We start from the raw sequence: 711,381 nt of genomic DNA, 5'->3' as shown, positions 1-711,381 counted from the left end.
GACACATGTAGCGGACTAATACTAATAGCTCGAGGACTTATCCAAAGTAACTGAGAATACGAAGCGTGGTTAGTTTTTAAGTGACATTTGAAAGATATTCAATTTTGAGTATGTATGACTCAAAGTTAAGTGACGATAGCCTAGGAGATACACCTGTTCCCATGCCGAACACAGCAGTTAAGCCCTAGAACGCCGGAAGTAGTTGGGGGTTGCCCCCTGTGAGATATGGAAGTCGCTTAGCTCTAGGGAGTTTAGCTCAGCTGGGAGAGCATCTGCCTTACAAGCAGAGGGTCAGCGGTTCGATCCCGTTAACTCCCATTTTAGCGGGTGTAGTTTAGTGGTAAAACTACAGCCTTCCAAGCTGTTGTCGCGAGTTCGATTCTCGTCACCCGCTTTGAACTTTGTTCATTACCAAGTTTTTTAACTTGGGCGCGTAGCTCAGGTGGTTAGAGCGCACGCCTGATAAGCGTGAGGTCGGTGGTTCGAGTCCACTCGTGCCCATTTAAGAATATGGTCCGTTGGTCAAGGGGTTAAGACACCGCCTTTTCACGGCGGTAACACGGGTTCGAATCCCGTACGGACTATTATTGGAGGATTACCCAAGTCCGGCTGAAGGGAACGGTCTTGAAAACCGTCAGGCGTGTAAAAGCGTGCGTGGGTTCGAATCCCACATCCTCCTTTATTTATAATTAACGCGGGATGGAGCAGCTCGGTAGCTCGTCGGGCTCATAACCCGAAGGTCGTAGGTTCAAATCCTGCTCCCGCAATATTGGCTCGGTAGCTCAGTTGGTAGAGCAATGGATTGAAGCTCCATGTGTCGGCGGTTCGATTCCGTCTCGCGCCATTTATATTATTAAGGAAGGGTAGCGAAGAGGCTAAACGCGGCGGACTGTAAATCCGCTCCTTCGGGTTCGGGGGTTCGAATCCCTCCCCTTCCATAGTAACGGGCATAGTTTAAAGGTAGAACTAAGGTCTCCAAAACCTTCAGTGTGGGTTCAATTCCTACTGCCCGTGTTTCTTAAATTATGGCGGGTGTGGTGAAGTGGTTAACACATCAGATTGTGGCTCTGACATTCGGGGGTTCGATTCCCCTCACTCGCCTATTTATATTATTGGGGTATAGCCAAGCGGTAAGGCAAGGGACTTTGACTCCCTCATGCGTTGGTTCGAATCCAGCTACCCCAGTTATACTTTGCCGGCGTGGCGGAATTGGCAGACGCGCTGGACTCAAAATCCAGTGTCCGCAAGGACGTGCCGGTTCGACCCCGGCCGCCGGTATAGTATTACAGACAAGGATGTACCTTGTCTTTTTTTTTATAAATTTTTAACTTCAAATAGGTCTAGACCATTTACAAATTCTATAGAAAGGTTTATAATGTAATTGACATAATAAACGAAGTATAATTTTAAAAGGGGGTTAGTATTATGCCAAAGTATATTAAAGCAGATCAATTCTTTTATCCACATGGTATTCGCCGTGATGGCTATTTGGAGCTTATTGATGGAAAGTTTGGTAAACATGTTGAAGAGTTACCTGATGGCGTCGAAGTTATTGATTATACTGGATACAGTGTTGCTCCGGGTCTTGTAGATACTCATATTCACGGATTTGGTGGTGTTGATGTTATGGATAATAATATTGAAGGAACACTGCATACGATGAGTGAGGGCCTCTTAAGTACTGGTGTTACAAGCTTCTTACCAACTACACTTACTTCTTCTTACGAGCAATTACTTGCGGTGACTGAAAATATTGGGGAACGTTACCAAGAGGCCAGTGGAGCTAAGATTCGTGGAATCTATTTTGAAGGACCATATTTTACAGAAGAATTTAAAGGTGCTCAAAATCCTGCTTATATGAAAGATCCACGTATGGATGAGTTTCGAGCTTGGCAGAAGGCTGCTAATGGTCTTCTAAATAAAATTGCTTTGGCACCTGAACGTGAAGGAGTTGAGGACTTTGTTCGTACTGTAACTGGTGAAGGTGTAACTGTTGCTCTGGGGCACTCGAATGCCACTTTTGATGAGGCTAAGAAAGCCGTTGATGCGGGAGCAAGTGTTTGGGTTCATGCTTATAATGGGATGCGTGGTCTAACACATCGTGAATTGGGTATGGTTGGTGCCATGTATCAACTTCCTCATACTTATGCAGAGCTCATTTGTGACGGTCATCACGTTGATCCTAAGGCTTGTGAAATTCTACTCAAACAAAAAGGTACTGAAAATATTGCTCTGATTACTGACTGTATGACAGCTGGTGGTTTACAAGATGGCGATTACATGCTTGGAGAATTTCCGGTTGTAGTTGCAAACGGAACTGCTCGTTTGAAATCTTCCGGGAACTTGGCAGGTTCTATTCTTAAGTTGAAAGATGGTTTGAAGAATGTAGTTGAATGGGGAATTGCTAATCCACATGAAGCTGTTATGATGGCTAGCCTTAATCCAGCTAAGTCAGTAAATATCGATGATGTATGTGGACAAATTCGAGAAGGCTATGATGCTGACTTCATTGTTCTCGATAAAGATTTGGAATTGGTGGCAACCTACCTTGATGGTGAGAAACGTTATCAAGCATAAGAATAAGCAGAAACTGGTTTACAGTTTCTGTTTTTATTTTTTTAAAGAAAATAGAGAATCCTTTAACATTTTTTGCTTTTAAATACATGTATGTTTTTTTATTATGGAAATGTCAGACTATTCGTGAAAATAAGCAAATTTCTTTCATTGTTCTTAAAATTTCGCTATAATATACGATACAAAGGAAATGAAACTATGTATCGAGTTATAGAAATGTACGGGGATTTTGAACCTTGGTGGTTCATAGAAGGATGGGAAGAAGACGTCATTAGTAGTAAGAAATTTGAAAATTACTATGATGCCTTGAAGTATTATAAATCTTGCTGGTTTGAACTGGAAAAGAAAATTCCACTATATAAAAGTCGAGGAGACTTAATGACCATATTTTGGAATCCGGAGGATAAGCGTTGGTGTGAGGAATGTGATGAATTTCTGCAGCAATATCATTCCTTGGCTTTACTGGAAGATGGTCAAGTTATTCCGGATGAAAAATTTCGACCTGGATATGAAAAACAAACAGGTCTTGAAGCTCACAGAACTTGTCACATTAAAAAAGGATGAACAATTTTTTAAAGAAGTTGTTCTTTTTTTATATTTTCTTCGAATAATAAGAATGAGGAGGAAGATATGGTACAAGAACTTGCGCAAGAATTAATTACTCTTGCAAAGAAAAAAGGGGCCCAGGATATCTATTTCGTTCCCAAAGATAGGGTGTATGAGGTACATATGCGAATTGGTGATGAAAGGTGTTTGATTGACTCTTATGACTTTGATAAGCTAGGTGCTGTTATTAGTCATTTTAAATTTATTGCAGGTATGAATGTCGGAGAAAAACGCCGAAGTCAGCTCGGGTCCTGTGACTATCAGTATGGTGAGAAGGTAACTTCTCTTCGCTTATCAACAGTAGGTGATTATCGTGGGTATGAGAGCTTAGTAATCCGTCTCCTACATGATGATGAGCAAGACCTACGTTATTGGTTTCAGGATCTTAAGGAACTGGAAAAGGGCTTTAGGCAACGCGGCCTTTATCTATTTGCAGGACCTGTAGGAAGTGGTAAAACTACCTTAATGCATGAATTAGCTAAGTCATTGTTTAAGGAACAACAAGTCATGTCCATTGAGGACCCAGTCGAGATTAAGCAAGAAGAGATGCTGCAATTACAACTCAATGAAGCTATAGGACTGAGCTATGAAAACTTGATAAAACTTTCTTTGCGGCACCGCCCAGATCTTTTAATCATTGGAGAAATTCGGGATAGCGAAACAGCTCGTGCTGTTGTAAGAGCGAGCTTAACGGGAGCTACAGTGTTTTCGACCATACATGCAAAGAGTATTCGTGGTGTCTATGAGCGTCTTTTAGAACTCGGTGTCAGTGAGGATGAACTCGCAGTTGTTTTACAAGGTGTTTGCTACCAGAGACTAATAGGGGGAGGAGGGATTATTGATTTTGCAAACCAAAATTATTCAGAACACCAGGCAGACAAGTGGAATGAGCAAATTGATCAGCTTCTTAAAGACGGACATATCACTGCCCTTCAAGCTGAAACGGAGAAAATTAGCTACCAGTAAGCAGAAGAAAATTATCACCCTCTTTAACAATTTGTTTTCTAGTGGTTTTCACTTGGTAGAAATCATTTCTTTTCTTGATAGAAGTCTTTTGTTGGAGAAGGAATATGTTTCACAGATGCGCCTAGGACTATCGAAAGGAAAATCTTTCTCGGAAATGATGGGAAATTTAGGTTTTTCGAGTGCGATTGTCACTCAACTTTCATTGGCTGAAGTTCATGGAAATCTCCATTTGAGTTTGGGGAAAATTGAAGAATATTTGGATAATCTTGCTAAGATCAAGAAGAAGTTAATTGAAGTTGCGACCTACCCACTTATTTTGCTAGCTTTCTTACTGCTCATAATGTTGGGGTTGCGAAATTATCTCTTGCCCCAACTGGATAGTAGTAACATAGCTACTTTAGTGATTAGCAATCTACCACAGATTTTTCTTGGGCTTGTTCTATCGTTAGGTCTGCTATCTATAACAGGGCTGATTTTCTACAGGAAATCTAAGAAGATACAAGTCTTTTCTTATCTGTCTAGAATCCCTTTTTTAGGTGTATTTGTTCAGTATTATCTAACTGCCTATTATGCTCGGGAATGGGGAAATATGATTGGACAAGGTTTAGAGTTGGCACAGATTTTCCAGATGATGCAGGAGCAAGGAGATCCTCTTTTTAAGGAAATTGGATACGATTTAGATCAATCTTTGCAAAATGGGCAGGAATTTTCTAAGGTTGTTCAGACCTATCCCTTCTTTAGAAGGGAGTTGGGATTAATCATTGAATATGGAGAGGTTAAATCCAAGTTAGGAAGCGAATTGGAAATCTATGCGGAAAAAACCTGGGAATCCTTCTTTACCCGAGTCAATCGGGCCATGAACCTTGTTCAACCACTGGTCTTTATTTTTGTAGCTCTGCTAATCGTTTTATTGTACGCAGCCATGTTGCTGCCAATGTATCAAAATATGGAGGTAAATTTTTAGATGAAAAAAATGATGATGAAATTAAAAGAAACGAAGGCAAAAGCTTTTACACTGGTAGAAATGTTGGTGGTATTGCTTATCATTAGCGTCCTACTCTTGCTGTTTGTGCCAAATCTTACTAAGCAAAAGGATGCAGTCAATGATAAGGGGAAAGCAGCTGTCGTTAAGGTGGTAGAAAGCCAAGCAGAACTGTATAGTCTGGATAAAAATGAAGATGCTAGTCTAAGCAAATTACAGGCAGATGGACGTATCACTGCTGAGCAAGCAAAAGCCTATAAGGAATATCATGCAAAACAAAAGACAAGTCAAACAGTTTCGGATTAGGGCTTTTACTATGCTAGAAAGTTTATTGGTCTTAGGAATAGTCAGCCTGTTAGCCTTGGGTTTGTCAAGTTCAGTTCAATCAACTTTTGCAGCTGTGGAAGAACAGATTTTCTTTATGGAGTTTGAGGAACTTTATCGGGAAACCCAGAAGCGAAGTCTGGCTAGTCAGCAAAAGATGAACTTAATGCTAGAAGAGAGAAGTATTGGGAATGGCTATCAGAAATTGGCTATTCCTAAAGGAGTTCAACTGCAGTCTAATCAGTCAATTACCTTTGATAAGGCTGGAGGGAATTCGTCTTTGGCCAGCGTGAGATTTCAAACAAGGAAAGAAGTGGTTCGCTACCAACTATATCTAGGAAATGGAAAGATTAAACGTATTCAAGAAGCAAAAAATTAAGGCGGTTATTTTACTGGAAGCAGTGATTTCACTAGTCATTTTTGCCAGTATAGCAACCCTCTTGCTGGGACAAATTCAAGAAAGTAGAAAAAGGGAAGCAGAACTTCTAAAACAGGAAGAAGTCTTGCGAGTGGCTCGTATGGCTTTGCAGACTGGACAAAAGCAGTTGACTGTCAATGGCCTTACGGTTCATGTTGTTTCGAATGAGCGAGGTTTGGAGGTATACCATGGAACGGAGAAATTACTGGCGATTCAAGACAAGTAGGGTCAGAGCTTTTACACTTTTAGAATCCTTGGTTGCCCTCATCGTTATTAGTGGGAGCTTGCTTCTTTTTCAATCTATGAGCCAACTCTTGGTTTCAGAAGTTCGCTATCAGCAGAAAAATGAGCAAAAAGAATGGCTTTTATTTGTGGATCAGCTAGAAGCAGAGATGAATCGAGCCCAATTTGAAAAAGTGGAGAATGATAGGCTTTACCTCAAACAGGACGGCAAACCCATTTCTATGGGTAAATCAAAGTCAAATGATTTCCGGAAAACAGATGCTAGTGGACGTGGTTATCAACCCATGGTCTACGGTCTAAAATCAGCTCGAATTCAAGAAAAAGGGCAGGAGCTACACTTTCACTTTCAGTTTGAAAAGGGACTAGAGAGGGAATTTATCTATCGTGTTGAAAAAGAAAAAAGTTAGAGCAGGAGTTCTCCTATACGCTATCACTATTGCTGGAATTTTTAGTCTTTTGTTGCAGTTTTATCTAAATCGGCAAGTAGCACATCATCAGGATTATGCCTTAAATAAAGAAAAACTTCTTGCATTTGCTATGGCTAAGAGAACCTATGAAAAAGCTTCTTCTGAAAATGGAGAGCAGTCATTTAATGTAGGGAAGTCAACTTATCGAAATGACGAAAAATTCTTCACAACGACTATTGACACAGGAAAAAATCAGTTTGAATTTCACTTTTCTCCTTTAAAAAAGACCGGTCAAAAGTCTGAGAAAACAGAAAACAAGTCCAAAGAAGGAAATGAGGAGAAAACAGAAGAAGGGAGCAAAAAAGAGACTGCTAGGTCTTCCAAATTAGCACCTTCAAAGAAGGGCACAGAGTAGTTTGGACGAGGTTTTTACCTGAAATCATGCTATAATAGATACATATGGAGGACCAAAAATGGCAAGTGTAAAATTGTATCTTGTGCGTCATGGGAAAACAATGTTTAATACGATTGGGCGTGCTCAAGGCTGGAGTGATACTCCCTTAACGGCTGAAGGTGAACGAGGTATTCACGAACTGGGAATTGGCTTGCGTGAGTCAGGCTTAAAGTTTGAGCGTGCTTACTCGAGTGACTCAGGACGTACCATCCAGACTATGGGAATTATCCTTGAGGAACTAGGTCTGACAGGTCAAATTCCTTATCGTATGGATAAGAGAATCCGTGAGTGGTGCTTTGGTAGCTTTGATGGTGCTTATGATGGGGACCTATTTATGGGCATCATTCCTCGTATCTTTAATGTCGATCATGTGCATCGTTTGTCCTATGCGGAGCTAGCTGAAGGATTGGTAGAAGTGGATACAGCAGGCTGGGCTGAAGGCTGGGAAAAACTAAGTGGTCGTATTTGGGAAGGCTTTGAGGCTATCGCCAAGGAAATGGAAGCTAATGGGGGAGGGAATGCCCTCGTAGTCAGCCATGGAATGACTATTGGAACCATTGTTTATTTAATTAACGGCATGCATCCGCATGGTCTTGATAATGGAAGTGTGACGATCCTCGAGTATGAAGATGGTCAATTCTCAGTCCAGATTGTTGGGGATCGTAGTTACCGTGAAATTGGACAAACCAAGCTGGAAGAGCAAGATGGTTCAGAGCAATAAGATTTAGTACTAAATTAGAAAAATTTTTAAAGGATTAATAGAATGCTAATGTCGTGATGCACAAGCTTCTGATAGCTGAGTGTTTTGACAATAGCATTCTTTTTTGTTAGAATAGCATCAACATGAAAGCATAAGAAGGGACTGACAGAGCTGTCGTTCCCTTTTGTCTATCTTATAAGGGGGAAATATGCTGTTTCAGAAAGTAAAAGCCTATAAATGGCAGGCGCTAGCGTCCTTGGTCATGACAGGTCTAATGGTGACAAGTTCACTTTTGCAACCACGTTATTTGCAGGAAGTTTTAGAGGCTCTGCTAATAGGTGATCATGAAGCTATTTATACTATCGGTTTTTGGTTAATTCTTGTTGCCTTGATCGGTTTGGTCGCAGGCGGTATCAATGTTGTGTTAGCGGCCTACATTGCTCAAGGAGTTTCGTCTGACTTACGCGAAGATGCCTTTCGCAAGATTCAAACTTTTTCATACGCCAATATTGAGAAGTTTAATGCAGGGAACCTTGTCGTTCGTATGACCAACGATATCAATCAGATTCAAAACGTCGTTATGATGACCTTCCAAATCCTCTTTCGACTACCGATTTTATTTATTGGTTCCTTTATATTAGCCATTGTTACTCTGCCTTCGCTGTGGTGGGTGTTGGTTCTTATGGTCGTTTTGATCGTCGCCATGACAGGTCTTATGATGGGGATGATGGGACCGCGCTTTGCAAAATTCCAGACCTTATTGGAGCGTATCAATGCCATTGCCAAAGAAAATTTACGTGGTGTGCGCGTGGTTAAGTCTTTTGTTCGAGAAAAAGACCAGTTTGCTAAGTTTACGCAGGTATCAGATGAATTGCTGGGAGAAAACCTTTATATCGGCTACGCCTTTTCTATCGTTCAACCTGTAATGATGATGATTTCATACGGGGCTGTCTTTCTTTCAATCTGGCTTGTAGCAGGTATGGCAGAGTCAGATCCGTCAGTAGTTGGTTCCATTGCTTCCTTTGTAAACTACCTGAGTCAGATTATCTTTACCATCGTCATGGTTGGTTTTTTGGGGAACTCAGTTACTCGTGCCATGATTTCCCTTCGTCGTATTCGTGAAATCCTTGATACAGAACCAGCTATGACTTTCAATGATGTGGAAGATGAAGAATTGGAAGGAAGTCTCAGTTTTGAAAATGTTACCTTTACCTATCCAAATGATGAAGAACCTATCCTAAAAGATGTATCCTTCGATATCGCAGCTGGTGAAATGGTTGGGGTTGTCGGAGCAACTGGTGCAGGGAAATCAACCTTGGCTCAGTTGATTCCACGACTATTTGATCCTCAAGAAGGTTCTATTAAGATTGGTGGAAAGGACATTCGGACAGTTAGTGAAGGGACGCTTCGTAAGACAGTTTCTATCGTCCTACAAAGAGCCATTCTCTTTAGTGGAACCATCGCAGATAATCTCAGACAAGGTAAGGGTGATGCGACAGTTTCAGAAATGGAACGCGCAGCTCGCATCGCCCAGGCCAGTGAATTTATTAGTCGTATGGACTTGGCCTTTGAAAGTCCGGTTGAGGAACGTGGGAATAACTTTTCTGGTGGACAAAAACAACGAATGTCTATTGCGCGTGGAATTGTTAGCAATCCTAAAATTTTGATTTTTGATGATTCGACTTCGGCACTTGATGCTAAGTCAGAACGCTTGGTACAAGAAGCTCTTAATAGGGACTTGAAGGGAACAACTACTATTATTATCGCTCAGAAAATTAGTTCTGTTGTTCATGCGGATAAAATCTTAGTGCTTGACCAAGGGCGTTTGATTGGTCAAGGCAAACACGCTGACTTGGTTGCAACAAACGCAGTTTATCGAGAAATTTACGAAACGCAAAAAGGAAAGGAGGAGTAGGATGAAGACATTTCGATTTTTTTGGAACTATTTTAAAGTTTATAAGATATCCTTTATCGTTGTCATTGCTATGATTATCATTGCAACGGTAACACAAGCCCTCTTTCCAGTATTTGCAGGTCAAACAGTAACAGAACTGGCTAATCTGGTTATAGCCTATCAAAATGGAAACCCAGATATGGTTTGGCAAAGTCTATTAGGACTCTTAATCAATCTTGCCTATGTTTTGATTGTGCTCGTGGTGTCGAGTCTTATCTATATGGTTTTGATGAGCCGTATTATTGCCGAATCAACAAATGAGATGCGTAAGGGACTTTTTGGCAAGCTTTCTCGCTTGACTGTTTCCTTCTTTGACCGCCATCAAGATGGTGATATCCTGTCACGTTTCACCAGTGATTTGGATAACATACTACAGGCTTTCAACGAAAGTCTGGTGTCTGTTATGACCAATATTGCACTTTATATTGGTTTGTTGATTGTCATGTTCGCAAAAAATGTGACCTTGGCTTTGATTACGATTGCTAGCACTCCGATAGCTGTCATCATGTTGATTGTCATTTTGAAATTGGCAAGAAAATATACCAATCTCCAACAGAAAGAAGTTGGGAAGCTCAATGCTTATATGGATGAGAGTATTTCGGGTCAGAAAGCCGTTATTGTTCAAGGCATTCAAGAAGATGTGATTGCAGGTTTTGTTGAGCAAAATGAACGGGTTCGAAAGGCCACTTTCAAGGGCAGAATGTTTTCAGGAATTCTCTTTCCTGTCATGAACGGAATGAGTTTGGTCAATACAGCTATTGTTATTTTTGTCGGTTCAGCTGTCTTACTGAATGATAAGAACATTGAGACAGCAACTGCTCTGGGTTTGATTGTAATGTTTACCCAGTTTTCTCAACAGTATTATCAACCCATAATCCAATTGGCAGCTAGTTGGGGAAGTTTGCAACTTGCTTTTACTGGTGCTGACCGCATTCAAGAAATGTTTGATGCCGAAGAAGAAGTTCGCCCTCAAAATGCTCCAGATTTCACAGAATTACGAGAGGGTGTGGAGATTCGAAACGTAGACTTCTCATACGTTTCAGGTAAACCAATTCTAAAAGATGTCAGCATTTCAGCTCCAAAAGGGAAGATGATTGCAGTGGTTGGGCCAACAGGATCAGGAAAAACGACCATCATGAACTTAATCAATCGTTTTTATGATGTGGATGCAGGAAGTATCAGTTTTGATGGTAGAGATATCCGAGAATTTGATTTGGATAGCTTGCGAAGCAAGGTGGGAATTGTCTTGCAGGATTCAGTTTTATTTAGCGGAACCATCCGAGACAATATTCGCTTTGGTGTCCCTGATGCTAGTCAAGAAATGGTAGAAGCGGCAGCTAAGGCTACACACATCCATGACTACATCGAAAGCCTGCCAGATAAGTATGATACTTTGATTAATGATGACCAGAGCGTCTTCTCAACTGGCCAAAAACAGTTGATTTCCATTGCTCGAACCCTGATGACAGATCCCCAGGTCTTGATTTTGGATGAGGCAACTTCTAACGTGGACACTGTAACCGAAAGTAAGATCCAGCATGCTATGGAGGCGATTGTAGCAGGAAGAACTAGTTTTGTGATTGCCCATCGCTTGAAAACCATTCTCAATGCCGATCAGATTATCGTTCTCAAAGATGGTCAAGTCATTGAGCAAGGAAATCACCAGGAATTGCTTAGACTTGGTGGATTCTACGCAGAATTGTATCATAATCAATTTGTCTTTGAATAAAAAGAAGGTTGTCCTAAACTAGGGCAACTTTTTCTGATAAAAGAAACCTATCACAGTCTTTTAAAATACATATTAGACAGGAAGGAGTTGGAGTGATAAGATAGATTTATCAAAGGAAATTGAAAGGAAAACAGTATGGCAAGAACGGTTGTTGGAGTAGCTGCGAATCTATGTCCTGTAGACGCAGAAGGAAAAAACATTCATTCATCAGTCTCTTGTAAATTTGCTGAGAGTATTCGTCAGGTTGGCGGACTTCCTTTGGTCATTCCGGTTGGTGATGAGTCGGTGGTCCATGACTATGTAGAAATGATTGATAAGCTCATCTTGACTGGGGGACAAAATGTTCATCCTCAGTTTTATGGTGAGGAAAAAACAATTGATAGCGACGACTATAACCTAGCTCGTGATGAGTTTGAACTAGCTCTCTTGAAAGAGGCTCTTCGTCAGAATAAGCCAATTTTAGCCATCTGCCGTGGGGTTCAGCTTGTCAACGTCGCCTTTGGTGGCACTCTCAATCAGGAGATTGAAGGACACTGGCAAGGGCTTCCTTTTGGAACGTCACATTCCATTGAGACAGTTGAAGGAAGTCTTGTGTCGCAATTGTTTGGTAAAACTAGTCAGGTCAATTCAGTTCATCGTCAGAGTATTAAAGACTTGGCTCCAAATTTTCGCGTAACGGCAGTAGATCCTCGCGACCAAACCATTGAGGCAATCGAATCTATCGACGAACACCGTATTATTGGTCTTCAGTGGCATCCAGAGTTTCTAGTCAATGAAGAAGATGGCAATTTAGAATTATTTGAGTATTTATTAAATGAATTATAACGACTAGAATCCTAGTCGTTTTTTATTCGTAGGGTTTGATGCCTCAAGTTTTTTAATTTTGTAAGATTTTACGCAAACGTTTGAATTATGATAAAATTTGGGAAAATTCAGTATAAAAACTTGATAAAATCCCTGTAAAGCGATATCATAGAGAAGAAGAAATTTTGGAGGAATAACATGTCACATATTAAATTTGATTATTCAAAAGTTTTAGATAAATTTGTTGCACCACATGAAGTGGAATATATGCAAGCACAAGTAACAGCAGCAGACGAATTGATCCGTAAAGGAACTGGTGCTGGTAGCGACTTCTTGGGATGGTTGGACCTTCCTGAAAACTACGACCGCGAAGAATTTGACCGCATTTTGAAAGCTGCTGAGCAAATCAAAGCAGACAGCGATGTCTTGGTGGTGATCGGTATCGGTGGATCTTACCTTGGTGCTAAAGCTGCCATTGACTTTTTGAACCACCACTTTGCGAACTTGCAAACAAAAGAAGAACGTAAGGCACCACAAATCCTTTACGCTGGAAACTCAATCTCATCTACTTACCTTGCTGACTTGGTAGAGTACGTTTCAGATAAAGATTTTTCAGTAAACGTGATTTCTAAATCAGGTACAACAACTGAACCAGCGATCGCTTTCCGTGTCTTCAAAGAACTTTTGGTTAAGAAATACGGACAAGAAGAAGCTAACAAACGTATCTACGCAACAACTGACCGCCAAAAAGGTGCTGTTAAGGTTGAAGCAGATGCGAATGGTTGGGAAACATTTGTGGTTCCAGATGATATCGGTGGACGTTTCTCAGTATTGACAGCAGTTGGATTGCTTCCAATCGCTGCGTCAGGTGCAGACATCAAAGCCCTTATGGAAGGTGCTAACGCAGCTCGTAAAGACTATACTTCAGATAAAATATCTGAAAACGAAGCTTACCAATATGCAGCTGTTCGTAACATCCTTTACCGTAAAGGTTATGCAACTGAAATCTTGGTAAACTACGAGCCATCCCTTCAATACTTCTCAGAATGGTGGAAACAATTGGCTGGTGAGTCAGAAGGGAAAGACCAAAAAGGAATTTACCCAACCTCAGCTAACTTCTCAACAGACTTGCACTCATTGGGTCAATTTATCCAAGAAGGAACTCGTATCATGTTTGAAACAGTTGTCCGTGTTGACAAACCACGTAAGAACGTGATTATCCCTACTTTGGAAGAAGATCTTGATGGACTTGGATACCTTCAAGGAAAAGATGTTGACTTTGTAAATAAAAAAGCAACTGACGGTGTTCTTCTTGCCCACACAGATGGTGACGTACCAAATATGTACGTGACTCTTCCTGAGCAAGATGCCTTCACTCTTGGATACACTATCTACTTCTTCGAATTGGCAATCGCCCTTTCAGGTTACTTGAATGCCATCAACCCATTTGACCAACCAGGTGTTGAAGCATACAAACGCAACATGTTTGCCCTTCTTGGTAAACCAGGATTTGAAGAATTGAGCAAAGAATTGAACGCTCGTCTATAATAGAATTAAAAAAGGGTGGTTTTACCACTCTTTTTGCTTTTTCTCGAAAAGAGAAATTGGACTCTGGCAAGACTTGTGATATAATATAGAGAGCAAAAAGGCAGATGCCTAGAGACTTTATAGGAGAAGATATGTCAAAAGATATTCGTGTGCGTTATGCACCAAGTCCAACAGGGCTACTACACATCGGAAATGCCCGTACAGCATTGTTTAACTACTTGTATGCACGCCATCATGGTGGAACTTTTATTATCCGTATCGAAGATACTGACCGCAAACGTCATGTTGAAGACGGAGAGCGTTCACAGCTGGAAAATCTTCGTTGGTTAGGCATGGACTGGGATGAAAGTCCAGAGACTCATGAAAATTATCGCCAGTCTGAGCGTTTGGAACTCTATCAAAAATACATTGACCAACTCTTAGCTGAGGGAAAAGCCTACAAGTCTTATGTAACAGAAGAAGAATTAGCAGCGGAACGTGAACGTCAAGAAGCTGCTGGTGAGACACCTCGTTACATCAACGAATACCTTGGTATGAGCGAAGAAGAAAAAGCAGCTTATATCGCTGAACGTGAAGCGGCAGGCATCATCCCAACTGTTCGTTTGGCCGTTAATGAGTCAGGTATCTACAAGTGGCATGATATGGTCAAAGGCGATATCGAGTTTGAAGGTGGCAATATCGGTGGGGACTGGGTTATCCAAAAGAAAGATGGCTACCCAACTTACAACTTTGCTGTTGTCATTGATGACCACGATATGCAAATCTCTCACGTTATCCGTGGAGATGACCACATTGCCAATACACCAAAACAGCTTATGGTTTATGAAGCACTTGGATGGGAAGCACCTGAGTTTGGTCACATGACCTTGATTATCAACTCTGAAACTGGTAAGAAGTTATCTAAACGTGATACTAACACCCTTCAATTTATCGAAGATTACCGTAAGAAAGGGTACCTTCCAGAAGCAGTCTTTAACTTCATCGCCCTTCTTGGATGGAACCCTGGTGGCGAGGACGAAATTTTCTCTCGCGAAGAACTCATTAAACTCTTTGATGAAAACCGCCTCAGCAAGTCTCCAGCAGCCTTCGACCAGAAGAAACTAGACTGGATGAGTAATGACTACATCAAGAGAGCTGACTTGGCAACTATCTTTGAAATGGCCAAACCATTCCTTGAAGAAGCAGGACGATTGACTGATAAGGCTGAGAAATTAGTAGAACTCTACAAACCACAAATGAAGTCAGTGGACGAAATTGTTCCATTGACAGACCTTTTCTTCTCAGACTTCCCAGAATTGACAGAAGCTGAACGAGAAGTCATGGCTGGTGAAACAGTGCCGACTGTACTTGAAGCATTTAAAGCCAAACTTGAAGCTATGTCAGATGATGAATTTGTAGTAGAAAATATCTTCCCACAAATCAAAGCAGTTCAAAAAGAAACAGGTATCAAAGGGAAAAATCTCTTCATGCCAATCCGTATCGCTGTTTCAGGTGAAATGCATGGTCCAGAATTGCCAGATACCATCTATTTACTTGGACGTGAAAAATCCATCCAACACATCGAAAAAATGTTGGCTGAGATTGCAAAATAGTAGATAAAAAGAGCTCAAGTATTGAGTTCTTTTTATATGCTTGCTTATTTGAAAATGCAAAAATTTTAGTGTATAATGTTAAATATCAGAGCAGGGGAAGAAGCCAGAGATATGGGAAAATTCTTTACAATTAGACTCGAATTAGCCCAGACATCATTTATGTTGTTTGTTGAGTCAACTTATTTTTTCTTTGCGTTTTGCTGAGCACAGGAAGAGATTCCTGAGTTCCTGCAACTATCATCCATTACGAGGCCTTCCTTATCGATTCAAAGGAGTTTTTATGTATTCTTCAAATGCAGATTATCTATCTTTGGAGACTCATATTTACTCTAACTTCTCCTAATTTTAAGAAAAAGAATCGATCTTGCTCTGTTTACCTTGTGTTATGCAAGGTTTTTTTGTGGATTGAAACTCGGAAATTTACGATTTCAATATCTAGTGGTATAATATTAAGTATCCTGATGAATAGAGGAAGTCACATGAAAGAATTTAATAAATCCATCAAATTAGAGCACGTAGCATATGATATTCGTGGTCCAGTTCTCGAAGAGGCTATGCGTATGCGAGCAAACGGGGAAAAAATCCTTCGTTTAAATACAGGAAATCCTGCAGAGTTTGGTTTCACAGCTCCTGACGAAGTTATTCATGACTTGATTATGAATGCGCGTGATAGTGAAGGGTATTCTGATTCAAAAGGGATTTTCTCAGCTCGTAAGGCTATTATGCAGTACTGCCAATTGAAAAAAATTCCTAATGTTGGTATGGAAGATATTTATGTAGGAAATGGTGTCAGTGAGCTAATCGTTATGTCTATGCAAGGACTTTTGGATACTGGTGATGAAGTTTTAGTACCAATGCCTGACTATCCATTATGGACTGCAGCTGTCAGCTTGGCTGGAGGAAATGCTGTTCACTATATCTGTGATGAAGAAGCTGAATGGTATCCAGATCTGGACGATATTAAGTCTAAGATTAGTTCAAATACCAAGGCTATTGTCTTAATCAACCCAAATAATCCAACAGGAGCCCTATATCCTAAAGAGCTTTTACTAGACATTATCGAGATTGCTCGCCAAAATGACTTGATTATCTTTGCGGATGAAATCTACGATCGTATGGTTATGGATGGCCTTGTCCATATACCAGTTGCAAGTTTGGCTCCAGATCTTTTCTGTGTCAGCATGAATGGTCTTTCAAAATCTCACCGAATCGCAGGTTTCCGTGTAGGTTGGATGGTCTTGTCTGGACCTAAACATCATGTAAAAGGCTACATTGAGGGTCTCAACATGCTCTCTAACATGCGACTCTGTTCTAACGTTTTAGCTCAACAGGTTGTTCAAACTTCATTAGGTGGTCACCAGTCAGTGGATGAATTGCTTCTTCCTGGTGGTCGTATCTATGAGCAAAGAAACTTTATTTATAATGCCATTCAAGATATCCCTGGTTTATCAGCTGTTAAGCCAAAAGCTGGTCTCTATATCTTCCCTAAAATCGACCGAAATATGTACCGCATCGACGATGATGAACAGTTTGTCCTAGATTTCTTGAAACAAGAAAAGGTGCTCTTGGTGCATGGACGTGGCTTTAACTGGAAAGAACCAGACCACTTCCGTATTGTTTATCTCCCTCGTGTGGATGAATTGGCACAAATCCAAGAAAAGATGACTCGTTTCTTGAGACAGTATCGTAGATAAGGCTTTCATGGGAAAAAGCTGGAAACATTTGCTCCAGGCTATTGACAAATGAATCAGAATCATATAGAATAGTAAAGTATGTTTAGTAACTGATCACTTTATAGCCGGCTAAACGAATACAAAATCTATGAGGAGGTATTCATCGTGAAACGTACTTATCAACCAAGTAAACTACGTCGTGCGCGTAAACACGGATTCCGTAACCGTATGTCAACTAAAAACGGTCGTCGCGTATTGGCAGCTCGTCGTCGTAAAGGACGCAAAGTTTTGGCTGCATAATCCAAACGAATGAAACAAAGAAATCAGTAGGAACTCGAGCCTACTGATTTTTCTTTTATTTAAAAAGAGAGTTTTCTAAAGTTTTGATTGAGAATAAATATTTTAGAAGACGTCTTGAAAAAATCACATATAGAAAAAGCTCAAGATTCGAAGATAATTTTTCTGATCTTGAGCTTTTCCTTATTCTTTCAAATGATATGAATAGCTAGCAACGACGACATCTTCGTGCCATCTGAGAGCATATTTTAATTTGAGGCTCATTTGATTGTGGAGAATATTTTGCCAAGGTTTGTTAGGGATAAATTGGGGTACTAGAACTGTAACCGTGTAGTTCTTGTTCTTGGCTTCTTGAGAGATTTTTCGAACATATCGAACTGTAGGTGTGATAATATCGCGATAGCTGGTATTAATGTTTTTAAGAGTAATATTTGGGAAGTAGTCGGCAAATTCTTGGAGGATTTCTTGGTCTTTTTCCTCAGTTTCCTTGGTGGAAATGTGCATGGCTAAAACTTCATCTCCGATGCTTTGAGCGTAATTAATCGCTCCGACGCTGACTCGAGTAACATTTCCTACTAAGACAAGGACGACATTGCCATCGTAGCTTTGTTTTTGAATTCCTTCATAAAGTCGAAGTTGTTTGGCCACTTTTTGGTAATGACTGTGGATGGACAAAAATAGGAAGGTCAATACCAGGATGATTGGGAAGAATGGCCAGATATCCCCAAGCCTGAAGAGGAGTAGAATAAGGACGATAGCGTAACAAATGATAGCGCCGAGGATGTTAGCAAAGGCAGATTTTAAGAAATGGGAGCCTTTTTCTTTTTTCCAGTGGCGAATCATACCTGTTTGAGAAAGTGCAAAGGGGACGAAAACTCCGATAGTATAAAGAGGGATCAAGCGTTCTGTATTTCCATTGAAAATAAGCAGAAGGATTATAGCGCCAAAAGCTAAGGTTAAAATACCGTTTGAATAACCCAAGCGGTCTCCCTTTTCCATAAAGAGATGGGGCATGTACTTGTTCTTAGCCATATTGTAAGCCAACATTGGAAAGGCAGAAAAACCAGTATTTGCAGCAACGGCTAGGATTAGGGCAGTTGAGAATTGGAAGAGATAATAAACAATCTGACCGGGAGCTGAATTCCCTAAAATCCCCTTAGCCATTTGTGAAAGGATTGTTTCTCCGTGTTGAGGTGTAATTCCCATCCAGTAGCTTAAGAAGGTAATCCCTGCAAATAGAAATCCGAGAATCAGAGACATGATGGTCAGTGTCTGAGCAGCGTTCTTCTCTTTGGGAGTTTTGAAAAATGGAACGGCATTTGAGATGGCTTCAACCCCTGTTAGTGAAGCTGAACCGCTGGTGAAGGCTCTTAAAATTAGGACAATTGAGATGCTTGGGACGGTTTGACCAATTGCAGAAGTTGCATGATAACTGAGAGAACCTGTCAATAGTTGGAAGATACCAAACAATAAGAGGAAGACGGTACTAAAGATAAAGAGATAGACAGGGATCATCAGAGAGCTTGCGGATTCCCTTAGTCCTCTTAGATTTAAAAGCATGAGCAAACATACTAGAAAAATGGAGATGTGGAGGTTGTAAGGATGGAGGGCAGGAAGTGCAGCAGTGATAGCATCAGCGCCTGCTGCCACTGATACGGCTACTGTTAGCATATAGTCAACAAGCAGACTTCCCCCAGCAATCAAACCTAACTCAGGGGAGAGGTTTTCTCGAGTAACCATATAGGCACCTCCACCTTGAGGGTAGGCATGGATGATTTGTCGATAAGAAATGGTCAGGCTAGCTAATAGTAAGAGGACAAAAATGCCAATAGGGAGACTCCACCAGATAGCAAGCGGAGAAAGACTAGCCAAGACGAGGACGACCTGCTCAGGCCCGTACGCAATAGATGATAGAGCATCGCTTGATAGCATTGCGAGTGCCTGCGTTTTTCCAAGTAGTCCTCCCTCACCTTCAGTTAAGGACTTAAGGGGACGACCAATAAAGGTATATTTTAGTTTTGTAAACATTTTCTTTCCTTTTCTGAAATTTTCAACAAGAGTTATTATACTGCTATGAAAAAAAGCCGTCAAGAAAAAATGAATGATTTCAAAATATTTTTTCCTATAAGGATGAGATTAGTTTTTTGGTATAATAGAAGATAGAAAAACGAGGGAATATAAATGATTTTTGATACTCATACACATTTAAATATAGAAGATTTTACAGGAAGGGAAGATGAAGAATTAGCCTTGGCTGCTGAAATGGGCGTGACTCGGATGAATATCGTGGGTTTTGACAAGCCTACTATTGAGCGGGCCATAGAACTAGCAGATAAGTATGATCAACTTTATACGACTATTGGTTGGCATCCGACAGAGGCAGGGACCTATACAGAGGATGTTGAGAATTACTTGCTAGAAAAACTAAAACATCCTAAAGTTGTTGCCTTGGGTGAGATTGGTTTGGACTATCACTGGATGACGGCGCCTAAAGAAGTGCAGGAGCAAGTTTTCCGTCGTCAGGTTCAGCTATCTAAGGAACTGGACTTGCCTTTTGTGGTTCACACCCGTGATGCGCTAGAAGACACCTATGAGATTATCAAGAGTGAAGGAGTTGGTCCACGTGGTGGCATTATGCACTCATTCTCAGGTTCTTTAGAGTGGGCGGAGAAGTTTGTAGATCTTGGGATGATTATTTCATTTTCTGGAGTGGTGACTTTCAAGAAGGCAACAGATATTCAGGAAGCGGCCAAAGAGTTGCCTTTGGATAAGATTTTGGTAGAAACGGATGCACCTTATTTAGCCCCAGTACCCAAGCGTGGTCGTGAAAACAAGACAGCTTACACGCGCTATGTAGTAGACTTTATTGCGGACTTGCGTGGCATGACGACAGAAGAATTGGCAGCAGTGACAAGTGCTAATGCAGAAGGCATCTTTGGATTGGAAAGTAAATCATGAAAGAGAAAATTTCCCAAATCATCGTAGTCGAAGGGCGTGACGATACGGCTAATTTAAAACGCTACTTTGATGTTGAGACTTATGAGACTCGTGGTTCTGCTATCAATGAGCAGGACCTTGAGCGTATCCAACGCCTACACCAACGTCATGGGGTGATTGTCTTTACAGATCCTGATTTTAACGGGGAACGCATTCGTCGGATGATTATGACGGCCATTCCGACAGTTCAGCACGCCTTTCTCAAACGTGATGAGGCAGTGCCAAAATCTAAGACCAAGGGACGTTCTCTAGGAATCGAACATGCCAGCTACGAGGACCTGAAGACAGCACTAGAACAAGTAACTGAGCAGTTTGAAGTAGAAAGCGATTTTGATATTAGCCGTAGTGACTTGATTCGTCTTGGTTTTATAGCCGGAGCAGATAGCCGAAAACGCAGAGAATATCTAGGAGAAAGTCTTCGTATCGGTTATTCCAATGGGAAACAACTCCTCAAACGCTTGGAATTGTTTGGCATCAGTTTAGCTGAAGTTGAAGAAGCTATGAAATCATATGAGAATTGAGAAACTCCCCCAAAATGTGGAGGGAATGTGATACAATAGAAGTAATCATATACGGTTTAATCAGGCTTGGTAGCAAGCATTAGAAAAGTGACTCCATAGAATTTGTGCTGAGTGGAGATAATAAGGAGAATTTATGGGAATCTTTGACTATTTGAAAAAGACTGAAGCGGAAGAAGAGTCTAAAAACAATGCATGTGTGGGAGTTTTGGACTTTCTCCCAATGAAGGAAACGAATCAATTATTGATCGTTGGGAGTTTAGAAGGCAGTCTCAAGGTTGGGGATCAGTTGCAGTTTTGCAATCCTGACCAAGGAATGGAAAGTCTTGGTACTGTAGAGGTTAAAAAACTCAGCAGTCAAAACAAAGATGCAGATAGTCTAACGGATCAAGTTCTCGCCCATCTAGTGGTTGATAGGATTCCTTCTTTGGATAAACTGAAAAAAGGAAGTGTGCTCTTTAGTTCAGGTGTTGAGGAAGAGCAAAAATCATCTAGCTATTCAGATGCTCTTTATCGTGCTTTTGTAGCCATCCAAGATGGTCAGTTAACAAATGAAGACTATTTGGCAGCTACCCTTGATGACAGCGTAGAGATTTTACGTCTCTTTTTATGGAAATGCCGTCAAAATCAGGAAACTGAAAGTGAAGAAAGCTATCAAGCCAACACTCGCAAGTTGGAACGTCTAGCGGAAATCGTCAAAGACAAGTTGTTAGCAACAGATTCTGTTTATGCAGTGTATTCGGAAAAAACGGGCGAACCTTACCTCTTTTCAACTACTTATGACAGGGGCGAAGAGGGCTATTTATGTACTGATCCTATGATCATGCTTTTGACACCATCTTGGTATCGCCAATTCAAGGAAACCATTGACAGCCGACCAAACTCAGTCGTAAAACTGATTGAAAATACGGAAGATAAAAAAGGGATTGAGAATTTCCTTGGGACAGCCTTTTACTTAAACGGTGCCATGGGAGCAATCTTTAATTCCAAGGAAGTCAGCATCAGTGCCTCAGCCTTGGTTCAAAAACCAGATTTTTCTGATTTACCAAAAATACAAGTACCTGTCATGAATCCTGACTTGGTAAGATGGATGCTCTTGATGGGGCAGATGGACCAACCGACTACAGAAGAGCAAGAACTAGTTTATGGGCTTTACTACAAGTTCTTCTCTATGGCTATGCCTAAGGCAAAATTCTTGCTTCCATTAGATGCAACATCAGGATTCCCAGAGGATAATTCAGAAGGGAATTCCTTTGTTTTGGAAAAAGACGCTAACTTTAATATTCCCGTTAGAGAGGGAAAAGATGGACGAAATTCCGTCCCAGTCTTTACCGATTGGAAACGTCTGAGAATGGTCTTTGATGAAAAGTGGAATGGCATGATTGAAGAAGCTGGAGGCATGATTGAAGGCTTTGACTATGCCATAAACCCAACGGAATACTATGAAGCAGGTGCTTATGTTAGTCTAACAGCTTTTAAAGAAATGCAAGAGCTCAGTGACAAGCAAAGAGGAAGAGCTCAAGATTAGAAAGTTCTTTAAAATTAGAAAAGAGAATAAATGAGAATTGCAGATTATAGCGTGACCAAGGCAGTACTGGAGCGTCACGGTTTTACCTTTAAAAAATCCTTCGGGCAAAATTTCTTGACCGATACCAATATCCTTCAAAAAATTGTGAATACGGCTGAAATTGATGACCAGGTTAATGTTATTGAAATTGGTCCAGGTATTGGTGCCTTGACCGAATTTTTGGCGGAGCGTGCAGCAGAAGTTATGGCCTTTGAGATTGACCACCGTTTGGTACCAATTTTAGCAGATACCCTGCGTGATTTTGACAATGTGACCGTAGTCAACGAGGATATTCTCAAGGTCGATTTGGCGCAGCATATCCAGAATTTCAAAAATCCTGATTTGCCAATCAAGGTAGTAGCCAACTTGCCTTACTATATCACAACTCCTATTCTCATGCACTTGATTGAAAGTGGCATTCCTTTTAGCGAGTTTGTGGTCATGATGCAAAAAGAGGTGGCGGATCGTATCTCTGCTCAACCAAATACCAAGGCTTACGGGAGTTTGTCGATTGCTGTGCAGTATTACATGACAGCCAAGGTGGCCTTTATCGTGCCTCGGACGGTTTTTGTGCCAGCGCCAAATGTGGACTCAGCTATCCTGAAAATGGTACGTCGTCCAGAACCAGCGGTTGCGGTAGAAGACGAGAACTTTTTCTTTAAAGTTTCTAAGGCCAGCTTCACTCACCGCCGTAAGACCTTGTGGAACAACTTGACAGGTTACTTTGGGAAAACTGAGGAAATCAAGGACAAACTGACCAAGGCGTTGGATCAGGCTGGACTGGCACCGAGTGTACGTGGTGAAGCTCTCAGCTTGGCAGAATTTGCCAGTCTAGCAGACGCGCTTAAAGGACAAGGACTCTAAGATGCAGGGACAAATCATTAAAGCCTTGGCTGGCTTCTACTATGTGGAGAGTGATGATCAGATTTATCAGACACGCGCGCGTGGGAATTTTCGTAAAAAAGGCCATACACCCTATGTTGGAGATTGGGTAGATTTTTCTGCGGAAGAGAACTCAGAAGGTTATATTTTAGAAATTCATGAACGAAAAAATAGTCTGGTTCGTCCACCCATTGTCAATATTGACCAGGCCGTTGTCATTATGTCCGTTAAAGAACCTGACTTTAATAGCAATTTATTGGATCGCTTCTTGGTTCTCTTGGAACATAAGGGCATTCATCCAATCGTTTATATTTCTAAAATGGACCTCTTGTCAGACCGAGGAGAACTGGATTTTTACGAGCAAACCTATCGAGCAATCGGTTATGACTTTGTAACCAGTAAAGAGGAGCTCTTGCCACTATTGACAAAGAAGGTGACAGTTTTTATGGGGCAGACAGGTGTTGGTAAGTCAACCCTTCTTAATAAAATCGCACCGGATCTCAATCTAGAGACGGGAGAAATCTCTGATAGTCTGGGTCGTGGTCGCCATACTACTCGAGCTGTTAGTTTTTACAATCTCAATGGTGGGAAAATAGCAGACACGCCAGGATTTTCATCTCTGGATTATGAAGTATCAAGTGCTGAAGAGCTGAACCAGGCCTTTCCAGAGATTGCTAGTGTCAGTCGCGACTGTAAGTTCCGTACTTGTACGCATACTCATGAGCCTTCCTGTGCGGTTAAGCCAGCAGTAGAAGAAGGCATCATTGCGAACTTCCGTTTTGATAATTATTTGCAATTCCTCAGTGAGATTGAGAATCGCAGAGAAACCTATAAAAAAGTCAGCAAAAAAATTCCAAAATAAGGAGAAACCTATGTCTCAATACAAGATTGCTCCGTCAATTCTGGCAGCAGATTATGCCAACTTTGAACGTGAAATCAAACGCCTAGAAGCAACTGGGGCAGAATATGCCCATATCGATATCATGGATGGTCATTTTGTACCACAAATTAGCTTTGGTGCAGGTGTAGTCGAGGCTCTTCGCCCTCATAGCAAAATGGTCTTTGACTGCCACTTGATGGTATCAAATCCTGAACACCATTTAGAAGACTTTGCGCGTGCAGGAGCAGATATCATCAGCATTCACGTAGAGGCAACACCTCATATCCATGGAGCTCTTCAAAAGATTCGCTCTCTTGGTGTCAAACCTTCGGTCGTCATCAATCCTGGAACACCAGTTGAAGCTATTAAGCATGTGCTTCACCTAGTTGACCAAGTCTTAGTCATGACAGTGAACCCTGGATTTGGTGGGCAAGCCTTTCTACCTGAAACCATGGACAAGGTTCGTGAGTTGGTTGCCCTTCGTGAGGAAAAAGGTTTGAATTTTGAAATTGAAGTGGATGGTGGGATTGATGACCAGACCATTTCTCAGGCTAAAGAAGCTGGTGCAACAGTTTTTGTAGCGGGATCTTATGTCTTTAAGGGAGATGTCAATGAACGAGTGCAAACTCTCAGAAAAGAACTGGACTAGGGTTGCAGTTTTTGCTGGTGGAGACCGTGGACATTATCGGACAGATTTTGATTGTTTTGTCGGTGTTGATCGAGGCTCACTCTGGGTACTGGAGGAAAAACTTCCTCTTGCTCTAGCAGTTGGTGATTTTGATTCTGTGACTGTAGAAGAACGTCAGTTGATTCAAGAACGTTCGCAACATTTTGTCCAAGCCCACCCAGAAAAAGATGATACCGATCTGGAACTAGCACTTTTAACGATTTTTGAAAAAAATCCTCAAGCTCAGGTGACCATCTTTGGTGCCCTTGGTGGTCGCATCGATCATATGCTAGCCAATGTCTTTCTTCCAAGCAATCCCAAATTAGCACCTTACATGCGTCAGATAGAGATTGAGGATGGACAAAATTTGATTAGCTATTGCCCAGAAGGTACCAGTCAACTAGAGCCGCGTTCGGACTATGATTATCTTGCTTTTATGCCTGTGAGGGATAGTCAGTTGACTATTACCGGAGCCAAGTATGAATTGACTGAGGCGAATTTTTTCTTTAAGAAAGTTTATGCTTCTAACGAATATATAGATAGGGGAGTTTCGGTGACTTGCCCAGATGGCTATGTAGTCGTGCTGCATAGCAAGGACAGGAGATAGGATGGAGATTATATTACTACTGTTATTAATAGCTAACCTAGCCGGCCTCTTTCTCATTTGGCAAAGGCAGGATAGGCAGGAGAAATATCTGACCAAGAGTTTAGAAGACCAGGCAGATCATCTTTCAGACCAGCTAGATTATCGTTTTGAACAAGCGCGACAAGCAAGCCAGCTGGACCAAAAAAATCTAGAAGTGGCTGTTAGCGACCGTTTGCAGGAGGTGCGGATCGAATTGCACCAAGGCTTGACTCAGGTGCGCCAGGAGATGAATGAAAACCTTCTTCAAACCAGAGACAAGACCGACCAACGCCTCCAAGCCCTGCAGGAGTCAAATGAGCAACGTTTAGAGCAAATGCGTCAAACGGTTGAGGAAAAGTTAGAAAAAACCTTGCAGACACGCTTGCAAGCGTCTTTCGAGACAGTTTCAAAACAACTGGAATCTGTCAATCGCGGCCTTGGAGAAATGCAGACGGTTGCCCGTGATGTAGGCGCTCTTAATAAGGTCTTATCTGGTACAAAAACTAGAGGAATTCTAGGAGAATTACAACTGGGGCAGATTATCGAAGATATCATGACACCTGCTCAGTATGAACGAGAATTTGCAACGGTTGATAATTCTAGTGAACGAGTAGAATACGCCATCAAGTTGCCTGGGCAAGGTGACCAAGAACATGTCTATCTACCGATTGACTCCAAGTTTCCACTGGCGGATTATTACCGCTTAGAAGAGGCTTATGAAGCAGGTGATAAGGATGAGATTGAGCGTTGTCGTAAATCTCTCCTAGCAAGTGTTAAACGTTTTGCCAAAGATATCAAGAGCAAGTACATAGCACCGCCAAGGACGACCAATTTTGGTGTCTTGTTTGTACCAACAGAAGGACTCTATTCAGAAATCGTTCGTAATCCGATTTTCTTTGATGATTTGAGACGGGAGGAGCAGATTATTGTCGCAGGTCCAAGTACCTTGTCAGCCCTCCTTAATTCACTTTCAGTTGGCTTCAAGACTCTCAATATCCAAAAGAGTGCAGATCATATTAGTAAAACCCTAGCTAGTGTCAAGACTGAATTTGGAAAATTTGGTGGCATCTTAGTCAAGGCCCAAAAACATCTGCAACATGCCTCTGGCAATATTGATGATCTATTAAACCGTCGCACCACAGCTATCGAGCGAACTCTCCGACATATTGAATTGTCAGAAGGTGAGTCTATGCTTGATTTGCTCCAGTTCCAAGAAGATGAGGAAGAATATGAAGATTAGTCACATGAAGAAAGACGAGTACTTTGAAGGTTTTTACCTGATTAAGTCAGCTGATTTAAGGCAAACTCGTGCAGGAAAAAACTACCTTGCTTTTACCTTCCAGGATGATAGCGGCGAGATTGAAGGTAAGTTATGGGATGCTCAACCGCATAACGTTGCAGCCTTTACAGCAGGTAAAGTAGTCCATATGCAAGGACGAAGAGAAGTGTATAATAACACTCCACAAGTCAATCAAATTACACTGCGTTTGCCTCAGACTGGAGAGCCTAATGATCCAGCTGATTTTAAGATAAAATCTCCAGTAGACGTCAAGGAAATCCGTGATTACATGGCTCAGATGATTTTCAAGATTGAAAATCCTATCTGGCAACGTATCGTTAGGAGTCTTTATACTAAGTACGATAAGCAGTTTTATTCGTACCCAGCCGCTAAAACTAATCACCATGCCTTTGAAACAGGCTTGGCCTATCATACAGCTACAATGGTACGTTTGGCTGATGCAATAGGAGAAGTTTATCCTCAACTCAATAAAAGTCTATTATATGCAGGAATCATGCTCCATGATTTAGCTAAAGTCATCGAGTTAACGGGACCCGATCAGACTGAGTATACAGTGAGAGGAAATCTTTTAGGGCACATTGCTTTGATTGACAGTGAAATTACCAAGACAGTCTCAGAGCTTGGAATCGATGATACCAAAGAAGAGGTTGTCCTTCTTCGTCATGTCATTCTCAGTCACCATGGTCTCCTTGAGTACGGAAGCCCAGTCCGTCCACGCATTATGGAGGCAGAGATTATTCACATGATTGACAATCTGGACGCAAGTATGATGATGATGTCAACGGCTCTCGCTCTTGTTGATGAGGGAGAAATGACCAATAAGGTCTTTGCTATGGACAATCGTTCCTTCTACAAACCAAAATTAGACTAGAAACTAAAAAAATGAACTTTATTTTGATAATAAAGTTCGTTTTTTTACTGTATTATGTTATAATGAGAAAAAGACTAAATAAAAAGAACGGTGAATACGTAATGAAATTAAGAAGAAGTGACCGGATGGTTGTGATTTCTAATTATTTGATCAACAATCCTTATAAATTAACTAGCCTCAATACTTTTGCAGAAAAGTATGAATCAGCTAAATCTTCTATTTCAGAAGATATCGTCATCATCAAACGCGCTTTTGAAGAGATTGAAATTGGTCATATCCAAACAGTGACAGGTGCAGGTGGAGGAGTTATTTTTACACCATCTATTTCTACCCAAGATTCTAAAGATATTATTAATGAGTTACGTGAAAAACTCTCAGAAAGCGACCGTATCCTTCCAGGTGGCTACATTTATCTATCGGATCTGCTCAGCACACCGTCCATTTTGAAAAATATTGGTCGCATTATTGCTAAGAGCTTTATAGATCAAAAGATTGATGCAGTTATGACTGTGGCAACCAAAGGGGTTCCGCTTGCTAATGCAGTTGCTAATGTCCTCAATGTACCTTTTGTCATTGTCCGTCGAGACTTGAAAATCACAGAAGGTTCGACCGTAAGTGTCAACTACGTTTCAGGTTCTAGCGACCGTATTGAAAAAATGTTCCTTTCAAAACGTAGCCTCAAAGCGGGAAGTCGTGTTTTAATCGTCGATGACTTCTTGAAGGGTGGAGGAACTATTAACGGTATGATTAGCCTTTTAACAGAGTTTGATTCTGAGTTAGCTGGTGTAGCTGTCTTTGCTGATAATGCGCAGGAAGATCGTGAACAGCAGTTTGACTACAAATCACTCTTAAAAGTTACCAATATTGATGTGAAGAACCAACAAATTGAAGTTGAAGTTGGGAATATCTTTGACGCAGAAAAATAAGAGATAATAAGATACTTAAAGGTTGGAACTTTCGTCCCAGCCTTTCTTTGATAATGAATATGAAGGAGCCCTATGAAGACGCCATTTATTAAACGTGAAGACTTAGAAAAGATTGTTGAAGAGTTTCCAACTCCATTCCATATCTACGATGAAAAAGGTATTCGCGAGAAAGCACGCGTAGTAAACAAAGCCTTTTCATGGAATAAAGGTTTTAAAGAATACTTCGCTGTAAAAGCGACCCCAACACCAGCTATCTTGAAGATTTTGCAAGAAGAAGGATGTGGAGTTGATTGCTCTAGTTATGTAGAGCTCTTGATGAGCCATAAATTAGGTTTTTCTGGCTCAGATATCATGTTCTCGTCAAATAATACTCCTGACCAAGAGTATGCTTATGCTAAAAAATTGGGTGCCACAATCAATTTGGATGCCTTTGAAGATATTGAACATCTGAAGCGTGCAGTAGGGATTCCTCATATTATCTCCTGCCGTTACAATCCTGGTGGAGTATTTGAATTAGGAACGGATATTATGGATCATCCTGGTGAAGCTAAGTTCGGGATGACCAAGGATCAGCTCTTTGAAGCCTTTACCATCCTCAAAGAAAAAGGAGCTAAAACCTTTGGGATTCATTCCTTCCTAGCTTCTAATACTGTGACTCATCTCTATTATCCAGAATTGGCACGTCAGCTTTTTGAATTAGCTGTAGAAATAAAAGATAAATTAGGAATCTCCCTTGATTTCATCAATCTTTCTGGAGGAATCGGGGTCAACTACCGCCCAGAACAAGAGCCCAATGATATTGCTTTAATTGGTGAGGGTGTTCGTCAGGTGTATGAAGAGGTCCTCACACCCGCAGATCTTGGGGAAGTCAAGATTTTCACAGAACTAGGACGCTTTATGTTGGCACCTCATGGTGTCTTGGTTACAAAAGTAACTCATAAAAAGAAGACTTATCGGACTTATCTCGGAGTAGATGCATCTGCTGTCAATCTAATGAGACCAGCTATGTATGGCGCTTACCATCACATCACCAATATGATGAATCCTGATGGTCAGACTGAAATAGTCGATGTTGTGGGATCTCTCTGTGAAAACAACGATAAGTTTGCAGTTAATCGTGAACTGCCTCAGACAGAAATTGGAGATCTGTTGGTTATTCATGATACAGGAGCTCATGGATTTTCTATGGGCTATCAGTACAATGCTAAACTACGCTCAGCTGAAATCCTCTACACAGAAGATGGAAAGGCAAGAAAAATCCGCCGAGCTGAGCGACCGGAAGATTATTTTGCAACCTTATATGGCTTTGATTTTGACAAGGATGAATAGAGTTTTTGAAAATCGTGAAAGTTGAAAGAAAAAAATAGCTTGTTTTCTAAAAAGTAAACAAAAATCCTTGTTTTTCCTTTTAGTCGTGATATAATAAAGCTATAAACCGGTTTCAAGAAAGGGAACGACATGAGTGAAGAAACAATTGATTATGGACAAGTGACAGGGATGGTACACTCAACAGAGAGTTTTGGTTCTGTTGATGGACCGGGTATTCGTTTTATTGTGTTTCTTCAGGGATGTCAAATGCGTTGCCAGTACTGTCATAACCCAGATACATGGGCTATGGAAACTAATAAATCTCGTGAACGAACAGTGGACGATGTTTTAGAAGAAGCTCTTCGTTATCGTGGCTTCTGGGGCAAAAAGGGTGGTATTACAGTCAGCGGTGGAGAAGCTCTACTTCAAATTGATTTTTTGATTGCCCTCTTTACAAAGGCAAAAGAAAAAGGTATCCACTGTACCCTTGATACCTGTGCTCTTCCATTCCGTAATAAACCACGGTATCTTGAAAAATTCAATAAGCTTATGGATGTGACAGATTTGGTTCTTCTTGACATCAAGGAAATTAATGAGGAGCAACATAAGATCGTAACCAGTCAGACAAATAAAAACATCTTAGCTTGTGCTCAGTATCTATCAGATATTGGCAAGCCTGTTTGGATTCGTCACGTGCTAGTTCCTGGATTGACAGACCGTGATGAAGATTTGATTGAACTTGGTAAGTTCGTAAAAACTCTTAAAAATGTTGATAAGTTTGAAATCTTACCTTACCACACCATGGGAGAGTTCAAATGGCGCGAGCTTGGCATTCCGTATTCTCTTGAAGGAGTTAAACCTCCGACAGCAGAACGTGTGAAGAATGCTAAGGAATTGATGGATACAGAAAGCTATCAAGATTACATGAAACGTGTACATGGATAAAAAGAAGCCTGATGGGAACATCGGGCTTTTGTGATATTAAAAAAGCTTAGCTAGGATGCTAAGCCCTTTTTTTATCTAGAATGTTGTTTTCCAGAATTGCGTTTTTTATTTTTCTTCTTAGCAGAAGTTGAGATAATTGCGGCTGATTCAGGAGTTACATCTTTACGAGCAGCTGAAGTTTTACTTGCTTTTGGTGGGTTCTTGGCATATTCTTCACGTACTTTTTTACGAAGTTTTGGACGAACAATGTAGTTGATAATGAATTGTTGAAGAATCATCATGAAACCACCGACAACCCAGTAAAGAGTTACACTGGCTGGTGAGAAGATTGAGAACATGACGATCATCATCGGACTCATGTAAATCATCTTCTTGATTTGTTCTCTTTGAGTTTCGTCTTCAACCCCATGAAGAGAAAGAAGTGATTGTAGATAGTAGAGAACACCTGCGAAGGCCACTAAAATCCAACTTGGTGAGCCAAGTTCAATTCCTAGGAAGCTAGCTTCAGCAACTCCTTCTGTATGTTGAGCTGCAAAGTAGATAGCTGAGAAGAACGGCATTTGAAGCAAGAGTGGGAAACATCCTACTCCGCCAAACATGCTGATACCGTGCTCTTTTTGAGCGGCGAAGAGAGCTTGTTGTGCTTCGAGTTTTTCTTCTTGTGTTTCTGCTTCCTTGAGTCGAGTTTGGTGTGGTTCAAGGACATGTTTGAGAGCGTTCATCTTTTCAGAATGAAGCGTTGCTTTCCAAGATTGATAGATACCAAGCGGTAAAATAATCAAACGGACAATAATTGTCACGATGATGATTCCGAGACCAAAACCAAGTCCCTGGTCGTTAGCGAAGTACTTGATGGCTTCAGCCATAGGTGCTCCGATTGTATTCCAAATCAATCCTGTAGGCTGTCCTGTTGCTTTATCAACCTGAACACAACCTGTCAAGACTAATAGCATAGCCATTCCCATAGCTGAAATGGCAAAACGTTTTAATAATTTCACTATTTTTTATTCCTTATCTAAAAATTATACCTTTCTATTCTACTGTTTTTTTAGAAAATATACAATAGTTCTAGAGACCTAATTTGCGACTTTGAAATCCGGATAGGAAGGGAAGTTGCTCAGTTGCACATCTAGGTAGGTTACTTTTGAGAAGGGAGTTGGTCCTTTTCTGATTTCTTGGATAAACTTGGCCATAATAGCTGAAGACTCTGCTTGGGCAAGGATTTCAACAGTTCCATCATCGTTGTTCCATACACGACCAGTGATGCCACCTAGTTCGAGGGCAAGGGTGTAGACACCCCAGCGGAAACCAACTCCTTGGACACGACCTTGGGCAATCATTTTAACCTTTTGCATACCAAACCTCCTTGATTATGTTATAATATTTCTATGACTATTATAACCTCAAAAGCCAATTCTGTGGTAAAAAATGCCAAGAAATTACATCAAAAAAAATATCGAAAGTCTTCTTATTTAATTGAAGGATGGCATTTGTTTGAGGAGGCTATTCAAGCAGGTGCTACCATTGAAACAATATTTGCTTTGATTGAGCATGGTGAAAATTTAGAAACTTATCCTCAGACTGTGTTTGTGTCGGAAGAAATCTTACTTGATTTAGCAGATTCGCAGACTCCTCAGGGAATCGTTGCCATTGTAAAAAAGGAGGAGGAGCAAGTACCGGATTTAGCCTCAGGGAAATACCTCTTCTTAGAAGATGTTCAGGATCCGGGAAATGTTGGCACAATGATCCGGACGGCAGATGCAGCAGGATTTTCGGGAGTCATTGTCTCGAGTAAATCAGCCGATATTTATAACTTGAAAACACTTCGTTCCATGCAAGGAAGTCATTTTCATTTGCCGATTTATCGAATGGCTGTTGATGCATTTATTGAAGAGGCGAAAAAGACTGCCTTACCGATATTAGCAACTACCCTATCTCAAAATTCTAAAGATTATCGTGAACTTGTTCGGCTAGAAGATTTTGCCTTGGTTATGGGAAATGAAGGTCAAGGTATTAGTCCATTAATGACGGAGCAAGCTGACCAGCTAGTTCACATCAACATGAAAGGGCGAGCGGAAAGTCTCAATGTGGCTATTGCGGCAGGCATCCTCATGTTTTATTTAAGTTAAAATAGTTTATTTTTGTTATAATCAGTAAAAAGATTTTATAAGGAGAAGTAATATGAATCAAACAATTATTCAAGAACGTTCTGGTTTAAATCAGTTTTATGCAAAAGTTTATGCCTTTGTTGGTATAGGAATTGCCTTATCTGCTCTTGTTTCAGCTTTAATGCTAACAGCCTTCCAAGATGTTCTCGTACAGTTAATGTTGAATGCACGTATATGGTTAATCGTGACAGGTGTGGTGGAAGTTGCTCTTGTAATTGCAGCGAGTAATATGGCTTATAAAAATAGTCCAGCAGCTCTTCCTATTTTCCTCATTTATTCTGTAATAAATGGTTTTTCGCTTAGTTTTATTGTGTCGCTATACCTTCCTGGGACAGTATTGACAGCTTTTATTTCTAGTGCAGCCCTCTTCTTTGTAATGGCTATCGTTGGGGTTGTCATTAAAAAAGATTTGAGTGGTTTGGGTCGAGCTTTGATTGCAGCCTTAATTGGACTTATTCTTGCCATGATTGTTAATATCTTCTTGAATAGTGGTCTATTTGACTATATCATTAGTATTGTCATGGTTCTTGTCTTTTCAGGTTTGATTGCTTGGGATAACCAAAAGATTCGTTATGTCTATGAAGGGTCAGATGGTCAGGTAGCTACAGGTTGGGCAATCTCTTTAGCTCTTGCACTTTATCTTGATTTCATTAACCTCTTCCTCAGCTTCTTGCGTATCTTTGGAAGTGACGATTAATACTTTTAGAGCTCAAATGAGCTCTTTTTTATTTTTTGCTTTTATTTTTACTGTCAAAAGGGTATAATCATCTTATTATTCAAAAGGAGAGATGTATGAAGAAAAGTTTTATCCATCAGCAAGAAGAGATTTCATTTGTAAAAAATACCTTCACTCAGTATTTGAAAGATAAATTGGAAGTGGTTGAAGTACAAGGTCCAATCTTGAGTAAGGTTGGTGATGGGATGCAGGACAACCTTTCAGGTATTGAAAATCCAGTTTCAGTTAAGGTTTTGCAGATTCCTAATGAAACCTATGAGGTAGTTCACTCGCTTGCTAAATGGAAACGTCATACCTTGGCTCGTTTTGGTTTTGGCGAAGGAGAGGGTCTCTTTGTTCACATGAAGGCGCTTCGACCGGATGAAGATTCGCTAGATGCGACTCACTCAGTCTATGTCGACCAGTGGGACTGGGAAAAGGTTATTCCAAACGGGCAACGTAATCTTGCTTACCTTAAAGAGACTGTAGAGAAAATATATAAGGCTATTCGCCTGACGGAACTTGCTGTGGAAGCTCGTTATGATATTGAGTCAATCTTACCCAAACAGATTACCTTTATCCACACAGAAGAACTGGTAGAACGCTACCCAGATTTGACTCCAAAAGAACGTGAAAATGCTATTTGTAAAGAGTTTGGTGCGGTCTTCTTAATTGGTATCGGTGGTGTATTGTCAGATGGAAAACCTCATGACGGACGTGCACCAGACTATGATGACTGGACAACAGAATCTGAAAATGGCTATCATGGATTGAATGGAGATATCCTTGTTTGGAATGATAACTTGGGAGCAGCCTTTGAGTTATCTTCAATGGGAATTCGTGTTGATGAAGATACTCTTCGCCGTCAAGTTGCGATTACAGGTGATGAAGATCGCCTATCACTTGAATGGCATAAAGCACTTTTAAATGGGCTTTTCCCATTGACAATTGGTGGAGGGATCGGACAGTCACGTATGGCGATGTTCTTGCTTCGTAAAAAGCACATTGGTGAAGTCCAAACCAGTGTTTGGCCACAAGAAGTCAGAGATACTTACGAAAATATTCTTTAAAGAATCGAACCGATAGGTTCGATTTTCTTATTTCATCAGAATTTGGTATAATATACCTTATGAAAATTGTATCAGGAATCTACGGAGGACGTCCTCTAAAGACGCTTGAAGGTAAAACGACCAGACCTACTTCAGATAAGGTTAGGGGTGCTATTTTTAATATGATTGGTCCCTACTTTGAAGGGGGACGTGTATTAGATCTCTATGCAGGGAGTGGCGGTTTATCTATTGAGGCTGTTTCAAGAGGCATGTCAAGCGCAGTACTAGTGGAGAAAGATCGAAGAGCTCAAAGTATTGTGAAAGAAAACATTCAGATGACAAAAGAAAGTTCTAAGTTTCAGTTACTGAAAATGGAAGCTGAACGGGCATTGGAGCAAGTGGATGGTGTCTTTGATCTCATCTTTTTGGACCCTCCCTATGCAAAGGAACAAATCGTATCCGACATTGAAAAAATGGCGGAGAGAAATCTTTTTTCAGATGATGTCATGGTGGTTTGCGAGACCGATAAATCAGTAGAGCTTCCAGAAGAAATTGCCTGTTTGGGCATCTGGAAGGAAAAAATATATGGAATTAGTAAGGTGACGGTTTATGTCAGATAAAATCGGGCTATTTACAGGTTCTTTTGATCCAATTACCATTGGTCATTTGGACCTTATCGAGCGTGCAAGTAAGCTCTTTGATCAATTGTATGTGGGAATTTTTTATAATCCACACAAAAATGGGTTTTTACCGATAGAAAGTCGGTTAAAGACTGTTGAAAAAGCAGTGGCACATCTAAAAAATATTCAGGTCATATCCTCTCATGATGAATTAGTCGTAGATGTTGCCAGAAAACTAGGTGTAGAGGTTTTGGTGCGTGGCTTGCGTAACGCGACTGATCTTCAGTACGAAGCCAGTTTTGATTTTTACAACCATCAATTAGCAGGAGAAATTGAGACAATCTATCTCCATGCTCGACCAGAGCATATTTACATCAGCTCTTCAGCTGTGAGAGAACTATTGAAATTTGGTCAAGATATCAGCGAGTATGTACCAAATGCTGTCTTGGAGGAGTTAAATAATGAAGAAAAAAACTAGATGGCCCATATATCTAATCATCGGGCTTATTGTCACTTTTATCGCTTTTACGGTGCCTCTACCTTATTACATTGAGGTGCCAGGGACTTCAGAAGATATTCGAAAGGTTTTACAAGTCAATAACCAACCGGACCGAGAAGAAGGTTCTTATCAATTTGTGACGGTTGGAGTTAAACACGCCAGAATGGTGGACTTGGTTTATGCTTGGTTAACACCTTTTACAGACATTCGTAGTGCCAAAGAGATGACAGGTGGTTCTTCAGATGCAGAATTTATGCGAATCAACCAGTTTTACATGGAAACTTCGCAAAACATGGCCAAATATCAGGGTCTGAAGTCGGCGGGTAAGGAGATCGAACTCAAATACCTGGGAGTCTATGTTTTGACCGTAACAGATAATTCAACCTTCAAGGGTATTCTCAATATTGCTGACACTGTAACAGCTGTGAACGATAAGACTTTTGAAAGTTCCAAGGAGATGGTCGACTACGTCAACTCTCAAACGCTAGGTGACAAGGTTAAGGTTACTTATCAAGAGGACGGGAAAGTCAAAACTGCTGAAGGAGAAATCATTACTCTGGAAAATGGGAAAAATGGGATTGGAATCGGTTTGATTGACCGCACAGAAGTGTCAAGTGATGTTCCAATCAAGTTTTCAACGGCTGGTATTGGTGGTCCAAGTGCAGGAATGATGTTTAGTTTATCCATCTATACTCAAATTGCAGACCCAACTCTTCGAAACGGACGCATTATTGCTGGTACAGGAAGTATCGATAGAGATGGAAATGTTGGCGATATTGGTGGGATTGACAAAAAAGTTGTTGCTGCAGCTAAAAATGGAGCTACTGTATTCTTTGCTCCAAATAATCCAGTCAATGAAGAGACTAAAAAAGCTAATCCTTATGCTAAAAACAACTATGATACAGCTTTAGAAGCTGCTGAAATGATTAAGACAGATATGAAGATTGTTCCAGTAAAAACACTTCAGGATGCGATAGACTATCTGAAAAACAATCCTTAAAAAGATAGTTAGTCCATAAACTAGCATAGAGCAAAAGAAGATGGTATAATAAGCCGATGATTCAATTATTTTTTACCCTTAGTAGTCATATGTTCTTTATTTACCTCGTCTTTCAACTTTTGAAGGATTTAGTCAAATGGAATCAGATTTTGAAGGTAACAAAGGAAAACGCAGGGAAAGTTCGACTCTTAGTAGCATTGATTAGTTTAGGATTAGGCTATCTTATTAGCTCCTTTTTCCTAAGTCTATTCCAACTATGGCAAGAAGCTGTTCGAACACTACTCTAAAATTGTAAGCAAAGGAAAATATTTTATGGAAAAAATTGTAGTCCAAGGTGGGGATAATCGCTTGGTAGGAAGTGTCACCATTGAGGGTGCAAAAAATGCAGTCTTACCCTTACTTGCTGCAACTGTTTTAGCAAGTGAAGGAAAAACTGTCTTAAAAAATGTCCCTATCTTATCAGATGTGTTTACCATGAATCAGGTAGTTCGTGGCTTGCATGCTCAAGTTGATTTCGATCAGGATGCTCATATTATCGAAGTTGATGCGACAGGTGATATCACAGAAGAAGCGCCATATAAGTATGTGAGCAAGATGCGTGCCTCTATTGTAGTTTTAGGACCAATTTTAGCACGTGTGGGACATGCAAAGGTTTCTATGCCTGGTGGCTGTACGATTGGTAGTCGTCCGATCGACCTTCACCTAAAGGGATTAGAGGCAATGGGCGCTCAGATTACTCAAACTGCTGGTTATATCGAGGCTAAGGCAGAACGCTTGCAAGGGGCCCATATTTATATGGACTTCCCTAGTGTTGGGGCTACTCAAAACTTGATGATGGCTGCTACTCTTGCTAATGGTGTCACTGTCCTTGAAAATGCTGCGCGTGAGCCAGAGATTGTGGATTTGGCTGTTCTACTAAATAAAATGGGTGCGAAGGTTAAGGGTGCTGGTACAGAAACTATTACCATCACTGGTGTTGAGAAGCTACACGGTGCTATACATAATGTTGTACAGGATCGTATTGAAGCGGGAACCTTCATGGTTGCAGCTGCTATGACTGGTGGAGACGTCTTAATCCAAGATGCCATTTGGGAACATAACCGTCCCTTGATTGCCAAGTTATTGGAAATGGGTGTTGAAGTAATCGATGAAGATGAAGGGATTCGTATTCGTTCTCAACGTGAGAAACTGAAAGCAGTTCATGTTAAGACCTTGCCACATCCAGGATTTCCAACAGATATGCAAGCTCAATTTACTGCCTTGATGACAGTGGCTCAAGGGGAGTCTACCATGGTGGAGACTGTGTTTGAAAATCGATTCCAGCATTTAGAAGAGATGCGTCGGATGGGCTTACACTCGGAAATTATCCGTGATACAGCTCGTATTATTGGTGGCCAACGTCTCCAGGGAGCTGAAGTTCTATCAACAGACTTACGAGCTAGTGCAGCCTTGATTTTAACAGGCCTAGTCGCTGAAGGTGAAACTGTTGTTGGTAAACTTGTCCATTTGGATAGAGGTTACTATCGTTTCCATGAAAAATTGGCTCAGCTAGGGGCTAAGATTGAACGGGTAAGTGTGGAAGCAGATGAAGATGAATAAGCAAGTCACATATGTATTACATCGCTTTTTGTTGGTGATTATAGTACTTCTAATAGGTATTTTAGCGCTTGCTATTGGTTTAATGATTGGCTATGGTATCTTAGGCAAAGGACAAGACCCATGGGCTATTTTGGCACCAGCAAAATGGCAAGAACTCATAACAAAATTTACAGGAAAATAGGCTGGGAGACCAGTCTTTTTCTAGGAAATTAAGGAGACACAATGGAAAAAAATACAAGACAGGCTCTAGTTGGTTTACTAATATTTCTGCTCTTGTCTGCAGGAAGTTACTACATCAAAGAGATGCAGGATTCCAATTCTGCGCCCCAGACGCAAGTAAAACAGAAGTCACAATTGTCGGATGCCCCCAGTAGAGAACTAGCGGAAAGCGTTCTGACAGATTCGGTTAAGAAACAAATAAAAGGTTCAATTGAATGGAACGGAGCAGGGGCTTTTATCATCAATGGTAATAAAACGAATCTAGATGCAAAGGTCTCAAGTCAACCCTATGCTGATAACAAAACCAAGACTGTGGGTGGTGAGACAGTTCCAACAGTAGCTAATGCCCTAATGTCTAAGGCAACAAGGCAGTATAAGGACCGTGAAGAAACCGGAAATGGCTCGACCTCTTGGACACCAGCAGGATGGCATCAAGTCAAAAATCTAAAAGGAACTTACAATCACGCAGTAGATAGAGGACATTTATTAGGCTATGCCTTGATTGGTGGTTTAGATGGCTTTGATGCATCTACTAGCAATCCTAAAAATATCGCTGTACAAACAGCCTGGGCCAATCAGGCCCGTGCAGATGACTCGACAGGTCAAAACTATTACGAAAGTTTAGTCCGAAAGGCCTTGGATCAAAATAAACGGGTTCGTTACCGTGTTACCCTTCTCTATGCAACAGACAAGGACTTAGTTCCATCTGCATCACAGATTGAAGCCAAATCTTCAGACGGAGAATTAGAGTTTAATGTAGTTATCCCAAATGTACAGACAGGTATCAAACTAGATTATCGTACAGGTGAAGTTACAGTGACAAAGGCTAAATAGATGAATGCCCTCATCTGACAAGATGGGGGATTTATTGTTGAAATCATAAAATAATGTGTAGAAGAGGAAAAATATGGTATAATAGTGTCAATTATACTATTTAGGAGAAGGTAAAATGGAAGACCCGAGCAGTCAGGATTTGTTACTGCAATTTGTATTATTAGTTGTTTTGACCTTTTTAAATGCTTTTTTCTCAGCAACAGAGATGGCTATGGTTTCCCTTAGTCGCTCACGCGTTGAACAAAAGGCTGAAGAGGGGGATAAACGCTACATCCGTTTGCTAAAGGTACTTGAAAACCCCAATCACTTTTTATCAACCATTCAAGTTGGTATTACTTTAATTACAATCTTGTCAGGGGCTAGGTTAGCAGATTCTCTTGGAGAATTGATTGCATCTTGGATAGGAAATAGTGAGACTGCGCATGCAGTGGCTTCTTTCTTATCACTTGCTTTTTTGACCTATATTTCTATCGTTTTTGGTGAACTTTATCCTAAACGCATTGCTCTAAATTTAAAAGATGCCTTGGCAATCCGAACAGTACCATTTATTATCGCACTCGGTAAGATTGTGAGTCCCTTTGTTTGGATGTTATCCGCATCAACGAATCTTTTGAGTCGATTGACACCGATGACATTTGACGATGCAGACGAAAAAATGACTCGTGATGAGATTGAGTATATGCTCACTAATAGTGAGGAAACCTTGGATGCTGATGAAATCGAGATGTTACAGGGGATTTTCTCACTGGACGAGCTTATGGCGCGTGAAGTCATGGTTCCTCGAACAGATGCTTTCATGGTAGATATCCAAGATGACACTCAGACCATTATCGAAAGCATCTTAAAACAAAACTTTTCTCGAATTCCTGTTTATGACGGTGATAAGGACAATGTCATTGGTTTGATTCATACAAAGAGTCTCCTTAAAGAAGCCTTTGTCAGTGGGTTCGATAATATCGTCTGGAAGCGAATCTTGCAAGATCCACTCTTTGTGCCTGAAACCATTTTTGTGGACGATTTGTTAAAAGAACTAAGAAATTCACAAAGACAGATGGCTATTCTTCTTGATGAATACGGAGGAATGGCTGGTTTGGTAACACTTGAGGATCTCCTTGAAGAGATTGTTGGTGAGATTGATGATGAAACTGACCGTGCTGAAGTCTATGTTCATACTATCGGCGAGGACACTCATATTGTCCAAGGGACAATGAATTTGAACGATTTCAATGATTATTTTGATGTCGAGCTTGAAAGTGACAATGTAGATACCATTGCTGGTTATTATTTGACAGGTGTGGGAACTATTCCAACATCAGAAAAACTCAGTTATGAGTTAGATAGTGGCAACAAGCATATCACCTTGACAAATGACAAGGTCAAAAATGGTCGTGTCACCAAACTTAAGGTTCAAATTCAAGAACTTGAATCAGAAGAAGAAACTGAATAAAACAAAAGCTTTATCAGAGAATACTGATAAAGCTTTTTTGAGCGGTCTTTTTTTTATTTACCCTGAAAGCTTGGATTCTAAATCCAAGCTCTAAAAAACACTCTCGCCCCAAACTCGCCCCAAAAGTTTTTAAAGTTATCCTATTTTATACGAAAATAAAAATAAAAAAGCCCATAAAAACAGACTTTCTTTTCGGATAAATTCCTATAAAATAGTATAAAAAAGGCGGTAGACGGATTTGAACCGACGATCAAGCTTTTGCAGAGCCGTGCCTTACCACTTGGCTATACCGCCTTAACTTTTAATATTATACCTTGAAAACTTCCTTACGTCAATACTTTCTTTTCTGAAAATTGATTATTCAATGTTTCAAAAAAAATGCGACAAAATATTCTGAAAATTCGTTTACTTTTTTAAGAATCTGTGGTATAATAATCACTATCATATAATTTTTATCAAAGGAGTTAGATAATATGAAAAAAAGTCGGATTTTTGCTCTAGCAGGCGTTGCTTTAGTTGCAGCTGGAGTTCTTGCTGCATGTGGTTCATCAAAGTCATCTAATGATGCAGAGGCTCCAAAAGCTTACGGTTATACATATACCGCTGATCCAGAAACTTTGGATTATCTTATCTCAGGTAAACAAAGTACAAAAGTGGCTACTTCAAATGGTATTGATGGCCTATTTACAAATGATAAATATGGGAACCTTACACCAGCAGTCGCAGAGGACTGGTCTGTATCAAAAGATGGTTTAACTTATACTTACAAGATTCGTAAGGGAGTAAAATGGTTCACTTCTGATGGTGAAGAGTACGCAGAAGTAACTGCTAAAGACTTCGTAAATGGTTTAAAACACGCAGCTGATAAGAAATCAGCAGCAATGTATCTAGCAGAAAATTCAGTTAAAGGTCTAGCTGACTATGTAGCTGGAAACAATAAAGATTTTGCATCAGTTGGTGTCAAAGCAGTTGATGATTACACTCTTGAATATACTTTGAACAAACCTGAGCCATACTGGAATACTAAAATGGCTTACTCAATTTTCTGGCCTTTGAACGAGGAATTTGAAAAATCAAAAGGAGCTGACTTTGGTAAAGCAACTGACCCTACTTCATTGCTTTATAATGGTCCATTCTTGCTTAGAGGTTTGACTGCTAAGTCTTCTATTGAGTTTGTTAAGAATGAAAACTATTGGGATAAAGATAATGTTCATTTGGATACTGTAACCCTTGCATACTACGATGGTTCAGACCAAGAGTCACTTGAACGTAACTTTACAAGTGGAGCATACAGCTATGCTCGTCTTTTCCCAACTAGCTCAAACTTCTCAAAAGTTGAAGAAACATATAAAGACAATATTTACTACAATCCACAAGGTCCTGGTATCGCTGGTTTGGGTGTCAATATTGACCGTCAAAGCTACAAGTACACTTCAAAAACTACTGATGAAGAAAAGACTTCTACTAAGAAAGCTCTTCTTAACAAAGATTTCCGTCAAGCTTTGAACTTTGCATTTGACCGTACTGCATACTCTGCTCAACTTAATGGTGAAAAGGGAGCTCCTCTTGCTGTTCGTAACCTTTTTGTAAAACCAGAGTTTGTGTCTGCTAACGGTAAAACATTTGGTGATATGGTTACTGAAAAAGTTGCTACTTATGGTGATGAGTGGAAAAATGTAAACCTTGCTGATGGTCAAGATGGACTCTTCAATGCTGAAAAAGCTAAAGCTGAATTAGCTAAAGCGAAAACTGCTCTAGAAGCAGAAGGTGTGAAATTCCCTATCCATATTGACATTCCAGTAGACCAAACATCTAAAAATTACATTGCTCGTATCCAGTCATTCAAGCAATCAGTTGAAACTACACTTGGAACTGAAAATGTAGTGATTGATATCCAACAAATCACTACAGACGAACTACACAATATCACATACTACGCAGCTAACGCAGCTGCAGAGGATTGGGACCTTTCAGGTGCAGTTGGATGGAACCCTGACTATGAAGACCCATCAACTTACCTAGATATCTTGAAAACAACTAATAGCGAAACAACTAAGTCTTATATGGGATATGACAACCCATCTAGCCCAGCAGTTACTCAAGTTGGTTTGAAAGAATATGATAAATTAGTTGACGAAGCTGGAAATGAAACAAGCGACCTAGCAGTTCGTTATGAAAAATACGCAGCAGCTCAAGCTTGGTTGACAGATAGCTCACTCTTCCTTCCGGCTATGTCTTCAAGTGGTGCAGCACCAATTATTTCTCGTGTAGTACCATTCTCAGCATCTTACACTCAATCTGGTGATAAAGGTTCAGATGTTTACTTCAAGTACCTCAAGTTACAATCAAATACTGTAACAACTAAAGAATATCAAGAAGCTCGTGAGAAATGGCTTAAAGAAAAAGCAGAAGCAAATGAAAAAGCTCAAAAAGAATTAGCGAGCCATGTGAAATAAATAATGCTCATTAGAACTTTCTCTCCACAAGGAGAAGGTTCTTTTGGGATTTTAAAGGAAATAATATGAAAAAATATGTTTTTATGCGTATCTTGCGGTCGTTGGTCTCGATCTTTTTAGTGACGACCTTGATCTACACGATTATCTATACATTAGTTCCACGGAAGTTGATTTTTAAACAAGATACTAACTACAATAAAATTGCAACAACAGCTGATAAACGGGATAATTATGAAAACACTGTTTTTGAGCGTATGGGGTATATCGAATATTACGATACGAAAGAGTTGCAGGAAAAAGCTAGTAGCATTGACCCTTCTGTTACAGTAGATGCAAATGATACAAGTAAAGCTATCTATGAAAAATATATCCAACAACTTGGAAATGGTTGGACTTTGGGTGTATTCACAGAGAGCGGTCAATTCTATGCAACACGTGAAATTCCTATTTTTGAACGTGTCTTCCACTTCTATGCAAACCTGCTTGATATTGACCATACAAATAAAATTCAAGATCCAGAAAATCCAAACTTGGAGCGTTATTTACGTTTTGAAAATGATCCTGCTATCGGTTGGTCTCTAGTTGGATCAGGTACAAAACATAAGTACCTCTTGTATTTCAACAGCCAGTTTCCATTTGTTCACCAAAACTTTGTCAACTTGAACTTAGGAGATTCTTACCCAACTTATGCCAATACTCCTGTTCTTCAAGTTATCACACAAGGTCAAGGACAAACCAAGACTTCAGAAGTTCAATTCCCAACAGGTAAGAAAACTTCATCAGTTAACATTTACTCAAGAACATACAAATCTCCAAGTCAAGCAGATGCACGTGAAGTAGCAAACTATGGTAAGGATGATCCTTATACAGCTACTGAAAGCAATTATCAGTATCCTTCAATGATTACAAGCTCTGCTATTACAGGTTTAATTGGTCTTGTAATTTCATACTCTATTGCGATTCCGCTTGGTTCTGCAATGGCTCGATTCAAGAATACCTGGATTGATAGTTTCTCAACAGGAACTTTGACTTTCTTGCTTGCCCTTCCAACCATTGCCTTGGTTTACATCATTCGTTTGATTGGTTCATCTATCGGATTCCCTGATTCATTCCCAATTTTGGGTGCTGGAGATTGGCGTTCTTATGTCCTTCCTGCAGTGATTTTGGGCTTGTTGGGTGCACCTACTATGGCAATTTGGATTCGTCGTTACATGATCGACCTACAATCCCAAGACTTTGTTCGTTTTGCACGTGCAAAAGGTCTATCTGAGAAAGAAATTTCAAACAAACACATCTTTAAAAACGCCATGGTACCACTCGTTTCAGGAATTCCAGGTTCTATCATTGGAGTTATTGGTGGAGCAACTCTTACGGAAACAGTCTTCGCCTTTCCAGGTATGGGTAAAATGTTGATTGACTCTGTAAAAGCATCAAATAACAACATGGTAGTTGGTCTTGTCTTTATCTTCACTTGTATCTCAATCTTCTCAAACCTTATTGGGGATATTTGGATGACGATGATTGACCCACGTATTAAATTGACAGAGAAAGGAGGCAAATAATGTCTACAATTAGTAATGATAAATTTCAGTTCGTAAAACGTGATGACTATGCCTCTGAAGTAATTGACGCTCCTGCCTATTCATACTGGGGTTCTGTCTTTAGACAGTTTTTGAAGAAAAAATCAACAGTCATCATGCTCGGTATTTTGATTTCTATTGTCTTGATGAGTTTCATCTATCCAATATTTTCTGATTTTGACTTTAATGATGTAAGTAAAGTTAACGACTTTAGTGCTCGTTTCATTAAGCCCAATGCTGAGCATTGGTTCGGTACAGACAGTAACGGGAAATCACTCTTTGATGGTGTCTGGTTTGGAGCACGTAACTCAATCCTGATTTCGGTAATTGCAACTACTATCAACCTTGTTATTGGTGTTATTGTCGGCGGAATTTGGGGTATCTCAAAATCAGTTGACCGTATCATGATGGAAGTCTACAACGTTATCAACAATATTCCATCGCTTTTGATCGTTATCGTTTTGACTTACTCTATCGGAGCAGGTTTCTGGAACTTGATTTTTGCCATGAGTGTAACAACTTGGATTAATGTTGCTTTCTCAATTCGTATCCAAATGTTACGTTACCGTGATTTGGAGTACAACCTTGCTTCACGAACTTTGGGAACACCAAGTTACAAAATTATTGTGAAAAACATTATGCCACAATTGGTATCTGTTATTGTTACGAGTTTGACACAAATGCTTCCAGCATTTATCTCATATGAAGCTTTCCTTTCATTCTTTGGACTCGGATTGCCGATTACAGTTCCAAGTTTGGGACGTTTGATCTCAGATTATTCTCAGAACGTAACTACAAATGCTTACCTCTTCTGGATTCCATTGACAACTTTGGTCTTGGTTTCCTTATCACTTTTCATTGTTGGACAAAACTTAGCCGATGCTAGTGATCCACGTACACATAGATAGGAGTAGAAATGACAAAAGAAAAAAATGTAATTTTATCTGCTCAAGATATTGTCGTGGAATTTGACGTTCGTGACAAAGTATTGACAGCTATTCGAGGAGTTTCTCTTGAGTTGATTGAAGGAGAAGTTCTTGCTTTAGTGGGAGAATCTGGATCCGGTAAATCAGTTTTGACAAAAACATTTACAGGAATGTTGGAAGAAAATGGACGTATTGCTTTTGGTAACATTGATTACCGTGGTCAAGATCTAACAGCACTTTCTTCTCACAAGGATTGGGAACAGATTCGTGGGGCTAAGATTGCAACAATCTTCCAAGATCCTATGACTAGTTTGGACCCAATCAAAACAATCGGAAGCCAAATTACCGAGGTTATCATTAAACACCAAGGTAAAACAGCAAAAGAAGCAAAAGAATTGGCTATCGACTATATGAATAAGGTTGGTATTCCTGATGCTGAAAAGCGATTTGAAGAGTACCCATTCCAATATTCTGGAGGGATGCGTCAACGTATCGTTATCGCTATTGCTCTTGCATGTCGTCCTGATGTTCTTATCTGTGATGAGCCAACTACGGCCCTTGATGTTACCATTCAAGCTCAGATTATTGACTTGCTTAAGTCTCTTCAAAATGAATATCACTTTACAACTATCTTTATCACACACGACCTCGGTGTTGTAGCAAGTATTGCAGATAAAGTTGCAGTTATGTATGCTGGTGAGATTGTTGAGTACGGTACTGTTGAAGAAATCTTTTATGATCCTCGTCATCCCTATACTTGGAGCCTACTATCAAGTTTGCCACAGTTAGCTGATGATAAAGGAGAACTATATTCAATTCCAGGTACTCCTCCGTCACTATATACAGAATTAAAAGGTGATGCATTTGCTCTTCGTTCAGATTACGCAATGAAGATCGATTTTGAAGAAAAAGCACCTCAATTTGCTGTGTCAGATACTCATTGGGCTAAAACTTGGTTGCTTGATGAACGAGCTCCAAAAGTTGAAAAACCAGCAGTAATTTCAAATTTACATGACAAGATTCGTGAGAGAATGGGTCTTGTTCATCTAGAAAACTAGGAGGAAGGAAATGTCTGAAAAATTAGTAGAAATTAAAGACTTAGAGATTTCCTTCGGTGAAGGAAGCAAAAAGTTTGTAGCCGTTAAAAATGCTAACTTCTTTATCAACAAAGGTGAAACTTTCTCTCTAGTTGGTGAGTCAGGTAGTGGTAAAACAACGATTGGTCGTGCAATTATCGGTTTGAATAATACCAGTAAAGGGGATATCCTCTTCGAAGGTAAAAAGATCAACGGTAAAAAATCACGAGCTCAAGAAGCTGAAGTAATCCGTCGTATTCAAATGATTTTCCAAGACCCTGCTGCTAGTTTGAATGAGCGTGCAACGGTTGACTATATCATTTCTGAAGGTCTTTATAATTTCCATCTATTTAAGGATGAGGAAGAAAGACAAGAGAAAGTTAAAAAGATTATTAGTGAAGTTGGACTTTTGGCTGAACATTTGACACGTTATCCTCATGAGTTTTCAGGTGGACAACGTCAACGTATTGGTATCGCTCGTGCCTTGGTTATGCAACCTGACTTTGTTATCGCAGATGAGCCGATTTCAGCCTTGGACGTTTCAGTTCGTGCCCAAGTTTTGAACTTGCTCAAGAAATTCCAAAAAGAACTAGGCTTGACTTACCTCTTTATTGCCCATGACTTGTCAGTTGTTCGTTTCATCTCTGACCGTATTGCAGTTATTTACAAAGGGGTCATTGTTGAAGTCGCGGAAACGGAAGAATTGTTTAACAATCCAATCCATCCGTATACTCAAGCTCTCTTGTCTGCGGTACCGATTCCAGACCCAATTTTGGAACGTAAAAAAGTTTTGAAAGTCTATGATCCAGATCAACATGACTACGAAACTGATAAACCTTCCATGGTCGAAATTCGTCCAGGTCATTATGTTTGGGCTAACCAAGCAGAATTGGAACGCTATAAAAATGATTTGAAATAAGAAAAGGTTTTATAATTTTTGTAGATTCATTCTATGAAGATTATGAAACTTTTTTCTTTTAGTTATAAAACTTGATTATCTTTTACAATTTGATATACTGAATACAATAAAAAGTAAGCGATTATAAGTGTGATTAACCAAGGGAGAATCAAATGGATCATCAACCAAATTTGTTTACTGATCTTGCTAGAACTGTTGGAGCATGCCTTTGGGTAAAAGGGATGGAAGTTTTAACTGAAAAGAAGGAATCAGAGCCAGAAGTGTTAGGGTTGACTAGATTTATTCTAGCTTTAAAACTAAGTTCTTCCTTACCAGGAATTCTTGGGCTTCCTAGAAAGGAAGATAAGAAATGAAATTGATTTGGGATATTCTATTTTTTATCTTGATTAAACCAATTATAATTTTAATAGAAATTATTTGGTATATCATTTACTCTGTAGTATACAATTTTTTTATAGACTTAGGAGTATCAATTTTAGATTGGATTGTAAAATTACTTTAGTTTGTAAAATTACTTTAGTAATGAGGAATTTAGATGATAAAAAAGGATGGAAAATCTTCCATCCTTTTTAGTTTATGGCAATACTAGAGTTAAAGCTGGTGATAACTTCGTAGAGTTTTTATCATATAGATTATACTTGGTTTAGTTCAGAGGAAATAGGGTCAGGAAAGTGCTCAAAGGTAATTAGGTCGCCCTTTTGAGTAGCAAGCTGGATGCGATTGTCTTTGATGCGGCTTGCTTGCACTTCCTTACCGTTAACTTTGACGAGGCTAGCTTCGATATTTGGATAGTCTACGACTAAATCTCCACCAACATTAGAAACGAAAGATAGCGTTTCAAGATTTTTTTCTTTCCATTTCATACTGACTTCAAAGTTGCCACGAGCGACTAAACCTGAAATTTGCGCGTCTTTCCATGCTTCTGGAAGAGCTGGTAATGGGGTAATGTAGCCAGTGTGGGATTGAAGGAGCATTTCTGCCATCCCACTGGTTGCACCAAAGTTACCATCGATTTGGAACGGTGCGTGCGTATCCCAAAGGTTTTCAAGAGTTGAAGATTTGAGCTGTTCTGCCAACAAACGGTGGGCACGATTTCCATCAAGCAGGCGAGCCCAGAGGTTGATTTTATTGGCCTTAGACCAACCCGTTCCATCATCTCCACGGTGGTTTAAGGTTGCGCGTGCTGCCTCTAGGTATTCAGGCTGATCCTTGCCAAATAAAGTACCTGGGAAGAGACCAACCAGATGAGAAACGTGACGATGGTGGTTTTCAATTCCTTCATTCGTGAATTGAGGACTGTCTTCTTCGTACCATTCCTTGATGCGACCATCTTGGTTGATATGAAGTGGTTTGAGTTTGTCAAATTTAGCCTTCACTTCGGTAACCAAGTCTTGGTCGACATTGAGATGATTGGCTGCTTCCATATAGTCGTGGAATAGCTGCCAAACCAGAGATTGGTCGAAGGTATTTCCGATAGTGATGGTCCCATGCTCTGGTGAGTATGATGGAGAAGAAACCCAACGGTCACTAGCATGGTCGTAGTGCAGGAAGGAGTTCCAGAACTTGGCTGTTTCCTTAAGCATTGGATAGATCTTTTCTTTGAGATAGGTTTCATCCTTGGTGAATTTGTAGTAATCATAGACGTTCTGCATCATCCAAGCATTGGCAGCCGGAGACCAACCCCAATAGTAATTCCAGCCTGGAGTTGTCCAGCCAAATGGCGTCGCTTGAGTATGAACGAACCATCCGTTTTCTTGGCCGTTCTTGGATTCAATACCTGCATATTCTTTAGCAGCGATACGACCATAGTAGCGCATGTCATCGATATAATTGACCATCGGCTTAGCAGTTTCTGCAAGATTGTTCATGTAGGCAGGCCAGTAGTTCATCTGAAGGTTGACATTGAGGTGGTAGTCGGAGTTCCAAGGTGGATTGTCTACAGCATTCCAGACTCCTTGCAAGTTGGCAGGAAGGGCATCCGTCCGATCACGAGATGAACTGATGAGGAGGTAACGTCCGTATTGGAAGAAGAGCTCTTCTAGTTGTTGCCCTTTTTCTGGGTTGTAGGTATGTAGAGCTTCTTTTGTAGTTTGGCTAAATTTGTTACCCCCAAGATTTAGTTGAACACGATTGAAGAGACTTTGATAATCCTTGATGTGGTTATTTTTTAGGGTTTCATAATCTTTTGCCTTAGCAGCTTCTACGATAGATTTGACAGTGTTTTCTAGGTCAATATCCTTGCGATAATTGGTTTTTGGATTTTGAGCAAAGTTGGTCTTGGCACTGAGTAAAAGGGTCGCATATCTGGCGCCAGTGACGGTCAAATAGCTGTCTTGAGCAGTGACTTGTCCATCCGTCTTGACTCCAAGATAGGAAGCAAATTGAAGACTATTATCTTTGACACTGCCTTTGAGTAAAATACCGTTGGTATCGACATTAACACTTCCTTCTTTGAAATTTGATTCTTCCATAGAGTACTCTCCATTAGCAATCAAATCTTCTGTCAAGCTATTCCAAAGGGTAAAATCAAGTGTTTTATCCCCTTTTTTACTCAAGTGAGTCACGGTAACATCGTCAGGATAGCTAGAGAAGGTTTCGCGTTTAAAGTTTGTCCCGTCCTGGGTATAAGAAGTAGTCGAGATAGCTTCAGAAATATCTAAGCCACGATGATAGTCGGTAACATTTTCCAAGCCTTTCTTTTGGTTGTTAAAGACCATAAAGATATCACCAAAAGATAAGTAACGACCATACTGAGCATTGTTTGGTCCTACGAGGTTACGCTCAGCTAATTGTTTGGCTTTTTGGCGGTTTCCTTCTTCCAATGCTTTCCGAATTTCTGCTAAGACCTTATAACGACCTTGATAGTTTCCTCCGTTGTAGTCGGTGCTATCTGGTTGTGGGCCACCAGACCAAAGAGTTTTTTCGTTGTATTGGATTCTTTCTTCACCGATGAGTCCGAAAACCTTAGCTCCCATTTCCCCGTTTCCGACTGGGAGAGCTTGTTTTTCCCAACCATCATAAGAAGGAGTAGCTGGTTGGTCGTATAAAAGTTGATAGTTATTTTTATTTTTCATAGATTTTTTATTATTGGTGTAAGTAGTATAGTGAGTTCTATGATTTTACTATAGCAGACACATTAACTTATTGCAAGGTTTTAAAGGCTTCATTTGTTTATTTTAAGGACAGTATATATTCTAATTTTTATAATGGATAATAAGCAAGCCTTTTTATAGGTAAAGTGAATTAAAATGTTGCTAGTTGCTTTCTGAAAGCGCAAATCAAACTAGTCAGCAGTGGGACTTTATGATATAATATAGTAGACTTTAAAAGAAACAGGAGAAATATTATGGATCTTATTTTAGCGATTGTCTTGATTGTTTTAGCTTTTCTAGGAGGTGCTCTTGGAGGCATGTACTTGGTGCGTAAACAAATTGAAAAAGAATTTGCTGATAACCCACGTCTGAATGCAGAAGCAGTTCGTACTCTTTTGAGTGCTAATGGTCAAAAACCAAGCGAAGCTAAGGTACAACAAGTGTATCACCAAATTATTCGTCAACAAAAAGCAGCTCTTGCTAACAGCAAAAAGAAAAAATAAAAGCTTCTTGTCACTATAAATAGGAAAAGTCTGGGATGAAAGTTCCAGACTTCTCACTATGTTCACATTTATTGAAGTTTGAAGCATTTTGCTTGCATTCTATTGATATTTGATTATGATTAAGAGGGAGACAGTTGGAACTTTACCAAACTGTCAGAAATTTCAGTAAGAAATGTAATGATAATGAACTATCAATCAGAAACATAAGACTAGAAAGAAGACTATATGGATAATCGACCAATTGGTTTTTTGGATTCGGGTGTCGGAGGCTTGACGGTTGTACGTGAACTCATGCGCCAGCTTCCCCATGAAGAAATCGTCTATATTGGAGATTCAGCACGGGCACCTTATGGTCCTCGTCCTGCTGAGCAAATTCGTGAATACACTTGGCAACTGGTCAACTTTCTTTTGACCAAGGATGTCAAAATGATTGTCATTGCCTGCAATACTGCAACAGCAGTTGTTTGGGAAGAAGTCAAGGCTAGGTTGGATATCCCTGTCCTGGGTGTCATCTTACCGGGTGCGTCAGCGGCTATCAAATCCAGCCAAGGTGGTAAAATTGGTGTAATCGGAACACCTATGACTGTATCATCTGACATCTATCGTCAGAAAATCCATGATCTGGATCCGGATTTACAGGTGGAAAGCTTGGCCTGTCCCAAATTTGCTCCTTTGGTTGAGTCAGGTGCACTTTCAACCAGTGTGACCAAGAAAGTAGTCTACGAAACTCTACGTCCTTTGGTCGGAAAAGTGGACAGTTTGATTCTGGGTTGTACTCATTATCCGCTCCTAAGACCTATTATCCAAAATGTGATGGGACCAGAGGTAAAACTGATTGATAGTGGAGCAGAGTGCGTGCGGGATATCTCTGTCTTACTCAATTATTTCGAGATTAATCGTGGCCGCGATGCCGGACCTCTACAACACCGTTTTTACACGACTGCAAATAGCCATAGTTTTGCTCAGATTGGAGCGGAATGGCTTGAAAAAGAGATTCATGTGGAGCATGTAACATTATGACCAACAAAATTTATGAATACAAGGATGACCAGGACTGGTATGTAGGCTCTTATAGCGTTTTTGGCGGTATTCGGACCTTGACGGATGATGAGTTAGACTTTCCTATGTTCCAATTCGTCAAAATATTTGGAGATGAAGAACGAGGCTTCCCGCTTTCAGTCACTGTTTTACGCTATGGTTCCCTTTATCGCTTACTCTCCTTTGTTGTCGATATACTCAACCAAGAGGCAGATCGCAATTTAGAAGTCATTCAACGCCAAGGTGCCTTACTCTTAGTTGAAAATGGGCAACTCTTGCATGTGGAATTACCTAAAGAAGGAGTAGATGTTGAAGCCTTCTTTGAAACTAGCAAAGTCAGAGAAACCTTGCTCATAGCGACTCGTAATGAAGGGAAGACCAAGGAATTTCGTGCTATCTTTGACAAGCTTGGATATGATGTGGAGAATCTCAATGATTACCCAGATCTGCCTGAAGTTGCTGAGACTGGTATGACCTTTGAAGAAAATGCTCGCCTTAAGGCTGAGACCATCTCCAAATTGACAGGTAAGATGGTTCTGGCGGATGATTCTGGTCTTAAAGTAGATGTTCTTGGCGGATTGCCAGGGGTCTGGTCAGCTCGTTTCGCAGGAGTAGGGGCAAGTGATCAAGAAAACAATGCCAAACTCTTACACGAATTAGCTATGGTCTTTGACCTCAAGAACCGTTCAGCTCAATTCCACACAACCTTAGTTGTAGCTAGTCCAAATAAGGAAAGCTTGGTGGTCGAAGCTGATTGGCCAGGCTACATTAACTTTGAACCTAAGGGTGAAAATGGTTTTGGCTATGATCCTCTTTTCCTAGTAGGAGAAACAGGCAAGTCATCAGCTGAATTAACCCTTGAAGAAAAAAATAGTCAATCTCACCGTGCCTTAGCCGTTAAGAAACTTTTGGAGGTATTTCCATCATGGCAAAGCAAACCATCATTGTAATGAGCGACTCCCATGGAGATAGCTTGATTGTAGAAGAAATACGTGATCGCTATCTTGGGAAAGTTGATGCCATTTTTCACGATGGTGACTCGGAGCTTCGCCCAGATTCACCACTTTGGGAAGGGATTCAGGTAGTTAGAGGAAACATGGATTTCTATTCAGATTATCCAGAACGCTTAGTGACTCAACTGGGTCCTACCAAGATTATCCAGACTCACGGCCACTTATTTGACATTAACTTCAATTTCCAAAAACTAGATTTCTGGGCTCAAGAGGAAGATGCTGATATCTGTCTCTATGGTCACTTACATGTACCAAGTGCTTGGATGGAGGGAAAGACTCTCTTTCTAAATCCAGGGTCTATCAGTCAACCACGTGGAGCCATCAGAGAATGTCTTTACGCTCGTGTAGAGATTGATGACAGCTATTTTAAAGTGGATTTTTTGACACGTAATCATGAGGTATATCCAGGCTTGTCTACGGAGTTTGTTCGATGATTGCCAAGGAATTTGAACTATTTTTACTGGAGCAAGAGGAAACCTTTTTGACTCCTGCTGAAAATTTGGCTGTCTTAATCGATACCCACAATGCAGATCATGCAATCCTCTTGCTTAGTCAGATGACCTATAGTAGGGTTCCAGTAGTAACAGATAAGAGAAAATTTGTCGGAACAATTGGCCTAAGAGATATTTTAGCCTACCAAATGGAGAATGGCTTGAGTCAAGAAGCCATGGCCGATACAGACATTGTTCATATGACAAAAAAGAATGTTGCAGTTGTTGAGCCAGATTATCAGCTCACGGATGTATTGCACAAGCTAGTGGATGAGTCCTTCCTCCCTGTTGTAGATAAGGATGGTGTTTTCCAGGGAATTATCACACGTAAGTCTATCTTAAAGGCTGTTAATGCCCTCTTACATGACTTTAGTAAGGAATATGAGATTCGAAGTAAATGAGAGAATGGATTATAGCATTTTTAGATGAAAAACAAGATTTGTCCAGTAATTCCAAGCAGTCTTATAAATATGATTTAGAGCAATTTTTAGACATGATAGGAGAGCAAATTTCTGAGACTAGTCTCAAGATTTATCAGGCTCAACTGTCGGATTTAAAACCGAGTGCCCAGAAACGCAAAGTTTCAGCCTGCAACCAGTTTCTCTACTTTCTCTATCAAAAAGGGAAGCTTAATAGTTTTTACCGTTTGGAGTTAGCCAAACAGGCTGAGAAAAGGGAAGAAAAACCAGAATTATTAGACTTGAGTTCTTTCTGGCAGGAAAGTAATTTTCCAGAAGGCCGCTTACTGGCTTTGCTGATGTTGGAATTAGGACTGTTGCCAAGTGAAATTCTAGCCTTGAAAATTGCGGATATAAATCTGGACTTTCAAGTGTTGAGAATTACTAAGTCTTCCCAACAAAGAATTGTAGCTCTCCCAAGAGCCTTGCTAACAGAGTTGGAGCCCTTTATGGGGCAGACCTATCTCTTTGAAAAAGCTGGGAAACCATACTCCCGTCAATGGGCCTTTCGTCAGTTAGAAGCCTTTCTAAAGGAAAAAGGTTTTACTGAGTTATCGGCTCAAGGCTTGAGAGAACAGTTTATATTAAGACAAATTGAAGAGAAGGTTGACTTGTACGAAATTGCTAAAAAATTAGGATTAAAGACAGTCATGACCTTAGAAAAATATAGATAATGGATATTAAATTAAAAGATTTTGAAGGACCTTTGGATCTGCTCTTGCACTTGGTTTCAAAGTACCAGATGGATATCTATGATGTGCCTATTACAGAAGTTATCGAGCAATATCTAGCCTATGTATCAACCTTACAAGCCATGCGTTTAGAAGTGGCAGGTGAATATATGGTGATGGCTAGCCAACTGATGCTTATCAAAAGTCGTAAGCTCTTGCCAAAGGTTGCGGAAGTGTCTGATTTAGAGGATGACCTAGAGCAGGATCTTCTTTCTCAGATTGAAGAATACCGCAAGTTTAAACTTTTGGGAGAGCAGTTGGAAGTGAAACACCAAGATCGAGCCCAGTATTATTCTAAAGCACCGACAGAGTTGATTTACGAGGATGCTGAACTTGTGCATGATAAGACCACGATCGATCTTTTCTTAGCCTTTTCAACCTTACTGACCAAGAAAAAGGAAGAATTCTCGAAAAATCATACAACCATTTTACGAGATGAGTATAAGATTGAGGATATGATGGTCATTGTTCGGGAAGCCTTAGTAGAAGGGCAACAACTATGCCTGCAGGATTTGTTTAAAGAAACCAAGGATTTACAAGAGGTCATTACACTTTTTTTAGCAACCTTGGAGTTGATTAAAACCCAAGAAATTCTCTTGATTCAAAAAGAGAGTTTTGGAGATATCTATCTCATGAAAAAGAATGAGGAAAGTCAAGTAGAGCAAAGTCAGGCTTGATAGAGAGGAAGTATGAGTACTTTAGCAAAAATAGAAGCACTCCTGTTTGTTTCGGGTGAAGATGGGATTAGAGTCCGCCAGTTGGCTGAGCTTCTATCACTTCCACCAACAGGAATTCAGCAAAGCTTAGAAAAATTAGCCAAAAAGTATGAAAAAGACCAGGATTCTAGTTTGGCCCTGATTGAGACAGGAGGGGCCTACAGATTGGTGACCAAGCCTCAATTTGCTGATATTTTAAAAGAATATTCTAAGGCGCCAATCAACCAGAGTCTATCTCGGGCTGCGCTTGAAACCTTGTCCATTATTGCTTATAAGCAACCTATCACACGTATAGAAATCGACGCTATTCGTGGGGTTAATTCGAGTGGAGCTTTGGCAAAGTTACAGGCCTTTGACTTGATACGAGAAGACGGGAAAAAAGAGGTGCTTGGACGCCCTAACCTCTATGTAACGACGGATTATTTTCTGGATTACATGGGTATTAACCATTTGGAAGAATTGCCTGTGATTGACGAGCTTGAAATTCAAGCACAAGAAAGCCAATTATTTGGTGAAAGGATAGAAGAAGATGAGAATCAATAAATATATTGCCCACGCAGGTGTGGCCAGTAGGAGAAAAGCAGAGGAGTTGATCAAGCAAGGCTTGGTGACTGTTAACGGTCAGGTAGTACGCGAACTAGCGACAACCATTAAGTCTGGCGACAAGGTAGAAGTTGAAGGTCAACCAATCTACAACGAAGAGAAGGTTTACTATCTGCTCAATAAACCACGTGGAGTGATTTCTAGTGTGACAGATGACAAGGGACGTAAGACTGTTGTCGACCTCTTGCCGAATGTTAAAGAGCGCATCTACCCTGTGGGACGTTTGGACTGGGATACGTCAGGTGTATTGATTTTGACCAATGATGGTGACTTTACAGATGAGATGATTCACCCACGTAATGAAATCGATAAGGTTTATGTGGCGCGTGTTAAAGGAGTGGCTAATAAAGAAAATCTCCGCCCCTTAACTCGTGGTCTTGAGATTGATGGTAAGAAAACTAAGCCGGCCGTCTACGAAATTATCAAAGTAGATCCTGTTAAAAACCGTTCTGTAGTACAATTGACCATTCATGAAGGGCGTAACCACCAGGTTAAAAAGATGTTTGAAGCAGTTGGGCTTCCAGTGGATAAGTTGTCTCGGACACGTTTTGGACATTTAGATTTGACGGGGCTTCGTCCAGGAGAATCCCGTCGTCTTAACAAAAAAGAAATCAGCCAACTACATACTATGGCTGTAACTAAGAAATAATGAAAAGAATTTTAATTGCGCCTGTGCGCTTTTACCAACGTTTTATATCCCCAGCTTTTCCGCCTTCTTGTAGATTTGAGCCAAGTTGTTCAAACTACATGATTCAGGCTATTGAGAAGCATGGATTTAAGGGGGGTCTGATGGGATTGGCACGGATATTGCGATGTCATCCTTGGTCTGAAATAGGTAAGGACCCCGTACCAGATCACTTTTCTTTAAAGAGAAATTCAAAATAAAAAGAATCACAGTCGTGATTCTTTTTTTGTGTAGATAGATCGATAGATCGATAGATTGATGATTTTCACTACCCTTCTCCTATAAAAAGTGGTAAAATGGTTGAAAGAAAGAAGGGATAGAAATGACAACATTATTTTCTAAAATCAAAGAAGTAACAGAACTTTCTGCTATCTCAGGTCATGAAGCGCCTGTACGCTCTTATCTCCGTGAGAAAATAACTCCTCACGTGGATGAAGTAGTAACAGATGGCCTAGGTGGTATTTTTGGTATCAAACACTCAGAAGCAGTCGATGCACCTCGTGTTTTGGTAGCATCTCACATGGATGAAGTAGGCTTTATGGTTAGTGAAATCAAGCCAGATGGCACTTTCCGAGTAGTTGAAATTGGCGGTTGGAATCCTATGGTTGTCAGCAGCCAACGTTTCAAACTCTTTACTCGTGAGGGACGTGAAATTCCAGTTATCTCGGGCTCAGTACCTCCACATTTGACTCGTGGGACAGGCGGGCCAACTATGCCAGCTATTGCAGATATCGTTTTTGACGGAGGTTTTGCGGATAAGGCTGAGGCTGAAAGTTTTGGTATCCGTCCTGGAGATACCATCGTTCCAGATAGTAGCGCAATCCTAACAGCTAACGAAAAAAATATCATCTCAAAAGCTTGGGACAACCGCTACGGAGTTCTCATGGTGAGTGAATTAGCAGAAAACTTGTCCGGTCAAAAACTAGGCAATGAACTTTTTCTTGGGGCTAATGTCCAAGAAGAAGTCGGACTTCGTGGTGCTCATACATCAACAACCAAATTTGACCCAGAAGTATTCCTTGCTGTGGATTGCTCGCCAGCTGGTGATGTTTATGGTGGTCAAGGTAAGATTGGTGATGGAACCTTGATTCGTTTCTACGATCCAGGTCACTTGCTTCTCCCAGGTATGAAGGATTTCCTTTTGACGACAGCTGAAGAAGCTGGAATCAAGTATCAATACTACTGTGGAAAAGGTGGGACTGACGCCGGTGCAGCTCATCTGAAAAATGGTGGAGTACCATCAACAACAATCGGTGTTTGTGCCCGTTATATCCATTCTCACCAAACCCTTTATGCAATGGATGATTTCCTTGAAGCACAAGCTTTCTTACAAGCCTTGGTTAAAAAATTGGATCGTTCTACAGTAGATTTAATCAAAAATTATTAAACAGAAATGACGGAGGTAATAGGGATGGAAGAACCAAACCTAGAAACCTTGATACGGGATCTTTACAATAATGCCCGTCAAAACCTAAGTGAAGATCTAGTGGTTGCGCTCCTAGAAACTGCTAAGCAATTGCCCAGTACCAATGAGCGCTTGCTAGCAGTACGGCTATCGGGTCTGGTCACTATTGAACTTCTCAAGAATCCCAAGACCCCAGCGCCAGAGTTAGTCAATCTGGCCCGCTTTATCAAAAAGGAAGAAGCGAGATACAGGGGTGCAGCCGCATCTTCCTTTATGATTGGAGAGCTATTTAAAATGCTTTGATTCGAAAGAATCAAAGCATTTTTTTCGTTTTAAATTTGTTCTGCCAAAACCTTTTCAGCAAGGTTCATAGCGTGGTCTGATACACGAGTGTAGTGAGAAATGATATCGATAAAGTTGACACCTGCTTGGGTAGAACATTCTCCGTTATTAAGACGTTTAATATGAGTCTTACGAAGGACACGTTCCATGTTGTTGATGTCTTCATGTCGTTCGATAAGAGCTTGAGCTTTTTTGAAATCATTATTTTCAACACTCTCAAGAGCATCTTTAACGAATTCGCTAGTTTTATGATAAATCTCTGCTAGTTCCTCTAAGGCAGCCTCAGAGAATTGAACATTTTTACGTTGCAAGTAATCGTTAAGATTGATCAAAGCTTCAGCGTGGTCTCCGATACGTTCTAAGTCTCGTGAAGAGTCAAGGATATTTGTTAAGACTTCACTCTCTTTTTGGCTCAAAGCTTCACCAGATAAACTAATGAGGTAACGAGTCAATTTTTCATCAATAGTATTGATAGCTTCTTCAGTCTTATGTCCCTTTTCTGCAACTTTTTCATTAGAGTTGATGATATAGTCGTAAGAGAGGTCAAAGGCTTTCGCAGCATAATTACCCAAGTGTAGAAGTTCTTTTTTAGCATTTCCAAGAGCGATAGATGGAGCTTGTTTGATCAGTTGCTCATCAAGGTAAAGTGGCTCGTATTTGACAACTTCGTCTTCTCCAGGGATAAGTTTGGTTACCAAGAAGGCAAGAGCACCGATGAATGGAAACTGAATGATTGTATTGGTAATGTTGAAGGTTCCGTGGGCGAAGGCAATGGTCATTTCTGGAGCTAGATTTAAGAAGCTCTCAAACCATTGGATTAAGCCTGTAAATGGAACGAGGAAGATAATACAGATAACGGTTCCGATAACGTTAAAGGTCACATGGGCTGCCGCCACACGTTTGGCTGCAATATTAGCACCCAAGGAAGCGATAATAGCAGTGATAGTAGTTCCGATGTTATCTCCAAAGAGAACTGGTAGGGCACCCTGAAGGTCAATCAGATTGCTAGCGTAGAGATTTTGTAGGATCCCGATGGTCGCTGAGGAGGCTTGAATCAGAAGGGTTAAACCTGTTCCGACAAGAACACCCAAGATTGGATTTTTACTCAGTTCTATCATGTAGTCTTTAAAGACTTGTAAATCCTTAAGGGGTTCCATTGCACCACTCATTAGATTGAGGGCGAAGAAGATACCACCGACACCAAAGATGATTCGTCCGATGTTATTGATGGTTCTATTTTTTGTGAAGAAGAGACAGACTGCTCCGAGAAAGAGCATAGGTAATGCGTAGTCTCCCAATTTAAAACCAATGATAAAGGATGTGACGGTTGTTCCAATATTGGCTCCCATAACAATCCCAATAGCCTGACGCAGGGTCAATAGTCCGGCACTAACCAGACCAACTGTAATAACCGTAACACCTGAACTCGATTGAATCAGGGCAGTCATTCCAATTCCAACTAAAATTCCAAAGAAAGGATTGCTGGTATATTTGTCAATGTAAAATCGAAGACGATCTCCAGCTGCTTGTTGCAAACCGTCCCCCATGGTCTTGATACTATATAAGAATAGTCCCAGACCACCTAAAAAGTGAAATGCAATTTCCTGCCAATTAATGGACATTTTCTTTTTCCTCCGAAAACTAATCGCGGAATTTCTCCCATTCTATTTTAAAGGATTCTAAGCAATCTCACAAGTAGTAAATAGTAAATTTTAATAAAAATGTAATGAATCTTTTATTAAAAAGTATCATTTAGTTGGGCTATTATTATTCCAACTAGTAAGCATTTTATGATTTTTTGGATGAAAATTTAAAATTAGTGAGAGTTTCGATTATCTAAGAATCACTAGTTTTATACTCTTATTTTTAAAGTAACAGACTAATCGAGAATGAGAAAAGTTTAAGGTTTTTCTATCTCTTTTACTGATTTTGTGATATAATTAACACATAAAAAAAATAAGGAGTCTTTTCAAATGGCAAAATTGACTGTTAAAGATGTTGAGTTGAAAGGGAAAAAAGTTCTCGTTCGTGTTGACTTCAACGTTCCTGTAAAAGATGGCGTGATCACTAATGATAACCGTATCACTGCAGCTCTTCCAACTATCAAGTATATCCTTGAGCAAGGTGGACGTGCAATCCTCTTCTCTCACCTTGGACGTGTGAAAGAAGAAGCTGATAAAGAAGGTAAATCACTTGCTCCTGTAGCTGCTGACTTGGCTGCTAAATTGGGTCAAGACGTTACTTTCCTTCCAGGTGTTACTCGTGGTGCTGAATTGGAAGCAGCGATTAACGCTCTTGAAGATGGACAAGTTCTCTTGGTTGAAAACACTCGTTTTGAAGATGTTGACGGCAAGAAAGAATCTAAAAATGATCCTGAACTTGGTAAATACTGGGCATCACTTGGAGATGGTATCTTCGTAAACGATGCATTCGGTACAGCTCACCGTGCGCACGCATCTAACGTTGGTATCTCAGCAAACGTTGAAAAAGCTGTTGCTGGTTTCCTTCTTGAAAACGAAATTGCCTACATCCAAGAAGCAGTTGAAGCTCCAGAACGTCCATTCGTGGCTATCCTTGGTGGTTCAAAAGTTTCAGACAAGATCGGTGTTATCGAAAACTTGCTTGAAAAAGCTGATAAAGTCCTTATCGGTGGTGGGATGACTTACACATTCTACAAAGCTCAAGGTATCGAAATCGGTAACTCACTTGTAGAAGAAGACAAATTGGATGTTGCCAAAGCTCTTCTTGAAAAATCAAACGGCAAATTGATCTTGCCAGTTGACTCAAAAGAAGCAAACGCATTTGCTGACTACACTGAAGTGAAAGACACTGAAGGTGAAGCAGTAGATCCAGGATTCCTTGGTCTTGATATCGGTCCTAAATCAATCGCTAAATTCGACCAAGAATTGACTGGTGCGAAAACAGTTGTATGGAACGGTCCTATGGGTGTATTTGAAAACCCTGACTTCCAAGCTGGTACAATCGGTGTGATGGACGCTATCGTGAAACAACCAGGCGTTAAATCAATCATCGGTGGTGGTGACTCAGCAGCAGCTGCGATCAACCTTGGACGTGCGGACAAATTCTCATGGATCTCTACTGGTGGTGGAGCTTCAATGGAGCTTCTCGAAGGTAAAGTCCTTCCAGGACTTGCAGCTTTGACTGAAAAATAAGAATTTTAAAAAAGAGGCTGGGACAAAAGTTCTAGCCTCTCAATTGTCTTTGGATTGTCGAGCAGGACGCAGTGGTTGAGTGGGCTCTACTACGCTGATTTCATCAGTTCTTACAACCCTACTCAACTGTGCGGAGGTGGGACGACGAAATCGAATTCTAACGAATTACCGATTTCTATCCCACTCTCTTTTTTGCGCTCTTTTAAAGTTTGAGAGTCCCGAGGGATAATTGGACAGAATCCAAAAAAAACAGTAAAATAGAGGAATACCAATCTAAATGAAATTTGAGTGATAATCGTGGAAAAAAGAGACAATCATACAAAAACAGCTATTTGCGGTATTATCAATGTCACCCCAGATTCTTTCTCTGATGGGGGTCAATTTTTTGCTGTTGAGGAAGCCTTAAAACAGGCTAGAAAATTGATAGACGAAGGAGCCACTATCCTAGATATTGGTGGAGAATCCACTCGACCTGGAAGTAGCTATGTTGAGATTGAAGAGGAAATCCAACGTGTTATCCCAATCATTAAGGCTATCCGTCAAGAGAGTGATGTTCTGATTTCGGTCGACACATGGAAAAGTCAGGTTGCAGATGAAGCTCTAAAAGCTGGTGCCCATATAGTCAATGACATTACTGGTCTCATGGGTGATGAGAAGATGGCGGATGTGGTTGCTAAAGCTGGAGCTCAGGTAGTCATCATGTTTAATCCAGTAATGGCACGCCCTCAACACCCTAGTTCACTTATCTTCCCTCATTTTGGCTTTGGTGAGCCTTTTACAAAGGAAGACTTAGATGAGTTTGAAAAACTACCAGTAGAAAAACTGATGACAGCTTTCTTTGACCGTGCTCTAGTAAGAGCGGAAAAAGCAGGAATTTCGAAAGAAAACATCATGCTAGATCCTGGGATTGGCTTTGGCTTGACCAAAAAGGAAAATCTCATACTTCTACGTGACCTTGATAAATTACACGAGATGGGCTATCCTATCTTTTTAGGAGTCTCTCGCAAGCGCTTTGTCATCAATATTCTGGAAGAAAATGGTTTTGAAGTAAACCCGGAAACTGAAAAAGGCTTCCACAATCGTGATACGGCTTCAGCTCATGTGACCAGTATCGCCGCTAGACAGGGTGTAGAAGTTGTGCGTGTACACGATGTAGCCAGCCACAAGATGGCAGTTGAAATTGCATCAGCCATCCGTCTGGCAGATGATGCGGAAAATTTAAACTTGAAACAATATAAATAAGATGAATAAAAACGAAACGAATCAGTGGATAACCCACTATCGGACAGACCGACCAAACTTTGGTTTGGAGAGGATGTTGAAGCTATTAGTCCTACGAGGCAATCCTCATCTTAAGCTCAAGGTTATCCATATCGGAGGCACCAATGGCAAGGGTTCTACCATAGCTTTTTTGAAAAATATGTTGGAAAAGATGGGGCTAAGAGTTGGAGTCTTTAGCTCACCCTATCTGATTCATTATAGGGATCAGATTAGTATTAATGGTGAATCCATCTCAGAAGCGAGATTGGAAAGGCTGATGGCAGAATATCGCTCACTACTTGAAGGGGAGCATGCTCATGATTTGCAGGGAACGACAGAGTTTGAGATTATCACTGCTATAGCCTATGATTATTTTGCTTCTGAGCGAGTCGATGTGGCCATTATGGAAGTAGGTATGGGCGGACTTTTGGATAGCACCAATGTTTGCCAGCCTATCTTAACAGGTATTACGACCATTGGGTTGGACCATGTAGCTTTGCTGGGTGATACCCTTGAATCCATCGCAGAGCAGAAGGCTGGAATTATCAAACAAGGAGTTCCCCTGGTAACAGGAAATATTGTCCCAGAAGCCTTAGCAGTTATCAACCAAATCGCGAAAGCGAAAGAGGCTCCTAGGCTTGTTTATGGGGAAGATTATCAAGTCAGTCATCAAGGGAGTGTGAGGACGGGAGAAGTCTTTGACTATACAAGCCCGCATAGACAAGGTAGCTTTCAGACAGGATTGCTGGGTTTACACCAGATAGAGAATGCTGGGATGGCCATAACCCTGTTAGATACCTATTGCCAAGAGACTGGCCGAGAATTGGCAAGTAATGACATAGTGGCTCAGGCCTTGGCAGAGACAAGCTGGCCTGGACGATTGGAAGTTGTTTGTAGAGAACCCTTAATGATTTTGGATGGGGCCCATAATCCCCATGCAATCAAGGCTTTGGTAGAAACCTTGCAAGAACGCTTTGCCGACTACCAGAAGGAAATCCTCTTTACTTGTATCAAGACCAAGGCTTTAGAGGACATGCTAGACTTATTAAGTGCCTTGCCGAATACTGAACTGACACTCACTCACTTTGACGATAGTCGAGCAACTGACGAAGAGGTGTTAAAAGCGGTAGCCCGTTCTAGAAAGCTTAACTATCAAAGTTGGCAGGAATTTCTAGATCAAAAAATAACAGAAAATGAAGAGAAAAAAACAGTTAGGATAGTTACGGGCTCCTTGTATTTCTTGAGCCAGGTGAGAGCCTATCTAATGGAGAGGAAAAACTAGAGAATGAATACACAAAAGATTGAGACGGCTGTAAAAATGATTATCGAAGCGGTCGGTGAAGATGTTAATCGCGAAGGCTTACAGGAAACTCCTGCACGTGTAGCTCGCATGTATCAGGAGATTTTTTCAGGACTTGGTCAAACGGCGGAGGAACATCTATCAAAATCCTTTGAAATCATTGATGACAATATGGTAGTAGAAAAGGATATCTTTTTCCATACCATGTGTGAACACCACTTCTTACCCTTTTATGGGAAAGCTCATATCGCCTACATTCCAGATGGACGAGTAGCAGGTTTGTCTAAGCTTGCACGTACAGTTGAAGTTTATGCTAAAAAGCCACAGATTCAAGAACGCTTGAATATCGAAGTGGCAGATGCTTTGATGGAATATCTAGGTGCTAAGGGAGCCTTCGTTGTGATTGAAGCAGAGCATATGTGTATGAGTATGCGTGGTGTTCGAAAACCAGGAACTGCAACCTTGACAACAGTAGCTCGTGGAGTATTTGAGACAGACAAAGATCTTCGAGATCAAGCATACCGTCTCATGGGGTTATAAAAATCGATTCAAACGATTTTTTCTAGAAAGGACTAGTTATGGATCAATTGCGCATTAAGGATTTGGAAATTTTTGCCTATCATGGTCTTTTCCCAAGTGAGAAGGAACTGGGCCAAAAATTTATCATTGATGCAAGCTTATCCTACGATATGACCAAGGCTGCTACGGACTTAGATTTGGAAGCTTCTGTCCATTATGGCGAGCTCTGTCAGCAATGGACAACTTGGTTTCAGGAAACCACTGAAGACTTGATTGAAACAGTTGCCTACAAACTAGTAGAGCGCACTTTTGAAACCTATCCAATAGTTCAAGAAATTAAACTGGAACTCAAAAAACCATGGGCGCCTATTCATCTACCACTAGACACCTGTTCAGTAACCATCCATCGCCGCAAACAAAGAGCCTTTATTGCTCTAGGTAGCAATATGGGGGATAAGACGGCTAATCTTGAACTAGCTCTTGACAAGATGCGTACTCGTGGGATTCGTATTCTCAAAGAGTCTAGTGTGATTATAACTGAGCCATGGGGCGGTGTAGAGCAAGATAATTTTGCTAATCAGGTCATTGAAGTCGAAACTTGGCTGCCGGTTCCAATTTTATTAGAAAACTTATTAGCTATTGAGTCTGAAATGGGACGGGTCAGAGAAGTGCATTGGGGACCTCGTTTGATTGATTTGGACTTGCTTTTTATGGAGGATCAGGTCATTTATAACGATAGTCTCATCTTGCCGCATCCTTATGTTGCTGAGCGACTTTTTGTCTTAGAGTCGCTGCAGGAAATTGCACCTCATTTCATCCATCCAGTCCTAGGACAACCGATTCGTCACTTATATCAAGAATTGAAAAAATAAAAAAACCTAGTCTCCTAAACTAATTGTTAGGATGCTAGGTTTTTTAATAAAGTTCATTTTCTTCTGGGAGAAGGATTGTTTCCTTTCCATCCATATCTAAGACAATTACTTTAGGTGGATAGAGAGGATCAAAAGGGTGGGTGAAGTCAAAATCAATGATTGTAGGTAGATGTTGACTTGAAAATCGAAAGGTAATAGCTCCATTGCTATTTAAGAGTCGAAACTCTAGCTCATCTTCTAACTCAAAAACATGTTTTAGGAAATGGTCAATAATATACCAAATGGAGTCGATGACATCGTCTGGTAAGTTAGTTGCGATACCAAAACTTGCACAACGTCTATGAGAATCTGTAAAAGACATCCATACCTCCAACTCGTTTTCTTATTATCATACTGCAAAATGGTGTAAAAATCAAGAAAAGTTTGTTGTAAAAAACTGAAGGAAATAAGAATATTAAATAAAAATTTATTAAATGCTTGAAAATGCTTACAACAAGTGATAGAATGAAAATGGTACAAACATGAAAACAAAATTTTCAATAGAGAAAGGAACCGGAATGAACACAGATGATACAGTAACAATTTATGACGTTGCCCGTGAAGCAGGAGTTTCGATGGCGACAGTTAGTCGTGTTGTTAACGGAAATAAAAATGTTAAAGAAAACACTCGAAAGAAAGTCTTAGAGGTTATTGAACGTCTAGATTATCGTCCTAATGCAGTAGCTCGTGGCTTGGCAAGTAAGAAGACAACAACGGTTGGAGTTGTCATTCCAGATATTACAAATACATTTTTTGCGACTCTAGCAAAAGGAATTGATGATATTGCCGAAATGTATAAATACAATATTGTCCTTGCTAATAGTGATGAAGATGATGAAAAAGAAGTATCGGTGGTTAATACCCTCTTCTCAAAACAGGTTGATGGTGTCATCTTTATGGGCTATCACTTAACAGAAAAAATCCGTTCAGAATTCTCACGTTCACGAACGCCTGTAGTTTTGGCAGGAACTGTGGATGTAGAGCATCAACTTCCGAGCGTTAATATTGATTATAAGACTGCTACTGCAGATGCTGTTCGTCATTTGTTGAAGCGCAACAAAAAAATTGCCTTTATCAGTGGTCCATTAGTAGACGATATTAATGGGAAAGTGCGCTTGGTTGGATATAAGGATGCATTGAAAGAAGCGGGTATCAACTATAGTGAAGGTCTTGTCTTTGAGTCAAAATACCGCTATGATGATGGTTATGCTTTAGCAGAGCGTTTGATTTCTTCAAAAGCAACAGCAGCTATTGTTACAGGTGATGAATTGGCTGCAGGAGTCTTGAATGGATTGGCTGACCAAGGAATTTCTGTGCCAGAAGAATTTGAAATTATCACCAGTGATGATTCACAAATCGCACGCTATACAAGACCAAATCTAACGACTATTGCTCAACCTTTGTATGATTTAGGTGCAATCAGTATGCGTATGTTGACTAAGATTATGCACAAAGAAGAGTTGGAAGAAAGAGAAGTACTACTTCAACACGGCTTAACAGAGCGTCGATCAACTCGTAAAAAATAAAAAAATAAACTCAGGAAATTGTTAAGTTTCCTGAGTTTTTCTTATCCTTCCATATATTCTCTAAGTTCATCACCTTTGAGTCCAGCATTAATCGCGATAAGGAGTTTTAGGCGAGCTTTTTGAGCATTCAACTCTTTAACGAACAAGACACCTGATTTTCGCAAACAAACCCCTCCTCCGTCGTAGGCATAGACAGGTTCGGCGATACCATTAAAACAGCGAGAAACTAGAGCGATTGGTAGCCCTTCTTGAATGAGGGACTTCAATTTTTGCGCAGTTTCTTTTGGAACATTGCCAGCTCCAAAGGCTTGGACGATGAGCCCGTCTAGTTGGTCAATAGGAAGTAAATCGAGCAGTTCGTCGGTCATGCCTGCATAGACTGGAATGATAGGAACTAAACCTTTAATAGAATGAAGGTCAAAACGGACACGGGGTTCAGCAGTTTTGAAATAGAGAATTTCCTGTTTCATAATGAGTCCAAGGGGGCCATGAGTCGGCGTTTGGAAAGTCCCAACATTAGTAGTGTGGGTCTTGGTAACATACTTGGCGGCGTGAATTTCATCGTTCATAACGACCAACACACCCTTATCTGCAGCCTTGTCATCACTGGCCACTCGTAAGGCGCTAAGATAGTTGTAGACACCATCACTTCCCAGTTCATTGGAACTTCTCATAGCACCTGTCAGGACGATAGGCATATGAGGTACCTCCATGGTGTCGAGGAAATAAGCCGTTTCTTCTAGTGTATCTGTCCCATGTGTAATGACAACACCATCATAGGCCGATGCCTCTTGTTTGATTTTATGATAAAGGGCTAACATATGTTTAGGTGTAATGTGGGGACTGGGTAAGTTTAAAAAATCTAGGGAATGGACCTGGATACCTTCTAGGGGATTTGAGACATGATTCATAGGATTGTCCGAACTAGTTCTGACAGCACCTGATTCGTCTGCTTGCATAGAAATAGTGCCACCGGTGTGTAAAACGAGGATTTTCTTTGTCATGATTCGCTCACTTTTTCTGAAATATGGTATAATCATTGTATCATAAAAGAAAGGAATGAGACAGTCATGGAAGTCAAAGCAGTATTTTTTGATATAGATGGAACGCTGGTAAATGATCGTAAGAGTGTTTTGAAATCCACAAAAGAAGCCATTAAGATTGTAAAAGAACAGGGTGTCCTAGTTGGAGTAGCAACAGGACGAGGACCTTTTTTTGTTAAAGATCTGATGGATGATTTAGATTTAGATTTTGCAGTTACCTATAATGGCCAATATATCTTTAACAAAGACCGTGTTCTCTTTGCCAGTCCTATCGATAAGGGAAGTCTCAGACAAATCATCTCTTATGCAAAGGCAAATCAAAAAGAAATCGCTATGGGAACTAGACAAGCAGTTGTTGGTTCTCGAATCATGTCCTTTGGTCTCAGTCCTTTATCACAATTGGTCAGTCGATTTGTACCTAAGTTTTTGACTCGAACAATCAGTAGCTCATTCAACCGTATGGTTAGTAAAGCTGTCCCTCAAAAAGAAGAGGATTTGCTAGACTTAATCAATCAACCGGTCTATCAAGTTCTGATGTTGATGACTCCAGAAGAGTCTAATCAAGCAGCTACAGAATTAGACCATCTCAAATTCACTAGAAGTAATCCCTTTGCAGCGGACATTATCAATCAGGGGAATTCCAAGTTAGAAGGGATTCGCCGTGTCGGAAAAGAGTATGGTTTTGATCTTAATCAAGTCATGGCTTTTGGAGACTCTGATAATGACTTGGAAATGTTGGCTGGTGTTGGGATGTCTGTTGCTATGGGAAATGGTAGCAGTAGTGTTAAGGAAGTAGCAAAACACATCACAACAAGCAACCAAGAGGGAGGTATACACAAGGCCTTGGAGTACTTTGGTGTATTGTCTTCTGAAAAAGTATTTGTGAGTCGAGATTATCACTTTAATAAGGTTAAAGCCTTCCATCATTTGATGGATGAGAGAACTCAGGAAGAGCCTAAAGTTTGGGATGTAAAAGGAGCAACTCATCGAGCCGCATTCAAAGTTGAAGAGTTAGTTGAATTTGTCCGTGCTGCAAGCAATTCTGAAGAGGAATTTCAACAAGCTGTACAAGATTTGCACCAGGCACTTGATGTATCAGCAGATAAAGTTTCTCAAAAAATACCGGCTGAAAGTACTTTGGTTGGACAAGTCGATGCCTTGATTGATACTCTGTATTTTACTTATGGTAGTTTTGTATTGATGGGAGTGGATCCAGAGCGTATTTTTGAGATTGTCCATCAAGCCAATATGGCCAAGATTTTCCCAGATGGTAAGGCACAGTTTGATCCAGTGACTCACAAGATTCTCAAACCTGAAGGTTGGGAGGAGAAACATGCCCCAGAACCAGCTATTAAGAAGGAACTTGAACGTCAAATCAGGGCTTATGAACGCCATAAAGAAAGAGAAAATAAACAATAAAAAGGAGCGCATTGGCTCCTTTTTTAATTCTTTTTAAAAAGTTTTATCTGTGTCTCTAACAACCAGGAGATCGACACTGGCATGGCGTAAGATATATTCTGATGAAGAACCGACAAGTAGACGCTCGAAGGCATTAAGTCCAGTTGCTCCAACTAAAATCAAATCGACTTCTTCTTGTTCAGGAATGGTTTTAGCTAATAGAGTTTTAGGATTTCCCATTTCAATCACAATTCGGATGTCATTGAGCCCTACATCTTTTGCACGTTTTTCATATTCTGCCATCAAATTTTGAGCTTCAAGTTGTAATTCTTCATATACTTGAGCATCATATGTTGAAATACTTTGAAGAGCACGAGTGTCGATTACATGGGCAATGGTCAATTTAGCTTGATTTCGTAGTGCAATGTGAACACCTTTGACAAAGGCCAAATCAGCTTCTTTAGAACCATCAACAGCTACCATAATGTTTTCATAACGTTGTGTCATAGCAAAAACCTCCTTAGTTTTATCACCTTTATTGTAACCCTTTTCACTAAAAAAGTAAAGTAAAAAACAATAGGAAAAGACGTGGTTTTTGATTTTAAAAAGGGGTTTGGTATAATGAAATCAGAGAAAAATAAGAGGAAAAATCATGACAAAAATTGCGGTACTTTCGGACATCCATGGAAATACAACAGCTCTAAAAGCAGTCTTAGACGATGCTCGACGACTAGAAGTCGATGAGTACTGGCTATTAGGAGATATTCTCATGCCTGGTACAGGTCGAAAAAACATTCTAGAGCTATTATCAACATTACCGATTACTGCTCAGGTCTTGGGAAATTGGGAACATAGTCTATGGCGGGCTTGTCATCGAAAATTAGATGAAACTAAACCAAGTCTGCGTTATCTTTTACGCCAGTGTCAGTATATCATGGAGGAAGTTAGTGTAGAGGAGATTGAGGCTTTACAGGAATACCCTTTGCAAACTCATCGTCAATATGGAAATTTGACTGTTGGAATTAGCCACCATTTGCCGGATAAAAACTGGGGGCGCGAGTTGATTCATCTGGGTAAGCAAGAAGACTTTGATCGTTTAGTAGTCAATCCAGACTGTGATATAGCTGTATACGGTCATATTCACCAACAGTTTCTGCGCTATGCAAGTGGAGGTCAACTCATCTTAAATCCAGGCTCAATTGGACAGCCCTTCTTTTTATCAGACAAGCTCCGAAAGGATCTGCGTGCCCAATACATGATTTTAGACTTTGATGAACAAGGTTTGAAAGATGTGGACTTTAGACGTGTGGAATACGATGTTGAGAAAGAACTACAGTTGGCAAAGGATTTGAATTTACCCTATTATCAAGTCTATTATGAAAGTTTAGTTAATGGAATCCACCATACCCATAATCAAGAGTTTTTGCATGAGATTGCTCAAGATCAGGGACATGATGCAGAGCTTGATGATTGGCTTAGTAGTAACTATTGACATTACAACTAGATGGGCTATAATAAATAAAGAATATCAGCTCAATAGGAGGATAGAACATGCAAATTTCAAGTCGATTTACCATTGCAACCCATATGTTGATTATCATAGCTTTGAGAGGAAAAGAAAGTAAGGTGACTAGTGATTTTCTAGCAGCAAGTGTAGGAGTTAACCCTGTTATTATTCGAAAAACCTTATCCCAACTCAAAAAGGCAGAGTTAATCTCAGTCACGCGTGGAACTGGTGGAGCGGAGATTATCAAAGACCTAGAGGACATCAGTCTTTTAGATGTTTACCAAGCAGTTGAGTGTTTAGGGAAGAAAGGACAACTCTTTAGTTTCCATGATAATCCTAATCCTGACTGTCCAGTAGGAGCTAACATCCATGGAGTTTTAGATGAAAAGTTAGATAAAATTCAAGAAGCTATGGAAGAAGAATTAAGCCAAACTAGTCTGGCTCGAGTGGTGGCAGATGCAGAAGCAAGGATCTAAAGTTAAGCGGACCTAAGGTCCTCTTCTTTTATCCTATAAGGGAATACTATGATAATAAAAGTCCCTATTTTGGTTTTCTAATGAAAAAAAGCAAGAATTAAAAAGTTCTTGCTTTTTTTATTAATTTAGCTCTAAAGGTATTGAAGTAGACGGTTCTATTTTTCCTCTTTTTTCTTTAGGAAACTTCCAAGTCCTAGGAGAGTGAGGAGACCAATTCCTGCAAGAACAAGGGTAGATTGTTTTTCAGTACCTGTATTTGGCAGGACATTTTGTGAAGAATTGTGAGTTGAAGTGTCTTGGGCTATCATGTCTTGAACTACAATATCTTTAGTTTCAGATGTTGTTGGTTGATTTTGAGCTTGACCTTGACTTTGATTTTGATTTTGATTTTGATTTTGATTTTGATTTTGATTTTGATTTTGTTCTTTCATATGGTTCTGAAGGTTAAGTTCTGTTTTCTTTTCCACGCCTGTAGGAGTAGTAAAATAGATGTCTTTCTTTCGGTTGGAAAGGTTAAGCTCTGGTTTTTCTTCAGTTGAAGGAAGTATTGGAGACTCTTTAGTGATGTGCAAAACAGTAGCTGTAAGGGCATTTAACTTCAAACCATTTTCTGTCCATTTAAGCCCTTGAGGGTTGGCGATTCCAACTGTTCCAGCTTGGTTTTCATCTGCAAGGACTTGAGCATTTCTCAAGTGAGCAAAGTCTGTTCCTAGAGTGAATTCACGTTCTTTATCATCAGCATTGACAAAGACTGCGTAGATATCCCCATTTGGAGCAGTAATTTGGTAGCCGATGACCACGTCTTCTTTTTCAACACCATTTTGTCCTGGGACAGTAATGAGGCGGACACGCTCCTTGATATCTTGTAGACTCTTGAGTCGGAAGGCATCTGTAGATTGACGAAGAGCAATCAGTCCTTTCATGTAGTCGCGACTCTTAACATTTTCAGGATATGCTTTTTTATCTGTTGCCTTGGTCCAGTCAAACTTGTTGACAGCATCGCTAGAGTCATAAGAGTCATGGATGAAGTATGGATAGACAAATGGATTGCCGTCCTTATCACGCAACAAGTGAGATTTGTTTGGAACCTTATCCTCTGAAACAGGAGTTTTGTAGGCTGGATCCAGGAATTGTTTAGTACGTCCATACTCCTGACCAGAGTGGATAAACGGAGTTCCTTGAGAAGTCAAGACCATGAGGTTTCCAAGTCGTAAACGACGATGTATTTCAGCATGGTTTTCAGCCTTGCTTGGGTCTTTTTTGATAGATTGGGCGATGATGTCAAATAGAGTCAAGTTATCATGGGCTGCGATATACTGGATAACATCTCCAGGACTGTCTGCTTCAAAGTTGGTTGGTTGAGCAATGAGATTTTTAAAGATGGTATTGATATCGCGTTTTCCACCTGTGATAAAGGCAGGCTGCCCTTCGTTTGGATAGCCAGACTTGAGGTTGTTGCGGATGTCATCTGAAAAGACAGCGACAGTATCTGTTTTCTTCATCCAATCTTGGTCAGCAGGTTGTACAGGTGTATTTTCATCACCAGTGTAGGTTCTCCAGCCTTCACCTAACATGATAAGGTTTGGATTGAGGGCGCGTGCAGCCTTGTATGCTTCTTCAATCGAAGCTGCATCATGATCTCCCATCATATCGAAACGGAAACCATCCACTTTGTAGGTGTCAACCAGATATTTGATAGAATCTACCAAGACACGTTTAGACATATAATGGGTTGTTCCTAAACGACCACCACCAAAGCTAGTACGTGGCGAACCATCAGCATCCATGAAGTGATAGTAGTTTGGCTCAAGATCTTCAAAGATATCGACGTTGGCAGTATGGTTGTATACTACGTCTAAGATAGCACCCATGCCACGTTTATGGATCTCGTTGATGAGGTTTTTAAATTCTGCTATACGTTTTTCTGGGTCCTTAGGATCACTTGAGTACATACCAGTTAATGAGAAGTAGTTTTGAGGGTCATAACCCCAGTTGTAGTTACTGTTACTTGAAGCATAGGCAGATAAGCGTTCTTGATTCTTCAATTCATTGACATAGTAGTAAGATAAGACTGGGAGGAGCTGGATATGAGTAACCCCTAGGTCTTTGAGGTAGTCTAGTTTTTCGATAAAGGCTTCAAAGGTACCAAATGGTTTAGTCAAATCTTTTGCGATGGCAGGATCTGAAGTGAAGTCGCGAACATGTGCCTCGTAGATGACAGCATCCTCACGTGATTTGAAGTTGCGAATCTTACCATAAGTCAAGTCTTGTGGGCCTAGTTTTGATGGGTCTACAAAGGCAGCTTTAGCTACTTTATGGGCAGGGTCTGTTTTTGCTAGATCGCTATTCCAAGCTGCCAGTGATTTGGCATAAGGGTCAAGAACGAGGACAGTTTTACCTTGGCGTTCGATTTGGTAGTGGTAGTAGTAGCCAGTGTAGTTGCTGATACCAAGTCCTGAATTCTCATCCAGGGTTTGGTTCCAAGTTCCTTTTTCTCCCTTTTCAAGGGCGACGGTTCCAACAACTTTTTCAGGGTCCTTCTTGTCGTAGACGACAACGGAAACTTTATCAGCACTTGGAGACCAGAGGGTGAGATCAACACGCTTGCCATCTTCTTTAAGATTTGCACCGAGTGGGCCATCATAACTATAAGTCTCGTCTTTGAGACGCCAGCTAGAACGAGTTGTAAAGCGATCTGAATTATAGCTGACAGTGTAAGGGTTTTGAGTGTCAGAAAAGTCACCGATATAGGTCACTTTCTTTCCAGCTTCATCCACTACCACGTCTGTGATAGCTACTTTATTCCCTTGATAATCAGTGATGCCGGAGTGTTTGAGGATATCGTCTTTCTTGGCTCCAACTAGTGTAGAGAAACTACTTTCGATACGAGATTTAGCCACGTGTTGGGCACCAGTCATGCGGATATCGTGCACATAGTAGGGGTTGGTGTAGATGGTTTCGTCATCATCTTTGAGGAAAATCTGACTGTGATTTTTTAGATCAGTGAATTTATAATCTTCTTTTCTGATTTTCACATCATCGCCTTTCTTGCTTTCGTCTAGTAATAAAAATCCAAATTCTCTAGCAGCTTCATTGAGTGGGATATCAATGTAACGGCCATATTTTCCAGTTGCGGTAAAGTCTGTACCGTCAGGCCATTCTCCACTACTTGGATTCTTGACATCGCCCCAGTACCAGAGGGATTTTTTATCGTAATTTCCATCGGTGCGGAAATAGTTGACACGAACAGTTCCAGCTGGTTGAGGTTGATAGTTGTATACTTTGTAGCTTTCATCTAGCCAGGCTTCATTCATCTTTGGAGAGAGGCGCTCTACCGAACGGTCTCCAGTAAGGTTATCACCTTTGCTATTATTGATGAGGAAGCTGACTTTCTTGGCTTGTTCGTTTTTGAGTTTGACATCCAGGTAATAGCCATAGTCGTCTTGTTTGGCATCTTTGAAGGACTGGGCTCCATTTGGCCAATTTTCAGATGGTTTTTCGACATCGTCCCAGGTCCAAAGTCCTTGAGAATCCTTAGTTTCTTCTGGGAGTTTTTTTACATGGATACGGAAGTAGTTGTCTGCGATTGGAGTTTCAGAATTAGTTTCTACTTTTGTTTTTTCATCTGAAACTGGACTTGCAGCTACTTCAGTTTTTTTATCCTCTGAAGTTGTGGCTTGCTCGTCCTTCTTTTCTACTTGATCGCTAGAAGGATTGGTTGTAGCACCCTCAGCTTTAGCACTTTCAGTAGTTAAAGCTACTTCAGATTCTTTAGCCTTTTCTTCAGTTTTAAGGGAATCGTTTTCATTGTTTTGGCCAGAAACAGGAATTGGAGCTGGCATAGAGTCTGTATCTGTAGGGCCAACAGTAACAGCGTTTACATTTTCTCTAGTGCTTGATAGATTCTCATCTGCAGCAACCTGAGGAGTTGCAATAGCTAGTAGGATAAAGCTCGCTCCGATAAGGACTGATCCTGTTCCGTTTTTCAAAGAACGGATACTATAAACCATTTTTTTCTCGTGTTGAGGGAATATGTTCTTCATCAATAGTCTCCTATAAATTTATTTTAAAATTAGTATAACACGGGGTGAAAAATCATGCAAGCGTTTTCCTGAGCGCTTGTTTTATGGCAACAAGAAACTCTCCTTAATTTTTTAAGGAGAGTTTTTATAATAGAAATAGTTGGAAAGAAGTAGACAGAAAAGCTTGATAACTGAAGAAAAAATGAAGTAAAATTATTTCAATGCTTATTCTAAGAAGTGATTATCTTATCGCCGATGTGAGAAATAGTTGAGAAGGTTTATCAAGGAAAAGATGGTCGGAACTATAAAGTATTTGGGTCCGAATATCTGAGAAGCCATGATTTGTAAGAGTCTCTTCAAATTCCGAAATAATAAAACCATGGTTTTCTCCATCTGGTACGGTATAATCAGCGATAAATAGTTGTCCTCCGAGAGTCAAATGTTCCTTGAACATAGCTAGACTAGAATCAAGATGAGGCATGTGATGAAGAACACGACTAACGATAATGAGATCGAATGTTTGCTCTAATGGCTTAAGCACTAAGTCTTGTTGAATCAAGTGTAGATTTTCAAGTTTTTGGTTTTTAACCTTGATACGAGCTTGCTCCAGCATTTTTTCTGCGATGTCAACCAAGGTCACTGACTTGGCTTGTTTGGCTAGAGGAAGAGCGATAAGTCCAGTTCCTCCTCCAAAATCCAGGATTGATTTGGTAGATAGCTCAGAGACTTGTTGATTTATCTCTGCATTTACAAGGTCTGCTAGAAATTGATTTTTGGGAGAATCGAAAGATTCTGCTCGATGATTAAAATGATGTTCCATATCAATAGTGTAGCATAAAGAGAAGATGTTTTAAAATTTTGGCTACGTCTTGTTGGAAAGGGATAGAGTTATCGACTGGTGTTTAGCTTCTTTTTTAACCTTGATGAGAACAGGAATTTTTGGGGATTTTGATTGAAAGAGTTAAGGAAATAAAGAGGAGAAAAACTAAAAATCATGTTATAATAAAACGATAGAATCGTAAGAAAGAGTGGATGAATTTTGATTATTCCGACTTATAATTGGCAATTTGCACCTCAAGTTGAGGATGCGGATTTTACAAAAATCGCCAAGAAAGCTGGGCTAGGGCCTGAAGCTGCTCGTTTATTATTTAGCCGTGGGATTAAGGATGAAGATGATTTGTCTCGTTTTTTGGCACCAACTCTAGATGATCTGCATGATCCCTATCTTCTCCACGATATGGACAAGGCAGTAAATCGTATTCGTCGTGCTATTGAGCAGGGTGAATTGATTCTCGTTTATGGAGATTACGATGCAGATGGGATGACATCAGCTTCTATCCTTAAAGAAACATTCGAACAATTAGGAGCCGAGTGCTTAGTCTATCTTCCAAATCGTTTTACAGATGGTTATGGTCCGAATGCCAGTGTCTACAAGTACTTCATTGAGCAACAAGGGATATCCTTGATTGTAACCGTAGATAATGGAGTTGTAGGCCATGAGGCTATTGACTTAGCTCAATCTATGGGTGTGGATGTCGTTGTAACAGACCACCACTCCATGCCAGAGGTTTTACCAGATGCTTATGCAATAGTCCATCCTGAACACTCAGAAGCAGATTATCCTTTTAAACATTTAGCGGGTTGTGGAGTGGCTTTTAAACTAGCTTGTGCCCTCTTGGAGGAAGTACAGGTTGAGTTGCTTGATTTGGTTGCTATTGGGACGATTGCTGATATGGTCAGTCTGACAGATGAAAATCGGATCATGGTTCAGTATGGTCTAGAAGTTTTGCGCAATACCCAACGAATTGGGCTCCAAGAGTTATTTGAAATAGCAGGGATTTCTAGCGGTGATATTACAGAAGAAACGGTTGGTTTTCAGTTAGCGCCTCGATTAAATGCCCTAGGACGCTTGGATGATCCCAATCCAGCCATTGATTTACTGACTGGTTTTGATGATGAAGAGGTGCATGAGATTGCCCTCATGATTCAAGATAAAAATGAAGAACGTAAGGAAATCGTTCAAGCCATCTATGAAGAAGCTAAAAGCTTGGTAGATCCTAACAAAAGTGTTCAAATTTTAGCCAAGGAAGGTTGGAACCCAGGAGTGCTTGGAATTGTAGCTGGTCGCTTGTTGGAAGAATTAGGGCAGACAGTTATTGTTCTGAATATTGAAGATGGTCGTGCCAAGGGAAGTGCACGGAGTATTGAAGCCGTCGATATCTTTGAAGCCTTGGATCCGCATCGTGAACTTTTCATCGCCTTTGGTGGTCATGCAGGCGCCGCAGGTATGACGCTCAAGGATGAACAGTTAGATGCCTTGTCAGAAATTTTAGAAACCTATGTAAAAGATAAAGGAATAGATGCCAAGGGTAAGAGTACATTATATTTAGACGAAGAACTGGATTTGGAAAACCTGAGTTTAGATACGGTTAAAAGCTTTGAGCGGTTAGCTCCTTTTGGAATGGATAACCAAAAACCTGTTTTTTATATTCGAGATTTTCAAGTTGAAAATGCTCGTTCTATGGGAGCGAGCGATAGTCATTTGAAATTGAAGATTTCCAAAGGGACCGCGAGTTTTGAGGTAGTAGCTTTTGGTCAAGGATCAAAGGCTACAGAATTTTCTCAGGTAAAACAACTGGAATTGGCAGTTACCCTTTCTGTTAACCAATGGAATGGGCAAACAACCCTCCAGTTGATGATGGTAGATGCCCGTGTGGATGGAGTTCAGCTCTTTAATATTCGTAGTAAAAGCGCGCCCCTACCAGAGGGAGTACCTGTACTGGATTTTACAGGAGGATTGCCTGATCTTTCTTCAAGTCCAGCGGTTGTGGTCAAGAATCTTCCAGAGAATATCACTATTCTTAAAGACATTTTCCAGCAGTATGATTTCTCAGCTATTTACTTTAAAAATGATATCGATAAGCCCTACTATTTGACGGGCTATGGCACAAGAGAGCAATTCGCCAAACTCTATAAAACAATCTATCAGTTCCCAGAATTCGATATTCGCTATAAATTAAAAGATTTAGCAGCCTATCTCAAAATTGAGCAAATCTTATTAGTTAAGATGATTCAGATTTTTGAAGAGCTTGGATTTGTCACGATTGAGAATGGTGTGATGAAAGTGAATAAAGAAGCTCCAAAGAGGGACATTTCAGAAAGTCATATTTATCAACAACTAAAACAAACTGTTAAAGACCAGGAGATGATGGCACTAGGTACGGTGCAGGAAATTTATAATTTTTTAATGGAAAAGTAGAAGAAAGGAAGCTGAGATGAACAATCTCAGCTTTTTTAACCTTCCTTATCCCCCTTAAATTTCATGTATTAAAAATATAATTATTTGTAATATGACTAAAATATAACTCTAAAATATCTGACATGTAAATTAGGTATGATTTCCTTATAAACAACAAAAAATAAACAACAAAAACAAATAGGAATTATTAAAAAGGGAGAAATTCATTATGAAAAAAACAGTTGCTAAACTGACTCTTGGTTTGACATCTACTGCCATTTTGGCGACAGTTGGTGCCCAAACTGTTAGTGCAGACTCTTACGTTGTCCAAAATGGGGATTCATTTTTTGCTATTGCTACTGCACATGGTATGGATCCTTATGTGTTGGCCGCTAACAATGGGAAAACCATTTTTGATACTATCCACCCAGGTGATATTCTGGAAGTGAGCGGTTTATCTCAAGGTAGTCTTTCATATAATGCACCAGCTTATGAGGCAACTAGCGCTGCAGATGATGTGTCAGATGTAGAAGGTGTTGTCGAAAATACTCCGACAGACTATGGGAACTCTTACCCTATTGGTCAGTGTACATGGGGTGTGAAAGAAATGGCGCCTTGGGCTAGCAACTGGTGGGGTAATGCTAATACTTGGGCAATCTACGCAAGTGCTCAAGGCTATAGAATAGGGAATGTTCCAGTAGCAGGAGCGATTGCCGTTTGGGACGGTGGTGAATATGGCCATGTTGCTTATGTAACAGATGTACAAAGCGAAAATTCTATCCAGGTATTGGAAGCGAACTACAAGCGTCAAAAACAAATTGCTAATTATCGTGGCTACTTTAATCCCAATGAATTTTTAGGTAGAGTCACTTATATCTACCCAAACTAAAAATGACTAAAAAAGATTTAGAATTTCTAAATCTTTTTCTTTTTTGGCAATTCCTTATGCTGAGTATAGAACAAGTAAGAGATTACTGAATGTTTTAAGACTCTATAATGGACAGAAGCTTTGATCGTTTGAGAATTCAATCGTTCAATTATGTTTGATAGAGTACTTAAAGATATAAAAATCAATTCAATTTTTAGTGGTCAAGAATCTCTGGTTGAAATAAAATCTTCATTTTGAAAATCGGTAAAAAAATGGTATAATGAAAGGACATAATTCGGTAGAAAGTAGAAGATACTTTCAGAATAAGAGAGCTTTTAAAACTCTACAAACTAGTTATTGTAATACCTCGGAGGAAAAATGACCAATATTAAATTAACAACTTTAGGTGGTGTCCGTGAAAACGGGAAAAATATGTATATTGCGGAGATTAACAACTCAATCTTTGTTTTGGATGCAGGTTTAAAATATCCTGAAAACGAGCAGCTTGGAGTTGACGTTGTTATTCCAAATATGGAATATTTATTTGAAAATAGTGACCGAATTGCAGGTGTCTTTTTAACGCACGGACATGCGGATGCGATTGGTGCTCTACCTTATTTATTGACAGAAGCTAAGGTTCCGGTTTTCGGTTCGGAGTTGACTATTGAACTAGCTAAACTGTTTGTCAAGAGTAATGACAGTGTCAAGAAGTTTGATGATTTCCACGTCATTGATGAGAATACTGAAATTGACTTCGGTGGGACAGAGGTTTCCTTCTTCCGTACTACTCACTCTATTCCTGAGAGTTTGGGTGTCGTTTTAAAAACTTCAGAAGGAAATATTGTATATACTGGTGACTTTAAGTTTGACCAAACAGCCAGTGAGTCTTATGCAACAGATTTTGGCCGTTTGGCGGAAATTGGTCGTGAGGGAGTCTTGGCACTTCTAAGTGACTCTGCTAATGCGGACAGTAATATTCAAGTAGCAAGCGAAAGTGAAGTAGGTGATGAAATCACCCAAACAATTGCTGATTGGGATGGTCGTATTATCGTAGCTGCGGTAGCGAGTAACCTTTCCCGTATCCAACAAGTTTTTGATGCGGCTGCTGAGACAGGTCGTCGCGTTGTTTTAACTGGTTTTGATATTGAAAACATTGTGCGAACAGCTATCCGTTTGAAAAAGTTATCGCTTGCTAATGAAAGTTTATTGATTAAACCAAAAGATATGTCCCGTTTTGAAGATCATGAATTGATTATTCTTGAGACAGGACGTATGGGAGAGCCGATTAATGGACTTCGTAAGATGTCTATTGGGCGCCACCGCTATGTGGAAATCAAGGATGGTGATTTAGTGTACATCGTTACAACGCCATCAATTGCTAAAGAAGCTGTTATGGCTCGTGTAGAAAACATGATTTACCAAGCAGGTGGTATTGTTCGACTCATTACATCAAGCCTACGTGTATCAGGGCATGGAAATGCTCGTGATTTACAGTTGATGATCAATCTTTTGAGACCACAATATCTCTTCCCTATTCAAGGAGAGTATCGTGAATTGGATGCTCACGCTAGAGCAGCAATGGCAGTTGGCATGTTGCCAGAGCATATTTTCATTCCCAAAAAAGGAAGTACTATGTCCTATGAACATGGTGACTTTGTTCCGTCAGGTGCTATCACTGCGGGAGATATTCTGATTGATGGAAATGCTATTGGAGATGTCGGAAATGTTGTTCTTCGTGACCGTAAGGTCTTGTCGGAGGATGGGATTTTTATCGTTGCGATTACAGTTAACCGTCGTGAGAAGAAAATCATTGCCAAGGCACGAGTGCACACACGTGGATTTGTTTATCTCAAGAAGAGTCGTGACATCTTGCGTGAGAGTTCAGAGCTGATTAACCAAACAGTTGAAGACTATCTACAAGGTGAAGAATTTGAGTGGTCAGAACTCAAAGGTAAAGTTCGAGACAGTTTGTCCAAGTTCCTCTTTGATCAAACTAAGCGTCGTCCAGCAATCTTACCAGTAGTTATGGAAGCAAAATAATAGTTAAATAAAGATCTAGAAAAAGTCGAATTTCGGCTTTTTCTTATCTTAAACCTAAAAGGAGAAAATAATGGCAGTAATGAAGATTGAGTACTACTCAGAAGTTTTGGATATGGAATGGGGAGTCAATGTTCTGTACCCTGATGGCTCTAGGGTAACAGACCCGGATTGCACAGATATTCCTGTCCTCTATCTCTTACATGGGATGTCTGGAAACCATAATAGTTGGCTCAAACGTACCAATGTTGAGCGTTTGCTACGTGGTACTAATCTTATTGTTGTTATGCCTAATACTAGTAATGGATGGTATACCGACACCCAATATGGATTTAACTACTATACTGCCTTATCAGAAGAGTTACCTAAAGTCATGAAGCGCTTTTTCCCTAACATGACTAGTAAACGTGAAAAGACTTTTATTGCTGGACTATCTATGGGCGGTTATGGTTCCTTCAAATTAGCTCTGTCAACTAACCGTTTCTCCTATGCAGCTAGTTTTTCTGGTGCCCTTAGTTTTCAGGAGTTTTCTCCAGAAAGTCAAGATATAGGGAATCGGACATATTGGCAAGGTATTTTTGGTGAGATTAAAAATTGGGAGAGTAGTCCATATTCACTGGAAAGCCTAGCTGAAAAGTCTGATAAGAAGACAAAACTATGGATTTGGTGTGGCGAACAAGATTATCTTTATTCTGCTAATAATCTAGCAGTTAAAAATCTCAAAAATCTAGGTTTTAATGTGACCTATAGTCATAGTCCAGGTGCCCATGAATGGTATTACTGGGAAAAACAATTGGAACGATTTTTAGCTACTCTACCTATCAACTTTGTTTTGGAAGAGCGTCTTATATAAGCCTTAAAGTTCTGTTTAGGCATGAGAACATAAAGATTCTATGATTCTATAATTCTTTATTTTTTAACAAAAAAGTAGTAGAATAGGTATGTTATAAATTTATTAGGAAAAGGACCAGCCAATGTATCATTATCAAATAGGTATCTCACCTGAAATACATGATGAGTTTGTCAAAAAAAGTGATTTGGCAAATCTTTTACAAAGTAGTGCTTGGGCTAATGTAAAAAATCAATGGGATAACGAGATAGTTGGCTTTTTTAAAGACGACCAGCTAGTGGCTTCAGCAAGCTTGTTATATAGGTCTTTACCTTTTGGTTTTACCATGTGCTATGTTGCGAGAGGTCCAATTTTGGATTATAAAGATAAAGAGTTATTACAATTCGTTTTTACCTCTCTCAAAACGATCGCCAAAAGGAAAAAGTCACTATTCGTTAAATGTGATCCTAGTCTTGTTTTAAGTAAAACTGTAATACATAAGGATTGTACAACTTGTTCTAATCCGGAGACGAAAGAAATCATCCAGAGTTTACAAGCTATTGGGGTAATTTGGTCTGGATTATCAACAGACATGTCTCAAACTATTCAGCCAAGGATTCAGGCTAAGATCTATAAAGAAGGGTTTGAAGAAAACTTACCGAAGTCAACCAAACAAGCGATTCGTACAGCTTTAAACAAAGGAATCGAGATTAAGTATGGAAGAGAAGAGCTATTAGATGATTTTACGACTTTAATGAGAAAAACAGAAGTCAGAAAAGATATTCATCTGCGAAATGAGGAGTATTATCATAAATTATTAGCTGCGTATGAAAACTCTAGTTTTATTACAATGGCTTATTTAGATTTAGAAAAACGATTAGAAGAATTAGAGTCTAAATTAGCTATAAACAAGCTAGCTGCAGAAGCTTTCTCTCAAGAAACAAAACCAGGTAAAATTAAGAATAATGAAGAAGAGCGGGAACGCTTAGTTCAAGAAATTGCATTTTTGAATACTCACATTGAGTCTGGAGTGAAGGTGGCTCCGCTTTCGGGAACCTTAACAATAGAATTTGGTACTACTTCTGTCAATTTGTATGCGGGAATGGATGACACCTTTAAACAATATAATGCGCCTATTCTGACTTGGTATTCTACAGCTAAACAATCTTTTGACCGTGGAACGTTATGGCAGAATCTTGGAGGAGTTGAGGGAGATTTTAAAGGTGGTCTATATCTTTTTAAATCTAAATATTCTCCAACAATCGAAGAGTATATTGGGGAATTAACAATACCGATTCATCCTCTATATCCTTTAGGTGGACAAATTTATAAACTTAGAAAAAAATTAAGAAAAAAACATTAAAGAAAGCATTCATATGACACTGACATTACTCACTAAAGAAGAGTTTCAACGTTATTCGGAAAAGGTCCCTGGGTATTCTTTCATGCAGTCTATTCAGATGGGGGAACTGTTAGAAGCTAGAGGAGCTCAAGTGGTTTATCTTTCTTTGAAGAAAGAAGGAGAAATTCAAATTGCGGCTCTGGTTTATAGCTTGCCTATGCTAGGTGGCCTTCATATGGAGTTGAATTCTGGGCCTATTTATACCCAAAAATCTGCACTGTCAAAATTTTATCAATATTTAAAGGAATATGCCAAGCAGAGTGGTGCTTTAGAGTTGATTGTAAAACCTTTTGAGACCTATCAAACTTTTGACAGTGATGGCAACCCAATAGATGAAGAAGAGAAAAGCATTATACAAGAGTTGTGTAGTTTAGGATATCAATTTGATGGTCTTAAAACAGGGTATCCAAACGGAGAAATATTTTGGCACTACGTTAAAGATTTAAAAGGTTTCGATGAAGAATCTTTGTTGAAATCTTTTAATAAGAATAGTTCTAGAAACATTCAATCCTCACTTGATTATGGTGTTACCATTCGAAGTGCTGAAAGAGAGGAAATTCCACTATTCAAAAAAATTATCGAAGAAACTGGGCAAAGGCAAGGTTTTAAGGATAAGGATTTAGATTATTACTGTAAATTGTATGATATTTTTGAGGATAAGTCAGCTTTTCTAATTGCAGAGGTGAATCCTAAACAATCAATCGAAGCTCTTAATATGAAACAGGCTAGCCTTGATGAAAAGTCAAAGAATTTCAAGCAACAGTATCAAGCGATACAAAAGAAATTGGATTTTCTAAATTCTTTGCCTACTGATTCAGAAAGAATCCTATTAGCTTGCGCTCTGATAATATATACTAACTCGGAAGCAACATATTTGTTCGGAGGCTCTTATGCTGATCTTCAAAAGTTTTCTGCTCCATTTTTACTTCAATATTATGCTATGAAGCAGGCGTTACAAAAGAATATTCCTACATATAACTTTTTTGGTATCCAAGGCCTCTTTGATGGTAGCGATGGAGTTCTACGCTTTAAGCAGAATTTCAATGGCTATATTGTTCGTAAGCCAGGAACTTTCCGATATTATCCAAACCCGTTCAAGTTTAAGTGTTTACAAATTTTGAAAAAATTAATGGGGAGATAAGTAAAAGAAGTACTTTTAGATTTCTTTTAGTTTTCTCCAGTAAAATAGAGAACCTATCTTTAGAATGGCAATCCATTACTCAAAGATGGGTTCTTATTTTTTAGAAAGGCGGGAAATCATGGGCTGGATTATTCGTGTTTTATATCGATTTTTACTAGGAATTTTGCGTATGTTTTGGCGCCTTATGTGGACACTTATACTCTTAATTCTCATTACTTTTGGAATTCTCTGGTATGTGACAGGCGATTTATCAGGTGTCTTCAATCAAGTAAGCAATCTTGTTCAAGTCGGCCAATCAGGTTGGCACCAATGGCAAGAGACTGGTAAGTTACAAGACTTGTCTCAGATAGATCATCATCAGGGTTCAGGAGCGAAATGGTCAAAGGCGCAAGCAACTATCTATATTGATCCTCAAATGGATGCCACTTTCCAAAAGGCCTACCTTGAAGCTATTGCTAACTGGAACCAGACAGGGGCTTTTAATTTTGTAGTTGTGACAGAACCTAACCAAGCAACTATTTTCGCTACCGAAATGAATGATGGTTCGACAGCTGTAGCAGGTGAGGCGGAGAGTCAGACAAATCTCCTAACCAAACAATTCATTTCAGTGACCGTTCGCTTGAATCATTATTATTTATCCAATCCAAACTATGGCTATACCTATGATCGTATCATGCATACAGCAGAGCATGAACTAGGTCATGCGATTGGTTTGGAACACACCAATGAAGTTTCGGTTATGCAACCAGCAGGCTCCTATTATGGAATCCAAGCTCAAGATGTAAAAGAAGTTCAAGAACTATATGAGTCTGGAGAATAAGTGATTTTCTAAGGAAACTGGAGCTCTCTGATTTAAGCAATACAGGGGGCTTTTTGCTATAATGGAACTATGAATAACTTGATCAAATCAAAACTGGAGCTCTTGCCGACTAGCCCTGGTTGTTACATTCACAAAGATAAAAACGGCACTATCATTTATGTAGGAAAGGCTAAAAATCTGCGCAATCGGGTGCGGTCCTACTTCCGTGGGAGCCATGATACCAAGACAGAAGCCCTGGTGTCTGAAATTGTGGATTTTGAGTTTATTGTCACGGAGTCTAATATTGAAGCCCTCCTTCTGGAAATCAACCTCATCAAGGAAAACAAGCCTAAATACAATATTATGCTCAAGGACGATAAGTCCTATCCTTTCATCAAAATCACCAATGAGCGCTATCCTCGACTAATTATCACTCGTCAGGTCAAGAAGGATGGAGGATTATACTTTGGTCCCTATCCGGATGTGGGGGCAGCCAATGAAATCAAACGGCTATTGGATCGGATTTTTCCTTTTCGCAAGTGTACCAATCCTCCTTCCAAGGTTTGTTTTTATTACCATATCGGACAGTGTATGGCTCATACGGTTTGTCGAAAGGATGAAGCTTATTTTAAAGCTATGTCCCAAGAAGTCTCTGATTTTCTCAAGGGACAAGACGATAAAATCATTGATGAACTCAAGAGTAAGATGACTTTGGCAGCTCAGAATATGGAGTTTGAACGTGCAGCGGAATACCGTGATTTGATTCAGGCCATTGGCACACTTCGAACTAAGCAACGAGTCATGGCTAAAGACCTCCAAAACCGTGATGTATTTGGTTACTACGTGGATAAGGGTTGGATGTGTGTTCAGGTCTTCTTTGTCCGTCAGGGAAAATTAATTGAACGGGATGTCAATCTCTTTCCTTACTACAACGATCCTGATGAGGATTTCTTGACATATGTGGGGCAGTTTTACCAGGAGAAATCTCACCTGATCCCCAATGAAATCCTGATCCCTCAAGATATTGACGAAGAAGCTGTCAAGGCTCTAGTGGATACAAAGGTTCTCAAGCCCCAACGAGGGGAGAAGAAGCAACTGGTTAATCTGGCTATCAAAAACGCTCGTGTTAGTTTAGAGCAGAAGTTTAATCTGTTAGAGAAATCAGTTGAAAAGACTCAAGGAGCTATTGAAAATCTTGGCCGACTTCTACAAATTCCAACCCCAGTCCGTATCGAGTCTTTTGATAACTCTAATATTATGGGAACTAGTCCAGTCTCTGCCATGGTTGTTTTTATCAACGGAAAACCGAGCAAGAAGGATTACCGTAAGTATAAAATCAAGACTGTGGTCGGACCAGATGACTATGCAAGTATGCGAGAGGTCATTCGTAGACGTTATGGACGGGTCCAGCGTGACGGTTTGACACCGCCAGATCTAATCGTCATCGATGGTGGTCAGGGACAGGTTAACATTGCTAAGCAAGTTATTCAAGAAGAGTTGGGCTTAGACATTCCCATTGCAGGACTTCAAAAGAATGACAAACACCAAACTCATGAGTTGCTCTTTGGAGATCCTCTTGAAGTGGTAGAGTTGTCTCGCAATTCTCAGGAATTTTTCCTCCTCCAACGCATTCAAGATGAGGTGCACCGTTTTGCCATTACTTTTCACCGGCAACTCCGTTCTAAAAATTCCTTCTCCTCTCAATTGGATGGAATTGAAGGTTTGGGTCCCAAACGCAAGCAGAATTTAATGAAGTATTTTAAGTCACTAACAAAAATTAAGGAAGCCAGTGTGGATGAAATAGTGGAAGTTGGTATACCAAGAGCTGTTGCAGATGCTATTCATAGACAGTTAAATCCTAAGGACCATGTAAATTATGCTCAAGTTGCTGAGAAACTCGCCAACTACGAAGAATAACAAGCAAAAAAGGTTTGTAGTCTAGCGGGTGCAAGCTTGTCAGAATTATGGTAAAATAGATAAGATATGACTAAAGAATTTCATCATGTAACGGTTATGCTTTATGAAACAATTGATATGCTAGATGTAAAACCTGACGGTATTTATGTTGATGCGACTTTGGGTGGAGCGGGCCACAGCGAGTATTTATTAAGTAAACTAAGTGAGAAAGGGCATCTGTATGCCTTTGATCAGGACCAAAACGCTATTGACAATGCGCAAAAACGTCTAGCTCCTTATATCGAAAAAGGGATGGTCACTTTTATTAAGGACAATTTTCGTAACTTAAGGGTTAGATTGCATGAAGCTGGGGTCCAAGAAATAGATGGAATCTGTTATGATTTAGGAGTATCGAGTCCGCAACTAGATCAGCGTGAACGTGGCTTTTCATATAAGAAGGATGCGCCGCTGGATATGCGCATGAATCAGGAAGCTAGTTTGACTGCTTATGAAGTTGTCAATCATTATGACTATCATGAATTGGTTCGAATCTTTTTCAAATATGGAGAAGATAAGTTTTCTAAACAGATTGCGCGCAAAATTGAGCAAGCTCGTCAGGTGAAGCCGATTGAGACGACAACCGAATTGGCAGAGATTATCAAGTCGGCCAAGCCTGCGAAAGAGCTTAAGAAAAAAGGGCACCCAGCCAAGCAGATTTTCCAGGCTATTCGCATCGAAGTTAACGATGAGTTGGGAGCAGCTGACGAGTCTATCCAGCAAGCGATGGAGATGCTGGCTCTAGGTGGTAGAATATCAGTAATCACCTTCCATTCGCTGGAAGATCGTTTGACCAAGCAACTTTTTAAGGAAGCTTCGACAGTAGAAGTTCCGAAAGGCTTGCCTTTTATTCCAGATGAGCTCAATCCCAAAATGGAATTAGTAACTCGTAAACCAATCTTACCAAGCAAGGCAGAATTAGAAGCTAATAATCGTTCCCATTCAGCTAAGTTAAGAGTCGCTAGAAAAATTCACAAGTAAGAGGATAAAATGGTAGAAAAAAAAGAAACGACTAGCCAATTACTTCAGGCACGTATCAAGAGATTCTCGCGGGTTGAAAAGGCTTTTTACCTTTCAATTGCCATTACAGCCCTAGTCTTAGCTATCAGTGTTGTTTATATGCAAACAAAGCTATTGCAAGTCCAAAGTGAATTGACGAATGTGAATGCTCAGATTGAAGTGAAGAAGACCGAGTTGGACGAAGCTAAGCAAGAAGTCAATGAATTAATCCGGTCAGAACGCTTGACAGGTATTGCAGATTCGCAAGAGTTGCAATTATATAATGAAAATATTCGATCGGCGGAGTAGTAGATGAAAACTATGAAAGAAAGAATAATACGCTTTGCCATTAAGAATCGTAAATCTCCAATGGAAAATCGCAGACGAGTGGGAAAGAGTCTGAGCCTTTTGGCCGTCTTTCTCTTTGCTGTTTTTTTGGTTAATTTTGCGGTAATTATTGGTACAGGCTCTAAGTTTGGTGTTAACTTAGTTAAGGAAGCAGCTAAAGTTCACCAGACGACACGAACAGTTCCTGCAAAGAGGGGAACCATATACGACCGTAATGGAACACCTATAGCAGAAGATGCCACATCTTATAATGTTTATGCGGTAATTGACAAAGAATATAAATCTGCAAACGGTGAGATTCTTTATGTTGAAGAATCTCAGTATAACAAAGTCGCGGAAGTCTTTCATAAGTATTTAGATATGGAAGAATCTTATGTAAAGGAGCAACTTTCTCAGCCTAATCTAAAGCAGGTTTCTTTTGGTGCTAAAGGAAATGGCATTACTTATGCAAATATGATGTCTATTAAAAATGATCTGGAAGCTGCAAAGATAGAAGGTATTGACTTCACCACAAGTCCCAATCGAAGTTATCCAAATGGCCAGTTTGCTTCATCTTTTATAGGATTGGCTCAATTGCATGAGAATGAAGATGGCACAAAAGGACTCATCGGAACATCTGGAATGGAAAGTTCCTTAAATAGCATATTAGCTGGTACCGATGGTATTATTACATATGAGAAAGATCGTCTAGGAAATATAGTTCCAGGAACTGAAAAAATTACTCAGCAAACAATCAATGGAAAAGACGTTTATACAACCTTGTCTAGTCCACTACAATCCTTTTTAGAGAGTCAGATGAATATCTTTCAAGCTAAACTTAAAGGTAAGTATGTCAACGCTACTTTGGTGAGTGCTAAAACGGGAGAAATTCTTGCAACGACACAAAGGCCAACTTTTGATGCAGATACAAAAGAAGGGTTAGATGAAAACTTTGTTTGGCGTGATTTTCTGTATCAAAGTAACTATGAACCAGGATCAACCATGAAGGTAATGACTCTGGCGGCCGCTATTGACAATAAAACATTCCCTGGAGGGGAGTATTTTAATGCTTCCGAATTAAAAATTGCTGATGCGACTATCAAGGACTGGGATGTAAATGAAGGCTTGACGAGTGGTGGAATGATGACATACTCGCAAGGTTTTGCCCACTCTAGTAATGTAGGAATGACCTTGTTAGAGCAAAAAATGGGAGATGCAACTTGGTTGGATTATCTCAATCGTTTCAAATTTGGAATTCCAACAAGATTTGGGATGAGTAATGAGTATGGTGGACAATTGCCTGATGACAATATTGTCAATATTGCCATGAGTTCCTTCGGTCAGGGTATTTCTGTAACTCAAGCGCAAATGCTCAGAGCTTTTACAGCTATTGCTAATGATGGAGTTATGCTAGAGCCTAAATTTATCAGTGCTTTATATGATCCAAATGATGAGACGGTTCGTAAGTCGAAAAAAGAAGTAGTGGGGAATCCTGTTTCTAAGGAAGCGGCTAGCGTGACACGAGAGCATATGGTTACTGTGGGAACCGATCCCTATTATGGAACTATGTACAATCGTAGTACTGGAAAAGGAGTGATTACTCTTCCAAACCAAAATGTAGCAATGAAATCTGGGACTGCGCAGATTGCTGATGAGCAAAACGGAGGATACTTAGTTGGGGAAACAAATTATATCTTTTCTGTAGTAACCATGCATCCTTCTGAAAATCCTGATTTTATTCTCTATGTGACAGTTCAACAACCAGAACATTATTCTCAGGCTATGCTTGGTGAGTTTGCCAATCCTATACTTGAGAGAGCTTCGGCCATGAAAGAATTGCTCAATCTCCAATCAACTGCTAAGAATTTAGATCAAGTAACAACTACAACTAGCTACGCAATGCCTTCGACTAAAGACTATAGTCCTGGGGGATTGGCAGAAGAACTACGTCGTAACCTTGTACAACCGATTGTTGTCGGTTCAGGTACTAAAATTAAGGAAAGCTCAGTAGCAGAGGGGACCAATTTAGATGCTAATGAACAAATCTTACTTCTTTCTGATAAGGTAGAAGAAATGCCGGATTTGTATGGTTGGACGAAGCAAAATGTTGAAACATTAGCTAAGTGGCTAAATATTGAAGTTGAATTTGAAGGTAGTGGAGAAACTGTTAAAAAACAAAGTGTTCGAACCAATACAACTTTGAAAGATTTACAGAAAATAAAAATAACTTTAGGAGATTAGTATGATCATGTCTGTTCTTGCTGGAGTGTGCACCTTTATTCTAACGGTCATTGGAATTCCAGCCTTTATCCGTTTTTATCGTAAGGCACAAATCACTGGTCAGCAGATGCACGAGGATGTGAAACAGCATCAAGCAAAAGCTGGGACACCAACAATGGGTGGAATTGTTTTCCTTATAGTAGGTGTTTTAGTCAGCTTTATCTTTGCACTTTTAACAAATCAATTAACCAACAATGTAGGGATGATACTCTTCATCTTGCTACTATATGGTTTAGTAGGTTTTTTAGATGACTTTCTCAAGGTTTTTCGTAAAATTAATGAAGGGCTCAATCCTAAACAAAAGCTCTTGCTTCAATTAGTAGGAGGAGTTATCTTCTATCTCTTTTATGAAAGAGGAGGGGATGTCTTAAATGTCTTTGGGTATCCATTGCACCTAGGCGTTCTTTACATTTTCTTTGCTCTCTTCTGGTTAGTTGGTTTTTCAAATGCTGTTAACTTGACTGACGGAATTGATGGCTTGGCAAGTATCTCAGTAGTAATTAGCCTATCTGCCTATGGAGTCATTGCTTATGTACAAGACCAGTTGGATATTCTCCTGGTGATTCTTGCCATGATTGGTGGTCTTCTCGGTTTCTTTGTCTTTAACCATAAGCCTGCTAAAGTTTTTATGGGAGATGTCGGAAGTTTAGCACTTGGAGGAATGTTAGCGGCTATTTCCATGGCTCTTCACCAGGAATGGACCCTGCTCTTGATTGGTCTCGTTTATGTTTTTGAAACAACATCTGTCATGATGCAAGTTGCTTACTTTAAGTTGACCGGAGGAAAACGTATCTTTCGGATGACGCCCGTTCATCACCATTTTGAGTTGGGTGGATTTTCTGGTAAAGGTCAAGCCTGGAGTGAGTGGAAAGTCGATTTCTTCTTTTGGGGAGTTGGTTTACTTGCCAGTCTCCTAACTTTAGCTTTCATGTATTTGTTCTAAAAGAGAATATTGCAATAAAAAGAGAAGGACTTAGATCCTTCTCTTTTTAGTTCCTGTTATTTTCAATTGATGAATCCTTTTCTCAAAAAATTAAAATTATGGTAAAATGGAGAAAAGAAAGATGAGATTATGAGTTACTTTAAAAAATATACATTTGACAAATCTAAGTTTAAATTAGGCATGCGAACCTTCAAAACAGGAATTGCTGTTTTTTTGGTTCTCATGATTTTTGGTTTTTTTGGATGGAAAGGGCTTCAAATCGGAGCACTTACAGCTGTTTTTAGTTTAAGAGAAGACTTTGATAAGAGTGTTCACTTTGGGACATCACGTATTCTAGGAAATAGTATCGGTGGTTTTTATGCCCTGATTTTCTTCCTTTTAAATAATCTTTTTCACGGCGCCTTTTGGGTAACTCTCCTTGTGGTTCCGATATGTACCATGTTAACCATCATGACAAATGTTGCCATGAACAATAAGTCAGGGGTCATTGGGGGAGTTGCAGCCATGCTGATTATTACCCTATCAATTCCGAGCGGAGAGACTGTTTTGTACGTGTTTGCTCGAGTTTTTGAGACTTTTATGGGAGTTTTTGTAGCAATTCTAGTAAATTATGATATTGATCGCTTGCGGAGTCTCATACAGAAAAAATAAAATAATGTCACAAGATATGACATTAACAATTGACGATTGATTTTTTTTAGACTATAATAGACAGAAAGAAGAGGAAGTGCACATGAAGGAAAAAGAATTTCGTCGCAATATGGCAGTTTTCCCCATTGGTAGTGTTATGAAGCTGACCGATCTTTCGGCGCGTCAAATTCGTTATTATGAAGATCAAGAGTTGATAAAACCTGATCGAAACGAAGGCAATCGCCGGATGTATTCTTTAAATGATATGGATCGGTTGCTTGAGATTAAGGATTATATCTCTGAAGGTCTGAACATTGCTGCTATCAAGAAAAAATATGCCGAACGTGAGGCGAAAGCCAAGAAACCAGTCAGTCAAACTGAGGTGCGTCGGGCCCTTCGGAATGAAGTTCTTCAACAAAGTCGCTTTGCTTCTCAACAATCGCCTTTTGGTCGCGGTTAGGCAACCGCTAGTCGTCATATATAAGGAGAAAAACCATGCCAATCACAGCTGCAGATATTCGTCGTGAAGTTAAGGAAAAAAATGTAACCTTTATCCGTCTCATGTTTTCAGATATTTTGGGAACAATGAAAAACGTCGAAATTCCTGCCACAGATGAACAACTAGACAAGGTCTTGTCAAACAAGGCTATGTTTGATGGATCTTCTATTGAAGGGTTTGTTCGTATCAATGAATCAGATATGTACTTGTACCCTGACCTGGACACATGGACTGTCTTCCCTTGGGGAGATGAGAACGGTAGTGTCGCAGGATTGATCTGTGATGTCTATACAACGGAAGGAGAGCCATTTGCTGGAGATCCTCGAAGCAACCTTAAACGAGCTCTCCATCACATGGAGAAAGTTGGATTCAAATCTTTCAACCTTGGTCCGGAACCAGAGTTCTTCCTATTCAAGCTTGATGAAAATGGAGACCCAACTCTTGAGGTGAATGACAAGGGTGGTTACTTTGATTTGGCGCCTACAGACCTTGCCGATAATACCCGTCGTGAGATTGTAAATGTCTTGACTAAAATGGGATTTGAAGTAGAAGCCAGTCACCACGAAGTTGCCGTAGGTCAACATGAGATTGACTTTAAGTACGATGAAGTTCTTCGTGCATGTGACAAGATTCAAATCTTTAAACTTGTTGTAAAAACAATTGCGCGTAAACATGGTTTATATGCAACCTTTATGGCTAAACCTAAATTTGGTATCGCTGGTTCAGGAATGCACTGCAATATGTCCTTGTTTGATGCTGAAGGGAATAATGCCTTCTTTGATCCAAATGATCCAAAAGGAATGCAATTATCAGAAACGGCCTATTATTTCCTTGGTGGTTTGATCAAGCACGCCTACAACTACACAGCTATTATGAACCCAACAGTAAATTCATACAAACGTTTGGTTCCAGGATTCGAAGCTCCTGTCTACATTGCTTGGGCTGGTCGTAACCGTTCACCGTTGGTGCGCGTTCCTGCTACTCGTGGAATGGGAACTCGACTTGAGTTGCGCTCAGTAGACCCAATGGCAAATCCATATATCGCAATGGCTGTTCTTTTGGAAGTTGGTTTGCACGGTATTGAAAACAAAATCAAAGCACCAGCACCAATCGAAGAAAACATCTATATCATGACTGCAGAAGAGCGTAAAGAGGCTGGCATCACAGACCTTCCATCAACTCTTCACAACGCTTTGAAGGCTATGACAGAAGACGAAGTGGTTAAAGCAGCTCTAGGTGAACACATCTACACTAGCTTCCTTGAAGCCAAACGAATTGAATGGGCAAGCTATGCAACCTTCGTTTCACAATGGGAAATTGATAACTACCTAGATCTATACTAATGATAAATCAGAAAGATTGTCCTTACGGACAATCTTTTTTTCTTGCAATTTATATCGAGGTGTGATATGTTTTATATAACGAAGTGCGATATATCGAACTGAATAGGAGGTCTGATTAAATGGAATTAACAGATAAGATTAGGCGGGTTTACCTTCCCATGACTGAAACGGGTTTTTATATTCTATTCTGTCTGCAAAAGGAGAACCATGGCTATGGTATTACGCAAAAGGTTAAAGAGATGACAGATTCGCAAGTTTCGATTAGTCCTGGAACTATGTATGGAACCCTATCGAAGATGGAAAAGGATGGTTTGGTTTCCTTTGTCCTAGAAGAGGAAAAACGTAAAATCTATCAGATAACAGACTTGGGTCGAAAAGTTTTAGAGATTGAGTTGAAACGTATTGAGCGACTCTATAGAAACAGTCGGGAGGAACTTTGATGGAAAAGAAAGTTGTTTATAGAATTGCTACCATTGCGGATTATGATGAAGAGGCTCTCTATCTCGGAGAAATGCATGCTCAGGGTTGGAAACTTAAGGAAGTAAGTTATTCTAACTTAGTAGTTGCAGTTAAGTATTCTTTTGAAAAGTGCCAACCGGAGCAGGTGGTTTATCAGTTGGACTTTTATCCTATGAAAAAGTCAGAGAGAGCTTCCTATTTACAACTATTTAAAGATTGTGGGTGGGAGCATATTACAGACTTTAATGGTTTTTCCTACTTTAGAAAGCTTTATTCTGGAGTTGAGTCGGATGCCGAGTTTGAAATTTATAATGACGCAGCAGGGAAGTTAGCAATGGTCAAGAAGATTTTAACAATGCGGATGCTTCCTATTTTGCTTCTCTTTTTAGCGCTACTACCGGTTTTCTCAAAGTTTGTCAGTGGAGATAGTTCTTTCAGTTGGGGAATGTTTTTGATTGTTATCATAGACTGTACTTTATTGATAGTTTTCACGATTCAGATTTCTTATATTTTTTGGAAATTATTTCAAAAATGGAAAGAATTATCCGATATATAAAGCCATGTATGTGTTCTAATTTGGAGGTCAGACAATGAATAGCAAAGTACAATTTCGAATGTTTACCATTCTTGATTTGGACAAGGTAGAAGATTATTTGCGTAAGATGCATTTGAAAGGTTGGAGATTTAAAACGAATCGTTTTGGATTTTTCTGTTTTGAGCAATGCCAACCAGATGATGTGATTTACCGTGTGTGGAATACTAGCTACCTTAGAAAAAATGAGGTAGATTTACAAAGTATTAAGGATAGAGGATGGGAATTTGTGGAAAATTGTTCTTATACTGTTTTTCGAAAAGCAACTTGTGATGTAGATTTAAATGATCAATCTTTCATGGACAATCGTCTTAGATGGGAAGGTGTGAAATCAGGACTTCATTCATGTGTAGCTTCTATCTCTGGTGGTCTAGTTGTTTGTATGAGCCTATTTCGCGAAAATCTCTCTCAATCTTTCTTCCTTATTTTTGCCCTTTATGCTCTCATGATTTCTTATCTGATCTATAGTTTTTACAGACTTAAAAAGAAATACCTGAAGATTGTAAAATGATTTTCTAGGTCTTCAGACTGATTTTTAGCACTCTTGACAAAAGAGTGCTAATTTTTTGAGTTTTTCTCTTGACATTCTCTTTTAAGGGTGTATAATAGAATCATAAGTTAGCACTTGGATGCATCGAGTGCTAAAAAAGATCTATCAGAGAGGAGTGGCGAGATGGTTACGGAACGTCAGCAGAATATTTTAAATCTGATTATTGACATCTTTACCAAAACGCACGAACCTGTTGGATCCAAAGCCTTGCAAGAGTCTATCAACTCTAGTAGTGCTACCATTCGAAATGACATGGCAGCTTTAGAAAAGCAAGGTTTGCTTGAAAAGGCTCATACTTCCAGTGGTCGTATGCCGAGTGTGGCTGGTTTTCAATACTATGTCAAACATTCCCTATCCTTTGACCGTTTAGCTGAAAATCAAGTTTATGAGATTGTAAAAGCCTTTGATCAAGAATTCTTCAAGCTTGAGGATATTCTTCAAGAGGCGACGAAAATTTTGTCAGACTTGAGTGGTTGTACGGTTGTAGCGCTGGATGTAGAACCAAGTAGGCAGAAGCTAACAGCTTTTGATATTGTTGTCCTCGGGCAACATACAGCTCTTGCTGTTTTTACGCTTGATGAGTCTAGAACAGTTACCAGTCAGTTTTTGATTCCGAGAAATTTCTTGCAGGAGGATTTAAATCGCCTCAAGACCATGATTCAAGAACGTTTCCTGGGTCAGACTGTTTTGGATATTCACTACAAGATTCGGACAGAGATTCCGCAAATTATCCAACGTTACTTCACAACAACGGATAACGTTATGGATCTTATTGAGCATATCTTCAAAGAAATGTTCAATGAAAATATCGTAGTTTCAGGGAAAGTCAATCTTTTGAATTTCGCTAATTTAGCGGCCTATCAATTTTTTGATCAGCCACAAAAGGTAGCTTTGGAAATTCGAGAGAATCTGATTGGCGACCAGATGCAAAGTGTCCGAGTTGCTGATAGTCAAGAATCTTGTCTTGCTGACTTAGCAGTGATTAGCAGTAAGTTCCTGATTCCCTATCGTGGGTTTGGAATTCTTGCGATTATAGGTCCGGTCAATCTGGATTATCAACAATTGGTTAATCAACTCAACGTTGTCAATCGAGTTTTGACCATGAAGTTGACGGATTTTTACCGCTATCTCAGTAGCAATCACTATGAAGTGAATTAAGATTGAAATCATTAAAGGAGGCGAAAATGGCCCAAGATATAAAAAATAAAGAAGTAAAAGAAGAGGAAGTTGTTGAACCAGTAGAAGAAACAACTCCCGAGAAGTCGGAATTGGACTTAGCGAATGAACGTGCCGAGGAGTTTGAAAACAAATATCTTCGTGCCCATGCAGAAATGCAAAACATTCAGCGTCGTGCCAATGAAGAACGCCAACTCTTGCAACGCTATCGTAGCCAAGATTTGGCAAAAGCAATCTTGCCATCGCTTGATAATCTTGAACGCGCCCTTGCAGTTGAAGGTTTGACAGATGATGTGAAGAAGGGCTTAGAAATGGTCCAAGAAAGTTTGATTCACGCCCTGAAAGAAGAAGGGATTGAAGAAATCGCAGCAGACGGAGAATTTGACCATAACTACCACATGGCCATCCAAACAGTTCCTGCAGATGATGAACATCCAGCAGACACCATCGCACAAGTCTTCCAAAAAGGCTACAAACTCCATGACCGCATCCTACGCCCAGCCATGGTGGTTGTATATAACTAGGCTAGAGAACTTAAAAACCTTGTCCGAAACGACACTAAACTATGAAAGAAAGATAAACAATGGTTCAGCTTAACCAATAGTAAGCGAAGCGAACCAAAGGCGATACTCTTCGCCGTGGCGCTATTCGCGTAAACTTTGAGACCTTAGGCTCAAAGTTTAGTCAAAGAGATTGACGAAGTCAAGCTCTGACGGCGTCGCCACTTAAGAAGAGTATCAAAAAGAAAAATAGAATATAAAATTTAAGGAGAAAAACACATGTCTAAAATTATCGGTATTGACTTAGGTACAACAAACTCAGCAGTAGCAGTTCTTGAAGGAACTGAAAGCAAAATCATCGCAAACCCAGAAGGGAACCGTACAACACCATCTGTAGTTTCTTTCAAAAACGGTGAAATCATCGTTGGTGACGCTGCAAAACGTCAAGCAGTAACAAATCCAGATACAGTCATCTCTATCAAATCTAAGATGGGTACTTCTGAAAAAGTTTCTGCTAACGGTAAAGAATACACTCCACAAGAAATTTCAGCTATGATTCTTCAATACTTGAAAGGCTACGCTGAAGATTACCTTGGTGAAAAAGTAACGAAAGCAGTTATTACAGTTCCAGCTTACTTCAACGATGCTCAACGTCAAGCAACAAAAGACGCTGGTAAAATCGCTGGTCTTGAAGTAGAACGTATCGTCAACGAACCAACTGCAGCAGCTCTTGCTTACGGTTTGGACAAGACAGACAAAGAAGAAAAAATCTTGGTATTCGACCTTGGTGGTGGTACATTCGACGTATCTATTCTTGAATTGGGTGATGGTGTCTTTGATGTATTGGCAACTGCAGGGGATAACAAACTAGGTGGTGACGACTTTGACCAAAAAATCATCGACTACTTAGTAGCAGAATTCAAGAAAGAAAACGGCATCGACTTGTCAAACGACAAGATGGCTCTTCAACGTTTGAAAGACGCAGCTGAAAAAGCTAAGAAAGACCTTTCTGGAGTGACCTCAACTCAAATCAGCTTGCCATTTATCACTGCTGGTGAGGCTGGACCTCTTCACTTGGAAATGACCTTGACTCGTGCTAAATTCGATGATTTGACTCGTGACCTTGTAGAACGTACTAAAACTCCAGTTCGCCAAGCCCTTTCGGATGCAGGTTTGAGCTTGTCAGATATCGACGAAGTCATCCTTGTCGGTGGTTCAACTCGTATTCCTGCCGTTGTTGAAGCTGTTAAAGCTGAAACTGGTAAAGAACCAAACAAATCAGTGAACCCTGATGAAGTAGTTGCTATGGGTGCTGCGATCCAAGGTGGTGTCATCACTGGTGATGTGAAAGACGTTGTCCTTCTTGACGTAACACCATTGTCACTTGGTATCGAAACAATGGGTGGTGTCTTCACAAAACTCATCGACCGCAACACAACAATTCCAACATCTAAATCACAAGTCTTCTCAACTGCAGCAGATAACCAACCAGCCGTTGATATCCACGTTCTTCAAGGTGAACGCCCAATGGCAGCAGATAACAAGACACTTGGACGTTTCCAATTGACTGATATCCCAGCTGCACCTCGTGGTATCCCACAAATCGAAGTAACATTTGACATCGACAAGAACGGTATCGTATCTGTTAAAGCCAAAGACCTTGGAACTCAAAAAGAACAAACAATTGTTATCCAATCAAACTCAGGTTTGACAGACGAAGAAATCGACCGCATGATGAAAGATGCAGAAGCAAACGCTGAAGCAGATAAGAAACGTAAAGAAGAAGTTGACCTTCGTAACGAAGTAGACCAAGCAATCTTTGCGACTGAAAAGACTATCAAGGAAACTGAAGGTAAAGGCTTCGATGCAGAACGTGATGCTGCTCAAGCTGCCCTTGATGACCTTAAGAAAGCCCAAGAAGACAATAACTTGGAAGAAATGAAAGCAAAACTCGAAGCATTGAACGAAAAAGCTCAAGGACTTGCTGTTAAACTCTACGAACAAGCTGCAGCAGCCCAACAAGCTCAAGCAGGAGCAGAAGGCGCACAAGCAACAGGAAACGCAGGCGATGACGTCGTAGACGGAGAGTTTACTGAAAAGTAAGATGTTGAGGCGTTAAGAAAACGAAAGAAAAATAGGAAGCCATCGCCTTGTGCGATGCACAAAAGATGGCTTGTCTTTTTTCCGAAGTTTTTAGCCGAAACTCAATTAAGCCTAACTTGTTAAGAATGTCAGATCACTAAAGGAATTGTAATTCTACGGTGCTTTGCTTAAATGTTAATAATGATAGGAAGAAATCCAGAGGTTGCAACCCAGCCTCTGTTTTTCGGTAAAATAGAGGATGTTGCGTATGAAAAAAGTACTTTGTATCATTTATCCTAATTTTTCTCTTTATGAGATAACCACTTTAACGAGTACTTTAGCTCTATCTTTTGACATCACGATTGATTATGTAGCTTCAGATAATTCAATTGTTATTTCTGAGGATGGTTTGCCCTGTCAACCGACGAAAACATTGGATCAAATCCGTATAGAAGATTATTTTTGTGTGATTTTGCCAGGAATGGTTAACATTGGACCTGCTCTACAGGATGAGAAATTGATCTCATTTTTGAGAAGTCTTGATGAGCAAGATGTCTTAATTGCAGCCATTTCTTCAGCGCCACTTTTATTGGCGAAAGCAGGTTTGTTGAAGGACACGAAATTCACAGGTGGAATTTGGCAAAACTTCTTTGACTATTTTGAATTTCTTCCACGTGAAAATTTCCAACCGAAAGTCCTTGTGCAAGATAAACAGATTATAACGGCTATAGGATTCGCACATCAAGAGTTTGCAAGGAAAGTGATTCTAAGTCTAGGGTTGGCAGAGAATACGGACAACTATTTTAAAGAAAAAAACGAGTACGCTGAAGAGGATTTGATATTTACTCTATCGGATGAAGAGTTTGATCAAGTGAAGCAGAGTATAGAAAACACCCTCTAAAGATTTACATGAAAATTATAGAAAGGAACAGAGAGTGTTCGAGAAATTGAACTCGAGCTCTGAAGTTTCTTACTCAATATGAAAGAAAGGAACTGAACCCGACCTAAATTCTCGGAAAAAAGATAAATCTGTCTAGGAGCATCGCTCCTGCGTCAGATTTCCTATTTTTCAGTCGAATTTTACGGTCTTGGTATCTTAAATGAACAATACTGAATTTTATGACCGTTTGGGCGTTTCAAAGAATGCATCTCAAGATGAGATCAAGAAGGCCTATCGGAAATTATCGAAGAAATATCACCCAGATATCAACAAAGAGCCAGGTGCTGAGGAAAAGTACAAGGAAGTTCAAGAAGCTTATGAGACTTTAAGTGACGACCAAAAACGTGCAGCTTATGACCAATACGGTGCAGCTGGAGCCAACGGTGGCTTTGGTGGTGCAGGCGGTTTTGGTGGTTTCGACGGAGCAGGTGGTTTCGGTGGATTCGAAGATATCTTCTCAAGTTTTTTCGGCGGAGGCGGTTCTTCTCGCAATCCAAACGCTCCTCGTCAAGGTGATGACCTCCAGTATCGCGTCAATTTGACTTTTGAAGAAGCCATCTTTGGTACTGAAAAAGAAGTCAAATACAATCGTGAATCAAGCTGTCGTACTTGTAACGGATCAGGTGCTAAGCCTGGAACAAGTCCAGTTACTTGTGGACGCTGTCACGGTTCTGGTGTTATCAACGTCGATACTCAAACACCGCTTGGTATGATGCGTCGCCAAGTAACCTGTGATGTCTGTCATGGTCGCGGAAAAGAAATCAAAGATCCATGTACAACTTGTCATGGAACAGGTCATGAAAAACAAGCCCACAGTGTCCATGTGAAAATTCCAGCAGGTGTCGAAACTGGTCAACAAATTCGTCTAGCTGGTCAAGGGGAGGCAGGCTTTAACGGTGGTCCTTATGGAGACTTGTATGTAGTAGTTTCTGTAGAAGCAAGCGATAAATTTGAACGTGAAGGAACAACTATTTTCTACAAGTTAAATCTCAATATTGTCCAAGCAGCCCTTGGAGATACAGTAGATATTCCAACAGTTCATGGGGATGTTGAGTTAGTCATCCCAGAAGGAACGCAGACTGGTAAAAAATTCCGCCTACGTGGCAAGGGAGCTCCTAGTCTTCGTGGTGGTGTTGTCGGTGACCAGTATGTGACTGTCAATGTTGTGACTCCAACAGGTTTGAACGACCGTCAAAAAGCAGCCTTGAAAGAATTCGCAGCTGCAGGTGATTTGAAAGTCAATCCAAAGAAAAAAGGCTTCTTTGACCATATAAAAGATGCCTTTGAAGGAGAATAAAGCAAAAAGAGCCGATTGGCTCTTTTTGTGTTGTCTTGAGAAATTTAGCTTCAGAAAACCATTTTCCAGTTAGCCTACTATTTATACTTTTGAGTGAGCAAGCCAGCTGCATCCATCTCCTGGATCAGTTGCTTGATTTCTGCTTCTTTACCAGGCTTAATGGTAACGGTATCAATGCGTTTGATTTCTGAGTTATCCTGAATATCCACCAAAGTCAAAGCTTTTTCATAGAAGGCGATACCTTTTTTTATGCTTTCCTGATCTTGCCAAGATAGAATTGCGTAAGAAGGATTGAATTTTTTTCCATTTTCTTCGAAATACTTCTTGCTTTCTTTCTCTAAAAATTGCAATAAACCGTGATTGAACAAGTTATCCCCTACTTTATAGTAAGAAATATCTCCTGTCTGTAGGACATAGACTTTGAGTCGGTTTTTAGTGAGGTTTGGACTTTCTTTAAGGACGGGGTGGCTATTGATAACCTCGTCTGAGAAAGTCACATAAAAATCTAAGCCTCCTCCCTCATATTGATAACTTCCATTTGATTCTACTTTCTCAGGAGGCATGTCAAGGGAGATAAAGATTTGTTTTAAGGCTTCATTTCCTTCTCGGATGTCACTTGGTGAGGCCTTGAAAAGATTGGACAGTATTAGAAATGCTAGGGCGACAAGAAGACAGAGGCCGCCAGAAATAATCAGGACCACTCGCATCAGAACTTTTAAAAATTGTTTCAATTTTATTCCCTCCCTTTTCTGTTAGGAATTGGTAACCCAAAATGGATTTAAGAGGATATAAGGAAACTAGGAGACTTTCTTTGTCTTATTGATTTTCTTCCTGCATTTCTTTTAGTACAGTGAGTCTTGTTTGGATATCTTTTTCCAAGACTTTAAACTTGTAGGTCAAATCCTTTTGGTATTCCTTGATTTGTTCTTTTTGTTGGTTAATGACTTCAAGACTGTTTTGGATAATATCTAGGTCGTCTTTGATGGATTCGATTCGTGAACTAGTATCGCTAACTTCTTCGGTAATGGTTTCACGGTTCTTTGTAAGAAGGTAGCTGCCTAGAGCAGAACCGGCAAAAAGTAGTAAATTAGATAGTTTCATAGCAACTCCTTAAGCGTTTTTGATCGTTTCAGCGACTTGGGCAAGTTTGTCAAAGTCAGGTTCATGACCGATAAAGTCAAGTTTGAGGTCGTCGTCTGCCCCATAACGTGGCACTAGGTGCACATGGGTATGAAAGACCGTTTGACCAGCGACTTCTTCGCAGTTAGAAATGATGTTCATACCGGACGCTTTGGTAGCAACCATAATTTTTTTCGCTACGACTGGAGCTTGAGCGAAGAGGCAACTAGCACTATTTGGGTCCATTTCTAGGAGATTACGGTAGTGCTCTTTCGGAACAAGTAAGGTATGTCCGGGCGTTACTTGGGATATATCAAGAAAAGCAAGAACTTGATCATCTTCATAAACCTTAGATGCAGGGATTTCTCCAGCAATGATTTTACAAAAAATGCAATCTGACATAAAAAGCACCTCTACTGACTTAAATTTTGATATAATATAGCTACATTATACCAAATTCGGAGAAAATATGTTAGAAATAAAAAACCTGACAGGAGGCTATGTTCACGTCCCTGTCTTAAAGAATGTATCTTTTACAGTTGAAAGTGGGAAATTGGTTGGTTTGATTGGACTAAATGGTGCTGGTAAATCAACTACAATTAACGAAATTATTGGACTTTTGACACCTTATAGTGGGGAAATCAATATCGATGGCTGGACCTTACGAACTAATCCTCGTGAATACCGTCAGCAGATTGGTTATATCCCTGAAACTCCTAGTTTATATGAGGAATTGACTCTTAGAGAGCATATTGAGACGGTTGCTATGGCCTATGGTATCGAGCAAGAACAAGCTTTTGAACGAGTAGAACCTCTTTTGAAGATGTTTCGTTTGGATCAGAAATTAGATTGGTTCCCAGTTCATTTTTCTAAGGGAATGAAACAGAAGGTCATGATTATCTGTGCCTTTGTTGTAGATCCTAGTCTTTTTATAGTAGACGAGCCATTCCTAGGTCTAGATCCTTTGGCAATTTCGGATTTAATTCAGCTTTTAGACGAGGAAAAGAAAAAGGGGAAATCGATTCTCATGAGTACCCATGTTCTTGATTCTGCAGAAAAAATGTGTGACTCTTTTGTAATTTTACATAAGGGACAAGTAAGAGCTAAAGGAGATCTTCCTCAACTACGCCAAGCTTTTGATATGTCAGAAGCAAGTCTCAATGATATCTATTTGGCCTTAACCAAAGAGGAGGAACTATGAAAGACTTGTTTCTAAAGCGAAAGCAAATTTTTCGCAAGGAATGTATATGCTACCTTAGATATGTGCTCAATGATCATTTTGTTTTATTTTTACTGGTCTTATTAGGTTTTCTAGCTTTTCAGTACAACCAACTTCTCCAAAATTTTCCTGAGAATCACCTGCCAATTGTTTTTTTACTGGTGATTATTTCTGCTCTCATACTAGTATGGGGAGGAATTGCAACCTATCTAGAAGCACCTGATAAACTATTTCTCATCGTTGCTGAAGAAGAAGTGAAAGAACACATCAAAAAGCAAAGCTTGAGATCATTTGTTTTTTGGCTCAGTGTACAGAGCTTTCTTTTAATCTTATTAGCGCCATTATTCTTAGCGATGGGGGTTGGTTTACCAATTTTTGCACTCTATCTACTGATGATGGGGGTAGGGAAATACTGGCTTTTTCAAAGAAAAGCAAATTCTTTTTTTAGGGAAAATGGACTAGACTGGGATTTACTGATTCTTCAAGAAAACAAAAGAAAGCAATTTCTTCTTAGATTCTTTGCACTATTTACACAAGTTAAAGGAATTTCAAACAGTGTTAAACGTCGAGCTTATTTGGACTTTCTATTAAAAACTCTTGCTAAAGTCCCTGGAAAAATTTGGCAAAATCTCTATCTACGCTCTTATCTTCGTAATGGTGATCTATTTGCTCTAAGCATCCGCCTTCTACTTTTATCTATCTTGGCTTTAATTTTTATAGATCAGTCTTGGGTTGCTATTGCAATAGTTGCCTTGTTTAACTATCTTTTAATTTTCCAACTTCTTGCCCTTTACCATGCTTTTGATTATCAATATCTTACGCAGTTATTTCCATTAGAAAAGGGCGAAAAAGAAAAAGGATTAAAAGCAATTGTTTCAGCTATAGGAGTTCTTGTCTTATTGTTGGAAAGTTTAGTTGGAATTATCGTCATAGATGACAAGATGGCCCTTCTTGCTCTAGTTGGAATCAGTTTAGCCTTCAAGTATTTTTATATACCTTACCAACTTAGTAGATTGGTTGACGAATAGGTTAAAAACTAGTAGAATAGTAAGGAAATATGATACGGAGGGAAGAAATGGATTTGGGTGATATGGAGCTAACGCTGACCCCTATATCTGGGAAAAGTGGTAAGGCTTATATGGGAAGTTATCCCGACGGGAAGCGTATTTTTGTAAAAATGAATACATCTCCAATCCTATCTGGTTTAGCTAGAGAACAAATTGCTCCGCAGTTACTTTGGAGTCGTCGTTTATCAGATGGTCGTGATATGTGTGCTCAGGAGTGGTTGACAGGAAAAATCCTGACTCCAAGTGATATGAATCGTAAGCAAATTATTGATATTTTGACGCGTCTGCACCGTTCTCGTCCTTTAATGACACAGTTGACTCGTTTAGGTTATAAATTAGAAACACCTCTTGATTTAATTCAATCTTGGATTGAAAAAGCTCCAACTGCTCTGAAAAATAATCAGTATCTACAATTGGTACTAAAGGATATGCGAGAAAATCTTCCGTCTTTCAGAGAAGATTATGCGACAATTGTCCACGGGGATGTGCGTCATAGTAATTGGATCGAAACAGATAGTGGCTTAATTTATCTAGTCGATTGGGATTCGGTTCGTCTAACTGATCGCATGCTTGATGTTGCGCATATGCTTTGTCATTATATCCCAGAGCATCAATGGGTAGAGTGGTTAACCAACTACGGATATAAAAATAATCAAACGGTCATGAATAAATTGATTTGGTATGCTCAGTTATCGTTTTTAAATCAGATTACCAAATATTATGAAAACCTAGACTTAGATAATGTTAATCGGGAAATTTATGCCTTGCGTATTTTCCGAGACAAGTATGGAAAGAAAAAATGAGAGTAAGAAATCGTAAAGGGGCAACGGAGTTACTAGAGGCTAATCCTCAGTATGTTGTTCTAAATCCTGTGGAAGCCAAAGGGAAATGGAGAGAATTGTTTGGAAATAATCATCCCATTCATGTTGAAGTTGGTAGTGGGAAGGGTGCCTTTGTTTCAGGTATGGCTAAACAAAACCCTGATATTAACTATATCGGGATTGATATTCAGAAGTCTGTATTAAGCTATGCTTTGGATAAGGTCTTAGAAGTTGGAGTTCCTAACATTAAACTCTTATGGGTTGATGGTTCAGAGTTGACGGATTATTTTGAAGATGGTGAGATCGACCGCTTGTATTTGAATTTCTCGGATCCATGGCCTAAAAAACGTCATGAGAAGCGTCGTTTGACCTACAAGAGCTTCTTGGACACCTTCAAGCGAATCCTACCTGAACATGGTGAAATTCATTTCAAGACAGATAATCGTGGCTTGTTTGAATATAGCTTAGTGAGTTTTTCACAATATGGCATGAAGCTCAAAGGGGTTTGGTTAGATTTGCACGCCAGCGACTTTGAAGGAAATGTTATGACTGAATACGAGCAGAAATTCTCTAGCAAAGGTCAGGTTATCTATCGAGTCGAGGCAGAATTTTAAGAAAAAGCTTAAAATCAAGTAGTTTAAGTGCTTATACTTTACATAGGTCCTTAAACGTGCTATACTTATAGTAAGAATATGAGAAAGTGAGGCGGAGAAATATCTTCGCCTCTTGCTCATGAGGAGGTGTTGTCCTATCGCAACAATTGTTGAATTAGTAACAGAACTTATTGAACCGGCCATTCAAGCTCCATTTGAATTGGTGGATGTTGAATATGAAAAGGTTGTAGGAGATTATGTTCTAAGTATCTTTGTTGATAAACCAGGCGGTATTACTTTGAACGATACGGCAGATTTGACAGAAGTGATTAGTCCTCTGTTGGATCAGATTCAACCAGATCCATTCCCAGAACAGTACTTCCTAGAAGTGACTAGCCCTGGCTTGGAGCGTCCTTTGAAAACCAAGGAAGCTATAGCTGGAGCAGTTGGGAAATACATTCACATTGGTCTTTATAAGGCCATCGACAAGCAGAAAGTCTTTGAGGGAACCTTGTTGACCTTTGAAGACGATGAGTTGACTGTGGAATATATGGACAAGACACGTAAGAAAACAGTCCAAATTCCATACAGTTTGGTATCAAAAGCACGTTTGGCAGTAAAATTATAGTAAAAGAAAGGAAGCTTTTGAAGATTCAAAAGTGAATAGAAGATGAGTAAAGAAATGCTAGAGGCCTTCCGAATTTTGGAAGAAGACAAGGGAATCAAGAAGGAAGATATCATTGACGCAGTAGTAGAGTCGCTTCGTTCCGCTTATCGCAGACGCTATGGTCAATCAGACAGCGTAGCTATCGACTTCAACGAAAAGACAGGTGACTTTACAGTTTACACTGTCCGTGAAGTTGTTGATGAAGTATTTGATAGTCGTTTGGAAATCAGCTTGAAAGATGCTCTTGCCATTAATTCAGCCTATGAGCTTGGTGACAAAATCAAGTTTGAAGAGGCACCAGGAGAGTTTGGTCGTGTAGCAGCCCAGTCTGCTAAACAAACGATCATGGAAAAGATGCGCAAGCAAACACGTGCCATTACCTACAATACTTATAAAGAGCATGAACAAGAAATCATGTCAGGTACAGTAGAACGTTTTGACAACCGCTTCATTTATGTTAACCTTGGCAGCATTGAAGCCCAATTGTCTAAACAAGACCAAATTCCTGGAGAAGTTTTTGCTTCTCATGACCGTATTGAAGTCTATGTCTATAAAGTTGAAGACAATCCTCGTGGAGTAAACGTCTTTGTTAGCCGTAGTCATCCAGAGATGATCAAACGTTTGATGGAACAAGAGATTCCAGAAGTTTACGATGGAACCGTTGAAATCATGAGCGTAGCCCGTGAAGCAGGTGATCGTACGAAAGTTGCTGTTCGCAGTCACAATCCAAACGTGGATGCTATCGGAACAATCGTTGGACGTGGTGGAGCGAACATCAAGAAAATCACTAGCAAATTCCACCCGGCTCGTTACGATGCTAAGAGCGATCGCATGGTGCCAATAGAAGAAAATATCGATGTCATCGAGTGGGTAGCAGATCCAGCTGAGTTTATTTACAATGCTATTGCTCCTGCTGAAGTTGACCAAGTTATCTTTGATGAAAATGACAGCAAACGTGCTTTAGTCGTTGTTCCAGATAACAAACTATCTCTTGCTATTGGTCGCCGTGGACAAAACGTTCGTTTGGCAGCTCATTTGACAGGATATCGCATTGATATCAAGTCAGCTAGCGAGTTTGAAGCGATGGAAGAAGCTGGTCAAGTTGATTACGCAACAACAGAAGAGTATATTGAAGAATAAGATTGCTAGAGGAGGGAAAGATGAAAACAAAGAAAATCCCTTTGCGCAAGTCTGTTGTTTCTAACGAAGTGATTGATAAGCGAGATTTACTCCGTATTGTCAAGAACAAAGAAGGGCAGGTCTTTATTGACCCGACAGGCAAGGCTAATGGTCGTGGCGCTTATATCAAGCTAGACAATGCAGAAGCCTTAGAGGCAAAAAAGAAAAAAGTCTTTAACCGTAGTTTTAGTATGGAAGTCGATGAAAGCTTTTATGATGAATTAGTCGCTTATGTCGATCACAAAGTTAAAAGAAGAGAGTTAGGACTTGAATAAGCAAAAAGTATGCAATCTCTTGGGATTGGCTCAACGAGCAGGGAAAATTATCTCGGGTGAAGAAATGGTTGTCAAGGCCATTCAAGACCAGAAAGCTAAATTGGTTTTTCTAGCCCATGATGCTGGCCCAAATCTAACCAAGAAGATTCAGGATAAAAGTCATTATTATCAAGTAGAAGTTATTACCGTGTTTTCAACACTGGAATTAAGCAGAGCAGTCGGAAAATCAAGAAAAGTATTGGCTGTGACAGATGCTGGATTTACAAAGAAAATGAGGTCTCTTATGGAATAGAAGAGGAGGACATGATTTGTCTAAGAAAAGATTGTACGAAATCGCAAAAGAACTTGGAAAAGAAAGTAAGGAAGTTGTAGCGCGTGCAAAAGAGTTGGGCTTGGAAGTGAAAAGCCATGCATCAAGCGTAGAGGCGGCTGCTGCTGAAAAAATTATAGCCAGCTTTAAGCCTGCTATTCCAAAAACAGAAGCAAAATCTGTAGCACCAAAAGCAAGTGAAGCGAAGGTGGAAAGTAAACCAACTACGCCAGCAACTCCAAAGGAAGAAAAAGTTGTAGCAGCAAGACCACAGAGTCGAAACTTTAAGGCAGAACGTGAAGCGCGTGCCAAAGAGCAAGCGGAACGACGCAAGCAAAACAGAGGTAACAACCGCGAACAACAACAAAACGGTAACCGTCAAAAAAACGATAACCGTAATGGTGGGAAACCTGGTCAAGGGAACCGAGACAATCGCCGTTTTAACGACCAAGGGAAGAAATCACAAGGTCAAGGAAATCGTGGCAATGAACGCCGTCAACAAGAGGAAAAACGTCCAAAACAGGCTGGACCTCGTGTCGACTTCAAGGCTCGCGCAGCAGCCCTTAAAGCAGAACAAAATGCAGAGTATGCTCGTTCAAGTGAGGAGCGCTTTAAGCAATCTCAAGCAGCAAAAGAAGCTTTAGCTCAAGCCAACAAACGCAAGGAGCCAGAAGAAATCTTTGAAGAAGCCGCTAAAGTTGCTGAACAAGCTCCAAGAGTTGTTGAAGTAGCTCCTGTAGCTAAGGAAGCTGTAGTAGATACTCGTCGTAAAAAACAAGCTCGACCAGATAAAGAACGTGATGATTTCGATCACGAAGAAGATGGTCCAAGAAAACAACAAAAGAATCGAAGTAGTCAAAATCAAGTGAGAAATCAAAGAAATAGTAACTGGAACAATAATAAGAAAAATAAAAAGGGCAATAAGCAAAATAACCGTAATCAGGTTCAAAAACCTGTTACGGAGCGTAAGTTCCATGAATTGCCTACAGAATTTGAATATACAGATGGTATGACTGTTGCGGAAATCGCAAAACGTATCAAACGTGAGCCAGCTGAAATTGTTAAGAAACTCTTCATGATGGGCGTGATGGCGACACAAAACCAATCTTTGGATGGTGACACAATCGAACTCCTCATGGTAGATTATGGTATTGAAGCCAAACAAAAAGTTGAAGTAGACAATGCTGATATTGAACGTTTCTTTGCTGAAGATGGATATCTGAACGAAGACCAACTAGTGGAACGTCCACCAGTTGTTACCATCATGGGACACGTTGACCATGGTAAAACAACACTTTTGGATACCCTTCGTAATTCTCGTGTAGCAACAGGAGAAGCAGGGGGAATCACTCAGCATATCGGTGCCTACCAAATCGTAGAGGGTGGGAAGAAGATTACCTTCCTTGATACACCAGGACACGCGGCCTTTACATCTATGCGTGCGCGTGGTGCCTCAGTTACCGATATTACTATCTTGGTCGTAGCGGCAGATGACGGGGTTATGCCTCAGACTATTGAAGCCATCAACCACTCAAAAGCGGCTAATGTTCCAATCATCGTAGCTATCAACAAGATTGATAAACCAGGTGCCAACCCAGAGCGTGTAATCGGTGAATTGGCAGAGCATGGTATCATGTCAACAGCTTGGGGTGGAGATTCTGAATTTGTAGAAATCTCAGCTAAGTTTAATCAAAACATCGATGAGTTGTTGGAAACAGTCCTCCTTGTGGCTGAACTCCAAGAACTTAAGGCTGACCCAACAGTCCGTGCTATCGGTACTGTTATTGAAGCTCGTTTGGATAAAGGTAAAGGTGCGGTTGCAACCCTTCTTGTTCAACAAGGTACTTTGAATGTACAAGACCCTATCGTTGTCGGAAATACTTTCGGACGTGTCCGTGCTATGACCAATGACCTTGGCCGTCGTGTTAAGGTTGCTGGGCCATCTACACCGGTTTCCATCACTGGTTTGAACGAAGCGCCAATGGCTGGTGATCACTTTGCCGTTTACGAAGATGAAAAATCTGCTCGTGCAGCAGGTGAAGAACGTGCTAAACGTGCCCTTCTCAAACAACGTCAAACAACCCAACGCGTTAGTCTTGAAAACCTCTTTGATACTCTTAAAGCTGGGGAACTCAAGTCAGTTAACGTTATCATCAAGGCCGACGTGCAAGGTTCTGTTGAAGCTCTCTCTGCCTCACTTCAAAAGATTGATGTTGAAGGTGTGAAAGTTACCATTGTTCACTCAGCCGTTGGTGCCATCAACGAGTCAGACGTAACCCTTGCAGAAGCATCCAATGCATTTATCATTGGTTTCAACGTACGGCCTACTCCACAAGCTCGTCAACAAGCGGATGCTGACGATGTGGAAATCCGTCTCCACAGTATTATCTACAAGGTTATCGAAGAGATGGAAGAAGCCATGAAAGGTATGCTTGATCCAGAATTTGAAGAAAAAGTTATCGGTGAAGCGATTATCCGTGAAACCTTCAAAGTGTCTAAAGTCGGAACAATCGGTGGATTTATGGTTACTAGCGGTAAAGTTACCCGTGACTCTAAAGTCCGTGTTATTCGTGACGGTGTAGTTACTTACGACGGTGAACTAGCAAGTTTGAAACACTATAAAGATGACGTTAAAGAAGTTACAAATGGCCGTGAAGGTGGTTTGATGATTGAAGGCTACAATGATCTTAAGATGGATGATGTGATTGAAGCTTATATCATGGAAGAAATTAAGAGATAATTTTTTGCTACTTTCTTAGGTGGTGAGGGACGCAAGCAAACCCAAGGTTTCATTGCTTATTTTTGAGCCACATGTCTCAAAAATCCCCAGTGATTGAACTGAATTATCAGCCCAATTACTTTCACAACGGCGAAAGAAGCAGATGATTTCAAATTGAACTTCGTTTCAATTTGAATTGAAAATCAATAATTTTAAAAATAGCTAGGTCTGCTGGCCTAGCTTTTGGTTCATTATTTAAGAGAAAGGAAAAATTATGGCAAATCATTTCCGTACGGACCGTGTGGGCATGGAAATCAAGCGTGAAGTCAATGAGATTTTGCAAAAGAAAGTCCGTGATCCCCGTGTCCAAGGTGTGACCATTACAGATGTTCAGATGTTGGGTGATTTATCAATGGCTAAGGTTTACTACACTATTTTGAGTAATCTAGCATCAGATAATCAAAAGGCCCAAATTGGGCTTGAAAAAGCAACTGGAACTATCAAACGTGAACTTGGTCGCAATTTGACCTTATACAAAATTCCAGACTTAACTTTTGTCAAAGACGAATCCATCGAATATGGTAATAAGATTGACGAAATGTTACGCAATCTGGATAAAAACTAAGAAAAAGAGGGGAATCCCTCTTTTTTGTTTAGAAGAGTATAAAAGCAAAAAATATAACAAAATTTAAGATATTATATGAAATCGCTTTATTTCTTTTTTGTTATATTGTATAATATTTTATAATAAAAAATAAAGGGGATATTCTTATGAGTATTGTAAAAAAAGTTTGCCGTTTGGGCTTGATTTGTTTATCTGTGTCTACTTTAGTTGCATGTAGTGCGCTGATTGAAAAAACAAGTAATGCATCTAGTGATAATAAAACGGAAAATTCTGAGAAAAAAGGAATTTTAGATAAAGCAAAAGATAAATTTAGTTCAAGTGACTTTAATCCACAAGATGTCAGTGATGAGACAATTGAATCTATCCAGACCTATGAAGATTATATGACTATGTATGAGAAAATTGTTGATAATTACTATACCGAAGCGGATGAAGCTTTTAAGGGAACTGCTTTAGAAGACAGTGCTTCTATCCAAGAATTAAAAGATAGCACTAAAAAAGAAATGGAAGAACAGAAAAAACAATATGGTCCATTGAAGAAAGCACCTATTCAAGGCAAAGAGGAAATAATTAAGTATTTAAAGGAATATCGTGATTCTCTACATGAACAAGTAGAACAGTGGAAAGCTAGTCTTTAATAATAAGAATGGAGTTTGGGATGGACTATCAATTGTTACCTCATGAATACATGGTTATGAATAGTGACCATGTGAGTTTTGGGAAAAATGGTTTGTCTACAGATGAATTAATTTTAACAAATCTACATTTAATACATATCAAGAAAGGTTTTTGGGGAGGGAAAAAAGACCAAGTTACCATACCCATTAACCAGATTAAAATTTTTGAAGGGAAACCTCAAGTTTCAGTAACCAAAACCAATGGTATGAAACGGTTGGAAATTTATTATAACGGTGGACAAGCTATTTTCTCATTCTCTAATACTAAGGATACTGACAAGTGGGCTAGAAACATTATTAAATTGATATCAGGTGATACAAGTAATTTTGAAACCTTGGGGGATAGTAGCTTATTTGGAGCAGATGTTTTGGCAGAAACATTTAAGGATACATTTGACACTTTTAAAGCAGGACTTGGGATTAAGGATGCAGAGCCAGAGAAATTATCTACTAAATGCAGTTTTTGTGGAGCTCCTCTGTATGGAACCGTGAAACAAACTGTCAAATGTAGTTTTTGCGATATGGAACAGACTTTGTAGGAGATAAAATATGGGAATAATTAAAGCATTTACAGATTCAGTTAAATAATGATTTTATAAAAAGCCCGTCATATCAAGCGTTTAAGCTTGTGTGACAGGCTTTTTTTGTGTATAGGGGGCAAATAAGGGGCAAATTATAAAGAATCGAGCAAGTCCAGGATATTATCATCCATCTTTTTAGTGACGTGTGTATAAATTTTATTAGTCGTTCGAGAGTCGGAGTGACCAACTCTTGCCATGATTGCTTTTAGAGGTACATTGTTTTCTGCTAGTCTACTAACAAGAGTATGCCTGAAAATATGCGAGGTAAGATGTTTGTCGATTGGTTTTTTTAAACGTTTATTTGCTTTTTGGATTGCTAAGTTAAAAGAATTATTCTGAATTGGTATACCGTTTTTGGTAACAAAGATGAATCCAAGATCATTGAATGTTTTTCGAGTGTTTTTAGAAAGTTCATTTATTGAGATAAACTCTTTTAAAATTTCAATTTCTCTTTTTGATAAAGAAACAGTTCTGAAGCTTGCAGCAGTTTTAGTAGTTGTTTTAAATCCTTTTGAATACCCTACGGTTTTATCTAGAGTTCCATGGATTTTTACCGTCTTATTATCAAGATCAATATTTTCTAATTTAATAGCAATAGCTTCACCAATTCGACAACCATTGTATGACATGAATTCTGCAAGCAAACCTAGTCTATATGTGTTGTTTGTCCTGTATAATTCTTCTAATAATCTTTTTAGTTCATCCTCTTCCAAAAATTTCTTTTCTGTCTTTTCTAACTCTTCGATTGTTTTTATTTGTTTTGGAAGTTTTGCTCGTCTTGCAGGGTTGTCTTTGATGTATTCAAGATCAACTGCATAATCAAGTGATAGGTTTAAAATCATTTTATAGCGTTCTAGTTTTGAACGAGAAATATCTAGATCATTCAAAAATCGTTGAATATATTTAGTGTCTATATTCTTAACTTTAATTTCTGTATCGAATGCTTCTTTAAAATCGTTCACGCTACTAGTCAGAGAGCTGATAGAACTACCTTTGATTTCTTTCTGGTAAAATGTCCACCACTCATCCAAAACGTATTGGTAAGTCACATCTGTTGATTGTAAATTCTGTAAAGTTTCTTCTATGCGTTCATCCAGTAATTTTTGTGCTTCCTTTTTCGCTCTGGCTGTTCCAGAACTAAGCGTTACAGATACCCTCTTCAATTTTTCAGTGTAGGGGTCTTTATATCTCTCAAAAAATTTATACTTTCCATTGGGAAGTTCTTCCATCCACATTGCTTTTTCCCTCATTTCTTGATAAAATGGGTATAAGAAAACGACCTTTTGAATGGTTGTTTCCTATACAGTACATCCTCACACTCAAGATTGCCGTCGGAGAGTGTGGGGATTTTTTAATACTCAAATCCATCGACTAGAAATAGTGGTATTTCTTTTCCTTTATAGGTTTGTGTTCCATTTGCACGAACATAAAATTTAGATACTTTAGTTACATCAAATTTTTCCTTGTCTTCAACAAATAGTTTTAAAACAGCAGGTTTATCTATATCTCCGTTTAAATGTATTAAATATTTTGTAAATACGCTACTTGGATCAAGAACTTCAACCACACTATCATCGATTACCAATTTCGTATTATCAGGCCATGCGCCATATAAATTATTATCGGCTAACTTGTACTCACCAATTGGAGTATTACTGAAATTTTTCGCAGGCTGAATTTTAGCAGTTCCTTCTGATTTTTTGAGTTGACTGCTAGATGATGATGTTTTGGACACTTCATTAGTTGTTGTAGATGACTCACTACAAGCAACTAAAAATGTTGCTACTAATAAGGTTGTCGCTAATAACATTACCTTTTTCATTATTTTTACTCCTTTAATTTAATAACGCTTTATATTCTTCCTTAACCATCGTCTCATCAGTGATGGTTTTTAAATTGTAGTATTCCATGAATTTGAGATAATCAAAATCTTTCGGGTCGTCTAATTCTCCCAAAGCATCCACCAAAAGATGATGGATCATATTTCTGTTGGCTTCATTCTCACATCTAATAAGAGTATTCTTATATTCTTCTTTAGTATGCTCTATATGCCCTAATTCATGCAGAATGACTTGTTTTTGTTTTTCAGGCGCTAAGTCCTTGCTCACAAACACGACTTTGATTTCATCTATATAGATGCCGTTTCTATCCCACAGGTCCTTATCGAAGTATTCAATTCTTACTCCGTATTTTTTACAAATTTCATTGATACTCATTTTCTTCCTTTGAGATATATCTCAATAATATTTTGGATGGCATTAATATCTTCCTCATCCAACGGTTTACCGTCGAATGTTTTTGCATTTTCTGCCATTTTGCGTAGGTCGGATGAAGTAAATTCGGGTTCAGTTGGTTTTTCAATTCTCAAAATATCGTTAGTAGAAGTATTAAATACTTTTGCTAATGCGATCAATTTCTTACCAGTAGGCAAATTGATACCACGTTCCCATTTTGAAACTGTAGTTTGGGATTTATAGCCTAACATACTAGCTAATTCCCCTTGTTCAATATTTCTTGCTTCCCTTAATTCTTTAATTCTTTGTCCTATTTCTAGGTATCTTTCCTTGCTAACCATGATTTTTTCTCCTTACGTTCTATAAGTCTATTATATAGAAGAAATGATTTTAAATCAAGTGAAACGATAAAAAAGATAAAAAAATATGAAAAAAAATCAAAAAAGTAGTTGACAGATGATTTTAAATCATATATAATAAACTCATAAATCAAATAAATGATTTTAAATCATAAAAAGAAAGGAGAGGTATATGAGTAAGCCAACGATCACAATCGCAGAGTTGCGAGCAAGGCACGACAAGATGACGCAAGCACAACTCGCTGAACTTGTCGGAGTACGCCCCCAAACAATCAACGCTTGGGAGAAAGATATTTCTTCAATCAAGGCGCAACATCTTTTGAAACTTTGCGAAATTTTGGAAACAACGGCAAGCGACCTTTTAGGCGTTTAATTTTTTACAAAGCATATGATTTTAAATCATACGAGAAAGGAGCAAACATGAAAGAAATTGAAAAAAATGCCCTCAACGATGTTTTGAGGACAATTATACTTATAAACGTGAAGATTGAAGAAATTGCTGAAATTCAAAAGCAGCAGGAAATACTTATTTCTTATCTTCGAGGGATGATAGCAGGCTCTGAGCCTGAGTGATTCTATCTTGAGATTGTTGGACGAATGACTGATAGTCAATTTGTGGTGTTCTTAAATTAAAATCATGCGTATGTATGAGAGGAGAATAAGACTGTTGCTTTTCTAACAGATTAAGTATCTTGTTTAGCTTTTTAGTCAAATTGTCATTGAGATCCTCAAGTGTAAGATCTCTTTCGGCACGATTCTCAGGCATTTCAAAGTTTTCGAAACTTTTCATTTTAGCTTTCAGTTCCCTTTTTGATTGCCCGATTTTTCCAACAGAAAGGTTATAGAAAACAGTTCTTTGAGATATGACATCAAAAGGAAGTCCATTACCTGCTTGTATGATAGGAACCAAAGGGAGTTCTTTTGCTTGTCGAAATCCTAATTCATAAAATGCATTCGGATTGTGTCCTGTCATATCTGCTACAACCATAGGTGCAGTCTTAAGGTAGTTGATGATAGTTTCATTGATATTATCAACTGCATCTACTTGGTCAACTCGTACTGGTTTATATCCTAATTCCTCACAGACTGGGGCTATCAGGTAAGAAAAAACCTCATCTGCTCTATCTCTAGTTTCTGTTCCAGATTCACCAATAGCAGTTACGATAAAACAAATTTTTTCAGTCATATTTTTTCTCCAATCAATTTATTATCTTTATTATACCAAATTTAGAAAGGAATATTATGAACAATATAACATCATCAAACAACTTTAGTCCGATTGAACTTGAAATCAAACGATTTCTATCTGTTCCCTTAAAATTAAAGATTTTACGAGAGTGTTTGTTGTATTTGTTCTTCAAAATGACCAATAATACGTCAGATATAACAGTCGAGAAGTCAACTGTACATTCTAGTGATAGAACAAGCAAGATAGTCTATACCGTAACAGTATATAACTGAACAAAAAAGCACCCAACAGAAGTCAGGCGCTTACTAAAATAACTAACTGAATTATATCACAAAAAGAAAGGAAAATCCATGCCTAAAGCAGAAATCACTTACAAACCAGTAGGAATTAACGAAAAAGCGACTCATGGAGATTATACACACCTTTGTCAGATGTGGGAAGGTCTCACAGTTGGAACTGCTAAAGTCTGGGCTACTGAGATGAGAGAGCATCCTGACTTTAAACAGTTTATTGACAATCCAACTCACAAGCTAGTATTTATCAATTATGAAGGTTTTAGATTATTCGTTAAATGGAAAAGCAGAAATCGTTACCGTACTAAAAAAGAGACATTAGCAGAGATGATAGAAAATCTTAAAAAAGAAAAACAATTGGGAGTTTTAACATGAAACTATTAGACAGAATGACAAAATGGTTTTTCAACACAACAAAAATCGAAGTCAACACCGATTGGCGATTGGTTGCGTTGGACTTAAATCAAGAATTGATTGCAGCACAGGAAGAAAACCAAATACTTTATCAGCGCATCGCAGACCTTGAAAAATTATTGGAGGTGTAGAAATGTATATCATATCAATCTATGTCAAAAATATTGAAACAGGGGAAGATGAATTCAGTATTATTGGAAGAGATTTTTTACCTGTTGGTGAGCAAGATTATTCAGCTATTGTTTTTGACACAAAAGAAGAAGCTATCGCTTATTTAAAATCAGCTTCTTACGAAGCTTATGGAGTATACGGTAATGACTGGGAATTCCAAGACAAGACTTCGTCTGGAGTGAAATCCCGTTGTCGAATTTGGAAAGTAGAACATTAGAGGTATAAACAATGATAGAACCAAACATCGCAGAACAATTACTCGGAGTAGCAGTGATATTCATCATCTTATTTTCGATTATGGTATTGACTGCTAAAGAAGAACAGAAAGTCGAGGAAGTAGAGGAACAGGAAGATTTCTATACCATCGCACGTATGAACATTCGTAACTGTGACCGTCAATTTACTTATGACACACAAAAACCAGAAGGGTTAAGACCTGAACTACTTGCCCTACCACATCCAAAGGGGTGATTGTATGAGCCTATATATCTGGAAGTGTGGATGTAGAGATTGTGGAAACACATTCGAGTATGTCGATAGTTACCCAATCATTGAATGTCCGAAGTGTGGAAGTGTGGATTTAGTTAATGAATTTAAAGGAAGGGAGTATGACTAAATGACTCAAGCGGAACGAATTAGGGAATATTATAAAGACCACCCTACTGCCTCATATGATGAAGTAGCTGAGGTTGTCGGTACAACAAATAGCAATGTGAGGGCAAATTTAGCCAAAGACATCAAGGCAGGAAAATGTATCCGCTTGGAAGATAAGTCGTTTGACTATTCGCCTTACTTTAATCACACAAAAGCACTCACAGAGTTGGTTGATTGGAAAAACGATACTAGACGTGAGTGGGTGGAAATGCTGACTCGTGCAGCAGAAAAAGAAACAGATAGCAACGTTATGCGATTGCTAATCAAAGAAGCAAATAAACTAATGAAAGAGGTGACTAAATAATGGCAACACTTTATGAATTAACAGGTACTTTTAAGCGAATCAATGATATTGAGGGGTTAGATGAAGAAGCAAAACTTGACACTTTAGAATCGCTTGATTGGACTGATCAATTTGAAGAAAAAGTTGAAAACACAGTTAAGGTTATCAAAAATAAAGAATCTGATAAGAAAGCTCTTAAAGATGAAATTGACCGACTGACAGCAAGGTATAAATCAATTGATAATGACATAACCTGGCTTAAAACTTGTTTACAAAAAGCTTTTGAAATCACTGGATATGAAAAAGTTAAGGGATTACTCTTCACAGTATTTTTAGCGAAAAATCAACCTTCAGTAGTTGTAGATGAAGAGCAATTACCTAAGAAATATTTTGTAATTGCAAAAAAACCTGACAAAAATGCTATCAAGGAATTGCTGAATGCAGGTAAGAAAGTCAAGGGTGCTACCTTGCAAGAAAGTAGAAGTTTGAGGATTAAGTAATGGAATTGATGAATAAAACACGAGTAACAGATTCACTAGCAGTTGTGATTGGACCGGAATCAATTGAAGTACTTGTTACTGAAGATTTTCTATTTGATGTTGCGATTCGTTTTGTGAAAGTAGACGAAACAAATCTTGATCAGGGAAATGAAAAGCCGGTATTTACTCCAGAGTACAAGTTGATCACAGTTGCTAAATACAAAGAAAAACCTATCTTTGAATCGGAGGAAGATATCCGAAGATTCGAAAAACAAGCAAAAGAAATTAAGGCGCTATTTACCTTTGCAAAGGTAAATAAACAAAATTGGTTTAACACAGCCCTTTATCCAGGAGTGCTGACTGAGAAAGTTGGTGTTTGATGAAAATTTTAGCTATTGATCCATCAAGTAACAAAATTGAAACCAGTACAACAGGAGTTGTCTTGTTAGACAATGCGAGGTTAGTCGATAGCTGGGCAGTTTCTTATGGTATGAAGGGATTTGCTAAGTGGTTTCACGAAATCGGAAAAAGTCTTGAGTGCGATGTCGTTATTATCGAGGAATACAAAGTAAGGGATACCGACAAGTCAAAAGATAATAGCGTACTTGAAACCATCGCTTATATCCAGTTGTGTTATCCAGATGCCATTCTTCAATATAACGGTGGGTACAAGTCGGATATTCCAGACGACCTTTTAAAAATCTTAGGTTTGTGGAAATTTGAAAAAAGTCACCACCAAGACATACGAGCAGCAGCAAGACTTGGATTGTTCTGGGCGATGAGAAATGACATTGAAGAAGTCATTCAAGATATTGGGAAGGTGGTGAGTGAGTATCACGATAACTCTAAGAAAGTGGCAAGCTGAAGCAGTCAAGAGAAGTGACCACTTATCCAATGGTATATTCCTTGAAGCTTTAGGTGGACGTGGCAAAACTATATGCGCTCTTGCCATCGCTAAACATAAAAAAGCTAAAAAAATCATCATCACAAACAACCGACTAGCGATTCTGAACGGTTGGATAGATGCAGTCAAGTTTATGAATTTTGATAAAGATGTTGAGATTATCATTCAGACAGATAGGTATCTTCAAAATCAAGTCAAAAAGGGGCATAAATTAGCCTGTGATGTGCTAATAGTAGACGAATGGCAGAATATGTCGAGCGATAAACAAGTCGCCTTATATCGCAAAATAAAGCGTAAATACACGATAGGTCTTTCAGCAACACCAATTAGAAAAAAAGGTCAAAACTTCTATCCGCTTGAAAAAATCATTTTCGGATGGGCAACACCTAACAATAAATTTGATTGGCAAAAGACTCACGGAAAAATGGTCTATGATCCATTCAGTTATTCAAAAGAGAAGTGGGAAGATTTTAGAGATTATGAAAGTTATGTCTCAAACCTACCAAACTTCTTTAGATGGGAAGAAATCGAAGAAATCGAAAATGCAGTTGAGAATAACGGTTTTGAAATTAAATTCTATCAAAAGAGAGTTGCTCCTGGCAATCCAGAAAAACTTGCTAAGTTTAGAAAGTTAAACCTAGTCACAGTAAATGGAAAGACTGCCATGGCTAAACAATCTTTTGGGAGAAACACCTTTGAGCGCTACCTAAACCAAACTGGTGTAGATATTGATTTTCCAAAGTTAAAAGTAGTCAACCAAGACACGCCTTTGATGTTAGAACTTGACGGACTAATTGAACGAGCGCCACACGATATGTTGATTGTCAGCAAGTCCAAACAGATTGTAAATGTTATCCGTGAAAGGCATCCAAGCATTGGTATCTGGACTGGAGATATAAAAGACGGTATTGATAATCAAATAGTAGTCGCTACCAGTCAAGTCTTAGGTGTAGGTGTAGATGGCCTACAACACAAATACCAAACTATTGTCGTACTAGATCCAGTAGAAGAAGGTTCTGGAGAATATGACGACTATCGACAGTTGCTGTGGCGTATAACAGGAAGTCGTCAGCAGCATGATGTAAATGTAATTGAATTTTATTATAAAGGAGAATAAACCTTGTTTAAACTACCAGAAAACAAACCACAAATACCAAAAGACACCCCTCGCAATTATTTCATCTATGGTGAAACCATGAGTGGTAAGTCTTATCTAGCAAACGAATTTCCAAACCCTATTGTGTTAAATACAGATGGGAATGCTGAAGCTAATAGCGTACCAAGTATCCAGCTATTGAATGAAAAAGACACCTCTGGACGAATTACCAACTCGGTTATTAAACAGTTAGGAGAAATCCTATTGGCACTTCAAACACAAAAACATTCTTATGAAACAGTTGTAGTCGATGTAATCGATGATGTCATTGAAATGATTAAGATTGCAGTTTGTGACGAATTGACACCAGCAGGTAAACCTCGTTTGAAATCCTTGTCTGAAATTCCATACGGTAAAGGTTATGACTTCTTCAATCAAGCAGTTACCGAATTGGTGATTGACCTAAAAGCCTTACCGATGAATGTTATCTATATCAGTCGACAAATCTCTGAATATGATGACAATGGGAATGCTACTAAGGACAAACCAAGTTTGAAAGATAAGTATGTGAACCTTATCAATGGTAACTCTGACTTAATGATCCATACCGAAAAGATTGGAAGTAACTACAATCGTGAAGTTGACCGAAAACGTAAGTCTTACTACATGGACCAAGTGGATGACAAGAAAATCTTGAAAATTTTAACCACAATCCGTGGCGCACTTAGTCCAGCTAAGAATAAACCTGTAACTGAAGAAAAGCCAACAACTAAGCAAGAAAATAAAAAAGAAGTAGAAACTACTTCAGTAAATGAACTATTTTAAGAATTAAAGGAGAAAACACATGAGTTTATTAGATATCGCACAATCAATCAAAAAAGAAGGTTTTGATCCACGCAAAGACAGCACGAATGGCCCTGCACCAATCCCAGCTGGTGAATACCAAGCAATCCTAAAATCCGTTAAATTCAATATTTCAGACAAAGGCTGGGAAAGTCTCCAATACTGCTTTGAAATCCGTGGTGGTGACTATGATGGTCGAGTTGAATATGCATCATTTGGAACGCTAGACACTTGGAATGGAAAAGATATTTCTTGGTCAATTCAACGTACTATTAAATTCTTCCAAAAGGCCCTTGCATTTGCAGATGATGCGCCTTTAAAAGCAGACTTTGAAGACGGAAAAGCACTTGAAGAAGCGCTACAACGTAAAGCAGTTGGTTCTTACTTCAAGTTGATTATTATTGAAACAGAAAGCAAAGGTAAAACATACCGTAGCTATGATCTTGATGAAGCTGAAGGACTTCCAAGTGCAGAAGGTTTAGAAGTCAGTGATGATGATTTACCATTCTAAGAATAAAAAATAGGAGGAAATTGGAATGGCTAGTATGAAAGAGTACGCTCTAAAATATCAAAATTTAGGATTTTCAGTCATTCCAATCAATCCTAAAAACAAAATGCCATTAATTGAATTTGCTGATAAACCTGCCATGACTGCAAGTGAAATTGAAGCTTTTTGGGATGGTTATCCAAATGCTAACATCGCTCTCAAAACAACTAATTTCTTTGTTATTGATATTGACAAACACGGTAAATCAAATGGTTTTGAGTCTCTTAAAAATTGGAAATATTTAAAACTGATTGAACCAACTCTACAAGCTAAAACTGCAAGTGGTGGGAAGCACCTCTTTTATTTCAAAAGAGATGATGAACCTATCACACAGATGATTGGCTTCTTACCAGGTGTTGATATTAAGGCTCACGAAAATAACTATATTCTTGTAGCACCATCTGCAACAGATAAAGGGCAGTATGAATGGGATTTAGAAAAATCAAAGGAAGGTGGAACAATTGTAACACCTTCCAGAGATTTAATTCGAGCAATCAAGAAACAATACAAAGAAACTCATGGCCACACCTACGATGGCACAGATGGTTTAAGGAATTTAGCTAGAAGGTCTTACAACAGAGATAGAACTCAAACCACTGAACTATTTGAAACAATCGCCCTTGGTTTTGGTGATGAGGGTGGACGAAATGATAAACTGGCAAAATTCGTCGGTGGTCTATTATATCGAGCAGTTGATGATGAAGTAGTCATTCAACTAGCAAGATTAGCAAATACTAACAGTCAAAATCCTTTGTCAGAAAAGGAAGTGATGCGTACTGTTGAAAGTATGATTAAAAAAGATAGGAGGTGAGAACAATTGGTAATGTAGTTAGCATAAATTCACAAGATACAATGATACTGAATGATAAAGGAGGCATTAAATCTAACAGTCCAAATAATGTACTTCTTTCTTTTAAGGCTGATGATCAATTAAGTATTTACCTAAAACATAATGAATTTTCACAAGAGCATGAACTAACCAAAGATATCAGAATTGGAAATACTTTTTTTAAAAAAGGAGAGTTACCCTCTAATTTTGATTCAGTTGTAAAAGTTTATTTTGAAAGTGTATTAGGTGTTGCTTTCTCAAACCAAGCGATGCTGGATGGCATAGAAACCTTCTTCTCAGAAAGGTCATACAATCCAGTTATGGAATATATGGAACGTGCAGCAAGTAATTGGGATGGTCGTAAACGTATCAACCAAATGTTGCAAGTCTATCTCGGTGCAGAAGATATTGATTTAGTTTCTAAAATCGCAGAAATGTGGTTGGTTGGAGCAGTCGCCAAAGTATACGAGCCTTACGCTAAATTTGATTATGTTTTAGACCTCGTAGGTGGTCAAGGTGTTGGAAAAACCTCGCTCCTTCAAAAATTAGGTGGTGAGTGGTATACCGATGCTGTCACAGATTTTGCGAACAAAGATAACTACGACATCATGTTAAAAGCATTAATTATCAATGATGATGAAATGGTTGCTAGTAACCGAATGAGTTTCGCTGAAACAAAAGCTTTTATCTCAAAAACAAGCTTACGTTTTCGTAAACCTTACATGAAGCGTACTGAAGAATTTGCTAAAAACTTTGTCCTGGCACGTACAACAAATCAGAAGGAATACCTAAAAGACAAAACAGGTGAACGTAGATTCCTACCTGTACTCGCAAATATCGAAAAGCAAAAGAAACACCCTATGGAAATCGAACCTGAAACAGTAGAACAAATTTGGGGCGAGGCTGTCACAATCTATAAAGCTGGTGCTGATTTGATGTTTGATAAAGAAACTGAAGAACGATTGGAAATCTATCGTGAGAAATTCATGTACCGTGATGAAGTTGAATTACAGGTACTTGAATATCTGGAAATGCCTATTCCTGATAATTGGTCGAGCTGGTCTATTCAGCAACAACATCAGTATACAAGTAAGTATTTTGATAATAGTAGTGAGTTTGAAGCTGGTTCTAAAAAATTGGAAAAAGTCTCAACTCGTGAAATGATGTATAACCTCTTTATGAGAAATTCAAATGATAAAAAGTTATCAACTAAAATCAATATGATTATGGATAATCATCCTGGCTGGGAAAAAGGTCAGTTCAGAATCGGTGGAAAAAATACTAAAGGATTTAAGCGAATTAAAGAAAAATAGATCGGTTGCATTTTGAAATTCTATCGGTTGCATCGGTTGCACTTTTTAGGAAGAACGGTTGCATGCAACCGATATGCAACCGATAAATCGAAAGAACGGTTGCACCCTTAAACCCTTGATAATACTGACTTTTTTATACTATTTTTATATAATGCAACCGATTAACCGTTATTTTTTAAAAAAGTATTAATAAAAGTATTAATAATAGAGAAAGCCTATTAAATAAGGATTCTTAAATTTTATTTTTTAAATTTTGTTTTTTATCGGTTGCACGGTTGCATTTAATTTTTTGAACAATTTTAGGAGTTGAAAATGAAAGTTGACGTACAATGTCCGTTTTGTGGAGAGTGTTATATCAGAAAAGTGAAACCTGATACAATCTCTATTCGATGTTATGTCTGTAAGAAAGCATTATTTTTAAAATATGCGACAGACGAAAAGAACGGGGTAAACAGTAAAGGTATTGGACGGTTAGCCTATGAACCGTTTAACCACAATGAGGAAGTTGTGGAGTTGAGAGAGGTGTTTGAATGAGTATCAAACAACAAATGATTAAAACATTGAAACATTCAATCGAAAAGACGGAAGCTGATATTATCGAATACTCACAACCTTGTGAGAAGTCAGTAGCACAGAATAGGACTGCTCACAGAGAGTATTTGAAAAAGCAGTTGAAGAAGATGAAAAAACAGTTGAAGGAGTTGGAAGAATGATAGTATGGGCGTTGTTCGATAGTGGGAATGGCAGCTATACAAAAGGCGTGAAAGCCCTGAATAGTTCGGGGGGGGCAAACATTGACATCTATCCAATCGGAATAGACATAGAAAACAAGAACGATCATTTTATAAATTTGAACCTTGCTGACTACGGGCGCTTGTTTGGAGACAACACACTTTTTGACAAACTTGACAAATTGCCTAAGCCGGACTTAATCATAGCAAGTCCACCTTGTGAAAGCTGGAGTAATGCTAGTGCTATGTGCGAGGGTAACGCTTGCTGGAAACAAGAAGACCTCTCAGATAGCCTCTTTGCTCCACAAAGGGAGCCTAGCATGTTTACGATTAGGAACGCCTCTGACTATGAGAAAGCTTATATAAATTATCAGTATGATCGTCAATTTATGAAAAGGGTAAATGGGGAACTTTGTGCTTTTAATACCATTGAGATCATCAAGCGGTATAACCCTAAATATTTCATCATAGAGAACCCAGCAAGTGGGCGCTTGTGGAAATATATTGAGGATGTCATGGGTTTTAAACTCCCACATCTCAATCTCACACGCTACAACAATTATGACTACCCTTTGCAGAAACCTACAAAGTTTGCTAGTAATCTTGATTTAGGTCTTAAAAATGACATTATCAAACAAGAAATAGAGTGGGGAAAATTCTCTAAGTCATATAATGAACGGTCAAACATTCCACAAAAGCTAGTAATAGAGATTTTAAAAAAAGTTAAAAAGGAGTTGGAAGATGAATAAACAGGAATTGATTAAGAAGTATAAAGAGCTGGAGAATGGAACGTTTGATATTGCAGCGATTGTAGTTTGTCAGTCACTTTTAAAAGATTTAAAACAACTAGACGAACCCGAAAAAGTTACAATTCCGCAGTTTGTGGCGGATTGGTATGAGGAACACAAAGATGATTTTGAATTTAATATTTGGGATTGGGTTGCTTACAGTGATGAGTCTGAAAAATTAGAAAATAAAGAGTTTAATAGTTGGATAAATGATAGCGAAGGCAATCCTATTCAAACCCTCGTCAACATGCACCAATTCGGATACACAGTCAAGGAAGAGAAGCGGTATATGATCAAATTAAAAGGGGTACCAGATGAAGCAAGATTTCTTAAATATGGCAAAATTATTCAAGAATGGTATTTCGGAGCAAAAGAATATTCTAGCGATAGACAAATTAGACACACCCGCAAACAATTAGAAGAAGCTGGCTTCGGTTGGGTGTTTGATTGCCCCGGGATTGAGATCGAAGAGGTGGAGTGATGGAAGAAATGAAAAGAGATTTTGCAGGTAAGTTGTACAGAAAAGCTTGTGAAATTGCAGAATTTTATGAAGAACAAATGGATAGTGAAGACGATAACGAGGTCTTTGATATTGAGGAGTGTTTAGTGGAGTTATGTCAGCTAGTTTTTGATGAAATGATTTTTTGTCAAGCAGCAGTATTGAGAACATACTTCGCAACATTGCCAACAGACAATCCTTTTATTATGAGTGAAGCAAGAAAAGAATTGCCTTTTAAATCAAAGCAGGAGGTCACAGATTGAAACGTTTTTTAATTGGCTATGCCTTACTAACAACTTGCTTATTATTCATGCAACGTGAAGCACAAAAACCCTTGCTAGTCTATCATGCTGATAGTAAGTATCAGATTACTGGCAAGGTTACAGATAAGAAAAAAATTGGGAGTCTTTTCACTATCACAGTCAACGGTAACGTGTTTGTGGTTAGTGAGCAGAAATATAATGATACAGAAATTGGAAATGAGGTGATGTTATGACGTTCGTAGAACATAACAACCGTGAGAAAGCTAATAAATTTGCTGAGTATGTGACAGGGAAGCCGTTGCGTGAATACTTAGCTAAAAAAGTAAAGCAATACTGCGGTGAAAATATTTCTGTCTTTGATGGTGCTGCAGGTTCTGGACAGTTGGAGCAGTTTATCAGTATGACTGATTTTCATGCAGTAGAAGTTCAAAAGGAAAGTTGTGAAGCATTGAAAACCAATTTCCCTCATGCGATTGTGCATAATCAGAGTTTTTTCACTTACCAATCAGATATACAAGTAGATGCGATTGCTATGAATCCACCTTACTCTTTAAAATTGAAAGAGTTACCAGAAGAAGACCAACAGGCTATTAAAGAATTATACCCGTGGAAGAAATCAGGTGTTGTAGATGATATCTTTCTACTGAAGTCCATGAATTATACTAAGCGTTACGGATTTTATATCATGTTCCCTGGTATTGCTTATCGTCAATCTGAGAAAAAAATGAGAGAGCTAGTTGGTAATAATCTCGTTGAATTGAATGAGATTCAAAATGGATTTGAGGACACTCCTATCAATGTCATATTCTTAGTAATTGACAAAGAGAAGAATACTCCTGAAATTTCAAAAGAAATTTATGATTGTAAAACTAAAAAAGTTGAATATCAAGAATCTGACAAATTAAACTCAGATTTTAACTGGGTAATACCTAAGAAACCAGTAGAGAAAGAAGAAATAGACATTGATAAAGTGAATGCTGAATTAGATCAAATGGCAATTGACCACCTTGAAAAGCATTTAGCAAGTCAATTAGTCTTGATTCAATTCTTTAATGCAGATATTGATTTAAAATCATTCATCACAAAATGCCACAAGGTCTTAGATGATTATTTATTGGCTTATAATTTTGCAGTAGGATTAGAATGAAACCAGATAAGATAACAACGTACGGATTGCTAGAAGTTTGCGAGCTTATTTCAGGTGCTAAAACGAAAGAAACAGACGGACCTTATTTTATCTATGGCGCTGGCATGAACGCAAAAGGAACGACAGACAAGTTTAATTGTGAAAGTGATACAATCCGCTTGACTCGTAAGGGTACGGTTGGTGCTGTTTATTTCCATCGAGATCCATTTTGGATGGATAGTGATAGTTTAAAGGTTGAACCGAAAGAGATGATAGACAAGCGTTATCTATTTCATTGGCTACTGATGAACCGCAAAGAGATAGAACGGTGTGCTGATGGTAATAATCAACCAGGCTTGTCGGTTGCTAGATTATCAAAATTAACGATTGATGTACCTGACATGGAATACCAACTAAAAGCGGTCAAGTTATTGGATGAAATGAGTACAGGCTTAGAATTTTTTATAGACAATATCACACAAATTAAAAAGTTAGAGAGCAAGGTTTTGAGTTACTATAACGAGAAAATTGGAATAGCTTTAGAGAGAGGTGAGTTAAATGAGAAACTGGGAGAATGATTTCGCTTATTACCAAGGCGAAACATTCATAACTTTAGGTTCTTTGCAAGAAATACACGAGTATACAGGTATTCCTTTAGAAAGATTAAAGGAATATTCAAAAAAATCAAGAATCAAACGTTATCCATTTGGAAGGATGCTAATTGAAATAGATGAGGAGTTATCATGAACACACTAGAAAATGTAAAACAATGGTTTATTGATCGCGATTTAGAAAACGGTGGAAGATTAGACAAGCAGTCACTCAAGTTGAGTGAGGAATTCGGTGAACTATGCGCTGGCTATCTCAAGAAGAATGAAAAAGTCATGAAAGATAGCATCGGAGATTGTGCAGTCGTGATTGTCGGTCTAGCACTATTAATCAAAGAGGATGTTAATCAGATTTTTGAGGAATCTGGTAGTTTACGGAAGAAAGAAATTCCGGAAACATTAATCTCAATCAATACAAACATTAGTGAGTTTCAACTGTCTCAAGGATTCGCTAGTAAATTAATGTGCAGACACAATCTAGTACGCTGTATTGGTTATCTAAAAAATCTTGGATATGATTTCGATGAATGCTTTGAACTAGCATACCAGGAAATCAAAGACCGTAAAGGTCGCTGGATTGATGGTAGTTTCGTGAAATGGGAGGACTTGCCAGATGAACTACGAGCAAAGATTAAATGACAATCAACAAAAGCGATTTGCTTTTATGCTAAGGCAAAAGCGAAAAGATAATAAGTTGTCACAAGAGGAATTAGGTTATATCTTAGGATACGGTCAATCAGATATTTATAAATGGGAAGCATGCAAGACAAGACCTAACTTTTATCAAGTGGAAGATGTAGCAACGTACTTTAATCTTCCTATGAATGTTTTGATAGGGGAGGGATAGATTGACTGACATTGAAAAACGATTAAAGCAATTACCTTATACGAACATTAAAATCAAGTCATTACACAATGAAATTATTGGTCTTAGGTCTTCAAGTGTTAAGGGGCAGTCGTTTGATAATATGCCTAAGTCACCATCGAATAATAATCAAACTGAAGATATGAATATCCGTGTGATTGATAGGTCAGATGAACTCTATGAGGAAATTGCAGGGTTGTATCAGAAACAACAAGAAACAATCAAATGGATCGAGAATTTAGATGACCCTATAGAGAATATCGTCATGCGCTTACTCTATATCGATGGCCTATCTTGGAACGAGGTGCAGATACAACTTCGGTGTAGTCGGACGACTATTAAACGGGTGAGAAGAAACGCTATTAAAAAAATGGCACTAATGGCACTAAATGGCACTAATTAAGTGGTATTATGATAGTATCAGCAATAGGCTGATGACTCCTATTTATTTTTTAATTCGGTGTTAGGAAAGTATTCATTGTTGATTTTCCTTTGCGTTTTTAATTTTATAGTTTCATAGTACCTCCAAACATCCTAACACCGTTTTTATTTTTGGGAATACGAGTGGGTGCAAATCCCACTATTCTCATGAGAGGTCTTCATAAAGTCACGCAATGATTGTGTGGCTTTTTGTTTTTATAAGGAGAAGAGTGATGAAACCACAAAGGCTGACTATGTTAAACGGTCGGAGAACAGCAGTTGATTATGATAAACGTAATCAAGAATACACAGACTATAATCGTACTCGTTGGAAGTATGATAGAGAGGTTAAACAGTTCTATAACTCAACTATCTGGAAGAGAACGAGTCAACAAGTATTACTTGAAGCAAATTATATCTGTGCCATGTGTGGTGATGAAGCCACAATGACTGACCATATTATTAGTGTAAAACAAGATTGGTCGAAAAGATTAGATCGAAATAATCTTCAAGCAAGTTGTAAGAAATGTAATGATAAGAAAGCAATAAAAGAGAAATATTCTTTTTAAAATAATTTCAAAAAACCCAAAAACAAATGGAATATCGTTCGGTTATGCACTGACAAAATGTACGGAAATACCCCCTTTATTTTTAGACGGGGGTAGGTATCGTTCGGATATAAGAACGCTGCCCTCTTCTGTGCGAAAAATTCCGTTTTTGAAATCTTGAACCCCTATAAAATCAGAAAGGAGGTGGTCGATTTGGGGCGAAAAATGAAGATAGTGGAAAGTACTAAAAGCCATTTGACGAAAGAAGAGAAGATTGCAAGAAAAACCATACAAGAAAAGGCTTCTGATGGTTTGGAAGCATTGCAACTAACACCGCCAAAACATTTTGATCCAATCGCAAAAGCAGAATATAAGCGCGTGATTGAAGATTTGAGAAAGCTACCCCTCAGAAACCTAGATAGAGCAGTATTAGAAAGTTACTGCACCTGGTACGCAGTCTATAAAGAAATATCTCGTGGATTGCAAAAAGAAGGGTATGTTTATGAGACGGAAAAAGGTAAGGTTCTACCAAACAAGATGTTGTATAGTTTAGAGCGTGCGACTACTAACTTAACAAAAGCAGCATCACAACTTGGTCTTACCGTGGACAGTCGTATGAAATTATTTGTGCCACAAGTTGAAGAAAAGAAAGAGAGTATTTTTGATAAATTTGGTAGTTAGGAGGATAGTTGATGAAATATAGACCGCATTATTTGAAGAAGAAAAAACACTATGTGTTAAATGAATTTTCAATAAAGGGTGGACGAATCGCAATAAACGGAAAGCTATTAGATGGAGTAACGAGTTATAGTATTGATTGGAACTCTGGCGAGCTAACTAGATTGACGATAAATATGATTGGTAAAATGAAATGATTTTTATATCAGAGGGAATTTCCCTCTTTTTTTATTTAAGGCTGTTGGTGTAGAGGTAACATGACAAGCTCCAACCTTGTAGTCGTGGGTTCGATTCCTACACAGTCTGTATTTTGTTAGTTAGGAGGTGAAACAATGGAAGATATAGCTTATCAATATGCTTCAAAAGTCGTAAATGGAGAAATCATAGCCAGCGAGAAAGTTATAAAAGCTTGCAAGCGCCATTTAAGAGATTTAGAGCGTATGGATGATGAAGACTTTCCGTATGTTTACTTACCTGACAAAGCAAAAAATCCGATAGATTTTATCGAAATGCTCCCAGATGTCAAAACTGGAAAACCCTATCCACTGGCAGATTTTCAAAAATTTATTTTGAGCAGTCTATATGGCTGGCGAAAAAAGTCTGATACATCTATCAGGCGATTCAAAAAAGCTCTAATCAGCTTGGCCAGAAAGAATGGTAAGACTATTTTAGTAGCTGGTATTGCTTTATATGAGTTTTTGTTTGGTCGAAACCCTGCAATGAGTAGGCAATTGTTTTGTACAGCGAATGACCGTTCACAAGCACGCATTGCTTACGATATGATCCGTAAGCAGTTGGAAGCATTAAGAAGTAAAAATTCAGATATTAGAAAAGCTACGAAGATAGTCAGAGATGAACTCCGTAACCTAAATGATGAAAGTTACGTGCGTGCACTGAGTCGTGAAACTGGTGCAGTCGATGGTTTTGAACCGTATGTTGGTATCTTGGATGAATTTGCAGCATCTAAAACTAATGAGATGATTGAGCTTCTCGAATCTGGTCAAGGTCAGTTAGACAATCCATTGATTTTGATTATCTCAACTGCTGGATTTGATTTAAACGTACCAATGCACACTATCGAGTATGCGTATATCGAAAAACTTCTCGATGAAGAAGTTGAAAACGATGAATATTTTGCCTTCATTGCTGAACAAGATGATGAAGAGGAAATCAAAGATGAAAAGAACTGGATAAAATCAAATCCAATCCTTGAAGTCAAAGCACTACGTAAGAAGATGATGGACTACCTACGAAAACGTAGGAAGGTGGCACTTGAGACAGGAACAATAAATGAAATCCTAGTTAAAAATTACAACATGTGGCGACAATCATCAGAAGAATCTTATATGGATAAAGAAAGCTGGGCGAAAGCTAAGATAGATAAACCGAACACTAAAAAGCGCAGAGTTTGGTTAGGTGTCGATGTTGGTAGATCAAGTGACTTGTTTTCTATCTCTTCAATGGTTATGATGGATGATTATTGGTATGCTGATAGCTTTTCTTTTGTGGCTACTAAATACGGATTGATTGCAAAAGAAAAAAGAGATGGTGTTTCTTATACCAATTTGGAAAGAGCAGGTGAATGCGAAATTACCACGCTTGAAAGTGGTGTTATCGATGATGAACGTGTTCTTGAGAAGATTGAAGAAATGGTATATAGCAATGATTGGGAATTGCAAGGAATTTACTTTGACCCTTATCAATTCGGTTCATTATTGACCATGATTGAGAAACGACATCCAGAATGGCCACTAGTTCAGATACCACAAACCACTATGGTCTTGAATATGCCCACGAAACAATTCCGTGATGATGTTCGTCAAGGTAAAATCAAGCATAGCGGAAATCAGTTGCTGACAATGGCAATCAATAATGCCTACACTAAAGTTGATAACAACGGTATGAGGATTGATAAAAATAAAAATAGTAACAAAATCGACCCTCTGGATGCGTTATTGGATGCGTATGCTGCTTGTTATTTAGAGCCATTTGATGGAACTGGTTATTGGACAAACGAAAAAATCTTGGAAGGAGGTTCGCTATTTTGAAAATACTGGAACATATCCACACAATTTTGCTATTGATAGGCCTTGGATTTTTAATCTATGGCTTTTTCTTATTGAATCAAGTAGCAGGTTTCTTATGTAGTGGATCTATTTTAATCTTGTTAGCCTTGTATATCAGTAAAACAAGGGGGTGAATTAGAAAGGAGGTGAGAAAATAAATGACTTTTTTTCAATCTTTAGGGTCGTCAAAACTATCTTATGACGACTATATCTCTTCGGTAATCTCTGGTAATTCAAGTCCTGAATATACTGGTATATCTGCTTTGAAGAATAGTGATGTCTTAACAGCGGTATCTATCATAGCTGGTGATGTTGCTCGTTTTCCATTATTAAAAAAAGATTTAATGGGTAATATTGAACAAGATGAAGATATGAATTATCTTTTGAATGTTAAATCTACAAGCAATACATCAGCAAGACAATGGAAGTTTGCAATGACAGTCAATACAATTTTGACTGGTAATTCATTCTCTCGTATTCTACGTGATCCAATAAGTGGCAAGCCATTAGAATTTCAATTTTTTAGACCGTCTGAAACGACAGTAGAAGAAACCAATGACCATGAATTGATTTACACTTTTCGTGACCGTCTGAACGGTAAGAAAATTGTATGTAAAGCAGAAGATGTTATCCATTGGAAATTCTTTAGTCATGACACTATTCTTGGTAGGTCTCCACTACTTTCTCTTGGAAATGAAATCAGCCTACAAGATGGTGGATTGAACACCTTGATTAAATTCTTTAGAGATGGTTTCTCAAGTGGAATTATCAAACTTAAAGGCGCTCAATTAAACGGTGAAGCCCGTAAGAAAGCCCGTATGGACTTTGAAAAGATGCGTGAAGGTTCAACTGGTGGCAGTCCTTTAGTCTTTGATGACACACAAGAATATACCCCACTTGAAATTGATACGAATGTCTTGCAGTTGATTACATCTAATAACTTCTCTACTGCTCAAATTGCTAAAGCTTTACGAGTTCCTAGTTTTAAGTTAGGAGTTAATAGTCCTAACCAATCTGTCGCACAGTTGACCGAAGACTATGTAACCAACGACCTTCCATTCTACTTTGATGCAATCACAAGCGAACTTGCTTTGAAAGTGTTTAGTGATGATGAGCGTAGGAAGTATCGTGTTGATTTTGACACACGTAGCGTAACTGGTAGAAACGTAGATGAGATTGTAAAACTTGTGAACAATCAAATCTTAACACCTAACCAAGCTTTGATTGAACTTGGTAAGGAACGTTCTACTGATCCAAACATGGACCGTTACCAATCAAGTTTAAACTATGTCTTCTTGGATAAGAAAGAAGAATATCAATCAATGAAAGGAGGTGAGATAAGGGATGCCAAAGAGAATCAAGATGAAAGGTCCACTGATTCCAAATAATAGTCAAGAAGCGTATGATTACTTCGGTTTGGAAGCGGTCAGTGCAAAATCTATCACAGATGCTTTCCCAGAAGATAATAGTGACATCGTTTTGGAAGTTAATTCCAACGGTGGTCTTGTAACTGTTGGAAGCGAAATCTATACAGCATTAAAGAGTTATCCAGGGTATGTGACTGTGGAAGTAACAGGAATGGCAGCAAGTGCTGCTAGTGTTGCAATCATGGGCGCTGATAAAGTGCTTATCAGTCCAACAGCTCAGATAATGATTCACAAAGCGTTGTATGGTTTCGTATCTGGTAATAGCGATGATTTGGATAAAGCTTCAAATGCTCTTAAATCTAGTGACCAAGCTATTGTGAATGCGTATGTAGCTAAAACTGGATTGGAAGAATCAGTTATCATCGACATGATGAAGAACGAAACCTTCATGTCAGCTAGTGAAGCAGTTGAAAAAGGCTTTGCAGATGAAGTGATGACCTTTGATGATGTTGGTGCAGTTGCAAGTCTTGGAGATGGACTGTTGCCACAAGCTGTTATTGACGACTTTTACGCTAACCGTAGCAAGCGTAAGTCAGAAATCCAAAATATGCTACGAGAAATCGAAAAAGAAGAATTACTTAAAGGGCTATAAGCTCTTTTTTTAATGCCACAAGGAGAAGAAAGAAAATATGTTTAAAGAAAAAATGAAAGAACTTAAAGCACAGATTTTAAACATCGGTGCTGAAATTGTTACTAAGACAGATGAATTAAAATCTGTTTTAAATTCTGATGATCTTGAAAAAGCTCGTGAAATCCGTGCTGAAATCGACAACTTGAAATCACAAAAAGAAGAAGCAGAAAACAACTTGAAGACTTATGAAATCGCAGAAGAAGGAGCTGGAATGGTAGCGGCTATTGAAAAACATGAAGTAAAAGCAGACGGTAAAACTTACCGTGATTCTGTAAACGAATGGGTGCGCACTAAAGGTGCAGTTGCTGATTCAAACTTGAAACTTGAAGGAAAAGACCTTCTTATTCCTATGAATGCAGCAGTAAATCCAACACAAGACGGATTGAAGACGGTTGAAACTGGAAAAGTAACTAGCAAAGAAATTGTTACTACACCAATCCGTGAAGTTAAGACAGTTCTTGACCTTAAACAATTCGTGACAACTCACAAAGCATCTAAAGGCGAAGGATCATATCCTATTCTTAAACACGCTACATCTAAGATGGCAAGTGTAGAAGAATTGGAAAAGAACCCAGCTCTTGCTAAACCAGAATTTACAGATGTTCCTTGGAAAGTTAAAACTTACCGTGGCGCTATTCCACTTTCACAAGAAGCTATTGACGATGCAGACGTTGACCTTCTTTCTATCGTTGCAGAAGCAGCTAACCAAATTAAGGTTAATACTACTAACGATGCAATCGCTACTGTATTGAAAGATTTTGAAGCTAAAACCGCTGCTGACCTTGACGCTATCAAGGAAATCTTGAATGTAAATCTTGACCCAGCTTACAACGTTTCATTCGTAGTTTCACAAAGCTTCTACCAAAAACTTGACACTTTGAAAGACAAGAATGGTCGTTACTTGCTTCAAGACTCAATCGTCTCTGCTTCAGGTAAAGCCTTCCTTGGACATCCAGTATTTGTAGTTTCTGATGCAACTCTTGGAGCAACTGGTGAAGCTAAAGCCTTTATCGGTGATGTACAACGTGCTGTACTCTTTGCTGACCGTCAAGAATTAGGTCTACGTTGGACTGACAATGAAATCTACGGTCAATACTTGCAAGCAGTTGTACGCTTTGACGTTAAGAAAGCAGATGCTAAGGCTGGTTACTTTGTAACTATGCCCTAATACTCCCCCTATTAGTGGGGGTGTCTCACGGTCAGCAGTAGCACTACCAGTGCCAACCTCAAGTAGCACCAAGCAAGATATTATGTCTTATCTAGATAGCAAGGGAATTTCTTACACAGCCTCTCAAACAAAAGAGCAATTACTAGCCTTGATTGGAGGTTAGAAATATGGAAGCTAAAAAGAATGGTTTTCTCGAAGAGGTTAAGTTGTATTGTAAAATCGACTATGACTTTGAAGATGATTTACTAATTGAGCTTATTGAGTCTGCAAAAGAGCAGATTTGTTTTGCAATTGATAACGATTTAAGCCCAGATGATTTAGTAGATTATGCGAAATTCCGCCTAGCTGTCAAAAAGCAAGTCAAAGAAGAATATGAGCATCGTGGAATGTCAGCAGATACCATGCGCTATCCTTTAGCAAATGGTGTCTTAAACATCATTCACCAACTTAGAACACGGAAGGAGAGTTAATGCGGACACGTAAAATGAATGTTCGCATTACTTTTTTTCAAAGAGTTGGCGGACAAAATGAAGATGGAGAAGTATTAGACTTTGAAAGAAAAGACTTATATACTTGCTGGGCAGAAGTATCTAAAACGTCTATCAAGGATTTCCGTGAAAATGCGACAGTCACTAAAAGTGCAGGTTTGGCAGAACATAAAGATACTAAAACTTTCTTGATTAGACATCTTCCAAAATTGCCTTTTGATAATTCTTGCTTTGTAGAATTTGATGGTAATGAATATCAAATCATTGCCATTGATCGTGATTACGCAAGCAAGGAAATTGATTTAATCAAGGGAGTGATGTTGTCATGACAAGGGGATTGGATTTATGTCTTCAAAACCTTGCTAAACTTGAAGCTAAAGCTCCTAAGGTTGCTCGTGAAGCAGTCACAATGGTAGCTGAAGAGTTTGAAAAAGAACTTGAAGTAAATACTCCAGTTTCTGATGAGTTTACACCCACTCGTTTGAAAGAAGATATAAGAATCAGTAATTTCAAAGGTGGTGGAAATGCTCCTTCTAAAGATATTGGATTTGGTCGTACTACAGGTTGGCGTGCTAGATATCCCAACAGCGGGACAATCTATCAGAAAGCACAGGATTTCGAGGAAAAGACTATCAATGCAGTCACTCCTCGTGCTAAAGAAATTTACATAACAAAAATAAGGGAGGTGTTAAAATAAATGATTGCTGAAACTGAAGCTTATAAACTCTTGGTGGCAGATGGAAAGTTAAATCAACTGTTTAATGAGTTTAGAGGTAAAGAATTTCCAGGATATAAACAAGGTATTTTTACTTATGATATTCCTGAGAAGCCTACAAACTTAAAACAAAAAGAGCTTGCTCCGTTTGCAAGAATTTATTTAACCTACGAAGCACCTCACAAGTATGCAGATGATAAAATCATCTCAATGGAACAACGTATCACAATCAACTTTTGGTGTAAGAGCGCAAAGCAAGCTGACCAAATCGCCAAAAGAATGGATGTGGTCTTAGAAAGTAGTGGATTTGAACGCTACACAGCAAATGAGAAACCTCGATACATGGATGACGATATTGGACTGTTAATGAATGTCCGAAAATATCGTCTTTTTGATTGGAGTGATCTCGAAGAAATGAAAGGAAAATAATTAAATGTCTAAAGTTAAATTTGGTTTACGTGGTTTTGAATATGGGGTTTTGGACAATAAAAACATTGTCACAGGCGATACTAAAAAAATCCCTGGTTTGAAATCGGCAAAATTGGATATCACAAATGAATTGAACACTATCACAGCAGATGATGGACCATACGTAGTATTATCTTCTGGTATCACTGGAACAACTCTTGAAGTGTCATGGTTGGATTTGGGTAGTGAAGCTCGTAAAGACTTCTATGGTATCACTGTTGAAAATGGTGTTGAAAAATACAATAAGAAGATGACTCCAAACGACATCGCTTGCTTGTTCCGTACAACTGGTGATGATGGTAAAGGTATCTGGGTCGGTCTTCTTAAAGGTAAATTTTCTCTTCCAGGAATGGATTTGGAAACTAAAGACGGTTCACCAGAACCTAAGAATGATACTGTTTCTGGTAGCTTTGTAGCTCGTGGAGACGATGATGATGCTCTTGTAATCGTAGTTGGTCGTGAAGACAACCCACAATTCCAAGAAGATAAGTTCCGTGAATTAGTCTTCCCAAAGTCGTAAGTGGTGCTGCACCTGTGAGTGCAGTTGCCACAAGACAAGAGTAATTAGGTTAGGCTTGGTTTTCCCAAGCCTTTATTTTTTTAAGGAGTTAATAAAATGTTTGAAATTAAGTTTAAAAAAGCAGGTGTTTTGAAAGAATTTTCTAAAGACTATGTAAATGTTGAAGATAATTTACTAGCATTGGAACATCAAGTACGACAAACTGCCTTGTATGAAAATAAAGAGGATTTGTTAAATCCTATTAAACATCGTGAATTGAATGAAGCATATCTAGATATGTTTGTGAAAATGTACGGTGAACAGTTTGAAGTAAATGATATTAAATGTGCTAGCGTAGAAACACTTGAAACTTTGAACAACTTATACCTTGCTGCTCTCGGTGGGAAACAGGAAGAAAAAGAGACCACAGAGGGAAAAAAGAAGAAAAAGGGTTAAGCCCTAAAGAAGCTCAAAACAATTTATTAGTTTGGGTTCAATCACTAATGAGTCAAGGATATACAATCCATGATATTAAAAGTATGCGCTTATCAGATTTTGATTTGATGGTGCAGGCTTTAGAAACAAAAGAAAGCCAAGAGGAAGAAGAAACAACCCTTGACAAGGCCTTCCCATTCCTTTTTGGATAAAAAAAGAAAGGAGATTAAATGGCAAGTAACATTGGCGAATTAGTCGCCACAGCAACCTTAGATGTCGCTCCTTTTCAGTCAAATGTTGGGAGGTTGAAAACTTATTTAAAAGGTGTTGATAATTCCCTAAAGGCGATGGAAAACAATTTTAAGGGAGCTGGTAATAATGTCAGCAACTTAAAAGGTCTTTTATCCCAGACTGGTTCGGCCTTAAACTCATATCAAAAAGTATTGAGTTCACAAAGCGAACGATACAACCAATTAAAAGCAAGTATTGGAGATGTTTCGACCGCTACTGCAGAGCAAAAGCAGAAGTTAGTTGAAGCAAGTGCTAGTATGACAGCTACTGCTGCTAAAGTAGCTGAATTACAAAATCGCTATGAACAATTAGCTGGATCTATGAGACGAGCTTATATCGATGATAGTGCATTCACTAAATTTGGAAAAAGCGCACAGGAAGTCGGTAATAAAATCAGTCAAGTAGGTCAAACTGTTTCTGGTTTTGGTTCTGCTTTAACCCGTGGAGTTACTGCTCCAATCGTAGCGGGTGCTGGTCTTGTAGTAAAAGCAGCAATCGACTATGAATCTGCATTTGCTGGGGTTAAAAAGACAGTAGATGAAACTGCCACTGTATCTTATAAAAACTTGTCAGACGGTATCCGTCAAATGGCTAAAGAATTGCCAGCTAGTGCAGTTGAGATTGCAAACGTAGCAGAAGTAGCAGGTCAGCTTGGTATTAAGGCAGAAGATATCTTGTCATTCTCACGTACCATGATTGATATGGGAGAATCAACTAACCTAAGTGCTGAAGAAGCTGCAACTGCAATTGCTAAAGTAGCAAACATCATGGGCTTGACATCAAACGATTATTCAAGATTTGGTGCTTCAGTTGTTGACCTAGGTAACAACTTTGCTACAACTGAAAAAGATATTGTTGAGATGACCAACCGCTTAGCCGCAGGTGGTAAACTAGCAGGATTAAGCACACCAGATATTTTAGGTCTTGCAACTGCCATGAGTAGTGTAGGGATTGAAGCAGAAGCAGGTGGTACTGCCATGGTTCAAACCCTCACTGGTATTGGTAAGGCGGTATCTGGGGTTGGCAAAGGAGCTAAAGAGAAGTTAGAGCTGATAGCTCAAATTGCTGGTACTACATCAGAAAGTTTTTCTCAAGCTTGGAAAGAGAAACCAGCGGAAGCTTTACAATCATTCATTAAAGGTTTACAAAAAGCCCACGAAGAAGGCAAGAATATGGATGGAATTTTGTCAGACCTTGGAATGAAAGGTATCCGACAAGGAAACATGCTGAAATCATTAGCCCTTGCATCAGATAAAATGAGTGCGGCAGTAAATCGTTCTAATCAAGCTTGGAAAGAAAATACTGCCTTAACCAATGAAGCAAATAAACGTTATGAGACTACTGAGTCTCAATTAAAGATGTTTAGAAACCAACTTACAGATATTGCAATCGAGTTTGGAGGGCCATTGATTAAAGCCCTAAGAGAAGGGCTGAATGCGGCAAAACCATGGATTGAAAATTTATCAGAATTAGCTAAAAAATTTAGTTCATTATCGACAGAGCAACAACAAAATATCTTGAAATGGGGATTGTTTGCAGCAGCATTAGGCCCTGCTTTGAAGTTGTTAGGCGGTGGTATCTCAGTCATTGGTGGTTTTGTTAAAGCTATCGGTGGGTTATCAAAAGGTATTGGATTTCTAAGTGGTTCAGCTAAATATCTTGCAAATCTACCAGCTGGTTTAACTGCTTTATCAAGTTCAGCGGGAGCAGCTGAAACTGCAATGGCAGGTGTATCAACAAGTGCTGGGTCTTTATCTGGTGCATTTGGTGCTCTTGCAAATCCTTTAGGATTGATAGTTGGTAGTATAGCATTAGCAACTGCAGGTCTTGTCTATCTTGGAAATGAGAAAGATAAAGCGAGAATAAAGACTGAAGAATTTGGTTCACAATTAAGTGATACTGCAAGAGGAGAGTTAAGAAGCTTCCAAAAAACAGTTGATGAAACAGCTACTGCAGTCGCAAACTTTGGAACTCACGCTGGTGATGTTGAAAAAGTAAGTGGTGCTTTTAAAAAGCTTTATGATGAGGTAGCAGAGAGCGCAGAGAAATCCAACAAACGTATGGAAGAACTAGGTGCTAAATGGGGTCTTAGTGAAGAAGATATTGCTAGAGCTAGAGAAAAGAATGGTCAGGTTGTATCTAATACAGAAGCCATGATGAATCAAATTAATGAGATTTATCAACGCCACAATGGTGATGCGAGCAAGTTTTCTCAAGAAGAAAAAGAAATCATCTTGAATAACCAAAATGAGATGATTAAAGCTAAACTTTCTATGATGAGCTTATCTGCTGAGCAACAAAAAGCAGCATTGCAAGCGCTGAATGGAGAGGTTGCAAGTCTAAATGAAACTCAATTAAAACATACAAAAGATGTTCTTAAGCAAGCCTTGGATGAAGAAAAGAATCTTTACGAAACATCTAAGAGTGAGTTGAAAGAGTTGCTCGATGGAAAAGCTATTGATCAAGAGACTTACAACAAGAAAATGCAACAACTTGAAGCTAACCACACTCAAACAATGGAAGCTTTGGGTACTAAGTATTATCAAGTTATGAAAACTCTTGATGAAAAAGTTAAAGCCCGCACTGGTCAAAACTGGAACTATTGGGAAGAAGCTAAAAAAGCTTTGGAAGAATATGGTCTATCTTATGAAGCAATTGGCCAGAAGGCAGCAGAAGCATCTGAAAAGGCTGGAAATTCTCACAGTATTCTAGCTAAATATACCAGCGATATGAGTAAGGAAGTTAAAGAAGCAAATGATGCTTGGTCTTTGCTTGTTGGGAATATTGACAAGAATGGTAATTTTGAAATTAAATCAAATGTTAAGGAAGTTATTGGAGAAGCGGCTAAATCTGCAGAAGGTTGGGAGCAACTACAATTCATTGCTAAAACAGCCGATATTAACTCTAATGCTCGTGTGACAATTGCAGAAGCCCTTGTAGAATCTGGCAAGTGGTCAACTATGACCCTTGAAGAGAAACAACTAATTGTTCAAAATCAAGCTGGTTTACAAGCTATCTTTGATAGCGAAAAGAACCTCAAGATTTGGAATGATATGCCTGCTAATGTTAAAGAGCTTCTTTTAAAGAATACTGACATCATGAGTAAGGCAGATGAAGCAACAAAAGCACTTACTAATTATGATGCTTTAGCTCCAAAACAGAAAGAATTGCTTGCTAATGATGAAAACTTTAGAAATGCTGTTTCACGCTCAACCGATACCTTAACAACCTGGAATGCAACCACTCCAATTACAAAAGATTTGAAGGTCAATCCAAATAATGTTTTGTATGGCAGTCAGCTTTCAATTGATAAACTAATTGAGTGGAATTTAGCACCTGCTCAAACCAAGTCGTTGGATGCGGTTGATAACACAGCTGGTGCAGTAGCAAGTGCATCATTAAGTGTTAACTCTCCAAAACAAGAAACACCTATTGGAATTAATGCAACAGATTTAACAGGTCCAGAATCTGCATCTGCAAGTGCTGGAATCAATGCGATTAAGCAAAACTTTCCAATCGATATCAATGCTACAAATAAAACACAAGGTGAAGCAAACTCAGCAAGTCAATCAGTAAATGCTGTTAAGCAAAATAATCCTATCAGCATTAAAGCTCAAAACAACACCCAAAGTGCTATCAGTAGCGTGTTAGGAGGTTTGGCATCTTTACCAGCTGTTAAATTTATTGATATTATCACAAGAACATTCACACAGAAACACGCAAAAGGTACAAATAATCACCCAGGTGGTCTTGCAACGGTCAATGACCAAAGAGGATCACTTTATAAGGAAATGGTTACACTTCCTGATGGTACGTCATTCATTCCACATGGTCGAAATGTGACACTACCACTACCTCCAGGCACTAAAGTTATGCGTGCAGGTAAAACTCGTAGCTTAATGAACCGTTTAGGCATTCCGAATTATGAGAATGGTATTGGTTTTGAAGATACGAAGATTTCTCACCTAACTAGACGAATTCAGAGTATCAATACTAAAGGTAGCAACCGTGGATATCAGAATACTTCTTATACAATCGGTGGATATAGTGGTGGAGATAACCAAGCTGTTGTTTCAGAATTAGTTAGCTTGAAAGAAAGTTTAGAGAATTTATTAGGTCGCTTGTTGGATAAAGATACCAATACTTACCTTGATGGACGAGTGATTGCAGAAAGTTCTTACCAATATCAAGGGAATATCATGAGAAGGGAGGGCATTTAATGTCGAATTATTTAAAAATAAATGATTTCACAACATCTGGTTTAAGAAATTGTGTGGTTGTAGACTTTGGAACAATTCGTTCTGCCATCCCTCGTTTCTCAGAACAAATGAAGTTATACGGTACAAATGGTAGCTATAATCAAGTAGATGGCGCTTATGAGAACTACGAAAGAACTATTCGTATTTTCTTTGAGCGCTTTTCTGATTTAGCAACTTTGGTTGAAAAAATCAAAGCAGTTGGAAATCAGTTGGAATTTAGCTATCAGCCTGATTCATTATTCTATGCCGATTTGCTAGATACAGAAATTATCCCCAAAGGCATGTATGGTTGGGAATTATCTATCAAACTAGACATGCAACCGTTCAGGTATCCGAAAAATGTCGCACCAGTAGTTCTAACAAGTGCTGGAACAATTGAGAATATCGGTACGGTCTATTCAGAGCCTATCATCGAGATTGAAGGCAATGGAGATGTGTCGCTCACTATCGGACGTAAAACCATGCACTTGACGATTAATAATAAAGCTACGATTGATTGCAGACAAGGAAAACAAAACATCTTCAATGCCAGTGGGGCAGTGCAGAACACACTCAGAAAACGTGGTGGGTTCTTTGAAATCCCTGTTGGTCTTAACGGTGTGACTTATACAGGCGATGTACGTAAGGTGACTATTCGTCCTAATTGGAGGTATCTAGTATGATTTATTTAACAGAAGGGAATATCCCTCTTAATGCAGCATACGATGATAACATCACGCAAGAAGCAAATAGCACCTATCAATTAACGTTTAAATTTCCTACTAACAATGTGTTATGGCAACGATTAAGAGAAGAAACATTCTTGACTGCTGATGATCTACACGGTGAACAAGATTTTGTGATTTTTGAAATCGAGAAACAGCATGGATATATTCAGGTTTATGCCAATCAAGTCATGACCTTGTTAAATCACTATGTTGTCAATCCAATCGACCTTAACAGAGATACTGGTTCAACCGCTTTAAGTCGATTCGCTGGAAGCATCACTCGTGACAATCCGTTCTCGTTCTTCTCAGATATTGATGACAGACATACCTTTAATACTGACACTAAGAACGCTATGGAAGTCTTGACTAAGGATAAACACTCTATTCTTGGTCAATGGGGTGGTGATTTAGTCAGACATGGTTATCAGATACGGTTATTAAAAAATGGCGGTTCAGAAAATGAATCGCTTTTTATGTATAAGAAAAACCTATCTAGTTATCAGCATAAGACATCTACCAAATCTTTAAAGACACGAATTACTTTTAAAACGACTGTTAAAGGCGAGGGAGAAAACGCTGATGATAAGCATTATAAAGTAGTTGTCGATAGCCCTTTAATTAATAAATACAGTCAGATTTATGAGGATGTTGTAGAAGTTAACGACCAAGATGTCAAGGATGAAGCAAGCCTTGCAGAATATGGCAAGCAGTATTTCAGAACTAGCCTATGCGACCTCATGGAAGATAGCCTTGAAATTGATGTTGTGGGTAAAAGTGATGTACCAGTGCAGATGTTTGATGTTGTAGGTATCTACCATGAGACATTCGATTTGGATGTAAGGAAGAAAATCACTAAATATACCTACACACCAATGGCTAAAAAATTAAAGTCTATTGGTTTTGGAGAATTTAAATCTGGACTAGCTAATGCGATCGGGAATGTCGTAAGTGATGCTGTGAAGAACGAGACCTATATCTTTGAAGCAAAACTTGAAAAAGAAATCAAGAATGCTGACTTAGATTTTGACCGTAAAGTTCAAGGCATCAAGGATGAAATCACAGACGGTATCGAACAAGCTAAGGCACTTGCTGAAGAAAATAAACAAATCTTATTTAATAAGATTGACAATCAATTAAGCGAGTTTGACAGAAACTACCAATCCACTATAGAAGACCAGAGGGAGAGGATAGAGAAGATTCGTAAAAACGTTCAAGATTCTTTATCTACTGCAGCATATGGTCAAGCATTGGCAGAGAAAGCTAGTGCAGATGCACTAAGAGCTCTAGAAGATGCTGAAACTGCTGCAGTTTCAGCAGACGCTAGTTTATCGAAAATCATTAAAATCAAAGACACGATTGTAACCTTTGCTAAAAAATCAGAACTAGACCCAATCAACGACAGGTTATCTATTACTGAAAGCAAGGTTGAGTTTCAAGCAGGTCAGATAACTGAGAAATTGTCACGTACTGAAGTAGATAAGCTAGTCAATGACAAAGGCTTCCAGACTGCAACTCAGGTACAGAATACAGTCAAGAAATCAGTTGATGGTTTCCAACAGACAATTTCACGCATTGAAACCAAATTGAGAGACGTTATCCGCAATGACAACCTCTTGCAGAATTCTTCCATCATCACAGCAGGAAATGGTTTAGATGGAACGTGGAGGTTAAATCAATCAGGTGGTAGTGGTAAGACAGAAGTAGTATCACTCACAGATGCGCCACATACTGCTATTAAAAAGGGTATTCGGATTGTAAATAATACAAATGGTTGGAATAAAGATATCGCACAAGGTATTAACCTAATTGTTGGTGAGAAATATACCATGTCTTGTTGGGCTAGAGTTATCAAACCAAATGTAAATCTCTTAATGCGTTCATGGACTACTAACGATAATAATCGTAGTATGAATAAACCAATCACAAATACTGATTGGGTTCGATATCAATTCACATTCACAGCAGATGCAGTCGTTAATTCAATCCAATTTGGTCAAAGTGGAAGCGGCAGTATTGAAATCTGTGGGATGAAACTTGAACACTCTGACCGTATGACTGACTACGATGTTAACTCTTCTGAAATTGTTAGTATTGTAGAATTTAACGATGTACGTGATACCGTATCATCACATACTCAAACCTTACAACGACAAGACCAAGCTATTTCACAAGTTATTCAGACTGCTGATGGCTTAGTCAGTCGTGTATCTAATTTCTTGGATGATTTTAACCTAGTTTATGACCCTACTAATTTCAGTAAGTGGGAGAAGACTGCAGCAGAAGCAAATGTAATCGAAGTACAATCGAATACCAAACTCCTACGTATTACAAGCACAGGGAATACCTCTAATGTATACCGTGGGTTCAGAGTGCCTCTTAATACTTCCACGTTTACTAAAGACGAGAAAATCAGTTATCGAATGTTCGTTTGGGTCGATGTCGTTCCTGATGCTCCTCTTGTAATGGACTTGTGGTCAGCAGATGGAGGTCTTGCATCTACACCAATTACGCTCACACAAAAAGGTCAACAGGTCATCACTGGCACGTTCACGATTAAGAAGACTAGTAATAAAGGGAAAGAGTTCCCTCTTGAAATTATATTGGCTAAAAACGGTCAGGTCGCTATCGGTCAAATTTCCTTAATCCGTGGAGACAGTCCACCCAAGAAGTTCACTGACAATACTTCTACACAGGATGTTGTCACACAAACACAAGTAGCACAATTATCAGATTCGTATGCTATCCAAACCTTGACTAGTCCAGGTGCAGTTGCATCACAAATCAATTTAGCGCCAAAGGACATCTTAATTGAGGCAGAGAAAATCCGTCTAAAAGGTAAAACACTTGCTGATGAAATCACAGCTATTGACGGTTATTTTAAGCGTTTATTTGTCGGTGATGCACGTATTGGTACGCTAAATACAGACATTATCCAGTCTAATTCCATCACAGCTGATAAGGTTGTCATGGACTCAGCGATGGCTAAGAAGATTGTATCAAGTGATGTATTTACTGACCAGTTAGCTGCTAAGAATGCCTTTATTAATAAACTACGTTCGGTAGTAGTTTCAGCAACCTTGCTTGAAGGTTTCAAAGGTCGTATTGGTGGCTTTCAAATCGGTACACATGACAAAGACCCAAGCACATATTGGCTAACTGGTACTAACCAATTCGCAGTTGGCATGAGCAATGGTAGCACAAAATGGGGTCAAACAGCCCTGTGGGTCAATTGGGGAGATAACTGGAATGAACCAAAGGAATATGCTTGGTTCGTGAAGCGTACAGGAGAGATGTACTGTTATAACAGAGCACGATTCTGGAATACTCCAAAAGTCACCGGGGACTTGGAAGTTAGTGGGAATATCTTCTTTAGAATAAATTCTTACAAAAAAGGTTACTGGTTGTCATCTGGTAACTTCAAACGTATTGAAGAGTCCAATGGATATGCGTATTTGTATAGACCAGATGACTCATATATGTGGATTCCTTTAAATAAAGACGTTTCAGACCGTAGATATAAATATAATATCGAAGATAGTAAGGTATCAGCTCTGGAAGTTATCAACCGTCTTAAAACATACAGTTATCGCAAAGAATACGATGGGAAAATCGAAGATATCTCATGCGGTATCATGGCGCAAGACGTGCAGGAATATGCTCCAGAAGCATTCCTTAAAAATCCAGATGGCGCTTACTCATATAACACATTCGCACTTGTGCCTTATCTTATCAAGGCCATTCAAGAACTCAATTACAAATTGGAGGAAGTAAATGAAGGAAGAAATTAGTCAACTAATCATCCGAAATTTAAGCGATGATATTGGAATGAAAGCAAGTGATGCAGCGACTTATAAAGCGTTGTATGAAATCACGCAAAAACAACTCAATGAAATTTTAAATCTCATTGAGTCGAACGAAGAACTAAAAACAAAATTTGAAGAAGTGAAAGGACAAATGACAAATGGCAATTAATAACTACACACTCGCAACTAAACCTTATACTCGTGGTTTTGGAGACAAAACTACAACCGTTGTAGAAATCCGTTTACAAGACGGAAACCGCTACAGCACTAACCAACGTGAACTCGTTGGAGACCGCACTCAAGACAATGAAGAAACACTTATTCAAGCGGTTCTTGATGTTATTAAAGCTGAACTAGATCCTGGGTCAGCGATCGTCAAAGCTCAATCTAAAATCGAGCAAGCTGAACAGAAGCTCGCTCAAACTGAAAATAAACAGAACGAGCTGCTTGAAATCACTGAAAAAATCAATAAGGTAGTTCGTGTTATGGCTCAAGATTCAATCATGGGTGAGAAAATCGCTTACGGTACTACTTACAAAGAACTTGTAGAACTATTTCCACTTGTAAAAACTGGTGAGAGCTACGCTCCTGGTTCAATGTTTGCAATCGAAGACCCTGAACACACTGAATTAAACGGCGAGGGCAAACGTGTCTTGATTCAGACAAACCAACAATTCATCTATCAGGGCGAATCACTCAAACAACTTGAAGGCTCGCCGTCTCAAAATGGAATTCTTGCAGTGTGGAAATGGGAAGTACCAAAAGAACCAAAGAATGAAAAAACATCTAGCGAGCTAAACACTCAACCTGTTCAATAGGAGGTGTTTATGCAAGATTTAGCATTTCACGAACTAGCAGAACATTTAAAAAATCTATCATACAGTCCGTATATTCACTTTTTCTTTTGGTTGATGATTTTAGATATTGTGACTGGCTACATCAAGGCATTCAAGACTAAGCGATTTGATAGCAAGGTAGGTACAATGGGATTGATTAGACATTTCATTGTATTTGTCGTTATCTTACTTGTGGCCATGTATGCCCGTTCGCTTGGTTTCCGTAGCTTCGGGATTGCTTGGACAATGTTTTTCTCATTCAATTATCTGTTTTCAGTGATTGAAAATTGGGAAATTATCGGTCTTGCATTCCCTGAATTTTTGAAGCCTTACATTAACCAGCTAAAGAAAGATAACGCTCGTAAAATCGGGCAGTTATTGGTCAATATTGACCAAAAAGACAAAGTTGAAGTTGAAGTCGAAGTAAAGGAGAAAGACGATGCAACAAATTAATGAAATTTTAATCAATGGAGCAATTAGCATCCTAGTCATTTTGGTAGGTGTAGCAGTCAAAGCTGTCAAAGAGTACCTGGTTCAAAAAGGCGGAGAAAAAACAATCAAGATTGTTGAAATTCTTGCTAAGAATGCAGTTAATGCAGTAGAGCAAGTATCTGCTGAAACTGGCTACAAAGGCGAAGAAAAGCTGGAACAAGCACGAGTTAAAATTCGTGCTGAGCTTAACAAATACAACATCAACATGACTGACAGTGACCTCGATACATTCGTTGAGTCAGCAGTTAAGCAGATGAACGATGCGTGGATGAACCAATAGTATACGAGAACCCTTTTGGGTTCTCTTTCTTTTTAAAGAAAGGAGGTTAGCATTTGAAAAAGGTTATCGAAAGGAAAATAACCGTTCTATCCAGTAATCGTGGTATCGAGAAACTGTATAACGAGTTTTACAGCCACGATAAAAATAATGCTGAGTTTAAGTTCACAGTCGATGATTTGACTGCTACTAAGGTAATCTGTTTATTCTATTTCAAATCCACCAAACGATACAAAGAAGTTGAAGCAGTTATCGAAGGCAATTCGTTCACGGTTCAATTTGATACATCATTGATCACGACTGATGAATCTGTTATTGGCTACATCTATTTTGAAAAAGTAGAGCAGTCAGCGGATGTGTATAGCTTTATGTTTAATGTTCATGTAAGCGAGATTGATAAGGCAGTTAAGCAACCACTTATTGAACGTGAATCAGGGCGAATTGTTAACGTCAAGGATGTTGTGACCAAGCAAGAGTTGGATGCGCTTTTTGAAAAAATTAAAGCACAAGGCGGAACTTATGACGACAGCAACCTACGTACTGAAATAAGCCGTATCTCAGCCGATATTGAAGCCTTAAAGACCAAGCCTGACAATGACACCATCTATAATGACAAGCCACTTGTAGAGCGTGTAGAGGTCTTAGAGAGCAAGCCTAACATTGACACAAGTCAGTTTGCAACCAAGCTAGAGTTGCAGAACGTTGCTCTATCTCAAGGACCAAAGGGCGACAAAGGAGAGCTTGGTCCAAAGGGAGAACCTGGCGAACGTGGCCCGCAAGGTGCAACAGGCGAAACTGGACCAAGAGGGGCAGACGGTTTACAAGGCCCTCAAGGATTGCAAGGTATCCAAGGAGAACGTGGGCGAGATGGAGAGCCAGGACCTCGTGGAGAACGAGGGGAACAAGGACCCGCTGGTTTACCTGGACCAGTCGGACCTCAAGGACCTATTGGTTTAACTGGTCCTAAAGGCGAAAATGGTCGCGATGGTGTGGGAATCCCTCAGAGATTGAGCATCAACGGGAACATTGTAACATTATCCGATGGTGGTGGGAGTATTATCTTACCAGCTAATGCAGCATCAAACACACCCGCTGGACAAGTCAATCAGTACGAAATTCACGGTCAAGGCATGCCTAATGGTAAGGTTGTAGCACCAGTTGGGACAACTTACGTTGATACCGCTGTAACTAATGGCGCTTTGAAATGGATTAAACGCTCAGGAACTGACTCTCAGGGATGGGAGGTGCTAACAGGGGACACTGGTTGGCGTACTCTCACTATTGTTTCAAAGCTAGGCAATTCATATCTAAAAGTACGACGCAAAAACGATACCGTGATGTATCAGTTTGGAGGGCTAAGCTGGGGATGGTTTGGTATTGTCAGACGTGGCGGTGCAGGGTATCAAGTCCAACCTAGTGACCGAGAAAGAAACTGCTTCATTTTAGGTTTAGGCGGAGTACCAGTAGGCTTCCGCTCGGAGTTTAGCTTAATTGGCGGTATTTACAACGACAAGGGCACACCATACGGCACTTGGTATCTTGGAGGTGCTGGAGATAGCAATATGCTACGCTTCCAATTCACTGACCCAGTACCTACTGACCGTGATATCGGAGATATTCGTGTAAGTTCAATCTCTTACTTGACTAGTGAGCCGTGGCCTAATGTCTTACCATAAGAAAGGAATTTAAAAATGGATATTGATAAAAGTAGATTAAGAACTGGACTTCCTCAGGTCGGTGTACGTCCTTACAGACAAGTACATGCTCATTCAACGGGCAACCGTAACTCAACCGCACAAAACGAAGCAGATTACCACTATCGCAAAGACCCTGAACTTGGGTTCTTCTCTCACGTAGTCGGTAATGGTCGAGTGATGCAAGTAGGGCCAGTAAATAACGGAAGTTGGGACGTTGGTGGCGGTTGGAATGCTGAAAGTTATGCAGCAGTCGAGTTGATTGAGAGTCATTCGACTAAAGAAGAGTTCATGACAGATTATCGCCTTTACATCCAACTACTACGTGACCTTGCTGATGAGGCAGGTATTCCAAAAACACTTGATACTGATAGCTTAGCTGGTATCAAGTCGCATGAATACTGTACATATCATCAACCTAACAATAATTCAGATCACGTTGACCCGTATCCTTACCTTGCTAAGTGGGGTATTAGTCGCAGTCAATTCAAGAAAGATATTGAAGGTGGCACAAATACTGAAGCTGGATGGCGACAAGGTAAATATGGTTGGTGGTGGGAGGAGTCAGATGGCTCTTATCCAACTAATTGCTGGAAAGAAATCAAGGGGGAATGGTTCAGATTTGACGAGAAAGGTCTATGTCTAATCAACCGTTGGTTTTATGACGGAAAATATTGGTTCTATCTTGATAAACGTGGCGCAACCGTTACAGGTTGGCACTTCATTAACAACCGTTGGTATTACTTCAACAAAGATGGCTACATGATCACAGGTTGGGTGAAATACAACGAAACTTGGTATTATCTCTCTGAACAAAACGGAGAAATGTTATCTAAACAATTTGTAAAATCAGAAAAAGGTTGGTACTATCTCAAAGAAGATGGTTCACTTGCTGACAAGCCTGAGTTCACAGTTGAGCCTGATGGCTTAATCACAACAAAATAAAAAAATTCAAATAGAAAGAACAAATTAATTATACACACTAGACCGCTGGCTTATGCTAGCGGTCTTTTTGTTTGCTCTAAAAAGGGGCAAAAAAGGGGCAAAAGGTTAAAACTTTTATATTTTTATGGTAAAAATTATATGTAGTTTATTTCTTATTTATGCTTATTTTATAAGGTTTCTTTCTATTATATACTTATGAAGTATTGCTAGCCCTTAAAGAAGCAATTAGTGGCACTTTTTCCGATCAATGGAAGGAGATTATTACAGTTCAGGCTTTTGATGAACATACAGCTGTCAGTCCAGGTGTTCTACAAGTTAGTAATAATGGCAGAGGAGTGAATAGTCAGGGGTCTATTGGTGTCATTTCAAATGGGTCTAAGATTTTTATTCCTGAAAATACTGCTGCTGTTATTTTTAGTCAGTCTGGAATAGAAGAAATTATCACTGAACCAGGTGGATATGAATATCAAAGTGGGGAAAGTAGTGTTTTTAATGGTGACGGGTTAAAAAAATCACTGTTTGATAATGTTGCAAATCGTGTTGGATTTGGCGGACAAAGTGATCAGCAAAAACAGATTTGTTTTGTCAATTTGAGAGAAATTCGTGATATTAGGTTTGGTACTCGTGGTCCAGTTATGTATAACGACTTGTTTTATGGAACAGACTTAGAAGTACGCGCTTTTGGAACTTTCTCTATTCAAATTACGGACGCTATCAAGTTTGTAAAAAATTTCCTTCCTGCAAATGTGACCTACTATAGCTTTGATAGTGCTCAAGCAAGAGCTCAGATAGTCACGGAATTTCTTCAATCATTTACTGTTGCCCTCAATTCGTTATCAACAACTTATCGTATATCACAATTACCTTCGCAAGCAACAGTACTTGCAAAACAAGTATCGAGTGATGAGCAGTATGCCGGTACTTGGAAAGAACGTTTTGGGTTTGAAATTATAAAAGTTGCGATTGCAAATATAGAATTCTCGCCAGAATCTAAGGAATTGGTTAAGAAATTTTCATCAAACAAGATGAATTTAAAGGCTTTTGATGATGTATCGCAGAAAGCTTCTAACATTGCCGCGCAGCAAAAAGTCGCCTCAGGAATCGAACAACACGGGCTAGGAGATGGTGCGGGAATGATTTTTGGTATGAATATGGCACAACAGTTAGATGAAAAAGCAACTAAACCAAGTTTATCATTCGATGAACAAATTGAAGCTCTTACTAAACTCAAATCACTTTTAGATGTAGGCATATTATCTCAGGAAGAGTTTGATCGAAAGAAAAAAGAGATTATGGACTTATAAGATTGACGAGATGTTACGTAATTTGGATAAGAACTAAAAAAGAGGAGGAATCCTCTTTTTGTTTTTTAATAGTATACGATTTAATCGAAAAAATATTTTAGAAATAAAGTTTGAGAACGCTTTATATTTTGTTTGATGTGTGTTATTATATAGAATGAGTATAATACATTAAATGGAGATTTTAAATGGCTGAACAAGATATCGCTATGCAAGTATTGCAGCAAGTCGTGAAACTGCCGGTTGTTAAAGTTGATCGGTCAAAATTTTTAGTGGATAAATTTTCAAATGAATTGGATCCAAAGGATGTCCCTATATTATTAGAAGAGGGACCAACGGCCTTGTTGTCTCAGGAAATTTTAGATCGAGTAGCAAATGCATGTATTAGAGATAATGTCTTGTTAGCAAGTGGGACGTCTGTTTTAGCTGGCTTACCTGGTGGGCTTGCGATGGCGGTTACTATACCAGCAGACGTAGCTCAGTTTTATGCTTTTTCATTGAAACTAGCTCAAGAGTTAGGTTATATCTATGGATACAATGATCTTTGGGCTTCTCGTGACGAGTTGAGTGAAGATGCTCAAAATACACTGCTACTCTATCTCGGTGTAATGCTAGGAGTGAATGGTACTGCCGCTTTACTTCGTGCTGGTGGTGTTGCAATTGCCAAGCAAGTGATGAAAACTGTCCCTCAAAAAGCCTTGACAAAGACACTTTGGTATCCTATTTTGAAGAAAGTTTTGAAAATTTTTGGGGTAAATCTGACGAAGGGTGGCTTAGCCAAAGGAATGGGGAAATTCATTCCGATATTAGGAGGTGTCATCTCTGGAGGGTTAACGTTTGCGACCATGAAGCCGATGGGAGAAAGCTTGCAAAAGGAATTGTCTAAATTGGTTAATTATGATGAAGTACAATATCAGGAAGATATAGAAACCATTCGAAAAGAAGCAGAAATCATCGAAGTAGAATAATAGGAAGAAACTAGTAGTCTTGTACTGCTAGTTTTTTTATCCAAACCCTTGTGGTATAATAAAAAAAGAAAAATTAGTTTGAGAATGTATTGGAGGTTATGATGGATAATATTATTGATGTATCGATCCCTGTTGCAGAAGTAGTAGACAAGCATCCAGAAGTTTTAGATGTTTTGGTTGAGCTTGGTTTTAAACCTCTTGCAAATCCCTTGATGCGTAATACTGTAGGGCGAAAAGTTTCGCTCAAACAAGGCTCAAAACTTGAAGGGACTCCTATGGATAAGATCGTGCGTACGCTTGAAGCAAATGGTTACGAAGTGATCGGGTTAGACTAATGACAGATGAACGTATTCATATCCTGCGGGATATTTTATTAGAATTGCATAATGGAGCCTCTCCGGAGTCCGTTCAGGAACGATTTGATGCTACTTTTACAGGTGTATCTGCTATTGAGATTTCACTTATGGAGCACGAGTTGATGAACTCTGACTCAGGCGTTACCTTTGAAGATGTCATGGAACTTTGTGATGTGCATGCCAATCTCTTTAAAAATGCTGTTAAGGGCGTAGAAGTTGAGGATACCGAGCATCCTGGTCACCCTGTGCGAGTCTTTAAGGATGAAAATCTAGCTCTCCGTGCTGCTTTGATTCGGGTTCGTAGATTGTTAGACACTTATGAATCTGTGGACGATGAGGAAATGCTGGCGGAGATGCGCAAAGGCTTGGTACGTCAGATGGGGCTTGTTGGTCAATTTGACATTCACTACCAGCGCAAGGAAGAACTCTTCTTTCCCATCATGGAACGTTATGGACATGATTCACCTCCCAAAGTTATGTGGGGAGTGGATGACCAGATTAGGGAACTCTTTCAAACAGCTTTAGTGGCAACTAAGTCGCTCCCAGAAGTGCCGATTTCCACTGTAAAGGAAGCTTTTGAGGCCTTTGCGACAGAGTTTGAAAGTATGATTTTTAAGGAAGAATCTATCCTCCTTATGATATTGCTCGAATCTTTTAACCAGGATGACTGGATTCAGATTGCTGAGGAAAGTGATGCCTATGGATATGCTATTATCCGTCCGTCAGAAAAATGGATCCCAGAACGTCAAAGTTTTGTTGAGGAAAAAAGTGTAGAAGAACCAACTCAGCCAGAAACTGTAGATGGACAAGTTCAGCAAGTGATTGATACACCAGAAGGTCAGTTTACTATCACCTTTACACCAAAGGAAAAGGAAACGGTGCTAGATCGCAATAGTCAACAGGCGTTTGGCAATGGTTATCTATCAGTTGAGCAGGCAAATCTTATCCTTAATCATTTGCCGATGGAGATTACCTTTGTTAATAAGGATGATATCTTCCAGTATTATAATGACAATACTCCAGCGGATGAAATGATTTTCAAGCGGACACCGTCTCAAGTTGGACGGAATGTCGAACTATGTCATCCACCAAAATATTTGGAGAAAGTCAAAGCGATTATGCAAGGTCTTCGTGAGGGGAAAAAAGACAAGTACGAGATGTGGTTCAAGTCAGAATCACGTGGAAAGTTTGTCCATGTCACTTACGCTGCAGTACACGATGAGAACGGAGAATTTCAAGGCGTGCTAGAGTATGTTCAGGATATTCAACCCTATCGTGAAATTGATAGCGACTTTTTCCGTGGAATAGAATAAGGAGAAGCAATGAGTTACGAACAAGAATTTATGAAGGAATTTGAAGCCTGGGTTAATACCCAGATCATGATCAACGACATGGCTCTTAAGGAAAGTCAAAAGGTCTATGAAGAAGATCAAGATGAGCGTGCTAAAGATGCCATGATTCGCTACGAGAGTCGTTTGGATGCCTACCAATTCTTACTTGGTAAGTTTGAAAACTTTAAGGCAAGCAAGGGATTTCATGATTTGCCAGAAGGCTTGTTTGGTGAGAGAAATTATTAATGTTGAGAAATTAGAAAGGGGGAGTGGAACTCCCTTTTTCATTGTTCCTTGAGCCTTTTTGTGTTACAATGTTAGCATGAAAACGAAAAATATTATTAAAACAGGTTTGGTTGTGGCAGGACTTGGAGCCCTTGCCTTTGGTGCTAAGAAAGTAGCTGATGATCACAAACTCATGAAGACACAGGAAGAGTTAACGGCTATTGTGCGTGACTATTTCTCAGAAATGGGTGAGATTGGTACTCTCTATGTCCAAGTATACGAAAGTAGCTTAGAACGTCTTGTTGGTGGTGTCATTTTTGAAGATGGTCGTCACTATACCTTTGTCTATGAAGATGAAGATCTCATCTACGAGGAGGAAGTCTTATGATTTCTCCTAAAAATATAGAAGAATTAGCAAATCTAGTAGAGCAGGATGGCAAGAAAGTCTTCCTTTTTGTTGCGGATTGGTGTGGCGATTGCCGTTATATCTATCCTGCCTTGTCAGAGATTGAAGAGGCAAATCCAGAGTTCACTTTTATACGGGTAGACCGTGATGACTACATGGAATTTGCTAAACTTTGGGATGTATACGGGATTCCAAGTCTTGTTGTTTTAGATAAGGACAAGGAGATTGGACGTTTTGTCAATCGTGACCGTAAAACCAAGGGGCAAATCAATGACTTTTTAGCAAGTTTGAAATAGGAGAAAAGAATGATTTTTACATATAATAAAGAACATGTCGGCGATGTCCTTATGGTCATCGTGAAAAACAGTGGAGATGCCAAACTAGATGTTGAGCGTAAAGGTAATGTAGCGCGTGTTTTCCTAAAAGAAACTGGTGAAACTGTCGCATGGAACATTTTTGAAGTTTCTAGCATGTTTGAAATCGCTGAGCGCGGACAAGTCTTTTTAACTGACGACCAAGTAGCACGTTTGAACCAAGAATTGCAAGAAGAAGGATTTGCTGAAGAAATCATTAACGACAAGGAACCGAAATTTGTGGTTGGAGAAATTGTAGAGATGGTTGCTCATCCAGATAGCGACCACCTCAATATCTGTCAGGTTGCTGTTGGGAAGGACAAAACAGTACAAATTGTTGCAGGTGCTCCCAATGCGCGTGTCGGTTTGAAAACCATTGTAGCTCTTCCTGGAGCTATGATGCCAAAAGGGAATCTCATTTTTCCAGGTGAACTTCGTGGGGAACAGAGTTTTGGTATGATGTGTAGTCCTCGTGAACTTGCCTTGCCAAATGCTCCCCAAAAACGTGGGATCATTGAATTGTCAGACGACCAAGTTGTTGGAACGCCCTTTGATCCAGCTAAGCATTGGACTGCTTAAGAAGTTGCAAGTATCTGTCGTACTAGATGGAAGGAAATGATATGGCAAAAAATGTAGTCATTACAGGTGCAACATCAGGTATCGGTGAGGCAATTGCGCGTGCTTACCTAGAAAAAGGTGAAAATATCGTTCTTACAGGGCGTCGAACAGAAAGGCTCAAAACTCTAAAAACTGAGTTCGCAGAAGTCTTTCCAAATCAAAAAGTCTGGATCTTTCCCTTAGATGTTACAGATATGAACATGGTAAAGACTGTTTGTTCAGAAATTTTAGAGACAGTAGGTCAGGTTGATATCTTGGTCAATAATGCTGGACTGGCTCTCGGTTTAGCACCCTATCAGGACTATGAAGAGTTGGATATGTTGACCATGCTGGATACCAATGTCAAGGGTTTAATGGCGGTTACACGCTGTCTCTTGCCTTCCATGGTAGCAACTAATCAAGGGCATATTATCAATATGGGTTCTACTGCAGGGATTTATGCATATGCTGGTGCAGCAGTCTATTCAGCAACCAAGGCTGCAGTCAAAACTTTTTCAGATGGGATTCGGATTGACACCATTGCGACTGATATCAAAGTGACCACTATTCAACCTGGTATTGTAGAAACTGATTTTTCAAAAGTCCGTTTCCATGGAGATGAGGCACGGGCGGCAACAGTCTATCAGGGACTTGAAGCCTTGCAGGCGCAAGACATCGCAGATACTGTAGTTTATGTGACCAGTCAACCACGTCGTGTGCAAATCACAGATATGACCATCATGGCCAATCAACAAGCAACTGGATTTATGATTCATAGAGATTAATATTATTAAAAAAGTTACAAATCTTGTAACTTTTTTTCTTTTCCTTCGAATAGATAAGTAGGAGGATGAAAAATGTATAATAAAGTTATCATGATTGGACGCTTGACGTCTACACCAGAATTGCACAAAACTAATAACGACAAGTCAGTGGCTCGTGCGACGATTGCTATTAACCGTCGTTTCAAGGACCAAAATGGGGAACGTGAAGCTGACTTCATCAATATTGTTGTCTGGGGGAAACTTGCTGAAACTTTGGCTAGCTATGCAAGTAAAGGCAGTCTGATTTCTGTGGATGGGGAACTTCGTACCCGTAAGTTCGAGAAGAATGGTCAGATCAACTATGTGACCGAAGTTCTCGCTACAGGCTTCCAACTTTTAGAAAGTCGTGCCCAACGTGCTATGCGTGAAAATAATGCAGGCCAAGACTTAGCAGATCTTGTTTTGGAAGAGGAGGAACTTCCCTTCTAAAATGATAGGAGGCTGGGACAAAAGTCCTAGCCTCTCAATTGTCTTTGGATTGTCGAGCAAGACGCAGTGGTTGAGTGGGCTCTACTACGCTGATTTCATCAGCTTTTATAGCCCTACTCAACTGTGCGGAGGTGGGACGACGAAATCGAATTCTAACGAATTACCGATTTCTGTCCCACTCTCTTTTTTATGCTATAAATCAGACTTTTTCCTTGACTATTTTTGACCAAGTGATACAATAGAACTATGGTTTAGCACTCATGTGTAAAGAGTGCTAATAATATGATTGTATTATGGAGGAAGACAAATGTTGAAACCATTAGGCGACCGTGTGGTCTTGAAAATTGAAGAAAAAGAAGCAACTGTTGGGGGATTTGTCCTCGCAAAATCAGCCCAAGAAGAAACGAAAACAGCTACAGTAGTGGCTACTGGACAAGGTGTTCGTACCTTGAGTGGTGAACTAGTTGCTCCAAGTGTAAAAGTTGGAGATCAGGTTTTAGTTGAAGCTCATGCAGGTATTGATGTCAAAGATGGGGATGAAAAATACCTCATCGTAGGTGAAGCTAGTATCTTAGCAATCGTTGAAGAATAGAAGGAGAAAGTAAGTATGGCAAAAGACATTAAATTTTCATCAGATGCTCGTTCTGCTATGGTTCGTGGTGTTGATATCCTAGCAGACACTGTTAAAGTAACCTTGGGACCTAAAGGTCGTAATGTTGTTCTTGAAAAATCATTCGGTTCTCCATTGATTACCAATGATGGTGTAACAATCGCTAAAGAAATCGAATTGGAAGACCATTTTGAAAATATGGGTGCCAAACTGGTATCAGAAGTAGCTTCTAAAACCAACGATATCGCTGGTGATGGGACAACTACTGCAACAGTATTGACACAGGCTATCGTTCGCGAAGGAATCAAAAACGTTACTGCTGGTGCAAATCCAATTGGTATTCGTCGTGGAATTGAAGCGGCAGTTGCTGCAGCTGTTGAAGCCTTGAAAAACAATGCTATTCCAGTGATCAATAAAGAAGCTATCGCTCAGGTTGCTGCTGTTTCATCTCGTTCTGAAAAAGTTGGGGAATACATCTCTGAAGCCATGGAAAAAGTTGGTAAAGACGGAGTTATCACTATTGAAGAATCACGTGGTATGGAAACAGAACTTGAAGTCGTAGAAGGAATGCAGTTTGACCGTGGTTACCTCTCACAGTACATGGTGACTGATAATGAAAAAATGGTTGCAGACCTTGAAAATCCGTACATTTTAATCACAGACAAGAAGATTTCAAATATCCAAGAAATCTTGCCACTTCTAGAAAGTATTCTTCAAAGCAGTCGTCCGCTCTTGATTATTGCAGATGATGTTGATGGTGAAGCTCTGCCAACCCTTGTTTTGAACAAGATTCGTGGTACTTTCAACGTTGTTGCTGTTAAGGCTCCTGGTTTCGGTGACCGTCGTAAAGCTATGCTTGAAGATATCGCAATCTTGACAGGTGGTACCGTTATTACTGAAGACCTTGGACTTGAGTTGAAAGATGCTACCATCGAAGCTTTAGGGCAAGCAGCTAAAGTGTCTGTAGATAAAGATAGCACAGTCATTGTTGAAGGCGCAGGAAATCCTGAAGCGATTGCTAACCGTGTAGCTGTCATCAAGTCTCAAATCGAAACAACAACTTCAGAATTTGACCGTGAAAAACTCCAAGAGCGCTTGGCTAAATTATCAGGTGGGGTAGCAGTTATCAAGGTCGGAGCTGCAACCGAAACTGAATTGAAAGAGATGAAACTCCGTATCGAAGATGCTCTTAACGCTACTCGTGCGGCAGTAGAAGAAGGTATTGTTGCAGGTGGTGGTACTGCCCTTGTTAATGTTATTTCTGCTGTTGCAGCCTTGGAGTTAGAAGGGGATGAAGCAACAGGACGCAATATTGTTCTTCGTGCATTGGAAGAGCCAGTTCGCCAAATTGCCTACAATGCAGGCTATGAAGGTTCAATTGTGATTGATCGTTTGAAACATGCAGAACTTGGTACAGGCTTCAACGCTGCGACAGGTGAATGGGTTAACATGATTGAAGCAGGTATTATCGATCCTGTTAAAGTTAGCCGTTCTGCCCTTCAAAACGCAGCATCAGTTGCAAGTCTTATCTTGACAACAGAAGCCGTTGTGGCTAACAAGCCAGAACCGGTAGCACCAGCTCCAGCTATGGATCCTTCAATGATGGGTGGTTACTAATAAATAAAAACAGGTAGAAATCATAATTTCTACCTGTTTCTTTTGAATCACTTAAAAAGAGGGAGCTCAGCTTCCTCTTTTTTTATCTGAAAATGTTATGGTTTGATGACTTCAGCTCCACCCATGTATGGACGAAGAACTTCAGGAATAGTTACAGAGCCATCTTCATTTTGATAGTTTTCAAGAATAGCAGCGACGGTACGCCCAACGGCAAGTCCAGAACCATTCAAGGTGTGGAGAAGTTTAACCTTACCATCTGCTTCATCACGGTAACGGATTTGGGCACGACGTGCTTGGAAATCTTCTGTATTTGAACAGCTTGAGATTTCACGGTAGGTATTTTGTGCTGGGATCCAAACTTCCAAGTCGTAAGTCTTAGCAGCTGAGAATCCCATATCTCCTGTAGAAAGAGCAACTACACGGTATGGCAAGTTGAGTTTTTGAAGGATGTTTTCAGCGTTAGCTGTCATTTTCTCCAATTCTTCATATGACTCTTCAGGTTTAGCAAATTTAACCATTTCAACCTTGTGGAATTGGTGCAAACGGATCAAACCACGAGTATCACGACCAGCAGAACCAGCTTCAGAACGGAATGATGGACTCATAGCAGTAAAGTAGATTGGTAGTTCCTTACCATCAATGATTTCATCACGGTAGTAGTTAGTCAAAGGTACTTCAGCTGTAGGAATGAGGACATAGTTGGTATCACTGAGCTCAAAAGTATCTTCCTTGAATTTTGGATATTGTCCTGTACCAAACATAGAGTCATGGTTGACCATGTAAGGGGTGATGACTTCAGTATAACCTTCCTTACCATGTTCATCCAACATAAAGTTGTAGATGGCACGTTCTAAGCGAGCTCCGAGGCCTTTATAGAAGAGGAAACGAGCTCCAGTGACTTTTCCACCACGTTCCCAGTCAAGGATACCAAGGTCTTCACCAAGATCCCAGTGGGCTTTTGGCTCAAAGTCAAACTCACGAGGAGTGCCCCAACGGCGAACTTCTACGTTATCGTCTTCGTCTGCACCAATAGGAACACTGTCAGCTGGAATGTTTGGAAGAGTCGTAGTAAATTCTGTCAATTTGGCATCGATTTCCGCTAATTCAGCATCTAGTGCTTTGACTTCAGCAGATAGGGTTTGCATGGCAGCAATCTTATCATCGGCATCTTCCTTGTTGCGCTTAGCTTGAGCAATTTCAGCAGAGACCGTGTTACGCTCAGCTTTGAAGGTTTCGACCTTAACCAAGATGTCACGACGTTTAGCGTCGATTTCTTTCATCTCATTCAAGATAGCAGCGTCTACACCACGCGTAGCCAATTTTTCAGCGACAGCTTCAAAATCTGTACGAATTCGTTTGATATCTAACATAAGTTCTCCTTTATATGAAAAAAGCACACCTGACAAAGCGTTGGAGTGGCAGAGCCACGGTTCCATCCAACTTCACAGATGTGCACTTGATTGTGTATTTTATTTAAAACAACGGTAGAATTTCACTTATCCCCTCTATCTGCTCGCAGCACCCGCAGACTTTCTGAAAGAAGAGGATAACCTACTTATCCGTTGCTATGATTATACTAAACTTTCTATTTTTTTGCAAATAGATTTTTGATTTTATGACCGATGATTTGGAGTAAGGTTGGAAGCTTAACAACCTTTTCATTTCCGATTTTTTCCCGAGCAATTTTAAGAATTTTTCCGGAGTCTTTTGAGGCAAAGAGGAATTTTCCTTGGTCTGTAAAAACTTCAAAATGACGACTAACCTTACGGCCTGAAACATTGGCTCCGATTTGATTAACGCTAGACCATGGGATTTGAATATAATCCTCAATATTGCGATCCGAGTAAAACTCCAAGGCTTGGTCTCCTACCAGAAATTTTCCAACTTTTCCTTGTATAGAGAGGTAAGAAGTTCCAGTAGTTTGCATGTCAATGACCTTGTTAAGAGATTGTGCCATGTTTAATCTTCCTTACTTTCACCGAAAAAGGCATGGTATAGAGCCTTGATAGCAGCTTTCTCTTGGTCTTTTTGAACTACGAACATGATAGAAACTTCGCTCGATCCTTGAGACATCATTTGAATGTTGATCTTATTTTCAGATAAGGCACGAGTAGCTGTAGCAGTTACCCCGATATGGCGCTTCATTTTTTCGCCAACAATCATGATAATAGAGAGATCGTGTTCGATTTCAGCGTGGTCGACCTCTGCTTTTTGAACTAACTGGCGAAGGATTTCTTCTTCCTTGATAGGAGTTAATTCTCGTGAACGTAAAATGATAGATAGGTCATCGATACCAGTTGGCATATGTTCCCAACCAATATTCAGGTCTTCTAGAATTTGAAGTACTTTACGACCAAAACCAACTTCGCGGTTCATCAGGTATTTGGACATATTGATACTGACAAAACCAGAATCACCAGCAATCCCCACTACTGGGAATTCATCACTACTGTGTTTCAGGACGATGCGAGTACCTGGATGGGAAGGATTGTTAGTATTTTTGATAACCAAAGGAATTTTTCCGCGATAGGCAGGGAGAAGGGCTTCATCGTGAAGGACAGAAAAACCTGCATAGGCTAACTCACGCATCTCACGGTAGGTTAATTCTGGAATCGAGTGTGGTTGGTGGATGATACCAGGATGGGCAGCAAAGATTCCATCTACATCAGTAAAGTTTTCATAGAGGTCAGCCTTAACACCTGCGGCGATGATAGAACCAGTAATATCTGAACCACCACGAGAGAAGGTACAAATTTGATTTTCCTTAGTGACACCAAAGAAACCTGGGATAACAAGAACTTCTGGACTATTATTAAGTTCTTCAATTTTGTCATAACTTGAAGGAATGATACGAGCATTTCCAGGTTCGCTTGTTACAACAATACCAGCTTCTCGCGGATGAACATAGCGAGCCTCTAATCCATTTTGGTTAAAGTAAGCTGCAATGAGTTTGGCGTTATTATTTTCTCCCGCAGCCAAGAAAGTATCGTAAAGAAACTCATTGTCTTCAATCGGAAGGGTCGCAAGAGAACGGATACTTTTTGAGATTTTCTCTAGTACTGTTGGTTTGAGTTTTAATTCACTGACCATGTCAGCATAGCGTTCGATAATCCAGTTTTGACTTTTACTAATATCATTTCCAGAAACGTAATCACGGTAGTATTTAATTAAGGCATCTGTTACCTTTGTATCTTCAGCATCTCGTTTTCCTGGAGCAGAAACAACTACAAAACGTCGTTCAGGATCGCTCTTTACAATATTTAAAACTTTTTCTAACTGACTAGCAGAGGCAAGTGAACTTCCCCCAAATTTTACAACCTTCATAAGTACTCCTAAAGTAAGTATTTTATACGATTATAGCAGAAAGAGAACCTTTTTTCAATCGAGGATGTGGAAGGCAATCTCAATCTAAGATATTGTTGAGCGTTTATGAGTTGTCTATTAGGATTTGATAGATTAAATACAAAACAGCAAAAATCGGCTGATACACTTTTAATCATTTTTTCCTTGTGCAAAAATTTATAAAAAGATATAATTTGAAAATAAAATAATTTAAAAATCTTTGTAAACGAAAAGGAGTGGATATGAATCATATAATTTATCAAGTTCAAGATGATCTAGCAATCATTACCTTAAATCGTCCAGAAGTGGCAAATGGTTTCCATATCCCAATGTGTGAAGAAATCCTAGCAGCTTTGGACCTAGCTGAAAAGGATGGAGCAGTTTCTTACATATTGATTAATGCCTTAGGAAAAGTATTTTCTGTCGGAGGCGATTTGGTAGAAATGAAACGTGCTGTCGATGAGGATGATATCGGATCTTTAGGAAAAATTGCTGAGCTTGTTAATACTATTTCTTTTAAAATAAAGCAAATTCCTAAACCTATCATTATGGAAGTTGACGGAGCTGTGGCAGGTGCCGCGGCCAACATGGCCTTGGCTGTTGATTTCTGTATTGCAACTGATAAAGCAAAATTTATTCAAGCCTTTGTTGGTGTTGGATTAGCGCCGGATGCTGGTGGTTTGTTTTTGCTAACAAGAGCACTTGGAGTTACTCGAGCAACACAACTAGCTATGACAGGAGAAGCTTTTACAGCTGAGAAAGCCTTTGAAGCAGGAGCAGTTTATCGTGTTTGTACAAGTGATCAGTTAGAAAAAACAAGAAATCAATTGTTGAAGAAGTTGAAACGTGGATCATCCAACTCTTATGCGGCAATTAAAAAGCTAGTCTGGGAGAGTGAATTTAAACAGTGGCAAGATTATGCTAACCTGGAGTTGGAGTTACAGAAATCGTTGGCCTACACCGAAGACTTTAAAGAAGGAGTTCTGGCTCATTCGGAAAGACGACGTCCTAAGTTTTTAGGAAAATAAAAACTTGCATAATCCTTTAAAGTTTGATATACTTCCATTATCAAATGCTTTGATTATAAAAGTTTTTGTAAAGGAGGGGTGAGAATTGGATTATAAACTAATCAATGAATACTTAACATCTATTTTTAATAATGTACTAGTCATTGAAGAAGTGAGCTTGAGAGGGAGTCGTTTTAAAGATATCTCTATCAAAGAAATGCATACGGTTGATGTAATCGGCAATTTTTCTGATGTAACGCCAAGTTTTGTTTCTAAAGAATTAATGGTAACTCTTGGAACAGTAACAACTTGTTTGAATAACTTGGAGCGAAAAGGTTATATTGAAAGAATCCGATCAGACCAAGATCGTCGGGTTGTATATTTACATTTGACAAAGAAAGGTCGCTTGGTCCATCGTCTTCATAGACGTTTCCACAAAGCAATGGTGGAAAAAATTATCGATGGCATGAGTCCAGAAGAAATAAATGTTATGGGCAAAGGCTTGACTAATCTTTATCAATTTTTGGAGGATTTGAAATAATGGCTTTTGCAAAAATAAGCCAAGTAGCTCATTATGTTCCAGAGCAGGTAATCGTAAATGATGATTTAGCTCGGGTTATGGATACAAGTGATGAGTGGATTTCCAGTCGGACAGGTATAAAACAAAGGCATATTTCTAAAACAGAATCCACTAGTGATTTATCTGCAGAAGTTGCTAGACGTTTACTTAACCAAGCTGGACTTTTAGCAGAGCAACTAGATTTTATTATTGTTGCTACTGTAACACCAGATTCAATGGTGCCTTCAACGGCTGCGCTAGTTCAAGCTAAAATTGGGGCTACAAAAGCCTTTGCTTTCGACTTGACAGCAGCTTGCAGTGGATTTATCTTTGCGCTATCAACTGGAGAGAAATTGATATCTTCTGGTCGTTATCAAAAAGGTATTGTTATTGGTGCTGAAACTTTATCGAAATCAGTGGATTGGTCAGACCGGTCGACAGCTGTTCTCTTTGGAGATGGAGCTGGTGGTGTCTTGTTAGAATCAGCTAAAATCAATCATTTCCTAGCTGAGAGTTTGCATAGCGATGGTGCTAGAGGCGAGTGTTTGACTTACGGTGAAACACCTTTGACTTCACCCTTTTCCGTCCAAAAAGAAGCAAGTGCTTTCTTAAAAATGGATGGTAGGGCAGTATTTGACTTTGCTATTCGAGATGTTTCCAAATCAATAAAAGAGACAATTGAATTGAGTCCTGTATCGACAGATGAGTTGGGCTATCTCTTACTCCATCAGGCCAATGATCGTATCTTAGACAAAATGGCTAGAAAGATTGGGGTTAATCGTGATAAATTGCCCGCTAATATGACTAAGTATGGAAATACTAGTGCAGCAAGTATCCCGATTTTACTTTCTGAGTGTGTTGAAGAAGGCTTAATCCTTTTGGATGGAAGTCAAACGATTCTCATGGCAGGCTTCGGTGGAGGTTTGACATGGGGCACGCTCATTGTTACACTTTAGGTAATCATGTGGTGAACACATTTTTATAAAAAATATATATATTTAAAAGGAGTCTATCATGGCAGTATTTGAAAAAGTACAAGAAATTATCGTTGAGGAACTTGGAAAAGACGCATCAGAAGTAACACTTGAGTCTACTTTCGAGGATTTGGATGCAGATTCATTGGACTTGTTCCAAGTTATCTCAGAAATCGAAGATGCTTTTGACATCCAAATTGAAGCAGAAGATAGCTTAAAAACAGTAGGTGATTTGGTTGCTTACGTTGAAGAAAAAACCAAATAATTAACATAAACTAGGAAGGAGTAGGGGTAACCCACTCCCTCTTGTTTAGCTAATAGTTTGAATTTCAAAATATAGAACCTTCAAACTATTAGCTGAGCAATAAAATTGGAGGCAAAATGAAAACACGTATTACTGAACTATTGAATATTAAATATCCTATTTTTCAAGGTGGAATGGCTTGGGTTGCTGATGGTGACTTGGCTGGAGCTGTATCTAAGGCTGGTGGACTAGGAATTATCGGTGGTGGAAATGCACCTAAAGAAGTCGTTAAGGCAAATATCGATAAAATTAAATCACTGACAGACAAGCCCTTTGGTGTTAATATTATGCTCTTGTCTCCATTTGTTGAAGACATTGTAGACCTTGTGATTGAAGAAGATGTTAAGGTTGTAACTACAGGTGCAGGGAACCCAAGCAAATACATGGAACGTTTCCATGATGCAGGGATTACAGTTATTCCTGTTGTGCCTAGTGTGGCCCTGGCTAAACGTATGGAAAAGATTGGTGCAGATGCTGTTATTGCAGAAGGGATGGAAGCTGGAGGTCATATTGGTAAATTAACAACTATGACTTTAGTTCGCCAAGTTTCCGCAGCTGTGTCTATTCCAGTGATTGCTGCTGGTGGTATTGCAGATGGTGAAGGTGTTGCTGCTGGATTTATGTTAGGTGCAGAAGCTGTTCAAGTCGGAACACGTTTTGTTGTAGCTAAGGAATCGAATGCTCATCCAAATTATAAGGCTAAAATTTTAAAAGCTCGTGATATTGACACCACTGTTTCAGCACAGCACTTCGAGCATGCTGTCCGTGCTATCAAAAATCAATTAACTCGTGATTTTGAACAGGCTGAAAAGGATGCTTTTAAACAGGAAAATCCTGATTTGGAAGTGTTCGAACAGATGGGTGCTGGAGCGCTAGCTAAGGCTGTCGTTCATGGAGATGTAGATAGTGGTTCAGTAATGGCGGGACAAATTGCAGGTCTCGTATCTAAGGAAGAAACTGTTGAAGAAATTCTAAAAGATCTCTATTATGGTGCAGCCAAAAAAATTCAAGAAGAAGCCTCTCGTTGGATAGGAGTTACAAGAAATGACTAAAACAGCCTTTTTATTTGCAGGTCAAGGAGCCCAGTATCTTGGTATGGGAAAAGATCTTTATGATCTCTACCCTATTGTAAAGGAAACCATCGACAAGGCAAGCCAAGTTTTGGGTTATGATCTTCGTGAGCTCATTGACCAGGAAGAAAGTAAGTTGAATCAAACACGCTATACGCAACCTGCGATTCTAGCTACGTCGATTGCAATCTACCGTCTCCTACAAGAAAAAGGATATGAGCCTGATATGGTAGCAGGCTTATCTTTGGGTGAGTATTCTGCCCTTGTGGCTAGTGGAGCTTTAGATTTTGAAGCGGCTATTGCCTTAGTTGCCAAGCGTGGAACTTATATGGAAGAAGCTGCTCCTGCAGGTTCAGGCAAGATGGTTGCAGTCCTTAATACTCCAGTCGATGTGATTGAAGAAGCTTGTAAAAAAGCATCAGAATTTGGAGTAGTAACCCCAGCTAACTACAACACACCAAGCCAAATTGTTATTGGTGGTGAAGTTGTTGCTGTAGACCGAGCTGTAGAACTTTTAAAAGAAGCAGGAGCCAAACGCATCCTCCCACTTAATGTATCTGGACCTTTCCATACTGCTCTGCTAGAACCTGCTAGTCAGAAATTAGCTGAGGTATTAACAGAGGTTCAGTTTAATGATTTTAATTGTCCTTTAGTTGGCAATACAGAAGCCAAAATAATGGAAAAAGATAGAATAGCTGAACTTTTGACACGACAGGTGAAGGAACCGGTTCGTTTTTATGAGAGTATTGCTCTTATGAAAGAAGCTGGAGTGACGAGATTTATCGAAGTCGGCCCAGGAAAAGTCTTGTCAGGTTTTGTTAAAAAAATTGATAGAACCGCTGACTTAGCTAATGTGGAAGATCAAGCAAGTTTAGAAACACTTATTAATAACTAACTGAGATAGTTGAGGTTCTGAAAGGAGAAAAATGAAACTAGAAAATAAAAATGTCTTTATTACAGGCTCAAGCCGTGGAATTGGTCTTGCAATAGCTCATAAATTTGCCAGCTTGGGTGCCAATATAGTATTAAATAGCCGTGGTCAAATCTCCGAGGAGCTCTTAGCTAGTTTTAAATCATACGGTGTTAAGGTCCTTGCTATCTCTGGAGATGTATCAGACTATACCGATGCTAAGAGAATGGTTGACCAAGCGATTGAAGAATTAGGATCAGTCGATGTTTTGGTCAATAATGCAGGTATCACCCAAGATACAATCATGCTAAAGATGACAGAAGAGGACTTTGAACGAGTGTTAAAAGTTAACCTGACGGGAGCCTTCAATATGACCCAATCTGTTTTGAAACAGATGATTAAAGCTCGAGAAGGTGCCATCATCAACATGTCCAGTGTTGTTGGTCTAATGGGGAATGTTGGTCAAGCAAACTATGCCGCTTCTAAGGCAGGCCTAATTGGATTTACCAAGTCTGTAGCGCGTGAAGTTGCTGGACGTAATGTTCGGGTAAATGCCATTGCACCAGGTATGATTGAGTCAGATATGACAGCTGTTTTAAGCGATAAGGTCAAGGATGCAATGTTGGCACAAATTCCAATGAAACAGTTTGGTCAAGCAGAACAAGTTGCAGATGTGGCAGTCTTTCTTGCAAGTCAAGATTATCTAACAGGACAAGTCATTGCTATTGATGGTGGACTAACCATGCAATAATCGTTAAAGTAGAGGTGAAATAATGAAATTAAATAGAGTAGTAGTAACTGGTTACGGATTAACATCTCCGATTGGCAATACACCGGAAGAATTTTGGAATAATCTAAAAATTGGTAAGATCGGGATTGATAAGATTACCAAGTTTGATCACAGTGATTTTGACGTCCATAATGCAGCAGAGATTAATGATTTTCCTTTTGACAAATATTTTGTAAAAAAAGATACCAATCGCTTCGATGATTATTCTTTGTATGCCTTGTATGCTGCTCAAGAAGCAGTTGACCATGCTAATCTTGACGTAGAAGCACTTGATAAAGACCGCTTTGGTGTCATCGTTGCATCAGGTATCGGTGGAATCAGAGAAATCGAAGACCAAGTCCTTCGACTTCACGAAAAAGGGCCAAAACGTGTTAAACCATTAACACTTCCCAAAGCCTTGCCAAATATGGCTGCAGGAAATGTAGCTATGCGCTTTGGTGCCAATGGAATTTGTAAATCAATCAATACAGCCTGTGCTTCATCAAACGATGCAATTGGCGATGCCTTTCGTTCTATTAAATTTGGTTTCCAAGACATCATGTTGGTTGGAGGATCAGAAGCCTCTATTACTCCTTTTGCGATTGCTGGATTCCAAGTATTGACAGCTTTATCAACTACTGAAGATCCAACTCGTGCTTCTATCCCATTTGATAAGGATCGTAATGGATTTGTCATGGGTGAAGGTTCAGGTATGCTAGTATTAGAAAGTTTAGAACATGCTGAGAAGCGTGGAGCAACAATCTTGGCAGAAGTTGTTGGTTACGGGAATACCTGTGATGCTTATCATATGACAGCGCCTCATCCAGAAGGTAAGGGAGCTATCAAGGCTATCAAATTTGCCTTAGAAGAAGCAGGAATCAGTCCAGACCAGGTTGGCTATGTTAACGCTCATGGTACCTCAACTCCAGCTAATGAAAAAGGTGAAAGTGGCGCTATTGTAGCTGTTTTAGGAAAAGAAGTTCCAGTGTCTTCAACCAAATCATTTACAGGTCACTTGCTAGGAGCAGCTGGTGCTGTCGAAGCTATTGCTACGATTGAAGCGATGCGTAATAGTTATGTACCAATGACTGCAGGAACAACAGAATTATCTGACTATATTGAAGCAAATGTTATCTTTGGGCAAGGTTTGGAACGTGAGATTCCATATGCTATTTCAAATACTTTTGGATTTGGTGGACACAATGCAGTCCTTGCATTCAAACGTTGGGAGAATAAGTAAAGATGAATTTAAACGAAATCAAAGATTTGATGGCGCAGTTTAATCAATCAAGTCTGAGAGAATTATCTTATAAAAATGGGGCTGAGGAATTGATGTTTAGCAAAAATGAAACAAGAATTGTTTCAGAATTTGCGCAGCCAGTTCAAACAGTTCATTCCCATCAGCCGATTGAAGCGATTGCCAAAGAACAATCAATAGAATCTGTTGCTACTAATTCAACACCAATAGCAGAAGAAACTCAAATAGAATCAACAGTTGAGTATCAAGAAGCTGAAGGTGATCTTGTAGAGAGTCCCCTTGTTGGGGTAGCTTACTTGGCTGCTGGACCAGATAAACCATATTTTGTGAGTGTTGGAGATACTGTTAAAAAAGGCCAAACATTAGTAATCATTGAAGCCATGAAGGTCATGAATGAAATTCCAGCACCAAAGGATGGAATTGTAACTGAGATTCTTGTTACAAATGAAGAAATGGTAGAATTCGGGAAAGGCTTGGTACGTATCAAATGATTGATATTCAAGGAATAAAAGAAGCTTTGCCACACCGTTATCCCATGCTCTTAGTGGATCGTGTTTTAGAAGTCAGTGAAGACACCATTGTTGCTATCAAGAATGTGAGCATCAATGAGCCTTTCTTCAACGGACACTTCCCAGCTTACCCTGTGATGCCAGGGGTACTGATCATGGAAGCCTTGGCACAAACAGCAGGTGTTTTAGAACTATCAAAACCTGAGAACAAAGGGAAACTCGTCTTCTATGCGGGTATGGACAAGGTCAAATTTAAGAAGCAAGTTGTACCTGGTGATCAATTAGTCATGACCGCTACATTTGTCAAACGTCGTGGTACAATCGCCGTAGTAGAAGCGAAGGCAGAAGTAGATGGTAAGCTAGCAGCAAGTGGAACCCTAACCTTTGCAATTGGAAACTAGGAGGTTATCCATGTTTCGAAAGATTTTAATTGCTAATCGTGGAGAAATCGCAGTTCGAATTATTCGAGCGGCAAGAGAGCTGGGAATTGCAACAGTTGCTGTTTATTCGACTGCTGATAAAGAAGCTCTGCACACACTTTTGGCTGATGAGGCAATCTGTATCGGCCCTGGTAAGGCAACAGAGTCTTATCTAAATATTAATGCTATTTTATCTGCTGCAGTTTTAACTGAGGCAGAAGCTATTCACCCTGGATTTGGTTTTTTAAGTGAAAATTCCAAATTTGCAACTATGTGTGAAGAAGTCGGTATCAAATTTATTGGTCCTTCAGCTCGTGTAATGGATGTCATGGGGGATAAAATTAACGCCCGTGCTCAAATGATTAAGGCTAATGTGCCTGTCATTCCAGGATCAGATGGAGAAGTCCATACTGCAGAAGAAGCCTTGGCTATTGCAGAAAAAATTGGTTATCCTGTCATGCTGAAAGCTTCAGCTGGAGGTGGTGGTAAAGGAATTCGTAAGGTTGAAAAGGCAGACGATCTCGTATCAGCCTTTGAAACAGCCTCTAGTGAAGCCAAAGCAAACTTTGGTAATGGTGCGATGTACCTAGAGCGCGTGATTTATCCTGCCCGCCATATTGAAGTACAGATTCTTGCTGATCAAATGGGACATGTTATTCACCTAGGTGAGCGTGATTGTTCGCTTCAGCGGAATAACCAAAAGGTTTTAGAAGAAAGCCCTTCTATTGCGATTGGAAAGACACTCCGTAATGAAATAGGTGCTGCAGCAGTCCGTGCGGCGGAATCTGTTGGTTATGAAAATGCTGGTACCATTGAATTCTTATTAGATGAAGCAACTGGCAAATTCTACTTTATGGAGATGAATACTCGTATCCAAGTAGAACATCCTGTCACAGAATTTGTTTCAGGCGTCGATATAGTTAAGGAACAAATCCGCATCTCAGCTGGTCATCCCTTGACGTTAAAGCAAGAAGATATTGTTCTAAGAGGACATGCTATCGAGTGTCGAATCAATGCAGAAAATCCAGCTTTTAATTTTGCACCTAGTCCAGGTAAGATAAAAAATCTTTATCTTCCTAGTGGTGGTGTAGGCTTGAGAGTAGATTCGGCAGTTTATCCAGGCTATACTATTCCACCTTACTATGATAGTATGATTGCTAAAGTCATTGTTCATGGTGAAAATCGTTTTGATGCACTTATGAAAATGCAACGTGCTCTATGTGAGCTTGAAATTGAAGGTGTGGAGACTAATACTAATTTTCAATTGGATTTGATTTCAGATAGTCGTGTAATTGCAGGAGATTATGATACCTCCTTCTTGATGGAAACCTTCTTACCAAATTATCAAGCTAAAAAATAAGTATTCTAAAGTATGAGACTGAAAAGGGGGATGTATGGCTCTATTTAGTAAAAAAGATAAATATATTCGAATTACACCTAATCGTACGCAAAAAAAGCAAGCTAAACCAGTAGTGCCAGATGAACTGTTTTCTAAGTGTCCAGCTTGTAAACACACTATCTATCAAAAAGATTTGGGAAGTGAGCGTATCTGTCCCCACTGCAACTATACTTTCCGTATTTCTGCCCAAGAACGGTTGGATTTAACCGTTGAACCCAATAGTTTTGTAGAGATGTTTACTGGAATTGAAACTAAAGATCCTTTGAAATTCCCTGATTATCGTAAAAAATTAGCCCAAATTCGTCAGGAAACAGGTTTAGATGAGGCTGTTATAACAGGAACAGCTCTAATCAAGGGAGAAAAGGTAGCACTGGGAATTATGGATTCCAACTTTATTATGGCATCTATGGGAACAGTTGTTGGTGAAAAAATCACTCGTTTGTTTGAATTTGCAACTCTTGAGGAATTACCTGTCGTTCTTTTTACAGCATCTGGTGGAGCTCGTATGCAAGAAGGTATTATGAGCTTAATGCAGATGGCCAAGGTTTCTGCTGCTGTGAAACGTCATTCTAAGGCAGGTCTCTTTTATCTGACCATTCTTACAGATCCTACAACAGGAGGTGTAACGGCTTCTTTTGCCATGGAGGGAGATATCATCTTAGCAGAACCTCAAAGTTTAGTTGGTTTTGCTGGTCGCCGAGTTATTGAAAACACGGTGAGAGAAGATTTGCCAGAGGATTTCCAGAAGGCAGAATTTCTCCTGGAACATGGTTTTGTGGATGCGATTGTTAGACGAAGAGAACTACCAGATATGATCTCTCGATTAGTGAGACTACATGGGAGGAATCACAGATGAAGATTGCAAAAATTGTCAGAAAAGCACGTGAACAAAGTAGATTAACTGCTCTGGATTTTGCAGTGGGAATCTTCGATGACTTTATTGAATTACATGGGGATCGCTCTTTTAGAGACGATGGTGCTGTTATCGGTGGAATCGGTTGGTTAGGTCATCAAGCAGTGACTGTTGTTGGTATTCAAAAAGGTAAAAGTTTACAGGATAATCTCAACCGTAATTTTGGACAACCTCATCCTGAAGGTTATCGCAAGGCCTTACGTTTAATGAAACAAGCGGAAAAATTTGGTCGTCCAATTGTGACATTTATCAATACTGCGGGTGCCTATCCCGGAGTAGGAGCAGAAGAACGTGGACAAGGAGAAGCGATTGCTCGAAATCTCATGGAAATGAGTGATCTTAAGGTCCCTATCATCGCATTTATAATCGGTGAAGGTGGATCTGGTGGAGCTCTTGCACTTGCAGTAGCTGACCGTGTTTGGATGCTAGAAAATTCTATCTATGCAGTTCTTAGTCCCGAAGGCTTTGCCTCTATCCTTTGGAAGGATGGAAGCCGTGCCATGGAGGCAGCAGAACTGATGAAGATAACCTCTCATGAACTTCTAGAGATGGAAGTTGTAGATAAGGTTATTTCAGAAAGTGGTCTCACTAGTAAAGATTTGTTAGCTCATGTAAAAAATGAACTAGAGCTAGAAGTGGAGCGACTAAAATTAATGCCTTTAGAGAAGTTATTGGAAGAACGATACCAACGTTTTAGAAAATATTAAAAAGAAAGCTAGAACTAGAAAATAGTTCTAGCTTTTTGGCTTCTATAAAATACATTTCAGGATTAACAATTGACTGTTGAAGAAATAATTGCTAAAATAATCAAAAAAATATGTATACTGTTGAAATAAGTCAACAAAGCTTTTTGGGAGTGAGTATGAAAAAAATAGGACATTTGGGAATCTATACATTACTGGTATTCCTATTAATTTATCTACTAGATTTCAGTAGTCTTTATCTGGCTAAGGTGTTTGTCTGGGGTATGGATGGCTATTCTATTACTGTAGCAGTAGAGCAACTAGCTCTTTTAGGATTAGTTATCTATTGGCTTAAAAAGAAAAAAATGCTCTATATTTTTGAGAAAAAGGGCTCGAAGAAATCCAGATTCTTTTACCTTGTAGTTAGTCTAGTGGCTACTTATTTTGTCCGTCAGTTCTTAAGTGCTTTTTACTTAAAGTTTAGTCACTTCATTAATAATCACTATATCTTTGAAGACCTTCTTTCAGTCCTATCCTTCAGTGAGCAATCTACTATTTTAACGACTTGCTTCTCTTTTATCTCAGTTGTCATTTTGGGGCCTATATTGGAGGAGATTGTTCATAGAGGCTATTTTATGAATACCTTCTTCCCTAAGTCCAAGTATTACTTGGATGTTATCTTATCAGCTCTGATATTTGGGTTCAGTCATTTGGTATTGTCCCATCGTGACCCTATCAGTTTGATGGTTTATAGTTTTTCCGGTCTTTTCTTTGCCCTAGTCTACCGCTGGACAAAGAATCTAAAAATCACAATCCTGTGCCATATTTTTATTAACTTTCTCATTCATCCAGATTTCATCTGGTTGTTGCTTTCTAATTTAATCTATGATCGTTTTTTTAGATAGAGTGAAGCAAAGAAAAAGTGTTTGACATTCGTCAAACACTTTTTCTTGTATTTAATTTTTTTCTGTTACAAATTGACTAAGGAGTCCGTTGATAAAACGGGCAGATTTTTGATCTGAAAAACTCTTAGCAAGCTCTATAGCTTCATTAACGGCCACGAGTTGAGGAGTATCAAAGGAAGTGATTTCAAAAACTCCTAAACGTAGAATACTTTTTTCAACCAAGGTTAAACGATCAATTGTCCAACCTGTTTTCAAATGCTGAGTAATTTGTTTATCTAAATCCTCTTTTTGAGCTTGAACACCTGATACTAGATCTGTAAGAAAGTTAGGGAGTTTTAGCTCTTCATCTTCACGATCATGAGTGTAGGCAAAGCGACAAGCTGTCTCTAAATCAGAACCAAATTCAAGACTCATAAGTGCTTGGAAAGCACATTTACGTAGTTCGCGCCTAGATTCTAATAATGGACTAGTCATTGAGGAAGTCCTCATCAAACAAATCTTTTAATGCTGGTTTTGGAGTTTTATCAGGCACAATGCCAGCAACGTGAATGTTGACAGCAGAGATTTCGACATCTGCCATATTACGAACCGCATCCTTAACGGCTTTTTGGATAGCCATTGCTACCTTAGGTACCTTAACACCATACTCAAGGTATAGATAGATATCAGCTGTCAATTCTTCGTCAGATTCTTTTAGATATACACCGCGACCAAGTGAGAGTTTTGAAATAGTATCAGATACTGATTTATTTGAGAAAGAGTGGACTCCTTCTACTTTGGCAGTAGCAATAGCAATGATTTTTTCAAGTACACGTGGGGCGATAACGATTTCGCCAAATTGTTCTTCAATTCCCATAGAATGACCTCTTTCTAGAGATTAAGCGCGAGAAACGTAAGTTCCTTCGGCAGTGTTAATCACGAGTTTTTGTCCTGCTTCGATAAAGTCAGGAACGTTGACGACAAGACCAGTTTCCATAGTTGCTGGTTTACCAGAACCTGTAACAGTAGCACCTTTAATAGATGGTTGAGTCTCAGCAACTGTCAATTCAACAGTTGTAGGTACTGTTACTCCGATTACCTCAGTTCCGTAGAATTGGATTTTAACATCAGAGTTTTCAAGGATATAAAGCAATTCGTTTTCAACATTAGCAACAGGAATTTCATACTGGTCATATGTTTCAGTATTCATAAAGTAAGCTGTTTCATCCATTTTGTACAAGTATTGTGCTGGCACAGTTTCGATGATCGCTTGTTCAAATTTTTCCTCTGGACGGTAGCTTGTTTCAAAAGTAGAACCAGTGCGGACATCACGCAATTTCATACGCATGATCGTATTTCCTTTACCTGGTTTGTGGTGGCTAGCTTCCAAAACGCGGATTAATTTTCCATCAGCTGTTTCAAAGGTCATACCAGCCTTTAGTTTACTTGCTTCAATCATGTTTATACCTCTTTTATAAATAGTTTACTCTTTATTGTATCATAATAGCCTAAAATTCTCAAATATCAGAGAAGATGAACTAGTTGACGGGTACAATATCCCCATTTTCATTTCTAGTTACTAATACATATTTTCCATCTACTTCTATGTAAAAGTTTTTACTTGCGGTTTGTTCTGAATGAGTCGTTGGTTCAGGATTAGTTGTCTCTTCTGCTGGACTTGTGACTGTTGGATTAGTAGCTTGTTCAGGATTTACAGGTTGTACTGGGCTAGACACTTGCTCAGGATTCGGAGTTTGTCCTGGAGTCAAAGCTTGGTTTGGATCAGCAGGTTGTACTGGGGTATAGCTTTGATTTGGATTCAAAGGTTGAGCTTGCTGGTTAATTTGACCGCCAAGTGTTTGTCCTAGGTTCATCCCCATAATCATGTTCATTCCATTGCCATTACCTTCATTATTGGCAGCAGCAATGAGAGCTTCGTTACGAGCACGACGTTCTTCAATCTCAATCGTGTTGTATTTCATAGCAACTAGTTCGCTATCAAGCTTACGAACAATTTCAAGACTTTCTTTGTCGTAGCTCAAGTCTTCAAGAAGGATATTGGTTACTTCAATTCCGTAAAGACCAGTCCATACCTTGTTGACTTCTTGTTTAGCGATTTCATTGAAAGTATCTTGATTAGCATTTAGGCTATAGATATCAACACGGTACTCATTGGTGAATTTTGAAATCGCAATCGCAATTTTAGGAGAGATATTTTGACGTAAAGTACCTTGAGCGATATCTTGAAGTGTAAACGGTTTATGTTCGTCAATTTGTTGACTGATAGAGCTAACGTAGAAAAGTACTGGGTCAGAAATCTTGATATCGAACAAACCATAGAAACGGATATTGAGCAATTGTTGGTAACGCTCACTGAAGTATTCTACAGCATTTTGTGTACCAAATTTATTACCTGCAATCGGTTGGACACGGACAAAGATGATTTCTTGTTGGTTAACTACTTGACCAGCGAATGAAAAGCGGTGCTTGAAGTTTTCCCATGTCCCTCTTATTCCACCTTTTTCTAGAAGCCAAGCGTTGTCTCCAGAGCGCCATTCATGGATACCAGCTTCTAAAAGATCACCAAGGAAAGTACCGTTATTTACAAGGATAGCAACGTAACCTTGTGGCACAATTACCACAGAACCATCTGTTAAAAGTCCTGTATGTTGATTACCTTGTCTAGAAACTCCGTCAGGGTCTTTTGTAAGAAGGATTCCTTTGACAGCTAACGCATCTGATGATACGTGTTCTGGAAGTACAACGGCTTCCTTATATTTACTATCATTAATACTATTGATCCCTGCAGATTTGGCAACATCAATAACTCCCATAATTTGCTCTTTGGCCATACGAATAAATCCCATAATTTCCTCCTAATTATATAGTTCGTCTTCATCCACAACATCATAGGTGTCAAGAACCCATTGGTTTGGACTACGGGTGATATCAGATCCGCAATAGTCACATTTGCTGATAGCTGATATTTTCAGTGGAGCGCCACAGTTTGGACAGCGGTCGCTGACAGTTTCATCTTGGACAGAGCTTTCAGTTTGACTGCCATGTTTACGGATGAAGTTCATTTGATAAACTGTAAACAGATCTTTTCGAGGATCCCCCTCAATAACCTTACGAGTCTTGTCTTCGATGATATAGTCTCTCAAGGTAGATGACAAGATAACGACCAAAGTATCGTTTCCATCTGGATTACTAATGAAATCTTTGATTCTAACATTTTCAACATAAACACGCTCCAAAACATTAGTTGTTTGGGCTTGGATATGTTCGTCAAGTTGAGAACTGTGTTGTGAATAGAGACTAGTACTTTCAAGAGAACGAACCAAATTCCAATCCTTTTTTGTCCAAGCAGCCTGCAACTGGAGATAGACTTCCTTAACCCAGGAAGTGAAAACAGAGGCATCAAAGTTTGGATCATAATATCTAAGTCGATCAATAGCTTGGTTATTGTTTTCAACTCGACGATGGCTAGGTGGCACAGGGACATGTTTCACAGGTGTTGGCCTGCGATATGGCTTGTGATACGAGTCTTGACTATTAAAATATTTGATAAGAATTACTATGAGATAGATAATGATAATGATGATTATAACACCATTCATTCCAGGACCAAAGGAACTCGAACTATAGGAACTATCACTCGAACTATAACTGCTTCTGTAGGAAGAGCTACCACCTGATCGGCTACTACTACTTGAGCTCGATCGAGATCGAGAACTGGAGCTAGAGCTGGAACTGGAACTGCTTCGACTAGAGCTACCACTTCGAGAATGGCCAACACCAGCATCAATGGATTGCATGGGTGTCACAAATAGAAGTAGTAGGAAAGTAGCGATAAGAGTATATATCTTTTTCATATGTCTCCTAACTATGTGGTTGCAAAGCGTAAGACATTCATACTGTAAAATCTATAACAGCTTATGTCAGTTCTGTTTCGAAATAATTATTCGCTATCTTTTAACTTAGCCAATTCCTGGGCAAGCAGTTTAAGGGCGACTTGTGGGTTGGCTTGGCCTTTAGTTGCCTTCATAAGGAATCCTGTGAAGGCCTTGTCTGCGTTCCGTTTGCCTGACTTGAAGTCGGCAACGGCAGCTTCGTTATCCGCAAAGACTTGGTGAATGATCGGAATCAGAACATCTGGATCAGAGATTTGCACCAAGCCTGCTTTTTCCACGTATTCACGCGCACCACCGCCATTTTTAGCCAGGTGGACAAAGACTTTCTTGGCAATCTTAGATGAGATAGTTCCGTCTTCGATGATGGCGATCATTTCAACCAAGTTTTCTGGTGTCAATTCGATTTGTTCCAGTGTCTTGCCTTCGGCGTTCAAGAATTGAGCGACTTCACCTTGGAGCCAGTTAGAGACTTGCTTAGCATCGCCACCAAGGGAAACTGCTTTCTCAAAGAAGTCAGAAGTAACTTTATTAGCAGTCAACTGACTAGCATCGTAGTCTGACAAGCCAAGGTCAGATACGTAGCGCGCACGGCGTTCTTTTGGAAATTCTGGCAATTCTGTGCGCATTTCCTCAATCCACTCATCAGAGATTTCAAAGAGGGGTAGATCTGGTTCTGGGAAGTAGCGGTAGTCTGCAGCGCCTTCCTTGACACGCATAAGGATGGTTGCCTTGTTAGCTTCGTCGTAACGGCGAGTTTCTTGGCGGATTTGACCACCTGAGCGAAGAATTTCTGCCTGGCGTTGGACTTCGTATTCAAGACCCTTGCGAACATTAGAGAAGGAATTCAAGTTCTTCAACTCAGTCTTGGTACCGAATTTCTCTTGACCATAAGGACGAAGCGAGATATTGGCATCCACGCGCATAGAACCTTCTTCCATCTTAACGTCGGAAATGCCAGCGTACTGGATGACTTCCTTGAGGGCTGTCAGATAAGCGTAGGCTTCTTCAGGAGAACGCATGTCAGCTTCAGATACAATCTCAATCAATGGTACCCCTTGGCGGTTGAGGTCTACATAGGAGTAGCCATCTGTACCGTGGGTGTTTTTACCTGCGTCTTCTTCTAGGTGAGCACGTTCGATACCGATTTTCTTAGTTGTACCATCTTCTAGTTCCACTTCAATCCAGCCGTTGTATCCGATTGGTTCATCAAACTGAGAAATTTGGTAGGCTTTAGGATTATCAGGGTAGAAGTAGTTCTTGCGGTCAAAGTGCATCTTCTTATGGATGTCCATGTTAAGAGCGAGTGCAGCCTTGATACCAGCATCGACAACACCTTTATTGAGAACTGGTAGTACACCTGGGAAAGACCAGTCAATCACGTTAGTATTGGCATTTTGGTCGTTTCCAAAGTGGGCAGAAGTAGGTGAGAAGATTTTTGAATTGGTGTTAAGCTCTACGTGGACTTCAAGTCCAATGACTGTTTCAAAGTTCATTAGTTATCACCTCCAAAAATCACGGGTTGTTGTTTGTGGTAGTCTGTTGTTGCTTCAAAGGCAGCAGCAGCTTGGTAGATAGTTTCTTCTGAATACTTAGGACCAATCAATTGGAGTCCTACTGGTAGACCTTGAACAAATCCAGCAGGAATCGAAATCCCTGGTAGACCAGCCAAGTTGACAGGAATTGTTAAAAGGTCAGCCAAGTACATAGCAACTGGATCATGGTTGAGTGAATCCAAGTCGTAGGCAACGCTAGGAGCAGTTGGTCCCAAAATCAAGTCATAATCCGCAAAGACTTTTTCGAAATCTTGGATAATAAGGGTACGAACTTGTCCAGCCTTCTTGTAGTAGGCATCATAGTAACCTGATGAAAGACTGAAAGTACCTAGCATGATACGACGTTTAACTTCTTCACCGAAACCTTGACTGCGGCTGTTTACATAGATTTCATCAAGGTTAGTCGCATCTTCTGCACGGTAGCCATAACGGATACCGTCAAAGCGTTGCAAGTTTGATGAAGCTTCTGAAGAAGCGATGATGTAGTAAACGGCAACTCCGTATTTAGAGTGAGGAAGGCTAACTTCTTCAACGATAGCACCAAGTTTTTCAAAGTGCTTAGCGGCTTTGAGGATGGTTTCCTTAACTTCTGGATCAATCCCTTCACCAAGATATTCTTTAGGCAAAGCAATTTTCATCCCCTTGATGTCTTGACCGATTTTTGAAGTAAAGTCAGCAATGCGAATAGGGGCAGAAGTAGAGTCTTTGGCATCTTCGCTAGCAATAGCATTGAGCAATAGGGCATTTTCCTTAACAGTTGGTGCAAAAGGACCAATTTGGTCTAATGAGCTACCAAAAGCAATGAGACCGAAACGTGAAACTGTTCCGTAGGTTGGCTTGAGACCAACAATCCCGTTAAAGGCAGCAGGTTGGCGGATAGAACCACCAGTATCAGAACCAAGTGATAAGCGGACTTGGCCTGAAGCTACAGCTGCAGCAGAACCACTTGATGATCCACCAGGAACCTTGCTGTGGTCCCAAGCATTTTTGGTTGCACCGTAGTAAGAAGTCTCACCTGATCCACCCATGGCAAACTCATCCATGTTGGTTTTCCCAACGACAATCAGACCCTTAGTTTTTGCATTGGCAACAGCAGTTGCATCAAAGATTGGCTCGTAGTTATAGAGCATTTTTGAGGCAGCAGTTGTGAGGATACCATCTGTGGAGATATTATCTTTGACAGCTAGTGGAATTCCCGAAAGGACATTGTCAGCATCGATTCCAGCTTCATCAATAGCTTTAGCTTGAGTAAGAGCTTGATCTTCAGCGATTGTCACAAAAGCGTTGATAGCTTCCTCACGAGATTTGATATCTTCAAGCGTTGCTTGAGTTAGTTCAGTTGCTGAAATTTCCTTAGAAACAAGGAGATTGTGCAACTCTTCAATGGTTTTATTGTTAAAAGTCATTAGGCATCTCCTCCATCATCTAGGATAGCTGGCACCTTGATATAGTAGTTATCTTTTTCAGGTACATTTTTAAACAAGCGGTCACGGTCTGTTCCTTCTTCGGCCACATCAGGTCGGAGAACAGTTTTACAGTCAGCCATAGTTGTAGTTGGTGCGATACCAGTTGTATCGACTTCACTGAGCAATTCGACCATATCAACAATTTTTGAGAGTGTTGTTGCAAATGCAGCAGTGTCTTTTTCTGAGAATTTTAATTTTGAAAGATTGGCAACGTGAGTTACCTCTTCTTGCGTAATTTTCATCGGATATCCTTTCGTGAAATGATGATTCTTTATCTGTTCTATTTTACCATATTTTCCCCTAAATAAGACAAGTCAAGCTAAAAAGAAATAGAAATTGCCAAACCCTTTTTAATTCGATATAATGGTTGAAATTGGAAGAAAGAATAACAGTCGTTTTTAGTTGGCAAATAAGATTGATCAAATTAAAAAACATTAGGGGTGAAATATGACAATTTGGGAGTTGCTTTTTACCAGTAAAAAGACAGTTCCTCCTCATTTGGGAGCCTGGTACTTTTTATTACCTACTTCTTTGGTAATCATAGCTGTTTTATCGATTCGTTTCGCATCATCTAAAGGTTACAGAAACTTTTGGTATTGGGGACAATTGATTCAACTGCTGATTATCAACGCATGGTATATTTCAGCTCGTCTACAGCTATCTGAGGCCCTTCCCTTTTACCATAGTCGCATGGCTATGTGGATAATTCTTTTTGCCCCTAATAAGACCTTTTTTAAACAATATTTTGCCTTGGTTGGAGTTTTTGGTTCTATCATGGCCTTGGTTTATCCAGTCTTTTATCCTTTTCCTTTCCCTCATGTTTCGTCTGTGAACAATGTTTTCGGACACTGGGCCCTCTTGGCTAACTGCTTAATTTATCTTGTTAGATATTATAAAGTTGAAAAAGGGGATACTTGGAAAATATGCCAGATGACTCTTGGAGTCAATGCCATTATCTTGATAGCCAACCTCTTGACAGGAGGAAATTATGGCTTTATGAGCAAACCACCTGTGATTGGGGATCATGGTAGTTTGCTTAACTATTTGATAGTGACTAGTTTGATGACAAGTATTCTCATCCTTATCAATCAACTCGTTAAATATAAACATAAGAATAGTTAATCTACAACTGAATTCGTTACCTTAAGGAGACTTTATGCATCATTTTATTACAAGAACCCAAACGACGCCACCGCCTATTCCGATTTTTTGGTATGGAGTTATGATAGGCCTTCTTGCCTTGTCTATTTATGCTTCTCTTACTTACTACAAAAATCCCAAATTTGTTCGATTGTTTAAGTGGATTCAATTAGCGCAACTGCTAGCGCTCTATACTTGGTATGTTGGATTCGGCATTCCGTTTTCGAACAGCCTGCCTCTTTACCATTGTCGTCTGGCCATGTTCGCGGTTGTTTTCCTGCCAGATAAGTGGAAAATTAAGCAGTATTTTGCACTTTTGGGAGCCAGTGGAGCAGTATTTGCCTTGGGTTATCCAGTCTTTGATCCTTATGATTTCCCGCATATTACCAGCTTTTCATTCCTGATTGGCCATTATGCCCTCTTGGTCAATTCCCTGGTCTATCTCATGAATCACTACGATAAGACCTTGCTGAAAAAGTATCGAATTATCGCCTACACTTTTATTCTCAACATTTTCCTAGTTGGGGTCAATCAAGTGACAGGTGGAAATTACGGGCTTTTGAATACCACGCCTTTTATTCCAGATGCCCCTATATGGATAAAGTATCTTCTAGTTTCAATCATTCTTTCTTCAGCCTTAGTACTCTTTGATATTTTGTTTAAAAAACGTTGGGAAAAGAAAATTGCTCTAGAAAAAATTAAATTTTGAAGAGATTGTAACTAGCGATACAAAATAAATATTGCATAAAAGAACCTTATAAGCAGGTCTAGTATCTTGACCTGCTTTTCTTTTATAAGCAATTGAAAAACTCTCTAAAATCCGATATAATGGAGTGTTGAAAGGAATGTTAGGGTCCGATGTAATAAAGAGTGATTATAAATTGAAATAATTAAAAAAGTAGAAAGAAAGAGAACTTATGAGTATTCAAGAAGAAATTAAGAAACGACGTACCTTTGCCATCATCTCTCACCCGGACGCGGGGAAAACAACCATCACTGAGCAATTGCTCTACTTTGGGGGAGAGATTCGTGAGGCTGGTACTGTAAAAGGAAAGAAAACAGGGACTTTTGCCAAATCCGACTGGATGGATATCGAGAAACAACGTGGGATTTCGGTAACCTCATCTGTGATGCAGTTTGACTATGATGGCAAACGCGTAAACATCCTAGACACACCAGGGCACGAGGACTTCTCAGAGGATACCTATCGTACCTTGATGGCAGTGGATGCTGCGGTCATGGTAGTGGACTCTGCCAAGGGTATCGAGGCCCAAACCAAAAAGTTGTTTGAGGTTGTCAAACACCGCGGGATTCCAGTCTTTACCTTTATGAACAAGCTGGACCGTGACGGTCGTGAACCACTAGACCTCTTGCAAGAATTGGAAGAAGTCTTGGGCATAGCTAGCTACCCGATGAACTGGCCAATCGGGATGGGGAAGGCCTTTGAGGGGCTCTATGACCTCTATAACCAACGCTTGGAACTTTATAAAGGTGATGAACGTTTTGCTAGCCTAGAAGATGGCGATAAACTCTTTGCTAGCAACCCATTCTACGAACAAGTTAAAGATGATATTGAGCTTTTGAATGAAGCAGGAAATGAATTCTCAGAGGAAGCCATTCTTGCAGGTGATTTGACACCAGTCTTCTTTGGCTCGGCCTTGACTAATTTTGGGGTGCAGACCTTCCTTGAAACCTTCCTCAAGTTTGCTCCAGAACCTCATGGACACAAGAAAACAGACGGTGAACTTGTCGACCCTTATGAAAAGGACTTCTCAGGTTTTGTCTTTAAAATCCAAGCCAACATGGACCCTCGACACCGTGACCGTATCGCCTTTGTTCGTATTGTATCAGGTGAATTTGAGCGTGGCATGAGTGTTAATCTTCCTCGTACTGGTAAGGTAGCTAAGCTATCTAACGTCACCCAGTTTATGGCTGAAAGTCGTGAAAATGTCACTAATGCCGTGGCTGGAGATATTATCGGGGTTTATGATACAGGGACCTACCAGGTTGGAGATACTCTGACTGTTGGGAAAAACAAGTTTGAATTTGAGCCCCTGCCAACCTTTACTCCAGAGATTTTCATGAAGGTTTCTCCTAAGAACGTCATGAAACAGAAATCCTTCCACAAGGGAATGGAACAGTTGGTACAAGAAGGAGCTGTCCAGCTTTATAAGAATTACCAAACAGGTGAGTATATGTTGGGTGCCGTTGGACAACTCCAGTTTGAAGTGTTTAAACACCGTATGGAAGGTGAGTATAACGCTGAAGTGGTCATGACTCCAATGGGTAAAAAGACAGTACGTTGGATTAAACCTGAAGATTTAGATGAGCGTATGTCTTCAAGTCGAAACATCTTGGCAAAAGACCGCTTTGACCAACCTGTATTCCTTTTCGAAAACGACTTTGCTCTCCGTTGGTTTGCAGACAAGTATCCAGACGTGGAGTTGGAAGAGAAGATGTAGATTGCCAAAGTTACTTGATTGTGTAACAATCTAAGTAACTAACGCCAAGTTTCTATGGAACTTGGCTAGGCGCTCCACTAGTAAAGTTTTACGTCGTAACAGATAGAAAACCCATGAATAGTAATATTCATGGGTTTTTAAGTAGTTGTTTTAAGTTTTTTCCTGTCCTAGCTTACATGCCGATATATCTAGATAATAATACTACTAGGGTAAGCAAGATAAAGCTGACACTATTTAGGACCATATGAATGGCGATAGACATTTCTAATCGCCGTGTTGTGTAGGCGGTCCAGGTGAGGACAGCAGACATCCAACCGTAGATTAGAAATGACGGGAAATTTGAAGGAACGTGAGCTAGGAGAAAGAGTAGCCAACCTAGTACATAGCCCACTTTTTCATAGCCTTGGAAGAGTTTGGTTGGGATAATACCACGACAGATAATCTCTTCACAAATTGGCGCAATTAAAACTACAAGAAAGAACATAGCAATAAGTGAGCTTTCTGAGAAGAGATCATTGAGAATTTGTTGGTTGGAAGTTGTTGTTTGATTAAGTAATTGTAACATGATACCACCTATGAGATTTCCAACAAAGATAGCTAGGTAACTCAAGGCAATTCTAGGCAAATCGTTGATACTAAAGAGTTTTTTCTTAATCACTAAAAGCTTACTTTTATGAGCGCCATACAAAAAGATAGCTAAAACAAGTATAGAAACAAGGCTGATAATGATTCCAGACCAGATGGAAGGAATCTCAGTTTGGGCTAGCAAACCTAGAAGTGCCATTGGCGTCTGTGAAAGAACGATGGCTACCAGTAAAATACCAAACCATACAAGTCGTTTACGAAAATCTTTAAAAAAATTCATTGAAGTTCCTCCTGAAAATTTATTTTATTATAACATATTTGCAGGGAGTATTCTATCTAATACCACAAAATGAATGTATAAAAATCCTCTCGACTTTGAGAGGATTTTAGTTTCATTCTTCTTATCGTTTAGACCAAGTTCTTCTCATGAAGAGCAGTAAAATAGGATAAATCTCTAGTCGTCCAGCAATCATAGCGAAAGCAAGTAAAATCTTTGAGAAAGGGCTAAAGATAGAAAAACTTGCTGTTGTGCCAAGGATAGGCCCGATATTGTTAAAACAGCTAAATACAGCACTAGTAACTATCATCAGATTATTATTGTCTAAGCTGATGATAAAGATCAAGCTGATTAGAATCATAACATAAATCACAAAATATTTGAGAACCTTGTGCTGAGTATCCTTGTCAATAACCGCTTGATTTACATGGAGAGTGAGGACACGGTGAGGTGATAGAGTTGCTAACACCTGATTTTTAGCAATTTTTGCCATAATAAGTCCTCGAATAATCTTAAGACCACCAGCTGTTGAACCAGCAGAGCCTCCAATAGCCATCAATAAGAGAAGGATAAATTGAGAGAAGAGTGGCCAATTAGTAGTATTTCCATGACCAAAACCAGTGGTAGTAATGATGTTTGAAACTTGAAAGAGAGCCATCTCAAAGCTATCTGCAAGGCTTTGATAAAGATGGAGTGTGTTTAAAGTGATGAGACCAGTAGCAGTGATAACAATTAGGAAATATGCGCGTAGCTCTTCATCGAAAAAGAATTCCTTTACTCGACGTAGCATGAGATAGTAGTATAGGTTGAAATTGACGCCAAATACTAAGACCCCAAAACTTGTGAGATATGTAATTAAAGAACTTTGATAGTGAGCAATACCATCATTATAAACAGTGAAACCACCAGTACCAGCAGTCCCCATAGCAATAACGACACTGTCATAGAGTGGCATTCCTGCCATGTAATAAAGAATGATAAAGAGGACAAAGAGAGCTAGATAAAGTACATATAAAATTTGTGCGGTGTTCTTAAGTTTAGAGACTACTTTTCCAAAAATAGGTCCAGGAACCTCAGCTTTCATGACCTCCATATGACTGTTCTGAGCGTTATCCATAATTGCTAAGGCAAAGACAAGTACCCCCATTCCTCCAATGAGATGGGTAAAGCTTCTCCAGAATAATAGAGAACGACTTAGGACAGACACATCGTTTAAAATTGTTGCTCCCGTTGTTGTAAATCCAGAGCTGATTTCAAAGAATGCATCTATCAGGTTCGGAATTTGACCTGAAAATACAAAAGGTAAAGCACCAAAGAAGGACCAGAGAATCCAGCAGAGGGAAACAATTAAGACTCCCTCTTTTGCGTAAATGTGTTTCTCTTTTGGTTTAATGATAACCCCTGCTCCACCCAGTACTGTTAGAATACCAATAGTAGAAAAAAGGGCGATAAAGACCTGGTTTGATTCTTGGTAGTATAGAGCAATAGCCACTGGAACGAGCAGCAAAACTGCTTCAATTAAGAGAAGTTTTGCGAGAAGAAAGCGAATCATACTTCTATTCATGGCTTACCTTTCTAACAGATCGTAGATCTTAGTGATATTTGATAGTAAGGTAATGACAACCAATTTATCTCCCACTTCAAGAGTGTCTTCGCCCGTTGGGAAGATGGTTTTTCCGTTTCGGATAATAGCAGCAATCAAGATATCTTTCTTAAATTTGAGATTTGATAAAGGCTTGCCTGTCATTTTATTTTCTTCTTTGATAAGAAGTTGTATAGTTTCTACCTGACCGTTAGCGAGGTGGTGGATAGCTTGAAGGTCAGAATATTGGGCATTAGCTCGCCCGTGGATAAAGTGCATGATTGTATCAACAGCAATCGTCTTCGGCGTGATGATACTTGAAAAATCTGGAGTATTAATAATTTCTAAAAGACTAGTTCTATTAACTTTAGTGATGTTTTTTTGAACTCCAATACTATCTAAGAACATTGAGGTAATGATATTCTCCTCATCGACCCCAGTTAGAGTAGCGACAGCATCATAGTGTTGCGCGCTTTCTTCTAAGAGAACATCCTTGGTAGTTCCGTCTCCTTGAACGATGTATAGTTTAGGGAAATTTTCACTAAAAAAGGCTGCTCTTTCAGAATTGACTTCGATAACTTTTGTTTCGATACGACTGTCTTTCAAGATTTTCAAGAGATAGTAAGCAATTTTTCCAGCTCCAACAATCAGCAAGCTCTTAACAACTCGAGACTTGATGTAGTTATGGAAAAGCATCATGTCAACACGATCCCCTGTAACAAAGATTCGATCCTTGTCTTCGAGAATCATGTTACCACTTGGGATCATGAGTTTGTGATCACGTTCAATAGCACAAATAATGACATTGCCAAATTTTTTACGGAAATCAGCCATAGACATTTGGCAGATATTACTATCTTTTCGGACAATAAATTCCATTAGACTGACCAAGCCACCAGCAAAGCGTTCAACTGAAAGAGCATTAGGGAAGTCTATGATATTGGCAATAGCACGAGCTGCCAGTAATTCAGGATTAACAATCAAGGAGAATCCAAGAATATTTTTTTCTTTAAAATAAGGATTGGAATATTCAGGATTACGTACACGGACAATTGTTTCTTTTGCCCCCATTTTTTTAGCAAGAACAGCTGCAACCATATTGACTTCGTCGTACTGGGTCATGGCAATAAAAATATCACAATCTTGGACATTAGCTGCTTCTAGAATAGCGAAGTCAGCTCCGTTTCCTGCAAGTCCAATAATATCAAAACGTCTTGTCATGTAATTAAGGACTGTTTCATTTTGCTCAATTAAAACGACATCATGATCGTCTGCTACTAAAGAGCTACAGAGGGCAGAACCAACTTTTCCCCCTCCGACAAGAATAATCTTCATAGTTAGTTAACCTACTTTTTCAATATGTTTCTATCATACTCTTTTTTATAAAAAAATGCACTTAAGAACCGCTATTTTTATCTATTCCGAGACATTTCCTAATCTTAAAAGTCAAATCATAAAAATCTTTATTTCCTATAAATTTTCATTGTTTTTCAAGATATGGTATTCTGTGATATAACGATTTTAATAATTGTTAGAGTGTTTTCTGACTATGCAATTATGCTTGTAAAAAAAGTGAAAAATTCAAGACGTTTCTATTGACAATCAATCTGAAAGTGATATACTAAGAAAGTAGTTTCGCTGATTTACTTCAAACCTGTTGTGAGGTAAGTTAACGATGCCTTAACCACGCTGTTTGCTGAGCTTGACTCCGGGCAGTGTGGCTATTTTTTTGCAATGATAAAAGGAAGCAAGTTATGACAAACCACATTGTATTATTTGAACCACAGATTCCACAAAATACAGGAAATATTGCGCGTACCTGTGCAGCAACCAATAGTCCCCTTCATATTATCAAGCCCATGGGTTTTCCTATCGATGATCGCAAAATGAAGCGTGCGGGTCTGGATTATTGGGACAAGCTTGAAATCTATTTTTACGAGAATCTAGCTGACTTTGTGGACAAGATGGATGGTCAACTTTACTTGATTTCCAAGTTTGCAGAAAAGGTTTATTCGGATGCCGATTTTACAATGGAAGGGAACCACTATTTCCTTTTTGGAAGAGAAGATAAAGGCTTGCCTGAGGAATTTATGCGAGAACATCCAGAAAAGGCACTTCGAATACCTATGAATGATGAACATGTCCGCAGTCTCAATGTTTCGAATACTGTTTGCATGATTGTATACGAAGCTCTACGTCAACAGAATTTTGCTGGCTTGGACTTGGTTCATATCTATGAGACTGATAAGTTGAAATAATCATGAAAACGAATACTTAATGCTTGCACTTGCAAGCGTTTTTTGTTATGATAGAAGGGTCTTCAGGGCTGGGTGTAATTCCCGACCGGCGGTGACTTTAACTAGCTATTTCGGCATACTCGTCGTTGTCTTGTCTCGATATACTTTAGTATTATCTTCGACTGCAACGCCTAGATTAATCCCAAATATCTTAGTTAAAGAAGTCCGCGAGCGCAAGCTGATGTGGTGTGATTCCACAACCGACAGTATAGTCTGGATGGGAGAAGACGAAAGAATAATTTTATCTATTCCACTTAAATATATAGGAAGTTCTTTTGGTGTTTTTGACCAATAGATTGTTTTTGATATAGTTGAGTTGATAGATAGAGTGGGACTTTCCAACTTCTTCTGATTTTATAGAAAATTGGAGGAACCTGTTATGACAAACACACGTCGACTTTCGACCATTGCAATTTTATCAGCACTTTCATTTGTGTTGATGTACTTTGACTTTCCACTCTTGCCTGCGGCGTCCTTTTTGAGGATTGAGTTCAGCATCTTACCGGTTTTGGTAGGGTTAATAGTACTCGATTTACCTGCAGCTTTTGTGATAATTTTACTCCGTTCCTTGCTTAAGTTAATTCTAAACAATCAAGGAGTCAGCACCTATATCGGTTTGCCGATGAATATCGTGGCTTTAGGAGTTTTTGTTCTTGCATTTGGTTTGATTTGGAAAAAAGATCGGACGCCAATTCGTTTTGCTCTAGCTTCTCTTGCTGGTACGATTGGTTTGACTTTGGCTATGCTAGTTCTTAACTATGTTTATGCTGTCCCATTATATGCTAAATTTGCTAATTTTGATATTGAGAAAATACTAGGACTAAGTAACTATTTGTTGACAATGGTTTTACCTTTTAACTTAATTGAGGGTATTATCTTTGCACTAGCATTTTGGTTGATTTATGTCTTCCTAAAGGTAACTTTAAAACGTTATGAAAGATAAACAAACATATTTAACAAAGGGCTCTTTTGCCCTTTTACTATTTGTAATTCTGGGTTATGTCGTTAAGTTTTATCCAGAAAAATTGATACCATTCGATTCGTCTATCCAGACAGCAATCCGTGGAGATTTACCAGCTATATTGACAACTATCTTTCGTGGGATTACTCGCCTGATTGACTTGCCAATCGTTATTTCTTGGGCAATTCTATTGACTGCAATCTTTTATCTAAAAAAGTGGAAGTCCGAAAGTCTTTTAGTAGCTGGCAATCTTAGCTTGGCTGGAATTTTAATTGTGTCCTTAAAACACCTCTATCAACGTCCCCGACCAGATATTTTACATTTAGTGGAGGAAAAGGGTTTTTCTTTCCCAAGTGGTCACTCATTAGCAGTCACTCTTTTAATCGGTTCTCTAATTATCATTGTGGGTCAAAGAGTGAAAAATAGGACTGTAAAGCTTATCCTCCAGATTTCACTGGGAATCTACCTAGTAAGTGTAATCATTTCCAGAGTGTATCTTGGCGTCCACTATCCGTCTGATGTTCTTGCCAGTCTCTGTCTGGGTCTTGGAATTCTCTTCATTGAATTTCCATTTTATGACAAACTTCGCTTTCAATGGCGCTTCACAGGCAAACAAAAGTAGTTATTAACTCTTCTTGAGGAGAAAAAATGGAAGTCAAGATAAAAGATCTTCATCCGACTCAACTATACTTATCAGAAAAGAAGTTGCAAGAGATTCAGATACTTTATCAGTCGGTAGAAAAGCCAAGTTTTAATCCAATCAGTGTTCTTGCATTTGGAGATCGCTTGCTAATTACAGACGGGCATCACAGAGTTTACCAAGCTTTGTTGACAGGTCAAAATACGATTTCTGCTGAGTGGGATAAAGATGGTGGTAATGAACTATATCATCTCTATGCGCAAGTTTGTGAGGAAAGAAAGATTTACTCTATTTTAGATCTAAAAAATCGTATCTTACCTCAAGAAGAGTATGAAGCAAAATGGTACAACTGGTGTGATGGTTTTAATCAAGCAGCGGCTCTCTTATTGAAAAGGAAGTTAAAATGAAACAAATCATTCAAATAGATAGTTCTTTACGCTTGGTTCCTTATTTTTTAGCAGATCATCGTGATGTAGCTTTGACTTGGTATCAGGATGTGGACTTGGTTGAACTTGTAGATGGAGTCAGAAGCCCCTATAGTGTTAAAAAATTGAATGCTATGTACTCCTATTTAGAAAAACACGGGGATTTATTTTGGATTGAGTATAGAGAAAAGGGAGAGTGGCTTCCAATTGGTGATGTCACCTTATCTCTGGAGAATATTCCTATTGTGATTGGCAATCCAACTTACCAGCATCAAGGACTTGGATGTAAGGTTTTGAAGACTTTGATTGATTTAGCTCGACAAAGAGGATGGAAAGAATTAAAAGTTCAGGAAATCTATGATTTCAATTATGCCTCCAGACGATGTTTTGAGTCCCTTGGATTTGTAGAAAGTGGAAGTACTGAAAAAGGGACAAGTCTGCTCTTAAATCTGGACTCCTACAAAATTTAGTATCCCTTATAATCGCTCAAAACAGAGCGATTTTTTGTTTGTAGTTCAGGACTCTTTCACAAAAGAAATGATAGGTGAATTCAGTTATAAAATTCCTCTAAAAATAGAATTTTTCTCTTGCATTTGTTAAAAAATAGTGTATAATAGATGGGTATGTGTAAAACATACTTGTGGGAGGTAAAAATCTTACATTACCGCCAAAACCACAAAGGAGGATTTAAAAATGGCTAAAAAAGTCGAAAAACTTGTAAAATTGCAAATCCCTGCTGGTAAAGCTACACCAGCTCCACCGGTTGGACCTGCTCTTGGTCAAGCTGGTATCAACATCATGGGATTCACAAAAGAGTTCAACGCTCGTACAGCTGATCAAGCTGGAATGATCATTCCAGTTGTTATCTCAGTTTACGAAGATAAATCATTTACTTTCATCACTAAGACACCACCAGCTGCTGTTCTTTTGAAAAAAGCTGCAGGTGTTGAAAAAGGATCAGGTACACCTAACAAAACAAAAGTTGCTTCAGTTACTCGTGCGCAAGTACAAGAAATTGCAGAAACTAAGATGCCAGATTTGAACGCTGCAAACCTTGAGTCTGCAATGCGTATGATCGAAGGTACTGCTCGTTCTATGGGATTCAACGTTGTTGACTAATCAATAATATCCCAAGATAACCCGCAAGACTTCATCATTTCGAGAAGTGACGTGGGAGATGAAAATCGATTGAACCACTTACAAGGAGAATAGAAAATGGCTAAAAAAAGCAAACAACTTCGTGCTGCTCTTGAGAAAATCGACAGCACAAAAGCATACAGCGTAGAAGAAGCTGTAGCTCTTGCAAAAGAAACTAACTTTGCAAAATTTGACGCAACTGTAGAAGTTGCTTACAACTTGAACATCGACGTGAAAAAAGCTGACCAACAAATCCGTGGAGCAATGGTATTGCCAAACGGTACTGGTAAAACAGCTCGCGTTCTTGTATTTGCACGTGGTGCAAAAGCTGAAGAAGCTAAAGCTGCTGGTGCAGATTTCGTTGGTGAAGACGACCTTGTTGCTAAAATCAACGACGGTTGGTTGGACTTCGACGTAGTTATCGCTACACCTGATATGATGGCTCTTGTTGGACGTCTTGGACGTGTCCTTGGACCACGTAACTTGATGCCAAACCCTAAAACTGGTACTGTAACAATGGATGTTGCTAAAGCAGTTGAAGAGTCTAAAGGTGGTAAAATCACTTACCGTGCAGACCGTGCAGGTATCGTACAAGCTATCATCGGTAAAGTTTCATTTGAAGCTGACAAGTTGGTTGAAAACTTCAAAGCTTTCAACGAAACAATCCAAAAAGCTAAACCAGCTACTGCTAAAGGAACTTACGTAACAAGCTTGACAATCACAACTACTCAAGGTGTGGGTATCAAGGTTGACGTTAACTCACTTTAATAAGTATAAAATTTAAAACAAAAAGGTTGAAGGTAGATTTACCTCAACCTTTTTTGTCGTCATAATAAAATTTTACTAATTTAATTTGATATTGAAAATCGTCTAGATAGAAAATTCAGAAAATTGTTTCTTTTGTCTTGAAAATTTTTGAAAAAATGGTATCATAGAAACAAGTCATTTTAAGAGAAGAGAAAGGGGAAGAATGGAGAAAATCACTTTAGAAACTCCTAAGACAGGATCGGATTTAGTTTTAGAAACACTTCGTGACTTAGGGGTTGATACAATTTTTGGTTATCCAGGTGGGGCAGTTTTACCTCTATATGATGCGATATACAATTTTAAAGGTATTCGTCATATTCTTGGCCGTCATGAACAAGGCTGTCTTCATGAAGCTGAAGGATATGCTAAATCAACAGGGAAACTTGGTGTTGCGGTCGTCACAAGTGGACCAGGAGCAACAAATGCCATTACAGGTATTGCAGATGCTATGAGCGATAGCGTTCCACTCTTAGTTTTTACAGGTCAGGTAGCGCGTCCTGGTATTGGTAAGGATGCCTTCCAAGAAGCAGATATCGTTGGTATTACTATGCCAATCACTAAGTACAACTATCAAGTACGTGAAACTGCAGATATTCCAAGAATAGTAGCGGAGGCAATTCATATTGCAACTACAGGTCGTCCAGGACCAGTTGTTATTGACCTTCCCAAAGATGTCTCAGCTTTGGAAACAGATTTTATCTATTCACCTAAAGTCGTTCTTCCTAGTTATCAACCAACTCTTGAACCGAATGAGATGCAGATTAAAAAAATATTGAAGCACTTATCAAGAGCTAAAAAACCAGTTCTACTTGCTGGTGGTGGTATTAGTTATGCTGAAGCTTCTAAAGAATTAAATGAATTTGCAGAACGTTACCAAATTCCTGTTGTAACAACACTTTTGGGACAAGGGACTATTGCTACTAGTCACCCGCTTTTCTTAGGTATGGGTGGAATGCATGGTTCATTTGCAGCCAATATAGCAATGACCGAAGCTGATTTCATGATTAGCATTGGATGCCGTTTTGATGACCGTTTAACTGGGAATCCAAAAACTTTTGCCAAAAATGCCAAGGTTGCCCATATTGATATTGATGCAGCAGAGATTGGTAAGATAATTAGTGCGGATATACCAGTGGTTGGAGATGCAAAGAAAGCTTTAGAAATGCTCCTTGCAGAGCCTATTGTTCACAATGATACAACAAAATGGATTGATAAAGTAACCAAGGATAAAAACCGTGTTCGTTCTTATGATAAAAAAGAACGTGTCGTTCAACCGCAAGCAGTTATTGAACGAGTTGGTGAATTGACCAAAGGTGATGCCATTGTCGTAACGGACGTTGGGCAACACCAAATGTGGACAGCTCAGTATTATCCCTATCAAAATGAGCGTCAACTTGTAACGTCAGGTGGTTTAGGAACCATGGGATTTGGAGTACCAGCAGCTATTGGAGCAAAGATTGCAAATCCAGATAAGGAAGTAGTACTCTTTGTGGGAGATGGTGGCTTCCAGATGACCAACCAAGAGTTAGCTATTTTGAATATCTATAGAGTGCCAATTAAAGTTATTATGCTTAATAACCACTCATTAGGTATGGTTCGTCAGTGGCAAGAATCTTTCTATGAAGGAAGAACTTCGGAGTCTGTATTTGATACACTTCCTGATTTCCAGTTAATGGCTCAAGCATACGGTATAAAAAACTATAAGTTTGATAATCCAGAAACTCTTGAAAAGGATTTAGAGGTTATTCTAGAAGATGTGCCGATGTTTATCGAAGTCGATATTTCCCGCAAGGAACACGTTCTTCCAATGGTTCCTGCTGGTAAGAGTAATCATGAGATGTTGGGGGTGAAGTTTAATGCGTAGAATGTTAACAGCTAGACTCCAAAACCGCTCAGGAGTACTCAACCGTTTCACAGGTGTGCTTTCACGCCGTCAGGTAAATATTGAGAGTATTTCAGTCGGTGCGACTGAGGATCCAAATGTTTCGAGAATTACCATTATTATTGATGTAGCTTCACATGATGAAGTGGAGCAAATCATTAAACAACTCAACCGTCAAATTGATGTGATTCGTGTTCGCGACATTACAGACCATCCTCATTTAGAGCGTGAAGTTATCTTAGTAAAGGTTTCAGCACCAGCAGAAAAACGGGCAGAGATTTTGGCAATTATTCAACCTTTCCGTGCAACAGTAGTTGATGTTGCACCAAGCTCCATTACCATTCAAATGACTGGGAATGCGGAAAAAAGTGAAGCCTTGTTGCGAGTGATTCGACCATATGGAATAAGAAATATTGCTCGAACGGGTGCGACAGGATTTACTCGTGATTAAACAAAATTTATGTATGTAAAGACATAAGTGGCAAAAAGAAAGATATAGAAAAGAGAGAAAACAATGGCAGTACAAATGGAATACGAAAAAGATGTTAAAGTAGCAGCGCTTGATGGCAAAAAAATTGCCGTTATTGGATATGGTTCACAAGGACATGCTCACGCTCAAAATTTGCGTGATACAGGACATGATGTGATTATCGGTGTGCGTCCAGGTAAGTCTTTTGACAAAGCAAAAGAAGATGGATTTGACACTTACACAGTAGCAGAAGCTACTAAATTGGCAGACGTTATCATGATCTTGGCACCAGATGAAATCCAAGCAGACCTTTATGCAGAAGAAGTAGCTCCAAACTTGGAAGCTGGGAATGCACTTGGTTTCGCACATGGATTTAACATCCACTTTGAATTTATCAAAGCACCAGAAAGTGTTGACGTCTTCATGTGTGCGCCTAAAGGACCAGGTCACTTGGTACGTCGTACTTTCGAAGAAGGATTTGGAGTTCCAGCCCTCTATGCAGTTTATCAAGACGCAACAGGAAATGCTAAAGATATCGCTATGGACTGGGCTAAAGGTGTTGGTTCAGCACGCGTTGGACTTCTTGAAACAAGCTTTAAAGAAGAAACTGAAGAAGATTTGTTTGGTGAACAAGCCGTTCTTTGTGGTGGTTTGACTGCCTTGATGGAAGCAGGTTTTGAAGTCTTGACTGAAGCTGGTTATGCACCAGAATTGGCTTACTTTGAAGTCCTTCACGAAATGAAATTGATCGTTGACTTGATTTACGAAGGTGGATTCAAGAAAATGCGTCAATCAATTTCTAACACTGCCGAGTACGGGGACTATGTTTCAGGTCCACGTGTCATTACTGAACAAGTGAAAGAAAATATGAAGGCTGTTCTTGCCGATATCCAAAATGGTAAGTTTGCAAATGACTTCGTAAACGACTATAAAGCTGGTCGTCCAAAATTAACTGCCTACCGTGAACAAGCAGCTGACCTTGAGATTGAAAAAGTTGGTGTTGAATTACGTAAAGCAATGCCATTTGTCGGCAAAAATGACGATGATGCCTTTAAAATCTATAACTAATATGTAAACAAGAAGGCGAGTTGGTTGGACCAAGCTCGCTTTCACATTTAAAATACTCATTAGAAAGAAATCAAATGTTAAGAGCAAAAGATGTGGTGAAAGCCCATAAAGTTTTGAATGGTGTGGTTGCTGAGACACCGCTGGACTATGATCATTACCTATCAGAAAAATACGGTGCTAAGATTTATCTAAAAAAAGAAAATGCCCAACGAGTCCGTTCTTTCAAGATCCGTGGGGCCTACTATGCTATTTCTCAACTCAGTAATGATGAGCGAGAGCGTGGGGTAGTCTGTGCATCGGCGGGGAATCATGCCCAAGGCGTAGCCTACACCTGTAATGAGATGAAAATTCCTGCAACCATTTTTATGCCCATCACAACACCTCAACAAAAGATTGGGCAGGTACGATTCTTTGGGGGAGACTTCGTGACCATTAAATTGGTAGGCGATACCTTTGATGCTTCAGCCAAAGCAGCGCAGGAATATACAATAGCAGAAAATAGTACCTTTATAGATCCTTTTGATGATACGAATGTCCAAGCAGGTCAAGGTACTGTTGCCTATGAAATTTTAGAAGTTGCACGCAAGGAGACTATTGTTTTCGATGCTGTCCTAGTACCTGTTGGTGGGGGAGGTTTAATTGCTGGAGTTTCTACCTATATAAAGGAAACAAATCCAGAGATAGATGTCATCGGTGTTGAAGCAAATGGCGCTCGTTCTATGAAAGCTGCTTTTGAAGCAGGTGGTCCTGTCAAGTTAAAAGATATTGATAAGTTCGCTGATGGGATTGCAGTTCAAAAGGTTGGGGAATTGACCTATGAAGCGACACGTAAACATGTTGAAACCCTTATTGGTGTTGATGAAGGATTGATTTCTGAAACCTTAATTGACCTTTACTCTAAACAAGGAATTGTAGCAGAGCCGGCAGGAGCTGCTAGCATTGCTGCCTTGGAAGTTTTATCCGACTACATCAAGGGTAAGACCATTTGTTGTATTATTTCGGGTGGAAATAATGATATTAACCGGATGCCCGAGATGGAAGAGCGTGCTTTGATTTACGATGGGATTAAACACTACTTTGTCGTCAATTTCCCACAACGTCCTGGTGCTCTTAGAGAATTTGTAAATGATATCTTAGGTCCTAACGATGATATTACTCGTTTTGAATATATCAAGAGAGCTAGCAAGGGTACAGGGCCGGTTTTAATCGGTATTGCCTTATCAGATAAGCATGATTATGCAAGCTTGATTCGTCGCATGGAAAAATTTGACCCGGCTTATATTAATTTAAATGGTAATGAAACCCTATATAATATGCTTGTGTAATATACTACTAAATTTTTATCATAATATTTGCCTAACCTATTTATGAGTGCTATAATGTAAGTGAAGAAAGGGGGAGATTCCCATGGTTTTAAAAGTTTTACTTGTTCTATTAGTTCTAATGCTTATTGTAGGAGCTATTTTGGTAAGCTCTGTTTATGTCGTTCGTCAACAGTCTGTTGCAATTATCGAGCGATTTGGTAAGTATCAAAAGTTAAGTAATAGTGGTATTCATCTACGGGCACCATTTGGCATTGACAAAATTGCTGCTCGTGTGCAGCTACGCCTTTTACAGAGTGAGATCGTGGTTGAAACCAAGACCCAAGATAACGTTTTTGTGACCATGAATGTCGCAACTCAATACCGTGTAAATGAGCTAAATGTTACAGATGCTTACTATAAATTAATGAGACCTGAAGCTCAGATTAAATCATATATTGAAGATGCATTACGCTCGTCTGTTCCTAAGTTAACTTTGGATGAATTGTTTGAGAAAAAAGATGAAATTGCATTAGAAGTTCAAAAACAAGTAGCTGAAGAAATGTCAACGTATGGGTATATTATCGTTAAGACGCTCATTACCAAAGTAGAACCGGATGCAGAAGTTAAGCAGTCTATGAACGAAATTAATGCTGCTCAACGTAAGAGAGTAGCAGCCCAAGAATTGGCTGAAGCAGATAAAATTAAGATTGTTACAGCGGCTGAAGCAGAGGCAGAAAAAGATCGCCTACATGGTGTAGGGATTGCAGAACAGCGTAAAGCAATTGTTGATGGACTTGCTGATTCTATTATTGAGCTAAAAGGAGCAAACGTAGAATTAACAGAAGAACAAATCATGTCAATCCTATTAACCAACCAGTACTTAGACACATTGAATAATTTCGCCGACAAACAAGGCAATAATACAATATTCTTGCCAGCAAATCCTAATGGAGTTGAAGATATAAGAACCCATATATTATCAGCTTTAAAAGCGAAATAATTAGGATTTTAACCTTTTATTTTATTGATGAAGGCCTTTTCATTGACAAACACTATTAAAACGTTTACAATAAAAAATTGTAAAGAATAAAATAGGAGAAGAAATATGGCTAAATCTAACTTCGAAAAAGTAGAATCAGTTGTCAGCTGGGTTCGTGACAAGAAAATTACAGGGTATCGTATTTCTAAGGAAACGAATGCGCGTGAGATGTCTATCATTGCTTTAGCTCAAGGACGTGCAAAAGTGAAAAATATTTCCTTTGAAACTGCCCTTGGATTAATTGATTTCTATGATAAAAACCATGAAAAATTTGAAGATTAGTCTTTGGATACAGGCGGATTCTTAAAAAGAGTCTGCCTTTTAATTTTTATGGACAATAAAAAAAGCTGCTTTCTTGCAGCTTTTTCTTACCCAAGATAGCGTTGTAGAAACTCTCTTGTACGCTCTTCTTTAGGATTCGTAAATAGATCTTCAGGCTTTCCTTCTTCAGCAATAACACCCTTATCCATAAAGATGACGCGATTTGAAACGTCGCGGGCGAACTCCATTTCGTGAGTTACAACGATCATGGTCAAGCCTTCTTGAGCTAAATCTTGCATGATTTTAAGAACTTCTCCAACCATTTCAGGGTCAAGAGCAGATGTCGGTTCATCAAAAAGGATGGCATCAGGATTCATAGAAAGGGCGCGAGCGATAGCAACACGCTGCTTTTGCCCACCAGAAAGTTGTTTAGGTTTTGCTTGCCAGTAGCGCTCTCCCATACCAACTTTTTCAAGATTTTCTTTAGCAATTTTTTCTGCCTCTGCATACTCGCGCTTGAGAACAGTTGTTTGTGCAACGATAGTATTTTCAAGTACGTTGAGGTTTTCAAAGAGGTTAAAGGATTGGAAAACCATACCTAGTTTTTCTCGATAATGAGTAAGGTTATAGCCTTTTTCAAGTACATTTTCACCATGATAGAGGATTTCTCCCTCAGTCGGGGTTTCAAGTAAGTTGATCGAACGTAGGAAGGTTGATTTACCACTACCAGAACTACCGATAATAGAAATAACTTCTCCTTTATGGATAGTGAGAGAGATATCTTTTAGAACCTCGTTTTGTCCATAGGATTTTTTGAGGTGTTTGATTTCAAGGATTGGCTGCTTCATTATTTCAAATCCTCCGTTTGCATTTGGTTAGCACCTGTAGTATAGGTATCCATATCCATGCGACGTTCGATAAAGCGCAAGATACGAGTTACTGTAAAGGTGAGGACAAAGTAAATTACTGCAATGATTGTAAATGTTTGGAAGTATTGGTATGTTTGAGTTGCTACTGTGTTTCCTGAGAAATAGAGCTCCACAACAGAGATAACATTCAGTACGGAAGTATCCTTGATGTTAATAACAAACTCGTTACCAGTTGCAGGTAAAATATTGCGAACGACTTGAGGTAGAACTACCTTGCGCATGGTTTGATTGTGGGTCATACCAAGTGCTGTCGCAGCTTCAAATTGTCCCTTATCAACTGCCAGGATACCACCACGAACGATTTCTGTCATGTAGGCACCAGTGTTGATAGATACGATAAAGATAGCAGCGAGAGTACGGTCTAGGTTGATTCCGAAAGCCTGGGCGGTTCCATAGTAGATAACCATAGATTGAACGATCATCGGTGTTCCACGGAAAATTTCAATGTAGACGTTTAGCAACCAGCCAAGTACTTTCTGGAAGAATGCTACAGATTTTGTTTCTGATAGTGGAGCAGTACGGAACACACCAATACCAAGTCCGATGATTAGACCGACAACAGTACCGATGATTGAAATTAAGAGAGTGATGCCGGCTCCTCGTAAGAGTTGTTGCCAGTTCTCAGATAGGATTTTTGCAACTTGAGCAAAGAAACTACTGCTATTTTCTTCAGTAGTTGTAGCTTGAACAGGTTGCTCCTTAATCATACGATCCATTAGTGCAACTTGTTCATCCTTAGAAATGGTTTCGATGCTAACATTGATTTGGCTAATACGTTCATCATCTTTGCGAAGACCGATTGCGATAGCTGTGTCTTCTTCTCCAGTTTTAAAACCAGGTTCAGGCTGAATCATTTTGAACTTTGCATTTGCTGACTCAGCAGTTAGGGCTTCTGGTCGTTCAGAAACATAAGCGTCAATGACACCAGCTTCAAGAGCTTGACGCATTTGTGCGAAATCACCCATGGCAGTTTCTTTTTTAGCGCCTGGAATTTGAGAAATCAAGTCATAAAGGTAAACCCCTTGTTGAGAAGTGATTTTTGCATCTTTAAAATCATCTAGTGTTTTGGCGTTTGCATAGGCAGAATCTTTTTTGACTAAAAGTACTGGTTCACTGGTATAGTAACTGCTTGAAAAGGCAATTTCTTGCTTACGTTCAGCTGTTGGACTCATACCCGCGATAATCATATCGATTTTTCCAGAAGTTAGGGCTGGGACAAGACCTTCCCATTTTGTTTTCACAACCAGTGGTTCTTTCCCTAAATCTTTGGCAATTTTTTTAGCGATTTGCACATCGTAGCCATTAGCGTATTGGTTAGTTCCGTCAATTTTGACAGCTCCGTTGCTGTCATCGTCTTGTGTCCAGTTAAAAGGAGCATATGCAGCTTCCATTCCGATACGTAAATACTCATCTGCTTGGACAACATTTGTCAGACCTAGCATGAGAGCAAGACCTGCAAGAATTGATAAGATTAGTTTCTTCATTTTTTCTCCTATTATCGTCTAAAAGTGACTCCCTCTATTGTATCTAAAAATAGCGAGATTTTCAATACAAGTAAATCTTTACCTATAAAAAATGATATATTTTCGAAAATGATTGAGAAGGTTTTAAAAACATACCTCGCAATTAGAAAATGCAGAGATAGAAAGCATTATTTTCTAGGATCCTACCTGAGTCAGTTTAACTCTTTAGGGCTTACCAAGAGTGTTAGCAAGCTCATACAATTCGAGATATTTATCTTGAAAATTCTGATATGAATCTTTATGTTACAAGTGACTGGCATAAGCAGTTTCACAAGTCAACGGTACAGATAAGGCATAATGATTCAGTAGCAGATAAGGCGAGTAACTTCTCCGTATCCACTAGGAATAGTAGTTCTGGCAGAGAATTATTAGGCGGTAGCGGCGGTGGAAGTGTTGGTGCTTTCTAAAGAAAACTCAACACAGGCTTTAAAAGTATGATATAATGGAGGATAGAAAAAGGAGTAATCTATGTATTTTTTTGAAATTTTAAAATCAATCTTTTTTGGGATCGTTGAAGGAATTACGGAATGGTTGCCGATTTCAAGTACTGGCCACTTAATCCTAGCGGAAGAGTTTATCCAGTATAAAGATCAAAATGAAGCCTTCATGTCTATGTTCAATGTAGTCATTCAGCTGGGTGCAATCTTAGCCGTTATGGTTATCTACTTTAACAAGCTTAATCCATTCAAACCAGGTAAGGATAAAGTTCAAGTTCGTAGAACCTGGCAATTATGGTCCAAAGTTTTTGTTGCGACCCTACCTCTTCTCCTAGTCTTTAAGTTTGATGATTGGTTTGATACTCACTTCCATAATATGGTTTCAGTAGCCATCATGTTGATTGTTTATGGGGTTGCCTTTATCTATCTTGAAAAACGCAACAAAGCGCAAGCAATTGAGCCAACAGTTACTGAGTTAGATAAATTACCTTATAAAACAGCCCTCTATATTGGACTTTTCCAAGTCTTGGCCCTTTTACCAGGTACTAGTCGTTCAGGTGCCACAATCGTCGGTGGTTTGTTGAACGGCACTAGTCGTTCAGTGGTAACAGAATTTACCTTCTATCTAGGAATTCCAGTTATGTTTGGGGCCAGTGCTTTGAAGATTTTTAAATTTATCAAAGCAGGAGAAGTGTTGAGCTTTGGCCAATTCTTCTTGCTCTTGGTAGCAATGGTAGTGGCTTTTGCAGTCAGCATGGTTTCCATTCGTTTCTTGACCAGCTATGTCAAAAAACACGATTTTACAATGTTTGGTAAATACCGTATTGTCCTCGGTAGTGTGTTACTACTTTATAGCTTCGTTCGATTATTTGTATAAAAAAAACCTTGAGGGTAGAATCCTTCAAGGTTTTTAAAATCCAGTCACAGTAACTCCCAATAAGCGAACACCCTTGTCTTTGTCACTCAGAGTTTCGTAAAGTTGGATAATGCTTTGAGCAATTTGTTCAGAGTCTTGTGTTTGCTGCTCTAAAGTTTTTCGTTTTGTCAAAGTAGAAAAGTCAGCATAGCGGATTTTCAAAATGATGATCTTACCACTTTTTTCATATTTTTGAAGACTAAGAGCAACTTTTTCCGAAAGGAGAGTAAGCTCTTTTTTAATATCTTCATCTAGACTTAGAATTTTACTGTAAGTTTTTTCTTTACCAATAGACTTACGGATACGATTTGATTTGACGGGAGAGTTATCTATACCTCGAGCCTTACGATATAGATCAAAGCCGAGTCTTCCGAAACGATCAATGAGAGTGATTTCAGAAATCTCTAAAAGGTCAGTACCCGTATATACACCCATTTGATGGAGTTTTTCAACTGTTTTCTTGCCCACACCGTGTAATTTAGCGATATCCATTTGTTTGAGGAAATCTTCAGCTTCATCAGGAAGAATGACTGTCAAACCACGAGGCTTTTGATAGTCACTTGCCATTTTAGCTAAAAATTTATTGTATGATACACCAGCAGAAGCTGTTAATTGTAATTCATTCCAGATATCCTGCTGAATTAAACGAGCAATTTTAACAGCAGATTTGATACCAAGCTTGTTTTCAGTTACATCTAGATAGGCTTCGTCGATGCTCATAGGCTCAATTAAATCAGTATAGCGTAGAAAGATTTCTCGAATTTGCTGCCCGACTTTAAGATACTTTTCGTAATTTCCAGGAATAAAGACAGCTTGAGGGCAACGTTGGTATGCTTCTTTTGAACTCATGGCTGAATGGATACCAAAAACCCTTGCTTCGTAACTACAGGTTGCAACAACCCCACGTCCACCTGTTTTTCTTGGATCACTACCGATGATAACTGGTTTTCCTTTCAATCCTGGATTATCTCTGATTTCCACAGCAGCAAAAAAGGCATCCATATCGATGTGGATGATCTTTCGAGATGTGTCATTTAAAAGTGGGAAAATCAGCATGACAACTCCTATAGTAAGTATTTTTCTTTATTCATTATACCTCTTTTTCTGAAAAAATGTAAATGAGTGATTTTCCTTTCAAAAATATAATACAGTTTATATAATAATAGACGCTGTATTAGTAAAGAAACTTTTAAAAATAGTACTTTTCTCTTGTTGAAAACGATTACCATGTGGTATACTTAGCATATAAATGTAACAGATTCTTGTTACTAGAAAATGAGGATATATCATGGTTGTTAAGACTGTCGTTGAAGCACAAGACATTTTTGAAAAAGCTTGGGAAGGCTTCAAAGGTGTTGATTGGAAAGAAAAAGTAAGTGTGTCTCGTTTCGTTCAAGCAAACTACACACCATATGATGGAGATGAAAGTTTCCTTGCTGGACCAACAGAACGTTCACTTCACATTAAAAAAATCGTAGAAGAAACTAAAGCACACTACGAAGAAACTCGTTTCCCAATGGATACTCGTCCAACTTCTATTGCTGATATTCCTGCTGGATTTATCGACAAAGAAAACGAATTGATTTTCGGTATCCAAAATGATGAACTCTTCAAATTGAACTTCATGCCAAAAGGTGGTATCCGTATGGCTGAAACTACTTTGAGAGAAAACGGTTATGAGCCAGATCCAGCTGTTCACGAAATTTTCACTAAATACGTTACAACAGTAAACGATGGTATCTTCCGTGCATATACTTCTAACATTCTTCGTGCTCGTCACGCCCACACTGTAACTGGTCTTCCAGACTCATACTCACGTGGACGTATCATTGGTGTGTACGCACGTCTTGCTCTTTATGGAGCTGACTTCTTGATGCAAGAAAAATTGAATGATTGGAATGCTATCAAAGAAATCGATGAAGAAACAATCCGCCTTCGTGAAGAAATCAACCTTCAATACAAAGCATTACAAGAAGTTGTTCGTTTAGGTGACCTTTACGGAGTTGACGTTCGTAAACCAGCGATGAACGTTAAAGAAGCTATCCAATGGGTAAACATTGCCTTCATGGCTGTCTGCCGTGTTATCAACGGTGCAGCTACATCTCTAGGTCGTGTGCCAATCGTCTTGGATATCTTTGCTGAACGCGACCTTGCTCGTGGTACATTTACTGAATCAGAAATCCAAGAATTTGTTGACGATTTCGTTATGAAACTTCGTACAGTTAAATTCGGTCGTACAAAAGCTTATGACCAATTGTACTCAGGTGACCCAACCTTCATCACAACTTCTATGGCTGGTATGGGTAACGACGGTCGTCACCGTGTTACTAAGATGGACTACCGTTTCTTGAACACTTTGGACAACATCGGTAACTCTCCAGAGCCAAACTTGACAGTTCTTTGGACTGACCAATTGCCATATAGCTTCCGTCGCTACTGTATGCACATGAGTCACAAGCACTCTTCTATCCAATACGAAGGTGTAACAACAATGGCTAAAGATGGATACGGTGAAATGAGCTGTATCTCATGTTGTGTATCTCCACTTGACCCTGAAAACGAAGAACAACGTCACAATATCCAGTACTTCGGTGCTCGTGTTAACGTTCTTAAAGCTCTTCTTACTGGTTTGAACGGCGGATATGACGACGTACATAAAGACTACAAAGTATTTGACATCGATCCTATTCTTGACGATGTTCTTGAATTCGAATCAGTTAAAGCTAACTTTGAAAAATCTCTTGACTGGTTGACTGACACTTACGTAGATGCTTTGAATATCATCCACTACATGACTGACAAGTACAACTACGAAGCTGTTCAAATGGCCTTCTTGCCAACTAAACAACGTGCTAACATGGGATTCGGTATCTGTGGATTCGCAAACACTGTTGACACATTGTCAGCTATCAAGTACGCTACAGTTAAACCAATCCGTGACGAAAATGGTTACATCTACGATTACGAAACAATCGGTGAATACCCACGTTGGGGTGAAGATGACCCACGTTCAAACGAATTGGCAGAATGGTTGATCGAAGCTTACACAACTCGTCTACGTAGCCACAAACTTTACAAAGACGCAGAAGCTACTGTATCACTTTTGACAATCACATCTAACGTCGCTTACTCTAAACAAACTGGTAACTCACCAGTCCACAAAGGTGTATACCTCAACGAAGATGGTTCTGTTAACTTGTCTAAACTTGAATTCTTCTCACCAGGTGCGAACCCATCTAACAAAGCTAAAGGTGGATGGTTGCAAAACTTGAACTCACTTGCTAGCCTTGACTTTGGTTATGCAGCTGATGGTATCTCATTGACAACTCAAGTTTCACCACGTGCTCTTGGTAAAACTCGTGACGAACAAGTTGATAACTTGGTAACAATCCTTGATGGTTACTTCGAAAACGGTGGACAACACGTTAACTTGAACGTTATGGACTTGAACGATGTTTACGAAAAGATCATGTCAGGTGAAGACGTAATCGTACGTATCTCTGGATACTGTGTAAACACTAAATACCTCACTCCAGAACAAAAAACTGAATTGACACAACGTGTCTTCCACGAAGTTCTTTCTATGGATGATGCATTGCTTTAAGATTCAGCAATAATTAAAAGTTAAGCCAGTCATTATGACTGGCTTTTTTCTATAAAAATTTTTTTAAAAAAAATAGTCAAATTTGGTCAAATGTGTTGACTAAAACTGACTAAAGTGATATACTAAGAACATAAGGATAAGGAAAGTCCTTAAAAAACCTTGATTTTAAGATGATTGTATATACTATCTTAAAATCAAAGTATGGTTAAAACCTAGAAAAGAGGTAAAACCTATGTTTAACAGTAATATTTTTAAAAGTCTAATTGCAAAAATCGTAATAGATAAAGAAAAACCAGAAATTATACGTAGAGTAGCCAACAGCGAGTAGCTAACAGCTAGTCTAAATTTTTTAAAACAAAGGTCAGAGAAAGTCAAACTATTTTGACTAAGTAAATTTTTAATTAAACGAGGTATGAAATATGAATAACAATTTTAATAACTTTAACAATATGGATGATTTGTTTAACCAATTGATGGGTGGTATGCGTGGATACAGTTCAGAAAACCGTCGTTACTTGATTAACGGTCGTGAAGTAACACCTGAAGAATTTGCTATTTACCGTCAAACAGGTCAACTTCCAAGCGAAGGTAGTGAACAAGCTCAGTACATTCAAGGCAAAGCTATGAAACAAGATGGGATTCTTGCAAAACTTGGACGAAACTTAACAGCAGAAGCTCGTGAAGGTAAGTTGGATCCAGTTATTGGACGTAATAAAGAGATTCAAGAAACTTCTGAAATTCTTTCTCGCCGTACTAAGAACAATCCTGTTCTTGTTGGTGATGCTGGTGTTGGTAAAACTGCAGTAGTAGAAGGTTTGGCACAAGCTATCGTAAATGGTGATGTTCCTGCAGCTATCAAGAACAAAGAAATCATTTCTATAGATATTTCTGGACTTGAAGCTGGTACTCAATACCGTGGTAGCTTTGAAGAAAACATTCAAAACTTGGTAAACGAAGTCAAAGAAGCTGGAAATATTATCCTTTTCTTCGATGAAATCCACCAAATCCTAGGTGCAGGTAGCACAGGTGATGGTCAAGGATCTAAAGGTCTTGCGGACATCTTGAAACCAGCACTTTCACGTGGTGAATTGACTGTGATTGGTGCAACTACTCAGGATGAATACCGTAACACCATCTTGAAAAATGCTGCCCTTGCACGTCGTTTCAACGAAGTCAAGGTTAATGCTCCATCTGCTGAAGATACCTTCAAGATCCTCCAAGGGATTCGTGATCTTTATCAACAACACCACAATGTTGTCTTGCCAGATGAAGTATTGAAAGCAGCAGTAGATTATTCTGTTCAATACATTCCACAACGTAGCTTGCCTGATAAGGCGATTGACTTGGTCGATGTAACAGCTGCTCACTTGGCGGCTCAACATCCTGTGACAGATGTACATGCGGTTGAGCACGAAATTCAAGCGGAAAAAACCAAACAAGAAGCAGCAGCAGCTAAAGAAGACTATGAAGCAGCCCTTAATGCTAAGGTTCGTATTGAAGAACTTGAAAAGAAAATTGCCAACCATACTGAGGATCACAAGGTAACTGCAACAGTCAATGATGTAGCTGAGTCTGTAGAACGTATGACTGGCATTCCAGTTTCTCAAATGGGTGCAACCGATATTGAACGTTTGAAAGATATGGGTCACCGTTTGCAAACAAAAGTTATTGGTCAAGACAAGGCGGTTGAAGCAGTAGCAAAAGCGATTCGTCGGAACCGTGCCGGCTTTGACGAAGGGAACCGTCCAATCGGTAGCTTCCTCTTTGTAGGGCCTACTGGTGTTGGTAAGACTGAGTTGGCTAAACAATTGGCTCTTGATATGTTCGGTACTAAAGATGCCATCATCCGTTTGGACATGTCAGAATATAGCGATCGTACAGCCGTTTCTAAATTGATTGGTACAACTGCAGGTTATGTTGGTTACGATGACAACAATAATACATTAACTGAACGTGTTCGTCGTAATCCATACTCGATCGTACTTTTGGACGAGATTGAAAAGGCAGATCCTCAAGTGATTACTCTTCTCCTTCAAGTCTTGGATGATGGTCGTTTGACAGACGGTCAAGGGAATACAGTAAACTTCAAGAATACTGTGATTATCGCAACTTCAAACGCTGGCTTTGGTTATGAAGCTAACTTGACAGAAGATGCAGACAAACCAGAACTCATGGATCGTTTGAAACCTTACTTCCGTCCAGAATTCCTCAACCGCTTTAACGCAGTGATCGAGTTCTCACACTTGAGCAAGGAAGATCTTTCTAAGATTGTTGATTTGATGTTAATTGATGTCAATAAGACCCTTTCTAAGAAAGAAATTGACCTAGCAGTGAGCGATGCGGCTAAAGAATATATGACCGAAGAGGGTTATGATGAAGTGATGGGTGTTCGTCCACTCCGTCGTGTGGTTGAACAACAAATCCGTGACAAAGTGACAGACTTCCACTTGGATAATCTTGATGCTAAACACCTAGAAGCTGACATGGAAGATGGTGTTTTGGTCATTCGTGAAAAAGCCTAAATCAAGATTTAGAAAATAAAAAAAAGAACCAGTTCAAAAGCTGGTTTCTTTTTTTTTATTATTAGATGACATGACGTTCAAAGGCATCGTCTGAGATTCCTTGTTGGAGAATCAATTTTGCCCATTCCTTAGCAGAAAAGAGGCTGTGATCCTTGTAGTTGCCACAAGATTCAATGGTTGTTCCTGGGACATCTTCCCAAGTTGTTGTTTCAGCGATTTCTTTCAGGCAATCCTTGATGACAGCAGCGATTTCAGCGCTGGTATGACGTCCCCACATAATCATATGGAACCCTGTACGACAACCAAATGGTGAACAATCGATCATACCGTCGATGCGAGTACGGATTAGCTTAGCCAAGAGGTGCTCAATAGTATGAAGTCCAGCAGTAGGGATAGAGTCCTCATTTGGTTGAACCAAGCGAATATCAAAATTAGAGATGATATCTCCTTTCGGTCCAGTCTCTTCTCCAATCAAGCGGACATAAGGTGCCTTAACAATGGTGTGATCGAGTTCAAAACTCTCAACAATAATTTCTTTTGACATGGTAATTCCTTTCAAATTTCTTCCTTCATTATACCATAAAGACTTGTTTGGACAAATATTTCAAATCCTTTTATCAGTGGTCAAACTGATTCTTGAGTGGACTTTATTGTGTAAATTTTTAAAAAATTGTATTTTTAAAAAAATTCAGACAATTCTATTGACAGTTGTCGCAAAAGAGATTATAATGTATAAAAAGTCATAAAGGAGTTTATTATGAAATTTTCAAAAGTAATGGCCCTAGCAGGAGTGACTCTGTTAGCGTCAGGTGTTTTGGCAGCTTGTTCAGGTTCAGGCTCTAGTGCAAAAGGTGAGAAAACTTTTTCTTACGTTTATGAAACAGATCCAGACAGCCTCAACTATCTGACAACAGGTAAGGCTGCGGTTGCGAATATCACAAGTAATGTTGTTGACGGTTTGATGGAGAATGACCGTTACGGGAACTTCGTGCCATCTATGGCAGAAGACTGGTCAGTATCTCAAGATGGTTTGACTTACACATATACAATCCGTAAAGATGCTAAGTGGTATACTTCTGAAGGTGAAGAGTATGCACCTGTGAAAGCTCAAGACTTTGTAACAGGTCTTAAATATGCAGCTGATAATAAGTCAGAAGCCCTTTATCTTGTTCAAGAATCCATTAAAGGTCTTGACGCTTATGTCAAAGGTGAAGTAAAAGACTTCTCAGAAGTTGGAATCAAGGCAATTGATGATCAAACTGTTCAATACACTTTGAATAAACCAGAAAGCTTCTGGAACTCTAAGACAACCATGGGTATTCTTGCACCAGTCAATGAAGAATTCCTTACTTCTAAAGGAAGTGACTTTGCCAAAGCAACTGATCCAAGCAGTATTCTTTACAACGGTCCTTTCTTGTTGAAATCATTGGTAGCAAAATCTTCAGTAGAATTTGAAAAGAATCCAAACTACTGGGATAAGGACAATGTTCATATTGATAAAGTAAAACTATCATTCTGGGATGGTCAAGATACAGGCAAACTTGCAGACACCTTTAAGGATGGCGGCTTCTCAATGGCTCGTCTCTTCCCAACAAGTGCAGGATATCCTGAACTTGAAAAAGAGTTTAAGGATAACATCGTTTATACACCACAAGATTCTGCTACTTTCTTAGTTGGGACAAATATTGACCGTCAGTCTTACAAGTACACTTCTAAGACTACAGATGAGCAAAAGACATCAACTAAAAAAGCTCTCCTAAACAAAGACTTCCGTCAAGCCATCGCCTTTGGTTTTGATAGAACTGCTTATGCTTCTCAAGTAAATGGAGAAAGTGGAGCAAGCAAACTTCTTCGTAATTTGTTTGTACCACCAACATTTGTTCAAGCTGATGGTAAAAACTTTGGTGAATTAGTTAAAGAAAAATTGGTAACCTATGGTGATGAGTGGAAAGATGTCAATCTAGATGACGCTCAAGATGGTCTTTACAATCCTGAAAAAGCGAAAGCAGAATTTGCAAAGGCTAAGACAGCTCTTCAAGCAGAAGGTGTTCAATTCCCAATCCACTTGGATATGCCAGTCGACCAGACTAATACTACTAAAGTTCAACGTGTTCAATCATTGAAACAATCGCTTGAAGCAACATTAGGAACTGACAATGTTGTTATTGACATTCAACAACTTCAAAAAGATGAAGTTCTTAATGTTACCTACTTTGCTGAAACAGCTGCTGGAGAAGATTGGGATCTCTCAGATAACGTTGGATGGTCTCCAGACTACATTGACCCATCTACTTACCTTGATATCATCAAACCGTCTGTAGGTGAAAATACTAAGACTTATCTAGGATTTGATTCTGGTACAAACAACGCAGCTGCCAAACAAGTTGGTTTGGAAGATTACGAAAAGATGGTTGTTGAAGCTGACAATGAAGTCACAGATGTTTCAAAACGTTATGATAAATATGCCGCTGCCCAAGCTTGGTTGACAGATAGCGCTTTGATTATTCCAACAACTTCTCAAACTGGACGTCCAATGTTGTCTAAGATGGTGCCATATACTCTTCCGTTTGCTTACTCAGGTAACAAGGGAACAAGTGAAGCCCTCTTGTACAAGTACCTTGAACTTCAAGATAAACCAGTAAATACTGATGAATATCAAAAAGCTCAAGATAAATGGAAGAAAGAAAAAGAAGAATCTAATAAAAAAGCGCAAGAAGATCTTGCTAACCATGTAAAATAAAAAAATGGAGTTAGTTATCTAACTCCATTTTTTATATTCTAAAAGAATTTGGTTTATCGAGGATTTCTATTTATATTTGGCTCGTTAGTATTTGCATTAATTGCGTTGTTTGCATTATTTGCATTGCTTGTTGTTTCATGAGTCGTTTCTTGAGTTGTGTCTTCTGTAGAAACGATTGGGGCCTCAGTCACTATAGGTTGTTGGGTTGTTGGATTCGTCCAGTTATTGCGAGCGCCATTTTTAAAGACATATCCACCACTTCGATGAAGACCTTCAGGCATTGTCCAATCACCAGGGTGATCATTTTCAGCGAGATATTCCATCATTGAACGATAGATGCTACCAGCAACTCTAAATCCGTCACCAACAATTGGTGTCAAACGATTGGTGTAACCAGTCCATACTGCCATTGAGTATTTGCGTGTATAGCCAACAAACATTTCATCAGGAGCGACATACTGATCGGTTTTGATATGATTCTCAATTTCAGCATCAGTATAGTTTGATGTACCAGTTTTACCCGCTTGAGGTAACCAAGAAATGTAAGCACCAGTACCGGTTCCATAATATAGTACTGTTTTCATCATCTCGGTCATCATATAAGCTGTAGTTTCTTTCATAGCACGAGTACCAGGGTCGGAGAATTCCTTAGAACTTCCGTCACTGAATACTACTTTATTGATGTACATTGGCTTATAATAAGTACCACCATTCGCAAATGCGGCATAAGCTGCAGCCATTTTTTCACTGCTTGCTCCATACTGCTTACCTGTTTCAGTCGTATTACTTGAAATGGCGTTAACGTAAAGCATAGTTGGATAATCAATACCAAGACCATTTAAGAATGTTTTAGCTCTATCAAGGCCGACCTTTTCCAGTGTTTCAACGGCTGGAACATTTCGAGATTGTTGAATAGCGTATTGGAGAGTAATGTTTCCAAAGTAACTTCTATCCCAGTTGAGGACAGGATCATTAGTACCTGGGAAATTATAAGGAACATCCTTCAACATATAAGCAGTAGAATCATAAATTCCATATTCAAGTGCTGGAGCATAGTCTGTGATTGGTTTCATTGTAGAACCCCAGTCACGATTGGTTTCAACTGCTTGGTTGAGACCAAATGATACGTTACTAGCTTGGTGGCGTGAACCAAGCTGAGCAATAACTTTACCATTAGTGACATCTACAATAGTAGAAGCAGCTTGGAAGTCATCATCAGGATAATGAACGTATTCATCAGTATTATAAATATCCCATAGTTTCTTCTGAACATCTTGGTCGACGTTTGTATAGATATCCATACCTGTAGTTAAGAGGTTATATCCAGTTTCTTGTTCAACTTGCTCAATGACTTCTTTAAGGTAATTATCTAAGTACTGAGGATAGGTGTTGCTTCCTTTAAGACTTTGTAAACCATCAGTGATAGGTGTATTTATTGCTGTCTCGTATTGCTCTGATGAGAGATACCCTTGGTGTTGCATTTCTGACAATACAAGGTTTCGACGTTGTTGTGCTTCTTCAGGGTGCGAATAAGGGTCGTACTGGTTCGGTGCTTGAGGCATTCCAGCAAGAAGAGCTAATTGAGGGATGGACAAGTCTTTTAAATCTTTGCCGTAGTAATTTTGAGCTGCTGTTTGCATCCCATAGTTACCGTTTGACATGTAGACTTTATTAATGTAGTATGTTAAAATTTCTTGCTTGGTTGCAGTTCTTTCCAATTGAATAGCTAGCCAAGCTTCTTGAACCTTACGCGCAATAGTTTGATCAGCGGTTGAAGTTGAGAAATAAGTTAATTTAATCAACTGTTGAGTCAAGGTTGAACCACCCTGAAGACCATTGCTGCGAAGATTTCTTAAGAAAGCTCCGAAAATACGGATGCTGTCAATTCCTCTGTGGTTGAAGAAACGATGGTCCTCTATAGATACAATCGCATTAACCAAATCTGTAGGGATTTCATTGCTTTGAGCATTTACTCGACGTTCAGCACCTAAGTCAGCTACAAGTTCATTTTTACTGTCGTAAATTTTACTTGAAGTTGTTGCAACTAGCTTGGTTTCGGAAAGTTCAGGAGCTTGAACTGCGTAAAAGAGGAAGATACTTCCGCCGATTAGTACTATTGTGAGAAAGATTGTTAAAAACCCAATCCCTAAGTACTTAGCTATGCGCAAGAAAAATTGTTTGTTCATATTGTTTTACCACCTAGTAAATGTTGTTTGACGATATCGAGATAGGGAATCTGAGGAAAAGCGTGCTGTTCAATCGCATAACCGTACTCTCGAATATAATCAAGCGGCATTGATTTTTTCCCATTATCCTGCTGATAAAAGTGTATGAGATCAATGGCCGGTAATAAATACGTTTCTTGATAAGAAGAGAAATGAAGTAAAACAAAGCAAATCCCTTTTTGTTTAAGAACTTGTTCCATATGCTGAATCTGATGAGCATGGAAGTTCTTCATAGGGAGGGCAGTTTTTTGCCTCGTTTCTTTAGCTTCAAAATCGATGTAGAATCCTTCATAAACTCCTGAGTAGTCAGTTGTAGATGCTTGTCTAAAGTAAGCTTCAACAATTTTTGCTCGACTTCTCTGAGGGTAATCAACACGAACAATTTGGATGGGCGTTGGTTTTTTGTGTATTACGGCCACTCCATGGGTTAAGTAATAGTCGTTCGTTGAGTTAATCATCTTTTCAAAACTCATACCCCGATTTGCAAAATTTTTGGTCTTTGATGGGGTTAATTGTCTCTTAGTTGATGAAACTTTATGTGGATAGTTGACCATAGTTCTCCTTATTGGTACAATAACATCACTCTATTATACCATAAAAGTATTCGGAAAGGATGAAAAAATGCATACAGCCTTGATAATTGGCTATTCCGCCTTCGATTTAGGAATATTTAATGATAAGGATATTCGATTAAAAATAATCAAAAAAGCTATACGAAATGATTTAGAAAAACTTGCTGAGGAAGGTCTAAAATGGCTGGTTTTTACTGGAAGTCTAGGTTTTGAATCATGGGTCTTAGAAGTAGCTAAGGAAATTAAGGAAGACTATGGATTTCAGCTCGCAACTATCTTCGATTTTGAAACACATGGCACAAATTGGAACGAGGCTAATCAGATCAAACTTACTGCATTTAAACAGGTAGATTTTGTCAAATATGCATATCCTAATTATGAACATAAGGGACAACTTCGAGATTATCAGTTATTTTTGTTAGAAAATACGGATGGCGCCTATCTTTTTTATGATGAAGAAAACGAAACGAAACTCAAGTTTTTTTACGAATTGATGAACAAGAAAGACAGATATGTTACAAAAAGATTAACATTTGACATATTAAACGAAATAGCTGAAAATTTTTCCGAAAAATGAGCCTTTGACCTTGCTTTTTGATTGCCTTTTTTTATATAATAATACTAGTAACTGAGAATGGAGAGAGACATGTCGAGTATTGTTTTTACAGCAAAAGATATTTTTGAACAGGATTTTGGAAGAGAAGTAAGAGGCTATAGCAAGGTAGAAGTTGATGAATTTTTAGATGATGTTATTAAAGACTATGAAACTTATGCTGCTTTGGTCAAGTCTTTACGTTTAGAAATTGCTGAACTAAAAGAAGAATTGTTGAAAAAAAATCAAGTGGCGCCAACGCAATCAGATTCTCTTGAATTGGGTAGCACTACTTCAATGACAAACTTTGATATCTTAAAACGATTGAACCGTCTTGAAAAAGAGGTCTTCGGTAAACAAATAGTGGATAATTCAGAAGCTTAAGAATCATCCAGTTGTGCAATTTTTGGATAATCGCGTGGAGAGACTATATTTCCATGAGGAAAGTCCATGCTAGCACAGGCTGTGATGCCTGTAGTGTTTGTGCTAGGCGAAACAATAAGCCTAGGGACGAGAAATCGTTACGGCGAGTGAATAGACTAAGTTTTCGGATATGTTTTAGTAGCTCTGAAAGTGCCACAGTGACGAAGTCTTCTTGGAAACAGGAAGAGTGGAACGCGGTAAACCCCTCAAGCTAGCAACCCAAATTTTGGTCGGGGCATGGAGTACGCGGAAACGAACGTAGTACTTTGACTGCTATCTGTAGATACAGCTAGTGGTAGACAGATGATTATCGAAGGAAATGATCCTAGTCATTTCTGGAACAAAACATGGCTTATAGAAAATTGCATATAGGTTGGGGCTGAGAAATGTTTCTCAACCTCATTTTTTAAAGTGAACAAGAGAAAGGTCTTTAAAGACTGACATGAAACAAACATTTAATTTAGTTGCGACTGCAGCAGCAGGTTTAGAAGCTGTTGTGGGTCGTGAAGTACGAGAACTAGGCTATGATTGCCAAGTTGAAAATGGTCGAGTTCGCTTTGAAGGAGATGTAAAGGCAATTATTGATACCAATTTATGGCTGAGAGCTGCAGATAGGATTAAGATAATTGTTGGAACATTTCCGGCGAAAACCTTTGAAGAGCTCTTTCAAGGAGTTTTTGCACTCGACTGGGAAAACTATCTTCCACTTGGAGCGCGTTTTCCAATTTCAAAAGCAAAATGTGTCAAGTCAAAACTTCATAATGAACCCAGTGTACAAGCTATTTCTAAAAAAGCAGTTGTGAAGAAGTTGCAAAAACATTACGCTCGTCCAGAAGGTGTTCCCTTGATGGAGAATGGTTCAGAGTTTAAAATCGAGGTTTCAATTCTTAAGGATGTAGCGATGGTCATGATTGATACAACAGGCTCTAGTCTTTTCAAACGTGGTTACCGTACTGAAAAAGGTGGGGCTCCAATCAAAGAGAACATGGCAGCGGCGATTTTGCAATTATCCAATTGGTATCCTGATAAACCACTGATTGATCCAACCTGTGGTTCAGGTACTTTCTGTATTGAAGCAGCTATGATTGCTCGTAAGATAGCGCCAGGATTACGCCGTTCCTTTGCATTTGAAGAATGGAACTGGGTCAGTGATCGTTTGATTCAGGAAGTCCGTACAAAGGCAAGCAAAAAAATCAATCGCGAGATTGAACTTGATATCATGGGTTGTGACATTGATGGACGTATGGTTGAGATTGCTAAGGCAAATGCTCAGGCAGCAGGAGTATCTAATGATATTTTATTTAAGCAAATGCGTGTGCAGGACTTGCGAACGGACAAGATTAATGGGGTCATTATCTCCAATCCTCCATATGGAGAACGTTTATCCGATGATGTTGGAGTCACTAGACTCTATGCTGAAATGGGAGAGGTATTTGCTCCTCTGAAAACTTGGAGTAAATTTATTCTGACTAGTGATGAGGCTTTTGAAAGCAAGTATGGTAGTCAGGCAGATAAAAAACGGAAACTATATAACGGTACTCTTAAGGTTGATTTGTATCAATATTTTGGGCAACGCATGAAAAGACAAGACGTAGCAGCAGAAAGGGATTAAAATGAGTAAGAAAAAACATCATCACCATAAAAATGCAGATCGTGAATCACAACTCGATTTTGAAGAGGCAAAAGATTTAACAGTTGGTCAAGTTATTCGTAAAAAAGAAGAGGTAGAAGCTGGCGTAACTCCGGACGATACCATCTTGGACAAATATATTAAGCAACACCGTGAAGAAATCGAAGCCGACAAGTTCGAAAATCTACAAACGAAAAAAGACGAAGTTACACAAAGCCTGGATGAGATGATCCAGGAAGTGAGAGAAACTACTGATCCAGAAAATACATTAAATTCGGATGAGGAAGCAATTGCACTTGCGCTAGCTGCAGAGACAACTGAAATCATTGCTCAAGAAGCAGCAGAAGAGGAAACGAGAGTTCTCGAGCAACCTTTTAAGAATGAATTGGAAGCTGTTGAAATGGCTGAGGTTGCTAACTCCGAAACTGCAGTGGTTTCTGAGGGAAATGAAGATCAACTGCAACCCTTGTCTCGTTCTGCTCAAGCAGATGATCAACCACAAAATAAAAAGAAATGGGTGATTTTGAGTATTCTTGCCGGTCTATTCTTGCTCATTCTCGGAAGTGGCTACTATATCTACAAACAAATCGCACGCTCATCTCAGGAGATTCAATCTCAGTCTTCAAAAACTGGATTGGTAAGCAACCAAGCTGTTTTAGATCAGTTCAACACTCTATACGATACTTTCTATACTGACGAAAATAAAACTGCTTTAAAAAATAGCCAATTTAGCCAATTAAGTCAGCTGAAAGATCTCTTAGGGAAACTTGAAGGAGCAAGAGAATATTCTCTTGTAAAATCAAAATATGACAGCCTTGAAACTCAAATTAAAGCGATTGAAGATATAAATGCTCAGTTTGAAACACCAGTTATTACAGATGGAGTTTTGGACACAAACGCAAAAGTTAAATCTGACGCTAAATTCACTGAAGTCAAAACTGGAAATACAGAAATTGACAAACTATTAGACAAAGCTATTAGTTTAGGTAAGAGTCAACAAGCAAGCACAGAAACTACAACAGTTAGCGAAGCAAGTACAGCAAGTCAAACTGAATCAACTCCATCTACGGAAAGTAGTTCAACTACTCCAGCACGTGAAACAGCTCCTAGCAATAATGCTGCTAATAGCGGATTGTCAAGTGAAGGTGTGAACTTGCAGAGAAGTGTGAGCCGTGTTCCATTTAACCAATCTGCTATCAGTGATAGTGGTAATCCAGCTTGGGAGTTTAACGATGGTGTCCTTGAACAAATCCTTGCTACTTCACGAGCACGTGGCTATATTACTGGGAATCAATATATCCTAGAACGTGTTAATATTGTTAATGGTAATGGCTATTACAACCTATACAGACCTGACGGCACCTATCTCTTTACTCTTAACTGTAAAACAGGGTACTTTGTAGGAAATGGTTCTGGTCACGCTAACGACCTTGACTACTAGGAGACTAGTTATCAAATTCTTTCTTTTAGAATTGAAACATGATAAAATAAATAAATCAAACAATAGGAGAGTCACATGACAAAAGCAAACTTTGGTGTTGTTGGTATGGCCGTAATGGGTCGTAACCTTGCCCTTAATATTGAATCTCGTGGATACACAGTTGCTATCTATAACCGTAGTAAAGAAAAAACAGAAGATGTTGTTGCTTGCCATCCTGAAAAAAACTTTGTGCCAAGCTATGATATCGAAAGCTTCGTAAACTCAATTGAAAAACCACGTCGTATCATGCTCATGGTTCAAGCAGGACCTGGTACAGACGCAACCATCCAAGCCCTTCTTCCACACTTGGATAAAGGCGATATCTTGATTGACGGAGGAAACACGTTCTACAAAGATACTATCCGTCGTAACGAAGAATTGGCGAACTCTGGTATCAACTTCATTGGTACAGGTGTTTCTGGTGGTGAAAAAGGTGCCCTTGAAGGTCCTTCTATCATGCCTGGTGGACAAAAAGAAGCTTATGAATTGGTAGCAGATGTTCTTGAAGAAATCTCTGCAAAAGCACCAGAAGATGGTAAACCATGTGTGACTTACATCGGTCCTGATGGAGCTGGTCACTATGTGAAAATGGTCCACAATGGTATCGAGTACGGTGATATGCAATTGATTGCAGAAAGCTATGACTTGATGCAACACTTGCTTGGCCTCTCAGCTCAAGATATGGCTGAAATCTTTACTGAGTGGAACAAGGGCGAATTGGACAGCTACTTGATCGAAATCACTGCGGATATCCTTGGACGCAAAGACGACGAAGGTCAAGATGGTCCAATCGTAGACTACATCTTGGATGCTGCAGGAAACAAGGGAACAGGTAAATGGACTAGCCAATCAGCTCTTGACCTTGGTGTGCCATTGTCTCTTATCACTGAGTCAGTGTTTGCGCGTTACATCTCTACTTACAAAGAAGAACGTGTTCATGCTAGCAAGGTGCTTCCAAAACCAGCTGCTTTCAAATTTGAAGGAGACAGGGCTGAGTTGATTGAAAAGATCCGACAAGCCCTTTACTTCTCAAAAATCATCTCTTACGCACAAGGTTTTGCGCAATTGCGTGTAGCTTCTAAAGAAAACAATTGGGACTTGCCATTTGCAGACATCGCATCTATCTGGCGCGATGGCTGTATCATCCGTTCTCGTTTCTTGCAAAAGATCACTGATGCATACAACCGTGATGCAGATTTGGCTAACCTTCTTTTGGATGAGTACTTCTTGGATGTCACTGCTAAATACCAACAATCTGTTCGTGATATCGTAGCTCTTGCTGTTCAAGCTGGTGTACCAGTACCTACTTTCTCAGCAGCTATTACATACTTCGATAGTTACCGTTCAGCGGATCTTCCAGCAAACTTGATTCAAGCGCAACGTGACTACTTTGGTGCTCACACATACCAACGTAAAGATAAAGAAGGTACTTTCCACTATTCTTGGTACGACGAAAAATAAGTAGGCCAAACTATGGGGAAACGGATTTTATTACTTGAAAAAGAAAAAAGTCTAGCTCATTTTTTAAGTTTAGAACTCCAAAAAGAGCACTACCGAGTTGATCTGGCAGAAAAAGGGCAAAAAGCTCTTTCCATGGCTCTTCAGACAGATTATGATTTGATTTTATTAAATGTTAATCTGGGAGATATGACAGCGCAGGAATTTGCAGACAAATTAAGTCTAACAAAACCTGCATCTGTCATCATGGTTTTAGATCACTTAGAAGATTTGCAAGATGTGTTAGAAGTTGTTCAACGCTTTGCAGTTTCATACATTTATAAACCAGTGATTATTGAAAATTTGGTAGAGCGAATTTCAGCTATTTTCCGTGGCCGTGATTTTATCGACCAACATTGTGGTCAAATGAAGATACCCACCAGCTATCGAAATCTTAGGATAGATGTTGCCAATCATACAGTCTATCGTGGAGATGAGTTGATTGCTCTCACACGTCGAGAATATGATCTTCTGGCTACGCTTATGGGTAGTAAAAAAGTATTGACTCGTGAGCAATTACTGGAAAGTGTCTGGAAGTATGAAAGTGCCGCAGAAACCAATATTGTAGATGTTTATATCCGATATCTACGTAGTAAAATTGATGTGGAAGGTCAAAAAAGCTATATCAAAACAGTTCGTGGTGTAGGTTATACCATGCAGGATTAATAAGTAATATTTTATCAATTAAAGTTGAAGAGCACTTGCCTATAAGCAAGTGCTTTTTTGAAGCATTAATTGCCTCTTTTTTAAAGGTTAAGAAAATGATAAGTTTAATTTTTTATCTCAACGATAAGCGATTGTGAAAGGAAACAATCGCTTTTTTTGTGAAAATATAATAAAATAGAATGGAATAAAGTTCTAAAATTTTATCTAGAAACAGACGATTTTCGTCTGATAGTAGGATTAAATGACAAGAGAAGTTGGTGTCGGTCAGGCACATAGTAAAATTATTTTAATAGGAGAGCATGCAGTAGTTTATGGCTATCCAGCCATCTCTTTGCCTCTTTTAGAGGTTGAAGTGACCTGTCGGGTTGTACCGGCAACGACACCATGGCGCCTTTTTGAAGAGGACACCTTGTCCATGGCAGTTTATGCTTCTCTCGAGTATCTGAATATCAAAGATGCTTACATCCGTTGCCAAATTGACTCTGCTATTCCAGAAAAACGTGGAATGGGTTCTTCGGCAGCCATTAGCATTGCGGCTATTCGCGCGGTATTTGATTATTACCAAGCAGAACTTCCACATGATGTGTTAGAAATTCTGGTCAATCGCGCTGAGATGATTGCCCATATGAATCCTAGTGGATTGGATGCTAAGACCTGTCTTAGTGACCATCCTATTCGTTTTATCAAGAATGTTGGTTTTGAAGAACTAGCCATGGACTTGTCGGCTTATCTGGTCATTGCAGATACAGGAGTCTATGGACACACTCGTGAAGCTATTCAAGTTGTAGAGAGCAAGGGTAAGGAAGCTTTACCTTTCTTGTATGCACTTGGAGAGTTGACCCAGCAAGCAGAAGAAGCAATAAAGGCAAGAGATGCCGTGATACTGGGAGAGATTTTAACAAAAGCACATGGAAATCTAAAAGAAATAGGAGTTAGTAGCCTTGAGGCTGATGCCTTGGTTGAAACTGCTCTTCAAAATGGAGCTTTAGGTGCTAAGATGAGTGGTGGTGGTTTAGGTGGCTGTATCATAGCCTTAGTAGCTGACTATCACCAAGCTCAAGATTTAGCTGAAAGATTAGAAGAGAAAGGAGCTGTTCAGACATGGATCGAAAGCCTGTGACAGTACGTTCCTATGCCAATATTGCTATTATTAAATATTGGGGAAAGAAAGCAGAAAAAGAGATGGTTCCTGCGACTAGCAGTATCTCTCTGACTTTAGAAAATATGTATACGGAGACGACACTTTCTCCTTTACCATCAGATGCAAAGGCGGATTCCTTTTACATCAATGACCAGTTGCAAAATGAAGCTGAGCATGCCAAGATGAGTAAAATCATTGACCGCTACCGTCCTGAAGGAGCAGGGTTTGTTCGTATCGATACTAAGAACAATATGCCAACAGCAGCAGGCCTTTCTTCCAGTTCCAGTGGTTTATCTGCCTTGGTCAAAGCTTGTAACGCATATTTCCAACTTGGGCTGAATCGCAGAGAATTGGCCTTGGAAGCTAAGTTTGCATCGGGTTCTTCATCTCGTAGTTTTTATGGCCCCTTGGCAGCCTGGGACAAGGATAGTGGAGAGATTTATCCTGTTGAAACTGACTTGAAACTAGCTATGATTATGTTGGTCTTGGAAGACCAGAAAAAACCAATCTCCAGTCGAGATGGGATGAAGCTCTGCGTGGAGACTTCGACAACTTTTGATGAGTGGATTCGTCAATCCGAACAAGATTACAAGGATATGTTAGTCTACCTCAAGGAAAATGACTTTAAGAAAGTTGGAGAATTGACAGAGAAGAACGCGTTGGCTATGCATGCTACGACAAAAACAGCCACTCCATCCTTCTCTTATCTGACAGATGCTAGTTATGAGGCTATGGATTTTGTTCGTCAGCTTAGAGAACAAGGAGAATCTTGTTACTTCACCATGGATGCGGGCCCGAATGTCAAGGTTCTTTGCTTGGAAGAGGACTTGGAACATTTGTCAGAACTTTTAGGTCAACGCTATCGCTTAATCGTTTCAAAAACAAAGGATTTGAGCCAAGATGACGATTGTTAAAACTTGTGGGAAGCTCTATTGGGCTGGGGAGTATGCCATTTTAGAACCAGGACAGTTGGCGCTAATAAAGGCTATTCCCATCTATATGACGGCTGAGATTAAAGTCTCTAATAATTATCGACTCTACTCAGATATGTTTTCCTATAGTGTAGACTTGCGACCGGATTCTTCTTATACCTTGATTCAAGAAACAGTTGCCTTGGTGGAGGAGTATCTAACTACCCAAGGAGTTGAGCTGCAGCCTTTTTCTTTAGAGATTCGTGGGAAAATGGAGCGTGAGGGGAAGAAATTCGGCCTGGGTTCTAGTGGTAGTGTGGTTGTTTTGGTCATCAAAGCTATGCTAGCTTTTTATGAAAACCCAGCTAAAAGAGAACTCTTGTTTAAATTGGCGAGTGCTGTACTTCTTAAACGTGGGGACAACGGATCCATGGGGGACATTGCCTGTATCGTATCAGAAGACCTCGTCCTCTATCAGTCATTTGACCGTGAGAAAGTGGCAGATTGGCTAGAAAAAGAAGACTTTCAGGCTGTATTAGCACGTGATTGGGGCTTTTCGATTGAGAGCGTTGAACCAGGCTTGGAATTTGACTTTCTAGTTGGTTGGACCAAGGAAGTAGCTGTGTCTAGTCACATGGTTAAACAAATCAAGAATCATATGGATGCCAGCTTCTTGCAAGCTTCAAAAGAAACAGTAGCTAACTTGGTGAAAGCTTTGCAGACTGGTCACGAAGAAAAAGTGATTGAGCAACTAGAACAAGCTAGCCTGCTCTTAGAAGACTTGAGTTCAGATATTTACACACCTTCGCTCAGACAACTCAAAAATACCAGCAGAGACTTGAAAGCTGTTGCTAAGAGTAGTGGTGCTGGTGGTGGAGACTGTGGGATTGCCCTTAGCTTTGACCAAGATTCGACTACATTACTGAAAAAACGCTGGGCTGATCTAGGAATTGAGCTCTTGTATCAAGAAAGGATAGGACATGACGACAAATCGGAAGGATGAACACATCCGCTATGCCCTTGAACAAAAAAGTTCATATAATAGTTTTGATGAAGTTGAATTGATTCATTCTTCGCTACCTTTATATGACATAGAGGAAATTGACCTATCGACAGAATTTGCTGGTCGCAAATGGGATTTCCCCTTTTATATCAATGCTATGACAGGTGGGAGTGACAAGGGGAGAGAAATCAATCAAAAATTGGCTCAGGTGGCTGAAGCCTGTGGGATTTTATTTGTAACAGGTTCTTACAGTGCTGCTCTTAAGGATCCTTCAGATGACTCTTTTTCAGTCAAAACTAGTTACCCTGACCTCCTTCTTGGAACTAATATTGGCTTAGACAAACCTGTAGAACTAGGATTACAAACAGTAAAAGAGATGAATCCTCTCCTCTTGCAAGTTCATGTTAATGTTATGCAGGAATTACTTATGCCAGAGGGTGAACGTCAATTTAGATTATGGCAGCACAATCTGAAAGATTATGCTGAGCAAATCTCTGTGCCACTTGTTTTAAAAGAAGTCGGCTTTGGCATGGATGTGAAGACTATTGCTAAGGCATACGAGATAGGGATAAGAACAGTTGATTTGTCTGGTCGTGGGGGAACGAGCTTTGCCTATATCGAAAACCGTCGCGGTGGACAGCGTGATTACCTAAATGACTGGGGTCAATCGACCATGCAGGCTCTTCTGAATGCCCAAAACTGGAAAGACAAGATGGAACTTTTGGTGAGTGGAGGAGTTCGCAATCCACTAGATATCATCAAATGTTTGGTGTTTGGAGCCAAAGCAGTTGGTCTATCACGTACTATGTTAGAGCTGGTTGAAAATTACTCTGTTGATGTCGTTATTTCCATTGTTGAAAGCTGGAAGGAAGACCTACGGTTGATCATGTGTGCCCTTAATTGTAAAAAAATTGAGGATTTGCAAGAGGTCGACTATCTCCTATATGGAAAATTGAAAGAAGCAAAAGATCAAATGTAAAGAGATCGGGATTTTAGTTCCGGTCTCTTTATCATTCCTCAGACTGATGTGACTTTTGGGATTTGTGATACAATTAAATGGAGAGGACGGATACATGCGAAAATTTCAAATTTTTCTATTTATTGAAGCTTGTTTATTAACAGGAGCTCTGATTATGATGGTATCAGAGCATTTTTCCCGTTTTCTACTGATTTTGCTCTTGTTTTTACTGCTAATTCGATATTATACTGGAAAACAGGGAAATAACTTTATTTTAGTGGCGGTGAGCATCCTATTTTTCTTTATCATCATGCTCAATCCCTTTGTCATTTTAGCCATCCTTGTTGCCTTGATATACAGCCTGTTCCTGCTTTACCCTATGATGAACCAGGAAAGAGAAGATACCAATCTGGTTTTTGAAGAAGTTGTGACGGTAAAGAGGGAGAAAAATCGCTGGTTTGGAAATCTCCACCATTTTTCAAGTTATCAGACTTGTCGTTTTGATGATATCAATCTCTTTCGCCTTATGGGGAAGGATACCATTCATCTAGAGCACGTGATTTTGAGCAATCATGATAATGTCATCATCTTGAGAAAACTGGTTGGTACGACTAGAATTATCGTACCAGTGGATGTTGAAGTCAGTCTAAGCGTCAATTCTCTGTACGGAGATTTAACCTTTTTTGACCAGCCTAAACGTGCTTTGCGTAATGAGCAATTTCATCAAGAAACCAGAGATTATCTCAAGAGTCCCAAGAGTGTTAAGATTCTTTTGACAACTATGGTTGGAGATGTTGAGGTGGTGAGAGGATGAAAAAACAACCCTATATTTTAATTGGTCTCACCTCATTTCTCTTTGTTGCTTTTCTATTTCGAAGCATTTTTAAGGTCTTAGATTTGGAATGGACTTCTCTTTTCCAAGATTTAGAAAAGACAGAAAAAGTCCTATTTCTAGCTTTGATGTTTAGTCTTGCTCTAGCCTTTTTATTGGTCTTGTTTTGGACAATGGTTGACGAAATTTCAAGAAGAAGAATCCAAGCAAATCTTAATCGTCTGCTAGCTGGTAAAGATATTAAAAGCCTTGGAGATGCTGATTTAGACGCAAGTTTTAGAAATTTATCAGGCAAGCTTGGTTTATTGACAGAAGCCATTCAAAAAGCAGACAATCAGGTTTTAGTTAAAGAAGAAGAGATAGTTGAAAAGGAGCGCAAGCGAATCGCGCGTGACTTGCATGATACGGTTAGCCAAGAAATTTTTGCTGCCCATATGATTTTATCAGGACTCAGTCAACAAGCTTCCAGATTAGAGAAAGAGAAGGTGCAGACACAACTCCAGAGTGTAACAGCTATTTTGGAGACAGCCCAAAGAGATTTGCGTATTCTACTCTTGCATTTGCGTCCTATTGAACTGGAACAAAAGAGTCTGGTTGAGGGGATACAGTTGCTTCTCAAAGAATTGGAAGAAAAAAGTGAACTCAAAGTCAGTTTTAAATATCAGATAGACGAATTGCCTAAAAAGATTGAGGAGCATGTCTTTCGTATTGTCCAAGAACTGATTAGTAATACTCTCCGTCATGCCCAAGCTTCCTGTCTAGATGTTTATCTTTATCAGACTGAAACAGAATTACAGTTGAAAGTAGTGGACAATGGCAGAGGTTTCGAGCCGGCTGACGTAGATGATTTGAGCTATGGACTACGGAATATCAAAGAACGAGTGGAAGATATGGCAGGGAGTATACAACTATTAACAGCACCCAAGCAGGGTTTGGCAGTGGATATTCGCATACCCTTGCTTGATTGACTAACAAAAGGAAATAAAATGAAACTATTATTAGTAGATGACCACCAAATGGTGCGTCTTGGATTAAAAAGTTATTTTGAACTACAAGATGATGTAGAGGTTGTTGGAGAAGCAACTAATGGATCCGAAGGGATTTCCATGGCTTTGGCTCTTCGCCCAGATGTGATTGTGATGGATATTGTCATGCCTGAAATGAATGGAATTGACGCAACTCTAGCTATTCTTAAAGAATGGCCGGAGGCTAAAATTTTGATTGTGACTTCTTATCTAGACAATGAAAAAATTATGCCAGTCTTGAATGCTGGGGCTAAAGGCTATATGCTTAAGACATCAAGTGCTGATGAATTGTTTCATGCTGTTCAAAAGGTGGCAGCTGGAGAGCTAGCTATCGAACAAGAGGTGAGTAAGAAAGTAGAATACCACCGCAATCATATGGAACTTCACGAAGAATTAACTGCGCGAGAACGCGATGTCCTTCAACTGATTGCCAAGGGTTATGAGAATCAGCGCATTGCAGATGAGCTCTTTATCTCCCTTAAGACAGTCAAGACCCATGTCTCCAATATCCTAGCCAAACTTGAGGTCAGTGATCGTACCCAGGCAGCAGTTTATGCTTTTCAACATCATCTGGTGGGTTCTGATGAATTTTAGGGGACATAGGATGTAACTGAAGCATGGACGAAAAGCGCATCCATTACTTGAAAAAGTTCGCTACTATGTGGTATAATGGACTGTATTAAAAATTTTAAGGAGAAATGACAGAATGTCTGTATCATTTGAAAACAAAGAAACAAACCGTGGTGTCTTGACTTTCACTATCTCTCAAGACCAAATCAAACCAGAATTGGACCGTGTATTTAACTCAGTAAAGAAAACTCTTAACGTTCCAGGTTTCCGTAAAGGTCACCTTCCACGTCCTATCTTCGACCAAAAATTTGGTGAAGAAGCACTTTACCAAGATGCAATGAACGCTCTTTTGCCAGACGCTTATGAAGCAGCTGTTAAAGAAGCTGGTCTTGAAGTGGTTGCTCAACCAAAAATTGACGTAACTTCTATGGAAAAAGGTCAAGATTGGGTTATCACTGCTGAAGTTGTTACAAAACCTGAAGTAAAATTGGGTGAATACAAAAACCTTGAAGTATCAGTTGATGTAGATAAAGAAGTAACTGACGCTGATGTTGAAGAGCGTATCGAACGTGAACGCAACAACTTGGCTGAATTGGTGATCAAAGAAGGTGCTGCTGAAAACGGCGACACTGTTGTTATCGACTTTGTTGGTTCTATCGACGGTGTTGAATTTGACGGCGGAAAAGGTGAAAACTTCTCACTTGGACTTGGTTCAGGTCAATTCATCCCTGGTTTCGAAGACCAATTAGTTGGACATTCAGCTGGTGAAACTGTTGACGTTATCGTAACATTCCCAGAAGACTACCAAGCAGAAGACCTTGCTGGTAAAGAAGCTAAATTCGTAACAACTATCCACGAAGTTAAAGCGAAAGAAGTTCCAGCTCTTGACGATGAACTTGCAAAAGATATCGACGAAGAAGTTGAAACTCTTGACGAATTGAAAGAAAAATATCGTAAAGAATTGGCAGCTGCTAAAGAAGAAGCATATAAAGATGCTGTAGAAGGTGCTGCAATCGATAAGGCTGTTGAAAATGCTGAAATCGTAGAACTTCCAGAAGAAATGATTCACGAAGAAGTTCACCGTTCAGTAAATGAATTCCTTGGAAACTTGCAACGTCAAGGTATCAACCCTGACATGTACTTCCAAATCACTGGAACTACTCAAGAAGACCTTCACAAACAATACGAAGCAGAAGCTGAGTCACGCACTAAGACTAACCTTGTTATCGAAGCAGTTGCGAAAGCTGAAGGATTTGACGCTACTGAAGAAGAAATCCAAAAAGAAATCGAGCAATTGGCTGCAGATTACAACATGGAAGTTGCCCAAGTACAAAGCTTGCTTTCAGCAGATATGTTGAAACATGATATCACAATCAAGAAAGCTGTTGAATTGATCACAAGCACTGCAACAGTAAAATAATCTGAAAAGATAAAAAACCACCGGATTCGGTGGTTTTTTTGTGCTTTATTTTCCGAAAAACTCATCAAGGTCATCTTGGCTAATCCCAATCATGACTGGGATACTAGTCCAGTTATCTTCAGTTAGTCTGTAAGATTGATGAGGGTTAATCTGATTTGTGGGTTCGAGAATTGGCTCATTTAGTTCCTCAGAGCTTTCAGTTAAGTCGCTGAAACGTTCAATCAGATAGGTTTTTCGAGTTGTTCCGATATGTTTAGTCGCATAATCAAAGGCTTGAAGTTCACCGAGTAGGATGAGTTTGCTTTTAGCCCGAGTAATAGCAGTGTAGATAAGGTTACGCTCCAGCATGCGCTTGCTAGCACTGGTGATTGGAAGAAACACAACTGGGAATTCACTTCCTTGAGATTTATGGATACTCATGGCGTAGGCAAGACGAATCTTATACCATTCATTTCGAGGATAAGAGACCTCATTGCCGTCAAAATCAATGACAATCTCATCTTGTTTGGACTCGGTGTATTTGGCAGGAATGAGATCCGTAATGTAGCCTAAATCTCCGTTAAAAACGTTGACTTCCGCATCGTTAACCAAATGAATGACCTTATCTCCGCTACGATACTGAAACTGACTTGCTTCAAAACTAATCTGTCCCTTTTGAAGAGGATTGAGCAGTTCTTGCATGAGTTGATTGATGGCATCGATTCCTGCTGCTCCACGGTACATAGGAGCTAGAACTTGGATGTCTCGTGCAGGGATGCCACTTCTAATGGCAGCATCTAGGATTTTTTCAATGGTCGCTGGGATCTGGTTACTAGCGATTTCAAAGTAGGAACGGTCTGCCTTTTTCTGAGTGAAATCTGCAGGTAAAATTCCCTGACGAATCTGACTCGCAAGTGTGACAATAGTTGATTCTTCGCTCTGGCGGTAGATTCTTTCCAAGCGTGTTTGCGGAATACTTGAAATCTGGAGCAAGTCAGCCAGAACTTGACCTGGGCTAACCGATGGCAACTGATCACTATCTCCAACGATGAGAATTTTACTAGTAGAGGAGATATTGGAGAAGAGTTGGTTGGCTAGCCAGGTATCCACCATAGAGAACTCGTCTACGATGATAAAGTCAGCATCTAGATAATCTTCTAAATGACTTGTGTCGTCGTCACCAGTCATACCCAAGTGGCGGTGAATGGTTGCACTTGGCAAGCCTGTTAGTTCATTCATGCGACGAGCCGCACGACCAGTTGGAGCAGCAAGGAGAATCGGTAGATTACTTTTATTTCGAAGGTCCAGTCCTTCTAATAGAGCATAGACGGCAATAATCCCATTGATAACAGTGGTTTTACCTGTACCAGGTCCGCCGGTCAGGATAAAGACCTTGTTTTGGATAGCATCGCAGATTGCCTGTTTTTGAATGGCATCGTATTGGATGCCTAATTCTTCCTCGACAATTGCGATCTGCTCCTGGATGATTTCTGTTTCTTGTTTATCAGTTTCTTCTTTTTCAAGGATACGAATGAGGTGATTATGAATCCCTTCTTCTGCAAAAAAGAGACTGTTATCAAAAATTTTTGTGTCTATCTGCTGAACCTTGTCCTCTTCGATTAGATGAGACAATTCGAGGGCAACTTGATTGGGATCTAGTTCAACTGGTCGAGAGGATTCTAGAAGGTTTATGGTTTGTTCTAGTAAGTCCCTTGCTTCAACATAGGTATCGCCACTTTCCATACAGGAATTCAAAAGGCTGTGAATGATTCCAGCTCGAAAACGTTCAGGCGATTGACTTTCAATACCAAGTTCTTCTGCTAGTTGGTCGGCAATGGTAAAGCCCAATCCTTTGATATCCTCCACTAGTTGATAGGGATAATTTTCAACAACATCTAAGGCCTCTTCCTTATATTCATCTAGAATTTGAATAGCTAATTTATTAGGAATACCGTAATTAGCCAATTTAGCCAAGATCATTTCTGTACCGTAGTTGAGACGGAGTGTAGAAATAAAGGCTTCACGACTTTTAGCCGATAGTCCAGAAATGGACTGGAGTTTTTCAGGATGCTCTAGAATTTCATCGATGGTATTGTCTCCATAGAGTTCCACAATTTTTTGGGCAGTTTTAAGACCAATCCCTTTGAAATGGCTACTTGAGAAATATTTGACTAATCCTTTACTAGTTGGCTTTGCTCGTTCGTAACGAGTAATTTGGAGTTGTTCCCCGTATTTGGAGTGTTGGACAATCTGTCCCCAAAAAGTGTATTCCTCACCCTCAATAACATCAGCCATGGTGCCAGTTACGATAATTTCAAAATCATCAAAGTTTTCTGCATTGGTGTCTTCAATATCCAAGAGTAGGATGCGATAAAAATTGCTAATATTTTCAAAGATAATGCGCTCAATGGTGCCTGTAAAATATACTTCCATAGAAATCCTCAATAGAATAAGAAGAGGCTGAGATTGGTATGTCTCGGCCTCTTAGTGTTTTTAGAATGTTCCTATACGGTCTATTGGCCAGAAACGGAATTTAGCTTCTCCAACAATGTCTTTTGCTTTAAAGGTTCCAACATGACGACTGTCATTGGATACGAGGCGGTTGTCGCCCAGCAGGAGATATTCCCCTTCTGGAATAGTGAAGGTAAAACTAGTGTTAAAATTAGCATCTAGAGTAAAGGCATGAGATTTTTCAGCAATACTTCTAAAATACTCTCCTTTTTTACCATCCCAATTGCTACCTGTATAGGTAGATTGAAGCTTATCCTCTTTAAAGCGTTTGAGGTACTCTGCTAGATATGGCTCGTCTGTTTCTTGGTCATTGATGTAGAGCTTATCGTTTTCATAGCGAATCTTGTCTCCTGGTAAACCGATAACACGTTTGACAATATCCTTATTTTCAGCATCTTCGTGGGCAACCACAATATCATAGCGATCGATTGGAAGATGCTTAACAACAAAGAGAATCTCGTTGTCAGCTAGAGTTGGGTCCATTGAGTGTCCTTCAACTCGAACATTACTCCAAAGAAAGACTCGACTAAGACCAATAAGTGCGAGAATGAGGAAAAATCCTCCCCACTCTTTTAAAAATATTTTAAAATAATTCATACTTTTACCTTTCTAGCAGTTTTTTAGCTTTTTCAGTATTTTTAAAATGAAGTTTGGCACAAAAGTTAAGACCCTCTATACCATAGGCTTGTAAAATTTGACTAGCCACCTTATCAGAAGCTGCTCCAGCACCACTTGGAAGTTGATAACCAAGTTCCTGACTAAGATTTTCTAAGTTTTCAAGAAAAAGGTTACGCGCAATGATAGAACTAACGGCTACAGCCAAATATTTCCCCTCAGCTTTCTCCTCCAAGGTTACTGGATTTGAGAAGTGATTAGCCTCATTTTTCAGATATTTATCATAGTTCTGTGAGCTGGTAAAGGCGTCGATAACAATTTTCTCAGGCTCAACACCCTTTTGAAGAAGGAGAAAAATCGCCTGATTGTGTAAGGCAACCTTTACAGAAACAGCATTGTAGCGTTCGCCAATGACTTCATTATATTTACTCGGAGAAAGCAGTAGTGCTTGATGTTGAATTTTTTCCTTAAGAAGTGGAGCAATCTGACGAATCTTTTGATCTGTCAAAGTCTTAGAATCTCCTACACCTAGTTTTCTTAAGAAGTCATGCTGATCTGGCTTTACAAAGGATGCCACTACAGCTAATCCTCCAAAGTAGGAACCATTTCCAACCTCATCTGTTCCAATTAAAGGGAAATCTTGGCCACTAATTTCTTGATTGTTTTGATAACCAAAAAAGCTGGCATAATTTTCAGCAGATTCTCCCTGAAAGAGAACCTTTCCAGAAGTATAAATAGAAATGCTTACCTGAGGAAGCTTAAAAAAGTAACGTATATAAGGATTTTTACTAGGAGTTAGAGAACTTTGATAGTGTAATACAAAATTCTGGATTTCCTCTTCACTTGGTATTAGTGTTATACTTGCCATAGTCTCTATTGTACCATAAAAGCAGGAGAATTGGTAAAAACTGACAAACTTAGTGAAATTTGGTATAATATCGTGAGGTGAATTTTATGGCAAGTTTAAATCGATATAAATTTACATTTGGGAAAAAGACTTTAACTTTAACTACTGAGCATGATAACCTCTTTATGGAGGAAATAGCAAAGGTTGCTACAGAAAAATATGAAGCAATTAAAGAGCAAATGCCTGGAGCTGATGATGAGACTTTAGCTATTTTATTAGCAATCAATTGTTTATCAACACAGTTGAGTCGTGAGATTGAATTTGATGATAAGGAGCAGCAATTAGAAGCTCTCAGATATCAAGTTGTTGCGGCTAAACAAGAACAAAGTAAGATTGAGGATCACTTATGATTTCGTTTCTTCTCTTATTAATTCTTGCTTGGAGTTTTTATATCGGCTATCGCAGAGGCTTGGTCCTACAAGTTTATTATCTTGTGGCAACAATTGTCTCAGCTTATTTTGCTGGCAATTTTTACCAGTCTCTAGGGGAAAAATTTCATTTGTTAATTCCCTATGCAAATCCTAAGGAGGGAATTGGGACTTTCTTCTTTCCATCGGATCAGCTCTTTCAATTGGACAAAGTCTTTTATGCAGGTATCGGCTATTTGCTAGCTTTTACAGTTTTTTACAGTATCGGTCGTTTGCTTGGTCTCTTTGTAAATTTAATACCAAAAGATAAAATCGATGGTAAATACTTCCGTATTGGTGCAGGAGTTCTATCGGTTGGAGTGACCTTGTTTGTTCTCCAGATGATATTGACTATTCTTGCAACAGTTCCTTTGGAAGCCGTTCAAAATTCACTTGAAAAAAGTTTAGTAGCTAAACATATGATTCAAAGTATCCCAATTACTACTAACTTTATTAAACAAATATGGGTAACCAAATTAATCGGATAAAAAGGGCGGGAATTATTCCTAGCCTTTTGTTTACAATTCCATGAGTTTAATAGTCTTTTTAAAGAGGAAATCTAACTCTTACTAAACATTCTATCTACTCGTCTATTAAGGAAAGAACATGAATACAAAAATACTAGAAACACTAGAATTTAACAAGGTCAAAGCTTTATTTGAGCCCCATCTTTTGACAGAGCAGGGATTAGAGCAGTTAAAAGAGCTAGTCCCAACAGATAAAGGTGATAAAATTAGACAGGCTTTTGCTGAGATGGAAGAAATGCAAGAACTCTTTGTTGAGCATCCTCACTTTAGCATTCTGACTACAAAAGCAATTGCCTCAACTTGCAAGCGTTTGGAGATGGGGGCTGACCTCAACATTGAGGAATTTCTCCTTCTCAAACGTGTACTCTTAGCAAGTCGTGAATTAAAAAGTTTTTATGAAAATCTTGAAAATGTGCGCTTAGACCATCTGGCAAACTGGTTTGAGAAACTCCATGATTTACCACATTTACAGGGCAATCTTCAGGCCATCAATGAAGCTGGATTTATCGAGAATTTTGCTAGCGAAGACTTGACTCGAATCCGCCGTAAAATCCACGACAGTGAGAGCCAAGTCCGTGATGTCTTGCAGGAACTTCTCAAACAAAAGGCTCAGATGTTGACTGAAGGTATCATCGCTAGTAGAAATGGTCGCCAGGTTCTTCCTGTCAAAAACACCTATCGAAACAAGATTTCTGGTGTCGTTCATGATATTTCTGCCAGTGGGAACACTGTTTATATTGAACCGCGTGAAGTGGTCAAGCTGAGTGAGGAAATTGCTAGTCTTCGTGCAGACGAACGCTATGAGATGATGCGTATCCTTCAAGAGCTTTCTGAGCGAGTGCGACCTCATGCGGCTGAAATTGCCAATGATGCCTGGATTATCGGACATTTGGACTTGATTCGGGCTAAGGTCCGCTTTATCCAAGAGACAGGAGCAGTAGTTCCTCAAGTCTCTGAGGGACAGGAGATTCAACTCCTCCATGTTCGTCATCCCTTGGTGCAACATGCTGTTGCTAATGATGTACACTTTGGTAAAGATCTAACAGCCATCGTCATCACTGGTCCCAATACGGGTGGTAAGACCATTATGCTCAAAACCTTAGGTTTGACGCAATTGATGGCTCAGTCAGGTTTGCCAATTTTGGCGGATAAGGGAAGTCGTGTGGGAATTTTTGAGGAAGTCTTTGCGGATATCGGAGATGAACAATCCATCGAACAAAGTCTCTCAACCTTCTCTAGTCATATGACTAATATCGTAGATATTCTTGGTAAGGTTAACCAAAACTCGCTCCTGTTACTAGATGAGCTTGGAGCAGGTACAGATCCCCAGGAAGGAGCTGCTCTTGCCATGTCAATCTTAGAGGACTTGCGCTTGCGCCAGGTCAAGACGATGGCAACCACTCACTATCCTGAACTCAAGGCCTACGGGATTGAAACTGCCTATGTTCAAAATGCTAGCATGGAATTTGATACAGCTAGCCTGCGTCCAACCTATCGCTTTATGCAAGGAGTACCTGGTCGAAGCAACGCCTTTGAGATTGCTAAACGACTAGGATTGTCAGATGTCATTGTAGGTGATGCCAGCAAGCAGATCAACCAAGACAATGATGTCAATCGTATCATTGAGCAGTTGGAAGAGCAAACACTTGAAAGCCGTAAACGTCTTGAAAATATTCGCCAGGTCGAGCAAGAAAACCTCAAGATGAACCGTGCTCTTAAAAAACTTTACAATGAGCTTAATCGTGAGAAGGAAACAGAACTCAATAAGGCGCGTGAACAAGCTGCTGAGATTGTTGAATTGGCTCTGGCAGAAAGTGATGATATTCTTAAAAATCTTCACAGCAAATCTCAACTGAAACCACATGAAATTATTGAAGCCAAGGCTAAGCTCAAAAAATTAGCTCCTGAAAAAGTTGACCTCTCTAAAAACAAGGTTCTTCAAAAGGCCAAGAAGAAACGAGCTCCAAAAGTTGGGGATGATATTATCGTTTTAAGCTATGGTCAACGAGGGACCTTGACCAATCAGCTCAAGGATGGTCGTTGGGAAGCTCAAGTCGGTTTAATCAAGATGACGCTTGAAGAAAAAGAGTTTGACTTGGTTCAAGCTCAACAAGAAACTCCAGTCAAGAAGAAACAAGTCAACGTAGTCAAACGTGCAGGTGGCAAAGGGCCACAAGCTCGACTAGACCTTCGTGGCAAACGCTACGAAGAAGCTATGGAAGCCTTGGATGCCTTCATCGATCAAGCTCTGCTCAACAACATGGCTCAAGTCGATATTATCCATGGTATCGGTACAGGAGTTATCCGTGAAGGGGTAACCAAGTACCTACAAAGAAATAAGCAAGTCAAGAGCTTTGGCTATGCACCTCAAAATGCTGGAGGATCTGGAGCGACTATCGTTACTTTTAAAGGCTAACCAAGCTATAGAATGCAACATGAAAAAAGTACCTATCAAGTGATAGGTACTTTTTTTGATGAATCAATTTCAATTATTATTGTTAGTGAGTATTTTAAAAGGGAACAATCGTTTTATAGCCAAAAAAAATTGGTGAAGGCTTGTCTAACTGAGCTTTATTTATGCTATACTGATAATAACATGATTATTGGAGGTTGGTATGAAAAAACTCCCCTTAGCTTTTTCAGGTTGCTTATTGGGATTGGCTGGTGCAGGAAATCTCATCTTGGATGTTTTTCCACTCTTATCGCAGGTCTTCAGTTTGTCAGGCTTGATTTTATGGTTTTATTTTTTATACAGTCATCTTCGTGATTGGCAAGAAAGTAAGCAAGAGTTAAAGAAAGCTCCTGTTTTATCGGCAACGGCGCCCTTTCCTATGGCAGGGATGATTTTATCAACGTATTTATTACGAATCTTACCCCTGAACATGAGCATTCTTGCGCAGATTCTCTGGTGGTTTGCTTTTCTTCTAGATGTAGGTTTAATCATCTATTTCACTAAAAATTATGTTCAGGCCAAACCAAGAACGAGTGCAACGCCAAGCTGGACGGTTCTTTATGTGGGAATAGCAGTAGCAAGTTTGACCTACCCCGTGGTGGGCATTGTTGGAATTGCCTATGGAGCTTGGATTTTTGGTTTTATCTTAACCCTTATCCTTTACCCTCTAATTTATCAAGATTTGAAGAAAAATCCATTACCGCTCGCTTTGCTGGGGCAAGAAGGAATCTATTGTGCTCCATTTTCGCTCCTTTTGGCAGCATTAGTGAGAGTAGGAGGATACAGTCTTCCTAGTTGGATTTTACTAGTTATGATCCTTGCATCACAGACCTTCTTTTTCTTTGTCCTTAGTCGCTTACCAAGAATTTTAAAACAAGGTTTCCAACCAGCCTTCTCAGCCCTAACCTTTCCAACCATCATCACAGCAACTTCATTGAAAATGGCCCAAGGCATTCTGCAGTTTCCAGTCCTCAACCTCGTCGTTTGGTTAGAGATGATCATTTGTTTAACAATCCTCATCTACGTATTAGTAGAGTATATACGATATTTAAGGAACTAAAAGAACCCCTAGCACGGAGAAGTGTTAGGGGTTTATTCTATATTTAGTTTTAGAAGTATTTTGGAACCATTCGAAACAAGGCAGTTCTAAAACTAGGAAACATAATTCTATCAACTCCACGCATCCAACATAGACAGTTTCCCTTATCTTTTTTTGTATTCTTCAAAACTATATCTTATACAAATTATTTAATCTTTCTAACTCTAATACATTCATATATACTTCTACTCCAGTAACTACCCCCTTACTATGAATAATTCCACAAGAAAACACAATCCTCTCCTTACTCAAAATATTTGACAATACTACTAATGCTTCTAAAGCATAATCCTCTATGGTAATAAAACTATTGTTTTCATCTTTGAAAAACTTTATAAATCCAAAATCCTCACACCTATCGCCAAAATAAAACCTAAGTGATTTTAAAAAATAATCAATAAACACATCATTTTCCATAGAAAACCCTTTCATGTTTAAAATATTCTGTTATAATCATACAAAAAATAAAGGAGAAATGCTATGAAAAACTTATTTTATTTATAACTACCTCTCTAATTCTACTTTGTCTTACTGGCACAACATATGCCGAAACTCCAAAAAAACAATGCAGTTTCTTACTTCTCCTCATGTAGTGATAGAAAGCCGTAGACCATAGTCCCAAAGATTGCTCCAATACTAAGACCAAAGACAAGTAAGGGAATCATTATCTCTGTTTGGATGATTTTTTCAAAGAAAGTTGAAAGGGGCATCTGCTGAACGAAGAGTTTATGAAAGAGCAACAGAGCAAATAAACCAATCTCAATACTTATAAATACCAACCAACTACGAACTTTTATTTGGTGTTTGCTGTAGGTTTTGTAAATGATTTCTGATTTATCATCCTTTTCAAGATGAAGCTCTTTGACGGCTCTTTGGGCTTTTATACTCATGAACAAAATGAGTCCAAAATAGAGGTAGGGCATAACCGATCGAACAATTTCTATAAAGCGTCCGAACAAAATATAGAACAGGAAGAGAAAGAAGGAAGAGTAAAAGATTTGGACCATGGAACGGGCGCAAGCCTTATAGATAACCTCTTGTCGGCATTCATCAAAGGGACCTTGGATATGAAAGAAATTTCGAAGTAAGCGAGTTGTTAAGTCTTCTTTTTGCATGGATAATTTCTCCTAAATGAATGATGTTACTTTGTTTCTTTTACGAATTGATAGAGATAATAAAGATAAGTGATAGAAGAAAGGATAGCGATAGTGAACAGTAAATAATATTTCCAACCGCTTGAGATGAGCATCAGTTGTGGAAAAGATAGAATTATAAAGTATAGTGCTAAGTTGAGTATGCGCGTTTTTTGGGAGTCAATCTTTAGATAAGTCAGTCCTTTGTTAAGAGCTGGAATAAAGACTAGCACGAGGAATATCTCGCTGATTGGCAAGTTCCCTGAAACGATGATGAAGATGAACAGAGAACTGAACAAAAGATGATAGGTAAGTAAAGTTAGTAATGATTTCATAAGGTACCTCCTAATCCTCATCCGGATCTTTCTTAGTTTTTGCAATGCGACGGGAGATGAGGAACTGTATGCTCGCTCCGAAGAAAATAGAACCGAGAATACTTGATACACCATTTCTTATAGTGAGAAGAGACTGAAAATAGTTCTGACCTTCACCTATGAGTATACCGAGAAGAGGAGTTATAAAAAACATCCATAGACCAAAGAACAAACCTGCTTTAAGACCTGGGTAGCGTAGTTGCTTACTTTCTTTCTCGCTCAGCATATCTGGTTCAATAGTTGTAATCCCTGTTTTTTGCATTTGATAGGTGAGATATCCAGCAGCGATGAGGGCAATCACTAAAATTAGAGGAGGATAGACTAGAGCCACTAGCTGAGGATATTTATAGGCCAGAAGAAGTGGAATAAGATTTCCGAAAATCATCAGATAAAAGAGGATGATAAAGACTTGGTTGCCGATACGATCAGCCTCGCGCCGTTTGTATTCGTCAAGGGGATCAGAAATGCCGTATGTGCGTTTGATCAGTTTTTCAGTGAGGGTTTCTTTTTTCATTTTTCTTCTCCTTTTTAAAAATCATCCTCCCAAAAGAGACTGTTGAGGTCAGTTTGGAGGCTTCGAGCGAGATTGAGACAGAGTTCTAGGGTTGGATTGTACTTATCGTTTTCAATCATATTGATAGTCTGTCTCGAGACACCGATATCCTTGGCAAGTTCGAGTTGGGATTTTCCCAGTTCCTTGCGAAATTCTTTTACACGATTCATACTTCCTCCTTTTTATTTATGTCACATATATTTGACTATAGTATATTCTTTTGAAAATAAAATGTCAACTATTTTTGACATATTTTTAAAAGAATCTTGGTGATAATATTTCCATTATAAAATCTTCTAGCTATTTTATGCTATAATGAAGAAAAGTAAAAAATATAAGAGTGGATTGAATAAACCGAAAGCTATCCACTAAAGAAAGAGCAGAAAATGAACCATAAGATTGCAATTTTATCAGACATACATGGCAACACGACGGCCTTAGCTGGAGTACTTGAGGACGCTAAAAATTTGGGAGCGACTGAATATTGGCTTTTGGGAGATATTTTTCTTCCTGGGCCGGGAGCAAATGACTTGGTGGCTCTTTTGAAAGGCCTACCCATTACAGCATCCGTTCGAGGAAACTGGGATGATTGTGTGTTAGAGGCTTTAGATGGGCAATATGGTTTAGAGGATCCTCAAGAAATTCAGCTTCTCAGGATGACTCAGTATTTGATGGAGCGCCTAAACCCAGAGCAAATTGATTGGTTGAGGAATCTACCTATGGTAGCCAAGAAAGAAGTTGAAGGCTTGCGTTTTTCTCTTTCTCATAATTTACCTGAGAAAAATTACGGTGGTGATTTGCTGGTCGAAAATGGTACAGAAAAATTTGACCAGCTACTTGATGAAGCTACAGATGTAGCCGTCTATGGACATGTCCATAAACAGCTTTTGCGTTATGGTAGTCAAGGTCAACAAATCATCAATCCAGGTTCGATTGGTATGCCTTATTTTGACTGGAATGGGCTGAAAAATCACCGAGCTCAGTATGCCTTACTTGAGGTTGAAAATGGTGAATTAGTCAATATCCAATTTCGTAAGGTTGTTTATGACTATGAAGCAGAGTTAGAATTAGCCCAGACCAAATACCTTCCTTTCATCGAAATGTATGAAGAGTTACGACGTGAGGACAACTATCAAGGCCATAATAGAGATTTGTTAGCCAGCCTCAATGAAAAGCATGGCTATGTAGAGGATGTCAAGAATTATTTTGATTTTTTGTAAGAGTTGCTTTAACGAACAGATACTAAATAAAACGATTGGACTAGCCAATCGTTTTTAATATATCTTATTGTAATTGTGATTGATCTGGTAGGTAAGAACCACCGAGATAAGTTTTGCTGAGTTTTTCAAGGGTTCCATCTTGGTAGAGTTCTTTGAGAACCTTGTCAAATTGTTCTTTAAATTCTTTTTCGTCGCTTGAGAAGATGATGTAGTTATTTGGATTATCATTGCTTTCCAAGTCGACTAGGTTCAAGTCTAAACCTCGGTCTTGGATAATTTTTTGAACAGAGATTTTATCAAAGATTAGGAAATCAAATTCACCGTTGGCGAGGTCAGTCAGACGCTTAGCCACATCTTCGCCAGAATATTGGATGGTAGCAGGATTGTCGGAGTGGCTTTGATTCCAGTCTGCAACAACCTTGGCAGTAGAAGTTCCAGTGTCATCCTGAGTTGTTTTACCAGCGATATCTTTAAGAGAGGTAAGAGCCTTGTCTTTTCTGCTCACAAGAACCAAAGGATTTTTAGCGATAGGGAGTGAATAGAGATACTTGTCTGCTCTTTCTTTGGTATAGCTCAAGTTGTTAGCAGCAGCTTGGTAACGGCCGGCATCCACTCCAGGGAAGATACTCTCCCAAGCAGTTTTTTGAAATTCAATCTTGTATTGATCCAGTTTTTCATCGACCGCTTTTAAAACTTCAACATCATATCCAGTTAAATTACCATCTTTTTCAAAGTCAAAAGGAGGGATGTCTCCGGCAGTAGCTACGACAATGGTTTTAGGACTAGTAGTAGAAGTTGAAGCACTATCCTGTTTAGATTGTCCACAGGCGACCAACAAGGGACTAATGGCTAATAATAAGAATAATTTTTTCATGTGTGTCTCCTTTACTTCATGATACCTAGCTTACCAGACAATCAATTAGATATCCAATATATATTTTTTATGGAGGTGATAGAGAATGATTATGTTTTTCCTTATTAGTTTGTAGTATAAAAAAACAAAAATCCAGCATATATTTTTGACGTCAAGGGTATTAAATATTAAAATATAGGTTAGTAAATGGATTTTAAGGAGATGATTATGAAAAAAATTGTCACTATTGGACTAGCAGTTTTAATGGTTTCAACTTTGGTAGCTTGTTCTAAGAATAAACAATCAGAGACTGCTAGTAATGAGTCAACCACAGTAGTAACAACAATAGATTCATCAACAACTGAGATTACGCAAACTCAAACCTCTGAATTTTCGATTTTAACTGATGAAGAAATTAATAAGGCCAAGAAAATTGGTGAAATGAAGAAGCTCATGCCTAGACTGAATGAAGTCGCCTATAAAATTTCAGATAAAAGAATAGCTTCTCTACCAGAAGAGCAGCAAGAATTTGAGAGGTCGAAAGCCAAATTAGAAGCTATACAATTAGAAGCTTCAACAAAAAAGTACAATGAACATTTATCAACTTATGGACCTGATGATACATTTATGCCAGAACCAAATCGTACGTACTTACTTAAAGAAGTAATTTATTATCGTGACATCATAAAGAATCTGGCTCATAAATTTGGTCTGGATCAATAAAATATCGATAAAGTAGGCGCTGCATCGCCTGCTTTTTTTGGAAAATGATTTTTTAGAATAGAGTAGATTAAGAATCAGTCGTAGTTTAATGGCTGATAGATATTTGATACTCTGAATAATGAAAAATCTCTGCAAGCTCTTTCAGAATGTGGTAAAATGGAAGCAGTAGAAATAGAAAAGGAAATCAATTATGAAATTTCTTGAATTAAACAAAAAACGTCATGCGACAAAGCAATTTATTGATAAGCCTGTAGATCCTAAAGATGTTCGTACAGCTATTGAGATTGCTACTTTAGCACCAAGTGCTCACAATATCCAACCTTGGAAATTTGTTGTCGTTCGTGAGAAAAATAAAGAACTAGCCAAATTGGCTTATGGTACGAACTTTGACCAAGTTTCAGAAGCACCCGTAACGATCGCCTTATTTTCAGATACAGATTTGCCAAAACGTGCGCGTAAGATTGCACGCATTGGAGGAGCAAAGAATTTTTCTGAAGAGCAACTTCAATACTTCTTGAAAAATCTCCCAGCTGAGTATACTCGCTACAATGAACAACAAATCAGTGACTACCTTGCCCTCAATGCAGGTCTCGTTGCTATGAACCTTGTCTTGGCGCTTACAGACCAAGGAATTGGTTCAAATATTATTCTTGGTTTTGACAAATCAAAAGTTAATGAAGTTTTAGACATTGATGCACGTTTTCGCCCTGAACTTTTGATTACAGTAGGTTACACAGACAAAAAATTAGAACCAAGCTATCGCTTGCCAGTTGATGAAATTATCGAAAAAAGATAGGAAGAAAAAATGACAACAATTGATTTTACAGCAGAAGTAGAAAAACGCAAAGAAGACCTTTTGGCTGACTTGTTCAGCCTTTTGGAAATCAACTCAGAACGTGACGACAGCAAGGCTGATGCGCAGCATCCTTTTGGACCAGGGCCAGTAAAAGCCTTGGAAAAATTCCTTGAAATTGCAGACCGTGACGGCTATCCAACAAAAAATGTCGACAACTATGCAGGACATTTTGAGTTTGGTCAAGGGGAAGAAGTTCTTGGGATCTTTGCCCACATGGACGTGGTGCCAGCAGGTAGCGGTTGGGATACTGATCCATACACTCCAACTATCAAAGATGGCCGTCTCTATGCGCGTGGAGCGTCAGATGACAAGGGACCAACTACAGCATGTTACTATGGTTTGAAAATCATCAAGGAACTTGGCCTTCCAACTTCTAAAAAAGTTCGCTTTATTGTCGGTACTGATGAAGAATCAGGCTGGGCTGACATGGACTACTATTTTGACCATGTAGGACTAGCAAAACCAGACTTTGGTTTCTCTCCAGATGCTGAATTCCCTATCATCAATGGTGAAAAAGGGAATATCACAGAATATCTCCACTTTGCCGGTGAAAATACTGGTGCAGCTCGTCTTCACAGCTTTACTGGTGGCTTACGTGAAAACATGGTGCCTGAATCAGCAACGGCTGTTGTTTCAGGTGACTTGGCTGATTTGCAAGCTAAGCTAGACGACTTCGTTGCAGAACACAAGCTTAGAGGAGAAATCCAAGAAGAGAACGGCAAGTACAAGGTTACGATTATCGGTAAATCTGCCCATGGTGCTATGCCTGCATCAGGTATCAATGGTGCGACTTATCTTGCTCTCTTCCTCAGCCAGTTTGCCTTTGAAGGTCCTGCAAAAGACTACCTTAACATTGCTGGTAAGATTCTCTTGAATGACCATGAAGGTAAAAATTTGAAGGTTGCTCATGTAGATGAAAAGATGGGTGCCCTTTCTATGAATGCTGGTGTCTTCCGCTTTGATGAAGCAAATGCTGATAATACCATTGCCCTCAACTTCCGTTATCCAAAAGGAACAAGCCCAGAGCAAATCAAGTCAGTTCTTGAAAGCTTGCCTGTTACTTCAGTGAGCTTGTCTGAACATGGTCACACACCTCACTATGTACCAATGGAAGATCCGCTTGTTCAAACCTTGTTAAATGTTTATGAAACACAAACAGGTCTTCAAGGGCATGAACAAGTCATCGGTGGAGGAACTTTCGGACGTCTCTTAGAACGTGGTGTAGCCTATGGTGCTATGTTCCCAGATTCTATCGATACTATGCACCAAGCCAACGAATTTATCGCCTTGGACGATCTCTTCCGAGCAGCAGCCATCTACGCTGAAGCTATCTATGAATTGATCAAATAATGCTATAGAAGTCTTAGATTCACTCTTAGACTTCTTTTTGAAATTGCTAGAGAAAGAGAAGAATCCATGTCAGAAATTCAAAAAATCAAACAAGCCATCATGGAAGATCCACAAAACCAAAGCTATACAGAGGTGGGGATAGAGCCCCTCTTTGCTGCTCCCAAAACAGCCCGCATTAATATCATCGGTCAAGCACCTGGTCTCAAAACGCAAGAAGCTGGACTTTACTGGAAGGATAAAAGCGGGGATCGCTTGCGAGACTGGTTAGGTGTAGATGAGGATACTTTTTACAAGTCAGGTTATTTTGCAGTCATGCCCATGGATTTCTATTTTCCAGGACATGGAAAATCCGGTGACTTACCGCCTAGACCTGGTTTTGCAGAAAAGTGGCACCCTAAACTTTTGAAAGAATTACCAGATATTCAATTAACCCTCTTGATTGGGCAGTATGCTCAGGCCTATTATTTAAATGAGAAAGTTAGTGGTAAAGTAACAGAGCGGGTTCGTCACTATCAGGATTACTTACCGGATTTTTTCCCCTTGGTACACCCATCCCCACGTAATCAAATTTGGATGGCCAAAAATCCTTGGTTTGAGACCGAAGTTTTGCCTGAATTGAAAAAGAGAGTAAAGAAAATAATTGGAGAATAGAGATGAAAGAAGTCACTTTTCAGGATTTTTACCAACTATGTCAGAATGGCTGTTCGACCATTATCGATGTTAGAGAAGCAACAGAGTTTCATCAGGTGCACATTGAAGGTGCTCAAAACCTTCCTTTGAGTTCTTTAGCAGATACCTATGAGGTCTTGGATAAAAATCAAACCTACTATGTCATTTGTAAGTCTGGTATCCGTTCAGCTCATGCTTGTAAATTTTTAGAAGAAAAGGGTTATGATGTCATCAATGTTCCAGGCGGTATGGATGCTTTTGAATAAAAAATAAACTCCTTTGAGAAAGGAAATATAGTCTTTTCTCTAAGGAATTTTTTCTAACATAAAAAATCAGAAAATTGAAAACATTTTAAAGTTTTTTTGTGATAGGCTTTTCTTGCTTTTAATCATGTTATACTAAGAAAGTATTTTATTTTTTATATAAGGAGAGTTTATGGCTAAAAAAGGTGCTTTAACAGGGTTACTCCTGTTTGGAATATTTTTTGGTGCGGGTAACTTAATTTTCCCACCTACCCTAGGTGCACAATCTGGGGAACAATTTATCCCTGCCATTGCAGGTTTTGTAGTTTCGGGTGTCGGGATTGCCGTCTTAACCTTGATTATCGGGACCCTTAATCCAAAGGGGTATATCTATGAAATCTCTAAAAAGATTTCACCTTTGTTTGCGACGATTTATCTGGCAGCCTTGTACTTGTCGATTGGTCCATTCTTTGCCATTCCACGTACAGCGACCACGTCTTATGCAGTCGGGATTAGTCCCCTCTTGGCCGAAGCAGATAAGGGATTTGGCTTGATTGTCTTCACACTTATCTACTTTGTTGCTGCTTATCTAATCGCTCTTAATCCTTCAAAGATTTTGGATCGTATTGGTCGTATCTTGACTCCAGTATTTGCTCTTTTAATTATCATCTTGGTAATTTTAGGTGCCTTCAAATATGGAGCAAATGCACCACAAACGGCTACTGAAGCTTATCAAATTTCAGCCTTTGGTACAGGTTTCTTAGAAGGTTACAATACTCTTGACGCTCTTGCCTCAGTTGCCTTTAGTGTAATTGCGGTTCAAACTTTGAAACAACTTGGTTTTTCAAGTAAGAAAGAATACATCTCAACTATTTGGGTAGTGGGTATTGTTGTTGCCATTGGTTTTAGTGCTTTGTACATTGGATTGGGTTTCCTTGGAAATCACTTCCCAATGACAGAAGAAGCAATGAAGGGTGGAACCCCAGGGGTTTATATCCTGTCACAAGCGACTCAAGAAATCTTTGGTTCGACTGCTCAACTATTCCTTGCAGCCATGGTAACCGTTACTTGCTTTACAACGACTGTAGGTTTGATTGTATCGACTGCCGAGTTCTTTAATGGACGCTTCCCACAAATCAGCTATAAAGTTTATGCGACTGTATTTACTTTGATTGGATTTGCCATTGCCAACCTTGGTCTTGATGCAATCATCAAATACTCAGTTCCTATTCTTGTTATCTTGTACCCAATTACGATTACCATTGTCATGATTGTCATTGTTAACAAATTTGTAGCTCTTTCAAAACCAGGGATGCAATTGACTATGGGTCTTGTTACAGCTATTGCCGTAACTAGCGTATTAGCAAGTTCGTTTGAGATTGCAACTCTTACAAATCTAATCAATTCTTTACCATTTGCCAATGCTTCACTGCCTTGGCTGGTTCCAGCGATTATCGGTATCTTACTTTCTCTTGTTCTTCCAAACAAACAAGAAAGTGAAGCCTTTGAAATGGAATAATAAAAAACCTTGGCTTATGCCAAGGTTTTTTCAATTATTCTTAGTTAGTTTTTTCAGTATATCCAAGATTTTTTAACATTTTTTCAGAGGCGCTAAAGCTAACACTGTCACCAATACCAGAGTATTCATCTGGTAAGGCTTTTTTAAGTTCATCAAGACTTGCAACTGTGAAGTCAATTTCAGTATGTTGAACGACTTTTCCGTCTTTAATCTCAATGCTATGAGTAACACCTTTGAGGCCTTCATAGCCTTTATAAGCTTCTTCAACGGATGCTTTGAGAGTTTCTGCAGTAGTGCCGATAGCCTCTGGGTCATAGACGTTATGTCCTGAATGTTTCAATACGTTATCTCCATCTACAGTGTATGTTAAAGTAGAATTAAGATCACTATGAGTATCATTTACAAAGGTCACTGTTTTTACTTCAGATTTGTTTTCTGTAGTTTGTTGGCTAGTAGAGTCTACCTGTGTAGTTTCACTTTTTGCTGAGCTTGTCGATTGTTTTGAACATCCCAACAAGAAAGCTAATGGTAGAGCTAAGCAAAGTGCCATTTTAAAATATTTGTTCATGTCTTTACCTTTCATAATTAAGAACTGACTTCATTATATCACAGCTTACTTTTGCAATCAAATTATCTAAGTTTTTCATTTTTGCTCAACCTAAAAAGGGAAAAGTGATATAATATTAGGAAGAGGTGAAGAAATGAATCAAACTGTAGAATATATTAAAGAACTAACTGCTATCGCATCACCAACTGGTTTTACACGTGAGATTACGAATTATTTAGTTGAGACTCTTGAAAAACTAGGTTATCAACCAATCCGTACTGCCAAAGGTGGGGTGAATGTTACCATTACAGGGAAAAATAATGAGCAACAACGCTATGTGACCGCCCATGTGGATACCCTGGGAGCTATCGTTCGCGCTGTTAAACCAGATGGTCGTCTCAAAATGGACCGTATTGGTGGCTACCCTTGGAATATGATTGAAGGCGAAAACTGTACAGTTCATGTGGCTAGTACAGGTAAGACTATTTCAGGTACCATTTTGATCCACCAGACTTCTTGTCATGTCTACAAGGATGCTGGAACTGCTGAACGAACACAGGATAATATGGAAGTGCGTTTGGATGAGAAAGTGACTAACGAAAAAGAAACACGCGCACTCGGTATTGAGGTTGGTGACTTTATCAGCTTTGATCCAAGAACTGTCGTGACTGATTCAGGATTTATCAAATCGCGTCATTTGGATGATAAGGTCAGCGCGGCTATCCTCCTCAATCTTCTTAAAGTCTATAAAGAAGAGGGGGTTGAACTTCCTGTCACTACCCATTTTGCTTTTTCAGTCTTTGAAGAAGTGGGGCATGGTGCTAACTCAAGTATCCCAAGTCAAGTTGTCGAATATCTAGCAGTAGATATGGGAGCAATGGGAGATGACCAGCAGACGGATGAGTACACAGTTTCTATCTGTGTCAAAGATGCTTCAGGTCCTTATCACTATGAATTCCGTCAACATCTGGTTGCCTTGGCAAAAGAGCAGGACATACCATTTAAACTGGATATCTATCCATTTTACGGTTCGGATGCTTCTGCAGCCATGTCAGCTGGCGCAGAGGTCAAACACGCTCTCCTAGGAGCGGGTATCGAGTCTAGTCACTCTTACGAGCGAACTCATATCGATTCTGTAGTTGCTACTGAGTGTATGGTGAACGCTTATCTTAAGAGTGAGTTGGTGGACTAGGATGTGCCTAATTTGTCAACGAATTGAATTAATTAAGGCAGGGGAAAATCCCTACTTTGTAAAGGAACTAGAAACAGGATATGTCGTAATTGGTGACCACCAGTATTTTGAAGGCTATACTCTCTTCTTAGCCAAGGAACATGTTACAGAATTACATCATCTAAAACCAAGTATCAAACTTCGCTTTTTAGAGGAAATGAGTCTAGTCCAGGAAGCTGTCTCTATAGCTTTTTCAGCTCAAAAGATGAATGTAGAGTTGTTAGGAAATGGGGATGCACATGCTCACTGGCATATTTTTCCGAGACGAGAGGGTGATATGAAGGGACACGGGCTTAACGGTCGTGGCCCAGTTTGGTGGGTCCCATGGGAAGAAATGGTTGCTGAGGAATATCACGTTAAAGATCGGAGACTGGAAAACTTGATTGCGACATTATCAGAAACTTTAAACCAGATAGTAAAATGAAAGGATTAAAGATGAAGAAAAGATATCTTGTATTATCAGGATTATTAGCATTGACATTAGCAGCTTGTTCGCAAGAAAAACCAGCAAATTCAGAAACGACTGCTGCAATTGAAGAGAAAACAATCCAAGAAGGTACAGTCGGAAGTAAATCTCAGGAAGCTAGTCAGAAAAAGGCAGAAGTAGTCAATAAAGGGGGATACTACAGTATTCAAGGGAAATACGATGAGATTGTCATCGCTAATAAACACTATCCCTTGTCAAAAGACTACAATCCTGGTGAAAATCCAATAGCTAAAGAGGAGTTATTGAAACTGATTGCTGCTATGAAAGAAGCTGGTTTCCCAATTAGTGACCAATATAGTGGTTTCAGAAGTTATGAAACTCAAACTCAACTTTATCAGGACTATGTCAACCAAGACGGAAAGGCAGAGGCCGACCGCTATTCTGCACGACCTGGATATAGTGAACACCAAACTGGCCTTGCCTTTGACCTAATTGGAACAAATGGAGATTTGGTGACTGAAGAAAAGGCTGCTCAATGGCTATTGGATCATGCTGCAGACTATGGCTTCGTCGTTCGTTATCTAAAAGGTAAGGAAAAAGAAACGGGTTATATGGCTGAGGAATGGCACCTTCGCTATATTGGCAAAGAAGCCAAGGACATCGCTGCAAGTGGTCTCAGCTTGGAAGAGTATTACGGCTTTGAAGGTGGGGACTATGTTGATTAGTCGCAAAATATCTTGCAAGAATGCTTGAAATTTGATAAAATGAATAATAATTAAATAGGAATCTGCAAGACTAGTATCTCAGGGGAAGTATATCAGGGAGGAGAGCCGTGACTGAAAGCTCTCTATATGAAAGCTGGGTGAATTCACTTGCCTATGGATTCAGAAATAAAGGTCTGACTTGTCAGATAAAAACGGATGGTACCGCGTGTCAACGCTCCGAGTGTGGAGTTTTTGGCATGTGGTTTTCTTTTTATCTACGAGAGACTGATGGAGGAATTATGTCAACTATTGAAGAACAATTAAAAGCGCTTCGTGAAGAAACGCTAGCTAGCTTGAAGCAAATTACTGCTGAAAATGAAAAAGAGATGCAAGATTTGCGTGTCTCTGTCCTTGGTAAAAAAGGTTCCCTTACTGAAATCCTTAAAGGGATGAAAGACGTTTCTGCAGAAATGCGTCCAATTATCGGAAAACACGTTAACGAAGCTCGTGATGTTTTGACAGCTGCTTTTGAAGAATCAGCTAAACTCTTGGAAGAAAAGAAAGTGGAAGCTCAACTAGCAAGTGAGAGCATCGATGTTACGCTTCCAGGTCGTCCAGTTGCGACTGGTCACCGTCACGTCCTCACACAAACCAGTGAAGAAATCGAAGATATTTTCATCGGGATGGGTTACAAAGTCGTGGATGGATTTGAAGTTGAAAAAGATTATTATAACTTCGAGCGCATGAACCTTCCAAAAGACCACCCAGCTCGTGATATGCAGGACACTTTCTATATCACAGAAGAAATCTTGCTCCGTACTCACACGTCTCCAGTTCAGGCGCGTGCTATGGATGCCCATGATTTTTCTAAAGGTCCTTTGAAGATGATCTCACCAGGGCGTGTATTCCGTCGTGATACGGACGATGCGACTCACAGTCACCAGTTCCACCAAATCGAAGGTTTGGTTGTTGGGAAAAACATCTCTATGGCTGACCTTCAAGGAACCCTTCAGTTGATTGTGCAAAAAATGTTTGGTGAAGAGCGTCAAATCCGTTTGCGTCCATCATACTTCCCGTTCACAGAGCCTTCTGTTGAGGTGGATGTTTCATGCTTTAAGTGTGGAGGAGACGGCTGTAACGTATGTAAGAAAACTGGTTGGATCGAGATTATGGGTGCCGGTATGGTTCACCCACGTGTCCTTGAGATGAGTGGTATCGATGCAACTGTATACTCTGGCTTTGCCTTTGGTCTTGGTCAAGAGCGTGTAGCTATGCTCCGTTACGGAATCAACGATATTCGTGGATTCTACCAAGGAGATGTCCGCTTCTCAGAACAGTTTAAATAAGATTGAAACCTGAAACACAATCCTAAACAGTCGTTCTCGATTTCACATTGTCTAGAAATAGAAACGACTGAGTCGAAGAAAAAGAAAGGAATTGAAAAGGTCTCGCTTGCTGGGATCTTACGATCAGAATTATGTTAGTATCATACAAATGGTTAAAAGAATTGGTGGACATTGATGTGCCATCACAAGAGTTGGCTGAAAAAATGTCAACTACAGGGATTGAAGTGGAAGGTGTGGAATCACCTGCTGCTGGTCTCTCAAAAATTGTCGTTGGTGAAGTCTTGTCTTGCGAAGATGTGCCAGAAACTCACCTTCATGTTTGTCAGGTTAACGTTGGCGAAGAAGAAGCCCGTCAAATAGTCTGTGGTGCACCGAATGTGCGTGCTGGTATCAAGGTTATGGTGGCTCTTCCAGGAGCTCGCATCGCTGACAACTACAAAATCAAAAAAGGAAAAATCCGTGGCTTAGAGTCACTCGGAATGATCTGTTCACTTGGTGAATTGGGCATTTCTGATTCCGTTGTACCTAAGGAATTTGCAGATGGCATCCAAATCTTGCCGGATGATGCAGTACCAGGTGAGGAAGTATTCTCTTACCTAGACTTGGATGATGAAATCATTGAACTTTCCATCACTCCAAACCGTGCAGACGCTCTTTCTATGCGTGGGGTTGCGTACGAAGTAGCAGCCATCTATGACAAAGCAGTGACCTTTAAAGAATTTGCTCTTGCTGAAACGGATCAAGCCGCAGCAGATGCCCTTTCTGTCAGCATTGACACAGATAAGGCACCATATTATGCAGCCCGTATCTTGGACAATGTGACTATTGCACCAAGTCCACAATGGTTGCAAAACCTTCTCATGAACGAAGGCATTCGTCCTATTAACAATGTCGTCGACGTAACTAACTATATCTTGCTTTACTTTGGTCAGCCTATGCACGCCTTTGACTTGGATACCTTTGAAGGGACTGACATCCGTGTACGTGAAGCACGTGCTGGTGAGAAATTAGTGACCTTGGATGGGGAAGAGCGTGAACTTGCAGAAACTGACTTAGTCATTACTGTTACTGACAAACCAGTAGCCCTTGCAGGTGTCATGGGTGGACAAGCTACAGAAATCTCTGAAAAATCTACTCGTGTCGTCCTTGAAGCTGCTGTCTTCAATGGCAAATCTATCCGTAAGACAAGTGGTCGTCTCAACCTTCGTTCTGAATCATCTTCTCGCTTTGAAAAAGGCATCAATGTGGCGACCGTTAATGAAGCCCTTGATGCAGCAGCAAGCATGATTGCGGAATTGGCTGGTGCGACAGTGCGTAAGGGAATCGTTTCAGCAGGCCAGTTGGATACATCTGATGTAGAAGTTTCTTCTACTCTTGCAGACGTTAACCGTGTCCTTGGGACTGAGCTTTCCTACGCGGATGTAGAGGATGTTTTCCGTCGTCTTGGATTTGGCCTTTCTGGAAATGCAGAAGCCTTCACAGTCAGCGTTCCACGTCGCCGTTGGGATATCACTATCGAAGCGGACCTCTTTGAAGAAATCGCTCGGATTTATGGTTACGATCGCTTGCCAACCAGTCTTCCAAAAGATGATGGGACAGCCGGTGAATTAACAGCAACACAAAAATTGCGCCGTCAAGTTCGTTCCATTGCAGAAGGTGCTGGATTGACAGAAATCATCACCTACGCTCTGACAACTCCTGAAAAAGCCGTTGAATTTACGACTGCACCAAGTAACTTAACGGAGCTCATGTGGCCAATGACCGTGGATCGCTCAGTCCTCCGTCAAAATATGGTTTCAGGTATTTTGGATACCGTTGCTTACAACGTAGCGCGTAAGAATAAAGACTTGGCTCTTTATGAGATTGGAAAAGTCTTTGAACAAACAGGTAATCCAAAAGAAGACTTGCCAAATGAAATCAACAGCTTTGCTTTTGCATTGACTGGTTTAGTCGCTGAAAAAGACTTCCAAACAGCAGCGGTTCCAGTTGATTTCTTCTATGCCAAGGGAATCCTTGAAGCTCTCTTTGCTCGTTTGGGTCTTGAAGTGACTTATACAGCAACACAGGAAATCAAGAGTCTCCACCCAGGACGTACAGCCTTGATCTCACTCGGTGATCAAGTGATCGGTTTCCTCGGTCAAGTGCATCCGGTTACGGCTAAGGCTTATGATATTCCAGAGACTTATGTAGCTGAGCTTAACCTTTCAGCTATCGAAGCAGTCCTTCAACCAGCCGCTCCATTTGTGGAAATTACTAAGTTCCCAGCGGTGAGCCGTGATATCGCTCTTCTCTTGAAAGCAGAAGTCACTCACCAAGAGGTGGTCGATGCCATCCAAGCTGCGGGCGTGAAACGTTTGACAGCTATCAAACTCTTTGATGTCTTCTCAGGTGAAAAACTAGGACTTGGTATGAAGTCTATGGCTTATAGCTTGACCTTCCAAAATCCAGAAGATAGTTTGACCGACGAAGAAGTCGCACGCTACATGGAAAAAATTCAAGCTTCTCTCGAAGAAAAAGTCAATGCAGAAGTGCGTTAACAGTCTAAAATCCGTCCCTAGGGATGGATTTTTTTGTCTTTGTAAATGCCGAATATTGGAAAGAAAAATGAAGTTGAATCTTATTCGTTTTGATATAAAAAATGCCTAGTAAATTCTACTAATAAAAATGTACATAAATCCTTGTAATGGCCAAAAAAAGGAGTATAATGAAGGTAGAATTAATAGGAGGTGGATCATGTTAGAAATCCGCAATCTTAAAAAAAGTTTTGGTCCCAAACAAGTCTTGTATGGTGTTAACTTTCAAGCTCAACCTGGAAGAATTTTAGGTCTAGTTGGGAAAAATGGAGCTGGGAAGACAACTATTTTTCATAGTATATTAAAATTTTTGGATTATCAGGGAGAGATTAGGCTTAATGGGCAAGAAATTGGTCAGGAAACCTATGCTCAGATTGGTTATTTACCTGAAGAACGTAGTCTCATGCCTAAGTTGACAGTTCTAGAGCAGGTTCGTTACCTAGCCATGTTAAAAGGAATGAATGCTAAAGAAGTCAAAGAAAAATTGCCACAATGGATGGAAAAATTGGAAGTTAAGGGAAAACTGACAGATAAGATTAAAAGTCTCTCAAAAGGGAATCAACAGAAGATTCAGTTGATCATCACCTTAATGCATGAACCAGATTTGATTATCCTTGATGAGCCTTTTAGTGGTCTAGATCCAGTCAATACCGAACTACTCAAACGCGTTATCTTAAAAGAAAAAGAGCGTGGAGCGATTATCATTTTTTCAGATCATGTCATGACCAATGTTGAAGAGCTTTGTGATGATATTCTTATGATTCGAGATGGGCGTGTGGTTCTGCATGGACCAGTTCAAGATGTCCGCAATCAATACGGAAAAACGCGACTCTTCGTTGCAAGTGAAAAGAGTCAGGAAGAATTGGAAAGTCTTCCTCATGTTACTCATGCTAGCTTGACCAAGCAGGGAACTTGGAAGCTCATTCTAGATGATGAAAATGCTGGACAGGAGCTCTTTGCGATCTTAACCCAAGGACACTATATTGCGACCTTCGACCAGCAAGCTCCAACAATCGATGAAATCTTTAAACTAGAATCAGGGGTGGAAGTATGAAAAATATGTGGGTAGTTATTAAAGAAACTTATTTGCGACACGTCAAATCTTGGAGTTTCTTTTTCATGGTTATTTCGCCTTTCTTGTTCCTTGGACTTTCAGGAGGTATTGGGTATCTGCAAGGATCTTCTTTGGCTCAAAATAATAAAGTTGCAGTGATTAGTTCGGTTTCAGCAGTGACGGAAGGATTAAAGGGGACCAATGGAATCAATTTTGATTATAAGGATGAAGCCAGTGCTCAGGCAGCTATCAAAGATGAAGAAATCAAGGGTTATTTGATTATTGACAAGGAGGATAGTGTGCTTAAGGCAACCTATCATGGTGAGACTTCACTAGAAAGTGGTATTAAGTTAGCCGTGACAACTAAGTTGAATGAGATCCAATACCAACTTAACCGCTCGGAAGCAAATTTGTCTCAGGAACAGGAACAACGTTTGGCACAAACTGTTCAATTTACAGAGCAAATTGATGAAGCCAAAGAGAGCAAAAAGATGGTCCAAACGATTGCAGCAGCTGGTCTTGGATTCTTCCTTTATATGATTTTAATAACTTATGCCAGTGTCACTGCTCAAGAAGTGGCTAGTGAAAAAGGTACGAAAATCATGGAGGTAGTTTTCTCAAGCATTCGTGCTAGTCACTATTTTTACGCTCGTATGATTGCCTTACTTCTTGTCATTTTGACTCATATTGGTATTTATTTTGTAGGCGGACTTGGAGCAATCTTATTCTTTAAAGATATGCCTATCTTGGCTAATTCAGGTATTCTAAGTCATTTGGGAGAAGCCTTCTCAGTCAATACCTTGTTGTTTGTCTTGGTCAGTCTCTTTATGTATGTTGTCTTGGCAGCCTTCCTAGGTTCTATGGTTTCTCGCCCTGAAGATGCAGGAAAGGCCTTATCTCCGTTGATGATTTTGATAATAGCTGGTTTTGTTGGCGTTACTGCCCTAGGCGCTGCAGGAGACAATTTGATTTTGAAAATCGGTTCTTATATTCCTTTCATCTCGACCTTCTTTATGCCTTTCAGAGCTATTAATGGTTATGCAAATAGCATCGAGGCTTGGATTTCTCTTGCGATAACAGTTGTATTTGCCGTAACTGCAACCGCTTTTATCGGACGTATGTATGCCAGCCTAGTCCTCCAAACAGACGATTTAGGTATCTGGAAAACCTTTAAACGAGCTTTAAGCTATAAATAAAGTAACAGACCTGTGAGTGTATCTCCCAGGTCTTTCAATTAGCTGAAATATTTCACATTATTTCTTCTAAACCTTTGACTATTAGGCAAAATTATCGTACAATAAAGAGTACATGATAAAATGAGACCAGAGTTTATATGCTCTGGCGTTAGTAGTAAAAAAGAGGAGAAACGCTTTGGAATTAGAAGTATTTGCTGGGCAAGAAAAAAGTGAACTATCTATGATTGAGGTGGCTCGTGCCATCTTGGAACAACGTGGTCGCGATCACGAGATGCATTTTAGCGATTTAGTTAATGAAATCCAAAACTATCTTGGTACCTCTAATAGCGATATTCGCGAAGCTCTACCTTTGTTCTATACAGAGTTAAACTTTGACGGAAGCTTCATCTCTCTTGGAGATAACAAATGGGGACTGCGTTCTTGGTATGGAGTGGACGAAATTGATGAGGAAATCATTGCCCTTGAAGAAAGCGATGACGAAGAAGTAGCACCTAAGGCTAAGAAGAAACGTGTCAATGCCTTTATGGATGGTGATGCAGATGCCATTGATTATAGCGCAGACGATCCAGAAGATGAGGATGCCTACGAAGAAGATCCAGCACTTTCTTATGATGATGAAAATCCAGATGATGAGAAAAACGAAGTAGAAGCTTACGATGCTGAGATTAACGAAATCGCACCAGACGATCTTGGAGAAGATGTCGAACTCGTTGAAGAAGACGACGAAGATGCCGAAGATGAAGAAGAATAATACCAAACAACAAGGGAATTCCCTTGTTGTTTTTCTTTTCTGCAGTAGAACTATAAATCTAATAAAGAATGACATTTGACAAATGAGCCAAATTGAGGTAAGATATTGTTCGGGCACCTCTTTTTGAGGTCGGAGCTTCCTAGTTTTTAGGAAGCTATTTTTGTTTTTCTAGGAAAATTATCATACTGGATTGTAGTTGTCGATGAAGGTCTTGTTTTCTTAGTCCCCCTCTAGTGAACAAGATCTTGAGCATTTTAGAAAGAGGAATCTATGTCTACGAAATATATTTTTGTAACTGGTGGTGTGGTGTCGTCTATTGGGAAAGGGATCGTTGCGGCGAGCCTAGGACGGCTCTTGAAAAATCGTGGTTTGAAGGTAACCATCCAAAAATTTGACCCTTATATCAATATTGACCCAGGGACCATGAGCCCTTACCAGCACGGGGAAGTCTTTGTAACAGATGATGGGGCTGAGACAGATTTGGACTTGGGTCACTATGAACGTTTTATTGATATCAATCTCAATAAATACTCAAATGTGACAACTGGTAAAATCTACAGCGAAGTTCTGCGTAAAGAACGTCGTGGAGAGTACCTCGGTGCAACTGTCCAAGTCATTCCTCATATTACAGATGCTTTGAAAGAAAAAATCAAGCGTGCTGCTCTTACGACTGACTCTGATGTTATTATTACAGAGGTTGGTGGAACAGTTGGAGATATCGAGTCCCTTCCTTTCCTAGAAGCTCTTCGTCAGATGAAGACAGATGTTGGTGCGGATAATGTTATGTATATCCATACAACCTTGCTTCCTTACCTCAAGGTAGCTGGTGAAATGAAGACAAAACCAACTCAACACTCTGTAAAAGAATTGCGTGGTTTGGGAATCCAACCAAATATGTTGGTTATTCGTACTGAAAAGCCAGCAGGACAAGGGATTAAAAATAAACTAGCTCAGTTCTGTGATGTGGCACCAGAAGCAGTTATCGAGTCATTGGATGTCGATCATCTTTACCAAATCCCACTTAAACTGCAAGCACAAGGAATGGATCAAATTGTCTGTGATCATTTGAAAATTGATGTACCTGCAGCAGATATGACAGATTGGTCAGCTATGGTTGATAAGGTTATGAACCTCAAAAAACAAGTCAAGATTGCACTTGTTGGTAAATATGTCGAGTTACAAGATGCTTATATCTCTGTAGTTGAAGCTTTGAAACACTCTGGTTATGCCAATGATGCAGAAGTGAAGATTGATTGGATCAATGCTAACGATGTGACAGCTGACAATGTGGCGGAACTACTTTCTGATGCTGATGGGGTCATAGTGCCAGGTGGTTTTGGTCAACGTGGCACTGAGGGTAAGATCCAAGCGATTCGCTATGCTCGAGAAAATGATGTACCAATGTTGGGAGTCTGCCTGGGAATGCAATTGACTTGTATAGAGTTTGCCCGTCATGTTTTGGGATTTGAAGGGGCTAATTCAGCAGAGCTTGATCCTGATACAAGATATCCAATCATCGATATCATGCGTGATCAGATTGATGTTGAGGACATGGGGGGAACCCTTCGTTTGGGACTTTATCCTTCTAAGTTGAAACGTGGTTCTAAGGCAGCGGTAGCTTATCATAACAAAGAAGTGGTCCAACGTCGTCACCGCCACCGTTATGAATTTAACAATGCCTTCCGTGAACAGTTTGAAGGTGCAGGATTTGTCTTCTCAGGTGTTTCACCAGACAATCGCTTGGTCGAAATTGTTGAAATCCCAGAAAACAAATTCTTCGTGGCTTGTCAGTACCATCCAGAACTTTCAAGTCGTCCAAATCGTCCAGAAGAACTTTACACTGCTTTTGTAACAGCAGCTGTTGAAAATAGTAAATAGTAAAATAAACCTTTGAGAGCCATCTCAGAGGTTTTTATTTGTTTTCAGTATTATGAAAATCTGGAAAATCAGCTCTGAATTTGGTAAGATAAGATTATGGATTTTGAAAAAATTGAACAAGCATATACATACTTATTAGAGAACATTCAAATCATTCAAAATGATTTGGCAACAAATTTTTACGATGCCTTGATTGAGCAAAATAGCATCTATCTAGATGGGCAAACTAATCTTCAGGTTGTTAAGGACAATAACAAATCTTTAAAGAGATTGGCTCTGAGAAAAGAGGAGTGGCTTAGAACCTATCAGTTTCTCTTGATGAAAGCTGCTCAGACAGAACCTCTTCAAGCAAATCATCAGTTTACACCGGATACAGTAGCCCTATTGCTTATTTTTATAATTGAGGAACTATGGCCAGGCCAAGAATTAAATCTGTTAGAATTAGGATCTGGTATGGGGATATTGGGTGCAAGTTTTTTGACCTCGCTGGATAAAAAAGTTGATTATTTAGGAGTCGAAATTGATGATCTTTTAATTGATTTAGCTGCTAGTATTACAGAGGTAATCGGTCTTCCAGCTGTTTATGCTCAGGGGGATGCGGTGCGACCACAAATTTTAAAGGAAAGTGATATCATTGTTAGTGATTTACCTATCGGTTACTACCCAGATGATCAAGTTGCCTCACGTTATGAAGTTGCGGCATCAGACGAACATACTTACGCTCACCATTTATTGATGGAACAATCGCTTAAGTACCTAAAAAATGGAGGTTTTGCAATTTTTCTAGCTCCAAGCAATCTTCTGTCCAGTCCTCAAAGCGATCTTTTAAAATTGTGGTTGAAAAAGAATGCTCAACTTGTTGCCATGATTACCTTACCAGAAAATCTCTTTAGTCAAGGTAGTAATTCTAAGGCTATTTTTGTTCTGCAAAAGAAAGGCTCAACAGCTGTAGAACCTTTTGTGTATCCACTAAGTAATCTACGTGATTCTCAGGAATTGGCAGACTTTAAAGAAAAGTTTCAAATTTGGAGTCAATATTCATGAAATTTGAACTGAGATTTGATATAATAGTTGAAAACGCTTAAAAAGGGGAAAATTATGTCTAAAACAATTGCAATTAATGCTGGTAGCTCAAGTTTGAAATGGCAACTGTATCAAATGCCAGAAGAACAGGTTCTTGCTAAAGGTTTAATTGAACGCATAGGTTTGAAAGATTCTATCTCAACAGTTAAATTTGATGGTCGTGCTGAAAAAGAAATCACTGATATTGAAAATCACACTGTTGCGGTTAAAATTTTGCTTGATGACTTGATTCGTTTTAATATTATTAAATCATACGATGAAATCACTGGAGTTGGACACCGTGTTGTTGCTGGTGGTGAAGTCTTTACGGATTCTGTAGTGGTAGAAGGTGATGTATTGGCTCAAATCGAAGAGTTGGGTCTACTTGCACCATTGCACACTCCAGCTAACGTAGCCGGAATTCGCGCCTTTAAGGAATTGTTGCCAAACGTAACTAGTGTTGCTGTTTTTGATACATCATTCCACTCAACTATGCCTGAGAAAGCTTACCGCTATCCACTGCCAACTAAATATTACACAGAAAACAAAGTTCGTAAATATGGTGCTCACGGAACTAGCCACCAATTCGTAGCTCAAGAAGCAGCAAAACTTTTGGGACGTCCGCTAGAAGAATTAAAATTAATTACATGTCATATCGGTAATGGTGGTTCTATTACTGCGGTTAAGGGTGGAAAATCTGTTGATACATCTATGGGATTCACTCCACTTGCAGGTGTGATGATGGGAACAAGAACTGGTGATATTGATCCAGCTATTATTCCTTACCTTATGGAACATACAAATGATTTTAATACACCTGAAGACATGATCAATGTTTTGAACCGTGAGTCAGGTTTACAAGGTATTTTTGGTAAATCTAGTGATATGCGTGATGTAGAAGCTGGCGTTGAAGCTGGTGACAAAGATGCAATTCTAGCTCACGAAATGTATGTAGATCGCATTCAAAAACACATTGGTCAATACTTTGCAGTTCTTAATGGTGCAGATGCTATTATCTTTACTGCAGGAGTTGGTGAAAATTCTGCATTAGTACGTAAAGATGTTATCGAGGGACTCTCATGGTTTGGATGTGATGTAGATCCAGAGAAAAATGTCTTTGGTGTGACTGGAGATATCTCTACAGCTGCAGCTAAAGTCCGTGTACTTGTTATTCCGACTGATGAAGAACTTGTGATTGCACGCGATGTTGAACGTTTGAAATAAATAGATCAATGAAAAATCGACCTTATAAGAAGGTCGATTTTTTGTTTTTGAAAAACAATTTACCATTTGGTTAGGGAGATTTCTCCACTGTTAAGCCATATTTTTTTACCATTAGCTAGCTCTATCTGGAGTTCGCCTTTATCTGAGATATTAGTTGCTTTACCAGAGAGTATTTCTTCTCCTTGTTTAAAACGAACTTCTTTGCCAAGGACTAGAGAGTTAGTTTTATAGAGATGAAGTAGTTCATAGGAATTGGTTTCGTAGAAACATCTCCAGATTTCAGCAATCAGTTCATTTCGAGTAATTAGAGCTCCATTAGGAAATAAACTTCCTGCCTTTTCTCTTAATTCTTGTGGGAAATCCATGATAGAAAAGTTTAGCCCAACACCGATGATAATGTCGGTAACCAGCCCAGTTTCAATAGAAGTGACGGCTTCGGTCAAAATACCGGCAATCTTTTTCTGATTCAAATAAATATCATTTACCCATTTGATACTGACATCTATCATAGCTAGATTTTTAATTGCTTTGTAGATAGCTCCTGCAACTAGGAGTGTATAAGCAGGTAACTGATCATAGGGGAGATTGGGTTTGATATGGAGGGACATATAGATTCCTCCTTGAGGAGGAGAAAAGTAGGGGCGATGGAAACGACCGCGCCCAGCTGTTTGACTAGTTGAGAGGTAGAGAGTATCACCAGTGCTACCTGCTTCTACAGCTTCTTTAGCATCCGTTTGAGTTGATTTGGTAATGGGTTTAAACTGAACAGTAATTGGACTGTTGGCTTCTATTTCTTGTGGTAAGATAAGGTCACCCTGAAGAAGTTTATAACCACGGTTTTTAATGCTGTCAATTATTAGCCCCTCTTGTTGGAGACGTTGGATGGCTTTCCATACTGCAGTACGGGAAATATTTAATCTTTCAGCAATCTTTTCTCCACTTAAGTAATCTGTTTCGGTAACTAGTATATTGTAAACTTGTTGATAAGATTTCATGTTCAGCCCTTTCTTGAATACCTGCTTTTATTTTATCATATTTTCATAGTCGTATTAGAACTTTGGATGGAATATCTAGAAAACAAATTATTTTACCTATATTTTAGTTGTATGTCTCTAGAGTTAGTAGTTTTCAAATCATTTGAAAAGTGGTAAAATATTTAAATAGTTTATGTAAATCTGAGTTTTAGGATTCAGAGAGAAAGGATCTGTTGTGAAATCAATAGGTATTATCGAAAAGTTAAAGGGGTTCTCGAAGAGAGAATTAATCTTATTGGGAGTCATTCTCAGTATCTTTTTACCGTTTTACCTTTTCTTAATTATATTCATCTCTTATCTAATAGGTCTAGTTATTACTGGAGAGATGAAGGGAATTTTAAAGAATCTTTCCAATCATTTTGTATTACTCTTATTTATTGCGTATAGTGGAGGCGTTTCTCTATTAGCTCAAAACCTAATGGGAATGGTAGCAACCCTAGCAATGTTCCTCTTTGCTATATTCTTTTACTATTATCAGGCGCATCTCACACCAAAGTTTTTTAGGTTCATGTTGCAGGGAATCTTGTCGCTCAGCATGCTAGCATCAGTTTTTGCAGCCTTAGAGCACTTTCAGATTGTAAAGAAATTTGATTATACTTTCTTATCACCTAAGATGCAGGTCTGGCATCAGAACCGTGCAGAGGTAGCCTTCTTTAATCCTAATTATTATGGGATTATCTGTTGCTTCTGTATTATGATTGGATTTTACCTAATTAGTACGACTCGATTGAGATGGTTGAGAATTTTCTCTCTCATTGCGATCTTTGCAAATTTGTTTGGATTAAATTTCACCCAAAATAGAACAGCTTTTCCAGCTATTATCTTTGGTGCGATTATTTATCTTTTCACTACTATTAAAAACTGGCGTGCATTCTGGCTCAGTATCGGAGTCTTTGGTGTTGGTCTAGCCTTCCTCTTCTCGAGCGATTTGGGAGTTCGAATGGGAACGCTCGATTCGTCTATGGAAGAACGAGTGTCGATCTGGAATGCAGGTATGACCTTATTCAAACAAAATCCCTTTTGGGGTGAGGGTCCCCTAACCTATATGCACTCTTACCCTCGTATTTTTGCTCCTTATCACGAACATGCTCATAGTATTTATATCGATACGATTTTAAGTTACGGTGTTGTAGGAACGGTGTTATTAGGGATTGCTTCTTCAGACCCAATTCGAAAATTAATCGATATGAGTCAAGAGCCGAGCAAACGTCCGATTGTTGGTCTTTATCTATCTTTCCTAACAGTAGTAGCAATACATGGAATTTTTGACCTAGCAATCTTCTGGATTCAGTCTGCTTTCATCTTCCTTTTGGTAATGTGTAGTTTGCCATTAAAACATAGTATGATTGGAGAATTTGTTGAATAAACAAAAAGATAGTAGAAATGAGATTTTCTACTATCTTTTTTATTATTGAATAGCTTGAAGTAAATCTTCAGCTTGTTGTTTAAGAGAAGTAGCGACGCTATCTTCAAGAACTAGTTTACCATCTGCCCAGGCAGAATCATTAACACGGGCTGCGGTAAAATCACCAACAACCTGTGTACGGATAAATGGCAAGAGGTCTTTGTAAATCGCAAAGAGTTGCTCATGTCCAGCATTAGCTACAGATGATACTGTAACAATCTTATCTTGAAGAGCAGATGCTCCACGAGTGTCAGTCAAGTCAATGGCGCGTGAAAGCCAATCGAGTAAGTTTTTCACAGTTCCTGGAATTGAGAAATTGTAGACTGGAGAGAAGATCCAGATTGCATCTGCAGCTAGAACAGCTTCGCGAGCCGCTGCAACAGCTGGAAGTGTAGGAACTTCAAGGTCTTGGCTAAATAGAGGAATGGCTGAGTAATCAAGGTAACTTACCTCAGCTTTGCCAGTAAGAGCCTTTTCAGCTTCTAGTGCCATTTGGTGGTTGAATGAACCTTCACGAAGTGAACCAACGATAAACAATACTTTTTTAGACATAGGGAGTCTCCTTTTAATTTTAATCTTTTAATCAGAATCACTCTGTTGTTACAGTATATGTTACAACAGAATAAAATCATTTGCAAGGGATATGATCAGAAAATTTTAATTCAATAAAGTGTAAGATTCAATTTAAGAATTGAGAATGATGACAAATCTATAAAATAAAGGATGGAGGCTTAATATCACTATTTTAAGAATGTATCGAAGGCTAAGGATGACCTCCTTAATTCACTTGTAATTCACTAGGATAGATGGTAAAATAGACGAGTGAAAAAGAGACAGAAAAAAGAAAAAAATTCCCTATTATTTCAGTACATTATTGGTATAACCTTGTTAACTTTAGTCATCACTTCTTCCTTTCTTTACTTGGTATGGCTCAGCATGAAGCCCTATCGGACTGCTAAGATTGAAGGAGAAAAGCTTGCTAAACAGTATGCGAATCTAGAAACGGTAAACCAAGTTGATTTTTTTAATGGGCTGGAAAGTTATTATAGTGTTCTTGGTCAAGATAAAAATCAGAAACCAGTTGCTGTTTTAATAGAAAAAAGCAACAACAATATTTACGTATATCAACTAGAAAATGGTACTTCTCAAGAAAAAGCAGAAGCAGTTGTCAGAGAAAAAGGAGCAACTGAAATTGACAAGATTACCTTTGGACGGTACGCTGATAAGCCAGTCTGGGAAATCAAGTCTGGAGGAGACTATTATCTGGTAGATTTTGAATCTGGCGCCTTAGTCGAAAAGGAGAAACAATGAAATTATCCAAACGTGTCTTAGAAATGGAAGAAAGTGTCACTCTGGCTAGTGATGCAAGAGCAAAGAAGTTAAAGGCTGAAGGAAAGGATGTTCTTTTCTTGACTTTAGGTCAGCCCGATTTTCATACTCCTGAAAACATTCAGGATGCTGCTATTGCAGCCATTCGAGATGGACGTGCTTCTTTCTATACGGTGGCTTCAGGTTTGCCTGAATTGAAAGCTGCAGTCAATACCTATTTTGAGCGTTATTATGGTTATTCTGTGAAGCCTAATGAGGTCTCTTTTGCGACTGGTGCCAAGTTCTCCCTTTATACTTTCTTTATGGCTGTTATCAACCCTGGAGATGAGGTAATCATTCCTACTCCTTACTGGGTCAGCTATGGGGATCAGGTTAAGATGGCAGAAGGCCTTCCAGTATTTGTCCAAGCCAAGGAAGACAATCACTTTAAAGTAACTGTGGAGCAATTAGAAGCAGCTCGAACAGATAAGACTAAAGTCTTGGTACTAAACTCACCATCTAATCCGACTGGGATGATCTATTCTCGTGAAGAATTGTTATCCATTGGAAATTGGGCAGTTGAGCATGATATTCTTATCCTAGCAGATGATATTTATGGTCGTTTGGTCTATAACGGCAATGAGTTCGTTCCAATCTCTAGTCTGTCAGAAGCTATTCGCAAACAAACTATTGTCATCAATGGAGTGTCTAAGGCCTACGCTATGACTGGTTGGCGTGTTGGTTATGCAGTTGGTGATCTAGAAATTATTGCGGCTATGAGCAAATTGACTGGGCAAACGACTTCTAACCTGACTGCTGTATCTCAATACGCAACCATCGAAGCGCTAACTGGTTCCCAAGACTCTGTAGAAACCATGCGTCAGGCTTTCGAGGAACGTTTGAATGTCATCTATCCACTCTTGTGTCAAGTTCCTGGTTTTGAAGTCGTCAAACCGCAAGGAGCTTTCTATCTCTTCCCAAATGTAAAAAAAGCTATGGAGATGAAAGGCTATACAGATGTAACAGCATTTACAACGGCTATTCTTGAGGAAGTTGGTCTGGCCCTGATTACAGGAGCAGGATTTGGAGCACCAGAGAATGTCCGTCTCAGCTATGCGACAGACCTAGATACACTCAAAGAAGCTATTCGTCGCTTGCACCAATTTATGGAAAAATAAAAATAAGATCTTCGTCGTCTTGACGGAGATTTTTTTGGATAAAACCGGAGATTTTTCTCTGATAGAATCTAGCTATCAGGCATTATTTGTGGTACAATAGTGGGTAATAATGTCTTTAGACAAGTTAAACAAAAAAAGGAAGATAAAACATGACAAAACGTGTAACAATTATCGAAGTAAAAGACTACGTTGGTCAAGAAGTCACTATTGGTGCTTGGGTTGCTAACAAGTCAGGAAAAGGGAAAATTGCCTTCTTGCAATTGCGTGACGGAACTGCCTTTTTCCAAGGTGTGGCTTTCAAACCAAACTTTATCGAGAAATTTGGTGAAGAGGTAGGTCTTGAAAAATTTGAAACTATCAAACACTTGAGCCAAGAAACTTCTGTCTTTGTAACAGGGATTGTTAAAGAAGACGAGCGCTCAAAATTTGGTTATGAGTTGGATATTACAGACATCGAAGTGATCGGTGAATCTCAAGATTACCCAATTACTCCAAAAGAACACGGTACAGACTTCTTGATGGACAACCGCCACTTGTGGCTTCGTTCACGCAAACAAGTAGCAGTGATGCAAATTCGTAACGCTATTATCTATGCAACTTATGAGTTCTTTGATAAGAATGGTTTCATGAAATTTGATAGCCCAATCCTTTCAGGAAATGCTGCAGAAGATTCTACAGAACTGTTCGAAACAGACTACTTTGGAACACCAGCTTACTTGAGTCAATCTGGTCAGCTTTATCTTGAAGCAGGTGCTATGGCTCTAGGTCGCGTCTTTGACTTTGGTCCAGTATTCCGTGCGGAGAAATCAAAAACTCGCCGTCACTTGACTGAGTTCTGGATGATGGATGCGGAGTATTCATACTTGACACACGACGAGTCACTTGACTTGCAAGAAGCTTATGTTAAAGCGTTGCTTCAAGGTGTTTTAGATCGTGCTCCACAAGCCTTGGAAACCTTGGAACGTGATACAGAGCTCTTGAAACGCTACATTGCAGAGCCATTCAAACGCATTACTTACGATGAAGCTATTGACCTCTTGCAAGAGCATGAGAACGACGAAGACGCTGACTACGAGCATTTGGAGCATGGAGATGACTTTGGTTCCCCACACGAAACTTGGATTTCAAACCACTTTGGTGTCCCAACCTTCGTAATCAACTACCCAGCAGCTATCAAGGCCTTCTACATGAAACCAGTTCCTGGGAACCCAGATCGCGTGCTTTGTGCAGACTTGCTTGCACCAGAAGGTTACGGAGAAATCATCGGTGGTTCCATGCGTGAGGAAGACTACGATGCCCTTGTTGCTAAGATGGAATCACTTGGTATGGATCTTACAGAGTACGAATTCTACCTTGACCTTCGTAAATATGGTACAGTACCACATGGTGGATTTGGTATTGGTATCGAGCGTATGGTAACCTTCGCAGCAGGTACAAAACACATCCGTGAAGCCATTCCATTCCCACGTATGTTGCACCGTATCAAACCATAATAACTATGAGGCTGGGACAAAAGTCCTAGCCTCTCAATTGTCTTTGGATTATCGAGCAAGACGAAGTGGTTGAGTGGGCTCTACTACGCTGATTTCATCAGCTTTTACAACCCTACTCAACTGTGCGGATGTGGGACGACGAAATCGAATTCTAACGAATGACCGATTTCTGTCCCACTCTCACTTTAAATGAAAGAGGTGGAGAAAATGTAGGCAAATCTAGGTAAGTCTTTTAGAAACAATCAAATTACATATTGAAAGAGAGAAAACGATGTTTAAAAGAACTTACAAAGGCAATATTCCACTCCTAGCAGGTCTGGAATTTACATCTTATTTTGGAATTACTAGTTTTTGGATTTTATTCTTTATTCAAAATGGTCTTTCCTTACTTCAAATCGGTCTATTAGAGAGTATCTTTCATGGGACAAGTCTCTTATGTGAAATCCCATCTGGTATGTTGGCCGATCGATTTAGCTACAAGACCAATCTCTATTTGGCTCGCTTGGCCAGTATTGTGTCCTCTATCTTGATTTTGTTTGGTCAGGGGAATTTTTGGATCTATGCTCTTGCCATGATGGTCAGTGCCTGGTCCTATAATTTTGACTCGGGAACCAGCACCGCTTTCTTATATGATTCTGCGGTAGAAGCGGGTCAAAAGGACCGATATCTTCAGATTTCAAGCTTTTTGTCTGGTGTGGCAGAAGTCACCCGAACCCTAGGTACAGTTGTCGCAGGCTTCTTTATTCACGGAGCATTGACTTGGACCTATCTAATTGCTATTGGATTATCTTTTCTTTCTATAATCTTGATTTATTTTATGAAAGAACCAATGGCTAAGATAGGAACAAATGAAGTCTTAACCTTTAAAACGATTGTCCTGCAAGTTCGAAAAGAATGGCAGGAAAAACCAGTACTCTTTTACTGGATGATGACTTATCAGCTAGTCGGAACACTCATGTGCATGTTTTACTTTTACTATCAGCAGAAAATAAGTGACTTAGCAGGATGGCAGGTTTCACTGGTTATGCTGATTGGTAGTTTGCTAAATCTATTGGCGGTTTATGTAGCTAGTCAAATCGGTAAAAAATGGAATAGCAATCGAGTTTTTCCGATTCTTGTTGTACAAACGGGCTTGACCTTGTTATTTGTAGTTATTGGTACACCCTTGGCTTATCTATTGATCTATCTCTTGACTAATGGACTATATGCAGTTTATCAGCCTATCTATTTCAATGACTTACAAGGTTATTTACCTTCCAGTGTAAGAGCAACTATGCTTAGTATCAATTCCATGCTCTTTAGTCTTTCCATGATTGTCATTTTCCCATTGACAGGTTGGTTAATCGATCGTTGGGGTCTTGTAGCTGTCTTTTTAGTTCTAGGCCTTATCTTACTTTTAATTTATCCTATATTAATAATCAGTCTAAAAAGGATGGGCAAGCTATTAAATCAGGACTTAAAAACTGAATAAAGCACGAAATCCTATTTGCCCAAAGAGCCTTCTTGTGATAAAATAACAAGAAGAAAAGGAGAAGAGCATGATTGATGTAGAAGAAATTCTAAGTAAGATGAATCCCAATCAAAAGATCAACTATGACCGTGTCATGCAAAAGATGGTCCAAGTTTGGGAAAAAAATAAAGAAAGACCAACTATTCTCATGCACGTCTGTTGTGCTCCCTGCAGTACCTACACTTTAGAGTACTTGACTAAGTATGCCGATGTGACCATTTATTTTGCTAATTCCAATATCCATCCCAAGGCAGAATATCATAAGCGTGCTTATGTGACCCAAAAGTTTGTCAGTGATTTTAATGAGCGAACTGGCAATAACGTCCAATATCTAGAAGCACCTTATGAACCCAATGAATACCGTAAACTGGTTCGAGGTTTGGAAGAAGAACCGGAAGGTGGGGATCGCTGCAAGGTTTGTTTTGACTATCGCTTGGATAAGACAGCACAGGTAGCGATGGACTTAGGATTTGACTACTTTGGCTCGGCCCTGACGATCAGTCCTCACAAAAATTCACAAACTATCAATAGTATCGGGATTGATGTGCAGAAAATCTATACCACTCATTATCTTCCGAGTGATTTTAAGAAAAATCAAGGTTACAAGCGTTCTGTAGAAATGTGTGAAGAGTACGATATTTATCGCCAATGCTACTGTGGCTGTGTCTATGCCGCTCAAGCCCAAAATATTGATTTGGTACAGGTCAAGAAGGATGCAACAGCCTTTATGGTAGATAAGGATATTGAGAAAGATTATTCCCATATCAAATTCACCGTTACGAAATTAGATATTTAAAGAAAAACCTGCCGCAAGGCAGGTTTTTTCTTATAAAAAAGGTCAGGATTTTGTTCCTGACCTTTGACAACTTTACCGATTCTTTAGTTCTACGTAGCGTTTGTACCAAATGTTGACATAGGCTTCTGAGAAGGGGCCTCGTTCATTGTTAATCCAATCAACAAGAATCTTGACATGCTCTTTCAAAATATAGTCTAAGTCAGAAGAATACTTCATTTTTCGCTTATGTCGTTCATATTCCTCAACGTCCAAGAGGCGTTTCTCACCATCTGTAAAAACTTTAACATCCAAATCATAGTCAATGTATTTTAAAGCTTCTTCGTCTAGATAGTAAGGACTTGCCATATTGCAGTAGTAGGAAATACCATTATCACGAATCATAGCGATAATATTAAACCAATATTTCTTGTGAAAGTAAACAATAGCCGGTTCTCTAGTCACCCAACGACGACCATCACTCTCGGTAACGAGTGTATGGTCATTGACGCCGATAATAGCGTTCTCTGTTGTTTTTAGTACCATGGTGTCTCGCCAAGTGCGGTGAAGACTACCATCATGCTTATAACTCTGAATTGTAATAAAGTCGCCTTCTTTTGGAAGTTTCATAACTAACCAACTTTCTACAATTTATAAGTTTATCGTTTACTATTGTATCACATTTTTGTTTAAAGTTCTTAGTTTTTTTATGAAAAAATTAAAGATATTCTCTGAGTGCGCTGGCTATATCCGAAAAATCGTAGCCTTTTCGTGCTAAAACTTGGGTCAAACGCTGCTTGAGTTCGTATCCTTCATACTTTCGTGAATATTTCCGATATTGCTTGTCTAACTCTTTAAAAATTAGTTCCTGAACGGTTTCCTCTTCTATCTGGCTATCCAGTTGGTCAAAGGCTGTTTTAGCTTCCGAGTAGGAAAACCCTTTGTTGGTAAGATTTTGGATTATCTTATCTTGTAGAGCGCGAGCAGGTAATTTTCCCTGGTATTTTTTCAATAGTTTTTCAGCCGTACGCTCAGCGACTTCTGTCAGATCAAATTCTTGTAAGACTTCTTGGATGATAGACTTAGCAACTCCCTTTTGGGAAATCTTTTGTATGAGCATGTAGCTTCCCTTGTCACCAGATAGCTGATTGGAATTGATGATCGCATAGGCATACTGACGGTCATTGATCCAGTTGTCATCCTTGAGGGCTTGGATGACTTGTGGTATGATTTTCTCATCAATCTCATGTTTAACTAAATAGTCTCTGACCTCTTTTTCAGTACGATCCTTGAAGGATAAGTGGTAGAGGGCTAGATTCTTTCCGTAGGAGAATTGTGCAAAGGCCTGAATCTCTGTCAACTCTTCGGAACTAATTTCCTTGTCCTTGGTCAACATAAAGCGAACAATGGTATCCTCGGTAATATAGCAGGTTTGGTCACTATCAAATTCTAGCAGATAGAGACGTTTTTTCTTTTCTAGTTTTGTGATTTTCATGGTTTTCCTTTTATCCAAACGCTTCAAAGGCAGCAACGAGTCGAAAGTTTATTTACATCGACCTGTTCTCTCCCATAATAGTCAAGAAATAGTTCAGCGTATTTAGGGTCATGTAGGTTATAGTTGAGGGACCAAATTGCCCAAAAGAGATCGATATGTCGATCACTGAAATCAGCTAAGCCAAGGTCAATAAAGCAAGAGAATTGGTCAGCATCTTTGAGAATAAAGTTTGGTAGACAGGCGTCCCCGTGAATAAAGGCATCTGTCTTTAAAAGGTGCCCTTGTTCTCGAATGAGCTGGAAGGCCTCTTCGCGACTGTTGATTTGGAATTGGGGTAGGAGGGCCTTAGCATAGAACTCCCCTTTTTCATAGTTTTTAAAGGCTCTGTCTTTATAGGTCTGCAAATGATTTTCTGATGGAAAATTTTGCGGATAAAAACTGTGAAGTTTTTTAAGAGCCTCGGCTATGGTTCGGCAGATTTTTTCTGGTTGATCTAAAAAAGCGAGAGTATCATGACCAATAGCCTCTTTAGTCAGGAGGTAGTCTTTATCTTTAGATAGATAGTGGATGACTGGAGTTCCTATTCCCTCCTGTTCAAACAAACGCGCAATGCTAGCTTCTCGCTCTAATTTTCCCTTTTGATCTATTTTCAAATAGTAACCTGAATCAAGATAGAGAACCCTTGCGCCTGAATGAGAAGAGCTGTCAGAAAGAGTTGCTCCCTCTATATAAGTTCGTAATTGCTCAGGAAAATCCAATGGGGAAAAATGAGATATCTTTGTATTCATGGTTTTATTGTAACATATTCTTAACCATTGAGAAACTACGTGGTATAATAGACTTATGAGTCTTAAAGTCAAACAAAAAATTCCATTAAAAATTAAGCGTATGGGAATTAACGGGGAAGGTATCGGATTTTTCCAGAAAACCCTTGTTTTTGTTCCTGGAGCCCTCAAGGGAGAAGATATCTATTGTCAGGTGACTTCTGTTAAGCGTAACTACGTTGAGGCAAAACTCCTTGAGGTCAATAAAAAATCTAAGTTTCGAGTGGTACCAGACTGCACCATTTATAATGAGTGTGGAGGATGTCAAATCATGCATCTACATTATGATAAGCAGCTGGAGTTTAAAACGGACCTTCTCAATCAAGCTCTGAAAAAATTTGCACCCGCTGGTTACGAAAACTATGAAATCAGACCAACCATTGGCATGCAGGAACCCAAGTATTATCGAGCTAAACTACAATTCCAAACTCGAAAGTTTAAAGGCCAAGTTAAGGCGGGATTATATGCTCAAAATTCCCATTATTTGGTCGAGTTAAAAGACTGCCTAGTCCAAGACAAGGAAACGCAAGCTATTGCCAATCGCATTGCTGAACTCTTGACCTATCATCAAATTCCGATTACAGATGAACGGAAAATTCTGGGTGTTCGGACCATCATGGTTCGTCGCGCACGGAAAACTGGGCAAGTTCAGATTATCATTGTGACCAATCGTCAATTGAATCTGACTCAATTTGTAAAAGACCTAATCAAGGATTATCCTGAAGTGGTGACTGTGGCTGTCAATACCAATACTGCCAAAACTAGTGAGATTTATGGGGATAAGACAGAGATTATTTGGGGTCAAGATAGTATACGTGAAGGTGTATTAGACTACGAATTTTCTCTTTCTCCGCGAGCTTTTTACCAGCTCAATCCTGAACAGACTGAAGTCCTCTATAGTGAAGCCATTAAAGCCTTAGATGTGACTGAGGAAGACCATCTGATTGATGCCTATTGTGGTGTTGGAACTATTGGCTTTGCTTTTGCCAAAAAAGTTAAAAGTCTGAGAGGGATGGATATTATTCCAGAAGCCATTGAGGATGCCAAAGAAAATGCCCAGCGCATGGGTTATACCAATACTCACTATGAGGCTGGAACTGCCGAAGAAATTATTCCTAGATGGTACAAGGAAGGCTATCGTGCCGATGCTTTGATTGTAGATCCGCCTCGTACAGGTTTGGACGACAAGCTCTTGGATACCATTGTCAAATATGCTCCTGAAAAGATGGTCTATGTTTCCTGCAATGTATCTACCTTGGCACGTGATTTAGTCAGATTGATGGAGGTCTATGACCTGCATTATATCCAGTCAGTTGATATGTTTCCACACACCGCGCGGACGGAAGCAGTGGTTAAATTGACCAAGCGCGAATCATTTTCTAAATAGAATTAAGAGCACGAAAATTTTTGAAAATCAGCTTTCTGGTTACAGAGTAAGATTTGCAAGCTCCCTATAATTATGATAAAATAAATAGAAAATATAATGAAAAACGAGGTAAGTGAAATGTCACGTAAACCATTTATCGCTGGTAACTGGAAAATGAACAAAAACCCAGAAGAAGCAAAAGCATTTGTTGAAGCAGTTGCATCAAAACTTCCTTCATCAGACCTTGTTGAAGCTGGTATCGCAGTTCCTGCACTTGACTTGACAACTGTATTAGCCGCAGCTAAAGGAACTAATCTTAAAGTTGCAGCTCAAAACTGCTACTTTGAAAACGCTGGTGCTTTCACTGGTGAAACTAGCCCACAAGTTTTGAAAGAAATCGGTACTGACTACGTTGTTATCGGTCACTCAGAGCGTCGTGACTACTTCCATGAAACTGACGAAGATATCAACAAAAAAGCAAAAGCAATCTTTGCAAACGGTATGCTTCCAATTATCTGTTGTGGTGAGTCTCTTGAAACTTACGAAGCAGGAAAAGCTGCTGAATTCGTAGGTGCTCAAGTATCTGCTGCTCTTGCAGGATTGACAGCTGAGCAAGTTGCTGCATCAGTTATCGCTTACGAGCCAATCTGGGCTATCGGTACTGGTAAATCAGCTTCACAAGACGATGCACAAAAAATGTGTAAAGTTGTTCGTGACGTTGTAGCAGTTGACTTTGGTCAAGAAGTAGCTGATAAAGTACGTGTTCAATACGGTGGTTCAGTTAAACCTGAAAACGTTGCAGAATACATGGCTTGTCCAGACGTTGACGGAGCTCTTGTTGGTGGTGCATCACTTGAGCCTGCAAGCTTCTTGGCATTGCTTGACTTTGTAAAATAAGTTTCAAATATCTGAGACAGACAGTTCCCTCCCTAGAGGTTAAGACTGCCTGTCTTCTTTTTAGTAAAAAGGCGTGCGTAAGCACGCTCTTTTCTGCATTTTGAATGAAAAAGAAAGGAGAATTATGCTTTATATTTGGTCTTATCTCAAACGTTATCCCAAGTGGTTGATTTTAGACTTTCTCGGAGCAGTTTTCTTTGTCATTGTCAATCTAGGTCTACCGACTGTTCTGGCTCGTATGATTGACCAGGGGATTAATCAAGGTAATGAAGGAAAGCTCTATTTTTGGGCTGTTATTATGTTGGTCATTATCGTCTTGGGGACATTTGGACGGATTGTCCTGTCCTATGCTGCTAGTAAATTGACTACCAACATGGTTAAAGACATGCGCAATGATGTCTATGCTAAGCTACAAGAGTATTCTCATCACGAATATGAAAAGATTGGTGTATCTTCACTGGTTACTCGTATTACTAGTGATGCCTTTGTTCTTATGCAGTTTGCGGAACAAACCCTTAAATTAGGTGTCATCACTCCCATGATGATGCTCTCTAGTGTTCTCATGATTTTCTTGACTAGTCCTTCACTAGCTTGGATTGTAGCTTTTTCAGTACCTTTCTTAGCAGTCGTTGTTGTCTATGTAGCTGTAAAAACTCGACCTCTATCAGAAAAACAACAGAAAACACTGGATAAGATTAATCAATATGTCCGAGAGAATTTGATGGGCTTACGAGTGATTCGAGCCTTTGCTCGAGAAGAATTCCAAGAAGAACGCTTCGCAGAGCAAAATGCAATCTATGCTGATAATTCGAGTCGCTTGTTTAAATTGACAGGCTTGACCGAACCTCTTTTTGTACAAATCATTATCGCTATGATTGTGGCAATTGTTTGGTTTGCTCTAGATCCTCTCCAACAAGGAAGTTTGCAGATTGGGGATTTGGTAGCCTTTATCGAGTACAGCTTCCATGCCCTCTTGTCCTTCTTATTCTTGTCTAGCCTCTTTACCATGTACCCACGTACTGCCGTATCCAGTGAGCGCTTGAAGGAAATTATGGATATGCCCATTTCCATTGATCCAAATGAAAATGGCATTAGGGAGACAGAAACACATGGTTACCTAGAATTTGAAAATGTGACCTTTGCTTATCCTGGTGAGACAGAAAATCCTGTTCTTCATAATATTTCCTTTAGTGCTAAACCGGGTGAGACTATTGCCTTTATTGGTTCGACGGGTTCTGGGAAGTCTTCATTGGTTCAGTTGATTCCACGTTTTTATGATGTTACCTTAGGGAAAATCAAGGTTGATGGAGTTGATGTGCGGGAATACCGACTCAAGTCCCTTCGTCAAAAGATTGGTTTTATTCCTCAAAAAGCTTTGCTCTTTACTGGAACGATTGCTGAAAATCTGCGTTACGGGAAAGAGGATGCTAGTCGTGAAGAGTTGAATCAAGCAGCCGATGTTGCCCAAGCCAAAGACTTTATCGAAAGTCGTGAAGAAGGTTTTGGAACCCATCTAGCTGAAGGTGGAAGTAACCTGTCTGGTGGACAAAAGCAACGTTTATCGATTGCCAGAGCAGTTATCAAAGAGCCGGATATCTATATCTTTGACGATTCGTTCTCAGCCTTGGACTATCGTACGGATGCTATTTTACGTCGTCGTCTTAAGGAAGTCACTCAAAATGCAACGGTTTTAATTGTTGCCCAGCGGGTTGGAACCATTATGGATGCTGATCAGATTATCGTCCTTGATAAGGGAGAAATCGTTGGTCGTGGATGCCATGAGGAATTGATGGCAACCAATGACATCTATAGAGAAATTGCAGAGTCGCAACTAAAAAATGCGTCTCTAACAGAAGAGTAGGAGGTAAAGGATGAAAAAACAATCTAGTTTAGCTCGTCTATGGAGCTATTTAAAAGCCTACCGTTTCTCTATCTTTCTCGCAGTATTTCTTAAGATTCTGAGTACGGTTATGAGTGTTATTGAGCCTTTTGTCTTAGGGCTTGCCATTACAGAATTAACCTCTAATCTCCTTGACATGGCTAAAGGAGTTGCAGGCGCTGGACTTAATACTAGCTATATTGCAATCATTCTGGTCATCTACCTCTTACGAGGGGTCCTCTACGAATTAGGTTCATATTATTCTAATTATTTTATGACCAATGCTGTGCAGTCCATGATACAGGATTTGCGTAGAGAAATGAATAAAAAAATCAATCGTATTCCTGTATCTTACTTTGATAAGCATCAGTTTGGAGATTTACTGGGACGTTTTACCAGTGATGTAGAGACTGTGTCCAATGCTCTTCAGCAATCCTTCTTACAGATTGTCAATGCTGTATTTACGATCCTTCTAGTAATGGGAATGGTATTATACTTAAATCTTCAGTTAGCTATGATCGTTATTTTATCAATTCCAGTGACCTATTTTGGAGCTAAGACCATCATGAATCGTTCCCAGCCTTATTTTAAACAACAGGCGGCTATCTTGGGACGCATGAATGGTTTTGTGCAAGAAAACTTGACAGGTTTTAATGTTTTGAAGCTCTATGGACGTGAAGAAAATACGCAGCAGGAATTTGCAGATATTACCTATGAATTGCAACAGGTTGGCTTTAAGGCTAGCTTTATCTCAGGTTTGATGATGCCTGCTCTACATATCGTATCAGATTTGACTTATCTGATTGTTGCAGTTTTAGGAGGTATACAGGTTATTGCGGGGCGTTTGACGATTGGTAATATGCAGGCCTTTGTCCAATACGTCTGGCAAGTTAGCCAGCCTATCCAAAACATCACCCAGTTAGCAGGGCAAATGCAGAGCGCCAAGTCTTCCCTTGATCGTATTTTTGAAGTTTTGGATGAAACGGAGGAAGTTCAAGATCTTGAAGTGAAAGAACTATCACCTTTGACTGGGCAAGTTAGCTTTAGGAATGTTGATTTCCAATATGTAGAAAACAAACCGTTGATTCGTAATTTCAACTTAGATGTTGAACCTGGAGAGATGGTAGCCATTGTTGGTCCTACTGGAGCAGGAAAAACAACCTTGATTAACCTTCTCATGCGTTTTTATGATGTAACTGCTGGAGCTATTTTAGTGGACGGTCAAGATATTAGAGACTTATCTCGTCAGGACTATCGTCGCCAGTTTGGTATGGTCTTACAGGATGCTTGGCTCTATGAAGGTAGCATCAAGGAAAATCTTCGCTTTGGGAACCTTGAAGCAACAGATGAGGAAATCGTTGAAGCAGCTAAGGCTGCTAATGTAGACCACTTTATCCGCACTCTTCCTGGAGGCTATAACATGGAGATGAACCAAGAGTCAAGTAATATTTCTCTTGGTCAGAAACAGCTTTTAACCATTGCGCGTGCCCTCTTAGCAGATCCAAAAATTCTAATCCTTGATGAAGCGACATCATCAGTTGACACCCGTTTAGAACTCTTGATTCAAAAAGCTATGAAGCGTTTGATGAAGGGAAGAACAAGCTTTGTCATTGCTCACCGTCTTTCGACAATTCAGGAAGCTGATAAGATTTTGGTACTTAAAGATGGACAGATAATCGAACAGGGAAATCATGAAAGTCTTTTAGCTGCGAAAGGTTTCTATTATGATCTTTATCAAAGTCAATTTTCTAGTAAAAACAGAGAAAATAGCTAGGATAAATAGCCACTCATTTTCTTAAATTATCAGTCAATTACAACTTTTTTAATATGAGTTAATTTCCTTGCTTTTGTCTACTTGGAGTAGTATACTGAGGTAGTAATCAATAAATATGGTTACAAAAATAATTTTACGAGGTGAGAAAAATGGTTGAATTGAAAAAAGATGCATTAAAAGATGTAACAACATTATCTAAGACAGCTCCTGAAACGCTAGTAAAAACGAAGGAAGTCTTGAATCAAGCCGTGGCAGACTTGTACGTAGCGCATATCGCTCTTCATCAAGTACACTGGTACATGCGTGGACGTGGTTTTATGGTATGGCATCCTAAGATGGATGAATACATGGATAGCCTTGATGGTTACCTTGATGAAATCAGCGAACGCTTGATCACTCTTGGTGGCAAACCATACTCTACTTTGACAGAATTCCTTCAACACAGTGAAATCGAAGAAGAAGTTGGAGAGTTCCGTAACGTAGAAGAAAGCTTGGAACGTGTCCTTGAAATTTATCGTTACTTCATCACTCTTTTCCAAAAAGCATTGGATGTAACAGATGAAGAAGGTGATGATGTTACTAATGATATCTTCGTTGGTGCTAAGGCTGACCTTGAAAAAACAGTCTGGATGCTTGCGGCAGAATTAGGACAAGCACCTGGTTTGTAAAAAGCATTAGGTAAATAAAAAATCCGTAGATTATTTGCTACGGATTTTTTTCTCTCTCTGAAGGCATTCAAAAACAGTCTTTTTTAGAGATTTTTGATAAAATAGAACTATCAATGAAAAGGATGAAAGCATGACAAAGAAAATCGTAGCGATTTGGGCCCAAGACCAAAAGGGTGTAATCGGAAAAGAAGATCGTCTACCATGGCATTTGCCCGCCGAGTTAAAGCATTTCAAAGAGACAACATTGAATCACGCTATTTTAATGGGGCGTGTAACTTTTGATGGAATGGGACGACGTTTATTACCAGGCCGTGAAACCCTAATTTTAACACGAAATACACAGGAATCTATTGAGGGTGCTTTGGTTTTCCAAAATGTTGAGGATGTTTTAGACTGGTATCATCGTCAGGCTAAGAATCTCTATATCATTGGTGGCAAGCAGATTTTTCAGCTTTTTGAATCTTATCTAGATGAGATTATCGTGACACAAATTCATGCTCAAGTTGAGGGAGATACTTATTTCCCAGAGGATTTTGACTTGACTGCATTTGAAACGGTTGCTAGCAAGAGCTATGCTAAAGATGATAAGAATGATTATGATTTCACCATAGAATATAGAGAAAGAAAGGGAGTCTAATGGAGCGCAGTGTTTTTGGTTTTTTTACAGCTCTTTTGTGTGCTGTCTGCCTTATAGCTGGGGGACAAGCTTTTCGTAAAAAGAGATTTGGGCTTGCTGTTCTGCTATGGCTAAATGCTTTTACCAACTTGGTAAATAGTATTCATGCTTTTTATATGACCTTATTTTAGAGAGAATGAATGATTAGGACGGAAGGAAATCATGCCGACAAATAGAAAAAATGATATGATGGTTTATTGCTCGTTTTGTGGCAAGAGCCAAGATGAAGTACAAAAAATTATAGCAGGTAATAATGCTTTTATCTGTAATGAATGTGTGGAGCTAGCTCAGGAGATTATCCGTGAAGAGTTGGCGGAGGAAGTTTTAACAGATCTTTCAGAAGTTCCAAAACCAATTGAACTTCTCAACATTTTAAATAATTATGTCATCGGTCAAGATCGTGCTAAACGTGCCTTGGCTGTTGCGGTTTATAACCACTATAAACGAATCAACTTCCACGATAATCGTGAAGAATCAGAAGACGTTGACCTACAAAAGTCTAATATTTTGATGATTGGCCCAACTGGTTCAGGAAAGACTTTCTTAGCTCAAACCTTAGCTAAAAGCTTGAATGTACCTTTTGCTATCGCTGATGCAACAGCTTTAACGGAAGCTGGCTATGTAGGTGAAGACGTAGAGAATATACTTCTCAAACTCTTGCAGGCAGCTGACTTCAACATCGAGCGAGCTGAGCGTGGAATTATCTACGTTGATGAAATTGATAAGATTGCCAAGAAAGGTGAGAATGTTTCCATCACACGTGATGTTTCTGGTGAAGGTGTTCAACAAGCCCTTCTTAAGATTATCGAAGGTACAGTAGCAAGTGTGCCTCCTCAAGGTGGACGCAAGCATCCGCAACAAGAGATGATCCAAGTAGATACCAAAAATATTCTCTTCATTGTAGGTGGTGCCTTTGATGGGATCGAGGAAATTGTCAAACAGCGTTTGGGTGAAAAAGTCATTGGTTTCGGACAAAACAACAAGGCCATTGACGAAAAGAGTTCTTATATGCAAGAAATCATCGCCGAAGATATTCAAAAGTTTGGAATTATCCCTGAGTTGATTGGACGCTTGCCGGTATTTGCTGCTTTAGAGCAATTGACAGTGGATGATTTGGTTCGTATCTTGAAAGAGCCTAAGAATGCCTTGGTTAAACAGTATCAAACCTTGCTTTCTTATGATGATGTTGAGCTTGAATTTGATGATGAAGCACTACAAGAAATTGCTAATAAAGCTATTGAACGTAAGACGGGTGCCCGTGGTCTTCGCTCTATCATCGAAGAAACTATGTTAGACATCATGTTTGAAGTACCAAGTCAAGAAGATGTGAAAACAGTACGTATCACAAAAGAAGCAGTCGATGGAACGGATAAGCCGATCCTCGAAACAGCCTAGGGGTGGTTATGGAAATCAATACATACAATGCAGAGATTTTACTGAGTGCGGCAAATAAGTCACACTATCCACAGGATGAACTTCCAGAGATTGCACTAGCGGGTCGTTCGAATGTTGGGAAGTCCAGTTTTATCAATACTATGCTGAACCGTAAGAATTTAGCTCGGACATCAGGGAAACCTGGTAAAACTCAGTTGCTAAACTTCTTTAATATTGACGACAAAATGCGATTTGTAGACGTTCCTGGCTATGGTTATGCACGAGTTTCCAAAAAAGAACGTGAAAAATGGGGTCGCATGATTGAGGAATACTTGACTACTCGAGAAAATCTTCGTGCGGTAGTTAGTCTAGTAGACCTCCGACACGATCCTTCTGCTGATGATGTACAAATGTACGAGTTTCTCAAATATTATGAGATTCCAGTTATCATTGTGGCTACCAAAGCTGATAAGATTCCACGTGGCAAGTGGAATAAGCACGAATCAGCCATTAAAAAGAAATTGAACTTTGATCCTAGTGATGACTTTATCCTATTCTCTTCTGTAAGTAAGGAAGGAATGGAAAAAGCTTGGGATGCTATTTTAGAGAAAATATGAGGAAAATAAATGGCTAGAACAATCCATACAGATAAGGCTCCAAAGGCTATCGGACCGTATGTTCAAGGAAAAATTGTAGGTAATCTTTTATTTGCAAGTGGTCAAGTTCCTCTCTCTCCTGAAACTGGGGAGATTGTAGGGGAGACTATTCAAGAGCAGACGGAGCAGGTCTTGAAAAATATTGCTGCGATTTTGGCAGAAGCAGGAACTGATTTTGACCATGTTGTAAAAACAACCTGTTTCTTAAGTGATATGAATGACTTTGTCCCTTTTAATGAGGTCTACCAAACTGCTTTTAAAGAGGAGTTTCCAGCTCGCTCAGCTGTGGAAGTAGCGCGTCTGCCCCGCGATGTTAAGATTGAAATTGAAGTAATCGCAGAGATTAGATAAGCTATTTGAAGTTTGGTTCTTCCAAGCTTCTTTTGATATAAGGAGATTATGATGACAAAGAAACAACTTCACCTTGTAATTGTGACAGGGATGAGTGGTGCAGGGAAAACTGTAGCTATTCAATCCTTTGAAGATTTAGGGTATTTTACAATTGATAATATGCCGCCTGCTCTCTTACCAAAATTTATTCAGTTGGTAGAGACAAAAAATGACGACCACAAGTTAGCTTTGGTTGTGGATATGAGAAGTCGTTCTTTCTTTTCAGAGATTCAGTTGGTTCTTGATGAGATAGAAAAACAAGAAGGTTTAGACTTTAAGATTCTCTTTTTAGATGCTGCTGATAAGGAATTGGTTGCACGCTATAAGGAAACAAGAAGAAGTCATCCTCTTGCGGCAGACGGTCGTATCTTAGATGGGATTAAGTTAGAACGTGAATTATTGGCTCCACTAAAAAATATGAGCCAGAATGTTGTTGATACTACAGAATTGACTCCTCGTGAACTTCGTAAGACCATTGCGGAACAGTTTTCAGATCAGGAGCAAAGTCAGTCTTTTCGTATCGAGGTTATGTCCTTTGGATTTAAGTACGGAATTCCAATTGATGCCGATTTAGTATTTGATGTTCGCTTTTTACCAAATCCATACTATCTACCGGAACTCCGTAATCAAACAGGTGTAGATCAATCTGTTTATGACTATGTTATGAAACACGAAGAATCGGAATCCTTTTATAGCCACCTGTTAGCCCTGATTGAACCAATTCTACCAGGTTATAAAAAAGAAGGGAAGTCTGTTTTGACAATTGCTATTGGTTGTACTGGTGGTCAACACCGAAGTGTTGCCTTTACGAAACGATTAGCCAATGATTTAGCTAAAAAGTGGCCTGTAAACGAAAGTCATCGTGATAAAGATCGAAGAAAGGAAACGGTAAACCGTTCATGAGAAAACCAAAAATTACGGTGATTGGTGGGGGGACTGGTATTCCTGTTATCCTAAAAAGTTTACGGGAAAAAGATGTTGAGATTGCTGCTGTTGTAACAGTAGCAGATGATGGAGGTTCTTCAGGGGAACTTAGAAAAAATATCCAACAATTGACACCTCCTGGGGATCTTCGCAATGTCCTCGTAGCCATGTCTGATATGCCTAAGTTTTATGAGAAGGTATTTCAGTATCGCTTTTCTGATGAGGCAGGCGCTTTTGCTGGTCATCCACTGGGGAACATTATTATTGCAGGCTTATCAGAGATGCAAGGTTCAACCTATAATGCTATGCAATTACTGAGTAAGTTTTTCCATACGACAGGAAAGATTTATCCCTCTAGTGACCATCCTTTGACACTTCATGCTGTCTTTAAAGATGGGACAGAAGTAGCTGGTGAAAGTCATATCGCAGATCATCCTGGAATGATTGACTATGTCTATGTGTCAAATACATTTGATGATGAAAAACCTCAAGCTAGTCGACGGGTAGTCAATACGATTCTTGAAAGTGATATGATTGTTTTAGGACCGGGATCGCTCTTTACATCCATCTTACCAAATATTGTTATTGAAGAAATTGGACAGGCTCTTCTAGAGACTAAGGCAGAGGTTGCCTATGTCTGCAATATTATGACTCAACGTGGAGAAACAGAACGTTTTACAGATAGTGATCACGTTGAGGTCTTGCAGAGACATCTTGGTAGACCTTTTATTGATACTGTATTGGTCAATATTGAAAAAGTTCCAAGAGACTATATGGATACCAATCTTTTTGATGAATATTTAGTGCAGGTTGAACATGACTTTGCTGGTCTATGCAAGCAGGTGCCACGTGTGATTTCGTCTAATTTTCTTCGCTTAGAAAATGGTGGTGCTTTCCACGATGGTGACTTGATTGTTGATGAATTGATGCGAATTATACAGGTAAGAAAATGAGTTTTACAGTTGCAGTAAAAGAAGAAATTCTCCGTCGACACCATTTGAGTCGACATGAACTTTCAGCCATTATCAAGATGTCTGGGAGCATAGGTTTGTCTTCTTCAGGATTAACTTTATCGGTTATAACAGAGAATCCTAAATTAGCTCGCCATCTATATGAATCTTTTTTACACTTTTATGAAATTAAATCGGAGATTCGTCACCATCAAAGAAATAATCTCCGTAAGAATCGTGTTTATACTGTTTATACAGATGAGCGAGTGCAAGAGATATTGAGTGATTTGCATTTAGCTGATTCTTTCTTTGGGCTAGAAACAGGGATTGCTCCTGAAATACTAGCTGATGAGGAAGCAGGCCGTGCCTATCTCCGTGGTGCCTTTTTGGCAAACGGGAGTATTCGAGACCCAGAATCAGGAAAGTATCAGCTTGAAATCAGTTCTGTTTACTTAGATCATGCTCAAGGGATTGCTTCGCTGCTCCAGCATTTTTTGCTAGATGCCAAGGTAATTGAACGAAAAAAAGGGGCAGTGACCTATCTTCAGCGTGCGGAGGATATTATGGACTTTCTCATAGTCATTGGAGCTATGGAAGCGCGTGATACTTTCGAAGGCGTCAAAATCTTACGAGAAACTCGGAATGACCTTAATCGTGCCAATAATGCAGAGACAGCAAATATTGCTCGAACTATATCCGCCAGTATGAAGACTATTAACAACATTAGTAAAATCATCGATAGGCTAGGCTTGGATAACATCCCAGCCGATTTGCAGGAAGTTGCGCGTTTGCGTATTCAACACCCGGACTACTCTATCCAGCAGTTAGCAGATAGTCTAAGCAATCCAATGACCAAGAGTGGGGTCAATCATAAACTAAGAAAATTAAACAAACTAGCTGACGAATTATAAAACAACCACGAATCGTATGATCCGTGGTTTTTTTCTTATAAGCTTGTTGAGTGTTTTGGTTGTACCTTTTGTTCTGGGTCGATGTAGTTAATAGCATTGTTAACAGCAGTTGGTGCTTCCCCTAGACCAGTAGCGATTAAATCAATCTTACCTTCATAGTAGCAGCAGTCTCCAATTGCGTAAATTCCTGACTGGCTTGATTCTTGCTTGCTGTTAACGATAATCTTGTGGCGGTTAAGGTCTAATCCCCAATTTTTAAGATTACCGACAGAAGATTTAAAGCCATAGTTGACAAAGAGGTGATCGAGTTCAATAGTTTCAGTCTCATCGGATTTGACTTTTGTGATTTCAAGCTTGTCAAGAGTTTTTCCATCTCCAAGAAGTTGACTTGGCACAAATGGTGTTTTTATGCTAACAGATGATTCTTGGAGGGCTTGAACACTATGCTCAAGCGCACGGAAGTTGTCTCGACGGTGAACAAGTGTAGTTGGAGCAATCTTTTCAAAAGCTAAGGCCCAGTCCACAGCAGAGTCTCCTCCACCCAGGATGGTTACTTTCTTGCCAGCATACTGTTGAATGTTAGAAACGTGGTAATGGATATTTTCATAACTATCAACACCATCCAATTCAAGTGGACGCGGTTTAAAGGCACCTCCACCCATAGCGATAATGACAGCTTTACTACTATGAATACCTTTAGTAGTTGTTATCTTAAATACATCATTCTCTTTTTCAATCTCAAGAACAGTTTCATTGAGATGTGCTGGTGTATCAAAACCTTTTAGTTGTTCTAAGAGGCGATTAGTTAGTTCTTCACCAGTGAGATTTGGGAAACCTGGGACATCAAGAATTTGTTTTTCAGGGTAGAGAATAGCAGGTTGGCCACCTAGTTGTGGAAGAGAGTCGATAATTTGGACTTTGGCTTGGCGTAGGTGAGCATAGAATGCGGCAAACAGGCCTACAGGACCACCTCCAACGATGGTAATGTCATAGAGTTGAGACATGATTTCTCCTTTTTGTTTTCTATTTTCTTATTCTATCATATTTTCCGACAATGTAAAATAATGTAGGATGAAGAAAAATTTTACAGAAAATGATATAATGAAGAGAAGCTTTTTTAACGCGGAGGAGACCTTGGATGAATTTCCAACAATTATCTAATCCCCAATACTGGTCCAGTTTATTTTCCAGTCCCTGGAGTATAGTGATCAATCTGATAGATATTCTGATTGTTACATACATCTTATATCAATTTACAAAATCAATCGCAGGAACTAAAATCATGATTCTAGTTCGTGGGGTATTAGTCTTTATTTCAGCTCAAATATTAGCTAATTTTTTAGGTTTGACGACTATTTCTTGGTTGATTAACCAATTGATTACCTATGGGGTTATTGCAGCAGTTGTTATCTTTTCTCCTGAAATTCGAACTGGTCTGGAGCGATTGGGTCGTGCAACAGAATTCTTTTCTAGTACTCCAATTAGTTCAGAAGAACAAATGATCCGTGCTTTCGTTAAATCAGTTGAATATATGAGCCCTCGTAAAATAGGAGCCTTGGTAGCTGTTCAACGTGTCAGAACCTTACAAGAATATATTTCAACTGGGATTCCTCTTGATGCAAAAATATCAGCAGAACTTTTGATCAATATTTTCATTCCTAATACTCCTTTGCATGATGGTGCAGTAATTGTTAAAGGAGAACGGATCGCTGTAACCTCGGCCTATCTTCCTTTGACCGAAAATACAGGAATTTCAAAGGAATTTGGTACTCGTCACCGTGCTGCAATTGGTTTATCAGAAGTTTCTGATGCCCTAACCTTTGTTGTTTCAGAAGAAACTGGAGGCATTTCTATTACTCATAACGGTGTCTTTAAACACAATCTGACCATTGAAGAGTTTGAAGCAGAATTGCGAAGAATTCTTGTTCCAGTAGCTACAAAAGAAGCAAGCTTGATAGAGCGTGTGCTAGGAGGTTGGAAACATGAAAAGAAATAGTCTTTATATTATCTCCTCTTTCCTATTTGCATGTATTTTATTTGTATATGCGACGTCTATCAATTATCAAAATAATAGTAATGCTAGAACAACGAAAACAGAAACTTATACAAATACAGTTTTAAATGTACCTATTGATATTCAATATGATAGTGACCAGTATTTTATCAGTGGCTTTAGTTCAGAGGTAACGGTCTTCTTGACAGGTGCTAATCGAGTGGCTCTGGCTAGTGAGATGCAAGAAAGCACTCGTAAGTTTAAAGTAACAGCCGATTTGACTCAAGCGACAGAAGGAACTGTCGAAGTTCCTTTAACTATTGAGAATCTTCCTAGTGGACTAACTGCAGTAGCAACACCACAGAATATAACTGTGAAAATTGGGAAAAAAGTCACACGGGATAATGTCCCAGTCATTCCACAAATTGATTATAGTCAAATTGACGACAGCATCGTCGTTGATGGTGTCATTATTTCAAATGAACGAGTTTCAGTAACAAGTGATGCGGATACCTTGTCTAAAATCGATAAAATTGTTGCTATGTTACCGACTAGCGTGAGACTAACTGGAAACTATTCAGATTCCGTTCCTTTACAAGCTATAGATAAGAATGGAACGGTTCTCCCTGTTGTAATTACTCCGTATGAAACAACAATAAAAGTTGTAACAAAACCGGTTCGAAATACAAGCAGTTCGACCACTACAACAACTCATTCGTCTACAACGAATTCGGATGCAAATACAGATACAGCAAAAAAAGAACAATAAAAATTTCTTAGAAAAGGATAATAACCATGGGTAAATATTTTGGCACGGACGGTGTCCGTGGAGAAGCTAATGTAGAACTAACGCCAGAATTGGCTTTTAAACTAGGTCGCTTTGGAGGTTATGTCCTCAGTCAACACGCGACAGAGGCACCAAAAGTTTTTGTAGGGCGTGATACACGTATTTCAGGTGAAATGCTTGAATCAGCTTTAATTGCGGGTCTCCTCTCAGTGGGAATCCATGTATACAAACTTGGTGTTCTTGCAACTCCAGCAGTTGCCTACCTCGTTAAAACTGAAGGAGCTAGTGCAGGTGTTATGATTTCAGCCAGCCACAACCCAGCCCTTGATAACGGTATTAAATTCTTTGGTGGTGATGGCTTTAAGTTAGATGATGATAAGGAAGCAGAAATCGAAGCTTTGTTGGATGCGAGTGAAGATACTCTTCCACGTCCAAGTGCAGAAGGTTTAGGTTCTGTTGTGGATTATCCAGAAGGACTACGCAAGTATGAAGGATATCTAGTTTCAACAGGAACTCCACTTGAAGGAATGAAAGTGGCCTTGGATACTGCTAATGGTGCAGCTTCAACTAGTGCTCGTCAGATTTTTGCAGATTTGGGAGCTCAATTGACTATTATTGGGGAAACTCCAGATGGTCTTAATATCAACTTGAATGTTGGTTCTACACATCCTGAGGCTTTGCAAGAGCTCGTGAAAGAAAGTCAGTCAGCTATTGGTTTAGCTTTTGATGGGGATAGTGACCGTCTCATTGCGGTTGATGAAAATGGAGAGATTGTCGATGGTGATAAAATTATGTATATCATCGGGAAGTACCTTTCTGAAAAAGGTCAGTTGGCCCAAAACACAATTGTGACAACAGTCATGTCTAACCTTGGTTTCCATAAGGCCTTGGATCAAGAGGGGATTAACAAAGCTGTTACTGCAGTTGGAGATCGTTACGTAGTTGAAGAAATGAGAAAGTCTGGCTATAACCTTGGAGGTGAGCAGTCTGGTCACGTCATCCTGATGGATTTTAACACAACGGGAGATGGTCAATTATCAGCTGTTCAATTAACTAAAATCATGAAGGAAACTGGTAAGAACTTATCTCAATTGGCATCAGAAGTGACTATCTATCCTCAAAAGCTAGTTAATATTCGTGTAGAGAATGCTATGAAGGAAAAAGCCATGGAAGTACCAGCTATCAAGGCTATTATCTATAAGATGGAAGAAGAAATGGCAGGAAATGGCCGTATTCTTGTACGTCCAAGTGGAACAGAGCCACTTTTACGTGTGATGGCAGAAGCACCTACAACTGAAGCTGTAGATTACTATGTGGACACTATAGCTGCGGTCGTTAAAGATGAGATTGGAATCTAGATAATTCAGCAGAAAATTTGGAAATATGATACAATGTCAAAGTAAATTGTATCAATGGAGATAAATATGAATTTAAAACGTGAACAAGAATTTGTCAGTCAGTATCATTTTGATGCTCGTAATTTCGAATGGGAAAATGAAAATGGTGTCCCTGAAACCAAGGTTGATGTCAATTTCCAATTACTTCAACATGATCAAGAAAATCAAGTGACTTCTCTTATTGTTATTTTAAGCTTTATGATTGTTTTTGATAAATTTGTTATTAGTGGTACTATTTCTCAAGTTAACCATGTGGAAGATCGTATTGTGGATCAACCAAGCGAATTTAGTCAGGAAGAAGTTGAGATGCTTGCTCGTCCTTCTTTGGATATGCTCAATCGTTTGACTTATGAAGTAACGGAAATCGCCCTAGACTTACCAGGGATCAATTTGGAGTTTTAGTCATGAAATTAGCTGTCATTACAGATTCTTCAGCTTATTTAGAAGCGAAGATTTTGCAAAGAGAGAATCTATTTATTTTGGATATTCCTGTCAATATCGATGGACAGGAGTATATTGAAGGTGTAAATCTAACCGCTCAAGAATTTTATGAAAAAATGGCTCGTTCATCTGAACTACCTAAAACCAGTCAACCAAGTATTGCCAAATTGGATGAGATTCTAAGTTCCTTGAAAGAACAAGGTTACACTCATGCTTTAGGACTCTTCTTGTCGTCTGGTATTTCAGGCTTTCATCAAAATATCCAGTATATGAAGGATGAATTTGAAGGTTTAACAATTTCTTTTCCTGATACTCGCATTACAAGTGCTCCCCTAGGATTTATGGTGGAAAGTGTTTTTCAATGGGTAGAAAATGGTGACGATTTTAATACTATCTTAGAGAAACTAGATAAACAAATCACTAAAACATCTGCTTTTATCATGGTTGACGATCTTGACCATCTGGTGAAGGGAGGAAGATTATCCAATGGAGCAGCTATTTTAGGAAATCTTCTTAGTATCAAGCCTATTCTTTACTTTAATGACCAAGGTGTCATTGAAGTTTATGAAAAAGTTCGTACGGAAAAGAAGGCAACCAAACGTTTGGTAGAAATTATCAAAGAGTTGACAAAAGATGGAGACTACCGTATTACGGTCATTCATGGAAATGCTCCTGAAAAAGCAGAGGAATTGCGTCAGCAGTTACTTGAAAGTGGAGTAACAAGTAATATTGAAATAGCGACCATCGGTAGTGTGATTGGAACCCACCTTGGTGAAGGTAGTATCGCTCTGAGCTACACTCCAATTGTATAGTCTCGTAATGTGGGCAGATATCGCCCTTTGTATCTTAGAATTTGAACACGCCTGGAACTCTCTGTGAAAAATCGCTCTTCCAAGGGGAGAAACTCCTTGATTAGAACTCTTATTTTCACTTTGTATTCATACAGGCTTGATATCTTAGATAGGAGTTGAGATAGAGATGAGTATTCGTGTAATTATTGCAGGATTTAAGGGTAAGATGGGGCAAGCTGCTTGTCAAATGGTGCTAGCAGATCCGGACTTAGATTTAGTTGCAGTTATAGACCCTTCTGAGAAAGTAGATTCTTGGCAAGGTGTTCCTGTATACAATGATAAGGAAACCCTAATTGGTATTAGTGCAGATGTTTGGGTGGATTTTACAACACCAGCTGTTGCCTATGAAAATACACGTTTTGCTCTTGAAAATGGCTTTGCTCCAGTAGTTGGAACAACAGGCTTTACTAGTCAGGAAATCGAAGAATTAAAAGATTTTTCTCGTTCCAAAAACTTGGGTGGCTTGATTGCTCCCAACTTTGCCTTGGGTGCAGTCTTACTTATGCAATTTGCAGCACAGGCAGCTAAATACTTCCCAAATGTGGAGATTATTGAACTTCACCATGATAAGAAAAAAGATGCTCCGAGCGGGACAGCAATCAAAACAGCTGAGTTGATGGCTGAAGTTCGTGAGTCTATTCAACAAGGTGCTAGTGACGAGGAAGAACTCATTGCTGGTGCTCGTGGTGCTGACTATGATGGTATGCGAATCCATTCGGTTCGTTTACCAGGTTTGGTAGCTCATCAGGAAGTTATTTTTGGAAATCAGGGAGAAGGATTGACTTTACGTCACGACTCCTATGATCGTAGCTCCTTCATGACAGGGGTGAATTTGGGAATCAAAGAAGTTGTCAAGCGTCATGAGCTTGTCTATGGATTAGAACACTTACTATGAAATTAACAAAAATGCCTTCTGAATTTCAGAAGGCTTTACCAGTATTAGAAAAAATTAAAGAAGCAGGATTTGAGGCTTATTTTGTGGGTGGCTCTGTTAGGGATGCCCTACTCAATCGCTCCATCCATGATGTGGATATCGCGACTTCATCTTATCCTGAAGAGACTAAGCAGATTTTTCCACGCACAGCTGATATCGGCATTGAGCATGGGACCGTTTTGGTTTTAGATGGAGATGAAGAGTACGAAGTCACCACTTTTCGGACGGAAGATGTCTATGTAGATTATCGTAGACCAAGCGCGGTTTCTTTTGTGCGTTCGTTGGAAGAAGACCTCAAGCGTCGTGATTTTACAGTCAATGCCTTTGCCTTGGATGAGACAGGGGAAATCGTTGATTTATTTGACGGGCTCAAAGATTTAGAAAATCAAGTTTTGCGAGCAGTTGGAGTTGCCAGTGAACGTTTCAATGAAGACGCGCTACGCATCATGCGTGGTTTCCGCTTTCAGGCCAGTCTAGGTTTTGAACTTGAGCAAGCAACCTTTGAAGCGATGAAGACCTTAACGCCACTTTTAGAAAAAATCTCTGTGGAGCGCACCTTTGTCGAGTTTGATAAACTTTTACTGGCTCCCTATTGGCGAGTAGGTTTATCATCTATGATTGAGAGTCAAGCTTATGATTATCTTCCAGATATGGTAGGCAGTCAGGAGAAACTCCAGTCTTTGTTTGATTTAGAAAAAGATTTTACTTTTGAATCTTCTGAGCAAGCTTGGGCAGCACTTTTATGGGTTTTAGAAGTGGAAGATGCTCAACAATTTTTGAAACATTGGAAGACTTCACGCCAATTTGCCAAGCAGGTACAGGATTTGCTGTCTATTTTGGCTCTCCGAGAAGAAGGGGAACTCGGTAAACGTGATTGTTACCGTTTTAATTTGGACTTGCTTCTACAAGCTGAAAATCTTCGTCAGGCTCAAGGAAAAGAAGTCAACCCACAAGCAATCACAGAAACCTACGAGAGCTTGACTATTTATGATAAGAAAGAGATGCAAATTAATGGTGGCATTCTCATCAAGGAATATGGCTATCATCCAGGTCCAGAATTAGGAGATGTTTTAGAGGAAATTGAGTACGCTATTGTGGATGGTAATCTAGATAATGAAGTGGAAGCCATTCATGCATACTTAAGGGAGAGAAAATGAGTGATTTTATCGTTGAAAAACTAAGCAAATCAGTTGGTGACAAGACCGTTTTTAAGGATATTTCTTTTATCATCCACGACTTAGATCGCATAGGACTCATTGGTGTCAATGGAACAGGAAAGACAACCCTTCTAGATGTGCTTTCAGGTGTTTCAGGTTTTGATGGCGATATTAGCCCTTTTTCAGCAAAGAGTGATTACAAAATTGGTTATTTGACCCAGAATCCGGAATTTGATGATAGCAAGACTGTCTTGGATACTGTTTTATCCAGTAACCTCAAGGAAATCCAGTTGATTCGGGAGTATGAACTGCTTATGCTCAGCTACAGTGAGGACAAGCAGTCGCGTCTAGAACGGGTCATGGCGGAAATGGATTCTCTCCAAGCATGGGAAATCGAAAGTCAGGTCAAGACTGTTCTCAGTAAACTAGGCATTCAAGAATTATCAACTCCTGTTGGAGCTTTGTCGGGTGGTCTTCGTAGACGGGTTCAATTGGCACAAGTGCTTTTGGGTAACCATGATCTCTTGCTACTAGATGAGCCAACCAACCATCTGGATATTGCGACCATTGAGTGGTTGACCCTTTTCTTGAAAAATTCCAAGAAAACGGTTCTTTTTATCACCCATGACAGATATTTCTTAGATGCTCTTTCTACACGGATTTTTGAATTAGATAGAGGTGGATTAACAGAGTATCAAGGGAACTATCAAGATTATGTTCGCATCAAAGCTGAGCAGGATGAGCGTGATGCTGCCCTTCTCCACAAAAAGGAACAACTTTATAAGCAGGAATTGGCCTGGATGAGACGACAACCGCAAGCTCGTGCAACCAAGCAACAGGCTCGCATCAATCGTTTTCACGATTTGAAAAAGGAAGTTTCAGATACTAGCCTTGAGACAGACTTGAGCATGAATTTTGAAACTAGCCGTATCGGTAAAAAAGTTATCGAGTTTAAGGATGTTTCCTTTGCCTATGACGGTAAACCGATTCTGAAACATTTTAATCTTTTGGTACAAGCCAAAGATCGTATCGGAATCGTCGGGGACAATGGTGTTGGGAAGTCAACCCTTCTTAACCTTATTGCAGGAAGACTTGAAGCGACTGAAGGGCAAGTTATCATCGGTGAAACAGTACGCATTGCGTATTTCTCGCAACAAATCGAAGGATTGGATGAAAGCAAGCGAGTTATCAATTACTTGCAAGAAGTGGCAGAAGAAGTTAAGACGAGCAGTGGCTCTACGACATCAATTGCTGAGTTACTGGAACAATTTCTCTTCCCTCGTTCAACGCACGGTACCTTGATTGAGAAGCTGTCAGGTGGAGAGAAGAAGCGTCTTTACCTCCTCAAATTACTCCTTGAAAAACCCAATGTGCTTCTCTTGGATGAACCAACAAATGACCTAGACATTGCGACCTTAACAGTTCTAGAAAATTTCTTACAAGGTTTTGCAGGACCAGTCTTGACAGTTAGTCACGACCGCTATTTCCTTGATAAGGTAGCAACCAAGATTCTCGCTTTTGAGAATGGGACCATTCGTCCTTTCTATGGACACTACACTGACTATCTGGATGAAAAGGCCTTTGAAGCAGAAGCAGTAACGCAAAGTCAAAAGGCTGACAAGGAAAAAGTTGCCAAAGTCCGTGAAGAGAAGAAACGCATGACCTACCAAGAAAAGCAGGAATGGGCAAGCATTGAAGGCGATATTGAATCCTTGGAAAATCGTATCGCGGCTATTGAAGAAGAAATGCAGGCAAATGGCTCCGATTTTGGGAAACTAGCTACACTTCAGAAAGAATTAGATGAGAAGAATGAAGCTTTGCTTGAAAAATATGAACGCTATGAATATTTAAGTGAGCTAGTATAATGGAAGAAACGATTATTAAATGGAGTAGTAAAAAAATCGTTTTGAGCTTTGTTCTTTACCTACTAGAATTGGCTCTTCTACTTTGGATCCTTTCGTTTTTGCTGAGCTATCCCGAAGAAGCACCTGCGGGATTGGTGGCTTTAATTCTCTTTATTGGTTTCTTAATCATCATAGTTGGCTTCATTTTGTATCAACATTTGCGACGGCTTTTTTCTGATAAAGAGTATTTGAAATGTACGGCTCAAGGATTTTCCTATAAACCATATCCAAAGAAAGACTGGCAGTTTTATTCCTGGGGACAGGTAGAAAAGTTTGCTCTCACGAGAATTAAGGGTAGTAGAAATGCAAGGGATTTTTATATGATTGAGGTTCAGTTTTATGACAAGGAAGTTTTAAAATCCAACTTTTTCTGGTATCGTCTTCGAAGTAGATTTACAAGTTCAAAACATTCTAACGTTTTGAAAATCCCAATCTATTTGCTAGATGTTAGCTTACCAAAGAGAGTATTTGAAACCATGTCTTACTTTGAACGAGAGTGGCGCATCCAACAAAATCGCGAGCGAAATCAAAGCTCTAAAAGCAAAAAGAAGTAAAGATTTCATTGAGCGAGCGAATCTCCGAATTTTATGAAGGGCTGAGGGGCTTTGGAAGGATATTCCAAGGCTTCTTTCTATTTTGCTTTTCTAGGAATTATGGTATAATAGGGAGTAAAAACTTTAAAAGAAAGAAACGCTATGAACTTAAAAGATTACATTGCAAGTATTGAAAATTATCCACAAGAAGGAATTACTTTCCGTGATATTAGCCCATTGATGGCAGATGGAAATGCCTACAGCTACGCTGTTCGCGAAATTGTTCAATATGCTACTGACAAAAAGATTGATATGATCGTAGGACCAGAAGCACGTGGATTTATCGTTGGATGTCCAGTCGCTTTTGAGTTGGGAATTGGTTTTGCACCTGTACGTAAACCAGGGAAATTGCCACGCGAAGTGATTTCAGCTGACTACGAAAAAGAATATGGTGTTGATACTTTGACCATGCACGCAGATGCTATCAAACCAGGTCAACGTGTCCTTATTGTAGATGACCTCTTGGCAACAGGTGGTACTGTTAAAGCGACAATCGAAATGATTGAGAAATTAGGTGGTGTCGTAGCTGGTTGTGCCTTTTTGATTGAGCTTGATGAGCTAAAAGGTCGTGAGGCAATCGGAGATTACGATTATAAAGTTTTGATGCATTATTAATAAAAAACAGTCCTTGGGGCTGTTTTCTCGTCATTTGATATAAAATAAGGCTATATCTAGTTAGAGAAAAACTATAATTGAAAACTATACCTTCTTACAGTATAATAAAGGGAAAGAAAGTTGCCAATTAGAAAGTCTAATTGGTGATAACAGTTTAACACGTACCCAGTATTGATATTGTAAGGAGATTTCTATGCCGATTCGAATTGAAAAAAAATTACCAGCAGTTGAGATTTTACAAACAGAAAACATTTTCGTCATGGATGATCAACGGGCGGCTCATCAGGATATCCGACCCTTGAAAATTCTTATTTTAAATCTAATGCCGCAAAAAATTGTAACAGAGACTCAACTCTTAAGACATTTGGCTAATACTCCTCTGCAGTTAGATATTGACTTTTTATATATGGAGAGTCACCAATCAAAAACAACTCGCTCAGAGCATATGGAGACTTTTTATAAGACCTTCTCGGAAGTCAAAGACGATTATTTTGATGGCTTGATTATCACAGGAGCTCCAGTTGAGCACCTTCCATTTGAGGAGGTTGACTATTGGCAAGAGTTTACCCAAGTTATCGATTGGTCTAAGACTCATGTCTTTTCAACCTTGCATATTTGTTGGGGAGCACAGGCAGGTCTATACTATCGCTATGGCGTAGATAAATACCAGATGGACCAGAAGCTTTCTGGGATTTATCCTCAAGATGTTTTGAAAGAAGGTCATCTCCTATTGAGAGGTTTTGATGATTTATATGTATCCCCTCATTCTCGCCATACAGAAGTCCACAAAGAAGATATCCTGAATAAAACAAATCTAGAGATTTTAGCATCAGGAAAAGAGGTGGGAATCTCTATCCTTGCGAGTCGAGATTTGAGAGAAGTATATAGCTTTGGGCACTTAGAGTATGATCGTGATACTCTTGCTAAAGAATACTTTAGAGATTTAGATGCTGGTTTAAACCCCCATATACCGGAAAATTATTTTAAAAATGATGATATCCTTACTCGTCCATGTATGATGTGGAGTTCTTCAGCAGCTCTCTTTTTCAGTAACTGGGTAAATTATGCAGTTTACCAAGAAACACCGTTTGAGTGGAAGAGTGCGGAAGATGATGTGTCTCATTTTGGATATTTATAAGAGGAATTATGACATATTTAGATGCTTTCAAATCAGGAAACTTAGTGTTACCGAGTGACCTGCTCTTACATTACAATCAACTGTTCTCGTCAAGCGATGATTTCTTGGTTTGGCAATTCTTTTACCTACAGAATACAACGGCTTTAGGTGAATTGTCTCCAAGTCAGATTGCTGAAAAAATCGGCAAAAATGTCACTGAAGTCAATCAGGCTATTTCACGATTGACTGAGAAAGGGTTGCTTCAATACCGAACCATTGAACTTAATGGCGAAATAGAAGTAATCTTCGATGCAACTCTTGCCTTGGAGCGCCTAGACCAACTTTTTGAAAAACAAGCTCCAAACCAGGTGCAATCTGCTCCAAATGATTTAAAGAGCTTGGTAGATACTTTCCAACAGGAGCTAGGCCGTCTTTTGAGTCCTTTTGAAATTGAAGATTTAGAGAAAAGTTTAAAGGAAGATGGAACTAGTGCAGACTTGATAAAGGAAGCCTTGCGTGAAGCTGTTTTGAATGGGAAACCAAATTGGAAATACATCCAAGCAATTCTCCGCAACTGGCGTCATGAAGGGATTAAGAGTGTAGCTCAAGTAGAAGCTAAGCGCTTGGAAAGAGAAGCAAGCAATCCTCAAAATGTACAAGTCTCATCAGATTTCAAAAACGCTATGGATCTATGGAAAGACTAATAATGAATAATAAAAAAACTTGCCAATCAGGCAAGTTTTTTTGTTTTTAATTAGCAAGTCCCCCAAACGCTGAGAGAACGTTCAGCTACTGGGAAATCTCCGTATCCATCCGAATTAATAGTTACTTGATAAGAATGATTACCGAGTAAATCAACAAAGGTTTGGTCAGCCCATTCTTGGCCTACAAACATGGTTTTATCATTCTCTTGAGCATTTGAGATAAGAATGGCAAGAGGCGATTGGTTGTCAGCTCCAGAACGAACCCAACCGATACAATTAGGGTCATCAAAGTAGTCCGTCTGTTCTCCATAAGCCAGATCTTTTCGGATAGCTAAGAGACAGTCAAGGACTTCTTTAAAATCTTGCTGAGCATATTGACCAGAGATACCGTAGTAGTCTCCATAAAAGACACAAGGGAGACCCTGCTCTCGCAAAAGAATAAGAGCATAGGCTGCTGGTTTAAACCATTCTTCTACAGTAGATTCTAAAGCTTGTCCTCGTTGAGTATCATGGTTTTCGACAAAGGTTACAGCCTTATCTGCTTTGACTTGAACCAGACTATCATTAAAGATGGTACGCAAATCGTAGTCTGCCCCAGCTTGACTTGCTTCAAAGAGATTCATATGGAGTCGGACATCGACAAGGTCAAAGCGCTCTTCAATCTTTTCGAGATAGTCAAGGTTTGCATCCTTATCTGGATTCCAGAATTCTCCAAAGACATAGAAGTCTTTTCCATATTTCTCTTTGATGTCACGAATGAAATTACGCATAAAGAAAGAGTCGATATGCTTGACTGCATCTAAGCGGAAGCCTGTTACACCAGTCGTTTCCATGAACCAATCAGCCCAATCGTAGATATTTTGTATGACTTCTGGATGCTTGAAATCTAGGTCCGCATACATGAGATAGTCATAGTTACCATTTTCATTATCGACTAATTCCTCGTGGGCCCATCCCTTATTATCTCCCTGGATAAGGTAAATACCAGACTTCCGTCTTTTGGCATCATAGTCAGTTCCAGTAAAATGGTACCAGTGCCAGTGGAAATCATTGTAGGTGTTTTGTCTTCCATCAAAAGTAAAGTTTGTCCAACCATTGATGGTAAAAGGTTCTCCGAGTTCAATTGTGCGATCTTCTGGGTCGACTTCAATAACCTGGAAAGATTCCAAACGGTCTGCAGCTGCCTTGTGGTTTAAGACGACGTCAGCCATAGGTTGAATCCCGTGAGATTTAAGTGTTTGAATAGCTTGAAGATAGTCTTCTTTGAAACCGTACTTGGTACGCACAGTTCCTTTTTGGTCAAATTCACCGAGGTCAAAAAGATCATAGACACCATAACCGACATCTTTTTCGTTGGTAGCTTTAAAGGCAGGTGGCATCCAGACGTGGCTAATTCCTAGATTTGCAAGGTGCTCAGCATCATCTGTAAGTCGCGTCCAGTGTTGTCCATCGTGGGGAAGGTACCACTCAAAATATTGCATTAGGGTTTGATTTTTCATAGATAGTCCTCATACTTAACAATTTGAGAATCATTTTACCACAAAGCAAGCAAATGAGCAAACGTTTGCGCTACAAAAAATAGACCTCAGGATGTGAATGTCTATTTTTACGGTAATAGAATGAAATTTCTCTACACAAATGACCCTTCTTATTTAGAAATCAATCAAGCAGAAACAAAAAGCTTGTATAGTTCCTATGACATCAATGGAGAAATCATTTTCTATTTTGTGAATTGTCACAAAATTTGGTATAATAGTATCTATGAAAAAATTGTTGGTCAGCCGAAGTGTTGAAAAAAAAATACAAAAGGGGCAGGTTGTTTTGGAGAAAGAAGATTTTCCAGAACTATCTGAAACGGATATAGAAGTTGAGCTATATAACCAAGGAAAGCAATTTTTAGGAAAGGCTTATCTATCACCCCAAAATAAAGGAATTGGTTGGTTTGTAACCGATCAAAATATTTCCTTTGATCAATCTTTTTTTGAAACACTCTTTAAAAAAGCCAAAGATAAACGTGCATCTTATTATCAGGATGATTTGACGACTGCTTTTCGTTTATTTAACCAAGAAGGTGATGGCTTCGGTGGTTTGACATTGGATCTTTATGGGGATTACCTTGTTTTTTCATGGTATAACTCATATGTTTTTCAACTTCGTCAGCAGATAGTTGCTGCATCCTCTCAGGTTTTTCCAGAAGTTTTGGGTGCTTATGAGAAGATTCGATTTAAGGGATTAAACTATGAGTCGGATCATATTTATGGGAAAGAAGCACCGGAGAATTTTACAGTTCTTGAAAATGGAGTCCTTTACCAGGTCTTTATGAATGATGGATTGATGACAGGTATTTTCTTAGACCAACATGATGTTCGTGGAAGTTTGGTTGATGGTTTAGCTATGGGGAAATCCTTGCTTAATATGTTTTCCTATACAGCTGCTTTTTCAATTGCTGCAGCCATGGGAGGCGCGAGTGAAACAACCTCGGTTGACCTAGCCAAACGGTCGAAAGAGTTGTCAGTGGCTCATTTTGAAGCTAATGGCATTAGTCTTGAAAACCATCATTTTATCGTCATGGATGTCTTTGAGTATTTTAAATATGCTAAACGTAAAGGTTTGAGCTATGATGTGATCGTGCTAGACCCACCAAGCTTTGCTCGCAATAAAAAACAAACCTTCTCAGTAGTAAAGGATTATCACAAGTTGATTTCCCAAAGTCTCGATATTTTAAATCCGGGAGGCATCATCATTGCTAGTACCAATGCTGCCAATGTTTCCCGCAAGAAATTTACAGAACAAATTGATAAAGGATTTGCAGGAAGAACCTATCAGGTACTAAATAAATATGGACTTCCAGCAGACTTTGTTTTTAACAAAAAAGATGAAAGTAGTAATTACCTCAAGGTGATTAGTATGAAGGTAACTAAATGAAATTAGTCGTTTCTGTTATGCCAAAGAGTTTAGAAGAAGCGCAAGCAATTGATGCAAATCGTTATGTAGATGCAGATATTATCGAGTGGCGAGCTGATTTTCTACCAAAAGATGAAATCTTACAAGTTGCACCAGCAATTTTCGAGAAATTTGCTGGACGAGAATTACTTTTTACCTTGCGTACTCGTGCTGAGGGGGGTGAGATTGACTTGTCAGCTCAAGAGTATGTTCAAGTCATTAAGGATGTCACCCAGCTCTATCAACCTGAATATGTGGATTTTGAGTATTTTGGGAAAAAGGGTGTTTTTGATCAGATGTTAGATTTCCCAAATTTAGTTTTGAGTTATCATAACTTTCAAGAAACACCTGAAAATATGATGGAAATTTTATCAGAACTAACTAGCCTGAATCCAAAAGTAGTGAAAGTATCAGTTATGGCCCATACCGAACAAGATGTATTAGACCTGATGAACTTCACTAGAGGTTTTAAAACCCTTAATCCTGAACAAGAATATGTGACTATCTCTATGGGGAAAGTAGGTAAGGTTTCTCGTATTACTTCTGATGTTACGGGTTCCAGCTGGTCATTTGCAAGCTTAGATGTAGCTAGTGCTCCAGGACAGATTTCTCTGTCAAATATGAAAAAAATTCGGGAGATTTTGAATGAAGATTGATGGCTACACACGTCTAGTTGCTGTCGTTGCAAATCCTATCAAACATTCTATTTCTCCTTTCATTCATAATAGTGCTTTTCAGGCAACAGAGACTAACGGTGTTTATCTTGCTTGGGAAGTGGATGCGACTGAACTAGCAGAGACAGTTGCCAATATTCGCCGCTACCGGATGTTTGGAATCAATCTGTCCATGCCCTACAAGGAGCAAGTGATTCCTTATTTGGATCAGTTGAGTGAGGAAGCCCGTCTGATTGGTGCTGTGAATACAGTAGTGAATCAAGAAGGAACTTTAATTGGATATAATACAGATGGCAAGGGATTCTTTAAGAGCTTGCCTTCTTTTGAAATTTCCGGAAAAAGAATGACCTTGTTGGGAGCTGGTGGAGCTGCTAAATCTATTTTAACTCAGGCAATTTTAGACGGTGCTGATCAAATTTCTGTTTTTGTTCGCTCGTCTTCTATGGAAAAAACAAGAATATATCTTGAAAAATTACGGGTAGAAACAGATTTTAAAGTTGACTTATATGATTTAGAAAATGTTCAAATCTTACAAGAAATAATCCACCAGTCTGACTTACTGGTGAATGCTACTAGTTTAGGAATGGACGGAAAATCATCACCAGTTCCTACAAACCTTACTTTGCCTCCACAAGTCTTGGTGGCAGATATTATTTATCAGCCTTTCGAAACACCATTTCTACAATGGGCTAAAAGCCAAGGGAATGTAGCTGTTAACGGACTCGGTATGCTTTTATATCAAGCAGCAGAGGCTTTTAAACTATGGACAGATAAGGATATGCCAACAGATGAGATTTGGCAGTCCTTAACAGAAAAATATCACTAAAGAAAAGGAGCCACTAGAATGAAAATCAGAATTGACATTCCGCATCACCCTTATGAAATTCAGATTGAAAAAGGATGCCTATCTCAAGCAGGAAAATGGTTGAGAGAACTTTGGCAACCACAAAAAGTTGTTATCGTAACGGATAACCGTGTGGCTTCTCTCTATGCAGAAAAAGTAAAACTCAGTATTGAGGCTGCTGGTTTTCAAGTGGCGATTTTTGACTTCTTAGAAGGTGAAGAAAGAAAGAACCTAACAACTGTTCAGAAAGTCTACGAATTTTTAGTTAAACAAGGCTTAACTCGTAGTGATGGTATCGTTGCCCTCGGTGGTGGAGTTGTTGGAGATTTAGCTGGCTTCGTAGCCTCCACCTATATGAGAGGGATTCATTTCGTTCAAATTCCGACTAGTTTAACAGCCCAGGTTGATTCTTCTATTGGTGGTAAGACAGGAGTTAACACTTCCTTTGCAAAAAATATGGTGGGAACATTTGCCCAGCCAGATGGAGTCTTGATTGATCCACTTGTCCTTGAGACTTTGGGGAAAAGAGAATTGATTGAGGGAATGGGTGAGGTCATCAAGTATGGCTTGATCGAGGATATAGAACTATGGAATCTTCTGATAGAAATGGATGGTTCTGTGGAAAGCATTTTGGAAAATTCAGAGAGATTGATTGAGCATTCTTGCCAAGTGAAGCGCAAGATGGTAGTTGAAGATGAATTGGACAATGGCATTCGTCTCTATCTAAACTTTGGTCACACAATCGGACATGCTATTGAGGCAACTGCTGGCTATGGACATGTCATGCACGGTGAGGCAGTAGCTATGGGAATGGTTCAGGTCTCTAAGGTAGCAGAAGAAAAAGGACTTATGCCAGAGGGTATCACCCAGTCTATCCGAGAAATGTGTCTGAAGTTTGGATTGCCGATCGAGTATAAAAACTGGGACCTTGACAAGCTTTATCAGGCTTTGACTCATGACAAAAAAGCGCGTGGGAATACCATGAAGTTAGTTTTGGTACCTGAGCTTGGTTCAGCGACGATTCACTCAGTTTCTCTCGAAGAAATGAAAGAATACTTGGTAAAATAAGGAGAAGGTATGCGATATTTAACTGCAGGAGAATCACACGGACCGCGTCTAACAGCTATTATAGAAGGAGTTCCCGCTGGTCTTCCTTTAACTACAGAGGACATCAATGAGGATCTTAAGCGACGTCAAGGTGGCTACGGTCGCGGTGGACGCATGAAAATCGAGAGCGATCAGGTTGTCTTTACTTCTGGAGTTCGCCATGGTAAGACGACAGGTGCTCCTATTACCATGGATGTCATTAATAAAGACCACCAAAAATGGCTGGATATCATGTCTGCTGAGGATATCGAAGACCGACTTAAAAGCAAACGAAAAATCACTCATCCTCGCCCAGGTCACGCAGATTTAGTTGGTGGGATCAAATACCGTTTTGATGACCTAAGGAATTCTTTGGAACGCTCATCTGCCCGTGAAACAACTATGCGGGTAGCAGTTGGAGCAGTAGCCAAGCGCCTCTTGGCTGAGCTTGATATCGACATTGCTAATCATGTTGTTGTCTTTGGTGGTAAGGAAATTGATGTTCCAGAAAACTTAACAGTCGCAGAGATTAAGAAACTAGCTGCCCAGTCAGAAGTTTCTATCGTTAATCAAGAACGTGAGCAAGAAATCAAGGATTATATTGACCAAATCAAAAGAGATGGTGATACCATTGGTGGAGTTGTAGAAACAGTTGTCGGTGGTGTTCCAGTTGGTCTTGGTTCCTATGTTCAATGGGATCGAAAGTTAGATGCTAGACTAGCTCAAGCAGTTGTTTCTATCAATGCCTTTAAAGGCGTTGAGTTCGGACTTGGTTTTAAAGCAGGTTCTCTCAAGGGTAGCCAAGTTATGGATGAAATTATCTGGTCTAAAGAAGATGGTTATACACGTCGGACCAATAATCTCGGAGGTTTTGAAGGTGGCATGACTAATGGACAGCCCATTGTTGTCCGTGGGGTTATGAAACCAATCCCTACTCTCTATAAGCCCTTGATGAGTGTCGATATTGAAACTCACGAGCCTTATAAAGCAACAGTAGAGAGAAGTGACCCTACTGCTCTTCCTGCAGCTGGGGTAGTTATGGAAGCAGTAGTTGCAACTGTCTTAGCCCAGGAAATTCTAGAAAAATTCTCATCTGATAATCTAGAAGAGTTAAAAGAGGCAGTGGTTAAACACCGTGAATACACGAAGAACTTTTAAGGAGTTCCTATGTCAAAAACCATCTATATTGTAGGTCTTGGCTTGATAGGGGCCTCAATGGCTTTGGGAATTAAACGAGATCATCCCGATTATGAAATTTTAGGATACAATCGAAGCAAGCCTTCAAGAGATATTGCATTGGAGCGAGGAATGATTGACCGTGCGACTGATGACTTTGCCAGTTTCGCTCCCTTAGCGGATATCATCATTCTGACATTACCTATCAAACAAACCATTGCTTTTATCCAGGAGTTGGCAAGTTTGGGCTTGAAAGAAGGTGTTCTTATCTCGGACGCAGGCTCGACCAAGTCAGCTATTGTGAACGCAGCGGAGGAGAATTTTGCAGGGAAGTCTGTTAGATTTATCGGTGGGCATCCCATGGCAGGGAGCCATAAGACAGGTGCTGCCTCAGCCGATGTTAATCTCTTTGAAAATGCCTACTATATCTTTACTCCATCTAGTCTGACAACTTCAGATACGGTCGAGGAAATGAAGAGTCTACTTTCAGGTCTACATGTTCGTTTTATCGAGATTGACGCTGAGGAGCATGACAAGGTAACCTCTCAAGTAAGCCATTTTCCTCACATATTGGCCTCTGGTTTAATGGAGCAGACGGCCCTTTATGCTCGAGAACATGAGCTGGCTGGACGTTTTGCTGCGGGTGGTTTTAGAGATATGACTCGAATTGCTGAGAGTGAACCAGGTATGTGGACCTCTATTCTTTTGTCCAATAGAGAGACAATAATAGAGCGGATAGAGGATTTTAAGGGACGTTTGGATGAGATAGGTCAGGCAATCAAGGATGAAGACGAGGGCCAGATTTGGGATTTTTTCAATCAAGCGCGTGAACAACGACAGGCTATGGAAATTCACAAACGTGGAGGAGTTGATAGTTCTTATGATCTTTTTGTAGATATTCCCGATGAGGAAGATGTGATTTTACGCATCTTAGAATTACTTAGAGGAACTTCTCTGGTTAATATTCACATCAATGAAGAAAATCGTGAAGATATTCATGGGATTCTGCAGATTTCATTTAAAAATGCTCAGGACTTGGAACGAGCTGAGCGCTTAATTACAGAAAATACGGACTACACAGTCGTTATTAAATAAAGGAGGACAATTATGTCAAACATTTATGATAGTGCCAATGCACTTAGTCGCGGGTTACGTGAGTTGCCTGAATACAAGGCCGTTAAGGAAGCTAGAGATGCCATCCAAGCGGATGCAGAAGCTAATAAAATTTTCGAGGATTATATTGCCTTCCAACAAGAAATTCAAATGATGGCTCAAACGGGACAAATGCCAGATGCGTCTTTCCAAGGGAAAATGGATTCTATTAGTAAGCAGATTGAAGGGAACGAACTAGTTTCAAGTTTCTTTAACAAACAACAACAACTATCTATTTATCTATCAGATATTGAACGAATTGTTTTTGAACCGATTTCAGAATTACTAAAATAAAAAACTTATTTTGTTTATGATTTATCGGTATTTTCTCAATCGTATTTTTATTATCGATAACTACTATATAAGCTAGAATTATTAGCCTGGTCTGTTTAATAATGACTGTGGGAATGATTGTCTTTACTAATAATCAAAATGCAAAACAAATTTGAAGGTTTCTAACTATAGAGCTGAGTTAATTGGAACAGAGAAAGATGCAAAGTTTGTCCCTGAAATCAATTTAACTGATTAGTCTTGTGGGGGATCTCCTATGAAAAAGTTAATTTTACTCTTAATTATCCCTTTATTCTTTTTTATGCCGCTAGTGGCGGCTAATATGGTTGTTCCCGATCGGCCTTTAAATGGTATATACGATCCTAATGGTTATTTAACCACTAGTGTTGCAGAAACGTTAGAGAGTATGAATGCTGGAAGTGAAACCCAAGTAGGTATTTACATTGTAGATACCCTGAACGGTTCCAGTATCGAAGAGGTAGCCAACGAGGTTGCACGCAAATGGAAAATTGGGAAACAAGATTCCAACAGTGGAATTTTAATCGCTATTGCTATAAAGGATAGGAAGTTTCGTATTGAAACATCCAACAAAGCAGCAATTTGGCTTACTGACTCGAAGGCCAGTTCTTTACTAAATGATTCGAAGCCTTACATGAAAGAAGGGAAATACACTGATGCTCTTAACAGAATTCTAGTAGGTATCTCTAAAGCCGAATCTGGAAAAGCTGAAATCATAAACAAGAAAGAGAATAAGAATAATTGGCTTCCAAAAATCGATGAAAAATTATTAAAAAATAATGAAGGGCTTAGTAAGTATTTCGATTACATTCCGTTTCCGATATTGTTCTATCTAATGTTCTTTTTTTTACTAAGTTTAGTAACGTGGTTCAGGTACTTAAAAAGATGTCGCTTTTCTAAGTATGAGTACGAGGGAAAGGGGAAGCTGTATCCAGATTTTCCTGACTTTGTACCTAACGATACGTGGACTGAAGAACGTAAATCTTACTATAAAAAAAATAAGCGTTTAATTAGGTCTCAATATAACTACGCAGGCTATAACAAACTCTATCCAGACTCAAAAGGTTTTCTGCCTAATGATACTTGGACTACATTACTGATAGAAGCATACTACGCAGAAGTTAAAAGAAAGCAACTAGATAGGCTGAACCGCTCTCAATACTCTTATAATGGGAAGGGAAAACTCTATCCAAACGATAAAGATTTTGTGAAGAATGCTTCTTGGACTTCCGAGCTCAAAAAAAGCTACTATGCTTCACAAAGAGTACAGTCAAGTTCTTATGGTAAATTAGATTCTTCTACATCTAGATATGATACTGGTAGTTCTAGTTCATCTTGGTCTTCTGATGATTGGGATGGCGGAGGATTTGATGGTGGTGGCTCTTCAGATAGCTGGTAAATTGAAAATGAAAAAAATTGATATTAAAGATCTTTAGGTTGAAATAAATCAAAAAGGAAAAAGTTTATTAAAAAGTATTTTTAACTATCATAAAGTCAGGAAATTTTAAGGTATCTCTGGTTTATTTATGATAAAATAAGAAAAAATTCTTGCAAGTATGAGGTCTAGGATGAAACTACAAACAAACATTAACCAATTAAAGGGTTCTATCCGTGTCCCAGGGGATAAATCTATTAGCCATCGTTCGATTATTTTTGGAAGTTTGGCTGAGGGTCAGACCAAGGTTTATGATATTTTGCGAGGAGAAGATGTCCTTTCGACCATTCAAGTTTTCCGTGACCTTGGTGTTGAGATTGAGGATAAAGATGGTGTCATTACCATTCAGGGTGTTGGAATGGAGGGATTAAAAGCTCCTAAAAATGCTTTAGATATGGGGAATTCTGGCACCTCTATTCGTCTGATTTCGGGTGTTCTTGCTGGTGCAGAGTTTGAAGTGGAGATGTTTGGTGATGATAGTCTTTCAAAACGCCCTATGGACCGAGTAACCCTACCGTTGAAGAGAATGGGAGTTAGTATCTCGGGCCAAACGGAGCGAGATTTACCGCCTATACACTTGAGAGGTACTAAACATTTAACTCCAATCCACTATGAATTACCGATCGCCTCTGCCCAGGTCAAGTCAGCCTTGATTTTTGCAGCTTTGCAGTCTCAAGGGCAATCAGTCATTGTTGAAAAAGAATGCACACGTAATCACACAGAAGATATGCTGCGTCAATTTGGTGGTGACTTGACTGTAGATGGCAAGGAAATAACAATTAATGGCCCACAAACATTAACAGGTCAAACTATAGTGGTGCCAGGAGATATTTCTAGTGCAGCTTTTTGGTTGGTAGCAGGTTTGATTGTACCAAATTCTCGAGTGGAACTTAAGAACGTTGGCATCAACGAAACACGCACAGGGATTCTTGATGTTATTGGAGCTATGGGTGGAGGATTGGAGATTACTGAAATAGACCCAATTGCTAAATCAGCAACCTTAACTGTTGAAACCTCAGACTTGAAAGGAATAGAAATTAGCGGTTCCTTGATTCCACGCCTGATAGATGAATTACCTATTATTTCCCTCCTTGCAACGCAAGCAGAGGGAGTGACGATTATAAAAGATGCTGAAGAACTTAAAGTCAAAGAGACAGACCGTATTCAGGTTGTTGCAGATGCCTTAAACAGCATGGGTGCTGACATCACTCCTACAGAGGATGGAATGATTATCAAGGGGCAGTCTACTCTTCACGGAGCTAGAGTCAATACCTTTGGTGACCATCGTATCGGGATGATGACGGCTATTGCAGCTCTTTTAGTCCCAGATGGAGAAGTAGAACTTGACCGAGCAGAAGCTATCAATACCAGCTACCCAGGCTTTTTCAATGATTTGGAGACTCTGATTCATGGCTAAAGTATTGCTAGGATTTATGGGAGCAGGAAAATCTACTGTTGCTAGAGGACTGGATCCTGATTTTGTGGATATGGATGTTGTGATTGAGCAAGATATTGGAATGCCCATAGCCGATTTTTTTAAAGTAAAAGGGGAAGCAGCCTTCCGTAAGGTGGAGTCAGAAATTTTAGATGATTTGCTAAAAACAGATTTAGTCATTTCAACTGGTGGAGGAGTGGTTGTTTCTTCGAGAAATCGAGAATTGCTGAAGAAAAATGCCGATAATATCTACCTAAAAGCTGATTTTGAAACTCTTTATCAACGGATCGAGAGTGATAAGGAAAATCAACGCCCACTATTTTTAAATAATAGCAAGGAGGCTTTGGCTGCGATTTTTAAAGAAAGACAAGCTTGGTATGAAGAAGTGGCTAGTCAGGTTGTAGATGTAGCAACATTAAGTCCAGAAGAAATTATAGAGGAACTGAGATGAAAATTGCCTATCTAGGTCCCAAGGGATCTTTTTCGCACCATGTTGTGCAAACGGCTTTTCCCCACGAGGAACTAGAGCCATTTTCAAATATCACAGATGTCATCAAGGCTTACGAACAGGGCTTGGTTGATTATTCTGTTGTCCCAGTTGAAAATTCCATTGAAGGAAGTGTCCATGAGACCTTAGACTATCTCTATCATCAAGCGAAAATTCAGGCTGTTGCAGAGATAGTACAACCGATTCAACAACAGTTAATGGCTGTTTCTGGGCATTCAACCTTCGAAAAAATATTTTCTCATCCGCAGGCACTTGCACAAGGAAAAAAATATATCGACCAGCATTTTCCAAATGCTGAATTAGAAGTAACAGCAAGTACAGCTTATGCAGCTAGATTTGTCGCAGAACATCCAGATCAACCTTTTGCAGCTATTGCCCCGAGAAATTCTGCTGATGAATATGGTTTAGAATTGATTGCTGAAGATATCCAAGAGATGGAAGCTAATTTCACTCGTTTTTGGGTCTTAGGTGCACAATTACCGGAGCTGGCTTTGCAGTTCTCAACCGAAAAAATGAGTCTGGCAGTTACCTTACCAGACAATTTACCTGGCGCTCTTTATAAGGCGCTCTCTACCTTCGCTTGGCGAGGAATAGACTTGACAAAGATTGAGAGTCGCCCCCTTAAAACTGCTCTTGGTGAATACTTCTTTATTATCGATGTTGATTATAGAGATAAAGATTTAGTCCATTTTGCAAGAGAAGAATTAGAAGCTATTGGAATCCAATATAAAATTTTGGGAACTTACCCTATTTATACTATACAGGATAAAGGAAAGGAGAATCTATGACTAGAGAAAATCCTTTGACACATCATGAAAAACTGAGATATGACTATCTTTTGAAAAACATTCATTATTTGAATGAGAAAGAAAAGAGAGAATTTGCCTTTTTACAAGCCAAGTTAGAAGGTCAAAAAGATTCAGCAGAAGTTTTCAATCCAGAAGCCAAAGAACAACTTCTTTCAGACTCTGGTATCGACCTGCCAACCTATGCTAATCGTAGTCGTTCTAGTCGCCGTAGTAGTGGAGATCAACTGGAAACGAAGATTCCAAAAGCTAAGAAGCAAAAGAAAAAAAGAGGTTTTCGTTTTAAACGCTTATTTGCTTGGTTAGGGATGATATTGCTTTGTGTAGCAGTAGGAATGATCGTCATGTTCTTAAAAGGCTACCAATCGGCGAACCCTAATAGTTCAAGTGGGCCCAAAGATGCCAAAGCTGCTCAGGTTGAAGTCTTCAATGGACAAGATACGCGTGATGGGGTTAATATTCTGATTTTGGGTACGGATGGCCGTATTGGACAGAATAGTGCAGAAACACGGACAGATTCCATTATGGTTTTGAATGTAAGTGGCAAAGATAAAAAATTGAAGCTCGTTAGCTTTATGCGTGATAATTTGGTCTATATTGATGGGTATAGCCAAGTCATCAATGGTCAAAAACAGACCGACCATAAATTAAACTTGGCCTATGAATTAGGGGAACAAGAAGGTAAACAAGGAGCTGAAATGGTCCGTAAGGTGCTCAAGGATAATTTTGATCTAGACATAAAATATTATGCCCTTGTCGATTTCCAAGCCTTTGCGACAGCAATTGATACGCTTTTTCCTGATGGTGTTACTATTGATGCTCAGTTTTCAACCCTAAACGGTGTTCCTGTGACAGAAGCGACTGTAGGCGATGACTTGCATGCAACAGAAACTGAGTCACCGACTCAAACCATTCGAGTTGGAAAACAACAGATGAATGGTTCGACTCTTCTGAACTACGCACGTTTCCGTGATGATGATGAAGGGGATTATGGCCGTACTCGTAGACAACAACAGGTTATGACAGCTGTCTTGCAGCAGATTAAGGATCCTACAAAACTTTTCACAGGCTCAGAAGCACTCGGGAAAGTTTTCGCCATGACCTCTACAAACCTTCCATATACCTTCTTATTGACCAACGGTTTATCAGTCCTTGAAGGGGCGCAGAATGGTATTGAAAGATTGACAGTCCCAGAACTTGGAGACTGGGTAGACGACTTTGACGTATACGGCGGTCAATCCCTTCGAGTGGACCAAAAAGCTTACCAAAATAAATTGGCCCAAATGGGATTGAGATAAAAAATATAGTAAAATCAAAGCTAATGCATCTATTATGATAGGTGATTGGGCTTTGATTTTTCTTATGAACGGATAAGATAATAGGCACTTTTTATGGTATAATAGAATGATAACATTCTACAGAAGAGGATATGAAATAGATGAGTGATTTAAAGGCAATTCAGGCTCGTAGTCTGGAAATGGCTGAATATTTTGTCGAATTTTGTAAAGAACATGATTTACTCTGCTATTTGTGTGGTGGAGGTGCTATCGGAGCCTTGCGCAATAAGGGGTTTATTCCTTGGGATGATGATTTAGATTTTTTTATGCCACGTGAGGATTATGAAAAGTTAGCAGAGTTGTGGCCTATTTATGCTGATCAGCGTTATTTCCTATCAAAGAGTAGTAAAGATTACGTTGACCGCAATCTTTTCATTACCATTAGAGATAAGGAAACGACTTGTATCAAACCATATCAGAAAGATTTGGATTTACCTCACGGCTTGGCCTTGGATGTTCTTCCCTTGGATTACTACCCTAAAAATCCAGCAGAGCGTAAGAAACAGGTTCGTTGGGCTTTGATTTATTCTCTATTTTGTGCACAAACCATTCCAGAAAAGCATGGAGCTCTCATGAAGTGGGGTAGTACCATTTTACTAGGGTTGACTCCTAAATCACTTCGCTATCGTATCTGGAAAAAGGCTGAGAAAGAAATGACCAAGTATGGACCAGCTGAAAGTGATGGCATTACAGAATTATGTTCAGGCCCTGGCTATATGAAAAATAAATATCCAATTCAGGCTTTTGAAGACAACATTTTCCTACCATTCGAAGGAACAGAAATGCCTATTCCGGTTGGTTATGATGCTTATCTTAGCATTGCCTTTGGTGATTATATGACACCACCTCCGGCTGAAAAGCAAGTCCCTCACCACGATGCTGTCATAGCAGATATGGATAAGAGTTATAGAGAATATATGGGAGAATACAATGCAAGAAAAAATTAGTATCATTGTTCCAGTCTATAATGTGGAAGCTTATTTGGAACGCTGTGTAGAGTCGATTTTAAAGCAGACTTATACCAATTTTGAATTGCTACTTATAAATGATGGTTCAACAGATACTAGTGGATACTTGTGTGATCAGCTTGCTTCTAAAAATGAGAATATTAGAGTATTCCATATTGAAAATAGGGGTGTTTCAAACGCTAGAAATTTAGGAATTGAACGCTCAAGAGGAGAATGGATAACTTTTATTGATAGCGATGATTTTATTACCAATGATTACTTGGAAACTTTAATAAGTGCAGTAAAATCAGATGCTTCTGTTGGTTTCTCAGTTGCTCGATTACATCATGTAAAAAATGGCCTGGTTACAGATTTGCCAGAGTTTTCAGGTCAAGAGTCAATTTGGTCTGCTGAGCAAACGATGAAAGAATTATTGATGACTACTCGAACTTCTTTTTTTCCTGTTGCAAAATTATTTAATAAGCAATTGATTGAAAAATTTAGATTTAGTACAGATTATCATTTAGCAGAAGATGCTTTGTTCTTAACAGAAGTTATACTTGAAACAAAATGTACTAGTGTTTTTATAGACAAACCAATATACTATTATGATCATAGAGAGGGAAGCGCAACTACATCTGTGAATAGTCATGTTTTTGATACTATAGAAGTATATAAAATCATTATTCCTAAAGTTTATCAATGTTTTCCTCAATTAAAACCAGAATTAGTAAATAGAGAATCTTGGTCTTATATTACAGTGTACGATAAAATAATCTTCACAGATTCGACAGAATATAAAAAAGAGAAAACTCAATTGAGAAAGTGGATACTTAGTCATATCTCGGAAATATTGAGAGATCCTTATTTTACTAGTTTTCGAAAAATAGCCATTTTGTCCCTGAGAATTTCTCCATGGATTTATAGACAAATTGTGGGCTTGAATAAATAATGTCATTAAAGGAGTTGAAGATGAATTTTTCAAAAATGAATGAATGCTTTGAAAAATCAAAACTGTGGATTTCATATCTTTTTGTTTTCATTTCGATTTTAAGTATGAGTTCGTTAATTTATAAAGTAACTAATCCTATCTATAAAGGACTTTCAGCTATTGTTGTTCTTTCTATTTGTTTAACTTTATTTTTAAATTGGAAACGAACGGAGATAGATAAGAAGTTTCTTACCCTATTTGGTCTTTTAGTAGGCAGTCACTTTTTATCGGCACTCATTAATCGTTCTGGACACCTGCTCGGAAATATGGTTGAAATCTTCTTTATGCTGACTTATGTTTTATTATTTACCATGGTAAAACCTGATCAGCTAAGGAAGTTATTAGGTATGATTGCAGGAACCATACAGATTGTCTCATTTGCTTCGGCTATATTTGCTTTTGCTTTATTACTTTCAAGAGTTTTAATTCTATTTCAGATTGGAGAGAACTCTTATTATTACGGAGTAATGAATGGCCGATTATGGGGACTTGTTAACCCTAACGCCAGTGCGATTTTCTCATACATTAGTATCGTTTTTGCTATGTATTTAATTCATAAGGGAAGCAAATACTCTGTTTATCTTAAAATTAATAATGTCATTCAGTTAGTTTATTTTGCAACTATGCAGAGTAGAGGAGCTTTCTTATCTGTTATACTAATGCTCGGTATGTATTGTCTTTTTGTGACCAGAGGTAATCTTGTTAAAAAGTGGGTCACTTTTCTAGTAGCGTCCTTACTATTCACAGGTGCAAACATCGGAATAAGCTATGTCACTTCTGTTTATATTTCGGCTGCAAAAGCAACCGTAATTGATTTGGATAAAGGTGAATCTTATTCTGAAACTGATTCGGATGTTGCTAAGAAAAATGGGGAACTTCACTTGATTGAAACAACTCCAAGTGGACGTACATATATTTGGAAAAATGCAATCAAAATGGGAAGTGCAAAACCTCTATTTGGTTATGGTGTTCGAAACGTATCAGATTATTACACAAAATATTTTAGTAAATTTGAAATTGAAAACTCACTTATTGGAGGTAATTTCCACAATATCTTTGTTACGATTTTTGTGAGTTCCGGATTCTTGGGTCTTATTTCTTTCATACTCATCATTGCTCATGTAGGTTTCCGCTTTGTTTCTTACTTAGTTAAATCAAAGAAAAATAGTGAAAAACTGATTATGATTCTATTCTTTGGAATTTTATTTGGTCAGTTGTTTGAGAGCCAAATTATGTATTCGACCAACTTCATCAACATCATTTTTTGGTTAGTTGTAGGATATGGTCTAATGATTTGTGAGAAAGAAAAAAATATTCGTTACAAAGAAGTAACTGATATTTCTGAAATTCAACAAATGGAGTTAGGAATCATGGAGTATATCCATGAAGTGTGTCATAAAATTGGTGTCAAATACTTCTTGTCCTATGGTAGTTTAATTGGGGCCGTTCGTCATAAAGGCTTTATTCCTTGGGACGATGACATGGATATTTGTATGCTTCGTGATGATTATGAAAAGCTTCAAGATTATATGATTGCACATCCAGACGAGAGATATGAATTAATGTCTTATAAAAATAATGTCAATTATGTCTATCCATTTATGAAAGTTCAAGATAATCATACCTACTTGGTAGAAGAAGATGTTCGAATTGATTCAGATATGGGGATTTATATCGATATTTTCCCTGTAGATGGGTATGAAGATGATCAGGCATTTAAAGATAAAATGACCAAGATTATTAAAAAACGTCAATTAAGTTGTTACACATTCAAAGGAATTACGAATACTAAAAGTGTAGTAAATTCAATTATCCGCTATATTTCTGTAATCATCTTTTATTTCACTAACACAAATAAGTATGTTTCTCAGATTGATGAATTAGCAAAATCTAGAAAAGTAGAAGATTATGAACTTGTAGACTATGTTATCTATAAAGATATGAATAAACCAGTTTGGAAACGTGAGTGGGTAGAACAAGTTGAAAATGGTAGCTTTGAAGGTAAGGAATTTATGATTCCAAAACATTATCATGAAATTCTAACTTCAGATTATGGAGATTACATGCTGTTACCACCAGTTGAGCAACAAGTTTCGCATCATGACTTCAAATTGTGGAAGATTACTGAAAACCAATAGATTATTATTTAAACAAAGAAGTAAAGATTAGGAGTGACAAATAATGTCAGAAAAAATCTTAAGCCTTGAAGAAATTAAGCAAATTGAGCTTGGAATTCTAGAATACTTACACCAAGTTTGTGAAAAACATGATATCAAATATTTTATCGATTTTGGCACTTTATTAGGTGCAGTTCGTCATAAAGGTTTTATCCCTTGGGATGATGATACAGACATTTCTTTAGCTAGAGATGAATTTGAAAAGTTATATGAAGTTCTGAAAAATGATAACCATCCATACTATAAGCTGATTTCTTTTAGAGAAACCAAGGGATATCCATATAGTTATATGCGTGTTTACGATATTCGAACACGGAGAGATTCGAACCTTTTAGATCCAAGTGTTGTGCTTGGAACTTGTGTAGATGTCTTCCCGTATGATGGTCTTGTTACAGATGAGCAAGATCGTAAGAAAATGAAACTCTATAAACAATTAATTCGTCTATCATCTTTAAACTTTAAGGGGATCAAATACGAAAACGGAGGGATTAAAAATCTTCCTCGTTATATTGCGTCAGCAATATTCAGATTTACTTCTCCTCAATCCTGGAATCAAAAGCTAGAACAACTTGCCTTAAAATACAGTGTTGAAAACTCTACTGACTTAGTTTGTTCAACGTATGACTCATACTATCCAGCTGGTATTAAAAAAGAATGGTTGTATGATACAATTGATATGGCATATGAAAATCTAATCCTAAAGGTACCAAGAAGATACCATGAAGTTCTTGTCTATGAATTTGGTGAAGATTATATGACTCCACCCCCTGTTGACCAACAGACACCAGGGAATGAAAAGAATTATTGGATTGATAACTAAAGCATTTTAATAATAGTAATATAATTAAGAAAGATGTGCTTATTATGAAAAAGATAAAAAAGTCACTTTTATGTAGTAGTCTACTGTTAACCCTATTAGCAAACCAGTCTATACTGGTTAAGGCAGATACTATTTCAACTGGATCAGGAGATCGAATTCACTTTATCAATACTAAAGCTAAGTCAGGAAGTGATGCTATATTATTAGAAAGTAATGGCCATTACGCTCTGATTGATATGGGAGAAGATTACGATTTTCCTGATGGAACTGATACACGATACCCAAATCGCTGGGGAATTTCCATGAGAAATTATCAAGTATTGGAAGATCGTTTAATTCGTCACTTGAACCAAGTTGGAGTTAAAAAATTAGATTTCATCCTAGGAACTCATGTCCATAGCGACCATATTGGAGCTGCTGATGAAGTTCTTAGTCGCTATCAGGTGGATAGATTCTATCTGAAAAAATATGCTGATGAACGAATCACAAGTAGTTGGGGATTGTGGGATAATTTATTTAATTACGATAATGCCCTCCGTGCAGCACAGAATAAAGGTGTAACTCTTATTCAAGATATTAAGGATGAGGATAGCCATTTCAAGTTAGGAAACATGGATATCCAACTCTATAATTATAAAAATGAATATGGACCAGATGGGAAACTTAAAAAAGTTCTTGATGATAACTCCAATTCAATCGTTGCAGTTGTCACAGTTGCAGGGAAGAAGATTTATCTAGGAGGAGACTTAGATAACGCTGAAGGGGCTGAGGATAAGTTAGGTCCAGTTATTGGAAAAGTGGACATGATGAAATGGAATCACCACTATGATGCGAAAATATCAAATACTAAAGCTTTTATCGACAATCTCTCTCCAAGCATGATTATCCAAACTACTGGAGGAGATATCAACCTTGCTTCGACAAAGGATTATCTTCAAGAGAAAAATATCCAGGTTATCCGGGCTTCCAGCAAAACACAAGATGCAACAGTATTTGATATTAGTAATCAAGGCTTCACTAATGTTTCAAATTCTTTCCCTGATATTCCTAAAGTTGATGCGAATTGGTATCAGGAAGGAGGATATTGGAAATATCGTCTTTCAGATGGACAAATGGCTATTGGTTGGCAAGAAATCGACGGAGCAACATACTTCTTTAACGGAAAAGGACAAAAACAAACTAGCCGTTGGTTGCATTTAAAAGATAGCAGTGTAAATCTCGAAGGAAATTGGTACTACCTTAACGATGATGGTAAAATGCAGACAGGTGGATGGTTCAAACATGATGATGCATGGTATTATATCCAATCAGATGGTGCAAGACGCTATGATCAGCTAGCTGAAATAGGAGGCAAAAAGTACCTATTTGATAAAGATGGTAAAATGCTTACTGGCTCACAAGTCGTTAATGGTAAGAAAATGTTCTTTGCAAGTAGTGGAGCTTTAGAGACAGATGAGACAGGCTCTGGTTGGAAAAAAATTGAATCAAACTGGTACTACTTTGATGAAGAAGGAAAACAAATAGTTGGTAAAAAAGAAATCAATGGAGTAACCTACTACTTTGATAATAAGGGGGTTATGCAAACAGGTTGGGCCTTGATTGAAGGACATTGGAACTATTTTGCAAGTTCCGGAGCGATGAAAACAGGCTGGATCAAGGATAAAGATACTTGGTATTATTTAGATAAAGAAGGTATCATGCAAACCGGTCTAAAAGAAATCGAAGGTACTCGCTATTATCTAAATGCAAGTGGAGCTATGCAAACAGGCTGGAAGTGGTTCGATAATCATTATAGCTACTTCACAAGCAGTGGAGCGATGAAGATAGGCTGGCTCAAAGATAATGGGCTTTGGTACTATCTAGATAAAGAAGGTATCATGCAAACTGGCCTCCAAGAGATTGAAGGTACTCGCTATTATCTAAATGCAAGTGGATCCATGCAAACAGGCTGGAAGTGGTTCGATAATCATTATAGCTACTTCACAAGCAGTGGAGCTATGAAGACAGGTTGGCTTAAAGATAATGGGCTTTGGTACTATCTAGATAAAGAAGGTATCATGCAAACTGGCCTCCAAGAGATTGAAGGTACTCGCTATTATCTAAATGCAAGTGGAGCTATGCAAACAGGCTGGAAGTGGTTTGATGACTCATACAGATACTTTACAAATAGTGGAGCGATGAAGACAGGTTGGCTCAAAGAAAATGGACTTTGGTACTACCTTGATACCGAAACTGGTCAGATGGCTACAGGAATCCATAAAGTAAATGATGAAACTTACTATTTTGATGCTAATGGGGCGATGCAGACTGGCTGGAAACAACTTGATGGTAAATGGTATTACTTCCAAGCAGATGGTTCACTTCTAAGAAATAGCACAACACCTGATGGCTACAAGGTTAATGCAGAAGGAGTTTGGACAACAAGTAAATCTGATGAAACGACTAAAGAGACGAAAGTTGAACACAAACGGGATAAAGTCACTGAAACAACTCAGGTTGATACAAATGAGACCAATACCGAGACAAACTCTTCTGTCGTAAATGAAAAAGATCAGGCTATAGAGCCATTATCAGAAACAACTGAAGAAAAAAATTAGTTGGTTCTTATATATTATCTGATATTTAAAATAAAGAAAAACACCATTAAAGGTGTTTTTCTTTATGCTCTTTTAAGTTTGGCACGCACTAAATCGAGTGCATAATGAAGTGTTTTGTCTTTTAAAACAAAGAGTGTGAACCCGTAATAAATGCCACATGTTATTACTGTGCATAAAACCATACTGAGCATATTCACATTGACTGTGTAACTATGAACTTGGAAGATGGTTTTAAAAATATAATAAATAGGGATAAAACCTAGTGATACGATTGTATATCGAGTCAGAGTTGTAAAAATTTCTTTTAATTCCAATAATTTGTGTTTCTGAATAAAATAAATTTCAAGCAACACTACAATTGCTTCAGCAATAATTGTTGTACCTATGTAGTATTCTGGAGTAAAAATATTATTGAAAAGGAGAAGCGAGTTAAGAATTACATTAGCTCCACCTCCAATAAAGTAAAAGGCTGTTAAACGATTTTCGTGATCATTGATAAAAATAATCTGTTTTCCAAGGATTAATTCAATAGCCCAGATGATTGTTCGAAAGGCAAAGACACTTGTTACGATACCAGCTTCAATATATTTTTCTGAAGAGTAGATTACTGCAGCATAAGTTCCTAGAATCATAATTCCAATACTGGTTGGTATCATGAGGAAGTAGAATAGAGAAGCTCCTTGGTTAACAAGATATTTATATGATTGATAATCTTTTTTTCCTAGATAATAACCAAGTCTAGGGATACTAACGTTAATAGCTCCGCTTAGGACGCTAGCAATTAGCATAACAATACTTGAAGCAATGGTGTAGTAAGAAATATAATTCTCATCAGGTCCTTTAGTGATGAACATACGATCTAGCAAAGTATAGAGCATATTAGCATTTGCTAGAAGAAGCATGGTCAAAAGTGGTTTTGATGATTTGAGCAGGTCTATGAACTCAATTTTCACAAAGGAAACTTCTCGCTTAATCCAGAGGAAACTGAGCAGGTAGTTGATAATGGTTGTTGCACTCATGATTATGGCATAAGGAATAATATCATCAGGTGACTTAACGAAGGCAAAGATTGCAACTAACATTCCTATACGAATAACCAGTGTTTTATAAAGGATAAAAGAATAATTCTCATAGGCTTCATTCATCCACTCAATATTCAGAAATTGGAAGAGGGCTTGGATTCCTAGAATATAGTATAGGATTTTTAGATTAACAATACTGGTGTCAAAATGAATAAAGAGGAAGTAAATTGCAGTTGTCAGAATAGAAGTAATCAGGGAAATATAGAATAACTTAGAAAAAACGTAGTTAATCCTGTCTTTGTCATCCTTTACTTTACTGATAGCTCGAATACCGTAATTGTAGATTCCAAATGCAGCCAGGGGAATGATAAAACTCGCCCAAGTATTGGCAGTGTTGAAATAACCGTAATTCGACTTACTAAGAATCCGCGTCAGATAAGGATTCGTAATTAAGGGAAAAACAATATTTAAAATATTGACCAGTAAGCTAGCCAAAGCATTAACTTTTATATTTTTCATGAAAATTTCTTTCTTAAATTCAAAAATTGATACTAGTATTATATCACATTCCAACGTCATTCTTTTGAAAAAATCTTTAAAATCTAGTATAATAGATAGAACTGAAAGTATGAGGTTACTAGATATGAAAATGAAACAAATCAGTGATACCACACTAAAAATCACCATGTCTTTAGAAGATTTGATGGATAGGGGAATGGAAATTGCGGATTTTCTTGTTCCACAAGAAAAAACGGAAGAATTCTTTTATGCTATCTTGGATGAGTTAGAGATGCCAGACAGTTTCTTGGATACAGGGATGCTCAGTTTTCGAGTGACTCCTAAACCTGACAAAGTCGATGTCTTTGTGACCAAGTCTAAGATTGACCAAAATTTGGATTTTGAGGATTTGGCAGATCTTCCGGATATGGAAGAATTATCAAAAATGTCTCCAGATGAGTTTTTGAAAACTTTAGAAAAAACTCTTGCAGAGAAAACAAAAGATGATATTGAAGCTATTCAGTCTTTGGAACAGGTTGAAAAAGAAGAGGAAGAAAACGAAGAAGATGTAGAGGAGGCTTCAGATATCCATGAAGAGTCTACTAAAGAACCTTACATCTACTATATCCTCCAATTTGACAATTTAACAAGCTTAGTCTCTTTCTCAAAGACAGTAAATTTTGAGATGGAAACATCGGAACTCTATAAGATGAATAATCAGTATTACTTAACAATCTTAGTAGATATTGAAAATCATCCTAAACCATACCCTGCCTGGCTATTAGCCCGAATGAGAGAGTATGCTGATGACAGTGATTTAAGTCGTTCAGTATTGCAGGAGTATGGCCAAGTCTTAATTAACCATGATGCCGTGCAAGGACTACAAAAAATATAATAAGAATAAAGAAGCAGAGAATGACTGATCTCTGCTTTTTAATTTTCTCATATATTTTAGATATAATTAGAGCTGAAAAGTCTTTAAGAATTAAGGTGAAATGAGATAAAAATTGTCGTCAAAATACGCATACATTATAGGCTTTAGAAAGTTATCTTATTTGCATCACATATCTTGCTATAATGCTGAAAAAACGGTATGATAGAATGATGTAAGTGAGGTGAACTATGGACCAAGTAAGGATACAAAGAGAGGTAGAGGAAATCCTTGAGGATGTACTAGCTAAAGCTTGTCTGCATGAAGGCTCTATCTTCGTTTTAGGGCTTTCTTCTAGTGAAGTGATAGGAGGACATATTGGAAAAGCCTCCAGTCAAGAAATTGGGGAACTAATTGTCGAAAAGATTTTAAACATCCTATCATCTAAAGGGATCCACCTAGCAGTTCAGGGATGTGAACATGTCAATCGAGCCTTGGTTGTGGAACGAGAGGTTGCTATCAAACACAATCTCGAAATTGTGAGTGTACTACCTACATTACATGCCGGAGGTTCTGGACAATTGGCGGCCTTTCGGTATATGAAAGATCCAGTTGAAGTCGAATTTATAAAAGCAGATGCGGGTCTAGATATTGGTGACACTTCTATAGGCATGCATGTCAAACATGTTCAGGTGCCTATTCGACCAATTTTGAAAGAGATTGGTCAAGCTCATGTAACTGCACTTGCTAGTCGTCCCAAGCTTATTGGAGGAGCGCGTGCTCAATACCCACAAGATTATATTAGGAAATTGTAAAATGGAAAAGAAACATATTGAAAAGGTTATAAAATATTCTATTAGAAAGTTCTCTGTTGGAGTCGGTTCTGCTGTCATCGGAGCCGTTCTTTTTGGTGCTAACAACCTCTTGCTTGATCAAGTAGCAGCTAATGAAGTTTGTGAGCCAAATCAGGTACACTATCGTTATTTAACAGAGCAAGAACTGACAGAAGCTGAAAAAGGCCTTATTCATAAGGAACTTCCTTCTGATTTAAAACAAGATGATGTTGTTTATCTTGTCTATAGAAAAAAAGAAGTTCATACACAACATTTACCAAATACTGGAAGTAAAGAGCTAGGTCTTGTTGGTCTTGGTTTTGCAACAGCTTCATTAGCTGTACTAGTGTTCTCTAAGAAGCGACCTAATAAGATAGCAGGTATTCTTTTTATTGGTGCACTTGGAGGTAGCTACTTCATTCCTCAGACTATTCAAGCTTTTGAAAATCAAATTCTTTTATCTTATAACCAAACAATCTCTGCTTGTAGTCAAGAAGATTTAGCCAACGGAGTTATTCAAATTGATGGATATGACTACATTGGTTACTTCAAAGAAGCTGATTTGAAGGTTTCAATGCCTGAAAATAATCAAGACAATAACTTGATTACAGATAAAGTGATACAAGAAGCTCGTGAAGGCGAATCACTTGTTCAACCAGAGCTTCCAACCTACAGAGAAGAGACTACAACTACAGCAACACAGGGAGAAACTCAAGGAAGCGAATCTCTCGTTCAACCAGAACCTCCTGTTCATACAAGTGAAGAAACAACAGAGAGAACCCAAGAAGAAGCTCCTATTGGTGAATCCCCAGTCCAACCTGAATTACCAGCCCAACCAGAGAATAGTACAGCCAAGGGCACTCAAGAAGAAGGTCATGTCGGAGAGTCTCCAATTCAACCGGAATTACCAGCCTATACAGGAGAAGTAACAGCTAAGGGTACTCAAGAAGAAGGTCATGTAGGAGAATCCCTAATCCAACCTGAACTCCCAGCCTATACAGATGAAGTAACAGCTAAGGGCACCCAAGAAGAAGGCCATGAAGGAGAGTCTCCAATCCAACCGGAACTTCCAGCCTATACAGGAGAAGTAACAGCCAAGGGCACTCAGGAAGAGGGACACGAAGGTGAACCTCTCATTCAACCGAGCTTGCCAGAATACAATGTGACTGAGTCAACTGTGACTGAAACAGAGTCTGTTACAATTCCATACTCTACAGAATACCTATCGGATTCTAATCGTTATACAGACGAAGAAAGTGTTGTTCAAAAGGGTGAAGCTGGTAGTCAACTCATACATCGTGTCTACAAAACTGTAGATGGGGAGAAAGTTGGCGAAGCTATCAGCACTAGTACGGAAGTTGTTAAAGCTCCTATAGCTGAAAAAATCAGTCGCGGAACCAAACCAATTGAAGGTCAAACCGAAGAAGTTTCTGTTGAAGAAGTTCCTTTTAAAACGATAATGGAACAAGATTCTAGTCTACTCAAGGGAACAGAAACTGTTGCTCAGGTAGGTAAGAATGGTAAGAAGAAAATTACCAAAGTATACAAGACTATCAAGGGTGTGAAAACAGCAGATGCCCCTACTGTTTCAGAAGAAGTTCTTGAACAGGTACAAGACCATATTATCAAAAAAGGTACTAAGGAATTAGAAAAACCTACTTTAACATTAACTAAAGTTGATACAGAAGAATTGAATCGAAGTGCAAAAGCAACTTATAGCCTTAAAAAACCAGATGGAGTGACTATCAAGTCTATTCAAGCAGTGTTGAAAAAAGGCGATCAAGTTATTAAGACATTTGCTATTTCAGAGTCTAATCTTGCAACAGCTTTAGCTGATCTAGATTATTACAAGGATTATAAACTTGCGACGACTATGGTGTATGATCGTGGTAATGGTGACGAGGAAGAGGTTCTTAAGGAAGAACCATTGAGAATCGACCTTAAAAAAGTTGAAGTCAAAAATATTAAGGAAACAAGCTTAATCAGTGTTGATGACCAAGGTAATGAGACCGATAGTAGTCTCTTGTCCGAGAAACCATCGAATGTTAAGCCTTACTACTTAAAAGTTACGACTTACGATAACAAGGTTACGAAACTAGCTGTTGATAAAATCGAAGAAGTTACTGTAGATGGAAATAAACTTTACAAAGTAACTGCTAAAGCACCTGATTTGATTCAACGTACTGCAGAAAATCGTTTCACTGAAGAGTATGTACACTATTTACCTAAGCCAAAAGCTCATGAAGGTGATGTCTACTACGACTTTAATGAACTTGTGAAAGCTATGCAAGCAAATCCTACTGGTACCTTTAAGCTTGGTAGTAATATGAATGCTAATAATGTACCACCGGCTGGCAAATCTTATGTAACCAATGCCTTTAAAGGTTCATTAGGAAGTACTGATGGTAATAAATTTGCTATTCATAATATCACTAGACCATTATTTGGAAACATTGAAGGTGGTTCTGTTAAGGATCTCTTACTGGAAAATGTCAATATTGATATGCCTGGAGTTGATCGAGTAGCTCCAATCGCAGGTGTTATCAAAAACAATGCAACTATTGAAAATGTCAAAGTAACAGGAAGTGTTGTAGGTAACAATGATGTAGCTGGTATTATCAATAAGATTGATGGTAGTGGAAAAGTAAGTAATGTCGCCTTTATCGGTAAACTTCACGCTGCTGGCAATAGAGGAGGCTATTTAGCTGGTATTCTTGGTGAAAACTGGAAGGGTGTTGTTGAGAAAGCATACGTTGATGCTGAAATTACAGGTAATAAAGCAAAAGCTGCTGGACTAGTCTATTCATCTCAAAATGGTGCTAATAACTACACGGTCGGTAAAGAAGGGGTCCTAAGAAATTCAGTTGCTAAAGGTTCTATCGAATTGAAAGAAGCTGTTCAGTCTGGTGGATTGCTGGGTACCAACTGGGCCTTAGGTGCTATTGAAGACAACATCACTATGATGAAAGTCAAAACGGGTGAGATGGTGTTTGGTCACTCAGATATTGATGCTGATGACTACTTCACATATTCAAGAACCAAACGTAATTATAGTGTTGATGACGTGAGTGAAGGCAAAAAATCCTTTAACAATTCACGTAAAATCCCAAGTATCTCTCTGGCAGAAGCCGAGAAGAAAATTGAAGCAATGGGAATCACTGCTGATAAATTTACCAGCAGCAAACCGATTGAAGACAAGCTCAATAATAGTCTAAACAAAGATGATCAGTACAAAGCAATTGATAGTTATGATGCGACTCGTGAGCTAGCTTACCGTAATATTGCAAAACTTCAACCTTTCTATAATAAAGAGTGGATTGTAGACCAAGGTAATAAATTAGCTGCAGGAAGTCCTCTCTTGACTAAAGAAGTATTGTCTGTAACTGCTATGAAAGGTAATATCTTTGTGACGGAATTAGCTGATGCTGATCATATTATGATCCACTATGCAGATAAGACAAAAGATATCTTTACCATCTCACCTAAAGATTCAAAAGTGAAACAAGTGAAAGAGTACGGTATTGCAGAACTTGGTGAAGTTGTTTATACTCCGAATATGGTTGACAAGGACCGTAGTGATCTCATCAATGCTATTGTTGAAAAATTGAGTCCTGTGGAATTACAATCTGACCCAATCTACACGCACCTTGGTAGAACTGGTCCAAACAAAGTTAATGCTATTAAGAACCTTTATCTTGAAGAAGCCTTCAAAGAAGTTAAGGATAATCTTACTAAATTTGTGAAACAGTTGGTTGAAAATGAGGATCATCAATTAAACACAGATGAAGCTGCTAAACGTGCTTTAATCAAGAAAATTGATGATAACAAGGCAGCGGTTCTTCTTGGTTTGTCTTACCTTAACCGTTATTACGGAGTGAAGTTTGATGATTTCAATATCAAGCAACTCATGTTGTTCAAGCCAGACTTCTATGGTAAGAATGTAAGTGTATTAGACCGTTTGATTGAAATTGGTTCAAAAGAAGATTATGTCAAAGGAACTCGTACACACGATGCTTTCCGTGAAGTAGTTGCTAAAAATACTCTTTCTGGTAACCTAAATGACTTCCTGAAATATAACATGGAACTCTTCACAAAAGATACAGACTTGAATGATTGGTTTATAAAAGCAACTAAAGATAATGTCTATATCGTGGAACCAAAAACAACAAATCCTGATTTTGCTGATAAGAAACATAGAGCTTACGAAGGCTTAAATAACGATATGCATGGCAAGATGATTTTACCACTCTTGAACTTAAAAGATGCCCATATGTTCTTGATTTCAACATATAATACTATGGCCTACAGTTCATTTGAAAAATATGGTAAGAATACTGAAGCAGAGCGTAATGCCTTCAAAGCTGAAATTGATAAGGTTGCTAAAGGACAACAGAATTACCTAGATTTCTGGTCACGTTTATCTCTAGATAAAGTACGTAATCAGCTCTTGAAGAGCAATAATATGGTTCCAACACCTGTACTGGACAACCAGAATTATAAAGGCATCAGTACTGACCGTTATGGCCATACAAATAGTGGTAAAGATGTGGCGCCTATCCGTGAATTGTATGGACCTACAGACCGTTACCATGCGACTGATTGGCGTATGGGAGCTGTGGCTCGCGTTTATGCGAATCCATATAAGGATGATTCTGTCTTCTTTATGGTGACGGACATGATTAGTGATTTTGGGGTATCTGCCTTTACCCATGAAACAACTCACGTAAATGATCGAATGGTTTATCTAGGTGGCTCAAGACACCGTGAAGGAACAGATCTTGAAGCATTTGCTCAAGGAATGTTACAAACTCCGTCAGTATCAAATCCAAATGGTGAGTACAAAGCCCTAGGCCTCAACATGGCTTATGAACGTCCAAATGATGGAAATCAATGGTATAACACTAATCCAAATAACCTTAAATCACGTGACGAAATTGATCGTTACATGAAGGGCTATAATGACACTCTCATGCTTCTAGATTATCTTGAAGGAGAAGCTGTCCTCAATAAAGCAAGCCAAGATTTAAACAACGCTTGGTTCAAGAAAGTAGACAAACAGTACCGAGGAAACAATACAAAGAATCAATTCGATAAGGTTCGACCTTTAAGTGATGATGAAAAGACTATTCCTTTGCATACAGTAAATGACCTCATTACCAACAACTTTATGACTAATCGTGGACCTGGAAATGGAGTCTATAATCCATCCGACTTTGGTTCAGCCTATGTTACTGTACCGATGATGACGGGTATCTATGGTGGAAATACCAGTGAAGGTGCTCCTGGAGCTATGTCATTCAAACATAATACTTTTAGAATCTGGGGTTACTATGGCTACGAAAAAGGTTTCCTAAACTATGCTTCTAACATGCTAAAAGCTGAATCTAAAAAAGCTGGTAAAGATACTCTAGGTGATGACTTCATCATTAACAAGATTTCTGAAGGAAAATTCAACAATCTCGAAGATTGGAAGAAAGCTTACTTCGAAGAAGTAGTGAATAACGCTAAAAAAGGGATTCAGTCTATTGAAATCGATGGTAAAACATACAATAGTTATGAAGACTTGAAACGAGCATTTGCTGAAGCAGTTGATAAAGATAAGACCACTCTAAGTAACGGATCTGTCAAATTTGATAACACCGTATCACTTAAAGAAAAACTCTTTAAGAAACTTCTTCAACAAACAGATAGCTTTAAAACTTCTATCTTTAAATAATCAATTGACTCTCACCTGCATAGCAGGTGGGAGTTTTTTGTGTCACAAAAAATGCCTTATTTTCCAAACAGATTTCAAGTATTTTTAGGGTGATAGGTATATAATAGAGCTATAATACAATATCTATATTCATATGGTGAGTGAGAAAGGTGATGAAAATGAAAAAATGGCAAGCAACTGTATTGGTCTGTGCTAGTCTGGTCTGTCTATCGGCTTGTAACAACCAGACGACGAGAGAGGCTGATAAACAAAATGGAGACAAAAATGCGCAAGTTAGTTCTCAGGTAGCAAAAAAAGGAGAAGAAGTTCCAGACTTTGAGCTTACGGGAGTTGATGGTAAAACGTATCGCCTATCAGATTATAAAGGCAAAAAGGTCTATCTCAAATTTTGGGCTTCATGGTGCTCTATTTGTCTAGCTAGTCTGCCTGATACAGATGAACTGGCAAAAGAAGCTGGCGATGACTTTGTCGTTTTGACAGTTGTTTCTCCGGGTCAAAAAGGGGAGCAGTCAGAAGAAGCCTTTAAAAAATGGTATCAGGGTTTGGACTATAAAGCTTTACCAGTATTGCTAGACCCTTCGGGACAACTTTTAGCGAGTTACGGAGTTCGTTCTTATCCGACTCAGGCATTTATTGATAAAGAAGGCAAATTGGTGAAGACTCAACCAGGCTTTATGGACAAGGAAACTATTTTAGAGAATTTAAAGACTATGAATTAGAGGCTTATTATGAATGATAAATTAAAAACAATACTCTTAATTGGAGTGTTCATTTGCATCATCATCGGAATTTTATTTCTTTTGGAAAAAAGAAGCGCTAGCTACTCCGATACCTCTCAAATTGAGAAAGCAGCTGTTAGCCAAGGTCAAGGTGCTAAGAAAAAAACAGAGCCAGATAAAGATGCTGACCTACATGAAATCTATCTAGCGGGAGGCTGTTTCTGGGGAGTTGAAGAATATTTTTCTCGAGTAGCGGGTGTGACAGATGCTGTTTCTGGTTATGCGAATGGTAGAGGAGAAACAACCCAGTATGAATTGATTGGCCAAACGGGGCATGCTGAAACTGTTCATGTGACTTATGATGCCAATCAAATTTCTTTAAAAGAAATCCTGCTCCATTATTTCCGCATTATCAATCCAACTAGTAAAAACAAGCAAGGTAATGACGTAGGAACCCAATATCGCACGGGAGTCTACTATACAGATGATAAAGACCTAGAAGTCATCAATCAAGTCTTTGATCAAGTTTCTAAGAAGTATGACCAGCCTCTAGCGGTTGAAAAGGAAGCCTTAAGAAATTTTATCGTGGCTGAGGACTATCACCAAGATTATCTCCAGAAAAATCCTAATGGATATTGCCATATCAATGTCAATCAAGCAGCCTATCCTGTTATTGATGCGAGTAAATATCCAAAACCGAGTGACGATGAATTGAAAAAACTCCTCTCTCCTGAGGAGTATGCAGTGACTCAAAACGGTCAAACAGAACGCGCCTTTTCAAATCGTTACTGGGATAAATTTGAATCAGGAATTTATGTAGATGTAGCAACTGGAGAACCTCTCTTTTCTTCGAAAGATAAATTTGAATCGGGTTGTGGTTGGCCAAGTTTTACCCAGCCTATCAGTCCAGATGTTGCGGCCTACAAGGAAGACAAGTCTTATAATATGGTCAGAACAGAAGTCAGAAGCCGAACTGGTGATTCCCACTTAGGACATGTCTTTACAGATGGACCTCAGGACAAGGGAGGGCTACGCTATTGTATTAACAGCCTGTCTATCCGTTTTATTCCTAAGGATCAAATGGAAGAAAAGGGTTATGGTTACTTGTTAGATTATGTTGAGTAAGTTTTCTCAACCATATTAGTTAAAAAGCCAGATCTCCTGTTTGGGGTCTGGCTTTTATGGTATACTTAGAATATGCATAGAAAAACAGTGATTGATTTTAGAGCTTTGGGCGAGAGATACACCTTTACCCAGCCGATCAAAGAGTTAAAAACCAGAAATTTAGTAGAAGTGACGGACTTATTAGCTCAAGTGGAAAACTATCAAGAGCAAGGCTATTATGTAGTAGGTTACGTTAGTTATGAAGCAGCACCTGCTTTTGAGGAGAAGTTAGCGGTTCACGAGGGTCCCTTGTTAGGAGAGTATTTGCTTTACTTCACTGTTCATAACAGTGTTGAAACATCTAACATTCCTCTGACTTATGAGGAGGTGGAGTTGCCATCAAACTGGCAGGAAGTAACTTCTGCAGAGAACTATGAAAAGGCTATTACCCAAATTCACCATCATTTAAGACAAGGAGATACCTATCAGGTCAATTATACGGTCCAACTCAAGCAGGAGTTGTCTGCCAATCCTTTTGCTATCTACAATCGTATGGTGGTGGAGCAGGAGGCGGGCTACAATGCCTACGTAGAGCATGACGAGATGGCAGTAATTTCCATGAGTCCAGAACTCTTTTTTGAGCAGAATGGTCGTGAGTTGACGACTCGTCCTATGAAGGGCACAACTAAACGTGGTTTGAATAACGATGACGACTTGAAAGAGGCGGCTTGGTTGGAACAGGATCCCAAAAATCGTTCAGAAAACATGATGATAGTGGACCTCTTGCGAAATGACATGAATCGTATTTCTGAGGTTGGTAGTGAGCATGTGGAGCGTTTATGCCAAGTGGAGCAGTATTCTACGGTGTGGCAGATGACTTCGACTATCAAGAGTCAGTTACGACCGGATGTTGATCTAGTAGAAATCTTCCGTTCGCTCTTTCCATGTGGCTCCATCACAGGAGCTCCCAAGATAGCGACCATGGAAATTATCAAGAACTTGGAACTACAAGCGCGTGGAGTATACTGTGGAACTGTTGGCCTCTTACTGCCCAATGGACGACGGATTTTCAATGTGGCTATTCGAACCATTCAACTGCAGCAAGGGCAAGCCATCTATGGTGTCGGAGGTGGCATCACTTGGGATAGTACTTGGGAGTCAGAATACCGTGAAGTCCAGCACAAGGCGGCTATTCTTTACCGAAAACAACCTCGTTTTCAGCTGATTACGACAGGGAAAATCAGCCAGAAAAAATTGCTCTTTGAAAAGCAACATCTGGAAAGACTGCAAAAGGCTAGTCGTTATTTTGCTTTTCCATTTGACAAAGAAGTTTTGAGACAAAAGTTAGAGAAGGAGTGCCAGTCTTGTGACATCCATCAAGATTATCGGATACGAATCAGTCTCAGCAAATCTGGAGAGATTGAAATTGAACGACAAGTATTGACACCGCTTAGCTCTAGTTTTTGTCAGGCCAAGCTTTGTCAGCAAGAAGCTGATTTGGAGCAGGCCTTTACCTACTTTAAGACGACATACCGACCACATTTGACAGTGGGAGAGCAGGAAATCATCTATCACACTGCTGATGGAAAGTTGCTTGAAACCTCTATTGGTAATCTGGTCTTAAAAATGAATAGCAAGCTCTATACCCCACCTAGTACTCTTGGCATTTTACCAGGGATTTATCGCCAGTATTTACTTGAAATCGAGCAGGTAGAAGAGAAGGCCTTAACCATAGATGATTTGAAACAGGCAGAGGTCATTTATGCTTGTAATGCAGTAAGGGGCTTGTATGAGTTGTCAGTGAAGGAGAACTAAATGAAACTAATATTATTACATGGCCTAGGTCAGTCAGCAGATAGTTGGAAAGAAGTTCAGAATTTTCTTGCAGATTATCCTTCTGAAGCCCTAGAGTTATTTCCCTCCGGAGTTACTACCTACCAAGAAGCTAAGGAGCGCATTTATCAGCGCTTAACAGTGGAAACGGAACCTTTTGTCCTAATCGGTTTGTCCTTAGGTGCTGCCCTTGCACTGGAGCTTTCAAGTTCTGATATATCAAATCTTAAGGCCTTGGTTTTGTCAGGCTGTCCACTGAAACTAGCGGGTAACATTCCTTTTTATATTCAGTTGCTGATATTTAAATTGCTTCCCAAAAGGATATTTGAGAAACAGGGAGCAGATAAGGCTCTTATGGTTGGAGTTTCTGAGGAATTAAAAACACTTGATTTAAGAGAGATTGCACGAAATTGTCCATATCCAAGCTTGTTAATTTGTGGTAGTCAGGATAAGCCTAATCTCAGTTCAATGAAAGCTATTCAAGAACTGATGCCAAATTCCCAGTTCCAGATTATCCCTGACGGCCCTCATATTTTGAATAGGGCAAAACCAAAAGAGTTTGCAGAAATAACTAGAAGTTTTCTTGAATTGCAGAAATAAGTTTGATAAAATAATATGGAAGTTGATATTATAATTTTAGGAGAAAATCATGAACAAACGTCATTTATTAAAACTAGGCCTAGCTTCTTTACCTGCTCTAGCTTTGTTTTTACATCCAGTTGTGGCAGATGAAAGTATCCATTTTTCAAGCTGTAAGGAAGCTTGGGAGAATGGTTATGCAGATATTCATAAGGGAGAACCAGGTTATTCTGATGCTCTAGATAGGGATCATGATGGGATAGCCTGTGAATCTAAGAATGCACCAAAGGGAGTGCTAAAAGAGAAAAAGACGGGGGCATCTCAAGATAACAACAGTGTATCACCTGACAGCGTAGCACCAAATAGTGCAGAACCTACTCCTAGTGTAGCAGCTGAAAGTGGCTGGGTTCGTCAGAATGGATCTTGGTACTATTTTTCTGAAAATGGGAAACCAGTAACGAATACTTGGCAGGGTGCTTACTACCTCAAATCAGATGGAATAATGGCTGAGAATGAGTGGGTATATGATAACTATTACCAAGCTTGGTATTATCTCAAATCAGATGGTTCTTATGCACGCGATACTTGGCAAGGAAGTTACTATCTAAAATCAGATGGTAAGATGGCTCAGGGTGAATGGATTTATGATTCTTACTACAAAGCCTGGTATTATCTCAAATCAGATGGTTCTTATGCGCGTAATACTTGGCAAGGTGCATACTACCTCAAGTCAAATGGTAAGATGGCTAAGAGTGAGTGGGTTTATGATTCTTCTTACCAATCTTGGTACTACTTAAAATCAGATGGTTCTTATGCTCGTAATGCTTGGCAAGGAAACTACTATCTCAAATCAGACGGCAAAATGGCTAAGAATGAGCGAGTGGATGGTGGACGCTATTATGTAGATGCTTCTGGTTTGTGGAAACCATAGAATAGAAAAAAATCTGGAAAGTTAATGCAAACCTTTGCATAGATAGGCGGATTTTGGTATACTAGTACTGTAAGCATTTTCAATTTATAATAAAAGGAGAAAAAGATGAGTCAAAAGATTATCGGGATTGACCTTGGTGGGACATCTGTTAAGTTCGCAATTTTAACTCAAGAAGGAGAAATCCAAGAAAAATGGTCTATTAAGACCAACATTTTGGATGAAGGAAGCCATATTGTAGACGATATGATTGAATCTATTCAACATCGTTTTGAATTGCTTGGATTGTCTGCGACAGACTTCCGTGGAATCGGTATGGGTTCACCTGGTGTGGTTGATCGTGAAAAGGGAACTGTTATCGGAGCCTACAACCTCAACTGGAAAACTCTTCAACCAATCAAAGAAAAGATGGAAAAAGCCTTGGGTATTCCATTCTTTATCGACAATGATGCCAACGTAGCTGCTCTTGGTGAGCGTTGGATGGGTGCTGGTGAAAACCAACCAGACGTTGTCTTTATGACTCTGGGTACAGGTGTTGGTGGCGGTATCGTGGCAGAAGGTAAATTGCTTCACGGTGTTGCAGGTGCTGCCGGTGAGCTTGGCCATATCACAGTTGATTTTGACCAACCAATCGCATGTACTTGTGGTAAAAAAGGCTGTCTTGAGACAGTAGCCTCAGCAACAGGGATTGTTAACTTGACTCGTCGTTACGCAGATGAATACGAAGGCGATGCGACCTTGAAACGCTTGATTGACGACGGTGAAGAAGTAACTGCTAAAACTGTCTTTGATTTGGCAAAGGAAGGGGACGACCTTGCCTTGATTGTTTACCGTAACTTCTCACGTTACTTGGGTATTGCATGTGCCAACATCGGTTCTATCTTAAATCCATCAACAATCGTTATCGGTGGTGGTGTATCAGCTGCAGGAGAATTCCTTCTTCAAGGCGTGCAAAAGGTTTATGATGAAAATACTTTCCCACAAGTTCGCACAACAACTAAGCTAGCTCTTGCGACTCTAGGAAATGACGCTGGAGTTATCGGAGCAGCATCTCTTGTCTTGCAATAAAACATATGAATCAAGAGCTTGGTTATTGATCAAGCTCTTTTTGAGTTGAAGTTGTTAGAATAAAGTAATAACTCAATAATGATAGGAGGAATTTTGGATGAATACTGCAGAACAATCCATGGTTGATTTAGCCTTGTCTATTGCTAGGAAAGCTCATGAAGGGCAACTGGATAAGGCAGGAGTAGATTATATAGAACATCCAATCTATGTAGCAAGCCAAGTTGATACTGAAGAAGAAAAAGCAGTGGCTCTGCTACATGATGTTATAGAGGATAGTCCTGTTTCAGCTGAAGAACTATTACAAGCTGGTTTACCAGAAACAGTAGTTACTGCTGTTCAGGTTTTGACAAAGAAAAAGGAGCAAGATTATCAAACATATCTGGAAACTGTGAAGAAAAATCCTCTTGCAAGAGTAGTAAAATTAGCTGATCTAAAACATAATTCAGATTTATCGAGATTGTCTTCTATTACTGAAAAGGATAGGGAAAGATTGAAGAAATATAAAAAGGCTATTGATTTTCTGAGTATGTAGAAAAAATCTTTTTATGCTATACTAGTTAGGACAATAAATGAGGTGAGAGTAAATGACAAAAGCGGATAAGATTTTTAAAGAGAATATCGAGCGAATCCTGAATGATGGTGTCTTTTCAGAACAGGCTCGTCCCAAGTACAAGGACGGAACAGTTGCCAACTCTAAGTATGTAACTGGAGCTTTTGCAGAGTATGATTTGTCAAAGGGTGAATTTCCAATTACAACTTTGCGTCCAATTGCTATTAAATCAGCCATCAAGGAAGTTCTTTGGATTTATCAAGACCAGTCCAATAGCCTAGAGGTTCTTAATGACAAGTACAATGTTCACTACTGGAATGACTGGGAAGTGGGAGATACCGGGACAATTGGTGAGCGTTATGGGGCTGTGGTCAAGAAGCATGATATCATTAATAAGATTCTCAAACAGTTAGAAGCTAATCCTTGGAACCGTCGCAATATCATCTCTCTTTGGGATTATCAGGCATTTGAGGAAACAGACGGCTTGCTGCCGTGTGCCTTCCAGACCATGTTTGATGTTCGTCGAGTAGATGGGGAAATTTACCTGGATGCAACCTTGACTCAGCGTTCTAACGATATGCTGGTTGCTCATCACATCAATGCCATGCAGTATGTGGCTCTTCAAATGATGATTGCTAAACACTTTGGTTGGAAAGTTGGAAAATTCTTCTACTTTATCAATAACCTTCACATCTATGATAATCAATTTGAACAAGCTCAGGAATTGCTCCGTCGTGACCCTTCAAATTGCCAACCACGTTTGGTCTTGAATGTACCAGATAAGACAAACTTTTTTGATATTAAAGCAGAGGATTTTGAGTTGGTTGATTATGATCCTGTGAAACCGCAATTGAAGTTTGATTTGGCTATTTAATAACAAAAAAAGAAGTTGGATTTCCAACTTCTTTTTTTAATTATTAGCGTGATACACGACGGCGAGCTGCTTTTTTACGGTTTTCTTCGATGAAAGCTGCTTTTTGTTCTTCTGGTTCAATCACTTTCTTTTTAACTGCATAAACTGCACCAGCAACAGCAGCAACAGTTCCTGCGACACCTGTTACGAGACCTTTAGCAAAACCTTTAGCCATTAGTCTTCCTCCTTTAATTTATATATTAGGCAGAATTAGCTAGAAATATAGCATTTTTCTGACTGTGCTTTTTGTGATATAATAATATTAACGAAAAAATGGGAATTTTTCAAGGAAAAACGATGAAAAGCAAAATAATTGTGATTGTTGGCCCAACAGCTGTTGGAAAGACTGCCCTCGCTATTGAAGTTGCTCAGCGATTCAATGGAGAAGTAGTTAGTGGAGATAGCCAACAGGTCTACCGAGGACTAGACATTGGAACAGCCAAGGCTAGTCCGGAGGAGCAGGCAACTGTCCCTCATCATTTAATCGATGTTAGAGATGTAACCGAGTCTTACTCGGCTTTTGATTTTGTTTCCGAAGCCAAGGCAGCCATTGAGGATATTCAAAGTCGAGGTAAGCTTGCTATTATCGCCGGTGGGACAGGACTTTACATCCAGAGTCTGCTAGAGGGGTATCATCTAGGTGGCGAGACACCACACGAGGAGATTTTAGCTTATCGTGCTAGTTTAGAGAATTTTTCAGATGAGGTGTTAGCCCATCTGGTAGAGCAAGCAGGTCTTGAAATTCCCCAGTTTAACCGTCGTCGTGCTATGCGTGCCTTGGAAATTGCTCATTTTGGTCAAGTTTTGGAAAATCAAGACAGTTTATATGATCCGCTGATTATTTGCTTGGATGATGAGCGTAGTCAGCTTTATGAGCGTATCAATCACAGAGTGGACCTGATGTTTGAAGCTGGACTTCTAGACGAAGCCAAGTGGTTGTTTGACCATTATCCAGATGTTCAGGCTGCTAAAGGGATAGGTTACAAGGAACTCTTCCCATATTTTCGAGGAGAGCAGTCCTTGGAAGAAGTTAGTGATACCCTAAAACAAGCGACTCGTCGATTTGCCAAGCGCCAGCTAACCTGGTTTCGCAATCGCATGCAGGTGACCTTTTATCAGATAGGAGAATCTGGTGTAAAAGACCGTATTTTAAGCCAGATTGAGGAGTTTTTAAATGATTGAAACGGAGAAAAAAGAGGAACGAGTCCTGCTCATTGGTGTTGAACTCCAGGGCATGGATAATTTTGACCTCTCCATGGAAGAGTTGGCTAGTCTAGCTAAGACAGCTGGAGCAGTTGTGGTAGATAGCTACAGACAAAAACGAGAAAAATACGACTCTAAGACCTTTGTCGGTTCTGGTAAGTTGGAAGAAATTGCTCAAATGGTGGACGCAGAAGAAATCACGACTGTCATCGTCAATAACCGTCTGACACCTCGACAAAATGTCAATTTAGAGGAAGTCTTAGGTGTTAAAGTTATTGACCGTATGCAGCTGATTTTAGATATCTTTGCTATGAGAGCTCGAAGCCATGAAGGTAAGCTACAAGTTCATCTTGCACAACTCAAGTATCTCTTGCCTCGTTTGGTTGGTCAGGGGATTATGCTCAGCCGTCAGGCAGGGGGAATTGGTTCCCGTGGTCCAGGTGAAAGTCAGCTGGAGCTTAACCGTCGTAGCGTTCGCAACCAGATTACAGACATCGAACGTCAACTCAAGGTGGTTGAGAAAAATCGAGCGACAGTTCGAGAAAAACGTTTGGAGTCAAGTACCTTTAAGATTGGTTTGATTGGTTACACAAATGCTGGGAAGTCAACTATTATGAATACTTTGACCAGCAAGACCCAGTATGAAGCGGATGAGCTTTTTGCAACTCTAGATGCAACAACTAAAAGCATACATCTAGGGGGCAATCTACAGGTAACCTTAACAGATACCGTTGGATTTATCCAAGACCTACCGACAGAGTTGGTGTCAAGTTTCAAGTCTACCCTAGAAGAAAGCAAGCATGTTGATCTACTGGTCCATGTGATCGATGCCAGCAATCCTTATCATGAGGAACATGAAAAAACGGTCCTCTCCATTATGAAAGACTTGGACATGGAGGATATTCCTCGCTTAACCCTTTATAATAAAGCAGATTTGGTGGAAGACTTTACGCCTACTCAAACGCCATATGCACTGATTTCGGCAAAGTCTAAAGATAGTCGAGAACAGTTGCAGGCTTTATTGCTAGATAAGATTAAGGAAATTTTTGAACCCTTTACTCTGCGCGTGCCTTTTTCTAAATCTTACAAGATTCATGATTTAGAAAGTGTTGCGATTCTAGAAGAACGTGACTACCAAGATGACGGTGAAGTCATCAGAGGCTACATTGCAGAGAGAAACAAATGGAGATTAGAGGAATTTTATGACTGATATCAAAACGTTAGCCCTCAAGTATGGTGGCTATACAAGTCTAGATAAGGTCTATCTGGAACAACTTTTAGCTGGTAGGTCTGAAGAGGAGCAACTAGCTCTCATTACACCTCCACCCAGCGTAGTGAATGCCTACTTTGCCGAGCTCTACCAGAAAAAGAGTCCTCAAGCTGCGACAGATTATTTTGCAGAAGTTAGCCAAGAACTGAACCTCTATAATGCTGAGCCAAGTTTCGCTTTGGAAAGCAAGCCCTTTATTCGCCTCAATCTATCTGGTAAATCCTTTGGATTTTGCTACGAGAAAGAAGGACTAGGCCGCATTTTCTCTGAGCACGAGGAGGCAATTACGGATGAATTACTCTTTGAGATTGCGCCAATTTTTCCTCATCAGTTGGTCTTTGAAGAGTCTGGAAAGATTTACTTGAAGTCTGTCGGGGACGAGGAAGTTGTTAGCGTAAAAAGTCTCACAGCGTTAACAGATCTGGAAGATTTAGCAGATGGAAGACAGCGTCTCAAAGGATATAGCCAAGAGGATTTACTGCAAGAAGCTAGAGCTTTTTCTGGCAAGCTGTATTATCGCTCGGAAAACAGAATTGCTATGTTATATATTGATTAATTAGAAAGTATCAAATGGATATTCAATTTTTAGGAACGGGGGCTGGTCAGCCCTCTAAAGCTCGCAATGTTTCAAGTCTCGCCCTGAAACTTTTGGACGAGATTAACGAAGTCTGGCTTTTTGACTGTGGAGAAGGAACGCAAAATCGCATTCTGGAAACTACAATTCGACCACGAAAAGTCAGCAAAATCTTTATCACACACTTGCATGGAGATCATATCTTTGGTTTGCCAGGATTCCTTTCTAGCCGCGCTTTTCAGGCCAATGAAGAGCAGACAGATTTGGAAATCTATGGTCCCCAAGGCATCAAATCTTTTGTCTTGACCAGTCTACGAGTGTCAGGTTCACGCCTGCCCTATAAGATTCATTTCCATGAATTTGACCAAGCTTCTCTAGGGAAAATTCTTGAAACAGATAAATTTACAGTATATGCGGAAGAGTTGGATCACACTATTTTCTGTGTGGGCTACCGTGTCATGCAAAAGGACCTAGAAGGCACTCTGGATGCTGAAAAACTCAAGGCTGCCGGCGTACCATTTGGACCACTCTTTGGAAAAATCAAAAACGGTCAGGATGTCATCCTAGAAGACGGCACCGAGATTAAGGCAACAGACTATATCTCAGCCCCACGCCCAGGTAAGATTATCACTATCTTAGGTGACACTCGAAAAACGGATGCCAGTGTGCGTCTGGCTGTCAATGCGGATGTCCTTGTCCATGAGTCCACTTATGGTAAAGGTGATGAGAAAATTGCCCGCAATCATGGGCACTCAACCAATATGCAGGCTGCACAGGTTGCAGTAGAAGCGGGAGCTAAGCGACTCTTGCTCAACCATATCAGCGCCCGTTTCCTTTCAAAAGATATCAGCCAGCTTAAGAAAGATGCTGCAACGATTTTTGAAAACGTCCATGTGGTCAAAGACTTGGAAGAAGTGGAAATCTAGAAGATTGAGAAAGGAAAAGTATGTCTACTATTCTCATTACAGGTGCTAGCGGGGGTCTAGCCCAAGAAATGGTCAAACTCTTGCCTCAAGACCAACTCATTTTGCTAGGTAGAAATAAGGAAAAATTAGCTCAACTATACGGAACTCATCCTCAGGCAGAATTGATTGAAATTGATATTACCGAAGCTCAAGCCTTAGAAGAACTAGTTGCTGAACTCTATCAGCGTTATGGCAAGATTGATGTCTTAATTAACAACGCTGGTTACGGAATTTTTGAAGATTTTGACAAGATTTCTGATCAAGACATTCATCAAATGTTTGAAGTCAACACCTTTGCTCTCATGAATCTGTCTCGTTTGGTTGCTTCTGGTATGAAGGAGATTCGACAAGGGCATATCATCAATATCGTCAGCATGGCAGGATTGATTGCGACTGCTAAGTCTAGCCTTTACTCAGCGACTAAGTTTGCGGCTATCGGTTTTTCAAATGCTCTTCGCCTTGAGCTCATGCCCTATGGTGTCTATGTGACAACTGTTAATCCAGGACCTATCCGTACAGGATTTTTTGACCAGGCAGACCCAGATGGGACCTACCTCAAATCGGTTGACCGCTTCCTACTGGAGCCAGATGCTGTCGCGCAAAAAATTGTTAAGGCCATCGGAAAAAACAAACGCGAGATCAATCTCCCAGCCTTGTTAAATTTAGCTCATAAATTTTATACCCTCTTTCCCAAGTTAGCCGATAAATTGGCAGGAGAAACTTTTAATTATAAGTAAAAAAGCTATTCCTTTAAGGAATAGTTTTTTGATTTAATTTCTTGAAAGAAGAGTGTTTTAAAGTTAAAAATCAAGCTTATTCGTGCCTATTCATAGCTTTTAGGGTATAATACAAATAAAAGAGATCAAGAAGAAACTTAGAGTATAATCTAGGTACAAAAAGATAGAATCATGATTAAAGGAGAATAGGAATGGCAAAAAAGAAAAGAGTAACCTTACCGAAGGACTTTAATGAACTACTGACAGACGGCAATATTGACCAATTAAAGGCCGTGTATGACAAGTGTGAGTTAACTGCTCATGACGGGAGGTATAGCTTAAGAACAGCTCTTCATTTCGGTGGGGTTCCTGATGAGTTGGTTATCTGGCTTGTCGAAAAGGGGTTGGATATCAATATCCCTGATTATTATGGAGCAACACCTTTGTACTGTCAGGCAACCATGGGAAGAGATACTGTAAAACTCTTACTCGAATTGGGTGCAGACATTGAAAAAACCAATACTTATAGCAATACACCCTTGCATGTGGCAGCTCAGTTTTTTCATCCTAAGACCGTTGCACTTCTCATAGAAAAGGGAGCAAATGTTAACCCTAAAAATGATAGGGGACAGACTCCACTAGACTCCGTACTCACTGTCTGTCGAGGAATCTATATTGCCCAAACAGCTGAAATTGCCTCTATGCTGCTGGATGCAGGTGCTAAGAAAACATCTGCTATGAAAGAAAAGGTTGAAAATATTGGTAAGGATTTTGAATTTCATAGAGAAGGGATCAATCCAGACTATCTAGAAGCAGCAGATCAGGGTCTAGAAAAACTTTATGCTTTGTTTGATGTCAAGCCGGTAGCCAAACGAATAACCCACGATGGAGTTTCTCCGATTCTCGTAAAAGAAGGTAGCTGGGAGGAGCAATATGAGGAACTATGGTCTTTCTTGATTCCTTCAAGTGGAGCAGCCAAAACTGTTCAGGGAGAAGTTATCCGAATACCAGGTCGAGTTCGAGATGAACTGGATCGCAATGGTGGGGTCAACTGGGACAGGGACTATAGAAAAATGCTTCAAGCTCTTCCTCAATACTTGTCTCTAGGAAGCTCTCTTTCAGAACAAGAATTAGCAGAGACTAAAGAGCTTATTGCTCAAATTCATGGGAAAGATTTTGATGACGAGCCTCGCCTAGACCGCCTGTGTCAGTTAGCTCTTGCTTGGATTAAGCAAAATCCTGAACCCCTTCTCCTAGAAAAAACAAGTTATAAGCGGTAAAAGGAATTTGAAGCTAGTTAAAATAAAGAACTCAAGGTGAAATGATGCAACTAATTGACCAAGTTAAAAAAATAGAAACTTATATTTGTGAGTTTTTTGAAGACTGGGATTTGGATGATCCTGTAGAGGAAGGCTATCTGGAAGATTATCAGGACATTTCTGGTGCTTCTGAGGAAGAGCTTCAAGCCTTTGAGGAAAGACTTGGTATTCGTCTACCTAGTGACTTCAAAGAGCTTTATAGCTATAAAAATGGGAGTAAATACCTCTCTATTTTACCTTGTGTGATTGACCAGAGAGATTTGACTTTTTCTCTCATGAGTTTACAGGAAATTGAGACTTGTAAAAAGTACTTTCAAAATAGAGATGCTCTGTTAACCGATTTTCCCGACTATTTTTCTAGTCAAGACCTAGAAAACATGCATGATAGTAGAATTAAGCCTTATCTTTTTAATAAAAAATGGCTTCCTTTTGCTCAGTATTGTGACTCTTGTTATCTTATGCTGGATTTTGATCCAGACCAGGAGGGTCAGGAAGGACAGGTTATTTGCTACATCCATGATCCTGACCAGGTGATTTATGTGGCTAAAAGCCTTACAAATCTGATTGAAGGGATAATGGATGAGATCGTATGAACGAACAAATGTACCAAGTTCAAAATATAACAGATAACATTTGTTTAACCTTCCTGTACGACAGAGTATTAAAAGAACTTACACTTTGTCAGATTGATTAGACTGTGAGACTGAGTTTGGGATCTTTTTATTGATAGGTGCTATTCTAAAGTATCTATTTTGAGCTGTTTTCTTGTCAAATTTGACCAAGTATTGCAATTTAAGTCTTAAAATAGTATACTAGTTCTATTATTCATGAAAACGTTTGCGTTTTTATTGATTTTAGGAGACAAATGATGGAATTAACAGCCATTTATCATAGACCAGAATCAGAGTATGCTTATCTTTACAAAGAAGGTCAGCTACATATCCGAATTAGAACCAAGAAAAATGATGTCCAGCAGGTCATTTTGCACTATGGGGATCCCTTTATTTTCATTGAGGATAAGTATGAAGCTAAGAAAGAAATGACCAAAGTAACCTCAGATGCCCTATTTGACTATTGGCAGGTTACGGTATCGGTTGTTTTTGCACGGATTCAGTATCTCTTTGAGCTCCTTGATGAGAAAGGTCAGGGTATTTTTTACGGTGATAAGGGTTGCGTAGAACATACTCAAGAAAACTTGGATGCTGATGGAAACGGCTTTAAGCTTCCTTATATTCACGAAATCGACGGTTGTCAGGTTCCTGACTGGGTTTCAAATACCGTTTGGTATCAGATTTTCCCAGAACGATTTGCAAATGGAAGTCCTAATTTGACCCCAGATGGAGCTCGAGAGTGGGATGCTGCCATTGAACCTAATAGGGAAGATTTTTTTGGTGGAGATTTACAAGGGATTATTGACCATTTAGACTATCTTAAAGATTTGGGAATCACTGGGCTTTACCTATGTCCGATTTTTGAAGCAACGACCAATCACAAGTATGATACGACGGATTATTTTGAAATTGACCGTCACTTTGGGGATAAGGAAGTCTTTGCTAATCTAGTCAAGGAAGCTCACAAACGTGGCATCAAGATTATGCTAGATGCTGTTTTCAATCATATCGGCTACCAGTCTGCCCAATGGCAGGATGTTCTAAAGAGCGGAGAAAAGTCACCATATAAAGATTGGTTCCATATCCAAGAGTTTCCAGTTACTGAGGATAAACTTCAGAATCCAAGACAACTCCCTTATCATACCTTTGCCTTTGCTAGCTATATGCCTAAGTTGAATACAGCTAATCCGGAGGTTAGGGACTATCTTCTCAGTGTTGCAACTTACTGGATTGAAAATTTTGATATTGATGCTTGGCGCTTGGACGTTGCCAATGAAATTGATCATCAGTTCTGGAAAGATTTTAGAAAGGCAGTTCTCGCTAAAAAGCCTGATTTGTATATTTTAGGTGAAATCTGGCATACGTCTCAGCCTTGGCTACAAGGGGATGAGTTCCATGCGGTCATGAACTACCCACTCTCTGAAAGTATCAAGGATTATTTCTTGCGTCAGCGTAAAAAGACGGAGCAATTTATTTCAGAAATCAATGGCCAGTCTATGTACTACAAGCAACAAATCTCAGAGGTAATGTTTAACCTTTTAGATTCTCATGATACAGAGCGTATCCTCACAACTGCCAAAGGAAATATCCAGCATGTCAAGGCTGCTTTAACTTTCCTCTACCTTCAAAAAGGGAGCCCTTGTATCTATTACGGAACAGAGCTAGCACTAATTGGTGGACCAGACCCTGATTGCCGTCGTGTCATGCCTTGGGACCGTGTTTCTGAAGACAATGACATGCTGAATTTCATGAAGAAATTAATCAAGGTTCGTAAGGAAGTTGCAAGCATTATTCAGCATGGAAAATATCGCTTGGAAGAATTGAAACCAGATGTCCTTGCCTTGAGCTGGAACTACCAAGGAAAAGAAGTTCAAGCAATCTTTAATCAGTCTTCTGAGAAATATACTTTAGATAGAGATTCAGTTAATCTAGCGAGTCATTGCCAATTTGAAGATGCTCAGCAAGTCATCTTGCAAGATGGATTTGTTGTTTATATGCTAGACTAGCATGGTTCATTGGGATATTATGCCATATCATTGAAAAATAATTTAGAAGGTTGTTTCTTTATAGGAGCAACCTTTTATTTTGTATATGATTTAGTAATTCTACATAATGCCTCAATACAGTTTTTTATATCCAATATTTTCTACTAATTTTAGTAATCATAGTCTGAAGTTATGCTTTTTTCGAGAAACTATTGATGTATCTATTGTAATTGTATAAAATATGAATGAAGATGATGACTCATGAAAATAAAGAGCAAGGATGGGCGAACATATTGATTGATAGTCGAGTAAGAGAATTCAACCAAAACTGGCATTTCAAGCTCAATGCCAATGCTAAAGATGCGGTCAAGCCAGATGCCGATATTTCTAGTTGGAAAAAATTAGACCTTCCTCATGACTGGAGTATCTACAATGACTTTGACCATGACTCACCTGCCCAAAACGAAGGTGGACAACTAAATGGTGGTGACGCATGGTATCGTAAGACCTTTAAGCTAGACGAGGAAGACCTTAGTAAAAATGTACGTATCACTTTTGATGGTGTTTACATGGATTCTCAGGTTTATGTAAATGGTCAGCTAGTTGGTCACTATCCAAATGGTTACAACCAATTCTCATATGACATCACTGACTATCTCCATAAAGATGGTCGCGAAAATATCATAGGAGTGCGTGCAGTCAACAAACAACCAAGTAGCCGTTGGTACTCAGGAAGCGGGATTTACCGTGATGTTACCCTTCAAGTCACAGATAAGGTCCATACTGAGAAAAATGGAACAACTATCTTAACACCAGACCTTGAAAAACAACAGAATGGTAAGGTAGATACTCATGTAACAAGTAAGATCGTCAATACTGATGATAAAGATCATGAAATTCTTGCTGAGTATCAAATCATTGAACGTAATGGTCAAGCTGTAACGGACCTAGTTCGTACAGCTAGTCAAGTCTTGAAAGCTCATCAATCAGCCAGCTTGAATGCTATTTTACAAGTTGATAAACCAAAACTTTGGACAGTTAATAGCGACAAGCCTGCCCTTTACGAATTGGTGACACGTGTTTATCGTGATGGCCAGTTGGTAGATGCTAAGAAAGATTTGTTTGGTTATCGTTATTACAACTGGGTTCCAAACGAAGGCTTCTCTTTGAATGGTGAACGCATTAAATTCCATGGGGTTTCTCTTCACCATGACCATGGAGCTCTTGGAGCTGAAGAAAACTATAAAGCAGAATACCGTCGTCTGAAACAAATGAAGGATATGGGTGTGAACTCTATTCGTACAACCCACAACCCAGCTAGTGAGCAGACTTTGCAGATTGCTGCTGAGCTTGGTTTGTTGGTCCAAGAAGAAGCCTTCGATACTTGGTATGGTGGTAAGAAACAGTATGACTACGGTCGCTTCTTTGACAAAGATGCTACTCACCCAGACGCTAAAAAAGGTGAAAAATGGTCTGATTTTGACCTTCGTACCATGGTCGAAAGAGGTAAGAACAACCCAGCTATCGTTATGTGGTCTATCGGTAATGAAATCGGTGAAGCAGACGGAAAACCTCGTTCTTTAGCAACAGTTAAACGCTTGGTTCAAGTTATTAAGGCTGTTGATAAGACACGCTATGTCACTATGGGAGCAGATAAGTTCCGTTTTGGTGATGGTAGTGGTGACCATGAGAAGATTGCAAATGAACTTGATGCCGTTGGTTTTAACTACTCAGAAGATAACTACAAGAAACTTCGTGCAAAACATCCAAATTGGTTGATTTACGGTTCTGAAACTTCTTCAGCTACTCGTACACGTGGAAGTTATTTCCGACCAGAACGTGAATTGGTACACAGCAATCAGGATTATCGTCATTATGAGCAATCAGACTACGGAAATGACCGTGTTGGTTGGGGTAAAACAGCTACAGCATCTTGGACTTTTGACCGTGACAATGCAGGTTATGCAGGTCAATTCATCTGGACAGGTACGGACTATATTGGTGAACCTACTCCATGGCACAACCAAAACCACACACCAGTTAAGAGTTCTTACTTCGGTATCGTAGATACAGCTGGTATTCCAAAACATGACTACTACTTGTACCAAAGCCAATGGGTTTCTGCTGAGAAGAAACCAATGGTTCACTTGCTTCCTCACTGGAACTGGGGAAATCCTACTCTAAAAGAGAATGTAGCGGATGCAGATGGTAATATTCCAGTCCGTGCCTATTCTAATGCTGCAAGTGTAGAACTATTCTTGAATGGTAATACTCTAGGTAAGAAGACATTTACTAAAAAACAAACAAGTGATGGACGTACTTACCAAGAGGGTGCTAAACCTAATGAACTTTACCTTGAATGGAAGGTTGCTTTTGAAGCTGGTACTTTAGAAGCAGTAGCTCGTGACGAAGCTGGTAATATCGTTGCTCGTGATAAGATTGTGACTGCTGGAGAACCTGCAGGGGTTCGTTTGGTCAAAGAAGAAAATGCGATCGCAGCTGACGGGAAAGACCTTACTTATATCTACTACGAAATCGTTGATAGCAAGGGTAACGTAGTTCCAACTGCCAATAACCTAGTTCGCTTCCAGTTGCATGGACAAGGTCAGATTGTCGGTGTGGACAACGGGGAACAAGCTAGTCGTGAACGTTACAAAGAACAAGCAGATGGTTCATGGATTCGCAAAGCCTTTAATGGTAAAGGTGTTGTGATTGTCAAATCGACGGAGCAAGCAGGTAAATTCACCTTGACTGCCCACTCTGATTTCTTGAAATCTGGTCAAACAACGATCTTCACAGGTAAAAAAGACCAAGCAGAAAAAACAGTTTTAGGAACAGAAGTGCCTAAAGTACGTACCGTTATTGGTCAAGAAGCGAAAATGCCTTCAAAAGTAGCATTTATTTATAGTGATGATAGCCGTGAAAAACTTCCAGTAGAATGGTCAGCAGTTAATGTCAACGAACCTGGTATCTTTACTGTTAAAGGTGTGGCAAATGGTCGTGATGTAGAAGCGCGTGTTGAAGTCTTGGTACTCGAAGCAGAATTACCTGTAGTTAAGAGAATTGCACCGAGTACAGATCTAAGTTCGGTTGATCCATCTGTTACCTATGTATTGTCAGATGGTACTCTAGGAAGCTATGACGTTGATAGGTGGGAAGTTGCAGCTGAAGATCAAGCTAAATTAACTATCCCAGGCTCTCGTATCCAAGCTAAAAGAATTTCAGGTGATGATGAAATCGCTGCTACATTCGTAGTTGCCGAAGGTCAAGCGGCTTCACCAGTAGTACCGACTGTAACTGTTGCAGACCAGCCTGTAGAAGGGCTCTCAACTGATCAACAAGTTCTATACCATAAACTTGCTTATGGAGCTGCTTTGCCTGAAGTCAAAGCTTTAGCTGAAAATGCGCAAGTTACTGTTATTCAAGCTAACGAAGCAAATGGTATGCGTGCAAGTATTTATGTTCAACCAAATGATGGTGGAGCACTTCAGACTTATGCTATCCAATTCTTACAAGAAGCTCCGCAGATTGAACGTTTAAGCCTAGAAGTTGAAAATGCAGACGCACTGAAAGAAGACCAAACTGTTGGTATCAAAGTCTTGGCCCATTATCAAGATGGAACTCAGGCCGTATTGAAGGGGGACAAGGTAAGCTTCTCAACATCAGGTGAAGGAGACGTAGTTGTTCGTAAAGGTATGCTTGAATTGCATAAACCTGGTCAAGTAACTTTGAAAGCTCAATTTGAAGGAGCAGAAGGTCAGATTGACTTGAACATCCAAGCAAATACTGAAAATAAAGTTGTCCAGGCCATTCGTCCAGTAAGTGTCGTGACAGGTTTGAACCAAGAACCAAGTCTACCTTATACAGTAACGGTAGAGTACGATAAAGGATTTCCAAAAGTTCACAAGGTAACTTGGCAAGCAGTTGCTAAGGAAGACCTTGCCAAATACCATAGCTTTGATATTCTTGGAGAAGTAGAAGGAATTGAAAACGAAGCTCATGCTAAAGTTTCTGTAGAAGGTATCATTGCAGTCGAAGAAGTGACTACAACAACTCCAGTTTCAGAAGCTCCTCAATTACCAGAAAGTGTTCGTACTTACCACTCAAACGGCCAAGTATCTTCAGCTAAAGTGACTTGGGATGCTATTGACCCAAGCCAATATGCAACTGAAGATAGCTTTACCGTTACAGGACATGTGGAAGGGACTCAGTTACCAACGAAACTTCATGTCCGTGTTTCCGCTCAGACAGAAACTGGTGCAAACATTTCTGACCAGTGGACAGGTTCAGAGTTGCCACTTGCCTTTGCATCAGACTCAAATCCAAGTGACTCGGTAGCAAATGTTAATGATAAACTAATCTCATACAACAACCAACCAGCTAACCGTTGGACAAACTGGAACCGTACAAGTGAAGCGTCAGTGGGAATCCTCTTTGGTGATTCTGGTATCCTGTCTAAACGTTCGGTTGACAATCTCAATGTTGCCTTCCACGAAGACCACGGTGTTGGTGCACCTAAGTCTTATGTCATCGAATACTATGTAGGAAAAGCTGTTCCAACAGTTCCTAAAAATCCAAGCTTTGTAGCTAGTGAAGACCACGTCTTTAATGATGACAATAATTGGAAACAAGTGACAAATCTTAAAGCTCCAAATCAAGTGAAAGCTGGAGAAATGACTCACTTTAGCTTTGATAAAGTCAATACCTATGCGGTTCGTATCCGTATGGTTAGACCAGATGGTAAATGGGGGACTTCCATTACAGAAATTCAAATCTTCTCTAAACAAGTAGCTGCAGCTAAGAAGGCTCAAGCACAAATCCAAGTAGATGGAAAAGATTTGCCAAACTTTAACCCTGGCTTGACTGACTATTATTTAGAAGCAAGCGAAGGAAAAGTTCCAGCTGTAACAGCAATCGTAACTGAAAATGGTATTGCAACAATTGTACCAAGTGTAAGTGAAGGTGATCCAGTTCGTGTTGTTGTCAAGGCTGAGAATGGAGATATTCTAGGAGAATACCGTCTACACTTTACAAATATTTAAGACTTATCAGGCGCCCCTATGTCGTCAAAATATTCTCCCAGAAATAGCTACTAAGGAAAATATTACTCTTGCAAGAGCAGGTGTTATAGGAATGCTTTTAGCTTTGTTTGCAATGGGGAAAAAAGTCGAAGAATAAAATAATCTGACATTATTTAGAACATAGAGATTGGACAAACTAGTTGTAAAAATAAGAACCAGACCTTGTCCGCTTTTCTATGATTCTTTGAATCAAAACATAGTTAGTAAAAGATGTTAAAGTTGATTATTGAATTCCCATATCACAAAAAACAAATAAGAAAGCCCTTTGTGGCTTTTTTATTTTCATAAAAATGGTAAAATAGTAAGAGTAGAAATGGAGTTCTAGATATGAAACGAATTGATCAATTTGAAAATAAGAAAGTATTAGTCCTAGGTTTAGCCAAATCAGGTGAGTCTGCGGCTCGTCTCTTGGACAAGCTTGGTGCCATTGTCACCGTAAATGATGGCAAACCTTTTGAGGAAAATCCAGCAGCACAAAGTCTCTTGGAAGATGGTATCAAAGTTGTAACTGGTGGACATCCTTTGGAATTGTTGGATGAAGATTTTGCCCTCATGGTGAAAAACCCTGGTATTCCTTATAGCAATCCTATGATTGAAAAAGCTTTAGAAAAAGGCATTCCAGTTTTGACTGAGGTTGAGTTGGCTTACTTGATTTCTGATGCACCAATCGTCGGTATTACTGGTTCAAATGGTAAGACAACGACCACAACCATGATTGGTGAAGTTCTGACTGCTGCAGGACAAAATGGACTCTTATCAGGTAACATCGGTTATCCTGCTAGTCAGGTTGCTCAAACTGCGACAGATAAGGACACCCTTGTCATGGAACTTTCTTCTTTCCAATTAATGGGAATCCAAGAATTCCATCCTGAAATTGCTGTCATTACCAACTTGATTCCATCTCATATTGACTATCACGGTTCGTTTAATGACTATGTGGCAGCCAAGTGGAATATCCAAAGCAATATGACAGAAGATGACTACTTGGTATTAAACTTCAACCAGGAATTGGCTAAAGAACTTGCACCAAAAACAAATGCGACTGTAATACCATTCTCAACACTTGAAAAGGTTGACGGAGCTTATCTTGAAGATGGTCTTCTCTACTTCCGTGGTGAAAAAGTCATGGCAGCTGATGAGATCGGTGTTCCAGGTGGCCACAATGTGGAAAATGTTCTTGCAACCATTGCCGTTTGTAAACTGCGTGGCGTTGATAATGAAACCATCAAGGAAACCTTGTCAGCCTTTGGTGGAGTTAAACACCGTCTCCAGTTTGTAGACCAAATCAATGGCGTTAAATTCTACAACGATAGCAAGTCAACCAATATCTTGGCGACTCAAAAAGCCTTATCTGGATTTGACAATAGCAAGGTTATCTTGATTGCGGGTGGTTTAGACCGTGGTAATGAGTTTGACGAATTGGTTCCAGATATTACCGGACTGAAGAAAATGGTCATCCTCGGTCAGTCTGCAGAGCGTGTCAAACGTGCGGCAGATAAGGCCGGTGTGCCTTATGTCGACGCGTCAGATATTGCAGATGCAACCCGCAAGGCATATGAACTTGCAGAAGAGGGTGATGTAGTTCTACTCAGTCCTGCTAATGCAAGTTGGGATATGTATGCCAACTTTGAAGTTCGAGGGGATTTGTTCCTTGCTACAGTTGCGGAGTTAAAAGGATAATATGAAAAAAATAGTCTTTACAGGTGGAGGGACGGTAGGGCATGTTACCCTCAACCTATTATTGATACCCAAGTTCATCGAAGATGGCTGGGAAATCCACTATATTGGTGATAAACATGGGATCGAACATCAAGAAATCCTCAAGTCAGGTTTTGATGTAACCTTTCATTCTATTGCTACTGGGAAATTGCGTCGCTATTTCTCTTGGCAAAACATGTGGGATGTTTTTAAAGTTGCTTGGGGAATCGTCCAATCCTTCTTTATCATGCTCATGATTCGTCCCCAGGCCCTTTTTTCAAAGGGAGGATTTGTATCCGTACCTCCGGTTATTGCCGCCCGTTTATCTAGAGTTCCTGTCTTTATTCATGAGTCAGATTTATCAATGGGCTTGGCCAATAAAATAGCCTATAAGTTTGCAACCAAAATGTACTCTACTTTTGAACAACCTGCAAGTCTTACTAAGGTGGAACATGTAGGAGCTGTGACCAAGGTTTCTGGACCGGTTAAAGAAGAGCCGGAGGTGATGGTCGATATCCGGACTTGTTTTGACAGCAAACTACCAACTCTTCTATTTGTGGGGGGGTCTGCTGGAGCACGTGTCTTTAATCAGTTGGTTACAGACCATAAAAATGAGCTGACTAGTCGTTATAATATTATTAACCTTACTGGAGATTCTAGCTTGAATGAACTGAGCAAAAATCTCTATCGAGTTGATTATGTCACTAAACTCTATCAACCACTCATGAATATGGCAGATGTTGTCATTACTCGTGGTGGTGCCAATACGATTTTTGAGCTGTTAGCTATGGCTAAATTGCATGTTATTGTGCCACTTGGTCGCGAAGCCAGTCGTGGAGACCAGATTGAAAATGCAGCTTACTTTGTGAAAAAAGGATATGCAGAAGAGTTACAAGAAAGTGACTTGAATTTATCTAGCTTGGAAGAAAAAGTAACTCTACTTCTAAATAACAAAGAAATCTATCAAAACACGATGAGGAATTCTCATGAATTAAAATCTGTGGCGGATTTTTATGAGCTGCTTAAAAAAGATTTATCATAAGGAAAATTGATGTCAAAGGAAAAAAAGAAAAAACAAACTCCTGACAAGGAATTGTCAGAGTGGCAAAAACGAAATCAAGAGTATCTTCAAAAGAAAGCTGAAGAAGAGGCTAAACAAAAAGAAGTTGAAGCAAGCGCAGAGGAAAAAAAAGCACCATCTTCTTCTGAGGAGAGCGATCAAGAATTATCAGAATGGCAAAAGCAACATCAAGAGTATCTTCAAAAAAAGGCTGAAGAGGAAGCAAACAGCGCTGAAAATACAGCTGATACAGATTTGGATGAAGAAGCCGATGTTGATTCTGAACCAGAAAGCGATACGGAATCTGAAAAGGAAGAAGCTTCTGATACCAGTGATGTTCAAGAAAGACAAGAGGAACAGACTGATACAGAACAGACATCTTCAATAGATTCAAGTAGCAAAGATAAGAATAAAGAAAAAAGATCTAAAGTTAAGAAAGAAAAGAAGCCCAAAACTCCTAAACCTCCAATTCGGTCTGTTCATATTTGGCGTGCAGTTTCTATTTTAGTTCCGAGCTTTTTGATCTTGTTCTTATCAATCTACCTTCTGACTCCTTTTGCTACCCTTAAACAAATTGAGGTAACAGGTACAGTCCAAACGAATGCTGAACAGATAAAAGAGGCTTCAGGAATTCGTGACAGTGACTATACTATTAGTTTGATTCTAAATAAAGATAAGCATGCTGAATTGATCAAATCCAATTACTGGGTTGAATCAGCTTCCATTCAATACAAATTCCCTGCAAAATTTACAATTGAAGTTAAAGAATTTGGGATTGTAGCTTATTCTGTATCAGGAGAGAATTATTATCCAATTTTATCCAGTGGTGAAATTGAATCAACCGCTGTGAGTCCAAGTGATCTGCCTGAAACTTTTATTTCAGTTCTTTTTACGAACAAAGAACAAATCAAGACTTTGATTTCAGAGCTATCAAAAGTGAGCTCCGAAATTAAGGATTCAATTGATAAGATTGAATTGGCACCAAGTAAAGTCACTAGCGACCTCCTCAAAATCACCATGCGTGATACAGATGAGATACTGGTACCTTTATCAGAATTAGGTAAAAAATTACCCTATTATAGCAAGATAAAACCTCAATTAACCGTACCAAGTGGTATCGATATGGAGGTAGGTATCTATAGCTATAGTCTAGTGGATAAGGCTCTGGATGACGAAAGAGTCAAAGCCAAAGAAGAGGAAAAGAAGAAGCAGGAAGAAGAAAAGAAAAAACAAGCTGAGCAAGGAAATCAAGATCAAACAGCACAGACGACTCAAACAACACAGAGTCGCTGATTCGTTCAGTTACTTGTTTTTACTTGACAAGTCCCGCTTTAAATAATAGAATAATAAAAAACCTTTAAAGCAGTCCAGAGAGGCAGCTAAGGTTAGACGGTGAAAGGGTGGAGACTACCTATTTTTCGTGGAACCTTGCTGTAGCAGGTTCCTTTTTTGTATTATTTACCAAAGGAATTAACTGGATTTGAAATAAAGCAAAAGGAGAAAGATATGCGAGAAAGTCGCCCAGTCATTGCTCTGGATTTTCCAACTTTTAAAGAAGTTCAAGATTTTTTGGAACTCTTTCCTAGTGAGGAAAAACTGTATTTGAAAGTTGGAATGGAACTTTACTACTCAGCTGGTCCTGAGGTTGTACGATATCTGAAGAAATTGGGGCATAGTGTTTTTTTAGATTTAAAACTTCATGATATTCCTAACACAGTAAAATCGGCTATGAGAGTTTTATCTGATTTAGGAGTTGATATGACCAATGTTCATGCAGCAGGTGGCGTTGAGATGATGAAAGCTGCGCGTGAAGGACTTGGAAATCAGGCAAAGTTGATTGCTGTTACACAGTTGACTTCAACTTCTGAAGAGCAAATGAGAGACTTTCAAAATATCCAAACCAGTCTTCAAGAATCTGTCATTCATTATGCCAAAAAGACTGCTGAAGCAGGCTTGGATGGAGTTGTTTGTTCAGCTCAGGAAGTCAAACTCATCAAGGAAGTTACCAGTCAAGACTTTATCTGTTTGACACCTGGAATCCGTCCATCAGGAGCTGCTCTTGGAGACCAAAAACGTGTCATGACACCTGCTGATGCCTATCAAATAGGCAGTGACTTTATCGTTGTCGGACGCCCAATCACTCAAGCAACTAATCCAGTAGCTGCTTATCAAGCTATCAAGGATGAGTGGACACAAGATTGGAAATAAGAGTACATTTTAAAATACAAAGGAGAAACCCATGACACTTGCAAAAGACATTGCTAGCCATCTATTGAAAATTCAAGCCGTATACCTCAAACCAGAAGAGCCCTTCACTTGGGCATCAGGTATCAAGTCACCGATTTATACGGACAATCGTGTAACGCTTGCTTATCCAGAAACACGTACCTTGATTGAGAATGGTTTTGTGGAGGCTATCAAGGCAGAATTCCCTGAGGTAGAAGTGATTGCAGGAACAGCGACTGCAGGTATTCCTCATGGTGCCATTATAGCTGACAAGATGAACCTGCCATTTGCTTACATCCGTAGCAAACCAAAAGATCATGGCGCTGGAAACCAAATCGAAGGCCGTGTAGCCCAAGGTCAAAAAATGGTCGTTGTTGAAGATTTGATTTCAACAGGGGGATCAGTTCTCGAAGCCGTAGCTGCTGCCAAACGTGAAGGAGCTGATGTACTTGGTGTTGTAGCAATTTTCAGCTATCAATTACCAAAAGCAGATAAAAACTTTGCGGATGCTGGTGTCAAACTAGTGACTCTTTCAAACTACAGTGAGCTCATTCACCTAGCCCAAGAAGAAGGCTACATCACACCAGAAGGACTCGCTCTCCTCAAACGCTTTAAAGAAGACCAAGAAAATTGGCAAAATCTATAAATAGATAGACACTCAGGTATTCTTAGATCTACCTGAGTTTTTTATTTAATGGAAGGTTTATAACCATAGCCTCTGTTTACCTTTATGATGAAAAGTACAGACAAATTTTTTGAAAACATCATGAAAAAGTTTTAAACTATTCTAGTAAACAAAAGTAAACGTTTACGTTTAAGGAGGACTATTGATGTCATATAAAACAAGCAATGCAGAAGGACCTGTAGATTTTATAAATACCTATGATTTGGAGCCTATGGCCCAACAAGTTATTCCCAAAGCTTCTTTTGGGTATATTGCAAGTGGTGCAGAGGACACTTTTACTTTGAGAGAGAATATTCGAGCTTTTAACCACAAACTCATTGTTCCTCGGACCCTATGTGATGTGGAAAATCCAAGCACAGAGATTGAATTTGATGGTGAAAAACTATCTTCACCAATCATTATGGCACCTGTTGCCGCCCATAAACTAGCTAATGAGCAAGGAGAAGTTGCGACTGCGCGTGGAGTACACGAGTTCGGTTCACTCTATACAACTAGCTCCTACTCAACAGTTGACCTACCTGAAATTTCTCAAGCCCTTCAAGGAACACCTCATTAGTTCCAATTCTACTTTAGTAAAGATGATGGCATTAACCGTCACATCATGGATCGCGTCAAGGCAGAAGGCTATAAGGCTATTGTCTTGACTGCCGATGCGACAGTAGGAGGTAACCGTGAGGTAGATAAACGAAACGGTTTTGTGTTCCCAGTTGGCATGCCTATCGTAGAAGAATACCTACCTCAAGGTGCTGGTAAGTCAATGGATTATGTCTATAAATCAGCCAAACAACGCCTATCTCCACGAGATGTAGAGTTTATCGCAGAATACTCAGGACTTCCTGTTTATGTCAAAGGTCCACAATGCCGTGAAGACGTTGAACGCTCATTGGATGCAGGGGCTTCAGGTATTTGGGTAACCAACCACGGTGGTCGACAAATTGATGGTGGACCTGCTGCTTTTGACTCGCTACAAGAAGTGGCTGAAGCAGTAAATAAACGTGTGCCAATCGTTTTTGACTCTGGTGTTCGTCGTGGTCAACACGTCTTTAAAGCCTTGGCTTCAGGAGCTGACTTGGTAGCCATTGGACGACCTGTTATTTATGGTTTAGCCCTTGGTGGTAGTGTTGGTGTACGCCAAGTCTTTGAACATTTGAATGATGAATTGAAGACAGTTATGCAGTTATCTGGAACACAGACAATTGAAGATGTGAAACGATTCAAGCTTCGTCACAATCCATATGATCCAAGTTTCCCGGCTGATTCACATGATTTAAAATTGTATTAGTAGTAAAACAAACCTCCACTTCAAGTGGAGGTTTTTGAGTACTGTCTTTGTAAACATGAAAGAGAGTTTAAAAAGTGAACTTAGCGAGTATATAAGAAAAAATTTTAATACATTTTAAACTATTTTAAAATTTTTAGGAAATATAATTGACAAATGTAGATTTTGAGAGTATACTTATAATTGACAAATGTAGATTTTGGAGGAGATAAGAATGCAGATTTCGGATGCAGAATGGCAGGTCATGAAGATTATCTGGATGCAGGGGGAGCAGACTAGTACTGATCTCATAAAAGTATTAGAGAAAAGGTTTAGCTGGTCTAAGTCCACGATTCAGACACTCTTGGCCCGTCTGGTTGAGAAAGAATGTTTGACTCGGGAAAAGCAGGGCAAGTCCTTTGTCTATTCGGCCCTTTTAACTCTAGACGACAGTAGAGGTTTAATGGTTCAGGATATCAAAGACAAGCTTTGTTCCCGCAGGATGAAGCAGTTACTTGCCGATTTGATTAAAGAATGTGATTTTACCCTTGCTGATTTGGAAGGCTTGGAAGAAGTGATTTCAAAGAAAAAAGCGAGTGCTGTGGCAGAAGTAAGATGTAATTGTATGTAAAGGAGACGCGATGTTAAAACTATTTGTATCTATTGTTGTTTTAGGAATGATTGCTTTTATCCTCTTTTGGTTTTTCAAAAAACCGCAAGAAGATGCTAAGAAAGCTCAGCAAAAAAATGGCTATCAGGAGATTCGAGTGGAGGTCATGGGAGGATATACTCCAGAAACCATTATCCTTAAAAAATCGCAACCTGCTCGCATTATTTTCGATCGAAAAGATCCGTCACCTTGCTTGGATCAAATTGTTTTTCCAGACTTTGGAGTGCATGCTGATCTGCCTATGGGAGACCAATATGTGGTTGAAATCACTCCTGAAGAAGCAGGTGAGTATGGTTTCTCTTGTGGCATGAATATGATGCACGGTAAGATGATTGTGGAATAGGAGAAAGATATGACTGAAATTGTAAAAGCAAGTCTTGAAAATGGTGTGCAAAAAATCCGTATCACGGCAGAAAAAGGCTATCATCCAGCCCATATTCAACTACAAAAAGGAATTCCTGCTGAAATTACTTTTCACCGTGTGACACCATCAAACTGTTATAAAGAAATTCTCTTCGAAGAAGAAGGAATCCTAGAACCAATCGCTCAAGACGAGGAAAAAGTCATTCGCTTTACTCCTCAAGAATTGGGTGAGCACGAGTTTTCTTGTGGTATGAAGATGCAAAAGGGAACCTATACCGTTGTTGAAAAAACTAAAAAATCTCTAAGCCTTTTACAACGTTTTTGGATTACCAGCATTTTTACCCTACCATTAGTCCTCCTCATGCTTGGTATGCTGACTGGCAGTATTAGTCACCCAGTCATGCACTGGGGAACCTTCTTAGCTACGACACCTATTATGCTGGTAGCTGGACTTCCTTATATTAAAAGCGCATGGGCTAGCTTTAAAAAACATAATGCTAACATGGATACCTTGGTAGCTCTAGGAACCTTGGTAGCCTACGTCTATAGTCTATTTGCTCTCTTTGCGGGCTTACCAGTTTATTTTGAAAGTGCGGGATTCATCCTCTTCTTCGTTCTTTTAGGTGCAGTATTTGAAGAACGCATGCGCAAAAACGCTTCGCAAGCAGTCGAAAAATTATTAGACTTACAAGCTAAAACAGCAGAGGTGTTGAGAGATGGTGCTTATGTACAAATCCCTCTAGAACAGGTCAAGGTTGGCGATTTAATCCGTGTTCGACCAGGTGAAAAAATTGCCGTTGATGGTATTGTCTTAGAAGGTGAAACGAGTATTGATGAGTCAATGGTGACTGGGGAAAGTATTCCAGTAGACAAGTCTGCCGGTGATACTGTCATTGGTTCAACCATCAATAATAGTGGTACAATCATCTTTAGAGCTGAAAAAGTGGGTTCTGAAACTATGTTGGCTCAAATTGTGGACTTTGTGAAGAAAGCTCAAACGAGTCGTGCTCCTATTCAAGATTTGACAGACAAGATTTCTGGGATTTTCGTACCAGCAGTTGTCATTCTAGGACTTCTTACTTTTTGGATCTGGTTTGTTTTCCTTGGAGAAAGCTTTGTGACTTCACTTCTCTACGGAGTTGCTGTTTTGATAATTGCCTGTCCTTGTGCACTAGGACTCGCGACACCGACAGCACTCATGGTTGGAACAGGACGAAGTGCCAAGATGGGGATTCTTCTCAAAAATGGTACAGTTTTACAGGAAATCCAAAAAGTCCAAACGGTTGTTTTTGATAAGACAGGAACCTTGACCGAAGGGAAGCCAGTAGTGACAGATGTTATTGGTGATGAAAGAGAAGTGCTAAGTTTGGCTGCTTCACTGGAAGATGTATCTCAACACCCGCTAGCTCAAGCTATTGTTAATCGTGCATCTGAACTAGGAATTAGCCTTTACCCAGTGGAAAACTTCCAAGCCTTGCATGGAAAAGGTGTGACTGGGATTATTAATAGTAAACAAGTCTTGCTTGGGAATGCCAAACTCTTAGATGATCTTGCTATTCCACATGATTATCAAAAACGATTTGAATTGCTTGAGAAAGAAGCAAAAACAGTTGTCTTCCTATCCGTGGATGGTCAGTTAAAAGGCTTAATTGCCTTGCAGGATGTCCCTAAGGAAAATTCTCGAGAAGCTATTGCCAAATTGAAAAAACGTGGCCTTAGAACGGTCATGCTTACTGGAGATAATGCTGGAGTAGCCCATGCGATTGCAGAGCAAATTGGGATAGAAGAAGTGATTGCAAATGTCTTGCCAGAGGAAAAGGCACATGAAATTCACAAGCTTCAAAAGAATGGCAAATTGGCCTTTGTTGGAGATGGTATCAATGATGCACCGGCCCTCAGTGTAGCCGATGTCGGAATTGCCATGGGCTCTGGTACAGATATTGCTATCGAATCAGCAGATCTTGTCCTTACAAGCAACAATTTACTAGGATTGGCACGTGCTTTTGATATGAGTAAGAAGACCTTTAATCGTATTCTACTCAATCTTTTCTGGGCTTCTATCTATAACCTCATTGGTATTCCGATTGCAGCAGGAATCTTTTCAGGACTTGGTTTAGTGCTCAATCCAGAACTTGCAGGCTTAGCCATGGCCTTTAGTTCAGTCTCTGTTCTAATCAGCTCTCTCATGCTTAATTTTACTAAAGTCGATTAAAAAGGCGGTCTTAACCGCTTTTTTTGCTATTCTAAAACAGATTTTCAAAACGCTTTCAAACTGTACTGTAATAGAGAATGGAGTATTCTGAGCATATACTTAGAAATCTAAAATCAAATGTGATAAATTAGGATTGTAAATTTACATAATCGTTTTCAATTACTATATAAAAGCGTTTTTTGTAAATATATGAAATTATTTTGAAGGAGAGTTATCATTATGACTCAAGGGAAAATTACTGCATCTGCAGCAATGCTAAACGTATTGAAAACATGGGGCGTAGACACTATCTACGGTATCCCATCAGGAACACTCAGCTCATTGATGGACGCTTTGGCTGAAGACAAAGATATCCGTTTCTTGCAAGTTCGCCACGAAGAAACAGGTGCTCTTGCAGCGGTTATGCAGGCTAAATTTGGCGGCTCTATCGGTGTTGCAGTTGGTTCAGGTGGACCTGGTGCAACTCACTTGATCAACGGTGTTTACGATGCAGCGATGGATAACACTCCATTCCTTGCTATTCTTGGATCACGTCCAGTTAACGAATTGAACATGGATGCCTTCCAAGAGCTTAACCAAAACCCAATGTACAACGGTATCGCTGTTTACAACAAACGTGTAGCTTACGCAGAGCAATTGCCAAAAGTGATTGATGAAGCTTGCCGTGCTGCCGTTTCTAAAAAAGGTCCAGCTGTAGTTGAAATTCCAGTAAACTTTGGTTTCCAAGAAATCGACGAAAACTCATACTACGGTTCAGGTTCATACGAGCGTTCATTCATCGCTCCTGCTTTGAACGAAGTTGAAATCGATAAAGCGGTTGAAATCTTGAACAACGCTGAACGTCCAGTGATCTATGCTGGTTACGGTGGTGTGAAAGCTGGTGAAGTGATCACTGAATTGTCACGTAAAATCAAAGCACCAATCATCACAACTGGTAAAAACTTTGAAGCTTTCGAATGGAACTATGAAGGTTTGACCGGTTCTGCTTACCGTGTTGGTTGGAAACCAGCCAACGAAGTGGTCTTTGAAGCAGACACAGTTCTTTTCCTTGGTTCAAACTTCCCATTTGCTGAAGTTTACGAAGCATTCAAGAACACTGAAAAATTCATCCAAGTTGATATTGACCCTTACAAACTTGGTAAACGTCACGCCCTTGACGCTTCAATCCTTGGTGATGCAGGTCAAGCAGCTAAAGCTATCCTTGATAAAGTAAACCCAGTTGAGTCTACTCCATGGTGGCGTGCAAACGTGAAGAACAACCAAAACTGGCGCGATTACATGAATAAACTCGAAGGTAAAACTGAGGGTGCGCTTCAATTGTACCAAGTATACAACGCTATCAACAAATACGCTGATGAAGATGCAATCTACTCAATCGATGTCGGTAACTCTACTCAAACATCAACTCGTCACCTTCACATGACACCTAAGAACATGTGGCGTACATCTCCACTCTTTGCGACAATGGGAATCGCCCTTCCTGGTGGTATTGCTGCTAAGAAAGACAATCCAGATCGCCAAGTATGGAACATCATGGGTGACGGAGCCTTCAACATGTGCTACCCAGACGTGATTACTAACGTTCAATATAACCTTCCAGTAATCAACGTTGTCTTCTCAAATGATGAATATGCCTTCATCAAGAACAAATACGAAGACACAAACAAACACTTGTTTGGTGTAGACTTTACAAACGCTGACTACGCTAAAATTGCTGAAGCTCAAGGAGCTGTTGGATTTACAGTTAACCGTATCGAAGATATCGATTCAGTTGTTGCAGAAGCTGTGAAACTCAACAAAGAAGGTAAAACAGTTGTCATTGATGCTCGCATCACTCAACACCGTCCACTTCCAGTAGAAGTACTTGAGTTGGATCCAAAACAACACTCAGAAGAAGCAATCAAAGCCTTCAAGGAAAAATACGAAGCTGAAGAGCTTGTACCATTCCGCCTCTTCTTGGAAGAAGAAGGGTTGCAATCACGCGCAATCAAATAATTCCTCTCATCGAAAATCAAAAGTAAACATTGTAGATTTTATGCATTGATTTTCTTAGAGAGAAACTTAAAAGATCGGAGCAATCCGGTCTTTTTGTGGAGGACAGTAAATGAATTTAAATCAATTAGATATTATCGTGTCAGAAGTTCCCCAGGTCTGTGCTGAATTAGAGAGTATCTTGGATAAAAAGGCGGACTATGTTGATAACAGTTTTGCTCAGTTTACGATTGGCAGTCACTGTCTTATGTTATCCCAAAATCATTTGATTCCTTTGGAAAATTTTCAGTCAGGAATCATTCTACACATTGAGGTTGAGGATGTCGACCAGAACCAAAAGCGGTTAAAAGAGATTGGTGTCGAGATTTTACACGGTCCTTGTGAAACGGATTGGGGAACAGAGTCCTTATTAGTTAAAGGCCCTGCTGGTCTAGTGATTGATTTTTATCGTATGAAATAGGATGCTTAGTCATTTGAAGTTAACCTTAGCTATTTTTAAAACAGAAATTGAGAACATAAACTATTAAAAGATCGGAGTAATCCGGTCTTTTCTTTTATGTCTTTTCTGTTAAAATAGATTTATTAGGATATTTGAAGGAGGAAAATATGCCAACAAGTTTCTTTTTATTATTTGGTTTAATGGATTTAGGCTTTGCTGTCTTTACCTATTTTATGTTTGACTATTTTATCTTAAGTAATTATAGAAATGCCAAGAGATGCACCGAAAAAACGGAAGGAGTTATTATCCGATATTCCTATGCTCTTTATAACGGAATTAGCCTTCCAGTGGCTGAATACACTGTTGATGGGAACCGATATAAGGTCGTCGGGCCAAAATTTCGATCTGCTATTTCAAATACAATCAGTACTCCCTTAGGTTCAATCGTATCTGATGTCAAAATGGACAATTTTGAAGATGGGGAAATTCCTCAGGTTTTAAGATACAAGATTTATAGGAACAGTTTCATCTCCTTAACAAAATCACCTTTAATGGAACGATTTCCAATTGGAGGAAAGGTAACTGTTTATTATGATCCTAAAAAACCAAAACATTCCTATGTAGAAAGACCTTTAAAACCAGGTCGTTATGCATGGTTGACTAAATGTTTAGCTTATTTCCTTGTTTTTCTGATGGTTGCTCTAGCTTTCTTTACGGTGTTTATTCTTCCAAATCTTGTGAACTAATAGTTTCTGGTAGATTTTTCGAAAGTATGAAAACCATATCGTTACTATTTTTATAAAATCTTCTCCCTACTTTATAAGATATGAAAAAGAGTTCAACTGGAACTCTTTTTTTGCTATAATGAAGGGAGAAAAATCAGACAGGAGATCAAGATGTCAGAACCGTTATTTTTAAATTCTGTAATGCAAGAAAAAATCTGGGGAGGCACTAAACTTCGTGATGAGTTTGGTTACGACATCCCGAGTGAAAAAATCGGAGAATACTGGGCCATCTCAGCTCACCCAAATGGTGTTTCTAAGGTAGCCAATGGTCGTTATGAAGGAACAGACTTAGCTACTTTGTATGCGGAGCACCGTGAATTGTTTGGCAATCGTTCAGAGCCCGTATTTCCACTATTGACCAAAATTCTTGATGCCAATGACTGGCTCAGTGTTCAAGTTCACCCAGATGATGCTTATGGACTAGAGCATGAAGGCGAACTCGGTAAAACAGAATGTTGGTATATCATTGCAGCAGATGAAGGCTCAGAGATTATCTATGGTCACAATGCTAAGTCTAAAGAAGAACTTCGCCAACAAATCGAAGATAAAAACTGGGATGCCTTGTTGACCAAAGTACCTGTCAAGGCTGGAGATTTCTTCTATGTACCAAGTGGGACCATGCACGCTATTGGATCAGGTATCTTAATCCTTGAAACGCAACAGTCTAGTGATACAACCTACCGTGTCTATGACTTTGACCGTAAGGACGATAATGGCAACTTGCGTGAGCTTCACCTTGAAAAATCCATTGATGTTTTGAATATTGGTGAGCCTGCTAACAGCCGTCCTGTGACTGTCAAAGCAGATGATTTGCGTTCGACTTTACTAGTCTCAAATGATTTCTTTGCTGTTTACAAGTGGGAAATCACAGGAAAAGTTGAATTTGAGAAGACAGCTGATTACAGCTTGTTTAGTGTCTTGGCTGGTCAAGGGAAACTGACTGTAGACGGTCATGAATATCCAATCCAAAAAGGTAGCCACTTTATCTTACCAAGTGATGTTGAAGCTTGGACGCTTGAGGGACAAGATTTGGAATTGATTGTTAGTCATCCATAAAAAAGAAAGGGCCTGAGTTCACTACTCAAGTCCTTTTTGTATTTACATAAATTGGGTGATAAAGACCACGATGATGATAATTGGGATGATGTAACGAAGAAGGAAGAGCCAGACTTGGAAAAGACTTTGTTTCCATGGTGTTTCATCAAGATGCAGTTCCTCCATAGCCAGTGCCTTCTTGAAAATATAGCCAGTAAAGATAGACAAGCAGAGAGCACCGAATGGCATGAGGAGATTGGAAACCAAGAAATCCATAGCGTCAAAGAAGGTCTTTCCAAAGATTTGGATATCAGCCAAGACACCATAGGATAGGGCTGAAGGGATACCAAATATGAACGTTAAGACACCTAAAATCATACTCCACTTAGCACGCTTACGATTGTCCTGATTGGTGATATTCCCAACGTTGATTTCAAGCATCACGACTGAAGAAGTGATAGTCGCAAAGAGGAAGAGCAAGAGAAAGAGAATATAGAAAATGGTACCAAAAGGCATCTTGTCAAAGAGTTGGGGCAGGACGATAAAGAGCAGGCTCGGTCCACCTTCTGATTGGATGTTAAAGGCTGACATCGCAGGGAAAATCGCAAGTCCAGCCATGATCGATACGGAGATATTCAAGGCTACGATGGAAATTCCTGATTGGACCAGCTTAGTCTTCTTGTCTAGGTAGGAAGCGTAGGTCAGCATGGCTGTAACTCCAAGGGATAGAGCAAAGAAAGATTGACCCAGTGCATAGAGAAGTCCAGCACTTGTTAGTTTTGAAAAGTCAGGTTTGAGGAAGTAAACGACGCCTTCAATAGCATTTGGCAAGCTAAGAGAACGCCCGATAATAATGACAAAGATGATAAAAAGTAGGGGCATCATAACCTTTGATGCTCTTTCAATACCTTTTTGAACGCCGTGTGAAACAATGAAAATGTTCAAGAAGATAAAGGCTGCTTGGGCTCCTAAAGCAATAACTGGATTAGAAATGATGGACGAGAATTGCTGGGCATAATCTCCATTTCCGATTAGGTGGAATAATCTTCCAATCTCGATACCAAGGTATACCAGAATCCAACCCCCAATGACACTATAAAATGAGAGAAGGATGAAAAGAGCAAAGGCACCAATCCAACCAATAAAGTTGTACTTTTGAGTGTTTCCAAGCTTGCCAAAGGTTTTGATTGCTGATACGCCGGCACTTCGACCAAGGGCAAATTCCGCGAGTAAAAGCGGGAAACCAATTAGAATCGTCGAGATGAGAAAGACTAGCAAAAAGCCTCCCCCACCGTTGGCAGCAGTCATGTAAGGGAACTTCCAAACAGCTCCCAGACCAATAGCAGAACCAGCAGATGCAAGGATGAAGCCCAGTTTCGATCCCCATTGCGATTTTTCAGACATCGTTAAAACTCCGATCTATTTCTAAATAAGAAAAGGCTACTTGAGTTGTCAAATAGCCTTCTCTCAATGGCTCTTTTGAGCCTTTTCTTTGATTGATAGACTTGATTATCCTATCATGATTTTTAAAGACTGTCAAGAAAGCGGTTTTCATATTTTCATAGTTTTCTCAAAAAGTTAAAAAAATTTTCGCAAAAACACTTGACTCTGACCTAAGGGGAGGGTTTATACTATCAATGTAATACTCTTCGAAAATCTCTTCAAACCACGTTAGCGTCGCCTTACCGTACTCAAGTACAGCCTGCGGCTAGCTTCCTAGTTTGCTCTTTGATTTTCATTGAGTATAAGGAGGAAATCATGTACCATATCAAAGAAGCTGCGCAGCTTTCAGGTGTCTCTGTCAAGACCCTGCACCACTATGACAAGATAGGACTCTTGGTTCCCTTAAAGTCGGAAAACGGCTATCGAACTTACAGTCAAGAGGATTTGGAACGCCTTCAGGTCATTCTTTACTACAAATATCTAGGCTTTTCTTTAGAAACAATAGCAGAGCTGTTAAAGGAAGAAAGAATAGATTTATTGCCCCATTTGACTAGGCAGTTGGACTATCTAACTCGAGAAAGGCAACATCTGGATACCTTGATTTCCACCTTGCAAAAAACCATTCAAGAACAAAAAGGAGAAAGAAAAATGACCATTGAGGAAAAATTCACTGGATTTAGCTATCAAGATCATCAAAAATATCACCAAGAAGCGGTAGAGAAATATGGACAAGAAGTCATGGATCAAACTCTAGAGCGACAAAAGGGTCGCGAAGATGAGTCTACGGTCGCCTTTAACCAAGTCTTTCAAACCTTAGCACAAAATCTTCAAGCTGGTTTACCTGCAACAGCAACTGAAAACCAAGAGCAAGCAGGCAAGCTCTTGCAAGCCATTTGTACTTATGGATTTGACTGCTCTATTGAAGTCTTCGGATATATCGGTAAAGGATACGTCTATAACCCTGAGTTCAAGGAGAATATTGATAAATTTGGCCCTGGAACAGCCCAGTACACATCAGATGTGATTGCCCACTATGTTGAAAAACAGAGCAAATAAAATAATCGGCGGAGGACTCTCCGCCGATTATCTGCTATTTTAAATCATAAAGCCAGTCGTCACCGTCTTTATAGTAGAAGAATTCACTGAGATCATCTTCCAAAAAAACACGAAGCATATCAGACATATCATTGGTTGCAAGTTTTAGATGAGATAGATTTTCAAACTCTTCCCACCAGACCTTTCCTTCGTCTGAAGACTGGAGCTCACCAGTAAAGTGTTCGGTCTTGTAAAAAAGGACGACATAACGGTAATCCTCATCATCGTACCAGTCCTTGATGCTACAGAGTTGGGGTTTAGAAATGGTTAGACCCGTTTCTTCTCTCACTTCACGAATGACAGCATCGACAAAGGATTCGCCACGTTCAACATGTCCGCCAGGAAAAGTAATGCCAGGCCAGTCAGGACTAACTCGATCTTGAACTAGGACCTTATCCCCGTTTTTAATCATACACATGTTAACAAATTCGACTGATTCTCTTCTGTTCATTTTTTACAACCTTTGATATTTAATCATAATGTAGACTTCCTGCTACCCATCCGGTGCAGAGGGCAGAAGTGATGTTAAAGCCACCTGTGTGGGCATTGATATCTAGTACCTCGCCAGCAAAGTGAAGTCTGGGAACCAATTTACTTTCCAGTGTTTTAGGATTGATTTCCTTGAGACTAACACCTCCTTTGGTCACAAAGGATTTAGCCAAGGACATCTTACCAGTCACCGGGATTTTGAGGGCCTTGATAGACTGGACAAGTTGGTCGCGTTCCTTTTCAGTTAGCTGTTTAACTTTTTCAGGATAGCCTTGAACAAAGAATTCTGCCAAGCGTTCAGGTAGCATGGTTTTTAAAGCATTTTTCAAGGATTTTTCACGGTTTTCTTCAAGAAATGATAACAATTCACTTTCAGAAAGTTGTGGCAAAACATCTAGGGAGAGGATTTCGCCACCCTTGACAAAACTAGACATACGCAGAGCAGCAGGACCTGACAAACCAAAGTGGGTAAAGAGCAGATCATGAGTGATGACATGCTTGCCATAGCTTAGAGTTACATCGTCTAGTGAAATTCCCTGCAAGGCCTTATGCGGGAAATCCGTCAATAAAGGACTTTCAGCGGCCTCAAGCTCGGTAATAGTGTGTTTGAAATGACGAGCAATCTCGTGGCCAAAACCAGTAGATCCAGTAGAAGGATAGGATTTTCCACCAGTTGTGACAATGAGTTTATCACAAGTAAAGGTCTGATCTGCAGACTTAAGGATAAACTGGTCGTCTATCTTTTTAACCGAAACAATCTCTGTTTGAGTAGCAATTTGCCCACCTAGTTCCGTAATTTTCTTCTCCAGAGTCTCGATTATGGTACGAGATTTATCGCTGGCTGGAAAGACACGTCCGTGGTCTTCGACCTTCAGTTTGACTCCATTATCCGTAAAAAAGTTGATGATATCATGGTTGTCAAACTGGGAGAAAACACTGTATAGAAAGCGTCCATTTCCAGGGATGCCAGCTAGTAGGTCATCTAGAGTTCCGTTGTTAGTCACGTTGCAGCGACCACCACCTGTACCAGCTAATTTTTTTCCGAGTTTCCGATTTTTTTCGATGAGAAGGGTTTGCTGGCCATAAAAGCTACTAGAGATTGTAGCCATCATACCAGCAGGGCCTCCTCCGATGACAATAGTATCAAAATGTTTCATAAAAGTATTGTACCACAAAAAAACAAGAGATGATTAGACATCTCTTGTCAGATTTATTAGTTGATTTCGTATCCCATGAGGAGCCCACCTTCTTCCGCATAGAAACTGCAGAGTCCAGAAGTTGGGATGATTTTAATGTCAGCTTGTGGGTATTTTTCTCGTAAGAGCTCTAAAAGCTGTTGACAGAATTTTTCATTGCTGCGGTGAGCCATGACGATACGTCCACCAGCATAGCCAGCTTTGATTAACTCTTCATAGGCAGCTTGAAGAGATTTTTTAGCACCACGAGCCTTTTGGAGGAGTTCCAAGGTTCCAGTTTCACTTGCTTCCCCAACCATACGAATATTGAGGAGCCCGACAACTGTACCAATAAGCTTGCTTAAACGGCCGTTTTTAACCAGGTTATCAACCTTAGCAAGAACGAACAACAACTTCGTTTTTTCTTGGTAAGTAGTAATAACTTCAACCACTTCTTCAAAAGAAAGTCCTTGGTTAATCAAGTCATTGATCTTTTCGACGATTAGGTCAACTTCCCCACCAGCTGATAAGCTATCGATGACATGAATCTGAGTATTAGGGTGTTCTTCGAGATAGATATTCTTAGCTAATTGAGCACTATTGTGGCTACCAGAGAGAGTTCCAGTGATAGTCACTACAAAAATATGTTTGGCGCCTTCGAATGCTCGTAAGTAATCATCAGGACTAGGGCAGGCTGATTTTGAAGCTTCAGAAGTCGCATACATAGTTTCCATCATCTTATCGATATCCAAATTGGCATCATCGACAAAGACTTGATCTGCTACCTGAATTGTTAATGGAACACTGACAAATTCAGTATCAAAAGCAGGGTTTTCCAGTTGGCGATAATCACAACCAGAGTCAGCTACAATCTTCCAAGTCATAGAAATTCTCCATCTTTATCACTTATACATTGACAAAGGTTCTGTCTTTTTTTACAATTATATCATGAAAGCTCTTGAAACAAAAGTAATACCACTCTGTTGTTACAAGTATAAAGGAAGTGTTATGGCTGAACGTAAAATATCTGAAAAATCGCTTGAAAACCTAAGAAAATCAAATCAAGAATCTAATTTGCTAACCAGAGAAGCGATTGAAACAGCTCTTTTGCAACTCTTGGAGAAAAAAGAGCTGGCTAAGATTAGCATTTCTGAGTTAGTCAAGCGTGCTGGCGTTTCTCGTGCAGCTTTTTATCGAAACTATGATTCAAAAGAAGAGATTTTAGAAAGTGTCTTTAAACGTAGCGTCCATAACATCATGGAGCAATTGAGTCATTACGATGTTAAAACAGACCTTTATCTCGTATGGGTTCACCTCTTTAGAGAAGCCAAGAAAGAAGCCAAAATTATTCAGCTTGCCCTAGACTATCACTTAGAAAAAATCTTTGTGCAAGCCATGCAAGAATTTCTAGAAAAATACTATGGAAAGTCAAAAGGTGTCAGTTCTTATCTGCATTCATTTTGGAGTTCGGCCATCGTATCGGTCTTGCTTAAATGGATCAAGGATGGGATGAAAGTGCCCGCTGAAAAAATTGCAGATTTACGCCTACCATTCTTTAAAAAATAGACTATTAGGAGAGAAATGATGTCAGATAAAAGACTTGCTTGGGACGAATATTTTGCGGCACAAGCCCTATTGATTGCCAATCGATCAACCTGTAAACGCGCAAAAGTTGGAGTTGTTCTTGTAAAGGATAACAAAGTGATTTCAACAGGCTACAATGGATCTGTTTCAGGGACTGAACACTGTATTGATCATGCCTGCCTTGTAATAGAAGGGCATTGTGTTAGAACCCTACATGCAGAGGTGAATGCTATTTTACAAGGGGCTGAACGAGGTATTCCAAAGGGATTTACTGCCTATGTTACGCATTTTCCTTGTCTTAACTGTACAAAACAGCTACTTCAAGTAGGTTGTCAACGTGTTGTTTATATCAACCAATACCGTATGGATGATTATGCTCAATACCTTTATCAAGAAAAAAAGACGGAATTAACCCATCTACCACTTGAAACAGTTCAGTCAGCTATTAGGGAAGTAAATTTGATTTAGAATCAAAAAAAGAATGGTTTCAAAAGATTTTTGAACCATTTTTTGATATAATTAGAAGAATAAATTGAAAGAAGGAACTCACAAATGGGAAAACTTGAAGTTATTAATCATCCACTGATTCAACACAAATTATCAATCTTGCGTCGCACTGACACTTCTACAAAAGCTTTTCGTGAACTAGTAGATGAGATTGCAATGTTGATGGGATATGAAGTGCTTCGTGATCTTCCACTTGAAGATGTAGAAATTGAAACACCGATCACAAAAACAGTTCAAAAACAGTTGGCTGGTAAAAAATTGGCGATTGTCCCAATCTTGCGAGCAGGTATTGGTATGGTTGATGGACTATTGAGTTTGGTTCCAGCAGCAAAAGTTGGTCACATTGGTATGTACCGTGACGAAGAAACCCTTCAACCAGTAGAATACTTGGTAAAATTACCTGAAGATATTGACCAACGTCAAATTTTTGTAGTTGATCCTATGTTAGCTACAGGTGGTTCGGCTATCCTCGCTGTCGATTCCCTTAAAAAGCGTGGAGCTTCCAATATTAAATTTGTGTGTTTAGTTGCAGCTCCAGAAGGTGTGAAGGCACTTCAAGCAGCACACCCTGATGTAGAAATATTTACTGCAGCCTTGGATGAACGCTTGAATGAACATGGTTATATTGTTCCTGGCTTAGGTGATGCTGGGGACCGCTTGTTCGGAACTAAGTAGGACACTAAAAAAGGATTATACACATCAAAAAATTGACCTTTTTTGACTAACGAGGTATAATAACCTCATTGTCAGTAGACAACTACTAAATTTAAAAGATCAAAAGGAGAAATGAATGATTCCTGTAGTTATTGAACAAACAAGTCGTGGAGAACGTTCGTATGATATTTACTCACGACTTCTTAAGGACCGCATTATCATGTTGACTGGACCAGTCGAAGACAATATGGCAAACTCAGTCATTGCTCAATTGCTCTTCTTGGATGCTCAAGATAGTACAAAAGATATTTACCTTTATGTGAACACTCCTGGAGGTTCTGTATCAGCTGGTTTAGCGATTGTTGACACGATGAACTTTATCAAGGCTGATGTCCAGACTATTGTCATGGGGATGGCGGCGTCAATGGGAACTATCATTGCATCTAGTGGTGCTAAAGGTAAACGTTTCATGCTTCCAAATGCAGAGTATATGATTCACCAGCCAATGGGTGGAACTGGTGGTGGTACTCAGCAGACTGATATGGCTATTGCAGCTGAACACTTGCTTAAAACCCGTAAGACTTTGGAGCAAATTCTTGCTGATAATTCTGGTAAATCTGTTGAACAAATTCATAGAGATGCTGAACGTGATTACTGGATGAGCGCTCAAGAAACATTAGAATATGGTTTCATTGATGAGATTATGGCAAATAATTCTTTGAACTAATAAACCTTAAAAGCAAACTCGACTGAGTTTGCTTTTTTTGATATAATAAAAGGAAGATTTTTAAAAGGAAGATATATTATGTTTAAAAAAGAAAATCGTTCTGGTTTGATTGTCTATCTTTATTATAATCGTGACGTAAAAAAGCTCCAAAATTTTGGAGATATCTGTTATCATTCTAAAAAGCGTCGTTATATACAGCTTTATGTTCCAACAGAAGAAGTAGCAGAATTGGTAGAACGTTTAGAAAAAGAAAAATTTATTAAAAAAGTAAGAGTTTGCCACATTCAAGAACTAGAAACTCCTTTTGTTGGAAACCTTTATCGAAAGGAAGAAAACGTTATCATTTAAAAAATACAAAAAAAGTATTGACAATTTTCTGATAATTCGGTATATTCTTAACATCTTATTAAAAATGAACTTAAGAAGGAGACAAATTATGAAGAAAAAATTCGCATTATCGCTTGTTGCACTTGCAAGTGTAGCTGTTTTAACAGCTTGTGGTGAAGTGAAATCAGGAGCATCGAACGCAACTGGTAACCCAGTAGATGAAAAAGTTATTAAAATTGGTTTCAACTTTGAAGAGACTGGAGCAGTAGCTGCTTACGGTACATCTGAACAAAAGGGTGCTCAACTTGCAGTTGATCAAATCAATGCTGCTGGTGGTGTTGATGGAAAACAAATCGAAGTTGTAGATAAAGATAACAAATCTGAGACTGCTGAAGCAGCTTCTGTTTCTACAAACCTTGTTACTCAATCAAAAGTAGCAGCTATCGTAGGTCCTGCGACTTCTGGAGCAACTGCTGCTGCAGTGGCAAACGCTACTCAAGCTGGTGTACCATTAATCTCGCCAAGTGCTACTCAAGATGGTTTGACAAAAGGACAAGACTTCCTATTTATTGGAACATTCCAAGATAGCTACCAAGGTAAAATCATCTCAAACTATGTAGCTAATAAATTGAGTGCTAAGAAAGTTGTTTTGTATACTGATAACTCAAGTGACTATGCTAAAGGTATTGCAAAAGCTTTCCGTGAATCATTTAAAGGTGATATCGTAGCTGATGAAACATTTGTATCAGGAGATACAGACTTCCAAGCAGCTCTTACAAAAATCAAAGATAAAGAATTTGATGCAATCGTATTACCAGGTTACTACACTGAAGCAGGTAAAATTGTAAACCAAGCTCGTGGTATGGGTATTGACAAACCAATCATCGGTGGTGATGGTTTTAATGGTGAAGAGTTTGTTCAACAAGCAACAGCAGAAAGAGCATCAAGCATTTACTTCATCTCAGGTTTCTCATCAACAGTTGATGTTTCTGACAAGGCAAAAGCCTTCCTAGAAGCTTACCGTGCTAAATACAATGAAGAGCCTTCAACTTTTGCAGCACTTGCATATGACTCAGTTTACCTTGTAGCAAATGCAGCAAAAGGTGCTAAAACATCTGTAGAACTTAAAGATAATCTCGCTAAAACTAAAGACTTTGAGGGTGTAACAGGAAAAACAAGCTTCGATGCAGATCACAACACTGTTAAAACTGCATTCATGATGACTATGAATAATGGTAAAGTTGAAGCGGCAGAAGTCGTACAACCATAAATTAAAGATAACGAGAATGGGGAATGAGCTTTTTACTCACTCCCTGTTTCGGTATTTTAGAAGCAATTTATATCCTAAAAATTATTATTAGAAAGAGTGAACTATATGCTCCAACAACTTGTTAATGGTTTAATCCTGGGTAGTGTTTATGCATTATTAGCCCTTGGATATACCATGGTTTATGGAATTATCAAGCTCATCAACTTCGCCCACGGCGATATTTATATGATGGGAGCTTTTATGGGCTATTTCTTGATTAACTACCTACAATTAAATTTCTTTGTTGCCCTACTTCTATCTATGGTCGGTACAGCTATTCTGGGTGTTGTTATTGAGTTTCTAGCTTATAGACCTTTACGAAATTCAACTCGTATCTCAGTTCTGATTACAGCGATTGGGGTATCTTTCCTGCTTGAGTACGGGATGGTTTATTTCGTTGGTGCCAATACACGCGCCTTCCCTCAAGCAATCCAAACAGTTCGTTATGACTTGGGTCCAATTAGTCTAACAAATATTCAATTGTTGATTTTGACTGTTTCAATTGTTTTGATGATTCTTTTGCAACTCATCGTGCAAAAAACAAAAATGGGGAAAGCCATGCGTGCCGTATCTGTAGATAGTGATGCAGCTCAATTGATGGGGATCAACGTAAACCGTACAATCAGTTTCACCTTTGCCTTAGGTTCAGCTCTGGCTGGTGCAGCAGGTGTCTTGATTGCCCTTTACTACAACTCTCTTGAACCATTGATGGGAATGACTCCAGGTATTAAATCATTCGTGGCTGCCGTTTTAGGTGGTATCGGTATTATTCCTGGTGCAGCTCTTGGAGGTTTTGTAATCGGACTATTGGAAACTTTTGCAACAGCCTTCGGAATGTCAGATTTCCGTGATGCTATCGTGTACGGAATCTTGCTATTGATCTTGATTGTTCGTCCAGCAGGTATCCTTGGTAAGAATGTGAAAGAGAAGGTGTAAACAATGAAAGAAAATTTAAAAGTTAATATTCTCTGGTTGCTCCTTTTGTTGCTTGGATATGGTGTGATTAGTTTATTAGTTTCGTTTGGTATTTTAAACCTTTTCCATATTCAGATTCTAGAACAGATCGGTATCAATATTATCCTAGCAGTGGGACTTAACCTGATTGTTGGTTTCTCTGGGCAATTTTCACTAGGTCATGCTGGATTTATGGCTATTGGTGCCTATGCAGCAGCCATTATCGGTTCTAAATCCCCAACCTATGGAGCCTTCTTTGGTGCTATGCTTCTTGGAGCACTTATCTCAGGATTAGTAGCTTTAGTGGTTGGGATTCCAACTCTTCGCTTGAAGGGGGATTATCTAGCAGTTGCGACACTTGGTGTTGCTGAAATCATTCGTATCTTTATCGTCAACGGTGGAGATATTACTAATGGAGCAGCTGGTATTCTGGGTATTCCAAACTTTACAAATTGGCAAATGGTGTACTTCTTTGTGGTTATCACCACCATCGCAACTCTAAACTTCCTTCGAAGTCCGATTGGTCGTTCAACTCTAGCTGTTCGTGAAGATGAGATTGCAGCAGAATCAGTTGGAATCAATACAACAAAAATCAAAATAATCGCTTTTGTATTTGGCGCTATGACTGCAAGTATTGCGGGATCTCTTCAGGCAGGATTTATTGGCTCTGTTGTACCTAAGGATTATAGCTTTATTAACTCTATCAACGTCTTGATTATCGTTGTATTTGGTGGTTTAGGCTCTATTACAGGTGCTATTGTTTCAGCTATTGTATTGGGAATTATTAATATGATTCTCCAAGATGTAGCAAGTATTCGTATGATTATCTATGCCTTAGCTTTGGTGCTTGTAATGATTTTCAGACCAGGTGGCCTTCTTGGAACATGGGAATTAAGTCTATCTCGTTTCTTTAAAAAAACTAAGAAGGAGGAACAAAACTAATGGCATTACTTGAAGTAAAACAGTTAACCAAGCATTTTGGTGGTCTAACAGCTGTTGGAGATGTAACTCTAGAATTGAATGAAGGTGAACTTGTTGGTTTGATTGGACCAAACGGAGCTGGGAAAACAACTCTTTTCAACCTTTTAACAGGTGTTTATGAGCCAAGTGAAGGAACAATTACATTAGATGGTCACTTATTAAATGGCAAGCAACCCTATAAAATTGCCTCTCTTGGTCTAGGTCGTACTTTCCAAAATATTCGACTTTTTAAAGATTTAACTGTCTTAGACAATGTTCTCATTGCTTTTAGCAATCATCATAAAAAACATGTTTTTGCTAGTTTCTTACGCTTGCCGGCATTTTATAAAAATGAAGAAGCATTAAAATCCAAGGCTATCGATTTGCTTAAAATCTTTGACTTGGATAGGGATGCTGATACTTTAGCTAAAAACTTAGCTTATGGTCAACAACGCCGTTTAGAAATCGTTCGTGCCCTCGCTACAGAACCAAAAATCCTCTTTTTGGATGAGCCTGCAGCGGGTATGAATCCACAAGAAACAGCCGAATTGACAGACCTTATTCGTCGAATCAAAGAAGAATTCAAAATTACCATCATGCTTATCGAACATGATATGAACTTAGTAATGGACGTTACTGAACGTATCTATGTACTCGAGTATGGCCGCTTGATTGCTCATGGAACACCTAGTGAAATCAAGACCAATAAACGTGTTATCGAAGCTTATCTAGGAGGTGAGGCCTAATGTCTATGTTAAAAGTTGAAAATCTATCAGTGCATTATGGCATGATCCAAGCTGTTCGTGATGTGAGTTTTGAAGTAAACGAAGGAGAAGTAGTATCCCTTATCGGAGCAAATGGAGCTGGGAAAACAACCATTCTTCGTACCCTTTCAGGTTTAGTCCGTCCTAGCTCTGGTAGAATTGAGTTTTTAGGACAAGAAATTCAAAAGACACCAGCTCAGAAAATTGTTGCATCAGGACTTTCTCAGGTTCCAGAAGGCCGTCATGTCTTTTCAGGTTTGACTGTTATGGAAAACCTAGAAATGGGAGCTTTTCTTAAGAAAAATCGTGAAGAGAACCAAGCTAATCTGAAAAAAGTCTTTTCACGTTTTCCACGTTTAGAAGAACGTAAAAACCAAGATGCGGCAACTCTATCTGGTGGGGAACAGCAGATGCTTGCCATGGGTCGTGCACTCATGTCAACACCAAAACTCCTTCTTTTGGATGAACCATCAATGGGACTTGCTCCGATTTTTATCCAAGAAATTTTTGATATTATCCAAGATATTCAAAAACAAGGGACAACAGTTCTCTTGATTGAGCAAAATGCTAATAAAGCACTTGCTATTGCAGATAGAGGATATGTACTAGAAACAGGAAAGATTGTCCTATCAGGAACAGGAAAAGAACTGGCAGCATCAGATGAAGTCAGAAAAGCATATCTAGGTGGCTAAAACAATCCAGTGGATTGTTTTAGTCGGCGGATAGAGAATGCCTCTAATCCTCTATCTCACCAGAAAAAATTAAAAACGAATGAAGAGTTATTTCTTTCATTCATAGAGCTCATTTTAAGAGCTCTTTTTTGTAAGGTCATCAGAGTTTTCTGAATCTTGAAAAAGAATTGAAAGCGTTTGATTGCTTTCTTTAAAAGGTGTATAATAAAACTATAAATATAAAGGAGAAGTCCTATGGCAGTTAAAGATTTTATGACACGTAAGGTAGTCTATATCAGTCCAGATACAACAATAGCTCATGCGGCAGACTTAATGCGTGAACAAGGTTTGCACCGTCTTCCTGTTATTGAAAATGATAAATTAGTGGGATTGGTTACAGAAGGCACTATTGCTGAAGCTAGTCCATCTAAAGCTACAAGTCTTTCTATCTATGAGATGAACTACCTACTTAACAAAACAAAGGTAAAAGATGTCATGATTCGTGATGTTATAACTGTTTCAGGTTACGCTAGTCTAGAAGATGCAACCTATCTAATGCTTAAAAATAAAATTGGTATCCTTCCAGTTATGGATAATGGTCAGCTCTATGGTGTCATTACAGATCGCGATGTTTTTAGAGCTTTTCTAGAAGTTTCAGGTTATGGAGAAGAAGGAATTCGAGTTCGTTTCATTACTGAAAATGAGGTAGGAGTTCTAGGAAAGATTGTTTCTTTGATTGTTGAAGAAAATCTTAATATCTCACATACTATTAACGTACCCCGCAAGGACGGTAAAATTATTATTGAGGTGCAAATCGATGGAATGGTTGATCTTCCATTACTAAAAGAAAAATTTGAAGCAGAAAATATTCAAGTAGAGGAAATAGCTCGAACTTCTGCTAAAAAGCTTTAAAAAATGAATTAGAAACACCTTTTTTACTTGCTAAAAAAATTTTTTTCTAGTATAATAGTTTATTGTGAGCAAACCTCACTTACCCCTTGCCAAGTCTTGGGGTCATTAGACCAAAAGGAGGAACATATCAATGGCTAAATACGAAATTCTTTATATCATTCGTCCAAACATTGAAGAAGAAGCGAAAAACGCTTTGGTAGCACGTTTTGACTCTATCTTGACTGACAACGGTGCAACTGTTGTTGAATCAAAAGCATGGGAAAAACGTCGTCTTGCATACGAAATCCAAGATTTCCGTGAAGGACTTTACCACATCGTTAACGTTGAAGCAAACGACGATGCAGCTCTTAAAGAGTTTGACCGTCTTTCAAAAATCAACGCTGACATTCTTCGTCACATGATCGTCAAACTTGACGCGTAAGAAGGTAAATTATGATTAACAATGTTGTACTTGTAGGGCGTATGACACGTGACGCTGAGTTACGTTATACCCCATCAAATGTAGCAGTTGCGACTTTTACTCTTGCAGTAAACCGTACATTCAAGAGTCAAAATGGCGAACGTGAGGCTGATTTTATCAATGTCGTAATGTGGCGCCAACAGGCTGAAAATCTTGCTAACTGGGCTAAAAAAGGCTCTCTTGTTGGGATTACAGGCCGTATTCAGACTCGTAGTTACGATAACCAGCAAGGACAACGTGTCTATGTGACAGAAGTCGTAGCTGAGAATTTCCAAATGTTGGAAAGCCGTAGTGCTCGTGAAGGACAGACTGGTGGAGCTTATTCTGCACCAAGTGCTAGTCATGCAGCACCTACAAATTCAGTACCAGACTTTTCACGTAATGAGAATCCATTTGGAGCAACCAATCCTTTGGATATTTCGGATGATGATTTACCATTCTAATGGACAATTAATACTATAAAGGAGAAAAAACATGGCTCAACAACGTCGTGGCGGATTCAAACGCCGTAAAAAAGTTGATTACATCGCAGCAAACAAAATTGAATATGTTGATTACAAAGATACTGAGCTTCTTAGCCGTTTCGTTTCAGAACGTGGGAAAATCCTTCCTCGTCGTGTAACAGGAACTTCAGCTAAAAACCAACGTAAAGTAACAACAGCTATCAAACGCGCTCGCGTAATGGCTTTGATGCCTTTCGTAAACGAAGATTAAAGAAAAGACCCTTACGGGTCTTTTTTTCACGAGAATTGAAATTTGAGAGCGAGTTGAGGTCCAGTGGACCTCTTTTTTACAAGATGGATAGGATAGTAGGGAATTCCATCAGTTTATGGTATAATGGAAAGAGTGAATTGAAGGAGGTATTGTAATGGATGCCAAGTTAAGATACAAGGCTAAGAAGATTAAAATTATCTTTTTTGATATAGATGATACTTTACGAAATTCAAAGACAGGTTTTGTTCCAAGTACTATTCCAACGATTTTTAAACAATTACGCGAAAAAGGAATCTTGACAGGAATTGCAACTGGTCGAGGCATTTTTGGTATCGTCCCAGAGATTAAAGCCCTCAAACCTGATTTCTTTGTAACCTTGAATGGTGCTTATATTGAGGACAAAAAGGGCAATGTCATTTATAGTAACAAAATTGCTAAAGATAAGGTTGAAGAATATATTACTTGGACCAAAGAAGTTGGGATTGATTATGGTTTGGTGGGAAGTCATGCTGCTAAACTATCAAGGCGAACAGAGATGATTAGCCAGGCGATTGACCCGATTTATCCTGATTTAGAGGTGGACCCTGATTTTTACCAAAAAGAAGATATTTATCAGATGTGGACCTTTGAGGAGCAGGGTGATGATTTGATCTTGCCTGATACTTTAGCATCGACTTTGCGTATGGTACGCTGGCATGAACATTCATCAGATGTTGTGCCGATTTCCGGTTCAAAAGCAGCTGGAGTTGTTAAGGTAGTTGACCAATTAGGTTTAAAACCTGAAAATGTGATGGTTTTTGGGGACGGACTTAACGATTTAGAGCTCTTTGATTATGCAGGCATTAGTGTCGCTATGGGTGTTTCTCATGACAAAATCAAAGAAAAAGCAGATTATATTACAAAAACATTAGAAGAAGATGGCATCTTTGATGCCTTAGAAGGATTTGGTATGGTAGAAAAAGAATTACATTTTCCACAAGTAGACATTGAAGCAGTAGAAGGTCCTTTAGCGACCATTAAAACAAATCATGGGGATATGCGTGTCAAACTTTTCCCTGATCACGCACCAAAAACAGTAGCCAACTTTATTGCTTTATCAAAAGATGGTTACTATGACGGTGTGATTTTCCACCGTATTATTAAAGATTTTATGATTCAAGGTGGAGATCCAACTGGTACTGGTATGGGTGGTGAATCTATCTATGGTGAGTCATTTGAAGATGAGTTTTCAGAAGAACTTTACAATGTGCGTGGAGCCCTTTCTATGGCTAATGCTGGTCCAAATACAAATGGTAGCCAGTTCTTTATCGTGCAGAATCAACACTTGCCATATTCTAAGAAAGAAATTGCCCGTGGTGGTTGGCCAGAGCCAATTGCGGAGATTTATGCAGAACAAGGTGGAACTCCTCACCTAGATCGTCGTCACACTGTATTCGGTCAACTTGCAGATGAAGCATCTTATGAAGTATTAGATGCTATCGCAAGTGTAGAAACAGGTGCCATGGATAAGCCAGTTGAAGATGTCGTGATTCAAACGATTGAAATTGAGGACTAAAATGAAAATTGGTGATAAGTTAAAAGGGCGAATTACAGGAATTCAATCCTATGGTGCTTTTGTAGAATTAGAGAATGGTACTACAGGGTTAATTCATATATCTGAAATTCGAACTGGCTATATAGAAAACATTTATGATGTTTTAAAAATTGGTGATGAAGTCCAGGTACAGGTGGTAGATTTTGATGAATATACAGGGAAGGCTAGCCTTTCCATTCGTACCTTGGAAGAAGAAAAACATCAACTTCCTAGACGGAGACGTTTTTCAAGTGATCGAGTGAAATACGGATTTGCACCTTTAGCTCGTATGATGCCTATCTGGACTAGAGAAGCAATTTCCAATCTAAATAAAAAAGAGTCATAATGCACTTTTTATTCTCCTTACAATCTGCATAATATGGAAGAATTAATTTATATGGAAGAATTATTAAAACCAGGAGAGAGGATTAATCAACTTTTCTCAACAGATATAAAAATCATTCAAAATAGAGAGGTTTTTAGCTATTCAGTTGATAGTGTCCTCTTATCACGCTTCCCCCGATTTCCTAAAACAGGTTTGGTGGTGGATTTTTGTGCAGGTAATGGTGCTGTAGGTCTTTTTGCCAGTAGCCGAACTAAGGCAAAAATTCTATCTGTAGAGATTCAGGAACGGCTTTCTGATATGGCGGAACGGTCAGTACGTTTAAACGGTTTGGAAGAGCAGATACAGGTTATTTGTGATGATTTGAAAAATATGCCTAGCTATATTCAGGGGAGCAAGGTTGATTTAATATTATGCAATCCGCCTTATTTTAAAGTGGATCCAAATTCTAATCTGAACGAAAGTGAACATTATCTTTTAGCTCGGCATGAAATTACGACCAATCTTAAGGAAATCTGTCGTAGTGCTCAGAGTATTCTCAAATCAAATGGGCGTTTGGCTATGGTTCATCGTCCTGATCGATTATTAGATATCTTAGCTACTCTCCAACAGCATAATCTGGCTCCAAAACGTCTACAATTTGTTTACCCTAAGCGGGAGAAGGAAGCCAACATGCTTTTGATTGAGGCTATCAAGGATGGTTCGACTAGTGGCTTTAAGGTTTTACCACCACTCATTGTACATAATAGTGATGGCACTTATACACCAGAAATTCAAGAGATTTACTATGGATCATAAGGCTTATATGTATGTGGTAGAGTGCCGTGATGGCTCCTACTATACAGGCTATACAACAGATGTCAAGAAGCGAATTTCCGTTCACAATAGCGGTAAAGGAGCCAAATATACACGAGCTCGATTGCCAGTAAAACTCATCTTTGCAGAAGGTTTTGATAGTAAGGAAGAGGCCATGTCTGCTGAAGCTCTTTTCAAGCGCAAGACACGTATGCAAAAAGAAAATTATTTCAAAGAGAATCAAAATAGAAATTTAGTCGATTCTTTTGACTTGTAATGAGGAGTCCTTTGACTCCTCTTACTTTTGTCAAAAATTGAAAAAAATGCTACAATAAAGAGAATAAAGAAACGAGGTATTATCATGTCTAAGATTCTAGTATTTGGTCACCAAAATCCAGATTCAGATGCCATTGGGTCATCTGTAGCCTTTGCTTATCTTGCTAAGGAAGCTTATGGCTTGGATACAGAAGCAGTAGCTCTTGGGACTCCAAATGAAGAAACAGCCTATGTATTGAACTATTTTGGTGTTGAAGCACCGCGCGTGATTACATCTGCTAAAGCAGAAGGTGCAGAGCAAGTCATTTTGACTGACCACAATGAATTCCAACAATCAGTATCAGATATCGCTGAAGTAGAGGTTTACGGTGTTGTGGATCACCACCGTGTGGCTAACTTTGAAACTGCAAGCCCACTTTACATGCGTTTGGAACCAGTTGGATCAGCATCATCTATCGTTTACCGCATGTTCAAAGAGCATGGTGTAGCTGTTCCAAAAGAAATCGCAGGTTTGATGCTATCAGGTTTGATTTCAGATACTCTTCTTTTGAAATCTCCAACCACTCACCCATCAGATAAAGTCATTGCTCTTGAATTGGCTGAATTGGCTGGTGTGAACTTGGAAGAATACGGTCTTGCCATGCTCAAGGCTGGTACAAACTTGGCAAGCAAATCAGCAGAAGAATTGATTGATATTGATGCTAAGACATTTGAACTCAACGGAAACAATGTCCGTGTGGCTCAAGTGAATACAGTTGATATTGCTGAAGTATTGGAACGCCAAGCTGAAATCGAAGCAGCCATCCAAGCCGCAAATGCAGCTAACGGATACTCTGACTTTGTCTTGATGATTACAGACATCGTCAACTCAAACTCAGAAATTTTGGCCCTTGGTGCCAATATGGACAAGGTAGAAGCAGCATTCAACTTCAAACTTGAAAATAACCACGCTTTCCTTCCAGGTGCTGTTTCACGTAAGAAACAAGTTGTACCTCAACTGACAGAAAGCTTTAATGCTTAATTCTAAAATGAAAATGGGGATACCCATTGTAATAAAAAGGAGTTTCGACTCCTTTTTTGCTAGGAGAGAAGTATGTTAGAAAATGGCAACTTAATTTTTGTAAAAGATGATTCGGATATAGGACAGGCTATCCAGGCATCTACTGGAAAATATAGTCATGTAGCTATTTTTTTGGATAGCTTCGTCTATCATGCTAGTGGGGAAGTTGGCGTTATCTGTCAAAAACCAATAGACTTCTTCGAACCAGATTATCTGTATGATATCTATTACTATCCAAAGATAGATATTCAAAATGTAAAGAAAAGAGCAGACCAGCATCTGGGAGCTCCTTATAATTTTTCTTTTTATCCTGATGGGGAGGGTCTCTATTGTTCCCAATATATCGCAGACATTCTTCCTATTTTTGAGACCATTTCCATGAAGTTTGGGGATAATACACAGGAAATCAGTGATTTCTGGAGAGAATATTATCGAGAGTTGGGGCTTCCTGTGCCTCTGAACCTGCCGGGGACCAATCCCAGTCAGTTGGCAGCCTCTCCACTTTTAGTATGTAAAGAAAGGAATCTTCATGATTCAGATTTTTAATCCATCACGATTGACACGGCAGCCATTCTTTAGGGACTTGGTGGACTATCTTGATCAGCATGATGATGTTATTCTACGCGAAATTAAGGCTCAGTTTCCAGAGGTTCTAGTTGACAAGTATTTGGAGGAATATATTAAAGCGGGTATGATTTTGAGAGAAAACAAACGCTATTATCTCAATCTCCCATTTCTAGAATCTACAGAATCTCTTGAACTAGACCAAGAAGTCTTTGTAAGAGATGATAGTCCCATCTATCAAGAAATCTTGGAGAAACATTTTCAGACGGAATTACGCAATCAAACAAATGCAGCTATCCTAGAAGAGCACACCGATTTTGCCAGGGAAAAGATGACCTTATCTAATTACTTCTATAAGGTCAAGTTCCAGTATCCACTGACGGAAGAACAGCAGAGACTGTTTGAAATTTTAGGGGATGTCAATCCTGAGTATGCTCTCAAGTATATGACAACATTTTTACTCAAGTTCCTCAAAAAAGACCAGCTCATGCAGAAACGACGTGATATCTTTGTTGATAGTTTAGTCTTATTAGGTTACATCGTTCAAAACGAAGATGGGAAATATGAGTTGGCTGTAGAATTTGATAAAGAAAGATTCATCTTTAGAAAAAAATAGAAGAAGACTAGGAATGTTCCTAGCCTTCTTTAATATACTATAGATTACGTTCTGCAATAGCAGCATCACCTGGATAGTCTTCTTTCTTACCTTGAATGATTTGGTAACAATCAGCACCTTTACCAGCGATAATGACCGCATCCAGTTCTTGACTTGTAACTGACATCGCAGTCTTGATAGCTTGCTCACGGTCAGCAATCTTTTCAACAGGACGATGGATGTAGCTACTAATTTCATCTGCAATGGCCATTGGATCTTCGTAGTTTGGATCGTCAGCCGTTAGAAAGACTTGAATTTCAGGATGTTGATCGAGGAGAAGTCCAAAGTCCTTGCGACGGCTTTCTCCTTTGTTTCCTGTTGATCCGAGTACTAAAGCAATCTTTCCAGTCTGATGTGTTTCAACAACTGAGATTAGTTTTTTAAGACTGTCACCATTATGGGCGTAGTCGATGAAAACTTTTGCGCCATTTTTCTGAGTGAGAACTTCCATGCGGCCAGGAACGCGTGTTGCAGCAATCCCTTTTTTAATGTCATCCAGACTAGCACCTAAACGAAGGCAGGCAAGTCCAGCAGCCACGGCATTTTCTTGGTTAAAATGTCCAATCAACTGGATGTCATAATCACCAGCTAATTTACCAGTAGCTGAGAAGCTAAAGGCTTTGGAGTTTTCGATTTGGTTATCAGATTGGCTACCGTAGAAGTCGTGTTCTTGATGTTCTACTTGTTCTTTCAAGACTGAAAAATGGTCCATATCACTATTAATGACAACTGCTCGACTATTTTTCATCAAGAGACGCTTATGATAGAAGTAGTCTTCAAAGGTCGGATGTTCGATAGGTCCAATGTGGTCAGGACTGATATTGAGGAACACTCCTACATCGAAGGTTAGGCCGTAGACGCGCTTCACCAAATAGGCTTGACTGGAAACCTCCATAATAAGGTGGCTTCTTCCATTCTTAACAGCCTGGGCCATCATGTCAAAGAGATCGATGCTTTCAGGTGTTGTCAAAGCAGACTTGAAGAAAGTTTTACCGTCCAAGGTCGTATTCATGGTTGATAACATAGCTGGACGGTGTTGCTGATTTAAGATATTGTAGGCGAAGTAAGCCGCGGTTGTTTTTCCTTTAGTACCAGTGAAAGCAAGGAGTTTCAGTTTTTCCTGTGGATTCCCATAAAATTCCATGGCAATCAAACTCATGGCCTTCTTAATATCGCTAACAACAATAACAGGAATACTTACTTCATAGTCCTGCTCCGCTACATACCAACCGAGTCCATGTTCTATTGCTGAAAGAAGAAATTCCTTCTTAAAAGCAGCTCCCTTTACAAAAAAGAGGCTATTATCTTTTGCTTTTCGGCTATCGTAGCAGATGCTATCAAAAGTTACATCATTAAAATTATAGTGGTAATGTCCTTGGTCGATAATCTCACGGAAGAGATCGTCTTTCTTTAAAATATCTAATACGGTTTCAATCTTTATCATACTTTCTATTGTAAACTGAAAGTCTGAATTTTACAAGTAACAAGGAAAAGTTTATAATGGAAGATAAGGAACTTTTCCTAGTGATTAAAAATGAATGAGGAAGCTATGTCTAACGAAAATAATCATCAGCAAGCCCAGATGTTGCGAGGCACTGCTTGGCTAACGGCTAGTAATTTTATCAGCCGCCTGCTCGGGGCTATTTACATCATTCCATGGTATATTTGGATGGGGACATATGCCGCTAAGGCAAATGGGCTCTTCACCATGGGTTATAATATTTATGCATGGTTCTTATTGATCTCGACTGCGGGTATTCCTGTTGCAGTCGCAAAGCAGGTCGCTAAATACAATACCATGCATGAGGAAGAGCATAGTTTTGCCCTGATTCGAAGCTTCTTAGGCTTTATGACTGTATTGGGACTTGCCTTTGCTTTAATCTTATATCTCTTTGCACCTTGGTTGGCCGATCTTTCTGGTGTCGGAAAAGATTTGATTCCCATTATGCAGAGTCTAGCTTGGGCTGTCTTGATTTTCCCGTCTATGAGTGTTATCCGTGGATTTTTCCAAGGGATGAATAATCTAAAACCTTATGCCATGAGTCAAATTGCTGAGCAGGTTATCCGTGTGATTTGGATGCTCTTAGCAACCTTTATCATCATGAAGCTCGGTTCAAAAGATTATCTATCGGCAGTTACTCAATCTACTTTTGCTGCTTTTGTGGGAATGGTAGCTAGTTTTGCAGTCTTGCTTTATTTCCTTTATAAGGAAGGATTGCTCCAAAAAGTTTTTGAAACACGAGATAAGATTGATAGTAAGAGTCTTTTGGTTGATACGATTAAGGAAGCTATTCCTTTTATCTTGACTGGTTCTGCTATTCAGCTTTTCCAAATCTTGGACCAAATGACCTTTATCAATAGCATGAAGTGGTTTACCAACTATAGTAATGAAGACTTAGTTGTCATGTTTTCTTATTTCTCTGCCAATCCTAATAAAATCACTATGATTTTGATTTCGGTTGGAGTTTCGATTGGTAGCGTTGGTCTGCCTCTCTTGACGGAGAACTATGTCAAGGGGGATTTGCCAGCAGCTTCTCGTCTAGTTCAAGATAGTATCACCATGCTCTTCCTATTCCTCTTGCCTGCAACGGTTGGAGTAGTCATGGTAGGTGAACCACTCTATACAGTCTTTTACGGTAAGCCAGATGGATTGGCTATGGGCTTATTTATCTTTGCGGTATTGCAATCAACAATTCTAGGCTTGTACATGGTCTTGTCACCAATGCTTCAGGCAATGTTCCGTAACCGCAAGGCAGTCTTGTATTTTGTTTATGGCTCAATTGCAAAGATTGTTCTACAATTACCATCGATAGCTATTTTCCATAGTTATGGTCCTCTCATTTCAACGACTATCGGTCTTATCATCCCGAATGTCTTGATGTATCGTGATATCTGTCAGGTTACAGGTGCGCGTCGAAAGATTATTCTGAAGAGAACAATCTTAGTTACTATTTTGACTCTAGTTATGTTTATTCTAGTAGGACTCTTGCAATGGATTATTGGATTTGTCTTCCAACCAACTGGACGTTTCTGGAGTTTCCTATATGTAGCCTTAATTGGTACAATCGGTGGCGGGCTTTACGGAGTTATGTGTCTCTATACTCGTCTCTTGGATAAGGTTATTGGACAGGAAAAAGCAAGTCACTTACGAGCACGATTAAAATTATCATAACAGTTTATAAATAAAACGAACAATTTGAACTTTTTATGTAAAAAAGTCTAAATTGTTCTTTTTTTCTTGAAAAAATACAAAAAAAAATAAAAAATGTAGAAAAAAATAAAATTTTAAGCATAATTACTTGACTAAAAAAAACATTAGCTGTATAATGATACAAATATTTAAATTTGGAGGTTCTGTTTATGAAAAAGTCTAAGGCAAAATACCTGACGTTAGCAGGCGTCGTCTTAAGTGCTGGTTTGCTTCTGGGAGCTTGTGGTAATTCGACTAGCTCTTCTAAAGTATACAACTATGTATACGCAAGCGATCCTTCTAGTTTGAACTATCTCTTAGAAAACCGTGCAACTACTGGTGATGTTGCTACAAACTTAGTAGATGGTTTGATGGAAAATGACCAGTATGGAAATTATATTCCTTCATTGGCAGAAGATTGGACTGTATCCCAAGACGGTTTGACATATACTTATAAACTTCGTAAGGATGCTAAATGGTATACCTCTGAAGGTGAAGAGTATGCTCCTGTTACTGCACAAGATTTTGTGACAGGTTTAAAATATGCTGCGGATAAAAAATCTGAAGCCTTGTACCTCGTACAAGATTCTGTAGCAGGTTTGGATGATTATATCAACGGAAAAACAACAGACTTTTCAACAGTTGGAGTTAAGGCTATTGATGATCAAACAGTTCAATATACCTTGACAAAACCAGAACCTTATTGGAATTCAAAAACAACTGCGACCATTCTATTCCCAGTTAATGCTGATTTCTTGAATTCTCAGGGGGACGACTTTGGTAAAGTGGATCCAGCAAATCTTTTGTACAACGGTCCATTTATTCTCAAATCTTTCACTTCTAAATCTGTCATGGAATACAAGAAAAATCCGAATTACTGGGACGCTAAAAATGTATTCGTAGATGAAGTTAAATTGACCTACTATGATGGTAGTGATCAAGATTCTCTAGTTCGTAGCTTTAGTGAGGGTGTTTATAGCTTTGCTCGTCTCTATCCAAATAGCTCAAGCTTTTCAGGTGTGAAAGAGAAGTATAAAGATAACATCATTTATAGCATGCAAAATGCAACTTCTTTCTATTTTAACTTTAACTTAGATAGAAAATCATATAACCACACTTCAAAAACAAGTGATGCTGAAAAGACAGCTCAGCAAGAAGCAGTTTTGAATAAATCATTCCGTCAAGCTATCAACTTTGCCTATGACCGTACTGCCTATGGTGCCCAATCTCAAGGTGAAGATGGAGCAACTAAGATTATCAGAAACTTGCTCGTTCCACCATCATTTGTAACTCTTGAAGGAAAAGACTTTGGTGATGTAGTTGCTTCAAAAGTGGTTAACTACGGAAAAGTATGGGAAAATATGAACTTTGCTGACGCACAAGATGCCTACTACAATACTGATAAAGCTAAAGAAGTCTTTGCTCAGGCTAAAAAAGAACTCGAGGCTAAAGGAGTTCAATTCCCTATCCACCTAGATTTACCAGTTGATCAAACCTCCAAGAAAGGTGTCCAAGAGGCAAGCTCTTTCAAACAATCGATTGAATCTGTCCTAGGTGCAGAAAATGTGGTCATTGATATTCAAATGTTGACTAGTGAGGAAATGGATAGTATTGGTTATCTAGCGAATACGGCAGCGCAAAAAGATTATGACCTCTACAATGGTGGTTGGGGACCTGACTATCAAGATCCATCAACTTATCTTGATACTCTTAGCTTAACAAGTGGTGGTTCATTGCAAAACCTTGGTCTAGAACCAGGTGAAGCAAATGCCAAAGCAACAGCTGTTGGTTTGGATGTCTATACTAAGATGTTGGAAGAAGCTAATGCTGAACAAGATTTGAACAAACGTTATGATAAGTACGCTGAAGCACAAGCTTGGTTGGTTGACAGTGCGCTTGCTCTTCCAAACGTTTCACAAGGTGGAACTCCTGGATTGAGAAGAACTGTACCATTCTCATCTGCTTTCTCTCAAGCAGGTAATAAAGGTGTTGAATCCTACAAATACGTTAAGTTACAAGACAAGGTTGTCACAACGGCTGAGTATGAAGAAGCTAGACAAAAATGGCTGAAAGAAAAAGAAGAATCTAATAAAAAAGCCCAAGAAGAATTGGCAAAACACGTTAAATAATCAGCCTATTCAACAGGAAAAACGATAGTTTCTCAGGAAGCTATCGTTTTTGTATAGTTTGAAACTATAACTAGCTCTTGAAAACAAGAAAACGAAGGATCCAAAATAAGTGGTACAATAGTTACTATAGATTTGGAGGAAAAGTATGAGCAAATCATTTCACATCAACACAATTTTAGCACAAGCAGGAATCAAGTCAGATAAAGCAACAGGTGCTTTGGTTACACCAATCCACTTTTCAACGACTTATCAGCACCCAGAATTTGGTAAATCAACAGGATTTGACTATACACGTACTAAAAATCCAACTCGTAGTAAAGTGGAAGAAGTCTTAGCTGCTATAGAATCTGCAGATTATGCTTTGGCAACCAGTTCAGGTATGGCAGCTATTGTCTTGGCCTTTAGTGTCTTTCCGGTAGGCAGCAAAGTTTTGGCAGTCCGTGACCTTTACGGAGGTTCTTTCCGCTGGTTCAATCAAGTCGAGCAAGAAGGACGTTTCCGATTTACCTACGCTAATACAGAAGAAGAGTTGATTGCTGAGCTAGAAAAGGATGTGGATGTACTCTATATCGAAACACCAACCAATCCTTTGATGTTAGAATTTGATATTAAAAAATTGGCTCAATTAGCTCATGCTAAAGGGGCGACAGTTGTTGTGGATAATACCTTCTACAGCCCTATTTACCAACGCCCAATTGAAGATGGAGCAGATATTGTTCTTCATTCAGCAACCAAATACCTTGCAGGACATAATGATGTGCTAGCTGGTGTAGTTGTGACAGATAGTGCTGATTTATACGAAAAACTCTTTTACAATCTCAATACGACAGGGGCTGTTTTGTCACCATTTGATAGTTATCAATTGATTCGTGGTCTGAAGACCTTGTCGCTTCGTATGGAACGCTCAACAGCTAACGCTCAAGAAATCGTAGCATTTTTAGAAAAATCACCCGCAGTCAAAGAAGTCTTGTATACAGGACGCGGGGGAATGATTTCCTTTAAGGTAGCAGATGAGAATCGTATTCCTCATATCTTAAATACTTTGAAAGTATTCTCTTTTGCTGAAAGCTTAGGTGGTGTAGAAAGTCTGATTACCTATCCAACCACTCAAACCCATGCAGACATTCCTGCAGAAGTTCGTCATTCTTATGGACTGACAGATGACCTTTTGCGCTTGTCTATTGGGATTGAGGATGCTAGAGATTTGATTGAAGATTTGCGTCAAGCCTTGGAAGGATAAAACTATGGGAAAATATGATTTTACGACCTTGCCCAATCGTTTTGGACATCACACCTATAAATGGAAAGAAGCAGAGACTGACCGTCAAGTATTGCCAGCCTGGATTGCTGATATGGATTTTGAGGTTTTACCAGAGATTCGTCAGACAGTCCATGATTATGCAGAGCAATTAGTCTATGGCTATACCTATGCTAGTGATGGATTGATTGAAGCAGTTCAAAACTGGGAAGAAAAACACCATGGTTATCACTTTGATAAGGATGCTCTGGTCTTTATCGAAGGAGTAGTACCAGCCATTTCAACAGCCATTCAAGCCTTTACTAAAGAAGGTGAAGCAGTGCTCATTAACACACCGGTATACCCACCTTTTGCTCGAAGTATTAAGCTCAATAATCGTAGACTAATCACCAACTCTCTAGTAGAAAAAGCCGGACTTTTTGAGATTGACTTTGATCAATTGGAGAAAGACTTGGTGGAGAATGCTGTCAAACTCTATCTCCTTTGTAATCCTCATAATCCTGGTGGACGTGTTTGGGAAAAGGAAGTCTTAGAGAAGATTGGACAACTTTGCCAAAAACATGGAGTCTTGCTGGTATCTGATGAGATTCACCAAGATTTAGCTCTATTTGGAAACAAGCACCAGTCATTCAACACAGTAAATGAAGATTTTAAAGAATTTTCACTGATTTTAAGCAGTGCTACCAAGACTTTTAACATTGCTGGAACGAAAAATTCCTACGCCATTATCGAGAATCCTAAGTTGAGACTTGCTTTCCAAAAACGCCAACTTGCCAATAATCAACATGAAATCTCAGGTTTGGGATATTTGGCAACAGAAACTGCCTATCGCTATGGAGAGGATTGGTTGACAGAACTCAAAGAACTGATTGAGCAGCACATCAATTATGTAGTGGATTTGTTTGGCAAAGAAACTAAAATCAAGGTTATGAAACCTCAAGGAACTTATCTCATTTGGCTTGATTTTTCAGCCTATGATATTAACGACGACGAGCTAAGAAGGCTCTTAAGAGAAGAGGCCAAGGTCATCTTAAACCGAGGTTTGGACTTTGGTGAAGAAGGAGCCCTGCATGCTCGTCTCAATGTAGCCATGCCAACATCTATTTTGGAAGAAGTCTGCCAACGAATCATTGCCACTTTTTCAAATCTTTAAAAACTAGCCTTTTAGGAGAAAAGTCTTCCTAGAAGGCTATTTTCATGGGGAGAAATATGGTATAATAAAGAGATAAAGTAAAGGGGAAAATATGGCTAAATTGATTCCAGGGAAGATCCGTACTGAAGGAATACATCTCTATGAAACTGGAAAGGTTCAAATCATCAAAGAGAAAAATACTCGCCTGTTTGCTCGAGTAGATGAGGAAGAAATCCGCTATAGTTTAGACGATGATTTGGTTTTCTGTGGCTGTGACTTTTTTCAAAAAAGAGGTTATTGTGTTCACTTAGCGGCCTTGGAGCATTATCTTAAAAATGATGACAAGGGCCGTAAAATTTATATCAATTTAGAGAATGGACAGGAAAAACAAGAAGAAGTAGAGACTCAAGTGTCTTTTGGGAAACAGTTCTTGGATATGATCCAAACTCCTGATTTGCCTAAAATATATCAAATATCTGTAGATGGGCAGGTAGAAGCAGGGACCAATCGTATTATTTGGACTTTAAGAATTGGGATTTCTCCATTTGAAAAGTATTATGTCATACGTGACATTCCTTTATTTTTAAAGGTTATAGAGAATCATAAAGGATATATGATTGGTAAAACATATGAAGCTGCCATAGAAATTTCTCAGTTTGACAATAGTAGCCAAAATCTCTTGGTTTTTCTACAGGGATTAGTAGAAGATCAATCAGACGCTAGTCTTTTCTTCAAAAATCAAGGTCGCCATCTTTATTTTCCATTAACTTTTTTTGAGCAAGGTGTAAACCTATTAATGGAATTAGATGATTTTCAGTTTGTGCATCAGATTACGGCCTATCATCATATCCTGTTTCAAGATTTTGATGGAGAAGTAGGTTTTATCTCCTTTAACATTATGGAAAATCCAAATTATTATGAGATGGATATTACTGAAGAAAAGCGAAGTAATTCGTTTTATAGAGGGCAAGTTCTGTTTCATAAAGGTACTTTTTATCTTTTGTCAAAAGAGCAAGCTAGTTTATTTGATAAAATCATAAGATTACCTATGAATAATCAGGGTAGAAAAGTGCTTCAGTTTGATAAAAGTGATCGAGATTTATTTGCTGCTCAATTAGTTCAGCTTCGCAAAATAGGAAAAGTAGTAGCTCCAGAGAGTCTCCAAATTAGAACTTTTCAACCGTTCTTTTACTTTGATAGAGAAGAAGATGGTTCAATTCGATTGGATATGACATTTGACTATCAATCTTGTCTTGTAACATCTCGTAAGGAACTTGAAACCCTCCCCTTTGCAAGTGATATTCAATTCGCACAAAAGATTTTTCAACTAGCTCTATCTTCTGGTTTTGAGGCTGAATTTCAATCTTGGCGTCAAGGTCTTAAGTCTGAAGCTATCTATACTTTCTTTCATAAAGTTATCCCTGACTTTCAATCGCTTGGTGAAGTTTCTATTTCTGAAAAATTACAAGAACTTTATAAAGTTCGAAAACCTCAGATTCAGGTATCTTCACAAGGAAATCTATTAGATATTCATTTTGATTTTCAAGAAATTTCTAAAGAAGATATTGACTTGGCTATGAAAGCTTTGGCAAATCATCAAGATTTTTACATTAACTCATCTAATGAAGTGTTCTTTTTTGATGAGGAGACGAAAAAGGTTCGTCAGGAAATAGAAGACCTGGGTATTGATGAGATTGGAGATGGTTCATTTAGAGCACGCAAGTCTCTAGCTTATACCATCTCTCAGCTGTTTAAAAATCAAGAGCATATCTCTTTATCAGATGAATTTCGAAATCTAGCGCGTGATTTGACACACCCAGATGAATTTCCCATCCAAAAAATGGACATTAAAGCTCAATTAAGAGACTATCAGAAAAAGGGAGTTCAATGGCTTCAGATGCTCCATCACTATGGTTTTGGGGGGATTTTGGCAGATGATATGGGTTTAGGGAAGACCTTGCAGAGTATCGCATTTATTAGTAGCCAAATTAAGAAAGATAGTAGAATCTTAATTTTAGCTCCATCTGGTCTAATTTATAATTGGGCTGATGAATTCAAAAAATTTGCACCAGATTTAGATTTGGTCGTTGTCCACGGGCTCAAACCGAATCGAGAATCACTTTTGGCAGAAAAACATCAGATATATGTTACTAGTTATGCAACTTTCCGTCAGGATAGTGACATATACAAGCAGATGTCTTTTGATTTTCTATTTTTAGATGAAGCGCAAGTGATGAAGAACTCGCAAACTAAGATTGCTAAAACCTTAAGACAGTTTGTCGTACCCTCAATCATTGCTCTTTCAGGAACCCCAATTGAAAACCATCTTGGAGAACTGTGGTCCATTTTCCAAATCGTCTTGCCAGGATTACTACCAGCAAAAAATGATTTTATGAAATTATCCGCAGAGCAGGTATCTCAATTTATTAAGCCTTTTGTTATGCGACGCAAGAAGGAAGAGGTTCTATCAGAGTTACCTGACTTGATAGAAGTAGTCTATAAAAATGAACTTGAAGATCAACAAAAAGCCATATATCTAGCTCAATTACAACAAATGAAGGAACGCTTGGTCCAAGTAACTGAGACAGAATTTCAAAAAAACCGCGTAGATATTTTAACGGGTATTATGCGTCTACGTCAGATTTGTGATACACCAGCCTTGTTTATGGATGATTATGAAGGAGCAAGTGGCAAGCTAGATAGTTTGCGTGACCTGCTAATACAGATTTCCGAAAGTGGTCACAGGGTTTTAATTTTTTCTCAATTTAGAGGTATGTTGGATCTTATCGAGAAAGAGCTGCCTGGTTTAGGTTTATCATCTTTTAAAATAACAGGTTCTACACCTTCTAAGGAACGTCAAGAGATGACTAAGGAATTTAATCAAGGTGAGAAGGATGTCTTCTTAATTTCACTTAAAGCTGGAGGAGTAGGGCTTAATCTAACAGGAGCTGATACAGTTATATTAGTCGATTTATGGTGGAATCCTGCAGTCGAATCTCAGGCTATTGGTAGAGCACACAGAATGGGCCAAGAAAAGATTGTTGAGGTTTATAGATTGGTAACACGTGGCACTATCGAGGAAAAGATTCAAGAGCTACAAGAACAGAAAAAGAATCTAGTCTCAGAGGTCTTGGATGGAACTGAGTCACGTGCAAGTCTGACTCTTGATGAAATCAGGGAAATTTTGGGAATATCGTAAGACATGACTTGAAAAATCAGGACTTTACGCTATAATGGAGTATTGAAAGGAAATAAAAATGAATCAAAAACGGTTTCCAATAATATCAGATGATGAAATCATGCTATCAGAGATGCCAGCCATGAACTTATATGATGAATCAGACTTTATTAGTAATATCAAAGGAGACTACCAAGACAAGAATTACTTAGAGTGGTCACCAATTATTAAGGATAAACCTTCGAATCAACAACATAATAGGCAAGTTTCTGAAAAAACAGAAAAAAGCTATGCTGAATTGGCTCGCGAAGAAGCAAGAGCAGATTTGAAGAAAAAACGTTCAGCTAGTTATTTGACACAGGATATTACGCATGTAAGACGCCATAAAAATTCTAAGATTGTTAAACCATCGAAGCAGCCTACGGCTCCTTTCCAAAAGGAGAATCCAGGAGAATATACAAAATACAGTAAAAAATTGACTCAAAGTCATTACATTTTGGCAGATAATAGTGTTCAGTTACAAAAGTCTTCTGCAGAGAATAATCTAGGACCAAAGAAAAACAATTTTGATTTCTTGAAGAAAAGCCAAATATATAACAAAAAAGAAAATCAAACTGAAAAAGAACGAAAAGTTGCTCAAGAACTTAACTTGACAAATATAACAGAATAATAAAGGGGAATAAGATGGCAAAAACCTATCATTTTATCGGAATTAAAGGATCAGGGATGAGTGCTTTGGCCTTGATGTTACACCAAATGGGACATAAGGTTCAAGGGTCTGATGTTGATAAATACTATTTTACACAACGTGGATTGGAGCAAGCAGGGATTACCATTCTCCCTTTTGATGAGAAGAATTTGCAGGGAGATATAGAAATTATCGCTGGGAATGCCTTTCGTCCAGACAACAATGTTGAAATTGCTTATGCAGATAAGAACGGCCTAAGCTATAAACGTTACCATGAGTTTCTTGGAAGCTTTATGCGTGACTTTGTCAGCATGGGGGTAGCCGGAGCTCATGGTAAAACTTCTACTACAGGAATCCTGTCACATGTTTTATCACATATCACAGACACAAGTTATTTGATTGGAGATGGTACAGGTCGTGGTTCTGAAAATGCCAAGTATTTTGTCTTCGAATCGGACGAGTACGAGCGTCATTTCATGCCATATCACCCAGAATACTCTATTATTACTAATATCGACTTTGACCATCCTGACTATTTCACAAGCTTAGAGGATGTCTTCAACGCCTTCAATGATTATGCTAAACAAATCACCAAAGGTTTGTTTGTCTACGGTGAAGACGCTGAACTGCGTAAGATTACGGCAAATGCTCCAATCTATTATTACGGTTTTGAAGCAGACAACAATGACTTTGTAGCAAACGATTTGCTTCGTTCAACAACTGGTTCAACTTTCACAGTTCACTTCCGTGGTCAAGAATTGGGTCAATTCCACATTCCAACTTTTGGTCGCCACAACATCATGAATGCAACAGCAGTAATTGGTTTACTTTACACAGCTGGATTTGATTTGGATTTGGTACGTGAGCATTTGAATACCTTTGGTGGAGTTAAGCGTCGTTTCACAGAGAAGGTTGTTAATGACACTGTAATTATTGATGACTTTGCCCACCATCCAACTGAAATTATTGCGACTTTGGATGCTGCTCGCCAGAAATATCCAAGCAAGGAAATCGTTGCTATTTTCCAACCGCATACTTTTACTCGTACAATTGCTTTGTTGGATGATTTTGCACAGGCCTTGAATCAGGCTGATGCAGTTTACTTAGCACAAATCTATGGATCAGCTCGTGAAGTGGACCATGGTGATGTTAAGGTTGAGGATTTAGCAGCTAAGATTGATAAAAAACATCAAGTTATCACTGTTGAAAATGTGTCTCCTCTCTTAGACCATGACAATGCTGTTTATGTCTTTATGGGAGCTGGTGATATTCAAACTTATGAATACTCATTTGAACGTCTCTTGTCTAATTTAACAAGCAATGTTCAATAAGGAAAAACTATGGAATTTCCAATATCAATTCGGGAGGCTCAAGCATCTGATTTGGATCAAATCTACTTGATTATAGAAAAGAATGCTGACTCCTGCAGAAATATTAGTAAAGAAATGATAGAAAAACGTATCCGCAATCATGCGGGTACGTTTCTCTTAGCTAGCCTTGAGGAGCAGGTGATTGGTTTTATTATAGGAACTGATTTAACTGAAACAAGTTCGAAGGATTCAGCTTTTGATATAGACTTTATTCATTCTATTAGTAGAGTGCCTATAATCATTTTAAGTTTGATGATTCATCCTGATTATCAAGGGCAAGGATTTGGGACACTTTTACTAGCAGCTATGAAAGAGAGTATTCGTTTAACCAATAATTCCGGACTTTATCTTCCCTGTCCTGATGAAATGCTGTCTTATTTTGAGATGAATGCATTTATCGAACATGGCTTTGCTGAATCGGAAAACAGCAGTGATCCTTATTTTCATATGCATTGGGATAATCCCTATTATCAGGAGGAAATATGATAATCAGAAAAGCAAGATTCGCGGATCTTGATCGTATTCAAGAAATTGAGTTGGAAAACTTCTCTGTGGAAGAAGCGATTCCTCGTACTGTTTTTGAAGCACATTTAAGAGAAATTAAAACAAGCTTTTTGGTTGCTGAAAAAGACGGCCATATTTTAGGCTATATTGAGGGACCTGTAGTGCCACATAGACATTTGCAAGATAAATCTTTTACAGAAGAAATTGAAGACCACAGTCAACATTCTGGTGGCTACATTTCAATTACTTGTCTTTCTATTGCTAAGGAAGCTCAATCTTTAGGTCTTGGCCAAAAATTATTGACAGCTCTAAAGAAAGTTGCTCTGGAGCACGAGCGCCAAGGTATCAATCTGACTTGCCATGATTATCTTATCAACTACTATGAAAAGCATGGATTTATCAATGAAGGAAAATCTGAATCCAAGTTTGCAGGAGAAGAATGGTATAATATGGTCTGGCAGAATGAAAAAAAGTTTTAGACAGCCAACTATAGTTGCTTTTATTTGGTTTTTAAGATATAATATTATGGATTATCAACAAGGAGGTAATATCTTTGAGCGAAAATTCAAGAGAAGAAGAAAAGCTAAGTTTTAAAGAGCAAATTTTGCGAGATTTAGAACGACTAAAAAAAGAAGATAGGATTTCAGAACCTACAAGTGACCTATTTGAAACTTTAACAAATACTTATACATCAGAACAAGAAAAACCGGAAAGTAAAACAGCAGAAGAAGAATTAATTGCTAATTCTGTGTCTGCAGTGGATCAATTGATTGCTAATGCACCAAGCGTTCCACCTCGTTCGTTTGCTACCGAAGAAGACTCAGTTGAGTCTGTTGAACATAATCAACCAGATGTTGTGGAAGAGGAAATTCACTCAACACCTACTAGAGTTGCGGTGTCATACCAAACTCAGCTTGATTCACAACTTGAAAATGAAGAAGAAACTTTTGCGTCTAATGTTGACGAAGAAACTCTTGTGATTCCAGTTCAAGAAGATTCAAGTTCAGAGGAAGCAGAGGTTCCTCGACGCAGTCGTAGAGAATCTGTGAAACCAACTAAGAAAAAGAAGAAGTTTCGTTTTGTACGATTTTTAGTAACTTTACTTATTCTACTCGCTCTTCTTGGAGTAGGTGGTTTTTATGGATACCGCTATGCTGAATCAGCATTGCAACCTATCGACCCATCTTCTAAACAGTATGTAAAAGTTCAGATTCCAGAAGGGGCTAATAGTCAAGAAATTGGTTCAATACTTGAGAAATCAGGTTTGATTAAACATGGTCTACTTTTTACAGCGTATGTAAAATATAAAAACTATTCGGATTTAAAATCTGGTTATTATAATTTACAAAAAAGTATGAGCACTGAGGATTTGATTAAAGCTTTGCAAAAAGGTGGAACTCCAGAACCTCAAGAAGTTGTATATGCTAATTTGACAATTCCAGAAGGATTTACTCTTGAACAAATCGCACAGACCGTTGCTCAACTACAAGGTGACTTTAAAGAGCCTTTGACTGCTGAAGCTTTTATGGCTAAAGTTCAAGATGAAAACTTTATTGCTCAAGAGGTTGCTAAATATCCAAAACTTCTTGAAAGCTTACCTGCAAAAGATAGTGGTGTTCGTTATCGCTTAGAAGGTTATCTATTCCCAGCAACATATACAATTAAAGAGAGCACAACTATTGAAAGCTTGATTGATGAAATGCTTGCTACAATGGACAAAAACCTCTCTCCACATTATGCTACTATCAAGGAAAAGAACCTAACAGTAAATGAACTCTTGACTATTGCTTCACTTGTAGAGAAGGAAGGGGCAAAAACGGAAGATCGTAAGCTTATCGCTGGAGTCTTCTATAACCGTTTGAATCTAGGCATACCACTTCAAAGCAATATCGCTATTCTTTATGCAGAGGGTAAACTTGGTCAAAAAATCAGTCTTGCTGATGATGTAGCTATTGATACAGCTATTGATTCACCTTACAATGTTTATACGAATATTGGCCTAATGCCTGGTCCAGTTGATAGTCCAAGCTTGGATGCAATCGAATCAAGTATCAATCAAACTAAGAGTGATAATCTCTTCTTTGTTGCGAATGTTCAAGATGGGAAAGTCTACTTTGCAGCAACGAAAGAAGAGCATGATAAAAACGTTGAAGAGCACATCAACAGTAAATTAAAACAATCAAATAATGCAAACTAAAATTATGTGGTTTTCCACATAATTTTGCTTTAACGAATAAAATATGATAGATAAGTAAAAGAAAGTTGAGAAAAATGGTAGAAAAAACTTATCCAATGACATTGGAAGAAAAGGAAAAACTCGAAAAAGAATTAGAAGAATTAAAATTAGTACGTCGTCCAGAAGTCGTAGAACGTATCAAGATTGCTCGTTCATACGGTGATTTGTCAGAAAATAGTGAGTATGAAGCAGCTAAGGATGAACAAGCCTTTGTTGAAGGACAAATATCAAGCTTGGAAACAAAAATCCGTTATGCAGAAATCGTTAATAGCGATGCAGTCGCTCAAGATGAAGTTGCCATTGGAAAAACTGTAACCATCCAAGAAGTTGGAGAAGACGAAGAGGAAGTATACATTATCGTTGGTTCAGCTGGTGCAGACGCTTTTGCAGGTAAAGTATCAAATGAAAGCCCAATTGGTCAAGCCTTGATTGGTAAGAAAACAGGTGATATTGCTACAATCGAAACACCTGCTGGAAGCTATGATGTTAAGATTTTAAAAGTTGAAAAAACAGTTTAATAGGATAGAGAAGAAGGAGTAGATATAGGGAAAGTGCTTCCATCGCTCCTTTTCTTCATTCTAAAAACTTGAGGAGACTAGATGAATTCAGAAAATAAACATAAAAAGAAAAGTAAAATGGAGCGTGGATTAACAAACCGCCACGTTCAGGTTATGGCCATTGCGGGAACAATCGGGACTGGACTATTTTTGGGAGCTGGTCGGTCTATCAGTTTAACTGGACCTTCTATTGTCTTGGTATATATGATTACGGGTGGCTTTATGTATCTCATGATGCGTGCTATCGGAGAAATGTTGTACCAGGACCCAGAGCAACACACCTTTATCAATTTTATTACACGCTATCTTGGAAAGGGCTGGGGATATTTCTCGGTTTGGTCTTATTGGTTATCAGTAGTCTTTATTGGTATGGCTGAGATTACAGCAATCGCTCACTATGTTCAGTTTTGGTTTCCGTCTTGGCCATCTTGGTTGATTCAGGTTGTCTTTTTAACAATTTTAGGATTGGTCAATCTGATTGCAGTTAAAATATTTGGTGAAGTGGAATTTTGGTTTGCCATGATTAAAATCGTTGCTATTCTTGCCATGATTGCGACGGGTATTTTTATGGTCTTGACTGGCTTTGAAACTCCTTATGGATCAGCAAGTCTTGTCAATATCAGTGAGCAATTCTCCCTTTTCCCAAATGGAGGAATGAATTTTGTCATGGCCTTTCAAATGGTTTTCTTTGCTTACTTGATGATTGAATTTATCGGCGTTACAACATCTGAAACCAAAGATCCTCGAAAAGTCTTGCCTAAGGCTGTTAAGGAAATTCCTTTGCGAATTATCTTTTTCTACGGTGGAGCTCTCTTAGCCATCATGTCTATTATTCCTTGGCGTGAGCTTTCTGCGACAGATTCACCATTTGTAACGGTATTTGAACTTGTTGGTCTTAAGTGGGCGGCGGCCTTGATTAACTTTGTTGTCTTGACTTCCGCTGCGTCAGCCTTGAATTCAACTCTTTACTCAACAGGTCGTCACTTGTACCAAATTGCCCATGATTCACCAAATCGTTTCTTGAAAGCTATTAAGGCAGATACACTTTCACGCCACAATGTTCCTCAGAATGCTATCATTGCTTCTGCGGTATTGATTGGTCTTGCAGCCTTCATCAATGTACTTCCTGGCGTATCAGATGCCTTTGCTTTGATTACGGCTTCTTCATCAGGTGTTTATATCGCCATCTACATCTTAATCATGGTGGCCCATCTTAAGTATCGCAAGTCAAAAGACTTTATGGCAGATGGCTATCTCATGCCCCAATATCGCTTGCTAAATCCTCTGACTATGCTCTTCTTCATCTTTGTATTCGGAACTCTCTTTTTACAAGAATCAACTGTAATGGGAGCAAGAGGTTCAGCTATCTGGATTGTTGCTTTTGGTATTTATAGCCAATGGAAATTTAGAAAATAAGTTATAAACTCATCAACTCAGGTTGATGAGTTTTCTAGTTTGACAGCTCTTGGTAATAAGACTATAATCAAGATATAAAGTAGAGTCGAGGAGATTTAGATGCAGGTTAGATTGGAAAATATAGAGTCTCAGAAATCGCAAATAATAGGAGACTTGATTCGTTCCTATAATCGTTCCAAAAGAGAAGTTGCTGAAAGTGAGCCACTAAACCTTTATGTCGAAGATGAACATGGTGAAATCATGGCTGGTTTGGTAGCAGAGACTTTCGGGAATTGGTTAGAAATTGAGTATTTATTTGTGAAGGAGGACTTGCTAGGACAAGGAGTTGGTTCCCAACTATTGCAGCGAGCAGAGAGTGAAGCTAAAAAGAGAAACTGTCGCTTTGCTTTTGTGAATACCTATCAGTTTCAAGCGCCAGCCTTTTATGAAAAGCAGGGCTATAAGGAAATCTTTACCTTAAAAGATTATCCCTACACCGGACAAAGACACTATTATCAAAAAGATTTGTAAACATAGAACTCTCTATCATGTAAGTGGTAGAGTTTTTTTGTAAAAAAAATTGCACAAAATGACAGATATATATTGCATAATGTAAAATATATGATATAATAAAGTTGAAAAAAGAGCGCGACTTTTAAAATTAAGGAGGAGGTAACAAGTGGCTAAGAATTTAAAATTAAAGTTAGCTCGAGTGGAGCTTGACATGACACAAGGTGATTTGTCAGAAGCTGTGGGTGTAACTAGGCAGACTATAGGCTTGATAGAAGCAGGGAAATATAATCCTAGTCTTTCCCTTTGCCAGTCTATTTGCAGGTGCTTAGGGAAAACGCTAGATCAATTATTTTGGGAGGAAGAAGATGAAAAATAGATTATTTTATTATCAATTACTGGACGAAAGAGAAGAACAACTGATGAATAAAGCAGGAGCAGAAAGTTTCTATATATCTATAGCTTTCTTGCTTTTATCTTATATGATTGCAGTATTAGCACCAAGTCTTTTTAATCCGAGAATGATTCTCATCATTATCATTATTGGAACTTTTTACTTTTTCGGCCGTGCTCGAAGTCTAGGTGTGACCTACTATAGTCGTTTTCATTTTACAATTTTAGGATGCCTATTATTAACTCTAGTGATTACAGCTAGCTTGATGCTACAAAACTACCAGTTTAATATCGAAATTTATCAGCACAACCCTCTACATATTAAGTACATTTATGCATGGGTATTTACTTATATCTTTTATCTTCCTTGGGTCTTTATTGGTAATCTCGGCCTTAAGAGTTATGGTGAATGGGCCCAGAAAAAATATGAAGAAGATTTAGAACAGCTAGAAAGTGAGTAGACTTGAGTCAAACCTTATAAAATATGCTATAATGGTACTAATTTATAAAGAATCTGTTTCCTTTTTTAGAAACAGGAAAGAAGGGCTCATATGTACAAAGATGATAGTTTAACTTTACACACGGATTTGTATCAGATTAACATGATGCAGGTCTACTTTGACCAAGGCATTCATAATAAGAAAGCTGTTTTTGAGGTTTATTTCCGCCAACAACCGTTTAATAACGGCTATGCTGTTTTTGCAGGGTTAGAGAGAATAGTAAAATACCTAGAAAACTTACGCTTCTCAGACAGTGATATTGATTATCTAGAATCACTTGGTTACCATGGTGCATTTTTAGACTATCTCCGTAATCTCAAATTGGAGTTGACGGTTCGTTCTGCTCGGGAAGGTGATTTGGTTTTTGCCAATGAGCCAATCGTTCAGGTAGAAGGTCCATTGGCCCAATGTCAATTGGTTGAAACAGCCCTTTTGAATATCGTTAACTTTCAAACTTTGATAGCGACTAAGGCAGCACGCATTCGTTCTGTCATTGATGATGAACCTTTGATGGAGTTCGGAACACGTCGTGCACAAGAAATGGATGCGGCAATCTGGGGAACACGTGCGGCTGTAATTGGTGGTGCTAATGGAACTAGTAATGTCCGTGCAGGGAAACTCTTTGGCATCCCTGTTTTAGGAACACATGCCCATTCCTTGGTACAGGTATATGGGAATGACTATCAGGCTTTCAAAGCTTATGCCTCAACCCATCGTGATTGTGTCTTTCTAGTCGATACTTATGATACCCTTCGTATCGGTGTACCTGCAGCTATTAAGGTTGCTCGTGAACTTGGAGATGAGATTAACTTTAAAGGTGTTCGTATCGATTCAGGAGATATTGCTTATATTTCTAAGAAAGTTCGACATCAGTTGGATGAAGCTGGTTTCCCAGATGCCAAAATTTATGCATCCAATGACCTAGATGAAAATACTATCCTTAACCTCAAAATGCAAAAAGCTAAGATTGATGTTTGGGGTGTAGGAACTAAACTTATCACTGCCTATGACCAACCTGCTCTTGGTGCAGTTTATAAAATTGTGGCTATTGAAGATGAAAATGGTCAGATGCGCAACACCATCAAACTCTCTAGCAATGCTGAAAAAGTTTCAACTCCAGGTAAGAAACAAGTTTGGCGCATTACCAGTCGTGAAAAAGGAAAATCTGAAGGTGATTATATTACCTATGACGGCGTTGACGTGTCAAGTATGACTGAACTCAAGATGTTCCACCCAACCTATACTTACATCAAGAAAACTGTCCGCAATTTTGATGCAGTTCCTCTCTTGGTGGATATTTTCAGGGATGGAAAACTAATCTATGATTTACCGAGTCTACCTGAAATTCAAGCTTATGCTCGCAAGGAATTTGATAAACTCTGGGATGAATACAAACGTGTTCTTAACCCACAACATTATCCAGTAGACTTAGCGCATGATATTTGGCAAGATAAGATGGACTTGATTGACAAGATGCGTAAGGCAGCTCTAGGTGAAGGAGAAGAAGAATGAGTTTGCAAGAGACTATTATCCAGCAATTAGGGGTTAAACCTGTCATCGACCCTCAAGAAGAAATCCGTCGTTCCATTGACTTTCTAAAAAGATATTTGAAGAAACATCTCTTCCTTAAAAGTTTTGTATTAGGAATTTCTGGTGGTCAAGACTCGACTTTAGCTGGTCGCCTTGCCCAACTAGCTATGGAAGAAATGCGAGCTGAAACTGGTGATGATTCTTATAAATTTATAGCGGTTCGCCTGCCTTATGGCATTCAAGCCGATGAAGATGATGCTCAAAAAGCCTTAGCTTTTATTCAGCCAGATGTCAGCTTAGTAGTGAACATTAAAGAATCTGTCGATGCCATGGCAGTGGCTATAGAGGCTACTGGAAGTTCAATGACAGACTTCAATAAAGGGAATATTAAGGCTAGAAGCCGGATGATTGCCCAATATGCGCTTGCAGGAGCTCATAGTGGTGCAGTTATCGGGACTGACCATGCTGCTGAGAATGTCACAGGTTTCTTTACCAAGTTTGGTGATGGTGGTGCAGATATTCTCCCGCTTTATCGCCTCAATAAACGCCAAGGAAAACAACTCTTGAAGGAGCTCGGAGCTGATCCTGCTCTCTATGAAAAAGTACCGATTGCCGATCTAGAAGAAGAGAAACCAGGCTTGGCAGATGAAGTTGCACTCGGTGTAACCTATGCAGAGATTGATGACTATCTAGAAGGAAAACAAATCAGCCAAGAAGCCCAAGCAACCATTGAAAAATGGTGGCACAAAGGCCAACACAAACGCCACCTACCAATCACAGTGTTTGATACGTTTTGGGAGTGAGACAGAAATCGGTAACTCGAAGAGTTCGATTTCGTAGTCTCACCCCCGCAAGGATGACTAGGCTTGAAAAAGCTTGATAAAGCGTATTTCAAGCCAGACAGCTACTGCGTCATGAAATTAGAGGAAATTGTTGTTTTCTCAATGTTCATGAGTATAGTGTTTTTACCCCGAGCCTGACAATACAAAAGAGAAGAAGGTCCAGTGGACCTCTTTAGCTTGAACATTCAAATAGAAAGCGAGTTACGATTATGAAAGCACTTGGTACACAAACTATTGAGACAGAACGTTTGATTTTGAGGAGATTTGTGGAAACTGATGCTCAAGCCATGTTTGAGAATTGGGCTTCTCGTCTAGATAATCTAACCTATGTTACTTGGGATCCTCATCCAAATGTTGATTTCACAAAGAACTCAATTAGAACTTGGGTAGCATCTTATGACAATCCTAACTATTACAAATGGGCCATTTGTCTCAAAGAAAATCCAAATCACGTTATCGGAGATATTAGTTTGGTCAGTGTGGATGAAGAAAACTCTAGCTGTGAAGTCGGATATATCATAGGGATGGACTATTGGGGACGAGGAATCATGACAGAAGCATTGAAGGCTGTTTTATCATACTGTTTGGATGAGATTAGATTTAAAGAGGTTAATGCTTGCTATGCAAGCTTAAATCCCGCCTCTGGTCGTGTGATGGAAAAGGCGGGTATGACTTTTTGGAAGACAATTCCAAAGGCAGTTGAACGAGAAGGTTATATAGCTGATAAAATTTATTATCAAATCAAAAAGGCGGTGAGACAGAAATCGGTAGACGAAGTTACGATTTCGTAGTCCCACCCCCGCAAGGCTGACTAGGTTTGAAAAAGCTTGATAAAGCGTATTTCAAGCCAGACAGCTACTGCGTCAAAGCGTTAATGCCAGAAAAGGACGAGATTTTATATCCCGTCCTTTTTTATATTTTATATAATTCAGCTTAATCAAAATAAAGCAAATCTTTGCTGGTGCTTGTAAAGAGGTCAAAACCGTTTTTAGTTACAACACCACAGTCTTCGATACGAACACCGACTTTACCAGGGATATAGATACCAGGCTCAACTGAGAAGCACATTCCTTCTTCGATAACCATGTCGTTTCCTTCCATGATAGATGGGAATTCGTGGACATCCATACCGATACCATGGCCAAGACGGTGGTTGAAGTACTCACCGTAGCCAGCTTTTTCAATCACTTCACGAGCCGCACGGTCTACTTCATGAGTAGTCACACCAGGTTTGATAAAGTCAAGGGCAGCTTGTTGGGCTTCTAGAGTTAAGTTGTAAATATCTTTCTTGAACTGGTCAGGTTTACCAACAGCGACTGTACGAGTCATATCTGATGCATAACCATTCACCATCACACCGAGGTCAAAGAGGAGAAGGGCATTGTTTTCAACTTTGTTAGCTCCAGGAATACCATGCGGATTTGCAGCGTTATCTCCTGTCAAGACCATGGTATCAAAGCTCATTTCATAGCCTTCACGTTTCATAGCAAAATCGATTTGCGCAATGATATCAGTTTCCGTATTATCAAGAGAGATATTATCAAAACCAACTTTAACAGACTTGTCGGCGTAAACACCTGCAACCATCATCTTTTGCACTTCGTCTGCTGATTTGATGAGGCGCATGCGTTGGATCAATGGAGTCAAGTTCTCAAAGTCAGCACTTTCAAAGACAGTTTTCAAACCGTGATATTTAGTCAAGATGAGATTGTCAAACTCAACTGCTACACGTTTGAAATCAAGCTGTGACAAGGAGTTTTGGATTTTCTTCCAAGGGTTTTCAGAGTCCACATAGCCAACTACTGGGAATGATACGGTGCTAGTAGCACGCTCAACCTCAAGTGCTGGAACGAAGAGAAGCGGTTCCTGATCTGTAAGGACAAAAAGGAACATTTGGCGTTCGTGGGGATCACTGTAGAATCCAGTTAGATAATTGATAGTGACGGGGTCAGATACGACAGCGACGTCTAGTTTTTCTGTTTCAAGATATGTTAGGATTTGTTGTAATTTAGACATAAGCTACCTTCTTTCTACCCCTCTATTTTGGCAAAAAATAGGAGAAAAAGCAAGGGAGAAGGAGAAAAGGATACAAAAAAATTCCAAGAAAGCTATCTCCTTGGAATTAGGTTTTTAAGTAAAGTCAGCCTTGCTCTTAACATCGCCATATTCTTCAGCAACTTCTTGGCTAAGGATATCCTCATAAGCTGGAAGGTCGATATCCTGACCATATTTTTTCTTAAGAGCAGTAGTGACCAAGCGATAGGCAAGGTTGGCATTACGAGATAAGATAGGCCCGTGGAAATAAGAGCCGAAAACATTTTTATAGTGAACACCTTCACCGACCTTTTCTTCGTTGTTGCCATTTCCGTAGACAACCTGCCCCAGTGGTTTTTGGTCATCTGATAGGAAGGTGCGGCCTTGGTGATTTTCAAAACCATAGTAGGTTTCATCGAATTCTTCGTTATGAATTTTAATATCACCGATGAAGCGATTATTGGTTTGGTTGAGTGTGTAATGTCCCATGACACCTAGACCTTCTATGCGTCTTCCGGAAGCTTCAATATAGTATTGGCCTAATAGCTGGAAGCCACCACAGATAGCAAGGACAACCCCATCATTTTGGATAAAGTTGTCGATACTTTCTTTTTTAGCAGGCAAATCACCAGCAATGATACTTTGTTCAAAGTCTTGACCACCACCAAAGAAGGCAATATCATAGTAGTTCTCATCAAAATCATCATGGAGAGAAACGATGTCAACTGTTACATGGGCACCAAGTTTTTCAGCTACATACTTGAGCATGAGGATATTTCCATTATCTCCGTAAGTATTCATAAGGTTTCCATAGAGATGGGATATATTTAGTTGGTATGGATAGTTGCCGTCTTTTGAGGAAAGTGAAGTATAAACCATTAGTTCATCTCCTTTCTAACAATCTGACGATTAGCTAGTAATTCTCGAAATTCAAGCATAGCTGTGTATGTCGCAAGGATATAGGCATGCTTGCAGTCTTGATTTTCAATCGTTTTAAGAACTTGTTCCAAGCTGCTTGTTTCAGTGATTTTATCAGCTGGATAGCCAGTAACACGAAGGCGACGAGCGATTTCTGAATGACGTACTCCTCCGGCGTTAATTTCTGGAATATCCATGTCAGTTATCTGTTCAAAATCAGCATCCCAAATCCAACTAGTATCAATCCCGTCTGCATAGTTTGCATTGAGGAGAACAGATAGACTAAATGGATAAGGTGCTAGTTTGATCATTTCGATGGCCTGGGTAGCACCAACAGGATTTTTAATAAGAACCAGTGTACATTCCTTGTCACCAATATGGAAGGTTTCTTGGCGTCCGAAAACAGCACGACTCTTGTCAAAACCTTGCTTGATGAGTTTCGAATCTGCACCGAAGAAACGGGCGATAGCAACCGCAGCCAGAGCATTGTAGATGTTGTAGAGACCACCGATTTGAATACCATATTCCTGACCGTCAATAACAAATCGAGAGCGATTGTTGGTCAATTCAACCAATTCTGTTAGACGGTAGTCCAATTCAGGACGCTTGCATCCACAATTTTCACAGATATAAGCCCCTAAGTTAGCATAAGTATTAAGTTCATACTTGAGAATGCTATGGCAATTAGGACATAGGATACCCTCGGTATTGTAGTGTGTCAACTGAGCTGGCCCTTTTTCTAAGTCAAAGCCAAAATATTGAATAGGATTAGGAATAGCTGGCTTGTAGAAAAGTGGACTATCTCCATTAAGAAGAACCGTAGCAGTAGGAACCTTTCGGATAGCATCCAAAATCATCTTATAGGTAGTATAAATCTCACCGTAGCGATCCATCTGGTCACGGAAGATGTTAGTGATAACAAAGAGACTAGGTTGGATGTAGTCACAGATACGCGAGAGGCTGGCTTCGTCAATTTCTAGGACGGCTATATTTTTACCTGTTTTAGAAGATTTTGCAGTCAAAAAAGTAGTGGTGATTCCTGAAATCATGTTAGCGCCACTTGGATTGGTTAATACTTGGCCATAGACTTCTTTTAAAATCCCGACAGTAAGGGCTGTTGTCAAGGTTTTGCCATTCGTACCAGTTACCACGACAATCTCATAGTTTTTTGCTAGATGCTGTAAAATATCTTTATCAAATTGAAGGGCAAGTTTTCCTGGGAGCGTACTTCCACGTCCAAGACGACTTAAAATAAAGTGAGAAGAACGTCCAACTAGGAGCCCAAAAGTAGTTTCAAATTTCATGTTTCTATTATATCATAAAAGATGGAAAAGATAGATTTGATATTTCGCTTATGAAAAAACAGCCCAACGAGGGCTGTTTGATAATATTGTTTTTTAGTTTAAATCGCAAACAAGTCATTCAAGTTTTCAGCCAATGTTGGGTGAGTGAAGATTTGTTTTGTGAAGTAAGTGTATGGGATTTTGTTGTCCATAGCAACAGTAATGATGTTGATGATTTCTTGTGATCCTTCTGAGAAGATGCTTGCTCCGAGAATTTCTTTGGTTTCAGTGTTGACAACAGCTTTGAAAGCTCCACGAAGGTCACCATTTACATGACCTCGAGGCATAGCAGCAACAGGGATTTCCTTCACAGCGTATGGAAGTTTCAAATCAGCTGCTTGGCTTTCAGTTAAACCAATTTGTGAAAGTGGTGGTGTAATGAACATAGTGTTTGGCACATTAAGACGGTCTTCAAGTGTGTAGCTGCCATCTCCTGCAAGGTAGCTGTAGACGACACGGAAGTCATCAAGTGAAATGTAAGTAAATTGAAGTCCACCGTTGACATCTCCGACTGCAAAGACACCAGGAACGTTTGTTTGACAGTGTTTATCGACCTTGATTGCACCACGTTCAGTTAGTTCAATATCTGTATTTTTAAGTTGAAGAGGTTCCACATTTGGTTTACGTCCAGTTGCGTAGAGAAGGGCATCAAAACGGTATGTTTCATTCTCTGTCACGACAAGGACTTGGTCACCTTCGTTTTTAATTTCAGTAGTATGGATATTTTGAAGCAATTCAATACCATCTTCTTCCATATATTGTTTAGCAAGAGCAGCAATAGAAGGTTCTGCGCGAGGTAGGAAAGTATCTAAAGCATCTAAGACTGTTACCTTGCTTCCAAGTTTGTTGTAGAGACCTGCAAATTCAAGACCGATATTTCCACCACCAAGAATCCCAAGTTTTTCTGGTAATTTATCTAAGTTTTGGATACCTGTTGAGTCAAATACGTTCTTGCTTGTAGCAAGACCAGGGATTGGCAACACGTTTGAAACAGCACCAGTGTTGATGACAATTGTTTCAGCAGTTAGTTCTTGTTTTTCATCACCAGCTTGAATTTCAATTACTTTATTTGAAACAAAGTGGGCTTCAGCATCAATGATATCAACTCCAGTACCAGCAATCGTAGCATAGTTTTTACCATTAAGGCGTGTAGTAACAGTATTTTTAGTATCCATGACCTCGTCAAATGACAAGTCCTTTTCTGCGGCAACTAACAAGGTTTTAGTTGGAATACAACCGATGTTGATACAGGTTCCACCGTACATAGCTTTGCTACGTTCAACGAGGGCAACTTTTTTACCAGCTGAAGCCAGTTTCCCAGCCAGTGTTTTACCAGCTTTACCGAATCCGATAACGATTAAATCATAAGTTAACATTTTATATCCTCCTATTTGGTTTCATTCTAGCACAAGAAAAAGACTTTTGCACAATTCTGCTACGAAAAAGATAGAAAAAAATAAAAACTCTTTCCAGACAAAAAACTAGTAATTTTTCAACAATCTTGATAAACTAAAATCCTATCTATTTTTATATAAAATAGAATAAATGTTCGTAAATAGGAGATTTTATGAAATCGAATCGTTATATTATTGCCTTTTCTGGAGTTGTTTTGCACTTAATGTTGGGGTCCACTTATGCCTGGAGTGTTTATCGCAACCCTATTATTGAAAAAACGGGATGGGATCAGGCTTCTGTAGCCTTCGCCTTTAGTCTAGCAATCTTTTGTTTGGGATTATCTGCTGCATTTATGGGACGTTTGGTGGAAAAATTTGGTCCGAGAGTCATGGGGAGTCTATCTGCTTTTCTATACGCAGGTGGAAATATCTTAACAGGATTTGCAATATACCGTCAGGAACTGTGGTTGTTGTATCTAGCTTATGGCATTTTGGGTGGGCTTGGTTTGGGAGCAGGCTATATTACTCCTGTGTCAACGATTATAAAATGGTTTCCTGATAAACGTGGTCTCGCAACAGGTTTAGCGATTATGGGGTTTGGTTTTGCTTCTTTATTGACTAGTCCCATAGCGCAACATCTCATCGCAGGGGTAGGGCTTGTAGAAACTTTTTATATTTTAGGAGCAAGTTACTTTATTATCATGATTCTAGCTTCACAATTCATTAGGCGTCCAAAGGAGCAAGAACTTGCAATCCTATCTGCTTCAGGGAAAGAAAAAACAGCCTCTTTGACGCAAGGAATGACTGCAAATCAGGCTTTAAAAAGCAATCGGTTTTATATACTTTGGATTATTTTCTTTATCAACATAGCTTGTGGATTAGGTTTAATTTCAGCGGCATCGCCAATGGCACAGGAGATGGCTGGCTTGTCTACAAGTCATGCAGCAGTAATGGTGGGCGTTTTGGGGATTTTCAATGGATTTGGTCGCTTGCTCTGGGCGAGCTTATCTGACTATATCGGGCGTCCTCTAACCTTTAGTATATTACTGCTTGTCAATCTTTTCTTTTCTCTCTCACTTTTGCTCTTTACAGATTCCGTTTTATTTGTAGTTGCTATGTCTATTTTGATGACTTGCTATGGAGCTGGTTTTTCTTTGATTCCGGCTTATCTCAGTGATATTTTTGGAACCAAGGAATTGGCTGCTCTGCATGGTTATATTTTAACAGCTTGGGCAATGGCAGGTTTAGCAGGACCTATTTTATTAGCAGAGACCTATAAAATGGCTCACTCTTACACACAAACCTTGTTCGTTTTTCTCATTTTATATAGTATAGCCTTGGCTTTGTCTTATTATTTAGGTCGTTCAATCAAAAAGGAAATTCAAAAACCGCTTACATGATTTAATCAGAGGGTTAGACTATCTTTTGGCCCTCTCTTGTGTTATACTAGATGAGTTGCAAAGAAAGCAGTACTTTTCTTTAGTGGAAAAGAAGCAACACGATCTTTCATATAAAGATATGAAAAACCGTCATGAAAAGAAAAGTATAAACTAAGCGCTATAGGGTGGCTTCGCACCACCTTTAGAAAGAAGAAAAACGTGAAATTTAATGAATTTAACTTGTCTGCTGACCTTTTAGCAGAAGTTGATAAAGCAGGATTTGTAGAGGCAAGTCCTATCCAAGAGCAAACCATTCCTTTGGCTCTTGAGGGAAAAGATGTTATCGGTCAAGCACAGACTGGTACAGGGAAAACAGCGGCTTTTGGCTTGCCAACCCTTGAAAAAATTCGTACAGAAGAAGCGACTATCCAAGCTTTGGTGATTGCGCCAACTCGTGAACTTGCAGTTCAAAGCCAAGAAGAGCTTTTCCGCTTTGGTAGAAGCAAGGGTGTAAAAGTTCGTTCAGTCTATGGTGGTTCAAGCATTGAAAAACAAATCAAGGCTCTTAAATCAGGTGCTCACATCGTTGTAGGAACACCGGGACGTTTACTTGACCTCATTAAACGGAAGGCTTTGAAATTAGATGATATTGAAACCTTGATTTTAGATGAAGCAGATGAAATGCTGAACATGGGATTCCTTGAAGATATTGAAGATATCATCTCTCGTGTACCGGAAAATCGTCAAACCTTGCTCTTTTCAGCGACTATGCCAGATGCCATCAAACGTATTGGTGTTCAGTTCATGAAAGAGCCTGAGCATGTCAAGATTGCTGCTAAAGAATTGACAACAGAACTAGTTGACCAGTACTATATCCGTGTTAAGGAACAAGAAAAATTTGATACCATGACTCGCCTCATGGATGTAGAACAACCTGAACTTGCTATCGTATTTGGGCGTACTAAACGTCGTGTGGATGAGTTGACTCGTGGTCTGAAGATCCGCGGTTTCCGAGCAGAAGGGATTCATGGAGATTTGGACCAAAACAAACGTCTTCGTGTCCTTCGTGATTTTAAAAATGGCAACCTTGATGTCCTAGTTGCAACAGACGTGGCTGCTCGTGGTTTGGATATTTCTGGTGTGACTCATGTCTACAACTACGATATCCCACAAGACCCTGAGAGTTATGTTCACCGTATCGGTCGTACAGGGCGTGCAGGTAAGTCAGGTCAGTCTATTACCTTCGTTTCACCTAATGAAATGGGTTATCTACAAATCATTGAGAACTTAACTAAGAAACGCATGAAAGGTCTTAAACCTGCAAGTGCAGAAGAAGCCTTCCAAGCTAAGAAGCAAGTAGCTCTTAAGAAAATTGAACGTGATTTTGCGAATGAGGAGATTCGTAGCAACTTTGAGAAGTTTGGCAAGGATGCTCGTCATTTGGCCTCAGAATTCAGCCCAGAAGAATTGGCCATGTATATTCTCAGTCTAACTGTTCAAGACCCAGACAGTCTTCCTGAGGTTGAGATTGCACGTGAAAAACCTTTACCATTTAAACCATCAGGTGGTGGCTTCGGTGGCAAAGGCAAGGGTGGTCGAGGAGGCCGTCGTGGGGATGACCGTCGAGACCGTGATCGCCGTGGTAATGGACGTCGTGACGACTATCGTAAAGGTGGACGTTCAAAGGATCGCTTTGATAAAGAAAAGCGTTACCGCAAGGACACTAAAAAACCACGCAATACTTCAAGCGAGAAGAAAACAGGCTTTGTTATTCGTAACAAGGGTGATAAATAATAAAAAGCGGTTCACTTTGTGAATCGCTTTTTATATATAAGGAGACCTAAATTAAAGTAGAAAAAGTAATACTTGAAATTGTATTTATATATTTATTATCTTGTAATATTATATTATCAAAAAAATAAATGGATGTCAATTATAAATGTTAAAAAAACAGCAAAAAATTGCGAATATAAAAGAATTGTGATGCAATAAGCAATTTTCAGATAATTATTGAAATAAAGAATTTTCTATGTTATAATGGAGGCGATTATATGCGAGGTAAAAAATGGCACATTTATTAGAAAAAACAAGAAAAATCACATCAATTTTGAAGCGTTCGGAGGAGCAATTACAAGATGAGCTTCCTTATAATGCCATTACACGTCAATTAGCAGATATTATTGACTGTAACGCTTGTATTGTGAATAGCAAGGGTCGTTTATTGGGCTACTTTATGCGCTACAAAACGAATAATGACCGAGTAGAGCACTTCTTCCAATCAAAGACTTTCCCAGAAGATTATGTGCAAGGTGCAAACATGATTTACGATACGGAAGCCAATCTTCCTGTAGAGCATGATTTGACAATCTTCCCAACTGAGAGTCGTTCTGATTTCCCGGATGGTTTAACAACGATTGCTCCAATTCATGTCTCAGGGATTCGCTTAGGTTCATTGATCATTTGGCGTAATGATAAAAAGTTTGAAGATGAAGATTTAATTCTGGTTGAAATTGCAAGCACAGTAGTAGGAATTCAACTCTTGAACTTCCAACGTGAAGAAGATGAGAAAAATATTCGTCGTCGTACGGCTGTAACTATGGCGGTCAATACACTTTCTTACTCTGAACTTAGAGCAGTATCGGCTATTCTAGCTGAATTAAATGGCAATGAAGGCCAATTAACAGCTTCAGTCATTGCTGACCGTATCGGTATCACTCGTTCTGTAATTGTTAATGCTCTTCGTAAACTCGAATCGGCAGGGATTATTGAGAGTCGTTCTCTTGGTATGAAAGGAACCTATCTCAAAGTTCTAATTCCAGATATTTTTGAAGAAGTGAAAAAGAGGGACTATTAATGGCTAAGGCACTAATTTCTATTGACTATACAGAAGATTTCGTAGCGGATCATGGGAAACTGACTGCGGGCGCTCCAGCTCAAGCAATATCTGATGATATATATGGGGTGACCCAAAAGGCTTTTGAACGTGGAGATTATATCTTTTTTACCATCGATGCCCATGAAGAAAATGATGTTTTTCATCCTGAAAGTAAACTATTCCCACCACATAATATTATTGGGACTAGTGGACGAAATTTGTATGGCAAACTAGCTGAGTTCTATCAGGAATATGCTGATGATAGTCGTGTTTTCTGGATGGACAAACGTCACTATTCTGCTTTTTCTGGAACAGATTTGGATATCCGTCTCAGAGAGCGTAGGGTAGATACAGTCATTTTGACAGGAGTTCTTACAGATATCTGTGTCTTGCATACGGCGATTGATGCCTATAATCTTGGTTATCAAATAGAAGTGGTCAAACCAGCAGTTGCATCCATTTGGCCTGAAAATCATGCCTTTGCACTTGGACATTTTAAGAATACACTTGGTGCGAAATTGGTTGATGAAAATTTGCTTGAAATTGCAGAATAATACATTTCAAGATGAAAAAATCTGAAAAAAGTCTTGACAATTTTTTTCAAAGTTGATATACTAGTAAAGTAATCGACGCGGGGATGGCGGAATTGGCAGACGCGCAGGACTAAGGATCCTGTGACCGCTTTAGGTCGTGAGGGTTCAAGTCCCTCTCTCCGCATAGTAGTGAGCTAGCTTTGGCTAGCTTTTTATTTTTCATCAAAAAGAGCAAAAATATTTTTGCTCTTTTTTTGGTATTTCATAAACATTTCATATTTGAATATTATAATGGTTTTACAAATATGGAGGTGCTATATGAATCCCACTCAAAGAGCTTGGGCTTACGTCAGCAGAAAACGACTGAGAAGTCTCATATTATTCTTGATTCTATTTGTCTTATTGGCTGGAATATCGGCTTGTTTGACGCTCATGAAGTCTAACAAAACAGTAGAAAATAATCTCTATCGCTCATTGAATACATCTTTTTCTATTAAAAGAATAGAAGCAGATCAGACTTTTCAACTGTCTCAACTAGACGAGCTTAAAAAGATAAAAGGTCTTGAGAAGATTTCACCTGAGCTAGAAACAATAGCTAAGTTAACTGATAAAGAAGTCGTTACTGGAGAACAAAGTATTCAAAGGGATGATTTGACAGAGGCTGAAAAAAATCTCATCAGTTTGGTAGCTTTAGAAGATTCCTCTAAGGATGTCTCCTTTACTAGCTCTGCCTTTACCCTTAAAGAAGGAAGGCATTTAGAAAAAGGAGATAGCAAAAAAATCTTAATCCATGAAGATTTGGCCAAGAAAAACAATCTAAAAGTAGGAGATAAGATAAACTTAAGTCCTGGACAAGTAGAAGCTAGTAGTGGACAAAATCTAGATTATGAAATCGTAGGTATTTTCTCAGGTCAAAAACAAGAGAAATTTACCGGTCTATCATCAGACTTTAGTGAAAATACGGTCTATACAGACTACGAAAGTAGCCAAACTCTTCTTGGGAATAAGGAAGCTCAAGTCACTGCCGCTCGTTTCTATCTAGAAAATCCAAAAGAAATGGATAGCATCATTCAAGAGGTTGAAAAGTTATCTCTGGAAACTAAAGGATATCAAGTCGAAAAGGAAAATAAGGCTTTTGAACAAATCAAGGATTCAGTTTCGACCTTCCAAACCTTCTTACAAATTTTCCTCTATGGCATTATGATTGCTGGTGTAGGAGCGCTAATCTTGGTCTTGTCACTTTGGTTACGAGAGCGAGTCTACGAGGTTGGTATTTTATTGGCACTAGGTAAGGGAAAAGGAGCAATCTTTAGTCAATTCTGCCTGGAAGTCATCCTAGTTTCATTGGCATCTATTCTGCCTGCATTTGTGGCTGGGAATGCCATTACATCCTATCTCTTGAAGACTGTACTAGCAAGTGGCGACCAAGCTGCCCTACAGGATACGCTAGCAAAAGCAACGAATCTTTCAACAAGTCTTCTATCATTTGGAGAATCTTATATCTTCCTACTTATAATCAGCTGCTTGTCAGTTGCACTTTGTTTCCTATTTTTATTTAGAAAATCACCTAAGGAAATTTTATCATCTATTAGTTAATGAAGGAGAAATCATGACTTTACTACAATTACAAGATCTTACTTATCGTTATAAAAATACTGCAGAAGCAGTCTTATATAAAATCAATTACGATTTTGAACCTGGCAAGTTTTATAGTATTATTGGAGAATCAGGGGCTGGGAAGTCAACACTCTTATCTCTATTAGCTGGACTTGATAGCCCAGTCGAAGGAGCTATCTTATTCGAAGGCAAGGATATTCGTGAACAAGGTTATTCTTATCATCGCATGCACCATATCTCTTTGGTTTTCCAAAACTATAACTTGATTGATTATCTTTCTCCATTGGAAAATATCCGCTTGGTTAATAAAAAAGCTAGCAAGGATACCCTTCTTGAACTTGGTTTAGATGAAAGTCAAATCAAGCGGAATGTTCTCCAATTATCAGGTGGGCAGCAACAACGTGTCGCTATTGCTCGTAGCCTTGTATCGGAAGCACCAGTGATTTTAGCAGATGAACCAACAGGAAACTTGGATCCTAAGACTGCTGGAGATATCATCGATTTGCTCAAATCTCTTGCTGAGAAAACAGGCAAGTGTGTGATCGTTGTGACCCACAGTAAGGAAGTGGCACAGGCGTCAGATATTACACTTGAATTGAAGGATAAGAAACTGACTGAAAAGTAGAGTCTACTTCTTAAACTTTTGGAATTGCTTTAGTAAACTATTAAGTAATTATAAACGAAGTGATTCTTAAACAGTTATTTCCCGCTATAGTGGTATCCTAGATAATAACTTTGTTATTATCTAGGACGGGATTTTTGAGACAGATGGCTCAAAAATAAATCGTGAAATTCCTTGGATTTCTAAAATCATCCACTGGATAATTTTACCTCCCGTCCGCACTATTTAAGGGAAATAAAGAAATATAAAAACATATAAGCGAAGTAAATCTAGAAAGGAATCTTATGTTACACAACGCATTTGCCTATGTCACAAGAAAATTTTTCAAGTCTATTGTGATCTTTCTTATCATTCTCTTGATGGCTAGTTTGAGTTTGGTCGGCTTGTCTATCAAGGGAGCGACAGCCAAGGCTTCTCAGGAAACCTTTAAAAATATCACCAATAGTTTCTCCATGCAAATTAACCGCAGGGTCAATCAAGGAACTCCACGTGGTGCTGGGAATATCAAGGGTGAAGATATCAAAAAAATTACCGAGAATAAGGCCATTGAATCCTACATCAAACGGATTAATGCTATCGGTGATTTGACAGGCTATGAACTGATTGAAACGCCTGAAACCAAGAAAAATCTAACTGCAGATCGAGCTCAACGTTTTGGAAGTAGCTTGATGATAACAGGGGTCAATGACTCTTCTAAAGAAGACAAGTTTGTGTCAGGCTCTTACAAACTAGTCGAAGGTGAGCATTTAACCAATGACGACAAATACCAGATTCTCATGCACAAAGACTTGGCTGCTAAACATGGCTGGAAGGTAGGGGACAAGGTCAAACTGAACTCCAATATCTACGATGCAGATAATGAAAAAGGAGCCAAGGAAACAGTAGAAGTAACGATCAAAGGACTTTTTGATGGACACAACAAATCTGCTGTAACCTACTCACAAGAACTTTATGAGAATACAGCTATCACAGATATTCATACAGCTGCCCAACTCTATGGTTATACAGAAGATACAGCTATTTATGGAGATGCTACCTTCTTTGTAGCTGGAGATAAGAATCTAGATACTGTTATGCAAGAATTAGGATCGATCAACGGTATCAACTGGAAGATGTATAGCTTGATTAAGAGTTCATCTAACTATCCTGCCCTCGAACAATCTATCTCAGGCATGTACAAGATGGCTAATCTTCTCTTCTGGGGTAGCTTGAGCTTCTCTGTTCTTCTACTTGCTCTCTTACTGACACTATGGATTAACGCCCGTCGTAAAGAGGTTGGAATTCTCCTTTCAATTGGTCTAAAACAAGCAAGTATTCTAGGACAATTTATCACAGAAGCAGTTATGATTGCAATTCCAGCACTAATTTCAGCTTACTTCTTAGCTAACTATACTGCTCGTGCCATTGGAAATACTATTCTTGCAAATGTCACATCAGATGTGGCTAAACAGGCAAGTAAGGCAGCCCAAGCCTCTAATCTTGGTGGTGGTGCAGAAGTCGACGGCTTTAGCAAGACACTTTCAAGTCTGGATATTTCCATTCAACCTTCTGACTTTGCTATCATCTTTGTACTTGGTTTAGTTCTTGTAGTATTAGTTATGGCACTTGCTTCAAGCAATCTCCTCTTTAAACAACCAAAAGAACTCTTGTTGGATAGTGAATAAAAAACCTGCTACCTATTCTCACTCAAATGAGATATAATATAGGTAGCATTTTTGATAGAAAAGGATTTATATGAAAATTCTAATTGTAGAAGATGAAGACATGATCCGTGAGGGAATTAGTGATTATTTGACGGATTGTGGCTATGAAACCATTCAGGCAGCAGATGGACTTGAGGCCTTAGAGCAATTTTCCAATCACCAAGTTGCCTTGGTTCTCTTAGATATTCAAATGCCGAAACTCAATGGTTTAGAGGTTTTGTCAGAAATCCGTAAAAGTAGTCAAGTACCAGTCTTGATGTTGACAGCCTTTCAGGACGAAGAATATAAGATGAGTGCCTTTGCTGCATTAGCAGATGGTTATTTGGAAAAGCCTTTTTCTCTATCTTTGTTAAAAGTACGAGTGGATGCCATCTTTAAACGTTATTATGATACCGGTCGTATTTTTACCTATAAAGACACCGAGGTAGACTTTGACAGCTATAGCGCCAAAGTGGCTGGTCAAGAAGTTGCAGTGAATGCAAAAGAACTGGAAATTTTAGACTATCTGGTTAAAAATGAAGGCCGAGCCTTAACACGGTCGCAGATTATCGATGCTGTATGGAAGATGACAGATGAGGTTCCTTTTGACAGAGTGATCGATGTCTATATCAAGGAACTACGGAAAAAATTGGATTTAGACTGTATTCTTACCGTGCGCAATGTTGGTTATAAATTGGAGAAAAAATGAGACGTTCAGGTTTATTTAAAAAAATTTTTATCTATACCTTCTCGGTATTTTCTACCTTGGTCATTTGTTTGCATTTGGCCATCTATTTCCTCTTTCCTCCGACCTATCTAAGTCATCGTCAGGAGAGCATAGGGCAAAAGGCTACAGAAATTGCCCAGTCCCTCCAAGGAAAGGACAGTCAAGCTATTCAGGAAGTCCTTGAACTTTATTCTAAAAGCAGTGATATCAAGGGAGCTGTTAAGGGAGAGATGACTCAGGATAAGCTGGAAGTTAATGATAATCTTCCCATTGATAAACAACGACAGACGGCTTCCTTGGTTATTGAGGAAAGAGAAGTTCAAACTAAGGATGGTCAGACGATGACCTTGCAGTTTTTGGCTTCTATGGATTTGCAGAAAGAAGCAGAAGACATCAGTCTTCAATTTCTGCCTTATACTTTATTAGCTTCTTTCATTATTTCGCTCCTCATCGCTTTTATCTATGCTAGAACCATCGTTGCTCCTATTTTGGAAATCAAACGAGTGACTCGACGGATGATGGATTTGGATGCAGAAGTGAGGTTGCGCGTGGATTCTAAGGATGAAATTGGCGATCTCAAAGAACAAATCAACAGTCTTTATCAGCATCTCTTGACTGTGATTGCAGATTTGCATGAGAAAAACGAGGCCATTCTCAAGCTGGAAAAGATGAAGGTTGAGTTTTTGCGAGGTGCTTCCCACGAACTGAAAACACCTCTAGCTAGTCTAAAGATTCTTCTGGAGAATATGAAAGCCAATATTGGACGCTATAAAGACCGTGACCATTATCTGGGAGTTTCTCTAGGTATTGTGGATGATTTGAGTCACCATGTCCAGCAAATCTTATCTCTTTCTTCAGTGCAGGAATTGCGAGATAAGAAGGAAAAAATCAACCTTCTTGAAATGACAGATTTTCTCTTAAAGGATTATGATTTATTAGCCAAAGAGAGGGAAATCTCAGTTGTGAATCAACTGACTGACCAACAAACTGTTCTAAATCCTTCGGTACTCAAACTCATTCTTTCCAATCTTATCAGTAATGCTGTGAAACATTCTGTCCAAGGTGGTTTCCTAAAAATTGGAGAAAAAGATGGTTGGGTCTTTATTGAGAATACCTGTACACCTGAGGAGCAAGATAAATTTGAACAATCCTTCACATCCTCTAGTCGACAAAGCAAGGGGGCTGGTTTGGGACTCTTCGTCGTCAAAAGTTTATTGGAAAATGAAGAAATTGACTATCGATTTGAAAGATATGAAGATCACTTAGTATTTTATATGAATCTTCTTCAAAAGCCGGAATAAAGGGATTTAGAAAGAGTTTACATATTTTAAAATAGAAGAAATTCAGACGAAACTACGGGAAAAACTAGCTTTTTTTATCAAAAAGTGATAAAATGAACAATGTAATGGGATGTCCCAAAAAATATATAGGAGGCCTGACAAATGGCAATCGTTTCAGCAGAAAAATTTGTCCAAGCAGCTCGTGACAACGGTTATGCAGTTGGTGGATTTAACACAAACAACCTTGAGTGGACTCAAGCTATCTTGCGCGCAGCAGAAGCTAAAAAAGCTCCAGTTTTGATCCAAACTTCAATGGGTGCTGCTAAATACATGGGTGGTTACAAAGTTGCTCGCAACTTGATCGCTAACCTTGTTGAATCAATGGGTATCACTGTACCTGTAGCTATCCACCTTGACCACGGTCACTACGAAGATGCACTTGAGTGTATCGAAGTTGGTTACACTTCAATCATGTTTGACGGTTCACACCTTCCAGTTGAAGAAAACCTTAAATTGGCTAAAGACGTTGTTGAAAAAGCACACGCTAAAGGTATCTCAGTAGAAGCTGAAGTTGGTACTATCGGTGGTGAAGAAGACGGAATCATCGGTAAAGGAGAATTGGCTCCAATCGAAGACGCTAAAGCAATGGTTGCAACTGGTATCGACTTCTTGGCAGCTGGTATCGGTAACATCCACGGTCCTTACCCAGCAAACTGGGAAGGTCTTGACCTTGACCACTTGCAAAAATTGACAGAAGCTCTTCCAGGCTTCCCAATCGTATTGCACGGTGGATCAGGTATTCCTGATGACCAAATCCAAGCAGCTATCAAACTTGGTGTTGCTAAAGTTAACGTTAATACTGAATGCCAAATCGCATTCGCTAACGCAACTCGTAAATTTGCTCGTGACTACGAAGCAAACGAAGCAGAATACGACAAGAAAAAACTCTTCGACCCACGTAAATTCTTGGCTGACGGTGTAAAAGCTATCCAAGCATCAGTTGAAGAACGTATCGACGTATTCGGTTCAGAAGGTAAAGCTTAATCTAGCTGAACCATACAAAATGAAACCCGCCTGTGAAGGTGGGTTTTTTGTGTTGCTTTTATAGAGAATATACTTAAGACTACTATATACTAAGTTGCTAAAAGAGTCTAATTTGTGTACAATAATGCTATGAAAATACTGAAAAAATCAGCCTTTTTCCTTCTTAGTTTCATTCTTTTGTTTTTAGTGGCTACATTTATCTTTCACTGTATTAGTCTAGAAAAGGAACAAGCCTCCCTAACACCTATGGGTCAAAGAGTTCTTGTCAATGGGCATGAAATGAATGTGTATGTTGAGGGGGATGGTCCAGAAACTATAGTCGTTCTCTCAGGTGCTGGAATTGCCTCTCCAATCTTGGACTTTAAGAATGTGTCGGATTCCTTATCGAAAAGATACAAGGTAGTCATCGTGGAGCGAGCTGGCTATGGTTATAGTGATGATAGCAATCATTCAAGAGATGTGATGGAGGTTTTGTCTGAGACTCGTCAAGCTCTTTCTCAAGCTAATGTCACGGGGCCTTTTATTATTCTATCTCATTCTATGGCTAGTCTTGAGAGTCTGGCTTGGCAGGAAAAATATCCTGATGAAGTGAAAGCCTTGATTGGTCTGGATTGGGCACTACCATCAAGTTATGAGGATTTAAAGGATAATCAGGCCTTGCTTACTGTGGCCTATTGGAGTAGCCAGATTGGCTTGTTACGTTTTTTTCCCGAGTCCTTTTATATAAAAAATCCAACTCTGACAGAAAGTGAACGACAACAATATAAACTCCTAGCTTATAAGCAGTTGATGTCACGAGCCATGCTTCATGAATCTCGTATGGTAAAGGAAAATGCCAAGAAGGTTCCCTTGAGCATCAATCTCAAAATTCCTACCTTACTACTGGTTTCTAACGGACAAGGCACTAGCTTTAGTCAATTAGAGTGGAAGAACTATGCAGAGAGATTTGCTAGTGGACAGTCCAATGTGAAAGTCGTCTATATAGATGCGCCTCACGAACTTTATCATTATCAAAGTGATGCTATTGTTTCTAGCATTAAAGTATTTTCGGAGAATAATTGAGGGCTTAAAAATCCATTGAGACTGATGATAATAATTGAAAGGAATGACTTATGAATAATTCTTATATTTTACTTAGACATGCTCATTCAAGATTTTCAAGTGATGATTTTAATAGAACTTTGTCAGAAAAAGGATTTTCATCTCTTGACCAGTTAGAGTTTTTGAATTCTTTTAATATTGATTATTATTTTTCTAGTCCTTATAAACGAGCATTTGAAACGGTTAATAGCTCGCCAATTCAATTTGATAAAATAGTTCTTGATAATCGGTTACGAGAGCGAAAATTATCTTCAACCTTTATAAAAGATTCTGAGTTTGAAAACAGTATTAAATATTTATGGCAAAATCCCAGTAAATCTCTTTCAGAAGGGGAATCAAATCAAGATGCACTAGCTAGAGTACTAAATTTTTTAATGGAATTGGAAGAGAGATACTCAGAAAAAACGATTTTACTTAGTTCACACGGGAATTTGATAGGAATACTACTACATCATTTTGATTCCAGTTTTGATTATGAAAAATGGGAGCAGATGACCTTTCCAGATTGTTTTCTAATTGATAGAAATGGGATTGTGAAAAGAATTATGAAAGATTAGTTCTTTGATTAAATAGTGATTCCTATTAATCTAAATCGTTTGCTTTTTATAATTCGTAGCCCACCCGTGAGGGTGGGTTTTTTGGGTGTTTTAAGAGATGAATCTCTTATCTCATAATCTATAAGCAAGCGCTTGCATTCCTTTTTTTAATGAATTATAATAGGTTGGTATAAAGCTTTCTGTAATAATAAACATTTAGAAGATATAGTAAGTAAGGATATAGAATATTTGTAGTCAAAAATACAATGTTGCTATTCCTTACGATAGGGAGATAAATATGGCAATGATAGAAGTGCAACATCTTCAGAAAAATTTTGTGAAGACAGTCAAGGAACCGGGCTTGAAGGGAGCTTTGCGCTCCTTTGTTCATCCTGAAAAGCAGACCTTTGAAGCGGTCAAGGATTTGACCTTTGAGGTGCCCAAGGGACAGATTCTAGGTTTTATCGGGGCAAATGGTGCTGGGAAGTCAACTACCATTAAAATGCTGACTGGGATTTTAAAACCGACATCTGGTTTTTGTCGGATTAACGGCAAGATTCCACAGGACAATCGCCAAGATTATGTCAAGGATATTGGGGTCGTTTTCGGACAACGTACCCAGCTATGGTGGGATTTGGCACTGCAAGAGACTTACACGGTCTTGAAGGAGATTTACGATGTGCCAGACTCGCTTTTCCATAAACGCATGGACTTTTTGAATGAAGTTTTGGATTTGAAGGAATTTATCAAGGATCCTGTGAGGACTCTTTCACTAGGTCAACGGATGCGGGCGGATATTGCGGCTTCCTTGCTTCACAATCCCAAAGTTCTCTTTTTAGATGAACCGACAATTGGTTTGGATGTGTCGGTCAAGGACAACATTCGACGTGCTATCACCCAAATCAATCAGGAGGAAGAGACAACTATTCTCTTGACTACTCATGATTTGAGTGATATTGAGCAACTCTGTGATCGGATTTTTATGATTGATAAGGGGCAAGAGATTTTTGATGGAACGGTTAGCCAGCTCAAGGAGACCTTTGGCAAGATGAAGACTCTATCCTTTGAGCTGACGCCAGGTCAAAGTCATCTCGTCTCTCATTATGAAGGCTTGTCTGATATATCCATTGATAGACAAGGAAATAACCTGACTATTGAATTTGATAGTTCCCGCTATCAATCAGCTGATATTATCAAACAAACCCTGTCTGATTTTAAAATCCGTGATTTGAAGATGGTGGATACGGATATTGAGGATATTATCCGTCGCTTCTATCGAAAGGAGCTCTAAGATGGTCAAATTGTGGAGACGTTATAAACCCTTTATCAATGCAGGGATTCAGGAGTTGATCACCTATCGAGTCAACTTTATTCTCTATCGAATTGGCGATGTCATGGGTGCTTTTGTGGAATTTTATCTCTGGAAGGCGGTCTTTGATTCCTCGCAGGAGTCTTTGATTCAGGGATTCAGTATGGCGGATATCACCCTTTACATCATCATGAGTTTTGTGACTAATTTATTAACTGAGTCAGATAGCTCCTTTATGATCGGTGATGAGGTCAAGGAAGGTTCCATTATCATGCGTTTGTTGCGACCAGTGCATTTTGCGGCTTCTTACCTCTTTACCGAGCTTGGTTCCAAGTGGTTGATTTTCATCAGCGTTGGACTACCATTTTTAAGTGTCATCATTTTGGTGAAAATCTTGTCTGGGCAAGGTATTCTAGAAGTACTGGGATCGACGGTTCTATATCTCATTAGCTTAACGCTCGCCTATCTGATTAACTTTTTCTTTAATATCTGTTTTGGATTTTCAGCCTTTATATTTAAAAATCTATGGGGTTCTCAAGTATTTAAGGCTTCTCTAGTATCCTTTATGTCTGGAAGTCTGATTCCCTTGGCTTTCTTTCCAAAGGTGGTTGCAGATATTCTTTCCTTCTTGCCTTTTTCATCCTTGATTTACACTCCGGTTATGATTATTCTTGGGAAATACGATGCCAGTCAGATTCTTCAAGCACTTTTGCTTCAGCTTTTCTGGCTCTTAGTGATGGTGGGCTTGTCTCAGTTGATTTGGAAACGAGTCCAGTCATTCATCACCATTCAAGGAGGTTAGTATGAAAAAATATCAACGCATGCATCTGATTTTTATCAGACAATACATCAAGCAGATCATGGAATACAAGGTGGATTTTGTGGTAGGTGTCTTGGGAGTCTTTCTGACTCAAGGCCTGAACCTCTTGTTTCTCAATGTCATCTTTCAACATATCCCATCCTTAGAAGGATGGACTTTTCAAGAGATTGCCTTTATCTATGGATTTTCCTTAATTCCAAAGGGATTAGATCATCTCTTTTTTGACAATCTTTGGGCTTTAGGTCAACGGCTAGTTCGAAAAGGGGAGTTTGACAAGTATCTGACTCGTCCTATCAATCCTCTCTTTCACATCCTCGTTGAGACCTTTCAGATTGATGCCTTGGGTGAACTTTTGGTCGGTGGAATCTTACTAGCGACAACGGCGACTAGCATTGCTTGGACTCTTCCAAAATTCCTGATTTTTCTAGTTTGTATTCCTTTTGCAACCTTGATTTATACTTCCTTGAAAATTGCGACAGCCAGCATCGCTTTTTGGACCAAGCAGTCAGGTGCCATGATTTACATTTTCTATATGTTTAATGATTTTGCCAAGTACCCGATTTCTATTTACAATTCGCTCCTTCGTTGGTTAATTAGCTTTATTGTGCCTTTCGCCTTTACGGCCTACTATCCTGCTAGCTATTTCTTACAGGACAAGGATGTCTTCTTTAATATCGGTGGGTTGATTTTGATTTCCCTTGTTTTCTTTGTTATTTCTTTAAAACTCTGGGATAGGGGATTAGACGCTTACGAAAGTGCGGGTTCTTAAAAATAAATAAAGCCTTGTCTCAGGACAGGCTTCTTTTTTCCTTTTTATAAAATTCTGACCACATAGTCTGCGATGTCTACCAGATAGGCAAAACCTATTGTTTGCGATTTTTATTTTTGTTATAGTAGTAATTGTCAAGGGGGGATAAAGCTTCCTAACAAAATAGAAAATGAGGTTATATCATGAAAAAAGTAGTAGGTATCGGATTTTTAGTTCTTGCAGCAGCAGTTTTGTATTTTGGTTTAGTTGGATGGCCAAGTTTGGATGTTAACATCTGGGCACTCTTTCCAGTAGGTTTATTCTTATTCTTTACTCTTGAGAATTTGGTTAAAAAAGATTATAAGGCCAGTCTCATGAGCTTGATTATTGCCTTTATCATTGCAAATGCTATTTTTGACATCTTGCCACTTTCAAGTGGTTTAGTTATCGGTGCAGGGGTGCTGGCTTGCGTGGGAATTGGATTTCTATTTCAAGATAAAGATGTGAAAGTAGAATAAGTTTTCCAATATTTCAAACAAAATTTCACTAAAGTATATACATGAATTTTCCTAAACAAATTAGTTAAACAAATAGATTTTATCTAGTAAAAAGAAAAAAGAGAAAACCAAATCGGTTTTCTCTTTTTATTAACTTAGATTATTTATTGAATCCTGTACCAAAGCGAGTGTTGTTACCAAACTCACGAGTTGCATCATCCAAAGATTTTCCGTCAGTACCTGCAACTGGTTTAGCTGGATAAGTTTCAGCACCTGATACACTGTAAGCTTTGTCATATTGTTTTGAAACAGCATAACCAAAACGGTTGTTGTGGTTATTTGCAGCACCTGCTTCTGTAACAATTTCTGTAGTTGGACGTGTTACACCTGGAATTGCTTTTGGATCTGGAGTAGCTGGCTTAGCTGATTTAGCAGCGTTAAATCCTGCACCAAAACGATTGTTGTGTCCAAACTCACGAGTTGCATCATCCAAAGGTTTGCCATCAGTACCTGCAACTGGCTTAGCTGGATAAGTCTTAGCACCTGCAAAACTGAAAGCTTTCTTGTTTAATGGAGAAACAGCGAAACTAAAACGGTTGTTATGGTTATTAGCAGCATTTGCCTTTGTAACTGTTTCAGAAGTTGGAGCAGTTACTCCTGGGATAGAAGGAACTTCAGTAGCTGCATAAGAAACGCTAGCGATTGCTGATAATGCTAATGCACTTGTTAATAAAACTTTTTTCATTTAGAAATCTAATAAAGTTATGTGTTTGATGTGAAAAAGCCTCGAGTTATCTCGGGGCTTTTTGCTTTATTTACCAGCATAGTATTGTTGGATACCTTTGACGATACCTGTAACCAGTTTATTTTGATAAGCATCGCTACGGATGAGTTGATTTTCATTGAAGTTACTCATATAACCTAGTTCTAATAAAACAGCAGGTTTATTTGTTTCTCTGAGAACTGCAAAACTACTTTCTTTTAGGCCAGCATTTTTTGCACCTGTTTGGGCTAAAAGTGAGGAGTGTATTGACGATGCCAGCCGTTTGCTCTCACTGATACGGTCTGGATGATTATGCCATTTAGAATTAATTCTTGAAGGATAATCAGGGTTTTGTTCATAAGAATATGTTTGAATACCACTGACGTTCGAAGCAGAATTACTTGTAGCATTGAAGTGAATACTAATAAACATATCAGCATTGGTCTTATTGACCATTTTCGAACGCTCAGTTACAAAATCAACATAAACATCGCTCTCACGAGAAGTTAGAACAGTATATCCAAGTCCTTCCAGTTCTTTACGAAGTTTTTTGTAAATTTGCATGTTCAAGTCTTTTTCAGCAATGTTATAGTAAAATGCACCGGAGTCTCGACCACCATGACCTGGATCTAAGAAAATAACTTTGGTATACTTACCTTTTTCAAATGCTGGAGTTCCTGAAAGTTCCGCAATCCATTTTCCGTTACTTTGGAATTGGTGGGTTTTTCCATTGATTTTATGATTTCCAGTGACATAGACACCATCATCTTTTAGGTAGTACCATGCTTTATAAGAAGGATCATAAATCCACTCATTTTTAGCCATATAACCGCCAGATTTAAGATAGTATGATCCAATCCATTCATGTGAGGCATATGTTCCTGCAGATGTTATGTAGAACCAACTGTTGTAATTTTTATCGAAAATCCATTCTTTCTTTGCCATAGCACCACTTGCTTTAAGGAAGTAGTTGCCTTTCCATTGATTGCTGGCCATCGCACCATCAGCGTTAAAGAAGTACCAAGTATTTCCAATGTTTTCCCATTTTAGTTGGGTTGGTTTTCCAGATGCTTGAGCATAATACCATTGTTCATTAATTTTAACCCAAGAGTTTTCAGCCATTGCTCCACTATTTGAAAGGAGGTAGCCGTTGAAGAGTCGATTACTCAACATAGTTCCATCAGCATCAAAATAATACCAAGAACCACTGATTTTCTCCCACTTGGCTTGAGATATTTTTCCTGCAGAATTAACATAGAACCATTTATCTTCTATTTTTGTCCAACCTTGATTGACCATTGTCCCGTTATTAGATAAGACATAGCCATCAATGATTTGATTGGTCAGCATGAGACCATCTTTATTGAAATAGTACCAAGAATCTCCGATTTTCTCCCATTTTTGTCGAGCGATTTTACCAGACGGACTTGTATAGAAACGTTCATCGCCTATTTGAATCCAACCTCCACTAGCCATAACACCATCATTGTCAAATGCATAGCCATCAAAGGTAGTGTTGCTAAGGCGGTTACCATCTTTGTTGAAGTAGTACCATTTACCTTGGATTTGTTTCCATTTGGTGACGGGTTTATTATTTTCATAGAAGCGCCACTGATTATCTTCTTGTATCCAACCATCCTTTTTTGTCTCAGATACTTTAGCTTCCTCTTTAGGTTTGCTGGCAGGAGGAGTGTTTGTAGTTGTTGTTTGTTCCTTACTCGATGACAGTTCTATTTTTTCTTTAACTTCAGTTGCCTTATCCCTGATAGTAGTTTCTACTATTTTAGAATCTTCAGCAAAAGCAGGACTAGTCAATCCTAAAACTGAAAGTGTGATGGCACTTGCCACAATTGTTTTTTTCACTAAATTATTCTCCTATTTAATTTTTTTATAATAATCTTTAACATACTAAGTATATCAGAAAAGCACTTGTAAAGTAAGTGCTTTGTTTCTATTTTTTAAAATGAAATACATGAAATGAAGGTTTATGGCATCAAAAAGATTTGAACTATCATGATGATATAGATAAGAAAAGTAACCAAAAATCCGGCTCTCCAAAAGAATTTAATAAACTTTGGATAGTAAAAACTACGTTTTTTGATAAGAAAGAAAAATACTAAAATAATTGCTAGTATGGACAAAACTATCCCAAGTATAGGGAGGTAATTGTGGGTAAATGCCTTTGCAGTAATTAAATAATATTCAAAAATTAAAAATGGAAAGGCTAAATCAGCAAAATTAATACCTTTTTTCTTTAGTTTAAAAAATCTGCTAATAATAATAGCTAAAGCTATGGTTAAAACCAAAAGCAAAACGGAAGCAAGTTTTATTAAAATCATATCATTATTGTATCATAAAGTTTTGATAAAAGAAATCTTAGTCCTTTGATTAATTAACCTTTTAAATCCAATCTTTAAATAGTAGTTAAAAATGTTATTTATGTTCTTAGAAAACTAATGAATCTTATATCTCGGATCCTTAAGACTCAGCACACTGGCATTGATAACAGCTCCGAGGATGAGAATTTTGGCAATTAAAATAAACCAAAACATAATTACAACCACGATAATAGAACTGAAAAAACGGACATCGACAAGATGATTAACATATGTGTTTATAGATGTTGAGAAGATATTCAAAAATAGCATAAGTGTCACTAGTACAAAGATGCTACCAGGTAGAATGTATCGAATACTAGTTACCTTTACATTTGGTAAGAAGTAATAGAGCATGACCAAGATGGCAAACAGAAGTATGTAGATGATAGGACCTGTAAAATCCTGTAAATAATCAAACAAAATGCTATCAGATTGCCAATAGTTCTTAAGAAAGTTTAAGAGCATTTGGCCAAACATACTCAAGAACAATGCTAAAGCAAAGAGGACTTGTAATCCAAAACTAACGAGTAAGGACATAAGCTGATGACTGATAAGTCCTCGATTTTTTGCAACACCGTATGCCTTATTGAAAGCCTTTTGAAGGAAATCCATTGATTTTGAAAAAGTCCATAGAGCTGATAAAATTGAAAAACTAAGTAATCCCGTCGATGGTTGCGTAAGAACTTCACGAACAATTTTTTCAATCACTTCAAACATAGAATCGGGTAGAAATTCCTTAAGGGCAATTAAAAAATTGGAGATAGGGATTTGAAAATAGGGAAGGATGTTGACCGCTATCATGATTAGCGGAAAAATCGATATTAACCAGTAGTAAGCGACAGCTACACTAGTTAACTCACTATCTGACTCTTTATAAAAATGTAAAAAAGCTTTTATTAAGGGTCTTTCAGTTAGTTGTATCCACAACTTTTTCATTTTATACTCTCCAAAGTGTTTTATTTTTTAAGAAAAATCCTAATTTCTTCTTACCAACTCCATCATATCATAAGGCAATGTATTAGCAGATTCTTTAAGAGAATAGCTTTCAAGATTGTTGACATTTTGCCTTAATTTTTTTGCATATTGTGCTGAGATGAGTTTTTGTTCCTCAAACTCAAAGATACATTTTCGTTCAAGATAGTAACCTCTAAGCATTTCATCAATATTGTTTGGCTTTATCTTATTGATAACTCGTTCAACAAAAGCACCACTAGTGATATTACCAGTTTCACGTAGCCTTGATTCTTGCATGAAACTAATCAAGGTACTCTTATAGATTCCCTTAAGATTTTCAAGACTTTCAATAATGATTTCCGTATTGGCTAGATAAAGATCAGCAATTTGATCATAATCAATGGCCTGAAGTATAGGGTTGTTCTTATCTTTCCATGAACGGAAGGTTTTACCAAATGTTAATATCTCATGAATGATAAAACGAATAATCCGCAATGATACTAGGAAATAGTAAGTAATTCTGGAAGCAATGTTTCGATTGATTCCTTTTTCCATATTTTTTAAATAACGTTGATAGACACGATAGCCTCTCTCACCAATTTTGCCATCTTCAAAAGCTTGTTCCAAACTATCACTCTCAATACTAAGGATAAGAAGTTTAAGGGCTTCCCAGTCTTCTTGAATTTCTTTGTTCTCTAAACTCAAAATAAGATTTTCTATTCGACCATGGTAGTTATCGATAGCGGCATAAAGTGGAACTTTATTTTTTGTTTTATCCAAATCCTTCTCTAACTCAACTGCAACTGCGTTTAAAATTGCGATATGCATGAGTTGGTCAGTTGATGTCTTTTGTTCTTCAGATAAATGTGGAAGTACAACTAAGCCTGTTAAAAAACTGAGCAAGGTTACACCGGCGACTAAAAAGAGTAGTAGAGGATATTCTTGTTCTAAATCAGTAGGAATAAGCAAGATTGTTGCTATAGAAACTGTACCCTTTACACCAGAAAACGTCAACAGTAGCATATCTTTCATATACTTATGGAGACTTTTTTGGAGTTTTTTGATACGGAATACATAAAAACCGTAAATCATGACAAAGCGGATAGCAAAAAGCAGGAAGGTCAAGAGAAAAACACTGAGTAAGAGAAGTACTTTGCTGTAGAAAGCACTCTTAAGAATTGGTTCCGCAATCATTTCCAGTTCCATTCCAAGAATGACAAAGACTGAACCATTGAGCATAAAGGTTACAGTGTGCCAAACAGTCTCAGTAACTGTATCAACTTGCGCTTCAAGGAGATTTATTTTCTTGAAACGACTGGCTTTCAGAATCCCAGCAACAACAACGGCGATGATGCCTGAAACATGAATTTCTTCGGCTATGAAAAAAGTCAAGAGAGGTAAACTAAGTTCCAATAAGAGCTCACTTGCGATATCTGTTGCACGGACGCTGAGTAGAAAGGTATGAAGGAAGCGATTGATTAGGGCTGTAATAAATCCGACTGCAAAACCTCCAACGATGGAAATGGCTAATGAAGTTCCGGCTTGGGTAAGGGAGAATGTTCCTGTTGTCCAAGCGATGAGAGCCATTCGAAAAGCTACTAGTCCGGAAGCATCATTCAGAAGACCTTCCCCTTTTAGGATATTAGAGACCCGCTTTGGGAAGGAAAAGCGTTGAGAAAGGGATGCGAAGGCGACTAGGTCAGTAGGACCTAAAGCAGCACCAACTGCTACGCAGGCGGCCAATGGAAGGGTAGCCCAAAGGACATGGGCGACTCCCCCCATGCTCAGCGCTGAGATAAAGATAACTGGAAAAATCAAGTAGAGGACAATCCGCCAGTGTTTTAGGATAGAAGTAATGTCTGCTTCTTGAGCCTCTCGGAATAGTAGTGGGCCAATGACTAAAGCTAAGAATAACTCAGTATCTAAATGATATTGGTTGTTGGGTAAACAAAGACCAATTCCAATCCCTAACAAAATTTGAATCAGAGGCATAGGTAAAAAGGGCAGAAGCTTATTGGTCGTACTAGAAACAATAAGAACTAGTAAAAATACTAAGAGATAAAAAAGTAAACTCATTTTCCACCTCCCTATTTTTGTTTACGACAATTCTCAAAAAGTTCCTTTTGTTCCTGGATTTTTTGATCAATCTTTGAGCAGTCCTTATGCTCGATTTTCTTCTGACAACGCTCCATTTCAAGTGAAATCATTTTCTTCTTGATTTTCAGCATTTTTTTACTCATATGTGCTTCATCTAAAATACCAACTGCACGTTCATGTTGGGTTGACTCGACAAAGTTGTGACGAAGAGCTTCGATTTTATCTTTTAGGTATTGTTTATCCATGGCGATACCTTTCTAATTTTTCAATCATCACTAAAAACGGTGGATTATTAACTTGGTTGAGGGTGCGATAGATAGTAGCGGTATATTCTTGTTGCGGTAAGTGACTGACAAAATCCATGACTGCATTCCGTTCTAAATCTCCACCTTCATGCCCGTAATAAATCATAACAGCTATTCGTCCGCCTTTAACGAGTATCTGACAGAGCTTTTCAAGTGCCTCGATGGTTGTTTGAGGTTTAGTAATGATAGACTTATCAGCAGAAGGAAGATAACCTAAGTTAAAGATAGCTGCTTTTAGCACAGTTACAAACTGATCTACGGTTTCATGACCTTGTAGAAGTAACTCAACATTTGTTAAACCAGCTTCTTGTAGCCGTTGACTAGTCTGTTTCAAAGCTTGTTCCTGTATATCAAAAGCGTAGACTTGTTTCGCTAACTTAGCAAGAAAAAGAGTATCATGTCCATTTCCCATGGTCGCATCAACGACAATATCTTCTTGAGTGATGACTTGGGCAAGAAAATCATGTGCCATTTCAAGTGGTTTTTTCATTCATAAACTCCTGTTTTACAGCCTTGCATCCTTGGACACTACATCGACGTCTCATTTCAGCTTCTATGCTATTTAGAACTTCCCATTTATTGAGACTCCACATAGGACCAATCAGCATATCTCTTGGCGCATCACCCGTAATCCTATGGATGACCATATGTTTGGGAATAATTTCTAGTTGGTCACAGATAACTTTCACATAGTCATCTTGACTCATCAGTTGCAGTCTACCCTCGTGATAATCACGTTGCATCCGGGTATTTGTCATAAGGTGAAGTAGGTGAAGTTTAATCCCTTGAATATCATTATCAGTTACACAACGGCGGACATTTTCCACCATCATTTCATGGGTTTCCCCAGGCAAGCCATTGATGAGATGGGCTACAATTTCAATTTTAGGGAATTTTCTCAATCGTTTGACCGTCTCTACATATAATTCATAAGAATGAGCACGATTGATTAAGTCAGAAGTTTCTTCAAAAGTAGTCTGTAAACCCAATTCAACAGTCACATGCATTCGTTCTGACAGTTCTGCCAAGTATTCGATAGTCTCATCAGGCAGACAATCTGGTCGTGTACCAATATTGATTCCAACAACACCGGGTTCATTAATAGCTTGTTTATACCGTTCGCGAATGACTTCTAGTTTTTCATGGGTATTGGTAAAGTTTTGAAAATAAACCAGATATTTTCTAACGTCTGGCCATTTGTGGTGCATAAAGTCAATTTCTTTATAAAATTGCTCACGAATAGGAGCGTCAGGTGCAACGATAGCATCTCCAGATCCAGAAACAGTACAAAAAGTACAACCTCCATGAGCTACTGTACCATCACGATTGGGACAATCAAATCCGGCATCGATAGGAACTTTGAAAGTTTTTTCTCCAAATAAGTTTCGATAATAATCATTCAAGGTATTATAGGATTTCATAGCTAATATTATAACAGAAATCACTCACAAACTCAAAAACAGTTAGTATATAAAAGTTTTGAAAATCTCTTTGTATTAAAAAAATTCAATTTTTTTTTTATAAAAGCCTTTACAAAAAAATAAAAAGTGGTAAAATTAAAACATAAACATGCGCAAACGTTTTCGTAAAACGTTTGCCGAATAAATATAAAGGAGATTTGGATGATGAAAGATACATTCAAAAATGTCTTGTCTTTCGAATTTTGGCAAAAATTCGGTAAGGCTTTAATGGTGGTTATCGCTGTTATGCCAGCGGCTGGATTGATGATTTCAATCGGTAAGTCACTTGCATTGATTGACCCAAACCTTGCTCCCCTAGTTATTACTGGTGGCGTACTAGAGCAAATCGGTTGGGGAGTTATCGTTAACCTTCATATTTTATTTGCCTTAGCTATTGGAGGAAGCTGGGCTAAAGAACGTGCTGGTGGTGCTTTTGCTGCTGGTCTTGCATTTATCTTAATCAACCGTATCACTGGTACAATCTTTGGCGTATCAGGAGACATGCTGAAAGATCCAAATGCTATGGTTTCAACACTATTGGGTGGGTCAATCAAAGTTTCTGATTACTTTATCAGTGTTATGGAAGCTCCAGCACTTAACATGGGTGTCTTCGTAGGGATTATTTCTGGTTTTATTGGGGCAACTGCCTTTAACAAATACTACAACTTCCGTAAGCTTCCTGACGCACTTTCATTCTTTAACGGAAAACGTTTTGTACCATTCGTAGTTATTCTTCGTTCAGTAATTGCTGCAATTCTTCTTTCAATTTTCTGGCCACTTGTTCAAACAGGTATTAACAGCTTTGGTATCTGGATTGCTAACTCTCAAGAAACAGCTCCAGTTCTAGCACCATTCTTGTATGGTACTTTGGAACGCTTGCTCTTGCCATTTGGACTTCACCACATGTTGACTATCCCAATGAACTATACAGCTCTTGGTGGTACTTATGATGTCTTAACTGGTGCAGCAAAAGGTAGCCAAGTATTTGGTCAAGATCCACTTTGGCTTGCATGGGTAACTGACCTTGTAAACCTTAAAGGTACTGACGCAGGTCAATACCAACACTTGTTAGATACAGTACATCCAGCTCGTTTCAAAGTTGGACAAATGATTGGTTCGTTCGGTATTTTGATGGGTGTGGCTGCTGCTATTTACCGTAATGTTGAAGCAGACAAGAAACACCAATACAAAGGAATGATGATTGCGACAGCTCTTGCAACTTTCTTGACTGGTGTTACTGAGCCGATTGAATATATGTTCATGTTCGTTGCAACACCTCTTTACCTTGTCTACTCTGTGGTTCAAGGTGCTGCCTTTGCAATGGCTGATATTGTGAACCTTCGTGTGCACTCGTTCGGTTCAATCGAATTCTTGACTCGTACTCCACTGGCTGTTAACGCAGGTCTTGGAATGGATATCATTAACTTTGTTTGGGTAACTGTCCTCTTTGCAGTTATCATGTACTTCATTGCTAACTTCATGATTCAAAAATTCAACTATGCTACTCCAGGACGTAATGGAAATTACGAAACAGCTGAAGGTGCTACTGAAGAAGGATCTAACGGAGAAGGGCAAGTTGCTACAGCTTCTCAAGCTGTAAATATTATCAATCTTCTTGGTGGACGTGCTAATATCGTCGATGTTGACGCTTGTATGACTCGTCTACGTGTTACAGTAAAAGATGCTGAAAAAGTTGGTTCTGAAGCACAATGGAAAGCAGAAGGAGCTATGGGGCTTGTCATGAAAGGACAAGGTGTCCAAGCTATCTACGGACCAAAAGCTGACGTTCTTAAATCAGATATCCAAGATATTCTTGATTCAGGTCAAGTTATTCCAGAAACACTTCCACACCAAATGACTGAAGTTCAAAAAGCTGAAGTAGAATTCAAGGGTGTGACAGAAGAAGTATACTCTGTTGCCGATGGTCAAGTAATTGAATTAGAACAAGTTAAGGATCCTGTTTTCTCTCAAAAAATGATGGGTGACGGATTCGCAGTTGAACCATCTAATGGACATATCCTTTCTCCTGTAGCTGGTACTGTTTCAAGTGTTTTCCCAACTAAACACGCTCTTGGTATTACGACTAAATCTGGTCTTGAAGTTCTTGTTCACATCGGTCTTGATACTGTTAGCCTTGAAGGTAAACCATTTGAAGTAAAAGTTTCAGAAGGTCAAACAGTTGCTGCTGGAGACCTCTTGGTTGAAGCAGATCTAAATGCGATTCGTGAAGCTGGTCGTGAAACATCTACAATCGTTGTATTTACAAATGCAGATGCTATCAAGTCAGTTAAACTAGAACAAACAGGTTCACTTGCAGCTAAAACAGTAGTTGCCAAAGTTGAATTGTAAAATGACAGGGGTTGGAAATGTTTTTCCAACCTCTTGTTTATAGGAGAAAAGTATGAAATTTTTAACACTAAATACCCATAGTTGGATGGAAAAAGATCCCCAAGAAAAATTCCGACTTTTACTTCAAGATATTCTTGAACAAGACTACGATCTGATTTGTTTTCAAGAGATTAACCAAGAAATAAGTTCAATTCTTGCCGAAACAGATGAACTTTATCATCCCCTACCATCAGCTGAACCAATTCATCAAGATCATTATATCTATCTTTTGGTCCAAGAGTTGAAGAAAGCTGGTAGAGAATACTATTGGACTTGGGCCTACAACCATATTGGCTATGATCGATATCATGAAGGTGTTGGAATACTTTCTAAAAACCAAATCCAAGCACGAGAAATTTTAGTTTCAGATGTCGATGATCCTACAGACTATCATACTCGCAGAGTAGCCTTAGTAGAAACAACGGTAGATGGGAAAGATATTGCAGTTGCAAGTGTGCACCTATCATGGTGGGATAAAGGCTTCCAAGAGGAGTGGGCTCGATTTGAATCAGTCTTAACTAATTTAAATAAACCACTTTTACTAGCAGGTGATTTTAATAATCCAGCTGGGCAAGAAGGTTATCAGACCATTCTTGCAAGTCCCTTATCACTACAAGATGCCTATGAAGCTGCTCAAGAAAGAAGCGGTAGCTATACAGTCCCACCTGAAATCGATGGCTGGAAAGGGAATTCAGAACCACTTCGAATTGACTATGTGTTTACGACAAAGGATTTACAAGTTAAATACTTACATGTAGTCTTTGATGGACAAAATAGTCCACAAGTCAGTGACCATTATGGTCTAAAAACAGAACTTATTTGGAAAGATTAAAGTCCAAAATATCCTAAAAATAGATTAACTCCCCTTATTTTTTTGAGGGGAGTTTGCTTGTTAATGTTATTAATATAGGTAAAGTTTTTGGTTGTATAACTTGTAAAATAGGATAAAATCCTTTAAAATAAAAAGTGTTGGAGGAATTTATGAATGTAAATCAAACTGTGCGTATTATCCCAACGCTAAAAGTAAATAATCGAAATATAAATGAAGTGTTTTATGTAAAGACTTTAGGGATGAAACCTTTATTGGAAGAATCAGCTTTCCTATCGTTAGGGGACCAATCAGGTCTTGAAAAACTTGTTTTAGAAGAATCGCCAAGTATGAGAACCCGTAAGGTTCAAGGGATCAAAAAATTAGCTAGATTGATTGTAAAAGTAGCGAATCCATCCGAGGTTGAAGCACTGCTAGCTAGAATGGAAAAACTTCCTCAACTCTATAAAGGAAACAAGGGATATGCTTTTGAAATCCTATCACCAGAAGGAGATCTTGTCCTAATCCATGCGGAAGATGACATCAAAGATTTGAGAGAGTTTGATGAAACTGTTACCTTCCCAAAAGATGAGAAAGTGAAATATTTGACAGAATTTGAAATTTCAACAGAAATTCACTTGCCAAACCAAATTAAAAGTTTACTAGAAGATGTAGAAGTTGATAAGAAATTGATATTTAAACAAGGGCAGGGTGAGGATTTATTGGTTGAAAATTCTCTTACTTGGGATTTGTCTATGCTGAAGTTTCAAGTAGAAAAATTCGATATTCCAAGTCTTTGTCAGAAATTTGAGTCAGTAGGCTACTTTGTTCCAAAGTCTGAAAAGTTTTTCCTAACCAAGGATACCAACAATATTGAATTGTGGTTTGAAAAAGTATGAAGCAAGAAATCATTCAAAAAATAGAGCAACAAATTGAGGCAGGGATTTATCCTGGTGCCTCTTTTGCGTATTATCGGGATGGTGAATGGTCTGATTGCTACCTCGGAGAAGCAAATCCAGAAATTGGAGAGCAGACTTGTCAAGGTTTAGTCTATGATTTGGCAAGTGTCAGTAAGGTTGTGGGAGTAGGAACCGTCTTAACCTTCTTGTGGAAGCAAGGCAAGATTGAGCTTGATCAATCCATAAAGACCTATCTTCCAGAGGCGGATTATCCAGACATCACCATTCGTCAACTTCTCACACATTCTACGGACTTGGACCCGTTTATTATCAATAGAGACCAGTTGAATGCAGAAGAATTGAAAGAAGCTATGTTTCATTTGAATCGACGAGAGAAGAGGGATTTTCTATACTCGGATGTGCACTTTCTCTTGCTCGGTTTTCTCCTAGAGAACTACTTTGAAAAAGACTTAGATCAGATTTTACAAGAGCAAGTTTTCGATCCATGGAAGATGAAGGAAACTCAGTTTGGACCAGTTAGCAGTGCTGTTCCTACAGTTCGGGGACAGAAATCAGGAGTGGTGCATGATCCTAAGGCACGTTTACTAGGTAAACATGCTGGGAGTGCAGGCTTGTTTTCAACTATCAAAGATTTAAAAATCTTCCTAGAGCATTATTTACAGGATGATTTTGCTGACGGATTAAGTCAGAATTTTTCAGATTTGAGTGATAAAGAACGCTCATTAGCATGGAATCTTGAAGGTGATTGGCTAGACCATACAGGCTATACTGGAACCTTTATCATGTGGAATCGCAAGAAGCAGGAAGCTGCTATTTTCTTGTCCAATAGAACCTACGAAAAAGACGAGCGTGCCCAGTGGATCATAGACCGTAATCAGGTCATGGACCTAATTCGTGAAGCAGACTAGGGAGGAAGTATGTCAAAAGCTCTTAAAGGAACTCTTTTTACAGTGATTGCTGGTATTGCTTGGGGCTTGTCTGGGACCAGTGCTCAGTACCTAATGGTTCATGGGATATCGTCTCTAGTCCTAACCAATATCCGTTTGATTGTTGCTGGTTTGCTCTTAGTTCTTTTATCATATATAAAGTCTAAGGAACAATTTTTGGCTTTTCTAAAAGATAAATCAAGTCTGTTTTCTCTCTTACTATTTGCTTTATTTGGCCTCTTTCTGAATCAATTGGCTTATTTATCGGCTATTCAGGAGACAAATGCAGGTACAGCGACGGTGCTTCAGTATGTCTGTCCTGTTGGAATCTTGGCTTACACATGTATAAAGGATAAGGTAGCACCTACTATAGCCGAAATCCTTTCTATGATTTTAGCAATAGGTGGAACCTTTTTAATTGCGACTCATGGTCAGTTGGATCAGCTCTCTATGACACCAGCAGGTCTCTTTTGGGGTTTGTTCTCTGCTTTAACCTATGCTCTTTATATCATTTTACCCATTAAACTCATTCAAAAATGGGGGAGCATTCTGGTTATTGGTGTCGGTATGACCATCTCAGGTTTTGTAGCAGTGCCATTTACTGGGATTATCGGTGCTAGTCTACCTATGTCATTTGATATTTTCTTAGCATTTGCTGGAATTATTCTCATCGGGACTGTATTTGCTTACACGGCCTTTCTTAAGGGAGCCAGTATGGTTGGGCCAGTCAAATCTAGTCTCTTGGCCTCTATTGAGCCAATATCTGCTGTCTTCTTTGCTTTCATGATAATGGGAGATATTTTCTATCCTATCGATTTTGTTGGAATGGCAATGATTTTATTAGCGGTAACTATTATTTCATTGAAAGATTTAATGCTAGAAAAGAGAAAGAAATCAGCGTAGATGTTATGTTACCCTATCAAAAAGTTAGTATTGAATTTAAAAAATCCACTCAAGAGAGTGGATTTTATTTTTTTACATTAGTCTTTATTTTCGTATGGCAAGATCAAGTTCAAAAGGATACCTGTCATTGCTGATAGGGCAGTACCTGAAAGTGTAACTGGACCAAGTTTAAGGATTGCTCCACCAAGTCCAAGTACCAACATGGCACTTGCGATGATAAGGTTACGCATTTGTCCAAAGTCAACGCGCTCTTTAATCAAGACTTTCAAACCGTTGCTGGCGATAACCCCGTATAGAAGGATTGACATACCACCAAGTACGGCATTTGGAATTGTTGAAATCAAAGCAGTGAATTTACCAAGGAAGCTAAGGGCAATTGCGATAAGAGCCGCGTTACGGATAACTGAGACAGAAGCGATACGAGTCATACCGATCACCCCTGTATTTTCACCGTAGGTAGTATTAGCAGGACCACCAAGGAAGGCAGATACAGATGTTGCGATACCGTCACCAAGAAGGGTACGGTGAAGACCTGGGTCTTTCAAGAATTGGCGGCCACAGATTTGACTCAAGACCGTGTGGTCTCCGATATGTTCAGAAATTGTTACAATAGCGATTGGTAGGATTGCAATTGTTTCAGGACCGAAGTATAGGTTATATTCTTTGAAGGCACCACCTGTGCTAAATGGTAGGTAGAAACCAGGAACTTCAAACCAGTTAGCTTGAAGAACAGGTGTGAAGTCTACTAGACCAAGAAAGACTGCAAAGATATATCCACCGATAATGGCAAAGAGGAAAGGAATGATACGAAGAAATCCTTTTCCTTTTGTATTGATAAAAGCAGCGATGAGGAAGGTAACTACTGCTACAAGAGCATTTTTCCAGTTGCCATCAGCAACAAGACCAGCATTTGTTACAGCTGAGCCTGCAAGACCAAGACCGATAACGATAATCATAGGTCCGATAACGATTGGAGGCAAGAGCGTATCAATCCATTTTGTACCAGCAAAGCGGATGCTAGTTGAAACAAGAACGTAGATTAAACCAGTTAAGATAACCCCTGTTTGAGCGGCAGAAACATCGCCACCCATTTCCTTCATAGCAAGAGACATTGCAGTGATGAAGGCAAAAGAAGAACCGAGATAGACCGGAACTTTAAAGCCAGTACATACCATGTAAATCAGTGTTCCGACACCTGATGCAAAAAGGGCAACAGATACAGGCATTCCCAAAATCAGTGGCACCAAGATGGTAGCACCAAACATTGCAAACACGTGCTGGAAGCTGAGTAAAATTCCCTTACCAAAAGAAGGACGTTGGTCAACGTCGAGTAACAAATCAACAGTTGATTCTTGTTTCATAAATACCTCACTTTTTGGGCATCAAAAAAGAGCCCATTATTTTACAGCAATAGGCTCTCAGAGTAAGACTTCTTTAAAAAGAGGATTATCTCATTCTTAAAGAACTTCATATATTTCTGCGTCTTCGTCACCTCACAGGATGACATTAAAAACCTTTGCTTGTGATAGTATAGCAGAAAAAAATGATTTTGTAAATCATTTTTTCCCGAGCAAAGAAACAAAAAATCGAGGCATGATTTTGTAAATCATTTTTTCCCGAGCAAGGAAATAAAGACGCGAGGTATAATCTTGTGAGTATCTATTTAAAATATCCTAAAGTGGTCGTTTGTTGGGCATACCAGCCTTACGTGGATATTTGTTTGGAGTTTCTTTTTTCTTTTCTACAATGGTGATGTAGCGAGGGTCTCCATTAGGAAGTGTGTAGCTAAGGTTGTCCCCAACTTTGCTGAAGAGAAGATTGAGAGCATTTTTAGCTTCTGTTAATTCCTCAGGTGCATTACTTGCCTTAAGGGCCAAAAGTTTTCCACCAACTTTAAGGTAGGGAATGGTTAACTCAGAGAGAACCTGTAAGCGGGCAACTGCACGAGCTGTCACAATGTCAAACTGGGCACGGAAATTCTTGTCTTGGGCAAAGTCTTCTGCGCGTCCATGGTAGAAGTAGACTCCTTCTAAGCCAAGCTCCTCAGACAAAAGCTGGAGGAAGTTAATGCGTTTATTCAGAGAATCAATGATAGTGACTTCTAGCTGAGGAAAGAGAATTTTCATGGGAAGGCTAGGAAAACCTGCCCCAGCTCCAATATCCAAAAGTTTGATAGCTTGATTACTAATCAAGCCCTGTAGAATAGGAGCGATAGAATCATAAAAGTGCTTAAGATAAACCTCTTCCTTTTCGGTAATGGCAGTCAGGTTGATTTTTTCGTTCCACTCGACTAAGAGTTCGAAATAGCGCTCAAATTGAAATTTTTGCTGGTCAGTAAGATTAATATTCTGTTGGTCAAGTAATGTGTAAAATGTTTCTGGTTTCATAGTTCTGTCCTTCTTTTATGTCATCTTATTTTACCACAAAAATATGGAAATTTGATATACTGGTACTAATCTTAAATGAGAAAGGAATCCTACTATGTCTTGGATTATTTTTGGAATTTCTACTCTTCTTGTTTTCTTTGTGGTTATTAGTTATAACAGCCTAGTTAGAGGACGTATGCAAACAAAGGAAGCATGGAGTCAGATTGATGTTCAGTTGAAGCGTCGAAATGATCTTTTGCCTAACTTGATTGAAACGGTTAAAGGTTATGCGAAATATGAAAGTTCTACACTTGAAAAAGTGACTCAACTTCGAACACAAGTAGAGGCAGCAACTACACCTGCAGAAGCCATGAAAGCTAGTGATGCACTGACTCGTCAGATATCTGGTATCTTTGCGGTGGCTGAGAATTACCCTGACTTGAAAGCTAGTAGCAACTTTGCTAAATTACAAGAAGAATTGACTAACACAGAAAATAAAATATCTTACTCTCGTCAGCTATATAACAGTGTCGTTAGCAACTACAATGTTAAATTAGAAACCTTCCCAAGTAATTTGGTTGCTCTGATTTTTGGGTTTAAAGCTTCTGACTTTCTTCAAACACCTGAAGAAGAAAAATCGGTCCCTAAGGTTGATTTTAGTAGTCTAGGTGAGTAATATGCTGTATCAACAAATTGCAAGTAATAAACGTAAAACAGTGGTTCTACTAACTGTTTTCTTCCTTCTATTGACTTTATTAGGTTATGCAGTAGGCTATCTATTTATGAACTCCGGTTTTATGGGAATAATTTTAGCTATTCTTATCGGTCTTGTCTATGCAGTATCTATGATTTTCCAATCAACAGAGATTGTCATGAGCATGAATGGTGCGCGTGAAGTTGACAGGAATGAAGAACCAGTTCTCTATCATGTTGTGGAGGATATGGCTATGGTAGCCCAAATTCCTATGCCACGTGTTTATGTCATTGATGATGCTGGTTTAAATGCTTTTGCTACGGGTTCGAATCCTCAAAATGCTGCTGTAGCAGCAACTTCAGGACTGTTAGATATTATGAATCGTGAGGAGTTAGAAGCTGTAATCGGTCATGAAGTTAGTCATATACGTAATTACGATATTCGTATTTCAACCATTGCTGTTGCTCTTGCCAGTGCTATTACCCTTTTATCAAGTATGGCTGGTCGTATGATGTGGTGGGGAGGTGCTGGTCGTAGTCGTAGAAGTAATGATCGAGATAGTGGGGGACTTGAAGTGATTCTGTTAGTTATTTCTCTCCTAGCCATTGTTCTAGCACCTCTTGCAGCAACTCTAGTACAATTAGCTATTTCTCGCCAACGAGAATTTTTGGCGGATGCTTCAAGCGTAGAACTAACTCGTAATCCGCAAGGGATGATCAACGCTTTACAAAAATTAGACAATAGTCAACCCATGAGTCATCATGTGGATGATGCTAGTAGTGCCCTTTATATCAACGATCCTCAAAAAAGAGGTTTTCTTAAAAAACTATTCTACACTCATCCACCCATTTCAGAACGAATTGAGCGTTTGAAACATATGTAAAAAAACATCCAGAGGTTTTCCTTTGGATGTTTTATTTCTAAAAGTTAAAGATCTTGTAAATCAACTACTTCCAAACCATGCTCTGTCAGATTATAGATACTCGTACAGACTTTTTTTAAAAAACGTCGATCATGCGAAACAGTGACAAGACCACCAGAATAATTGGCAAAGAGTTTTCTGATTTCTGGTTGAGAAGTTGGAGAAAAATTTCGTGTTGGTTCATCCAGAAGGAGAAAGTTTGGTTTTCGCAGAACTAAATTCAAAAGAAGGAGTTTACCTTGTTGACCACCAGATAAGGAGTGGATTTGGTGGTGCATCTCTGGATAGCTGAAATTAAGACTGGCTAAGTGAGATTGGATTTTCTGTATTTCCTCTTTGTGTCCAGTTTGGCTGAGAAATTCTACTGGGGATAGATCCAATTGCAGTGTTTCTTGGTAATCTTGTGGCATAAAACCAAGCGAAATCTCTCTTTTGCCGCTTAGTAGTTGATATAACTTTGCTAAAAGAGTGGATTTGCCAACGCCATTGGAACCGATAATGCCGATTTTTTCTTGACCACGGACAGTTAATTGTAGCCCTTGAGCTAAAATTCGTTCACCAATGGATAAAGTCTCATTTTCCAGTCGAACTAAGACTTTTGAAGTCGCCAATGGCTCTATATCTGAAAAGAAGAGTTGGATTTGTTCCTCTTCAAGTGGCTTTTGGGTCATGGACTTGGCTGCCTTCTCAAAGCGTTTTTCTTGAGAGAGAACATTTTTCATTTTTTTAGCTAATAGGCGACCAGCAGTACTGTCTTTGGTAGCTCGAAGTGCAGTTTCTACATTTTGCTTGACTCGGCGATGCTTTTCCATGGTTTTTTCATAGACTCGTTGGTCGTTAGCAGCTTGCTGGCTTTGTCTGACAAAATTAGCCTTTCTCTGGTCACTATAGCGATCATAGTCTAAATGCTCTACTAGCGTTTCAGCTTCCTTTCGATGCTTGACCAGTCGTAAGTGGATTATGGTATCTGCCGTTTGAGAGAGAAAGTCTTCATCATGAGAAATGAAAATAACGGTTTGCCTAAGCTTCTGAATCTGACCTTTTAGCCAATCAATCGTCTCAATATCTAAGTCATTTGATGGTTCATCTAAAAATAGAATCTCAAAAGGTTTGGCTAACTCATGGATGAGCTGGATTTTCAAGGCTTCGCCCCCAGATAGACTGCCAATCTCTTGGTCGCTAGAAAAACGATCGCTATCAAAATGCAACTCCTCAGCCAAACGATAGAGGATACTGTAGTCCAAATCAGTAGACTCTAAAAAGAAGTAGTCGTGTAGAGTTCTATTTTTTAGTTCCTCAGGTAACTTTTGAGGAATGTAGGCTAGTGATTGAAGGTCAGACTGGATTTCTCCCCTGATAGAGAAATCAGCGAATATTTCTCCCATTAAAGTTTTAAGTAAGGTTGATTTTCCATTTCCTTCCTCACCAATAATAGCAACTTTTTCCCCATCTTGGATAGTCATACTTAAGTCAGATACAAGGTCTCGTAAATCTTTGTTTTGTGTGATGGTCAGATGATTGATTTTTATCATATTGTTGCCCTTTCTAGAATGTCGATAGTGCATAACAAAAAGCTCTACTTTACCTAGTAGAGCTAATCGTCTATGTCAAAAAAACTCTTTTAAAAGGGCTGAAAATCAAGCAGAAAAAAGAGCACACAAAAAAGAGACAGAAACAAGATCTACTAAATAAAGGTTCTTTATTTGATAGACTTAGTTGTTCATGTCTCCCTTACCTCCGAGTATTGTTGCAATCATCATACTCTTTTTGAGAAAATTTGTCAAGATTAAGCCAGAAAACCCTCTATTCTTAAAAACCAAAAACAGGTCCATAGAGTGTCAAAACGTGCTTAACTTGATCGTAGTGGAACTTGTCATAGTTTCGCCAAGCAGTGCGGGCTTGGTCATTTAATTTCAGTGAACCAAGTCCAATCAAAAGACTAGTCCGTTGGTAAAAAGATTCCAGTTCAATTAAGATGGCGTTGTCTACTTTCTCAGCTTTTTTAAGCGCTCTGAGAATTTCGTCTATATTTTGCTGTAAGCGTAGATCATCTGGTAATCCCTGTTTACAACTTTGTATTGTTTGGTTTAATTCTGAAACGAGCTGATAGGCTTCTGTTAAAAGAGCTTTGTCTTCCATATGAGCGTCCTCCTTTGCTCATGTATTGATGCCTATAGTATAGCACAAAAAACAAAATTATCATAATAAATATATCAAAAATACAGAAAGATGTTTTAAAAGTTTAGAGGCTTTACTTGACCTCCTTTCATGGTATAATCAAGGGAGTAAATCTTTATGGAGGAAGTATGAAATTAAATATTCAAGAAATCCGTAAGCAGCCTGAGGGTTTGTATTTTGAGCAACCTCTAAACTTGTCAGCTGACTTACGTGAGCGTAACCAAGAAATTTTAGACGTAAAAGGTATTCTAGCGGTTGGGAAAGTACAGTACGAAGACCGTATGTATTTCTTAGATTATCAACTATCTTACACCATCGTTCTTGCTTCTAGCCGTAGTATGGACCCTGTAGAATTGAAAGAGTCTTATCCAGTGACAGAAGTCTTTATGGAAGGTGCCACTAATCAACTGGACCAAGAAGTTCTTGATGATGACTTGGTTTTACCTATCGAAAATGGTGAAATCGATCTGGCTGAGAGTGTTTCAGATAATATTTTGCTCAATATTCCAATCAAGGTCTTAACGGCAGAAGAAGAAGCAGGTCAGGGATTTATTTCTGGAAATGACTGGCAAATCATGACTGAGGAAGAGTACCAAGCTCAACAAACAGTCAAGAAAGAAGAAAATAGTCCTTTTGCTGGCTTGCAAGGATTATTTAACGGAGATGAATAATGGTCTTGTCCAAAAAACGAGCACGCAAGGTGCTAGAAGAAATCATAGCTCTTTTTCCAGATGCAAAACCTAGTCTAGATTTTCGCAATCATTTTGAACTCTTAGTTGCAGTTATGTTGTCTGCTCAGACGACAGATGCGGCAGTAAACAAAGCGACTCCAGCTCTTTTTGAAGCCTTCCCTACGCCTCAAGCCATGGCGGATGCAAGTGAGAGTGACATTGCTAAACATATTTCTCGCTTAGGACTTTACCGTAACAAGGCCAAGTTCCTCAGGAAATGTGCGCAACAGTTATTAGAAGATTTTGATGGTCAAGTACCTCAGACACGTGAGGAATTAGAAAGCTTGGCAGGAGTTGGTCGTAAAACAGCTAATGTTGTGATGAGTGTAGGATTTGGGATTCCAGCTTTTGCAGTGGATACTCATGTGGAGCGCATTTGCAAACACCATGATATTGTTAAAAAATCAGCTACTCCCCTAGAGGTTGAAAAACGTGTCATGGATGTCTTGCCACCAGAAAAGTGGTTGGCGGCGCATCAGGCCATGATTTACTTTGGTCGTGCTATCTGTCATCCGAAAAATCCAGAATGCGAACACTATCCACAATTGTATGATTTTAGTTCATTATAAGGTCAAATGTTGAATGTTTTTACTTGCTTTGAACTGGGCTTTGTGATATAGTAAGAACAATAAAATATTCCTTTAAACCTGTCCCGTGAGGCAGGCAAGGAGCTCGATAAAGTAGAAGGGTAAGTCTATGCTGTTTCCAGTATGGCTCGCTTAATGATACATTCTCAAGTCTCCTTGTCTAAGGAGACTTTTCTTTTTGGAGGTTTGTCATGAAGACAAAAGAAGTTGTAGACGAATTAACCGTCAAGCGAGCAATTACGCGTATCACTTATGAAATTATTGAACGGAACAAAGATTTAAATAAAATCGTTTTAGCAGGGATTAAAACTAGAGGTGTGTTTATTGCTCGCCGTATTCAAGAACGCTTGGAACAATTGGAAAATCTATCAGTTCCTGTTGTAGAATTAGATACTAAGCCCTACCGAGACGATGTCAAAAGTGGTGAAGATACTTCCTTGATTTCTGTTGATGTGACAGATCGAGAAGTTGTTTTGGTTGATGATGTTCTCTACACTGGTCGTACCATTCGTGCTGCTATTGATAATATTGTCAGCAAGGGTCGCCCTGCTCGTGTAAGTTTAGCTGTGCTGGTTGACCGTGGCCACCGAGAGCTACCAATCCGTCCAGACTATGTAGGGAAAAATATCCCAACCAGTCGTTCTGAAGAAATCATCGTTGAGATGACAGAACTTGATGGCCAAGATAGAGTTTTGATTACTGAAGAAGCTTAAAAGCTAAAGGAGTAGCCATGTCGGAAAATCAACAAGCCTTGCAACATGTAGTGTCGATGGAAGAGTTGACGGTCGATCAAGTCATGAAACTCATTAAGAGAGGAATAGAGTTTAAAAATGGTGCTAGTAAGTCCTATACAGATAGACCTATAGTTGCCAATCTCTTTTTTGAGAGTTCAACTCGGACTCACAAATCTTTTGAAGTGGCAGAGATTAAACTTGGTCTAAATCTCTTGGATTTTGATGTAAAGACCAGTTCAGTTAACAAGGGTGAGACACTCTATGATACCATTTTGACACTGTCTGCCCTTGGTGTAGAAGCCTGTGTTATTCGTCATCCAGAGGTAGACTATTACAGAGAATTAATCGCGAGTCAAACTATCAAGACTTCTATTATTAATGGTGGGGATGGTTCGGGTCAACATCCGAGTCAGAGTTTACTCGACCTAATGACGATATATGAAGAGTTTGGGAACTTTCAAGGACTTAAAGTTGCCATTGCTGGTGATTTAGATCATTCGCGCGTAGCTAAGTCTAATATGCAAATTTTAAAACGTTTAGGTGCAGAACTTTACTTTGCAGGTCCTGAGGAATGGAGAAGCCAAGAATTTGCTGATTATGGTAAGTTTGTGACCATTGACGAAATTATTGATCAAGTAGATGTGATGATGCTGTTACGTGTTCAGCACGAGCGCCATGAAAGTGGAGTAGTTTTTTCAAAAGAGAGCTATCATTCTCAGCATGGTTTAAATCAAGCCCGTTATGAACGATTGAAAGAAAAAGCTATTATTATGCATCCTGCACCTGTTAATCGTGATGTAGAAATTGCTGACCATTTGGTTGAAGCACCAAAATCACGTATTGTTCAGCAGATGACCAACGGTGTATTTGTAAGAATGGCTATTTTAGAATCCGTATTGGCAAGTAGAAATATTAACTAACACAAGACGTTAAAAGACGCCTGAGAGCGTCCACGAGAGGTGAATTATGACAAAAAGACTTCTAGTATTAGAAGATGGAACAATCTTTGAAGGTAAAGGCTTTGGAGCTGATATCGATGTGACTGGTGAAATTGTCTTCAATACAGGGATGACAGGTTACCAAGAATCAATCACTGACCAGTCCTACAATGGACAGATTTTAACCTTCACTTATCCTTTGGTAGGAAATTATGGAATCAACCGTGATGATTATGAATCCATTAGTCCAACCTGTAAAGGAGTAGTGGTATTTGAAGAAGCTCGTAGAGCTAGTAACTGGCGCAACCAGATGACCCTTGACGAATTTTTGAAATCTAAAAAGATTCCTGGTATTTCTGGTATTGATACACGCGCCCTTACAAAAATTATTCGAAAGCATGGAACTATGAGAGCAACTATTACTCATGTCGGTGATAGTATTGATCATATTTCAGATCAACTTCAGGCAACGGTCTTACCAATTGATAATATTAAGCAGGTTTCTACTAAGACTTCTTATCCTGCACCAGGTGTTGGCTTAAGTGTTGTTCTTGTTGACTTTGGACTTAAGCATTCTATCTTAAGAGAACTATCTAAGAGAGATTGTAACGTAACGGTTGTTCCATACACAACAACAGCAGATGAAATTCTCCACCTTAATCCTGATGGGGTTATGTTGTCGAACGGACCAGGTAATCCTGAAGATGTTCCACAGGCACTTGACATGATACGTGGAATTCAAGGTAAAATTCCGATTTTTGGAATTTGCATGGGCCACCAACTCTTTGCCATGGCTAATGGGGCTAAGACCTATAAGATGAAGTTTGGTCACCGTGGTTTCAACCATGCTGTTCGCGAGATTGCAACAGGGCGCGTGGACTTCACTAGTCAAAACCATGGTTATGCCGTTAGTCGTGAGGATTTGCCAGACCATTTAATCATTACCCACGAAGAAATTAATGACAAGTCTGTTGAAGGTGTACGTCACAGGAACCAACCAGGTTTCTCTGTCCAATTCCACCCAGATGCAGCTCCTGGTCCACACGACGCAAGCTACCTATTTGACGAGTTTATTGAAATGATGGAAGCTTTTAAACAATCAAACTAAAGACGAGTGAGAAATCGTCGGAGAATTTATGGAATTGAACACGGACGGAAAGGTCGAAATTTAGATAAACCAACAAGGATAGAAAAACCTTCCTTGGTTTCCTAAAATTCAGTCGCTTTCTTATCGTCCTTTGTATCTTATTTAATGTCGCTCTGTGAGGCGACAAATAGAAAGGAGAAGGGTAGTTCGTATTTGCTGAACTGAATACGGGCTACGGACGGTGCTAAAAAGATAGTTATTCCTAGAACTAACAGTTCTTCGTCATAACTCCTATTTTAGCTTTGTCCGCTTGACGCCCTTAATATCTTATAAATGCCTAAACGTACTGATATTCAAAAAATTATGGTGATTGGTTCTGGTCCGATTATTATTGGTCAGGCTGCTGAGTTTGACTATGCTGGAACCCAGGCCTGCTTGTCTTTGAAAGAAGAAGGTTATGAGGTTGTCTTGGTAAACTCAAACCCTGCAACCATCATGACGGATAAAGAGATTGCAGACAAGGTCTATATCGAACCAATTACACTTGAGTTTGTGACTCGTATTCTCCGTAAGGAACTTCCAGATGCCTTGCTTCCAACTCTTGGAGGTCAAACAGGTCTTAATATGGCCATGGAATTGTCTAAGAATGGCATCTTGGATGAACTTGGAGTAGAACTTCTTGGGACAAAATTATCTGCCATCGACCAAGCGGAGGACCGCGATCTCTTTAAACAATTGATGGAAGAACTCAAGCAACCAATTCCAGAATCAGAAATTGTCAACACAGTAGAAGAAGCAGTTGCCTTTGCAGTCACTATTGGCTACCCAGTTATTGTCCGCCCAGCCTTTACTCTAGGTGGTACTGGTGGTGGTATGTGTGCCAACGAAGCAGAATTACGAGAAATTGCTGAAAATGGTTTGAAGTTGTCACCTGTTACCCAGTGTTTGATTGAACGTTCCATTGCTGGTTTCAAGGAAATCGAGTACGAAGTCATGCGTGACTCAGCTGATAATGCCCTTGTTGTTTGTAACATGGAAAACTTTGACCCTGTCGGAATTCACACAGGGGACTCTATCGTATTTGCCCCTGCGCAAACCATGTCCGACTATGAAAACCAAATGCTTCGTGATGCTAGTTTGAGCATTATCCGCGCTCTCAAGATTGAAGGCGGATGTAACGTTCAGCTTGCGCTTGATCCACACAGTTTTAAGTACTATGTCATCGAAGTAAATCCTCGTGTATCTCGTTCTTCAGCTCTTGCCTCTAAGGCAACAGGTTATCCAATCGCCAAATTGGCGGCTAAGATTGCTGTAGGGTTGACCTTGGATGAGGTTATTAATCCAGTTACAGGTTCAACCTATGCTATGTTTGAACCAGCCCTTGACTATGTGGTGGCTAAGATTCCACGTTTCCCATTTGACAAGTTTGAAAAGGGGGAACGTCGTCTTGGTACGCAGATGAAGGCAACTGGAGAAGTTATGGCCATCGGTCGGAACATCGAGGAATCTCTCCTTAAAGCTTGTCGCTCTTTAGAAATTGGTGTCCATCATAATGAAATGCCTGAGCTTGCAGATGTTTCAGATGATGCCTTGATTGAAAAAGTTGTCAAGGCTCAAGATGACCGTCTCTTCTACGTATCAGAAGCTATTCGTCGTGGTTATACACCAGAAGAGATTGCTGACTTGACTAAGATTGATATTTTCTACCTTGATAAACTCTTGCATATCTTTGAAATTGAACAAGAATTGGGCGCACATCCTCAGGATGTCGATGTCCTAAAAACAGCAAAACTCAATGGTTTCTCAGATCGTAAAATCGCAGAACTTTGGGAAACTACAGCTGATCAAGTTCGCCAACTTCGTTTAGAAAACAAGATTGTCCCAGTTTACAAGATGGTAGATACTTGTGCCGCAGAATTTGAATCAGAAACTCCGTACTTCTACTCAACATATGGATGGGAAAATGAGTCTATCAAGTCTGATAAGGAATCTGTACTTGTCCTAGGTTCTGGTCCAATCCGTATCGGTCAAGGGGTAGAGTTTGACTACGCAACAGTTCACTCTGTTAAGGCAATTCAGGCTGCTGGCTACGAAGCCATCATTATGAACTCAAACCCAGAGACAGTTTCAACAGACTTCTCTGTATCAGATAAACTTTACTTTGAACCATTAACGTTCGAAGATGTGATGAATGTTATCGACTTAGAGCAACCAAAAGGTGTTATCGTTCAATTTGGTGGTCAAACAGCTATCAACCTTGCGGAACCCTTAGCAAAAGCTGGGGTGACTATCCTTGGTACTCAAGTTGCGGACTTGGACCGTGCGGAAGACCGTGACCTCTTCGAACAAGCCCTCAAAGACTTGGATATTCCACAACCTCCTGGACAAACAGCAACCAATGAAGAAGAAGCAGTACTTGCCGCACGTAAAATTGGTTTCCCAGTTCTCGTTCGCCCTTCATATGTCTTGGGTGGACGTGCTATGGAAATCGTTGAGAATGAAGATGATCTTCGTTCTTACATGCGAACTGCTGTCAAGGCAAGTCCAGACCATCCTGTTCTTGTTGACTCTTATATCATCGGACAAGAGTGTGAAGTCGATGCCATTTCAGACGGACAAAATGTCCTCATCCCTGGTATCATGGAACATATCGAACGCGCTGGTGTCCACTCAGGTGACTCCATGGCGGTTTATCCTCCTCAAACCTTGTCGCAAAAAGTACAAGAAACGATTGCAGACTACACCAAACGTCTTGCAATTGGCCTCAACTGTCTTGGGATGATGAATATTCAGTTTGTTATCAAGGATGAGAAAGTCTACGTTATTGAAGTAAACCCTCGTGCCAGTCGTACTGTTCCATTCCTTTCAAAAGTAACCAATATCCCAATGGCTCAGGTAGCGACTAAGTTAATTCTTGGTCAAAGTCTCGAAGAGCTTGGTTATCAAGATGGACTTTACCCAGAAAGCAGTCACGTTCATATCAAGGCACCAGTCTTCTCCTTTACCAAGCTAGCTAAGGTAGACAGCCTTCTTGGCCCTGAAATGAAGTCAACAGGGGAAGTCATGGGTTCTGATACTACTCTTGAAAAAGCTCTCTACAAGGCCTTTGAAGCTTCTTATCTTCACTTGCCAACCTTTGGTAATGTTGTCTTCACTATCGCAGATGATGCAAAAGAAGAAGCACTAGATTTAGCTCGTCGCTTCCAAAATATTGGATACGGAATCCTTGCAACTGAGGGAACAGCAGACTTCTTTGCAAGTCATGGATTAAAAGCTCAACTCGTTGGAAAGATTGGTGATGATGAACACGATATCCCAAGCTACGTCCGCAAAGGAAAAATTCAAGCTATCATCAACACAGTTGGTACCAAACGGACAGCTGATGAAGATGGTGAACAAATCAGACGTTCAGCAATTGAACATGGGGTTCCTCTCTTTACAGCTCTAGACACAGCAGATGCGATGTTAAAAGTACTAGAAAGCAGAAGTTTCGTCACAGAAGCTATTTAATGGAAAAAGGTTCTCTTTTGAGAACCTTTTTATTTCAACAATATAAATTTAGTTATGAAAATCACATTCTCAAGTAAAAAAAGGATTACAAATATAAATTAGAAACACAAATATAATATAATTTGTTTTTTTAACGAAAAATAAATCCATTAAAATTAATAGTTTATACTTAAAACCATATAAAAAGATATTATAAAAATAAAAATTAATAGAAAAGAAAAAAGTAAACGTTTTCAATAACACATAATTCTTTGAACTATTTAAATTCTTATGATAAGATGAAGACGCTAAAGAAGTTAGAAGAAATTTGTATTTTAAAACCAAAAAAATTAAAATATCAAATTATTTCTGACGAATAGTAAGAATATAAAAAAGGAGAACTTATCAAGATGATAAGAAAAGAACAACAACGCTTCTCTTTGCGTAAATATAAGGTTGGTGTTGCATCAGTCTTTTTAGGAACAACTCTTAGCTTCATGATGGCTAATGGGGGTACAGCATTGGCTTCTGAGCTTCCAGCACAGCCCGTTACCGAAGCGAAAACAGAGTTGGTAAATACGCGTGATTCTAGTGTGGAATCATCAAATAAGGATGTGGAAACTACTGAAGTAGTAGTTGAAGCAAAGGAAGAAGTCGCTAAAGCTCAACCGACGGGAACTACTAATGTAGTAGAAACTCAAGCTGCTCCAGAAGTGAAAGAAGAAGTAAAGCTAGAAACTACTGAAGCTATAATATCAGAAAAACCTGCTATAGAAACTATCAAACCTTCTGAAACAAAGGAAGAAGTCAAACCAGCTGTTTCTGAAGGTAATAAACCAAAAGTACGTAGTCGTCGTGCAGCAGAAGACCATAACTATACACCGATTGCAACTGAAAATTATCTAAAAGATGGGGAAAAAGCTACACCAGAAATGTCAGACCCAAATGGGGCAACTGTTAATTCCCAAACAGTGCCAGCCGGCTATGAAAGAAAAGAAGGAGATTATTATACATACAGTATTGTCGAACTAACTGAGTTTAATAAACGTTACAATACAAATTACTACTCTCGTTCATACAAGAGATTTGATGATTCTACTGAAACAACTGTCGAATTAATTGATAAGAATACTGGTAACGTAGTTGAAACAAGAACTATTTCTGCTTCAAGTGGTATTCAAAGCTTTACGACTACTAAGACAGCCTCTAATGGAGAACTCACTTATCAGGTTGATTATAATAAAGGTAAAGCTACTAGTAAGGCTGAAACAGCTCAACCCTTCCTTCAATATGGTTTTGAAGTTGGAGCTAATATCAAGGCTCTTGTAGCAAGTGGGCACCAACTGACTACAGAGGAACAAAAATTATTCGATGCAGTTTATAAGGCTCGTACTTCAACAGATATTATTAATACTGTAGAACCAGCTTATAATGGACGTACCATTACAGATACAAACAGTAAAATCCCTAGCTTTGTTGAAAAAACAACCTACTATAAAGTAGTTGATAGAAGTAACCCAACATTCAACGCTAACAAAACAGATAAAACTGTTCAAGATTACAAAGAAAATGGTAATGAAGTAGATTTAGCTAAATATACGACTAAAGCTATGGAAGGCCAACATTTTACAGCTTCAGGTGAGCGCCAATTTGACGGTTATAAACTCTATCAAGCAGCAGATCCAGATACTACAACTGGCTATGTAAGTCGTCCTTATAAAGTTGGTACTAAGTTCATGGATGCTGAACGTGCAGGAATTAAACGTATTAAAGAAATTGTTGGAGAAGATGGTTCAGTAGTTGTTCGTGTGTACCTACTTGATCCAAAACAACAAAGCAAACGTTCTGATGGTACCTTGGAAACAGATGGCTACATGTTACTAGCAGAAACCAAACCGATTAAACCGGGAAAAGCAAATACCGAAGATTTGGTAGTTAAGAAGTCTCCACTTTATACTATTCCTTTCACAGATAGTAAAGGTGTAAACTATCCAAACGGTAAAGAAATTCCATTTGACTTCCAAAAAGCTGGTGGATATGTACCATATAAAACGGTATTCGTACCATTCTTAGGAGACAAAATCGGTCACCTTTCTCCAAATGCACAGTTGGAAAGAGCAAATTATGGTATTGGTACAAACGTTGACTTATTGAACTCTTTAACACCTTATAAACAACCGATTTACTACTATGTGAAACGCGAACCAGCTAAAGTTACACCTGAATTCGAGAAGGAACTTGATGGACGTGTATTAACAGATGGAGAGTTTAGATTCAAGTTAACAGAGGAAAAGAGTACTCCTGATAAACATGAAGAAACAGTCACAAACAAAAATGGTAAGGCTACATTTAGTGAATTGTCATTTAGTAATCCTGGTACCTATAAATATAAGATTACAGAGTTAAAAGGTTCTGATACGAACGTTGATTACGATGCGATGACAGTTACAATGACAGTTACGGTAACTGAAAAAAATGCAGTGGGTGATCTTGAAGCTACCGTTAAGTATAGTTCTGAAGGTGGATTTAGTGCAGACGCTAATGACAAAATCTTTAACAACTATGTAGTTTCACCAGTAGTTACTAAGTTTGATTTCACGAAGAAACTCGCAGGCCGTCAACTTAAGGAAGGGGAATTTAGCTTTGTTCTGAAGAATGCAGCAGGTGAAGAAGTTGAAACTGTTAAAAATAAAGAAGACGGTACTGTTACCTTCTCTGAACTATCATTTGATAATACAAAAGTTGGTAGACATACTTATACAGTAGAAGAGGTTATCCCAGCTGCTAAAGAATTAGGAATGACTTATGACACCATGAAAGCAACGCTTACTGTGGAAGTTGCAAAAAATGGACATACCCTAACAACTGTAACAAATGTCAGCTCAGCAGGTGGTGTGAATGAAAATGGAGAATCAACAGATGGAACGGAAGATAAAGAGTTTAACAATAAAATAACTCCTCCAGAAACACCAGAATTCCAACCTGAAAAATTTGTCCTCAGCAAAGAAAAATATGATCTCACTGGTGAGAAATTGCTAGATAATGATAATGAACTAACAGACGAATATGGTGAGACAAATGCTAATCCATATGCTGATACTGCTAAATACAATGAAGTAGAAAATATTAATACCAAGACTGTTGAACGTGGTTCAAAACTTGTTTATCAAGTTTGGTTGGATACAACTAAATTTACTGATAAAAACAATGTCCAATATGTAGGTGTTTCAGATAAATATGATGCTGACAAACTTACAGTTGAGTCTTCTTCAATTAAAGCTTACGATGGTAAAACTGGTGTTGATGTAACTGATAAATTTGATATTACAGTTGAAAATGGTACTATTAGTGCGACATCTAAGAAGAAATTTGTCAATGCTGATAATGTCATTAATACAACTGAATTTGAATTTGGAAGATACTACAAGTTTGATATCCCAGCTACAGTCAAAGAAAATGTTGCTGCAGGAGCTGATATCGAAAACACTGCCAACCAAATCGTTCACGTTTATAATCTAGTAAGTAAAACAGTTGAGAAACCAGAAAAACCTACTCAAAAACGTGTGAACAGTGTTCCTATCGAAGTAGAATTTAACTTCACTAAGAAACTAGAAGGACGTGAACTGCAAGCCAACGAATTTAGCTTTGTTCTGAAAGATTCAAAAGGGAAAGAAGTTGAAACTGTCAAGAACGATGCAGATGGTAAAGTAAAATTCAAAGCTCTTAAATTTGAAAAGAGCCAAGTTGGTGAACATAAATACACTGTTGAAGAAGTAGCAGGAGCAGATGCAACTATTACTTACGATACGATGAAGGCTGAAGTTAAAGTTACTGTTTCACATGATGGTACTGCAAAAGCTTTAATCGCAAATGTAACTGAACCAGCTGATAAAGAATTCAATAATACAGTTACACCACCAACTGAACCTAAGTTCCAACCAGAGAAGTACGTCTTGAATACTGAGAAATACTCTATTACAGACAACAAATTGTTGGATGACGATAAAGAGTTGGAAGATAAGTATAAAGATACGAATACCAACCCATATGTTGATCAAATTACTAACAACGAAGCTGAAAATATCAATACCAAGACTGTTAAACGTGGTGATAAACTAGTCTACCAAGTTTGGTTGGATACTACAAAATTCACAACTGATAACAAGGAAAAGGTACAGTCAGTTGGAATTACAGATGATTTTGATGAAACTAAGGTTGATGTTGATGGTACTAAGATAAAAGCCTACGATTCAGTATCAGGTGATGATGTAACAAATAAATTTGATATTACAGTTGAAAATGGAGTAATGACAGCGACGCTTAAAGCTGGCAATACTAAGTCACTTGGTGATGCTGAAAATACTCAAATTATCGATACAGCTAAATTTGAATTTGGACGTTACTATAAGTTCGATATCCCAGCAGTAGTCAAAAATGATGTTGATGGTGGAGTAGATATTGAAAATACTGCTACACAAGTAGTTAACTACTATAACTCAGTTTCCAAGAAAGTTGAAAAACCATCTAAACCAACTGAAAAACGTGTGAACAGTGTACCAATTTCAGTAGAATTTAATTTCACTAAGAAACTAGAAGGTCGTGAACTGCAAGCCAACGAATTTAGCTTTGTTCTGAAAGATTCAAAAGGTAATGAAGTTGAAACAGTTAAGAACGACGCAACTGGAAATGTTAAATTCTCAGCCCTAGAATACAAGAAGGGTGAAGAAGGTGTATATAACTACACTGTTGAGGAAGTTGTAGGAACAGACGCTACTGTAACATATGATACTATGAAAGCAGAAGTGACCGTGACAGTATCACATGATGGTACAGCTAAAGCTCTAATTGCAACTGTGACTAATCCTGCTGACAAAGAGTTCAACAACACTGTAACACCACCTGAAGAGCCTAAGTTCCAGCCAGAAAAATATGTTGTCGCTACAGAGAAATACGATATTACTGGTGACAAACTGCTTGATGACGATAAAGAATTAACAAACAAGTATACAGAAACAAATACTGATCCATATGTTGATAAAGATAACAACAATGAAGCAGAAAACTTAAATACTAAGACTGTTAAACGTGGTTCTAAATTGGTTTACCAAGTATGGTTAGATACAACTCAATTTGATGCTAATAACAGAGACAATATTCAAACAGTTGGAATTTCTGATAACTATGACGAAGGCAAATTAACTCTGAATGAAGCCGATATCAAAGCATATGATTCTGTAACAGGAGCTGAAGTAACAGATAAATTTGATATTGCGGTTAATAATGGAGTTATTACGGCAACACTCAAAGCTGGTAATACGAAGTCATTAGGTGATGCAGAAAATACTCAAATTATTGACACAACTAAATTTGAATTTGGACGTTACTACAAATTTGATATCCCAACAACAGTTAAGGAAGATGTAGCTGCTGGCACAGATATCGAAAATACTGCAGCTCAAGTAGTGAACTACTACAACCCAGTAAGCAAGACTGTTGAGAAACCAGAAAAACCAACTGAAAAACGTGTTAATAGTGTTCCGATTTCTGTAGAATTTAACTTCACTAAGAAGCTTGAAGGCCGTGAGTTGAAAGCTAATGAATTCAGCTTTACATTGACAGATAAAGATGGAAATCTTGTTGAAACAGTTAAGAATGATGCTTCTGGCAACGTTAAATTCTCAGCTATTGAGTACAAAAAAGGTCAAGAAGGAACTTACAAGTACACAATTGAGGAAGTCAAAGGATCTGACTCTACGGTTACTTACGATACTATGAAAGCTGAAGTAACTGTTGAAGTGAAGCACGATGGAACTGCTAAAGCACTTGTTAAGACAGTAACAGATGCTGAGGATAAAGAGTTCAACAACCGTGTGACACCTCCATCAACGCCAGAGTTTAACCCAGAGAAATACATTCTTAATGAAGAGAAATTCGATATCACTGGTAACAAACTTCTGGATGATGATAAAGAATTGACAGATAAGGTTGCTGATACGAATATAAATCCTTATGTTGATCAAGCTGATAATAACGAAGCTCAAAATATCAATACGAAGACACTTAAGAAGGGTGATAAGGTCGTTTACCAAGTATGGTTAGATACAACTAAATTCACTACAGCTCATCATATTCAATCTGTAGGTGTAACGGATAAATATGACAGTGAAAACTTAGATGTTAATGTAGCTGATATTAAAGCATACGACTCTGTAACAGGAGAAGATGTGACAGCTAAGTTTGATATTGCAATCGTAAATGGTGTTATCACTGCTACATCTAAAGCTGATTTAACGAAGTCACTTGGTGATAAGGAAGCTACTCAAGTAATTGACACTGCTAAGCTAGCATTTGGACGTTACTACAAGTTTGATATTCCAGCTCGTATCAAAGAGGTTGCCAAAGAAGGTGTAGATATTGAAAATACAGCTTCACAAATCGTACACCAATACGATCCAACTAAGAAAACAGTTGAAAAACCAGAGAAACCAACTGAAAAACGTGTTGTTAATATTCCGGTTAAAGTTGAGTTCAGTTTCACTAAGAAATTAGAAGGCCGTGAATTGAAGGATGGTGAATTTACTTTTGTACTGAAAGATAAAGATGGAAAAGTGATTGAAACTGTAAGCAATGATGCTGAAGGTAAAATCAAGTTCTCCGCCCTTGAATTCAAACGTGGTGAAGAGGGTACACACCTCTATCACGTAGAAGAAGTAAAAGGTACTGAGACTGGTATGGAATACGATGGTATGGTTGCTACTGTAAATGTTACAGTAACTAAGGATGGAAAAGTGTTGACCCTAACAACACAAATGCCAGAAGATACCGAGTTTAATAACAAGGTAACCCCACCGACCCCACCGGTAACGCCGCCGACCCCGCCGGTAACGCCGCCGACCCCGCCGGTAACCCCACCGGTGACCCCACCGGTGACCCCACCAACTCCACCGGTAACCCCACCGGTGACCCCACCAACCCCAGAAACACCTAAGGAAGGTGAATTACCAAATACTGGTGAAGAATCAACTACAGTTGTTGCGGCTATTGGTGCAGTTCTTGGACTATTTGGTCTTGGGTTGGTTACCAAGCGTAAAGAAGATGAAGTTTAAACGAATACCTTTTAAGATTGGTTAAGTTTCTGATTCTTATTCAAGAAAATGGAGAGGGCTTAATTGCTCTCTCTCTTTTTTGATTCAGCATTCTTTCTATTTCATTATGGATTCAAGTAAATATAATCTATTCTTAAAAAAATAAACCGTTTTCACTTGACAAAAATTGGTCTATACCATATAATGAAAGAAAGAAAAACGGAGGAATTGATTATGAAAGTTATTCAAGTGGATAATCCAATTGAAGGTGGGAAAGTTGCCTTTGATATTTTGAAAGAAAAATTAGAAAATGGTGCTAAAACACTGGGTCTTGCGACAGGAAGCAGCCCTCTCGAGTTTTATCAACAAATCGTTGAGAGTGACCTTGATTTTTCAAGCCTAACGAGTGTGAACTTAGATGAATATGTAGGACTTGATGGAGATAATCCTCAGTCTTACCGTTACTTCATGCAAGAAAATCTTTTCAACAAAAAACCATTTAAAGAAAGTTTCTTACCTCGTGGTGATAAAGACCATGCAGAAGAAGAGGTGGATCGTTACAATCAAATTCTTGCAGACCATCCTGTAGATTTGCAGATATTAGGAATTGGCCGTAATGGGCATATTGGATTTAATGAACCAGGTACACCGTTTGATAGCCAGACACACTTGGTTGATTTAGATCAGTCTACAATTGAAGCAAATGCTCGATTCTTTGATAAGATCGAAGATGTACCTACCCAAGCTATTTCAATGGGAATCAAAAACATCTTGGATGCCAAGTCTATTCTTCTCTTTGCCTACGGTCAGTCAAAAGCAGAAGCTATCGCTGGAACTGTCGAAGGACCAGTTACTGAAATCCTTCCAGCAAGTAGCCTTCAGAACCATGATGATGTTATTATTATCGCAGATGCTGAAGCACTTAGCTTATTGAAAAAATAGTGCTCGTATAAATGAAAACCATTCGAAAATTTTTTGAATGGTTTTTTGTAACTTTATGAAAATTTTTGTATATAAACAAATAAAATTATAAGAAATACGTATATTATGATTTAAAAATTTATAATCGTTAAGAAATAAAATAAATATATTTGAAATTAGTTAAAATTAAGGTTTTTGAGCCTCGATTTCATTGACTTTTAGATTAAATTATAGTACTATGATGGTGAGTTATTTAATAATTCAATATATTTAAAAAAATAGGGAAAGAAGGAAATATTTAATGGTGAAAAAGTTTAAGAAAAAGCCGTTTTTAATATTTTTTGTATCAGTTCTGACCTTCTTGAGCGCATTGTTCTTATCGACCAATGTCGCTTATGCAGATGGGAAAGAATTAACGGGTGTAGTAACTGATATAAGTGTCCTTAACATGTCGGATTCCAAATTGGAACCGAATGCTGATGGTACTTATCAGATTATTACCAATCGTACAAATCAGTTCTTTGTCCAATTTGACCTCAAGAAATATGATGGTAAATTGGCCAATGGGGATTACTTTGATGTAGATATTCCTACACCAGTAACCGTCTATAACGGAACTACTGAATTGTACGATAAGGAAACAAAAGTAAATATCGGTACAGTAGTTGTTACTGCTAATGGTGATAACCAGGGTGGTAAGGCGCGTGTTACTTTGAAAAACCTTGATGAGTTCCAAGCTAAAACAGGCGGGGACATCGTCAAGGGTGTGAAAGGTAATTATGCAATTACTTTCCTATTTAAGAGTGACCAAACAGCAACACCGATTACCTTTGAAAATAAAGGTGTTGGTAAGACCATCACACATACCTTTACATCTAAGACAGTTGACAGCGTGCAAGAAGGTTTCGAAAACTTTGCTAAGGTCGGTAACGATGTTGTAAGTAAAGAATGGACTTCAGAAAAGTTAGCGGCAATCGGATCAGTAGGTAAAGGAGATATATACTCTCCATGGAGAATTCGTGTCAATACAGGAAGACAAGACTATGGTAAGAACCTAGTATTGAATGACTTCCTTCCAAACACATCTGAGTTTGCTCCTATCCAGTATATCCCAGAGTCATTGGTAGTTTATTCTTCTGCTACATTGAACGATGGTACTTCTCAAGTTCCTTCTGATGCTAAGAAGATGGTAGAAGGTACAGACTATACTGTAGCTTGGAATGAGAACTATACTCAGTTCAAAATCATCTTTGCAGATGGATCTAAATCGTATTGGGTTGAGTACCACACAACAACACCAGGTGATGGAAGAAAAGTTCAAAACGTTATCCAGTTGACTACAGCAGATGGAACTGCACTTCCTTTCCGCAGTAATCGTACAAATCTTGATTTCAAATCTGAACGTGTATCTCTTGTAAAAGGACAAATTGAAGCTTCTACAGCCTTCAAGATTAAGATCAACAAGACAAATGCCTTCACATTGGTTCCAGTTGCAGGCGCTGTTTATACAGTTAAGTCAGAAGATGGAACTATCTCTACAGAATTGACTACAAATGAAAAAGGTGTGGCAATTTCTGATGAGTTTGATCAAAAATATGTCGGTAAGACATTCATCATCAAAGAGAAAACAGCTCCTGCTGGATATACTCTTGATGAAAAAGAATACAAGGTGACTCTTGGAGCTGAAGGTTCTAAGATTAACCTTCAAGACGAACCAATCGCAGCAGATTTCTCAATCACTGCTAAGAAAGTAATTGCTGGAAATCGTTCAGTAGCCTTGAAAGATGGTGAGTTCAAGTTTGATTTGTACAATGCAAATAACTTGACTACTCCAATTGCTTCAACAACAAACAAAGCAGATGGAAGCATCACATTTGAAGGTTTGAAAGCTAAAGGTCCTGGTACCTACAACTATGTCATCAAAGAAAATACTGAAACAAAAGTTCCAGGTATCACATTTGATGAAAACTCATACGAAGTTACAGTCGTTGTTAAAGCTGAAGGTGGAACACTTAAAGCTGAGGTTACAACTCAAGCTCCAACTTTAACAAACACATATGAGCCATCACCAGCTCGTGCTACATTCAAAGCAACTAAAGAATTGGTTGGTAAAAAACTTGCTAACGAACAATTTGAATTTGAATTGAGCGAAGGTGGTCAAGTCATTGCAACGTCTTCAAATGGTAAGACAGTCAATGGTGTTGAAGCATCAACAAATGAAGTAGTCTTCTCAGTTCTCTACACTGAAGCTGGAGACCACGAATATACAATTACAGAAAAAGCTGGTACAGCAGAAGGAGTTACATACTCTAAAGAAAGCTACACAGTTCATGTTAAAGTTGTAGATAACGGTGAAGGTAAACTCGTAGCTACTGTTACAGAAGCAGACGAAGCTCGTAAGTTTACAAACACATATAAAGCAACTCCAGCAGAAGCTGTTATCAAAGCAACTAAAGAATTAGTTGGTAAAGAACTTGCTAAAGAACAATTTGAGTTTGAATTGAGCGAAGGCGGAAACGTCATCGCAACATCATCAAACGGTAAAGAAGTTGAGGGTGTTGAAGTTGCAACAAACGAAGTAGCCTTCAAACTTTCATACACTGAAGTAGGCGAGCACGAATACGTGTTGAAAGAAAAAGCTGGATCAGAAGAAGGTATTGAATACTCAACAGAAAGCTACACAATCCATGTCTCAGTAGTAGACAACGGTGAAGGTAAACTTGTTGCAACTGTAACAGAACCAGACACTGATCGTAAGTTCACAAACACTTACACTACAACAACTGAGGCTCCAACAACAACTGAGGCTCCAACAACAACTGAGGCCCCAACAACAACTGAGGCCCCAACAACAACTGAGGCCCCAACAACAACTGAGGCCCCAACAACAACAACTGAGGCCCCAACAACAACAACTGAGGCTCCAACAACAACAACTGAGGCCCCAACAACAACAACTGAGGCCCCAACAACAACTGAAGCTCCAACAACAACTGAAGCTCCAACAACAACTGAAGCTCCAACAACAACTGAGGCTCCAACAACAACTGAAGCTCCAACAACAACTGAAGCTCCAACAACAACTGAAGCTCCAACAACAACTGAAGCTCCAACAACAACTGAAGCTCCAACAACAACTGAAGCTCCAACAACAACTGAGGCTCCAACAACAACTGAAGCTCCAACAACAACTGAAGCTCCAACAACAACTGAAGCTCCAACAACAACTGAGGCTCCAACAACAACTGAAGCTCCAACAACAACTGAGGCTCCAACAACAACTGAAGCTCCAACAACAACAACGACAACAGAGTCAACAACTGTAGCCCCAACTACAACTACAACCACTACAACAACTACAACCACTACAGAAAATCATAACCCACATGGTAGAGGTGGAGGTAGCAGTGATAATACAACCACTACAACCACTACAACTGAAGCTCCTTCAGAAGATACAACTACTACAACTGCTGAAGAACCAGGTCGTCCTACTACAACACCAGAACCAAGTCGTTCAACTACGACTCCAGAACCAGGTCGTTCTACAACAACAGAAGAAGGACCAACTCTTCCATTTACTGGTGAGGCTACAAGCCTAGTACTTGTATTGGCAGGTGTGGTAATCTTGTCAGGTACTGTAGTTATGAAACGTAAATTTTCTAAATAATCATTTTTAGAAAATCTACACAATCTTAAAGAGAGCCGAAAGGCTCTCTTTTCAATTTAATGAGTGTATATAAATCTCCCAACTTAATTAATTATTTTTTATAAAAAAGTGATAATATCAAGTTTGAAATTAATAGTGAAAATTCATGGAATAAAGAATTTTAGTCTTGACAAATAGTTCTTATCCATGTAAAATAGAATAGATCTTGAACTTGAAGGGAGTGAAAAAAATGTCTAAAACAGTAGTACGTAAGAATGAATCTCTTGACGATGCACTTCGTCGTTTCAAACGTGCGGTTACTAAAGCTGGTACTCTTCAAGAAACACGCAAACGTGAATTCTATGAAAAACCTTCTGTAAAACGTAAACGTAAATCAGAAGCAGCTCGTAAACGTAAAAAATTCTAATTGAAATGAAAGGCTAGACTTATCTAGTCTTTTTTCTTTTTCAAATAAATGGCTTAAATACAGTTAAAATCAGAAACTTCTGACGACAATTTGATATAATAGTAGGGAGAACTCGATTTAAGGAGGAAATTATGTCGGTTTTAGTAAGAGAAGTAATTGAAAAGCTCAGACTAGACATTGTTTACGGTGAAGGTGAATTGCTTGAAAAAGAAATCATCACTGCGGACATTACAAGACCTGGTCTTGAAATGACAGGCTATTTTGATTACTATACTCCAGAACGAATTCAACTTTTGGGGATGAAGGAGTGGTCCTATCTGGTCACAATGCCCTCCAAAAACCGTTATCAAGTTTTGAAGAAGATGTTTCTATCAGAAACACCTGCTGTCGTCGTTGCTCGTGGTTTGGTAGTCCCTGAAGAAATGTTAAAGGCTGCTAGAGAATGTGGAGTGGCAATTTTGACGAGTCGTACTTCAACCAGCCGTCTGTCAGGACAACTATCTAGTTATCTGGATTCTAGATTGGCTGAGAGAACTAGTGTACATGGTGTCTTAATGGATATCTATGGTATGGGAGTACTCATCCAAGGAGATAGCGGTATCGGTAAAAGTGAAACTGGTTTAGAGTTAGTTAAGAGAGGCCATCGACTAGTTGCCGATGACCGTGTTGATATCTATGCTAAGGATGAAATGACACTTTGGGGTGAGCCAGCTGAAGTCTTAAAACATTTGTTGGAAATCCGAGGAGTTGGTATTATCGATGTTATGAGTCTTTATGGCGCTAGTGCAGTTAAAGATTCTTCACAAGTTCAGCTTGCAGTTTACCTTGAAAATTACGGTACAGACAAGGAATTTGACAGATTGGGCAATAACCCTGAAGAACTAGAAGTTTCTGGTGTGACTGTTCCACGTATTCGCATTCCTGTTAAAACAGGACGTAATATCTCAGTAGTAATAGAAGCAGCTGCTATGAACTATCGCGCTAAGGAAATGGGCTTTGATGCAGTTCGTTTATTCGAAGAACGTTTAACCAATCTGATTGCTCAGAATGAGGTGCGAAATGATTGATCCAATAGCTTTTCAAATTGGCCCCTTTGCTGTTCGCTGGTATGCTATCTGCATTGTATCTGGATTAATGCTAGCAGTTCTTCTTGCAATGAGAGAAGCACCTAAAAAGAAAATTTTATCTGATGATATTATTGACTTTATACTAATAGCCTTTCCTCTGTCCATTATTGGTGCAAGACTCTACTATGTCATCTTTAAGTTTGACTATTATAGTCAACATATTGGAGAAATCTTTGCTATATGGAATGGTGGTCTTGCTATTTATGGTGGTTTAATTACAGGTGCTATTGTTCTATATATCTTTGCGGATCGCAAGCTGATTAATACCTGGGACTTCCTAGATATTGCAGCACCAAGTGTCTTGATTGCCCAGAGTCTTGGACGTTGGGGAAATTTCTTTAACCAAGAAGCTTATGGCGCAGTTGTAGAGAGTCTTGACTACTTGCCTAGTTTCATTAAAAATCAAATGTATATTGATGGCTCATATCGACAACCAACCTTCCTGTACGAATCTATTTGGAACCTTATTGGTTTTAGTTTAATTGTTATTTTTAGACGCCGATTAAATGGTAGTCGTCGTGGTCATATCACAGCTTTTTATCTGATTTGGTATGGATTTGGCCGTATGATTATTGAAGGTATGCGTACAGACAGTCTGATGTTCTTAGGAATTCGAGTATCTCAGTTGTTATCTGTCTTCTTAATTGGTCTTGGAATTTATATTATTATGTATCAAAACCGGAAAAAAGCACCATTTTATAATGTAAAAAAGGAGAATTAAAATGTTAGAAGTTGCTTATATTATTGTGGCTATCGCCTTGATTGTCTTTATAGTTTATTTGATTATTACGCTTCAAAAGGTTGGACGTGTAATCGATGAAACTGAAAATACTGTTAAAACGCTAACTTCAGATGTAAATGTTACTCTACATCACACAAACGAACTTCTTGCCAAGGTCAATGTTCTTGCTGATGATATCAATATCAAAGTTGCAACCATTGATCCACTTTTTACTGCAGTAGCTGATTTATCAGTATCTGTATCGGATTTAAATCAACAGGCACGTGTCTTAAGTAAAAAAGCATCATCTGCGGGTTCAAAAACGTTAAAGACTAGTGCTGGCCTATCAGCTATTCGTGTCGCAAGTAAGTTTTTCAAAAAATAATAAAGGAGTAAGCTCATGGGAAAATTATCATCAATCCTTTTAGGAACCGTTTCTGGTGTTGCAGTTGCCTTGTTCTTAACAAGTGACAAAGGTAAACAAGTTAAAAGCCAAGCGCAAGATTTTATTGACGATTTAAGAGAAGATCCAGAATATGCTAAGGAACAAGCTCTTGAAAAATTGACAGAAGTTAAAGAACAAACCAGAGATTTTGTTCTAAAGACAAAAGAACAAGTAGAATCAGGCGAAATTACCTTTGATTCAGTTCTTGAAAAATCTAAATCTTTAGCTCAACAAGCGACTGAAGCTTCAAAAGAGACCTTGAATAGTCTCAAGGAACAATTGGAAGAAAAAGTAGTTGTTGAAGACCCAGAAGACGGTCAAGAAATCATCATCGAAATCGAAGAAGATTAAAATAGAAATCACCATTTTTGATTCCCTTAGAGTCGGAGATGGTGATTTTTTTCTTGAGGCAAGTCTTTGTGGTATAATAAATACTATGCAGAAGAAACCAACATCAGCTTACGTGCACATTCCATTTTGCACACAAATCTGTTATTATTGTGACTTTTCTAAGGTCTTTATTAAAAATCAACCAGTAGATAGCTATCTAGAACATCTACTGCAAGAATTTCATTCTTATGACATTCAGAAATTGCGAACTCTTTATATTGGAGGAGGAACTCCTACAGCCTTGTCTGCGCCACAGTTAGAGGTGCTTCTGGATGGATTGACTAAAAACCTAGATTTGTCAGTCTTAGAAGAATTAACCATTGAGGCTAATCCTGGTGATTTGGATGAGGATAAGATTGCAGTTTTGAAAAATTCAGCAGTCAACCGTGTTTCATTGGGTGTCCAAACCTTTGATGACAAAATGCTGAAAAAAATTGGTCGAAGTCACTTGGAGAAGGATATCTACGAAAACATTGATCGTCTAAAGTTAGCAGGGTTTGATAATATTTCCATTGACCTGATTTACGCTCTTCCCGGTCAAACCATGGAACAAGTCAAGGATAATGTTGCCAAGGCCATCGCTTTGGACATTCCCCACATGAGTCTCTATAGCTTGATTTTGGAAAACCATACGGTCTTTATGAATCGTATGCGTCGGGGGAAATTACCTCTTCCTAAAGAAGAAGTAGAAGCTGAAATGTTTGAATATATCATTGCTGCATTAGAGCTTGCTGGTTTTGAGCATTACGAAATTTCAAATTTTTCAAAACCAGGTTTTGAAAGTCGTCATAATCTCATGTATTGGGATAATGCCGAGTATTATGGTATCGGTGCTGGTGCTTCGGGTTACGTCAATGGTGTTCGCTATAAAAATCATGGGCCTATCCGCCATTATTTGAAGGCAGTAGAAGAGGGAAATGCTCGCATCCATGAAGAACATCTGAGTCTAAGGGAACAAATGGAAGAAGAGATGTTTCTTGGACTTCGCAAGAAGACAGGAGTTTCAAAAGCAAGATTCGAAGAAAAATTTGGTACATCTTTTGAGAATATATATGGTCAAGTTGTAAGAGATTTGTGTCATCAAGATCTTTTACAAATAGAAGGTCAGCAAATACGAATGACAAAAAAAGGTCTCTTTTTAGGAGATACAGTAGCAGAAAGATTTATATTGGAGTAATATTATGGGCTTAACTTATCAAATGAAAACTAAAATCCCTTTTGATATGGCTGACATGAACGGTCATATCAAGCTACCAGATGTTATCTTGTTATCCCTACAAGTATCAGGAATGCAATCCATTAATCTAGGAGTGAGTGACAAGGATGTTTTAGAACAGTATAATCTAGTTTGGATTATCACTGATTATGATATCGATGTGATTAGACTTCCTCGTTTTGCTGAGGAAATTACCATCGAAACAGAGGCCTTGACCTACAATCGTCTATTTTGCTACCGCCGATTTACTATTTATGATGAAGATGGTCAAGAAATCATTCGCATGGTAGCTACCTTTGTCCTTATGGATCGTGATAGTCGGAAGGTTCATCCTGTAGAACCTGAAATTGTCGCACCTTATCAATCTGACTTTTCTAAGAAACTGATCCGTGGACCAAAATACACTGAGTTGGAAGAAGCGATTAGCAAGGACTATCATGTTCGTTTTTACGACTTGGATATGAATGGACATGTCAATAACAGCAAATACCTAGATTGGGTCTTTGAGGTCATGGGAGCAGATTTTCTGACCAACCATATCCCTAAAAAAATCAACCTCAAATATGTTAAGGAAGTTCGACCAGGTGGTATGATTACTTCTAGTTACGAATTGAATCAACTAGAAAGCAATCACCAAGTCACAAGTGATGGCGATATCAATGCTCAGGCAAAGATAACTTGGCAAAAAATTAACAAAGATTAGAAAGAAATGTATGACTTATAAAGGTTATTTAATCGATTTAGACGGAACGATTTACAAGGGTAAAGACCGCATCCCTGAAGGAGAAGCTTTTGTTCATGATTTGCAAAAGCATGGTATTCCCTACCTTTTTGTAACTAACAATACAACTCGCACACCTGAAAGTGTTCAGGAAATGTTGGCCAAGCAGTTTGATATTGATACTCCTGTGTCAACCATTTATACTGCAACACTTGCAACAATTGATTATATGAATGACCTAGGACTTGAAAAGAGTGTTTATGTAATCGGTGAAGAGGGTTTAAAAGAAGCTATTCAAGCAGCAGGCTATCTCGAAGACAAAGAAAATCCTGCCTATGTGGTTGTAGGTTTGGACTGGCAAGTAGACTACGAAAAGCTAGCTACTGCAACACTTGCCATTCAAAAAGGTGCACACTTTATTGGGACCAACCCTGATTTAAACATACCAACCGAGCGAGGACTATTACCAGGCGCTGGTTCAATCATTACTTTGTTAGAAGCCGCGACTCGAGTTAATCCTGTTTATATTGGTAAACCAAATGCTATTATTATGGAAAAAGCAGTTGAGCATTTAGGACTTGCACGTGAAGACTTGCTCATGGTAGGAGATAATTATCTGACAGATATTCGAGCTGGTATTGATAATGGAATTCCAACTTTGTTAGTAACGACTGGTTTTACAAAACCTGAAGAAGTGCCAAATCTACCAATCGCCCCAACCCATGTGCTTTCAAGTCTTGCGGAGTGGAATTTCGATGAGAACTAAACTAACTTTTGGAGCAAGCCTTCTTTTTCTATTGTCACTTGCTATTTTAGTAACTATTTATCTTGCTTGGATTTTATACTCTTTTGAGATTTCTTGGCTAAATCTAACAAATCGAGTTCATCTGAAATCAGACATTATTCAGTATAATTTTCATATCCTAATGGATTATTTAACCAATCCTTTCAATCCAGTATTGGAAATGCCAGATTTCCCTTCGTCTGAATCAGGTTTACATCATTTTGCGGTTGTTAAAGGTCTCTTTCATCTAACCCAAGGAGTAGCTCTTGTTACATTACCCTTTTTCTACATTTTCTGGAATCAGGTTGTTAGAAAAGGATTTCTGTCTCTTTATCGAAAAACCTTAGTATTTATGGTTGGACTTCCGGTGGGACTTGGTTTATTTGGAGTCTTCATAGGTTTTGAACGCTTTTTTACCCTATTCCATCAATTTCTTTTTATTGGAGACGATACCTGGCTATTTGATCCAGCTAAGGATCCAGTTATTCTAATTTTACCAGAGAATTTTTTCTTGCACTGTTTTCTACTCTTTTTTGTTACTTATGAAATTTTATTTGGACTTTTTTACTTTAAAAGTAGGAGAAAGTTATAAATTAATATATAAGTTTGTGATCAATGAAGGTTTCATTTTAAAATGTATGCGCTTAAATGAAGGAACAATCATAAAGAGTATATATCTATCAAGAGTGTCTATTTTTAAATAAAAATAGGCTTTTTTATGGAAATAACTAGTCAAGCGCTTAAATTTGTTGTATAATAGAATCAGAAAAGTATGCAAAGAAGAGAAAAGCATGATTACACTATTTTTATCACCGAGTTGTACATCATGCCGTAAGGCAAAGGCTTGGCTAAATAATCATAAGGTGCCTTTCCAAGAGCACAATATTATGACTAGTCCTTTAACAAGAAAAGAGTTACAACATATTCTTTCCTTGACCGAAAACGGTACTGATGACATTATTTCAACTCGTTCAAAGATTTTTCAAAAATTGAATATTGATGTAGATAGTATCTCAGTGTCGGAATTACTTCGTTTAATCGAACAGTACCCGAGTCTTTTGCGTCGTCCAATTATCATAGATGACAAACGGATGCAAATCGGTTTTAATGAGGATGAAATCCGAGCTTTTCTTTCAAGAAGTTATCGAAAACAAGAACTGAAGGAAGCTACCTTAAGAGCTGGTATAAATTAGATGAATAAACAATATAGTTACCCACTAGATTTTTCGTGGAGCACTGAAGAACTTGCTTCAGTGCTTTCTTTTTTTAATGATGTTGAAGTTGCTTATGAAGGAAAGATAGAAGCAAAAAAATTATTAGATTCTTATAAAGAATTTAAGATAGTAGTTCCAAGTAAGAGTGAAGAAAAACGTTTGGGACGGGAATTTGAAACAGCCAGTGGCTATTCTTTCTATCGAGCAGTTCAAATGGCTAAAGAAAAAGGGGAAGGGATGATTTCACTTGAAAAATAAATTTGCCTTTGCTAAAGAAATTGTTAGAGAGGCTGCAAGCTATATCCGAAGACATATGAAAGGCGACCTTCATATAGAGAGAAAATCTTCTCCGACCGATTTGGTGACCAGGTTGGACAAGGAAGTACAGACTCTCTTGATTGATAAGATTCGTTCGCGCTATCCACATGATTTGTTCTGTGCAGAAGAAGGAGACTTAAAAACTCCTGTTGATCAAGGTTCTGTTTGGGTCATTGATCCTATTGATGGAACCAATAATTTTGTTGCCCAAGCTGAAGATTTCGCTATCATGGTAGCTTATTTCGAAAATGGTCAAGGACAATTTGGCATTATTTACGATGTTATGAAAGATGTTTGTTACCATGGTGGAGGAGTCTTTCCAGCTTATTGTAATAATGAACTCTTGCCTCCTTTTAAAGCCAAACCTTTGAGTGATTTTCTAGTGGCCATTAATGCTGGGATGTTAGAAACGAATGCTTGGGGTGTGGCTGATTTAGGGAATGCTTCACTTGGAGTACGAGTTTATGGAAGTGCCGCTATCAGTTTCTCGAAAATCTTATCTGGTCAGCTATTGACCTATATTACCTATCTGAAACCTTGGGATTACGCAGCTGCAAGTATCTTGGGGGAAAATCTCGGGTATCAAGTTATAACTCTCTCTGGGGAAGAACCTGATTTTCAGACTTGCCAGCCTGTCATGATGATTCCAAGAGAAATGTTACCAGACATTCAATCCTATATTTACGAAAGGAAACCATAAATGAACTTTCCGGAAGGATTTGTAAAAAAATATGAAGAAATACTTGGAGATGAGGCAAGAGCTTTTCTTGCCTCTTTTGATGATGAGGCCATCTCAGCATTTCGCAGCAATCCTTTAAAAGAAGCTCAAGGCACTTTCTCTGACCCTATTCCTAACACACCTTGGGGCTACTATGGAAAAGTATCTGGGAAATCTCCTGAACATGTGACAGGCTTGGTTTATTCTCAGGAGCCAGCTGCTCAGATGGTAGCTCAGGTAGCCCAGCCAAGTTCTGGAATGAAGGTCTTAGATCTGGCAGCAGCGCCGGGCGGCAAATCAACTCAGCTAGCTGCTTATTTAGCAGGTGACGGTATTTTAGTTTCTAACGAAATTTCAAACAAGCGCGCCAAAATCCTAGTGGAAAATATGGAACGCTTTGGTGCGACTAATGTCGTTGTGACCAATGAATCTGCAGAACGTTTAGCCAAGGTCTTTAAAGGTTATTTTGACCTGATTGTTCTAGATGCTCCTTGCTCAGGTGAAGGAATGTTTCGTAAACAGCCCGATGCTATGGATTATTGGAGTGAGAATTATCCTAGACAATGCGCTAATCTACAACGTGAGATTTTAGAAGATGCTGTTACCATGTTGGCTGATGGCGGTCGACTTGTTTATTCTACTTGTACTTGGGCTCCAGAAGAAAATGAAGAAATCGTCCAATGGTTACTGGATAGCTATAATTTTGAATTGATTCCAATCCAACACATCAATGGAATGGTACCTGGAATTGATTTACCTGAAACAGCTAGAATGTACCCTCATCACTTTAAGGGAGAAGGTCAGTTCGTGGCCCATCTTCAGTTTAAGGGACAAAACAAGACTGGGAAGTTCAAACCTTCGAAGACGAATCTCAGTCGTGAACAGTTGATCTTGTGGCAAGATTTTGAAAAAAAACATCTCAATGGGGAGCTTACCGGTATCCTTCAGGTCTTTGGAGATCAGCTCTATCTCTTGCCAAGCGAGTTACCAGACTTAAGTAAGCTCAAAATCGCTCGTAATGGACTTCATCTAGGAACTTTCAAGAAGAAGCGATTTGAACCTAGCTTTTCTCTTGGCCTAGCAATGAAGCCCAGCCAAGTCAAACAAAGTCTTGAAATTAGTCAAGAAGACTTTCTAAAATACGTGGCTGGTGAAACGATTCAGCTGGGTGAAAGTCTACAAAATGGCTGGTATCAAGTCCTAGTTCAAGGAAATGGTTTAGGTTTCGCCAAAGTAACCGGGAATACCTTAAAAAACTATTTTCCAAAGGGCCTGCGATTTAGGTAAAAAACTAGTCAAAGCTAGTATTCTATGTTATAGTGGAAGTATGGATGATTTTGTAAAATACATGAAAATATTCAAATCTTCCAAGCTATTCACCATTATTTTCAAGGAGACAAATAGTGAAAAAATTTAAAAAACTCACCATCTCTCTTGCAACTCTTTTACTTGCTGGTTCGCTAGCAGGATGTGCAAGTTGGATTGATCGCGGGGAGTCTATGACTGCTGTTGGATCAACTGCCCTCCAACCTTTAGTTGAGGCTGCAGCAGATGAGTTTGCATCTGCCAATATTGGTAAGACAGTTAACGTTCAAGGAGGTGGGTCTGGTACAGGTCTGTCTCAAGTCCAGTCAGGAGCAGTAGATGTCGGGAACTCTGATGTATTTGCGGAGGAGAAAGATGGTATTGATGCTACTGCCTTAGTTGACCATAAGGTAGCTGTTGCGGGTATAGCTGTTATCATCAATAAAGAAGTAGATGTTGATAATCTTACGACTGAACAACTTCGCAAAATTTTCACAGGTGAAATTACCAACTGGAAAGAAGTTGGTGGTAAGGATTTAGCAATTTCTATTATCAACCGAGCTGCTAGCTCAGGTTCTCGTGCGACCTTTGACAGTGTGATTATGGATGGAAAATCAGCAGTACAAAGTCAGGAACAAGATTCAAACGGAATGGTTAAATCAATTGTTTCTCAAACACCGGGTGCTATTTCTTACCTAGCCTTCGCCTATGTTGATGATTCTGTTGGGACTATCAAACTCAATGGCTATGAGCCAATCTCAGAAAACGTTACAACTAACAATTGGCCTTTATGGTCTTATGAACACATGTATACCCTTGGTGAGCCAAATGAATTGGTTGCCGAATTCCTAAACTTTGTCCTTTCAGACGAAGCTCAGAATGGAATCGTTAAAGGAATGGGCTATATTTCTGTCAAGGAAATGAAGGTCGAAAAAGATGCTGCAGGTACTGTGACAGCGCTAGAAGGGAGCCAATAATGAATCAAGAAGAATTATCTAAAAAATTGCTCTCTCCTTCAAAAAATTCTCGTCTTGAGAAATTAGGAAAAGGGCTAACCTTTGCCTGTCTATCTTTGATTGTTATCATTGTTGCAATGATTTTGATATTCGTGGCTCAGAAAGGCTTATCGACCTTCTTTGTAAATGGTGTGAATATCTTTGATTTTCTTTTTGGTGCAACTTGGAATCCTTCTGGGAAACAGTTCGGTGCCCTTCCAATGATTTTAGGTTCCTTTATTGTTACCATTCTGTCAGCTCTGATTGCAACTCCATTTGCCATTGGTGCTGCAGTCTTTATGACAGAAGTGTCACCAAAAGGAGCCAAGATTTTGCAACCAGCTATCGAACTTCTAGTAGGGATTCCTTCGGTCGTTTACGGATTTATTGGTTTGCAGGTCGTCGTTCCATTTGTTCGTACTGTCTTTGGTGGAACAGGGTTTGGGATCTTGTCAGGGATTTTTGTTCTTTTTGTTATGATCTTACCAACTGTAACTTTCATGACTACAGATAGCCTACGTGCAGTGCCTCGTCATTATCGGGAAGCCAGTTTGGCTATGGGAGCAACTCGCTGGCAAACTATCTGGCGCGTAACCTTGAAGGCGGCCCGCTCAGGTATTTTTACGGCAGTAGTTTTCGGGATGGCGCGTGCTTTTGGTGAGGCTCTTGCGATTCAAATGGTCGTTGGTAACTCAGCTGTTATCCCAACTTCATTGACGACACCAGCTGCGACTTTGACTTCTGTATTGACCATGGGAATCGGAAATACCGTTATGGGAACTGTTGATAATAATGTTCTTTGGTCACTGGCCTTAGTATTGCTTTTGATGAGCTTGGCCTTTAACAGTGTCATTAAACTAATTACGAAAGAAAGAGGAAAGAAAAACTATGCACGCTAAGAAATTAGACAAACTTGCAACAGCTGTCCTCTACACCATCGCAGGAATCATTGTGACCATTCTAGCTTCCTTGATTCTTTATATCTTGGTTCGAGGTTTACCTCATGTTTCTTGGTCATTCTTGACAGGAAAATCATCCTCATATCAAGCAGGTGGTGGTATTGGAATTCAGCTCTATAATTCCTTTTTCCTTTTGGTGATTACCTTATTTATCTCAGTACCTCTTTCAATGGGAGCTGGAATTTTCCTAGCAGAGTATGCTAAAAAAGGTCGGATTACAAATTTTGTCCGTACCTGTATTGAAATCTTATCTTCTCTACCATCCGTAGTTGTGGGACTCTTTGGTTACCTCATCTTTGTAGTCCAGTTCGAGTATGGGTTTTCCATTATTTCTGGTGCCTTGGCCTTGACAGTCTTTAATCTTCCACAGATGACTCGTAACGTTGAAGACAGTTTGAAACACGTTCACCATACGCAACGTGAAGCTGGTTTGGCGCTTGGAATCTCTCGTTGGGAAACTGTCCTTCATGTTGTTATTCCTGAAGCTCTTCCCGGTATTGTAACGGGGATTGTGCTTGCATCAGGTCGTATCTTTGGAGAAGCTGCAGCCCTTATCTATACAGCAGGTCAATCTGCACCGGCTCTTGATTGGTCTAACTGGAATGTTCTCAGCGTAACCAGTCCAATCTCAATCTTCCGTCAAGCAGAAACCTTGGCTGTTCATATCTGGAAAGTCAACAGTGAAGGAACCATTCCTGATGGAACTTTGGTTTCAGCAGGTTCTGCAGCGGTGCTCCTCATCTTTATCCTGATCTTTAACTTTGGAGCACGTAAACTCGGAAGCTATCTACATAAGAAATTAACCGCAGCCTAAAGGAGAAGCCATGTCAAAATATAATTGGGATGAAAGGCATATCATTACTTTTCCAGAAGAAAAAGTGGCACTCTCTACGAAGGATTTACATGTTTACTACGGTAAAAATGAATCCATCAAGGGCGTGGATATGCAATTCGAAAAAAATAAAATTACTGCCTTGATTGGACCGTCAGGTTCTGGGAAATCAACCTACCTACGCAGTCTCAACCGTATGAATGATACTATTGATATTGCAAAGGTTACAGGACAAATTCTTTATCAAGGAATAGATGTCAACCGACCTGAAATCAATGTCTATGAAATGCGTAAGCACATTGGGATGGTTTTCCAACGTCCAAACCCATTTGCTAAATCAATTTACCGCAACATCACCTTTGCACATGAACGTGCAGGAGTGAAGGACAAGAAAGTTCTTGATGAAATTGTAGAAACCTCTCTTCGTCAGGCTGCCCTCTGGGATCAGGTTAAAGACGACCTTCATAAGTCAGCCTTGACGCTTTCAGGTGGTCAGCAGCAACGTCTCTGTATCGCGCGTGCTATTTCTGTAAAACCAGACATCCTCTTAATGGATGAGCCGGCATCAGCCTTGGATCCTATTGCGACAGCTCAGCTTGAGGAAACTATGTTGGAATTGAAGAAGGATTTTACCATCATCATCGTTACCCACAGTATGCAACAGGCTGCGCGTGCGAGTGACTATACTGGATTTTTCTACTTGGGCGATCTAATTGAGTATGATAAAACGTCAAATATTTTCCAAAATGCGAAGCTACAATCAACCAATGATTATGTAACTGGACACTTTGGTTAGAAAGGAAGCAGTATGACAGAACCGATTTTGCAGATTAAAGACCTGTCTGTTTATTACAACAAAAAGAAGGCTTTGAATAGTGTTTCCTTATCATTCCAACCCAAGGAAATTACAGCTCTTATAGGGCCATCAGGATCAGGAAAATCAACCCTGCTCAAGGCTATCAATCGTATGGGAGATTTAAATCCAGAGGTGACAACTACTGGTTCAGTGGTCTATAATGGTCACAATATTTATAGCCCTCGTACCGATACGGTTGAATTACGTAAGGAAATTGGAATGGTTTTCCAACAACCTAATCCATTCCCAATGTCTATCTACGAAAATGTTGTTTATGGACTAAGGATTAATGGAGAGAAAGACAAGCAAGTCTTGGATGAAGCTGTAGAAAAAGCCTTAACTCGTGCTTCAATCTGGGATGAGGTCAAGGACCGCTTGCATGATTCAGCTATTGGACTTTCTGGTGGACAGCAACAACGTGTTTGTGTAGCCCGTGTATTGGCAACTAGTCCAAAGATTATTCTTTTGGATGAGCCAACCTCAGCCTTGGACCCTATTTCAGCTGGAAAAATTGAAGAAACCCTATATAGTCTGAAGGACAAGTACACTATGCTTTTGGTCACTCGTTCTATGCAGCAAGCATCTCGAATCTCTGATAAGACAGGATTCTTCCTAAACGGAGATTTGATTGAATTTAACGATACCAAGGAAATGTTCCTTTATCCTCAACATAAGGAAACCGAGGACTACATTTCAGGTAAATTTGGATAAGGAGAGAAAAGATGTTACGATCTCAATTTGAAGAAGATTTAGAGAAATTGCACAACCAATTCTATGCTATGGGACAAGAGGTTCTTTCCCAAATCAATCGTACAGTACGTGCCTTTGTCACCCATGACCGTGACTTAGCAAAGGAAGTTATCGAAAAAGACGCAGATGTCAACGAATATGAATTGAAACTTGAAAAGAAATCATTTGAAATTATTGCCCTTCAACAGCCAGTTTCACAAGACCTGCGTACAGTTTTAACAGTTCTAAAGGCTGTTTCTGACTTGGAACGTATGGGAGATCACGCTGTATCTATCGCTGAAGCAACTATTCGTATGAAGGGTGAAGAACGTATCCCAGCAGTTGAAGAAGAAATTAAAAACATGGGACGTGATGTTAAGGATTTCGTTGAAACAACCCTAGAACTTTACCTCAATGGTTCTGTTGATAAGGCCTATGAAGTTGCTTCTTTGGATGAAAAAATTAACCAATATTTTGAGAACATCCGTGATCTAGCTACATCAGAAATCAAGAAAAACCCGGAAGCTATCGTCACAGGTCGTGATTACTTCCAAGTGATTTCATACTTGGAGCGCATCGGTGACTATGCTAAAAATATCTGTGAATGGGTTGTTTATTTTGAAACAGGTAAGATTGTAGAATTATAGATTTAAAGAAAAAGCTGATAAATGTTATCAGCTTTTTGTAATACAGTTTATTATTGGAAAATGCGGTAAAACTTGACAAAATTTAGTACATAAAGTATAATTATACAAATTAAAGTAAAATGGTGTTTATTTATGAATAAAAAGTGGTTTTTACTAATTTCGGCTTTGATAGCAAGTTTCTTCTTAGTTGCTTGTCAATCTTCTAGCTCCAACTCCCAATCTGCCCTCGAAACTATTAAGCAAAAAGGTAAATTAGTAGTAGCAACCAGCCCTGACTATGCTCCCTTTGAGTTTCAAGCCCTGTTAGACGGAAGAAACCAAGTTGTTGGGGCAGATATTGATATGGCTCAAGCAATTGCAGATGAACTTGGAGTAAAACTAGTAATCTCGACTATGAGTTTTGATAATGTCTTGACCAGTCTCCATACAGGTAAGGCTGATTTGGCGATTGCAGGTATTAGCGCTACCGATGAAAGAAAAGAAGTCTTTGATTTTTCAATTCCTTACTACGAAAATAAGGCAAGTTTTCTTATCAGAAAAGCAGATTTAGATAAATATAATGATTTGAATTCTTTAGCAAGTGCCAGTATTGCTGCCCAAAAAGGAACTGTTCCTGAATCTATGGTCAAAGAGCAACTTACACAGGCCAAACTAGTATCTTTAGGTAATATGGGTGAAGCAGTCAACGAACTCCAATCTGGAAAAGTCGATGCTGTTCACATGGATGAACCAGTAGCCCTTAGTTATGCGACAAAAAATTCAGACTTACAAGTGGCTAGTGTGTCTTTAACCATGAATGAGGGTGAGGCCAATGCAGTAGCGATAAGGAAAGGGAATGAAGACTTAAAACAGGTTGTCGATAAGGTCATCCAAAAATTAAAAGATGAGGGAACCTATCAAACTTATCTTGAAAAAGCTGCTAAGTTAACAGAAGTAGAACAATAAAAAAACAGAGTTGGACATTAGTCCAGCTCTGTTTTTAAATATTTAAGAGTTGCTTGAATCAATTCAAGCGGTACTTTTACGAATTGATAAGGACAGCTATCTAAATATGAGGACTCAAAGAAGTCAAGGTTTAGAGGACTATGTTTGAGGCTGGCAATTTTAGAATACTGTCTCAAATCAAGTAAGAGTCCATCGTGGAGAGGATAGCTTGGAAGGCTGATAGGATAGCTATTTACAAGTTTTTGAATCTGAGCTTGATTCTTTTCTTGAAGGACTATCCTAGCTAGTCTATTTTTTTCGAATAATTGACTATCAATATAGAGAGACAAGGCCTTTTGCATAATGAGATTGTTATCATAGTCAAGGATATTTTTATAGGACACAAAGTCTTTTTTGATAGCATTTGGAAGAATGAGGGCAGTTATCCGAAGAGCAGGAAAAAGGCTGGTAGAAAAGGATTTGATATAGATGACTAAATCATTTTGGTCAAGGTAATGAAAGGTTTGCCCCATTTTAGGATCTAGGTCTCCCAGGTAGTCATCTTCGACGATATAAATCTGATACTTGGCTGCTAAGTCAAGAATAGCTCGTTTTTCTTGTTCAGAATAGGAATGCCCTAAAGGATAGTGAAACCGTGGAATAGTGTAGAAAAATTTAATCTTACCTGTTTTAAAATGCTGCTCTAGTTCATTTAGATCAATCCCGTCAATTCGTCGTTCAATGGTTTGATAGGGGAGATTTTGAGCTAGCAAAAGCTGATTCATTCGATGGTAGGTTGGTTGCTCAACCAGAATTTCCTGTGCCTGACTTGGGAAATCTATTTGAGAGAGGATAAAGAGAGCCTGCTGGGTTCCTGATGTAAGAACCAATTGGTCTGGCTTACTGTAAATAGCTTGCTCAAAGAGTAGTTTTTGAACAGACTGGCGTAACTCTTCTAACCCTTCTTGGTGTTCATAGTAGTTGTAGAGGTAGTTTTCACGACCGATTAAAGTTTCATTGACACAAAGACGAAAGTCGTCATAAGCACCCAAGTGCTCATCATTGACTAGTATTTCCAAATCTTCATGACTGCTTTGTTGTTCCAAGACATAATAGCCACTTTGTGGTTTTGAGTAGATGTACTTTTCGTATCTTAGTTCCAAAAGAGCTCTTTGGACAGTGTCTTTACTACAATGGAAGTCTTGACTGATTGAACGGATTGAGGGCAGGCGACTGCCTGTGGGAAACCTTCCTGATTCGATCCCATCTTTTAGATAGTCAACAACTTGTTCATACTTACTTAGTTTCTTCATCCATGACCTCTCTTGATTTTGTTACATTGTACCTTTTTTTAGAACGTTTGGCAATGTTGAGAAACAGTCACCCATTCAAATCTAAGAGAATTTATGATATACTTAGAAAGTAAAAACATTGGAAAGAATGGGATACTAAGGTGAGTGAACCAGTAAAATTATTTCAATACAATACTTTAGGAGCACTGATGGCTGGACTTTATGGAGGAAGTCTGACAGTAGGTGAATTGCTTCAACATGGTGATTTAGGAATAGGTACTCTTGACTCTATAGATGGCGAGCTGATTGTCTTGGATGGAAAGGCTTATCAAGCCAAGGGATCAGGTGAAGAACCAGAGATTGTTGAAGTATCTCCTGATGCCTTGATTCCTTATGCGGCAGTTGTTCCCCATCAGGCTGAAGTCATTTTCCGCCAGCGCTTTGAAATGACTGATCAGGAATTAGAAGAAAGAATTGAGTCCTATTATGATGGGGAAAATCTATTTCGTTCTATCAAGATTCATGGGGATTTCAAGCATATGCATGTACGTATGATTCCCAAGTCAACATCTGAAAGAAAGTTTGCAGAGGTTGCGACTCATCAACCAGAGTATCGTCGTGAAAATGTGTCTGGAACTATTGTTGGCTTCTGGACCCCAGAAATTTTCCATGGGGTTAGTGTCGCAGGTTACCATTTGCATTTCATTTCCGATGACCTGACATTTGGTGGTCATGTGATGGACTTTGTCATCGAGGAAGGGATTGTAGAATTAGGAGCTGTTGATCAATTAGATCAACGTTTCCCAGTTCAAGATCGTAAGTATCTTTTTGCAAAGTTCGATGTAGATGAGATGAAAAGAGATATTGAACAGTCAGAGTAAAGGAAGAGGAAGAGAAATATGAATGGACATATTATAGCAACGATGATTGGTTTAATCATTTTTCTGATTGCAGCTATTTGGTTTGCGAGAAAGAAATACAAGATAAATCTATCAGTTTTAGGATTAGGAGCAATTGCCTTTTTCGTATCGGCACAGGTCTTGGAGAAGATTGTTCATCTTCTTGTTCTTCGCCCGCAAAAGGATGGAACAATTGCTCTCATGACAGAGCATCCATTTCTCTATGTAATTTATGGAATTGCAATGGCTGCTCTATTTGAAGAAACAGCTCGCTTTATCTTCTTCAAATGGTTGGAGAAGAAAAGAAAATTAGAAGTTTCGGATGCCCTTGCCTATGGTCTTGGTCACGGTGGATTAGAATTACTTTATGTTGGGATTGCTAGCCTAATAAATCTCTTTATCCTATTTTCAGCTGTCCAATCTCAAAACCCTAAGGTTTTAGAACTCTTGACAGAGAATATGCTGGAAACCATTCGGACTTTAGCTCCTTGGCAAGTTTACCTCTTGGGTCTTGAGAGAATCCTCGCTATGATGATCCAAGTTGGTTTGACTGTTTGGGTTTATCAAGCTGTTCGTCAAAAGAAATGGATTTATCTACTAGCAGCCTACGCTTTACATGCTTTATTTGATTTGGCTCCTGCACTATCGCAAGTTGGCTGGATTTCTAATCCACTTATTGTAGAAGGATTACTGGCAGTAGAAGTTGTAGGATTTATCTTCCTAACAAAATCAATCTTTTGCAAAAAACAATAGTGTCAAAGAGGCCCAGCCTCTTTTTTTTATGGCCTTTTGAAAAAGGCGACATAATCATCGAAAAATCATGCTAAAAATGGTATAATAGAATGGATTTTATAAAAGGATGAGAGATATGACAGTACTAGATAAATTAAAAGAAACCTTAGAAGGAATTGATATTCGATTCGATGAGCCATTGAAAACTTATACCTATACGAAAGTGGGAGGGAAGGCAGATTACTTAGCTTTTCCTCGCAATCATTATGAGATGGCCCGTGTGGTTAAGTTCGCTAATCAAGAAAATATCCCATGGATGGTTCTTGGAAATGCCAGTAATATTATCGTCCGAGAAGGCGGAATTCGTGGCTTTGTCATTATGTGTGACAAGCTCAACAATGTTTCAGTAGATGGTTATACCATTGAAGCAGAAGCGGGAGCTAACCTGATTGAGACCACTCGCATTGCTCTACGCCATAGTTTGACAGGATTTGAGTTTGCCTGTGGTATTCCCGGAAGCATCGGTGGTGCTGTCTTTATGAATGCTGGTGCCTACGGTGGAGAGATTTCTAATATTTTGCAGTCTTGCAAAGTATTGACCAAAGATGGGGAAATTGAAATCTTATCAGCTAAGGATCTAGCCTTTGGTTATCGTCATTCAGCTATTCAAGATTCTGGAGCAGTAGTCTTATCAGCTAAATTTGCACTATCTCCAGGGAATTATGAGACTATCAATCAAGAAATGGAACGTTTGACCCACCTTCGAGAACTCAAACAACCTTTGGAATATCCATCATGTGGTTCTGTCTTCAAGCGTCCAGTTGGGAATTTTGCAGGGCAATTAATCTCAGAAGCTGGTTTAAAAGGTTACCGTATCGGTGGCGTCGAAGTCTCAGAAAAGCATGCAGGCTTTATGATTAATGTAGCCGATGGGTCTGCTCGAGATTATGAAGACTTAATTGAGTCTGTCATTGAAAAAGTTAAAGAACATTCAGGTGTTACCTTAGAGCGAGAAGTTCGTATCTTAGGTGAACACGAATAACATTATTATTAAACATTATACAAAGATTGGGATTTTATCGCTAGATGGTTTGGTCAATTCCTTACAGTCATTGCTAGCATTTAACAAGGTCCCAATCTGTTAATTTACGAAGAAAAAGGAATTTAGAGGAATTGAAAAAACCAATTATCGAATTCAGAAACGTTTCTAAAGTTTTTGAAGATAGTGACACTAAGGTTCTCAAGGATATTAACTTTGAGTTGGAAGAAGGAAAATTTTATACACTGCTAGGAGCTTCTGGTTCAGGAAAATCAACCATTCTTAATATCATAGCAGGTTTGTTGGATGCAACGACGGGAGATATTTTGCTGGATGGCGTGCGAATCAATGATATCCCTACCAATAAGCGTGATGTTCACACAGTCTTCCAATCTTACGCCTTGTTCCCGCACATGAATGTCTTTGAAAATGTTGCCTTTCCATTGCGCTTGCGAAAGATCGATAAAAAGGAAATCGAAAAACGTGTCTTAGAAGTTCTCAAGATGGTACAGCTTGAAGGATATGAAAAGCGTTCAATCCGTAGGCTATCTGGAGGGCAACGCCAGCGTGTGGCTATTGCGCGTGCCATCATCAACCAACCTCGAGTAGTCTTACTAGATGAGCCCTTGTCAGCACTGGACTTAAAGTTGCGGACAGACATGCAATACGAACTCCGTGAACTCCAACAACGCTTGGGCATCACCTTTGTTTTTGTTACCCATGATCAGGAAGAAGCCCTGGCCATGAGTGACTGGATTTTCGTTATGAATGATGGTGAGATTGTTCAGTCAGGTACACCAGTTGATATCTACGATGAGCCTATCAACCACTTTGTAGCTACCTTTATCGGTGAATCAAATATCCTGCCAGGAACCATGATTGAGGACTACTTGGTTGAGTTCAATGGTAAACGATTTGAAGCGGTTGACGGTGGGATGAAGCCAAATGAACCAGTCGAAGTCGTCATTCGTCCAGAGGACTTGCGCATTACTCTTCCAGAAGAAGGAAAGCTTCAAGTTAAGGTCGACACGCAGCTCTTTCGTGGCGTGCACTATGAGATTATTGCCTATGATGAACTTGGTAACGAATGGATGATTCACTCGACTCGTAAGGCCATCGTTGGTGAGGAAATTGGTCTGGACTTTGAACCAGAAGACATCCACATCATGCGTCTCAATGAAACAGAAGAAGAGTTCGATGCTCGTATCGAAGAATACGTAGAAATCGAAGAGCAAGAAGCAGGTTTGATTAACGCTATTGAGGAGGAAAGAGATGAAGAAAACAACCTCTAAACTCTTTGTAGTGCCCTACATGCTTTGGATTGCACTTTTTGTCCTCGCACCCTTGGTCTTGATTTTTGGACAATCATTTTTCAACATTGAAGGCCAGTTTAGTTTAGAAAACTATAAATCCTATTTTGCGTCACAAAACTTAACCTATCTCAAAATGAGCTTCAACTCTGTTCTCTATGCAGGGATTGTGACTTTAGTGACGCTTCTGATCAGTTATCCAACAGCCCTCTTTTTGACTCGTCTCAAACACCGTCAACTATGGCTCATGCTAATCATTTTGCCAACCTGGATCAACCTTCTCCTTAAGGCCTATGCCTTCATCGGAATTTTTGGTCAAAATGGCTCTATTAATCAATTCCTAGAGTTTATCGGAATTGGTTCTCAGCAGTTGCTATTTACAGATTTCTCATTTATCTTTGTCGCAAGCTATATCGAGCTTCCATTTATGATTTTGCCCATCTTCAATGTTTTGGATGATATGGATCACAATCTCATTAATGCCAGCTATGATCTTGGTGCAACTAAGTGGGAAACCTTCCGCCATGTCATCTTCCCTCTTTCTATGAACGGGGTGCGAAGCGGAGTTCAATCTGTCTTTATCCCAAGTTTGAGTCTCTTCATGTTGACCCGTTTGATTGGGGGGAACCGAGTGATTACTTTGGGAACTGCCATCGAGCAGAACTTCTTGACCAATGACAACTATGGAATGGGTTCAACTATCGGTGTTGTTCTTATCCTGACTATGTTTATCACTATGTGGGTGACTAAGGAAAGGAGAGAACGATGAAAAAATTATCAAATCTATACCTAGCCTTTGTCTTTATCGTCCTTTATTTGCCAATCTTTTACCTGATCGGATATGCCTTCAATGCTGGGGATGATATGAATAGCTTTACAGGCTTTAGTTTGTCTCACTTTGAAACTATGTTTGGTGATGGAAGGCTCATGCTCATCTTGGTTCAGACCTTTTTACTAGCCTTTCTATCAGCCTTGATAGCAACAGTGATTGGGACTTTTGGGGCTGTCTATATTTACCAATCACGCAAAAAATACCAAGAAGCCTTTCTATCTCTCAATAACATTTTGATGGTTGCGCCAGACGTTATGATTGGTGCTAGCTTCTTGATTCTCTTTACCCAACTCAAGTTTTCACTTGGTTTTCTGACGGTTCTTTCCAGTCACGTAGCCTTCTCGATTCCTATCGTAGTGCTCATGGTCTTGCCACGATTGAAAGAGATGAATGGAGATATGATTCATGCAGCCTATGACCTTGGAGCTAGTCAGTTCCAGATGTTCAAGGAAATTATGCTTCCTTACCTAACTCCGTCTATCATTGCAGGCTACTTTATGGCTTTCACCTATTCCCTAGATGACTTTGCTGTGACCTTCTTTGTAACGGGAAATGGTTTTTCAACCTTGTCAGTTGAGATCTACTCTCGAGCTCGTAAGGGAATTTCGCTGGAAATCAATGCTCTTTCAGCCTTGGTCTTTCTCTTTAGTATTATCCTAGTTATCGGATATTACTTCATTTCACGTGAGAAGGAGGAACAAGCATGAAACAACTCTATTCATTTTTAGCAGGAATTTTAGCGATTATCCTCGTCTTGTGGGGGATTTCCTATCATCTTGATAGTAAAATCAATAGCCGTGATAGTCAAAAACTGGTTATCTACAACTGGGGAGATTATATCGACCCTGAACTTCTGGAGAAATTTACAGAAGAAACAGGAATCCAAGTTCAGTACGAAACCTTTGACTCTAACGAAGCTATGTACACCAAAATCAAGCAGGGTGGGACAACCTATGATATTGCTATCCCGAGTGAGTACATGATCAACAAGATGAAGGATGAAGACCTCTTGGTTCCATTAGATTATAGTAAGATTGAGGGAATTGAGAATATTGGTCCAGAGTTTCTCAACCAATCCTTTGACCCAAATAATGAATATTCTATACCATACTTCTGGGGAACTTTGGGAATTGTCTACAATGAAACCATGGTGGAAGAAGCACCTGAGCATTGGGACGACCTCTGGAAACCAGAATACAAGGATTCGATTATGCTCTTTGATGGGGCGCGTGAAGTACTTGGGTTAGGTCTTAACTCACTAGGCTATAGCCTCAACTCAAAAGATCCTCAACAACTATCACAAACGGTTGATAAACTGTATGAACTGACTCCTAATATTAAGGCTATTGTAGCCGATGAGATGAAGGGTTACATGATTCAGAACAATGCTGCTATTGGTGTGACCTTCTCAGGAGAAGCCAGCCAGATGTTGGAAAAGAATCCTAACCTCAAATACGTTGTACCGACAGAAGCAAGTAACCTCTGGTTTGACAACATGGTTATTCCTAAAACTGTCAAGAACCAAGATGCAGCCTATGCCTTTATCAACTTTATGTTGAAGCCTGAAAATGCTCTCAAGAATGCAGAGTATGTCGGCTATTCAACACCAAACAATGCTGCTAAGGAAATGCTCCCTGAGGAGATAAAAGAGGACAAGTCCTTCTATCCAGATGCAGATACTATGAAACACCTCGAAGTTTATGAGAAGTTTGATCATAAATGGACAGGAATCTACAGTGATCTCTTCTTACAATTTAAGATGTATCGGAAGTAGGAGATTATCTGCTATCGGAAATAATTTCAATCAGACAAAAAAATAAAACCTAGCCATAGAAAATTAACCATTTTATGGCTAGGTTATTTATTAAAATAGATTATGAATTAGTAGAAAAATATACTTAACTATGCTATAATTTCGATAGAGTTAAAGGCATTTTAATTTATGATTGAGGTAATAGCTATGATTAAAAAAGCTATTTTTAGAGGAATGATTCCTTTTGTCATTATGACCAGTTTGGCAATTTTTATGAGACTTCAAGGGACTGATATTTTTCAGGTTAAAAGTACATTTTTGGTTGGCATTATTGCTACCTCGATAGCATCAGCCTCGGTAATTTATGAAATTGAAAAATGGTCGCTATTTAAACAATCTATTATACATTTTATCATTATGCTATTTACTGTTCTTCCTTGTCTTCTATTTAGTGGATGGTATAAGTTGGTCTCAATTTTGGATTATCTCATTGTTTTAGGTCAATTCTTATTGGTTGGATGTTTCTTGTGGTCTATCGCCTATATAATATTTGGTAAACTGTTAAAAAAATGAGTTTTACTTCATGGTTATTAAGCTTGACGAACCTCTTCAAAAACGGTATAATACTAGAGTTGAGAATTGATTTTTAATTGTCTTAGTCCAGAGAAATGGCGGTGCTGCGAGCCATCTAAGATAGAAAATCATGCTACTCGATTGTAACAATTGCATAAGAATCAAGAATGACAAGTTCATTGAATGAAGGTGGTACCGCGGTTTTTCGCCCTTCGTGATATGGATTTGTCTTTTATTTTTGGAGGTACTTATGAGAAGATTTCTTGTCAAACAAAAATTTCGCCTAGGTGGTGAACGCTTTGATATCAAGGATGAAATGGGCAATGTCGCCTATCAGGTTGAAGGTTCATTTTTTAAGATTCCTAAGACCTTTACTATTTTTGATAATTCTGGTGAACAGATCAGTGAGATTAGTAAAGAAATGTTGACCTTCATGCCACGCTTTGAGATTCAACTCAGTAATGGAGATAGTTTTTATATCCGAAAGAAGTTGACTTTCTTTAGAGATAAGTATGAATTTGATAACATAGGTCTTCGCATTGAGGGAAATATCTGGGATTTAAACTTTAAGCTCCTCGATGACCGTGATCAAGTGATTGCGGAAATCGCCAAGGAACTCTTCCATTTAACCTCTACCTATACCGTAACCGTCTATGACGAATCTTATGCAGACCTAGTCATTTCCCTCTGTGTCGCTATCGACTATGTAGAAATGCTAGAAAGAGAATCAAATTAGTAAAAAGGAGATACAAATGAAACAATTATCTAGTGCACAAGTCCGCCAAATGTGGCTTGATTTCTGGGCCAGCAAAGGCCACTCTGTAGAACCATCTGTTAGCTTAGTTCCTGTCAATGACCCAACACTTTTGTGGATCAACTCTGGGGTAGCAACCCTCAAGAAATACTTTGACGGAACTATTATTCCTGAGAACCCACGTATTACCAATGCACAAAAGGCAATCCGTACCAACGATATTGAAAACGTAGGTAAGACTGCCCGTCACCATACTATGTTTGAAATGTTGGGAAACTTCTCTATCGGTGATTATTTCCGTGACGAAGCCATTACATGGGCTTATGAGCTCTTGACAAGTCCTGAATGGTTTGACTTCCCGAAAGAAAAACTCTATATGACCTACTACCCAGCAGATACAGATTCTTACAACCGCTGGATTGAAGTGGGAGTGGACCCAAGTCACTTGATCCCAATCGAAGACAACTTCTGGGAAATCGGTGCCGGACCTTCTGGACCAGATACAGAAATCTTCTTCGACCGTGGGGAAGCCTTTGACCCAGAAAACATTGGTATTCGCCTCCTTGCAGAAGATATCGAAAACGACCGTTACATCGAAATCTGGAACATTGTCTTGTCACAATTTAACGCAGACCCAACAGTTCCTCGTAGCGAGTACAAGGAATTGCCACACAAGAACATTGATACGGGCGCTGGTTTGGAGCGTTTGGTAGCCGTTATCCAAGGTGCTAAGACAAACTTTGAAACAGACCTCTTCATGCCTATCATTCGCGAAGTTGAGAAGTTGTCTGGTAAGGTCTACGACCAAGATGGCGACAACATGAGCTTCAAGGTTATTGCGGATCATATTCGTTCATTGTCATTTGCTATCGGTGATGGTGCCCTACCTGGAAATGAAGGTCGTGGTTATGTCCTTCGTCGTCTTCTCCGTCGTGCCTCTATGCATGGTCAAAAATTGGGTATCAACGAACCTTTCCTTTACAAACTGGTTCCAACTGTTGGTAAAATCATGGAAAGCTACTACCCAGAAGTGCTTGAAAAACGTGACTTTATTGAAAAAATCGTGAAGAGCGAGGAAGAGTCATTTGCGCGTACCCTTCACTCAGGTCAGCACTTTGCTCAAGGTATCGTAGCAGACTTGAAAGAAAAAGGCCAAACGGTTATCTCTGGTCAAGATGTCTTCAAACTCTACGATACATACGGATTTCCAGTAGAGCTGACAGAAGAGATCGCTGAAGAAGCTGGAATGACAGTAGACCGTGAAGGATTCGAAGCAGCCATGAAGGAACAACAAGAGCGTGCGCGTGCGTCAGCTGTTAAAGGCGGATCTATGGGGATGCAAAATGAAACCCTTCAAAACATTACAGTTGAGAGTGTCTTCAACTACAATGCTAGCCAATTGCCTTCTAAGTTGGTGGCTATCGTGGCGGACAATGCAGAAGTAGAAGCTGTATCTGAAGGAACTGCATCACTGATCTTTGCAGAAACACCATTCTATGCTGAAATGGGTGGACAGATAGCTGACCACGGTCAAATTTTGGATGCTGCAGGAAACCTAGTAGCGACTGTAACTGACGTACAAAAGGCGCCAAACGGCCAAGCTCTTCATACTGTTGAAGTCCTTGCACCGCTTGCTTTGAACCAAGAATACACTTTGGCCATCGATAGCAATCGTCGTCACCGTGTCATGAAGAACCACACTGCGACTCACTTGCTCCATGCGGCTCTTCACAATATTCTTGGCCACCACGCAACTCAAGCAGGATCTCTCAACGAAGTAGAATTCCTTCGCTTTGATTTCACCCACTTCCAAGCCGTAACTCCAGAAGAATTGCGTGCTATTGAACAGCAAGTCAATGAAAAAATCTGGGAAGCCATTGCAGTTAAGACTGTTGAGACAGACATTGACACAGCCAAAGAAATGGGAGCTATGGCCCTCTTTGGTGAGAAATACGGTAAGGAAGTTCGTGTTGTGACCATCGGTGACTACTCAGTTGAACTTTGTGGTGGTACTCACGTAGGTAATACTTCTGAGATTGGTCTCTTCAAGATTGTCAAGGAAGAAGGGATCGGATCAGGAACTCGTCGTATCTTGGCAGTGACTGGTAAGGAAGCCTTTGAAGCCTACCGTGAACAGGAAGATGCACTCAAGGCGGTCGCAGCAACTATTAAAGCACCTCAACTCAAGGAAGTACCTCATAAGGTGGAAGGACTTCAAGAACAACTCCGTCAATTGCAAAAAGAAAATGCTGAATTGAAGGAAAAAGCTGCAGCAGCAGCGGCAGGTGATGTCTTCAAGAATGTTCAAGAAGCAAACGGCCACCGTTACATTGCTAGCCAAGTTTCTGTTTCTGATGCGGGTGCTCTTCGTACCTTTGCAGATAACTGGAAACAAAAAGACTACTCAGACGTCCTTGTTCTTGTCGCAGCAATCGGTGACAAGGTCAACCTTCTTGTAGCAAGCAAGACAAAAGACATCCACGCAGGTAACTTGGTCAAAGAATTGGCTCCAATCGTTGATGGACGTGGTGGTGGTAAACCAGACATGGCCATGGCAGGAGGAAGCAACCAAGCGAAGATCCAAGAATTGTTGGATGCCGTAGCAGGTAAATTGTAATCACTAAATACCTATCCATTTGGATAGGTATTTTTTTGCATCAGAAAAACTCCCCACGAATAGTGAGGAGCTCATTTTTAGAATTAAACAATACCTTGGGCAATCATAGCATTTGCTACGTTTTCAAAGGCTGCAATATTTGCACCTGCAAGGTAGTCAGTACCAAGACCGTATGTTTCTGCAGTTGTTTTTGCAGTGTTGAAGATGTTTGTCATGATGTCTTTGAGACGTCCGTCAACTTCTTCACGTGTCCATGAAAGACGAAGACTATTTTGGCTCATCTCAAGAGCAGATACAGCTACACCACCAGCATTAGCAGCTTTGGCAGGTCCGTAAAGGATTCCATTTTCTTTGTAGACTTTGATAGCTTCAAGGTCGCTAGGCATGTTAGCACCTTCAGAGACACAGATAACGCCTTGAGCAACCAAGCGTTTCGCAGCTTCACCGTTGATTTCGTTTTGAGTCGCACATGGAAGAGCGATGTCGTAGTTATCAGTGTAAGTCCATACAGAACCTTCATAATAAGTAGCAGTAGGTTTTTCTGCAGCGTACTCAGTTAAACGAGCACGACGGTTATTTTTAACATCGGCTAAAAGGTCAAAGTCGATACCATTTTCATCTATGACATAACCATTTGAGTCAGATACAGAGATGACAGTTGCACCAAGTTCAGTAGCTTTTTGAAGGGCGAACTGAGCTACGTTACCAGAACCTGAGATAACCACCTTCTTACCAGCAAAACTGTTGCCGTTTGCTTTAAGCATTTCTTCAGTATAGTAAACCAAACCGTAACCAGTTGCTTCTGGACGAATCAAGCTACCACCAAAGCCAAGAGGTTTACCAGTCAAGACACCAGCATCAAATTGGTTGAGGCGTTTGTATTGTCCATAAAGGTAACCAATTTCACGTCCGCCGACACCGATATCACCAGCAGGTACGTCAAGAGAAGGTCCGATGTATTTTTGCAATTCAGTCATGAAGCTTTGGCAGAAGCGCATCACTTCAGCATCAGTTTTGCCTTTAGGATCGAAGTCTGATCCACCTTTACCTCCACCGATAGGAAGTCCGGTCAAGACGTTTTTAAAGATTTGTTCGAATCCGAGGAATTTCAAAATCCCTTGGTTTACAGTTGGGTGGAAACGAAGTCCGCCTTTATATGGTCCAACAGCCGAGTTAAATTGAACACGATAACCACGGTTGACTTGTACTTTGCCATCACGGTCAACCCATGGAACACGGAAGGAAATAATGCGCTCAGGTTCAGTGATACGTGCCAAGATGTTTTCTTCAATATACTCAGGGTGTTTTTCAAAGACAGGTTCCAAAGTACTGAAGAATTCTTCAACCGCCTGGAGAAATTCAGCCTCATGCCCGTTACGAGCTTTTACAGTTTCAAACACGCTTTGGATATATTCTTTAGCAGATGTCATATCGTTCTCCTTTTGTTTGTTGTCATATTTTATTACATGAGACATTATAGCAGAAAAAATTTTCAGTGTAAAGAAAAAAACATAAATTTTCTAAAAATTCTTTCAATTTGAATAAGCTATTTTTATAAGCTGTATCAGAAACTTTTTATAGGGTTAGTTTTATTAAAAGGCTCCTGCCAAAGTATGGTATAATAATAGAGAAATAATGGATTTTGGAGGAATAGAATCATGGTATCAACTAAAACACAGATTGCTGGTTTTGAGTTTGATAATTGCTTGATGAATGCAGCAGGTGTTGCTTGTATGACGATTGAAGAGTTAGAAGGAGTTAAAAACTCTGCGGCTGGAACTTTTGTAACCAAGACAGCTACCCTGGAGTTCCGTCAGGGAAATCCTGAACCACGCTATCAAGATGTTCCGCTCGGTTCCATTAACTCCATGGGCTTACCTAATAATGGTCTCGAATACTATTTAGACTATCTCTTAGATTTGCAGGAAAAAGAACCAAATAGGACTTTCTTCCTTTCTTTAGTGGGCATGTCTCCTGAAGAAACACATACCATCTTGAAAAAAGTACAAGCAAGTGACTATAAAGGTTTGACAGAACTCAATCTATCTTGTCCAAATGTACCAGGTAAACCTCAAATTGCCTATGACTTTGAAACAACTGATCGTATCTTATCAGAAGTCTTTGCCTACTTTACAAAACCTCTAGGAATTAAGCTTCCACCTTACTTTGACATTGTTCACTTTGACCAAGCAGCAGAGATTTTTAACAAGTATCCACTTAAGTTTGTTAACTGTGTAAACTCTGTTGGAAATGGTCTTTATATTGAGGATGAAACAGTGGTTATTCGCCCTAAAAATGGCTTTGGTGGTATTGGTGGAGAATATATTAAACCAACTGCTCTTGCTAATGTTCATGCCTTTTATCAACGCTTGAAACCAGAAATTCAGATTATCGGTACTGGTGGTGTCTTGACAGGGCGGGATGCCTTTGAACATATCCTTTGTGGAGCCAGCATGGTTCAGATTGGTACAACCTTGCATAAAGAAGGCGTTAGCGCTTTTGAACGTATCACAGCTGAACTAAAAGCAATCATGGAAGATAAAGGCTATGCATCCTTGGAAGACTTCCGTGGGAAATTGCACTATATTGACTAAATCTATTTTAAAAAAGAATTAAGGAGAAGAGATGCTCGCCATTGAAGAAAGTCAGCAGTTGACCTTAGATAACTTACCTGCACTAACTCTGTTTACTGGAAATGATCAGGGACAGTTTGAAGTCATGAAGGTTCAAGTGCTAGAGCAAATTGGTTATAATCCAGCTGATTTTAATTTCTCACATTTTGATATGAAGGAAGTTTCCTACAAGGATGTAGAGTTAGAATTGGTTAGCCTCCCTTTCTTTGCGGATGAAAAGATTGTGATCCTAGATCACTTTTTGGATATTACAACTGCTAAAAAACGTTATCTCTCGGATGATGAACTCAAGTCTTTTGAAGAATATCTAGAAAATCCATCTCCTACCAGTAAATTAGTTATTTTTGCAGAAGGTAAACTAGACAGCAAGAGACGTCTCGTTAAACTTCTCAAGAGAGATGCTAAGATATTTGAAGCTCTTGAGCCAAAAGAGCAGGAGATTCGTGCTTATTTTCAAAAATTGTCTCAAAAACAAGGCTTGGTATTTGATAACAAAGCTTTCGACCATCTACTTATCAAGTCTGGTTTTCAATTTAGTGAAATTCAAAAGAATCTTTTATTTTTAGAATCCTACAAGACTGATGGCCACATCACTGAAGAGGACATCGTTCAAGCTATCCCCAAAACCCTACAGGATAATATCTTTGACTTAACCCAGCTTATCCTAGCTAAGAAGATAGATCAAGCAAGAGATTTAGTCAAAGATTTGACCTTGCAAGGAGAAGATGAGATAAAACTGATTGCCATTATGCTGGGGCAGTTCAGACTCTATACGCAAGTAAAAATATTGCAAGAGTCTGGTCAGACAGAGTCTCAAATGGTCAGCAACTTAGGTCACTATCTGGGTCGTAATCCTAATCTCTATCAAATCAAGTTTGCCCTGCGTGACACGCGAGGATTGTCCTTACATTTCTTGCAGGATTCTATTCGTTATCTCATCCAAGCAGATTACCAAATTAAAACAGGTGTTTATGAGAAAGGCTACCTGTTTGAGAAGGCTTTATTGCAGATTGCAAGCCAGTTAAATTGAGCAAAAAACTTGAAAAAACAGGTTGTTTGCGTTATCATTTTTATATAAAAAGAAAAAGAGGTATTACAGATGGCTATTATCTTACCAGATCTTCCATACGCTTACGATGCTTTGGAACCATACATTGATGCTGAAACAATGCACTTGCACCATGACAAGCACCACCAAGCTTATGTCAACAATGCAAATGCAGCTCTTGAAAAACACCCTGAAATTGGTGAAGACCTTGAAGCTTTACTTGCTGACGTAGAATCTATCCCAGCTGATATCCGTCAAGCTCTTATCAACAACGGTGGTGGACACTTGAACCACGCTCTTTTCTGGGAATTGATGACTCCTGAAAAAACAGCTCCTTCAGCAGAACTTGCAGCAGCAATCGATGAAGCTTTTGATTCATTCGAAGAATTCCAAGCAGCCTTCACTGCAGCAGCTACAACACGCTTTGGTTCTGGATGGGCATGGTTGGTTGTTAACAAAGAAGGTAAGCTTGAAGTAACTTCAACAGCAAACCAAGACACACCAATCTCAGAAGGCAAAAAACCAATCTTGGGCTTGGACGTTTGGGAACATGCCTACTACGTGAAATACCGCAACGTGCGTCCTGACTACATCAAAGCTTTCTTCTCAGTGATCAACTGGAACAAAGTAGACGAGCTATACGCAGCAGCTAAATAATCGCATTTGATAACACCCCTTTTTAGTTGGATTTTGGGTCTAGCTTTAAAGGTGTTTTTTTGTTTCCTTTTTTAGAAGTAACTGTCTCATGATTTTCCTTTGTTGGATAGGCTTTATTTATGGTATAATGATAAGATAGAAAACGAAGGAGAAATCATGAATATTCAACAATTACGTTATGTTGTTGCTATTGCAAATAGTGGTACTTTTCGTGAAGCGGCTGAGAAAATGTACGTTAGCCAACCCAGTCTATCTATTTCTGTAAGAGATCTGGAGAAAGAGCTAGGATTCAAGATTTTCCGGAGAACTAGTTCGGGTACATTTCTTACTCGCCGTGGAATGGAATTTTATGAAAAAGCCCAAGAGTTGGTTAAAGGATTTGATATTTTCCAGAACCAGTATGCCAATCCTGAAGAGGAAAAGGATGAGTTTTCAATAGCCAGCCAGCACTATGATTTCTTACCTCCGACTATCACAACTTTTTCTCAACGGTACCCAGACTATAAAAATTTCCGTATTTTTGAATCTACAACTGTTCAGATTTTGGATGAAGTAGCCCAAGGTCATAGTGAAATTGGGATTATTTACCTCAACAATCAAAACCAAAAAGGTATCATGCAGCGGATTGAAAAATTAGGTCTTGAAGTGATTGAGTTGATTCCTTTCCAAACGCACATTTATTTACGTGAGGGCCATCCCTTGGCTAAGAAAAAAGAACTGGTCATGGATGATTTAGTTGATTTGCCAACAGTTCGTTTCACACAAGAGAAGGATGAATATCTCTATTACTCAGAAAACTTTGTGGACACAAGTGCCAGCTCTCAGATGTTTAACGTAACAGATCGCGCTACTTTAAATGGAATTCTTGAAAGAACAAATGCTTATGCGACTGGTTCTGGATTCTTAGATAGCGATAGCGTTAACGGGATCACCGTTATTCCACTAAATGATAATCTCAATAATCGCATGGTTTATGTCAAACGTGAAGAGGTAGAATTGAGCCAAGCGGGAACTTTATTCGTAGAGGTCATGCAAGAGTATTTTGATCAGAAGAGGAAAGCATGAAAAAAAGAGGAATAGTAGCAGGAATCATAGCAGCCTTAATCGTGTTAGATCAATTGGTAAAGTCTTATGTCGTTCAGAATATTGCTCTTGGTGAAATCAAATCATGGATCCCAAATCTAGTTAGTTTAACCTATCTGCAAAATAGGGGGGCAGCTTTTTCTATGCTACAAGATCAACAGTGGTTTTTTGCAGTTATAACGTTAGTCGTTATGGCTGGAGCTATCTGGTATTTGCATAAGCATATAGAGGATTCCCTCTGGACAGTCTTTGGATTGGTTCTGATTATTGCAGGTGGTCTGGGAAACTTCATTGATCGCATTAGCCAAGGATTTGTCGTGGATATGTTTCACTTAGACTTTGTCAATTTTGCCATATTCAATGTAGCTGATAGTTATCTGACAGTAGGGGTCGTTGTGTTATTGCTTGCAATGCTAAAAGAGGAAATGAATGGAAATTAAAATTGAAAGAGGCGGGGTACGTTTAGATAAGGCTTTGTCAGATCTGACAGAATTGTCTCGTAGTCTCGCTAATGAACAAATCAAGTCAGGTCAAGTCTTGGTCAACGGCCAGGTCAAGAAAGCCAAGTATACGGTCCAAGAGGGGGATGTCATCACCTATCAAGTTCCTGAACCAGAAGTTTTAGAGTATGTGGCTGAAGATATTCCTTTAGAAATTATTTACCAAGATGAGGATGTAGCAGTAGTCAACAAACCTCAAGGTATGGTTGTTCATCCAAGTGCTGGTCATACCAGTGGTACCTTGGTGAATGCCCTTATGTATCATATCAAGGACTTATCAGGAATCAATGGTGTATTGCGCCCTGGAATTGTCCACCGTATTGATAAGGACACATCTGGGCTTCTCATGGTTGCTAAAAATGATGAAGCGCATTTAGCACTTGCCCAAGAACTCAAGGACAAGAAATCTCTTCGAAAATATTGGGCTATTGTTCATGGGAATCTTCCCAATGACCGTGGAGTCATTGAGGCGCCGATTGGACGTAGTGAAAAAGACCGTAAGAAACAAGCTGTTACTGCCAAAGGGAAACCAGCAGTGACACGTTTCCAAGTCTTAGAACGCTTTGGTGACTATTCTTTATTAGAGTTGCAACTGGAAACAGGACGAACTCATCAGATTCGTGTGCACATGGCTTATATCGGCCATCCTGTAGCTGGTGATGAGGTATATGGCCCTCGTAAAACCTTGAAAGGACATGGGCAATTTCTCCATGCCAAGACTCTTGGATTTACCCATCCAAGAACAGGTGAAACTATGGAATTTACTTCCGATATTCCAGCTATCTTCAAAGAGACTTTGGAAAAACTTAGAAATAACTAAAAAAGAGGCTGGGACAAAAGTCCTAGCCTCTCAACTGTGCGGAGGTGGGACGACGAAATCGAATTCTAGTGAATTACTGATTTCTGTCCCACTCTCTTTTATGCAAAATCCGATCGCAATTATCTTTTGGTTGTTTAAAGTGATACACAAAAAAAGACCGAACCAGTAGAGTTCAGTCGTTGTTCGATTTCTATTAAAGTGATGTTAGGAAAGTCAATCCACCTAGGATGACACCTGCCGAATTCGGAATAATCAAAATCCAGTCTTTTTTAGGTTCCTTTGTCCAACCATATATGACCCAAATCAAGCAAGATATAGCTGCTGACAAGGGTTGGAAAGGTTGGGCCTTGGTTCCCTGTAAATTAGCAATAATTTGTGGAATGTAAGCAATGAAAACGATAATACCAATAAAGGCACCGATCGAACCAACGATTTTGTTTATTCATCTATTTCTACCTCTCCTTTTTATTTGCGTTTTTTCTTAGCTTTTTTCATTTTGTTAGCCATGCGTTTCATAGATTGCTTCATGGCAAATTCACCAATTTTACCCTTGAGTCCTCCGCCGAGCATCTGGCTCATATCAGGCATTCCAGCTCCTCCAAACGCTGACATATCAGGCATACCACCTTGTCCCATCATGCCTTCAAGGGCTGACATATCCATGCCACCAGGCATATTTTTAGGAAGATTGTTAGGGTTGATGCCCATTTGTTTCATCATCTTGTTCATGTCCCCAGACATGACACCTTGCATGAGTTGTTTGGCTTGGTTAAAGTCTTTGATGAACTTGTTGACTTCGATAAAGGTATTCCCAGAACCAGCTGCGATTCGACGACGGCGGCTTGGAGTGAGCAAATCTGGATTTTCACGTTCTTCGGGAGTCATAGATGAGACGATGGCACGTTTGCGAGCAATTTGTTTTTCATCCACCTTCATATTTTGAAGGGCAGGATTGTTGGCCATACCAGGAATCATCTTGAGCAAATCTTCCATTGGCCCCATATTTTGTACCTGATCCAACTGATCGATGAAATCATTGAAATCAAAGGTGTTTTCCCGCATCTTTTCAGCCATTTCAAGGGCTTTTTGCTCATCATACTCTTGGGAAGCTTTCTCAATCAGAGTCAGCATATCTCCCATACCGAGAATACGGCTGGCCATGCGGTCAGGGTGGAAGGTTTCAATGTCGGTAATCTTTTCACCAGTACCAGTGAACTTGATTGGTTTTCCTGTGATATGACGAACAGAAAGGGCTGCACCACCACGAGTGTCCCCATCAATCTTAGTAAGGATGACACCGGTAACTTCTAATTGAGCGTTAAATTCTCGCGCAACGTTAGCAGCTTCTTGACCAATCATGGCATCGATGACGAGAAGGATTTCATTTGGTTGAGCAAGAGTTTTAACATCACGGAGCTCGTTCATGAGAAGTTCGTCGATTTGTAAACGACCGGCCGTATCAATCAAGACATAATCGTTATGGTTGGCTTTAGCTTGCTCCAAACCTTGACGTACGATTTCTACTGCAGGAACTTCAGTTCCAAGAGCAAAGACAGGAACATCAATTTGTTGTCCGAGAGTTTTTAGCTGGTCAATAGCTGCAGGACGATAGATGTCGGCTGCAATCATCAGAGGACGAGCATCCTCTTCCTTTTTAAGTTTGTTAGCAAGTTTTCCAGCAAAGGTTGTTTTACCAGCACCCTGCAAACCGACCATCATGATGATTGTAGGAATCTTAGGAGACTTGATAATCTCAGCTGTATCAGAACCAAGAACTTCTGTTAACTCCTCATTAACAATCTTGATGATTTGTTGAGCTGGATTGAGGGTATCAATGACTTCATGCCCGACCGCACGTTCACGAATTTTTTTGATAAAATCCTTAACTACAGGTAAAGCAACGTCGGCTTCTAAAAGCGCCAGACGAATTTCCTTGGTTGCTTCTTGGATATCGCTCTCGGTAATTTTCCCTTTTTTACGTAGGTTTTTAAAAACGTTCTGCAAACGTTCTGTTAAATTTTCAAATGCCATATTTTTCTCCTATTTATTCAATTCAGTGGAAATCGTCCGAAATGTTGCAAACACTCTAGTTCTTCGGGTGTGATTTCTTTCATGATTTCATTTGGATATCCCCAACAGCTAAAACCTATTTGCATAGCTTTGGAGATATCATTGGACGAGATAATCTGTAGTCGAGTAGGAAATGATTCTTCTGCGGCTAATAGTTTGCAAGGTATTCCTTGATAAATAACTAGACTGTCCATGATTACTCCCGATTGTCAATACTTGTTAAAATCTCAATTTGCTCTTGGAGAAAAGCATCTTCTGGATAGCGCTCAATGATCTGATCAAAAATCTGACTGCGGACAATGTAGTCAGAGTACATATGAAGCTTCATCTCATAATCTTCCAGTATCTTTTCTGTGCGTTTGATATTATCATAAACAGCCTGACGACTAACTCCAAATTCTTCAGCAATTTCAGCTAAACTATAGTCATCTGCATAATAGAGTTCGATATAGTTCATTTGTTTATCAGTCAAAAGGGCTGCATAAAATTCAAACAGAGCATTCATTCGATTGGTTTTTTCAATTTCCATAAGATTTATTATACCAAAAAATAGCCTGATTCGCTAGCTAGGGATAGTTTTTAGATAGCAGTTGTAATTAAGTTTTTTTACTCTTATTTTCTGACGATAAGGTCTTTTTTTGATATAATGGATAGGATTATAATGATTTAGAAAGAGGTTAACATGAAAGCATTAGAATCAGTGTTAGAGCAACGTTTTGGGCTTGTTTTTTCAGATAAACATTTACTTGAAACAGCTTTTACTCACACTAGTTACGCCAATGAGCACCGCCTCTTAAAAATTTCACACAATGAACGCTTGGAATTTTTAGGAGACGCTGTTCTGCAATTATTGATTTCAGAATATCTGTACAAAAAATATCCTAAAAAACCAGAAGGTGACCTGTCTAAACTCCGTGCCATGATTGTACGTGAAGAGAGTTTAGCTGGTTTTGCCCGTGACTGCCAGTTTGACGAGTTTATCAAGCTAGGAAAGGGAGAGGAAAAATCTGGAGGCCGTAATCGAGATACCATCTTGGGAGATGCTTTCGAAGCCTTTTTGGGTGCCCTGCTTTTAGATAAGGATCTACTTACAGTAAAAGAGTTTATCTACCAGGTCATGATACCGAAGGTTGAGGCCGGTGACTTTGAAATGATTAAAGACTACAAGACCCACCTTCAAGAATTACTCCAAGTCAATGGTGATGTCGATATTCGTTATCAGGTGATTTCGGAAAATGGTCCTGCCCATGATAAGATGTTTGAGGTTGAAGTCCTTGTCGAGGGTCAAAGTTTAGGTAGGGGTCAAGGACGATCTAAAAAATTGGCCGAACAAGAAGCCGCTAAAAATGCAGTTGAGGAAGGACTGGATTCATGTATTTAAAGGAAATTGAGATTCAGGGGTTTAAGTCCTTTGCTGACAAAACCAAGGTTGTTTTTGACCAAGGAGTAACAGCAGTTGTAGGACCCAATGGTTCTGGAAAATCTAACATCACAGAAAGTTTACGCTGGGCTCTTGGGGAATCCAGTGTCAAAAGTCTTCGTGGTGGGAAGATGCCTGATGTTATCTTTGCAGGGACAGAAAGTAGAAAACCATTAAACTATGCTTCTGTAGTTGTTACTCTAGATAATCAGGACGGCTTTATCAAAGATGCAGGCCAGGAAATCAAGGTGGAGCGTCACATCTACCGTACAGGAGACAGTGAATACAAGATTGATGGAAAAAAAGTCCGTCTTCGTGATATTCATGATCTTTTCTTAGATACCGGACTTGGACGTGATTCCTTCTCCATTATTTCCCAAGGGAAGGTCGAAGAAATCTTTAACTCCAAACCTGAGGAACGTCGCGCTATTTTTGAAGAAGCGGCGGGAGTCTTGAAATATAAAACTCGTCGCAAAGAAACAGAAAGTAAGCTGCAACAAACTCAAGACAATTTAGATCGCTTGGAAGATATCATCTATGAGTTAGACAATCAAATCAAGCCCTTAGAAAAGCAAGCAGCAACAGCTCGCAAATTTATGGACTTGGACAGTCAGCGTAAAGGTATCTACTTGGATGTTTTGGTTGCACAAATTCAAGCCAATAAGGCTGAATTGGATGTAACAGAAGAAGAATTAAATCAAGTCCAAGAACTGTTGACTAGTTATTATCAAAAACACGAGTCACTAGAACTTGAAAATCAATCTCTCAAGAAGCAGAGACAAGATTTACAAGCAGAGATGGCTAAAGATCAAACTAGTTTGATGGATTTGACTGCTCTAATCAGTGATTTAGAACGGAAATTGGCCTTGTCTAAACTGGAGACAGAGCAGGTTGCTCTCAATCAACAAGAGGCTCAAGCTCGTTTAGCTAGTTTGGATGAAAAGAGAAATGCTCTTATTCAAGAGAAGGAAGAAAAAGAAGCGAATCTCAGTCAGTTAGAAGAAAATCTAGCTCTCAATACGAAAGAACTCAATCGTTTAGAAGCTGAGTTAGTAGCATTTTCTGATGATCCAGATCAGATGATTGAGCAACTGCGTGAGCGCTTTGTTGCTTTCTTGCAGGAAGAGGCGGATGTCTCTAATCAGTTGACACGGATTGAGAATGACCTTGAAAATAGTCGCCAACAGACTCAAAAGCAAGAAGAACAATTAGCATCCTTGAAGGAACAATTGGCTTCTGCCAAGTCTAAGGCTACTGATCAAGAGCTGGCCCTAAAAACAGCGAAAGAAGAAGTACAGACCTTACTTGCTGACTATCAGGCCAATGCTAAACAGGAAGAGGTACAAAAGCAGGCTTATCAAAGTCAGCAAAATCAACTCTTCGATCGCTTAGATAGTCTGAAAAACAAGCAGGCTAAAGCGCAAAGTTTGGAAAATATTCTAAAAAACCATAGTAATTTCTATGCGGGTGTTAAGAGTGTTTTACAAGAAAAGAGTCGCTTGGGTGGTATTGTCGGAGCGGTCAGTGAACATTTAACCTTTGATGTTCGTTATCAGACAGCCCTCGAAATTGCCCTCGGGACAAGTAGCCAACATATCATCGTTGAAGATGAAGAGGCTGCGACTAAGGCTATCGACTTCCTTAAACGAAATCGAGCTGGTCGTGCGACCTTCCTACCTTTGACAACTATTAAGGCTCGTAGCATTTCTAGTCAGAACCAAGATGTGATAGCTTCAAGTCCAGGTTTTCTTGGCATGGCAGATGAATTGGTCACTTTTGATAAGAAACATGAAGCCATCTTTAAAAATCTGTTAGCTACCACAGCTATCTTTGACACAGTTGAGCATGCGCGTGATGCGGCTCGCAAGGTACGTTATCAGGTTCGAATGGTAACGCTAGATGGTACAGAATTGCGAACAGGTGGTTCTTATGCTGGTGGTGCCAATCGTCAAAATAACAGTATTTTCATCAAGCCTGAATTGGAGCAGTTGCAAAAAGAGATTGCTCAAGAAGAAAAGCTTCTTCGTCAAGAGGAAGAAAATCTGAAATCAGTTCAAGAAGCCTTGAACGAACTTAGTCAAACTTTGGAGACTATTAAGTCCAAAGGGGAACAAGCTCGTATAGAAGAGCAAGGCTTGTATCTTGCTTATCAACAAACTTGCCAGCAGGTCGAAGAACTTGAGACACTCTTAAAACTTCAGGAGCAAGAATTAACTAATCTCAGAGGTGGAGATTGGCAAGCTGAAAAAGAAAAATGCCAAGAACGTCTCTCAATCATCGCAACTGAAAAGCAAAAGCTGGAGTCTGAGATTGAAGAAATCAAGTCCAATAAAAATGCTATCCAGGAACGTTACCAAAGCTTGCAGGATAAAATTTCTCAAGAACGTCTTCTCAAAACAGAAATGATAGGGCGAAAACGTTACGAAGTTGCGGATATTGAACGGATTAACAAAGAGCTTGAATACCTTGATATGGAGCAAGATGAAATCGAACGCCTTCTCCAAGAAAAGGTAGACAATCTTGAAAAAGTTGATACAGAACTTTTGGCCAAGCAGGAATCAGAAGCCAAGAGTCAGAAGGAAGACATTCAACAAGGGCTCATTCGTAAGCAGTTTGAACTGGACGATATTGAAGGTCAATTGGATGATATTGCTAGTCATTTAGAACAAGCTCGTCAGCAAAATGAAGAATGGATTCGTAAACAAACTCGAGCGGAAGCGACTAAAGAGAAGATTACGGACCGCCTTCGCTATCTTCAAGGCCAACTGACTGAAGAATACCAGATTAGTTATACGGAAGCCTTAGAACAAGCCAATCCATTAGAAGACTTGGCTGTCGCTGAACAAAAGGTCAAGGATTTGGAAAAATCCATTCGTTCACTTGGTCCAGTCAATTTGGACGCCATTGAACAGTTTGACGAAGTACACGAACGCTTGGAATTCTTGAATAGTCAGCGAGATGATATTCTTTCTGCTAAAAATCTTCTTCTTGAAACTATTACAGAGATGAACGATGAAGTGAAGGAACGATTTAAATCAACCTTTGAAGCTATTCGTGAGTCCTTTAAAGTGACCTTCAAGCAGATGTTTGGTGGTGGTCAAGCAGATCTAATCCTGACTGAGGGAGATCTATTGACAGCGGGTGTTGAAATTTCTGTTCAACCGCCAGGTAAGAAAATTCAATCTCTCAACCTCATGAGTGGTGGAGAGAAGGCCTTGTCAGCTTTGGCTCTGCTTTTCTCAATCATTCGTGTCAAGACCATCCCGTTTGTTATTTTGGATGAGGTAGAGGCCGCACTCGATGAGGCCAATGTTAAACGCTTTGGAGATTATCTTAATCGATTTGATAAGGATAGTCAGTTTATCGTCGTTACCCACCGTAAGGGAACTATGGCGGCAGCTGACTCAATCTATGGAGTTACCATGCAGGAATCTGGTATTTCTAAGATTGTTTCAGTCAAATTAAAAGATATTGATAATATGGATGCTTAGTTAAAATTCATTTAATCATATCTGAGAATAAGATTTCTAAGTGCCTTCAATATAGGAGAAGGCTAACTTATATCAACGAGGAGATTCTATGGATTTTGACTTATTTCTAATGGTTTGTAACTATATCGGTACGATAGCTTTTGCTGCTTCAGGTGCCATTAAAGGATTCGGTAAACGATTAGATATTTTTGGAATCAGTTTGTTAGCTATCGTGACTGCAGTCGGTGGAGGAATTATAAGAGATTCTATTATCAGTCGTTTTCCTGCTTCTCTAGCAGATCCTAGCCCGATTTATGTCTCTATTCTTGTGGCTGTTATTATGTATGCCTTTGTGACATCTAAACAAGCCCATGCTAGTCAAGAAAAAAAATTCTACAAGTGGCTGAGAGAAGCTTATCTCATTTTTGATTCAATTGGCTTAATCATCTTTTCCTTGATTGGAGCTACTGCCTTAGCTGATAGTAAATTGAACTTGATGTCTGCAGGGATTTTGGCCTGTTTAACAGGTGCTGGCGGTGGTATCATCCGAGACCTCTTGATCAATGAGGTCCCAAGTGTTCTAAAAGAGGACATCTATGCCCTTTTATCTTTTGTAATTGGCGTTGTTTATTACTGGTTGGCCTTTGTCCTTCACTTTCCAAGAATCACTGCTTTTATCATTCTCTCAATTGTCGGTTTTGTGATTCGACTCTGTATTATTAAGTTTAAGCTCTCTTTACCAAATATGGATAAAAAGACTTGGAATTGATTGATAGTAGGAAAGTTCAATCACTCGATTGATAAATATTTTATAAATTACAAGTTTAATCAAGCGTCTAATCTCGTATGGATTAGGCGCTATTTTATTTTTTGCAAATACGGGAAATATTTGATGAAATTAATATTTTTTGGTATTATATCTAAAATTTTAAATAAGATAGGAGCTACAATGAGTAATTTAAAGAATTCAGTCGATTTTATTAAAGAAATAGAGAAGTTAAAGTCAGTAACAAGATTTAATAGAACCCTTGATGGAAGATTTGAAAATAGTGCCGAGCATTCTTGGCAAGGTGCTATAGCTGCTATAGTTCTTCAAGATTATTATCCTGAAAAGTTGAAAATGGAAAAAGTTATTTCTATGTTATTGATTCATGATTTAGGTGAGATTTATGCCGGAGATACTTGGGTTTTTGATGATGAAAAAAAGGTTCATTCTCATGATAGAGAGTTAGAATCTATAGAAAAAACAATGAGCCTCCTTCCAGAAGAGAAATATTTGAATATGAAAAATTTGTGGTTGGAATTTGAAAAAGGACAGAGTGCTGAAGCAAGATATGCAAGAGTAATTGATGCATTAGTACCACTGATAAATCACTTAGAAGTGTCAGAATTAAATTATAACCCTGATAATATCAGTGCAGACATGGTATTAGAAAAGAAAAAGTTCATAAAAAGTGAATCAGAAGAATTATGGAAACTGACGGAAGATTTGATTAAGGAAAGTGTGGAAAGGGGCTTATATTTATAATAACAATTGGCTCTACGGATAGATTTATAGAATACAAGGACGTGTCAATCCTGCACGTCTTTTTTACTTTTTCTATGGTATAATAGAAGATAGATTTATAACTGGAGAATAGAAGTATTTATGATTAAACTAGTCGCAACTGATATGGACGGGACTTTTTTGGATGAAGCTGGCCAATTTGATATGGAGCGTTTAAAAAAGCTTCTCCATTCTTATAAAGAAAAAGGAATTTACTTTGCTGTAGCATCAGGACGTGGCCTTTTGTCTTTAGAGAAACATTTTGCGGATCTCAAAGATGAGATTATTTTTATCGCCGAAAATGGGAGTCTGGTTCGTTTTCATGGACAAGACCTTTATGAAGCGACCATGCCTAGAGATTTTTACTTATCAACATTTGAAAAGCTAAAGACTTCACCTTATTTTGATGAAAAGAAGATGCTCTTGACTGGTAAGAAAGCTTGTTATGTTCTAGATACGGTTGATGAAACCTATCTCATGTTTAGTCATCATTACAATGAAAACATCCAAAAAGTAGCTAGTCTAGAAGATATCACCGATGAAATTTTCAAATTCACGACGAACTTTACAGAAGAGACAGTAGAAGCTGGCGAAGCTTGGGTCAATGAACATGTTCCTGGTGTTAAGGCAATGACGACAGGTTTTGAATCCATTGATATTGTTCTTGATTATGTGGACAAGGGAGTTGCGATTGTCGAATTGGCTAAGAAGTTAAATCTAGATATGGACCAGGTGATGGCTTTTGGTGATAATCTTAATGATCTTCACATGATGCAAGTTGTAGGGCACCCAGTCGCACCTGAAAATGCCCGTCCAGAGATTTTGGAACTAGCTGAAACAGTTATCGGTCACCATAAGGACCAATCAGTTATAGCCTATATGGAGGGATTATAATGGCAGATATTAAATTAATTGCCCTAGACTTAGATGGAACCTTGCTGACGACAGACAAGAAATTGACGGATCGTACCAAGGCGACTTTGAAGGCTGTGCGTGAGCAGGGTGTCAAAGTAGTGCTGACAACTGGACGTCCCCTCAAGGCCATGGATTTCTTCCTGAAAGAGCTTGGTACAGATGGTCATGAGGATGAGTATACCATTACCTTTAATGGTGGCTTGGTTCAGAAAAATACAGGTGAAATCCTTGATAAGACAGTTTTTTCAATTGATGATGTGACACGTATTTATGAAGAAACTGAAAAGCTAGGAATCCCCTTAGATGCCATTTCAGAAGGAACAGTTTATCAGATTCAGTCTGACCAAGAAAGTTTATATGCCCAGTTTAACCCGGCTCTTACTTTTGTTCCAACTGCTTTTGAAGACTTGTCTAGTCAGGTGACATACAATAAGTGTGTGACTGCCTTTCCTCAGGAGCCTTTGGATGAAGCTATTCAAAAGATTTCACCAGAATTATACGACCAGTATGAGATTTTTAAATCTCGTGAACTCTTGCTAGAATGGTCACCAAAGAATGTCCATAAGGCGACTGGTTTAGCCAAACTGATTGAGCACCTAGGAATCGATCAAAGCCAGGTGATGGCCTGTGGAGATGAGGCCAATGACCTTTCTATGATTGAGTGGGCCGGTCTCGGTGTAGCCATGCAAAATGCAGTTCCAGCAGTTAAGGCTGTAGCAAATGTGGTAACACCAATGACCAATGACGAGGAAGCTGTTGCCTGGGCCATTGAAAAATACGTACTGAAGGAGAACTAAAGAATGGGATTATTTGACCGTTTATTTGGAAAAATAGAAGAACCAAAGATTGAGGATATTGTCAAAGAAGCTTTAGAAAACATTGATTTATCGGATGATAGTGAGCTAACAGAGATACCAGTAACTGAAGATATCCAAACTAAAGAGCCTGTAGAAGACAACTTACCAGAAGAAAATCAGGAAGAAATCGATAATGGATCATCTGAAACAGAGGTTGTAGAAGAACCTATTATTGAGTCAGTTGATGAAGTTGATGTTCCTCAAGAAGAGCTAAATCAAGTGGAAGTGGTAGAAAGTCCTCGAGAGGACTCGACTCATGTTGAAGAAATCCCTTCAAGTGATCGTAATGTTGAAGAGGTTTATCAAGCTCAATCAAACCAAACAGAAGTTGAAATCACTGAAGAACTTGAACCAGAGACTACCGAGGAAGTGGAAAAATATCTAGTGATCGAGGATAGCCATCAGGTTCAAGAAACTGTACAGGAAAAGTATGACCGCAGTCTAAAGAAAACTCGTACAGGATTCGGTGCCCGTTTGAATGCCTTCTTTGCTAATTTCCGCTCAGTTGATGAAGAGTTTTTCGAAGAACTAGAAGAGCTACTGATCATGAGTGACGTTGGTGTGCAGGTGGCTTCAAATCTTACAGAAGAATTGCGTTATGAAGCCAAGCTTGAGAATGCTAAGAAACCAGAAGCCCTTCGTCGTGTTATCATTGAGAAATTGGTGGAGCTCTACGAAAAAGATGGCAACTACAATGAAAGCATTAACTTCCAAGATGGTTTGACAGTCATGCTCTTTGTAGGTGTCAATGGTGTTGGGAAAACAACTTCTATCGGAAAATTGGCACACCGTTACAAACAAGCTGGTAAGAAAGTCATGCTGGTTGCAGCTGATACCTTCCGTGCTGGTGCGGTTGCTCAGTTAGCAGAATGGGGTCGTCGTGTAGATGTCCCTGTTGTAACTGGTCCTGAGAAAGCCGATCCAGCCAGCGTTGTCTTTGATGGGATGGAGCGAGCAGTAGCAGAAGGTATTGATATTCTCATGATTGATACAGCTGGCCGTCTGCAAAACAAAGAAAACTTAATGGCAGAATTGGAAAAGATTGGTCGTATCATCAAACGCGTAGTGCCAGAAGCACCTCATGAAACCTTCTTAGCTCTTGATGCGTCAACTGGGCAAAACGCTCTTGTACAAGCTAAAGAATTCTCAAAAATTACTCCTATTACAGGGATTGTCTTAACAAAAATTGACGGGACTGCCCGAGGTGGGGTTGTTCTTGCTATCCGTGAGGAACTCAATATCCCTGTTAAGCTAATTGGTTTTGGTGAAAAGATTGACGATATTGGTGAGTTCAACTCAGAAAACTTTATGAAGGGTCTTTTAGAAGGTCTACTATAAAAAAGAAAATCCTGCAAGAATTCTTGCAGGATTGTTTTTGATTATTCTAGTCGACCATTCTTACGATAGGCGATGTCAGGTTGCAGGTGCGATCGTAGCTGTAGCGGCGGTTGAACGCAATACAACAAAGATCGTCTGAAAGTTGGCTGAAATTGGTTGGGAATCAGACGGCCTGATAGGATATTGGAACAAAAAAACGCATGCATACCCTTCGCACCCAGTACACAGGTTACGGCCTGTTATTCACTATAGTTAATTGATTATATTTACGTAATTTGGCTGTATCTGTCCTTGTTTTTATCATTTCAATACAATTAAATTGTATTTTATATTCTTCTTCATAATACATATCAAGCTGTTCATAACCTGTTTCGTAATACATAATATCAATTGTTTCAATTACTTTATCACTACAATTTATAATAAAAATTAATTCATTATTATTTACGAAATCATATAGATATGATAATCCTATCATAGAATTTTGTGTAAATATAGCCACGTTATCTGAAAAATCCTCTGTGTCAGGAATAATTTCATTTAATATATTCAACGTTTTTTTAATCTTATCAGGAGAAATTTCTTTGTTTATACTAATATATAAAAACATTCTATCTAGCAACTCAGTACATAAGGAAAAATATGGTTCTTTAGTTACTCTTTTAATATGATTTTCTTCTAAAAACTTATCAAAATCTTCTATAAAATGTAAAATTCTATCGATGCAACATGCTCCAAAAAGTAATCTTTGTGTATTTGTTAAATTGTCTAATTCCTTTTTTACTTTTTCTTCATATTTTTCCATATTAGCACCTTTCTATGTTACGTCTTTTTCCGATACCAATCCGGCCACATTGCGGATGATGTGCGGGCAGCCCGGCACGCTCCAGCATTCGCCGAGCCAGCCTATCCCGTATTAGTCGGAATAAAAGCTGCGGCTCCATACTAGCCGAGGAGGAATGCATCAGCGATCTGGCAGATTTGGTGGCAGTGTGGGAAAGTATGCTTTTGTGGCTGGGCATGACTAGTTTGTCGCGGTTGGTACGGTTGGTTTTGTTTCAGACACTTTAAGCAGGAGCTCAATTCAATCTCTGCTTGCTGACAGTTTTATTTGAAAACAAATGATACATATAAATTTTGATTATTTTTAAAGTTATCTAGATATTCTCTAGTATTTATAATACTATCACTTTGAATATTTCCTTCATAATACCAATTATCATAGGTATGTTCAAATTTATTATTATTTTTTTTATATAAATCTCCTCCTAAAATAAAAAAATTTAAATTTTCTAAAACATCTATAATATCATTAGATAATTCTATAGGTATAATTACAGTATTTTCTCCTTGTTCAAATAAACTGACTCCATTATTAATATAAATGCTAATTAATTTATTCATTCATAAATATACTCCAGTGGTTATTAATTAGGTTTAAATCAACGGTGATTAATGTTGCCATTTGACTCTTATATATATTCAAAAACCCCTTCTTTTCCTTTATATCTTCCAGGTATTTCTAGTTTTTGTCGTGTTATTCCATCATCACCTTTAATTTTTGATACTTTACCATATCTTGAGAAACTATCAACAACCTTAGGGCAACTATGATAATCTCCTGATGAAGCCTGTTTTTAACTTTTTCTGTGTATCTTGTCCCTTTAAAGAAATTTTTTGCTTGACACTTGCCAACACATAATTTTGCAGCTTTGCCTAAAACAGGATCTGTTATCGCACCGATACCAGATCCAAGTGCCACACTTCCATAATCAATATCATTCCATTCTTTACCATTAATTACATTAGAAGCGACTTGCATACCTGCATCCGTTGCGGCACCTGGAAGTGCATCCACTCCCATCGCAATTAGAATCGGTATAAAAGCTATATTTACACTTGGATCTATCCAACTTTGAGTATTCGGCGCAAATCGGAAAAAGTTACATCCACCTCACAACCCAATCGGATCCTGATTGGTGAATCTTCCGTAGTCAAGCTCATAGTACCTGAAGAAGTTGTAGTGGTGCTCTGTCTCACGGTCAGCATATTGGTTTTGCAATCGGAAGGACTGGTATGCGTTATCCGTTACTCTGGTTTCTTCTTTCAGACGCCCCCAGGTGGTGTATTCGCCGTAAAATAAGAGATTGCCGTGGATGTCCGTTATCTCCCTCAGGATGCTGATTTGGTCGCACTGGAAGTAGTGGGTTTGTTGGTGGCTTTCTCCGTCTTCGTTGGTTCGGTTGTGTAACTGTGCCAAAGGTTCGTAGCTGTCGGGATCGGTGTAGATATAGATATACCTGCTGTTCGGGTGTACTTCCTGTAGCAAATGGCTGCCGTCCCAAACGAAGTGGGTTGGGGTTTCAAGATCGTCTGAAAAGGTTTAGGATAGTGTTTTCAGACGGCATGGTATTATTTTTGTTAGATTTTCTAAATAATAAATATTTTTTTCAATTGGTTATTCAAAATTTTTTAAATTTCCTCTAGTTTTTCTTTCATCAAGTTTTCTAGCCAGTTTTCAAATTTCTCAAATTCAGTATCCTCTTCCCACTCTTCAGGAGGAATATCAGGAAAAAAAACACCATAATTTTCATTTTCTTTTGTAAGAAGGAAACCAGCTTGATCGCCAGTTCTTGGAATGGAAATAGTAATTAAGATATTAGGGAATAAATTACAATCAGTTCCTTCAAAAACTTGTTGTGACCAATCATAAAGCTCGTTAGGAGCTAAAAAATCGAATCCAGGTAGTAACTCATCTTGAAACAAAGTACAAGATCCTACTGTTAGAAGAAATTCTCTATATATTCTAGGGAATGTGACTTTATATTTTTTTTCAAAATCATTTATCTCATCTAAAGAAACATCATATCTTTTTTTAAAAATAAAATTTGATTTTCCATAATTAATTAAGTTTCCATTACTAGATTTGATTAAATCTTGTATATCTACAAGAATTTTTTTGAAATTATCCATAAATTAATATCCTTCGTTCAATTTTTATATCTATTATCTAGAAACAATCTAGTTAATTATTCCTGTTGAGGGTGCTATATGGCAAATGTATTCGTAGGGCAGACCCAGCACCGTGTATAGTTCTAGTATGAGGTCGTCCTTACACAATTTAGATTCTAAATCGGGTTATCTTGTAGAAAGGAGTACCACATATCATCTATACCAGCACCATCAAATATATATTTATATCTACTTCCAAATATATATTCCTCAATAAATGAAGAGAACGGAATACTTTTTCTACTATCAACATTAAATGTTACTTGATCATTGAGCCTATTTAAAAAAATTGGTTCATATAAAACTTGTCCTATTTCATAAGTATAGTCTTGGAAATTTTTTGGTACTCTATATTGTCTATCCAATATCTCTTCTGTACTCCATAATTCTATATCTCCAAAAGAGCCCCCATTACATAATAATAAAAATTGTTTATGTTCAGGTGCCAAAAATTGCTCTAGCTGTTCACTTATCCTATCCGCACCTTGAGGAATATTTCCGTATAAAGGAGCATCAGGTAAGTCAGACAAACAATTTCTATAATGTTTAATTATTTGATATAAGTTCATAACAATCTCCAATCATAAATGTGATTAATATTCTACAGAATACGTATTTTTTATAGGAGTACCTACAGGTAAATACCTTATTTAAGGCCAAATTTGTATATTTGGCGCAAACTGATACCGATTACCTCCCCCCCATAACCCAATCGGATCCTGATTCACAAACCGACCTGTATCAGGCTTGTAATACCTGAAGAAGTTGTAATGCAGCTCGGTTTCTTCATCAGAATACTGATTTTGCAATCTGAACGGCTGATACGCATCCTTATAAATCCTCTCGTCCTTTTTCAGACGAGCCCAAAGAGAAGATTGAGGTCATCTAAACAGCAAAAACCGTGTGCGTGCGTACTGCACATACCCTACGTCAGGACTGAAAGTTTTGTGTGGGCTACGGCTTGCTTTATACAGAGCATAGATTACTAATATAATTTTTCAAGCAATTCTATAAAATTTTCTGCAATCACTCCGATCTCTTCATCAATAGAGTCGATATTATGATTAAAAAAACGAATTTTTCCATCTGAAGACAAAATGATACTATCACCAGAAGGAGTATTTGCAATAGGTAAACCATATTGCTGAAAATCGGAATATATATCAATTATAGAGTTAAGTTTATAATCAGACTTGAAAGACAAAAAATGATCAATAACTATCTTATTACCTTTTATTCTAACCTTTGATGGAACCCCTCCATTATTTCTAAGTAAAAAATCAACATAATCTGTATCAACTTTAAAACCTAATTTATCTTGAAATTCAATAATATCTTCGATACTAGGGTTGGTTGAATTATATGCTTTACTTAGACTTTGTAAAGTTCTCTTATCTGGCAAAATTCCATAATTTTTCATCTGTTGTATATCATCTGGGCTCAAACCAAATTTTTTAAACTTAATATTCACTTTAAATCACTCCTATTACTAACTTGGTTAATTTATTTAACACTTCCCTTTTCTTTTTCTCTTCCGTGTTTGATGTTGGACCGCACTGCCTGTATGTTTCACAGAGTTATGTATGTCTTCAGGCAGTAGTCTCATCACCCCTCCTGTATCATGATGCCAAACAAAACCTGGAGGAGCTTCTGCACCAAAAGGATTATTTTTTCCAAAAGCCAATATATTTGCCTTCTTAAAATCTTTATAATCACTAACAGGTTTACCAATATTAACGTTTTTCACAGAGTAACGACTAAAATCAGGTAATCCAAACATATTAAAGGGCACGTCATGAGGGTATCTCCCTTTCAGTTCTCCACTTACATGATACGTAGGGACTGAAAGTTTCATACGGGCTACGGCTTGCTTAATAAATTTATTGAATATTCCAATTAAAAATACTTAAATGGATAAACATTAAACAAATTATTACTAATACTATTTACTGAATTTATAAACTCAGCTTTTACATTATCCGTAAGTGTCTCTCCTTCATCTAATAGGTGTTCTAAATCTCGGTATAAGAAAGCCAACTGGATAAATTGTGAGAATTCTATCCCTAAATTTGTAAATCCAGATTTGGTATATTCTCCACTATCATGATTATAATGAAAAATGGTATTATCTATTTTATTTAAAAACCACCCATCTCCTTGTCCCGCTTGTCCAATACTCCAAAAACATCTTGATATTTCGGGATAATGACTCTCTAAGTATCTATTTTCATTTAAAGCCTCTTCATAATTAAAAAGAGAAATATCAGGTATTATCTCTACATCCTGATAGTTAGCAATAAATAACAAATAGTTGTTATCTAACTTGGGAAGTTTATCTAACTTTTTAATTTCTACTTTACGCTTAATACATAGATTAAAAAAATCCTCGGGAAATAATTTTAATTTGAACACAAAAGTATCCTCCATAAATTTTTTGATAGAAGCATATTTCCTTCAATACCATATCGTTAAGATTAGGGGGTTCATGCATGCTATAGCCCACCAAGATTGATTTATAATTTATTTTTTATTTACGTTTTTTAAAATTATTTAATAGTTTAACTATCTTCTCTTTATTTTCACTGGATGAGTTAATTGCAATTCTAACAGCATTTTCCCCAAATTCATTTTGTATATTTTTATCAGATCCATTATCAAGTAGTAATTTCATCATTTCTATATTTCCAAACATGCATGCATAATGTAGGGGGGTATATCCTAAGTCTCCTTTAAGATCGATCAATGCCCCATTTTGAAGAAATACAAGAGCATCATTTAAAGAATTATTTCTGGCTGCAATATGTAAAACTGTATCATCCATACCACCTACTTGATTTACATCTTCAATAGTGTCACCCAAAAAATCAGGATGCGTTTCATATTTTTTTAAAATACATAATAATTCTTTTTTCATTAACAATACCTATAGTTTTGAGCTGATAAATTTAATATCTGGATTTTATTTAATACTCGTGACACAATTTTCTTTATGCTCTTTTTTAGATTGTTTAATCTGTTTTTACGTTCTTGTATTTTTTGAGTATGACTGTCTTGGCCGTATTCGTAGGCGGTTTTGGCTTAGATTGTTAGGGAAGAAATATTTCAGACAACCCCAGGTGGTGTATTCGCCGTACCATAAGAGATTGCCGTGGATGTCCGTTATCTCCCTCAGGACGCCGATTTGGTCGTAGTGGAAGTAGTAGGTTTGTTGGCGGCTTTTTGATTTCGGCGCGGACGAGTTGGTTTTCGAAGTCGTATTGGTAGTACTGGTTTCGACATTGGGCAGCTGGCGGTGGATCAGGTTACCCAGTGCATCGTAGGTGTAGCTGTGGTTGAACGCAATACAACAAAGGTCGTCTGAAAAGCAAAAACCGCTTGCGTGCGTACCTCACATACCCTACGTCGGGATTGGAGGTTTCATGCGGGCTACTGCTTGATAATTTCTCTTAATCTAACTAGGTTCTTCTTAATTTCGTCCATAACAGCAGACTTATTCAATGACCCTGTTGCACCCAAAGCCAACACATATAAATATTCTATAAGTAAATTTACACGCCAAATATATTCCTCTTTAATTCCATCATCTATATATCTATCAAGTTCTTCTTGTGCGGACTGTACAACTTCACCATCAAGAATTTTTTGTATAAATTCTTGATGCTCATCATCATCATGCCACTTAGATTTAACATCTTCGCGTAACATCCTAGTAATTTCTTCTTTAACACTTTCATCGGTTGTTAAATAATACTTAAGACAATAGCTCGGCTGAATAAATGCCCACAAATTAAAATTACCATTAAATTTTAAACCAGTTAGGACTTTTAAGCATATATCCACCCCTTCACGCTGATCTGAGCAGAATAAGCTAAATAATAAATTATTTGCTTTTTCCAAGTCGGTTTTATTCGTTGAGCTAAATTTCTTACTTAAAGATATAGCTTTTGTTTGCTGTTCTTTGGATAAATTCTTCAATTCTAATAAATCAGAAAACATGATTTCTACCTTTCTATAATCTAAACTATTTCAAATTTAATTTTTGCATTATCTGGAATATTACTTAATGCATGTCCAATAGAGCTACCTGTCCATGTTCCATCTTTTGGTAAACGCCAGTTAGCGAACTTAGGGGTGCCTTTCTTCCAATAAATCCAGCCTAATGGATCTATTCAATTGCTTGCACTTGGAGCAAACCAATAAAGATTCTCCCCGCCCAACCTCTGGCTCGTAATACCTGAAGAAGTTGTAGTGCAGCCCTGTCTCACGGTCGGTGTACTGGTTTTGCAGGCGGAGCGGGTGGTGGCGACCAACAGAAATCGGGCACGGTAAAGACAACTCGGAGCTTGCTGCTTTTATGGGCGATTTTATTGACGGCCATGGGTTGCTCCTGTTGAAGAGATAGAGAGTGGAACAGAAATCGGTAATTCGTTAGAATTCGATTTCGTAGTCCCACCTCCGCACAGTTGAGTAGGGCTGTAAAAGCTGATGAAATCAGCGTAGTAGAGCCCACTCAACCACTGCGTCTTGCTCGACAATCCAAAGACAATTGAGAGGCCAGGACTTTTGTCCCATTCTCTTTTACATTTTACAGGAGTTATTGGAGTTTGATTCCGTCTGGGCTAGTTATACCATATGATTCTCCTTGTAGAGCCAAAAGTAACTTTGCTAATATTTTTGCCAATAATAATACTTTTGTCTAATTTCCCAGAATATTTTGATCCTGCTAGTTTCTGAAATAAAATAATATTTAATTCATTGTCATTGTAAATAGTAGTTTCCATACTTGATATTCCCATTGCACTATTACCAAGTAAACCTGTCAAATGAGCTTCTCTGTTTTCTTGAGCTTCAGTAATAGTAATTTTAAAATTCCAAATGTCGTTAATATCAATTTCATTATTAGTTAACGAACAACCAGATGATATTATACTCATAAGAAAAGGGATAATTGCTTTAATTTTCATAATGAACTTCCTGGTGAATTTGATGATGAAGAACCTGAAGATCTACCACTTGAACCAAAGGAGGCAATACTATTAAAGCAGTTGTTGCATTTGTTACTCCTCCATTAGCTTTTATGATAGATTCTTTAAGAGTGGTAGAATTGCTGAGGAGGCCCAACCCACCAACTCTATTAGAGTTAAGGTCTTCTTTAGTTCCCGCGTTCCATGCATCTCTAGCAAAGCTAGAACAAGGTCTGCCTAGGGTCCAAGTATCTTCTCCTTTCTTTTTATATTCATAATTTTTGTTTATTAGTCGTTTTTCTGCTACATCGTCAAGGTGCATTGAACGAGTTGCATATGCCTCTCTATCTCGCTCAAGATTGATAAATAATCCATTACCTTTCCTTGTTGGATTGTATACCCATGTGCCATAAGTAGTAGTTTTTCCACTTCCATCAGGAGTATAGCTAATCCATGCGCGCCCATCCCACTTCAAGATTGAAGGTTTCATGCGAGCTATGGCTTGTTACACCTACTATATATACGACGCTACGCCAGTTTATCAATCATCAGGATTTTCTTCTAAATAATTTAAAAACTCTTCAAATGATTTCGCAATAATAATTGAATTTCTTTTAAAATTAGCTTCTCTTGATATATTTTCACTCCATACGTCCCTTACATAATAAATAATTTGCCAACTATTTTTTTCTAAACAGAGGTAATTTCCTCCCCAATCAAAAGCAAAAGGAATCAGATTTATAGGTAACTCATTAACTTTCCATTCATTTATAGCTCTTCCTTCTAATGTAAAATCTGGATCATCCTCAAACTGCTTAGAATATTTCATTGGAATGAAGTCGCGAATTTCAATATAGTCATAATCGATATTATCATTGACAAAACATGAAAGATTGGGAGTACCTCCATTCCATTTGAAGTAATGTGACTTGAATGAAGCTGGAAAAGATACTTCTAATTTTTTTTCAACTTCATTGAAATCATTTTCGAATAAATTTTTATCGCAATCATAAAAACTAAGCATAACAACCTCCTTTAACAAGCAGCAGTTTTTTTCTTCACCCTTCACTTTTGGTGCGGTTTTCTTACCTCAATGTTATTTTTATAAATTTTGATTAGATTTCCCCTCTCATCATATTCATAAACAAAATCCATTACTTTGTTATCATTACTATATTTCTCAAATTTAATTAATTTTCCATCTTTATAAAACCCAATATAATAAGATATAGTCTCTTTGCTTTTTCGGATATTGTCTACCTTATCTAAATTGATTTCATCATACAATTTTGCAGGATGGTTATACTTAGGAAAAGTCATTCCTAAAAAGTATCTAACAGTCAAATCATTATATTGAGTATTTTTTTTAAGTGGTTGTGACATTTTTAAAGCTCCAGTCAAAAGCAAAATAGTTCCAATCAGTAACTTTTTCATTTTACTTGCTCCAATTTTAAACAGTATTTTACAAAGATATACTCTATAGTGTTTAAATTTTTATTAAATCAACGTTTCTAAAGGGGATATAGCTGTAAAATATTATATATATTCCGTATTGTTAAACCAAGACGGTGCTAAAAAGGTACCAAAAATTAAGGTTTCGGAGCTTATAAAATTAAGAAAGTTGTCTCAAGTATTTGGGCTTTTTTTATTGTCTTTTTGTAACAAAGTGACGTAGTCACTTTTAGTGTGGAATAGGTGAGATAAAAAAACAGTGTTTCGTTTTTGGTCAATGAAGTAAAGCAAAACATATTGGTCTATAATTTTTCCTCGTGTGGGATACTTGCTGTTAATCTTTACTCCGATTCTCTCATCAGCGTCAAAGCCTGCTTCGGGAAAAATTTCTAAATTTTTTAAGCTATCTAAGATTTTAGCCACAGTATTTTTGGCAGATTGAGGGGATAGAAGTACCGTAGCTATATAGTTGTGTATATTATCGATAGCTTCCTCGACCTCTTTTGAAGCAATCACTTTATAAGCCATAACGTACCCTCATATCGTCTAGGGAAGTTCCTTCGCCTGACTCGTATTCTCTCAAGGCACGCTCAGATTGGGCTTGTAATTCTTCAATCAACTGTTCTCTATGTAGATCTTCGGCCGTCTTAATAGGCAAATCTTGCTCTAGGACTATTTGCTCCACAAATAAAGAAATAGCATCTGTCATTGTCATTCCCTTTTCCTTGATAATGCTTCGAGCTTGCTCCATAGTGGCTTCATTCAGTTTAAAATTGTATTGTTTCGATAAAGTTATAGCCATGATATATCTCCAATCTATACGTTATAGATTGATTATATACTAGATATAGATTTTAATCAATAAAAAAAGTTCTGTTTGATGACAGAACTAAGTTATTTCAATAGATGTCGTAGTGCTTTAGTTGACTGACGTACTGAGCTGTCAAGAAAGCGTAATGCAGAAAATACAAGCATCCAACCCAAAAGTGTTTTTCTCATAGCATTACCTCATCACTAAATAGTATATAACAGCTTATTCTTTGCTGCGATTTCCTCGACGGTCTTCTTTTTGAAAAATTCGATTTTTTCAATCGGAGTCATATTGCGATATGTTTTGATAAAATCACGACAAATCAGATACTTTTTATCAGGATCAAGTAAGTTATGAAAGAGGTTAATAACTCCAGTTTTAAAGGCATCAATATCCTCAATAACAAGAATATAAGGCGATTTTTGTATAACGCCCTCTTGGGATGTGCGTTCTTATAAACCCTCTCATCTTTTTCAGACGACCCCAGACGGTGTATTCGCCGTACCATAAGAGATTATCATGGATATCGGTCATCTCGCGCGGGATGCCGATTTGGTCGCAGTGGAAGCAGTAGGTTTGCTGGTGGCTTTCTCCGTCTTCGTTGGTGTAGTTTAGACAGCTAAACCGCATTCGTGCGTACCGCACCCACGCTACGGCGGAATTGGAGGTTTCATTTAGGCTACGGCTTGCTAAATATAGATTTTAAAATTCAATGTAATCATCATTATCCATGTAATAATTTAGAGCATCAATAAATTGATCTTTTGTAAAATTTGGATACCGTTCATCTAAGTCATCGTAAACATCCATAAATACATCCCCACTACATAAAATATCAAATCCATTTTCGTTTACAAAAACAGGAAAAACTTCTTCTCCATCTATTATTCTTGGACCGTTATCCAAATAACAAACCGTCTCTAAATCAAGAATACTCTCATCTTCATCAGAAGAAATATATATGTATGGAAATTTGGCAAATTTATCAGTATCATCATCATTGAATAATCTAGCACATTCAATAACTTCTGATATACTAATTTTTCTTCTATAAAATTTATCTAAATTCATTTTTTGTTCCTTCTATGATTAAATTAACATTTACCTAATGGTTTGCTAGTGCGACCGTTTAATTTTCCTCTTCGTTTAATATATAAGAATTTTTAGACAGCCATTTCTTGAGTTCTTATTTCAAAAATAATAAAATTTAATTTTGAAATCTGTTTTTGAACGTAATGAACTTTTCATATGAATTCAATTGCTCAGCAGAATAATTTTCCATAATTTCAGCATTATCACTATCTACAATAGAAACAAAGAATATGACATTCTTTGTTTTTTTCTTATCTATATTTTCTATTGCTTTTTTAAATCCTTCTATAATTGAATCATATACTTCCGCCTGATATTGCTCAAAATTACCTTCTGATATTAATGTATTTGCATCATTAAGAATATTTTGAATCTCATTATTGAATACACTATCTATTTTCTCAGGAACCTCTCCAAGTCCTATTGCAAATTGAGGGTAATACCATTTAATAAAAGGCTGATCTTCTTTTGGGTAGTTTAGTTTTTCTATTTCGTAGTGAGAAATAGTGTTAGCAGCCCAACCCAGATATGAACAATAGTCATCAATATATAATGTATAGGCAAAAACTTCATTAGAATTATATCTTTCTAATACAAATTTAAATGTCTCTGTAACTCCTTTAGATACATTCTGGATTAAATCTTGAATTATATAATTACTTAAAATACTCATTTTTATTTTCCTTTTATAAATTTTTGTTATCAATCAGTTTCTATGCACATTTACTACGTGATCCGTATTTTCCAAAAACCTTACTACCAATTCTAGTTAATTGCTTGCTCATATATCTATCTGCTTGATCTTTGTTCATTAGACGTAATTTTATCCATCTTGTTACCCTCTTATCAGCCTTCTCCAACGGGAGAGGGAGTAGATGTTGGGATGGAAAAAGTATATCCAACACTTCTTTGATTTATATTAATCCCAAAAAAAGTCTGAATTATTTAATTCCTTCCACTCTTCTAAAGAATAAAGAAAAGGCAAAGAAAAGTTTTCCAATATTTTTTCTTTTAAATTTTCTGACACCATGAATGCTCCTGAATAATTATAATTGGTAGACAATAAAATATCCTTATCTGAATTAGTATATGCCTCCAGTGAAAAATTATCTTCATCTAATGCTAAATCTGGGTAAACAATTTCATCCTGAATTTCCCAATCAACTATTCTTACTAAATAATAAACTTCATTTGTCAATAACTCCCCTTTTGTATTGACAATAATTGCTTTACTCATACCAAAATCATGATCAAACCCATATTTTTTAATAAATTCCAAAAAACGCGCTGACATGATAAAGAAATCATTATATGGAAGAAAATCAAAAGTAACACCTCTTGCTTTCTTTAAGCAGACATAAACCTTTTCAGGCATTGGAGGAATTTCTTGTCCCTTTACGAACCAACTCCATAGAAAGTCAAAATCAGGATGCGTTTTTTTAGGGTTAAACTTCTCTGATATACCTAGAACACCACTACTTACACGTGGGAACCCCATTTTTGCTGCTTTATCCATGCTTTGTAGGGCATATCCCCATACTAGTAATTTTTTCATAATATCCTCCTAATCTAATCGTTTGGGCGAGTTGGTAGAAGTACATCCTCCAATAGATATGGACTTACTCAAACGTTTTTTTAACCTTTCTTGTAAATCTCGTACACGCCGTCGGGCTGGCTGTGTTCGACCATGATATGGTTGCGGTAGGCGAAACCGCTCAGTTTTTTGCTGTCACGTCCATAAACGGCGGTCAAATCGCCGTTTTCCAGAATCGACTTCGGCAAACAGCAGCAGTGCGCTGCCGTCGGGGGCGGCAATTTGGTAGAGGCCGTCTGAAAATTGAAAAACCGAGTGCGTGCATACCCCCTACGTCAGGACTGGAGGTTTTGTACACGCTAAGGCTTGCTAGAAGTTTCATGCAGGCTACAGCCTGCTACGGTTTTCCCATTTATAGAGACTGTATTATTTCTATATATCTGTCTAATTTTTTATCCCAAAAAATGTATAGATAAGTAGTATCATGCTTCAACTTCGTTATATCTAACTGCCCTAGAAACATTGCAGGAATATTGTCGACGATAGGCCAATCAGGCTCCTGTAACCATTTGGGATATTTATCCATACAAATGAAATGTTCCTTAATAATCTTTTTTAAAGTGGTCGCTGTCTTAGGTTTATACTTATCATACAAGGAATTTAAATAACCCATATCAGCTGGTATCCAGTTAGGAATAGCCTCCAAAATCAAATCAAATTTTTTTTCTGTTGTTGAATTCGAAGAGTACGGGATATGCTTGTAATCTAAAATTTCTCTGAAAATATCCATCAAATTTAACTTTGAATCAAGAGATGTCAAATCCTGATTAATTAAATATTCATAAGTGGAGTTACTATTCATATAAGGTTTAGCTTTAGTATTTTCCAACAGGGAAATTAATTCTTGATTGGAATACAACGCCATTTCCAATTCTTCAGTTGATAATTTTTCTTCCACAAAATTCTTTAAAATTTCTATTGCTTTCATAGCTAATCTCCTAGATTCCTATAAGGGTCAAGCGCTGCATGTCGTTCTCTAGTTACTTTTTTCAAATTAAAAGGACTATGCCTATCTGCACGACATAAGCGTTGTGGCACATGATGATGCAACTCCATGGGATTTCCATTTGCATTTAAAGGAACACATCCTCTTTTTATTCTACTTATATTTGCAGGAGAAAATTCTCCTGTATTTTTCGAGGCTAAATACCTATTTTTCCAGTATCTTGACCTAATAACATCCCAAGATGGCATATCACCGTCAGGTAATGGTTAATCAATACGCTCGCCTCTTTTCCAATGTTTGAATAAATTCTGTAACAGCGGTTTAGGTTTATTTGGTTTATTTTTGTTGGCCGGGCACAGTTCCCAAACATCAAGCCATTCCTGCGCATTTGGAGCAAACTGATACAGATTCTCTCCACCTAACAACCCAATCGGGTCCTGATTCACAAACCACCCGGCCTCAGGCTCGTAATAGCTCATCAGGTTGTAATGCAGCCCCGTCTTACGGTCGGCGTACTGGTTTTGAAATCGGAAGAGTTGGTGCGCAGTTCCCGTTACGTTCGTCTCGTTTTTCAGACGACCTCAAGCGGTGTATTCGCCGTACCATAAGAGATTGCCATGGATGTCGGTCTTCTCTCGCGGTATACTGACTTGATTTCAGTAGAAGTAGTGGGCTTGTTGGCCGATTTCTCCGTCTTCGTCGGTCCAATTGTGTACCAGTGCCAGGAGTTCGTAGCTGTCGGTAACGGTATAGAGATAGGTATACCTACCGTCCTAGGCGACCTCAAAGAAGATAGTGAGGTCGTCTGAAAATATCGAATCTTACTTTTTATTTTTTTTCTTAGGATTTAATTCTTCTTTACGTTGCTTATAAAATTGCCAATATTTTTTGTCTTCTATGCTAAATGGATAATACCCGGCATCATTATAAGCAATATCGAAATATTTATAAGCATCATCATATTTTTCAATATCATAATAAAAAAGACCGCCTAATAGGTATGTTCCTGCATTAGTTGTTCCTAAATCAGCAACACTTAAAGCAATAATCAGCCATTCTTCAGCCTGTTCATATTTCTGATTTTTATAATATAAGTCGAATAAGGCAATCGCAACCATTGTAGTTGGATGCGCCCATTGAGTTACTGGCTTGGGTATTAGCTCAAATGCTTCTTTTAGTAATTTTTCTTGTTCTAAAAAAGATTTATTATAAGCTTCGCAAACTAAATCATTAATTTTTGATTCTAATTCTGGGTTAACTGCTTCTAAATTCATAGCATACAACTCCTCAATAAAGTTAAACGATATTAAATGTAAATTTTCTATGTCAATCATGACCATAATCAGATTTCGGTCTAGATCCAATTGGTTTATCCCTATCATATCTACTTCGATTTTGTGCGCCACGGGAGCAATTTCCCCCGTTCCCTGCACCTTTTTCAAGCCGATAGCTATTTGAATCCCTCATCCATGATCTGACTTCAGGCGATTTTTCACCAAAAATTTTCTTCTTCTATTCCAATAATCCACAACATCTTCACCTACATGCCCCATATGGGCAGATCTAGTTTATTTAACAACATTCCTCAATAAATAGATATAAATAATTTATTAAATTTTCTAAAGTATCAAATTCCTTTCTTTCTAAACAAATTATCTTTTCTGTCTCATAATCAATCCACTCCTTCACCATACTCAAATCATTCCAAATAGTAAGCTCTCCAATCTTATCGGGTAAAGAACATATTAAAGTAATAGAAATCATCTCACTATTAAAATAATTCTTTTGTACACTAAAACGAGAATAATCTAATTTTAAAGCTTCCAAATTATCAATAACTATCTGTAGCATTTTGTTTCTTAACTCCCTATATTTAAAACCAAGATTGATGCTATCTTTATGTATCTACTCCATTGTTAATACACACCAACTTTCGCCCCGGTGAATTTAAACCCTTCAAATCCAAAGCACCATCTAGTTTTCTCCTTTTTACAGGGCTTTATTGAAAGCAGCTACTTCAGCATATTTCCAATGCCACCCTGGTACATTAGGAACACTAGATTCGATTTTATTTAAAGCTTTTTTATTCAGGATGCAATTTTTTAGGAGCTTTGCCACTTACTCCTTTATAAATGTGATCATTAACATAAAAAAAGAAACCGCTCCTGTATTCTGTTTTGCAGATACTATTGTAAGGAAATCTACTATGGATTCCAAGCCTAAAGAATCAATCCAACTTGTAATATTAGAAGCGAACCAGTATAGATTTTCTCCATCCCACAACCAATCGGCTCCTGATTCACAAACCGACCTGCATCAGGCTCATAATACCTGAAGAAGTTGTAATGCAGCCCCGTCTTTTCATCAAAGTATTGGTTCTGCACTCTGAACGGCTGATGGGTATCCTTGTAAACCCGCTCGTCCTTTTTCAGACGGCCCCAAGCGGTGTATTCACCGTACCACAGGAGATTGCCATGAATGTCGGTCATCTCTCTTGGGACGCCGATTTGGTCGCAGTGGAAGTAGTGGGTTTGTTGACGGTTTACTTTTTTCATTCAAAAGAAAACTTTAACATTTTTGATAACCGATTTATAAAATATAGAATTGCCAAATGTTCATCTTGGTAACAATATTCTTCGGTTCTCAATCCTCTTTCAGAATAGAATATATGCCATTTTTTATTTTCTTCAATAATACATAATGATTCATCATTTACTTCATTGATTGAGAAACTATCTTCAGGTACTCCTTTACTTTTAAGATATGAATTCAATTCATTAATTTTTAACATTTCCTATTTTCACCTCTTCTAGATGCTCAGCTTCTATATATGATTTAACAGATTTTGGCGATTCATACTGTTTCCCTAATCCAATCTCTCCGAACCACGGCATAATTTTACTTGCAGCTACATTGTCAATTGGTTTCAGTACCTTATACATGGTATAAGGCTTTTGATTAGAACCAGTAGGTAAGGCTCTCATAGGGTATGGTGTTCCTACTGGAGACACAAAAGTTCCTCCTGGATAACCATACCTATCAACAAGGGTGCCAACCGGAAGTGTAATGCTCCTCACTTCACCTAAAGCGCCTCTATTAGGAGGCCAATATGGTGTGGGCAGATTTTTATTTAAACCTAGGACATAAAGCCACTTATTTGTATTAGGCGCAAACGCATACAGATTCGCCCCACCTATCAACCCAATCGGATTCTGATTCACACACCCTACGGCATGCAGGCTACGCTTGCTACCCATGTAGGCTACGCTTGCTGTTGGGGGTGGGGTCGTCTGAAAGGTAGAACCCGTGTGTGTGCATACCGCACACCTTACGTCGGGATTGGAAGTTTCATGTGGTCTACGGCTTGCTTGGGCTACTTTACAGTTGATAATTAAATTTAGAAAATTATGTCTAATACTCTATTTTTTAAAATAAATTCTTTTTTTAAATGTTCTAAAATATTATCTAACTCTTCCTTGCTTAAAATTTGGTTGGTCTTAGTAAATTTTGCTGTTTTCGCATATAGGGAAAAGTGAAACTCATTATTTGGAAAGAACATTTCTCCTTCAAATGAAATTTCATGTCCATTTAAAGAAACAATTAACATACCTCTTGAAATTTTTTCAATTACGAAATCATCCATAGTAATTACCTTTGAAATATAACAGTTGAAATCTTTGTTTTAGGATCTATATTAGGATTGTTCTTCAAAGCGGGTAATTCTCTATTTTCCCATATATTTCCTGGTCGCATATCTTTGCCAATAACGCCTGTTACAGTACCAGAAGCGCATGTTGCATACTCTGATGAAATATCTTCCCATGCTTTAATGCTTGCTTGGTTATTTTGACCCCACGTAGGCATGATAATTTTTCTAGCTTCAATTAACATTTCTGATGTTGTTCCTCCATTAGATTTGGCAATATCGGCAGCAATATGTTCTCCACCAATACCATCTGTTCTACCTGACCCAAAAAATGCTGTGTTTGGTTCTGTTTTAACTTTGCTATTTTCACATCATTTATCCAAACCTAAAGGATCTAGCCAATCTTGCCCATTAGGCGCAAACCAATAAAGATTCTCTCCACCCATCAATCCAATAGGCTCCTGGTTTACAAACCGCCCCGCATCAGGCTTATAATACCTGAAGAAGTTGTAATGCACCCCTGTTTCAGAATCATAATACTGGTTTTGCAATCGGAAGGGGTGATATGCACTATTCGTTACCTTGGTTTCCTCTTTCAGTCGGCTCCAGACGGTGTAGTTGGCGAACCAAACCAGATTGTAGTTCTTATCGGCAATCTCTTTCGGGAAGCCGATTTTGGTCGCAGTGGAAGTTGTGGGTTTGTTGGTAACTACCCTATTTTATGCTTTATTATACATAATTTCCTATCTTTTTTCTTAAAAATAAAAATATTTTAATCCAAAAGGGTGTTGTTAATCCCCAAATTCCTCCGAATATCAATCCTTCAAGGAGCATAAAACTCTCACTTTCGATTTGTATAGCTAATCCCAGCAACATCCCAATTAACATTTGAATTATGGATAGATATTTAATATTTTTTCTTTCTAATTCCAAATGAAATAAAATAACTAGAAAGAAAGAGGTGATCGGAAACACGACCAACTTAACTATCGTGTTATCTCCATGATAAGCCATCCATAACCAAAAACAAATCCATGAAATTAGAATACTAATCCAATACTTTTGAATAAATTCTTTAAATTTAATTAACATGGAAGTCCTTTGGCTATGATGTTTACAGCATATTCTTGAGTTATATTTGTTCATATAAAGATAAATTCTTTTCTGTGCTTTTATATATGTCTGTATAGAAATAAATTCTATTACCTCTTATTTCTTTCAGATAAACCAAGTCTTCGATACCACCAATATACTCAATGGATAAATCATCTAAATTTAATATTGCAAGCCTAAATCCAACAACCCAAAATCGTCTTATGAAAACTGGAATATATATTTTTCTATTGAAATACAACAAAGGCCCTCCAAATCCCTGTTCTTTAATAATAACTTGACCGTTAATGGACAGACTTCCAACTAAGGGAGAACCTTGATTTACTTCCATCAAATCAAGGTAACTGACTTCCCATTTGTCAAACAAAAAATTTTCTTGAAAGTCTAAAGGAGTTTCATTCAAAATTTTTAACTTAGACATTTTTATATTTTTTCTTGTCAAAGAATTGAAATCTTCTTCTAATTCTACAAGGAGTTTACCAACCTCATTATTAAATGGCCAAGAATCAATTACTATCCGAGACAATAAAAATTCTTTTCCTTTTTTTTGTTGAAAAATACTTTCTGATTTTAGATAATTAATCATGTCATATAGTTCATTTTTTATAGAAATCAACTGCTGTTTATTTGTATAACTATATTCATCACAATTATTAATCATTTTATCAATTTCGACTAAAACTATATTAATCTTTTTTATAAATTGCTCCTGATTCATTGTCTTATTAACCTTTCTAAGTCATTAATATATTTTTGTGTTTGTCCACCAGGCAATCCCAAACCTTGAGATGTAGCTTTTTCTTCAATAATAGTTGTTCCTGGTTTCACTTTAAATTGAGCAATATTAGTCATGTGGTTTCATTTTGGTTTGACTGCGAGGCTACTTTTGGTAACAGGGAATATTTCAAATAAATAACGACCTAATCGGATTCTGATTTACAAATTGACCCACATCAGGTTCGTAATACCTGAAGAAGTTGTAATGCTCCATGTTTCATAGTCAGCGTTCTGGTTTTGCAAGTAGAAGGGCGGTATGTGCTATCTATAAATATGATTTTTGAATTTTGCTTAAATATTATTTTCTTCGCAAGACAAGAAGTAGTCAAAATGATTTGTGTCCAATTTCTTACTCCTCCTCCAGAAGTTATAGGTTTGTAACGATAATCTGCACAAACTTATTCATTAATTGATATTTATTAATATTTTTAATTCTTCTGGTAGTTTGGCACCATTTCTATGTGCCTTTTTAGCCCAAAATATGGCTTTTTCTTTATTGCCTTGTGTAAAAAATAAATCAGCTAAATTGGATTGGGCAATTGGATGTCCATTTTCTGCCGCGATCTCTATCCATTTAAATTCTAAATCCTGATCTAAAGATACAAACATATGATACTGATATAATTTGAATGCCGAGTTTTTATCTCCATTAGTGGCGTTTTCTTCGAGAATATGAATTTCTTCATCTGAAATCCAATAAGTACTACCTGTTGATATAAATTTAGTCATTTTTTATTTCTTTCTGGATGTTGTTTACATGATATTAAAGGTGTTGATTTCCCGTTACTTGATAACCAAAGAAATTCATTTGGTGCTTTAACTGTAGTATTTAATTCATTAGCAAGTTGTTGTCCAAGAGGGTTTGTTCCTTCTGTTTCAGGTTGCCTGAAAATGTATTTCAGACGACCCTGCAAGATTGTTAGATCTTTAACCAACCTACGCCTACTTTTCTAGAAACCTTGGCTTATGTATTCCGATTAACAAAATAATAAGTAGATTTAGGAATTATTTATTAACTTTCCGAGATATTCAATACTTCTGAATAAATAATGTTCACCTATTTGCTGTATCAAATTTGATGAGGCCCCAAATAATATGTTTTCTAAATACTTTTTAAGAATTATCAGCTCATCTTTTTTTAAGAGATTTAAAGCATGAATGATGTTTTCGGCGGTAGGTATATTTATAATAAATTCTTCTATATTTACTGGAATATCATCATTTCTAATGCCATTGCGGATGCTATCAATAATTTTAGGCATTAAATAATTTATTCCTTCGGGTGAAAAAAAGATGAATGGTACTAAATTATGTTCATCAATAATAATTTTCTCTATTGGGGTATATTCGTAATACTTAAATTCATCTTTAAATTCTTCCATTTTATAGATGTTTTCTCGATAAAGTTTTTTAAACAATCCTTCTTTAGGATAATCTCTATATTGAATTTTCAGGAAGGGCATATTTATCTCCATTATGTTAGATAACTTTTATATTTATAGTGATTGTTCCATGCGGTGTATTCGCCGAACCACAAGATGTTGGCATCTTTATCGGTCATCTCTCTTTGGATGCCGATTTGGTCGAAGTGGAAGTAGTGGGTTTGTTGGCGGTTTTCGCTGTCTTCGCTGATGTGGTTTAGACAGGCGAAACCGCCTGCGTGCGTACCACAATGCTCTACGTCGGGATTGGAGGTTTCGTACGGGCTATGGGATTGCTAATTTTGGTTCGATTCCTGATATTTTGTTATATCAGAAATAGTGATATCTTCATTATTAAACATATCATCCCAAATTTGCTTATAAAGTTCTTTTGCGGTCATTTGTTGAGGTATTTCAAAGGCTGCGTCGGTACTAGGAAATTGATCATGTAGTCGTTCTTCTGTCCAGAAATTTAATCCAAATCTCAAACTTTCTTTAATTCTGAATTGGGTTGATATTGTAAAATTTTGATACTCGGGGTACAGATATTCTTTGACTAATCTCTTTACACTATCTTGATTAACCAAATTCAGACCTGATAAGTCTTCAAGTTTGCTATCTATACCTTCGTGTAAAAGTCCAAGAAAAAGTCTGATATATTCAGGACTGACTTTATACTTTTTATTCATTTAAATTTCCCCCGAATTGAAACTAATTGACCAACTTTATTGAATATGGCTTGTACTTGAGATGTTTGGATTAATGATCCTCTTCGTCGGTCCGGTTATGTACCTGTGCCAAGGGTTCGCGCGCACCGTACACGCCCAACGTCAGGACTGAAGGTTTCATACTGGCTACGGCTTGCTTCAGATTATTACAAATTCTATATTTGTACAGAATTTAATTGTCTTTTTGCCGTTTTATTTCTTAAGATACTTTTCTATATATCTGTATTGCTCTTGTGTACATTTAACTGAAAAAAATATTTTTCCACTTATAATACTTTGAGCAGAAAAAATATCTTTATCATATTTGAATTTTATTTTACTTAACGGAATCATTCCTTTTCCATTTTCTTTCCCACAAAAAAGCTTATATTGTAACTCATTATTACTTATCCCTATATCTCCGCAAGTTTTTTGACTATTATATTCTGATACAACTATATTTAACCAGCCATGTTGAAAATCATAAGAGTAATGTGAAACATAAGGTAATTTAGAAGAAGAGGATACTATTAGAGATAAAATTGAATTTAAAATTGATTTCATAATTTATTTACCATTTAATTTATTAATTTTCTTAGCTAACGAAGCAGGAGTAACCCAACCAGACATTTTCATTTCCCAGCAACTCATACACTCATCGCAACAGAAAAATAACTTATTAGAGTTAATTTTTTTTTTAATAATTAATCTTCCTTGTCCATCACATATAGGATATTCTTTAAACCAAAAATAATCAGTTTTTTTCATATTGGGTCTCCTGTAACAGATGGTTGCCTTCACATAGTCTAAAAATTCCTAATACGTATACAATGCTAGATTTTTCTACATATTACGATATTTCGCAAGTTATAGCTTGCACAAATTATTGTGCTAAATACCCTGTGTCATAATCTAAATCGTCAGTTTCCACAAACTCATCTAAGAAAATATAGATTTCTTCTATATCTACTTGAATTGGTATGTTTATTGCATAGAAATTGACATTAAATGCTTCAAACTCACATCCAAGATCCTTTAGTTTCGTTAATATTTTATCTTTAAATTTCTGATGTTCATTAAAGAAAACAATTCGCAATGTACTATTTTTACTATGAATGATAGTTTTATCATATAATAAGTAATTTTCTTCCGTTTGTATGACACTAACAATATCACCAAAAGAGATTTCTTTGCTATAAAAAGGAATATTATTTATTTTAAGATAGCCTTCTTCAGTCACTTCTGCCCAAACGCTTTCCATAGATACTGGAGGATAACCATTAATTACTTCTAGATTTAAAAAAAGTTTTTTCATTTTAATTACCTTAAATAACCTTGCTACCTATTGTAGGATCTTGATGTAATAATTCGCACTTTCTTCAGTTAAACGTTAGTAATATTCTTTATAGAATCATACATTCATTCTTCCAAATAACGAATATTTTCATGGCAAATTTTTATTTCTTTGTCTTTGAAAAAAGAATATTCTCTCGAGTCAGATATGTCAACCATTCCTTTTTAACTCTCTCGATTTATAAATAACTCTAAACCTATTTTATCATTATCATAGCATATAAGAATATTTTACTTTAAAAGTAGGCCGAATACAATTTTTAAACCAGGTTGTTTTAAATAAAACTCTAAATCCGCTTTAAGAATTTCATCATTTGAAGCTTGTGTTTCTATTAATTTTGTAGAATGTTCAATGCGTATTCGATGTAAGTTGATAAAGGTTAAAGCCCCTTAACAACCTAATCGAGTCTTGGTCGGAATAATAGTTACGGCTCTATACCCCTTTGCGACCCGGAAGTTATAAATAAAGTTGAATAGTACTTGTTATTCTTTTTTGTGTTTCAACACTAATTTCCTGGTTAAAATTTTGGATTAATTTTAAAAAATCAATAATTAAGTTGATTTGACTAGTGTTAAATATCGTACTTTGGTTTCTTAGGGCAATATATAAAAAGTCAACAACGTAACCATATAAATAAAATTTAGATAAATTAGAAAAAATATATTTTAAACAGCAAGGAGTAAAATATAATAAAGCCTTATTAGTAAAAGCTTGCCACTCTAGTGATTCAAGTATTGAGAGAAAATCATCGTATGTTATCTCAATCCATGTTTTAGTAGATAGTTGCATTATAGAAAAAATATAAGAGTTGTCACTATCATCAAAACTTATGATGTTATTTTTATCAACTTTGAAAACTGGGAAAGTAGGCCTAATCTTTTCCTCTAGACAATTTCGTTCTTGTATATATTTTACCTCCATAAGAAATTTTTCAAATTCACAACATAGTCCTAAGTCTTTGACAAATTTGGAGATATATTCTAAAAAATCTTGAATTATATTGATTTCATTTTTGGTTAAAGATTGTAGCAAATTAAATAGTTCGCTTACTTCTCCTTGGGATAGGTTAGAATAATAGCTAAATAATTCTATGAAACAATCATTATCTATACTAGGATTTTCTATAGAGCTTAGTAAAAGTGTATTTAAATGTAAAGCATTTTCATTTTTTTGTTTATCTGACATTTGATTTTTAATTAATAAAATTAGATTGTTATTTTTCATGTCTTACTTTCTACCTTTTAAGGTATGGCAACATTTGCAGGAACACTTCCCTTAATTAACAATTCTGCATCTGACGCAGCGGCATTTCGTGCAAATGGAGTTCCCAAAGAAGCTGTTTTTTACAACGTGTTATTTAATCAAATTGATTTTCAAATCTCATAAAAAAACATCCTTTATATATATTTAAAGAAAGAATATTATCATTATTTTCAATAATATATATTTTTTCATATAGAAAATTTGGAAAATCAGCCAATACATCTGTAACAGCACTATCTATTGCTTCATACTCATCATCTGTCAGTGGTGAATCAATATATACATAAAGAGTAAATAATTCTTCGGTCATATCAAATGCAATAAGTCTGACTTTGTTACAAATTGCCCCAAGAAAAGCTCTTTGCATACTTAAAATAATTTCTTGTTTTTTCATAATTAATTTCTCAAATAAAATATAGAATTTATGTTATATCAGGCAATGCAGGAACAATATGGGCTCTTTTTTAGATGAATGAATTGTTCCCCAGTCTGTCGGAGTCTCATCTCACGCGGGATGCCGATTTGGTCGCAGTGGAAGCAGTGGGTTTGACGGCGGTTTGGGCATAGCCCGCCGCTACTTTGGTTTTGCCTTTACCACTTTCCATCAAATCATTTCAGACAACCATGTAGGTTAGAAATTTATTGTAACTATTTTTTCATGATTATTTTCTTCCCAGTATTGTTTGTAGAAAGATAATGCATCATGTATTAAATGATATAACTCACTATTTCTATCCTTTAGTTTATTAATATTATTAAAATTCAAAATAATTTCTTTCTCTTGAATCCAACTCAAATCTCTCATGCATTCGTCTAAAGCATCTAGATTTGACCCAAAATAGCTTGGAAAATTAAGTTCTTGATTTAATATATTTAAAAAATTTTGTTTTGTTTTAAATTTTAATAAATTTATATCTATGATTTTTTTATTGGTATTCATAATACAACCTCTCAATGCTCCCTGCTAAATAGGTTCAAATATTTGCAGAATTGGTACGATTTTTCCATTTTCCAAGGTAGTAGAATCCGTTATAAAGAAACATTGTGAAAAATTTTTGTCAAAAATATAAGAATACTCATAGAAACATAGAGAGTCTAAATCTTCTAAATCACTTAAAATTTGTGAGCTTGGTGCTAAAAATACAGGAGTTGTTTGATCTTTATAATTATAGTGTCGAAGTATATATAGTTCATCTACAGGAAATAAATCACATATTTTGATTGGTGTGCATAGGTTGCCTTCTCCAAGATGAAAAGGTCTTTTGAATATAAAGTAGGTTTTATCTTTTAGATTTCCATTTACCATTATTTTCTTTTTTCTAATGTTGCCTTTAAAAAAAGTATATATTAAACGTCGTACGATTCTTTTAGATTGTTTTTCATCCAAAAAATTTTCATAACAGAATTCTTTCATAAATTAATCCTCCTTCCTTCCTTTCTTTCTTTCTTTCTTCTTTCTTTCTTCTTTCTTCTTTCTTTCTGAAGAGCCGTTAGTGCATCTTTCAATCCTTGCATTCCTGGGCGGAGAGTCGATAGGTCAGTTGCACGTTGTACAGTCTGTCCCGTGATTCGATTGAATGGATTCAATCCAAGTGGATCAATCCACATTTGAGAGCTAGAAGCAAATTGATACAGATACTCCCCACAAAACAACCCAATCGGATCCTGATTGATAAATCTTCCGCAGACAGGTTCATAATACCTGAAGAAGTTGTAGTGCAGCTCGTCTTACAGTCAGAATACTGGTTTTGCAGGCGGAAAGGATGATTTGAGCTATCTGTTACCTTGGTTTCTTCTTTCAGGCAACCCCAGCCGGTATAGTTGCCGAACCACAGTAAATTACCGTCTTTGTCTGTCATCTCTCGCTGAATACCGATTTGGTCGCAGTGGAAGTAACGGGTTTGTTGACGGTGGTGCGGTTAGTCTTACTGGCTTTGAAGACGAAGGCAGGCTTGCGGTTGAGGCGGACGTCAAGAAACTATTTAAATTTTTCTAATAATTTTTTTCTCAATTCCGCAAATTCATCCGACAGATTATTTTTAAGTTCAGTATAAATTTCATCATCAATTTTACTTTGAGTGAATAGTGTCTTTTTAACATAAGGGATAACTTTTTTAGAATTAATTGAAATTAAAAATGCAATAATTTCATTGTAAATATAGGATTTTTCACTAAATTGGCTTAGTTTATGTATTAGTAAATTTTCAATTGATTCTGATTTATATTGTTTTTCTTTCAATCCATATAATATCCATGAGATAATTTTGTGATGTTTGCTGTTTAAATTTTTTATTAGATATTCTTTTATATAAGTTCTTTTTGGGAAATATGCGGAACTAAATGCAATAGAAATAATTATAGAATATCTATTCATATTCCAAATAGAACTAATATTATTTTCCACAGTACGAAATTCTTCTTCTCCTAGATTATATTTTCTAAATAGATGTCCTAAGGAAGATATTGCAGATGATTTTACTTTAATACTTTTATCATTTTGAATAGAGTGAATTAATATGGAGAAAATCTCTTTCAATTCCGTAGTGCTAAGTTTTTCTTGCATTTGTCCCAAGATAAAATTTGCAATTTCTCTATGTTTACTATATCGACTTGTTAAGAGAATATTTCTGATTATATCAATAATCTCTTTATACTGAAAAAATTGTAGCCTTTTTGCTGCTTCATATTGAATAGTAGTATTAGAATGTAGTAGTTTCTCCAATAAGTCATTGATTGATAGATCTTTACATTCTAAAAAAGCGTCAAAACTTGAAATTCTATCATTTACCATGTTATTTTTTCCTGTTACACCTATCTTTCGAATGTCGAGAATGGCGAAATTTCCAAGCTTATTGTCATGATTTATCTTTTGTCATTGAAAGCAGGAAGGGGTTTGTACTAATTAAACGTTTTACTAAATTAATTTCAGTAAAATTTAATTTCCAAATATATTTTTCATTTTGTATAGAATAACTTCCAATCCCTCTTTTTAAAAAACTTTTTAAATTAATATTTTCAGCTTGCTTATCATTTAGAATATTAAATTCGTAAATATCTTTAATGAAACCTTTTTCAGCTAATGAATCCTTTGTCAAAAGCATTTCATTCCATATTTTTTCTGAGAGTAATGGTATATTTCTGCTTGAAAATATTGTAGATTTAATTTGAGAGCCTTCAATCGTTTGGCTTTCTAGTAGACTCATGCCATAACCATAATCCCAGTTATCAAGATCAATATTTTTAGTAATGAAATCCAATAATACCTCCTTATATTCATATGGACACATAATTACAAATCTTGCTTCATATGTATTATTGTAATTTAACTCTTCCTGATTCAAAAAGGGATTATCGTATATAATTAAAACCCTATCTATTTTTTTCGTTTGTGCTTGAAAGAATGATAAATTTTGTTGTTTAATTTTATTTAAAGCATTTTCTATTGAACTAAAATGATATTTTCCAAAATTTATATCAATATCATCTAGTCTTAAATTAAATTTATTTAGATATAATTCATTAATTAAAATTATATTCTCCTGAAACCAATTGCTTATATTTAAATAACTATGAATGTCATTTCGTACTAAAAGAGTTATGGAGAAATATTTAAAATTTTGTCTATTTGGTAGTTTTTTAAAAAACATATTATTTCCTTCTTAATAGTTTATGTAACCGGACTGCAAGCATAGAAACTTTTGTATGTTTACGTTTTATTTTTCCTCTTTGGAAATTATCATTTCTTGCTTTTAATTTGTCACATTTATCTGTTTTTTTCATGTACTTTGAAAATACTCATTTATTTTTTCATAAACTTGATTAGCAACCCCAGTATCGACTTAATTTCCATTTGCTGCCATCATTACTGTATCAAGAGCTTTTTTCCCTTTTTAATAAATAATACCTATACCTAAAGTTACAAGCACAGCTTTACCTAACGCAATCAATTAAGAGGTATTGCAAAAACTGCCAAGCCTTTAGGGTCGATCCATTCCTGCACATTGGGCTAGAATAGATAAAAATTCTCATCTCCAAGTAACCCAATTGGATCCTGATTCACAAATTGACCCACATCAGGCTCGTAATACCTGAAGAAGTTGTAATGCAGCATCGGCATATCGGTTTTGCAGGCGGAACGGTTGGTATGCGTTTTCCGTTACCTTGGTTTCACTCTTCAGTTTGCCCTAACCTTAGTAATCCCCAAACCAGATTGCCTTCGCCATAGATTATCTCTCTTTGGATGCTGATTTTGCCGCAGTGGAAGTAGTGGATTTGTTGGCCGATTTCTCCTTCTTCGTTGGTCCAGTTGTGTACCTGTGCCAAGGATTCGCGCGTACCGCACACACCTTATGTCGGTATTGGAGGTTTCATACGTGCTAGGGCTTGCTAACTCAATCTAGTTCTATTTGTTGGTCATTTTTACTATTGTTATCCTTGTGGATCTCAATATTTTTTTTATGTGCGAATAATAAATCTAAAATTTTAGATATATCCTTTGAGTCAGAGAATTTTCTAGGATTTTTTATGTATACGAAATTATTAATTTCCAAGTTGTGTAAATGACTTATTATTAAAATTGTAGATAGTGGGTATTTATATGAGGAAGGATTTTTTAAAATATCCTCTATTGCTAAATTACTTCCAAAGTAATAATTTTTCATTGGTAATACATAATTATCGAATATAGCAATAATTATCTCATTTATTTCATTTTCGGATGTTTCTGGATATAAAGAGATAATGCCAAAATATTTAAAAATAGAATCAAATTTTCCAAGTTCTGAACCATGTACTTTAAAATTACTTGGTGTGTCATTCTCATCAAAAATATCGTTTATTTCAGGATAAAATTTTGGGATAGTTGTACTTAATTCTATAAATTTTTGGTCTAGAATATTTTTCTCATTTATATAAGAAACGATAGAAAATGAACATAGTGCCCCAATTTTTACATGCTTACCTTTTTTAAATTGGAAATTAATTTTTCCAAAAAAAATGTCATTAAAAAAAAGTGAAATAATACAATCGTGTTTTTTAAATGAAATATGGTTAGCTTCCAAATATGAGCAGAAGCTATTTAATATTTTTTTCTTCATTTTTTATACCTCTATAAAATAAATGTTATGTTTCTTCCATTTACATTAACAACTTTGGCTTTAGAAGTTAAAATAGTTCCTCCTCCTTTTGGTGTGTTGGGTCGGCAAACCGCCTTGGCCGTATTTGTAGGTGGTCTTGGCTTAGATTGTTATTGAAGAAATATTTCAGACGACCTCGAAAAAGGATTGAGGTCGTCTGAAAAGCAGAAACCGCGTGCGTGTAATCGCACATACCCTACGTCGGGATTGGAGGTTTCATGCGGGCTACGGCTTGCTATCTAAGTTCATTGAGTATTAATCATAGTCATAAAGGATAGCGTAACAATCATCTAAATTAATTATATTCTTTGTACTTAATATTAAATTATTGTTTCTAATAACCCCATATTGATATCCTTTTTCCTCAAAATGGTTTTTAATCTTTTGAAGAATCAATTCTTTATTTGAGTTACTTTTGAAAGATATTCCACAAAATTTTTCTCCATTAGGTAAAGTGATTTCACAGTTGGATGAAATCAAACAAAAATCTTCCGATTCCAATTCAGGAATACTAAAAATTTCATCAAATGAATCTTCAAAACTTTGTATATCATAATTAATATATAAAAACACTCTATCAGGATTTTGGTTGGGATGATTACCAACTATATCAACAGTGTTTTCTATTTGCTTTATTACATTAATTTTATGGCTCACTTTTTTCATTTAACAATTCCTATGCTTTCGTAATTATAAAAATAATATTTGTTAAACCTTCTTTTGCAAAAACTTTTGAGTAATGATCAACAAATTCCTTACTATTTGTATGATATATAACTTGGTCAAAGCATTTTGTATATCTTTTTGCTTGATCTATAAGTCTTTCTTCTTCTGTTCCATCTTTTTTAATACATTTAGAAAAGAAACTTTCCGGATTGTATGCAGAATTTTTCCATTTATTTATATATTTAGCTTCAATAGCTGTTTCTTTGACAATAACGTTAGCAATTCCATCTGCTACACCTTCACAATCACTCCCTTTATATTTTCTTTTACTACGTGTAGGATATAATTTTCGAATTTTTTCTTCATATTTGACCCAATCCTTTTCCCATCCCAAAGGATCAATCCAATTATGAATATTTGGTGCAAATAGATATAAGTTACTACCACCCATCAACCCAATCGGATCCTGATTCACAAACCTCCCGGCATCAGGCTCGTAATACCTGAAGAAGTTGTAATGCAGTCCCGTTTCACGGTCGGCGTACTGGTTCTGCAGGCGGAAAGGGTGATATGAGCTATCCGTTGCCTTGGTTTCCTCTTTCAGACGACCCCAAAGGTATATTCGCCGAACCAAACCAGATTGCCGTCTTTATCAGTCATCTCACGCGGGATGCCGATTTGGTCGAAGTGGAAGTAGTGGGTTTGTTGGTCGATTTCTCCGTCTTCGTTGGTCCAGTTTTGTACCTGTGTCAAGGATTTGCGCGTACCGCACATACTCTACGTCAGGATTGGAGGATTACAGTTTGCTAATTACTTGAATTTAGATATGTATAGAATGCCATTTCCCATCATAACTATCAAATTCTTTTACATTATCTAATTTCCAGAGACCTGTCTGTTTTTTGAATTTATAAAGTCTTTGTACTTCCATTCCAGCGTAAAGCACATCACTTTTTACAGTTATAGAGCTACCTTTTTCTTCTATTTCAATGATTTTCTCGTTATTTGGATTGAATGTTGGAGGGTAGTTAACAGTCATACATTCTAACTTTCCCATTTTTCTTGGTTTATCTGTTAGGTATTTATCGTATATTTCCTTTAATGCTTGTTTCAATATCTCATCAGGAATATCTGTGCCTGCATCAATATGCTTATTAGCATTGTCTTCCCATTTATACATTTCCATCAGAAAACTATTTAATACTGTTGTAATACTTTCATTCATAATTCAATCCTTTTTATTTTTGTTTAAGTTGTTTGTACGAAGAATAATCCACCAGATAGATCTCTATTTATAAAAATATATCCTATGTTCTCAGTTAGATAAAAAATTTCATTTACTTTTTCAGGTAGATCCATTCCTAAGATTTGACCTATGAAAATATATTTTTCTAGAAAATCGTCACTCTCTTGTTGTAAATATTCAGGTTGTCCTCCTAAAAAACTCATTTCATCTGAATTATCAATAGGATTAATTGGATAAAATTTATCTAGGTTAAACTTGAACTGATTTTTATCTCCGATGATAACTTTCGTGTATCCTTGAATAGCATCGTCAATTTCAGTAATGTAGTCAAGAAAATAATCTTCTTTATCGTAATAAGAAAAAACGTAAATAACTTTATCTTTATATTCCTTATCCTGAAAATCTATTTTAAATTGAGGTGCAATAGTCAATAAATTTTCAATTGGCATAAAAGCAACCAATGCTAACTCATGACCATCTGGCGCTATTACTTTATTTGAATAGTCTAAATCTAGCCCAACTAATATATTATTTATATTGGGTTTACTATCTAAAAAGTTAAAATTAATGTATCCATTTTTTTTCATTTAAATTCTCCTAAAAATTTAAGGGCATTTCTTACCTTCTTTTTTCAATTTTTTTAAGAAATTTCTTGGTTTCTTTTCTTAAACGTTTTCTTTGAGCTTTAGGAGTTCCTGTTTTTCTTAATCCTCCTTGAGCAATATCAATCTCTCGATGTATATCAGTGAGTAGGTTAGTAATAGACATCCCATTTTTTTGAGCAAGTAGAGCCCATTTTTCCGCTTCGTCTAATTTGTTTTTGTCTTTACTGTCTTGGTAATGATCAAAGAATATATAGGCCAAATCATATTGTGCTTGAGTATTACCTAATTCGGCTGATCGAATTAACCAAAATATAAATTTATCATTGTTAAATTCATAAAAAGCAAAATAATTAGCTAATTTTGATGCTGCTTGACTATTGCCAGAGGAAGCATCAATTTTTAACTTTTCCAGATCAGTTTTAGAAATATACATACTGTCATTTATTGAAATGTTGGCATTAGATTTCATGTCTCTATCCTTACTGTATGAGTTATTATAAGACGTTAGAAAAATACTTTAAAAAATAAATTTAAGGATTTTATGGCCTAAATGTAACATATTTACCTCCATTTAATACTTCTCCTGTAACTGCACTAACATTTTCTGTTGCACCACGTACAGGTGCTTTTAATTCATTAGCCAATTTTTGAGCAAATGAATTGTCCCCTTTCCCTGTTTGACAAGCAACTAATGTTACTGGTTTCCCTTTGCACAAGGTTTATGTCTACTCCAGTTTTTGAACAATTATTACATTTGTTCATTAGTCCTAATGGATCATTCCATTTCGTTATATTAGGTGCAAACAAATACAAATTATCCCCACCCAACAACCCGATCGGATCCTGATTCACAAACCGACCCGCATCAGGTTCATAATACCTGAAGAAGTTGTAATGCAGTCCTGTCTCACGGTCGGCATACTGGTTTTGCATGTGAAAGGGTTGATGCGCGTGGGTAGACCCGCTCTTCCTTTTTCAGACGACCTCAAGCGGTGTATTCGCCGTACCATAAGAGATTGCCGTGAATGTCGGTCATCTCGCGTGGTATATCAATTTAGTAGCAGTGGAAGTAGTGGGTTTGTTGGTGGCTTTCGTTGATGTGGTTTCGATAGGCGAAACCGCGTACGTGCGCTTACATCGGAGTTGGAAGTACTATTAGAACTACAGTTTGCTTATGGCTTGTGATTACCAGCTAGTAATAGGTCTATGCAAATTTGCCCAAAAGTTTAATAATGATTGTTCAAAGAAACGAAATTCAGACAGATCCTTTTCCACAACTAGACCTAATTCTTTGAAAAGATATTTGGATTTTGTTCTCTCAATAACATCATATTGACTTAATAGTTCAGCAAGCCCTTTTTTTGATGAGATCTCAATTCCATTATAGTATATTGCAAGCATTACCGCTTTATCATGAAAAATTGTAACCTCAGTTAACTTTTCATTATCAAATCTCAGTACAAAATTATTTATCTCTATGATATTTTTTGCTTTTGGAATAACATTTTCTGATATATCATATTTTTTTATAATATCTGTTAGAGAACAATTAAATTCAAAATCACCTAAAGCCTTATAAGGAATAAATATTAATTTATCATAAACTGAGGTTGGATCTTTAAGTTTACTTTTTTGAAAGTCTGAGTATTTTTTACCTGTATTTTCATATAAGTCTCTTATACTTTCATCGTAAATTAATACCTGCAAGAATAATTTTTCCTTAGGGTCAACATACAAAAGTAAATTATATTGTGGAAAAACATAAAAATAATCTTCTTCATCAGAAATTTCTATTAAAGGATCCTCTTCTTCTAAAAATTTTTCTAAATTGAAGAAGTTAATAATTTTTCCATCTAAACTGAATTCATTGCAACTTCCAGAGGATGATACAGTAATTAATTTAGAATCAGATTGTATCTTATGCTTTCTATCAAACTCAAATGAATAACTAGGATCATTTAAAGTAACATTATCAAAATCAGCCTTTTTTTGACCCAATACAATCCCATTTAACGAATTATTTAATATTATCAACATAATATATATCCTTTCCTGTATTTGTCTATGTCAATTAGTTCCTCAGCTATCAAGGAAAACAACCTCTTGATAGAATGTCATTGCTAATGGTAATGAGATTGTTAAAGAGCAAATGCTTCGGACGACCTCAAAGAAAGTATTGAGGTCGTCTGATAAACAGAAACCGCGTGCGTGCGATCCAAACGTACTATTTGTTGTGATCGAGGGTTTCATAAGGGCTACAACTGACTCATTCATCTTCATAAGCATCACCATAGCTTTGAAAAGAGGAATCTAACCAAAACCATTCTTTTTCATTGGAAACCAATTTCTCCAGTAGTTCTGTAAATGACTTAGCAATAATAGGAGACTCATCAGGTGTAGTATGAGTTTCTATAAAACTATCATAACAAAAACCAAATCTTTTTTTGTTTAAGTCTATACTGATAAATTGACTAAGCTCTTGAGAAGATGCAATCATGAACCAATCATTACTGATATCATCTGCCAATTCCTCCCAAATAACATCATCAGCTGGATATAGAATTTGGTTTGTTGGTTGCAATTCTGAAAGTGAACTGATTCTTATCTCACAAGAAGTATCAATATTGAGAATAGCATATTCATAATTTTCATAAAAGAATTCTAAATCTTTTGGCAAAGAAAAAGCAAATTCTGGTTTTGATACCGCTTTCAAGAATTGATGGCTATTTTTTTGTTCTAATTTTTCAATTAATTCTTTGATTTTCATAAGATACTCCTTAGGACTGAAAGTTTTTGTTCAGACTACAGCTTGCTGATTGTACTCACATCGGAATTGGAAGTTAAAGCAGTATTCCCGCTTGGTTCCACACAGATTTATTTTTAATTAGCAAACTATAACCTCACAATCGGATTCTCCAAAAATATATTCAATATATTCATTTAATCTTTTATCAGGTTGATAAGTAATAATTAGATTTTCAATACTATTTTGATAAATTTTTTGTTTTTCTTGAAAATAAATAACTAATTTATTGGAATAAATTTCTACCTTTTTGAAGCCACCTATTCCTGAATATTGCTGGCTGTTTATTTCATAATAATAGTATTCTAAGTCGTCAACTTCTCTTTGCAAGATTAAGTAATTATTAGGATTAGGTTTTTTACTATCTGCAAAAGCAATGGTAAGAATACCATCTTCTATCTTGTAATACGTGTTTTTTGAAATAATTTCCATAAATAATTCCTTATCACATTGTTTCTTAACATTTTCCAGGAGGAGGTTTTTGTCGTCTTTTCTCAGTTGGACGAGGTGCTTTACGAGTTCTTTTTTTACTTTTTCCTGCTTCCCATGGTTCTGGCCCCTGTTTTTTCATGTACTTTGTTCATACTCCCTTAACAACTAGGACATGCTGGGTACTCTCCTTTAATTCTAGTTGATGGGGTTTCGATAGGCGAAACTGCGTACGTGCATACCGCACACACGCCACGGTGGAATTTGAGGTTTCATGCGGGCTACGGCTTGCTATAATTAATCATACTTACCATAATTTTCATGAGTATAATCTTCTCCTAATATTTCTTTTCTTTGTTCTATTGTTAATGCATTCCAAAGAGTTTTGTAGTACAACTTATGGATAATAGGATAATATGTATCCCCAAATTTTTTAATGATATTAATATCTTCTGAACGACTTGGATCGTGAAAAATTTCATTTAGTTTATCCATTAACAGATAAATTTCCATAATATCTTCCTTATTCAGAACTTTCATATATTTTTTGCTTGTGTCTTTTTTCATAAAACCTCCAAAATAAATAATTTTTAATTAAAAATTGGATTTCTACCATCTAAGCTTAAATTTTCTTTATAAACATGTTCAATAAGTTTCGGATCGCGAGAGTTTTTTCTTGGAGTGAACCTCCCTGGACAAGGGGCATTACATTCTCCAACAGAAGATAAGCCCAGTGGATCGATTCACCTTTTAATATTCAGCGCAAACGCATACAGATTATCTCTACCCAACAACATAATCGGATTTTGGTTGATAAATCTTCCACATACTGGCTCATAATACCTGAAGAAGTTGTAATGCAGTGTCGGCATACTGGTTCTGCAGGAGGAAGGGTTGGTGCGAGTTCTTGTAAACCCGCTCGTCCTTTTTCAGATACCCTTGATATTTGGTGGAACTCGACCTAACCTATGATTAGTGTTTGTTAAGAGGAATTTATTGTCCTTGACCAAGAATTTCTTCTCCAATTATTGAATCTAACTCTATCCATGCATCTTCAAGTTGATTAACAATAGAAGATGTATTATTATTTGGATCGTCTTTTAAATTGAGATACCAAATATGTGTTAATTTCGGTATTTCATATAAAAGAGATGCTAGTCTTTTATCAATTAGATTATGATTATGAGTATAATACTTTATTTCATTTAAAATTTTTAATAATTATTGATAGTCCTTTACATCGAATTCAAGATCCATTCTGACCTTATAAATAAAATTATTATTTTCAAGTTTTTCTAGTAATTCTTTCATGGTAACCACCTTTAAGTTATACAAAGCCAAGGATTGCTTCTGCTGGAATAGTTTATTTATTTTTAAAATAGTTAAGCGTTCACTCCAATAGAAATAGATAATACATCTTCCTCATTGTCGAGTAGAGATATATCGATAACTTTATCTATTTTGTTACTAAATAATTTTAAACAATAAAAATTAGGTTTGTTTATTAATTCTAGCCAATTGCTAATATTTTTTATTTTGATAATAAACAAAGGGAATACTTCTATTGGTATTTCAGCCGAATCATTTATTCCTCCATAAAAGTATACATAAGCAATATCATTTTCCTCTGGTGCAAAAAAATTTAATATTTCATTTTTTATCGATAAACTAGAATTCTCTTTTGATAATTCTATATTTCTATAGGGGGTAAAAGTACGATTTATTATGTCACATGAGAGTGGATATGGAATAATTTTTTCAGAATCTGAAATTAAACTATTTAAAAAATGAATTTCTTTCATTTTTTTGATTAAATGATTCTGTTTTAAAGTAAAGATTTTATCTTCTAAAGTTGTCATGATCCTATTTCCTATGTTGTACGGTTGCATTATCTTTGTAGGACTTCCAAGAAAATATACCATTCCCATTATTTCTTTTTTGAATAAGAATTCTATCCATTTTGGCAGTAGCTACATGTAAGTGTGGACAAGGATATTTTGCAATCGGAAGGGTTGGTGCGCGGCATCCCGATTTGGTCGTAGTGGAAGTAGTGGGTTTGTTGGTGGCTTTCTCCTGTTGGGGATGGGTCGTCTGAAAGCTGGGTGAGTGAGGGTTTAGGGGTTCATAAAACCTTAATGTATGCGTTAGGAGGAGGCTAATTCTATTTACGCTTGTTTTAAATATCCTCCTTTTTTAATAAAAATATCCTAAAAATTTCATGGCCAAAACCGTCATCAAATTTAGAGTAAACAATGTTAAAAATGTCTTTATAATTAAAATCAGATGAATTTTCATGTAACCATGAGAAATTTTCTAAATTTAAGACTGGATAATTTTTAAATGTATTTTCATATTTCGATCTATAAATACAGATGTTAGGTATATAAAAACTATATAGATTATGTAATTCAGAACTTATATCCGGGTATGTTATACATATTGATAAATCGTTATCTATCAAAATATCTTTTGCCATTAAATTTATATTATTAATGTAAAATATTGCAGTATTTAAAAAGAACAAATTCAACTGTTTTGGGGATAGCATTTTCAAAAATGGTTTTTCTCTTCCAGTTCTAGTAATCAAAGGAATTTCCTCAAATTCAACAGGATGCTTAAGTAATTTAATTATTTCATCATACTGATATGATTTTTCAGTTTTTGCTAACTTTGTTAATAGTTTTAAGTATTCCATTATGTTTTCCATCCTTGGCAAAATAAGAAATCTCTATCATCTTTGAAGAATGGGAGGATTCTTCGATGCTTATCGTGAATAGTTCCATCTAGATTTAGTGCCGCATCATTATAAACTCGCTCATCCTTTTTCAAACGACCCCAAGCGGTGTATTCACCGTACCATAAGAGATTGCCGTGGATGTCGGTCATCTCGCGCGGTATACCGACTTGGTAGCAGTGAAAGTAGTGGGTTTTCTGGCAGTTCCCGCTTAAATCATGCGGGAATGACATTCCTGAAACTTCTCCATCTTTCAGAAAACCTTTGCCTATCCTTCTTTTCAAGGCGTCGTAGGTGTAGGCCCAAGTCTCTTTGCTGCCGTTTTTTTAAAGATTTGGGCTTTAACTAATTTGTTGAGGCTCGTCTCAATCTACAGCTTGCTAATTATTGATAATAGATTTTTTAGCTATATGTATTAGATCTTTATAATTCTCCATAAAAGGTTCTTCTAATGTGGATTCTAATAAGCATTCTAAGTCATATAGTATTCTTTGCTCAGCTTCATCAATAATTTCATTATTTTCAACGAACTTAACAAGCCATTCAAAAAAAACTAAGACTTCATGGTTGTTTAATTTAATAATATAGTCGTTAGACTCTTTTTTAATTTTCATAATATTATAATGCTCCTCGAGAAACTACATATTGTAACTGACTGGTAACGAGATTGTTAAAGAACCCATATTTCAGACGACCTTAAAGAGGATAGTGAGGTCGTCTGAAAAACAGAAGCTACGTTCATACCGCACATGCACTACGTCAGGATTGGAGGTTTCGTACTGGCTACGACTTGCTTTGAAATCTGTTTTTGAACGTAATGAACTTTTCATATGAATTCAATTGCTCAGCAGAATAATTTTCCATAATTTCAGCATTATCACTATCTACAATAGAAACAAAAAATATGACATTCTTTGTTTTTTTCTTATCTATATTTTCTATTGCTTTTTTAAATCCTTCTATAATTGAATCATATACTTCCGCCTGATATTGCTCAAAATTACCTTCTGATATTAATGTATTTGCATCATTAAGAATATTTTGAATCTCATTATTGAATACACTATCTATTTTCTCAGGAACCTCTCCAAGTCCTATTGCAAATTGAGGGTAATACCATTTAATAAAAGGCTGATCTTCTTTTGGGTAGTTTACTTTTTCTATTTCGTAGTGAGAAATAGTGTTAGCAGCCCAACCTAGATATGAGCAATAGTCATCAATATATAATGAGTAAGCAAAAACATCATTAGAATTATTTCTCTCTAATACATAGTTAAATGTCTCTGTAACTCCTTTATATACATTCTGAATTAAATCTTGAATTATAGAATTACTTAAAATATTCATTTTGATTTTCCTTTCATAGAAATTTTGATATCAATCATTCTCTATTAACATTAATGTTTTTAACATCATAGTTTAATGGGATATTATATTTATTTGCTATGCCTCTTGAACGAACAAATGTTGCGTTCATACTAGGAGAGTGTTCAAATGATCCTTTAAAAATAATATGGTGGCCATGTGCATTAATAATATGAGGTTTCTGAGTTACTCCATGATTTTTTGGAATATTCATCCAATACAATCCTAAAGGATCTATCCAATTATTTGCATTAGGTGCTAAGTGATATAGGTTATCTCCACCCAACAACCCAAGCAGCATATTCACCGTACCACAGGAGATTACCATGAATGTCGGTCATCTCTCTTGGGATACCAATTTGGTCGCAGTGGAAGTAGTGGGTTTGTTGGCGACTTTATCTGTCTTCGTTGATGGAGTTTCGATAGGCGAAACCGCGTGCGTGCGTACCGTAACACCCTGCGTCAGGACTGAAGGTTTTGTGCGGGCTACGGCTTGCTATAACTTACTTACAGAATATTTCATGTTAGAGGAAGAAATTCCATCTTCAAATTATTACTCACAACTAATTCTTTGAATTTATCAGAAAAAGCCCAAATTAAATCATCATTTATATCTTTTGCACAAAACTCGAATCCAGATATATTTTCAAAGAATACAGGTGGATAATCGATAAATTTCTCTCCATCTATTTCATAAAAATTTGATTTTTCCATATTTACCAATTCAGCAGATAATTTAATTTTTCCAAGGAAAAATCTAAATTCATCATTCTTGATTCTAAGTTTAGCTGGAAAAAAATCTAATTCATTTTTTAATGTATCAGCTAATTTATTAATGAAAGTTTCAGAGAACAATAACATCTTAGGAATTGTTTGAATATAATCTGTATTAGAAATATTTTTGGAGGTATATCCACTCTGAGCTATAAAAACTGCTTCACCTGTATAATTGCATTTATTGTAATTAATAAATTCCACAATTTTTCTATCATCCTGCTTTAAGTCCGCATAAGCATCTACATTATCAACAGCAGAGTATATTTGATAAAGAGTCATCATTTTTTTCCTTTTTTCCTTTTACTAGTACTTTTATAAATTGGTGCAGTACAAGTATATTTTTAAAATGTTTATTTAACGAACAAATAGTTCAGACGGCCTCAAAAGTAATATTGAGGCCGTCTGAAAATATAAAATTACTTGTTCGCAGCACGAATTTTTTTCAACCCATTCTCCAAAATAGTAACTTTCTCGGGAGGAGTTCCCCTATCCAAAGCATTCCACCAGTTATTTACTGGTTTAACAAATAATTGAAAACCTTCATCAGTTACATTAGACTTTCTAATAACGATATTTTCTTTAATAGAACCGTCCTCATTAAAAGGATCAATATCAACAAGTAAACCATTCTTTTTAAGAAATGTCATAAGTGCAATAGACATTCTGATAATATCTTCACGATAGTCTTCATCAGAGTTTGCCTCCCAAAATGTCCGAAAATTAAATAATGTCATATCCATGATAATCTCCTATGATAATCGGATAATTTCAAATAATTATTCTTCTTCTAAGACCATACGATTAAAACAGTCATACAAATCTTCTCCGACTAAATACATATTTTGCATCTTTACTTCTTCAGGCATTTGTACACCAAATTCATCCAAATAATCTTCTTCATCCCATTCATTTTCATGATCCCAATAGAAAATTTGCCCAATTCTTTCTCCGTGAGTACATAGACAAATCAAATCACCAAATTCATTACTTGATATTGGTAGAAAATTATCTGGTATTCTATTTTTGTATTTTTCAAGCCTTTCACTAATTTGGGAGTTTTTTTGGTAGTTTATATTTTCACCATAAAAAAAGCCTAAATCACCACCACTCCATTCGATATTACCACCTACAGGAATATCGTCATCAGGATAGCAATATTCAGGCAAATCACTATATGGGGTTAACTTAAATTCTTTTATAAATCCTGTCTCTCCACCAAATAATTCAAGATAATCCAAATAATCTGAAAATTCTTCTTTAGTAATATCTAAAAATTTAGACATTGATTTTCTAGATGTAGGAATCAGTGGTTCAAATGTAAACCTTTGAACTCCACCCATTTTCTCAACCAAACTCTTAATTTTCATTTTCATTACTCCTTTCAGTTATAATTTATCAAATAATCAACATTTCTTCTTAGGTCGTTTATTGTGTATCACACTGGCTGGACCTGTATGGCGAATACCATCTTGTAAAGATTCAGGGATCAATTGAGCCGTATTCCTACTATAATGATGTAAAATCAGATTATTTCATGGAGCGCAATATATAAGGTTGTCTGAAATACAAAACAGTATTCGTGCGTACCGCACATTCCCTGCGTCAGGATTGGAGGTTTTGTGTAGGCTGAGGCTTACTCTACATCGGAATTGGAAGTTTCATTGGCTACAGTTCGATTACACCTCGATAAAACATTCAAAAAAATCAAGGTGATTTTTATCGAATGCAATTAATAACTTGCCTTCAGGGATTTTTTTCCCTGTCATACCTCCTATACAAATTCCGAGATTCTTAAAAAGAATATATTTTTTTCCTTCGATAAATTCTGAATCGATGGCTTTAAGATCTTCGATTGAATTTTTAAATATATCAATATCTCCTAATATGGGATTAGAATCTTTTAAGCAATACCCATAAACCAATTTATTGTTTTCATAAACTAACTCACAAGCATTCCTATATTCCACCTTATTATTCATAATATTATCTTCAACCATTCTTGCTGGTTTTCCATATTTTTCTTGTATTTCCTCAAGAGAAGTACCAAATACAAAATCACCAATTGATTCAAATGGCTTAATTAAGTAGGTCATATTAACCCTTTCCAATATATTTACATTAATAAAATTAGGAACATTTACCAATAATTCTAGGCAATCTTGCTGCCTATTTCCTAGAATTAATCCCTACCGTTTAGTTTCCGAAATCATCCTCCTACATGATTTTATATACGCCTTTTAATCTATCTTCAAAGGCAGCAGTATGATATAAAAACCCTTTCGTGCGCATATTTTTGACGAAATAAGATGAAGGTCATCTGAAAAGCAGAAACTGTGTACCGCACATGCCCTGCGTCAGGATTGGAAATTTTATGTATGCTAAGGCTTACTCTACATATCTCATTAGGTAATTTGAACAAAAACATTACCTTCTGAACAATTTTCATTACAGAAAAAATAATAAAACTCATCTCCAAAATCTTGCTGGAACATATTATCTATCTCTCCTGCATATATTTGAAATTGAAATGACATATTTGATTTCTGAATAGGATCTTGTAGCCAGTATGGTACCTCATCACCAGACTCACTGATTGAAAGTTTTTTGCTAGGTTCGATACAGCTTACTTTTTTTACTTTTGAAGAACGAATATCACTTAAAATTACACAAGAACTTTTATTTGGCTCTGGATTTTTATCGCTCAAATCATATATATGTTGATCATCTTCATGATCGTAAGTAATAAAGATATTGCAATACAAGTTAATATCTAGCTTTTTATTTAATAAATTTGCTGGAAGACCTATAAAGAACAGCATAGGGTTTCCATTATAATCTACAGGCCAACTAACTTCTTTCTCTAAAAGAGCTGGGCCAAACATTCGAAAATCAAATTTATCCGCAAATTCATCTATGATTTTTAATTCACCTAACATTTTAGTAGCTCCTAAAATATAATACCTTAAAGATTTCAAATATCGCTGATTCTGTTTTCTCAGTATTCTAGCTCTTGCTGGACCATACCCAGCCATTCTTATAGCTCCCTGCCAAACATCCATTTGACGTTTACTTGGCATAATTCTACCTTGTTTTACGCCAGATCGTTTACAAACTGAAGTTTTAAATTGATTTTTTGATTTCAGTCCTAAATGTTTTTGTGCAAGCCTTTTCTCATTTTTATGGATAGAATTTGAATTATCCCGGCCTCAGGCTCGTAATAGACCGCATTAGGTTGTAATGTAGCCGGTCTCTTCATCGAAGTATTAGTTTTGCAGTCGAAACTGCTGTTGCAGGCTTCCTGAATGTGTCCGATTTTGTCGTAAACGTAATGGAGGACGCCGTTTCTTTGATTAGCGTTTTGGATCAGGTTGCCATGTCCATTGAGCTCCGTATTTTTCTAGCAAATCAAAGCTAGCTTGAGGTCCCATGCTACCAGCCTTGTAGTCATGAAGGGGAGCACCGTTTTCAGCCCAAAGCTTCTCAATACGGTCAATCAATTTCCATGATGCACTCACTTCATCCCAGTGGCTAAAGTTAGTTGAATCGTTATTCAATACATCGTAGATGAGCTTTTCATATGGGTCTGGTGAAGCCCCTGTTGCAGTTGCATCCGTTCTGTAATCAAGTGAATTAGGTGCAAGCTTGAACTCTTCTCCAACCTCTTTACCATTGAGACTAAGTGAGAATCCTTCTGTTGGTTGGATGTAGATTGTCAAAATATTAGGTGCTAGAGGTTGATCAAAGATTGAGTCCATTTGTTTGAAGACAATATTCACGTGTGTTCCCTTTTCAGTCATTCGTTTACCTGTACGGAAGAAGAATGGAACACCACGGAAGCGATCAGTATCTACAAAGAAGGTGCCTGAGGCGAAGGTTTCTGTCATTGATTCTGGGTTAACATTTGGTTCACTACGGTATGAAATATATTTCATGCCATCAACTTTACCAGAACGATATTGACCACGGATAAAGTGCTCTTTAAGTTCCTCGTCTGTAGGATGGTAAAGGTTCTTGAAGACCTTGATTTTCTCTGCGCGAATGTCATCCTTTGTAAAGCTTGCAGGCTTGTCCATAGCAAGGAGTGACAGAAGCTGAAGTGTGTGGTTTTGAACCATGTCTCGAAGGGCACCAGACTCATCATAGTAGCCTCCACGCTCTTCAACACCTAGACGCTCTGCAAATGTAATCTGAACATTATCGATGTGGTCACGATTCCAAACATTTTCAAAGATCATGTTGGCAAAACGAAGCGCAAAGATACTCTGGATCATCTCTTTTCCAAGATAATGGTCAATTCGATAGATTTGCTCTTCATTAAAAGTTGCTAGGAGATCTTCATTTAGTTTGCTTGCTGTCTTATAGTCAGTACCAAAAGGTTTCTCAACAATCAAGCGTTCAAAACCTTTACCATCAACGATTTGCTCTGACTTGAGATGTTTAGCAATCGTTCCAAAGAACTGAGGTGCCATAGAGAGGAAGAAGAGTTTATTGTGCTCAGTTTGGTATTTTTCACAGAGTTCTGCTTGTAGTTCACGCAAAGCAATGTAGTTATCCGTATCATTGACATCATGACTTTGATAGTAGAAGTGACTAGCGAACTCTTGAGCTTGCTCAGGACTATCTGCTAAATCAAGAATAGAGTCTACAACAACAGATTCAAAATATTCTTTACTCCACGGGCGACGAGCAGTTCCAATTACAGCAAAATGCTCTGAAAGATTGCCTGATTTATAGAGTCTAAAAAGTGAAGGGTAGAGCTTGCGATGAGCCAAGTCTCCACTAGCACCGAAGATTGTAACAATAACTTTTGATGACATCCAGCTACCTAATTTCTATTTTGTTTCCTAGTCAAACTAGGCATGAGGAATCCCTCATTTTCATACCCTCTATTTTATCATAATTTTCTAAAAAATCCAAAAATCCAATATAAGCAACAAAAAAGCTGCAAGGAAAACTTGCAGCTTTTTTAAGCATTGAGGACCTTGTCTAAGAATTCTTTTAGACGAGGGTGTTGTGGGTTATCAAAGATTTGATCAGGTGTACCATCTTCTAAGAATTCACCATCTGCTGTAAAGATAACACGATTGGCAACCTTACGGGCAAATCCCATTTCGTGGGTTACGATGATCATGGTCATACCTTGTTCAGCCAACTCTTTCATAACATTGAGAACATCGCCAACCATCTCAGGGTCAAGGGCAGAAGTTGGCTCGTCAAAGAGCATAATATCAGGGTTCATTGCTAAACCTCGAGCGATAGCCACACGTTGTTTTTGTCCACCGGATAGACTTTCAGGATTGGCATTGGCCTTGTCAGCCAGTCCAACTTTTTCAAGGAGTTCCATACCCAATTTTTCAGCTTCAGCCTTGGTCATCAACTTATGCTCTACAGGAGCAAAAGTGATATTTTCCAATACGGTCATATGTGGAAAGAGATTGAAGTGCTGAAACACCATTCCGATATTTTCACGAACGTGGTCTACATTGGTTGCTTTATCTGTTAAATCATAGCCATTAACTGTAATAGTTCCTTTTGTTCCTTCCTCAAGGAGATTTAAGCTACGCAAGAAAGTTGACTTACCTGAACCAGAAGGTCCAATGATACAAACAACATCTCCTTCATAGAATTTCACTGAAATTCCTTTAAGGACTTTGTTTTTACCATATTGTTTATGTAAGTTATGAACGTCAATTTTTAATTTTGCCATTATTGAATCCTCTTTTCTAAGCGTTTGGCTAATCTAGTTAGAAGAGTGATAATCACAAGATAGAAGACTGCGAGAATTGCATACATTTTGAAACTTTGATAGTTACGTGCAATGATGATTTTACCAGTTTGGAAGAGTTCGACCAAACCGATTGCAGAGACGATTGTTGTGTCTTTTAAGGCGATTACAAATTGGTTGACGAAGTTAGGAAGCATGAGCTTGGTTGCTTGTGGCAAGACAATCTTACGCATGGTTTTTCCATATGAAATACCAAGACTTCGACTGGCTTCCATTTGTCCAACAGGTACTGCCTTAATACCTCCCCGGACAATCTCAGCGATGTAGGCAGCTGAGTTTAGGGAAAGTGCGATAGTACCAGCGACAAAGTCGTTGATTGGACTTTGTTGACCTGTGAGGGATTCGATAAAGTTAGGAATTCCCCAGAAAATAAAAGCAGCGAGAATCATCAATGGAATACCACGGATAACGTCAACAAAGATTTCAGCAATAAGGTGAAGAGGTTTATAAGGACTCACGCTAAACATACCAAAGATAATACCAATAACAATAGCAATGGCAAAGGAAACAAGTGCTAATGCTAGAGTGATTCCAAGTCCGCTGAGAAGTTGTTTGTAGTTGTTTTTCAACAAGCCCCAGATAGTTGTTTCATCAGCGGTTGAACTTGTAGTAGAATCGCTAGCTAGATACTTATCAAGGATTTTTTTGAATTCTCCATTTGCCTTAAGGTTTGCAAGCCCTTTGTTAAACTTCTCTAGCAATTCTGGATTGCTTCCTTTTTTTACTGCAAAAGCAGTTTCACCAATTGGTGTACCTGCGATTGGTGTTTTTAACTTTTGTCCTTGACTGATAGAATATTTAATAACAGGTTCGTCGTCCATAACGGCATCAATTGAACCAGTGTTTAAGCTATCATACATAGATGCAGCATCGGAAAAAGTTTTGATCTTGTAACCGTACTTGCTTTGATTCTCTGTTAGGAAGGTTTGTGAAGCAGTACCATTCTTGACACCCACAGTCTTACCGTTCAAATCTTCATAAGAAGAAATTGTACTTGATTCTTTAACACCAAGAATAGTATTTGCTGTATAGTAAGAATCAGAGAAATCAAACGTTTCTTTACGGGCATCAGTTACAGACATTCCTGCAATGATACCGTCTGCTTGTCCAGATTGGACTGCGTTAATAGCAGCATCAAAACCTGGATTGGTAATCTCGATTTCAAAACCTTGGTCTTCAGCGATTGCCTTGATTAGATCCATATCGATACCAGTGTATTGATTGCTTGAGTCCTGGAAAACAAATGGCGCAAAAGATGAGTCACTGGCGATAACATACTTCGTTTTTTCTGTGTCAGCTTTTACTATTCCTAGTGAAAGAATAGGAAATAAAATTAGCAAACAAGCTAGAATTTTTTTCTTCATGTAATGTCTCCTTTCAAGATATTTTCAAATTATATCAAAAAAGTTAAAGAACGGCAAATATTTTATATTTTAATGTTACAAAATATAACATAGAGCAAAATTAGGTAGTCTGTTGAGAAACAGAAACTCTTTCCTTTTTATGGTAAAATAGAAGAATAGAATATATGTATGGGGCTTTTATGATTAATCGAATTACAGATAATAAATTTAAACTAGTATCAAAATATGAACCTTCAGGAGATCAACCCCAAGCGATTGAGCAGTTGGTTGATAATATCGAAGGTGGAGAAAAGGCACAAATCCTGATGGGAGCGACTGGTACAGGAAAGACCTACACCATGAGTCAAGTCATTGCTCAGGTCAATAAACCAACCCTGGTCATCGCTCATAATAAGACACTGGCTGGTCAGCTTTATGGAGAATTTAAGGAGTTTTTCCCTGAAAATGCTGTTGAGTACTTCGTATCCTACTATGATTATTACCAGCCCGAAGCTTATGTGCCTTCAAGCGATACCTACATCGAAAAAGATAGTTCCGTCAATGATGAGATTGATAAACTTCGTCACTCAGCAACGTCAGCGCTCTTGGAGCGTAATGACGTCATTGTAGTTGCGTCTGTTTCATGTATCTATGGGTTGGGTTCTCCCAAAGAATACTCGGATAGTGTGGTAAGTTTGCGTCCGGGTCTTGAGATTTCTCGTGATAAATTGCTTAATGATTTGGTTGACATTCAGTTTGAACGTAACGACATTGATTTTCAGCGGGGAAGATTCCGTGTCCGTGGGGATGTAGTGGAGATTTTCCCAGCCTCTCGTGATGAGCATGCTTTTCGTGTTGAGTTTTTCGGAGATGAGATTGATCGTATTCGTGAAGTTGAAGCTCTGACAGGTCAAGTTCTTGGTGAAGTGGATCATTTGGCTATTTTCCCAGCGACTCACTTTGTGACTAATGATGACCATATGGAAGTAGCTATTGCCAAGATTGAGGCCGAGTTGGAGGAGCAGTTAGCTATCTTTGAGAAGGAAGGTAAACTGCTGGAAGCTCAACGCTTGAAGCAACGAACAGAGTACGATATTGAGATGCTCCGTGAGATGGGCTATACAAACGGTGTTGAAAACTACTCACGTCATATGGATGGCCGAAGTGAAGGAGAGCCTCCGTACACACTTCTTGATTTCTTCCCTGATGATTTCTTGATTATGATTGATGAGAGCCACATGACCATGGGGCAAATCAAGGGCATGTACAATGGTGACCGTTCTCGGAAGGAAATGTTGGTGAATTATGGTTTCCGTCTACCGTCTGCCCTAGACAATCGTCCCCTTCGTCGTGAAGAGTTTGAAAGTCATGTTCATCAGATTGTCTACGTTTCAGCGACACCTGGTGATTATGAACACGAGCAGACTGACACCGTTATTGAGCAAATCATTCGTCCGACTGGTCTTTTGGATCCAGAAGTTGAAGTCCGCCCAACCATGGGACAGATTGATGATCTCTTAGGTGAAATCAATGCCCGTGTTGAAAAGAACCAACGTACCTTTATTACAACCTTGACTAAGAAAATGGCTGAAGACTTGACCGACTACTTCAAAGAAATGGGAATCAAGGTCAAATACATGCACTCGGATATCAAGACCTTAGAGCGGACAGAGATTATCCGTGACCTGCGCTTAGGAGTCTTTGATGTCTTGGTTGGGATTAACCTCCTTCGTGAAGGAATTGACGTGCCAGAAGTTAGTCTAGTTGCTATTCTCGATGCTGACAAGGAAGGCTTCCTCCGTAATGAACGGGGTCTTATCCAGACCATTGGTCGTGCTGCCCGTAATAGCGAGGGGCATGTCATCATGTATGCTGATACTATGACGCAGTCTATGCAACGTGCCATAGATGAGACGGCTCGCCGCCGTAAAATCCAGATGGCTTACAATGAAGAGCACGGTATTATTCCACAAACTATTAAGAAGGAAATCCGCGACCTGATTTCTGTCACCAAGGCAGTTGCCAAGGAAGAAGACAAGGAAGTCGATATCAATAGTCTCAATAAACAAGAACGTAAAGAACTGGTCAAGAAACTGGAAAAACAAATGCAAGAAGCCGTCGAAGTGCTTGACTTTGAACTCGCTGCCCAGATTCGTGATATGATGTTGGAAGTCAAGGCTTTGGATTAGAAAGGAGAGAGCTTATGAAAATTTTAGTCATCAATGGGCATCCGGATAAGGAAAGTTACTGTCAGGCTATTTTTCAAACCATTGTAGAAAATATTGACTCAGGTCGCCATGAACTTGAAGTTATCAACCTTAATGAAGAGGACTTTGATCCTGTTTTACGTTATGGCTATCGAAAACGTATGGAAGAAGATTCTTTTATCCTTCGTTCCCAAGAATTAATCCAGTGGGCAGAACATTTCATCTTTGTTTATCCCATCTGGTGGAGTAGTATGCCTAGCCTTATGAAGGGCTGGATCGATAGGGTCTTTACACCGGAGATTGCCTACTCGGCCAATGACCAAGGAAGCTTCATCTGGAATTACCTTAGAGGCAAGCAATTTAAGAAGTTGCTTAAAGGCAAAACAGCTAGTATCTATGCGACCTCCATGGCGCCTACTTGGTGGTACAAGATATTTTCAGGCCCTCTCAATATTCCTGATAGTTATGGTATCTCTGTTTTGAAAAATGCCGTCTTGAACCACTGTGGGATTAAAACCAAGCGCGTCTGCATTTTGGGTGAAGTCGGCCGGGATGTGAATACAGCAAGTATGCGTGAAGAGCATCTCCAAAAAGTAGCAGAAGAAGTTAAAAAACTACCATGAAACAAGATAATAAAAAAGAGAAAAAATCAAAAAAACACTATATGCCAAATCGAAAAATTAGTTGGCTAGATAAAGTAAAATTGTGGTTGTTACAGCATTCAAAAATAGCTTTTTTATTAGATAGTAGTATATTTTTTTTATCAGCTTTTGGGGTATTCTATTTGTTGTTTGGAACAACTCTTATTCCAAAAACCTATCAAAACTTCAATTATGTCTTTCCGCTCTTTCTGAATCTTATATTCTTAGTGAACATGCTTTATCAAGGTGTTTTTAGAGATAATTTCGATGGAATGCTGACAATACAAGATTTTGCAGATCCATTCTTGTACCTAAATGGAGTAGGTTTGTTGTTTCACTCATTTTTCGGAATAATGGGTAGAAATAGAAAGACTATTCCTCCCTTGCTAACCTTAGATCACCGCTATATTTGGTTTCCAATTCTTACTTATATAACCTTCTTCTTAGTGGCTGGTTTGATTATTTTAATATCCAAGCATATTGATAAGAAAAAGGGAAAAGAAGAAAATAGGGAAAATTCACTCGAATGAAAAAGAATAAAAGAAATTCAAATACAAAAAAGAATCTCTCAATGAAAGAAAGTTTTCATCTTTGGCTAGATTCTCATAAATTTTTAGGATTCTTCTTGATCCTCGGTCTTATCCTAGCAATAGGACTAAGTTTGAATCTAATTTTTGAAAGTCTTCCTATTCCTTTACCATACAGAGAAATCAACTATAGTTTTCCGCTATATATAAATCTTTTTTGTCTGGTATATCGATTATTTGACTATTGGTTCTTAGATTTGTCTGGGACAAGGATGACAATAAAAAGATTTGCAGATTTATTTATCTATCTTAATAGTATCGGTTTAATAGTCCATCTCTTTATTGGAATTAGCGGAAAAAACAGTAAAGGTATTTTGCCTTCTCTCTTATCCCTAGACCACCGCTACATCTGGTTTCCAATCCTTACTTATATAACCTTCTTCCTAGTGGCTACTTTGATCATTTTGATTTCCAAATATGTTAAAAAGAAAAGGAGTTAATCATGCTAAAACATCTAACTATATTTAGGATTCTTTACCTTATGTTTCTTGTATTTGTCCTGATTCATTTTATCTTAGGCTTGTTTGGTTTTGCTTTTACACCTATTGTGTGGAACATCTGGTTATTTAGTCTTTGCCTTACTTTATTTATTCATCCATGGACTATCTTCTATAAAACTAGAATCTTTCAATGGCATCATCTAATTTTTCAGACTCTCAGTGGCTTTTTCGCTCTTTTAATCTGGTTAGTGATATTCTTTTTCCTATCTTTTATTCCAGACTCATCCATGCCTATCAGTATAGACTATCAAGTCAATAGTAAAGACAAAGAGATAAGGATTAATAGGGGTTCTTTTCTTGATGATACTCGTGAATATCACGACTTGATTAATCCTTTGATTATGAAGTCTAAAGTTAAGTACATGATAGAAAATAACCCTTAGAAAGTGAATCCTATGTCTCGAGCACAATTAACGATTTTAACAAATATATGTTTGATTGAAGACCTTGAAAAGCAGCGCGTGGTTATGCAGTATCGTTCGCCCGAAACCAACCACTGGTCTGGTTATGCTTTCCCAGGAGGTCATATTGAAGATGGAGAGGCCTTTGCAGAGTCTGTTATTCGTGAAATCTATGAAGAAACAGGTCTAACTATCAGAAATCCTCAACTAGTTGGTATTAAAAATTGGCCACTGGATACAGGTGAGCGTTATATTGTCTTTTGTTATAAGGCTACTGAGTTCTCTGGTACCCTTCGTTCTTCAGACGAAGGAGAAGTTTCCTGGGTACAAAAAGACCAGATTCCAAATTTGGATCTGGCCTATGATATGTTATCTTTGATGGAGATGATGGAAGCTCCAGATAAGTCAGAATTTTTCTATCGTCATCGTACAGAAGATGGATGGGAAAAGAAAATATTCTAATCCTTTACTAAATAACCTAACTTGTCCAAGGCCTTCTCGATATAGAGGAGGTCTTGTTCGTTTTCAGCTTCGACTAGGTGATAATGGACGCCATCTGTTAATTCAGAAAGTGCTCTAAAGTCAGACCGTTCGACTTGCTCTAAAAAATGCTGAACGTCACGGCGACAAGAGAGTTTGAGCAAGGTTTCAATTTCCCCGTAGACAGGATGATCAATCAAGGTATTCTGAACACGTCCCCCATTATCGACGATAGCTAGAAGTTCTTGACCAATTTCTTCCATCTCGTGCTTTACTTTAAACAGCTTGTGAACATAAGGATTGGTTTTGCTTTCTTTATAAATATAGCCACGGTTGGTTGATAAGATAGGAGCACCGTCTGCACGAAGAACTGCAATGTCCTGAACGATAATCTGGCGAGTGACATGAAAATGTTCTGCTAAGCTTTTTCCGTTTATAGGTTTTTGAGCTTTTTCTAAGAGTTGTAGAAGTGCTTCTTTTCGATTTTTTGTCATATTCTTCTTTCTTAACCCTTAACGGCGTTTTTTCAATGCTTTATAAACAGCTAATGCTAAGTAATAGTCTACCATACTATGAATAATTGTACCGATACCAACCAGTACAAATAAGACATAGAACATATTTTCTACATTTGTTCCAGTTCCCGCATAAAAGATAATACAAGCAAAAACTTCTGCGATGGCATGAACCAAACCTAGTATAAAGTTAAAAATTAAAGAGGATTTTGGATTATCTAAGGTTTGAGGATGTTTTTGCAAATAGAAGGCTCCTAAAGTTCCGAAAAAGATATGGGAGAAAGCTCGAAGTACAATGACAATTGGATAACCAGCCATGAGGAATCCTAGGCTAGAAGCTATAACGACAAAGATTGTCATCCAAGGAGAAAGGAACATAGCAATAAAGATTGCAACGTGGCTTCCTAGAGTGTAAGAAGCGGGTGGAATAACAATCTTGAAGGGCATTATTAAGGGGATGAGGATTGCGATTGCAGTCAGCAGTGCTGTCAAAGTCATAAATTGTGTTTTCTTATGTGTATTCATAATAACTCCTTTTTAAGTGTATATACAGTTGTATAGTACAATAAATAAACAGACATGTCAAGTATAAAAACTCTTGTCACATGTACATTTCAATCTAAAATAAAAAAGAAATTTTTTTTTAAAAAACAGGAGAAAACTCTTGCTTTATATTCTCAAGTATGTTAAACTAATAAACGGTTTGAAAAAACTGCCTAAGACAGTAGGGGAGCAAGACTCATAAATATCCTACCGAGGACAAAACGTATCATGTAAAAAGAAGCGTATTGTACTTTCGTGTCTAGGTTTGGGCGCGTTTTTCTTTTGGAAAAATTCCCCAAGCAAAATAATTACGGAGGTGAACACACTAATGAGTGAAGCAATTATTGCTAAGAAAGCGGAACTAGTTGACGTAGTGGCTGAGAAAATGAAAGCTGCTGCATCTATCGTCGTTGTAGACGCTCGTGGTTTGACAGTTGAGCAAGATACAGTTCTTCGTCGTGAGCTTCGTGGAAGCGAAGTTGAGTATAAAGTTATTAAAAACTCAATCTTACGTCGTGCGGCTGAACAAGCTGGACTTGAAGATCTTGCATCTGTTTTTGTTGGACCATCTGCAGTAGCATTTTCTAACGAAGATGTTATCGCACCAGCGAAAATCTTGAACGACTTTGCTAAAAACGCTGAAGCACTTGAAATCAAGGGTGGTGCAATCGAAGGCGCTGTCGCATCAAAAGAAGAAATCGTTGCTCTTGCAACTCTTCCAAACCGCGAAGGACTTCTTTCTATGCTCCTTTCTGTACTTCAAGCGCCAGTGCGCAACGTTGCTCTTGCAGTCAAAGCGGTTGCAGACAACAAAGAAGACGCAGCTTAATTATAAGCTACGCAGCGTAGCCTAGCTACAAAAAAATAACAAAATTAAATTTAAACTTATTTGGAGGAAATAACAATGGCATTGAACATTGAAAACATTATTGCTGAAATTAAAGAAGCTTCAATCCTTGAATTGAACGACCTTGTAAAAGCTATCGAAGAAGAATTTGGTGTAACTGCAGCTGCTCCTGTAGCTGTTGCTGCAGCTGGTGCTGCTGACGCTGGTGCTGCTAAAGACTCATTTGACGTTGAATTGACAGCTGCTGGTGACAAGAAAGTCGGCGTTATCAAAGTTGTACGTGAAATCACTGGTCTTGGACTTAAAGAAGCTAAAGAACTTGTTGATGGTGCACCAGGTGTCATCAAAGAAGGCGTTCCAACTGCAGAAGCTGAAGAAATCAAAGCTAAATTGGAAGAAGCTGGAGCTTCAGTTACTCTTAAATAATAGAGCGACTACATTTGTAGCTTAAAAACATAATTAAACCGCTAGTCTTATGAGTAGCGGTTTTTCATTTTATTCGACAAGGGGCAAAAGTGAAACGATGTCGAATTGGTATGTCTATTTTATATCATTTAGAAAAGATTCCTTATGAAAAAAATTTACTTTTTAATTTCATTTTGTTATAATAGATAACAAGAAAGAATATCTTATCAGTAAATCCTAGCGAGCCTGAGATAGTGAGAGTCAGGTGGTTGAGAGATAAGTGTGGCGCTTTTGGTATTTTTTTAAAAATAATGAAGTAATAAATTAGGGTGGAACCGCGTTTCTGACGCCCCTAGGTCACACGACTTAGGAGCGAAGACACGGTTCTTTTTGTATTCTAGGTCGCAAGAAATTATAGAAAAAGGAGTAAAACATGTCTAAAAAATTGACTTTCCAGGAGATCATTCTTACTTTGCAACAATACTGGAATGACCAGGGTTGTATGCTGATGCAGGCTTATGATAATGAAAAGGGTGCAGGTACAATGAGTCCTTATACTTTTCTCCGTGCTATTGGTCCTGAGCCATGGAATGCGGCTTATGTAGAGCCATCTCGTCGTCCTGCTGACGGTCGTTACGGAGAAAACCCAAATCGTCTCTACCAACACCACCAATTCCAAGTGGTTATGAAGCCATCTCCATCAAATATCCAAGAGCTTTACCTTGAGTCTTTGGAAAAATTAGGTATCAATCCATTAGAACACGATATCCGTTTCGTTGAAGATAACTGGGAAAACCCATCAACTGGTTCTGCTGGTCTTGGTTGGGAAGTTTGGCTTGACGGTATGGAGATCACGCAGTTCACATACTTCCAACAAGTCGGTGGTTTAGCAACAGGTCCTGTTACTGCTGAGGTTACCTACGGATTGGAACGCTTAGCTTCTTATATCCAAGAAGTAGACTCAGTTTATGATATCGAATGGGCTCCAGGAGTTAAATACGGAGAAATCTTCCTTCAGCCAGAATATGAGCATTCAAAATACAGCTTTGAAGTCTCAGACCAAGATATGCTTCTTGAAAACTTCGAAAAATTTGAAAAAGAAGCAGGACGTGCGTTAGAGTTAGGCCTTGTTCACCCTGCTTATGACTATGTACTAAAATGTTCACACACCTTTAACTTGCTTGATGCTCGCGGAGCTGTGTCTGTTACAGAACGCGCCGGCTACATTGCCCGCATTCGTAACTTGGCCCGTGTCGTAGCTAAAACATTCGTCGCAGAACGCAAAAAACTCGGTTACCCACTTCTCGACGAAGCCACCCGCGCAAAACTCCTAGCAGAAGAGGAAGAATAGACAGAGTTACAAGAATGAAAAAAGGCGAACAATGTGAGCCTATATGGAACCCTATAGCAAGTCGAAGACTTACTATAGGGATAGGCACCGCCGTACTGCTTGACGGGGATTTTTGAAACCTTTGGTTCAAAAATCAGTTGACTAAATCCACTTTGATGAGACTGTTGGAAATTTATGTCAAGGAGACATAGGATTTCCCTACAGCCTCACAAAGTTAGTTAGCGACGTCCCCAGTACCTAAGATGCCTATCAAAAAGAAGAAGATGTAAAGGAAAAAACATGACAAAAAACTTATTAGTAGAACTAGGACTCGAAGAGTTACCAGCCTACGTTGTCACACCAAGTGAAAAACAACTGGGCGAAAAAATGGCAGCCTTCTTGGATGACAACCGCCTTTCATATGAAGGGATTCAAACATTTTCAACTCCTCGACGTTTAGCAGTCCGGGTACTTGGATTGGCAGACCAGCAGACTGATTTGACTGAAGATTTTAAAGGACCTTCTAAGAAAATTGCTTTGGATGCAGAAGGAAACTTTTCTAAAGCAGCAGAAGGGTTTGTTCGTGGAAAAGGATTGACTGTAGAAGATATCGAATTCCGTGAAATCAAAGGTGAAGAATACGTCTATGTAACTAAGTATGAAGCTGGAAAACCAGCAGAAGAAGTTCTGACTGGAATTCCAGAAGTCTTGGCTAGCTTAAGTTTCCCTGTTAGCATGCGTTGGGCAAACAATACTTTTGAATATATCCGTCCAGTCCACACTTTGACAGTGCTTTTGGATGATGAAGCTCTTGAACTAGATTTCTTAGATATTCATTCAGGCAGAGTCAGTCGAGGACATCGCTTCCTTGGACATGAAGTTGAAATCCGTCATGCCGATAGTTACGAAGAAGACTTACGCAAAGTCTATGTCATTGCAGATAGCACTGAGCGTGAAAATATGATTCGTGAGCAGATCAAGACTATTGAAGCAGAAGAAGGAGTTAAAGTTCAAATTGAGGAAGGACTTTTAAACGAAGTCTTAAACTTGGTCGAATATCCAACTGCTTTTATAGGTAATTTTGATCCTAAGTACTTAGAAGTTCCAGAAGAAGTTTTGGTTACTTCAATGGAAACTCATCAACGCTATTTTGTTGTCCGTGATCTTGATGGAAACCTGAGACCAAACTTCATTTCAGTTCGTAACGGAAATGCTGAATACTTGGAAAATGTTGTTCGAGGAAATGAGAAAGTCTTGGTTGCCCGTTTGGAAGATGGAGAATTCTTCTGGCGTGAAGACCAAAAACTCAAGATTGAAGATTTAGTTGCTAAACTTTCATACGTTACCTTCCATGAAAAGATTGGTTCTCTTCGTGAACACATGATTCGTACAGGGCAGATTGCTATCCTGCTAGCAGAAAAAGCTGGTTTATCAGTTGATGAATCTATTGATCTTGCTCGTGCTGCAGCCATTTATAAGTTTGACCTCTTGACTGGTATGGTCGGAGAGTTTGATGAATTGCAAGGAATCATGGGTGAGAAATATGCTCTTCTTGCAGGTGAAAATGCTGCAGTGGCGCAAGCTATTCGAGAGCACTATCTTCCAGATTCAGCTGACGGAGTTCTTCCTGAATCTAAAGTTGGAGCAATTCTTGCACTAGCTGATAAATTAGATACTCTCTTATCTTTCTTCTCTGTTGGTTTGATTCCATCTGGTTCAAACGACCCTTATGCCCTCCGTCGTGCAACACAAGGGATTGTTCGGATTTTAGAAGACTTCGGTTGGCATATTCCAATGGACGAATTGATTGCGAGTCTTTATGCTTTATCGTTTGATAGTTTAACTTACGATAACCAAGAAGAGGTACTTAACTTCATCAAAGCTCGTGTTGATAAGATGATGGGTTCTACTGCAAAAGATATTAAAGAAGCTGTTCTGGCAAGTTCAAACTTTGTTGTTTCTGATATGATTGCAGCCGCAGAAGCATTGACAAATGTATCTAAAAACAGTAGCTACAAATCAGCCGTTGAATCATTATCTCGTGCCTTTAACTTGGCAGAAAAAGCAAATAGTTTTGTAACAGTTGATGCAGGTCTCTTTGAAAATGACCAGGAAAAAGAATTAGCTCAAGCAGTAGAAAAACTTGAATTGAAAGGTTCAGCAAGTGATAAATTAGATCAACTATTTGGTCTTAGCCCAGTTATTGATGCTTTCTTTGATAACACTATGGTTATGGCTGAAGATCAGAAGGTTAAGAATAATCGTTTGGCTATTCTAGCTGAACTTGTCAATAAAGCAAAAACAGTGGCTGCTTTTAACCTTCTTAATACAAAATAGTAATTGAAAAGTAGATTGGAGATCCAAATATGACACCAGAAAAAATCGCTCGTATTAATGAACTTGCTAGAAAGAAAAAAACAGAAGGCTTGACTGCGGAAGAAAAAGTAGAACAAGCCAAACTTCGTGAAGAATACATCGAAGGCTATCGTCGTTCAGTACGTCACCACGTTGAAGGAATCAAAATCGTGGATGAGGAAGGAAATGACGTGACTCCTGAAAAGCTTCGTCAAGTGCAACGAGAAAAAGGTTTACACGGCCGTAGTCTTGATGATCCAAATTCATAGATTGAAAAACTCGGTTAGATTTATCTAACCGAGTTTTTATGTAAAGATGAAGCTAAATGTAGTTGACAATATAACTATTTGCTTGCTCCAGAAGTTGCGTCTGCACTATTATTAGAAGATTCAGCTCCGCTACCATGGTTTGTTGATGGGGGAACAGATCCGTTACCAGCGACTAGCCGTTGACCAGTTTCTTGTAGGTACCAGTCAAGCCATGGTTGGAAATTAAATACGATTTCGTTAATTCCTGCATATGATCCGTCAGGATAGTACATAGCTTGGTAGTTGTGAGTATTAATGACACCAGCTGGAGAACCTGGAACAATGGTACGTACGTATTCTTGGTTTCCATTGCGAAGTGTACCGATAACCCACTCTACATTTTTCATACGTGCGGGTGGTAATGAACCATGGATTGTTGACATTCGGCCACCTGATTGGGAAGGAACTCGCTTCGCAAACATAGTATTAGGGTCTTGATGAACATTGTTGTAGTAAAGGAATTGGTTGTTATCATCAGCATATGTCAATTCGAAAGGCATAGCTTTCAAGAACATATCAATTTGGTTTACTGTAAGAATACCATGGTCAAGTTTGACGTATGTATCACCTGAAACAGCACCTGTAATTTTTGCAACTTTTTCTACCCATTCTGGATCATCTGGATCAACTTCTGTAATAGTTGTGGCAATTGGTTTTCCACAATCCAAGTCTTCTGGTTCAATTGGTTTTGGTTTTTTCAATTTTGAAACGACTCCTACGTATTTGACAAAATTATCCAAGCAAGTTTCGAGGAATTTTACAGTTCCTTCGTTGGTGATGTTTCCATCGTTATCGAAAGCTTCTTTAGCTTTTCCAAGAAGGAATTCATTGCCTGGTAAAGTGTATGCATTTACTCCTGGTGCATCTAGAATCTTTCGTAGATGAACTTGGGCACGTGAAGTTCCTTGGTCGTAGTATGATGCTCCCACAATCATAACAGGTTTGTTTTCAAATGGATGAACTTCGTATGAAAGCCATTCAAGGACTGACTTAAGTGAAGCAGAAATAGTGTGGTTGTGCTCAGGAGTGGCGATGATGACACCATCAGCGCGTGTAATCTTGTTATACAAGAAACGCAATTGGAAACTTTCGTCCCATTTTTCGTCTTGGTTAAACATTGGAACTTCATCGATTTCCAAAACTTCTAGTTCAAATTTAAATTTAAACTGACGGCGGATGAACTCCAAGAGTTTGCGGTTATATGATTGATCGTAGTTTGATCCAACAAGTCCAACAAATTTCATTCTTTCGATCTCCTATCTTACAAATTTTCCCAATCAAAATCTTCAGCATCTTTACGAAGAAGCTCTTGTGCGTTACGCAATTTCTCAGTAACTTTAACAAAGATACGGAAGTCATCAAAGATGGCATCCAATTTCTTGATGACATCAAGATCTACCAAGTCACCGTTCTTATCAAATGCTTGAAGAGAATGTGAAAGCAAGAATTCATCTGGGAGAACATTTGCTTTGATTTCAGGAGCGTTAAGAATTTGACGAAGTTGCAATTGAGCACGTGATGAACCGAGTGTACCATATGAAGCACCTGTAATCATGACAGGTTTGTTCAAAAGCGGGAATACTCCGTAAGAAATCCAAGCTAGGGCGCTCATAAGAACAGCTGGAATTGAGTGGTCGTATTCTGGTGTACCGATGATAACACCATCAGCTGCTTCGATTTTAGCTACGATTTCCATAGCTTCAGCTGGAATTTGTTTGTCGGCTGGTTTGTTAAATACAGGTAGATCTTTAATTTCTACCAATTCGATTTCTGCTTTATCAGCAAAGTGTTTCTGCATATATTGAAGCAGTTGGCGGTTTGTGGAACGTTTTGAGTTAGTTCCTACAATAGCAATAAGTTTAAGCATGGGCTTTCCTTTCTCTTTTTGCATTATTAATTATTTATCGTTGGATACCAGATGAACAAGCTAGGTGTCCATCTTTGTCAATGAGGATGGCTTCGATACCTTCCATATTTTCGACTTGCCACATAATAGAAGCGCTACGTTCGCCAAATAATCGTGTGGTCCATATCTCCCCGTCAACTGAACGGTCAGATATTATGGATAAACTCGCTAAATCCGTTTCGATCGGATAGCCAGTTTCACTGTCGAAAATGTGATGATAATCCTCTCCATTAATTTCAAGGTGCCGTTCATAAATACCCGAAGTAACAACTGATTTTCCAGTAACTGATAAGGTCATCAGGTGAGTACCACGTGTATGAGTTGGATCTTGAATGCCGATTTGCCAAGGACGTCCATCTTTTGATTGGTTGTTCCCAATTGTGAGGATGTTTCCTCCAAGATTGATAAGAGCAGAAGTAACGCCATTCTCTTTCAAGAATGTGGCAACCTTATCCGCGCTATAGCCCTTTGCTAAACACCCTAAGTCAATTTTCATTCCCTTTTTTTCTAGGAAAACCGTAGAATTGACTGAATCGAGTTTAATAAAATGAGGGTCTATTAGTGGTAAGGCTGAAGCAATTTCTTCAGGGCTTGCAAGCTTTGCATCGGAAAAACCAATACGCCAGGTTTGAACCAAAGGCCCTATACTAATATTGAGATGACTTTTAGGTGCTAGACTGTGTTCTAGACCTAATGAAATCAGTTCAAACAAATCAGGATGGACTTTAACTGGCGCAATACCTGCCTGATAGTTAATTTCCATTAATTCAGATTCAGTACTGTTAGCGTTGAAGCGAAATTCAAGTTCCTTTAGCAAATCAAAAGCTTGATGGAGAAGATGATCCGCTTGTTCATGTACTAAGGAAATAGTAATTGTAGTTCCCATTAATCGCTCAGATGATGAACTAAAAGGCAAAAAACCAACTCCTTTCGAGTTAATTGGAAATGGTTGTAAATCTTGTCATGAAAGTAATTTTAAGATTTATATTTTATTTCCATATAAATAGAATATCATAAAGTCAGCGTTTTCACAAATTATTTTTTACAAAAAGTCAAGAAAAATGCTCAAAATAATAATTATTAAAAATTAGATAGTAAATAAGTTTTAATTATAATAGATTAATTTTTTATTTATAGTCAAAATTAAGTAATTTCAAACAAAAAACTTGTAAACGCTAACAGAAAGTGTTATAATATCAAGGAAAAAAAAATTAAAGGTAGGATTTATCTTATGAGTAAAATCGTAGTTGTGGGTGCTAACCACGCTGGAACTGCATGTATCAACACTATGTTGGACAATTTTGGAAACGAAAACGAAATCGTTGTATTTGACCAAAACTCAAATATCTCATTCCTTGGATGTGGAATGGCACTTTGGATTGGTGAACAAATCGACGGACCTGAAGGTTTGTTCTATTCTGACAAAGAAAAATTAGAAGCAAAAGGTGCTAAAGTTTACATGAACTCACCTGTACTTTCAATCGACTATGACAATAAAGTTGTTACTGCAGAAGTTGAAGGAAAAGAACACAAAGAATCATACGATAAGTTGATCTTCGCTACTGGTTCTACACCAATTTTGCCTCCAATTGAAGGTGTTGAAATTGTTAAAGGAAACCGTGAATTCAAGACTACTCTTGAAAACGTACAATTTGTTAAGTTGTACCAAAATGCTGAAGAAGTTATCAACAAACTTGCTGACAAGAGCAAACACCTTGAGCGTATCGCTGTTGTAGGTGGTGGTTACATCGGTGTTGAGCTTGCTGAAGCTTTCGAACGTCTTGGAAAAGAAGTTGTACTTGTTGATATCGTTGACACTGTATTGAACGGATACTACGACAAAGACTTCACACAAATGATGGCTAAAAACTTGGAAGACCACAACATCCGTTTGGCACTTGGTCAAACTGTTAAAGCTATCGAAGGTAACGGTAAAGTTGAACGCTTGGTAACTGACAAAGAAACATTTGACGTTGATATGGTTGTTCTTGCAGTTGGTTTCCGTCCAAACACTGCTCTTGCTGATGGTAAGATCGAACTCTTCCGCAACGGTGCCTTCCTTGTTGATAAGAAACAAGAAACATCTATCCCAGGTGTATACGCTGTTGGTGACTGTGCAACTGTTTATGACAACGCTCGTAAAGACACTAGCTACATCGCACTTGCTTCAAACGCTGTACGTACTGGTATCGTTGGTGCTTACAACGCTTGTGGACATGAACTTGAAGGAATCGGTGTTCAAGGCTCAAATGGTATCTCAATCTATGGTCTCCACATGGTTTCAACTGGTTTGACACTTGAAAAAGCTAAAGCTGCTGGTTACAATGCTACTGAAACTGGATTTAACGACCTTCAAAAACCAGAATTTATGAAACATGACAACTATGAAGTAGCTATCAAGATTGTCTTTGATAAAGACAGCCGTGAAATCCTTGGTGCTCAAATGGTATCTCGCGATTCAGCAATCGGTATGGCTATCCATATGTTCTCACTTGCTATCCAAGAACATGTTACAATTGATAAATTGGCATTGACTGACCTATTCTTCTTGCCACACTTCAACAAACCATACAACTACATCACAATGGCAGCATTGTCAGCTGAAAAATAATATCTATTAAAACAGAAGAGCATGCTCTTCTGTTTTTTTGTATATTGAAATAAAAAAGCAATCCTGTAATGGGATTGCTTTTCAGTTCAAATTGCTAGTTTACCTAGGATCAAATGTAAAACCTTCCCCTAGGATTTCATGGGCTTCAGTGATCGTAATAAAGGCCATAGGATCAATGCTGTGAATCATCTCTTTCATCTTAACCATCTCATTTCTAGCTACGATACAGTAGACAATCTTTAAATCGTTTTTACTGTAGTAACCTTGACCTGAAATAAAAGTAACACCACGTCCCAGCTCGTCATTAATTTTATCAGCTAATTCCATTGGCTTTTGAGTGATGATCATGAAGCCTTTACCAGCATAACCTCCTTCTCCAATCAAATCTATAACTCGAGATACGATAAAGTCAAATAGAAGAGTATAGGTTACTAGACGTAGATCTTGGAAGATAATTAAAATTAGCATAAGAATGAAGAAGTCTAAGCCAAATAGTAATTTTCCGACTGAAATATTGGTATATTTATTAAGGATTCGAGCAACGATGTCAGTTCCACCTGTAGTTCCACCAGCGTTGAAAATAATTCCTAATCCAACTCCTAAGAGTACTCCTGAGACTAAGGCTACGATAACTAAATCACCTTCAAGATTAAACTGAAGAGGAATCTTCTCAAAGATAGCCAGCCAGACGGATACTGAGATGGTTCCCAGGAGACTCGAATATAGAGTCTTTGCTCCAAAAATTTTCCAAGCGAGAATAAAGAGTGGGATGTTAATGATGATGTTCATCAATGAGATAGGGATATTAAAGAGATAGTAGGTAATCAAGGTAATCCCTGTGGCTCCACCTTCAAATAAATGATGTGGGACTACAAAATATGTAAGTCCGAAGGCAAATATAGCAGCACCTAGTATGATAGTCATGATGGACTTAATATGGTTATACATTCAGAGAAAGACCTCCTTTCTATAGTACTAAAAATTGTAGCATGGAAGCTTAGCTAAATTTCATGGATTGGATTTTATCTGGATTTGGCGTTACTCGGAGAGTTTTTTGTCCTGTATAAGTAACGAAACCAGGTTTTCCACCAGTTGGCTTATTTAGTTTTTTTACCTGAATCATATCAACTTGTACTAAATTAGATAAGCGACCTTTTGAGTAGTAGGCAGCAAGTTCAGCAGCGTCTGTCTTGACCTCGTCAGATGGGTCGAGATTTCCTGAGATGACGACATGACTTCCAGGAATGTCTTTAGCGTGGAACCAAAGCTCATCTTTTCGGGCCATTTTAAAGGTTAATTCATCATTCTGGAGGTTATTTCGACCAACATAGATGATAGTCTTACCATCACTAGCAAGATATTTTTCAGGTTTTTTTCGCTTATGAAGTTTCTCACGTTGGCGTCTTCTGATGAAGCCTGTTTCAATCAACTCCTCACGAATCTCAACGATTTCATCCAATCCAGCTTGATTAAGAACTGTCTCAACACTTTCCAGATAGAGAATGGTTGACTTGGTTTCTTTTATCAGTTCTGTCAAATATTTAACAGCTTCTTTGAGTTTCTGGTAGCGTTTGAAGTAGCGTTGGGCATTCTGGTTGGGAGTCAAAGCCTTATCAAGTGCTATTGTAATTGGCTGATTGGTGTAATAATTGTCTAAGACGACTTGGTTTTGGTCATTTGGAACTTGATGAAGAAAAGTCGTTAGTAACTCGCCTTTTTGTCGGAATTCCTCAGCATTTTCGGTAGCAAGCAGTTCTTTTTCTTGTTTCTTAAGCTTTTGACGATTTTTTTGCAGTTCATTTTCAACTCGGCGAATGAGTTCGCTAGCCTGTTGTTTGACACGGTCGCGTTCAGCCTTGTCCTTATAGTAGCTATCCAAGAGCTCTGAAAGGCTATTGAAAGATTCACCCACACGATTTGAGAAAGGTACAGAGCTAAATGATGTTTCCGTAAGATAAGGGTTTGTTTCTTGAGAGAAAAAGTTCCGGAAGGTATTTAGTTTATCATCAAGGAGTATTTTCTCCAATTCCATAGCTGTATCACGTCCCAATCCTTGGAAAAGATGTTGAAGATTCTTTGTAGTTAATTCTTGAGTTTGGAGAATTTCAAATAGTTTTTCATTCTTGATAGTAAAGGGATTAAAGGCATCGGTGCTTGGAGGAGCGATGTAAGTAGCTCCCGGTAATAAGGTCCGATAGCTATTTTGAGAAAAACCAATATGTTTGATAACTTCGAGGATTTTTTGCTCAGTTTTGTCTACCAAGAGAATATTACTATGTTTTCCCATAATCTCAATGATAAGAGTCGCCTGGATATGATCTCCAATTTCATTTTTGTTAGAAACTGTGATTTCCACGATACGATCATTGTCAATTTGTTGGATAGATTCAATAACAGCACCTTGAAGATACTTCCTTAAAACCATAATAAAGGTTGATGGCTGTGCAGGGTTTTCAAAAGTTGATTCAGTTAATTGAATACGACCAAAAACTGGATGGGCAGAAAGGAGCAAACGATGACTTTTACGATTGCTTCGAATTTGCAAGACTAATTCTTGATCAAAAGGTTGATTAATTTTCTGGATACGACCATTTACTAATTCTGTTCGTAATTCCTCAACCATGTGGTGTAAAAAAAATCCGTCAAATGACATGGTTCTCTCCTCGTGATTGTATTACATAGTATTATATCAAAAAGGTAGAATAAAATCATAGAAATATGGTATAATAAAGCCAAGTAAAGAGAATCGAGAAACACATGTTTATTGAAATAGTAGATGAAACTGGAAAAGTTTCAAACGAAATTCTACAACAAACTCAAGAAATTTTAGAGTTTGCTGCCAAAAAGTTAGGAAAAGAAGACAAGGAGATGGCAGTTACTTTTGTGACGAATGAGCGGAGTCATGAACTCAATTTAGAGTATCGAGATACAGATCGTCCAACGGATGTCATCAGTCTTGAATACAAGCCCGAGCTAGAGATTTCTTTTGATGAAGAAGATTTAGCCAATGATCCTGACTTGGCAGATATGTTGTCAGAATTTGATGCCTATATCGGTGAACTTTTTATCTCTATTGATAAAGCGCATGAGCAAGCTGAAGAATACGGTCATAGTTTTGAACGTGAGATGGGCTTCTTAGCAGTTCACGGCTTTTTACATATTAACGGTTATGATCACTACACTCCCGAAGAAGAAGCGGAGATGTTCGGTTTACAGGAAGAAATTTTGACTGCCTATGGACTCACAAGACAATAAGAGAAAATGGAAAAACCGTGACCTAATCACAAGTTTGGAATTTGCTTTTACAGGAATTTTGACTGCGATTAAGGAAGAACGAAATATGAGAAAACATGCGTCGACAGCTTTAATTGTCATTCTTGCAGGTTTTGTTTTTCGGGTATCACGAATCGAATGGCTTTTTCTTCTTTTAAGCATTTTCTTAGTAATAGCATTTGAGATTCTTAACTCAGCTATCGAAAATGTTGTGGATTTGGCTAGCCATTATCACTTCGACATGCTGGCAAAGAAGGCTAAGGACATGGCTGCAGGTGCAGTCCTTGTTGTTTCTGTTTTAGCAGCTTTGACCGGTTTACTAATCTTTATCCCTAGAATTTGGGATACACTATTTATGATAATGAGGAAATAATGACATTTAAATCAGGTTTTGTAGCTATTTTAGGACGTCCTAACGTTGGGAAGTCAACATTTTTGAATCACGTAATGGGGCAAAAAATTGCCATCATGAGTGATAAAGCGCAAACAACGCGTAATAAAATCATGGGAATTTATACCACTGATAAAGAACAAATTGTCTTTATCGATACTCCAGGGATTCACAAGCCTAAAACCGCCCTTGGAGATTTTATGGTAGAGTCAGCATATAGTACCCTACGTGAAGTGGATACCGTGCTTTTTATGGTTCCTGCAGATGAGCCACGTGGTAAGGGTGACGATATGATTATTGAACGTCTTAAAGCTGCAAAAGTTCCCGTTATTTTAGTAGTTAATAAAATTGATAAGGTTCATCCAGATCAGCTTTTGGCTCAAATTGATGATTTCCGAAATCAAATGGATTTCAAAGAGATTGTACCAATCTCAGCTCTTCAGGGAAATAATGTATCACATTTAATAGATATCTTGAGTGAAAACTTAGAAGAAGGTTTTCAATATTTCCCAGCTGATCAAATTACAGACCATCCAGAGCGCTTCTTGGTTTCAGAAATGATTCGTGAGAAAGTTCTTCATCTGACTCGTGAAGAGATTCCACATTCTGTCGCAGTGGTGGTTGACTCTATGAAGCGTGACGAAGAGACAGACAAGGTTCATATCCGCGCAACCATCATGGTTGAACGTGACAGCCAAAAGGGAATTATCATCGGTAAAGGTGGCGCCATGCTCAAGAAGATTGGAACCCTTGCGCGTAAGGATATCGAGCTCATGCTAGGGGACAAAGTCTTCTTAGAAACTTGGGTCAAGGTCAAGAAAAACTGGCGAGATAAAAAGTTAGATCTTGCTGACTTTGGCTATAATGAGAAAGAATATTAAGTAGAGGTGGGCTCATGCCTGCTTCTTGTTTTTACAGAAGGAGGATGTATGCCTGAATTACCTGAGGTCGAAACGGTTCGACGTGGTCTAGAAAAATTGATTCTTGGAAAAAAGATTTCTAGTATAGATCTCCGTTATCCCAAAATGATCAAGACCGACTTGGAAGAATTTCAAAAGGAGTTACCTGGTCAGATTATCCATTCGATAGGACGACGTGGCAAGTATCTACTTTTCTATTTATCCGACAAAGTTCTAATCTCTCACTTGAGAATGGAAGGCAAGTATTTTTATTATCCAGACCAAGTCCCTGAACGTAAGCATGCCCACGTCTTTATCTACTTTGAAGATGGCGGTACTCTGGTCTACGAAGATGTCAGAAAGTTTGGGACCATGGAGCTGTTAGCACCTGAGCTTTTGGAATCCTACTTTATTTCTAAAAAATTGGGTCCAGAACCTACCAAGAAAGACTTTGATTTACTAACTTTTCAAAAAGCTCTTAAGAAATCTAAAAAGCCCATTAAAACTCACTTGTTAGATCAAACTCTTGTTGTAGGTTTGGGAAATATTTATGTGGACGAGGTCCTTTGGAGAGCTAAAATTCACCCGGCTAAATCTTCACAAACAATAACAAAAAAAGAAGCAAGAGCTATTCACGAACAAACCATGAGCGTTTTGGAGCAAGCTGTTGACAAGGGTGGCTCTACCATTAGAAGTTATACCAATGCCTTTGGTGAGAATGGTACTATGCAAGAATTACACCAAGTTTATGATAAAGCCGGCTTAGCTTGTTCACGATGTGGAACTATTATAGAAAAAATTCAACTAGGTGGACGAGGAACTCATTTTTGCCCAAGGTGTCAAAGGAGAAGTTGATGGGAAAAATTATAGGGATCACAGGAGGCATTTCTTCTGGAAAATCAACTGTAACAAATTTTTTACGTCATAGAGGATTTCAAGTGGTTGATGCTGACGATCTAGTACATCAGCTTCAAGCTCCGGGTGGTAGACTCTATAATATTTTAGTGGAGCATTTTGGCAACCAGGTTCTTTTAAAAAATGGACAACTTAACCGCCCTCTACTAGCTAGTCTGATTTTTTCTAATCCTGAAGAACAAGAATGGTCCAAAGAAACTCAAGGTCAAGTTATTCTTGAAGAGTTGGCTGCTTTAAAAAATCAGTTGGCTCAGACTGAATCTATCTTTTTTATGGATATCCCCCTCTTATTTGAACAAGGTTATGAATCTTGGTTTGATGAAGTATGGTTAATCTATTTAGACAGAGAAACACAGATAGAAAGATTAATGAATAGAGATAAACTATCTCTAGAAGCTGCAGAATCTCGACTTGCTTCACAGTGGTCTTTGGACAAAAAGAAAAAACTTGCGACTCACATTATTGATAATAGAGGAAGTCTTGATCAACTATTGAGTCAAATCATTTCTCTACTAGAGAGAGGTGAGTTCCATGAAAGAGATTAATTGGAAAAACAATCTTCGCATAGCTTGGATTGGATGTTTCTTGACAGGGGCTTGTGTATCCTTGGTTCTACCTTTTATGCCAATTTTTGTTGAAGAATTAGGAGTTGAACCAAGTCAGGTCACTTTCTATTCAGGGATAGCTATTTCAATCTCTTCTGTTTCGGCTGCTTTTATATCGCCTATTTGGGGGATTTTAGCAGACAAATATGGCCGTAAACCTATGATGGTTAGAGCAGGGATTGCTATGACTATTACTATGGGAGGCTTGGCCTTTGTACCAAATATCTTTTGGCTTTTAGTCTTACGCTTTTTGAATGGAGTATTTACGGGATACGTACCAAATGCAACTGCCTTAATAGCTAGTCAAGTGCCAAAGGATAAGTCAGGTTATGCTCTGGGAACAATAACATCTGGAGTTTTGGCAGGAACACTTTCAGGTCCTTTTGTTGGAGGTTTGATTGCAGAAGTATTTGGAATTCGAAATGCCTTTTTAGTGGTTGGAGCTCTGGTATCTTTAGCTGCCATCTTGACTATATTCTTTATCAAGGAAGATTTTCAGCCTGTAACCAAAGAAACTGCAATTTCAACAAAATATTTATATGCTAGTCTGAAGTATCCTTATCTTTTATTTAACTTATTTGCAACAAGTTTTGTCATTCAATTTGCAGCTCAATCTATCGGACCTATTCTCGCTCTCTATGTTCGAGAACTAGGGCAGAAGGAGAATCTTCTCTTTGTCTCTGGTGTAATAGTTTCTAGCATGGGTTTATCGAGTATGATGAGTGCAGGTATTATGGGACGATTGGGAGATAAAGTTGGCAATCATCGTCTCTTAATCTTAGCCCAAGTCTATTCAGCTGTAATATATGTACTTTGTGGCAATGCTACAAGTCCAGTTGAACTTGGAATTTACCGCTTTCTTTTCGGTCTAGGAACAGGGGCCTTAGTTCCCGGTATCAATGCTATTCTTAGTAAAATGGCTCCAAAAGCTGCTATTTCGAGAGTATTTGCTTTCAACCAAGTATTTTTTTACCTAGGAGGGGTGATTGGTCCTCTAGCAGGTTCATTAGTAGCAAATCAATTTGGTTATAACTCTGTCTTTTACGCAACAGCAGCCTGTGTTGCTCTGAGTTGTATTTTTAACCTAATCCAATTTAGAACATTATTAAAAGTGAAGGAAATCTAGTGCGTGTCAAAATTAATCTGAAATGTTCCTCTTGTGGAAGCATGAATTATCTAACTAGTAAGAACTCAAAAACTCATCCAGATAAGATTGAAGTTCTAAAATATTGTCCAAAGGAAAGAAAAGTTACTTTACATCTTGAATCTAAGTAGAAATTATGATAAAATAATAAGGATTTTAAGGAGTTTGATATGTATAACCTATTATTAACCATTTTATTAGTATTATCCGTTGTGATTGTGATTGCAATCTTCATGCAACCAACTAAGAATCAATCTAGCAATGTATTTGATGCCAGTGCAGGTGACTTATTCGAACGCAGCAAGGCTCGTGGTTTTGAAGCCGTGATGCAGCGTTTGACAGGAATCTTAGTCTTTTTCTGGCTAGCCATTGCCTTAGCATTGACGGTATTATCAAGTAGATAAGAAAATAATGGGCGAGACTAGATCTTAGCCTATTTTTATTTTTACACTCTTCAAAAATCAAATTCAAACCACGTCAGCGTCGGCTTGTCGTATATGTGTTACTGACTCCGTAAGTCCTATCCACAACCTCAAAACGGTGTTTTGAGCAACCTGCGCCTAGCTTTCTAGTTTGTTCTTTGATTTTTATTGAGTATTAAATGATGTTTGAGAAGGTTTTACAGTAAAAGAAAATAAAAAAATCTAGAAAGAAAACATGAAAGATAGAATAAAAGAATATTTACAAGAAAAGGGACGAGTCAGAGTTAATGACTTGGCTCAGGCTCTCGGAAAGGATGGATCTAAGGATTTTCGTGAGCTTATAAAAACGTTGTCCCTGATGGAAAGAAAGCACCAGATTCGCTTTGAAGACGATGGTAGTCTAACCTTAGGCCAGAAGAAAAAGCACGAGATTACTCTTAAAGGAACGTTTCATGCCCATAAAAATGGATTTGGTTTTGTTAGTCTAGAAGGTGAGGAAGACGATCTTTTTGTAGGAAAAAATGATGTTAACTACGCTATTGATGGCGATACTGTAGAAATTGTTATCAAGAAGGTTGCAGACCGACAGAAAGGAACAGCTGCAGAAGCCAAGATTATTGATATTTTAGAACACAGTTTGACGACAGTTGTTGGTCAAATCGTTCTTGATAAGGAAAAACCCAAGTATGCAGGTTACATCCGTTCAAAAAATCAAAAGATTAGTCAACCTATCTACGTTAAGAAGCCAGCTATTCAGTTAGACGGTACAGAAGTTCTCAAGGTCTTTATTGATAAGTACCCAAGTAAGAAACACGATTTCTTTGTGGCTAGTGTCCTAGATGTGGTTGGACATTCAACAGATGCGGGGATTGACGTCCTCGAGGTCTTGGAGTCAATGGACATTGTATCCGAGTTTCCAGAAGCTGTTCTTAAAGAAGCAGAAAAGGTTCCTGATACTCCATCTGAAAAGGACATGGAAGGTCGACTGGATTTAAGAGACGAAATTACCTTTACCATTGATGGAGCCGATGCCAAGGACTTGGACGATGCTGTTCATATTAAACCATTGAAAAATGGTAATATCGAACTAGGTGTTCACATCGCAGATGTTTCTTACTACGTAACAGAGGGATCTGCGCTTGACAAGGAGGCCTTAAATCGTGCGACCTCTGTTTACGTGACAGATCGAGTAGTACCAATGCTGCCAGAACGTCTTTCAAATGGTATCTGTTCCCTCAACCCTCAAGTCGACCGCTTGACTCAGTCTGCTATTATGGAGATTGATAAACATGGTCGTGTTCGTAATTATACTATTACTCAGACTGTTATCAAAACAAGTTTTCGTATGACCTATAGTGATGTCAATGACATCCTAGCAGGTGATGAAGAGAAGAGACGAGAGTATCAGAAAATTGTTCCTAGTATAGAGTTAATGGCTAAGCTCCATGAGACTTTGGAAAGTATGCGAATGAAGCGTGGTGCTTTAAATTTTGATACCAATGAAGCTAAGATTTTGGTGGATAAAAAAGGCAAGCCAGTTGATATTGTCCTTCGTCATCGTGGGACTGCAGAACGGATGATTGAGTCCTTTATGTTGATTGCTAACGAAACAGTTGCGGAACACTATAGCAAGCTGGATCTTCCTTTTATCTATCGGATTCACGAGGAGCCCAAGGCTGAAAAAGTTCAGAAATTTATTGATTACGCTTCAAGTTTTGGATTACGTATCTACGGAACAGCCAGTGAGATTAGTCAAGAGGCGCTTCAAGACATCATGCGTGCCGTTGAAGGCGAGCCATATGCGGATGTATTATCCATGATGCTTCTGCGTTCCATGCAGCAGGCTCGTTATTCTGAGCATAATCACGGTCACTATGGATTAGCTGCAGACTACTACACTCACTTTACCAGCCCAATTCGTCGTTATCCTGACCTTCTTGTTCACCGGATGATTCGTGACTATGGACGTTCTAAGGATGTAGCAGATCATTTTGAACAAGTCATTCCAGAGATTGCTACCCAGTCTTCCAACCGTGAGCGCCGTGCTATCGAGGCAGAGCGTGAAGTCGAAGCTATGAAAAAAGCTGAGTACATGGAAGAGTATGTTGGTGAAGAGTATGATGCAGTTGTTTCAAGTATCGTTAAATTTGGTCTTTTTGTTGAATTGCCAAATACAGTCGAAGGCTTGATTCACATTACCAATCTACCTGAATTTTACCATTTTAATGAACGCGATTTAACCCTCCGTGGGGAGAAATCAGGTATTACCTTCCGAGTGGGACAGCAGATCCGTATTCGTGTCGAAAGGGCCGATAAGATGACTGGTGAGATCGATTTCTCCTTTATTCCAAGTGAATTTGATGTGATTGAAAAAGGTTTGAAAGACTCTGGTCGTAAGGTTAGAGGGCGTCGTTCAGATAAGAAAGAAGATAAGAGAAAAGCTGGTCGCTTAGGTGATAAGCGCAAGCATTCTCCAAAAGACAAAAAGAAAATAAGAAAGAAACCTTTTTACAAAGAAGTAGCAAAGAAAGGAGCCAAGCATGGCAAAGGGCGAGGGAAAGGTCGTCGCGCAAAATAAAAAGGCGCACCACGACTATACAATCGTAGATACGCTAGAAGCAGGAATGGTCCTGACAGGAACAGAAATCAAGAGTGTTCGAGCAGCCCGCATCAATCTGAAAGATGGGTTTGCCCAGGTTAAGAATGGGGAAGTTTGGCTGAGTAATGTCCATATCGCTCCTTATGAAGAGGGCAATATCTGGAACCAGGAGCCAGAACGCCGTCGTAAACTTCTCCTTCATAAAAAACAAATCCAGAAATTAGAGCAAGAAACCAAAGGGACAGGGATGACCTTGGTTCCTCTTAAAGTTTATATCAAAGATGGCTATGCCAAGTTACTTTTAGGACTTGCAAAAGGGAAACACGATTACGATAAACGTGAGTCTATCAAACGACGTGAGCAAGACCGTGATATTGCGCGTGTTATGAAAGCTGTTAACCACCGATAGAAAGAGTGAAGAATATGGAAAAACTAGTTGCCTACAAACGTATGCCTGTCTGGAATAAAGACACCATGCCAGAGGCTGTTCAAAGAAAACACAATACTAAGGTCGGAACCTGGGGCAAGATTACCGTATTAAAAGGGACTCTTAAGTTTATTGAGTTGACTGAAGACGGGGAAGTTATAGCCGAGCACTTTTTTGAAGCAGGTGCTGATAATCCTATGGCGCAACCTCAAGCATGGCATAGAGTAGAAGCTGCTACAGATGATGTGGAATGGTACTTGGAATTCTACTGTAAACTGGAGGATTACTTCCCTAAGAAATACAATACTAATCCAGTTCATTCGGAAGTTTTAGAAGCTATGCAGACGGTTAAACCATGTAAAGCACTAGACCTAGGATGTGGCCAAGGAAGAAATGCACTCTTTCTCGCGCAACATGGCTTTGATGTCACAGCAGTAGACCAAAATGAGCTTTCTCTTGAGATCTTACAAAGCATTGTAGAGCAAGAAGATTTAGAAATGCCTGTCGGTATCTACGATATCAATTCAGCTAGCATTGGACAAACTTATGATTTTATCGTATCAACGGTTGTTCTAATGTTTTTACAAGCAGATCGCATTCCAGCTATTATTCAAAACATGCAGGAACAAACCTCTATCGGTGGCTACAATTTGATTGTTTGTACTATGGATACAGATGATTATCCTTGTTCAGTTAATTTCCCATTTACTTTTAAAGAAGGAGAATTGGCAAATTACTACCAGGATTGGGAATTAATCAAGTACAACGAAAATCCTGGACATCTGCACCGTCGCGATGAGAATGGCAATCGTATCCAACTACGCTTTGCGACCATGTTGGCTAAAAAAGTAAAATAAATATTAAGCGAGTAGATAATAGATATTATCTACTCATTTTTCTTAATGTAAAGTTTGAGGTCTTATAATCCTATTTATGTTATACTAGATATATAGATAGCGCTTTCAATTAGATAAGGCATAAATATCTCATTAAGTTTCAGTAATTTCATTTTAAAAGTTCCTACAATTAGTAGTATGTTCTTGTTCAGGAGGAAAAAATGTTCCGTCTCTTAGTTAAAATTTTTAACCATCACACCATTGAGAAAAATGTCTATCCAGCCTTCCTAACTGAAAGTGATGCGATTCTTTTTTTATCCTTAAGTAAAATCAAGGATGAAGAGAAAATATCCTTAAAACATTTTTTGATGGAGCAGGTACCTCACATTAAACAAGTGACTTTTCGTCAAATAAGCCTTGAAAAATTTTCCGAAGAATTGGATCCTGTCTTAACAAATTATAAAAGGGTTGTCTTAGATGTTTTCGGTAACGATTCTTTACTTGCTATCAAGCTATATGAGTACGGAATGGAAAGAAAACTTTCTATTCATGCCATAGATGTCGAGGGAGAGAAACAATATGCCTGGGATAGTGGGAGATTAGTCGAAAGTAATTTAAACATTCCTTCTTTATCTATCCAGCAATTGATAGAATTGCGTGGTGGTAAACTCATCAAATCGAAACAACATAGGTATAGTCAGAAACAAATTGCTGCCATCAAAAAACTAGCAAACTATGCGATTTCAAACCCAGAACAATGGTTTCACGTTACTCAATTCTTCGCTTTAGCAAAAACTGGAGATTTTCACGCTGAAACAGGTAAAATTTTAATGAATAACGGGAAACGATATCCCTATCCAGCGGCATTGATTTCCCTATTGACCGAAGCGGGAATGCTACACATTGATGAGGACAAGACGGATAAAGTCATTTATACTTTTCCAAGTTCAGAAGCTCAATTAACTTGCCGAACAAAGGGGCATATTTTAGAATTATATCTTTACCTTTTAGCAAAAGAATCAAATTTTTTTGATGAATGTATGATAGGTGCTGAAATAGACTGGAATGGTATTTTTCCTGAGATAGATAACGTACAAAATGAGATTGATGTCGTACTTCGTAAAGGAAGATCCATTATTTTTATATCTTGTAAAATGACAGACTTATCAGTTGAAGCCATCAATGAACTGGAAGTTTATGCCAACCATTTTGCAGGAGAATCTTGTCTGAAATTAATCGTGTGTTCGGGAAAAATCAATCCTGTCTATGCGAATCGTTGTCATGAGTATGGCGTCTTAGTTATAAAGAATAACCAGATTTCAAATCTCATTCCAATGTTAGAAAAGAGATTAAAAAGAAAATGAAGATAAGAGGAAGTAAACCTAAAACTGTTTTATAGTTGCGTAAAGACTGGTCTTTCCAGTCTTTTTTTTATTTTTTTCGAATAGAAAAATATAGGAGGACTAAATGTTTTTAGCAAGAGATGAAAAAGGGAATTTAGTGAATTCTTTGGAAGATGATTTAGTTAAACAAGATTACACTTGTCCAGCATGTGGATCCATAGTACAACTAAGAAGAGGACAGAATAAGAGAGCACATTTTGCCCATCAATCTCTTAAGAACTGTCAGTTTTTCCATGAAAACGAAAGTCCTGAACATTTAGGAAACAAGCAGGCTCTTTTTTATTGGGTAAAAAAGGATGATGAGGTGTCTTTGGAATTTCTTATATCTCAATGTCAACAAATCGCAGACATTTTAGTAAGAGGAAACTTGGCTCTTGAAATTCAATGCAGTCCCATAAGGCAAAGTATTTTGGCTGAAAGAAGTAGGGGCTACCGTAGTCATGGTTTTCAAGTTCTTTGGCTATTAGGAGAAAAACTGTGGTTAAAAGAACGTTTGACGCAACTACAAAGAGGATTCCTTTACTTTAGTAATAATATGGGGTTCTATGTATGGGAATTGGATTTGAAGAAGGAATTGCTGCGACTTAAATACTTGCTTCATCAAGACTTACGTGGGAAATTACATTATCAGACCAAAGAGTTCCCCTATGGGAAAGGTAATCTTTTAGAAATATTGCGTATCCCTTATCAGAAACAAAGACTACAGTGCTTTACTGTGGAGCAGGATAGATATATCTGTTCTTACATTCGACAGCAACTCTACTATCAAAATTCTTACTGGATGAAAAAGCAATCACAAGCATATCTAGTGGGGAAGAATTTACTTAATCTAAACTTTCAAGATTGGTACCCTCAAGTAAGTCCTATTGAAAATGGGAATTTTTATCAAATTGACAAAGACATCAGTGATTATTATCTACATTTTAAATCTTACTATGAAAAAAATCCTCAATTGAAACATCAAAAGCTTTATCCGCCAGCCTTTTATCAACAGTATTTTCTGAAAAATGTGGTAAAATAGAAAGGATGGAGGAAATTTATGGTATTACAAAGAAATGAAATCAATGAAAAATATACTTGGGATCTATCTACTATCTTCGCAACTGACCAAGCTTGGGAAGAAGAGTTAGCACTTCTAAGCAAAGACACGAAAGAAGCTTCTAAATTTGAGGGAAGACTTTTGGAAAGTGCTGCTAGCTTATTAGAGATTACAGAACTTTATTTGGATTTAAATCGTCGTCTTGAAAAACTATATGTCTATGCTCATATGAAAAATGACCAAGATACGCGTGAAGCCAAGTACCAAGAATACTACGCAAAGGCTATGACACTATATAGTCAATTAGATCAAGTCTTTTCTTTCTATGAGCCTGAGTTTATGAAGATTACTGAAGAACAGTATCATGCTTTCTTAGAGGCAGAGCCAAAGCTTCAGATATATAAACATTTTTTTGATACATTATTGCAAAATAAGGATCATGTTCTTTCTCAACGTGAAGAAGAACTACTTGCTGGAGCCGGAGAAATTTTTGGTTCGGCTAGTGAGACTTTTGCAATCTTGGACAATGCTGATATTACCTTTCCTTATGTACTAGATGATGAAGGAAATGAAGTGCAACTATCACACGGGACCTACTCACGCTTAATGGAATCAAAAAATCGTGAGGTACGTCGTGGCGCTTATGAAGCTCTCTATTCAACTTATAAGCAGTTCCAACATACATATGCTAAAACACTTCAAACAAACGTAAAAGTACAAAACTATCGTGCTAAAGTGCGCAATTACCAAAGTGCACGTCAGGCAGCTCTTGCAGCTAACTTTGTACCTGAAAGTGTATATGATAATCTGGTGTCAGCTGTTCGTAAGCATTTGCCACTTTTGCAACGATATCTTGACCTTCGTTCAAAAATTTTGGGTATACCAGATCTCAAAATGTACGATGTTTACACACCACTTTCATCAGTTAAATACAGCTTTACGTATGAGGAGGCCTTGAAGAAGGCAGAGGAAGCTTTAGCTGTTCTTGGTGAGGATTACTTGAGTCGTGTTAAACGCGCCTTTAGCGAACGTTGGATTGATGTGTATGAAAATCAAGGCAAACGTTCAGGTGCATATTCAGGTGGTTCCTACGATACTAATGCCTTCATGCTTCTTAACTGGCAGGATAACCTAGACAATCTCTTTACTCTTGTACATGAGACAGGTCACAGTATGCATTCTAGCTACACGCGTGAAACACAACCTTATGTATACGGAGATTACTCAATCTTCTTGGCAGAAATTGCTTCAACAACCAATGAAAATATCTTAACTGAAAAATTATTGCAAGAAGTTCAAGATGACGCAACACGCTTCGCTATTCTAAACAACTTCTTGGATGGTTTCCGTGGAACAGTGTTCCGCCAAACTCAATTTGCTGAATTTGAACATGCTATTCACCAAGCCGATCAAAATGGAGAAGTCTTGACTAGTGAGTTCTTAAATGAACTTTATGCTGACTTGAATGAAACATATTATGGTTTGAAAAAAGAAGACAACCCTGAAATTCAATATGAATGGGCTCGTATTCCTCATTTCTACTATAACTATTATGTTTATCAATATTCAACAGGTTTTGCTGCTGCTTCAGCCCTAGCTGAAAAGATTGTTCACGGTAGTCAAGAAGATCGTGACCGCTATATTGATTACCTCAAGGCTGGTAAGTCTGATTATCCACTCAATGTTATGAGAAAAGCTGGCGTTGATATGGAAAAAGAAGACTACCTCAACGATGCTTTTGCAGTCTTTGAACGTCGCTTAAATGAGTTTGAAGCACTTATAGAAAAATTAGAATTGGCATAAGATCCATGGTAGAATCTTATAGTAAAAATGCCAATCACAACATGCGTAGACCTGTTGTCAAACAAGAAATCGTTGATTTTATGAGAAATCGTCAAATGCAGGTGACGGGGCCACTGAAAGAACTTGAGGATTTTGCTCGCAAAGAAAATATTCCAATTATTCCTCATGAAACAGTTGCTTATTTTCGTTTTTTGATGGAGACTATGCAACCTAAGAATATCTTGGAAATTGGGACTGCTATCGGTTTTTCTGCTCTCTTGATGGCTCAACATTCACCAGAATCTAAGATTACCACGATTGATCGTAATCCTGAAATGATTGGTTTTGCCAAGGAAAATTTCGCAAAGTTTGATAGTCGCCAGCAAATCACATTGCTTGAAGGTGACGCAGTAGATGTTTTATCCACTCTCACAGAATCTTATGATTTTGTATTTATGGATTCTGCTAAGTCTAAATACATCATCTTTCTTCCTGAAATTCTAAAGCATTTAGAAGTTGGTGGAGTAGTAGTCTTAGATGATATTTTTCAAGGTGGAGATGTGGCAAAGGATATTATGGAGGTTCGACGTGGTCAACGAACCATTTATCGTGGCTTACAACGGCTTTTTGAAGCGACTTTGGACAATCCGGGTTTGACAGCTAGCTTAGTTCCTCTTGGTGATGGTATACTTATGCTGAGAAAAAATAAAGCTGATGTTAAATTACCAGATTTTGAGTAATTTTTAGATATTTTTAAGACAATTTAGTAAAATAGTTAGGGTAATCGTTTTTCTAACATAAAGGAGTAAACATGAAGAAAAAATTTTTGGCTGGTGCCATTACATTATTGTCAGTAGCTACTTTAGCTGCATGTTCAACTAGTTCTCAAGGAGCTGACTTAATCAGTATGAAGGGTGATGTAATCACTGAACATCAATTCTTTGAAGAAGTTAAGAATAATCCAACTGCTCAACAAGTCTTGCTTAACATGACGATTCAAAAGGTTTTTGAAAAACAATATGGTTCAGAAGTTAGTGATAAAGACGTTGATGATGCAGTAGCTGAAGAACAAAAAAAATATGGAGACAGTTATCAAACTGTTCTTGCTCGTGCAGGTATGACTGCTGAAAGCCGTAAACAACAAATTCGTACAAGTAAGTTGGTAGAATATGCTGTGAAAAAGGCTGCTGAAGCAGAATTAACTGATGAAAACTACAAAAAAGCTTATGAAGAGTATACTCCAGAAGTAACTGCTCAAATCATCCGTCTTGATAGTGAAGAAAAGGCTAAGGAAGTACTTGCAAAAGCAAAAGAATCAGGAGCTGACTTTACTCAACTTGTAAAAGACAATACAACAGACGAGAAGGCAAAAGAAAACGGGGGCGAAATCACATTTGACTCTGCATCTACAGAATTGCCTGCGGCTGTTAAGAAAGCAGCTTTTGCACTAGATGTTGATGGAATCTCAGATGTGATTACAGCTCCAGGTACACAAGCTTATTCAAACAGCTTCTATATTGTAAAATTAATTAAGAAGACAGAAAAATCTTCTAACTGGGAAGATTATAAAGAAAAATTGAAGACAGTTATCCTGACTCAAAAACAAAATGATGCTACTTTTGTCCAAGGTGTCATTAGTAAAGAGTTGCAGGCAGCAAATATCAAGGTCAAAGACCCAGCCTTCCAGACTATCTTTACACAATATATTCAAGGTGAATCTTCAGGCGAAAATAACACAACTACAACATCTAACTAATTTTTAATAAAACTACCTTTCGTTTTCGAAAGGTAGTTTTTTGCTGACGATATTGTTGACTACAAACAGAACTAGAATATCTGATTGATTTTATTTGGTTAAATAGGTGCTTTAATGGGTAAGAGTTTTTTTCTAGCCTAAAAAATGGTATAATAACTAGTAAAACTAAAAATAATAAAAAATTGAATTTTATGATAGATGGTGAAGTATGAAAATTAGTAAACGGCACCTGTTGAATTATTCCATTTTAGTCCCTTATATACTTTTATCTGTATTGGGATTGATAGTAGTCTATTCAACAACCAGTGCATCTTTAATCCAAGAAGGTAAGAGTGCCTTTCAATTAGTTCGAAATCAAGGTTTGTTCTGGATTGTTAGTTTATTCTTGATTGCTTTAATTTATAAATTAAAATTAGGATTCTTAAAGAATGAACGCTTGCTCTTCATTGTTATGTTTGTTGAGCTAGTCTTATTGGCCTTAGCTCGTTTAGTTGGGATTCCCATCAATGGAGCTTATGGTTGGATTAAGGTTGGACCGGTTACGATTCAGCCTGCTGAGTACCTAAAGATTATTATTATTTGGTATCTTGCTCAACGTTTTTCTAAACAACAAGAAGAAATTGGCGTATATGATTTCCAAGTTTTGACACAAAATCAGTGGTTTCCGAGAGCTTTTAACGATTGGCGTTTTGTTCTTTTGGTAATGATTGGTAGTTTGGCTATTTTTCCAGACCTGGGAAATGCAACCATTTTACTATTGGTATCTATACTAATGTATACAATTAGTGGTATTGCCCATCGCTGGTTTGGAACTATCATAGGTTTGCTAATAGGAGCGTCTACCCTATCATTGACGGCTATTAAGATTATTGGTGTTGAGAAATTTTCTAAAATACCTGTGTTTGGTTATGTAGCAAAACGCTTTAGCGCCTTTTTCAATCCCTTTGATGATGTAGCTGGAGCTGGGCACCAATTGGCCAATTCCTATTATGCCATGGTTAATGGTGGATGGTTTGGTTTAGGTTTAGGAAATTCCATTGAAAAACGAGGTTATCTACCAGAAGCTCATACGGATTTTGTATTTTCGATTGTTATCGAAGAATTTGGATTTGTTGGAGCTAGTCTTATTTTAGCCCTTGTTTTCTTCTTGATTTTGCGTATTATTTTGGTTGGTATTAGAGCTAAGGATCCTTTTAATTCAATGATGGCAATTGGTATTGGTGGAATGATTTTAGTCCAGGTATTTGTTAATATTGGTGGGATCTCAGGTTTGATTCCATCTACTGGCGTTACCTTCCCCTTCCTATCCCAAGGGGGAAATAGTCTCTTGGTTCTTTCTGTAGCAATTGCTTTTGTACTGAATATTGATGCCAGTGAGAAACGTGCGGGGCTTTATAACGAAATAGAAACACAATTCTAAGATAACATAGGTAAGAAGGAGAAAATAAATGTCTCTTCAAAAATTAGAAAATTTTAGTAATAAAACTGTTGTTCAAGAAGAAGTGCAAATTTTAACGGATTTACTTGAAGAAATCACAAAAAATATGCTTGCACCTGAGACTTTTGATAAAATTATGCAGTTGAAAGAATTATCAACGTCTGAAGATTATCAAGGTCTCAACAAGATTGTAACCACTCTTTCAAATGAGGAGATGGTCTATATTTCTCGTTATTTTTCAATTTTACCTCTACTGATTAATATCTCAGAAGATGTTGACTTGGCTTACGAAATTAACCATTTAAATAATGTTGATCAAGATTATCTAGGTAAACTTTCTACAACCATTAAAATGGTCGCTGAAAAAGAAAATGCTACAGAGATTCTTGAGCAATTAAATGTTGTGCCAGTTCTAACTGCTCATCCAACTCAGGTACAACGTAAGAGTATGTTGGACTTAACAAATCATATCCATACACTATTACGTAAATACCGTGATGTAAGAATGGGCTTAATCAACAAGGACAAATGGCATAACGATCTTCGTCGTTACATTGAAATCATCATGCAAACTGACATGATTCGTGAGAAGAAACTAAAGGTAACTAATGAGATTACCAATGTCATGGAGTACTACAATAGCTCTTTCTTACAAGCTGTTCCTAATCTAATGCTAGAGTATAAACGTCTTGCAAAAGAGCAAGGAATTGATTTGAAACAGGCCAAGCCCATTACTATGGGTATGTGGATTGGTGGAGACCGAGATGGGAATCCATTTGTAACAGCTGAGACTCTCAAGCGATCAGCTACAATTCAAAGTGAAGTAATCCTAAACTACTATATCAGTAAAATTTCTACTCTCTATTTAAATTTCTCGCTATCAACTAATTTATCTAAAACGAGTAAAGCTGTTGAAGAGATGGCGGAACAATCAGGTGATACATCAGTCTTTCGTGAAAAAGAACCTTATCGTAGAGCTTTCCATTTGATTCAATCAAAATTAATTCAAACTTTATTGAATTTAAAAGAGTGGGCACTTGTTGGTTCATCAGTTGATGAACGCCACTCTATTGAGACTTTTCTTAGAGCGAATAGTCACCAACAGGGTGTGATCTCTGATTATATTGGAAATCGAATTACTGGAGCTATTCAGGAATTGGCTGAAGATCGACCTCCTTATTACAATACGGTTGAAGAATTTAAAAATGATCTATATATCATTCATGATTCCTTGATTGAGAATAAGGCAGAAGCCTTAATTACGGGTGAATTTGCAGAGCTTTTAGAAGCAGTAGAAGTCTTTGGTTTCTACTTGGCTTCTATCGATATGCGTCAAGATTCTAGTGTTCATGAAGCCTGTGTAGCTGAATTGCTTGCATCCGCTGGTATCAATGACCACTATAGCGACTTATCTGAAGATGAGAAATGTGACTTGCTCTTACATGAGCTGCTAGAGGATCCTCGCATTTTGTCTGCAACTCATGCGCAAAAATCAGAACTGCTTGAAAAAGAATTGGCTATCTTCCAAACTGCTCGTGAATTAAAAGACCGCTTAGGGGAAGATGTCATTCGTCAAACCATTATCTCTCACGCAACTAGTGTGTCTGATATGTTAGAACTTGCTATTATGCTCAAAGAAGTTGGCCTTGTGGATGCAGAAAAAGCGCGTGTTCAAATTGTTCCTCTATTTGAGACTATTGAAGACTTGGACCATTCTGAAGAAACCATGAGAAAATACTTCTCACTCCCATTAGCTAAAAAATGGATTGCTTCAAAAAATAATTATCAGGAAATCATGCTTGGCTACTCTGACAGTAACAAAGATGGTGGTTACCTATCTTCATGTTGGACCCTTTATAAGGCTCAACAACAACTAACAGCTATCGGTGATGAATTTGGTGTTAAAGTAACCTTCTTCCATGGACGTGGTGGGACTGTTGGCCGTGGTGGTGGACCAACATACGATGCCATTGCTTCTCAACCGCTCAAGTCAATTAAAGACCGTATCCGCCTTACTGAGCAAGGTGAAGTCATTGGCAATAAATACGGTAATAAAGACGCAGCCTACTATAACTTAGAAATGTTAGTATCAGCAGCCATCAATCGGATGATTACACAGAAGAAGAGTGACACCAATACTTCAAATCGTTATGAGGCCATTATGGACCAGGTAGTTAACCGTTCTTATGATATTTACCGTGATTTGGTATTTGGAAACGAACATTTCTATGACTACTTCTTTGAGTCAAGTCCAATCAAGAATATTTCAAGCTTTAATATTGGCTCTCGTCCAGCTGCTCGTAAAACCATTACTGAAATTGGTGGATTGCGTGCTATTCCATGGGTATTTTCTTGGTCACAAAGTCGTGTTATGTTTCCAGGTTGGTATGGCGTAGGTTCTAGTTTTAAGGAATTTATTGACCAAGATCCAAAAAATATTGAATACCTTCGAGATATGTATCAAAACTGGCCATTCTTCCAGTCACTACTTTCTAACGTAGACATGGTCTTATCAAAATCAAATATGAATATTGCATTTGAGTATGCTAAACTATGTGAAAGCGAAGAAGTACAAGCGATCTATTATACAATTTTGGACGAATGGCAATTAACTAAGAATGTGATTTTAGCAATCGAAGGACATGATGAGCTCTTAGCAGAAAACCCATATTTGAAGGCCAGTCTAAACTATCGTATGCCTTACTTCAATATTTTAAACTATATTCAGCTAGAGCTAATCAAACGTCAACGTCATGGACAACTATCTTCAAATGAAGAAAAATTAATCCATACGACTATTAACGGAATCGCTACAGGACTACGAAATTCAGGTTAATTTTAAGATATTTTTTTATAAAATCCGTAAGAATTTTACATATTAAAAAAAATAATTCATAAAATCACTTGACAAGCATTTTTAAAATGATATAATCGAATCATTCAGAAAGTAATCATTAAAATTTTTTAGAGAGTCTGTGGTTGGTGGAAACAGATAGATGGAGATGATGAAAATTGGGCTGAATGTTATAAAGAATTTGAAATCATAAGAATTCGGTGCGCACACCTTACAGTGCAACTCGTGAAGCGAGATTGAGAGATAGGGAGGATTCCCTATAATTGAGGTGGCACCGCGCATCGACGTCCTCACACAAGGTTTTTGTGTGAGGACTTTTTCTTTTGTTTAGGAGGTATATGATGGAATTCAAACGATGGCGACGCTTGGTAAAGTTATATTGAAAGTGAAATGAACATTACGAAGTTTAAGTGAAATAAGGAGAAATAAATATGAATAAACGTTTAATTGGTATTATCGCAGCACTAGCACTTGTAGTTGGAGGAAGCTTGGTCTACTCTAACTTAACAAAACAAGAAACTAAAACTGAGACAGTTAACAAGACAGCTAAGGTTGGTGTTCTACAGTTCGTCAGTCACCCATCGCTTGACTTGATTTACCAAGGGATTCAAGATGGACTTGCTGAAGAAGGCTATAAAGGTGATCAAGTTAAAATCGACTTTATGAACTCAGAAGGTGACCAAAGTAAGGTTGCGACAATGAGTAAACAATTGGTAGCAAACGGAAACGATGTTGTTGTCGGTATTGCAACTCCAGCAGCACAAGGGCTTGCGAGTGCAACAAAAGACCTTCCTGTTATCATGGCAGCTATTACAGACCCAGTTGGAGCTAACCTTGTACAAAACTTGGAAAAACCAGGTGGAAACATCACAGGGGTATCAGACCATAACCCTGCTGAACAACAGGTTGAATTGATTAAAACATTGACTCCTGATGTTAAAACAATCGGAGCCCTTTACTCAAGTAGCGAAGATAACTCTAAATCACAAGTTGAAGAGTTCAAGGCTTACGCTGAAAAAGCTGGTTTGAAGGTAGAAACTTTTGCAGTTCCGTCTACTAACGAAATTGCTTCTACAGTAAATGTCATGACTGGTAAAGTGGATGCAATCTGGGTTCCAATTGACAACACAATCGCATCTGCGTTCTCAACTGTAGTATCAAGTAATCAAACAGCTAAAAAACCAATCTACCCAAGTGCTACTGCCATGGTAGAAGCAGGTGGTTTGGCATCAGTCGTTGTAGACCAACACGATCTTGGTGTTGCTACCGGTAAGATGATTGCCAAAGTCTTGAAGGGTGAAAAACCTGCAGATACACCAGTTAATGTCTTCTCAACTGGTAAATCAGTTATCAATAAAAAAGTGGCTCAAGAACTTGGAATCGCTATACCTGAATCAGTTCTTAAAGAAGCTGGTCAAGTGATTGAATAATAATAAAGGAGGAGTTGGAGACATCTCCTCCAATTTTTAAAAGAAGGAAATGAATGTAACATGATAGTATCGATTATCTCTCAAGGATTCGTCTGGGCTATTCTAGGTTTGGGAATCTTTATGACCTTTCGAATCCTCAACTTTCCAGATATGACAACCGAGGGTTCCTTCCCACTAGGAGGAGCGGTAGCAGTAACTCTAATTACACAAGGTGTCAATCCTTTTCTTGCTACCTTAGTAGCTGTTGGAGCAGGCTGTCTTGCAGGTTTAGCGACTGGTCTTCTTTACACGAAAGGAAAGATTCCAACACTCTTGTCTGGTATTTTGGTGATGACTTCTTGCCATTCTATCATGCTCATGATTATGGGACGGGCAAACCTTGGGCTCCTAGGAACTAAACAAATCCAGGATGTTCTTCCTTTCTCATCTGAGGTTAATCAATTATTTACAGGTTTGATTTTTGTGACTTTGGTTATCCTTCTTATGCTTTTCTTCCTAGATACTAAATTGGGACAAGCTTATATCGCAACAGGAGATAATCCGGATATGGCTCGTAGTTTTGGTATCAATACGGGACGTATGGAACTTATGGGCTTGGTCTTGTCAAATGGTGTTATTGCCCTTGCTGGTGCCTTAATTGCCCAACAAGAAGGTTATGCGGATGTTTCTCGTGGTATCGGGGTTATCGTAGTTGGTCTTGCAAGCTTAATTATCGGTGAAGTACTCTTTAAGAGTCTTACATTAGCAGAACGCTTGGTTACTATTGTCGTTGGTTCTATTAGTTACCAATTCTTGGTATGGGGAGTCATTGCTCTTGGCTTTAATACTAGCTACCTCCGTCTATACAGTGCTCTTATCCTAGCAACTTGTCTAGTCATTCCAACACTTAAGGATAAATACTTGAAAGGAGTCAAGTTAAGCAAATGACAGCGATTGTAGAATTAAAAAATGCCACAAAAATTGTGAAAAACGGCTTTGACGAGGAGAAGATTATCCTCAACGATGTCTCGCTGGATATTTATGAACATGACTTCATCACAATCTTAGGTGGAAATGGAGCAGGGAAATCAACTCTCTTTAATAGCATTGCGGGAACTTTACCTTTAACCAGTGGTAGTATTCGCATCATGGGAGAGGATGTAACGAACTTTAGTCCTGAAAAACGTGCCAAGTACCTTTCTCGTGTCTTCCAGGATCCCAAGATGGGAACTGCACCACGTATGACTGTTGCAGAAAACCTTTTGATTGCTAAGTTTCGTGGAGAAAAACGTAGTCTATTTCCAAGAAGACTCTCAGCTTACAAGGAAGAATTTCAAGCAACCATTGAGAAAGTCGGAAATGGTCTAGAAAAACACTTGGATACACCGATTGAATTCTTGTCAGGTGGACAAAGACAAGCCTTGAGTCTCTTAATGGCGACCTTGAAGCGTCCAGAACTCCTTTTGTTGGATGAACATACGGCCGCCCTTGATCCTAAAACAAGTGTGGCCTTGATGGAATTGACAGATGACTTTGTCAACAAGGACCATCTGACAGCATTGATGATTACCCACCATATGGAAGACGCTCTCAAGTATGGAAATCGTCTCATTGTTATGAAAGATGGACGTATCATCCAAGATTTAAACAAGGATGAAAAAGCTAAGATGAAAATTTCTGATTACTATCAGTTATTTGAGTAAAGGATTGATTGCTAAAAACTTAGAAGTAGGTTGTCTGCTTCTAAGTTTTTTAATAGTTGAAAGTGTTAAAGAATCTGCTATTTTTGATAAATTCTAGAGATTTTAGTATTTTCATGAATACTTACTTAAGAAAATACCTTTTATCAATGAAATAGAAGCATGTAAGTGGTATGAAATGGTTTACTTTTTTTCTGAAATAAGCTATACTATATAAAGTAAACTGTGATAAAATGGAGGTATTGTCTATGGTTGACAAGAGAGTCATCGAAGAGATCAAAAACAATACCAATATTGTCGAAATCATAGGAGAAGTGATTTCTTTACAAAAATCTGGACGGAACTTTTTGGGGCTCTGTCCTTTTCATGGTGAAAAGACCCCTTCTTTTAACGTAGTTGAAGATAAGCAATTCTACCATTGTTTTGGATGTGGTCGATCTGGTGATGTTTTCAAGTTCATCGAGGAATACCAACAAGTCAATTTTTCTGATGCAGTAAGAATTCTAGGTGAACGTCTTGGGATAGAGATTGTTAGACCTATCGATAATCAAGTACAGCAAACTTCACCTCATCAAAATCTCTATGAGATGCATGACAAGGCTGCACGCTTTTATCATGCTATCCTTATGACGACAAAGATGGGTGAAGAGGCAAGAAACTATCTTTATAAACGCGGATTAACTGATGAGGTTCTAAAGCATTTTATGATTGGTTTGGCTCCTGCTGAACGTTCTTATCTTTATCAGCGTTTGTCAGATGACTACAGTGAAAAAGACTTATTGGATTCAGGTCTATTTTACCTGTCTGAGACTAATCAATTCTTTGATACTTTCCATAATCGTATTATGTTTCCACTGTCAAATGACCAAGGTAAGGTTATTGCTTTTTCTGGTCGTGTTTGGCAAGAAGCAGATTCTCAAACAGGAAAGTATAAAAATAGTCGTGCAACGGCAATTTTTAATAAGAGTTACGAATTATATCATCTGGATAGGGTAAAAAAAGGTTCTGGAAAAGCTCCTGAAATCTACCTGATGGAAGGATTTATGGACGTTATTGCTGCATACCGTGCTGGTATTGAAAATGCAGTAGCTTCCATGGGAACTGCTCTAACAAGTGAGCATGTCAATCATCTAAAACGATTTACCAAAAAGGTTATCATTACTTATGATGGAGATAGGGCAGGTCAAGCTGCGATAGCAAAAGCTCTCGAAGAACTTGGTGATTTACCTGTTCAGATCGTTCAGATTCCTGATGCTATGGACCCTGATGAATATTTGCAAAAGAATTCTCCAGAGGATCTGGCATATCTCTTAGCTAATACTAGAATAAGTCCGATTGAGTTTTATATTCATCATTATAAACCTAGTAATAATGAAAATCTACAAGCACAAATCGAGTTTATTGAGAAAATTGCTCCTCTTATCGTCAAAGAACCATCCATTACAGCTCAAAATACTTATATTCATTTACTGACGGATCATTTACCTTCTTTCGATTATCAGCAAGTTGAACACATTATTAATGAGAATCGTGTAAGACAAAGACAGGAAAGGGTTAAGCAGGTAACAAATCCTACGCCTATCACAATGTTAGTGACAAAACAGTTAACTGCTGTGATGCGAGCTGAGGCTCATATCCTCTATCGGATGATGGAGCACCCATTAGTTCTCAATGATTATCGACTAAGAGATGATTTTGTTTTTGAGACACCTGAGTTTCAAACCTTGTATGGACTTTTAATTGATAATGGGTCTATTTCCTCAGAAGATTTGTCACGTCAGACAAAAGAGGTTGAGAGTGCATGGTACCAAGTCTTATCTCTAGATTTGCCAGCAGAAATGTCGCCACAAGAGTTGGTGGAGGTTGAAGAATCTAGAAAACGTGCGCTAATAAATCAACAAAATTTGCAAATCAAAAAGAAAGTTCAGGAAGCTAGTCATGTAGGAGATACAGATACTGCTTTAGAAGAGCTTGAACGCTTAATTGCCCAAAAAAGAAGAATGGAGTAAGAATGGCAAAAAAACAAAAAGAAGTAACCACTTTTGATGTCCAAGTAGCAGAATTTATTCGTAATCATAAAAAAACGGGTACAGCTACAGATGATGAAATTAATAATGTCCTTGTAATTCCTTTTGCCTTGGACGTAGATGGTATTGAAAATCTTTTGCAACGAATTCAAGATGCTGGGATTTCTATCACGGATAACGAAGGAAATCCAAGTGAACGTGTCTTAAGTACAGAGGAAGAACCAGAACTTAGCGATGAAGACTTAATTGGTTCAACATCTGCCAAAGTCAATGACCCTGTACGCATGTACTTGAAAGAAATTGGGGTAGTTCCACTTTTGACTAACGAAGAGGAAAAGGAATTGGCCTTAGCCGTTGAAGCAGGAGACGTTGAAGCTAAACAACGTTTAGCAGAAGCCAATCTTCGTTTAGTAGTATCCATTGCAAAACGCTATGTTGGACGTGGTATGCAATTCCTTGACTTAATCCAAGAAGGAAATATGGGCTTGATGAAAGCTGTTGATAAGTTCGACTATTCAAAAGGATTCAAATTCTCAACTTATGCAACTTGGTGGATTCGTCAGGCTATTACACGTGCTATTGCTGACCAAGCTCGTACCATCCGCATTCCAGTTCACATGGTAGAAACAATCAACAAGCTTGTTCGTGAGCAGCGTAACCTTCTTCAAGAATTGGGACAAGATCCTACTCCTGAGCAAATTGCTGAACGTATGGATATGACACCTGACAAGGTTCGTGAAATCTTAAAGATTGCGCAAGAACCAGTTTCTCTTGAAACACCTATTGGTGAAGAGGACGATAGTCATCTTGGTGACTTTATCGAGGACGAAGTGATTGAAAATCCAGTGGACTACACCACTCGTATCGTCTTGCGTGAGCAGTTGGACGAAGTGCTAGACACCTTGACTGACCGTGAAGAAAATGTTTTGCGTCTTCGTTTCGGTCTTGATGATGGTAAAATGCGTACTCTAGAAGATGTGGGTAAAGTCTTCAATGTCACTCGTGAGCGTATCCGTCAAATTGAGGCTAAGGCCTTGAGAAAACTTCGCCAACCAAGTAGAAGCAAACCGCTTCGTGACTTTATCGAAGATTAAAATTGGAGGATTACACATGGCTTATACAGAAGAGCAAATTGAAACTATCAAAACGAAAATCTTATCTGCATTAGAAGAAGTTATCGACCCAGAATTAGGAATCGATATCGTCAACCTAGGTCTGATTTATGAGATTCGATTTGATGGTGATACCGGTGATACTGAGATTGATATGACCTTAACGACTATGGGATGTCCATTAGCAGACCTGTTGACCGATCAAATTTATGATGCTATGACAGATGTACCAGAGGTTACTAACGTTGAAGTAAAATTAGTTTGGTATCCAGCTTGGACGGTTGAAAAAATGAGTCGCTATGCACGTATCGCTTTAGGTATTAAATAGAATGATATAAAAAAAAGAAATAGTATAAGTGTTAGGAAATTCCCTAGCTTTTATGCTATCTCTTTTTTAATTTGCTGATTTTCTTTCAATAAAATGATATAATGGATAGTATGGAAAAAGAGAAATTACGCATCAACATGCTAAGTTCGAGTGAAAAGGTAGCAGGACAAGGAGTTTCTGGAGCTTACCGTGAACTTGTGCAACTTTTGAAACGTGATGCGAAAGACCAACTAATTGTAACGGAGAATCTTCCTGTGGAAGCTGATGTTACTCATTTTCATACAATCGACCTTCCCTATTATCTGTCAACTTTTCAAAAGAAGCGTTCAGGTCGTAGGATTGGTTATGTTCACTTCTTGCCTGACACCTTAGAAGGTAGTTTGAAAATTCCGTTCTTCTTAAAAGGGATTGTTAAACGCTACGTATTTTCTTTTTATGACCGTATGGAACACTTGGTTGTGGTTAATCCTACTTTTATCGAAGATTTGGTTGCAGCTGGTATTCCTCGTGAAAAGGTGACCTATATTCCTAACTTTGTTAACAAAGAAAAATGGCACCCACTTCCTGCAGAAAAAGTAAGTCAACTTCGACAAGATATGGGGTTGAGTGAAAATCAATTTGTAGTAGTAGGAGCTGGGCAGGTTCAGAAGCGTAAGGGAATCGATGATTTCATCACTCTTGCTGAGGAACTACCGAACATCACCTTTATTTGGGCGGGAGGCTTCTCATTTGGTGGGATTACAGATGGTTATGAACGCTATAAAAAAATCATGAATAATCCTCCAGAGAATCTGATTTTCCCTGGAATTGTTGAGCCAGAAAGAATGAAAGAACTGTATGCTTTGGCAGATTTATTCTTACTTCCTAGCTATAATGAGCTCTTTCCGATGACTATTCTAGAAGCTGCGAGTTGTGAAGCTCCCATTATGCTTCGGGACTTAGATCTTTATAAGGTTATTCTAGAAGGCAATTACAGACCAACCACCGGTGTGGAAGAGATGAAACAAGCTATTATGGAATATAGAGAGCATCCAGAAGCTTTGAAAGAGTTAAAAGAAAAGGCCAAGGCTATTTCAAGAGAATACTCAGAGGAGCATCTCCTTGAAATATGGCTAAAATTCTATCGGGAGCAAGCGGCTTTAGGAAAAAAATGAGGTAGTATATGCGAATTGGATTATTTACAGATACTTATTTCCCACAGGTTTCGGGTGTAGCAACCAGTATTCGAACCTTAAAAACAGAACTTGAAAAGCAAGGGCATGCAGTCTTTATCTTCACGACAACCGATAAGGATGTCAATCGTTATGAAGACTGGCAGATTATCCGTATTCCTAGTGTTCCTTTCTTTGCCTTTAAAGACCGTCGTTTCGCTTACCGTGGATTTACGAAAGCTCTTGAAATTGCTAAACAATACAAACTCGATATTATTCATACCCAAACTGAGTTTTCTCTTGGTTTATTGGGAATTTGGATTGCTCGAGAACTGAAAATCCCAGTCATTCATACCTATCATACGCAGTATGAAGATTATGTCCACTATATTGCTAAGGGGATGTTAATTCGTCCAGGTATGGTCAAGTATCTTGTTCGAGGTTTTTTGCATGACGTTGATGGAGTCATTTGTCCGAGTGAAATCGTACGCGATCTATTATCTGACTATAAGGTAAAAGTTGAAAAGCGTGTTATTCCTACTGGAATTGAACTTGCCAAATTTGAACGCCCTGAGATTGGTCCTGAACACATTAGTGACTTACGGGATAAACTGGGTATCCAAGAAGATGAAAAGATGCTTCTAAGTCTTTCTCGAGTTTCTTACGAGAAGAATATTCAAGCAGTTCTTAAAGCTTTACCAGATGTCCTAAAAGAAGAACCAAATGTTAAACTGGTTGTAGCTGGAGATGGACCTTATTTAGATAATCTTAAGGAGCAAGCAGAAGATTTAAAAATTAAAGATTCTGTTATCTTTACAGGTATGATTCCGCCAAATGAGACGGCACTCTATTATAAGGCAGCTGATTTCTTCATATCGGCTTCTACAAGTGAGACTCAGGGATTGACTTATCTGGAAAGTTTAGCTAGTAAGACACCTGTTATTGCCCATGGTAATCCTTATTTGGATAATCTCATCAATGATAAAATGTTTGGAACCCTTTATTATGAGGAAAGGGACTTGGCAGGAGCGATTCTTGAGGCTTTACTTGCTACACCGTCAATGGATGAAAAACACTTGGCTGAAAAATTATATGAAATTTCTGCTGAGAATTTTGGTAGAAGAGTCCATGAATTTTATCTAGACGTCATTATTTCAAATAATTTTGCCAAAGAAACAGGGGCTGACGAACCGGTTACAAAACGTATTTTAAAGACAGTCTTCTATATTCCGCAACAGGCTGTTACCATGCCAGTTAAAAGTTCGAAGCGTATGCTTAAGGCATCTAGAAAACAATTAAGAAATTTAAGAAAATATTTAAATGATTAATCAAATCAAAGAAAGGAAATAAAAATATGAAAAAGAAATTTATGAGAAGTGGTAGAGATCAAAAAATCGGTGGTGTATGCGCTGGTTTAGCTAATTATTTTGATATTGACCCTACAATCGTACGTGTTATTTGGGGAGTTTTGGCTTTCTGTTATGGTGCAGGACTTATTGCTTACTTGATCTTGTGGGCAATCGCTCCTGTATCTGATGAGTATTAATATTAGAGTATTAGAGTAAAGGAGAAAACATGGCATTCGGAGATAACGGTCAACGTAAAAAAACTTTTTTTGAAAAACTGACACTTTTTATTGTTATGATCATGTTGTTTGTTACCTTAGCAGGAATCTTTGCCACAGCATTAGGTGTATTGAGCAGATTCTAAAAGCTATATAAGGATTTATAGACTATAGTGGTCCCTGGGTTATCCCAGCCCTTTTTAAAGCGAGAAAAGAATATGAGTATGTTTTTAGATACAGCTAAGATCAAGGTCAAAGCTGGTAATGGTGGCGATGGCATGGTTGCCTTTCGTCGTGAAAAATATGTCCCTAACGGAGGACCTTGGGGCGGTGATGGAGGACGTGGTGGTAACGTTGTTTTCGTTGTAGACGAAGGTTTACGTACCCTTATGGACTTCCGTTACAATCGTCATTTCAAGGCCCAATCAGGTGAAAAAGGAATGACAAAAGGAATGCATGGTAGAGGCGCTGAGGATTTGATTGTCCGTGTACCTCAAGGGACAACCGTTCGTGATGCGGAGACTGGGAAAGTTCTTACTGATTTGATAGAGAACGGACAAGAGTTCATAGTGGCTCACGGTGGTCGTGGCGGTCGAGGAAATATTCGTTTTGCAACACCTAAAAATCCTGCTCCTGAAATCTCTGAAAACGGGGAACCAGGTCAGGAACGTGAATTACAGTTAGAACTAAAAATACTAGCAGACGTTGGTTTAGTTGGCTTCCCTTCTGTTGGGAAATCAACTTTACTAAGTGTCATCACATCTGCAAAACCTAAAATCGGTGCTTACCACTTTACAACAATCGTACCAAACCTTGGAATGGTTCGTACCCAATCAGGGGATTCATTTGCTGTAGCTGATCTTCCTGGTTTGATTGAGGGAGCTAGTCAAGGTGTCGGCCTAGGAACTCAGTTCTTGCGTCATATCGAGCGTACTCGCGTTATCTTGCACATTATCGATATGTCTGCTAGTGAAGGACGTGATCCTTATGAAGATTATTTAGCTATTAATAAAGAGTTAGAATCTTATAATCTTCGTTTGATGGAGCGTCCACAGATTATTGTTGCTAACAAGATGGATATGCCAGATAGCAAAGAGAACCTAGAAGAATTCAAGAAAAAATTTGCTGCAAATTATAATGAGTTTGAGGATTTACCGCCCATTTTCCCAATTTCAGGTTTGACTAAGCAAGGTCTAGCACCTCTACTAGATGCAACAGCAGAGCTTCTTGATAAGACTCCAGAATTCCTTCTTTATGACGAGTCAGAGATGGAAGAAGAAGTATACTATGGCTTTGATGAGGAAGAAAAAGCCTTTGAAATCAGTCGTGATGATGATGCTACTTGGGTACTTTCTGGTGACAAGCTTATGAAACTCTTTAATATGACCAATTTTGATCGCGATGAATCTGTTATGAAGTTTGCACGTCAGTTACGTGGAATGGGGGTTGATGAGGCTCTTCGTACTCGTGGTGCCAAAGATGGTGATCTAGTTAGAATCGGTAAGTTTGAATTTGAATTCGTGGACTAGGAGTAAATTATGGGAGATAAACCTATATCTTTCCGTGATGCTGATGGAAATTTTGTTTCTGCAGCAGACGTCTGGAATGAAAAAAAATTAGAAGAACTCTTTAATCGCCTCAATCCAAATAGAGCATTGAGACTTGCGAGAATGAAGAAAGAAACTAAAAGTAATAAATCAGAATAAATTAGAAACCCGTGATATAAAAAATCACGGGTTTTCATTTATTCATAAGTTGGTCAGCTTATTGACTAATACTACAGTTTTATTGAACTGGTACTTCCATTAAAGATTGTGATAAATCGACAGTAAGTTGATAGTCAGAATTATCACGAATTGTAATTTCAAAGTCTGTTGTATATAGAACTAGCCGTAGAGTATCACCTTGTTGAAGTTTATAAATTGTTGGTTGAAGTTCAAGTTGGAATTCCATCCATTCATTTGGTGTAACTTCCTTAATATCCAATAAGTCATCACGATTTTGAAGATTGAGATATCCTTTAGTGATTACTCGTTGAGCACTTTGACTATATGGTAACTCAAAGAGATTATCTAACATATGATATCGACCATTATCGAGAGTACGTACTGATAAGATTCCTGGATAAGGATGAAGATATTTCTTTTCCCCCAGTTCAAGGAGTTGAGCAGATAGCAAACCTTTATTGGTGCTTGATTTGAGTCGGAGGTTTAGTTTGATACGCCCATTAAGATGGATATTTTCTGTTACAGGTAGGTCGATAGTAAGTTGATTGACCTTACCTTGATAGAGTTCATTATTAAATGTTGGATAGCTTTTACCAAAACGTTCAAAATCAGAATCTTGATATCGGTTTTGAATGATAGCTTCTTCAGTACCTAAAGTGAAAGTTTTATGTTCAACTTGATTTCCAAAATCTTTAAGAGCCAACCAGGTTTGCTCAGCAGTATTGTCTTGCCAGATTACTGGAGGTAGTTGATATTCTGTTTTTTGTCCTAATAATCTTTGTGTCAAAAGGGCATTCATGGACTCACGGAAGTCTACAGACTGCCAGTTGTTGATGTATACATGGGCACCATTATGATAGAAGAGGTGTTTCTTAATGCTACTTGGAAGTGCATTAAACATTTGATAGACATGAAGTGGTTTCACATTCCAATCTTGTGAACCGTGTGTAAAAACTACCTCGGCTTTGACCTTGTGGGCATTGAGCAGATAGTTGCGTTCATGCCAGAATTGATTGTAATCACCAGTTTTGCGGTCTAGATTTTTCTTAAGTTCTTCTATGGAAGCTTTATGAGCATCGTTCCCACGAATATAGTCACCAGCTAAGAGATTACGTGAGTAGGTCAGTTCATCGAGTGAGTCCAGATCCTCACCTGGATAACCTCCAGGACTTGTGACAAGTCCATTCTCACGATAGTAGTTGTACCAAGAAGAAATTCCTGCTTCAGCAATGATGACTTCTAAGCCATCAACTGCAGTAGTCGCAAGACCGTTAGACATTGTACCAAGGTAAGAAAGACCAGTAGTCACAACTTTGCCATTTGACCAATCAGCCTTTACTTGGCGCTCACGACTATGGTCAGTAAAAGCACGACAGCGTCCATTGAGCCAATCAATGACATTTTTATAGGCTTCGATTTGTCGGTAATCACCATTAGGCATGAGTCCTTGAGAATCCTTGGTGCCAAGTCCTGATACATAAATATTAGCAAATCCTCTAGGAAGGAAGTAGTCGTTTAAAGTGTAACTGCTATTGATATGAGTGAGTTTTTCTTCTGCTTCAGTAACAAGTTCAGCTTGACCGACAGGATCAACCAAATCTAATGTAGGCTCCTCCAAGCTAATCTTGTGAGGTTTTTTAACTACTAATTCCCCCTCCATTTTATAGAGAGCCTTGTCACTTGCTTTATCATTAGTTCCCTGATGATAAGGACTAGCTGTCATAACTGTTGGGATTCTTCCTGAGAAAGTTGGACGAATAATGTTAACTTTGACCAAGTCAGGTAAGCCATCCTTATCTGAATCAATACGGCTTTCTACATAAACAACCTCACGAATAATATTGCAAGTTGAGAAAGTAGCTAGACTCTTTCCATTGAAGTAGTGGTAATGATTGTCTTCAGGAATAAATCCATCACTAACCAATTGATCGATGAGAGTATTTCCTTTTTTGGTACGTGTATTAAGAAGCCGATAGATATTATCAATCAAATCTCCATAGACGATAGGAAATGCTGTTTCTTTATGGAAAGCAAGAGCGTCTTTGAAGTCTGTTAGATAGCTAAATCCAAGTAATTGAAAAACTACAGTGTAGAAGATTTCAGCAGTCAACTCTATCTCAGAGTTAAAGAAAGTGAGTAGGTCTGTTTTCTTATCCACTGCTAAAATTGAAAGTGGATAATCCGTATTTTTGTAATTAAAAAAACAAGTCCTAACAAATGACTCAAACTGGTCTTTTTCAGAACTAGTAGGGTCAAGACTAAAACCAAGTTCAGTTAATTCTTTTAAAGCATCTTCATTTGAGACAGGAAAGTAGCTAAATTGATTATAGCGCATAATAATCTCCTTTGAGAATGAGGTTAAAAATATTATATCAAAAAACCAAATGAATAGATAGCTTGGTTAACTAGCTTTTGAGTATCTCTTAAGGTTATGCTATACTAGATATATGTTAGATTTGGAGAAATACGGCGTGACCATGTGGGAAGAGGAGAAAATTCTCTCTTTCCGTCAAAAACTTTTAGCATGGTATGATGAAAATAAGCGTGATTTACCTTGGAGAAGAAGTAAAAATCCATACCATATTTGGGTATCTGAAATTATGTTACAACAGACAAGAGTTGATACTGTTATTCCATATTACGAACGTTTTTTAGAATGGTTTCCGACTGTAGGAAGTTTGGCAAATGCACCTGAAGAACGCTTATTAAAGGCATGGGAAGGTCTTGGATATTATTCGCGTGTTCGTAATATGCAAGCAGCTGCTCAACAGATTATGAATGATTTTAATGGAGATTTTCCATCAACTTACGAAGGTATTTCAAGTTTGAAGGGGATTGGTCCCTATACAGCAGGTGCAATTTCGAGTATTGCTTTTAATCTTCCCCAACCTGCGGTTGATGGGAATGTCATGCGTGTTTTGGCTCGCTTATTTGAAGTGAATCACGATATAGGAAATCCCAGCAATCGTAAAATTTTTCAAGCTATGATGGAAATCTTAATTGATCCAGATCGTCCAGGAGATTTTAACCAGGCTTTAATGGATTTAGGTTCTGATATTGAAGCGCCTGTCAATCCTAGACCACAAGATAGTCCAGTGAAGGAATTTAGCGCAGCTTATCAGCACGGGACTATGGACCGCTATCCTATTAAAGCGCCAAAGAAAAAACCAATTCCAATATATCTAAATGCATTAGTGGTATCAAATGAAAAAGGGCAATTCTTATTGGAAAAGAATGAGAGCGAAAAACTATTAGCTGGTTTTTGGCATTTTCCCTTGATAGAAGTTGATGAATTTTCAAAAGTGGAAGACGAACTGAACCTTTTTAGTCAAGTATCTGAACCAATCATACAATTTGGACCATCTCCGCAAGCGAGTTTTGAACAGGATTACAATCTTGTTGTTGATTGGGATGACTACAAATTTGCAGAGGTTAAACATGTTTTTAGCCATCGTAAATGGCACATTCAAATCCTAGCAGGAAAGGTAGAAAAGTCTGTAGATTATTCCGATAGAGAAGTTCTTTGGCTAAGTCCAGAAGAGTTTGTACATTATCCCATTGCTAAACCACAACAAAAGATTTGGCAAGAGTATTTAAAAAGAGACCAATAACATTAGTGTATCGTGTCTTCTTTTTGATTTTTTGGTATAATGAGATAAGGAAAAGGTGAACAAAATGAAAAAAATATTGATTGTAGATGATGAAAAACCAATCTCGGATATTATTAAGTTTAATATGACCAAAGAAGGCTACGAAGTAGTAACTGCCTTTAATGGACGTGAAGCTATTGATTTATTTGAAGCTGAAAAACCAGATATTATTATTTTGGACTTAATGTTACCTGAGGTTGATGGGCTTGAAGTTGCCAAAACGATTCGTAAAACAAGTAGTGTGCCAATTATCATGCTTTCAGCAAAAGACAGTGAGTTTGATAAGGTTATTGGACTAGAGCTTGGGGCTGATGACTATGTGACCAAACCGTTTTCGAACCGTGAATTACAGGCCCGTGTTAAAGCTTTACTTCGTCGTACAGAGCTCTTGTCAGTAGATAACCAAGAAGTAGAAGCAAAACTACAAAGTATTCAAATTGGTGACTTAGAAATTCTTCCAGATGCTTATGTTGCGAAAAAATATGGAGAAGAATTAGAGTTGACTCACCGTGAATTTGAACTTTTATATCACTTAGCGACGCATATTGGACAGGTCATTACTCGTGAACATCTGCTTGAAACTGTTTGGGGTTATGATTATTTTGGCGATGTTCGTACTGTTGATGTAACCATTAGACGTTTGCGTGAAAAAATCGAAGACACACCAAGTAGACCAGATTACATTTTAACTCGTCGTGGTGTTGGATATTACATGAGAAATAATGATTGAAACAATTAGACAGACATTTTTAACCAGAGATTTCGTCTTTGGACTCATTTTAATCGGATTTATCATGCTTGTTACCTTTCTTTTACTAGAAAGTCGAAGAGATAATATCCGTCTTAAACAACTGAACCAAAAAGTCAAGGATTTGATTGCAGGAGATTATTCTCAAGTTTTGGATATGCAAGGAAGTTCAGAGATAACTAATATTACAAATAATCTTAATGACCTATCTGAAGTTATCCGGCTAACTCAAGAAAATCTTGAGCAAGAGAGTAAAAGATTGAATAGCATTCTCTCCTACATGACGGATGGAGTCCTTGCAACCAATCGTCGTGGTCAGATCATTATGATTAATGATATGGCTAAAAGACAACTTGGTGTTGAGAGAGATGAGGCTCTGAATCAGAATATTTTAGAATTGCTTAGAATTGATGATGAGTATGAGCTGAGGGACTTAATTACTCAAAGTCCGGAATTGATGATAGATTCTCAGGATGTGAATGGAGAATACATAAGTCTTCGTGTGCGTTTTGCTCTTGTTCGTAGAGAATCTGGCTTTATTTCAGGTCTTGTTGCTGTATTACACGATACAACTGAACAAGAGAAGGAAGAACGGGAGAGAAGGCTCTTCGTATCGAATGTTAGCCATGAACTGCGTACTCCTTTGACCAGTGTAAAATCTTATCTAGAGGCCTTGGATGAAGGTGCTTTATCAGAACCAGTTGCGCCTGATTTTATTAAAGTTTCACTAGACGAGACCAATCGAATGATGCGAATGGTAACAGATCTCTTACATCTATCGCGTATTGATAATGCTACTAGCAACTTAGATGTTGAATTAATTAATTTTACTGCATTCATTACCTTTATCCTGAATCGTTTTGATAAAATCAAAAGTCAAGATGAGAATCTGAAGTATGAATTAATTAGAGATTATCCAATTACCTCCGTATGGATTGAGATCGATACAGATAAGATGACTCAGGTGATTGATAATATTTTAAACAATGCTATCAAGTATTCCCCAGACGGTGGGAAAATCACTGTTTCTATGAAAACAACTGATGATCAAATGATTCTTTCTATATCCGATCAAGGATTGGGAATTCCAAAACAAGATTTACCTAAAATCTTTGACCGTTTCTATCGTGTGGATCGTGCTAGAAGCCGTGCTCAAGGTGGAACTGGTTTAGGATTAGCCATTGCTAAGGAAATCATCAAGCAACATAATGGATTTATCTGGGCCAAAAGTGAATATGGTAAAGGCTCAACCTTTACTATTGTGCTTCCTTATGATAAGGATGCTGTAAAAGATGAAATTTGGGAGGATGAACTAGAAGACTAGAATGAATGAAAAAGGATTTAAATATAGTATTTTAGCATCGGGTTCTAGTGGAAATTCGTTTTACTTAGAAACACCCAAAAAGAAGATTTTAGTTGATGCAGGTTTATCTGGGAAAAAGATCACGAGTCTTTTAGGTGAAATTAATCGGAAGCCTGAAGATTTGGATGCCATTCTGATAACTCATGAACACGCAGATCATATCCACGGTGTCGGAGTTTTAGCTCGTAAGTATGGTATGGATCTTTACGCCAATGAAAAAACTTGGCAAGCTATGGAAAATAGTAAGTACCTAGGAAAAGTGGATTCATCACAAAAACATATTTTTGAGATGGGAATAACTAAGACTTTTGGTGATATTGACATTGAAAGTTTTGGTGTTAGCCATGATGCTGTTGCTCCACAGTTTTACCGCTTTATGAAGGATGATAAGAGTTTTGTCATGCTGACGGATACAGGATATGTCAGTGACCGTATGGCAGGTATAGTCGAAAACGCCGATGGCTATCTAATTGAGTCAAACCATGATGTAGAAATACTTCGAGCAGGTTCTTACGCATGGCGACTCAAACAACGAATCCTATCCGACCTAGGCCATCTTTCTAACGAAGATGGAGCAGACGCCATGATTCGCACACTTGGTAATCGTACCAAGAAGATTTACCTAGGACATTTGTCTAAAGAGAATAATATTAAAGAACTAGCCCACATGACCATGGTCAATCAGTTAGCTCAAGCAGATCTAGGAGTAGGAGTGGATTTTCAAGTTTACGATACGTCTCCAGACACTGCAACACCACTAACAGATATATAAAAAGGAACACCAAGAGGTGTTCTTTTTACTAAAAATTAAATTTTTAATTTATGTTATAATAAATTCATAAGAATTATAATGGAGAAATATAAATTGAAAAAGACTTGGACATTTGCAGATTACTATGACACCACCATATTATTATTGGCATTGATTTCTGTGGTGCTGGTTATTTTTGGATTTATGGATGTTATAGATTTGGATAATCCTCCATACAATATTATTGATTTAATGATTTGGATAGTTTTTATAGTGGATTATCTATGGCGGTTCTTTACTAGTAAAAATAAATTTCGTTTCTTTATTGATAATGTTTTTGATTTATTAGCAATTCTTCCATTAAATGCTATTTTTACAGTTTTCCGTTTGGGACGTATTTTTCGTTTAGCAAAATTGACAAAATTAGTTAAACTTACAAGGTTATTAAGAATAATTGGTTTAAGTGGAAAATTAGAAAGAAAAGCTAGTAAATTATTGCGAACGAATGGCTTGCTTTATATCTTATATGTCAATGTATTTATTGTATTTGTTGGAAGCTCAATCTTATCAGTTGTAGAGGAGAAGTCTTTTTCAGATAGTCTTTGGTGGGCAGTTGTTACAGTAACAACTGTTGGATATGGTGATATAGTCCCAAGTTCGATATTTGGGAAATGGTTAGCAATAATCTTAATGCTAGTGGGTATAGGAACGATAGGGATGCTGACAAGCGCCTTAACTAATTTTTTTGTTAAAGAAAATTCAAATGAAGAATGCAAATTGGATGAAATACAAAATGAATTGGTTATGCAAAGACATTTAGTCGAGAAGCAGGCTGAAAGGATTGAAGAATTACATAAAATGGTCCAAGAATTACTCAACAAGTATTAAATTAGAAAAAAAAACCACTCAATCGAGTGGTTTTTATAACCCAGCAAATTCTTTGATTTCTTGAGATGACATAGAAGAATCACAACGGACCTTAATCTCACCATTTTCAACATGAACAAAACCTGGTACAGTTGGGATTTCGTAACGTGATCGAAAGTCTTGCAATGCATCTAGTTGACTTGGTTCTTCACTGTTGATGAAGTAGATGTGAGCTTTGGTTTCAGCTAACACACCAGCCAAAGTGCCAGCAAATTTACGGCAGTAAGGGCAAGTTTTGCGTCCAATAAAGAAGGTTGCTGTTTCTTTTTTGTCGATGGCTTCTTGTGCACGCGCAACAGTGGTTACTTCAAGATCTTTAATATCTGCTAAAAATTGTTCCATGAGATTACCTCGCTTTCTTATAAATCTAGTATGCCATAAAGGACGAAAAATTGCTGTATTTTGATACGAAAAAAGATGAGATTGTTTTATCTCATCTTTAATTGTTTATTTTACAAAGGCATTGATTTCAGCTTCGATATTAGCAATCTTAGCTTGTGAATCTTCGTTGCTTTCTCCAACAACGGCAATGTAGAACTTGATTTTTGGTTCAGTACCGGAAGGACGAACGGCAATCCATGAACCATCAGCAAGTGTGTATTTCAAGACATCACTTGGAGGAGTCGTCAAGGCTGTTACAGTACCATCAGCGGCAGTTGATGTTTGTGCTTTAAAGTCTTCTACGACTGTGATTTCTGTTGCGTTCCATTCTTTTGGACCATTTTCACGGAATTTCGCCATAATGGCTTTGATTTGCTCAGCACCGTCAACACCGGAAAGAGTAACAGAGATTGTCTTCTCAGCATAGTAGCCATACTCTTTGTAGATTTCTTCGATACCGTCTGCAAGTGTTAAACCACGTGAACGGTAGTAAGCTGCAAGTTCAGCAACTACAAGGACTGCTTGGATGGCATCTTTATCACGTACGAATGGCTTAATCAAGTAACCGAAGCTTTCTTCAAATCCCATCATGTAAGTGTGATTGTGTTTTTCTTCGAATTCTTGAATTTTTTCAGCAATAAATTTGAAACCAGTCAAGACGTTGAACATAGTTGCGCCGTAGCTTTCGGCAATCTTAGTTACTAAGTCAGTTGAAACGATAGATTTGCAGAGGGCTGCATTTTCAGGAAGAGTTCCAGCGTTTTTGTGTGCCTCCAAGATGTACTTGGCCATGATAGCACCGATTTGGTTACCTGAAAGGTTAAGGTAGCTACCGTCTTTTTGAAGGACTTCAACACCGACACGGTCTGCGTCAGGGTCAGTTGCAACAAGAACATCAGCGCCTACTTGGCGACCAAGATCTTCAGCTAGTGCAAAGGCTGCTTGACTTTCTGGGTTTGGCGATTTAACCGTTGAGAAGTCTGGGTCTGGAGTTGCTTGAGCTTCCACGACTTGTACAGAATCAAATCCTGCTTGAGCAAGAGCACGACGAGCCAACATTTCACCTGTACCGTGAAGTGGAGTATAGACAATCTTCATGTCTTTACCAAATTCTTCAATCAAGGCAGGGTTGATGTTGACATCTTTTACTTCTTTAAGGTATTCAGCATCAATAGCTTCACCGATGACTTCAATCAAACCAGATACTTTTTCAGCTTCAACATCAGCAACTTCAACAGCAAATGGATTTTCAATCGAACGGATGTAAGTTGTTAAAGCGTCTGCATCATGTGGAGGCATTTGGCCACCATCTTCACCGTAAACCTTGTATCCATTGAATGGAGCTGGGTTGTGGCTAGCAGTAATCATGATACCCGCAAAGCAGTTGAGGTGACGAACAGCAAATGAAAGTTCTGGAGTTGGACGGAGACTTTCAAAGACATATGATTTAATACCGTGTTTTGCAAGAACTGCTGCTGATTCAAAGGCAAATTCTGGAGAGAAGTGACGGCTATCGTAGGCGATGGCTACACCACGTTCTTTTTCATTTCCACCTTTAGATTCGATCAAACGAGCCAAACCTTCAGTTGCTTGGCGGACCACATAGATGTTAATACGGTTTGTACCCGCACCAATCAATCCGCGCATACCCGCAGTACCGAATTCAAGATTTGTGTAGAAGGCATCTTCTTTAGTTTTTTCATCCATGCTTTCCAAATCACGACGAAGGTAATCTGGTAGATAAGCAAAATCAGCCCATTTTTGGAAGTTTTCTTGATAAGTCATAGGAAATCTCCTTTAATATATAATCTAATCGCTTAAATTATACCACGATTTGAAGTTTTAGTAAAACGTTAGCATGAGTTTCTGAAAAAGTTATGAAATGTACCTAAACCACAAGTCTTGAACGGCTTATCGAAACATGCTATACTAACTGTATGATTATTTTACAAGCTAATAAAATTGAACGCTCTTTTGCAGGAGAAGTTTTATTTGAAAATATCAATCTCCAAGTAGATGAAAGAGATCGTATCGCTCTCGTTGGGAAAAATGGAGCAGGAAAGTCTACATTATTGAAAATATTGGTTGGAGAAGAAGAACCAACCAGTGGAGAGATAAATAAGAAAAAAGATATTTCTCTCTCTTATCTAGCACAGGATAGTCGATTTGAGTCAGAAAATACCATCTATGACGAAATGTTGCATGTCTTTGATGAGTTGCGTAGCATAGAAAAACAGCTTCGCCAAATAGAACTTGAGATGGGTGAAAAGACAGGTGCTGATTTAGAAAATTTGATGTCTAATTATGACCTCTTATCTGAGAATTTCCGTCAGGCTGGAGGTTTTACATACGAAGCTGATATTCGCTCTATTTTAAATGGTTTCAAGTTTGACGAGTCTATGTGGCAGATGAGAATCGCTGAGCTTTCTGGTGGGCAAAATACACGTTTAGCTCTGGCAAAAATGTTACTTGAGAAGCCTAATCTCTTGGTCTTGGACGAGCCGACTAACCACTTGGATATTGATACTATTGCTTGGTTAGAAAACTACCTGATAAACTATAGCGGTGCCCTCATTATCGTCAGTCATGACCGTTATTTCCTTGATAAAGTGACTACCATCACTTTGGACTTAACTAAGCATTCTCTAGATAGGTATGTGGGAAATTACTCCTCTTTTGTTGAGCAGAAAGAACAAAAATTAGCAACAGAAGCTAAAAATTACGAAAAGCAGCAAAAAGAAATAGTTGCCTTAGAAGACTTTGTTAATCGTAATTTAGTACGAGCTTCGACCACCAAACGTGCCCAGTCCCGTCGCAAACAACTGGAAAAGATGGAGCGTTTGGACAAGCCTGAAGCTGGTAAGAAATCGGCTAATATGACCTTCCATTCTGATAAAGTATCAGGAAATGTCGTTTTGGCGGTTGAAAATGCTGCTATAGGTTATGATGGGGAAATACTATCAGAGCCAATCAATCTCGACCTTCGTAAGATGAATGCTGTAGCAGTTGTCGGTCCCAATGGTATTGGGAAGACAACCTTTATCAAGTCTATTGTGAATCAGATTCCTTTTATCAAGGGAGAGAAGCGTTTTGGTGTCAATGTTGAGGTTGGCTACTATGACCAAACTCAAAGTAAGCTAACACCAAGTAATAGTGTTCTAGACGAACTCTGGAATGATTTTAAATTAAGACCAGAAGTTGAAATCCGTAATCGTCTAGGTTCCTTTCTTTTCTCAGGTGACGATGTTAAGAAATCTGTAGGGATGTTGTCGGGTGGAGAGAAAGCTCGCTTGTTACTGGCGAAGTTGTCTATGGAAAACAACAACTTCCTAATACTTGATGAGCCAACCAACCACTTGGACATTGATAGCAAGGAAGTTCTGGAAAATGCCCTGATTGACTTTGACGGAACTCTTCTCTTTGTCAGTCATGACCGTTACTTTATTAATCGAGTAGCCACTCATGTACTGGAATTATCTGAAAATGGTTCAACCCTTTATCTGGGAGATTATGACTATTATGTTGATAAAAAAGCAGAGTTAGCAACTTCTAAAGAAGTGGAATTAGAGACTATCAATCAAGAGAAGGAAAGTTCTTCTCTTAATGATTACCAAGTTCAGAAGGAGACACAAAAAGAGCTTCGTAAGCTAATGAAACAAATTGAAAATCTTGAGACAGAAATCGAAGAACTTGAAACTCAAGCTCAAGCTATCTCTGAGCAAATGCTGACTAGCAATGATGCCGATGAACTCATGCAATTACAAGCAGAACTTGATAAGATTAGTCAGCGTCAGGAAGAAGCTATGCTGGAGTGGGAAGAACTATCGGAGCAGGTATAGATATAAATAAAAAAGCAGTGATAATACACTGCTTTTTCAATTATTAATAATATTTTATCTATAATCCACCCTGAGGGAATCGAACCCCCATCTCAAGAACCGGAATCTTACGTGATATCCATTACACTAAGGGTGGAAACTCTCATCATTATATCAAAAAATATGGTGTAACTCAAGAGTCATCTGAAAGACGAAATTTAACAATAAAAAAAGGATTTAGATAAGATCTAAATCCTTTTAAATGTTTATTTTTTTTCAAGAAGTGCTTTGATTTCTTGAAGAACTTCCAATTCAGTTGGACCTGCTGGAGCTTCTTCAGCAGCTTCCTCTTTCTTACGAAGGTTTTGAGCTTTTTCGATTCCTTTAACAACAAAGAAAAGAACAGTACCTACAACAACAAAGTTGATAATAGCGCTCAAGAAACTTCCGTATGCAACACCATTCCATGAAAGTTCAGCGATACGATCAACTTTCGCAGCTTTCAAAGCTGGGTTCAATAGAAGTGGAGTGATGATATCGTTAACGAGTGAAGTTACGATAGCACCAAATGCAGTGGCAATGATCACACCGACAGCAAGGTCTACGACATTACCGCGGAGCAAAAATGCTTTAAGATCTTTTAACATTTTCTTTTTCCTTTCGAAATTTTTCACTTCTCATTATATCGTAAATTTATATTAATTGCAAGAAAACTGATTATTTCTTTTTAAATACAAAAAGCTTACTAAATACGTAGTTGAGAACAACCATCGTAACCTGTGCAATAAAGATTTCAACTGTATTAATTGTATTAATATCATTTCCAACAAAATAACCAATAATCTGTGGGAAGCTGGTTACAAAAATAAAAGTTAGTAGAAGATCTAATAAAAATGTTATTAGTCTTGCAGAGGTAAACTTAATCAATCGATTAAACCAATTTTTTCTTTGTTGCTTAAATACAAAAGTGTCATTTGTAAAAAAGGCAAATAGAATTCCAGCAATATTTCCCAAGGCAGTCGCAACTAACTCTTGTTGCGTTAGATAAAAGATGACGATGCGGACAAATATTGATACTACGGTAGTCGCTACTCCAAAAAATAAATAGGATAAAATCTCGTTATCAAAAAATTTTTTTATATATGTTTTCATAAGATTAGTATAGCACAAAGCTAATAAATGTGCTATACTTGTAAAGTTGACTTTTATCAACCCTTGGTGCTTAGCTTCTTTCACCAAGCATATTACACGCGGCATAGCCGCTAAAGGAGAAAACATGAAAAAACTTACCGTTCGTGATATGGCAGATATTGCCATTGTCGCCGCTATCTATGTGGTCTTAACGATCACGCCACCGCTTAATGCTATCAGTTATGGTGCCTACCAGTTCCGTATCTCTGAAATGATGAATTTCCTAGCTTTTTACAATCCTAAGTATATCATTGGTGTTACGATTGGATGTATGATTGCTAATTTCTTCAGTTTCGGACTTATTGATGTCGCTGTTGGTGGAGGCTCGACACTTGTATTTCTAAGTTTAGGAGTTTTGTTGTTTAGCAAATACAGCAAAGACTATCTTTTTAATGGATTGATTCGTAAAGATCATTTCTTCTTTTCAATTCTATTTTCAATTTCAATGGTAACAATTGCTGCTGAATTGCACATCGTAGCAGATGCACCATTCTTCTTTACATGGTTTACAACTGGTATTGGAGAATTCGCATCACTCATTGTCGGAGCAATTATTATTGGAAAAATTGGTCAACGAATTGATTTGACTAGATAAAGATATCTTATCAACCTTTCGTAAAAAGGGCTGAACTTTGTTCAGTCTTTTTCTTTGTCTATAAAATAGTTGCTCATTAAAAGTGGTATAATAAAGGAAAAAAGAAGGTATTCTATAAATGTTCGATTATTTTTGGAATGGTTTTAAAAAGATGTTGGAATCCTCTGCTTTCAACTTTAGTATTTACTTTTTAGGTTTTGTCCTTTTATTAGTTTTATGGCGTCGATTTAGTATTTCTAAGGAAAGTGGTGGAGATTTTCGGGCCCCATTTCATATCTCTAAAGGAAATTTTTATATTCATAATGCATTCGTTTTTAAAAATCGAAGGATCCCATTAAGCGAGATTAAAAGTATAGACATCAAATTTCTTCCAAGTGTTAAATTGAACGGAGCTAGATATTTTTTGTCTATCGAAGAAAAGAGCGGAAAATCTCTAGCCTTTTTCTTTGGCAAGTCCAAACAAAGTGATTTACTTGTCAAGAATCTAAAAACTCAAACACAAAAATACAATATCAGGATTCATTTTTCATATTAGCTTATTATATTTTAAAAAATAATAGAATTGGTTTTGGAAACCCTTTTCATAAAATCGATTTTATGTTATAATATTCACAAATAAAAGTTTTAGGAGTTCATATGGTCTCATCAGAATTTATTTCAAAAATTGAATTTGCTTGTAAGAAAAAGGAAAGTCTTTATAGTAAAAGTAAATTCAAATATGCAATTCGTTCAATGTTTGCGGGTGCTTTCTTAACGTTCAGTACAGCAGCTGGTGCAGTTGGAGCTGACTTGATTAATAAGATTGTTCCTGGTAGTGGACGCTTCCTTTTCCCCTTTGTTTTCGCTTGGGGATTGGCCTATATCGTGTTTCTGAATGCTGAGTTAGTAACATCAAACATGATGTTTTTGACAGCTGGTAGTTTTTTGAAAAAAATTAGCTGGAGGAAAACAGCTGAAATTCTTCTATATTGTACTTTCTTTAACTTAATCGGAGCTCTTATCGCTGGTTGGGGATTTGCTCATTCAGCGGCTTATGCTAATCTAACACATGATAGCTTTATTTCTGGAGTCGTGGAGATGAAGTTAGGGCGTTCTAATGAACTAGTATTGCTTGAAGCAATTTTGGCCAATGTCTTTGTAAACATCGCCATTCTTTCTTTCGTTTTAGTTAAAGATGGTGGAGCTAAACTTTGGTTGGTTCTTTCAGCCATTTATATGTTTGTATTCTTAACAAATGAACACATCGCCGCAAACTTTGCCTCATTTGCTATTGTTAAGTTCAGTGTTGCTGCTGATTCTATTTCAAACTTTGGTATTGGAAATATTCTTCGTCACTGGGGTGTAACCTTTATTGGTAACTTCATCGGTGGTGGTCTTCTGATTGGATTGCCTTACGCCTTCTTAAACAAGAACGAAGATACATACGTAGATTAAAAGTTGGATTGATTCCAACTTTTTCTTTTTGTTTATCCATGCTATAATGAATGTAGTAATGTTAAATACAGAGGAAAATCATGAACGAAATAAAATGTCCAAATTGTGGGGAAGTTTTTACAGTAAATGAAAGCCAGTATGCAGAACTCTTGTCGCAGGTACGAACAGCAGAGTTTGATAAGGAATTGCACGAGAGATTGGAGCAAGAGTTGACATTGGTGGAGCAAAAAGCCTTAAATGAACAACAGTCAAAACTTGCTCAAAAAGACCAAGAAATAGCCCAGCTTCAAAGTCAAATTAACAACTTTGACACCGAAAAAGAATTAGCTAAGAAAGAAGTAGAGCAAAGTGCGAGTCAAAGTTTACTAGAAAAAGAAAAAGAAGTTCAAGCACTGGAGAATCAATTAGCTACCTTGCGCTTGGAGCATGAGAACCAACTACAAAAGACTTTATCTGACCTAGAGAAAGAACGGGATCAGGTTAAAAATCAGCTCCTTTTACAAGAAAAAGAAAACGAGCTTTCTCTAACTTCAGTTAAACAAAACTATGAGGCCCAGCTTAAGGCGGCCAATGAGCAGGTCGAATTTTACAAGAATTTCAAGGCCCAACAATCAACCAAAGCTATTGGGGAAAGTCTGGAGCAGTATGCGGAGAGTGAGTTCAATAAGGTTCGCAGCTTTGCCTTCCCTAGTGCCTATTTCGAAAAGGACAACAAGGTCTCTGATCGTGGGTCTAAAGGGGACTTTATTTTCCGTGACTTTGATGAAAATGGGCTAGAATTCATTTCCATCATGTTCGAGATGAAAAATGAAGCGGATGGGACAGAGAAGAAGCACAAGAATGCCGATTTTTATAAGGAATTGGACAAGGACCGACGAGAAAAGAACTGTGAATATGCTGTTTTGGTATCTATGCTTGAAGCTGATAACGACTACTTCAACACAGGAATTGTAGATATTAGCCACGAGTATGAGAAGATGTATGTGGTCCGTCCTCAATTCTTTATCCAGTTGATTGGTCTCTTACGCAATGCTGCACTGAATTCTCTTAAATACAAGCAGGAACTAGCACTAATCCGTGAACAAAATATTGATATCACTCACTTCGAGGAAGACCTAGATGCATTCAAACTTGCCTTTGCCAAAAACTACAATTCGGCTTCTGTTAACTTTAGCAAGGCCATTGATGAAATCGACAAGGCCATCAGACGCATGGAAGAGGTCAAGAAATTCCTTACCACATCTGAAAACCAACTCCGCCTCGCAAACAACAAGTTGGATGATGTTTCAGTCAAAAAACTGACACGTAAAAATCCAACCATGAAGGCTAAGTTTGATGCCTTGAAGGGGGAATAGGAGGCTCTTATGCAGATACGAAAAGCAACCATGAAAGATGCTGAAGCCCTACTGTCTTTATACGAAGACTTGGGCTATCCAACGACCGCTTCTAAGCTGTCTGGACGTTTAGAAATGATTCTTTCTCAACCACATTATGGCTGTCTTCTAGCTGAAAGAAACGGAGAAATTTTAGGTTTCCTAGGTTATGCAAAGCTCTTCTTTTTTGAAGCAGATGGATCTTACTATCGTATTTTAGCTTTGTCAGTTGCAAAAGAAACAAGACGACAAGGAATTGCAAGTAGGCTAATCGATGAATTGAAAAAACGAGCGGTAGAAGAAGGAGTTAATGCACTGGCTCTAAATAGTGGATTAGCTGTTGAACGAAATGCTGCACATCAGTTTTATCAGGCGGTTGGATTTGAAAAAGTGACTGCTGGCTTTGCTCTGTATTTAAAAAGTCAACATGAATAAATATGATAAAATAGTAAGGAAAACGAAGTAATGTCTTCAACAAAAGGGAAAACCTTATATTTTAACAATAAGTGCATGGACTATGTAACATTTGGAAAAGGTAAGCAGCCATTAGTGATCATACCAGGATTGGGGGATGGGTTACAGACAGTTAAGGGCATGGCTCAAATGCTAGCTTTAACTTACCGAGAATTTGCTAAGGTTTATAAAGTTTATGTTTTTAGTCGCATCAATGAGTTGCCAGAAAACTATACAACACGAAATATGGCAGCAGATGTAGCAGAAGCAATGGAGGTATTGAATATTACCAGTGCCTATGTTATGGGGATTTCACAAGGTGGAATGATTGCCCAATGGCTAGCTGTAGATTTTCCAGAAAAGATTAAAAGTTTGATTTTGGCTGTTACAACTGCAAAACTAAGTGATATTGGCATGAACCGGATTAGTCGCTGGCTTGACCTGAGCCAAACAGAAAGTTATAAGGAATTAATGTTTGATATTGCTAGTCACTCTTACACAACTAAATCCTTCGGAAAATTCAAATACCTTTATCGAATAATGGGAATTTTTGGTCGCATTAAAGATAAACAACGTATTTCTATTCAGGCTGTATCTTGTTTAAAACATGATAGTCTGGCTGTTTTGGAAAAGATCAACTGTCCTACACTCATTATTGGAGCAGAAAAAGATAATGTTCTAGGCGTTGAAGCTTCGCTTGAATTGCATCAACATATCAAAGATAGCCAACTCACCATTTTACCAGAATGTGGGCATGCACTTTATGAGCAGAATAAGAATTTCCAAAATAGGGTTTTAGTATTTTTAGAAAGTTAATGAATGAACGGTATTATCAACTTAAAAAAAGAAGCAGGGATGACCTCGCATGATGCGGTTTTTAAATTGCGTAAGATTTTGGGAACCAAGAAGATTGGTCATGGTGGCACCTTAGATCCAGATGTAGTGGGTGTTTTACCAATTGCTGTTGGTAAGGCGACACGCATGGTAGAGTTTATGCAAGATGAGGGTAAGGTCTATGAGGGCGAAATTACCCTAGGTTATTCCACGACAACCGAGGATGCCAGTGGGGAAATCGTTGCAGAGTCACCTGTTTTGTCACCCTTGGATGAAAAAGTTGTTGATGAAGCAATAGCCTCTCTGACTGGACCTATCACACAGGTTCCGCCCATGTACTCCGCTGTCAAGGTCAATGGTCGCAAGCTTTATGAGTATGCGCGTGCTGGCCAGGAAGTTGAGCGTCCAGAGCGTCAGGTAACGATTTATAGTTTTGAAAGAACGAGTCCCATTTCTTATGAGGATAGACTTGCCAGATTTACCTTTCGCGTAAAATGCAGTAAAGGGACTTATATCCGTACTTTGTCTGTTGACCTTGGAGAGAAACTTGGTTATGCGGCTCATATGTCTCAGTTAACACGCACCAGTGCTGCAGGTTTGCAACTGGAGGACGCCCTAACTTTAGAAGAAATTTCAGAAAAAGTAGAGGCTGGACAACTCGATTTTCTACATCCGATTGAGATTGGGACAGGGGATTTAGTTAAGGTTTATCTTACTCCGGAACAAGCAGAAGAAGTGCGTTTTGGTCGCTTTATTGAGTTAGAACATAGCGAGAAAGAAGTCGCAGCCTTTGAAGGTGAGAAACTACTTGCTATATTAGAGAAGCGTGAAAATCTCTATAAACCAAGGAAGGTTTTCTCTTAAAATTTTATAACTTAAAAAACCATTGGAAATACAGTGTTATTTGACAGTTTAGCTTGCTTATGATAATATTTAATTTAAAGAAATGCTAGAAAAATCAGAGGATATTATGAGTATTGAGATGACTGTCAGTGAGATTGCTGAGGTCTTGGGTTTATCTCGCCAAGCAATCAATAACCGTGTCAAGGAATTACCAGAAGAAGACACAACAAAAAATGACAAAGGAGTTACTGTTGTTACTCGCAGTGGCTTGATTAAACTTGAAGAAATATACAAGAAAACGATTTTTGAAGATGAGCCAGTTAGTGATGAAGTCAAACAAAGAGAGTTGATGGAAATCCTAGTTGATGAGAAAAATTCTGAAATTATTCGTTTATATGAGCAGTTAAAAGCTAAAGATAAGCAACTCTCTGAAAAAGATGAGCAGATACGAGTGAAAGACCGTCAAATTGCTGAGAAAGATAAGCAATTGGATCAACAACAACAGCTAACGCTTCAAGCCATGAAAGATCAGGAAAATCTTCAGTTAGAGTTAGAACAAGCTAAGCAAGAAGTTCAAGCAACGAAGAAAGGCTTCTTTGCTCGCTTATTTGGAAAATAAGATAAAACTGCTTGGTTTTATATAAAAACCAGGTAGTTTCTTTTCTTTTATTAGTATAGAGTAGGAATATGTTGTATGGAAAAATTAAGAGAGTATATCTCCTTTGATTTAGAGTTTAATCAGCATGAAGGTGTAACACATTTGATACAGGTCTCGGCGGTACATTATAAAGAAGGTGAAGAAGTAGGAGTGTTTGACTCTTATGTATACACGGATGTTCCTTTGAAGAGTTTTATTAATGGTTTGACGGGAATTACAACCGAGACACTGAAAGACGCACCAAAGGTAGAAGAAGTACTCCAAAAATTTCAAGTTTTTGTTGGTGATTTACCCCTTATTGGTTATAATGCAGCAAAGAGTGACTTACCGATTTTACTAGAACATGGTTTGGACTATCGAGAACAATATTTAGTCGATCTCTATAATGAAGCACTGGAGCGACGTAGTTCTGATCTTCATGGAATTGCTAATCTTAAATTACAAACCGTTGCTAGTTTTCTGGGTTTTAAAGGCCAATCTCATAATAGTCTGGAAGATGCTCGAATGACTGCCCGTGTTTATGAAGCATTTTTGGAGTCAGATGAGAGTAGACTTTTACTAAATTCTCAGACTAGCCTCAATTCTAATCCATTTGGTGGTTTAGATTTATCTCAGCTGTTTGATTAGGAGTTCTTATGAAACCTGAAAAACCAAAAAAATTGGGTTTTAAAAAGATTTACCTAAATCTAGATAAAATCCTCTTTCTATTCTTTTTAATTTTTATGTTGGTTGACTATATCTGGATGCCACTAAACTCAGTGATAGCTGGATTTTTATTGAGTCAAACAGGATATTTGTTTATATCCTACAACAATATTTTTGAGATAATAAAAAATGCTCCCATTGTCAGTCTAGGCTTCGTAATCTTAATAGCCATCAATCTGCTGGTAGCCTATTTTCAACTCAGCCTTCTCTTTATAGGAGCGCGTCATCTCCTTTATCACGAAAAGAGAACTCTCATAGAATATAGTCGAAAAGTATTTCGTGAAAGCCTTGCTTTTATGAAGAAGATGACTATTTCAAAAGCTATGTTTATCTTTCTTTTCGTAGCCATGCTGTTTCCTTTTATCAGAAAGATATTTAAGATTTATTATTTCAATAAGATTGTGATTCCAGAGTTTATCCAAACCTATATGGAAGATAACTATTGGTTATGGTGGGTAGCTATTATTAGTCTATCACTCTTATTCTTTTATGTTTCTGTTCGATTAGTATTCACTTTACCAAAAATCTTTTATGATAAGATGACTGTGAAGGAAGCGGTTATTTATAGTTTGGATAGGACTAAGAATTTCTTTTGGTTTTATGCCTGGCATTTATTTTTAATTGTTGTAAAAACCAATCTATTCTTTTATCTTCCTCTCATCCCAATATTATTAACTCAGTACATAGTCGATAGCATTACTCAGAGAGAATCCCTGATCCTTGCTATTTTGAATTTTGTTCTGATTAAGAATTTTCACTATATGGCACTGACCTATTTCCTTGTCAAATTCACATCTTTTTTAACGGGAGAAGGACTTGATATTATGCCAAGACGCGAGAAGGACCATATCATGAGATGGGGTGTCATGGTGTGTGCATGTATCCTCTTTGCGATTGAAGGATATAATTATCTTGAAGCTCCAGTAGTCAATCCACCTCTTTTAATTTCACATCGTGGTGTATCAAATGGAAATGGTGTCCAAAATACAGTAGAATCTTTAGAAAAAACGGCGCAGTTAAAACCAGATTTAATCGAGATGGATATCCAGGAAACTAAAGATGGTCAATTTGTTATGATGCATGATGCTAATCTTAAAGGCTTAGCTGGTATTAATAAAACACCACAGGATTTGACCTTAGAAGAGTTAAAGCAGATTGACATTCATGAGAATGGTTATGAGACAAAGATTTCAAGTTTCGATGATTATCTGACTCGTGCAAATGAATTACATCAGAAACTTCTCATTGAAATTAAGACCAGCCATAAAGATAGTCCGCAGATGATGGAACATTTTCTAGAAAAATACGGTGCAAAAATTAAGGTTTATGGTCATCAAATGCAGTCCTTAGATTATAAGGTTGTTGAAAAAGTGAGAGTTTATGACATAGATATTCCTGTCTACTTTATTCTTCCCTATAATTCTGTTTTTCCTAGAACGGTTGCTACAGGCTACACAATGGAGTATTCTACTTTAGATGAATACTTTGTGACGAAACTATGGAATACTGAGCAAAAACTCTATGTATGGACAATCAATAGTTCGGAGTCATTTAATAAGTCTTTTCACCTAGGTGTTGACGGAATGATTACGGATAACTTGGAAAGAATAAAAGAAGAACTAGTAACTGCTCAGGAAGACCCTGAATATAGTGACTTATTGCTAAATAAAGCAACTGAGTTCTTTGTTTATTAACATAAATTAAAAGAGGCTGTAAACTAGCCTCTTTTTGAGAATATTATTAAAATGGCAACTTACCAGCAAATGCCCCAAGTTTCTTTTTAGTAGTTTCATCAATTTGTTCAAGAGCAGCATTGAGTGCTTGAACAGTCATATCTGAAAGTGTTTCAATATCTTCAGCATCCACAACTGCAGGATCGAAATCAATTTTTACGACTTTTTTATCACCTGTTAAGGTAGCAGTTACAAGGTTTTGAGCAGAAGTCCCAACAAATTCTGTGGCAGCCAATTCAGCTTGGCTTTGCTCCATTTGTTTTTGAAGTTTTTGAGCTTGACGCATCATGTTTTGCATATTCATCATGGCGGTATTTAGCTTCCTTTTCTTTTATTTTCCATTTTATTTTAACAATTTTAATTGGAAAAGTCTAATTAAAATTTCAGGATAGATATGTCACTAGTTTAAGATTTCTTTAAGCTTTCTATATTATTCTGAAGAACTCTATATTAACCGAGAGTTAAGAATGCAAGGTGTCATTTCTTAAACGCTGTAAGTATATAGAGCTCGCGTCATTAGTACTATATAGAGAGAACTATTATTTATTTCAAGATAGCGCTAGATTATGATATAATAGTAGCGAATGAGTTTTTTAAACAGACTAAAGGAGAATCGATATGATTTACGCTGGAATTTTAGCAGGTGGAACCGGCACGCGCATGGGTATTAGTAACCTACCCAAACAATTTCTTGAGTTAGGAGATCGCCCAATCCTAATCCATACAATTGAAAAATTTGTCTTAGAGCCAAGTATTGAAAAGATTGTAGTTGGAGTTCACGGAGACTGGGTGACACACGCAGAAGATTTAGTTGAAAAATTCCTTCCACTCCATAAAGATCGTATTATTATCACAAAAGGTGGGGCTGATCGTAATTCTAGTATTGAAAAGATCATTGAGGCTATTGATGCTTACCGTCCAATCACGGAAGATGATATCGTGGTCACTCATGACTCAGTTCGTCCCTTTGTCACACTTCGAATGATTCAAGATAATATTGCTCTTGCACAAAATCATGATGCTGTTGATACTGTAGTTGAAGCCGTGGATACCATTGTTGAAAGTACTAATGGGCAATTTATCACAGATATTCCAAATCGTGCTCATCTCTATCAAGGACAAACTCCTCAAACCTTCCGTTGTAAGGACTTTATAGATCTCTATGGTTCTTTATCAGCAGAAGAAAAAGAAATTTTGACAGATGCATGTAAAATCTTTGTCATTAAGGGGAAAGATGTAGCCTTAGCAAAAGGTGAGTACTCAAACCTTAAAATTACAACAGTTACAGACTTGAAGATTGCTAAAAGCATGATTGAGAAAGAATAGACATGATTAATCAAATTTATCAACTGACAAAACCAAAGTTTATCAATATTAAATATCAGGAAGAAGAAATTGATCAAGAGAATCATATCCTCATCCGACCAAATTACATGGCGGTTTGTCACGCGGACCAACGTTACTACCAAGGTAAACGTGATCCAAAAATTTTAGCGAAAAAACTACCAATGGCTATGATTCATGAGTCTTGTGGTACAGTCATTTCTGATCCAACCGGTACCTACAAAGTTGGTCAGAAGGTTGTTATGATTCCAAATCAACCACCTATGCAAAGTGATGAGGAATTCTACGAAAATTACATGACTGGAACATATTTCTTATCAAGTGGTTATGATGGGTTCATGCGAGAATTTGTTTCTCTGCCTAAGGATCGTGTGGTATCTTACGAAGATATCGAAGATACAGTTGCTGCCATTACAGAGTTTGTCAGTGTGGGTATGCATGCTATGAATCGTTTCATGACAGTTTCTCACAGTAGACGTCAACGAATTGCAGTCATTGGTGATGGAAGTTTAGCCTTTGTCATGGCCAATATTATCAACTACACTTTACCTGAAGCGGAAATTATTGTCATTGGCCGCCACTGGGAGAAATTGGAACTCTTTTCATTTGCGCATGAACGTTATATTACTGACAGTATTCCAGAGGATCTTAGTTTTGACCATGGTTTCGAATGCTGTGGTGGTGATGGATGTGGACCTGCTATTAATGACTTGATTCGCTACATTAAACCACAAGGTACCATTTTGATGATGGGGGTTAGTGAGTATAAAGTTAATATCAACACTCGGGATTCATTGGAAAAAGGTTTGCTACTAGTCGGCTCTTCTCGTTCTGGGCGAGTTGACTTTGAAAAAGCTATCCAAATGATGGAAATTAAAAAATTTGCCAATCGTTTGAAGAATATCATTTATCTAGAAGAACCAGTAAGAGAGATTAAAGATATTCATCGAGTTTTTGCAACAGACCTCAATACTGCCTTTAAGACAGTATTTAAGTGGGAAGTCTAATGGGGGAAGATTATGAAGGAAATCGTTAAAGAGAAGATTGCCTCTTTATTATCAGGTGATGAAGAAATTCAGAGCGTTGAACAGTTGGGTGGAATGACCAATCAAAACTACTTGGTTCAAACATCCTCAAATCAATATATCGTTAAGTTTTTCGGTAAAGGTACAGAAAAATTAATCGACCGCCAGAATGAAAAGTTCAATATTGAATTGTTGAAAGATTTAGAATTAGATGTAGAAAATTATCTTTTTGATATTGAAGCTGGTATCAAAGTCAATCAATACATTGAAAATGCTGAAACACTTAATTTAGATACCATTAAAACTAGATTTGAGAAGATTGCTCCAATTTTACAAACGATTCATGCTTCTGGTAAAGAATTAAAAGGAGAGTTTGCTCCTTTTGAGGAAATCATTAAATATGAATCCTTGATTCAAGGAGAGATTTTCTATCCAAACTATGAAGATGTCAGAAAATCGGTATTTTCTCTGAAAGAAGAGCTTGAACAAATCGGAATTGAGAAGAAATCATGTCATATTGATTTGGTTCCAGAAAACTTTATCGAAGCACCAGATGGTCATCTTTATCTTATTGATTGGGAATATTCATCCATGAACGATCCTATGTGGGACCTTGCGGCACTCTTTCTAGAGTCTGAATTCACTCCAGAAGAAGAGGAAAACTTTTTGGCTCATTACGAGAGTGAAAAGACTCCTGTTTCGAGAGAGAAAATTCGAATTTATAAAATTTTGCAAGATATTATTTGGAGCCTTTGGACTATTTATAAAGAAGAAAATGGTGCAGACTTTGGAGATTATGGAATCTCTCGTTACAATAGAGCAGTAAAAGAATTGGATTTTAAGGGAGGTTCTCATGAAAACTAAAAATGGAGTTTCTTTTGGTTTACTTTCAGGTGTATTCTGGGGATTAGGATTAACTATTAGTGCCTATATCTTTTCAATCTTTACAGAACTGTCACCTTTTGTAGTAGCAGCAGCACACGACTTTCTGAGTATATTTATCTTGCTAGGATATCTTCTCGTTAAAGAAGGAAAAGTTCGCTTTTCAATCTTCTTAAACATTCGAAATGTCAGTGTTATTATTGGAGCGTTACTAGCTGGTCCTATTGGTATGCAGGCCAATCTCTATGCGGTCAAATACATCGGTAGTTCCTTAGCATCGTCCGTTTCAGCTATTTATCCTGCAGTTTCTGTCCTTCTTGCCTTCTTTATTCTAAAGCATAAGGTTTCTAAGAATACAGTATTTGGAATTCTTCTAATCATTGCAGGAATTATTGCTCAGACCTACAAGGTTGAACAAGTCAATTCCTTTTATATCGGAATCCTTTGCGCATTAATTTGTGCGCTTGCTTGGGGGAGTGAAAGTGTTCTAAGCTCTTTTGCAATGGAAAGTGAACTCAGTGAACTCGAAGCCCTCTTGATTCGACAAGTAACTTCCTTCCTGTCCTATCTTGTGATTGTTCTCTTCTCGCATCATTCATTTGCAGAAGTGGCAAACGGACAATTGTTGGGACTTTTGATTATCTTTGCGGCATGTAATATGATTTCTTATCTAGCCTACTATATTGCTATTAATCGATTGCAACCAGCAAAAGCAACAGGTTTAAACGTGAGTTATGTTGTATGGACTGTATTATTTGCAGCAATGTTCTTGGGCTCACCCCTTAATTTACTAACCATCATTACTTCACTTATCGTAATGGCGGGTGTTTATATTATTATTAAAGAATAAAGGAGAAAACGCGTGAAAGCGATTATCTTAGCAGCGGGATTGGGAACTCGTTTGAGACCCATGACAGAAAATACTCCCAAAGCCTTGGTCAAGGTTAATGAAAAACCTTTAGTCGAATATCAAATTGAATTTTTAAAAGAACGTGGAATTGATGACATTATTATCGTTGTAGGTTATTTGAAAGAACAATTCGACTACCTTAAAGAAAAATACGGAGTTCGTTTGGTCTTCAATGATAAGTATGCTGATTACAATAACTTCTATTCTCTTTACTTGGTAAAAGAAGAGTTGGCCAACAGCTATGTTATTGATGCGGATAACTATCTTTTCAAAAATATGTTCCGTAATGATATCGACCGTTCAACTTATTTCAGTGTTTATCGTGAAGATTGTGATAACGAGTGGTTCCTAGTTTACGGTGATGATTACAAAGTTCAAGATATCATTGTTGATAGCAAAAATGGACGCATCTTGAGTGGTGTTTCATTTTGGGATGCTCCGACAGCTGAAAAGATTGTTGACTTTATCAATGAAGCCTATGCAAGTGGCGAGTTTGTGGATCTCTACTGGGACAATATGGTTAAAGATAATATCAAAGAACTAGATGTATATGTAGAAGAGTTGGAAGAAAACTCTATCTATGAAATCGATAGTGTCAAAGATTATCAAAAACTGGAAAAGATTCTCTCATCACAAAAATAAGCAACTTTTATGAACTGATACCTTAGCTATTTTTACTTGACTTTTTATGTTTGATACAGTATACTAGTGAAAATTTAACCTTTAAGGGCAGTCCAGAGAGACTCACAAGGTGTCAGAGAAAAGAAGCTACAATGGAAACAAGTAAGCAAGTGCTTATTTGCTACTTTTGTGTAAATATCTTAACTGAAACCTTGCAAGTGCAAGGTTTTTCTTTATCTGATCCCCTTAAAATTTAAGGAGGAAAAGTTATGAATCCAAATTGTAAAAAACGAATGGGTGCCATTCGCTTAGAAGTTATGAGAGTAGTATCTCAGGAGGAAATCGCGCCAGCAATCTTTGAACTCGTACTTCAAGGAGAAATGGTTGAAGATATGAAAGCTGGACAATTTCTTCATTTGCGTGTACCTGATGATGCTCACCTCTTGCGTCGTCCGATTTCAATCTCATCTATAGATAAGCCTAATAATCAATGCCATCTCATTTATCGAGTTGAGGGTTCTGGTACAGCAATCTTTTCAAGATTAAAAGCTGACGATTTTTTAGATGTCATGGGCCCTCAAGGAAATGGTTTCGATTTATCTGAGCTAGACGACTATTGCAAGGTTCTTCTAGTTGGTGGTGGAATAGGAGTTCCTCCATTACTTGAAGTAGCTAAACAATTACATGAGAGAGGTGTTGAAATTACGACTGTTCTAGGATTTTCTACAAAAGATGCTGTCATTTTAGATGATGAATTAGCCAAATATGGTCAAGTATATGTGACAACAGATGATGGCTCCCATGGTATTAAAGGAAATGTTTCTGTAGTGATTAATGAATTTGACACTAAATTTGATGCCATCTACTCTTGCGGTGCACCTGGTATGATGAAATATATCAATCAAACCTTCCATGACCATCCAAGAGCTTATCTATCTCTAGAATCTCGTATGGCCTGTGGCATGGGAGCTTGCTACGCTTGTGTCCTGAAAGTGCCAGATAGTGAAACTGTTAGTCAACGCGTCTGCGAAGATGGTCCTGTATTTAAAACAGGAACAGTGGTTTTATAAGGAGTGTGTCATGACAACAAATCGATTACAAGTTTCTCTACCAGGATTAGAGTTAAAGAATCCTATCATTCCTGCTTCAGGCTGTTTTGGTTTCGGACAAGAGTATGCCAAATACTATGATTTGGACCTTTTAGGATCTATCATGATTAAAGCTACTACCCTTGAACCACGTTTTGGTAATCCTACTCCACGAGTAGCAGAAACACCTGCTGGTATGCTCAATGCCATTGGTCTACAAAATCCAGGACTAGATGCCGTTCTCTCTGAAAAATTACCTTGGCTAGAAAAAGAGTATCCAAATCTTCCAATCATTGCTAACGTAGCTGGCTTTTCCAAATATGAATATGCTACAGTTTCTCATGGTATTTCTAAAGCTAGCAATGTAAAGGCAATAGAACTCAATATTTCTTGTCCGAACGTCGACCACGGTAATCACGGATTATTAATTGGTCAAGATCCAGATTTGGCTTATGATGTGGTAAAAGCAGCCGTAGAGGCATCAGATGTACCAGTTTACGTAAAATTAACACCAAGTGTAACTGATATAACTTCCGTTGCAAAAGCTGCAGAAGACGCAGGAGCTAGTGGGCTAACCATGATTAATACTCTTGTTGGTATGCGCTTTGATCTCAAAACTAGAAAACCAATCATTGCAAATGGGACAGGAGGAATGTCTGGACCTGCAGTATTTCCTGTAGCTCTAAAACTCATTCGGCAAGTTGCTCAAACAACTAATCTTCCGATTATTGGAATGGGAGGTGTTGATTCAGCTGAAGCTGCTATAGAAATGTATTTGGCAGGTGCCTCAGCTATTGGTGTTGGGACAGCAAACTTTACTAATCCATATGCCTGCCCTGATATTATTGAAAATTTGCCTAGTGTTATGGATAAGTACGGTATAGTAACTCTAGAACAATTAAGAAGTGAAGTTAAAAGCCAATTTTAAATCTTTCTAACTGAAGTTTTACATCCTTATTATTTTGAAAGCGTGTGTCTTTTTGGTATAATATGACTATGATTGTAACAATACCGATTAAAACAGAAAAAGATATCGCAACACCAGGCCCAACAGTCCTAGTATTAGGATACTTTGATGGTGTTCACGTGGGTCACCAAAAGCTCTTTGATATTGCGGGTGAGATAGCCTCAAGAAAGCATTTGAGTGTTGCCGTAATCACCTTTAATGAGTCACCTAAACTAACATTGCACCAATATAATCCAGAACAATTATTGCATATCCTTAATGCTGAAGAACGTGAACGTAAATTAAAACGTTCAGGTGTTGAAGCTTTGTATTTAATGGATTTTACAAGTCGGGTAGCAAATATGACTGCTCAAGAGTTTGTCAATACTTTTGTGAAAGAAGTGAAAGCAGATACGATTGTAGTAGGATTTGACTATAGTTTAGGATCTGATCGCAAATCAGCTGAAGATCTTAAAGAAATTTTTGATGGCGAAGTAGTCATAGTTCCACCAGTAGAAGATGAAAAGGGAAAAATCAGTTCTACACGAGTACGCCAATGTATTGTTGATGGGAATGTGAAGGAGGCTGCTCAGCTGCTTGGAGCTCCATTGCCCTCTAGAGGAGTTGTAGTTCACGGAAATGCGCGTGGTAGAACTATTGGCTATCCCACAGCAAATCTAGTGCTTTTAGATAGAACATATATGCCAGCGGATGGAGTTTATACTGTTGATATTGAAATTCAAAGAAAAATCTATCGAGGTATGGCCAGTGTTGGTAAGAATGTAACTTTTGATGGTGTTGAAGAGCGTTTTGAAGTTCATATTTTTGATTTTTCTGATGACATCTATGGTGAAAGAGTTACTGTTTATTGGCTTGATCGTATTCGAGATATGGTGAAGTTTAACAGTGTTGAACAACTAGTTGACCAGCTTGAAAGTGATGAGAAAATAGCTAGAAAATAACGATTATGAAAGTTTGGGATTTATCTCAAACTTTTTTATTTAGAAAGCTAGAATTTGAATGTAGACAGAGGGTTATAGTTATAGTAGTTTTAAGGTAAAAGTTGAAAAAATACTTTTATTTCGATATAATTTTAATATCAAACTAAAGGAGGTAATTATGTTTAAGGAAAAACGAAATAAAGGTTTTGTTTCTGGGCTAGTCCTTTCGGTCATTCTTCTTGCAGTTGGAGGTCTGATGGGGTTCCTTTGGAATTTACACCAAAACCCAACAACTGCCTTTGCTAGTAACAGTGAATCCGGTAAACAAGTTAAAATGACTGTTTATGACATTTATCCAGAAATCATTGGAGACGTTGATGGAAAAAATGTTATTTATCTTGTCCAATATAGTCAAGAGGGTGATGGTAAATACGCAGTTATTGAAGCAAAAGAAAATGATGCTGAAGTTAAGAAGTTAATCGAGCAGGCTACTGCCGAAACTTTAGCTGATAATCCAGGGACTTTGTTGGGAACACAATTACAACCACTAACTACAAATGTGAATACCTCACGTAATAACAGAATAGTAGATTTATCAGGTTTCTTGAAATCAGTTTTAGAACCTACGTCTACAGTTTATCAAAACATGAATACGAATGTTTACCTGAGCTTGACTGAACATTCACGTGATGGTTGGTATTATATCATTGGAGCAGCAATTTTCGGTGGCATGGGAGTATTTACAGCTATTACAGCCTTTATTCTTCGTAAAAAATCAATTGCATCTTATAATGAATTATATCAAACTTATCCAGAGCTGCAAGGTAATCTAGAAGGTATTGCCGACCAAGCTGACTATTATGATCAAGATCTAAAAGTAATCTTATATAAAAACCACTTGATTACATACTTTAAAGGGACTCAAACTGTTGACTTAAGAGAAGTTGATCAGATTTACCTTATTGAAAATAGTTACCATCGCTATGGTTTTACAAATAAAGTCTATCAACTGTGCTACATTCGTAAGGACAGTCCTAAGAAGCATAAGATGACTATTCAGACTACTAGAACAGTTCAAGAACAATTGGAAGAATTTTGGGAGTTACTAATGGAAAAATTCCCAGATATTCATCTAGGAGTTTAGTATTAAAGCACCGAAAATCGGTGCTTTTTTATTTATAAAAAATCTTATAAAATCGAGTCTATCACTTGACATCGTAAATTTTTTGGAGTAGAATGTTTACTAGTTAATTAAATGGTTAAATACTAGTTAAGGAGTTCTAGTGAAGAAGAAAATACTAATAGGTATGCTATCTTCGGTACTTGCTTTATTTTTAGGAGCTTGTAGTCAAGATAAGCAAAATGATGTCAAAGAATCTCATGGAATGAAAATAGTTACCAGTTTTTATCCTGTATATTCTATGGTAAAAGCAGTTTCTGGTGATCTTAATGATGTAAGAATGATTCAATCTAGTTCAGGCATTCATTCTTATGAACCGTCAGCAAATGATATTGCAGCTATCTACGATGCGGATGTATTTGTTTATCATTCTCATACCTTAGAGTCTTGGGCGGGTAGTCTAGATCCAAGTCTACAAAAGTCCAAGGTTAAGGTTCTAGAAGCATCTGAGGGTATGACCTTGGATAGAGTATCTGGCTTAGAAGATATAGAAGTAGGAAAAGGTGTGGATGAGAAAAGTCTTTATGATCCCCATACTTGGTTAGACCCTGAAAAGGTAGCTGAGGAAGCACAAATTATTGCTGATAAATTATCAGAATTAGATAGTGAGAATAAAGAAATATATCAGTCGAATGCGAAGAAGTTTATTGATCAAGCTCATGAGTTAACAAATAAATATAAACCTATCTTCGATAAAGTGGAGCAAAGAACCTTTGTAACTCAACACACTGCTTTTTCTTATTTGGCAAAGAGATTTGATTTGAATCAACTTGGTATTGCTGGTATTTCTCCTGATCAAGAACCAAGTCCAAGACAACTGACTGAAATCCAAGAATTTGTTAAGACCTATAAAGTTAAAACTATTTTTACAGAGAGCAATGCTTCGTCTAAAGTAGCTGAAACGCTTATCAAGTCAACAGGTGTGAGTCTTAAAACTCTCAATCCTTTAGAGTCAGACCCACAAAATGATAAGTCTTATTTAGATAATTTAGAAGAGGATATTGCAATACTAGCAGAAGAATTGAAATGAGGAAATTATGAATAAAACAAAGAAATATTTAGCTGGATCAGCAGTAGTTATTGCGCTTAGTGTTTGTGCTTATGTTTTAAATCAGCACCAAGAAGCAGAGAAGAAGGAAGATAATCGTGTATCTTATGTTGATGGGAAAAACAATGAGTCTAAAAAGAACGAAAATTTGACTCCTGATCAAGTTAGCAAAAAGGAAGGCATTGAGGCCGAACAAATTGTTGTGAAAATTACTGATCAGGGATATGTGACTTCTCACGGAGACCATTTCCATTACTATAATGGTAAAGTTCCTTTCGATGCGATCTTTAGTGAAGAACTAGTCATGAAAGATCCAAGTTATCAATTGCGTGATGAACACATCGTTAACGAAATTAAAGGTGGTTACATCATCAAAGTTGATGGAAAATATTATGTCTACCTAAAAAATGCTAGTCAAGCTGAAAATATTCGTACCAAAGAACAAATTGAAAAACAAAAACAAGGGCATACATCTGACCAAAAAAATGATTCTAAGGAAGTTGTGGCAGCTAGAGCTCAAGGACGTTATACAACTGATGACGGTTATGTTTTTAACGCTTCTGATATCATTGAAGATACAGGAGATGCTTATATCGTTCCCCACGGAGGACACTTCCATTATATTCCTAAGAGTGATCTGTCAGCGGGTGAATTAGCTGCCGCAAAGGCTTATTTATCTGGCAATAGTTCAGCTCTCAGTCAACCCTTGTCACTGACACCGAATAATGGTGTTTCTGCAGCAGATGATGGTTATGTCTTTAACCCTAATGATATTGTCAGAGATACTGGCGATGCTTATATCGTACGACATGGGGACCACTATCACTATATCCCTAAATCATCTCTTAACAATCATCAAGCACAATCTAACACTCCAAGCTTAGAAAGTCCTTCTAATTCTACACCAAATAATCCGTTACCACATGTTCACCATGAAGAAGAGGAACACGATCATGGTTTTGATGCAAATAGAATTATAAGTGAAGATTCAGAAGGTTTTGTTATGAGCCATGGCGATCACAATCATTACTTCTTTAAAAAAGATTTATCACCTGATCAAATTAAGGCCGCACAAGATCACTTGTACGGCAATAAACATTCAGAAACTATCCCAGATAATCATAGCAGTCATAAACAAGAAGAACACCATCATGATAACCATGGAAACCATCATGAGGAAGAACACAATCATGGCTTTGCAGCAGATCGAGTGATAAGTGAAGATGATAAAGGATTTGTCGTTTCTCATGGAGATCACAACCACTATTTCTTTAAAAAAGATTTAACAAAAGATCAGATTAAAGCTGCTCAAGAACATTTAAACAGTCATAAAACTGAGTCTGTTAAACCTCTTGCAAAAGATGTAGAAGCATTTTCTAGAGAGGCCAGTGACAAAGAAAAAATGGAGTATATTGCTAAGACCTACGGTGTACCGCTAGAAGCCATTCGTATCTCAAATGGATTCTTTGTATTTGGAAATCCTGATCAAGACTATGACCCAACACACATTCATCCTTATGCAATCCGTAAGGAACACGTCCGTATTCCTTTAGTTACCGGGGACCCTGAACTTGATTTCCTAAACGAGCTTTATACAACTGCTATACGTGATGGTGTTTCACCATATAGTTTGCAAGTTGAAAATGGAAGTTTCGTCATTCCTCACGGAGATCATAACCATTACATTAAAGTTCAAACAAAAGGTTACGAGGTCGCTCTTAAGAATAAGATTCCAGCGCTACAATCGTCTTATCAACCAGGCACATTTGATGAAAATACTGTAGAGCATAAGGTTGAACAGCTTTTGGCAGAGAGTCGAGAACTCTATAAAGACAAGCCAAGCGTACAGAGACAGATTGAACTTGCTTTGGGGCAATTTTCTGAGAATATGAAGAAGCTATCAACCAACTCTACTGCAGGTTATTTGGCAGCTCTTGATCAATTTGACAAACAGTATATTCATATTGATTCAACTGTGAAGCCTACTGAAGCTAGTCCATTAGATAAAAAATACCAAGCTCTGGTGGATAAGATTAATACCTTAAATACGGATGCTTATGGACTTCCTAAGAAGGATCTCTTGGTACAATTACAGGAAAGCAAACTAGCTCAAGATGAAGCAGGATTAGATGCTATAGATGCTAAATTACAAGCTTTACAAGACTTTAATGATCGTACAGGTGTCACAACAGTCGAGTACATTAAATATTTCTATCAACATCTATCTGATGGTAGATTAAACGATAAGCTTCGTAATAAAGTTGCTAACTTAACGTGGACTCTTTATCAGTCACAATCATTCCTAAAGGCAACAGATTTAAATAAACTCTTCCCAGAAATCTATCAAACAAAATTTGAAGTAGAAGAAGCTCTTAAAAATGAGCCCGCTGTAAGCAAGTCTTCAGAAACTATCCTAGATACCGAAAAAGTTGACGGTCAGAGTGCAAAAACTGCAGTTTATGAGTTCTTGAGAGGTTTGTTTGATGATATTAAACCTGAAGAAAAAACTAATCATGTCTTAAAAGGGCAGGTAGAAGAGTTACTAACCAAAGCTGAAGAATTGATTAGTAAAGTTAAGGAAGACGGTGTAAAAGTTTCTCTTGCTGATGAACTTAAGAATCTTAAGGTTGCTAGTGATAAAGATAATGCTGACCTTGATGAATTAAACACGCAAGTTCAAGATCTTCTAAAACGTATTACACAGACTATTCAGAAAGAAAGTCAGGAAGAGGCTCAAGATCCACAACTTTTGGCTCTCTATCAACAGCTTTATAACAGCGTCATTGCCCTCCATAGCTATTTGGAGATGAATAATGGTTCAGATGCTGACTTTGAAAAAGTAGATGCTCTGTTTGATAAACTAGCAGCAGCAAGTAAGGATAAGCAGGCTCTTCTAGCAGTTGCTCAAGAAATTCTCTTATTGAACCAAGAGCTTAGATCTAAAGCAACGTCAAGTCAAGAAACACCTGTTGAAACAAAACAAGAAACACCAGGTCAAGCAAGCACTGATGAGCAAGTAGAATCTAGCTCAGTGCAGACAACAACAGAGAATACTTCTGAAACAACAACTGAACTGAATCCTGAATCAACAGAAAAAGTCTCAGACTAAAAAAAAGACGAAGTAGCTTAGCTACCTCGTCTTTTTTTTTAGTCTTTATAAGCTACAATTCCAATAATAGTGTCAACTGCACGTTCCATTGTTTGAAGGCTAACGTATTCAAAACGGCCATGCATGTTTTCACCACCAGCAAAGATATTTGGCGTTGGAATTCCCATAAAGGAAATCTTAGAACCATCTGTACCACCACGAATTGGTTCGATAATAGGTGTGATACCAAGGTCTTCCATAACCGATTTGGCAATAGTTACTGGTGTCATATCCTTTTCAATGACTTCTTTCATGTTGTAGTACTGGTCAGTCAATGTTAAACTGACACGATTGCTACCAAGTTCTTGGTTCATCTTATCAGCTATAGCTTGCATAGCAGTTTTACGTGCTTCGAAGTTTTCTTTTTCAAAGTCACGAATGATATAGCTAGCACGCGATTCCTCTACACTACCAGATATATCCATGAGATGGTAGAAACCTTGGTAACCATCAGTCAATTCAGGTCGGTCGGTTGCAGGAAGTTGGTTGTGGAAATCGATTGCCAACTGAAGGGCGTTAACCATTTGTCCTTTGGCTGTTCCTGGGTGAACATTACGACCTTGGAAGTGAAGTTCTGCACCCGCAGCAGAGAAGGTTTCGTACTGAAGTTCACCTAGAGGTCCGCCGTCAACTGTATAAGCAAAGTCGACATCGAAATCTTCTGCATCAAATTTATTGGCACCAACACCGATTTCTTCATCAGGTCCAAAGCCGACACGAATTTCGCAGTGCTTAATTTCAGGATGAGCAGTCAAGTATTCGATGGCTGTCATGATTTCGGCGATACCTGATTTATCATCAGCACCGAGAAGGGTAGTCCCATCTGTAGTAATTAAAGTTTGTCCATGATATTTCTCTAAGCTCTTAAAATCTACAGGATCAAGCTTGAAACCAGATTTACCTAGTTCGATAAGGCCACCGTCGTAGTTTTCAACTACTTGTGGATTGACACCTTCAGCATTAAAATCAGCCGTATCCATGTGGGAGATAAAACCAATCTTGCGAGTTAAACTTGGATCGTTAGCTGGAAGTGTACCGATAGCAAAACCGTTTGGCAAATAATAGACATTTTGCAAACCGACACGTTTCATTTCTGGAATGAGGACATTAGTCGCAAAGTCTACCTGACTCTGAGTGCTTGGTGTAGTAGTAGAATTTTCGTCTGATCGTGTGTTAATCTTAACATAAGTTAAAAAACGCTCTAGTAATGTTGGATATTTCATCATAACTCCTTTTTATAATTTTTTATTTACCTAAACAGAATTGGCTAAATAATTTTGTGATAAGCTCATCTGGCGCTGCATCACCAGTAATTTCTCCAAGAATTTCCCAGGTACGGGTCAAATCAACCTGAAGCAGGTCGACTGGCATGCCCAATTCAAGACCTTCGTTAACAGCTTGTAAGCTTTCAACTGCCTTCTCAATCAAAGAAATGTGGCGAGCATTAGACAAGTAAGTAGCATCTTGCTCAACAAGTCCAGCATTTTCAAAGAATAGGTTGTTGATGCGTTCTTCAATCTTATCAATGTTTTGATTTTTAAGGACTGAAATGCGGATGATATCTTCAGGAAGTTTCTTTGTTTCAATAGCTTCTGGGAGGTCAGTTTTGTTGAGAAGAATGATTCGATTAGTATCTTGACTAACTTCAAGAAGTTGTCGGTCTTGAGCGGTTAGTGGTTCGCTAGCATTTAGAACCAATAGAACCAAGTCAGCTTCCTTGAGGGCTTTCTTGGAGCGTTCAACACCAATTTGTTCCACGACATCATCCGTTTCACGAATACCTGCAGTATCAATCAACTTCAGTGGGACACCGTTGATATTGACGTATTCTTCGATTACATCTCTAGTAGTACCAGCGATGTCAGTTACAATGGCCTTGTCTTCACGCAGGAGGTTGTTAAGAAGGCTGGATTTCCCAACGTTGGGACGACCAATGATGGCCGTTGAAATTCCTTCACGAAGAATTTTACCTCGACGGGCTGTCTTTAGAAGATTGGTCAAGAGTTGTTCAAACTCCATAGTTTTTTCACGGACAACAGCAGTAGTGGCTTCTTCTACATCGTCATACTCAGGGTAGTCGATATTAACCTCAACCTGAGCCAAGGTATTGAGAATTTCCTGACGAGTATTGTTAATGAGGTCAGACAGGGATCCATCAAGTTGTTTGACTGCTATATTCATAGCCTTGTCAGTCTTAGCACGAATGATATCCATTACAGCTTCAGCCTGAGTCAAGTCTACACGACCATTGAGGAAGGCACGCTTGGTAAATTCACCAGGTTCTGCCATGCGAGCCCCTTCACGGATAGCCAATTGCAGGATTTCATTGGTCACGGCAATCCCTCCGTGGGTGTTAATCTCGATAATATCCTCACGAGTAAAGGTCTTCGGAGACTTCATAGCCCCAACCATGACCTCGTCCATAACCTTACCAGTTATAGGGTCAACAATGTGGCCGTAGTTCAGTGTGTGGCTGGCGACCTGACTTAAGTCTTTGCCTTTAAAAATCCTCTGAGCAATGGCAAAACTGTCTGTTCCGCTCAAGCGGACAATACCAATGGCTCCTTCTCCGAGAGGTGTGGAGATTGCAGCAATGGTATCAAATTCACGTGTAATCATGTTAATTCCTTTTTAAAAATTGAAGCCTTTTATTTACTAATATCTCTTAAAATTGTAACAAAATAAAGTTTTTTATTCAACGAATGCCACTTATAAAGAAAAGCCTAAGCAGATTGCTTAAGCTTTACTTAGTGCGCATTTCCCCTTGCGGGAAGTAAGTTCCTTCTGGCATATCGTTAATAATAACGTGAACAGCAGATTGTGGTGCACCAGTGTTACGTACCACAGCTTCAGTTACTTCCTTAGCTAGGGCTTTTTTTTGCTCTAGCGTGCGACCTTCAAATAAATCGATGCGTACAAATGGCATGATTGTTTCCTCCACTCACTAAATGATTTCTTTTATTTTACCACATTTTGCCGTTTAAAGCTTTTGGAAAATATGGTATACTAGAATGTAGCAAAAAACTAGAAATGGACGTGAAATAGTAGGATGGCACAGTTGTATTATCGTTATGGGACTATGAATTCAGGAAAGACCATTGAGATTCTTAAAGTGGCCTATAACTATGAGGAGCAAGGCAAAAGTGTTGTCATCATGACTTCAGCTCTTGATACGAGAGATGGTGTTGGATATGTTTCAAGTCGGATTGGGATGAAAAGACCAGCAGTTGCTATTGATGATACTACGGATATTTTTGGATTTATTCGAGATTTACCTGAAAAGCCCTACTGTGTTCTTGTCGATGAAGCCCAATTTTTAAAGCGTCACCATGTTTACGACCTGGCGCGTGTTGTCGATGAGTTAGACATACCTGTTATGGCATTTGGTTTAAAGAACGACTTTCGTAATGAACTTTTTGAAGGATCTAGACATCTATTGTTACTAGCAGACAAGATTGATGAGATCAAAACCATCTGCCAGTATTGTAAGAAAAAGGCGACTATGGTACTACGAACGTTAGATGGGAAACCCACTTATGAAGGTGAACAAATCCAGATAGGTGGTAATGAAACCTATATCTCGGTTTGCCGTAAACATTATTTTGCCCCTGAAATCAATAAGGAGAATCAATAAGAATGAACATCTATGATCAACTACAAACTGTAGAAGACCGTTATGAAGAATTAGGAGAATTGCTGAGTGACCCAGATGTGGTCTCTGACACTAAGCGATTCATGGAGCTTTCAAAAGAAGAAGCTTCAACTCGTGACACAGTAACAGCCTACCGTGAATACAAACAAGTCCTTCAAAATATTGTCGACGCTGAGGAAATGATTAAAGAATCAGGCGGAGATGCGGACTTGGAAGAAATGGCCAAGCAGGAACTGAAAGACGCTAAGGCTGAAAAAGAAGAGTACGAAGAAAAACTAAAAATATTGCTTCTTCCAAAGGATCCAAACGATGACAAGAACATCATCCTTGAAATCCGTGGGGCAGCTGGTGGAGACGAAGCAGCACTTTTTGCTGGAGACCTTCTAACCATGTATCAAAAGTATGCTGAAGCTCAAGGCTGGCGCTTTGAAGTTATGGAAGCTTCTATGAACGGTGTCGGTGGTTTTAAAGAAGTGGTTGCCATGGTTTCTGGTCAGTCAGTTTATTCTAAACTCAAGTATGAGTCTGGTGCTCACCGTGTGCAACGTGTCCCTGTGACAGAAAGTCAAGGCCGTGTTCATACCTCAACAGCAACAGTTCTTGTCATGCCTGAGGTAGAAGAAGTAGAGTACGATATTGATCCAAAAGACCTACGTGTCGATATCTACCATGCATCAGGTGCTGGTGGACAGAACGTCAACAAGGTTGCGACTGCCGTTCGTATCGTTCATTTGCCAACCAATATCAAGGTTGAGATGCAGGAAGAACGTACCCAGCAGAAAAACCGTGAGAAGGCCATGAAGATTATTCGTGCGCGTGTGGCTGACCACTTTGCTCAGATTGCTCAAGATGAGCAAGACGCAGAGCGTAAGTCTACTATCGGTACTGGTGATCGTTCAGAACGTATCCGTACTTATAATTTCCCACAAAACCGTGTCACAGACCACCGTATTGGCTTAACCCTTCAAAAACTCGATACTATCTTGTCTGGTAAACTAGATGAAGTTGTAGATGCCTTGGTCCTTTACGACCAAACGCAAAAATTGGAAGATTTAAACAAATAATGAAACTAGCTCAAATGTTTAAAGATTTTGAGGAAAAGTTGATAGCTAAAGGAGAGGAAGCAGAAAGCCTCTCCTTTGTCTATCGTAGCCTAAAAAATCTATCTTTTACAGACTTCGTCTTTGCCCTCCAGAAAGAAGTAACTGAGGAAGAAAAAGAGTTTGTGGAGGAAATCTACAAAAAATTGGCAGCACATATACCTGCCCAGTACATCATCGGTCATGCTGAATTCTTTGGGATGCAGTTAAAGGTGGATGAGCGGGTCTTGATTCCCCGTCCAGAGACAGAAGAGTTGGTGGAGCTCATCCTAGCTGAGAATCCAAAGGAAAATCTCAAAGTATTGGATATTGGGACAGGAAGCGGAGCAATAGGCCTTGCTTTAGCGAAGAATAGGCCAGATTGGTCGGTCACAGCTGCTGACATTTCACAGGATGCCTTAGATATAGCAGAAGAAAATGCTAAACTGAATTCTGCAGATTTAATTCTTATAAAATCTGATTGTTTCTCCGAAATCTCATCAAAATGTGATATAATTGTATCCAATCCACCCTATATTTCTCGTAGTGATGAGTCAGAAGTTGGTTTGAATGTACTACATTCTGAACCCCATCTAGCACTTTTTGCTGACGAGGATGGTCTTGCTATCTACCGCAAAATTGCGGAGGAAGCCAAAGATTATTTAACTGATGGTGGTAAAATTTATCTTGAAATTGGCTACAAACAAGGACAAAGTGTCCCTGAACTTTTTAGGAAACATCTTCCTGAAAAAAGAATTCGAACACTCAAAGACCAATTTGGCCAAGATAGGATGGTTGTCATTGATGATAGATAGAATAAAGCATGAGTTGAAAAATAGTGGTGCAGTAGTCTTACCGACAGAGACAGTATATGGTCTTTTTGCAAAAGCGATAGATGAGAAGGCTGTTGATCATGTCTATCAGCTCAAAGGTCGTCCTAGAGATAAGGCACTCAATCTAAATGTTGCCACTCTAGAAGATATCTTTCGCTTTTCAAAACACCAACCAGTCTATCTAAAGAAACTTGTAGAAACATTTTTGCCAGGCCCTTTGACCATTATCTTAGAAGCGAATGAAAAGGTCCCATGTTGGGTTAATTCAGATCTGAATACAGTTGGATTTCGCATGCCGAGTCATCCTATCACCTTGGAATTGATTCGTGAGTGTGGCCCTCTAATTGGCCCCTCTGCCAATATTTCAGGTTGTAAGAGCGGAGTAAACTTTAAGCAAATTCTAGAAGATTTTGATCGAGAGGTCTTGGGAATAGAAGACGATGGTTTTTTAACAGGTCAAGATTCTACTATTCTAGATTTAACTGGTAAGAAGGTAAAAATTTTACGGCAAGGTTCCATCACCCAAGAAGACATTCTTACCAAGATTCCCGAAATTCCTTTTGAGGAGGTATAAGATGCTACGTGATTTAAAAGCAGCAGATGTTGAAGCGGTTTGTGTCATTAACAAAGAAGCTTTAGGTTATACTTTTAGACCAGAGGAAACGGCTAGTCAACTTGCTAAGTTGTCTAAAGACTCCCATCACTTCCTACTTGGTTATGAGGATGATACTAGTCATGAACTAGTTGGTTATATTCACGCTGAAGTTTATGAGTCTCTCTATTCTAAAGCAGGATTCAATATCCTAGCCTTGGCAGTACTGCCGCAAAGTCAGGGGAGAGGTTTTGGTAGAGATTTACTTGAAGGGTTGGAGAAAGAAACAAAAACACGGGGATATGAGTTTATCCGATTAAACTCTGCAGACCATCGTCTTGGTGCTCATGCATTTTATGAGAGAGTTGGTTATACTTGTGATAAAGTGCAAAAACGATTTATTAAATTATTAAAAGGAGAAGACCTATGATTTTTGACAAAGATGATTTTAAAGCTTATGACGCGGACCTTTGGAATGCCATTGCGAAAGAAGAGGAACGTCAACAAAACAATATTGAGTTGATTGCTTCCGAAAACGTTGTAACTAAGGCTGTAATGGCTGCGCAAGGGTCTATTTTAACCAATAAATATGCTGAAGGATACCCAGGACGTCGTTATTATGGTGGTACTGATGTAGTAGATGTTATCGAAACTTTAGCTATTGAACGTGCAAAAGAAATTTTTGGTGCTAAGTTTGCTAATGTACAACCCCACTCAGGAAGCCAAGCCAACTGTGCTGCCTATATGGCTTTGATTGAGCCAGGTGACACTGTCTTAGGGATGGATTTGGCAGCAGGTGGGCACTTAACTCACGGAGCTCCTGTTAGCTTCTCAGGTCAAACCTACAACTTTGTCTCTTACAGTGTCGATCCTGAGACAGAAATCTTGGATTTTGATGCTATCCTGAAACAAGCCCAGGAAGTTAAACCAAAACTAATTGTTGCTGGAGCTTCGGCTTATTCGCAAATTATCGATTTTTCAAAATTCCGTGAAATCGCAGATGCTGTTGGTGCAAAACTCATGGTTGATATGGCTCATATTGCTGGTTTGGTGGCAGCTGGTCTTCATCCAAGTCCAGTTCCATATGCACATATCACAACGACAACAACCCACAAAACACTTCGAGGACCACGTGGTGGCTTGATATTGACTAACGATGAAGAACTTGCTAAGAAAATTAACTCAGCTATTTTCCCTGGTATTCAAGGTGGACCATTAGAGCATGTTATCGCAGCAAAAGCTGTTTCATTCAAAGAAGTATTGGATCCTGCTTTTAAAGAATATGCTGCTAATGTCATCAAGAACAGCAAGGCTATGGCAGATGTCTTCTTGCAAGATCCTGATTTCCGTATTATTTCTGGCGGAACTGAAAACCATCTTTTCCTAGTTGATGTAACCAAGGTTGTAGAGAACGGAAAGGTTGCTCAAAACCTACTTGATGAGGTTAACATTACCCTAAATAAAAACTCTATCCCTTACGAAACCTTGTCTCCATTCAAGACAAGTGGAATTCGTATCGGAGCAGCCGCAATAACTGCACGTGGGTTTGGTGAAGAAGAAAGCCGAAAAGTGGCAGAGCTCATCATTAAAGCTCTTAAGAATGCAGATAATGAAGCTGTATTAGAAGAAGTAAGAAGTGCAGTCAAAGCTTTGACAGATGCCTTCCCATTATACGAGGACTAATACTTTTATGGACATTTATATTAAGAAAGCCATTATCCATCAATTCAGCCCTGATGACACGGAGTTGTTTCTAGCGGATAAGTTTCTCAATATTACTCCAAAAATCGAAGAATACCTACGCAAAAAGGTTGAGCGTGTGTATTCAGATGAAGCTAAGACTGGGATTTTCGAAGAAGAAAATCCCTTCTTCAATCACATCACAGACGATTTGTTGGAGACTTCAGTGACACTAGCCAATCTCTGGAAAGAAGAGTTCAGCATTTCTGAGAATCTCAAGACTAATGATTTAATTTTCGTTCAGTTCTCCAAAGATGGCGTAGAGCATTTTGCTTTTTTACGTATTGCTTTACGCGAGACTTTAACTCACCTTGGTGGAGAGGTCGATAATCCAATCAGGCTGACTCAGAATAACTTACCTGGTTTTGGAACAGGTGCTGATGAAGCTTTAGTCGTTAATCTACAGACTCGGAAATACCACCTCATTGAAAAGCGCATCAAGTACAACGGAGCCTTTCTCAATTATTTTTCAGAAAATCTCCTGGCTGTAAATCCTAAAATCTCTCCAAAGAAATCTATCAAGGAACTAGAAAAAACAGCTCAAAAGATTGCCGAAACTTTTAACTCAGATGATTTCCAATTTCAATCTAAGGTCAAGTCTGCAATTTTCAATCATCTAGAAGAAAATAATGAACTTTCTCCTGAAAAATTAGCTAACGATTTATTTTATAACAATCTGACGGCTCGTTTAAGCTTTGTTGATCAAGTGAAAGAAGCAGTACCGGAACCTGTGCAATTTGATGAAATAGATGCTAGTCGTCAACTGAAACGCTTTGAAAACCAAAAACTTTCTCTATCAAATGGGATTGAATTAATTGTGCCAAATAGTATTTATCAAGATGCTGAGTCGGTTGAATTTATTCAAAACGACAATGGAACATACTCTATCTTAATCAAAAATATCGAGGATATACAAAGTAAATAATGTTTAAATTTATACGAAGAATGCTGGTACTAGCAGTCTTCCTTTTCGCTGGATATAAAGCTTATCTGATTCGTCAGGATGTCAAACAAGTCATGACCTACCAACCTATGGTTCGCGAAATCTTGAATGAAGGAGATACCCCAGCAAACGAAGAGCTTGTGCTCGCCATGATTTATACAGAAACTAAGGGTAAAGAAGGAGACGTGATGCAGTCAAGTGAATCTGCTAGTGGCTCTACTGATACCATAAACGATAATGAAAGTAGTATTCGGCAAGGGGTTCAAACCTTGACAGAAAATCTCTATCTAGCTCAAGAAAAAGGAGTGGATGTCTGGACAGCCATTCAAGCTTATAACTTTGGACCTGCTTATATTGATTTTATCGCCCATAATGGGAAAAAGAATACTCTTGCACTAGCTAAGCAATACTCCAGAGATACAGTTGCGCCGATACTAGGGAATACAACAGGAAAAACCTATCGCTACATCACCCCCATTTCTATCTTTCAGGGTGGAGAACTATATGTAGATGGAGGAAACTATTATTACTCTAGACAGGTTCAACTAAATCTCTATATCATGAAAATTTTTAATCTGTTTTAAGAGAGTGGGACAGAAATCGGGAATTCGTTAAAATTCGATTTCGTTGTCCCACCTCCGCACAGTTGAGTAGGGCTGTAAAAGCTGATGAAATCAGCGTAGTAGAGCCCACTCAACCACTGCGTCTTGCTCGACAATCCAAAGACAATTGAGAGGCTAGGATTTTTGTCCCAGCCTCTTTTATAAGTTTTCTTTAAGGATACTTTAATATGCTAGAGTAGAAAAGGAGGAACGTCTCATGCGAAAGAAATTCTTTCTGACGAGCGCTGCTGTTCTTTTGGCGGTTGCAACACTGCAAAGCGTTCAAGCAGCAACTAATGTTCAAAAAGTCATTGATGAAACCTATGTTCAACCTGAGTATGTCTTAGGTTCTTCATTAACGGAAGATCAAAAAAATCAAACACTTAAAAAACTTGGCTACGATGCCTCTAAAGATACAAAACAGTTGAAAACTATGACACCGGATGTCTACTCAAAGATTATGAATGTAGCAAATGATTCAAGTCTTCAACTTTATTCATCAGCAAAAATTCAAAAATTAGGAGAAAAATCACCACTTGAGGTCAAGATTGAGACACCTGAAAATATCACTAAAGTGACGCAAGATATGTACCGTAATGCGGCTGTTACCTTGGGTGTGGAGCACGCGCGTATCACAGTTGCGGCACCAATTCCAGTTACTGGTGAAAGTGCCTTAGCAGGTATTTACTATTCCCTTGAATCTAATGGTGTTCAATTACCTCAAGAAAATAAAAACTTGGCTCAGGAGGAATTAAAAGCCTTGTCAGACATCAATGATGAAAACAAGGACAAATCTGGCTATGATGCCAATAAACTGAACGTAGCCCTTGCTGATATCAAGTCTGCTATTGCTAAAGCTAAAGAGTCTAAAGGTGAGCTCACAGAAGATGATGTTCGTAAGATTGTCGAAGATACATTAAAAAATTATAAACTAGATCAGGTTATAACAGGAAATCAGATCAATGTCATCATCAACTTTGCCTTCAATCTTTCAAAGAGCGATATTCTTAATAACGAAGACTTTACTAAGACGCTAAAAGATCTGAAACAAAGTATCGTTGCACAAGCAGGTGATAGTTTCAGCAATATCGACCTAAACTTTGATGCTAATAAAGCTATTCAAGACGGTGGAAATATCCTCAGCTCAATTTGGCAAGCTATCCTTGATTTCTTCAAGAGTTTTGGTGCTTAGGTCAATTCATGGTATAATAGATGGTAACAGGATTGTTGCCGTCTTTTTTTGTCGGCTCATAGAAAGAGAAAACTATGTTAAAGAAAAATGATATTGTAGAAGTAGAGATTGTTGATTTGACACATGAAGGAGCAGGTGTTGCCAAGGTAGATGGCTTGGTCTTTTTTGTAGAGAATGCTCTTCCGACTGAAAAAATCCTTATGCGTGTCCTTAAAGTCAACAAAAAGATTGGCTTTGGTAAGGTCGAGGAATATCTCACACAATCTCCACATCGTAATCAAGACTTAGATTTGGCTTACCTGCGTTCAGGCATTGCTGACTTAGGACATCTAGCTTATCCAGAGCAACTCAAGTTTAAAACCAAGCAAGTGAAAGACAGTCTTTATAAAATTGCTGGAATCATGGATATAGAGGTTTCAGATACTCTTGGCATGGAAAATCCCGTCAAGTATCGTAACAAGGCTCAGGTTCCTGTTCGTCGTGTCAATGGTGTTCTGGAGACTGGTTTCTTCCGTAAGAATTCTCATGATCTTATGCCTCTTGAAGATTTTTATATCCAAGATCCAGTCATTGACCAAGTTATTGTGGCTTTACGTGATTTGCTTCGTCGCTATGACTTAAAACCCTATGATGAAAAGGAACAGTCTGGCTTGATTCGTAACCTCGTTGTACGTCGTGGCCATCATTCAGGTCAAATCATGGTCATTTTGGTCACTACTCGTCCTAAAGTTTTCCGTGTGGACCAGTTGATTGAGCAGTTGATCAAGCAATTCCCAGCTATTAAATCCGTCATGCAAAATATCAACGACCAGAATACCAATGCTATTTTTGGGAAAGAATGGCGTACTCTCTATGGCCAGGATTACATTACTGACCAAATGTTGGGAAATAGCTTCCAAATCTCTGGACCAGCCTTTTACCAGGTCAATACAGAAATGGCAGAGAAGCTCTATCAGACAGCCATTGACTTTGCGGAGCTAAGAGAAGATGATGTCGTGATTGATGCCTACTCAGGAATCGGGACTATTGGATTATCTGTCGCTAAACATGTCAAGGAAGTCTACGGAGTGGAAGTTATCCCAGAAGCAGTAGAAAATAGCCAGAAGAATGCTAGCTTAAATGGCATCACCAATGCCCACTATGAATGTGATACAGCAGAAAATGCTATGAAGAATTGGCTCAAGGAAGGCATCCAACCAACCGCCATTCTGGTTGACCCACCACGCAAGGGCTTGACCGAAAGCTTTATCAAAGCAAGTGCCCAAACAGGAGCTGACCGTATCGCCTATATCTCCTGTAATGTCGCAACCATGGCGCGTGATATCAAACTCTATCAAGAGTTGGGCTACGAATTGAAGAAAGTACAGCCAGTTGATCTTTTTCCGCAGACGCACCACGTCGAGTGTGTTGCTCTGCTCGTAAGAGCCTAGAAACCTTGGAACGAAAGGGGTTAAGAAAAGCCTTATAGGTAAAGACTTTTCTCGTTTAGTGGGGAAGTATTAAAGTAACCTCTCATATTTTTTTCTAGGTTTGATAACTTATTTGAGATGAATTCTATTTCCATAAACACTGTGGGGATGTTTTTGTTACCAAAGATAAGAAGTTAATGGGAATAAATGCGTCCCTCCATCATTACTTTAATAAAATGGAGAAGATAATGTGGACTAAAAGAATACATTATTTAACAGAAGTAAGTGAACTTTCGGATTATTTAAAAAAGGTAAATAATTTTACTGACTATATCATTAGCTCTTTCAGTTTTAATAGTGACCAGCAATTTTTATATCTAACAATTGAAGAGGATAGAACCTCAAGTGATTTTACAAACTCTTCCTCACTAGTTTGGGATTTAAAGTGTGAAGGTGTTACTGATTTCCTCATGAAAGATATGGGTGGATTATCTAAATGGTGGCTTCATGCTCTATACCTTGAAGACAATTACCTTCATTTTCATCTTTTAGATGGCTATTTTTCATTTAAGATAACTGATTTTAAATTGGGTATTCCTTATAGCTCTAAAACTTCAATTGGGATTTATATTCAAAATTTACATATAGATTATCTACTTCAGGAATTTAAGGCTGGAAAGAATATAGACGAGACCTCTTTCTCGTTTGAAGGTGATCCTATAACAGAGTTTCGGTTTATTGGTTATTCAGAAAATGACCCCTTGCCATATTGGTCTGGTCTATGTGACTTACCTGATGGTGGAAGATTTCAGACTGCCGATGAACTTTTTGAAGCAAAGATATATGATGGTAAATCACTAAAAGAAAGGTGGGATGAAGTAACTATTTATAGTATCAATTCTTTACCACTTGATGATTGGTTGAGTTGTTTACCACATTCCGTTGAGACAACTGTTTATGAACCAGAAGATGATTATGCTCTGTATATCAATGGTGTTGAACTTGAGGGTTTTATTGATGAAGATTCTATATGTAAGACATGTGGTGCTAATCAATGCTATTTGGACGATTATGATGAGTATTTTTGCCCCTATTGTAATATATGGATGCATGAAGATTTTTGGGATAGAGACGAAATACAATATTTTAAAAAAAGACCCCTAGAACCAGACTTGTTATGGAAACCAAGTAAAGAATTGAATTTTTGTAATGTTCGATTCTTTCCAAATGACAAAGAATATGTGTATTATTGTCCTGATGAGTCAATAGAAAAATATGATTGGATAGAAGTTCCTGTTGGGGAAAAATCTCATCTAAAAGAAGCACAAGTCACTAAAGTTTTCAAAAGACAAGCCAATAAACCGCCATTTCCTCTTGAAAAAATAAAAAAAGTAGAACGAAAATTATCTACTAGAAACGAAAGGATAATAGAAACCAACAACAGTTTAATAAGTGAAGGAGTTATCTGTGATTTATCAGAAACTAACGACGTTATAAATTCTAAGCAAGCTTATGATATCCTAAAAACACCAATCGGAAACTTTTGGTTAGAGCTTAATGGTTCCCCCATAAAAATTTCCATTGGTTCACATTATCCAAATAATGATGATGAATATTATGTGGAGGCTTCTTATTACATAAAACCTCTCAATCCAGATTTTGAAAAGTTTAAATCGTTGACAATCTGCTCAGATATTGATTTAAGAAGTGCAAGATTAATAGATAATTTAGGAGGTGAACATAAAGAGGGTTATAATTGGCAAATAGATAATATTGATCTAGGTATTGTAGCTCATCCATATTCTTATCTAGAACAGGAAGTCTCTGAAACTCCCGTTGGACTTCCATATTATGTGGAATGGATTGAAGAATATAAAGAACTCTATGGATTTACAGTTGCTTGGAAGTATTTTGTATCTGATGACGATTTATCAGTTTGGTTTAATACATAAGATCTTTCCAGTCATTCAGTTCATTTTATAAAACAATTCTAAAAAAGCCTTATTATTCTAGGCTTTTTTATGTGTATTATCTAAATAAAAAATTTTATAAATTAGAAACATTTTTTAAGAATCCAATCATACTGAGATTCTCTGTATTATTTTGAGAAGAGATTAGAATTTTTAAAGAAAAAAGACCATTAAATGGTCTTAGTTTAACGAGGCATACAGGAGTCGAACCTGTGGCGTTAATCTTAGTGATTATATGTATTTACTTATTAGGCACTGCCCCATTTACGCCTGCCATCACCAAAATTTTAATAAATTCTATCATATTAGTACCTCCAATCCCATACAAACTAATTAATGTTTGAATGAATGTTAAAAAAAGAGTAAGGTCAAATGTAGAATTTGTAAGTAAGACGCATATAGTCACCAGAAAAAAATAAAAAAATTTTTTATCTTTTTTTAATAACTATAGCTTCATTATACTGGATCTTTTTTATAAATTCAAGTGCAGTATTATTTCGTTGTAAAATATCTTAACTAAGTTATTTAACTCTATTAAATATATTATCGTTTTTTTAAAATTATAGGAAGATAAACTAATAAGTTATAAACATATTTTTGAAATTAACATTATTAACTTTTAAATGATTAGAATATTATAAAATTATTTTGAGATTGTATTTTAATATTGAACTGAAAACGGAATACTTGTGGTAAAATAGTAATTAGAACTCTATAGAGGAGACTACTTTAAATAAAAACTAGTTATGATCCTCGTTGAATTATTTTAAGAGAAAATTATTATTGTTCCGAGTAATGAGAGTTTGTTAAATTAATTGCCGACGCTTATTCTAATAAAGTAAAAGAATAGTGAATCACAACGGATATTTTGTTAAAACTTCAGAGTTTCTGTCTTGTGAGGTAGTAGAGTTAAAAGAAAGTAGTAATTTAAAATGACAGTTGTAAAATTGTATAATGATGATTGTGTTCAAGCTTTAAAAGAAATTGAGGATAATTCAGTTGATTTAATTTTAACTGATCCTCCATACAATTTGGGAGCTTTTATGAAAAATAGAGATACTAATTTACACAAAATGCGAGAAAATTTTTTTGGAGCTGCAGGTTGGGATAACATGGAATATGATGTTTGGCTGTCTTCAATGGATAATTTTTTTAATGAAAGCTCAAGAATTATAAAGAATGGAGCAAGCATGGTTATGTTTATGTCATTAATAAAAATTGAGACTATTATACAATTAGCCGAAAAGTATGGTTTTTATTATAAAACAACAGGTATCTGGCATAAAACTAATCCTATGCCAAGAAATATGAATCTTCATTTTGTTAACTCAACTGAAGCATGGCTTTATTTTACATATAAAACTAGAACTGGAACTTTTAATAATGATGGTAAATTATTTCATGATTTCATTGAGACATCTTTAGTAACAAAAAATGAAAAAAATCATGGTAAGCATCCAACTCAAAAACCTATCCAATTAATAAGTCATTTTGTTGAATTACTTTCTAATAAAGGAGACACTATTGTTGATCCGTTTATGGGGAGCGGTACTACAGGTGTTGTTGCTAAAAGCTTAGGTCGGAATTTTATAGGAATTGAACTCAATCAAGATTACTTTAATATTGCATCTAAAAGAATTATGGAGCTAGATAATGAGTAATACTGTGATAGATTTATTCTCTGGTGTAGGCGGAATGTCATTAGGTTTTGAACAAGCAGGATTTCATACTGTTATTGCTAATGAATTTGATAAAAGTATTGCGAATGCTTACAAAAAAAATCATTTAGAAACAGAAATGATTATTGGTGATATAACATCCTTAGATTTAGAACATGAGTTTGGAAAATTCAAACACAAAATTGATGTAATTATAGGCGGTCCTCCTTGTCAAGGGTATTCTCAAAAAGGTAGTCGTAAAACAATTAATGATGAAAGAAATTTTTTATTTAAGTATTTTGTTAAAGTAGTAGAATTAGTTTCTCCTATATATTTCGTTATGGAGAATGTTCCTAATTTACTTACTTCAGAAAATGGTTATTTTCGAAAAGAATTAACAGATCTTTTCGAAAAGTTAGGATATAGTCTTGCTATGGATATTGTTGATGCATCAAATTATGGTGTTCCTCAGCGCAGACGTCGTGCTATAATTATTGGGAAAAAAGGGCCAAAACCAATTGATTTTATATTAGAAGACTCTGAAAAAGTAACAATCTGGGATGCTATTAGTGACTTAGCATTTTTAGAGTCAGGAGAGGGTTGTGATAAGCAAGAGTATTTGTTTCCAGCTGAGACAGAATATCAAGAAGAAATGCGACAAAATTCATTGAATTTGTTTAACCATAGGGCCACAAATCATTCAAAAATTGCTCTAGAGAGACTACGTCTAATACCCGAAAATTCTGGAAAAGATTCTCTACCAAAAGAACATTTAACTAAATCGATTTATAGCGGAACGTGGGAACGAATGAAACGTAACGAGCAGGCAGTAACAATCACTACTAGATTTGATACTCCATCTTCTGGTAAGTTCACTCATCCTTTTTTACATAGAGCTATAACTGTTAGAGAAGCAGCCCGATTACAGTCATTTCCTGATGATTTTATTTTTTATGGCACCAAAACTTCTCAAATGAAGCAGGTAGGAAATGCTGTACCACCAAAATTATCTAAAAAGATTGCAGAATTAATCCGAAAAGATATGGAGAAATAATATGGAAAAAGTATCAAATATAAAAAAATATACTCCAATAGATTTAAAGTTAGGAATAAAGTCTTCAATGCCAAAAGTAAAATCAACAATTTCTTTATTGTTATTGATGGTATTATCTAACGAAAATTGTTATTCTATCGACTATTCAACTGAAATTAACGATAGTATTGAAATTTCAGATGTAGAATTTAAAAAGATTTTGAATAAGTTATCTATTCTTGGAGATGATATTAAAATCGACGAGAATGATTTTAAAAATATAATTAATGAAAATCAAATTTTTAAATCTCAAATTGAAGCTTTAATTGTGACATTTGAACTGTGTTATGAACTTGCTAGATTCACATTTTTAGATCAAGATAAAACCTTTAGTGCTGAGAGAAGTGGCGGAAAACGTTATAATAAAACAGTTAGCTTTACAACTAATATTGATTATTTTATTATTTTTGCAAAAAATAATGAAAAAGATGTTTTATGTATATTGCTAAATTGGTTGGGTCTTGATTTTCAAGTAAATAAGGAATTAGAAGAATCTCTTATTAGATTATTAACTCTTTTTTCAGAAAAAGCTTTATTTAAACTTTCTCACCAAAATGAAGATGTTATTTTTAACAACCTTTCAATGTACGAGTCCGTTCTGAAACACGATCAAGTTGACATTTTAAGTGAAGTCGAACCTAAAGGTTCATTGCGTATATTATATTCTCTTTTAAATGAAGGATTAAACTATTTTCTCCAATATAATAAGAATCAGGTTTCTTTAAAACCTCCTAAAGAAAAAGAAGTTTTATTGAGTTATAGTAAGAGATTAGAGAGGTATTTTGAAGTCGAAAATAAAAAAGACTCTCTAAAACAAATGGATAGTATTTCTGAAGATACTATAAAAGACTTTAATTTGGGCAATGGCCAAAATATATTATTGTATGGTGTTCCAGGCTCTGGAAAAAGTCATAAAATTGCTACAGAATATTGTAATGATGAATCACGTATGGAACGACTGGTGTTCCATCCTGATTATATGAATACTGATTTTGTCGGACAAATTTTGCCTGTTGTAAAGGAAAATGGAGATATAACATATAGTTTTGTTCCTGGACCTTTTACAAGAATATTAAAAAAAGCTATTGATAACCCAACCGAGCATTTTTATCTAATAGTTGAAGAACTAAATAGAGGAAATGCACCAGGTATCTTTGGTGAAATTTTTCAATTACTTGATAGAGATGAAAATGGAACAAGCGTATATGGTATCAATAACTCAGTAATAGCAGAAGAGGTATATGGTGATAAGACAAAACAAATTCGTATTCCCTCTAATTTGTCTTTATTAGCTACCATGAACACTGCTGATCAAAACGTTTTTACACTTGATACTGCTTTTCAAAGAAGATGGATCATGGAAATGATAGAGAATGATGTAGAAGCATCAGATTATGCTGGTTATTTTATTGCTGATTCTCAGTACACGTGGAGTATTTTTAATTCTGTTGTAAACAACCAAATACTGGAAACTAGCAATCAAACTCTATCTTCTGAGGATAAGAGAATGGGAGCTTATTTTATCTCATCAAAAATACTAAATAAAGAGTATATACAAGAATTACCATCTGATGATGAACTATTAAATGAGTTCAATGAAAAGAACAAAAGATTTGCAGAAAAAGTTCTAAAGTATCTTTGGGATGATGCATTTAAATTTAATAGAGGTACTCTTTTCAATATTAATGAATTTGCTAGTTTAGAAGCTATTATTAAGCACTTTACAGATAACCAAAATTCTGGTAAACAGAGATTTGCAATTTTTACAAATGATATAATTGATAAATTTGATTTAAAGCTTCCAAAACAGCCGTGAGGTAGCAAAAAATGAGTCTGTATTTACCGAATAAATCTTTAGTTGATATGTGTAGGGTTGCTACTAATATTGAAGGCGACACATTTGTTGGAATAAAGGCAGAAATAATTAATGATATTCAGGAAGTGACGGTCAATTTCCCATTAGGTTATGATTTACCTAAAGATTCAGAAACGGCCCGTAATGATATTATCTCTCTTATTTCTATTTTACAAAATTACAATGATAACAATTCTAGGTTAAAATCTGTTAATATTAATCAGGCACTAAAAACAGTGAATTTCCCTATGGAAGCTTATGCAGTAGTTATTCATTATTTTTTGGATAGAGGAACTTATTATAAAGAGAATGAAGAGTATTATGTTCAATCTTTAGGTGGACGAGTAAATTGGGCAAGGACAATCAAGAAAGTTCAGCCTATTGCTCAATCAAACGGATTTAAATTTTTGAAAATGGAATCAAAAAGACAGAGTGATACTGAAATTACGTTATTAACTGAAATTAACAAGTATTGTGTCTATGAAGCTTTTTTAAATTTAGGATGGCTTTATAAGTTACCGTTGCCAGAAAAACCTAGAATCGAATACAATAGACCACAATTTGAATCAATTATTAAAGAAAAGATTGCTGTTACCAATAATGATATTGAACGTCGATTATTTCAAAGTATGTTAGATATTTTAGATTATAAGGACCATAAAAAGGAACCAGATCAGTTTTATTTTGGAACTAATAATTTTCAATATATATGGGAGCGTTTGATTGATTTTACTTATGGAATCCCAAATAAACAAGACTATTTCCCTAGAACTCAATGGAACTTGATATATGAGACAAAGAATGCTAAGGGATATGCATTAGAACCAGATACGATTATGTCGAATGGAGATGATGTATTTGTTCTTGATGCCAAGTATTATAAATTTGGTCAAACGAATGCCACGAAAGATTTGCCAGCTTCAACAAGTATTAATAAGCAGATTACTTATGGAGAGTATATAGCATTTCATGAAAAGTTTAAACAAATTCATGGAGAAAACTTTAAAGTTTATAACGCATTCTTAATGCCTTTCTCAAAAAGTCATAAAATCTTTAAAAGTGATACTATGTATCAGTATATTGGAGAAGGTTTAGGAGAATGGAAAGGTCAAGACAAAACTTTTGAGCGAGTGCAAGGAATATTAGTGGATGTAAAATCACTTATAAATAATAATTCACCTAAAAGAGTAGAATTTATTCGTGAACTTTCTGAATTGATTGCCGAAAAAGTTTCAGATAATATGAAAAACAACTGATGAATTATGATTCATCAGTTGTTTTTTTATATTTTCTTCTATATCTTCTTTGAGAAGCAGAGTTCTTACAAGATTCACAACAATATTTTTTTAGACTATTTGACCGCTGAATGTAAAAAGGTGTATTACAACCAATGTTTTCACATATTTTATACATACTTAATTCTAAATTTGAATAGAATAGTGAGAAATAGAATGCTGAAAGTAAACTAGGTAAAGACCAATCCGGTTGAAATGTCTTTGAATTTAGTTTCGGAGTAACATCTGATAAACCATTGTTAATCTCATAAGCAAGAATTTCTTTTGATACATCTATTAGAAATTCTATTAGTTCAGGATGATGTTTAAACGGTTCTAGTGAGATATTTGGTATATTTGAATCGTATTCAGAAAAATCAAAAACCCCAACATATTTGTAGAATAAATATAAAAAATCAATAATTCTAATAGTTAAATTAGTAAAATTAGAGTTTTTATTTACATATAGGTAAATAGTATCCCTAAAACTTTGGGGATAATTTTGATTATCAATAAAATCTTCGTAATCAATAATGTTTAAGTCAGAAGTGCTACCTGATTCTATATAATAATTTTGAATATTAAGAAAAGTACTAATTGTCCCATTAGCATTTTTAACTTGGTAACATAAATTATCAATATTTTTAGCCGGTAAAGAATTTCTAAGATTTCTATATGGATAAACAGATTTTATCTTTAATTCAGTTTCGCCCAGTGATAATGTTCTATCACTCTGTGATATATAGTTAAAAAATGTAGCTAAAAGTTTATTGGAATCAGTTTGTCCGTGAACATTGTTAAACAGATTAATTAGTAGTTTAAATTTATTCTGAAGACTAAATACATCATCTATAGAAATGCTATCATAAAGTTCTTTGCTTTTCCAATCAAATAGAAAACCATATTTATCAAAATAACTTACTAGGTTTGTTTCAGTCAATGCAATAAACTCACCTAGTGGGTTGTTTTTCTTATCTTCAGTATTTTTTGCTACTAATCCTGATAGACTATCAAAATAGAATTCTATCTCTCTATGTTCTTCTAAGTGTGAACAAAATAACTTTTTTTCCTCAGCACCTATATTAGGATTAAATGTATTACTAATAGAATAATTTTCTATAGAATTCTTAAATGTAAATGAATATTGCATTATAAGGTTACTTTCTTGGTTATCTCTAATAAATTATAATCTATTATCTTCTAAAAATCAATAACGATTAATATAAATAATCTAGTTTATTGTTATCTTCCGATAGTCATTTACTTAAGTTACAATATAACTATAGAAGTAATCTTCTATATTACTAAACTAACTTTAAAACTGAGTCATGACGATGACCATAATTTCAGAAGTGGAGAAGTTAGGTACTATTTCAGCTTGTGAAATTGGCTGACCGATACATAGAGGAAAGTACTATGCGGTCAATAATATATTTAATGCATATTGAGTTGTCAGAACTGCTTTCGGTATTAACAGAAAGTCAGTCAAACAATGACAATTCAAGTAAAAAAACGTCAATCAAAGTATAACCCTTCAAGATATGAAAATGAAAAGGCATATAACGATGTACCTTGTGCACTTAATCAAGTTCTTGCTCCTTTTGTAATTAGAGATAAGGAAATGAGACAGAGCAAAGATATCAATCCTAACAACTTAAAAACATTTAAGTTTTATGGGAAAGCTGTACTTGTAGGTTTTGTACCAGTTAATATTGAGGACTTTGACAATGTCATTAAAATCTTCAATATGGATGTTAACGAGTATCTTAATCGTTATACGAAAGGTAATGACTTATCTTTAGATGAGATGTTGAATAAAATGTCTAGTAACGAAAATGTAGGTTTCGACCCAACTGGTGTAGACTCTCACGAAGAGATTATTATGATGTTAGAAACAATTCGTGAACTGATTGAAGAAGTAGAACGTCGAAATAAGAAATATGGTCAAATTCTAAGACTTATTTATGAGAATATGGACATCGCAAAACAAGATATTATTTCTACACTTGGAATGAAAAAGACTCAAGGTTATGAAACTATTAAGAAAGCTCAAGCAATGGCCAAAGAAGTCTACAGAGAATTAAATCAATAATAAAAGAATTCCGCTATCCTATTTAGGATGCGGATTTTTCTTTAGTCTTTTTGATAGAAGTAGCATTCATACCCTTCGGCCCGTAGATTGATGTCTTTCATCCAGTTTGGAGAAATGGACATTTGATCAGATATTTCATCCAGTTTTTGCGTTGGTAAGCACTCGATGATAAGCTCATCGTGAATATGCCCAACGATTTTCTTATCTTTTAGTTGTTTTATTGAATGAGCTAATATATCTCGACTAATTCCTTGAACGATGTTTTCGACAAACTTTGGACCATAACTTTCCAATCTTTCCCATCGTTTTGCAGAACCGGTTCCCTCATACGTTACTGATTCTCCTCCGAATTGGTTCTCTCCAATTCTTGGTTTCACATAAGCTAATTTTCGTCCAGATGGGAGAGTAATAAATAACATTCCTTTTTCAACACTGAATAGAATACCATGACTTTCCGTTTCGGTTTGTCCCTTGATAGCAGTCTTGACAGCCTTATCGATATCCCACCACAAAAGGACAATGTTAGGATTGGCTGTTCGCCAAGAATCAACAAGAGGTTGTAGTTCTTCTTCAGCTAATCCCATCTCAATAGCTCCCATTGCTTTAAGAGCACCTATAGAACCACCGTAGCCTAGTGCTAACTCTGCGATCTTTCCCTTTTGACGTAAGTGTGCATTAACTCCATGTTTCTCTACTGGGACATGGAACATTTTACTGGCACTGGCGCAGTAAATGTCCTCTCCTTTATTAAAAACTTTAGTTCTCCACGTCTCACCTGCTAGATGAGATAGAACACGGGCTTCAATAGCAGAAAAGTCGCAAACAATAAATTTCTTATCTTTACGAGGAATAAATGATGTTCGAATAAGCTGTGACAGTGTATCTTGAACATCATAGAGAAGTTCAACAGTATCACTATCTTCAGTTGTAAAAAGTAATCTTGCTTCATTTATGTCTTTTAAGTGGTTTTGTGGTAGGTTTTGAAGTTGTACCAGTCGTCCAGCCCATCGCCCAGTTCGGTTTGCTCCATAAAATTGGAACATTCCTCTTACACGTCCATCTTTACAAACACAATTCATCATTGCCTGATATTTGGATACACTTGACTTCGCTGCTTGCTGACGTAATTTTAGAACCCTTGCAGTTTTTTCATCAACTTTATGTAAAAGGTTATTTACAGTCTTTTTATCGAGTGAATCTGTTTCTATATTATGCTCACGTAACCAACCTATCATCTGTAGAACGGAGTTGGGATTTTCAAGACCTGTTAAAGCTTTCAATTCTTCTTGGATTTTTGCTTTACTCTCTGCATCAATTTTGATAGCTGACTGGACAAAATCAACATCAACTCCAATGCCACAGTCATTGATCTTCTGATCAAAGTGGTACTCATCCCATACAAAGTCAGGAACAGGGAAGTTTTGCAACCTTTTTTTAATTGCTAGTTCAACTTCTACATCTCGTTTATTATATTCGATGAAATTTTTCCATTTCTCTGGCGCGTGATTTTCATAATTACGTGTTCGACCACCATTTATTTTTGTGGGTTTACAAGGAAAGCAGAAGTAGCGAATTAATTCACTCCCAACTTTTAGTTTTTGTTCACTAAGTTTAAGAATCGTACCCACACCTTCAAGTGATAATGGCAGTCCCAAGTACGCAGACCAAATCATGCTACATCGCCAAGAATTTGGGGATAAAAAGTTTTCATTAAGTAATGTTGGGTAATGTTTCTTAATCCAATTAGACAGGCAAATGCGCTCAAATGTTGCGTTAAAAGCCCATTTAATGACTGTATCATCAAGCAAGGCTTGTAGGATGAGATTTGGAAGTTTATCCTTAGTCAGATCATAAACAATTACAGGAGCATTATTTATAGATACTGCTAGAAGAAGGATTTCAAAAGATTCATCTTCCGCATATCGATAGACTCCAGTTTTCCGTAGGTCTACATCACAGTAAGTTTCTATGTCTACTGATAGTTCTTTAATTTGCATAATTCATCCTTTCATAAAAAGGTGGCAGGAAGAACTGCCACCATGTTTTAGTGTTTATTTCTGCGACTAAAGAATCGTTCTCTCTCATATCTGATGTCATTGCGAATACTAACATATAAAAGATGGCTTAGTAAAGCGATTGTGAGACAAGATGCAACAGTCCATAGAAACTCAATTATTGTCATTTGCATTCACCATTTTTTGTTTTCTCTCTTTTTCTGAGCGGATATCATCTCGAATTGTCATAAACGCAGCATATAGTCCAGTGAATAGCCAAACTGCCATTAAGATAGTCATAAAAATTGAAAAAATCATCTTTCATATCTCCTTTCTTAGTTTAAGAAATCATCATCGTCTGTAGCGAAGTCATCTTCAGCACTTGTACGACCTCCCAGTGGCTCACCATCGCGCAATTTTTGGAGGTTATTAAGACCGCAAGCAATTCCCTTATTTCCGTTTGAATTGAAAGCGTAGAATGAGATGCTGGCACGTCCATAGATACCAGAATATAACTCTGAAGTATCAATAATTTCTTGACGGTTAGCATCAACAATACCAGGTTTATGTGGAGAGTTCGCATTCACGAAGTAGGCATTGCGATAAGCTTCATCATCAGGACGTTCCAAGTCCCCATCTCGTAGTGGTGTTTTCAATACTTCTAATGATGGAACGGATTTTCCGTTCCCTTTTAGTTTAGATTCACCTTCTTTATAGGCTTGTTCAATTGCTGCTTTAATTTTATCAATAGTTTGAACATCATCTTTTGAAATGATGAGTGACACGCTATACTTTGGTTTACCGCCATTAATAGCTTTGGGTTCATTTGCGTTTAAATAACTAAAACGTGTATCTTTTCCTGTGATTACTTTAGTTGTCATAAGTTTAGTCCTCTGTAAAATCTGTTTTTGCTAGGTTCATTTCTTGACGATTATCATCAATTGGAACGAGTGTAGGTTTTCCATTTGGCTTTGTAATTAGATTACCAAGAAGCTCATTAAAGGCTTGTTTTCCAAGCAGTTTGGTCATCCCGGTAATGTTTAGTAGTTTCTTTTCATAGGGGTCAAATCCTGCAGCAGTTACTGTTTGAATTACTTTATTTTCATCTGAGAATTTTCGAATAGAACGTCCTTCAACTAGCTTGTAACCTGGGATTGTATGGCCATTTGTAGCTAAATTTAAAGCATGATTTCTGACATCGTTAGCCCATGTTATCAATAGTTCAATTTTAGGTAAAATCTCCGATATATCTTTATTACTGAGAGTAGCAGGATCAGCAAATTCCATCTTGGCAAGTTCTAGATTATCTTCTGCACGTTTGCGACAGATACTTTTTATTTTGCAGAACTGGCAGTGTTTTCCTGATTTCATTTCTCCTTCACCCTTGAAAGCTAGTTCAGCTTTAGGAGATAGTTCAGTTTCAGCCCAGTGAAGTAGTTTTTCTTTGTCCATTTCAAATGTTGAAACATTGTGCTTTCGTGGTTGGAAAATAGTCATTGTCACTTTATCAAAACTGTATAAACCTTCAAACATTTCTAAAGCACCTAGAGCATAGCACATCATTTGGGGGTTATGGTCAGCATCAACCAGTACACCGAGACCGTGTTTATAATCGATGATTTGTAGCAAACCATCAGCCACAATAATACAGTCTCCTGTACCAAAACCTTCTGGAACCCATTTTGAGAAATCTAGTCTCTGTTCAACAAGAACGGTTGGATCTCTAGAATATGTTTTTGCAATTTCTATCTGTTCAACTACATAGTTCCGATATTCTTCTGCGCAATGTTGCATTTCCTCGTTATAGAAAGTTAAGTTTGCAGTAGGATCACGCGCCTTACGTCCAAGTGCAGTTTCAACTAAATAGGCACACAACTCATGGGCGTCTGTTCCTTCCAAAGCATACGTTGATACCTTATCTTCTAGTTTTTCGGTTAATCTTACTGATGGTGGACAATTTAGCCATCGATGAGAAGCAGAAGCGGATAATACAGCATGATTAGTCAATACCAATACCTCCAGCCTCTTCCATTAAAGCTGAGTAGTTTTTAGGATCTAATTTTGAAAGTGAATCAGCACCATAAGCTTTTAGCAAAGCTCGAATCTCATCTTTAAATCCTTCACTAGCTTTTGTAGCAAGCACACCACGTAGTTCTTCAAGAGTAACATGTCTTGGTTCTTCCATAACTTTTTCGTGACTTGAAGAAGTGTTTTCCTCAGACAGTAGTTCTTGAAATTCCTCTATAATTCTTAACTGGCACTTTGTTGATTCCTTCATCTCATTTAATAAGTCATTCAGTTGTTTCATTTTGCTCATATTGTTCGTCCTCTTTAATTTTTTTAGCTAGTTGTTTTGAGATAACACTGATGGCAGTTAGTGTATCTACTAATTGTTCATCGTGTTCAATCAATTGTTCTTTTGTCATTTCACATCCTCCTATCTTTATAGGTAAGAATCACTTTAGAATTTCCGGATTTCAAAAATATTTTTCTATTCGATTTCTAATTCTTACACCTGTATAGGTAAAAAGAGATAATTAAATTCCGGTTTTTTCAAAAATTAATAAAAAATTTAAAACAAAGAAAACTCTCCCTTTGACATATAAAGGAAGAGTATTTTTTTGAAATAAATTTCTACTGAACCGGAAAATAGCAGGCAATTTTTACCTATAAAGATAGAAAGAGAAATAGACTCTCAATTTATTAGCAGATTAAGGAGGAGTTGCGGATGAAATTTTCGTTATGTCATTCTGGAAAGACAGGTATCCAAACAAGTACTTTATATCCCAATGAAGTCAGAATAACAGATGACAAATCATTATTGAATACAGTTCAATACGATCATGTAGGTGCAGAGTTTACCAATCACACTCGCTCAAACTCAAATTTTATAAAATCAAATGTTATTGTCATGGATATTGATAATGACAAGACAGACAACCCTAACGAGTGGGTTACAGAAGAGAACATTAAAGAAATCTTTATTGATTATGACTTTGCTTTGGTTACTAGTCGAAACCATATGTTGTCTAAGGGTGCCATGATAGCACGTCCAAAATTTCATATTTATTTCCCAATTAAAGAAACGAACAATAGAGAAACTTATGTTGCTATGAAAGAAGAGCTCACGAATAGGTATCAATTTTTTGATGATAATGCAAAAGATGCAGCAAGGTTCTTCTTTGGTAATCCAAATGCAAAAGTCATATGGAATGATTCCTGGATGACTATCGATGAAGATTTACTTCAACTTAATCCTATAGAGATAGAAGAAGATTTTGATGCTGACTTTTATAGACCATCTAAAGGACCTATCGCTGAGGGAAGTCGAAATTCAACCATGTCAGTTTTTGCGGCTAAAATTCTTAAAAGATTAGGAGTTACACAAGAAGCAAGAAGTGGTTTTGATGAGCAGGCATCCAGATGTGAACCGCCATTAGAAAAATCTGAACTAGACACAATTTGGGGAAGTGCAGTTCGATTTTACAATAAGACTATTAAAGATTCAGATGATTATGTTTCGCCAGATACCTTTAATCGGCCTTCTTTAAAACCGGATGATTTTTCTGATATCGGGGAAGCTGGAGTATTAGCTAGAGAGTATGGTGATGTTTTAGCTTATACAAATGCGACAGACTATTTAACTTTTAATGGTCAGTATTGGAAAGAAGATAAACAATTGGCCATAGGAAAGGTTCTTGAGTTTATGGACTTTCAACTAGCAGATGCTCTTGAACAATACGAAAAGTCCGTTATAGAGTTAGTCAACTCTGGAATTGATGAATCAGTAGTTCGTGAAGGTGGTAAAGCTCTTGCTAAAGTGATTGAAACACCGATTCAACAAAAACTTCATTCTATTTATCTTTCCTCAAAATCTTATTATCAGTTTGTTATGAAGCGAAGAGATTATCGCTATATTACTGCGACTCATAATACTGCAAAACCAATGCTAGCCATTGATTTATCAGAACTTGATAAGGACGATATGTTGCTCAATACTCCTAACGCTACCTACAACTTAAGAAATGGACTTAGGGATTACCATGAACATGACCCAAAAGACTACATCACTAAGATAACCACGGTTTCTCCAGGTGATGAAGGCTTGGGATTATGGAAGGAAACTTTAGCTACTTTTTTCTGTAATGACCAGGAGTTGATTGATTATGTACAGGAAATCATCGGTATGACAGCAATCGGAAAAGTCTATCAAGAACATATGATTATCGCTTATGGCGGAGGAGCCAATGGGAAATCAACCTTTTGGAATACAATCGCTAGAGTACTTGGAAGCTATTCTGGCAAATTATCTGCAGATGCTTTAACCATGAATAATAAACGAAATGTAAGTCCAGAACTTGCTGAGTTAAAAGGGAAACGTCTTGTTATTGCTTCTGAAATGGCAGAAGGAATGAGATTGAATACAGCAGTTGTGAAGCAGATTACCTCAACTGACGAAATTCAAGCAGAAAAGAAGTATAAGGATCCATTTCATTTTGTTCCATCTCATACGCTGGTACTTTATACGAATCATTTACCAAAAGTTGGAGCAAACGATGAAGGAACTTGGCGACGTTTGGTCGTTATTCCATTTAATGCCAAAATTAGTGGTCGTTCAGATATCAAGAATTTTGCGGATTATCTGTACGATAATGCTGGGTCAGCAATTTTATCGTGGATTATTGAAGGAGCGGAAAAAGCCATCAAAGCAAATTTTAAAACATCAGTTCCAAAAGCAGTAATAAATTCTGTCAAATCCTACCGTGAAGCTAATGACTGGTTGGGGCATTTCATCAATGAAAGTTGTGTCGTGGGTGAAAAATTAAGTGAGAAATCAGGAGAATTGTACAGTAAGTATCGTGCATATTGCCTTCAAAATTTAGAATACACACGAAGTACAACTGATTTCTATGCTGCACTTAATCAAGCTGGTTATGAACGAAAACGGACTAATAAAGGGAATTTTATTATAGGGTTATCATTAAAAGCTGATGACGATGATTTTCTAAACTAATGACTTACACAAGTGAGGGTGTATCTCCCCTAGATTTTAAATCAAGTATTTTTGGAGTGTAAGTCGTTGAAGTATTCAGTGAAAAATATTTTGTGAAGTATGGTCAAAAAGTTTATGGATTAAGTTCCACGACTTCCATTTTTTTGTTTAGTGTAAGTCAATGATGGTCTTTTCTAAAACTATCTCTATAGGAAATATAACTAAGAAAAAGTATATAAGGAAAGTTAAGGATATGACCTCATTAGACCTCCACCATTTAAATCTGATGAGAGGACAAGTATGAGAGAAAAAGTGATCGAACAAAAGTTAGCAAGCGAGGTTTTAAAGCGTGGTGGTATCTGTCCAAAGTGGGTATCACCTTCCTTTTCAGGAGTACCTGACCGACTGGTATTCTTACCCAATGGCAAGTTTGGTTTGGTGGAAGTAAAAGCACCTAATCAACATCCTAGAGCTTTGCAGGTGTCACGGCATAAGTTATTTGAACATTTAGGATTTCGAGTCTATGTTTTAGATAATAAGAAAGATATTGAGGGGATATTGGATGAAATTGAAACTGCATGACTATCAAGAAGTCACCAAAGACTTCATAATAAGAAATCCTCATGTAGCAGTCATTTTAGACATGGGGATGGGAAAAACAGCTACCACCCTGTCAGCCATTAACGAACTAATGTTTGACCGTTATGAGGTCTCAAAGGTTTTGGTTATTGCTCCGCTTAGAGTCGCAAATACAGTATGGAGTGACGAAATAGAGCAGTGGCAAGAACTGTCTCATCTGAGATATTCAAAAATTGTGGGTACTCCAAAACAACGACAAGAAGCACTCCAAAAAGATGCGGATATCTACATTGTAAATCGTGAAAACATCCCTTGGTTAGTTGAAGAGTGTCATCCGCATTTCAAGTGGGATATGATTGTCATTGATGAATTAAGTTCATTCAAATCATGGCAATCAAAACGTTTTAAAGCTTTTATGGCCATGCGCCCCTACATGAAACGAGTGGTAGGTTTAACAGGCACACCGAGTTCCAACGGATTGATGGATTTGTTTGCGGAGTTTAAAGTCATAGATGGTGGTGTCCGTTTGGGTCGTTTTATTGGAGAATACCGAAGTCGTTATTTTAGAGAGGGACGTAGAAATGGAAACGTCGTCTATGAATATATTCCAATGGACTATGCAGAGTGTCAAATCTTTGACAAGATTGATGACATCACAATTTCTATGAAAGCAATGGATTATCTACAAATGCCAACATTAATCTCAGCGAAAAAATCAGTCCATCTCACAAACGCAGAAGCAAAAAGATATAAAGACTTTAAAAAGGAATCTGTTATTTATGATTCTAACGAAATTGAAGTAACAGCAGCAAATGCTGCTAGTTTATCCAATAAACTGGTTCAAATGGCAAATGGTGCTGTTTATTCTGATGATCATAGAATTATCAAGTTACATGATCAAAAACTAGATGCACTTGAAGATATTATCGAAGCAGCAAATGGAGAACCTGTGTTGGTTGCTTATTGGTTCAAACATGATTTACTTCGTATTCAAGAACGAATGAAAAAACTTAGGATTCAAAGTACAGTTCTTAAAAGTGAAACTGATATTCATGAATGGAATAAAGGGAATATCTCTGTGGGTTTGCTACACCCAGCTAGTGCAGGACATGGTCTAAATTTACAAAAGGGAGGTCATCATTTAGTGTGGTTTGGGTTAACTTGGTCTCTTGAACTTTACCAACAAACCAATGCTAGACTTTGGCGTCAAGGGCAACAATCAAACACAGTCATTATTCAGCATATTGTAACGGAAGGTACAATTGATGATGATATTCTAAAAGCTTTAACTGCTAAGGACGCGCAACAATCACGTTTGATTGAAGCAGTAAAAGCACAAGTAGGAGGTTGATATGGATAAAGTAGACTACTATTTTCAACACTATCAAGATGCAAAAAGAGATTTAACAATTGCAAAGAACTTGATTGAAAACTATAAACCCATTTCAGAAGATGCTTTTCTCTATTCTCTTGCTACTAGACAGACAAATGAAGAACGTGTTAAAACGAGTAAAACTAATGTTAGAACAGAAAATATGGCTCTATCTTTTCATGATAAGTTCTTAGCAGAGGAAAAAGAATATCAGGAGTCACTGTTTGAAAAGTACTGTCATTTAAAAACTGATCTCGATTTTTTTGAACTTGCTGTTTCTTCTGTTGATGAAATTATGAGAGATGTAGTAGTTGATTTAGTCTTAGCTGGATTGACATGGGATGAGTTACTACCTAAACATAATGTTTCTAGAATGACAGTTAGTCGATATAGACAAAAAGCCTTAAAACAAGTAAAAGAATATTACCGTTTTGCTGGTAAAACCTTGAGTATAAATGGATAATGATACTAGGGTGTTACTAAGGTGGTACTACCCTGTTACTAAGTTGTTACTAAGATGGTACTGCTTTTTAAAAATGACTGTGTTATACTTAAGATGTCAAAAAAGATAGAAAATCTGCTAAGTTAACTGGATAAAATTCTAATTCTACGGTAATATACACCTAGAAAAATAAGAGGAGAATAACCATGTGGACTAGAGGTCAGATTCATTATCACGGACGAATAGTTGATTACATAGCAAAAGTCAGTGACCAACCTTCAGATGTAGGTATTGATTTAGGATGTGTATTCAAATTAGAGGTTGATGTTGCTGAAAATACTATCATTTCTTATGACAGAGGATGGGATATCTACCCAGAATCTGATGAACAAGAAGCTATTCTTGAAGTGATTTTGAAAACTTTAAAAGTTTAAAATATCTTTAAAATAATGCACAAATGACTGGATATATCCCGCTCTTAGAGGTAATATGGTTACAACAAAAAAGAAAGAGGATAAAACCATGAAGAAAGAGGATATTTTAACAAAAATCGCAAAAAATAGAATTGGCGCTGAAACGCTAGAAACGAGAAATAGCGACAGCCTTGACTTTTATGACATCAGCGTTTGGGCATTGAAAGAAATGCTTGAACAAGCCTATGAAGTAGGTAGAAAAGCAAAATAAAAAAAAAAACAGAGCCTTACCCAAATGGGGAGGCTTTTTGCGTGGAGGAAATAATGATTATTACGAGTGAACAAGTATCTAATGGTCATCCAGATAAAATTTGTGACCAGATTTCAGATGCAGTTCTAACAGTATGTTTAGAACAAGATAAGAATAGCAGGGTTGCAGTAGAAACTCTTATCAAAGATAATCATATAGTGGTTGCTGGTGAAATGAAAACAACAGCCTTGTTTGATTTAAAAACTGTTGTTCGAAATGTCGTTAAACCACTAGGAATGGAAAATATCATTGTGACAAATCTTATCGGATTACAAAGTGATGATATTTCTCAAGGTGTTGATACAGGTGGTGCTGGTGACCAAGGTATGATGTATGGCTATGCAACTGATGAAACTAACGAATACTTACCGCTTCCCTACGTTTTAGCAACTCGTGTTCTTGAGAATCTTATGGAACTTCAGCATCCGCTCTTAGGGAAAGATGCTAAGGCACAGGTTTCTTATGATTATGACAATAAAAGAATTACAACATTCTTAGTATCAATTCAGCATAGCGATGAAATGACAATTGAGAATCTAAGAGCTATTGTTAAAGAATCTATGATGAAAGTTGCTAAACGGTATAGACAAAACCTTGATTTTAATATTTTAGTGAATCCCACTGGTCGTTTCGTTCTTGGTGGTTCTTATGCAGATGCTGGAGTTACTGGAAGAAAAATTATTGCTGATACCTATGGTGGATTTGCTCATCATGGTGGTGGTGCATTTTCAGGAAAGGATCCAAGTAAAGTGGATCGCTCAGGAGCTTATATGGCACGTAAGATTGCAAAAGACATCGTTCGTGAAGGATATGCTAAACGATGCGAAGTTCAATTAGCATACGCTATAGGGGTTGCAGAACCGGTTTCTATTCATGTAGAAACATTTGGAACAAGTAACTATACGAGCAAACAATTGGTAGGAATGATTAAAGAACGGTACGATTTAACACCGAAAGGGATTATCAAGGAGTTGGATCTTCTAAACGTAGACTACACTCAATCTACATGTTTTGGACATTTTACGAAACCAACTCTTCCTTGGGAGCAGTAAGATGCCACGTAGACCAAGAACTCCCTGCAAGCAGAATGGTTGTCCAAACCTTGTGACCTATGGAAACAAGTACTGCGATGACCACAAGACTAACCACTCACTTGACGCCAGGACAACTAAAGCTAAAGGTTACAATTCACGGTGGAATAAGGCGAGGATTCGTTACTTAAAGCTCAATTCTCTCTGTGTTTACTGTCAAAGAGAAGGTCGACTGACCAAGGCAACAGTGGTTGATCATATCACTCCCCACCGAGGTGACCAAGAACTCTTTTGGAATCAATCTAACTGGCAAGCTCTCTGTAAATCTTGTCATGATAGAAAGACCAAGACGACTGATAGATATGTGGAATATACCTATCGGTTTTAATATTGTAGATTCGTTTTAAAAGTATTTATTTTTTTCTCTCTGGGGTAGGGGGGATAAAATCTCTAAACCCTTGTCCGTAAAAGACCGAAGCCCCCTTAAACGTAAAATTTCGCAAAATTGATAGGGTGGGATATAAAAATCAATTCAAAATAGTAAAGAATCCAGTAAGAATATAGAATTAAGTGAGTGTTATTTTCGTAAATTTGTTTAAATTTAGGTACGAAAATAACCTTATTTTTTAGTATAAAAGTGAGGAACAGGTATGAATAACTATCAACGAGAACAAATTTGGTTACTTAGAAAAAATGGCTTAGGATACGGTGAAGTTGCTAAAGCAATTGGTCTATCTAAGGACTCTGTTAAGAAGTATTGTAAAAGACATCCTGAGTTAAAGGGACAAGGAACATTACCGTATTTGATGGTTGAGAAACGAGTTCAAGATGGTACAAACTGTCCTCAATGTTTTCAACCTATGGTTCCTAATAAAACTGGACGACCGAAGAAATTTTGCTCAGACAGGTGCAGAATAAATTGGTGGAAAAATCATCAAGAGGAACATGATAAGGAACAAACTGCATATGAAGAAATGACTTGCCAGTGTTGTGGTAAGTCATTTTTATCTTATGCCAATCCCAATAGAAAGTATTGTAGCCATGCCTGCTACATACAGATAAGATTTTACAAAGGAGTCTAAAATGACGAACCAACCAACAATGGAAATAAAAGAACTTCCTCTGAAAGAATTAAAGCCTGCAGCTTATAATCCTCGAAAGAAACTGAAAAAAGGGGATAAAGAATATGAAAAAATTAAACAGTCGCTTCTAAAGTTTGGATATGTTGACCCTATTATTGTCAATGAAGATTTAACTGTAATTGGTGGTCATCAACGCTTGACAGTTCTTAAAGACCTTGACTATGAAACTGCTAAGTGTGTAATTGTAAAGCTTTCTAAAGAAGATGAGAAAGCATTGAACATTGCACTCAATAAGATTACAGGTCAATGGGATGAAACTCTCTTAGCGGACTTACTTTTGGATTTACAGGAGTCTGATTTTAATCTAGACCTGACTGGTTTTGAACCGCCAGAGATTGATAATATCCTCTCTAATGTCCATGACAAGGAGTTGTCTGAAGATGAGTTTGATGTGGAAGAAGAATTGAAGAAACCAACGGTATCAAGACGTGGCGATATTTGGCAACTCGGAAAGCACCGAGTCATTTGTGGTGATTCTACCAAATCAGAAACCTACGACCAATTACTTGGTGATAAGAAAGCTAATTTAGTTGTAACAGATCCGCCTTATAACGTTGACGTTGAAGAGACGGCTGGGAAAATCCTAAATGATAATATGTCTGACGGTGACTTCTATCAGTTTCTCCTTTCTATGTTTACTCAAGTAGAAAATCACATGGAAACTGATGCATCTATCTATGTTTTTCATGCGGATACGGAAGGACTCAACTTCCGTAAAGCTTTTAAAGATGCTGGTTTCTATTTGAGTGGGTGTTGTATCTGGAAAAAGAACTCACTTGTATTAGGCCGTAGCCCATATCAATGGCAACATGAACCTTGTTTATATGGGTGGAAGAAAAAAGGAAAGCATCAATGGTTTAGTGATCGGAAGCAAACTACCATTTGGGAATATGACCGTCCTAAGTCTAGTAAAGACCACCCAACCATGAAACCAATTCAACTTATGGCTTACCCTATTCAAAACTCTTCTATGCGTGGAACAATAGTTTTAGATCCATTTTTAGGTTCTGGTTCTACTTTAATAGCTGCAGATCAGACTGGACGTGTTTGTTATGGAATCGAGCTGGATGAAAAGTTTGTGGATGTCATTGTAAAACGCTATATAGAAATTACAGGCGATACTGAAGTAACCGTACAACGTAATCATGAGGTTTTAACTTATAACCAAGTGTTAAAGGAGTTGGAGGAACAAGTATGACACTAACATTTCTAGATTTCTTTTCAGGAGTTGGTGGCTTTCGACATGGGCTAGAATTAGCAGGAATGAAATGTATAGGATTTTGCGAAAAAGATAAGTTTGCACGCAAGTCTTATGAAGCAATGTATGATACGAAAGGAGAATGGTTTCATGACGATATCACAACAATCGATCCATTACGATTACCAAAAGCAGATCTCTGGTGTGCGGGAAGCCCTTGTCAAAATGTGTCTATCGCAGGGAAACGAGCCGGCCTATACGGTGAGCGAAGTGGACTCTTTTTTACATTTGTTGAACTCATCAAAAGCCAAAAAGAAGAAGATAAACCCGAATGGGTTCTCCTTGAAAATGTTAAAGGACTTTTATCAAGTGGTGGGGGAAGAGATTATCTCGACTATCTCTCTATCTTGGATGAATCAGGGTACGACCTTGAATGGCAAGTGTTCAACTCAAAAGATTACGGAGTACCACAAAATAGAGAGCGCATCTATACTATCGGACATCTTAGAAGAAAAGGTCGACGACAAGTACTACCTATCAGCAGAGAAAGCAGTAGCCATCTTAAGCAACTTGTAGGCGGTATGCAAAGCTACCGTGTCTACGACCCTAGTGGTATTGCAACAACACTTGTTGGAGAGGGTGGAGGACTAGGAGCTAAGACAGGTCTATATCTGATTGACCAATCGCTAACTGGACCAAAATTAACTGAAGAAGCAAGATGTATAACTGCTCGTTACACTGCTGGTGCGACAAAGCGAACAGCAATGAACTCTGGAGTGCTTGAGGTTCAACCAATTTTGGCACAAGGTATCAAGGTTAGGAACGGAACAAAGCAAGGTTACCAATTGGCGGAGGTCGGTGACTCAGTTGATCTTTCTTATCCAAGTTCATTAACGAGAAGAGCAAGAGTAGGGAGAGGAATAGCTCACAACCTTTCATGTAGCTGCCAGATGGGCGCAGTAGTTTGGAATGGTCGTGTTGTCAAAATTAGAAAACTTACTCCAAAAGAGTGTTTTAGACTTCAAGGTTTCAGTGATGACTTATTTGAAAAGGCAAAAGCTGTAAATTCAGATGCACAACTTTATAAACAAGCAGGAAACGGAGTCACAGTACCAGTTGTGTATGCTATTGGTTGTGCTATATTATCTTCAAAATATCATCAGAAATAACTGGATAAAGATGAACTTTAGAGTTAATATGTACTAAACAAAAGAGAAGAGGTTATATTATGGACGACTTAAAAGTGAAGACTTTGAAATCATTGTATCCCAATGGAACTCGAGTCAAATTACTCGAAATGGAGGATCCATTTGCACCACCTATAGGTACTCTCGGTACGGTAATTGGTGTTGATGATATTGGTTCAATTTTAGTGAATTGGGATAATGGACAAAGTTTAAATGTACTTTACGGAATTGATAAAATAATGAAATTGAGATAGTTATGTGGGAAATGATAACTAGAGAATTCAATGGTCGGCACTATCATATTGAGTTTCTTAGGGAATACAGTACTTATGATCGACATATTGATAGAGCTTGGATAGCAATCCTAAAAATTAAACGAAATAAAGAAATAGTTTTTCATTATGAATATGGTAAAATCACTGACCGAATGGATGATTTTGATAAAATTATCTATCAAGAAATAGTGGATACATACAATAAATTATAATTTGGAACTCGATGTGAGTTCTTTTTATTTTAGGAGGTGAATTAGTGGCAATTAGAGGACGTAAACCGAAACCTACAAATTTAAAAGTTCTAGAAGGTAATCCTGGTAAACGGCCTCTCCCAACGAATGAAGTAAAACCTCAAAAGAAGGCTCCACGTTGCCCCCAGTGGCTTGAAGAAGATGCTAAGAGGGAATGGAAACGGATGGGAAAAATATTGGAACAAATGGGATTACTGACGGAAATGGATATGACTGCATTTGCAGGTTATTGTCAAGCTTACGCACGATGGAAAGAAGCAGAGGAATTTTTATCAAAACATGGTTCTATCTTAAAGACACCAAATGGTTATTTACAGCAAGTTCCACAAGTTTCAATTAGTCAAACTAATTTAAAAATCATGCTGAAGTTTTGTGAACAATTTGGTCTAACCCCATCCGCTAGGAATCGTTTAGCTACTATGGATTCAGATGTTGGTAACGGTGACGAAATGGAAGATTTGTTGGGAGGTTTACTATGACTTTTCATTATGAACCAACTCCTTTTATGCTAGCTACATCACATTATGATAAAAGTAAGGCTGATAGAGCAGTGACTTTTATTCAAAACCTTTGTCATACTAAAGGAAAATGGGCAGGTCAGAAGTTTATACTTTTACCCTGGCAGGAACAGATAGTACGAGATTTATTTGGGATTGTTAAAGAAGATGGGAATCGTCAATTTCTAACTGCCTATATTGAAATTCCAAAAAAGAATGGGAAGAGTGAACTAGCAGCAGCAATCGCTCTTTATCTACTTTATGCAGATAATGAAGCCAGTGCAGAGGTTTATGGTGCTGCATGCGACCGAAATCAAGCCTCTATTGTATTCGATGTAGCAAAACAAATGGTACTAATGAGTAGACCTTTAGAGAAACGTTCAAAAATAATGGGTGCTACGAAACGAATTGTTAACTACTCTAATGCAGGTTTCTATCAAGTTTTGTCCGCTGAGACTGGTACAAAACATGGTCTCAATGTTTCAGGACTCGTGTTTGACGAAATTCATGCGCAACCCAATCGCCACCTCTATGATGTCTTAACTAAAGGTTCAGGGGATGCACGAGAACAACCCTTATTTTTTATCATTACTACTGCAGGAACAGATAAGAATTCAATTTGTTACGAGTTACATACAAAAGCACTTGATATTTTAAACGACAGAAAGAAAGATACATCTTTTTATCCTGTCGTTTATGGTTTATCTGGTGAAGAGGACTGGAATGACGAAAGTAACTGGTTAAAAGCAAATCCGTCATTAGGTCATACCATTGGTTTAGACCGTGTCAGAGAAGCATATAAACAAGCACTCGATAATCCTGCTGAAGAAAATGTATTCAAGCAACTACGGCTAAATATGTGGACAAATTCTACAGTTGCTTGGATTCCAGAACATGTATACAACAAAGGGGATGCACCAATCAATTTTGAAAGCTTGAAAGGTCGTGAGTGTTATGCAGGACTAGACTTGTCAAGTACATCCGACATCACAGCCTTTGTTTTAGTTTTTCCACCTAGGAATGAACTAGAAAATTACATCATTCTACCCTATTTCTGGTTACCAAAAGATACTCTTGAACTTCGTTGTCGTAGGGATCATGTTTTGTATGATGTATGGGAACGGCAAGGTTATCTAAAGACGACAGAGGGTAATGTTGTTCATTATGGCTTTATAGAGAAGTTCATTGAGGAATTATCAAAGCTATACAATATAAAAGAAATCGCCTATGATAGATGGAATGCAACGCAAATGGTGCAGAATCTAGAAGATATGGGGCTGACAATGATTCCTTTTGGTCAGGGGTACAAGGATATGAGTCCACCGTCAAAGGAATTATTCAAACTTATGATGGAAGGTCGTATACAACACGGAGGACAACCTGTTTTAAAATGGATGTCGCAAAACGTAGTTATGCGCCAAGACCCTGCAGGCAATATCAAACCAGATAAAGAGAAATCAATTGAAAAAATCGATGGAATTGTTGCTCTTATAATGGGGATTGATAGATGTATTAGACACCAAAATAATGATAGTAGTATTTATGATGAGCGAGGAATACTAAGCTTTTAGTTGAATTTTAAATCTAAAGATGATACAATGTATTTACAAAACATCTTTACAAAGAGGTATTAATCATGGCAAGTACTCAACCTGTTAATTTTAGAGCTGATTCGACTTTTTATCAACAAACGAAAGAAATCTTAGCTGATGAAAAGTTAACCCTGTCAGATATCTTTAATGCTGCACTTCGTAAAATTGCGACAGGTGCGGTTGACCCTAAAGAGTTCGTATTTAGTGATTCACAAGAGACCCAATATCAGGTTGCTTTTGAAGACTTGAAAAAAGAGATCTTGTTGGGACATCAAGAAATTGAGCAAGGTAAACTAACCTCTTTAGCAGATGTAAGAAAGGAATTTGGACTTGGTTAATCATAAGCGTTACCATGTTTCTCTTACGGATCAAGCTAAGAAAGACTTGAGAGAAATACATGATTATATTGTACTGAATTTTTACAGCCAACAATCTGCCGATAGTAAACTAGACCTTATTTTAACGGCACTAGAAACTTTAGAAACATTTCCAGAAGCATGTCCTTTGGTATCGAGTCGAGGTTACGGTGAATTAACAGATGACGGAAAACGTTACCGATATATGCCAATTGAAAATTACTTAGCTTTTTATTATATCGACAAATATGAAGTTTATGTCTCCAGAATTTTAAATTCCAAGCAGAATTGGGCTAAGTTATTCAATAAGTAAATTCAATTTTAATTCGTAGAGCATCTCGCAAATGAGGTGCTTTTATTGTACTCAAAAATGGAGGATTAGATGGGATTTTTAGATTTTATTGGAAGAAAAAGATCACGAGATAAACCGCATAATAGCTATGAGGGACAGGACTTTTCCTATCTCTTTGGACGAACTTCTAGTGGTGAAAATGTAGATGAATTTAAAGCAATGCAGACTACAGCTGTTTATGCTTGTGTGAGAATATTAGCTGAAGCTGTCGCTTCTCTACCCATTCACATATACGAAAGAACGTCTAATGGGAGAGAGAAAAAATTTGAACATCCTCTATATTTCTTACTTCATGATGAACCAAATCCAGAGATGTCTTCTTTTGTCTTTCGAGAAACTTTGATGACTCATCTTTTGATATGGGGCAATGCATATATTCAAATCATAAGAGATAAGAGCGGTCAGGTTATCAGTTTGTATCCCTTATTACCAGATAAAATGTCAGTACACCGTGATGAAAATGGGAAACTTTACTACAAATATCAACGTCAGACCGAAGAAAATCCAAATTTCAAGGATAAAGGAAGTGTTATTTTAAAACAAGAAGATGTCCTTCACATTCCAGGACTTGGTTTTGATGGATTGATTGGCTATTCTCCCATCGCATTAGCAAAGAACGCAATTGGGATGACTTTGGCTACAGAGAATTACGGAGCATCATTCTTTAAAAATGGTGCAAATCCAGGTGGTGTATTGGAACATCCAGGGATTTTGAAGGATCCAAAAAGAGTACGTGATTCTTGGAATGCGGTTTATAACGGTGTAACAAATGCACATAAAGTTGCAGTTCTAGAAGAAGGGATGAAGTACACTCAAATAGGTATTCCACCAGAAGAAGCACAATTCTTACAGACTAGGAAGTTTCAAATCAATGAGATTGCACGTTTGTATAGGATACCACCACATATGATTGGTGATTTAGAAAAATCTTCATTTTCAAATATCGAGCAACAATCACTAGAGTTTGTAAAATACACATTAGACCCTTGGGTAGTTCGTTTAGAACAGGCCTTCAAGAGGTCTCTTTTTTTACCTGAAGAAAAGAAGAAGTACTTTGTTAAGTTCAATGTAGATGGTTTATTACGTGGAGATTATCAAAGTCGTATGAGTGGGTATGCTATTGCAAGACAGAATGGCTGGCTATCAACAAATGATATTCGAGAACTTGAAGATTTAAATCTTTTAACAGATGAAGAAGGAGGAAACCTTTATTTGATTAACGGAAATATGACTAAATTAAAAGATGCTGGTGGTTTTATGACAAAACAGGCAATTGAACAACTTCAAGAAAAACAAAAGGAGGAAGAGGATGCGTAAATTTTGGAGTTTTTCAGACGAAGGGAATATTCGCACTCTTCGTATTGAAGGACAGATTGCTGATGAAACATGGTTTGGAGATGAAGTTACTCCACAACTCTTTAAAAATGATTTAAATGCAGGAAAAGGTGATATCACCCTCTGGATTAATAGTCCAGGGGGTGATGTTTTTGCTGCAGCACAAATCTATAACATGCTGATGGATTACAAGGGAAATGTGCATGTCATAATTGATGGTCTTGCCGCTAGTGCTGCCAGTGTCATTGCCATGGCTGGAACAACAGTATCCATGAGTCCTGTTGCAATGATGATGATTCACAATCCATGGACAATTGCACAAGGTGAAGCAAGGGATATGGAAAAGGTCATTGAAATGCTGGGGGAAATCAAAGAGTCTATTATGAATGCCTATGAGTTAAGAACAGGATTATCTAGGACAAAAATCTCACATTTAATGGATTCTGAATCATGGTTTAATGCGAGAAAAGCAGTTGAACTTGGCTTTGCGGACAAGATTTTATTCAGTAAAGATGAACCTAAAGAAGAACTAGAACTAAGCAGTTATTCATTTAGTAGAGCCACTGCGGATCATAACCTTGTTGTTAAACTTCAAGCCAAAATAGATAGCTACAAACCTTTATCAACGACTCCTCTCAATCAGTTAAGAAAACGATTAGATTTATTGAAATAATGAAAGGAAAACTAACCTATGTCTAAATTACTTGAATTAAAAGAAAAACGAAATCAAGCTTGGGAACAAGCAAAAACTTTCCTAGACTCAGTGCGAACTGAAGATGGTTTAGTCTCAGAAGAAGATTCTCAACGCTATGATGAAATGGAAAGTAAAATCAATCGCTATAATCAAGAAATTGCTCGCTTAGAACGACAAGAAAAGATTGATCTAGAACTTGCTCAACCAACTTCTCAGGCTTTGACAAGACAGCCTACCACTGTCTTAAAAGATAGTGAGGTAGAAGATGAGAAGAAGGGAACTAAGTCTGATGCCTATTCCAAAACCTTTTGGACGAATGTCCGTAAGCGTAACTTCTTTGATGTTAAGGATGTTCTTCGTGTTGGAGAAGATACAGAGGGTGGCCATTTAGTACCTGATGAGTATGAGAAAAAACTAGTTCAAGGTCTTCAAGAAGAGAATTTCTTCCGAAGTCTAGCAACTGTCATTAAAACATCAAGTGGAGAGCGGAAGATTCCAGTTGTTACAGGGCACGGAACTGCGTCGTGGATGGATGAAAATGGACTTTATCCTGAAACTGATGAGACATTTGGTCAAGTAACACTTGATTCGCATAAGATTGGAACAGCTATTCGAATCTCAGAAGAATTGTTAAATGACTCAGTATTTGATTTAGAATCCTATATGACTAGTGAGTTTGCACGACGTATTGGTACAGAAGAAGAGAAATCATTCCTTATTGGAGATGGCTCAAAGAAACCAACAGGAATCTTTACGCAAGCAAATGTTACTGGTCCTACAACGACGACTAAAGATATTACGTTTGATGACATGATTGAATTGTATCATTCTCTTCCTGCTCCGTATCGTAAAAATGCAGTATGGATTCTTCATGATACAACTGTCAAAGCAATCCGTAAACTAAAAGACAATAACGGAAATTATATTTGGCAACCGTCTACACAAGCTGGACAACCAGATTTAATTCTTAACCGTCCATACTATACATCTACCTTTGCACCCCTACCTGAACAGGGGAATAAAGCTATTGCATTTGGTGATTTCTCATATTACTGGATTGCAGACCGCCAAGGACGTACTTTTAAACGTCTAAATGAACTTTATGCTAATAATGGTCAAATTGGTTTTCTTGCATCTCAACGTGTTGATGGGAAATTAGTATTACCAGAAGCAGTAAAAATTTTAACTGTGAAAGCAAAATAATCATGATAAGTCTAGAAGAAGCAAAACTTTACCTTAAGGTAGAAAACACAGATGAAGATGACTTGATTATGCAATTGATTGATACGAGTAAAAAGCTCTGTGAAGAAACATTAAGACAGAATACTTACAGTGAGGTTCTAAGAATGGCAATCCTGTATGGGGTTGCCTATCTTTATGAACACCGTGAAACTGCTAATTATAAAGAGTTAAAACAAATGTTATATCACCTACTATTAGCTGATAGGAAGGATATCTTTTGATGAAAATTGCTCCATTACGTGATCGTCTTACATTTGAAGTGCGTAAAATTGTGGTTGATGAAATTGGAAATGAATCTTCAGTTTGGAACACCATTTTCCAAAGATGGTGTTCTAGTCGGCCATTGACCTTAACAGAAAATGAGGGGAGTGTGTCTAAACTCCTTTATAATAAAATCCAATTTACACTAAGGTACGACAAAGCGGTACTAAATCTAAGTTCATTAAAAGCTCGGATAAGATACAGAGACGCCTACTTTACGATAGATTCAATTGATGGTGATAGCGTTCCTAAGCAATTGATTTATATTGTAGCAACTAAGGAGAATGACTATGAACAGGATAGGAATGGATGAGTTGGAAAAAGTAATTGATCAAGAGTTGGATGATTACATTAAAGAGACGACATCTGCAATGCGAGAGGTAGTAGAAGAAGTAACAGACAGTGCTGTAGATACTTTAAAGATCTCTTCTCCACGAAAAACTGGTAAGTATGCACGAGGTTGGAAAAGTAAGTCAACAAGTGACAGTCCTACTTGCTTAACAAAAACCATTCATAACCGAACACCAGGCTTAACTCATCTCCTAGAAAATGGTCACGCTAAACAAAATGGTGGTCGAGTAGAAGGGCAAAAACATATTGAAATCGTTGAAAAAAGTGCCGTTAAGTCACTTGAAGATAGGCTGAGACAAAGATTGTGAGGATTTCATGACATTAAAAGATTTCTATAACATTTTAATAAAATCAAAGTTGCCAGTAGTTTATCATCATTTTGAAGAAGGAAGAAGTCCAGCTCCACCATTTATTGTATATCTTGTTAAGGACTCTGAAAATACTGGAGCTGATAATTGGAGCTATCATAAGACTCTTAATCTTCAAGTGGAACTATATACCTTAAAGAAGGACTTAGGAATCGAAACTAAGATGGATGACTTATTTGATAGTCATTCAATTTTTTTTGACAAAATAGAGACTTATATCTCAACTGAAAAACTCTATCAAATTACATATTACATTTCATTAAACGGAGGATAGTTATGACTGAAAAAAATAAAGTTACATTCGGATTACAAGATGTTCATTGGGCAGAAGTTACAACTGAAGCTTCAAATGGTGCATTGACTTATGGAACGGTTGAACGATTACGAGGTGCAGCAGAACTAACCTTGGAACCGACTGGTGACAAAGGTTCATACAAGGCAGATAATATCAACTTTTATACTTCGGAATCAAATGATGGTTATGAGGGAACATTGAAGCTCGCCTTATTAACTCAAGAATTTTTAACTCGTGTCTTAGGAGAAAAATTAGATCCAACAACTAAAACGATTTCTGAAATCGCAAATGCTGAAAAGAAGAATTTCGCTCTGATGTTTCGTTTTGAAGGAGATAAGAAAGAAACACTTCATGTTTTGTATTACTGTTACGCATCACGTCCGTCAATGGGATCAAAAACAAAATCTGGTTCAGATATTAATGAGGTTGAGCTAAACTTTACTGCAAGTCCTCGGCCACTTGATAAGGTGGTTCGTCGCAAAACGACAGAAGAAACAAGTGATGAGATTCGTCAGAATTGGTTCAAGGAAGTCTTTGAACCTCGTGAATAAAGGAGTTACAGATGAGAGATAGTATTACAATTTCAGGAAAGACCTATGAATTAGCTACTAATGCCTATACACCGATTGCTTATAAAGAACAGTTTGGTAAAGATTATTTTCAAGACTTGTTTTCAATGGTGAGTACGCAGTCAATTCTCGATAAGATTGAACACCTAAATGAGGAAGAAAAACTCGAAACTGGTGACATTGATCTATCTATCCTGACCAATTTTGATATGACTTTTTTTCACAGAATTTTTTGGGTATTTGCGAAATCTGCTAATCCAAGAATTAAACCATTCAAAGAATTCTTTATGGAGATGGAGGAGTTTCCAGTTCAAGAAGTAGCAACTATCTTAATGAACATGCTTAATCAAGGGATGAATACAAGAAAAAAGCAGATCAAACAGAAACAGCAAGTGAAGAAATCTTTACGGTAGAAAGCTATTTATTTTGTTGTAAGGAAACTGGTTTATCCATAGACGACTTAAAACATATTTCAATTGGGATGGCTCTTGATTATCAAACTGACTATGTAAACTTGCGAACAAATGAAACAAGCAATACAAGAAAAGCGAATCAAAGTGATTTTGATAATTTTTAATAGAAAGGAGATGTGAACATGGCTGGAAATATAAAAGGTATCACAATAGAAATTGGTGGTGATACACAACCCTTGCAAAATGCCTTAAAAGGGGTAAATAAACAAGCCGCTGAATCAACTAAAGAATTGAAACAAATTGATAAGGCTCTTAAGTTTGATACAGGAAATGTCACACTCCTTACTCAAAAACAAGAAGTGCTTGCTAAACAAGTTGAAACTACTAAAGAAAAATTAGCTACCTTAAGGCAGGCACAAGCCCAAGTTGAAGCTCAATTTAAGTCAGGTAATATCGGGGCGGAACAATATCGAGCCTTTCAAAGGGAAGTAGAAACTACTCAGACAGTACTGAAAAGTTATGAAAGCAAACTAGAGGGTGTCAATCAAGCCTTATCGGAAAATGGAAATCGAATAGGTACTACTAAAAGTCAATGGGATAGCTTGAAACAAGAACAAGCTCGTCTAGCTTCTGAGAGTGAAAAATTAACGAGTCAATTTAAATTACAAGAAAGTGAACTTTCTTCAAGTGCTAGTGAATCTGAAAAGCTAGCTTTAGCTCAGAAAAAAGTAAATGAAAGTTCCTCTTTACTAGAAAAACAGATTCAGAATTTAGAGAAACAGCTAGAACTAACAAAATCTCAGTATGGCGAAAACTCGATTGAAGCCAATAAACTGGAACAGACTCTAAATGATACCAAAACGGCCTATAATCATCTTCAAAATGAGATGGAAGAGATGGGCACTAGTTCAACAAGTGCGAAGGATAATCTATCAGAAATCAATCATCTCTTAAAGGCAGATATCCTAATGGAATTCAGTGATCGTTTAGCAGAATTATCACAAAAATTGATTGATTTTGGGAAACAGTCGCTTGAAGCTTTTAACGAAGTTGATGAAGGGATGGATATCATTGTCACCAAAACTGGTGCTTCTGGCCAAGCTTTAGAAGAGATGACAACTATCGCAAAGAACCTTGCTACAGAAATTCCTACAGACTTTAATACTGCTGGAAGTGCAGTTGGTGAGTTGAACACACAATTTGGTTTAACCGGTGATAGTTTAAAATCAGCTTCAAGTTATCTCATCCAATTTGCATCTATAAATGGGAGTGATGTCACCTCATCAGCTATTTCAGCTAAGAAAGCTATAGAAGCATATGGCTTACAGGCAACGGATTTGTCTAGTGTTCTTGATTCTGTCACCTTTACCAGTCAAGCTACTGGGGTGGGAGTTCAAGATTTGATGGATAAGGTTGTTTCTGGAGCACCACAAATTAAGGCATTAGGACTTTCATTTGATGAGGGTGTTGCTTTAATGGGAAAATTTGAAAAGGCTGGTGTGGATTCATCAGCCTCTTTATCATCCCTATCAAAAGCATCTGTGAAGTATGCGGCATCAGGAAAGACTTTGCAGCAAGGTTTATCTGAAACCATCGAAAAAATTAAAAATTCAACTAGCGAAACTGAAAAGTTAACCCTCGCTTCAGATATATTTGGAACTAAGGGTGCTCCACGAATGGTGGATGCTATTAATCGTGGTGCTTTATCTTTTGATGACTTAGCTGAAACAGCAAAGAAAGCATCAGGAACAGTCGGCTCAACTTATGAAGCGACACTAGATCCAATTGATAAATTTACAACTGCTCAAAATGAAGCGAAGTTAGCATTGACTGAAGTTGGGGATGCTATTGCTGTCACTTTTGCACCGATACTAGAGATTTTAGCTGATTTGTTACGTTCAGTTGCAGAGTGGTTCTCTAGTTTATCAACGCCAGTAAAACAATTTATCATTATTGTAGGTAGCCTCATTACTGGATTAGGATTATTACTCCCTGTATTTTTAGCACTTCAGGCAGCTGCCTTAGCAATGGGTGTCACAATTGGTGGTTTAATAGCAAGTGTAGCGCCTATTATAGCTATAGTCTTAAGAATTATAGCTGTTCTTGCCTTGTTAATTGTTGGAATAAAAGAACTTTGGGAACATAACGAGGGATTTAGAACAGCAGTAATGGATATTTGGAATGCTATATATTCTTTTATATCTACTATCATTCAAGAAATATCAGACTTTATTTTAAGCATTTGGAGGACTCTAACTTCATGGTGGACTGAGAATCAAGAGTTAATTCTTGCAGCTGCAACCACAGTTTGGAATGCAATCTCAACAGTCATAACTACCGTTATGTCAATTCTAGAACCCTATATTCAGGCAGCATGGGAAAATATAAAACTGATTATCAGCACAGCTTGGGAAATCATCAAACAAGTAGTTGAAACGGCAATCAATCTTGTCTTAGGCATTATTAAAGCAATCATGCAGGTTATAACAGGAGATTGGTCTGGTGCATGGGAAACGATAAAGGCAGTTATTTCAACAGTATGGGAATCCATCAAGTCAATTGTAAGCTTAGTTCTAAGTACTATTAGTCAACTTATATCAAACACCTGGAATGGGATTAAGAACACAATTAGTAATCTCTTATCAGCAATTAGTAACGTTGTCAGTACAATTTGGAATAGTATCAGTTCAACTATTTCAGGTATTTTAAATGGAATCTCAAGTACAGTGTCCAATGTTTGGAATGGAGTAAAAAATACGATTTCAAATGCAATTAACACTGCAAAAAATGCAGTTTCAACTGCTATAACTGCTATCAAAAATCTCTTTAATTTCAGATTTCAGTGGCCACACATTCCTTTACCTCATTTTAGTGTGTCAGGATCTGCAAACCCTCTGGATTGGTTAAAGGGACAAATTCCTAGAATCGGAATTGAGTGGTATGCAAAAGGGGGGATTTTAACAAAACCAACTGCCTTCGGAACAATAGGGAATTCCCTAATGGTAGGAGGAGAAGCAGGAAACGAAGCGGTACTCCCTTTAAATGAATCTACTCTTGGGTCAATTGGAAGAGGTATTGCAAGAACGATGGATTTAAGAATGCCAGACATCAACATTTCGATTACTGGAAATATTATCCGAGAACAGGCAGATATTGAAAAAATAGCAAATGAAGTAGCAAGTCGAATCGCAGAAGAATTAGCACGTCAAAAACAATTGAGAGGAGCCACTATATGATTAAAAGAAACGAGTTAGTCATAGACGGAATTGGAACTTCTAGTTTTCCTTTTAAGGTGATTGTCCACGAATCGCCTTCTGTTATCTTAGCGGAGAGTAAGACGAGTTTATTAGAACATAAAGGAATGAGTGGCGCTCTTTCGCAAACAAATCGGCACCGAGATTTGATTGAAAAATCATATACGATATACATTGTTAAGCCCTCAGAAGAACAACTTCATCAATTTATGGGTCTATTTATCAAGGAGCAGTTTTGGCTTGAGAGTGAACGGATGAAAACCACACGTCTTTGGTGTTACCGAGTAAAATGTACTGAGGTAAAACAAGAGAGAGATGGTGTGTATGCGACGAAAGCTACCTTTATTTGTCATCCTACAAAGTTTTTTAAATCAATGGATAGACAAACTATGACATCAAACGGTGTACTTAGAGTTCAAGGGACGTCTCTAGCGTTCCCCAAAATAACGATAATGGGGAATTCGGCAACTGAGACTCAGTTTACGATTGGAGATCAGGTTATTAAAATTGAAAAACTTACAGAACCTCTTGTGATGGTAAACGAACCAAATAGTCCAAGTTTTCTAACGGTTAGCAAAAAGTACATCAAATGGTCTGGTGATTTTATCACTATTGATCCAAACGCTAAAAAAGAAGTAGGTGTTGTTCTTGGTAGAGGTATTACTTCTTTAAGCTTTGAAACAAATTGGGGGTGGGCTTAAATGTTATTTTTGTTGAACAAAGATATTAGAACTGCAAAGTGGAATGGATTACCTCTTCATGAAACTAGCTCTGCTATTGTAAAAGAAACCCTGAACGGTGATTTCACCTTATCTATTCGCTATCCAATTACCGATTCTGGTATCTATAAACAAATAAAAGAGGATATGCTTATCAAGGCTCCTGTGCCTGTCTTAGGGTTCCAGTTATTTCGTATTAAAAAGCCAATTGAAAACGATGATAGTTTGGATATAACCGCCTACCATATTTCAGATGATATTATGCAACGGTCTATCGAACCAATTAGTGTTGCTAATCTTACTTGTGGTATGGCCTTATCCCAAATGGTTCAAAATACTAAGACCAATCTTGGTGATTTTTCATTTACGAGTGATGTTACAGATCGCCGTACTTTCAATACACATGAAGTTAAGACACTCTATGCTGTCTTAATGGATGGTGCCCATTCTATCATAGGAACTTGGGAAGGGGAGTTGATTCGTGACAATTTGGCTCTGACGATCAAGAAGAATAGAGGTGAAAATAGGGGTGTTGTTATAACAACACATAAGAATCTAAAGTCTTACAAGAGAACCAAATCAACTCAATCAATCATTACTCGTATTCATGCAAAATCAACATTTAAACCAGATGGTAAAGATAAAGACCAGACAATTAAAATTACTGTCGATAGTCCTCTAATCACTTTCTATCCATATATCAATGAAAAAGAGTACGAAAATAATACTCTTAAAAGCATTGAGGAGTTAAGGAAGTGGGCTGAGGCTAAGTTTAAGAATGAAGGAATTGATAAGTTATCGGATGCTATTACGATTGAAGCCTATGAACTCGATGGGCAGGTTGTACATTTAGGTGATACTGTATATATCAAGAGTTTGAAACATGAGATTGATATTCCAAAAAAGGCAGTCGCTTATGAGTTTGACGCATTGACACAAGAATATATCTCGATTACTTTTGATGATAAACCAATGGTAGGTGGTTCAACTTCGAATAGTGGAATTTCAACTGTCGCAAATGCAATTTTAGACTCTGGTTTCACATTACAAGAAGTCGCAATTGAAAAAGCTTTGAGAAATGCGAACACAGCCTTTGATGCCGTATTCACTAAACAAAAAGAATCAATCCTTGATGATATTGAAAAAGTCAAAGCTAGTGCAGAAGTCTACGCAGATGGTATTCGTCAAGAGATTGAAGGAAAGATTGCTGATGTTGATTCTAAAGTTCTATCTAATGAATCACTTAATGAAAATAGATACAACGAAGTGTTGGCTAAAGCAAATAGTAGTAGAGATTTAGCTAATCATGCCTTAGAGGTCAGTAAAGAAGTTAAAGAAACTACTAATACAGTACTAACAGATACCTTAAATTATAAAAAAGAAGCTATTGCTGAAGCAAACCGTTTAGTTGAACTCAGCAAGAATAGCTTATTGAATCAAATTACGACAGTAGAATCTTCAATTGATAAGCTTACGGGTGTTATTACTAACAAAGTTTCAAAGACAGACTTTGATGCTATCAAAAATACCGTAGAGCAACAACGAACGGAAATATCACAAGCCAAGGATAAAATAAATCTAAAAGCTGAAAAGACCTATGTAGAAAATATTAAACAAACAGCTAGTGAAGCACTCCAAAGAATATCAGAGAACGCATTAGCAATATCTAAAACTAAAGCTGATTTACAAGTTGCTGCAGATGCTATAAAGACTAAAGTATCACAAACAGATTTTAATCAAACGACAAATCGACTTGCTAGTACTGAAACAACAATTAAAATTCAAGCAGGTGAAATAGCCAAAAGATTGACTAGTAGTCAGGTAGAAACTGTAATCAATTTAAAAGGATTTCAAACTAAATCAGATGTTGATAAAAATATTTTAGATAGAGATTATGTAACGAACTCTAGCGTGCAAAACTTAGTTAGAGAAACATCTAATAGTTTCACTCGGACTATTAGTGAAACTAAAGCTTTAATACCAACTAGTGTTTCTCATCGAAACTTAGCATCTGGTTCAAGTGATAGTTGGACTTCATACAAAGAAATAAACTCGAAACTTAATTGGATTCAAACATTAGGAAAAATTCCTTATGGTGATTCGACTGGCATTTATTCAGGGACAAAAATTAATCTATTTGTTTATATTTCTGTCGATAATGTTGTATTAGATTCAACTATTACTCCTAGAATTATCTTACAAGGTCCAGGCTATAAAAAATCAGATAATAGTGCTGTATGGAGTGTTCATTCTAATCCCTTTCATACCTCTTGGTCTACTACATTAAAGACTGGTACAAACTACCATCTTATTAAAATTTCTCGAATCGTAACCGATGATATGTTCAATAATTTTAAAAACTTTGAATTACAATTTCGTATTGATGGAGCAAGTTCAGGTAAGTTTCATTGGAGAGCTTTAATGATTACTACTGGAGATATCTTTCCAAATTATTGGACTAAACCTATAGAAGATTTAACAACTGTAACGGCTTTTAACGAAGTAAAAGATACTCTAGGTAGTCACACAAGAACTATTAGTGAACAAGGCAAAACAATTAGTCAGGTTGTACAAACATCCGAAGGACTGATTACAAGAGTCAGTGATTTAATTGATAACCAAAACTTAGTATACGATCCAACCAATTTTAGTAAATATAGAGAACGTGAACTGAATTCAAATTTAGTTATGACTGGAACTAATGAATACAAGCTGCTAAGAATTGCACAAAGTGGTAGGACAACAAATGGTTGGCGTGGTTTCCAAATGCCTCTTCATAGTCAAAAATTTGTTGCTGGTGAGAAACTTTCTTATAGGGTCAATTTATGGATAGATGTACTACCTGATGGAAAAGTTGGTTTTGAAATCAAATCAGGTAACTCAATAGGAGGTTTCACCATCAGTCCGACTAGAACGGGCGCAGCTCAAATTTTTACAGGAACTTTTACGATAAATAAAACCGTGACAAAAACAGATGATTTTGGGCTTCATATTTGGCTAGAAAAGAATGGCACTGTGGCAGTTGGCCAAATTTCAATTGTTCGAGGTAGTCAGCCACCTAAAAACTTTGTAGATAGTACATCTTTTCAACAAATTGCAACAGAAAGTCTTGTTCAGCAACATCAAGGTTCCTATTCGATTCAAAATTTAACTAATGCTGGATCTTTAATTTCAGGGATTAATTTAGGTGCAAATGGAATCAATCGAATTATTGGCAAGGCAACTCATATCACTGGAGATACTTTAATTGATAGAGCAGTCATTAAATCAGGAATGATTGACAAATTAAAGACATCAAACTTTGAATCTGGTTCAGTAACTACTATGGTATTAGCGTCAAATTCAGTAACTGCAGATAAAATTGTTGTGGATCAAGCGTTTTTTAATAAGTTAGTTGCAAATGAAGCTTATTTACGACAGCTGTTTGCTAAGAATGCTTTTATCAATAGTGTACAAAGTGTTAGGATCGATGCTAGTCAAATAAAGTCAGGCTTACTAAGTGGTGACAGAATTCAGGGTGGCACAATAACTGGAACCACAATTTCTGGTGGATTATTAACTGGAGAAACAAAAATTAAGTTAGGTGCTTATGGTTCATTTGACGCTATCAACGGTGGATTACAGATTAATGTTCCTCGTCAGTTTAATTCTAAAGATGGTTTAGGTGTACAATTTATAGGTTCTTATGGTCGAGGGGACAATGTTCCTTACGGCTTATTTATTTACAAAGATTCAGATTTTACTACTGGAAACACTGCAAGTGATAGTGATGATTTTCTATTGACGGTCGAAGGATATATTAAGGCAAAAGGAATTGGCTGGTTGAAGTACGGCAAAAGCAGCATTAATGGCTCAACTACAGGAACTATTAGTTATTGGAATTCTAATAATGTGTCTCTAGACTTTGGTGGATCAGGAAATGATATTTACTACTCATATAACGGAAAGGCTTATAGCTTATGGCAAATTGTTAACCAACATTTTTCTGATAAAAACTTAAAAGAGAATATAGGCTTATCTAACTATAAAGCACTCGATTTTATCAAAAGATTTCAATTTAAAGAATATGACTGGAAGAAAATAGGGAATCGTATTCAAAAGGCTCATACCAAAATTGGACTCATCGCTCAAGATATTCAACAAATTGACTCGTCACTTGTGTATGAAAATGGTGGTTTTCTGAATCTTGATAATACAAGATTAACGAATATCGCTTTAAAAGGAATTCAAGAGTTAATACTTGATATTCGAAAATTAAATAAACGATTGGAGATGTTAGAAGATGAACACCGATTTAATCCATCAATTAGCAATGGAGTCGCTGACTAAGAAACTAGCACAAACCGAAGGTCAAGCAGCACAAAATGAGGCTCTTTATTTAGTTGTTGCGAGCGAATTGCAGTTGATGAAAGATGTATTAGATTATGACTCAGACCTAAAAGACTTATTTGAGGAAGTAAAAACTAAAAGAGAGAAAGGAGAAAGTTAATGGCATTAGAAATTACTAAAACAACACGTTTGGTTGGAAATTTGAAGATTGGTGATGAAGTAGTTAAGCAGTATACTGTTGATGTTGATGAACATGGTGTTTCTACAGTATCTGAGTTTCTCTATCATTCAGAGCTCTATGCGGAGCATCGTCTCGAAATGAGAAACCAAGAAAAATTGTTCCGAGATAAACGATATGAATTAGAAGATGCTGTTTTAGCTGAAATTGAGTCAAATAAAAAAGAACAATAGGGAGTATTAAAAATGGATATTGAATTGTTTAATTTTTTAAGAAAGCTCATCGAAACAGAAGATGGGCTTATTTTGTATGCGTTAGCGTTAATTGTCATCATGGAAATTGTAGACTTTGCATCAGGCACATTTGCTGCCATTGTAAATCCTGATGTTGAGTATAAGAGTAGAATTGGAATCAATGGATTAATTCGTAAAGTCTTAGGGATTTTTATGTTACTGTTATTGATTCCGATGTCTGTTTTGTTGCCTGAAAAAACTGGATTTATGTTTCTGTATTCGATTTATATCGGATACCTAGTTTTTACTTTCCAATCACTAATTGAGAACTATCAAAAAGTAAAAGGGAATATTCTACTTTTTAAACCAATTTTAAAAGCTTTTGAACATCTAACTGAAGGAAAGTCTAACGATGATAAGGAGGATAATCATGGAAGTTGATAAAAGTAGATTACGAACAAATCTTCCTCAAATCGGTGAGCAACCCTATCGACAAGTTCATGCTCACTCTACAGGTAATCCTAACTCAACAGCACAAAATGAAGCGGATTACCATTTGCGTCGTCCAGTTGAGTCAGGATTTTTCTCCCATGTGGTAGGGAATGGTCGTATCCTACAAACTTGGTTAGTAGACCGAGGTGCTTATGATGTTGGTGGCGGATGGAATGTTGAAGGTTACGCTCAAGTTGAACTAATAGAAAGCCATGAATCTAAAGAAGAATTCATGAGAGATTATCGACTTTATGTCAAGCTATTACGTGAGTTAGCTGACGAGGCTGGAATCCCTAAAACTCTAGATTCTAGTAGTCTTGCTGGGATTAAAACTCATCAATTTTGTACTTACAACCAACCAAATAATGGAAGTGATCATGTAGATCCCTATCCATACCTTGCAAAATGGGGCATTAGTAGAGAACAGTTTAAGAAAGATATTGAATCTGGTCTAACTGAAGGAAACTGGAAACGAAACGAAGTTGGTTGGTGGTGGGAAGAAGCAGATGGCTCTTATCCAAAATCTCAATGGAAAAATATCAAAGGAGAATGGTTCTACTTTGATAATAGAGGCTACTGTTTCATCAATAAATGGTTCAATGATGGCAAGGATTGGTTTTATTTAGATAAGCGTGGTGCCATGGTTACTGGTTGGATGCATATCGATCATCGTTGGTACTATTTTAAGTCGGATGGTAGAATGGCTAAAGGTTGGGTAAAATATCGTGAAACTTGGTATTACTTGGATGAAAAAGATGGGGATATGAAATCTAAGCAATTTATTAAATCAGGAAACGGATGGTACTATCTCAAGTCTGATGGTTCGTTATCAGTAAAACCAGAATTTACGATTGAACCTGATGGTTTGATTACTACTAACTAAGAGTTTGTAGATACTACTCTTAAAATAAATCTTTAAACAAAATAAACCACCGAAGTTGGTGGTTCATGTGGTATAATATCTATTGTAGAAAAGTGAAGACGGTGGCTCCTTATACCGAAAGAGAGGTGATGCCTATGGGCAGTTCATCAAAATCTGACGGAAAGGAGGGGCACTCTTTTGACCGCATTTGAAGTTGTACAGACAATACTTGGTTTTGGTAGTTTTGCCATTACTTTGATTGGCTTGTGCTATAAAATCTTCAAAGACAAGGACAAAAAATAATCCGTCCCCACTTTTGAGCGAGTAGGACGGATTAAATCTGTTATACGAGCTACCGTCTTTTTAACGGTTCTACGTTGGAGTTGAGTTGGTAGCTCAGCTCCTTTTTCTATGTTTATTATAACATATTGCGATTAAATTTCAAATAAAAAATCTAAGCCTGGTGAAGTACATCAGGCTTTTTCTTTTTGATTTTTTCTTAAAACCGGAAAAATCTATCTTGAAAGTACCTATTTAGGTAAGAGGACAATAAAGACATTTTGTTAAAGTACAGGGTTGCTGATTACTTGACTAATATTGCGTTTAGAGGGATATATAGTGTGTAAAAACTTCTTGTAGGAGGAAAAATGAATATAAGAAAAATTGAAGCAAAGAATAACAATAGAAAAAAGAGAATTTGTGCATATGTTCGAGTTTCTACAACCAACGGAAGTCAACTTGATTCGCTAGAGAATCAAAAAGTCTATTTTGAAAAGTTGTATGCTGAACGTGATGATGTTGAGTTTTTGGGTGTTTTTTGTGACAAAGGGATTTCAGGTTCAAAGTATGATAGACCTGATTTTCAAACTATGCTAGATGCTTGTAGAAAAGGACAAATTGACGTTATCCATACTAAGTCAATATCAAGGTTTGCAAGAGATCTCATCAATGTTCTTGAAATAAGTCGAGAATTAAAAACTCTTGGTATTGATATCTTTTTTGAAGAGCAGAATATCCACACTTTATCCAATGAAGGTGAAGTTGTCTTGACTGTGTTAGCAAGTTTGGCTGAAGAAGAGTTACAAAGCATGAGCGGAAACCAACGGTGGAGTTTTCGTAGAAAGTTCCAGAAGGGAGAATTACTCATTAATGCTAAACGGTTTTTAGGGTATGATTTAAACGAAAAAGGTGAACTTGTTATAAACAAAGCAGAAGCGCAAATAGTAAGAACCATCTTTTATAGTTATTTAGAAGGAATGGGTACACATAGGATTGCTAAAAAACTTAATGAGGGCAAAGTTCCAACTGTAACAGGAAAGAAATGGTATGATAGCACAATTCGTAATATCTTAAAAAACGAAAAATACAAAGGCACTTTACTACTTCAAAAATACTTTCATGATGGTGTAAACGGTCCAAAGAAATTAAATCAAGGACAGTTGGAACAATACTATATCGAAGATAATCATGAAGGAATTGTACCTAAGGAAACATGGGAGAAGGTTCAGGTAAAAATGAAAAGCCGTTCTCGAATCCAAGGTACAAATAAAACCTATAAATTTTCAAGAATGTTAAAATGTCAGTATTGTGGTTCAACATTAAAAAGACAGGTATCTTATAAGAAAAAGATTGTTTGGTGTTGTTCCAAATATATCAAAGAAGGAAAAAATTCATGTAAAGGTATGAGAGTCCCTGAAAGGGATATTGAAGATTGGAAACTTAGTTCACCAGTAATTGTGTTAGAAAGGATCGAAGATGGAGAAAAACATTACAGTTATACCGGCCAAAAAACTTCAGCAAACAGTCAGATCTCAAACTCAGAAAAAGGTCAAGGTAGCCGCTTATTGTCGAGTATCTACAGACCAAGAAGAACAGCTATCAAGTTATGAGAATCAGGTTAATTATTACCGTGAATACATCTTAAAACATAAAGATTATGAGTTAGTAGACATCTATGCAGATGAAGGGATCTCCGCAACTAATACAAAAAAACGTGATGCTTTTAACCGACTAATACAAGATTGTAGAGATGGTAAGGTGGATAGAATTTTAGTTAAATCTATTAGTAGATTTGCCAGAAATACATTGGACTGCATCAAATATGTAAGAGAACTGAAAGAACTAGGCATTGGTGTAACGTTTGAAAAAGAGAATATTGATAGTCTAGATTCAAAAGGAGAAGTACTACTTACCATTCTATCGTCACTCGCACAGGATGAATCGAGATCCATTTCAGAAAACTCAACTTGGGGAATTCGTAAGAAATTTGAGCGTGGTGTAGTTCAAGTAAACACTACAAACTTTATGGGATATGACAAAGATGAAAAAGGAAATCTCATTATAAACCATGAACAAGCTAATGTCGTAAGGTATATATTTGATAGATTTCTAGAAGGATACAGTCCAGAATTTATTTCCAAAGAGTTAAGAGAACAGGAAATACCAGGTTGCACAGGTAAATCAAAGTGGTGCCCAAGTGCTATATGGAAAATGCTTCAAAATGAAAAATACAAGGGTGATGCTTTGCTTCAGAAAACCTATACCGTTGATTTCCTGACGAAGAAAAGAATTGATAATGATGGACAAGTTAATCAATACTATATCGAGAACAATCATGAACCAATCTTAGATAGAGAAAAGTGGGAGATTGTACAGTTAGAAATAGCAAGAAGAAAGAGATTTAGGGAACAACATAAGCTCCAGTTTTATATCATGCAGAAAGAAAACAACCCGTTTACAACAAAAGTATTTTGCGCCGAATGTGGTTCAGCATTTGGTCGAAAGAACTGGACGACAAGTCGTGGTAAACGGAAGGTATGGCAGTGTAACAATCGATATAGGATTAAAGGTCAGATTGGATGTTTAAACAATCATATCGATGAAGAAATGCTTGAGAAAGCCTTTATGAAAGCAGTTGGACTATTGCAAGAGCATAGATCTGATGTGGTAGCTAAGTGGCAAAAGCTAGAGCAAGGAGCAAATCTTCTCCATAAGCACTATGCAAAGCAGATGTATCAGATACTAGATTTAGATAAATTTGATGGAGTTATCATGAATCAAGTTCTCGACCACATCAGTATTTCAGAAGCTGGACAAATTGTAGTAACTTTCCTTGAAGGAACTGAGGTAAATTTATAAGAGACTGTTACTGGGAAGTTACAGTCTTTTTAGGGGTTTAATGGTATAATGAAATTATAAATGTGCATATTGTTTTAATTCTCTGGAGGACGCATAATGTTGAATTTAGTAAAAGGTCATCAAGTTAGCTTGGTAGAAAACCTGTTTGAATCATTTACAAAGTTAACTGAACATCATTTGACGGCGAATGTACACGCAGAAAAAATATTAGAGGTTTTTCAACACTTTATTGCGATTCATGATGAGCCCTTGTTTTTTATTTTGGAATTGCCTGTCAGTGTTGATAGAGAAAAAGTGATAGCAAAGAATATTATCAAGGAATCCCATAAGGATGTTTATTATATTGATGGCTGTTCAAGAGAGGAATGCCTAGCACTGTTGATTAGATACGGTGATTTGCTTGTTAATGATGGACTAAGTAAGTTTGGATTTGGTGGGCATAAAAGTTATAGTCACAATCTCATTCCTTATTTTTAAGACCATCTATGTTATAATGAAGTGAAGCTATTAGAGGAGGTTTATATGTCAACTCAAAGTATTTATGGGGAGTATGCTCAATATCTCCCCAAAATTTTACAAGAAATAACAGACCCCATTATTGCGGCTAATATTGCTAGCAAAAAAGAAACAGGTTTTAAACTCTATGAACATTTCATTTCACGGATTAAGGAAAGCGACTCCATGCGTGTAAAGTGTCGTAGAAAGAATTTGCCTGAGACGAGCCAGTCTGCCCTTAGGGAAATTCGTGACAGCATTGGAATCCGTATTATTTGTGGTTTTGTCAATGATATTTACAAGATCATCGAAGTAATCAAGGCTATTCCTGGTGTCATGGTCTACAATGAGAAGGATTATATTTCAACTGCCAAGCCTAACGGCTATCGCTCTTATCACCTCATTTTGCAAATGGAGACAAATTTTCCAGATGTCCTAGGCAATGATAAAGGGACCTGTCGTCCGAGATGGCAAATCCTTCGTTATGGATATTACCCCAGATATCCATGTGAAAGCCGAGGAAAAGTCTCTCTTTGAACTTGTAACTCTCCTTGTGGATAATGCTAACAAGTATTGTGACTCTGAAGGAACGGTTACGGTAAGGCTTCGTCAAGTCGGAAGAACACGTAAACGGGCTCGCTTATTAGAAGTGGCAGGAGTTGCACGCGATATTGCCGATCCGTGGTATACAGGAGACTTTGATGGGACGTACCGCGATGTGACATTGGGGTGCAAGTCGCTCTTAGAACAATTAAAAAAGGAATTATAGTATGGATAAGATTAGAAAAAATTGGGCAGTGATGATTGCTCTGGCAGCTGTTTCGTTACTTGTCGTCTTGAATTTTAGCGCCATCCTCACATGGATTTCAGAATTTATTGGGATGATGTTCCCGCTTATTTTAGGGATGATTTTGGCATTTGTGTTAAATGTGCCAATGAAGCGAATTGAACAAGGGTTGGAGAAGATGAACTTCCCGCAAAAGCTGCGTAGAAATACCGCAATCGTGAGCATTATTGTGATTCTGCTTCTGATTATTTCGCTGTTGATTTGGATTATTGCGCCAATGATTGCTAAAACCGTGTCGCAACTGAGCGATAGTGTCAATCACTTACTATTCGTGGTGGCGGATTTTGTACAACATTCAAAATTAATGCAATCCAGTGAAGTGAGTCAAATTACCGACTCACTAAGTCAAAGCAATATCGTATCGTCTGTCATTACATTCCTTGGCGGATTTACAACGAATATTTCAGAGCTCTTCTCAAATGTGTTCTCTGTAATTATGGGGATTTTCTTCATGATTAATATTCTCGCAAGTAAGGAAATGCTCGCACGTTTAACGCTTCGCTTTCTCAATGTGGTCTTGCCAAAAGATAAAATCGAGCACATTACGTATGTTGGGGAAGTCATCGTGGACACGTATGACCGTTTCTTGATGAGTCAAATTATCGAGGCGGGAATCGTTGGGGTTATGATTTTTGCTGGATACTCTCTTGTAGGGTTGCCATATGCAGGACTTGTTGGGGTGCTGTCCGGAGTACTCTCATTCCTTCCGTATATCGGGCCGTTTATGGCGTGCGGAATTGGAATGCTCTTCACCTTTACAGAAAGCCCAATTCAAGCACTCATTTCGTTAGTCGTCTTTATGATCGTTCAAATAGTGGAAGGAAATGTCGTCTATCCGATGGTTGTCGGCAGTTCCGTAGGGTTGCCAACGATTCTAACCCTTGCTGCTGCGTTAATCGGTGGAAATCTCTTTGGTTTAGTAGGAATGATTTTCTTCACACCAATCTTTGCCGTGATTTACCGTCTCGTGAAAGAATGGGTGGAGAAACATGAACAAGCTGCTTCAGTGGTAGCTGTAGGAGCTATTATTGATGAAGAAAATTAGTGACTTGAGAATTACGGGGAAAAAGCTCCTCTTTGAAGGGATTGCGTTCCTTGTTGTTGGGATGTTGCTCCTTATATATGGACCAAGTTTCCCAGAATTGATGTTACGTCTGTTTTTAACATTCTTATGGGCCCGCGAACTATGGAATTTTCTATTTCGTTGGTTTAGTAAGGCGACGGCAAAAGACCCGCTTTGGCTGAATGTAGGAAAGTTCATATTGTATGGATTTTTAGCAGGAAATCAATTCTTCCTGTCATTGCCGGTTGCGATTGTAAGCTTCTTGATGGGGCTCAATGAAGTGATGAACGCGGGAATTAGTGGTGTGACGTACTGTATTTATGTCAAAGATGCCATCCGTCCGCGATTCCGCTTGCTCTTTGATACCATTTGGCTTTCAGTTGTCGGGGTGGCCACTTTAATTGCGCTTGGGGGCGACGGCAACTTGCAAATGTTCTTCCTATCGCTTTATCTCATCGGGCATGGGATTAGCAATATTCGTGATGGCTGGTTCTTTGAGGCCGAAGTTGGAAAGAAAGTCCTTCGCAGACGCTTGCGTCGTGGGATGCCGCTTGTATTTGCTGCACTGATCCCTCGAGCAACCCTGCAAAAAATCAATGATGCATTGGAACTTGGAGAAGGCGAAACCGCTTCTGAAATTTACGACCGTGCGAAAGAAAATGCAGAACCCAACTTAGAAATGTTTATTCACGTCACAAAAGACGGATTTGGGGCAATCGGGCATGTCGACCTATGTTATAAGGGACGCATTATTTCATTCGGGAACTACGATACGAATTCCGAGCGTCTGTTTGGAACGATGGGAGACGGGGTACTTTTCAGTGCCGACCGTGAAAAATACATTGAATTTTGTAAACGCGAAAACCATAAGACTTTACTCGGTTATGGCCTGGCGTTATCTCCAGAACAACTCGCGGCCATCGATAAGGAAATCGCCAAATTGATGTCGTTGACAGTACCGTGGGATCCGCCGCAAATGGTGAAACCGAAGCGTCCTGGAATCGACAAAGAAGAACCGATGTATGCCTACAAGCTCAAACAAGAAGCCGTTGCACTCTTGTATAAATTCACTTCTTCAAAATTCAAGACGTATTTTGTCATGAGTACCAACTGCGTACTGCTAGCCGATACGATTGTCGGAACAGCAGGAACAGATATTTTAAGCGCCCGAGGGTTTATTTCCCCAGGGACGTACCAAGATTACTTAGATAAGGAGTTTGAGAGACCGCATAGTCTAGTCGTGACGAAGCGCGTCTATAAGTAAGAACATGGAACTTCAGGAAAAAGAATTCTTTATCCGAGAAGCACTGAAGGAAGCCCAGAAAGCCTATGACCAAGCAGAAGTGCCAATCGGGGCTATCGTGGTCTTGATAAGATAAGAAAAAGAAATGCTCAAATCAGATTTGATAAACATTATAACTAAGATAGACAAAGATGATATAAATTAACGTTTTGTTTGACAGGCAAGTTCTTTTTTTATTAAAATAATTGTAAGTAAAAAAAGAGTGGGTATTTTCTGGTAAATTTCAAAAATAAAACCTTGATTTGGCGCCATTTCTTTTCTGTTCTTCTCGCAGGTGCGAGAGTAACCCCCTTTTGTTGAGAATTTATACCTTTTTAAATGAAAATAATACAAGTAGGACACTTCTAAAAGTGATCTACTTTTTTTAAATAGTTTCATTCTAAAGTTTAATTTTAAACAACGACTCACTCACTTTCATTCTATAATATAGAAGTTTGCTAGCACCACATGTTGAGGCGGTATCACTGCTTGTACGAGCTGAGGCATCTGCGAAGTAGAAGGAGATGTTCCGCCCATGCGATAGCTGTCGAAGAGTAAGGAGTTTACGACGAAACGATACGGCAACAGCGAACCGCCGAGTGTGTTGCTCTGCTCGTAAAAGCGTAAAAACCTTTGAACGAAAGGGGTTAAGAAAAGCCTTGATTGTAAGGCTTTTTTGCATTTTTGTGATAGAATATAGGTAGTTATAATCGACAGCAACTAAGAAGCAGTAAAAATATTATTCATAAAAATAATCAAGATAAGGGCGATAAAATGACAGAAATTGACAAAAAGAATTTAAAAAATTATCTTTATTGTACATTTGGAATTACTTATATAGCTTGGGGGATTCTTGCCATCTTTACGCAATCTCATATTTTTGGATTAGAAACGATTATAGGAAGAACATTACATATAGTAGGTGCACTTGGACCAGCTATTGCAAGTGGCTTTTATTTGAAAAGGAATAATATAAAATTTAAACATTTTTTATTTAGTAAGAAAGAAAATAGTAGTATTTATTTCATTATTCATTTGTTAGCAATTTTGATACTATTTTCTGTATCTTCCTTAGAATTAAATGAAGTATCAATTTATCTGATGCCATTATTCTTTATACAACTAATTTTTTTTGGTGGTGGACATGAAGAATTAGGATGGAGAGGAATATTACAACCCTTACTTGATAAAAAATATACATATTGGCAATCTAATTTGATTGTAGGATCAATTTGGGGAATATGGCATCTGCCTTTATGGTTTATAGTTGGAGAAAGTCATCAAGGATTTCCTTTCATTTTATTTTTTATATATACATTATTTTTAAGTTTTGTTTTAGGGCTTCTTTACCGTCAAACGAAATCTGTGGGATACTGTATATTATTTCATGCGTTCGCAAATTTGTTAAATCTCTATTTTGTTTTAAAAATTAATGTTATTTTTATTATCATTTTTATTGGTTATTTAATTTATACGATATTGGCTAGTAATAGAATTAGTAAGGAAAAGAATTTGTATCCAAAATAACTGAATATACTCTAGAAAATGAAGATGACTTTGTTCAAGGTAATAAAGAAGAAATAACGAAGATTTATATGAAAGGTTTAGAGTAAACATGAGTCTCTTATTTGAAGAATTTAAAACCATTTGTTTCCATTTAAATCGAATCGGAATTACACCGACACTGATGGGTTCTTTGGGATTGGAGTTTAGAACGAAAGAAAATTGGGGGGCGTCTGACATTGACATTCATGTACCTGGTGACCCTAGAGGTTGGGAAGCACCTGACCATCTCAGAATTTATGACTGGGACAAGATAATGAAAGTGATGAAAGACTTAGGCTACGTCTTAATAGATATTCATGAGCATGAATTCCAAAAGGATAGAGAGAGTGTTGAATTTGGAAGTATCGATTCCTTACTTGATTTTGCAGGAGTTTCGGAATCGGATATAGAGCTTATTCACATTGAAGGCATCACTTTTCGTCTTCCAAGTCTGGAGCAGTATCTAAGTATTTACAAAGCTTCTTCTCGAGACTCCTATCGAAATGAACAAAATAACAATAAGGATTTTAAAAAGATCGAGTGGCTTGAAAAACATTTGTAAATTATCATATGAAAAGTAGTAAGTTGTAAAACTGGCTGCTATGTTATTTTTATTGGTTATTTGATTTATACGATATTGGCTAGTAATAGAATTAGTAAGGAAAAGGATTTTAAATTTTAGAAAAGGAAGTATTTTCATGGGAATATTCGATGATTTTGAGTACAAAGAGAACTACCAAAATGAAGAAAAAGTAATTGAAGTACTTAAAAAGATTTTAAGAGCAATTCGTCTAAATAATTATAGTGAGATTATGGATTGTGTTGATGGTTCAGAAGTTGATGATGTAAGAGAGTTGCTTGAATATATTGACGATTCATTACAATTAAATGATTTTGATAAAATTGATGAATATGGTGTAGAATGTAATTTCCATCCGAATTATGAGTATTCTCAACTACAAGTTTATGAATTTAATGATCAAACTGGCTTTGCTGTTGAATATCAGATGACCTCTAACTCTGAATTAGTAGATTTAACCCTACAATTAGAGTTTTTATACAATGAGGATGGTTACAAATTAACTTCCATAAATGTAGATCCTGGATAAACTACAGTTAAATATCTTCGTTATGAAATATATGTGTATACTAAGGATAGATAATTAGGTTGTAAGTCGCTTAAATCTCGGTTGGTTTTTCAAATATTGGAAGGATTAATGATGTATCTATTAGAATTGTACCAAAACAATTATTCAAAGGATTTAGTCGTATTTGAGGCTTTAGAAGAAGGGAAAGAATTTGTAGCTAAAATACCTGGATATACTCTAGAAAATGAAGATGGGTTTGAAATGGAGTATTTTAATCCTACACACTTGCCGGATTATATGGAAATTGACTTCAATGGAAATATTGTCCCTTTATCTAGATTTTCGTTTGAACCCGAAGAAAATGTGGACATTATTTGGAAGGAAATTTCGAATCTGTCCCTAAAAAATGATAAAGTAATCGAAGGATATTCAAAAATCGACGCATATGTCGTGAATAACGATGAAGTGAAAGCCTATGTCGAAGCCAGAGAATCTAACTTCCGCAAGGCAAAAGCTTTCTTAGAAAACAAAGGATATGAAGTTGACAGAAGCTTTTTCGGAAGTGAAGACGGCGAAGCAATTCTCTACAGAAAACGCGGCACCGAAGATTGGCACT

Annotated in this window: 741 protein-coding genes, 16 tRNA genes, 1 rRNA gene, 1 other RNA gene, 8 pseudogenes, 2 riboswitches and 2 other annotated features (1 of these 771 cut by a window edge); of the genes and pseudogenes, 576 read left to right on the top strand and 191 right to left on the bottom strand. The window is 38.3% G+C overall.

The annotated features are described in order from the left end of the window. Positions 1-125 precede the first annotated feature (125 nt). From rrf to rpmH, 30 genes are all read left to right on the top strand, one after another. Positions 126-241: ribosomal RNA gene (rrf, locus tag FN031_RS06260) — 5S ribosomal RNA — on the top strand. Positions 242-245: 4 nt separating this feature from the next. Beyond that, positions 246-318 (top strand) — tRNA-Val (locus tag FN031_RS06255). A gap of 5 nt (positions 319-323) precedes the next feature. Next, positions 324-394: transfer RNA gene (locus tag FN031_RS06250), tRNA-Gly, on the top strand. A gap of 33 nt (positions 395-427) precedes the next feature. Further along, positions 428-501, top strand: a tRNA-Ile gene (locus FN031_RS06245). 11 nt (positions 502-512) lie between these two features. Further along, positions 513-584 (top strand) — tRNA-Glu (locus FN031_RS06240). Positions 585-589: 5 nt separating this feature from the next. Further along, a tRNA-Ser gene (locus FN031_RS06235) sits at positions 590-679 on the top strand. 14 nt (positions 680-693) lie between these two features. After that, a tRNA-Met gene (locus FN031_RS06230) sits at positions 694-767 on the top strand. Positions 768-771: 4 nt separating this feature from the next. Next, a tRNA-Phe gene (locus tag FN031_RS06225) sits at positions 772-844 on the top strand. 13 nt (positions 845-857) lie between these two features. Beyond that, a tRNA-Tyr gene (locus FN031_RS06220) sits at positions 858-938 on the top strand. 5 nt (positions 939-943) lie between these two features. Continuing rightward, a tRNA-Trp gene (locus FN031_RS06215) sits at positions 944-1,014 on the top strand. Between the two features lie 14 nt (positions 1,015-1,028). Continuing rightward, positions 1,029-1,101, top strand: a tRNA-His gene (locus tag FN031_RS06210). A 12-nt stretch (positions 1,102-1,113) separates the two neighbouring features. Further along, positions 1,114-1,185, top strand: a tRNA-Gln gene (locus tag FN031_RS06205). 9 nt (positions 1,186-1,194) lie between these two features. After that, positions 1,195-1,278 (top strand) — tRNA-Leu (locus FN031_RS06200). Between the two features lie 147 nt (positions 1,279-1,425). After that, on the top strand, positions 1,426-2,577 hold the full coding sequence (gene nagA / locus FN031_RS06195; RefSeq protein WP_142558569.1) for an N-acetylglucosamine-6-phosphate deacetylase: 1,152 nt from the start codon (positions 1,426-1,428) through the stop codon (positions 2,575-2,577). A gap of 195 nt (positions 2,578-2,772) precedes the next feature. Next, positions 2,773-3,138, top strand: coding sequence for a DUF1033 family protein (locus FN031_RS06190; protein WP_142558567.1), 366 nt, complete (start codon positions 2,773-2,775; stop codon positions 3,136-3,138). 66 nt (positions 3,139-3,204) lie between these two features. Then, on the top strand, positions 3,205-4,146 hold the full coding sequence (comGA, locus tag FN031_RS06185) for a competence type IV pilus ATPase ComGA (RefSeq protein WP_142558565.1): 942 nt from the start codon (positions 3,205-3,207) through the stop codon (positions 4,144-4,146). Further along, a complete protein-coding gene (gene comGB / locus FN031_RS06180; RefSeq protein WP_142558563.1) occupies positions 4,067-5,110 on the top strand; it encodes a competence type IV pilus assembly protein ComGB in 1,044 nt (347 codons plus the stop codon). The genes comGA and comGB overlap by 80 nt, the downstream gene beginning before the upstream one ends. Beyond that, complete coding sequence (gene comGC / locus FN031_RS06175; protein ID WP_049494534.1) at positions 5,111-5,434, top strand: competence type IV pilus major pilin ComGC; 324 nt, start codon at positions 5,111-5,113, stop codon at positions 5,432-5,434. Continuing rightward, the gene (gene comGD / locus FN031_RS06170) at positions 5,397-5,831 is read left to right on the top strand and encodes a competence type IV pilus minor pilin ComGD (RefSeq protein WP_260604697.1); all 435 of its coding nucleotides are present in this window, start codon (positions 5,397-5,399) and stop codon (positions 5,829-5,831) included. Before comGC ends, comGD begins: the two co-directional genes overlap by 38 nt. Next, on the top strand, positions 5,794-6,096 hold the full coding sequence (comGE, locus tag FN031_RS06165) for a competence type IV pilus minor pilin ComGE (RefSeq protein ID WP_142558559.1): 303 nt from the start codon (positions 5,794-5,796) through the stop codon (positions 6,094-6,096). The genes comGD and comGE overlap by 38 nt, the downstream gene beginning before the upstream one ends. Further along, positions 6,059-6,520: a competence type IV pilus minor pilin ComGF gene (gene comGF / locus FN031_RS06160; protein ID WP_142558557.1), complete on the top strand. Its 462-nt coding sequence runs from the start codon at positions 6,059-6,061 to the stop codon at positions 6,518-6,520. The genes comGE and comGF overlap by 38 nt, the downstream gene beginning before the upstream one ends. Further along, entirely contained in the window at positions 6,498-6,935 is a 438-nt protein-coding gene (gene comGG, locus FN031_RS06155) for a competence type IV pilus minor pilin ComGG (protein WP_142558555.1), read from the top strand. The genes comGF and comGG overlap by 23 nt, the downstream gene beginning before the upstream one ends. Positions 6,936-6,993: 58 nt before the next feature. Continuing rightward, positions 6,994-7,695, top strand: a complete 702-nt coding sequence (locus FN031_RS06150) for a histidine phosphatase family protein (RefSeq protein WP_142558553.1) — start codon at positions 6,994-6,996, stop codon at positions 7,693-7,695. Between the two features lie 187 nt (positions 7,696-7,882). After that, entirely contained in the window at positions 7,883-9,589 is a 1,707-nt protein-coding gene (locus tag FN031_RS06145; protein WP_142558551.1) for an ABC transporter ATP-binding protein, read from the top strand. Position 9,590: 1 nt separating this feature from the next. Continuing rightward, positions 9,591-11,357 carry an ABC transporter ATP-binding protein gene (locus FN031_RS06140; protein ID WP_142558549.1) on the top strand — a complete coding sequence of 589 codons (1,767 nt, stop codon included), beginning with the start codon at positions 9,591-9,593 and terminating at the stop codon, positions 11,355-11,357. 135 nt (positions 11,358-11,492) lie between these two features. Then, a complete protein-coding gene (locus FN031_RS06135) occupies positions 11,493-12,182 on the top strand; it encodes a gamma-glutamyl-gamma-aminobutyrate hydrolase family protein (RefSeq protein ID WP_142558547.1) in 690 nt (229 codons plus the stop codon). Between the two features lie 177 nt (positions 12,183-12,359). After that, entirely contained in the window at positions 12,360-13,709 is a 1,350-nt protein-coding gene (locus tag FN031_RS06130; protein WP_004251578.1) for a glucose-6-phosphate isomerase, read from the top strand. 131 nt (positions 13,710-13,840) lie between these two features. After that, the gene (gltX, locus tag FN031_RS06125; RefSeq protein ID WP_142558545.1) at positions 13,841-15,301 is read left to right on the top strand and encodes a glutamate--tRNA ligase; all 1,461 of its coding nucleotides are present in this window, start codon (positions 13,841-13,843) and stop codon (positions 15,299-15,301) included. A 479-nt stretch (positions 15,302-15,780) separates the two neighbouring features. Beyond that, on the top strand, positions 15,781-16,995 hold the full coding sequence (locus tag FN031_RS06120; protein WP_142558543.1) for a pyridoxal phosphate-dependent aminotransferase: 1,215 nt from the start codon (positions 15,781-15,783) through the stop codon (positions 16,993-16,995). A 144-nt stretch (positions 16,996-17,139) separates the two neighbouring features. Next, positions 17,140-17,274: a 50S ribosomal protein L34 gene (gene rpmH / locus FN031_RS06115; RefSeq protein WP_000831905.1), complete on the top strand. Its 135-nt coding sequence runs from the start codon at positions 17,140-17,142 to the stop codon at positions 17,272-17,274. 180 nt (positions 17,275-17,454) lie between these two features. Here the strand turns inward: rpmH and FN031_RS06110 are convergent, their stop codons facing one another. Next, positions 17,455-19,299 carry an APC family permease gene (locus FN031_RS06110; protein WP_142558541.1) on the bottom strand — a complete coding sequence of 615 codons (1,845 nt, stop codon included), beginning with the start codon at positions 19,297-19,299 and terminating at the stop codon, positions 17,455-17,457. A gap of 153 nt (positions 19,300-19,452) precedes the next feature. Here FN031_RS06110 and FN031_RS06105 point away from each other — a divergent pair, with 153 nt between their 5' ends. The 12 genes from FN031_RS06105 (at position 19,453) to pflA (ending at position 30,757) form a co-directional block, all read left to right on the top strand. Next, positions 19,453-20,229: a TatD family hydrolase gene (locus FN031_RS06105; protein ID WP_142558539.1), complete on the top strand. Its 777-nt coding sequence runs from the start codon at positions 19,453-19,455 to the stop codon at positions 20,227-20,229. After that, positions 20,226-20,789, top strand: a complete 564-nt coding sequence (rnmV, locus tag FN031_RS06100; protein ID WP_142558537.1) for a ribonuclease M5 — start codon at positions 20,226-20,228, stop codon at positions 20,787-20,789. Before FN031_RS06105 ends, rnmV begins: the two co-directional genes overlap by 4 nt. A 133-nt stretch (positions 20,790-20,922) precedes the next feature. Then, positions 20,923-22,314, top strand: coding sequence for an SseB family protein (locus FN031_RS06095; RefSeq protein ID WP_142558535.1), 1,392 nt, complete (start codon positions 20,923-20,925; stop codon positions 22,312-22,314). 30 nt (positions 22,315-22,344) lie between these two features. Beyond that, the gene (rsmA, locus tag FN031_RS06090) at positions 22,345-23,217 is read left to right on the top strand and encodes a 16S rRNA (adenine(1518)-N(6)/adenine(1519)-N(6))-dimethyltransferase RsmA (RefSeq protein WP_142558533.1); all 873 of its coding nucleotides are present in this window, start codon (positions 22,345-22,347) and stop codon (positions 23,215-23,217) included. A 1-nt stretch (position 23,218) separates the two neighbouring features. Next, on the top strand, positions 23,219-24,097 hold the full coding sequence (gene rsgA, locus FN031_RS06085; protein WP_142558531.1) for a ribosome small subunit-dependent GTPase A: 879 nt from the start codon (positions 23,219-23,221) through the stop codon (positions 24,095-24,097). Between the two features lie 10 nt (positions 24,098-24,107). After that, a complete protein-coding gene (rpe, locus tag FN031_RS06080; protein ID WP_142558529.1) occupies positions 24,108-24,764 on the top strand; it encodes a ribulose-phosphate 3-epimerase in 657 nt (218 codons plus the stop codon). Further along, the gene (locus FN031_RS06075) at positions 24,727-25,389 is read left to right on the top strand and encodes a thiamine diphosphokinase (protein WP_142558527.1); all 663 of its coding nucleotides are present in this window, start codon (positions 24,727-24,729) and stop codon (positions 25,387-25,389) included. Before rpe ends, FN031_RS06075 begins: the two co-directional genes overlap by 38 nt. Position 25,390: 1 nt before the next feature. Then, positions 25,391-26,647, top strand: coding sequence for a DNA recombination protein RmuC (rmuC, locus tag FN031_RS06070; protein ID WP_142558525.1), 1,257 nt, complete (start codon positions 25,391-25,393; stop codon positions 26,645-26,647). Continuing rightward, entirely contained in the window at positions 26,637-27,578 is a 942-nt protein-coding gene (locus tag FN031_RS06065; protein WP_142558524.1) for a 3'-5' exoribonuclease YhaM family protein, read from the top strand. Before rmuC ends, FN031_RS06065 begins: the two co-directional genes overlap by 11 nt. Positions 27,579-27,679: 101 nt before the next feature. Next, the gene (purR, locus tag FN031_RS06060; protein WP_142558522.1) at positions 27,680-28,504 is read left to right on the top strand and encodes a pur operon repressor; all 825 of its coding nucleotides are present in this window, start codon (positions 27,680-27,682) and stop codon (positions 28,502-28,504) included. 72 nt (positions 28,505-28,576) lie between these two features. Beyond that, positions 28,577-29,833, top strand: coding sequence for a diaminopimelate decarboxylase (locus FN031_RS06055; protein ID WP_142558520.1), 1,257 nt, complete (start codon positions 28,577-28,579; stop codon positions 29,831-29,833). A gap of 129 nt (positions 29,834-29,962) precedes the next feature. Then, the gene (gene pflA, locus FN031_RS06050) at positions 29,963-30,757 is read left to right on the top strand and encodes a pyruvate formate-lyase-activating protein (RefSeq protein WP_075566184.1); all 795 of its coding nucleotides are present in this window, start codon (positions 29,963-29,965) and stop codon (positions 30,755-30,757) included. A gap of 71 nt (positions 30,758-30,828) precedes the next feature. On the opposite strand, the gene yidC is transcribed toward pflA, so the two are convergent. Both yidC and FN031_RS06040 read right to left on the bottom strand, forming a co-directional pair. Further along, a complete protein-coding gene (gene yidC, locus FN031_RS06045; protein WP_142558518.1) occupies positions 30,829-31,755 on the bottom strand; it encodes a membrane protein insertase YidC in 927 nt (308 codons plus the stop codon). A 78-nt stretch (positions 31,756-31,833) separates the two neighbouring features. After that, positions 31,834-32,112 (bottom strand): acylphosphatase, encoded by a 279-nt coding sequence (locus tag FN031_RS06040; protein WP_142558516.1) that lies wholly within the window; start codon positions 32,110-32,112, stop codon positions 31,834-31,836. A gap of 33 nt (positions 32,113-32,145) precedes the next feature. On the opposite strand from FN031_RS06040, the gene FN031_RS06035 reads away from it, so the two are divergent. The 11 genes from FN031_RS06035 (at position 32,146) to FN031_RS05985 (ending at position 40,907) form a co-directional block, all read left to right on the top strand. Continuing rightward, on the top strand, positions 32,146-32,886 hold the full coding sequence (locus tag FN031_RS06035) for a TrmH family RNA methyltransferase (RefSeq protein ID WP_142558514.1): 741 nt from the start codon (positions 32,146-32,148) through the stop codon (positions 32,884-32,886). 52 nt (positions 32,887-32,938) lie between these two features. Further along, the gene (locus FN031_RS06030; RefSeq protein WP_142558512.1) at positions 32,939-33,622 is read left to right on the top strand and encodes a Bax inhibitor-1/YccA family protein; all 684 of its coding nucleotides are present in this window, start codon (positions 32,939-32,941) and stop codon (positions 33,620-33,622) included. Between the two features lie 95 nt (positions 33,623-33,717). Beyond that, complete coding sequence (gene asnA, locus FN031_RS06025; RefSeq protein ID WP_142558510.1) at positions 33,718-34,710, top strand: aspartate--ammonia ligase; 993 nt, start codon at positions 33,718-33,720, stop codon at positions 34,708-34,710. Positions 34,711-34,769: 59 nt separating this feature from the next. Then, positions 34,770-35,309 (top strand): 16S rRNA (guanine(966)-N(2))-methyltransferase RsmD, encoded by a 540-nt coding sequence (rsmD, locus tag FN031_RS06020; RefSeq protein ID WP_142558508.1) that lies wholly within the window; start codon positions 34,770-34,772, stop codon positions 35,307-35,309. Then, positions 35,299-35,787, top strand: a complete 489-nt coding sequence (gene coaD, locus FN031_RS06015) for a pantetheine-phosphate adenylyltransferase (protein ID WP_142558506.1) — start codon at positions 35,299-35,301, stop codon at positions 35,785-35,787. The genes rsmD and coaD overlap by 11 nt, the downstream gene beginning before the upstream one ends. After that, positions 35,771-36,808, top strand: a complete 1,038-nt coding sequence (locus FN031_RS06010; protein WP_142558504.1) for a SepM family pheromone-processing serine protease — start codon at positions 35,771-35,773, stop codon at positions 36,806-36,808. Before coaD ends, FN031_RS06010 begins: the two co-directional genes overlap by 17 nt. A gap of 56 nt (positions 36,809-36,864) precedes the next feature. Continuing rightward, entirely contained in the window at positions 36,865-37,095 is a 231-nt protein-coding gene (locus tag FN031_RS06005; RefSeq protein WP_142558502.1) for a DUF1146 family protein, read from the top strand. A 25-nt stretch (positions 37,096-37,120) separates the two neighbouring features. Then, positions 37,121-38,407 carry a UDP-N-acetylglucosamine 1-carboxyvinyltransferase gene (gene murA / locus FN031_RS06000; RefSeq protein WP_142558500.1) on the top strand — a complete coding sequence of 429 codons (1,287 nt, stop codon included), beginning with the start codon at positions 37,121-37,123 and terminating at the stop codon, positions 38,405-38,407. Then, positions 38,394-38,588, top strand: coding sequence for a DNA-directed RNA polymerase subunit beta (locus FN031_RS05995; RefSeq protein ID WP_142558498.1), 195 nt, complete (start codon positions 38,394-38,396; stop codon positions 38,586-38,588). The genes murA and FN031_RS05995 overlap by 14 nt, the downstream gene beginning before the upstream one ends. A 41-nt stretch (positions 38,589-38,629) precedes the next feature. Then, positions 38,630-39,460, top strand: a complete 831-nt coding sequence (locus tag FN031_RS05990) for a DNA/RNA non-specific endonuclease (protein ID WP_142558496.1) — start codon at positions 38,630-38,632, stop codon at positions 39,458-39,460. Between the two features lie 115 nt (positions 39,461-39,575). Then, the gene (locus FN031_RS05985) at positions 39,576-40,907 is read left to right on the top strand and encodes a hemolysin family protein (protein ID WP_142558493.1); all 1,332 of its coding nucleotides are present in this window, start codon (positions 39,576-39,578) and stop codon (positions 40,905-40,907) included. A 223-nt stretch (positions 40,908-41,130) separates the two neighbouring features. Here the strand turns inward: FN031_RS05985 and FN031_RS05975 are convergent. Beyond that, positions 41,131-41,201, bottom strand: a tRNA-Cys gene (locus FN031_RS05975). 179 nt (positions 41,202-41,380) lie between these two features. On the opposite strand from FN031_RS05975, the gene FN031_RS05970 reads away from it, so the two are divergent. The 6 genes from FN031_RS05970 (at position 41,381) to FN031_RS05945 (ending at position 48,217) form a co-directional block, all read left to right on the top strand. Further along, the gene (locus tag FN031_RS05970) at positions 41,381-43,363 is read left to right on the top strand and encodes a peptide ABC transporter substrate-binding protein (RefSeq protein ID WP_142558489.1); all 1,983 of its coding nucleotides are present in this window, start codon (positions 41,381-41,383) and stop codon (positions 43,361-43,363) included. Positions 43,364-43,428: 65 nt separating this feature from the next. Beyond that, positions 43,429-44,925 carry an ABC transporter permease gene (locus FN031_RS05965; protein WP_142558487.1) on the top strand — a complete coding sequence of 499 codons (1,497 nt, stop codon included), beginning with the start codon at positions 43,429-43,431 and terminating at the stop codon, positions 44,923-44,925. Then, complete coding sequence (gene oppC / locus FN031_RS05960) at positions 44,925-45,851, top strand: oligopeptide ABC transporter permease OppC (protein ID WP_075566217.1); 927 nt, start codon at positions 44,925-44,927, stop codon at positions 45,849-45,851. The genes FN031_RS05965 and oppC overlap by 1 nt, the downstream gene beginning before the upstream one ends. An 8-nt stretch (positions 45,852-45,859) precedes the next feature. After that, entirely contained in the window at positions 45,860-46,927 is a 1,068-nt protein-coding gene (locus FN031_RS05955; RefSeq protein WP_142558485.1) for an ABC transporter ATP-binding protein, read from the top strand. A 10-nt stretch (positions 46,928-46,937) separates the two neighbouring features. Further along, the gene (locus FN031_RS05950; protein ID WP_142558482.1) at positions 46,938-47,864 is read left to right on the top strand and encodes an ATP-binding cassette domain-containing protein; all 927 of its coding nucleotides are present in this window, start codon (positions 46,938-46,940) and stop codon (positions 47,862-47,864) included. A gap of 152 nt (positions 47,865-48,016) precedes the next feature. Beyond that, complete coding sequence (locus tag FN031_RS05945) at positions 48,017-48,217, top strand: mechanosensitive ion channel protein MscL (protein WP_142558481.1); 201 nt, start codon at positions 48,017-48,019, stop codon at positions 48,215-48,217. Between the two features lie 297 nt (positions 48,218-48,514). Here FN031_RS05945 and FN031_RS05940 read toward each other — a convergent pair. Then, a pseudogene (locus tag FN031_RS05940) lies at positions 48,515-50,929 on the bottom strand (glycosyl hydrolase family 95 catalytic domain-containing protein); the annotation flags it as partial. A 281-nt stretch (positions 50,930-51,210) separates the two neighbouring features. Here FN031_RS05940 and FN031_RS05935 point away from each other — a divergent pair. From FN031_RS05935 to FN031_RS05880, 12 genes are all read left to right on the top strand, one after another. Further along, positions 51,211-51,459, top strand: a complete 249-nt coding sequence (locus tag FN031_RS05935; protein ID WP_075226808.1) for a YneF family protein — start codon at positions 51,211-51,213, stop codon at positions 51,457-51,459. Between the two features lie 225 nt (positions 51,460-51,684). Continuing rightward, on the top strand, positions 51,685-52,479 hold the full coding sequence (gene racE, locus FN031_RS05930) for a glutamate racemase (protein WP_142558477.1): 795 nt from the start codon (positions 51,685-51,687) through the stop codon (positions 52,477-52,479). After that, entirely contained in the window at positions 52,476-53,447 is a 972-nt protein-coding gene (locus FN031_RS05925) for a nucleoside-triphosphate diphosphatase (protein WP_142558475.1), read from the top strand. The genes racE and FN031_RS05925 overlap by 4 nt, the downstream gene beginning before the upstream one ends. Further along, entirely contained in the window at positions 53,423-53,944 is a 522-nt protein-coding gene (locus FN031_RS05920) for a metallophosphoesterase (protein WP_142558473.1), read from the top strand. Before FN031_RS05925 ends, FN031_RS05920 begins: the two co-directional genes overlap by 25 nt. Continuing rightward, the gene (cbpB, locus tag FN031_RS05915) at positions 53,941-54,402 is read left to right on the top strand and encodes a cyclic-di-AMP-binding protein CbpB (protein WP_142558471.1); all 462 of its coding nucleotides are present in this window, start codon (positions 53,941-53,943) and stop codon (positions 54,400-54,402) included. Before FN031_RS05920 ends, cbpB begins: the two co-directional genes overlap by 4 nt. Next, positions 54,399-55,133, top strand: a complete 735-nt coding sequence (xerD, locus tag FN031_RS05910) for a site-specific tyrosine recombinase XerD (RefSeq protein ID WP_142558469.1) — start codon at positions 54,399-54,401, stop codon at positions 55,131-55,133. Before cbpB ends, xerD begins: the two co-directional genes overlap by 4 nt. After that, positions 55,133-55,867: a segregation/condensation protein A gene (locus FN031_RS05905; protein ID WP_142558467.1), complete on the top strand. Its 735-nt coding sequence runs from the start codon at positions 55,133-55,135 to the stop codon at positions 55,865-55,867. Before xerD ends, FN031_RS05905 begins: the two co-directional genes overlap by 1 nt. A 12-nt stretch (positions 55,868-55,879) precedes the next feature. Then, positions 55,880-56,449: an SMC-Scp complex subunit ScpB gene (scpB, locus tag FN031_RS05900; protein ID WP_142558465.1), complete on the top strand. Its 570-nt coding sequence runs from the start codon at positions 55,880-55,882 to the stop codon at positions 56,447-56,449. Next, positions 56,436-57,158, top strand: a complete 723-nt coding sequence (locus FN031_RS05895; protein ID WP_142558463.1) for a pseudouridine synthase — start codon at positions 56,436-56,438, stop codon at positions 57,156-57,158. The genes scpB and FN031_RS05895 overlap by 14 nt, the downstream gene beginning before the upstream one ends. Beyond that, entirely contained in the window at positions 57,158-57,394 is a 237-nt protein-coding gene (gene yidD / locus FN031_RS05890; protein WP_142558461.1) for a membrane protein insertion efficiency factor YidD, read from the top strand. Before FN031_RS05895 ends, yidD begins: the two co-directional genes overlap by 1 nt. A gap of 122 nt (positions 57,395-57,516) precedes the next feature. Next, entirely contained in the window at positions 57,517-58,581 is a 1,065-nt protein-coding gene (pepA, locus tag FN031_RS05885; RefSeq protein ID WP_142558459.1) for a glutamyl aminopeptidase, read from the top strand. A 24-nt stretch (positions 58,582-58,605) separates the two neighbouring features. Further along, a complete protein-coding gene (locus FN031_RS05880) occupies positions 58,606-58,902 on the top strand; it encodes a bacteriocin immunity protein (RefSeq protein ID WP_142558456.1) in 297 nt (98 codons plus the stop codon). Between the two features lie 29 nt (positions 58,903-58,931). Here the strand turns inward: FN031_RS05880 and FN031_RS05875 are convergent, their stop codons facing one another. Continuing rightward, positions 58,932-60,563, bottom strand: coding sequence for a Na/Pi cotransporter family protein (locus FN031_RS05875; RefSeq protein ID WP_142558454.1), 1,632 nt, complete (start codon positions 60,561-60,563; stop codon positions 58,932-58,934). A gap of 351 nt (positions 60,564-60,914) precedes the next feature. Between FN031_RS05875 and FN031_RS05870 the strand changes: the two genes are divergently transcribed. From FN031_RS05870 to folB, 5 genes are all read left to right on the top strand, one after another. Beyond that, the gene (locus tag FN031_RS05870) at positions 60,915-62,114 is read left to right on the top strand and encodes a phosphoglycerate kinase (RefSeq protein WP_142558452.1); all 1,200 of its coding nucleotides are present in this window, start codon (positions 60,915-60,917) and stop codon (positions 62,112-62,114) included. 297 nt (positions 62,115-62,411) lie between these two features. Continuing rightward, complete coding sequence (gene folP, locus FN031_RS05860; protein ID WP_142558450.1) at positions 62,412-63,356, top strand: dihydropteroate synthase; 945 nt, start codon at positions 62,412-62,414, stop codon at positions 63,354-63,356. Between the two features lies 1 nt (position 63,357). Beyond that, positions 63,358-64,656 (top strand): bifunctional folylpolyglutamate synthase/dihydrofolate synthase, encoded by a 1,299-nt coding sequence (locus FN031_RS05855; protein ID WP_142558448.1) that lies wholly within the window; start codon positions 63,358-63,360, stop codon positions 64,654-64,656. 3 nt (positions 64,657-64,659) lie between these two features. After that, positions 64,660-65,214: a GTP cyclohydrolase I FolE gene (gene folE, locus FN031_RS05850; RefSeq protein ID WP_142558446.1), complete on the top strand. Its 555-nt coding sequence runs from the start codon at positions 64,660-64,662 to the stop codon at positions 65,212-65,214. Between the two features lie 38 nt (positions 65,215-65,252). After that, positions 65,253-66,065, top strand: a complete 813-nt coding sequence (folB, locus tag FN031_RS05845) for a dihydroneopterin aldolase (protein ID WP_142558444.1) — start codon at positions 65,253-65,255, stop codon at positions 66,063-66,065. Positions 66,066-66,108: 43 nt separating this feature from the next. Here folB and FN031_RS05840 read toward each other — a convergent pair whose 3' ends face one another. Beyond that, entirely contained in the window at positions 66,109-66,426 is a 318-nt protein-coding gene (locus FN031_RS05840) for a DUF960 domain-containing protein (RefSeq protein ID WP_142558442.1), read from the bottom strand. Between the two features lie 196 nt (positions 66,427-66,622). Between FN031_RS05840 and ccpA the strand changes: the two genes are divergently transcribed. Beyond that, positions 66,623-67,630: a catabolite control protein A gene (gene ccpA, locus FN031_RS05835; protein WP_142558440.1), complete on the top strand. Its 1,008-nt coding sequence runs from the start codon at positions 66,623-66,625 to the stop codon at positions 67,628-67,630. Between the two features lie 41 nt (positions 67,631-67,671). Here ccpA and FN031_RS05830 read toward each other — a convergent pair whose 3' ends face one another. Next, the gene (locus FN031_RS05830) at positions 67,672-68,634 is read right to left on the bottom strand and encodes an asparaginase (RefSeq protein ID WP_142558438.1); all 963 of its coding nucleotides are present in this window, start codon (positions 68,632-68,634) and stop codon (positions 67,672-67,674) included. A gap of 66 nt (positions 68,635-68,700) precedes the next feature. Here FN031_RS05830 and FN031_RS05825 point away from each other — a divergent pair, with 66 nt between their 5' ends. Continuing rightward, complete coding sequence (locus FN031_RS05825) at positions 68,701-70,092, top strand: Cof-type HAD-IIB family hydrolase (protein WP_142558436.1); 1,392 nt, start codon at positions 68,701-68,703, stop codon at positions 70,090-70,092. 33 nt (positions 70,093-70,125) lie between these two features. On the opposite strand, the gene FN031_RS05820 is transcribed toward FN031_RS05825, so the two are convergent. Next, the gene (locus FN031_RS05820) at positions 70,126-70,578 is read right to left on the bottom strand and encodes a universal stress protein (RefSeq protein ID WP_142558434.1); all 453 of its coding nucleotides are present in this window, start codon (positions 70,576-70,578) and stop codon (positions 70,126-70,128) included. Positions 70,579-70,723: 145 nt separating this feature from the next. Between FN031_RS05820 and FN031_RS05815 the strand changes: the two genes are divergently transcribed. Beyond that, positions 70,724-71,563: a metallophosphoesterase family protein gene (locus FN031_RS05815; RefSeq protein ID WP_142558432.1), complete on the top strand. Its 840-nt coding sequence runs from the start codon at positions 70,724-70,726 to the stop codon at positions 71,561-71,563. A gap of 59 nt (positions 71,564-71,622) precedes the next feature. Further along, entirely contained in the window at positions 71,623-72,054 is a 432-nt protein-coding gene (locus tag FN031_RS05810; RefSeq protein WP_142558430.1) for an Rrf2 family transcriptional regulator, read from the top strand. Between the two features lie 155 nt (positions 72,055-72,209). Here FN031_RS05810 and FN031_RS05805 read toward each other — a convergent pair whose 3' ends face one another. Both FN031_RS05805 and FN031_RS05800 read right to left on the bottom strand, forming a co-directional pair. After that, entirely contained in the window at positions 72,210-76,097 is a 3,888-nt protein-coding gene (locus FN031_RS05805; protein ID WP_142558428.1) for a pullulanase, read from the bottom strand. Between the two features lie 220 nt (positions 76,098-76,317). After that, positions 76,318-76,896, bottom strand: a complete 579-nt coding sequence (locus tag FN031_RS05800) for a class I SAM-dependent DNA methyltransferase (RefSeq protein WP_142558426.1) — start codon at positions 76,894-76,896, stop codon at positions 76,318-76,320. A 219-nt stretch (positions 76,897-77,115) separates the two neighbouring features. On the opposite strand from FN031_RS05800, the gene recJ reads away from it, so the two are divergent. From recJ to dnaJ, 23 genes are all read left to right on the top strand, one after another. Beyond that, positions 77,116-79,335 carry a single-stranded-DNA-specific exonuclease RecJ gene (gene recJ / locus FN031_RS05795; RefSeq protein WP_142558424.1) on the top strand — a complete coding sequence of 740 codons (2,220 nt, stop codon included), beginning with the start codon at positions 77,116-77,118 and terminating at the stop codon, positions 79,333-79,335. Positions 79,336-79,543: 208 nt separating this feature from the next. After that, positions 79,544-80,203 carry a COG3942 and LysM peptidoglycan-binding domain-containing protein gene (locus FN031_RS05790; protein WP_142558422.1) on the top strand — a complete coding sequence of 220 codons (660 nt, stop codon included), beginning with the start codon at positions 79,544-79,546 and terminating at the stop codon, positions 80,201-80,203. 357 nt (positions 80,204-80,560) lie between these two features. Beyond that, the gene (locus FN031_RS05785) at positions 80,561-82,222 is read left to right on the top strand and encodes a ribonuclease J (protein WP_142558420.1); all 1,662 of its coding nucleotides are present in this window, start codon (positions 80,561-80,563) and stop codon (positions 82,220-82,222) included. A gap of 70 nt (positions 82,223-82,292) precedes the next feature. After that, entirely contained in the window at positions 82,293-83,072 is a 780-nt protein-coding gene (locus tag FN031_RS05780; RefSeq protein ID WP_142558418.1) for an alpha/beta hydrolase, read from the top strand. A gap of 121 nt (positions 83,073-83,193) precedes the next feature. Next, on the top strand, positions 83,194-84,411 hold the full coding sequence (locus tag FN031_RS05775; protein WP_142558416.1) for an aminoacyltransferase: 1,218 nt from the start codon (positions 83,194-83,196) through the stop codon (positions 84,409-84,411). A 13-nt stretch (positions 84,412-84,424) separates the two neighbouring features. After that, a complete protein-coding gene (locus FN031_RS05770; RefSeq protein WP_142558414.1) occupies positions 84,425-85,591 on the top strand; it encodes a peptidoglycan bridge formation glycyltransferase FemA/FemB family protein in 1,167 nt (388 codons plus the stop codon). A 118-nt stretch (positions 85,592-85,709) separates the two neighbouring features. After that, on the top strand, positions 85,710-86,411 hold the full coding sequence (locus FN031_RS05765) for a M57 family metalloprotease (RefSeq protein ID WP_142558412.1): 702 nt from the start codon (positions 85,710-85,712) through the stop codon (positions 86,409-86,411). Between the two features lie 69 nt (positions 86,412-86,480). Then, positions 86,481-88,307 carry an excinuclease ABC subunit UvrC gene (uvrC, locus tag FN031_RS05760; RefSeq protein WP_142558410.1) on the top strand — a complete coding sequence of 609 codons (1,827 nt, stop codon included), beginning with the start codon at positions 86,481-86,483 and terminating at the stop codon, positions 88,305-88,307. A 66-nt stretch (positions 88,308-88,373) separates the two neighbouring features. Beyond that, positions 88,374-89,324 (top strand): 16S rRNA (cytosine(1402)-N(4))-methyltransferase RsmH, encoded by a 951-nt coding sequence (gene rsmH / locus FN031_RS05755; RefSeq protein ID WP_142558408.1) that lies wholly within the window; start codon positions 88,374-88,376, stop codon positions 89,322-89,324. Positions 89,325-89,333: 9 nt separating this feature from the next. After that, positions 89,334-89,651, top strand: a complete 318-nt coding sequence (gene ftsL, locus FN031_RS05750) for a cell division protein FtsL (RefSeq protein WP_142558406.1) — start codon at positions 89,334-89,336, stop codon at positions 89,649-89,651. Positions 89,652-89,654: 3 nt separating this feature from the next. Further along, the gene (gene pbp2x / locus FN031_RS05745; RefSeq protein ID WP_142558404.1) at positions 89,655-91,910 is read left to right on the top strand and encodes a penicillin-binding protein PBP2X; all 2,256 of its coding nucleotides are present in this window, start codon (positions 89,655-89,657) and stop codon (positions 91,908-91,910) included. 1 nt (position 91,911) lies between these two features. Next, positions 91,912-92,892, top strand: a complete 981-nt coding sequence (gene mraY / locus FN031_RS05740) for a phospho-N-acetylmuramoyl-pentapeptide-transferase (RefSeq protein WP_142558401.1) — start codon at positions 91,912-91,914, stop codon at positions 92,890-92,892. Between the two features lie 129 nt (positions 92,893-93,021). Beyond that, positions 93,022-93,543: an FUSC family protein gene (locus tag FN031_RS05735; protein ID WP_142558399.1), complete on the top strand. Its 522-nt coding sequence runs from the start codon at positions 93,022-93,024 to the stop codon at positions 93,541-93,543. Positions 93,544-93,625: 82 nt separating this feature from the next. Then, positions 93,626-93,982, top strand: a complete 357-nt coding sequence (gene glnR, locus FN031_RS05730) for a transcriptional repressor GlnR (protein ID WP_000659542.1) — start codon at positions 93,626-93,628, stop codon at positions 93,980-93,982. A gap of 35 nt (positions 93,983-94,017) precedes the next feature. Next, complete coding sequence (glnA, locus tag FN031_RS05725) at positions 94,018-95,364, top strand: type I glutamate--ammonia ligase (RefSeq protein ID WP_142558397.1); 1,347 nt, start codon at positions 94,018-94,020, stop codon at positions 95,362-95,364. Between the two features lie 119 nt (positions 95,365-95,483). Continuing rightward, positions 95,484-95,804 (top strand): PadR family transcriptional regulator, encoded by a 321-nt coding sequence (locus FN031_RS05720; RefSeq protein WP_142558395.1) that lies wholly within the window; start codon positions 95,484-95,486, stop codon positions 95,802-95,804. Beyond that, positions 95,804-96,379, top strand: coding sequence for a DUF2812 domain-containing protein (locus tag FN031_RS05715; RefSeq protein WP_142558393.1), 576 nt, complete (start codon positions 95,804-95,806; stop codon positions 96,377-96,379). Before FN031_RS05720 ends, FN031_RS05715 begins: the two co-directional genes overlap by 1 nt. A gap of 34 nt (positions 96,380-96,413) precedes the next feature. After that, positions 96,414-96,926, top strand: coding sequence for a DUF2812 domain-containing protein (locus FN031_RS05710; RefSeq protein ID WP_142558391.1), 513 nt, complete (start codon positions 96,414-96,416; stop codon positions 96,924-96,926). A 162-nt stretch (positions 96,927-97,088) separates the two neighbouring features. Then, the gene (hrcA, locus tag FN031_RS05705) at positions 97,089-98,123 is read left to right on the top strand and encodes a heat-inducible transcriptional repressor HrcA (RefSeq protein WP_142558389.1); all 1,035 of its coding nucleotides are present in this window, start codon (positions 97,089-97,091) and stop codon (positions 98,121-98,123) included. Between the two features lie 26 nt (positions 98,124-98,149). Next, a complete protein-coding gene (gene grpE, locus FN031_RS05700) occupies positions 98,150-98,665 on the top strand; it encodes a nucleotide exchange factor GrpE (protein ID WP_142558387.1) in 516 nt (171 codons plus the stop codon). A gap of 255 nt (positions 98,666-98,920) precedes the next feature. Continuing rightward, positions 98,921-100,744 (top strand): molecular chaperone DnaK, encoded by a 1,824-nt coding sequence (gene dnaK / locus FN031_RS05695; RefSeq protein ID WP_142558385.1) that lies wholly within the window; start codon positions 98,921-98,923, stop codon positions 100,742-100,744. A gap of 247 nt (positions 100,745-100,991) precedes the next feature. Further along, complete coding sequence (locus tag FN031_RS05690; RefSeq protein WP_142558383.1) at positions 100,992-101,624, top strand: DJ-1/PfpI family protein; 633 nt, start codon at positions 100,992-100,994, stop codon at positions 101,622-101,624. A 199-nt stretch (positions 101,625-101,823) separates the two neighbouring features. Then, positions 101,824-102,960 carry a molecular chaperone DnaJ gene (dnaJ, locus tag FN031_RS05685; protein ID WP_142558381.1) on the top strand — a complete coding sequence of 379 codons (1,137 nt, stop codon included), beginning with the start codon at positions 101,824-101,826 and terminating at the stop codon, positions 102,958-102,960. A gap of 77 nt (positions 102,961-103,037) precedes the next feature. Here dnaJ and FN031_RS05680 read toward each other — a convergent pair whose 3' ends face one another. From FN031_RS05680 to FN031_RS05670, 3 genes are all read right to left on the bottom strand, one after another. Then, positions 103,038-103,691 carry a hypothetical protein gene (locus FN031_RS05680; protein WP_142558379.1) on the bottom strand — a complete coding sequence of 218 codons (654 nt, stop codon included), beginning with the start codon at positions 103,689-103,691 and terminating at the stop codon, positions 103,038-103,040. 85 nt (positions 103,692-103,776) lie between these two features. Next, positions 103,777-104,061, bottom strand: coding sequence for a hypothetical protein (locus FN031_RS05675; protein WP_075566324.1), 285 nt, complete (start codon positions 104,059-104,061; stop codon positions 103,777-103,779). A 9-nt stretch (positions 104,062-104,070) separates the two neighbouring features. Next, positions 104,071-104,481 carry an HIT family protein gene (locus FN031_RS05670; protein WP_142558377.1) on the bottom strand — a complete coding sequence of 137 codons (411 nt, stop codon included), beginning with the start codon at positions 104,479-104,481 and terminating at the stop codon, positions 104,071-104,073. 67 nt (positions 104,482-104,548) lie between these two features. On the opposite strand from FN031_RS05670, the gene FN031_RS05665 reads away from it, so the two are divergent. The 12 genes from FN031_RS05665 to FN031_RS05610 all read left to right on the top strand — a co-directional run bounded on the left by FN031_RS05665 (position 104,549) and on the right by FN031_RS05610 (position 114,770). Beyond that, positions 104,549-105,280, top strand: coding sequence for an ABC transporter ATP-binding protein (locus FN031_RS05665; RefSeq protein WP_142558375.1), 732 nt, complete (start codon positions 104,549-104,551; stop codon positions 105,278-105,280). Next, entirely contained in the window at positions 105,277-106,326 is a 1,050-nt protein-coding gene (locus tag FN031_RS05660) for an ABC transporter permease (protein WP_142558373.1), read from the top strand. The genes FN031_RS05665 and FN031_RS05660 overlap by 4 nt, the downstream gene beginning before the upstream one ends. Before the next feature lie 47 nt (positions 106,327-106,373). Beyond that, entirely contained in the window at positions 106,374-107,168 is a 795-nt protein-coding gene (gene ccrZ, locus FN031_RS05655) for a cell cycle regulator CcrZ (RefSeq protein WP_075566336.1), read from the top strand. Continuing rightward, entirely contained in the window at positions 107,165-107,800 is a 636-nt protein-coding gene (gene trmB / locus FN031_RS05650) for a tRNA (guanosine(46)-N7)-methyltransferase TrmB (protein ID WP_142558371.1), read from the top strand. The genes ccrZ and trmB overlap by 4 nt, the downstream gene beginning before the upstream one ends. 118 nt (positions 107,801-107,918) lie before the next feature. Beyond that, positions 107,919-108,407 carry a ribosome maturation factor RimP gene (gene rimP / locus FN031_RS05645; RefSeq protein WP_142558631.1) on the top strand — a complete coding sequence of 163 codons (489 nt, stop codon included), beginning with the start codon at positions 107,919-107,921 and terminating at the stop codon, positions 108,405-108,407. A gap of 42 nt (positions 108,408-108,449) precedes the next feature. Continuing rightward, complete coding sequence (nusA, locus tag FN031_RS05640) at positions 108,450-109,586, top strand: transcription termination factor NusA (RefSeq protein WP_142558369.1); 1,137 nt, start codon at positions 108,450-108,452, stop codon at positions 109,584-109,586. Between the two features lie 20 nt (positions 109,587-109,606). Beyond that, on the top strand, positions 109,607-109,900 hold the full coding sequence (gene rnpM, locus FN031_RS05635; protein WP_075566349.1) for an RNase P modulator RnpM: 294 nt from the start codon (positions 109,607-109,609) through the stop codon (positions 109,898-109,900). Further along, a complete protein-coding gene (locus FN031_RS05630) occupies positions 109,893-110,192 on the top strand; it encodes a YlxQ-related RNA-binding protein (RefSeq protein WP_142558367.1) in 300 nt (99 codons plus the stop codon). Before rnpM ends, FN031_RS05630 begins: the two co-directional genes overlap by 8 nt. Positions 110,193-110,208: 16 nt before the next feature. Next, positions 110,209-112,950 (top strand): translation initiation factor IF-2, encoded by a 2,742-nt coding sequence (gene infB / locus FN031_RS05625; RefSeq protein WP_142558365.1) that lies wholly within the window; start codon positions 110,209-110,211, stop codon positions 112,948-112,950. A gap of 253 nt (positions 112,951-113,203) precedes the next feature. Continuing rightward, complete coding sequence (gene rbfA / locus FN031_RS05620) at positions 113,204-113,554, top strand: 30S ribosome-binding factor RbfA (RefSeq protein ID WP_075566355.1); 351 nt, start codon at positions 113,204-113,206, stop codon at positions 113,552-113,554. Positions 113,555-113,700: 146 nt separating this feature from the next. Then, positions 113,701-114,192 (top strand): hypothetical protein, encoded by a 492-nt coding sequence (locus FN031_RS05615; protein ID WP_142558363.1) that lies wholly within the window; start codon positions 113,701-113,703, stop codon positions 114,190-114,192. A 20-nt stretch (positions 114,193-114,212) separates the two neighbouring features. Then, positions 114,213-114,770 (top strand): hypothetical protein, encoded by a 558-nt coding sequence (locus FN031_RS05610; RefSeq protein WP_142558361.1) that lies wholly within the window; start codon positions 114,213-114,215, stop codon positions 114,768-114,770. Positions 114,771-114,904: 134 nt separating this feature from the next. Here the strand turns inward: FN031_RS05610 and FN031_RS05605 are convergent, their stop codons facing one another. From FN031_RS05605 to FN031_RS05590, 4 genes are all read right to left on the bottom strand, one after another. Next, entirely contained in the window at positions 114,905-116,047 is a 1,143-nt protein-coding gene (locus tag FN031_RS05605; RefSeq protein WP_142558359.1) for a tyrosine-type recombinase/integrase, read from the bottom strand. A gap of 116 nt (positions 116,048-116,163) precedes the next feature. Next, positions 116,164-116,634, bottom strand: a complete 471-nt coding sequence (locus FN031_RS05600) for a hypothetical protein (RefSeq protein ID WP_142558357.1) — start codon at positions 116,632-116,634, stop codon at positions 116,164-116,166. A 13-nt stretch (positions 116,635-116,647) separates the two neighbouring features. Next, positions 116,648-117,028, bottom strand: coding sequence for an ImmA/IrrE family metallo-endopeptidase (locus FN031_RS05595; protein ID WP_142558355.1), 381 nt, complete (start codon positions 117,026-117,028; stop codon positions 116,648-116,650). Continuing rightward, on the bottom strand, positions 117,025-117,387 hold the full coding sequence (locus FN031_RS05590; protein ID WP_142558353.1) for a helix-turn-helix domain-containing protein: 363 nt from the start codon (positions 117,385-117,387) through the stop codon (positions 117,025-117,027). The genes FN031_RS05595 and FN031_RS05590 overlap by 4 nt, the downstream gene beginning before the upstream one ends. Positions 117,388-117,577: 190 nt before the next feature. Between FN031_RS05590 and FN031_RS05585 the strand changes: the two genes are divergently transcribed. Together FN031_RS05585 and FN031_RS09035 are read left to right on the top strand one after the other, a co-directional pair. Beyond that, positions 117,578-117,778, top strand: a complete 201-nt coding sequence (locus tag FN031_RS05585; RefSeq protein WP_142558351.1) for a helix-turn-helix transcriptional regulator — start codon at positions 117,578-117,580, stop codon at positions 117,776-117,778. Positions 117,779-117,825: 47 nt separating this feature from the next. Continuing rightward, entirely contained in the window at positions 117,826-117,978 is a 153-nt protein-coding gene (locus FN031_RS09035) for a hypothetical protein (RefSeq protein ID WP_185928444.1), read from the top strand. On the opposite strand, the gene FN031_RS05580 is transcribed toward FN031_RS09035, so the two are convergent. After that, positions 117,932-118,591 carry a hypothetical protein gene (locus FN031_RS05580; RefSeq protein ID WP_142558349.1) on the bottom strand — a complete coding sequence of 220 codons (660 nt, stop codon included), beginning with the start codon at positions 118,589-118,591 and terminating at the stop codon, positions 117,932-117,934. The two genes, FN031_RS09035 and FN031_RS05580, sit on opposite strands and share 47 nt — an antisense overlap. 353 nt (positions 118,592-118,944) lie before the next feature. On the opposite strand from FN031_RS05580, the gene FN031_RS05575 reads away from it, so the two are divergent. The 60 genes from FN031_RS05575 to groL all read left to right on the top strand — a co-directional run bounded on the left by FN031_RS05575 (position 118,945) and on the right by groL (position 163,164). Further along, positions 118,945-119,262 (top strand): excisionase, encoded by a 318-nt coding sequence (locus tag FN031_RS05575; protein WP_142558347.1) that lies wholly within the window; start codon positions 118,945-118,947, stop codon positions 119,260-119,262. Then, on the top strand, positions 119,259-119,432 hold the full coding sequence (locus FN031_RS09030) for a hypothetical protein (protein WP_185928443.1): 174 nt from the start codon (positions 119,259-119,261) through the stop codon (positions 119,430-119,432). The genes FN031_RS05575 and FN031_RS09030 overlap by 4 nt, the downstream gene beginning before the upstream one ends. A 2-nt stretch (positions 119,433-119,434) precedes the next feature. Then, positions 119,435-119,689 (top strand): hypothetical protein, encoded by a 255-nt coding sequence (locus FN031_RS05570; RefSeq protein WP_142558345.1) that lies wholly within the window; start codon positions 119,435-119,437, stop codon positions 119,687-119,689. Between the two features lie 11 nt (positions 119,690-119,700). Then, positions 119,701-119,943 (top strand): hypothetical protein, encoded by a 243-nt coding sequence (locus FN031_RS05565; protein WP_142558343.1) that lies wholly within the window; start codon positions 119,701-119,703, stop codon positions 119,941-119,943. A 145-nt stretch (positions 119,944-120,088) separates the two neighbouring features. Further along, positions 120,089-120,430: a hypothetical protein gene (locus FN031_RS05555; protein WP_142558339.1), complete on the top strand. Its 342-nt coding sequence runs from the start codon at positions 120,089-120,091 to the stop codon at positions 120,428-120,430. Next, positions 120,430-120,909, top strand: a complete 480-nt coding sequence (locus FN031_RS05550; protein ID WP_142558337.1) for a siphovirus Gp157 family protein — start codon at positions 120,430-120,432, stop codon at positions 120,907-120,909. Before FN031_RS05555 ends, FN031_RS05550 begins: the two co-directional genes overlap by 1 nt. Then, positions 120,909-121,268 (top strand): hypothetical protein, encoded by a 360-nt coding sequence (locus FN031_RS05545; protein ID WP_142558335.1) that lies wholly within the window; start codon positions 120,909-120,911, stop codon positions 121,266-121,268. The genes FN031_RS05550 and FN031_RS05545 overlap by 1 nt, the downstream gene beginning before the upstream one ends. Next, positions 121,268-121,753, top strand: coding sequence for a hypothetical protein (locus FN031_RS05540; RefSeq protein WP_142558333.1), 486 nt, complete (start codon positions 121,268-121,270; stop codon positions 121,751-121,753). Before FN031_RS05545 ends, FN031_RS05540 begins: the two co-directional genes overlap by 1 nt. Further along, on the top strand, positions 121,716-122,909 hold the full coding sequence (locus tag FN031_RS05535) for a DEAD/DEAH box helicase family protein (protein WP_142558331.1): 1,194 nt from the start codon (positions 121,716-121,718) through the stop codon (positions 122,907-122,909). Before FN031_RS05540 ends, FN031_RS05535 begins: the two co-directional genes overlap by 38 nt. A 3-nt stretch (positions 122,910-122,912) precedes the next feature. Continuing rightward, complete coding sequence (locus FN031_RS05530; protein WP_142558330.1) at positions 122,913-123,713, top strand: AAA family ATPase; 801 nt, start codon at positions 122,913-122,915, stop codon at positions 123,711-123,713. A gap of 19 nt (positions 123,714-123,732) precedes the next feature. Further along, positions 123,733-124,242, top strand: coding sequence for a hypothetical protein (locus tag FN031_RS05525; protein WP_142558328.1), 510 nt, complete (start codon positions 123,733-123,735; stop codon positions 124,240-124,242). A 25-nt stretch (positions 124,243-124,267) separates the two neighbouring features. Beyond that, positions 124,268-125,089 (top strand): bifunctional DNA primase/polymerase, encoded by an 822-nt coding sequence (locus FN031_RS05520; RefSeq protein WP_142558327.1) that lies wholly within the window; start codon positions 124,268-124,270, stop codon positions 125,087-125,089. 41 nt (positions 125,090-125,130) lie between these two features. Beyond that, on the top strand, positions 125,131-126,420 hold the full coding sequence (locus FN031_RS05515; RefSeq protein WP_142558325.1) for a virulence-associated E family protein: 1,290 nt from the start codon (positions 125,131-125,133) through the stop codon (positions 126,418-126,420). A gap of 312 nt (positions 126,421-126,732) precedes the next feature. Continuing rightward, positions 126,733-126,954, top strand: coding sequence for a hypothetical protein (locus FN031_RS05510; protein WP_142558323.1), 222 nt, complete (start codon positions 126,733-126,735; stop codon positions 126,952-126,954). Beyond that, positions 126,951-127,133 (top strand): hypothetical protein, encoded by a 183-nt coding sequence (locus tag FN031_RS05505; protein ID WP_142558321.1) that lies wholly within the window; start codon positions 126,951-126,953, stop codon positions 127,131-127,133. The genes FN031_RS05510 and FN031_RS05505 overlap by 4 nt, the downstream gene beginning before the upstream one ends. Continuing rightward, positions 127,130-127,900, top strand: coding sequence for a class I SAM-dependent methyltransferase (locus tag FN031_RS05500; protein ID WP_142558320.1), 771 nt, complete (start codon positions 127,130-127,132; stop codon positions 127,898-127,900). The genes FN031_RS05505 and FN031_RS05500 overlap by 4 nt, the downstream gene beginning before the upstream one ends. Beyond that, complete coding sequence (locus FN031_RS05495) at positions 127,893-128,420, top strand: DUF1642 domain-containing protein (RefSeq protein WP_142558318.1); 528 nt, start codon at positions 127,893-127,895, stop codon at positions 128,418-128,420. The genes FN031_RS05500 and FN031_RS05495 overlap by 8 nt, the downstream gene beginning before the upstream one ends. Continuing rightward, the gene (locus tag FN031_RS05490; protein ID WP_142558316.1) at positions 128,420-128,701 is read left to right on the top strand and encodes a hypothetical protein; all 282 of its coding nucleotides are present in this window, start codon (positions 128,420-128,422) and stop codon (positions 128,699-128,701) included. The genes FN031_RS05495 and FN031_RS05490 overlap by 1 nt, the downstream gene beginning before the upstream one ends. Continuing rightward, positions 128,698-128,934, top strand: a complete 237-nt coding sequence (locus FN031_RS05485) for a DUF1372 family protein (protein ID WP_260604696.1) — start codon at positions 128,698-128,700, stop codon at positions 128,932-128,934. Before FN031_RS05490 ends, FN031_RS05485 begins: the two co-directional genes overlap by 4 nt. After that, complete coding sequence (locus FN031_RS05480) at positions 128,931-129,848, top strand: N-6 DNA methylase (RefSeq protein WP_142558314.1); 918 nt, start codon at positions 128,931-128,933, stop codon at positions 129,846-129,848. Before FN031_RS05485 ends, FN031_RS05480 begins: the two co-directional genes overlap by 4 nt. Continuing rightward, on the top strand, positions 129,845-130,405 hold the full coding sequence (locus FN031_RS05475; protein WP_142558312.1) for a restriction endonuclease subunit S: 561 nt from the start codon (positions 129,845-129,847) through the stop codon (positions 130,403-130,405). Before FN031_RS05480 ends, FN031_RS05475 begins: the two co-directional genes overlap by 4 nt. Beyond that, on the top strand, positions 130,386-130,574 hold the full coding sequence (locus tag FN031_RS05470) for a hypothetical protein (protein WP_142558310.1): 189 nt from the start codon (positions 130,386-130,388) through the stop codon (positions 130,572-130,574). The genes FN031_RS05475 and FN031_RS05470 overlap by 20 nt, the downstream gene beginning before the upstream one ends. Then, complete coding sequence (locus tag FN031_RS05465; RefSeq protein ID WP_142558309.1) at positions 130,571-131,074, top strand: MazG-like family protein; 504 nt, start codon at positions 130,571-130,573, stop codon at positions 131,072-131,074. Before FN031_RS05470 ends, FN031_RS05465 begins: the two co-directional genes overlap by 4 nt. Next, complete coding sequence (locus tag FN031_RS05460) at positions 131,049-131,282, top strand: helix-turn-helix domain-containing protein (protein WP_142558307.1); 234 nt, start codon at positions 131,049-131,051, stop codon at positions 131,280-131,282. The genes FN031_RS05465 and FN031_RS05460 overlap by 26 nt, the downstream gene beginning before the upstream one ends. Before the next feature lie 121 nt (positions 131,283-131,403). Then, positions 131,404-131,703 carry a DUF1492 domain-containing protein gene (locus tag FN031_RS05455; protein ID WP_260604695.1) on the top strand — a complete coding sequence of 100 codons (300 nt, stop codon included), beginning with the start codon at positions 131,404-131,406 and terminating at the stop codon, positions 131,701-131,703. 250 nt (positions 131,704-131,953) lie between these two features. Further along, positions 131,954-132,289 carry an HNH endonuclease gene (locus FN031_RS05450; RefSeq protein WP_142558302.1) on the top strand — a complete coding sequence of 112 codons (336 nt, stop codon included), beginning with the start codon at positions 131,954-131,956 and terminating at the stop codon, positions 132,287-132,289. A gap of 192 nt (positions 132,290-132,481) precedes the next feature. Further along, positions 132,482-132,949 carry a phage terminase small subunit P27 family gene (locus FN031_RS05445; RefSeq protein WP_142558300.1) on the top strand — a complete coding sequence of 156 codons (468 nt, stop codon included), beginning with the start codon at positions 132,482-132,484 and terminating at the stop codon, positions 132,947-132,949. A gap of 11 nt (positions 132,950-132,960) precedes the next feature. Then, a complete protein-coding gene (locus FN031_RS05440; protein ID WP_142558298.1) occupies positions 132,961-133,143 on the top strand; it encodes a hypothetical protein in 183 nt (60 codons plus the stop codon). 38 nt (positions 133,144-133,181) lie between these two features. Further along, positions 133,182-133,252 (top strand) — tRNA-Trp (locus FN031_RS05435). A gap of 26 nt (positions 133,253-133,278) precedes the next feature. Beyond that, positions 133,279-134,994, top strand: a complete 1,716-nt coding sequence (locus FN031_RS05430) for a terminase large subunit (RefSeq protein WP_142558296.1) — start codon at positions 133,279-133,281, stop codon at positions 134,992-134,994. 176 nt (positions 134,995-135,170) lie between these two features. Further along, entirely contained in the window at positions 135,171-136,400 is a 1,230-nt protein-coding gene (locus FN031_RS05420) for a phage portal protein (protein ID WP_142558292.1), read from the top strand. Continuing rightward, a complete protein-coding gene (locus FN031_RS05415; protein ID WP_142558290.1) occupies positions 136,357-137,031 on the top strand; it encodes a head maturation protease, ClpP-related in 675 nt (224 codons plus the stop codon). Before FN031_RS05420 ends, FN031_RS05415 begins: the two co-directional genes overlap by 44 nt. A 37-nt stretch (positions 137,032-137,068) precedes the next feature. Beyond that, on the top strand, positions 137,069-138,238 hold the full coding sequence (locus tag FN031_RS05410; protein WP_142558288.1) for a phage major capsid protein: 1,170 nt from the start codon (positions 137,069-137,071) through the stop codon (positions 138,236-138,238). Positions 138,239-138,405: 167 nt separating this feature from the next. Further along, a complete protein-coding gene (locus FN031_RS05405; RefSeq protein WP_142558286.1) occupies positions 138,406-138,708 on the top strand; it encodes a head-tail connector protein in 303 nt (100 codons plus the stop codon). Then, positions 138,708-139,055 (top strand): head-tail adaptor protein, encoded by a 348-nt coding sequence (locus FN031_RS05400; protein WP_142558284.1) that lies wholly within the window; start codon positions 138,708-138,710, stop codon positions 139,053-139,055. Before FN031_RS05405 ends, FN031_RS05400 begins: the two co-directional genes overlap by 1 nt. Further along, positions 139,052-139,423, top strand: coding sequence for an HK97-gp10 family putative phage morphogenesis protein (locus FN031_RS05395; protein WP_142558281.1), 372 nt, complete (start codon positions 139,052-139,054; stop codon positions 139,421-139,423). The genes FN031_RS05400 and FN031_RS05395 overlap by 4 nt, the downstream gene beginning before the upstream one ends. Further along, complete coding sequence (locus tag FN031_RS05390) at positions 139,424-139,870, top strand: hypothetical protein (protein WP_142558279.1); 447 nt, start codon at positions 139,424-139,426, stop codon at positions 139,868-139,870. 4 nt (positions 139,871-139,874) lie between these two features. Then, the gene (locus FN031_RS05385; RefSeq protein WP_142558277.1) at positions 139,875-140,429 is read left to right on the top strand and encodes a major tail protein; all 555 of its coding nucleotides are present in this window, start codon (positions 139,875-139,877) and stop codon (positions 140,427-140,429) included. Positions 140,430-140,525: 96 nt separating this feature from the next. After that, positions 140,526-140,864 carry a hypothetical protein gene (locus tag FN031_RS05380; protein ID WP_142558275.1) on the top strand — a complete coding sequence of 113 codons (339 nt, stop codon included), beginning with the start codon at positions 140,526-140,528 and terminating at the stop codon, positions 140,862-140,864. Positions 140,865-141,073: 209 nt separating this feature from the next. After that, positions 141,074-145,354: a phage tail tape measure protein gene (locus FN031_RS05375; RefSeq protein WP_142558273.1), complete on the top strand. Its 4,281-nt coding sequence runs from the start codon at positions 141,074-141,076 to the stop codon at positions 145,352-145,354. After that, positions 145,354-146,055 (top strand): phage tail protein, encoded by a 702-nt coding sequence (locus FN031_RS05370; protein ID WP_142558272.1) that lies wholly within the window; start codon positions 145,354-145,356, stop codon positions 146,053-146,055. Before FN031_RS05375 ends, FN031_RS05370 begins: the two co-directional genes overlap by 1 nt. Beyond that, positions 146,052-149,888, top strand: a complete 3,837-nt coding sequence (locus FN031_RS09165; RefSeq protein ID WP_260604694.1) for a phage tail spike protein — start codon at positions 146,052-146,054, stop codon at positions 149,886-149,888. Before FN031_RS05370 ends, FN031_RS09165 begins: the two co-directional genes overlap by 4 nt. After that, complete coding sequence (locus tag FN031_RS05355) at positions 149,872-150,072, top strand: hypothetical protein (RefSeq protein ID WP_142558271.1); 201 nt, start codon at positions 149,872-149,874, stop codon at positions 150,070-150,072. Before FN031_RS09165 ends, FN031_RS05355 begins: the two co-directional genes overlap by 17 nt. Then, on the top strand, positions 150,062-150,721 hold the full coding sequence (locus FN031_RS05350; protein ID WP_142558269.1) for a hypothetical protein: 660 nt from the start codon (positions 150,062-150,064) through the stop codon (positions 150,719-150,721). Before FN031_RS05355 ends, FN031_RS05350 begins: the two co-directional genes overlap by 11 nt. A 9-nt stretch (positions 150,722-150,730) precedes the next feature. Beyond that, positions 150,731-151,192: a phage holin family protein gene (locus tag FN031_RS05345; RefSeq protein ID WP_142558267.1), complete on the top strand. Its 462-nt coding sequence runs from the start codon at positions 150,731-150,733 to the stop codon at positions 151,190-151,192. After that, positions 151,179-151,511, top strand: coding sequence for a phage holin (locus FN031_RS05340; RefSeq protein WP_142558265.1), 333 nt, complete (start codon positions 151,179-151,181; stop codon positions 151,509-151,511). Before FN031_RS05345 ends, FN031_RS05340 begins: the two co-directional genes overlap by 14 nt. 53 nt (positions 151,512-151,564) lie before the next feature. Further along, entirely contained in the window at positions 151,565-153,184 is a 1,620-nt protein-coding gene (locus tag FN031_RS05335) for a collagen-like domain-containing protein (RefSeq protein WP_185928442.1), read from the top strand. A 15-nt stretch (positions 153,185-153,199) separates the two neighbouring features. Beyond that, positions 153,200-154,147: a peptidoglycan recognition protein family protein gene (locus tag FN031_RS05330; protein WP_142558264.1), complete on the top strand. Its 948-nt coding sequence runs from the start codon at positions 153,200-153,202 to the stop codon at positions 154,145-154,147. Between the two features lie 203 nt (positions 154,148-154,350). Beyond that, positions 154,351-155,451 (top strand): SPFH domain-containing protein, encoded by a 1,101-nt coding sequence (locus FN031_RS05325; protein WP_142558262.1) that lies wholly within the window; start codon positions 154,351-154,353, stop codon positions 155,449-155,451. Positions 155,452-155,636: 185 nt separating this feature from the next. Continuing rightward, complete coding sequence (locus FN031_RS05320) at positions 155,637-156,416, top strand: hypothetical protein (RefSeq protein WP_142558260.1); 780 nt, start codon at positions 155,637-155,639, stop codon at positions 156,414-156,416. Between the two features lie 101 nt (positions 156,417-156,517). Next, complete coding sequence (locus FN031_RS05315) at positions 156,518-156,751, top strand: DUF1858 domain-containing protein (protein ID WP_006151852.1); 234 nt, start codon at positions 156,518-156,520, stop codon at positions 156,749-156,751. Continuing rightward, positions 156,751-158,085, top strand: a complete 1,335-nt coding sequence (locus FN031_RS05310) for a DUF438 domain-containing protein (protein WP_142558258.1) — start codon at positions 156,751-156,753, stop codon at positions 158,083-158,085. Before FN031_RS05315 ends, FN031_RS05310 begins: the two co-directional genes overlap by 1 nt. A gap of 9 nt (positions 158,086-158,094) precedes the next feature. Further along, the gene (locus FN031_RS05305; protein WP_142558256.1) at positions 158,095-158,349 is read left to right on the top strand and encodes a DUF1912 family protein; all 255 of its coding nucleotides are present in this window, start codon (positions 158,095-158,097) and stop codon (positions 158,347-158,349) included. 76 nt (positions 158,350-158,425) lie between these two features. Then, a complete protein-coding gene (locus tag FN031_RS05300; RefSeq protein WP_024053819.1) occupies positions 158,426-158,716 on the top strand; it encodes a DUF4651 domain-containing protein in 291 nt (96 codons plus the stop codon). Then, positions 158,713-159,030 (top strand): thioredoxin family protein, encoded by a 318-nt coding sequence (locus FN031_RS05295; RefSeq protein ID WP_142558254.1) that lies wholly within the window; start codon positions 158,713-158,715, stop codon positions 159,028-159,030. The genes FN031_RS05300 and FN031_RS05295 overlap by 4 nt, the downstream gene beginning before the upstream one ends. 9 nt (positions 159,031-159,039) lie before the next feature. Next, positions 159,040-159,666, top strand: a complete 627-nt coding sequence (gene ytpR / locus FN031_RS05290; protein ID WP_142558251.1) for a YtpR family tRNA-binding protein — start codon at positions 159,040-159,042, stop codon at positions 159,664-159,666. 41 nt (positions 159,667-159,707) lie between these two features. After that, positions 159,708-160,469: an SDR family NAD(P)-dependent oxidoreductase gene (locus FN031_RS05285; protein ID WP_142558249.1), complete on the top strand. Its 762-nt coding sequence runs from the start codon at positions 159,708-159,710 to the stop codon at positions 160,467-160,469. Positions 160,470-160,541: 72 nt separating this feature from the next. Beyond that, positions 160,542-160,937: a single-stranded DNA-binding protein gene (locus FN031_RS05280; RefSeq protein ID WP_142558247.1), complete on the top strand. Its 396-nt coding sequence runs from the start codon at positions 160,542-160,544 to the stop codon at positions 160,935-160,937. Positions 160,938-161,244: 307 nt separating this feature from the next. After that, the gene (gene groES, locus FN031_RS05270) at positions 161,245-161,529 is read left to right on the top strand and encodes a co-chaperone GroES (protein WP_142558245.1); all 285 of its coding nucleotides are present in this window, start codon (positions 161,245-161,247) and stop codon (positions 161,527-161,529) included. Positions 161,530-161,544: 15 nt separating this feature from the next. Further along, positions 161,545-163,164: a chaperonin GroEL gene (groL, locus tag FN031_RS05265; protein ID WP_142558243.1), complete on the top strand. Its 1,620-nt coding sequence runs from the start codon at positions 161,545-161,547 to the stop codon at positions 163,162-163,164. Positions 163,165-163,259: 95 nt separating this feature from the next. Here the strand turns inward: groL and serS are convergent, their stop codons facing one another. The 3 genes from serS to FN031_RS05250 all read right to left on the bottom strand — a co-directional run bounded on the left by serS (position 163,260) and on the right by FN031_RS05250 (position 166,488). Further along, positions 163,260-164,534 (bottom strand): serine--tRNA ligase, encoded by a 1,275-nt coding sequence (gene serS / locus FN031_RS05260; protein WP_142558241.1) that lies wholly within the window; start codon positions 164,532-164,534, stop codon positions 163,260-163,262. Positions 164,535-164,749: 215 nt separating this feature from the next. Continuing rightward, positions 164,750-165,121: a DUF956 family protein gene (locus FN031_RS05255; RefSeq protein ID WP_142558239.1), complete on the bottom strand. Its 372-nt coding sequence runs from the start codon at positions 165,119-165,121 to the stop codon at positions 164,750-164,752. Between the two features lie 2 nt (positions 165,122-165,123). Next, positions 165,124-166,488 carry an aspartate kinase gene (locus tag FN031_RS05250; protein WP_142558237.1) on the bottom strand — a complete coding sequence of 455 codons (1,365 nt, stop codon included), beginning with the start codon at positions 166,486-166,488 and terminating at the stop codon, positions 165,124-165,126. A gap of 260 nt (positions 166,489-166,748) precedes the next feature. Here FN031_RS05250 and FN031_RS05245 point away from each other — a divergent pair, with 260 nt between their 5' ends. From FN031_RS05245 to FN031_RS05180, 14 genes are all read left to right on the top strand, one after another. After that, on the top strand, positions 166,749-167,534 hold the full coding sequence (locus tag FN031_RS05245; protein ID WP_142558235.1) for an enoyl-CoA hydratase: 786 nt from the start codon (positions 166,749-166,751) through the stop codon (positions 167,532-167,534). 85 nt (positions 167,535-167,619) lie between these two features. Then, positions 167,620-168,054, top strand: coding sequence for a fatty acid biosynthesis transcriptional regulator FabT (gene fabT / locus FN031_RS05240; protein ID WP_142558233.1), 435 nt, complete (start codon positions 167,620-167,622; stop codon positions 168,052-168,054). Beyond that, positions 168,054-169,028, top strand: a complete 975-nt coding sequence (locus tag FN031_RS05235; protein ID WP_142558231.1) for a beta-ketoacyl-ACP synthase III — start codon at positions 168,054-168,056, stop codon at positions 169,026-169,028. Before fabT ends, FN031_RS05235 begins: the two co-directional genes overlap by 1 nt. Positions 169,029-169,086: 58 nt before the next feature. Further along, entirely contained in the window at positions 169,087-169,311 is a 225-nt protein-coding gene (locus FN031_RS05230) for an acyl carrier protein (protein WP_075566388.1), read from the top strand. Positions 169,312-169,427: 116 nt separating this feature from the next. Next, complete coding sequence (fabK, locus tag FN031_RS05225; protein ID WP_142558229.1) at positions 169,428-170,402, top strand: enoyl-[acyl-carrier-protein] reductase FabK; 975 nt, start codon at positions 169,428-169,430, stop codon at positions 170,400-170,402. Beyond that, positions 170,395-171,315, top strand: a complete 921-nt coding sequence (fabD, locus tag FN031_RS05220; protein WP_142558227.1) for an ACP S-malonyltransferase — start codon at positions 170,395-170,397, stop codon at positions 171,313-171,315. The genes fabK and fabD overlap by 8 nt, the downstream gene beginning before the upstream one ends. Before the next feature lie 31 nt (positions 171,316-171,346). Next, complete coding sequence (gene fabG, locus FN031_RS05215; RefSeq protein WP_142558225.1) at positions 171,347-172,081, top strand: 3-oxoacyl-[acyl-carrier-protein] reductase; 735 nt, start codon at positions 171,347-171,349, stop codon at positions 172,079-172,081. Between the two features lie 22 nt (positions 172,082-172,103). Further along, a complete protein-coding gene (gene fabF, locus FN031_RS05210; RefSeq protein WP_142558222.1) occupies positions 172,104-173,339 on the top strand; it encodes a beta-ketoacyl-ACP synthase II in 1,236 nt (411 codons plus the stop codon). Between the two features lie 2 nt (positions 173,340-173,341). Continuing rightward, the gene (accB, locus tag FN031_RS05205; RefSeq protein ID WP_075566397.1) at positions 173,342-173,848 is read left to right on the top strand and encodes an acetyl-CoA carboxylase biotin carboxyl carrier protein; all 507 of its coding nucleotides are present in this window, start codon (positions 173,342-173,344) and stop codon (positions 173,846-173,848) included. Then, positions 173,845-174,267 carry a 3-hydroxyacyl-ACP dehydratase FabZ gene (gene fabZ, locus FN031_RS05200; RefSeq protein ID WP_075566399.1) on the top strand — a complete coding sequence of 141 codons (423 nt, stop codon included), beginning with the start codon at positions 173,845-173,847 and terminating at the stop codon, positions 174,265-174,267. Before accB ends, fabZ begins: the two co-directional genes overlap by 4 nt. Before the next feature lie 10 nt (positions 174,268-174,277). Further along, positions 174,278-175,645 carry an acetyl-CoA carboxylase biotin carboxylase subunit gene (gene accC / locus FN031_RS05195; protein WP_142558220.1) on the top strand — a complete coding sequence of 456 codons (1,368 nt, stop codon included), beginning with the start codon at positions 174,278-174,280 and terminating at the stop codon, positions 175,643-175,645. A gap of 34 nt (positions 175,646-175,679) precedes the next feature. Continuing rightward, the gene (gene accD, locus FN031_RS05190) at positions 175,680-176,540 is read left to right on the top strand and encodes an acetyl-CoA carboxylase, carboxyltransferase subunit beta (protein ID WP_142558218.1); all 861 of its coding nucleotides are present in this window, start codon (positions 175,680-175,682) and stop codon (positions 176,538-176,540) included. Further along, positions 176,537-177,304 (top strand): acetyl-CoA carboxylase carboxyl transferase subunit alpha, encoded by a 768-nt coding sequence (locus FN031_RS05185; RefSeq protein WP_142558216.1) that lies wholly within the window; start codon positions 176,537-176,539, stop codon positions 177,302-177,304. Before accD ends, FN031_RS05185 begins: the two co-directional genes overlap by 4 nt. 155 nt (positions 177,305-177,459) lie before the next feature. Then, positions 177,460-178,185 (top strand): CPBP family intramembrane glutamic endopeptidase, encoded by a 726-nt coding sequence (locus FN031_RS05180; RefSeq protein ID WP_142558214.1) that lies wholly within the window; start codon positions 177,460-177,462, stop codon positions 178,183-178,185. A gap of 51 nt (positions 178,186-178,236) precedes the next feature. Here the strand turns inward: FN031_RS05180 and nusB are convergent, their stop codons facing one another. From nusB to gatC, 8 genes are all read right to left on the bottom strand, one after another. Beyond that, entirely contained in the window at positions 178,237-178,659 is a 423-nt protein-coding gene (nusB, locus tag FN031_RS05175; RefSeq protein ID WP_142558212.1) for a transcription antitermination factor NusB, read from the bottom strand. Next, positions 178,652-179,041 (bottom strand): Asp23/Gls24 family envelope stress response protein, encoded by a 390-nt coding sequence (locus tag FN031_RS05170; RefSeq protein ID WP_142558210.1) that lies wholly within the window; start codon positions 179,039-179,041, stop codon positions 178,652-178,654. The genes nusB and FN031_RS05170 overlap by 8 nt, the downstream gene beginning before the upstream one ends. Positions 179,042-179,062: 21 nt before the next feature. Continuing rightward, a complete protein-coding gene (gene efp / locus FN031_RS05165) occupies positions 179,063-179,623 on the bottom strand; it encodes an elongation factor P (protein WP_075566413.1) in 561 nt (186 codons plus the stop codon). A 79-nt stretch (positions 179,624-179,702) separates the two neighbouring features. Further along, positions 179,703-180,998 carry an SPFH domain-containing protein gene (locus tag FN031_RS05160; RefSeq protein ID WP_142558622.1) on the bottom strand — a complete coding sequence of 432 codons (1,296 nt, stop codon included), beginning with the start codon at positions 180,996-180,998 and terminating at the stop codon, positions 179,703-179,705. A gap of 42 nt (positions 180,999-181,040) precedes the next feature. Further along, positions 181,041-182,039 carry a zinc-ribbon domain-containing transport protein gene (locus tag FN031_RS05155; RefSeq protein ID WP_142558208.1) on the bottom strand — a complete coding sequence of 333 codons (999 nt, stop codon included), beginning with the start codon at positions 182,037-182,039 and terminating at the stop codon, positions 181,041-181,043. 86 nt (positions 182,040-182,125) lie between these two features. After that, positions 182,126-183,571 carry an Asp-tRNA(Asn)/Glu-tRNA(Gln) amidotransferase subunit GatB gene (gene gatB, locus FN031_RS05150; protein ID WP_142558206.1) on the bottom strand — a complete coding sequence of 482 codons (1,446 nt, stop codon included), beginning with the start codon at positions 183,569-183,571 and terminating at the stop codon, positions 182,126-182,128. Further along, positions 183,571-185,037 (bottom strand): Asp-tRNA(Asn)/Glu-tRNA(Gln) amidotransferase subunit GatA, encoded by a 1,467-nt coding sequence (gene gatA / locus FN031_RS05145; RefSeq protein ID WP_142558204.1) that lies wholly within the window; start codon positions 185,035-185,037, stop codon positions 183,571-183,573. Before gatA ends, gatB begins: the two co-directional genes overlap by 1 nt. Next, positions 185,037-185,339 carry an Asp-tRNA(Asn)/Glu-tRNA(Gln) amidotransferase subunit GatC gene (gene gatC, locus FN031_RS05140; protein ID WP_142558202.1) on the bottom strand — a complete coding sequence of 101 codons (303 nt, stop codon included), beginning with the start codon at positions 185,337-185,339 and terminating at the stop codon, positions 185,037-185,039. The genes gatA and gatC overlap by 1 nt, the downstream gene beginning before the upstream one ends. A 205-nt stretch (positions 185,340-185,544) precedes the next feature. On the opposite strand from gatC, the gene FN031_RS05135 reads away from it, so the two are divergent. The 3 genes from FN031_RS05135 to FN031_RS05125 all read left to right on the top strand — a co-directional run bounded on the left by FN031_RS05135 (position 185,545) and on the right by FN031_RS05125 (position 188,699). Then, positions 185,545-186,219, top strand: a complete 675-nt coding sequence (locus FN031_RS05135; protein WP_142558200.1) for a YwaF family protein — start codon at positions 185,545-185,547, stop codon at positions 186,217-186,219. Between the two features lie 34 nt (positions 186,220-186,253). Continuing rightward, a complete protein-coding gene (locus FN031_RS05130) occupies positions 186,254-186,946 on the top strand; it encodes a YwaF family protein (RefSeq protein ID WP_142558198.1) in 693 nt (230 codons plus the stop codon). Between the two features lie 208 nt (positions 186,947-187,154). Beyond that, positions 187,155-188,699, top strand: a complete 1,545-nt coding sequence (locus tag FN031_RS05125; RefSeq protein WP_142558196.1) for a peptide chain release factor 3 — start codon at positions 187,155-187,157, stop codon at positions 188,697-188,699. Positions 188,700-188,871: 172 nt separating this feature from the next. On the opposite strand, the gene FN031_RS05120 is transcribed toward FN031_RS05125, so the two are convergent. The 3 genes from FN031_RS05120 to trkA all read right to left on the bottom strand — a co-directional run bounded on the left by FN031_RS05120 (position 188,872) and on the right by trkA (position 192,478). Next, the gene (locus FN031_RS05120) at positions 188,872-189,564 is read right to left on the bottom strand and encodes a CPBP family intramembrane glutamic endopeptidase (protein WP_142558194.1); all 693 of its coding nucleotides are present in this window, start codon (positions 189,562-189,564) and stop codon (positions 188,872-188,874) included. 121 nt (positions 189,565-189,685) lie between these two features. Continuing rightward, a complete protein-coding gene (locus FN031_RS05115) occupies positions 189,686-191,125 on the bottom strand; it encodes a TrkH family potassium uptake protein (RefSeq protein ID WP_142558193.1) in 1,440 nt (479 codons plus the stop codon). A 3-nt stretch (positions 191,126-191,128) separates the two neighbouring features. Next, positions 191,129-192,478: a Trk system potassium transporter TrkA gene (trkA, locus tag FN031_RS05110; RefSeq protein WP_142558191.1), complete on the bottom strand. Its 1,350-nt coding sequence runs from the start codon at positions 192,476-192,478 to the stop codon at positions 191,129-191,131. A gap of 419 nt (positions 192,479-192,897) precedes the next feature. Between trkA and FN031_RS05105 the strand changes: the two genes are divergently transcribed. The 13 genes and pseudogenes from FN031_RS05105 (at position 192,898) to FN031_RS05045 (ending at position 203,454) form a co-directional block, all read left to right on the top strand. Continuing rightward, positions 192,898-193,401 carry a tRNA (cytidine(34)-2'-O)-methyltransferase gene (locus FN031_RS05105; RefSeq protein ID WP_075566447.1) on the top strand — a complete coding sequence of 168 codons (504 nt, stop codon included), beginning with the start codon at positions 192,898-192,900 and terminating at the stop codon, positions 193,399-193,401. A 54-nt stretch (positions 193,402-193,455) separates the two neighbouring features. Next, positions 193,456-193,673, top strand: a riboswitch (FMN riboswitch). A 146-nt stretch (positions 193,674-193,819) separates the two neighbouring features. Next, positions 193,820-194,383 carry an ECF transporter S component gene (locus FN031_RS05100; RefSeq protein WP_006155418.1) on the top strand — a complete coding sequence of 188 codons (564 nt, stop codon included), beginning with the start codon at positions 193,820-193,822 and terminating at the stop codon, positions 194,381-194,383. Beyond that, a complete protein-coding gene (locus FN031_RS05095) occupies positions 194,373-195,023 on the top strand; it encodes a phosphatase PAP2 family protein (protein ID WP_142558189.1) in 651 nt (216 codons plus the stop codon). Before FN031_RS05100 ends, FN031_RS05095 begins: the two co-directional genes overlap by 11 nt. A 26-nt stretch (positions 195,024-195,049) precedes the next feature. After that, positions 195,050-195,470: pseudogene (locus tag FN031_RS05090) on the top strand (chromosome partitioning protein ParB). Further along, positions 195,445-195,936, top strand: a complete 492-nt coding sequence (locus FN031_RS05085; protein ID WP_142558185.1) for a GNAT family N-acetyltransferase — start codon at positions 195,445-195,447, stop codon at positions 195,934-195,936. Before FN031_RS05090 ends, FN031_RS05085 begins: the two are co-directional and overlap by 26 nt. A 223-nt stretch (positions 195,937-196,159) precedes the next feature. Beyond that, positions 196,160-196,585: a 50S ribosomal protein L11 gene (gene rplK / locus FN031_RS05080; protein WP_001085804.1), complete on the top strand. Its 426-nt coding sequence runs from the start codon at positions 196,160-196,162 to the stop codon at positions 196,583-196,585. Between the two features lie 96 nt (positions 196,586-196,681). Continuing rightward, positions 196,682-197,371: a 50S ribosomal protein L1 gene (gene rplA / locus FN031_RS05075; protein WP_001085672.1), complete on the top strand. Its 690-nt coding sequence runs from the start codon at positions 196,682-196,684 to the stop codon at positions 197,369-197,371. 202 nt (positions 197,372-197,573) lie between these two features. Beyond that, positions 197,574-199,274 (top strand): acetolactate synthase large subunit, encoded by a 1,701-nt coding sequence (locus tag FN031_RS05070; protein ID WP_142558183.1) that lies wholly within the window; start codon positions 197,574-197,576, stop codon positions 199,272-199,274. Next, positions 199,267-199,743, top strand: coding sequence for an acetolactate synthase small subunit (gene ilvN / locus FN031_RS05065; protein WP_075566463.1), 477 nt, complete (start codon positions 199,267-199,269; stop codon positions 199,741-199,743). Before FN031_RS05070 ends, ilvN begins: the two co-directional genes overlap by 8 nt. A 63-nt stretch (positions 199,744-199,806) precedes the next feature. Then, positions 199,807-200,829, top strand: a complete 1,023-nt coding sequence (gene ilvC, locus FN031_RS05060; RefSeq protein ID WP_142558181.1) for a ketol-acid reductoisomerase — start codon at positions 199,807-199,809, stop codon at positions 200,827-200,829. A 74-nt stretch (positions 200,830-200,903) separates the two neighbouring features. Continuing rightward, positions 200,904-202,154, top strand: a complete 1,251-nt coding sequence (gene ilvA, locus FN031_RS05055; protein WP_142558179.1) for a threonine ammonia-lyase IlvA — start codon at positions 200,904-200,906, stop codon at positions 202,152-202,154. An 82-nt stretch (positions 202,155-202,236) separates the two neighbouring features. Beyond that, positions 202,237-203,133 (top strand): SPFH domain-containing protein, encoded by an 897-nt coding sequence (locus FN031_RS05050; protein ID WP_142558177.1) that lies wholly within the window; start codon positions 202,237-202,239, stop codon positions 203,131-203,133. A 105-nt stretch (positions 203,134-203,238) separates the two neighbouring features. Then, the gene (locus tag FN031_RS05045) at positions 203,239-203,454 is read left to right on the top strand and encodes a capsule biosynthesis transcriptional regulator (protein WP_002893653.1); all 216 of its coding nucleotides are present in this window, start codon (positions 203,239-203,241) and stop codon (positions 203,452-203,454) included. Positions 203,455-203,540: 86 nt separating this feature from the next. Here the strand turns inward: FN031_RS05045 and FN031_RS05040 are convergent, their stop codons facing one another. Beyond that, a complete protein-coding gene (locus FN031_RS05040) occupies positions 203,541-204,281 on the bottom strand; it encodes an amino acid ABC transporter ATP-binding protein (protein WP_075566471.1) in 741 nt (246 codons plus the stop codon). Continuing rightward, positions 204,281-205,846, bottom strand: coding sequence for an ABC transporter substrate-binding protein/permease (locus FN031_RS05035; RefSeq protein WP_142558175.1), 1,566 nt, complete (start codon positions 205,844-205,846; stop codon positions 204,281-204,283). Before FN031_RS05035 ends, FN031_RS05040 begins: the two co-directional genes overlap by 1 nt. Positions 205,847-206,353: 507 nt before the next feature. On the opposite strand from FN031_RS05035, the gene FN031_RS05025 reads away from it, so the two are divergent. Further along, a complete protein-coding gene (locus tag FN031_RS05025; RefSeq protein WP_142558171.1) occupies positions 206,354-207,199 on the top strand; it encodes an undecaprenyl-diphosphate phosphatase in 846 nt (281 codons plus the stop codon). Between the two features lie 33 nt (positions 207,200-207,232). Here FN031_RS05025 and dinB read toward each other — a convergent pair whose 3' ends face one another. Further along, positions 207,233-208,294, bottom strand: coding sequence for a DNA polymerase IV (gene dinB / locus FN031_RS05020; protein ID WP_142558169.1), 1,062 nt, complete (start codon positions 208,292-208,294; stop codon positions 207,233-207,235). A 232-nt stretch (positions 208,295-208,526) separates the two neighbouring features. On the opposite strand from dinB, the gene pflB reads away from it, so the two are divergent. Then, complete coding sequence (gene pflB / locus FN031_RS05015; protein WP_142558167.1) at positions 208,527-210,842, top strand: formate C-acetyltransferase; 2,316 nt, start codon at positions 208,527-208,529, stop codon at positions 210,840-210,842. A gap of 419 nt (positions 210,843-211,261) precedes the next feature. Continuing rightward, on the top strand, positions 211,262-213,364 hold the full coding sequence (locus FN031_RS05010; protein WP_142558165.1) for an AAA family ATPase: 2,103 nt from the start codon (positions 211,262-211,264) through the stop codon (positions 213,362-213,364). 61 nt (positions 213,365-213,425) lie between these two features. Here FN031_RS05010 and FN031_RS05005 read toward each other — a convergent pair whose 3' ends face one another. Next, complete coding sequence (locus FN031_RS05005) at positions 213,426-213,908, bottom strand: S-ribosylhomocysteine lyase (protein WP_142558163.1); 483 nt, start codon at positions 213,906-213,908, stop codon at positions 213,426-213,428. Between the two features lie 213 nt (positions 213,909-214,121). On the opposite strand from FN031_RS05005, the gene FN031_RS05000 reads away from it, so the two are divergent. Then, a complete protein-coding gene (locus FN031_RS05000; protein WP_142558161.1) occupies positions 214,122-216,104 on the top strand; it encodes a peptide ABC transporter substrate-binding protein in 1,983 nt (660 codons plus the stop codon). A gap of 53 nt (positions 216,105-216,157) precedes the next feature. Here FN031_RS05000 and pbp1a read toward each other — a convergent pair whose 3' ends face one another. After that, complete coding sequence (gene pbp1a, locus FN031_RS04995; RefSeq protein ID WP_142558159.1) at positions 216,158-218,290, bottom strand: penicillin-binding protein PBP1A; 2,133 nt, start codon at positions 218,288-218,290, stop codon at positions 216,158-216,160. Further along, positions 218,287-218,883, bottom strand: coding sequence for a Holliday junction resolvase RecU (gene recU / locus FN031_RS04990; protein WP_142558157.1), 597 nt, complete (start codon positions 218,881-218,883; stop codon positions 218,287-218,289). Before recU ends, pbp1a begins: the two co-directional genes overlap by 4 nt. Positions 218,884-218,950: 67 nt before the next feature. Between recU and FN031_RS04985 the strand changes: the two genes are divergently transcribed. From FN031_RS04985 to tig, 15 genes are all read left to right on the top strand, one after another. Further along, the gene (locus FN031_RS04985; protein ID WP_142558154.1) at positions 218,951-219,478 is read left to right on the top strand and encodes a DUF1273 domain-containing protein; all 528 of its coding nucleotides are present in this window, start codon (positions 218,951-218,953) and stop codon (positions 219,476-219,478) included. A 69-nt stretch (positions 219,479-219,547) separates the two neighbouring features. Next, on the top strand, positions 219,548-219,877 hold the full coding sequence (gene gpsB, locus FN031_RS04980; RefSeq protein ID WP_312847906.1) for a cell division regulator GpsB: 330 nt from the start codon (positions 219,548-219,550) through the stop codon (positions 219,875-219,877). 18 nt (positions 219,878-219,895) lie between these two features. After that, positions 219,896-220,276, top strand: an RNA gene (gene rnpB, locus FN031_RS04975) — RNase P RNA component class B. Between the two features lie 82 nt (positions 220,277-220,358). After that, entirely contained in the window at positions 220,359-221,528 is a 1,170-nt protein-coding gene (locus FN031_RS04970) for a THUMP domain-containing class I SAM-dependent RNA methyltransferase (RefSeq protein WP_142558150.1), read from the top strand. A gap of 1 nt (position 221,529) precedes the next feature. Beyond that, positions 221,530-222,987 carry a cell division site-positioning protein MapZ gene (gene mapZ / locus FN031_RS04965; RefSeq protein WP_142558148.1) on the top strand — a complete coding sequence of 486 codons (1,458 nt, stop codon included), beginning with the start codon at positions 221,530-221,532 and terminating at the stop codon, positions 222,985-222,987. Positions 222,988-223,062: 75 nt separating this feature from the next. Beyond that, on the top strand, positions 223,063-224,487 hold the full coding sequence (gene gndA / locus FN031_RS04960; RefSeq protein ID WP_142558146.1) for an NADP-dependent phosphogluconate dehydrogenase: 1,425 nt from the start codon (positions 223,063-223,065) through the stop codon (positions 224,485-224,487). A gap of 12 nt (positions 224,488-224,499) precedes the next feature. Continuing rightward, positions 224,500-225,189 carry a response regulator transcription factor gene (locus tag FN031_RS04955; protein WP_142558144.1) on the top strand — a complete coding sequence of 230 codons (690 nt, stop codon included), beginning with the start codon at positions 224,500-224,502 and terminating at the stop codon, positions 225,187-225,189. Positions 225,190-225,430: 241 nt separating this feature from the next. Continuing rightward, the gene (gene mvk / locus FN031_RS04950; RefSeq protein ID WP_142558142.1) at positions 225,431-226,309 is read left to right on the top strand and encodes a mevalonate kinase; all 879 of its coding nucleotides are present in this window, start codon (positions 225,431-225,433) and stop codon (positions 226,307-226,309) included. Further along, positions 226,291-227,244: a diphosphomevalonate decarboxylase gene (mvaD, locus tag FN031_RS04945; RefSeq protein ID WP_142558140.1), complete on the top strand. Its 954-nt coding sequence runs from the start codon at positions 226,291-226,293 to the stop codon at positions 227,242-227,244. Before mvk ends, mvaD begins: the two co-directional genes overlap by 19 nt. Next, the gene (locus tag FN031_RS04940; protein WP_142558137.1) at positions 227,231-228,244 is read left to right on the top strand and encodes a phosphomevalonate kinase; all 1,014 of its coding nucleotides are present in this window, start codon (positions 227,231-227,233) and stop codon (positions 228,242-228,244) included. The genes mvaD and FN031_RS04940 overlap by 14 nt, the downstream gene beginning before the upstream one ends. Next, positions 228,222-229,223, top strand: a complete 1,002-nt coding sequence (gene fni / locus FN031_RS04935) for a type 2 isopentenyl-diphosphate Delta-isomerase (RefSeq protein WP_142558135.1) — start codon at positions 228,222-228,224, stop codon at positions 229,221-229,223. The genes FN031_RS04940 and fni overlap by 23 nt, the downstream gene beginning before the upstream one ends. Positions 229,224-229,317: 94 nt before the next feature. Continuing rightward, positions 229,318-230,016 carry a cell wall-active antibiotics response protein LiaF gene (liaF, locus tag FN031_RS04930; RefSeq protein ID WP_142558133.1) on the top strand — a complete coding sequence of 233 codons (699 nt, stop codon included), beginning with the start codon at positions 229,318-229,320 and terminating at the stop codon, positions 230,014-230,016. After that, a complete protein-coding gene (locus tag FN031_RS04925; protein ID WP_142558131.1) occupies positions 230,013-231,002 on the top strand; it encodes a sensor histidine kinase in 990 nt (329 codons plus the stop codon). The genes liaF and FN031_RS04925 overlap by 4 nt, the downstream gene beginning before the upstream one ends. An 18-nt stretch (positions 231,003-231,020) precedes the next feature. Continuing rightward, positions 231,021-231,653 carry a response regulator transcription factor gene (locus tag FN031_RS04920; protein WP_142558129.1) on the top strand — a complete coding sequence of 211 codons (633 nt, stop codon included), beginning with the start codon at positions 231,021-231,023 and terminating at the stop codon, positions 231,651-231,653. A 112-nt stretch (positions 231,654-231,765) separates the two neighbouring features. Next, complete coding sequence (tig, locus tag FN031_RS04915; RefSeq protein WP_142558127.1) at positions 231,766-233,049, top strand: trigger factor; 1,284 nt, start codon at positions 231,766-231,768, stop codon at positions 233,047-233,049. Between the two features lie 45 nt (positions 233,050-233,094). Here the strand turns inward: tig and recD2 are convergent, their stop codons facing one another. From recD2 to rnhC, 3 genes are read right to left on the bottom strand one after another with little or no spacing between them, the layout of a single operon-like run. Further along, on the bottom strand, positions 233,095-235,461 hold the full coding sequence (recD2, locus tag FN031_RS04910; RefSeq protein WP_142558125.1) for an SF1B family DNA helicase RecD2: 2,367 nt from the start codon (positions 235,459-235,461) through the stop codon (positions 233,095-233,097). Positions 235,462-235,521: 60 nt separating this feature from the next. Beyond that, positions 235,522-236,136: a signal peptidase I gene (gene lepB, locus FN031_RS04905; RefSeq protein WP_075566536.1), complete on the bottom strand. Its 615-nt coding sequence runs from the start codon at positions 236,134-236,136 to the stop codon at positions 235,522-235,524. 4 nt (positions 236,137-236,140) lie between these two features. Continuing rightward, positions 236,141-237,022, bottom strand: a complete 882-nt coding sequence (gene rnhC, locus FN031_RS04900) for a ribonuclease HIII (RefSeq protein ID WP_142558123.1) — start codon at positions 237,020-237,022, stop codon at positions 236,141-236,143. An 86-nt stretch (positions 237,023-237,108) separates the two neighbouring features. Between rnhC and zapA the strand changes: the two genes are divergently transcribed. From zapA to FN031_RS04880, 4 genes are all read left to right on the top strand, one after another. Then, positions 237,109-237,411 carry a cell division protein ZapA gene (gene zapA, locus FN031_RS04895; protein ID WP_142558121.1) on the top strand — a complete coding sequence of 101 codons (303 nt, stop codon included), beginning with the start codon at positions 237,109-237,111 and terminating at the stop codon, positions 237,409-237,411. Then, positions 237,408-237,956 carry a CvpA family protein gene (locus FN031_RS04890; RefSeq protein ID WP_142558119.1) on the top strand — a complete coding sequence of 183 codons (549 nt, stop codon included), beginning with the start codon at positions 237,408-237,410 and terminating at the stop codon, positions 237,954-237,956. Before zapA ends, FN031_RS04890 begins: the two co-directional genes overlap by 4 nt. A 118-nt stretch (positions 237,957-238,074) precedes the next feature. After that, on the top strand, positions 238,075-240,411 hold the full coding sequence (locus FN031_RS04885) for an endonuclease MutS2 (protein WP_142558117.1): 2,337 nt from the start codon (positions 238,075-238,077) through the stop codon (positions 240,409-240,411). A 199-nt stretch (positions 240,412-240,610) separates the two neighbouring features. Beyond that, entirely contained in the window at positions 240,611-241,507 is an 897-nt protein-coding gene (locus FN031_RS04880) for a TDT family transporter (protein ID WP_142558115.1), read from the top strand. Between the two features lie 168 nt (positions 241,508-241,675). Here FN031_RS04880 and FN031_RS04875 read toward each other — a convergent pair whose 3' ends face one another. The 5 genes from FN031_RS04875 to FN031_RS04855 form a co-directional block, all read right to left on the bottom strand. After that, positions 241,676-241,963: a hypothetical protein gene (locus FN031_RS04875; protein WP_260604693.1), complete on the bottom strand. Its 288-nt coding sequence runs from the start codon at positions 241,961-241,963 to the stop codon at positions 241,676-241,678. Between the two features lie 158 nt (positions 241,964-242,121). Then, positions 242,122-242,661: a DUF3278 domain-containing protein gene (locus tag FN031_RS04870; RefSeq protein ID WP_142558111.1), complete on the bottom strand. Its 540-nt coding sequence runs from the start codon at positions 242,659-242,661 to the stop codon at positions 242,122-242,124. A gap of 26 nt (positions 242,662-242,687) precedes the next feature. Beyond that, positions 242,688-243,014 (bottom strand): hypothetical protein, encoded by a 327-nt coding sequence (locus FN031_RS04865; RefSeq protein WP_142558109.1) that lies wholly within the window; start codon positions 243,012-243,014, stop codon positions 242,688-242,690. Between the two features lie 10 nt (positions 243,015-243,024). Continuing rightward, positions 243,025-243,567: a DUF3278 domain-containing protein gene (locus FN031_RS04860; protein WP_142558107.1), complete on the bottom strand. Its 543-nt coding sequence runs from the start codon at positions 243,565-243,567 to the stop codon at positions 243,025-243,027. A 14-nt stretch (positions 243,568-243,581) separates the two neighbouring features. After that, on the bottom strand, positions 243,582-243,776 hold the full coding sequence (locus tag FN031_RS04855; protein WP_006152985.1) for a helix-turn-helix transcriptional regulator: 195 nt from the start codon (positions 243,774-243,776) through the stop codon (positions 243,582-243,584). Between the two features lie 216 nt (positions 243,777-243,992). Between FN031_RS04855 and FN031_RS04850 the strand changes: the two genes are divergently transcribed. Further along, positions 243,993-244,826: a metallophosphoesterase family protein gene (locus FN031_RS04850; protein ID WP_142558104.1), complete on the top strand. Its 834-nt coding sequence runs from the start codon at positions 243,993-243,995 to the stop codon at positions 244,824-244,826. A gap of 64 nt (positions 244,827-244,890) precedes the next feature. Here the strand turns inward: FN031_RS04850 and FN031_RS04845 are convergent, their stop codons facing one another. Further along, complete coding sequence (locus FN031_RS04845) at positions 244,891-245,700, bottom strand: amino acid ABC transporter substrate-binding protein (RefSeq protein WP_142558102.1); 810 nt, start codon at positions 245,698-245,700, stop codon at positions 244,891-244,893. 207 nt (positions 245,701-245,907) lie between these two features. Here FN031_RS04845 and FN031_RS04840 point away from each other — a divergent pair, with 207 nt between their 5' ends. The 6 genes from FN031_RS04840 to brnQ all read left to right on the top strand — a co-directional run bounded on the left by FN031_RS04840 (position 245,908) and on the right by brnQ (position 251,038). After that, complete coding sequence (locus FN031_RS04840) at positions 245,908-246,402, top strand: hypothetical protein (protein WP_142558100.1); 495 nt, start codon at positions 245,908-245,910, stop codon at positions 246,400-246,402. Positions 246,403-246,592: 190 nt separating this feature from the next. Then, entirely contained in the window at positions 246,593-247,198 is a 606-nt protein-coding gene (locus FN031_RS04835) for a nitroreductase family protein (protein ID WP_142558098.1), read from the top strand. 9 nt (positions 247,199-247,207) lie between these two features. Beyond that, positions 247,208-248,608 carry a dipeptidase PepV gene (gene pepV / locus FN031_RS04830; RefSeq protein ID WP_142558094.1) on the top strand — a complete coding sequence of 467 codons (1,401 nt, stop codon included), beginning with the start codon at positions 247,208-247,210 and terminating at the stop codon, positions 248,606-248,608. 66 nt (positions 248,609-248,674) lie between these two features. After that, the gene (locus tag FN031_RS04825) at positions 248,675-249,259 is read left to right on the top strand and encodes a uracil-DNA glycosylase family protein (RefSeq protein WP_142558092.1); all 585 of its coding nucleotides are present in this window, start codon (positions 248,675-248,677) and stop codon (positions 249,257-249,259) included. 2 nt (positions 249,260-249,261) lie between these two features. Next, the gene (locus FN031_RS04820; protein ID WP_142558090.1) at positions 249,262-249,543 is read left to right on the top strand and encodes a rhodanese-like domain-containing protein; all 282 of its coding nucleotides are present in this window, start codon (positions 249,262-249,264) and stop codon (positions 249,541-249,543) included. 169 nt (positions 249,544-249,712) lie between these two features. Then, positions 249,713-251,038 carry a branched-chain amino acid transport system II carrier protein gene (gene brnQ / locus FN031_RS04815; RefSeq protein WP_142558088.1) on the top strand — a complete coding sequence of 442 codons (1,326 nt, stop codon included), beginning with the start codon at positions 249,713-249,715 and terminating at the stop codon, positions 251,036-251,038. 40 nt (positions 251,039-251,078) lie between these two features. On the opposite strand, the gene FN031_RS04810 is transcribed toward brnQ, so the two are convergent. Beyond that, complete coding sequence (locus tag FN031_RS04810) at positions 251,079-251,606, bottom strand: DUF1307 domain-containing protein (protein WP_142558086.1); 528 nt, start codon at positions 251,604-251,606, stop codon at positions 251,079-251,081. Between the two features lie 133 nt (positions 251,607-251,739). Between FN031_RS04810 and FN031_RS04805 the strand changes: the two genes are divergently transcribed. The 11 genes from FN031_RS04805 (at position 251,740) to FN031_RS04755 (ending at position 265,031) form a co-directional block, all read left to right on the top strand. Then, positions 251,740-252,777 (top strand): M42 family metallopeptidase, encoded by a 1,038-nt coding sequence (locus tag FN031_RS04805; protein ID WP_142558084.1) that lies wholly within the window; start codon positions 251,740-251,742, stop codon positions 252,775-252,777. Between the two features lies 1 nt (position 252,778). Next, positions 252,779-253,240 carry an HIT family protein gene (locus FN031_RS04800; RefSeq protein WP_142558082.1) on the top strand — a complete coding sequence of 154 codons (462 nt, stop codon included), beginning with the start codon at positions 252,779-252,781 and terminating at the stop codon, positions 253,238-253,240. Positions 253,241-253,251: 11 nt separating this feature from the next. Further along, positions 253,252-253,968, top strand: a complete 717-nt coding sequence (gene ldcB / locus FN031_RS04795) for an LD-carboxypeptidase LdcB/DacB (RefSeq protein ID WP_142558080.1) — start codon at positions 253,252-253,254, stop codon at positions 253,966-253,968. A gap of 278 nt (positions 253,969-254,246) precedes the next feature. Continuing rightward, positions 254,247-255,293: a phenylalanine--tRNA ligase subunit alpha gene (gene pheS, locus FN031_RS04790; RefSeq protein ID WP_142558078.1), complete on the top strand. Its 1,047-nt coding sequence runs from the start codon at positions 254,247-254,249 to the stop codon at positions 255,291-255,293. Between the two features lie 131 nt (positions 255,294-255,424). Next, entirely contained in the window at positions 255,425-257,830 is a 2,406-nt protein-coding gene (gene pheT, locus FN031_RS04785; RefSeq protein ID WP_142558076.1) for a phenylalanine--tRNA ligase subunit beta, read from the top strand. Positions 257,831-258,026: 196 nt separating this feature from the next. After that, the gene (locus FN031_RS04780; RefSeq protein WP_142558074.1) at positions 258,027-258,920 is read left to right on the top strand and encodes an ABC transporter ATP-binding protein; all 894 of its coding nucleotides are present in this window, start codon (positions 258,027-258,029) and stop codon (positions 258,918-258,920) included. After that, entirely contained in the window at positions 258,917-260,116 is a 1,200-nt protein-coding gene (locus tag FN031_RS04775; protein WP_142558072.1) for an ABC transporter permease, read from the top strand. Before FN031_RS04780 ends, FN031_RS04775 begins: the two co-directional genes overlap by 4 nt. A 175-nt stretch (positions 260,117-260,291) precedes the next feature. Further along, entirely contained in the window at positions 260,292-260,867 is a 576-nt protein-coding gene (gene rpoE / locus FN031_RS04770) for a DNA-directed RNA polymerase subunit delta (protein ID WP_142558070.1), read from the top strand. Between the two features lie 270 nt (positions 260,868-261,137). Continuing rightward, entirely contained in the window at positions 261,138-262,745 is a 1,608-nt protein-coding gene (locus FN031_RS04765) for a CTP synthase (RefSeq protein WP_142558068.1), read from the top strand. Between the two features lie 96 nt (positions 262,746-262,841). Continuing rightward, positions 262,842-263,789 carry a class I SAM-dependent methyltransferase gene (locus tag FN031_RS04760; protein WP_142558066.1) on the top strand — a complete coding sequence of 316 codons (948 nt, stop codon included), beginning with the start codon at positions 262,842-262,844 and terminating at the stop codon, positions 263,787-263,789. Between the two features lie 54 nt (positions 263,790-263,843). Next, complete coding sequence (locus tag FN031_RS04755; protein WP_142558064.1) at positions 263,844-265,031, top strand: acetate kinase; 1,188 nt, start codon at positions 263,844-263,846, stop codon at positions 265,029-265,031. Between the two features lie 59 nt (positions 265,032-265,090). On the opposite strand, the gene birA is transcribed toward FN031_RS04755, so the two are convergent. Then, positions 265,091-266,026, bottom strand: a complete 936-nt coding sequence (gene birA / locus FN031_RS04750; RefSeq protein ID WP_142558062.1) for a bifunctional biotin--[acetyl-CoA-carboxylase] ligase/biotin operon repressor BirA — start codon at positions 266,024-266,026, stop codon at positions 265,091-265,093. 214 nt (positions 266,027-266,240) lie between these two features. Between birA and FN031_RS04745 the strand changes: the two genes are divergently transcribed. Continuing rightward, positions 266,241-267,431: an O-antigen ligase family protein gene (locus FN031_RS04745; RefSeq protein ID WP_142558060.1), complete on the top strand. Its 1,191-nt coding sequence runs from the start codon at positions 266,241-266,243 to the stop codon at positions 267,429-267,431. 42 nt (positions 267,432-267,473) lie between these two features. Here the strand turns inward: FN031_RS04745 and FN031_RS04740 are convergent, their stop codons facing one another. Then, positions 267,474-268,022 (bottom strand): NADPH-dependent FMN reductase, encoded by a 549-nt coding sequence (locus FN031_RS04740; RefSeq protein WP_142558058.1) that lies wholly within the window; start codon positions 268,020-268,022, stop codon positions 267,474-267,476. A 270-nt stretch (positions 268,023-268,292) separates the two neighbouring features. Between FN031_RS04740 and FN031_RS04735 the strand changes: the two genes are divergently transcribed. The 5 genes from FN031_RS04735 to FN031_RS04715 all read left to right on the top strand — a co-directional run bounded on the left by FN031_RS04735 (position 268,293) and on the right by FN031_RS04715 (position 273,755). Then, positions 268,293-268,781 (top strand): cell wall elongation regulator TseB-like domain-containing protein, encoded by a 489-nt coding sequence (locus FN031_RS04735; RefSeq protein WP_142558056.1) that lies wholly within the window; start codon positions 268,293-268,295, stop codon positions 268,779-268,781. Beyond that, positions 268,778-269,956 carry a pyridoxal phosphate-dependent aminotransferase gene (locus FN031_RS04730; RefSeq protein WP_142558053.1) on the top strand — a complete coding sequence of 393 codons (1,179 nt, stop codon included), beginning with the start codon at positions 268,778-268,780 and terminating at the stop codon, positions 269,954-269,956. The genes FN031_RS04735 and FN031_RS04730 overlap by 4 nt, the downstream gene beginning before the upstream one ends. A gap of 149 nt (positions 269,957-270,105) precedes the next feature. After that, on the top strand, positions 270,106-271,449 hold the full coding sequence (gene asnS / locus FN031_RS04725) for an asparagine--tRNA ligase (RefSeq protein ID WP_142558051.1): 1,344 nt from the start codon (positions 270,106-270,108) through the stop codon (positions 271,447-271,449). 271 nt (positions 271,450-271,720) lie between these two features. Beyond that, on the top strand, positions 271,721-272,920 hold the full coding sequence (locus FN031_RS04720) for an MFS transporter (RefSeq protein WP_142558049.1): 1,200 nt from the start codon (positions 271,721-271,723) through the stop codon (positions 272,918-272,920). 67 nt (positions 272,921-272,987) lie between these two features. After that, the gene (locus FN031_RS04715; protein WP_142558046.1) at positions 272,988-273,755 is read left to right on the top strand and encodes an epoxyqueuosine reductase QueH; all 768 of its coding nucleotides are present in this window, start codon (positions 272,988-272,990) and stop codon (positions 273,753-273,755) included. Positions 273,756-273,827: 72 nt separating this feature from the next. Here FN031_RS04715 and ntdP read toward each other — a convergent pair whose 3' ends face one another. The 3 genes and pseudogenes from ntdP to FN031_RS04700 form a co-directional block, all read right to left on the bottom strand. Then, the gene (gene ntdP / locus FN031_RS04710; RefSeq protein WP_049504712.1) at positions 273,828-274,361 is read right to left on the bottom strand and encodes a nucleoside tri-diphosphate phosphatase; all 534 of its coding nucleotides are present in this window, start codon (positions 274,359-274,361) and stop codon (positions 273,828-273,830) included. Between the two features lie 88 nt (positions 274,362-274,449). Then, entirely contained in the window at positions 274,450-275,226 is a 777-nt protein-coding gene (recX, locus tag FN031_RS04705; RefSeq protein WP_142558044.1) for a recombination regulator RecX, read from the bottom strand. A gap of 10 nt (positions 275,227-275,236) precedes the next feature. Next, positions 275,237-276,014 (bottom strand): annotated as a pseudogene (locus FN031_RS04700) (aminoglycoside 3'-phosphotransferase). 55 nt (positions 276,015-276,069) lie between these two features. Here FN031_RS04700 and rlmD (FN031_RS04695) point away from each other — a divergent pair. The 12 genes from rlmD (FN031_RS04695) to whiA all read left to right on the top strand — a co-directional run bounded on the left by rlmD (FN031_RS04695) (position 276,070) and on the right by whiA (position 288,515). After that, entirely contained in the window at positions 276,070-277,437 is a 1,368-nt protein-coding gene (rlmD, locus tag FN031_RS04695) for a 23S rRNA (uracil(1939)-C(5))-methyltransferase RlmD (protein ID WP_142558042.1), read from the top strand. A gap of 117 nt (positions 277,438-277,554) precedes the next feature. After that, positions 277,555-278,313, top strand: a complete 759-nt coding sequence (gene tpiA, locus FN031_RS04690) for a triose-phosphate isomerase (protein WP_142558040.1) — start codon at positions 277,555-277,557, stop codon at positions 278,311-278,313. Between the two features lie 124 nt (positions 278,314-278,437). Then, complete coding sequence (locus tag FN031_RS04685) at positions 278,438-280,174, top strand: ABC transporter ATP-binding protein (protein ID WP_142558038.1); 1,737 nt, start codon at positions 278,438-278,440, stop codon at positions 280,172-280,174. A 10-nt stretch (positions 280,175-280,184) separates the two neighbouring features. Continuing rightward, positions 280,185-281,966, top strand: a complete 1,782-nt coding sequence (locus FN031_RS04680) for an ABC transporter ATP-binding protein (protein WP_142558036.1) — start codon at positions 280,185-280,187, stop codon at positions 281,964-281,966. A gap of 149 nt (positions 281,967-282,115) precedes the next feature. Continuing rightward, the gene (locus FN031_RS04675; RefSeq protein WP_075566652.1) at positions 282,116-282,634 is read left to right on the top strand and encodes a Dps family protein; all 519 of its coding nucleotides are present in this window, start codon (positions 282,116-282,118) and stop codon (positions 282,632-282,634) included. Between the two features lie 130 nt (positions 282,635-282,764). Continuing rightward, positions 282,765-283,271 carry a dihydrofolate reductase gene (locus FN031_RS04670; protein ID WP_142558034.1) on the top strand — a complete coding sequence of 169 codons (507 nt, stop codon included), beginning with the start codon at positions 282,765-282,767 and terminating at the stop codon, positions 283,269-283,271. A 201-nt stretch (positions 283,272-283,472) separates the two neighbouring features. Further along, positions 283,473-284,705, top strand: a complete 1,233-nt coding sequence (gene clpX / locus FN031_RS04660; protein ID WP_142558030.1) for an ATP-dependent Clp protease ATP-binding subunit ClpX — start codon at positions 283,473-283,475, stop codon at positions 284,703-284,705. Positions 284,706-284,713: 8 nt separating this feature from the next. Further along, positions 284,714-285,301, top strand: a complete 588-nt coding sequence (gene yihA, locus FN031_RS04655; RefSeq protein WP_142558028.1) for a ribosome biogenesis GTP-binding protein YihA/YsxC — start codon at positions 284,714-284,716, stop codon at positions 285,299-285,301. A gap of 9 nt (positions 285,302-285,310) precedes the next feature. Next, a complete protein-coding gene (locus tag FN031_RS04650; RefSeq protein ID WP_142558026.1) occupies positions 285,311-285,691 on the top strand; it encodes a RidA family protein in 381 nt (126 codons plus the stop codon). Between the two features lie 51 nt (positions 285,692-285,742). Next, a complete protein-coding gene (gene rapZ / locus FN031_RS04645; RefSeq protein ID WP_142558024.1) occupies positions 285,743-286,633 on the top strand; it encodes an RNase adapter RapZ in 891 nt (296 codons plus the stop codon). After that, a complete protein-coding gene (locus FN031_RS04640; protein WP_142558022.1) occupies positions 286,630-287,607 on the top strand; it encodes a YvcK family protein in 978 nt (325 codons plus the stop codon). Before rapZ ends, FN031_RS04640 begins: the two co-directional genes overlap by 4 nt. After that, on the top strand, positions 287,604-288,515 hold the full coding sequence (whiA, locus tag FN031_RS04635; RefSeq protein WP_142558020.1) for a DNA-binding protein WhiA: 912 nt from the start codon (positions 287,604-287,606) through the stop codon (positions 288,513-288,515). Before FN031_RS04640 ends, whiA begins: the two co-directional genes overlap by 4 nt. 35 nt (positions 288,516-288,550) lie before the next feature. On the opposite strand, the gene FN031_RS04630 is transcribed toward whiA, so the two are convergent. Further along, the gene (locus tag FN031_RS04630; protein WP_142558018.1) at positions 288,551-289,519 is read right to left on the bottom strand and encodes an NAD(P)/FAD-dependent oxidoreductase; all 969 of its coding nucleotides are present in this window, start codon (positions 289,517-289,519) and stop codon (positions 288,551-288,553) included. 134 nt (positions 289,520-289,653) lie between these two features. Here FN031_RS04630 and cdaA point away from each other — a divergent pair, with 134 nt between their 5' ends. The 12 genes from cdaA (at position 289,654) to FN031_RS04570 (ending at position 301,008) form a co-directional block, all read left to right on the top strand. Continuing rightward, positions 289,654-290,511: a diadenylate cyclase CdaA gene (cdaA, locus tag FN031_RS04625; RefSeq protein WP_142558016.1), complete on the top strand. Its 858-nt coding sequence runs from the start codon at positions 289,654-289,656 to the stop codon at positions 290,509-290,511. Further along, positions 290,498-291,277: a CdaR family protein gene (locus FN031_RS04620; protein WP_142558014.1), complete on the top strand. Its 780-nt coding sequence runs from the start codon at positions 290,498-290,500 to the stop codon at positions 291,275-291,277. Before cdaA ends, FN031_RS04620 begins: the two co-directional genes overlap by 14 nt. A gap of 26 nt (positions 291,278-291,303) precedes the next feature. After that, the gene (gene glmM, locus FN031_RS04615; RefSeq protein WP_142558012.1) at positions 291,304-292,653 is read left to right on the top strand and encodes a phosphoglucosamine mutase; all 1,350 of its coding nucleotides are present in this window, start codon (positions 291,304-291,306) and stop codon (positions 292,651-292,653) included. A 66-nt stretch (positions 292,654-292,719) separates the two neighbouring features. Beyond that, entirely contained in the window at positions 292,720-293,094 is a 375-nt protein-coding gene (locus FN031_RS04610) for a DUF1149 family protein (protein ID WP_142558010.1), read from the top strand. Positions 293,095-293,096: 2 nt separating this feature from the next. Then, positions 293,097-293,945 carry a DegV family protein gene (locus tag FN031_RS04605; RefSeq protein WP_142558007.1) on the top strand — a complete coding sequence of 283 codons (849 nt, stop codon included), beginning with the start codon at positions 293,097-293,099 and terminating at the stop codon, positions 293,943-293,945. A gap of 166 nt (positions 293,946-294,111) precedes the next feature. Next, positions 294,112-294,879 (top strand): 4-hydroxy-tetrahydrodipicolinate reductase, encoded by a 768-nt coding sequence (gene dapB / locus FN031_RS04600; RefSeq protein WP_142558005.1) that lies wholly within the window; start codon positions 294,112-294,114, stop codon positions 294,877-294,879. Then, positions 294,876-296,075, top strand: coding sequence for a CCA tRNA nucleotidyltransferase (locus FN031_RS04595; RefSeq protein ID WP_142558003.1), 1,200 nt, complete (start codon positions 294,876-294,878; stop codon positions 296,073-296,075). The genes dapB and FN031_RS04595 overlap by 4 nt, the downstream gene beginning before the upstream one ends. After that, entirely contained in the window at positions 296,072-297,940 is a 1,869-nt protein-coding gene (locus tag FN031_RS04590) for an ABC-F family ATP-binding cassette domain-containing protein (RefSeq protein WP_142558001.1), read from the top strand. The genes FN031_RS04595 and FN031_RS04590 overlap by 4 nt, the downstream gene beginning before the upstream one ends. Continuing rightward, positions 297,940-298,533 (top strand): hypothetical protein, encoded by a 594-nt coding sequence (locus FN031_RS04585; protein ID WP_142557999.1) that lies wholly within the window; start codon positions 297,940-297,942, stop codon positions 298,531-298,533. Before FN031_RS04590 ends, FN031_RS04585 begins: the two co-directional genes overlap by 1 nt. A 141-nt stretch (positions 298,534-298,674) precedes the next feature. Then, the gene (locus tag FN031_RS04580) at positions 298,675-299,187 is read left to right on the top strand and encodes an adenine phosphoribosyltransferase (protein WP_006154681.1); all 513 of its coding nucleotides are present in this window, start codon (positions 298,675-298,677) and stop codon (positions 299,185-299,187) included. Positions 299,188-299,380: 193 nt separating this feature from the next. After that, complete coding sequence (gene metA, locus FN031_RS04575) at positions 299,381-300,325, top strand: homoserine O-acetyltransferase MetA (RefSeq protein WP_142557997.1); 945 nt, start codon at positions 299,381-299,383, stop codon at positions 300,323-300,325. 8 nt (positions 300,326-300,333) lie between these two features. Beyond that, entirely contained in the window at positions 300,334-301,008 is a 675-nt protein-coding gene (locus FN031_RS04570; RefSeq protein WP_142557995.1) for a DnaD domain-containing protein, read from the top strand. A gap of 50 nt (positions 301,009-301,058) precedes the next feature. Here FN031_RS04570 and FN031_RS04565 read toward each other — a convergent pair whose 3' ends face one another. After that, positions 301,059-302,507: an alpha-amylase gene (locus FN031_RS04565; protein ID WP_142557993.1), complete on the bottom strand. Its 1,449-nt coding sequence runs from the start codon at positions 302,505-302,507 to the stop codon at positions 301,059-301,061. Positions 302,508-302,769: 262 nt separating this feature from the next. Between FN031_RS04565 and FN031_RS04560 the strand changes: the two genes are divergently transcribed. From FN031_RS04560 to FN031_RS04480, 17 genes are all read left to right on the top strand, one after another. Then, positions 302,770-303,933, top strand: a complete 1,164-nt coding sequence (locus tag FN031_RS04560; RefSeq protein WP_185928441.1) for a class I SAM-dependent rRNA methyltransferase — start codon at positions 302,770-302,772, stop codon at positions 303,931-303,933. Next, complete coding sequence (gene aroD, locus FN031_RS04555) at positions 303,930-304,607, top strand: type I 3-dehydroquinate dehydratase (protein WP_142557989.1); 678 nt, start codon at positions 303,930-303,932, stop codon at positions 304,605-304,607. Before FN031_RS04560 ends, aroD begins: the two co-directional genes overlap by 4 nt. After that, a complete protein-coding gene (locus tag FN031_RS04550; protein ID WP_142557987.1) occupies positions 304,597-305,451 on the top strand; it encodes a shikimate dehydrogenase in 855 nt (284 codons plus the stop codon). Before aroD ends, FN031_RS04550 begins: the two co-directional genes overlap by 11 nt. 18 nt (positions 305,452-305,469) lie before the next feature. Beyond that, positions 305,470-306,537 carry a 3-dehydroquinate synthase gene (gene aroB, locus FN031_RS04545; protein WP_142557985.1) on the top strand — a complete coding sequence of 356 codons (1,068 nt, stop codon included), beginning with the start codon at positions 305,470-305,472 and terminating at the stop codon, positions 306,535-306,537. A 9-nt stretch (positions 306,538-306,546) separates the two neighbouring features. Next, positions 306,547-307,713 (top strand): chorismate synthase, encoded by a 1,167-nt coding sequence (gene aroC / locus FN031_RS04540; RefSeq protein WP_142557983.1) that lies wholly within the window; start codon positions 306,547-306,549, stop codon positions 307,711-307,713. 9 nt (positions 307,714-307,722) lie between these two features. Further along, entirely contained in the window at positions 307,723-308,826 is a 1,104-nt protein-coding gene (locus tag FN031_RS04535) for a prephenate dehydrogenase (RefSeq protein WP_142557981.1), read from the top strand. A 12-nt stretch (positions 308,827-308,838) separates the two neighbouring features. After that, positions 308,839-309,177, top strand: a complete 339-nt coding sequence (locus FN031_RS04530; protein ID WP_142557979.1) for a YlbF/YmcA family competence regulator — start codon at positions 308,839-308,841, stop codon at positions 309,175-309,177. A gap of 253 nt (positions 309,178-309,430) precedes the next feature. Then, complete coding sequence (locus FN031_RS04525) at positions 309,431-310,591, top strand: TPM domain-containing protein (RefSeq protein WP_142557977.1); 1,161 nt, start codon at positions 309,431-309,433, stop codon at positions 310,589-310,591. Positions 310,592-310,760: 169 nt separating this feature from the next. Beyond that, positions 310,761-312,044: a 3-phosphoshikimate 1-carboxyvinyltransferase gene (gene aroA / locus FN031_RS04520; RefSeq protein ID WP_142557976.1), complete on the top strand. Its 1,284-nt coding sequence runs from the start codon at positions 310,761-310,763 to the stop codon at positions 312,042-312,044. Beyond that, on the top strand, positions 312,037-312,513 hold the full coding sequence (locus FN031_RS04515; protein WP_142557974.1) for a shikimate kinase: 477 nt from the start codon (positions 312,037-312,039) through the stop codon (positions 312,511-312,513). Before aroA ends, FN031_RS04515 begins: the two co-directional genes overlap by 8 nt. Further along, a complete protein-coding gene (pheA, locus tag FN031_RS04510) occupies positions 312,510-313,358 on the top strand; it encodes a prephenate dehydratase (RefSeq protein ID WP_142557972.1) in 849 nt (282 codons plus the stop codon). The genes FN031_RS04515 and pheA overlap by 4 nt, the downstream gene beginning before the upstream one ends. Next, positions 313,355-314,674 carry an LCP family protein gene (locus FN031_RS04505; RefSeq protein WP_142557970.1) on the top strand — a complete coding sequence of 440 codons (1,320 nt, stop codon included), beginning with the start codon at positions 313,355-313,357 and terminating at the stop codon, positions 314,672-314,674. The genes pheA and FN031_RS04505 overlap by 4 nt, the downstream gene beginning before the upstream one ends. Positions 314,675-314,814: 140 nt before the next feature. Continuing rightward, the gene (locus FN031_RS04500) at positions 314,815-315,660 is read left to right on the top strand and encodes a LicD family protein (protein WP_142557968.1); all 846 of its coding nucleotides are present in this window, start codon (positions 314,815-314,817) and stop codon (positions 315,658-315,660) included. Beyond that, positions 315,644-316,612 carry a glycosyltransferase family 2 protein gene (locus FN031_RS04495; RefSeq protein ID WP_142557966.1) on the top strand — a complete coding sequence of 323 codons (969 nt, stop codon included), beginning with the start codon at positions 315,644-315,646 and terminating at the stop codon, positions 316,610-316,612. Before FN031_RS04500 ends, FN031_RS04495 begins: the two co-directional genes overlap by 17 nt. Positions 316,613-316,632: 20 nt before the next feature. Beyond that, the gene (locus FN031_RS04490) at positions 316,633-318,789 is read left to right on the top strand and encodes a LicD family protein (RefSeq protein WP_142557964.1); all 2,157 of its coding nucleotides are present in this window, start codon (positions 316,633-316,635) and stop codon (positions 318,787-318,789) included. Positions 318,790-318,832: 43 nt separating this feature from the next. After that, positions 318,833-319,648, top strand: a complete 816-nt coding sequence (locus FN031_RS04485) for a LicD family protein (protein ID WP_142557962.1) — start codon at positions 318,833-318,835, stop codon at positions 319,646-319,648. Positions 319,649-319,692: 44 nt separating this feature from the next. Then, the gene (locus FN031_RS04480) at positions 319,693-322,245 is read left to right on the top strand and encodes an MBL fold metallo-hydrolase (protein WP_142557960.1); all 2,553 of its coding nucleotides are present in this window, start codon (positions 319,693-319,695) and stop codon (positions 322,243-322,245) included. Positions 322,246-322,307: 62 nt separating this feature from the next. Here the strand turns inward: FN031_RS04480 and FN031_RS04475 are convergent, their stop codons facing one another. Continuing rightward, positions 322,308-323,786 carry an oligosaccharide flippase family protein gene (locus tag FN031_RS04475; protein WP_142557958.1) on the bottom strand — a complete coding sequence of 493 codons (1,479 nt, stop codon included), beginning with the start codon at positions 323,784-323,786 and terminating at the stop codon, positions 322,308-322,310. 124 nt (positions 323,787-323,910) lie between these two features. On the opposite strand from FN031_RS04475, the gene mecA reads away from it, so the two are divergent. From mecA to FN031_RS04420, 11 genes are all read left to right on the top strand, one after another. After that, positions 323,911-324,660: an adaptor protein MecA gene (mecA, locus tag FN031_RS04470; protein WP_142557956.1), complete on the top strand. Its 750-nt coding sequence runs from the start codon at positions 323,911-323,913 to the stop codon at positions 324,658-324,660. Positions 324,661-324,887: 227 nt separating this feature from the next. Then, positions 324,888-325,451, top strand: a complete 564-nt coding sequence (locus FN031_RS04465) for a TIGR01440 family protein (RefSeq protein WP_142557954.1) — start codon at positions 324,888-324,890, stop codon at positions 325,449-325,451. 1 nt (position 325,452) lies between these two features. After that, positions 325,453-331,185, top strand: coding sequence for a ZmpA/ZmpB/ZmpC family metallo-endopeptidase (locus FN031_RS04460; RefSeq protein WP_142557952.1), 5,733 nt, complete (start codon positions 325,453-325,455; stop codon positions 331,183-331,185). A 158-nt stretch (positions 331,186-331,343) separates the two neighbouring features. Then, positions 331,344-331,904, top strand: coding sequence for a TlpA family protein disulfide reductase (locus FN031_RS04455; RefSeq protein ID WP_142557950.1), 561 nt, complete (start codon positions 331,344-331,346; stop codon positions 331,902-331,904). 9 nt (positions 331,905-331,913) lie between these two features. Next, positions 331,914-333,029 carry a peptide-methionine (R)-S-oxide reductase MsrB gene (gene msrB, locus FN031_RS04450; RefSeq protein ID WP_142557948.1) on the top strand — a complete coding sequence of 372 codons (1,116 nt, stop codon included), beginning with the start codon at positions 331,914-331,916 and terminating at the stop codon, positions 333,027-333,029. 72 nt (positions 333,030-333,101) lie between these two features. Continuing rightward, complete coding sequence (gene pabB, locus FN031_RS04445) at positions 333,102-334,823, top strand: aminodeoxychorismate synthase component I (RefSeq protein WP_142557946.1); 1,722 nt, start codon at positions 333,102-333,104, stop codon at positions 334,821-334,823. Next, a complete protein-coding gene (locus FN031_RS04440) occupies positions 334,824-335,441 on the top strand; it encodes an alpha/beta fold hydrolase (protein WP_142557944.1) in 618 nt (205 codons plus the stop codon). It begins immediately after the preceding gene. A 49-nt stretch (positions 335,442-335,490) separates the two neighbouring features. Continuing rightward, the gene (locus FN031_RS04435; RefSeq protein ID WP_142557942.1) at positions 335,491-336,351 is read left to right on the top strand and encodes an excalibur calcium-binding domain-containing protein; all 861 of its coding nucleotides are present in this window, start codon (positions 335,491-335,493) and stop codon (positions 336,349-336,351) included. Between the two features lie 105 nt (positions 336,352-336,456). Then, the gene (locus FN031_RS04430) at positions 336,457-337,416 is read left to right on the top strand and encodes an ROK family glucokinase (protein WP_142557940.1); all 960 of its coding nucleotides are present in this window, start codon (positions 336,457-336,459) and stop codon (positions 337,414-337,416) included. Positions 337,417-337,513: 97 nt separating this feature from the next. Further along, positions 337,514-337,948 carry an HD domain-containing protein gene (locus FN031_RS04425; RefSeq protein ID WP_142557937.1) on the top strand — a complete coding sequence of 145 codons (435 nt, stop codon included), beginning with the start codon at positions 337,514-337,516 and terminating at the stop codon, positions 337,946-337,948. A gap of 52 nt (positions 337,949-338,000) precedes the next feature. Beyond that, positions 338,001-338,840 carry a thymidylate synthase gene (locus FN031_RS04420; RefSeq protein ID WP_142557934.1) on the top strand — a complete coding sequence of 280 codons (840 nt, stop codon included), beginning with the start codon at positions 338,001-338,003 and terminating at the stop codon, positions 338,838-338,840. A 43-nt stretch (positions 338,841-338,883) separates the two neighbouring features. Here FN031_RS04420 and FN031_RS04415 read toward each other — a convergent pair whose 3' ends face one another. Next, positions 338,884-339,054, bottom strand: coding sequence for a DUF3042 family protein (locus tag FN031_RS04415; RefSeq protein WP_060956055.1), 171 nt, complete (start codon positions 339,052-339,054; stop codon positions 338,884-338,886). 122 nt (positions 339,055-339,176) lie between these two features. Here FN031_RS04415 and miaA point away from each other — a divergent pair, with 122 nt between their 5' ends. The 22 genes and pseudogenes from miaA (at position 339,177) to manA (ending at position 367,047) form a co-directional block, all read left to right on the top strand. Beyond that, on the top strand, positions 339,177-340,061 hold the full coding sequence (gene miaA, locus FN031_RS04410) for a tRNA (adenosine(37)-N6)-dimethylallyltransferase MiaA (RefSeq protein WP_142557932.1): 885 nt from the start codon (positions 339,177-339,179) through the stop codon (positions 340,059-340,061). Further along, complete coding sequence (hflX, locus tag FN031_RS04405; RefSeq protein WP_142557929.1) at positions 340,054-341,292, top strand: GTPase HflX; 1,239 nt, start codon at positions 340,054-340,056, stop codon at positions 341,290-341,292. The genes miaA and hflX overlap by 8 nt, the downstream gene beginning before the upstream one ends. Continuing rightward, positions 341,285-341,908 (top strand): cystathionine beta-lyase, encoded by a 624-nt coding sequence (locus FN031_RS04400; protein ID WP_142557927.1) that lies wholly within the window; start codon positions 341,285-341,287, stop codon positions 341,906-341,908. Before hflX ends, FN031_RS04400 begins: the two co-directional genes overlap by 8 nt. 14 nt (positions 341,909-341,922) lie before the next feature. After that, positions 341,923-342,852 (top strand): ribonuclease Z, encoded by a 930-nt coding sequence (gene rnz / locus FN031_RS04395; RefSeq protein WP_142557925.1) that lies wholly within the window; start codon positions 341,923-341,925, stop codon positions 342,850-342,852. 20 nt (positions 342,853-342,872) lie between these two features. Continuing rightward, positions 342,873-343,628, top strand: a complete 756-nt coding sequence (locus FN031_RS04390) for an SDR family NAD(P)-dependent oxidoreductase (protein ID WP_142557923.1) — start codon at positions 342,873-342,875, stop codon at positions 343,626-343,628. Positions 343,629-343,819: 191 nt separating this feature from the next. After that, positions 343,820-344,887 (top strand): ankyrin repeat domain-containing protein, encoded by a 1,068-nt coding sequence (locus tag FN031_RS04385; RefSeq protein WP_142557921.1) that lies wholly within the window; start codon positions 343,820-343,822, stop codon positions 344,885-344,887. Positions 344,888-344,931: 44 nt separating this feature from the next. Then, the gene (locus FN031_RS04380) at positions 344,932-345,519 is read left to right on the top strand and encodes an SMI1/KNR4 family protein (protein WP_142558620.1); all 588 of its coding nucleotides are present in this window, start codon (positions 344,932-344,934) and stop codon (positions 345,517-345,519) included. A 275-nt stretch (positions 345,520-345,794) separates the two neighbouring features. Then, positions 345,795-347,543 (top strand): glycoside hydrolase family 13 protein, encoded by a 1,749-nt coding sequence (locus FN031_RS04375; protein ID WP_142558618.1) that lies wholly within the window; start codon positions 345,795-345,797, stop codon positions 347,541-347,543. A 290-nt stretch (positions 347,544-347,833) separates the two neighbouring features. Beyond that, a pseudogene (locus FN031_RS04370) lies at positions 347,834-352,555 on the top strand (Ig-like domain-containing protein); the annotation flags it as partial. A gap of 375 nt (positions 352,556-352,930) precedes the next feature. Further along, entirely contained in the window at positions 352,931-354,283 is a 1,353-nt protein-coding gene (gene murD / locus FN031_RS04365) for a UDP-N-acetylmuramoyl-L-alanine--D-glutamate ligase (protein ID WP_142557919.1), read from the top strand. 1 nt (position 354,284) lies between these two features. Continuing rightward, on the top strand, positions 354,285-355,343 hold the full coding sequence (locus FN031_RS04360) for a UDP-N-acetylglucosamine--N-acetylmuramyl-(pentapeptide) pyrophosphoryl-undecaprenol N-acetylglucosamine transferase (RefSeq protein WP_142557917.1): 1,059 nt from the start codon (positions 354,285-354,287) through the stop codon (positions 355,341-355,343). Between the two features lie 9 nt (positions 355,344-355,352). Then, positions 355,353-356,654, top strand: coding sequence for a cell division protein FtsQ/DivIB (locus FN031_RS04355; protein WP_142557915.1), 1,302 nt, complete (start codon positions 355,353-355,355; stop codon positions 356,652-356,654). Between the two features lie 213 nt (positions 356,655-356,867). Then, the gene (gene pyrF / locus FN031_RS04350; RefSeq protein WP_142557913.1) at positions 356,868-357,569 is read left to right on the top strand and encodes an orotidine-5'-phosphate decarboxylase; all 702 of its coding nucleotides are present in this window, start codon (positions 356,868-356,870) and stop codon (positions 357,567-357,569) included. A gap of 31 nt (positions 357,570-357,600) precedes the next feature. Then, entirely contained in the window at positions 357,601-358,233 is a 633-nt protein-coding gene (pyrE, locus tag FN031_RS04345; RefSeq protein ID WP_142557910.1) for an orotate phosphoribosyltransferase, read from the top strand. 184 nt (positions 358,234-358,417) lie between these two features. Next, positions 358,418-359,554 (top strand): annotated as a pseudogene (lctO, locus tag FN031_RS04340) (L-lactate oxidase). A gap of 211 nt (positions 359,555-359,765) precedes the next feature. After that, positions 359,766-360,161: a CopY/TcrY family copper transport repressor gene (locus tag FN031_RS04335; protein WP_142557908.1), complete on the top strand. Its 396-nt coding sequence runs from the start codon at positions 359,766-359,768 to the stop codon at positions 360,159-360,161. A gap of 10 nt (positions 360,162-360,171) precedes the next feature. Continuing rightward, positions 360,172-360,543 (top strand): cupredoxin domain-containing protein, encoded by a 372-nt coding sequence (locus tag FN031_RS04330; RefSeq protein ID WP_142557906.1) that lies wholly within the window; start codon positions 360,172-360,174, stop codon positions 360,541-360,543. 9 nt (positions 360,544-360,552) lie between these two features. Then, complete coding sequence (locus tag FN031_RS04325; protein WP_142557903.1) at positions 360,553-362,775, top strand: heavy metal translocating P-type ATPase; 2,223 nt, start codon at positions 360,553-360,555, stop codon at positions 362,773-362,775. A 219-nt stretch (positions 362,776-362,994) separates the two neighbouring features. After that, positions 362,995-364,770, top strand: a complete 1,776-nt coding sequence (gene spxB, locus FN031_RS04320; protein WP_142557901.1) for a pyruvate oxidase — start codon at positions 362,995-362,997, stop codon at positions 364,768-364,770. Between the two features lie 109 nt (positions 364,771-364,879). After that, complete coding sequence (locus tag FN031_RS04315; RefSeq protein ID WP_142557899.1) at positions 364,880-365,227, top strand: VOC family protein; 348 nt, start codon at positions 364,880-364,882, stop codon at positions 365,225-365,227. 146 nt (positions 365,228-365,373) lie between these two features. Continuing rightward, positions 365,374-365,952, top strand: a complete 579-nt coding sequence (locus FN031_RS04310) for a DUF3592 domain-containing protein (RefSeq protein ID WP_142557897.1) — start codon at positions 365,374-365,376, stop codon at positions 365,950-365,952. A 150-nt stretch (positions 365,953-366,102) separates the two neighbouring features. Next, positions 366,103-367,047, top strand: coding sequence for a mannose-6-phosphate isomerase, class I (gene manA / locus FN031_RS04305; protein WP_142557895.1), 945 nt, complete (start codon positions 366,103-366,105; stop codon positions 367,045-367,047). A gap of 42 nt (positions 367,048-367,089) precedes the next feature. Here manA and FN031_RS04300 read toward each other — a convergent pair whose 3' ends face one another. After that, positions 367,090-368,430, bottom strand: coding sequence for a sodium-dependent transporter (locus tag FN031_RS04300; RefSeq protein WP_142557894.1), 1,341 nt, complete (start codon positions 368,428-368,430; stop codon positions 367,090-367,092). 354 nt (positions 368,431-368,784) lie between these two features. Here FN031_RS04300 and FN031_RS04290 point away from each other — a divergent pair, with 354 nt between their 5' ends. Beyond that, positions 368,785-369,525, top strand: a complete 741-nt coding sequence (locus FN031_RS04290) for a MerR family transcriptional regulator (protein WP_142557892.1) — start codon at positions 368,785-368,787, stop codon at positions 369,523-369,525. Positions 369,526-369,559: 34 nt separating this feature from the next. Here the strand turns inward: FN031_RS04290 and FN031_RS04285 are convergent, their stop codons facing one another. The 3 genes from FN031_RS04285 to FN031_RS04275 are packed head-to-tail and all read right to left on the bottom strand — an operon-like array spanning position 369,560 to position 372,112. After that, complete coding sequence (locus tag FN031_RS04285; RefSeq protein ID WP_142557891.1) at positions 369,560-370,015, bottom strand: 8-oxo-dGTP diphosphatase; 456 nt, start codon at positions 370,013-370,015, stop codon at positions 369,560-369,562. Between the two features lie 19 nt (positions 370,016-370,034). Beyond that, positions 370,035-371,210 (bottom strand): BaiN/RdsA family NAD(P)/FAD-dependent oxidoreductase, encoded by a 1,176-nt coding sequence (locus FN031_RS04280; RefSeq protein WP_142557890.1) that lies wholly within the window; start codon positions 371,208-371,210, stop codon positions 370,035-370,037. A gap of 56 nt (positions 371,211-371,266) precedes the next feature. After that, positions 371,267-372,112, bottom strand: coding sequence for a DegV family protein (locus tag FN031_RS04275; protein ID WP_142557889.1), 846 nt, complete (start codon positions 372,110-372,112; stop codon positions 371,267-371,269). 124 nt (positions 372,113-372,236) lie between these two features. Between FN031_RS04275 and FN031_RS04270 the strand changes: the two genes are divergently transcribed. The 21 genes from FN031_RS04270 to FN031_RS04170 all read left to right on the top strand — a co-directional run bounded on the left by FN031_RS04270 (position 372,237) and on the right by FN031_RS04170 (position 386,998). Then, entirely contained in the window at positions 372,237-372,794 is a 558-nt protein-coding gene (locus FN031_RS04270) for a TetR/AcrR family transcriptional regulator (protein WP_142557888.1), read from the top strand. 18 nt (positions 372,795-372,812) lie between these two features. Further along, positions 372,813-373,280 carry a deoxycytidylate deaminase gene (locus FN031_RS04265; protein ID WP_142557887.1) on the top strand — a complete coding sequence of 156 codons (468 nt, stop codon included), beginning with the start codon at positions 372,813-372,815 and terminating at the stop codon, positions 373,278-373,280. Positions 373,281-373,364: 84 nt separating this feature from the next. Continuing rightward, positions 373,365-373,994: a uracil phosphoribosyltransferase gene (gene upp / locus FN031_RS04260; RefSeq protein ID WP_142557885.1), complete on the top strand. Its 630-nt coding sequence runs from the start codon at positions 373,365-373,367 to the stop codon at positions 373,992-373,994. Between the two features lie 115 nt (positions 373,995-374,109). Next, complete coding sequence (clpP, locus tag FN031_RS04255) at positions 374,110-374,700, top strand: ATP-dependent Clp protease proteolytic subunit ClpP (protein ID WP_142557883.1); 591 nt, start codon at positions 374,110-374,112, stop codon at positions 374,698-374,700. 78 nt (positions 374,701-374,778) lie between these two features. Continuing rightward, entirely contained in the window at positions 374,779-375,048 is a 270-nt protein-coding gene (locus tag FN031_RS04250; RefSeq protein ID WP_142557881.1) for a YlbG family protein, read from the top strand. 88 nt (positions 375,049-375,136) lie between these two features. Then, positions 375,137-376,297: an ABC transporter substrate-binding protein gene (locus FN031_RS04245; RefSeq protein ID WP_142557879.1), complete on the top strand. Its 1,161-nt coding sequence runs from the start codon at positions 375,137-375,139 to the stop codon at positions 376,295-376,297. Between the two features lie 105 nt (positions 376,298-376,402). Continuing rightward, positions 376,403-377,272, top strand: coding sequence for a branched-chain amino acid ABC transporter permease (locus FN031_RS04240; RefSeq protein WP_142557877.1), 870 nt, complete (start codon positions 376,403-376,405; stop codon positions 377,270-377,272). A 3-nt stretch (positions 377,273-377,275) separates the two neighbouring features. After that, positions 377,276-378,232, top strand: coding sequence for a branched-chain amino acid ABC transporter permease (locus tag FN031_RS04235; RefSeq protein WP_142557875.1), 957 nt, complete (start codon positions 377,276-377,278; stop codon positions 378,230-378,232). Then, entirely contained in the window at positions 378,232-378,996 is a 765-nt protein-coding gene (locus FN031_RS04230; protein ID WP_142557873.1) for an ABC transporter ATP-binding protein, read from the top strand. The genes FN031_RS04235 and FN031_RS04230 overlap by 1 nt, the downstream gene beginning before the upstream one ends. Next, positions 378,996-379,706, top strand: a complete 711-nt coding sequence (locus FN031_RS04225; protein ID WP_142557871.1) for an ABC transporter ATP-binding protein — start codon at positions 378,996-378,998, stop codon at positions 379,704-379,706. The genes FN031_RS04230 and FN031_RS04225 overlap by 1 nt, the downstream gene beginning before the upstream one ends. A 234-nt stretch (positions 379,707-379,940) precedes the next feature. Next, positions 379,941-380,597 (top strand): CBS domain-containing protein, encoded by a 657-nt coding sequence (locus FN031_RS04220; protein WP_142557869.1) that lies wholly within the window; start codon positions 379,941-379,943, stop codon positions 380,595-380,597. A gap of 130 nt (positions 380,598-380,727) precedes the next feature. After that, positions 380,728-381,018 (top strand): 30S ribosomal protein S6, encoded by a 291-nt coding sequence (gene rpsF, locus FN031_RS04215; RefSeq protein ID WP_075566882.1) that lies wholly within the window; start codon positions 380,728-380,730, stop codon positions 381,016-381,018. Positions 381,019-381,029: 11 nt separating this feature from the next. Then, entirely contained in the window at positions 381,030-381,500 is a 471-nt protein-coding gene (ssbA, locus tag FN031_RS04210; protein WP_142557867.1) for a single-stranded DNA-binding protein SsbA, read from the top strand. Positions 381,501-381,531: 31 nt separating this feature from the next. After that, positions 381,532-381,771 carry a 30S ribosomal protein S18 gene (gene rpsR / locus FN031_RS04205; RefSeq protein ID WP_000068664.1) on the top strand — a complete coding sequence of 80 codons (240 nt, stop codon included), beginning with the start codon at positions 381,532-381,534 and terminating at the stop codon, positions 381,769-381,771. A 154-nt stretch (positions 381,772-381,925) separates the two neighbouring features. Then, a complete protein-coding gene (locus FN031_RS04200; RefSeq protein ID WP_142557865.1) occupies positions 381,926-383,326 on the top strand; it encodes a bifunctional Cof-type HAD-IIB family hydrolase/peptidylprolyl isomerase in 1,401 nt (466 codons plus the stop codon). Position 383,327: 1 nt separating this feature from the next. Further along, positions 383,328-383,690: a S1 RNA-binding domain-containing protein gene (locus tag FN031_RS04195; RefSeq protein WP_075566890.1), complete on the top strand. Its 363-nt coding sequence runs from the start codon at positions 383,328-383,330 to the stop codon at positions 383,688-383,690. 33 nt (positions 383,691-383,723) lie between these two features. Then, entirely contained in the window at positions 383,724-384,485 is a 762-nt protein-coding gene (locus FN031_RS04190; RefSeq protein ID WP_142557862.1) for a tRNA1(Val) (adenine(37)-N6)-methyltransferase, read from the top strand. Next, complete coding sequence (locus FN031_RS04185) at positions 384,475-384,759, top strand: GIY-YIG nuclease family protein (RefSeq protein WP_142557860.1); 285 nt, start codon at positions 384,475-384,477, stop codon at positions 384,757-384,759. The genes FN031_RS04190 and FN031_RS04185 overlap by 11 nt, the downstream gene beginning before the upstream one ends. Positions 384,760-384,843: 84 nt before the next feature. After that, the gene (locus FN031_RS04180; protein WP_142557859.1) at positions 384,844-385,779 is read left to right on the top strand and encodes a manganese-dependent inorganic pyrophosphatase; all 936 of its coding nucleotides are present in this window, start codon (positions 384,844-384,846) and stop codon (positions 385,777-385,779) included. A 72-nt stretch (positions 385,780-385,851) separates the two neighbouring features. Continuing rightward, positions 385,852-386,364 (top strand): YiiX/YebB-like N1pC/P60 family cysteine hydrolase, encoded by a 513-nt coding sequence (locus FN031_RS04175; RefSeq protein ID WP_142557857.1) that lies wholly within the window; start codon positions 385,852-385,854, stop codon positions 386,362-386,364. Continuing rightward, on the top strand, positions 386,348-386,998 hold the full coding sequence (locus FN031_RS04170; RefSeq protein ID WP_142557855.1) for a DUF1803 domain-containing protein: 651 nt from the start codon (positions 386,348-386,350) through the stop codon (positions 386,996-386,998). The genes FN031_RS04175 and FN031_RS04170 overlap by 17 nt, the downstream gene beginning before the upstream one ends. Positions 386,999-387,035: 37 nt before the next feature. On the opposite strand, the gene FN031_RS04165 is transcribed toward FN031_RS04170, so the two are convergent. Continuing rightward, positions 387,036-388,481 (bottom strand): UDP-N-acetylmuramoyl-L-alanyl-D-glutamate--L-lysine ligase, encoded by a 1,446-nt coding sequence (locus FN031_RS04165; RefSeq protein WP_142557853.1) that lies wholly within the window; start codon positions 388,479-388,481, stop codon positions 387,036-387,038. A gap of 105 nt (positions 388,482-388,586) precedes the next feature. Between FN031_RS04165 and FN031_RS04160 the strand changes: the two genes are divergently transcribed. The 18 genes from FN031_RS04160 (at position 388,587) to FN031_RS04070 (ending at position 409,240) form a co-directional block, all read left to right on the top strand. Beyond that, positions 388,587-390,209, top strand: a complete 1,623-nt coding sequence (locus FN031_RS04160) for a putative polysaccharide biosynthesis protein (protein ID WP_142557851.1) — start codon at positions 388,587-388,589, stop codon at positions 390,207-390,209. A 188-nt stretch (positions 390,210-390,397) separates the two neighbouring features. Next, positions 390,398-392,356, top strand: a complete 1,959-nt coding sequence (locus FN031_RS04150; RefSeq protein ID WP_142557847.1) for a peptide ABC transporter substrate-binding protein — start codon at positions 390,398-390,400, stop codon at positions 392,354-392,356. Between the two features lie 145 nt (positions 392,357-392,501). Next, positions 392,502-393,596, top strand: a complete 1,095-nt coding sequence (locus FN031_RS04145) for a cystathionine gamma-synthase (RefSeq protein WP_142557845.1) — start codon at positions 392,502-392,504, stop codon at positions 393,594-393,596. 4 nt (positions 393,597-393,600) lie between these two features. Further along, the gene (locus FN031_RS04140) at positions 393,601-394,767 is read left to right on the top strand and encodes a MalY/PatB family protein (protein WP_142557843.1); all 1,167 of its coding nucleotides are present in this window, start codon (positions 393,601-393,603) and stop codon (positions 394,765-394,767) included. A 91-nt stretch (positions 394,768-394,858) separates the two neighbouring features. Beyond that, positions 394,859-397,945: a DEAD/DEAH box helicase gene (locus FN031_RS04135; RefSeq protein ID WP_142557841.1), complete on the top strand. Its 3,087-nt coding sequence runs from the start codon at positions 394,859-394,861 to the stop codon at positions 397,943-397,945. Positions 397,946-398,003: 58 nt separating this feature from the next. Beyond that, positions 398,004-398,594 carry a cystathionine gamma-synthase gene (locus tag FN031_RS04130; RefSeq protein WP_142557839.1) on the top strand — a complete coding sequence of 197 codons (591 nt, stop codon included), beginning with the start codon at positions 398,004-398,006 and terminating at the stop codon, positions 398,592-398,594. A gap of 14 nt (positions 398,595-398,608) precedes the next feature. Continuing rightward, the gene (gene murC / locus FN031_RS04125) at positions 398,609-399,943 is read left to right on the top strand and encodes a UDP-N-acetylmuramate--L-alanine ligase (protein WP_142557837.1); all 1,335 of its coding nucleotides are present in this window, start codon (positions 398,609-398,611) and stop codon (positions 399,941-399,943) included. Positions 399,944-399,952: 9 nt separating this feature from the next. Continuing rightward, on the top strand, positions 399,953-400,468 hold the full coding sequence (locus tag FN031_RS04120; protein WP_142557834.1) for a GNAT family N-acetyltransferase: 516 nt from the start codon (positions 399,953-399,955) through the stop codon (positions 400,466-400,468). Further along, entirely contained in the window at positions 400,465-400,965 is a 501-nt protein-coding gene (locus tag FN031_RS04115; RefSeq protein ID WP_142557832.1) for a GNAT family N-acetyltransferase, read from the top strand. The genes FN031_RS04120 and FN031_RS04115 overlap by 4 nt, the downstream gene beginning before the upstream one ends. Before the next feature lie 74 nt (positions 400,966-401,039). Beyond that, the gene (mltG, locus tag FN031_RS04110) at positions 401,040-402,683 is read left to right on the top strand and encodes an endolytic transglycosylase MltG (RefSeq protein WP_142557830.1); all 1,644 of its coding nucleotides are present in this window, start codon (positions 401,040-401,042) and stop codon (positions 402,681-402,683) included. Positions 402,684-402,757: 74 nt separating this feature from the next. Continuing rightward, the gene (greA, locus tag FN031_RS04105) at positions 402,758-403,240 is read left to right on the top strand and encodes a transcription elongation factor GreA (protein ID WP_004252406.1); all 483 of its coding nucleotides are present in this window, start codon (positions 402,758-402,760) and stop codon (positions 403,238-403,240) included. Between the two features lie 81 nt (positions 403,241-403,321). Further along, a complete protein-coding gene (locus tag FN031_RS04100) occupies positions 403,322-404,695 on the top strand; it encodes an amino acid permease (protein WP_185928440.1) in 1,374 nt (457 codons plus the stop codon). A gap of 99 nt (positions 404,696-404,794) precedes the next feature. Next, entirely contained in the window at positions 404,795-405,205 is a 411-nt protein-coding gene (locus tag FN031_RS04095; RefSeq protein ID WP_142557829.1) for a GNAT family N-acetyltransferase, read from the top strand. A 148-nt stretch (positions 405,206-405,353) separates the two neighbouring features. Next, entirely contained in the window at positions 405,354-405,563 is a 210-nt protein-coding gene (locus FN031_RS04090; RefSeq protein WP_142557827.1) for a helix-turn-helix transcriptional regulator, read from the top strand. Next, positions 405,553-406,038 carry a DUF6773 family protein gene (locus tag FN031_RS04085; protein ID WP_142557825.1) on the top strand — a complete coding sequence of 162 codons (486 nt, stop codon included), beginning with the start codon at positions 405,553-405,555 and terminating at the stop codon, positions 406,036-406,038. Before FN031_RS04090 ends, FN031_RS04085 begins: the two co-directional genes overlap by 11 nt. A 90-nt stretch (positions 406,039-406,128) precedes the next feature. Further along, on the top strand, positions 406,129-407,589 hold the full coding sequence (locus tag FN031_RS04080; protein WP_142557823.1) for a nicotinate phosphoribosyltransferase: 1,461 nt from the start codon (positions 406,129-406,131) through the stop codon (positions 407,587-407,589). Continuing rightward, complete coding sequence (gene nadE, locus FN031_RS04075; RefSeq protein WP_142557821.1) at positions 407,586-408,410, top strand: ammonia-dependent NAD(+) synthetase; 825 nt, start codon at positions 407,586-407,588, stop codon at positions 408,408-408,410. Before FN031_RS04080 ends, nadE begins: the two co-directional genes overlap by 4 nt. 248 nt (positions 408,411-408,658) lie before the next feature. Beyond that, positions 408,659-409,240: a GNAT family N-acetyltransferase gene (locus FN031_RS04070; protein ID WP_142557819.1), complete on the top strand. Its 582-nt coding sequence runs from the start codon at positions 408,659-408,661 to the stop codon at positions 409,238-409,240. Positions 409,241-409,382: 142 nt separating this feature from the next. Here the strand turns inward: FN031_RS04070 and FN031_RS04065 are convergent, their stop codons facing one another. From FN031_RS04065 to FN031_RS04050, 4 genes are all read right to left on the bottom strand, one after another. Further along, positions 409,383-410,465 carry a M24 family metallopeptidase gene (locus FN031_RS04065; RefSeq protein WP_142557817.1) on the bottom strand — a complete coding sequence of 361 codons (1,083 nt, stop codon included), beginning with the start codon at positions 410,463-410,465 and terminating at the stop codon, positions 409,383-409,385. A gap of 114 nt (positions 410,466-410,579) precedes the next feature. Then, positions 410,580-411,362, bottom strand: coding sequence for a lipid II isoglutaminyl synthase subunit GatD (gene gatD / locus FN031_RS04060; protein ID WP_142557815.1), 783 nt, complete (start codon positions 411,360-411,362; stop codon positions 410,580-410,582). Next, entirely contained in the window at positions 411,362-412,705 is a 1,344-nt protein-coding gene (gene murT, locus FN031_RS04055; RefSeq protein WP_142557813.1) for a lipid II isoglutaminyl synthase subunit MurT, read from the bottom strand. Before murT ends, gatD begins: the two co-directional genes overlap by 1 nt. A 98-nt stretch (positions 412,706-412,803) precedes the next feature. Next, positions 412,804-414,120 carry an FAD-containing oxidoreductase gene (locus FN031_RS04050; RefSeq protein ID WP_142557811.1) on the bottom strand — a complete coding sequence of 439 codons (1,317 nt, stop codon included), beginning with the start codon at positions 414,118-414,120 and terminating at the stop codon, positions 412,804-412,806. 191 nt (positions 414,121-414,311) lie between these two features. Here FN031_RS04050 and FN031_RS04045 point away from each other — a divergent pair, with 191 nt between their 5' ends. The 17 genes from FN031_RS04045 to FN031_RS03960 all read left to right on the top strand — a co-directional run bounded on the left by FN031_RS04045 (position 414,312) and on the right by FN031_RS03960 (position 430,929). Then, a complete protein-coding gene (locus tag FN031_RS04045) occupies positions 414,312-415,538 on the top strand; it encodes an L-lactate MFS transporter (protein WP_142557809.1) in 1,227 nt (408 codons plus the stop codon). A 198-nt stretch (positions 415,539-415,736) separates the two neighbouring features. Continuing rightward, positions 415,737-417,311, top strand: a complete 1,575-nt coding sequence (locus FN031_RS04040; protein WP_142557807.1) for a DEAD/DEAH box helicase — start codon at positions 415,737-415,739, stop codon at positions 417,309-417,311. A gap of 271 nt (positions 417,312-417,582) precedes the next feature. Then, on the top strand, positions 417,583-418,371 hold the full coding sequence (codY, locus tag FN031_RS04035) for a GTP-sensing pleiotropic transcriptional regulator CodY (RefSeq protein ID WP_142557805.1): 789 nt from the start codon (positions 417,583-417,585) through the stop codon (positions 418,369-418,371). Further along, positions 418,371-418,946 (top strand): cysteine hydrolase family protein, encoded by a 576-nt coding sequence (locus FN031_RS04030; protein WP_142557803.1) that lies wholly within the window; start codon positions 418,371-418,373, stop codon positions 418,944-418,946. Before codY ends, FN031_RS04030 begins: the two co-directional genes overlap by 1 nt. A gap of 77 nt (positions 418,947-419,023) precedes the next feature. Next, positions 419,024-419,109, top strand: a tRNA-Leu gene (locus tag FN031_RS04025). Positions 419,110-419,243: 134 nt separating this feature from the next. Continuing rightward, positions 419,244-420,521: an ABC transporter permease gene (locus tag FN031_RS04020; RefSeq protein ID WP_142557801.1), complete on the top strand. Its 1,278-nt coding sequence runs from the start codon at positions 419,244-419,246 to the stop codon at positions 420,519-420,521. 13 nt (positions 420,522-420,534) lie between these two features. Beyond that, positions 420,535-421,167 carry an ABC transporter ATP-binding subunit Vex2 gene (gene vex2 / locus FN031_RS04015; protein ID WP_006150586.1) on the top strand — a complete coding sequence of 211 codons (633 nt, stop codon included), beginning with the start codon at positions 420,535-420,537 and terminating at the stop codon, positions 421,165-421,167. A 281-nt stretch (positions 421,168-421,448) separates the two neighbouring features. After that, on the top strand, positions 421,449-422,828 hold the full coding sequence (gene vex3, locus FN031_RS04010; protein WP_142557799.1) for an ABC transporter permease subunit Vex3: 1,380 nt from the start codon (positions 421,449-421,451) through the stop codon (positions 422,826-422,828). A 70-nt stretch (positions 422,829-422,898) separates the two neighbouring features. After that, positions 422,899-423,555 (top strand): response regulator transcription factor VncR, encoded by a 657-nt coding sequence (gene vncR / locus FN031_RS04005; protein ID WP_142557797.1) that lies wholly within the window; start codon positions 422,899-422,901, stop codon positions 423,553-423,555. After that, entirely contained in the window at positions 423,552-424,874 is a 1,323-nt protein-coding gene (gene vncS / locus FN031_RS04000; RefSeq protein WP_142557795.1) for a sensor histidine kinase VncS, read from the top strand. Before vncR ends, vncS begins: the two co-directional genes overlap by 4 nt. Positions 424,875-425,015: 141 nt before the next feature. Then, positions 425,016-425,897, top strand: coding sequence for a class II fructose-bisphosphate aldolase (locus FN031_RS03995; RefSeq protein ID WP_016466093.1), 882 nt, complete (start codon positions 425,016-425,018; stop codon positions 425,895-425,897). A gap of 129 nt (positions 425,898-426,026) precedes the next feature. Further along, positions 426,027-426,959 (top strand): alpha/beta fold hydrolase, encoded by a 933-nt coding sequence (locus FN031_RS03990; RefSeq protein ID WP_185928439.1) that lies wholly within the window; start codon positions 426,027-426,029, stop codon positions 426,957-426,959. Positions 426,960-427,009: 50 nt separating this feature from the next. After that, entirely contained in the window at positions 427,010-427,555 is a 546-nt protein-coding gene (locus tag FN031_RS03985; RefSeq protein WP_142557791.1) for a histidine phosphatase family protein, read from the top strand. A gap of 277 nt (positions 427,556-427,832) precedes the next feature. Next, positions 427,833-428,825 carry an ABC transporter ATP-binding protein gene (locus FN031_RS03975; protein ID WP_142557789.1) on the top strand — a complete coding sequence of 331 codons (993 nt, stop codon included), beginning with the start codon at positions 427,833-427,835 and terminating at the stop codon, positions 428,823-428,825. A 1-nt stretch (position 428,826) separates the two neighbouring features. Beyond that, positions 428,827-429,645, top strand: coding sequence for an ABC transporter permease (locus FN031_RS03970; protein WP_142557787.1), 819 nt, complete (start codon positions 428,827-428,829; stop codon positions 429,643-429,645). 1 nt (position 429,646) lies between these two features. Next, positions 429,647-430,432, top strand: a complete 786-nt coding sequence (locus FN031_RS03965; RefSeq protein ID WP_004252460.1) for an ABC transporter permease — start codon at positions 429,647-429,649, stop codon at positions 430,430-430,432. Positions 430,433-430,614: 182 nt separating this feature from the next. Beyond that, positions 430,615-430,929: a hypothetical protein gene (locus FN031_RS03960; RefSeq protein ID WP_142557785.1), complete on the top strand. Its 315-nt coding sequence runs from the start codon at positions 430,615-430,617 to the stop codon at positions 430,927-430,929. 139 nt (positions 430,930-431,068) lie between these two features. Here FN031_RS03960 and FN031_RS03955 read toward each other — a convergent pair whose 3' ends face one another. The 8 genes from FN031_RS03955 to FN031_RS03920 all read right to left on the bottom strand — a co-directional run bounded on the left by FN031_RS03955 (position 431,069) and on the right by FN031_RS03920 (position 438,826). Next, positions 431,069-431,653 (bottom strand): hypothetical protein, encoded by a 585-nt coding sequence (locus FN031_RS03955; protein ID WP_142557783.1) that lies wholly within the window; start codon positions 431,651-431,653, stop codon positions 431,069-431,071. 66 nt (positions 431,654-431,719) lie between these two features. Beyond that, complete coding sequence (locus tag FN031_RS03950) at positions 431,720-433,534, bottom strand: N-acetylmuramoyl-L-alanine amidase (protein WP_142557780.1); 1,815 nt, start codon at positions 433,532-433,534, stop codon at positions 431,720-431,722. 122 nt (positions 433,535-433,656) lie between these two features. Next, positions 433,657-434,010, bottom strand: a complete 354-nt coding sequence (locus tag FN031_RS03945) for a DUF3397 domain-containing protein (RefSeq protein ID WP_142557778.1) — start codon at positions 434,008-434,010, stop codon at positions 433,657-433,659. Between the two features lie 114 nt (positions 434,011-434,124). Next, the gene (locus FN031_RS03940) at positions 434,125-434,985 is read right to left on the bottom strand and encodes a YihY/virulence factor BrkB family protein (protein ID WP_142557776.1); all 861 of its coding nucleotides are present in this window, start codon (positions 434,983-434,985) and stop codon (positions 434,125-434,127) included. Positions 434,986-435,024: 39 nt separating this feature from the next. Further along, a complete protein-coding gene (locus FN031_RS03935; protein WP_142557774.1) occupies positions 435,025-437,079 on the bottom strand; it encodes a cation:proton antiporter in 2,055 nt (684 codons plus the stop codon). Between the two features lie 11 nt (positions 437,080-437,090). Further along, positions 437,091-437,345: a hypothetical protein gene (locus tag FN031_RS03930; protein ID WP_006148185.1), complete on the bottom strand. Its 255-nt coding sequence runs from the start codon at positions 437,343-437,345 to the stop codon at positions 437,091-437,093. Beyond that, positions 437,338-437,895: a tRNA (mnm(5)s(2)U34)-methyltransferase gene (locus FN031_RS03925; protein ID WP_142557772.1), complete on the bottom strand. Its 558-nt coding sequence runs from the start codon at positions 437,893-437,895 to the stop codon at positions 437,338-437,340. The genes FN031_RS03930 and FN031_RS03925 overlap by 8 nt, the downstream gene beginning before the upstream one ends. After that, positions 437,879-438,826 carry a TIGR01212 family radical SAM protein gene (locus FN031_RS03920; RefSeq protein WP_185928438.1) on the bottom strand — a complete coding sequence of 316 codons (948 nt, stop codon included), beginning with the start codon at positions 438,824-438,826 and terminating at the stop codon, positions 437,879-437,881. The genes FN031_RS03925 and FN031_RS03920 overlap by 17 nt, the downstream gene beginning before the upstream one ends. A 201-nt stretch (positions 438,827-439,027) precedes the next feature. Here FN031_RS03920 and FN031_RS03915 point away from each other — a divergent pair, with 201 nt between their 5' ends. The 5 genes from FN031_RS03915 to FN031_RS03895 all read left to right on the top strand — a co-directional run bounded on the left by FN031_RS03915 (position 439,028) and on the right by FN031_RS03895 (position 444,810). Then, entirely contained in the window at positions 439,028-441,214 is a 2,187-nt protein-coding gene (locus FN031_RS03915) for a PTS transporter subunit IIBC (protein ID WP_142557770.1), read from the top strand. Positions 441,215-441,266: 52 nt separating this feature from the next. Continuing rightward, positions 441,267-442,085, top strand: a complete 819-nt coding sequence (locus FN031_RS03910; RefSeq protein ID WP_142557768.1) for an endonuclease/exonuclease/phosphatase family protein — start codon at positions 441,267-441,269, stop codon at positions 442,083-442,085. Between the two features lie 149 nt (positions 442,086-442,234). Beyond that, the gene (locus tag FN031_RS03905; RefSeq protein ID WP_142557766.1) at positions 442,235-442,960 is read left to right on the top strand and encodes a CppA N-terminal domain-containing protein; all 726 of its coding nucleotides are present in this window, start codon (positions 442,235-442,237) and stop codon (positions 442,958-442,960) included. After that, entirely contained in the window at positions 442,957-443,889 is a 933-nt protein-coding gene (locus FN031_RS03900) for a serine hydrolase domain-containing protein (RefSeq protein ID WP_142557764.1), read from the top strand. The genes FN031_RS03905 and FN031_RS03900 overlap by 4 nt, the downstream gene beginning before the upstream one ends. Before the next feature lie 9 nt (positions 443,890-443,898). Beyond that, positions 443,899-444,810, top strand: a complete 912-nt coding sequence (locus tag FN031_RS03895) for a DMT family transporter (protein WP_142557762.1) — start codon at positions 443,899-443,901, stop codon at positions 444,808-444,810. A 77-nt stretch (positions 444,811-444,887) separates the two neighbouring features. Here FN031_RS03895 and FN031_RS03890 read toward each other — a convergent pair whose 3' ends face one another. Next, the gene (locus FN031_RS03890) at positions 444,888-446,171 is read right to left on the bottom strand and encodes a uracil-xanthine permease family protein (RefSeq protein ID WP_142557759.1); all 1,284 of its coding nucleotides are present in this window, start codon (positions 446,169-446,171) and stop codon (positions 444,888-444,890) included. A 312-nt stretch (positions 446,172-446,483) separates the two neighbouring features. Next, the gene (gene rsmG / locus FN031_RS03885) at positions 446,484-447,197 is read right to left on the bottom strand and encodes a 16S rRNA (guanine(527)-N(7))-methyltransferase RsmG (protein WP_142557757.1); all 714 of its coding nucleotides are present in this window, start codon (positions 447,195-447,197) and stop codon (positions 446,484-446,486) included. Positions 447,198-447,291: 94 nt separating this feature from the next. Between rsmG and FN031_RS03880 the strand changes: the two genes are divergently transcribed. Both FN031_RS03880 and htpX read left to right on the top strand, forming a co-directional pair. After that, entirely contained in the window at positions 447,292-447,852 is a 561-nt protein-coding gene (locus FN031_RS03880) for a LemA family protein (RefSeq protein WP_142557755.1), read from the top strand. Between the two features lies 1 nt (position 447,853). Beyond that, a complete protein-coding gene (htpX, locus tag FN031_RS03875; RefSeq protein WP_142557753.1) occupies positions 447,854-448,753 on the top strand; it encodes a zinc metalloprotease HtpX in 900 nt (299 codons plus the stop codon). 44 nt (positions 448,754-448,797) lie between these two features. Here htpX and FN031_RS03870 read toward each other — a convergent pair whose 3' ends face one another. Continuing rightward, entirely contained in the window at positions 448,798-450,357 is a 1,560-nt protein-coding gene (locus FN031_RS03870) for an ATP-binding cassette domain-containing protein (protein ID WP_142557751.1), read from the bottom strand. Positions 450,358-450,601: 244 nt separating this feature from the next. Next, positions 450,602-450,931 carry a helicase BlpT gene (locus FN031_RS03865; RefSeq protein ID WP_142557749.1) on the bottom strand — a complete coding sequence of 110 codons (330 nt, stop codon included), beginning with the start codon at positions 450,929-450,931 and terminating at the stop codon, positions 450,602-450,604. Between the two features lie 167 nt (positions 450,932-451,098). Between FN031_RS03865 and FN031_RS03860 the strand changes: the two genes are divergently transcribed. The 29 genes from FN031_RS03860 to FN031_RS03720 all read left to right on the top strand — a co-directional run bounded on the left by FN031_RS03860 (position 451,099) and on the right by FN031_RS03720 (position 485,540). Next, the gene (locus FN031_RS03860) at positions 451,099-451,641 is read left to right on the top strand and encodes a YceD family protein (protein WP_142557747.1); all 543 of its coding nucleotides are present in this window, start codon (positions 451,099-451,101) and stop codon (positions 451,639-451,641) included. Continuing rightward, complete coding sequence (gene nth, locus FN031_RS03855; RefSeq protein WP_142557744.1) at positions 451,641-452,270, top strand: endonuclease III; 630 nt, start codon at positions 451,641-451,643, stop codon at positions 452,268-452,270. Before FN031_RS03860 ends, nth begins: the two co-directional genes overlap by 1 nt. 209 nt (positions 452,271-452,479) lie before the next feature. Then, positions 452,480-453,001: a bifunctional pyr operon transcriptional regulator/uracil phosphoribosyltransferase PyrR gene (gene pyrR / locus FN031_RS03850; RefSeq protein ID WP_142557742.1), complete on the top strand. Its 522-nt coding sequence runs from the start codon at positions 452,480-452,482 to the stop codon at positions 452,999-453,001. Between the two features lie 17 nt (positions 453,002-453,018). Then, positions 453,019-453,942 (top strand): aspartate carbamoyltransferase catalytic subunit, encoded by a 924-nt coding sequence (locus FN031_RS03845; protein ID WP_142557740.1) that lies wholly within the window; start codon positions 453,019-453,021, stop codon positions 453,940-453,942. A 46-nt stretch (positions 453,943-453,988) separates the two neighbouring features. Then, complete coding sequence (locus FN031_RS03840; RefSeq protein WP_142557737.1) at positions 453,989-455,068, top strand: carbamoyl phosphate synthase small subunit; 1,080 nt, start codon at positions 453,989-453,991, stop codon at positions 455,066-455,068. Between the two features lie 312 nt (positions 455,069-455,380). After that, on the top strand, positions 455,381-458,557 hold the full coding sequence (gene carB / locus FN031_RS03835; protein WP_142557735.1) for a carbamoyl-phosphate synthase large subunit: 3,177 nt from the start codon (positions 455,381-455,383) through the stop codon (positions 458,555-458,557). 389 nt (positions 458,558-458,946) lie between these two features. Continuing rightward, positions 458,947-465,642, top strand: a complete 6,696-nt coding sequence (locus FN031_RS03830; protein ID WP_142557733.1) for a Spy0128 family protein — start codon at positions 458,947-458,949, stop codon at positions 465,640-465,642. A gap of 213 nt (positions 465,643-465,855) precedes the next feature. Then, positions 465,856-466,563, top strand: coding sequence for a glucosamine-6-phosphate deaminase (locus FN031_RS03825; RefSeq protein WP_142557731.1), 708 nt, complete (start codon positions 465,856-465,858; stop codon positions 466,561-466,563). Positions 466,564-466,843: 280 nt separating this feature from the next. After that, complete coding sequence (locus FN031_RS03820; RefSeq protein ID WP_260604690.1) at positions 466,844-470,212, top strand: Spy0128 family protein; 3,369 nt, start codon at positions 466,844-466,846, stop codon at positions 470,210-470,212. Between the two features lie 229 nt (positions 470,213-470,441). Then, positions 470,442-470,618: a 30S ribosomal protein S21 gene (rpsU, locus tag FN031_RS03815; RefSeq protein ID WP_000048054.1), complete on the top strand. Its 177-nt coding sequence runs from the start codon at positions 470,442-470,444 to the stop codon at positions 470,616-470,618. Positions 470,619-470,749: 131 nt separating this feature from the next. After that, positions 470,750-471,685: an HPr(Ser) kinase/phosphatase gene (hprK, locus tag FN031_RS03810; RefSeq protein WP_142557728.1), complete on the top strand. Its 936-nt coding sequence runs from the start codon at positions 470,750-470,752 to the stop codon at positions 471,683-471,685. Then, on the top strand, positions 471,678-472,466 hold the full coding sequence (gene lgt / locus FN031_RS03805; RefSeq protein WP_142557726.1) for a prolipoprotein diacylglyceryl transferase: 789 nt from the start codon (positions 471,678-471,680) through the stop codon (positions 472,464-472,466). The genes hprK and lgt overlap by 8 nt, the downstream gene beginning before the upstream one ends. Before the next feature lies 1 nt (position 472,467). Beyond that, positions 472,468-472,851, top strand: a complete 384-nt coding sequence (locus tag FN031_RS03800) for a DUF948 domain-containing protein (RefSeq protein ID WP_142557724.1) — start codon at positions 472,468-472,470, stop codon at positions 472,849-472,851. Between the two features lie 15 nt (positions 472,852-472,866). Next, positions 472,867-473,262 (top strand): YtxH domain-containing protein, encoded by a 396-nt coding sequence (locus FN031_RS03795; protein WP_142557722.1) that lies wholly within the window; start codon positions 472,867-472,869, stop codon positions 473,260-473,262. A gap of 85 nt (positions 473,263-473,347) precedes the next feature. After that, positions 473,348-474,478 carry a radical SAM family heme chaperone HemW gene (gene hemW, locus FN031_RS03790; RefSeq protein ID WP_142557719.1) on the top strand — a complete coding sequence of 377 codons (1,131 nt, stop codon included), beginning with the start codon at positions 473,348-473,350 and terminating at the stop codon, positions 474,476-474,478. Positions 474,479-474,482: 4 nt separating this feature from the next. Beyond that, positions 474,483-475,220 carry an acyl-[acyl-carrier-protein] thioesterase gene (locus FN031_RS03785; RefSeq protein WP_142557717.1) on the top strand — a complete coding sequence of 246 codons (738 nt, stop codon included), beginning with the start codon at positions 474,483-474,485 and terminating at the stop codon, positions 475,218-475,220. 10 nt (positions 475,221-475,230) lie between these two features. After that, positions 475,231-476,004 carry a TIGR01457 family HAD-type hydrolase gene (locus FN031_RS03780; protein ID WP_142557716.1) on the top strand — a complete coding sequence of 258 codons (774 nt, stop codon included), beginning with the start codon at positions 475,231-475,233 and terminating at the stop codon, positions 476,002-476,004. Next, complete coding sequence (locus FN031_RS03775; RefSeq protein ID WP_142557714.1) at positions 475,994-476,614, top strand: TIGR01906 family membrane protein; 621 nt, start codon at positions 475,994-475,996, stop codon at positions 476,612-476,614. Before FN031_RS03780 ends, FN031_RS03775 begins: the two co-directional genes overlap by 11 nt. Positions 476,615-476,813: 199 nt before the next feature. Then, positions 476,814-477,215: a Spx/MgsR family RNA polymerase-binding regulatory protein gene (locus tag FN031_RS03770; protein ID WP_142557712.1), complete on the top strand. Its 402-nt coding sequence runs from the start codon at positions 476,814-476,816 to the stop codon at positions 477,213-477,215. Further along, positions 477,216-477,494, top strand: a complete 279-nt coding sequence (locus tag FN031_RS03765; RefSeq protein ID WP_142557710.1) for a UPF0223 family protein — start codon at positions 477,216-477,218, stop codon at positions 477,492-477,494. It abuts the gene before it with no gap. Beyond that, on the top strand, positions 477,484-478,254 hold the full coding sequence (locus FN031_RS03760) for an inositol monophosphatase family protein (protein ID WP_142557708.1): 771 nt from the start codon (positions 477,484-477,486) through the stop codon (positions 478,252-478,254). The genes FN031_RS03765 and FN031_RS03760 overlap by 11 nt, the downstream gene beginning before the upstream one ends. Then, entirely contained in the window at positions 478,255-479,559 is a 1,305-nt protein-coding gene (locus FN031_RS03755) for an RsmF rRNA methyltransferase first C-terminal domain-containing protein (RefSeq protein ID WP_142557706.1), read from the top strand. 116 nt (positions 479,560-479,675) lie between these two features. After that, positions 479,676-480,554: a phosphate ABC transporter substrate-binding protein PstS gene (locus FN031_RS03750; protein WP_142557704.1), complete on the top strand. Its 879-nt coding sequence runs from the start codon at positions 479,676-479,678 to the stop codon at positions 480,552-480,554. Beyond that, positions 480,554-481,471 carry a phosphate ABC transporter permease subunit PstC gene (pstC, locus tag FN031_RS03745; RefSeq protein WP_142557702.1) on the top strand — a complete coding sequence of 306 codons (918 nt, stop codon included), beginning with the start codon at positions 480,554-480,556 and terminating at the stop codon, positions 481,469-481,471. Before FN031_RS03750 ends, pstC begins: the two co-directional genes overlap by 1 nt. After that, the gene (gene pstA, locus FN031_RS03740; RefSeq protein WP_142557700.1) at positions 481,461-482,345 is read left to right on the top strand and encodes a phosphate ABC transporter permease PstA; all 885 of its coding nucleotides are present in this window, start codon (positions 481,461-481,463) and stop codon (positions 482,343-482,345) included. The genes pstC and pstA overlap by 11 nt, the downstream gene beginning before the upstream one ends. A gap of 10 nt (positions 482,346-482,355) precedes the next feature. Next, positions 482,356-483,159: a phosphate ABC transporter ATP-binding protein PstB gene (gene pstB / locus FN031_RS03735; RefSeq protein WP_049495489.1), complete on the top strand. Its 804-nt coding sequence runs from the start codon at positions 482,356-482,358 to the stop codon at positions 483,157-483,159. A 12-nt stretch (positions 483,160-483,171) separates the two neighbouring features. Further along, positions 483,172-483,930, top strand: a complete 759-nt coding sequence (gene pstB, locus FN031_RS03730) for a phosphate ABC transporter ATP-binding protein PstB (RefSeq protein ID WP_142557697.1) — start codon at positions 483,172-483,174, stop codon at positions 483,928-483,930. A gap of 11 nt (positions 483,931-483,941) precedes the next feature. Beyond that, positions 483,942-484,595 (top strand): phosphate signaling complex protein PhoU, encoded by a 654-nt coding sequence (gene phoU / locus FN031_RS03725; protein WP_142557695.1) that lies wholly within the window; start codon positions 483,942-483,944, stop codon positions 484,593-484,595. Positions 484,596-484,727: 132 nt separating this feature from the next. Beyond that, positions 484,728-485,540 carry an ABC transporter substrate-binding protein gene (locus FN031_RS03720; protein WP_142557693.1) on the top strand — a complete coding sequence of 271 codons (813 nt, stop codon included), beginning with the start codon at positions 484,728-484,730 and terminating at the stop codon, positions 485,538-485,540. 17 nt (positions 485,541-485,557) lie between these two features. Here the strand turns inward: FN031_RS03720 and FN031_RS03715 are convergent, their stop codons facing one another. Further along, complete coding sequence (locus FN031_RS03715) at positions 485,558-486,832, bottom strand: aminotransferase-like domain-containing protein (RefSeq protein ID WP_142557691.1); 1,275 nt, start codon at positions 486,830-486,832, stop codon at positions 485,558-485,560. Between the two features lie 140 nt (positions 486,833-486,972). On the opposite strand from FN031_RS03715, the gene budA reads away from it, so the two are divergent. The 10 genes from budA (at position 486,973) to alaS (ending at position 497,320) form a co-directional block, all read left to right on the top strand. Continuing rightward, positions 486,973-487,692, top strand: a complete 720-nt coding sequence (gene budA, locus FN031_RS03710) for an acetolactate decarboxylase (protein WP_142557689.1) — start codon at positions 486,973-486,975, stop codon at positions 487,690-487,692. 18 nt (positions 487,693-487,710) lie between these two features. Further along, the gene (locus FN031_RS03705; protein WP_142557687.1) at positions 487,711-488,463 is read left to right on the top strand and encodes a YhfC family intramembrane metalloprotease; all 753 of its coding nucleotides are present in this window, start codon (positions 487,711-487,713) and stop codon (positions 488,461-488,463) included. 115 nt (positions 488,464-488,578) lie between these two features. After that, positions 488,579-489,484, top strand: a complete 906-nt coding sequence (gene murB, locus FN031_RS03700; RefSeq protein WP_142557685.1) for a UDP-N-acetylmuramate dehydrogenase — start codon at positions 488,579-488,581, stop codon at positions 489,482-489,484. Positions 489,485-489,615: 131 nt separating this feature from the next. Continuing rightward, on the top strand, positions 489,616-490,773 hold the full coding sequence (locus FN031_RS03695; RefSeq protein ID WP_142557683.1) for an ABC transporter ATP-binding protein: 1,158 nt from the start codon (positions 489,616-489,618) through the stop codon (positions 490,771-490,773). After that, a complete protein-coding gene (locus FN031_RS03690; protein WP_142557681.1) occupies positions 490,754-491,560 on the top strand; it encodes an ABC transporter permease in 807 nt (268 codons plus the stop codon). The genes FN031_RS03695 and FN031_RS03690 overlap by 20 nt, the downstream gene beginning before the upstream one ends. Continuing rightward, complete coding sequence (locus FN031_RS03685; protein ID WP_142557679.1) at positions 491,557-492,330, top strand: ABC transporter permease; 774 nt, start codon at positions 491,557-491,559, stop codon at positions 492,328-492,330. Before FN031_RS03690 ends, FN031_RS03685 begins: the two co-directional genes overlap by 4 nt. Continuing rightward, on the top strand, positions 492,327-493,397 hold the full coding sequence (locus tag FN031_RS03680) for an ABC transporter substrate-binding protein (RefSeq protein ID WP_142557677.1): 1,071 nt from the start codon (positions 492,327-492,329) through the stop codon (positions 493,395-493,397). Before FN031_RS03685 ends, FN031_RS03680 begins: the two co-directional genes overlap by 4 nt. A 186-nt stretch (positions 493,398-493,583) precedes the next feature. Continuing rightward, complete coding sequence (locus tag FN031_RS03675; protein ID WP_142557675.1) at positions 493,584-493,949, top strand: DUF3021 family protein; 366 nt, start codon at positions 493,584-493,586, stop codon at positions 493,947-493,949. 250 nt (positions 493,950-494,199) lie between these two features. Further along, positions 494,200-494,685, top strand: a complete 486-nt coding sequence (locus FN031_RS03665) for an LURP-one-related/scramblase family protein (RefSeq protein WP_142557671.1) — start codon at positions 494,200-494,202, stop codon at positions 494,683-494,685. Positions 494,686-494,701: 16 nt separating this feature from the next. Further along, positions 494,702-497,320 (top strand): alanine--tRNA ligase, encoded by a 2,619-nt coding sequence (gene alaS / locus FN031_RS03660; protein WP_142557668.1) that lies wholly within the window; start codon positions 494,702-494,704, stop codon positions 497,318-497,320. 83 nt (positions 497,321-497,403) lie between these two features. Here alaS and gdhA read toward each other — a convergent pair whose 3' ends face one another. Then, on the bottom strand, positions 497,404-498,750 hold the full coding sequence (gdhA, locus tag FN031_RS03655) for an NADP-specific glutamate dehydrogenase (protein WP_142557666.1): 1,347 nt from the start codon (positions 498,748-498,750) through the stop codon (positions 497,404-497,406). A 228-nt stretch (positions 498,751-498,978) separates the two neighbouring features. Here gdhA and FN031_RS03650 point away from each other — a divergent pair, with 228 nt between their 5' ends. From FN031_RS03650 to FN031_RS03625, 6 genes are all read left to right on the top strand, one after another. Then, on the top strand, positions 498,979-499,914 hold the full coding sequence (locus tag FN031_RS03650; RefSeq protein WP_142557664.1) for a dihydroorotate oxidase: 936 nt from the start codon (positions 498,979-498,981) through the stop codon (positions 499,912-499,914). Between the two features lie 31 nt (positions 499,915-499,945). Then, entirely contained in the window at positions 499,946-500,983 is a 1,038-nt protein-coding gene (holA, locus tag FN031_RS03645; RefSeq protein WP_142557662.1) for a DNA polymerase III subunit delta, read from the top strand. A 69-nt stretch (positions 500,984-501,052) separates the two neighbouring features. Next, on the top strand, positions 501,053-501,658 hold the full coding sequence (gene sodA / locus FN031_RS03640) for a superoxide dismutase SodA (protein WP_142557660.1): 606 nt from the start codon (positions 501,053-501,055) through the stop codon (positions 501,656-501,658). Positions 501,659-501,814: 156 nt separating this feature from the next. Further along, the gene (locus FN031_RS03635) at positions 501,815-502,723 is read left to right on the top strand and encodes a LysR family transcriptional regulator (protein WP_142557658.1); all 909 of its coding nucleotides are present in this window, start codon (positions 501,815-501,817) and stop codon (positions 502,721-502,723) included. After that, on the top strand, positions 502,720-503,181 hold the full coding sequence (gene lspA, locus FN031_RS03630) for a signal peptidase II (RefSeq protein ID WP_142557656.1): 462 nt from the start codon (positions 502,720-502,722) through the stop codon (positions 503,179-503,181). The genes FN031_RS03635 and lspA overlap by 4 nt, the downstream gene beginning before the upstream one ends. Then, positions 503,171-504,061, top strand: a complete 891-nt coding sequence (locus FN031_RS03625) for an RluA family pseudouridine synthase (protein WP_142557654.1) — start codon at positions 503,171-503,173, stop codon at positions 504,059-504,061. The genes lspA and FN031_RS03625 overlap by 11 nt, the downstream gene beginning before the upstream one ends. A gap of 193 nt (positions 504,062-504,254) precedes the next feature. Here the strand turns inward: FN031_RS03625 and FN031_RS03615 are convergent, their stop codons facing one another. Genes FN031_RS03615 through FN031_RS03600 form a run of 4 tightly spaced genes read right to left on the bottom strand, consistent with a single transcriptional unit; the run spans position 504,255 to position 506,660 of the window. Then, a complete protein-coding gene (locus FN031_RS03615; protein WP_142558607.1) occupies positions 504,255-504,503 on the bottom strand; it encodes a SemiSWEET family transporter in 249 nt (82 codons plus the stop codon). Positions 504,504-504,526: 23 nt separating this feature from the next. After that, entirely contained in the window at positions 504,527-506,092 is a 1,566-nt protein-coding gene (ffh, locus tag FN031_RS03610; protein ID WP_142557652.1) for a signal recognition particle protein, read from the bottom strand. 17 nt (positions 506,093-506,109) lie between these two features. Then, positions 506,110-506,325, bottom strand: coding sequence for a 2-oxoglutarate:acceptor oxidoreductase (locus FN031_RS09160; protein ID WP_142557650.1), 216 nt, complete (start codon positions 506,323-506,325; stop codon positions 506,110-506,112). A 2-nt stretch (positions 506,326-506,327) separates the two neighbouring features. Further along, positions 506,328-506,660: a putative DNA-binding protein gene (locus FN031_RS03600; protein ID WP_045615678.1), complete on the bottom strand. Its 333-nt coding sequence runs from the start codon at positions 506,658-506,660 to the stop codon at positions 506,328-506,330. Between the two features lie 153 nt (positions 506,661-506,813). Here FN031_RS03600 and rnc point away from each other — a divergent pair, with 153 nt between their 5' ends. From rnc to ftsY, 7 genes are all read left to right on the top strand, one after another. Beyond that, complete coding sequence (rnc, locus tag FN031_RS03595; protein WP_142557648.1) at positions 506,814-507,512, top strand: ribonuclease III; 699 nt, start codon at positions 506,814-506,816, stop codon at positions 507,510-507,512. Then, a complete protein-coding gene (gene smc, locus FN031_RS03590) occupies positions 507,503-511,042 on the top strand; it encodes a chromosome segregation protein SMC (RefSeq protein WP_142557646.1) in 3,540 nt (1,179 codons plus the stop codon). Before rnc ends, smc begins: the two co-directional genes overlap by 10 nt. Before the next feature lie 88 nt (positions 511,043-511,130). Continuing rightward, positions 511,131-511,790: a trimeric intracellular cation channel family protein gene (locus FN031_RS03585; protein WP_142557644.1), complete on the top strand. Its 660-nt coding sequence runs from the start codon at positions 511,131-511,133 to the stop codon at positions 511,788-511,790. Positions 511,791-511,970: 180 nt separating this feature from the next. Next, the gene (locus FN031_RS03580; protein WP_142558605.1) at positions 511,971-512,549 is read left to right on the top strand and encodes an HD domain-containing protein; all 579 of its coding nucleotides are present in this window, start codon (positions 511,971-511,973) and stop codon (positions 512,547-512,549) included. A 120-nt stretch (positions 512,550-512,669) separates the two neighbouring features. Next, the gene (locus FN031_RS03575) at positions 512,670-513,461 is read left to right on the top strand and encodes a Cof-type HAD-IIB family hydrolase (protein WP_142557642.1); all 792 of its coding nucleotides are present in this window, start codon (positions 512,670-512,672) and stop codon (positions 513,459-513,461) included. Then, complete coding sequence (locus tag FN031_RS03570) at positions 513,461-514,279, top strand: Cof-type HAD-IIB family hydrolase (protein WP_142557640.1); 819 nt, start codon at positions 513,461-513,463, stop codon at positions 514,277-514,279. The genes FN031_RS03575 and FN031_RS03570 overlap by 1 nt, the downstream gene beginning before the upstream one ends. Before the next feature lie 3 nt (positions 514,280-514,282). Further along, complete coding sequence (gene ftsY, locus FN031_RS03565; protein ID WP_142557638.1) at positions 514,283-515,677, top strand: signal recognition particle-docking protein FtsY; 1,395 nt, start codon at positions 514,283-514,285, stop codon at positions 515,675-515,677. 229 nt (positions 515,678-515,906) lie between these two features. Here the strand turns inward: ftsY and FN031_RS03560 are convergent, their stop codons facing one another. From FN031_RS03560 to FN031_RS03125, 82 genes are all read right to left on the bottom strand, one after another. Beyond that, the gene (locus tag FN031_RS03560) at positions 515,907-516,482 is read right to left on the bottom strand and encodes a DUF416 family protein (RefSeq protein WP_142557636.1); all 576 of its coding nucleotides are present in this window, start codon (positions 516,480-516,482) and stop codon (positions 515,907-515,909) included. A 302-nt stretch (positions 516,483-516,784) separates the two neighbouring features. Continuing rightward, positions 516,785-517,081, bottom strand: a complete 297-nt coding sequence (locus FN031_RS03550) for an Imm40 family immunity protein (protein WP_142557634.1) — start codon at positions 517,079-517,081, stop codon at positions 516,785-516,787. Positions 517,082-517,214: 133 nt separating this feature from the next. Then, positions 517,215-517,541, bottom strand: a complete 327-nt coding sequence (locus FN031_RS09195; protein WP_142557632.1) for a hypothetical protein — start codon at positions 517,539-517,541, stop codon at positions 517,215-517,217. A gap of 90 nt (positions 517,542-517,631) precedes the next feature. After that, the gene (locus FN031_RS09150) at positions 517,632-518,006 is read right to left on the bottom strand and encodes an RHS repeat-associated core domain-containing protein (RefSeq protein ID WP_142557630.1); all 375 of its coding nucleotides are present in this window, start codon (positions 518,004-518,006) and stop codon (positions 517,632-517,634) included. A gap of 143 nt (positions 518,007-518,149) precedes the next feature. Beyond that, the gene (locus FN031_RS03535) at positions 518,150-518,650 is read right to left on the bottom strand and encodes an SMI1/KNR4 family protein (protein WP_142557628.1); all 501 of its coding nucleotides are present in this window, start codon (positions 518,648-518,650) and stop codon (positions 518,150-518,152) included. A 155-nt stretch (positions 518,651-518,805) separates the two neighbouring features. Next, positions 518,806-519,258, bottom strand: a complete 453-nt coding sequence (locus FN031_RS03530; protein WP_185928437.1) for a hypothetical protein — start codon at positions 519,256-519,258, stop codon at positions 518,806-518,808. 81 nt (positions 519,259-519,339) lie between these two features. After that, positions 519,340-519,528, bottom strand: a complete 189-nt coding sequence (locus FN031_RS03525; protein WP_221887466.1) for an RHS repeat-associated core domain-containing protein — start codon at positions 519,526-519,528, stop codon at positions 519,340-519,342. 146 nt (positions 519,529-519,674) lie between these two features. Next, on the bottom strand, positions 519,675-520,160 hold the full coding sequence (locus FN031_RS03515) for an SMI1/KNR4 family protein (protein ID WP_142557623.1): 486 nt from the start codon (positions 520,158-520,160) through the stop codon (positions 519,675-519,677). 36 nt (positions 520,161-520,196) lie between these two features. Next, complete coding sequence (locus FN031_RS03510; RefSeq protein WP_185928436.1) at positions 520,197-520,481, bottom strand: HNH endonuclease; 285 nt, start codon at positions 520,479-520,481, stop codon at positions 520,197-520,199. A gap of 104 nt (positions 520,482-520,585) precedes the next feature. Beyond that, the gene (locus FN031_RS03505) at positions 520,586-521,101 is read right to left on the bottom strand and encodes an SMI1/KNR4 family protein (RefSeq protein ID WP_142557619.1); all 516 of its coding nucleotides are present in this window, start codon (positions 521,099-521,101) and stop codon (positions 520,586-520,588) included. Between the two features lie 115 nt (positions 521,102-521,216). Then, positions 521,217-521,603 carry an ankyrin repeat domain-containing protein gene (locus FN031_RS03500; protein WP_142557617.1) on the bottom strand — a complete coding sequence of 129 codons (387 nt, stop codon included), beginning with the start codon at positions 521,601-521,603 and terminating at the stop codon, positions 521,217-521,219. Positions 521,604-521,708: 105 nt separating this feature from the next. Further along, positions 521,709-521,975 carry an RHS domain-containing protein gene (locus FN031_RS03495; RefSeq protein WP_221887465.1) on the bottom strand — a complete coding sequence of 89 codons (267 nt, stop codon included), beginning with the start codon at positions 521,973-521,975 and terminating at the stop codon, positions 521,709-521,711. A gap of 140 nt (positions 521,976-522,115) precedes the next feature. Beyond that, positions 522,116-522,685 carry a DUF6707 family protein gene (locus FN031_RS03490; protein WP_142557615.1) on the bottom strand — a complete coding sequence of 190 codons (570 nt, stop codon included), beginning with the start codon at positions 522,683-522,685 and terminating at the stop codon, positions 522,116-522,118. Positions 522,686-523,308: 623 nt separating this feature from the next. Then, positions 523,309-523,653 (bottom strand): hypothetical protein, encoded by a 345-nt coding sequence (locus FN031_RS03475; RefSeq protein WP_142557613.1) that lies wholly within the window; start codon positions 523,651-523,653, stop codon positions 523,309-523,311. Next, positions 523,643-524,143, bottom strand: coding sequence for a hypothetical protein (locus tag FN031_RS03470; RefSeq protein WP_142557610.1), 501 nt, complete (start codon positions 524,141-524,143; stop codon positions 523,643-523,645). The genes FN031_RS03475 and FN031_RS03470 overlap by 11 nt, the downstream gene beginning before the upstream one ends. Positions 524,144-524,194: 51 nt before the next feature. Then, positions 524,195-524,677 (bottom strand): SMI1/KNR4 family protein, encoded by a 483-nt coding sequence (locus FN031_RS03465; protein WP_142557608.1) that lies wholly within the window; start codon positions 524,675-524,677, stop codon positions 524,195-524,197. A 41-nt stretch (positions 524,678-524,718) separates the two neighbouring features. Continuing rightward, positions 524,719-525,087: a hypothetical protein gene (locus tag FN031_RS03460; RefSeq protein WP_142557606.1), complete on the bottom strand. Its 369-nt coding sequence runs from the start codon at positions 525,085-525,087 to the stop codon at positions 524,719-524,721. Positions 525,088-525,279: 192 nt separating this feature from the next. Next, positions 525,280-525,633 carry a type II toxin-antitoxin system RelE/ParE family toxin gene (locus tag FN031_RS03455; RefSeq protein WP_142557604.1) on the bottom strand — a complete coding sequence of 118 codons (354 nt, stop codon included), beginning with the start codon at positions 525,631-525,633 and terminating at the stop codon, positions 525,280-525,282. Beyond that, positions 525,623-525,907, bottom strand: a complete 285-nt coding sequence (relB, locus tag FN031_RS03450) for a type II toxin-antitoxin system RelB/ParD family antitoxin (protein WP_142557602.1) — start codon at positions 525,905-525,907, stop codon at positions 525,623-525,625. Before relB (FN031_RS03450) ends, FN031_RS03455 begins: the two co-directional genes overlap by 11 nt. Before the next feature lie 405 nt (positions 525,908-526,312). Then, positions 526,313-526,450, bottom strand: coding sequence for a hypothetical protein (locus tag FN031_RS09145; RefSeq protein WP_260604689.1), 138 nt, complete (start codon positions 526,448-526,450; stop codon positions 526,313-526,315). Between the two features lie 168 nt (positions 526,451-526,618). Beyond that, the gene (locus tag FN031_RS03435; protein WP_142557599.1) at positions 526,619-526,987 is read right to left on the bottom strand and encodes a DUF7716 domain-containing protein; all 369 of its coding nucleotides are present in this window, start codon (positions 526,985-526,987) and stop codon (positions 526,619-526,621) included. A 136-nt stretch (positions 526,988-527,123) separates the two neighbouring features. Continuing rightward, entirely contained in the window at positions 527,124-527,681 is a 558-nt protein-coding gene (locus tag FN031_RS03430) for a DUF4303 domain-containing protein (RefSeq protein ID WP_142557597.1), read from the bottom strand. A 246-nt stretch (positions 527,682-527,927) separates the two neighbouring features. Continuing rightward, positions 527,928-528,563, bottom strand: a complete 636-nt coding sequence (locus FN031_RS03425; protein ID WP_142557595.1) for an Imm43 family immunity protein — start codon at positions 528,561-528,563, stop codon at positions 527,928-527,930. An 80-nt stretch (positions 528,564-528,643) separates the two neighbouring features. Continuing rightward, positions 528,644-528,790, bottom strand: a complete 147-nt coding sequence (locus FN031_RS09080; RefSeq protein ID WP_221887459.1) for a hypothetical protein — start codon at positions 528,788-528,790, stop codon at positions 528,644-528,646. A 164-nt stretch (positions 528,791-528,954) separates the two neighbouring features. Continuing rightward, complete coding sequence (locus FN031_RS03415) at positions 528,955-529,530, bottom strand: hypothetical protein (protein WP_142557593.1); 576 nt, start codon at positions 529,528-529,530, stop codon at positions 528,955-528,957. A gap of 284 nt (positions 529,531-529,814) precedes the next feature. Next, positions 529,815-530,042: an RHS repeat-associated core domain-containing protein gene (locus tag FN031_RS09075; RefSeq protein WP_221887464.1), complete on the bottom strand. Its 228-nt coding sequence runs from the start codon at positions 530,040-530,042 to the stop codon at positions 529,815-529,817. Positions 530,043-530,369: 327 nt separating this feature from the next. Further along, positions 530,370-530,822, bottom strand: a complete 453-nt coding sequence (locus tag FN031_RS03400; RefSeq protein ID WP_142557590.1) for a hypothetical protein — start codon at positions 530,820-530,822, stop codon at positions 530,370-530,372. Between the two features lie 298 nt (positions 530,823-531,120). Next, complete coding sequence (locus FN031_RS03395) at positions 531,121-531,399, bottom strand: immunity protein TriTu family protein (protein WP_142557588.1); 279 nt, start codon at positions 531,397-531,399, stop codon at positions 531,121-531,123. A gap of 368 nt (positions 531,400-531,767) precedes the next feature. Then, positions 531,768-532,103, bottom strand: coding sequence for an RHS domain-containing protein (locus tag FN031_RS03390; protein ID WP_142557586.1), 336 nt, complete (start codon positions 532,101-532,103; stop codon positions 531,768-531,770). Beyond that, complete coding sequence (locus FN031_RS03385; protein WP_142557584.1) at positions 532,100-532,339, bottom strand: hypothetical protein; 240 nt, start codon at positions 532,337-532,339, stop codon at positions 532,100-532,102. Before FN031_RS03385 ends, FN031_RS03390 begins: the two co-directional genes overlap by 4 nt. Continuing rightward, the gene (locus FN031_RS03380) at positions 532,326-532,805 is read right to left on the bottom strand and encodes a TNT domain-containing protein (RefSeq protein ID WP_142557583.1); all 480 of its coding nucleotides are present in this window, start codon (positions 532,803-532,805) and stop codon (positions 532,326-532,328) included. Before FN031_RS03380 ends, FN031_RS03385 begins: the two co-directional genes overlap by 14 nt. Before the next feature lie 140 nt (positions 532,806-532,945). Next, on the bottom strand, positions 532,946-533,191 hold the full coding sequence (locus FN031_RS03375) for a hypothetical protein (RefSeq protein ID WP_004694811.1): 246 nt from the start codon (positions 533,189-533,191) through the stop codon (positions 532,946-532,948). A 5-nt stretch (positions 533,192-533,196) separates the two neighbouring features. Continuing rightward, complete coding sequence (locus FN031_RS09025) at positions 533,197-533,439, bottom strand: hypothetical protein (RefSeq protein WP_083312351.1); 243 nt, start codon at positions 533,437-533,439, stop codon at positions 533,197-533,199. A gap of 126 nt (positions 533,440-533,565) precedes the next feature. Beyond that, on the bottom strand, positions 533,566-533,793 hold the full coding sequence (locus FN031_RS09020) for an RHS repeat-associated core domain-containing protein (protein WP_260604699.1): 228 nt from the start codon (positions 533,791-533,793) through the stop codon (positions 533,566-533,568). A 130-nt stretch (positions 533,794-533,923) separates the two neighbouring features. Continuing rightward, positions 533,924-534,286 carry a cytochrome C biogenesis protein gene (locus tag FN031_RS03365; RefSeq protein ID WP_142557580.1) on the bottom strand — a complete coding sequence of 121 codons (363 nt, stop codon included), beginning with the start codon at positions 534,284-534,286 and terminating at the stop codon, positions 533,924-533,926. Positions 534,287-534,326: 40 nt separating this feature from the next. Beyond that, positions 534,327-535,025 (bottom strand): hypothetical protein, encoded by a 699-nt coding sequence (locus tag FN031_RS03360; protein ID WP_142557578.1) that lies wholly within the window; start codon positions 535,023-535,025, stop codon positions 534,327-534,329. Beyond that, the gene (locus FN031_RS09015; protein ID WP_185928435.1) at positions 535,022-535,159 is read right to left on the bottom strand and encodes a hypothetical protein; all 138 of its coding nucleotides are present in this window, start codon (positions 535,157-535,159) and stop codon (positions 535,022-535,024) included. Before FN031_RS09015 ends, FN031_RS03360 begins: the two co-directional genes overlap by 4 nt. Positions 535,160-535,489: 330 nt before the next feature. Continuing rightward, positions 535,490-535,813 carry an SEL1-like repeat protein gene (locus FN031_RS03355; RefSeq protein WP_142557576.1) on the bottom strand — a complete coding sequence of 108 codons (324 nt, stop codon included), beginning with the start codon at positions 535,811-535,813 and terminating at the stop codon, positions 535,490-535,492. Beyond that, complete coding sequence (locus tag FN031_RS03350; RefSeq protein ID WP_142557574.1) at positions 535,810-536,019, bottom strand: hypothetical protein; 210 nt, start codon at positions 536,017-536,019, stop codon at positions 535,810-535,812. Before FN031_RS03350 ends, FN031_RS03355 begins: the two co-directional genes overlap by 4 nt. A 63-nt stretch (positions 536,020-536,082) precedes the next feature. Beyond that, the gene (locus tag FN031_RS03345) at positions 536,083-536,547 is read right to left on the bottom strand and encodes a hypothetical protein (RefSeq protein WP_260604688.1); all 465 of its coding nucleotides are present in this window, start codon (positions 536,545-536,547) and stop codon (positions 536,083-536,085) included. An 11-nt stretch (positions 536,548-536,558) separates the two neighbouring features. Continuing rightward, entirely contained in the window at positions 536,559-536,717 is a 159-nt protein-coding gene (locus tag FN031_RS03340; RefSeq protein WP_142558601.1) for an RHS domain-containing protein, read from the bottom strand. Between the two features lie 84 nt (positions 536,718-536,801). Beyond that, positions 536,802-537,194 (bottom strand): hypothetical protein, encoded by a 393-nt coding sequence (locus tag FN031_RS03335; protein ID WP_142557570.1) that lies wholly within the window; start codon positions 537,192-537,194, stop codon positions 536,802-536,804. A gap of 231 nt (positions 537,195-537,425) precedes the next feature. Then, a complete protein-coding gene (locus tag FN031_RS03330; protein WP_142557569.1) occupies positions 537,426-537,776 on the bottom strand; it encodes a hypothetical protein in 351 nt (116 codons plus the stop codon). 3 nt (positions 537,777-537,779) lie between these two features. Then, entirely contained in the window at positions 537,780-537,980 is a 201-nt protein-coding gene (locus FN031_RS03325; protein WP_142557567.1) for a hypothetical protein, read from the bottom strand. Positions 537,981-538,095: 115 nt separating this feature from the next. Then, positions 538,096-538,527, bottom strand: a complete 432-nt coding sequence (locus FN031_RS03320) for a DUF4265 domain-containing protein (RefSeq protein ID WP_142557565.1) — start codon at positions 538,525-538,527, stop codon at positions 538,096-538,098. A gap of 495 nt (positions 538,528-539,022) precedes the next feature. After that, positions 539,023-539,790 carry a hypothetical protein gene (locus FN031_RS03315; protein ID WP_142557563.1) on the bottom strand — a complete coding sequence of 256 codons (768 nt, stop codon included), beginning with the start codon at positions 539,788-539,790 and terminating at the stop codon, positions 539,023-539,025. A gap of 133 nt (positions 539,791-539,923) precedes the next feature. Then, positions 539,924-540,223, bottom strand: coding sequence for a hypothetical protein (locus FN031_RS03310; protein ID WP_142557561.1), 300 nt, complete (start codon positions 540,221-540,223; stop codon positions 539,924-539,926). A 237-nt stretch (positions 540,224-540,460) separates the two neighbouring features. Continuing rightward, positions 540,461-540,769 carry a barstar family protein gene (locus FN031_RS03305; protein ID WP_142557559.1) on the bottom strand — a complete coding sequence of 103 codons (309 nt, stop codon included), beginning with the start codon at positions 540,767-540,769 and terminating at the stop codon, positions 540,461-540,463. A 24-nt stretch (positions 540,770-540,793) separates the two neighbouring features. Continuing rightward, on the bottom strand, positions 540,794-541,243 hold the full coding sequence (locus FN031_RS03300; protein WP_142557556.1) for a hypothetical protein: 450 nt from the start codon (positions 541,241-541,243) through the stop codon (positions 540,794-540,796). After that, the gene (locus FN031_RS09070) at positions 541,240-541,437 is read right to left on the bottom strand and encodes a hypothetical protein (protein ID WP_221887469.1); all 198 of its coding nucleotides are present in this window, start codon (positions 541,435-541,437) and stop codon (positions 541,240-541,242) included. Before FN031_RS09070 ends, FN031_RS03300 begins: the two co-directional genes overlap by 4 nt. A gap of 370 nt (positions 541,438-541,807) precedes the next feature. Beyond that, positions 541,808-542,620: a hypothetical protein gene (locus FN031_RS03290; RefSeq protein ID WP_142557555.1), complete on the bottom strand. Its 813-nt coding sequence runs from the start codon at positions 542,618-542,620 to the stop codon at positions 541,808-541,810. A 64-nt stretch (positions 542,621-542,684) separates the two neighbouring features. Beyond that, the gene (locus tag FN031_RS03285; RefSeq protein ID WP_142557553.1) at positions 542,685-543,476 is read right to left on the bottom strand and encodes a hypothetical protein; all 792 of its coding nucleotides are present in this window, start codon (positions 543,474-543,476) and stop codon (positions 542,685-542,687) included. A gap of 359 nt (positions 543,477-543,835) precedes the next feature. Further along, on the bottom strand, positions 543,836-543,940 hold the full coding sequence (locus FN031_RS03280) for an RHS repeat-associated core domain-containing protein (protein ID WP_221887457.1): 105 nt from the start codon (positions 543,938-543,940) through the stop codon (positions 543,836-543,838). Positions 543,941-544,220: 280 nt separating this feature from the next. After that, positions 544,221-544,925: a hypothetical protein gene (locus tag FN031_RS03270; protein WP_142557551.1), complete on the bottom strand. Its 705-nt coding sequence runs from the start codon at positions 544,923-544,925 to the stop codon at positions 544,221-544,223. Positions 544,926-545,219: 294 nt separating this feature from the next. Beyond that, on the bottom strand, positions 545,220-545,630 hold the full coding sequence (locus FN031_RS03265; RefSeq protein WP_142557549.1) for a hypothetical protein: 411 nt from the start codon (positions 545,628-545,630) through the stop codon (positions 545,220-545,222). 10 nt (positions 545,631-545,640) lie between these two features. After that, positions 545,641-546,264 (bottom strand): RHS repeat domain-containing protein, encoded by a 624-nt coding sequence (locus FN031_RS09060; RefSeq protein ID WP_142557547.1) that lies wholly within the window; start codon positions 546,262-546,264, stop codon positions 545,641-545,643. Continuing rightward, complete coding sequence (locus tag FN031_RS09055) at positions 546,231-546,383, bottom strand: RHS domain-containing protein (protein WP_260604687.1); 153 nt, start codon at positions 546,381-546,383, stop codon at positions 546,231-546,233. The genes FN031_RS09060 and FN031_RS09055 overlap by 34 nt, the downstream gene beginning before the upstream one ends. A 67-nt stretch (positions 546,384-546,450) precedes the next feature. Then, entirely contained in the window at positions 546,451-546,855 is a 405-nt protein-coding gene (locus FN031_RS03250) for an NTF2 fold immunity protein (RefSeq protein WP_142557543.1), read from the bottom strand. 23 nt (positions 546,856-546,878) lie between these two features. Continuing rightward, positions 546,879-547,463, bottom strand: coding sequence for a hypothetical protein (locus FN031_RS03245; protein WP_142557541.1), 585 nt, complete (start codon positions 547,461-547,463; stop codon positions 546,879-546,881). Between the two features lie 31 nt (positions 547,464-547,494). Then, positions 547,495-547,950 (bottom strand): SEL1-like repeat protein, encoded by a 456-nt coding sequence (locus tag FN031_RS03240; RefSeq protein ID WP_260604686.1) that lies wholly within the window; start codon positions 547,948-547,950, stop codon positions 547,495-547,497. 70 nt (positions 547,951-548,020) lie between these two features. Beyond that, positions 548,021-548,197, bottom strand: a complete 177-nt coding sequence (locus FN031_RS09005; RefSeq protein WP_185928449.1) for a hypothetical protein — start codon at positions 548,195-548,197, stop codon at positions 548,021-548,023. After that, positions 548,118-548,414 carry an RHS repeat domain-containing protein gene (locus tag FN031_RS09190; protein ID WP_142557538.1) on the bottom strand — a complete coding sequence of 99 codons (297 nt, stop codon included), beginning with the start codon at positions 548,412-548,414 and terminating at the stop codon, positions 548,118-548,120. Before FN031_RS09190 ends, FN031_RS09005 begins: the two co-directional genes overlap by 80 nt. Before the next feature lie 252 nt (positions 548,415-548,666). After that, the gene (locus tag FN031_RS03230) at positions 548,667-549,518 is read right to left on the bottom strand and encodes a hypothetical protein (RefSeq protein ID WP_142557537.1); all 852 of its coding nucleotides are present in this window, start codon (positions 549,516-549,518) and stop codon (positions 548,667-548,669) included. 229 nt (positions 549,519-549,747) lie between these two features. Then, positions 549,748-550,248 (bottom strand): SMI1/KNR4 family protein, encoded by a 501-nt coding sequence (locus FN031_RS03220; protein ID WP_142557535.1) that lies wholly within the window; start codon positions 550,246-550,248, stop codon positions 549,748-549,750. 117 nt (positions 550,249-550,365) lie between these two features. Continuing rightward, on the bottom strand, positions 550,366-550,716 hold the full coding sequence (locus FN031_RS03215) for a hypothetical protein (protein WP_142557533.1): 351 nt from the start codon (positions 550,714-550,716) through the stop codon (positions 550,366-550,368). 294 nt (positions 550,717-551,010) lie between these two features. Continuing rightward, positions 551,011-551,280 (bottom strand): hypothetical protein, encoded by a 270-nt coding sequence (locus FN031_RS03210; RefSeq protein WP_142557531.1) that lies wholly within the window; start codon positions 551,278-551,280, stop codon positions 551,011-551,013. Between the two features lie 176 nt (positions 551,281-551,456). After that, complete coding sequence (locus FN031_RS09050) at positions 551,457-551,585, bottom strand: RHS repeat domain-containing protein (RefSeq protein ID WP_260604685.1); 129 nt, start codon at positions 551,583-551,585, stop codon at positions 551,457-551,459. A gap of 510 nt (positions 551,586-552,095) precedes the next feature. Beyond that, positions 552,096-552,572, bottom strand: coding sequence for a hypothetical protein (locus FN031_RS03195; protein ID WP_142557529.1), 477 nt, complete (start codon positions 552,570-552,572; stop codon positions 552,096-552,098). Between the two features lie 317 nt (positions 552,573-552,889). Continuing rightward, positions 552,890-553,408 carry an Imm15 family immunity protein gene (locus tag FN031_RS03190; protein WP_142557527.1) on the bottom strand — a complete coding sequence of 173 codons (519 nt, stop codon included), beginning with the start codon at positions 553,406-553,408 and terminating at the stop codon, positions 552,890-552,892. Continuing rightward, a complete protein-coding gene (locus tag FN031_RS09135) occupies positions 553,408-553,680 on the bottom strand; it encodes an RHS domain-containing protein (RefSeq protein WP_260604684.1) in 273 nt (90 codons plus the stop codon). Before FN031_RS09135 ends, FN031_RS03190 begins: the two co-directional genes overlap by 1 nt. Before the next feature lie 147 nt (positions 553,681-553,827). Continuing rightward, on the bottom strand, positions 553,828-554,061 hold the full coding sequence (locus tag FN031_RS03180; RefSeq protein WP_142557525.1) for a hypothetical protein: 234 nt from the start codon (positions 554,059-554,061) through the stop codon (positions 553,828-553,830). A 169-nt stretch (positions 554,062-554,230) separates the two neighbouring features. Then, positions 554,231-554,794 carry a DUF4303 domain-containing protein gene (locus tag FN031_RS03175; protein ID WP_142557523.1) on the bottom strand — a complete coding sequence of 188 codons (564 nt, stop codon included), beginning with the start codon at positions 554,792-554,794 and terminating at the stop codon, positions 554,231-554,233. Positions 554,795-554,828: 34 nt separating this feature from the next. Then, positions 554,829-555,113, bottom strand: coding sequence for a hypothetical protein (locus FN031_RS03170; protein WP_185928434.1), 285 nt, complete (start codon positions 555,111-555,113; stop codon positions 554,829-554,831). After that, positions 555,085-555,153, bottom strand: a complete 69-nt coding sequence (locus tag FN031_RS09130) for a hypothetical protein (protein WP_260604698.1) — start codon at positions 555,151-555,153, stop codon at positions 555,085-555,087. The genes FN031_RS03170 and FN031_RS09130 overlap by 29 nt, the downstream gene beginning before the upstream one ends. 178 nt (positions 555,154-555,331) lie before the next feature. Further along, positions 555,332-555,868 carry a hypothetical protein gene (locus FN031_RS03160; protein WP_142557519.1) on the bottom strand — a complete coding sequence of 179 codons (537 nt, stop codon included), beginning with the start codon at positions 555,866-555,868 and terminating at the stop codon, positions 555,332-555,334. Between the two features lie 137 nt (positions 555,869-556,005). Then, positions 556,006-556,329, bottom strand: coding sequence for a DNA polymerase III (locus FN031_RS03155; protein WP_142557517.1), 324 nt, complete (start codon positions 556,327-556,329; stop codon positions 556,006-556,008). A 36-nt stretch (positions 556,330-556,365) separates the two neighbouring features. Then, positions 556,366-556,956, bottom strand: coding sequence for an SMI1/KNR4 family protein (locus FN031_RS03150; RefSeq protein WP_142557515.1), 591 nt, complete (start codon positions 556,954-556,956; stop codon positions 556,366-556,368). A 309-nt stretch (positions 556,957-557,265) separates the two neighbouring features. Further along, a complete protein-coding gene (locus tag FN031_RS03145) occupies positions 557,266-557,682 on the bottom strand; it encodes a CTP synthase (RefSeq protein WP_142557513.1) in 417 nt (138 codons plus the stop codon). 309 nt (positions 557,683-557,991) lie between these two features. Beyond that, positions 557,992-558,666 carry a hypothetical protein gene (locus FN031_RS09000; RefSeq protein ID WP_185928433.1) on the bottom strand — a complete coding sequence of 225 codons (675 nt, stop codon included), beginning with the start codon at positions 558,664-558,666 and terminating at the stop codon, positions 557,992-557,994. A 273-nt stretch (positions 558,667-558,939) separates the two neighbouring features. Beyond that, positions 558,940-560,406: a glucose-6-phosphate dehydrogenase gene (zwf, locus tag FN031_RS03135; protein ID WP_142557511.1), complete on the bottom strand. Its 1,467-nt coding sequence runs from the start codon at positions 560,404-560,406 to the stop codon at positions 558,940-558,942. 149 nt (positions 560,407-560,555) lie between these two features. Continuing rightward, a complete protein-coding gene (locus FN031_RS03130) occupies positions 560,556-561,296 on the bottom strand; it encodes an amino acid ABC transporter ATP-binding protein (RefSeq protein ID WP_142557509.1) in 741 nt (246 codons plus the stop codon). Further along, positions 561,296-562,738 carry an amino acid ABC transporter substrate-binding protein/permease gene (locus FN031_RS03125; protein ID WP_142557507.1) on the bottom strand — a complete coding sequence of 481 codons (1,443 nt, stop codon included), beginning with the start codon at positions 562,736-562,738 and terminating at the stop codon, positions 561,296-561,298. Before FN031_RS03125 ends, FN031_RS03130 begins: the two co-directional genes overlap by 1 nt. A gap of 179 nt (positions 562,739-562,917) precedes the next feature. On the opposite strand from FN031_RS03125, the gene uvrB reads away from it, so the two are divergent. Genes uvrB through FN031_RS03095 form a run of 6 tightly spaced genes read left to right on the top strand, consistent with a single transcriptional unit; the run spans position 562,918 to position 567,515 of the window. Further along, on the top strand, positions 562,918-564,906 hold the full coding sequence (uvrB, locus tag FN031_RS03120; RefSeq protein ID WP_142557505.1) for an excinuclease ABC subunit UvrB: 1,989 nt from the start codon (positions 562,918-562,920) through the stop codon (positions 564,904-564,906). A gap of 14 nt (positions 564,907-564,920) precedes the next feature. Further along, complete coding sequence (locus FN031_RS03115; protein WP_142557503.1) at positions 564,921-565,547, top strand: NAD(P)H-dependent oxidoreductase; 627 nt, start codon at positions 564,921-564,923, stop codon at positions 565,545-565,547. Further along, a complete protein-coding gene (locus FN031_RS03110) occupies positions 565,544-566,095 on the top strand; it encodes a hypothetical protein (RefSeq protein ID WP_142557501.1) in 552 nt (183 codons plus the stop codon). Before FN031_RS03115 ends, FN031_RS03110 begins: the two co-directional genes overlap by 4 nt. Next, positions 566,092-566,592: a hypothetical protein gene (locus FN031_RS09125; RefSeq protein WP_260604683.1), complete on the top strand. Its 501-nt coding sequence runs from the start codon at positions 566,092-566,094 to the stop codon at positions 566,590-566,592. Before FN031_RS03110 ends, FN031_RS09125 begins: the two co-directional genes overlap by 4 nt. Positions 566,593-566,594: 2 nt before the next feature. Continuing rightward, on the top strand, positions 566,595-567,035 hold the full coding sequence (locus tag FN031_RS09120; RefSeq protein ID WP_142557499.1) for a hypothetical protein: 441 nt from the start codon (positions 566,595-566,597) through the stop codon (positions 567,033-567,035). 12 nt (positions 567,036-567,047) lie between these two features. Next, positions 567,048-567,515: an 8-oxo-dGTP diphosphatase gene (locus tag FN031_RS03095; RefSeq protein WP_142557497.1), complete on the top strand. Its 468-nt coding sequence runs from the start codon at positions 567,048-567,050 to the stop codon at positions 567,513-567,515. On the opposite strand, the gene FN031_RS03090 is transcribed toward FN031_RS03095, so the two are convergent. Both FN031_RS03090 and FN031_RS03085 read right to left on the bottom strand, forming a co-directional pair. Then, entirely contained in the window at positions 567,512-568,027 is a 516-nt protein-coding gene (locus FN031_RS03090; RefSeq protein ID WP_142557495.1) for a transcription repressor NadR, read from the bottom strand. The genes FN031_RS03095 and FN031_RS03090 overlap by 4 nt on opposite strands. An 18-nt stretch (positions 568,028-568,045) precedes the next feature. Continuing rightward, on the bottom strand, positions 568,046-568,573 hold the full coding sequence (locus tag FN031_RS03085; protein ID WP_142557493.1) for an ECF transporter S component: 528 nt from the start codon (positions 568,571-568,573) through the stop codon (positions 568,046-568,048). A gap of 172 nt (positions 568,574-568,745) precedes the next feature. Then, positions 568,746-568,881 (top strand) — a sequence feature (ribosomal protein L10 leader region). A gap of 38 nt (positions 568,882-568,919) precedes the next feature. Between FN031_RS03085 and rplJ the strand changes: the two genes are divergently transcribed. From rplJ to FN031_RS03055, 5 genes are all read left to right on the top strand, one after another. Beyond that, on the top strand, positions 568,920-569,420 hold the full coding sequence (gene rplJ, locus FN031_RS03075) for a 50S ribosomal protein L10 (protein WP_075567401.1): 501 nt from the start codon (positions 568,920-568,922) through the stop codon (positions 569,418-569,420). A gap of 75 nt (positions 569,421-569,495) precedes the next feature. Further along, positions 569,496-569,864 (top strand): 50S ribosomal protein L7/L12, encoded by a 369-nt coding sequence (gene rplL / locus FN031_RS03070; protein ID WP_001196964.1) that lies wholly within the window; start codon positions 569,496-569,498, stop codon positions 569,862-569,864. A gap of 412 nt (positions 569,865-570,276) precedes the next feature. After that, positions 570,277-571,194, top strand: a complete 918-nt coding sequence (gene glyQ, locus FN031_RS03065) for a glycine--tRNA ligase subunit alpha (RefSeq protein WP_000038760.1) — start codon at positions 570,277-570,279, stop codon at positions 571,192-571,194. A 279-nt stretch (positions 571,195-571,473) separates the two neighbouring features. Beyond that, positions 571,474-573,510, top strand: a complete 2,037-nt coding sequence (gene glyS, locus FN031_RS03060; protein WP_142557491.1) for a glycine--tRNA ligase subunit beta — start codon at positions 571,474-571,476, stop codon at positions 573,508-573,510. A gap of 29 nt (positions 573,511-573,539) precedes the next feature. Beyond that, a complete protein-coding gene (locus FN031_RS03055) occupies positions 573,540-573,797 on the top strand; it encodes a DUF896 family protein (RefSeq protein WP_142557489.1) in 258 nt (85 codons plus the stop codon). A gap of 74 nt (positions 573,798-573,871) precedes the next feature. Here the strand turns inward: FN031_RS03055 and FN031_RS03050 are convergent, their stop codons facing one another. Genes FN031_RS03050 through FN031_RS03040 form a run of 3 tightly spaced genes read right to left on the bottom strand, consistent with a single transcriptional unit; the run spans position 573,872 to position 576,658 of the window. Continuing rightward, entirely contained in the window at positions 573,872-575,080 is a 1,209-nt protein-coding gene (locus FN031_RS03050; protein WP_142557487.1) for an NAD(P)H-dependent oxidoreductase, read from the bottom strand. 17 nt (positions 575,081-575,097) lie between these two features. Continuing rightward, on the bottom strand, positions 575,098-575,703 hold the full coding sequence (locus tag FN031_RS03045; RefSeq protein WP_142557485.1) for an NADPH-dependent FMN reductase: 606 nt from the start codon (positions 575,701-575,703) through the stop codon (positions 575,098-575,100). 34 nt (positions 575,704-575,737) lie between these two features. Further along, the gene (locus FN031_RS03040; protein ID WP_142557483.1) at positions 575,738-576,658 is read right to left on the bottom strand and encodes an FAD:protein FMN transferase; all 921 of its coding nucleotides are present in this window, start codon (positions 576,656-576,658) and stop codon (positions 575,738-575,740) included. A 315-nt stretch (positions 576,659-576,973) separates the two neighbouring features. Here FN031_RS03040 and nox point away from each other — a divergent pair, with 315 nt between their 5' ends. Next, the gene (gene nox / locus FN031_RS03035) at positions 576,974-578,353 is read left to right on the top strand and encodes a H2O-forming NADH oxidase (RefSeq protein WP_142557481.1); all 1,380 of its coding nucleotides are present in this window, start codon (positions 576,974-576,976) and stop codon (positions 578,351-578,353) included. Between the two features lie 99 nt (positions 578,354-578,452). On the opposite strand, the gene FN031_RS03030 is transcribed toward nox, so the two are convergent. Then, positions 578,453-579,301 (bottom strand): YitT family protein, encoded by an 849-nt coding sequence (locus tag FN031_RS03030; RefSeq protein WP_142557479.1) that lies wholly within the window; start codon positions 579,299-579,301, stop codon positions 578,453-578,455. Between the two features lie 49 nt (positions 579,302-579,350). Then, on the bottom strand, positions 579,351-581,006 hold the full coding sequence (locus FN031_RS03025) for an Rqc2 family fibronectin-binding protein (RefSeq protein ID WP_142557476.1): 1,656 nt from the start codon (positions 581,004-581,006) through the stop codon (positions 579,351-579,353). Between the two features lie 104 nt (positions 581,007-581,110). On the opposite strand from FN031_RS03025, the gene ybeY reads away from it, so the two are divergent. From ybeY to FN031_RS02870, 30 genes are all read left to right on the top strand, one after another. Next, on the top strand, positions 581,111-581,608 hold the full coding sequence (gene ybeY, locus FN031_RS03020) for an rRNA maturation RNase YbeY (protein WP_004252646.1): 498 nt from the start codon (positions 581,111-581,113) through the stop codon (positions 581,606-581,608). Next, the gene (locus tag FN031_RS03015; protein WP_142557474.1) at positions 581,589-581,999 is read left to right on the top strand and encodes a diacylglycerol kinase family protein; all 411 of its coding nucleotides are present in this window, start codon (positions 581,589-581,591) and stop codon (positions 581,997-581,999) included. The genes ybeY and FN031_RS03015 overlap by 20 nt, the downstream gene beginning before the upstream one ends. Next, positions 581,999-582,898, top strand: coding sequence for a GTPase Era (gene era / locus FN031_RS03010; RefSeq protein ID WP_142557472.1), 900 nt, complete (start codon positions 581,999-582,001; stop codon positions 582,896-582,898). The genes FN031_RS03015 and era overlap by 1 nt, the downstream gene beginning before the upstream one ends. A 48-nt stretch (positions 582,899-582,946) precedes the next feature. Continuing rightward, complete coding sequence (mutM, locus tag FN031_RS03005; RefSeq protein ID WP_142557470.1) at positions 582,947-583,771, top strand: DNA-formamidopyrimidine glycosylase; 825 nt, start codon at positions 582,947-582,949, stop codon at positions 583,769-583,771. Next, a complete protein-coding gene (gene coaE / locus FN031_RS03000; RefSeq protein WP_142557468.1) occupies positions 583,771-584,376 on the top strand; it encodes a dephospho-CoA kinase in 606 nt (201 codons plus the stop codon). Before mutM ends, coaE begins: the two co-directional genes overlap by 1 nt. Continuing rightward, positions 584,363-585,562 carry a multidrug efflux MFS transporter gene (locus tag FN031_RS02995; protein WP_142557466.1) on the top strand — a complete coding sequence of 400 codons (1,200 nt, stop codon included), beginning with the start codon at positions 584,363-584,365 and terminating at the stop codon, positions 585,560-585,562. The genes coaE and FN031_RS02995 overlap by 14 nt, the downstream gene beginning before the upstream one ends. Beyond that, positions 585,562-585,711, top strand: coding sequence for a 50S ribosomal protein L33 (gene rpmG, locus FN031_RS02990; RefSeq protein ID WP_007519517.1), 150 nt, complete (start codon positions 585,562-585,564; stop codon positions 585,709-585,711). The genes FN031_RS02995 and rpmG overlap by 1 nt, the downstream gene beginning before the upstream one ends. A gap of 39 nt (positions 585,712-585,750) precedes the next feature. Then, positions 585,751-585,984 carry a preprotein translocase subunit SecG gene (secG, locus tag FN031_RS02985; protein WP_000282514.1) on the top strand — a complete coding sequence of 78 codons (234 nt, stop codon included), beginning with the start codon at positions 585,751-585,753 and terminating at the stop codon, positions 585,982-585,984. Between the two features lie 253 nt (positions 585,985-586,237). Next, positions 586,238-588,580, top strand: coding sequence for a ribonuclease R (gene rnr, locus FN031_RS02975; RefSeq protein WP_142557464.1), 2,343 nt, complete (start codon positions 586,238-586,240; stop codon positions 588,578-588,580). Then, entirely contained in the window at positions 588,543-589,010 is a 468-nt protein-coding gene (smpB, locus tag FN031_RS02970; RefSeq protein WP_001051741.1) for an SsrA-binding protein SmpB, read from the top strand. The genes rnr and smpB overlap by 38 nt, the downstream gene beginning before the upstream one ends. Positions 589,011-589,024: 14 nt before the next feature. Further along, a complete protein-coding gene (gene tehB, locus FN031_RS02965; RefSeq protein ID WP_142557462.1) occupies positions 589,025-589,885 on the top strand; it encodes an SAM-dependent methyltransferase TehB in 861 nt (286 codons plus the stop codon). 200 nt (positions 589,886-590,085) lie between these two features. Beyond that, entirely contained in the window at positions 590,086-591,228 is a 1,143-nt protein-coding gene (locus tag FN031_RS02960) for a PDDEXK family nuclease (RefSeq protein ID WP_142557460.1), read from the top strand. A 103-nt stretch (positions 591,229-591,331) separates the two neighbouring features. Then, the gene (locus FN031_RS02955; RefSeq protein ID WP_142557458.1) at positions 591,332-592,288 is read left to right on the top strand and encodes a competence protein CoiA; all 957 of its coding nucleotides are present in this window, start codon (positions 591,332-591,334) and stop codon (positions 592,286-592,288) included. An 18-nt stretch (positions 592,289-592,306) separates the two neighbouring features. Next, on the top strand, positions 592,307-594,109 hold the full coding sequence (gene pepF, locus FN031_RS02950; RefSeq protein ID WP_142557456.1) for an oligoendopeptidase F: 1,803 nt from the start codon (positions 592,307-592,309) through the stop codon (positions 594,107-594,109). Positions 594,110-594,114: 5 nt separating this feature from the next. Then, positions 594,115-594,828: an O-methyltransferase gene (locus FN031_RS02945; protein WP_142557454.1), complete on the top strand. Its 714-nt coding sequence runs from the start codon at positions 594,115-594,117 to the stop codon at positions 594,826-594,828. A 71-nt stretch (positions 594,829-594,899) separates the two neighbouring features. Next, entirely contained in the window at positions 594,900-595,844 is a 945-nt protein-coding gene (gene prsA, locus FN031_RS02940; RefSeq protein WP_142557452.1) for a peptidylprolyl isomerase PrsA, read from the top strand. Between the two features lie 208 nt (positions 595,845-596,052). Continuing rightward, positions 596,053-597,264, top strand: a complete 1,212-nt coding sequence (gene ftsW / locus FN031_RS02935; protein ID WP_142557449.1) for a cell division peptidoglycan polymerase FtsW — start codon at positions 596,053-596,055, stop codon at positions 597,262-597,264. A gap of 28 nt (positions 597,265-597,292) precedes the next feature. Further along, complete coding sequence (gene ppc, locus FN031_RS02930; RefSeq protein WP_142557447.1) at positions 597,293-600,118, top strand: phosphoenolpyruvate carboxylase; 2,826 nt, start codon at positions 597,293-597,295, stop codon at positions 600,116-600,118. Between the two features lie 91 nt (positions 600,119-600,209). After that, positions 600,210-600,431 (top strand) — a binding site (T-box leader). A gap of 136 nt (positions 600,432-600,567) precedes the next feature. Then, a complete protein-coding gene (gene trpX / locus FN031_RS02925; protein WP_142557446.1) occupies positions 600,568-601,566 on the top strand; it encodes a tryptophan ABC transporter substrate-binding protein in 999 nt (332 codons plus the stop codon). A gap of 60 nt (positions 601,567-601,626) precedes the next feature. Further along, positions 601,627-602,493: an ABC transporter permease gene (locus tag FN031_RS02920; protein ID WP_036752806.1), complete on the top strand. Its 867-nt coding sequence runs from the start codon at positions 601,627-601,629 to the stop codon at positions 602,491-602,493. Next, positions 602,490-603,248: an ABC transporter ATP-binding protein gene (locus tag FN031_RS02915; RefSeq protein WP_142557444.1), complete on the top strand. Its 759-nt coding sequence runs from the start codon at positions 602,490-602,492 to the stop codon at positions 603,246-603,248. Before FN031_RS02920 ends, FN031_RS02915 begins: the two co-directional genes overlap by 4 nt. Positions 603,249-603,493: 245 nt before the next feature. Beyond that, on the top strand, positions 603,494-605,254 hold the full coding sequence (dnaG, locus tag FN031_RS02910; protein WP_142557442.1) for a DNA primase: 1,761 nt from the start codon (positions 603,494-603,496) through the stop codon (positions 605,252-605,254). A 2-nt stretch (positions 605,255-605,256) separates the two neighbouring features. Next, positions 605,257-606,366: an RNA polymerase sigma factor RpoD gene (rpoD, locus tag FN031_RS02905; protein WP_142557441.1), complete on the top strand. Its 1,110-nt coding sequence runs from the start codon at positions 605,257-605,259 to the stop codon at positions 606,364-606,366. A 16-nt stretch (positions 606,367-606,382) separates the two neighbouring features. Then, a complete protein-coding gene (locus FN031_RS02900; protein ID WP_004252676.1) occupies positions 606,383-606,712 on the top strand; it encodes a metal-sulfur cluster assembly factor in 330 nt (109 codons plus the stop codon). Positions 606,713-606,822: 110 nt separating this feature from the next. Beyond that, positions 606,823-607,866: a glycosyltransferase family 4 protein gene (locus tag FN031_RS02895; RefSeq protein ID WP_185928431.1), complete on the top strand. Its 1,044-nt coding sequence runs from the start codon at positions 606,823-606,825 to the stop codon at positions 607,864-607,866. 8 nt (positions 607,867-607,874) lie between these two features. After that, positions 607,875-609,191 carry a glycosyltransferase family 4 protein gene (locus FN031_RS02890; RefSeq protein ID WP_142557439.1) on the top strand — a complete coding sequence of 439 codons (1,317 nt, stop codon included), beginning with the start codon at positions 607,875-607,877 and terminating at the stop codon, positions 609,189-609,191. A gap of 26 nt (positions 609,192-609,217) precedes the next feature. Continuing rightward, positions 609,218-609,409 (top strand): PspC domain-containing protein, encoded by a 192-nt coding sequence (locus FN031_RS02885; protein ID WP_052689745.1) that lies wholly within the window; start codon positions 609,218-609,220, stop codon positions 609,407-609,409. Between the two features lie 29 nt (positions 609,410-609,438). Then, positions 609,439-609,573: a DUF4044 domain-containing protein gene (locus tag FN031_RS02880; RefSeq protein WP_075567478.1), complete on the top strand. Its 135-nt coding sequence runs from the start codon at positions 609,439-609,441 to the stop codon at positions 609,571-609,573. A gap of 72 nt (positions 609,574-609,645) precedes the next feature. After that, positions 609,646-610,956, top strand: coding sequence for a GTPase ObgE (gene obgE / locus FN031_RS02875; RefSeq protein WP_142557437.1), 1,311 nt, complete (start codon positions 609,646-609,648; stop codon positions 610,954-610,956). A 9-nt stretch (positions 610,957-610,965) separates the two neighbouring features. Continuing rightward, positions 610,966-611,133: a hypothetical protein gene (locus FN031_RS02870; protein ID WP_142324054.1), complete on the top strand. Its 168-nt coding sequence runs from the start codon at positions 610,966-610,968 to the stop codon at positions 611,131-611,133. 79 nt (positions 611,134-611,212) lie between these two features. Here the strand turns inward: FN031_RS02870 and FN031_RS02865 are convergent, their stop codons facing one another. After that, positions 611,213-613,489 (bottom strand): Xaa-Pro dipeptidyl-peptidase, encoded by a 2,277-nt coding sequence (locus FN031_RS02865; protein WP_142557435.1) that lies wholly within the window; start codon positions 613,487-613,489, stop codon positions 611,213-611,215. A 112-nt stretch (positions 613,490-613,601) separates the two neighbouring features. Between FN031_RS02865 and mutY the strand changes: the two genes are divergently transcribed. From mutY to FN031_RS02840, 5 genes are all read left to right on the top strand, one after another. After that, positions 613,602-614,765 (top strand): A/G-specific adenine glycosylase, encoded by a 1,164-nt coding sequence (gene mutY / locus FN031_RS02860; RefSeq protein ID WP_142557433.1) that lies wholly within the window; start codon positions 613,602-613,604, stop codon positions 614,763-614,765. 64 nt (positions 614,766-614,829) lie between these two features. Next, the gene (gene yycF, locus FN031_RS02855; protein ID WP_142557431.1) at positions 614,830-615,534 is read left to right on the top strand and encodes a response regulator YycF; all 705 of its coding nucleotides are present in this window, start codon (positions 614,830-614,832) and stop codon (positions 615,532-615,534) included. Further along, positions 615,527-616,876 carry a cell wall metabolism sensor histidine kinase VicK gene (vicK, locus tag FN031_RS02850; RefSeq protein WP_142557429.1) on the top strand — a complete coding sequence of 450 codons (1,350 nt, stop codon included), beginning with the start codon at positions 615,527-615,529 and terminating at the stop codon, positions 616,874-616,876. The genes yycF and vicK overlap by 8 nt, the downstream gene beginning before the upstream one ends. 1 nt (position 616,877) lies before the next feature. After that, positions 616,878-617,687, top strand: coding sequence for an MBL fold metallo-hydrolase (locus FN031_RS02845; protein WP_142557427.1), 810 nt, complete (start codon positions 616,878-616,880; stop codon positions 617,685-617,687). Positions 617,688-617,780: 93 nt separating this feature from the next. Then, positions 617,781-618,554, top strand: coding sequence for a potassium channel family protein (locus tag FN031_RS02840; protein ID WP_142558593.1), 774 nt, complete (start codon positions 617,781-617,783; stop codon positions 618,552-618,554). A gap of 33 nt (positions 618,555-618,587) precedes the next feature. Here FN031_RS02840 and FN031_RS02835 read toward each other — a convergent pair whose 3' ends face one another. After that, positions 618,588-618,935, bottom strand: coding sequence for a thioredoxin domain-containing protein (locus tag FN031_RS02835; protein WP_142557425.1), 348 nt, complete (start codon positions 618,933-618,935; stop codon positions 618,588-618,590). 105 nt (positions 618,936-619,040) lie between these two features. After that, a complete protein-coding gene (locus tag FN031_RS02830) occupies positions 619,041-620,759 on the bottom strand; it encodes a phospho-sugar mutase (RefSeq protein WP_142557423.1) in 1,719 nt (572 codons plus the stop codon). 152 nt (positions 620,760-620,911) lie between these two features. Here FN031_RS02830 and FN031_RS02825 point away from each other — a divergent pair, with 152 nt between their 5' ends. Beyond that, the gene (locus FN031_RS02825; protein WP_142557421.1) at positions 620,912-622,813 is read left to right on the top strand and encodes an ABC-F family ATP-binding cassette domain-containing protein; all 1,902 of its coding nucleotides are present in this window, start codon (positions 620,912-620,914) and stop codon (positions 622,811-622,813) included. Between the two features lie 64 nt (positions 622,814-622,877). On the opposite strand, the gene FN031_RS02820 is transcribed toward FN031_RS02825, so the two are convergent. From FN031_RS02820 to FN031_RS02810, 3 genes are all read right to left on the bottom strand, one after another. Beyond that, positions 622,878-622,949 (bottom strand) — tRNA-Arg (locus FN031_RS02820). A 109-nt stretch (positions 622,950-623,058) separates the two neighbouring features. Further along, complete coding sequence (gene mscL / locus FN031_RS02815) at positions 623,059-623,439, bottom strand: large conductance mechanosensitive channel protein MscL (RefSeq protein WP_142557419.1); 381 nt, start codon at positions 623,437-623,439, stop codon at positions 623,059-623,061. 70 nt (positions 623,440-623,509) lie between these two features. Next, complete coding sequence (locus FN031_RS02810) at positions 623,510-623,944, bottom strand: GtrA family protein (RefSeq protein ID WP_142557417.1); 435 nt, start codon at positions 623,942-623,944, stop codon at positions 623,510-623,512. A 28-nt stretch (positions 623,945-623,972) separates the two neighbouring features. After that, positions 623,973-624,071, top strand: a riboswitch (PreQ1 riboswitch). Between FN031_RS02810 and FN031_RS02805 the strand changes: the two genes are divergently transcribed. The 10 genes from FN031_RS02805 (at position 624,069) to FN031_RS02760 (ending at position 632,572) form a co-directional block, all read left to right on the top strand. Continuing rightward, a complete protein-coding gene (locus tag FN031_RS02805; RefSeq protein ID WP_142557415.1) occupies positions 624,069-624,578 on the top strand; it encodes a QueT transporter family protein in 510 nt (169 codons plus the stop codon). (Overlaps the previous riboswitch by 3 nt.) Before the next feature lie 118 nt (positions 624,579-624,696). Next, complete coding sequence (locus tag FN031_RS09115; RefSeq protein WP_142557413.1) at positions 624,697-625,113, top strand: hypothetical protein; 417 nt, start codon at positions 624,697-624,699, stop codon at positions 625,111-625,113. A gap of 101 nt (positions 625,114-625,214) precedes the next feature. After that, complete coding sequence (locus tag FN031_RS02795) at positions 625,215-626,012, top strand: formate/nitrite transporter family protein (RefSeq protein ID WP_142557411.1); 798 nt, start codon at positions 625,215-625,217, stop codon at positions 626,010-626,012. An 80-nt stretch (positions 626,013-626,092) separates the two neighbouring features. After that, positions 626,093-627,367, top strand: a complete 1,275-nt coding sequence (locus tag FN031_RS02790) for a DUF2130 domain-containing protein (protein WP_142557409.1) — start codon at positions 626,093-626,095, stop codon at positions 627,365-627,367. 9 nt (positions 627,368-627,376) lie between these two features. Next, positions 627,377-627,820 (top strand): GNAT family N-acetyltransferase, encoded by a 444-nt coding sequence (locus FN031_RS02785; protein WP_142557407.1) that lies wholly within the window; start codon positions 627,377-627,379, stop codon positions 627,818-627,820. A gap of 30 nt (positions 627,821-627,850) precedes the next feature. After that, complete coding sequence (locus FN031_RS02780) at positions 627,851-628,654, top strand: alpha/beta fold hydrolase (RefSeq protein WP_142557405.1); 804 nt, start codon at positions 627,851-627,853, stop codon at positions 628,652-628,654. 3 nt (positions 628,655-628,657) lie between these two features. Further along, the gene (truB, locus tag FN031_RS02775) at positions 628,658-629,536 is read left to right on the top strand and encodes a tRNA pseudouridine(55) synthase TruB (protein WP_142557403.1); all 879 of its coding nucleotides are present in this window, start codon (positions 628,658-628,660) and stop codon (positions 629,534-629,536) included. A gap of 106 nt (positions 629,537-629,642) precedes the next feature. Further along, positions 629,643-630,134, top strand: a complete 492-nt coding sequence (locus FN031_RS02770) for a MarR family transcriptional regulator (protein ID WP_075568071.1) — start codon at positions 629,643-629,645, stop codon at positions 630,132-630,134. 75 nt (positions 630,135-630,209) lie between these two features. Next, a complete protein-coding gene (locus FN031_RS02765) occupies positions 630,210-630,800 on the top strand; it encodes a 3'-5' exonuclease (RefSeq protein WP_142557401.1) in 591 nt (196 codons plus the stop codon). Between the two features lie 8 nt (positions 630,801-630,808). Beyond that, the gene (locus FN031_RS02760) at positions 630,809-632,572 is read left to right on the top strand and encodes a glycerophosphoryl diester phosphodiesterase membrane domain-containing protein (protein WP_142557399.1); all 1,764 of its coding nucleotides are present in this window, start codon (positions 630,809-630,811) and stop codon (positions 632,570-632,572) included. A 46-nt stretch (positions 632,573-632,618) separates the two neighbouring features. On the opposite strand, the gene FN031_RS02755 is transcribed toward FN031_RS02760, so the two are convergent. Beyond that, positions 632,619-632,918, bottom strand: coding sequence for a YbaB/EbfC family nucleoid-associated protein (locus FN031_RS02755; protein WP_142557396.1), 300 nt, complete (start codon positions 632,916-632,918; stop codon positions 632,619-632,621). Positions 632,919-633,229: 311 nt separating this feature from the next. On the opposite strand from FN031_RS02755, the gene FN031_RS02750 reads away from it, so the two are divergent. From FN031_RS02750 to FN031_RS02700, 11 genes are all read left to right on the top strand, one after another. Further along, a complete protein-coding gene (locus tag FN031_RS02750; protein ID WP_142557393.1) occupies positions 633,230-633,937 on the top strand; it encodes an IspD/TarI family cytidylyltransferase in 708 nt (235 codons plus the stop codon). A gap of 2 nt (positions 633,938-633,939) precedes the next feature. Next, positions 633,940-634,962, top strand: coding sequence for a ribitol-5-phosphate dehydrogenase (locus tag FN031_RS02745; RefSeq protein WP_142557391.1), 1,023 nt, complete (start codon positions 633,940-633,942; stop codon positions 634,960-634,962). Between the two features lie 12 nt (positions 634,963-634,974). Continuing rightward, positions 634,975-635,844 (top strand): phosphotransferase family protein, encoded by an 870-nt coding sequence (locus tag FN031_RS02740; RefSeq protein ID WP_142557389.1) that lies wholly within the window; start codon positions 634,975-634,977, stop codon positions 635,842-635,844. Continuing rightward, a complete protein-coding gene (locus FN031_RS02735) occupies positions 635,834-636,712 on the top strand; it encodes a DMT family transporter (protein ID WP_142557387.1) in 879 nt (292 codons plus the stop codon). Before FN031_RS02740 ends, FN031_RS02735 begins: the two co-directional genes overlap by 11 nt. A 12-nt stretch (positions 636,713-636,724) precedes the next feature. After that, the gene (locus tag FN031_RS02730) at positions 636,725-637,414 is read left to right on the top strand and encodes a sugar phosphate nucleotidyltransferase (RefSeq protein ID WP_142557385.1); all 690 of its coding nucleotides are present in this window, start codon (positions 636,725-636,727) and stop codon (positions 637,412-637,414) included. A 248-nt stretch (positions 637,415-637,662) separates the two neighbouring features. Continuing rightward, positions 637,663-638,463: a dihydroorotate dehydrogenase electron transfer subunit gene (locus FN031_RS02725; protein ID WP_142557383.1), complete on the top strand. Its 801-nt coding sequence runs from the start codon at positions 637,663-637,665 to the stop codon at positions 638,461-638,463. Continuing rightward, positions 638,426-639,409 (top strand): dihydroorotate dehydrogenase, encoded by a 984-nt coding sequence (locus FN031_RS02720; protein WP_185928430.1) that lies wholly within the window; start codon positions 638,426-638,428, stop codon positions 639,407-639,409. The genes FN031_RS02725 and FN031_RS02720 overlap by 38 nt, the downstream gene beginning before the upstream one ends. Positions 639,410-639,477: 68 nt before the next feature. Next, positions 639,478-640,389 (top strand): bifunctional riboflavin kinase/FAD synthetase, encoded by a 912-nt coding sequence (locus tag FN031_RS02715; RefSeq protein WP_142557379.1) that lies wholly within the window; start codon positions 639,478-639,480, stop codon positions 640,387-640,389. 157 nt (positions 640,390-640,546) lie between these two features. After that, positions 640,547-641,512: a hypothetical protein gene (locus FN031_RS02710; RefSeq protein ID WP_142557377.1), complete on the top strand. Its 966-nt coding sequence runs from the start codon at positions 640,547-640,549 to the stop codon at positions 641,510-641,512. 163 nt (positions 641,513-641,675) lie between these two features. Then, positions 641,676-642,578, top strand: coding sequence for a metal ABC transporter solute-binding protein, Zn/Mn family (locus FN031_RS02705; RefSeq protein WP_398575110.1), 903 nt, complete (start codon positions 641,676-641,678; stop codon positions 642,576-642,578). A 7-nt stretch (positions 642,579-642,585) separates the two neighbouring features. Further along, positions 642,586-645,705, top strand: coding sequence for a pneumococcal-type histidine triad protein (locus FN031_RS02700; RefSeq protein ID WP_142557372.1), 3,120 nt, complete (start codon positions 642,586-642,588; stop codon positions 645,703-645,705). 38 nt (positions 645,706-645,743) lie between these two features. Here the strand turns inward: FN031_RS02700 and pepT are convergent, their stop codons facing one another. The 3 genes from pepT to FN031_RS02685 form a co-directional block, all read right to left on the bottom strand. Beyond that, positions 645,744-646,967 (bottom strand): peptidase T, encoded by a 1,224-nt coding sequence (pepT, locus tag FN031_RS02695; RefSeq protein WP_142557370.1) that lies wholly within the window; start codon positions 646,965-646,967, stop codon positions 645,744-645,746. A 22-nt stretch (positions 646,968-646,989) separates the two neighbouring features. Then, positions 646,990-648,363 carry a tRNA uridine-5-carboxymethylaminomethyl(34) synthesis GTPase MnmE gene (gene mnmE / locus FN031_RS02690; RefSeq protein WP_142557368.1) on the bottom strand — a complete coding sequence of 458 codons (1,374 nt, stop codon included), beginning with the start codon at positions 648,361-648,363 and terminating at the stop codon, positions 646,990-646,992. 124 nt (positions 648,364-648,487) lie between these two features. Further along, entirely contained in the window at positions 648,488-648,670 is a 183-nt protein-coding gene (locus FN031_RS02685; protein ID WP_001117401.1) for a 4-oxalocrotonate tautomerase, read from the bottom strand. Positions 648,671-648,793: 123 nt separating this feature from the next. On the opposite strand from FN031_RS02685, the gene FN031_RS02680 reads away from it, so the two are divergent. The 15 genes from FN031_RS02680 to FN031_RS02605 all read left to right on the top strand — a co-directional run bounded on the left by FN031_RS02680 (position 648,794) and on the right by FN031_RS02605 (position 665,618). Then, a complete protein-coding gene (locus tag FN031_RS02680; RefSeq protein ID WP_075567514.1) occupies positions 648,794-649,378 on the top strand; it encodes a thymidine kinase in 585 nt (194 codons plus the stop codon). A 2-nt stretch (positions 649,379-649,380) separates the two neighbouring features. Further along, entirely contained in the window at positions 649,381-650,460 is a 1,080-nt protein-coding gene (gene prfA, locus FN031_RS02675) for a peptide chain release factor 1 (RefSeq protein ID WP_142557366.1), read from the top strand. Next, the gene (prmC, locus tag FN031_RS02670) at positions 650,460-651,290 is read left to right on the top strand and encodes a peptide chain release factor N(5)-glutamine methyltransferase (RefSeq protein WP_142557365.1); all 831 of its coding nucleotides are present in this window, start codon (positions 650,460-650,462) and stop codon (positions 651,288-651,290) included. The genes prfA and prmC overlap by 1 nt, the downstream gene beginning before the upstream one ends. Beyond that, positions 651,280-651,882, top strand: a complete 603-nt coding sequence (locus tag FN031_RS02665) for an L-threonylcarbamoyladenylate synthase (RefSeq protein ID WP_142557363.1) — start codon at positions 651,280-651,282, stop codon at positions 651,880-651,882. The genes prmC and FN031_RS02665 overlap by 11 nt, the downstream gene beginning before the upstream one ends. A gap of 1 nt (position 651,883) precedes the next feature. Then, positions 651,884-652,330 carry a GNAT family N-acetyltransferase gene (locus FN031_RS02660; RefSeq protein WP_142557361.1) on the top strand — a complete coding sequence of 149 codons (447 nt, stop codon included), beginning with the start codon at positions 651,884-651,886 and terminating at the stop codon, positions 652,328-652,330. Further along, complete coding sequence (gene glyA / locus FN031_RS02655; RefSeq protein WP_142557358.1) at positions 652,327-653,583, top strand: serine hydroxymethyltransferase; 1,257 nt, start codon at positions 652,327-652,329, stop codon at positions 653,581-653,583. The genes FN031_RS02660 and glyA overlap by 4 nt, the downstream gene beginning before the upstream one ends. Positions 653,584-653,590: 7 nt before the next feature. Beyond that, complete coding sequence (locus FN031_RS02650) at positions 653,591-654,565, top strand: nucleoid-associated protein (protein WP_185928429.1); 975 nt, start codon at positions 653,591-653,593, stop codon at positions 654,563-654,565. Continuing rightward, complete coding sequence (locus tag FN031_RS02645) at positions 654,565-655,167, top strand: lysozyme family protein (RefSeq protein ID WP_142557355.1); 603 nt, start codon at positions 654,565-654,567, stop codon at positions 655,165-655,167. The genes FN031_RS02650 and FN031_RS02645 overlap by 1 nt, the downstream gene beginning before the upstream one ends. A 235-nt stretch (positions 655,168-655,402) precedes the next feature. Continuing rightward, positions 655,403-656,377 carry a DUF1002 domain-containing protein gene (locus tag FN031_RS02635; RefSeq protein WP_142557353.1) on the top strand — a complete coding sequence of 325 codons (975 nt, stop codon included), beginning with the start codon at positions 655,403-655,405 and terminating at the stop codon, positions 656,375-656,377. A gap of 74 nt (positions 656,378-656,451) precedes the next feature. After that, entirely contained in the window at positions 656,452-657,807 is a 1,356-nt protein-coding gene (gene rlmD / locus FN031_RS02630; RefSeq protein ID WP_142557351.1) for a 23S rRNA (uracil(1939)-C(5))-methyltransferase RlmD, read from the top strand. A 227-nt stretch (positions 657,808-658,034) separates the two neighbouring features. Continuing rightward, a complete protein-coding gene (locus FN031_RS02625) occupies positions 658,035-659,738 on the top strand; it encodes a hypothetical protein (protein ID WP_142557349.1) in 1,704 nt (567 codons plus the stop codon). Between the two features lie 950 nt (positions 659,739-660,688). Next, positions 660,689-661,417, top strand: coding sequence for a DNA-methyltransferase (locus tag FN031_RS02620; protein ID WP_142557348.1), 729 nt, complete (start codon positions 660,689-660,691; stop codon positions 661,415-661,417). Then, complete coding sequence (locus FN031_RS02615) at positions 661,410-662,468, top strand: DNA cytosine methyltransferase (protein ID WP_142557347.1); 1,059 nt, start codon at positions 661,410-661,412, stop codon at positions 662,466-662,468. Before FN031_RS02620 ends, FN031_RS02615 begins: the two co-directional genes overlap by 8 nt. A 1-nt stretch (position 662,469) precedes the next feature. Next, positions 662,470-664,323 (top strand): AAA family ATPase, encoded by a 1,854-nt coding sequence (locus FN031_RS02610; RefSeq protein ID WP_260604681.1) that lies wholly within the window; start codon positions 662,470-662,472, stop codon positions 664,321-664,323. Positions 664,324-664,334: 11 nt separating this feature from the next. Further along, positions 664,335-665,618 (top strand): LlaJI family restriction endonuclease, encoded by a 1,284-nt coding sequence (locus FN031_RS02605; protein ID WP_142557344.1) that lies wholly within the window; start codon positions 664,335-664,337, stop codon positions 665,616-665,618. A gap of 4 nt (positions 665,619-665,622) precedes the next feature. Here FN031_RS02605 and FN031_RS02600 read toward each other — a convergent pair whose 3' ends face one another. After that, positions 665,623-666,786, bottom strand: coding sequence for a hypothetical protein (locus FN031_RS02600; protein WP_142557342.1), 1,164 nt, complete (start codon positions 666,784-666,786; stop codon positions 665,623-665,625). 342 nt (positions 666,787-667,128) lie between these two features. Between FN031_RS02600 and FN031_RS02595 the strand changes: the two genes are divergently transcribed. After that, positions 667,129-667,728 (top strand): hypothetical protein, encoded by a 600-nt coding sequence (locus tag FN031_RS02595; RefSeq protein WP_142557340.1) that lies wholly within the window; start codon positions 667,129-667,131, stop codon positions 667,726-667,728. Positions 667,729-667,769: 41 nt separating this feature from the next. Here the strand turns inward: FN031_RS02595 and FN031_RS02590 are convergent, their stop codons facing one another. The 6 genes from FN031_RS02590 to FN031_RS09110 form a co-directional block, all read right to left on the bottom strand. After that, positions 667,770-669,725 carry a DNA polymerase gene (locus FN031_RS02590; protein WP_142557338.1) on the bottom strand — a complete coding sequence of 652 codons (1,956 nt, stop codon included), beginning with the start codon at positions 669,723-669,725 and terminating at the stop codon, positions 667,770-667,772. Between the two features lie 171 nt (positions 669,726-669,896). Further along, complete coding sequence (locus tag FN031_RS08990; RefSeq protein WP_173276729.1) at positions 669,897-670,040, bottom strand: hypothetical protein; 144 nt, start codon at positions 670,038-670,040, stop codon at positions 669,897-669,899. A gap of 17 nt (positions 670,041-670,057) precedes the next feature. Next, positions 670,058-670,603 carry a DUF2815 family protein gene (locus FN031_RS02585; protein WP_000208941.1) on the bottom strand — a complete coding sequence of 182 codons (546 nt, stop codon included), beginning with the start codon at positions 670,601-670,603 and terminating at the stop codon, positions 670,058-670,060. Positions 670,604-670,607: 4 nt separating this feature from the next. Next, the gene (locus FN031_RS02580; protein WP_142557336.1) at positions 670,608-671,729 is read right to left on the bottom strand and encodes a DUF2800 domain-containing protein; all 1,122 of its coding nucleotides are present in this window, start codon (positions 671,727-671,729) and stop codon (positions 670,608-670,610) included. Next, entirely contained in the window at positions 671,722-672,039 is a 318-nt protein-coding gene (locus FN031_RS02575) for a hypothetical protein (protein WP_142557334.1), read from the bottom strand. Before FN031_RS02575 ends, FN031_RS02580 begins: the two co-directional genes overlap by 8 nt. Continuing rightward, positions 672,014-672,148: a hypothetical protein gene (locus FN031_RS09110; protein ID WP_257994450.1), complete on the bottom strand. Its 135-nt coding sequence runs from the start codon at positions 672,146-672,148 to the stop codon at positions 672,014-672,016. The genes FN031_RS02575 and FN031_RS09110 overlap by 26 nt, the downstream gene beginning before the upstream one ends. Before the next feature lie 302 nt (positions 672,149-672,450). On the opposite strand from FN031_RS09110, the gene FN031_RS02570 reads away from it, so the two are divergent. The 47 genes and pseudogenes from FN031_RS02570 to FN031_RS02330 all read left to right on the top strand — a co-directional run. Beyond that, positions 672,451-674,736 carry a phage/plasmid primase, P4 family gene (locus FN031_RS02570; RefSeq protein ID WP_142557332.1) on the top strand — a complete coding sequence of 762 codons (2,286 nt, stop codon included), beginning with the start codon at positions 672,451-672,453 and terminating at the stop codon, positions 674,734-674,736. A 279-nt stretch (positions 674,737-675,015) separates the two neighbouring features. Beyond that, positions 675,016-675,297 carry a VRR-NUC domain-containing protein gene (locus FN031_RS02565; RefSeq protein WP_006153521.1) on the top strand — a complete coding sequence of 94 codons (282 nt, stop codon included), beginning with the start codon at positions 675,016-675,018 and terminating at the stop codon, positions 675,295-675,297. Next, a complete protein-coding gene (locus FN031_RS02560; RefSeq protein ID WP_142557330.1) occupies positions 675,278-676,645 on the top strand; it encodes a DEAD/DEAH box helicase in 1,368 nt (455 codons plus the stop codon). The genes FN031_RS02565 and FN031_RS02560 overlap by 20 nt, the downstream gene beginning before the upstream one ends. Position 676,646: 1 nt before the next feature. Then, entirely contained in the window at positions 676,647-677,129 is a 483-nt protein-coding gene (locus tag FN031_RS02555; RefSeq protein WP_142557328.1) for a hypothetical protein, read from the top strand. Positions 677,130-677,314: 185 nt separating this feature from the next. Continuing rightward, the gene (locus FN031_RS02550; protein WP_142557326.1) at positions 677,315-677,542 is read left to right on the top strand and encodes a DUF7678 domain-containing protein; all 228 of its coding nucleotides are present in this window, start codon (positions 677,315-677,317) and stop codon (positions 677,540-677,542) included. 55 nt (positions 677,543-677,597) lie between these two features. Next, on the top strand, positions 677,598-677,792 hold the full coding sequence (locus FN031_RS02545; protein WP_142557324.1) for a DUF6900 domain-containing protein: 195 nt from the start codon (positions 677,598-677,600) through the stop codon (positions 677,790-677,792). A 53-nt stretch (positions 677,793-677,845) separates the two neighbouring features. Further along, entirely contained in the window at positions 677,846-678,883 is a 1,038-nt protein-coding gene (metK, locus tag FN031_RS02540; RefSeq protein ID WP_142557322.1) for a methionine adenosyltransferase, read from the top strand. A gap of 1 nt (position 678,884) precedes the next feature. Further along, positions 678,885-679,250 (top strand): HNH endonuclease, encoded by a 366-nt coding sequence (locus FN031_RS02535; RefSeq protein WP_142557320.1) that lies wholly within the window; start codon positions 678,885-678,887, stop codon positions 679,248-679,250. Positions 679,251-679,512: 262 nt separating this feature from the next. Then, on the top strand, positions 679,513-679,944 hold the full coding sequence (locus tag FN031_RS02530) for a helix-turn-helix domain-containing protein (RefSeq protein WP_142557319.1): 432 nt from the start codon (positions 679,513-679,515) through the stop codon (positions 679,942-679,944). A gap of 1 nt (position 679,945) precedes the next feature. Next, positions 679,946-681,202: a site-specific DNA-methyltransferase gene (locus tag FN031_RS02525; RefSeq protein ID WP_142557316.1), complete on the top strand. Its 1,257-nt coding sequence runs from the start codon at positions 679,946-679,948 to the stop codon at positions 681,200-681,202. Then, positions 681,199-682,371, top strand: coding sequence for a DNA cytosine methyltransferase (locus FN031_RS02520; protein ID WP_142557314.1), 1,173 nt, complete (start codon positions 681,199-681,201; stop codon positions 682,369-682,371). Before FN031_RS02525 ends, FN031_RS02520 begins: the two co-directional genes overlap by 4 nt. Before the next feature lie 59 nt (positions 682,372-682,430). Further along, positions 682,431-682,643 carry a DUF4314 domain-containing protein gene (locus tag FN031_RS02515; protein ID WP_000342240.1) on the top strand — a complete coding sequence of 71 codons (213 nt, stop codon included), beginning with the start codon at positions 682,431-682,433 and terminating at the stop codon, positions 682,641-682,643. A gap of 2 nt (positions 682,644-682,645) precedes the next feature. Then, on the top strand, positions 682,646-682,876 hold the full coding sequence (locus FN031_RS02510) for a hypothetical protein (RefSeq protein ID WP_142557312.1): 231 nt from the start codon (positions 682,646-682,648) through the stop codon (positions 682,874-682,876). A 44-nt stretch (positions 682,877-682,920) separates the two neighbouring features. Next, positions 682,921-683,394, top strand: a complete 474-nt coding sequence (locus FN031_RS02505; RefSeq protein WP_049501437.1) for a phage terminase small subunit P27 family — start codon at positions 682,921-682,923, stop codon at positions 683,392-683,394. Then, a complete protein-coding gene (locus FN031_RS02500) occupies positions 683,391-684,983 on the top strand; it encodes a terminase large subunit (RefSeq protein ID WP_049501436.1) in 1,593 nt (530 codons plus the stop codon). Before FN031_RS02505 ends, FN031_RS02500 begins: the two co-directional genes overlap by 4 nt. 65 nt (positions 684,984-685,048) lie before the next feature. Then, a complete protein-coding gene (gene relB / locus FN031_RS02495) occupies positions 685,049-685,342 on the top strand; it encodes a type II toxin-antitoxin system RelB/ParD family antitoxin (RefSeq protein WP_061421032.1) in 294 nt (97 codons plus the stop codon). Then, the gene (locus FN031_RS02490; protein WP_061421031.1) at positions 685,335-685,673 is read left to right on the top strand and encodes a type II toxin-antitoxin system RelE/ParE family toxin; all 339 of its coding nucleotides are present in this window, start codon (positions 685,335-685,337) and stop codon (positions 685,671-685,673) included. Before relB (FN031_RS02495) ends, FN031_RS02490 begins: the two co-directional genes overlap by 8 nt. Before the next feature lie 69 nt (positions 685,674-685,742). Then, a complete protein-coding gene (locus FN031_RS02485) occupies positions 685,743-687,029 on the top strand; it encodes a phage portal protein (protein ID WP_142557310.1) in 1,287 nt (428 codons plus the stop codon). Beyond that, on the top strand, positions 687,022-687,720 hold the full coding sequence (locus FN031_RS02480) for a head maturation protease, ClpP-related (protein ID WP_142557308.1): 699 nt from the start codon (positions 687,022-687,024) through the stop codon (positions 687,718-687,720). The genes FN031_RS02485 and FN031_RS02480 overlap by 8 nt, the downstream gene beginning before the upstream one ends. An 18-nt stretch (positions 687,721-687,738) precedes the next feature. Beyond that, positions 687,739-688,944, top strand: coding sequence for a phage major capsid protein (locus FN031_RS02475; RefSeq protein ID WP_142557306.1), 1,206 nt, complete (start codon positions 687,739-687,741; stop codon positions 688,942-688,944). Positions 688,945-688,946: 2 nt separating this feature from the next. Beyond that, on the top strand, positions 688,947-689,204 hold the full coding sequence (locus FN031_RS02470) for a head-tail connector protein (RefSeq protein WP_142557304.1): 258 nt from the start codon (positions 688,947-688,949) through the stop codon (positions 689,202-689,204). Continuing rightward, positions 689,204-689,557: a head-tail adaptor protein gene (locus FN031_RS02465; protein ID WP_142557301.1), complete on the top strand. Its 354-nt coding sequence runs from the start codon at positions 689,204-689,206 to the stop codon at positions 689,555-689,557. Before FN031_RS02470 ends, FN031_RS02465 begins: the two co-directional genes overlap by 1 nt. Then, on the top strand, positions 689,535-689,903 hold the full coding sequence (locus tag FN031_RS02460) for an HK97 gp10 family phage protein (RefSeq protein WP_142557298.1): 369 nt from the start codon (positions 689,535-689,537) through the stop codon (positions 689,901-689,903). Before FN031_RS02465 ends, FN031_RS02460 begins: the two co-directional genes overlap by 23 nt. Positions 689,904-689,910: 7 nt before the next feature. Further along, complete coding sequence (locus tag FN031_RS02455) at positions 689,911-690,237, top strand: hypothetical protein (RefSeq protein WP_142557296.1); 327 nt, start codon at positions 689,911-689,913, stop codon at positions 690,235-690,237. Positions 690,238-690,239: 2 nt separating this feature from the next. Further along, positions 690,240-690,809, top strand: a complete 570-nt coding sequence (locus FN031_RS02450) for a major tail protein (RefSeq protein WP_045616007.1) — start codon at positions 690,240-690,242, stop codon at positions 690,807-690,809. An 11-nt stretch (positions 690,810-690,820) separates the two neighbouring features. Next, positions 690,821-691,240, top strand: a complete 420-nt coding sequence (locus tag FN031_RS02445; protein WP_006153800.1) for a hypothetical protein — start codon at positions 690,821-690,823, stop codon at positions 691,238-691,240. Between the two features lie 182 nt (positions 691,241-691,422). After that, positions 691,423-694,476: a phage tail tape measure protein gene (locus FN031_RS02440; RefSeq protein WP_142557294.1), complete on the top strand. Its 3,054-nt coding sequence runs from the start codon at positions 691,423-691,425 to the stop codon at positions 694,474-694,476. Then, the gene (locus FN031_RS02435; protein ID WP_142557292.1) at positions 694,473-695,195 is read left to right on the top strand and encodes a phage tail protein; all 723 of its coding nucleotides are present in this window, start codon (positions 694,473-694,475) and stop codon (positions 695,193-695,195) included. Before FN031_RS02440 ends, FN031_RS02435 begins: the two co-directional genes overlap by 4 nt. Then, positions 695,196-699,542 carry a phage tail spike protein gene (locus FN031_RS09105; protein ID WP_260604680.1) on the top strand — a complete coding sequence of 1,449 codons (4,347 nt, stop codon included), beginning with the start codon at positions 695,196-695,198 and terminating at the stop codon, positions 699,540-699,542. Continuing rightward, positions 699,496-699,702, top strand: a complete 207-nt coding sequence (locus tag FN031_RS02420) for a hypothetical protein (RefSeq protein ID WP_142557290.1) — start codon at positions 699,496-699,498, stop codon at positions 699,700-699,702. The genes FN031_RS09105 and FN031_RS02420 overlap by 47 nt, the downstream gene beginning before the upstream one ends. Beyond that, complete coding sequence (locus FN031_RS02415; protein ID WP_001162702.1) at positions 699,702-699,953, top strand: hypothetical protein; 252 nt, start codon at positions 699,702-699,704, stop codon at positions 699,951-699,953. The genes FN031_RS02420 and FN031_RS02415 overlap by 1 nt, the downstream gene beginning before the upstream one ends. Before the next feature lie 12 nt (positions 699,954-699,965). Beyond that, complete coding sequence (locus FN031_RS02410) at positions 699,966-700,394, top strand: phage holin family protein (protein WP_045616014.1); 429 nt, start codon at positions 699,966-699,968, stop codon at positions 700,392-700,394. Beyond that, positions 700,384-701,328, top strand: a complete 945-nt coding sequence (locus tag FN031_RS02405) for an N-acetylmuramoyl-L-alanine amidase family protein (RefSeq protein ID WP_142557286.1) — start codon at positions 700,384-700,386, stop codon at positions 701,326-701,328. Before FN031_RS02410 ends, FN031_RS02405 begins: the two co-directional genes overlap by 11 nt. A gap of 153 nt (positions 701,329-701,481) precedes the next feature. Further along, entirely contained in the window at positions 701,482-701,610 is a 129-nt protein-coding gene (locus FN031_RS02400; RefSeq protein ID WP_173276792.1) for a putative holin-like toxin, read from the top strand. A gap of 344 nt (positions 701,611-701,954) precedes the next feature. After that, the gene (locus FN031_RS08985) at positions 701,955-703,196 is read left to right on the top strand and encodes a recombinase family protein (protein WP_185928428.1); all 1,242 of its coding nucleotides are present in this window, start codon (positions 701,955-701,957) and stop codon (positions 703,194-703,196) included. Next, on the top strand, positions 703,084-704,445 hold the full coding sequence (locus FN031_RS02385) for a recombinase family protein (protein WP_176607573.1): 1,362 nt from the start codon (positions 703,084-703,086) through the stop codon (positions 704,443-704,445). The genes FN031_RS08985 and FN031_RS02385 overlap by 113 nt, the downstream gene beginning before the upstream one ends. A gap of 96 nt (positions 704,446-704,541) precedes the next feature. Beyond that, positions 704,542-704,922 carry a hypothetical protein gene (locus FN031_RS02380; protein ID WP_230309757.1) on the top strand — a complete coding sequence of 127 codons (381 nt, stop codon included), beginning with the start codon at positions 704,542-704,544 and terminating at the stop codon, positions 704,920-704,922. Positions 704,923-704,967: 45 nt separating this feature from the next. Continuing rightward, a complete protein-coding gene (locus tag FN031_RS02375) occupies positions 704,968-705,477 on the top strand; it encodes a GTP pyrophosphokinase (protein ID WP_000107274.1) in 510 nt (169 codons plus the stop codon). Further along, positions 705,389-705,593, top strand: a pseudogene (locus FN031_RS02370) (two-component sensor histidine kinase); the annotation flags it as partial. The gene FN031_RS02375 and the pseudogene FN031_RS02370, both read left to right, overlap by 89 nt. 117 nt (positions 705,594-705,710) lie before the next feature. Next, the gene (locus FN031_RS02365) at positions 705,711-706,832 is read left to right on the top strand and encodes an AI-2E family transporter (protein WP_142557284.1); all 1,122 of its coding nucleotides are present in this window, start codon (positions 705,711-705,713) and stop codon (positions 706,830-706,832) included. After that, the gene (locus FN031_RS02360; protein ID WP_142557282.1) at positions 706,819-708,114 is read left to right on the top strand and encodes a hypothetical protein; all 1,296 of its coding nucleotides are present in this window, start codon (positions 706,819-706,821) and stop codon (positions 708,112-708,114) included. The genes FN031_RS02365 and FN031_RS02360 overlap by 14 nt, the downstream gene beginning before the upstream one ends. Before the next feature lie 4 nt (positions 708,115-708,118). Next, positions 708,119-708,217, top strand: a pseudogene (locus FN031_RS02355) (tRNA-specific adenosine deaminase); the annotation flags it as partial. A 689-nt stretch (positions 708,218-708,906) separates the two neighbouring features. Further along, positions 708,907-709,659 carry a CPBP family intramembrane glutamic endopeptidase gene (locus tag FN031_RS02350; RefSeq protein ID WP_142557280.1) on the top strand — a complete coding sequence of 251 codons (753 nt, stop codon included), beginning with the start codon at positions 708,907-708,909 and terminating at the stop codon, positions 709,657-709,659. A gap of 88 nt (positions 709,660-709,747) precedes the next feature. Then, positions 709,748-710,239 carry a phosphoribosylanthranilate isomerase gene (locus FN031_RS02345; RefSeq protein WP_142557278.1) on the top strand — a complete coding sequence of 164 codons (492 nt, stop codon included), beginning with the start codon at positions 709,748-709,750 and terminating at the stop codon, positions 710,237-710,239. A 42-nt stretch (positions 710,240-710,281) separates the two neighbouring features. Next, positions 710,282-710,359, top strand: a pseudogene (locus FN031_RS09205) (CPBP family intramembrane glutamic endopeptidase); the annotation flags it as partial. 16 nt (positions 710,360-710,375) lie between these two features. Then, positions 710,376-710,786, top strand: coding sequence for a DUF7668 domain-containing protein (locus FN031_RS02335; protein WP_142557276.1), 411 nt, complete (start codon positions 710,376-710,378; stop codon positions 710,784-710,786). A 111-nt stretch (positions 710,787-710,897) separates the two neighbouring features. Continuing rightward, positions 710,898-711,381, top strand: partial view of a hypothetical protein gene (locus FN031_RS02330; RefSeq protein WP_142558587.1) — the 5' portion only. Its footprint extends 89 nt past the window's final position; the window shows 484 of its 573 coding nt (coding positions 1-484); it begins with the start codon at positions 710,898-710,900; its stop codon lies off the right edge, out of view.

This window comes from Streptococcus mitis, from assembly GCF_902159415.1.
Taxonomy (GTDB): Bacteria; Bacillota; Bacilli; order Lactobacillales; family Streptococcaceae; genus Streptococcus; species Streptococcus mitis_BG.
The sequence above is the reverse complement of the archived record's forward strand: the minus strand, read 5'-3'. Positions and strand labels throughout refer to the sequence as shown.

What these genes read in the sequence shown, in the direction of transcription:
- nagA (WP_142558569.1), top strand. Translation starts at nt 1,426, where the DNA reads ATGCCAAAGTATATTAAAGCAGATCAATTCTTTTATCCACATGGTATT.
- FN031_RS06190 (WP_142558567.1), top strand. Translation starts at nt 2,773, where the DNA reads ATGTATCGAGTTATAGAAATGTACGGGGATTTTGAACCTTGGTGGTTC.
- comGA (WP_142558565.1), top strand. Translation starts at nt 3,205, where the DNA reads ATGGTACAAGAACTTGCGCAAGAATTAATTACTCTTGCAAAGAAAAAA.
- comGB (WP_142558563.1), top strand. Translation starts at nt 4,067, where the DNA reads ATGAGCAAATTGATCAGCTTCTTAAAGACGGACATATCACTGCCCTTC.
- comGC (WP_049494534.1), top strand. Translation starts at nt 5,111, where the DNA reads ATGAAAAAAATGATGATGAAATTAAAAGAAACGAAGGCAAAAGCTTTT.
- comGD (WP_260604697.1), top strand. Translation starts at nt 5,397, where the DNA reads ATGCAAAACAAAAGACAAGTCAAACAGTTTCGGATTAGGGCTTTTACT.
- comGE (WP_142558559.1), top strand. Translation starts at nt 5,794, where the DNA reads ATGGAAAGATTAAACGTATTCAAGAAGCAAAAAATTAAGGCGGTTATT.
- comGF (WP_142558557.1), top strand. Translation starts at nt 6,059, where the DNA reads ATGGAACGGAGAAATTACTGGCGATTCAAGACAAGTAGGGTCAGAGCT.
- FN031_RS06150 (WP_142558553.1), top strand. Translation starts at nt 6,994, where the DNA reads ATGGCAAGTGTAAAATTGTATCTTGTGCGTCATGGGAAAACAATGTTT.
- FN031_RS06145 (WP_142558551.1), top strand. Translation starts at nt 7,883, where the DNA reads ATGCTGTTTCAGAAAGTAAAAGCCTATAAATGGCAGGCGCTAGCGTCC.
- FN031_RS06140 (WP_142558549.1), top strand. Translation starts at nt 9,591, where the DNA reads ATGAAGACATTTCGATTTTTTTGGAACTATTTTAAAGTTTATAAGATA.
- FN031_RS06135 (WP_142558547.1), top strand. Translation starts at nt 11,493, where the DNA reads ATGGCAAGAACGGTTGTTGGAGTAGCTGCGAATCTATGTCCTGTAGAC.
- FN031_RS06130 (WP_004251578.1), top strand. Translation starts at nt 12,360, where the DNA reads ATGTCACATATTAAATTTGATTATTCAAAAGTTTTAGATAAATTTGTT.
- gltX (WP_142558545.1), top strand. Translation starts at nt 13,841, where the DNA reads ATGTCAAAAGATATTCGTGTGCGTTATGCACCAAGTCCAACAGGGCTA.
- FN031_RS06120 (WP_142558543.1), top strand. Translation starts at nt 15,781, where the DNA reads ATGAAAGAATTTAATAAATCCATCAAATTAGAGCACGTAGCATATGAT.
- FN031_RS06110 (WP_142558541.1), bottom strand. Translation starts at nt 19,299, where the DNA reads ATGTTTACAAAACTAAAATATACCTTTATTGGTCGTCCCCTTAAGTCC.
- FN031_RS06105 (WP_142558539.1), top strand. Translation starts at nt 19,453, where the DNA reads ATGATTTTTGATACTCATACACATTTAAATATAGAAGATTTTACAGGA.
- rnmV (WP_142558537.1), top strand. Translation starts at nt 20,226, where the DNA reads ATGAAAGAGAAAATTTCCCAAATCATCGTAGTCGAAGGGCGTGACGAT.
- FN031_RS06095 (WP_142558535.1), top strand. Translation starts at nt 20,923, where the DNA reads ATGGGAATCTTTGACTATTTGAAAAAGACTGAAGCGGAAGAAGAGTCT.
- rsmA (WP_142558533.1), top strand. Translation starts at nt 22,345, where the DNA reads ATGAGAATTGCAGATTATAGCGTGACCAAGGCAGTACTGGAGCGTCAC.
- rsgA (WP_142558531.1), top strand. Translation starts at nt 23,219, where the DNA reads ATGCAGGGACAAATCATTAAAGCCTTGGCTGGCTTCTACTATGTGGAG.
- rpe (WP_142558529.1), top strand. Translation starts at nt 24,108, where the DNA reads ATGTCTCAATACAAGATTGCTCCGTCAATTCTGGCAGCAGATTATGCC.
- FN031_RS06075 (WP_142558527.1), top strand. Translation starts at nt 24,727, where the DNA reads ATGAACGAGTGCAAACTCTCAGAAAAGAACTGGACTAGGGTTGCAGTT.
- rmuC (WP_142558525.1), top strand. Translation starts at nt 25,391, where the DNA reads ATGGAGATTATATTACTACTGTTATTAATAGCTAACCTAGCCGGCCTC.
- FN031_RS06065 (WP_142558524.1), top strand. Translation starts at nt 26,637, where the DNA reads ATGAAGATTAGTCACATGAAGAAAGACGAGTACTTTGAAGGTTTTTAC.
- purR (WP_142558522.1), top strand. Translation starts at nt 27,680, where the DNA reads ATGAAATTAAGAAGAAGTGACCGGATGGTTGTGATTTCTAATTATTTG.
- FN031_RS06055 (WP_142558520.1), top strand. Translation starts at nt 28,577, where the DNA reads ATGAAGACGCCATTTATTAAACGTGAAGACTTAGAAAAGATTGTTGAA.
- pflA (WP_075566184.1), top strand. Translation starts at nt 29,963, where the DNA reads ATGAGTGAAGAAACAATTGATTATGGACAAGTGACAGGGATGGTACAC.
- FN031_RS06040 (WP_142558516.1), bottom strand. Translation starts at nt 32,112, where the DNA reads ATGCAAAAGGTTAAAATGATTGCCCAAGGTCGTGTCCAAGGAGTTGGT.
- FN031_RS06035 (WP_142558514.1), top strand. Translation starts at nt 32,146, where the DNA reads ATGACTATTATAACCTCAAAAGCCAATTCTGTGGTAAAAAATGCCAAG.
- FN031_RS06030 (WP_142558512.1), top strand. Translation starts at nt 32,939, where the DNA reads ATGAATCAAACAATTATTCAAGAACGTTCTGGTTTAAATCAGTTTTAT.
- asnA (WP_142558510.1), top strand. Translation starts at nt 33,718, where the DNA reads ATGAAGAAAAGTTTTATCCATCAGCAAGAAGAGATTTCATTTGTAAAA.
- rsmD (WP_142558508.1), top strand. Translation starts at nt 34,770, where the DNA reads ATGAAAATTGTATCAGGAATCTACGGAGGACGTCCTCTAAAGACGCTT.
- coaD (WP_142558506.1), top strand. Translation starts at nt 35,299, where the DNA reads ATGTCAGATAAAATCGGGCTATTTACAGGTTCTTTTGATCCAATTACC.
- FN031_RS06010 (WP_142558504.1), top strand. Translation starts at nt 35,771, where the DNA reads ATGAAGAAAAAAACTAGATGGCCCATATATCTAATCATCGGGCTTATT.
- FN031_RS06005 (WP_142558502.1), top strand. Translation starts at nt 36,865, where the DNA reads ATGATTCAATTATTTTTTACCCTTAGTAGTCATATGTTCTTTATTTAC.
- murA (WP_142558500.1), top strand. Translation starts at nt 37,121, where the DNA reads ATGGAAAAAATTGTAGTCCAAGGTGGGGATAATCGCTTGGTAGGAAGT.
- FN031_RS05995 (WP_142558498.1), top strand. Translation starts at nt 38,394, where the DNA reads ATGAAGATGAATAAGCAAGTCACATATGTATTACATCGCTTTTTGTTG.
- FN031_RS05990 (WP_142558496.1), top strand. Translation starts at nt 38,630, where the DNA reads ATGGAAAAAAATACAAGACAGGCTCTAGTTGGTTTACTAATATTTCTG.
- FN031_RS05985 (WP_142558493.1), top strand. Translation starts at nt 39,576, where the DNA reads ATGGAAGACCCGAGCAGTCAGGATTTGTTACTGCAATTTGTATTATTA.
- FN031_RS05970 (WP_142558489.1), top strand. Translation starts at nt 41,381, where the DNA reads ATGAAAAAAAGTCGGATTTTTGCTCTAGCAGGCGTTGCTTTAGTTGCA.
- FN031_RS05965 (WP_142558487.1), top strand. Translation starts at nt 43,429, where the DNA reads ATGAAAAAATATGTTTTTATGCGTATCTTGCGGTCGTTGGTCTCGATC.
- oppC (WP_075566217.1), top strand. Translation starts at nt 44,925, where the DNA reads ATGTCTACAATTAGTAATGATAAATTTCAGTTCGTAAAACGTGATGAC.
- FN031_RS05955 (WP_142558485.1), top strand. Translation starts at nt 45,860, where the DNA reads ATGACAAAAGAAAAAAATGTAATTTTATCTGCTCAAGATATTGTCGTG.
- FN031_RS05950 (WP_142558482.1), top strand. Translation starts at nt 46,938, where the DNA reads ATGTCTGAAAAATTAGTAGAAATTAAAGACTTAGAGATTTCCTTCGGT.
- FN031_RS05945 (WP_142558481.1), top strand. Translation starts at nt 48,017, where the DNA reads ATGGATCATCAACCAAATTTGTTTACTGATCTTGCTAGAACTGTTGGA.
- FN031_RS05935 (WP_075226808.1), top strand. Translation starts at nt 51,211, where the DNA reads ATGGATCTTATTTTAGCGATTGTCTTGATTGTTTTAGCTTTTCTAGGA.
- racE (WP_142558477.1), top strand. Translation starts at nt 51,685, where the DNA reads ATGGATAATCGACCAATTGGTTTTTTGGATTCGGGTGTCGGAGGCTTG.
- FN031_RS05925 (WP_142558475.1), top strand. Translation starts at nt 52,476, where the DNA reads ATGACCAACAAAATTTATGAATACAAGGATGACCAGGACTGGTATGTA.
- FN031_RS05920 (WP_142558473.1), top strand. Translation starts at nt 53,423, where the DNA reads ATGGCAAAGCAAACCATCATTGTAATGAGCGACTCCCATGGAGATAGC.
- cbpB (WP_142558471.1), top strand. Translation starts at nt 53,941, where the DNA reads ATGATTGCCAAGGAATTTGAACTATTTTTACTGGAGCAAGAGGAAACC.
- xerD (WP_142558469.1), top strand. Translation starts at nt 54,399, where the DNA reads ATGAGAGAATGGATTATAGCATTTTTAGATGAAAAACAAGATTTGTCC.
- FN031_RS05905 (WP_142558467.1), top strand. Translation starts at nt 55,133, where the DNA reads ATGGATATTAAATTAAAAGATTTTGAAGGACCTTTGGATCTGCTCTTG.
- scpB (WP_142558465.1), top strand. Translation starts at nt 55,880, where the DNA reads ATGAGTACTTTAGCAAAAATAGAAGCACTCCTGTTTGTTTCGGGTGAA.
- FN031_RS05895 (WP_142558463.1), top strand. Translation starts at nt 56,436, where the DNA reads ATGAGAATCAATAAATATATTGCCCACGCAGGTGTGGCCAGTAGGAGA.
- yidD (WP_142558461.1), top strand. Translation starts at nt 57,158, where the DNA reads ATGAAAAGAATTTTAATTGCGCCTGTGCGCTTTTACCAACGTTTTATA.
- pepA (WP_142558459.1), top strand. Translation starts at nt 57,517, where the DNA reads ATGACAACATTATTTTCTAAAATCAAAGAAGTAACAGAACTTTCTGCT.
- FN031_RS05880 (WP_142558456.1), top strand. Translation starts at nt 58,606, where the DNA reads ATGGAAGAACCAAACCTAGAAACCTTGATACGGGATCTTTACAATAAT.
- FN031_RS05875 (WP_142558454.1), bottom strand. Translation starts at nt 60,563, where the DNA reads ATGTCCATTAATTGGCAGGAAATTGCATTTCACTTTTTAGGTGGTCTG.
- FN031_RS05870 (WP_142558452.1), top strand. Translation starts at nt 60,915, where the DNA reads ATGGCAAAATTGACTGTTAAAGATGTTGAGTTGAAAGGGAAAAAAGTT.
- FN031_RS05855 (WP_142558448.1), top strand. Translation starts at nt 63,358, where the DNA reads ATGAATAAAAACGAAACGAATCAGTGGATAACCCACTATCGGACAGAC.
- folE (WP_142558446.1), top strand. Translation starts at nt 64,660, where the DNA reads ATGAATACACAAAAGATTGAGACGGCTGTAAAAATGATTATCGAAGCG.
- folB (WP_142558444.1), top strand. Translation starts at nt 65,253, where the DNA reads ATGGATCAATTGCGCATTAAGGATTTGGAAATTTTTGCCTATCATGGT.
- FN031_RS05840 (WP_142558442.1), bottom strand. Translation starts at nt 66,426, where the DNA reads ATGTCTTTTACAGATTCTCATAGACGTTGTGCAAGTTTTGGTATCGCA.
- ccpA (WP_142558440.1), top strand. Translation starts at nt 66,623, where the DNA reads ATGAACACAGATGATACAGTAACAATTTATGACGTTGCCCGTGAAGCA.
- FN031_RS05830 (WP_142558438.1), bottom strand. Translation starts at nt 68,634, where the DNA reads ATGACAAAGAAAATCCTCGTTTTACACACCGGTGGCACTATTTCTATG.
- FN031_RS05825 (WP_142558436.1), top strand. Translation starts at nt 68,701, where the DNA reads ATGGAAGTCAAAGCAGTATTTTTTGATATAGATGGAACGCTGGTAAAT.
- FN031_RS05820 (WP_142558434.1), bottom strand. Translation starts at nt 70,578, where the DNA reads ATGACACAACGTTATGAAAACATTATGGTAGCTGTTGATGGTTCTAAA.
- FN031_RS05815 (WP_142558432.1), top strand. Translation starts at nt 70,724, where the DNA reads ATGACAAAAATTGCGGTACTTTCGGACATCCATGGAAATACAACAGCT.
- FN031_RS05810 (WP_142558430.1), top strand. Translation starts at nt 71,623, where the DNA reads ATGCAAATTTCAAGTCGATTTACCATTGCAACCCATATGTTGATTATC.
- FN031_RS05805 (WP_142558428.1), bottom strand. Translation starts at nt 76,097, where the DNA reads ATGAAGAACATATTCCCTCAACACGAGAAAAAAATGGTTTATAGTATC.
- FN031_RS05800 (WP_142558426.1), bottom strand. Translation starts at nt 76,896, where the DNA reads ATGGAACATCATTTTAATCATCGAGCAGAATCTTTCGATTCTCCCAAA.
- FN031_RS05790 (WP_142558422.1), top strand. Translation starts at nt 79,544, where the DNA reads ATGAAAAAAACAGTTGCTAAACTGACTCTTGGTTTGACATCTACTGCC.
- FN031_RS05785 (WP_142558420.1), top strand. Translation starts at nt 80,561, where the DNA reads ATGACCAATATTAAATTAACAACTTTAGGTGGTGTCCGTGAAAACGGG.
- FN031_RS05780 (WP_142558418.1), top strand. Translation starts at nt 82,293, where the DNA reads ATGGCAGTAATGAAGATTGAGTACTACTCAGAAGTTTTGGATATGGAA.
- FN031_RS05775 (WP_142558416.1), top strand. Translation starts at nt 83,194, where the DNA reads ATGTATCATTATCAAATAGGTATCTCACCTGAAATACATGATGAGTTT.
- FN031_RS05770 (WP_142558414.1), top strand. Translation starts at nt 84,425, where the DNA reads ATGACACTGACATTACTCACTAAAGAAGAGTTTCAACGTTATTCGGAA.
- FN031_RS05765 (WP_142558412.1), top strand. Translation starts at nt 85,710, where the DNA reads ATGGGCTGGATTATTCGTGTTTTATATCGATTTTTACTAGGAATTTTG.
- uvrC (WP_142558410.1), top strand. Translation starts at nt 86,481, where the DNA reads ATGAATAACTTGATCAAATCAAAACTGGAGCTCTTGCCGACTAGCCCT.
- rsmH (WP_142558408.1), top strand. Translation starts at nt 88,374, where the DNA reads ATGACTAAAGAATTTCATCATGTAACGGTTATGCTTTATGAAACAATT.
- ftsL (WP_142558406.1), top strand. Translation starts at nt 89,334, where the DNA reads ATGGTAGAAAAAAAAGAAACGACTAGCCAATTACTTCAGGCACGTATC.
- pbp2x (WP_142558404.1), top strand. Translation starts at nt 89,655, where the DNA reads ATGAAAACTATGAAAGAAAGAATAATACGCTTTGCCATTAAGAATCGT.
- mraY (WP_142558401.1), top strand. Translation starts at nt 91,912, where the DNA reads ATGATCATGTCTGTTCTTGCTGGAGTGTGCACCTTTATTCTAACGGTC.
- FN031_RS05735 (WP_142558399.1), top strand. Translation starts at nt 93,022, where the DNA reads ATGAGTTACTTTAAAAAATATACATTTGACAAATCTAAGTTTAAATTA.
- glnR (WP_000659542.1), top strand. Translation starts at nt 93,626, where the DNA reads ATGAAGGAAAAAGAATTTCGTCGCAATATGGCAGTTTTCCCCATTGGT.
- glnA (WP_142558397.1), top strand. Translation starts at nt 94,018, where the DNA reads ATGCCAATCACAGCTGCAGATATTCGTCGTGAAGTTAAGGAAAAAAAT.
- FN031_RS05720 (WP_142558395.1), top strand. Translation starts at nt 95,484, where the DNA reads ATGGAATTAACAGATAAGATTAGGCGGGTTTACCTTCCCATGACTGAA.
- FN031_RS05715 (WP_142558393.1), top strand. Translation starts at nt 95,804, where the DNA reads ATGGAAAAGAAAGTTGTTTATAGAATTGCTACCATTGCGGATTATGAT.
- FN031_RS05710 (WP_142558391.1), top strand. Translation starts at nt 96,414, where the DNA reads ATGAATAGCAAAGTACAATTTCGAATGTTTACCATTCTTGATTTGGAC.
- hrcA (WP_142558389.1), top strand. Translation starts at nt 97,089, where the DNA reads ATGGTTACGGAACGTCAGCAGAATATTTTAAATCTGATTATTGACATC.
- grpE (WP_142558387.1), top strand. Translation starts at nt 98,150, where the DNA reads ATGGCCCAAGATATAAAAAATAAAGAAGTAAAAGAAGAGGAAGTTGTT.
- dnaK (WP_142558385.1), top strand. Translation starts at nt 98,921, where the DNA reads ATGTCTAAAATTATCGGTATTGACTTAGGTACAACAAACTCAGCAGTA.
- FN031_RS05690 (WP_142558383.1), top strand. Translation starts at nt 100,992, where the DNA reads ATGAAAAAAGTACTTTGTATCATTTATCCTAATTTTTCTCTTTATGAG.
- dnaJ (WP_142558381.1), top strand. Translation starts at nt 101,824, where the DNA reads ATGAACAATACTGAATTTTATGACCGTTTGGGCGTTTCAAAGAATGCA.
- FN031_RS05675 (WP_075566324.1), bottom strand. Translation starts at nt 104,061, where the DNA reads ATGAAACTATCTAATTTACTACTTTTTGCCGGTTCTGCTCTAGGCAGC.
- FN031_RS05670 (WP_142558377.1), bottom strand. Translation starts at nt 104,481, where the DNA reads ATGTCAGATTGCATTTTTTGTAAAATCATTGCTGGAGAAATCCCTGCA.
- FN031_RS05665 (WP_142558375.1), top strand. Translation starts at nt 104,549, where the DNA reads ATGTTAGAAATAAAAAACCTGACAGGAGGCTATGTTCACGTCCCTGTC.
- FN031_RS05660 (WP_142558373.1), top strand. Translation starts at nt 105,277, where the DNA reads ATGAAAGACTTGTTTCTAAAGCGAAAGCAAATTTTTCGCAAGGAATGT.
- ccrZ (WP_075566336.1), top strand. Translation starts at nt 106,374, where the DNA reads ATGGATTTGGGTGATATGGAGCTAACGCTGACCCCTATATCTGGGAAA.
- trmB (WP_142558371.1), top strand. Translation starts at nt 107,165, where the DNA reads ATGAGAGTAAGAAATCGTAAAGGGGCAACGGAGTTACTAGAGGCTAAT.
- rimP (WP_142558631.1), top strand. Translation starts at nt 107,919, where the DNA reads ATGAGGAGGTGTTGTCCTATCGCAACAATTGTTGAATTAGTAACAGAA.
- nusA (WP_142558369.1), top strand. Translation starts at nt 108,450, where the DNA reads ATGAGTAAAGAAATGCTAGAGGCCTTCCGAATTTTGGAAGAAGACAAG.
- rnpM (WP_075566349.1), top strand. Translation starts at nt 109,607, where the DNA reads ATGAAAACAAAGAAAATCCCTTTGCGCAAGTCTGTTGTTTCTAACGAA.
- rbfA (WP_075566355.1), top strand. Translation starts at nt 113,204, where the DNA reads ATGGCAAATCATTTCCGTACGGACCGTGTGGGCATGGAAATCAAGCGT.
- FN031_RS05615 (WP_142558363.1), top strand. Translation starts at nt 113,701, where the DNA reads ATGAGTATTGTAAAAAAAGTTTGCCGTTTGGGCTTGATTTGTTTATCT.
- FN031_RS05610 (WP_142558361.1), top strand. Translation starts at nt 114,213, where the DNA reads ATGGACTATCAATTGTTACCTCATGAATACATGGTTATGAATAGTGAC.
- FN031_RS05605 (WP_142558359.1), bottom strand. Translation starts at nt 116,047, where the DNA reads ATGTGGATGGAAGAACTTCCCAATGGAAAGTATAAATTTTTTGAGAGA.
- FN031_RS05600 (WP_142558357.1), bottom strand. Translation starts at nt 116,634, where the DNA reads ATGAAAAAGGTAATGTTATTAGCGACAACCTTATTAGTAGCAACATTT.
- FN031_RS05595 (WP_142558355.1), bottom strand. Translation starts at nt 117,028, where the DNA reads ATGAGTATCAATGAAATTTGTAAAAAATACGGAGTAAGAATTGAATAC.
- FN031_RS05590 (WP_142558353.1), bottom strand. Translation starts at nt 117,387, where the DNA reads ATGGTTAGCAAGGAAAGATACCTAGAAATAGGACAAAGAATTAAAGAA.
- FN031_RS05585 (WP_142558351.1), top strand. Translation starts at nt 117,578, where the DNA reads ATGAGTAAGCCAACGATCACAATCGCAGAGTTGCGAGCAAGGCACGAC.
- FN031_RS09035 (WP_185928444.1), top strand. Translation starts at nt 117,826, where the DNA reads ATGAAAGAAATTGAAAAAAATGCCCTCAACGATGTTTTGAGGACAATT.
- FN031_RS05580 (WP_142558349.1), bottom strand. Translation starts at nt 118,591, where the DNA reads ATGACTGAAAAAATTTGTTTTATCGTAACTGCTATTGGTGAATCTGGA.
- FN031_RS05575 (WP_142558347.1), top strand. Translation starts at nt 118,945, where the DNA reads ATGCCTAAAGCAGAAATCACTTACAAACCAGTAGGAATTAACGAAAAA.
- FN031_RS09030 (WP_185928443.1), top strand. Translation starts at nt 119,259, where the DNA reads ATGAAACTATTAGACAGAATGACAAAATGGTTTTTCAACACAACAAAA.
- FN031_RS05570 (WP_142558345.1), top strand. Translation starts at nt 119,435, where the DNA reads ATGTATATCATATCAATCTATGTCAAAAATATTGAAACAGGGGAAGAT.
- FN031_RS05565 (WP_142558343.1), top strand. Translation starts at nt 119,701, where the DNA reads ATGATAGAACCAAACATCGCAGAACAATTACTCGGAGTAGCAGTGATA.
- FN031_RS05555 (WP_142558339.1), top strand. Translation starts at nt 120,089, where the DNA reads ATGACTCAAGCGGAACGAATTAGGGAATATTATAAAGACCACCCTACT.
- FN031_RS05550 (WP_142558337.1), top strand. Translation starts at nt 120,430, where the DNA reads ATGGCAACACTTTATGAATTAACAGGTACTTTTAAGCGAATCAATGAT.
- FN031_RS05545 (WP_142558335.1), top strand. Translation starts at nt 120,909, where the DNA reads ATGGAATTGATGAATAAAACACGAGTAACAGATTCACTAGCAGTTGTG.
- FN031_RS05540 (WP_142558333.1), top strand. Translation starts at nt 121,268, where the DNA reads ATGAAAATTTTAGCTATTGATCCATCAAGTAACAAAATTGAAACCAGT.
- FN031_RS05525 (WP_142558328.1), top strand. Translation starts at nt 123,733, where the DNA reads ATGAGTTTATTAGATATCGCACAATCAATCAAAAAAGAAGGTTTTGAT.
- FN031_RS05520 (WP_142558327.1), top strand. Translation starts at nt 124,268, where the DNA reads ATGGCTAGTATGAAAGAGTACGCTCTAAAATATCAAAATTTAGGATTT.
- FN031_RS05515 (WP_142558325.1), top strand. Translation starts at nt 125,131, where the DNA reads ATGATACTGAATGATAAAGGAGGCATTAAATCTAACAGTCCAAATAAT.
- FN031_RS05510 (WP_142558323.1), top strand. Translation starts at nt 126,733, where the DNA reads ATGAAAGTTGACGTACAATGTCCGTTTTGTGGAGAGTGTTATATCAGA.
- FN031_RS05505 (WP_142558321.1), top strand. Translation starts at nt 126,951, where the DNA reads ATGAGTATCAAACAACAAATGATTAAAACATTGAAACATTCAATCGAA.
- FN031_RS05500 (WP_142558320.1), top strand. Translation starts at nt 127,130, where the DNA reads ATGATAGTATGGGCGTTGTTCGATAGTGGGAATGGCAGCTATACAAAA.
- FN031_RS05495 (WP_142558318.1), top strand. Translation starts at nt 127,893, where the DNA reads ATGAATAAACAGGAATTGATTAAGAAGTATAAAGAGCTGGAGAATGGA.
- FN031_RS05490 (WP_142558316.1), top strand. Translation starts at nt 128,420, where the DNA reads ATGGAAGAAATGAAAAGAGATTTTGCAGGTAAGTTGTACAGAAAAGCT.
- FN031_RS05480 (WP_142558314.1), top strand. Translation starts at nt 128,931, where the DNA reads ATGACGTTCGTAGAACATAACAACCGTGAGAAAGCTAATAAATTTGCT.
- FN031_RS05475 (WP_142558312.1), top strand. Translation starts at nt 129,845, where the DNA reads ATGAAACCAGATAAGATAACAACGTACGGATTGCTAGAAGTTTGCGAG.
- FN031_RS05470 (WP_142558310.1), top strand. Translation starts at nt 130,386, where the DNA reads ATGAGAAACTGGGAGAATGATTTCGCTTATTACCAAGGCGAAACATTC.
- FN031_RS05465 (WP_142558309.1), top strand. Translation starts at nt 130,571, where the DNA reads ATGAACACACTAGAAAATGTAAAACAATGGTTTATTGATCGCGATTTA.
- FN031_RS05460 (WP_142558307.1), top strand. Translation starts at nt 131,049, where the DNA reads ATGAACTACGAGCAAAGATTAAATGACAATCAACAAAAGCGATTTGCT.
- FN031_RS05455 (WP_260604695.1), top strand. Translation starts at nt 131,404, where the DNA reads ATGCCTAAGTCACCATCGAATAATAATCAAACTGAAGATATGAATATC.
- FN031_RS05450 (WP_142558302.1), top strand. Translation starts at nt 131,954, where the DNA reads ATGAAACCACAAAGGCTGACTATGTTAAACGGTCGGAGAACAGCAGTT.
- FN031_RS05440 (WP_142558298.1), top strand. Translation starts at nt 132,961, where the DNA reads ATGAAATATAGACCGCATTATTTGAAGAAGAAAAAACACTATGTGTTA.
- FN031_RS05430 (WP_142558296.1), top strand. Translation starts at nt 133,279, where the DNA reads ATGGAAGATATAGCTTATCAATATGCTTCAAAAGTCGTAAATGGAGAA.
- FN031_RS05420 (WP_142558292.1), top strand. Translation starts at nt 135,171, where the DNA reads ATGACTTTTTTTCAATCTTTAGGGTCGTCAAAACTATCTTATGACGAC.
- FN031_RS05415 (WP_142558290.1), top strand. Translation starts at nt 136,357, where the DNA reads ATGCCAAAGAGAATCAAGATGAAAGGTCCACTGATTCCAAATAATAGT.
- FN031_RS05410 (WP_142558288.1), top strand. Translation starts at nt 137,069, where the DNA reads ATGTTTAAAGAAAAAATGAAAGAACTTAAAGCACAGATTTTAAACATC.
- FN031_RS05405 (WP_142558286.1), top strand. Translation starts at nt 138,406, where the DNA reads ATGGAAGCTAAAAAGAATGGTTTTCTCGAAGAGGTTAAGTTGTATTGT.
- FN031_RS05400 (WP_142558284.1), top strand. Translation starts at nt 138,708, where the DNA reads ATGCGGACACGTAAAATGAATGTTCGCATTACTTTTTTTCAAAGAGTT.
- FN031_RS05395 (WP_142558281.1), top strand. Translation starts at nt 139,052, where the DNA reads ATGACAAGGGGATTGGATTTATGTCTTCAAAACCTTGCTAAACTTGAA.
- FN031_RS05390 (WP_142558279.1), top strand. Translation starts at nt 139,424, where the DNA reads ATGATTGCTGAAACTGAAGCTTATAAACTCTTGGTGGCAGATGGAAAG.
- FN031_RS05385 (WP_142558277.1), top strand. Translation starts at nt 139,875, where the DNA reads ATGTCTAAAGTTAAATTTGGTTTACGTGGTTTTGAATATGGGGTTTTG.
- FN031_RS05380 (WP_142558275.1), top strand. Translation starts at nt 140,526, where the DNA reads ATGTTTGAAATTAAGTTTAAAAAAGCAGGTGTTTTGAAAGAATTTTCT.
- FN031_RS05375 (WP_142558273.1), top strand. Translation starts at nt 141,074, where the DNA reads ATGGCAAGTAACATTGGCGAATTAGTCGCCACAGCAACCTTAGATGTC.
- FN031_RS05370 (WP_142558272.1), top strand. Translation starts at nt 145,354, where the DNA reads ATGTCGAATTATTTAAAAATAAATGATTTCACAACATCTGGTTTAAGA.
- FN031_RS09165 (WP_260604694.1), top strand. Translation starts at nt 146,052, where the DNA reads ATGATTTATTTAACAGAAGGGAATATCCCTCTTAATGCAGCATACGAT.
- FN031_RS05355 (WP_142558271.1), top strand. Translation starts at nt 149,872, where the DNA reads ATGAAGGAAGAAATTAGTCAACTAATCATCCGAAATTTAAGCGATGAT.
- FN031_RS05350 (WP_142558269.1), top strand. Translation starts at nt 150,062, where the DNA reads ATGGCAATTAATAACTACACACTCGCAACTAAACCTTATACTCGTGGT.
- FN031_RS05345 (WP_142558267.1), top strand. Translation starts at nt 150,731, where the DNA reads ATGCAAGATTTAGCATTTCACGAACTAGCAGAACATTTAAAAAATCTA.
- FN031_RS05340 (WP_142558265.1), top strand. Translation starts at nt 151,179, where the DNA reads ATGCAACAAATTAATGAAATTTTAATCAATGGAGCAATTAGCATCCTA.
- FN031_RS05330 (WP_142558264.1), top strand. Translation starts at nt 153,200, where the DNA reads ATGGATATTGATAAAAGTAGATTAAGAACTGGACTTCCTCAGGTCGGT.
- FN031_RS05320 (WP_142558260.1), top strand. Translation starts at nt 155,637, where the DNA reads ATGGCTGAACAAGATATCGCTATGCAAGTATTGCAGCAAGTCGTGAAA.
- FN031_RS05315 (WP_006151852.1), top strand. Translation starts at nt 156,518, where the DNA reads ATGGATAATATTATTGATGTATCGATCCCTGTTGCAGAAGTAGTAGAC.
- FN031_RS05310 (WP_142558258.1), top strand. Translation starts at nt 156,751, where the DNA reads ATGACAGATGAACGTATTCATATCCTGCGGGATATTTTATTAGAATTG.
- FN031_RS05305 (WP_142558256.1), top strand. Translation starts at nt 158,095, where the DNA reads ATGAGTTACGAACAAGAATTTATGAAGGAATTTGAAGCCTGGGTTAAT.
- FN031_RS05300 (WP_024053819.1), top strand. Translation starts at nt 158,426, where the DNA reads ATGAAAACGAAAAATATTATTAAAACAGGTTTGGTTGTGGCAGGACTT.
- FN031_RS05295 (WP_142558254.1), top strand. Translation starts at nt 158,713, where the DNA reads ATGATTTCTCCTAAAAATATAGAAGAATTAGCAAATCTAGTAGAGCAG.
- ytpR (WP_142558251.1), top strand. Translation starts at nt 159,040, where the DNA reads ATGATTTTTACATATAATAAAGAACATGTCGGCGATGTCCTTATGGTC.
- FN031_RS05285 (WP_142558249.1), top strand. Translation starts at nt 159,708, where the DNA reads ATGGCAAAAAATGTAGTCATTACAGGTGCAACATCAGGTATCGGTGAG.
- FN031_RS05280 (WP_142558247.1), top strand. Translation starts at nt 160,542, where the DNA reads ATGTATAATAAAGTTATCATGATTGGACGCTTGACGTCTACACCAGAA.
- groES (WP_142558245.1), top strand. Translation starts at nt 161,245, where the DNA reads ATGTTGAAACCATTAGGCGACCGTGTGGTCTTGAAAATTGAAGAAAAA.
- groL (WP_142558243.1), top strand. Translation starts at nt 161,545, where the DNA reads ATGGCAAAAGACATTAAATTTTCATCAGATGCTCGTTCTGCTATGGTT.
- serS (WP_142558241.1), bottom strand. Translation starts at nt 164,534, where the DNA reads ATGTTAGATATCAAACGAATTCGTACAGATTTTGAAGCTGTCGCTGAA.
- FN031_RS05255 (WP_142558239.1), bottom strand. Translation starts at nt 165,121, where the DNA reads ATGGCACAATCTCTTAACAAGGTCATTGACATGCAAACTACTGGAACT.
- FN031_RS05250 (WP_142558237.1), bottom strand. Translation starts at nt 166,488, where the DNA reads ATGAAGGTTGTAAAATTTGGGGGAAGTTCACTTGCCTCTGCTAGTCAG.
- FN031_RS05245 (WP_142558235.1), top strand. Translation starts at nt 166,749, where the DNA reads ATGAATCATATAATTTATCAAGTTCAAGATGATCTAGCAATCATTACC.
- FN031_RS05235 (WP_142558231.1), top strand. Translation starts at nt 168,054, where the DNA reads ATGGCTTTTGCAAAAATAAGCCAAGTAGCTCATTATGTTCCAGAGCAG.
- FN031_RS05230 (WP_075566388.1), top strand. Translation starts at nt 169,087, where the DNA reads ATGGCAGTATTTGAAAAAGTACAAGAAATTATCGTTGAGGAACTTGGA.
- fabK (WP_142558229.1), top strand. Translation starts at nt 169,428, where the DNA reads ATGAAAACACGTATTACTGAACTATTGAATATTAAATATCCTATTTTT.
- fabD (WP_142558227.1), top strand. Translation starts at nt 170,395, where the DNA reads ATGACTAAAACAGCCTTTTTATTTGCAGGTCAAGGAGCCCAGTATCTT.
- fabG (WP_142558225.1), top strand. Translation starts at nt 171,347, where the DNA reads ATGAAACTAGAAAATAAAAATGTCTTTATTACAGGCTCAAGCCGTGGA.
- fabF (WP_142558222.1), top strand. Translation starts at nt 172,104, where the DNA reads ATGAAATTAAATAGAGTAGTAGTAACTGGTTACGGATTAACATCTCCG.
- accB (WP_075566397.1), top strand. Translation starts at nt 173,342, where the DNA reads ATGAATTTAAACGAAATCAAAGATTTGATGGCGCAGTTTAATCAATCA.
- fabZ (WP_075566399.1), top strand. Translation starts at nt 173,845, where the DNA reads ATGATTGATATTCAAGGAATAAAAGAAGCTTTGCCACACCGTTATCCC.
- accC (WP_142558220.1), top strand. Translation starts at nt 174,278, where the DNA reads ATGTTTCGAAAGATTTTAATTGCTAATCGTGGAGAAATCGCAGTTCGA.
- accD (WP_142558218.1), top strand. Translation starts at nt 175,680, where the DNA reads ATGGCTCTATTTAGTAAAAAAGATAAATATATTCGAATTACACCTAAT.
- FN031_RS05185 (WP_142558216.1), top strand. Translation starts at nt 176,537, where the DNA reads ATGAAGATTGCAAAAATTGTCAGAAAAGCACGTGAACAAAGTAGATTA.
- FN031_RS05180 (WP_142558214.1), top strand. Translation starts at nt 177,460, where the DNA reads ATGAAAAAAATAGGACATTTGGGAATCTATACATTACTGGTATTCCTA.
- nusB (WP_142558212.1), bottom strand. Translation starts at nt 178,659, where the DNA reads ATGACTAGTCCATTATTAGAATCTAGGCGCGAACTACGTAAATGTGCT.
- FN031_RS05170 (WP_142558210.1), bottom strand. Translation starts at nt 179,041, where the DNA reads ATGGGAATTGAAGAACAATTTGGCGAAATCGTTATCGCCCCACGTGTA.
- efp (WP_075566413.1), bottom strand. Translation starts at nt 179,623, where the DNA reads ATGATTGAAGCAAGTAAACTAAAGGCTGGTATGACCTTTGAAACAGCT.
- FN031_RS05160 (WP_142558622.1), bottom strand. Translation starts at nt 180,998, where the DNA reads ATGGGAGTTATTGATGTTGCCAAATCTGCAGGGATCAATAGTATTAAT.
- FN031_RS05155 (WP_142558208.1), bottom strand. Translation starts at nt 182,039, where the DNA reads ATGAAAAAGATATATACTCTTATCGCTACTTTCCTACTACTTCTATTT.
- gatB (WP_142558206.1), bottom strand. Translation starts at nt 183,571, where the DNA reads ATGAACTTTGAAACAGTCATTGGACTTGAAGTCCACGTAGAGCTTAAC.
- gatA (WP_142558204.1), bottom strand. Translation starts at nt 185,037, where the DNA reads ATGACTTTTAACAATAAAACCATTGAAGAGTTGCACAATCTCCTTGTT.
- gatC (WP_142558202.1), bottom strand. Translation starts at nt 185,339, where the DNA reads ATGAAAATTACGCAAGAAGAGGTAACTCACGTTGCCAATCTTTCAAAA.
- FN031_RS05135 (WP_142558200.1), top strand. Translation starts at nt 185,545, where the DNA reads ATGACAATTTGGGAGTTGCTTTTTACCAGTAAAAAGACAGTTCCTCCT.
- FN031_RS05130 (WP_142558198.1), top strand. Translation starts at nt 186,254, where the DNA reads ATGCATCATTTTATTACAAGAACCCAAACGACGCCACCGCCTATTCCG.
- FN031_RS05125 (WP_142558196.1), top strand. Translation starts at nt 187,155, where the DNA reads ATGAGTATTCAAGAAGAAATTAAGAAACGACGTACCTTTGCCATCATC.
- FN031_RS05120 (WP_142558194.1), bottom strand. Translation starts at nt 189,564, where the DNA reads ATGAATTTTTTTAAAGATTTTCGTAAACGACTTGTATGGTTTGGTATT.
- FN031_RS05115 (WP_142558193.1), bottom strand. Translation starts at nt 191,125, where the DNA reads ATGAATAGAAGTATGATTCGCTTTCTTCTCGCAAAACTTCTCTTAATT.
- trkA (WP_142558191.1), bottom strand. Translation starts at nt 192,478, where the DNA reads ATGAAGATTATTCTTGTCGGAGGGGGAAAAGTTGGTTCTGCCCTCTGT.
- FN031_RS05105 (WP_075566447.1), top strand. Translation starts at nt 192,898, where the DNA reads ATGACAAACCACATTGTATTATTTGAACCACAGATTCCACAAAATACA.
- FN031_RS05100 (WP_006155418.1), top strand. Translation starts at nt 193,820, where the DNA reads ATGACAAACACACGTCGACTTTCGACCATTGCAATTTTATCAGCACTT.
- FN031_RS05095 (WP_142558189.1), top strand. Translation starts at nt 194,373, where the DNA reads ATGAAAGATAAACAAACATATTTAACAAAGGGCTCTTTTGCCCTTTTA.
- FN031_RS05085 (WP_142558185.1), top strand. Translation starts at nt 195,445, where the DNA reads ATGAAACAAATCATTCAAATAGATAGTTCTTTACGCTTGGTTCCTTAT.
- rplK (WP_001085804.1), top strand. Translation starts at nt 196,160, where the DNA reads ATGGCTAAAAAAGTCGAAAAACTTGTAAAATTGCAAATCCCTGCTGGT.
- rplA (WP_001085672.1), top strand. Translation starts at nt 196,682, where the DNA reads ATGGCTAAAAAAAGCAAACAACTTCGTGCTGCTCTTGAGAAAATCGAC.
- FN031_RS05070 (WP_142558183.1), top strand. Translation starts at nt 197,574, where the DNA reads ATGGAGAAAATCACTTTAGAAACTCCTAAGACAGGATCGGATTTAGTT.
- ilvN (WP_075566463.1), top strand. Translation starts at nt 199,267, where the DNA reads ATGCGTAGAATGTTAACAGCTAGACTCCAAAACCGCTCAGGAGTACTC.
- ilvC (WP_142558181.1), top strand. Translation starts at nt 199,807, where the DNA reads ATGGCAGTACAAATGGAATACGAAAAAGATGTTAAAGTAGCAGCGCTT.
- ilvA (WP_142558179.1), top strand. Translation starts at nt 200,904, where the DNA reads ATGTTAAGAGCAAAAGATGTGGTGAAAGCCCATAAAGTTTTGAATGGT.
- FN031_RS05050 (WP_142558177.1), top strand. Translation starts at nt 202,237, where the DNA reads ATGGTTTTAAAAGTTTTACTTGTTCTATTAGTTCTAATGCTTATTGTA.
- FN031_RS05045 (WP_002893653.1), top strand. Translation starts at nt 203,239, where the DNA reads ATGGCTAAATCTAACTTCGAAAAAGTAGAATCAGTTGTCAGCTGGGTT.
- FN031_RS05040 (WP_075566471.1), bottom strand. Translation starts at nt 204,281, where the DNA reads ATGAAGCAGCCAATCCTTGAAATCAAACACCTCAAAAAATCCTATGGA.
- FN031_RS05035 (WP_142558175.1), bottom strand. Translation starts at nt 205,846, where the DNA reads ATGAAGAAACTAATCTTATCAATTCTTGCAGGTCTTGCTCTCATGCTA.
- FN031_RS05025 (WP_142558171.1), top strand. Translation starts at nt 206,354, where the DNA reads ATGTATTTTTTTGAAATTTTAAAATCAATCTTTTTTGGGATCGTTGAA.
- dinB (WP_142558169.1), bottom strand. Translation starts at nt 208,294, where the DNA reads ATGCTGATTTTCCCACTTTTAAATGACACATCTCGAAAGATCATCCAC.
- pflB (WP_142558167.1), top strand. Translation starts at nt 208,527, where the DNA reads ATGGTTGTTAAGACTGTCGTTGAAGCACAAGACATTTTTGAAAAAGCT.
- FN031_RS05010 (WP_142558165.1), top strand. Translation starts at nt 211,262, where the DNA reads ATGAATAACAATTTTAATAACTTTAACAATATGGATGATTTGTTTAAC.
- FN031_RS05005 (WP_142558163.1), bottom strand. Translation starts at nt 213,908, where the DNA reads ATGTCAAAAGAAATTATTGTTGAGAGTTTTGAACTCGATCACACCATT.
- FN031_RS05000 (WP_142558161.1), top strand. Translation starts at nt 214,122, where the DNA reads ATGAAATTTTCAAAAGTAATGGCCCTAGCAGGAGTGACTCTGTTAGCG.
- pbp1a (WP_142558159.1), bottom strand. Translation starts at nt 218,290, where the DNA reads ATGAACAAACAATTTTTCTTGCGCATAGCTAAGTACTTAGGGATTGGG.
- recU (WP_142558157.1), bottom strand. Translation starts at nt 218,883, where the DNA reads ATGGTCAACTATCCACATAAAGTTTCATCAACTAAGAGACAATTAACC.
- FN031_RS04985 (WP_142558154.1), top strand. Translation starts at nt 218,951, where the DNA reads ATGCATACAGCCTTGATAATTGGCTATTCCGCCTTCGATTTAGGAATA.
- gpsB (WP_312847906.1), top strand. Translation starts at nt 219,548, where the DNA reads ATGTCGAGTATTGTTTTTACAGCAAAAGATATTTTTGAACAGGATTTT.
- FN031_RS04970 (WP_142558150.1), top strand. Translation starts at nt 220,359, where the DNA reads ATGAAACAAACATTTAATTTAGTTGCGACTGCAGCAGCAGGTTTAGAA.
- mapZ (WP_142558148.1), top strand. Translation starts at nt 221,530, where the DNA reads ATGAGTAAGAAAAAACATCATCACCATAAAAATGCAGATCGTGAATCA.
- gndA (WP_142558146.1), top strand. Translation starts at nt 223,063, where the DNA reads ATGACAAAAGCAAACTTTGGTGTTGTTGGTATGGCCGTAATGGGTCGT.
- FN031_RS04955 (WP_142558144.1), top strand. Translation starts at nt 224,500, where the DNA reads ATGGGGAAACGGATTTTATTACTTGAAAAAGAAAAAAGTCTAGCTCAT.
- mvk (WP_142558142.1), top strand. Translation starts at nt 225,431, where the DNA reads ATGACAAGAGAAGTTGGTGTCGGTCAGGCACATAGTAAAATTATTTTA.
- mvaD (WP_142558140.1), top strand. Translation starts at nt 226,291, where the DNA reads ATGGATCGAAAGCCTGTGACAGTACGTTCCTATGCCAATATTGCTATT.
- FN031_RS04940 (WP_142558137.1), top strand. Translation starts at nt 227,231, where the DNA reads ATGACGATTGTTAAAACTTGTGGGAAGCTCTATTGGGCTGGGGAGTAT.
- fni (WP_142558135.1), top strand. Translation starts at nt 228,222, where the DNA reads ATGACGACAAATCGGAAGGATGAACACATCCGCTATGCCCTTGAACAA.
- liaF (WP_142558133.1), top strand. Translation starts at nt 229,318, where the DNA reads ATGCGAAAATTTCAAATTTTTCTATTTATTGAAGCTTGTTTATTAACA.
- FN031_RS04925 (WP_142558131.1), top strand. Translation starts at nt 230,013, where the DNA reads ATGAAAAAACAACCCTATATTTTAATTGGTCTCACCTCATTTCTCTTT.
- FN031_RS04920 (WP_142558129.1), top strand. Translation starts at nt 231,021, where the DNA reads ATGAAACTATTATTAGTAGATGACCACCAAATGGTGCGTCTTGGATTA.
- tig (WP_142558127.1), top strand. Translation starts at nt 231,766, where the DNA reads ATGTCTGTATCATTTGAAAACAAAGAAACAAACCGTGGTGTCTTGACT.
- recD2 (WP_142558125.1), bottom strand. Translation starts at nt 235,461, where the DNA reads ATGGAAGTATATTTTACAGGCACCATTGAGCGCATTATCTTTGAAAAT.
- lepB (WP_075566536.1), bottom strand. Translation starts at nt 236,136, where the DNA reads ATGAATTATTTTAAAATATTTTTAAAAGAGTGGGGAGGATTTTTCCTC.
- rnhC (WP_142558123.1), bottom strand. Translation starts at nt 237,022, where the DNA reads ATGGCAAGTATAACACTAATACCAAGTGAAGAGGAAATCCAGAATTTT.
- zapA (WP_142558121.1), top strand. Translation starts at nt 237,109, where the DNA reads ATGGCAAGTTTAAATCGATATAAATTTACATTTGGGAAAAAGACTTTA.
- FN031_RS04890 (WP_142558119.1), top strand. Translation starts at nt 237,408, where the DNA reads ATGATTTCGTTTCTTCTCTTATTAATTCTTGCTTGGAGTTTTTATATC.
- FN031_RS04885 (WP_142558117.1), top strand. Translation starts at nt 238,075, where the DNA reads ATGAATACAAAAATACTAGAAACACTAGAATTTAACAAGGTCAAAGCT.
- FN031_RS04880 (WP_142558115.1), top strand. Translation starts at nt 240,611, where the DNA reads ATGAAAAAACTCCCCTTAGCTTTTTCAGGTTGCTTATTGGGATTGGCT.
- FN031_RS04875 (WP_260604693.1), bottom strand. Translation starts at nt 241,963, where the DNA reads ATGGAAAATGATGTGTTTATTGATTATTTTTTAAAATCACTTAGGTTT.
- FN031_RS04870 (WP_142558111.1), bottom strand. Translation starts at nt 242,661, where the DNA reads ATGCAAAAAGAAGACTTAACAACTCGCTTACTTCGAAATTTCTTTCAT.
- FN031_RS04865 (WP_142558109.1), bottom strand. Translation starts at nt 243,014, where the DNA reads ATGAAATCATTACTAACTTTACTTACCTATCATCTTTTGTTCAGTTCT.
- FN031_RS04860 (WP_142558107.1), bottom strand. Translation starts at nt 243,567, where the DNA reads ATGAAAAAAGAAACCCTCACTGAAAAACTGATCAAACGCACATACGGC.
- FN031_RS04855 (WP_006152985.1), bottom strand. Translation starts at nt 243,776, where the DNA reads ATGAATCGTGTAAAAGAATTTCGCAAGGAACTGGGAAAATCCCAACTC.
- FN031_RS04850 (WP_142558104.1), top strand. Translation starts at nt 243,993, where the DNA reads ATGAACCATAAGATTGCAATTTTATCAGACATACATGGCAACACGACG.
- FN031_RS04845 (WP_142558102.1), bottom strand. Translation starts at nt 245,700, where the DNA reads ATGAAAAAATTATTCTTATTATTAGCCATTAGTCCCTTGTTGGTCGCC.
- FN031_RS04840 (WP_142558100.1), top strand. Translation starts at nt 245,908, where the DNA reads ATGAAAAAAATTGTCACTATTGGACTAGCAGTTTTAATGGTTTCAACT.
- FN031_RS04835 (WP_142558098.1), top strand. Translation starts at nt 246,593, where the DNA reads ATGAAATTTCTTGAATTAAACAAAAAACGTCATGCGACAAAGCAATTT.
- pepV (WP_142558094.1), top strand. Translation starts at nt 247,208, where the DNA reads ATGACAACAATTGATTTTACAGCAGAAGTAGAAAAACGCAAAGAAGAC.
- FN031_RS04825 (WP_142558092.1), top strand. Translation starts at nt 248,675, where the DNA reads ATGTCAGAAATTCAAAAAATCAAACAAGCCATCATGGAAGATCCACAA.
- FN031_RS04820 (WP_142558090.1), top strand. Translation starts at nt 249,262, where the DNA reads ATGAAAGAAGTCACTTTTCAGGATTTTTACCAACTATGTCAGAATGGC.
- brnQ (WP_142558088.1), top strand. Translation starts at nt 249,713, where the DNA reads ATGGCTAAAAAAGGTGCTTTAACAGGGTTACTCCTGTTTGGAATATTT.
- FN031_RS04810 (WP_142558086.1), bottom strand. Translation starts at nt 251,606, where the DNA reads ATGAACAAATATTTTAAAATGGCACTTTGCTTAGCTCTACCATTAGCT.
- FN031_RS04805 (WP_142558084.1), top strand. Translation starts at nt 251,740, where the DNA reads ATGAATCAAACTGTAGAATATATTAAAGAACTAACTGCTATCGCATCA.
- FN031_RS04800 (WP_142558082.1), top strand. Translation starts at nt 252,779, where the DNA reads ATGTGCCTAATTTGTCAACGAATTGAATTAATTAAGGCAGGGGAAAAT.
- ldcB (WP_142558080.1), top strand. Translation starts at nt 253,252, where the DNA reads ATGAAGAAAAGATATCTTGTATTATCAGGATTATTAGCATTGACATTA.
- pheS (WP_142558078.1), top strand. Translation starts at nt 254,247, where the DNA reads ATGTCAACTATTGAAGAACAATTAAAAGCGCTTCGTGAAGAAACGCTA.
- pheT (WP_142558076.1), top strand. Translation starts at nt 255,425, where the DNA reads ATGTTAGTATCATACAAATGGTTAAAAGAATTGGTGGACATTGATGTG.
- FN031_RS04780 (WP_142558074.1), top strand. Translation starts at nt 258,027, where the DNA reads ATGTTAGAAATCCGCAATCTTAAAAAAAGTTTTGGTCCCAAACAAGTC.
- FN031_RS04775 (WP_142558072.1), top strand. Translation starts at nt 258,917, where the DNA reads ATGAAAAATATGTGGGTAGTTATTAAAGAAACTTATTTGCGACACGTC.
- FN031_RS04765 (WP_142558068.1), top strand. Translation starts at nt 261,138, where the DNA reads ATGTCTACGAAATATATTTTTGTAACTGGTGGTGTGGTGTCGTCTATT.
- FN031_RS04760 (WP_142558066.1), top strand. Translation starts at nt 262,842, where the DNA reads ATGGATTTTGAAAAAATTGAACAAGCATATACATACTTATTAGAGAAC.
- FN031_RS04755 (WP_142558064.1), top strand. Translation starts at nt 263,844, where the DNA reads ATGTCTAAAACAATTGCAATTAATGCTGGTAGCTCAAGTTTGAAATGG.
- birA (WP_142558062.1), bottom strand. Translation starts at nt 266,026, where the DNA reads ATGAAATCTTATCAACAAGTTTACAATATACTAGTTACCGAAACAGAT.
- FN031_RS04740 (WP_142558058.1), bottom strand. Translation starts at nt 268,022, where the DNA reads ATGTCTAAAAAAGTATTGTTTATCGTTGGTTCACTTCGTGAAGGTTCA.
- FN031_RS04730 (WP_142558053.1), top strand. Translation starts at nt 268,778, where the DNA reads ATGAAATTATCCAAACGTGTCTTAGAAATGGAAGAAAGTGTCACTCTG.
- asnS (WP_142558051.1), top strand. Translation starts at nt 270,106, where the DNA reads ATGACAAAACGTGTAACAATTATCGAAGTAAAAGACTACGTTGGTCAA.
- FN031_RS04720 (WP_142558049.1), top strand. Translation starts at nt 271,721, where the DNA reads ATGTTTAAAAGAACTTACAAAGGCAATATTCCACTCCTAGCAGGTCTG.
- FN031_RS04715 (WP_142558046.1), top strand. Translation starts at nt 272,988, where the DNA reads ATGATTGATGTAGAAGAAATTCTAAGTAAGATGAATCCCAATCAAAAG.
- ntdP (WP_049504712.1), bottom strand. Translation starts at nt 274,361, where the DNA reads ATGAAACTTCCAAAAGAAGGCGACTTTATTACAATTCAGAGTTATAAG.
- recX (WP_142558044.1), bottom strand. Translation starts at nt 275,226, where the DNA reads ATGAAAATCACAAAACTAGAAAAGAAAAAACGTCTCTATCTGCTAGAA.
- rlmD (WP_142558042.1), top strand. Translation starts at nt 276,070, where the DNA reads ATGAGTCTTAAAGTCAAACAAAAAATTCCATTAAAAATTAAGCGTATG.
- tpiA (WP_142558040.1), top strand. Translation starts at nt 277,555, where the DNA reads ATGTCACGTAAACCATTTATCGCTGGTAACTGGAAAATGAACAAAAAC.
- FN031_RS04685 (WP_142558038.1), top strand. Translation starts at nt 278,438, where the DNA reads ATGCTTTATATTTGGTCTTATCTCAAACGTTATCCCAAGTGGTTGATT.
- FN031_RS04680 (WP_142558036.1), top strand. Translation starts at nt 280,185, where the DNA reads ATGAAAAAACAATCTAGTTTAGCTCGTCTATGGAGCTATTTAAAAGCC.
- FN031_RS04675 (WP_075566652.1), top strand. Translation starts at nt 282,116, where the DNA reads ATGGTTGAATTGAAAAAAGATGCATTAAAAGATGTAACAACATTATCT.
- FN031_RS04670 (WP_142558034.1), top strand. Translation starts at nt 282,765, where the DNA reads ATGACAAAGAAAATCGTAGCGATTTGGGCCCAAGACCAAAAGGGTGTA.
- clpX (WP_142558030.1), top strand. Translation starts at nt 283,473, where the DNA reads ATGCCGACAAATAGAAAAAATGATATGATGGTTTATTGCTCGTTTTGT.
- yihA (WP_142558028.1), top strand. Translation starts at nt 284,714, where the DNA reads ATGGAAATCAATACATACAATGCAGAGATTTTACTGAGTGCGGCAAAT.
- FN031_RS04650 (WP_142558026.1), top strand. Translation starts at nt 285,311, where the DNA reads ATGGCTAGAACAATCCATACAGATAAGGCTCCAAAGGCTATCGGACCG.
- rapZ (WP_142558024.1), top strand. Translation starts at nt 285,743, where the DNA reads ATGACAAAGAAACAACTTCACCTTGTAATTGTGACAGGGATGAGTGGT.
- FN031_RS04640 (WP_142558022.1), top strand. Translation starts at nt 286,630, where the DNA reads ATGAGAAAACCAAAAATTACGGTGATTGGTGGGGGGACTGGTATTCCT.
- whiA (WP_142558020.1), top strand. Translation starts at nt 287,604, where the DNA reads ATGAGTTTTACAGTTGCAGTAAAAGAAGAAATTCTCCGTCGACACCAT.
- FN031_RS04630 (WP_142558018.1), bottom strand. Translation starts at nt 289,519, where the DNA reads ATGTCTCAACTCTATGACATTACCATCGTTGGAGGTGGTCCTGTAGGC.
- cdaA (WP_142558016.1), top strand. Translation starts at nt 289,654, where the DNA reads ATGAATTTCCAACAATTATCTAATCCCCAATACTGGTCCAGTTTATTT.
- FN031_RS04620 (WP_142558014.1), top strand. Translation starts at nt 290,498, where the DNA reads ATGAAAAGAAATAGTCTTTATATTATCTCCTCTTTCCTATTTGCATGT.
- glmM (WP_142558012.1), top strand. Translation starts at nt 291,304, where the DNA reads ATGGGTAAATATTTTGGCACGGACGGTGTCCGTGGAGAAGCTAATGTA.
- FN031_RS04610 (WP_142558010.1), top strand. Translation starts at nt 292,720, where the DNA reads ATGAATTTAAAACGTGAACAAGAATTTGTCAGTCAGTATCATTTTGAT.
- FN031_RS04605 (WP_142558007.1), top strand. Translation starts at nt 293,097, where the DNA reads ATGAAATTAGCTGTCATTACAGATTCTTCAGCTTATTTAGAAGCGAAG.
- dapB (WP_142558005.1), top strand. Translation starts at nt 294,112, where the DNA reads ATGAGTATTCGTGTAATTATTGCAGGATTTAAGGGTAAGATGGGGCAA.
- FN031_RS04595 (WP_142558003.1), top strand. Translation starts at nt 294,876, where the DNA reads ATGAAATTAACAAAAATGCCTTCTGAATTTCAGAAGGCTTTACCAGTA.
- FN031_RS04590 (WP_142558001.1), top strand. Translation starts at nt 296,072, where the DNA reads ATGAGTGATTTTATCGTTGAAAAACTAAGCAAATCAGTTGGTGACAAG.
- FN031_RS04585 (WP_142557999.1), top strand. Translation starts at nt 297,940, where the DNA reads ATGGAAGAAACGATTATTAAATGGAGTAGTAAAAAAATCGTTTTGAGC.
- FN031_RS04580 (WP_006154681.1), top strand. Translation starts at nt 298,675, where the DNA reads ATGAACTTAAAAGATTACATTGCAAGTATTGAAAATTATCCACAAGAA.
- metA (WP_142557997.1), top strand. Translation starts at nt 299,381, where the DNA reads ATGCCGATTCGAATTGAAAAAAAATTACCAGCAGTTGAGATTTTACAA.
- FN031_RS04570 (WP_142557995.1), top strand. Translation starts at nt 300,334, where the DNA reads ATGACATATTTAGATGCTTTCAAATCAGGAAACTTAGTGTTACCGAGT.
- FN031_RS04565 (WP_142557993.1), bottom strand. Translation starts at nt 302,507, where the DNA reads ATGAAAAATCAAACCCTAATGCAATATTTTGAGTGGTACCTTCCCCAC.
- FN031_RS04560 (WP_185928441.1), top strand. Translation starts at nt 302,770, where the DNA reads ATGAAAAAATTGTTGGTCAGCCGAAGTGTTGAAAAAAAAATACAAAAG.
- aroD (WP_142557989.1), top strand. Translation starts at nt 303,930, where the DNA reads ATGAAATTAGTCGTTTCTGTTATGCCAAAGAGTTTAGAAGAAGCGCAA.
- FN031_RS04550 (WP_142557987.1), top strand. Translation starts at nt 304,597, where the DNA reads ATGAAGATTGATGGCTACACACGTCTAGTTGCTGTCGTTGCAAATCCT.
- aroB (WP_142557985.1), top strand. Translation starts at nt 305,470, where the DNA reads ATGAAAATCAGAATTGACATTCCGCATCACCCTTATGAAATTCAGATT.
- aroC (WP_142557983.1), top strand. Translation starts at nt 306,547, where the DNA reads ATGCGATATTTAACTGCAGGAGAATCACACGGACCGCGTCTAACAGCT.
- FN031_RS04535 (WP_142557981.1), top strand. Translation starts at nt 307,723, where the DNA reads ATGTCAAAAACCATCTATATTGTAGGTCTTGGCTTGATAGGGGCCTCA.
- FN031_RS04530 (WP_142557979.1), top strand. Translation starts at nt 308,839, where the DNA reads ATGTCAAACATTTATGATAGTGCCAATGCACTTAGTCGCGGGTTACGT.
- FN031_RS04525 (WP_142557977.1), top strand. Translation starts at nt 309,431, where the DNA reads ATGAAAAAGTTAATTTTACTCTTAATTATCCCTTTATTCTTTTTTATG.
- aroA (WP_142557976.1), top strand. Translation starts at nt 310,761, where the DNA reads ATGAAACTACAAACAAACATTAACCAATTAAAGGGTTCTATCCGTGTC.
- FN031_RS04515 (WP_142557974.1), top strand. Translation starts at nt 312,037, where the DNA reads ATGGCTAAAGTATTGCTAGGATTTATGGGAGCAGGAAAATCTACTGTT.
- pheA (WP_142557972.1), top strand. Translation starts at nt 312,510, where the DNA reads ATGAAAATTGCCTATCTAGGTCCCAAGGGATCTTTTTCGCACCATGTT.
- FN031_RS04505 (WP_142557970.1), top strand. Translation starts at nt 313,355, where the DNA reads ATGACTAGAGAAAATCCTTTGACACATCATGAAAAACTGAGATATGAC.
- FN031_RS04500 (WP_142557968.1), top strand. Translation starts at nt 314,815, where the DNA reads ATGAGTGATTTAAAGGCAATTCAGGCTCGTAGTCTGGAAATGGCTGAA.
- FN031_RS04495 (WP_142557966.1), top strand. Translation starts at nt 315,644, where the DNA reads ATGCAAGAAAAAATTAGTATCATTGTTCCAGTCTATAATGTGGAAGCT.
- FN031_RS04490 (WP_142557964.1), top strand. Translation starts at nt 316,633, where the DNA reads ATGAATTTTTCAAAAATGAATGAATGCTTTGAAAAATCAAAACTGTGG.
- FN031_RS04485 (WP_142557962.1), top strand. Translation starts at nt 318,833, where the DNA reads ATGTCAGAAAAAATCTTAAGCCTTGAAGAAATTAAGCAAATTGAGCTT.
- FN031_RS04480 (WP_142557960.1), top strand. Translation starts at nt 319,693, where the DNA reads ATGAAAAAGATAAAAAAGTCACTTTTATGTAGTAGTCTACTGTTAACC.
- FN031_RS04475 (WP_142557958.1), bottom strand. Translation starts at nt 323,786, where the DNA reads ATGAAAAATATAAAAGTTAATGCTTTGGCTAGCTTACTGGTCAATATT.
- mecA (WP_142557956.1), top strand. Translation starts at nt 323,911, where the DNA reads ATGAAAATGAAACAAATCAGTGATACCACACTAAAAATCACCATGTCT.
- FN031_RS04465 (WP_142557954.1), top strand. Translation starts at nt 324,888, where the DNA reads ATGGACCAAGTAAGGATACAAAGAGAGGTAGAGGAAATCCTTGAGGAT.
- FN031_RS04460 (WP_142557952.1), top strand. Translation starts at nt 325,453, where the DNA reads ATGGAAAAGAAACATATTGAAAAGGTTATAAAATATTCTATTAGAAAG.
- FN031_RS04455 (WP_142557950.1), top strand. Translation starts at nt 331,344, where the DNA reads ATGAAAAAATGGCAAGCAACTGTATTGGTCTGTGCTAGTCTGGTCTGT.
- msrB (WP_142557948.1), top strand. Translation starts at nt 331,914, where the DNA reads ATGAATGATAAATTAAAAACAATACTCTTAATTGGAGTGTTCATTTGC.
- pabB (WP_142557946.1), top strand. Translation starts at nt 333,102, where the DNA reads ATGCATAGAAAAACAGTGATTGATTTTAGAGCTTTGGGCGAGAGATAC.
- FN031_RS04440 (WP_142557944.1), top strand. Translation starts at nt 334,824, where the DNA reads ATGAAACTAATATTATTACATGGCCTAGGTCAGTCAGCAGATAGTTGG.
- FN031_RS04435 (WP_142557942.1), top strand. Translation starts at nt 335,491, where the DNA reads ATGAACAAACGTCATTTATTAAAACTAGGCCTAGCTTCTTTACCTGCT.
- FN031_RS04430 (WP_142557940.1), top strand. Translation starts at nt 336,457, where the DNA reads ATGAGTCAAAAGATTATCGGGATTGACCTTGGTGGGACATCTGTTAAG.
- FN031_RS04425 (WP_142557937.1), top strand. Translation starts at nt 337,514, where the DNA reads ATGAATACTGCAGAACAATCCATGGTTGATTTAGCCTTGTCTATTGCT.
- FN031_RS04420 (WP_142557934.1), top strand. Translation starts at nt 338,001, where the DNA reads ATGACAAAAGCGGATAAGATTTTTAAAGAGAATATCGAGCGAATCCTG.
- FN031_RS04415 (WP_060956055.1), bottom strand. Translation starts at nt 339,054, where the DNA reads ATGGCTAAAGGTTTTGCTAAAGGTCTCGTAACAGGTGTCGCAGGAACT.
- miaA (WP_142557932.1), top strand. Translation starts at nt 339,177, where the DNA reads ATGAAAAGCAAAATAATTGTGATTGTTGGCCCAACAGCTGTTGGAAAG.
- hflX (WP_142557929.1), top strand. Translation starts at nt 340,054, where the DNA reads ATGATTGAAACGGAGAAAAAAGAGGAACGAGTCCTGCTCATTGGTGTT.
- FN031_RS04400 (WP_142557927.1), top strand. Translation starts at nt 341,285, where the DNA reads ATGACTGATATCAAAACGTTAGCCCTCAAGTATGGTGGCTATACAAGT.
- rnz (WP_142557925.1), top strand. Translation starts at nt 341,923, where the DNA reads ATGGATATTCAATTTTTAGGAACGGGGGCTGGTCAGCCCTCTAAAGCT.
- FN031_RS04390 (WP_142557923.1), top strand. Translation starts at nt 342,873, where the DNA reads ATGTCTACTATTCTCATTACAGGTGCTAGCGGGGGTCTAGCCCAAGAA.
- FN031_RS04385 (WP_142557921.1), top strand. Translation starts at nt 343,820, where the DNA reads ATGGCAAAAAAGAAAAGAGTAACCTTACCGAAGGACTTTAATGAACTA.
- FN031_RS04380 (WP_142558620.1), top strand. Translation starts at nt 344,932, where the DNA reads ATGCAACTAATTGACCAAGTTAAAAAAATAGAAACTTATATTTGTGAG.
- FN031_RS04375 (WP_142558618.1), top strand. Translation starts at nt 345,795, where the DNA reads ATGGAATTAACAGCCATTTATCATAGACCAGAATCAGAGTATGCTTAT.
- murD (WP_142557919.1), top strand. Translation starts at nt 352,931, where the DNA reads ATGAAACGAATTGATCAATTTGAAAATAAGAAAGTATTAGTCCTAGGT.
- FN031_RS04360 (WP_142557917.1), top strand. Translation starts at nt 354,285, where the DNA reads ATGAAAAAAATAGTCTTTACAGGTGGAGGGACGGTAGGGCATGTTACC.
- FN031_RS04355 (WP_142557915.1), top strand. Translation starts at nt 355,353, where the DNA reads ATGTCAAAGGAAAAAAAGAAAAAACAAACTCCTGACAAGGAATTGTCA.
- pyrF (WP_142557913.1), top strand. Translation starts at nt 356,868, where the DNA reads ATGCGAGAAAGTCGCCCAGTCATTGCTCTGGATTTTCCAACTTTTAAA.
- pyrE (WP_142557910.1), top strand. Translation starts at nt 357,601, where the DNA reads ATGACACTTGCAAAAGACATTGCTAGCCATCTATTGAAAATTCAAGCC.
- FN031_RS04335 (WP_142557908.1), top strand. Translation starts at nt 359,766, where the DNA reads ATGCAGATTTCGGATGCAGAATGGCAGGTCATGAAGATTATCTGGATG.
- FN031_RS04330 (WP_142557906.1), top strand. Translation starts at nt 360,172, where the DNA reads ATGTTAAAACTATTTGTATCTATTGTTGTTTTAGGAATGATTGCTTTT.
- FN031_RS04325 (WP_142557903.1), top strand. Translation starts at nt 360,553, where the DNA reads ATGACTGAAATTGTAAAAGCAAGTCTTGAAAATGGTGTGCAAAAAATC.
- spxB (WP_142557901.1), top strand. Translation starts at nt 362,995, where the DNA reads ATGACTCAAGGGAAAATTACTGCATCTGCAGCAATGCTAAACGTATTG.
- FN031_RS04315 (WP_142557899.1), top strand. Translation starts at nt 364,880, where the DNA reads ATGAATTTAAATCAATTAGATATTATCGTGTCAGAAGTTCCCCAGGTC.
- FN031_RS04310 (WP_142557897.1), top strand. Translation starts at nt 365,374, where the DNA reads ATGCCAACAAGTTTCTTTTTATTATTTGGTTTAATGGATTTAGGCTTT.
- manA (WP_142557895.1), top strand. Translation starts at nt 366,103, where the DNA reads ATGTCAGAACCGTTATTTTTAAATTCTGTAATGCAAGAAAAAATCTGG.
- FN031_RS04300 (WP_142557894.1), bottom strand. Translation starts at nt 368,430, where the DNA reads ATGTCTGAAAAATCGCAATGGGGATCGAAACTGGGCTTCATCCTTGCA.
- FN031_RS04290 (WP_142557892.1), top strand. Translation starts at nt 368,785, where the DNA reads ATGTACCATATCAAAGAAGCTGCGCAGCTTTCAGGTGTCTCTGTCAAG.
- FN031_RS04285 (WP_142557891.1), bottom strand. Translation starts at nt 370,015, where the DNA reads ATGAACAGAAGAGAATCAGTCGAATTTGTTAACATGTGTATGATTAAA.
- FN031_RS04280 (WP_142557890.1), bottom strand. Translation starts at nt 371,210, where the DNA reads ATGAAACATTTTGATACTATTGTCATCGGAGGAGGCCCTGCTGGTATG.
- FN031_RS04275 (WP_142557889.1), bottom strand. Translation starts at nt 372,112, where the DNA reads ATGACTTGGAAGATTGTAGCTGACTCTGGTTGTGATTATCGCCAACTG.
- FN031_RS04270 (WP_142557888.1), top strand. Translation starts at nt 372,237, where the DNA reads ATGGCTGAACGTAAAATATCTGAAAAATCGCTTGAAAACCTAAGAAAA.
- FN031_RS04265 (WP_142557887.1), top strand. Translation starts at nt 372,813, where the DNA reads ATGTCAGATAAAAGACTTGCTTGGGACGAATATTTTGCGGCACAAGCC.
- upp (WP_142557885.1), top strand. Translation starts at nt 373,365, where the DNA reads ATGGGAAAACTTGAAGTTATTAATCATCCACTGATTCAACACAAATTA.
- clpP (WP_142557883.1), top strand. Translation starts at nt 374,110, where the DNA reads ATGATTCCTGTAGTTATTGAACAAACAAGTCGTGGAGAACGTTCGTAT.
- FN031_RS04250 (WP_142557881.1), top strand. Translation starts at nt 374,779, where the DNA reads ATGTTTAAAAAAGAAAATCGTTCTGGTTTGATTGTCTATCTTTATTAT.
- FN031_RS04245 (WP_142557879.1), top strand. Translation starts at nt 375,137, where the DNA reads ATGAAGAAAAAATTCGCATTATCGCTTGTTGCACTTGCAAGTGTAGCT.
- FN031_RS04240 (WP_142557877.1), top strand. Translation starts at nt 376,403, where the DNA reads ATGCTCCAACAACTTGTTAATGGTTTAATCCTGGGTAGTGTTTATGCA.
- FN031_RS04235 (WP_142557875.1), top strand. Translation starts at nt 377,276, where the DNA reads ATGAAAGAAAATTTAAAAGTTAATATTCTCTGGTTGCTCCTTTTGTTG.
- FN031_RS04230 (WP_142557873.1), top strand. Translation starts at nt 378,232, where the DNA reads ATGGCATTACTTGAAGTAAAACAGTTAACCAAGCATTTTGGTGGTCTA.
- FN031_RS04225 (WP_142557871.1), top strand. Translation starts at nt 378,996, where the DNA reads ATGTCTATGTTAAAAGTTGAAAATCTATCAGTGCATTATGGCATGATC.
- FN031_RS04220 (WP_142557869.1), top strand. Translation starts at nt 379,941, where the DNA reads ATGGCAGTTAAAGATTTTATGACACGTAAGGTAGTCTATATCAGTCCA.
- rpsF (WP_075566882.1), top strand. Translation starts at nt 380,728, where the DNA reads ATGGCTAAATACGAAATTCTTTATATCATTCGTCCAAACATTGAAGAA.
- ssbA (WP_142557867.1), top strand. Translation starts at nt 381,030, where the DNA reads ATGATTAACAATGTTGTACTTGTAGGGCGTATGACACGTGACGCTGAG.
- rpsR (WP_000068664.1), top strand. Translation starts at nt 381,532, where the DNA reads ATGGCTCAACAACGTCGTGGCGGATTCAAACGCCGTAAAAAAGTTGAT.
- FN031_RS04200 (WP_142557865.1), top strand. Translation starts at nt 381,926, where the DNA reads ATGGATGCCAAGTTAAGATACAAGGCTAAGAAGATTAAAATTATCTTT.
- FN031_RS04195 (WP_075566890.1), top strand. Translation starts at nt 383,328, where the DNA reads ATGAAAATTGGTGATAAGTTAAAAGGGCGAATTACAGGAATTCAATCC.
- FN031_RS04190 (WP_142557862.1), top strand. Translation starts at nt 383,724, where the DNA reads ATGGAAGAATTAATTTATATGGAAGAATTATTAAAACCAGGAGAGAGG.
- FN031_RS04185 (WP_142557860.1), top strand. Translation starts at nt 384,475, where the DNA reads ATGGATCATAAGGCTTATATGTATGTGGTAGAGTGCCGTGATGGCTCC.
- FN031_RS04180 (WP_142557859.1), top strand. Translation starts at nt 384,844, where the DNA reads ATGTCTAAGATTCTAGTATTTGGTCACCAAAATCCAGATTCAGATGCC.
- FN031_RS04175 (WP_142557857.1), top strand. Translation starts at nt 385,852, where the DNA reads ATGTTAGAAAATGGCAACTTAATTTTTGTAAAAGATGATTCGGATATA.
- FN031_RS04170 (WP_142557855.1), top strand. Translation starts at nt 386,348, where the DNA reads ATGATTCAGATTTTTAATCCATCACGATTGACACGGCAGCCATTCTTT.
- FN031_RS04165 (WP_142557853.1), bottom strand. Translation starts at nt 388,481, where the DNA reads ATGATAAAGATTGAAACCGTATTAGATATTTTAAAGAAAGACGATCTC.
- FN031_RS04160 (WP_142557851.1), top strand. Translation starts at nt 388,587, where the DNA reads ATGTCTAACGAAAATAATCATCAGCAAGCCCAGATGTTGCGAGGCACT.
- FN031_RS04150 (WP_142557847.1), top strand. Translation starts at nt 390,398, where the DNA reads ATGAAAAAGTCTAAGGCAAAATACCTGACGTTAGCAGGCGTCGTCTTA.
- FN031_RS04145 (WP_142557845.1), top strand. Translation starts at nt 392,502, where the DNA reads ATGAGCAAATCATTTCACATCAACACAATTTTAGCACAAGCAGGAATC.
- FN031_RS04140 (WP_142557843.1), top strand. Translation starts at nt 393,601, where the DNA reads ATGGGAAAATATGATTTTACGACCTTGCCCAATCGTTTTGGACATCAC.
- FN031_RS04135 (WP_142557841.1), top strand. Translation starts at nt 394,859, where the DNA reads ATGGCTAAATTGATTCCAGGGAAGATCCGTACTGAAGGAATACATCTC.
- FN031_RS04130 (WP_142557839.1), top strand. Translation starts at nt 398,004, where the DNA reads ATGAATCAAAAACGGTTTCCAATAATATCAGATGATGAAATCATGCTA.
- murC (WP_142557837.1), top strand. Translation starts at nt 398,609, where the DNA reads ATGGCAAAAACCTATCATTTTATCGGAATTAAAGGATCAGGGATGAGT.
- FN031_RS04120 (WP_142557834.1), top strand. Translation starts at nt 399,953, where the DNA reads ATGGAATTTCCAATATCAATTCGGGAGGCTCAAGCATCTGATTTGGAT.
- FN031_RS04115 (WP_142557832.1), top strand. Translation starts at nt 400,465, where the DNA reads ATGATAATCAGAAAAGCAAGATTCGCGGATCTTGATCGTATTCAAGAA.
- greA (WP_004252406.1), top strand. Translation starts at nt 402,758, where the DNA reads ATGGTAGAAAAAACTTATCCAATGACATTGGAAGAAAAGGAAAAACTC.
- FN031_RS04100 (WP_185928440.1), top strand. Translation starts at nt 403,322, where the DNA reads ATGAATTCAGAAAATAAACATAAAAAGAAAAGTAAAATGGAGCGTGGA.
- FN031_RS04095 (WP_142557829.1), top strand. Translation starts at nt 404,795, where the DNA reads ATGCAGGTTAGATTGGAAAATATAGAGTCTCAGAAATCGCAAATAATA.
- FN031_RS04085 (WP_142557825.1), top strand. Translation starts at nt 405,553, where the DNA reads ATGAAAAATAGATTATTTTATTATCAATTACTGGACGAAAGAGAAGAA.
- FN031_RS04080 (WP_142557823.1), top strand. Translation starts at nt 406,129, where the DNA reads ATGTACAAAGATGATAGTTTAACTTTACACACGGATTTGTATCAGATT.
- nadE (WP_142557821.1), top strand. Translation starts at nt 407,586, where the DNA reads ATGAGTTTGCAAGAGACTATTATCCAGCAATTAGGGGTTAAACCTGTC.
- FN031_RS04070 (WP_142557819.1), top strand. Translation starts at nt 408,659, where the DNA reads ATGAAAGCACTTGGTACACAAACTATTGAGACAGAACGTTTGATTTTG.
- FN031_RS04065 (WP_142557817.1), bottom strand. Translation starts at nt 410,465, where the DNA reads ATGTCTAAATTACAACAAATCCTAACATATCTTGAAACAGAAAAACTA.
- gatD (WP_142557815.1), bottom strand. Translation starts at nt 411,362, where the DNA reads ATGGTTTATACTTCACTTTCCTCAAAAGACGGCAACTATCCATACCAA.
- murT (WP_142557813.1), bottom strand. Translation starts at nt 412,705, where the DNA reads ATGAAATTTGAAACTACTTTTGGGCTCCTAGTTGGACGTTCTTCTCAC.
- FN031_RS04050 (WP_142557811.1), bottom strand. Translation starts at nt 414,120, where the DNA reads ATGTTAACTTATGATTTAATCGTTATCGGATTCGGTAAAGCTGGTAAA.
- FN031_RS04045 (WP_142557809.1), top strand. Translation starts at nt 414,312, where the DNA reads ATGAAATCGAATCGTTATATTATTGCCTTTTCTGGAGTTGTTTTGCAC.
- codY (WP_142557805.1), top strand. Translation starts at nt 417,583, where the DNA reads ATGGCACATTTATTAGAAAAAACAAGAAAAATCACATCAATTTTGAAG.
- FN031_RS04030 (WP_142557803.1), top strand. Translation starts at nt 418,371, where the DNA reads ATGGCTAAGGCACTAATTTCTATTGACTATACAGAAGATTTCGTAGCG.
- FN031_RS04020 (WP_142557801.1), top strand. Translation starts at nt 419,244, where the DNA reads ATGAATCCCACTCAAAGAGCTTGGGCTTACGTCAGCAGAAAACGACTG.
- vex2 (WP_006150586.1), top strand. Translation starts at nt 420,535, where the DNA reads ATGACTTTACTACAATTACAAGATCTTACTTATCGTTATAAAAATACT.
- vex3 (WP_142557799.1), top strand. Translation starts at nt 421,449, where the DNA reads ATGTTACACAACGCATTTGCCTATGTCACAAGAAAATTTTTCAAGTCT.
- vncR (WP_142557797.1), top strand. Translation starts at nt 422,899, where the DNA reads ATGAAAATTCTAATTGTAGAAGATGAAGACATGATCCGTGAGGGAATT.
- vncS (WP_142557795.1), top strand. Translation starts at nt 423,552, where the DNA reads ATGAGACGTTCAGGTTTATTTAAAAAAATTTTTATCTATACCTTCTCG.
- FN031_RS03995 (WP_016466093.1), top strand. Translation starts at nt 425,016, where the DNA reads ATGGCAATCGTTTCAGCAGAAAAATTTGTCCAAGCAGCTCGTGACAAC.
- FN031_RS03990 (WP_185928439.1), top strand. Translation starts at nt 426,027, where the DNA reads ATGAAAATACTGAAAAAATCAGCCTTTTTCCTTCTTAGTTTCATTCTT.
- FN031_RS03985 (WP_142557791.1), top strand. Translation starts at nt 427,010, where the DNA reads ATGAATAATTCTTATATTTTACTTAGACATGCTCATTCAAGATTTTCA.
- FN031_RS03975 (WP_142557789.1), top strand. Translation starts at nt 427,833, where the DNA reads ATGGCAATGATAGAAGTGCAACATCTTCAGAAAAATTTTGTGAAGACA.
- FN031_RS03970 (WP_142557787.1), top strand. Translation starts at nt 428,827, where the DNA reads ATGGTCAAATTGTGGAGACGTTATAAACCCTTTATCAATGCAGGGATT.
- FN031_RS03965 (WP_004252460.1), top strand. Translation starts at nt 429,647, where the DNA reads ATGAAAAAATATCAACGCATGCATCTGATTTTTATCAGACAATACATC.
- FN031_RS03960 (WP_142557785.1), top strand. Translation starts at nt 430,615, where the DNA reads ATGAAAAAAGTAGTAGGTATCGGATTTTTAGTTCTTGCAGCAGCAGTT.
- FN031_RS03955 (WP_142557783.1), bottom strand. Translation starts at nt 431,653, where the DNA reads ATGAAAAAAGTTTTATTAACAAGTGCATTAGCATTATCAGCAATCGCT.
- FN031_RS03945 (WP_142557778.1), bottom strand. Translation starts at nt 434,010, where the DNA reads ATGATTTTAATAAAACTTGCTTCCGTTTTGCTTTTGGTTTTAACCATA.
- FN031_RS03940 (WP_142557776.1), bottom strand. Translation starts at nt 434,985, where the DNA reads ATGAAAAAGTTGTGGATACAACTAACTGAAAGACCCTTAATAAAAGCT.
- FN031_RS03935 (WP_142557774.1), bottom strand. Translation starts at nt 437,079, where the DNA reads ATGAGTTTACTTTTTTATCTCTTAGTATTTTTACTAGTTCTTATTGTT.
- FN031_RS03930 (WP_006148185.1), bottom strand. Translation starts at nt 437,345, where the DNA reads ATGGATAAACAATACCTAAAAGATAAAATCGAAGCTCTTCGTCACAAC.
- FN031_RS03925 (WP_142557772.1), bottom strand. Translation starts at nt 437,895, where the DNA reads ATGAAAAAACCACTTGAAATGGCACATGATTTTCTTGCCCAAGTCATC.
- FN031_RS03920 (WP_185928438.1), bottom strand. Translation starts at nt 438,826, where the DNA reads ATGAAATCCTATAATACCTTGAATGATTATTATCGAAACTTATTTGGA.
- FN031_RS03915 (WP_142557770.1), top strand. Translation starts at nt 439,028, where the DNA reads ATGATGAAAGATACATTCAAAAATGTCTTGTCTTTCGAATTTTGGCAA.
- FN031_RS03910 (WP_142557768.1), top strand. Translation starts at nt 441,267, where the DNA reads ATGAAATTTTTAACACTAAATACCCATAGTTGGATGGAAAAAGATCCC.
- FN031_RS03905 (WP_142557766.1), top strand. Translation starts at nt 442,235, where the DNA reads ATGAATGTAAATCAAACTGTGCGTATTATCCCAACGCTAAAAGTAAAT.
- FN031_RS03900 (WP_142557764.1), top strand. Translation starts at nt 442,957, where the DNA reads ATGAAGCAAGAAATCATTCAAAAAATAGAGCAACAAATTGAGGCAGGG.
- FN031_RS03895 (WP_142557762.1), top strand. Translation starts at nt 443,899, where the DNA reads ATGTCAAAAGCTCTTAAAGGAACTCTTTTTACAGTGATTGCTGGTATT.
- FN031_RS03890 (WP_142557759.1), bottom strand. Translation starts at nt 446,171, where the DNA reads ATGAAACAAGAATCAACTGTTGATTTGTTACTCGACGTTGACCAACGT.
- rsmG (WP_142557757.1), bottom strand. Translation starts at nt 447,197, where the DNA reads ATGAAACCAGAAACATTTTACACATTACTTGACCAACAGAATATTAAT.
- FN031_RS03880 (WP_142557755.1), top strand. Translation starts at nt 447,292, where the DNA reads ATGTCTTGGATTATTTTTGGAATTTCTACTCTTCTTGTTTTCTTTGTG.
- htpX (WP_142557753.1), top strand. Translation starts at nt 447,854, where the DNA reads ATGCTGTATCAACAAATTGCAAGTAATAAACGTAAAACAGTGGTTCTA.
- FN031_RS03870 (WP_142557751.1), bottom strand. Translation starts at nt 450,357, where the DNA reads ATGCACTATCGACATTCTAGAAAGGGCAACAATATGATAAAAATCAAT.
- FN031_RS03865 (WP_142557749.1), bottom strand. Translation starts at nt 450,931, where the DNA reads ATGGAAGACAAAGCTCTTTTAACAGAAGCCTATCAGCTCGTTTCAGAA.
- FN031_RS03860 (WP_142557747.1), top strand. Translation starts at nt 451,099, where the DNA reads ATGAAATTAAATATTCAAGAAATCCGTAAGCAGCCTGAGGGTTTGTAT.
- nth (WP_142557744.1), top strand. Translation starts at nt 451,641, where the DNA reads ATGGTCTTGTCCAAAAAACGAGCACGCAAGGTGCTAGAAGAAATCATA.
- pyrR (WP_142557742.1), top strand. Translation starts at nt 452,480, where the DNA reads ATGAAGACAAAAGAAGTTGTAGACGAATTAACCGTCAAGCGAGCAATT.
- FN031_RS03845 (WP_142557740.1), top strand. Translation starts at nt 453,019, where the DNA reads ATGTCGGAAAATCAACAAGCCTTGCAACATGTAGTGTCGATGGAAGAG.
- FN031_RS03840 (WP_142557737.1), top strand. Translation starts at nt 453,989, where the DNA reads ATGACAAAAAGACTTCTAGTATTAGAAGATGGAACAATCTTTGAAGGT.
- carB (WP_142557735.1), top strand. Translation starts at nt 455,381, where the DNA reads ATGCCTAAACGTACTGATATTCAAAAAATTATGGTGATTGGTTCTGGT.
- FN031_RS03830 (WP_142557733.1), top strand. Translation starts at nt 458,947, where the DNA reads ATGATAAGAAAAGAACAACAACGCTTCTCTTTGCGTAAATATAAGGTT.
- FN031_RS03825 (WP_142557731.1), top strand. Translation starts at nt 465,856, where the DNA reads ATGAAAGTTATTCAAGTGGATAATCCAATTGAAGGTGGGAAAGTTGCC.
- FN031_RS03820 (WP_260604690.1), top strand. Translation starts at nt 466,844, where the DNA reads ATGGTGAAAAAGTTTAAGAAAAAGCCGTTTTTAATATTTTTTGTATCA.
- rpsU (WP_000048054.1), top strand. Translation starts at nt 470,442, where the DNA reads ATGTCTAAAACAGTAGTACGTAAGAATGAATCTCTTGACGATGCACTT.
- hprK (WP_142557728.1), top strand. Translation starts at nt 470,750, where the DNA reads ATGTCGGTTTTAGTAAGAGAAGTAATTGAAAAGCTCAGACTAGACATT.
- lgt (WP_142557726.1), top strand. Translation starts at nt 471,678, where the DNA reads ATGATTGATCCAATAGCTTTTCAAATTGGCCCCTTTGCTGTTCGCTGG.
- FN031_RS03800 (WP_142557724.1), top strand. Translation starts at nt 472,468, where the DNA reads ATGTTAGAAGTTGCTTATATTATTGTGGCTATCGCCTTGATTGTCTTT.
- FN031_RS03795 (WP_142557722.1), top strand. Translation starts at nt 472,867, where the DNA reads ATGGGAAAATTATCATCAATCCTTTTAGGAACCGTTTCTGGTGTTGCA.
- hemW (WP_142557719.1), top strand. Translation starts at nt 473,348, where the DNA reads ATGCAGAAGAAACCAACATCAGCTTACGTGCACATTCCATTTTGCACA.
- FN031_RS03785 (WP_142557717.1), top strand. Translation starts at nt 474,483, where the DNA reads ATGGGCTTAACTTATCAAATGAAAACTAAAATCCCTTTTGATATGGCT.
- FN031_RS03780 (WP_142557716.1), top strand. Translation starts at nt 475,231, where the DNA reads ATGACTTATAAAGGTTATTTAATCGATTTAGACGGAACGATTTACAAG.
- FN031_RS03775 (WP_142557714.1), top strand. Translation starts at nt 475,994, where the DNA reads ATGAGAACTAAACTAACTTTTGGAGCAAGCCTTCTTTTTCTATTGTCA.
- FN031_RS03770 (WP_142557712.1), top strand. Translation starts at nt 476,814, where the DNA reads ATGATTACACTATTTTTATCACCGAGTTGTACATCATGCCGTAAGGCA.
- FN031_RS03765 (WP_142557710.1), top strand. Translation starts at nt 477,216, where the DNA reads ATGAATAAACAATATAGTTACCCACTAGATTTTTCGTGGAGCACTGAA.
- FN031_RS03755 (WP_142557706.1), top strand. Translation starts at nt 478,255, where the DNA reads ATGAACTTTCCGGAAGGATTTGTAAAAAAATATGAAGAAATACTTGGA.
- pstC (WP_142557702.1), top strand. Translation starts at nt 480,554, where the DNA reads ATGAATCAAGAAGAATTATCTAAAAAATTGCTCTCTCCTTCAAAAAAT.
- pstA (WP_142557700.1), top strand. Translation starts at nt 481,461, where the DNA reads ATGCACGCTAAGAAATTAGACAAACTTGCAACAGCTGTCCTCTACACC.
- pstB (WP_049495489.1), top strand. Translation starts at nt 482,356, where the DNA reads ATGTCAAAATATAATTGGGATGAAAGGCATATCATTACTTTTCCAGAA.
- pstB (WP_142557697.1), top strand. Translation starts at nt 483,172, where the DNA reads ATGACAGAACCGATTTTGCAGATTAAAGACCTGTCTGTTTATTACAAC.
- phoU (WP_142557695.1), top strand. Translation starts at nt 483,942, where the DNA reads ATGTTACGATCTCAATTTGAAGAAGATTTAGAGAAATTGCACAACCAA.
- FN031_RS03720 (WP_142557693.1), top strand. Translation starts at nt 484,728, where the DNA reads ATGAATAAAAAGTGGTTTTTACTAATTTCGGCTTTGATAGCAAGTTTC.
- FN031_RS03715 (WP_142557691.1), bottom strand. Translation starts at nt 486,832, where the DNA reads ATGAAGAAACTAAGTAAGTATGAACAAGTTGTTGACTATCTAAAAGAT.
- FN031_RS03705 (WP_142557687.1), top strand. Translation starts at nt 487,711, where the DNA reads ATGAATGGACATATTATAGCAACGATGATTGGTTTAATCATTTTTCTG.
- murB (WP_142557685.1), top strand. Translation starts at nt 488,579, where the DNA reads ATGACAGTACTAGATAAATTAAAAGAAACCTTAGAAGGAATTGATATT.
- FN031_RS03690 (WP_142557681.1), top strand. Translation starts at nt 490,754, where the DNA reads ATGAAGAAAACAACCTCTAAACTCTTTGTAGTGCCCTACATGCTTTGG.
- FN031_RS03685 (WP_142557679.1), top strand. Translation starts at nt 491,557, where the DNA reads ATGAAAAAATTATCAAATCTATACCTAGCCTTTGTCTTTATCGTCCTT.
- FN031_RS03680 (WP_142557677.1), top strand. Translation starts at nt 492,327, where the DNA reads ATGAAACAACTCTATTCATTTTTAGCAGGAATTTTAGCGATTATCCTC.
- FN031_RS03675 (WP_142557675.1), top strand. Translation starts at nt 493,584, where the DNA reads ATGATTAAAAAAGCTATTTTTAGAGGAATGATTCCTTTTGTCATTATG.
- FN031_RS03665 (WP_142557671.1), top strand. Translation starts at nt 494,200, where the DNA reads ATGAGAAGATTTCTTGTCAAACAAAAATTTCGCCTAGGTGGTGAACGC.
- alaS (WP_142557668.1), top strand. Translation starts at nt 494,702, where the DNA reads ATGAAACAATTATCTAGTGCACAAGTCCGCCAAATGTGGCTTGATTTC.
- gdhA (WP_142557666.1), bottom strand. Translation starts at nt 498,750, where the DNA reads ATGACATCTGCTAAAGAATATATCCAAAGCGTGTTTGAAACTGTAAAA.
- FN031_RS03650 (WP_142557664.1), top strand. Translation starts at nt 498,979, where the DNA reads ATGGTATCAACTAAAACACAGATTGCTGGTTTTGAGTTTGATAATTGC.
- holA (WP_142557662.1), top strand. Translation starts at nt 499,946, where the DNA reads ATGCTCGCCATTGAAGAAAGTCAGCAGTTGACCTTAGATAACTTACCT.
- sodA (WP_142557660.1), top strand. Translation starts at nt 501,053, where the DNA reads ATGGCTATTATCTTACCAGATCTTCCATACGCTTACGATGCTTTGGAA.
- FN031_RS03635 (WP_142557658.1), top strand. Translation starts at nt 501,815, where the DNA reads ATGAATATTCAACAATTACGTTATGTTGTTGCTATTGCAAATAGTGGT.
- lspA (WP_142557656.1), top strand. Translation starts at nt 502,720, where the DNA reads ATGAAAAAAAGAGGAATAGTAGCAGGAATCATAGCAGCCTTAATCGTG.
- FN031_RS03625 (WP_142557654.1), top strand. Translation starts at nt 503,171, where the DNA reads ATGGAAATTAAAATTGAAAGAGGCGGGGTACGTTTAGATAAGGCTTTG.
- ffh (WP_142557652.1), bottom strand. Translation starts at nt 506,092, where the DNA reads ATGGCATTTGAAAATTTAACAGAACGTTTGCAGAACGTTTTTAAAAAC.
- FN031_RS09160 (WP_142557650.1), bottom strand. Translation starts at nt 506,325, where the DNA reads ATGGACAGTCTAGTTATTTATCAAGGAATACCTTGCAAACTATTAGCC.
- FN031_RS03600 (WP_045615678.1), bottom strand. Translation starts at nt 506,660, where the DNA reads ATGGAAATTGAAAAAACCAATCGAATGAATGCTCTGTTTGAATTTTAT.
- rnc (WP_142557648.1), top strand. Translation starts at nt 506,814, where the DNA reads ATGAAAGCATTAGAATCAGTGTTAGAGCAACGTTTTGGGCTTGTTTTT.
- smc (WP_142557646.1), top strand. Translation starts at nt 507,503, where the DNA reads ATGTATTTAAAGGAAATTGAGATTCAGGGGTTTAAGTCCTTTGCTGAC.
- FN031_RS03585 (WP_142557644.1), top strand. Translation starts at nt 511,131, where the DNA reads ATGGATTTTGACTTATTTCTAATGGTTTGTAACTATATCGGTACGATA.
- FN031_RS03580 (WP_142558605.1), top strand. Translation starts at nt 511,971, where the DNA reads ATGAGTAATTTAAAGAATTCAGTCGATTTTATTAAAGAAATAGAGAAG.
- FN031_RS03575 (WP_142557642.1), top strand. Translation starts at nt 512,670, where the DNA reads ATGATTAAACTAGTCGCAACTGATATGGACGGGACTTTTTTGGATGAA.
- FN031_RS03570 (WP_142557640.1), top strand. Translation starts at nt 513,461, where the DNA reads ATGGCAGATATTAAATTAATTGCCCTAGACTTAGATGGAACCTTGCTG.
- ftsY (WP_142557638.1), top strand. Translation starts at nt 514,283, where the DNA reads ATGGGATTATTTGACCGTTTATTTGGAAAAATAGAAGAACCAAAGATT.
- FN031_RS03560 (WP_142557636.1), bottom strand. Translation starts at nt 516,482, where the DNA reads ATGGAAAAATATGAAGAAAAAGTAAAAAAGGAATTAGACAATTTAACA.
- FN031_RS03550 (WP_142557634.1), bottom strand. Translation starts at nt 517,081, where the DNA reads ATGAATAAATTAATTAGCATTTATATTAATAATGGAGTCAGTTTATTT.
- FN031_RS09195 (WP_142557632.1), bottom strand. Translation starts at nt 517,541, where the DNA reads ATGGGAGTGGATGCACTTCCAGGTGCCGCAACGGATGCAGGTATGCAA.
- FN031_RS03535 (WP_142557628.1), bottom strand. Translation starts at nt 518,650, where the DNA reads ATGGATAATTTCAAAAAAATTCTTGTAGATATACAAGATTTAATCAAA.
- FN031_RS03530 (WP_185928437.1), bottom strand. Translation starts at nt 519,258, where the DNA reads ATGAACTTATATCAAATAATTAAACATTATAGAAATTGTTTGTCTGAC.
- FN031_RS03500 (WP_142557617.1), bottom strand. Translation starts at nt 521,603, where the DNA reads ATGAAAAAAGAATTATTATGTATTTTAAAAAAATATGAAACGCATCCT.
- FN031_RS03490 (WP_142557615.1), bottom strand. Translation starts at nt 522,685, where the DNA reads ATGTTTTCTGATTTATTAGAATTGAAGAATTTATCCAAAGAACAGCAA.
- FN031_RS03475 (WP_142557613.1), bottom strand. Translation starts at nt 523,653, where the DNA reads ATGAAAATTAAAGCAATTATCCCTTTTCTTATGAGTATAATATCATCT.
- FN031_RS03470 (WP_142557610.1), bottom strand. Translation starts at nt 524,143, where the DNA reads ATGAAACCTTCAATCTTGAAGTGGGATGGGCGCGCATGGATTAGCTAT.
- FN031_RS03465 (WP_142557608.1), bottom strand. Translation starts at nt 524,677, where the DNA reads ATGCTTAGTTTTTATGATTGCGATAAAAATTTATTCGAAAATGATTTC.
- FN031_RS03460 (WP_142557606.1), bottom strand. Translation starts at nt 525,087, where the DNA reads ATGAAAAAGTTACTGATTGGAACTATTTTGCTTTTGACTGGAGCTTTA.
- FN031_RS03455 (WP_142557604.1), bottom strand. Translation starts at nt 525,633, where the DNA reads ATGGCTTATAAAGTGATTGCTTCAAAAGAGGTCGAGGAAGCTATCGAT.
- relB (WP_142557602.1), bottom strand. Translation starts at nt 525,907, where the DNA reads ATGGCTATAACTTTATCGAAACAATACAATTTTAAACTGAATGAAGCC.
- FN031_RS09145 (WP_260604689.1), bottom strand. Translation starts at nt 526,450, where the DNA reads ATGACCGATATCCATGATAATCTCTTATGGTACGGCGAATACACCGTC.
- FN031_RS03435 (WP_142557599.1), bottom strand. Translation starts at nt 526,987, where the DNA reads ATGAATTTAGATAAATTTTATAGAAGAAAAATTAGTATATCAGAAGTT.
- FN031_RS03430 (WP_142557597.1), bottom strand. Translation starts at nt 527,681, where the DNA reads ATGAGTATTTTAAGTAATTATATAATTCAAGATTTAATCCAGAATGTA.
- FN031_RS03425 (WP_142557595.1), bottom strand. Translation starts at nt 528,563, where the DNA reads ATGAAAAAATTACTAGTATGGGGATATGCCCTACAAAGCATGGATAAA.
- FN031_RS03415 (WP_142557593.1), bottom strand. Translation starts at nt 529,530, where the DNA reads ATGAAAGCAATAGAAATTTTAAAGAATTTTGTGGAAGAAAAATTATCA.
- FN031_RS03400 (WP_142557590.1), bottom strand. Translation starts at nt 530,822, where the DNA reads ATGAATTTAGAAGCAGTTAACCCAGAATTAGAATCAAAAATTAATGAT.
- FN031_RS03395 (WP_142557588.1), bottom strand. Translation starts at nt 531,399, where the DNA reads ATGCTACAGATAGTTATTGATAATTTGGAAGCTTTAAAATTAGATTAT.
- FN031_RS03390 (WP_142557586.1), bottom strand. Translation starts at nt 532,103, where the DNA reads ATGAAAAAAGTAAACCGTCAACAAACCCACTACTTCCACTGCGACCAA.
- FN031_RS03385 (WP_142557584.1), bottom strand. Translation starts at nt 532,339, where the DNA reads ATGTTAAAAATTAATGAATTGAATTCATATCTTAAAAGTAAAGGAGTA.
- FN031_RS03380 (WP_142557583.1), bottom strand. Translation starts at nt 532,805, where the DNA reads ATGGGTAGCAAGCGTAGCCTGCATGCCGTAGGGTGTGTGAATCAGAAT.
- FN031_RS03375 (WP_004694811.1), bottom strand. Translation starts at nt 533,191, where the DNA reads ATGGATGATTTCGTAATTGAAAAAATTTCAAGAGGTATGTTAATTGTT.
- FN031_RS09025 (WP_083312351.1), bottom strand. Translation starts at nt 533,439, where the DNA reads ATGTTAATTGAAGCTAGAAAAATTATCATGCCTACGTGGGGTCAAAAT.
- FN031_RS03365 (WP_142557580.1), bottom strand. Translation starts at nt 534,286, where the DNA reads ATGTTAATTAAATTTAAAGAATTTATTCAAAAGTATTGGATTAGTATT.
- FN031_RS03360 (WP_142557578.1), bottom strand. Translation starts at nt 535,025, where the DNA reads ATGAATCAGGAGCAATTTATAAAAAAGATTAATATAGTTTTAGTCGAA.
- FN031_RS09015 (WP_185928435.1), bottom strand. Translation starts at nt 535,159, where the DNA reads ATGACTAATATTGCTCAATTTAAAGTGAAACCAGGAACAACTATTATT.
- FN031_RS03355 (WP_142557576.1), bottom strand. Translation starts at nt 535,813, where the DNA reads ATGACTAAATTTATATCAACAGGTAGTACTTATTGGATTTCAGATGAA.
- FN031_RS03345 (WP_260604688.1), bottom strand. Translation starts at nt 536,547, where the DNA reads ATGCCCTTCCTGAAAATTCAATATAGAGATTATCCTAAAGAAGGATTG.
- FN031_RS03335 (WP_142557570.1), bottom strand. Translation starts at nt 537,194, where the DNA reads ATGAATAAAAAGTATAAAGTCAGTCCTGAATATATCAGACTTTTTCTT.
- FN031_RS03330 (WP_142557569.1), bottom strand. Translation starts at nt 537,776, where the DNA reads ATGAAATCAATTTTAAATTCAATTTTATCTCTAATAGTATCCTCTTCT.
- FN031_RS03325 (WP_142557567.1), bottom strand. Translation starts at nt 537,980, where the DNA reads ATGAAAAAAACTGATTATTTTTGGTTTAAAGAATATCCTATATGTGAT.
- FN031_RS03320 (WP_142557565.1), bottom strand. Translation starts at nt 538,527, where the DNA reads ATGAAAAAACTTTTTTTAAATCTAGAAGTAATTAATGGTTATCCTCCA.
- FN031_RS03315 (WP_142557563.1), bottom strand. Translation starts at nt 539,790, where the DNA reads ATGAAAAATAACAATCTAATTTTATTAATTAAAAATCAAATGTCAGAT.
- FN031_RS03310 (WP_142557561.1), bottom strand. Translation starts at nt 540,223, where the DNA reads ATGAAAAAACAAGAAATTATTTTAAGTATGCAAAGAGCTTTTCTTGGG.
- FN031_RS03305 (WP_142557559.1), bottom strand. Translation starts at nt 540,769, where the DNA reads ATGAATACCAATAAAAAAATCATAGATATAAATTTATTAAAATTTAAA.
- FN031_RS03300 (WP_142557556.1), bottom strand. Translation starts at nt 541,243, where the DNA reads ATGAAAGAATTCTGTTATGAAAATTTTTTGGATGAAAAACAATCTAAA.
- FN031_RS09070 (WP_221887469.1), bottom strand. Translation starts at nt 541,437, where the DNA reads ATGTGGATTGATCCACTTGGATTGAATCCATTCAATCGAATCACGGGA.
- FN031_RS03290 (WP_142557555.1), bottom strand. Translation starts at nt 542,620, where the DNA reads ATGGTAAATGATAGAATTTCAAGTTTTGACGCTTTTTTAGAATGTAAA.
- FN031_RS03285 (WP_142557553.1), bottom strand. Translation starts at nt 543,476, where the DNA reads ATGTTTTTTAAAAAACTACCAAATAGACAAAATTTTAAATATTTCTCC.
- FN031_RS03280 (WP_221887457.1), bottom strand. Translation starts at nt 543,940, where the DNA reads ATGCTGCATTACAACTTCTTCAGGTATTACGAGCCTGATGTGGGTCAA.
- FN031_RS03270 (WP_142557551.1), bottom strand. Translation starts at nt 544,925, where the DNA reads ATGAAGAAAAAAATATTAAATAGCTTCTGCTCATATTTGGAAGCTAAC.
- FN031_RS03265 (WP_142557549.1), bottom strand. Translation starts at nt 545,630, where the DNA reads ATGAAAAAAGTGAGCCATAAAATTAATGTAATAAAGCAAATAGAAAAC.
- FN031_RS03250 (WP_142557543.1), bottom strand. Translation starts at nt 546,855, where the DNA reads ATGAATGAAAGTATTACAACAGTATTAAATAGTTTTCTGATGGAAATG.
- FN031_RS03245 (WP_142557541.1), bottom strand. Translation starts at nt 547,463, where the DNA reads ATGAAAAAAAATGGATACATTAATTTTAACTTTTTAGATAGTAAACCC.
- FN031_RS03240 (WP_260604686.1), bottom strand. Translation starts at nt 547,950, where the DNA reads ATGAAATCTAATGCCAACATTTCAATAAATGACAGTATGTATATTTCT.
- FN031_RS09190 (WP_142557538.1), bottom strand. Translation starts at nt 548,414, where the DNA reads ATGCAAAACCAGTATGCCGACCGTGAGACAGGACTGCATTACAACTTC.
- FN031_RS03230 (WP_142557537.1), bottom strand. Translation starts at nt 549,518, where the DNA reads ATGTTGATAATATTAAATAATTCGTTAAATGGGATTGTATTGGGTCAA.
- FN031_RS03220 (WP_142557535.1), bottom strand. Translation starts at nt 550,248, where the DNA reads ATGAAAATCAAAGAATTAATTGAAAAATTAGAACAAAAAAATAGCCAT.
- FN031_RS03215 (WP_142557533.1), bottom strand. Translation starts at nt 550,716, where the DNA reads ATGGAAATTATTTCAAAAAACACGTATTACAAGATAGAAGATGGTATT.
- FN031_RS03210 (WP_142557531.1), bottom strand. Translation starts at nt 551,280, where the DNA reads ATGAAAAAAGACACAAGCAAAAAATATATGAAAGTTCTGAATAAGGAA.
- FN031_RS09050 (WP_260604685.1), bottom strand. Translation starts at nt 551,585, where the DNA reads ATGCCGACACTGCATTACAACTTCTTCAGGTATTATGAGCCAGTATGT.
- FN031_RS03195 (WP_142557529.1), bottom strand. Translation starts at nt 552,572, where the DNA reads ATGACAACTTTAGAAGATAAAATCTTTACTTTAAAACAGAATCATTTA.
- FN031_RS03190 (WP_142557527.1), bottom strand. Translation starts at nt 553,408, where the DNA reads ATGGAATACTTAAAACTATTAACAAAGTTAGCAAAAACTGAAAAATCA.
- FN031_RS09135 (WP_260604684.1), bottom strand. Translation starts at nt 553,680, where the DNA reads ATGTCATTCCCGCATGATTTAAGCGGGAACTGCCAGAAAACCCACTAC.
- FN031_RS03180 (WP_142557525.1), bottom strand. Translation starts at nt 554,061, where the DNA reads ATGAAAATTAAAAAAGAGTCTAACGACTATATTATTAAATTAAACAAC.
- FN031_RS03175 (WP_142557523.1), bottom strand. Translation starts at nt 554,794, where the DNA reads ATGAATATTTTAAGTAATTCTATAATTCAAGATTTAATTCAGAATGTA.
- FN031_RS03170 (WP_185928434.1), bottom strand. Translation starts at nt 555,113, where the DNA reads ATGCTGCTTGGGTTGTTGGGTGGAGATAACCTATATCACTTAGCACCT.
- FN031_RS03160 (WP_142557519.1), bottom strand. Translation starts at nt 555,868, where the DNA reads ATGACTCTTTATCAAATATACTCTGCTGTTGATAATGTAGATGCTTAT.
- FN031_RS03155 (WP_142557517.1), bottom strand. Translation starts at nt 556,329, where the DNA reads ATGGATATGACATTATTTAATTTTCGGACATTTTGGGAGGCAAACTCT.
- FN031_RS03150 (WP_142557515.1), bottom strand. Translation starts at nt 556,956, where the DNA reads ATGAAAATTAAGAGTTTGGTTGAGAAAATGGGTGGAGTTCAAAGGTTT.
- FN031_RS03145 (WP_142557513.1), bottom strand. Translation starts at nt 557,682, where the DNA reads ATGACCTACTTAATTAAGCCATTTGAATCAATTGGTGATTTTGTATTT.
- FN031_RS09000 (WP_185928433.1), bottom strand. Translation starts at nt 558,666, where the DNA reads ATGCCAAGTAAACGTCAAATGGATGTTTGGCAGGGAGCTATAAGAATG.
- zwf (WP_142557511.1), bottom strand. Translation starts at nt 560,406, where the DNA reads ATGTCATCAAAAGTTATTGTTACAATCTTCGGTGCTAGTGGAGACTTG.
- FN031_RS03130 (WP_142557509.1), bottom strand. Translation starts at nt 561,296, where the DNA reads ATGGCAAAATTAAAAATTGACGTTCATAACTTACATAAACAATATGGT.
- FN031_RS03125 (WP_142557507.1), bottom strand. Translation starts at nt 562,738, where the DNA reads ATGAAGAAAAAAATTCTAGCTTGTTTGCTAATTTTATTTCCTATTCTT.
- uvrB (WP_142557505.1), top strand. Translation starts at nt 562,918, where the DNA reads ATGATTAATCGAATTACAGATAATAAATTTAAACTAGTATCAAAATAT.
- FN031_RS03115 (WP_142557503.1), top strand. Translation starts at nt 564,921, where the DNA reads ATGAAAATTTTAGTCATCAATGGGCATCCGGATAAGGAAAGTTACTGT.
- FN031_RS03110 (WP_142557501.1), top strand. Translation starts at nt 565,544, where the DNA reads ATGAAACAAGATAATAAAAAAGAGAAAAAATCAAAAAAACACTATATG.
- FN031_RS09125 (WP_260604683.1), top strand. Translation starts at nt 566,092, where the DNA reads ATGAAAAAGAATAAAAGAAATTCAAATACAAAAAAGAATCTCTCAATG.
- FN031_RS09120 (WP_142557499.1), top strand. Translation starts at nt 566,595, where the DNA reads ATGCTAAAACATCTAACTATATTTAGGATTCTTTACCTTATGTTTCTT.
- FN031_RS03095 (WP_142557497.1), top strand. Translation starts at nt 567,048, where the DNA reads ATGTCTCGAGCACAATTAACGATTTTAACAAATATATGTTTGATTGAA.
- FN031_RS03090 (WP_142557495.1), bottom strand. Translation starts at nt 568,027, where the DNA reads ATGACAAAAAATCGAAAAGAAGCACTTCTACAACTCTTAGAAAAAGCT.
- FN031_RS03085 (WP_142557493.1), bottom strand. Translation starts at nt 568,573, where the DNA reads ATGAATACACATAAGAAAACACAATTTATGACTTTGACAGCACTGCTG.
- rplJ (WP_075567401.1), top strand. Translation starts at nt 568,920, where the DNA reads ATGAGTGAAGCAATTATTGCTAAGAAAGCGGAACTAGTTGACGTAGTG.
- rplL (WP_001196964.1), top strand. Translation starts at nt 569,496, where the DNA reads ATGGCATTGAACATTGAAAACATTATTGCTGAAATTAAAGAAGCTTCA.
- glyQ (WP_000038760.1), top strand. Translation starts at nt 570,277, where the DNA reads ATGTCTAAAAAATTGACTTTCCAGGAGATCATTCTTACTTTGCAACAA.
- glyS (WP_142557491.1), top strand. Translation starts at nt 571,474, where the DNA reads ATGACAAAAAACTTATTAGTAGAACTAGGACTCGAAGAGTTACCAGCC.
- FN031_RS03055 (WP_142557489.1), top strand. Translation starts at nt 573,540, where the DNA reads ATGACACCAGAAAAAATCGCTCGTATTAATGAACTTGCTAGAAAGAAA.
- FN031_RS03050 (WP_142557487.1), bottom strand. Translation starts at nt 575,080, where the DNA reads ATGAAATTTGTTGGACTTGTTGGATCAAACTACGATCAATCATATAAC.
- FN031_RS03045 (WP_142557485.1), bottom strand. Translation starts at nt 575,703, where the DNA reads ATGCTTAAACTTATTGCTATTGTAGGAACTAACTCAAAACGTTCCACA.
- nox (WP_142557481.1), top strand. Translation starts at nt 576,974, where the DNA reads ATGAGTAAAATCGTAGTTGTGGGTGCTAACCACGCTGGAACTGCATGT.
- FN031_RS03030 (WP_142557479.1), bottom strand. Translation starts at nt 579,301, where the DNA reads ATGTATAACCATATTAAGTCCATCATGACTATCATACTAGGTGCTGCT.
- FN031_RS03025 (WP_142557476.1), bottom strand. Translation starts at nt 581,006, where the DNA reads ATGTCATTTGACGGATTTTTTTTACACCACATGGTTGAGGAATTACGA.
- ybeY (WP_004252646.1), top strand. Translation starts at nt 581,111, where the DNA reads ATGTTTATTGAAATAGTAGATGAAACTGGAAAAGTTTCAAACGAAATT.
- FN031_RS03015 (WP_142557474.1), top strand. Translation starts at nt 581,589, where the DNA reads ATGGACTCACAAGACAATAAGAGAAAATGGAAAAACCGTGACCTAATC.
- era (WP_142557472.1), top strand. Translation starts at nt 581,999, where the DNA reads ATGACATTTAAATCAGGTTTTGTAGCTATTTTAGGACGTCCTAACGTT.
- mutM (WP_142557470.1), top strand. Translation starts at nt 582,947, where the DNA reads ATGCCTGAATTACCTGAGGTCGAAACGGTTCGACGTGGTCTAGAAAAA.
- coaE (WP_142557468.1), top strand. Translation starts at nt 583,771, where the DNA reads ATGGGAAAAATTATAGGGATCACAGGAGGCATTTCTTCTGGAAAATCA.
- FN031_RS02995 (WP_142557466.1), top strand. Translation starts at nt 584,363, where the DNA reads ATGAAAGAGATTAATTGGAAAAACAATCTTCGCATAGCTTGGATTGGA.
- secG (WP_000282514.1), top strand. Translation starts at nt 585,751, where the DNA reads ATGTATAACCTATTATTAACCATTTTATTAGTATTATCCGTTGTGATT.
- rnr (WP_142557464.1), top strand. Translation starts at nt 586,238, where the DNA reads ATGAAAGATAGAATAAAAGAATATTTACAAGAAAAGGGACGAGTCAGA.
- smpB (WP_001051741.1), top strand. Translation starts at nt 588,543, where the DNA reads ATGGCAAAGGGCGAGGGAAAGGTCGTCGCGCAAAATAAAAAGGCGCAC.
- tehB (WP_142557462.1), top strand. Translation starts at nt 589,025, where the DNA reads ATGGAAAAACTAGTTGCCTACAAACGTATGCCTGTCTGGAATAAAGAC.
- FN031_RS02960 (WP_142557460.1), top strand. Translation starts at nt 590,086, where the DNA reads ATGTTCCGTCTCTTAGTTAAAATTTTTAACCATCACACCATTGAGAAA.
- FN031_RS02955 (WP_142557458.1), top strand. Translation starts at nt 591,332, where the DNA reads ATGTTTTTAGCAAGAGATGAAAAAGGGAATTTAGTGAATTCTTTGGAA.
- pepF (WP_142557456.1), top strand. Translation starts at nt 592,307, where the DNA reads ATGGTATTACAAAGAAATGAAATCAATGAAAAATATACTTGGGATCTA.
- FN031_RS02945 (WP_142557454.1), top strand. Translation starts at nt 594,115, where the DNA reads ATGGTAGAATCTTATAGTAAAAATGCCAATCACAACATGCGTAGACCT.
- prsA (WP_142557452.1), top strand. Translation starts at nt 594,900, where the DNA reads ATGAAGAAAAAATTTTTGGCTGGTGCCATTACATTATTGTCAGTAGCT.
- ftsW (WP_142557449.1), top strand. Translation starts at nt 596,053, where the DNA reads ATGAAAATTAGTAAACGGCACCTGTTGAATTATTCCATTTTAGTCCCT.
- ppc (WP_142557447.1), top strand. Translation starts at nt 597,293, where the DNA reads ATGTCTCTTCAAAAATTAGAAAATTTTAGTAATAAAACTGTTGTTCAA.
- trpX (WP_142557446.1), top strand. Translation starts at nt 600,568, where the DNA reads ATGAATAAACGTTTAATTGGTATTATCGCAGCACTAGCACTTGTAGTT.
- FN031_RS02920 (WP_036752806.1), top strand. Translation starts at nt 601,627, where the DNA reads ATGATAGTATCGATTATCTCTCAAGGATTCGTCTGGGCTATTCTAGGT.
- FN031_RS02915 (WP_142557444.1), top strand. Translation starts at nt 602,490, where the DNA reads ATGACAGCGATTGTAGAATTAAAAAATGCCACAAAAATTGTGAAAAAC.
- dnaG (WP_142557442.1), top strand. Translation starts at nt 603,494, where the DNA reads ATGGTTGACAAGAGAGTCATCGAAGAGATCAAAAACAATACCAATATT.
- rpoD (WP_142557441.1), top strand. Translation starts at nt 605,257, where the DNA reads ATGGCAAAAAAACAAAAAGAAGTAACCACTTTTGATGTCCAAGTAGCA.
- FN031_RS02900 (WP_004252676.1), top strand. Translation starts at nt 606,383, where the DNA reads ATGGCTTATACAGAAGAGCAAATTGAAACTATCAAAACGAAAATCTTA.
- FN031_RS02895 (WP_185928431.1), top strand. Translation starts at nt 606,823, where the DNA reads ATGGAAAAAGAGAAATTACGCATCAACATGCTAAGTTCGAGTGAAAAG.
- FN031_RS02890 (WP_142557439.1), top strand. Translation starts at nt 607,875, where the DNA reads ATGCGAATTGGATTATTTACAGATACTTATTTCCCACAGGTTTCGGGT.
- FN031_RS02885 (WP_052689745.1), top strand. Translation starts at nt 609,218, where the DNA reads ATGAAAAAGAAATTTATGAGAAGTGGTAGAGATCAAAAAATCGGTGGT.
- FN031_RS02880 (WP_075567478.1), top strand. Translation starts at nt 609,439, where the DNA reads ATGGCATTCGGAGATAACGGTCAACGTAAAAAAACTTTTTTTGAAAAA.
- obgE (WP_142557437.1), top strand. Translation starts at nt 609,646, where the DNA reads ATGAGTATGTTTTTAGATACAGCTAAGATCAAGGTCAAAGCTGGTAAT.
- FN031_RS02870 (WP_142324054.1), top strand. Translation starts at nt 610,966, where the DNA reads ATGGGAGATAAACCTATATCTTTCCGTGATGCTGATGGAAATTTTGTT.
- FN031_RS02865 (WP_142557435.1), bottom strand. Translation starts at nt 613,489, where the DNA reads ATGCGCTATAATCAATTTAGCTACTTTCCTGTCTCAAATGAAGATGCT.
- mutY (WP_142557433.1), top strand. Translation starts at nt 613,602, where the DNA reads ATGTTAGATTTGGAGAAATACGGCGTGACCATGTGGGAAGAGGAGAAA.
- yycF (WP_142557431.1), top strand. Translation starts at nt 614,830, where the DNA reads ATGAAAAAAATATTGATTGTAGATGATGAAAAACCAATCTCGGATATT.
- vicK (WP_142557429.1), top strand. Translation starts at nt 615,527, where the DNA reads ATGATTGAAACAATTAGACAGACATTTTTAACCAGAGATTTCGTCTTT.
- FN031_RS02845 (WP_142557427.1), top strand. Translation starts at nt 616,878, where the DNA reads ATGAATGAAAAAGGATTTAAATATAGTATTTTAGCATCGGGTTCTAGT.
- FN031_RS02835 (WP_142557425.1), bottom strand. Translation starts at nt 618,935, where the DNA reads ATGGAACAATTTTTAGCAGATATTAAAGATCTTGAAGTAACCACTGTT.
- FN031_RS02830 (WP_142557423.1), bottom strand. Translation starts at nt 620,759, where the DNA reads ATGACTTATCAAGAAAACTTCCAAAAATGGGCTGATTTTGCTTATCTA.
- FN031_RS02825 (WP_142557421.1), top strand. Translation starts at nt 620,912, where the DNA reads ATGATTATTTTACAAGCTAATAAAATTGAACGCTCTTTTGCAGGAGAA.
- mscL (WP_142557419.1), bottom strand. Translation starts at nt 623,439, where the DNA reads ATGTTAAAAGATCTTAAAGCATTTTTGCTCCGCGGTAATGTCGTAGAC.
- FN031_RS02810 (WP_142557417.1), bottom strand. Translation starts at nt 623,944, where the DNA reads ATGAAAACATATATAAAAAAATTTTTTGATAACGAGATTTTATCCTAT.
- FN031_RS02805 (WP_142557415.1), top strand. Translation starts at nt 624,069, where the DNA reads ATGAAAAAACTTACCGTTCGTGATATGGCAGATATTGCCATTGTCGCC.
- FN031_RS09115 (WP_142557413.1), top strand. Translation starts at nt 624,697, where the DNA reads ATGTTCGATTATTTTTGGAATGGTTTTAAAAAGATGTTGGAATCCTCT.
- FN031_RS02795 (WP_142557411.1), top strand. Translation starts at nt 625,215, where the DNA reads ATGGTCTCATCAGAATTTATTTCAAAAATTGAATTTGCTTGTAAGAAA.
- FN031_RS02790 (WP_142557409.1), top strand. Translation starts at nt 626,093, where the DNA reads ATGAACGAAATAAAATGTCCAAATTGTGGGGAAGTTTTTACAGTAAAT.
- FN031_RS02785 (WP_142557407.1), top strand. Translation starts at nt 627,377, where the DNA reads ATGCAGATACGAAAAGCAACCATGAAAGATGCTGAAGCCCTACTGTCT.
- FN031_RS02780 (WP_142557405.1), top strand. Translation starts at nt 627,851, where the DNA reads ATGTCTTCAACAAAAGGGAAAACCTTATATTTTAACAATAAGTGCATG.
- truB (WP_142557403.1), top strand. Translation starts at nt 628,658, where the DNA reads ATGAACGGTATTATCAACTTAAAAAAAGAAGCAGGGATGACCTCGCAT.
- FN031_RS02770 (WP_075568071.1), top strand. Translation starts at nt 629,643, where the DNA reads ATGAGTATTGAGATGACTGTCAGTGAGATTGCTGAGGTCTTGGGTTTA.
- FN031_RS02765 (WP_142557401.1), top strand. Translation starts at nt 630,210, where the DNA reads ATGGAAAAATTAAGAGAGTATATCTCCTTTGATTTAGAGTTTAATCAG.
- FN031_RS02760 (WP_142557399.1), top strand. Translation starts at nt 630,809, where the DNA reads ATGAAACCTGAAAAACCAAAAAAATTGGGTTTTAAAAAGATTTACCTA.
- FN031_RS02755 (WP_142557396.1), bottom strand. Translation starts at nt 632,918, where the DNA reads ATGATGAATATGCAAAACATGATGCGTCAAGCTCAAAAACTTCAAAAA.
- FN031_RS02750 (WP_142557393.1), top strand. Translation starts at nt 633,230, where the DNA reads ATGATTTACGCTGGAATTTTAGCAGGTGGAACCGGCACGCGCATGGGT.
- FN031_RS02745 (WP_142557391.1), top strand. Translation starts at nt 633,940, where the DNA reads ATGATTAATCAAATTTATCAACTGACAAAACCAAAGTTTATCAATATT.
- FN031_RS02740 (WP_142557389.1), top strand. Translation starts at nt 634,975, where the DNA reads ATGAAGGAAATCGTTAAAGAGAAGATTGCCTCTTTATTATCAGGTGAT.
- FN031_RS02735 (WP_142557387.1), top strand. Translation starts at nt 635,834, where the DNA reads ATGAAAACTAAAAATGGAGTTTCTTTTGGTTTACTTTCAGGTGTATTC.
- FN031_RS02725 (WP_142557383.1), top strand. Translation starts at nt 637,663, where the DNA reads ATGAATCCAAATTGTAAAAAACGAATGGGTGCCATTCGCTTAGAAGTT.
- FN031_RS02720 (WP_185928430.1), top strand. Translation starts at nt 638,426, where the DNA reads ATGGTCCTGTATTTAAAACAGGAACAGTGGTTTTATAAGGAGTGTGTC.
- FN031_RS02715 (WP_142557379.1), top strand. Translation starts at nt 639,478, where the DNA reads ATGATTGTAACAATACCGATTAAAACAGAAAAAGATATCGCAACACCA.
- FN031_RS02710 (WP_142557377.1), top strand. Translation starts at nt 640,547, where the DNA reads ATGTTTAAGGAAAAACGAAATAAAGGTTTTGTTTCTGGGCTAGTCCTT.
- FN031_RS02705 (WP_398575110.1), top strand. Translation starts at nt 641,676, where the DNA reads ATGCTATCTTCGGTACTTGCTTTATTTTTAGGAGCTTGTAGTCAAGAT.
- FN031_RS02700 (WP_142557372.1), top strand. Translation starts at nt 642,586, where the DNA reads ATGAATAAAACAAAGAAATATTTAGCTGGATCAGCAGTAGTTATTGCG.
- pepT (WP_142557370.1), bottom strand. Translation starts at nt 646,967, where the DNA reads ATGAAATATCCAACATTACTAGAGCGTTTTTTAACTTATGTTAAGATT.
- mnmE (WP_142557368.1), bottom strand. Translation starts at nt 648,363, where the DNA reads ATGATTACACGTGAATTTGATACCATTGCTGCAATCTCCACACCTCTC.
- FN031_RS02685 (WP_001117401.1), bottom strand. Translation starts at nt 648,670, where the DNA reads ATGCCATTTGTACGCATCGATTTATTTGAAGGTCGCACGCTAGAGCAA.
- FN031_RS02680 (WP_075567514.1), top strand. Translation starts at nt 648,794, where the DNA reads ATGGCACAGTTGTATTATCGTTATGGGACTATGAATTCAGGAAAGACC.
- prfA (WP_142557366.1), top strand. Translation starts at nt 649,381, where the DNA reads ATGAACATCTATGATCAACTACAAACTGTAGAAGACCGTTATGAAGAA.
- prmC (WP_142557365.1), top strand. Translation starts at nt 650,460, where the DNA reads ATGAAACTAGCTCAAATGTTTAAAGATTTTGAGGAAAAGTTGATAGCT.
- FN031_RS02665 (WP_142557363.1), top strand. Translation starts at nt 651,280, where the DNA reads ATGATAGATAGAATAAAGCATGAGTTGAAAAATAGTGGTGCAGTAGTC.
- FN031_RS02660 (WP_142557361.1), top strand. Translation starts at nt 651,884, where the DNA reads ATGCTACGTGATTTAAAAGCAGCAGATGTTGAAGCGGTTTGTGTCATT.
- glyA (WP_142557358.1), top strand. Translation starts at nt 652,327, where the DNA reads ATGATTTTTGACAAAGATGATTTTAAAGCTTATGACGCGGACCTTTGG.
- FN031_RS02650 (WP_185928429.1), top strand. Translation starts at nt 653,591, where the DNA reads ATGGACATTTATATTAAGAAAGCCATTATCCATCAATTCAGCCCTGAT.
- FN031_RS02645 (WP_142557355.1), top strand. Translation starts at nt 654,565, where the DNA reads ATGTTTAAATTTATACGAAGAATGCTGGTACTAGCAGTCTTCCTTTTC.
- FN031_RS02635 (WP_142557353.1), top strand. Translation starts at nt 655,403, where the DNA reads ATGCGAAAGAAATTCTTTCTGACGAGCGCTGCTGTTCTTTTGGCGGTT.
- rlmD (WP_142557351.1), top strand. Translation starts at nt 656,452, where the DNA reads ATGTTAAAGAAAAATGATATTGTAGAAGTAGAGATTGTTGATTTGACA.
- FN031_RS02625 (WP_142557349.1), top strand. Translation starts at nt 658,035, where the DNA reads ATGTGGACTAAAAGAATACATTATTTAACAGAAGTAAGTGAACTTTCG.
- FN031_RS02620 (WP_142557348.1), top strand. Translation starts at nt 660,689, where the DNA reads ATGACAGTTGTAAAATTGTATAATGATGATTGTGTTCAAGCTTTAAAA.
- FN031_RS02615 (WP_142557347.1), top strand. Translation starts at nt 661,410, where the DNA reads ATGAGTAATACTGTGATAGATTTATTCTCTGGTGTAGGCGGAATGTCA.
- FN031_RS02610 (WP_260604681.1), top strand. Translation starts at nt 662,470, where the DNA reads ATGGAAAAAGTATCAAATATAAAAAAATATACTCCAATAGATTTAAAG.
- FN031_RS02605 (WP_142557344.1), top strand. Translation starts at nt 664,335, where the DNA reads ATGAGTCTGTATTTACCGAATAAATCTTTAGTTGATATGTGTAGGGTT.
- FN031_RS02600 (WP_142557342.1), bottom strand. Translation starts at nt 666,786, where the DNA reads ATGCAATATTCATTTACATTTAAGAATTCTATAGAAAATTATTCTATT.
- FN031_RS02595 (WP_142557340.1), top strand. Translation starts at nt 667,129, where the DNA reads ATGACAATTCAAGTAAAAAAACGTCAATCAAAGTATAACCCTTCAAGA.
- FN031_RS02590 (WP_142557338.1), bottom strand. Translation starts at nt 669,725, where the DNA reads ATGCAAATTAAAGAACTATCAGTAGACATAGAAACTTACTGTGATGTA.
- FN031_RS08990 (WP_173276729.1), bottom strand. Translation starts at nt 670,040, where the DNA reads ATGATTTTTTCAATTTTTATGACTATCTTAATGGCAGTTTGGCTATTC.
- FN031_RS02585 (WP_000208941.1), bottom strand. Translation starts at nt 670,603, where the DNA reads ATGACAACTAAAGTAATCACAGGAAAAGATACACGTTTTAGTTATTTA.
- FN031_RS02575 (WP_142557334.1), bottom strand. Translation starts at nt 672,039, where the DNA reads ATGAGCAAAATGAAACAACTGAATGACTTATTAAATGAGATGAAGGAA.
- FN031_RS09110 (WP_257994450.1), bottom strand. Translation starts at nt 672,148, where the DNA reads ATGACAAAAGAACAATTGATTGAACACGATGAACAATTAGTAGATACA.
- FN031_RS02570 (WP_142557332.1), top strand. Translation starts at nt 672,451, where the DNA reads ATGAAATTTTCGTTATGTCATTCTGGAAAGACAGGTATCCAAACAAGT.
- FN031_RS02565 (WP_006153521.1), top strand. Translation starts at nt 675,016, where the DNA reads ATGAGAGAAAAAGTGATCGAACAAAAGTTAGCAAGCGAGGTTTTAAAG.
- FN031_RS02560 (WP_142557330.1), top strand. Translation starts at nt 675,278, where the DNA reads ATGAAATTGAAACTGCATGACTATCAAGAAGTCACCAAAGACTTCATA.
- FN031_RS02555 (WP_142557328.1), top strand. Translation starts at nt 676,647, where the DNA reads ATGGATAAAGTAGACTACTATTTTCAACACTATCAAGATGCAAAAAGA.
- FN031_RS02550 (WP_142557326.1), top strand. Translation starts at nt 677,315, where the DNA reads ATGTGGACTAGAGGTCAGATTCATTATCACGGACGAATAGTTGATTAC.
- FN031_RS02545 (WP_142557324.1), top strand. Translation starts at nt 677,598, where the DNA reads ATGGTTACAACAAAAAAGAAAGAGGATAAAACCATGAAGAAAGAGGAT.
- metK (WP_142557322.1), top strand. Translation starts at nt 677,846, where the DNA reads ATGATTATTACGAGTGAACAAGTATCTAATGGTCATCCAGATAAAATT.
- FN031_RS02535 (WP_142557320.1), top strand. Translation starts at nt 678,885, where the DNA reads ATGCCACGTAGACCAAGAACTCCCTGCAAGCAGAATGGTTGTCCAAAC.
- FN031_RS02530 (WP_142557319.1), top strand. Translation starts at nt 679,513, where the DNA reads ATGAATAACTATCAACGAGAACAAATTTGGTTACTTAGAAAAAATGGC.
- FN031_RS02525 (WP_142557316.1), top strand. Translation starts at nt 679,946, where the DNA reads ATGACGAACCAACCAACAATGGAAATAAAAGAACTTCCTCTGAAAGAA.
- FN031_RS02520 (WP_142557314.1), top strand. Translation starts at nt 681,199, where the DNA reads ATGACACTAACATTTCTAGATTTCTTTTCAGGAGTTGGTGGCTTTCGA.
- FN031_RS02515 (WP_000342240.1), top strand. Translation starts at nt 682,431, where the DNA reads ATGGACGACTTAAAAGTGAAGACTTTGAAATCATTGTATCCCAATGGA.
- FN031_RS02510 (WP_142557312.1), top strand. Translation starts at nt 682,646, where the DNA reads ATGTGGGAAATGATAACTAGAGAATTCAATGGTCGGCACTATCATATT.
- FN031_RS02500 (WP_049501436.1), top strand. Translation starts at nt 683,391, where the DNA reads ATGACTTTTCATTATGAACCAACTCCTTTTATGCTAGCTACATCACAT.
- relB (WP_061421032.1), top strand. Translation starts at nt 685,049, where the DNA reads ATGGCAAGTACTCAACCTGTTAATTTTAGAGCTGATTCGACTTTTTAT.
- FN031_RS02485 (WP_142557310.1), top strand. Translation starts at nt 685,743, where the DNA reads ATGGGATTTTTAGATTTTATTGGAAGAAAAAGATCACGAGATAAACCG.
- FN031_RS02480 (WP_142557308.1), top strand. Translation starts at nt 687,022, where the DNA reads ATGCGTAAATTTTGGAGTTTTTCAGACGAAGGGAATATTCGCACTCTT.
- FN031_RS02475 (WP_142557306.1), top strand. Translation starts at nt 687,739, where the DNA reads ATGTCTAAATTACTTGAATTAAAAGAAAAACGAAATCAAGCTTGGGAA.
- FN031_RS02470 (WP_142557304.1), top strand. Translation starts at nt 688,947, where the DNA reads ATGATAAGTCTAGAAGAAGCAAAACTTTACCTTAAGGTAGAAAACACA.
- FN031_RS02465 (WP_142557301.1), top strand. Translation starts at nt 689,204, where the DNA reads ATGAAAATTGCTCCATTACGTGATCGTCTTACATTTGAAGTGCGTAAA.
- FN031_RS02460 (WP_142557298.1), top strand. Translation starts at nt 689,535, where the DNA reads ATGAACAGGATAGGAATGGATGAGTTGGAAAAAGTAATTGATCAAGAG.
- FN031_RS02455 (WP_142557296.1), top strand. Translation starts at nt 689,911, where the DNA reads ATGACATTAAAAGATTTCTATAACATTTTAATAAAATCAAAGTTGCCA.
- FN031_RS02450 (WP_045616007.1), top strand. Translation starts at nt 690,240, where the DNA reads ATGACTGAAAAAAATAAAGTTACATTCGGATTACAAGATGTTCATTGG.
- FN031_RS02445 (WP_006153800.1), top strand. Translation starts at nt 690,821, where the DNA reads ATGAGAGATAGTATTACAATTTCAGGAAAGACCTATGAATTAGCTACT.
- FN031_RS02440 (WP_142557294.1), top strand. Translation starts at nt 691,423, where the DNA reads ATGGCTGGAAATATAAAAGGTATCACAATAGAAATTGGTGGTGATACA.
- FN031_RS02435 (WP_142557292.1), top strand. Translation starts at nt 694,473, where the DNA reads ATGATTAAAAGAAACGAGTTAGTCATAGACGGAATTGGAACTTCTAGT.
- FN031_RS09105 (WP_260604680.1), top strand. Translation starts at nt 695,196, where the DNA reads ATGTTATTTTTGTTGAACAAAGATATTAGAACTGCAAAGTGGAATGGA.
- FN031_RS02420 (WP_142557290.1), top strand. Translation starts at nt 699,496, where the DNA reads ATGAACACCGATTTAATCCATCAATTAGCAATGGAGTCGCTGACTAAG.
- FN031_RS02415 (WP_001162702.1), top strand. Translation starts at nt 699,702, where the DNA reads ATGGCATTAGAAATTACTAAAACAACACGTTTGGTTGGAAATTTGAAG.
- FN031_RS02410 (WP_045616014.1), top strand. Translation starts at nt 699,966, where the DNA reads ATGGATATTGAATTGTTTAATTTTTTAAGAAAGCTCATCGAAACAGAA.
- FN031_RS02405 (WP_142557286.1), top strand. Translation starts at nt 700,384, where the DNA reads ATGGAAGTTGATAAAAGTAGATTACGAACAAATCTTCCTCAAATCGGT.
- FN031_RS08985 (WP_185928428.1), top strand. Translation starts at nt 701,955, where the DNA reads ATGAATATAAGAAAAATTGAAGCAAAGAATAACAATAGAAAAAAGAGA.
- FN031_RS02380 (WP_230309757.1), top strand. Translation starts at nt 704,542, where the DNA reads ATGTTGAATTTAGTAAAAGGTCATCAAGTTAGCTTGGTAGAAAACCTG.
- FN031_RS02375 (WP_000107274.1), top strand. Translation starts at nt 704,968, where the DNA reads ATGTCAACTCAAAGTATTTATGGGGAGTATGCTCAATATCTCCCCAAA.
- FN031_RS02365 (WP_142557284.1), top strand. Translation starts at nt 705,711, where the DNA reads ATGGATAAGATTAGAAAAAATTGGGCAGTGATGATTGCTCTGGCAGCT.
- FN031_RS02360 (WP_142557282.1), top strand. Translation starts at nt 706,819, where the DNA reads ATGAAGAAAATTAGTGACTTGAGAATTACGGGGAAAAAGCTCCTCTTT.
- FN031_RS02350 (WP_142557280.1), top strand. Translation starts at nt 708,907, where the DNA reads ATGACAGAAATTGACAAAAAGAATTTAAAAAATTATCTTTATTGTACA.
- FN031_RS02345 (WP_142557278.1), top strand. Translation starts at nt 709,748, where the DNA reads ATGAGTCTCTTATTTGAAGAATTTAAAACCATTTGTTTCCATTTAAAT.
- FN031_RS02335 (WP_142557276.1), top strand. Translation starts at nt 710,376, where the DNA reads ATGGGAATATTCGATGATTTTGAGTACAAAGAGAACTACCAAAATGAA.